The following is a 922,746-nucleotide window of genomic DNA, read 5'->3' as shown; positions in this document are numbered from 1 at the left end:
GCCTTTGATCATTTCATTGTGTGGGTTGATTTCATCTGCGCCATCAACATACACATCAAGGCTTGATACTTCGTTTAGCTCAAACACTTCAATACCCAGTGCTTTTAACTTTTCTGTCGAAGCTTCAGAGCTTGAAACCGCACCAATAATGGTGTCTTTTACAGTACCCAGTGCATCAATAAAATGATTTACTGTAGAGCCTGTGCCTACACCAACAATGGTATTTTTGTTTACAAACTCGAGAGCTGCCCAGGCAGCGGCTTTTTTTAATTCATCTTGCGTCATAATTATGTGCTCAGTTAGCTGTCAGAGAAGGCCTATAGTATACAAACAGTTTGCTTACCATTGGTAGATTTTCTCTGGGGTTATAATGTGTTTTAACGGTACATCCCATGATTCAATCGGCAACGCCGGCACATGCTGACATTGATGGGCAAGGCCAATCAAAATTGGTTTTTGCCAGTTCTCTTGGTAATACCGAGCCAACGTTTTGTCATAAAACCCACCGCCCATTCCTAAACGGTTACCTTGATCATCAAATGCCACTAACGGCATAAGTAAAATATCAAGCTTGTCTAAAGGACATATTTGACTGCAATTTAACTTGGGCTCCAAGATACCATAGCGATTTGCAGTCATGGGTGAATTTTCTTCATACCTCTGAAAGTATAAAGTTGTGCCATTGAAGGGGTGGATGATAGGCAGATATAAATGCTGCTCTTGTATCCATAATTCTTTAATTAACAAAGAAGTGTCTAATTCGCCATCATTGCTGAAATAAATGCCAATATGGGCGTTTTTAGGTGTTTTTAGCGATTTTAAGTGTTGAGTAAAATTCATTTTCAGCGCAATTGCGGCATTTTTTTGTTGTTCAACAGTCAGTGAATTGCGCTTTTTTCGAATAGATTGTCTGATTTCTGCTCGTGTGTTGCTCATGTCAATATTAGTGTTAACTTTCTAAAAAGGAGAAAAGTTCAGGAAAAAGCTCCACAACACCCAAAATAATCAATAACACAATGACCATTGCAATAAGCGAATAGAGTAGGGTATTTGAGCGTTTTTTTACAGGCTCTGTTAATTCGTCTTCAAGTAGCAAGTCATCTTCTTGCCAGCTATCGTCGCTATCAGCAACGCTGTTATTCTCAAGCTCAGGTAAACGTTGCTCTAAGTCATCTAGCTTTTCTTCTAGGCGAATAAGGCTACTGGTAATGTAATCGAGGGCATCAAAAATACGTTCTTCACGCTCTTTGGTCTGTGCATCTGTATTGCCTGATTGGTTACTGGTGGCTGCTTGATTAATTGGTTGGAGCTTGGCTTTAATACCTACACTGGCTAATAACTTAGCTTGCTTTAACGCTTTGTCTTGCTCGCTTGGCGCAAATAATGGCTTATGCTCAAACAGGGCAGCGACTTTGTCAGTGGTTGTTTTTAGTTTTGCGGCTAGTTGCTCTGTTGCTTGTGCTTGCTCAACACCGGCCTCAAGCCCTGCAAACATTACACGAAATTTTTCTGCCATTAGCTGATTATCCAAATCCTTAAATCAATGACTTGAGTATATACCCAAAAAGATTAGCGGAAAAACAAAAGCCCGTATAAAACGGGCTTTTTCTATTTTGGTTTGCAAATACGCTGGTTAGTATTTAGCAGCTTTGCCTTCGGCTGGGAGTGATTTAAGGATAAAATCACGTAAGTCATTGTTTGATGACTCAAGATCTGCATGACGTAAATACATCATGTGGCCACTGCGATAGCCTTTAAAGCTTAAGCGGTCTTTCATTTTGCCACTTGGGTCTAACTGCCACATTGTGTATTTAGCATCAAAGTAGTTTGTTGCACCGTCGTAGTAACCAGACTGGATCATCACGTTCAAGTATGGGTTTTGTGCCATCGCTAAACGTAAGTTTTCACCAGTATTGTTGCCTGTGCGATCCCAAGGGTGCACATTTCCGAACAGGTTATATTTGATATCTGTTTTGTAATTAAGCTCTTCACGAAGGTAATAATTAATCGCTGGCGTGAATGAGTGTAACCATGACGTAAGCTCAGCCCAGTAATCAGGAGACTCACCTGCATCACGTTTGTCGATACCTAGATAACGAGAATCTAATCGACCAACCGTTTGACCACGCTCACGTAATAGTTCTTTCCAGAAGAAGTTTGTTGGAATATCTAAGTTGTTTTGCTCAACAAACTTTTCAGATAAACCCGCGTATTTAGCTGCTTGCTTAATGATGGCTTGTTTTTCATCTGCAGGTAAGAAACCACCTTTAGCAATCGCTGGTAAGAACTTATTCACTGTGAATTGTTCAACTTCAGGAAGTAACTCGTCTAAGTCTTTTGCTTGTAAATCTGCGCTAAGTGCTTTGTGGTACCAAGCCGTTGCCGCAAAGTAAGGTAAGCGGTTTGCAGCTTCTACAGGGCCCTCACGTTTAATACCAATTTCAGTTGGTGATACTAAAATAACGCCATTGATATACATCCACTGACGGTTTTGTAATTCGTGAGCAAGACCCGAAACACGAGTCGTACCATAGCTCTCACCAATTAAGAACTTAGGTGAGCGCCAGCGCTCGTTGCGCGAAACAAAGGTATTTAGCCACTCTGCTAAGTATTTGATGTCGGCGTTAACACCAAAGAACATTTTTTGCTGATCGGATTTACTTGGTAGTTTACCCTTCTCGTTTTCAAGAACACGCGAGTAACCAGTATTAACAGGGTTGATATAAACGATATCAGCCACATCTAAAATTGAATAAGGGTTATCTTTTACACCATAAGGTTGAACTGGGTAGCCTTCGTCATCAATTTTTAATACACGTGGTCCAGTATAAGCAAGGTGCATCCACACAGAGGCAGAGCCAGGGCCGCCGTTGAACGAGAATACAAGAGGACGTTTTGTTCTGTCGTCTACTTTATCGCGAGTATAATAAGTATATTGCAGCGTTGCGACAGCATTGCCTTGCTCGTCCCATACTGGTTGAGTGCCAGTGGTTGCAGTGTATGAAAAGCGTTCACCATTAATGCGGGCTTTGTGCTCAGTAACCACTTTACTGTCTACGTCGATGCGACGTTCATTATCAGCAAAGCTTGGTGTGCTGAAGGTCAGAGTTAGTGCTGTCACTGACAAACCAATAAAACTAACTAGTTTCATGTTGATTCCTTATTATTCGAATTGCAGCTATTAAAAAGTAAAGCCAACTCGATGACAAACTAATGAGACTAGTGACCAATATTAGCCGTTAAACAGAAAAATAGCCGAAAATGCTGAGCGGATTACAAAAAAGTGTATTTTTTTAGCAAAGATATTTTGCTTAATTATTTAGCTAGATTAAAAAATGACGTATATTTAGCGTGTTTATAATCTGTGTACACGTGCTTAAGAAAGAGAAGTTGCAATGCAAAGAGTATTAGTAGTTGAAGACAGTAAAGTAGTACAGCAAGTGTTACGTCACCTCGCTGCTCACTATTTAGATGTGGCTGTCGACTTTGCGTGGTCTTTAAAAGAGGGCGTCTCTTTAATATCAGAGCACGATTACACCTTGGCTTTAGTCGATTTAACGCTACCTGATGCGATGAACGGCGAAGTAGCTAAATACACCTTATCAAAAAACATCCCGACCGTTGTCCTAACATCAAAGATTGATGAATACATTCGCCAGCAAATGTTAGAGCTGGGTGTGGTTGATTATGTGGTTAAAGATAACCGCGACTCATACCATTATGCGATCAAGCTTGTTGCACAATTACTTAGAAACGATGGTAGCAAAGCGCTGGTGGCGGATGACTCAGTACTAAGCCGCACTTTAATGAAGCAAATGCTCGAAAAGCAATTATTTGATGTGCGTGATGCCCAAGATGGTGAGCAAGCACTCCAAATACTTAAAGACGATCCTGAAATCAAGCTATTACTTACTGACTATGCCATGCCAACGATGGATGGTTTTGAGCTCGTTAAAGCGGTACGTAATTTCCGCGGCCGTGATGACTTAGCAATTATCGGCTTATCAGGTGCTGGTAAGCATGGGTTATCGGCGCGCTTTATTAAATACGGCGCAAATGACTTTTTAACTAAGCCGTTTATGAATGAAGAGTTTCATTGCCGCGTTATGCAAACCATGGAGCAGCTTGCTTTAATAGCCGATATAAAAGAAAGCGCATACCGCGACCATTTAACAGGCTTGCATAATCGTCGCTATTTTTATCAATACGCTGAAAAACTGCTTAAAAATGTTGACCAAGAAAACGTACTGGCCTTGCTTGATATCGACTTCTTTAAAAATGTGAACGACCAGTTTGGTCACGAAGCCGGTGATCAGGCACTAAAACAAGTGTCTTCATTTTTAAAGACTAAATTTGATGACTTCACCATAGCGAGAATTGGCGGCGAAGAATTTGCTGTGGTACTGCATAATATGGATTTAGCTAAGGCCGAAGCAAGGCTCAATACCTTCAGAGAGCAGTTAGCGAGTCATGCCTTTTCAATTAATGGTGAGCCTTACTCATTAACCATGAGTATTGGTATGACCCAATTCCAAAAAGTATCGCTTACAGCCGCAATGCGCGTTGCTGATAAGGCGCTATACCAAGCTAAACAGCAAGATCGGAACTGCTTAGTGAAGCTATAGTTGTGCTAATTGCACCAGCGCTGGTTAATTGTTAAAAAAATGCACCATTAGGGTGCATTTTTTTGTGCAAAAACCAATTTTGTTTTTTAAGTTGTTGAAAATAAATACTAAAAAATAGTGGCACAAAGGTTGGATTGTATAAGCCAACAGGATAACAATAAGCGTCCGAAGGGGGCCACTATGAAAATGATTAGTGCAATAATAAAGCCATTCAAACTTGATGATGTACGTGAAGCATTGGCTGATTTAGGCATTGAGGGGATGACAGTTGTCGACGTTAAAGGCTTTGGCCGTCAACGTGGTCATACTGAGCTATATCGTGGAGCTGAATACCAAGTCGATTTTATTCCAAAGATCAAACTTGAAATTGCAACTCGTAGCGAAAATTGTCAACGCGTTGTTGAAACCATCACAAAAATTGCTTCAACAGGCAAAATTGGTGACGGCAAAATTTTTGTTTACGACCTAGACCAAATCGTTCGTATCCGTACTGGCGAACTTGATGAAGAAGCAATTTAAGGGGGAATTATGGAAAACACTATCGTAGAGTTGAAGTTCTCACTCGACACATTTTACTTTTTGATGTCGGGTGTTTTAGTAATGTGGATGGCGGCTGGTTTCGCTATGCTTGAAGCAGGTTTAGTTCGTGCAAAAAATACAACAGAAATTCTAACTAAAAACGTTGCACTATTTTCTATCGCCTGCACTATGTTTTTATTAGTGGGTTACAACATCATGTATGTTGATAACGCAGAAGGTGGTTTTATCCCTTCATTTGGTGCATTAATTGGCACTCAAGCTGCTGATGCAAATCACTCGTTAGAGTCTGATTTCTTCTTCCAAGTTGTGTTCGTAGCTACAGCTATGTCAATCGTATCTGGTGCGGTTGCTGAGCGTATGAAACTATGGGCATTCTTAGTATTTACCGTTATCTTAACTGGTTTTATCTACCCAATCGAAGGCTACTGGACATGGGGCGCAGGCTTCCTTTCAGCAATGGGCTTTGTTGACTTCGCAGGTTCAGCCATCGTTCACGGCGCAGGTGCTGCAGCAGCGCTAGCGGGCGTACTATTCTTAGGTGCTCGTAAAGGTAAATACGGCAAAAACGGTGAAATTTACCCAATTCCAGGTTCTAACTTACCGTTAGCAACACTAGGTACATTAATCCTTTGGATGGGTTGGTTTGGTTTCAATGGTGGTTCTCAACTATTAATTTCTGACGCTGAAAACGCAACAGCAGTAGGTAAAATCTTCGTAAACACTAACGCAGCAGCAGCGTGTGGCGCAATTGCAGCACTGTTTGTATGTAAAGTGTTATGGGGTAAGGCTGACTTAACTATGGTTCTTAATGGTGCATTAGCAGGTCTGGTAACAATTACAGCTGAGCCAGCATCACCAACACCATTACTTGCTTGTTTACTTGGTTTATTAGGTGGTTCTCTGGTTGTGTTTAGCATCGTTGCTCTTGATAAAGCAAAAATCGATGACCCAGTTGGTGCTATCTCTGTACACGGTGTATGTGGTGCATTAGGTATCATGTTAGTGCCACTTTCAAACTCAGATGCAACCTTCGTTAATCAATTAATTGGCTTAGTATGTATCTTAGGATTTGTGTTCATCGCGTCATCAATCGTGTGGGCAATCCTGAAAAATACCATGGGTATCCGTGTTACCGAAGAAGAAGAACTAAACGGTATGGATCAACATGACTGTGGTATTGATGCTTACCCAGAGTTTGTATCAGTTCGCAGTAACTAATCTCAGTGCGTGCAATTGCACGCACACAAAAATATCATTGTGTGTTCAAATCAAAGCTCTACTTAGGTAGGGCTTTTTTGCATTTAAATAAGCCTTTTCTGATAGGCGAAATAGCCATTTGTTGACTATGCTTTATGTTCCAAACTAACAAGGAAAAACGATGGATAACAAACTCTTGCTTATAATAATTTCGCTGTTTTTACCGCCTGTTGCGGTATTTTTAAAAGCGGGTGCGGGTAAAGACTTAGTGATTAACATTATTCTATGCTTTGTCTTCTTTATACCTGCTGTGATCCACTCACTTTGGTTGTGTACACGCTAAACGAGTTTAAGTGACTGTTAATTTTACAGGTGTTAACATTACACTATTCACGGTGTAATCCTGTAAAATTAACTGACCTATAGCGAACTCAATGGCTGATAAAAAAACTCCTGCAAAAAAGTCGTCTAGTAAACCGAAGGCGTCGTCAAAAAAAACTACCGCTAAACGTTCAAGCTCATCGCAAGCACCAGCGAAAGCGGGTGTGCTACGAAAACTTTGGTCAATTTTTTGGAAATTAACGTTGGCAGTCATTATTGCCATGGTGCTGTATCTTATTTATTTGGATGCAAAAATTACTCGTCAATTTGAAGGCAACAAATGGCAGTTACCCGCACAAGTATATGCCCGTGCAATGAGCTTTTATCCTGGGCAGTATTTGTCTCAGCAAGAGGTTATTTGGGAGCTAAACCGTTTAAATTACTCATCTGTAAATAAGCTAAGCCGTACAGGTCAGTATGTTAAATCAGCTAACAGCATTAAAGTGTACCGTCGTGAATTTGAGTTTTATGACGGCCTTGAAGATGCACACGTTATTGAGCTGCGTTTTTCAGGGCAGAAATTAGCAACCATCAAAGATAAATTTGGCCGTCGTTTAAATAATGCTCGATTAGAGCCAGTTCAAATTGCCCGCATTGGTAATGACTCAAAGCAAGACCGCGAGTTTGTGCCGCTAGATAAATTTCCGCCGATGCTAAAGGACACTTTACTGGTGGTTGAAGATCGTAATTTCTATCAACACCATGGTGTATCTGTGTGGTCAATTATGCGTGCTTTATACAGTAATATTAAAGCCGGACGTACAGTGCAAGGGGGCAGTACTTTAACCCAGCAATTAGCAAAGAATATATACCTTACCCGTGAACGTTCACTGGTGCGTAAGTTTAATGAAGCGCTTATCGCCTTGATATTAGATTACCGCTACAGCAAAGATGAAATTTTAGAAGCCTATCTGAATGAAGTGTATTTGGGTCAGTCTTACAACCAAGGTGTTCACGGTATGGGGCTTGCCGCTGAGTTTTATTTTTCAAAGCCTGTAGATGAACTGGAATACGACCAAATCGCGCTATTAGTCGCTATGGTAAAAGGGCCATCGTACTATAATCCGCGTCGTTATAGTGAACGTGCAATGGAACGCCGTGATCTAGTACTACGCTTAATGGTTGAAAACAAGCTAATTGATACCCGTGAATATCGCGCGGCATTAAAGCGACCAATTGATATTGCACCAATGAAAGACAGTCTGCAAAAGTCGTATCCGGGTTACTTAGAATTAGTTAATCGAGAATTAAAGCGCCTGCTACCTGATCAGCAAGTGTTAGATGCAGGGGTGCGTGTATTCACCTATTTTGACTTACAAAAGCAAACGGCCATGGAAGAGTCGGTTGAAGCAAGCCTACCATACCTTGAAAAACGCCCTAATACCGAAGAACTTGAGGCGGCGATGATCTCTGTTAATGTTGAAAAGGGTGGGGTATCGGCGTTAGTTGCAGGCCGTGACGTGCGTTATTTTGGTTTCAACCGTGTGCTTGATACCAAACGTAATATTGGCTCACTCGTTAAGCCAGCAGTTTATTTAACGGCATTTGAAAGTGGTCAGTTTAATGTTGCCACATTGGTAGATGACTCACCGCTGCAAGTGACTAATGAGCAGGGTAAAGTGTGGCAACCTGAGAACTTCGACAAGCAGTTCCGCGGCCCTATGCCTCTTTATAAAGCATTTAGTAATAGTATTAATATTCCAGCCGTTAACACGGGCCTAGATGTCGGTGTAGATAAAGTCGCTGATACTTTGAAGCGTTTAGGTGTAGAAGGGCGTATTGATCAGTACCCGTCGTTACTTTTAGGTGCACTTGAGCTTTCTAGTTTTGAAGTAGCGCAGCTTTATACAACGCTTGCTGCTGATGGTCAGTACCGTGAATTAACGTCTATCTCAGCCCTTACAGACTCAGTAGGTAAAGTGCTTTATAAGCATGATGTCAGCTCACAAAAACGCTTTGATGATGCATCAATTTACATGACTAAGTATGCAATGAAGCGCGTGACTAAAGATGGCACGGCTAAACGCCTAAATGCTCATTTCCCATCAATTCAGCTTGCCGGTAAAACAGGCACCAGTAACGAACTACGCGATAGTTGGTTTGCCGGTTTTGACCAAAACACGGTGACTGTTGCATGGATTGGCCGCGACGATAACAAGAGCACAGGTTTAACAGGCAGTGTTGGCGCACTAGAAGCTTACATTCGTTACCTTAAACCACTCAATCCTGAAGCTATAGCAGATACTCGTCCGGCTTCTATTCGTTGGGCATTCATTAATGAAGAAACCGGCCTGCAAGCGCCTCCTGGTTGTGGCAAAGTGGTGCAGCTCCCCATTCGAGCAAGTGAGTTTGAGCCTAGACCAACTTGCGTTAGAGATTAATAACACCAACTCGTATTAATACTTAAATAAACGAATTGGCAAAGAAAAAAGCCCCAGCATTGAAAAATGCTGGGGCTTTTTATTAACTTGCTTAACGCTTATTACAGCTTCGCGAATGCGCGCTCTGCGGCTGCAATGGTGTCGTTGATCTCTTTTTCAGAGTGTTCAGCGCACACAAAGCCTGCTTCAAACGCTGAAGGAGCTAGGTAAACCCCTTCTTCAAGCATTAAGTGGAAGAACTTTTTGAAGCGCTCTAAATCACACTCAGTCGCTTGTTGGTAGCTAGTTACTTTTTCTTTATCAGTAAAGAAGAAGCCGTACATACCACCTGCATAGTTTGTTGTAAGTGCAATGCCTGCTTTTTTCGCTGCGGCTTCAAAGCCTTCACAAATAGCTTTACTTTTAGCTTCTAGTTCATCGTGTAAACCTTCAGCACATAATAGCTCAAGTGACTTTAAGCCTGCTGCCATGGCAATTGGGTTGCCTGATAATGTACCCGCTTGATAAACAGGGCCAACAGGTGCGATGAAATCCATGATTTCTTTCTTACCGCCAAATGCACCCACTGGCATACCGCCACCGATTACTTTACCTAAACACGTTAGGTCTGGTTTGATGTTGTAGTAAGCTTGTGCGCCACCTAAAGCAACACGGAAACCTGTCATTACTTCATCAAAAATAAGCACAGATTTGTATTCATCACACACCTCACGCAGACCTTCTAAGAAGCCTGGTACAGGTGGAATACAGTTCATGTTGCCAGCAACTGGCTCAACGATGATACAAGCGATGTCGTCAGCGTATTTTGCGAAAATTGCTTTTACTTCATCAAGGTTGTTAAACGACACAGTTAAGGTGTGCTTTGCAAAATCTTCAGGAATACCAGGTGAGTTTGGTACACCCATAGTCAGCGCGCCTGAGCCTGCTTTTACAAGTAGTGAGTCAGCATGACCGTGGTAACAGCCTTCAAACTTTAAGATTTTGTCACGACCAGTGAAACCACGTGCTAAGCGAATCGCACTCATTGTAGCTTCAGTACCTGAGCTTACCATACGAACTTTTTCGATTGATGGTACTAGCTCTTTTACTTTTTCGGCCATTAAGATTTCTGTTTCGGTTGGCGCACCATAGCTTAGACCATTTTCAACGGCTTCTAATACCGCTTGTTTAATGGCTGGGTGGTTATGACCCATGATCATTGGTCCCCATGAACCAACGTAATCGATATAACGGTTACCATCAGCATCAAAGGTAAAAGGGCCTTCTGCTTTAGTGATGAATAAAGGAGTACCGCCAACGCCATTGAAGGCACGAACTGGTGAGTTAACACCGCCTGGGATTGATTCTTGCGCGCGATTAAAAAGATCTTGGCTAATTGTCATGAATAGTCCTATTGGGTTGTCACGTTAAATGAGTTGGTTTGCGAGGGCTAAACGAGCCCCAAACGAAGCAAGTTAGCTATTACGTTTACGGCTAAACCAAGGCACGTCGACTTCATATTGCTCAACTTTGTCGGCAACATCTAAGGTTAGAGCAAACAACGCCATGCGAATTAACACGCCATTTTGTACTTGGCGGAAAATGGCTAGGTTGTCGTTGCTATTTAAATCGTTATCAAGCTCGTTTGCCTCTAAACGGCTGTCACGAGGAGTGGGTGCATCAATACAGAATTTGGCTTACAGTGTGCGTTGTAAATAGCCTGACTTATACGGAAACCACCACGGTATTTGTTAGCTTCTTCTTGTGAAGGGAAGCGCTCTTCTTGGATACGGGTTTGATATACAATATCGGCCGCCAAGTTGCCTTCCATTTTATCAACAACTTGAATTTTATGACCTGCGTTATCAACGGCATCTAAAATGTAGTCTGGCATTTGTAAGCCATCAGGTGCCACCATAGAGAATTTAACGTCTTTATAATGACACAGTAATTTAGATAAAGAGTGCACAGTACGGCCATATTTTAAATCACCCACTAGGGCAATATGCATACCATCGATACCTTGGTTGAAACGGCCAAGTTCACGTTCAATCGTTAATAAATCAAGTAAGGCTTGTGTTGGATGCTCATTCGGGCCGTCACCGCCATTAATCACTGGCACGTCACACCCGGTGGCAAACTCAGCAACAGAGCCTGCGTCAGGGTGGCGCATTGCGACTGCATCTGCATACGCTGAGATAACGCGAGCGGTGTCATACAAAGACTCACCTTTTGCAAGTGCTGAGCTTTGCATGCCTGTTGTTTCGCGGACTAAGCCACCTAGTAAGTTAAATGCCGTACCAAAACTTACACGAGTACGCGTGCTTGGTTCAAAGAACAAGTTCGCTAAAATTGCGCCCTCTAAAACATTGGTGCGCTTTTGCTTTTTAGCATAAGGCTCCATTTTCTTAGCAACTGCAAAAATACGTTCAATACAATCTCGATCAAGCTGATTGACCGACAGGATATTTTCACCTTGGAAACTTAGCATGGGGTTTGTTCCTAATCACATTTATAGGGCGCTGGCACTCGGTATGGGAGGCCGCATAAATTTGCGCAGTACTATAGCAAATTTTTAGCGTACACAGCAGCAAATTATAAGTTAGGTTTAATAATTGCCAGTGCCACTATAGCTAAAAGGATGAGTACCGGAACTTCATTAAAAATACGGTAAAAACGATCGCCGCGTTTATTGCGATCATGCTTAAAATCAGCCAGTAATTTAAAGCAGTAGCCATGATAGATATAAAGAATAATTACTAATACGAGTTTGTAGTGCAGCCACATGCTGTATCTAAACCAATCACGGCCATATTCAACAATAGTTAAAACGCCAAACACCAGGGTTAAAACGGCAAACGGGGTGACAAAATACAGTAAACGGCGCTCCATTACTTTTAGCATTGAGTTACAGGCTTTTTCTTCGCTCATCGCGTGGTAAACAAAGAGTCGTGGCAGGTAAAAAATACCGGCAAACCAAGCAATCATAAAAAATACGTGGAAGGTTTTATAAACTAATAGCGCAGTCATTTAAGCATCCATTTTAATTGTTATAACAAGCTGTTGCGTATGGTAAGGATATGTCTGATTTGGTCCCAACGCAAAAGACCCATAATTTGTTGGTTATCAAGCAGGTTGTAAATATACACCGCACCGTCGCGTTTATCTTTAAGTAAATCAAAAGCATCGGCTAATGTCGCCTGGCTGCTAAGACCGGCAAGGCTGACATATTTGATGTTACTGTTTTGGTCAGACATCAAACTTAAATCATATTCTGCAAGGCGATAGCCATTTTCTTCATCATGGACAATAAGCGGTGTTTGACTATCAAGGGCATCGAGCGACTGTTTAATTTGTTGTTTGTCGTCACTATAAAGCAGCTTGAACTGCTCATCCATTTCATCCATCACGCCCACTTTTTGTAATGCTTCGGTAGCAGGCGATATTTGATATTCAAGCCCTTGGAAATCAAGTTGCTGCATGAAAATTGAGCGGTTACCAAAAAACTGCAGTGCCGTGACATAAGCCGTTGAGATCACCAACATGGCCGGCACAATGATCTCGGGGCTTGAGGTTAACTCCATAACCGTAGTAAGCGCAGCCAGCGGGGCATGTAATGTAGCGGCTAATAACCCCGCCATGCCAAGCATGCTATAAGTCCCTGTGATATCAACACCTGGACTAATAAACTGCGCGAAAAAGGCCATCAAGGTGCCCATTAATACTCCAAGCCCAATAACAGGGCCGATGATCCCACCTGGAATACCTAAACCAATGGCAAATAAGGTGGCGAGTAATTTGGCAATCAAGATGGTCGTTAAAAATTGCACATCATCTGGTGACTCAATAGCAATAGTGATAGCACTCATACCTGAGCCCATAGCATGAGGAACCATATAAGCAATTAAGCCTGCGATTAATCCTGCCAGTAATAGACGAGGGAACATACTTAGTGGTTTAAAGGTACGGATTATAAGCATCAAGTTTTGGTTAAATGCATAAGCAACTGCGCCAAGTGCCATACCAAAAATGATTAAAAATGGGTAATGCCAACCACTCAATGGGTTCATGGTGATAAGTGCAAGCTCAGAAGCGTCACCGAATACAAATTGAGTGGCTAATGCGCCAGTAACCGCGACGAGCATAATGGGCACGAAAATATGCACTTTATATTCCCTAAGCACCACTTCCATTACAAATATAACCGCTGCAAGTGGGGTGTTAAATGAGGCAGCAATACCGGCTGCAACACCACAACCCGTGAGGGTACGCATTGCATTGTGTGGTAGATGTAGTTTATCGGCCAGTAAACTGGCACCTGTTGCACCCATGTGTACTGACGGGCCTTCTCGACCGACCGAAAAGCCACTAATAAGGGCTAATGCACCACCGACAAATTGGTTTACCGTGTTGTAAAGCGGCATATGACCATAATGTTTTTTTATGCGGTGAATTACAAATGGAATGCCAAGACGATAATGCTTAAAGCCTGTAAGCGCCGCAAATAAGGCAATTAATAAGGCTGCACCAACTGGCAATATCATCCGCCCATAGGTTGGTAAAGTGGTGAAGTCATCAGGCTTATCTAAAAATAAGCTTTGAAAAAACATGATTGTGAGGCGAAAAAGTATGATCAACACTGCCGCAATTAACCCTGCACTTACACCAAGTAAGCACAATTGCACAGATGTTTTAGGCTTTGCTAGGCGACGTCTTAGTCTCTCAAGCCACATGCATATTTCCTCACAGCACTTTTGAGCCGCAGTTTAGCAAATCAAATTCACTAAGTCGTTGGGATTTTATAATTTTATCCGCTTTTTGGGTAAATATAGCTAATCTGTGCTGTGTTGATTAATTTGCTGTGTTAATTCAGGTAAGCGAGCACGAATGGCGTTGGATAATTCATCTACAAGCGGGGCGTGTTTTTTATGAATAATGGTATTAACAGCCATTTGCCTTAATACAACCACAGAGAAGTCTTTTTTATAGGTACTTATATCGTTATTGAGCGCAGGATAAAGCGCATAATCGACACGACCTTTTTTAAGCATTTTGATGGTATGGATTAAGTCTTCGTTATGAATTATGTCAGCTTTGATATCAAACTCGTTAAGAATTTCGACGTCACCAATCGAACTCATAATTTGTTTGTTTGAGTCGTATAAGTTATCCCTATCACAGGGCAGTGATTTTCTACATAGGAGCACCAAGTTGATAATGCCAAGGCTTGGTTCTACGACAATAATATTCTCGAATTTACGCATATTACTTTGTGAGCGCACAATATCGCCGTCAACAATGCCAGCATTTAGTAATAACACACCTCTTCGAGATGGTGTTGCTTGCATCTGAACTTTGATATTTAAATCATTATAAACATCACTCATTAACGCTTTAAATGGCGCTACGCGTGGAATATCGATGTAGGATAACAATAGCTTTTTTGGTCGAGAGTAATTTGTCTCAGATGTCTTTGTGCTGGCAAATAAATCATTAAGTAAGGCTACTTTAGCTTGGTTTTCAGCGTCATTGCGTATGCCAATCACTAATGGGGTGTCTGTGAACTGAGTTACAATTTTGGGTTCAGGTAAGTTTTGTTGCTCAGCAAAATAATTAAGTACTTTTGGCGCAGTAATCGCAAAATTAACCTGCTTAGTTTGCATTAAGTGGAATAGCTCTTCATCGTTTGCTGTTTGCACTATGCTGCCAGCATAGGATTGAATTACTTTTTCGACCACATCAGGGTAGATATAAGGCTCAACAACCCCAACTTTGTTCTCATTAAAAAGCTGTTCAAGGTTTTCAAAATCTTGTGGATTAGACTGATTGGTAATGACAGCTAGTTGAGAATTTAAAATAATGGGTGAAGCAACAAAGCCTGGCATCATTTCAGATTGCCAAGCAGGGTAATAGCCTAGATAACCGGTTAACTGGGCTTTTCTTATTGCATCTTGCCAAGGTAAATATTCAACTTCGAGGTTTATCGATTTTTTGGCAAGCGTGTCTCTTAATAGTGCAATAGCATCACCACCATTTGCCATTTTACTACTTGCATAAGGAGGGGCTTCTAAAGAGGTGATTTTCCACGTTTCATGGTACGCGGTATTAGCAGCTGCAAATGAACTGAAAATAAGTGCCATAAATGAGTAAAAGCGAGTGAGCATAGGAAAAAATTATTATTAATTGTTTAATAAGTATACGTCTAATTTAAACTTAATAGCATTTTTTCTTTGCTTATTTGCAGCTAATAACATTACAGCTAAAGCAGTGATGTTTTTGGTCATACATACGTTTATCGGCCATACTTAGCAACTCATCAAATGATTGGGCATCGTCGGGGTAAAGGGCAAAACCAACACTTGCCTCAACGAGCAAGTCACCACACTCTGATTTTATCGGCGCCTTAATTGCGCAGATCAAACGTGATAGTGCACGGTTTATTTGTACTTGGTTCTCTATGTCGGTCACAATAACCACGAACTCATCACCACCAATGCGTGCAACGCAATCGGTCTTGCGAGCGGTATCTTGCAGACGTTTAGCAACCTCTACCAGTACTTTGTCTCCTGTAGCATGACCGTGGGTATCGTTAATTGGCTTAAATTTATCAAGGTCAAAATACAGGCAGCCAACTTTAGATCCTGTCCGTTCCACCCGCGCAAATTCTTGCTTGATAAATCGCTCAAGGGCACTGCGATTCGCTAAACCTGTTAGGTGATCTGTTTGCGCTAATTGCCTAATTTTTTCTCTGCCATAACACGTTTCGTGATATCGAAATTAACGCCAATCATACTATTGCCGTATATTCGTCCATCTGCATTGATATAACGTGTTTTGCCAGAGGGCAGAACAATCTGAAACTCTGCGTGAAACTCTTCGCCATTTAAAATTGCGAGTTTTAGCTTGTTTGTCACGTCTTCATATTCATCTGGATGCAAGCTATTTGCCCAAGCTGAATAGTCCCCTTTAAATTCTGATTTTGGGATTTCAAATAAGGTGTGCATCCAGTCATCCCAAATCAGTTCATTGGTTTCAAAGTTCCACTCCCAAATACCAATATGGGCCGCATCAGCGGCCATGGCCATGCGTTGGTGTAAGTTTTCAAGCTCGGTTTTAGCTTGTTTTAGTTCTGTGACATCTTCAGAAACGTCCAATAAATATTGCGCTTTACCATTACTGTCTTTAATGGTGAGTTTTCGTGTTCTTAAGTAATGGGTATTGCCATCAATAGTAACTGGCTTTTCCTCTATAGTAAGGGTCTCATCACTTTTCAATACATCGCGGTCAGTTTGCACGAAGCTCACTGCTTGCTCATTACTGAAAATATCAAAGTCATTGAGCCCAATAAGTTGGTCTTTATTTTTGCCAAGTAATTGTTCGCCTGCTTTGTTGACATGGCTAAATGTTAAATGCTCAGCATCTTTAACAAACAACATGATGGGTAAATTATCGAAAATGGTTTGCGTAAAGGCCTCTTGGTTTCGAATATCAGACAAATCTTTTATTGTCGCCACATAAGGTCCTGACTCTTTTTTACCAATAGAGCTGATGGTTAACGTAATAGGAAATCGTTTTTTATTCGCTCGCTGTCCTTTCAATAGCCGACTGCTACTTTTTCCTGCCGTCCTTTTGCTAAGCTGTGAGTCTCGAAGAATCTCATCCAGTTCTAACGATTTTTCAGGGATCAGGGTACGAATATGCTTGCCTATTAAATCATGCGGCTGATAACCAAATACATGGATTGCAGCGGGGTTTGCAAATTCAATTTTTCCTTCATTATTAAAGCTAATAACCACATCTTGTACGGTATTAAGTACAGCTTTTAATTTCGCTGATAATAAGCTCCTTGCTCTGAGCTCAACAACACCCAACACAAACAGGCTTAATGCCACCAGTATAATGATAATAAGTTGTGCTAACGTCGAGTAGTCGTGAGTTGTAACATAGGTGGTGTATTCAGTTTCAAAAACCGACATCGAAATCATGCCGATGTAATGCATTCCTGAAATTGCACTGCCCATCACCAAGGCAACAACCAGATTCATTCGTGTTTGATGAACCCCTTTGGTAAGTCTTAGTTCGTTAATTTTTAATGCAAGGCCTGACAACACAACCGCTACTAAAATCGATAAAGAGAATAACCAAGGCTCATAAGCCATATTGGCAGGCATAACCATCGCCATCATGCCAACAAAGTGCATCGAGCCAATGCCAGCGCCCATTAGCACACTTCTAAAAAGTAGCCCTTTGTCGGTTTGTAGTGCTGGTGATAGCACGATGTAACTGGCAAAGACACTTGGCAAAATTGATATCAAGGTAATGCTAATGTTGTATTCAATCGGGATGGGTAAGTTGTAGGCAAGCATGCCAACAAAATGCATACCCCAAATACCTATACCTAAAAAACACGACGCCATGATGGTCCAGATCTGACTTTCATTTTTTAGATACGAGTGTTTGATGCGAGCTGATAATAAAAAAGAAATATACGAAGCAAATACGGCTGTAAGAATAGAAGCAAACACAAGGAGTAAATCGTATTCAGCCGGAATGACCTGCGCACTGCTTAATTGATCAGTTATAAAATGCAGCTTGAAATGCTCTAACACAATTATCTTCCCTCAGTGCAAAATCACGCCAGTCTAAATGTAGTACAAATTAACTTTAGTCCAAGGCAAATGGGTTATCCAGTTCGCTTGTTTATAATTGAGTTGACTCGTTGTCGATACTTGATTAAAACACTCGGGTATTAGATAATTGCAACCATTATAGGTTTTGAGGGTTTTGGTATGTCAGATGAGTTACCAATCAAGTTCAGCGATGCAGCAGCTGTTCGAGTTAAACAGTTAATCGAAGAAGAAGAGAATCCAGATCTTAAACTACGTGTTTATGTAACAGGTGGTGGTTGCTCAGGTTTCCAATATGGTTTTACTTTTGATGAAAAAGCTAACCCTGGCGATTTAGAAATTGTTAAAAATGGTGTAACGCTCGTTGTTGACCCTATGAGTATTCAGTACTTGGTCGATGGTACCGTTGACTATACTGAAGGGCTCGAAGGCGCACGCTTTTTTGTTAATAACCCGAATGCAACAACAACCTGTGGTTGCGGAGCCAGCTTCAGCGTTTAATGAATTATTTATGAAAGCCACTTAATGTGGCTTTTTTATTGCTTTAACTTCCCATAACATCCCGCCTTTGCTAAATTTTACGCATTATCAGAAGGAATTTTGCGTTGCCAAATATAATTAAAACAATCGAAAAAAACCTTATATTTTAGCCATTGCCATTGTTTTGGTGATTGTACTGTGGATGCTATCTGGGGATAGCAAAGCAGATCAAAAAGCACTGCAAAGTGATGAGCATGCCCAAGAGCGATTACCTAAAGTTCAAGTGATGCCGTTGGTTGCTAAGAATATTAATAAAAACCTGACATTTTATGGTAAATCAGAGCCTGACAAAATTGCGAATATCAGCGCTAGGCAAGCAGGGCAAGTACTCGAAATATTGGTTGAAGAAGGTCAGTTTGTTAAACAAGAACAGGTTATTTTACGCCTCGATAAATCTGATTTAGCCGCTCAAATCACATCAGCAGAAGCCTTAGTGGCACAGTACCAAACTGAATACGAAGGCGCGCTTAAACTTAATCAGCAAGGTTTACAAAACAAAGTATTGACCATGCAAGCACAAGCAATGTTGCAACAAGCAAAAGCAACCTTTGTTAGCCTTGAATTAAAACTAGAGCGCACAGAGGTGCGTGCTGCTTTTGATGGCGTTATCAACAAACGTTTAGTCGAAATTGGTGATTATGTTGGCATAGGCGACCCTATTTTACAGCTCGCTGATTTAGACCCGTTAATTGTCAGAGCCGATGCGACTCAAAAAGAAGTGCAAGGCTTAGAAGTTGGACAAGCTACCTTTGCTCATGTGTTAAATGACAAAACCTATCCGGGTCGAATTCGTTATATTGCCTCTGTTGCTGATGACAGCACCAATACATTTCGCATCGAAGCGGCGTTTGAAAACCCGGGAATGAAATACAAAGCGGGTTTTTCTACTCAGCTTAATATTGAATTGCCAACTGAGCCTGCCATGTTATTAAGCCCGGCTTTCATGGCCCTAGATGAGCAAGGTAATATCGGCGTAAAAGTCGTGAATGACGACAATATTGTAGAGTTTAAATCGGTAAATCTAGCTAAAAGTACCGAGCAGGGTGTTTGGCTTTGGGGTTTAGGCGAGAAAGCAAATGTTATTACCCTGGGTCAAGGCTTTGTACGTGCCGGTGACAAAGTTGAGCCAGTGTTTACTGAAGCAACGAGCAACTAAGTATGAAAAACTTAATCGAAGCGTCGTTGACTCACACGCGTACAGTTTTATCTATTTTCATCTTGTTGCTGATCTCGGGGTGGGTGACATATCAAACCATCCCTAAAGAAGCGAATCCCGATGTCACTATTCCTTTTATTTATGTGTCGATTATTCATGACGGTATTTCCCCTGAAGATGCTGAGCGACTGTTAGTTAGGCCGATGGAAATTGAACTGCGCTCGATTGAAGGCGTAAAAGAAATGTCAGCGGTGGCAAGTGAAGGGCATGCCTCTGTGACCCTTGAATTTATCGCGGGTATGGACCCCAAAGAAGCCTTAGCAGATGTAAGAGATAAAGTGAGCTTAGCTAAGGCAAAACTGCCTTCTGAATCAGAAGAGCCTGAAGTTCATGAAATCTTGATGGAAGATCAGCAGCCAACAATTACATTAACCTTATCAGGTGATGCGCCAGAGCGAGGTTTACTAACTCTTGCTCGTAATCTTAAAGATGAACTAGAGAGCATTTCTAGCGTATTAGAAGTTGATGTAGGTGGTGACCGCGAGGATATGGTCGAAATTGAGGTCGATCCACTGGCGATGATTTCTTATGGTCTAGAACCGAATGACATCATTCAACTGCTATCAAATAACAACCGCTTAGTTGCTGCCGGTACACTTGATACTGGTAAAGGCCGCTTTGCTGTAAAAATCCCGTCGGTATTTGAGACGATTCAGGATGTGATGGAACAACCTGTAAAAGTTGTTGGCGATAGAGTGGTGCGTTTTATGGACGTAGCAAAAATTCGTCGAGCATATAAAGACCCAACCTCAATCGCACGTATTAATGGCCGTCACGCGGTTTCGCTGGAAGTAAAAAAACGTGCTGGCGAAAATATTATTGATACGGTCGATCAAGTTAAAAAAGTGGTGAATGAGGCTAAGAAAATTTGGCCTGACCATATACGAGTTGATTACACCGGCGACATGTCAAAAGACGTGAAAATGATGCTCTCTGATCTGCAAAATAATGTTCTGTCTGCTGTATTGTTGGTGGTCATCGTTATTGTGGCGGTACTTGGCGCACGCACCGCCTTCTTAGTGGGGATTGCCATTCCGGGCTCATTCTTAACCGGGATTTTAGTGATCTCTGTGTTTGGTTTAACGGTGAATATTGTAGTGCTTTTTGCACTCATCATGGCTGTCGGTATGCTGGTGGATGGCGCAATTGTTGTTAGTGAGTTTGCTGATAGAGCAATGAGTGAAGGCAAACCGCGCAAGGCTGCTTATAAACTGGCTGCTGAGCGTATGGCGTGGCCAATTATCGCTTCTACGGCAACGACATTAGCGGCCTTTGCACCGCTAATATTTTGGCCGGGAATGATGGGCGAGTTTATGAAATACTTGCCGATTACGCTTATTGCAACCTTGTCTGCGTCATTACTTATGGCACTGGTTTTTGTGCCAACGATTGGTGGATTAATAGGAAAATCACGGCCGCTCTCTGAACAGCAAAAACAGGATTTAGAGTTAGCAGAATCCGGCGATTTAACGCAAATTAAAGGGATGCTTGGGCGTTATATTCGAGTGCTTGATTATGCAACAGAGCGTCCTTGGTGGAGCCTTGCTGCTGCAATCGTGTTTTCTATTTTGGTGTTCTTTGCATTTGCTGTTTCTAAGTTAGGCGTTGAGTTCTTTCCTGATGTTGAGCCAAATGGCGTAAATATCAAAGTACGATCTTACAGTGACTTATCTATTTTTGAAAAAGACGTGATCATGAAAGACATCGAGTCACGCATCTTAAAAGTGGAAGGTATTAAAACCTTGTATGCTCGAACTGGCGGTAAAGATCAGGTCGGCACGTTTAGAATGAATCTAAAAGATTGGGATGAACGTCCACCTGCAGAAGATATTATCAGCCAAGTTAACGAAATCACGGCAAGTTATGCAGGTGTAGAAATTGAACTTCGTAAAGACGAAAACGGCCCAGGTGGTGGCAAAGCGCTAAGTATTGAGCTGAGCTCTCGGTTTGTTGATGTGCTTAATAGTGAAGCAAAACGAGTAAGGCAAGCCATAGAGAATGATGGCGCGTTTCGAAATGTTGATGACAGTGCTTCCAAACCCGGTATTGAGTGGCAACTTAAATTGAATCGTTCGGATGCGGCTCGTTTTGGTGCGGATGCCAGTATGCTAGGGGCCAATGTTCAGCTTATTACTAATGGTTTAAAACTAGGGGAATACCGCCCCGATGATGTTGATGACGAGATTGATATTCGCGTACGCTTTCCTCATGACAAGCGAGATTTAGGGCGTCTTGAAACGTTACGTGTAAAAACCATGCACGGACAAGTGCCAATTAGTCATTTTGTTGAGCGCCAAGCAGCTCCTAAAGTGGATACTATCCGCCGTGTTGATTCTCAGCGCGTTGTAACCGTTAATGCAGACATGAAGCCGGGTGAACAACTTGCCAAAGCGTTGCCGCGCTTACAAGCGCAGTTAGAAGAGCAAGGGTTAGACCCGCGCGTGAAAATTAAAGTGCGCGGTGAAACCGAAGATCAAGATGAATCAGAAGCCTTCCTTGAACAGGCTTTTGTGGTTGCTCTGTTTGTGATGGGTATCATTTTGGTGACACAATTTAATAGCTTCTATCAGGCATTTTTGATTTTAAGTGCCGTGCTGTTTTCAACTGTGGGTGTGTTCTTAGGCTTAATCGTATTACAGCAACCGTTTGGTATCGTGATGTCGGGCATTGGGGTTATCTCGCTTGCCGGTATTGTGGTTAATAACAATATAGTACTGATTGATACTTATAATGTTTTACGTAACCAAGGTCTGGCAGCAAAAGATGCGATTTTACGAACTGGTGCTCAGCGTTTAAGGCCAGTACTGTTAACGACTGTGACCACCATTTTGGGATTAATGCCGATGGTACTGCAAGTGAATATTGACTTATTTAACCGTCATATTGATTTTGGTGCGCCATCTACTCAGTGGTGGGTGCAATTGGCAACAGCCGTTGCGGGCGGTTTAACATTTGCCACCGTATTAACACTGGTACTTACGCCTTGTTTGTTAATGCTGCGAGACCGTCGTCGGTAATCGGTAAATTCGTTACTGATTAATTAAAAATGAGTGACCCTAGTGTTGGGTCACTTTAATCATCAGTAAAAAGAAGCCTAAAACTAACGCAGAGGCGATTAAAATATACACAAACCCCTTCTTTCCTTGCTTAATTGGTACACGATTCTGTTTTAAAAATAGGTACCATGCGACACACAGTACAATTGGCAACAAAAATAATATACGAAACATTTCCTAACCTTTTTCAGTATTTACATACACTTTAAGCATAAATATGCAGATTTTAAAGTGATACTTTCATCTTGTTAGACTTCCAATTGATCAATTTTTTGGTACAGTTAACCAGTTAACTATAGAGCACATGCTTTAATTTTAGCTACACTTAGACTTGTATACTAAAACGGTCCATACCTAAAAGATGGACATTTGTATAATTAATCATTCAAACTGAAAATTATTAGTATATAATGTGTCCAAGAGTGAGACGGGCAAATTTCACTCTTAAATTATTAACTTGAATCATCTAGTAGGAGATGTATTTTATGATGGGTAAAACAGTTTCTTCTGAAGAAAACTCGAAATTAACGAAATGGCTTAAAACTAAGCGTCATGAAAAAGGTCACACAATGCGTAGCCTTGCACAGGTTTTAGGTACACCGCATTCTTTCATTGGTAAAATTGAAAACCAAGAACGTCGTTTAGATGTAATTGAATTCATGCGTTATTGCGATGCTTTAGAAGTTGACCCATACGAAGGTCTTAACTTACTTAAAGACGCTTAATTATTCATTACTAAAAGCGAAACGCCGCTTTTAAAGTAATACAAATAGTGCAAGGAAGCGCTATTTAAAGTCCCTCCCTTGCATTTTCCTCACTTTAATCACATACGTATCAAATTTGTTAATTGTTTTGATGATAGTTGTTTTCTAACGCATAAAGCTTATGGCGAATTAAGAATAAAAATACCAGTGATGGGATCACCATCAATGCAGTTAGTAAAAAGAACATCGCCCAGTTTCCCCCCAACCAGTCATCAATAACGACGCCGCTGTAGCTTGAAAGTAACGTCCTACCTAAATTACCTAATGAAGCAAGTAGCGCATAGTGGGTTGCACTAAATGCTCTGTCGCATAGCATTGATATAAACGCCACCATGGCAACCAGTGACCAAGCTTGAGTAAAACCATCAACGATAATAGCAAACGCGTACAAGCTTAGTTTAGGACCTGCAATCGCAATCCAAGCAAAGGCTAAGTTTGAGGCTGCCATCGCAATACCACTAATAAATAAGCCTTTAACAATACCATAGCGTTGATTGAATAAGCTTCCTAGAAAAGTAAAAGCAATGGTGAGTACTGCAGTACCCACTTTGGAGAAGGTCGCAATGTCGCTATTTGAAAAGCCCACTTCTTTATAAAACACGATAGACATTCGCCCTAAAAACGCTTCACCGATTTTAAATAAGAAAATAAAGGCTAATAAAGCTAATGCTGTTTTTACGCCATTGCGGGCAAAGAAGGTTCTGAAAGGGTCAAAAACGGTCACAGCAAGCCAAGCAATAACTTTAGCAAAGCGAGTCTGCGTACTACCAGCCAGCTTTTGTTGATAGGTTTGCTCAAGCTCTGCTTGTACAGCATCGCGATTTGATTCGGGCTCTTTTGCCCAAAATACGCTGCTCATTAATAGCAGCATCACTACAGATAAGAAAAAGTAAACTTGCGGCCAATCAATGGAAGGAATGTCAGCCATATAAAATGGCAGGGCACCCAATAGGGCGTAGCCGCTCCACCAACCGGAGGTGGCCATTGCAGCCGCCGCGGTGGCTTTATGGCTTTCATTTTCGGCCAAAGTATCAATACGAAATGCATCAATAGCAATATCTTGAGTTGCAGAAGCGATTGCAATAACTAAACACAGCGCGGCAGCAAACCAGAGGTTAGCTTTAATATCGAGCCCTGCAAGTGAAAAGGTGCCAATAAAAACAACTGACTGACAAAGTAAAATCCAGCTACGGCGCTGGCCAAGCCAGTTAAACAAAACAGGTAACTTTACACGGTCAACAAGCGGTGACCATAAAAAGTTAATGCTATACGCGCCAAACACGATGCCAAATAACCCTATCATGCTGCGGCTTAGCCCTTCATCTTTTAGCCAGGCCGACATAACAGAGCCAATCAATACCCAAGGAAAGCCGCTGCTGATACCAAAGATGAATATATTGATTAAACGTTTATCTTTGAAGTACGAGAAATACTCTGAAATAGAAAGGGTTTTTGTCATAGTGTTGCCAGTTTTAGGGGCATGCGCCCCTATTTATTATTTATTAGCGTCAAGCACTTTTACGTTTAAGATAACAACAGGATCTTTGGGTACGAAGCTGTAACCAATTTTTTCGTTGAATGCAGTTTCTACACGCATTATTTTGTCTAATGTCTCGTAGCCATCCATTACCATACCGAATACAGCAAAACCCCAATCTCGACCAGGGTTAAGATGGTCGTTGTCGTCCATGTTGAAAAAAACTGACGTGTACCCGAGTGTGGTTTGCGGTCTTGGTATGCCATAGCGATGCTATACATATCATTTTTTAAACCGTTACCACTTTCATTAAAAATCGGGTCGTTTTCATGTAGACCATCATAGTCTTTATCGTAACCACCGCCTTGAATAACAAAGTCACGCTCGTTGTCTTCATCACGTTCAACACGGTGAAAAACACTACCTTGATAGCTACCATCAGCAACGTAAGTTAAAAAGTTATTTACTGTAATAGGTGCGCGTGAACGATCCATTTCGACCACAATACTGCCAAGGGTTGTGACAATTTCTACGCGAGGAAACATGTTATCTTTTTGAATGAATTTACCCTCTGTCGCCGCGAATGAACTGTGAGCAAAAAGCAAAATAAAACTGAGTAAAAAAATACGCTTCATAGTTAACCTTCTAAATAGGCGATTAATTCTGGGTCAGATACAATGCGGGTAATTATTTGCTCAGTCAACTTATTCAGTTGACCTTCTATTTTTGCACGGTCATGACTAAGTGGCCCTTCAAGGTTGGCATTACCACGGTATACTTTGCTGAAAGTGCTTGAGTTTCTGATCACTCTTAAGCCTAACTCAATCTTTGCATCACTTGTATGTGTCATCATTTTTTCAGTAACCACAGCTTGCAACTGGTGAATATCTAATTCAAATCGCGTTGTGGCAAGGTTAGATATATTTGCACCATTACGGCTTAACGCACTGTCTAAGGCACTTTTCACAGAGTCAGTAATTCCAGGGCTGGCAAGCGTTTTAGTTTTATCTGATTCAATGATTTTCAGAGTTACATTGTCGCCACGTAAATCAATTACGCTAGTACTTACGCTGGTACTAAGATTTGAAATTTTCCCGCCTTGATAAACCGGATTCAATATTAATTGATTTGGTTGGTTGCTACACGCTGCAAGCGCAAGTACCGCACATAAAGGTAGTAGTTTTTTCATTTAGTTAGCTCCATTAATTATTCTTTGTTGCACTCAATACGACAAATTTTTTGTTAGACCCTAATAGCTTACAATTGCCGAACATGCGTTTTAACTTTTCATGATAGTCTAGATGACGATTACCAATAATTCTTAATTCACCACCGTGCTTTAATGTGTGTTTCGCCTGTTTGAACATTTGCCAAGCTATATGGTCGGTGACCGCTTGCGCTTGGTGGAAAGGCGGGTTACATAAAACAAGGTCAGCACTGTTAGGTTGAAAATCGGTTAAGCAATCGTTTTGGACAAACTCACACTGGTCTAATTGCTCTGGTAAATTGTGTGTGATGTTTAATTTGGCTGATTCAACGGCCATATACGATTCATCAACGAAGGTTACATGGGCTTTAGGGCAACGTTTTAGAGTCATCAAGCCAACAACACCATTACCACAGCCTAAATCAATGATGCTTCGAGCTTTACTTGTTTGTGGCAAATAGTTAAAGAAAAAACGCGCGCCAATGTCTAATGAGTCTCGAGAAAATACATTGGCATGATTTTGAATTTCAAACTCACTGCCTTCAAGCGGCCAGTTAACTGGGAAAGGGGCTTTTTTATCAAGGTTACTTGTTTTGCTAATGATTAATCGAGATTTTTTTACGGCTAAACTCGTTGATGTTTCCCCAATATACTGACTAAAAGCCTTAATTGTTGAGTTATGGATATCTTTCGTTTTACCCCCTGCAATGACATCGATGTCCGCAGGTAAAGCAGCGCTGATTGCAGCAAGTTGATGCTGCAAGTAGCCTAAATTGCGTGGCACTTTTAATATCACTAAATCAACCTGATTAGGTAATGCTGCTAATGAGTCCAGTTGCGTTAAAAAATCTGTCGATAACTCATTGGCTTGTAAATTATAACGGGTAGCTTGATGAGCAATATACGAGTCATTAACTGAATAAACTGTTAATGTGTTAAAGGCACAGGCTAGGGCGCCAAAGCTATCATTGAGTATTAGAATTGAATTTGCGTTTGGATAGTGCTCTTGTACGTAATCGACAAGGTACTCATCGCCTGAGTCCCACGCTTGAAGACTGCGATTTTTTTGATCTAACGGAAAGCGTTCTAGTGTATAGGTGTTATCACCGAGCTGTGCTTGGGTGGTCATCATGATTTTACGAAAGTATTAATGTATAGGTAAATTCTAACATGCAACAGCCAAACGCCAACCCTAATCATTTGCCTGATGGGTTTTCTTACCAAGCTAATGCATTGAGCGCACAAAAAAGCCTCGAGTTATTTTACTATCTTCAGCAGCATCTTAATTGGCAGCAACCAAGTATAAAGGTATATGGAAAAAGCCATGTGATCCCGCGTTTGCAATGCTTTATTGCTGATCAGGACGTAAATTATGGTTACTCGGGTTCACAGTTAATCGTTGAGCCTTGGCCTGAGGTGCTTGATGCCATGCGTATACGCTTATCAAGGGCTTTGCAGATACCATTTAATGCGCTTTTAGTTAATTTGTATCGAGATGGTCATGATTGTATGGGCTGGCATAGTGACGATGAGAAAGAACTTGGTGAGCAACCAACTATCGCTTCAGTTTCACTTGGTGCTGAACGCGTTTTTAAAATAAAACACAAACATAATAATGAACAACATAGCATTGTGCTGCAAAGTGGCAGCTGTTTAATCATGAATGGTTTTAGCCAGCGTGATTACCAGCATAGTTTGCCAAAGCAGCAAAGACTTAAACATCCTCGAATTAATCTTACCTTTCGTTCAATCATATAAAATCATTGGCAAAATGAGCCATGCCCTTGATATAGTAGCTGGCAATTATTTTCTTATTAAAGGTCTATGACAGATGTCAATGCAACAACAAATTGAGCAAAAGCTCGTCGCGGGTATCGAATGTAAACACCTCAATGTTGTCAATGAAAGCCATATGCATAGTCGTGGAACCGAATCGCATTTCAAAGTGGTGGTTGTGAGTGAAGAATTTGCAGGTAAACGTTTGCTTGCCCGTCATCGTCAAATTAATGAGCTATTAAAAGATGAATTAGCAAACCACATTCATGCATTAGCGATTCACACATTTACGCCAGAAGAGTTCAGTGAACAACATGGACAGGCACCTGAATCACCAAAATGCTTAGGTGGTTCAAAGTTCGACTAACTTAGCGGGACAGTCACCCAAAGTTAGAAGGACAGTCACTCAAAGTTAGAAGGACAGTCACTCTAAAAGGCTTGTCACTTGGGGTTTTAAGCTCGAAAGATTTAAGTGGGTCTGAAAAGTTTTACTGATCAGACCTGTATTTTAACTATTAGCCTTTAAACTAGCGCTAATTTTTATTGTGATAGATATAGGATGATCAATGGTCATTAAGCCTAAAATTCGTGGATTTATCTGCACTAACGCGCATCCAGTAGGGTGTGCTGAGCACGTACAAGAACAAATTAATTATGTGAAAGCGCAAGGACCACTGAGCAATGCACCTAAGAATGTATTAGTGATTGGTGCGTCTACAGGTTACGGCCTAGCATCACGTATTACGGCTGCATTTGGTGGCGGTGCTAAAACGTTAGGTATTTTCTTTGAAAAAGAAGGTAGCGAACGCAAAACGGGTTCTGCAGGTTGGTACAATACTGCGGCTTTCCAAGCAGCGGCTGAAGAAGCTGGTTTATGGTCTAAAAATATCAATGGCGATGCGTTTTCTAAGGAAATCAAGCAAAAAGCAATTGATACTATCAAAGCTGATTTAGGTAAAATTGATTTAGTTATCTACAGCCTTGCGTCTCCACGTCGTACTGATCCAAATACAGGCGAAACTTACTCATCTACGCTTAAGCCAATTGGCTCTGATATCACCACGAAGAACTTAAATACTTCAAAGCGCGTGATTGATGAAGTGACCGTTGAAGCTGCAAGCCAAGAAGACATCGACAATACAATTAAAGTAATGGGCGGTGAAGATTGGGAAATGTGGATTGACGCATTAAAAGATGCGGATGTACTAGCTGATAACTTCAAAACAACGGCTTACACCTATATCGGTAAAGAATTAACATGGCCAATTTACGGTCATGCGACAATTGGTAAAGCGAAAGAAGACCTTGACCGTGCAACTCAAGCAATCAAAGAGTCTACAAAAGACTTAAATGGCGAAGCGTATGTTTCTTCATTAAATGCGGTTGTGACACAAGCAAGCTCGGCAATTCCAATTATGCCTTTATATATCTCTGCTTTATTCAAAGTAATGAAAGCAGACGGTACATACGAAGGTACCATTGAGCAAATTCATGCGTTATTTACTGAAAACCTTTACGGCGAGACACCACGTTTTGACGAAGGTGGTCACTTATTCCAAAACTACAAAGAGTTAGAAGATGATGTTCAAGCTCGTGTACAACATGTTTGGGATACAGTAGATACAGATACGATTGACGAATTAACGGATTACGTGGGTTACCACACTGAGTTTTTACGTTTATTCGGTTTTGGTATCGACAGTGTTGATTACGAGCAAGATGTGAATCCTGATGTTGCGATTTCACAGCTAATCGATTAATCGCTAAACAAACTGATTTTGAAAAGTCGCTTTTTTAAGCGACTTTTTTGTTTCTGGATGAAAATAAATCTGCATCAATAGCACTTTGGTCTATATTGAATTTTATTCAAATGGTTTTTGCAGTCTAAATAACCACATCTGTCGTATAAATTTAATATTTGCTCTCGCATAGTCACCCTGATTGATGTTAAAATTCGGGTAATATATGTGAGGAGTTTACCGCGTTGCTTGTTTGGGGTGTTCAACAAGCTGTTCTTTGATACTTAGAATGTGACTTGAGCATATCAAATAGCGACGTGGTTGGTACGATTTTTCAGTTTCTTTCCGTTAATGTAATGCAAGTGCGTATGATCAACATAAAAAAAGGTCTGGATTTACCGATAGAGGGCGCACCTCAGCAAGTTATTCATGATGGTTCTGCCGTCAAACGTGTAGCTGTGCTAGGTGAAGAATATATTGGTATGCGTCCAACCATGCATGTTCGCGTGGATGACCAAGTCAAAAAAGGCCAGGTACTTTTTGAAGACAAAAAGAACCCAGGCGTCTTATTTACTGCACCAGCTTCTGGGGTAGTTAAAGAAATCAATCGTGGTGCTAAACGTGTGCTGCAATCTGTTGTTATTGAAGTTAATGGCAGTGAGCAAATCACCTTTGACTCTTTCAAGGCCGACGAGCTTTCGAGCTTAGACCGTGAAAAAGTGAAAGAAGTACTAGTTCAGTCAGGTCAATGGACAGCACTACGTGCTCGCCCATTTAGCAGAGTAGCTGCTTTGGATGCAAATCCTAGCTCTATCTTTGTGACGGCTATCGACACTAACCCGCTAGCTGCAGATCCTGCAGTAATCATTGCTGAGAACACTCAAGCATTTGAAGCTGGTTTAGCTGTGGTATCTCGTTTAACTGACGGCAAAGTATTTGTTTGTAAACAAGCAGGTAGCCAAGTGCCTAGCTCATCAATCCCTCAAGTAGAAGTACATGAGTTTGGTGGCAAGCATCCGGCAGGTCTTGTTGGTACACACATTCATAACTTAGACCCAGTTTCTGCAAGCAAGCAGGTTTGGCACTTAGGTTACCAAGACGTAATTGCGTTTGGTAATTTATTCCTAACAGGTGAAATCTTCACAGACCGTGTAGTTTCTCTTGCAGGTCCTCGTGTTAAAAACCCACGCTTAGTGAAAACTCAGCTAGGTGCATCTTTAGATGATTTAGTTGCTGGCGAATTAGAAGACGGTGATAACCGTGTAATTTCTGGTTCTGTATTATCAGGCGCTATTTCTCAAGGTCCACACGCGTTCTTAGGTCGTTACCATGTTCAAGTATCTGTATTACTTGAAGGTCGCGAAAAAGAGCTATTCGGTTGGATTGCACCAGGTGCTAACAAGTTCTCAGTAACACGTACCTTCTTATCTCACCTTACTCCTAGCCGTCTATTTAATATGACGACTTCAACAGGTGGTTCGAAGCGTGCCATGGTTCCAATTGGTAGCTATGAGCGTGTTATGCCTTTAGACATCCTACCTACACTATTATTACGTGATTTAATCGCACGTGATCTTGATGGTGCAATTGCGTTAGGTGCGCTAGAGCTTGACGAAGAAGATTTAGCATTATGTACCTTCGTTTGTCCTGGTAAATACGAGTACGGTTCAATCCTACGCGATTGCTTGACTACGATCGAGAAGGAAGGCTAGAGAGATGGGTTTAAAGAAATTTCTAGAAGATATTGAGCCGCATTTTGAACCAGGTGGTAAACACGAAAAATGGTATGCGCTTTACGAAGCCGCGACGACTATTTTCTATACGCCTGGTTACGTAAATAAAGGCAAAACACACGTTCGCGATAACATCGACCTAAAACGTATGATGATTTTAGTGTGGATGGCGACGTTCCCTGCAATGTTCTTTGGTATGTTCAACATCGGTCATCAGGCCGCAGGTGCTTTAGCACAAGGTTTTGAACTAGCAAACACATGGCAAGTTGGTCTGTTCCAATTATTCGGTGGTGAACTAACTGCTGACTCTGGTTGGGGCGCGAAAATGTTTTACGGTGCCTGCTTCTTCCTACCTATCTATGCAGTAACGTTTGCTGTAGGTGGTTTCTGGGAAGTACTATTTGCTTCAGTGCGTAAGCACGAAGTAAATGAAGGTTTCTTCGTAACATCTGTATTATTCGCACTAATCCTGCCTGCAACGATTCCTTTATGGCAAGTTGCACTAGGTATTACGTTTGGTGTTGTAATTGCTAAAGAAATCTTTGGTGGTACAGGTCGTAACTTCCTTAACCCTGCTCTTGCCGGTCGTGCGTTCTTATTCTTCGCATACCCAGCGCAAATTTCAGGTGACACAGTATGGACTGCAGTAGATTCATTCTCTGGTGCGACTATGCTTGGTCAAGCAGTGGTTGGTTCACTTGATTACAACAACATGGAACTATGGTGGAATGCGTTCTACGGTTTCATTCAAGGTTCTGTAGGTGAAACGTCAACACTAGCACTATTAATCGGTGGTTTATTCCTAATTTATGTGCGTATCGCTTCTTGGCGTATCGTACTAGGTGTATTCCTAGGTATGGTTGCAACGGCATTCTTACTAAATACAGTTGGTTCTGAAACTAACGCAGTATTTGCTATGCCTTGGCACTGGCACTTAGTGCTTGGTGGTTTTGCATTTGGTATGTTCTTCATGGCAACAGACCCAGTATCTGCATCATTCACTGACAAAGGTAAGTTCGCTTATGGTGCGTTAATCGGCTTTATGGTTGTAATGATCCGTGTTGTTAACCCGGCATTCCCAGAAGGTATGATGCTAGCAATCTTATTTGCTAACTTATTTGCACCATTATTCGATCACTTTGTAGTGCAAGCTAATATCAAGCGGAGGTTGGCACGTAATGTCTAGTAATAACGAATCAATCGGCAAAACGCTATCCGTTGTTGTTGCACTATGTTTAGTGTGTGCAGTCATCGTATCGTTTGCTTCAGTTCAGCTTCGTCCTTTACAGCAAGCTAACAAAACACAAGATATTCAACGTAATATCTTAGCGGCTGCAGGTGTTGCAGTATCAGGTTCTGTATCTGATACATTCAACTCAAAAATCGAAGCTCGCGTTGTAGACATGAACACAGGTGAGTTTGTTGAAGGTGTTGATCCTAACTCATTTGATTTCGAGAAAAGCAAGTTCGATCAAAGCATCAGCTTCGCGTTAAAAGCAGAGGGTATTAAAGATATCGCTGGTATTCAGCGTATGACTAAAAACTCGCCTGTATACATCTCGAAAAAAGAAGATGGTTCTATTGATGCAATCATTCTACCTATCCAAGGTTACGGCCTTTGGGGTGTAATGTATGGTTTCCTAGCGCTTGAAAGCGATGCTGAAACTGTTAAAAACATCAATTTCTACAAGCACAACGAAACGCCAGGTCTAGGTGGTGAGATCCAAAATCCACAATGGACTGCTAAATGGCAAGGTAAAGAGTTACCAATCAATATCATGAAGAGCGGTGCGAAGAACGAACATCAAATCGATGGTCTTTCTGGTGCAACATTAACTTCAAACGGTGTTGATCACACAGTTGACTTCTGGACTGGCGAGCATGGCTTTGGTCCATTCCTTGCGAAAGTACGTGAAGGAGCGTTGAAATAATGGCTGATACTAAAGAAATGAAGTCGGTCCTATTTGGCCCGGTATTCGCAAATAACCCAATCGCACTACAAGTACTTGGTATTTGTTCTGCGCTAGCGGTAACATCAAGCTTAAAAAATGCACTAATCATGTCAATCGCATTGACACTAGTAACTGCGTTTTCTAGCTTCTTTATCTCGTGTATTCGTAACCAGATCCCTTCATCTGTACGTATCATCGTGCAAATGACGATCATCGCATCACTAGTAATCGTTGTTGACCAAGTACTACAAGCATTCTCTTACGCTACGGCAAAAGAACTTTCTGTATTCGTTGGTCTAATCATTACAAACTGTATCGTAATGGGTCGTGCTGAAGCATACGCAATGAAGTCACCACCAGTAATGTCTTTCTTAGACGGTATTGGTAACGGTTTAGGCTACTCAGTAGTTCTATTAACTGTTGGTTTCATCCGTGAGTTATTCGGTAAAGGTTCACTATTCGGTGTTGATATTATTCCACTAGTACAAAACGGTGGCTGGTATCAACCAATGGGTCTATTGATTTTACCACCGAGTGCGTTCTTCATTATTGGTTTATTCATCTGGGTACTTCGTACCGTGAAGAAAGACCAAGTAGAAGCAAAAGCGTAAGGGGCGAGCAGTGGAACATTATATTAGTTTATTTGTAAAAGCGGTTTTCATCGAAAACTTAGCTTTAGCCTTCTTCCTAGGTATGTGTACTTTCCTTGCGGTATCAAAGAAAGTAACTACGTCAATCGGCCTAGGTGTGGCAGTTATCGTGGTACTAGGTATCTCAGTACCAGTAAATAACTTGGTTTATCACGCTGTTCTTGCACCAGGTGCATTAGAGTGGCTTGGCTACCCAGAGGCAGACCTTAGCTTCTTACGTTTCTTGACTTTCATCGGTGTTATTGCAGCACTTGTACAAATTCTTGAAATGGCATTAGATAAGTTCTTCCCTGCACTTTACAACGCGTTAGGTATCTTCTTACCACTGATCACAGTTAACTGTGCGATCTTCGGTGCGGTATCTTTCATGGTTGAACGTAACTATAACTTCGGCGAGTCTGTTGTTTATGGTATCGGTTCAGGTGTGGGCTGGGCACTAGCAATTACTTTACTTGCTGGTATCCGTGAAAAAATGAAGTACTCAGACGTTCCTGATGGCTTACGTGGTTTAGGTATTACTTTCATCACTGTTGGTCTTATGGGTCTTGGCTTTATGTCATTCTCTGGTATTTCACTTTAATAGGTAGCGAGGATAAATCATGAATGAGATTTTCTTAGGTGTTGGTGTTTTCATCGCTATCGTTGTTATTTTAGTTTTAGTTATCATTGGTGCTAAATCTAAATTAGTAGCAAGCGGCGATATCACCATCGGTATTAATGGCGACCCAGAAAAAGCTATTACAACATCAGCAGGTAGCAAGCTTTTAGGTGCACTAGCTGATTCAGGTATCTTCGTTTCATCTGCGTGTGGTGGCGGTGGCTCTTGTGGTCAGTGTCGTGTACACATTCATTCAGGTGGCGGTGATATCTTACCAACAGAACTTGATCACATCTCTAAAGGTGAAGCTCGTGAAGGCTGTCGTTTAGCGTGTCAGGTAAATGTTAAAAACGACATGGAAATTGAACTTGAAGAGTCAATTTTCGGTGTTAAGAAGTGGGAATGTACTGTTATCTCTAACGATAACAAAGCAACGTTCATCAAAGAACTTAAGCTTGGTATCCCTGATGGCGAATCAGTTCCGTTCCGTGCAGGTGGTTATATTCAAATTGAAGCACCAGCTCACCACGTTAAATACGCTGATTACGATATTCCTGAAGAGTATCGTGGCGACTGGAACCACTTCGGTTTCTTCAATCTGGAGTCTAAAGTAGATGACGAAACAATTCGTGCATACTCTATGGCTAACTACCCAGAAGAAGAAGGCATCATCATGCTTAACGTGCGTATCGCTACGCCGCCGCCAAGAGACCTAAGCCTGCCATGTGGTAAAATGTCTTCGTACATTTGGTCACTTAAAGCAGGTGATAAAGTGACTATTTCTGGTCCATTCGGTGAATTCTTCGCGAAAGACACTGATGCGGAAATGGTATTCGTAGGTGGTGGTGCAGGTATGGCACCAATGCGTTCACATATCTTTGACCAACTTAAGCGTTTAAAATCTAAGCGTAAGATGAGTTTCTGGTATGGTGCACGTTCTAAGCGTGAAATGTTCTACGTAGAAGATTTTGATGGCTTAGCTGCAGAAAACGATAACTTCGTATGGCACACAGCACTGTCTGATCCACAACCAGAAGATAACTGGGAAGGTTACACAGGCTTCATCCATAACGTACTTTATGAAAACTACTTGAAAGATCATGAAGCGCCTGAAGATTGTGAGTTCTACATGTGTGGTCCTCCAATGATGAACGCGGCTGTTATCAACATGCTAAAAGATCTTGGTGTAGAAGACGAAAACATCTTATTAGATGACTTCGGTGGCTAACACCATACACAAAACAATAAGTTTTGGTTAGAATACAGGCCTCGTAGCACTCAGTGTTACGAGGCTTTTTTATTTCTATACCTAATTGCGTGGTATCCAAAAGGTGAATGCTATGAATAGAGTGTTTTATCGCCAAGGCTTGATGGCCTTTTTCCTACTAACTATGACTTTACTCATGGCTGGCTGCAGTCAAGCTGATAAGGCCGAAGAGCTTTATTTTGAAGGTAAGACAATGGGGACTACCTATCATATAAAGGTGTATGCAGAGCCTTCGCAACTTGCAGGTATTGATTTACATCCTGAAATTAAGCAAGTGCTTAAAGATGTAAACCAATCAATGTCGACTTACATTCCAGATTCAGAAATTAACCAGTTTAATCAACTACCAGCAGGGCAGGTGATGCCAATTAGTGCTGATTTTAGAAATGTGGTAGCTGAATCAATCCGCCTTGGTGAATCAACAAAAACGTTAGATGTCACTATGGGGCCACTAATTGACTTGTGGGGCTTTGGCCCAGATAAAAAACCAACTAAGCGCCCAACGGATGAAGAGTTGGCTGCAATGGTTGCTAAAATTGGCGTTGATAAGCTTGAACTTACAGATGCGGGCCTGATGAAAACAATTGATGGTCTAGAGCTTTCGTTTTCTGCTACAGCAAAAGGTTACGGCATTGACAAAGTAGCAGAAGTGATTGAAAGCAATGGTTTCACTAATTATATGGTTGAGATTGGTGGTGAGTTACGTGTATCGGGTATTAAGCCTGACAACATCACGTGGAAAATTGCAATTGAACAGCCAGATGCTGAGCCAGGCGTTCGTAAAGTACATAAAGTAATTGAACCAGGTACCAATGGTATTGCGACATCGGGCGATTACCGAATTTTTTACGAAATGGATGGTGTTACCTATAGCCACTTAATTGACCCTATGACAGGCATGCCGAGTCGTCATGATTTAGTATCTGTAACCGTATTAAGCCCATCAGCAATGACAGCCGATGGTTTAGCTACCGCACTAACTGTGATGGGCATGGAGCGTGCGCAGAAATACGCAGAAGAGCACGATTTGCCTGTGTATTTAATTGGTAAGTCAGACAATGGCTTAGTAACTTATTCAAGCCCTGCATTTAAACCTTATTTGTAGCAGGGCAAGAAGCAGTTTATAATACATGCAGCCCAATACATTGGGCTTGATTTAATTGCTGACGATAGGGGCAAAGCAATGTCACTTTTTCTTCTAACATTTGGTCTACTTATTTTAATTGTGGCAGCGATGGCTGTCGGCATGATTGTGCAAAAGAAATCTATGGCCAGTAGTTGTGGTGGCTTAGGCGCTGTTGGAATTGACAAAGCCTGCGACTGTGACGACCCATGTGACAAGCGTAAAAAGCGCATGGCAAAAGAACAAGCCTGGAAAGAGAATCAAATTCTTTAACCATAAAAAAGCGCCCAAAGGCGCTTTTTTAATACCTAAAATTTACAAGGACAGTCACTGTTAATTATACTTTATATGGACAGTCACTTTTATCTATTAACTTATTCTTGCGGCAAAACAGATTTTGTCTACACTTTAGTTACAGCTAATGTATTTCAAATTATCAGTTCAAGGAGTGGACGATGGCTTTAGCAAGGAAGCGGCAAATCTGTTTATCGAACACAAAGTATTACCATTGTGTTTCCCGTTGCGTTAGACGCGCTTATCTTTGTGGAGAAGACGCACTCACAGGTAAATCATATGAACACCGTCGAGGGTGGGTTGAAGAGCGCCTACTTCTTCTTGCAAAAGTATTTTGTATTGATGTGTGCGCTTATGCGGTGATGAGTAACCATACTCATGTTGTGCTTTATGTTGATGATAAAAAAGCAAATAGGTTATCTGATAAGGCCATTCTCTTGCGTTGGTTTAAGCTCAGTAAAGCAACACCTTTAGGTCAAAAATTTCTTCATGGTCAGCCTTTAAGTGACGGCCAACAAGTCTTCTTAAATAAAGAGGTTGCAGAATACAGAGCGCGCCTTTCGAGTATTAGTTGGTTCATGCGAATGCTTAATGAATATATAGCCAGACGGGCAAATAAAGAAGACGAGTGTACGGGTCACTTTTGGGAAGGGCGCTTTAAAAGCCAAGCACTCCTTGATGAGCCTGCTCTATTAGCATGTATGGACTATGTTGATTTAAACCCTGTTCGTGCAAAGGTCGCGAGCACGCCTGAACAATCTAACTATACAAGTTTTAAAAAGCGATGCCTGAGCGTAAAGGATTCAAAACAATCTAAGTTACTAGCTCGTTTTGTTGGTGGAGTGAGTAAGGATAAATCAAAGGGAATACCTTTTGAGTTAAAGTCATACGTGTTACTAGTAGAGCAAACTGGGCGTTGTATTTGTTCGGATAAGCCCGGATATATAGAGCATCATTTACCTCCTATTCTTGAAAGGCTGAATTTCGAACCGGAAAATGGTTAACGCTCACAACACAGTTTGAAAATTTATTTCATGGAGCTGCAGGTCGAATGGGGGCTATTGAACGTTATTGCAGTAAAACTGCTCGTAAGCGACGAAGTAACCTAACAAGCTGTAAGTTATTACTTGCTTGCTAAGTTTTAAAATAAATCTCTTTTAATTTTTGTAAATTATTGCTGCACTCTTGTACTTTCAATTCACAGATAGCTATACCTTTTATCTTGGTTTTTATTTGCGTATTAAGCCAATAGGGTAGGTTGCCTACGGAACGAATATTTTAGATCAAAAATCTAAGGTCTTTGAAGGTTTAGCAGGCACTTTTAACAGTGCCTGTCCTTCCAAATCGTGTTTATTCTAAATTAATTAACTTAGCCCCTAAAACAGCGTACTTATTTTTACCGTTTGCTTGTAAGAAAAAGGCGGCAGGTGCATGAAGTGAAGGTATTGATGTAAATACACTTTTACACTCGTAAATAGGCCATGTTGTGGAGTTTTCTAGCATACTAAGGTCGCCAGAAAAACAATTATACCCTTGTTTTAAAAGCGCTTTGTATTTGCTTTCTGTCAGCGTGAAAGACTCATTTAAAACAAAACTGTTACCTGTTCTAAAGCTTAAGCTGCTTGCATCCAAACTCGTGTAACCTTGACGGATACTGCTTATATCACCCAATTCTTTAATTGTGGGTGACTGTCCTTTGTTATTGACGGCAATATCTATCTGATAATCACCTAGCTCACTCTTTACAGTTACATCATCTATTAGTAAGTCTACCCAATTGTCTTTTGCGTTAAATGGAATGGCGTGGTACTGGGTTATTTTAGCGCTTTGCCACTCTCCCGAAATTATTGAATCAATGGTCTTTTTATATAAAACACGGTTAACTTTACGGGCTATTTGTCGGTTTGGGTCGTTTGGGTAAGCACCTGATTCAATTAATATAGTTCGGATACCTTTTTCTGAAAAAGTATCACCAAAACTACGGTAAGAGTAACTGTCGTTATACTTCCCCAAGTGCCCTGGGATCATGGTTTCAACCGTTTTGGCTAAATGAGCAATAAATTGCATAGCCTCACCACGAATTTTATTTACTTCTCTTGCTTCATTATAGGCGGGTGCTAGCACTGAAATGGTGGCTTGTTTACCCATTTTGCCGGCACCGTAATATGCATTCTGATCATGTAAATTAAAGCCGAAATCAGGTTTGAATTCATTTGCAGCGGCCATGAGTATTTGTCCTTCTTTTGTGCGAAGGGCTTTTGCATCACGATTTAAATCAATGCCTTGAGCGTTATGGCGGGTTTGAACAGCAGCGCCATCCGGGTTCACCATCGGGATTATGAGAAGGGTTATTCTCTGTTGCCAGTTTTCTAGCCATTGTGCGTTTTCATCGGCAGTTATAAAGCTTAAAAAATCCATCAGTGCGGCAGTTGCTGTATTTTCATCGCCGTGCATTTGGCTCCACATCATCACTTTGATTGAGCCTGTGCCGATTTTGAGAGAATTGAGTGCCTGTCCTTGGAAAGAGTTGCCAATTTGTTTTAATGTGACGCTGGGGTGTTTTGCTGCGCTTTTTAAGTGAGGTTCTATATCGGCGTAGTAAATCGCAGGTTTATCTAAACCAGCTACGGCGGTGTCTTCAATCGTCTTTGCAATTGTTGTATTACTTAATGCAAAAATGGCTGTGGCGAGTGCGTATTGGCGCATAACTATCTCTTTTATTCTTTGTTTTGTTATTTTGTAGAATATTATATTTCAACCTCTTTGGCTAATCCTTGTTCAGTAAAAAAGTTTCGATTGCTACTGACTAAGTATGCTTTAAATCGCTATTTTTATGCTATTTTCTTTTTCTTCATTGCTTTTCGCTATATAAAATACAGTATTAATTTTAATTACTTAGCTTCAAAAAGATTGCTTTTTTACACTTTGTTATCAAGTGGCTAAACAACACTTAACCTTGTGTCTTGAAATTCTACTTGTACCGTCTGTTGACTTTGTTATACTCCACATCGAAATTTCAGTAATTACTGAAACTTTATTGATGAAGATCATGTTACCGCATTTTAAAATAGGGTAAGCCACTTACCTAAAATGCAGTAAAAGCGATAAAAGGCGTGAGTTTTGCGAGCAATTAATCAGTCACAAGGTGTCAAACAGTCTAGTTTAGCTAGATTGCAATTGGCTGCGCGTGCGTTTTTTGCTGGTAAAGAGCTAATGTCAGTTTTAGCCTTGTTGCTGATTAATTCAGCCATGCTAATCAACGGTACATTAGAAGATGCTCAAGGGCTAAGAAGCTTATTAAGCGAAGGTGCTTTATACGAAACACCATTACTTAATGTCTTGAGCTTTTTAGCTTACCCAGTGGTGTCTTGCCAGTTACTAATTGGTCTATGCTGGTTGGTCTTCCATTTCTTCCCTGCGCGTCGTGCAGGTGTCATTTTACGTAAAGCGGCCTTCGCGCGCGTGAAACGATAAAGTCTTTAGTAGTACACAGCGCTCATGGCTGTCGTGCTCCTCCTCGTGTAAGTGGTTGTCTGTAAATAAGCTTTGTTGCTTAAGTTCAGCCATTTTAGTCGTTTACTAAGTTGTCTTTACTAAGCACCTAGTGGGCTTTTTACGCCCAAATTTCAGTCAGCCAACCTAAAATCCCTCACTTTTTAGCGTGTCGATTTGTCGTGCTCGTTAATCAGCAGGGGATATCTGTAGCATCTGTTGCAGAAAAGCGTCGTGTACTTATTTCGACAAGTGTTAACTTTTAGGTTGTAGGATATTCCTTTGTCAATTCGAAACCTTTGTAATATTGCTCTAGCGTCTTTAGTGCTGGCTTTGTCAGGCTGTAAAGGCGGGGTACTCGATCCAAAAGGTCAAATTGGTGTCGACGAGAAGTATTTAATTATCGTAGCTACGGTGTTAATGCTGATTGTTGTAATTCCAGTTATTGCCATGACAATTTATTTTGCATGGAAATACCGTGATGGACGAGATCAAGAAATTTACGCTCCAAAGTGGGCGCACTCTACCAAGATTGAAGCTGTAGTTTGGACCATTCCTATCATTATCGTTGCGATTTTAGGTGTGATCACATGGCAGTCAACACAACAACTTGACCCATATAAACCACTTGAAGGTAAAGGTAAGCACCTTACTGTTGAAGTTGTTTCTTTGAACTGGAAATGGTTATTCATTTATCCAGAGCAAGGTATCGCAACAGTAAATGAACTTGTTTTTCCTGCCAATGTGCCAGTGCAGTACAAGATCACCTCTGAAAGCACCATGAACTCGTTTTTCATCCCACAGCTTGGTAGCCAAATTTACTCAATGGCCGGTATGGAAACAAAGCTTCACCTAATCGCTGATGAGCCAGGTACTTTTAAGGGTTTCTCTGCTAACTACAGCGGTGCAGGTTTCACAGGTATGAAGTTCGATGCCATTGCAACAGCCACTGAAGCTGATTTCGATGCATGGGTTAACAAAGTGAAAAACACCGGTTCTGCACTGACTAAGCAAAGTTATGTTGAGCTTGCAAAACCAAGTGAATACGACCCAGTTCAATACTATGCCAGCGTAGATAAAGATATGTTCCATTCAATCGTAATGAAATATATGCAAGCGCATGGCTCACACGCTGCAATGCAACACGCTATGCCTGAGCACTCAGCTCACAATAAGCACAGCGAGGACGAGGAATAATCATGTCGTTGTTAGGTAAATTAACATTAGACGCAATCCCGTACCATGAACCAATTATCATGGTTACCATGGCGGTTGTTGCTGTCTTAGGTCTGTTAGTGGCAGGCTTAGTAACAAAATATAAAAAATGGGGCGTGATTTGGCACGACTGGATCACCTCAATCGACCATAAGCGTTTAGGTGTTATGTACATCATTCTTGCGCTTATCATGCTTTTCCGTGGTTTCGCGGATGCTATTATGATGCGACTGCAATTAGCAATGGCTACTGGCGGTGCAAGTGGTTACTTACCACCAGAGCATTATGACCAAATCTTTACGGCGCATGGGGTGATCATGATCATCTTTATGGCGATGCCGTTTATGATTGGTTTAATGAACATCATTTTACCTCTGCAAATTGGTGCTCGTGATGTTGCATTCCCATTCTTAAATAACCTTAGCTTTTGGTTAACTGCTGGCGGTGCAATTCTTATCAATATCTCATTATTCTTTGGTGAGTTTGCAAAAACGGGTTGGGTTGCATATCCACCGTTGTCTGAGTTGTCATTCAGTCCAGGTGTCGGGGTCGACTACTATATTTGGGCCTTGCAGATATCCGGCTTGGGTACCTTATTAACAGCGGTAAACTTCTTAGCAACCGTATTTAAGATGCGTGCGCCAGGCATGACATTGATGAAAATGCCAATTTTCACATGGACATGTACATGGGCAAATATCTTAGTTGCAGCATCGTTCCCAATTTTAACAGCGGTACTGGCAATGCTTACCCTTGACCGTTACCTAGACTTCCACTTCTTTACGAATGCGGCAGGCGGTAACGCGATGATGTACATCAACTTATTCTGGGCATGGGGTCACCCTGAGGTTTACATTCTGATCTTACCTGCGTTTGGTATTTTCTCAGAAGTAATCTCTACGTTTGCGGGTAAACGTCTGTTTGGTTATAAGTCGATGGTTTACGCAAGTGGTGCAATTTCAATTTTAGGTTTCATCGTTTGGCTTCATCACTTCTTTACGATGGGTTCAAGCGCTAACGTTAATGCCTTCTTTGGTGTTATGACCATGGTTATTGCAGTACCGACCGGGGTTAAGTTGTTTAACTGGCTGTTCACTATGTATCGTGGTCGTTTACGTATTACTGTGCCTGTCCTTTGGACTTTAGGTTTTATGGTGACGTTCACTATCGGTGGTATGACGGGTGTTCTACTTGCTATTCCTGGTGCTGACTACGTATTACATAACAGCTTATTCTTAATCGCTCACTTCCATAACACCATTATTGGTGGTGCGGTATTTGGTTACTTAGCAGGTTTTGCTTACTGGTTCCCTAAAGCAATGGGCTTCAAGCTTGATGAAAGTTGGGGCAGAAGATCTTTCTGGTGTTGGTTAATTGGTTTCTTCGTGGCATTCATGCCGTTATACGTACTTGGTTTCTTAGGTATGACACGTCGCTTAAACCACACTAACAACCCTGATTGGAATATCTGGTTATACATTGCAGCTGGCGGTGCGGTAATCATTCTGTTCGGTATCTTATTCCAAGTTGTACAACTTGTAGTGAGCTTTAAAAACCGCGAGCAACTTGATGATAAAACGGGCGATCCGTGGAATGGTCATACTCTTGAGTGGGCATCTGCTTCACCTCCGCAGTACTACAACTTTGCAAAAATCCCACATATTGATGACATCGATGCGTGGACAGACATGAAAGAAAAAGGCTTAGCTTACAAACAAGAAGCGTCTTATAGCCCAATTCACATGCCAAAAAATACACCGGCAGGTGTGTTAATGAGCGCAGGTATAACAACCTTCTGTTTCGCCATGATCTGGCACATTTGGTGGCTTGCAGCCTTTGGTTTACTGGGTGCTATCGTTGTGTTCATCAAGCGATGTTACACCAGCGATGTAGATTACTACGTGCAACCAGATGAAATTGTTGAACTAGAAACGGCTCACAATACAGCCGCTACGAAGGAGGTGAATGCATGAGTGCCATTCCTGCTGGACTAGACACCTTAAACGGCGCACACGGTCATGTCGATGCACATGACCATGAGCATCACGATACAGGTGGTAACACCGTTTTTGGCTTCTGGCTATACCTTATGACTGACTGTCTGCTGTTTGCATCATTCTTTGCAACCTACGCAGTATTGTTCATGAACACCGCTGGCGGTGTGTCGGGTAAAGACATTTTTGAACTTGATTTTGTGGCGATTGAAACCGCAGCACTACTACTTAGTAGTATCACATTTGGCTTTGCGATGATCTCTGCTCACGGGCAGAAAAAGGCGGCTACGTTAACTTGGTTGCTGGTTACCTTTGCTTTTGGTGCTGTGTTCATTGGTATGGAAGTGTATGAATTCCATCACCTAATTGCACACGGTAATGGCCCACAACAAAGTGCCTTTTTAACATCGTTTTTCTCTTTAGTGGGCTTACACGGTCTTCACGTTACTGCGGGTCTAATTTGGATGACGGTAATGATGATTGAAGTTATTCGCCGTGGTTTAAACCCACAAACAGTGACACGCCTAAGTTGTTTAAGCTTATTCTGGCACTTCTTAGATGTGGTGTGGATCTGTGTATTTACCGTTGTTTATTTAATGGGAGCAATGTAATGAGTCACAGTGAATCACATGTAATTAATAACTTAGAAGTACACGCACATAATGAGCAATCACATGGCAGCGTTAAAGACTATTTAATTGGTTTTGTATTGTCAGTGATTTTAACGGCTATTCCATTTTGGGCTGTAATGAGTGGTTCGTTTTCTAAAACGACCACCGTATGGTGCATCGTGAGCATGGCAATTGTGCAAATTTGGGTGCATTTGAAATATTTCTTACACCTAAACTTCAAAACTGAAGACGGCAAAGCAAGTTCAATGTCGTTTATCTTTAGTGCTTTAATCATCGTGATGGTGGTTGGTTTGTCGGTGTGGATCATCTACGAATCGAACGCCATGATGATGTACTAATAACAATTACTTTGTAATTGGTAAAAAGATTTACGAAAGGAGCTGGTTAGTCTGAGGTTGTGTCTCCAGTTCTTACAGTCTGTTACTAACTAGTTTCTTTCGTAATATTGCGTTTGTGCTGAAAATTAGAGGAGTCGAGGAAGTGTTTCGACGTTATTTAAATGTCACTAAACCTGGCATTATCATGGGCAATTTGATCTCTGTCGCGGGGGGATTCTTGCTAGCCTCTCGTGGTGACATTGACCCATGGTTAATGATCGCAACCTTGCTAGGGTTATCTTTAGTAGTGGCATCAGGATGCGCGATTAATAACGTAATTGATCGTGATATTGATGTTGCTATGGCGCGCACTCGCAAACGCGTCACAGTGACTGGCGAAATGTCAGCAAAGGCGGCTATGGCACATGGCATCGTGCTTGGTGTTATTGGTTTCGGGTTATTAGCTGTGTATACCAACGTAGTGGCACTCTTATTTGCTACTTTTGGTTACGTCATCTACGTAGGTGTGTACAGCTTATATATGAAACGTCGTTCTGTGTATGGCACCTTTGTAGGTAGTTTATCTGGCGCAGTACCGCCTGTTGTGGGTTATTGTGCCGTGACTGGGCAGTTTGATGCCGGTGCTGTGATTTTATTGGTCATGTTTAGTCTATGGCAAATGCCTCATTCATATGCAATTGCAATCTTTCGTTATAACGACTACCAAGCGGCCAGAATTCCCGTGTTACCTGTAGCGCAGGGGATCGAGAAGGCAAAGCATCACATTGTTTTATATATCGCCGTGTATGCGTTGGTTGTGATGTTATTAACCATTAGTGGTTATACAGGTTTAGCCTTTATGGCTGTAGCCTGTACAACGAGTTTTTGGTGGTTGCTAATGGCACTCCGTGGCTATCGTCGCAATATTGATGTAAGCGGCTGGGCGCGCCAAGTGTTTGCTTTTTCAATTGTAAACATCACGGTTTTGAGCATAGCGATGGCTTTAGATTACCATTCAGTAGCTCCACAGCTACTTGTTTTAACTTAGAAAAAAGTTGCTAACATATCCCAATGTTACAGTAGCAAAGGCCCGGAAGTCTCCTCCGGGCCTTTTTTCTTTATCGTTTTTAAAAGCGGGCAGCTTGCTCTACCACAATGCCATGACGAGCCGCTAAACGGCGATGGTCCTTATCATAACCACCTCCAATTACTGTTGCGACAGGCGCATTGTGCTCAAGGCAACGTTTAAGAACTAAATGGTCGCGTTGCTCAATCCCTTGCCAGCTTATATCGAGTTTCCCTAAACCATCTTGCTGCCAAACATCAACACCTGCATCATAAAGCACTAAGTCTGGGTTTAAGGTGTTTAATAAATAACTCAGCGTATCGTCAACTAAGCCTAAGTATTCACTATCAGCGACATTCGGCGCTAAACCTATGTCTAAATCGCTGGCTGATTTTCGAAACGGAAAATTTTTCTCACAGTGAATAGAGCAGGTATAAGCATAAGGCTGATGGGCTAACATCGCGACGGTACCATCACCTTGATGAACATCTAAGTCAAAAATAAGTACATTGGTCACCTCACCACTTTTTATCAAGGTCTCACTGGTGAACGCGAGGTCGTTTACCATGCAATAGCCCGAACCAAAATCAGTATGTGCATGGTGAGTGCCTCCCGCTAAGTGGCAAGCAATACCATGTTTAAGTGCTAAACGTGCCGTTTGCAAGGTGCCCAAAGGAGCGGTAAAAGTACGTGCCATTAGCTCTTTTGACCAAGGTAAGCCAATGCGGCGCATTGCTTTTTCATCTAATCGATTGTGCCAAAGGTCGTGGATATAGTTTTCGCAGTGCACTAATTCAAGAGGCTCAGGGCTGCCGAGCATCGGTTGAGTTAGGTTATCATTTATTAATCCAAGGTTTTGTACATGCTCATATAAATAAGCAAACTTACTCATCACAAAGCGATGGTTAGGATCGAAACTAAACGAGTAATTTGGGTGATACACCAAGGGTAAGTGGGGATTTAACTGCATAGCTTATCGTATAGCTGAATTTGCTACAGCATAACGAATCTACCGATAAATGTTTACTCTGGTGCGTGAATTAAATGAGCTAACTCGCGATGTAATAATGCTTCATCACCCAGATTTAGCTCAATCAACCGTTTTAAGTGAGTAATACTATCAATATCGATATGTTCACAGCGAAGGCCAGCATGTTGATGCTCAACATGGCATAGCTCCACTTGCATTTTAATCTCGATTGATGACTCTGGCAGGGTAAAGATTAAGTCAGCTTTACTATGAATAGGTACTAAAAATGAATCACTTTTAGTTATAAGCGCACCTTGCAAAGATAGATCAAGTAACTGACAGTGATAGTCGTTACCTTCAATGCGAAGTATCGCAGGGCAAGAAAATAATACCCGCGAAAACTCTCTGCGTTCATTCATAGCTGTATCTCCAACTTTATTAACGTATACCAATCCTTAATAATACTTAATCATTTTGAGGGATTAAACCTGTCGCTAACTGCGTTAAAAATTTCTGATTTACGACTGCATGGATGCAGAAGGTAGAGCAATGCAGGAGCAATTGCCGAGAACAACTAAATAACGAAATTTTTGCCTTGCTATCAACGAGGTTTCCTTGCCTCAAAATTGACTACTTAATTAAGCGAATTGGTATTAATAAGTATAGATCATAATGGAGTGAGTGATAGTAAAGCTTACTGCAACAAAAAAGCCCCTAAGTAGGGGCTTTTTGAGTATCAGCTAATTAGCCAATTTTTTTGTATTTAATACGCTTAGGTTGTGCCGCTTCTGCGCCTAAGGTTTTCTTCAGCCACTCTTCGTATTCTGTGTAGTTACCATCGAAGAAGTTAATTTGGCCTTCGTCACGGTAATCAAGAATATGTGTAGCAATACGGTCAAGGAACCAACGGTCATGCGAGATACACATTACACAGCCAGGGAACTCTAAAATAGCGTTCTCAAGTGCACGTAGTGTTTCAACGTCTAGGTCATTGGTTGGCTCATCCAGTAGTAATACGTTACCACCTGCTTTTAATAGCTTAGCTAGGTGTAAACGGTTGCGCTCACCACCTGATAAGTCTTTAACGAATTTTTGTTGGTCGTTACCTTTGAAGTTAAAGCGGCCAACATAGGCACGGCTTGGGAATTCAAAGTTACCAATTTTCAATACGTCTTGACCGTTAGAGATTTCTTGGAAAACCGTGTTGCTCTCATCCATGTCGCCACGGAACTGATCAACCGTTGCAAGTTCAACGGTTTCACCAACAATGATCTCACCGCTATCTGGCGTTTCTTCACCACTTAGCATTTTGAATAGTGTCGATTTACCCGCACCATTGGCACCGATAATACCTACGATAGCGCCTTTCGGCATTGCAAAGTTTAGGTCATCGATTAATACGCGATCGCCAAAGCTCTTCTTCAGGCCTTTCACTTCGATAACTTGGTCACCTAAGCGTGGACCCGGTGGAATGAATAGTTCATTCGTTTCGTTACGCTTTTGGTAATCGTTTTGCTGTAGCTCAGAGAACTGTGCCATACGTGCTTTAGACTTAGCTTGACGGCCTTTCGGATTTGAACGAACCCATTCAAGTTCTTGTGCGATTGATTTTTGACGTGCTTTTTCAGATTTCTGTTCTTGTTGTAAACGTAAATCTTTTTGCTCAAGCCACGATGAGTAGTTACCTTCCCAAGGAATACCTTCACCACGGTCAAGTTCTAAAATCCAACCAGCTACGTTATCTAAGAAGTAACGGTCGTGGGTTACAGCAACCACGGTACCTTCGTAGTCGTGTAAGAAGCGCTCTAACCAAGCAACTGACTCAGCGTCTAAGTGGTTGGTCGGTTCGTCAAGAATAAGCATATCTGGTTTTTCAAGTAGTAAACGACAGATCGCAACACGGCGACGCTCACCACCCGAAAGGTGTTCAATTTTTGCATCCCAAGGTGGTAGGCGTAATGCATCAGCTGCACGCTCTAACACGTTGTCGATATTGTGACCATCGTGTGCTTGGATGATAGCTTCAAGTTCGCCTTGCTCTTTCGCAAGTGCATCGAAGTCAGCACCGTCCATTGCATACTCGTTGTATACTTCATCAAGACGATTTAGAGCATTTTTAACTTCGCTTACCGCTTCTTCTACTGTTTCGCGAACTGTTTTGTTCTCGTCTAGCTGCGGTTCTTGCGGTAAGTAACCGATTTTAGTGCCTGGTTGAGGGCGAGCTTCACCTTCAAAGTCTTGGTCAACACCGGCCATAATGCGCAGTAACGTCGATTTACCTGCACCGTTTAGACCTAGCACACCAATTTTTGCGCCTGGGAAAAAGTGTAAAGAAATATCTTTTAAGATAGTGCGCTTAGGTGGCACAACCTTAGATACTCGACTCATCGAGAATATAAACTTGTCTGGTAACACCATGAAAGAAGCCTTCAATTTATAATAAAAATTAACAGCAAGTATTGTATACCCAAACTACCTCAAAATACAGAATTCAGCGTTTATGATAGGCTTAATATCAAGGTGTTATTTACTCAAAGAGTCATACATTTTAATTAATGACCACTCAGAAATATCACTTCATTTGGACATCTAAACATCTAGAGGTTGAAATTTCTAACTATCCGTTCATAATTAGCAGTCAGATAAGTATGCTCGGAGCCAGCTATGCCCATTACAGTAAAAGATGAATTGCCAGCCATTGCAAAATTACGCCAAGAAAACGTGTTTGTAATGCCAAAAAGTCGCGCGAAAACGCAAGAGATACGCCCAATGCGTTTGGCCATCTTAAACTTAATGCCAAACAAGGTTGAAACCGAAGTACAGTTTATTCGCTTGTTAGCTAATTCACCGCTACAAGTTAATGTTGAGCTGTTGCGCTTAGATACTCACCGCACCAGTAGTCACTCTGAGCAGCACATGGATACGTTTTATCGCTATTTTTCAGAAGTGAAAGATAATAACTACGATGCCATGATTATCACTGGGGCGCCGCTTGCTCATTTAGAGTATGACGAAGTTGCTTACTGGGACGAGCTAAAAGTTATTTTAGATTGGGCTGAGCAACATGTTACGTCTACGCTGTTTTCGTGTTGGGCGGCCCATGCGGGTCTATATCATCACTATGGCCTTAAGCGCGAACTTAAACCAAATAAATTAAGCGGCGTATTTACCCATAAAAGTTATTTTGACCATGCAGCACTCACTCGTGGTTTTGATGATACCTTTTTAGTGCCACACTCTCGCTATGGTCATATTGACATCGACAAGATCACTGCCTGCGATGATTTGGTGGTGTTAGCTGGTTCTGAGCGAGTAGGTGCCTACTTAATTAAAAATAAATCAGGCAGCCAAGTGTATATTACTGGCCATCCAGAGTACGATGCACATACCCTTAAAGGGGAGTATTTGCGTGACCAAGAAAAATCAGCGGATGCACCTAAGCCAGAAAATTACTTCCCAGACGATAACCCAGACAACGAACCGTCGAAGACCTGGCAAAGCCATGCCTTTTTATTGTTTTCGAATTGGTTAAACTATTATGTGTACCAAACTACACCGTATGATATTAACTTAGTTAGCCAAGATGTAAGGACTAACAACTATGCCGAGTAATGCAGTGAATAAACGCGAACAATTAACCGAGGCGCTAAAACAGCGAATTTTAATCCTCGATGGCGCGATGGGCACCATGATCCAAGAACATAAATTAGAAGAACAGGATTATCGCGGTGAGCGCTTTAAAGACTGGCATGTACTTATTAAAGGCAATAACGATTTATTAAGCCTGACTCAGCCAAAAATCATTGCGGATATTCACCGTGCCTATTTAGAGGCGGGGGCTGATATCATCGAAACGAATACCTTTAATGCCACGACTATTTCGATGGAAGATTACGATATGGCGAGCCTTAGCCGCGAAATCAACCTCGAATCAGCGAAACTTGCACGCGACGTGTGTGATGAGTTTGAAGCAAACGATCCTAGCAAACCGCGTTATGTAGCCGGTGTACTTGGACCAACATCAAAAACCTGCTCTATCTCTCCAGATGTAAACGACCCGGGTTACCGTAATATCAACTTCGATAAGCTGGTGGCTGCGTATGTTGAGTCGACACTGGCACTAATGGAAGGTGGTGCTGACCTTATTTTAATAGAAACCATCTTTGATACCCTTAATGCTAAAGCGGCTTCGTTTGCCGTAGAAGAAGCATTCGAGCAAGCTGGTCGTAGTTTACCTGTGATGATCTCAGGCACCATTACCGATGCCTCAGGCCGTACTTTATCAGGACAAACCACAGAAGCATTTTATAACTCAATTCGCCATATTAAACCGTTATCAATCGGCCTTAACTGTGCCCTTGGCCCTGATTTACTGCGTCAATATGTCGAAGAGTTATCACGTGTTTGCGAAACCTTTACCTCGGTGCATCCCAATGCCGGTTTACCGAATGAGTTTGGTGAATATGATTTAGAAGCCCCTGAAATGGCAAAAGAAATTATTGATTGGGGCAAGTCTGGATTTATCAATATTGTAGGTGGTTGTTGCGGCACCACACCGGCTCATATTAAGGCGTTTGCAAAAGGCCTTAAGGGTGTTAAACCTCGCCAATTACCTGAGCTTGAAGTGCGGATGCGCTTATCGGGCCTTGAAGCGTGTAACTTAAACTAGGAAACCGACATGACTGACCAAATTGCTGTATTTACTAACGTCGGTGAGCGTACCAATGTAACTGGTTCGGCTATGTTTAAGCGCTTAATCATGGAAGAAGATTACGAGACCGCTCTTAACGTTGCCCGTGAACAGGTAGAAAATGGCGCGCAAGTGATTGATATTAATATGGATGAAGCCATGTTGGACTCAAAAGCGGCGATGGTAAAGTTTTTAAACTTAATTGCCTCAGAGCCAGATATCTCAAAAGTACCGATCATGGTCGACTCATCGAAATGGGACGTGATTGAAGCAGGCTTAAAGTGTATTCAAGGCAAAGCCATTGTTAACTCAATTTCACTTAAAGAAGGTGAAGAGCCGTTCATCCGCCAAGCTAAGCTAATTAAACGTTTTGGTGCTGCTGCGGTTGTAATGGCGTTTGATGAAACAGGGCAAGCTGAAACCGCTGATCGTAAGTTTGAGATTTGTCAGCGTAGCTACAAAATTCTTGTTGAAGATATTGGTTTTCCGCCTGAAGACATTATTTTTGACCCGAACATTTTTGCTGTTGCAACGGGCATTGAAGAGCACGATAACTATGCGGTTGAGTTTATCGAAGGTACGCGTCGAATTAAGCAAGGCTTACCGCACTGTAAAGTGTCGGGTGGTGTATCGAATGTGTCGTTCTCGTTCCGTGGTAATAACCCTGTACGCGAAGCTATTCACTCTGTGTTTTTATACCACGCGATTAAAGCGGGTATGGACATGGGCATTGTAAATGCGGGTCAATTAGCGGTTTATGATGATATTCCTTTAGAGCTGCGTAAAGCCGTGGAAGATGTGATCCTCAATACCGACCCAGGTGCTGGTGAGCGACTAGTTGAACTTGCACCCAAATACTCAGGTATGGCGCAAGCGGAAAAAGTTGAAGATTTAGAATGGCGTACTTGGCCTGTTGAAAAGCGTCTTGAACATGCGCTAGTAAAAGGCATTACCGAATACATCGATGAAGATACCGAAGAGTGCCGCAAGGGCAAAGCTAAGCCTATCGAAGTGATCGAAGGCCCGCTTATGGACGGCATGAACGTCGTTGGTGACCTATTCGGCGCGGGTAAAATGTTCTTACCACAGGTTGTTAAGTCAGCTCGTGTAATGAAGCGCGCCGTTGCCTATCTTGACCCTTTCATTGAAGCTGAAAAAGAAGAGGGCGCAACCAACGGTAAAGTGGTTATGGCAACCGTTAAGGGCGACGTACACGACATTGGTAAGAATATCGTAGGCGTGGTACTGCAATGTAATAACTACGAGGTTATTGACCTTGGTGTGATGGTGCCGGCAGAGAAAATCTTGCAAACCGCCATTGACGAGAAAGCCGATATTATTGGTTTATCAGGACTGATTACCCCATCCCTTGATGAAATGGTGCATGTTGCTAAAGAAATGACCCGTCGTGGTTTTGAATTACCGCTACTGATTGGTGGTGCAACAACCTCTAAAGCGCATACCGCGGTTAAAATTGAGCCTCAGTATGATAAAGGTGTGGTTTACGTCAATAACGCCAGCCGCGCTGTAGGTGTGGTGTCTAATTTATTGTCGAAAGAGTTAAAACCGGCATTTTTAGAGAAAACCAAAACTGAGTATGTAAAAGTACGTGAACAACAAGCACGTAAAAAGCCGCGCTCAAAACCCGTTACTTTACAGCGTGCTCGCGACAATGCAGTAAAATTGGATTGGGACAACTACACACCACCTGTGCCGAAAAAGCTAGGTGTGACTGAATTTAAAGATGTTTCGATTGCGACGTTAAGACAGTACATCGACTGGACACCTTATTTCATGACGTGGTCAATCGCTGGTAAGTATCCACGTATTCTTGAAGATGAAATTGTGGGTGAACAGGCTAAAAGCTTATTCGCTGATGCCAACGCAATGCTTGATGAGCTTGAGCGATCAGGTGCGCTACAACCTCTAGGTATCATTGGTTTATTCCCTGCAAACCGAGTAGGGGATGATATTGAGATTTACACCGATGAGTCGCGTACAACGCTTTTAACTACATCGTGTCATTTACGTCAGCAAACTGAAAAAACCGAGTTTGCTAACTACTGTTTAGCTGATTATATAGCGCCTAAAGGCACCCCAGATTACTTTGGTGCGTTTGCGGTTACCGGTGGTCTTGAAGAAGATGACCTGGCCGATGCCTTTGATGCTAAGCAAGATGATTATAATAAGATCATGGTTAAAGCCGTTGCAGACCGTTTGGCTGAGGCATTTGCAGAGTACTTACATGAGCAAGTGCGTAAAGAGTATTGGGGCTATGCGGTAGATGAAAATCTATCGAACGATGAACTCATTCGTGAAAACTACCAAGGTATTCGCCCAGCGCCAGGTTATCCGGCTTGTCCTGAACATACAGAGAAGAAGAAAATCTGGCAGTTACTTGATACCGAACAGCGTATCGGCATGAAGCTAACAAGTTCATACGCAATGTGGCCGGGTGCGGCGGTTTCTGGTTGGTATTTCTCTCACCCTGAAGCTAAGTACTACGCAGTGGCGCAAATCCAACAAGATCAGGTTGAAGATTACGCTAAGCGTACCAACATGACTCTTGCAGAAGCTGAGCGATGGTTGTCGCCTAATTTGGGCTATGAACCAGAATAATAACCTTTAGTTATTAGCTTTTGTTTAAATTAAAAACGAGCCTCAAATGGCTCGTTTTTTTATGATCATTTTTTATCATACTTTTTTCTTTTTAATTGTTTTAATACTGGCAAATTCCTTCTAATTTAAATATTTGTGTTAAAGTTATACCAATTCGCTTAATAAAGTGGTCTATTTTGAGGCAATAAAACCTCGTTGATAACAAGGCAAAAATTTCGTTATTTAGTTGTTCTAAAGCAGAAATTTTTAACGCAGGTAGCGACAGGTTTAATCCCTCAAAATGATTAAGTATTATTGCGGATTGGTATTGTTGAGATTGATCAAGAAATCTAAGGTGAAATTGTGATTGATACAGTGAATGCAAGCGACAAAGATAAAGCACGATTTTTACGTGTTTTTGCATTTATTGGTTCGATCACTTCGTTTTTAATGGCGATCACCAGCTATCAAGATGGTTACCATGCCCTTAGCTATTTATTGATTATTGGCGGCTTTGTGTTTGCCTCACCTTTCGTTATTAAAAATCGTGACGAAACCATAGCAGTACTTATGTTGTACGCTCTCTATTCGATGATGTGTTTTTTAATTGTCTCTGGGGGCAGCAATGGCACAGGGCCGTTATGGCTGTTTATCGTATCCCCCGTGACGTTTTTTATTCGTGGTTTAAAGCGCGGAGCGTTCGATCTTATCTTGCTTGCCAGTATTATCTCGGTGCTTTTCTATTTTACCGAACAATTTGGCTATTACAGATATCCGAGTCACTATTTTCCTACACGTGTCATGCTGTGTTTCTCGATTTTATGTATTTTGGGTGGCTTCTACGAATATTATCGCAACAAATACAGTTTGCAGTTAATGGAGCAACTTAAACTTAATCAAAAGCTTGCTCGTACTGACGCGATGACTGAACTCGCTAACCGTCGCTATGCAACAGAATGCTTGCAAGATAAGCGCTTTGGCGAAGGGGCAGTGTTCTTGCTGATGGATGTTGATAACTTTAAACAAATCAACGATACCTACGGTCATCAAGTGGGCGATGAGGTGCTGATATTTTTTGCTGATGTATTTAAGAACGTGTGCACTGAAGAAGATGTTATTTCCCGTTGGGGCGGCGAAGAGTTTTTAATAGTGATCCCAACAGGACATGAGCTTAGAGCCAGAAAAGTCGCTGAAAAAATTCATAAGAAGCTTGCTGAAAAGCCATTTACGAGCGGCCAGCATCGTTTTCATGTCACCTTAAGTATTGGCTTGTACGTGCGCGTTACTGATGAGAGCATGGATCATTGTTTGAACATTGCCGATAAACGGCTTTACCGCGCTAAATCGCAAGGTAAAAATCAAACGGTTGCTGAAATCGATTTAGCAAAGCATGAGCCAGCTTGATAAATAAAGCCGCAATTAGCGGCTTTATTGATTGCACAAATTAATGGCTTTTTTCAAAGTCGCTGACTTCACGCTCAGCTTCTTCCTTCGATTTACCGTATTTTTGCTGAAGTTTACCAACCAGCTCTTTACGGCTACCTTCAATTTTATCTAAATCATCATCGGTAAGGTCACCCCATTTACGTTGTGCTTTACCTTTTAGCTCTTTCCAGTTACCTTCTAAACGATCGCTGTTCATCATAATCTCCTTACTCTATTAAACATTCAACTTAATAAGAGCAATCGCTGTACCAATTTGGTGAAAATTATTAACTAATTGATTTATAGTTATTTTATGCTTTTGCACATAATGAGTGGAATTTAAAAGTTTGCAATTACTACGTAGTTTTTAGAATCAGCCTGTAATATTTTCTGTTGGGCTAGTTTTTAGATACTTAGTGGCTATTAGATGTATAGCGATTGATTATCCGCGTGTATTCTTCAGTTGATTTTAGTTTACTTAAACTCTCATTAAACAGGTTTCGTAAAGCTTCGTCTCGGAATAAAAAGCCATTGGGGCTTTTACCAAACAAAGCAAATCGTTGCACCGGTTCGGATACATCAATCTGCCCATGCTTTTTAATTAATGCTCGGTAGTAGTCAAAAATCTTACCGTCCATTTGGATCACTTCATAGCGCTCTCGGTATAAAAGCTGCACTTGGGTTGATTGGTCGTATGTTTCAGCGTATTTGGGATTTTCTTTTGCCATTGCTTGATACTCTGGCGAAAGTCGCGCTTTTGCACCTTGCCATGATAGAACACTAACGTGTTTTAATTGTGCAATAGAACTAAGCTGCAGGTTTTGTTTGGTCAGGCTAAACGCAAAGTTCTCATAGTTGTAAGCAATATCAGAAAAGTAACCGCTCATTTGATGGGTGTTGATAACTTTTTCATTTATATCAGACACAACATCAACCAATTTTTCATTATATAAATGAATCCGTCTTGCATAAGGGACGTAGACGAATTGTATTTGATAACCGTGAACACCGAGTGTCGCACGAAGTAAATCAGGAATTATGCCTGTGTTGTCTTCAGCCATCACCCAAGGGGGAGTGTATTGCCAAGCGCAACCGTAATCTTTTGCTGACTAAATGCTTTCTGAAACGGAAAAACTAAAAGTAGCAAGGTGATTAAAATACGAAAGTAAATCCTGAACAAGTTTACTCCTTATTCTGATTTTAGTTTGGTCGTTTAATCAAGAATAAGTCTAAACTGGCAAAATGCAATGTTTTCACTTCTAAAGCCCGAGATAGAAAATAAGCCTATAGCCATCGCAATTTTTAGTTTTTTGATACAATGCGCGAAAAGAAAGTAAGAGATACCTAACGTGCTGCCAGTTCAAGATATTTATCAATCCCTGTTAACCACATTACAGAGTAACCCAATGGCCTTATTGCAAGCGCCACCGGGAGCGGGTAAATCGACATGGCTGCCTCTTACCTTAATGCGCGAAGGGCACTTTAAACGCATTGTTATGTTAGAGCCAAGACGACTGGCCGCACGCAATATTGCCCAGTATTTGGCAAGTCAGCAGAATGAAAAAGTCGGTGACAGTGTCGGCTTACGCATTCGTGGCGAATCAAAAGTAAGCTCTGCAACTAGGCTCGAAATTGTCACTGAAGGCATGCTGACGCGTATGTTGCAAAATGACCCAGAGCTTAGTGATGTAGACTTACTTATTTTTGATGAATTTCATGAGCGCTCAATTGCCGCAGATACGGCTTTGGCATTTGCCCTCGAAACACAGGCGGCACTTCGCGATGATTTAAAAATCTTGCTGATGTCGGCAACCTTAGACGGCGATCGTTACAGTGAGTTTTTCAGCTGTCCGATTATTTCATCACAAGGACGAAGCTACCCCATTGATGAAGTGTATATTCCACTTAAAGACGAAAGCCGCTGGCTCGATGACATACCTGTAGTTATAAAACAGGCGCTTAGTGAGCAAACGGGCAGTGCTTTAGTATTTTTACCAGGGCAGCGTGAAATCATGTGCGTTCAGCAGTCTTTAAATGATTTAGGTGACAGCGTCGAAGTATTTAGCTTGTATGGTGAGCAAAATAAAAACGAGCAACAAGCTGCTATTGCGCCAGCTAAAAATGGCAAACGCAAAGTGGTGTTAACCACCAATGTGGCTGAAACCAGTTTGACCATTGAAGGAATACGCATTGTGGTTGATAGCGGCAAACGCCGTGCCGCTAATTTTAATTTAAAAACGGGTGTTACAGAGCTCGTTACGCAAAGTATTTCTCGTTCTTCAGCCATACAGCGCGCTGGTCGTGCTGGGCGAATTGAGCCGGGGGTTGTGTATCGATTAGGCTCTAAACAAACTTTTGAGCGCCGTAACAGCCATGATGCGCCAGAAATTCTGACCAGTGATATTAGTCAGTTGTTATTAGAGGCAAAGCAGTGGGGGGCGTCACTTGCTGAGCTTAGCTTACTCGACCCACCTAGTAGCCAGCAGATTAAACAGGCAACGGCACTTTTAAAAATGCTCGAAGCCATTGATGAAAATGAAAAGCTGACACCCCTTGGCAGTCAAATGCTGAGCTATGGAGCCGATATTCGTCTTTCACACATGCTCATTAAGGCAAAGCAACTAGAGCAGCGCATGCCTGGTATTTATGTATTAGCGGGGTATTTAACTGCACTGCTTGAAAGCCGCATTAGTATGCCAGCGGATCTTAATTTGGCATTACATAGTCAGCACAGCAAACCGCACCCAGTATTTAAGCAGCAATTAACTTATTGGCTATCGCGTTTGCAACTCAAGCCGGTTAATGAGCTTAAAACAGAGTACTTGTCGCTGCTGGTGGCACTTGCCTTTCCTGACCGCCTAGCCAAAAAGCGCGGTAATGGTTATTTACTTGCCAATGGTGCAGGCGCCGATTTAAGTGAAGAGTTTTGGCATAACGATGACTATGTTGCCATTGCGCATATGGGCGGCCATAAGGGAAACCGTGTTTTTGCCGCTGTTGCCTTTTTGCCAAGTGAGCTTGAAGATGAGCTTTCGCATTTATTTACTGAGCAAACTCGTCGCGAATACGATGAAAAAGCAGGGCGTTTTATCCATCAAGATGAGCTCAAGCTCGGTGCCATCACCATAGCGAGTCAGCCAAGTAAACAGCCCCTAGATAAGAGCGAACGCACTAAAGCGTGGTTAAACTTATTTAGTAAGCAGGGCTTTTCGCTATTTAATGATCAGCCCGACAGTGAGCAGTTACTTATTCGGATGATCTTGGCAAGTAAGCTGTTACCAGAGTCATTCCCGCGGTTAAATCATGATGAATTAATTACCGATAGCCAATGGCTTGCGCCTTATTTAGATGATATTAAAAACCTTGAGCAATTAAAAAAGTTCAATTACAGCGAAGCGATTAAAAGCTGTTTTGATTGGCAGCAGCAAAGTTTATTGAATGAACTCCTCCCCTTACGATTAACGGTGCCAAGTGGTTCAAATGTAAAATTGGCTTATCAGCTCGATGGTCCTGCGAAGCTAAGTGTGCGCATGCAAGAAGTGTATGGCATGACCAGCACGCCTTTGCTGGCCCAAGGTAAACTGCCATTATTAATGGAGCTATTATCACCAGCGAGGCGACCGCTGCAGTTAACTCAAGACTTAGCTAACTTTTGGCAAACAAGTTACCGCGATGTGCAAAAAGAAATGAAAGGGCGTTACCCAAAACATTTTTGGCCAGACAACCCTGCCACCAGCCAAGCGACTAATAAAGTAAAAAGTAAGATGTGACTTTAATGAAGCTGAGTGCTTAGCTCAGCTTCATCACCTGTCTTAGATCTGCATGCTTCATAAACCGTTACAATTTCAAGCCTGGTTTTGGTTTCTCTTTTGTTGGTTGTTTAGTAGTCTGAATTAGTCATTAGTAAAAAAGAGAAAGCCGGTGTCAGCAGCTATTACCCTTGCTCAATACGTTAAAAAACGCACAGGTGTGCCCCTTGGGCATAAAGATTCGTTGCGCAATATGCTGACACGTTCTCTAGGTGCTTGCTCATTTTATTTATTTTGGCGATATTGGAATCCGGTGTGGAGCTATTATTTATCTCGGTATGTGATGAAGCCTTGCAATGACATTATGCCGGTTTGGTGTGCGGTTGTTGTTACTTTTGCTGTCAGTGGTGCGCTGCACGATTTAGCAGTGAGTTTAGTGAAGTTAAAGCCACTATTCTTTTTTACTCCTTGGTTTACAGTGATGGGCGCTTTGGTATTAGTAAGCAAGTACAGCCAAATACATTTTAGCTCTGCTCCTTGGTGGTTAAGAGCGCTCGCCAACATCAGCTTTATTGTATTGAGCTATTGGTTGACGAGCCACCTTTTTTAGTGCGTTATTGCGTTGCTAAAGGGTAGTCAGTGTAGCCTTTTGCACCGCCTCCAAATAGGGTATCTGGATCATGCTGAGCCAGTTCAATGCCTTGTTCAATTCGTGCTGGCAAATCTGGGTTGGCAACAAACGGGCGACCAAAACCAATTAAATCAGCCCAGCCTGCGGCCAGTGCTTGCTCTGCTTTCTCGCCAGTATACTTGCCTGCATAAATCATTAATCCAGCATAGTTTTCACGTAGCGCTTGCTTAAAGCTTTGCTCCATTAAAGGCGCATCATCCCAATCAGCTTCGGCAATGTGCAGATAAGCAACGTTAAGATCATTGAGTACTTTTGCTGCGCCAATATAGGTTTCGAACGGGTTAACATCGACCGTCCCATTGAGTGTTGTGAGTGGAGCAAGGCGTACGCCAACACGCTCAGCGCCAATTTCATCACATACCGCTTGTGTCACTTGTTGTAAAAAGCGTAAGCGGTTTTCTATACTGCCGCCGTATTCATCGGTGCGTTGGTTCGACTCTGAATCAATAAATTGATTAATTAAGTAACCATTAGCAGCGTGGAGTTCAATGCCATCAAACCCTGCATCTACAGCATTACGGGCAGCTTGACGGTATTCGTTTATAACCTGTTTGATGTCGTCATGACTCATTGTGCGTGGCTGTGCTGTGGCAACAAAGTCGGGTTTTTCATCTTCATCAATAAAAACTTTAACGTCTTTAGCTGCAATAGCTGACGGCGCAATTGGTTGCTCGCCACCTGTGTTACTTGGGTGAGATACGCGGCCAACATGCCAAAGCTGAGCGAACATAATGCCACCAGCTTGATGAACTTTGTCGGTTACTTTCTTCCAACCGGCAATTTGCTCGGCAGTATAAATACCCGGTGTCCAAGCATAGCCCTTCCCGAGGGCTGATATTTGTGTACCTTCGCTGATAATTAAGCCGGCGCTGGCACGCTGTGCATAGTAGTCGGCCATTAACTCATTGGCGATATCACCCGGTTGTGATGAGCGAGAGCGGGTCATCGGGGGCATGACAATGCGGTTTTTTAATGTATGACCGGCAAGTTGTACGGTATCGAATAATTTGTTCATTACGGCTCCTTGAAAGCGAATATGCTTTCAGCATAACGAAAATTATTTATGAAATTAATGCCAGTAATCACAAAACACTTTTGTTAAAAATGCAAAAAACTAGAGCGTTAACCTGGGTGCTATAAAGTCTAAAAACGCTAATACTCGTGATGACACACCGCTGTTTTGATAATACACCGCATGCACTTTTTCGCGGCGATTAGGGCTCAGTACCTCGCCTTCGAGCACTTTAACTAAACGGCCTGCTTTTAAATCTTCGTTGATCATAAATTCCGACAACAAGGTAATGCCATGGCCCTGTATACAAAGCTGGCGCACAGTTTCACCACTTGATGCACTGATTGAAAATTTAAGGTCTAAAGGCGTGGTTAGCGGCCAGTGATTTAAATGCGGCGCATCGGTAAAACCAATAAGCTGGTGCGAGGCTAAGTCGGTTAGCTCGTTTAATGGCGGTGCTGCTTTTAAATAATCAGGGCTGGCAACGAGCTGTAGTTTGCTAACTCCCAAAGTGCGCGCATGCAAGTTTGAGTCAGCAAGCTCGCCAATACGAATAGCAATATCGGTTTTATGCTCAAGCAAATCGATAATGTTGTCGTGGCTGGTGATCTCGAGTTTTATGTCAGGATAAGCTTGGTTAAAGGCTTTTAAATGTGGCGCTAATTGGTGAAACACAAAGGGGCTTGCGGCATCGACTCTTAATTTTCCTGATGGGGCGCAGTGCAGAAGCTTTAAGGCCTCTTCGCCTTGTGCAAGCTGACTCAGTGCTTCTCTAGCATAACCTAAAAATAACTGACCTTCTTCGGTTAGCTCAATGCGTCTTGTGGTGCGGTTGAATAAGGTAACGTTTAAGGATTTTTCAAGCCGAGTTACCGCCCGTGATATTTTTGCAACTTGCTCATCGAGAGCATTGGCTGCATTTGAGAACCCGCCGGTATCAACCACGCTAATAAATGCTTCTAAATCTTGGGTGTTGGAGATCACGCTCATGGTTTTACCTTTTCATTTTTGACAAAAGTATTTTGTCACTACTGCTATTTTTTGCAAATTTAATTTTAGCCACAATAGCCGCACTTTTAAAATTAAACAGAGGATATGTGATGCCAATAGCATTACTAGCGTTAACTCTCAGTGCGTTTGCCATAGGCACTACTGAGTTTGTGATTGTCGGCTTAGTACCAACTATCGCTGATGATTTAGCGGTTTCGTTACCGAGTGCCGGGCTACTTGTTAGCTTGTACGCATTAGGTGTAGCGGTGGGGGCGCCAGTATTAACTGCGCTTACCGGACGCTGGAATCGAAAATATGTATTACTTAGCTTAATGAGCCTATTTGTAATTGGTAATTTATTAGCTTGGCAAGCACCTAGTTATGGCGGCTTGATCACTGCAAGGATTTTAACAGGCCTTGCCCATGGGGTGTTTTTCTCAATAGGTTCAACCATCGCTACTGGGCTTGTCAGTAAAGATAAAGAAGCCAGTGCTATTGCGATTATGTTTACAGGTTTAACGGTTGCATTAGTAACCGGTGTGCCATTAGGAACTTGGATTGGTCAGCACTTTGGTTGGCGAGCAACCTTTTTAGTGGTGTCTTTACTGGGCTTAATTGCACTGATTGGTAGCGCGTTTTTAATTCCGAGCAACTTAAAGCAAAGTAAACCTGCGACTTTGAGTGAGCAGCTAAAAGTAATGGTGCAACCTAGGCTTTTACTGGTGTACTTGATGACCATACTTGGTTATGGCGGCACATTTACTGCCTTTACCTATTTAGCCCCTATTTTAGAGCAGCAAACTGGTTTTGCATCAGCCACCATTAGTTTAATTATGCTGGTATATGGGGTATCGGTTGCTGTTGGTAATATTTACGGCGGTAAATTAGCCGATAAAAAAGGCCCCATTAGTGCGCTGACTATTATCTTTAGTGCTTTAAGTATTGTGCTCTTGTTGCTGACCTTTACCATGCAATCTAAAGTCGTCGCGGTACTGACCATACTTGTATGGGGGGCATTTGCGTTTGGTAATGTGCCTGGGCTGCAAGTTTATGTGGTTAAACTTGCCGAAAAGTTCACACCCAATGCCGTCGATGTGGCCTCAGGGTTGAACATTGCAGCGTTTAATATCGGGATTGCGCTAGGTTCAGTGTTAGGTGGTGTTGTCGTTGAAAACTACTCATTGCAAGACACTGCTTGGATTGGCGCTATCATCAGTTTAGCTGCGTTAATTGCAACACGATACAGCGGCTATTTAGATAAACGCGAAGCTCCAAAGCCACAAACAGCTTAAAACTAAATTGTTGATAGTTCGATGCTTTGTCGTTATTTTAGGTGCGTAGTTTGATTATTAGTCAATAACTAAAACCACAAGGAATAACGATGAAGCACCTTTATTTTCTAGCTATTTGCCTGTTAAGCACATTTAGCAGCCAAGCAAAGCAAGTTAACCCAGAGCTCACAGCATTAGCACAGCAATACTTTAATACCATGGTTGCAACACAAGCACCCAATGCCACCAACAAAGAGTTAGAAGCCTTTTTAGCTTTATTAACTGACGATGTAGCAAACCAACATTTACCTTATCAAACAGATGATTCAAGGGAGCCAGATGGCAAAGCGATGATGCGTAAAGGCATGACCTTTTACCTTGGGGCACACACTGAATACCAAGCAAACTTACTCGATACCTTTATTTTTAATGATTCTGCCATTGCTTTACGTTATACCCATCATGCTAAAGGTATACACCCACAAAACCAGCAAGAAATTGAATACACGCAAACCATTATGGATGTGCTCGAAATAGAAGATGGCAATATAGCGGTTATTCGTAAATACCACGAATGAGCTTTGCTTAACTTTTTGCCTAACATGAGCGCTTTTATAAGCGCTTTTTTATTAAAAATACGCCTGCAATAAATATTCTCTTTTTTCCGCATTTCAGCCTAAATTCATACTTTTTAGGCTTTATTTTGAATAAATTTAAAACTTTTTTATATTTCGGATAATAAACCTAAGAACAGTGAGTTAGCTTAACTTAGGAGTGTAGCTTTGCGGCTGTTTACAATTTGTCAACCTTGAATTGCCATGCTCATTACCTTAATCTTTATTTTAATTGAACGTTCAATCAATAAAAAATTATGCCGAAAGTTGGAATGGAACCTGTTCGTCGTCAGCAGTTAATTGACGCCACAATAGAGTCGGTTGCAGAGCTTGGTTTGCAAGGCACCACCATAAATAGCATTAGTAAAAAGGCAGGCTTATCGTCTGGCATTATCAGCCATTATTTTGGTGGTAAGCAGGGCTTAATTGAAGCCACTGTGCGTTATTTATTGACCAGCTTAAAGCAAGCACTTTTGAATCAAGTAACGCCGCAGACCAGCCCAGAGCAACGATTAATGTTTATCGTTGAAGCAAACTTTTCGCGTATTCAGCAGCAAAGCAACAACACCAAAACTTGGTTGAGCTTTTGGGCGCATTCAATGCACGACGCCCAGTTGCATCGCTTACAAAACGTAAATAGTAAACGTTTATTTAGTAACTTATTAAGCTCATTCAAACAGTTAATGAGCGATAGCGATGCCAATTTAGCTGCTGAGCTAAGTGCAGCCATGATCGATGGTTTATGGCTAAGAGCCGTATTAAGTAAGTCAGACCAAGATCAATTCGAAAATTGTGAGCGATTAGCCAAAGACTATATTCGTTCACTGATAAAACAGTATGGAGCCTAAAATGACCACACCTGTTTACGAAAATTTTATTAATGGCCATTTTTTAAAGAATCAAACTGGCGATACCTTTGCAGTTAAGAATCCTGCAACGGATGAAGTGATTTATCACGTTGAAATCGCTGATGAGTTTATTCAAAACGCGGCAATCGAAAGCGCAAAACAAGGGTTTGCAGCATGGTCTGCAATGACGCCAATTGAGCGTAGCCGTATTTTATTAAAAGCCGTGGCAATCTTACGCGAACGTAACGATGAACTGGCAAAAGTAGAAGTACTTGATACGGGTAAGCCTTGGCAAGAAGCCGAGTGTGTTGATGTTGAAACTGGCGCCGATGTTATCGAATATTTTGCTGGTCTTGCTCCTGCGCAAGTTGGTCAGCAACAAATGGTTGGCAATGATTTTTACTACACACGTAAAGAGCCTTTAGGTATCTGTGCTGGTATTGGCGCATGGAACTACCCACTACAAATTGCGTGTTGGAAATCTGGCCCAGCACTGGCTGCGGGTAATGCGGTTATTTTCAAACCTTCTGAAGAAACACCGCTTGGTGCAATTAAACTTGCAGAGATTTTCATCGAAGCGGGTGTACCTGCTGGCGTATTCAACGTTGTGCAAGGCGCTGCTGAAGTAGGGCAATGGTTAACAGCAAACCCAAATATTGAAAAAGTGTCGTTCACTGGTGAAGTGGGCACAGGCAAAAAAGTAATGGCAAGCGCTGCAGGCTCACTTAAAGATGTGACCATGGAGCTTGGCGGTAAGTCACCGTTATTAGTATTTGATGATGCCGATGTATCACAAGCTGTTAGTGCGGCAATGCTAGGTAATTTTTATACGCAAGGCGAAATCTGCACTAACTGTACGCGCATTTATGTGCATAAAAATGTTTATCAGCAGTTTATTGATGAGCTGAAAACACGCACTGAGCAAAATATTATTGCTGGCGACCCAATGGATCCTGAGGTGAATTTAGGGGCGCTTATCTCTAAAAAACACCAAGAGCTTGTGCTTGGTTATATCGATAAAGGTATTCAAGAAGGCGCAACCTTATTAACTGGTGGTAAGGCACTGTCACCTGCATCTGCGCCAAACGGCTACTTTGTGGAACCGACCGTTTTTATCGACTGTAAAGACGACATGACCATAGTTAAAGAAGAGATCTTTGGCCCGGTAATGAGCGTGTTGGTGTTTGATGATGAAGATGACGTTATTCAGCGTGCAAACGATACCCACCTAGGCTTAGCCGCAGGCGTGTTCACTAAAGATATTCAGCGTGCACACCGCGTGATCCACCAATTACAAGCCGGTATTTGTTGGATAAACAGCTATGGTAATTCACCTGCAGAAATGCCTGTAGGTGGTTATAAGCAATCAGGTATCGGCCGTGAAAACGGCATCGAAACCTTAGATCACTATACCCAAACTAAATCGATTTATGTGGGTATGAGCAATATAGAGAGTCCATTTTAATGAGTACACAGAACTATGATTACATCATAGTCGGTGCTGGCTCAGCAGGCTGCGTGTTGGCAAACCGACTATCTGCAGACCCTTCTAATAAGGTGTTATTACTTGAAACGGGTGGTAGCGATAAAAGCATTTTTATAAAGATGCCTACCGCGCTATCAATCCCGATGAATACCGACAAATATGCATGGCAATTTCATACCGAGCCAGAGCCATATTTAGATAACCGTCAAATGCACTGCCCACGAGGTAAGGTGTTAGGTGGCTCATCATCGATTAACGGCATGGTTTATGTACGTGGTCATGCCAAAGATTTTGATGAGTGGCAGCAACACGGTGCTAATGGTTGGGATTACCAAGCTTGCTTACCGTATTTTAAACGTGCTGAATCCTTCTACTTAGGTGGTAATAGTTACCGTGGCGAAAATGGCCCATTAGGGGTTAATAACGGTAATGAAATGGCTAACCCGCTTTATAAAGCCTTTATCAAAGCGGGTCAACAAGCAGGTTATGCGCACACTGATGACTACAATGCTGCCCAGCAAGAAGGCTTTGGGCCAATGCATATGACGGTTAAAGATGGCGTAAGAAGCTCTGCCAGTCGTGAGTATTTAGACCCTGTTAAGTCACGTAAAAACTTAACGCTGGTCACCGGTGCTTTAGCTGAAAAAGTTTTGCTAGAAGGTAAAAAAGTCGTTGGTGTAGAGTTTTCAGTATCTGGCTCTAAGCAGCAAGCATTTGCAGCAAAAGACGTTGTTTTAAGTGCGGGCCCAATTGGTTCACCGCATATTCTGCAATTATCAGGAATTGGTGATAAAGATATCCTGAGCGAAGCGGGTGTTGAGGTTAAACATCACTTACCAGGTGTTGGCCAAAACTTACAAGATCACTTGGAATTTTACTTCCAATATAAGTGTAAGCAACCAATTACTTTAAACGGCAAATTAGGCCTTGTTTCAAAAGGGCTAATTGGTGCTCGTTGGCTATTAAACCGCTCAGGTTTAGGGGCGACGAACCATTTTGAATCATGTGCATTTATTCGCTCAAAACCGGGCGTTGAGTGGCCAGATATTCAGTATCACTTTTTACCAGCTGCAATTCGTTATGACGGTAAAAGTGCCTTTGATGGTCATGGCTTCCAAGTTCATGTTGGGCATAACAAACCAAAAAGCCGTGGTGCAGTAACGATTAAGTCGGCGGATCCAAAGGTGGCACCTAAGATCCAATTTAACTACTTACAGCATCAAGATGACATTGAAGGCTTTAGAGCTTGCGTACGTCTAACTCGTGAGATTATTGAGCAAAGTGCGTTTGATGAGTATCGCGATGGTGAAATTCAACCTGGTAAAGATGTTCAAAGCGATGAAGAAATCGATGCTTTTGTTCGTCAAGCGGTTGAGAGTGCTTACCATCCGTCTTGTTCATGCAAAATGGGTGAAGACGAGATGGCCGTGGTTAACTCGCAAACTCAAGTACACGGTATCGAAGGTTTACGGGTTGTAGATTCATCTATCTTCCCAACCGTTCCAAACGGTAATTTAAATGCGCCTACCATTATGGTGGCAGAAAAAGCGGCAGACCACATTTTAGGTAAGCCTGTGTTATCGGCATCAACTGCAGATGTTGCCACGGAAAAACAATGGCAATCAACGCGACGTAGTTCGGAGATCTAATAAGGCCACCCGCAGTTTCGGCTGTGGGGCTTGCAGTGGCGCGCATCACGAGTTGTTTGTGATGCGTTAATGCGAGGAATAAAACTGGAGAAACAATGAAGTATTATTACTTATTTTGGGGGGTAACTATGACCTTTTGGCTTAGTGCTGGCATCATTTTTACCCTGTTAGCAATTGCGGTTATTTTATTTAAATGGGGTACGGTAAGGTGTGTTGGCGTCACACCGGTTAGAACGTTTACGTTCATTGCAATTTTATTTACATCGGGCCTAGACGTTGGCTTGATTATGTTTCCACTGACAGAGTTTGCAGGTTATGCAGACATAAAAGCAAGCCCAGAGTATGCGTTTGCCAATCCTCTAGCCATTGAATTTGGTTATTGGGGCTTCTTGATCTGGGGATTTTATTTCCTTACGTGCTTTTATTTCTGTGTAATAGAACCTAAAGTAAAATTCTTTGAAATTGCTTGGGTAAAACTAATTAATAACATCGTTATTATTGGTACATGCGCATTTACTGCATTTTTACTGCTGTCGAATTTACCTTGGTATTTACCGTCGCTTGGTGATGGTGAGTCAATTATTCCGACATTCTACTTAATGGTGTTTGCAGCGATTTGTTTTGCTGTGTATTCGAGCACAGACATTAAGTATGTACGCTTTTTAAGTATTTCTACTACTTGGTTGTTTATCGCTTTAATCGCATTTATGTGGTTCGGTGCCTTTGTTGGTTCTGATGCACAAACATCTGCATTTGTTGATAACCTTGCGTTGATCGGCGGTTACTTTGGCAATATCAATGAATTTATTTTACCGCTGAATGATTACCATGCCTTCTACCTGTTTTGGTGGTTTGCTTGGAGCATCATGATTGGTCAATTTACTTCGCGCTTTGTGGGTGGTTTAAAAACTTACCAAGTACTGGCGGCTATGTTGATTTTCCCGTCTATTCCAATCGCTATCTGGTTTAGTGTTTTGTATCAATATCATGAAGCTGGTATTGCAACAGCAGGCCTGAAAAACATCGCTATGGTGTTTGTTGGTGTGGTGTTTGTGATCAACTCACTTGATTCTTTGATCCGTTTATACACAGATAACCTAAACTTAACGGTGAAGCGTTTAGGTAAATTTAATTATATTGCCTTAAATGTGGTGGCACTTTCATTGTTAACCCTGCTGTTTAAGTTCGACTTTTTACAGATCCAATGGGTTGGTGCGCTCGTTATTGCGTTATTTTTTGGCTGTGCTGCGTTTATTGGCTACAGCAAGTTAAAAACAGTAAAAAATATCGAAGGCTCACCAAAAGACAATAAATTAGATTACACAAAAATAGAAACAGTTAGCTAGGGGAAACCAACATGACAACAAGACAAACAGTATTAGCAGCAGCGTTGCCATTGGCATTACTATCGACATCAGCCATGGCTGACTTATCGACTACGGTTACATTGGCTTCAGATTATACCTTTAATGGTGTAAGCCAAACCATGAATGACCCCGCGATTCAGGGTAGCTTAGATTATGCTTTTGCAGATTCAGGTATGTATGTAGGTACTTGGGCTTCAAATGTAGATTTTGGCGATGGCACAGACATCGAGTGGGATGCGTATTTTGGTAACTATGCTGAGTTAACTGACGCCCTTAGTGTTGATTATGGTATTGCTTACTACTCATACCACGGTGAAGATTACTCAAGCGATGGTAATTATTTTGAGACTTATGCAAAGTTTGGCTATACCAATAGCCTAGGTTTTACAGAACTTAACTTCTGGTACGCTTGGGATTACTTCGGTACCGATGCAGGGCATGTGATTTCTATGCTTGCCCATACCTTTGAAATTGCCCCAAATCATGCAATTCGTGCCAGTTTTGATGTATCTAACTCATTAGATGGCAATAAGTTTGCTTGGGATGGTAATGATAAGTCATACAACCATTATCGTTTAGCCTATCAAACAAGCTTTGCAGGTTTTGATTTTGAGCTTGCAGGCGAAAATACCAGCCTTGACTGGGATACCGCAGATGAGCGCATTGTCGCGTCTATTTCACGTAGCTTTGATTTATAAGTAGTGTTTTGTTAGCACAGCTTTAATAAAAACGGCTAACCTTTGTTAGCCGTTTTTTTATGCTTAGAATATGGGTATTAAATCTCTTCGCCTTCGTGCTGCATCGCTAAATCATCAAGCTCAGCAAGGGTGTAATCAAAGCCACTGGTATCGACTTCGTAGCGTATTTTCACGCCATAACCACCTTGGCAAAGGCTCGCAGTGACCTTAGCCACTGACCAATGCTTAAGCTTGTTTAAAAACCGATTGGCGGTTTGCTGTGAGTCAAAGCGATAACTGACTTGCGATTCCATCTCTTTTCTAGCCTAAATTTTTTCGAGAGTGTATGAAATTGCTCTGTTTAAATCAATTGCTCATTGAAAAACGCCAGTGTGCGTTGCCATGAAAGCTCCGCCTGTTTTTCATCATAACGAGATGTAGAGTCGTTATGAAAACCATGATTTGCTTGTTCATACATGTGCATCGTGTAAGGCACTTGATGCGCTTTTAAGTCGCTCTCATATTCTGGCCAAGTTGCATTAACGCGGTTATCAAACTCAGCTAAGTGTACTAGCAGTGGGGCTTTGATATTTTGTCTAAGCTCTTTAACAGCCGGAGTGCCGTAATAGGGTACGCCCGCATTAATTAGTTTGCTATCAACTGCAGCTAGGTAGTTAACCATATAACCACCAAAGCAAAAGCCTACCGCACCGAGTTTACCGTTACTATTTGGGTGTCTTTTTATGTATTCAGCTGCGGCGATAAAGTCTTGTTGGATTTTTTCTTTATCCATAGAGCGCTGCATTGCGCGGCCTTCATCATCATTACCAGGGTAGCCTCCAAGAGGGTGCAATGCATCTGGCGCAAAGGCAATAAAACCGGCTTTGGCAAGACGACGAGCAACATCTTTAATATAAGGGTTTAAGCCTCTGTTTTCGTGGATCACTAACACTAATGGGTGCTTACCCGTTAAATTAGCAGGCTCGACTAAATAACCTTTACCTTCGCCGTGACCTTTAAACGAATCAAAGGTTTTATAACTGGCTTTGATATCAGGGTCATTAAAGGATACTTGCTCAGCTAATGCGTAGTTTGGCAGTAAAGCGCTACTTAGCATTGCCATTGAATAGCCAAGGGCAGCTAAGCCACCCAGCTTTTTCATAAAGGTGCGACGGTCCATTAAGCCATGGGCGTATTCATCGTACCAATCGAAAGCTTCTTGGGGAATGTGATTATGGCGTTGCTCAGTCATACTTATATCCTTTAAAAACGAGTTAGGTTTATAACTTTAGCTGAAATATCAGCGATTAACAGCCAGTTGCTTTGTTTGTATTACCACGTCCATAAAACGGCGCTGCCAAATGGCCTTAAAGGCTTTGTTAAATAGGTATAAAAATATTAGCGGCATTAATAACAGCTTTAAAATCAGCAGTGACAAGATATTCAAAAAGTCGATAAATAAGTCTTCGACGGCAGCCACCATGTTGCTAATGCCAGAGCTGACGGTGTCTATAATTTTACTCACTTGCGACGATTGGTCTTGATTGAGTGATGCATTTAAGTTTTCTAGTTGTTCGTTTAAGGCATCTTTGTCTAGGTTCAGCTGTCTTTGCAGGTTTAGTACCGCATTAAATTGCGCTGTTAATTGCTGCTTTTTATCAAGTAATGGCTTGGCTTGTTCAAGCTCAGTGAAGGTCAGTCGTTCAGATAAGCTGCGGGTTGCTTGAATCGCTTCTATTTGGCCATCAACCTCTGCCAGCTTGACTTTAAGTTCTGTCGCTTGCTGGTGGTTTTTAATCTGCTGTTCATTTAATAGCGAGAGCTTGTCGAAGATGGTTTGTTTTTCACTATCAACCTCGGCTTTTAGCTTGGCAGATAAGGCAGAGGTATTATTTGCACTGCTATTCACCGTCTCGACTTTTTCGCTCACCAGTTCACTTTGCTGATTAATTTGCTCATCTAAGAATATCTGGCTAACAAGACCTGTTGTCAGCACTACCGCAGGCACTAAGAAGCGAATTAAAATCAGGCTTGCCATAATCTTATGACGCAAGTGAGGCAAATAGTTACGCCATTCACAAATAAAGTAAGCGACTACTGAAACAGTAAAAACACCACTAAAAATAACCCCAGAAGAAATCGTGTATAAAATGCGCTGTAAAAATAACGAGCCTATAGCGAGGCGCATAGCATCTGACATGTACTCTGCTAGGTCATTGACTGGATCGAGAAGCTGTGCAGGTTGAATGCTCGCAATACCAATGCCCACTTCGGCTGATTGCAACAGCGATATAGCAGCATTAACTGTACGAGATGAAGCGTACACTAGTGTTGATTGCACAAGGGCGCTGTCGATAAAGCGCATAATGAAATGGTTATAGTGCTCTAGCCAACAAAGAAGTAGCAGTATTGTAAGAGATAAATACTTGATAATATGTTGCTTAGTTAGCATAACGCCCCCGATAGTTAGTACGCTTCTTCACGCTACACTATTCATAGCCGTTGAAGCAATCTAATAGGATTGAATTATTTTGCCGATTAACTGTCTATGAATTGCTATTCATCGCTTTAGAGGAAATATGAAAGAACCTGCATCAATTGGCCAGTGCTGCATTGAAGATTTAGATCCCGTGCAAGACTTAGGTCGCTTAGTCTCTTACTTACGTTCAAACCTAGTGACTCATCTTGATAATGCGTTAGAAGATAAAGAACTAACGTCGGCCCAATACATTGTGGTTGTGCTACTTGCACGCGGTAAAGTAAATACCTTGGCTGAGCTTTGTGAGCACATGGTGTATGACCGTGGTGCCATGAGTCGCTTACTTTCTCGTTTAGAAGACAAGGGCTTAGTTGCTAAAAAGCAGTCAGTTGAAGATCGCCGTTCAACTCTTTTATGCCTCACAGATAAAGGCCAACAGCTTTACCCAGAAATTTTACCCACGGTAAATGATATTTATCGCAAAGCACTTACAGGCTTCTCTGATGATGAGCAAAATCAACTCGCAAGCTTGTTGTTTAGAGCAATTCATAATTTAAAAGCATAAATTTCTCTAAGCGGTACATTGTCGCTGAAGACGCATTTTGATAATATAGTTGCCTAGGCATTTAATTTTAACAAGTCCGGGTTGTTATGTTTGAATCATCTTTGCTTGCGCAGCTTCACGCTCAATTTCCAGCTCATCAATTTAGCCCCGAAGGTTTGTCGGTTGTTCACACAGGCCGCTTTGCCAATGCCATTGTTTATCGTTATAAAGACGCGAAATTTGATTTAATTATTAAAGACTTTCAGCACAGCCCATGGTGGGTGAAAAAAACCATCGCGCCGCTTTTTATCAATCAAGAGTACAAGGGGCTGGCACGCCTGCAAGACGTAGACGGAGTGGCCGATAACTTTTGTCGTTTGTCATCAATTGCCATTGCTTATTACTTTATTGAAGGTACGCCACTTCGTCAGCTTGCCTTGCAACAGCAGCATTTATCGGGTGAATTTTTTAAAGAGTTTGAGCGTTTGGTAGCAAAAATGCACCGCCGCGGCGTGGTGCACCTCGACTTACGTAATTTGGGTAACGTGATTTGTTCAACAGATGGCAAGCCTTACATTATTGATTTTCAGTCAGCGATTCGCTTTGCACGCTTTCCTCGCTGGTTACAGCGTTTTATGCGTGGTGCGGATATGAGTGGGGTTTATAAAGCATGGCATAAGTTAGCCAATGACTCGTTACCGCAAGCAAAGGCGGATTATTTGCACGACTTTAATCATGTGCGTAAGCGTTGGATTTTTAAAGGTTATCCGATTCAACGTGCCTATTTATGGTGTAGCGGGGCAGTCACTCAGATTCTTAATTCTGACTTTATTCGCAGTATATTAGATAGATTGTAAAAAGCGCGCTTGCACGCGCTTAGTGGGGGAGAACTAGTATTTAGGCCAACCGTTTGCATCCCAATTCAGTGTGCTGATGAGCAATTTAGGGGTGCCATTATCACCTGCATCATAAGCATGACGAACAATCACATCGGTATTTAAAATGTCTTGTCCACCAGGACCTACCCACTGGCTATTACCCGCATCAAGAATGCTACCGCCACTGGCTAACATGTCGGTGCCATTTTTATCTAGGTATGGACCGCGGATGTCACTAGAGCGGCCATACGCAATGCGGTAAGTGCTATTCGTGCCGTCACAGCATTTGCCAACCGACACAAACAAATAGTAGTAACCTTGGCGATACACTATGGTAGGTGCTTCGATACCACCTGAGCGACTTGCTAAAGAGTAGATTTGGCCAAATGGTTTCATGGTCATTGGGTTAATACGCGTTAGTTTAATACCCGAATTCCATGAACCAAAGGCAAGCCAAGGTGCACCATCTTTTGCTACCACCAGATCAGGGTCAATGGCGTTATAATTATTGCTATTAGTCGTGTTAATGACTAAACCATCATCACGCCAGTCACCGGTTGCCACACTACTTGCTGACGTAAGGCCAATAGCACTGACACGTGAACCAAAGGTCGAAATCGAATAATAAAGCCAGCTACGACCATTGTAGCTTTTTAATTCAGGCGCCCAGACATCAATGCCATCATGATCTGGCACATAGTTACTCCACCAGCTTAAACCATTTGAGAAAATTGGTTGCGCATCATTCCAATCTACACCGTTGCTTGAATATTTACCGTAAATACCAGGGCCTGTTTGAAAAACCCACCAAGTGCCATTTTCATAGCCAAGGGTTGGATCGTGGGTGACTAAATTACCTGTAAGTGGCCAGTGATCTGCAGCGCCATTAGTTGTGGATGGATCCCAAGGGGTTGATTCAACATTAGCAAGCTTGGTTAGCTGCCATTGCTGTGCATCGCTGCCGTTGTAGCTCCACTGGCTAATATTCGCGCCATCGTTGCCATCAAAAGCATAAAGGTCGAGTGCCTTACCACTGTGATCGTTAATGAAGCTGTAATAGCCGCTACCTTCATCATTAATTTGCCAGTGTTGGCTGGCAACATCAGCGTACTCATATTGCACCACATTACCGCCATCGGCAGTCGAGAAATCAAACACTTCGAGGGCTTTACCACTATTTAAGTTAATAACCGAATAGTTACTGCCACCTATGTTGGTGATTAACCAGCGCTGGGTGTCGTGATTAGTGTCAGCCCACTGACTAACATTTGCACCGTCGTTGGTTTGCGCGCTGGCTACTTCAACAAACTTAGCACTGTACTTTGATTTAATGGTGTATACGCCATTATCAATCGCATAAGAACTGGGCAGTATGAGGGTTGTTGCCAAGCTGAGTGCAGCTAGGGCTTTTTTTGAAAGTATCATTGTGTCTCCAAATCATTGTTATTGAGCTTTCCTTGTGTGTTCTGCTCCTTGGATGAGTTTTGATCTACAGCTACTAACTCAGTTAAGAGTATTGGTGCAAATGAAAACTATTTATAATACTTTATTATATTATTACTTTTGTAAAGGTGAATGGTAAAAATAATTAACAAAAATTTTACTTTTCACTGTTTTGGGGTGGGTTTTAGCATTTAGCTGAGATACAAAAAAGCCACTCAGTGAGTGGCTTTTCGGATGTTATTGAGTAATAAACTGGCTGGGAATATCCCATTTGAGGGTATGCAGTTGGCCTTGCCAAGTTTGGACGGTGATCCACAGTTTATCATCAGCTGAGATGGATTTAGGGGCTATCGCGTGGGCATGCTGGCCATGATTGGTGCCATGCATTATGCCTTCTTCATCTTTAGCAAACTCAGTCAGTGGTAAAGGCGCTTGGCCGATATTTAAATACGCCTGACGAACATTACTTATGTCACCTTGATTAAAGGCGATAAAGAAATCCTTAACATACTCATTGTGGTGTGAGTATGGAGCATCTTCATTAAGCGGCATCGGGGCGATTTTAAATTCGCCCGCTTGTTGTTCTTGCCAAAGTGCAGGAAACTGAGGGTTCAATGACTGATAAATAAACCACACAGGCAAAGCCAGTATCACAGCATGCAAAATATACTTTTTACGTTGCCACCAAGTTGCTTGTAAACGAGCCATTAGTTTGCCTCCTGAACGTTATTTACTGGCGCAGTTTGGCGCGCTTTTACAGGTTTGTTATTAACTAATTTAGCGGCATACATCATAAAGCCAGTGAGCGACATACCACTTAAAATTAAACCAAAGATAAACCAGATAACCTTTGTCCACAGACCGCCAATGTTACCGTAATGCAGCGGATCGGCGATATGCGAAAGAGTGAGTAGTCCCGACATGGTTTCAGGGCTTTTACTTGCTGCAATTTCACCCGTCCAAGGATTGATCGAGGTTGAGTAAGCGTAGTTATCGTAGAAAATAGTATCGCCACTGCCCATGATATTAAACATGCCGCGGTTATGCTCTGGCAGCATCACATAGCTAGGTTTGAAATCTGGGTATTTCTCTTTGGTAATTGCCAGTGCCGCTTTTAAGTCGGTTGGTGGTGTTTGTTTGTCCGCAGGTAAAGTTGAAACAGCCACGAGCGGCGCGTGCTCTTCTATGTCTATTTCGTTATGCCACATGATGGCTTGCACTAAATACCATAGGCCTGTGAGTGCCATTACTGCCATAAACCAAATTGACCAAACGCCACTTAGGGTATGTAAATCTTTTAGAAAGGTTTTTTTACCTTGATTAAAACGTAGTTTTGGCTGACTAAATGCGCGCCAAAAGTTTTTATAAATCACTAAACCAGTTACTAGTGCACCCAAAAGGACAAAAGCCATGGCGCTGACGAGGTAGTAACCTACGCTGTAACCTTCTTGCCAAGGAAAGAATAGCCAGCCGTGCAGGGTACGCATAAATTCAATGAATGAGATAGTGTCATTAACTGCTTGTACTTCGCCTGTGTATTGATTGACATAAGCTACAGCGTAAGGTTTGTCGGTATCAGTGAAAATAACCGCATTAACCAAGTAAGGCTCATAAGTAAGCACACTCATTACATCGGCAGTCGGGTAGGCTTTTTCAACGCTATTAATAACTTGATCAACCCCAAGTGCTGGTAAATCATTTGGGTTGCTTGCACGTGCTTCACTGTTGCTCAGCCAAGTAAGCTCATGGCTTATCACAGATACAGTACCTGTGACGCAGATAAAGCAAAATAGCACCCATACAGGGAGCGAAAACCAACCATGTAGTTGGAACCAAAGACGTTTACTCATGGTAAAAATAGCCCGACATTAATTGATGATAGTAATTGTTATCATTTAAATTGTACTACAATCTTTTGACCAAACACAATCTCTGTCGACGAGCTGCAAAAAAGGCGCTATTAAGCGCCTTTATCATTAGTTTGATTGAGGGTAACAATCCGTTGTGGGAAAGGAATTTCGATATCCGCCCCTTGAATTGCTTTAAATACATTGCGGTTCACCGCTAATTTGGTCTCAATTATTTTGGTGGTAGGCACCCAAAAGCGATAGCTTAAGGTAACGCCGCTTTCGGCAAAACGCTCAATACCGACTTGTGCATGAGGAGTATCGCTAACAAGCTCATGCTCGTCTAACACTTTTTCGATAAGCTCAATAGCGAGGTCTGCATTGGCATCATAAGCGATGTCTATTTCACCTTTAACTAATGAATAGCTAAACGAGTTATGTAAAATCTCACCAACAATATGTTTGTTAGGAATGGTGATTTCGACTTTTTCTTCGTTAATCAAAATTGTGTGACCAAGCTCAATGGTTTTAACTTGACCACTAACGCCTTTTACTTCGATGGTATCGCCAACAACAAAGGGCCTTGTTGCAATGATAGCAAGGCCCGCACCATAGTTTGAAAGCATGCCTTGCATTGCTAAACCAGCACCTAAAGATGCAGCACCAATGGCAGCGACAAAAGGGGTTACGCTGATGCCAATTTTGCCAAGGGCAATAACCAAGAACATGATGATCAGCAATACTTTGATGACATTACTGACAAAGTTGGTGAGGGTAATATCGATATTGTGACGCTGCATGAGGCCAGCAACCATATTCGATACTTTTTGCGCAATCCATAAGCCAATAAATAGAATTAAGATGGCACCTAAAATTTGCATACTGTAGGTGACCAAATATTCCATTATCAGATTGTAGTATTTTTCGACTTGCTGTATTTCTGAGTCAATCATGTGTTTTCCTAACAAGGTTACTGCGAATTCTGACTATACCAGAACATGCTGAATAACAGGATAGAGTATCGGCACGATTATAGCGCTGAGTAGCGCACTTAATGCCATCGCCACAGAGGCAAAGGCACCTGCTTTTGGCTGATCACTAATCAGTGATGCAGTTCCAATGGCATGGCAAGCGGTACCTATGGCAACACCTTTTGCTTGGGCATTGCGGATATTTATCAGCGAGAAAATCAAATTACCAAATATAGCCCCAAGTACGCCAATAAAAATCACCATGGCTGCCGCTAAAGAAGGTATGCCGCCTAGCGACTCTGTCACTAACAAGGTGATGGGGGTTGTTACAGACAAACTCGCAAGAGATGCGCTTAACTGTGCCGGGGCTGCAAAAAAATAACATATAAGCGACGCGACCAAGGTGGCATTGATCACCCCTAAACTACAACTTATAAGGATTAGTAGCAGGTTCTTTTTGACATGGATAAATTGCTGATAAAGCGGTAAAGCCAATGCCACAATGGCAGGCTCAAGTAACCAGCTTAAAACTTTACTGTGCTCGGCAAAAGGCTCATAGGGGAGCTTAAGCGCCACTAACAACGCTGCAGTTAACACAATTGCCCAGCACACAGGATTACTAAGCGCTTTAGCCGTAGCGTGCTGGGTTTTCGCGTTTAAAAACCGCAGAACTAAGAAAAGTACAATAATGCACGGGACGCTGAGCCACCATAAACTAACTGTCATTTTCACGGCCTTTAAAATAGGCGATAACAGTGCCTATGAGTAAAACACTGGTCAGTGGCACGACAATAAAAATAGTCAGTAATAAAGGCCAGTTCTGCGAAATTAAACCTAGATGCTCAATAATGCCAACCCCTGCAGGGATGAAGAACAACGGCATGTAATTAAGTAAAGGGCTGGCAGCTGGTTTTAAATGATGTTCTTTAACGAGGCCCGTTAACAGTAGCACGAGAAGTAACACCATACCGAGTAACGGGGCAGGGAAAGAGCTTTCAAGCAAAGCCGTTAAAAACTTTGCAACGGCTAAGCAAGTAAGAATAATGACACTACTGATAAGGTATTTCATAAGTCAGGATAATTGCGAATAAAGTACAACTACATCATACCCTTGTCAGTTGTACTATGCGACTTTAGCTTACCATGATTTGGCATTATTAAACTGAATATCCTCTGCGCCTTTCGCCTTTGCAATCGCTTTTTTAGTATTTGGATTCATCAGTAAGCGAATTTGACTCCAGGTTTCTTTAGCGAGAATCTTGCGTTGCTGTGAACGGTAGCTTTGCTGAGTAATTCGTTTAATTGCAGCAAGGGTATCCGGCGAGCGCGCCATGAGGGTTTCTAGTACAGCATCGGTTTGTTTATCAACGTCATCAGTGAGTTGTGTAACTAAGCCATACTCTTTTGCGTCTTCAGCCGAGACCGGCCCTGCATGACTTGCCAACCAAAGTGCTTGGTCACGCTTCATTAAGCCAGCAAGCACCACGTTAGCTCCCATATCAGGACACAAGCCCCAACGCGCTTCCATGATCGCTAATTTAGCGTTTTTATCGACGATGCGGTAATCAGCACCGAGTGCGATTTGCATACCGCCACCAAAGCAGTGTCCGGTTACTTTTGCAATCACCGGAATACTTAAGTCTTGCCAACCTAGCACTACTTTTTGCGCTAAGTTTTGGTTTCCTGGTAACCACTTGAATAAAAGCTTGATGATATTGCTTGGCTTTTTCATTACCGCAGCAACATCCAGTCCAGAGCAAAAGTGTTCGCCTTCGCCAGAGATAACCACCGCACGTAAGCTGCGATCGCGTTTAATTTTTTTGATTACGTTTGAAAGCTCGACAAACATGGCAAAACTGAGCGCATTTTGTTTCTCTGGACGAGCAAGGCTAACCCATGCGACTTGTTGTTTTATTTCTAGTTTTATCATGGTAACTCCTCTGACCTGTTTGCTAGAGCTTACGAGTTAATTACAACTAAGTAAAGAATTGCTGATGTGTCGCAAGGAATCATTATATTTTCCAAAAATGGGTAACCTTGTCATATATTTAGTTACAAATTGGTGTATATTTTTAAAACAAAGATGCTAGTTCATCGCTAGTTTGATTTTGTGATTAGTTAGATACTTTCGCAAAATCCCATGACACGACTAGACTTAGCTTTAAGTCGCGCTACAAGGAGTAAATATATGCTGATGCGCAAAACAGCTCGCATAACAAAACAATCATCTCGTTCTTTGGCTTTTGCTGCAATTTCTGTCGCATTAACAACCACATTGGTTGGCTGTTCAGATGATAAAGCACAACAACAAGCTACGCCGCCACCGGCTGTATCAGTATTTAATGTCGTCACACAAGAAGTTGGTAATTACCGAGAATTTGTTGCTCGCACTGAAGCATTCCAAGAGGTTGCGATTAGAGCCCGTGTTGAGGGTGAACTCATTGAACGCCACTTTAATGAAGGCTCATCGGTTGAAAAAGATCAGCTCTTATTGCGTATTGACCCATCTGAGTACCGCTCGACTGTGTCAGAAGCTGAAGCTGATTTAAAAAGTAAAATTGCCGCAGCAGGTGCCGCTGAACGTGATTTAAAGCGTGGTAAAGATGTGGCAGCGCAAGGTTTTATTTCACAATCAGACCTCGATAAACTAACTACTAATTTTGAGCAAACCACTGCAGCGGTAAAAGCCGCAGAGGCTGAGCTTGAAAAAGCGAAACTCAATTTAGGGTATACCGAAATTCGAGCGCCGTTTGCAGGGCGCATAGGTAAAGTAAACTATGACGTGGGAAATATTGTCGGCCCATCATCCAATGAACTAGCAGAGCTGACCGATGTCGACCCAATTTATGTGAGCTTTCAGGTTGAAGAAGCTGACTACATCTCTTATCGCCAAAATCATCAAGCACCGTCAGATAAAGACCCTCGTGATGTGCCTATTGATTTAACTTTACGCTTACCGAACAACTCGACTTTCGCTGATAAAGGCGTACTTGATTTTGCTGATACCAAAATTAACCGTAATACAGGCACGGTTGAACTTAGAGCTGCATTCGATAACCCAGATGGCATTGTCATGCCTGGCTTATTTGTCACTTTAATCGTTGAAAGCACGAACAAAAAAGAGTTGGCGTTGATCCCGCAGGTCGCAGTGCAAGAAAACCAACAAGGTAAGTTTGTGCTTGTTGTTGATGACGAAAACAAAGTGGCGATGCGAATCGTTAAGCTGGGTCGTCGTATTAATGCAATGTGGGTGGTTGAGTCAGGCTTAGAAGCTGGTGAAAGAGTGATTATTGAAGGCTTACAAAAAGTTCGCCAAGGCGTTGAAGTGAAAGCTGTTGAAAAAAATGTCGATGAAACAACCGGCACTATTTCTAGCAAAGCTAACTCTTAGGAGTGAGATATGATCAGTAAAACTTTTATATCTCGCCCAAAATTTGCCTTGGTAATTTCGATTGTTATTACCATTGCGGGTTTAATATCAATGGCCTTGCTGCCAGTGAATATGTATCCGCAAATTACCCCTCCGCAAGTACAAATTAGTGCTAGTTACCCAGGTGCAAGTGCGCAAATTGTAGAAGAGTCGGTGATCCGGCCCATAGAAGAGCAAGTTAATGGCGTTGAAGATATGATGTATATCGAATCAACATCGTCTAATAACGGCACGGCCAACATAACTGTTTATTTTAAGGTCGGCACAGATACAGATATTGCCCAAGTTAATGTGCAAAACCGTGTGGCACTTGCAGAAGCTGGGTTACCTGAAGAAGTTAAACGCCAAGGTGTGTCGGTTAAGAAAAAATCGAGCTCGATGCTTCTCGGTATCAACTTATACTCGAATCAAGAAAATATCGACGCTATTTTCTTAAGCAACTATGCAACCAACTACTTAACCGAGCCTCTTGGCCGTATTAATGGGGTTGCATCAGCTGAGGTAATGGGTGAACAAACCTATTCAATGCGCTTGTGGTTGCGCCCAGATCGAATGGCATCATTGGGTTTAACTGTTTCAGAAGTTCAAGCCGCGCTACAAGAGCAAAATACCATCGTAGCAGCGGGTAAGCTGGGTGCTGCACCCTCTGCACCGAGCCAGCAATTTGAATATTCGATTCAGGCAAAAGGGCGTTTAAAAACCCCTGAAGAGTTTGGTCAAACCATTATTCGCTCGAGCAAAGATGGTAACTTTGTGCGCTTAAACGATATTGCCCGTATAGAATTAGGTGCGGCAAGCTACAGCACAACAGCAAAGTTAAATCAGCAAGACACTGCATTCTTAGTTATTTATCAGCTAACAGAAGCGAATGCGACACAAGTTGCCAACGATGTAAAAGCGCGTATGGCTGAGCTTGCTAAACAGCTACCTGATGGCGTTGAGTACTCAATTCCTTATGACACGACAGAGTTCATTAATCGCTCGATTGATGAAGTGGTTGTCACCCTTGTCCAAGCGGTGGGCTTGGTTATTTTAGTGGTATTTTTATTCTTACAAAATTGGCGCGCTACGCTCATTCCAACGGTGGCTATTCCGGTATCTTTGGTGGGGACTTTCGCGTTTATGATGATGATGGACTACTCCATCAACTTAATCACCTTGTTCGGTTTAGTGCTTGCAATAGGTATCGTAGTAGATGATGCCATTATTGTTATTGAAAACGTTGAACGAATACTAAAAGAAGAAAAGCTACCAATTAAAGAAGCGGTTACCAAAGCGATGGAGCAGGTATCGGGGCCAATCGTGGCAACGACCTTAGTACTGCTTGCGGTGTTTGTGCCAGTAGGCTTTATGCCGGGAATAACCGGGGAGCTATATAAGCAATTCTCGGTGACGATTTCTTTTGCGGTACTCATTTCATCTTTAAACGCACTGACATTAAGCCCTGCATTGTGTGCTTTATTGTTAAGCGAAAAGGCCATGAAGCCGATTAAGTGGTTAGCCCCGTTTGAAAACATCATTACTCGCTCAACCAAGGGTTACAGTAAGGTTATTAACTTTATTCTCAAACGTAGCGCGAGAATGGCACTATTTGCTCTGGTAATTTTTGCTGCCGCAGGGTGGCTAGTAAAAACAGTGCCTACAGGCTTTGTGCCAGCAGAAGACCAAGGCTTTCTGTTTGTTGATGTGCAATTACCAGATGCGGCAGCAAGCGGTCGTACCCAAGAAGTGATGCACAAGCTGGGGGATATTGTTAAAAATGAACCAGCGGCAACCGATTTTATTGCGGTGTCTGGTTTCTCATTACTCGGCGGTGCGGGTTCTAATAATGCGCTTGGTATCGTGGTACTCAAAGATTGGGAAGAGCGAACCAGCCCTGAGCTTGGTTTACGAGCTGTACTAACCCGTTTAATGGGGCAGTTTTGGGCAATGCCGGATGCGCAAATCATGGCCTTTAATCCGCCTGCAATTCCGGGGCTTGGTAACAGTGCTGGTTTTGAGTTTAGATTACAAGACAGTGAAGGGCGTGAGCCTGCTGAGCTTGCTCAAGTATTAAATGGCTTAATTTATGAAGCAAACCAGCGTCCAGAGCTTTCAAATGTTTACAGTACATTTAGAGCGAATGTGCCGCAGTATTTCCTTGAAATTGATCGCAATAAAGCAAAGGCTCAAGGGGTGGCGCTTAGCGATATTTTCTTAACCTTACAGGCGCAACTCGGCTCGTTATACATTAATGACTTTAACCAGTTCAGCCGTACTTACCGCGTTATCATGCAGGCGGAAAGCCGTTTTCGTCAAAACCCAGCAGATTTACAGTACTACTATGTACGTAATGATGAAGGGGCAATGGTGCCGCTCACTACATTAGCTAAACTTGAGCCAATCCTAGGTCCAACAAGTTTAACGCACTTTAACTTATACCGCAGTGCAAGCATTAGCGGACAACCAGCAGCGGGTTATGCCAGTGGTGATGCGATTAAAGCGATGCAAGAGTTGGCCGAGCAATTACCTACAGGCTATGTGTATGAGTGGGCTGGGCAATCTAAACAAGAGATTGAAGCGGGTAACATGGCGCCAATCTTATTTGGTTTAGCGGTGGTGTTTGTGTATCTATTCTTAGTAGCGCAATACGAAAGCTGGACAATTCCGTTCTCGGTCATTGCAGCAGTGCCGCTGGCGTTATTTGGTGCCATGCTTGCGTTGTATGTGATTGGTATGGAAAACAACATCTATGCACAAGTTGGTTTAGTGCTACTGATTGGCCTTTCCACTAAAACTGCTATCTTGATTGTTGAATTTGCTATGGAAGAGCGCGCGGCAGGGAAAGGTATTTTTGAAGCAGCCCTCAACGCGGCAAAATTACGATTTAGAGCGGTATTGATGACGGCACTGTCGTTTGTGCTTGGCGTATTACCGCTGGTGTTTGCAAGTGGCGCAGGGGCGGGTAGTCGCATATCGCTCGGTATTACCGTGCTATTCGGGATGTTAGCGGCAACTATTTTTGGCACTTTACTTGTTCCGCTATTTTATACGCTCGTGCAATCAATGCGCGAAAAAATAAAAGGCACAGCAACTACAGAGTAAAAAGTCTTATAAATTACAAAAAAGTCAGGGTAACCTGGCTTTTTTTTGGTAAAAATCAAAACAGGTTTGTTATCATAGCCTGATTCAAAAGTGACACACATGTGCAGAGGTTTAAGGAATGGCTGGTCCACGCTTATACAGTGAAGAAGAAGTAACACATCAGGCGTATGATATCTTTTTAGAGTTAGCACCTGATAACTTAAGCGAGCAAGATATTGCTGATTTTAACGAGCACAGAGAAGAGCTTGGTTTTATTGAAGAAAGTGAGCCTGACGATCAGTGGCAAGATTTTGTCGCATTAGAAATTGAACCTGAGCTATTTGTGCAAGTCTTAGTAGGACTTGAATTCGACAATCAAGATATTTTGTTTGCGAAAATTTTAATTAGCCGAGACAAAGATGCACCGTTTTGCCACATTCTTTGGAAAGATAGCGAATAACTCTCCAGCCGATGTTTGACTCTAGTTTTAAGACCATAAAACGAATTTTTTTGGCCGCCTTGCTTGTTAGCAGTGGACAGGCTTTTGCTGTTGATCCGTTTGAAGACTTTCATGAATACGGGCAGCTATCAGAAGAAGAGATCCATCAAATCCATAAAGGCGAATTGCTATACGGAGATATGGAGTTTGGTTTTATGGTAAGCCGTGGCAATACCAACTCAACCAGCTTCAAACTCAAAGGTAACCTTTATCAAGATTTTGAAAAATGGCGTAACCAATTTAAGCTCGATACCTTATATAAACGTGACCGTAACGAAGAAACCGGCGATGAAGAAGTGTCTGCTGATCGTATTTTCGTGTCAGGCCAAGGTAACTATAAGCTAAATGTAAAAAGTGAGTCATTTTTCATTTATGGTGACTACGAGCGAGATAAATTTAGTGGTCTTGAGTTTAAGAGCACCATAGCGACGGGTTACGGTAACCGTATTTACCAAGGCAGTAAAAATAAAGTCGATATCGATGTGGGACCGGGTTTATATCGCTCAGTGGCGGATCAAGATACAGCCACTGAAGAAGATGAAACAAAAACAGGTTACCTGCTTCGTTTAGCGCTGCAGTGGGAACGGACAGTCTCCACTCGTACTCGCTTTAATCAAGATGTGAGTTATGAACAATCGTTATCGGGATTAAACTCGCGTTTAAAATCAGAAACGTCATTGATCAGCAAAATTATGGGTGATGTATCACTCAAATTTACCTATATGTATCGCTATAACTCAAAACCAGAGGAAGATAAGCTCAAATACGATTCTGAGCTGAGTGCGACCTTTGTTTATAGCTTTTAAGAGAATCTCTTCGTATGTATCAACATAAGCAGTACGCTATTTTTATCTTTGTAATTTTAGGCTGGATAGGCGCTTTTATTGCCTTAGCTTGGAATTTAATTGGCGCCGATATACCTCTTATGGTGTTTAGCGCAATTCTAGTGCTGGTGGGCTTTTTGTTCCATGGCTTAACAATAAAAGTAAGTGATAAAACGGTAAGTTGGGCATTTGGGCCAGGTGTGTTTGGTAAAACCGTTAGCTTTGATGAGATTGAGTCTGTTCGAGCGATAAGTAACTCATTTCGGCATGGTGTAGGTCTGCGCATTACGCATGATGGGTGGGTTTATAGTGTTTCAGGGTTCAGTGCAGTCGAACTGGCAATGAAAGATGGTACACACTACCGTTTAGGAACCAACGACCAAGAAGGTTTACTGGCTGCGCTTAAAGAACATGTTGCAGAACCTGTGACAGACGCTTCTGTGGATACAGAAGAAGTAGTCGAATAAGCTCACAGCAGATATAAAAAAAGCGCCAATGGCGCTTTTTTTATAGTCATGGTTTAGTGGCTGTGACCACAACCACCTTCACCGTGGACATGACCATGTGCTAATTCTTCTTCAGTTGCATCACGTACTTCTAGCACTTCAACATCAAAATGTAGGGTAATACCTGAAAGAGGGTGGTTACCATCTACAATAACGTCTTCATCTTGAATTTCGATGATCATCACCGATTGATCACCGTCATCTGTCGTAGCGCGGAACTGCATACCCACTTCAATTTCCATACCTTCAAACATTGATTTTGGTACGGCTTGCATTAGATCATCATGGCGCTCACCATAGCCTTGCTCTGGTTCAACAGTAACGCTGAATGTATCACCCGCTTCTTTACCTAATAGCGCATTTTCGAGGCCTGGAATTAAGTAACCCGTGCCAACGATAAACACCAGTGGCTCACCATCGAAAGAATTGTCGATGGTATTTTTGTTATTATCCAATACTGAATAATGCATTTTTACCACTTTGTTTGCTGCTACGATCATAGTCATTCCTATTTATTCATCTTCGAGAGAGTAAGGCAGAGCTTGAATTGATAACTCTACCTGAGGGAGGTGTTTTGCTCGCAAAATTTGGCCTGCTTCATTGTCGTTAGGAAGCACAACCAGACCCATTAAGGTTTGCGTTTGTTGATTATAACTTTGGCTAATAAGCTTGCCAGCGCGGCGCCAGTTTTCGCCCATTTGTGTTTCAAGTTCAAGCTCATCAAGTAAGCCTTCAGCTTTGCCCGAAACTATATACATAGCACGTTTATTTTTACCTAGGTATTTCATACGGGCGACGGTTTCTTGACCTGTGTAGCAGCCTTTTCTGAAACTGATACCACCAAGCGCTTGCAAGTTAACCATTTGCGGTACATATTCGCCGATAGCGTCGCTGTTTAATGACGGCTCACCAGCGGTAATAGCTGCCTGTTGCCATAACGCGTCATCATCAAGGGCTGTAACGTTATCAGGCAAACTAAACTCATCATTTACCATAAGTAATACGCGGTTATCAGCAAGCTTTAACGCTTTACCGCCTGCAAAATCGACTGCGCTGTGCTCATCGTCAAATTTAATTGCTAAGGCGTCTAAAGTCGCTGTTAGGTCATCACCTAATAAGCCAATTAGCTGATTTTCGCATTGCTGAATTTCTACTTGCGAAAATACCGCATATTTTTTTAACTCGACTAGTGATTGCTCAACTTCAGGTTTTGAACCTGCAAGGTAATAGCTATCAAGATATGAAAACAATCTAAACACACCCCAAAGCTTGCCTTTTGCATTACAGTGACCAGCCCATAGGAAGTTATCATTATTTAGTTTGTTGATATCTTGAGTAATTTGTCCGTGAAGGTAAGACAACTTATCTTTGCCTGTTAGGCTGATAAGTGAATGAGATAAAGGACATGCGTAAACAGTCGACATAAAAACCTTCTTTACGATATGAATGAGCGCTAATGATAACTTAGTTAGGGTAGCAATTTAAATAGCTGTTTATTCGATGGCAATTTGGTAAACTGCAGACAAATAAGTACGAGGTTTAAAATGACTGAAATTCACAGTAAAGAACGTATTCGTTGGGCATGCCGTCGCGGTATGTTAGAACTTGATGTTTTATTTATGCCATTCGTTGAAGAAGCGTTTGACTCACTAACAAAAGAGCAACAAGCCGTTTTTCAACGCTTACTTGAAAGCGATGATCCTGATTTATTCGCTTGGTTTATGGGCCACGAAGAGTGTAAAGACTCTGAACTTAACGGTATGGTCTCGTTAATTTTAGACCGAGTTCGTGTATAGATTTACCGTTACAAATAATACCCCAGACCACAAACCCTTTGTGGTCTTTTTTTGCTTGATAGCCATCATTTTATGTTTTGCTTATCAGCATATTATCGCTCAGCTGTTGGCATGTTTATGCTGTCTTATCATCGCCGTTATTAGCTTTAAAAAAGTCCAACAGTCACAACCTGAAAAGGGTGTTGTCATCTTAGAGCAAACGGATCTTAGGTTTGCAAGCGACACAATTAACATGCAAGGCCAGATAACGGCTAAAAGTTATGTGTTTGCTAATTTTGTTGTGCTGAGGTTAGCTGGGTTTTATCAATCACACTGGCTGATTATAAGCGCAGCCAGTGTTGATGACGTGAGTTATTCGCGTTTAAAGCGCGCGATTATTGCAGTGCAGCAACCGAATTAGGGGTTAATATTGTCGGCGTTGGGTTTTCGTTTTGCTCAGGGTAATCAATCGTGTAATGAAGACCACGGCTTTCCTTACGCTCAAGGGCGTCGCGAATAATCAGCTCTGCAACCTGCACTAGGTTTCGAAGTTCTAATAAGTTATTTGTCACTCTAAAGTTCGCGTAATAGTCGTGAATTTCTTGCTGCAGTAACTCAACACGGTGAAGCGCACGCTCTAAACGTTTTGTTGAGCGTACAATACCCACGTAATCCCACATAAATAACCTTAGCTCATGCCAGTTGTGGGTAATAACGATTTCTTCGTCTGAGTTAGTTACGCGACTTTCATCCCATAGTGGCAGGGCTTCAAGTTCTGGGCTTGCATCGATTTTGCTTAAAATATCTTTCGCGGCAGCATGGGCAAACACGATACATTCGAGTAACGAATTACTCGCCATACGATTGGCGCCATGTAAACCTGTGTAAGCCACTTCGCCAACCGCATAAAGGTTGTCTAAATCTGTACGGCCGTTAAAGTCAGTCATAACACCGCCACAGGTATAGTGTGCAGCCGGCACCACAGGAATGGCTTCTTTCGTAATGTCGAGGCCAACACTTAAACATTTGGCGTAAATAGTCGGGAAGTGCTCAATGATAAAATCTTTATCTTTATGGCTAATATCCAGATACACGCAGTTAGCACCAAGGCGTTTCATTTCAAAATCGATAGCGCGAGCAACGATATCGCGAGGAGCAAGCTCTTCGCGCTCATCAAAGTCTTTCATAAAGCGAGTGCCATCAGGGCGTTTTAAATACGCACCTTCACCGCGCATTGCTTCTGTGATCAAAAAGTTTTGCAGCTCTGGGTGATATAAACTCGTCGGGTGGAATTGGTTAAATTCCATATTGGCAACACGGCACCCTGCACGCCATGCCATTGCAATGCCATCACCACTCGATACATCAGGGTTAGAGGTATATAAGTACACCTTGCTTGCGCCACCCGTTGCAAGTGATACAAACTTGGCAGCGATAGTTTCCACTTTTTTGTCAACACAGTTCCACACATATAAACCATGAATGTGTTTGCCTTTTTTACCTAGGCTTTTATCGCTGATCAAATCAATCGCATTATAGTTTTCTAATAGGGTGATATTAGGGTGTGCTTGCACTTGGCTAATTAAGGTTGTTTGCACAGCTCGGCCAGTTGCATCGGCAGCATGCAAAATACGGCGATGACTATGGCCACCTTCGCGAGTTAAATGAAAACGCTCTTTCCCTTTTGAATCAAATTCCATATCAAAAGGCACGCCTTGCTCAATCAGCCACTTTAAACATTTTTTAGCATTGCTCGCTGTGTAGTGAACCGCATCACGGTCACACAAGCCACCACCAGCATCGAGTGTATCTTCAACGTGAGACTCAATGCTGTCATTCTTTTTATCAAATACTGCTGCAATACCACCTTGAGCATATAAGGTAGAACCTTCGGTTAATGCGCCTTTACTAAGGACCGTCACTTTACAATGGTTAGCAAGCGATAAAGCAAGAGAAAGGCCTGCGGCGCCGCTGCCAATGATAGCGACATCAGTAATGTGATGTTTATTTTGGTTCATGTCTGTGGTCTTTGCGGTTACAATGCTCGGCTAGTAGTGCCAAAAGTTTGAGCAAATAAATTTTTATGTGGTATACGTATATGTACCATATTTGCTTTAACACTATTAGTCATTTTAATACGTTATACCAATCTTATTAGTTTTATCGTCACATAAACAGTTTATTGTGAGCTGTTTTGAGCTGTGAAGTTTACTGACGCTGTATTGAGATAACCGTTGATTTTTCAGCAGTTATTAGGATTGTCGTGTAATAAGATTGGTATGACTCAATTTATTTGCGTGCTATTTTATAAAAAAATCATTTTAAACTGAACTTTTATATTCATGGTGCAGTCAGAGTTTGTGTAAACAATGGCGAGTATATGAATAGCAAGCAAGAATCAAACAGAGGAGTACCGGCTCGAATGAGCGAGCAGGATTTGGATTTAGCGCTAGTTAAAAGGGTCCAGCAAGGAGATAAAAACGCCTTCAACCTATTAGTTAGAAAATATCAGAATAAAATTGCAGGTTTGATTTCACGTTATGTATCAAACCAAGGTGATGTTGCTGATGTCGCACAAGAAGCCTTTATTAAAGCCTACCGTGCATTGCCTAACTTTAGAGGGGATAGCGCCTTTTATACTTGGTTATACCGTATCGCCGTAAATTGTGCTAAAAATTACTTAGTTGCGCAGGGCCGTAAGCCCCCAGCTAACGATGTTGATGCTGAAGAAGCAGAATTTTATGACAGTGCAGATGCAATGCGTTCAAACGCATCGCCAGAAAACCTGTTATTAAGTGACGAAGTACGTGCTGTAATTTTTAATACGATTGATAGTTTGCCTGAAGATCTAAAAACCGCGATTACCCTTCGTGAAATTGAAGGTATGAGCTATGAAGAAATAGCCGTGGTTATGGATTGCCCTGTGGGAACGGTGCGTTCACGTATTTTCCGTGCCCGTGAGGCGATTGATAATAAATTGAATCCATTAATAGGTGAGTCTTAGTATGACAAAAGCAGACGTTAACAAGTTGGATAATGAGCAGTTATCCGCGTTACTTGACGGCGAGCAGCAGTTAACTGATCAAGCGATCACAAACGACGATGTGTCTACATTTGGTCGTTACGCAATGATTGGTGATGTAATGCGTGCTGAGGCAAATAATAACGCTTTTAACTTTGACATTGCAGATGCAGTGGCTGAAGCACTTGAGCAAGAACCTGTTTACGCTGATTTCGCGAATAAAACAACGGCACCAAAAAGCGAAGAAATCGTGGCGGCAACAGGCACAGATAACGTGGTAGCATTTAATTGGCGTCGTCCATTTGCCCAAGTGGCCATTGCTGCAAGCGTTGCTATGTTTGCGATTGTGGGCGTACAAACTTTGCCACAAAACACCGAAGCGCCACAAAATGACATTCCAACCTTACAAACAGTGCCGTTAACCGGTATGGCTTCTCCTGTAAGTTACTCATCTGAGCAACCTGCATTAGAAAACGCTCAGCAAGGTTTACGTGAATTACAACAGCAACGTATTGGTGCGTTAGTTCTTGAACACCAACGTCAAGCGCGTGTTGCATATTCGCTAGAAGAATCGCAAACTGCAGATAATGCAGAAGAGGAAAAAAACTAATTAAATGAAAGTTTTTACTTTTATTTTGTCGCTGGTATTAACGGCCCCTGCCATTGCCAGCGACGAAAATCCCGCCAAAACATTATTACATGATATGGCTACGGCCGTTCATACTCGCAATTTTGACGCATCGTTTGTGGTTGTAAAAGGCCAAGCGATGGAACCGTACCGCTGGCTACATGCAAAACAGGGTGATATTGAGCTAGAACATTTAAGTTTACTAAATGGTGCTGGTCTTGAAATGGTTCGCGTTGATGATCAAGTTACTTATTTTGAACCGCATTCAGAGCCTTACTCAGTTAAAACAGATTCTATTGCCGGACCTATTCCTGAAGTACTTTTTAAAGATATCGATAGATTAAGTGCCCATTATGATTTTGTTCTGGGTGGAAAAGGTCGTATTGCAGGGCGCTCTGCACAGTTAGTGCGTATCGAATCTAAAGATGAATACAAGTACAACTATTGGATTTGGCTCGATACTGAGTCTTCGTTGTTACTTAAATCAGCCTATGTAAATCACAAAGGTGAGATGCTAGAGCAATTACAGCTAACTCATATTAGCGTTACCGAGCAACCTGCGCCGATGTTAGTTGAGATGCAAAACCGTGAGTTTCCTGCGGTGCTTTCAACCAATGATATTGCCAGTGATAGCGACGGCGCAGCAAATGATTGGAAAATTGGCTGGCTCCCTGATGGCTTCAAACTGTTAAAATCAGACCGTCATAAACTCGACTTAAACAATGAACTTGCTGACTATTATTTATATTCGGATGGGTTTGTTGAAGTGTCTGTTTTTATTCAAAGACCACTACCAGGTAAGCGTGCAAGTGGCGCGTTATCATCGGGTGCAACAACGGTGTATGTGCATAATGGTGGTAGCTTTGATGTATCGGTTGTTGGTAATATCCCTGCTATGACAGCCAAAGCTATAGCTGAGTCGGTAGCGCGACCTCTTTAAATCATGATTGAACAAACACTCACTGTCGTGTCGGTTAAAGGCACGACAGCGAATTTAGAAGCCGAACAAAAGCAGGCCTGTGCCGGCTGTAATGGTCGCTGTGGTTCGCAAGTTTTTGCCAAACTGTTTGGTACAGCCAAAAAAACCTTCCCTTATACCTTTGATACAGAGCTACAAGTAGGTCAAAAAGTAACCTTGGCACTTGATGACAGCCATTTGGTCAAACATGCTATGGCTGTTTACATGTTGCCGCTATTATTCAGTTTGGGTTTTGCTTTAATCGCATTTGCGGCATTTTCGTTAACCGAAGGCTGGCAAATTTTAGCGGCCGTGATCGGCGGTTTAACAGGCTATGCATTAGCAAAATCAAGGGTTAAGAGCCTTAAACATGATATTAAAGTAATAAAAATTCACCCAATTACTATTCCTTTCACTCAAATAGATGGTGATTAAAGCCAATTAAATGTAAAATTGTCGCTTTATACACTTAGTCCATTTTATATAGAAGTTTAGAATCCAGTTTATGAAGCATATCCGTAATTTTTCGATCATCGCCCATATTGACCATGGTAAATCGACTCTCTCTGACCGTCTTATCCAAGTCTGTGGTGGTTTAACAGACCGTGAAATGCAGCAGCAGGTGTTAGACTCAATGGACATTGAGCGTGAGCGTGGTATTACCATCAAAGCGCAAAGTGTAACGCTAAATTATAAAGCGAAAGATGGCGAAACATACCAGTTAAACTTTATCGACACGCCAGGACACGTTGACTTCACTTATGAAGTTTCTCGTTCACTTGCAGCTTGTGAAGGTGCACTTTTAGTTGTTGATGCGGGTCAAGGTGTTGAAGCTCAAACTTTGGCTAACTGCTACACAGCAATCGAAATGGATTTAGAAGTTATTCCTGTTCTAAACAAAATCGACTTACCACAAGCCGATCCACTTCGTGTAGCTGAAGAAATTGAAGACATCATTGGTATTGATGCTCTAGATGCTGTGCAATGTAGTGCGAAAACAGGTATTGGTATCGAAGACGTACTTGAAATCATTGTTAAAGATATTCCGCCACCAGAAGGTGACAAAGATAAGCCACTACAAGCGCTTATTATTGACTCATGGTTTGACCCATACCAAGGCGTTGTATCACTAGTACGTATCAAACATGGTGAATTACGCTCGGGTGATAAAATTAAGATCATGTCGAATGAGCAGGTTCATATCGCAGATAAAGTGGGTATTTTCACACCAAAACAAACTAACACGGGTATCCTAAAAACCGGTGAAGTAGGCTTTGTTATTGCGGGTATTAAAGAAATCCATGGTGCACCAGTAGGTGATACCATCACTTTACAACGTAATTCTGCTCCTGAGCGTTTACCTGGCTTCCAACGCATTAAACCGCAGGTTTATGCAGGTATGTTCCCTATTTCATCAGATGACTATGAGTCTTTCCGTGATGCGCTTGATAAATTAAGCTTGAACGATGCGTCGTTATTCTTCGAGCCAGAAAACTCTACAGCACTAGGCTTTGGTTTCCGTTGTGGCTTCTTAGGTATGCTACACATGGAAATCATCCAAGAGCGTCTTGAGCGTGAATACGACATTGATCTTATTACAACAGCGCCAACAGTAATCTACGAAGTAGAAACAAAAGACGGAACTAAACAGATTGATAACCCGTCTGACTTACCACCGGTAAACAACATTATTGAAATCCGTGAGCCAATTGTTGAAGCTAACATATTAGTTCCACAAGAGTTTTTAGGTAACGTAATTACACTTTGTGTTGAAAAACGTGGTCTACAAACTAAAATGAGCTACCATGGTAAGCAAGTTGCGGTGACATACGAATTACCGATGGCTGAAGTAGTCATGGACTTCTTCGATAAGTTAAAATCAACAAGCCGTGGTTTTGCATCGCTTGATTATAACTTTAAGCATTTCCAAGCTTCAGACATGGTACGTGTTGATGTACTTATTAATGGTGAGCGTGTTGATGCGTTAGCGATTATCGTACACCGTGATATTGCTCAATCACGTGGTCGTCAGTTAGCTGAAGCACTGAAAGATCTAATTCCACGTCAGCAGTTTGATATTGCGATTCAAGCGGCAATTGGTCAGCATGTTATTGCTCGTACAACAGTTAAGCAATTACGTAAAAACGTAATCGCGAAATGTTACGGTGGTGACGTGAGCCGTAAGAAGAAACTGCTACAAAAACAAAAAGAAGGTAAAAAGCGAATGAAGCAACTAGGTAACGTTGAAGTACCTCAAGATGCATTCTTAGCTATCCTTAAAGTTGGTAAATAATTAGAAGTAAATAAAGGAATTAATGCATGGCGGGTTACTTTTCTACTTTCTTAGTGTTGCTAACGCTAGGCTCAGGATTAATTTGGTTAATCGACCACTTTATGTTTGCGCCAAAACGTCAGCAGCGCATTGCCCTTGCTCAAAATGCAGCAGGTGGTGAATTAGACGAAGAAACCGCAGCATTAATTGCGCCTGAGCCAAGTATCACTGAAACGGCTAAGTCAATTTTTCCGATGATTGCAGCGATTACGATTTTTCGCTCTTTCATTTTTGAACCGTTTCAAATTCCATCTGGCTCAATGATGCCAACCCTATTAGTGGGTGACTTCATTTTGGTACAGAAGTACTCATACGGCATCAAAGACCCAATTTGGCGCAGCCAGTTAGTTGATGTAAATGAACCTGAGCGTGGTGATATTGTGGTATTTAAATACCCATTAGACGAGCGTGTTGATTACATTAAACGTACGATTGGTTTACCGGGCGATAAAATTGTTTATCGCAATAAGCACCTTTATATTCAGCCAAAATGTGCAGAAGGTGTGACGCAGCAAGGTGATTTGCTGTGTAATGAATACAACAAAATTGATATGGAAATCCTCAATAGTGACGAGTTCAAGCAGGGTTCGATGAATTTAGTGCGCTTAGAAGAAAATCTAAGCACAGTGAATCATAATATTTTGATTAACCCGCAAGCTCCTGAAATGAAAGGCCGTTATTATCAACAACCGGGTACACGCTCAGACGAGTGGGTTGTTCCTGCCGATCATTATTTCATGATGGGTGATAACCGTGATAATAGCCAAGACAGTCGCTTTTGGGGCTTTGTACCAAAAGAAAACTTGGTAGGTAAAGCCGTCTTTATATGGATGAGTTTTGAATTTGAAAATGGCCCAGATGACTTTTTACCAGGCTGGGTTCCAACTGGTGTTCGTTTTGAACGCCTAGGTAATATTCAGTAACGATGAAAAAAACGTAACAGAGTTATACAACAAAATAGGTTATACATTTACTGATCAAGCTTTGCTTGAGCAGGCAATGACGCACCGCAGTCATAAAGGCCAACATAATGAGCGCTTAGAGTTTCTGGGCGATTCAATTTTGAGCTTTGTGATTGCGAATGCGCTTTATACTAAATTTCCAAAAGCACGCGAAGGTGATTTAAGCCGCATGCGTTCGACCCTAGTGCGAGGTCAAACCTTGGCTGAATTTGGCCTTGAGTTTGGCTTAGGCGATTACTTACGCTTAGGTCCGGGTGAGCTTAAAAGCGGCGGATTTCGCCGTGAATCAACCCTTGCTGATGCCGTAGAGGCGATTATTGGTGCGGTGTTCTTAGACTCAAACATTGAACAATGTGGTGAGTTAATTTTAAGTTGGTACGAGTCGCGTCTTGACGCAATTTCACCGGGCTTAAATCAAAAAGATCCGAAAACATTACTTCAAGAATACTTACAAGCGCGCAAATTATCGTTACCTGGCTACACTGTAATTGATACAAAAGGCCAAGCGCACAATCAAACATTCACGGTTGAATGTATTGTTGAAGGGATGGATAGCATTATCTCAGTAGGTAGCTCACGTCGTAAAGCTGAGCAAAAAGCCGCTGAAAAAGCCTTAAAGATACTTAAAAATGAATCTTGATGATTTAATTAGCAAAGAACCTGCAGAGCTAGATACGCACTGTGGGATGGTTGCCATTGTTGGCCGCCCAAATGTAGGTAAATCAACCTTACTTAACTATATTGTTGAGCAAAAGGTGTCTATTACTTCTCGTAAGCCACAAACTACACGTCACCGTATTATGGGTATTCATACCGAAGGTAAATACCAGGCTGTTTATGTGGATACACCAGGCTTACACGTAGAAGAAAAACGCGCAATTAACCGTTTAATGAACCGTGCTGCATCAAGCTCAATTGGCGATGTAGAACTGATTATCTTTGTGGTTGAAGGCACACACTGGAACGAAGACGATGAGATGGTACTGAACAAAGTACGTCAAAGTGGTCGCCCAGTGTTATTAGTTATGAATAAAATTGACCAAGTGAAAGACCGTGATTTAGTGCTTCCGCACATGCAGTTTTTGGGCAATAAGTTTGATTTTGTTGGTATTATTCCTGTTTCTGCGAAGCAAGGTAAAAATATTGAATTAATCAAACAAGAAGTAACCAAACGTCTGCCGCTTTGTGAGTTTTATTTCCCTGAAGATTACGTTACGGACCGCTCAATGCGTTTTATGGCGGCAGAAGTGATCCGTGAAAAGCTGATGCGCTTTATGGGCGATGAGTTACCGTACTCAGTGACCGTTGAGATCGAGCAGTTTAAATGGCAAGAAAACGGCGTTTGGCACATTAATGGTTTGATCCTCGTTGAGCGTGAAACGCAAAAGCGCATGGTGATCGGCAATAAAGGCGAAAAGCTAAAAGTCATTGGCCGTGAAGCCCGTAAAGACCTTGAAGGCATGCTTGATAACAAAGTGTTTTTAGAACTTTGGGTAAAAGTGAAATCAGGTTGGGCCGATGATGAGCGTGCACTACGTAGCCTTGGCTATGGTGAAGACTAAGTAAAGTCCTACACGCCATGGATAGCGAATTCTACACAGCATACTTGCTGCACCGACGTCCATTTAGTGACTCGCAAGTCATGCTTGATATGCTGGTAGAAGGCGTAGGTCAGCTAAGAATGCTGGCTCGAATTAGTGGCCGCCAGGCCACTAAACATAAAGCACAATTACAACCTTTCCAATCTCTGCTTGTACAATACAGCGGTAAGTCTGATTTAAAATACATCAATCGTTTTGAGCCCCATGGCGGGCAAACAATGTTAAAAGGCACCGAGCTCTATTGCGGCTTCTATATGAACGAATTAACCAATCGTATCGTACCTATCAATGAGCCGATGGAAAGCGTTTATCATTTGTATAAACAGCATCTTGACGAGTTATCATGCACTAAAAACCTACAAGCAGTGCTGCGTTCTTACGAGTTTCAACTTTTAGAGATGCTGGGTTATGGCGTTGATTTTAGCGTTGATGCCGAAGGGGATGAAATAAACGATGCAGCAAATTACCAGTACTTTGCTGAATACGGTTTTTTACTGCATGACGACCCTCATAGTGGTTTTTCAGGAAAGCAATTAAATGCCATAGCGGCTCATGACTTTAGCGCCCCTGATGTGTTATATATGGCAAAGCAATTAAGTCGATACCTACTCAAGCCTTTACTTGGCAAAAAGCCATTAAAAAGCCGTGAGTTATTTATTAAGTAGGCTGATGAACAGCCTTGAATCGTTGTTTTAAACAGGTAAAAAAATGAAAGATATTCTTCTTGGTGTAAACGTTGATCACATTGCCACTTTACGCCAAGCGCGTGGCACGAGTTACCCAGATCCTGCGCATGCTGCAGCTGTTGCAGAGCATGCTGGTGCAGATGGTATCACCATTCATTTGCGTGAAGACCGTCGTCACATTCAAGACCGCGACGTATATGTGATGGCAAAAACGATTCAAACACGTATGAATCTTGAGATTGCAGTGACCGATGAAATGATCGACATCGCCCTTGAAGTGAAACCTGCTTATGTTTGTTTAGTGCCTGAAAAGCGTGAAGAGCTTACCACTGAGGGTGGCCTTGATGTTGTGGGTAATTTTGAAAAAGTAAAAGCAGCTACAGAAAAGCTAACAGCAGCAGGAATTAAGGTTTCGTTATTCATTGATGCTGACAACGCGCAACTTGATGCTGCAAAAGCGTGTAATGCTCCATACGTTGAAATTCACACCGGTGCTTATGCTGATGCTGAAAATGATGAAGAGCTTCACACCGAGCTTGAGCGTATTCGTAGCGGCGTACAATATGCTGATAGCTTAGGTTTAATCGTTAATGCCGGCCACGGTCTTCATTATCACAATGTAAAACCCATTGCAGCCATGCCAGAAATTTATGAATTGAACATTGGTCATGCAATTATTGCCCGTGCAGCGATTGATGGTTTAGAAAAAGCAGTCAGCGATATGAAACGTTTAATGATTGAAGCAAGACTTTAAGCTGACGCCTTTAATAAGAATCAGCAAGCTTTGAATACTGAGCGCGGTGGATATTATATCCACCGCGTTTTTTATTTATTCAGGTAAACAATAAATTCTGAGAGGTAGGATGATAACAGTGGCGATAGGCAGAGTAGGGTCACTATGTAATGATGTTTTTTCTTAAAATTTTTCAAAACACCATCATCTATGGCCGACAATTCACCTTTCTTAACTGAATGAAACACAATTGAGTTAGGTTTTACTCCCATTAAACGGGCTTTATTCTCGTATTCTTGCCATTGCTCTGTGTAATTGGTTTTTACGTAATTATTAGCTTCAATACTTAGCTTTTTAAAGCGGAGAAAAAACCAAGAGAGTGAAATAGCGCTAAAGACAATAAGTAAGATAAAATACAAAGCAAGCTCCCTTTAATACTTCACCACGTGTGTACCCGTGGAATAAATAATATCGTTACTTGGGCATGAATAGTTAGGTTTTAGCTCTTTGCAAGATTGCTCAGGTGTGTCAAAACAAAAATCAAAGCGAGTTTGGGTTTTCACCGCTTTATCAGTAATATTTTTCGCCAGCTCATTCCAGTGCCAATTAGTGATTACATCTTTTGCTGCATTGGCAAATACAGGGTTAGTTGAGGCAACTACCTGAATATCTCTAATCTCATTTTGTGGCGTAATGACATACTCAATAGTTGCGCAACCTTCTTTTGCTTGGGTGACTGCTTTTTTTGGGTATCTGGCAGGAAAGCGTTCAAGCTGTTGCCATTTTGCTGACTCCATTTCATTATAGCTAACAGCTAAATCTGCATACTCTAATTTTACAGGTTTTTCTTCGATAGAAGTGCAACCAAAGACAAACAAACTGCCAGCTAGCATTAAATATTTTTTCATTAATATATTCCTTTATATAATTTATTGAGAGTTTTTTATCGTTGTTGCTCAACCATTCCCGCATCACTTAACAAATTATTCAGCTCATCAATTAGCTCAAATAATTCAGGTTCAATGTAATTTAAATCGCAATCGCTTTTTAATGCTGTTTCGAGGGTTTCTGCGAGGGATTTAAGTTTGGGTACGCCGGTGTAACAACATGCGCCATGGAACTTGTGGACTATGCTAAGTACATGTTCACAGTCTTCTTTTTCTATAGCTTCATTGAGTAGGCGTAAGGTTTCAGGCACGCTGAGTAATAACATATTGAGCATTTCAAGTGCTAGTTCTTCTTTTCCGCCTGCGCGTTGTAGTGCCAATTGCCAATCGAGGCGGGCACTTTCAAATGGAGGTTCAGAGTCAACTGCGGCAGTTTTGCTACGTTCACGATTAATCGGCGCTTGCGGGCTATGATCGCTAATTATTTGTTTTAGCATGTCTTCATCAATAGGCTTAGTTAAATAGCCTTTAAAGCCATCTTTAAGTAGTTGCTCTTTTTCACCTGCGAGGGCGTGAGCAGTAACCGCAATGATGGGGGTATCTTCATTGAGAGATGACTCGCGGATAAGTTTACATGCGGTAATACCATCCATAATTGGCATTTGGATATCCATGAAGATCAAGTCATATTTATGGCTTTTACTTAAGCTGTAAGCTTGTGAGCCGTTGTGTGCGGTATCCATTAGCTCAATTTGTTCTTCAAGCAAGGTGCAAATCAGTTTTAGGTTGGCATCGTTATCGTCAACAACCAGTACTTTTAGTGGTAATAATTTTTCATCACCTTGCTCAATGTTATGCACAGGGTGGTCAAGGCGGTAAGGCGCAGCAAGTACCTCGCACAATTTACGGTGGTTAAGCGGTTTACTTAAGCAAGCATCTGCTCCGCTACCGACAAAGGCTTCACGCATATTATGCGAAACCGTATTAAGCATTATGTATAAATAATCAGTGACAGGGCGCACTGCTTTTACATAACTCTTAAGTTGCTGCATATCGTCAATAGTGGCGGTGTGGCCAATAATACAAATATCGTAGCTGAAGTCTTTGTTGATCTCATTTAAGAAGCTTTCTTCATCTGTACAAGCGGTAACGCGAGTTTGCCATTCATGCAGTAGCGATAACGTTGCTTGATGGGTATGCTCATGAGGCTCAAGATACAAAATACGTTTATTGATCAGTGACTGAGTCGGTAAGTCACTAGTAATTGAGTTACTTGGCGTTCTGAATACGGCATTGAACGTAAAGCAGGTACCATTACCAGGTGCTGAGTTTAGAGTAATGCGGCCATTCATCGCTTCAACAATGTGTTTGGTGATGATTAAACCAAGACCTGTGCCACCAAATTTACGGGTGATACTGGAGTCTGCTTGGCCAAATGGCGTAAATAGCGCATCTTGTTTATCCATTGGGATGCCCACACCGGTGTCGGTGACAGACACCAAAATAGAAGCGCGCTCTTCATCTAATAAGCGGTAGCCAACATCAACCTTGATTGAGCCTTTTTCAGTAAATTTAATGGCATTACTTATAAGGTTTATCAAAATTTGTTTAAAGCGGGTCGGGTCGCCGGTTAGATTGTCTGGTACTTGTGGATGGATAAATATCGACAATTCAAGTTGTTTTTCGTGAGCACTTGGCGCCAACAAAGTCATTACTTCATTGATATTGTCACGTAGCTGAAACTGCATTGATTCAAGTTCCATGGCACCGGCTTCTAATTTCGAAAAGTCGAGAATATCACTGATAATCGTCATTAAGCTGTTAGCCGAAAGCTCGATGGTATCGAGATAATCTTTTTGATGCTTATTCAGCGGGGTTTTATAAAGCTGGCGCGTAAAGCCAATCACACCATTTAAAGGCGTTCGTAATTCGTGACTCATTTTAGCTAAGAAATCAGATTTAACTCGGTTCGCGTCTTGCGCGTCTTTTTTAGCGATACTTAACTGGATATTTTGGGTTTCGTATTGTTCGAGTGTTTCGCGATAATCTGAGGTTGCTTGGTCAATATGTTTTTGCATCTCATCACGTTGCACAACCATAGTTTCTGAAATGGTATTTAAACCTGTGCGTAAGAGCTCAAACTCGCCAAACATTTTTTGATCAAGCCCTGTGTCTACTTTACCTTCAATGAGTTTGTCGGTAGCGAGTACCAACTTATTAAGGGGCTGAATAAACATACGAGTCAATCTAAATGCTAGTACGGTCGCAAGTATTAGCGCGAGTAAAATTACCACGCCACTGACCAGTAAGGCTCGTTGCTGGCCAATGATGGCTTGTTGTTTGTTGAGCATGATCACCACAGTACCTAGCGAAGCTTGATAGCTGTGATGATTCCAAATCATGTCTTGGCGGCTATGATTAATTATCGCAGTAGAGAATGTAAGGTAATGCTCTGAATTTTGTACTTGAATGCCATCCATGCTGTTTGCATTGCTTTTGACAATTTCTTTGAATTCACTTTGGTATTTACTAAAAATCACCAATTCATTGTTTTCATCGAAAATAGCAATGGATTGAATAGCAGGGAGTGTTTGTTATGTGTATGACTCACTAAGCGAGTTAATAGGGCTTTATCACGCTTTATTAAAGGCTGCTCAACGGCAATGGCGAGGGGCTCAATAATGGTTACGCCCTGCTGATATAAAATTTCATCGAGCTCAATGTAACGATTTATTGTAAAATAACCGCCCAGCAACAAGCCTATGATCACAGTCGGTATAAGTGTAAGAGTTAAGACTGAGTCACGTAAGCCAAATTTAGTCATAAAGAATGTTGTTATCATTATTATCGTTGTTTAAGAGTATATACTTACTCCCGCTTTATCAATAATTAAGGTGTTGCCCGATGGCACAGATTTTCAAAGCCAAAAAAAATCCGTTTCGCAAAAAATGCTAACCCTCAATGTCACAGCTATGGACCACCAAGGACGAGGCGTTGCTAAGCAAGGAAATAAAGTCTGTTTTGTTAATGGTGCTTTGCCGGGTGAAGAAGTAAAAGCCTTGTTGATTGAAGATAAAGCACGTTTTGCCAGTGCAGATTGTAAAAAAGTGCTATCAGCCTCAGCGCATAGGGTTACACCTTTTTGCCAGCACTATCAGGTGTGTGGTGGCTGTCAGTTACAGCACCTTGATGCAAAGCAGCAACTCGTTGAGAAGCAAGCAGCGGTGAGTCAGCTATTTAGTAAATTTGCTAAAGCCGATGACTTAAATTGGCAAGCACCTTTGCTCAGTGATGAGCATCATTATCGTCGCTCTGCGCGTATTGCTGTAATGCACGACAAAGCCGCCAAAAAAATGCGCGTAGGGTATCGAGCTCAAGGCTCTAAGCAACTGGTTAGCATTGAGAACTGTGATGTACTTACTGGCACTTTTAGAGATGTTTTTTCGGTCTTTGATGTTCTTATCAACAGCCATTCAGGCCTGAGTAGTATTAGCCACTTACAATTATGCGAAGCTGATAATGCAGCCTTTGTGGTCATTAGGCACACGAAAGCTATTAATCAAGAGTTAAAAGCCATTGTCGTCGCGGCCTGTAATGAATATAGCTGGCGTGTTGTTTGGCAATCACAAAGCGGTGAAATTGATCACAGTGACCACCCAATGCCGTACTACCAAATACAAGATTATGATTTACGCTTTGAATTTGGCCTTGAAAACTTTATTCAGGTTAACCCGCAAGTGAATCAAGCCATGTTGCATCAAGCAAAACAATGGTTAGATTTACAAGGTCATGAGCAGGTACTGGATTTATTCTGTGGTATTGGTAACTTTTCATTATTGATTGCAAAGTATGCTAATTATGTTATTGGTGTTGAAGGGGGCGATTCTGCGGTTGCATTAGCAAAACAAAATGCGCAAACTAACTCATTGTCGAATACCGATTTTTATTGCTTTGATCTAACACAATCAATGCAATCAGCTGCTTGGTTTAGTGCCAAACTTGATGTGTTAGTGCTTGATCCATCACGTACTGGCGCAATGGCCATTTTAGAGCAGTTACCACTTACTCAGTTTAAAACGATTTTATACGTCTCTTGTGATCCTGTTACTTTAGCCCGTGACAGTGCAATTATTCTACAAGCAGGCTTTAGCATTGAAAAAATTGGGCTTATGAATATGTTCCCACATACCGGGCATATTGAAACGATGGCGTTATTTCACAGGAGGTAAAGCGCACATGGTAGCCACAAGACAGTCACATCAGCTAACAAAGCCGAGTGATTTTGCCAGCCGTATCGAGCTGTTAGCGCTAACAGAAGACAAACATACCTTATTAGAGCAGGCTCACCAATTGTGTCTGCATTGCGATGATGCAAAACGTGAAAACACAGCTATTGAAATGGTGGAGATTTTAGCTGAGCTTAATTTAGATGCAGACTCACTTGCGACAGCATTTTTAACGCCTTATTTTTTAGCTGAAAAAATCTCGATTGAGACAGTCACCGACAAGCTGGGCAATCATGTTGCGTTATTACTAACAGGCGTAAGCCAAATGGCCACCATTAGTACCTTAGCCCATCAAGGCAAAGGTACAGTGCAAATCGATAATATCCGCCGTATGTTACTAGCCATGGTTGAAGATGTGCGCGCCGTGGTGATCAAACTGGCAGAACAGGTCTGCCACTTACGTGATGTGAAAGACGCCAGTGAAGAAGAGCGCGTTATTGCCGCTAAAGAAACTCGCGATATTTTTGCACCCCTTGCTAACCGATTAGGCATTGGTCAGCTTAAATGGGAGCTTGAAGATCTTTCGTTCCGTTATCTGCACCCAGAGACTTATAAAAACATCGCCAAACAGCTAGATGATAAGCGCCTTGCTCGTGAAGCTTACATGGAAAACATGGTTGCTTTAGTCAAAGCACGCTTGGCTGAAGCAGGTATTGAAGGTGAGGTATATGGGCGACCAAAGCATATCTACAGCATTTACAAAAAAATGGCGCAGAAGAACTACGAGTTCGATCAGCTTTTCGATATTCGCGCTATGCGCATTGTGGTAGAGCGCCTACAAGATTGTTATGCGGCGTTAGGTATCGTGCATACCAATTGGCGTCATTTAAATAAAGAATTTGATGATTACATAGCAACACCAAAGCAAAACGGGTATCAGTCAATCCATACCGTGGTATTTGGCCCTGAAGGTAAAACCGTTGAAATTCAAATTCGTACGAGCGACATGCATCAAGATGCTGAGCTAGGTGTTGCTGCGCACTGGATGTATAAAGAAGGTGCATTGCCAGGACGTGGTTCAGGCTATGAGCAAAAAATTAGTTGGTTACGTAAGTTACTGCAATGGCAAGAAGAAGTTGTAGATGGCAGTGACTTAGCAGAAGAGCTTAAAAACCAAGTAGTTGAAGACCGTGTATATGTGTTCACGCCAAAAGGCGATATTTACGATTTGCCGCTGGGCGCGACACCGCTTGATTTTGCTTATTACATTCACTCAAATGTAGGGCATCGCTGTATTGGCGCAAAAGTGTTTGGCAAAATTGTCCCTTTCACTTATCAATTAAATACCGGCGATCAGGTTGAAATTTTAACTCAAAAGCAGCCTAATCCAAGCCGAGATTGGTTAAACCCATCGCTTGGTTATATTAAGTCATCGAGAGCTCGTTCTAAAATCCATCATTGGTTTAAGCAGCTTGATCGCGATAAAAACTTAAGTGCCGGTAAAGAGATTCTTGAAACTGAGCTGCAAAAACTAGATTTAACGACTAAAGATCTAGCGCCAGCTATTGAGCGTTTTAACCTTAAAGGCCTTGACGACCTTATGGTTGCGGTTGGTGCTGGAGATGTTCGCTTAAACCAGTTATTAAACTTTATTAGTGATCGTGACGATGACGAGCCGCAAATTAAGTTTAAAAAGCCAAAAAGTGTCTCTGGCGATAAGAACGGCATTGTTGTTGATGGGGTAGGTAGCTTAATGAGCCATGTTGCGAAGTGCTGCCGACCGGTGCCTGGCGATGAAATCATTGGCTATATCACCCAAGGGCGTGGTATTGCCGTTCACCGTGAAGATTGCGATTCGTTTGAAAAGCTTAAGAATAATCATCCTGAGCGGGTGATATCGGTAAGTTGGTCAGATGATATCAATGGCTCTTACTCATTAACGATAAAAGTAGAAGCAACGGATCGTTCAGGGCTTATTCGAGATATCAGCTCAGTACTTGCGAATGAAAAAGTGAATGTGCTGAACATGAACGTCAACACCGTTGAAGATAAACAGCTTGCACTGTTTTCAATGCAGGTTGAAGTACATGACTTATCAAGTACCAACCGCTTATTGTCGAAGCTACACCAAATAGAAGGTGTTCATGAAGCAAAGCGTGGTCATTCGTAATGGCTGATCAACACGCTATTGAGCAATCGCTTGCAATTATGGCCAAACTGCGGGACCCAGACTCTGGGTGCCCGTGGGATTTAAAGCAAGATTTTAAATCCATTGTGCCGCACACCCTTGAAGAGGCTTACGAAGTAGCAGACTGCATTGAAAAAGGTGAACTTACAGAGCTTAAAAGTGAGCTTGGTGATTTACTGTTTCAAGTTATTTTTTATACTCAACTTGCTAAAGAGCAGGGCTTATTTGATTTTGCCGATGTGGCCAATACGCTTAATGAAAAACTAGTCCGTCGTCATCCCCACGTCTTTGCAGAGCAAAGTGAACTGTCGGATGCAGAGCTTTCAGCGCAGTGGCAAGCTATAAAAGCACAAGAGCGAGCAGAAAAATCACCCTCGCTACAAATGAGCCTGTGGCAAGACATTCCGGATGCAATGCCGGGTCTTTCAAAAGCGAAGAAGATTCAACAGCGCGTAGCAAGCCTTGGTTTTGATTGGCCAAGTTATCATGGTGCACTTGATAAAGTTGCTGAAGAAGTCGACGAAGTAAAAGAAGCGCTGGCTCATGATCCATACTCAGAGCACAGTGCAGAAGAGCTTGGCGATTTACTGTTTGCAACGGTAAATGTAGCCCGTCATATTAAGCGCGATCCAGAGCAATTATTACGAAGTGCCAATGCTAAGTTCGCGTCACGCTTTGAAAAAGTGGCTGCTTACCTAGATGAACGTGGCCAAAGTTTAGAAACGGCTAGCCTCGAAGAAATGGACAACGCATGGGAAGCCATTAAAAAGCAGGCAAACTAAGTCAGTTATGATATAGCTTGGGTACAGTGTAACCAAGCTCGTTTTTTGTGCACTTATTTGCTAATTTTATCTGGATTGATAGCAGCCCCTTTGCTATAATATCGCCCCGTCTTGATTCTATATTATTCCTTTTAATTCCTGATATTCTAGGGTTCGCATGAGTACAAAATTTATCTTCGTAACTGGCGGGGTTGTTTCTTCGTTGGGTAAGGGTATTGCAGCAGCGTCATTAGCCGCTATTTTAGAAGCACGTGGTCTTAACGTGACTATTTTAAAGCTGGATCCTTACATTAACGTTGACCCAGGCACTATGAGCCCAATTCAGCACGGTGAAGTATTTGTAACTGAAGACGGTGCAGAGACTGACCTTGACTTAGGTCACTATGAGCGTTTCATCCGTACCAAGATGACTAGCCGCAACAACTTCACACAAGGTCGTGTTTATGAAGATGTATTACGACGTGAGCGTCGTGGTGAGTACCTTGGTGCAACAATTCAGGTTATTCCACACATCACAAATGACATTAAGCAACGTGTATACGACGGTGCTGAAGGTCGCGATGTAGCAATCGTTGAAATTGGCGGTACAGTTGGTGACATCGAGTCACAACCATTCTTAGAAGCAATTCGTCAGCTTGGCACTGAAATTGGCCGTGAGCGCGCATTGTTTATTCACCTAACGCTTGTGCCATTCTTAGGCCCTGCAGGTGAAGTTAAAACTAAGCCAACTCAACATTCTGTAAAAGAATTACGTTCAATTGGTATCCAACCAGATATCTTAATCTGTCGTTCTGATCGTAAATTACCAAATAACGAGCGCGCGAAAATCGCACTTTTCACTAACGTTGAAGAGAAAGCCGTTATTTCATTACCAGACGTAGAAAGCATCTATAAGATCCCTGCGTTACTTAAGTCACAAGAATTAGATAACTTCGTATGTCGTCGTTTCTACCTTGAGTGTCCTGAAGCAGATTTATCTGAGTGGGAGCAAGTGTTATATCAAGAGTCTAACCCGACAGGTGAAGTGACAATTGGTATGGTTGGTAAGTACATCGAACTACCAGATGCATATAAATCAGTAAACGAAGCATTAAAGCATGCAGGTCTGAAAAACCGTTTAACCGTGAACATCGAATACGTTGATTCACAAGACTTAGAAAGCAAAGGTACAGAGTTACTGTCTCACCTTGATGCTATCTTAGTACCAGGTGGCTTCGGCGGCCGTGGTGTTGAAGGTAAGATCTTAGCGGCTAAATATGCACGTGAAAATAAAGTTCCTTACTTAGGCATTTGTTTAGGTATGCAAGTAGCGCTTATTGAATATGCGCGTAACGTTGCAGGCCTTGAAGGTGCAAACTCAACTGAGTTTAACGCTAAATCAGCACACCCAGTTGTTGGTTTGATCACAGAATGGCAAGATGCTGACGGTAACGTTGAAGTGCGTGATGAGCAATCTGACCTAGGTGGTACTATGCGTTTAGGTGCACAAAAGTGTCATTTAACACCGGGTTCTAAAGTAAGCGAAGTGTACGGTAGCGATGAGATTGTTGAGCGTCACCGTCACCGTTACGAAGTGAATAATCACTACGTAGAGCAGCTTGAAAAAGCAGGTTTAAGTTTCACTGGTTTATCTGAAGATAAGAAACTAGTCGAAATTATTGAGAATAAAGATCACCCTTGGTTTATTGCCGCGCAATTCCACCCGGAATTCACGTCAACACCACGTGATGGTCACCCGCTGTTTGAAGGGTTTGTTGCAGCTGCACACACTCACCAAAAAGCGTCATCGTAATTTAAATAGGCCGTGCTTTATGCACGGCTTATTTGTTTTAATAAGCCAATGGCATTAAGGATAATTAATAAAATTGGCACAAACTCACCATTTTCGGGAAAAGAGGAATCAAGATGTCAGAAATCGTAAAAGTGATTGGTCGCGAAATCATGGACTCGCGTGGTAACCCAACTGTTGAAGCTGATGTACATTTAGCTGATGGTTCATGGGGCCGTGCTGCAGCACCATCTGGTGCATCAACAGGTACTCGCGAAGCGCTTGAATTACGTGATGGTGATAAAGCACGTTACCTAGGTAAAGGTGTTTTAAAAGCAGTAGGCTATATCAACAACGAAATCGCTGAAGCGCTTAAAGGTCAAAACGCAGTTGATCAAAAAGCGGTTGACCAAGTAATGCTTGACTTAGATGGTACTGAAAACAAAGAAAAACTAGGTGCTAACGCTATCTTAGCTGTGTCTTTAGCAACGGCTAAAGCGGCTGCAAACTCAAAAGGCGTAGAGCTTTATGAGCACATCGCAGACCTAAACGGCACGCCAGGTGTTTACTCAATGCCATTACCTATGATGAACATCATCAATGGTGGTGAGCACGCTGATAACTCTGTTGATATTCAAGAGTTCATGATCCAACCAGTGGGTGCTACAAACTTCCGTGAAGCGTTACGTATGGGCGCTGAAGTATTCCACAGCTTAGCAAAAGTACTTAAAGCTGAAGGTCACTCTACATCAGTAGGTGATGAAGGTGGTTTTGCTCCTAACCTTGAATCAAACGAAGCGGCACTTGCTGCAATCAAGGTAGCTGTTGCAAATGCAGGTTATGAGCTTGGTAAAGATATCACTCTAGCTCTAGACTGTGCTGCATCTGAGTTCTACGACAAAGAAGCGAATATCTACGACCTTAAAGGCGAAGGTAAAAAATTCACTTCTGAAGAATTCAACCATTTCCTTAAAGGCCTTACTGAGCAATATCCAATTGTTTCAATTGAAGACGGCTTAGATGAGTCTGATTGGGATGGTTTCGCACACCAAACACAACTAATTGGCGACAAAGTACAATTAGTAGGTGACGATTTGTTCGTAACTAACACGAAGATCTTAAAACGTGGTATTGATAACGGTATTGCTAACTCAATCCTAATCAAGTTCAACCAAATCGGTTCATTAACTGAAACGCTTGCTGCTATCAAAATGGCTAAAGACGCTGGCTTCACAGCTGTTATCTCACACCGTTCAGGTGAAACTGAAGATGCGACAATTGCTGATTTAGCAGTAGGTACTGCAGCTGGTCAAATCAAAACGGGTTCATTAAGCCGTTCTGACCGTATTGCTAAGTACAACCAATTACTTCGCATTGAAGAAGTATTAGGTGAAAAAGCACCTTACAACGGTCTTAAAGAGGTTAAAGGTCAGTAATCTGGCTTAGCTATCAAGACTCTAAAAACCTCCTTCGGGAGGTTTTTTTATAGCTGAAATTGTTTTTTTAGGATCTCGCCGGTGAAGCTGGTTTTTAGATAAAAGCCACGAGGTAAGGTTTGTACTATCTGACCATTCGGGCCAATTGCATCAGTCAGCGCTTTGCTATTGGCTGCTTTTGGCCTTATTTGCATTACATCGCCTAAATGACCCGAAATTTCATCTACGCGACCAAGGGCGATTAGCTCCATTTGTTCTTCCCAATCACGCTGTAAAAGGGCATCTTGCTCTGCACTTGGCTGCCATAAAAAACCGCTGCCTATGGTACGGTGAAAAGGCAGTATTTCGCGTTCGCCTAAAATCGGTAACCATAAAACATGATTTAATTTTTTACGAACCGTACTTTGCTGCCAAGTCATTCCGGTTACATTTAAAAGCGGCGTTACTGAAACAAAGGTTGTTTCGAGTGGTTTGCCTTTAAATGAAATAGGTAGCGTTTTTAACTCAATGCCTAATTCTTCAAAATCAGGTGTTGGCTTTGAACCTGCTGTTGCGCCAAGAACATATTCAATAAGTTGCCCAGTCCAGCCCTTTTCACGTAGTAAATCGTCAGGGGTTTTAAATTGATATTGCTCAGCTAATTGCCCTAAGGTGAGGCCGGCTATAGCATCAACACGTTGCATTAATTCGTTTACTGAGGCTGGTTTTATTGGTCGCATAAGGCGTTTATTTGATTGTCTAATTATCCGGTTCATGATAGCAAATGCGCGCCTTAGTGGATATCTTTGTGTTTGGGTGTTTTTTGCGCATGTTAAGTGTGAGCTAAAAATAACCAGTGTTACTTTTAATTGTTAAGTCCTAACTGATTGATATTAAATTAATTTAATGTTTTTTTATGGTGTTTCCATTTCATTAATTAATCAGTTGTTTGTATAAATACAGATATATGAACATGTTTATCCACAGTTTCTGTGGAGAAAGTGGATATTTCAACGGTTGATTGTGGATTTGTTTGCAATTTAGGCATGATTTATAAAAGTTATGCACAAGCTGTGGGTAAGCTGATAAAAATACGGTTGTAAATAGTTATTTTATTCAAACGCCGCATTTTTATAAAAATGACTTCGTAACACCTTGATTAAAAGCATTTGTTGAAAATTTTATTTTCAATCTAATTTAGGCTTAAGTGTAAAGTGTTTGCTGTATCGCAGGTTATGTGGAACAATCAATAAAAATCGACTTACAAATGAGGCACTAAGGTGATTGATGCCGAAGGTTTTCGTGCCAATGTCGGAATTGTAATTTGCAATAATCAGGGACAAGTATTTTGGGCTCGTCGCTATGGTCAGCACTCTTGGCAATTTCCCCAAGGTGGTGTTGATGACGGTGAAACAGCAGAGCAAACCATGTACAGAGAATTACACGAAGAAGTGGGCTTGCTTCCTGAAGACGTTGAGATCGTCGCAAGTTCTAAACATTGGTTACGCTATAAATTACCCAAACGTTTAATTCGCAGAGACTCAAGTCCTGTGTGTATTGGGCAAAAGCAAAAATGGTTTTTACTGAAACTTCGTTGTAAAGATGAAGATGTAAATTTACTTAAAACTCATCACCCCGAGTTTGATGATTGGCGATGGGTGAGTTATTGGTATCCGGTTAGGCAAGTTGTTTCGTTTAAGCGCGATGTATATCGTCGAGTAATGAAAGAGTTTGCTCCGTTTGCAATGCCGTTTAATAAACGAGAGCAACAAAAAGATCATTGGCGACAAAAACGATAAGGCCTGCCTTATCTAAATCAAAGGAGCAGCATCATGTTAGCCACGCTCAGGTCAATTGCTGAGGCAGTGTCGCAACAGGCGGACTTAAACAGTGCGCTGGGGTGTTTTGTGCAAATGGTAAAAGATGCCATGCAAACACAGTGCTGCTCGATTTATTTTGCCGATTACAGCCAAGACAACTTTGTATTGATGGCCACCCAAGGCCTAAACCCAGATGCAGTGGGTAAGTTTCGTATAGGCTTTACCGAAGGCCTCGTTGGTCTTGTTGCTCAGCGTGAAGAGCCCATTAATATTGCTTTTGCAAAGTCACACCCTCGTTTTAAACTTTCACCTGAAGTTAATGAAGAAGGCTACAACGCGTTTTTGTCAGTGCCAGTTGTGCACCAGAAAAAGGTTCTAGGGGTTATTGTTGTTCAACAAAAACTAGCCCGTGTGTTTAGCCCTGACGAAGAGTCATTCTTAATTACGCTTTCAGCTCAGCTAGCTTCTCAGTTAGCTCATGCAGAAATAAAAGAAATATTACGCGTCGATGAGTTTTCCCACCAAACCTCTGTACTAAAAGGGGTATCAAGTGCGCCAGGTATTGCCATAGGCGAGGCCTTTGTGGTGATCCCTAAACTCGACTTCAATTCGATTGAATTACAAAAAGATGACGATGTAGGCACACAGCGAAAACTATTTACACAAGCAGTTGCTGCAACGCGTAATGAGTTTAATACCTTATCGATGACGCTGAGCGACTCTATTCCACAAGAAGCGCTCGCGGTTTTTGATGTTTATCAGCAGTTGCTCGATGCCAAAAGTCTTGGTCAAAATGTTGAAGCACAATTACAGCAAGGCTGGAACGCTAAAAGTGCCTTGAAAATTGTTATTGAGAAATTGGTGACTCAATTCAATGCCATGCAAGACCCTTACATCAAAGAACGTGCTGTTGATGTTAAAGACATTGGGTTGCGTGTCTTACACCATTTAGTGAATACCGAGCATGCGGCAAAGCCTTACCCTAAAGACACGATTTTAATTGCCGGTACATTAACCCCTGCCATGCTCGCTGAAGTGCCAAAAGGGCACCTTGCTGGGGTAGTGAGTGTTAATGGTGCGGCTAATAGCCATGCTTCTATATTAACGCGTGCTATGGGGATCCCAGCAATTTGGGGTATTGAAGATGTGCCGTTATTGCAGTTTGAAGGTAAGCCGATGATCTTAGACGCCTATTCAGGACGTTTATATATCTCGCCTTCGCAAATGCTGCAAGAGGAATACACTCAGCTTAAATTTCAAGAAGCATTATTGAACGACCGTTTTGTGGCAGAGCAAAACCTCGATGCAGTTACCAAAGATGGTGAACACATTAGTTTGTTACTTAATGCGGGCCTTGAATTAAATACTGAGCATGATAATAAGCCATTTTGCGATGGGGTTGGTTTGTATCGCACCGAAGCCTGGTTTATGCAAAAAGGCCAGTTTCCTTCACAATCAGAACAAGAAAAGTGGTATCGCGAAGTGCTAACGAGTTATCACCCTAATCCTGTGGTGATGCGTACACTTGATATAGGTGGCGATAAGGTTTTAGATTACTTCAATATAACGGAAGAAAATCCATTTTTAGGTTGGCGTGGTATTCGTGTGACCTTAGACCATCCTGAGCTATTTTTAGATCAACTCAAAGCAATGCTTAAAGCCAATATTGGTCTAGGTAATTTAAAAATTATGTTGCCAATGATCAGTGGCTCAGAGGAAGTAGATGAATCGTTAAAACTACTCGAACAAGCCTATTTTGAGTTAAGTGAGCAATACCCCGAACAGGCAATAGAACGCCCAGAAATCGGGGTGATGTTAGAAGTTCCTTCGAGTGTATTTATGCTTGAAGAGTGGTCGCAAAAAGTCGATTTTTGCTCTGTGGGTAGCAACGATTTAACTCAGTATATGCTGGCTGTTGACCGTTCAAATGCCCGTGTTGCTGAGCTATTTAACCCTTATCACCCAAGTGTTCTTAGAGTGCTGTTAAAAATAGCACAAGAGTGTCAGCAATATGAGCTGCCATTTAGCTTGTGTGGCGAGTTAGGCGGCGACCCAGAAGGAGCACTATTGCTTATTGCGATGGGGTATCGAAGCTTGAGTATGAACTATGCTTCGATTAGTAAAATTAAGTTTGTGCTTAGGCGACTAAATGTCAGTGATATGGAAAAGTTACTTGCAGAATGCTTATTACAACCAACGGCAAAACATGTACTTAGGTTGACACGTAACTTTATGATCGAACATCAACTCGGTGAATTATTTTACACCCCAAGCCAAGGTCAATCATGAGGGAAAATTGTGCTGTGAAGCACCTATACCCAAGCCACCTCAAGATGCAGAATTCAGCGTTTCACAGGTGCTTAATATCAAGGCGTTACTTTGCAAGAATGGCAGTCCCTTTTAAGAAGTAACAACGATGAGAGTAAGTGCCTGTGAAACGCCCAAAGGGTTGGTTTAAAAGCGATTTATACTGCGTTATTGCTTTTAACAATAGAACCACTATTACTTGCAATCAATGCCTTGCCTAAATCGCTTTTAATTCCAACTGAAACTCGCATCTTGAGGTGGTTTGGGTATATATATTAGTTTAGTATATGTATATAACAAATTGAATATATGAGTGTGCTATGCATGACGTAATACTTTTAATGGTGTACTGCGCAATTTTGGGCAGTGTGGTTGGCTTTTTAGCCGGATTATTAGGCATTGGTGGTGGTCTTATCATCGTGCCGGTACTTAGTGCGCTATTAGTGTCGTTTAATGTTGCCGATCCAAGCCATGTATTAGTCATTGCGATAGCAACCTCGTTAGCATCCATTATTTTTACCTCGACTTCTTCAGCCCTTGCTCATCATCGCAATGCTAACGTGCCATGGGAAATTGCCCCGTGGGTTATGACTGGTGTTGGCCTTGGGGCCTTAATCAGTGGTTTTGCGGCAAGCTTTATCCCAGAGCAGCTACTGCGCTTTGTTTTTGCCGGTAGCGTGGTGTTTATCGCACTCAGAATGGTGCTATCGACACGTAAAAAAGCAGCCAGTGAAAAGCCGCTGCCATCAGGACCAATTCTTGGCTTTTTATGTGCCATAATGGGGGCACTGTCAGGGTTAATTGGTATTGGTGGTGGAGCACTCATTGTGCCGCTACTGCATTATTTTTCTTTTGACATTAAAAAGGCCATTGGTTGTGCTGCTGCATGTGGTATTGTCATTGCGCTGTTCGGCTCGGTGGGTTATGTGTCTGCTGGCTGGCAATTAACATCTTTCAGTGATGGATTTGTCGGATTTGTGTATTTACCTGCGTTAGTAGGGATTGTGGTTACCTCGTCGCTCATTGCGCCAATAGGTGCCAAAGCCACGCACTATTTGCCTGTGGCAACAATAAAAAAAGTATTCGCGCTATTACTTGTCATAATTGCGCTTAAAATGGTGTTTAGTTAAAGGTTTTTATTTTTATGGCTCTTCAATTTCCAGATATCGATCCGGTTATTTTTTCGGTAGGCCCGCTCAGCGTACGTTGGTACGGTTTAATGTATTTAATTGGTTTTGCTTTGGCGCTATGGCTTGCTAATCGTCAAGCAGAAAAACCAAATTCAGGTTGGACAAAAGAACAAGTCAGTGACTTGCTCTTTTACGGCATGCTCGGGGTGATACTCGGTGGTCGTATTGGCTATGTATTGTTTTATCAGTTTAGTTACTTTATTGAAAACCCATTGTATTTGTTCAGAATTGACCAAGGTGGTATGTCGTTCCATGGTGGTACGCTAGGTGTAATCACCGCTATTGTGGTTTTTGCTTGGACACGTAAAAAATCATTACTTGAAGTGGGTGATTTTGTTGTGCCACTCGTGCCACTAGGCTTATTAGCAGGTCGCATTGGTAATTTTATTAATGGCGAACTATGGGGCCGAGTGACTGATGTGCCTTGGGCGTTTATCTTCCCATCAGGTGGTCCAGAGCCGCGCCATCCTTCACAATTATACGAAGCCTTTTTAGAAGGACTAGTGCTGTTTTTAATCTTACAATGGTTTATCAAAAAGCCACGTCCAGCGGGCAGTGTTGCAGGTGTGTTCTTACTCGGTTATGGCGTATTCAGATTTACCGTAGAATACTTCCGTGAGCCAGATGCCCATTTAGGTTTATTTGCAGGCATAATTTCAATGGGGCAAATACTGTCATTGCCGATGGTAATTGGTGGCCTTGGTTTGTTAATATGGGCCTATAAAAAGCCGCAACACAGCGTGGCAAGCAAAGTATAACAAGAGCAAATCAATGAAACAGTATTTAGATTTATGTCAGCGCATTGTTGACGAAGGTGTGTGGGTTGAGAACAAGCGCACAGGAACCAAATGTTTAACCGTTATAAATGCCGATCTTGAGTATGATGTGGCAAATAACAAGTTTCCGCTCATCACCACGCGTAAGAGCTTTTACAAAGCGGCGATAGCGGAACTACTAGGTTACTTACGTGGTTACGACAGCGCTGCACAGTTTCGTGATATCGGCTGCATGACTTGGAATGCAAACGCAAACGAAAACAAAGCTTGGCTTGAAAACCCTCATCGTCGTGGTGAAGATGATATGGGCCGTGTATATGGTGTGCAAGGCCGCAGTTGGCAACGCCCGGATGGCAGTCATCTTGATCAGTTAAAAAAGGTCATTGATAACTTATCTAAAGGCATTGATGACCGCGGTGAAATTGTGACTTTTTACAATCCGGGTGAGTTTGAACTAGGTTGTTTACGTCCTTGTATGCATACACACACCTTTTCATTACTGGGTGATACTTTATACTTAACATCATACCAACGTAGCTGCGATGTGCCGTTAGGCTTAAACTTTAATCAAATTCAATGTTTTGTGTTACTTGCACTGGTTGCACAAATCACCGGGCACAAACCGGGTAAGGCGTATCATAAAATAGCGAATGCACATATTTATGAAAACCAACTTGAGTTGATGCGTGATGTACAACTTAAGCGTGAGCCTTTCGCGTCGCCAGAATTAAAAATAAACCCAAATATTAAATCACTAGAAGACATTGAAACCTGGGTTACAAAAGACGATTTTGAAGTAGTCGGTTATCAGTGTCACGATGCAATTAAGTATCCGTTTTCAGTGTAACAACAATAAAATTTAAGGAGAAATCAATGAAAGCAGTGATCCCAGTTGCTGGTCTTGGCACGCGCATGTTACCTGCGACTAAAGCAATCCCTAAAGAAATGCTTCCTATTGTTGACCGACCGCTGATCCAGTACGTAGTAAATGAAGCAATTTCAGCAGGAATTAAAGAAATTGTTTTAGTAACACACTCAAGTAAAAACTCAATTGAAAACCACTTTGATACCAGTTTTGAGCTAGAAGCAACACTAGAAAAGCGTGTAAAGCGTCAATTACTTGCAGAAGTGCAATCAATTTGCCCGAAAGATGTAACGATTATTCATGTTCGTCAAGGTGAAGCAAAAGGCCTTGGCCATGCTATCAACTGTGCAGCACCTATCATTGGTGATGAGCCATTTGTTGTTATTTTACCTGATGTGATTATTGATGATGTGGCAAGCGACCTTAAAAAAGATAATTTAGCTGAAATGATCCAGCGTTTTGAAAACACCGGTGAGAGCCAGATTATGGTTGAACCTGTACCACAAAGCGAAGTGGATAAATTTGGTGTCGTTGATTTAGGTGATGTAAAAATTAATCAAGGTGAGAGCGCAGCTATTTTAAACATGGTTGAAAAGCCTCCTGTTGATCAAGCTCCATCAAATCTAGCTGTTGTGGGTCGTTATGTACTGAGCAAAAATATTTGGCCATTACTTGCAAAAACCCCAGCAGGCGCTGGCGACGAAATCCAATTAACTGATGCCATTGCTATGCTAATGGAAAAAGAAATAGTTGATGCCTACTCAATGAAAGGCAAAAGCCATGACTGCGGCAGCAAAATTGGTTATTTAAAAGCTATTGTGGAATTTGCACTACGCCGTGATGAATTCAAAGACGAGCTTACAGACTTCATAAAGTCGCTGGTTAAATAATCAATTCTAATTACCTAGTTGAAAATCATGTAAAAAAAGTGTCTATATGGCACTTTTTTGTTATTTACATGATCCCCACAATTGTCGATTATTACCCAATAAAGGATTTTTCTGATATACCTAGCTCTTAACGCATTGTTAAGATTAAAGATCAGTGAGATGCTTATATATCCCTGTAGGATAGTTAAACTTAGCTATACTTATAAAAATACCTAGTAAAAACGGATTTTTATTGCTTTAGGTTGTCTAATATGAAAACTTAAGTAGTAGGGTGTCATTAAGTTTTTATTGCAGTTAGTTAAGCACTGTACTGAAAATATTATAATAACAAATAATGTGTTAGAGTTTTCTTATGCAACGTCTCAAATGATGTTTATGGCTTTTGTATAGGCAAGTGCTAACAGATAGACTTCTTTAAAAAGAAGCAAATTTTTAATGGTACGTTTAAGAATCCTACTTATGAAATATTGCTCAAAACCTTTGCGTTACAGTATATGCCTATTGGTGTTATTGACTGTGTCTGGTTGCAGTAATAAGGCACTTCCAAATATCTCCTTTAACACGCTTTCTGTTTTCAATATTTTTCAGTACCTAAGTAATAATAAGGTAATGCAAAACTCATTCTTATTGGCACAAACCCAAAATGAACCTGTCAGCACAATGCTTGATCAATCAGACACGTCGCAAGCATTGTCAAACGACTCTTCAGACGTTGTGAAACCCGATTATGCATTTGCTCTTCAGTTAGCGTCGGTCAATTCGGAGCAAGGCCTTGCTTCAACATTTAAAAAAATGGCTAAACGAGCACCCAGTATTTTTCAGGGAAAACCGATACTCAATGTCGAAGTCGCAGATGTAAATGAACATACCTATTATCGACTTAAATTTGGTGGCTATAAATATTTGAAGAATGCCAAAGCTGACTGTGAAGCGATTAAGCGACAAGGCATTGATTGCTGGGTTAGCAACTACACTGACAACCGAATTTATTTTTAGCGTCAAATATTCGCGCTAAAGGTGGCATTTTTATTGCTAACATTTAAGTCTGTTTTTTAGAATTGACTTCACCATGCATTTTTCTATTTTTTCTAAATATCTATTGATAACCATCAGCTTAACTGCTTTAACAGCATGTATGATGAGCCAAGAGCAAACCCAGCCAGCTTATACTGAGCAGCAAGTACAGCAATTTGCTGCCGAGTGGCAAAACCAACAGCCGAGCATTGAGCGCCTTTCAGCCATGGAAAAAGACCTTGCGTTGTTAATCGAAGTGCTGTCAGCCAATAGTGATTTAACTGCACAACCATCACAATTTGAGCCGAAAAATGATGTGATTCTTCATCAAAGTGAACAAACACAAGCGAAGCAAGCATCATCAACTGACTCACTTGAGGGGATTATTGCAGCAAATAAAGCCGCTGAAGCGGGCGTGCAATTAGGTTTATATTTAACGCCGAAAAAAGTTAGTTATCAGGTCTTAAAGCTCAAACGTGATTATCCTGCTGCTTTAAATGGCCTTGATTTTCGTTTTAAAACACGAGAGCAAAAAGGCGTAACCTTGTATGGATTAAGGGCTGGGCCATTTGAAAATTATACTCAGGCGACAGCATTTTGTGAGATAGCGAAAAGAATGGGGCAAACCTGTGTGACGGCACCATTTATTGGGCAGATACTATAACCGCTTATTTAACAACAGAAGGGAATTGACCCTTCTGATAAACCATTCGACCCTTCAAAAAATTAGCTACATCAGCCTACACAATTAAATCATTGTCTGAATGCAACGCTAGCTTATTGGTATTTTAGAAGTGACGTGTTCTTATTACCACGCTTCGGCTTTTCATAATAATCCCATCAACAACAATACTTAGGCATAATTATTGCTTTGTACTTACTAAGTTTAGTGAGGATGGCAATTATGCGCCTGTTATTTTATTCAGTTTTTTTAGTGTTGGTGGGTTGTAGCTTAACTGAAGAGCCACAAAAAACGCCCCCTAGAGAAACCCCAAAATCGCCAATGGCACCTTATACGGTGCATCAATACGTTGCTGATCTAAGTAGTCAGCTGAGCCGTATTCAAGGCCCTTACAAAGGCAATGCACGTATTGCTGTGACCAGTTTTTATATGGCTGATGGCTTAGGCACTGATTTAGCAGTAGATCAGGGCAGTGGCTTGAGTCAGCAAATTCAAGAAAGTTTATTAACGCAATTTACTCAGCTTGGTTTTCATACCATAGAGTATCGATTAGAAAATACTTTAAATTTGCAGCAATCGGCCGATAGTGTACTTAGTCGTGATGTAAATACTTTGCGTCAACGTCAGAATATTGACTTTGTTATTACCGGCACACTAACGCGGCAACAACATGCCTACATAGTAAATGCCCGATTAGTGAATACCAAAGATCTGCGAATAGTATCAGCAGCAAGCACTGAGATCCCTATCAATGTGATGTGGGGCGCTGAGAAAGTTCAGCAACGTGATGGCCAGTTGTATCGAAGCGAATATTAAGAGGAACTCATTTAATGAAACGTTTAATTTTAACTTTATGTTTGCCGTTTGGCTTTGGTTGCTCGTCAATGTTAACTGGTGATGCAACACAACACGAAAATGATCCTCAGTTAGCTGCGCAAAGAGAAGTTGCCGCGCCGCATAGTAATGACAGTGTGTTTCAAACCAATCAGGCGGTGATGAATAACAGCACCTTTACAGCAGCCCCAACACGTAAGAATATCAATCACTATGTGCGTGGCATCATGCAAGATTTAGTTGAAAACTTGCAATATGTTAGCGATAACACGCCGGTTGCTGTTTCAAGCTTTGTGTACCTTGATGCAGATTACAACTCAACAAATTTGCTAGGTAATCAAATTGCCGAAAGTTTTATTCATGAACTTCACGCGTTTGGTGTGCCTGTCATTGATTTTAAAACCACTGATTATATGCGTGTTACGCCAAGTGGTGATTATGTTTTCAGTCGTGATTATTTAGAGCTAAGCCAAGATCAAAACTTTAACTATGTATTGGCGGGTACTTTGGTTAACCATCAAAGTGGTGTGCTCGTGAATGCGCGTATTGTTGGCTTAGCAAGTAAAGCGGTTGTTGGGTCGGCGCAAGGTTTTATCCCACAGTCAGTGGTTGATGCCCTTGATAGTACTAATCGAAGTGATGGCATTACACTAAAACAAGCAAGTGAGTAAGCTATGAAAGGTTTTATCTTCGCATCGTTAACACTCGCACTTTCTGGCTGCCAATTGCTGCCAGAGCAATCAGCAGAGCCGCAAAATACAGCTCAACATGCACCGGCATCAGCAAGCACTCAAGTCGATTACGTTGCTATGCTGCAAGCGCTTGAACAAAAAGATATGCAGCAGGATAACGCTAACCATCGCCTGTTTGTGCCTTATCAACATCATAAAACCGTTGTTAATTATGTCGAGCAAATGGCGCTTGAGTTAGTGGATACCATGCAACAAGAAAGCGAATTAGGTATTGCCATTACCACTTTTGTTGATTTAGATGCGAGCTTAAAAACCAGCTCTCAGCTTGGTAACCAACTTGCCGAATCAATGATGTATCAGCTGCAAAAGTTTGGCTTTGGCGTTGTGGATTTTAAAGCGATGGATGTCATCACTGTAACCTCTCATGGTGATTTTGTGATGTCGCGTGATGTAGAAGAGTTAGCTGAGCGTCGCATGGCTAGCCATGTACTTACAGGCACGCTGATATACCGCCCAAATGGTGTTGAAGTGAATGCTCGAGTAATTAATTTAAACTCAAAGTTGGTTATTGCCAGCGCACAAAAAGTGATCCCATATTTTGTGCTAAAACATGAGTCAATCCAATCAGCAACAGCTCGCGTTAACTAACCTCATCATTTTGCCAATCGGCTTACTCACAAGTCGATTGGTTTATTCTCTTGATTACCAAAGCCTTAGACCGTTATAATTTTAGCTACAAGTTACAAGTTACAAGTTACAAGTTACAAGTTACAAGTTACAAGTTACAAGTTACAAGCTACAAGCTACAAGCTTTACCTCAGCTTTTGAGTGGCCTCTTAGTTAAATGGATATAACGGCCCCCTCCTAAGGGGCAGTTACAGGTTCGATTCCTGTAGGGGCTACCAAATCTCACTTTTTGAATATCATCTCTAATAATTTCACCAAAAATATAATTCCTAATGACAAAGTAATAGTCAAAATATTTAAAGTCTATCAATGTAGACTTTAATAGAGATACTGTAATTATTCATATATAAAGTCTATTTTATTGGACTTTATTGTGGCTTTTTAAGTATTAAAACTGTAAAAGTCTTTTAAGGTAGACTTTATTTGATTTTATGGTGTAGGTTGAAATTAAAGTCTGATAGATTAGACTTTAATAGAAACATTGTTCAAATTGAGATTGTGATGGCAAAGAAAGTTAAAGCGAGTAAATCCCCAGATTTAAGTAGGGCGTTCACACCTTCTTTGCTTGGTGATGTTATTAAAGCGAAGAGAACACAAAGCAATATCACGCAAACTGAGGCAGCATTACTTTCAGGTATATCAAAGCAGACATACATAAATATTGAACAAGGTAGTGCTGATGTAAAAGTGGCCTCGTTAATGAAAGTTGTTTCGGCATTAGGCGTAAAGATATCAATTGAGCCATGGCAAAGTGATAGCGCAGCTAACTCATCTCTGGAGGATGAGAATGACGTCTGGGTTTGATAGATATACGCTCGATATTATTTATAGCCAAAAGCTGGTTGGTAAATTACATCTTTCTAGAGAAAGCGACAATTTATCATTGAATTATCAACAAGAGTGGGTGGATGAGGGCTTTCCAATATCTCCTCACCTACCTTTTGGGCATGACATACCTTCTGTCAATATCAGACGTTTTTTACAAAACTTACTACCCGAAAATAGGGGACTAGATTATTTAATAGATTACTTAGGGGTATCACGGACGAATGTATTTGCTCAGATCGGTGGAATTGGTAAAGATACCTCTGGGGCTATGATGTTTTTACCTGAAGGTGCTTTAAACGATAAAGTAAAAAGTAACTTTGTCGGTATTAGTGATGCTGAACTGATCAAAAGGTTATCTGATCCTCAACTTTGGCATTTGGAAGTCTGGGACGGCAAACCAAGATTGTCAGTAGCGGGTGTTCAATCAAAATTAAATGTCTTGTCAGTTGATGGTAAGTTAGGTTTTGGTGAAGGAAACCTTTGTTCTACCCATATTATTAAGTTTGAAAAGAATAATCAGCAACATCTTGTTATAAATGAATTTGTAACAATGAAACTTGCAAAACTGGCTGGGCTAAGTGTTGCAGAGGTTGAACTTAAATATTTTGATCACCACCCAGCATTACTTGTAGAAAGATTCGATAGAAAATTGTTTAGCCCGGAAAGTGTAAAGCGCAGGCATATGATTGATGCATGCCAAGCTTGTAATCTAGGGGTCGATAAAAAATACGAAAGAAATTTAGGTAAGCAGCGAGATGTTCGTCACATTCGCGATGGCGCAAGCTTTGAAAAATTGTTTGCGCTATCTGAACTCTGCGAAAACCCAATAGCGGCAAAAATTGAAATTTTAAAGTGGGCGTTATTTAATCTTTGTATCTACAACTCAGATGCACATGGCAAAAACTTTAGCTTTTTTGTGCAAAAATCAGGTCTAATCCCAGCGCCATTTTATGATTTAGTAAACGTTAAAATGTATCCAGAGTTTGAACAGGATCTGGCTATGAGTATAGGAGATGAGTTTGACCCTGATGCAATTAATGCCTATCAGTTAGTTGACTTTGTAGATGAAAATGGAATTTCAAAAAAGCTACTACAAAGCCATCTAACTAAAATTGCGACAAATATTAAAAATAATTTACAACAGGCAATATCGCTTGTTGATAGCCCTTCAGAATCACAAGTGTCATATTTAAAGCATTACTTTGATATAGTTAATGCTCGTTGTGATCATTTTCTTGAGCAGGCAAATGTAATGCCTGATATAGAGCTATAAACTAAATTAACCCGTTACTGTTTCAAGCTCGCCTGTGCGCCATGGTTCAATGATGATTTTGATATGGTCGTTTGGTTTAAATAACGTATCAAATGCACCTTGTACGCCGTCGATTCCGACTTTACCTGTACGCATTTTTTGCCATGCAATTTTGCCTGACGCGATGTTCTCAAGTGATTGTGCAAATTCTTCTGGCTGGTAGTAATAAGAGAAAATAAGGTCTAACTCTTTCACTGTGGCATAGGCAAAGTTAACGTTAAGGGGGGCGGTGTGTACACCTGTTACAATGATTTTTGTTTTTGATGGCGCACGTAAAATGTAGTCGTTCAATAAACGGCTTACACCGGCACATTCAAAAATAACCACCTTGTTATTATCCGCAAGTGCTGCGGCTTTAGCGACTTCATCATCAACCATAGGGTTAACATATTCTGTGGCGCCAAATTCAAGGGCAATTTGTTTTTTGCTCTCTTGTGGATCAGAGGCAACGATGTGTTTTACGCCTTGTAACTTTAATGCGGCAATTGCAGCAAGGCCAATTGGGCCACAGCCGACGACAATGGCTACATCATCATTATTCATTTGTGCGCGGTTTACTGCGTGTAGGCCAACGGCAAGAGGCTCAGTAATGGCTGCTGCTTCCGATGGAACTGCATCAGGAATAGGTAATAGCAAGGCTTCATCAACAATAAAGTATTCAGAATAAGCACCATATAGCCCAGGGTTACACCTACGCCAGCACCGCCAGCTGAAAGTAAAATAGGCACTGAGGTGACACGAGTACCTTTGGCTAATTCGCCTTTAGTATTGGGGCCGTAGCTAACGATTTCAGCAGCATATTCATGGCCTAATAACACTTCTTGGTCATCGCCAGCATCTTTTGCCATGATGCCGAGGTTTTTATAAATATCAAATACATCGCTGGTGTGGCGAGTTATATGAATATCTGAACCGCAAATACCGCAAGCAAGGCTTTTTACCAGCACTTGACCGGGCCCAGGAGTTGGAATATCAATTTGTTTTACATGCAGCTTACCATTTTGCATGGCAACAGAATTCATTTGGCTCATATGTGTGTCCTCTGTGAATGTGAAGGAAGTCCTTCATCGGTATTCTCTACACTAAGTCATAGTGCTAGTGAATATCTTGACTTTTTACGACAGAAATAGAACAAATTGCGCCAATGAGAGGCTTATACAGGGGCTAAGGGTTATTAAGTTGAGCCGCTTTAATAATTGGTCAAAAATACAAAAGGGAGCAACAAGGCTCCCTTTCTTTAAGCTGCAAAGTGCTTTTCTAAATCGTCAGAGCCACCAATGTGCTCACCGCCAATGAATATTTGCGGCACTGTTTCACGACCTGAAATCGCTTTTAAACTCGTTAATGATGCGTTTTGACCTAATACGATTTCTTCATACACATACCCTTTTGCATCTAGTAGCGCTTTAGCTTTTGTACAGAATGGGCAATTAGGTTTGGTAATAATGCTCACTGATTCTGGTTTTACTTGTGCAGGGTTGATGTAATCAAGCATGGTATCTGCATCCGACACCTCGAATGGGTCGCCTGGCTTTTGTGGCTCAATAAACATTTTTCCGATAACGCCATCTTTTACAAGCATAGAATAGCGCCAGCTGCGCTTACCAAAACCCAAGTCGTTTTTATCGACTAGCATACCCATGCCGTCAGTAAATTCGCCGTTGCCGTCTGGCAATAGGGTAATATTTTGCGCTTCTTGGTTTTGTGCCCACGCATTCATTACGAAGGTATCGTTTACAGAAATACAAACAATCTCATCAACACCGTTTTGTTTAAATACAGCAGCTAGCTCGTTATAACGTGGTAAATGAGTTGATGAGCAAGTTGGTGTAAATGCGCCAGGTAATGCAAATAGCACAACCGTCTTACCTTTAAAAATTTCGTCAGTGGTTATTGATTTCCATTGCTCGTCTACACGTGTTGCGAATGTAACGTTTGGTACTTTTTGGCCTTCGATATTGTTTAACATTGTTTTAATTCCTCTTGATTTGTTGATTGCCATTATGCGATTTAATTTATGATAGCTCCAATCGTTTGTTTGTATTAGTATGATAGGTAAAAGCTATTGGTGGTGTGGTATGAATTTAAAAGACTTCGAATATGTAAAAGCGGTGGCACATTATAAGCATTTCAGAAAAGCAGCCGATGCCTGTTATGTCAGCCAGCCGACACTAAGTGGGCAAGTTAAAAAGCTTGAACAAGAGCTGGGAGTGATCATTTTTGATCGTTCAACAAAGCAGGTTACGTTGACTGTGCAAGGTGAGCAATTACTTAAACAAATCACGCTGATCCTAGAGCAAACTCAAGTGCTGAAAGAAATTGCCGCAAGCTCACACGACCCCCTAAAAGGGAAAATAAATGTAGGTATTATTCCTACTATTGCGCCTTATTTACTGCCAACACTCTTAACCTCGATGAAGCAGGCCTTTAGTGAAACCCAGTTTTCATTTATAGAAATGCAAACAGTGCAAACGCTGGTGGCCCTTGATAATGGTGAGATTGATATTGCAATTGTTGCAGATGTGGCTGGCTTGGCACCGTATCATGTGTCGCCACTTTATAAAGAAGACTTTTTAGTCGCAGTCTCTGAGCTGCATGCTTTAGCAAAACACGCTGAAGTTGCTTTAGCTCAATTGCAAGAATGTGACTTATTAATGTTAAACGAAGGGCATTGTTTTAAAGAGCAAGCCGAGCAATTTTGCTTTTCTGCTGGGGTTGAAGTTTCGAACCAATATAAAGGAAATAGTATAGAAACCTTACTCGCGCTGGTGGCAATGGATGATGGGGTAACTTTTGTTCCTAAGCTGGCATGCACACCACGTGAAGGGGTGAAGTATTTAGCTATCTCACCAAACCAGCAACGACAAGTTGTTATTGCAACACGCATGCATTACCCGCACATAGCCGGTGTAGAGCAATTAGCCCGTTGGCTAAATGCTCATGAAGGCTTACAAGCTCATTTACTTGCTAGCAGCTAATTCAACAATATCGTTTATTTGAATATTAGGCAGTGGTTGCTTATCAATACTCATGGCCACTGCTGATTGCTGATAAAGCTGAGTCACTTTTACTTGATTAAGTGTGGTGATTTTATGGGGGAGTTTATTACCTTGTGCATCCGTTAAGTAGTTATGATGCGCAATGTTTAAAACCTCTCCCTGTTCAAGGCCGTGAGCCTTCCCTAGGTTAATGATCAGTCTATCGTTTTCGATATGCAGTATCTTACCTTGCGTGGGCAAGCAGGCCATGGCGGCTTGCAAGTCATAGGTTAGGGTTTGGTTTATATCACTAATAGCTTGGCCATAATCGGTTGCCCAAAATCGGTCGCTGTAAACATCGATGATCTCGGTTTTTTTGTATGGCCAAATGCCTTCTGTTTGGTAGCTTTTCTGCCAGAGTTTTTCGTAAGTGGTGCCATCAAATAATACATAATCCACTTTGTACGCACGCTTGAAACTATCATCTTGCCAAAATGCATAGTCATTGTTGATCTTATGATTAACCGATAAATCACGAATACGGCTCAGTAATACATATTGCGAATTACTGCGGCTAGTGATCTCCTCAAGTAGCGCGTTACTGTAATCGTATTGCTGAGTGAAAAAATGGTCTACTCGCGCCGGCATATTGTAATAGGCTGTCGGTTTAGCCGCCATTTGCGTATTACCTAAGCTGGCATATAAGTGCTCACTGATGGCTTTATTTACGTCAAAAATTTGGCCCATACGCGCTTGCTCGCGATTGGCGAGTTGGCTTTGTGTTACGGCAATAAATTTGGTGTATTGGTTTGCAGGGCATTCTTCAGCTTGAGCAAAAATATCGAGGCGAAGCGTGATGGCATAGGTGTCGTTGTGGCGGTCTTCGCTGATCAATTCTATTTTTTGGATTTCACCGTGGCTGCTTATTTTCAGCTGATCTTGTGTCAAAACCCCGTCAACTAGAGTCTGAACAGAGCTCACTCGAGCGCCAGAAAACACTAAAGCCTGAGTTATGGCATCTTTAATAGCGGCAGATTTGGCCTGGCTTGTATCGCCATTTTTCACAACCGCATGTCCTGTAGACTCAAACCACTGAGCTAAGCTATTGTTAGAAAACAAAATTGTAAAGGCTAAGCCAAGACCTTTTAAGCTGGCTATTGTTTTATTTTTCATGCTGACACCTAGCATTAAAACCAATGAATAACCTAAATGAGCAAGGACTGTACCACAGTGGCATTAAACGTGCATATTTGTAGCCAAAGAGTTTTAAGCGGAAGCAAATTATGCGAGCACTTCTATTCGGTGGGCTGGTTGCCTGCGCAGCATTGACCGGCTGCAGTAGTATTTTTGATAAACATGTAGAATACACTTACATTGAGCCAGATAGCTACCCAGTGCTTAAAGCGGTGGGGTATGCGCCAATTAGTGCTCAACCAGGTAGCAATGAATCGCGACGGTACTTTGCTTGCGATTAAAGCCTCAAAGCTTGAAGCGTATCGCGAGCTTGCTGAGCAAGTTTACGGGCAAAAAATTTCCGCAGGCACCACAGTGCAAAACAGCATTGCTCATAACGATCAATTACAAAGCCAAGTACAAGGTGTGATCAAAGGGGCGCAGGTTATTAAAACCTACGCAGTAGGGGATACCTATGCAACTGAATTACAGCTTGATATGAAACGAGTACACGACTTATACATTGGTGAAGTAAAGCCACGCCAAGTGAAAAAAGTAACGTATTATTAGGTGCAACTAAGTCTAGCTGCAGCCTAAGTTCAAAGCATAAGTTCAGCAAATTCTGCGAGCATTAAAAAAGCGCGACAACTCATTAGTTGTCGCGCTTTTTTAATGGAAATGACATTTAGGCTTTCAAGTTGTGCACGATTTTCTTATCGCCTTGAATTACGCTGCCGCCTTGATCGTAGGTCATCGATGATGGAGCGCCAATTAAAATATCTTTAAGTTGTTTAACACTTAGCTGTGCTTGATGAGCCGCATGGGCGTTTACATCGTTTTTCTTTTTGCAGCTAGTCAGTAGGGTGTTAACTTGTTTGATAAGTGCACTTACTTCGTCATCTTGCGATTCGTTGTGCGCAACAAGTTTTTGGACGTCTTTATCAATTGTTTGAATTTGCTGGAGCAAAGAGATTTTTTGTTGGGCAATACTCTTTAATCCTTCGCCACGCTTTGCAGCAATGGCTGTCAGTTCATCATCTAAAAGCGCAGCAATAGACTCCAAGCACGAAACTTGTTGTGTTAGTTTGCTAGCAATTAAATGATTATGATCAGCCATACACATCAAACTCGAATGCGGCGATGTTCTTCGCTAGTTTTTCAGCATCAATTTGGTATTTACCTTCACTGATTGCTTTTTTCAGCTCAGCAACTTTGTTGCTGTCGAAGCCTGATGACTGCTCAGCTTTTTCTTGCAAAGATTTAAGCTGTCTAGCTTGAGGAGTTAAGCTCACAGAATCTGCGCTTGCTTTTGGTGCGGCCGATTTTGCAGCGGCTGCATTAGCATTATCTTTTTGTAAATCAAGCTTTTTTTGCTTGGTATTTGTCAACACAGAAGTTTGTTGTTGACCATTATTGACATTGCTTACCATAATTTTGACCTATACATTACCCAACATATGCCTTTATATCGGCGGGCACAGCGGATACTTTAGCATAAATATAAAAAATTAAATATTTACTTGTACAGACTCGACCCCATCCACACGTGCATTTAATACTTTACCTGATTTTTTGTTTTTTACACGTACTAATTCGTCTAACGTGCCATCTTCTAAAGCAATTCCCGTGGTTTTAATTCTCAAGCCGCGTAACGAAGCATAAATAGTAACGTTATCGCCTTTACAAACCATACAAACCTGGCTCATAACAATAGGTGTGCCATCACGTAAATTGCGCTTACTGCGACTACCAATGAGTATAGTCTCATCTTGTACATATTGCGTTCTGACAAATTGTTTAGGTTTCATTTCTAGGCGCAAGTGCTCAGCTCGAATAACCTCGCCACGTGCTAAATTAGTGGTTACAACAACCACAGGTTCGAGCTCTATAATGCGAACGTGAACGTATTGGGTCCAACTATTTAAGTCTTGGCACTTAAGTTGTACAGTTACCTGCCGATTAAAAGGAGGCTCTGTCGGTAACTCTTTGTTTATTGGTGACTCACACAGTCTCTCTGGAATGCGACCATCTAATGGTAAAGCACTAATTTGCGGTGTGGTGTCCAGATCAGGGAGCTGTTCACTAACAAAATCGACAGCGATTTGTTGAAGTTGCTCGTTATTATAAACTTCTGCCTGTAGTTGTGTTGCAAACAACAGGCTAGTAAGAAAATAAAAAACACTGTATCTTCGGCTTTTTTTAACAAACTCATATTGTTTCGACTATGCTTATTGTTGAAAACAAGGTATAAATATTTTGCGTCAAAAAACAGACGCTTCGTAACCTTATGTAGCTTTAACACAAAGAAGGCAATTATTGTTCCAGCTCTGATTGTTTATCTTTAGGAGATTGAAATGGCAGGCATTTTAGACTCAGTTAACCAGCGTACTCAGTTGGTTGGGCAAAACCGCCTTGAATTACTATTATTCAAACTCAGAGGGCGACAACGCTTTGGTATCAACGTGTTTAAAGTAAGAGAGGTTTTGCAATGCCCACCACTTACTAACATGCCAAAATCAAATGCGTACATTCGTGGTGTTGCGCATATCCGTGGTCAGACTATCTCAGTGATTGATTTATCGATGGCTGTGGGTGGCCCTGCAATCGAAAACATTAAAGACAGTTTTATCATCATTGCCGAGTATAACCGTTCAGTGCAAGGTTTCTTAGTTGGCGGTGTTGAACGTATCGTTAATATGAACTGGGAAAAAATAATGCCACCACCATCAGGTGCTGGTCGTTATTCATACCTAACAGCGGTCACAGAAATTGAAAACGAGTTAGTTGAAATTCTTGACGTTGAAAAAATCTTAAATGAAATTTGCCCTGTGAATACCGAAGTGAGTGCTGAGGTTGTTGGTGATGGCGAAATTCAGCGTGATTTAGGCGAGCGTATCGTCTTTATTGCAGATGACTCTGCGGTCGCTCGAAATCAAGTGAAACGTGCGCTTGAACCTTTAGGTGTGCAAACTGAGCTTGCTAAAAACGGTAAAGAAGCATTATTACGTTTACGCGAGATTGCTCAACTGGATTGTAAAAATGATATTACTGAGCGCGTTGGCTTATTGATATCAGATGTAGAAATGCCAGAAATGGATGGTTATACACTGACCGCCGAAATCAAAGCAGATCCAAAATTATCACCTTTACATGTGATCTTGCATACCTCTCTAAGTGGGGTATTTAACCAAGCAATGATCGAAAAAGTAGGTGCCGATGATTTTATTGCAAAATTTAACCCAGATGAATTAGCAACAGCTGTGAAAAAGTGGGTTCATTGTGATTAATTATTTATAGGTGGTATTACTTTGGAAAATAAGCATTTACAACAAAGCGAATACGATCAATTCCGCTCTTTCTTAGAGCAACAATGTGGCATCGTGCTTGGTGACAACAAACTGTATTTAGTTAAAAGTCGCCTCGCACCGCTTATGGCTCGCTTTAATGTTGAGTCATTATCACAGCTGGTAAGTAAAACTTTAAGTCCTCACGAGAGGCAGCTTCGTGCCGCTGTGGTTGATGCGATGACCACTAATGAAACGCTTTGGTTTCGTGACCAATACCCGTTTGAATTATTGAAAACTAAGCTTTTTCCTGAGCTTAAAGATGTCCGTAGGCCACTAAAAATATGGTCAGCGGCAAGTTCATCAGGGCAAGAGCCGTATTCGATTGCCATGTCGGTTGCCGAGTTTCAGTCTAAAAATCCGGGTGTATTAAAAATGGGTGCGCAAATTATTGGCACAGATATTTCTAATACTATGCTTGATATGTGTAAAAATGCTGAATATGACGCATTGGCACTTGCTCGTGGTCTGTCGATGGAAAGACGTCAAAAATTCTTTAAAGATAGCGGCAATGGAATGGCTCAGGTTACTGACCCAATAAGAAAAATGGTCAGCTTTAGACATTTAAACTTATTGGATTCATACGCTTTAATGGGCAAGTTTGACATTATATTCTGCCGCAATGTGTTGATTTACTTCTCACCGGAAGTAAAAGCGAAAATCATTGCGCAGTTTGCACAAGCTTTAAACCCAAAAGGCTACCTGTTTTTAGGTGCGTCAGAGTCAATGGCGGGCTTAAGTGATAGCTTTGATATGGTTCGTTGTAACCCGGGTATCATCTATCAGAAAAAGTAAACTCTCCTTAGCAACCTAGTTCTTAGGTTGCTAAATAAGCCTATTTTTCAACATCTTATATAATTAAAAATCACTCTTTATTTTTGGCTTACCTTTTGCATTATCCCCTGTAGAGTCAATTTTTTGGAGATGGTTATGGCTATCAGTTTTGATAAAGCATTTGGTGTTCATCCTCATGCGATGTTGATCCGTTCACAACGCGCTGAGTTATTAGCGACAAATATCGCTAATGCTGATACGCCGGGCTACAAAGCGAAAGATATCGATTTTGCCTCGGCATTAAAAGCGGCAAAAAGCAACCAACAGGGCGGCAATAGCATGGTTCGAACCGATGCAAAACATATTGCCGGAGGCAGTCGTTTTGTTGGTAGTGCTGAAATGTTTCGTACGCCAAATCAAGCAGATACAGGTGATGGTAACTCTGTTGATATACAAGTGGAACGAAACTTGTATGTACAAAACTCATTAGAGTATCAGGCAAGCCTGCAATTTATGAGTAGTAAAATTTCAGGCCTTAAAAAAGCCCTCGGTAGTCAAGGAGCTTAATCATGAGTTTGTATAATGTTTTTGATATTTCAGCAACCGGTATGACCGCGCAAAATGTTCGCCTTAATACCACAGCCAGTAATATCTCGAATGCGAATACGATTAGTTCTAGCCAAGACAAAACGTATCGAGCGCGCCATCCTGTTTTTGCAGCAGAGTTGACCAAAGCGTCATCGTCACAAAGCAATCCTCAGGGCTCTTCTGTTGGTGTTAAAGTGTTAGGCATTGTAGAGAGCGATAAGCCACTACAAATTGAATATAACCCGAACCACCCAAGTGCGGATGAAAATGGTTATATCTACAAACCTAACGTTAATGTCGTAGAAGAAATGGCAAATATGATTTCTGCCTCTCGCTCTTACCAAACAAATGTGCAAGTTGCTGATGCAGCTAAGCAAATGTTAAGTAAAACACTGTTGTTAGGACAACGGTAATCGAGGATAAGTTATGAGTAACGACATCAGCTCTGCATCATCATCCTATTTGGATAGCTTGCGTTGGAATCAAAGTAATACGCAAACAACTGAAGAAGACAACAACACGCTTTCTCAGGAAGATTTCTTTTCGTTGTTAACACAGCAGTTGTCGTTCCAGGATCCGAGTAATCCTGCAGATAACGATCAAATGATTGCGCAAATGACGAACTTCACTATGGCTGAAGGTATTTCAAACTTAAATGAAAAGTTTGATTCACTCACTGCGTCAATGACATCGAACTCTGCATTACAAGCTTCAACGCTTGTGGGTAAACAAGCACTGCTTGAATCCGACACCATTGATTTTGATGGTGAAAATGCAGCAAAAGGCTCGGTGGTTGCTGAAACAGCGGTTGAAACACTGACGCTGAGAATTACAGATTCATCAGGCCAGTTAGTACGCACCATTGATTTAGGATCTCAGTCAGCAGGTGCACTGCGTTTTGAGTGGGATGGAAAAGATAACGATGGCAATGTACTCCCTGAAGGTGAGTATGACATCAGTGCTGAAGGCTATGTAAATGGTGACTACAGCAGCCTGCCAATGGCGACCTTTAAAAATATTGAAAGTGTCAATATCAATGGTAGCAGCGGCATTATCGTAAATACAAAAGAGGGTGCGGTTAGGCTGACTGATATAGCTGAAATCGCATAAGTAAAAAAGGTTTGGGTTAGCTTAGGCTAAGAGATAGGTTAGAGGTGAGTTATGAGCTTCAATATTGCATTAACAGGTTTAGCAGCCGCGCAAAAAGATTTAGACGTTACCGCAAATAACATTGCGAACGTGAATACTACGGGCTTTAAAGAGTCTCGTGCAGAGTTTGCTGATGTGTACGCATCATCAGTATTTAGCTCTGGTAAAACAAAAAATGGTGACGGTGTAAGAACAACAATGGTGGCACAGCAATTCCACCAAGGTTCGTTATCGTTCACAAATAACTCTTTAGATTTAGCGATTACGGGTGAAGGTTACTTCGCCATGGCTAATGACTTAGGTGCACAAGACTTTACTTATACGCGTGCTGGTGCGTTCAAACTTAATAAAGATAACTTTATTGTTGATGCGAGCGGCAATTACTTACAAGGTTTCCCTGTTGATGAAGCAACCGGTGATACAACCTCTGTTAGTTTAAGTACTTCATCTGCACTACAAATTCCTGACGCTTCAGGTTCACCGCGTGCAACGACGAATGTTTACTCATCATTTAACCTTGATTCACGTGCCTCTGCGCCAACAGTGACACCATTTGATCCTGAAACAAGTGCGACTTACAACAGTTCAACGTCGACAACTGTATATGATTCATTAGGTGAGCCACATATTTTACAATTCTTCTTTGTGAAAACTGACTCAGCAACTACAGGTAATGAGAATGAGTGGGAAGTGTATGCAACACTTGATGAAAAGCCATTTGATTCTAGTGGTGTAGAGCAAACAACAACACCTTATACTCCATTAACTACATTCCAATTTGATGCGAGCGGTTTACCACTTAGCACGGATGGTGTTGCAAATACAGATACAACCTTTAACCCTTTAACCCTACCAAATGGTGCCGGTGCTGCAACAGGTCTATCTGATTTACTTTCTAATGGTGCGAGCTTCCCAGATGATGTAACAATGAACTGGCGTGATGAAGCGGCAACAGCGAATAAAGTACCAACTCAATATGCAAGTAACTTTGAAGTGAAAGCACTTGAGCAAGACGGTGCGACGGTAGGTCGTCTATCGGGTATTGATATCGGCTCTGATGGTAAAATTGTTGCATCGTATAGTAATGGTGATACCTCGTTCTTAGGTCAAGTTGCAATGGTTCGTTTTTCGAACTCACAAGGTTTACAGCAAGTAGGTAATACTTCTTGGAAGAAGAGTTTAACGTCAGGTGAGCCAATTGCTGGTGAACCAGGTTCAGGTACTTTAGGTTCAATCAACTCATCAGCACTTGAGCAATCAAATGTTAACTTAACGAATGAACTTGTTGATTTGATTAGTGCGCGACGTAACTTCCAAGCTAACTCACGTGCGCTTGAGGTTAACTCAACACTACAACAAAACATCCTACAGATCCGTTAATCTTAACGGCTCTAAGCATAATCCGACACGAAGGCTGCTCCCTCTATTGGCAGCCTTTTTTCATTCTAGCAGCTCATTTTTCTCTCCTATTTCAGCGTCAATTTTACTTTGGCACTTTTATTGCATTTCTTAGTTATCGTATTTTTAGTGAGTCAATGTTATGGACAAAATGGTCTACATTGCCATGTCGGGTGCTAAGCAAAGTTTGCGCGGTCTTGAGCTCAAGGCTAACAATCTTGCGAACGCTAACACCACTGGCTTTAAAGCTGATTTTGCACAAGCTCGCTCTATGCAAGCCTTCGGGGAAGGTCTGCCATCTAGGGTGTTTGCAATGCAAGAACGCCCAGGATCTAACATGCAATCAGGTGGTTATGTAGAAACTGGCCGTGAGCTTGATATTGCTATGAGTGACCGTGGTTGGTTGAGTGTACAAGATGCATCAGGCAATGAGGCGTACACCAAAACAGGCACATTAAACATTACTCCAGATGGCGCGTTGATCACCAGCCATGGCCGTCAAGTAATTGGCGAAGGTGGTCCAATCATTCTGCCATTACCTATCGAGAAAGTTGAGTTTAGTGAAGATGGTGCTATCCAGGTTCGCCCGCAAGGTGCACCAGCGAACTTTTTAGAAGTGGTTGATCGCTTAAAAGTGATTGAGGCTGATAACACTCAGCTTGAAAAAGGTAATGACGGTTTATTTCGACCAAAAGAAGACATGCTGATCAATGACCTGTGTGGTTTTTGTGATATTTCGCCAAATGTGAAAGTACTATCGGGAACGCTTGAAATGTCAAACGTAAACCCGGTTCATGAAATGGTCGACATGATCAGCAATCAACGCCAATTTGAATTACAAGTTAAATTGATGAAAACAGCCGAAGAGCTCGATGAGCGTCAAGATCAGCTGTTACGCATTGTTTAAGATGACTGAGAGGGTAGAGTTATGAATCCTGCATTATGGATCAGTAAAACCGGGCTTGACGCCCAGCAAACCGATATTTCGGTGATCTCAAATAATCTCGCGAATGCCAGCACGGTCGGTTACAAAAAAAGCCGCGCCGTATTTGAAGATTTACTATATCAAAACATCAACCAACCAGGTGGTCGTTCGTCACAAGACACTGAAATGCCATCAGGCTTAATGCTTGGTGCGGGTGCCAAAGTGGTTGCCAACCAAAAGAACTTTTCACAAGGTAACATGCTTACCACTGAAAATTCATTGGACTGGATGATTTCAGGCCCAGGTTTTTTTGAAGTGCAATTACCAGATGGCAACATTGCCTACTCGCGTAACGGTCAATTCACGACTGACGAAGATGGCCGCATTGTAACGTCGGGCGCGGGTTTTCCTTTGCAACCTGAAATGAACGTTCCAGACGATGCGCAATCAATTACTGTTTCACAAGACGGTGAAGTGTCAGTGCGTATTTCAGGGCAGCCAGACAACGTGGTCATTGGTCAGCTAACGATTAGTGATTTTATTAATCCATCGGGTCTTGAGCCTATGGGACAAAACTTATACACAGAAACCGCTGTAAGTGGTGCGCCTGTGCAAGGTAACCCAGGTATCGATGGTTTAGGTACGGTGGTTCAAGGTTCCCTTGAAACCTCTAACGTGAATGTAACTGAAGAGCTTGTTAACTTGATCGAAACACAACGAATTTATGAAATGAATTCAAAAGTGATTTCAGCGGTTGATGAAATGCTTAGTTACATCAATCAACAGCTTTAATGGGTAGGAGGCAGCATGCGTAATATTATCTTAGTCACATCGGCAGCATTAATGCTGGGTGGTTGTATGACAACGCAAAATCATCATGTGGTTCAGGATGACCCTTACTATGCGCCTATGTACCCTGAGCCAACAACAGAGCCGATGGTACCTACAGGATCGTTGTTTGATAGTTACTCATCAAACGATTTGTACTCGGATAAAAAGGCACTGCGTGCTGGCGATATCATTACGGTTAAATTACAAGAATCAACGCAAGCCACCAAAGCCGCTAAAACCGAGACCGACAAAGAAACGGATGCCAGTTTAGACCCTGTTATAGGCCTTGGCGGTAACCCGGTTAACATTGGTGGTGACAGCATTCAGTTTGGTATTGGCTCTGGGGCATCATTTAAAGGTGACTCAAAGTCTAACCAATCAAACAGCTTATTTGGTGATATTTCTGTCAATGTGATGCGTGTTCTACCCAATGGCAACTTGGTTATTCGCGGTGAAAAATGGCTCACTTTGAATACCGGTGAAGAGTTTATTCGCTTAGAAGGTTTGGTTCGTCCTGAAGATGTTGCCGCAGATAACACGGTCACATCAAATCGTATTGCTAATGCGCGCATTCAATATTCAGGTAAAGGGCAAATTCAAGAAACGCAAAGTGCAGGTTGGCTGTCTCGTTTCTTTAGTAGTTCGCTTTTCCCATTTTAGAGGAATAAAGTCATGAATGGGTTTAAATACATCATCGCTCTTTGCTTGATTAGCCTGCAGTTTTCTGCACAGGCTGAGCGAGTCAAAGATGTATCTATGGTTGAGGGCGTGCGCTCAAACCAATTAGTGGGGTATGGTTTAGTGGTTGGTTTACCAGGTACAGGTGAGCAAAGCCGATTTACTCAACAAAGCTTTAAAGCCATGTTGAATGGCTTTGGTATCACTTTACCTGATAGCTTAAAACCTAAAATTAAAAATGTTGCTGCTGTGGCAGTGCATGCTGAGTTACCAGCGTTCAGAAAGCCTGGTCAAACCATTGATATTACCGTGTCGTCTATTGGTAGTGCGGGCAGTTTACGTGGCGGTACATTGTTACAAACCTTCTTAAAAGGGGTTGATGGCAATACTTATGCAATTGCGCAAGGTAGCTTAGTAGTTGGTGGTTTAGGTGCAGAAGGTGCTGATGGTAGCCGTGTAATTATTAACACGCCAACAGTGGGTCGTATTCCAAATGGTGCTATTGTTGAACGTGCTATTAAGAGCCCATTTATGCAAGGTGACTACATTACCTTCAATTTAAATCGTCCAGATTTCACAACGGCAAAACGCTTAGAGCAAACCATTAATGACTTAGTGGGTCCTGACAGCGCTCAGGCAATCGATGCAGCCTCTGTTCGTGTATTGGCACCACGTGATGCATCTCAACGTGTTGCGTATTTGTCTACCCTTGAAAACTTAGAGTTTAAACCGGCAGATACCGCAGCAAAAATTATTGTCAATTCGCGCACAGGTACAATTGTGATTGGCAAAAACGTGAAGCTACAGCCAGCAGCTATTACCCATGGTGGTTTAACGGTCACCATTGCTGAGCAGCAAAATGTCTCACAGCCAAATGCCTTAAGTGATGGTGAAACCACGGTTACCAATCAAAGCATTATTGATGTCAATGAAGATGACTCACGTGCTTTTGTTTTCAATCCGGGTGTTAATCTAGATGACCTCGTTCGCGCAATCAATGAAGTGGGGGCCGCGCCGGGGGATTTAATGGCAATTCTTGAAGCTTTAAAAGAAGCGGGGGCGATAAACGGGCAACTGGTTATCATTTAAATTAAAACGCGCTTTCGGGCGCGTTTTTTGTTTCTATACCTCTTAATCCTTCAGTGTATAAATATCAGTCAAAACCTTGACCCTGAAGTTACTCAAATCCTGTATCCATTATTAGCCATTCATTTATAAAGTTTTTTATTGGCGCAATTTTTGCATTTTAATTTTCATTATTAACTATTGTGTCAAAAAGCTGATGGATACTAATCATCTCGACAAGCAAAACTTTTTTGATTTAGGCAACTTAGACTCGTTACGTCAAAGTGCGCTAAAAAGTGATGCCTCTAGTGATGCGTCAAAAGAGGCGCTGAAAAAAGCGGCGGCACAATTTGAATCTATTTTCACTCAAATGCTGCTCAAAAGTATGCGTAAGGCAAATGAAGCGTTTGAAGATAAAGACAGCCCATTTAATTCAAGCGGTGTTAAGTTTTTTGAAGAGATGCATGACCAGCAGATGTCGGTTGAGCTTTCATCAAAAGGTTCGCTCGGCTTAGCTGACTTAATCGTTCAGCAGCTCTCGCCAGATGGTAAACAGTTTACCCCGGGGTCTGTGCTTAGAACGACGGCTGAGTTTGATAGTGATAAACGCGCCCGCGGCATAACGAATGACAGCCATGACATTAAATCTGAGCCACAGCCTGTTGCAGATACATCAGCAAACGAGCAAACAGATAATCGTTTTGAAGATGCTGAGTCATTCATTAGCTCTATTTGGGAGCACGCAAAAAATGCAGCACAGAAGATTGGTTTAAACCCTGCAGTGATGGTGGCTCAAGCAGCCCTTGAAACAGGCTGGGGAAAACACATCATCAGCAAAGCTGATGGCACAAGTAGTAACAACTTATTCAATATTAAATCGGATAGAAGCTGGCAAGGTGACAAAGCGAGTAAAGTCACGCTTGAATTTGAACAAGGCGTGCCTGTTAAAAAGCAAGCTAGTTTCCGCTCTTATCAATCGATTAAAGACAGTGTTAACGATTTTGTGGATTTCTTAAATGAAAACCCACGTTATCAAGAAGCACTTAATAATACCGCAGAGCCTGCTGCCTTTTTAGATTCGTTACAAAAAGCAGGTTATGCAACTGATCCAAATTATGCCGATAAAATTAAGCAGGTATTGAAGCGCGTTGAGCTTCAAAGCGTCGCTGCTTCATTGGTACGTTAAGGAGTAGACCCTCATGTCATTTAGCTTATATGACATAGCAAATGCCGGTGTAAGAGCTAACTCTGAGCTTTTACAAACCACCAGTAAGAACATCGCCAACGTTAATACCGAGGGCTATGTGCGTGAGCGCACTGAGTTCACAACCATGATCGACAACCAAGTAGGTCGTGGTGAAACGTATCGTTTACTGAATGAATTTGCGCAAAAGCAATTAAATAGAGATACCTCAAATAAAGCATTCTTTGATCAGTTTGTGACTGAAGCAAGCCGTGTAGATAGCTTGTTCTCTGAAGAGTCAAACAGCTTATCAACCAGTATCAATTCGTTTTTTAACAACGTACAAGAAAGCTTAAATCAACCGTCATCAACAGTTGCACGCTCATTGGTAATGACTGATGCACAAAACTTGATTGATCAAATGGACAGATTATCGAGCATTGTGGTCGACCAAAAAGCGGTGGTGAATGAGCAACTAGAAATTTTTTCTGAAGAAGCCAATAACCTGATCCAAAATATCAGTGATCTAAATACTAAGATTGCATCAGTTCACGGTACTGATCGTGAGTCAGTATCAAGTGGTTTATACAATGAGCGCGATAAAGCGATTCGTGATTTATCTGAGCTGATTGATATTGAAACACTCGACGGTAATAACGGTGAAAAACAAGTCTATTTAGGCTCTGGTCAAGCACTTGTCATGCAAAGTGGCTCATTTAACCTATTTTCATTCAGTGGCGATCCTGATCCTAATTTTAAAGAACTGAGACTCGATGTGAACGGTGGCAAAGCTGTGCCGCTTGATGTCGATGTGAGTAAGTTAAAAGGTAAAATTGGCGGCTTGTTGGCGTTTCGTGACGATATTTTAGTGCCAGCGCAAAACCAACTTGGTCAAATGGGATTAGCGTTAGCTGATGCCTTTAATCAGCAAAACCGTTTAGGTATGGATGCTAATGGTGAAATTGGTGGTGATATTTTTGCGATTCCAACCGTTGATGCGTTTGGCTATCAAGCTAATACGGGCACATCAACAATGACGGCAACGGTGGAACCAGGTAAAGGCAGCGAATTGCCAGCAAGTGATTTTATTATTACCTATACCAGTGCAACCACCGTTGAAATTCAGGCAATCGATAACAAAGGTGAGCCCATTGGGAGTGCGTCAACAGCCAATGTAACAGCAGGTGTGATTGATTCATCAACCATCACTGGCGGTGAAGCGTTTGGTTTACAGCTTAATGTAACCGGTGCTGCAAATACCGGTGACCAATTTATGGTGAAGCTAAATTCACAAGCTGCAACGAGCCTAGAGCTTGAAACTGAGCGCCCTGAAGACCTAGCATTAGCATCGCCTATTCGAACTGCGAACGATATCAATAATACCAGTGATGCAAGTATTTCTGCTGGCACAGTGTCTGATATTGATAACTCAACGGGGATCACGGTTGGTCCACCACCGAGCTTGGCGAATGGTGATATCACACTTGTGAAAACGGCGAATGCTAACGAATATCAAATCACAGACGGCAACGGTACATCGACGTTTACCATAACACCGCCTGCTGAGAATATTCTTGCTCAAGCAGGGGCGCCTTATGATACCTACGGTTTTGACTTCAATATTGAAGGCTCACCTGCAACAGGTGATACCTTCACACTTGAGTTTAACACCGGGGGTTTTGACGATAACCGCAATGGCTTGTTATTAGCTAATTTACAAAACGGTGAGCTAGTGCGTCAAAATGTTGAAGCAAGTAGTACTGCTGATAATCATAAAACCTTTAATCAAGCTTATTCGGCCATTGTCACTGATATTGGTGTTGTGACCAGTCAAGCTCAAACCAATGGTGCGGCTTTTACAGCATTGGCTGATCAGTCTGAAGCTTGGTATGAATCGCTATCAGGTGTAAACCTTGATGAAGAAGCGGCTAACTTACTGCGTTTTCAACAATCGTATGCAGCATCAGCACAGGTACTTGCAACAGCACGTACTATTTTTGACACCTTATTAAGTGCGGCGAGGTAATTATGCGTATTTCAAATAACATGATGTATAAGAATAACCTTAATTCTATTCTTAACTCACAGCAAAATGTTAATAAGGCACAAGAGCAGGTTAATACTCAAAAACGTGTATTAACTGCTGCTGATGATCCTTCTGCCACGGCTCGGGCTTTACTTTATAACGACCGCATTCAAGGCAATGAGCAGTTCACAAAAAATATCACTATGCTGAATAGCCGTTTAACGACAGAAGAAAGTGTACTGCAAAATATTAAAGGTGCACTTGAGTCTGCGTATACGTTATCTATTCAAGCTGGTAATGGTGCCTATAGTGATATCGACCGTGAAGGGATCGCTGAAGAAGTTAAGGCACTGCAAAGCACTGTACTTGATTTAATGAATGCAAAGACTGAAGACGGTAAGTTTATCTTTTCAGGCTACCAAGATAATACTCCTTCATATAGCTACAATAGTACGTCTGGTCGCTATGAATATGGTGGCGATCAGGGGCAACACAAAATCAAAGTGGCTGAAGGTGTAGAAATCAAATCAAGTGACAATGGTTTTGATACGTTCGAAAAAGTAAATGCACGTCTAAATGTGGCCTCAAACGACGGCACTGTTTCAGGCGGTATTACAAGCTCAAAAATTTATGTGACTGAGCAAGCAGATTTCGATAAATTCCACCAAGCTAATTACAACGCTGATCCTGCTGCGGCTGCAAATGCCAATACATTAAGCTTTATTACCACTACAGGTACACCTAATACTTATGTGGTACAACAAGCAGGTGTAACAATTGACAGCGGCAGCTTTGAAAACGGTAAAATCGAATATCAAGGTATGGAAATTTCTGTTTCGCCTGTTACAAACGGCCAAATCGATGTAGACCTTGAAGCGCCACAAAAAGAAAATGCGTTAAATACTTTGGACGATTTGATTGCAGGACTCACAAATCCTAATTTAACCCAAGATGAGTTTGATCAGGTTTTAGCGGATGCCATTGTACAACTCGATAATGCCAAAAATCAGGTTTCTCTTGTTCAGGCTGGCTTAGGTGGTCGGTTAAATACGGCCAAGAAAATCGAACAATCTAATAGTGATTTAGATACCAGTAATAAAGCAGCAAAAGCGGAACTCGTTGAGCTTGATATGGCTGAAGCGATTACTGAACTGACCAAACAAGAAACATCACTGCAAGCTGCACAAGCAACATTTGGCCGTTTGGCTAACCTATCATTATTTGATTACTTATAATTTATCTAGGTTAAGCTCATTTTATGAGCTTAACCTATAAAACCTACCTTTAGCTTTCCACTTAAACAGCTGTTTTAACGCACTCTCTGTAGCGTTTTGAGCTTCAGCAATACTTCACAGTAACGATTTTAATGACAACCAGAAGCTATGTTTAGTTAAAAATATTAAATATTTTTCATTTAAATACAGTGTGTTAAATAAAAAATGAAAAATTGTTTAAAAATTCACTAAAGGATTTTTTGAGCGGACCGATAACTTAATTAACCAAGCAGAGTAACAAATAACAGTTACCGCTTAATTAGAGTAAGTTTGAGAGTAAATGATAAGTTTACTTCGGGAGAAATATCATGGCACTTTATGTAAATACAAATGTTAGTTCATTAAACGCTCAAAGACAATTAATGAATTCTGGTAACTCACTTGATACTTCATTCAAGCGTTTATCATCAGGTCTTCGTATCAACAGCGCAGCTGACGATGCGGCTGGTCTACAAATTTCTGACCGTTTAACATCACAAATCAACGGTCTTAACCAAGGTAACCGTAACGCGAACGACGGTATCTCTTTAGCGCAAACAGCTGAAGGTGCACTAGACGAAGTAACATCAATGTTCCAACGTATTCGTACTCTTGCACAACAAGCGTCGAATGGTTCAAACACTGATGAAGACCGTTTAGCGATTCAAGAAGAGATTCGTTCATTATCAGCAGAGGTTAACCGTGTAGCTGAAGATACAACATTCGGTGGTCAAAACCTTCTTGATGGTACTTATGATGCTAAATTCCAAGTTGGTGCTGATGCAGTTCAAACTATCGGCTTCAGTATGCAAAACGTAGGTGGTACAGCTGCGACAAACAGTATCTCTACAAATGGTGGTTTCACGTTATCTGGTATCGCTGGTGTAGCGAGTGCTGTAGGCGGAAAAGGTTTAACAACGCTAGCGGCTGGTGTATCTGATATCTCTGGTTCTGCTATCGGCGCAACAAGTGACTTCCAAACTAAGTTCAGAGAAACATCTATCAGTGTTTCATCTCAGACAAATGCACAATACGTGTTAGCTGGTATGGATGCGATGATTGCGGTAGTTGATAAAAAGCGTGCAGAGCTAGGTGCGGTTCAAAACCGTTTCCAATCAACAATTCGTAACCAAGCTAATATCTCTGAAAACTTAAGTGCAGCTCAGTCTCGTATTAAAGATACAGACTTCGCGACTGAAACAGCTAACTTAACTAAGATGCAAATCTTACAACAAGCTAGCCAAACAATCTTGAGTCAAGCTAACCAACGTCCTCAAGCGGCATTAAGCTTACTAGGTTAATAGTTGGGAATTTGAGTTAAAGTGAAGTCAAAACTTTGACTTAAAGAAAAGCGCCTTTGTCTAATGGGGTATTAACAAAGGCGCTAAGATAGGATTATAAAGCGGAGGCGCTCAAAATCCTGACAGTAGTGTTCTAACATTTGTAAGAACATAAAATATAAAGCACAGATTATGCCATAATTTGTGTTATTAAACCCACTCTTAAACTTATCTCTCTTAAGGCTCCTAAATGGAGCCTTTTTTCATTCCTTTTTAAAACTAAATTAATAGTTGGCCTATTAATTGCTCTATTTACTTCAAGTTAATTAACTAACAAGCAAAGTGGCAGTTTTTTGCCCCAGGCGACTTAGATTTGCCGCTGTAAGGGTCACTTTGTCAAATTCACTTTTAAATAAGTGACTTTACTTTGACAGATAAGAAGAGAGTTTATTATGGCTTTATATGTAAATACTAATGTTAGTGCATTAAACGCACAAAGACAGTTGGATAGAACAGGTGGCGATTTAGATACCTCGTTTAAACGCCTTTCATCAGGCTTACGTATTAACAGTGCAGCTGATGACGCTGCAGGTTTACAAATTTCTGACCGTCTACAATCACAAATTTTGGGTTTGAATCAAGGTAACCGAAATGCCAATGATGGTATTTCACTTGCTCAAACAGCTGAAGGTGCATTAGATGAAATCACATCGACTTTTCAGCGTATCAGAACACTTGCTCAACAAGCCGCTAACGGCTCGAATACTGATGAAGATAGACTGGCAATCCAAGAAGAGATCCGTCAACTGTCTGCAGAAGTAAACCGAATTTCAACCGATACTACTTTTGGTGGTCAAAACCTATTAGATGGTACTTATAAAGCTAGCTTCCAAGTAGGTGCTGACGCTGTTCAGGTTATTGGCTTTAGCATGCAAAATGTTGGTAGTACAGCAGCTACAAATAGTGTTTCAGCGAATGGTGGCTTCACTATGTCTGGTATCGCGGGCATTGCTTCAGCTGTTGGTGGTAAAGGTTTAACAACACTTGCTGCAGGTGTATCAGAAATTGCTGGTTCAGCTATCGGTGCTACAAGTGATTTCGCGACCAAATTTACAGAAACAGGTATTAGTGTATCCTCACAGACTAATGCACAGTATGTTTTAGCGGGTATGGATGCGATGATTGCAGTAGTTGATAAGAAGCGTGCAGAGCTAGGTGCTGTGCAAAACCGTTTCCAATCTACAATTCGTAACCAGTCAAATATTTCAGAAAACTTATCTGCTGCAAAATCACGAATTAAAGATGCTGACTTTGCTTTAGAAACAGCTAATTTGACTAAAAACCAAATTTTACAACAAGCAAGCCAAACAATTTTAGGTCAAGCAAATCAACGACCTCAAGCGGCTTTAAGCTTGTTACAAGGCTAAAATTAAAAATTAGTTAAAAAAATTTACAAATAAAGCTAAAGCTTTCGCTTTATCGTCCGATAAACGAGTTAGAGAACTATCAATCTAGGACTCTAAGTCGGTTAAACAGCAGGGTAGGGGTATCCCGCTGTTTAGCTATAAAATGATAAAGCGGAGGCTAATATGGCTTTATATGTAAACACTAATGTGAGTTCTTTGAACGCACAAAGACAGTTAAGTAAATCAGGTACTTCACTTGATACTTCTTTCCAACGCCTTTCATCAGGCTTACGTATTAATAGTGCAAAAGACGATGCTGCAGGTATGCAGATCGCTAACCGTTTAACAAGCCAAGTTAATGGTTTAACGCAAGGTAACCGTAATGCGAACGACGGTATCTCTTTAGCGCAAACAGCTGAAGGTGCACTAGACGAAGTAACATCAATGTTCCAACGTATTCGAACTCTTGCACAACAAGCGTCGAATGGTTCGAATACTGATGAAGACCGTTTAGCACTTCAAGAAGAAATTCGTTCACTTTCTGCAGAAGTTAACCGTGTTGCTGAAGATACAACGTTCGGTGGTCAAAACTTACTTGATGGCACATACGATGCTAAATTCCAAGTAGGTGCTGATGCTGTGCAAACTATCGATTTTAGTATGCAAAACGTAGGTGGTACTGCTGCAACAAACAGTATCTCTACAAATGGCGGTTTCACGTTATCTGGTATTGCTGGTGTAGCGAGTGCTGTTGGTGGTAAAGGTTTAACAACGCTAGCTGCTGGTGTATCTGATATTGCGGGTTCTGCTATCGGCGCAACAAGTGACTTCCAAACTAAGTTCAGAGAAACATCTATCAGTGTTTCATCTCAGACAAATGCACAATACGTGTTAGCTGGTATGGATGCGATGATTGCAGTAGTTGATAAAAAGCGTGCAGAGCTAGGTGCGGTTCAAAACCGTTTCCAATCAACAATCCGTAACCAATCTAATATTTCTGAAAACCTAAGTGCTGCGAAATCACGTATCCAAGATACAGACTTCGCGACTGAAACAGCTAACTTAACTAAGATGCAAATCTTACAACAAGCTAGCCAATCAATCTTAAGCCAAGCAAATCAACGCCCTCAAGTAGCGCTTTCACTACTAGGCTAATATTTGTTTTATAAGTCACTTCAGGCTCAGGAAATTTGCTTCGAAGTGGCTTATACTTACCGAGTAAGATATTAAGAGGTGTTACTATGATAGATCTTAATTCAACGCAAAGGTCTAATGATAACCTTACTGCCGGTGGAAATTCTGCAAATTTAAAAGCCGAAATAGATGATATTAAAGCAAATAAAGGCACAGAAATTGCTGGTAGAGAGCCCGTGGATATTGAACAAGTTTCAAAAAGAAATGAGCAAAAAGACAAAAACGATCTAATTGCCGAAGTAAAACAAAACCTTGAAAAACTCAATAGCTATATCCCAGTTACATCAACAAATTTAATTTTTGAATTTGATGAAAAGGGAGATCCACCCATTATCAAAGTTCTTGATAAAGAAAATGACGAAGTAATTCGAGAAATTCCAACAGAAGAATTTCGTGAAGTGGCTAAAGCTTTAGAAGAGTTTGCCGATAAATTAAGCAATAAAGGTTTGTTGTTCGATAGAACGGCATAGCAATTAGTATTTTAGGAGTATTACTATGGCATTAATTACATCTGCTGGGGTTGGTTCTGGACTTGATCTGGAAAGCATCATCAGTGCGACACTATCAGCTGAGAGTACCCCTAAACTAAATGCGCTCGCTGAAAAAGAAGAGTCTTTACAGGTAGAGCTTTCGTCTTTAGGCGAAGTTAAATCTGCAATGTCAAAGCTTCAGGATACTATTGAAAAGTTAGCTGATATAGATAACTTTAACAAGCGAATTGCGAACATTAAGCAACCGACCAGTGATGATGGCGACCTTATATCAGTAACACCAACATCTGATATTTCACCTGGGGATTTCAACATTGAAGTGGTGGAGCTTGCTCAAGGTAGTCGAGCGACATCTAATGCAGGCCTATTTACCTCAACAGATGATGTTGTTACAGCTTCTGGTGGTACATTGTCTTTTTCTGCAGGTGACAAGAGCTTTGACTTAACACTCGATGCGGGTGCAACGCTTGCTGATTTACGTGATGCAATTAATGATTCAGACGATAACTTTGGTGTTACTGCGAATATCATTAACACGGGGACTGAATCAAAGTTAGTTCTCACATCAAATGTATCAGGTGCAGGTAATGATTTAGTTATTACCAACGATACTGCCGAACTTGATAATGTTTCAACACTTGCTAACGATGGCGTTACTGCAGGCGGTATTGCAATTGCTTCAGGTGATGAAGCTAAAAGTGCAGAAATCAAAGTAGATGGTATTTCAATTGTTAATGATACCAATACATTTAAAGATGCTGTACAAGACATGACAATTGTTGCAAAGCGACAAAGTGTTGACGGTGAAACAGCAAAGTTATCTGTAAACGTAGACACTGAAAGTGTTACTAAGCTAGTTGATGAGTTTATCGCGAACTATAATAACCTAATAGGCCAAATAGGCCTACAAACGCGTGTAGGTAAACCTCTAAATGCAGATTCAACAATTCGTTCATTCGATTCTCAATTAATTAATGCTCTTTCAACACCTATTACGGATGCAGGTCCGTTTTCAAGTATCTTTGATATTGGTTTAGGTGTAGATAAAGATGGTTACTTGGAAAAATCTAGCCTAGTCCGTAGCTTAAATGAAGCTATGGATGAAAATTATGATGATATTGGCAAGGCTTTTGCAGGTGAAAATGGGATAGCAAAACAATTAGAGTCTCTTTTTGACAATTATTTAGACTCTAAAGGAATCATGAATCAACGAGAAACTAACTTAAATTCTCAACTTGATGACCTAGAAGATGATGTTATTAATCATGAATATAGAATGGAAGAGTTAGAAGCAAGACTTCGCCAGCAATATGCAGGCTTAGATGTGTTGTTAGCGCAAATGCAGTCAACGCAAACGTACTTAAGTGCACAACTATCTAGTCTTCCAGGATTTACTAAGTCATCATCATAAAAGTTATTTTTCTCTTTGTTTAGGCATATAGGTGAACCATGTACAACGCAAAAGTTAAAAATTATCAAAAGGAAGCACTTAAAACTCGCATTGCAGGTGCTGACCGTTACGAAATCATTCAAATGCTAATGGCTGGCGCTATTGAAAAGATGGTGCTGGCGAAAGTGGCCATTGAAAAAAGACACCTTGAAGCCAAAAGTGAGCATCTATCAAAAGCATCAGCGATTCTTGAAGCGCTAAGAGGGTGTTTAGATTTTGAAGTAGGTGGAGAAGTTACTGAAAACCTTTATGCATTGTATTCGTACATGATTGACCGGTTGTTAGACGCAAGCATTAAGAACGATCCTGATATAGTGACTGAGGTCTCTAACCTTCTTAAAGAAATTAAGTCAGCGTGGGATGCCATTCCGCACGATGTTCGTGAAAAAACACTTTTAGATAATGGTGTAGACGCGAATGTTGGATAATCAATTAGCTGACTTTGAGAAGCAAATTGATCAAATCAACTCATCATTAATCAAGGAAGATTTTGAACAATGCGAATCTTCTTTTAAAAAATTAGACCATGACATTAGAACTTATTTTGATCAAAATGCTCCCTTAGCTGATTCTAATGTTGAGGTTTATCAAGCATTTTATGATAAGTTCGTTGATTTAGTGACTAATTTAGAAAACCGAAAAAAAACATTAGCCAAAACGATAGCGTCCCAGTTACGTACCAAAAAGAAGCTCGATGTTTATAAAAGTATCAAGTAGGTAAAAAATGACCAAACCCCCTCTGTTGAGGCTCAAATCGAGTCCCTTTCAAATAAAATCGATGAGACAATTGAGCAGCAAAGAAGAGAGCAAGAGTTCGCGGATAAGGCAAATTCTAAGTTTGAAGAAAATCTTTTAGCGTTTAAGCAATATTTCCCTGAAATTTTTGAAAAATTCCTTAAATACGAACCAAGTGAACACTTTCAATTTATTCTAAACGACAATGGCACTGCGAATATTATTGATTATGAAACAAGAGTGCCTATGTACTCTTCAGATCCTATTAAGCAAGCTGTTGAGCAAGTTCACAAAAACCTCGAAAATCCAATTTTAGGCAAAACCGATCACTCAGCTATTTCATCTGTAGAGAATCCGTTAGATTTTATTCATATCGATTTGATGAATAATTTAGGGAAGCTTTTTGGTGAAGCAAAGGCCAATTTACCTGTCAATAACTCATTAGATGAGAAACTGCCAAGTCTAATGTTGTTTGGTATTGGCCTTGGTTATCACTTACCTGAACTCATTGAAAAGCGTGAAATTAGTTTTATAAATATCATTGAGCCTAACGAAGATTACTTCTTTGCAAGTTTATTTGTAGCTGAATGGAAGAGTATCTTAGAAAGTATTGATAAAAATGGTAGCTTTCTTTACCTAGGTATTGGTAAATCTGAAGACGAAGTATTCAAAAATATCTATGACAGAAGCCGTAATGTAGGTATCGCGTCTGTTAGCTATACTTGGTTCTATCAACATTACCCATCTCAAAAAATGAATAAATGGATTGATGAGTTTAAAACTAATTTTCATCAATTTTTTACCGGTTTTGGTTTTTTTGATGACGCTATGATGGGCATCGCACACACGCTTGGTAATTTAGAAAATGAATTTAATCTAATGAGCGTGCAAAAGCCAATGAACAAAGAGATGGCTGAATTTCCTGTAGTTATCATTGCGAATGGACCATCTCTCGACCAAGAAATAGAATTTCTACAAAAACTGCAAGACAAAGTCGTTATTCTATCTTGTAATTCAGCATCAACGGCTTTAGTTAAAAAGGGAATTATTCCTGACTTTCATGTTGCTTTAGAAAGAACAGAGATGACCCATGATTTCTTACGGGACTTTTTGCCTGAGTCTGCTCGTAAGAAGATGAATTTGCTTGTTACGAATGTGATGCACCCAACAGTTTCTAGTTTATTTCCTTGGACGGGGTTTGGTCTTAAAGGGAATGAATCTGCAACTCAGTTAGTACATTTAGCTCAATTTATTAATAGAAAACCAATCACTGAGGTGCTTTCTTACTGTAACCCATTGGTTGGTAACACTGCGTTGAGTTATGCATGTCATCTTGGTTTTAAGAATATTTACCTCTTTGGTGTAGATAACGGCTATGTTGATGAGGATTATCATCACTCTAAATCGAGCTTTTATTACAACAAAGAAGGTCAGGTAGAACATAAGCCTTTAAAGATAGGTAAACAAATCGCACTGCCAGGAAACTTTGTTCCTACTATACTCACTGATGAATTTATGAGTGTAGGCAACATTCAAATGGAAAAGTTAATAAATTCATTCCAAAATCAGGGGATTAACTTTTATAACTGCAGTAACGGTGCAAAAATTAAAGGTGCCACACCTCTGCATTCTGACTATATCTACTTAGAACCTACTTCATTAAGTAAATCAGCAGTCGTTGAGTATGTGAAGGAGCACCGTTTCTCTACGAGAGTCGATTTAGGTGAGGTTGAGCCTTTACTTCATTTCGAAGAGTTTACAGAATTCTGTAAAACAATGGCAGAAATGCTAAAAGAAGAAACGGCTATTCGCTCTGATGCACTCAACAACCTACTGAAAAGTGTTCGTTATTTATATTCTTTTAAAAATTCAGCGAAATATTTAAACGTATTTTTGCTGTTTGAAGGTGAAGTGCTTTATACCACGTCTTTATTAGTATCATTACTTTATAACTATGGTAATGAAACGGAAATTTTAGAGTACTACAACAAAGCACTTGACTGCTGGATTTCATTTATTGAAGGTGCTCCTGACTATTACAAAGAAAATGTACGACTATGTAAATAAAGATATTTTTAATAGAATTTATCTTTATATCTAATAGGTTCACGATAAAAATTTGGGCTTGATGTATTCATTCATCCAGTCAAATGTTTGAATATATCAAATGGATAATACACTCCCTTCAGTAGAAGAATTTAAGATTATGACCGCAAAAAAAACAACAAGCAGCATTGCTCTTCAAAAAAGGGCAAAAAGTATCATCCCAGGATTAACCCAATTGCTTTCTAAGCGCCCAGATATGTTTAGTACTAATATTTGGCCTGGGTATTTTTCTAAATCAAAAGGATGCCAAGTTTGGGATCTTGATGGTAATGAGTACCTCGATATGTCTATTTCGGGTATCGGTGCAAATATTCTAGGTTATGCGGTAGATGAAGTTGATGATGCGGTTATTAACTCTATTCGCAATGGGGTTAGTTCTAGCTTAAATTGCCCTGAGGATGTTGAGCTTGCTGAGAAGTTATTAGAATTACACCCTTGGTCTGAAGAAGTTAGATATGCCCGTTGTGGCGGTGAAGCAATGACTGTCGCAGTGCGTATTGCACGAGCAGCAACAGGTAAAGATAAAATTGCTTTTAGTGGTTATCATGGATGGCATGATTGGTACTTATCAGCCAATGTTACAAGTAATAGTAATCTTAACGACCATTTAATTCCTGGCCTTTCACCTAAAGGTGTTCCAAAAGCGCTAGCAGGAACAGCACTCCCTTTTCCTTTTAATGATATCGAAGCGCTAGAGCAGTTAGTTGCTGAAAATGGTGAAGAGCTTGCTGCTATCGTGATGGAGCCAATGAGAAACTTTGCCCCATCTGAAGAATACTGGCAGCAAGTTGAGGCCATTGCAGCACGATTAAATATCCCATTAATTATTGATGAAATATCTATGGGCTTTAGGATCAACTGTGGCGGATCGCATTTGAAGCTGGGTATTAATCCTGATATTGCAGTTTTTTCTAAGGCAATGGCTAATGGCTATGCTATGGCTGCCGTCATAGGCAAGTCTAAATGGATGGATGCAGCACAAACTAGTTTTATATCTAGCACTATGTGGACTGAACGAGTAGGGCCTACAGCTGCATTAGCAACGATCAACTATTACGAGCAACACCAAGTCCATGAGCATCTAGCCGTAATCGGTGCAAAAATTAAGGATGGCTGGCTAAGTTTAGCACAAAAGCATGGCCTTGAAATTCATGTTTCTGGTATTGATGCCCTTTGCCACTTTAGTTTAAAGAATGAAAACTTTTTGACGCTTAAATCTTACTTTATTGAGAAAATGTTAGAGCAAGGTGTATTAGCAACAAATATGTTTTACTGCATGTATGCGCATAAAGAGCACCACGTTGAGACTTATTTAAAAGCGGTTGATAATGCGTTTTCGGCCATAGCCGATGCGATTGAAAACCCAGAGTTACTGGCACATGTTATTCCATCAACCTCGGGCTTCAAAAGGCTGAATTAAGATGAACTTACTGACTTCAGATAGGTTTAAACTAAGATACTTAGAAGCAGCGGATGCTTCGGCTAAGTATTTAAACTGGTTGAATTCAGGTGTTAGCGAATTCATCCTAAATAAACCAGAGTCTAACAGTGGCCTTGTTGCATATATTGAAGAGCAGCTTGCAGATAAAGATGTGTATTTTTATGGCATTTTTACTCTTGATACTGATGAGCATATTGGAAATATTAAGTTTATCATCAAAGGAAAAAGCCGCGATTGTGTTGAAATGGGTATTCTGATTGGTGAAAAAGCATGGCATGGCAAAGGGGTTGCAAAGGAAGTAATTGAATGTTTTGCAAGCCATGCAAAGCAGCAATTAGGTATTACTAAAATGCAGCTTGGTGTTGACTCAGCTAATACTGCTGCCGTTTCGGCTTATTATAAAATAGGTTTTAAAGTTGTAGATGATGGTCGAAATGATGGCGGTCTAACAATGTTATGGGAGTTTTAAGTTGTTGAATACTTTTACTGAACAGCTTGTTTCAAAGCTTCTGAACAACGATTTTTATATTGTAATTCAAGCTAGAATGACGTCATCTCGTTTACCTAAAAAGGTAATGCTGCCTCTTGGAACAAAGCCTGTATTAGAAGTGATGCTTGAAAGATTGGCTCCTTTTAAAGAGAAGATCATTATCGCGACAACAGATGATGGCACTCAACGACCGATCACTGAGTTGTGTGAACGACTGGGTGTGAAATACGTTGAAGGTGACACTAACAATGTATTAAGTCGCTATTACCTAGCTGCACAGTCTGTAAATGCAAACTCAGATACTGTGATTGTTCGTTGTACCAGTGATTGTCCTCTCATTGATTTAACTGAAACCGCACGTGTTATAGACCACTTCTATAGTGTGCGCAGTGAGTATGATTATATTTCGGCTGGCCCTCACTGTGGTTTCCCTAATGGCTTTGATACAGAAGTGTTTACTTTTGAGGCGCTTAAATCAGCCTTTGAATGTGCAACAGAAGATTTTGAAAAAGAACATATGACGCAATATATTTGCAGAAATATGAAAGTGGCTGACTATAAGAACGTTGATGATTTTAGTCATTGGCGTTTAACTTTAGATGAGCCAGCTGATTATGAGTTAATTAATGCCATTTATAGCTTATTCGATTACCGTACTGATTTCACATTTGATGAATTAAAACAAATGCTAAGCTCTCATCCTGATATACTTAAGATCAATGAGCACGTAGAACAAGTTCAAGTTGGGTAATATGTTTAAGAAAGAATTTAAAATAGATGATACATGGGTAGGACACGATCACTCTTGTTATATCATCGCTGAAATGTCAGCTAACCATGGTCAATGTTTAAATAAAGCTAAAGAGTTAGTTCATGCTGCTCATGAAGCCGGTGCTGATGCGATTAAGCTACAAACTTATACCGCAGATACTTTAACCATGGATTGTAAACTTCCGCACTTTGAAGCGACGGGTCCATGGCAAGGTCAATACTTACATGATTTATACAAGACAGCTTATATGCCTTGGGATTTTCATTCGGAACTGTTTGAACTATCAGCAAAACTTGGACTTACTTGTTTTTCATCACCATTCGATAAATCGGCAGTCGATTTATTAGCACAATTAGATGCTCCAGCCTATAAAATTGCTTCACCTGAACTAATTGACCACCAATTAATTCGTGATGTTGCCGCTACTGGTAAACCCGTAATTATGTCTACAGGTGGTGCGACGTTAGTTGAAATTGCTGAGGCGGTAAAAGTCGCAGAAGATGCGGGTGTTACTGAACTTGCATTGATGAAGTGTACAAGCACTTATCCTGCTCCTGCAGAGACTATTAATTTGCGAACTATCCCTCATATGCAACAGGCTTTTGAATGTCCGGTTGGTTTATCTGATCACACACTGGGAAATGATGTGCCACTGGCTTCAGTTGCCGTCGGTGCATGCATGATAGAAAAGCACTTTGTATTAGACAAAACAGACAATACTGCAGATAGCTTTTTTCAATGACGCCATCGGAGCTTCAGGCCCTTGTTCATGGTGTGAGACAAATTGAAAACGCACTGGGCAAAGTCGATTACCCATCCGTTGCTTCAAAAGCACGTCGCTGTGTTTACATTATTAAAGATATTAAAGCTGGAGAGCAGCTGAGCCCTGAGCATTTAAGACAAATGCGTCCTGGGGCGGCGAAATTATGCCAAAAGAGCTGCCAAGCCTTATTGGGCGAACAGTTAATAAAGAATTACGTTGTGGCACTCAATTGTCTTGGAGTGACCTAAAGTGAGCGATATGAAACAAGATTTAATTCAATCGGTTCAGCAATTTTTATTAGAACGCGGTGTATTTGTTGAAGATGCTGACATTGCTGAATATGACTTTGTAGCTGCGGGAGCGTTAGACTCATTTGAGATACTGAGCCTTATAATGAGCTTAGAAACCGAATATGGTATTGCTGTTCCTCCAGAGTTAATGGTCGACAGTGAAAATGCAAAAGTAGGAAATTTAGCGACTGCGTTAGTGAAGTTAAATGATAGCAATTAGAGTCGATACACTATGTGGCTTGGGTCACTTTATGCGTTGTAAATGGCTCGCGTTAGAGTTGCAATGTTTAGGTGAAGAAGTTGTTTTTTTAGTCGATACACAATTGTCGCATCATTTAACTAAAGAACTCGGGAATATACATTTATTACCCTATGCAAAAACACAGATAGAAGATGCGGCTAACTGTGTTCAGCTTTTCAACGAGCAACAGCTCATTATTGATAAATTAATTATTGATAGCTATCGTTTTGATATTGAATGGGAATCAAAGATGGCTAAACATGTGCCATCGATTATTGCGGTTGATGATCTTGAAAGAGAGCATTTAGCAGAGCTGGTTATCGATAGTAAATGGAATGCTGAAAAGACTTCGTCACGTTATCAAAGTACTGCACTTGAATCACAACACCTTTTACTTGGTCCTGATTTTTCGATGCTGTCTAGGGCTTATCGAAACTGCGTGCAAACAGAGCGCTCAAATAAAGAGCTTATGTTTTCTCTCGGCGGTGGTGGCGATTGGAAAGAGCTTACTGAAATCATACGATTAATTCTTGAAACAGCGCCAGAGTATAAAGTTAATCTAATTATAGGCCCTAATGCTACATCCGTTACTCAGCTACATGAGTTAGCTTTAGGTCACTCGCAATTAAATTTAATTGAAGCACCTAGTTGTTTAGCAAACTACTATAAAAGCTGTACCTTGTTTGTTGGCGCTTTAGGCACGTCCTTGTATGAGCTGGCTGCGACTAAAACCCCTGCGTTAACGTTCTCAATCGCAAAGAATCAAGAAAATCAACAAGCTGCATTAGATGATTTGGGGCATTATTTTCATATCGCAAACTTAATTGACTATCCGCCAGAACAGGTTTTAAAACTTATTTTAGCAATGCTACAAAATATAGAACGTATCCACCTAATGCGTGAAAACGTTGCTGTAAAAATTGATGGCGAAGGTGCAAGTCGTGTTGCTAAGTTAATTACTTCAGAACTTGCTTCTAGCCAGATTACTCAAGCCAATAGCAACTTAATTGAAAGCCAGTATCAACATTTAACCGACACAATCACGTTAAGGCGAGTGGTTGATCAGGACATAAACCGCTATTTGGCAGCGAGAAACTTACCGAACAATGCTTGGCGAATGACGATCACAAAAGATATCGATCAACTTGATCATTATTGCTGGTGGTTTACTAATCGACGCGATTCTTATGTTATGGAAGTTAAAGGCAAGCCGTTACTTTACGTTTGGCATCAATTGTATGAAATAGAACAGCAAAATTATTTAATTGGTGGCTGGTTTGCAGCAAGTGACGATGTTAATTTTGCCCATGCTCAACTAGTATTAGATTGGCAACTAAAAGAGACTGAGCAAACATACCCAGGTGCAATGTGGGTAGCCGTTATTAATAAAGAAAATAAGTTTGTAAATTTGCTTAATCAGCGAGCAGGATTTAAATCTATTGCAGGGGATGCGAAAAAAATGGCAGTGACCCAACATTTATTTCCAAATGCTTCGATTGATGATTTTAATTTTGTAGGAAAAGGGTGAGTAGGTGGATAAAGGTATTTATGAGTTATTTGCTACGAATGTCGCTAACACTCCCACTAAGGTAGCTGTTGTCTTTCAACAGCAAAGCGTAACGTATGATGAATTAAATCAGCAAGTTATTAAGCTTACTAGCCATTTTTTAAAACAAGGTGTTACGCAAGGCCAACGTGTTGCTATATTTGCACCTAACGGTATTGAATTTATTGTTTCGCTGCTGGCAATCGCTAAGTTAGGTTTAGCCGCAGTGCCGTTACCTGTTAGCTTAAAAGGGCTTGCTCTGACCGTTGCTCTTAAGAAGACCCCTGTTGCTAAGGTGATTGCTTGGCCGACCATTAGCAAATCACTTCTTGCAGATAATCTTATTGAAGCTGAAAATTTAATAACATTAGGCCAAAGTGTTGCTAATGAAACAAATTGGCTTTGTGTTCAACAAGCTGAAGCAGAATGCTTTTTTACCGATGCGATTGATACGCAAGCACCTTACATCTTAACCATGACTTCTGGTTCTACTGGTCAACCTAAGCCAATAGTGTTGAGCCAAGCATGTAAAGTAAATAGAGCATTTGATGCGACCATAAACTACTACGGATTAACGTCCGATGACGTTATTCTCGTAGCGACTCCTATGTACCACTCGCTAGCTCAGCGTGGTGTGCTCATGCCGTTGATGCTTGGTGCAACAACGGTTGTATTACCAAAGTTTAATTTGAAGCTATGGCTACAAGCAATTGAACTGCACCAAGTGAGTTTTCTATTTGCCGTTTCATCTCAATTAGTAAGCTTAATTCAAAACGGTGTTGAAGGGCATGACTTGAGCTCTTTACGCTGCCTAGTATCCTCTTCGGCGGTATTAGATAAAGAGAGTAAACAAAGCTTACTTTCTTTGCTTAGTTGCCGTTTACACGAGTGTTACGGAGCTTCAGAGGTTGGTGTTGTGACTGATTTCGCGGTATCAGAACACCCTGAATTGAGCGGCAGTGTAGGCAATGCTTTACCATTTGTGACTGTGAAAATTACCGATGAGCATGGCCAAGAATTATCTGCAACTGAAGTTGGAGAAATTTGTTGTAAAACAACAACCGGGTTTAGCGGGTATCATAAATTACCGGAAAAAACGCGAGAAGCTTATTATCTTGGTGATTTTTTCAAAACCGGAGATTTAGGTTACCTCGATGAGCAAGGCTATTTATATTATGTCGGCCGTAAAAAAGAGTTGATCTCAAGTGGGGGGATCAATGTATACCCTCAAGATATAGAAGCCGTGATAAAAATGCATCCTGACATTGAAGATTGCGTGGCTTTTTCAATTCCAGACTCTCAGTTTGGTGAGGTAATAAAAGTTGTTTATACGACGTTTTCGGCGTCAGTAAATGAAACAGAATTAAAGAAACTGTGTTTACAGCAATTAACCGATTATCAACAGCCTAGAGTGTTAGAGCAGATTGATAGTTTTGAAAGAAGTAGTTTAGGCAAAATTCTTCGTCAGTTGGTCAAAGAAAAGTATTCGCAATAGCCATAAGTTGGCAAAGCAGCCTATAAAGGCTGCTTTATAAAGTTTTTTATTTTGGAATTGCGTACAGTATTATCTCTAGACCGAAATCGCCATGACAATGAAGTTTGTACTCATAATTAGGGTTATAGCTTTCAATTTGCTGAGCTATTTGCCAAAGATGAGCAGGCTCATGATAGACGGAAATAGCGAGTAGCGGGGATTGGTGCGTTATAATTTCTTTTGCGCCCTTCAATGCATGCGGCTCTGCGCCCTCGATATCCATTTTAATGAAATTAACCGCAGAGGCTATGCTGGTATCATCTAACGCTATAACAGGCAGAAGTAGATTGTTGTCTGTGATTTGCTGTGAGTCAGCAAACTTGCCTTGTGAAAGGTCTGCACTGAAGCTCAATATTGTATTTTCTTCCCATACACCACATGGAAATAAATAAGTCTTAATACCTTGAGAGACTAATTCTTTCGCTGTTTTGTTTAATAAGTGGAAGTTCTTTGGATCAGGTTCAAAACACTGCATTGTGTTTAACTGTATATCTGCTTCTTTTAATACTTGTGCTGCACTTGCAAGTGTATCGCCGATATATGAACCGCAATCAATAAAGTTAATCCCATTTTTCCAAAGAGGAAGTTTCAGTAACCAAGGTGGAAAGTATTGGGTTTGCCAGTCGTTTTCAACATAGCTTTCACTAGAGGGGGAGCTACGAAATGCGATGATATCATCAAGACACTTTTTGCTCTCATCATCGCTTAGTCTTTCTTTAAGCCAAGCTAACTGTTCTTTGTCGTTCTGTGTGCTAGAGATTAGTTTTGCTCGGTAATCCTTTGAAATAAAACGTTCTAAAACATATGGGTAGCTATTAATGATTTCATTCATGTTTAGGCATTCTTGAACACCCATTCCAATTAGATCCTGCTTAATAGCTTCACTTGTACAAGATACCGATACAAGCATGGTTACATTTTTATTGGCAATATTGTCAGGTTTGTAAATTGGACAGCCCTGGTACTCAGTTTCTTGCGTGTATAAATCGACAAAAAATTCTATTTTAATTCCATGTTCTGAAAGTGCATGATAGATTTTTTGCCCATTACCACCGGCGCCATAGATTGCTATAGGAAGGTTATTCATCATAATTTAATTACCTCTGTTAAGCTTTATCCATTGCGCTGACTCGACTGATTCTTGCGCTGCTTTAAATAAGTTCAAGCCGTCTTTTGCTTGCTCTAAGCCAAATACATAGTCATTTTTTTTGTCTGTACCAGCTAAGTAACAGCAAAGTTCTTCGTAAATATCTGTATATAAATTAGAAAAGGCTTCAACAAATCCTGTTGGGTGACCTGGCTTCATTCGGTTATATCTAAATTGATTAGCATACTCACACTGTCCGGCTCTATCTAAGATTTCTCTGCGACCGTCATTGTAGTTTAACTCTAATTCATCAGGGTTTAGTTGGAACCAACGCGCGCTTCCTTTATCACCGTATATTCTGATTTGAAGTCCATTGCGGTGGCCAATAGCCGTTTTTGACATCCACATACTACCCTTTATGTTATTTGGGTAGTTCAGCAACATATTTACATCATCAATTAAATTAGGGTATTGAGAATGGTTAGTAAATTGTGCGATTGTTTCTGTTGGCTCCATTTCAAGTAAGTATGTTGATAAGTGGTGTAAATGCACCCCTAAATCCAAGCAAATGGTTGGCACTTCAAAATCTTTTAAACGCCATGCCTGCGGCATCGATGGTTTCCCTGCAATATCTGGTGGCCTTCTGAATCCCTCTTGTGGCATTTCAAGGTGAATTTTTTGGATAGTGCCAAGTGCACCTTGCTTTACTAGGTGTTTCAACTCTCTGACCATCGCATAGCCACTGTAGTTGTATGTAACAGCTAGAAAGTGTTTATTTTTATCGTAGCAGGCTTCAATTTCAGCGACTTCTGCAGGGCCGGTAACAAGTGCTTTTTCGCAAATGATCGGTAAATTCGCCTTTAGAAGCGTGGTTATTACCTCAATATGATGGGGGGTTGGTGTCAGTATAACAAATGCATCAACATGGTTTTTCTCTTGCTCTACAAGCTCTTGCCAATCGTTGTATAAATGCTTTTCTGAAACTCCCCATCTCTGCGCTGTTGCACTATTTTCATCGGGGGTTCTTGAAAAGGCACCTGCAACTACTGCAAACTTGTTATCGAGTTGACTTGCGGCGAAGTGAACATAGCCTACAGCTGAGTTATTGCCACCGCCAATAAAGGCAAGTTTTAATTGTTTATTGTTGTCATTCATATTTATCTGCCTTTTTTGATCATAGCCATTTATCGGCAATCAATCATTTTTCTAAACTATTTATAGTTGCCAATTTGCTGGATTGGTGAGTCTTGGATCATTAACCGTCATTTCTTTGAGCACGTCGTGAGAGATTTTGATGCTGCTTTGATAGGCCTCTAAAATTTGCTCTAACTCAGACTCTGAGTTCACACCGACAACTATTTTATCTATTTCATCTTCTTTTAAAGTATATGCAAGGCAGAGTGTTAGTGCCGATACACCAAGATGCTGCGCTAACTGATGAAATGATTCTAAATCTTGCTTCCAAGGTTTAAAGTAACTAGCTAACTCATTGATGGGCATTAATAACAAGCCTTGTAAAAAACAAGATCTAGCGTGCACTTGAGTGTTGTTTTTACTTAGTAATGAAAGAGCGCCAGTGTCTTTAAAGTAGGTATCAAATGCATTATAAGGTATTTGCACAAGGTTAATTTCGCTCAACTGTGTGAAGCTATCCACCTCTGCACCTGAATACAAAGAAACCCCTTTACTCGCTAGTTGATTTTCTAATTGTCGTTGTTTTAAACACGCTAAAACGGGCGCTACACCTTGTTTCTCAATGTCGCTTGCTTGGTGAAATAGGATTGCGTTTAGTTTTTGAGTTTTAAAATCTGAAAAACATTGCTCAATTAATGCAATGTAATTATCTGCATCCTGATTAGAAAATTGCTCTTTTTGTAGAGGAGGTAACTTAGTAACTATGTTAAAGCGGTCATTAATCGAAGGATAGGATGCTAACACTTGGTGACTTTCGCCGTAACCAAGTGCGGTATCTAGTGTTGTAATGCCTGCGTCTTTTGCAATATCTAAAATGGCATGAGCCTTGGCAATGCTTGGTTGACCACGCTTATTACTGACACCGTAATTTAAGCCAAATTGCACTGTACCTAGAGCAAGCTTCATACTAAACCAATCAATGTATCGATAACGAATTGCTGCTCATCTGCTGTCATAGTTGGGTGCAGAGGAATAGTAACAGCCTGTTTGTAGTAGCTTTCTGCATTAGGGAAATCACCGTCCGAAAAGCCTAAAGCTTGATAATAAGGCTGTAAATGGATCGGTATATAATGCAAGTGAGCAATAATTCCTTGCTCTCGCATGCCTGTGATGACCGACTTATGTTTTTCTACATCACACTGTGTTAAACGAACAATATATAAATGGTAGCTAGAGTAACAATCATCCGATTGTGTTAAATGAGCTACCGCTGAATTTGCAAATGCATGGTTATATGTTGTTGCAATGTCGTTTCGCACTGATACAAAGTTTTCTAGCTGCTTTAACTGACTCAGTCCTAAAGCGGCTTGCATATCAGTCATTCTATAATTAAAACCAAGCGCTAGTTGTTGATAATACCAAGGGCCGTGACTTGGCTCGGTCATTTCTTCAGGAATATTAGTAATACCATGGCTTCGCAAGCGGCTCATTTTTTTGTTGAGTTCAGCGCAGTTGGTAACCGCCATACCCCCTTCAGCAGATGTAATTATCTTGACTGGATGAAAGCTAAACACAGTAATATCTGAATAAACACAGCTGCCAACAGGCTGGTCTTTATACTTTGCGCCAATAGCATGCGAGGCATCTTCAATAACCTTAAAACCATACTCTTTGGCAAGTGCATTGATTGCAGCCATATCGCATGACTGACCAGCTAAATGAACAGGGATCACGACTTTAGGGAGTCGCTGGTTTTGTTTGGCTAACGTTAGTTTTTCTTGAAGCGCTGCAACAGACATATTGCCTGTTTCAAGGTCGATATCAACAAAATCGATGTCTGCGCCACAATACAGCGCGCAATTACTCGATGCGACAAAGGAGATTGGCGACGTCCATATAATGTCACCTTTACCTACGCCTAAAGCAAGGCAAGCAATATGTAACGCTGAAGTCGCACTGTTAGTGGCACAGGCATAGTGAGCACCACAATATTCTGCAATGGCACTTTCAAATGCCGGAACAGCAGGTCCCTGCGTTAGCCAGTCAGACTTTAATACATCAATTACGGCATTGATGTCATCCTGTGAAATACTTTGTTTGCCGTAAGGAATTACCTTATTCGTCATAATGAAGTATTACAGTAACGCTTGGACGTTGAAGTTTTTAATTTCTTCAATGCTCATATAATCTGGGTTATCGAGTGAGTTATACTCGAAACCTTGAGCAACTTGCTCACCTTTTTCACCCAGTGCATTCACAGTAAAATCATTGCTACGACTACTGAATTTTATGCCCGGAGCGATAACAAAATGATCGCTATATTCGTATGTTTCAAAGCATAAGTCGGCAGGACACATAACTTCGTGTAACTTTTCACCTGGGCGAATACCAATTATTTTAATTGGTAAGTCAGGCGCCATGGCTTTGGCAAGATCAGTAATACGAATTGAAGGGATCTTCGGCACGAAAATCTCTCCACCTAACATACGCTCAAAGTTAGTTAGAACAAAATCAACACCTTGTTGCAGGCTAATCCAGAAGCGAGTCATTTCTTCATGAGTAATTGGTATATGGTCGCGACCTTGGTCGATAAACTTTTGGAAAATAGGCACAACAGAGCCACGCGAACATACTACGTTACCGTATCTTACGACAGCAAAGGTTGTTTTATGGCCGCCAGCAATATTGTTTGCAGCAACAAATAATTTGTCTGATGCAAGTTTAGTCGCACCATATAAATTGATAGGGTTCGCGGCTTTATCAGTTGACAGTGCAATGACTTTTTCTACGTTATTATCAAGGGCAGCATCAATGACGTTTTCAGCACCATTAATATTGGTTTTGATACATTCCATTGGGTTGTATTCAGCGGCAGGTACTTGTTTTAATGCTGCTGCGTGAATCACATAGTTTACGCCACGCATAGCTCGACGAAGTCTTTCTTTATCACGAACATCGCCAATGAAGTATCGCATACACGGTTGGTCAAACTCTTGCTGCATTTCAAACTGTTTTAGTTCGTCCCGTGAGAAGATAATAATCTTCTTAGGTTTATAACGTTCTAGTAGCGTTTTGACGTATTTTTTACCGAATGAACCGGTACCACCGGTAATTAAAATTGTTTTATTGTCGAACATAGCGTTACCCGAGTTATTTTTCATTGGCGTTTGATACGCAAAGTGAGAATTTTGACACAATTCTCAGTAATTTAACTATTAACTAATACACTAGCAAGTCAGATGCCAAGTTAATTTATCTAAACCATGGTACAAAGTACAAAATTTGGCAAATTAAGCTATAATTTAAGCAATCGGTTTGTCGGAGGCCGCCATGAAAATTCAATCACCCAATACTGGGTTTTTAAATCAAACTCAGCAAACGAGTAATAAGCTTGCTGAGCAACTAGCGTCAGGAAAAAAAGTAAACTCAGCGGCAGATGATGCCGCTGCATTGCAAATTATTGATAGATTAACATCGCAACAAGATGGCTATAGCCAAGCAATTAACAATGCGTACGATGGCATCTCTTACTCGCAAGTAACAGAGTCAAATCTATCTGGTGTGAATGATGCTGTTTCTCGCATACGAGAGCTGTCTATTCAAGCGGGAAATGGTGCGCTCACAGATAATGACAGAGCAGCACTTCAAGAAGAAGTGTCGCAATTACAAACGCAAATTTCAGAAACGTTTGAAAATGCGACATTCGGTGGTAAACCTTTATTTGATGGTGAGCAAGTGTCGTTTCAAGTTGGTCCTGATGCCAACACCACACAATCAGTGACGCCATCTGATGGTAGTATTGCTTCAGTTATTGCGGGAATCGATATTTCAACCCAAGCAGGTGCTCAAGCTGCAATTGATATTAGCGACCAAGCAGCAGAGGAAATTAACACCCAAAGAGCTGAGCTAGGCGCTTTTCAAAATACCTTGACGAGTACGATAAAAGGTTTAGGTAACCAGCGAGAGAACATTGCTGCGAGCCAAAGCCGAATAGAAGATACTGACTATGCAAAAGCCGTGTCTGATCAAGTAGCTAATGATATTTTATCGCAAGCATCGGTTGCCTTACGTGGTCAGGCTAATCGTTCAGCCGAGTCTATATTAGGTTTACTTTAATTCTTTAGTATTAAATTTTAGTGCTAAGTGACTATTTTTTGGCGTTGATGTCAATAAATTGCCGCTTAGCGCTTGCATCCCTCCTAAACTCGCTTACAATTTAGAAATTAACTAACCTCGTGGTAACTGTGGTTCGCAAATAATGATCTTAATTTTAGACAATAATAATAATCGTGCGATAGGTTTACATGCAGCACTTACCTTCATTGGTGAAACTGCACAATTAGTTGATGAGACTTCATTACAGTCTTTTTGTGAAAAACATCAACAGCAAGAATGCATGGTCATTCTTGGTGCTTTACAGCAGCTAAACCACGAGGCTGTGATCAAACAGTTTCCTGCCATTCCGTTTTTATTAATTGGTGAAACACTCAAACCGTTACTAAGCATTGCTAATGTAGTTGGTTTAATTTGTGAGCCGTTTAACCATGACGTAACTACTCAGCTATTGCATGATTGTCAGCAATATCAGCGCATGCTACCGGGTGACCATAAACAAGCTAAATCCAACAAATCATTTGATGGTTTAGTCGGTGAAACCGAAGCTGTAAAAGATGTGCGCTTTTTAATTGAGCAAGTAGCAAAAACCGATGCAAATGTGCTGATCTTAGGTGAGTCAGGCACAGGTAAAGAAGTTGTTGCACGTAACGTTCATTTACTCTCTAAACGCAATACCGGGCCATTTGTGCCGGTAAACTGTGGTGCTATTCCTGGTGAACTACTTGAAAGTGAGTTATTTGGTCATGAAAAGGGGGCCTTTACGGGCGCAATATCAGCGCGAAAAGGGCGTTTTGAATTAGCGCAAGGCGGCACGCTGTTTCTAGATGAAATAGGTGATATGCCTCTGCAAATGCAGGTTAAACTACTACGTGTGTTGCAAGAGCGAAGCTATGAGCGAGTAGGGGGTACTAAGCCTATTCAAGCTGATGTACGCATTATTGCTGCAACTCACCGCAACCTTGAAGACATGATTGAAAAAGGCGACTTCCGTGAAGACCTTTTTTATCGTTTAAACGTGTTTCCAATTGAAAACCCTTCGCTAAGTGAGCGTGCTGACGACATTCCTCTGCTGTTAAAAGAGTTAATGCGTCGTGTGAACGAGCAAAGTGGCACAACGGCCAAATTCACTGAACGTGCGATTCAAAGCTTAAAAGAGCATGCGTGGCCGGGGAATATTCGTGAGCTTGCTAACTTAGTTGAGCGCATGGTGATCATGTTCCCTGATAAAGTGGTTGATGTGCCAGACCTACCAGCTAAATATCGTTATATTGAAGTTGAGGCTTATGAGCCTGAGTACCCTGAAGAATTGATGGAGCGAGATGCTTTCAACGATATTTTCAGTACCGGTTTTAGTGATTATGATGAGGAAGAGCTTGATACCCCAGCAACAACGGTAGACTCAGGTTTATTACCTGATGAAGGCATTGAGCTTAAAGAGTATCTTGCTGAGCTTGAAATCAGTTTAATCAGCCAAGCATTAGAGCGCTACGATTATGTTGTTGCACGTGCTGCAGAAATTTTAGGTGTAAGACGCACCACACTGGTCGAAAAAATGAAGAAATACAACCTAACGCGCGACTAGCCGCGTTAGGTGTCTTGCTCGGTTTTATCTATTCGTATTCACTGATTATCTCAGCTTTTCTAAAGCAATCATTGCTATGGTCATTGACCATACCGCAGGCTTGCATATGCGCATACACAGTCGTTGGGCCTAAAAATTTAAAGCCACGCTTTTTTAAATCTTTGGCAAATGCTGTTGAGGCTTCAGTAATAGCCGGATAGTCCGCTAGTTTATCGAGGTCGTTTACCAGTGGCTTGCCACCCACAAACTGCCATTGGTAGTTTGAGAAACTGCCAAACTCCTTTTGAATTTCAATAAAACGTCGCGCGTTATTGATAGTGGCAGCGATTTTAGCGCGATTACGAATAATGCCTTCAAACTGCATTAACCTTTCGACGTCGTCTTCGGTCATTTTGGCAACTTCTTCAACAACAAAATTTTTGAAGGCACTGCGATAGCCATCACGCTTTTTAAGTATGGTATACCAACTCAGTCCAGCTTGTGCTGACTCTAAGGTTATAAACTCAAATAAGCGGTGATCATCATATAATGGCACCCCCCATTCTTGGTCATGATAGGCCACATAATCTTCTTTGCTGGTATCGAGCCATGGGCAACGACAATGGTGTTCTTTTTGCATTATTCCCTCGCGATTGTCATTTTTTTGTCAGTGTTTTTTTTGTCTTTAATTTATTGAAATAAAACAAAAATAAATTTGGTACGGATTGTGCATTTAGCTAGGTAGACACGATTTTTTGAGTATCGATTATGGCCTTAGCAAATGTCCTGAAACCACAATTTATCACAGCCAAACAATATAACCCATGCCTACAGCAAGAAGAGTATGTGGGTGAATTGAGTGAGCTGCGCCAACAAGCCAGTTGGTTAGGCCATTTGGTTGATACCATGCCTGCGGGAGTGGTGGTGTTAGATGGCCGAGGCATGATCGCAAAAGCCAATCAAATTGCCATTGATATGCTAGGTGAACCCCTTGAAGGTGAAAAGTGGTTTAGCGTTATTCAACGCTCATTTCGACCAAAGCAAGACGATGGACATGAAGTATCACTTAAAGATGGCCGTTTAATTAAGCTTGATATTACTGCGCTTGCTCCAGAGCCAGGACAGTTAATTCTAATGACAGATTTAACTGAAACCAGACGTTTACAAAAGCGAGTTGCACATATGCAGCGCTTAAGTGCGCTTGGCAAAATGGTTGCTTCGCTTGCTCATCAGGTCAGAACACCGTTATCAGCTGCCATGCTTTATGCCGCAAATTTAGGCTCAAAGCGATTGCCAGAAAGCTCGCGTGGTAACTTTCATACAAAATTAATGTCGCGTTTAAAAGATTTAGAAACCCAAGTGAACGATATGCTGTTATTTGCCAAAAGTGGTGAGCAACAAGTGGTCGAAAGCGTTTCAATGCAACAGTTACTTAATGAAGTAAAAGCGGGTGCTGATGCGATGGTTGCGCAAAATAACAGTGAACTAAGCGTGAACTTACCAGAGCCAGATATTGAAATTGTGGGTAATAAAACAGCTCTGGCAAGTGCTATTCAAAACCTGATCCACAACAGTATTCAAATTATTGGCTCTGAGGCTGTGGTAACCCTGAGTGCTGAACGTGACGAAACTAGCGTAAACAGTGTTCGCATCAGTGTCAGTGATAATGGCCCAGGTGTTGATTTACGCCATGCCAACAAATTATTCGAACCTTTTTTTACTACCAAAAGCCAAGGCACGGGGCTTGGACTTGCTGTTGTAAGTTCAGTCGCCAATGCGCACCAAGGACGGGTTGAAGTAACTAATAATGCTCATGGGGGAGCATGTTTTAGTTTGATCTTGCCAATTAGTGCAGAACCAATGTCAGCGGAGGCAAAATGAATACTAACTCTATTTTAGTCGTTGAAGACGACGCAGGCTTACGAGAAGCACTGATCGATACCCTTGAAATGTCGGGTATTGATTGCGTTGCTGCAGATAGCGCTGAACAAGCGATGATCTTACTTAAGCAAAATAGCTATTCATTGGTTGTTAGTGACGTGCAAATGGGCGCAATGAGCGGCCTTGACCTGTTACGAAGCATTAAACTTAATTATCCTGAGTTGCCGGTATTAATGATGACAGCCTATGCCACCATTGATGATGCTGTAGAGGCAATGCGTTTAGGCGCGATTGATTACATGGCAAAACCGTTTGCCCCAGAAGTGCTTCTTAACATGGTGAGTCGTTATTTGCCTGAAAAGGAAAAAGAAACCGATGGCCCAATTGTTGCCGATCCATCGAGCATTAAGTTATTAGAACTTGCCAGTAAAGTAGCGCGCTCAGATGCCAGTGTTATGGTGCTTGGCCCAAGTGGGTCAGGTAAAGAGGTTTTAGCTCGTTTTATCCACGACAAATCAAACCGTAGCGATGCCCCCTTTGTGGCTATTAACTGTGCTGCTATTCCTGAAAATATGCTTGAAGCAACCTTATTTGGCTATGAGAAAGGGGCATTTACCGGTGCTATTCAAGCCTGTCCTGGTAAATTTGAGCAAGCTCAAGGTGGTACCATCTTACTTGATGAAATTACGGAGATGGATTTAGGCTTACAAGCTAAATTACTGCGTGTACTGCAAGAGCGTGAAGTAGAACGTTTAGGTGGCCGTAAAACCATAGAGCTTGATGTACGCGTACTGGCTACAAGTAATCGCGACTTAAAAGAAGCGGTGAGCGAAAACCTGTTCAGAGAAGATTTATATTATCGCTTAAATGTGTTCCCACTCATGTGGAAACCATTAGCAGAGCGTCCGGGTGACATTATTGTATTGGCCGAGCATTTAATTGAGCGTCATTGTTTGAAAAGTAAAGAGCCCATTGCGCTGTTAACCGAAGGAGCTCAGCAAAAGCTGTTAGCGCATGCTTGGCCGGGCAATGTGCGCGAGCTTGATAATGTTATTCAACGTGCGTTGATATTATGTGATGGTAACAGTATTCATCAAGATGATGTCTTTATTGAAGAGTTGCTCACGGTGGATATAAAGCCAGTCGCTACGCCACCACACAATGCACCGGCCTATCAAGAACAGCCTGTTGAGGTTAATCTAGATACTGTGCCACAAATGAGTGAGCAGGGTAACTACAAAGACGAGCTTAAAGACAAAGAACATCGTATTATTTTAGAAACCTTAGCGCGCTGTAATGGTAAGCGTAAAGAGGTTGCAGAAACCTTAGGTATTAGTCCGCGCACGTTACGTTATAAATTGGCGCAAATGCGTGACTTGGGTATTGCCTTACCTGCATAAACTCCCACCAAAAAGTTAGTTAAGCAAGCTCACATTTTTGTGAGCTTGTTTGCTGTCAAAACTCTGACAAACAAAATAAACAAGTTAAACTGTTGATATATAAGGGTTTATTTTGTGGCATGATTTGTGCTTTATGAGTGCATAAGTAAACTGCATTGTCAGAGAGTATTATGAAAGTTCAAAACAGCGCATTATTTCAAGAAATGCAATCTATGGCCTTAGAAGCAGGTCGTAGTAACTCAATTAATAATTTACCAACACAAACTCAGCCAACATCATCGGCACAGTTTGGTGATTTACTTACCAATGCACTTGATACAGTGAATGGCTTACAACAAGAAGCAAAACAAAAAGTAACGGCAATGGAAATGGGCGACCGCAGTGTTTCTCTTGCTGACGTTATGATTGCTTCGCAAAAGTCATCAGTCGCTTTTGAAGCAACAGTACAGGTTCGAAATAAGCTTGTTGAAGCTTATAAAGAAATCATGAACATGCCTGTTTAACTAGGTAGTGGAGAATTATTGTGGCGCAATCTAATCAATCAACTGATCTAGCCTTAGCCGGCGGTGGTATCGATTCAAACGATACCGATGATCAACAAGAGCAAAAGTCAGGCTACTTAAGTGCCTTAAACGGTGTAGACGTTTTACGCCAGGTTACTTTAGTGATTGCTTTGGCAATATGTTTGGCTATCGCAATTTTTATTATTATCTGGGCTCGTCAGCCAGATATGCGTCCGCTTGGTAAAATGCCAACGGAAGAGCTTATTCAAACGCTGGACTTTTTAGACGCACAAAAGATTGATTACGAACTTGATGGTAATGTCATCTCTGTTGAAGAAGGTGAATACCAAAACATTAAATTATTGATGGCTCGTGAAGGCCTAGAGCAAGCGCCAAGCTCAGGTACTGACATCATCATGCAAGATATGGGTTTTGGTGTAAGCCAACGCCTTGAACGTGAACGTTTAAAACATGGTCGTGAGCAACAGCTTGCGCGTACCATCGAAGAGCTAAAAAATGTTACTCGCGCCAAAGTGCTTTTAGCTATTCCAAAAGAAAACGTCTTTGCTCGCCGTGAAAAGCAACCTTCAGCAACTGTTGTATTGACCTTAAAACGTGGTCGTACACTTGATGGTGAAGAAATTGACTCAGTGGTTGATATTGTTGCATCAGCGGTGCAAGGTTTATCGCCAGAGCGCGTTACTGTAACTGACCAAAATGGTCGCTTACTTAACTCAGGTTCACAAAATTCACTTGCTGCTCGCTCTCGCAAAGAATATGAAATTGAGCGTAAACGTGAAGAAGAATACTTAAATAAAATCGACAGCATCCTTATTCCTGTTGTGGGCTTAGGTAACTATACAGCGCAAGTTGATTTAAATATGGATTTTAGCGCCGTAGAAGAAACACAAAAACGTTATAACCCAGACCTACCTGCTGTGCGCAGTGAAACGACATTCGAAGAAAATAACATTGGTGGTCTTGCTGTGGGTATTCCAGGAGCACTCACAAATCAGCCGCCAGTAAATTCTAATATTCCTGAAATTGCAGGCCAAGGCAGTGCGGGTTCAGCAACGAATCCTAGTCGTTCGCATAAAGAAGCAACACGCAACTACGAGCTAGATACAACAATCTCACATAAACGTCAGCAAACAGGGGTTATTCGTCGTATCAGTGTGTCAGTTGCCGTTGATTATGTACCACAAGTAGGTGAAAACGGTGAAACGACCATGGTTCCTCGCTCTGTTGAAGCATTGTCAAATATCCGTCGTTTACTACAAGGTGGTGTAGGCTTTGACATGCAACGTGGTGATGCACTTGAAGTTGTCACAGTGCCATTTGTTCGCGAAGACACAGAAATGGCAGCCGAAGTGCCGCTTTGGGAACAAGATTGGTTCATGAAGATGCTACGCTTAGCATTAGGTGCACTGGTAATCATCGTACTGATTGTATTCGTAGTAAGACCAATGCTGAAACGTCTAATCTACCCAGACGATACACTTGAAGATTATGATGAAGATGCATTAAGTGCAGGTGTAGATATTGGTGATAGTACGCTAGATATGCTAAATAAAGAATTTGACTCTGCTGCTGTAGGATTCTCAAGTGATGGTACACTACAGCTGCCAGACTTACATGGCGATGAAGATTTACTCAAAGCAGTTCGAGCATTGGTTGCAAATGAACCAGAACTGTCTTCTCAAGTAGTGAAAGCGTGGTTAACAGAAGATGACTGATCAAGAACAAAAACAACTACCACCGGCGTTTGATGTTGATAAATTAGACGGTGTTGATAAGGCTGCAATCTTATTGCTGAGCTTGTCAGAAGAAGATGCTGCGCAAATCCTTAAACACTTAGAGCCAAAGCAAGTGCAAAAAGTGGGTATGGCAATGGCTGCGCTAGATGATTTATCGCAAGCGAAAATTAGCGCAGTACATAATTTGTTTATTGAGCAAATTCAAAGCTTCAGTACCATTGGTTTCCAATCTGAAGACTTTATCAAAAAAGCGCTTACTGCAGCACTTGGTGAAGATAAGGCTGCCAGCCTTATCGACCAAATTGTTATGGGCTCAGGAGCGAAAGGTCTTGATTCATTGAAGTGGATGGACTCAAAACAAGTAGCGAATATTATTCGTAATGAGCACCCGCAGATTCAAACCATTGTTTTATCCTATTTAGAGCCTGAGCAATCAGCTGAAATCTTGTCGCAATTCCCAGAAAAAGTGCGCTTAGATTTAACCATGCGTATTGCTAACCTTGAAGAAGTTCAACCTGCAGCATTGCAAGAGCTGAACGAAATCATGGAGAAACAGTTCGCAGGCCAAGCAGGTGCGCAAGCTGCGAAAATGGGCGGCTTAAAAGCGGCTGCTGATATCATGAACTACCTAGATACCAATATCGAAGGTCAGTTAATGGATTCAATCCGTGAACACGATGAAGAAATGTCGCAGCAAATCCAAGACCTTATGTTTGTATTTGAGAACTTAATGGACGTTGAAGACCGTGGTATCCAAGCGATCCTGCGCGAAGTACAGCAAGATGTACTGATGAAAGCAATCAAAGGTACAGATGAAGCTCTGAAAGAGAAAATCTTGGGCAATATGTCGAAACGTGCCGCAGAGCTACTTGCTGATGATTTAGAGGCGATGGGCCCTGTTCGTATTAGTGAAGTAGAAGCAGCACAAAAAGAAATTCTTTCAACGGCACGTCGTTTAGCTGACTCAGGCGAAATTATGCTTGGTGGCGGTGGTGGTGAGGAGTTCCTGTAAACCATGACTAAGCCTTCGTTTCATACCGGACGTCCTGTGCATGCCAGTGAAGCAGTCGATGAATTACTGGAAAACTGGCCGATTCCTGATGTTGCTCAAGATACCCGAAAACTGGCAGGGCGCTCTACAGCGTATGGCACGCCTTTAGCTGACTTATACCGCAAAGAGCAGCAAAAACAGCAGGTTGAAGAACAGCCTGAAGAGCCTGAGATCCCAGCATTAACCATGGCAGAGCTTGAACGAATTCGTCAAGATGCCTTTGAAGAAGGGTTAAAGCAAGGCCATGAACAAGGTTATATTGATGGCTTTGAAAAGGGCGCACATGAAGGTAAAGAAGCGGGCTTTAAAGAAGGCGTTGAACTTGGTAAAGAACAAGGCCAAGAAGAAATCAAGCCAATTTTAGAAGAGCAACTAACCACGTTAAGAAGCTTACTTGATAGCTTATCTCAGCCATTGTCAAAAGTTGATGAAAGTGCAGAGAAGCAGTTAGTGCAGTTAGCAGTGATGCTGACAGAGGTCTTAGTTTACCAAGAAATTAAAACCTCCCCAGAGATTATTTTGCATGCATTAAAGCAAGCCATTGACGCATTAGGTGAAGAGCAAGCGAAAGTACGTATTCACTTACATCCTGATGACATCGCTTTAATTACCGAAAGTTATGGCGAACAAACCATTGCAGATAACCATTGGCAGTTAGTGGCTGAGCCAACCTTAGAGCGTGGTGGTTGTGAAATTAAAACCCCGCAATCATCGCTCGATATGACAATAAAAACCCGCGTCAAAGAAACGTTGGAAAACTTTTTGCATAGTAGTGGTATCTAACACTTTTTAGGCTCATCATGAGTGCTCAATCAATGACTCTTAGCGAACGCTTACAGCGCTATGAAAAACATATCAAGGCTCCTAAACCGGCTGTTGCCGGTATTCTGACGCGTGTTGTCGGTTTAACACTGGAAGCAAAAGGTCTTAGAGCGCCCGTTGGCAGTCAATGTAAAATTGAGACGATAAACGGCTTTGTTGATGCTGAAGTTGTGGGGTTTAACGACCAAACACTTTATTTAATGCCAAATGATCACATCTCTGGCGTACTGCCTGGTGCGCGAGTTATCCCAAAAATAAACGAAACCGGGTTGCCCGTTGGCATGAGCTTACTTGGCCGAGTGGTGGATGGTCTTGGTCGTCCACTTGATGGCTTAGGTGCCATTAATGCTGAGCATCACCTAAAGTTTGCGCAAAACCCAATTAACCCGTTGGCAAGACGACCAATTAGTCAGCCTATGGACGTGGGTGTACGAGCCATCAATTCTGTTATTACCGTAGGTCAAGGCCAGCGTATGGGTCTGTTTGCAGGCTCTGGTGTCGGTAAGTCAGTGTTACTGGGGATGATGACCCGTGGATCTGAAGCGGATGTGATCGTGGTAGGGCTTGTGGGTGAGCGTGGCCGTGAGGTAAAAGAATTCATTGAAGAAATCCTTGGCGTTGAAGGTCGTAAGCGCTCAGTGGTGGTTGCAGCTCCTGCCGATGCTTCGCCATTAATGCGCTTAAAAGGCTGTGAAAGTGCAGTGACCATTGCAGAATACTTTCGCGATCAAGGTCTTAACGTATTGTTATTACTTGATTCTGTTACACGTTATGCCATGGCGCAACGTGAAATCGCCTTAGCGGTTGGCGAGCCTCCGGCAACCAAAGGTTACCCGCCTTCAGTATTCGCTAAATTGCCTGCGCTGGTGGAGCGTGCCGGTAACGGTGGTGAAGGGCAAGGTGCGATTACAGCGTTTTTCACTGTACTTAGTGAGGGCGATGATATGCAAGACCCAATCGCTGACTCGGCCCGCGCTATTTTAGATGGTCACATTGTATTATCTCGAGATTTAGCCGACAGTGGTCATTATCCAGCCATTGATATTGAAAAATCGATTTCACGTGTTATGCCACAGGTTGTTTCAGAAGCGCATATGCAACAAGCCCGAGTGCTTAAGCAAGTGTATTCAATGTATCAACAGAACAAAGACATGATCACGTTAGGGGCCTATCAAAAAGGCACCGACCCTATGCTCGATCAAGCAATCAATATGATGCCGCGAGTCAATCAATTCCTTCAGCAAGGCATGAAAGACGTTATTAGTTATGATGATGGTCTGCAAGGTCTTGCGCAGTTATTAGGACAAGGCTAATGGCTAAAAGTAAACTTGATTTATTGTTAAAACTTGAGAGCGATAAAGAAGAATCGTTACGTATGGATTACTTAAAAGCGCAGCAGCACTTGCAAAGTAATCAACAAAAACTGCAAGGGTTGAATAACTTTCGCATGGAGTATTCTCAGCAGTTACATTTGAAAGGGCGTTCTGGTTTGTCTAGTGCCGGGTTTAGTCAATATCATGCGTTTATCGCGAAAATTGAAGAAGCCATACGCCAGCAAGCAAGTACTGTGAATACCGCAAAACAGGTTGTTACGCGACGAAAAGCCTTGTGGTTAAAACAACAAGTTAAAGCAAAAGCAGTGGCAAAGTTGATTGAAAAGCAAGCTGAAAAGCAAGCGATGCTGGTGGCGAAAGCAGAGCAAAAAATGTTAGACGAATTTGCTTCAAATCAGTTTTATCAGCGTCAGCTTAAAAACGCACTTCTCTAAAATTCTAACCTTTTTAGGCATGTTAATTGCATTTGCTTAATCAGAAGCATTAATTTTGGCACTTGCGGCGGCAAATTGCCTCATTTCTTTAGGTTACTAGGTTAGGTGAATTATGGCGATCAGTGATATCAATTTGCAGGTTAAAACTGAGCAAGGTACTGGTTTTTCAGGCAAAGACATAGAGTCTAACGATAAAGCATCGGGATTAAGCTTTTTAACTTCACTCACAGAAGCAAGTGAAGCGGCAAACGCGCAAGCAAATACCACCTCTCAACCAAAAAGTGATACCGACACTGACTCTGTTGATGAAACTAAAGCTATTAGTCTTTCTGAAGAGCCTAAATCAGATGCCAAATTAGGTGATGAGAACACAACTGCTGATGCTAAAGTTGCAACTGCTACCACGTCTACAGAGCAGCAATCTAAAACAAGTCCAGATATTCGTAATGAAGCTGTAACTAAAGAGCAAGGCGATGAACTCGCGCTTGTCGAAGACGAAGAAAATTCATTACTTTCACAAATAAATGCAGCTCAAGCAATGAGTACGAAAGTTAATAAACTGATTGAAAATAATGAGTTTAGTCCGGTGGTTGTTGATAAAAAGCCAACGCCAATCGATACTATTACACCGGTTATACCGTCACCGATGACAGAGGTTGCAAAGACCGATGATTCAAAAATCGTAGCACAAGATGACAATTCTTTATCAAGCTTATTACACAAGTCTAAAGTTGCGACAGCGGTTGATAGCCAACTAAAAGCGATGGGTGATTTACCGCCAAAAGATAGCGTGACCCCCATTGTTGATAGCCCATTAACCGATAAAGAAAAGCAGGGTATTTCTGCTGTTAATACACCTGATACAAAACCCCAGTTGGCTAATATTGCCAGTGCAGCACAAGTAACTGACAGTAAAGAAACAGCAGTTGATGTAGACGCTCTGTTAAATAGCGCCAAAAAACAATCAGCGAATGTAGACACATTAAAATCATCTGAAGAAAAAGTGCCTGATGCAAATGAGACAAGCAAAGTTGCTTTAAACAAACTACTTAGCGATACAGATAATGGCACTCAAAGTGATGTGAAAACGGCTGATGTGACGGCAAAGCAAGCACAAAACAACGTTGATAAGTCAGCGGTAAATCTAGCTACTGATGAGTTGGTAGTTCAAAAAAGCGATGCAGCAAGCGCGGCGAGAACATCATACAAACCAACTGACGCAGCAACCAAGTTAGAACAAGCATTTACAGAAAAACCAGTAACAGATAAGTCAATCGTGAGCCTGTTTGCAAAAGTGCAAAGTGGTGATGGGCAAGCGGTAAGTGAGTTCGCTAAGGGGTTATCTTTAACGTCTGAACAACAAAAGCAACTTGAGCAACAAATAAATCAACTAAAAACTGATAACAAGCTTGGTGCTGATGAGGTGGCAACAATCAAGTCGCTATTGACTGATGTGATGAGTAGTAAGCCTACAACACAAACTACACAGAGTGTTGTATCACAACTAGCTGTAGAGCCAGAAATTGCTGATGACAGTCAGACGCAGCAAGATGTGAAACTCGCAGATACTAAAGCCCTTGATAGCAAACTGCCTGCAAGCGTAGAAAAGCAGCTTACTGCTCTTAGTAAAGATGAACAGCAAGCACTGCTAAACAAAGTGAATTCTCAGCTACAAACGCTAACGCCGGGCACAGCTCAGTACGAAAAATTATCTGCGGCACAAACGGTGCTTACAGAGGCAATTAATACCCCTGCAACAGCCAGTACAGCGATGCCAGTAAGTGCAGTAACGGTCAATGCTGAGAATAATAAAGCGAAACAAAATAACGCAGCGCAGGTTGCAGCGCAGGTGAGTGAAGCCATTGCTGGTGAAGAAGTCACTGCAGAGCAAGAGGTTAAGCTCAATAGCGAACGCACCCAAGAGGCAGTGACGCCTCGTGTGGCGCAATTATTTAATCAATTAACGACGCCATTAAATACGGCAGCTCAAACTGGTGCTTATGAAATGGCGCATCAGCAATACGAGCAAGCACTTGATGTACAAACAATGCATACGCAAGCAACAACACAAACGCAGGCTCAATCTAAATCAGTGAGCGTTGACCCTGGTGTAATGCAAGCGATAAACATCATAAAAAGTGATGCTGCAAAAATGCTTCAAGAGCGTGTGAGTGCATTATTAAATATTAATAATAAAGAAGCTGAAATTCGCTTAGACCCGCCAGAAATGGGCAGTATGCAAATTCGTATACGTAGCGATGCTGAGCAAGCTCAAATTAATTTTGTAGTGCAAAATCAGCAGGCTAAAGAAGCATTAGAGCAGTCAATGCCACGTTTGAGAGAAATGTTAGCACAACAAGGAATTGAGCTGGGTGAGAGCAGTATTCAGCAAGGTAGCCCTGAGCAACAAGATGGGCAGTCAGGGCAGGGGCAGTTCGCTGGAAATCAACAAACAGATGAGCAACAACCAGAAGTATCAGCGCAAAGCTCAGAAACTTCTCGACAACAATCGTCATCATCAATAGATTACTATGCATAAGTCCTGCTATTATAAGAAATAAAATAGTTACAGCATGATGAGCTAATAGCTGTAACGCTGAAGGAATTAACAATGGCCGAAGAAGCAAATTTAGAAATAGAAGATACAGGTAAAGGCAAAAAGAAGCTGATTATCATCATTGCTGCTGTAGTGTTGATTGTTGGTGCTGCAGCAGGTTACTTTTTGTTTATGGGTGGTGATGCTCCGGAAGAGAGTTTGGCAGATGAAACAACCGCTGCTGAGGTTGCTGCACCATCAAGTTCGGCACAAGTTGGCTCAGCCCTTTATGTAGCCATGCCACGTCCATTTGTTTTTAACGTGCCTGGCGCTAGCCGCGACCGAATCGTGCAAATAAAAGTACAGTTGCTAGTGCGTGGTGAAGTAAATGAAGAAACTGCGAAAAAGCATATTCCACTTATCGAAAGTACATTACTAAGCGTACTTTCTACCACGACAGCTGATGAATTAGGTACCAGCGAAGGTAAAGAATCAGTGCGTGTAGCTGCACTTGAAAAAGTGCAATCAGCATTAAATGATGTTGAAGGTAGCAAAGTGATTGAGCGGGTATTATTTACCGGCTTTGTGATGCAATAAGGGGTCAGCGTGAGCGATTTATTATCTCAAGACGAAATTGATGCGCTCTTACACGGCGTTGATGAAGTCGAAGAGGAAGATATTCACGACGGTGATGATTTAGACAGTAATACTCTACAGTATGACTTCTCATCACAAGATCGTATTGTCCGTGGTCGTATGCCGACCTTGGAAATCGTGAATGAACGTTTTGCCCGTCATATGCGAATTAGCCTATTTAATATGATGCGCCGCACCGCTGAGGTGTCAATTAACGGCGTGCAAATGATTAAGTTTGGCGAATACATTCATACCTTATTCGTGCCAACCAGCTTAAACATGGTCCGTTTTCGTCCGTTAAAAGGGACTGGCTTAATTACCATGGAAGCGCGTTTAGTATTCATTTTGGTGGATAACTTCTTTGGTGGTGATGGCCGTTATCATGCAAAAATTGAAGGCCGTGAATTTACCCCAACAGAGCGCCGTATCGTACAAATGCTGCTTAAAATCATCTTTGAAGATTATAAAGAAGCATGGGCGCCAGTTATGGACGTGTCTTTTGAGTACCTTGACTCAGAAGTTAACCCTGCAATGGCTAACATCGTAAGTCCGACCGAAGTCGTTGTTATTAGCTCTTTCCATATTGAGCTTGACGGTGGGGGTGGTGATTTCCATATCGCATTACCTTACTCAATGCTTGAGCCAATCCGTGAATTACTCGATGCTGGTGTGCAATCAGACACTGAAGATACCGACTTGCGTTGGAGTAAGGCACTGCGTGACGAAATCATGGATGTTGAAGTGGATTTATCAACGCAATTACTTGAAGTTGATTTAACGCTGCAACAAATCATGGAGCTTAAAGCTGGCGATATTATCCCTGTTGAAATGCCAGAACATATCACCGTATTTATTGAAGAGCTGCCGACCTTTAGAGCGAAAATGGGTCGTTCTCGTGACAATGTGGCACTCCAAATTAGTGAAAAAATTAAACGCCCTGAATCAGTTAAGTCAGAACTACATGTGTTCACAAAAGGTGGCAAAAAACTGGATTCAGATGCAGAATTAGCAGAACTAGAAGAAGATCTACATTTATCTGAAGGTGTAGATTTAGACTGGTAGTCGATTTATAAGGTTAAACATAATGAGTGATGATCAAGATACAATGGACGAATGGGCAGCGGCCTTAGCCGAAGCTGAGGAAGCCGAAAATGCCTCAAGCGATGCTGCTGTGGCTGAGCTTGATGAATTAAAAGATGAGAGACATGAGCTCTCTGGCGATGAAAAACGCAAACTCGATACCATCTTAGACATTCCCGTCACTATTTCGATGGAAGTGGGTCGTTCAAAAATCAATATTCGTAACTTACTACAGCTAAACCAAGGTTCAGTGGTTGAACTAGACCGTGTTGCTGGTGAGCCCCTCGATGTATTGGTTAATGGGACGCTTATCGCTCACGGTGAAGTCGTTGTGGTAAACGATAAGTTTGGTATTCGTTTAACTGACGTTATTAGCCAAGTTGAACGTATTAAAAAGTTACGATGAATGTGTTAATCGCTTTAGCGAGTGCGTCGAGCACTGCATTTCCAACGGCATCACCGACGGCAGATTTACTGTCTATGGTGATGTCTTTGCTTTTAGTGTTGGTCGTTATTGTTGCATTGGCTTTTTTGGTAAAAAAATTAAACCCAAATCTTGCCAATAGTGATGAGTTTAAAGTTGTGCGTAGTTTGCCTTTGGGCTCTCGTGAACGCTTAATGGTCATTGAAATTGATAACGCTCAGCACTTAATTGGTGTGACCCCGCACAGTATTAATTACCTGCACAAGCTAGAAACACCATTACAAGAAAAAGAATTGCCAGAGCTTGCTAAAAAATTTGGTAAGTTACTGAACCCACAATCACCTTCAAATAAAAAGAATTAACGCTATGATCAAGTGGATACTTATTTTAGCAAGTGTGTTATTTCTGCCATCAGTTAACGCTGAGGGTATAGAAGCACTGACCATTACCACCAACCCTGATGGTTCTCAAGATTATTCTGTGACGCTACAAGTGTTAGCGATAATGACAGCGCTGAGTTTTATCCCAGCTGCGGTCATTATGATGACATCCTTCACTCGGATCATTGTGGTATTGGCTATTTTGCGTCAGGCAATCGGTCTGCAACAAACCCCATCGAATCAAATATTGTTAGGTATGTCACTGTTTTTAAGTATCTTTATTATGGCGCCAATTTATCAGCAGGTGAATGAACGTGCTATAGAGCCTTACTTAAATGAACAGGTTACCTCGGTGCAAGCGTTAGAGCTTGCCAAAGAGCCAATGAAGGCGTTTATGCTTTCGCAAGTTAGGGTTAAAGATTTAGAAACCTTTGCGAAAATAGCCGGTTACGACAAACTCGATTCGCCAGAAGACACGCCGCTTATTGTGTTGATCCCTGCGTTTGTTACCAGCGAACTGCAAACAGCCTTTATCATTGGCTTTATGTTTTTTATCCCATTTTTGATTGTGGATTTAGTCGTCGCTTCGGTATTAATGGCAATGGGTATGATGATGCTTTCACCAATGATTGTGTCGTTACCCTTTAAGATCATGCTATTTGTGTTAGTGGATGGTTGGAGCCTAGTAATGGGCACGCTTGCGAAGAGTTTTGGGCTTGGGGTATAGCGATGCAATTCAAGGCACTTAATTAGGTCGGAGGCACAAAATGGAACCAGAAATTTTTGTCGATATACTCAGTGATGCTTTGTTTTTAGTCATTAAATTAGTATCGGCTATTGTGGTGCCAGGCTTGTTAGTTGGTCTTGTTGTTGCTGTTTTCCAAGCGGCAACCTCAATCAATGAGCAAACATTAAGCTTTTTACCACGCTTACTAATCACTATCAGTGCGCTTATTGTTGGTGGTCACTGGTTTACCCAAGAACTCATGGATTATTTTATTCGATTAGTGATGTCGATACCGGAGATTGCAGGCTAAATGGAATTTCCGTTTGCTGTCATCATTCAATGGCTCAGCGACTTTTTGCTGCCTTTGGTGCGTATTAGTTCCATGATTATGATCATGGCAGGGCTTGGCGCTAGGAATGTACCAACCCGTATTAAGCTAGGTTTAGCTGTGGTGGTCACCTTTGTTGCTGTGCCTATGCTGCCGCAAGCAACTTTTAATAATCTGTTCTCGTTTGAAATGGTTCTTGTGGTAATTCAGCAAATGCTGATTGGTGTGGCAATCGGGTTCGCATCAACCTTACTCCTTAATACCTTTGTTCTTGCCGGACAAATACTTGCGATGCAAACCGGTCTGGGTTTTGCATCCGTTGTTGACCCATCGAATGGCTTAAACGTGCCAGCAGTCGGCCAGTTTTATTTGATTCTGGCGACCTTACTGTTTTTTGTTTTTAATGGTCATTTAATGATGATCCAAATGGTCATTCATAGTTTTGAAGTGTTACCAATCGATGGTAATTGGTGGTCAGTTGATCACTACTGGGATATCGTTACGTGGGGTGGCTGGATGTTCACTACTGCTTTGGTACTTGCTTTAGCACCACTGACAGCCATGCTGGTAATTAACATGTCGTTTGGTGTAATGACCCGTGCAGCACCGCAGTTAAATATTTTTTCGATTGGTTTTCCGTTTACCTTAGTGGCAGGGCTCGTGATTATTTGGGCAACGCTAGGTAACTTTATGACTCAATTTGAGTTTCAGTGGTTAAAAATGGTTGAGTTAATGTGCAGCCTTGTTGGTTGTACACCTTAGGAGCACGCCATGGCTGAAGATTCTGGTCAAGAAAAAACCGAAGAACCCACAGGGAAGAAAATAGACGACGCCAAGAAAAAGGGTCAGGTTGCTCGCTCGAAAGAACTAGGTACCATGTTCGTGCTTATCTTCTCGGCAGTCTCGCTATTGCTGTATGGCCCTGAAATTGGCAAAGGTCTGTATAATGTGATGGGGCGTTTATTAAGCCTTAATCGCAATGAAACCTACGATACCACTAAGATGTTTTCAGTGTGGGGCATAGTCGCAGATGCGTTATTATTCCCCATGGCTATGTTTGTATTGATCATCGTGATAGCCGCTTTTATTGGTAATACGCTCTTAGGTGGCTATAACTTCAGCTGGCAAGCGGCAGCACCAAAAGCAAGTAAAATGTCGCCTGCAAAAGGCATTAAACGTATGCTCGGCCCGCAAGCAGGGGTAGAGCTGGTTAAGTCAATTTTAAAATTTGTAGTGGTCGCCGGTTTTGCGGTGTTCTTAATTAATACCTTTTTTGATGAAATTCTGCATTTAAGTATTGAAAGCGCGCCGGGTAATTTTATTCATGCTCTCGAAATCTTATCTTGGATGTTCTTAGGTTTGACTTGTACTTTGATACTCATTGCTGCGATTGATGCTCCTTATCAAAGCCATAAGCACCACAAACAGCTAAAAATGACCCTACAAGAGGTGAAAGACGAATATAAAAACTCTGAGGGTGATCCGCAAATAAAAGCCCGTATCCGTCGTACACAGCGTGAAATGTCGCAAAGACGGATGATGCAAGATGTACCCGATGCTGATGTTATCGTAACCAACCCGACGCACTACTCCGTCGCACTTAAGTACGACACAGCAAAGGCCGGTGCACCAATTGTAATTGCCAAAGGTATCGATGAGCTTGCCATGCAAATTCGTAAAGTAGGAAAGGGAAATGATGTCCCCATTGTTGAATCGCCAATGCTTACACGTGCCCTTTATCACACCACCGATGTCGGCCATCAAATACCCGATCAGTTATTCACTGCTGTTGCGCAAGTTCTGGCTTATGTTTTCCAGTTAAAGCGCTTCCAAAAAGGGCGCGGTAAACGCCCTGTAGCACTCAATAAAAAGCTCCCAATACCCGATGCTTATAAATATTAGTAAGTAGCTATATAACTTGGAATAGTTATTGCAAATTCCGTGTAGTGTCAATTTTTTGAAATTGTTGAATTATGGAATTTAAAGCGGTATTACAACAACTTAACAGAGATAAAAAAGAATATGCGAAGGGTATCGGCACGCCATTAATGGTACTTGCTGCGCTGGGCATGGTGATTTTACCCCTGCCACCGTTTCTTTTAGATATTCTTTTTTCGTTTAATATCGCGTTAGCACTGGTGGTGTTGCTGGTCACGGTTTACACCATGAAACCCCTTGAATTTGGTATGTTCCCCGCGGTACTACTGATTGCAACTATCATGCGCTTAGCGCTGAATGTCGCGAGTACCCGTGTAGTATTACTCGAAGGTCATAATGGTGGGGATGCAGCCGGTAAAGTTATCGAGGCCTTTGGCTCGGTTGTTATCGGCGGTAACTATGCTGTTGGCTTAGTGGTCTTCCTGATTTTAATCATTATTAACTTTGTGGTTATCACCAAAGGTGCTGGCCGTATTTCTGAAGTATCAGCTCGCTTTACTCTTGATGCAATGCCAGGTAAACAAATGGCGATTGACGCTGACTTAAACGCTGGTTTTATCAGTGCAGAGCAAGCCCGTGAACGCCGTGAAGAAGTGACCCGCGAAGCCGATTTCTATGGTTCAATGGATGGTGCGAGTAAGTTCGTAAAAGGCGATGCAATAGCGGGTATCGTTATTCTAGTGATTAACATCGTTGGTGGTTTATTTGTTGGTATGATCCAACATGATTTATCGTTCAGCCGTGCGATGGAAGTGTATACCTTACTAACCATTGGTGATGGTCTTGTTGCACAGCTACCTTCACTGTTACTGTCTATCGGTACTGCAATCGTTGTTACCCGTCAAAATGAATCGCACAATATGGGCGATCAAGTTAAGAACCAGTTAGGTAACGAAAAGTCTCTTTATATCGCATCAGGTATTTTGATCATCATGGGTCTAGTACCAGGTATGCCGCATATCGCATTTTTAAGCTTAGGTGCATTACTGGGTTACCTTGCTTATTTCACACAACAACAAAAAGCCAAAGCAGAAGCAGAAAAAGCAGAGCAAGAAGCAAATGGTGGTGCACCAGGTACAGGTGTTGCTAATAAACAAGAGCAAAAAGAACTTGGCTGGGATGACGTACAGCAAGTTGATGTTATTGGTTTAGAAGTAGGTTATCGCTTAATTCCACTTGTTGACCAATCTCAAGGTGGGGAACTGTTAAATCGTATCAAAGGTGTGCGTAAGAAACTGTCTCAGGAGCTTGGCTTCTTGGTACCTCCTGTGCACATTCGCGATAACTTAGAACTTGATCCGAATGCTTACAGAATCACTATGATGGGTGTTTCAAGCGGTGAGGGTGAGTTGAAACATGGTGATGAGTTAGCAATCAACCCAGGCCAAGTATTTGGTCCAATCAAAGGGGTTGCAACAAAAGATCCTGCATTTGGTCTAGATGCGGTATGGATCAAACCTGATCAAAAAGATGAAGCACAGTCACTTGGCTATACCGTGGTTGATTCAGCGACTGTGGTTGCAACCCATATTAGTCAGTTACTCACTAATAGCGCAGCTTTACTACTGGGTCATGAAGAAGTTCAAAACTTATTAGATATGTTAGCGAAGAGCCATCCTCGACTTGTTGAAGGTCTGGTTCCTGACGTATTACCACTTACTACCGTTGTTAAAGTGCTACAAAACTTACTCAATGAAGGGGTAGCAATTCGCGATATGCGTTCAATTGTTCAAACCCTTGTTGAGTATGGCCCGCGTAGCCAAGACCCTGATGTACTAACGGCTGCAGTGCGAATTTCACTGCGCAGACTTATCGTCCAAGACGCTGTTGGTATGTCTTCTGAGATCCCTGTCATAACCTTGGCGCCTGAGTTGGAACAGATGTTGCATCAGTCACTTCAGAATGCAGGTGACGAAGGTGCCGGAATAGAGCCAGGCCTTGCAGAGCGACTTCAACAATCATTGAATGAAGCGCATCAAAACCAAGAAATGGCCGGTGAACCTTCGATACTGTTAACGTCAGGAATGTTACGTACTGTGTTATCTCGCTTCGTTAAGTACACCATCCCAGGTTTAAGGGTGATGTCTTACCAAGAGGTACCAGACGAAAGACAGATTAAGATTGTCAGCTCAGTAGGCCAACAATAGGATAGTAAAGGGGTTGAACCATGAAAATTAAACGTTTTTTTGCTAAAGATATGCGCACAGCACTGAAAGAAGTGAAAGATGAACTAGGTGTTGATGCGGTTATTATGTCGAACAAAAAGCTTGCTAACGGTGTTGAAATCGTTGCAGCAGTAGACTATGACAAAGCAGCCCCGAAAGCCGAAGCAGCACCTGTGGTGCAAGCAAAACCTGCACCGCAGCATAACTTTGTTAAGCCAGAGCCAATGCGTGCCAAGCCTGAGCCGCAAGCTAAAGTTGCTGACAGCCTACAAGCGTTACTTGAGCGTCAAGCCCCACGCCCTCGTTCGCCAGAGCTTGCATCAATGTTTAGCCAATCTGGTATCGATACCAGTGAACACTATCAGCCTAAAGCACCTATCTATCAGCAACAACAACCTGAGTATGCACACGCTCCTCGTTTTCAACAACAAGCAGCGCCTCGTGTGCAAACTCAAGCACATAGCTTAGGTTTTGATGACGACTTAGATTCTGGTTTTGATGATTTAGATTCACCAGCAGAGCACAAAAGCGCTGCGCCAGCTAATCAATCAGAAATGACGACCATGCGCGAAGAATTGAACGCAATCCGTCAATTACTTGAACACCAAGTTTCTGGCTTAATGCAACAAGACATGGCCCGTCGCGATCCAACTCGTGCGTGTATGATTGACCGTTTAGCAGGTATGGGCATTGAGCGTGATGTAGCAGAGCAAATGGCGTGTTTCATTCCTGACGATGTATCTCGCCAACAAGCATGGCAAGCATTACTGCAAATGGTTGAAAACCAAATGCATACAACGAATAACGAAATATTGCGTCAAGGCGGTGTATTTGCGTTAGTGGGTCCAACAGGCGTTGGTAAAACTACCACAGTTGCAAAACTAGCTGCATTAGGTGCGAAAAAATATGGCGCCGATAAAGTGGCGTTGATCACTACTGATACTTACAGAATTGGTGCCTACGAACAATTGGCGACTTATGGTCGTATTATTGGCTGTGGCGTAAAGCAAGTAAAAGATGCGAATGAATTAGCAGAAGTGTTATACCATTTACGTAATAAGCGTCTAGTATTAATAGACACAGCGGGTATGAGCCAACGCGACTTACGTTTAACTGAGCAATTAAACACCCTAATGCGTAATCAGCGTGTTGATATTCGTAGTTATTTAGTATTAAGTGCAACAGCACAGATTAATGTCTTGCAAGAAACCGTAAGACACTTTAAAAAGGTTCACCTAAGTGGCTGTATCTTCACTAAATTGGATGAATCTTTAAGTTTAGGTGAGATTATTAGCATAGCGATTCAAAATCGTCTGCCAATAGGGTATCTTACTAACGGTCAGCGCGTTCCAGAGGATATTCGCGTAGCGAATGCTGAAAAACTAGTGAAAAAAGCTGAACAATTGTATTTAAAACGAGCAAAAGCACAACATTCAAGACGTCAAGCAGTAGCGTCGAACACAGTAGGGATGTATGATTAACACAGTATTAGATCAAGCAAGCGGCCTGCGCAAAATGAATCAAAATAATAATAGTGGCGTTAAAGTTATCGCTGTTACTGGCGGTAAAGGTGGTGTGGGTAAAACCAACGTTTCACTCAATACCGCAATCGCATTAGGTCAGCTAGGTAATCGTGTATTAGTATTAGATGCCGATTTAGGTCTGGCAAACTGTGACGTAATGCTTGGCCTTCGTGTTGAACGTAACTTATCTCATGTTTTATCAGGCGAGTGTGAGCTTGATGAAATTCTCGTTGAAGGCCCTGCAGGCATCAAAATTGTACCAGCAACGTCTGGCTCACAAAGCATGGTGGAATTAACGCCTTCAGAGCATGCAGGCCTTATTCGCGCTTTTAGCGAGTTAAACACTGAGTTTGATATTTTAATTGTCGATACCGCCGCGGGTATTTCTGACATGGTATTAAGCTTTTCTCGTGCAGCCCAAGATGTTGTTGTGGTTGTATGTGATGAACCTACCTCAATTACCGATGCTTACGCACTTATTAAAGTCCTGAGCCGTGAGCATGGCGTATACAAATTTAAAATTGTTGCCAATATGGTGCGCAGTATGCGTGAAGGGCAAGAATTATTTGCTAAACTTTCAAAAGTAACGGATCGTTTTTTAGATGTTTCAATGGAGTTAGTAGCAACCATTCCTTATGACGAGAACATGCGTAAATCAACGCGTCGTCAAAAAGTGATTGTTGAATTATTCCCGAACTCACCGGCAGCGTTGGCGTTTAAAACATTAGCAACAAAAGCAGTTAAGTGGCCGATCCCTAATCAACCGTCTGGCCATTTAGAATTTTTTATTGAAAAACTAGTAAACGGCTAACTATGACAACATCGGTGAATAAAGCGATGGGATATCAATCAGCACAGAATCTGAATGCGATTGTTGAAAAACATGCCTCTTTAGTTAAAAAAGTGGCGTGCCATCTAATTGCTCGTTTACCTGCCAGTGTGCAACTCGATGATTTAATTCAATCAGGTATGATTGGCCTGATTGAAGCGTCAAAAAACTTTGATGCAAGCAAAGGTGCAAGCTTCGAAACTTTCGCAGGTATTCGTATTCGTGGTGCGATGTTAGACGAAATTCGTAGAGGTGATTGGGCTCCTCGCTCAGTTCACCGCAATGCCCGCCTTGTGGCTGAAACCATATCTGAATTAGAAAGTACGTTAAATCGTGAGCCCAAAGACACTGAAGTCGCTGAAAAACTTGATATTACGCTAGATGAGTACCATCATATTCTACATGATGTAAATTCGAGTAAAGTATTAGGTATTGAAGATTTAGGTGTAGATGAAGACGTCATCACACCAGTAGGTCAGGATTTAGGACTAGACAAACCGTTTAATAACGTTAAAAATGAGCGGTTTAACCAGTCTCTATTAACGGCTATCCAATCGTTACCAGAAAGAGATGCTCTCGTTTTGTCTTTGTACTACAACGACGAAATGAACTTAAAAGAAATAGGACACATACTCGATGTTAGCGAGTCGCGTGTGAGTCAAATACATGGTCAGGCGATGATTAAGCTCAAAGCAAAAATCAATGACTGGATTAATTAGTAGTAAGTAAATAAAGGTTCAAACCTCACCGGAGGATGTTTTGGATAAAAACATGAAAATTCTTGTTGTTGATGATTTTTCTACAATGAGACGTATCATTAAAAATCTATTAAGGGATTTAGGTTTTACCAATGTGCAGGAAGCTGACGACGGTTCAACAGCATTGCCAATGCTACAAAATCAAGAATTTGATTTTGTTGTAACAGATTGGAACATGCCTGGTATGCAAGGTATTGATTTGTTACGTGCAATTCGTGCTGATGATAGCCTTAAGCATATTCCTGTTTTAATGGTGACAGCTGAAGCGAAAAAAGAACAAATTGTTGCTGCTGCTCAAGCAGGTGTTAATGGCTACATCGTTAAACCATTCACTGCTGCGACACTTAAAACCAAATTGGAAAAAGTGTTCGAACGTTTAGGTTAATCTAAGGGGAGAGGCTTATGTCAGCACTTGCTGCGCCTCAAATAAGTTTAGAGCAAGCTCGTCAACTTGTTGAGTATCTTGAAAATGGTGAACAAGAAAAAGCGGATAAGCTGATTCTTGACGCTGCATCAAAAGAACAATCAGAGTTGTTTGCTGAAGTCGGTAAATTAACGCGTCAGCTTCACGAAGCGTTAAAAAACTTTGACTTAGATACTCGTCTCACTGATTTAACTACCGACGCGATCCCAGACGCTAAGCAGCGCTTAAATTATGTTATGGAAATGACAGAAAGCGCCGCCAATAAAACCATGGATGCGGTTGAAGCAAGTTTACCAATAGCTCAACAACTTGCTGATGAAATCGCAACAATAAAACCTACGTGGGATCGTTTAATGAGCCGAGAAATTGAACTCGGTGAATTTAAATCGTTATGTCATAGCTTAGATAAGTTCATGAATAACTCGCACACCAAAACCGACGAACTACAAGGTTTGATGACTAATGTGTTGATGGCGCAGGACTATCAAGACTTAACGGGGCAGGTTATCCGCCGAGTCATCGAATTAGTGCGAGAAGTAGAAGACAGTTTAATTAATCTCTTAACTGTATTTGGCAGTCAAGAAGATGGTCATCAACAACAAGAAAAACAGGCCATAGAAAAAGCACCTGCGACCAGTGATACACTAGCAGGTCCTGAAGGGCCGATTATTGATAGTGAGTCTCGCGATGATGTTGTCTCAGGACAAGATGAAGTCGATGACCTATTATCAAGTCTGGGCTTCTAAGAGGAGAGTAGCTGCATGAGCTTTGAAGTCGATGAAGATATATTACAGGATTTCCTTGTTGAAGCAGGGGAAATCTTAGAGCTTTTGTCAGAGCAATTAGTCGAGCTTGAAAATAACCCAGAAGACAAAGATCTTTTAAACGCCATTTTTAGAGGCTTTCACACTGTAAAAGGTGGTGCAGGCTTCTTGAGCATGACAGAGCTTGTTGATGCGTGTCATGGTGCAGAGAATGTTTTCGATTTATTACGTCAAGGTGTGCGTACAGTTACACCTGAGCTGATGGATGTAATCCTACAGGCCCTCGACACTATCAATGAAATGTTCGCTACGATTCAAAATCGCGAACAACCAGAGCCCGCAGATCAAGCCCTATTAGATGTTCTTCATAAATTAAGTCAGCCACCTACAGCAGAAGAGCTCGCTGGTGAAGATATTTCTGTAGCAGCAGAGGTTGCAGTAGCACCTGAAGAGCCCGTTATTGAAGAGCCAGTTGTCGATACGCCTGACGTTACAGCTGATATCGCGACAGATAATATTGATGAAGATGACCCATTTGCTTTCGACATGTTGTTTGATGGCGGTGGTCTTGCAGATAGCAAGCCTGAGTCACAGAACATTGACGAAATCACCGAAGATGAATTTGAAAGCCTACTTGATGAGCTTCATGGCAAGGGGCAAGGTCCTGCTTCAACCACGCCAGATGTAATTAGTAGCGACAGTGACGACATCACTGATGATGAATTTGACAGCTTATTAGATGAGTTACACGGCGTTGGCAATTTCGGTGAAGTAAAACAAGATAAAGTTGCTCAGCCAGAACCTGTTAAAGCTGCTGAACCTGTTGCACCAACACCTGCTGCAGAAGCAACAAGTAGTGGTTCAGACGATGAAATTAGCGATGACGAGTTCGAAGCCTTACTTGACGAATTACATGGTAAAGGCAGTGCACCACAGTCTTTAGAAACGGCTGCGCCAGAAAAAGCCCCAGAAACGCCTAAAGTGGAGCCTGCAAAACCTGCTCAACCAGCAGCTTCAAAACCTGCGGCTCAGCCTGCACCAGCAGCAAGTAAACCAGCGCCAGCGCCAGCTCCAGCAAAAGCACCGGAAAAAGCTCCCGTTGCTGCAGCAGCGCCAAAGAAAGCGCCACCACCACAGGCTGAAACAACCGTACGTGTTGATACAAAACGCCTTGATGAAATCATGAATATGGTGGGTGAGTTAGTATTAGTTCGTAACCGTTTGGTAAGCCTTGCTAATAACAGCAACAGCGAGTCAATGGGTAAAGCTATTTCTAATCTAGATGTGGTGACAGCTGACTTGCAAGGTGCGGTTATGAAAACCCGCATGCAGCCAATCAAGAAAGTCTTTGGTCGTTTTCCACGCGTTGTTCGTGACTTAGCGCGTAGCTTAAGAAAAGACATCAACTTACAACTAGTTGGTGAAGAAACCGATTTAGATAAAAACTTAGTAGAAGCCCTGGCCGATCCTTTAGTGCACTTAGTGCGTAACTCGGTTGACCATGGTATTGAAATGCCTGATGTGCGTGAAGCAGCAGGCAAGCCGCGTACAGGTACTGTAACCCTGTCGGCTTCGCAAGAAGGTGACCACATCCTGCTTACTATCCGCGATGATGGTGCGGGTATGGATGCAGAGAAACTGAAGAAAATTGCGATCACCAAAGGTGTTATCGACCATGACCAAGCAAGCCGTTTATCAGATACAGAAGCATATAATCTAATTTTTGCGCCAGGTTTCTCAACGAAAGAAGAAATCTCTGATATTTCAGGCCGTGGCGTGGGTATGGATGTAGTGAAAACTAAAATCACCCAATTAAACGGCTCAGTTAATATTCAGTCTGAATTAGGTGTAGGGACTGCACTTGAAATCAAGGTGCCGTTGACGCTTGCGATTCTACCAACCTTAATGGTTATTGTTGGTGAGCAAACATTTGCTTTACCACTTGCTGGTGTAAGCGAAATCTTCCATCTTGATTTAACGAAAACAAACGTAGTGGATGGTCAGCTGACAATTATTGTACGTGAAAAAGCGATACCGCTTTTCTACTTACAACATTGGTTAGTAAAAGGAGCCAACCGCCAAGAGCGCAAAGCAGAAGGTCACGTGGTTATTGTTCAAATAGGCACTAAACAAGTGGGCTTTGTGGTTGACTCGTTAATTGGTCAAGAAGAGGTGGTGATTAAACCTCTTGATGCATTATTGCAAGGCACACCGGGTATGGCTGGTGCAACCATCACGTCTGATGGGGGTATCGCACTTATTTTAGACGTCCCTAGCATGCTGAAGCACTACGTTGGCTAATAATAAATAGTAAAGTGCAGCGTTCAAGCTGCACTTTCAATGAAATAAAACAAGAGAGTGCCAATGGCAGTCAAAGTATTAGTTGTTGATGATTCAAGCTTTTTTCGCCGCAGAGTGAGCGAAATTTTAGAGCAAGACAGCAATATTCAGGTAATTGGTTTTGCCGTAAATGGTCGTGAAGCGGTAGATAAAGCCCGTGAATTAAGACCTGATGTAATTACTATGGATGTTGAAATGCCAGTTCTTGATGGCATTAGTGCCGTGAAAGAAATAATGGCAGCAACACCGACTCCTATCTTAATGTTTTCATCACTCACCCGTGATGGCGCAACAGCAACCCTAGATGCACTGGATGCTGGGGCGTTAGATTTTTTACCGAAAAAATTCGAAGATATTGCCCGCAATAATGAAGATGCAATTGCGCTTTTACAAAATAAAGTAAAAGAAATTGGTCGTCGTCGACTTTCTCGCTTTACGCGTCCAGCGCCAGTGACCAGAACAACACCGACATCTGCGCCAACTCGTAGCACAACGACCAGCAGCGGTATTGTTCAGCCTGATCGTAGCTTTAGTCGTACTGCGACAGCGCCTGCTAGTTCATCTGCTGGATCGTCTTCATCAGTGAGTAGTATGCGTGCCTCTGGTAAAAAATATCAGTTGGTTGCGATTGGTACTTCAACTGGTGGGCCTGTGGCACTGCAAACAATTTTGACTCAGTTGCCAGCTAACTTCCCACACCCTATTTTGCTGATTCAGCATATGCCAGCGGCGTTTACGCCAGCCTTTGCTGCAAGGCTTAATGGCTTATGCAAAATCAATGTGAAAGAAGCGCAAAATGGTGACCGTTTAGTGCCAGGGACAGCTTATTTAGCACCTGGTGGTCAACAAATGCTGATTGAAGGGCGCGGCGGCTCTCGCACATTACGTGTGTTTGAAGATGACAGCCCGCGTATTACCTACAAACCTAGCGTCGATGTCACCTTTGCGAGTGCCGCAAAAACCTTTGCCGGTGATGTACTGGCGGTAGTCTTAACTGGTATGGGCGCAGATGGCCGTGATGGTGCACGCATGCTCAATCAAGTGGGTGCAACCATTTGGGCGCAAGATGAAAAAACCAGTGTGGTGTACGGTATGCCACAAGCTGTTGCAAACGCAGGATTAGCGAGCGAAAGCCTCGCACTCAATGATGTTGCAGCTCGCCTAATACGTGAGACTGGTTGTGGATAAGCTCTCGTTTCTTGGCTTAATCGTTGCCTTAGGCGCCATTGCTTTTGGTTATGCACTTGAGGGCGGTGTTGTCAGTGCATTATTCAATGGTCCGGCGCTGATCATTGTTTTAGGTGGGACACTCGGGGCTGTGATGCTGCAGACTCCTGGTAGTGTCTTTACCAAAACGCTTAAGATCAGTCATTGGGTGTTCTTTCCACCGTATCATGATATTGAAGCTGCTATAGAGCAAGTGAAGCGTTGGTCACACAAGGCACGTCAAGAAGGTTACTTAGCACTAGAATCTGAAGCATTATCTCATTCAGACCCGTATGCGGCAAAAGGCTTAAGTCTACTTGTTGATGGGATTGATGAACAAAAACTCAGAGATACCCTTGAGATTGATTTAATGCTAGAACGCGAACGCTTACTCGAGGTAAGTCGTGTTTATGAAGCAATGGGCGGCTATAGTCCAACAATTGGTATTTTAGGTGCGGTGCTCGGTTTGATTCAGGCTATGCAGTTTATAACGGATCCTGAAAAACTGGGTGCGGGTGTAGCAACTGCTTTTATCGCCACCATTTATGGTGTTGGTTTAGCCAACTTACTCTTTTTGCCAATGGCGAATAAGCTTAAGCAGCAAATTGAACAAAAAATGCTGTATCATGAATTACTTGCTGAAGGCATTATTGCTATCTCGCAAGGTGAGAGCCCACTAAATATCGAACTAAAACTTGAGGCGTATCGTGTAGAACGTCCAAGCTTAGTTGACGAGTAATTTAACATGATGCGCCGTCGCTTGCGTCATAACACGTCAAAAAACCAACACACCGAACGCTGGCTAGTTTCTTATGCCGATTACATGACCATCATGTTTGCTTTTTTTGTGGTCATGTATGCAATCGCAATTAGTAAGAATGAAGACTTTCAAATTCTCTCAGACTCTCTTGAACAGGTGTTTGAAAAGTCTGCTCGTCAGCAACAGCAGGTGGGCACAGGCGTTAACGGCATGGGCATATTAACTGACAGAGTCAGCACCGAGAACGATATTTTGTACGGTGAGAGCATTCGTAAAGAAGAGCAAGGGCCTGAGTTACTTGATGGGCAAAGCGAAACCAGTAATATTGAGAAAAAGCATCTTGGCAAGCCCCTCGACAGCTTACTCACGAAATTGCAGTCTGCACTGATTGATGAAATTCGTGATGGTGAAGCGAGTTTAGAGTTACATCAAGACTGGCTTATCATTGAACTAAGCTCTGGGATGCTGTTTTCATCGGGCAGTGCTGTTGCGCAGCAACGAGCCAAGCAAGTCGTTGGCTTAGTAAAAGATATAATTGCCCCTGTTGATAATTACATTCGCGTGCGTGGTTATACCGATAATGAAGGTATTCGCAATGAGATGTTTCGTTCTAACTGGGAGTTATCGGTAGCGCGGGCTACATCGGTACTCGTCGAACTTGAAAGTTTGGGTATCAATCCAGCGCGTATGGCCATTGAAGGTTACGGACAATACTCACCATTTGTGAGTAATGATACCGAGCAAGGACGTGCTGAAAACCGTAAAGTGGTGGTTGCCTTGTCAAAGTATGGTCTACCACCTAAAGCGCCAGAAAGCTCAGAGCAAGAGCCACAAAATCAAGCACAAGATACAACTGAAATTGAGTTGCCAAGCAATGATAACACCATTAAAGTGATTCAATTACCACATGGTGGTATTAGGATTACCACGCGCAATGAACAATAATAAGGTGTGATGTGAAAGTTTGGACCGTAGCGAATCAAAAAGGTGGGGTAGGGAAAACCACCACAGCTGTTAGCCTTGCTGGCATTCTCGCTTTACAAGGGAAGCGCGTGTTACTTATTGACACCGACCCGCATGCATCACTCACTTATTACTTTGGTATTGATTCTGAAGATCTTGAAGTCAGTGTGTACGATATATTTGCACGCGGTAACAGTATGGCAAGTGAAGAAGTTTTACAGGCTTTATGCCCATCAACACTTGAAAATCTTGATATTTTACCTGCGACTATGGCTATCGCGACGCTTGATAGAAGCATGGGCAATAAAAATGGCATGGGCTTAATACTGAAAAAAGCACTCGCCAAAATTAGCGACCATTATGATTTCGCGATTATAGATTGCCCACCTGTTTTGGGCGTTTTGATGGTCAATGCACTCGCTGCAAGCGAACGAATTTTAGTGCCAGTACAAACTGAGTTTTTGGCTTTAAAAGGGCTTGATCGTATGATGCGCACCATGGAGCTGATGCAAACATCACAAGCCAAACAGTATCAATATACGATTATTCCAACAATGTACGACAAGCGCACTAAAGCATCACTTGAAGCTTATAAGACTCTGAAGGATAATTACAAAGACAAAGTATGGTCAGGTGTCGTGCCTGTCGATACAAAATTTAGAGATGCTAGTTTAGCACAACAAGTGCCGATTCAATATTGCCCGCGTTCGCGTGGGGTATTTGCCTATCGCGCACTGCTTGATTACTTAGTTGCACAAGGTTAGAGATGAGTAAGCATTTATTTGCCAATGAAAAAGTGATGACCCAATATTTGGGCGCTTTGTTGTGTGAAGATGAGCCTACAGACCAAAACCTTGAGCCTGTCGCAAAGCTGTTAGAGCAGGTTAAAGAGCCAGAAACAAAGACAGAAGAAAAGCTGACGGAAATTCTGCCTACCTCAGAACCTGTTTTACCAACCCCAGAACCGACTAAAGAGCTTGAGAAAACCGAGAACCAAGCTAATATCAAAGATATAGTTGAAGAACCTAAAGCAGAACTGGTTGCAAAAACATCGTCTGATCGCCAAGAAGACTATTTTGATGGTGAATTTCAGGCATTGTTCTTCGAAGTAGCGGGGTTAACGCTCGCCGTGCCGTTAAAAGCATTAGGGGGAATTCATCAACTGGCAGAGGTTAACCAATTATTTGGTAAGCCTAAATGGTTTAAAGGCGTGATGCTTAACCGTGAAGAAAAACTGAATGTTGTTGATACTGCACGTTGGGTTATGCCAGAAAAATATGATGAAAAATTAGAACAATCATTAAATTATCAGTATTTAATCACCTTAGGTGACAGTCAATGGGGATTGTTGGCTGAAAAGCTCGTCAATAATATTACGCTTCGAAAAGAAGATGTAAAATGGCGAACTAAATCAGGTAAGCGGCCTTGGCTTGCAGGTGTCATCAAAGAGAAAATGTGCGCCTTGATTGACGTTGAAAATTTATATCAATTGCTAGAGCAGGGCTTAGACAGCCGTGAGCAGTAACTATTTTTACGGAGTAATAGCATGAGTGGAGAAAGACTACTGTCAGCTAATAAAAATGCTGATAGCAACGATGAAGTGTTACAGTGGGTAACCTTTAAACTTGAAGAAGAAACGTACGGCATTAATGTAATGCAAGTACAAGAAGTACTTCGCTATACTGAAATTGCTCCTGTACCAGGTGCACCGTCTTATGTGTTAGGTATCATTAACTTACGTGGTAACGTTGTGACGGTAATCGACACGCGTGCACGTTTTGGTTTAATGGGTGCAGAAGTCACTGATAACTCACGTATCGTGATCATTGAAGCTGAAAAGCAAGTGATCGGTATTTTGGTCGACAGTGTGGCTGAAGTGGTTTACCTACGTAGCTCTGAAATTGATAGTGCGCCAAATATCGGCACAGAAGAAAGTGCTAAGTTTATCCAAGGCGTATCTAACCGTGATGGTGAGCTATTGATCTTGGTTGATCTTAATAAATTACTAAATGACGATGAGTGGGACGAGCTGAGCGCACTATAAGCGTTTGGAAATTATATGCTGTTATACTCTTTGTTTGGTGCCTCAATCTTACTTGTATTAGTGTGTTTGGGGCTTATTTTTGTCAATAACAATAAACAAGCGGCGGCAATTCAGGCCAAGCAAAAACAGCTGCAAGAAGCTCAACAGCAATTGAGTATTCTTCGTAGCGAAGTGGCTGAAATGCGTGCCGGCATGCTAAGTATTGGCAAACGTGTTGTCGCTGTTGAAGAAAAAAGTAAAGAGCTTGAACAGCTGCAAGATGCACAGAAATATGATGACCCGAATGCGAAAATTTATTCACGAGCGGTTAAAATGGTTGAGCTAGGTGCTGATTTAGAAGAAATAATTCGTGAATGCGAATTACCCAGAGCCGAAGCTGAATTACTCATGTCACTTCATAAACAAAAAGGCGCCCAATAAGGCGCTTTTTTATTTGAGTGCATCTGAGAACTAGGCTTGAATGTTGAGCTTACCTTGAAAATCGTGCCAACCCGGTGGAAATTTACCCCGCAATACGTACGAAAAAGCAATTAACTCGGCAATAACATAGTAAAGCTCTTTCGGTATTTCTTCACCTAACTCTAGATGAGACAGAGTTTGGGCTAAATCAGCATCTTGGTGTATCAGAATACCTTTTTGCTCGGCGAGCTTGATAATTTCTTCCGCCAATTCACCAAAGCCTTTACTGGTCACTTTTGGCGAGCTGCCAGCTTCGTAGAGTAGGCCTATCGCAGATTTATGCATCGCGTGTTCACTCATAAAAATTACACCTTAATGTTGATAATCGCATGCGATTTATAAAAAGCCTGATGGTTTGACACACCTTGCTGCAGGTTTAGTTCTCCCACATTTAAGCCATGGCTTGCAAGCTTATGACGTAACGTTTCTAAGTGCGGATGAGCAAGTGCGGTTACTTCTTGCGAAGAAGCAAGTAACTGACAATCAACCGCTTTATCCATCACCTCTGCGGTAATTTGTAACTTGCCAAGCTGTGCATAATCAAAGTTTAACCGCACAAACCAAACATTTTTTGCTTCGAGTTTATTTTTACTTGGCTTTTTATACTGTCCTAAGCTGATTTCTGTTTGCCCTGTTTCAGGAGGTAACTTCATCGGCAAGAAAAACTGCGCCAAAGCACTGTTATCTTGTTGCTGATTGATGGGCGTTGTCTGCACTTGGGTCAGAGTCTGTTTGAGTTGAGATACTTCAGCGGCCATTGCTTGCATCGTTGGCTGTTGCAATTGCTCGAGTAACTTACTGCCGTTAACGGCTTTAAAATTGGGCACTAACACTTGCAGTAATGCATCAAGGCCTGTTTGATTATTGAAGCTAATACTCGTTGGCGCTTGATTGATAATGGGTGCCGCCAGTGAAGCCACCGCTAATTGCTCTAAACCTTGGCTAAAGCTCGCTTGCTGAATCTGGCTGGGTAATGCGGTTGGTCTGAGAATACTTAAAAGCTCTCGCTCAATTGTTGTCGGGTGCATGTTTTGACTAGAGATCATGCGATTAAACGCTTGATTCACGAGTCGATTTAAATCTACCGAAGACGACGAGTTTTGCTCACTCAGGGCTACAAGTTTTTCTGTTAATTGCACTGGCAGTGGCGTACTTACTAACGGCTTACTTTCCGGAAGTGGTAATAACTTAGCAATCAATGCGGCTTCAATGGGCCTTATCGGCAATAAGGGTTGAGCTAAGTTTGGCTCTTTCGCTGCTAAAAAGGGGGCATGCAATTGAGTTTGCTGCTGAGCAACTTTTTCCAACCCTTGAGCTTGTTCACTAATTGCTTGAGTCGCTAATGCGGTTTGTTTTATTGGCTCATTAGGTCCTGCTACAAGGTTTTTAGCCACAGTTTTTATAACTTGCTCAGCGTGTTGCTGCAAAGGTGCTGATGACCCTTTTATCTCAGGTTTTACATTTTGCGTCAGCGAATTGGGTGCAGGGCTTAATGGCGCCTGTTTAGTTTGAGTGGCCGGCTCACTGGCATTGTTGAGTACCGAATTAACAAAGTTACTTTTAACTTGGGCGAGTTGCTCTGAGACTGGTTTGTCAGGTTTTATGGCAGTAACAGCGCCGTTAACCGCTTTGTTGTCTGCAGGTGTTTGTTGCAAAGCCGTATCAGTTTTCAAAGCAGAATTCTGCGCGCTGACAAGCGGCTCTAAACTGACTTTTATGCGTTGCAATAATTGTATTAAAGGCGGCGCATTATTATAGCTTACAGGTAAACTCACTTGCTTTGCTGACTGAGTGGTTGTTAATGGTGAGTCTGCTTGTTTAGTTGTGGGTAATGGTCCATTCGCTGTAAATGAATCACTGGCTTTTGGGGATATGTGAGGCGCTGCTTGTTGCAGTATGCTTTGCTGAACAGCGGCAAACTTTACTATATTGATCTTATTAGCATTAAAGCCAAGTTGGCTAATCGTATTTTTGCTCTCAATCAGCTGGTTTGTTGGCTGGTTAAACGCTGCTTTTGTGGCGGCAGGGAGCTTTTCAAAATAGCGCACGGCATCGCTGATACGCGTTTTTAAATCAGCAAAACTATCTTTTAGCCAAGAGCTGATTGGAGTGTGTGAGCTACTCGATGGCGCAAGCAACGTACTCTTAGGTTCAATTGCTTGGCTTTTTAACGCTTGAATGAATGTCTCTGACAGCGAGTTCTTCAACAACACTTGCTGAACTGGCATTTTATTTACTAGTTCTAACGTTTCTTTAACTGAGTGAGGGGTTACTTTTAGTGCGTGTGGATGAAATTGCCACTGCGCTTGAATTTGCTTAGCTTGCTTTGGTGAAATAGTTGATAGCGGCAATGTTAATTCGTTGCTTTGCTTGCTAGCAACGCTCAGCTGCACTTGTTGCCCAGCTAATTTTAAGTTCATTTCGGGGGTTAGCTTTGCCACCAACTCAGCCACTTTTTGTTGACTAACCGTCTGTTGATGAAGTGAATCTCCAAAGCGGTTAATAATGTTTAAGTTAAAGCTGCTTTGTTGGTTGGTCGCTGGGAGCAAAATAGCTTTAAGTGGCGCTTCGGCTTTTAAAAGTGCAACAAGGCTATTGTTAAGGGCAAACTCAGCCTTTAATGCGGGTAGTTGTAACAAGGCCTTACTATCTGCAATTTGAGCAGGATAGGGCGCGGTAGTATGTGCATTTCCTTGGGTTAGTAAGTTAAGAAGCGCGTGTAGTTGCTGGCTTTTACCTAGTGTTAGTGTGACAGGAAGCGGTGTGATACTCAGTTGTTTACCATCACTACTTAATTGAATGTTCGCCGCTAAAAAACGCTCAGTTTTTAAATTTTCTTGTTCTGTTGATAAGCGTAAGGTTTGCCATGAATCATTGATCAGCACATCCATTTGTACACTGTGCTTACCAATCACAATATTACGGGCAGTCACGTTCTGATCAGCCAGCATTTTTAAGGCATCATTGGATGAATGCTGTGATGCGCTGCTTATCGCTTTTGGATCAAGGTTAAGCTGAGTGCTGAGAGTCAACTGGCTTTGTTTATTCATTATTTTAGATCAAATATAAGTTAATCGTTTTAAAGCAATATTCGTATTACCCTATCATTATGGTAGACTAACGCCTAATTTTGGGTATAGAGAATCGTCATCTTGTTACACATTAAGGCCGTCACCTGCATCAAGCAAGATCGTTGTTTGTTTGCGGATCTTAATTTCAGCTTGAAATCGGGACAAATTATGCAATTAGCTGGTCCGAATGGGGCTGGTAAAACATCATTATTGCGTATTATCGCGGGTTTCGCTATGGCGGATGAAGGCGATGTATTTTTCCAAGAGCGCTCTATTTCAAAATACTATGATGAATATGCCCAAGAGCTGCTGTTCATTGGCCATAAAACGGGTGTAAATACACAGCTTACCGCCCTAGAAAATGTTGCATTTTGGCTGAAAATTAATGGCTACGACAACAAGCAAGACTTGTATCCAATCTTAGCAAAAATAGGCTTGGTGGGCCTTGAAGATGTGCCTGTTCGTATGCTGTCTGCTGGGCAACAGCGCCGTGTCGCTTTAGTAAGACTGTGGTTAAATAGCGCCAAACTATGGATCCTTGATGAGCCATTTACTGCCCTTGATAAAAGCGGTGTTGCATTTTTACAAGAACGTTTTGTCGAGCACTTAAATGCAGGTGGGGCGATTCTTTTGACCACCCATCAAGATTTAACAACACAATTTAGTGATCTAAAAACAGTGACTTTGGAGTATCGCCACTGATGGTAAAACAGCATTCGTATTGGCAATTATTCTCTGCGGTTTTTTCTAAAGATCTTAAATTAGCGTTTCGTCAGCGTGCTGAAATCGTTAACCCTATCCTGTTTTTTCTTATTGTTATTACACTTTTTCCGTTAGCAATTGGCCCTGAGCCCGGTCTACTTGCTCGTATGGCGCCAGGCATTATTTGGGTCGTCGCGTTACTGTCAACCATGTTAGGCCTTGATAAGCTATTTCGCGATGACTATCACGACGGAACATTAGAGCAATTAATCGCGTCGTCATATCCATTACCGTTGACAGTGCTTGCAAAAGTGGCTGCTCATTGGGTGATCACGGGGCTGCCATTAGTACTGATGACGCCGGTATTTGCTTTGTTATTGAATTTAGAAAGTTCAGCGCTGTTAGCAACCGTTCTAACATTATTGTTGGGTACGCCATTGCTTAGCTTCATTGGCGCAATTGGCGCTGGACTGACTGTGGGACTGCAAAAAGGCGGTATTTTGATGAGTTTGCTTGTTTTGCCTTTGTATATCCCTGTACTAATTTTTGCAACCTCGGCTATTGATACCAGCTCTATGGAGCTTGCCTATAGCGGACAGCTTGCAATCCTTGGTGCCATGCTAATCGTAGCGATTATAGCGGCGCCAATTGCCATATCGTCAGCATTGAAAGTGAGTGTAAGTTAATATGTGGAAGTGGTTACATCCCTACGCAAAAGCAGATCGTGCTTACCAATTGTGTAACACCTTACTGCCTTATTTCGCCGTCGTTACGGTGGTTTGTATGATTGTTGGATGGGTCTGGGGGCTTGCTTATGCTCCAGCCGATTACCAACAAAAAGACAGCTACCGAATTATTTTTATCCATGTGCCTTCAGCTATTTTATCTATGGGCGCTTACTCTTCTATGGCGATTGCAGCAGTGATCGCACTAGTATGGCAATTACGTAATGCAGAACTTGCTGTGATTGCAATTGCACCCGTTGGGGCATGTGTGACAGCGATAGCATTAATCACCGGTGCAGCATGGGGTAAACCTATGTGGGGCGCATGGTGGGTATGGGATGCACGCCTTACTTCTGAGCTTATTCTGTTATTTTTGTATTTAGGCGTTTTATCGCTTTATCATGCTTTTGAAGATAAAAAAGCAGCGGGTCGCGCGACGTGTATTTTAGCCATTGTTGGGGTTATCAACTTACCGATTATTCACTTCTCGGTAGAGTGGTGGAATACCTTGCACCAAGGTGCAACTATTACAAAATTTGATACTAAAGCCATTGATCCAAGTATGTTTTGGCCATTAATGGTGAACATTGTTGCGTTTGCAGGTTTTGTTGGTGTGGTGACCTTAATTCGCCTTAAAAACGAAATTTTACAACGTGAAAAGCACCGCCCGTGGGTGCGTGATATGCTTGAGCGAGGTTAATCATGCAGTTTGATTCTTTTGCAGATTTTATTGCCATGGGTGGCTATGGCTTTTATGTTTGGTTGTCTTTTGGCAGCTGTGCATTAATTTTACTCGGTATTTTATTTAGTTCGTTAAACGATACAAAACGTATTTTCTCTTCAGTAAAGCAGCAAGCACTACGTGAAGAGCGCATTAAGAAAGCGAAGCAAGAGGCAGGGCAATGAATCCAAGACGTAAAAAACGTTTATTAGCTGTTGTAGCCATTATTTTTGGTGTGGGTGCAACCATTGGTTTAGTGCTGTACGCACTGCAAGAAAATATTAATTTGTTCTATACCCCAAGCGAACTTGTTGAGGGTAAAGGCCCGAACAAAGAAAAACCGCATGTCGGTCAAAAGCTCCGCATTGGTGGTATGGTTGTACCTGGCTCAGTTGTACGTGACGAAGCAAGCTTAAAAGTGAGCTTCAAATTGATCGATAAAGGCCCTATGGTGACAATTAATTATCAAGGGATATTGCCGGACTTATTCCGTGAAGGCCAAGGGATTGTGGCACAGGGCGTGTTAGTAAAAGCCAATGAAATTGATGCCTTTGAAGTGCTTGCAAAGCATGATGAAGAATACATGCCAGCAGAGGTTGCTGAAGCTGTGAAGGGTATCAAACACGAGAAACCGACGTATAACTTAGATAGCGGCAATTAATATGATCCCAGAACTCGGTTATTTTTCTTTAACACTGGCCATGGTGCTCAGTGTTTTACTGTGTATTTTTCCTTTGTGGGGGGCGCATACCGGCAATTTACGTTTAATGCGCGCAGCCCCATCACTGGCAATTGGTCAGTTTGTCTTTGTGCTTTTATCATTTGCAGCACTTATTTATGCCAGTTTAACCGATGACTTTACCGTTTCGTATGTTGCTTATCACTCAAGTAGCACCTTACCTTGGTACTACAAAATTACCTCGACATGGGGTGGTCATGAGGGAGCAATTTTACTTTGGTTAGTGATGCAAGCGGGCTGGACTGCAGTTGTTGCTATGCGCTCGCAATCATTACCTTGGGTTTTACGTGCCCGAGTACTCGGTGTGCTAGGCTTTTTAGGTGTTGGCTTTATGCTTTACACCTTGTTAATGTCGAGCCCATTTGAGCGCCTATTACCGTATTTCCCAGTTGAAGGTCGCGATTTAAATCCGTTATTGCAAGACCCTGGCATGATTATTCACCCGCCATTGCTTTATATGGGCTATGTGGGTTTATCTGTGTCGTTCTCATTTGCTATTGCGGCACTACTTACTGGAAAGCTTGATAATACCTGGGCTAAGTGGTCTCGTCCTTGGACTATGACTGCATGGGGCTTTTTAACACTCGGTATTACCATCGGTAGTTGGTGGGCATACTCAGAACTCGGCTGGGGTGGCTGGTGGTTCTGGGATCCAGTTGAAAACGCATCATTAATGCCATGGCTTGTGGCAACCGCATTGCTTCACTCATTATCAACCACCGAAAAGCGTGGTGTCTTTAAGTCGTGGACAGTATTACTCGCTATTGCAGCATTCTCGTTAAGCTTACTGGGTACCTTTATTGTGCGTTCGGGTATTATTGTATCTGTGCATGCTTTTGCCTCAGATCCTAATCGCGGTATGTTTATTTTAGCTTTCTTAGCCATTGTCGTCGGTGGTGGTTTATCGCTTTATGCATTGCGTGTTTCACAGGTGAAAAGTGAAGGCCGTTATAAGTTTGCCTCACGTGAAGTTGCGCTTTGGCTAAATAATATTTTCTTAGTAGTGGCAACGCTAATTGTATTGTTGGGTACATTATTGCCAATGATCCACAAAGAACTTGGCTTAGGCAGTATCTCGATTGGTGAACCGTTCTTCAACAAGATGTTTGCGATTCTACTGGTACCGTTTGCCATTTTAATGGGCATCGGCCCGCTATTACGTTGGAAACAAAACAAATGGTCGATGCTGCAAAATAAATTTGCACTATCGGCCGTCTTAAGCCTAGTAGCAACAGCAGCGTGGTTATATTCTAGCTACGATGTGATTGCACCTATTACCTTTATTGCAACAACATTAGCGGTATGGATTTTTGTTACTACTCTGGTTGATTTAGCGGCAAAAGTAACAATTCATAAAACCTTAGGCGAAGGCTTTAAACGATTAGGGTTAAGTTATTGGGCGATGGTTTTAGGTCACATTGGTTTAGCATTTGTGATTGCAGGCGTAACGCTAACCTCTGCTTACTCAGTTGAGCGTGATGTATCAATGAAGCCAGGCGAAACCGTGGCATTAAATGAATACCAGTACCGCTTTGATGGTGTTAAAACAATTCGTGGTGCTAACTATAGCGGCCATGCAGGTGTTGTCACCGTGCTGAAAAACGATAAACAAGTAACCGTGTTACACGCTGAGAAACGTCGTTATGACATCGGTATGCAATTTATGACAGAAGCCGCTGTGGATGCTGGTTTTACACGCGACTTGTATTTAGCACTGGGCGAGCAATTAAGCCAAGGTGCGTGGTCGTTACGTATTTACCATAAACCGTATGTTCGTTGGATGTGGCTTGGTGGTATTTTAATTTCATTGGCTGGCTTTTTAGTGCTTGGTGATAAACGTTATCGCCAGAAATCGACTAAGCAGGAGGCATCAGCATGAACCGTAAACTACTTGCGCTAGCACCGTTACTGGTTTTTGTTTTACTGTGTGTGTTTTTATACCAAGGTTTGTTTGCTAATCCGCGTGAGCTACAAACAGGGCGTATTGGACACGCGATGCCTGCATTCAATTTGCCCGATTTGATGGATGAGTCAAAACGTTGGACAGATGCCGACTTAAAGGGTGAAGTGTACCTACTTAATGTGTGGGGCACATGGTGCCCGACCTGTTTAGCTGAGTTAGGTTACTTGACTGAGCTAAGAGAGCAGGGTGTTAAGATTGTTGGCTTATACTACGAGCAAGGCTACGACCCAGACTTTGATGGCCAGTTTGATATTAACGCACTACGCGAAGATGTCACCAGTATGCTTAATCGTGCTGGCGACCCGTATCAATTCAATATCTTAGATTTAAAACGCACATTAGCCCTTGATTTAGGGGTGTCTGGCGCGCCAGAAACCTTCTTAGTTGATAAGCAAGGCACCATTTTGCTGCACCATACCGGTGATATTAACCCACGTGTATGGCGAGCTAAATTCGCACCGTTAATGCAGGAGCTACAGTAATGAGACTCGTGATTTTTTAGCAAGTTTGCTTATCACGTTTAGCGCATTTGCAGAGCAAGACAAATATCAATTTGATGATAAAGAGCAGGCTGTACGCTTCAGTGAGCTTACCAAGGAGCTACGTTGTCCTAAATGTCAAAACCAAAACATTGCCGACTCAGACGCGGTTGTAGCCAAAGACTTACGCGATAAAGTGTTGGCGCTGGTGAAAGATGGTAAAAGCAAAGATGAAGTCATTGATTATATGATTGACCGTTATGGCTACTTTGTACATTACGACCCACCTGTAACGCCAGCAACGTTAGTGTTATGGGTATTACCAGTATTGATTGTGATACTTGGCTTTGGCTTTATCGTTTTACGCCAACGTAAGGCATCAGTAAAACAAACATGGACAGAGCAAGACGAAGCGTTACTTGCAAAGTTAATTGAACAAAATCAACGTCAGGAGCAAAGCTAGATGGCATTAATGTGGGCTTCTTTTGTTTTACTCACACTGATTGCATTGCTATTTGTTGTCGTACCGTTTTTTAAACGCGAACGAATTCAACGCCTTGATCACAATGCAAACTCGGAATTAATCCGAATTTATCATCAACGTTTAGATGAGCTTAAAACTGAACTAGATAACCAACGTATTGATGCACAAATGCACGATGAGTCAGTTATCGAACAAAAGCGTCGTTTGCTCAATGAGTTGTCTCCAGAAAAAGCGTTAAACAGTAAAGGTAATAACCGTATTTTTGCACTTACTGGCGCAGGCTTTTTAATTGTTTTAACAGCCATCTTTTATGGTTATACGGGTAGCCAGCAGCAAATTAAAGGCTGGCATGACGCGATGGCAAATCTTAAGTCATATGGCGAGCGTGCCGTGATGCAAGAAGGTGAGCCGTTAACCCCGAATGAGCTACAAGCGTTTGCGTTAGCACTGCGTACTAAGCTTGATCAAAGTGGTGATGATGAAGTGGCGTGGATGCTACTTGGTCGAGTTGCAATGTCATTAAATGAATTTGATATGGCAATGCAGTCATTTGATAAGGTTCTTAAAATGAACCCAGATAACAAGCAAGTGCTGATCAGCTACTCGCAAGTTCTGCTAATGGAAGGCAGTGATGCGAATATGTCTCGTGCAGCGACGATGTTATCAAGAGTGTTAAAAGCCGAGCCAACTAATATTGATGCAATCTCATTATTAGCCTTGATTGCGTATGAACGTAAAGATTGGCTACAAGCTAAAACTGCATTTGAAGTATTGCTTGCAAGTATGCAGCAAAACGATCCGCGTTATAGCATGATTGCAGAGCGTATTGCTGAAATTGATGCCCACTTAAATAATGAGCAGCAAGCAACGAATACAGAGTTAGCAAAAGCGACAAACAGTGAAATTAGCATCACAGTTGATTTAGACCCGGCACTGGTTGATTCACAGCCACAAAACGGTACGTTATTTGTATTTGCCAAAGCAGCCAGTGGCCCACAAATGCCATTAGCTGTGGTTAAAATGACCGAATACAGTTTTCCGCTAACCGTGACGTTAAGTGATACGAATGCCATGGTTGATGGCTTGAATCTATCGAGTGTCGATAAAATTATTTTAACTGCGCGTTTATCAAAAGATGCAACTGTGGTAACTTCTAGCGGCGAGTTGGAAGGCAAGTCGGATGTCTTAGAGCGTGCAAACGTTAAAGAATATTCGTTGCTAATTAATGAGTTAATACCGTAAGGATAGCCGATGTTTAGGCACAGTATATTTTTTATCTTTTTTGTAGTGCTTGCAGGATGCGCACAGATACCAGAAGAAAAAGTGGATGAACGAGATCCTCTGCAATCATTTAACCGTCCTATGTATGATTTTAATATGGACGTACTTGATGCGTATATTCTTCGCCCAGCAGCCGTTGGTTACATCACTGTAACCCCCGCACCGGTTAGACGCAGTATTGTTAATTTTACCGATAACATCACTGCACCGACTGACATGGTTAATGCTGGTTTACAGGGTAAACCGGGTAATATGGGCATTAGTTTTGCGCGTTTTTTAGTGAACTCGACGGTGGGCTTACTCGGCTTCTTTGATGTTGCTTCATCATTGGGTTTAGAAATCGTTGATGAGGACTTTGGTCAAACCCTCGGCGTATGGGGAGTGGGTGATGGTGCTTACTTAATGATCCCAGGTATGGGGCCAAGTACTGCACGAAACCTAACCGGTGATGTGGTTGATAACTTTGTGTTACCTGAAATCACCTTAACGACGCCACAGACTATATTGGTGTTTGCACTGAAAGCAGTAGAGGCACGTGCTTCATTAATGCCGCAAGAAAGCTTATTAAATGAGTCGCTTGACCCATATATCTTTATGAAAGATATCTACTTCCAGCGTCAATTGTATGAGCTATATGACGGCAATCCGCCAGTAGAAAAAGAGCCTGATGATTTTGATGAAGACTTTTTAGAGAATCTTTAAGATTATTCAACTCAAAAAAATGCCAGCAATTGCTGGCATTTTTTATATCTTTAAGCGAATTGGTATTAATCCCCAAACACACTCATTTGGTCATTAGACCAACTTAATGCATCGTGGTAAGCGTCTGGTACTTCTTCAGGCTTAAGACCTAACTGTTGTTGGATTTCTTTCGCTTTTTCCCAGTTCGCTTGCTCATAGAATTTAACCAGTCTTAAATAAGTCGCTAACAGGCCCTCATCTTTAAGCAGTGCATCTTTTATTTCGACGGTTAGCGGTAGCTTATTCATAACGCTTGGCATGTCTTCATCTAAGATAGCATCCATCAACGACATCATACCCGTTAAGAATGCCATACCTGTATCTCGCAATTTGCCGTGGCTGATTGCGAGTAATTCAGCAAACCGAGCACGGGTTAACGATAGGCGAATAAGCTCAGCAGGTTTATCCGCTGAAACTTGAGCTGCAAATAGCAGCGACAAGAAACGTTTAATTTCTTCACTACCTAATACGATAAGTGCCTGTTTAATAGTGCTGATTTCAGCGCGACGTTTAAAGGCCGCTGAGTTTGAGTAGCGTAGCAACTTATAAGATAAGTTAACGTCACGTTCAAACACCTCAGTGATTTTTCTGAGGTTTAAATCAATACTCGATGTTTCGTATAGAAGCTCGGCAAGAGCCATCTCAGAAGGTGGTAAAGTTTTACTTTGTACCATCTCAGGTTTCGAAAAGAAAAAGCCTTGAAAGTAGCTAAAGCCCATTTCTAGAGCCAGCTGATATTTCTCGTATGTTTCCACTTTTTCGGCAAGCAACTTGATATGCGGATGAGGTTTGATTGCCTCAATAACCGCTTCAATTGACTCTTGATCGCAGGTTAAAAAGTCAATTTTGATCATATCGATATACGGATAAAAATGACGCCATACAGGTTGGTGTATGTAATCATCAAGTGCCAGTGTATAGCCTCGCTCTTTTAGATCTTTAACCAGCGCAAGTAAACGTTTACCAGGTTGAATAGTTTCAAGAATTTCGACAACGACTTGTTCTTTACCCAATAAAAGTGGGTAGCCTTTTTGGAGTGTCTCTAAAGTGAAATTAATGTACGCTGGTTTGTTATCCGTTAAATCTTCTAAACCAAAATTGAACTGACTACCTTCAATGAGTCGTGATGTTGCTTCATCGCCATCAATGTCTGGAAACACGTTATCTACGCCATCCCTAAATAGGAGTTCGTAGCCGACAAGTTTCTTTTCCTTATCTAAAATAGGTTGGCGTGCAGCGTAAAAATACATAGTCCTAGCATGTCCACTTCGGTTAATTCATTTATCCATGAGCAATATATGCCATTGTGCCTGAAATAGCATTAATTAAATGCGCGTATTTGAGGATAAATACTGATTTTGTTTTGATCTTAAGACTAGGATAAATTGTGATGAAATTCTATAACTTGCGATTAAATATCACATTTTTGTTATGAAAAGGTTGTAATTCTGTGCCATGTCACTCAACGGCTTGATTGGAGTTGTAGGGGGAAGCGTGTTATAGTCATGGGTGATATCGGTTTTTACCCCAATAATGTCTTTAAATTAAATAACTTGCGAGTCATTATTCGGATTAAAAGCCAACATTAATCAATTATTGGAGGCTAATTTGGAAACAGGAATGATAATTTCGTTAGCATTGTACTTCATCGTTATGCTGGGGATTGGGCTATATGCTTATAAGCAATCCACAGATGATGTATCAGGTTATATGCTAGGTGGTCGTAATTTATCACCAAGTGTTGCTGCGCTTTCAGCTGGCGCATCAGATATGAGTGGTTGGTTGCTTATGGGCCTACCTGGTGCAATGTACTTGTTTGGTTTAAGCAAAGTTTGGATTGCTATAGGTCTCGTATTAGGCGCTTGGGCTAACTACTTTTTAGTTGCACCTCGATTACGTGTGTACACAGAAAAAGCAAATGATTCAATCACCATTCCTGATTACTTCGCTAACCGCTTTGATGATAATAAAAATATACTGCGTGTTATTTCTGCGATTGTAATCATTGTTTTCTTTACCTTGTATACCTCATCAGGCGTTGTTGCTGGCGGCAAGTTATTCGAAAATTCATTTAATATGAGTTACGAGATGGGTCTTTACATCACAACGGGTGTTGTTGTTATTTACACCTTGTTTGGTGGCTTCTTAGCAGTGAGCCTTACAGACTTTGTGCAAGGCTGTATCATGTTTATCTCGCTACTGGCAGTGCCGATTGCAACCTATACCATGCTGGATCAACCGTTTATGGATACCTTAGCAAATGCACGTTATGACTTGCTGTTAAGTTCACCGAAAGACACTGAGATCCATGCCCTGAATATGATGGATTGGTTTGCCGGTGGCTCAACGATTGCCATTATCTCTGCTATGGCATGGGGCCTTGGTTATTTTGGTCAACCACACATTATTGTGCGTTTTATGTCGGTACGTTCAGTAAAAGATATGCCAACTATGCGTCGTGTCGGTATGTCGTGGATGACACTTTCAGCAATTGGTGCTGTATTAACAGGTCTTTTTGGTGCGGCATATATGCTTGAAAACCAAATGCCAATTGATGATAAAGAAACCATTTTCTTAGTGTTGTCTGAGCTAATCTTCCATCCTTTAATTGCAGGCTTCTTATTAGCAGCAATTTTAGCCGCCATTATGAGTACCATCTCGTCGCAGTTATTGGTGTGTTCAAGCTCACTTACAGAAGATTTTTATAAAATCTATTTAAACCGCAATGCATCACAAAAAGAGCTTGTTTTAGTCGGCCGTATCAGCGTAATGCTGGTAGCAATTCTTGCTATTTACCTCGCTTATGACCGTGATAGCTCGATTCTTGATTTGGTTAGTAATGCTTGGGCAGGTTTCGGTGCTGCATTTGGCCCATTAGTGCTGCTTAGTCTTTACTGGAAACGTATGAACTTGCAAGGTGCGATTAGTGGTATGGTGGTCGGTGCTGCAACAGTCCTGTTTTGGATTTATGCGCCAATTACTATTCATGGTCAAACGCTGAGTGCACTCCTTTATGAGATTGTCCCGGGCTTTGTTTTATCGACTATTGCGATTGTCGTAGTGAGCCTGATGACGGCTGAGCCGAAAAAAGAAATTACAGATTTATTTGATGAGGTAGAATCATCACTGTAATTTTTGATTGAGTACAAAAAAGGGCAACTGATGTTGCCCTTTTTTATGATCTAAATTTGCTTTTAGCTAGCCGCTTTTTCTTTTATATCTGATACGTTATCTGCAGATTTTGCTTTTTTAGGTTTCGGATCTACTTCTTTAGCACCTTTAAGCACCGCCATAAACTGATCTTTTTCTTTTGCCATTTCAAGTGCCAGCGATTCAATTTGTTGTTCGCTTAATGGTACATCAACTTTTTCAAGCATTAGTTCTAATGACTCAGCAATGTCGAGCATTTTGTCATACGCATCAGCTTCTTTTTTAGTAGTAAACGTCATGCGCTCGACTCCGTTTCTTTCTACAACATATTTAACAACAACAGCCATGATTTCTCCTGCATTTAAGCGTGGCATTTGTAGCGTAAAACCGCCACCTTGATTACTGTTTTTATATACAGTAATGCTTCGCGCTTTACTTTGCAAGTAGCAAGCGAAAATATTTATTCAGCAAATTTGACAATAGTAGGGACATTAGCTTTATTTAAAATGTTACCCAAAGTTAAACACAAGCGATGGAGTGAGTGTTGGGTAACAGCTAACTATTTGTCCAAGATGGACATCATGGAGGAAATTATGAAACTACTATCAAGTATTTTACTTGCCACTAGTCTTGCATTACTGCCAACGACACAGGCATCAGCCGAAACACCAACCAAAGCAACACAAGTTAAAATGCAAAAGCTGAGTATTAATAAAGCCAGCATTGAGCAGTTAACTCAGTTACCAGGAATCGGTGAATCAAAAGCGAAGGCGATTGTTGAACATCGTACTAAGCAAGGTCCGTTTAAATCGGTTGAACAATTAAAAGAAGTAAAAGGAATTGGCGATAAGCTATTTGCTAAACTTGAGGGAAAAATTACATTATAAACAGCAGGCTATACACCTAAACAGGGCGTTATTCGCCCTGTTTAAATTCATCGATAGCATTGTCTAAGTGGGCTAACGCGAACATGTTTTCGATAGGTGTTGTGATAAGGGGGTAACTTAAACCTGCTAACAACAACCAAGGGATGAGCATCCAGCCTTCAAAGTAAGCTAAACCTAAAAATAATGGTGCTAAAAAGGCAAGCTTGCACACCGATAAAATAATTTTTTTGCTCGGGCTTAAATGAGCCAAAGCAAGGGCAATAATTTGCTGGCGTTGCCTTACTTTAAATGCTTTTAAAGCGGGGATTTGACTAGTAAAAAAATAAATCATTACAGCGACTTTTTGCTCACTAAACGGCTAACTACTACGGCTATAAATACCACTGAAAACGCCGCAAAAATAACTTCCATCCAAGCCGGCATGCTCATAGAAGCAAACTGCCAATCGATATTGCCGCAATCACCTGTGGCTGCAAAGAAGCTAGGGATCCACTCATGCAGTGGCATAAAGCTTGGGAAGTTAGGTTCAAATGCACAACTAAATGCAAAAGGGTCGGTATTGTTTTGCATTGCAATATGTTCTTTAGCAATAAAGTAACCCCAAATTGCAGAGACGCCCCAAGTGGCAAATGCAACGAGTCGAAGAACCATATTTTGTGGGTTAATCGCACCGATAACACCCGCAGCAAGTAAGCCTAGAACAGCAGTACGTTGATAAATACACATAATGCAGGGTTCAAGCCCCATGTTGTATTGGAAAAATAACGCGGTGACTTCGAAAGCGAGGGAGATAAAGGCTAATAATAACCAAGGTGTTCTTTTAGTTGCTAATTCTGCTAACCAATTCATGAAAGATCCAATGTCTAATTGTTTTCAAGATTATGCTTAGACAGGGCATTGGGTGCAAGTATCTAAGATGAAATTATACGAAAAAGGAGCCAATCAGCTCCTTTTCATTCATCTTATCTAGGCTGCCTATTACACACTAACAGCTTGCAAAGACTCGCTTTGATAACAGCCTAATACACGTGTGTACTGGGTGTGTTCTTTCAACTCTTCAAGCGCTTGCTTAACATGTAAGTCATCAAGGTTTGCCTCAAGGTCAACATAAAACACTTCTTCCCATGGGTTACCTGGAACTGGGCGAGATTCTAATTTTACTAGGTTGATTTGATGATGCTTAAAGATCATTAAGGCATCAGCCAACGAACCTGCTTGTTGTTTGGTGGCCATAATTAAACTGGTTTTAGTTGGAATTTGCTTTGATACTTGCAGCGGTTTACGCGCGACAACAATGAAGCGGCTGTGGTTTTCGCTTTGGTTTGCAAGGCCTGATTTAACGACTTCTAATCCAACGTTTTTACCTGCTTGCGCTGAACCGATAGCGGCGCTATTTGCAGTTTCTACCGCTGATTGTAATGCATGGAAAGTTGAATCACAGGTTTCATGTTGAATATCACCTAAACCCTGAATGAAGCGGCTACATTGAGCAAACGGCTGTGGGTGAGCAAAGATTTTATTAATATGAGAAAGCTCAGTCCCTGGCATTGCTAATAAACAGTGCTCAACGCTGTGAGTTACTTCACCAACGATTGAAACTTGCGCATGTTGTAATAAATCGAAAACTTCATTGATACTTCCTGAGCTGGTGTTTTCAATTGGTAGTAAGCCAAAATCAGCTTGGCCACTTTCAACCTTACCAGTGATTTGTTCAAAGCTTGAGCAGCCCATTTCAATGACTTTTCCAGGGCGGCGGCTGAAATATTTATGACAGGCTAATTGGCTATAAGAGCCTTGACCACCTAAATAAGCAACGCGGTGCGTTTCGCTCATCGCTTCTGGGTTAAGATTCTTTTGTAGCATGGCTTGTTGGTTTAAAACCGAATCTTCAAGAATGGTTTGGAACACATTATTAATGTAGTACGCATCCAGTCCGAGCGACTTACCATAATTGATAAGCTTTTCGAGTAATGCTTGTTCGCGAGCTTCATCGCGGATTGGTTTGTTATTAGCAATTTTATATTCAACTACGCTGTGGCTAATACGGCGTCTTTTAGCCAGTAACACCAGTAAGTCGGAATCTATTTCATTAATATCGTGTCGTAACGCATTTAATGTATCAATGCTCATGTTGGTTTCCTCATTCCAAAACAGTGCACAAACAAAAAAGCCTCCCAAGTGGGAGGCTTTAGCTATTCGGTGAATTTATCTCGCAAACAGTTAAGCCTCCTCTATCTAAAGAAGCTAAAAAACGAAAAGTAAGTGCGAGAGATAGTTTGTTTCATTGGATTAATGTAAAAACACTTGTACGTAAAGTCAACCGCCGATCGCAGCTAATTTAGAAAACATAGGTGTTTACTCAGAAAATTCATTTATATTTATAAAAAATTTATAAATATAAAAATGATTCTGGTATATTTGTTTTTGCACAATAAATAATAACAATTATTAATAAGGTAGTCCTGTGGTGTATCGACGACCGCCATCACGTTTTGGTGTGAATTCATTAAGTATGAAATTGTCGCTGCTGATCTCTGCGATCTGTTTGATTGCGGGTATATGTGCTGCGGCTTTAATGCTTAAATCTGAAGAAAAACAGCTTGTTTTTGAAGAGCATGAGCTTTTAAAGCACTCTAGTGAACGCTTGAGTCGTCAGTTTAACCGCTTGATTAAAACCAAAATCAATATTGCTGAGCAGGCGAATAACGTCGTAAGCAGCCAACTCCTTCACAACGAATCGCATTTACAAAGTAAACGCGACGCAGAACTCAAATTTGCCCTTGATGGCAGTATTCGTAGTACCTCAGAAGATGGCTTATCGGCTGCGTTTCTCCCTCAAGATAAATATTCTGAATTTTATAAACAGCTTATAAACGATTCTGAGTCACTCTGGAAAATCGTTTCACCGACCTTAATTCAAGATTTCTTTAATTTTTACCTTGTCACCAAAGATAACTTTATTCGTATCGCACCACCTAACTGGGCACTCAATGTACCTGGTAGTTTTGATTTTACCAAAGGCGAGACATTTAATTATGCTCAAGCTGCGACTAACCCAAGCCGAGAAGCGGTTTGGTCAAAAGTGTATTACGACACTATTTGGCATAAGTGGGTGGTTAGTGTGCTTGTGCCAATCTACCTTGATAACGAATTTTTTGGTGTCACGGGCAGTGATATCGCGCTTGAAACCTTATTGGCACAGCTGCCTATTGGTGACCGAGAGCAGCATTTGTTGGTGTTCGATGCAAAAGGTCAGCTATTAGCTCACCCAGATTTAGATAAAACAACGCTTGAGCAATATGGTCGTGAAGGTAAAAAATTACTCACCGAAGATTTTGTAAACCCTGATCTGCAAAAACTCGTGTCTGAAACCATTCGTTTAAAGTTACCTGAGTCGGCAAATTCATTCGTACAAGATGGTGAAACCCACATTATCAATATCCGTAAAGTGGAAAATCTCAATTGGTATATTGGTATCTATAAAAAACGCTCGTCGGCACTTTCAGCCCTTGAAGAGTTAAAAGTAAAATTCTTCGGCTTGTTTATTTTGTACGCTATTTTAGTTGCCTTGTTATTGCATCAAGCACTTTATCAACTGGTACTGCGTCGTATTCATTCATTGGTTAATGCCGTAGTTAGTTTTGGCAAAGGGCAATTACAAACTGAGTTTCCAAAGGCCAATAAAGATGAAATTGGCACGCTAAATGGCTCATTTAGAGACATGGCTATTGAAATTCGTAAATTGATTGATGGCTTGAACCAGCGCATTAGTGAAAAAGAAATTGCTGAAAAAGCGGCGAATCGCTTATCTAAAGCTGTGGCTTTCTCTGGCACCGGTGTGGTGATCACCAATCAAGATTTTGAGATCAAATACGTGAACCCGAAAATGGTAGAAATGACCGGTTTTGAGGAGCGTCACTTTATTGGCTCACCATTGATGAACATTATCTCGCAGGAAATGGCGATTTTGGTCGATGACATTGATATCGACTTACGCAGCCGAAATTACTGGCGCGGGGATACCTTATTACAAGCCAATGAACGTCAATCTGTTTGGGTTTCGCTAAGTATTTCACCAATTCGTGAAGATGGTGGTGAGATCACCAGTTACGTGGCATCAGCTCAAGATATTTCGTTCGTAAAAGAAAGTCAGCGTAAGATGGAGCAACTGGCTTACTTTGATACCTTAACTGGGCTTGCTAACCGAACTTTCTTCAGAATGCAGCTGCGTAAATCAATGGCACTTGCTGAGCGTGGTCATTATGCATTTGCCTTATTCTATTTTGACTTAGATGAATTTAAACGTATCAACGATACGCTAGGGCATGATGCAGGCGATCAATTGTTAGTTGAAGTGGCCAACCGTTTGAAAAAGCGTTTGCGTACCGAAGATACAATAGCGCGTTTAGGCGGCGATGAATTCGCGGTCCTGTTAAGCGGTATTGAGCATCAAACTCATGCTATGGAAGTGGCGAATACGATTCAGCGTACGCTTAATGAGCCAATCAAATTAGGTAACAATGAAGTGATCATCAGTGCCAGTATTGGTATCACGATGGCACCGTTTGATAGCCAAGAAGAAGATCAGTTACTTAAACATGCTGACCTTGCTATGTATGAAGCAAAAGCGAAAGGGCGCAATACCTTCCACTTCTATAGTCAAGAGCTTAATGCCGCAGCAAACGAGCGCTTATTTATTGAAAATGAGTTACGTACGGGTATCCGCGAAGGGCAGTTTAGAGTTTATTATCAGCCACAAGTTGATTGTCGCAATAATCAGGTCGTTGGCTACGAAGCGCTTATTCGCTGGTTCCACCCAAATGAAGGGATGATCCCACCGACTAAGTTTATTCCTATTGCTGAAGCAACCGGCTTAATTGTTGAGTTAGGTGCGTGGATCTTGCAAGAAGCGTGTGAGTTTGCAGCGCGTTTAGCAAGCCAAGACTTAAAGAATAATATTTCAATCAATCTATCGGCACGTCAATTTAAAGATGCGAACTTGGTGTCGACACTTGATAAAATCATCAAGCAAACCGGGGTTGAGCCTAAGCGCTTACACCTTGAATTAACAGAAAGTATGTTAATGGGGCATGTTGAAGCTGCTATTTTACAACTGCATCAGTTAAAAGCGTTGGGCGTATCAATTTCAATTGATGACTTTGGTACTGGCTACTCGTCACTGAGTTACCTAAAACGTTTCCCTGTTGATATTTTGAAAGTTGACCGCTCGTTTGTGAAAGATATTCCACAAGACAGTAATGATATGGAAATTACCGTCGCGATTATTGCTATGGCACAAAAGCTGAAGCTTAATGTTGTTGCAGAAGGGGTAGAAACCATTGAGCAGATTGAGTTTTTACAAAACAATAATTGCTATATCGTGCAGGGTTTCTATTACAGCCCACCGGTGTCTGAAGATGAACTGCCAGCGCTATTTGAGCGCTTAAAATTAAAGAACTAAAGGGGGGGCGATTAGCCCCCTGCAATTTTAACTTTAAATTTTAACCCTTCGAGAATAGCTTTTAGCTTATCCCTGTCATCACCCTGAACCTCGATGATACCCTCTTTGACTGCACCACCTTGGCCCATTTTACTTTTAATGGTTTTAGCTAATTTTTTTAAGTCGTGCTGCTCGCTGTCGATACCAACAACTAACATCACACCCTTACCTTTGCGGCCTTTGGTTTGACGTTCAATACGCAAAAAGCCGTCTTTAAAAATTTTACCTTGAGTTGGTTTGCTTTCTTTAGGTTGCTCAATGCGACCCGTCGCAGTTGAATAAACTAGATTATTATCACTCATAGTGGATCTCGTTGTAGATGCTTGACTAAATGATAACAAATTTCATCCTAAGTGTTTTAATTTTTGGCTTATTTGTTCTAAGCGGTTATATTTAATTAAGTATCAGGAAAGATTTGTTTATTAGGAGTTTATTATGAGTTTAACGCGCAGCACTTCTGCTGATGGCGCTATTTTAACCGTACAAATCAAAGGAAAATTTGATTTTAATTTGGTGCAATCTTTTCGTCAGGCGTATGCCGATCTAAATAACAATATCAATAAGGTGGTCATTGACCTCAGAGAAACCGATTACATGGACAGCTCAGCGTTAGGTATGTTGCTGAACATGAAAAAAACCTAACAGGCAAGGTTGAAACAATTCAAATTAGCAATTGCCAACCACAGCTGAAAAAAATCCTACAGATTTCACGTTTTGACAAAAAGTTCGATATTGATTGATGCTTAATATTCTGGTTGTAGACGATCTAGCCTTAAATCGTCGCTTATTGACCGTGATGTTAGAGCAGCAGGGCTATCGAGTTTATAGCGCTGAAAATGGTCTCGTTGCTTTAAATCTGCTTGAAGAGCACACCATTGATATCGTGCTACTTGATGTCATTATGCCTGTGATGGATGGCTTTGAAACGGCAGCGATTATCAAAGAGCGCTTTAGCCAAGTTTACTTACCGATTATTTTTATTACCTCTTTAGAAGATGAAGCGAGTTTTGAGCGTTGTTTAGCGGTTGGCGGCGATGACTTTTTACATAAACCGTTTCAAGAGGTCATTCTTAATGCGAAAATTAAAGCGCATAGCCGGATCAGAAATTTAAGCCAAAAGGCGAGAGAACAAAATCTACAACTTGAATACCATCAAAATCAAGTCGAACGCGAACATGAAATTGTTGAACATATTTTTAATAACGCCCTCGAGAACCAACAGTCTTTTCCAAACCATTTAGATTTTCATTTGTCACCTGCTGCCATGTTCAATGGCGATATGTTTTTAGTCGCACAAAGCCCCATTGGCAGCTTGTATTGTATGCTCGGTGATTTTACTGGTCATGGTTTAGCTGCTGCGGTTGGCGCACTGCCTGCTTCAAGAGTGTTTTATACCATGGTGAGTAAGGGCATGTCAGTGAGTGATATTGCCGCCGAAATCAATTCAGTATTAGGTAAGTTATTACCAGGGCACATGTTCTGTGCGGCAACCATCATCGAGCTTAGCAATACCGGAAAAAGTGTCTCTGCATGGCTAGGTGGCTTACCTGATACCTATATTATAAACCAGCAAGGGGAGCTCATACGGACTCTTGAATCTCAGCACATGGCACTGGGTATTTTAGAAGAAGATGAATTCGAACGTGCACTTATTCATATTGAAGTAGAAGACACATGCCGTATTGTCATGGCAACCGATGGTATTATCGAAACGACTAGCCCACATGACGAGTACTTTGGTGAGCATCGCTTTAAAAAAGTGCTTGCTTCAAAACCGGCTATTTCGACTGAGCAAGTACTAGAACGAGTCAATAAATTTGCCCGTGGTAATAAACAACAAGATGACTTGAGCCTAGTATTATTAAATTGCTTTGCAATGCGTGAGCCTGAGCAAATATCTGAGCCGCTATCTGCGTTACCCTTTAATTTTTCATTGAGCTTAAATTCAAAACAAATCAAAAGCACTGACCCCGTGCTGGAAGTTGTTGATGTAATAAGCAAAGTAGCTGGGTTAAACGCACATCGCGCTAATATCTTTTTGATACTTTCAGAAGCGTATAACAACGCTTTAGATCATGGGGTGTTAGGTCTCGACTCAGAGGTCAAAAATCAAGAAGATGGCTTTTTAATTTATTATCAACAACGTGAAGAGGCCCTCGCTAATTTAACCGATGCCTTAATCATTATTGATATTCGTTATTGCCCAGAAGAACTTGCTTTATATTTTACTATTTGCGACTCAGGAAATGGTTTTAGTAAAGATCTGGCAAACCAACAAAGCCTTGTAAGAGAGCATGGCAGAGGCTTGTGCTTACTTGGGGAAGTAGCCTCAAAAGTGACCTTCAATAGTGCAGGCAACCAAGTTGAAATTTATTACCAATTAACAGCAAGCAGTACTAGCTCACACTAAAATCGCATGTTATCATTCTGGCATTATAGATGTTTGGATGGCTAAATGATTTCTAACTACTTATCGACAGCTCAGCTTGAATTACCAGAAAACTTGGTTGCTGAGCAATTATCAAATCTTGAACAATACCTTACAGAATCAGTATTACCAGCGGTGCGTTGGGAGTATCAAATTCCTGAACTTGGCGAAGGTGGTGCATGTAGCTTATTTGGTTACTTACAAGATGAACCATTCAAATTAAACGAGTATGTTGCTGCTGATAAAACGAATACAGAAAAGTTAGCGAAGCTTCAGCAAATTATCGATTTTTTTGTGGCCCAGACTCACGTTGATTGGTTCGGTATTTATCAAGCAACAGAGACAGACGAAGGTCCTCAGTTACTAAAATTGGTTTATCACGGTGCACCGAGTCGTCCTTTATTCCCGCTTACTGAAGCGTTTGCTAAAGGCAGTAACAATGTTCAAGTTGCGCTTTCTAAGCAAGGCCGCGTTATTAATAACGTAGCCGATTACCTTGCACAAGGTGGTGAGTATTATACCTGCGATCCTAAAGTGAAAGCAGAGACGTGCTTACCACTGTTGTCAGACAAAAATGAATGCTTAGGTATTATAGATGCTGAAGCATTTAATAATGATTTCTTTGATCAGCAAACCCTCGCATTACTTGTGGCTTGTTGTATTAAAATTCCTCAACTCTTGGTCTAATTTAACTAGTAATCAGGCTGGGTTTTTATGTTAAGCTAGTGGCAACGCCAACCCCCTATAAAAAAGAGATAGTCAATGTTCTCAGAATTAAAACCATTACCAACAGATCCAATTCTTGGCCTAATGGCGGCCTTTAAACAAGATACAAACCCAAAGAAAATCGATTTGGGTGTAGGTGTTTATAAGGATGAGCAAGGCAATACGCCGGTATTAAAAGCGGTTAAAAAAGCGGAAGCGTTTCGTTTAGAAAACGAAACCAGTAAATCGTACATTGGCTTGGCAGGTAACCTTGATTACTGTCAAAAAATGGAAAACCTATTACTGGGTGAGCATCCTGCGTTATTAGCAAACCGTGTTCGCACTGCACAAGCACCAGGTGGTACAGGTGCACTTCGTGTTGCAGCTGAATTCATTAAGCGTTGTAACAAAGATGCGACGGTATGGGTAACAACGCCAACGTGGGCAAACCACATTAGCTTATTTGAAGCGGCAGGCTTAACAGTAAAAGAATACCCTTACTACGATTACGAAAATAAAGACCTTTTGTTTGATGACATGATTAACACCCTTAAGCAAGTGCCTAAAGGTGATGTTGTGTTATTCCACGCATGTTGTCATAACCCAAGCGGTATGGATTTAAACGCTGAGCAATGGAGCACAGTTGCTGATCTTGCTGTTGAAGTTGGTTTCACACCACTTGTTGATATTGCATACCAAGGTTTTGGTTCAAGCCTTGAAGAAGACGCGACGGGTCTACGTAAATTAGCTGCAGCGGTTGATGAGTTAATCATCTGTTCTTCATGTTCGAAGAATTTCGGTTTATACCGTGAGCGTATCGGTGCATGTTCAATCATTGCTAAAGATGCAGCAACTGCTGATATCTCTAACTCAGTATTATTAAGCGTTGTACGTAGCATCTACTCAATGCCGCCTGCACACGGTGCTGACATTGTTAGCACGATTTTAGGCAGCACTGAGCTGACGCAAATGTGGCATGACGAGCTTGATGAAATGCGTAACCGTATTAATGGCTTACGTACTTTAATCAAAGAAAGCTTAGCAGCAAAAGGCATTGACCAAGACTTCTCATTTATTGACCGTCAAAATGGTATGTTCTCATTCCTAGGTATTAATAAAGAGCAAATCGAACGCTTACAAAAAGAGTACTCAATCTACATTGTTGGTTCTAGCCGTGTAAACGTAGCGGGTATCAGTGATGCAAACATTGATTACTTTGCAAATGCAGTAGCAGACGTTTGTAAGTAACCTGCTTTATAGCGATAAAAAAACCGCAGTGACTGCGGTTTTTTTGTGCTTGTAATTTGTGTTACTACGAGTAGGTATTAATGCAGCCAGCGAATGGCGTCATTGATCATACTGTTGTAGCTATCAAGTGGAGCGCCAATACTCGCTATTAAGATAGTATCCGCTCGCTCACCACGGTTGATGTGGCCAGCGAAACGCTCATCATTGAAATCGTCAGAGCCGGTGCCAAATGGTTGCTCGTCAGAAGGCACAATGAATACCGTCATCGGGCCAAAATCAGACTCAAACACCAAGTGCAGACCTTTTTTACCTTGAAAGTCACAAAACATTAAATAAGTTACTTTACCTGGTAGCTCATCTAAATGTCCGCCAATGGTGGCAAACTTTTCGTTCACATAGGCAAGGTCTATTGCTTCATGTTTATCCAGCGAGCCAATCTCATGGTAAAGGTGCGCAAAAGCATGCTCACCGACACTGTATAACGTATGTTGTTTGTTAGTGAAAAAGAACACACTAATTGCCACTAAAAACGACGCTGCAGCGGCTAAATACAGGCGATTAAAGGCAAAGCGCGACTTAGCCTCTATAATGGTGTCTAGCGGCTGCTCTGAAGGCGCGTCTTCAGCGGCATAAGTATTATCAATAATTCGCTTCGCTAAATTTTCAGGCACAGGAATGTTAAGTGCCTTGCTAAGATCATCGTCAAAGGCACGTACATCATCAATAAACGCCTGTTTATCTGTGTCCTGCTCGGCAAACGCTTCAAGTTCCTTATCAATAGTGCTTGGCTCGGCGAGGATGCGGCGGCGAAACTCGAGTTCATCCATTAATTTGATGCTCCTCTAAGTTGGTCATCATCACTGCTTAAAGCCTCTTTAAGCTGGTTTCTGGCACGGAAAAGTCGTGTCATGACAGTATTTTTATTTAAATCGAGGATCTGGGCAATTTCATCGCCAGAGCAACCCATTACTACTTGTAATAGCAATGGCTCTCGATACTCTTGTGATAACTTTCCTATTTGTCGTTGAATCACTGTTTGTTCCATTTCAGCATCAAGGGTTGTACTTTGTTCATCCACAAGGGTGTCGTTTTCAACATCGGCGTAATCAAATTGTTTACGTTCAAACCGGCGTGCATTTTCACGACGTAAAATAGTTAACAGCCAAGGTTTTACCGCTTGTTGATCTTGCAGTGAATCCAAGGCACGCCAAGCCCTCAGGAAGGTTTCCTGCACTAAGTCTTCAGCAATGTTCTGATCACGACACAACCAATATGCAAAGCGAAAAAGCTCACTGTGGTAGACATGAACCAGCGCTTCATATCGCTTTTGTTTTTCTGTCATAGTAACTAAGACCTGCCTATCAGAAAAAAACTTTCTGAAATTATTATTTTTTTCTTAAAAAAACGGCTAATTCAAGATTAGCCGTTTATATTCAATCTATTAGATTATGGTTAATCGTAAAGATTTTTTAATTCAGTGTCATTACTTGTCGATTTAGCGTGCTTTGTTGCTTGGCTTAGCAAGTTGACGATTAAACTTAAATCAACGTGTTCTTCTGCTGAACTATAAAGTTTAGTGCGTAATTTAGCAATTTCATCATTAAGTTGTGTATTTTTGAGTGATGCTTGCAAACACTCTATGGCCGCTGCATTTTTACCTGTTTGCTGCTTAGCATAACGACTTAAGGCATTATAAAACGCTGAGCAATTATTTTGTTTTGCTAAATGCTTGAGCTCATTTAATGACGCAGACGAAACGCTCTTAGGTAATGCTTCCGAGGCCGACTGTTGAGGGCGCTTTTTAATGTAAAGCACTAAGGTGATTAACCAAAGTCCATAGCCGATAATTGCCACGATAATAAGCCATAAAGGCGTAGTCACTTGCGTAACGGTTTGTACATCCGTAGGACCTTCACTCACCATGCTTGAGCTATTGTTTTGCGGCGCAGTGATGGCAGGGGCGGTGGGAGTGAGTGGATTTGTACTTGGCACAACGGTTAAAGTACGAGCTGGAATGGTGGCATAGCTGATACGATTGATTTTAGTATTAAACCAAGGCAGCTTTATTTCAGGCAATGTGTAAGTACCCGGTGTTTGCGGTAATAAAGCGTAAGAAGCTGTTTGCTGAGAAATAACACGACCATCACGTACTAAGTGGTTATTTTCTTTCGCATCAGGGTAGCTTCTAAAGCCTTGCACCTGTGGCATCTCGATATCTGGAAGTTGCTCTTTAGTAACACCTAACGCAGTCAAAGTAATGGTGCGAGTGATAGGGGTGCCAACTTCAACGGTGTCATCTTTTGGCTGCCATTGCTCATCAAGATTGACCAACTCACTCGGTAACCAAGCGCCTGTGTAGTTATCTGGAATTGGTTTAATTTCCACATCAACATCTTCGCCCATCGCTGAGACAGCCATTTGACGGTAGTTTTGACGAATGCGGCCATTGAACACAGGAGCCGTAATGGTATTCACGCCACTTTTTTGTGGCTGTACTAAGTACTCACGAGTGATCACTAGATAGCGTTTACCATCAATTAACTCATAGTCTTCAGACTGCTTGTTAATCGGTGTTAACTCAGCGTTTTCCATTTCTGGTGTAGTTAAGTTGCCATCCAGCAATTCTTTGTTGTTGTCTAAATACAATTTAACCGTATAAACACCGGCTTCTTGCACGTATAAGCTAGTTGGCTTGATGCTGGTTTTAATGAAGGCTTCTTTATTTTGTTCAGAGGTTTGGCTGCGTTTAGCCACCGTTAGCTCAATGGGTTTTGAACTAACACCGGCAACAGTAAAGGCAGGGATGGTATAAGTGCCTTCTTTACGGGTCATCAGCTTTACAGACCAGTTGGTTTGCTTACTGATTTCACCATTAATGATATTGGTGCGAGAGCTGACACTGGTTGGCCCTACAACAAAGTCTTTTAATAACACCGAAGTGTCAGGTTGCTCGCTGTTAATAGAGTCGTCTGCTGAGATGGTTAAAACAAAAAACTCACCAGCAAGGACAGGGTTTTTATCAACACTTGCCTGTAATTGGGTGGCAGCCCAAAGCGGCGCTGCCGCGATTAGCAATAAACAACATAATAATCGCATTACCATGATTTTTCGGCTCCTCGTGGACGACGTTGATAGTTTCGTTTTTGTGCTTCTAATTGCATTTTATTTCTTAATAAGATCGCAGGATCATCGGGAACTTTGCGCAGCAGCTGGTTAAGTTGCTGGGCTTTCTCTTTCTCTTCATTAGTCAGTTCAGCAGCTTGTGCCTGCATCGCTTGTTGCTCTGCTTGCTGTTTAGCTTGTTCATCACTTTGCGAAGGCTGTGGCTGGGCATCTTGTTGATCGGGAGCTTGCTCTGGCTGTTGTTCACCTGATTGTGACGACGTGTCTTTTTCAGATTGCATTTCAGGTTTGTTTTGCTGGTCACTTTCAGACTCGCTTTGTTCACCTTTTTGATCCGATTGCTCACCTTGCTCAGACGGTTGTTGGCCATCTTGCTGCTCACTTTGCTCAGAGTTTTCGCCTTGCTGGGAGTTTTCACCCTGTTGCTTTTGCTGGTTATCTTGCTGACCATCAGAGTTTTGTTGATCATTTTTTTGCTGTTGATCTTGTTGCTGTTGTTGTTGCTCTTGCTGCTGCAATAACTGTTCAACGAGGGCTTGGTTTTCTTTTGCCTCAGTGAAGTCATTTTTAAGCTGTTGGGCTTGCTTATACGCTTCTATGGCTTGTTCTAGCTCACCCGCCTTGGCAAGGGCATTACCGTAGTTGTAAAAACCCGTCGCAGATTTATCTTCACTAAACGCATCCATGGCAGCTTGGTAATTACCTTGCTGGTAAAGGGCGGCGCCTTTAAGTTGCGTGTTTTGTGCTTGGGCGGCTTGTTCAAATTGATTTTGCTGGTAAGCATCAAGAGCGCGTTGGTCTTGGTTTTTAAATACCTCTGGTAATTCATCGGCGTATACTTGTTGCTGAGGTAGGAGCATAACAAACAAAAAGCCAAGTACTAGGCTGCTACGGCGAATTAAAAATAGTGCTAACGGCAATAAAATAATCAGGCCGTAAATACCTGCATCAACTCGCCATAATGCTTGGCTTTGTTTTTCATCTTTGAGTACTTCTGCATTAGCAGTGGGGGCAAATGTTTGAATATCCTGATTACTGGTTTGATACAGTGCAAATTTGCCACCGCTATTACGTGCAAGCGCACTTAAGCGGCTGATATTTAGCGTCGGAATCACAATCTGCCCTTGCATATCTTTTAAAAAGCCACCTTCAGGTAACTTAATCGGCGCACCTTGCTCTGTGCCAACGCCATAGACATTTAAGCGATAATTAGACTGAGCAGTAAAGCGGCTAATATCTTCTTGATCTAAGCTATCAACCCCATCGGTGACTAAAATAATATCACCATCTAAATAGCCTGCTTGTTTTAGTAAATCGTCGGCTTTTTCTAGGCCTTCAATAACATTTGAACCTTTGCTCGGCATGATATCAGGGCTTAGACTTGGGATAAGGTTAGCTAAGGTGCTGGCGTCATTGGTTAGCGGCGAAATTGTGAATGCAGAGCCTGCATAAGCGACCAATGCCGTATCACCTTCTTTGAAAAGCTCAATCATATCAAGTGCTTTAAAGCGAGCTTGAACTAACCGGCTTGGTGCGATGTCGGTACTGAACATGGAGTACGACATGTCCATCACAATGACCCGCGCATTCTTTGCTTGAAACACCGGGACTTGTTTCTTTTCAAAGCTTGGACCTGCTGTAAACACGATGGCTAATAGAGTAAAGACAGCAACTAGCCAAAGCGGTTGGCTTTGTTTTTTATGATTGTCGCTCATTACAAACTGCGCCAAATGGGGCGCAATTAAATCAGCAGGGGCGCTTTTTTTGTTGCGTACCAATAGCACACTAAAAATAATCAGCGCGGGGATTAATAACCAAAGTAGGGCAGGGCGAATAAATTCAAAATCCATACTAGCTCTCCTGCTTAAATTGGCGAATAAAATTGACTAGCATTGCTAAACCGATAAATCCAAGTGCGACAAGCAGTGGAATATAAAACAATGAAATTTGTGGGCGGAACGTTTGCTCATCACTACTGATAGGCTCAAGTTTATCGAGCTCTTGGTAAATTTGCTGCAAACCGGCTACATCTTTTGCTCTAAAGTATAAGCCGCCAGTTTGCTCGGCAATGCGTTTTAGTAAACTTTCATCCAAGTTACCACCGCTCATACCACCCATATTAAACAGGCTAAAGCCACGTTTACTATCTGAGCCAACACCTATGGTATACACTTTAATGCCTTCTTCGCGGGCTAACAGTAGCGCATCTTCAGGGTCAAGGTTACCGGCGGTGTTTTGACCATCGGTTAATAGCACTACGATACGGTTACTTTCATCTTTATTAGCAAAACGCTTTACAGATAAACCTAACGCATCACCGATGGCTGTTGCTCTACCTACTAGGCCAATCTGCGCTTCGCTGAGCATTTGGCTCACGGTTTTAACATCACGAGTAAGGGGGTTTGTAAAAATGCGGTATCACCAAATAGGATAAGACCAAGGCGATCACCTTGACGCTGCTCGATAAAATCACTAAGTACAGCTTTTACCATAGTGAGCCTATCTACATATTGATTATTTCGATACTCCATATCTTGCTCTGTCATTGAGCCAGATAAGTCCACCGCAAGCATAATATCGCGTCCTTCATTAGGCAGCGTGATCGGTTCATCAAGCCAAGTTGGGTTTGCAATAGCGACAACCAAAGAGACCCAAATAGCCCATTCGAGAAACGAAACTTTGCGGCTATGTTGTTGTACTGCTTGATTATTTAAGCCGAGCTTAGCAAAGCCAGGAATACGTAAACGTAACTGCCCTTGTTGTTTTAAGGGCATGAAGCGGCTCAATAACCAAGGCAGTGGTAAAAGTACAAAACACCATGGCCAACTAAACTCAAACATTAATTGGCTCCTTGAGTTTAAAGTTGCTGATAGCACTGCGCAATTTAGCCCCAAGCTCAGCATTATTACTATGCTGTTGATAAAGCGGCATTAGTTCATCGTAACTAAAGTTGTCGCCACTGAGCTTAGATAAACTTTCTGACCACTTAGCCAAAGGCTGAGAGGCAAGTTGGCTGTTGTAATAATGGCGAGTTAAGCGTTTTAAAATAATGTGCAGCTCTTGCGTATCCTCATCGCTGAGGGTTTTACTTAATTTAATGGCTTGCTTTTTGGCTTTTTTAAACTGCTGGTTTTTATATAAAAGCACTAAGCCGATAATTAATAACGAACCAACTAAGGCGATGATCAGCCACCAAATTGGAGCAAGTGGCCACCATGCAACCTCGGTCGGTGCAATGACATCATGTAAGCCATCTAGCGGATTTTTTTGCATTGTTACTTTCTCACTAATTGCAGCTCAAGTGGAGTGGCTGCACTGAATGAAATTAAACTAAGCCCAGATTTTTGTAAGCGCTTTAATCTATTAGAAAACGACTCTTCGGCAGACTTAGCAAAGCGCTCGCGAAATTGCTTATCCATTAACGGTAACGCAAGTTCTTGGCCATTCGCCGACACGGTCACAGTTTGTTTAAAAGCAGGTAGCTGGTGCTCGAACGGATCGCTAATATGGCAGCCAATCAATTCACAGTGCCTGCTGAGTATTTCGAGCTGTTTGAAGCTTGCTTCATCAAGCGCACTAAAATCGGAGACGATATAAACCAAGCTTCCTGGTTTTGCTAAATGATTAAGGCGTTTAAGGTTTTCGCTGAATAAGCTGGAGGCTGTTTGGTCGATATTAGCCAGTGCTTGGCTGTGAATATCACATAAGTTGTGACAAAGCTTTAATACGGCTTTTTCTCGTGAGGTCGGTTTTAATTCGTGATGACCTTGCTGATTAAACACCAGACCACCGATGCGATCACCTCGTTGGCACGCTGACCAAGCAACCAATGCGCTGATATGCGCTGCTTGCACCGATTTTAACAGTAACTTTGAGCCAAATAGCATCGAGTTAGAAAAGTCGGTAAAGACAAAAACAGGGCGCTCTTTTTCTTCTTGAAACAGCTTAGTGTGGGTTTCGCCAGTGCGTGCGGTAACACGCCAGTCGATAGAGCGTATGTCATCACCGGCCTGGTAATGACGCACCTCGGCAAACTCCATACCACGGCCTTTATGGGGCGCAAGGTATTGCCCAGCTAAGCTGTTTTTGATTTTTACTTTGGGCGCAAGTTCTAGCAAACGAGCCTTGGCTTTGTAATACATCAACTCTTTGAGTGATAAATTGACGCCTTGACTATGACTCGCTGCTAACCACGCTGCTGGATCAAATTGGCTCGACATAGCTTATGGTACTGCCACCAATTCTAAAATACGGCTGATCACATCGTCTTTACTGATACCATCGGCCTGTGCTTCGTAACTTAAGATAATACGGTGACGCAATACATTATGCAGCACTGCTTGAATATCATCAGGCGCAACAAAGTCACGACCTTCTAACCAAGCATGCGCGCGGGCACACTTATCTAGGGCAATCGTTGCACGTGGGCTTGCGCCATATTCAATCCAGCGACCAAGTTGCTCATCAAGCTCTGCAGCTTCACGAGTGGCAACAATTAACTGTACTAAGTATTTCTCAAGCGGCTCAGCTAAGTACAAACCTAATATCGCTTTACGGGCAGCAAATAGTTCACTTTGACTAATTTGTTGTGTCGTTGCTTGTTTATCAGAAATGGCCTCGCCACGGGTTAGGCGTAGGATATCTAATTCGTGTTCAGCACCTGGGTAATCAATGCTTAAATGTAGTAAAAAGCGGTCAAGCTGAGCTTCTGGCAGTGGGTAAGTGCCTTCTTGCTCTAGCGGGTTTTGGGTTGCCATAACCATAAAGAGATCAGACAGCGGATAGGTGTTTTTACCAACCGTTACTTGGCGTTCAGCCATAGCTTCTAGTAGGGCTGATTGCACTTTAGCTGGGGCACGGTTAATTTCATCAGCCAAAATTAGGTTATGAAATAACGGGCCCTTTTCAAATACGAACTCACTGGTTTGCTGGCGATAAATATCAGTACCTGTGACATCCGCAGGTAATAAGTCTGGGGTAAATTGTACACGTTGAAAACTGCCTTCAACGCCTTTTGCTAAGGCATTGACTGCACGTGTCTTAGCAAGACCCGGAGGGCCTTCTACTAATAAATGGCCGTCTGCCAAAATCGCGATTAACAGTGCTTGAGTTAATTGTGGTTGGCCGATAATTTGCGTGTCTAGGTATGATTTTAATTGTGAAAATGCGTTAACTGCCATAATAAAAAGACTGTCCTAAAAGCGTGAGTCAAAAATTGTTTTTGTTATGCGCCAATACGTTATGTTCAGTACCGATAAATTCTTTGCGCGGTACCGTGGTGGGGCGCTATTAACAAGTTATAAGGATTCAAAAGTTATAACACAAGTGTTAGACACAAAATCCTCAAATAGTTCGTTATTTTTTAAGGATTTTTAGCCTACCATATAAATACGGTGTTTTTTTGTAAATAGGCCGAAAAAAGCCTATGGTTGAAAACTTACTATTGGCATTCGTACACGGGTTGTTTTAGAATCAGGAAAAACAAACAGGTCAGACCTGTCAGCGGGAGAGCATAAATGTCTGAGCAAAATATACTTAAAACAGCAAAAGGCGATCGTATCGCTATCGTTAGCGGCCTGCGAACGCCATTCGCAAAGCAAGCCACAGCATTCCATCATGTACCAGCCCTTGATATGGGTAAGTTAGTTGTCAACGAGATGCTTGAACGACTTAACTTTGATAAATCTGAAATTGACCAACTTGTATTTGGACAAGTAGTGCAAATGCCAGAAGCGCCAAATATTGCCCGTGAAATCGTATTAGGTACGGGTATGCCTGTTTCTGTTGATGCTTACTCTGTTTCGCGTGCGTGTGCGACAAGTTTCCAAGCCATTGCTAATGTAGCTGAGTCAATTATGGCAGGCTCAGTGCAAGTCGGTATCGCCGGTGGTGCTGACTCATCGTCTGTTTTACCTATTGGTGTTAGTAAAAAATTAGCGGGTAGCCTTGTCGATTTAAACAAAGCACGTACGCTTGGCCAGCGATTAAAGATTTTCTCTAAACTACGTTTAAAAGATTTACTTCCTGTTCCGCCAGCGGTCGCTGAGTACTCTACTGGTTTATCTATGGGTCAAACAGCAGAACAAATGGCGAAAACGCATAACATTAGCCGCGAAGATCAAGATGCTTTAGCACATCGTTCTCATACCCTTGCAAGCCAAGCGTGGGCAGATGGTAAACTGAAAGACGAAGTAATGACTGCCCATGTTGCGCCTTATAAGAGCTTTATTGAGCAAGATAATAACATTCGTCATAACTCAACAGTTGAAGGCTACGCGAAGTTAAAACCAGTATTTGACCGTCAACATGGTTCAGTGACTGCAGCTAACGCAACGCCATTAACCGATGGTGCCGTCGCGGTATTAATGATGAGCGAGAGTAAAGCTAAAGCATTGGGATACAACATTTTAGGTTATGTGCGTAGCTTTGCTTTCTCAGCAATTGGTGTACATGAAGATATGCTAATGGGTCCGGCGCACTCAACGCCAATTGCTCTAGATAGAGCAGGTATCACACTAGCTGATTTAGATTTAATCGAAATGCACGAAGCATTTGCAGCGCAAACACTAGCTAACATGAAGATGTTTGCGTCAGATAAATTTGCACAAGAAAAGCTAGGTCGCAGCAAAGCGATCGGCGAAATTAACATGGACAAGTTCAATGTTTTAGGTGGCTCACTTGCATACGGTCACCCATTTGCGGCAACAGGTGCGCGCCTGATCACGCAAAGCTTACATGAACTTAATCGTCGCGGTGGCGGCTTAGCGCTTACGACTGCGTGTGCAGCGGGTGGCTTAGGCGCAGCCTTTGTATTGGAGAGTGCGTAATGACAGATTCAGTATTTAGTTTATCAGTGGCTGATGACGGCGTAGCCGTTGTAACCATTGATGTGCCGGGTGAGAAAATGAACACCCTGCGCAGTAGTTTTGCAGAAGATTTAAAAACCTTACTTAAAGACGCACAAGCGCAAGCGGTAAAAGGCATGGTATTTATCAGTGGTAAAAGCGATAACTTTATCGCTGGTGCTGATATTAAAATGCTTGATAGCGCTAATAGCCGTGAAGATGCATTAGCGTTGAGCGAAATGTGCCAGCAAGCATTTTTCGATATGAAAAAGCTGCCTTTCCCAACAGTGAGTGCCATTCATGGTGCGGCATTAGGGAGTGGTTTAGAGTTTGCTTTAGCGTGTGATTATCGCGTGTGTTCAGACAGCGATATCACTAAGCTTGGTTTGCCAGAAGTACAGTTAGGCTTATTACCTGGTGGTGGCGGTACTCAGCGCTTACCTAAATTAGTTGGTCTACAAAAAGCACTTGAGTGGATGCTTACAGGTAAGCAAGTACGTGCTAAGCAAGCGAAGAAAACAGGCTTAGTAAATGATTGTGTTCCACACAGTGTATTACTTGACGTTGCTAAAGAGTTTGCTCTGAAAGGTAAGGCAAAGGTCACTAAACCAAAGCTAGACCGTTTAAGCCAATTACTTGAGTCAAACCCATTTGGTCGCAATATTATTTTCAAAAAAGCACAAGAAAACGTACTGAAGAAAACAGGCGGTCACTACCCAGCACCTTTAGCCATTATTAAAGCGGTTCGTGCAAGTGTTGAACTTGATCAGTTAAAAGCATACAAAACTGAAGCTGAAGGCTTTGCCACGCTGGTAATGAGCGATGAGTCAAAAGCATTACGCGGTATTTTCTTTGCAACCACTGAAATGAAAAAAGAGTGGCGTAATGATGATGCACCAGCAATCGCTAAAGCGGCAGTATTAGGTGGCGGCCTAATGGGCGCGGGTATTGCCCATGTTAGTGCTGTAAAAGCCGGTGTTCCTGTGCGCATTAAAGATGTGGCTGAAAAGGGCATCAGCAATGCAATGAACTACAGCTATAAAATTTTAGATAAAAAGCAAAAACGTCGTATTTTATCTAAAGCAGAGCTACAACAAACCATGAACCGCATTACCGGAACTACCGATTACAGTGGCTTTAAACACATTGATATCGTTATCGAAGCCGTGTTTGAAGATCTTGCTTTAAAGCAAGGTATGGTGGCTGATGTTGAACGTGAATGTCAAGACAACACGATTTTTGCAAGTAATACCTCGTCATTACCGATTGCACAAATTGCTGCGGATGCAGCACGCCCAGAAAATGTAATTGGTCTGCATTACTTCTCACCAGTTGAGAAAATGCCACTTGTTGAGATCATTCCACACGCTGGTACGTCTGAAGAAACCATCGCTCGTGTAGTTAACTTTGCGCGTAAGCAAGGTAAAACACCGATTGTGGTTAAAGACATGGCTGGTTTCTATGTAAACCGTATCTTAGCGCCTTATGTCAATGAAGCGGCTAATTTACTGCTTGCAGGTGAGCCAATTGAAAAGATTGACCAAGCATTGGTTGAGTTTGGTTTCCCGGTAGGGCCTTTAGCGTTACTTGATGAAGTAGGGATTGATATCGGTTCTAAAATTGCGCCAATCCTTGAAAAAGAATTGGGCGAGCGCTTTAAAGCCCCGGATGCATTTAATCGCTTAATCGATTCTAAGCGTTTAGGTCGTAAGACTGGCCGTGGTTTTTATCTTTACGAAAAGAAAGATAAGAAAGTGGATGAGTCAGTATACGAGCTACTTGGTGTTACGCCATCACCTCGTTTAAACAAGAGCGAAATTGCTAAACGTTGTGTTGCGCAAATGCTAAACGAAGCGGTACGCTGTTTAGATGATGGCATTATTGCAAGCCCGCGTGACGGTGATATTGGTGCTATTTTTGGTATCGGTTTCCCACCATTCTTAGGCGGTCCATTTAGCTATATGGATAAACTGGGTGCAGCACAAGTGAGCTCAGAAATGGCGACTTTTGCTAACTACAACCCAATTTTCACACCTTGCGATACGTTAAAAGCAATGGCTGAAAAGGGTGATCGTTTTTACCAAGCAGAAAGCGAAGAGCCGGCAGTAGCTGAAATCGCGCCAGTCGATCCGGTTGAAGTAACCAAAGAAGTGGTCGAAGACGAGCAAGCGTCAGAAGCCGCGGATACAGAAACGACCAAAAGCTAATTCTTTAAATTGATTAGTTAATATAAAAGCCCTGCTCACATTGAGTGGGGCTTTTTGCTTTTTAAAAAAATGTCAGAAGCTTTATGGCATCACTGTGATTTTATATTTAATATTGGACAATTATGTGCAATGACTTAAGTTAAATAAGGAAATGAGAGTGTCTACTACATGGAAACCCAAAGGTTTTATCGCAATAATTCTTGGTGTGTTATTACAACCATTTGTATTTTTGTACGTTAATAAAGCCAGATTGTTCATTACGTACTTTGTGTTGATGGTTATATGTTATTTGTTTGATATTAGGCTACAAGCAAATGCAGCAGAGTCAGATTGGTATCAAGGCATTTATTTCACTAGTGTATTTATTCTTATTTGTCCCATTCATGCTTTTTGGGTAACTCAACATTATAACGCTTCTCAAAAGAGGGCTTGGTTCGCGCGTTGGTGGGTTACTTTTTTACTTTTTACTACTATTTATACTTGCCTTACTTTAGTTAGGATTTTCTGTTTTGAATTTTTCACTATACCTGCTTCATCAATGGCTCCAACGCTAGAAAAAGGCAGTCAAGTTATTGTCAGCAAGCTAGGTTATGGTAATTATCAATATTTAGGTCAACAAGTTTTAAAATCTGAGATGACAGCTGAAGTAAGGAGAGGAGATATTGTCGTATTTCAATATCCGCAAAACCCTCAATCTATTTGGATGAAGCGGGTCATTGGTTTAGCTGGTGATAGGGTTGTATATCGAAATAAAACACTCTATATCAAAAAGGCGTGTAAGCAGCCTACAGATAATTGCTCCGATTATAGTGTTATTGAACAATCGCTAGTTTCACAAGATGAAAATGGGCTAAAAATTCTACAAGAAGTGAATGAGGATAGTAGCTACCAGATTTTAGTGAATGACAATCATATGGATCTAATAAGTCATTATTTCAGCCAAGTCGGTAGCAGACATGGTGAGTGGGAAATACCTCAAGGCCATTATTTTGTTATGGGGGATTCAAGAGATAATAGCTCAGATAGTCGCTATTGGGGGTTTTTACCTGAAGATAACCTAATAGGAAAAGTCATTCTCAGTTGGTAACAAATTAATATAAAAGCCCTGCTCATTGAGCGGGGCTTTTTGTTTCGATATTGGCCATAAGTGGTATTTAACTCGTGAAGTCGATTTGTTATAACTAGGTTTATTTACAAAGCAATTAATCACCATGACTCTCACCACTGCGCGATTAACATTACGGCTATTAAATGCCGATGACTGGCCATTGTTTTACACTTTGCATAATGATGCCAAAGTGATAGAGAAATGCTTCGATAAGCCTTCTGAGGCGCAGTTACGTGCTAAGTTTAATGAACGTTTAAAGCCTTGGCAGCCAAATACGAATTCACCACTGTGTTTAGTTATTGTTGAAACCAGTACCGGTAAAGAGGTGGGTGTAACTGGCTTTACCTCATCAACAGTGCCAGATAGTCAAGAGGTTGGTTATTTGCTACTGCCTAATTTTCATGGTCGTGGCTATGCTACAGAGTCTTTGCAAGCAGTGCTTAATTACGCCACATCAGAGCATGCGGTGCGTGAATTTAAAGCGGTTGTCACCGAGGGTAATATCGGTTCGGAAAAAGTACTTGAGAAGTGTGGTTTTCAGTTAGTCGAGAAGCAGCTAGATGCGTATGCCATTGGCGGCGTTTTGTATACCGATCATCATTTTCATTTAAGTTGCACTGATCACAGAGTGTGATCAGTGCGCAATTTTACAGATGAAGCGCAATCGCTTTTCTGTCTTTTTCTGGCATATTCGCAACCACTAAATCAAACGAATTATCGATCATTCGTTCAATTTCTCCTTGTGGTACGGTGCCATCTAAAATAACCGTATTCCATAAACGTTTGTTCATGTGATAACCCGGGATCACCGACGGGAAAATATCACGCAGTGCTTGGGCTTCATCTGGATCGCATTTCAGATTTAGCCACCATACAAGGTTCCCCTCATCGTCTGTTTGACCTTCTTTGCCCTCAGCAAGGGTGGCAAACATTTTATGATTCACCTTGTAAACGTCGACATCTTGGCCAAATGGTTGGGTGATCATCACCAATGGCTTTTTCATTAAATACTCGTGTACTGTGTGTTGATTCATGATCCAATCCTTGAAGTCATTTTTCGTAGTTATAAACATAGCAGCTTTTTCGTAGTTTGGAGACAACTATTGTCATAATTTGCTGAAAAATAGAATAAATAACGGGCATGAGTGAAAACTGCAAATTTTTATTGAACAAAAGCCATTACGTGGTAAATTTCTGTCATCAAAAAACGATAGGAATACACCCATGCCTAAGGCAAGTGAAGTTAAAAAAGGCGCCGCTATCGAGCATAACGGCCGTGTTTTAGTAGTTAAAGATATTCAACGTTCTGTACCACAGGGTCGTGCTGGTGGTAGTTTATACCGCATGCGTTTATACGATGTAGTAACAGGCGGTAAAGTTGATGAAACTTTTAAAGACAGCGACATGCTAAAGCTAGCTGACTTAACTCGTCGTGAAGCAATGTTCTCTTACATTGATGGAGACGAATATGTTTTCATGGATAACGAAGATTACACGCCTTACAACCTAAATAAAGAAGCGATCAGTGAAGAAGTTTTATTCGTTAATGAAGAAACTCAGGGTCTTCACGTTATTGTGATTGATGGTGCACCGGTTGGTATAGATTTACCATCAAGTGTTGAACTTGTTGTAGAAGAAACTGACCCTTCAATCAAAGGTGCTTCAGCAAGTGCTCGTTCTAAACCTGCGCGTTTAACAACAGGTTTAACAATTCAAGTTCCTGAGCATATTTCGACAGGCGATCGTATTCGTATCAACACTGTTGAACAAAAATTTATGGGTCGTGCAGAAAAATAATTCTGAGGCTCTTAAAAAAACCGGCTTTGATGCCGGTTTTTTGTTTTATTTGTAACGCGCTTATAACAAAATGCATTGAAAAAGGAACGGAAAACGCGCATCATTATTAGCTTACGAAAACAATAATAAATACCAGTAGTAGATTAATGTTAAACCACGGATTGGAAAACAGAGAATACATCAAACTCCCCGAAGGCGTTGATATCGCCATCACTCCCGCTGGCGTTGTTGCCCGAAGCTATGCTTACATTATCGATTTTCTTATCCGTAGTTTGGTTTTACTTGCTGTGGGTACTGTATTGGCATTTTTTGGCGATGCAGGGCAAGGACTTATATTAATTGCTTACTTTTTAATTTCATGGGGCTATAACATCCTGTTTGAAATGGAAAGTGGCCAAACGCCGGGTAAAAAACGCCTTAAAATCCGTGTTGTACAAGACAATGGCTTACCAGCAAGCTTCTCGCAAATTGTAGTGCGTAACTTACTACGCCCAGCCGATATGCTGCCGATAGGCTATTTCTTGGGTCTTGTGGTGATGTTGTTTAACAACAGCTTTAAACGCATTGGTGATTGGGCGGCAGGCACCATGGTTATTTACGACGATGAGTTAGCCGCACGGCCTGAATTATCTCAAGGTGAAGTGCATATTCCGACCATTAGCTTAACCACCGAAGAGCAATTAGCCGTGCTTGCTTTTGCTGAACGTCATGATGAATTATCTGATGCAAGGCGCCGTGAGTTGGCTGCAATTTTAGCTGTTCCTTTTTCTGCCGAAGAGCATGATATTGAGGCGCAGCTCGTTAGTTACGCACGCCACTTTGCTGGGCAAGCTCAACATGATAACGATTACCCACAGCCGGAGGGTAAACAATGAAGCAAACTCAATTTGTAAAATCAAATAGCGTCAGTTGGGATGAATTTGAAGCGCTTTGTGAGCAAAATAGTGTAAAGTCTTTACCTGTTAATTTTCCTAATTTGTATCGTAAAGTCTGTAATGATTTAGCCATTGCGCAAAGTCGTCAATACAGCCCGGTGTTGATTGAGCAAATAAACAGGTTGGTGCAGCTAGGGCAAAAGCGTCTTTATTTATCTCGAAGTAATCAATTCTCTGAAATATGGCATGTGGCACGCACGGCATTTCCGCGTGCTTTGTATGAAAATCGGTTAATGCTTGGCATTAACTTATTGGCATTTTGGGGATTGGCCTTAATTGCTTTTATTTGGGTGACAATCGACCCTGATGCTGCGTATACATTTTTAGGGCAAGGCACAGTACTTAATATCGAACAAATGTATAACCCCAGTGGTAGTGTTCAATCGGCTGAGCGCGGCGCGTCACAAGATCTGATGATGTTCGGGGTCTATATCTACAATAACATTGGTATCGCATTTCAGATGTTTGCAGGTGGCGTGCTGTTTTGTGTTGGCGCTGCTTTTTTCTTGCTGTTCAATAGTTTTTATTTTGGTGCTGTTGCAGCTCACATTGTAAATGTTGGATTTGAAGGGCCGTTTTTCTCGTTTGTGATCACTCATGGCTCGTTTGAGTTAACCGCTATCATCATTGCTTCAGCGGCGGGGTGTCAAATAGGTTATGGCTTGTTAAACCCTGGGCAGTATACCCGTGCATATGCGATGAAACAGGCTGCACAAAAAGCACTTCCGCTCATTGTTGGCGCATTTTTGATGTTAGTCATAGCCGCTTTTATTGAAGCATTTTGGTCGCCCCGTGATATTGCTAACGAAATTAAATATTTAGTTGGCAGCGGTTGTTGGGCTTATGTCATTTTTCGCTTATACAGGGGAATGCGCTATGGAGCTTAATCGACTTAGCTTCAATCCCCGCAAGCGAAGTGCTTACGAGACCTTTGATTTAACCGTGTTGTTAGTTAAGCAGCATGCTGTGGCGTTGGTCTCTTTGTATTTGATGATGGCCGTGCCTGTATTTCTGATTGTCGGCTTTTTATTAAACTGGGGCATAGGTGGCTTTGTTGTTTGGTGGCTCAAACCTGTATTTGAGCGACCTTTACTCGATTACATGTCAAAAGCGGTTTTCAATCAGCCAGTCAACATAATGAGTAGCTTAAAGTCACTCAAGCAGTTAAAAATCGCTGATATGCTAGCGCATTTAACCGTTTTTAGGCTCAGCCCAAACAGAGCATTTTTAGCCCCTGTAGAACAACTCGAGCGACTATCAGGTGAACGCAAAACTAAGCGTAAGCGAGTTTTATTTGCTTCAACTAAGCCAAAACAAACATTATGGATGCTGTTTTGTGTGCATTTTGAATTCATCAATTTAATGGGGATATCGGCACTGACAATTGCACTTGTGCCCCATTCATTCTCTGCACAAGAAGCCATGTACCAAATATTCGAAGCGCCAATCTGGGTTGAGATAGCGTTTAACTTTATTTATATCATCAGTATCTCGTTAGTCGCACCGTTATTTGTAACAGGTGGTTTCCTTGCTTATTTACACCGTCGAGTTGAACTAGAAGGCTGGGATATAGAGCTGGCTTTTAAAAATATTCGCACCCGTCTTGCAGGCGTCGTCAGTGCCGTGACGCTATTTATACTGACAACGTTTTCGTTACAGCCATCAACAAGCTATGCAGAGCAAATCGATAAGCAAGCGGTAAAAGAGCAAGTTACTGCTCTTTATAATGAGCCTAATGTCATTGAAACTGAGACCACGTGGGTGCCAAATATCGAAGCAAAAGACAGCTCATCAGAGAGTGATTGGTCTTGGCTTATCGATGTGTTTACTGCGATTGGTGAAGTGTTTGGCATATTTGTTTGGGTACTGGTCGGTTTATTAGTTATTTGGCTAGTGTATTACCTCATGCAAAAGCGCGGTTTTTTTGCAAATTTAAGCTTACCAGAACGTACAAAAGTAAATGAAGAGCCAGTGATCCCCACTTTATTTGCTGAAATTAAAAGCAAAGATTTACCTACTGATTTAATTGCCGCAGCAAAGCAGTGTTTTGAGCAAGGTGAGCACCGCTTGGCACTGGCATATTTGCTTCATCATGCGCTGAGTTGGGCACAGCAACAACATGAAGTGCGCTTGCACCGCTCTATGACTGAGCGCGAATGTAAACGTGCAATTGATGCAAGGGTGCCAAACCAAGGACAAGCGATTTTTGCCCGCTTATTTTCTGCGTGGGTCACGGTTGCTTGGGGTCATAAAACCCCTGATATTGACTTTATCGAGCTGACTGAGCAAGTTACTACTATGACAGCAGAGACTAAGGAGCACGCCCATGAAACTTAAAGTTGTGCTCATAGCGGTGCTAGTGGTGTTTAGCTTATTTGTTATTGCTGGTATTGCTTCTTTAGATTGGCAGAAAAAAGAAATAGAAATTGGCTTTCATAGTGATGTGGCAAAAGATAACTTCACGATGGCTAAGCGGCTACTTAAAGCCAATGGTATCGATTGGAATAAAAACAAACGCTTGGCAGAACAAGCACAAAGTGATGAGTTAAACATTGACCCGCAAAGTATCTTAATTTTGGATGAGGCGGTGCTTGCTGACTCTTACCAGTTAGATGTACAGCTTGCTGATTGGGTTGGTGAGGGCGGACGTTTAATTTATGTATTAAACAGGCAGCGCGATGAGCTGGCGATTGATAGCACCGTATTTTTTAGTCAGCTTGGCATCAATGTAGAAAGCCAAGAAGATGTGTTTGAATATGATTTTTCGATGCTCAAAGAAGGGAATAAAAATAGTACGCTCTCAATCGATGAAAACACCCAGCTTGACCTTGAGCTAAGCCGTACTTTTTTTATTGAAAACTGCCCAGGTGTGAGTACCAATAATGATAATGGCGACACCCTGATGTGTGATTTTGCATTTGGCCAAGGTCGGATCATCGTGATGCCTTCACTGTTACCTTTTACCAATTATCGACTTCGCCATCTTGATCATGGCAGCTTATTACTTTGGTTAAGTAAAGGAGCTGAAAAAGTAACCTATGTACCTTACCTAACTTACCCAAATTGGTTTGCCAAATTATGGCACTGGAGCTGGCAATGTGTGGTGACGTTGCTGTTATTAATTGTGCTTGCAGTGTGGCATATCAGTAGTCGCATCGGCCGCTCTTATGCTCCTGACTTTGAAATAAAAACCTGCTTTAATCAGCATATCCGTGCAGTGGCGAACTTTTATTCTGAGCATGGTCACGAAGCCGTGTTATTTGCTGCACTCAAGAAAGATTTTTACGCCAAAGTTGAATCGCGGGTACCTAATTTTAAAATGCTCAGTGTAGAAAAGCAGGCGCAGATCATCGCTAGTTTAACTCATTTTGAAAAACAACAAGTGGCTCAACTACTTGCTAGCAAGTTGCCTGAGTCAAAAGAACAACGAACAGAATATATAAAACGATTCAAACAATTAAGGAATGCCTTATGAGCACGGAATTGGACACTAATCGCATGAGCTTAGTTGAGGCAGCTGATGCAGTAAAACAAGTAAAGCATAACATTTCGCGTGTGTTAGTCGGTCAAGATGCCATTGTTGAAGATGTGCTTACCGTGCTATTTGCAGGTGGCCATGTGTTACTTGAAGGGGTTCCTGGGCTTGGTAAAACGCTATTGGTTAGAGCCTTAGCAAAAAGCTTAAATGTAGACTTTTCGCGAGTGCAGTTTACACCGGATTTAATGCCTTCAGATGTTGTTGGCCATAGTTTGTATGATATGAAATCAGGTGAATTTAATATCAAAAAAGGCCCTGCATTTACTAATATTTTGCTGGCTGATGAAATCAACCGTGCACCAGCTAAAACGCAATCAGCCCTTCTTGAGGTGATGCAAGAGCAACAAATCACGATTGATGGCGAGTCATTATCTATTGATTCACCATTTATGGTATTAGCCACTCAAAACCCATTAGATCAAGAAGGGACGTACCCACTGCCAGAGGCTGAATTAGACCGCTTTATGATGAAAGTTGAGCTTGGTTTTCCTTCTCATGAATCGGAAGTTGAGCTTTTAAAACTAAATACACAAATTGTGTCTAATGAAACCAAAGTAGAGCAGCTCCCAGCGGTATTGGATGCTAAACGTATTGCTGAAATTAAACAGCTTTGTGCAGATATCTTAGTAGACGAACAAATACTGAATTATGCCGTCGATATCGTGCGTAGTTCACGAACTTGGCAAGGCGTATTGCACGGCGCAGGGTTACGTGCCTCAATTAATATCATTAAAGCGGCAAAAGTAATGGCATTGATGAATGGCCGTGACTTTGTAACCCCAGATGATGTGAAGTCAGTGTCTGTGAATATTTTAAGACACCGATTAATTTTATCGGCTGATTTGGAGCTGGAAGGGGTGTCATTTGATGAAGTGATCAATGCCATTTTAGCCAGTGTTGAAGCGCCACGCTCATGAAACGCATCAAGCATAGACCTGCAAAACGCTTAGTACAATTAACAGCTTTACTGCTGTTATTGTTGCTTGTCTGTGCCATTGCATCGGTTGACAGCTTAGTGCTAACGGCCTTGCTCTTAGTGCCTTTATTGCTCGCATTTGTAGATTATATGGCAGCGAAGTCAGAACCTTTACTTGAAGTAAGTGCACAAACGAGTCTCAACATGGCTTTGTATCGCCGCCAAGCATTGCAGCTAGTGATTAAAAATAAAGCGAAGCATGCGACCATGCTAGATGTCAGTGTTCATTTAAGTAATGCAATTGAGCTGCAAAAGCCTCAGCAAACGGTGTTTATAGATGCAATGCAACAAGCAAAGCAGAGCTTTACATTACGCGCTCACAAACGAGGTGATGCGCAGATCAGTGCCATTGAACTTAGGGTAGGGTCGCCATTTGGCCTTTGGCAAACAAACTGGTTAGCTGAGCAAAGAATTCAATTAAAAGTGTATCCAGATTTTAGCCGTGTTACTTCAAAGCAGCATTTAAATGGCGTAGTAAATAAGCCTATTTCAGGCTTAAAGCTCACTAAAAAGCGCGGTGATGGCATTGAGTTTCAGCAGTTACGTGAATATCGCCAAGGTGATAGCGTTAGGCAGATAGATTGGCAGGCGACCAGTAAGCGTCGAAAACTCATTTCTCGTGAGTATCAAGAAGAGCAAAACCAACACGTCATAGTAATGCTCGATGCCTCTAAAAAAATGGCCATAGAAGCCAATGAGGGCAGCCACTTTGATCATGCCTTAAATGCATTATTACTGCTGTCGCACACGGTGCTAAAACAAGGTGACTGGTTTAGCATGCAAAGCTTTAACCAAAACCTGCGCTGGTTACCTGATGTAAAAGGCGCGCAGAATGTATCACGGGTAATGAATCACTTTTATGATCTATACCCAGATAAGAGCAGCAGTGACTATTTAGTGGCAGTGAACCAATTAATCGCTAAACGCAGTAAACGGTCTTTAGTGTTATTAGTCACCACCCTTGATGAGCAAAGCATTGATGAGTTGATGCCTGCAATAAAGTTATTACAAAAACACCACTTGGTTGCGCTTATCAATATTAACAATCGTGCCGTGAGTGAAGCGCTCGATGAGCCTATTGAAAAGTACGAAGATGCAACCAGCTATTGTGCAGCATTAGCGCTGTTAAATTCACATAAAGCCAATATGGCAAAGCTGAAAAAACAAGGGGTGATAGCTATAGACTGTAACCCTGAGCAGCTACTACCGCATGTGCTTAACACCTATTTAAATGTGAAGCACTCCGGGGCATTGTAATAATCTAATACCAACCCGCAATAAAAAAGGCATTGAATTCAATGCCTTTTTTAATAAATAACGAAACGATTATTTTTGATTATCAATAGCTTCGTTGATTTTGTATTGGAAATAAATAACGTTAAAGAAAAACGTTAAAATACCACCTAAATGAACTGGTTCATTGCTGCCTTCATTAATCAATTCTTTAATTGATGTACGAAGAGAGAAAACTAATACAATCCCAACAACAAAAGAAGCCAGCGAAACAATCGCAGATAAACCTTCTGGAATAGATGTGAATGCTAAACCAATGTTAATTACGTAGAGGGCAATGTAACCATAAACTAGGTTTTGACTTACCTTATGTTTAGCTAGCGTATTTGCTTGATTGGTACGGCTTACTAGCCAGAACACGCCGTATATCCCCAATGTAAAAAGGCTCAAAAAGAACACGCCCCAAGCAGAGAAGCGCTCAAAGTTTAAAATAGGTTTATTACCACCATTATTTTGCTGAGTAAGCTCAGCTTCTGGTGCTTCATAAATGTTAGCTGATTCTTCAGACATAACGATTCCTCATAATTATTTTTGTATATTCCTTTGTGCAAATTGCACGTACCGATAATAGCAGTGAGCTTGGTTTTTGTACATCATTTCAACAGCCTAGAAAGTAAGGCCAAGTAGCATCAAGGTCAGTATAAATAAGCCTTATAGAGGGTATAGCATGAGTGAAGTTTTAAAGCTTGCTGAAATTATGTACACTGCCGCTGATTTTAATGAGGTGCTGTGTGTTATTTGTTATTTTGAGCTGTGTATTTATTTTGGTGATGTATCTAGAGTCTCTGTCTAAAGGAATGCCAGTAAAGCGCTGGATGCTGTTAGGCGGTGTACTTGGGCCTGTTGCTTGGTGTTTGTTTAACGTGCATTACCGACGCGCATTTGTGCGCCATGTTGGCCGACAATCGTGTGGTTGGCGACCTTAAGCTTTTACAGTTTTTAATAGGCTTGGTGCAGATTTATCGAGTTGCTTTTGTAAGAATGCGGTAAATTCAGGTTGAGATAACGGTTTAGAATAATAATAACCTTGGACTGTTTGACACTTTAACTGCTCTAACATAACGACCTGATCAGCTTGCTCAACCCCTTCTGCAACCACATGTAAATCAAGGTTATGAGCAATGGTCACAATTGAGTCGACCATATTACGACCACGTTCTGATTGCATGTCGTCAATAAAGGCTTTATCAACTTTCAAGGTATTAAGTGGGAACTGTTTTAGATAGGCTAATGAAGAGTAACCCGTACCAAAGTCATCCATTGCAAGGTGAATACCACGAGCACTGAGTGAGCGCATGACTGCAATTGCTTCGTTCGGATCGTCCATAACCGTACCTTCAGTGATCTCAAGCTCAAGGAAGTAAGAGGGCAGTTCATTTTTTTGCAAAATTACATCAATACGAGTGGTTAAGTCAGGTAAGCTAAACTGCTTGGCCGATAAGTTTACTGCCACACGACCGCTGAATAAACCTTGATCTATCCACGCCTTTACATCGCGACACGCTTTGTTTAAAACTACTTCACCAATTTCGATTATTTGCCCAGTTTCTTCAGCGATAGGAATAAACACACCAGGGCTTATGACGCCTTTTTTCGGAGTAATAAAGCGCACAAGTGCTTCCATACCATCTAGCTTACCAGTACGAATGTTCATCTTCGGTTGGTAATACACTTCAAAGTGATCTTCTTTTAGACCGTAACGCATTAAGTTTTCGATTTGTAAGCGTTTAACCGCTTCACGGTTCATGGTGTCATTGAAAAACAGGTAGCTATTACCTTTTTTCTTGGCGTGATACATGGCTGTATCCGCATTTTTAAGTAATAGTTCTGGGGTATTACCATCTTCAGGGAACAGTACAATCCCGACACTCGAGGTGATCACCAGTTCGTGACCCGCCATATTGAAAGGCGTGGCAATTGCAGCTAAAAAGAGTTTAGCCATGCGAGTGATGGTATGAATATCGTTGGTGCCCGACATTACCAGCGCAAACTCATCACCGCCTAGGCGATAAAACACATCTTTTTCGCGAGTTAACTTATTCAAACGCATCGCAAGCTTAGACAATAAGCTATCACCAAGTTGGTGACCCAGTGAGTCGTTAATCTTTTTAAAGTTATCTAGGTCAAACACTAACAAAGCGTGATGGTTATCTTGTTTAGCAAGCTTTTTCAGGTTAGTGAAAAATAAATTTCGGTTCGGTAAGCCCGTTGTGCGGTCGCGATTAGATAAGTTATGTAATTGTGATTCGGCTTTTTTTCGTTCTGTTTGATCTGAAAACACCACCACATAGTTACAAATTTGGTTGTGCTCATTTTTGATTTCATCAATTGAAATTTCAATCGGTAACAACTGTCTTTTTGCATTGCGAAGTTTTACCTCTTGCTGCCAATGCTCCGTCGCTTTTACGGTGGCTTTAATTTCATCCACATAGCTTTGGTCATAACCATTTAAGGTAAAATCTTTCTTTAAATATTGTTCGCGGCTGCCACCAAACAAAGTCAAAAAGCTCGGGTTTAAGTCAACCAGCTTGAAGTTTTTATCGTAAATGGCGATGGCGTCAGTTAACGACTCAACGCATTTTGCAAACAGGTTTAAACGCGCTTCAGTTGATTTAAGCTGAGAAATATCTCGCACTGTACCTGTCATACGTAAAGGGTTTAGGTTTGCATCTTTTTCGATGATCTTGCCGCGATCCAGTACCCAGTGCCAGCGATCAAAACTGTCTTTTATACGGTAGCTCGCTTCAAAGAAAGCGGTGTGTTCAGCAAAGTGTTTTTTTAGCGCTGTTTCGACGTGTTGTAAATCGTGAGGGTGAATCAATTCGCGGTTAGGGGGAAAGCCACTGCTGCTGTTTGTATCTGAGGTGTATTTATCATTTATTCGCAGCACTTCACCGGTTTTAATATTCCAATCCCAAAGTGTGTCACCACTGCCTTCTACGGTACTTTTTAAGCGATGTTCTGAAATTCGAAGTTGCTGACGTGAGCGTTTTAATTTAAAAATGACAAATAATAGGTACGGCAATAACAGCATCATTATAGCGCTTGGAATAAGCAGCAATGTGCTCTGTTCCAGCTCTATAGGGCTGGCGGATGCTGAAAAAATCCCAGCCATACTTATTGTTAAAAAAGCAGAAATCATTTTTATTATTTTTGTCATTAATGCATTACCGTAATACGCACCAATTAATCTAATCTAAGCCCGCGTCCGAGTCAAAGAGAATGCGAAGAAAGGGTTGTTTTTGGCTGTTTTTTGGCCTTTGGCTCACTTAAAAGTTCTATTCTTGGTCGGTTATCGCTAAATGTCTCGGTAATATACTGCTGCATTTGAGTAAGGCTTAACTGATCAAGCGCCTCTAAAAGCTGCTGTTGCATATTAAATTCAGTATCGCGATTACCAATTGCTAACCATAAACGTTGCGAGCGCAGGCGTAAATTTTTATCTTTTTCAGCAATGTGTGTGACAAGACCCGCTTTGGCATCGAGCCATTGTTGTTCAGAAATACTGTTTATTTGCGACACATAATTGCTAATAAATAGCTGATGACGTTTCAGTATCTCATCTGCACTATGCTTAGGTGACTGCACATAAAAAGCGATACCTGCACGGGTATTAAATGGGGCATAGCCCGCTCCAACCAAATAGCCAAGCTGTTGTTTGGTTCTTAACTCATTAAAGTAGTCTTGATTTATCAAATGATTTAGTACCATCATTTGCACTTTTTCAGTGGTGTCATCGGTGCGTGCTTGGTAGTAGAGCACCATCGCATGATCGCTGCAATTTAACGTAAAACGCTGCTGCTCAACATCGGTAATATCATTGAGTGGTCGCGTTAAATCAATAATCGTGGTGCTGCCAGCTAAGTGTTCAGTCACTTGCTTTTGAAACTTAATAGCATCACTACGCTGCCAGTTACCATGTAAAAAAGACTCAACATGCAAAGCTTTAAAAAACTCATTTCTAAAGCAATTAAACTGATGGAAACTAGTATCTTTTAAAGCTTGCGCTAAGGCATTCGGCTCTGGGTTCCACGGCATGATTTGCGCACCCAAAATACTAAATAACTCACTGACGGGTTTATTTTGATTGCTGTTTCGCCAGTGTCTCACGAGCTGCTTTTTATACTCAGCAAAGCGTTTTGCACAGATCTCAACATTAAAGAGCGTATCCAGTAATTCATTAACGAGCTCTAACTGACTCGATGAAAGGCCCGCAGTGTGCAGGGTTAAGCCGCCTTGGTGCGAGGTTAAATGATAACTAAGGCCAGCCAGCTCTGCCGGATAAAATTGCTCAGCTACACTGTCCATAAACAGGTCGGCAAACAAGCGGGTAAGCGCCATATGTTTAACATCTTTAATCGCAAAGGTTGAGTCCATTGCCAAGTAAAAATGTCCTTTAGCCACCCGAAAAGTCGCATCTTGTTTGAACCAAAAATCAAAGCCCTCTCTTTTGACTAATAATTCTGGCTCATTGGTTGGCTCATCTAATGGCAGTAGTTCAACATCTTTAGTGAGATAGGGGTTGGCACTAGGCAAGCACATCTGTGGTAATGGTGTGTTTATTTCACTGAGCGCTTCAAGCCAACTGGTTGAGATATCTTCTACTTTATAGGGGGTATTGTACCAAGCGGTGGTGTGCTCTGGTTCAACACCTGGATGAATGAGTACCAAGCGCATGTTGTCAGGCGTGAGCCATTGCATGGCAATTTCGTGGGCGCGACGATTAAAGCCTTCCATTAAATAATCGCCTTGCACATAGTTGGCTTCATCGTAATGCTGCATATTAATGCTTAAGTTACTCACCCAATCAATTAAGCGCGCTTTTTCTTGGTTATCGAAGGCGATTTGTAATAAGTTCTTTTTATCTTGATAAAGACGCGGCAATTTATCGCAGTTTTGGTTGATTAAGCAGATATACTCAAACACCATTTCGACGATATCTTCATAATATTCAATACCTTCATCAGTTAACGCCATGCTGATATTAAAATCTTTGAAGTTACTGCCATTAATACCGCCACCTGCTGACAGAGCATTGATCCAACCTTGCTCTTTTAAAATAGAATATAGCGACCCTTTGCCTTCGTAGCCGAGTAAGTGGGCGATAAAACTAACGGTTTTGTGACGATAAAAGTCATCAATATTTGGCATCGCAAAGCTAATAATGAGCTTTTGCATATGTTTATGAGGTTCAATGTGTAACACCTTACCTAAGTCTTGTTTACGGTAAAGTGGCTGCTCTATGATCTCTTTACTTTTAGGCTGACCTTTAATTTCGCTAAAAAATTGTTTTACCCAAGTTGTCATGGTTGCAATATCTTCATTGCTACAGATTACCAGTGTCATCCACTGAGCCTGATAATGACTATCGAAAAAAGCGCGTAGCTCATCACTGATGCAACCTTCACGATCCGCAAGAGTTTGCTGATTACCGACCGAAAACTTTGCAAAAGGATGGGCTGGGTTCACTGTTTCTTTGTGAGCTTGATAAATACGTCGGCCATCATCTTTTATTTTTAGCTTAAATTCTGCGTCTATGGCATTACGCTCTTTACTGGTTTCTTTAGGATTTAATAGGGGGGCAATAAAAAAGCGGCTAAATTGCGCCAGTGCTTCAGCAAACTGTTGGTTGTTAATATCAAAGAAGTAGCAAGAGTGCTCTGTGCCAGTCCACGCGTTGGTATTGCCGCCAGACTGAGATACAAAACTGGAAAATCCGCCCGATTCTGGGTACAAGTCAGTGCCTAAAAAAAGCATGTGTTCCAAAAAGTGCGCGAGACCTTGTCTATCAAGGGGATCGTCGAAATGGCCTGCATTGATTGCCATAGAAGCCGCTGATTTTGTTGACTCTAAGTCTTGCACTAAAAGTACTTTTAGACCATTGTCCAGTGTTAGGGGCTGATATGTTCTGTTATCATTGCGGCTGATATTCAAAAGATGCTCCTGAAAGAATGCGTTAATGTCCTAACAACAGATGATATTTTCAGGAAAGCTAAAAAAGACAGAGCTACGAAAATCTACCTGAATACCATAAGCGGATGTTTAATGTATCTAGTGATGATATTCTAATATAGCGAACAATCAAGCAAACTGGCTACTGTTTTATATTCTTTAATCGGTTGATTTTTTATGAAAACAATCTTAATCATGCGCCATGGCGAAGCTACGCCAATGCAAGCAGATGATGCAGCAAGACAACTGACCGAGACCGGTCACCAAGAAGCCAGTAGAATGGGGCAGTGGTTAGCAACACACCATAAACCTGACGCTTTGTTGGTAAGTCCTTACATTCGTGCACAACAGACTGCTGCCGATGCGACACAACATATTTCGTTACAATTTAATGAAACCTGTAGCGATATTACCCCTGATGGTGTTCCGCAAGTAGCTGCTGATTACCTTGAAACGCTGATTGCTATGCATCCACAGTGCAACACCTGGTTAGTCGTTGCCCATATGCCCATTGTTAGCTACCTAGTTGATCAGTTAAGTCCTGGTCATATGCCAATTTTCAATACTGGTGCGGTTGCTGTTATCGAATATGATGAACATAAACAGCGCAGTCACTACCTCAGTATTCACTCGCCAAATAACGTCGAAATATAACAGTAGATTTGCTAAATTAGCGCCACTGTTAATTTTTTAAGTTCTTACTATGACAATCGAACGTTTACAAACCGGTGCGCGTATGAGCCGCATCGTTAAGTATAACGGCACTGTATACCTATGCGGCCAAGTTTGTGCTGATGCTGAAAAAGATATCACCGAACAAACTCAAACCATGCTAGACAAGGTCGAAGCGCTACTTATTGAAGCGGGTAGTAGCAAAGAGCACATGCTAAGCGCCACAATTTACCTGAAAAGCATGGAATACTTTGCACAAATGAACGCTGTTTGGGATGCATGGGTACCACAAGGTCATGCACCTGCTCGCGCTTGTGTTGAAGCAAAAATGGCGCGCGATGCGCTATTAGTTGAGATTTCTGTCGTTGCAGCCATTAAGTAACGAGCAGCGTATCGCGCAGATGATTGCTCGCTTTAACGAGCAATCAGGTCGCGCTGTTGTTGAACTGCCAAGTTGGCATTTTTGCGACAATGAGCAAGATGCCAATGACTGCGCATTATTGGTTTTAAATGGCGTAAAACAAGCAACAACTCCTTCACTTTATTGGTTTAAAGCCAATAATGAAGCTCTTCCTGAAGTTGGTGATTTAGCCATTTTTACCAATTGGCAGGGGCAACCCCTCGGCATTATCGAAACTGTCTCAGTAACCATCACCTCATTTAATCAAATAAGCGCCGATTACGCTGTATTAGAAGGCGAGGGCGACAAAAGTCTTGAATACTGGCAGCGTGTACATTGGGATTATTATCAGCGAGAGCTCGCAGGCACAGAGTATCAATGTCATCCCGATATGCCATTGGTGTGTGAGCAGTTTAAGTTAGTTTTCAAGGAGTCCGAATGAGCACGAATCCAGTGGTTCTTATTACCGGAGGCGGCCGCGGTATAGGTGCAGCAACAGCAAAACTATTTGCTAAACATGGCTATGATGTGTGTATTAATTATAAGTCAGATCACGCAAGTGCAGAGCAAGTCGCTGATAAGCTAAAAGCCTATGGCGTGAATGCCTATTTGTTGCAAGCCGATATCGCTGATGAGCAGCAAGTGCTTGCCATGTTCGCTAAATTAGATGCTCAGGTTTCGCGGTTAGATGTGTTAGTCAATAACGCGACGATGATGATGCCGCAAATGTCGTTATTAGAAATGGATGCTAAGCGTATCAACGCTATATTGAGTTGTAATGTTACAGGTGCATTTTTGTGTGCGCGAGAAGCAATAAAGCGTATGGACAAAGGCAGTATTGTGAATGTTTCATCGGGTGCTTCACGCACAGGCTCGCCAAATGAATATTTAGATTATGCCGCATCCAAAGGAGCGCTTGATACCTTCACGATTGGCCTTGCCAAAGAAATCGCGAGTAAAGGTATTCGGGTAAACGCGGTAAGGCCAGGCCTTATTTATACCGATATGCACCGTGATGGCGGTGAAGCAAACCGAGTTGATAGGTTAAAATCTAAGTTACCGCTAGGGCGGGGTGGTGAAGCAGACGAGGTCGCTTCAGCAATTTACTTTTTGGCAAGTGAGCAAGCTTCATTCACAACGGGCAGTTTTATAGACGTATCGGGTGGGCTTTAGCAACCCTTGCTGGTGGGAACGGCGTTGAGGGGTTATTATTTCTTTATATAAACTATAAAAATAACCCAAGGTAGCCCATGGATTCACAAAAGAAATCGACTTTATTTCTGTTTGGCTTATTTATGTTCATTATGCTGGTGGGGCTGTTTGGCGTTTCGCAAACAACTCGCTGGAGTGAGCCTTTAGCTAACAATATATACGCGATTGCGGGCCTGTTTGCTTTTAGTGGTGATTGGACACAAGAACTTTATAAAACCAATCAAATGAATCCTTTCATTGAGTTTGCTCGATTTGCAGCTCCCTTAACGACAGCGTTAATTTTCTTTTATCTAATCTTTGATGGTGCAAAGCAGCTCATTGCTTATTTACTGAGGCCTCGTTCTGATTTTCAGCTTGTTGTGGGTTTGGGAAATAAAGGTTCAGCCATTGCTTTATCAGCATTGGCTGCGAATAAACCTGTTATTGCCATCGAAAGTAACCCTGAAAATAGTCATATTGCCTTACTTAAACAAAAAGGCGCGATTGTGCATGTTGGTGATATTAACCAGTCAGTTGCAGATAAGCTTCATTTACAACATGCTGAGGCGGTATTTTTCTGTTGTGGTGATGATAGTCATAACATTACTATTGCTCAGCAAGTACTTACTAACTTAACCAACTTGAAAGCGCCCGTTTTTGTACATTTGCATAGTCGGGTATTAGCGGATCAACTTAAACAACTCCCCCGTTTTATTGAAAATACCAGTACAGAATTACGCTTTTGGCGTAAAAGCCAATTACTAGCAGAGCAGCTCTTTGCCAAGTATTCGCCGCTACCGCTGCTTAATATTCAAGGAAAAGACCAAGTTCATTTGGTTATTTTTGGTAGTAATGACGCGGCGTTAGATTTAGCAAGAACTTATGCTAAAAGTGCTATCTACAGTAGTTTAAAGCCGGTAAAAATCACTTTAATCACAGCCGATTCTAACGCACAGTTGAGTGCAGAACTTGCGGCCATAGATGCGGCTTCTGAGCTTACTGTGATCAATCAGCAAGTTCATGAGTTACTGGCAGATAAAAAACTGCTACTCGATATCATTTCTAATGCAACGCAAATTTATATTTTCGATACGCAGCAAATAAACTGTTTCTCAATTGCTTTGACACTTCGTAATAAGATGTTAGTTGAATGCCTGTTTATGGCACCCATTTACTATGCCACTAGCTACACCGAATTTAGTGAACAACAACAACAGGCAAAAACAAGGCAAATACCTGATAACTTAGTGGCTTTTAATGATAACAGTAAAGATATCAATATTAGCGCGGTGACTCAGCCTCGTGGCTCCGTATTAGCTAAGCGAGCTCACGAACAAAGTTATCAAGCAAATCAAGCTAATGTTACTTCATGGCAAGACCTACCTTATAGTTTAAAGGAGGCAAACAGGGCTTTTGCGCTGAGTTGGCGTGAAAAATTGGCGATGGTAAATGCACGTTTTAGCAGCCATTCAAACAGTATTGAATTGTCAGATAACGGACTCAATGTGATGTCGTCGATGGAGCATGCTCGCTGGTGCGCTGAGCGTAAAATTGATGGCTGGCAGTTTTCAAGTACCCGCTCAAACATTGCAAAACGACATACGCTGATAAAACCTTGGCATGAATTAACACAGCAACAGCAGCAAGGTAATAGTGATTTTTTTGCCGCAGCTGTTAACGATTTACTGTCACTGGCAAAGGATACAACGCAACCTTTTGGCATTGAAAAAATGGTCACTGTGGCAGTTACAGGCCATCGCTTCACAAACCTTGAGAGCCAGCAACATGACACTTTGGTTCGAGACATTGATCAGCAGTTAGATGCGCTGAAGCAGGCTTATCCAAATTGTCATTTTCAGTTTGTGTCTGGTCTTGCTGAAGGAGCCGATAGATTAGTGATAGAGCGTGCGCTAACCCGTTTAGACGCTAGTTTTATTGCTTTACTGCCGATGGCTTACGAACTGTATAAATTAGATTTTAGTAAACAAGATAGTGAGTTTGAACAGTTGCTCGCAAAAGCACAGTGGTTTGTAGAAATTCCCCCTGTTTATCGAAATTTAGCCGAGATGGAAGATACAGCCAATGAGTCTCGTGCTTTACAATATGCCTCTTTAGCTGCGCACCTGGTCGCTATGTCTGATGAGCTAATCGCAGTGTGGGATTCTCAGCCAGGTAAAGGAATTGGTGGTACAGCAGATGTTGTAAATTGGTGGCAGCATGGTGTGCCTGAACAGTTTAAGCGCCATTACCCGTTTACTAGTAAGGGACTTAAAGCTGAAGTGCGTATTGTAGACTTTAAGAGAGATTAGCTAATGAGTGAGGAATTAGTTAAGCATCAATACTTGGCGTTTATCTCATATCGTCACGCTGATAATAAGCAAACCGGTCGCCAGTGGGCAACTTGGTTGCACCAAGCAATCGAAACCTATGAAATCCCGAAAGATTTAGTGGGTCAAAAAAATGCCCGTGGCGAGTTGATCCCAGAGCGTATTTTCCCCATTTTTCGCGATGAAGAAGAGCTCCCAGCCGATGCTGACCTTGGCAATGCAATTACTAGGGCACTGGATAATACTCAGCTACTTATCGTGTTATGTTCACCTAATGCTGTGGCATCTACTTATGTTGCAGATGAAATCGATTACTTCAAAAAGATAGGCCGAAGCGATCAAATTATTGCCGCGATGATCGACGGTGAACCAAATGCAAGCTGGGATAAAACAAAGCAATCGCAAGGGGTTACGCCAGAGGATGAATGTTTTCCAAAACCCTTACAATATGCTTACGACGCACAGGGCAATCCTACAACACAATTAGCTGAGCCTCTAGCGGCTGATTTTAGGGTTAATCATGATGGCAAGCTTGAACAAGGCTGGACCTCAATTGAAGCATACAAACAGTATTTAAAATCACGTACTGAGTTTTCAAACCAAGATATAGCTCGTTATGTTGAGCAATACCAAGCTCAACAAAAATTGATGCTGTTAAAAATTATCGCAGGCATTTTAGGTGTGCCACTCGGGGCATTAACTAAGCGCGATCAAGCTTATCAATTAGAACTTGCTAAGCAAAAGGCTAAGCGTTTGCGCCAATGGTTAAGTGCCGTTGCTATGCTGGCCGTTATTGCAGTGGTAGCGGGGGTTTTTGCTTATATTAAGCAGCAACAAGCTATTCAAAATGAACAGCTAGCACAACAGCAAACTAAAATAGCAACTGAGCAGCGTGATGCTTCATTGTTAAATCAAAGTCGCTTTTTGCTTGATAGAGCCCGCCAATCAAACGATGATGGAGAGCATGATACTGCGTTGCTATTAGGCCTCAATGCACTCCCCGGTTTATATGGCGGAGAGCGTCCAATGCCCGGTGGAATAGGGCAATTGCGCCGGGCTATTTATGCCAATAACAAACGCTTTTATTATCAAGCACAAGAAAAAGTTGACCAATATCAGTATGTTGAAAGTGAACAACTGTTTGTACTTTCAAATGGCAAAGTTAAGCGTTTATCAATAACAGATAGTGGCAAAGATAAACTGCTCGAAACTGAACAGTTTGTTCAAGGCTTTGGTCTAAGCCGTGATAACAAACACCTTGCTATAGCGACTCGTGAGGGCGAAGTCAGTGTTTGGGATAGTGATACCTTAACCAAACAACAGAGCACCGAAATTAAAGCCGAGATAAAAAATCTAGTATTTAGCCCTGATAACAAAATCCTTTATATGAGCAGTCATTTTGACCGGCTCATCGCTTGGGATGTCACTAATAATGCACTTTTATACGATGTTAAACATTCTCAGCAGTACGGCTTGGCAGACCTTCAAATCAGCCAAAATGGTCACTATATATTAACGACTCCTGAGCTCGTAGGGCCACTTAAACTCTTCAATGCTCAAAATGGAAATGAAATACGTTCATTGGAGTTAGCTTATGATTTTACAGCTAAAAATAGCTTAGCTCGACAAACAGGTTTCACCAATGATAGCCAAGGTTTGGTTATTTACGATCTCAATGGTACCCGTGTGGAAGCAGTTGAAAGTGGCGAGCAACAAGGAGTTACTCCGCATATTCATACCTTGATGAGTAAAAATGGAGAATATGTATATGCAATGGCCACAGTTAACCAAGTGCAGTCGACGACCGAAAATGCTGATTTTATTCGTAGCTTAGAAAAGGCGCCGACACTTTGGAATATCAAAACAAATCAAGGTAGTCAGCTTAGCCATTTTTCAAATGTTGAAGATGGCGCATTTACACCAGACGGTAAGCTTTTGATCACATTAGCGTATAAAAATGTGCGTGTGTGGGATGTCGCAACTGGTATTGAAGTGAATAACTTTAAAATTAATCAGCGCACAAAGCTTGTTTTAACAAATAGTGAGTTGGTTAACGCCTCGAGTGATGACAAAAGTATTTCAATTTGGTCATTACTGAAAAATAGCCCGAGCATAACGCTTAGCGAAAAAATTAATTTATGGGGCGCTGAATTTAGTACTGACGGACACACTCTGACAGCACAGAGCCTTGATAATAAAAACCAGCTTTATATGTTTAATAGCTTGAGTGGTGAGCTTGTTCGACGCATAGATTTGTGTGAACGACATCGCGTTAATATCGCCGATGTAGCCAATGCAAAACGCTTTGTAAGAGTGGAATGTGGCTATAGCAATCATCAAGTATTTGATTTAGATAAAAACAGCTTAATTGAGTTTGGTGACAAATATGATTCGTCTTCGGTCATATTATTAAATGAAGCACAGCAGTTTGTTTTATTTATTGAAGATTCTTGGAACAAAAAAGCGCTTTACTTCGTTGACTTGATTAGAAAACAAAATCTCGCTGAAATCCCCCTCGATGAAGACACCATCATGACCGAGCCTAGGTTGAGTGCTGATGGGCGTTATCTATTGCTAGGTAATAATAAAAAAGGGGTGATGCTTTATGATTTACAAGCGAAAAAGCCGCAGTTTAATACAACTAAAATAGCCCGAGTTCTTGATGCCTACTTTGTGTCACAAGCAAACCGTTTGGTAATAAAAACAGCCAAGCGAAAAGTGAATATTTTGGATTTGCAAACCGGTGAGGTTTTAAAACAACTGACCTTCCAGTCTGATATCTCAGACCTGCTTGTTAAGGGGAGTGAGCTGGTTATTGGATTAAAAGACAATGCTGTCGTGGTTGTTGACAGTGTTAGCTTGCAAGAGATTAATCGATTTAATACCACTGAAGAGGCTGGGGATTTAAGCTTATCAGCATCAGCAGATTATTTAATAATTAACCAAGGCAAGCCTAGTATTTATAATCTTCAAACGGGTCAGCTGTTTTATCAGGTTGATGATTATCAACAGCAACAAATAGCGTTTGATGAGCATGCTGACCGCTTAATTATATTAGCTAATCAAGGCAAGCTGTTTAGCTTACCCGCATTGAGTCGTGAATTTAATGATGCTGCGAAAAATGCATTGCCCAAAAGACGCAACTGCTTAACGCAAAAACAGCGTGAAGATAACTTTATTTCGCCATTAAATGCCCAGCAAAAACAAGCGCGAGGATGTTTAAAGTAAGATACTTAACCAGATGCTAAAGCTCACTACACTCAATACTGTTGAAAGCACGACGCTACTTGCCAGTGTTGCTTGGTGTTGCTTAATTTGATTGGCGATTAGATAAGCGTTGACCCCTAAAGGAGAAGCGCTTAAAAGTACTAACACGTTCAGTAATGATTGCTCTAGGTTGAATACGCTGCCTGCAAAAAAGTAGACCCCGCACGGTAACACAACAAGCTTGATGATGGTTGCGATGATTGAGGCTTGTAAGTTGTCGGCCACTTTATAAAACGCAAGGTTCGCCCCTAATACAAATAACGCACAGGCAATGGCAGGTTTGGCAAGTAGACTCAGGCCATTTGCCAAATCATCAAAAAGTGTAAAGCCGAGTAGGTTAACAGCCAAGCCACTACTGATACTTAACACGACTGGATTCAGCAGCATGTTTTTAGCAAATGCGCGCCAAGAGAATGTTTGCTGCGACTTAGCACTGAGCAAAAAGGTAAGGGTAAACAAAAGTGCGCTATGAAAAGTAATGATCATAAACACAATGCCGACCATCTGTTGCCCAAGTGCAGCAATAATAATAGGCAAACCTACCAGTACCGTATTTGAGTAACTACTGCCAAGGGCAAATACAGCATGACGTGACGGCGCAGATTGTTTGCTAATAAGGTAGCGGTCAATCACATAGCCAAGGGCGTAAATGGCCAATACCGGGATGTAAAAGCTCAAAAACCCTGCAATAGACACACTATTTTGTAAATCGGCTTGGGCCATATTTAAAAATAGAAAAGCAGGCACACTGATGTAAAAAGTAAACTTACTTAACCCTGTAATATGCTCTTTCGATAAAAATTTGCTTCGCGAGCTGATGTAACCACTTAACACGATAAAAATCAGTGGAAAGATAATCGAAAAAATATGCACTTTAGGCCTTATGACAAGAAGACGTTAGCGTCTGAACTCATCACTTTGTGGAAGATTAATTAAAATAAGTACCGCCCCTTTACCACCAAATTCAAGAGGTGCTTGGTGCATCGCAATCACATCAGGGTGTTGTACTAAATATTGCGGTACCTTGTGTTTAAGTATGCGCTCACCAATGCCATGCACAACACAAGCGCAATAGTAATGCTGCTTTTTACACTCATGAATTAAACCTGCCAACTCATCTTTGGCTAATTCTTTATTTAAGCCATGTAAATCAAGGGTTAACTCAGGTGGGTAATCTCCACGGCGAAGTTGCTTTGCTAAAAAGCTATCGTGACCTAGTTTGACATAACTTACAGTGCCATGAGTGTCGATGTCTGGTACATATTCATCAGAAAAGAAAAATTCTGCCTGATGTTGCTTTTTTTGCTGGGAAAATTGCTTCGCTTGTGACACTTTAGGCTTATTGGTGAATCGAATAGTGTCTTGTTTAAATGCTTTGGCACCACTGATACTCTGACGAAATAAGTCAATATCGTCAGTGCTGATGTAGTTGTTGGCGTGGGGATCTTTTTTCATGGCGGCAGTCTAAACAAAAAAACGCTAAAAATCGAGTAAAAACCAACTGAAAAGACGGTACAATACGCGTCAGAACAGACTTTGAAAGTTAAGGAACATACATGAACCATTTCCAGATTGAAGACGCAATTTTAGACGAGGCAATTGCAGAACTTTCAACGTTGCATGATTGGTTACGTTGGACAACCAGTCAATTTGCCAGCAGTGGTATTTTCTTTGGGCACGGCACAGATAATGCGTGGGATGAAGCAGTTAGCTTATTATTACCTGCATTAAGCTTGCCAATCGATGCGCCAAAAGAGCTTATGCATGCGCGTTTAACCAGCACCGAGAAAAACCGCTTAGCTGAACTAATTGCAGAGCGTATTAATGATTGTACGCCAGTACCGTACCTGACCAACACAGCGTGGTTTGCAGGTATGCCGTTTTATGTTGATGAGCGCGTATTAATACCACGTTCGCCATTTGCTGAGCTAATTAACAATCGCTTTGCACCTTGGTTAGAAGAACCAGGGTCAGTAACGCGCATTCTTGATTTATGTACCGGCTCTGCATGTATTGCTATTGCCCTTGCACAAGCATTTGAAGATGCACAGGTTGATGCGGTTGATATTTCATATGAAGCGCTCGAAGTTGCTGATATTAATATTAGCGATTACATGCTAAATGACCGTGTACTGCCAATTCAGTCAGACGTGTTTAGTGGTGTTCCGGGTCAAAAATATGACCTGATCGTAGCTAACCCACCGTATGTTGACGCAGAAGATATGGCTGATTTACCGCGTGAATTCCATCACGAGCCAGAGCTAGGTTTAGCATCGGGTCATGATGGTCTTGATGTGACTCGCACCATCCTAGCTGAAGCCGCAGAGCATCTAACTGATAACGGTTTGTTATTTGTCGAAGTTGGTAACTCTATGGTACATATGGAAGAGCTGTACCCAGGCGCACCATTTGAATGGATTGAATTCGAACAAGGTGGCCTTGGTGTGTTTGTGATTAGCAAACAGCAGCTTGTTAACTATTTCGAAGATTAACAGCAGATTTTAAAAGCTGAGCCTGAGGGCTCGGTCTCAGTAGTCATTAGGAATGAGGAAAATTAATGGCAGGTAATAGCATCGGGCAACTATTTAAAGTGTCCACCTTTGGTGAGAGCCACGGCATTGCATTAGGCGGCGTTGTTGATGGCACACCAGCAGGTCTTGAAATTAGCGAGGCCGATTTACAAATTGATTTAGACCGTCGTAAGCCGGGGCAAAGTCGTTATACAACACAGCGCCGCGAAAGTGACGAAGTAAAAATTCTTTCTGGTGTATTCGAAGGTAAAACCACAGGTACTAGCATAGGTTTACTGATTGAAAACACCGATCAACGTTCAAAAGATTACGGCAAAATTGCCGATGTATTTCGCCCAGGTCATGGTGATTATACTTATTGGCATAAGTACGGTATTCGCGATTACCGAGGTGGTGGTCGCTCTTCTGCCCGTGAAACTGCGATTCGTGTTGCCGCAGGTGCAATTGCAAAAAAATACCTAAAACAATTTCATGGTATTGAAGTGCGTGCTTGTTTGAGCCAGCTTGGACCAATTAAAGCTGAAGATTACAACTGGGATGAAGTGGAAAATAATGCATTTTTCTTCCCAGACACCAGCAAGCTAGAAGCGCTTGATGAGTACATGCGCGACCTAAAAAAACAAGGTGATTCGGTAGGCGCTAAAGTTAAAGTTGTTGCTAAAAATGTGCCTGTTGGTCTTGGTGAGCCAGTATTTGATCGCCTAGATGCAGAGCTTGCACACTCATTAATGAGCATTAATGCGGTAAAAGGCGTTGAGATTGGTGACGGCTTTGATGTGGTTGAGCAAAAAGGCTCTGAACACCGTGATGAGTTAACTCCTGACGGGTTTACATCAAATCACGCGGGCGGTGTACTTGCGGGTATTTCGACAGGGCAAGATATCATTGCCTCTATCGCACTTAAGCCAACCTCAAGCATTACCATACCGGGCAACAGCATTAATACTAGCAACGAAGCGGTAGAGATGATCACCAAAGGACGTCATGACCCATGTGTAGGTATTCGTGCAATTCCTATTGCTGAGGCGATGATGGCGATTACCTTAATGGATCACTTATTGCGCCAACGTGGTCAAAACCCACATGTAAGCCACGAACATGGACCAATAAAAGGTTCGATTTAAGCGCAGTCTTAGATAAAGTAAACGCAGTTAATGAGCGCGATGATTATCATCGCGCTTTTTTATGCCTTAATTATTTCAACAAGCTGCTTAAGCTGTTCATGACTGAGAGGGTTGTGGGCATGATTACCGTAAAGCAGGACGATATCAATGACAGGCAGTACCGGAAGTGAGTTATCGCTCACCTCTTCCACACCCGATTGCATGCTTATTCGCGCCATACTGCCAATTGCCAGTTCTTGTTTAATCAAGCCATGTAACGCTCCCGCTGAGCCACAACAGGCAATAATATTAAAACGACGCTCGGCCTTTAATAGACCCTCAATACTGGCTTGGTGAAACTTACAGTCTCGTTGAAACAAGGCGATTGGAAGTGGGGTTGAATCGTTAATCTCAAAAGCAGGGCTTTTCACCCACACGCCTTGGCTTGATTGCAATAAGTAGCCTTCTTCACTGTCTGGCGTGCGAGTGGCAATCACCAAATCGAGCATACCTTGGTCTAGTTTGGCTCTAAGCTCAGTACTTGGGGCGCAGCTTATTTGTAAATCCAGTGCATTAAACAGTTGGTGTAAAGCTTCAACAAGCTCTGGTAGTAAAGAGTGGGCATAGTCGTCAGGACAACCAATGCGCACACGTAAATTGCCAGTGCCTGCTTTTAATTGCTTAAAGGCTTCATCATGAAGCGCTATCAATTGCTTTGCATAGCTTGCTAGCTGGTGGCCTTGATGGGTTAGCACCAGTTGACGACCTTGCTTTTCAAATAGCGGACTTGCGAGGTCTTGTTCAAGCTTTTTCATTTGCATACTTACCGCAGATTGGGTTCTGCAAATTTGTGCTGCAGCGCGGGTGAAACTGCCTGTATCAACAAAAGCACAAAAAGTTCTGAGGGCATCAATATCCATAATGTATCAGCTTTTCTTATAGGTAGCATAAAAACAATTGGCGAGTAATTGCCCAATTGCTGTTTTATAGTGAGCCTAATCTAAACGTTAAAGGAAGCACAGTGCAATTATTTATTGGCAACAAAAACTACTCAACCTGGTCATTGCGGGCGTGGTATTTACTGAGTAAATTCAATATCTCTTTTACAGAGCTGCAATTAGTTTTAGATACGCCTGAGTTTTATGAAGCATTAAAAAGTAAGTTTCCCGTGCAAAAAGTGCCGGCCCTTATTGATGCTGAATTAATCGTGTGGGATTCACTCGCTATTTGTGAATACATCAATGATGCTTATCTAAATGGTGCTGCTTGGCCTAGTGAAATAGCCCAAAGAGCAAAAGCGCGCAGTCTAGCGGCTGAGATGCACTCTGGTTTTGCTGCACTTCGCAATGAAATGCCAATGAATATTCGCGCTAACAGGCATGTTGAATTATCAGAGCAAGCTAAAAAAGACATTGCGCGTATAGATGAGATATTTTCTGCTCAGCAGCAAAGTTACCCTAATGCATGGTTATTTGGTGAGTTCTCTATTGTTGATGCGATGTTTGCACCTGTAGTGCTGCGCTTCAAAACGTATCAGGTGGAGCTTTCGCATGCTGCACAAGCTTATTGCCAGCACGTACTTAGTTGTCCGGTAATGCAAAGCTGGATCAGTGAGGCCCTTAAAGAAACCGATATTGTAGATTGTGATGAAGCAGGTGAAGAAATCAACTAACTGAAATTTAGAATATTTTCCTATTTAATTTATTGTCTACTATACTTTTACGTGGGGTTTTTTGTCGTATTTTTATACAAAAATACTAGTTTAATTAATGATCATACATTCTATACTAGAGTAGTTGCTCTTTAATCTAACACCCCTCACTTCCTTTCGTAGTAGGCATTTATTTATGGGCGCTTTTGCAGCAAAATTATTAAACGAAGATATGTCGATTGAGCGTTATGCTTGCCAATTTAAATCGTTACAGGTTGAGCAAGCATTTTTGCAAAGTAAATTCGTACAAGATAAAAAAATAGCTCAATTTCTTACCTGCTTGATTGCAGTAGTCACTTTTTTGGTGACATTCTTTGATAAGATGATCATTCAAGCGAGCTTTTGGCCCGATATTGCCCTGATCGGTAGAGCCGTTACTATATCAGTTTGTTTACTAAGCGCTTTTGGTTTAGGTTTTATAAAAACTCCAGGGCAGTTAAAACCCGTGATTGTCGTGTTTATGGTGTTTTTATTTTTGAATATCCAGTTCATGGTTGTCACCTATGAGCGAAATTATATTTTGCACATGTTTTTTGATGTGATCATTTTGATCACCTTTTACTTTTCAACATTGTTATCTTTGAAGTTATCTTTGTTTTTAGGTGTTGCTTACAGTGTGTTCGCTGTGATTGTTATTTACTCCTATAAAGATATATCTATTCACTCATTTTATGTGGTGATCTTAGCGCATGTGGCAGCTAATTTAGCGGGGTTGATCATGGCAGCTCAAGAGCACACGATGCGCCGCGCACTATTTGTAAGAAATACACAGCTTGCCCAGCTTGCCCATGAAATGAAAACCCAAGCCCTTAAAGATGCACTTACTCAGCTGCCCAATCGCCGTGCTTTTGATAATGCCTATGAAGAATATCAGCGGTTGGCTAAGCAACAGCAAGGTGAGGCAAAACAAGTGTGTGTTATTCTGGCTGATATTGATTATTTTAAACGTGTGAATGATACCCATGGCCACGAGGTGGGGGATGTCGTGTTACAACGTTTTTCTGCTTTTTTAACTCACTCACTACGTACCTCTGATGACGTTTATCGTTTTGGCGGAGAAGAGTTTGTTATTGTGCTGCCACTATGCTCTGTGCCTGATGCAACGGTTATTATTAACAGTATGATTTCACGATTGAATAGTGAAGTGTGCGAGGTTGGTGAGTTGTCTTTACCAATTCGCGCCAGCTTTGGTTTAACTGTGATGCAAGAAGAGCCTAAAAAATCAGTTATCTCACGGGCTGATGCTGCGCTTTATCAGGCGAAAGATGCTGGGCGAAACCAATTAGTAATAAAACTATAAATGGCTGAAAAGTGCACAAATACATGTACCTTATTGTAGTTTCGATATAATCTTAAAGTATCATTTTTTAAAACAATCTGAATTATTAGCAAGCAAGGAGTCGCGAATGCTATCACGCCATGATAAGGGCTATAAAATTTCAATCAGAGCCAGTGTTTTACTGGTGTTTGCTCTCGCGAGTTTACTCACAGGCGTGGTGGCGATTAGTCTGCATTATTATTTTAGTGAAAAGCTAATACTGCAAACTAAATCAGAGCAATTTAAACAAACTAGCCAGCAAATAGCCGATCACATCACCCGAATTAATGAGCGTGCTAACAACACCTTAAGCGTGATGATCCACGACACGCGACTCTTTTCGAATAGCCAAGATAATAAAGAGATTTTACAGCATGTATTGCTCGAAATTTTAATGCGCCATCCAGACTTTTATTCGCTCATTTTAGGTCATGCTAATGGCGACTTATTACTGGTTATAAATTTAAAAGGCTATGCAAAGCTTCCTCCATCGTTTCAAATTGATGAAGACGATCATTGGTTGGTTTACCAAGTTACTGGGCAGGGCAGTGAGCGTAAGCAAGTTACCACGTATTTAGATAAGTCGCTCAACGTTCGTAAAAGAGACACGCAAGCGACAGATTACGACCCACGAACCCGTGTTTGGTTTCAGGATGCAACCAGCACTTCGGTGACGAAAACCGAGCAGTACGTGTTTAACGTGTTTGATGTACCAGGTTATACCTACGCAATAAAGTCAGCACAAACGGGTGATGTATTGGCGATTGATATTGCCAGTGCAAGTTTGAATCATTTTTTAACCGCGCAACAAACTAAAATGAAACACTTGGTTGAAAGTGAAATGTATGTTTATCGGGGTAATGGCGAAATTATTGCAACCAGTAATAATCAAAGTCACCAGCATAGCTTTGCTGACTTATCTCAGTTGGTTAAATTGGATGAGCAGCAATCAGGGCTTGCCAATAAAACGCATCAATTTGGCAAAATGCTGAGCGTCCATGAAAAGGGCATAGAAAAGTACATGTTTGTGCTGCCTTTGCCGCTCAGTAGCGATATGCAATCTGATGAAGTCGATTATTTCACCGTACTGGTATCTAAAGATGATGTGTTAGCGGTAATTAAAGAAAAAATACGCATTTCAATTTTAGTTACGGGTTTATTTTTACTCTTGCTGCTGCCCGTTTCTTGGTTTTTTGCCTCTTCAATCGTTAACCCAATACTTAAACTAGTGGGTGAAAATAAAAAAATTCAACAGCGTGATTACAATGAGGTTTCAACGCTTTCGAGCCACATTCTAGAAATTCATTATTTAGCCAGTTCGATGGTCGATATGAGTCGCTCCATTGAGCAACATGAAAATTCACAAAAAGCGTTGATGGAGTCATTTGTTGAGCTTATTGCGCAAGCCATTGATGATAAATCACCGTACACGGCAGGGCATTGTGAGCGTGTGCCAGAGCTGGGTATTTGGCTTGCAGATGCCGCATCAGGTTCAACTGATGAGGCGTTTTCTAAGTTCAGCTTTAAAACCCCAGATGAGCGACGCGAGTTTCGTTTAGCGGCGTGGCTACACGACTGCGGTAAAATCACCACACCAGAACATATTGTTGATAAAGGCACTAAACTTGAAACCATTTATAACCGCATTCACGAAGTACGCACCCGATTTGAAGTGCTGCTACGTGATGCAAAAATTGCGTACTATGAGCAACTATTAACGCACCCAGAGCAGCAATCTGTGCTTAAGCAAAAGCTTGAGCAACAAACAGAAAAGTTACACGCTGATTTTAGCTTTATTGCCGCCTGCAATGTCGGTGGTGAGTTTATGGATGAAGCGCAGCTGTCTCGTTTACATGAGGTTGCTAGCATCAAGTGGCAGCGCAATTTTGACGCAAGTATAGGTCTATCGCCTCTAGAAGAAATGCGTATGGCGGATTTAAACAATCAACACTTGCCAGTTGAAGAGTCACTCCTAAGTGATAAGCCAAGTGATTTAATTCCACACGAAAAAGCCGTTGAGTACCCAGAGAGTTTGGGCATTAATATGGTCATTCCTGAGTATAAATATAACCTTGGCGAAGTGTATAACTTGTCGGTGGCGCGGGGCACGTTAACAGCGGAAGACCGATTTAAAATTAATGAGCATGTGATCAGCACAATTCGTATGCTTGGTAGTGTGCCATTCCCTAAAGAGTTAGCGAGAGTTCCGCGTTATGCATCAACCCACCACGAAACCTTAAAAGGCTCCGGTTATCCACGAAAATTAACCGCTGAGCAGTTATCAATACCTGAACGTGTGTTAGTACTTGCTGATATCTTTGAAGCATTAACCGCGGCAGATAGACCGTATAAAAAAGCCAAACCTCTGAGTGTTGCTGTTGATATTTTAGCGAAAATGGTCGATGACGATCACATTGACCGTGACGTATTTGAGCTCTTTTTAACTTCAGGCATATACCTAAAATATGCCAAACAGTTTTTACATGAGTCGCAAATCGATTCGGTCGATATTCAAAAATATCTAAGATAATTATTTGCTTATGCTTTAGGCTAATATTGCAGTGTTTTTGTTTGTAATACAAAATTATTGGTGTATAAAGATTATACAAGCTAATATTATTTACGAACAAAGCATTGCAAGGAGATGCATAAGTGCTGGTATCTGCTTTTCAAAAACTCAAACAAAAAATTCGTTTTTCGATTCGTCTTACCGTTGTCGCGGTGTTCGTATTAGCCACCTCATTAACAGCCCTGATTGCAATTAGCCTGCAATACTATTTCAGTGAAAAAATGGCTTTAGAAGCCAGTGTTAAAAACTTTAATTTAGCCACCGGCTCCGTTGCTGATTACCTTACTGGGGTGAATGAAAAGTCAGAAAACACATTAAGTGTGATGGTACAAAACAGCAGCCTTATCAGCGCCGACAGCGTAGATAAAAGTGAACTAAGAAATGTCATGAGTGAAATCATGCAGCTCAATCCATTGTTTTATGCCTTGTATGTTGGCTATGAGAATGGTGACTTTTATGAATTAATTAATTTAGAAAGTAGTGAAATAGTTCGTCAGCAGTTGCAAGCCATCGAAGCTGATCGCTGGGTCGTGATCCATATTACCGGCGAAGGGGCTGAGCGTGTTCAGCACACTCATTATTTTGATCAGCAATTTAATTTACGCATTTCTCAAACTAAAGGTACCCGCTATGACCCGCGAGAGCGTTTGTGGTTTAAGCAAGCAAATTCTACCCGAGTCAATAAAACCAAGCCGTATTTCTTTACCCACCTGCAAGCGCCCGGGCAAACCTATTCGATAAAGTCGGCAAGCGAAAACAGTGTCTTAGCGTTAGACGTTAGTTTGTCGAGCATCTCTGAATATTTAAGTAAACAGCAAAGTAAAATGAGCAGCCAGTATTTAAGTGAGCTGTACATATACAATAAAGAAGGTGAAATTGTTGCCTCTAACCAACAAAAAAATAGCTTACGCCTGCCAAGGCTTGAAAAATTGCCCCTGACTGAAGAGCAGCAAAGTGTATTGGCAAAGTATCCTTATTTAAGTGTTTCTAACGAAACCAATTGGCCACCAATGGACTTTAGTGTTGGCGGAAACCCAAAAGGCTATAGCATTGATTATATTAATGGTTTGGCTGAGTTACTTGGAATTAAGGTGACTTTTATAAATGGTTTTACCTGGGCTGAGTTTTTAAGCCAATTTGCAAAAGATGAAATAGACATTATTCAGCCTATTTTTAAAACGCCTGCCAATGAGCCGCTCGGTCTTATGAGCCAAACTATGGCTACCTTACCGTTCAGTATCATTACAGCAAAAGGGTCCACACCAGTTGTTACCATGAAGCAGTTAGCGGGCAAACAGTTGGCGATAGGCGAGGGCTGGTCGGTGATTAACGTGATCAAAGAGCACTTTCCCGATATCGACATTGTTGAGCAACCAAGTACAAAAGCGGTACTTGATGCAGTTAGCCAAGGGCGGGTCTTTGCAGGCTTAGATAACGAGGCGGTATTCAAATACACCCAAAAGCAGTTTTTTATTGATGGCATTCAGTACAATCAGCTTGATACATATAGCCACGACCTTTTACCCGATACCCTGCATTTATTGTTTCACCCAGAAGATGAAGCGCTTAAAGACTTAATTGATATGGCAATAACACAGTTGCCAAATTCGTACATTGCGGCACTCGAACGTAAATGGTTAGGGAGCGATCCCAATCAGCAATCACAAGTGATTGGTACTGTGCCATATCCTGAGTTTTTAAGTTTAATCACAGATAAAACAAACTTTGCCCATTTACGTTTGATGACCTTAAATGGCATTGAAAAGTATGTGTATATCACTCCACTTTCAGAAGGGGGCAGTAATAGTGATTACTTAGCGATAGTGGTGCCGAAAGAAGGCGTTTTGAGCTCTACCCGTGAAAAAATTAAGCTCTCTATCTTTATCACTGCCGCATGCTTAATTATGGTATTGCCGGTGTCATGGTTTTTTGCCTCACCCATCGTTGCACCTATTAAGACCTTAGAGGGCGAAAACTTAAAAATTAAACGTCGACAGTTTGATCAAGTATCTACATTAAAAAGTAGTATTAAAGAAATCAATAACCTGGCTAGCTCCATGGTGCAAATGAGTCAATCTATTCAGCAGCATGAGCAAAAGCAAAAAGCCTTAATGGAGTCATTTATTGAGCTTATTGCACAGGCTATCGATGATAAATCGCCTTATACAGCAGGGCACTGCGAGCGGGTACCAGAACTGGGCATTATGCTGGCCAAAGCGGCCTCAAACTCAAATGAACACGCTTTTAAAGAGTTTGCTTTTAAAAATAAAGACGAGCTAAGAGAATTTAGCCTCGCAGCTTGGCTACATGACTGCGGTAAAATCACCACCCCCGAGCATATCGTAGATAAAGGCACTAAGTTAGAAACCATTTATAACCGTATTCACGAGGTGCGTACACGTTTTGAAGTGCTGTGGCGAGATGCAGAAATCGCTTATTTAAAAGCGCTGCAAACCTCACCAGAAAAGCAACCTGAGCTTGTAGCCGAGCTTGGCAAACGCCAAGCACAATTGCGCAGTGATTTTTCGTTTATCGCAACGTGCAATGTGGGTGGCGAGTTTATGGATGAAGCAAGTCTTGAGCGTTTAGAGGCGCTCAGTAACATTACGTGGCAGCGACATTTTGACGATAAGATAGGTCTTTCGCCAGTGGAAGAGCTGCGAGTTCACAGCAACGATGAGCAACTGCCTGTTACTGAAAAACTACTTTCAGATAAACCTGAGCATTTGATTGCCCACGATAAACCTATTGAGTATGACGAGCGCTTAGGAATTCAAGTTACTATTCCTAAGTATAAGTATAACCTTGGCGAGCTTTATAACTTACAAATTCAACGCGGTACATTAACAAACGAAGATCGCTTTAAAATTAATGAGCATATTATCAGTACCATTAGAATGCTCGATAATGTGCCGTTCCCTGAAGAGTTAGCACGGGTGCCACGTTATGCCTCGACCCATCACGAAACCCTTAAAGGCACTGGGTATCCGCGTAAGTTATCTGCGGATGATTTATCGATACCTGAGCGTGTGTTGGTGCTTGCTGATATCTTCGAGGCATTAACCGCTGCCGATAGACCTTATAAAAAAGCCAAGCCACTCAGTGTTGCCATTGATATTTTAGCCAAGATGGTAGCCGATCAGCATGTTGATGAAGATGTGTTCAAATTGTTTTTAACATCAGGTATTTACCTTGAATATGCAAAACGCTATTTAAACCCAGCACAAATCGATGATGTTGATATCGCAAAATACCTGTAACTGAGGGTAGTTGCTTTTACTTTACAGTGAAAAGTCCGTACAATTCGCCTCGTTTTTAGTGACGCTTTTAACGAGATGAATTCAAGCCGTATGCATCAGATTGCTGACTTAATCGCTATTTTTGAAAACACCTTTTATCAAAGCCATAACACGCGTTTGATAAAGGGTGATGATGAACCTATTTACCTGCCTGCTGATGAGCAAACGCCTTATCACCAAATTGTGTTTGCCCATGGTTTTTATGCCAGCGCCTTACACGAAATTGCCCATTGGCTAGTGGCTGGAGAGGCGCGTCGGTTAAAAGAAGATTATGGCTATTGGTATTGCCCTGATGGCCGTGATAAGCACCAGCAAGCTGAATTTGAATCGGTTGAAGTAAAGCCCCAAGCTATCGAATGGGCGCTCAGTACCGCGACGGGTTTCGATTTTAATGTATCGGTAGATAATCTTAATGGCGAGCAAACCTGCCGATTTGATTTTCAAGCGCGGGTTCACCAGCAAGTGTTGAGCTTTTTAGCATCTGGCTTTAATCAGCGCACAACAGCACTGCTTAACGCATTGAGCGATTTTTATAAAACCCCATGGCCATTAACGGCTGCACAGTTTACATGGCAGCGTGATTATCAGGACAACCCAGGAGCTTTATCTAATGCAGTTTAAATTAGGTTTAATTGTAAACCCGGTTGCCGGCTTAGGTGGCAGTGTCGCATTAAAGGGCAGTGATGGCGCAGAGACAGCAGCAAAAGCAATGCAACTTGGCGCTGAGCCAAAAGCAAACTTACGCACCAGAGCGGCACTTGAAGTACTGCTTGCCCATCAAGATGACTTAACTATTTACACTGTAAACGGTGAAATGGGTGAGCAAACGGCAAAGCAACTAGGCTTTCAAAGCCAAGTTATTTACCAAACAAATGATATCACTACACCGGAAGACACAGAGCAGGCCGCTAAGTTATTAGTTGAGCAAGGTGTCGACCTTATTTTATTTGCGGGTGGTGATGGCACTGCTCGCAATATTTGCCACGCGGTTGGTGATAGTACTCCTGTATTAGGTATTCCTGCAGGCTGTAAAATCCATTCTGGGGTTTATGCTATTACCCCAAAAGCAGCTGGGCGTGTTGTTGAGATGCTCGTTAAAGGTGAACTTGTAAGCCTTGGCGATGCCGATGTGATGGATATCGACGAGGAAGCATTTCGCGAAGGCACGGTAAAAGCTAAACGCTATGGTGAAATGCAAGTGCCGAGTGAAGTACGTTATGTACAGGCAGTGAAAAATGGCGGTAAAGAAACCGATGAATTAGTGCTTGCTGATATAGCTGCCTATGTTGTTAGTGAAATGGATGAAGACTGCTTATATGTGATGGGCAGTGGTTCTACAGTCGCGGCAATAATGGAAGAAATGGGTCTTGAAAATACCTTGCTAGGGGTAGACTTAGTGGCAGATCAAGAGCTTATCGCGCAGGATTTAACTGCTCAGCAATTACTTGAACTCACACAAGGTAAAGAAACTAAATTAGTGATCACCTTAATTGGTGGCCAAGGCCATATATTTGGCCGAGGTAATCAGCAATTAAGTCCTGCACTTATTCGTGCTATTGGTCGCGACAATATTATTGTGGTAGCCACTAAAACTAAATTACAGGCCTTAAATGGCCGACCACTGATTGCCGATACCGGTGATAGTGAGTTAGACGATGAATTAAGTGGTTATATTCGTGTAACCACCGGTTTCAATGACCATATTATGTATGCAGTAGGTCATCAAGATGGGCTGCACCCAGAGGAGAAGTAACAATGAGTTTAGTAAGTTATATTGATGCAGCGCAGCAATATTTTGATGATTTAGTCGATAAAGCAACAGACGACGAGCTATTTGCTGGTGGCTATTTACGTGGTCACTTTGACTTAGCTGTAGGCTATGCACAAGTAGAAGAATTAAACTTATCGATTGATGAGCTAAACAATCAAGTTGAATCTAGCCTCGTTAAAGCTTATCGCAACGGCGAGCTAAACGAAGAAGATAAAGAGCTTGTTGTGCGTCTGTGGGATGAAGTGAAAGCACTTGCAGCTTAATTGACTTAAATAGAATCTAAAGAAGCGACCTTTTGTCGCTTTTTTTATATATTCACATTACCTTTATTAGGTAATTTTATTAACTTAAAATTTACCTCATTGCACAGATGCGATAAGGTAAAAAAGATATTTTTCTAGGGAATTTGAAAATGAATAACAATAATGATGTGCAGGCACCAAGTGGTGCAATCGCACGTTTTCTAAATACGATTGAAAGGGTGGGTAACAAACTACCTGATCCGGCGATTATATTTTTAGTCGCAATGCTGATTATTTGGTTTTTATCTTGGCTTTTCTCGGGCACTACATTTGATGCAATCGACCCGCGTACCGGCGAAGCCATCGTTATAAATAACCTATTAGCAGGGGACTCCCTTGCTACCTTCTTGTCTTCGATGGTGAAGACCTTTACTGGCTTTGCGCCGCTTGGTGTGGTGCTGGTTGCTATGTTAGGTGTTGGTGTCGCTGAGCATTCTGGCTTTATCAATACTGGCCTTAAATTAATGTTAAAGGTTACGCCTAAGCAGCTTTTAACACCGTCTATTATTTTAGTGGCGATTGTCAGCCATACCGCTACGGATGCGGGTTATGTATTAGTGATCCCACTTGCAGGGGTCATTTTCTATGCGATGGGGCGACATCCGCTTGCTGGTATTGCTGCAGCATTTGCGGGGGTAAGTGGTGGCTTTAGCGCAAACTTTATTCCGTCAGGGATTGACCCGTTACTGCAAAGCTTTACCCAAAGTGCCGCACAAATTATTAACCCAGATATGGCGATTAACCCACTCAATAACTGGTTTTTCACCTCAGCTTCGAGCTTATTTATTATCTTATTAGGCTGGTATATCACAGATAAAATCATCGAACCGCGTTTACAAAACACGCCACTTGATGGAGATACTGAAGACTTACCTGCATTTGATGAAGCGCGCAGTGATGAAAAACGTGCGTTTTATATTGCAAGCACAGTGATGATTGCAGGCCTTGCTTTACTTTGGTTTGTTTCGGCCCCGGCAGACTCAGCAATGCGAAGCAGTGATGGCTCGCTAACTAATTTCCGCTCGCCGTTAATGCAATCAATTGTGCCTCTTATCTTCTTACTGTTTTGGATCCCTGGTGCAGTTTACGGTTTTGCAGTGGGTACCTTCAAAAGCTCTAAAGATATGATAGATGCAATGAGTAAAGCGATGAGCGGTATGGCTTACTATATTGTTATGGCGTTCTTCTGTGCGTTATTTATTGCTGCATTTAGTAAATCAAACCTAGGCGCATTACTTGCAATTGAAGGTGCACAGTTATTAAAAGCAATGGCACTACCAAGCTCAGTCACTGTGGTAGGTATTATCTTCTTAACGGCGTTTGTGAACCTATTTGTTGGCTCAAGCTCAGCAAAATGGGCGCTATTAGGGCCAATCTTTGTACCCATGCTGATGCAACTGGGTATTTCACCTGATTTAACGCAAGCAGCCTACCGTGTAGGTGACTCAAGCTCAAATATCATCACGCCATTGATGCCATACTTCCCATTGGTTGTTGTGTACTGTCAAAAGTATGTAAAAGGCACCGGTATCGGCACCTTAATCGCGATGATGTTACCGTACTCAATCGCCTTCTTAATCGGTTGGAGTATCTTCTTACTCGCGTACTGGGGCTTAGGCATTCCACTAGGTCTTCAATCAAGCTACGCATACCCAGCCATCGGCTCATAAGGATTAAAGTAACAAAGCCTCAGCAATCCAGCGTGAGGCTTTAAAAAAACTGAAGGCTGATAGCTGACAGCTTTATTGCAGACACAAAAAAACCTTGTCAATCTCATGACAAGGTTTTTTATTGCTTACAGCTTCAATTAGTTCGCAGTGAAGCTCACTGGACGACGCTCTTTACGAGGGCCACCACGTTTTTCACCACGGTCTTTGAAGTTACGCTTTTTATCACCACGATCACCACTTGGGCGCTCAGAGCGAGGTGCAGCAGTTGGCGCTGGACCTTGTTCTTGCGTTAGCGTCATATTCATTGGGCGCTTACAGATAAACACCTTTTGGAAATGGTCTAACACGTCTTTTGGCATGTTTTGCGGTAACTGAACCGTACTGTGCGTGTCATGAAGACGGATATCACCGATGAACTTGCTCGAGATATCAGCTTCGTTAGCAATCGCACCAACGATATTTTTAACTTGTACACCGTGCTCACGACCAACTTCGATACGGTAAGTATCCATAGGGCCCATGTTACGGCTGTTGCGCTCACGCGGCTCACGAGGTTTACGCTCACGTCCTTGACGGTCGCCACGCTCAGCACGATCACCACGTTCGTTACGACGACGGTCGTTTCGCTCGCCACGCGGTTGAGCTTTAACTTCTTCAACCTTGATTGGTGATTGTTGCTGCGCTAAACAAAGTAATGCACCTGCTAAGTCTTCAGCGCTTAACTCAAGTTTTTCTGCCATATCAGCAGCAACTTGATTGAAGAAAGTGATGTCTTTGTTTTCAAGAGCAATTGTTAATTTGTCTTGAAGTGCTTTGATACGCTTTTCTTCAACTACTTTAGCAGTCGGTAATTCAACTTGTGCGATATCTGATTTCGTATGACGAATGATATTTTTAAGTAAATAACGTTCGTTATGTTTTACGAAAAGAATCGCTTTACCTGTACGTCCCGCACGACCAGTACGACCAATACGGTGAACGTAGGCTTCTGAGTCTTGTGGAATATCGTAGTTGATTACTAGGCTTAAACGGTCAACATCAAGACCACGTGCAGCAACGTCTGTTGCAATAACGATATCAACTAGGCCGTTTTTCAAACGGTCTACTGTGCGTTCACGTGCTTGTTGGTTCATGTCACCATTAAGTGGTGCAGCAGAGAAACCTTCATGCTCAAGTAATTCAGCTAATTGTACAGTGTCGTTACGTGTACGTACGAAAACAATTGCGCCATCGTATTGTTCAGCTTCTAAGAAGCGAACGATTGCTTTGTTTTTGTGTACGTGCGCATTCCAAAATACTTGCTCAACAGTTGATACAGTTGAGTTACGCGCAGAGATATGAACTTGCTCAGGCTCATTCATGTATTTGCTGCTGATATTTTGAATTTGCTTAGGCATGGTCGCAGAGAAAAGACATGTTTGCTTTTCACGTGGCGTTTTCTCCATGATGCTTTCAACATCATCAATGAAGCCCATGCGTAACATTTCGTCTGCTTCATCAAGAACAAGGGCTTGTAAGCTCTCAAACTTGATTGTGCCACGGTTAATGTGGTCAATTAAGCGACCTGGCGTTGCAACAATGATTTGCGCGCCACGACGAAGTGCACTTAGTTGGATGCTATAGCTTTGGCCACCATAAAGGGCTAAAACTTCAACACCACGAGTATGCTTAGCATATTGTTCGAATGCCTCAGCTACTTGGATCGCAAGTTCACGCGTAGGCGTTAAAACAAGGATCTGTGGCTGCTTCACAGACGGGTCAATATTATTTAGTAACGGCAGAGCAAATGCTGCTGTTTTACCTGTACCTGTTTGCGCTAGTCCCAGTACGTCCTTTCTTTCTAGCAATAACGGTATACATTGAGCTTGGATTTCAGATGGAGTCTTGTAACCCAACTCTTCAACTGCTTTAAGGATTGCAGGAGAAAGATTTAGAGATTCAAACGTGACTGGTTCTGACATTAATACGCCTCAACGAATTTAAAGAGGCGCGCATTGTATAGGAAATACAAGGCAATTGCTTGTATAAATTACAACTAATTTGTATGTGGTTGATGTTGGTCATAATTTAATCAGTTTAAATTTGCCAAAATCAACCACGTTTACAATTTATTGATATAACCCTAAATTTTCTTTAGCGTACGCTTCGAATTCAGTGAAGCCACCAATGTGGGCTTGGTCAATAAAAATCTGTGGTACAGTTGGGCAAGGTTTGCCTGCAGACTGTTCTAAATCTGCTTTGCTGATACCTTCTTTAATGATATCGATGTAACGGTATTTAAAATCGTCACGCTCGTTAGCTAGTTTTTCAGCAACGTCTTTTGCACGAACACAGTATGGGCAGCCTTCACGGCCAAAAATAACAGTTAACATATCGCTCTCCTCGATGTAAATGTGTTTATCTGGTTATCATCTTAACGAATTAAATGAATAAAAACAGTGCATAAAATCGATTGCACTATTCTGTTTTTTCTCATTATTAGCGATTGAGCTAATCAAGTGTGCGCATCCTGAGGCCAAGTTCTGTTGAGTAACCCATAGAATGCGCAGTAATAGCCAACTGCTCATCAATAACATAATAAGTTGGGTAAGCACTGATTTTGTAATCTTGACCTGTACTTTTACTGCCAAGCAATACAGGCATAGTCAAATCAAGCGAATCCGTAAACTGTTTAACTTCGGCAATGCTTTGGTAATCGAGAGCAATCGCTATCGCATTAAGCTTACCTTGCTGATAGGCGGTCTCTAAATTCGGTATACTGTAACGACAAATTGAGCACCATGGCGCAAAGAAATACACTACTGTTTGCTTGCCTTGTAATTGTGCAATGGTCATCCGCTCTGTCGGGTTTTTTAGCGTGGCTAAATTAAAATAGGGGGCAGGAGTTTTATCAGTTGAGAGTAAATTACGTTGCTGAAATGCGGTCACGGCATACACAACGACTGCCATTAACACGACATTTTTTAGCACACTGATAAATTTTTTTAAAAAAGTTTGATTTTTTTTCATTGTTATTTTGTACGTGGTTAGCCCTTTAAAATCAACTTATTCAGACCCGTTTGAGGGTGTTAAAATTTCATTTAATTTAAAAAAACTGCAATTTTTTTTGCTAAAAATCTTGAAAAGATTTTACCTGCCCATAAATAGTTTAGTGAGGACGCCTTATGGGTCCCGAAAAAACTAAAGTAATTGAAATATATAGTATTAATTTAACTTTGTTAGCGCTGGTTCTAAAGAAGAGTACTAACAAAATATCGCTTAAATATGAGGATATAATTATGCGTACAGTAGACTTATCACCACTTTATCGTTCATTCATCGGTTTCGATCATTTAGCATCATTAATGGATGCGGCAGCACGCACAGACAAGCAGCCAAGTTTTCCTCCGTATAACATCGAAGCACTCGATAAAGACAAATATCGTATCACTATGGCCGTAGCAGGTTTTAGTGACAGTGAGTTGACCATTGAGTCAGAAAACAACACCTTAAAAGTTAGCGGTACTAAAGCTGATAAACAAGATAATGCTGAACGTAAGTTTATTCATCAAGGCATTGCAGAGCGTAACTTTGAACGTAAGTTCCAGTTAGGTGACCACGTTAAAGTACTTGGCGCTGACCTTGAAAACGGCTTACTAAGTATCGATTTACAACGTGAAATTCCAGAAGCACTAAAACCACGTAAAATCGAAATCGGTAATGGTAAATTACTAGAAAATAAGTAATTTCCAACAGCATTGTTTCCCCTAGTTAGTTTTGCCGCCTCATCTGAGGCGGCTTTTTTCGTTATGTTTTGCAATTAATTCTGCTTGCATCGTCTTTAAAGCCGCAATTTTATCGACGGCTTCATTAAGCTTATCTTCTGACAATCCCGCTTGCTTACCACGTTCTAAAAGGGATTCGAGAGTAGCAATTTTACTTTCTGCGGCATCAATAAAGCGAAGCTCTAGTTCAGTTTGCTGCGCTTGATGATATGTCTGATATGCTTTGTGATCATTAAGATCACCTGTAAACCGCTTTGCTTGCTGGGGCTGCTTTGCAATAGGGGCTATATAATCAGGTGTGGTGATCATCGCTTTGATGCTGGCATTGTCGATTTGCTCAATGGCTGGGTGGGCTTGCTTTTCGAGCGTGCTGGTCAGTGCTTGCTGATCATGAACATCTGTTTTTTCAACCTCAACGGACACCGGTGCATTTTTAGCTGGCGCTAAACTAATAGGGTGAGTTTGCAGATGAATAACAAGGGCAGCGCTGAACAGTACCATGAGTGCTAAAGTTAACCATTTCATAGCTTAACGCCATGGTGTGTTTGCCACGCTAGCCATTGTTGTTGATAGCTGCTTTTGGCTTTTTCAATTGCGATGGCTTTTTTAGCTTGATAGCGAACGGTTTCGTCATTTGCGTTAAAGTAGCCAAAAGTATGATCATAGCTCATTACTACCACCCATAAACCATTCGGTGAGCGTATTACTTCACTCAACTGTTGAGGTTTTTGTGTGAAAGCTAATTGTACTGCCCAATTTCGTTTATGCTCACGGGTTAAGTGGTTTTTATATTGAGTGTAAATATCGGGCTGATTTAATTGCTTTAGTGCGTGTTGTATTGAACTTGTTTCTGCTTGCTTTCTAAATGCTAACGCTGCCTCTCTTTCGGTAAATTCGCCGCCATGGGCCTTAACCGATTTTAGATAATGAAATCTTTCTTTGTGTTGTTGGTAATATTGCTGGATTTCAGCGCTAGTTACCGTGTTTTCTAAGCGAGTTAGTACTGGGCTATCAACATGCATAATACCTTTTATGCCTAACCAGCTTTGAATCGAAGGTCTTAAGATATCGCCCATGGCGATAGAATAAAGATGGGGTAGCGAAAGTTGCTGTGTTTGTAAGACTGCGTCAGCTTGCTTTAAATGCAAAATAAATTGTCGATGTTTTAAAATTTCGGTTTTGAACAAGTCGCTATCCCCTTGATGCAAACGAAAGCGAGTCTGCATAGAAAGAGGCGCAATAAATTCGTACAACGTCATTGAGTTTTCAAACAAATTGAGTTTAATAGCATTGAACTGTTTGATTTGGTCATCACTGTACTGACCATTTAGCGGGTATTGCCCTAAGTTGGTTTTCAGCCAGTGTTTATCAAATGGTTCAAGCCCAGTTGTAGTTGGTTTATCGGTGAGATTTAGCTGATGAATAAACAGATTATCTAAGTAGCGCATAACATGGTAATGAGTCGAAAAGCCAACGCTTGCTTGGCGCTCTACAAGTTCTGGCATGTTTTTCTGTGCGTACTCAAGTAAAAATTGATTTTCGTAAAGGCGTTCACGTGTTTGCTGTTTGCTAATATCAGGGCGTTGTTCTTTGTAGACCTGCCATATGAGATCAATTTCAGATTCCGTGTATTGATTAAACGTAGCAACTGCTAGGTTGCTGAAAAGCAAACCTAGCAGAGCTGTCAAAATGTAAAGCCGACGCATTATCGAGCAACCATGGCATGATTAAGTAGGTGAACCACCATTGCAATCGCATGAGGAACAACTTGTTTTGCAGTATCGAGTCGGTCGAAATGATCTTCTGAATTTAACACGATCCCACCTTGTGCATACGAAAATGCCCCACCTTGGGTTAATAAGGGACGCACATCAGTTGATTGTGTATCTAATGCTGCAAAGGTCGCCATTGCTTGTGTAACAAGTGCTGGATCATTGAGGTTTTCTTGGTCGTAATAATCATTTACCCAACTTTCCCAGCTTGAGTGATTTAAATCAGAGGTTGTCCAAGTATGATGAGGCTGGAGTAAATCGGTGGTGTGAAATACAAAACCTAAAATCTGTGGATTACCGCTTTGTAAGTAACTTTGATACCAGTATTGCCCTAAGTTATCGATAGGTTGGAATGGCATTTCCTCAAAATCATCATACATGCTGTAACTTGATTGGCTATCTATACGGTAATGGGCTTCAGTAACGCCATAGCTATTATATTTTGAAGAGTCAGCATTGAACCAGCCTGTTTCGCCACCTTTACCATCATCTAGGTAATCGCCTTTGAGCCATGTCGCTGCAAGATTATCAACCGTCCCCCACACCGTCAGTTTTTGATAGTTGTAGCCACCAAAGTCGTTGCCGTGTTGATCAGCACCTTGCGTATGATTTTGAAAGTGCCAATAACTGGTGTATTTCACGATACTTTCTGCAGCACCCCAAACAGGTGCTTGTACACAAGAACCTGTAATAGCACCACAAAAAAACGTGTCCTCAAAATCATCGACGTCATAGGCGGCTTGCCCAAGTAGCTCGCCAAGTTGAGTGATAGTCATATTATTTTGCTGTGCATAGCTGGCTAACGCGCCGTATTGTGTTGTGCTTGGGTGTTGTTGCATGTAATTAACTGCATCAATCACTATACGTTTGTGGGTTTCTTGACTAAACGCATGTACGTTACTGCTGCATGCAACTAAAAACGTCGCGCTAATAAGTGTTTTTTTCATTGTGTCCTCTTAGTGTTATTTAATATGCAGCGCTATTAAAAAAGAGCGTGATTACACTAGAGTGACAGAAAAATTAAACATTTAATTAACAACTTTACCTATTTTGGTTCTTTGTCATTACAGCTTTTCTAGATTATCTAAGCACCAGCTAGCACGCTTAAGCGTTGCTTGCTGAACAGATTCATCTTGTTTATACCAGTTGTTATAGATCATACCGATGCGTGGGTTTTGTGATAGTTGCTGTTCGTGCTCTAACATAAAATGCCAATATAAACTGTTGAATGGGCAGGCATCATCAGTTGCTTTCTCTTTGATGTTGTAGCTACAGTGTTTGCAATAATCACTCATTTTGTTGATGTAATTACCACTGGCCGCATAGGGTTTTGTAGCAATTAATCCACCGTCAGCAAATTGACTCATTCCTCGCGTGTTGGGCATTTCTACCCATTCTATTGCATCGATATAAATACCCAGATACCAAGCGTCCACTTCACTCGGTTTTATAGCGGTTAATAAGCAAAAGTTACCCGTGATCATCAAACGTTGAATGTGGTGAGCATAAGCCGTTTGCAGGCTTTGTGTAATGGCATGGTGCATACAATTCATGTTTGTTTTGCCATGCCAAAAATAGTCAGGTAGGGCGCGCTTTGCATTTAAGGCATTTTTGCTGGCGTAATCAGGCATATTTTGCCAATAAATACCGCGTACATATTCACGCCAACCAAGGATCTGACGGATAAAGCCTTCTACTTGTGCAATATCAATCTGCTGTTTTTCAAAGCTGGTTAATACCCGCTTGATGACTTGCATCGGGTGCAGCATTTTGGTGTTTAAAGCAAACGATAATCGGCTGTGATACAAAGACCATTGATGCGCTGATTGGCACGTCATAGCATCCTGAAATTGACCAAAATGCACCAGTAAATGGTCGCAGAAGAAATCGAGCAATTGTTTTGCTTCAGCGCGGGTTGTTGGCCAGATAAGTGTTTCACTACACTCACCAAAGGTGTTTACTTGGTGCTTTTCAATCCGTTTTAGAATGTGGCTAACATCGTTACCAAAACACAAAGGTTCTGGGATTTCTTTAAGATCGTTAGGTTTTAACTTGTTTCTATTTTGTTGATCAAAATTCCATTTTCCACCACGAGGTTGGTTATCATCGTCCATTAAAATAGTGAAGCGTTTACGCATAGCACGATAAAAAAATTCCATTTTTACTGGTTTATTTGGCTTAAAGTGCTGGTTAATATCGGCAAAAGGTAGTAGAAAGTGTTCCGAATCAACCGCAATGACATTAAATTCGCTCTGCTTTGCAAAATCAGCGAGTTGCTGTTTAAGGCGGTATTCGTCAGGGTATTGGTACTCTATATTGTGGCACTGATAATGCTTAGCTAACCGGGTGAGTAGTTCAGGTAATGAAGCATCGTTGTGTGTGTCATCAAGTGTAAGGTGCAGACAGTTTAAGTTTGCTTTTGTAAGTGCTTTGGCAAAGTTCTCCATTGCAGCAAAGAAGGCGACCACTTTTTGCAGGTGATGCTTTACGTAGTCTGTTTCTTGTTTTAACTCAGCAATGACATACAGCGTGTCTGGTTGTGATTTTTCTTTAAACCAGCTGTGGCTTGCATTAAGTTGATCGCCAAAAATAAATCGCAGGGTAGAGTATTGCACTTCTAATAACCTTTGCAGCAAGTAATCTAGGTAGTTACGAAATAAACACCAAGATAGATCGATAATTTTAGTCTATATATAAGGTACTGTTATGAAGTTCATAATGAGTCATTTACTAGGGAAGGCATGACATGACACTTATTCCATTAAAGCTAAGCTTATTATTTATAAGTCTCTTAGTTTGCCAAACAGCGCACAGCACTGTGTATCACTGTGAGAAAAATGGTATTGCTGAATTTAGTCAACAGCCATGCGGCAAAGATGCAAAGCTAATCACTATAAAAGAGCAAAACCCACACCTTTCGAGCGCGACAGAAAAGACTGCACAACCATCAGCAGATAAAGATACTGCAGAGGTTGATCGTTACATTCGGTCAAAGCAAATTGATGCACAAATAGCAGAACATAACAATAAAATTGACACATTCAAGCTCAAAATGGACAGGGAAATAGTGGCTTTATCTGAGCAATCAGATGCTCAGCTACGTAACTTGGTAGGGGCTAAAAAACAAGCGGCTATTGCCAAGCAAATGACTGCGGTATCTGAGCGTTACGGCGTGCTTATAGACAGTGAGCAGCGCAGTATAGATAGACTCACGGCTGAAAAATACACGTTAACTTCATCTGCAAATACGGTTGCTAATAATGAGGTTGCTAGTTTTATTCGCTCAAAACAAATTATGCGTGAAATTTCAGAGCATGAAAATAAAATAGATACTTATCAAAGTGAGTTAAACGTACAAATCTCAGAGCTTGAGCAACAATTAAATAGCCGCCCTCGAAATTTAGCTGATGCAAATAGCGATAGTGCCTTAGCAGACAAAATGACTGCGCTAACTAGCCGCTTTAATACGCTTATCGCCATTGAGCAAAAACAAATCGACAGACTCAACAGCGAGTTAACTAGGTTATGAGCTTAAACGTGCCGGACAATACGCGCTAAACGACACCACATTTGAGTAAGCAAACAAGTAACTTTTGACAACATTGGCAAATATACGCATAGCTTGCAGCCAAGCTTGTTGTAATTGCGTGTTGATGTGATGCATATACGATTTGCGGGTTTCGATAAATGCGTCGCAAAGGATATCGATGTCCTCAAACGACACATTTAAAAAGCTGAGATTATTTGCTAGATAATGAATAAATGGCGTCACTTGCAATAGATCATCAAGGTGGCTCACTACTTTGTTAAGCGCGCAGTACAAGATATAACTACGTTTAGTTATACTTTCATGTTCAGGCACTGACATGGTTAATTTACGTGAACAAAGACTACGATGATACGCGCTTGTAAACTGATGAAAATCGGGTTTTAGCAATTCAATATCTTGTTGTAGCAGTCTTTTTTGAAACGAAGAGAGACTCATAGTAAATCGCTTAATAGCCAAGGCTATAGGTTGTTCTTATTATATGACTAAATATAGACGAGATTTTTCGGTAATGGGAAATTTTATGACAAGGTTGTCATAAATTTTTTAGGTAAAAAATAGTCTAACTAATTCATGCCGGAAGGTTGCTAATTGAGCGTTACATGCTTATAATAGCCGCCATTGAATTGAGGTGTTTATCGCTCAATCAGACGATATTAAGATACTTTTAATATCAATTGGCGCGGGATGGAGCAGCCTGGTAGCTCGTCGGGCTCATAACCCGAAGGTCGTCGGTTCAAATCCGGCTCCCGCAACCAAATACATGCTAAGGCATTGTTGAGTGTACTTAGTATACACAGTAAGTTTTTACTGTATGAAGTCGCGCATTCTGGTAATGCGCGTTTTGCGTTTAGGCTATCTAGTTTAATTTAGTCAGGTGACTGACTCGCAACCAAGCTTGGCCCTAGGCCACACAGTTTTATGCTTTAGGTGTGACGCCCCGCTTGGTTCGGGGCGTTGTTGTATCTGCTTGGCGGTGATTTTAAATCATTATTAAACTCAGTATTTCAGGGCTATATGCCCTTTTTTTGTTTGTATGGAGGATTTTCGTGACAAAACTTGAGCAAGATTTAGTAGCCATGCTCTCACCGGCCGTTGAAATGTTAGGCTTTGAGTTACATGGTCTTGAGTTTGTGCAAGCTGGTCGCCACTCTACATTACGTGTTTATATCGATCACGATGCAGGGATTACGGTGGACAATTGTGCCGACGTTAGTCGTCAAGTTAGCGCAATTTTAGACGTCGAAGACCCAATTACAAATGAATATGATTTGGAAGTTTCGTCTCCTGGTGTTGATCGTCCATTATTCAAACAAGATCACTACGAGAAGGCGCAAGGAGAAGAAGTACGCGTGCGTACAAAACTTCCACAAGATGGTCGTCGTAATTTTAAAGGCGATTTAGTATCAGTTAGCAGTGATATGATCACACTTTCAGCAGATGGCACTGAGCATATGATTATGATCAGTAACATTGAACGTGCGAACATCATCGCAAAATTTTAATTCGAGTGCGAAGGAATAGGGCAAGCGAGGCATAACCCATGGCAAAAGAAATATTATTGGTTGCTGAAGCCGTCTCCAATGAGAAAGCGGTTCCAAAAGAAAAGATTTTTGAAGCGTTAGAGTTCGCATTAGCGACTGCTACAAAGAAAAAACACGATGGCGAAATTGATGTTCGCGTATCAATCGATCGTAAAACAGGTAATTACGACACGTTCCGTCGTTGGAAAATTGCTAACGTTCTTGAAGATGGTTCACTAGAACATCCTTACAGCGAAATCACGCTAGAAGCAGCACAAGTTGAAGACCCGTCTTTACAACTTGGTGATTACGTTGAAGAGCAAATCGAATCAATTAAATTTGACCGTATTACAACACAAATGGCTAAGCAAGTTATCGTACAAAAAGTACGTGAAGCTGAGCGTGCATTAGTTGTTGAAGAATACAAAGACCAACAAGGCGAATTAGTAACAGGTGTTGTTAAAAAAGCAACCCGTGACGCTATCGTACTTGACCTTGGTAATAATGCTGAAGCGGTTATCTACCGTGACGATATGTTACCGCGTGAAAACTTCCGTCCAGGCGACCGTATCCGTGGTCTTCTATACGAAGTTAAGCCAGAAGCACGTGGCGCGCAGTTATTTGTAACGCGTTCTAAGCCAGAAATGCTAATGGAATTATTCCGCATTGAGGTGCCAGAGATTGGCGAAGAGATGATTGAATTACGTGCCGCAGCACGTGATCCGGGTTCTCGTGCAAAAATCGCTGTTAAATCTAACGACAAACGTATCGACCCAGTTGGTGCGTGTGTTGGTATGCGTGGTGCACGTGTACAAGCTGTATCAAGTGAGCTTGGTGGTGAGCGTGTTGATATCGTTCTTTACGATGACAACCCAGCGCAATTCGTTATCAACGCAATGGCGCCAGCTGAAGTTGCGTCAATCGTAATGGACGAAGATACGCATTCAATGGATATCGCTGTTGAAGCAGACAACCTTGCACAAGCAATCGGTCGTAACGGTCAAAACGTTCGTCTTGCTAGTCAGTTAACTGGCTGGGAATTAAACGTAATGACAGTAGATGACATGCGTGCGAAGAACGAAGCTGAATCAGACAAGCTAATCAACTTATTTACTGAATACCTAGACATCGATGATGAGTTTGCAACATTACTTATCAACGAAGGTTTCTCAACGCTTGAAGAAGTAGCTTACGTACCAGCTTCTGAGTTCTTAGAAATCGACGGTTTAGACGAAGAAACAGTTGATATCTTACGTTCACGTGCAAAAGACGCGTTAACAACGAAAGCACTTAAAACAGAAGAAAGCCTAGAAGGTGCAGAGCCTGCAGAAGACCTACTAGCACTTGAAGGTTTAGAGCGTCACCTTGCTTTCGTAATGGCAAGCAAAGGTGTTGTTACACTTGAAGACTTAGCTGAGCAAGGCATTGATGACTTAGTGGATATCACTGACCTTTCAGAAGAAGAAGCTGGCAAGCTAATTATGGCTGCGCGTAACATTTGTTGGTTCGCAGACGAGTAATTTATTAACGGAGGTATTACACACTATGGCAGAAGTAAATGTTGAAAAACTAGCCGGAGATATTGGTACAACTGTTGATAAGCTACTACAGCAGCTTGAGCAAGCCGGTATTCCTAAAAAAGCAGGTGATATGGTAACTGAGTCTGAAAAGTCGATGTTATTAGATCATTTGAGCAAGCAGCATGGCGGCACGGGCTCTGAAGGTCCAGCTCGCATGACTTTGCAACGAAAGAGCAAAAGCACGCTGAGCGTGACTGGTTCAACAGGTAAAGCAAAGTCTGTACAAGTTGAAGTACGTAAAACACGTACTTACGTTAAGAAAAGCGCCATTGAGCAACAGCAAGAAGAAGAGCGTTTAGCTGCAGAGGAAGCTGCACGTAAAGCAGCAGAGCTTAAAGCCCAGCAAGAAGCTGAAGAGCTTAAAGCGAAACAAGAGGCAGAGCGCAAAGCGAAAGAAGAAGCTGAGCGTCAAGCCAAAGAAGAGGCTAAACGCAAAGCTGAGGCTGAGCGTAAAGCGAAACAGAAGCAGATGACCCCAGAGCAAAGTGCTAAGTCTGAAAAAGATCGCGCCGAAGCTGAGCGTCTGCAAAAAGAAGCAGAAGAGGCCGCATTGAGAAAAGCTGAAGAAGAAGCGAAACGTCAAGCAGAAGAGGCAAGAAAGCTAGCTGAAGAAAATGAAGCTCGCTGGAAGAAGGAAGAAGAAGAGCGTATAGAGCGTGAAAAGAACGCTGATCACCACCTTACGACTTCTTCATACGCACGTGCAGCAGAAGATGAGTCTGATGCTCGCGAAGAGCAAAGTGCTCGTCGTGCGAAGAAAAAGAAAAAAGGACCTCAAAAAGAGAAGCCATTAACTTCTGGTCCTAAAGGTAAAAAAGGTAAGTTAAAAGCACCTACCTCATTACAACACGGTTTCCAAAAACCAACAGCAGACGTGAAAAACGAAGTACGTATCAGTGAAACAATCACTGTTGCAGAGCTTGCATCACGTATGGCGGTTAAAGGTGCTGAAGTTGTTAAAACAATGATGAAGATGGGTGACATGGTTACCATCAACCAAGTGATCGACCAAGAAACAGCACAACTTGTTGCTGAAGAAATGGGCCACAAGGTTATCATCGTTAAAGAAAACGAATTAGAAGAGAAAGTACTAAACGACCGTAGCGAAGAAGGTAAAGCGCTTCCTCGTGCACCGGTTGTAACAGTAATGGGTCACGTTGACCACGGTAAAACGTCAACACTTGATTACATTCGTTCAGCAAAAGTTGCCTCTGGTGAGGCCGGTGGTATTACACAGCACATCGGTGCATACCACGTTGAAACAAATGGTCACATGATCACGTTCTTAGATACTCCTGGTCACGCCGCGTTTACATCAATGCGTGCTCGTGGTGCGAAAGCAACGGATATCGTAATCCTAGTTGTTGCTGCGGATGATGGTGTAATGCCACAAACTAAAGAAGCGGTTCAGCACGCCCGTGCTGCTGGCGTTCCTTTAATCATCGCTGTTAACAAGATGGATAAAGAAGGCATCGACCCAGATCGCGTTAAGAACGAATTAGCACAGCTAGACGTTATCCCAGAAGAGTGGGGTGGTGACACGCAATTCGTACATATCTCTGCAAAAACAGGTTTAGGTATTGATGACCTACTTGAAGCAGTATTAATGCAAGCTGAGATCCTAGAATTAACTGCACCAACTGAAGGTATGGCGGCAGGTGTTGTCATTGAATCGCGTCTTGATAAAGGCCGTGGTCCAGTTGCGTCAATTCTTGTTCAGTCTGGTACGCTTAACCAAGGTGATATCGTACTGTGTGGTCTTGAATATGGCCGTGTTCGTGCGATGAAAGATGAAAACGGTAAAGACATCAAGACTGCGGGTCCATCTATCCCAGTTGAGATTTTAGGTCTATCTGGTATCCCTGCGGCTGGTGACGAAGCAACGGTAGTTAAAGATGAGCGTAAAGCGCGTGAAGTAGCGCTTTACCGTCAAGGTAAATTCCGTGAAGTTAAACTTGCTCGTCAGCAAAAAGCGAAGCTTGAAAACATGTTCTCTAACATGACTGAAGGCGATGTATCTGAAGTTAACGTAGTACTTAAAGCAGACGTTCAAGGTTCAATTGAAGCAATTGCTGATTCATTAACTAAACTATCTACTGATGAAGTTAAAGTGAAGATTGTTGGTTCAGGTGTAGGTGGTATCACTGAAACTGATGCAACACTTGCAGCGGCGTCAAACGCAATCGTTGTTGGCTTTAACGTTCGTGCTGATGCATCAGCTCGTAAAGTTATTGAGTCAGAAAACCTAGACTTACGTTACTACAGCGTTATCTACAGCCTGATTGAAGAAGTTAAACAAGCGATGTCAGGTATGCTTGCACCAGAATTTAAGCAAGAGATCATTGGTCTTGCTGAAGTTCGTGACGTGTTCAAGTCACCTAAGATTGGTGCAATCGCAGGTTGTATGGTTACTGAAGGTATCGTTAAGCGTAGCGCGCCTATCCGTGTACTTCGTGATAACGTGGTTATCTATGAAGGTGAACTTGAGTCACTACGTCGCTTTAAAGATGACGTACAAGAAGTTCGTAACGGTATGGAATGTGGTATCGGCGTTAAGAACTACAACGATGTTAAAGTTGGCGACCAAATCGAGGTATTCGAGACGGTTGAAGTACAACGTTCACTTTAATTTCGTTTAAGTCACTATTTTAAATGGGGGCCTAGCCCCCATTTGTGTATTCGTAATTAAATTAACTTATTCTTTAACATCAATAAGTTATTATTTTAGAGTGAAATGAAATGAGAGAATTTTCTCGCACTGATCGTGTTGCACAGCAAATTCAAAAAGAGATTGCTGTTATTCTTCAACGCGAAATCAAAGATCCACGCTTAGGCATGGTGACAGTGTCTGCGGTTGAGGTATCTCGCGACTTATCTTACGCAAAAGTATTTATCACAGTGTTTAATACTGACGATGAAGATAAAGCCAAGCAAAGCGCTAAAATCCTAAATGAAGCAACGGGTTATATTCGTTCTTTATTAGGTAAACGCATTCGTGCGCGCATCATGCCTGAGTTACGTTTTGTTATTGATAACTCGCTTATGGAAGGTATGCGTATTTCAAACTTGGTTGACTCAGTTATTCGTGAAGATAATGCCAAGCATGTAGACGAAGATGACAGCGAAGAAGGCACTAAAGACTAATGGCTAGACGCAGTAAAGGTCGTGCTATTGACGGCATCTTATTACTTAATAAGCCGCAAGGTATTTCATCAAATAAAGCATTGCAGCAAGCAAAGGGAATTTACTTTGCTCAAAAAGCAGGCCACACCGGTGCGCTTGATCCGCTCGCGACGGGTATGCTGCCTATTTGTTTTGGTGAAGCGACTAAGTTTACCCAGTTCTTGCTTGATACTGATAAAACCTATGTTGTACGCGCCAAACTTGGTGAGCGAACCACGACCTCTGATTCAGATGGTGAAGTGGTTGAAACGCGCGACGTATCGGTCACGCGTGAACAATTAGCCGAGCAAATTGCCAGCTTCTTAGGTGAGTCGGATCAATATCCTTCGATGTACTCAGCGCTTAAATACCAAGGTCAGCCTTTGTATAAATATGCCCGTGAAGGCATTGAAGTACCTCGTAAGTGTCGAAAAATTAATGTATTTAGTTTAACGCTTGATGAGTTTGATGAAGCGAACAACGAAGTACAAATGACGGCACATGTGTCGAAAGGTACTTATATTCGTACTATTGTTGATGATTTAGGTGAAAAGCTCGGCTGTGGTGCGCATGTTATTATGCTGCATCGTAGTGCAGTTGGCCATTATCCAAGTGAAAAAATGGTTACCCTTGAGCAACTTGAAGAAAAGCTACAACAAGCGAAAGCTGATGATGTTGCTCCTTCAAGCTACCTCGATGAGTTATTACTGCCAATGGATACTGCTTTGGTTGATTTACCTGTGATTGAAATTACGCAAGAGCAGGGCGTGGCATTTAGCCATGGTCAAACCGTGGTTATTGGTAAGCCTGTCCCCGATGGTGTGGTTAAAGTCATGGCTGATGGCGTGTTTATTGGCACTGGTGAGCGTCATAAAGATGGCCACTTAAAATCAAAGCGCGGTTTATCAAATCAACTACCTGAGTAAAGATTACCTTGTAGTTATGAGCAAAGCTGGGTAGAATACGCCCCGCTCAATCGTTTTGGCTGAATTAGTGATCGGCTAAAACACAATTTAAATTAATTTTTGGAGTTACTATGTCACTAAGCAATCAAGAAAAAGTTGAAATCATCGCTAAATTTGCACGCGCTGAAGGCGACACTGGTTCACCTGAAGTACAAGTTGCACTTCTAACTTTCGATATCAACAAGCTTCAAGGTCACTTTGCTAGCCACAAGCACGACTTCCACTCACGTCGTGGTCTTCTTCGCAAAGTAAGCCAACGCCGTAAACTGCTTGACTACCTTAAAGGTAAAGACATTGCACGTTACACTGCGTTAATCCAAGAGCTTGGCCTACGTCGCTAAGAACTAGATTACGAGAAAAGGGGCTATTTAGCCCCTTTTTTTGTGCGCGTATGAAAGGTATACTAGCGCACATCTTAGTAGGTGAATCTGCTAAGTGATTGAAAAAACATCATTGCCAATTGTAGTACTTAATTAATTTTTATTAAGTTTAATTAAGTACTGTAATTGGTACTTTGATGGACTATATTTTTACCAATTCGGAGCACTGCTCTGAGTTGCTTTTACATTTAAAGGATATTTTTAAGTGCAAGCAATTATTAAAGAATTTCAACTAGGTCAACACACTGTGACCCTAGAAACAGGTGCTATCGCTCGTCAAGCTGATGGCGCAGTACTAGCAAGCATTGGCGATACTTCAGTATTAGTTACTGTTGTTGGTAAGCGTGATGCACAACCAGGTCAAGATTTCTTCCCACTAACAGTTAACTACCAAGAGCGTATGTACGGCGCGGGTCGTATCCCTGGTGGTTTCCTTAAGCGTGAAGGTCGCCCTAACGACGGCGAAACGCTTATCGCTCGTCTAATCGACCGTCCAATCCGTCCACTTTTCCCAGACGGTTTCGTAAACGAAGTACAAGTAATTGCGACAGTTGTTTCTGTTAACCCAGAAATCCAACCTGATATGGTTGCTATGATTGGTACTTCAGCAGCACTTGCTATCTCTGGTATTCCATTCAATGGTCCTATCGGTGCATCACGTGTTGGTTTCATCAACGGTGAATACGTACTTAACCCAACACTCGCTGAGCTTGAAGAAAGCCAATTAGACCTAGTTGTTGCTGGTACTGATAACGCAGTACTTATGGTTGAATCAGAAGCTGAAACGCTTTCTGAAGACGTAATGTTAGGTGCGGTTGTTTATGGTCATGAGCAATCTCAAGCTATCATCAACGCAATCAACGAGTTTAAAGCTGAGGCAGGTAAACCAGCTTGGGATTGGACTGCACCAGAGAAAAACGTAACACTTGCTGAGAAAATCTCTGCAATCGCTGCTGAAAAAGTAGGTGAAGCATACCGCATCACTGACAAAGTAGCGCGTAAAGAAGCACTAGGTGTAGCGAAAGAAGAAGTGGTTGCTACATTAACAGCTGAACTTGCTGAAGGCGAAGTGTTAGATACGCAAGAAGTTGGCAAACTATTCGGTTCTTTAGAAAAAGAAATCGTTCGTGGCCGTATCATCGCTGGTGAAAAACGTATCGATGGTCGTGAACCAGATATGGTTCGTGCACTAGATGTAATGACAGGTGTTTTACCGCGTACTCACGGTTCTGCAATCTTCACTCGTGGTGAGACGCAAGCACTTGTAACTGCAACCCTTGGTACAGAACGTGATTCACAGTTAATCGATGATTTAACTGGTACTAACAAAAATCACTTTATGCTTCACTACAACTTCCCTCCGTTCTGCGTAGGTGAAACAGGTTTTGTAGGCTCTCCTAAGCGTCGTGAAATTGGTCACGGTAACTTAGCTAAGCGTGGTATTGCAGCAGTATTACCAACGTTAACTGACTTCCCATACTCAATCCGTGTTGTTTCAGAAATCACTGAATCAAACGGTTCATCGTCTATGGCATCAGTATGTGGTACGTCACTAGCACTTATGAACGCGGGTGTACCAATCAAAGCATCTGTTGCTGGTATCGCGATGGGTCTAGTAAAAGAAGGCGAAGATTTCGTTGTTCTTTCAGACATCTTAGGTGATGAAGATCACTTAGGTGATATGGACTTCAAAGTAGCAGGTACTTCAAACGGTATCACTGCACTACAAATGGATATCAAGATCGAAGGTATCACTAAAGAAATCATGCAAATCGCGCTTAAACAAGCGAAAGCTGCACGTCTACACATCTTAGGTGTAATGGATGAAGCGATTTCTGCTCCTTCTGAAGAGTTATCTCAATTCGCACCACGCATCTACACAATGCAAATCCCTGCGAAGAAAATTGCTGAAGTTATCGGTAAAGGTGGCGCAACTATCCGTCAACTTACAGAAGAAACGGGCACAACGATTGAAATCGAAGATGACGGTACAATCAAGATCGCTGCAACTGACGGCATGAGTGCAAACGAAGCTATCAAGCGTATCGAGCAATTAACTGCTGAACTAGAAGTAGGTGCTATCTACACTGGTAAAGTTGTACGTATCGTTGATTTCGGTGCGTTCGTTAACATCCTTCCGGGTAAAGACGGTCTAGTGCACATTTCACAAATCAGCACCGAGCGTGTTAACAACGTTACTGACCACCTAAGCGAAGGCCAAGAAGTTAAAGTTAAAGTTCTTGAAGTAGATCGCCAAGGTCGTGTACGTCTAAGCATCAAAGAAGCAATGGAACCAGCTGCTGAAGAAAAAGCAGAAGAGCCAAAAGACGCTTAATGATGATTGAATAACCAGTTATTTACTGGATATAAGAAAAAGGGGCTGTTTAGCCCCTTTTTTTATGCTTTAATGAAACCTATCCGCTTCGCCTTTGTCTACAGAGAATTCAGGTATTAAGGAATTTAATGATTTTTAAACACTTAGCATTGACTGCTGTGGCTATTTTTTCTTTAAGTGCATGTCAAACAACCTCACAACCTGAGTCAGTCCCTATTGTTAATGTGCCCTTTACTGCACCGTTAGCGCCTGATTTTCGTAATGAAATTACAATTGCTCGTTATTCTGAATTATTAAATCGTGCTGATTTAAGTAGCGAACAACAAGCAAAACTTTATTATGATCGTGGCGTATTATTTGACAGCTTAGGCATGTCGACATTGGCACGTATTGATTTTAATCGTGCAATTAAGCTTAAACCTGATTTAGCAGAGGTGTATAACTTTTTAGGGATCCACCACACATTAATGCAGCAGTATGAGCAAGCGTATGAGTTTTTTGATTCAGCACTTGAATTAAATGAGCAGCATGAATATGCCTACCTCAATCGTGGTATTGCGCTTTACTACGGTGAGCGTCCATTGCTTGCACAAGATGATCTTCAGCAGTTCCTTAACCGCTCGCCGAGTGATCCGTATCGTGTTTTATGGCTTTATTTAGCTCAGTCAGAGGCTGATAAAGCACAAGCCTTGATTGATTTGAAAGCGAATGCACAAGGTGTTGATGAGTCGCAATGGGGTTATCAATTGCTGGCACTTTATTTAGGCGATATCAGTGAATTTGAATTCTTATCTGGCATCATCGAAGGCGTTACCTCCGAGCAAGAGTATGCGCATCGCCTGTGTGAAGCTTATTTCTACCTAGCTAAGTTACATCAAGCGGCGGGTAACGACTATCTTGCAGCTGATTACTTCAGACTTGCCCTTGCCACCAATGTGCATGAATTTGTTGAATACAAATATGCCCGTTTAGAGCTTGAGTTAATGGCTGGTGAAAACGCAAGCTAAGTTTTTTTAGTGTTATTCTGATATTGAGCTTGGGGTGTATTTCAAGCTCAGTATCTCGTTTTATTCCTGCCTATCTTTACTACGCGAACGTTAATCCTTCACAAGCAACGGCTATTTATTATCTTGCACCAAGTGCGATAAATGCCCAGCAATTAGCATTAAGTAACGCACAACTTCGACAGCTTGCACAGCTTAATGACAGTAACGCGGCGTATCAACTTGCACTCAGGTTTTTACAGCAGGGGGAATACAAGGGGGCAAAACTATGGTGGCAGCCTTACTTTTCTGACTTCACAACCACACAGCAACTCACGTTATCAGATAAGCTTGTTGCAACGGCGCAATGGCATGAACTCGCTCGCCTTTTTCAAGCCGGTCAATTACCGCAGGGTAGTGCAAAACAGGCTTTTCTACTTCATCAAAAAATGCCGGTTGAGCAAATAACTTCTGCGTATGCGCAGCAGCAACAATTTGTGTTATCGGCTGTGCATTTACAGCCAAGTGATCAATGTCGGTTTAATGTTTTAATGATGACAGATCACTACAAAGGCATAGCGACCTTAAAGCACTTTAAACAGCAATACACTCATAAACCTGAGCCAGCAAAGGGGAGTTTTTGTTTCACCGACATTGTCTATGTGGCAGATACGTTTAACTGTGATGGCAGCAGTGGGGCACTGAGCTGTAACTGGCAAAATGCGGCCGCGCGTTCATGGCCTGCGGGTTTTGATTTTATTGTCATGATGTCGCAGCAAGGGGCTGCAAATGTGCTTGGCGGGATCATGCATATCAACTCATCGCAATCTTATGCGGTGTTTTTACATGAGTTGATGCACTTTAATGGTTTTGAAGATGAGTATGCGTTACCAGAGCAAAAGCAGCAGTGGCTTTGTAAGCAGCAAGGGCAGGTTGCGCCCAATTTGTTTATTGCTAACCAATCTTCTCCTCCTAAAGGGTGGCAAAAGAGTCTCGCCTGTGGCAATAAAAAAGCGTATAAGCCTAGCCCTAACTGGTCAATTATGCAATACCAAACGATGGGATTGTCAGCGCAATATCGGCAACTTTGGCTAAAACAAATTAACCAGCCCTTAACACAGCCTGTTCGGTTTTCTGAATATTTTGCATTTTTAGGAGTAAAGCCTGTATTTACAACGGCTTCAAGTGAACAGAAATTTTCTGACTAATCGTCTATTTATTGCTATTTTAGTATGCGAGTCGGTTAAAGTTTGAGCGAATAGGTCTGTCTCCTATAGACAAAATAGCCCCTGATCAGTATAACTGTACGCACTATAAGCTTTTTTTGAAGCCAACTTTAAACCATCCAAATGAACAGTACGCAACTAATTAAAACTAGCAGCAGTATTGATATTCTTATGACACTAAAAGGCTCCTAATTATGACTTTGCTCTGGATACCCCTGTTATCCTTAATCGGCAGTGTTATTTCATCCTGCACTTCAAAACTAACACGAAATCAAAGTACCGCTTTGACCATGTTAGCGCCTTTGATTGCCCTTGGAATTGTATTTTCGTATACCCCTGCGGTTTTTTCTGGCGAAACAATTCGCTATAGCGCAGATTGGATCCCACTTTTAAACATGCAAGTTTCGTTTCGACTTGATGGTTTGAGTTTACTGTTTTTATATATGATCTTGGGGATTGGTACCCTCGTGATCTTCTATGCACGTTACTATTTAAGTAGTAATGACTCTATGGCAAAGCTATTTTGCTATTTAATGCTATTCATGACCGCGATGGTCGGCATTGTGATGTCGAACAACGTGATCCAGTTATGGTTTTTCTGGGAGCTAACCAGTATTAGCTCATTCTTATTGATTAGCTACTGGTGGCACAAATCAGAAGCCAGAAAAGGCGCACGCATGGCACTTGCCATAACCGGTGCTGGCGGTCTTGCGTTGCTAGCAGGTTTATTGCTGATTGGTGATATTGTTGGCAGTTATAACCTTGATGTAATCCTCGCAAGCAAAACCCTGATCCAGTCACATGGCTTGTATGAAGTTGCCTTGGTATTAGTGCTGTTAGGTGCGTTTACTAAATCTGCGCAATTTCCTTTTCACTTTTGGTTACCGCATGCCATGGCCGCACCTACTCCGGTTAGTGCTTATCTTCACTCTGCAACCATGGTTAAAGCGGGTATTTTCTTATTAGCGCGTTTTTATCCAGCCCTTGCAGGCACAGACATTTGGTTTATTTTAGTAGCCATGACGGGTCTTGCGACCTTACTCGTTGGTGCTTATATCGCTTTATTTAAACATGATTTAAAAGGCTTACTGGCGTATTCAACAATCAGCCATTTAGGTTTAATCACCTTATTACTTGGCTTAGATACTGAGCTTGCTACGGTGGCCGCTATTTTCCATATTATTAACCACGCAACGTTTAAAGCGTCGTTATTTATGGCAACGGGTATTATTGACCATGAAACCGGCACCCGAGATATGCGTAAGCTTAATGGTATGTGGCGCTTTATGCCTTATACCGCAACGCTTGCCATGGTCGCAGCCGCAGCCATGGCAGGGGTGCCACTATTAAATGGTTTCTTATCGAAAGAAATGTTTTTTGCTGAGACATTACACCAACAAGTATTGGGCTCTATGTCATGGTTAATTCCGGTATTAGCGACGATTGCCGGAGCGCTCTCTGTCGCCTATTCAGCACGTTTCATTCATGATGTTTTCTTTAATGGTGACCCTGTCGACTTACCAAAGCAGCCTCATGAGCCACCGCGTTACATGCGTGTACCAATCGAAATATTAGTGGTGCTTTGTTTATTAGTAGGTATGTTCCCTGACTTTGCTGTAAGCGATATTTTGGCTTCGGCCTCATTTGCAGTGCTAGGCAATGTTGCTCCTGAATACACGTTATCAGTGTGGCATGGCTTCAACTTACCGCTGTTAATGAGCTTCATCGCTACGTCGTGCGGTGTATTAATTTACATTCAACGTAAACATTTATTCCATTTCCAAGCGTCATTACCGACCTTAAATGCGAAGAAAGGTTTTGACCGCGGTATGTACGGGCTAATTAAGTGGTCTCAAGAAAGAATTAATCGCATCGAAAATGGTTCATTACAGCGCTATGCGTTTGTGATGATCGCTGTGGTGTTGTTGTGCGCAGGTTGGCCATTATTCGAAATGCGTCAGCTGGCGGGTGCAAATGGGCTTACCCCAATCGATTTCCATAACGCGATTGGTGCTGGTCTACTGGTGATTGGTGCGCTTGCAACGGTTATCTGGCATCGCTCACGAATGATTTCGTTGATTATGATTTCGATTGTAGGCTTGATGGTGTCGGTGGTATTTACACGTTTCTCAGCGCCAGATTTAGCACTGACTCAGTTAACTGTAGAAGTAGTGACGGTTATCTTACTCATGTTAGCGCTGTTTTTCTTACCACAGCGCACTCCGAAAGAGTCTAGCTCATTACGTATATTGCGAGATTTAGGAATTTCATCAGCCATTGGTGTTGTTGTAGCAAGTATCTGTTATGCCTTATTAACCAGACCACTTGAGTCGATTTCTGACTTCTTTATTGCCAATGCTAAAACCGGCGGTGGTGGTACAAACGTGGTGAACGTGATTTTAGTCGATTTTAGGGGCTTTGATACCCTAGGTGAAATTACTGTACTAGGTATTGCAGCATTGGGTATTTATAAACTGCTTATTAACTTGCCACTGTTTATGCCAGCAAGTGATAGTGAAGGTCGCCCTTGGGCGCGCGAACGCCACCCTATCTTGTTAGCGAGCATTTCGCAAAGTTTATTACCACTGGCTTTATTGGTTTCTGCGTATATCTTCTTACGTGGTCACAATTTACCTGGCGGTGGCTTTATTGCCGGTCTAGTGACCGCAATTGCGTTTATTTTACAGTACATGGCAAATGGTTCGAATTGGATTTCAGAGCGCTTTGATGTTAACTACCGCAAGATAATCGCTTCGGGTATTGCCATTGCTTTATTAACGGGCTTAGGTAGTTGGGCATTTGATCGTCCATTCTTAAAAACATGGTTTGATTATTTTGATATTCCGTTAGTCGGCAAGACTGAGCTTGCCAGTGCTATCGTGTTTGATTTAGGTGTGTATTTAACCGTTGTAGGTGCAACGCTGATGATTTTAGCAAGTTTAGGAAAACTGACTGCTGATACACCCAAGCAAGAGGTAAATATTTAATGGAAGTGTTGTACGCATCATGCGTGGGCGTGCTGGTTGCATGCGGAATTTATTTAATTTTGAGAGCGCGAACGTTCCCGGTGGTACTGGGTTTGACCATGCTTTCTTATGCGGTCAACCTGTTTTTATTCTCATCAGGACGCTTGACCATTAATAAAGCCGCTGTATTAGGCTCTGGCAGCGAATATGCAGATCCATTACCGCAAGCGCTGGTTTTAACTGCCATTGTAATTGGTTTTGCGATGACTGCGTTTGTGGTTATTTTAGCGATTCGCGGACGCGCAGATTTAGGTAATGACCATGTTGATGGTCATATGGTTAAGTCGTCGAAGGAGCAAAAATGATACAGCATCTCGCTTCTTTACCGATTTTAATTCCTATGCTGGCTGGCGTTTTGCTATTAATGCCGCCTTGCGGAAAGAACTTGCAAATTCGCCGTGTAACCTCAGTCATTTTATCTTTGGTTACGGTGTTGGTGAGCGCCTATTTGCTGTTTTATATCAACAGTACTGCACCAATGGTTTACGCCATAGGTGATTGGTCGGCGCCATTTGGGATTGTACTTGTCGCAGACAGACTTGCGACATTATTAGTGCTGCTTACCAGCTTCTTAGGGGCGGTCGTGGTGCTTTATAGTTGTGCTGGTGATGACAAAAAAGGCAGCTTTTTTCACCCATTAGTGCACTTTTTGATTTTAGGTGTGAACGGCGCGTTTTTAACTGGCGATGTATTTAACCTATTCGTATTTTTCGAAGTGTTACTTATTGCATCCTATTCATTATTGATGCACTCAGCGGATAAACACAGCACCCGTGCTGCATTACAATACGTGATTTTAAACTTGATTGGCTCAAGCGTATTCTTAATTGCCTTAGGTGTACTATATGGTGTACTAGGTACGTTAAATATTGCTGATTTAGCACAAAAAGTCCCGCAATTGACAGGTGATGATGTTTACCTAGCTAAAATTGGTGGCTTACTGTTAATCGTGGTATTTGCCTTAAAAGGCGCTTTATTACCTTTGCATTTATGGCTACCAAATACCTACGCAAATGCGATGCCGCTGGTTGCAGCCTTATTTGCCATTATGACTAAAGTCGGTGTGTACGCGATGCTTCGTATTTATACGGTGATCTTTGGTGAGAACGCGGGTGAGCTTGCTCACATGGCACAGCCTTGGTTATGGGGCTTAGCACTTGCGACCATCGTGATGGGAGCAATTGGTGTATTAGCGAGTCAAGATTTTAGAAAGTTGATAGCCAATTTAGTGATTGTCTCTGTCGGTACATTAGTGGCACTCGTTGCAATTCAAAATGTCTCGGCAACAGCGGCACTCCTTTATTACCTTGTGCACTCAACGGTAATTTGTGCCGCGCTATTTTTAATTGCCGATTTAATTGCGCAGCAGCGTGGTAAGGTTGCGGACCGTTTAGTTGCAGGGCGTCCCGTTGCGCAGCCATTCTTACTGGGTATTTGTTTTGTTATCGCTGCACTTGCAGTGGTTGGTATGCCACCACTATCTGGTTTTGTGGGCAAAATTTGGATCCTAAAAAGCACCCTTGATAGTGAAAAAGCCATGTTATTCTGGCCGATTTATATTCTTGCCAGTCTTGCGTTATTAGTCGCAGTTTCTCGTGCTGGCACAAGCTTATTTTGGGATCATAAACACAAAGACAGCGAAGCAATTGAGGGCAGCAAAGCACACCCTTTAAAAGTAACCGCGGTAATTGCTTTGTTGGCATGCTCACCTTTAATGGTTGTTTTTGCCGGTTCAATCTCTGATTTTATGTTAACAACCTCAGAGCAGTTGTTTGATATTAATACGAGCATCAATGCTGTATTACAAGGAGGTCAATAATGCGTTTAGAAGCTCGTTTTCGTTGGCTGCCGACACCATTTCGTAGTGTTTTATTGTTTGTTGTGTGGCTGTTATTAAATAACAGTGTGTCACCGGGTCATCTGTTATTAGCCGCGTTTTTTGCAATCACTATCCCGTGGATCACCTTTCCATTTCGTGATCCGCAACCACTGATCGTTAAACCTGGTCTGGCATTTAGACACTTAATGTTAGTTTTGTACGATATTGTGACTGCTAACTTGCAAGTGGCACTGCTGATTTTAGGACCGACTAAAAAATTGCGTCCGGGTTTTGTAAAAGTGCCTTTGGATTTAAGTCATGAAATGCCAATTACAATTTTGGCAAGTACCGTGTCGTTAACGCCGGGTACTGTAAGCGCAGAGGTGTATCCTATTCCTGAGTCACTTGAAGAGGGTGAAGTTATTGAGCAGCGCTATTTATTAATTCACGTACTCGATTTAGCAGATGAACAAGCGTTAATTAATACTATTAAGCAGCGTTACGAAGCACCGCTTAAGGAGATTTTTCGATGCTAGATACCGTTTTTCTAATTGTTTATGCCATGATTGCAATCTCGTTATTGCTGAATCTATGGCGCCTAATCGTTGGTCCGTCGGTGCCAGATCGCATTTTAGCGCTTGATACTATGTTTATTAACACCATTGCTTTGATCATTCTTTATGGCATGAGCATGGGCACGGGACTTTATTTTGAAGCGGCATTATTAATTGCGATGCTAGGTTTTGTAAGTACAGTAGCGGTGTGTAAATACCTGCTGCGTGGCGACATTATTGAATAAGGTAACAGATAATGAGTGAGTGGATTGTTTCAATCTTATTATTAATTGGTGGTTGCTTTATTCTGATAGGTTCAATTGGTCTTGTGAAAATGCCTGACTTTTTCATGCGTTTACATGGACCTACCAAAGCAACTACCTTAGGAATGGCATCGCTATTGATTGCTGCAATGGTGTATTTTAGTTACACCAATGAGGGGGTGAGCGTGAAAGAAATTCTTATATCAATCTTTTTGCTTATCACCGCGCCTATCAGCGGCTATATGCTGATCAAATCGGCTATCCATCATAAGCTGCGTGCTAAAGACGGCACCAAGGGCCTAGACAACATCGAAGAAGATTAATCCCAGCTCGCACTTATCGTTAAGCGAATTGGTATGATATCTGAGCAGGCACAGTAATGTGATCGGCCACTGTGGCTTTTATTGCGCTCGTAGATCGCATAAAATGCCCCGTCATTTAGTTCAGTAGGTAAATAGGTCATTATGCGAGTAGCACTTGGAGTAGAGTACAACGGCGCACGTTACAGTGGTTGGCAACGTCAATCACACGTCAATAGCGTACAACAAGAAGTAGAAACGGCGTTGTCGCGTATTTGTAATCATCCAGTTGAAATTGTTTGTGCAGGTCGCACCGATGCCGGTGTTCATGGCACCGGGCAGGTGATCCATTTTGATACGCATGCTGAGCGCGAAATGGTCGCGTTTACAATGGGTATGAACACCTTACTACCAAAAGATATTTCGATTCGTTTTGCTGAACCTGTCAGTGACGATTTTCATGCTCGTTTTAGCGCCACAGCTCGTCGCTATCGTTATGTGATTTACAATTACACCTATCGTGGCGCCATTATGAGCGAAGGTGTCACTCATTTTCATCACCCATTAGACGAAACTAAAATGCAAGAAGCCTGTCAGTATCTGATAGGTGAGCATGATTTTACGTCTTTCAGGGCACTACATTGCCAAGCGAATACTGCAAATCGTACTATCCACCACTTGTCGGTAAAACGCCAAGGTGATTATGTGATCATTGATATTAAAGCGAATGCGTTTTTGCATCACATGGTTCGAAACATCACCGGCTGTTTAATGGATATAGGCTTACATAAGCATGAGCCAGTGTGGTTAAAAGAATTACTTGATCTAAAAGAACGTGCTAAAGCGAGTGCAACAGCAAAAGCGGCGGGTCTTTACTTAGTTGATGTGGATTACCCTGAACATTTTGGCATTCCTAAAACACCATTAGGGCCTTTGTTTTTACCTGATTCAGACAGTTAGACTTTAGTAGACTACTACTAAGACCAGTTTTTTATATCGTCTGCGGGTAATTCATGTTTTAATTGAAAAAATCTGTCTGTTTATTTGTTATCAGAAATACAAGCGAGTGTTTCCAATTAAACAGACTGCGACACAGAACAGCATTAAGAGAGTTGCAAATGAGTTGGTTAGAAAAAATCTTACCTAAAACGACCAAATCGTCAGGTCGTAAAGAAATCCCTGAAGGGGTTTGGGCTAAGTGTACAGACTGTGATTCAATTTTATATAAAGCAGAATTAGAAAAAGCACTCAACGTGTGTCCTAAATGTGATCACCACATGCGTTTAGGTGGCCGTAAGCGCCTTGAAAACTTTTTAGATGATGCAGATCGTCAAGAAATTGGTGCAGAGCACGAGCCAAAAGACGTTTTAAAATTTAAAGATTCTAAAAAATACTCTGACCGTATTACCCAAGCACAAAAAGCAAGTGGCGAGAAAGACGCACTTGTTGCAATGAAGGGCCGCCTAAAAGGTATTCCTGTTGCTGCTGTTGCATTTGAATTCTCATTTATGGGTGGTTCAATGGCGTCAGTGGTTGGTGCACGCTTTGTTGAAGCTGTAGACCAGTGTTTAGAACACAATATGCCGCTTATTTGTTTCTCTGCATCAGGTGGTGCACGTATGCAAGAAGCACTTATGTCATTAATGCAAATGGCTAAAACAAGTGCTGCGCTAGCGAAAATGAGCGAAAAAGGCTTACCGTTTATTTCAGTATTAACTGATCCAACAATGGGTGGTGTATCTGCATCATTAGCAATGCTTGGTGATGTAAATGTTGCTGAACCTAAAGCGCTTATTGGTTTTGCTGGTCCTCGTGTTATCGAGCAAACAGTACGTGAAACGCTACCTGAAGGTTTCCAACGTAGTGAATTCTTACTAGAGCACGGTGCAATCGACATGATTGTAGACCGTCGTGAAATGCGTGACACCCTAGCACGTATCTTAGCGAAATTTATGAACTTGCCTTCTACTGAACAAGAGCATAGAGTAGCGTAAATTTCAGCTTAACTGATTAAACGCTATGACAGAAATCCTTCCTAGCCAATCATCAAGTCTTGATGATTGGCTTTGTTATTTAGAAAGTGTCCATCCTGCCAATATTGAAATGGGCTTAGAGCGCGTTGCACGCGTTGCTAACCAAGTCGGCTTACTCGATACACCTAGCAAAATAATTTTAATTGCAGGGACTAATGGTAAAGGGACCACCGCTCGCTGTTTAGAAAGCTTATTACTGGCACAAGGGTTTAGTGTCGGCACGTACGCCTCTCCTCATCTAATTCGTTACAACGAACGCGTGCGTATTAATGGTCAAGAGCTTGATGATCAATTCCATGTTGATGCATTCGATATGCTTGAAAAAGGTCGTGGTGACACACCGCTGACTTATTTTGAATACGGAACACTGGGCGCACTGGCTATTTTTAAACGTCACGCTGTTGATTATGTACTGTTAGAAGTGGGTCTGGGTGGTCGTTATGACGCCACTAATATCGTAACCCCATTTGCATGCGTGATCACCACCATAGATTTAGACCATAAAGAATACTTAGGTGATACCCGTGAATTAGTGGGTTACGACAAAGCCGGTATTTTTCGACCGAATACGCCTGCCATTGTTGGCGATTTAGCGATTCCGCATACTGTGACAGATTACGGCAATGAAATTAATGCTGATATGGTGTTATCAGGCCGTGATTTTAAATTCACTGAAGACAGTGAAGGCTTTAACTGGCAGTACCAAGATAACGATTGGCGCTTAGCTAAGCCTGCTATCCCTTGTCAAAATGCCGCAACCGCGTTGACTTTATTGGCTAAACTTGAGCTATTGCCAAGTGAGCGACAAGTGCGTGATTGCTTAGCGAGTCTTACTGTAGAAGGGCGCTTTCAGCAGCTCAGTGAGCAGCCGCTTATTTTTACAGATGTGGCGCATAATCCTGAATCTGCTCGTTATTTGGCACGTAAATTAAGCGTGTATAAAGATCAAGGGTTTAAAATTCATGCATTAGTCGCTATGCTTGCAGATAAAGATAAAGTGGCTGCCATGTCGGCTGTCGCAAATGTAGTTGACCAATGGTCGTTAGCAAGCTTAGATTGTTTCCGCGGAGACAAGGTTGAGAATCTTGCTAACGCACTTGCAGAAACAACATCAACAGCGCCTAGCACGCAATATGAGAGTGTTGAAACTGCATTAGACACGTTATTACCAAATGTCGACGAAAACACGCTTGTGATTGTGTTTGGTTCATTTATAACAGTGGCTGCAGCCATCAATTACTTTAAAAAATAGAGAGGAAATCGGTGAACGCAGGGTTTATTAATCGCTTAGTAGGTACCACCATTGTGGTTGTAGCGGCTATTGTCTTCATTCCAAATATTTTGGATGGTGAAAAGGTTCATTATACTGAAGGCTTTAAAGCAATTCCTGAACGTCCTGAGTTCACTACGATTGATTTACATGAGGCGATTGATCATAAAGTCGCCTCTGCTGAACAACCGTCACAAACGCCAGTTGAAGATATTCAAGCCAACGATGCTGAGCTTGCTGCTAACGAAACGCAACAAATCGTCGATGATGCACCGCAAATGGTCGAAGCATCAACAGATGAGCCTGTGGTTCGTAAAACTGAGTCAAAAGTTGCAGTCCAAGAGCTGGCAAAAACCGTTGTCAAAGCTCCAGAGCCTACCCGTAAGCCAGACGAAAACCTCATACAAATGGCTTATGTTATCCAATTGGGTAGTTTTTCTCATGCACCTAATGTGAAATCACTACAAGAAAAACTAAAAGCGAATGGTTTCAAAACCTTTACGCGTCCAATCAAAACCCCAAACGGCACACTGACAAAAGTCTTTGTAGGTCCTTCACTTAGCAAGAAAGAGTTAGAGAGTAAGCTTCCTGAGTTAAAGCAGTTAACCAAGTTAAACGGCAAAGTCACTCAGTTTGAAATTACAAAATGATCTGGCAATTCTATAGGTAGTCTTATAGAATGCGCCCCAAATTAACGACTAGTTGGTTCTTATGATCTGGGTTGATTACGCCATACTTGGCATTATTGCACTATCCACTATCATCGGCTTAATACGTGGCTTTGTAAAAGAAGCAATGTCATTAGCTGTATGGGCTGGCGCATTTATCATCTCTAGTTTGTTTTACCAATATTTAGCATCCTTCCTAACAAGTATTTCAGAACCCCTTTTAAGAAATGCAGCCGCAATAGCCATATTATTCTTTGCGACACTCCTGTTGGGTGGGTTACTAAACTATATTTTAGGTGAGCTTGTACAGCGTACGGGTTTATCTGGCACAGACCGTGTCTTTGGCATAGTGTTTGGTGCTCTTCGTGGCGTGTTGGTCGTAAGCGCGTTACTCTTCTTTCTTGATGCTTTTACCGGTGCACCTAATACGCATTGGTGGGGCAACTCTATTTTGATTCCAGAATTTGGCTTTGTTGTTGAGTGGTTCTTTTCGTACCTTGAAAACAACTCGAGCTTTTTAAATTCTGTAAACCGTTAATCGGCGAGGATAAATTTAATGTGTGGTATCGTTGGCATAGTCGGAACTTCTCCTGTTAATCAGGCGTTATATGACGGCTTAACTGTTTTGCAACACCGCGGTCAAGATGCAGCTGGCATCATTACCATTGAAAACAACACGTTTAGCTTACGTAAAGCCAATGGCCTTGTGAAAGATGTGTTTCATACCCGTCATATGAAACGCCTTCAAGGCACAATTGGTATTGGCCATGTTCGCTACCCGACAGCTGGTTCTTCTAGCTCGTCAGAAGCGCAACCTTTCTACGTTAACTCACCATTTGGTATTGCACTTGCGCACAATGGTAACTTAACAAACGCAGAAGCATTAAAGCAGCAATTATTTTCAGAAGCTCGCCGTCATGTTAATACAACATCTGACTCTGAAATCTTACTTAACATCGTGGCACATGAGTTAAGCAAGTCAAACAAGCTAAAACTTGACGCTGAGGATATCTTCAATGCAGTGACCGAAGTAAACAATAAAGTAAATGGTGGTTATGCAACGATTGCAATGATCATCGGCCACGGTATTGTTGCGTTTCGTGATCCGAACGGCATTCGTCCGTTGGTGTTTGGTAAACGCGAAACTGCAAATGGTACTGAGTACATGTTTGCTTCTGAAAGTGTGGCATTAAAAACCGACGGTTTTGAGTTTGTTCGTGACGTAGCACCAGGTGAAGCGATTTACGTAACTGAAGATGGTCAGTTTTTCTCACAAGCGTGTGCTGAAAAAGCAACTTACTCGCCATGTATCTTTGAGTTTGTTTACTTTGCGCGCCCAGATTCAACGATTGACCGTATGTCTGTTTATGCGACACGCGTAAACATGGGTACTAAGTTAGGTGAAAAAATCGCACGTGAATGGGCTGATAAAGACATCGATGTGGTTATTCCTATTCCTGAAACGTCGTGTGATGTAGCGCTTGAGATTGCGTCAGCACTTAACCTGCCTTACCGCCAAGGTTTTGTTAAAAACCGCTACATTGGCCGTACTTTCATCATGCCAGGTCAAGAAATGCGTAAGAAATCAGTTCGTCAAAAACTGAATGCAATTGACCGTGAGTTCAAAGGCAAAAACGTATTACTTGTTGATGACTCAATTGTTCGTGGTACAACGTCAGCGCAAATCGTAGAAATGGCTCGTGAGTCAGGTGCGAAGAATGTTTATTTCGCGTCAGCAGCGCCAGAGATTCGTTTCCCGAACGTATACGGTATTGATATGCCATCGGCAGCTGAGCTAATTGCGCATGGTCGTGAAGTGGAAGATATCAATGCTAGCATCGGTGCAGATGGTCTTATCTATCAATCGTTAGATGACCTAATCTCGGCAGTAAGCCAAGAAAACCCAGAAATCACCCGTTTTGAAACATCAGTATTCGATGGTCAATACATCACAGGTGATATCGACCAAGATTACCTAAACCACATTGACCGTTTACGTAATGATTCAGCGAAATCAACCCGCGAAAACGCCATGTCAGCGAGTTTAGAGCTACACAATCAAGAAGAGAACAGTGCTGATTAATCAGTGCAAATCTATTTGATATAAAAAAGGAGCTGAATAGCTCCTTTTTTGTTTGTGGAAAGAAAGGAAAATAACAATGTACTCAGGTAAACATAGGGTGGACGATTCCATTAGTCCATAAGATAGCTGTCGCAGCTAAAATAATCACCAGTAATATCAGCCCACACGTGACCACCGAACTGGCATAAATAAAGCCTCGCTCTTCAGGAATGTGCATCAAAATAGGCACTCCCGTGTAAAGCAAGTAAACAGAGTAGGCAAGTGCTACAAGGCCTACACACACCACAAACCAAAGTTCAGGTAAAAATGCCGCAAATGAAGACATGAATACCGGCGTTGCTGTATATGCAGCGAGCTCTAAGGTTTGTGTAAAGGTGGGTTTTGCACCAAAGGTAACGGCCATCCAATGTGCTAAGTAAGCAAGTGCAAAAACGCCCGCAATCAGTGCAAAGTACATCGCGATAGCAATGAGTAATGCACTATCATGGGTTAAAAACACTGCATCGCCAGAGCCAATGCTCCAACCTAAATATACAGATGAATAGTAGCCCATGATTGAAGGAATACTGGCAATTAATAAAATGTGCGACAAGCTATAGCGCAAGCTTTCGTGGCGGTTATCAATTGTTTGCCATTCTTCGAGTGGGTGGGCGTACAAGCCCCATAAGTGGTTTAGAATCATAATCAATGCCCCTGTAAAAAGGAATGTGAGCTGTTTTATTTTTGTACAGCTTTGATTAAGTTATGGTTCAGTAATTAAACCTTGTCAAGAAGCTGCAATAATCGAAATGGTCGATAAAATGTAACTCTTTAGTGCATATAGAAAATTAGCTTGCACTGATGTGGGTCATGGAACGTGGGCTAATTTATGTGATAAAATCGAACTAAGATTTTTGATGAGAAGTTATTCAGTGCCTTATTCTGATTTGTTAGCACCCATTCATTCTTTTTTAAAGTGTGAAACGCCTGATGAGTGGATTGCTGCGGCAACCAAAAAAGAAAACTTAGATGTGGTTTTAATCGATCACCTTATCTGTGAATTAAAAGCAGCTCAATCTGCCATGTTTTTAATTCGTAAGTACGCGGTTGATAAAGAAAGTAGTGATGCTTTGCTTGAGTGGTTAAAACCATTTGAAACACTTATTTACAAGCGTGAAGGGGATTGGCGTGAGCTTGCAGATAAAAACAAGCTGACAAAATCAATGATCCCAAAATCGAATTCACCTTATGGGCAAGACCTTATCGATAAAATGGTGATGTTAATCAAAGAAGAACTACATCACTTTTATCAAGTCCTTGAGATCATGGATGAATACGGTATTGAATATAAAAGTATTACTCCATGTCGTTATGCCAAAGGGATGCTGCGCCACGTGAAAACTTACGAGCCTGATGCTTTGGTTGATAAGTTAATTATCGGTGCTTATATCGAAGCCCGCTCATGTGAACGCTTTGCTAAATTAGCCCCGCATGTTGATAAGCGCTTAGGTGATTTTTATATCTCACTACTGCGCTCTGAAGCGCGTCATTACCAAGATTATTTAACCCTCGCACAAGAAATCAGTGAGTTTGATATCACTGACCGTGTTGAATTTTTTGGGCAACTTGAAGCTGAGTTAATTTCAACCCCAGATGAAGACTTTAAGTTTCATAGTGGCGTGCCAGCATAAAAACCACCAAGAGCACCTGTTTGGTGCTCTTTAGCTTTACCTATCTTATACAAGCCAACCTTTTAAGAAATTAGCCTTAAACTTACCGTAATTAATTAATTCTCATTATTTTTCTAATATCTATTTACTATAAATTTTAATGAAAAATTTGTACCGTATTTAAATTTTGCACTATATTTTGCTTATGTTTTCGTAATCATGATTAGTTAGAAGCGTATGTTGTCAAAAGGAGAAGTTATGCGTGATTCTAATGTGCCTTTCGAGTTTAAAGAAAACACTTCAGAGCAAACGCAAAGTCTTAAAACATGGAAGGTACTGACTGTTGAGGATGATTTAAATTACCAACAAGCATTATTAAATGGCTTGAATGCTATACCTCTTGGTAATAATGAAGCATTAGAGCTGTTGACCGCGAACTCGGTGTCAGAGGCGTCTTCCGTTTTGTCGCGCCATAAAGACATTGCAATAGTGTTTCTTGATGTGGTGATGGAAGAAGATGATTCAGGTCTTCGACTCGTAAATACTATTCGTCACGTTCTTGGTAACAACGATATACGCATTGTGCTTTTAACCGGGCAGCCAAGTTTTGCTCCAGAACCACAAGTGATGGAGTCACTTGATATCGATGAATATTGGAATAAATCTGATCTGACAGTGGATAAGCTAAAATCGATTGTCAGCAGTCACCTGCGTACTTATCAATATATTTCTCAAATCTCAAATGCCAAACAAGGGCTTCAGCTGGTACTTGATGCAGCAAGAAGTATTAATAGCAAACATGATATTCGGGCATTTTCACAAGCCGTACTAGACGAAATAAGTAAGATCCTTCGTTTGTCAAAAGGCGGTGGGGTGTTGTGTGTTGGTGATGGAAGCGATTTAAATAAACAACCAAAAGTAATTACCAGTAATGGTTGTTTCAGAGGGCTGGATGGTAAAGAGTTGACTCTCGATTTACTGTCTGATGAAGCACAGCAATGTTACACCCAAGCAATAGACACACAAGAGCATGCCTTTTCAGAGCATTATAGTGTTTTTTATTTTGATACCTGCGAAGTGGATATAAATCACTACATTACTATTGTTAAATCAGATGTTTCTATCGACGAGCATAATGTTTTCTTATTAAAAGTGTTTAGCGAAAATGTGAGTACTGGGTTTTCAAATATTGCGTTAATGAACCGGCTGACAGAACTTGCTTATACCGATGTTACGTTGAACATCCCCAATCGAAATTGGCTTCAGCGCGAAATTGATAATATGAATAAATATGAGCAAGCTGAAACTCAATTAGTGGTTTTTGAAATTTTACAGTTTGATGAGAAGTCATTTCGATTTGGTCATGATTTTTGTAAAAAAACGCACCTGAAAATGCGCGAAAACATCTTACAAAAATTAGCGCCGTATCACCCCCGAATCGCCTTATTTAAAAGTGATAGTTTGGGCGTTCTAGTCTCAAGTCATGCTTTCGAAGATGAGAGCATGGTTGATTCGCTAAAACGCCAATCTTTTGAAATTGATGGGGTAAAGCAGTTTTTAGATGTGCGTATTTTGGTTATGCAATTAATCGCATTTGTTGATCATAACGCAGAGCAAATATTCAATTTAGCTGAGTCCACTCTTAATGATGAGAGCACGCAAAGAGCGGAGTTACTTTATTACACGCTAGAAAATACAAAAGCTATTACACGGCGCTATGAGTTGATGCAAGAACTGCGTACAGCAATACGTAACAAAGAGCTCCAAGTAGCGCTGCAACCTAAGGTTAATTTAATGACTAATGAGGTCATTGGTTTTGAAGCGCTGGCTCGATGGCAAAGAAACGATGGATCATTTGTCAGTCCCGATGAGTTTATTGACCTTGCCGAAACCGCAGGGCTTATTAGTGAGTTAGACAAATTAATTTTCGACAAAATAATGCAATCGATTCAGCAATTTGCAGATCAGGGTTTTAGTCTGCCAATCGCGTTTAATGCCTCTACCTTTGATTTGTTATCAGAGGATTATTTTGTCGAGATAGCAGCTCGTATTGAGGAGTATGGTATTTCACCTTCGTTACTTGAGCTTGAAGTAACAGAGACTCAAGCGATCTTTAACTATGAAAAGATCAATGCATGTTTATGTCGTTTTGCGGGTTTAGGGATAAAAATTAGCATTGATGATTTTGGGACAGGTTATTCATCGCTCGCCCATATTAGTGAAATACCAGCACAAAATATAAAAATAGATCGCTGTTTTGTGAGCAATATTCAAGACTCAAGGTCTAATCAACATATTATCGAAATGATTATGCTATTAGCAGAAAAGTTTGGTTTTGAAGTAACAGCGGAAGGCATTGAAACCGAGGCTGAGTGCGCTTGGCTCGTTGAAGCTGGTTGTAGTGTAGGGCAGGGTTATTATTACGCTAAACCCATGTTTTATGATGATGCATTGCACTGGCTAAAGGGCCGGTCTAACTAATTATTATGGTAGAAGTAAATCACCAATATGAGTTACTGAAGAAAAGGCTACTTATAAAATTTGTGGTTATTGTCATTGGCAGCTTATTTATGAGCGCTATGGTTTATTTACTGCAATACCAAATACAAAAAAGTAATATAACGCTTTTACAAGATAACACCTTACTTGCGGCGCATAATACCTTTAGCAGAGAGTTGGGTGATGTGCGCAAAGTGGTTAAATTGCTGGTGGCTGACGAAGCGTTAAAACGCCACGTATCCGACGCTGAACTTGAACAACAAATACAAACTCATTTTGTTAATTTTGGTTTAGCTGCTGACAGCATTTCTCAAATACGTTGGTTAGATAGTCAGGGCCAAGAACGGTATCGCGTTAATTTTAAAGCAGGTAAAGCACAAGTTGTAGCACCACCGCAGTTGCAAAATAAAGGTAATCGTTATTACTTCACTGAAGGAATTGCGCACAGTAAAGGCGATGTATACATCACGCCAATAGATTTAAATGTTGAACGCGGGGTTGTTGTCGCCCCATATGAGCCGACATTGCGCGCATCCTATCGAACCACGAAAAATTTTTTTGTGTTAGATGGGTTAATTGTTGTCAATTTTGACCTATCGAAAACCTTACAACAAATTAAGTCACTCAGTACCTTACAAGCTCAAATACAATTGGTTAATGGTGAAGGCTATTGGTTGTTAAATCCTGATAGCAAAAAAGAGTGGGGTTTTATGTTAGATAAGCCACAACTCATTCTCAGCGAAGATGATGATCAGTTATGGCAAACAATTGCTGAATTACCGAAAACGCAGCAACTTATTACATCGCATAGTCGTACAACCAGCTTTTTAAAAATGAATCTCGGTAATAATAATGACAATGCATTAAGTAATATCATTGTGCTGGTAAAAGCGGACAATTCAGTGCTGAGGGAGATATTCTTATGGTCATTTGGCATTGCTTTGGCATGTGCTGTTTGTCTAATTACTATTGCTGGTTTGTATTTAAAGCGTAGTTATCGTGATCAGTGTCAAATCATTAAAGCAACAGCAAATTTAGAAAATGAGCAGCAGGAGCTGGTAGCGGCTAATAGCAAATTACAACGCTATATAAAACAGCAGCATCAATTACAGGGCGAGTTGATTGAAGCGCAAAGGTTGTCATCACTCGGTTTAATGGTGGCTGGTGTCGCCCACGAAATGAATACCCCATTAGGTGGTGCTGCTATTTCAGTATCAAATGCACAGTTAATTAATCAACAACTCAAAGATAAAATTGACCAAGGGTTCACAAAGCAGTTTTTAGAAACGAGTGTTGAACGTATTGCAGATAGTTTGTCGCTCTCAAAAGTAAATCTAGATAAAGCGATCGCTCATGTGAAAAGCTTTAAAGAAATGGCCCATGATCGCTCGAATGATCAACTTGTTAGCTTTAATATCGAAAAAGTCATCCATGATCTTCTACTGGGTTTAAAATCTCGCTTTAAGGCCTCTAAAGTAACAATTGAAACGCACATCGATGTCAAACAAGACATCACGAGTCGACCCGGAGTTATTTCACAAATTATAGAAAGCCTAATCGTCAATGCAATTTCTCATGCCTTTAATGAGCATGACACTAAGCAGGTTCAGTTAGCTGTTTATCTAGAAAGTGACAATACATTATGTATTAAAGTGTCTGACAATGGCTCAGGTATAGATGAATCCTTGCGAGAACAGCTATTTGATCCTTTCTTCACCACATCAAGAAAATACGGTCACACTGGGCTTGGGCTGTATCTTGTTCATCAGTGGGTTACAAATGTTCTAAAAGGTAAGATAAGCTTAGTCGCAACTAATGAACTGCCAGAAAATATTGCAACACAGTTTAAAATCACGCTACCGATTAGTATTTCAACAAGCACTAATGTTTAGCTAATAATTGATGGATGCTTGCAATTTCTTCAGCACTGAGTTCATAGCTTTTAAGTATTTCATCCAGCTTTCCCGAGTTTTTTAGAGACTGCACGCCTAAATATAAGCTTTGCTGAAATAGCTCAGCTTGAGGGTGATCTTTTTTGGTGATCACATGTAAATACTGAGTGGCAAGGTAGGGGCTAATTATTTCTAATTCTGTTTGTTTTGCTTGCTGTAACCGTTCGCTCTTGTCGAGCCAATAGAGTGCGACCTCTTTAGTTCCGGCCACTAAATCAACACGGCCATGCTTTAACAGTAATAAGCTTTCAATCAAACTACCTGTTGTTGTTATGGTCAGTTCAGGATGGTGCTCAAACTCGTCACTCACCACATAATCTTCGCCTTTGCTGATTGTATATGGCTTTAATGAATAGAGTGATCCGGTAAAGGTGATGTCTTTGCCAGCCTGCTTAAATAATACCGTATGAGCCGTTGCTAAGGGTTGTGAGTAGCTAAACTCTCTAGCCCTTTGCTCTGTAAAAAAAGCCCCTAGTACAGCAACACGTTTATGGCGCTTAGCAAGTTTTAAAGCGCGCGCCCAATGGGTGTATTCAATAGTGGCGTTTTGATTTTGTGTTTTCAGTGCTTCGATGATTACTTCGTGCAGCCAGCCCGGCTTATTTGGCTTAGCAATAAAATAAGGAGGAAACGGCTCTGTTACCAATTGCCAAGTTTGGCAATTGATTGAGAAACTAAATAGTAAACAACAACATATTAGGCTTAACCGACTTATCATAGATAATGCATTTTTTGACAATACTGGTTAAAGCATAGTTAAAAAACTGGTTATTTAAAGGGAGTGTGGACTAGTTTTTGCTGCTCTGGCGTAACTCTTAAGTATGACCCTTGTTCATACCAGTCACCCAGCACTGTGCGCGTTAGCGTTTTCCCAGCGAGATTATAATGGTGCACATTAGGGCGGTGGGTATGGCCGTGGATCATATTAGCAACCTGATGTTTTTCAAACATTGCTAATACAGCATCTTCAGTCACATCTAGGATTTCTAACGCTTTGCCAGCTTGGCTTTGTTTTGATTTTTCACGGGCGTTGCGGGCAATCTTTTTACGATACCAAAGCGGCATCGCAAGCATTAATTTTGGCCACCACCAACCTCGGCTTTTTTTACGAAACTTCTGATATTCTATATCTTGGGTGCACATTTCATCACCGTGCAAGATAACTGTTGGAGTACCGTATAAATCAATAACAACTTGCTCTGGTAATAAAGTCATACTTGCGCTTTTTGCATAGTCTTCTCGCATAATGAAATCGCGATTACCATGAATAAAAAATACCTCAGTACCACTTTTACTGACTTGGCTTAAACGTGCGGCAACACTCTTTGAAAGTTCAGTTTGATAGTCATCACCGACCCATACTTCAAAAAAGTCACCCAAAATATACAGTGCATCAACGTCATCATTAATAATCTTATTATCAAGAAAATCAAAAAATGCCGCAGTGATGTCGGGGCGGTTTTCTGTTAAATGGAGGTCGGCAATAAAATAACTTTGTTTCATGGTTACTCGCAAAAAAGCGGGCAAGGGCCCGCTTAAAAAGACTAAACGATTAAATTAGCTAACCGTTACTTTTTCGATGATGACATCTTCAAGAGGTACGTCTTGGTGGAAACCTGCGCTGCCAGTTGCAACACCTTTGATTTTGTTTACCACGTCCATACCTTCAACAACCTCTGCGAATACGCAGTAACCCCAGCCTTGTGATGTTTCACTGCTGAAGTTTAAGAAGTCATTGTCGTTAACGTTAATGAAGAACTGCGCAGTTGCTGAATGTGGATCCGGCGTACGTGCCATTGCTAATGTGCCTACTTTATTCGCAAGGCCGTTGTTTGCTTCGTTTTCTATAGGATTGTTTACTTCTTTTTGAACCATACCCGGCTCAAAACCACCGCCTTGTACCATAAAACCATCAATTACACGGTGAAAAATAGTGCCGTTGTAAAAGCCAGCGTTTGCATACTCTAAGAAGTTTTTAACAGTGTTTGGTGCATCGCTTTCGTGCATCTTGATAGTGATGTCACCAAAGTTTGTGTGTAGTACAACCATGAGGTTTCCTATATTCAGGTTTAATAATGGGGCTATTTTATAGTAGTTGCCTTGGATTAACAAAGAGCTTGTTTAAAACGATTAACAAAGTGCTTATTCAATTGATAAAGCGCTAGAGCAGCGGCTTTGCAAGTGTTACCATAGAGAATCTCGAAACACCGTTAAGGACATTTTATAAATGGTACAAATTTACAACACACTTACGCGACAAAAAGAGCAGTTTAAACCCCTTGTTGATGGCAAAATCGACATGTACGTGTGTGGTATCACCATTTATGATTACTGTCACATTGGTCATGCGCGTACTTTCGTTGGTTTTGACGTTATTGTTCGTTACCTACGTCACATTGGTTACGATTTAAAATATGTTCGTAACATCACTGATGTTGACGACAAAATCATCAAGCGTGCAAACGAAAATGGTGAGTCAATTAATGATTTAACGACTCGTATGACCAAAGCCATGCATGAAGATTTCGACAGCTTAAATATGCTGCGTCCTGATGTTGAGCCAACGGTGACAAACCATATGAATGAAATCATCGCGATGGTTGAGCGTTTAATTGCCAAAGGCCATGCGTATGTTGCCGCAGATGGCGATGTATTGTTTGATGTGTCTACATTTGAGCAATATGGTGCGTTATCGCAACAAGACTTAACCATGTTACAAGCCGGTTCACGTGTTGAAGTTGCACAAGATAAGCAAGATCCACTTGATTTCGTGCTTTGGAAAAAAGCCAAGCCAGGTGAGCCATCTTGGTCATCACCATGGGGTGAAGGCCGTCCAGGTTGGCACATCGAATGTTCGGCAATGAGCTCTAAGCACTTAGGTGAGCATTTTGATATTCACGGTGGCGGTTCAGATTTACAGTTCCCGCACCATGAAAACGAAATTGCTCAGTCATGCTGTGCAAATAATGGCAAATACGTAAATACGTGGATCCACACGGGTATGGTACAGGTCAATAAAGAGAAGATGTCTAAGTCATTAAACAACTTCTTTACCGTACGTGATGTGTTAAAAGAGTACGATGCTGAGTCAGTTCGTTACTTCTTAATTTCAGGTCATTACCGTAGCCAGCTTAACTATTCGCAAGAAAACCTTGAGCAAGCACGTTCGTCACTTGAACGTATTTACACTGCACTGCGCGGCGTAACACCAATCGAATGTGATTTAGCTAGCAATGAATATGTGGCTAAATTCAGAAAAGCGATGGATGATGACTTCAACACACCAGAAGCACTGCCTGTATTATTTGAATTAGCGAAAGAGCTAAACCGTGTTAAAGACAGCGATGCAGAGCAAGCAGGTAAACTTGCTTATGTTCTGCGCAGTGTTGCAGAAGTACTAGGCGTTGCACAGCAAGACCCAGAAGCCTTTTTACAAGGTGGTCAAGCTGATGACGAAGTAGCACATATTGAAGCATTAATTGCAAAACGTAATGAAGCCCGCGCAAGCAAAGATTGGGCGGCAGCTGATGAAGCACGCGATGCATTGAATGCACTCGGTGTGGTACTTGAAGATTCTGCTGGTAAAACAACGTGGCGTAAAGCTTAAGTATCTATCGAAATATGATTCATTAAAAAGGTTGCCAACGAGGCAACCTTTTTTGTTTTTAATCGATACAGTTATTGACCTCAACTGTACTTGAGGTTTTACCTTGTCATCTCTTCGTATTAACAAGGACAGACATTGAATATTTTACTTGCCATGATCCCCGCCTTTTTATGGGGCACCACCTATGCAGTGACCAAATACGCGACACCAGATTGGCCGCCACTTTTGTTAGGCGCATTGCGAGCACTGCCTGCAGGGCTACTCCTTTTATTACTCAAACCTAGCTTGCCGACCCGTTCGCAATGGCTTAGTTTATTGACTTTAGGTGCGGTGAATATCGCACTATTTTTTGCCTTTATTTTTATCATGGCAGTGAACCTTCCTGCTGCAATTGCTGGGGTAGGGATGGTGTCAGTGCCGGTTGTGGCTTTGTTATATGCATGGCTTAGCAAAGGGCAGCGACCTGCAAAAATTCAAGCTTTTTGCGCTATAGCGCTGGTGGTATTGGCGTGGTTGTTGTTCGACCCAGCACATGTGGCATTAAATGTATTGGGAGTGGCTGCTTTATTTGGGGCCTTACTCACTATTGTGATTGGTAGCACCTTAGTACAGAGTTTGTCTGTGCATATTCATTGGTGGGTTGTGCTTACCTGGCAGTTAATCATTGGCGGCACTATTTTATTATTGGCTGCGTTTATTGATGGCAGTTTACTTCACCCAGAGCAATACAAAGTGGTATTTGAGCCTATCTCAGCGCTGCAATATTCTGCGCTATTTTGGTTAATTGTGCCCAATACCGCCATCGCCTATATTCTGTATGTTTGGTTATTAGGACGCATGACTGTGGCTGAGTTTTCATTCGGCACAATAGCCAATCCAATCGCGGGAATCGTATGCGCTGTTTTACTCATAAACGAACAATATCAAGACTGGCAATACCTATTAATGTTTATGATGATTGTGTTTTCTGTGCTCCCGCAGATGCTAAAACTTAAGCAGTTCAAACAACAAAAAGCTTAAAAGCAAAAAAGGCTGCCAATTGGCAGCCTTTTTTACGAACATAATTTTTTCTTAGCTGTGATATTTTTCACATGCTTCAAGCGTATTTTCAATTAAGCTTGCCACAGTCATTGGTCCAACACCACCTGGTACAGGGGTAATGAAATGTGCTTTTTGTTCCGCGACGTCATACTGAACATCACCAACAAGCTTACCTGATTCAAGACGGTTAATACCCACATCAATCACAATAGCGCCTTCTTTAACCCATTCACCCGGAATGAACTCAGGTTTACCTACCGCTACAACTAATAAGTCGGCACGGCGAACATGAGTTTCTAAATCTTGAGTGAACTTGTGACATACTGTTGTAGTACAGCCAGCAAGTAAAAGCTCAAGTGACATAGGACGACCAACGATGTTTGAGGCGCCAACAACAACTGCGTGCATACCTTTATAACGAACGCCTGTTGAGTCAAGTAGGGTGATAATCCCTTTTGGCGTACAAGGGCGAAGTGCCGGCATACGCTGTGCTAAACGACCAATGTTATAAGGATGGAAACCATCAACATCTTTATGTGGTGTGATGCGCTCAAGAATTTTTTCAGCATCAAGACCTTGTGGTAAAGGTAACTGTACTAAGATACCGTCTACTTCTTTGTCTTCGTTTAGTTGATCTATTAATGCAAGTAAGTCTTGCTCAGTCGTGTCGCCAGGTAAATCGTAAGACTTAGATACAAAGCCGACTTCTTCACATGCTTTACGTTTAGAACCAACATACACTTGGCTAGCTGGATCTTGACCAACTAGCACGACTGCTAGTCCTGGAGCGCGTAATCCATTCGCTACACGCTCTGCAACTCGCTCTGCTACATTGCTGCGTACTTGTTTAGCTATTGCCTTACCATCGATGATGTTTGCCGTCATGGGTGACCTTTCATTGGGGTTAGTTAACTTGATACTGATACATCTAAATATGATTATCCAATAAAGGGGGCGTGGATACACAAATCATGTTTGTTTGATCATATTTATTTATGTTGCGTATTTTCGCAGAAAAGCATCATAGCGCCAAGATGCAATCTTATATAAAGCGCGACTTTATAAAAAAGAGTTCAAATTTTAGCTTATATTTGCAATATTTAACCATTATGAACTAAAAGTGACCGATTGAATTATTTTCTTAAAAAAATGTTTGACCTAACTCGGTCAAATCACTATTATGCACCCCGTTGTTAACGAGGTCACTCGCAAACAACGGTAAGCATCGGCGATTAGCGCAGTTTGGTAGCGCACTTGGTTTGGGTCCAAGGGGTCGCAGGTTCAAATCCTGCATCGCCGACCACTTCTTCTTTAAGAAGCGGCGCTTACAGGCAAACTTATGAAGTTTTCGATGCGCCCGTAGCTCAGCTGGATAGAGCAACGCCCTTCTAAGGCGTTGGTCGAAGGTTCGAATCCTTCCGGGTGCGCCATTTGAAAATATGTAAATGCCGTGGTGATTGTAGCTCAGTTGGTAGAGCCCCGGATTGTGATTCCGGTTGTCGTGGGTTCGAGCCCCATCAGTCACCCCAATTTACTCTAAGATATCGGCGATTAGCGCAGTTTGGTAGCGCACTTGGTTTGGGTCCAAGGGGTCGCAGGTTCAAATCCTGCATCGCCGACCACTTTTCTTAAGTGGTCTTTATTTTCGAAACTTCTCTTAGTATCGGCGATTAGCGCAGTTTGGTAGCGCACTTGGTTTGGGTCCAAGGGGTCGCAGGTTCAAATCCTGCATCGCCGACCACTTTTAAAACTTATGCTTCATTCTCTCTATTCGAAGCCAGTTAATTCTTTTCAATACCTCTAAGTAAGCTTAATTCTCCTTTGTTAATTTGTTGCGTTCGTTTTTTACGCACTTAAACGCTGTTTGCTGCTATATACGCCAAATAATTGCCCCCCAGACTCGACTATCATAAATATTAGGTTATAATGCCGCGTCTATTGTTTAACATAGTGCCCATAGGGGCAAAGCAGCAATGGTATCTCATGGTTACAATGCGCCGTTTTAAGTTGAAATTTTCAGCGTTAAAACTTGCTATCACTCATGGAGATCACCTTGTTTGTAAGGAAGGCGAACAGTCGCCAAAATTGAAGATTGAGGTAAATCATGCAAGTTTCTGTTGAGACGACTCAAGGCCTTGAGCGCCGTCTGACCATCACCGTTCCTGCAGAGAACGTTGAGACTGAAGTAAAAAAACGCTTACAACAACTGTCTAAAACCCAGCGTATCGATGGTTTCCGTCCTGGTAAAGTTCCAGCGTCTATCATCAACAAGCGTTACGGTGCTGCAGTACGTCAAGAAGTTGCTGGCGAATTAATGCAACGCAACTACATTGAAGCAATCGTTTCAGAAAAAATTAACCCAGCAGGTGCACCTACTTTCGCTCCTAAAGCGTTAGAAGCTGGTAAAGATTTAGAATTCGATGCAACTTTCGAAGTTTACCCTGAAGTTGAAATCCAAGGTTTAGATAAAATCGCTGTTGAAAAACCAGCTGTATCTGTAACTGACGAAGATCTAGCTAACATGCTAGAAACTTTACGTAAGCAACACGCTACTTGGGCTGAAGTTGACGCAGCTGCAGGCGAGAAAGACCGTGTAACTATCGACTTCGTTGGTTCTATCGACGGTGAAGAGTTCGAAGGCGGTAAAGCTGAAGACTTCCCTCTAGAACTTGGCCAAGGTCGTATGATCCCAGGTTTCGAAGACAACATCGTTGGTAAAAAAGCAGGCGAAGAAGTTGTTGCTGAAGTAACATTCCCTGAAGAATACCACGCTGAAAACCTTAAAGGTAAAGCTGCTTCTTTCGCAATCACTGTGAAAAAAGTTGAAGCGCAAGAGCTTCCAGAGCTTAACGATGAGTTCGCAGCTAAATTCGGCGTAGCTGAAGGCGGTGTTGATGCTCTTAAAGAAGAAGTTAAAAAGAACATGACACGTGAGCTTGACCAAGCGGTTAAAGCTAACGTTAAAGACCAAGCAATCAAAGGTCTTTTAGCTAACAACGAAATCGAAGTGCCTAAAGCGCTAGTTGATCAAGAAATTGATGCACTACGTCAGCAAGCTGCACAACGTTTCGGTGGCAACGCTCAAAACATGCCTGAGCTTCCAGCTGAATTATTCCACGAGCAAGCTGTTACTCGCGTTAAAACTGGCCTATTACTAGGTGAAGTAATTAAAGCGAACGAGCTTAAAGTTGACGACGCTAAAGTTGAAGAGTTAATCGCAACTGTAGCTTCTGCATACGAAGATCCAACTGAAGTAGTAGAGTACTACAAAGCAAATGATCAACTTATGCAGCAAATGCGCAACGTAGCTATGGAAGAGCAAGCAGTTGAAGCTATCCTAGCTAAAGCAAACGTGACTGACGTTGAAAAAGCATTCGACGACATCATGAATCCACAGCAAGGTGCTTAATAAGTCATTGACTTAAGCTCTCGCTAACGATTAAATGGCTCGTGTTACCCTGTATTTATACAGTGTACTCGGGCCATTTTAGTTTGTGCTAAGTAGTTTCTCAAAAAACAACAAAACTGATGTTAATTCAGAACTTTTTTCGACAAGGATTGAATTTGTTCTGATAAGTTCCTATATACTTATAAAGATTGAACAGACAGCTTAATTAACATTAGTATAAATGTGCTTTCCTTATAGTAAGGATGAGTCGCGACGGATAAGGAATTAAATAAGAATGAATAGCGGTATGATAGACCCTCTAAACGCATTAGTCCCTATGGTTGTTGAACAAACAGCGAAAGGTGAGCGCTCATATGATATTTACTCACGTCTTTTAAAAGAGCGCATTATTTTCTTAACAGGCCAAGTTGAAGATAACATGGCTAATTTGATTCTTGCACAAATGCTGTTCTTAGAATCAGAGAACCCAGAGAAAGATATTTACCTTTATATCAATTCGCCTGGTGGTTCAGTAACTGCTGGTATGGCAATTTACGATACCATGAATTTTATCAAACCTGACGTAAGCACAATTTGTGTTGGCCAAGCGGCAAGTATGGGGGCGTTTTTATTATCAGGTGGTGCTAAAGGTAAGCGTTTCTGTTTACCGAATTCACGTGTGATGATCCACCAACCATTAGGTGGTTTCCAAGGTCAGGCGTCTGATTTTGAAATTCACGCCCGTGAAATCTTATCAATTAAAGATAAGCTAAACCGTTTAATGGCTGAACATACTGGTCAGCCGCTAGAAGTTGTATCTCGTGATACCGATCGCGACAACTTTATGAGCGCAAGCGAAGCTGTTGAATACGGCCTAGTTGACTCAGTATTTTCAAGCCGCGATTCGAAGTAATCTGAATAGCTAATAATATCGTATTGTTAGCTATCACCCTTTACTATGCGAAAACTAATAATCTTTGATATAGTTAAACATAGTGAATTAGCAGTAGCCTCGCGCTACTGCCAACGTAATAAATGAGGTAGCTGAATGTCTGACACTCCTACAGACGGCGACAAAAGTAATAAATTGTTATACTGCTCTTTTTGCGGCAAAAGCCAGCACGAAGTTCGCAAATTAATTGCTGGCCCTTCAGTATATATTTGTGATGAATGTGTTGAGCTGTGTAACGATATTATCAGGGAAGAAATCAAAGACATTGCGCCGAAGCATAATGCGTCTGATAAACTGCCTGTGCCGAAAGAAATTCGTAATCACTTAGATGATTACGTGATTGGCCAAGACCACGCGAAAAAAGTGCTGTCGGTTGCGGTATACAATCACTATAAACGTTTACGTAATCAAACAATTAATGCGGACATTGAGCTCGGCAAGAGTAATATCTTATTAATCGGCCCTACAGGTAGTGGTAAAACATTACTTGCTGAAACCATGGCTCGTTTACTTGATGTGCCATTCACGATGGCTGATGCAACGACACTAACTGAAGCGGGTTATGTAGGTGAAGACGTTGAGAACATTATTCAAAAGCTACTGCAAAAATGTGATTACGACGTTGAAAAAGCGCAACGTGGTATTGTTTACATTGATGAAATCGACAAGATTTCTCGCAAGTCTGATAATCCATCGATTACCCGTGACGTATCAGGTGAAGGTGTACAACAAGCCTTACTTAAACTCATAGAAGGGACGGTTGCGTCTGTGCCACCACAAGGCGGTCGTAAACATCCACAGCAAGAGTTCTTGCAAGTAGATACATCGAAAATTCTATTTATCTGTGGCGGTGCATTTGCTGGCCTTGATAAAGTGATTGAACAACGCAGCCATAAAAATACCGGCATTGGTTTTGGCGCTGAAGTTAAGCAATCATCAGGTAGTCGCAGCCTTAGCGAAACATTTAAAGATGTTGAGCCAGAAGATCTAGTTAAATATGGTTTAATTCCAGAGTTTATTGGTCGTCTTCCGGTTGTTGCAACACTAACAGAACTAGATGAAGCAGCGCTTATTCAAATCTTAAGTGAGCCAAAAAATGCATTAACTAAACAGTTCTCTGCATTATTTGCGATGGAAGATGTTGAACTTGAGTTCCGCGAAGATGCATTGAGTGCAATTGCTCACAAGGCAATGGAGCGTAAAACAGGTGCCCGTGGCTTACGTTCAATCGTTGAAGGTGTACTACTTGATACTATGTATGAATTACCTTCGATGGATGATGTGAGCAAAGTGGTTATCGATGAAACCGTGATTAAAGGCGAATCAGATCCAATTTTGATTTACCAAAGCGGTAACCAAGACAAAGCTGCATCAGAATAAAGCTGTAATAGTTTAAAAGTTAAGCAGTTGAACACGAAAAAGGAGCCAAAGGCTCCTTTTTTTATAAATATGTTGAACTTTCCCTTACATATCCCCATATACTTGAGTAATCTTTAAAATAAATGAAGTGCGAAGAGAATATAATGACGCTTGAGAGAACTGATCGAGTCGAAATCCCCGTGTTGGCACTGCGCGATGTAGTGGTGTATCCACACATGGTGATCCCGCTATTTGTTGGTCGTGAAAAATCAATAAAATGCCTAGAAGCGGCGATGGACAAGGACAAACAAATTTTCCTAGTGGCGCAAAAAGACGCCTCTGTTGATGATCCACAGCAAGATGATATCTACCGTGTTGGCACCATTGCCACAGTACTTCAGTTATTAAAGCTGCCTGATGGCACAGTAAAAGTGCTAGTTGAAGGCACGCAACGTGCAAGCGTTGAAACGTTTCTAGATAACGATGATTTCTTTGTTGCAGAAGCACAGTTTATTGAATCAGGCCATATCGACGAACAAGAACAAGATATCTTCATTCGTAGTGCTGTGAGCCAGTTTGAAGGTTATGTAAAGCTTAATAAGAAGATCCCACCTGAAGTACTTACTTCAGTGTCAGGTATTGATGAAGCTGCACGCCTTGCCGATACTATGGCAGCGCACATGCCACTGAAGGTTCCTGAGAAGCAAAAAGTACTTGAGATTGCCGATGTCACTGAGCGCCTTGAATACTTAATGGCACTTATGGAAGGTGAGATCGATTTACTGCAAGTTGAGAAAAAAATCCGTACACGCGTTAAAAAGCAGATGGAAAAATCGCGGCGCGAGTATTACCTCAACGAGCAAATGAAAGCGATTCAAAAAGAGCTGGGCGAACTTGATGATGTACCTGATGAATTCGAAGCGATTAAAAAGCGTATCGAAGAGTCAGGCATGCCTAAAGAAGCGCAAGAAAAAGCCAATGCTGAGCTTGCTAAGTTAAAAATGATGTCGCCTATGTCGGCGGAAGCAACTGTGGTGCGCTCGTACATTGATACGCTTATCAATGTGCCTTGGAAAAAACGCTCTAAAGTGAAAAAAGACTTAGCTGGCGCACAAAAGATTTTAGATAGTGACCATTACGGCCTAGATAAAGTTAAAGAACGCATTATTGAGTACCTAGCGGTGCAACAGCGCACTAATAAGCTAAAAGGTCCAATTTTATGTTTAGTGGGCCCTCCTGGTGTAGGTAAAACCTCATTAGGTCAGTCAATTGCACGTTCTACCGGTCGTAAATATGTGCGTATGGCATTAGGTGGTGTACGTGATGAAGCAGAAATTCGTGGTCACCGCCGTACTTACATTGGTTCAATGCCAGGTAAGTTAATCCAGAATATGACTAAAGTAGGTGTAAAGAACCCATTATTCTTATTGGATGAAATCGATAAGATGTCATCAGATATGCGTGGCGACCCAGCATCAGCATTACTTGAAGTACTTGATCCTGAGCAAAATAGCCATTTTGCTGATCACTACTTAGAAGTTGATTACGACTTATCAGACGTGATGTTCGTGGCAACGTCAAATAGCTTTAATATCCCAGGTCCATTATTAGACCGTATGGAAGTTATTCGCCTTTCGGGTTACACCGAAGATGAGAAGCTAAACATTGCTAAGCAACACTTAATTCCTAAACAAGTTAAGCGTAATGGCTTAAAAGATGACGAAGTTGAGATTGCTGACAGCGCAATTATTGGCATCATCCGCTACTACACTCGTGAAGCGGGGGTTCGTAATTTAGAGCGTGAAGTGTCAAAACTATGCCGTAAAGCGGTTAAGAACATCTTACTTGATAAAGACACCAAGAAAGTTGTTATCGACGATAGCAATCTTGAAGAGTTCTTAGGTGTGCAGCGCTTTGACTATGGCAAAGCTGAAGACGGCGACCGCATTGGTCAAGTAACGGGCCTTGCATGGACTGAAGTAGGTGGTGATTTACTGACGATTGAATCAGCAGCCGTACCAGGTAAAGGCAAGCTAACTTACACCGGTTCACTTGGCGATGTGATGCAAGAGTCAATTCAGGCTGCAATGACAGTCGTTCGTAATCGTGCTGAAAAACTACGCATTAATAGCGACTTCTACGAAAAACGTGACATTCATGTGCACGTGCCTGAAGGTGCGACACCAAAAGATGGCCCAAGTGCTGGTATTGCGATGGTAACTGGTTTGGTATCAAGCTTAACGGGTAACCCGGTACGCTCAGATGTTGCGATGACGGGTGAAATCACGTTACGTGGTGAAGTATTACCAATTGGTGGCTTAAAAGAAAAGCTTCTAGCAGCACATCGTGGTGGAATTAAGACTGTTATTATTCCAAAAATTAACGAACGTGACCTAAAAGAGATCCCTGATAACGTATTAGAGGGCCTTGAAATTCACCCAGTTACATGGATTGATGACGTTTTAAAACTGGCTTTGAAGCATCCAGTTGAGAGTTTTTCTGTCGAAACTGAAAAAAACCAGTAAAAAACCGCAAAAAAGTGCAATTAGGGGCTTTTCAAATACAAAGGGTATGATAAGTTAAGCACTAGTTTTCAAGCCTAGGCCTTATGTGGCCTAGGGTTGAGAAAAATATAATAAACTGAGCATAAAATTAATTTGCTCATAAATTTTCAAAACAGTGATGTTATTTTTTATAAAAACAATCGCTCTTGATAATAACAATGAAAGAGGATGATATTGTGAATAAATCTCAATTAATCGATCAAATCGCAGCTGACGCTGACATTTCTAAAGCGGCTGCAGGTCGTGCACTAGATTCATTCATCGAGGCTGTTTCAGGCGCTCTTAAAGATGGCGATTCAGTAGCGCTAGTAGGCTTTGGTACTTTCTCAGTACGTGAGCGTGCAGCACGTTCAGGTCGTAACCCGCAAACTGGTGAGACTATCCAGATTGCTGCAGCAAACATTCCTTCTTTCAAAGCAGGTAAAGCGCTGAAAGACGCAGTAAACTAATCAATAAAGATTAGTTGGTGAGAGATACCTAAGCACACTTAAATGAATTTAGGTAACTTATCACCAGTTACTTCAAGTGAAAAAGCGTATCTGGTAAGATACGCTTTTTTTACATGAGCAGGGTTGATACCAATCCGCAATAATTTTTAATTCGCTAATTGGTATAATTTGTACCTGATCAGAATAGAGATAGATAAATGCTTGAGAAAATCAGAGAAGGTTCGCAGGGACCTGCAGCCAAAATTATTTTAGGCGCGGTGATTTTATCTTTTGCTTTAGCTGGGATCGGTGGTTATTTAGGACAAACCACAGAGCAACCCGTTGCAGAAGTAAATGGAGTTAAAATTAGCCAAACCGAGTTCAGCCGTGCATACCAAAACGAACGTAACCGTTTAGAACAACAATTTGGTGAATACTTCGCACAAATCGCTGCTGATCCAAATTACATGGCACAAATCCGCCAAGGCGTAATTGACCGTTTAGTACAACAAGAATTGCAAACTCAACTAGCGGCAGAATTAGGTCTTCGTGTAAGCGACGAAAGTGTTCGTAAAGCTATTTTAGAAATGCCTTACTTCCAAGTTGGCGGCCAGTTTAGCAACGACCGTTACTTACAAGTTATTCGTCAAATGAATTTCCAACCAGACGCTTTCCGTGAGTATTTACGTGAAGACATGACACGCAGCCAGTTGGTTGGTGCAGTTGCTGGTACTGATTTCATCCTTGAAAACGAATTAAACAACAACGTAGCGCTACAACAGCAAACGCGTAGTATTGATTACCTTGTTGTGACAAAAGAATCATTACAAGCGGGTGTAGCGGTGAGTGAGCAAGAAATTGCTGATTACTATGAATTAAATCAACCGCAATTCTTGGCTCCTGAGCAAGTATCAGTTAGTTACATTGATTTAAATGCAGCAAACCTAACGCTAGATTCAAGTGTTTCAGAAGACGACATTAAAGCGTATTACGAGCAAAACAGTGCCCAGTACGTTGAACCAGAAAAGCGTCGTGTATCGCACATCTTAATTGATAACAGCGAAGATGATGATGCAGCAAAAGCGAAAGCAGAAGAGTTACTAGCACAATTACAAAATGGTGCTGATTTTGCTGAGTTAGCTGAATCGTCTTCAGATGACGTTGTGAGCGCTGAAATGGGCGGTGACTTAGATTGGATTGAACGTGACATGATGGACCCAGCGTTTGAAGATGCAACTTATGCTCTTGAAAATAAAGGCGACATTTCAGACGTTGTAGAATCAGAATTTGGTTACCACATCATCAAACTTACTGACATTCAAACACAACAAGTTAAGCCATATGCTGACGTAAAAGATGAGCTTCGTGCTGAACTTGAACGTACTAAGAAAGTAAATGCGTTTTATGAAAAGCAAACTCAAATGGGTGAGCTGGCGTTTGAAATTTCAGATACTTTAACGGATGCCGCTGAAGCTGCTGGTGTTGAAGTACAAAAAACTGAACTAGTGACACGTAACTCGTTACCTGAACCACTAAACAATCCACAAGTGATTGCTGCTATTTTCTCTCCTGAAGTGTTAGAAGATCGCATGAATTCAGAAGTGATTGAAGTGGGTGATGAGCATGCCGTTGTTGTTCGTGTAAACGATCACAAAGCTGCGACAACGAAAGCGCTTGCAGATGTTTCTGAGCAAATAAAAGCGACGTTAGTTGCACAAAAAGCATCTGAACTTGCTAAAGAAAAAGCACGTACATTGTATGCTGACATCGAAGCAGGTAAGAGCTTAAATGATGTTGCACAAGCTGAAGGCTTAACAGTGCGTCAAGAAGCTGCACTTGCTCGCCAAGCTTACACAGTTTCACCTGCGATTGTTCAACAAGCTTTCAAAATGGCTCACCCTCAAGGTGCACCAGAGGTTGATGTTGTTGACTTAAACAATGGCGATGCGGCTATCGTTGCACTAAAAGCAGTTAATCCAGCGGCTAACGCTGAAATTAACGAGCAACAAAAGCAAAACATCACTATGGCTCAAGTGAATAAAAACTACATGGTATTCATCGCTGCACTTAAAGCGCAAGCTGATGTAAAAGTACCAAAAGTTGTGCAAGCTGCTGAATAAGTAGCAAAATGACTTAAATTAAAGGCGCCTTATGGCGCCTTTTTTGTTACCGTTGAAGGTAATCGCACTCGCAACTACAAGGAGTATTTATGGAGTATCGCCTAATAGAGCAGTTACCAAGTGCAGAAGAATACTGTGCAATGCGCCTTAAGGCTGGCTTATCCGCTCGTTCATTAGCAGCAGCGAAGGCGGGATTGCCAAACTCTCTCTATGCTATTTGTATTCGCAAAGACGATGAGTTGATTGGCATGGGCCGAGTTATTGGTGATGGTGGTTGTAATTTTGAAGTGGTTGATATTGCTGTATCACCTGAATATCAAGGGCAAGGGTTAGGGCGTGTGATTATGGAACATGTTGACCGCTACATCGAATCTGCCGCCTTTGAAGGTAGTTATGTCACTATGGTCGCCGACAAACCCGGCTTTTACGAAAAGCTTGGCTACAAGTTTGTCGCACCACAAAGCCAAGGGATGTATAAAAAGTTTTGATACGAGTAAAAAGTTACAAGGGGAAAGAGTAAAGTTGGCCCGTGGGATGCGTTTTAACGCCGAATCAAACTGACAGCTTACGGCTGACAGCTCACTATCAGCAGTTCAACAATTTCTGCGTCACCACCGACTGTGGATCTTGGAAAATAGCTTCCGTTTGGCCGTATTCAACAATTTCACCGTGATCAAGTACCACAAGTTGGTCGCTAATATGACGCACTAAACTTAGGTGATGCGTAATAAGCACATAGCTAAGCCCGGTATCTTTTTGTAGACGCAGTAATAAGTTTACCGTTTGTGCGCGCACAGATGGGTCTAGAGACGATAACGCTTCATCTAGCACCACAACCTTAGGATCTAAGATTAAAGCTCTTGCAAGCGCTATACGTTGCAATTGGCCACTACTAAACATGTGTGGGTAATAGTGTTGGTGGTCTAATAGCAAACCCACTTTTGCGAGAGTTTGTTTTATTTTTTCTTCACGGGCTTCTTTGTTTAAATCAGTGTTGTACTGTAAACAGTCATTCAGCATGTCGCCTATCGTCAAACCCGGGTTTAACGACGCTTCAGAGTCTTGGAAGATCATCCGAATGTGGCGACAGTCGTTGTCACGTAAGCCATCATTTTCGATGATATTGCCATCGAGTAGAATTTGCCCTTTATCGGCGTTATCGGCTCCAGCCAGTAATTTTGCCAAGGTACTTTTACCTGAGCCAGTTTCGCCAATAATGGCAATCGTCTCGCCTTGTCCTAAGCAAAACGAAATATCTTTTAGAACAGAGAATCGTTTACGCGAAAACAAGCCTGCACGTAGGTTAAAACTCTTTGATAACGCTTGAACTTTTAACAGCGGTTGCATTATTTCATCGCCTTAATTAATGGGAAATGGCAGGCATAACTGTGGCTGTGATGCTTGGTCAATTTCGGTGTTACCACACATTCTTTTTGTGCTTGTGGGCAACGCGGCCCCAAACGGCAACCTATCGGTAAATGTTGTAAGGTTGGAATGGTGCCTTTAAGTGCATAAAAAGGCTCTTTGTGAGCAAGCCCTTGCTCATAATCAGGTAAACTTTTTAACAGTGCTTGAGTATACGGGTGGTGCGGCTGGCTAAAGATACGATTTGTTGGACCCGCTTCAACCATTTGTCCGCAGTACAATACATGCATACCGTGTGACCACTCGACAATTTCTTCAAGCTCATGAGAAATCATTAAAATCGACATGTTTTTTAACTGGTTCAAGCTCTTTAATAGCCTAAAGACTTGCGCACGCGTGGTGCTCTCAAGGGCTGTCGTTGGCTCATCGGCAATCAGTAGTTTGGGTGTACGCGCAATTGCCATGGCAATCATCACCTTTTGACAAATACCTTCTGAGAGCTCATGAGGATAACTGTCGAGCACCTTTTTATGATCTTTAATACCCACTTTATGAATTAATGCTTTAACACGATCTTTTCGTTGTCTATTACGTTTTAAGAAAAAACCACTGGTTTCTTGTGCGGGTAGGGTCTCGGCAATTTGGTCAAATATCTTGGCAGTTGGGTCAAGGCAGCGGCTAGGATCTTGGTAGATCATGGCAATGTCTTGACCAACCAATTTACGGCGCTGTTCGTTAGATAAGCGCATTAAATCAACACCACGCCAATGCATGCGGTCTGCGGTAATATGCCAGCGCTTGTTTAAAACCCCAACAATAGCTTTTGCAATCAAGCTTTTACCTGAGCCTGACTCACCAACCAATGCATGTACTTCACCTTCTTTTAAGGTCATGCTCACTCTATCTACCGCACGAATAACGGTATCTGAGGTACGTAACTCTATCGTGAGGTTGCGAATATCGAGTAATTGCATAATTAGTCGGCCTTACGTTCTTTAAGCACTTGGCGTAAACCGTCACCTACTAAATTGGTAGACAGTACTGCTAAAAATAATAATACGCCCGGTAAGCCAACAGTCCAAGGGGCAAGGTAAATTAAACCCAGATTCTCAGCCAAAATAGCACCCCATTCTGTGGTGGGTGGTTGTGCACCGAGTTTTAAAAAGCCAAGCGCTGAGATATCCAAAATAGCTGTAGAAAGCGCCATGGTAAAAATAACCACAATATGCTCGTAAATATTCGGAAAGATACCACGGGCGAGAATATGCCAATTTGACGCACCATCCAGTTTAAATGCCGTGATGTAATCCTTGTTTAGCTCTTCAACAATCAAGTTACGTACAGAGTGAATAAACTGAGGCAGCAAGGCTAGAATAATTGCCCATACTGTATTCATCAGGCCTGGACCAAGGATCGCGATAATAATGATGGCAAGCAACAGTGAAGGTATCGATAAGGTAATATCGAGCAAGTGATTTAAAAAACTTGAACGAATTCCACGGCTGATCCCAGCAAAAGTACCCACTAATACGCCAATCACTGTGGTGATCAAAGCCGCGACAACCGATAAACCAAACGTGTAGGTCGCGCCATTCATTAAGCGTGAGAGCACATCCCGGCCTAAATCGTCGGTGCCTAATAGAAAGCGTACATCTCCAGCATCATGCCAAGATGGCGGTAACAGCAGTGCATCACTATGTTGTTGGTTAACGCCATAGGGGGCAAGAAGGGGAGCAGATACAGCCAGTAACACTAAAGCGATAAATAACCATAAACCCACAAGGGCAGGGTGATTGGTTTTAAATTTCTTCCAAAATCGCGCCAGTGGCGATTTATTCGACTCTTCAGAGAATAAATTAAACTTTGCCATGAGCTTGGTTCCGCGATAATGGGTCGAATAAGGTATAAGTGAGCTCAGCAATAATGGTAGCTAAAATAACGAACATAGAAACAGCGAGTAAACCACCTTGAATGGCAGGGTAATCACGCTGATAAATACTATCGATTAGCCAACGACCAATGCCTGGCCATGAGAAAATGACTTCGGTGATCATCGCAAGGGTGATCAAGGTACTAAACTGTAAACCTATTTGCTTGATAACCGGTAGCAGCGCATTACGTAGTGCGTGGTGAATAATCAGCTGAGCACGGTTTAAGCCTTTTGCTCGCGCTGTTTTAATATAGCTTTGGTCTAACACTTTCAACATTGAATCACGGGTAAAACGCACTAATACTGTGGTTGGATACATAGCCAGTACTATGGTTGGCAAAGTTAAATGATGCAATGCATCTAAAAATGCCATGCCGTGGTAAGGAAAGTCATCAACAATGATATCAATGAGAATAAAGCCAGTAACTGGTTCAATTTCATAAAGTAAACCCATGCGCCCAGACATCGGAAACCAGCCTAATTGCAGTGAAAACACCATGATCAACAACAGTGCTAACCAAAATACGGGCATTGAGTAACCAATCAGCGTGCCTGAGTTTATAAATTTGTCTGGCCAACGCTTGTAATAGGCAGACGCCAAAATACCCGCAGGTACGCCAACAGCAACAGAGACAAACAATGCATATACGCTTAGCTCTAGTGTTGCGGGAAATAAGTCTTTGATATGTTGAAATACACTTTCGCCTGATGCAAAAGAGACACCCCAATCACCGTGTAAAATACGGTCTAAAAAGGCAAAGTATTGCACCACATAGTTGTCAGTAAAATGGAACTTATCTTCAAGCGCACTGGTTTGTGAGAAGGTACTGTTCGTAATACCACTTAAGTTAGTGAGCGCATCACCCGGAAACAAAAAGCTTAATGAAAAGGTAAAGATACTCAGCGTCAGCATCATAAACATTAACAAGGCAAAGCGGCGAAGAATATAATCAAGTATCATTATTCTTTCCTCGCATTAGCAAGCGAGATACCGCCAAATGGGCTCAAGCTGATGCCTTTTACATCACTACTTGCGGCTTGAAAACGCATGCCATGAGCAATCGGTAAAATAGGCAGCTCTTGAACAATAATGCGTTGGGCTTGATTGTAATATTGTTTACGTTTTTCTATGTCGGTGGTGTCAAGCGCTTGAGTCAGTAATAAGTCAAACTCAGGATCACACCAATTAGCCGGGTTTTTACCGCTGAAGGTAGCGGTGCAGCTTAATAACGGACTCATAAAGTTATCAGGGTCGGGCGTATCAGCAGCCCAGCCAAGTAATACGCTATCGTGTCTATGCTCACCAACGCGTTGTAAAAAGGTGTTCCACTCGTATTCTACGATATTGACGTTAACGCCAATCTTACGTAAATCACTTTGCATTAGCTCAGCCATTTTACGGGCATTAGGATTATAAATTCGGCTTACCGGCATGGCCCAAATATTCATATCAAAGCCATCTTTATAGCCCGCTTCGGCAAGTAATGTTTTAGCAAGTGCAGGGTTAAATTCTGGCATCGCTTTTTGCGCTTCAAATGCCCACGAAGCGGGAGGCAGTAAAGACTGCGCTTTAATCCCATTACCGTAATACACCGCTTGCATAATTTTATCGATATCAATGGCGCTCGCGAGTGCTTGGCGTACACGCACATCATCAAAAGGTGGGCGCTCAGTGTTAAAAGCCCAGTAACCAATATTTAAGTTTTGCTCTTTTTGAACTTTAATGTCTTCGCGTTGCGATAAAATACTTAGCTGCGCGCTGCTTGGATGCGCAGTCACATCACATTCTTTAGTGAGCATTTTCGCAACGCGTGTGGTGCCGTTTGGCGTAATGTCATACACCAGTTGCTCAAGCACAACCGGATGTTTCCAGTAGTCTGGGTTGCGGTAATAGCGAATTAAACGGTCGCGGCGGTATTCTTTATATACATACGGGCCCGTACCCACCGGGTATTGGTCAAATAAGTTTTCTTGATTTCGTGCTTTAAGCTGCATGGCGTATTCTTCGGATAACACCACGGCAAAGTCGGTTGCTAGGTTTGCTAAAAAGCTGCTTTCAGCATTATAAAGTTCAAACCGTACTTGGTAATCAGAAACACGCACAATACGGCGAATAAGCTGATCAATACCCACACTTTGAAAATAAGGGTAACTGGCATCGCCAACAAAGTGATAGGGGTTGTAGACGTCGAATAAGCGGCTAAAGGTGAAAATTACATCATCTGCGTTAAAGTCACGGGTTGGGGTAAAATATTTTGTGGTATGAAATTTAACCCCTTTACGTAGGGTAAAGGTGATTGCTTTGCCATCTGGGCTAATTTTCCAATCGGTTGCTAATTCTGCCTGAAATTCGGCAGACACCGGATCAATACTCAGTAGTCGGTCATAAAGCTGATTGGCGATAATATCGATAGTTGACCCCGTCGTTGTCACTTGCGGATTAAACGACACAGGGTTTGCTTCAGCGCAATAGACCAAGCCCTGGTTTTTTTGTTCTGTGGTTTTTTCTTCGTTATCTAGGCAGCCTACTAAGCACACCAAAGACAAAGCAAGTAACGGTTTAAACACCTGATTAGCCTCTAACTATTGCTGCTGATCTAATAAATTGTATTTTTTCAAATAGCCACGTAATTGATGATACGTTAATTCTAAGTGTTCTGCAGTTTTCTTTTGGTTAAATTGACTATGTTCAAGTGCTTTTTTAATGACATCAATTTCAAAGTCGTTAGACAGCTGCTTTAAATTACAAGGAAATTGAATGTCGGGCTTATTGAGTGTCACAACGTCTTGATTTTGTGTAGTGGCAATAGGCGCTGATTCAACGTTTGTAACAGGGGCACTGCTCACGGCTGCTTTTACACGCTGTTTCGGTCTAAATTTACTCGCAAATGGGTCTAAAATAATCTGGTGTACGGGAATATGTTCGTTACCATGGCGATACAGGCTACGTTCAACCACATTCTTTAATTCACGAATATTACCCGGCCAATCATAAGATTGTAGCGTTTCGATGGCGCTTCGAGTAAAGCCACTAAATAGCTCCCATTCAAGATCGCGAGCCATATTAATTGCAAATTGTTCTGCTAGTAACATGATATCTTCTTGGCGTTCACGCAGCTGGGGTAGGGTAATAACATCAAAGGCGAGGCGGTCGAGTAAGTCGCTCCTAAATTCGCCTTGCTCAGCAAGGGTTGGTAAGTCTTCATTGGTCGCACAGACTAAACGGGTATCGACTTTAACGGTTTGCTTACCACCAACACGTTCAAACTCGCCATATTCAATAACGCGTAGTAGTTTTTCTTGTACCATCGCTGAGGTATTGGCTAATTCATCAAGGAATAGCGTACCGCCATTAGCACGCTCAAAGCGGCCTTCGTGGCGTTTACTGGCACCGGTGAATGCGCCACTTTCATGACCAAATAATTCACTTTCGAGCAGGTTTTCGTTAAGCGCTGCACAGTTGAGCTTTATATAGTTTTGGTCCCAACGCTTAGATAAGAAGTGCAAACGGGCTGCAATAAGTTCTTTACCCGTACCGCGCTCACCAATAATAAGAACTGGCTTCTCTAAACTGGCTAGTTGCGAAACTTGATCAAGCACACTTAAAAAACTGTCAGATTGGCCGAGTAAATTATCCTGTTGGCGAAATTGGCTCATATTCCCTAACTCTTAGTCATTTTTACTAAGATCTAGTGTATTTCATTATCTTGGAGAACTAAAGAAATTTATAAATTTAGTTTAACTGTTTGAATATATTGGGTTATTCTAAGTTTATAAAAGTTGGCAAGCATATTGATACTAGATATACCAACTGATTAAGTTAAAACACCAAAGAGGTAAATGTTATGGGAATTTTTTCACGTTTTGCAGACATCGTTAATTCTAATATCAATGCCATCTTAGATAAAGCAGAAGACCCAGAAAAAATGGTTCGCCTGATCATCCAAGAGATGGAAGATACATTAGTAGAAGTTCGCTCTACATCAGCTAAAATACTTGCTGAGAAAAAAGAGCTAGTACGTCGCGTTGACACTTTAAAAGTTCAAGTTGCAGACTGGCAAGAAAAAGCTGAATTAGCACTAAGTAAAGACCGTGATGATTTAGCGCGTGCAGCACTGATTGAAAAGCAAAAGTCAGCTGATGCAGTCGCCGCTGTTGAATCTGAACTTGAGCATGTAGAGTCTCACATCGAGAAATTACAGCAAGAAGTAAGCACGTTACAAGAGAAGCTTGCTGATGCAAAAGCGCGTCAAAAAGCAATCATCTTACGTCAACGCTCTGCAGAGTCGCGTCTTGAAGTTAAAAAAGCACTCGACAGCTCTAAAGTTGAAGACGCTTTAAACCGCTTCGAACGTTACGAAAGTAAGATCGATGGTCTAGAATCACAAATAGAGTCTTATGATCTTGGTAAAAAATCATTAGCTGACGAAATTGCTGGTCTTCAGCAAGACGAAAAGATTGATGATGAGCTAGCTGAGCTTAAGAAAAAACTAGCAGATAAAAAATAATAAATGGGGGCGAGTCCCCCAATGCTTAAACATATAACGGATTGACAGGAGAGTACCATGTTCGACGCAGAAGTTTTGATGGCACCGATTATTGTTTTTATGGTGGTTGTTGCCCCACTTTGGCTAATTTTACATTACCGTAGTAAAAAACAAGTGAGCCAAGGTTTAAGTGAACACGAACACCGCCAATTGTTAGAGCTTGCACAAAAAGCGGATAAAATGGCAGAGCGTGTTGAAACATTAGAAGCCTTACTTGATCAAGAGGCTCCGCAGTGGAGACGTAAAGTATGAGTACCAAACGCGAATTATTTAGAGACGCAGAGCGCGGTAAAATAGCTGGCGTGTGCGCAGGTATCAGCGATTACTTTAACATGGAGCTTTGGCTGGTACGCATTTTAGTGGTGACAGCAGTGTTACTATCTGGTGGTCCATTTATTGTTGTTGCTTACATTGCTGCTTGGTTTATTTTAGACAAAAAACCGACTGAAAAAGCAGATAAAAGCGCAGACAGCATTCACCAAGACCCGCTTGAAGTAAAATTTAAAGTATGGCAAAAAGGGGAACCACCTCGCCGTGCATTGCAAGATTTAAAAGATCGTCTTGCTCGAGTTGATGGTCGTTTACAAGAGATGGAACGCTATGTCACATCAACAGAATTTACGGTTAGCCGTGAAATCAACAAACTTTAAAGGACATATACGCACCTTGTTTGCATCGTGATACCCAGCGCAAATAAGGTGCTAGACACTTTATGAGCCAATCATTTGCAAAGAACACCTTTAATTCGTTAAAAAATAAAGCGGAAAAAGCCCTTCATCGTAGTTTAGATCAACACGTGAAGTTAGCCGTCACAGGCTTAAGTGGAAGCGGCAAAACCGCTTTTATTACCGCCTTGGTTAAACACTTAACCAGTCAAGCTGACGATAAAAACTTACCTTTTTTTGATGTGATGCGCGAAAAGCGTCATATCGCTACAAAAATTGTGCCGCAGCAAGCACTGACAATACCGACATTTGAATATACAAATGCTTTATCAGCGTTATTACCTGTTGAAGGTGAGCCAGCTTGGCCTGCATCTACCGAGCGTATAAATACGCTACGTTTAGCAATTAAGTACCAAAGTAATTCGGGGCTGCGTGGTCATTTTGCACCGCAATCAACACTCTATTTAGACATTATTGATTACCCAGGTGAATGGCTACTTGATTTGCCAATGCTAGAGCAATCATTTGCTGATTGGTGTGAGTCACAATACTCACTCTTGCAGCAAACAGCACGCAACGAAAAAGCGAAGCCATTTTTAACAGCCCTTGCTGAACTTGATTTATCAGCCAGTGTTGATGAGATCAAACTTGCTGATGTTGCTGCGCTTTATCAACAGTTATTAGTCGGCCTTAAAAAAGACACTAAACTTGCCATGTTACAACCAGGTCGCATGCTGATGCCAGGCGAGCTTAAAGGGGCGCCGCTACTGCAGTTTTTCCCAGTTTCGAATGTGCCAGATGAAATAACCGAAGGGTCAAATCTAGCGCATCTTAAAAAGCGCTATAAAGCCTATGTAAAAGAGGTTGTAAAACCTTTTTACGAGCAGCATTTTCGTCATTTTGACCGACAAATTGTGCTGGTGGATGTGCTCAGCGCCTTGAATGAAGGCAGCGAAACGCTGCATGAGCAAAGTCGTGTTATTAACCAATTGCTGGCGCACTTTAATTATGGTGAAGCAAGCTTCTTTAAACGTTTGTTTAAACCAAACATCGACAAGCTATTGTTTGCGGCCAATAAGTCAGATCATATTAGCGCGCAATATCATAAAGATTTAGCGCTATTGCTTGATTCAATCGTGCATGACCAAACGAATCACTTAAAGTTCGAAGGTGTGCAAATCGAAACCATGGCAATGTCATCTATCTGCGCAACAGAGCCACGCCAAGTAGCTGAGAAAGGCCAGCAGTTAGCTTGTATTTATGGCAAGCCTTTAGGCGAGCAAGAATGGCTGACGTATTTACCGCCGCAGCCGCCGTCACGCCTGCTTAACAAACAAGAGTGGCCAAAACAGGGCTTTGAGTTCTTATCGTTTTCGCCACTGCCATGCCCTGATAAACGGTTAAAGCATATTCGTTTAGATCATGTCATGCAGTACCTGATAGGAGATAAACTAACATGAGTGAGCAACCAAAGGAGATGAACTTTCAGGCGGGTCGCCGTATTTCAAGCTCTGCAAGTAATGAAGAGCCAGCGAAGGAGCTAACTGTTGCTAAAGTGATAGAAAACGCCGAATTTATCGACACCGAAGAGCAGCAGCAAGATAGCATTGAGCTTGAGCCTGTATATAAAAAGTCGAAATGGCAAACCCTAAAAGGGGTGTTTGTTGTTAGCTTTTTAGCGTTAGTGTTACTTGAGTTTGCGATGTCATTGTTTGTGACGTTTCAGCAATCAATTATTTTAGGTTCGGTGTATTTAACGGCTGTTCTAAGTGGTGTACTACTGATTGCCCGTGTTATTTGGCGCGAGTACCGCATGCTAAGAAGTTTGAAGCGTAATCAATTGCATCGCACAGAGGCCGACCGCTTACTTAATAGCGAGCAAGTAGGTGAAGCATTACCATGGCTAGAAAAGCTTAATAAACATCAAACGCTTACTGGGTTTGAAGGGTTTAAGAAGCAAATAGCAAGTCACCATACTGATAAAGAAATCATGACCTTATACGCCGATAGCTTATTGGTCAGCCAAGATCAGCAAGCGAAAAAACTGATTAACCGTTTTGCCACTGAGTCTGGTTTATTGGTTGCGCTAAGCCCGTTGGCTTTAGTCGATATGATGGCGGTGCTATGGCGTGGCACTAAGCTCATTGAGCAAATTGGCCGTATTTACGGTATTGGTTTTGGTTATGCAAGCCGTATTAAATTGTACCGCTTATTAGTGAAACAAGTACTGTTTGTTGGTAGTGCAGAGTTAGTCTCAGATTTAGCAGCAACGGCACTAAGCGCTGAATTACTGGGGAAATTGTCGGGCCGTGCAGCGCAAGGGCTAAGTGCAGGTATTTTTACCGCGCGTTTAGGGTATAAAGCGATGGAGCTTAGTCGCCCATTACCTCGCTTAGAGCATAAGCGCAGCTTGCTAAAAGAAACTGCCAATAGTATTGCTCGTAAAATAGCCTCACGTACGAGCGACAAAGAGACCGAAAATACAAAATGACAACTTTTGTGTACAGTTAATAAAAATGGCTGAGTGATATTTAGCCATCTGAGCATCCGGCATGCTTGTGCATTGTGGGTATCTACGTTTTATTTATGAGTATGAAGTACTGATAATAAAAACGAGAACACACAATGACTAAGCATCACTTACATACACAATGTATTCATGGTCCAGAAAAACCAAATGACCCACATGGCGCACTGAGTGCGCCACTTTACCAAACCTCTACCTTCTCTTTTGCTAATGCAGCCCAAGGTGCAGCCCGATTTGCTGGTGAAGAGCAGGGCTTTATTTATACCCGTTTAGGCAATCCGACAACGCAAGAGCTAGAACAAAAAGTGGCTCAGTTAGAAAACTGTGAAGCAGCGGCTGCCACAGCGACCGGTATGGGGGCGGTGTCTGCGTCTGTGCTTAGCTTTTTACAACAAGGTGACCACCTAGTCGCATCAAGCGCGTTATACGGTTGTACCTTTGCATTTTTTGCTCACATGTTGCCGCGCTTTGGTATCGAAGTCACTTTTGTTGATATGACCAATGAAGCTGAACTTCGCGGCGCGGTTAAAGCCAATTCAAAAATGATTTTTGCAGAAACGCCAATTAATCCGACCATGGCGGTGCTTGATCTAAGTTTAATTGCCGATGTTGCCAAGCAGCATCAGCTGATAAGCGTTATCGACAATACCTTCTTAACGCCTCTGCTACAGCAACCTACCTCGTTTGGTATTGATATTGTGGTACACAGTGCAACTAAATACCTAAATGGCCATGGTGATGTGGTGGCAGGGCTTGTATGCGGCACAGAGGAGCATATCAACCTAATCAAAATGACGGTGCTAAAAGATATTGGTGCAACGATTAGTCCTCATGATGCATGGTTAATTAATCGCGGTTTAAAAACCCTTGCTGTACGCATGGAGCGCCACTGTGCTAGTGCACAAGTAGTTGCTGAATATTTAGAGCAACACCCGTTAGTTAGCCAAGTTTATTACCCTGGGCTTAAATCACATCCGGGTCATCAATTTATTGGCTCACAGATGAGAGCCGCTGGTGGTGTTATTGCCTTTGAAATAAAAGGCAGCCTTGAAGATGGCGAAACATTTATAAATAACACCCAGCTTTGCACGCTTGCTGTCAGTTTAGGGGATGCTGAAACCCTCATTCAACATCCTGCATCGATGACACATTCGCCTTATACACCTGAAGAAAGAGCAGCAGCAGGGATCAGTGATGGTTTAATTCGATTATCAGTTGGCCTAGAGGATGTTAACGACATTATTAACGATCTTAAAACTGCATTTACATTCATTGGTTAGGTTGTAATTTTAAGTTTACATAAAGATCTGGTTTCAACCCTTTAAAAACGTGGTGTGTAAACTTTTCGATCTTTTGGTGTAATTCAAACTTTACGTTAAGGCTGTTTCTGCAAACCTTAGAAACAGCCTTAACTATTAAAATTTCGCTTACTTTTACATAGTATCGGCTTAACAAGTTAATGAGATTCTGATCAATGCTGATCAAGATTTAACGAAGAAGGTTATTATGGCTAAAGCAAGTAATTACACCTCCAAGCAACCTGATGAAAATGGGGTTATCCATTGGAGCGAAGAAGAAAATAAAATATGGTCTGAGCTAGTTGCTCGCCAACTCGCTTGCATAGAAGGTAAAGCCTGTGATGAATATTTAGCAGGCCTTAAGAAAATTAATTTACCAACAGATCGTATTCCACAACTTAGTGAACTCAACGAAGTGTTACTCGAAACAACGGGCTGGCAAGTTGCGCCTGTTCCGGCACTGATTGATTTTGATGAGTTCTTTCGATTATTAGCAAACAAGCAGTTCCCAGTAGCGACTTTTATTCGCAGCCGTGAAGAGTTTGACTACTTACAAGAGCCAGATATCTTCCACGAGATTTTTGGCCATTGTGCCATGCTTACCAACCCAGCATTTGCTGAGTTCACACACAAATATGGTCAGTTAGGTTATGCCGCAGAAAAGAAAGATCGTGTTTATTTAGCACGCCTTTACTGGTTTACTGTTGAGTTTGGTTTAATGCAAACCGAACAAGGTCTGCGAATTTATGGTGGTGGTATTTTATCAAGCCCAGGCGAAACACAATACGTGTACTCAGATAAGCCAGAAATCAATGCGATGAACGTGCTTGATGTATTACGTACACCTTATCGTATTGATATTATGCAGCCTGTGTACTACACCATTAACTCAATCAATGACTTATTTGATATTTCACAAATGGATATCATGTCGCTGGTGAGTAAAGCAAAAGAATTAGGGCTACATGAGCCAAAGTTTCCTCCTAAAGAAAAATTAGCAAGTTAAGGATTTATAATGTCTTCATTAAGCACACAAAAGTGTGAAGCGTGTCGTGCGGATGCGCCTAGAGTATCTGATGCTGAATTAGCAGAATTGATCAAAATGATCCCAGATTGGGTTCCTGAAGTGCGCGACGGCATTATGCAATTAGAGCGTGTTTACAAGTTTAAAAACTTCAAGCAAGCACTTGAGTTCACTAATAAAGTGGGCGATATGGCTGAAGAAGAAGGCCACCACCCAGGTCTGTTAACCGAGTGGGGCAAAGTAACCGTTACTTGGTGGAGCCACTCTATCAAAGGGTTACACAAAAATGATTTTATCTGTGCTGCTAAAACAGACGATGTATTCGCTGCACTGTAAATTTTAAGTTCTGCCCAGAACGATAAAAGGCGTAACCTCAGGTTGCGCCTTTTTGCTTTTTTAGAGCCCAAGAATTAACATTAGGCTCTTATCTTTGCGAGAACACTAGAAAAGTAAATAATGAAAAACAAAGCGCTTATTCTGCCATTCCTACTCATTTTACTGCCCCTAATTGATAGTTTGTTTATCCCGCAAACATTTGGTATTCAATGGCACAGCCCTAAACTGATGTACCAAATAGGCGTAGCGCTGATGATTGTAAAGCTCACTATGGTTGCTATTGGGCTTTGGTTATTACTTAAAGCAAAACGCCTTTATATGGAAGCCAGTAAATCGACCCGTATTATTAAATTTTCAGTCTTTTTACTCGGCGGCTTACAGGTGGTGATAATGACAGCAATATGCTTTTGGTATTTAGTAGCGGGCACGCAAGCGAAACATTTTATGCTGCAAGACAACATTGCTGTATTTACCGCTGATTATGGCGTATTTGCACCGGTACATCATGAGTTCTCATTTATATGCTTTGATGCCAATGGTTTTTACCACATGCAACCCATAGCCCAGCTACCTTGGCTCGGAACCTTTACCTTTACTAGCCAAGATTCGCGTTTGATCATTCAACATAAAAACCAAAGTGGCGCGAATACTCAAGAAATTTCATTAAAAGGGGTTGGCTGTTTGCAATAAAGCGAAGTGTTTGACGCTATGAGCAAAATTTCTCTTAAAAAATGTTGGCATTCATCTTTAAAGTAGTCATAACTGCCAGCTCTTAAAATATTAAATAGCTGGCAGTCATCTCAAGCCTAACAGTTATTGCTTTACCTGAACTTCTACTTCTTGTCCGGTTTGTAGTTGCTCGGCGCCGCGTACTGCCACTTTATCGCCCGCATTTAAAGTGATGTTAGAAGTCGGGGTGACTTCAACCAGTTTATCTTTGCCATTACCGACTTTTACGGGAATTTGCAGGGCTTTGTTGTCGTTGTCGATTTTGACAATATGGGTGCCTTTTTTGCGTAAGATCAGCGCATCGCGATTCACCAGTAGTACATCCCCTTTGCTTTTTAGTGGCACGGCTACATCTACCAGTTGGCCAATTGCCCATGTTTGCTCGGCATCATTTGGTAGTAAGGCACGTACTTCTACGGTTTGTGAACGCGGATCGGTTGATGGGATCACCGCTGTTACGGTGGCTGTTGTCATATCAGGGGCTGATAAGTCGCCGGCTTGAATTGGTAACTCTATGTCTTTGTGTAAAAACTTTAAGTATTTAACAGGCACGTACAAACGCACCTCTAAGTTATTAATATCAAGCAGGGTGACCAGTTCATCAGCACGATTTATTTCGCGACCAGCGCGTTTAAAACGCTCGCTGATCACGCCATCAAATGGGGCGCGAACCGTTGCACGCGAAAGCTGATCGTCTATTACTTTTAATTCAACCTTAGCCAGTGCGATATCAGATAACGCAAGGTCATGCTTATTTTGCATATCATCGACTTGGCTTGCTGCAGCACTGCTGGCTTTGGCGAGTTTTTGTAAACGAGCGAGCTCTTGTTGATATAAGCGTAGGTTTATTTTGGCGCGATTGAGCATTTCTTGCTGGCGTGCTTTTTCAAGTTCAAGCGGTAAGGTGTCCATACGAACTAGGGTATCGCCACCTTTAACCAGAGTACCTGGCTCAACAACATATAATAAACGGCCGCTAACGCCCGCTGTTAGGGTTACATCATCTTTGCCATACAAAGTGCCGCTAACTTCAATTTCACTTGTCAGCGGAGCTTGTGTGACGGTTTCTACTGTAACTGGTACGACTGCAAAGGCGTTAAATGCGATAAGGCTGAATAGCGCACAAAAGCGAGCGGTTAATTTACGAAAAGGTGTGTTCATTGTTTTAATACTCATTGATTCGATACCAAGCTTAAAGGCGTTTTTTCTGGTTGCTGTTTGTTATTAACAGGCGGCAGTTGTCTGCCAAGTTGCAATAAACTTGGCATTAATATCAGGGTGAATAGGGCGCTAATGGCCATGCCGCCGACGATCACAGTGGCAAGACCACGGTAAATTTCTGATCCTACCCCCGGCATTAGCATCAGTGGCAGCATGCCAAATAAGCTGGTTAAGGTACTCAAGTATACGGGTCTTGCGCGCAGCAGCACAGCTTGACGAACGGCGTCTTCTCGACTGAGTCCTGCGGCCATCGCAACACGGGTTTGGTCAACCAATAAAATGGCATTATTTACCACCAGACCCAGCAAGATAATAAAGCCAATCATGGTCAGTAAGTCGAGCGATTGGAAGGTAAATAAGTTAAGTACAAATAAAGCCAGTACACCGCCTGCAATTGCCAATGGCATGACCAGCAAAACTAACGCGCTGTCTTTGGCTGACTTAAACAATGCGGTCATTAGCAAGAATAAAATAAACAGAGCCAAGATAAAGTTGATTGTCATTTCTTGCATGGCCGAATTCATCTTTTGTGCGTTACCCGCCAAAATCGCGCCAGAGCTGTCAGGCAAGCTTGCACGAACTTTTGGCATAACTTGCTCTGAGAGAATAGTTTGCGCTTGTTGCAAGCTCATGTCTGCTGGTGGCGTGACAACAATACTCACGGTACGGCGGCCATTAACACGTCTAAGCTGGGTTGGCCCCACGGTGCGCTCAATATTGGCAAGTTCGCCTAAGGTTTGAATACCTGATTGTGGGGTCACAATGGGAAGGGCTTTAAGCTCTTCTGGAGTTTGCCACGGTATGCCGCGCAAAATCACGTTCATGCGTTCGTTGCCATCAAAGTATTCATTAACAAATAACCCACCTGTGTAGGCTTGCACTGCCTGAGACACATCACGACGAGTTAGCCCTGCTTGGGTTATACGACGGTCATTGGGTGTGAGCCTAAGTTCTGGCTCTGCCATATCGAGTCGTGGTTGTGGCCTTGCAGTGGCATTCGGCATTGCTTCGGTGACAGCTTGCAGCGCCACATTAGCACCCGCTATTAGCTCGTCCATATTCGGGCCCGTTAAATCGATATTGATATTGCGACCATCACCGCCATTAGCAACTTGGATCATCGACCCTCTAAAGAAGAATACTTGGGTGTCGGGCAAATCAATGAAGATCTCTTCTCGGGCGACCTTCATTAATTCTTCAACACGTTGCGGATCGGCAGAATAAATAAAGCCGCCAGCATTCGAACCAAACGCATAAAAGTTAAAATCTTTTATCCCCGGCTCTTTTTCACCTATGTAATAAGGCATTAAGCGCTTTTTAATACGCATCAGCAGCTCTTCTTCCATAAACTGCACATTGCCGCCTGGCGGGGTATTTAAGTTAAAGAAAAAGCCATCGGTTGGTGCGCGCGGCATAAAATCAGTTTTCGGGAGCATGGTCATGGTCGCAACGACTGAGCCACCCAATAACGACACTATCCATACTATTTGTTTAACGCGGGTATTGGTAAGCGCCATGATAAAGTTGGTCAGCTTATGCCAATATTCACGATAAGGATCCGCTTTGAGCTCTTTGTCTGGCCAAAAGTGGTTAGCTAACGGAATAAGTGTAATTGCGCAAATCATAGAGGCAATAACTGCAATGGATAAGGTGAGCGCCAAGTCAGAGAATAACTGCCCCTCAATACCCGCCATAAATAAAATTGGCAAGAAGATAGCAACGCTGGTGGTGGTTGAGGCAAATAAAGCGCCTGTTACTTGAGCTGCGCCTTTTAGCGCGGCTTTTTTAGTATCAAAGCCTTCGCTTCTTAGCCTTGCGATGTTTTCTTGCACTATGATGGCGGCATCAAGTACTAAGCCAACAGCAAAGGCAAGGCCCGCCAGTGAAATAACATTTAAGCTGCGGTCAAAAATATTCAACGTTAAAAACGCAACTAACAAAGAGACAGGAATTGTCGCTGCAATCACAAACGTGGCCTTTAAGCCCCTAAAGAACAGCCACAAGATTAAACACGACAGTAAAACACCCAATCCTAAGTTACTTTTAACCAACGACAAAGCATTACGAATATGCACTGAGGCATCAAAACTTAATTCAATCGATAAGCCATTCTCAGCCAGCGGCCCTTCGTTTAGTTCTTTAATGGCAAGATTAATTTCGTCGAGTAGGGCAACGGTGTTGGCTTCGTTAGCGCGCGAAATACGAATGTAATAGGCGGGTTTACCATTTCGACCACTCATTCCTAAACGGTCAGAGAAAGTGCGCTCTACACTTGCGATATCGCCAAGGTAAATGGGTCTGTCGCCTGAATAGCCAACGCGCATTTGTGCCATGCTCGATAAATCATATTGCCCAGTAAAGCGTACGGTATATTGACGGCGGCCAACATTGGCAAGGCCACCCGAAGTATCGCGTGAGCTGGCTAATACGTTACTGATTTGGTCAAGGCTGACGCCAAGTGCTGCGGCTTTGTGAGGGTCAAAGGTTATACGTAATTCTTTTGGTCGTTCACTGGCTAAATCAACGCGGGCAACACCAGGAATACGTGCCAAACGGGGCTCAACAAATTCATCGATTTGTTTTTGGAACTGCGCCATGTCTAAATCAAGGCTGTCGCTATTAAAATCTTTCGGGGTGACCAGTAACGTTGCTGCGGCCTCCCCATTATTACCGCCAGCAAATACCACAGGATCAAATGCATCTAACGGCAGAGGCGGCGCTTGGTTAAGGCTAGTTAACACATCAAGCATGGCCTGTTGCATGTTTTGCCCAACAGCAAAAGTCAACGTGATAGAGCCATTGCCACGGTTAATGTAAGTATTAACCTCTAGCGCACCCGGGGTGTTTTTTACTGCGTTCTCAAGCGGCTCAATGATCACCGATTCAATCTCTTCAGGTGCAGCTTGGCGCCAACCAGAGAAAATAGTGATCTGCGGTTGCTCAATATCTGGTGTGAGCTGAATTGGCAGCTTAAAAATGCTCAACATGCCAAACAACATAATCAACACCAAGATGACAATAACACTCGCAGGGTTTTTCAGCGAACTACGTGTCAGATTCATTGTGTGTGTTCCAAAATCAGTTTGTGTGCATTGTAGTGCGATGTAAAAAAAGTGCCAGTGAGGTAAATGAAATGTATGTCAGGAGTAACGCTGAATAGCCGTAATTAAGCGATAAAGTGTGTATTTGAAATAAGATGTAACAATTTAGCTGGGGAGCTTTAAGTTTTAAGCCTTAAGTTATAGCGCCTGAAACTAGTGAGTCGTATCTTTTCGGTGAAGGGAAGCAACATTTTGCTCAAACACACGTTTTACTTCTGCGCTGTAGTGATTGTGGTCGTTAATGGTGATAAACGGGTTTGTGAAACTAACATCACAGAAAGCTGTATAACACTGGATTTTAACTGCAACTCGATCGGGTGTTGTAAGGCCATCTAAGGTCGTTTGCAATGCTTCAAAAACATATCTTTTATGTACATGCGATGTTAAAGCAACTTCAAGCTCTTTGACCTCAGTGCGATGTGAATTCGTGTCGGTGACAAAAAATTCGTATAGGTAGCTACGTGATGCAAACAGTATGATTGCCACAAGATAGAATAGTCCTGTGTAATAAAATAATTCCGTGTGGGTAAAACTCCGAAAAGACTTGAACATTTTTACTATTATTTTTTGTTTGTTTTTTATACTAAAACATATTTGTGAGTATATCTCAACAAACTAGCTAAAAATCATTGCATTACGATGAATAAAAAAGCGCGAAACTAGCTAGCATCGCGCTTCTTATCTCAAACTTAAAGCTGACGGCTTACAGCCCAGCTTTGTTATTCATCAATCGAGCGAAGTAGGGCATTAATACCTACTTTTTCGCGAGTTTGCTGGTCAACTTTTTTCACGATGATGGCAGCATATAGGCTGTGCGAACCATCTTTTGACGGTAGAGAGCCTGGAACAACAACCGCACCTGCTGGTACTCGACCGTAATGGATTTCGCCAGTTTCACGGTCATAGATACGTGTGCTTTGGCTGATGTAAACACCCATTGAAATAACCGCACCTTCTTCGACCACAACGCCCTCAACAATTTCAGAGCGTGCGCCAATGAAGCAGTTGTCTTCAATAATAGTTGGGTTAGCTTGTAGTGGCTCAAGTACACCACCAATGCCTACACCGCCCGACAAGTGAACGTTTTTACCAATTTGTGCACACGAGCCAACCGTTGCCCATGTATCAACCATCGTACCTTCATCAACGTAGGCGCCAATGTTGACATAAGATGGCATTAGCACCACGTTTTTACCTACGAAGCTGCCTTTACGTGCCACAGCATTTGGCACAACACGCATGCCGCCTTGTTGGAATTGCTCTGGTGTATAGTCGCTAAACTTAAGGGGTACTTTGTCGTAAAACTGATTAACACCATCGCTCATTGGTTGGTTATCACGAATACGGAAAGACAGTAGCACCGCTTTTTTCAACCATTGATGTACAACCCACTCACCACTGATTTTTTCAGCAACACGCGCAGCACCGCTATCAAGTAATTCAAGCGCGTCGATAATTGCTTGTTTAACTTCACTTGATACTGTGCTTGGGCTGATGCTATCGCGGTTGTCCCAGGCGTTTTCGATCATGGTTTTTAAATCTGACATAAGATCCTCTTATTCGGTTTCTGCGTTGAGTTTTTTACGCAATGCTTGATGAATTTTAGCCTGTTCTTCGTCTGTTAATGCTTGGTATTCATTATTTGATACCACGAAGAAATCTTCTGCACGCTCACCAACAGTGGTGATCCGCGCGGCATGAATATGTAATAAGTGTGCTTGAAATACTTCCGCAATTTTCGTTAGTAGACCCGGAATATCCACCGCTTGAATTTCAATTAAGCTGCGATCTTTACGCGCATGCGGTCTAAGCACAATTTTTGGTTTGATATTAAAATCTTTGAAGCGCTGTGAGCGGTTCTTTTTGATGCGAATTTTCTTTTTCGGATCGCTAATCGCCAGTTCTAAAGCGCGTTTAATACCTTGTGCTCGGTTACTTGCAATTGGGTCACCATTAACCTCTAAAATAACAAAGCTAAACAGCACGTAGCCATCTTTAGTGGTTAACACTTGTGCATGTTGAATTTGCGCTTTTTTCGAACCAATAACGCTCACAAGACGGGAGAATAAACTTCCCGAGTAAGGGCTGTAGGCAAACACTTGCGTACCACCATGCATTGCGGTGTCAGATACGGTCACGCTTGGTAGGCTTAAATCTTCACAATTTAATAAGTGTTCTGTGTGCCACGAAATTTGTTGTTCACTAAAAGCGGTAAAGTAATTGGCTTTAAAGCGGCTCCAAATTAAGTCGATCTGATCTTCGTTACAGCCGTGGTTCAATAAGCGTTGTTTAGCTTGCTGCTTTTTATCTCGAATTTGGTCACGTTGGTCCATTGGATTTTCAAGCCCTAAGCGCAGTGCTCGCTGGGTGTGCAAATACAGCTCACGGAGTAGGGTGTTTTTCCAATCGTTCCACAGATTATCGTTGGTCGCGCGAATATCGGCCAACGTTAAGCAGTATAAGTAATCGAGCTGACGCTCATTTTTTACTTTGCTTGCAAAGTCTTTAATCACATCAGGGTCATTAATATCTTTACGTTGCGCTGTGACCGACATAAGTAAGTGATTAGCTACTAACCAAGAGATGAGCTTACCGTCTGATGATGGGAAGCGGTGCAATTTAGCAAACGCAATCGCATCAACTGAGCCTAGCTCTGAGTGATCGCCGCCGCGCCCTTTGGCGATATCATGAAATATACCGGCTAAATAAAGTAACTCAGGTTTATCCATGCGGGTGACGATTTCACTACAAAGTGGAAACTCGCTTACTTTTGACTTATCAAAATACTTATAAATATTGTTAATAAGCTTATGGGTGTGCTCATCCACGGTATAGGCATGAAATAAATCAAACTGCATTTGCCCGAAGATGTTTCGCCACTGTGGTAAGTAGGCGGCAATAATGCCGTGCTTGTGCATTAGCGTAAATGCACGGCCCATACCGTTAGGGTGTTTTATTAAGCGTAAAAAAGCTTCGCGACAGGCGGCGTAATCTTGTAAATCACCCAGTAAACGACGACGCACTTGGCGCATTGTACGTATGGTACTTGGGTAAATATGGGTGATCTCAGGGTTATCAGCAATATGCTCGAACAACACAAATAGCTGATCCCGGCGGAAGAACACCGACGGATTTTTTACACGAATTTGATGGCCAATGCGCTCAAAGTTACGATCAAGTTCAATGACAGGTAGCTCACCGGCACCTGGTAAAATGCTTTGCTCAAAATATGAAAGCAGCATTTGGTTAAGCTCACGTACGCGACTCATGATCCTGAATAAGCGTTTCATCATGCGCTCAACCGAAGCTTTACCATCACTACCAAAGCCGAGAATTTCTGCCGCATGAGGTTGGTGGTCGAACAGCAAACGGTTTTCAGAGCGCCCCGCAGCTAGGTGTAGTGCAAAACGAATATTCCAGAGGTTTTCTAAACACTCTAGTAGTTCTTGATATTCTTCATGGGTGAGGTAGCCGTGATTGATCAGCTCTTGTAATGTTTCGGCTCTAAAGTGCTTTTTAGCAACCCAAATAATGGTTTGTAAATCGCGCAGGCCACCTGGGTTCTCTTTGATATTTGGCTCAAGGTTATAAGCCGTACCATGGCATTTTCTATGGCGTAGATTTTGTTCTTGTACTTTCGCCAAAAAGAATTCGTCTGAGCGCCAAATTGGCGAATCAATTAAATGATTTTTTAATTTTTCGAATTCGATGTGATTACCGAAAATTAATCGGCTCTCAAGTAAACTGGTAGCAAATGTCACATCTTCGCGTTTTTGTTCTAATGCTTGTTCTATGGTGCGAACGCTGTGACCAATTTCTAAATTAAGATCCCAAAGCATGGTGACGAACTGGCCAATTTTCTCACACACGGCTTCGCTTGGCTGTTCACTCACCAGTAGCATAAAGTCGATATCGGAGTAGGGATGCAGTTCGCCACGACCATAGCCGCCCACAGCAATTAGGGCTAAGTCACTTTCGTGAGCAAGGTCGTAATCGTGAAACAATTTAATTAATAGGCGGTCGATAAACTCAGCGCGGGCATTAATTAAGTTGCTAACGGGTTGTTTTGAGAATTCGTTCTGTAGCCATTTATAAAAATAACTAGAACAGTCGCGATAATCGCTAAGTTGCTCAGCTTGGCTGAGCAACTTTTTTACTTTATTGGGTAATGCCACAGGGGCTGGCTCCTAGTGTTCGATGATCCTGTCGATAGTATCATCTGATCGGAGCGTTAAAATTTCAACACCATTTTCAGTCACTAACAGGGTGTGTTCCCACTGTGCAGACAATGAACGGTCTTTTGTTACAACTGTCCAGTTATCTTTAAGTAACTTACATTGGCGCTTACCAGCATTAACCATTGGCTCGATTGTTAAGCACATACCCGCTTTTAACACTTCGCCAGTTCCAGCTTTACCATAGTGCATTACTTGTGGTTCTTCGTGGAACTCAGCACCAATACCGTGACCACAGTATTCGCGTACGATTGAATAGTTAAAGCTTTCTGCATATTTTTGAATTGCAGCGCCAATATCACCTAGGCGAACGCCTGGTTTTACCATTTTAATTGCAAGGTAAAGGCTTTCTTGTGTGATATCAGCAAGGCGTTTGCCTTGGATATTAGGTGTGCCCACATGGAACATTTTAGATGTGTCGCCGTGATAGCCATCTTTGATCACCGTAATATCAATATTTACGCTGTCACCTTCTTTAAGTGGTTTGTCGTTAGGAATACCGTGACAGATAACATGGTTCACTGAGGTGCAGATTGATTTTGGGAAACCGTGATAATTAAGCGGTGCTGGAATAGCATCTTGAACATTAACGATATAATCGTGACAAATTGTATTTAGTTCATCTGTGGTTACACCTGGCACCACATGCGGTTCTATCATTTCAAGTACCTCGGCGGCTAAGCGCCCGGCAACACGCATTTTTTCGATTTCTTCAGGGGTCTTGATCACAGCACTCATTGAGGCTCCAAAGTTGTTTTTCAGGTCAGTTTTCAGTGCACAAATTTTGCACTAGACGTTGAGTTTTCAATTTTAATATGGTATAAAGCGCGCCGTCTTTTTACAAATAAATTCTTAACTGATTTTTTGTATTTAAGGCAAACACAATTTTATTTTAACACACACACGTATCGTCACATACACTTGGGTGCACTTAAGTTACAAATTAACTACGGTGTTGGTGCTATGGGATATGTGGAGGCCTAACCCTAAATTATAGAGGATTATACAAATGGCAAACGTTTCAATGCGCGATATGCTTCAAGCTGGTGTTCACTTTGGTCACCAAGCACGTTACTGGAACCCTAAGATGAAGCCTTTCATCTTCGGCGCTCGTAACCGTGTTCATATCATCAACCTAGAGCAAACTGTACCAATGTTCAACGAAGCACTTAAGTTCTTATCGAACGCAGCTTCTAACAAAGGTAAAGTACTTTTCGTTGGTACTAAGCGCGCAGCAAGCGAAGCAGTTAAAGAAGCAGCTCTTCAAAGCGAGCAGTTCTACGTAAACCACCGTTGGTTAGGTGGTATGTTGACTAACTGGAAAACAGTTCGTCAATCAATCAAGCGTCTTAAAGACCTTGAAGCGCAAAGCCAAGACGGTACTTTCGAGAAATTAACTAAGAAAGAAGCGTTAATGCTTACTCGTGAAATGGAAAAGCTTGAAAAGAGCCTTGGTGGTATCAAAGATATGGGCGGTCTTCCAGACGCGCTTTTCGTTATCGATGCAGACCACGAGCACATCGCTATCCGTGAAGCTAACAACCTAGGTATTCCTGTTGTTGCTATCGTTGATACAAACTCTAACCCAGACGGTGTTGATTACATCGTTCCTGGTAACGACGATGCGATCCGTGCTATCCAACTTTACACAGGCGCTGTATCAGCTGCGATCACTGAAGGTCGTGAGAACAACATCGTTGCTCAAGCTGAGAAAGACGACTTCGTAGAAGCTGAGTAATTAGCTGTCATCAAGTCTTCATCTATTTGAGGTGAAGACTTGTTATTCTTGTTAAGCGGCCTATACCGCTTCCCTATAACAGAATTCAATTGAGGATATTCTAATGGCTGTAACTGCTGCCCTAGTTAAAGAATTACGCGAGCGCACTGGCGCTGGCATGATGGATTGTAAAAAAGCGTTAACTGAAACTAACGGTGACATCGAGTTAGCGATCGAAAACATGCGTAAGAGCGGTGCTGCAAAGGCTGCTAAAAAAGCTGGTAACATCGCTGCTGAAGGTACAATCTTAATCAAAGAAGGTAACGGTTTCGCTGCTCTTCTTGAAGTTAACTGTCAAACTGACTTCGTTGCTAAAGATTCAAACTTCCTTGGCTTCGCTAACGAAGTATTAGATGCTGCTGTTGAATCAAAAGCTGACATCGAAGCACTTAAAGCACAGTTTGAAGAAACACGTGTTGCTCTAGTTGCTAAAATCGGTGAAAACATCAATGTTCGTCGCGTTGAGTACATCGACGGTGACAAACTTTCTTCTTACCGCCACGGCGACCGTATCGGTGTTGTTGTAGTTGGTGACGCTGACGAAGAAACTCTTAAGCAAGTTGCTATGCACGTAGCTGCGTCTAAGCCTGAGTTCGTAAACCCAGAAGACGTACCAGCTGACGTTGTTGAAAAAGAAAAAGCAGTTCAAATCGACATCGCGATGAACGAAGGCAAGCCTGCTGAAATCGCTGAGAAAATGGTTGTTGGTCGTATGAAGAAATTCACTGGTGAGATCTCTCTTACTGGTCAAGCTTTCATCATGGAACCTAAGAAAACTGTTGGCGAAATTCTTAAAGAGAAAGGCGCAACTGTTACTAACTTCGTACGTTTAGAAGTTGGTGAAGGTATCGAGCGTAAAGAAGAAGACTTCGCTGCTGAAGTAGCTGCTCAAATCGCTGCTGCAAAAGGCGAGTAATTTTCTAAGTTAGTGACGTAGGGCAATTAGATGAAATTAATCTGCTATTAGCTTTTGCGTCACTGATGAAAATTCTTTAAAATAACCGCGTTTTATGTGTAACCATAGCGCGGTTATTTTTTATCTCATTACTAAGGCTGGCCCAAATATTATGACTATCAATCGTAAACCTATTTTTAGACGTGTTCTTCTTAAACTTAGCGGTGAAGCATTAATGGGAGACGAAGGCTTCGGCATCGACCCGAAAGTACTTGACCGTATGGCTCAAGAAATTAAAGAACTTGTAGAGCTCGACGTAGAAGTAGGTTTAGTTATCGGTGGCGGTAACTTCTTGCGTGGTGGTTCATTGGCAGAAGCGGGTATGAACCGCGTTGTGGGTGACCACATGGGTATGCTTGCCACTGTAATGAATGGTTTGGCAATGCGTGATGCACTACACCGTGCATTTGTAAATTGCCGTTTAATGTCAGCTATCCCGCTTAACGGTGTATGTGATGCTTACAACTGGGCAGAAGCTATCAGCCTATTAAAATCTGGCCGTGTTGTTATTTTCTCAGCAGGTACAGGTAACCCATTCTTCACGACTGATTCTGCAGCGTGTTTACGTGGTATTGAAATTGAAGCAGATACTGTAATCAAAGCGACTAAAGTTGACGGTGTTTACTCAGATGACCCAGTGAAAAACCCAGAAGCTACACTATATCGCCACTTAAGCTACAATGAAATCATTGAAAAAGAGCTTAAGGTTATGGATTTAGCTGCATTTACGCTGGCGCGTGACCACAACATGCCATTAAGCGTATTTAACATGAATAAATCAGGCGCGCTTAAGCGTGTTATTATGGGCGAAGATGAAGGAACGCTTATCTCTTCACAAGCCTCAGATGAAACTAGCAAATAGATTAGGATTGAACCGTGATTAACGATATCAAAAAAGATGCGTCAGAACGTATGCAAAAAAGTGTTGCGGCACTAGGCAGTCAATTATCTAAAATTCGCACAGGCCGTGCACATCCTGCATTACTTGACGGTATTCAAGTGTCTTACTACGGCGCTGATACACCATTAAACCAAGTTGCTAACGTAACAATTGAAGACTCTCGTACACTTGCAATCAGCGTGTTCGATAAGTCACTAGCGCAAGCAGTAGAAAAAGCGATCATGGCTTCAGACTTAGGTTTAAACCCGATGTCTGCGGGTACTGTTATTCGTGTTCCACTTCCTCCACTTACAGAAGAGCGTCGTAAAGACCTTATCAAAATCGTACGTGGTGAAGTTGAAGGTGGCCGTGTTGCGGTACGTAACATCCGCCGTGACGCGAATGGCGATATCAAGAGCTTATTGAAAGAAAAAGATATTTCTGAAGATGAAGCACGCCAAGCTGAAGACGAGATCCAAAAGCTTACTGACAAATTCATCAAAGAGATGGATGCACAGTTAACAGCGAAAGAAGCTGAGCTAATGGAAATCTAATTGTCGCTGTTTATCTTTCAGGCATTGATACTGAAAGCGAACAGCAGCAACTAAATTTATTAGTTTTGAAACGCCGTCTAGGGTATACTAGACGGCGTTTTTTTATGGAATACTCGATATTTATGGTTCTTAACGCTGATAAAATTTCCCAGCAAAGTTTGCCTAAGCATGTCGCTATAATCATGGATGGCAACGGACGTTGGGCGCAAGCGAAAAATCGCCCACGTGTTTATGGGCACAAAAAGGGCGTTGATGCGGTTCGTCAATCAGTGCAATTTTGTACTCGCTTAGGTATACAGTCGTTAACACTGTTCGCATTTAGTAGCGAAAATTGGCGACGTCCAGAGGACGAAGTAAATACGCTTATGGAGCTATTTTTATTCGTTTTGGGCAAAGAAGTTAAAAAACTTCATAAAAATAATGTAAAGCTGAACATAATTGGTGATTTATCACGCTTTTCAGAAGGTTTGCGCAATAAAGTTGATGCAGCCCATGAATTAACCCGTAATAATACGGGTCTACAGTTAAACGTAGCAGCTAATTATGGTGGTCGTTGGGATATCACTAACGCCGCAACAACGCTTGCGAAAAAAGTCGCAGCCGGTGAAATGGCTGCAGAAGACATTACTGAAGAGCTAATGGCCGAACAAATGAGTATGGCCGATCAAGGTGAACTTGACTTAATGATCCGCACTGGCGGAGATTTACGCATCAGTAATTTCCTTTTATGGCAAGCGGCTTATGCTGAGCTTTACTTTACCGATACGCTTTGGCCAGACTTCAATGAAGCTGCATTTGCTGACGCTATCGCATGTTACGTTGCCAGAGAGCGACGATTTGGTTGTACAGGCGAACAAATAAAACAATTACTCGCCGAGACCTAATTACTAGTTGAAGGTACACACATTGCTAAAACAACGAATTTTAACCTCGCTCGTGTTGGCACCACTTGCACTTATTTTGGTTTTTTATACCCCATTAACACTATTTAGTTATATCGCCGCCGGTATTGTTTTACTTGGTGCATGGGAATGGTCTGCGTTTATGGGCCTGTGCGATAAAGTTAAGCGTTTTGGATTTGTTGCAGCAACGGCTGCGTTTTTGGCACTACTCAACTGGCATTGGCCGATTGAATCACTTTGGCAAAATGGCCAATTAGTGGGGGATGCAAACTATTTATTTACGCTGTCATTTGCCTGGTGGATTGTGGCGACTTACTTAGTTTGGCGCTACCCAGCAATGGCTAAAGCATGGAATGAAGGCATTGTCATGCGTGCTATTGCAGGCTTTTTAACCTTAGTGCCACTGTGGCTTGCATTAAATACCCTACGCAGTGCAGGGTATAATGAATCAACACATTTTGGTTCAATGCTGATTTTAGTTGTACTTGGTATCGTTTGGAGTGCAGATATTGGTGCATACTTTACTGGTAAAAACCTAGGTAAACACAAGTTAATGCCTAAAGTGAGCCCTAATAAAACCATCGAAGGTTTATTAGGTGGTGTGGTTGCCTCAATTATTTTTGTACTCGTATTTTGTCACTTCACCAATGTTGACATGGCTGTGTGGCCAATTTATGCAGTAATGACAGCATTTATCGCGTTATTCTCAGCGGTGGGCGATTTACTAGAAAGTATGTTTAAACGTGAAGTTGGCTTGAAAGACAGCGGTTCATGTTTACCTGGTCATGGCGGTATTTTAGACCGTATTGATAGCCTAACTGCGGCTGCGCCAATCTTTGTACTTTGCTACGCATGGACACTAAGTTTATGAGCAAAGTAGAGCAACTTGTCGTATTAGGCGCAACTGGTTCAATCGGTTTAAGCACCTTAGATGTTGTTTCTAGAAACCCAGGGCGCTTTGCAATTTTTGCATTAGCTGCGGGTAAAAACGCTGAAAAAATGGCTGAACTGTGTATCGCACATCAGCCTAAATTTGCTGTTATGGCTGACCAACATGCAGCCAAAGCCCTTCAACACTTACTCGCGAACAGCACGTGTAAAACTGAAGTACTAGCAGGTGTTGAAGCGATGAGCGAACTTGCTGCTCACGTTGAAGTTGATGCTGTGATGTCGGCGATAGTGGGTGCTGCGGGTCTACTGCCGACGTTAAGTGCGGTTGAAGCCGGCAAAAAAGTACTGCTTGCAAATAAAGAATCACTCGTTATGTCGGGTCAGTTGTTTATTGATAAAGTTAAACAACATGGCGCCACCTTATTGCCAATTGATAGCGAACATAATGCTATTTTCCAGTGTATGCCTGCATCGCTACAAACTGCATCGGGTTTACTTGCTGACAATGGTGTGAGCAAAATTTTGCTTACTGGTTCTGGCGGTCCTTTCTTAACGCGTGATTTAGCGACATTACCATCTGTGACTGTAGCAGAAGCGGTGGCACACCCTAATTGGTCGATGGGACAAAAAATATCTGTCGACTCAGCCACTATGATGAATAAAGGCCTTGAGTTTATTGAAGCCAAGTGGCTCTTTAACTGTCATGCCAGCGACATTGAAGTAGTGATCCATCCACAAAGTATTATCCATTCAATGGTGCAATATAAAGATGGCTCAGTGCTTGCGCAAATGGGCAACCCTGACATGCGCACACCAATTGCTCACGCATTAGCCTTTCCGGAACGTGTTGATGCCGGTGTCAAACCGCTCGATTTTTCACAAATGGCTGACTTTACGTTCACTAAGCCAGATTACGCTCGTTACCCTAATTTAAAACTTGCCATTGATGCGTGTGAAATGGGGCAAGGTGCAACAACGACGGTCAATGCGGCGAATGAAATAGCCGTTGCCGCCTTTTTAGGTGGGCAAATCGGCTTCACAGATATTTATCGCGTTAACGCTGAAACGCTCAATGCAACACAAAACATTAATGTGCAAACGCTTGATGAGATTTTAGCTTGCGACCAAGCAGCACGTTTAAAAGCAACTGAGTTTGTCAAAAGAGGCATCCACTAGCATGTTTGATTTTTTCTGGAATCTTGGTTCATTCATTCTTGCTCTGGGCATTTTAGTGACTGTGCATGAATATGGTCACTTCTGGGTTGCGCGCAAAGCGGGTGTGAAAGTGCTGCGTTTTTCAATTGGCTTTGGTAAGCCATTAGTTAAATGGTACGACAAACAGCAAACCGAATATGTGATTGCAGCTATACCACTTGGTGGTTATGTGAAAATGCTTGATGAGCGTGTAGATGAAGTGCCGCCAGAGCAGCGTCATTTATCATTTAATGCCAAATCAGTTAAAGCACGTATTGCGATTGTTGCCGCAGGCCCGATGGCAAACTTCATATTTGCTATTTTTGCCCTTGCTGTAATGTATATGGTGGGCGTTCAGTCATTAAAGCCTGTGGTGGGTGAAGTGACTCAAGGTAGCCGTGCTGCTGCGGCTAATATTGAGCCAAACCAGCAAATTATTAAAATTGGTGAAGACGACATTAACACTTGGCAAGATGCCACTTTCTCGCTTATGAGTCGCTTAGGTGAGCAAAGTGTTGTCATAACGCTTCGTGATCAAAACTACCAAAAGCATGTGCGTACATTAAATTTAGATGGTTGGAAGTTGGATCAACAAGATGTTCCACCATTAACCTCGATTGGCATTGTGCCATTTCGCCCGAAAGCACTTCTAGAAGTGGCTATGATCAGTAAAGGCTCGGCAGCAGAGGCTGTTGGCTTACAAGTTACAGATAAAATTATTGCCGTAAATGGCGAAAATATCAGCAGTTGGACCGAGTTAGTTTCACTAATTCAGCAATCACCTAACAAATCCTTACAATTTAGTGTACAAAGGCAAGATAGTATAAAAGAGCTGTCAGTGACGCCACAAAGTAGAACCAATGATGCTGGTGTTGCTCAGGGCTTTTTAGGTGTGTCTCCGGTGGTTGAGCCATGGCCAGAAAACTATATTGAAACTAGACATTATGGCCCTGTCGATAGTATTGTGCTGGGCATACAAGAAACATGGCGTTTAATTACCCTTAGTTTTGACATGATTGGTAATTTAATTTCCGGTCAGGTGTCGGTTAAAAATTTAAGTGGCCCGGTGGGCATTGCAGTTGGTGCGGGAACTAGCGTAAGCTATGGCTTGGTTGCATTTTTAAGCTTTTTAGCATTAATTAGTGTAAACCTTGGCGTATTTAACTTATTACCGCTGCCAGTGCTAGATGGTGGGCACTTAATGTATTACATAATTGAACTTTTTCGCAAAAAGCCGGTCTCTGAAAAGACGCAAGAATTTGGTTTTAAAGTGGGGGCCTTGTTGCTTCTGTTTTTAACATGTTTCGCTTTGTTCAATGATGTATCGCGTTTATAACAAGTAAGCGAAAAATTCCAATTTGAACACGATTGTAAAACACCGCAAAAGTTAAATTTATAAGGTGTTGAGCGGTAATACAGTTGTAAAGGATAAAGATAACAAAATGGCTATAAAAAAACATTTGGCAGTTTCAAGTTTATTAGGTGCTAGCTTTGCAGCCCTAGGCCAAAACTCCTTTATTGTAGATGATTTAAAAGTTGAAGGTTTACAGCGTGTTGCACTAGGTGCAGCGTTAACGCATATTCCGATCAACGTGGGCGATAATATTGATGAGTACACAATTTCTAGAACCATAAAGGCTCTCTATCGTTCAGGTCACTTTGACAATATTAAAGCATTACGTGATGGCAACAGTGTTATCTTCCGTGTGACTGAGCGCCCAACGATCAGCATGATCGAGTTTGATGGCAATAAAGACATCAAAGATGAGCAGCTTAATGAGTCGCTAGACCAGCAAGATATCCGTACTGGTGAGCCGCTTGATAAAACAGTCCTTGATAACATTGAAAAAGGCTTAGTTGAATTCTTCCACAGTATTGGTAAGTACAATGCAAAAGTGGATGTAAGCATTACTAAGTTACCGCGTAACCGTGTAAAACTTCTATTCAAATTTGATGAAGGTGACGCGACGTCAATTCGTCAAATCAACTTGGTTGGTAACGAACTTTTCTCGGATGAAGAGCTACTTAAATTAGCTGAATCTCAGCAAGATTTACCGTGGTGGAAATTCATGTCGAGTGACCGCTACCAAAAGCAAACCATCGAAGGCGATTTAGAGAAAATTCGTAGTTACTACTTAGACCGTGGTTACCTACGTTTTAATATCGATTCAACACAAGTATCAGTAAGCCCAGAGCGTGATTCTGTTTATGTAACAGCAAATATCACCGAAGGCGTTAAGTATAAAGTGAAAGGCTTTGACTTTATTGGTGACTTGTTAGGTCGTGAAGAATTAATCAGAAGTGTTATCCCACTGAAAACAGGTGAGCTTTATAACGGCTCTGTGGTGACATCGTCTGAAGAGTTTATCAAAAGCTACTTAGCACGTTTTGGCTATGCCAATGCTGAAGTACGTACCATCCCAGAAATTGATGACGAAAATAAAGAAGTACAATTAACGCTTTCTGTTAATCCGGGCAAGCGTGTTTATGTTCGTCGTATCATCGTAGGTGGTAACCAAAATACTTCAGATGAAGTAGTACGCCGTGAAATGACGCAGCTTGAAGGTGCATGGTTATCAAATCAAAGCCTTGAGCGCTCTAAACTACAAATTCAGCGTTTACCTTACATGGAAAGCGTTGATTTTAACGTGGTGCCAGTTCCTGGTGTTGATGACCAAGTTGATGTCGATTTTACAGTTAAAGAACAATCTGCAGGTAGCTTTAACGCAGGTCTTGCGTATGGCTCTTACTTAGGTCTGCAATTTAACATCGGTGTCAGTGAATCAAACTTCTTAGGTAGTGGTAACCAAATTGGTTTCAACATTAATACCTCGCGTGGTTCTGAGCGTATTAGTGTGTCATACACTGACCCTTACTTTACGCCAGATGGTGTATCGCAAGGTAGCAGTATCTTCTACAGTAACTATGATGCGAGTAAATTTAGCCTAATCGACTATAAATCGAAGAGTTATGGTATTGGTACTAACATCGGTTTCCCAATCGATGCAGTAAACCGTATTAACTTTGGTGTTCGTTGGGTGCAAGAAGAGTTATCTGATATTGCTGAGTACGAGCAAACACGTGTAATTCGTGAAACTTTCTTAGACCCAGATAACCCAGATGCGGGCTTCGACTTTACTAAGTACGAGTTAAGTGCAGGTTGGTCGCGTGTAACTGTTAACCGTGGTTTATTCCCAACAGCAGGTTCACGTCAGTCGCTTAACTTAACAGCGACAACGCCAAATTCTGATTTACAGTACTTCAAGTTAAATTATGACTCGCGTTTTTATTGGCCAATCAGTAATGACCACCGCTGGGTATTCTCAACGCGTGCAGCACTTGGTTATGGTAATGGTTATGGTACAACCAATGGTTATGACCAAACACTGCCGTTCCAAGAGTTCTTCAGAATTACTGAAATGGAACTACGTGGCTTTGACCGAAATACGATTCTTCCACGAGCGGTATCGCGTGTTCCGCAAAGTATTCCTGGTACACCATTACCTGATGGTACTACAACAGGTAGCATTGGTGGTGCATCAGAGTTTGACCAGCTTTACACAGCAGGCCGAATTGGTGGTAACGCCAAAGCGGTAGCAGGGATGGAGCTTATTGTTCCAACACCTTTCTTAGATGAAGAAAACACCAGCTCTGTACGTACTAGCTTCTTCGTAGATGCAGCAAACGTATGGGATACAGAGTTTAATATTGACCGTTATCAAAACCTTTCAACAGATGAGCGTGCAAAATTGGATGATTATGCAGATCCAATGCGCTTTAGGGTTTCAACCGGTCTTTCTCTACAATGGATCTCTCCGATGGGTCCAATGCTGATCAGTTTTGCGTATCCATTGCAAAAAGAAGAAGATGACGATACGAAGACCATCAGCTTTAACATTAGTAATACATTCTAAAGGAGTTTTTTCGTGAATAAATCAATTAAATCAACAGCTTTTGCACTACTTGCTACTTTATCTATGGGTCTATCTACTAACGCATTCGCGCACAAAGTAGGTATCGTTGATATGCAAGAAATCTACAAGCAAATCCCACAAATGGCGAAAGTAGAGCAAACTTTAGAAGCTGAATTCTCAGAGCGTCGTCAAGAGCTAGAAAAACTTCAAGGTGATATTCGTTTTGAAGCTGAAAAGTTCAAGCGTGAAGCAACGACGATGAGCGACAAGCAAAAAGAAGAATTACGTACTAAGATTCAAGGTATGCAGCAGCAACTTGCAGAAAAAGGTCGTCCTTTAGAGCAAGAAATCAAAATGCGTCAAAACCAAGAACTAGCTAAAGTTCAAAAGCTAATCTTAGATGCAATCGAAGAAGTAGCGAAAGCTGGCAAATTCGATGAAGTTAAAGTTAAAGAAACAACGATTTATGTTAACCCTAAAACTGTCGATGACTTATCAAGCAAAGTTGTTGAAAAAGTAAGTAAGCAATAGAAATCATATATGCAAAACTACACGCTTTCGCAGATAGCGGATCTTCTGGGCGCTGACCTTCAAGGTGACGGCGCCACAGAGATTAAAAAAATATCTACACTTGCAAATGCCCAACATGGGCATATTGCATTTTTGGCGAACAAGAAATATCGCTCGCAATTAGAAGATACTCAAGCAAGTGCGGTGATTTTATCACCGGCAGATGCAGAGTTTTTTACGGGTAATAAACTTATTGTTGCTAACCCTTATGTTTGTTACGCCAAGCTTGCCCAGCTAATGGATACCACACCGCGCTCAGCTGTGACAGGGATTCACCCAAGTGCAGTCATTCACGATTCAGCCTCTATTGGTGATAATGTCGCGATCGCTGCCAATGTGGTGATTGAAGCGGGCGCTGTTATAGCAAACGATGTGCAGATTGGCCCAGGCTGTTTTATTGGTGAGCATGCAAAAATTGGTCAAGGCACTAAGCTTTGGGCAAATGTAAGCGTTTACCATGAGGTAGAAATTGGTAGCGACTGTTTATTTCAAGCGAACACGGTTGTGGGCAGTGATGGTTTTGGCTATGCCAACGAGCGTGGCGAATGGGTGAAAATACCACAACTTGGCCGAGTAATCATCGGTGATAAGGTTGAGGTAGGGGCGTCTACTACGATTGACCGTGGTGCACTAGACGATACTATCATCCACAGCAATGTAATTATCGATAATCAATGTCAAATAGCGCATAATGTCGAGATCGGTTCGGGTACAGCGGTTGCAGGCTGTTCTGTATTTGCAGGTAGCACTGTGATCGGTAGGAATTGTCAGATTGGCGGCATGGTAGCAATTAATGGTCACATTAGCGTATGCGATGGTGCTATAATCACCGGCATGAGTATGGTGACTAAGGCAATCACAGAACCTGGAATTTATTCTTCAGGCTTGCCACATCTAACCAACAAAGAATGGCGACGTAGTATTGCCCATATCCGTAACCTTGGCGATATGAAAGACCGCATTAAAGCACTTGAGTCACTGACTAAGTCACTCAATATTGAAGACAAATAAGGATGCTATTTTGGCAAATGAATTAAATAGTCTTGATATCCAAGATATCTTGAGTTTACTTCCGCATCGTTACCCGATGCTACTTGTTGACCGTGTACTTGATTACACGCCAGGCGAGTCGTTACATGCGATTAAAAATGTAACAGTGAACGAACCTATTTTTACGGGTCATTTTCCTAATCAACCTATCTTTCCAGGTGTGTTGATTTTAGAAGCAATGGCTCAAGCAACTGGCTTACTTGGCTTTAAGACAGTTGAAAATCGTAGCGATAACGAACTATATTTATTCGCGGCGATCGACAATGCGCGATTCAAACAGCCGGTATTACCTGGCGATACCATGCATTTGCATGTAGAGTTTGTAAAAGAGCGCCGCAATATATGGAAATTTGCAGCAGAAGCAAAAGTTGAAGGCAAAGTAGTGTGTACTGCCGAAATCATGTGTGCGAGAAGAGAGTTTTAATAGTGATCCATCCTACGGCGATAATCGAACCAGGTGCAAAACTTGGAAATAACGTTTCAGTTGGCCCTTATAGCTATATCGGTAACGATGTAACTATTGGTGATAACTGTATCATCGAATCTCATGTGGTTGTAAAAGGCCCATCGACGATTGGTTCTGGTAACCATATTTTCCAATTTGCTTCGGTCGGTGAAGCTTGCCAAGACAAAAAGTACGCGAATGAGCCTACAACCTTGATCATTGGTGACAATAACGTGATCCGTGAGTGTGCAACAATTCACCGTGGCACAATTCAAGACCAAGGTGTAACAAAAATTGGTAGCAATAACTTATTTATGGCTTACACACACGTTGCACATGATGCAGTAGTGGGCGATAACGTTATTTTTGCTAACAATGCCTCGGTTGCTGGTCACGTACACGTAGGTGACTGGGTAATTCTTGCTGGTAATTCAGGTGTTCACCAGTTCTGTAAAATTGGTTCACACGCTTTTGTTGGTATGTACTCAGGCGTTAATAAAGACGTACCGCCATTTGTAACTACTATTGGTACACCGGCTGGCCCTGTAGCAATCAATACTGAAGGCATGAAACGCCGTGGCTTTGAAAGCGATGAAATCATGGCAACACGCCGTGCATATAAAACGCTATACCGTAAGAGCTTGGGTGTTGAAGAAGCAATCGCTGAGCTACGTGAAGATGCTGCGAAGTATCCAGCTGTTCAGTTGATGATAGACTTCGTGAAAAGCTCTGAGCGCGGAATTATTCGCTAATCATAAGCGATATACTAAAAGCCACCTTAAGGTGGCTTTTTTGTTGTTATAGTTCAGGTTTTGCTAAGTCAGTGCTTGCTATCTTCATGGCAAAAAGGAACTAGTAATATGAATAAACTCATCGTCTTTGCATTGTTAAGCTTAACTTTAAGTGGTTGTAGTAGTGCGCCTTCGGTATCTAAAAGAGCGATAGAAAAAGGCAAAGCCAGTTATTACGCTGATAAATATCACGGCCGAACGACAGCAAGTGGTGAAGTGTTTAATCAACAGGCAATGAGCGCGGCTCATCAAACGCTTGGCTTTGGCAGCAGAGTAAAAGTCACCAATATTGCTAACAATAAAAGTGTGATTGTGACTATTAATGACCGCGGCCCATTTATCCGCGGTCGAATTATCGATTTATCAAAAAAGGCGTTTTCACAAATTGCCTCAGTAAAGCAAGGAGTGATTGACGTCACCGTTGAGCGGCTCGATTAAAAGCGGGTAATAAGCTCTACGTAGTCGGCTTCATTCGCCACTAATTCAGCATGACTCGCAAAGGCTCTTACTTGTCCTTGCTCTAACCAAATAACCTTATCAACACGGCTTAGCATTGCAGGGTCGTGGGTAATGGTCAGCATGGTTTTATCTGCCCATATTCTCTCAACTGTAGTCAGCAAGTTTTGCTTAGTGTGATTATCTAAGCTCTCTGTTGGTTCATCCAGAATGATTAAATTACCTTGCCTTAATAGAGCTTGGGCAATGGCAATACGGCGTGACTGACCATGAGAAAGCTTTCTGCCTGCGGTGCCTAAACGAGTGTTTAGCCCATCTTTTAAGTTACTAAGCCAAGAGCCAAGTTCAGCGTGTTCACAGGCTTCAATAAGCATCTCATCTGTCGCATCAAAAGCTGCATAGCGAAGATTTTCACGTAGCGTGCCATCAAAAATATGATGCTGCTGGGCAACTATCGTTAGCTGCTTAAAGCGTGTTGCAGTGCTTAAGCTTTCAAGTTCAAAGGTGCCTTCTTGCTTGGTGGCGAGCTTTAATGAGCCTGATTGCAGCGGCCAAAGACCTGTGAGTAAATTCACAAGGGTGGTTTTGCCACTACCACTGGCACCGACTAGGGCAACTTTGCAGCCGGGTTTAATCGCAAAATTGATATTGCTAAGGGCCTTACTTTTTGCCCCCAAGTATTGGTAATTGACTTCGCTTAGCTCAAGGCCAAGTCCAGATTGATCCGCTAATTGGTTTGCTAACTGACCGTCTAAGTTGTTTGGTTTTTCGGCTAAGCTGCTGTGTTTATCTTCAAGATCAAACAGTCGCTTTGCGGCACTTAAAGTAAGCGGTAATTCAATAAATGCTGTAGGCAGGGTGAGCACGGTTTCAAAACTTGCTAATACAAATAACGCGAGCATCGCCAGTTCAACGTTTTTCATGCTCCCCATTGCAACCAGTGGAATTATCATAAATACACTGGCCAGCATGGTGAGTTGGATCACCAAAGTGCTTAAACCATTACTGTTTGCTACGGCTTTTTGGCGACTATATAGCTGGCTGTTGTATTGTTTACTGAGTGAATCACAATGCGCTAATTGCGCCGCGTGTGCTTGATAAACAGCAAGCTCTCTGGCGCCTGATAGTGTATCGGCAAGTTCAGCTCTTAATTCGGCTGAGAGTTGGGTTTCGGTATCCGCTTGCTGGTGAAGCTTATGGCTTAACAATGAGGGAAGCAACACACCAATAATCATCAGTGAAGTAAAGCACACTAATGCAACCTCAGCGTTATACATGGCCATGAAGGCCATCACGATAGGAATGCTGAAAAGGGCAACAATAATCGGCAGCAGTACATTGAGATAGAACTTATCCAGCGCATCGACATCGTTCTGTAGGCGGTTAAATAAATCGCTACTACGTGTCATTGCTAAGTCAACGTTGTTCAGTTGGCTCAAAGTCTTGAACATGTTTACGCGAATTTCGCTCAGCAATAAAAAGGTAGCATTATGAGTTATCATCCGCTCACCGTAACGAGACGCTGTGCGCACGATAGCTAAAAAGCGGATCACCCCAGCAGGGGTAAAGTAATTCATTTGCACACCAGCGATTCCCGCCGCTGCCATGGCAGCTAAAAACCACCCCGAAATTGCAAGCAATCCGACATTAGCAAGTACCGTTAAGCTTGCTAAAAAAGCTCCTAAAAGCAGCATGCCAGCATGAGGTTTGCACAGTTTTAATAGACGTATAAAGTTATTCATTGGCGTCACCTTGGCTCACCAGTTTAGCAAATAGGCCAGCTTGCTTAGTGAGTTGCTGGTACTGACCAGCTTCAACAATGTGACCTTGTTGCATAACGTAAATATTGTCGGCGTGTTTGACCGTATTCAGTCGGTGAGCAATAACCAGCACTAAATGGTCTTTTGCATACTCGCGGATCGCTTGATTGATTAAATGCTCGGTTTGGCTGTCTAAGTGAGCTGTAGGCTCATCTAGCATCAGCACTGGGGCATTCTTCAAAAATGCACGGGCAAGGGCTATGCGCTGCTTTTGCCCACCAGAGAGGCCTTCTCCTTGTTCACCGAGCAAAGTATCAAAGCCATCAGGTAAGGCAGTAATAAACTCAAGTGCTCCAGCTTTACTCGCTGCTTCATCGAGTTCTGCTTGGCTTGCATCAGGTTTAGCTAAACGCAGATTCTCTGCAACGGTCCGATAAAATAACGTGGCGTGTTGTGGGATCCACGCCAGCTTTGCTTGCCAATCAGCTAATGCAGTATCACTCAGTGGTTGCTCGTTAATGCTTATGGAATTGTTGGCTTGATGATGAAAGCCCAATAGGCAATCAAACAAGGTACTTTTACCCGAACCACTTTCACCCACAAAGGCAATTAAGCCTGTGCTTGGCAGGGTTAGGTTGATATCAGTCACCCCCTCGTTTGTTTCTGGGTAGTGAAACGTAAGAGCATTCAGCTGTATGTCTTTTAGCGGTAACTCAAGTTTAGATGACCCTAAATGTTCATCAGCATCGCTTTGATTGATTATGTCGACCATATCGGCAGCGGCGCTGATCCCTTCGAGTTTTGCGTGATAATGAGTGCCCATTTGTCTAAGTGGTAAGTAAAATTCAGGAGCAAGTAGTAACACCACAAACCCAGTGGCAAAATCGAGCGTACCAAAAAATAATCTAAAGCCAATGATCACAGCAACAAGTGCCACACTAATGGTGGCTAAAAACTCAAGGGCGAAAGACGATAAAAAGGCGACTTTCAATACCCCCATGGTTGCACCACGGTAATCATCAGAAATCTGACTGATGCTATTTAGCTCACGCTTGGTTGCATTAAAGAGCTTGAGTTGAGTCAAGCCTTGTAATCGGTCAAAAAAGTAATTGCCAAGTACCGCTAGCTGTTGCCAGCGGTCTTGGTTTAACTGCTCCGCTTTATGGCCCACTAAAATCATAAAAAAGGGGATCAGCGGGGCAGTTAAAAGGAATATGAGGCTTGCTTTGTAATCGGTTGGAAAAATCACCACTAATATCGCTAATGGAATAAGCGCACTGTAAGCCACACTTGGAATGTAGTTGGCGTAATATTGATGCAGTGCTTCAACCCCATTATGTAAGGTGTTAAGTATTGCGCCATGACCTTTTTGTTCACTGTAGGCTGGCCCAAGTTTGCTGAGCTTTTCTAGCAGTGTATTACGCATCACGTTCTTTATTTTTAACGCGGCGAGGTTACTCACCCGTTCACTTAGCGCAACCAACAACGCGCGAACTATAATTAGCCCTGCCAACGGCCATAATAATGGGCTTACGGCTTGCAAGTTTGCTTGTTCAAACATGACTTGATGAGCCGCGTTTGCAAGAAGGTAACAAGAGGCAATCATTAAAAGGGCGTTGAGTGTGCCCAGACTAATGCTTAATTTAAGAAGTCCTGAAGCGGACTGGCTATACTGCTTTAAAAAAGCGCGCGGCGTTTGCTGCTGCGCGCGATTTGGTCGGGGTTTAGTTGTCATCGGTGTTTTTGAGTCTCGCGTACAGCTCTAGCTCATCATCAGCAATCGAATCTTTATGTTGGTGAAATTCGTACCACATTACGTTGATCACCCCAAGTGTACAGGCTAATAGAACACCTAAAATCCAGGCAAAATACCACATATTTAAATCTCCTTAATAGCTACCGTGCGTGTTGTTTTCAATTTCACTGATGGTTACTTTGCGCCACATCTTCACATAACACCATGTTGTGTAGATAAGAATAAGTGGTACAAAAATAACCGCGACGATAAACATCACGTTAAGTGTCATATGACTCGAAACTGCATCCCACATAGTTAAACTAATATTAGGGTTGTTGCTCGAAGGCATCACAAACGGGAACATTGACATACCAGCGGTTAAAATAACGCCTGCAAGCATTAAGCTTGACGCAGCCAATGCCATTGCTGGTTTTTGTAATTTAGATAACACAATTGCCAGTGCCGCCATTACGAATGCTAGGGCAGGGAACAGTATGGTTAATGGCATTTTTGTATAGTTATCAAGCCATGCGCCCGGTGCCTGCGTGACTGTTTTACCAAGCGGGTTTGCAAAGCCTTGAGTATCACCCATGCTAACGATTTTATAACCGTCAATTTGCGATACCCACACACCTGCTAAGGCAAACAACACAATAAACGCCATCAGTGCATATTGACCATATTGTGCTGAGCGTTTAGCGACTTCTGCATCAGTACGAAGTTGTAACCACATACCTGCGTGGCCAACCAGCATCAGTACACTTACTAGGCCAACAACAATGGCAAACGGGTTTAATAACGCAAAGAATGAACCTTGATAACTAACACGCAATAGGTCGTCGATATGATAAGGCACACCTAATAATAGGTTACCGAATGCCACACCAAATACCAGAGCCGGAATAAAGCTGCCTGCAAATAGGCCCCAATCCCAGTTATTACGCCAGCGCGGTGAATCTATTTTTGAGCGATAATCAAAACCAAGCGGTCTGAAAAATAACGCAAATAACACTAGCATCATAGCAAAGTAGAAGCCAGAGAACGCAGCTGCGTATACCATAGGCCAAGCTGCAAACAGTGCGCCCCCAGCGGTGATGAACCAAACTTGGTTACCATCCCAGTGAGCGCCAATGGTGTTAATTACAGTACGGCGTTCAACATCGGTTTTACCAACTAGGCGAAGCAAAATTGCCACACCCATGTCCATGCCATCAGTCACAGCAAAGCCAATTAGTAAGACACCAATTAACAGCCACCAAATTAGTTTGAGTGTTTCGTAATCAAAAATCATGACTGAGCTCCTTGGCTTGCAAGTGAATCTGCTTTAGCAAGTTCATGGTGATATTTACCAGTATGAAGCGAGCTTGGGCCTTGCTTAATAAAGCGCAGCATCAACCAACCTTCAACCGCAGCAAGACCTGTATAGAAAACTAAGAAACCAGTAATACTAATTAATAAGTCATTCACCGTGAGTGACGAGGTTGCCAAGAAGGTCGGTAGAATTTCCGAAATTGCCCAAGGTTGACGGCCGTATTCCGCAACAATCCAGCCAAACTCAATAGCAATCCAAGGCAGTGGAATACTCCATACCGCAGCCCATAATAACCAGCGCTTTTGCTCAATAATGCGGTGTGCGTTGTAATAAAACGCGAGAACAAATACGCCAAGCATGATCACACCACAGCCAACCATGATTCTAAATGACCAGAACATAGGGCCGACTTGAGGGAATGAGTCTTTCACTGCTTTTTGAATGTCTTCTTCTGTTGCATCTACCACGTTAGGGGTATAGCGCTTAAGCAGCAAACCGTAGCCGAGGTCTGCTTTTAAAGTATCAAATTTTGCAATATTTTCTGGGGTGTCTTCACCACCGCGAAGCTTTTCTAAATATTCGTATGCAATTATGCCATTACGAATACGCACTTCGTGTTGCTCTTCAAGATCTTTAATGCCCGTTACTTGCTCGTCAATAGAACGAGTCGCAATGATACCCAGTGCATAGGGGATTTTTACAGCGGCGTGAGTAACTTGCTCTTCAGAGTCAGGAATACCGACTAGCGTAAATGCAGCTGGGGCCTCTTCGGTGTGCCACTCAGCTTCAATGGTTGCGAGTTTTACTTTTTGTACCTCGCCAACTTCGTAGCCAGATTCATCACCAAGTAAAATCACACACAGAATAGACGCTAAACCAAAGCCTGAAGCGACCGAGAATGAGCGCTTAGCAAAAGCAAGGTCGCGACCTTTTAATATGTACCAGCTACTAATACCAAGTACAAACATAGATGCTGCAACATAACCTGCTGATACGGTGTGAATAAACTTAACTTGTGCAACTGGGTTAAATACCAGTTCAGCAAAGCTAGTCATTTCCATACGCATGGTTTGGTAATTAAATTCAGCACCTACCGGATTTTGCATCCAACCATTGGCAACTAAAATCCATAACGCAGATAAGTTAGTACCTAATGCCATTAAGAAGGTTGCAGCTAGGTGTTGGCGTCGTGTCAGTCGTTCCCAGCCTAAAAAGAACATACCCACAAAGGTTGATTCTAAGAAGAAAGCCATTAAGCCTTCAATCGCCAGTGGTGCGCCAAAAATATCGCCCACATAGTGAGAGTAATAAGACCAGTTGGTACCAAACTCAAACTCCATGGTTAGACCCGTGGCCACACCAATCGCAAAGTTAATACCAAACAACTTACCCCAGAACTTAGTCATATCACGATAAATTTCGCGACCTGTCATCACGTAAACGGATTCCATGATCACCAAAATCCACGTCATACCTAAGGTAAGGGGAACAAATAGGAAGTGAAATAGGGCAGTGATTGCAAATTGCAATCGCGATAGATCCACAAATGTTTCATCTATCATCGTTTAGCTCCTTGTTAGCGGGTGCGGTAGACACGACAAATTATTAGTTATGAAGTTTCAGTAATTATTGAAACTTTGTGAATATTAAACTTGTATTCAATTTAGTCAATAGGAAAATACGAAATAAAGATGAATTAATCCTGCTCATCTTTTCTACAGATTAGAGATAAAGCTCTAAAGTTTCAAATATTTAATCGTTATAAAAAGTCCTGTTGCTATGGCCTATTTAATTCTTTTATAAAATCTTTTTTATAAAGTGGCCAACAAACCCGCAGCCTGCAGATGCAAAAAAGTGCTTAACCATTGAGCAAGTCGCCATGCTAATTTCGATTTCTAGTATTTATTAACTCTGTGACATTTATCCGACTGCTAAAACACGGTAAACTCATTTTTATTAGTGCCAAAAGTTGCGAATTATCAACGAATGAAAGAACAAACAAAGCCGTTACGTATTGCCTTGGTGGCAGGTGAGTTATCAGGTGATATTTTAGGTGAAGGGCTAATAAAAGCACTTAAACGCCGTTTTCCAGATGCCATTTTTGAGGGCATTGCTGGCCCGCGTATGCAAGCGGCTGGTTGCAATACATTATTCGATATGGATGAATTATCAGTAATGGGCTTGGTTGAAGTACTTGGTCGATTACCGCGCCTACTTAAAATACGCAAACAACTGGTGCAGCATTTTATCGACAACCCACCAGATGTATTTATTGGCATTGATGCGCCTGACTTTAACTTACGTGTTGAAAAACCGTTAAAAGATGTAGGTATCAAAACGATTCAATATGTTAGCCCATCAGTATGGGCGTGGCGCGAAAAACGTATACATAAAATCAGTGCTGCCACTAATTTAGTATTGGCACTTTTACCGTTCGAGAAAGCCTTTTACGATAAGCACGATGTACCTTGTACGTTTGTGGGCCACACACTGGCTGATGATATTGCCCTTGAGCATGACCAAACTGAGGCCCGTAATCAGCTTGGCTTAGCACAAACTGACAAAGTGCTTGCATTACTTCCAGGTAGCCGAGGTTCTGAAGTGGGGCTTTTAAGCGAAACCTATATTCAAACAGCGGCGAAATTACAAGCGCAAAATCCTGACCTTAAAATTGTGGTGCCGTTAGTCAATGAAAAACGAAAAGCACAATTTTGTGAGATTTTAGAAAAAACAGCCCCAGATCTAAAACTGCAATTATTGGACGGTCAGTCAAATCTTGCAATGCAAGCTGCTGATGCCATTTTACTTGCCTCAGGTACCGCAACACTTGAAGGTATGCTGTATAAAAAACCGATGGTAGTGGGCTACAAAATTAAGCCACTCAGTTACTGGATTTTCAAAACGTTATTCACTTTTAATATTAAGTATTTCTCGTTGCCTAATTTATTAGCCGACGAAGAGCTCGTTCCAGAATACTTACAAACTGAGTGTAGTGTTGAAAACTTATCAGCAGCGCTAACACCTATGTTAAATACCGATAACAGCGAACTAAAAGCGCGCTTTTTAGCCATACATAAAGACATTAGATTAAATGCCAATGAACAAGCTGCAGCAGCAGTCGCGGAGTTACTAAATGCAAATTGAACGACCGAATGTTAATTATATTGCTGGTGTAGATGAAGTTGGCCGTGGTCCATTAGTAGGTGATGTTGTTACCGCCGCGGTAATACTTGACCCGAATAACCCCATTGCAGGGTTAGCAGATTCTAAAAAGTTATCAGACAAAAAACGTCAATTATTAGCTGCAGAAATAAAAGAAAAAGCCCTGTGCTATGCTATTGGTCGTTGTAGTCCAAGTGAGATTGATGAGTTAAATATTTTGCATGCTACTATGCTCGCGATGAGCCGCGCGGTTGAAGGCCTAAGTGTAAAGCCAGAATTTGTTTTTATTGATGGTAACCGAGTGCCTAGCCAGTTAACTGTGCCTGCACAGGCGGTTGTAAAAGGCGATAGCCTCGTCGAAGAGATTTCGGCGGCATCTATTTTAGCGAAAGTTGCTCGTGATGATGAAATGATTGAGCTTGATAAGCGTTATCCTGACTATGGCTTTGCAGGCCATAAAGGCTATCCAACTAAAGCACATTTTGCAGCACTTGAACAATACGGGGCAATTGCAGAGCATCGTAAAAGTTTTAAACCTGTTCAGCGCATTTTGGCGTTAAAAGGAGAGCAACTGTAATGCCTGCGCCGCAATTTGTTCACTTACGTGTTCACTCAGATTTCTCTATGGTGGATGGCCTAGCTAAAACTAAGCCAATTGTCGCTAAAGCAGAAGAGCTGCAAATGCCAGCGCTGGCAATCACCGATCAAATGAACTTGTGTGGTTTAGTACGTTTTTATGGCGCTGCCCATGGTGCCGGTATTAAGCCTATTGTTGGTGCTGATTTTTGGCTAAGAAGCCCTGAATTTGAAGATGAACCTAGCCGAATTACTATTTTAGCGAAAGATAACGAAGGCTATAAAAACCTCACTTTATTGATCTCTAAAGCATACCAACGAGGGCATTTATTTCATCGCCCAGTGGTTGACCGTGAATGGCTGGTGGAGCACAAAAGCGGGTTGATTTTATTATCAGGCGCTAAAGACGGTGACTTAGGTAAAGCCCTCTTAAAAGGTAACCCAGCTCTTATCGAGTCTGTGGTTAGCTTTTATAAACAACATTTTAGCGATCATTACTACATTGAGCTTATTCGTACCGAACGTGCTTTAGAAGAAGACTATTTGCACCTAGCTGTTGAGCTTGCTGCAAAAGAGCAGTTGCCTGTGGTGGCAACGAACGAAGTGGTGTTTTTAAAACCAGAGAACTTTGAAGCTCATGAAATCCGCGTAGCAATCCATGATGGTTACACCTTAGATGACAAACGTAGACCAAAACGGTTTTCTGAGCAGCAATACCTTAAAACAGCGGATCAAATGGCTGAGCTATTCAGCGATATTCCCGAAGCGTTAGAAAACACCGTTGAAATTGCTAAGCGCTGTAATGTGACCGTGCAGCTCGGAACTTACTTCTTACCAGATTACCCAACCGGTTCGCTGAAAATTGAAGACTTCTTGGTGAAGGTCTCTGAAGATGGTCTTGAAGAGCGTCTTCAGTTTTTATTCCCCGATGAGCAAGAACGTAAAGAAAAACGTGTTGAGTATGATGAGCGCCTGAAAATAGAGCTCGACGTAATCAACCAAATGGGTTTCCCGGGTTACTTCTTGATCGTAATGGAGTTCATTCAGTGGAGTAAGGATAACAATATTCCGGTAGGTCCTGGGCGTGGTTCGGGTGCGGGTTCATTGGTTGCTTACGCACTAAAAATTACCGACCTCGATCCACTCGAATTTGACTTACTATTCGAACGTTTCTTGAACCCTGAACGTATTTCAATGCCCGATTTCGACGTCGATTTCTGTATGGATAGGCGTGATGAGGTAATTGATCACGTAGCAGCGCTTTATGGCCGTGACGCGGTATCTCAGATCATCACCTTTGGTACCATGGCTGCAAAAGCGGTTATCCGTGACGTAGGCCGTGTACTTGGTCACCCTTACGGCTTTGTTGATCGTATTTCAAAACTAGTACCGGGCGATCCGGGCATGACCTTGGCTAAAGCGTTTGATGTTGAGCCGCGTTTACAAGAAGCCTACGACGGTGATGAAGAGGTCAAAGAGCTGATTGATATGTGTCGCATCCTTGAAGGCTGTACACGTAACGCCGGTAAGCATGCCGGTGGTGTTGTAATATCACCCACCACAATCACTGACTTTGCCGCTCTTTATTGTGATGATGAAGGTAAATTCCCGGTTACTCAATTTGATAAAAACGACGTTGAGACGGCAGGCTTAGTTAAGTTTGACTTCTTAGGTCTAAGAACACTCACCATTTTACAGTGGGCGCTTGATATGACCAATGAGCGCTTAGCCCGAGAGGGTAAAGAGCCCGTTGATATCAACGCTATCCCACTTGATGATAAGCCGAGTATTGAGTTACTACTACGCGCCGAAACCACCGCGGTATTCCAGCTCGAATCCCGTGGTATGAAAGATCTTATTCGTCGTCTAAAACCCGACTGCTTCGAAGATATGATCGCACTAGTGGCGCTGTTCCGACCTGGTCCATTGCAATCAGGCATGGTAGATAACTTTATCGACCGTAAGCACGGCCGCGAAGAGTTATCTTACCCAGATGCGCAGTGGCAACACGATAGCTTGCAACCAATCCTTGAACCGACTTACGGTATTATTCTTTATCAAGAACAGGTAATGCAGATTGCCCAGGTACTGGCAGGCTATACACTAGGTGGCGCTGACATGCTGCGTCGTGCGATGGGTAAGAAAAAGCCAGAGGAGATGGCAAAGCAACGTTCAACCTTCGAAGATGGGGCTGTTAATAACGGAGTTGACGGCGAACTTGCAATGAAAATCTTCGACTTGGTAGAGAAGTTCGCAGGTTATGGTTTCAATAAATCTCACTCAGCTGCTTATGCCCTAGTATCGTATCAAACGCTGTGGATGAAAACTCACTACCCAGCAGAGTTTATGGCTGCGGTAATGTCGGCGGATATGGACAACACCGATAAAATCGTTACCTTGGTTGATGAATGTGAAAACATGAAACTGACCTTGTTGCCACCGGATGTAAATGCCGGTGAGTACAAGTTTACGGTTAATCTACAAGGTGAGATTGTTTACGGTATCGGTGCGATTAAAGGGGTAGGTGAAGGTCCGGTTGATGCCATTTTAGAAGCCCGAAGCCAAGGTGGTCCATTCAAAGACTTATTCGATTTTTGTGCCCGTGTTGACTTAAAACGTTTAAACAAACGGGTTGTTGAAAAGCTGATATACGCCGGCGCCTTAGATCAGTTAGGCCCTGAAAAAACACAGCCTGCACGAGCTACTTTAATAGCAAGTTTACCAGATGCGATGAAATCAGCTGAGCAACATCATAAGGCTGAAGCAATTGGTCAAAGTGACTTATTTGGCTTACTGGCTGTTGAGCCTGACGAAGTTGAGCAAGCATTTAAAAAAGCAACGCCATTAACTGACAATGAGTGGTTAGATGGTGAAAAAGAAACTTTAGGTCTGTATTTAACGGGTCACCCAATTAATCAGTATCGTAAAGAGTTAAAGTATTATACGTCGGGAAAACTCGTCGATTTACAGCCAACTAATCGCGATGTGCAGTCAACGGCTGCGGGCTTAGTGATTGCAGCGCGTACACTGATTAACAAAAAGGGAAATCGTTGGGGTCTTATAACTTTAGATGACAAGAGTGCCCGTATTGATGTACGCTTATTCCCAGAACAGTTTGAAATGTACCAAGATTTGCTGCAAGTAAACAATATCCTGGTAATATCTGGACAGGTCAGCTTTGATAACTTCTCCGGTGGCATTACAATGACCGCTAGAGACATATGCACCATCGCTGAGGCACGTGAAAAACGTATAAAAGCGATTAAAATGACCTTGAACATGGTGCAGATCGAGGCGAACTTCTTCGATAATTTACAAAAAGTACTGGAACCTTATAAGTTTGGTACTTGTCCTATTAAAGTATTCTATCAACGTCCGGATGCGTTGGCTGAGATTACCTTAGGAACCGAATGGTGTGTTACGCCGAGTGATGACTTAATTCATAAGTTATCGCTGATGGCGGCGCAAGATGTAGAACTAGAATTTAATTAATTAGGTAGTTTAGAGCATGAGCCTCAATTATCTTGATTTTGAGCTTCCAATCGCAGAATTAGAAGCAAAAATTGAAGAATTACAAAATGTAAGCCGCGCTGGCGAATTAGACCTTGGATTAGAAGAGGAAGTCAGTCGATTAAAAGAAAAAAGTGCTGAAATGAAAGAGAAAATCTTCTCTGAATTAGGTGCTTGGCAGGTTTCTCAGTTAGCCCGTCATCCGTTGCGTCCTTATACTCGTGATTACATCGAGCGCATTTTCACGGAATTTGACGAACTAGCAGGCGACCGTACTTTTGCTAACGACCCAGCTATTTTAGGTGGTGTTGCACGTTTTGAAGGTCAACCAGTGATGGTTATTGGCCAGCAAAAAGGGCGTGACACGGCTGAAAAAATTAAACGCAACTTTGGTATGCCAAAGCCAGAAGGTTACCGTAAAGCATTACGCCTAATGGAAATGGCTGAGCGTTTCAAAATGCCTATCATGACATTTATCGACACCCCAGGTGCATACCCAGGTGTTGGCGCTGAAGAGCGTGGTCAAAGTGAAGCAATTGCACGTAACCTTAAAGTGATGGCAGCGTTAAAAGTACCAACTATCTGTACTGTTATTGGTGAAGGTGGTTCTGGTGGTGCATTAGCAATTGGTGTGGGCGACCGCGTTAACATGTTGCAATACAGCACTTACTCTGTAATTTCGCCAGAAGGTTGTGCATCAATCTTATGGAAAAGTGCAGATAAAGCACCATTAGCTGCAGAAGCAATGGGTGTAACAGCTGCACGTGTTAAAGAGCTTGATTTAATCAACAACGTCATTGATGAGCCGCTAGGTGGCGCACATCGAAATTACGATGCGATGGCGCGTAACCTTAAAAACCAACTTAAGCGCGACCTTGCTGACTTACAAAGCCTTTCAACTGATGAAATGCTTGATCAGCGTTACAAACGTTTAATGTCGTTTGGTTATTGCTAAACATAGCTTATAAATGAAAAAAGCCGCTTTTGCGGCTTTTTTTGTTTTATAATGCCGATAACACAGACGCTTGTATACCCATTGGTTTTTAATGCAAACATCAGATTTATTTCACCATTTTTTAGCACAACTACAGCCTTTGCTGACCGCTCAGCACAGCCGCTTTAGTGTTGCCTTATCGGGTGGTGTTGACTCGGTAGTGTTATTACATTTAATGAAGCAAGCTCAACAGCAGCACTCTGAACTTAAGCTTGAAGCTGTGTATGTTAATCATGGTTTGAGTAAGCATGCCTCTGAATGGCAAGGATTTTGCCAATCGCTATGTGAAGAACTCGATGTAGCATTTAAAGCTGTGCACGTTGAAATTCATCAGCGCTCGCGAACTTCACTTGAGGCGCAAGCAAGAGAGGCAAGATACCAAGCACTCGACGAAAACGGTATGTCAGGTAGTGTAATACTGCTTGGTCAGCACTTAAATGATCAACTTGAGACTTTCTTACTTCGGCTAAAGCGAGGCTCTGGCTTGCAAGGCTTAGCATCAATGCCACAAACGCGATTATTAGCGTCTGGGCGATTATGTTTTAGACCGCTGATTAATATCACTCGTGAGCAAATTGAACAGTTTGCCGATGAATTTTCTATTACCCATATCACTGATGATTCAAATGTTGATGAACGCTTTGACCGCAATTTTTTACGTCATCAGGTTCTGCCTATTTTAACGGAGCGTTTTCCAGGGTTTGAAAAAAGCGCATCGCGCAGTATTCGGCTGTTACAAAAGCAGCAATCACTGCTCGATGAATATACGCAAAGCGACCTTACACACTGTCAAAATAAGCAGGGGGTTTAAACTGCGAGGCAATTGCGGGGTTTAGTAAGCCCAGACAAGCAAACCTCGTACGTGCGTGGCTGAATCAGTTTACCCATCAACTGCCTTCAGAAAATCAGCTACAGCAAATTATTGAGCAAGGTTTAACGGCAAAAGCCGATGCCCAGCTAAAAATTTGTCTGCAAAGCGGTGATGTTCGTCGCCATCAGCAGCATTGGTACTTTGTGAAAGAGCAGGCAATACCTGAGGCGATGGATATAACTTTGCAGAGCATTGGACTGACAGATGGCCGAACGCTAGCCGTGAAACAGGGCAAGGGTATTAGAAAGCCACGGCAGGATGAGCAGGTACGGGTTGAATTTAATAGGCCACAAGCGCGTATAAAACCTTTGCATAAACCTGGTTCAAACACTTTAAAGCATTGGTTTAAAGATGCCAAAGTAGCTCCTTGGTTACGTGCGCAGACACCACTTATTTTTTATAACGATCAACTTGTGCAAGTTGTTGGCTACTTTGTTAGTGAGCAGCACAGTGTTGATGATGGAATTCTTTGGGAGACACTTTATGAGTGAACAACCACATGTTGGTTTATCACTAGTTAATAAAGCACCACTTGGCTTTTTGCTGTCGATGTTAGTGGCTGTTATTGCTGGTTTTGCTTATGCAGAGCTGACAATAAACACACTTTTTTATGCGCTTGCTGGCGGCCTTGTTTGCTCGTTATTGCTACTAGGTTATTGGTCAGGTAAAGGCGGTATTTTCTTTATATTGGGCGTGCTAACGCCTTTGGCATTAGTGATGGTATCACCCCTTACCACCATGGCTGCCTTGCTTTACTTGTTAAGCGGCTTCTTCGCTGGTTTTTGGTTAGTATTACTTGGTTATAAATATATAAACAAAAAAGCCTAGCGGGGGATGCTAGGCTTTTACTCAATTAGTAAGCTCTTGCGCAATTTCTTCCTGCTGCTTTTGCCTTATAAAGGCCCTTGTCAGCACGGGCAAACACTTCGTTTTCGCAGTCTTGGTTATTGGCGAGTGTATAACCAATGCTTGATGTTACATCATATTGAGACATCAACCCTGAGCTAGCAACCAATCTCATAATGCGATCAGCAATCACCTTATTTGTGGTGAATTCAGGGTCGTCGATTAATAATGCAAACTCATCTCCACCAAAGCGGAAAATTGAGTCAGTGCCACGCACACTAGTACGTAATACATTAGCAAATTCTTGCAGTACATCATCGCCAATTTTATGACCAAAGTTGTCGTTTACTTGTTTAAAATTATCTAAATCAAGCAGCATTAAACTAAATGGACGATGCTGACGGCGGCAACGTTCTAACTTTTGCGCCAAGCTGTCATTAAATTGACTACGGTTGTTTAAGCCGGTTAAAGCATCTTTAGTCGCTAAACGTAATACGCGGGTGTACATAAGCGCATTACGCAATGGGTAAACGAGTGCTGTATGAAGTAGCTTTAATTTTGCTTCAATCGCTTTACCCATAGGGAACTGGCTAAAATAAATTAACTGCCCTAAGCGTTCACTTTCGATATCTAAATCAAAAGAGTACGGTGTTTGACTGGTATCGCTGCCAGCACTTTGTGACACTCCGAGTGCAGATTGGAACTGTAATCCAGATAAATTGATCAGTTGTTTTGCGTGTTCGGCAAAAATTGTCAAAATTTCTTCGATTGATAAGGTAGTTTGTAACCTTGCAACCAAATCGTGTGGACTATTTGTTTCATTTATTCGGTAATGCTCTGCCGAAAACGGCAGAAACTCGCCTCGCGCAGACACCCGTCGCGTCAAAATATGGACATTTTCCATGATAATTCTCCCCCGGAGTGTTTAGATACTCATACTTAGCGAGATTTGTGCCACATTTTTAAACTGGCTGAAAAACAGATGGTTGCTATATTTAAGGGAGGGTACAGCTTTATCATCAAGTAGAAGGGAGTTTATTGCTTGCAAAATGTGCTGATTCAAGTGTTTGGCTTGCTCGTCGCTGCCGTATTATTTGTTTGGTTCTTCAAACGAATTGGTTTACCACCTATTCTTGCTTATCTTGCCACAGGCGTGTTGGCGGGGAGCCATGGTATTGGCTGGATGGCGCAAAGCCACGAAATGCACTTTGTTGCCGAGCTTGGCATTGTATTTTTACTGTTTAGCTTAGGGCTTGAGTTTTCATTGCCGCGTTTAATGGCAATGCGAAATATTGTGTTCGGCCTTGGCTCCTTACAGGTCGTGGTGACCAGTATTGTATTTATGCTGATTTTACTGCTGTTAGAGCACAGCCTTTTAAATAGCTTTACCATTGCCAGTTTAATGGCGCTTTCTTCAACGGCGGTGGTGGTTAAGTTACTTAAAGAATCTGGAGATTTAAACCAGCGCCGCGGCCAGTTGGCAATAGGGGTATTGCTATTTCAAGATATTGCAGTTGTCCCTTTACTCATTGTCTATCCTTTACTGGCTCAAAGTGGCTCTGAAGAAATTGCCGGTGCACTAGCTTTTGCACTTACTAAAGGCGCTTTAGTGTGTATCTTACTGTTTGGCATAGGTAAATGGATTTTGCCTAAAGTGTTTAGTGAAATAGCGCTGGTAAGAACCGATGAGCTATTTATGCTAACGACTTTATTGGTTGCCTTGTTTGCTGCAGGCTTGACCTACCTATTTGGCTTATCAATGGCGTTAGGCGCTTTTTTAGCCGGCATGATGTTAGGTGAAAGTCATTATCGTCACCAACTAGAAGCCGATATTAGACCGTTTCGCGACATATTAATGGGGCTATTCTTTGTGACTGTCGGTATGCAGCTAGATGTGCTTTATGTACTTAATAGTTGGTACTGGATCATCGCGGTATTAATTGGCTTATTGCTATTTAAAATTGCGGTGCTCGCGATTTCTGCGCAAGTGATGGGTGAGCGTAAGCAAGATGCAGTATCTGCGGGTATTATGCTTTGGCAAATGGGAGAATTTGGTTTTGTGTTAATAGCACTTGCTTCGCAACATTTGTTAATAAGTTCAGAGCAAGCTTCATTTTTAATTGCAGTTGGCGTACTTTCAATGGCGCTAACGCCTTATCTTATCGAAAAAACACCGCTTATTCTTAAAAAACTCGGCCTTTTGAGTCATGCCGGGCAGTATTGGCAACAGCCTGCTACTAGTAGTCCCTTGTATCAAAATCATGTCGTTATTTGTGGTTTTTCACGGGTTGGGCAAACAGTTGCGCGCTTTTTAAAGCCAGAAGCAATCGAATACGTCGCCGTTGAGAGCAACCCAATCTTATTGCAAGAAGCAAAAGCGGCTGGCGAACCGGTTATATTTGGCCATGTGAATCAAAAAGATATTTTAAAGTCAGCGGGCGTAGAGCGGGCAAGGCTAGTCATTATTACCTTTACTGATTTTGAACAAACGCAAATAGTTGTTGATGCGATTAAACAAATTTCGCCCAAGGTAAAAATACTGGTACGAATGCGTGATGATACTGAACTTGAAACCCTCAAAGAACTCGGCGTGACTGAGGTGGTGCCAGAAACCCTTGAAGCAAGTTTAATGTTGGTTTCACATGTGCTGTATATGTCTGGCGTGCCGATGACAAGGATCATTCGCCGTGTAAGTAAAGAGCGGCGCAACCGTTATAAGTTTTTAAATGGCTTTTTCACTGGCGATAAACTTGATGGCGAAGAGGCAAGTTCAGACAGGCTTGAGTATTTACATGTTATAGCACTGCCTGAGCATGCTTATGCGGTAAATCAGAAAATTAGTGAGCTTAAGCTTGAGCAGCGCCGTGTGTCGGTAAGAGCGTCGCGCCGACAAGACCGCGAAATTGACGCGCCTTCATCACAAACCATTTTATTGGCAGGCGACATTTTAGTGCTGCAAGGTAAACCCCGGCGAGTAGAGCGGGTCGAACGGTTTTTACTCGATGGTATGGAGTAACAATAAGTTACTCCAGCTCTAAAAATTTACGAATTTCAGGTAATTTTTTGAGGCCGTCTTGGTAACCAATTTCTATAAGCTTTTGGGTATAACGTTTTTCAAACAGTAAGTAGCTAGTTAAACTCGATTGCGAACGTTTTTTCACACCGATCATACGTAATAACAGTTTGATTGCCATTGGCATGTCATCATAAAACTGAGCAGCAATTGCATTAAAGTTTTGCGATGGGTTGATCACGCAAGTTTCGATTTGTTTTAACTCTTGGTGTTTGTCGCGGGCAGGTAAAAGGCTCAGCGTGCGATTGATACGCTGTAAGCGCTCTAGATCAGACTGTAGCGTGTCGGTAAAGACGCTATCGAGTAAGTGACCAGCAATATTAGAAAGGCCCGGGTAATGAGGCTGATAACCCGGTGGGTGCAATTCTTTTGGCTCATCCACACCAATGATAAAGATTTTTTCTGCACCTAAGTGAACCGACGGACTCAGTGGTGAAAGTTGGTGAATAGAGCCATCGCCAAAATAGTGGTTATAAACATTCACGCTCGGAAACACCATGGGAATAGCGCTCGATGCCATTAAGTGCTCAACATTAATGCGGGTTGCTTGCCCCTCACGTTTTGCTCTGCGCCACGGCTTTTGTGTAAGTGACTGAAAAAAGGCCACAGAGTCACCCGTGGTATAGCTCGAAGCAGTAATCGATACTGCATCTAGGTAGTTTTTATGTAGATTTCGTTCGATACGCGATAAATCGAGTATTTCGTGCAGCAGTTTTCGCGACGGTTTATTGTTCAGCAAACTCGCTGGTGGGTGATTAATATGTTCAGATTGAAAGCTCGTGAGCATGTTGCGAGTAATATGCAAAAACACACTTAAAAAGTCGCTTTTATAAACCTGAGAAGTCGAAAAGTTTTTCCACACCCATTCAAGTTTTTTGCATGCTAAATGCGCACACGATGCATAACATGCTAATGCAGCGGAATTAATTGCGCCAGCTGATGTCCCATTAATAATAGTAAAGGGCAGTGGTGCTGTGCGAGGCATGCTTTGCGTAATCGCTTTAAGCACACCAACTTGATAAGCCGCTCGCGCGCCACCACCTGTTAGTAATAAAGCGATTTTAGAGTGCTGTGTTTTTTTTAACTTACTGCTCATGGTTGCATTTAAATACTTGTGCGTCTTTACTTTATTTATCAACTGTAAGTCTTTAAGCTAGAAGAAGCAAAGATTAGCTCAAGGCTAAATGGTTTTTTCGTGTTTTTATCTGTTTTATTTTTAAGGGAGTGTCTATGTCAGAGCATTCGTCAGAACCTGAAGTACAAAAGGGTTCATCAAATAACAACCTGATTTTTGCGGTGGTTGTGCTTATCCTTGTTGCTGGTGTGGCAGCGTTTATTTTATTGAAGCCTGAAGATAAACCAGTGCAAGTTGTTGAAGATATTGTTACCGAACAAGCGCCAGTTGTTGAGTATCAAGAGCCTGAGTCTGAACCAGAACCGGAAGTGACAGAGCCTGAGCCAAAACCTGTTGTAGTGGATACTGCACCAGAGCGAACTCCAGAGCCAGTTCCAGAAGTTGAGCCACTACCAACGTTAAATGAAAGCGATGAAGTTGTTGTTGCGCGTATGGATGAATTACTAAGCGATCAAGTGATGAGCTTAATGGTGACCGATGACCTTATTCGTCGTGGTGTTGTGTATGTTGATAATATCGCAAAAGGTAAAGTGGCATTAAGCCATGCGCCAGTTGAGCGCCCTAAAGAGTCGTTTAAAGTTATTGAGGGCGATATCTTAACAATCGACCCAAATAGCTATGAGCGCTATACACCTTACGTAAAACTGTTTACTAGCCTAAGCGCTGCTCAAGTTATTCGTATGTATGATGAATACAAACCACTTATCAACGAAGCTTATTCAGAAATTGGCTACGAAGGTGATGCATTCACAGGCACGCTAGAAGAGGCGATTGACGTACTGATTGATACACCTGAGCCAAAAGGTGATATGCCGCTTATTCGTAACTCAGTTACGTATCAATATGCTTACTCTGAGTGGGAAAACCTACCTGATGCGCAAAAACAATTGCTGCGTATGGGTCCAGAAAATATGAAAAAAGTAAAAGCTGCGTCGCGCAACATTAAAGCTGAACTTGAAAAGTAAGCAATAACCCCCTTAATGACAGTGCGATTGTATACCAAGTATGCAATCGCACTTTCTTTTTCGAATACCCCTTGAATAACAGGCTAAAAGTAGAGATAATCCCTCCCGCGCCAAACAAGGCCCTCAATGGTAGTCTTATTGGTCCTCTCGCAACACTAGCAGGTGAACCTGGTCAGGCCCGGAAGGGAGCAGCCACAGCGTGTGACGTGTGTGCCGAGATGCGGCTGGTAAGACTGCCACCCAAAATTCTATTTGGGTGACTTTCTTCATATCTATCTCTTTTTAAAACACGCTTTCGATACAGTCTTTTATGTTCTAGTTAAATTACGCAGATTTATTACCCTGTCTGAATAATGTCTTTGTAATTACAATTAACTATAGCTCCTTGGCTTCTAACACTATTTTACAAACACTCTAAATCCCCATGCAGGAATTGTGAGTTTTGTTGTTTGAGTAAATTCCATTGCCTGTTTTGAGAAAGCATCTGTGTACTTACCCAAAAACAATGGCTCTTTAAAGCTAACTGTTTGAGGCTCTTTTGATAGGTTGAATACGGCAAATACTTTATCGTTGCCTTTTGCACGAACAAAGCTAAGCACCTGCTTAGGTGCAGTGTTTGGCACATGCAACATACGGCCGCCAAATTGGCCATTCCACAGTGCTTCATTATTATGTTTGAGTGTAAATAATGATTGGTATAAGTCACCGATAGGGTGCTTTTGCCATTTAATTGGGTCTCGTTCGAAAAAAGCGAGGCGTTTATCGTTACCCGCTTCTTGGCCGTTGTATATCATCGGAAAGCCTTCGCCAACGACAGATAATGCAATAACGGCTTCAAGTGCATCGCCATAGTTTTCGAACATGGTGCCTTCCCATGCATTAGTGTCATGGTTGGCAACACCCACAAGGCGGTAAGCCTCGGCTGGGAATGCACTTTCGTTCCATGAGTAATAAACGAAGAGGGCGCTGACATCAGCATGACCATTTACGATTTTATGCATGTGCTCAGACCATGACCACGCGTAAGTCATATCAAAGGCTTCGGCATGTAAATCGCGAGACTCCCATTCAGCCAGCATTAAAACAGGCTTTATGTTATCAAGCTCACGGCGGACGTTATTCCAAAAATCTACCGGTACAAAGCCTGCCACATCACAGCGATAGCCATCAATACCGACTTCTTTTACCCAGTATTTCATCGATTCTGTCATATATTCACGTAGTGCAGGTTTTGAATAATCAAAATCAATAATGTCAGACCAATCCCACCATGGTGTCGGTCTAAATTGGCCTTTGTAGTCTCGGTCGTACCAATCGGGGTGTTCATATCGAAGCCAGTTATCCCAAGCACTGTGGTTTGCTACCCAATCTAAAATGACATACATTCCCATATCATGGGCTTTGTTCACAAAGGCTTTGAGGTCTTCTAATGTGCCAAACTCTGGGTTTACTTTACGGTAATCTTTTACAGAATAAGGGCTGCCTAAACTACCTTTTCGGTTCTCTTCACCAATCGGGTTTATTGGCATAAGCCAAATAATATCAACACCTAATTCTTTCAAGCGTGGCAATTGCTGTTGTGCCGAATTAAAGGTGCCTTGTTTAGTGAATTGACGCGTATTTAATTGATACATCACCGCATTTTTTGACCACTCAGGATGAGTTATTTTTACGTAGGATTTGGGCTCATAGGCAGCGTTTGTAGTTTTAGTGTGTGTACATGCAGTAATGAGGCTTAGCAATAAAATAAGCAAGCTTTTGGTTAGCAATGAATTCATATTAGGCCTTGTTGTCGAATAAAGTTGTTGAATGAAAAAACAACATTTCGGTTAAATATATACCCTGACCTAATATTTACAATTATATGCATACGTATTCACAGTATGCTTACATAATCGATTAAGTTGTTTATATAAGGCTTGGTTAGAGTTGGATGGGGTTAAATACTTAAAGGATTAAATAGGGTGGTGGTATGTTAAACGACAGCAAGAAAAAGCTAAGCTGTCGTTTAAATATGCCGAGCTAGGCTGAAAGCATAAAAGTAGATTTATTGGCATCCCAGCTGATCAGTTTTTTAATTTCTAGCTCTTTTATAATGGTTAGTAATTCAGAGTCACTCAGGCAGCAGCCTTGTTTTAGTTTATCGAGTGATATCTCTTTATTACGGCTATGAAGCTTAGAGGCCAACATAATACGGTAGATTAATTTTGACTTACGGTTCATAACGCATCTCCTCCACATTTTTGTTGATAGCATGTTAGTTGCTACTTGGTTTTATAATTTGGTCTAATGTGTACTGATGATTTTTTCGACTATGAGGGATCTTTTTAGCCAAGTCAATCAATATAGGATGAAAATTGCACAATCCTGAGTCTGAAGGGGGACGCTGAAGTGAAGTTGCAACTCATTGAAAGTTAAGTGAAATTAAATCTTGCTTTGGGAGAGCTAATCTATGAGCTCGTCACGGCTAACCGCAATCACATCATGCAGCGCTTTAAATAGTAAATGCTTTTCAATGGGTTTGCCTACGTGGCTATTAAAACCACAGTTCATGTATTCGATGATATTTTCTTTCATGACGTTGGCAGTTAAAGCAATAACAGGCACCTCTTTATCAACACTCCGAATATGTGAGCAGGCTTCGATTCCCCCCATTGTTGGCATTTGTATATCCATCAAAACTAAAATGGGGTTGAGTTGTTTAAATAGCTCGACTGCTTCAGCGCCATCTTTTGCAAAATGAAGGTCTGCGTTGGTTTCTGCAAGCATTGACTTGATGATCATGGTGTTGAGTGGGTTATCTTCAGCAATTAGTATTGTTTTAGCCGATAAGTCAGGTGCGGTTACATCGGTAAAGCTATCATTTAAGTGCTGCTTTTCAGATACTCTGAGCGGTAAAAAAACGGTGAAATGGGTGCCTTTACCGAGCGCGCTGTCTACATCAATACTGCCATTCATGCGGTTAATAAGATTCGCGGTGATCGACATTCCTAATCCAGTCCCGCCAAAACGCCGTGTTATACTGTTATCGGCTTGCTGAAAACGGTTAAACAGATGCATTAAACCTTCTTTGTTCATACCAATGCCGGTATCAATCACTTCTATCTCAACACCTTGTTTTTGGCTTTGCGAAGATTTATTAATTTTTACTTGCACGCCACCTTGCTCGGTAAATTTAACGGCGTTAGAAACCAGGTTTAAAATAATTTGTCGAACTCGAACTGGGTCTCCTATCCATAAATCTTCAACGTCATCGTCTATATCTATGTTTAGTTCGATTGCTTTTTCGTTACAAAGTGGCAGAAAATCAGAATTGATCGACTCAACGACCTTCGACATTGAAAAGTCCACCTGTTCAATTGAAAGCTCGTTCGCTTCCATTTTCGAAAAGTCTAAAATATCGTTGATGATAGTAAGGAGTGATCGACAAGAAAACAGCGCCTTAGACACAACTTCTATATTTTTCGGTTTTTGAATGTTTGGCTGCAAAATTTGTAAAAGCCCCATAATGCCATTAAGTGGGGTGCGTATTTCATGACTCATATTGGCTAAAAATTCTGATTTTATTCTCGCGCCCTCTAAAGCTCGCTCAGTAAGCTCAATTTGTTGTTTATAAGAGTTTGAGAGCTTTCTAAAATAAATAAGCAATATGCTAGTGAGCAATATGATTGTTAACACATGCACGATGTAAGCAATTTGGAAGTTTTCATCAATGGCGATGCTTTTATCTTTAAGCATTAAGTTTACATGTCGCTCGAACGCAGCAAGTGCCTTCAATGCTTCTGTATCATCTACTTTTACAGTGGTATCTATCTGCTCACTAGTCGCGTCGTTAGCTATCATTCTTAAAACAATATCGAGTTTGTCTTCATACTCACTGACTGTTTTTTTAACGTTAGTAAGCGCAGTCTGATCGTATTCTTTTATTGCGCTAAGCTTGGCAAGAATCTCTTTTATTTCGATGAGTTCATTTTCAATGGGTGGAAGATACAGCTCTGTATTTTTTCTGAGCACTAGGTTTTTAAAATGATGAATAAAGCCACCATAACCGAGTTTTTGTATTAGCTTGTCGTGAAGTACATAAACGTTAGCGGCGGTTTTTGAATAGTCATGCCATTGTGAGTCGACATTTTTGTAAAAGAATAATGAGGTAACAGTGAGCGACGTTAATAATGCAATCACTATAATTGCATTCATTTTTAACTTGTTTTTAGTTTGCTGCAACGCTTTTGTCATCAGTTTACCGCACCTATCTGTTGTTAATTTAAGCATAGCAGTGTTTTTTTGTTCACATAACACAGTGCTAAAGCTTTCAGGGGCTTTTTTACAAAAAGCCCCTGAAATTGGTAGGGTATTAAAATGGGGCAAATTTGTCTTTTTTGCTATTCGGCTTTGTCCACCTTTCAACTGCCGTTTTAGGCTCAATAACGTTATTGAATACAGGAATTTGCATTTTCTCACCATATAGCCACAACACCATGTTATTACGCGTTCCTTTAGTGATAGGTTGTGCAGCATGGGGCACACTACCTCGGTGCAACATCGCTTCACCAGGCTCAAATCTTAAGCGTTTTACGTGCTTAGTGATTGGGTCATAAAAATCGACTTCAGAGCCTTCATACTGTTCTTCTGGCAAATTGATATTAATGTTCAATGTTGCAGCACTGGCATCAGTATGTGGTTGCAAAGACGTATCCATGCCAGCTTGATATTCGATTGAGAAGCCAAATGTTTGACTATCGAAGCCGTGTATTTCTGGCATGAGTAATCGTGCAATTGGCCGCATATAGTCATCAAGCAGTTGATTATAAAAAGCTTGGAAGCCTGGTGCTGCTAAATAGCCCTCTGAGCGAGGATCAAGCATCGCGCCTCGACGATTATAAACAGTACCAAACGGGGCTCTGGTGGCGATTCCTGTTTTTGCTAAGGCGTCTAAATAATATCGCAGCTCTTCAATACGTGCGGGGTTAAAAAGTTGTGCTTTAAATACGCCAGGCGCAACTTCGTGCCAAAGATTTTTTACGGCAACTTCTTGGTTAGGATTTTGCCAAGCTTGCTCTACGGCCTTTGATAATTGCTCATCTACTAACTGAATGCTTGGCTCAAAAACTGAACCAGATTCCTCTTTTTGCCACTCCTGCCATGCCGATTCAAGTAACTTAGCATTGCTGTGCCAAAATTGTTTAACAGAAGGTGCTCTTTGCAAAATAGCTTCTCTAGGTGGCAGCGTTAGGGCACGTGCTTGGGCAAGTGAACTGGTTGTTTTTACATTTTCATGAGTATTCATTTGGTTTGCCTCTTTAGCGGAGCATGGTGATTGAGGCAAGCTTAATTAAGTTGAACTGTACGATAAAGTAGCTTAATTGCGAATCAGTTTTTTGTTTTTGAATATAATTGGTGTTGTGATATTGCGTTTATGGCGCTTCCCAAATAGGAGAATCACCTATTTTTTCAACTAAGAAATCGATAAGCACACGAATTTTTGCTGTCAGTACATTTGATTTTGGATAGACGAGCCAAACAGCGCTGTTATCATCAATTTTATAGTCAGGTAACACCCTCACTAAAGAGCCTTCTTGCAATTCGGTATGAATACTCCAAAGTGAGCTCATACATATACCAACACCCGCTTTTGCCCCAATGCGCATACTTGCCCCATCATCACATAAAATTCGCGGCTTACCTTTTTCTGGTGGAAAACTAAAATCACCTTTGTTTTTTGTGTTAATTAACCTACGGGGTTTGGTATTCATAAATACGAGTAACCGATGTTGGTTGAGTTGCTCTGGGGTGGTTGGAGTTCCATATTGAGCAAGGTACTCAGCAGATGCACATAATACGCGGGTATCATTGGCAAGGCGTCTGCCAATTAAACTACTATCTTCAACCGCAAGATTTCTTAGTGCGAGATCATACCCACCTTCAATTAATTTAACTTGGCTATCCGAGAGCATAAGCTCTAGATTTATATCAGGGTAGCGGTCTAAAAACTCAGGCAATATAGGCATAATATAGCGTTGTGCGAAGGTACTTGATGCAGCAAATCTGAGTGTTCCACTGACATTTGAATTCCCTTGTCCTAGCGCCGCTAGTGCAGCTTCTTGCTGAGCAAGGATTTCTTTGGCGTAAGGTAAAAACTCAACCCCAGCAATGGAGAGTGTTACTTTTCTGGTAGTACGGTGAAATAAATCAGCACCGACTTGCATTTCTAACTTGGCTAACCAGGCACTGGCGACGGATGGAGTTAGGCCTAATTGCTGTCCTGCGGCACTTATATTGAGTGTCTCAGCGGCTAGTACAAATAACTTAATACAGTTAGTGTCCATCTATTATCTCCAAAATCAGAATTCTGATTCTTCTTATACGTCATTTATTCGGGATATCCAAAGCATTAAGCTTTAATCAGTTGGATTACGCTGATTTAAAAACTTTAGGTTTGGTTTGTTGACATAAAAATCAGCGTTAATTATCACCTTTATTAAATGACAAGCATGATTGTTTGCTTTGATTAGTGGTACGGGCATTGAAAGGAAAATTACATGAGTAAAACAATCTTATTAACAGGCGCAACTGATGGTATTGGCTTCGAAACGGCGAAAAAGCTGGTTGCTTTAGGGCATACCGTTCTGCTCCATGGCCGTAGCGAAAGTAAATTACAGCATGCTAAAGAGGTTATTGAAGCAAGTTTTTCTGGCGCCAACATTGATACTTTCTTGGCTGATTTATCACAAATGTCACAGGTACTTGAGTTAGCAGAAAAAGTTAAAGCGAAATACACACAGCTCGATGTTTTAATTAATAATGCAGGTGTCTATAAAGCGCCAAACAACCTTGATGAACATGGCTATGATGTACGGTTTTTAGTTAACACAATCGCGCCATATGTTTTAACAAACGCGTTGCTTGAGGTTATGAATGAACATAGCCGAGTGGTGAACTTATCTTCTGCGGCACAAGCCCCGGTTGCGTTAGCTGCAATTAAAGGCCTGCAAGTATTATCAGATAGTGCAGCCTATGCACAAAGTAAATTAGCACTGACTATGTGGAGTTTTGAGTTAGCAAAACAATGGGGAACACATGCTACTTCGTTGATTGCGGTTAATCCAGCCTCATTTTTAGGTAGCAAGATGGTAAAAGAGGCCTACGGCTCTGAAGGAAAAGACTTAAACATCGGAGCTGATATTTTGCTTAAAGCAGCATTAGATGATCAATTTACAGGCGTGACAGGCCGTTACTTTGATAATGATATTGGTGCTTTTGCTAACCCACATCCAGATGCATTGAATTCAGAAAAAAATGCTGCGTTGATTAACGCAATGAATGATGTTCTAAGCCGTTTAAATGTTGAGCTTTAAGTTTTGTAAAATGAAGTTTAAATTAACTAATTACACTGTACTTTTTTTGTACGTGGTATATCTTATGTTGGTACGAAATTTTAAGGTTTCATTGAGTGTAAGTTAACACTCATCTGTTAATTGGAGTAAAGGATATGCACGCACACACAGTCAAAGAATCAGCAGCAACTATTCAATCAGGTGTCGCAAAAGCGGATGGTAAGCTTTTAGTTACGGAACAAGACATTGTTTTTGAACCGTTTAATAAAGAGTTAGGCTTAGGTCCGTACACACTTTCACGAGCGCACATCAATAAAGTTGATAAGTGTTCAGGAAAAGGCGCGGGTATTCTACCAATTACAGCAGATGGAATTCGTATTACTTTAAATAACAACGATGTATTTGAGTTCATTTTAGCAAACCCAGATGAGTGGCTTAGCGTACTTGCTCACTAAGCAAATCCTCAAAAAGACGGCATATAATAGCAACGTGTCATAATATGCCGTGTTAGCTCTTCAATAATTAATCTTCCTTTCTTCGCAACACATTGATCTCAAACAATACTAAGGCAAAGTTCCTAGGTTATTTTACACATCTAAACTATTAAATTGCTCGTTGCTTATTAACGGAGGCTCTTGGGCAAATGATCAACTTAGATGAACAACGCCTAGTTTCGCTTGAACGCGGTTTTCATATTCCACCAAAACCTGAATTATTGAGCCAAATTGCCGATGAAATGCAAAAGTCGGATGCAAGCTTAGATAAAATAGCCAATTTGATTTCAAGAGACATTAGCCTGTCGGCCTTATTATTAAAAACTATAAATAGCCCGGTGTTTGGCTTACAACGCACCATTAGTGATATACGCCAAGCGGCGATGTTTTTAGGGTTAGATCAGCTTAATCGGCTAGTAACCTTGGCCTTGCTTAAGCAAAATTTTAAAGGTAATGCCTGTATTAGCTTAGAGCGCTTTTGGGATGAGTCGGTTGAAGTTGCAAATGCCTGTGTACTGCTAGGAAACAGTTATAAGTCATTAATGCCAGTGGACGAGCTTTATTCATTAGGGCTTTTCCATAATGTCGGTATTGCTGCAATGGCATTAAAATTCAGAGATTATGTTGATGTTCTTAAGCAAGCAAATCTAGCTAAAGAGCTGGCTATCACCGACCTAGAACAGGCTCGTTATCAGTGCGACCATGCGGTGATTGGTTATTTTATCTCTGTATCATGGCACCTTCCAAAGCCACTTTGTCATGTTATTTTAAATCATCACAACACGCACTTTTTAGAGCAAAACAATGATGAACAACAACGTATGGCGTATGCCATTTTAAAATGCGCGGAGAGTGCTGTTGATTATGCGCGTCAACAGCAGTATTCGAGCGAGTGGTTTAAAATTAAAGAGCAGTGCTTTGCAGAGCTGGGTATTGTTGACCAAGATTTTGCTGATATGGTCGAAGATTACGTCGACAATGCGATGGCTAGTTAAAGCCAATTAGCGTTTATTTCCTATCATCTTAACTTCGATGAGTGAGCGAGTGGTGAGTTATCATCACTCGCTTTTTTACATCGAAAGAAAGTATGCATTACTATACTTTCCTGCTGTAGCAAGGCATCATAACTTTTTTCTAAGGAGAGGTTATGATGCTTAAATCTTTGTTGTTACTGGTTTTATGTAGCAGTTCTGCGATGGCTGCAACAAGTCTGCCGGATAATCGCCATATTGTTGTTAAAGGTGAGGCTGTTGTGCGTACTGCCCCCGACAGGGCTGATATCACGTTAGAGTTTGAAGCTGTTAAAGCTGAAAGCGTGCAGGCTAAGCAGCAAGTTGATGCGCAAGTAAATGAACTCCTTGCGGGCTTAAATAATTTCTCTATAGACGAAAAAAGTATCTCTGCGGGTCGAATTTTCGTAGAGCCGAACATGCGTTATGACGAAAATGATAATCAAGTTAAAGATGGTTTTCGAGCCACGCGAAAGGTCAAAGTCAGCCTTAAAAAACTCTCCCTTTTGGACGGATTTTTAAATTTTGCGCTTAAAGTGGGCGTCAATCAAATCGAGCAAATTCAACTTTTATCAACCAAAGCCTCAGGTTACGAGCAAGCTGCTCTTGATAAAGCAGTAGCGAATGCCAAACAGCAAGGAAGTCGCCTCGCTAGCGCATTCGAAGCGAAACTTGGTCGGGTGTATAGTATTCAATCACAAGAAGTAGGTAGTCACTTTGGCTATGGTAGTAATTCAAATATTGAACGAATTATGGTCACGGGCTCACGTATTAATACAGTCCCAGAAGGTAAGTATTTACAAGAGTCGATTACCTTTAGAGCAAGTGTCAATGTTGTGTTTGATTTGGTGGTCGAGTAATTAATGAGATTTTTAAGTACAGCGTTTATCTATTTCTTTTGTTGATAGCATTCAGTGGTCTTGCCGCAACAAAGCACCTAAATATCGTCAAACCTGTGGTTGCGGCATTTAAGGCGGGTGACAAAGCTGCCATTGCCAAGCGAGTGCATTATCCACTGCAGCGCAAAGCACCACTGCAAGCTATTGAAAATGAGCAAATGCTTATAGAAAACTTTGAGCAAATTTTTGATAAAGAGTTTGTCGAAAAAATCGTGAACTCAAATGTTCGCCATGATTGGGAAATGATGGGGTGGCGTGGCATTATGTTTGATTCAGGCAAATTGTGGTTAGACTTTGATGGCTCCATTTGGGCTGTGTCTTATGAATCAGAGGCAGAAAAAGCAAGACGCGAAGCATTGATTGACGAGCAAAAACAAGCATTACACAAAAGCCTCCGTGAATTCACAAAGCCGATACTAACGTGGCAAACTAAACAGCATTTAATTCGTATCGATGAACTGGCTGATAATCAATTCCGCTATGCAGCATGGGGGATTGATCAAGCTATGAAAGATGAGCCAAGCCTAGTGATCACAGGTGGCACATTAAGTTTTGATGGCAGTGGGGGGAATCATTTTTATACCTTTACTAACAACGGTTATCGTTATGTCTGTCATGTTACCGTGCTTGGTACTGAGCACTCACCGCCGGGGCTTTTAGAGGTATTTAAAAATAATGTACAGATATTGTCTGAGCCTGCTTCAGGTTTTTAGGCTGTTTTTCTTATTTTGTACTATACTGATTCTTTCAAAGGAGTCTCGTTCTAAGGAGTCTCATTTAAAGGAGTAAGTCGTGGGTACAAAGTTCTGGATACTAAGAGCCGCTAAAGTTTTTACGCTGGTGGCTATTTTGTTATTTATGGTGGAAATTCTAAAAGGTCACGAGACGCTCAGCGCGTTAGGTTTTGCGTTGCTTTGGTCTTTTATTGCCACGGCCATTTTTATCGCAACCCGTTTATATCATTCATCAAAAGGGCGCCACTGTGCACTTTGTAATGACACCCCTGATGATAAAAAAGCGAGTTAGCTTAGGTTATTAACAAACACGCCGCCCCATACCAACGCACAAATCGTTAAAGCAATCAGTACGGCTGCGGATCCTAAGTCTTTAGCTAGGCCTGATAATGGATGAATTTCAAGGCCTATTCGGTCTATGGCGGCTTCAATTGCCGTATTGACGACTTCAGCAAACATCACAAATAGCACTGATATAAGCAGCATAATTTTCTCATACAGGCTAATCTGCCAAACAAAAACCACTGCTATGGCAAGCACCAACAGAATCAGCTCTTGTTTAAAAGCAGACTCATGCTTTGCTAACCACGTGAATGCACGTTGGGAGTTTTTGAATGCGAGGCGAATACGTTTAATGCCAATGGGCTTGTTAGTGCTATCAAATTGCATAGTATGAAATCTCTATTTCGTTAGCTTTGTGTTGAGCAAGCATTAAAGATATCTTGCTCTGGGTGATATTCAGTGCTTTGTACATGGGTTAAGCCAAGTAAGGTGTCAAAAATGTTATCGTGCGAAAAAGCATGGTTACGCTGCTGTTCGATACATTGATTAAAGCGGGTATCGGCTAGTTTATTACTCCAAAACAGCATAGGCACTTGGGTTTGCTCTTTAGGCGCTAACGCATACGGGAAGCCATGTAAGTACAGACCTTTTTCACCTAGTGATTCACCGTGATCAGAAACATACAGCAGGGCTTTGTCATCCGCCTGACTGTTTTGCAGTAAATTAATAAGTTTACTGAGCACTAGGTCGGTATAAGCAATGGTATTATCATAGGTGTTTGTGAGTTGCTCACTGCTACAATTTTGGATATCGCTACGTGGGCAATCAGGCAAAAATTTACTGTCTTTTTCTGGATAGCGGCGATAGTAGGTTGGCCCATGTGAACCAATCATATGTAACACCACTAGTTGGTGTTTCGCATCACTTTTGGCAAGCTTTGCAGCTAACTCTTCAACCAGTACTTCATCAAAGCAATAGCGTCCGTCACAAAGTGGGTTGCTCTTTGTTGGTTCTACAGTTTGTGAGTTTACCCGCACACAAACCCCTTTACAGCTGCTATTGTTATCAATCCACGTTACTTCGACACCACTTCGTTGAATGATATCTAGGGCATTTTCTTGGCTTTGCGCGATGCGCGAATCATAGTGATTGTGATCTAAGCGCGAGAACATACAAGGTACAGAAATGGCCGTTGCGGTGCCACATGAACTAACATCACTGAAATATTTAACGCCAAGTTTAGGGGTATATTGATTAGTTGGCTTGTCGTAACCTTGCAGTGAGAAATTTGCTGCACGGGCAGTTTCACCTACCACCATAATCGTCAGTGAACTTTGTTGCTTAGCTAATAGGTGCGGTGTTTTATCTAAGACTTTAAATGGTAAAGGTGGATAAAAATAATTATCGCGCAGGTACTTATAGCCCGCAGTATAAAATGCAAAAGGGGTAATGTAGCTGGTTAATTGGCGATTATTACGTCCTACGGAGGCGTAATCTTTATAAAAAGGAACGGCAATAACAGCTACAGCAATGAACGCTGTAACGTTAAGAAGCGCAAAGCTTTTAAGACGAACACGAAAGTTTCCGACAATTTTAAAGCGAGAAAACAAGTAAGCAGGCAGTACGCCTAGCACAGTAATAAAAGCGATAACTTGTACATTAAGGTATGAAAATGCCTCGCCTGAATTTGTTTCTAAGATATTTTGCAGCATGCTTTTATCAAAGATAACACCGTAATTTAAGGTTGCATAAAACAACAATGATGAAACCACGATGCTTGTTAAAAGTACCGGTTTAACAAAGGTGATTAGCGATAACCAACTTAACACCATTGCCGTCAGTGCTAATAAGAAAAACGGTACGCTTGTTATAAATAACCAATTGACATGTTCAGGTTTGCTGGCTGCTTCAAGCATGTTAAATAAAAACAGGCCATTAAATGCAATAACCAAGTACAACGACACTAGCCAGACAAATTGGCTGTAGCTAACGTGCCATTTTTTAGTAAGGAGTTGTTTAATTTGCATGCTCATAATCATTCCTCATCGCTACGATTTATTTGGTAAGCGATACAACTGTTCGGTATAAGCTAAATTGCTAAATAAGACGTGCGCTAATGCTTTTTTGGCAAGCTCAACGCTGCTATCTGTGTTATCGATGGCTACTTGCGTTTTACTTGCAGGGTCATAGCGCCAATAGCTCACTTTTTGGTTTGGCATCAGGATCACGGCTTCACCATTTTCTACGTAAGCAAAGTTGTCGTAGTACTGCATCATGGCGCGCTCAACAGGGTATTGTTGAGTTAAATCATAACCAAGCATAGGGGTTGCTTGCTCAACGCCTAATAACGACAACAAAGTAACAGGTAAATCAATTTGGCTGACTAAGCGAGTATCGCGCTTTGCATCCATATCACTATTTAGGATCACAGCAGGGATATGGAATGATTTAAGCGGCACAGGCTCTGAACCAAACACGCGCACATCATGATCTGCAACCACTAAAAAGACGGTGTCTTGCCAGTAATCTTGCGTTTTTGCCTTCTCGATGAATTTACCAAGAGCATAATCAGCATATTTGATTGCTAGATCACGTTTGTAGTTTTCTGGGTCGTGGCCTTCAGGCAGTGTTACTTTACCTTCTGGAATATCGAATGGATCGTGGTTACTTGAGGTAAACACAAGGCTGAAAAATGGTTTGCCCGATTTATTTAGCTCACTTAGCTCTATATCAGCTTGATTGAACAAGTCTTCGTCGCTTGCTCCCCACGACGAAATAAACTCAGGGTTTTGCATGTCATTAATATCTACAATATCGTTAAAGCCATTCCCTAAGAAAAAGCTTTTCATATTATCGAAATGACTTTCACCGCCATAAATAAACTGGGTGGTATAGCCTGTGCGGGTTAATACGTCAGCAAGTGAGAAAAAGTTACGCTGAGATTTAGAAAGTTTGACCACCGAGCGCGAAGGTGATGGGGTAAACCCAGTTGTTACCGCTTCGATACCGCGAACTGAGCGTGTGCCAGTGGCATATAAGTTATCAAACCCCCAGCCTTGTTGATAAAGCTTATCTAGTTCAGGAGTCACACCAATGCCACCTAGTTCGCCAACAAAGCGTGCGCCTAAGCTTTCTTCTAAAATGATCACTAAATTCTTTTGTTTGCCTGTGTTAAATGGTGTGTTGTTGGCAAGGGTAGGAATACTCTCAGTGATAAACTGCTGTTTATAGGCTGCTTGCTTTACTGTTTGTAAAATCTCATCACGTGGCATGGTACCGTATAAACTACTGGCATTTTTTTCATTGCTCATATTCTTAATAGCAAATGCAACACTGTAAGTTGAATTAAGGGCTAAGGAGTTAATCAGTGAGTCACTTGAAAAGTACACTAATGCAGGGTTTAACGGGCGATGGCTGACAGTGCCTCTTGCGCTAATTAAGCAAACTAATAAAGTCGTAACGAGTATCACCACTTGGCTAACCGTTTTAGCATTTTGCTGCTTGCTAAATGCTGCACTTATAAAACGATACGCAAACACACAACTAAGCGTTGCAATAATTAAGGTGCTTATCATGGCAAATAGGTGGCCATGTAATAGCATAGAAAAGACTTCTTGAGGGTAGTCTAGGTATTCGACAAATAAACGATTTGGTCGTACATCGTACTGGGTAATAAACGCGGGAGTCGAAGCCTCAACAACCACGATTAAAGTCACAACTATGCTGCTATAAAGAGTGAAAACATGCTGAAAAAAAGCAGTTTTTCTGCGCAAAAGCACATGAGCGAGTAACATTAAAACAGCCAAGGCTAACAAGTAGCCTAAGCTGCTTAAGTCGACTCTTAAGCCGCCCAATAAAACGGCTAGGCTATCGCCATCAGCTAACCTTTGATGTTGCCATACAAGCAAGGCTATTCTCGACAGTATAAATACTGACATTAAAATTAATGAAAAACGGAACAAAGGTTTTAAAACAGAGAGTTTTGCTGTCATAGTTGTACTTACTTAATCGAAACTACGGCAATACTAGAAGTCGAAACTTAAGAAATCCTTATGGTAATCTTAATATTTTCTAAACTAGAAAAACTTCAGTAAATCTTAAGTGAATCTTAAGATTCAAAGCGTAACCTGATGACGCTAAAGCGGTTTTTACCTAAATGAGTAACATATGAAATTGTTGATTATAGAAGATTCGGTGTCATTAAGACGTAGTCTACGAATTGGCCTTGAGAATCTAGGTTTTACTATTGATGAAACCGGCGATGGCGCTGAAGGGTTGAGTATGGCAATGACAGGTGAGTACGAATTAATCATACTCGACATTATGTTACCCAGTATTGATGGCATTACGTTATTACAAACCATAAGAGCAAAACGGCTCGACGTGCGAGTGCTTATTTTATCTGCCAAGCAAGAACCAGAAGATAGAGTGAAAGGGCTACTCACCGGGGCCGATGATTACCTGACCAAACCATTTTCGTTTGATGAGCTGCATGCAAGGTTATTAAATTTAATGCGTCGCGGCGGCTTGAAAACAATCAGTGATGTGATCCGTATTGATAACTTGGCTTTAAACTTACAATTAAAACTTTTGCAAGTTAACGAGACCGTTATCGATTTAACCCCTAACGAATATAAAATAGTCGAGTGCTTGTTTAGTAATCAAAACAAAGTGATCACAGCTGAAAAGTTAAGTACCTATATTGCTGGGCAATATGACTTAGTTTCAAAAAACTCCATTGAAGCACATTTATCATCGGCGCGTAAAAAGGTGAGGGCAGCAGGTGGCGAGTTACCTATTCAAACTAAGCGTGGTTTTGGTTATATCATTCAAGGAAAATAATGAAATCAATTCGCAGTAAGTTGGTTGTTACTCTTTCGATAGCAATAACAGGGCTTGTATTAAGTATATTATTAGCAACGGACATCGCTGTTGATAGCTGGGTTGATAATGAATTTAATCGAGGCTTACATTCTAAAGCTGGCATGCTGATGACGCTGGTTCATGAAGATGAAGAAGGGTTGGCTTTTAATTTCTCGAGTGAATTTATGCCAGAGTTTGATGGGCAGCTTGAGCCTGAGTATTTTCAGATGTGGACTGAGGAGGGGTGTTTACACGCTCACAAAGCCTTAATTTATTTGCGTTGAAGAACCTTAAGTTTGAAGAGTTAAAATTGGGTGAAACGAAAATAATGAGCACCCAGCTACCGGATGGTCGTGATGGACGAATCATTTATACTCGTTTTCAGCCGCAACTTGACTCGCACTCACATAGGAATTTTTATGATGGAGTGAGTAGACCACATCACAGCACGCTTACTTTGGCCTATGCCGCGTCTTCTGAAGAAGTTGATTTTATTTTGTGGTTAATTGACGTTATTTTTATTGTTACCACAGTGACCGTCATTGTGTTTATTCGGCTTTTTGTACGTAAATCGGTCGACAGTTCTTTAGCGCCACTGAATAAACTAAACCGGGATATTAGCCGGATTAGTATTGCTGATAAAAATGCTGTGATAACAATAAAAGAGCCTGTAAAAGAGCTGCAACCTATTGTTGATAACTTAAATGCCTTTATCCAGGAAAACCGCCAGCTTTATTTTCGCGAAAAACGCTTAACCTCAGATATTGCCCATGAATTAAAAACGCCGATTGCTGAGCTTATTAATATGGCTGAAGTGGCAATTCGGTTTCCAAATGAAAAAGAGTTTGAGGCAGACTTTAAACCTGAAGTGCTAAAAATTAGCCAGCGTTTAAAGAGCATTGTGTCGAACTTATTATTACTGCATAAATACAGTGATGAAGCACTCCCAAAGCAAGATGCATGTGATTTAAACCAGGTTATTTTGCGCACCTTAGAAAAGTGTGATTTAGAGCGGATTAAGTTTGAGTTTCAAGATGATATTCCTGCCATTGTCAGTAACTTATTTGCCCTTGAATCAATTATCACCAACCTTGTAAATAACGCCAAGCAATATAGCCCTGATAAGAGCGTTGTGACTGTATGCACGCTATTGAATAAAGAGGATAAGCTGCAATTCACGGTTACAAATGAATTAAAAGTGCCTTTGACAGAAGAGGATTTGAGCCAGTTATTTGATCCACTCTGGCAAAAAGACAGCGCCAGAACCTCTAATGATAACTTTGGGTTAGGCTTATCTATTGCTAAATCGTTAAGTAAAGCAATTGATGCTGAACTTCAGGTGTCGTTAAGTGGGCAAAACATAACCTTTAGTTTGATTATTTCTTAAGGCTTTGCAGGCGTTTAATATGTGTGCAACACTGAGGTTATCAAAAAGAAATTAATAACAATAAGGAACAACACGATGGGAAAAATTATAGGTATTGCTTTAATCGTTATTGGTGTGGCGCTAGCCGTATGGGGATATAACGTGTATGACTCTGCAAGTGCGCAAATCAGCCGCACGTTTAGTGGTGATACACCAATTGAAGCTTGGCTCGGTATGGTTGGGGGCGCAATTTGCGCAATTGTGGGTATTTTAAAAGTTAAATAACCGCAAACATTGAAATCAATTAGCTAATACCTGATACTGTTTTTATATACAGTGTCGGGTTTGGCTATGAAAACACAATTACCAGCAAAATATTATTTAAGTCACTTCTTTGAGCTTGCTGAATTTATACAATCTCAGTGCAAGCATCTGCTTTTAGAAGCGCAGCAGTTTTTTCTTGAAAAACTCCTTCAGCTGGATGAGCAAAGCTTATGTACTTTGCTGCGTATTTATTCTCGAAAGCCAAAAATCGTCGCGTTGTCATCATTAAATTATGAAGAGATCCCTAATCTGTACGGTGCTATTTTTAAGCTAAAGCAGCAAGGGCTGGTGGCACATCCTAGCAGCGATGAATTAGATCTATTGCTTGAGCATTTAACCAAACCAACCCTGTTAACCTTATTAGCAAATGATGAGTTAATGGCAACTCAACCTGATTACAAAAAGTCAGCCAGTAAACAGCGCTTAACTCAACTGTGTAAAGAGCATATTGATCGCAACCACAGTGAATTAGAGTCGTTGTTTAGCCAGTTCGTGGTCAATAGTCGAAGTCAGTATTATGAATACTTTGAGTTTTTACATAGCGGTCGACTAAGTGGCGGCGATATCAATCATCAAAATCGGTTTGTGATGCGTGATTTAGGAATTGCAAAAGTACGTGGTGATGTCAGTGAGAGCATCTCTCGTTTTCAAACGCTAGCCGAAGCACAAACGCATTATCAATTAAATAAGCTGCGAATGCAGTTCAAAGAAAGCGAGTCACACACAGAGTATCAGAACTTAGCCCAAGCACTTTTAGCCATTAGCTCTGAAGATGAATTAGCTCAGAGTATCAAAAACAAATTACTGATCCGCTTATATAAGCAGCTTAAAGAGCATGACTTAGCATATGCATTTGAATTACTTGAGCACTGTGAAGGCAGCAGTGAAGCGCAAGAGCTAGCAATTCGCCAGCGTTACAAACAAGGTGATAAAAGCTGGGTAGAACAAAAGCTTGAGCAAGTTATTCAAGACCCACTTGATGATGGCATTTTGTATTTTGCGGAGGACTTTTTACAGCGTAAATATAACAAACAACAACGCTCACGCTTAACACAAATGCTCATTGATACAGAGCATCAATTAGAGGTTGATGACATTTACCGTGGCGATGTCGAGCAAGGAGTGTGTGAGCACTATCAACAGCTTGGCAATACGGTATTTTTTACTGAAAATAATCTTTGGTTGAGTCTTTTTACCTTAACGTTCTGGCAAGAACTCTTTATAGAGACGCCGCATCCGCCGTGTAATGAATTTGATCTATATCCAAAGGTGTTGCTGGCTGATTGTTTTTACACAGTGCAACAAACACAAATTGAACAAAAGCTTGCAAAATTCACTAGCAATGAAGCCTTATATAAATATGTTTGCAAAAACGCAGGGCAGTTTTATGAAGCCCCTAACGCTGTGTTTGTGTGGCACAGCGAAATTTTAGAGCCGCTAGAGGTATTAATAAAACACAGCCCGCTTGAAAATTTAAAAGCGCATTTACTACAAATGACAAAAACCTTTAAGCAGCTCAAAGATGGCTACCCAGACTTGATGGTGCTTAAAGAGGATAAGCTTACCTTTGAGGAAGTAAAAGCCCCTGGCGACAAACTAAGACGCAATCAACTCGTCAGTATTGAGGTGTTAAAACAACATGGCTTTGCAGTGAATATCGTTGCGGTAAATTGGTTTAATGATCCGAATCGAATTTACAGTGTGGTGGATATAGAAACCACCGGCGGTGTTCAAGGTAACAATAAAATTACCGAAATTGCGGTTGTGCAGTTACAAGCAGGCGAAGTAATCAACCAATGGGCGAGTTTAATCAATCCTGAGCGTAGTATTCCTACCTTTATTACCAAGTTAACGGGGATAAACGCCGCTATGGTACGTGATGCGCCACGCTTTGAAGAGGTTGCCGATACACTGCGCTCACTATTAAAAGGCAGTGTATTTGTTGCCCATAATGTAAATTTTGATTACGGCTTTATTCGCAAAGAATACAGTGCAATCGGGCAAGGTTTTAAAATGCCAAAGCTCTGTACCGTAGTTGAATCACGTAAGGCATTTCCAAAGCTTAAGTCATATTCGCTCGGTAACTTAGGAGCACATTTTGAATTGAATTTAACGAATCACCATAGAGCATTAGCCGATGCAACTGCTACGGCAGAGCTGTTAAATCTGATTCAACAAACACAATCAAAAAAGGCGAGTTAAACTCGCCTTTTAAACTTAAACTGTCCCATTCTAAATTAGGTTATTCGTATTCGATAGGGTCGGTAACGTTATTTAATGCAAAGGCTTCTAAGCGCTCTTGGCAGGCGCCACATTTACCACAGGCTTTGTCGCGGCCGTTATAACAGGTCCACGTTTGGCTATAATCAAGACCCATTTTTAAACCGTCGGTTAAAATGTCGATTTTGGTATTGTTTAAGTATGGGCTGAAAATCTCAACAGCGTCGTAATTGGCAATACGGCAAACATCATCCATCTTTTGTACGAACTCAGGACGACAGTCTGGATAAATTGCATGATCGCCTGAATGGGCACCGTAATAAACTTTACTAGCTTTTAAAGACACCGCATAACCCACAGCCAGTGAGAGTAGAATCATGTTGCGGTTAGGCACAATTGTGCTCTTCATGCTTTCTTCTTCGTAGTGACCTTCTGGCACATCGATATCATCAGTCAGTGATGAACCACCAATGAGTTGGTTGATTGCTGAAATATCAACAATCTTATGAGAAACACCTAACTTTTCACATACTTGAGCGGCTACTTTAAGCTCTTTAACATGACGCTGGCCGTAGTCGAAAGACAGGGCATACACTTCGTGGCCTTGTTGCAGGGCTTTATTTAATACGGTAAATGAGTCCATACCGCCGGAATAAATCACAACTACTTTTTGCGTCATATCTGTTTTGCTCTTACTTTTGATAGAGGTTTACTTCAGGGCGCGATATACTACACGGCCCGGGCCTAAATAACAATTTTTGCGCGTGTTTTTGGTTTTTTGATGGTATGTATTTTATACCGTTGTGTCGTAAGTGAGATGTCTTTTGTACAAAATTAACGAAGTGTTTGAAACAATTCAAGGTGAAGCAAGTTTTACGGGTACACCTTCAATCTTTTTACGGTTACAAGGCTGCCCTGTGGGTTGTGCTTGGTGTGATACAAAACAAACATGGGACGTTGATAATGTATATAAAGTGTCACTTGATGAGACGGTAGAGAAAAAAGCAGACTCAGATCATTGGGCGGAAGCAACTGCGGAGCAAGTGTTAGCGCTATTTAAAGAACGTGGCTACAACGCAAAGCATGTAGTGATCACCGGTGGTGAGCCTTGCATGTACGACCTAAATCCAGTGTGCGAGCTACTACACGCAAATGGCTACTCAACTCAAATTGAAACCAGCGGCACATTTGAAATTTTAGTCCCAGAGCAGACATGGGTCACTGTATCACCAAAAATTAATATGCGTGGTGGCTACAACGTTTTACGTAGTGCTATGCAGCGTGCTGATGAAATTAAGCACCCTGTTGCAATGCAAAAGCATGTGGAAGAGCTCGAAGATTTATTCTTAAAAACAGGTGTGAATCCACGTTTAGTGTATCTACAACCAATTAGTCAAAAGACCTCAGCAACCAAACTTGCCATTGAAACCTGTATTGCAAAGAACTGGCGTTTATCGGTTCAAGTACACAAATATTTAGGAATTAGCTAGTTTATCTGGCTAGTTCTTAGTATCAATTTTTTACTTTTAACACTCTGATTGCTCGGGCGATGAAAGTGCCCGATAAAATACCGTAAAAAGCGGCAAGTGATAACACGAGAGCGGCATTCGCAAAAAGCTCTGGCTTAATGCTTGTTAATACACCTACCACATATTTAGTAAAGAAGATAGCCATGATGAATATCATTGGCCACCAACTGCCAGGTACTTTGAAAGACGCGCTTTGGGCTTGATAACTTGCTGATGAAGCAGAAAACAGCAATAAACCAATGATCGTACTGCTCAAAACGCCAGCTAGCCAGAGCAACATAATCGTTAAGCTATAACCAAAGCTTGAAGTCGCACCAAAAAATGATAAAGCAAGCATGCCCAGCGGCAGTATCAATAATGTGGACTGCTTTACATGGCGCTCGCGAGTTTGTTGCCAACCAACAAAAATAAGGCCAACAAACAGACCATAAACCCAAAGTGGTGTGTGAGTTAAAATTTCAATAATCATTTTACATCCTTGTTTTTATTATTTTTAGGAAGTTATTTAGTCGTGTCGTTTAAAGCGCGACGCGTGTTCCTATTTTATCTGCTATTTATAAAAGTTTGTCAATTGAGTCAGTAGCCTTTAAAACAAAAAAGCGTTGCACCATGGCAACGCTTTTTTACTATGTTCTCGTAACTCCATCCTAACCAACAAAGAAAGTTGATCCAGTGCAAGAAAAAATTCCAAGAAAAAATAATACTAATCTCAATATTTTGTTTTCAGGCACAGGAGTGATCTCCTGACCTGTGTGAGGGGCATATATGCTTTTATTAAGAATAAAAGCATATATATATCTATAAAAGTATATAAAGAAGCCTAGGCATATTAACAATTTTTCAATTGGCTCGAAACCGATAACAAAGATCACTCCTAATGAGAACCAAATAACACCCAATAAAATAACTAACTTTTCTTTTAATAGCATAGTTAACGCTCTCTTTTTCGGTAAGCCCTATACTTTGTGCTCTTGAAGGCACTACTTAAAGCTCCTAGTTAGGTAACTTTTAGATGAAAAATATCTAAATTTATTCCTGTTTTACTGCTATTTATATAAGTATGTCAATTGAGTCAGTGGCCTTAAAAACAAAAAAGCGTTGCACCATGGCAACGCTTTTTTACTATGTTCTCGTAACTCGTAACTCGTAACTCGTAACTATCAATTCTGCACTAAATAGTCCAACACCACCTGATGATGGTCTTTGGTTTTAAACTTATCAAACACATGTTTGATTTTGCCGTCTTGGCCTACAAGGAAGCTAATACGATGAATTCCCTCGTATTCTTTGCCCATAAACTTCTTGTAACCCCAAATACCAAAGGCATCAGCAATCGCGTGATCTTCGTCGGCTAATAAATCAAAGTTAAGCTCTTTTTTGGTTTCAAAATTCTTTAAACGCTTGATTGGATCTGGGCTGATACCCACAACACGCGTATTTAATTTAGCAAGCTCAGCTTTTTCATCACGTAAGTTCTCTGCTTGTACAGTACAACCTGGTGTTGACGCTTTAGGGTAGAAATAAACCAGTACTTGCTGCTCTTTTAAAAGTTCAGCGAGTACAATAGTCTCGTCATTTTGATTTTGTAAGCTAAAAGCAGGGGCCGTATCGCCTGCCTGTAATGGATTAATTGTTTTCATGCTTTGCTCCTTAGCGAATGCGTCTGAAAATATAATCTACGTTCAAACTACGAGAAAGATCTTCAAAGCTCACTTTAAAGTTATCAATATCGACTTCAACAGGAATATTAAACTCGAGTTCACAGCGCATTTTAAGCTCGTCATCTTCATCGTAGGTGTCTGACTTAAGAGAACAAATACTAATGTGGTTATCAGCAAAAAAGCGCGTAACTTTACTTAATGTTCCAGGTGTATCAATACCTGTGTATTCGAGGGTGTAGCCGGCACAAAATTCACATGCAACATGGCTTGCAGTGCGTTTCATCATGGTTAAAAGACCAAGTTCCATACCTTTAGTTGGCAGTGTGTGTTCTATGCGGCTAATAGCCGACATGTCACCTGCTAATAGCATGATAAAGGTAAATTCGTTGCCCAAAATAGCAATGCGACTGTCAATTATATTGCAATGGCAATCACTCACTAACTGAGTCAATTCGCTAACGATACCGGGTCTATCTTCGCCAATCGCAGTGAGCACTATCTGGTGATTTGTAAAAGCAGTCATGGAATTTTAAATACCTAGTAATTAACAATACCAATGGATATAAGCTTGAATAAGCTTTGATTTCACGTGAGTTTAATAACGCACGGCGGCGAAGTTTAACATAATTCGCACCGTTAACGATAGCGGCGATTAATTAAGCCGTGAATAAAGTACGCTCTTTCTTGTTTTTAGGGGCATCAGAAAGTACCATAGTTAAAATTTTGCAAGGCGATAAGCATTCAAACACGTTACGCTAGCCCAATCTATTCGGGTTTTTTGCATAAAAACAATAAATGTAAAGTTAAAAGTGATTTTACAGTGAACCAAATCGGCATTACCCACTCATACATTTGTTAAAAAAATTAAGGGTTTGCTAAGGAGAAATATCTGTGCAGTATTGGATCTCAAAGGCGCTTGCTGTAAGCGTAATGGTAAGTTTAACTGGGTGCGGTGTATTCACCGATGAAGCGCACCACAAACGTAATTATCGTGCTAATGATGCGGTGAAAGCACCAGCAGGGTTAGCGCAACCAGCTCAAGATCCAACTTATAAAATGGATGTTGCGCAATACGACAACAATCCTGAAGCTAAAAACTATCGTCCGCCAGCGCAAGTGATTACTATTGCTCAAGGTACTTGGGTTGAAGAAGGTGACACAGAAGCGCGCGTTTATTTTGATAAAAACGATGGTATAGAAGATTTAGATGTCTTTATCTGGGACTCTATCAAAGCCGTTTTAGCTGAAAAAAATACCGCCGCTTTAAAAGAAGACAAAGCCTCAAATTCAATTGAAACAGGTTGGTATGCCATTATTAAACCTGAAGAAGGTTGGTTCTGGGAAACCGAAACGGAAGTATCTCAACAGCGCTTCATCTTCACAATTGAAGAAAAGTCACATCAACGTACAGCCTCATTAACGTCTAAGCTTGCTGATTATAAGAGCGATTCTGTACCGCTAACGCCGCTACTTCAACAACAGCTAGAAGTACGCGCATTAAATCAAGTGATTGCAGAGTTTGATTACCGTTATCGTCAGCTTGAAGTTGAAATGCGCAAACAACAAGGCATTATTTCTTTAGAAATGGGCTTTGATAACAAAGGTAATGCAGCACTGGTTACTGAGCAAGATTACAACATGGTGTTTGATCGTTTCTCTGGTTTCTTAGAGCGTCTATCTTTCACTATTGTAGAAATTGACCAAGAACGTGGTTTGATCACGGCTGATTACAAAAAGCCTGAGTCAAGCGTATGGGATTCAATTTGGGGCGAAGAGTTAGCTGAGCTGCCAATTGAAGATGGCCAATACCAAATTCTTGTTAGCCGCACCAATGATGGCGGTACAAGTTTAACGTGGATGGACTCTGAAGGTTCGACATTAGAGCCTGGTACAATGAATGACCTCCAGCAAGCATTAGAAAATGCACTGCGTCAGCGCGGTATCAATATTTAATAATTAAAAAAGTTAAAACCACCACAAAAAGAGCTTAGCCGCTCTTTTTGTGGTTTTTACAGGTTGAAAATATGTCTAACTTAAACACAGCAAATCGCAGTGACTTGCGAACCTTGTTTACCTTTTTCGTTCCTTCACTTATAGGTGTCTTCTTGTTTATGACGCCGGTACCCATAGGTGAAGCAATGACCATTCCAATTGCTGTTATGGCAAAAGCAGTACAGGAGTGGATTGCCCCATTCGCATTGGGTTTGATCACCAGTATTGTCTGCATCACCGGTATTTTATCTTTAGTGATAAAGCTATTTAAGCCACAACCATTACTTAAGTTCTTTATAATTAAGCATTTATTTGATGTTAGTTGGCTTTGGCTGAGTGTTCGATTACTGGGCATGGTATTTATCGTTCTGACCTACACAAAGCAAGGGCCAGAAATGATTATTTCCGGTAATACGGGGGCGTTGGTACTCAACGACTTACTGCCAGTATTATTCTCTGTATTTATTTTAGCGGGATTACTATTACCGTTATTACTAAATTTCGGCTTGTTAGAATTAGTCGGTACCTTATTAACTAAAGTGATGCGTCCGCTTTTTGGTGTGCCAGGCCGCAGTGCGGTTAACTGTGTGGCATCATGGTTAGGCGATGGCAGTGTGGGTATTTTGATGACCGCTCGCCAGTATGAAGATAAACATTATACGCAACGAGAAGCGGCTATTATTGGTACCACATTCTCTGCTGTATCAATCACTTTTTGTTTAGTTGTTATAGGCCAAGTAAAGCTTGAGCACCTTTTCGCACCTTTCTATTTAACTGTGTGTTTAGCGGGTTTAGCAGCCGCATTAATTGTGCCTCGTTTACCTCCACTGCGCTTCAAAAAAGACCTCTATGTAGATGGTACAGAGCCTGATAAAGATGCTGAGTCAGTGCCTGAGGGTAAAACATTGGTTGCCCATTCACTTGATGTTGCATTGGCTAAAGCGCGCACTGCACCTGGGGTAGGCGGCACACTAAAAGAAGGCTTACATAACGCATTTGATATGGTATTTGCAGTATTACCTGTGGTTATGGCTGTGGGCACGTTTGCTTTGATCATTGCTGAATATACGCCAATTTTTGAGTATATGGGCAAACCATTTGTACCATTCTTAGAGTTATTACAAGTTCCAGAAGCTGAGGCTGCTGCGCAAACAATTATGGTCGGCTTTGCTGATATGTTTATTCCGTCAATTCTTGCAGCGGGTAGCATCGAAAGTGATGTGACGCGCTTTATTATTGCTGCTATGAGCGTGACGCAGTTGATTTATATGTCAGAAGTAGGTGCATTGCTTTTAGGTAGCAAAATTCCGGTGAATATTGTTGAGTTGTTTTTAATCTTTATTTTAAGAACCTTAGTGACATTACCGGTGATTGTCTTAATGGCACATTGGTTAGTGTAAGATAAATTTTAACTTACAACGAAAAAGCCCTGATCATTCATCAGGGCTTTTTTTATCTTTTTCATCATCTGTTTTTGGTAGTTTGAAATCCATTTTCGCCGCATGTTTTAGCAGCAATAAATTGCCAATAACCACCCCAAATACAACAACAATGACCGCAATAATTTGCCATGTTTCCATTTTTAAATCCTGCAGTTATACATGGCTTTCATAGTAGCACTTAAAACCGTCTAGCATAAGACAAAGAAATGAAATCAAGGCCGGGATTAGGGCTTTTAAAGCCAGCATTAGAGTAATGTAAATATCTTAGCGCTAACGTAGAGCCACTCCCTAAGTCAGCAACTAAACCCAACCTATCTTCAAACTGATAGTGAGTACTGACATTTTTGCCGGCAAAATGGGTGTCATCTAACAGGGAAACGCCAATTCCAAACTCCACATACACAGGCATGTTTTTCACGTTAAATACAGGGTATTGGATCACTGGAGACATGGCTAACACTACATTGGTTTGATGTTTGTTATGTTTACCATATTCCCAAATATTAAAGCTTGATTCGAAGTAAAGACGGGCGTGTTGCAAGGGCAACATTTCATTGGGTATATGATATTGATAAGCCAATTTTAAACCTTTTACATCACCTTCTCCTTGAATGTAATCAATGGCATAACCATGATTTGAAGCGGCATAAATGGGTGCTGCTAAGAGTGCTGCTGCACTTAACATAAGTGCTTTTAATGGGCGTTTTAGTTTCATCTCGGTACTTCTCATTATGACTGTGAGCAAGTAGATAAGGGCGGGGGTAAGAACTTTTCAATGTGCGTAAATACACAGAAGCTGTGCACATTCTCATATTTTTTAGCAATTAACTGAAAACTATGGGGAAAATTGATTGGTGCTTAATTGGCATTAAAACGGTGTCGGATTGTTTCTTTTTTTATGGATTTATTATCGGTATATTAGCGAAAATTTTCGTTAAGAGGTGAATACGATGACCAAACTAGTTAACTCATTTTTGCTAATTGCAGCTCTTTTTACTGCATCTACTTTTGCAAGCGAAGACAGTTCGCCAAAGCAATTATTAGAGTCAGTCACAGCAGATTTATTTGTTGATATTGCAAATGTGAATGCGAAAGGTGATGCAAGTTCAGAAGCGATGGCAAGCATTGTTGAAAAACGCTTATTGCCACACATGGACATTAAGTTTGTATCGTATAAGCTTTTAGGTAAGCACATTAAGGGCTTACGTCGTGAGCAAGCTGTTGATTTTATAGCAGCAGTTGAGCATTACTTAACTGTCACTTACGCTGGCGCGCTGATGAAATACACAGGCCAAAAAGTTATTTTTGATCAATCACAACTCATCGACGACGGTTATGCAACCGTTAAAACGCAAATTGTTGATGACAATGCGCCAGCCATTGATTTGCACTTTAAATTACGTCAAGGCAAAGATAAGCAGTGGAAAGTATACGATATCGTTGCTGAAGGCATCTCACTGTTAAGCGCGAAGCAAAAAGAAGTTTTACAGCGCATCAGCCAAGTTGGCATTGATGAAGTAACACACGAATTAGCAAGTAAGTAAGTTAGTCCAAATGCTCGATTAACTTCACCTCATCGGGCATTTTAGCTACTTTCAGTCTCCAACCAAGCAGTGAGTACCGTCCATGTGCCGCTGCTTTTCTATTTTCTTTAAAAATCACCTACTTTGCGCTAGCACCTGTAACCCTCTGTGGTAGAATCATGCTACTTTTCTTGTTTACCAAAGTATCTGTTCAGATACTGTGTTATTGGTAGCAATATTAAGCAAACTGTCAGTTAAATTTTGCTATAACTAATTGCTTAATAAGACATCGAATAATGTGCAGCGGAGTTGTGTTTTTTTAATGGAAAATGTACTGATTTGGCCAAAGGAATACCCGTTACTGATCAAAGGATTAGCTGAGCAAAACGGGGCCTATATTTTAGATGCTTTAGAAGCTTGGCCGGCATGTCGTTCTACTAATGAAGATGACGGTGTGTGTACGACGGTTCTTCCGCCGATTTATTATCTTACTTGGTTGACTCCTCTTGAACCGTTTGAAGAGTGCTATTTCCAACATATTTCTGAGTTTGATGAAGCGGCGTTGCATTATATTAATGCTATGAAAACGCATTTTTTAGAAAACGACTACACACCAGAAAGTCTTGTTTTGATGTTGTGCCAGCGCTTAGAGAAATACGCCAGCGCATTCGCTCAATCGGCCGTTAAAACACCTATTACACTCATCCATCAGTTATTTAATCGTCGCTATTTTACTGTGATTGAACATGTTCTTAATCACGGTGCAAAAATGTCTGCGGACGATGTTTTAGAGCTGTGGACCGAAGTTGATTTTAGAGATCGTTTTAGTGGTTTTATCCCTGACTCTGTGGCTGATCTTGAACCACTAACAGTACTAGCGGCCGAAAAAGTTGCCCATGGTGAAGATTACTTTACCTTGTTGAAACTGGTGTCTCCAGATGTTGATTCTGCCTCGTTACTTGAACAAGCTTTACTTGCTCATTTAAGTCACGAAAATGCTAAACAAACCATGGCAAAACGTTTTATTGAGCAAGGTGCAACCGGTGCATTAGCTGACGAAAACGGTAAAACAGCCTTTATGTGGGCGACCGAAAAAGGCTATGTGAATGTTGTTGAGACTATACTTGAGCATCAAGACAAAAAAGCCCGAGACAACAAAGGAAATACAGCATTACATTACGCTGTCTTAGCCGAGAATGGACCTTTACTCGTGTTGCTTTTGAAAGCGGGTTATGACTTTAGAGTGCGTAACAACGACGGTTTAAGTTGCTACCGATTAGCAGTAAGCATTAAAGCAGATAACTTAGTGAAGTGCCTTGAGCATGACTTCGGCATTAAAGAGCTTTCGCCAGAAGGGCAGTTTGATCGCGTTAAAAAAGTGCACTTACTACACGCGATTGTAACCTTGTTATTACCTGTGCAGTTGTTCTTCTTTTTTGATGACAGTATTGCCATTAAAAGCGAATTAACGCTGAGCTTTACGCTGGTTTCGATTTTATGCTTTTTCTTTGCTACAAGCTTGAAACGCTGTGCACTTTACCCGCATATCCGTCATCCATGGGGGCTGTTTATATTAAGACTGTTCTCATTATTTAGCTTAATTGGCCAAGTGGGGCTAGCAAGTATTGTCGCGCTAGCCACCTTAGCTGAGTTGGTGTGATGACATAAAAGCTATATAAAGTGACATAAAAAAACGGCAACCTAGGTTGCCGTTTTTGTTTCATTTTTGCAAAACAAACGTGTTTATTTGTCGTGCTCATGTGCCGCTTTTTCTTCAGCCAGCTCTTCTTTTAATTTACGTATCTTAAGGCCAAGTTCTTGTCCACGATGGCGTGCATAATAGGTGCAGCCAATAAACATCAGACTGGCAAAAGTTAACTCAAGTAATACCCAAATCAGCTGCTCTTGAGCGACCCATAGTAATGTAAAACCATGGATGAAATAGAACATCACGATAAAGTTCGCCCACGCATAGGTATAAGGTTTATCTTGAATGATGCCCTTAAGTGGTAACAGCAGAGGCAGTATATAAACAACAAAGATAAAGGCGTTACTGTGGCCTTCTCTTGGGGCAATTAAAAACAGCCAAATTGGCATTAAAACTAATAAGCCGATATAGCCAATCAGCGCAAAACGTTGGAATCGTTTTGTAATTGGTTTTTTTGCAACAGGCTGATTTAGCTCAGGTTCCAAGCTCATTTTAATTTACTCGCAATTAGTGCCAAGCGTTTTCCAACGCTTTGGCAAATTTTAATTTCGTCTTTACTTAATACATTGCTGTTATTGCTACCGGCCACATGAGTTGCACCGTATGGCGTACCGCCGGTTTCAGTTGCAAGTAATTCAGGCACCTCATAAGGCACACCTAGCAACATCATGCCGTGATGTAACAGTGGTAATGATAGATTCAACAAGGTGGCTTCGTTACCACCATGCATACTGCTTGATGACGAAAAAACACAAGCAGGTTTATCTATCAGCTGACCTTTCAGCCATAGATCACTGGTGGTTTCCCAAAAGGTTTTTGCTTGTGAGGCCATCATGCCAAATCGCGTAGGGGTGCCAAAGGCTAAGCCATCACAATTAATAAGATCATCTTTGCTGATCACAATATCGTGTGGCTGTCGCTTTACAAATGTGCGCAGCAAGGCTGTAGCACCTTGTTGCTCAATCGACTCGGCTATCTCATGCGCCATAGCTTCTACAGAGCCATGGCTTGAGTGATATAGCACAACAATGTTTATAGCCATTAAAGTACGCTTAATACGTTTTCTGGCGGACGACCAAGGGCTGCTTTGCCATTGTGCTCAACAATAGGGCGCTCGATGAGTTTAGGGTTTGCAACCATCGCTGCAATTAACTTGTCTTCGTTTTGTTCGTTCTTAAGTTCAAGTTCTTTGTAGATGTCTTCTTTCGTGCGCATTAATTCACGGGCAGAGGTAAAGCCAAGTTGGCTAATTAAAGTCGCAATTTGCTGTTCATTAAGCGGAGTTTTTAGGTATTCAACAACACTTGGTTGTACGTTATTGCTTTCTAATAGCGCAAGTGTTTCACGCGATTTTGAACAACGTGGATTATGATAAATAGTCACAGACATGGTGTGTTCTCACATTTAATAATTTGGCTTATTTTAGGGCAAGCGCCGCGAGACTTAAAGTCTCGCAAGCTCTTTTTGTAATTGACGGTATTGCGTGAGTAGAGCTTTTAAACGCTGTTGTTTTACTAATTCTTCTGGCTCAACAAAGTTGAGTGCTTTTTGAATTTCATCCGCTGCTTTTAAATAAGCGCCATATTGGGCAAGAACATCAGCATGGGCTTCGTGATAAGAAGCCATGTTTTCTTGCTTTTTATAGACATCAGCAATGAGCTCTTTTGCAAGATTGTTTTCAGGTTTCGCTAATAAGTAAGATTTTAAAATACGCTCAGCAAGGTCAAATTGTTTTGCTTCCATCGCAGCATTTGCATAGTTTAAGGCAATCACCTGATTGTTTGGTCTATCGATATCTAGTTTAGCTAAAAACTCTACCGCTTCATTCGCTTTGCCTTGTGCAATCAATAAGTCGGTGTGGGTATCGATATAAAATAAGTTCTTTGGATCTTGCTCAAGTAAAGGATTCAAAATGCTGGCTGCTTCATCAAGCTTTTTCTGATCTAATAAGCTAATCCCTAAACCGTACTTGAGTGCGGTGTCATTATGTACGGTGTTTTCACGCATTAATTTACGAAACAAATCTTCAGCTGCTTTGGCTTTTTGATGATAACGGGCAATAACACGGCTCTTAGCTAAGTTAAATTCTAAGCTATCGGCATAGTGTTTTTTTGGGTATTGCTCGGCACGCAAGCGCACATCAGAAACGCGGCTTTCAGGTAATGGGTGAGTCAGCAAAAATGCCGGCGGCTTATATTTATAACGGATTTGTGCAGCAAGTTTAGTTAAAAACTCACTCGATTGGCGAGGATCAAATCCGGCATTATTTAAGGTCTGCATACCAATGCGGTCCGCCTCTTGCTCTGCTGCACGGCTGTGAGTTAATTGACTAAATGCCGCTTGGGTTTGGTTTGCAGAGATAATTGCAATACCGGCATCAGGTGCCACTACAGTAGCTAAAATACCTGCAATCATACCAGCGATGGTTAACGCACTGTTATCTTGTTGTTGTTGAATACGACGGGCTAAATGGCGGCGCGTTACGTGAGCTATCTCATGTCCAAGTACTGAAGCAAATTGGCTTTCGTTATCCGCTTGAGCGATAAGACCCGTATGCACACCTACATGGCCACCGTAAAAGGCAAAGGCGTTAATCTCAGGATTGTTTAGCCAAAAAAAGGAGAATGGAAAACGAACATCGTTGGCATTCGCCACTAAACGTCTACCTAGGGTAGTGAGGTATTCATCAAGAACAGGATCATTCACAACCGGTGATGAGCCACGAATTTGCATCATCATCACTTCACCAATTGCTTGTTCTTTTTCAATCGGCAAAGCTTGTAAAGCTGAGGTCCCTAAATCGGGCAGCTTAAAGTTAGTTTGTGCCTTCAACGGCTCACTATGCAGTATCGAAAATGTGAGTAATGCACTGCATAGTGTAATAAAGGCTGATTTTAGTCGCATCTTATTCCTTGTTGATTTGCTCACCTAACATGACTTTTGCTATGTCTATTTCGTCGCTGCATGCTCGGCTGTCTTTTTCGCACAATTGATAGAAATCTTTTATTGTGACTCCATCTAGCTTAACAACGTTCAACTCTCGTTGTAAAAAAGTTATGATTTTATGCACTACTTTATGGGCATGAAGGATTAATGCTTTGTCAGCTTTATCGCCTCTTTCAAAGTAAAAAGCGATGAATTTATGAAGCTGGTTAAAGCGAATTAGGTTTTTCATGGTGTGTGGATCCCACACCTTAAATTCCATAAAGCGATTGTCTTTAATGTACTGATCTACTGTAACATCTTTTGCATAAGGATAGGCCCATAATTCGAAGCCTCGGTCGGTAAAACTTTGATGTAATGCGATACGTGGTTTTTGCTCACAGACAATTTCGCCCATGTCGGTTTCATAACCGTCTAATATATCGAGGTTCCAGTTGCGTGGATCAATTAATCGTTTCACCGCATTATCAAAGCCGTGATCCAAAATCCCTTCAGATTCGCTAACAGAAGATGCCACCATATGATAAAAAGGCGGCAGCTCGCCCCAATTTATTTGTTTTTTATACCAGTTAATCTCTTTAAGAGTTGGATTCGCAGGTAATTGCGCTTTATTATGCGAGGCAGGCATCTTGTTTCCTTTACTACCAGTTATTGATTAAGGATAAACTATTGTTTTGCGTGTTTTAAGAAAAAAATGAGTTGTTTCTCATTATAAAGACTTATTTTTGCAAGATGCTGACATCTTATACTTATTATTCATATTAATAACGCAGTTGATTCGCTATGTTAACGGTTGATTTAAGGGACTATAAGTGTCCTCAACAATTTATTCAGTTTAAATTAGGGTTGAATAAGGCAATATCGGCTCAACAAGCCGTGACTTTTACATTCAATGCTGCAGAGGCAACGGACGATATGCAGCGATTTTTAGAAAAACATCATTACCATTTTAAAATTGACCTAGAATTAGGTGTGCTAACCGTGGAGCCCATTCGTGTTTGAGTATGTAAAAGCCTGGTACGAAAATAAATTTTCAGATCCCCATTCAGTAACTTTGTTGTTACTGCTTATTGCAACCTTTGCATTTTTCTATTTTTTGGTTCGTTAATCGTACCAGTGTTAGTCGCCTTGGTGATTGCTTATTTACTTGATTGGCCCGTAGCCCATTTAGAAAAGCTAGGTTTAAAACGGTTTACCGCGACGATTATCGTGATGTTGGTATTCAGTGGATTAATGATCACAATTATTGTTGGTATGGGGCCGGTGCTTTGGCAGCAAACCAGCAACCTTGTTCAAGAAACGCCTTATATGATCGAAAAGGGCAAAGCACTGCTATTACACCTTCCGGAAGATTACCCAAGTTTGATAACTGAAGATCAGGTTAAATCAATTGTTGCCAGTGTTGAAACCAAAGCCATTGAATTTGGCCAGTTAGTGCTATCAGTGTCGTTAACCTCGATAAAAGACGTGGCGGCATGGTTGATTTATCTGATTTTAGTGCCGCTTTTAGTGTTTTTTATGCTTAAAGATAAGTTAGAGCTCACGCAAAGTGCTGAGCGGTTACTGCCTAAACAGCGCCGCTTGATCATTCAAGTTTGGCAAGAAATGAATCAGCAAATCATGAATTATATTCGCGGTAAGGTGTTTGAAATATTAATTGTTGGTACTGCATCTTTTATTGCCTTTGCAGTACTTGATCTTCGCTATGCAGCTTTACTCGGTGTGTTGGTTGGCTTGTCGGTGCTTATTCCATTTGTAGGGGCGGCATTGGTGACCATTCCTGTAGCCGCCGTGGCGTTATTTCAGTTTGGTTTAGAAACACAATTTTGGACCATTTTAATCATCTATGGCGTGATCCAAGCACTTGATGGCAACGTGTTAGTGCCGTTACTGTTCTCTGAAGCGGTCGATTTAAACCCCGTGTTTATTATCGTTGCAGTACTGTTTTTTGGTGGTTTGTGGGGTTTTTGGGGGTGTTCTTTGCAATACCGCTGGCTTCATTAGTAAAAGCGCTTATAAATGCCTGGTCTTCTAAGAAGGTTGAGCTAATAGAAAGTTAGCTTAGTCTTAAAAAGTATAGAAAGCGCACTTTACTGACTAATTGATTATTATAATTTAGCCGTGAAAAATGTAAAATAGGTTATAAGATATATCTTTTAGTAATATGGTGCGTTTTACATGGCAAATTTTTACCTTCCTGACGATGCTAATCAGCAAATTTATTTAGATGCGAATGCAACGACTCCTGTACTTCCTGAAATTGCCGATGTGGTTTCGCACACGATGCGAGTGTGTTTTGGTAATCCATCAAGCTCTCATATTACGGGTATTCAAGCAAAACACTTATTAGAGCAAACACGTAATAAAGCGCGTGAAGTTATTGGCGCGACTGATGGTGATATTTTATTTACCTCAGGTGCAACCGAAGGTATTCAAACAGCGGTTGTTTCAACACTGATTGCAGCTAAAAATCATCAAGTTGAAAACCCGGTATTACTGTATGGTGCAACAGAGCACAAAGCGGTGCCAAATACGCTCAAGCATTGGAACAGTGTGCTTGATATCAACGCTCAGGTGCTAGCAATCCCTGTTGATAAAAATGGTATTTTAGATCATGAGTTTATTCGTAAACATGCTGCGAATGCACTGATGATTTGTACTATGGCAGTCAACAACGAAACTGGTGTATTCCAAGACTTAACCGCTATTGAGCAAGTTATTCGTAGTGAAAATAATAATGTGGCTTGGATGGTTGACTGTGTACAAGCATTAGGCAAAACCAACTTGGCGCTAAGCCAAACAACCATTGATTATGCCCCATTCTCTGGTCATAAATTGTATGCGCCTAAAGGCATTGGTGTACTTTATATTCGTAAAGGCAGTGCGTATACGCCATTTATTGCCGGTGGCGGCCAAGAAAGCGGAATGCGTTCAGGTACAGAGAACTTACCCGGTATTGCTGGTTTAAATAAGCTGTTCTCTTTATTACTTGATAAACAAAATCAAACATTTAAGCCGCTTGAGCAGTTACATGCTTATCGCGATCAATTACTGGGTGCGCTATTAGATACATTTGGCAGTATTACCTTTAACCACAGTTTTGAGCATTCAGTGCCAACAACGTTGAACTTTGCGGTGAACGAATTAACCAGTAAAGAAGTAATGGATTTATTTGATGCTGCGGGTATCCGTGTGAGTGGCGGCTCTGCGTGTAGCTCAGGTGCAAATCGTAGTTTTGTTTTAGATGCGATGGGAGCCAGTGATTGGCAAAGTGAAAATGCGATTCGCATGTCATTCGGCCCAGCTGCAAGCCAGCAAGAAATTGACTTTGCTTGCGATAAAATTCGTTCTTTAAAACCAATTCTAGAAGCAAACTGTTTGGTTGTGTCTGATAGTACATCGCCTCAGCAAGAAGTCTGTGCGATTGGCTTAACACAACTGCGCCATCAAGCAGCGTGCTGTTGGCTTTATGTCGACAGCGATAAAAATGCAGTGGTGATTGATCCCATTATTGAGCTTATTCCGCGTATGGCGAAAATTGTCGCAACTCAAGGTTTAACAGTAAAAGCAATTATCGATACGCATAATCACCAAGAGCGTTTATCGGCTCGCTGTCTATTAACCAAAGAGCTAGCAGAGCGCTATGTTGCTAATGAAATAGATGAACTTGGCTGGCCTAAAAATTCAGCAGCTATCGAGTTAAGCCGTGCACGTTTAAGCAAAGTTGCGACACCGGGTCACAGTGACGATAGTGTTAGCTATTTATTGAAAGATACGCTAAGTGGTAATGTTAGCTATTGTTTCTGTGGTGATTTAATTTTACCAGGTGGCTTGGGCAATACGGCAATTAGCGGCGGCGATGCAGCAAAAATGGCCTCGTCGTTAAAACAGCTTGCACTGGAAGTACAAGATTCAACGGTGATTTGTTCTGGTCATGATTATCAGCAGTGTTTTGCTATGGATTGGCATGCACAAAAGGCAACGACGCCGTTATTAGCAAATCTATTAAACGAGCAAGTATCAGATGATGAGTTTGTTGAATTAAAGCAACAAGCTGATGAGCAAAAGCATTCAATGAGTCACTCTTTATGTGGCTATGTTGAAACACTTGAAAGTACGCCAATGAAACAGCTTGCTGCAAGTGATGCTCAAGCAATGCTAGATGATAAAGCCACTTACTTAATTGATACACGCGAACCTTATGAGCATGGTGCGAATAATTTAGCTGAAATATTCACTGTTGCTGATAGCAAAGTGATCAACATTCCACTGAGCCGTATGGCAAACGCTATCGTGCAAGGGCAGCTTGATAAAGACCATAGCTACATTTTGGTTTGTCGAAGTGGTAACCGTTCTAAACAAGCGGCAAACAACTTGTCGCAGTTAGGGTTTGAAAACGTTTATAACTTAAATGGCGGTTTAGCATTGCTATAATATTTAGTAAGTACATATAAATTAGTCATTAAAAAGCCGCTATCTAGCGGCTTTTTCGTAACTTGCATAAATTAAGCTGAGGTTGGGCCTGAGCTTTCCCGTACCACTAATGAAGGGGTAAAGGTCGTGATGATGTCTTTATCTTGATTTCGTGCACCGCGGGTTTTTCTAAACAGTAAACGCGCTGCATGCTGCGAAATCACATCATTCGCCTGATGAGCTGTAGTGAGTTTAGGCCAAGTCTGACGCGAGAACGGTGAGTCCTCGAAGCCGGTAATTGATAACTGCTGTGGAATTTCAATTCCCATTAAGCGTGAGGCAAATAACGCGCCTGCTGCCATTTCATCGTTACCGCCAAGAAGGGCAGTGATGTTTTTCGGGTTATTCTCACCCAGCAATGCTTTTGCACCTTCTACACCTGATTCGAAAGAATACTGGCCTTCGTAGATCAGCTCATCATTCATCGAGATGCTGTGATCTTTTAATGCGGCCTGATAACCCTCTAAGCGTTCAGTTGTTGATTTATGTTCTTTGTCACCACATAAAAAACCAATATTTTTATGCCCAAGCGACAGTAGGTGAGAAGTAATCTCGTACGCGACGGCGTAGTCGTTCACATAGATACAAGTGTCTTGGTCTTCTTCTGTAGGGCGACCAGAGAGTACGCGTACATAGTGAATGCCCATTTCATCAAGCATATCGATAATGCTATTTTGCTCTGACAGCGGTGGCGTTAATACAAGGCCTGCCAAGCGAGAGCGCTTGATCATGGTTTTAAAATCTTCTTCCATGTTGCCATCAAGGTAATTACACGGATGAATTACTAGCTCATAGCCTTCTTCTTTACAGCGCGACAACACACCATTTTGCATGTCGATGACATAATAAGCATTCGGGTTGTCATAAACTAAACCAACAGTAAAAGACGATGTGCCTGCTAGGTTACGAGCTGCAAGGTTTGGTTGATAGTTCAACGTGTTAACAGCGTCCATCACTATGTCGTACGTTTTTTTCTGACCGATGGCTCTTTATTTATTACTCGCGACACGGTTTTCATTGAAACACCCGCGAGCTTGGCTACATCATTTATGGTTACTTTCATACTGTTACTTTATAGTTAGTTATATTTGTATTATAATAATATCGAAAAGTGTTCACCAGAGCGCTTTTTCTTAATAGGTACATTAATATTTAATATAAGTTGGTTAGTGTATCTAATGTTCTACCAAATTAGCAGTAAAATAATTGAGATAATTTTTATGATACCGGTGTCAAAAGAGAAAAATTGCGCTATTATCTCGACTATAAAATGTAAAAGTAGAACATTGACAGCGTTGTCATTTTAACTTAGTGTTAATTTTCATCGTGTTTTTAATTGCTGTCTTTATTCAACATTAATAAAAAGATAGTTAATAATCAGTTTGTTGCAAGTTTTGAGGGGATTATATATATGAGCAGCCGTTCGCAATTAGCTAGTTGGCAAGCACTATCTGAAAGTGCCAAGAAGATGAAACAAATTCATCTTAAAGATTTATTTGCCAAAGATAGCACGCGTTTCGAGCAATTCTCAGCTCAAATCCCAGGCGTATTATTCGATTACTCAAAACAACAAATTGATAAAACGGTTTTTGAACAGCTTATTGCTTTAGCGAAAGAGTGTGACATTAGCGCATGGCGTGAAAAAATGTTCAGTGGTGAGAAAATCAACATTACTGAAGACCGTGCGGTACTTCATACTGCTTTACGTAACCGTGCTAACACAGCTGTAATGTTTGATGGTGAAAACGTAACAGACGCTGTTAACGCTGAACTTGCTAAAATGAAAGCCTTTGTTGGTAAAGTACGCAGTGGCGAGTGGTTAGGCTACACAGGTAAAGCTGTAAAAGATATTGTTGCAATTGGTGTAGGTGGTTCAAACCTTGGTCCGCAAATGGCAACTGAGGCACTTGCTGCTTATGCTGATGACACATTAAATGTGCATTACGTATCAAATGTCGATGGTGTTCAGATTGCATCTGTATTACAAGGTTTAGACGTTGAGACAACATTATTTGTTATTTCATCTAAAACGTTTACCACCTCAGAAACCATGACTAACGCTAAATCAGCCGTTGAGTGGTTTTTACAAACAGCCCAAGCACAAGAGCATATTGCTAAGCACTTTGTCGCTGTAAGCACCAATTTAGAAAAAACAGCGGCCTTTGGTATCGCTGATGAAAACGTATTCACAATGTGGGATTGGGTAGGCGGTCGCTTTTCTTTATGGAGTGCGATAGGATTACCAATCGCCCTGTACCTAGGCTTCGACGCGTTCGAAGAGATCCTAGAAGGTGCGTTTGAAATTGATGAGCATTTTAAAAATGCTGAATTTGAAAATAACGTACCATTGTTAATGGCGCTTTTAAGTGTTTGGAACACAAGCTTTTTAGGCTATACGGCGCAAGCTATTTTACCGTATGACCAAGCACTACACATGTTACCTGCGTATTTGCAGCAAGGTGAGATGGAAAGTAACGGTAAACATGTTACTTTTGCTGGTGAAACGGTTCCTTACACGACGGTTCCAATCATTTGGGGCATGACAGGTATCAATGGCCAACATGCTTTTTACCAATGTCTGCACCAAGGTAATGTGATTGTACCTGCTGACTTTATTGCTTCAATTGAGCCGCAAGTCAATGTTGGTAAGCACCATGATATTTTATTATCAAACTTTTTTGCACAAACCGAAGCTATGATGGCCGGTGTTGATGCAGAGCAAGTAACTGCAGATTTAACCGCGAAAGGTAAATCTGAAGCAGAAATTGCAGAATTATTGAATCACAAGATTCACCAAGGCAATCGCCCAACAACGTCAATGTTATTAGATAAAGTTGATGCGAAAACGGTAGGACGTTTAATTGCGCTTTATGAGCACAAGATCTTCTGCCAAGGCATTATCTTAGAAATCTGCTCATTTGACCAATGGGGTGTAGAGCTAGGTAAGGGACTTGCCTCTAAAATTGAAGCTGAATTATTTGATGACGGAGTAAGTCATCCACACGACAGCTCAACCAATGGACTGATCGCTTACTATAAAACACATCGTAAGCAGTAATAGATTCGCAGCAACAGCTGCAAACCGAATACCTTTGAACGGGTAGCGCTGGAGTTCTTAGGGCCTGTATTTTTGTGAGAGGATTTACAGAGCCCCTAAGACTCATTTACTTCAGCCAAAATAAGAATAATGAGTAAGCTACTTACAAACAAATTCAACAGGCTTTGTTAAAGGGATCATCTAACACAGCCAAATCAACCAGATAACAACACGCACTGCCATACTGCATGAGTCGATTAACATGGCATTGCCAATGTAGAGAGTGATATATGTTAAATCCATTTGATATCGTAATTTTTGGGGGCGGCGGTGATCTTGCGTTACGCAAATTACTTCCTGCAATGTATCGCGCTTATCAAGAGGGCAACCTTCCTCAAGGTTCTCGTATCCTTCCTACGGTACGCGAAGAAAGCAAACGTAAAGAATACATCGAAACAGCACATAAAGCGTTACAAGACTTTTTAGGTAAAGGTGAGTACAACGCAAAAGATTGGAAAGCGTTTTCAGCTTACCTTGTACCCGTTGTATCTAATGTGACAGAAGCCGACGATGACTGGGATAAACTAAGAGATATTCTTAATGAGCACGATGCTGATAAGTCTCGTGTTTTTTACCTTTCATTACCACCTGCGGTTTACGGTAGCTGCTGTGAAATCTTATCTAAGAAAGGTTTAATCACAGAAACATCACGTGTTGTTGTTGAAAAACCAATTGGTTACTGTGGTGAGTCTGCTGAAGCAATCAATGCAAAAATTGCTGAATACTTCAAAGAAGAGCAAGTATTCCGTATTGACCATTACTTAGGTAAAGAAACCGTACAAAACTTAATGGCACTGCGTTTTTCAAACTCACTGTTTGAAAACCTATGGGATGCTAAATCAATCGATAACATCCAAATTAGCTTATCAGAAACAGTGGGTCTAGAAAGCCGCGCTGGTTTCTACGATAAAGCAGGTGCATTACGCGATATGGTTCAAAACCACTTGCTACAATTACTTTGCTTAGTGGCAATGGAATCACCAAACAAATTAAACGCAAACAGCATCCGTACTGAAAAATTAAAAGTACTTGAGTCGCTACGTCCGTTAGTAGCGGAAGATGTTGATGCAAACATTGTCCGTGGTCAGTACGTGCCAGGTAACTTAGACGGTAAAATTGTCCCAGGTTACTTAGAAGAATTAAACGAAGGTGCAAGTAAAACAGAAACTTACGTTGCAATTCGTGCGCATATCGATAACTGGCGTTGGGCAGGTGTGCCTTTCTATCTTCGTACTGGTAAACGTATGAAAAAGCGTTGTGCTGAAATCGTTGTTGAATACAAAAAAGTGTCTCACAACGTTTATACCGACAACGTAGGTAACATTGAACCAAATCGTCTTGTTATTCGTCTGCAACCAGAAGAAACAATTCAATTAACACTGATGTCTAAGCGCCTTGATAACCTTGAGATGCAACTAGAGCCAGTAACTATGAACATTGAGTTATCTCAAGCGTATAGTAATGGCTTCCATTCAGATGCTTACAAGCGCTTAATGTTAGATGCCGCAGCAAATAACCCATCGCTGTTTATTCACCGTGATGAAGTTCGTCAAGCATGGAAATGGATTGACCCAATCATTGAGCGTTGGCAAGAAAAAGGTGCACCATCGTTATACCGTGCTGGTACATGGGGCCCTGAAGATGCAGATGAGCTTTTAGAAGAAAACAACCATGTATGGTTTAACACAGGCGATAAGGCGTAATTAAGATGGCAACAATTGTTGAAAAATTCTTTGCAAACAAAGACGAATTAACAGCTGAGCTTTCTTCAAGCCTTGAACAAAGCCTTGTTGCTGGTATTAAAGAAGATGGTCGCGCGGTATTGATGGTATCGGGTGGCTCATCGCCAGCACCTGCTTATAAGCACTTATCAAACCTTGAACTTGATTGGGCAAACATTGATGTTGCTATGGTTGATGAGCGTTGGGTTGATGCTGATCATGAAAAAAGTAATGAAGCATTTATCAAAAGCACGTTATTACAAAACCATGGCGCAGCAGCTAATTTCGTGACAATGAAAAATGACGCATTAACGGCGCAAAACGGTGTAGCTGAATGTGAAGCTGCATACAAAGCATTAAAGCGTCCTTTTGATGTGACAATTTTAGGCATGGGTCCTGATGGTCATACGGCTTCACTTTTCCCGCATGCTGAAGGTCTTGAACATGGCCTAGCGACAGATGATTTAGTATGTGCAATTAATGCCATTGAAAGCGATGTGACGGGTAAAATCACTGAGCGTATGACGTTAACTTTAGCTGCGATTGCAGATTCTAAAGTAGTGAAGCTTTTAATTAGCGGTGAAGAAAAACTCGCTGTTTATAAGCAAGCGAAAGAGGGCGGTGCAGTTGCTGACATGCCTTTACGTGCTGTATTGAATCACCCACATATCAATATCGAAGTTTATTGGGCGCCTTAATCGCCCGATTAAACTCAATGTCAAAAGCGAGCTATTATGCTCGCTTTTTTGTTTTTGAATACTCACCTTTAACGAGCAGTTTTGCATAAACTCGTTTTCTTTAAATAGCCCGATAAAGTGTTAGACAAGTACAAAAGGGCTCTATATAATTAAAATGACAACGCTGTCATTGTTATTGATTTTTATTCTCGACACTCCCTTTGACTCATTCTGCCCAGAAAAAGTTAAAAATAATTTGTACATGACAGCGTGCTTTTAGAAACACGGTAGTTTTTTAAGCTAATTTATTGTTAGATAACAGGTTTTATATAACTTTTAGTTATGCTTAATAAATGCTCAGTGGAAACTAAAGCTTACAAAAACACATGTGATTTTTAGCAAATTTCAAAAACTCATCCTTTTGGTCTTTTCATCTGCAATATCACTCATGCTATATTTGCGCCGTTTATTTGTAACAATTCTTAAATACTCAATATTAAATATTAGTTATATCAATAGCTTGATTATTTCGTTGTAAATTTTTTGCACAAATTAACCAAAAAGATGTAGCACAAATGTAATTTAGAGTGTATGGTTTGTTACTAGATGACAGCGTTGTCATCATCACTGGGCAGAAGTGATATAAAAAACCAACAAAATGATTCAAGGGGAATCCTGTGTTAGCTAAAAATTTTAAGAAAAGCTTATTAGCAGTTAATATCGGCCTCGTAATGAGTGCTGGGTTCACTGGCGCTGCATACGCAGCAGATGAAACTAAAGTTCAAGAAGATGTTGAAGTAATTGAAGTCCGCGGTATTCGCCGCTCACTCGAAGCTTCAATGAATACTAAACGCTTCGCTGACAGCGTTGTCGATGCTGTATCTGCAGAAGATGTCGGTAAGTTTCCTGATAGCGATGTAGGTGAAGCGCTTGGTCGTATTTCAGGTGTTGCTGTTAACCGCGCATTTGGTCAGGGTCAACAAGTGTCAATTCGTGGTGCATCTGCACAGTTAACACGTACTTTACTGAATGGCCACTCAGTTGCTTCAACAGGCTGGTATGATCAACAATCTATCGATAGAAGCTTTAACTACACATTACTTCCACCAGAAATGGTTGGAGGCATTGAGGTTTATAAATCATCTCAGGCGAATCTTGTTGAAGGTGGTATCGGTGGTACGGTAATCGTAAACACGCGTAAGCCTTTAGATCTGGACGCTAATACTCTTTTCGGAAGTGTGAAAGCTGACTACGGCACTATTTCTGAAGAAACAGATCCTGAAATCTCTGGCCTTTATAGCTGGAAAAATGATGAAGAAACCTTTGGTGCACTAGTTTCAGCAGCATTTTCTGAAACAAATTACCAACGTAATGGTATTGAGTCATTAGTTGGTTGGGGTGATATTGTTCCTTCAACATTCCAACAACAACGTGAACGTACTGCTATCAATGCAGCTTTCCAATACCGTCCAACTGATTCTTTAGAATTAGGCCTTAATGTAATGAGCCTAGATCTTTCGGCTGATAACGCGAATACTTCTTTATTTGTCATGTTCCCTGATGATAAAGATGCTGCTTGTGAACAAGTTAATGTAGATGGCACGTGTACTTTCTATCGTCGTTCTGGAGAAGGAGCAAATCCAGGTTGGGCACAAACGTGGGCACGCGCAGGTTCAATGACTTCGGATACGGTTGATTTTGAATTCAAATACGCTGGCGAAAATTTCGAACTTAAAGGTCGAGTGGGTAATACACAATCTGAAGGTGGTACAGATTTAACAGCGAACTATGGTTTCTGGTTAGGTACTCCGGCAGATTATGCAGGCACATACGATGCAACTGGTGATGTAATTGACATTGATGTTGCCAATAAATCGTTTACTCCAGATGACTTCCAAGGGCAACTTTCTTCAGCAGGTTGGGCACTTAAAAAGCAACCTAACACAGATGAAGAGACTTATGCGCAGTTCGACTTAACTATCCCTGTAGATTTCGGTGCTATCACAGCAATCAAAACAGGTTTCCGCTGGGCTGATCACGAAGTTAAGCAAGAAACCTATACTGCAAACTTAGTTGACTCAATCGCTGCATACGATGCGTCTCGCTATTATTCAGGCACTGTTTCTTCAGGTGCAGGATATACACTACCAGAGCCAAACCTAGATCAAATGATTAGTGATGGTTATGCTGCTATTACAAGTTTCGACAATACGTCAATTGCTTATAAGTCTGGTTACGGAACAATTCAAGAAGAAAATATCTCTTTATACGCAATGGCTGATTTTTCGGCAGAAGGGATTCGCGGTAACTTTGGTTTAAGATATGTTTCTACAGATGCTGAGTCAGATTATTATGCTCTTGATGCGAATGGTAGTTATGGTAATGGGTTAAGCACTGAAAAAGCTGATTACAGTGAAGTTTTACCGAGTGTAAACGTAGCGTTTGACTTAACTGAAGACCTGATTTTACGCTTCTCTGCAGCACAAGTTATTTCTCGTGCCAATTATAGCGATATGTTTGCTGCATCATCTCTTTCTGGTTATGAAGATGGTACTGTTGGTAACGAAGTAATTTCTACTGGTAACATTGGACTTGAACCGTTCAAAGCAACCCAAGCTGATTTTGGTATTGAATACTACTTTGATGGTGACGGCATGATTAGCGCGGCTTACTTTATCAAAGATATTTCTTCATTTACAAAAGTCGATCAGATTCTGAATCAAAGCATAGGTATTGTAGATCCAGATTCAGGTGTTGATAATTGGACTGTTGCTACAAAGGGTACTGGCTCTGGCGGTGAGATTAAAGGTATCGAGCTGCAAATTCAAGATGGTTTCGACAGTGGCTTTGGTTATCAAGCGAACTACACTTGGGTTGATTCAGAAGCTCCGGCGGAGAACTTCCCTGACCGTATTGAATTATTCTCTGACTCTTCAGAGCATACGGTTAATTTAGTTGGTTACTATGAAGCAGATTTCTATAGTGTACGTTTAGCGTACAACTGGCGTTCAGAGTATATGGTTCGTGAAGCACCATACTTCTATGGTAATCGCGAGCATCAAGACTACGGTACGCTTGATCTAACAGCTAAGTTTGCTGTGACTGACTACCTAGACTTAACATTTGAAGCGGTTAATATTACTGAAGAAGATAGTATCCAAATTGGTACTGCTACAGGCGATGCTGAGGTTAAACCTGAGCTTCGTAACGGCTACCCAGCATGGAGCTTTGAAGGTGAAGCACGCTACAAGCTAGGTGTATCACTACGTTTCTAATTTGATTTAGATAACGAAATTAAGAAAGCCCAGCTCGTACTGGGCTTTTTTGTGAGTAATACCAATCCGCAATAATACTGAGGTATTTTGAGGGATTAAACCTGTCGCTACCTGCGTTAAAAATTTCTGATTTACGACTGCATGGATACAGAAGGTAGAGCAATGCAGGAGCAATTGCCGAGCACAACTAAATAACGAAATTTTTGCCTTGTTATCAACGAGGTTTTATTGCCTCAAAATAGACCATTTAATTAAGCGAATTGATATAAAAAGTGGGCGAGTAAAAATGATAAAAAAAATCGCAATTGTTGGTGGCGGAACAGCTGGTTGGTTAGCCGCTAACCATTTGGGTCATGCGCTTTTGCAAAGTGGCATTGAGATCACGTTAATCGAGTCACCGAATATTGCCAGCATAGGTGTCGGTGAGGGAACCGTTCCTTCGATGCGCAACTCTTTGCAAAAGTTTGGCATCAGTGAAAGTGACTTTATCAATGAATGTGATGTTACTTTTAAACAGTCAATCAAGTTTGTAAATTGGCTAGATAAACACAAACATGGTGCTAACTTTTACCATCATTTATTTGATCACCCACATATATTCGCTGAGGAGTTAACGCAGCAGTGGCTTGCTGAGGGTAACGGTAATGATTACGCAGACTTTGTTTCTAAGCAACATGCGTGTTGTGAAAATAATCTAGCACCAAAAACAATTGCAACACCACAATATGCCGGTATCAATGGCTATGCCTACCATTTTGATGCTAAAAAGTTTGCTGCATTCCTAGGAAGTCATGCCACGCAACATTTTGCTGTAAAACACCTGTTTGCAGAAATTAAAGATGTCAGCTGTGATGAGCAAGGTTTTATTACACACCTAATCGACTCTGAAGGTAACGCCTTAGAATTTGACTTTATTATTGATTGCTCAGGCTTTTCGGCTGCCTTTATTGGGCAAAAACTAGGGGTGGGCTTTGTTGATAAGTCAGATAGTTTATTAACTGATACTGCAATCACATTACAAGTGCCGACACAAAGCGATGATGAAATACCGCCTTACACTATTGCTACGGCACACCAAGCTGGTTGGATCTGGGATATTGCGCTCACAGAGCGAAGAGGAGTGGGGTTTGTTTTTTCATCTAAGTATATGAGCGATGAGCAAGCACACGCTAAATTGCATCATTATTTAGGTAATAAATTTGAGCACTTAACGCCAAGAAAGATCCCGATGAAGGTAGGGCATAGAGAAAAAATGTGGCACAAAAACTGTGTCGCTATCGGCTTGTCGCAAGGGTTTGTTGAGCCACTTGAAGCAACTGCCATCTTAATTGCAGACTTTTCTGCGGGGTTATTAGCTAAACGTTTTCCTCGTACCCGAGATGACATTAACTTAGTTGCTGGTGATTACAATCAGCAGGTGAATTATGTATGGCAACAAACGTTCGATTTTATAAAAATGCATTACTGTATTTCGGATAGAACTGATTCGGCCTTTTGGCGTGATAACAAAAAAACTGACCAGTTATCAGAAAAACTAAAAAATAATCTAGCACGCTGGCAGCGCTTTACACCGGTACGGGAAGACTTCGCCAGTAAGTTCGATTTATTCGACTTAGAAAACTACTTATATGTATTGTTTGGTATGCATTATGTACCCGCCAAACAGCAATCTAAGCAGAGCGACAATCAACAAGTCGCTGAATTTAAACAGCAACGCGTCAAGCAGTTATTAAGCGAGCTACCTAAGCACAGAGAACTGTTAGATAAAATAAAGAAATTTGGCTTACAGAAGTACTAATTTGATTAACTGAGCTGGCTAATACGCATTAGCCGGCTCAGTTAATTCTAAAAAATGAGGAGATAGATAAGCGACTGTTGTTTAGATCATTGCTGTAAGTTTTGTTATTAAAAAGAGCTGCGCTATGCAGTAGGTTGCTCTTATATATTACGAGCCTATTGATCTTCGCTTCAATATCCACCACTTTTTCAAAAAGCGCTGTTGTTTCATTTAAATAGCCTTGATGAGTCGCGCTGTGTTTTTCTATATCAGCAATCATGTTATGCACGCTATTTTGGTTATCAGCTGTCACTTTAATGATGTTGTCGGGCAGATATTTGTATATGCCTGTACCGCCCCATTCTTTAGATGACAAATAATGCACTGCTGCAAATGTTTTATCATCCGTTGAATCAATATGTGGCATACGCTGCAAGGTATTTAATTCATCGGCATTTTGAGTAACTAATGAAAGCTTACAACGGTGAAGGTATAAATTATTTTCGCCGCTAGTAATGGTTCCTTGCTCTAAAAGCTCATTAAGTAGCTGTTCAAAAGCACGGTAGTAGGGCGCTGGCATTTCATCTCGCTTACCGGGGTAGAGTGTTCCATCACTGCCAAAAGGCTGGAAATAGGCTGTCTCTGTGGCAAATTGATAAACTGGCTCAAGGTTGTGTAAAAAGTCATCAATAATAATAACCGTCTCATTAATTTCACCAATAAACACCTGGCTTACTTTATAGTCTTTATTTAATTGATAGCCTTCCATCATTTGCCTTAATTTTGTCCATGATATTTTGAATATACTAACAAAAATAGTGGCTTATGCGTGATAATATTTACCTACTAATCGCTTGTTTTTTCATCGCTAGGGGTTAATTAGTAGGGTGGGTAAATTTGTTAATTTATAATGTACAAACTGCCACAAAATTTTCACTTCCTTTTTGTTGCCAAAACCTATAGGCTTTGGGCACTAACAGCAAAAACATATTATAAAATTAATGGAGCAGTATCATGGCGGAGCAACAAGTACAGCCTTTACATAACGAAAAACATGCCAACACTAAAATTCAAAATGGCATCAACATCGAGTTCATGAAATCTCAGCACTTAGTACCTGTGGTTGCACACGAATTTGCACGCATCGCAAATGAATTCCCAATGGCATTTGTTAAAAACAACGAATCAGGTCAATTCCAAGCAGTTGCTTTATTTGGTCTAGAGCCAGGCGAAAACCTTTTCATTCAAGATGACAAATGGACAGCTGCATTTGCACCTATGTCTATGACTCGTTACCCACTTGGTCTTGTTAAGCACCCTGAAGCTGACCAATTTGGTATCGTAATCGACGAAGCAAGCCCGCTTGTAGGTGAAGAGACAGGTAATGCACTTTTCGAAAACGGTGAAGAAACTGAATACCTTAAGCGTCGTAAAGAAGCACTTGTTTCTTTCATCGAGTTCTCTCAGGTAACTGAAGCATTCACTAAGTACCTTGCAGACAAAGAACTACTAGTAGCTCAAACGCTAACGGTAGAAATCAAAGGTGAGAAAAAAGACATCAACGGTATCTACCTTGTTGACGAGAAAAAACTTAACTCACTAAGCGATGAAGAGTTCTTAGACCTTCGTAAGCGTGGCTACCTTGCACCAATCTACTCTTTCTTAACGTCTACTCATCAAGTAGCACGTTTAGCACGTTTAAAAGCAGCTAAAGCTTAATTTTAAACTGCTGAAAAAAAGCGCCATTAGGCGCTTTTTTTGTTTCTTTCATCGGTTAAAGCTTGAAAACCAGCGCTGAATTATTCACATTGGGCTTACAAACTAAAATAAATATAAGTGCCCCTATGTTAAAAACATTTCTCACCTCAGCTATTGCGCTTAGCGCATTATCATTTAGTACTTTAAGTCACAGTAGTGATCAACCTTTCGCTATCGCTATTCATGGCGGTGCAGGGACGATTGAAAAGAGCCGCTTCACGCCAGAACAAGAAAAAGCCTATCGCGCTAAATTAAAAGAAGCCGTTGAAACAGGCTATGCGGTGCTAGAAAAGGGCGGTGAGAGTCTAGATGCCATCACTGCGGCAATTAATGTGCTTGAGAACTCGCCGTATTTCAACGCAGGTCGCGGTGCTGTATATACTTATGACGGTGCACATGAGCTTGATGCATCAATTATGGATGGTCGTACACGCCAAGCCGGTGCTGTTGCAGGGGTTAAACACATTGAAAACCCAATTAACCTGGCACGCTTAGTGATGGAAAAATCAGTGCATGTCATGCTTAGTGGTCAAGGTGCAGAAGAGTTTGCAAAAACTCAAGGTATGCCACTGGTTGAAAACAATCTATTCGATACGGAAAATCGCTACAAAGCGTTATTAAAAGCAAAAGAAAAGCTCGATAAACAAAAAGTCACCAGTAAAGACTACCAAGCTGCACACAAAGCCTTACCAGTTAATTATAAAATGGGCACTGTTGGAGCGGTTGCACTTGATAAAAACGGCAATATTGCTGCAGGTACTTCAACAGGAGGTATGACAGCAAAACGTTTTGGTCGCGTGGGTGATGCACCCGTGATTGGTGCGGGTACCTTTGCTGAAAACGAATCGTGCGCAGTATCTGCGACAGGTCATGGTGAGTATTTTATTCGCTACAATGTGGCCGCTGATATTTGTGCTCGCGTAAAGTACCAAGGTAAAACCATTGCGGAAGCAGGTAACGAAGTCATTCACGATGTATTAATGCCTGTAGGGGGCACAGGCGGTGTGATCATCATTGATGCTAAAGGTAACATTAGCTTGCCGTTTAACACCGCAGGTATGTATCGTGCGAGTAAATCGAATACATCACCAACGTATGTGGGTATTTTTAAAGACGAATAATTACCTGTAACGAATCTTCAGACAATAAAAAACCGAGTTTCACAACTCGGTTTTTTATTGCCATAAAGTTATTGGCGATTAATTTTTACCATGAAGGGTGTTTCATCTTGATTCGTTGAGCGATAAGGATTGATATCTAAACCGCCACGGCGTGTATAACGGGCATACACTTCAAGCTCTTCGAGGTTTAATTGCTGCATTAAATCGCAGTAAATACGCTCTACACATTGTTCATGAAATTCGTTATGAGTTCGAAACGAAATTAAGTATTTTAATAAGGCTTCATGGCAAATTGCTTGGCCTTTATAACGAATAATCACACTCGCCCAATCAGGCTGTGAAGTGATCAAACAGTTCGATTTTAGCAAATGACTGTGTAAGGTTTCTGAGACAACCTCATCACCATTATGGCGAAGTGAGCTGGCATCAATATCATAGCTGGTGATTTCGATATCCAGATCATCAATACATTCGCCCGGTAACGCTGTAAATGGCAAACAATTGAAATCATCTGCTTGGTATAAAGTAACGATCACGGGTGCATTTACCGCGACGGATAAGTCTTTACTCAGTGCTTGGTGAACGTCATCTCGCGTCTCAAAGCGTGTCTGATTAAAGCTATTTAGGTACAGTTTGAATGACTTTGACTCAATGATGTGACTGCTTTGGCAAGGAAATACAAATGTTGCCACAGCGACCATAGGTTTACCCTTGCTATTTAGCCACGATAATTCATAGCCAGTCCAGATATCTTGGCCTTTAAACGGTAAGTTATCTTCGCTAACACCTAATGCATCACGGTTTAATTTGCGGGCAATAGGAAACAATAAACTGGGTGTGTAGGTATCTACATACTCTGTGCTTTTACCAAGAACACTGTTTTTCAGTTCGGGTGAGTTGCTGTAATCTGTCATCTTTACACTTTTGTAGTTACAATGGCGGCATTATACCTAAAGCCAATGAGTTTCGCAGTATGTCTGTTTCTACAAAATTAGATAAGTTACATCAAGCATTTAGTGAAAAATGCGTCGAACGCACAGGAAAGCTCCCTGTTATTGAACATGATACAGCATGGCCAAGTCCATGTGAGCAGGGCGAAGTCGATGAGCAAGGGCTTATTCAGTGGTGTGCAGTTCCACAACAACCTGCTGGCAGTTTAGAAGACTTAGCCAAGGCACTCGAATTATCGTTTCCTGAAGATTTAAGCCCATTGTTTGGTCATGTTTATGCGGGTAATTTGTTATTGAGTATTGATGATCATCACATTGAACTGCTACAAGCATGGAATGAAGATGATTTTAGCCGCTTACAGCAAAATATTACCGGTCACGTGTTAATGAAGCGAAAGTTAAAGCAGCCAGAAACCGTGTTTATTGGTCTAACAGAGCAAGATGATCTGCTGATCACTGTATTAGTCGAAAGCGGTGAGGTTTGTTTAGAGTACGTGGGTAAAAAACCACATCATGTGCTAGCAACTAGCATCAGTGAGTTTTTAGACAAAGTAACGGTAGAAGCTTAAAAAGTAAAAAGGGGCGGTTGCCCCTTTCATGTATCTGGTTATTGCCTTTATTAAGCTATTGAAAGTCCCACGAGATATTCGAAACAATGCCACAAGGCTCGCAACGAAAATCAAATAAGCCAAACCATGGCTCAGGTAATTTCCATTCGCCATCGCAACTTGGGCAACGACGTTTAAGCTCTGACTCTTTATCAACGCCGCCAACACGATATAAATAATAATAAACAGGCTTCTTGGTTAGAAAACTAATACGCTTAGTGATATCGCGACCACGGCGATATAAGTCACTATTGATACTAGTTAGCTCTTCAAGCGCAGGAAATTCGCAACGGGTTGCACCATTGATCTGAATTTGATCGCACGCTTGCCAGTCTTCTTGCCATTTTATCAGTGTTTTGTAATCGCCATTGGCAATTGCCGGAATGCGAAATAATGGTACAGGCAAAAAGTCATCACCACAATAAAGTGGGCTGCAGGTATGCACATACGTGGTATATAAAATATAGCACGATGGATCATGGCACATGTCTGCGCCATTTGAGTGAATGTCTTGGCCGATCACTTTTACTTTTGGTGCCAGTAAGCCCGCGGTGTGTAATTGCTCAATACTGTGCTTTACAAACGGGCTATGGTTGAGCGGATGCATCGCATCTTCGGTTGGGCACATCACACGGGTAATGAAAAATCCATCTTTTAAAACTGTTGGGAATTCATCACCAATGATTTGACCGTTAAAACGAAGTGCATTAACAAGGCGGTTTATCGCCTGCTCAGCAAGCTCTAGGGTGGTATCTTGGTAGCAATCAAAAGTCAGATCGACAACAAACATTATTTTTTCTCAAGCAGTGCTAATAACCTATCTAATTTAGCTTCAATACGATCCAATTGACTTTCATTGGCTGTACTTACTTGTTCATTTGACGGGTTATTAATGAAATTTTTAATTGAATCCGGATTGTTTTTATATTGGCTAACCGTCGCGATGATCACAGGCATCGGCATAGGTTGAGTTAGCTTACTTTTAGTTAGGGCAACTGTTGGGGTTTTACCTTCATCAAGAAGGGTTTTAATTGCATCAAATACAACGGCATTCATTTTCGTATAAACTCTTTAATAAAAGACTAAAAAGCACCGCAGTATATGGGCTGCAGTGCGCGCGTATGGTAGCAATAATAGATGTGGAGTGAAATTACTTTCCTTATTTACACACTAAAAGTTTGCTTTGAGAGTGTGTAAATAAGAAAGCGAAACATTACTGACGTAACCTTGCATCTAATTCATCAATCACTTCGCTCCAAGCTCCATCTTCAGCAAGTGATTCTGCTAAAAAGTGTTGCTGAGCTTCATCCCAAAAAGGTGCTTCCTGCAAGAGGGTCGTATCAGACAGTTGATGCGATGCTATAAAAGCATCTATTTCACTTTCTTTGCTTGGCAAACCAAGTTGTGCAAATAGGGTCGAAATGTCATGTTTTGTCGTATCCATAGTTCTGCTCCTTGTGTATGGCGATAATTATTACTGCTTGAACTTAATGATGATGAACAGCAGTTTAACTTACGCTGAATTTGTCTTTAATCGCAGTAGGGTATATACCTTATAGTCTAGTACTAAAATAATAAAACAAATAAAAGGATGAGTATTTTGACAGTTGCTGAACCCGAAACCTTAAGTGTGCAATACCTAAGTGCTGAAGACATCAGCACTGCTGCAAGCCTTATCTATCAAGCCTATCATGATGATCCTGTTCTTCAGAACGTGTTAGGTTTTCAACAAGATAATCCAAGTAAATACGAAACTAAATTACGTGCCTTAGTGCGTGAAGAGCTGGCAAGTTTTTGGCAAGAAAAACAGCCGTTAATAGGCCTTTACTCACAAAGTAGATTAAAAGCTATTGCGTGTGTATTTGATTCGGCAAGTGAGCTACAAGCTGAGCGATACTGGCATTGGCGATTAAAGCTGATGCTCAGTGCGGGTTACTTGCAAACCAATCAGCTTATAGAAAAGGAGCGCACTATTCGTGAAGCGCTGTCGACCAAAGGTCATTATCTATTTTTAGCCTTTATTGCCGTTGACCCACATTTTCAAGGGCAAGGTTTGGGCCGATATCTGCTGAGAGGCCTTGATGATTTAGTTGAGTCAAGCAATCAAGCAAGTGGATTAGCAGTCTTTGTTACTCGCTCTGAACAACGCGAATTCTTTAGCTCTGAAGGGTTTGAGGTGTTCAAGGCTTTGAGCTTTAACCAAGTCGAAGGTGACTTGATGTTCAAAGCGGCACAGTGACGAAAGGACGTTTTGGAAATAGCAATGTGAGATAAATCTCACATTGCTGTGAGTTTTATCAGTTTAATGCCGTTAAATTTGTACCTAAAATTGCTTATTTTTATGATTTTAAAGGATTTATTGTTTTTGTCATTTTTGTGACTTAGAAAAAATTACTTTTTATGCCTACCAAGATTTCTCCGTTTCTCTAAACTTAATCATGTCAAGAAGACGCAGGTTCAATGAATGAACTGATGCCAAGGATTAGGATTATGGCAACAAAGCAAGATGCTTAGCAGGAAGCAAAGGGACAAGAGCTAGGGAAGCAAGGAAGAACGAGGACACTGCTAGGATGCAGTACAATCGCGGAGCGATTGAAAAGGACTGACCAAAGGATGATTTTAGCAGGAAGCTAAAGGAGCGTTTGGAAAACGAAGTGGATAGCCATTGACGGCAAGAGGACGGCACTAGGATGTGTTAAATGCTACAAGAGGTAGCATGGTGGGTGTATCGGATGTATACCCGTTCAGGGGAAAGATAAAAAGGCAGCTTCGGCATAAGTAAGGATACTTAATCATGGAAGTAGCAAGATTGGGGCGTGGCTAATAGCTACGCCTTAGTTCTTTCTGGAGGTTGCACTTCTCAAACAGGCAATTATTTTTGTAAAACTCGCAACTTAAATCTTATGCGGCGGTATTACTACGCTTTTAAGTAATTCATTTTCCATGATCAAAACGCCTTGATACACGCTTTGCCCATCACTTGAAAACTCAAAAATAAACTCGCTTTTAATACCTGGCTTACCACTTTTTAAAATACCAACCCTGCGTTTATTGCAAGCGACACTCATCAGTTGCACATTTAATTGCTCAATTTGTCTTTGTGCATGAAGGTTAGCTGCTTCGGCTACTTTTCTGTTTAACCAAAAAAAGTAGATGATGCTGCCAATGATGATAAGTGTCCACAAGCCTGCCATTTACGAGAATAACCTTCCAATTGCTCGAGCGAGTGTTTCGCTACGATTTTCTTTTCTTAATAAACCTAGTAGGTGAGGGCGAATACTAGGAATTGCAACTAAATCGGTGAAAATACTCACAAACAGTTGTTCAATTTCAGTGTGGTGTGCACAGCAATCCATAAACACATGTAAGCGTTCTGGGTCTTCAAGCGTGCTAAAACAACGCCCTGCAATTGTTAATAGTACATCTGACTGGGTGTTCATCTCAGAGTGTAATACAGCATCTACCAGTTGTGCAGTTAAACCTTGTGCCGTTGTTTTTGATAAACTTCTAAGAGCTGCAACAAGAGCAATGTCGTCTTTTTGCTCTATCGCCTTTAAACCATAGGGTAACAATTGCTCTGCAAACACCGGTTCGATTGCAACATGTTCAAGCATCGCACTCAGCGGCTGTAATACTTCGACTGGTAATTGCCCCCAAGCGGCTTGTAGGTTTGCTAAATTGTTGTCGTTATCTAAGCGCATCGCGAAATCAGCAATACCCTGTACTGCAACACTTTGCCAATTATCAAACCCCAGTTTGCCTGAGAAATACAGCTGAGCATATTCGTAGTACTGTGAAGCACTTTGTTTAAGTAAACATTTAACCTGCGCATTAAATGCCGCTAGCTTGTTGGCGTTTGGCGTAAATACATAGGGGTTGTTATCAAGTTTGCCCTCGGCATTTTCACCGGTAATTTCTGTACCAAGTGCTTCAATTACCATATTTGCGAAATGGTCGCGGCTTGCGCTTACTAGGCGGCTTTGCTCATCTAATGGGAATTTTAAAAACCATACATAAGGTTCTTTAGACGCTTTTACATCCCAAAATTGAATAGCAAGCCAAGCATGACCAGCAAGCGGGTAAGGGTAAGGGATTTTTGTTTCTTCAATGGCAAGAAATTGTTTTTTGTCTAATTTCGTGATGTGTCTGCCAATATCGAAGGCACGCCAAGTGGTACCTGCTGCATCCAGAAGTTGCCCTAAAGTGGCGATCTGCTCAGTCATAAAATCTCAATTACCGTAATTAATCTATATCAGCCGCGAATTATACGCCATACCATGGCGCCTTGGAACAGGGTATACTAAGCACAAAGGTATTAAGAGTTTTACAATGCATCAACAGACTTTGGCGCTGCTGCGCGAATTAGAATCCACATTACAACGCCATTCACTTTGGCAAACAACACCCATTGACCCAAATGCACTTAACTCAAGTGTGCCGTTTTGTCATGACACCATGGCTTTTGAGCAGTGGCTGCAATTTGTTTTTCTTGAAAAAATGCACGCCCTCATTGCACATGATCAGCCTTTACCCCGTAATTTTGCAATTGCGCCTATGGCTGAAATGATGCTGGCACAGCACCGCGGTGCTAATGAAGTAATTAGTGTTTTACAAAAACTCGATCAACTTTTGAGTGATAACTAAGATGCAAGAGATTGTTAAACCACAATTTGACGAGTTAACGATTCTGTACCGCGATGAAAATTACATTGCGATTGATAAACCATCCGGTTTATTGGTTCATCGTTCGTTTTTAGACAAACACGAAACCCAATTTGCGATGCAAATGCTGCGTGACCAAATTGGTCAACACGTGTTTCCTGTACATCGTTTAGATAGACCAACCTCAGGCGTATTACTGTTTGCCTTAAGCTCAGAAGCAGCCCGTGACATGAACCAGTTGTTTATTGATGGGCAAATTGAAAAACGTTACTTAGCTTTAGTAAGAGGCTTTTTAAACGAATCAATCATCTTAGATAAACCTTTAAAAGAAGAACTTGATAAAATTGCCGATAAGTTTGCTGATCAAGATAAAGCACCGCAAGAAGCACAAACGCAATTTCATTGCCTACACCAAGCAAGCTTACCGATTCCAATTGGTAAGTACCCGACAGTTCGTTACTCGCTGGTGGAGTGTTTTCCTAAAACTGGCCGCAAACATCAAATTCGTCGTCATTTAAAACATTTATCATTGCCAATTATTGGTGATGTTAATCATGGTGATAATCAGCATAATCAATTTTTTAGAGAGCATTTCCAGCTTCGTCGTTTAATGTTATTTGCCTCTGAATTAAAGTTTGTGCACCCTTATAGCAAGCAACCAATAACAATTAGAGCGCCATTAGGCGATGCAATGTTAACGATTTGCCAGCAACTTGGCTGGCCAACAGAAGAAAAGGATTATTATGGCAACCATTAGTATTTTTGTAGGCAGTGTCTATGGCGGTGCTGAGCGATTAAGCGAACAAGTTATTGAAGTTATTGAAAAGTCAGAGCATCAAGCGCAATTAGTTGAAAATGGCACGGTTGATGACATGCTGGCTGCGTCACATATCTTAGTGATCACATCAACGACGGGTCAGGGTGATATTCCTGATAACTTAATCGCTTTATATAGCCAATTAAACGATCAATTCCCACTGTTAACAGGCAAGCAATACGGCATTATTGCTATGGGCGATCGTAGTTATGGCGATACGTTTTGTGGTGCAGGTCGCAGTTTTGATGAGCTGTTTCGTGATTTACAGGCAAAACCTGTTGGTCATCGTTTAGAAATTGATGCCTGTGAAGATTTTGAGCCTTGGCCTGTTACTGAGCCATGGTTAAATGAATGGCTGACGAAAATTAGTTAATGCCTATTAATTAGCTAGTGTCTCTTAAAAGTGCTGATTGAATAAGCAATTGGCACTTTCCCTTGGTTTTTCGAGTACAGAATCTGTGACCTTGGTGATATACTTAACCATCATTTTATGAGGCTGTTATGATTTCAAAAAACCAACTGAAACTAATTCGTGCATTAGGTCAAAAGAAATACCGTAAGCAATACAATCAGTACCTTGTTCAAGGCGAAAAAAATGTACTTGAATTACTCAACAGTGGTTTAAGTATTGCTCATATTTTTGCGACTCCTGCATTTATTTCAGCGCATCAAACAGCGCTTGCAGCCCATCAAGTCATTGAAGCAGACGAAGACAGCCTAACTAAAGCCAGTACGCTTGTTAGTAACAACGCAGCCATTGCTGTTGTTGATATGCCAAGCCAGCAAGCATTACCAACATCAGGACTTATTTTAGCCCTTGACGGTGTGTCGGATCCGGGTAATTTGGGCACGATTATTCGTGTTGCTGACTGGTATGGTATTAAGCATATTGTTACCACCACAGACAGTGCCGATGCTTATAACCCGAAAACTATTAGCGCAACTATGGGCTCATTTGCTCGTGTGAGTGTCACACAAACCGACTTAACCAGTTACTTACCTAGTTTAAACCTTCCTGTGTATGGCGCATTTTTAGAAGGTGACAACATTCACAAAACTGCTCTTAAGCAAGATGCCGTATTACTCATGGGCAGTGAATCCCATGGTATTCGTGCTGATTGCGAAAGCTTAGTTACTGATAAAATCACTATTCCGGCTTATGGCCAAGCAGAATCGCTTAATGTAGCAATGGCAACGGGTATTATTTTAGATAATTTTAAGCGCCACGCTTAACCTTTTACCCTAAAATGGGTTAAATTGAAGAATAACAATAAAAATCGGTAAAACAATTAGATGCGCTTAAGCACCATAAAACTAGCGGGTTTCAAATCGTTTGTTGAACCCACTAAGATCCCATTTCCTGATCAGATGACATGTGTTGTCGGCCCGAACGGCTGTGGCAAATCAAATGTCATTGATGCAGTGCGTTGGGTGCTAGGTGAAAGCTCAGCTAAAAACTTACGTGGCGATGCCATGACCGATGTTATTTTTAACGGCTCAACTAATCGAAAACCTATTTCACAAGCCTCTGTTGAGTTGGTGTTTGATAACACCAGTGGCCATTTACCGAATACCTTTGCTGATCGAAACCAAGTGGCGATCAAACGCTTAGTGACCCGAGATGGTCAGTCAATTTATTTTCTAAATGGCAGTAAATGCCGTAAGCGTGATATTACTGATATCTTTTTAGGCACAGGTCTTGGCCCGCGCAGCTATGCGATTATTGAGCAGGGCATGATCTCACGTTTAATAGAGAGCAAACCGGCTGACTTGCGTGTTTTTTTAGAAGAAGCCGCGGGAGTTTCAAAATACAAAGAGCGTCGTCGTGAAACGCAAACTCGTATTAAAAGTACCCGAGAAAATCTTGAACGGTTGCTTGATGTAAGGCAAGAGTTGCAAACACAGCTCGATAAGCTTGCCGTGCAATCAGTCGATGCAAAAAAATACCGAGAACTAAAAGCCACTGAACGCACTTTAAAAGGGCAAATTGCGGTTTTAAAGTGGCAGAAGTTACACCAACAACAAATCGATAAAGCTGAGCAAATCAATAAACTTAAAGAGCAAATTCAGTTCTTTAGAGAAGCACATTCTGGCCACGATGATGTTTTAGCAAGTCTTGAAAATCAGGTGCAACTTGAGCAGCAGAAACTGCAAGATGCTCAGCAGGCTCAGCATCAAACTCATACAGAGTTAACCCGCAAAGAACAGCAACAGATCAGTTTAAAGCAGCAACAGCAAACACTTAGCCAAAACCTTATCAAACAGCAACAATTGCAGTTACAAAATAAAGAGCTGCAAGAAGAGCAACATGCTTCAGCCGCTATTTTACAAGAGCTGCTACAAGACGCGATTGAGCAAAGTTTGCTGTGCGCTGAGCAAGTTGCAGAGGTTGAAGAGCAAGTCGCTCTGCAGCAGCAACAAACGCAAAGTGCCAATGAGCAATATCAAAGCACCTTACAGAAAAGCCAAACTCATAGTAGTGATATTAATCTTGCAAAGAGTCAACAGGCTCACTTTGCACAGACTCTTGCACAACTTGAAACCCAGCAGACACAACTTTCCGCTGAAATTAGTGAGCTCGAAGCGACCCCAGTTGCAGCGCAAATTGCTGAGCAACACCTGCATATTCAAACATTGACAAAAGAGCTTGCGCAGCAACAAAGTGCGCTAAATAAGCTCACTCAGAGTCTAGAACAAGCCGATAAAGAGCAACAGCACTTAGAGCAGGATTTAAAGCGGGTTCAACAACACAGTAATGAAAACAAAGCCAGCATGGCGGCGCTTAATTCTGTGTTATCAGAGCAAACCGACAGCGAGAGTGTCTCTTTATTAGCTCAGTTAAAAGTGGCTGCTGGCTTTGAGCCTTTAGTTGAGCAGGCCCTACTCGGCCTTGAGCATCTGAAGGTCAGTCAGCATAAAGAGCCTAACAGTGTTTGGCCTGCATCGAATAGTGCTGAGCTTCCAAAAGAGTCATTAGCAAATTACATCGAATCGGGGGCTTACCCTGATTTATTAGCACGGTTTGCTTTTCAACCTTGTTTTAATGACGCTATTTTAGCGGATCCATATTGGCTGGCCGTGATTGATGAAGAAGGTTGTTTGCATGGTCGTAACTTTCATACTGATGCTAATAAAGACGCTGACAATTCTTTGCTTTTAAAACATGCTCAGCTTAGCGATGCACAGCAGTTAGGTGAAGAGCTCAACGAGCAATTAGAAGCCAAGCAACAATTGCTTAATGAGCATCTAGCTCACAAGAAAACGCTCATCGCCGACAAAGAGCAATACAGAGAACGAATTCACCAAGCGGCTCAGCAGATTGCATCGGCCAGTACTCGCCGTGATATGTTGCTAGAGCAGCAAACGCAGTGGCAAAACCAGCTTGTTAAGTTACAACAGCGTCAAACGTTACTGGCAGAACAAAAACAAAGTGCCGATGAACAGCAACAAACGCAGCAGTGTTTACTTGAGCAATTGTTAGAGCAGCAATTAGAACTTGAAACTGAGTTAGAGCAAGCAAAGCACCAACAAGCTGAGGCAAATAATAGCTACCGCCAAGTGGCTTCTCAACTAGAGCAATATAAAACGCAAGCACATCAAGCAAATTTGGCTGAACAAAAAGCTCGCAGTGAGTGTCAACTTAGCGAAACTAAACTACAGCATGCTAATGCTGCCCAAAGTACTGCTAGTGAAGCTGTATTAGAGCTCAACGAGCAACTAGAAGAGCTAGTGATCCCACTTGAAGAAGTCGCAGAGCAGATTATGCTATTGCTTGAAAAGCATCAACAAAGTGACGTTGAGCTGAAAAACTTGCAAGCGGCTTTGAGTCAAGCTAAAAAGGAGCTTGCTGATAAGCAAACAGCGTTGAAATCATCGCAATCTGAGTTGGTGACGTTACAAGAGCAGTTGCAAGCATTAGCGCTGGATGAGCAAAGTTTAATCGTTAAGGCGCAAGCTGCGTTAGAGCCACTTGAAGAACTGGAACAAAATTTAAAAACAGTACTTGAAGAACTGCCTGACAATGCCAATTTAAATAGCATGCAAACTTGGCTGACAAAAACCACGCAAGCTTTAAATGAACTTGGCGCGGTGAATTTAGCGGCAATAGATGAGTTTGAGCAGGCTAAACAGCGCGCCGATTATTTAAATCAGCAGCTTGATGACTTAACACAAGCATTAAATACCCTTGAAGGGGCGATTCAAAAAATCGACCGAGAAACAAAAAACCGTTTTAAGGCGACCTTTGAACAAGTAAATACTGATTTTGGGGAGTTATTCCCAAAAGTGTTTGGTGGCGGTAGTGCTTACCTTGAATTGACCAGTGATGACCTACTTGAAAGTGGCGTGAGCATCATGGCAAGACCACCGGGCAAGAAAAATTCGACAATTCACCTGCTTAGTGGTGGAGAAAAAGCGCTGACCGCATTATCATTGGTGTTTTCAATATTCAGGCTCAATCCAGCTCCATTCTGTATGCTAGATGAAGTGGATGCGCCATTGGATGATGCGAACGTGGGTCGTTTTTGCCGTTTGGTAGAAGAGATGTCACAATCAGTACAATTTATTTATATCAGTCATAACAAGATTGCTATGGAAATGGCAGGCAGATTGACCGGTGTAACTATGGCGGAACCAGGTGTATCACGTATGGTCGCTGTAGATATAGAACAAGCTGTGCAAATGGCACATGCATAAAATTTAGGCATATCAAATAATAAAGGTGAGGGGATGGCCGAAGAATTAAGATGGGCTTTAATCGTAATCAGTGTATTTGTCATTGGTGGTTTATTAATTCACGGCTTATGGTCGGTGCGTAAAAAGGACAGCCCAGATACGCCTTCAGTTGAGCGGGTTGAACCAAATGAAACGACCAGCGAGGTTCAAGAGCCTGCGACTGCAAAATCGCAAGAGCGTGATGAGCCAGAGTTTGGTGATTTAAGCTTCTCAGCAGAAAGTCACGACGAACCAGCTGTGTCAGAAAACGTTGCTGAAGAGTTAGACGCAGAAACTCAGCAACAAGAAGTTGAAGAAGAACCAGCTGCAGATGCACAAGTTCCAACCGATTTTATTATTGTGCATTTACAAATGCCAGAGGGTTTAACAATGGATGGCAGCCAATTATTGCCAGCCGTTAATATGTTAGGCTTTAAGTATTCTGAAGAAGGTTTCTTTAACCGTCACTTAGACCCAGCAGGCACAGGTCCGGTGTTATTCCGTTTAGTGAATATGTATAACCCAGGCACGTTCGATATTGATAATATGGAACAGTTCAGCACAGCAGGTGTTAGTTTATTTATGACCTTACCATGTGATGGCGATGGTCTAAGTGCATTCAATATGTTGCACAGTGCAGCTAAAAAGCTAGCCGATGAATTTGGTGCAACTATTTTAGATAGTAACCGTGAAGAAATGACGGTTGAAAGCGTTCGTGAGTATGTTGAGAAAGTACGCAGCTTTTCAGCTTAGTCGCACACACAGAGTATAAGTATTAGGCCACTTGGCGTTAAGTCGTCGAAGTGGCTTTTTTATGTAGATTTTTGAGGTTTTCATGTCCAGCCCTATCTTTGAGCAAATTAGCCAACTTCGTGCCCAGTTAGAAGAGCATAACCATAATTATTATGTGCTGGATGCACCTAGCATTCCTGATGCTGAATATGACCGTTTAATGCGCGAATTAAGCGCCCTTGAACAAGCTAACCCTGAGTTTCAAAGCCCTGACTCACCAAGCCAGAAAGTCGGTGGCGCCGCACTTGATAAGTTTGAGCAAGTTACTCACCAAGTGCCAATGCTGTCACTTGATAATGCGTTTTCAGAAGAAGAGTTTGCCGCCTTTAACCGCCGTATCAAAGAGCGTCTAATGGACAACAATGAGCTGACTTTTGTTGTGAGCCAAAGCTTGATGGTTTAGCGGTATCGATTATTTATCGTGATGGTGTTTTAGTTCAAGCAGCCACCCGTGGTGATGGTATGGTGGGTGAAAACATCACTCAAAACGTGAAAACAATTCGTAATGTGCCGCTTAAGTTACGTGGCGATGACTTCCCAGCAGAGCTTGAAGTGCGCGGTGAAGTATTTATGGATAGCGCCGGTTTTGCCAAACTAAACAGTGAAGCCGAAAAACGTGGCGACAAAGTGTTTGTTAACCCACGTAATGCTGCGGCTGGTAGCTTACGTCAGCTTGACTCTAAAGTAACAGCAAAGCGTCCATTGATGTTTTATGCCTACAGCACTGGGCTTGTTGCCGATGGGCAGTTACCAGAAGATCATTACCAACAGCTAGCTAAACTCACCGATTGGGGTTTACCACTTTGCCCAGAAACAAAACTGGTTGAAGGTCAGCAAGCTGCACTTGATTACTACCAAGATATCTTGACGCGTCGAAGTAGCCTTGCCTACGAAATTGACGGTGTGGTTATTAAAGTAAACGACAAAAAACGACAAGAGCGTTTAGGCTTTGTGGCACGAGCACCACGCTGGGCAATTGCTTTTAAATTCCCGGCGCAAGAAGAAATCACGCAATTACTTGATGTTGAGTTTCAGGTAGGGCGCACTGGCGCAATCACCCCTGTAGCACGATTAGAGCCGGTATTTGTAGGTGGCGTAACGGTATCTAATGCAACACTTCATAACGGCGATGAAATTGCCCGTTTAGGCGTTAAAATTGGCGATACCGTGATTATACGTCGTGCGGGTGATGTTATTCCACAAATAACCCAAGTGGTCCTTGAACGTCGCCCTGACGATGCAAAAGACATTGAATTTCCAGCTACTTGCCCAATTTGTGACTCACATGTGGAGCGCGTTGAAGGTGAAGCGGTTGCCCGTTGTACGGGTGGCTTAGTGTGCCAAGCGCGCTGTAAGCAAGCAATTAAACATTTTGCGTCACGTAAAGCACTTGATGTTGATGGCTTAGGCGACAAAATTGTTGACCAACTCGTTGACCGTGAACTGATCAAAACGCCTGCTGATTTATTTATCCTTAAACAAGGGCATTTTGAATCACTAGAGCGAATGGGTCCAAAGTCAGCTAAGAACTTAGTTAATGCACTACAAGAAGCTAAACAAACAACCTTAGCTAAATTCCTATATTCGTTAGGTATTCGTGAAGTCGGTGAAGCAACCGCGCAAAACTTAGCAAACCATTTTTTAACGCTAGAGAAAATCACGCAAGCAAGCGTTGATGCGTTAACTGAAGTAAGTGATGTAGGTGAAATCGTTGCCAAGCATGTACGTGGCTTCTTTAGCGAAGAGCACAATATGGCAGTTGTAAATGCACTGGTTGAGCAAGGTATTCATTGGCCAGAATTAACAGCGCCGAGTGCTGATGCGCAGCCATTAGCGGGCTTAACTTACGTACTGACCGGCACATTGAGCGAGCTTAACCGCAATGATGCAAAAGCGCGTTTACAAGCGCTAGGTGCAAAAGTATCGGGTAGTGTATCAGCGAAAACGGATGCGCTTATTGCAGGTGAAAAAGCGGGCTCAAAATTAACTAAAGCACAAGACTTAGGTATTGACGTGTTAACTGAGGCTGACCTTATTGCGCTTTTAAGTGAGCACAATGGATAGTCTATTGCAGGCATTGTCGTCAGTTGCTTTAACAATCGGCAACTGGCTGCAACCACACCTTTACAATATTTCATTACTGCTGGTGGTGTGTTTTATATCCTTGTACGCAAACGACATTATTAAAGTGACCAAGCGCTTTGTTGCGCGTCGTCACTTTGTTGTTCGTGTGCTTTGCTTTGTGCTGATCACTGGGTTTGGCATGGGCCTACTTGTGGTATTTGTAACCCCATTTTTAAGTAAGCTGCTAATGCTACTCGGTGTTAAATGGCTGGCACTTACACTTACCGTCGCGTTTTTGGTACTTGGCATCATTGCCGATAAGAAGAACCAAATATGAACCGTTACGGGCCTGAATACTGGGATAAACACGGTGCTTATCGAACCCCTGTGGCGTTTCATTTAACGTTATTAGTGCTGTTACGCAGTTACTTTATTTGGCTGATGGCGGCGCTGAGCCGTCGCCCTGATTTAGATATCATGTCGCTGTTTTTTAAATCGAAAAGCGATTTCTTTACAGCCATTGCCATTGCGGCTATTGCCTTATTACCGGCGGTGATCTTTTGTTTACGCCGACCTCAAGAAAACGCCGAAAGTGCAAAACGTCTGTCGTCTATTTGGCGATTTATGCGCTGGCCATTAATAATGTGTGCCATCACGGATTTAAGTTGGTTAACCTATCAGGCTGCACACAGTCACTATCAATTTTCGTTGTTCTTAGCCTGCCAAATGGTACTAGTATTATGGGTACTGTTATATCTATTAAAAAGCAGATATTTGTCGGTCTTTTTTAATGATTGGCCTGATCCAATTGAAAAGAAATAGGGCAACACAATGTTGGCAATTAATAAGCTTTTAGCAAAAATTTCACTCACTATCGCGCTGGTATTAATTGCCTTATGGGTATTTACGCCACTTTGGCACAGTGCTGCATTCTCGTTGTTTGTGATGTTGTGGGGCTTTATAACGCTATCAAGCCTTTATCGAGTCACGCCGTTATTTGTAGCGCGTAATCCTATTGCCGATTTACTAAAGCGTGATGTGAATCAGCTTGCACTGATTAGTCTGGCTGGTTTATTCGATTTTAAACGCAAAGCTGAGTTTGTATTAATTGGCCAAATTAAGCAGATTGAAATCGGCGAAGGCATTATACATGTAACTGATGTCAACGATCAGCAGATAACTGCCGTACTAAGTGTTAACAGCAGCCAAATAAATAGTCATTTAGCACAGCTACTTTCTGAGCGTGAACGTGCACAAATAGATATCAGGCTGCAAACAAGTTAATCACTAGACGCACGTTGCTTGCCCTTGATAGGGATTGTGATGTACTGTGCAACTGTTGTATTCAACCCTGAGGGAGCACTATGTTAACCTGGCAAGATATTTTAGAGTTTGCCCATAATGGTAACCCAACACCTCTACGTCGAGTCGAAAAATCGCCATCTGAATGGCAAGCTGAGCTCGAACAAGATGCATTCTATGTTACCCGCTTAAAAGGCACCGAACGTCCGCACAGCTCTGATTCATGTACGATATTTGAACCTGGTCAATATGCGTGTGTATGTTGTGACAACTTACTATTTGACGGTGATGAAAAGTTCGATAGTGGCACAGGCTGGCCGTCATTTACTCAGCCTAGCAGTGTTGAAAGCATTGCCTATATCGCGGACTCTAGCCATGGTATGCAGCGCATTGAAGCCGTATGTAATGTTTGCGATGCACATTTAGGGCATGTATTCCCCGATGGTCCACCGCCAAGTGGCTTACGCTATTGCATGAATGCTATAGCGATGAAAAAACGCGACTAATGCGTGTCTAATTTATGTTGGCTAATTTATGCCTAATCTAAATACTGAGCAATGATGAAAATAAGGTGCTCACGGTGGATTGGCTTACTAATTATGTAGTCTGTCAAAATACTGGATTGCGCCTTATCATCTTTTAATACCGACGCTGTAACCGCAATGATTGGAATATGCTTGAAGCGATCATCACTGCGAATTAACTGACTTGCCTCTAACCCGCCCATCACCGGCATTTTTAAGTCCATAATGATTAAATCAGGCTGGTGCTGCTCAATTTTTTTAAGGGCATCTTCACCATTGATAGCCGTGTCTATGGTAAAGCTCCAGCGTGATAAGAAGGACTCTAAATAGTCACGGTTGTAAGGAATATCATCAACAATCAAAATACGAGCCGGATTAAAATGGTAGCTTGAAATAGCAGGGTAGTTACGATGTTCCACTTCGTTTTTAGACTCGGCTAATTCAACATTCGGTAACGACACGATAAACTCACTGCCTTTATCTTTATCGCTTATCACCGATAGCTCACCACCCATCAACTTGATAAAACGCAATGAAATCGCAAGACCTAATCCCGTTCCACCAAACTCCGAACTACGTTGCCCTTGTACTTGTTCAAAGTCATTAAAAATAAGGTCTTGTTGATCTTTGGGAATACCTTTACCTGTGTCTGTGACATGAATATTAATATCAATATTGCTGTTGTCATCGTGGGCTTTAAAATCGAAATACACCTTAACACTGCCTTGTGCAGTGAACTTAATGGCATTACTGATTAAGTTGGTCAGTACTTGGCGCACTTTATTGCTATCAAGCAACACAGGGGTTGTTAACTCTGGGTGAGCGGTTATTTGTAAGTCGAGATCCTTTTGCGCACTGAGTTGTAAAAACATCATATTAAGCTCATGGCACATTTTAGGGATTTCTACACGCTCAATATCAAGTTGCATTTTACCAGCATCGATTTTTGATAAATCGAGAATGTCATTCAATACATTAAGGAGTGAATTACCAGAGATTGATATTGCTTCTAAGTAACGACGCTTATTCTTATCTGTTTCGCTATCTTGTAGCAATTGGCTAAAGCCTAACACTGCATTGAGTGGGGTTCTTAATTCGTGAGACATATTCGCTAAAAAGCGACTTTTAGCCTGATTTGATTGTTCAGCTTGCTCTTTAGCATCAAGGTACTCTTGAGTGCGCTTTGCAACGGTGTCTTCAAGTAAACTATGTTGTTCATGCATGCTGTTGATCTGTTGTCTAACCGCAGCACGCATCATTTTAAAGCCACTGGCGAGGGTACCTATTTCATCTTGGCTTTTTATATTAATAGGGCAGTTTAAATCACCGGTAGTCACGGCATGAGAAAACTCCACGAGCTGATCAATGGGTTGTAAAATAATACGGCGAATAATGATATAAGCGATGATAAGTGCAGTTAATAAGTAAATGGCAAACAGCGAAACCGCATTACTAATAATTGATTTGGTTTTTAACGCTAAGTCTTTATCTGAAAAGCTTACGATAACGTAACCGATATTTTCACCCTGAAAATTGCTAATTGGCACAGCAACAGCATATTGCTGCTCCATGGCTACAATGGCATTTTGTTTCGGATTGAGCTGTTTTAGTAGCACTTGGTTAGTCTCAAGAGTATCTACTTTACTGTTATCTGGGTGTGCAGCGATAAAGTTATTTTGGTCGATAAAGTAAATCGTCTTTAAATCATCAAAGGTATTATTTTTTAAAATGTTCTTTAATGTAATACCTTGAATTTTAAGCACCCAACTCCCTACGGTATTGTCTTTTGTGAGGCTGTTTATTTCTGACAACATGGGCGAGACAATCGCATCGGCTTTTTCACTCATGTTCAAAAGCGTTTGTTCTTTTAACTCCATTACATGCAACGACGTACTTGCCCCTAAAATAAGAGTAATGGTAAAGCCGATGATCATTAAAATTTTGTGGGCAATACTAATTCTCATTGCTCAATATTGCTCCTTACCTTTAGTGCTTGCATATTAGCGTTTATTTTTGCGTCAGTGCTTTTAATTGATTGCTTTATATCTGCACCATAGAAAATTTGGCTAAAGGTTTGCGAAATAATCTCGCCAATAACCGGAAACTCGATCATGCCAGCCTGCAGGCGATCAGGTGTTGCATGCTCAAACACCCACAGCATGGTTTTATTAAAACCAGGTTTATTTACGAGAGTAAATAACTTTTCGTGCCACACTTTTTGTCTGGGGGGAACCACCTGTACTAAGCAGTGCGGCGGTCTGCTCACTAGTTGCCCATTGAATAAATAACCATGCTGCATCTTTGCTAGATGATTTGCTATTAATTGCAAAAGCCCATGCCCAAGGGGATGTTTCTCTGGCGATTGGACCAGCAGGCAAGGGGGCTGCTTCCCATTTATTCCAAATATCAGACTCTTCGGCGGTATCTATTTCATTATAAAAATGAGAGGCCAAAAAGGCCGAGGCAAGTCGGCCTTCTTTAAACAGGCGTCGAATTTCATAAAAATGCAGCAAGCGGCTGTTATCTGGATTACCGAACCCTGTTACAAGGTCGCGATACACTTGTAGACTTTGTGCCGTTTCAGGGCTATTAAAAACAGACTGGCCCTGCGCGTCGATAACTTCAGCGCCATAAGCACGCATAACAGGTAATACAGTCCAAGTGTTTAATCCTGCACCGGGCAGCGTACGTGAGGCAAATGCGTGCATCCCGTTCAAAGAAGGAGTGCGGTCAATAGCCTTTTGAAGCTTAATCTTAACTGCTTGTAGTTGCTCGTAAGTATCGGGAACATCTAAATTAAAGCGTTCGAAAAGATCTTTACGATAAAAATAAATCGGCGCAGAAAAATCAAATGGTAACGAGTATAGCGTGTTATCAATTTTACAAAGCGCTAGGCTACGTTCACTTATGTCTTCTAATTGATACCAAGCTTTATCTGTCAGTTTTGGGTTATCAATGTAGGGCTGTAAAGGCTCAATCCAGCCTTGGCTTTGCGCTTCACCTAAAAAGGTGATCCCCATCGGCAGTACATCGTAAAGACCTGTGGCTTCGCTCAAATCTTGATGACGACGAACACGCATTTGTGATTGTTCTAAGGCATGAAAGCCAACCGAAATCCCAGTTAGTTGCTCAAATAAAGGAATGTAGGGCTTTAGCGCCATAAAAGCGGGCTGTTCATCGGCCAAAATATTGATATGGCTACCGGCCTCACTCTGCCAATTGATACTGACTTGTTGCCAATGTTGTAAAGTTGCCGAGGCAAAGCTGCATTGGCAAAAGACGACAAGCGCAACGTATAAGAAGGGCTTTTTAAATTTAAACAATTGAGATGCCATACGAAATTACTCAGCAAGCTTAATTTTTAATTTTGCAGCCAAGGCTTTAATTTTTTCAAAGCGGATTGCTTGTTCATCTTCTAATGTTTGAGTATCTAACAAAGCAAAACACTTTTTCGCGAGTGCTAAATTAAAAGATTGGCCTTGGTTATTTGTATCGAATAAACATTGCAGTAGGTTTAAAGCGATACTGGCATTTTTAGGCATTACTCTAAATGCTTGGGTAAATGCCTCAAGCGCCGTGTTAAGTTGGCCCTTATTAAACTGTGTAACTGCGTGGTTATTGAGCTCTTTCGGACCGAGCTTAATATCACGTCGCTCAGTTTGTTGTTGTTGAATATAACGTAAATACACCGGATCGCTTACCGATGGGTGGCGTTCACAGTGAGTAATAATTTGGTTAAACAGCATCTGTGCTTTGTGGTGAAAACCAAGCTCATGAAACGCTTTCGCTTTATCGAGCGCACCATCTACTGAACGAATTTGAGTGTCACTTTCATCAAGTTGGTTGATAAGTGCTTTAGCTTTTTGATGTTCATCTTTTAAATAATGTAAACGCGCATTGAGAACATCAATTTGTGTTTGATTATTACTATTCGGAAACTGCTTTTTTAAATCGCTTAAGTACTGATTTGTTTGTCTTGAAATGCGATTCACTTGATCGGTTTGATCCGTCGTTAAAGCAAAATCAATCCCTGCGCGCGCCGCATTTAAATATATATCAGGGTTATCGTGAATTGAGTGTTTTGCGTAACTGGCAATGTCTTTTTGCGTTAAATAATTCTTTTCATAATCGTGATTAAGCAGTGATACATGACTTAAGGTTTTCTGGCGGTCAATGTTACGCGGGGCAATTTCAACAGCTTTACTAAAAAAGTCCTGAGCTTCATCAAACTTATTGAGCTTTATTTCTAATCGACCCAGTAAATCAAGAGCAACTAGTCTCGTTTCACTGCGCTGCAACATCGTCTTAAGCATGCGGTGTGCTAGGGTATGTTCATTATTAGCAATAAGTGCTTCGACTAAACCAACTTTTGCCCAAGTAAATTTTTGAATATCGAGCACTGATTTAAAAAATGTTTTGGCATCTTCAAAGCGCTTAAGGCGAAGTAGTGCGTCGCCTTTTAATCTCAATAGAATGGCGCTGTAACTATTACCTTTGTTTTGCAACAAGGTATCAATTTGTTTAATTGCTTTGGAGTCATTGCCATCATCAATAAGTTGATAAATTTGATGAAGGTTACTTTTGCGCAATAACACTTTTTCAATACGATTTTTTAATTCGTTAATTGTAAAAGGTTTAACTAAGAAATCATCTGGTTGTAGCTCGAGCACACTGTGGACTAACGAGCCGCTTGTTTCAGCTGAAATAAAAATAAAGCCGGTAGAGTTTTTTATAAGACGCTTCATTTTCAGCTCTTCATAAAGCTGATAACCATCTTGATGTTTACTAAGGTTAAAGGAACAAACGATGAGATCGAACTGCTCAATCTGACATTGTTCTTTTGCTGCAATTGCATGCTCTGCAAAACGCAACTGACGAAACCCCAATCCCTCTAAGGACTGTTTCATATAGCTTTGAGCAAGTGGCTGCTCTTCAACTATTAAAATTTTGGCTTTCGAAAAAATCTTTGCAGGCATTGGACTTGCGACTAAGTGACATTAACGATGACTATAATAAACAGTCTAGCTGCTGACAAGGCAAATTACAGCTTTTGCAATGATTTAAAGTTTAGCTTTGGGCTATATCAATAAAGGGGGAAGTGAGTAATTGATTTTAGAAGTTAGATAGTAGAAGTTAGATATTAGAAGTTAGATATTAGAAGTTAGATATTAGAAGTTAGATATTAGAAGTTAGATATTAGAAGTTAGATATTAGAAGTTAGATATTAGAAGTGATTGTTATATGTGGTGGGTCGTACTGGACTTGAACCAGTGACCCTCGCCTTGTAAGGGCGATGCTCTCCCAACTGAGCTAACGACCCACATATAAATTTTTAAGATTAAATGGTTGGTTTTACTGAACTTAACCACCGAACCTTTTCGTTGTAAGAGTTGCGATGCTCTTTGCTTCAAAAAGTAAATGGTGGGTCGTACTGGACTTGAACCAGTGACCCTCGCCTTGTAAGGGCGATGCTCTCCCAACTGAGCTAACGACCCATATAATCTTTTTCTTCGCTACCATACTCTTTAAAAAGTAAATGGTGGGTCGTACTGGACTTGAACCAGTGACCCTCGCCTTGTAAGGGCGATGCTCTCCCAACTGAGCTAACGACCCGCGAAGAATAATCTAAATGAAAATACCATCAAAGTTTGTTTAATGGTGGGTCGTACTGGACTTGAACCAGTGACCCTCGCCTTGTAAGGGCGATGCTCTCCCAACTGAGCTAACGACCCATTTAGATTTTTGTAATATGAAACACCACTTTAAAAAATGGTGGGTCGTACTGGACTTGAACCAGTGACCCTCGCCTTGTAAGGGCGATGCTCTCCCAACTGAGCTAACGACCCATATTACATACAGCAAATTTTCTTAATGGTGGGTCGTACTGGACTTGAACCAGTGACCCTCGCCTTGTAAGGGCGATGCTCTCCCAACTGAGCTAACGACCCATTAAGAATTTAGATATGAACACCATTAGGGAAAAATGGTGGGTCGTACTGGACTTGAACCAGTGACCCTCGCCTTGTAAGGGCGATGCTCTCCCAACTGAGCTAACGACCCATATCTAAAACAACTCATTGCTGCGTTGTTGTGGGGCGCTATTATAGATAGAGTTGTAATTGTGTCAACACTTGAATGAGTAAAAATGTGTTAGATGGAGCTTTTATAAACAATGACATGGCATTTAAGCATTTTTTGGCGAACAAATATGCAATTTATATTCATAAGCTTATATTCAGAGCTTGATCTATAGCTCTATGCCTGTGCAAATCATTCCAAAATGATATGAATACAGTAAATCTTTAAAACGGTTTTTCATATCAATAAATTTGCATCAGTTAATTGCACTCTAGTTAGCACTATTAAAAACAAAGTAGGGTAGGGCGAAGTTGTTTTATTTAAAGCTTTAGGTAACGAACTTTATTTTGCATATAAATGTATACCTTTTCTAAGTAAGTAAATTCAAAAGCAGAGAGCCTTTGATAACCAACCAGTAATGCAATTAGCCCAAAATAGCTAATTTGATAGCGCTTTGTATAAAATACCTCCGTAACGGATTGATATTTAGTCAGCTTGTTGAAATTTAAATCATTTAAATAAACTTAGATAAAAAACTGTTGACTTTATTTGGGGGCTGCATAGAATGCGCCCCGCACTCAGCGATACACAACCAACATTAATTGGTGGTGTATATGCAAGTCGGGGCTATAGCTCAGCTGGGAGAGCGCTTCGCTGGCAGCGAAGAGGTCTGCGGTTCGATCCCGCATAGCTCCACCAGATTTGCATAGTGTTTGTCCTAGGGTTGCAGTTTTCTGCGTCCCCATCGTCTAGAGGCCTAGGACACCGCCCTTTCACGGCGGTAACAGGGGTTCGAATCCCCTTGGGGACGCCACTTACTTAAAGTAAGTGAGCAATTGCCAAGAAAATAAATATGTTAGTCTCGAGTACTTACATGTTATTTTAGTAACCTTAACTCCGATATGAGTAAAACTATCATTTAATGTCCTAGTGACACATTTTGTGTCCCCATCGTCTAGAGGCCTAGGACACCGCCCTTTCACGGCGGTAACAGGGGTTCGAATCCCCTTGGGGACGCCACTTATTAAAAGTGTTGTGTTATTAAAAGCTCGTCTGAATCGAGTCTAACTATTCAGTTGTCCTAGTGACACATTGTGTGTCCCCATCGTCTAGAGGCCTAGGACACCGCCCTTTCACGGCGGTAACAGGGGTTCGAATCCCCTTGGGGACGCCACTTACTAAAAGTGCTGTGTTATTAAAAGCTCGCCTGAATCGAGTCTAACTATTCAGTTGTCCTAGTGACACATCATGTGTCCCCATCGTCTAGAGGCTTAGGACACCGCCCTTTCACGGCGGTAACAGGGGTTCGAATCCCCTTGGGGACGCCACTTATTCAAGTAGGTTATGTGTAGTGGGGCGGTGAACACCGCGCAATCTATGCACGACGTTATCAAGAGTACGAATCTCTTGGGGGCGCCGCTTTTTAAGTGCTGTGTTATTAAAAGCTCGCCTGAATCGAGTCTAACTATTCAGTTGTCCTAGTGACACATTTTGTGTCCCCATCGTCTAGAGGCCTAGGACACCGCCCTTTCACGGCGGTAACAGGGGTTCGAATCCCCTTGGGGACGCCACTTACTTTAAGTGCTGTGTTATTAAAAGCTCGTCTGAATCGAGTCTAACTATTCAGTTGTCCTAGTGACACATCATGTGTCCCCATCGTCTAGAGGCCTAGGACACCGCCCTTTCACGGCGGTAACAGGGGTTCGAATCCCCTTGGGGACGCCACTTACTTTAAGTGCTGTGTTATTAAAAGCTCGTCTGAATCGAGTCTAACTATTCAGTTGTCCTAGTGACACATCATGTGTCCCCATCGTCTAGAGGCCTAGGACACCGCCCTTTCACGGCGGTAACAGGGGTTCGAATCCCCTTGGGGACGCCACTTACATTAAGTAAGTTAATGTGTTTAAAAGATTATCCTTCATAATCTATCTTCAACGAAAAGATTACTTTTTCAAGTTAAAACCTCTCATACTCTAATTTATATTCAGAGCATAACTTTTTACATTCCGAATATTTTAATTCTTACAGATCACTTTTACTGATCATTTTATTACTTTATAGTATTTAGCAACTCATCAGCTAACCATAAGGAAATTAAAATGTTAGCTAAACGTGTTGTACTCATACTAATTTCTTTAGTCATTACTGCTTGCTCAGACTCAAATGAGGGAGTAGCGCTTGGAACGCTTGAGCGTGAGCGTGTGATCCATCCTGCAACGACTAACGAAATACTAATCGATTTACCCGTTTCAGCAGGCCAGTTGGTCGAAAAAGGGCAGGTGATTGCAAAGTTTGATGCCGAACTACAACAAGCGATTGTTGCTAAAGCACAAGCTCAACTAGCTCAAGCTACTGCATTTCTTGAAAAAACCTTGAATGGTGCTCGTCCCGAAGAAGTTGCTGCTGCATCAGCCAAAGTAGCAGCTGCCAATGCTGCATATACGCAAAGCGAAGCTAATTTTCGCCGTGCAAAAACCTTAGTTAAAGATAAACTCGCAAGCCAAGAAACCTTAGACAGTGCAACCGCTGCACGCGATGAGACTTTTGCTAATTTAGAATCAGCAAAACAGAACTTAAATGAGTTAACAAATGGTTCTCGCGTTGAAGATATTAATAGTGCGAAAGCGCAAGTTCAGGCGGCAGAAGCAGAACTAAAAGTACAGCAAAAATACCTCTCAGATCTGACAATTAAAGCGATGCGTGCTGGCAGGGTCGATAACTTACCTTGGCACGTAGGTGAGCGAGTTACTAAAGGCAGCCCTGTCGTTATTATTCAAGCAAACAGCGCACCTTACGCACGCGTATATATCCCTGAACCATATCGTGCCAAGCTCAATCAGGGGATGACACTTACGGTTCGTGTCGATGGCGTCGATAAAGATATTCAGGGTGAACTGACCTGGATTGCCTCAGAGCCTGCGTTCACGCCTTTTTATGCCCTTAATCAGGAAGAACGTGCGCGATTAATGTATCTTGCTGAGGTAACACTACCGGTAAGTGAAACTACTTTACCGACAGGCGTGCCTGCTCAAGTGATTATGCCATGACTGAATCGGTGATCCATTCTAAAGGTTTGGTAAAACAATTTGGCGATTTAAAAGCGATTGATAACCTTGATCTAGACGTTGAGCAAGGGCTGATTTATGGCTTTTTGGGCCCTAATGGCTGTGGTAAAACGACCGCAATCCGTATGCTTACAGGATTATTGAAGCCAACCTCTGGTGATATCAATGTGCTTGGCTTGAGTTTGCCAAAAGATGCTGAAAAGCTCAGAACACAACTTGGTTATATGACGCAAAAGTTTTCACTTTATAGTGACCTGACTGTACTTGAAAACCTAAAGTTCATGGCGGCGCTTTACCCGTTTAAAAAGCAGCAAAAACAACAAAGAATTGACGAATTGCTCCATACCTATGGCCTTGATCAAAGAGTCGATCAAATGGCCGGAAGTATGAGTGGGGGCCAACGGCAGCGCTTAGCATTGGCTGCTGCAGTGATTAATAAACCGAAAATTTTATTTCTTGATGAACCAACATCGGCTGTAGATCCACAAAATCGCCGTGACTTTTGGGAAACACTGTTTGATTTAAGTAATGCCGGTACCACGATATTAGTCACTACTCATTATATGGATGAAGCCGAGCGTTGTCATCGTTTAGCCATTTTAGAATCTGGTATTAAACGCGCGGATGGCTCTCCAAAGCAATTAATGACAGACATGCACGCTCATGTTGTAGAAATCGCAGGGGCGCAAACCAGAGAATTAAAAAAACAACTCGCAACAATCGACCATGTTATCTCGGCAACTCAGCTAGGTGCACAGCTGCGAGTATTAGTAAAAAAAGATGTTCAAGACCCCGTTGAGTTCATAAAACAGCAATCATTCTGTCAGGATACGTGGCAAGTAAATAGTGTGCGTCCGAGCCTTGAAGATGTGTTTGTCACCTGCACAGGGCAGGGCAGACAATGAGTATTTTTACTTCATTAAGCCGAATAAAAGCAATTGTAAGCAAAGAGTTATTACAATTACGCCGTGATCGAATGACATTTGCGATGGTGGTGATGATACCCCTTATCCAACTGATTCTATTTGGTTACGCTATCAACACCAACGTTAAAGATATCCCTGTTGCAGTGGTCGATTATAGTCAAACTGCGCTCAGTCGCATTTTAGTACAAACAGTATCGGCGGCAAATGTGGTTAAAGTGACGGATTATTACGACAGTATTGAACAGGCACAAACAGCAATCGCCAGTGCGAAAGTGCGTGCTGTGCTGTTTATACCCCACGATGTGGCAAACCGACTTGCTCAGCACCCAACCGTAGGTTTTGGTTTGCCTGATGGCAGTAATGAGTCGTTAGTCAGGCCAATTGCGCATTGGTTAGTTGATGGCTCAGATACAATGGTCGCGTCGAGCATAAAATCGCTACGCAATATGCCGCTTGCAGAGCTTCTCGATAAACCTGCGAATCGAACTTACCCTACCTTTGAGACGACCTTATTTTATAACCCAGAGCAACGCTCTGCGGTGAATATTGTGCCAGGTTTAGCTGCTGTTATTTTAACCATGACAATGATTATGTTTACCTCTGCTGCTATTGTTAAAGAGCAAGAGCGAGGTAATATGGAGCTCTTAATCACCTTACCGTTAAGCTCACTTGAATTAATGATTGGTAAAGTGGTGCCTTATATCTTCATTGGTTTTATTCAGTTATTTATTATACTAGGTATGGGTAAGCTCTTGTTTCATATTCCTTTTGGAGGTGGATTAGTCGCATTGGTTGTCGCAACCTTTGCGTTTATATGTGCCAGTTTAGTGCTTGGCTTAGTGCTTTCAACCATCGCTAAAAATCAGCTTCAAGCAATGCAAATGACAATTTTCATTCTGTTACCCTCGATATTATTATCAGGTTTTGTATTTCCTTATGAAGGCATGCCAAAGGCAGCGCAATGGCTTGCTGAGTGCTTACCAGCAACGCATTACCTAAGGTTAATACGTGGAATCGTGCTAAAAGATGTCAATCTAATAAGCATGAGCAGTGATTTACTTTGGCTGTTAGCCTTTACAATTTTGGGCTTGGCTGTGGCTGCATTTAGGTTTAAGAAAACCCTTGATTAGGCTAGGCAATTTAAGACATATATGCTTAACTAAAGAGTAATTTCAATTCTTTTTGAGTAGATGTAAGCGTGTGGCGAGTATTTTTGGGGGCGGTGCTACTAGTGACGTTTGATTGCTATGCAGCAACGATAAACCTAGCCCATACCATGAAGCATGAGCACTTTAATGAGCTGTTAAGCGCACTTGCTGAGCAAAGTGGCTTGACGGTTAATTCTGTATTGGTTGACCAAAAGGCGTTAAAAGTAAGGCTGGTGCAAAATACCAGTACCAGCACCTCCACAGATGTCGTTATTGTACCTGCTGATCATTTAGGCCTTAATAAATATGCCAACTACAGCGTTATCCCAGACTCACTCATAGCTGATACCACAGACCAGCGAACCTTAGAAACAGCAAAGCTAAACAACAAGCTCTTAGGTATACCCATCATTCAAGGGAATCACCTGTTACTTTTTTATAATAAGCAGTTTGTTAAAGAGCCAATAGAAAATTGGCAGGATATATACCGAATTAAATCATTATTGCCTGAAAAAGTGAAACTCGTTACATGGAGTTTTATGGAAATGTATTGGTTTATCCCGTTCTTATCGGCTTTTAATGGCGACCTAATTGTAGATAACCATGTTCAGCTTAATACACCAGCAATGCAATCGGCTCTCAAATTTGTTTGGGATTTAAATAAACAAAATCTGGTTGATAGACAGTGCGATTACACTTGCTCAAATAATGTATTTAAAGCGCAGCAAGCTGCCTTCACAATCGATGGTGCATGGGCGTTAAAAACGTATGAGCAGGCGCTTGGTGATAATTTAGCTGTGCAGCAATTGCCTAAACTTAATGGTGAGTATATGCAGCCTTATTACTCTACCTTTGTGTTGGCATTTCCAAATGATGGCTTAAATGGCGTTAATAAAGACAATTTGATCAAATTTGCTAAATTGGTTCAAGCAGAAAAATTTCAAACAATGATTTGGCAAAAGCTTCAAGATATCCCCGTTAATACTGAGGTGTTAAATAGTTTAAAATCACAACAAGGCACAGAGTTAGCAACCTTAATTGAAGCGATGCAATTTACAAAAGCGATGCCTTCAACCGCATCGATGATCATCGTATGGGAAGTATTAAATAAAGGATTTATTCGCTATGGCAGTGGTGCCTTAACTGCTGAGCAAGCGGGGCTTTTTATGCAAGGGTTGGCAGAGCGTTCGATTGCCAGTGAAGGGGATGAATGAGTAGTCCACGCTTTAGCCGCGCCTTATTTATCAGTGTATTACTACTGGTCATTATTCCCCTACTGATCCTTGCAGGTTTGATGATTGGGCGTTTCTATTTAAGCTCAATTGACCAAGCAAATACGAGTTTGCAATGGCAAGCTAGAAATAATGCAGCCAGTCTTGAACAGCTCTTATTTAAGCTTGAGAAAAATAGCCAATTACTAAGTAGCACTAAGGCGATAACTGAGCTGCCAAATAAAGTGGTGTACTCACAGTTCGCGCTTGTGCAGCTACAAGAGTTTGTTGCCCAAAATCCACAGATAAAAGCATCGATAGTAATTGATAATCAAGGGTTTATAGTTGAAGGGTATCCGATCACTTCTTTAAATTTGAATTTTAAACTCACTAAAAGCATTCTCGACAGCGCTCAAACATCAACAGAGCAAAACACAATTCAAATTATTGATAATCCACAAGTTACTGAGCTACTCGCACCTTTACAGGTAAAACAAAATGCTTTACTGGCAATTACATCTACATTGCTACATGAGCAAGATTCTCTCAGTGAGCCAATAATTAAAACGGGCGTGTTAGTGTCTTTTGTGCCTTTATCAGAGGCGTTAAAGTGGCTTGCAATACACAATGAGCAACCGGTTTATCAAGCGGGTAAGCAGGTACAAATTACAGCACAAGGTAACATTTTATATAGCGTGGGCGATGCTGGCGATAACGGCAAATTAATGGGGCAGGCCTCAATCAGTAATGTTTTTTTTGCAGGTAAGCCAACCAGTTTACAATTCCAAATTAATGAAGCAAAAACCACCTACACCAGCGCTGTAAAGCAAACGGCTATATTGGCAGGGTTGTTAATTGTAGGACTCTCTATTATTTCATTTATTTCAGTGCGTTGGTTGACGGCACGTCTTCATAACCCACTAAATCGTATTACTGCTCTTAGCCGAGAATATGCATTAGGTAATTACAAACAAGATACCGACGATTTTCATTATCAAGAGTTTAAAGATATTGCAGATTCGCTTAGCAGCATGGCTGATACCATTGATATACAAATTACTTCATTGCAATTAGAAAAACTTCGCGCTGAGCGCTCTGAGCAAGTTAAAAGCCAATTCTTAGCCAATATGAGCCATGAAATACGCACTCCGATGAATGGTATTGTGGGCTTTTTGCAGCTACTCAATAAAAGCACGCTAACACAAGAGCAAGCAGAGTTTGTAAGGCAAATTAATAACTGTAGTGATGTGTTATTAACCGTGATTAACGATATTCTCGACTTTTCAAAAATAGAGGCCAATAAAATAGAGCTCGAATCGCGACAATGTGATTTAGTCGCGCTTTGCCATGACCTTATCTTACTATTTAAACCGAGCTGTGATGCTAAGGGGGTTGGCTGCCGGCTTGAGGTCTCCTCATTACAATCGCTGAATGTAGAGTGTGATGAAATACGTGTTAAACAAGTACTGATTAACTTACTCTCTAACGCCGTTAAGTTCACCAATCAAGGTGAGATCATTCTTTCGCTAATTCTGCAAAGCCGAGATGAACACCAGACGGCTGTCGTGTTATCGGTAAAAGATACAGGCATAGGTATCGCTGAAGATAAAATAACGGCCTTGTTTAATCCTTTTGTTCAAGCGCAAAGTAGCACAACTCGTGAATATGGAGGGACCGGTCTTGGGCTTGCCATCAGTAAAGGAATGATTGATTTGATGGGTGGCACTATTGCTATCGACAGTGAGCTTGGTAAAGGCACCGAGTTTACGATTAATATTAATTTTAAATCACTAAACACACAGGACGCTAGTGCAAAAGTAGAGCAATCAGATGAAGACACTCAGTTCGATTTTAAAGCCGTCGACAAGCCAATATTAATTGCCGAAGATAACCCGATTAATCAAATTGTTATCACTAAGTATTTAACTCAAATAGGTCTAAATTATGAATTGGCAGAAAATGGACAAATTGCCTGTGAGAAAACCCTAACACAAGATTATGCACTGATTTTAATGGATATCCAAATGCCAGTGATGGATGGCTTAACTGCCAGTCAAAACTTACTTGCAAGGCCAGATTTTGATACGCCGATTATTGCTGTCAGTGCCAATGCTATGAAAGACGACATCGAAACAAGCGCAAAAATTGGTATCAGTGACCATATCGCAAAGCCAATTAATTTTGCTGAACTTGAAAAAGCACTCGCAAAGTGGCTATCTCAGCAATCGCTGAAATAGCCAGTATGAATCAAAAAGTGTTGTTATCTTTTTTCTGAATTAACTCAATTGCATAACCATCTGGGTCTTTAACAAATGCAATTTCAGTTGTGCCGCCTTTTACAGGACCCGGCTCACGACTCACATTACCGCCAGCAGCTTTAATGTCTTCGCAGGCTTTATAAATATCATCAAACTCGATAGCAATATGACCGTATGCATTACCCAAATCATAGCTGTCTGTATCCCAGTTATAAGTAAGCTCAAGCACGGTCGAATCTTTTTCGTCACCATAACCGACAAAAGCAAGGGTGTAGCGGTACTCTTCGTTGTCTGCACGGCGCAACTCTTTCATACCTAATACCTGCGTATAAAATTCAATTGATTTATCTAAATCAGCAACGCGAAGCATTGTGTGTAATAAGCGCATTTTAAGCATCCTCTTTCTTGTCTTTAAATTCGCACAATTCTAATAGCGCAGGAAGGCTGCGCAATAAAATTATTAAAAATGGATTATAAGTTATTTCGACTGCATGCACAGTAGCATTGAGATAAAGCGTTTGATATGAAAACGGTGATGTTATGCAGCAATGAATAGAGATTGCTGCATAACAATGAGGTATTTGCGGTATAAGCGAAAGCTTAGTTTTTCACTTTACCTTTTAGTACATATATTTCGCCATCAAAGCTCCCTTGAATTGTCAGGCCTTGTCCCGCCAACTCTTTAAGATATTCAATATGCTCATTAGTGATATGTTGCCCCGGCACTAATAGCGGGATTCCAGGTGGGTAAGGCGTGACTAATCCGGCACAAATTCGGTTGTTACTTTTGCTAATTGGCACAGATTCACGTTCGCCATAGAACGCATCACTAGGAATGCACGCTAAGTCTATAGCGGGTAGATTCTCAGGCAGGCGTGTGCGCCTCATTGAAGTGGCAAGTTTTACTTTACCGCTATCGAGTTTCTTCAGCGCATTGTAAAGGCGAATGATCTTTGAGCGTGTGCCACCAAGAGTCAGTAAAACTAAAATGGTGCTGTGTGTATATTTTTCGATTTCAAGGCCAATTTCATCTAATAGAAATTTATGAATATCCTTTAATGAATAAGGCAACTCACTAATATCGATGAGGATCTTCAGTGGGTCGTGACCCATGTTATCGCCACTAAAATGTGGGAATATATCCATGAAATCTTGCTTATCGAGTACTTTAATATGTTTTAGTGAAGCCATTTGTTGCTTAAACTCAGCAACGTGATTCAGCAGAGCATTCAGTAATTTATAACCTTCCATTTCTAATTGCTTTTGGCATACATCCAGTGAAGCAATGAGTTGATATTTTGGCGAGGTACTGGCGTAAATACTGTAGATCTCACGGAAGAAATCGGCATCGAAATCAGGGTCGTTAACATGAATGTAAGACGCCTGAGAGAACGCTGAAACTACTTTGTGTGCTGAATGGGTAACATAGTCTGCGCCAGCATTTATCGCTGAGTAGTGGCGTAAACTCGGATGGAAAAGCGAGTAAGCAAACCACGCTTCATCGATAAACACTTTAATACCGTGCTGATGTGCAATTTCAACCACTTGTTTTAAATCGCTAAGCAGACCATCGTAGGTACAGCCAGTTAAAACCAATAATTTAGCATCGGTATTTTGTTCAATCGCTTGCTTAATGTCAGCCAATGAAGGGGGCGCGAAGATACCATATTTAGGATTTAAAATACTCGATAAGTAAATAGGTAAACTAGCCGACTGCAAAATGCCGTAATGTACTGATTTATGACAGTTTCGGTCGATGATCACCTTATCACCTTTACGCAGTAAAGTTTGCAAAATAATCTTATTTGAAGTGGATGACCCATTGGTAACAAAGTAAGTATGTTTTACTTCAAATGTCGCCGCCGCTGATTCTTGAGAGCGGCCTATGGTGTTGGTGCTGTCTGATAATGAACCAAGCGAGTCGACAGAAACCGACAGGTCGCCAACAAATACGTTACGGCCATAAAACTGATAAAAGTCTTTAATATACGGAGAATTTCTAAAGCTAGCACCGCCACTGTGACCAGGTGTGTGCCATGAATCGTTCGATTCACCCACATAACGACGGTAGGCGGTCCAAAATGGCGTTTCTGAACGGTCATCAAAGTCATTGATCATATAGCCCAAGATTGCTTCAGGGTCTGAAATGACCTCATCTTTAAAAAAGAAAGATTCAATTTCTTCTGACTCGTTAACTATCTCCAAGCCTTTCGTATCATCACCAATAACATAAACAGGCAGTTCTAGGCGTATGCCTTTTAATTGCTCGATAAAGCGACTATAGGTGCGCTCGCCATTGTTCAGTACATCCCAACTAAGTACCACAGCTTGAATATCGCCATCTTCCTCTACATATTTCAACGCCTGCTTGAGCTCTATGCACTCAATAATGTCGATATCAACATCACTTCGCTCAAAATTAGGGATTGTTTTTTCTAGGTTCGTTGAAAGCTCTTTTAAGGTGGCAGGATCTTGTTCAATTAACAAGATACGAAGTAAAGGTAACATAGCAACTCATATAAAAAATTTCACATTACTCAACAGCATAACGAAAGGATGGAAGCTTGTGAAATGATTACGCTGATATTTTTTGTTCCGATACTGATTATACTTTTTCCGTGTTAATCGCAGATAGTTGAAATTACATGTTCTTACTGTAAAAGTAATGCTTAAGTAAAAGGTTAATTGAGCACTCAGCGATAAAACCACTCAAGCCAGATACAGATAAGCCTGCTAGGGAGAATAAAACATGGCGTATGTTGCCAATTTCAAAATTGTAGTCATCTCTACATTGTTTGCGTTTTGTACGAACGCAGTTAATGCAGATGAAGTCTCAGATTCAAACAATAAAAAGTCGATACCCGAAGCCACTAAATTTGTGACCCAGCATAAAGGCACCTTTAATGGTACAAAGCTGAAATACAAAGCTGTAGCCGGTGAAACTTATTTATTAAACAAAAACGAAGAGCCTAAAGCTGCTATATTTTCGTTTGATTACCTAGCCGAAGATGACAACAAGAACAGACCCGTCACATTTATCTGGAATGGTGGCCCAGGCTCATCGTCTAATTGGTTACATATGGGCGCTTATGGTCCGAAACGAGTCGTGGTACCAAGCGATGCAACGGCTCCTGGATTGGCTCCTTACGAATTAAAAGATGCGCCTGAGACGATACTTGATGTGACTGATATGGTGTTTGTGGACCCCGTTGGTACAGGTTACTCGCGCGCTTTAGGTGACACTGAGAGCAAAGTATTTTGGGGATTGAAAGAAGATGCATCTTCTATCGCTGATTTTATTGCCCAGTGGCTAACAAAAGAAAATCGCTGGAATGCACCCGTATTTTTATTGGGAGAGAGCTATGGGACAACTCGAGCAGCAGCGGTTTCTAAAGTGCTTATGGATAAACACTTGATTAATGTAAATGGCATTATTTTTGTGTCACAAGCTTTAGACTATCAAGGTTCAAGCCCTTATGTTGATGACAACATCATTTCTTATATCACCTACATCCCCACACTTGCTGCAACTGCTTGGTATCATAAAAAAGTAGACACATCAGGAAATTTTGAAGCCTTTATAGATGCGAGCCGACAATTTGCAGTTGATGAATTACTACCAGCATTATTTAAAGGTAATGCGCTTAGTAAAGCTGACAGAACGCGAATTGTTGACGGCCTGCACCGTTATACAGGGCTAAGCAAACAATATATTGAGCAGGTTGATTTACGCATTAACGCCTTTAGATTCGCTAAAGAGTTATTGCGTGATGAGGGTGTCGCAGTAGGCTTTCTTGATGGACGTTATAAGCTTGATGAACGAGACGATTTAACCGCGGCTCCTAAGCAAGATGCGTCAAAAGTGATAGGGCCAGCATATAAAGCGGCACTGATGAAATACATGCGCACAGATTTAAACGTACAGTGGAAAAGAAAATACTTAAACCCTGGCGACCCTGAGTTATCAGATAACTGGCGCTGGCGCACAGCGCCTGATGGACAAGGCTGGGAGCCAAGATATGTCAATACTGCGCCGGATTTATCTTACGTGCTTCGCAGTAATCCACACATGAAAGTGATGGTTGCCTCAGGGTATTACGATATTGTAACGCCATTTTTTGATGCAGAATACACCTTAAACAGACACGGTATATACGCTGATAAAATTGACTATCACTATTATCATGGCGGCCACATGATGTATGTTCACGAACCAGCAAGAGTGGCGCTGCTCAGAGATACGCGAGAATTTATTAAAAAGCAGGTAAGCCAAAACCCACGATAATGGGTAGGTACATTGTGCCAAATGAGTTTACTGGTGGAATAGAAAAGGAAAAGGTGAAGAACTTCACCTTTTCTTTGGTTGCTCAATAATAGACTTAAATTACCCAGTTCTTTCTTTAAACTTACATAAGTCTATTGGCTAAACACTATAAATTGCCGAATTTACCATTAACATTTTTCCATTGTTCTTTTGGTAAAATTGTTTCGATAACGTCCCAATGTTCGGCAATTTTGCCATCCTCAACACGAAATAAATCATAAAACGAAGTGGGTTGTTCAGCTAAAGTTCCTTCACTAATAACTAATACGAAATTGCCTTCTCCTAGCACTTTATGAACAGTGTTGTACTTCATAAATATACCTTGTTTAGCCATTGATTCCAGCGCTTTTCCAAGGCCTGATAAGCCATCTGCAATTTGTGAGTTATGCTGAATATAGTTATCACCGTCAAAAAATGACGCTAATTTAGCCATCTCACCTTTAACTAAAATGCTGTTTACAAAGTCGGAAACCAACGCTTTGTTTCTTTCAGTTTTGTCTATATCGACAACTTCAGTTGGGCCATCAGTTTGCGTACGCCCACTTGGATTTGGACCGACAGTTTCTGTTAAATTATCCCAATGCTCTACAATAAGCCCATTTTCAAATCTGAAAACATCAAATCCAACCTTAGGTCCAAAAAAGTTGTATTCGGTATGAGTGAACACAAAATTATCATCTGAAAATGCCCTAACAACATTTACTTTCGCACTTCCTTTAGGTAGTGCTTGCAGTACTTCTCCAAAGCCAGAGAGGCCATCTGCAACAGTTAAGTTATGTTGTTTATATTGTGTAGGGTTGATATAACCAATTGCTGTAGAGTCCATTTTTTCAATAGAGTTTAGCACTGCTACCGCTTTTTGTTTGTTTGATACGTCCATGTGAACCTCTTTATCATTGGTTTTTGTTGCTGCGCATGCTGTTAATACACTCGCACATGTCAATGCATTAATTAAACTTTTTAACTTCATTATTTTTGTCCGTACTTTAGGTTTAGTTTGTTTTACTTAAGTATATTAAGTGAAAGCCATTTAACTTGATTAATTAAGTTGTGTTTATTTTAATTTTACTGAGTTGTAGGGGGAGGTTGATGTTGGATTAAAAATGGTAAATACCGAACCTTTATATATTACTTAAAATGTTGGGACTGAAATAGTTTGGGGGTCATTAAAGTATGTTTCTTAAAAAACTTAACGAAATTAGTTACCTCATCAAATCCTAAAATGTCAGATACTTGTTGAACCTGAAGCTTATCAATAGAAAGTGCTCTCTTTGCATTGAGAATGATGTATGCGTCGATAAGTTGTTTTGCAGTTTGCTGGGTCGCTAGTTTACAGATTTTATTTAAAGTTTTATAACTTGTTCCAACTCTATTAGCGTAAGCATTTGCATCGTGAGAGAATGCAATGTTAGTTTCTAAACAATATATAAAGCGTTCGAAGCAAGCGATTTGATTCGTGTTTAAATCTGTTAGGTAAGTATCAGGCCGTTCTTCACAAATCCTTGTTAAAAGTGCTGAAAAAAGTAATTGTAAGCATGGCATGTTTAAGTCGGGGCTAACGTATTCAGCTTTTATTAAGTCTATTAAAATAAGTAATCTATGTGTTTGCGAAACAGTTAACTTAAAACTTGGTTGATACAAAGACAGAAATTGCGTTGGTGCGATAATCCTATTATCGATGACTTTTGTTATTAACTTTAAAAAATTTTCTGTAAAGAGTATGAATTGCGCTGATGGTCTGTTCTCAGTATCAAAAGCATGAACTTGATTTTGATTAATCATAACGCACGTGTTTTTTTCTACCGGGAATGATCTAAAATCAATAAAGTGGTTACCTTCACCGCCTGTAAAAATTATGATGCCATAAAACTTTATTCGGTGTGGGGTATTTAGCAATAAAAGCTTATCTTCGGATGCAGTTTTGTATAAGTTTTCAAGATTAATAACCTCTAAACCCAACTCTGGCAATGTTTTTGGTTCAAAATCAATGTTAGGTATTAAGCTTTTCTGTTTCAAATTAACACTTACTTAACTGATATGTATGAGAATAAAAGTGTAGCTTTAATTTTTGAAAAATAACATAAATATTGTTGTGGTGATGGTTTGTGTTGAATAATTATTTTTATGTTATTTTGTTTTATATAGTGAAAAAGCATTATAAGTGTGATCTGATTTTATAAACATAGCTTTATCCTTAATTAAATAACGTAAAGGATAAGCAATGTTTATAGTGTTTTTATGAAAATGGAAATCAGAATTTAGAAGGTCAAAGCGATTTTACCCACAGTTCTGCCTGACTCCAGAGCTGCATGCGCTTTCGCCATATCTGAAAAGTTGAAAACAGATGAAACATGAGGTTTAATTTGGCCCATATTTAAAAGGCTGGCCAAATATGCCATGTCATCGCCATTCGAAGTAACTAACATTGCCTCTATATTTATATTTAATGGTGCAGCTTGTTGTATCAATGACTCTGGAATTTCCATCATAGCAATCGATATTAGGTTACCGTTTGCACGCATTACCTTTAATGATTTAGCAGCAATTTCTTCACCCTGAGTATCAAACACAAAGTCGATGTCGATTAATTCCTTTTCAAAATCTTTAGAGCGGTAATCGATGTGTTCATCAGCGCCGAGTGATAGAATAAAGTCATGATTTTTTTCAGAGCTTGTTGCAATTACATAAGCACCCAAGACTTTTGCGATTTGAATGGCAAAGTGCCCAACACCACCTGAGCCTGCGTGGATGAGCACTCTATCATTTTCTTTAACTTTACTTTTCATTGCTTGTAATGCAGTGAGCGCAGCTAGTGTTGTTACAGCGGCATCTGTAAAAGATATATTATCAGGCATTTTTGCAAGTTGTACCTCAGGTGCTGCAACAAACTCTGCATAAGTTTTACCATGCCCTGGGAAGTTAACCATGCCAAATACGTTATCGCCAACAGAAAATTTACTCACTTTACTGCCAACTGAAACAACGGTTCCTGCGACATCCCAACCTAAAGTAATTGGGCGTTCTGGGCTGACTAATCCTGATAAACCTTCATCTGAGTACTTAATTTTTGCGTCTACTGGGTTGACGCTGATTGCTTTACTTTCGATCAATACTTCATTATCGGCAATGCTGGGTTTAGCAACGTCGACAATCTTTAGGTTGTCGGCCGAACCTGCTTTTTCTAGTACTATTGATTTCATTTCTGTCTCCGTTTATTAGGTTTATTTGGTCGTGTTTTCTACTAAATAAAGAGCAGCCGGCTCTGGTTTAGCGCCCAGTTCAGCCATTATTTTTAATGGTGTTTCACCTTCGTACTTAGTGCCTTTGCGTGAATTAGGACCAAGGTGCTCAAGCAAAATGCTGGTAGACGCCCAACTTTCCACAAGCCAAAATACATTTGGATTTTTCCAATCTTGGTGGAAGCCAAATTGCAAACAGCCATCTTCTTCCAAAACATAAGGAGTGTAATCTGTAAAGAAGTCGATAAACGCTTGGACGTTAGCTTCGGGAATAGGGAACTTGACGGTTAGGCCAATCGCGCCTTTATGCTCTGTAGATACAAACCACTCCATTGTCTCTTCGAAGGTAATTACATTCTTGCTAGTCATTGTTTTCTCCACTCATTTAAAATAGTTTGTAGTTGATAAAAGTTAGATTAATGTTTTAATTAGTGCAGATAAAGTTGATAATGATTGAATTATTATCAAAGGATAATTGATTTATGTTGATCAAAGATCTGCAAGTCGCGTTAAAGGTCGCTGAATTTAAAAGTATTAAACTTGCTGCAGAAAGTTTGGATATGCAAATTGCAACTGCAAGTGCAGCTTTGAAACGTGTTGAAAAATCGTTTGGTATTGAGTTGTTTATTCGTTCAACGAGAAATTTACGTCTTACCAGTGCTGGCGAAAAGTTTATTCCGCAGATTGAACAAGCTTATTTAATGCTGACTAATATTAGTGAAAGTGTCCAAGAAGAGCAGGGGTTGGTTGAAGGTGACCTGAGGTTATCTGCACCATCTGACTTAGGTCGGAATGTATTATTGCCTTGGGTTAATAAATTTATGGAGTCTTACTCTAAAATAAGCCTGAAAATGCATATAAGTGATTCAAACATTGATTTTTTTCGTGACCCAATTGATATTGCAGTTAGATATGGAGTCCCTAAAGATTCTTCAATGTATGGGTATAAAATTTGCGATGTACCTGTTGTTTTGTGTGCTGCTCCGTCTTACTTAAAGCGTTTTGGTACGCCTTCCTCACCCAGCGATTTAAAAGCACATGAAGGTCTGTGTTTTCAATTAAATGACACAACCCATGACACGTGGAGCTTCGCAAATGAAAAGGAAACATTTAGAGTAAAAATGAGTAGCAAGCGCTCAACCAACGACTCAGAGCTTGTTAAAAAGTGGTGTATCGATGGGTATGGGCTTGCGCATAAGTCGATATTAGAAATGGCCGAACAACTACTCGCAGGTAATGTGAAAATACTGCTCCCCGAGTATTCAAAAATGTCAGTAGAGTTATGGCTTGTTTGTCCAAGTAGACAATTAATAACGCCCACCGTGAGATTATTTAGAGAATTTTTGCATAAAAAGTGTCAAGACAAACTAAGGGAGTTAGCATCCGCAGGTTTCATTTCTTGAAAAATGATCTAAAGAGGCGTTAATAATTTCTCTGTGCTTTTATTACTGACTAAATTGATTGTCTTACTCAGTCTTTTCTTTAAACTCACATAAGTCTTCGATAATACAACTGCCGCACTTAGGTTTACGAGCAGTACACACATAGCGGCCATGCAGGATTAACCAGTGGTGTACATCGACCTTAAATTCTTTAGGTACCACTTTTTCTAATTTTTGTTCTACAGCAACTACATCTTTACCCATAGCAAACTTAGTGCGGTTAGAAACGCGGAAAATATGTGTATCGACAGCAATAGTCGGCCAGCCGAAAGATAATAAAGTTAGATCTAAATGAACTTTTGAATTGTGCCAGAAACGGCCTGTTTTGCTTCTATTTTTACCTGTAAAGTCCAAAGTATTTTGACTTGGTGCAACTAGATGACACAATGAACTGGTTTCGAGGTGTTTCGAACCAAATTTTATTTTTTAATTTCATGAGGCATGGCTTGATTAATTCTGATTGGCTAAGAACATTCTGTGCTTTAGCAGAAACACAAAATTTTACTAAGACTGCCAGTTTGCTTCACATGACACAGCCGGGTGTAAGTCAGCATATATTAAAGTTGGAACAGTATCTGAGTAAAACCCTTATTATACGAGAAGGGAAAAGTTTTGAGTTAACACCTCAAGGGATTGAGGTGTTGAAATACGCTCAAGAATTGTTACGAAACGAGAAGCTTTTAAAAGAGAAACTTGGTGATGTTGACCCATTTTCTGGTACTTGCCGGATCTCTATGCCTGGAGGTGTAGGAAATTTGGTGTATCCTTGGCTTATAGACTTACAAGTTAAACTGCCTAAACTTAAAATTCATATTCAATTTAATCCTACAAAAATTGTTGATGAGTTGGTTCGAAACAACGAATGTGACATTGGACTTGTTACACATAATCCCGATAATGAAGTTTTTAGTAGTCAGACTTTTTTATATGAAAAGCTTTGGTTAGTGCTACCCAAGAATAGCCCCCATGAGGGTTTTCCTGACCTTCAAAATTTGGGATTTGTTGATCACCCTGATGGCAAGAAAATGGCATCGAAGGTGCTACCCGTGTTGTTTCCCGACGAGTATAGGGGTGTCGATTCATTATGTATTGCTGCTTACACCAACTCAGCACCTAAAATTTGTCACCATGTCGGAGCTGGTATTGGATATACGGTCTTAGATGAATTTATGGTTCGACTTAGCCCTGAATACAATAAACTCCGTATCGTTAACTCTGTAGATATACCATCGGATGAAATCCGATTTATTTATAAGAAAAAATGGCCGCTGCATCCTAGACATCAATACGTGATGGATTACCTTGTAGAACGCGCTAAGCTTTTTCGAACTGAAAATAACTAGTAACAACATACAATTGCATCAATAACAAATTATTATCGATGCAATGATAAATAATAATTATATTTTCTAGTTTTCTCCACGTAACCTTTGTGCTGTATGTAACCCACTCAGTTAACGACGGAGTTTATATGAAAAATATATTAATTATTAATGCACATCACCCTTACCCATTTTCGGAAGGTAAGCTTAATGCAGAAATCATCAAGCGCATTGAACACAACTTGACCGAAAAAGGCTGCGTCGTTCGACACAGCGCATCATCTACAGAATACGAAATAGAGCAGGAACTTGAAAAGCATCGCTGGGCTGACCTCATTGTGATTCAGGCACCCTTGAACTGGTTTAGTATTCCTTGGCCTATGAAGAAATATATGGATGATGTTTATACAGCAGGTCTAGACGGGCGAGTCTGTAACACTGATGGGCGAGATATAGAAAACCCAAAAGAGAATTATGGCACTGGAGGCACCCTTACGGGCAAGAAACTCATGCTATCAATGACATTTAACGCACCGAAGGAAGCGTTTGATAATAATGATGAGTTTTTGATGCAGGGTAAAAGTGTCGAAGACCTCATGCTACACATGCACGTGAATTACCGCTTCCTTGGCATGGAATCATTACCTAGCTTTATTTGTTATGACGTGATGAAGAATCCAACTATTGAAGACGACTTTGTTCGCTTAGAAGCGCACTTAGATCACTATATTCAACCAGCTTTAGCATAAGGAGCATTGATATGAAATATGTACTGATAACAGGTGCCAGCTCTGGTATTGGTTTAGCCATGTGCCACAAGTTTGCTAGCGAAGGTCACAATCTGATTATTGTGGCGCGCGGCGAGGACAAATTAAATACATTGAAATCTGAACTTGAATCGCAATTTCACATCGACGTTATGGTTAAAGTTGTTGATCTCTCGACTTTTGGTGCTGCACAACAACTTTACGATCAATGTGCAGAATATGAGATTGAAGTTCTGGTTAATAATGCAGGTTTTGGTGATTTCAGCAACGCATGGGATATGAGCCTAGACAAAGCAGAGCAAATGCTAGACTTAAACATCAAAGCTCTGACCACATTGTCGCTCAATTATGTTAGAGACTATCGAGACAAAGATGCAACGTTAATCAATGTGTCTTCAATAGGCGGCTATAAAATGTTTCCGACAGCGGTGACTTATTGCGCAACAAAATTTTATGTTTCTGCATTTACTGAAGGTGTAGCAGAAGATTTACGGATAGGTCAAAAGCCAATGAGAGCTAAAGTATTGGCTCCAGCAGCAACTGCGACTGACTTTTTTAATCAGGCGTACACAAATGCTGGCTTGGAGTCGGACACATCAACTGTTCGCTCACAATATACATCTGCATCAGTGTTGGCTACTTATACTTATCAACTATTTCAGAGTGAGCATATCGTCGGTCACGTAGACGGTGATGGACAGTTGATGTTGCAACCACCTATTTTCGATTATGTTCTCGCTAAGGTTTAACTGACGGGACAAGCCGAGAATGCACTCGGCTTTTAAAAAATTGGCTCTAATAAAGTTATATGCTTAATGAAAGTAAGGCTGGGGAATGGCAATATAGTGCAGGTTCGTTTTTCGCTGTGAGTTCAAAATCAGTCTGTCACTCTGTTTTATCCTTAAACTCACACAAATCTTCAATAATACACGCACCACATTTAGGCTTACGGGCGGTACAAACATAACGACCATGAAGAATAAGCCAATGGTGAACATCGACTTTAAATTCTTTTGGTACAACTTTCTCGAGCTTTTCTTCCACTTTGACTACATCTTTACCCATAGCAAACTTAGTGCGGTTAGAAACGCGGAAAATATGTGTATCGACAGCAATAGTCGGCCAGCCAAAGGCACAGTTTAAAACTACATTTGCAGTCTTTCTGCCAACCCCCGGTAATGCTTCGAGTGCTTCACGATTCTCTGGTACCTCTGAGTTATGTTTATTGACCAGAATCTCACACATTTTATAGACATTATTGGCTTTAGAATTAAACAAACCAATGGTCTTGATGTAATCGCGAAGGCCTTCAAGGCCTAAATCAAGAATCGCTTGAGGCGTGTTAGCAACAGGGAATAGCTTGCGGGTTGCCTTATTAACACCCACATCTGTTGCCTGTGCTGATAAGGTAACCGCAACTAATAATTCAAATGGGCTTGAGTATTCAAGCTCTGTTTCTGGGTGCGGGTTTTGCTCACGTAGACGAGATAAGATCTCATAGCGTTTTTCTTTATTCATGGTGGCGTAAAGCACGCAGTGACGGTGCGTGCTCTCCTTTAAGTTAAACTTGTTACTCGTGCTCTTGGGCCTTTTTCTACTTCTGGAGTAACAACTTGCTTAGATTTTATTTGTGTATCAATGACATTTTTTGCAGCAATCAGTAAACCAAGTCCTAAAAAGGCACCCGGTGGTAAGATAGCTAATAAAAATTGGTTATCAAAACTAAATACTTCAATTCGAAGTGCAGCAGCCCATGGCCCTAATAATAAATCAGCACCATCAAACAGCGTACCTTGACCAATAAGCTCACGCATTGCCCCTAGCACCACTAAAACTAACATAAAGCCAAGTCCCATCATCAGTCCGTCAAAGGCTGAAAGTGGCACGGTATTTTTAGAGGCGAATGCTTCTGCACGACCAATAATGGCACAATTAGTAACAATCAGTGGAATAAAAATCCCCAATGATTGATAAAGACCAAATGTATAGGCATTCATCATCAGCTGCACGATGGTTACAAAGCCTGCGATAATCATCACAAAAACAGGAATACGAATATCTTTTGGTACCCAGTTACGCACAATTGATACAGTGACGTTAGAACCAACCAGTACCAATAAAGTCGCTAAACCTAGGCCTAGTGCATTGGTAATCGTAGAGGTAACGGCAAGTAGCGGGCATAAGCCTAATAACTGCACAAGGGCAGGGTTATTAGCCCACATACCATCTTTAAATAAGGTTTTAACTTGGCTCATTACTTGGCTCCTTGACAGGTGTTTGGCGCAGCAAACAGATTATCAAACTCAGCTTGGGCAAACAGCACAGCTTGTTTTACTGAGCCGACAACGGCACGAGGTGTAATGGTTGCGCCAGTAAACTGATCAAATTGGCCACCATCTTTTTTAACAGCCCAGCGGCTGTCATCTTCAGAAAGTACATTTTGGCCTTTGAAAAGGGTGATCCAGTCTGATTTTTTGACCTCAACTTTATCGCCAAGGCCCGGTGTTTCTTCGTGCTTAGTGACACGAACACCCGCTATTTCACCATTGGCAAACACCGCCGTTAATAAGTTGATATCGCCGCTATAACCACTTGGTGTTACATGGCGCATCACTAAAGCATACGGCTTATTATCTTTGTAGGCGCGGTAGATTATTTGCTCTGGACGTGGCCCAAGGCGCTCATCGGTGATTACAACACAATCTTTGTACAATTGATTGTCGTAATGATGGGCATCAAGTACTTGTTGCAGCTGCTCTGCAAGTTGTTGCTTTTCTTGCTCTTCAATTCTCTCAGCGGTCAGGCTATGAGTTAGGGCTACAGTACCTGTGGTAATGAGCGCAAATGCAGTAAGAATAGCGCCATTTTTAGTCATTGAGGAAAGGATCATTATTTCACCCCATGGCCGTAAGTACGTGGTTGCGTGTAGTAATCAATTAAAGGCACCGCCATATTTAACAGTAATACACTAAATGCCACTGCATCAGGGTAACCACCGAAAGTACGAATTAAGTAAACAAGTAGACCAATTAACGCGCCGTAAATTAAACGACCTCTATTCGTTGTTGATGCAGAAACAGGATCGGTAACAATAAAGAATGCCCCTAACATGGTCGCACCACTGAATAAGTGAAATACCACGCCCGGCTCTGTGCCCGGGGCTGCAATATAACCAATACCACTGCACACGGCTAATGAGGCTAAAAAGCTAACAGGGATATGCCAATTAATGATGTTAGCCTTTAATAAATAAAGACCACCCACTAAAAAGCCGAGGTTTACCCAGCCCCAGCCAAGACCAAACCAGTCATTAAAAAGAGGTTTACTCATACTCTCAGCCACCGTTAGGTGATGGGCGACATCTGTTTTAACGGTATCAAGCGGTGTTGCCATGGTTGTGCCATCAATCGCTACACGTAACTGATCGACACTAAATCCAGCGCTGGTAAAGCCATTGAAAATAACAGACAGCTGTTGTGAGAAGCTGATCGGAGATGCAAGTAAATCACTAACAGGTAACCAGCTGGTCATTTGTACCGGAAACGATACAAGTAGTAATACATAAGCTGCCATAGCTGGGTTAAATAAATTAAAGCCAAGGCCGCCATAAAGCTGTTTTACAATAACAATTGCGAACATACAGCCAATTACAATGATCCACCAAGGCGCTAAAGGCGGAATACTCAACGCCAGTAATACGCCCGTTAACCACGCACTGCCATCACTAAGTGTTGGCCAAACTTTGCGTTTACGAAGCAGTAAAACAGCGGCTTCACAGGCGCTGACAGTAATCAGCGCGAGAACAAGCTGAATTAACACAGCGCTACCAAAGAAGAAAACTTGCGCGATTAAGCCTGGAATACACGCAGCAATCACTGTCATCATTAATCGGCTTAATGATTTATGGCTATGATTATGCGGCGAACTCGCCATGGTTAGTTTCATGACTTATCGTTTCCTTCTTGTTGTAACTTTTTCGCTTTAGCTCTTGCAATGGCACGAGCAACCGCTGCTTTTTTCTTATCTTCGCTAGACTCAGGTTCATCAACCTGCGGTTTAGAATCATCCGTATCGCTTGAATCATCAAGTTGCTCTGATGAATCGTCACTCTGCGCTTGCTCTTTCGCGGCTTTTTTCGCTTTTGCACGAGCAATAGCGGCAGCAACGGCAGCTTTTTTCTTATCTTCGCTAGATTCTGGAGCGTCAGATTGCGGCTTTGAATTAGTGTCACCGTTTGAATCATCAAGTTGCTCTGATGATTCGTCACTCTGCGCTTGCTCTTTAGCGGCTTTTTTTGCTTTGGCACGGGCGACAGCGGCTGCAACTGCAGCTTTTTTCTTATCTTCGCTAGATTCTGGAGCGTCAGATTGCGGCTTTGAATTAGTGTCACCGTTTGAATCATCAAGTTGCTCTGATGAATCGTCAATCTGTGCTTGCTCTTTAGCGGCTTTTTTTGCTTTGGCACGGGCGACAGCAGCTGCCACAGCGGCTTTTTTGCCATCAACTGGTGCGCTATCTTCTTCAGCTGTAGTTTTATTTTCAGCAGCTTGCGCCGCTTTTTTCGCTTTGGCACGGGCGACAGCGGCTGCAACTGCAGCTTTTTTGTCATCGACCGGTGCGCTATCTGCTTCAGTTTGATTCTCAGCAGCTTGCGCTGCTTTTTTCGCTTTAGCACGAGCGATTGCAGCGGCAACAGCAGCTTTCTTTTCATCAACTGGTGCACTATCTTCTTCAGCTACAGTTTGACCCTCAGCAGCTTGTGCTGCTTTTTTCGCTTTAGCACGAGCGATTGCAGCGGCAACCGCAGCTTTTTTGTCATCAACTGGCGCGCTATCTTCTTCAGCTTCAGCTTGACTCTCAGTAGCCTGTGCTGCTTTTTTCGCTTTAGCACGAGCGATTGCAGCGGCAACAGCAACTTTTTTGTCATCAACTGGTGCTGAGTCTGCTTCTACGTTATCTTCTGCAGCTTGCGCGGCTTTTTTCGCTTTAGCACGGGCAATAGCGGCAGCAACCGCAGACTTTTTATCGTCTTTATCGACGCTTTCTTCACCTTGTTCTAGTGCTTTTTGTTCTTTGTATTTACGCGCCTGTTCTTTACGCGCTGCACGCTCTTTAGCTACTTCAGAGTTATCAGGCTCAAGCTCTGCACCTTGCTTTTTCGCTTTTGCACGGGCAATAGCTGCGGCTGCGGCTGATTTGCTGTCTGTATCATCAGATTTAGCTTTAACTCGAGCGAGTGCATCGGCCACTTTTTGTTTTTCGTCATCTGACTTAGCAGCCGGCTTACGTTTGTGGCGGTTTTGGCGTTCTTCTTGTTCGCGCTCTAAGCGCTCCTTACGTGCTTCAAAACGCTCTTTTGCGCGCTCTGCTTTGATTTGCTCTGCTTGCTGCTCTTTGATTTCAGCTTTGGCAACACGATAGTACTGCACCAAGGGGATTTCGCTTGGACAAACATAAGCACAGGCACCGCATTCAATACAATCGAATAAGTTGTGCTCATTAAGTTTGTCGTATTCTTTAGACTTAGCGAACCATTGTAATTGCTGAGGTAACAATGAAGCAGGGCAGGCGTCAGCACAGGCACTACAACGAATACAGGCTTTTTCATCACCCGGCTCTGCAAGTTCTTGGTGATCTGGGGCTAAAATACAGTTCGTCGTTTTAACCACACCAATACGCACGGTGGGGAGGGTAAAGCCCATCATTGGACCGCCCATGACCACACGTTGCTGTGGAACCGGTGAAAAACCTTGGCAGTCTAATAAATGTTTAATTTCAGTGCCTAGTAAAGCCCACACATTACCTTGTTTGTGAATGGTGTTACCCGTTACGGTTACTACACGCTCTATCAGAGGTTTACCTTCATATACGGCTTGATTTACCGCAAACAAAGTACCGACATTTTGCACCAACATACCAATATCGGCAGGAATACTGCCACTTGGGACTTCTTTGCCCGTTAGCAGTTTAATTAGCTGTTTTTCACCGCCAGAAGGGTAAACCGTTGGCACTGTTTGCACTATGATACTGTCGTTATGTTGTGCAGCTTGTTTCATGGCAGCAATAGCATCGGGCTTATTATCTTCAATACCAATAATTGTCAGCTGTGGACTTAACAGCTGCTGCATTAATTCAATACCGGCAACTATGCCATCGGCATGTTCGCGCATTAGCATGTCATCAGCAGTGATATAAGGCTCACACTCAACGGCATTAACAATTAAAAACTCAATGGCTTTACGTGTATCTGCTTTTACATAGGTTGGGAAACCTGCGCCGCCCATACCGGCAATACCGCTTTGATGAATAACATCAACAAGTTCATCATGCGACAGTGCTTTGGCATCAGCCACAGGGTTAAGCTCGCACCAGTTATCCTTACCATCTGGTTCAATAATAACGCTAAGCTCAGGCAACGCTGATGGATGAGCTGACGGCATTGGACAAATATCGCTGATCAGCCCAGATGTTGGCGCGTGCACAGGCACAGACCAATTACCGCTTGGTTTAGTTAATGCTTGACCTTTAAGAACCTGCTGGCCTTTTTCAACAATCAGCTTACCGTTAGCACCAATGTGTTGTTTTAGTGATACAACAAGCTTGTCTGGTAGAGGCTGTCTTGTAATGGCTTGCGTTGTTGATTGTTGTTTTTGACCCGGTGGGTGAATACCACCAGGAAATGGCCACACTTTACCTTGTTTAATTTGATCTATTAGCTTTTCCATCTGTGCTCCTAATCTACCTGAGTCACAGGGATTGCGTTTAATTGCCATTTCCAGGTTTGTTTGGTTTCTTTAACAGGCAGCATATCAATACAGTCTACAGGGCATGGTTCAACACATAAGTCACAACCGGTACATTCATCGATTAATACAGTGTGCATTTGGCGGGTTGCGCCGACAATGGCATCAACAGGGCAGGCTTGAATACATTTGGTACAGCCAATACATTCATCTTCACGAATGTAGGCAACGGTTTTAACAGGATCTGCTTGTTCACCGCCAGCCAGCGGTTTTGCCTCAACCCCCATTAAATCAGCGAGTTTTTTTACCGTGGCTTCGCCGCCTGGTGGGCACTTATTGATTTCATCACCATTGGCAATCGCTTCTGCATAGGGACGACAACCAGGGTAACCACATTGGCCACATTGTGTTTGCGGTAAAATGGTATCAATTTGGTCAACAATCGGGTTGCTCTCAACGCGAAAACGCACGGCAGCAAAACCTAAAATTAAACCAAATATAAGCGCTAATGAACCTAACGCTATCAAAGCATAAAACAAGGTCATATTAAAACTTCACTAATCCTGTAAAACCCATAAAGGCCATCGACATAAGGCCTGCGGTGATCATCGCAATTGAAGCACCCTTAAAAGGAGCAGGGACATCAGCCGCGGCTAAGCGCTCACGTAATGCGGCAAACAGTATTAACACCATAGAGAAGCCGACAGCGGCACCAAAGCCGTATACAGCAGATTGTAAAAATGAGTGGTCTTCTTTGATATTAAGTAGGGCAACACCTAATACCGCACAGTTGGTGGTGATAAGCGGTAAGAAAATCCCTAATAAGCGATAAAGTGTCGGGCTGGTTTTTCTCACCACCATTTCGGTAAATTGCACGACAACAGCAATCACTAAAATAAAGCTCATGGTACGTAAAAACGCGATATCCAGCGGAATCAAAATATAATGATTCACCAGATAACTGGTCACGGAGGCAAGTGTAAGTACAAAGGTTGTGGCTAAAGACATACCAATCGCGGTATCTAACTTACCCGATACACCCATAAAAGGGCATAAACCTAAGAATTGAACTAAAACGAAGTTGTTGACTAGCACAGTGCCAATCAATAACAAGACATACTCTGTCATGCGTGCCTCACGAGAATAAAAACGGCACTATTATCCTTTTTTATGGGGGCTGACACAACACATGAGGGACGAATAGCTAAAATTAACAAAGCTGTTTACGATTAAAGTGTTAAAGCTAAGTTAATAGATGGAATAGGCCCAAAAACAGTAAGGTTTTTTGGGCCTCTTAAGAGGGGGTTAAATGTCTTTTGGCTTTTCGATGTAATAACCTTGCACGCCATCGAGACACAGTGTTTCGATAATATGCTTTTCTTCTTGGCTTTCGACGCCTTCAGCAAATACACTCACACCAATGCGGTGAGCTAAATCCACCATTAAGCGCATGAAGTATTGGTTATTTTTATCTTCTTCAAGGCCGCGAGTATAGCTTGCGTCCATTTTGATAAAGTCTGGTTTTAAGTCTCTAAAGAATTTAAATGACGTTAATCCCACACCAAAACGTTCTACAGTGATGCGTGCACCAACACGGTGAACCATATCGATAAAGCGTTTACTTGCTTTAATGTTTTGTTGTAAACCAAACTCACTGACTTCAAATACCAGTTTTGAGGCAATATTGCTGTCTTTTAAAAGTCGACGTTCTAGCCAGATCACAAACTGATCATTGTGAGCGCTTGAAGCTGTAACATTAATACCGAAGAATTTTTCAGAGAAGTTACGCGTTTTGACCTTTTCCAGAGTGCTATCGATAATCAAGCGGTCAATTTCCATTGCCATTTCTAATTTTTCAGCCATAGCCAGGAAAGAGGCGGTCGGTAGCATTTGGTTTTCTGCACTTTTAAAACGCACTTGGATCTCAGCATAAGCTTTAACACTTTTACCTATCGGCATAATGTTTTGCATCACTAAGTGTACACGTTTTGATTCAATTACTTCGTTAATCACTTTGCGCCAGTTTTGATTACCAAAACCTGCACTGGCATTATTAACTAAGTCAGTTTCACGCTGCACATGCCATGCGTTCGCTTGTTTTGATTGCGCCATGCTCATTGCGTTATCAACAATCGATAATAACTCACCAAGCGGTTTGCCTTTTTCGTAACCAACAATGCCCGTATTGGCTACTGAGCTTAATTCTTGGTTTTGCTGATACTGTGTAAAGCGTGATTGTAAGTTGTCACCGAAACGCTCTGCTTCTTTAAGTGGGGTATTTGGCAATACCACTGCAAAATCTGAGCTATTTAAACGAAAAACCTGGCTGCCAGTGTATGTGCCACTGATATGTTTAATAATATCTGCCACACCTTTTACGTATTCATCACCTTTTTGGTAACCACGGGTTTGGTTTATGGTTTGCAATTCGCTACAACGCACCATGGCAAGTGACCCAAAGGTACTTTTTTCTGCGTTTTCAATATTCTTCTCGTAGTACTCAACAAACATATTACGGTTGCCAAGGTTTGTGACTACATCTTTATACGCTTCTTTTTTAATGCTTAGCGCATTGTTTTGAATATCATCATGTTTAGTTTGTAAGAAATGCGATAGACGATTGAAAGAAGGAATTAAATCTTTGCTTAGTTTTTTTAGACGCGTGGTGTCCATTGCTTGTTCAAGGTCGCCATTAACTTGATTTTGGTTAATGTAAATGTCAACGATATCCGAAATCGTGGTGCTAATTTTACGATTAAGGCGGCGAAACATGCTCTTCATATAAATAATAGGAAGTAGGGCGATAAGGCCTGAAATCAAAATGACAATGAATAAAGACTCTTGTAAGAGGCTAGCAAGATTATGCGCATTAATCGTGAATTCGACTTTAATGTCGGATGTTTGGTTTACGGCAAACTGAGGACGAATTGAATTAAAACTATTATTAACTATTTCTGCAAACAAGGGCAGGGACTGGCTTGATTCAACCATGCCTACCACTTGACCCGATTGATCACGGATCACAAGCTTAGAAAAGGTACTGCCATCGGCAAATGCTTTTTGAATTTTCTCTGGTGCAAGTTGTTCAATTGTTTGCGTATTTATATATGCGTTTACGACACGCTGTGCTTTTTGCTGAGCATCACTGACTGCGCTATCAAAGCTTAGTGCAATAAAGTAACCGCCCAAAAGTGCAAACAGCAACCAAGATATAAGTTGTATGAAAATTAGTTTTTTAAAGCCAGCCATGTTCTTATCTTTTAAAAGCCTAAAGGAAGGAATCAATTCCTTGATTGATTGCTTTAAGTATAGTCGTTGTATTCTAAAGCATAATACAGAATAAACTAAAATTAGGTTAGATTATAAGTGCTTTAAAGTCTAATACAATCGACGAATAGTAGTAGATAAAAAGTTTAATGGATTCGTGGAGTTGGCTCCCCCTCCCCGACTCGAACGGGGGACCTGCGGATTAACAGTCCGTCGCTCTAACCAACTGAGCTAAGGGGGAACTAAATAGAGTAGTGTGGTGCTATGATTTGGCTCCCCCTCCCCGACTCGAACGGGGGACCTGCGGATTAACAGTCCGTCGCTCTAACCAACTGAGCTAAGGGGGAACAATCATATTCATAAACTTGGCTCCCCCTCCCCGACTCGAACGGGGGACCTGCGGATTAACAGTCCGTCGCTCTAACCAACTGAGCTAAGGGGGAAACGTTTATGATTGAAAAACTTGGCTCCCCCTCCCCGACTCGAACGGGGGACCTGCGGATTAACAGTCCGTCGCTCTAACCAACTGAGCTAAGGGGGAAGCGTCATGCCTTTCAACGGGGCGAAATATTAATGACAGCATTGCAAAGTGTCAACATAAAAACTTCATAAATTCAAAAAAGAAGCTTATTCGATGTTTTTATGTTCGATCTGAGCAAAATGTAGCTGAAAAGCTCAGCTTTTTTTGCTTGGCAGCGGGGGATCTATGTCGAAAGCTTGGCTTTTTTGCATGCTTTTTTAGCAGTGACACATTTTTTAAAAATATAAAAAAGTTTCTTTGCATAGATATTCTTTACCAAATCGAGGAAATTACTATTAATGCAATGTTTTTTTCTCATCGTCAAAATCAAATCTAATTCTTTTTATTAGGGAGCAACAGTCGCCGTTTTTTTCGAACAATTGACTTTATTGGGCATGCAAAAGTCCGTGTAATTTTTTAGGAAAAGTGAAATATACCCTTCACGGCATTGCTGGAATTTTATTTTTAATAATTTATATCAATGGGTTAGTATCCTAAGCCGTTCTAATTTTTTCTTGTCATAGTTAACTTTGCATAGCGGTAGAACAATTTTTGTAACTAACAGATCTAAATGATAATCAGGGAATAGATAAGATCATATGGGAAAACGTGGGAAAATAGGGGCTTTCAAAGAGTTTCTTTAAAAATAAAGTGCGATCTTTAAAAGCACGAATTAATGATAATTTGAAGCGCGAAAAATAGATAAAAGCGTCTTGAATTGATAATTAAAAAGAAAGTTCTATTTTTGTAACTTTTCCTATTAAGCCTAGTGTTTTTAAAATCAGTTTAAGCTCGCTCTCACCTGAATCAATAGAGAATTCTAAATCTTTCTTTTCAGGGCTTTCAAATATAAGTTTAAGCTTCTTTGAGGTTACTTGTACTTTCGATATAAAGTGCTCACCAGACATCGGATTTTTAAAACAATATAAGCTGTCAGCATCCACACTTTTATCGTCTACATTTATATGCGCGATCGAGCCAACGGGCACAATAGAATGTGATTGCTCAGTTATTTCTATTTTTAATGAACCAGGTTGATCGGTTGATTCTTCTAGTTTAGTTTCAGTATTAATAGAATCAAATGCTCGCTGGATAGCACTATCACTTGCATTTGAAGCACTGAGCCTTTTTAAAATAACTTCATGGAATGGAACATCAACTAATGCCGCAAATTCCACTAAATAATCAAAAGGTGGATCACGACTGTCCTCATACTTAGATTGAGTATTTCTATGCACACCAGTGCATTCAGCAACTTTGCCCATGTCTAAGAACTTACGCTCTCTTAGCGTTTTTATATACTGATTAAATGCACCCATGCAATATAAGTAATTTGTTCGGAAGATGTACGTAATCGACATTTAAACACACAATTTTGTGCATACAAAATAAAAAACCACAAAGCGTGATTTTCAAAGTGCGATCTCTTCGCACTTTAAAGAGCGAAGTGCGATCTATCATTTTATAAAATTACCTGAATTATAAACATAGCTAAATCAATAACATAATATCCAATGCACTTAATTGTGTGCAAAATGTGTTGATTTCACATCTCTGTGTGCATATATTTGAGTGCATGAATACAAAATACACTCATAAAGGTGCATCAATGGAAAGAGCAGAATCAGTTGGTTGGTCTGTGACAGAGATAAAAGCTGCGTTAGAAGACGAGGGATGGTCATGCCGTCAGCTTTCATTTAGCAGAGGCTATAGATCAAATGCAGTTCAAACAGCTTTACATCGACCTTATCCTGCTGTGGAAAAAATCATAGCAAATGTGATTGGTGTAAGTGCCCGTGAAATATGGCCTCAAAGATATAATAAAGATGGCAAACCGAATAGAACGCCAGGGCGTCGCTCTTTAAAAGGGGCGAACTAATGGAGCTTTTCACAGCGCACCAAATAGCTGCTTACCTATTAGTTAGTAAGCGCAGTATTCAAATCAAAGCTAAAAATGAAGATTGGCCTTATACCGAAGTAAAAGCCCGCGGTGGCAAAGTACGAAAGTACGCATTGGTAGATTTGCCTGCACACGTATGTGTGCAAGTTAAAGAGGCTATTATTTCTGAAAACAATTCATCCGCTACGCAAAGTGGTAAAGCGTATTTAGCGATAGATGAACATTCAAAGAATCTAATCCAATCGAAGCAAACAGCGCGCAAGCACGAAAACTTAAAGCTGTTAGCGACGTTAGAAAATATACCACCTAAAGCAAGTGCGAAAGTCAGCATTTTAGAAGCTGCTGAATTATTTATAAGTGCGAACGGCTTAACAAAAATTGCGGGCTTTGATTTATTCAGCGAACGCTATAACCAAAGTGTGTTTGAAGAGCTGCTTGAGTACAAAAGCTTAATTCCATCGGTATCACGCATTACGTTATTGCGTTGGCAAAAGGCCGTAGATGAAAGGGGGTCGCAAGCCTAGCTTTAAAGCCAAAGCGTAAAGGCAAATCAATCATAGATTCGGATAAAGAGCTAAGCGACTTTTGCACTGCTATGCTTTATGAATACCCGCACGTAAAAGCCACGCAAATTAAAGAGGGTTTAATAGCTAGGTTTTATAACACAGGTAAATCATTACCTGCTGAAACCACTATTCGTGATTGGCTTACACGTTGGAAGCGCGAAAACGCCGCGCTTTATACAAAAATGGCCAACCCTGATGCCTGGAAAAATAAATTCATGTCTGCCATGGGCAAGATGGATGAAAACATCACCCGTATTAATCAACTGTGGGAATTTGATTCAACACCGTCAGATGTAATGCTTACAAATGGCCGTCACTCGCTTATTGGCATCATAGACGTGTTTACACGTCGTGCCAAAGTCGTGATCCACCCAACTAGTGACAGTACAGGGATTTGTTTAGTTATACGCAAAGCAATACTTGATTGGGGTATTCCTGAAATAGCGCGAACCGATAATGGTAAAGACTATACATCGATCCAAATTACCAGCGTATTTGATGCACTTGAAATCAAACACGAAAAAACACGGCCATTTTCAGGTGAAGAAAAGCCTTATATTGAGCGCTTTTTCAAAACGTTTTCTCATGATTTAGCCGAGCTTTTAACTGGCTACATAGGGCATAACGTATCAGAGCGTCAAGCTATAGAAGCACGCAAAACATTTGCACAGCGTTTATTAGCAAAGCAAGGAAAAGAGAAAGCCGCTGTTGAAATCAACATGTCAGCCCAGCATCTACAAGAGTTTGTAGATAACTGGATCGACAACCGTTATCACCACAAGCCACACAGCAATATTGGCAATAAAACCCCGTTTGATTTATTTGCAGCAAGTCGCGACCAAATTAAAGTCATCAAAGATGAACGCTTACTCGATGTCATGTTACAGCCTGTGCCATCAAATCGAGGTTTACGTATAGTAGGCAAAGAGGGCATTAAAGTTAGTGGTGGGTTCTACATCGCACCAGAGCTAGGGGCCATTGTTGGTGAAGAAATTTTATGTAAATGGGACCCTAAAAACGTGGGCCGCATATACGTATTTAACCGCCTCAATAGCGAATATATTTGTATAGCAGTTGATCATGCCATTGAATCAGCAGGCATAACCCGTCAAGACGTCGCTAATAGAGCAAAACAGAACCAAAAAGCAGAAACAGCCCGCAAACTAAAAGCCCTTAAACAAACAGCAAAATCCGTCAATGTTTCAGATATTGCCAACGAAGTATTAGGCCACTACAGCGAGCAAAACAAAGCACTCAAAACATTACCTAAACAAAGTGTTGAACACACTAACGTAATGATGCAATCAGCAGCAAAAGCGCTTGATAGTAAACCATCTATTTATGACGAATCAGAATTAACAGAGTTTGAAAAGCGCCGCCAGCAGTTAGAGCAAGATGCCCAAGCTGTAAATGTTAATCCCACACCAATGTTCAACACCCCGCAAGACAAAGCTATGTACCACAAAAAACAACACTTAACCAATCAGTTAAGTGATGTAGATGCACTTTGGCTTAATACGTGGGAACAACAAAATCGCGCACTGTCACAGCGCTTGGATGACCTATTAAACGAAATGAACGCAGCACCCGCTGCACCAACTCAATTACACAAACAGTAAAAGGAAAACCCATGAAAACTAAAATAGCAATCGTCAACAATGTAGTTGCCACGCAAATGATGGTAGAGGCACTAAATCAACGTGCCCATGGTGTGCCAGGTATCGGCTTAATTTATGGCGATCCAGGTTTAGGCAAAACCACAGCAACAGCATGGTTAGTAAATCGCTGTAACGGTATCTATATCCGTGCAACGTCAGGTATGTCGCTTGCACAGTTGCTACGCCAAATTGTTAAAGAGTTAAGCGGCCCCGACATTTATACCCGAGAGCATATGCTTAATTACATCATCGAAAGTATGGCTATCAGTAATCGTCCGCTCTTCATTGATGAAGCCGATTACCTATTAAACGACAAACAAACACTTGAAATCGTGCGTGATATTCACGACTTGACAAGCTGCCCTGTAGTTCTTATTGGCATGGAATCAGTACGCCGTAAGTTACAACGCCACCGCCAGTTTTATAACCGTATTTCAGAGTGGTTAGAGTTTAAGCCACTGCAATTTGAAGATTTAAAAATCATTGTTGATGCGGTCATAGAACCTAGCTTAACCATAGAGCAAGACTTACTAAATCAATTGCTAAGCGATACCGATGGTGAAGTACGCCGCATCATTACAGGGCTTTCAAAAATTGAAGCCTTTGCTTTGGCAAATGGTTTATCCAGCATCGACCTTACCCAGTGGGGTAGCAAAGAGTTTTTTCTTAAAAAAGCGTAATAAAAGGAACTATTCATGAGCCGCCCACAATTACAAGACGCATGGCAAGCAATGAGAATTTTAAAAAAGTTTTCATTGCAGCAAGTGCGCGATGCCATAGAGCACACAACGCTTAACAGCTTAAAAACCTTTGCTAAACGACTCGTTGAGGTTGGGGTATTAGCAGAGCATGTCGATTGTGAACATGTTACTTACAGTGTTCAAAACGCCAGTTACAACCCGTTTGAACAGCCAGAAGTCAATACTTTTAAAGCTGAAAACTCAGGCCGTCAACGTATGTGGCAATCAATGCGAGTACTAAACGAGTTTGATGCAGGGCAGGTGGCAAGTACAGCCGATGTCTCGCTTAGCTCTGCTCGTTCTTACATATCAATTTTAAAAAAAGCGGGGTTTGTATTTGTTGTAAAACACGCCCCGCGTCAAGGCAGTGCAATAGAACGCGCAGGCGAAACTACGATTTATCGCTTACTTAAAAACACAGGCCCAAAGCGTCCTATCCCTAAAACCAAAGGGGTGTTTGATGCTAATACCAATAAGCTTGTGAAGTTTAAGCAAATCCAGCGCAAAAAAATCACCATGCCTGCCGTCACGCTAGGAGAGGCACATGACTACAGATAGTTGGCTAAGCACCTTAAAAGCCGAAGTCGAAATGCAGGGAATGCGTACCGTGGCGCAAAAGCTAGGAGTAAGCAAAGCCACAGTAAGCCAGGTAATAAACAATAAATACAAAGCCTCTACACAGATGATCCAGCAACGTGTAGAGGGGGTGTTTATGGCGTCAGTAGTAAATTGCCCAATACTCGACGAAATACCCATAAACGTATGCCTAGAGCATCAAGCTCGTAAGTTTGCTGCAACTAATCATGTACGCGTAGCGCTGTATAAAGCGTGTCGGAATGGTTGCCCACATTCAAAAATCTGCGGGAGCAAATAACCATGCAATTACATAACACCATTAAAGAACTACAAAGCCGCGGCTTACAAGTACTCAGCACGCGCACGGGTTTAAGCCGCCATATTATTGAAGTAAGGGGCAAAGCTCCATCGCATCTACCACGCATAACAGAAACCCAAGCTGGCAAAACGCGTCACCTGCGCACTGCAAAATTACATAACCAAATCATTCTTTTTATTGAGGGATAACCCATGTCAGAACAACACTTACTAAACCCTAAAGGGCAGCTGATAAATATAAACAACATTCGTCCAGCAGATGTTGTACGCCATGAGTTTGTTGAAACTGCGGTATTTAAAGCGCAGCAAATGCAAAAGCAACTTTCTGAGTTTAAAGCACAGCAAATGAGCGAGTTTGACGCGTTCCTTGATGTATTAGCACAAGAGTATGGCGTACCAATGGGCGGCAAAAAAGGCAATGTCACTCTGCGTAGTTTTGACCATAAATTGAAAATCACTATGCAAGTGCAAGAAAGCATTGAGCTTGGCCCCGAGCTTTTGATTGCTAAAGAATTAATTGACCAATGCCTAAACGAGTGGAGCGAAAACGCTAACGAAAACTTAAAACTTATTATTGAGCAAACCTTTGCTACCGACAAAAAAGGCAAGGTCAGTGTGCAAAAAGTGCTTGGTCTACGTCGCTTGAAAATCACTGACGAAAGCGGCAAGTGGCAGCGAGCAATGGAAATCATTGCTGATGCTATCCAGGTTATTGACTCAAGCCGTTTTATCCGCTTTTACCGCACTATTGGCGAGCATGAGCAAGCCATACCACTTGATATAGCAAAACTTTAGGGAGCAGGTCATGGAAGGTAAAACAATTCAAGTAACTGAAAATAGTAAGCTTAGCGAAGTTTTAACAATTATTGCACAAAGCAAAGGGCCAGTTGATATCTGCTTTGAATTTCAGCAGCTCAAGTTTGTAGTGCAAAGCCAGTTAAAGGGCGTTAACCCACCTAAGCAATAACGATATAAAAAGCGCGCACGGATGCGTCTTTTTATCAAAGTATTTTGAGTAAAGCACTTTGATAAGGGGCAATAAGCAGGAGGTAAATTATGAGTAATCGAGCAATTCATGTGCAAACGGAATTAGAGCTAAGTGTTGTTGCGAGCCTAGTAAAATTCCTTGAGTTATCACACACATTCGCTATAGACAGCACCCTTTTTACAGAACAAGAGGCGCGTGATGTTTGCAGCGGTTATTTAAGTCTGCGTGATCAACTAGATGAGTTTAAACGTCATGAATAAAGCAAAAGTAATACAGCTAATTCATATCGCAAAGTCTCAATTAGGCCTTGATGAAGACACCTACCGCGGCGCGCTATTGGGTTCGACGGGTAAAACATCATGCAGTGATATGACTGTACAAGAGCTTAATCAAGCGTTAAATCATTTTAAAAAATCAGGGTTTAAACCTGCTTTTAAACGCCGTTTAAGCCCTAAATCAACTCCCAAACAACACGGCGAAGTAAAAAAATCCGCGCTATTTGGATCACGATGCATAAGCAAGGCTTTGTGCGTGATGGTTCAGAGACAGCCTTAGATGGCTATGTAAACCGCATGTTTAACCGCAATAAAGTGGGCAAAAACGTGAGTTTTCATACTCACTTTTAACCCAGCAACAGGCGGTTCAGGTACTTGAATCACTTAAGCAATGGCAAAAACGCGAAATAAAAAAGCAGTATAGAGGTATTCATGGCTGAGCAAGATCAACAGAAAGAGTTATTTGGCAGTAATGTTGAAGAGTTACAAGCCTGTTTGAGTAAGCTTACACCAGAAGATGCTGCCGAGGTTCGTAAGCGCTGGCCTAGTAATTTACAGTCACTCGCCTTGCTAATTGAAGCAGAATTAAACAAGGCACACGTAAGCAATGCACAGCTAGTGGGAGAGTCAATCACCATGGCAATAGGCCATTACTTTGGTGGCCGTGATGTGTACATTCCAACAGATCAACGTTTAAAAGCAGCACTACGTGATATACAGATTTGGCAGGAGTTTAACGGCCAAAATATAGAAGCTTTGGCCATTAAGTTTGGCTTAACACAACGGCGTGTTGCTGAAGTTATCCAGCAACAGAGAGGGATTGAAATACATAGAAGACAGAGAAGTTTGTTTTAATTTAATGAGTGATTAATTGCTTGGTTTTTCATATCGCAGATGTACTTGATTCCTTCATTTGTTATACCAACAGGTGCATCATCATGTTCTTCATCTGCTAGATCTACTAAGTACCCTAGCGAACGCAGCTTTTCGTAGGCATTTCTTAATTCATAGTTAGGGAGTGAGATTTCCTTTTCTAGTATCACATAACATGAGTTTCCATCACTTAAATTATCAAAGAAATGTTGCAGAATCCTTAGGTTTAATTGTTGGGTTGGTACTAATGAACTTGTTATTAAGCTTTCCGCAAGTTTACACTCGGCTAGAAGTAAATACATCTTGTTGTATTTATCTTTAATTTTATTGATTCTTGAATTACATTCTTCAATTGTTTTATCTAATTCAGCACGATATTCATCAAGTTTACTTTGAGTTTCACTATCCTTTATAAGATATAAGTCCCTAAGTTTATTTGATTCCTCAATTGTTAAACAGTGTTTTTTGTAATGCAGTGGTTGTGAGTTTAAGTAAAATTCATTAGCTCTGGCTGATGCACGAGTAAACAAAGCTGTTGTCCAAGGTAAGGCTAAACCTAAAATTAATGCTGAAATAAGCGGGTATAGTAAGTTTAACCATATATCAGAATAATTATTTGAAACAGTTTTTAGTTTGTAGATGCTATCAATATCAGCAAAAAGCATAAAATAAACCGCTTTCCAGTTGAAAAAGAACCAAGAAATAATAAAACTGCCCAATAGTGGATGAGTAACTTTATCTTTTAATGATTCTTTTAACGAATGTGACACTTCTTGAGTTGATGACATTTTAAGTCCTTTTAGATATTGTTTTTCGTAGTCTACACAAAATCACGATACCTTAGAAAACATAAATAAAACTATAAGAGATAAAAATGGATTTTAATTGGAACGAGCCTAAAACGATTGATGATAAAGAGTTTTCCGCTGATAACCTCGGTCGAGCTAAATACGCGACTTATTTAACGTCTTTAATAAAAGCTAAAGGCGGAACAAACAAGGAACATTTATCAAATTACGTGTTGAACCTTGATGCAGAATGGGGGGCAGGTAAAACCTACTTTTTGAAGCGTTGGAGCAATGACTTAAAGGGAAATCATCCAGTTGTGTACATAGATGCATGGTCTATCGATTATCTTGACTCACCTTTGATGACTGTTTTAAGTGAAATAATAGAACAGTTGAAGAAACAAACAGATAAAATTGATTCTGCTGAAACAGCTATAAAGTTAAAGGAGGTTATTAAAGCGGCTTCCCCAAGGATTGGCAGTGCATTAATGAAAAGGTACTTAGGATTTGACTTAAATATATTTGACTCATCCGAATCTGATGGCGTAATAACTCCAGCAACGGTTAGGGACATTGATTTTTCAAGAGCTGGTGAAAAGGTATTTGAAGTATTTTGCAAAGAGGTAATCGATAGCAAAAGAAGTGTAAAAACATTGAAGTCAGCTATTCAAAGTTGGGTTGAGTATGTTGTAGAGCATCCAGTAAAGAATATGAATTCTATAACTAAGAGTTTTCCAGCGGTTATATTTATTGATGAATTAGACCGTTGCAAACCCACTTATGCTGTCGAAATGTTAGAGGCAATTAAGCATGTCTTTGATATACCTGGTTTGACATTTGTTGTTGCAACAAACACTTCACAATTAGCGCATACAGTTAGAGCTGTTTACGGCTTTGAATTTAATGCGGAGGAATATTTAAGCCGCTTTTTTAATAATAGATATTATCTAAGAACACAATTAAGCAGAGAGCTCATTGAGAATCATTGTAATACCAAATTAATCAATGATGAGTGGTTGAAAAGCAGACAGGTGATTTTGTTTCCATTTTTTATTTTTGAAGGAACTGATTTCTTAGATTTTACTGTTGAGATATTTGAAGCTGTACAATTGACACCAAGGCAAGCAATTAAAGTTTTTGAACGAATTCAATCTGCTTTTTTGAACCTAGATAAAAATTCTTGCATTAACGCTGCTGTAATGATCCTACTCTTTGCATTACAAGAAAAAAGTTTAAAATTATTTGAAGATTTCTTTACCTTAGTTATCGAAAACGATGGAATAAGGTTATTGAGAGAAAAATACCCTGTTTTTGGAAAGGTGTTTGTCAATATTGTCTTGGAATTTTATATAGATACCTCTTTCATTCGAAAAGAGTACAAGTTTATAGAACAATCAGAATTCAATTTTAACTTAAGACACATGACTCAAGAAAATCTTTGTCATATGAGAATGAGCTTATATCAGCTTTTTAAGGTGTCTTTTGATCTAGGAAGCTATACTTCTCAAAAAGTAAAAATAACTAAATTATTATCGGAAAGAAACCCAGCAAGCTTAAGCGATGAAACTTTCAAATTCCTTATGCTTTTTATGCAGATAAAAGATAAGCCAAGTTATTATTTGAATTTAACTAATATGGCCGTAAATCTTGATTGATTCCCGAAACTCCGCACGGCCATAGCTAACCGAATCTCAACCACAATACCGAAAAACAACATGGTTTTTCGGTATGCTTTCAACAATCAATCTATCCCCATTTAAACAACCACCAGAAGTACAGGCAGCGATTGCGCCTTATTCTCTGCACTTTTCTGAATGCATTTTGACATTGCTATTTTTGGAAGGTGGCTTGCGAAGTGATGGCGGGCTAAATGATAAACCATCAGACCGTGGAGGTTTAACTAAGTTTGGCATAAGCCAACGAGCTTACCCTAATTTAGATATAGCCAATTTAACACTGGCCCAGGCTGTGCGTATTTATCACCGCGACTATTGGCGCGCCATGTGGTGTGAACAATGCCCGCCAGGTGTTGCGTTTTTGCTATTTGATGGTGCTGTGCAACATGGCGCACCAGCAATGACCCAATTAGCTCAAAGACAAGTAAAAGCTAAGCCTGATGGCCGCATGGGGCCAAAAACACTTGCCGCAATTACTGAGCATCAACCCTTAAATACTGCTGTTTTACTGAGTGTAAACAGAGGCCGAAAATACGCCCGTATTTGTGCCAATGATCCACGCCAAAAACCTAACTTAGAGGGTTGGTATAACCGATTGGCCCATGCGACAGAGTTTGCAGTTAATCAACTGTCCGGGTGATGTATGGGCAAGAACTGGGATTGGTCATATCAAAAAGGGCATGAAAAGCGTTTGAAATTGGAGGTTGACGCACGGATGCGCGGCCTACCATTCGATCCTTTGTGCATACCGCTACACAGCCATGATGGCACGATGCAAAGCTATTTCACAAAAGGCTGGTGCTCAGTAAATCAAGTGGATATTGAAATGCGCGTAAAAAGCAATATGGATTACCGCCACGCTCGCCAGCGTCTAAGAGAGCGATTTGGAGAATCAAATGGCCATTAAAAACTGGTTTAACGTAGTCGAACCAATCACCGAGCTAATTGATGAACTGTTTACTAGTGATGAAGAACGACAAATCGTTACAAATGAACTCAAGCGCATCGAGAATATGGCACAAAGCCAAGTGCTTGAACTTGAAGGTAAGGTTGTTGAGCTACAAGGGCAAGTGCTAGAGGCGCAAGCACAAATAATTACCGCAGAAGCCAAAGGTGAAAGTTGGCTTCAGCGCAGTTGGCGGCCTATCACAATGCTTACATTCTTAATTTTGATTATTTGTGATTCTTTCGGGCTACTTGAATTTAGATTATCAGACAAAGCGTGGGAACTACTGCAACTGGGAATTGGTGGATATGTAATAGGCCGAACTGTTGAAAAAGCAGTTCCAGGAGCGAAACAGGGCATTAAGAAAATGATTGAAAAGTAAGGAGCCCTCAGTGAGTAAATCAGATCACTCTCAAAAAATAGAGCAGCAATTACTGGATGCTGCTTTATCAAATCATAAAGCAAAAACATTTAAACCAGGGGCTGCATTTATCCATTGCCAAGAGTGCGGTGTTGAAATACCTAAGCAGCGCCGTATGGCAATTAAAAACTGTAACACCTGCGTTGATTGCCAAGAATTAATCGAAAGCAACCTGAAGCATTATAGGGCATAGCATGGATTTTATATTGGAATGGTGGAAAGCATTATTAACTGTGGGTGTAGCCATTGTTGGTGCAGGTGCTTTGGCTTGGTTACGTAGTACCTTTGTTACTAAAAAAGTGCATGAGGACGTATCAAAATCGTTAGAAAGTCGTTTAAGTGCTGTAGAGAAGACGATTGAAGATCTACCTAATGCTGATGATTTACACGAGCTTGATAAACGCTTAATTGAAGTGAGCGTCAAAATAGACGGCTTAAACCCACAACTAACAGACCTAAAACGCTTAACTGACTTACTAATGGAAAATGAGTTAAGAGGAACGCGCAACTCAGATAGCTAAGCAAAATACAACCTATTTACAGGAATAAAGACAATGGCTTTACAAGAAGTTCAATCAGAACATCAACGAATTAGCATTTTGATTGCTTTAAAAGACTCAGCAGACTACGGCGCTAACACCAGCATGTTAGCTGATGTACTTAAGCGTTATGCACTAGGGTGTAGCCGTGATCAACTAAAAACGCTGTTGAGCTGGTTGGAGCAAAATGGCTATGTAGCTTTAGAAAAGCTAAGTGAAAATACTTGGATTGCTCGTATAACTGCTTCAGGTATCGATGTTGCAGAGGGAAGTATTACTGCGCCAGGCATCAAACGTCCTGCACCACGGAGTTATTAAGTATGAATGACACGGTGCGACGAGGTAAACCGAGCAAGGTTGATTTACTACCAGAAGATATAAAAAAACGCCTTGACGAAATGCTACGCGATAAGCGCTTTAGTCAAGCCGAGATTTTAGATGCTGTAAACAGTTTAATCATTGAATCGGGTTTAGATGAGGGGGCAACAATCAGCCGCGGCGGCCTAAGCCGCCATGCCCAAAAAACAGAGGCGATAGGCCAAAAGTTGCGTGATTTACGCGAGTCAACCAAAGCGCTAACTGCTGAGCTTGGCGATAAACCAACAGGTGATACAACAAAACTCATCTTAGAAATGGGCCGTTCCCAGCTCTTTAGGGCCATGCAGCAGCAGATGATGAACCCCGACGAAGATGCAGAAGTTGATATTAATACTATCAAAGATGCAATGCTTGCTGCCCAACGGCTAGAGCAAACTGCAATGGCCGCGCATAAGCGCCAGCAAGAAATAGAAAAAGCTTATGCAGAGCAACTAGCAAAAGACCTAGACGCAAAAGTTAAAAACGAAAACCTACCTCAAACAGCAGATGACATGGTTGCATTCTTCAAACGTGACATTTTAGGTCTAAAACATGACTAGCACAGCAAAGAGTATCACCCAAACAAATGACTTACCCTTAAACAAAGTGGCGGGTTCGTTAGCTGTTGCAATGGGGACGGATATACTTTTTGGCTATCAAAAGGCATGGATGGAAGATAGCGCGATTGTCAAAATCGCTGAAAAGTCACGTCGTACGGGTCTAACTTTCGCTGAGGCACTGGATGATGTTTTAAGTGCTGTTGCAACGAGCAATGCACAAAACACTTACTATCTTGGCTCAGACAAAGAAATGGCGAAAGAGTTTATTGATGCCTGCGCGTTTTGGGCGCAAAAGCTCAACATGGTCATGGGCGAAATTGAAGAGGGGATTTTTGAAGAGCAAGATCCAGACGGCAAGAAGCGCAGTATTAATACCTTTGAAATTAAATTCCCAACCACAGGCAAAAAGATTGTTGCCTTGAGTTCTAACCCGCGAAACCTGCGTGGGCGTCAGGGCAATGTAGTTATTGATGAGGCTGCATTCCATGACCGTTTAGATGAAGTATTAAAAGCGGCAATGGCTCTTACTATGTGGGGCGGGCGAGTACGTATTATCTCGACCCATAACGGCGTTGATAACCTATTTAACACCCTAATAACGCAAGCAAGGCGCGGCGTTAAAAAGTACTCAGTGCATCAAATCCCGATTGATAAAGCGTTAAAACATGGCTTGTATAAGCGTATTTGCTTGGTTAGTGGGCAAGACTGGACGCAAGCCAAAGAAGATGCCTGGCTTGCAGAACAGGTCGATTTTTACCCCACCAAAGAAGCAGCAAACGAAGAATTATACTGTGTGCCTAGCCAGGGCGCGGGGCAATACTTAAGCCGCCGTTTGCGTGAAAGAGCGTTAAGCAGTGATTGTGTTGTTAAGCGCTACACAGCGCCAACAGACTTTGAAAGCTGGACTGAAGAGCAACGAATAAAAGACGTTGAAACCTGGTGTAAGCAAAACCTCGATGATCTATTGAGTGGGTTAAATACTGATCTCACTCATGCATTTGGTGAAGATTTTGCCCGTAAAGGTGATTTAACCGTATTCAGTATTGGTGAAATCAACCAAGACACGCGCCTAACAGTGCCGTTTATGGTTGAGCTGAGAAATGTAACGTATGAGCAGCAAAAGCAAATCATGCTTTATATTTGTGACCGTTTGCCAAAACTGCGCGGGCTTGCCTTTGATGCAACGGGTAATGGCGGCTACTTAGCCGAAGCAGCAAGCCTGAAATACGGTACTGAGTTAGTTGATTGTGTGCATCTTTCACAAGCCTGGTATCGCGAGTGGATGCCAAAACTTAAAGATTACTTTGAAACAGACAACATTACCTTACCAAAAGACCAAGACGTATTAGACGACTTAGGCCAAATCAAACTTAAAAACGGCATAGCCCAAATTGATAAAGGTAAAAACACCGGCACTGATGGCGATAAGCGCCATGGGGATAGTGCAGTTTCAATTGCCATGCTTGTAAGAGCAGCCGAAATGGACGGCAGCGCTATTGAATTTACAGCGCTACCCAACAAGCACCAGCAGCAAAACTTAAATCGACCTGATCATAGTGATGATTTAAAAGGTTATAGCGATGCAGGTTGTTGGTAATGCACCGCTTTAGAGTGACATACCAAGAGATTTTTACCGCGCCAGTACAACAGTTAGAACTTACAGCTAAAAGCTTACAACAGGCCCACCAACAAACCTTAAAGCTCGAAATATATGTATTGAGTATTAAATTCATCATACGAGTAAACTACAGAGAAAAGCCATGACCCAAATTGTAGACATCAACGGCAACCCTATTAGTTCAAACGAGTTAAACCAAACCCAAACTGAGCAAGATAGCCGAATTGGTATGTTAATGCGTCAATATGCAGAGCACCCAAGCGAGGGCTTAACACCAGCTAAACTAGCTATGTTGTTAAAGGAGGCTGATGCAGGGAACCTTGCCGCAATGGCTGACTTGGCAAAAGACATGGAAGACAAAGACGGTCATTTATTTAGTGAGCTTACTAAACGTCGCAGAGGCTGGCTTAAATATGATTGGACAATAGAGCCACCACGTAATGCTACAGAGCAAGAAGAAAAAGATGCAGTGGCGATTCAAGAAATTCTCGAAGATGCCACCTGGTTTGATGATCTAATTTTCGATTGTAGTGATGCCATTTTAAAATCGTTTTCGTGTAACGAGCTTAACTGGGCATATGAGAGTGGCGAGCATTTTATAACTGGTTACGAGTTTCGTGATCAGAACTTATTTCAAACGCACCCAGATAACCGTAATCAGCTCATGCTACGCGATAACAGTTATACAGGGCAGGCATTAAACCCGTTTGGCTGGTGTGCCCATGTTCACCGCTCTAAATCGGGGTATATACATCGCACAGGCTTAACCTCAACAGTGGCTTGGCCGTACTTATTTAAAAATTACTCAATACGTGATCTAGCAGAGTTTTTAGAAATATATGGTTTACCACTGCGCCTAGGTAAATATCCTAATGGAGCCAGTGAGGATGAAAAATCAACCTTACTCAGAGCTGTATTAAGTATTGGTCATAATGCGGGCGGCATTATTCCAAAGGGGATGGAAATTGATTTTCAAAATGCAGCCAATGGGCAATCAGACCCATTTGAAGCAATGATTAAGTGGTGTGAAACAACACAAAGTAAAGCGGTTCTTGGGGCTACACTCACCAGCCAAGCAGACGGTAAAACAAGTACAAATGCGCTTGGTAATGTGCACATGGAAGTACTCGACGACATAACCGAAAGCGATTTAAAACAAGTTGCCAACACTATTACCCGCGACATTATCTACCCAATGCACGCGCTAAACTCTAAAAGTTACACAGGCCCCCGACGCATCCCACGCTTTAAGTTTGATACCAGCGAAGCAGAAGACATTGCCAACTTAGCCCCAGCACTTAAAACATTAGTTGAAATTAATTACCCAATTCCGACTAAATGGGTTAGTGAAAAAACACAAATCCCGTTACCCGATAAAAATGAGCCAATTCTGACACTAACCCAAGAGCAACCAACCGCTGAGTTAAAGGGCTTTGCAGCATTAAAAACGGCTCAGCAAAAAGACAACGCTGATTTAATGGCGGAGCAGCTGGCAGAGCAAGCCCAGGCAAAGCTTAATGAAATAAGTGACCCAATCACTGAACTTGTTAAAAACGCCACAAGCTTAGAAGAAATACGCGACGGAATACTTGAATTAGAGCCGCAGATAAGCACGGAGGGCTTTAAAGAGTTATTGGCTAAGGCAATGGCCGCTAGTGAGTTATTAGGCGCGTTAGAAGTTGATGAGGGTCGTTAGATGGCTGTTAGGTACGGCTCTTTACCTTTTGATGATGGAATAACATTCTTTAGACAAAAGCTGCAAACGCCCGCAAGCAGTTGGGATGACGTATGGCAAAGCGCCCATAACCGCGCATTCATGGTGGCTGGTGTAACTAAGGCTGATATGCTGAGTGACTTTTATCAATCAGTTGATAAAGCGATAAGCGAGGGTAAAAGCTTACACTGGTTTCAAAATGAATTTGACAACATCAAGGCCCGCTATGGCTGGGAGCATAACGGCCAGCCAGCATGGCGCAGCCAGTTAATATACGAAACCAATATTCGCCAGGCTTATAACGCAGGGCGCGAGGGGCAAATACAAGCGCTCAAATCAACGCGCCCTTATGCGCTATATAAACACGGTGATAGCGAAACCCCGCGCGCACTGCATTTAAAGTGGAATAATATAGTTTTGCCTGTTGATGATCCGTGGTGGAGCACGCACAGCCCGCAAAATGGTTGGGGTTGTAAGTGTAAAAAGTATAGCCTCAGCGAGCGAGAGCTTAAGCGTCGAGGCTTAAAGGTAAGCGAAGCCCCAGACAACGGTAGCTATAATTGGACCAATAAGAAAACAGGCGAAGAATTTGAGTTGCCACTGGGCATTGATCCAGGCTTTGACTACACGCCGAAAACTGGGGCGCAATTAACAAGCCAGGTGAAAAAGCAAGTTGCTAGTAAGCCAACGTTTAAACAGCGTGTAAATGATTATCAAGCGACTCGTATTGTACCCTCAGCATTTAGTACGGTTAACAATGTCAGTGCCTTAAAGTTAGACCCCTTGTTAGTCGAACTTGATACAGCTGTTTTAGTGCGTGTAAACGAGTTTTTAAACGCCAAACAAACGAAAACTTTATTTGTAAAAAACAGCGAAATGAGCCTGCGAACTAAGGCGAGTGCTGCAATAAGATCAGACGTTGCACAGTATCTGAATGTAGATAGCTTTTATGCACAGATGCAGTATACAACTCGAAATCCAAAGCACGTTGGAGGTTTTACCTCAGTCGGCTTTGAGCATATTGTTGTTAAAGTTAAAAGCCCGCAAAATTTAAGCAAAGTAGATATGAAAATGCTTAAAGGTCAGGCTGCATTAACTGTAAAGTTAGCAGCTAACAACGCAGGTCGATATGAGCTTAACTATAAAGGGCAAAAGCTAAAGCGTGATCACACAATATCAAGTGAGCTTAATGTGTTGGATAAAAACGAAACGCATAGCTTAGTTGCAACATGGTTGCATGAGCTAGGCCACCAAATACATTACTATGCAGGTGCGCCAGAGCTATTATCAGGTGCGCTACCTGTTACTTATTACGGGGCAGTTAATAAGTTTGAAAAGTTTGCAGAGGCGTTTACTGCATGGGCTTTGGCCCGTAATGAGTTAATGAAGTGGCAACCAAAGCTCGTTGCGTGGATAGATGAGCAAGTAGAAAAAGCCACCAAATCGAAGGTTAAAAAACGATGAAAAATTTAATAGCTGCGCAGCAGCTGCTAGACAAAACACCCTATACAATTGAAACGTGCCGCGAGTTCGCCAGGCTTGAAAAAGAAGCTAAAGGCCAAGAGGCTGAGCAAATAGCTGATTTAATCCCTGCGCTAATTTCAGGGCTTGACCAAGCAACGCACATGGAAGCATTCAAAGAAGGTCTAGTGTAATGGCTGGGGCTAAGATTCAAATAAGTTCAGAAGGTGCGCAAACTGTAAGCGATGTGCTAATTCAGCTTGTTAATAATTTAGATGACTTAGCCCCTGCGCTGGGCAATGTGGGTGAGCATTTAATGTTGACCCATCGCGACCACTTTGATCAGCAGCGTAGCCCAGACGGTGATCCTTGGCAGCCATTAAGCCCAGAATACGCAAAGCGCAAGAAAAAGAACAAAGATAAAATACTCAGGCTAAACGACATACTACGAGACACGTTCGCTTATAACGTCGGTGATGAATCGCTAGAGTTCGGCACAAATATGGAATACGCCGCTATTCATCAATTTGGTGGCACGAGCGATATGATCTCACGTTTAGCTGCAATTCCTGCAAGGAAGTTTTTGGGATTGTCGGAGCGTGATGAAAAGGAAGTAGTTGAGATACTTAAAGAGTTTTTAGCCTAAATCGATTCTTTAAATCGAAAGGTTTGTGTATCCTTAGAAAAAAATAAGGGATTACAGCAATGGTTTCAAATGAAATTAGGTACAAGGTTAGAGCCTTAGAAAAAGGTCTCTCAGATTTAACTACCATTCTCCAAAATTCAGATAGCGATGATATTAAAGTGTTGCTCGAAAGAGCTTCAGAGATTAATTCTAGAATACGAAGAATATTAACTTCCGAGGGTAGTCTGATTGAAGAATCTAGAACATACATAGAGCACTTTATTTTAACTATTGATCAAATTAGAGATTATTGCCAAGAAAAGAAATTGGTCTTTAGGTCTGCCAGTGGTAGACAAATATTTGGAGTTAGCACATTAAAAAAATTATCGAATGATGCTCTAGAGTTACTTAAATTAATCAATTTATCATTACATGGTGAGCAAGGTGCTGAGAAAAAAGAAAAAATTATTATTGATAAATCTGAGTCACGTTTTGATGAGTTAGCGGCGTCATTTAAAAAGCAACATGCTGAAACTATGAGAGAGTCTCAGATAAAGATTGATAAACTTTTAGAAACATTATCATCTAGTGTAATGGAATCTCAGAATAAAGTTACTAGCAAGTTTTCAGTCATTGAAGGAACCATTAATGAATATAAAGTAGAAATTGGAGAATTAGGAAGTTCGCTTAGAAATATTGAGAAATTTCAACAGAAGCAGTTATTTGATGTTAAAGCTGCCTATGAAGAGGCTGAGAAAGAAATAAAAAGTAAAAAAGAGCAAATAAATGAACAATTGAAAATTGCAAGTGAAGGAGTAATTGCTGGCTCATTTGATAATGGGGCGATTTCAGAAAGAAGAAGTGCCAATTATCTTAGAGGCGGTTCATTATTTTGTATGCTGCTAATCGTTATCATAGCATTTACGACATTCATGGAATCAACAAAATATGGGTTTGACTGGGAAAGTACCATATTTCGAGTTGTGCTGATTTTTATTTTATCTATACCTGCGGCATACTTATCTAGAGAATCATCAAAGCATAGACAGCAAGAGCATAACTTACATCAAACAGCATTAGACTTGAAAACAATTGACCCATACATAAAAAGTATACCTGAACCTGAGCAAACTAAACTAAGAGTGAGCTTAGTTGAAAGTATATTAAACAAGAAAACTTCTAACTTGCCATATGAAGATAGTTTCCCTGTTAATAGCCATGAATTGTTGTTGGAATTTATAAAAAAATTGACCTTAGCAATAGTCAGGCGAAGCCTAGTAACGGAAAAAGTGAATAATTTGTATGCATAAGGATAATTTAAATTCAACTAAAACATTTATTTTTTTGGCTTTTTTATTGGTCTTTATTTTAGGGATTATAGGTTTATTTATAAGCTATTTTGGTATCGGTCCGGCTAGAACTCTTGCTGATTGGGGAGCAACTGGTGATTTCTTTGGTGGGCTTTTGAATCCACTTTTAACATTTTGCTCCATTTTAATTTTAATTTATTCACTTAGGTTGCAGCAAAAGGCTGGTTTAGATGCCGCTATTTCAGCAGAAAAAACTGCAAAAATTAACTTAGAACAGTTGGAGCTGAACAAAGCTTCTCAAGACCGTCAGTTTTCTGAATCTGAAAAGCAAAGGTTGCATTCGGAAAAGCTCATCAAAGTGGGCTCAGAGCAGAATAGGCACTTAGAAACTCAAATTCAATCAAGCCTGAGAAGCGCTAAAGAAACACACATTTTAAATCAGTTAGATAACTTAAGCAGAAGTTTGAATACTTGTTTGTCTTTAGAGGTAGACAATAAAGAGCGTAAAATGTCTCAAATCCATAAGGCCACTTTAGTTTGGTATACGAGTGATGAGGAAGATAGCTCTGTTAATTATCTAATAAAAATGAACGCATATAGAATTGAACAAATTGTCATATGCAAGCTGTCACTAGTTACTTTTTATTTAGAAGAACTTGAAAGTGTTGAAAATTTTTTAGGCAGATATCATTTTGAGTTTGTAATAAACGAAGTTGAACATTTAGTTAGAACGCATGGTTATTTTATTAGAAAAAACAGGGATAATCTCTTGGAAAGCTATTTAAAAAACTTTTTTAATTTCTTAACAGTTTATAGCTCAAATGCAGAGCTAATTAGAAAAGTTAGTGAATTACTAAACTTGCTAAAAAAAGAAAATGCCTATGAATCTATCGAAAACTATATCGAAGAGGCTTCAACCTGGTTCTAAGGTAAATTAAATGATATCTCAAAGGATTAGCTCAAGATTTATTACTTAGAGCTTAGAAACGATTTTAAACACCTTTTAAACAGCTTAAAAAAGTTAACTTGAGGTTTGGTTTCCCAAGTTAACTCTATAGCTAAATTTAAATCTTAGTTGTAGTGAGCTTTTCCCGAAACACCGCACGGCCAACAATCTCGCTTTTCCCCCAAACTGAACACAGATTATTAAATTCTGTGTTCAGCCATGACGACTCAAAAACCACAACCACTTGCAGTATTAAGTAGCCAGAACCCAAGTAACTTTGGTTTGGCTGCTTGCCGTTTTAATGGCGAAATTAACGAACAGGGGATTAGCCCGCGCGTTATGGTTATGCCAGATGGTCATTTTAAGTCACACGATGGCCGCCCATTTGATGTGCCAGGTAATGCCTGGCTACTTGACCAGCTTGCTTTTGATGAGCTTAAACAAACAGCAAGCACCCGCACAAACGACTTTCATTTTGATTACGAGCATCAAACGTTACATGCTGAGCAGAACGGCAAGCCTGCCCCTGCAAGCGGGTGGTTTAACCCAACTGATTTAGAGTATGTGCCAGGCGAGGGCCTTTATGCGCTTAATGTTCGCTGGACTCCCAAAGCCCGCGATTTACTCAAGAACGATGAATATCGTTATATAAGCCCTGTTTTTCACTACAACAAACAAACAGGCCGCCCAACCAAATTACGCCACTTTGCCCTAACAAATGATCCTGCTGTTGATGGCATGGACAAAGTAGCCGTTTTAAAAGCTTCAAAAACCCCTGTTAACAACGGAGATAAACCCATGAATGCAGCTCAAAGACTGCTTGAATTGCTGGGTGTGACTGTCACTGGTGATGCAATCACCGATGCAGATTACGCACTCGCAACAACAGCGCTCACTGCTTTAAAGGCGAAAGCCGATGAAGTCGACGATCTTAACGAGCAGTTAAGCACGGCTCAAGACCAGGTGGCCGCCCTTAAAGCAAATAGCGGTGGCTCAGAGGTCAACTTAGCTAAGTATGTGCCTGTAGAAACATACAATGCGTTAGTGACTGAAATGGCCGCGCTGAAAAGCACCAGTGATACCCATTCTGTTGAGCAAGCGATTAGCCAGGCTAAGCAAGCGGGCAAAATCATTGCATCAGAAGAAACGTATTTAACGCAGCTAGGAAAGCAGCAAGGTCTAGCTGCATTGAAAGCTGTGCTTGATACCCGCTCACCGATTGCGAGTTTAACGACTCAGCAAACCACCACCACCCCTATGCCAGAGCACGACAAAGATGGCTTAGCAGCACTTACAGCAGAAGAAAAATACGCAGCTGATCAGCTTGGTATTAGTCATGCTGTTTATGCTAAAGCGAAACAGGAGCAAAACTAATGGCGTTAGTAACAGCACCACAATTACAGGCGCTTTTTACAGGCTTTAAATTAGAGTTCGAAGCAGGTAAAAGCGAAGCAAAGCCGCAGTTTACGAAAATTGCGACTGTCATTAAATCAACCACAGCCAGCAATACCTATGGCTGGCTTGGCAAGTTCCCAAGCTTATCAAAATGGGTGGGTGATCGAAATATTCAGAGCATGAAAGCCCATGGTTACACAATCACCAATGACGATTACGAGTCTACGGTAGGTGTAGACCGTAACGACATTGAAGACGATAACCTAGGTGTTTATTCACCAATTTTCAAAGAAATGGGTAATGCAGCTGAAATTCACCCTGATGAAATGTGCTTTCCACTGTTGGCGGCTGGTTTCACAACACCGTGTTATGACAGCCAATATTTCTTTGATACTGATCATCCAGTTGCAGCAAATGCAGATGGCACCGGTGCAGTCACATCTGTTTCAAATATGGCAGAAGATGCAGACTACACAGGCGAGGCCTGGTTTGTTCTCGATACATCAAAAGCGCTTAAGCCGCTGATTTTCCAAGAGCGTAAAAAGCCCGCTCTAATTTCAATGACCAAAATTGATGATGAAGCCGTCTTTACTAGTAAGCAATACCGCTTTGGTGTTGATTGCCGTGATGCGGCGGGCTTTGGTTTTTGGCAGTTAGGCTTTGGTAATAAACGTGAACTCAACGCTGATACGCTTTGGGATAGCATTGAAAAAATGCGCAGCTTTCAAGCTGATGGTGGCCGTAAGCTTGGTGTTCGTCCTACCGTGTTGGTTGTTCCTGCAAGCATGGAAAAGAAAGCAACACGTTTGTTAGAGCGTGAGCTAGACGAAAACAGCACAAACGAATTAAAAGGCCGTGTTGAGCTACTAGTCGCTGACTATCTGTAAAACCCTCTTAATTTAGAACCCTGAAACATGGGGTGTTATAGCCCCATGTTTTTAACCAGGAGTAAAAATGAAATGGCAAATAAATTTAATCTTAGCCTTATTGCTTCCGTCATCGTCACTTGCATGCAGCCTACAGGCTACCGTCGAGCGGGCTTTAGTTTCGAGCAAGGAAAAAACAGCATCCCAGTTGATAAGCTGGACGAGCAGAAGCTTGAAGCTATTGAAAAAGATGCACGCTTATCAATGCAAATTGTGCCGCACGTTGAAAGTGCAGCGGCGCAGGGACAGCTGGACGCAGATAATGTGGGTTCGTCAGTAAAGCTTTATGAGCAAGTTGACTACACCCAAGCACCCCAAGAACTGCAACCCATCATCGCGGTAATGATTGATGCGCAAATGGAGCTTAAACCGACTGTTGAACAGCTAACTTATGAAGCACCAGGCGAAAACGAAGGTGACGTAATCAAGGTTAAAGTGTCGGCAAAAGACCGTGATGCTGCGTGGCAGTGGTTACAAGATGCTGCGAGTGAGGCCGAGTAATGGCTTATGCAACTATCACAGCGATGCAGCAGCGCTTTGGAGAGCAAGACCTTATTTATTTAAGTGCGCGTGATGACTCCCCAGCTGACGCTATTAATGCCCCTGTGATAGAGCAGGCGATAACTGATGCAAGCGATATGATTAACGGTTACTTAGCGAGCCGTTATGAGTTGCCGCTTGCAAATGTGCCTAACTTACTTGAGCAACTTTGTTGCGACATTGCCCGCTATAAGCTCGGTACAAATGATGCACCAGAGCATGTTGAAACACGTTACAAGGACGCAATTAAATTTCTTACCTCTGTTGCAAAAGGAGATTTGAGCATTGGTGTAGATTCGTCGGGCGAGGATGCCCAAGTGCAAAATACCGCACAAATTGAAAGCGCAGGAAGCGTGTTTGCCCGTGAAAAATCAAAAGGGTTTATTTGATGTTTGAAATAACAACTGACTACTTTGCAGCTCAATACCCGCTTAAAGAGGCACTTGAACAAGTACCAGGGATTAAGCGAGTTTATTTAAGTGACGAGTTAGCAGATGCTAAAGAAGATAGCCAAACAACCCCAGCAGTACACTTGATTTATTACGGTGACAACTTACCAGACGCCAAGAACGGCGGATACAACATGCAAGTAGTGCAAACCTGGCTAGTCGTTTTAGTAGTTCGTAAACGCGACAAAGACCACGGCAAGCACTTAACGGAAATCATTCGCGCTTTGGCGGGCAAAGTCCACAACAACACTGGCCCTTGGCTACGTGTTAACACCCCAGCAAAACCCCAATTTACCAAAGGTCATGCTTACTACCCGCTGGCCTTTACATGTCAAATGAGATTGAAAGGAGCGCTATAACATGAGCGACGGTATCTTACTTGCGGGCAATATCTTTGTTGACCGTTTAAATGAACAAGGCGTAAGCACAGGCCAAATTTTTGGCCCAATCAATACGCAAAAATTGGCAATCAAAACAGAAGCTGAATCAAAAGTACGCACATCAAACAAAAAGGCAACGAAAGGCCAAGCTTTAGATGATGTGAAAATCCCTAAGCCTGCTGTTGTTACGTGGGAATTTGATGATCAACCTGCTGAGCTTGTTGCATTGGCCCTTATGGGTGAAGTGGCAGACATTAATTTTGCGGCGGGCGCATTAGCTGATGCACCAATCACGATGCCTAATCACCAGGGCTGGATTGAAACAGGCGCTAAAAACTTCACAGATGACGTTGTAGTTAAACAAGCGGCAAATGAATTAGTGCTAGGTAAAGATTATGAATTTAATTTTGCACTTGGCTTAATTCGTTCAATCAAAGGTGGTGCGCTTGCTGCTGGTGGCAGCATTACGGTTTCAGGCTCTTTTAACGCGCGAAGTGGTAAGCGCATTAACGGCGCAACTAAATCACAGTCTCGTTTACGCTTATTTGGTGAAGGTACAAACCTAACAAATGGTAAGCCTGTCAGTTTTGAAATTTATGATGTGTCAATGATGCCAACTAAAGAGCTAGACCTTGCGGGTAGTGAGTTCGTAAGTGCGGCCCTTGAAGGTAACGCAAAGCTTGTGCAGGGCAAGGACGAGCCATTTTATATTGACGAGTTAGACAGCTAATTAGAAACATCCCTTACCAAAAGGCTCACTAGCTTGAGCCTTTTTATCCCCATTTAAACCCTGTTTAAACTGAGTTATCGCATGGCAAATAAAACACTCGAATTAGCATTAAGAATTGTTGCCGAGGCCACAGGTAAGCAAAATATTGAGCAGCTTGTTAATGAGCTGCGTGATGTGGAGCAAAGCGCTGATGCAGCAAATCCTGCTGCGGGTAAACTTGCGGATCAGTTAGATGGGTTATCCAATCAAAGCGATCTTATTCGTGCATTTGAGCAATCAAACCAAAAACTAGAACAACAAGAAATTGCAACAGCAGCTGCTGCGCAAGCACTGGACAAATTACAAAAAGAAGCACAAGACACAGAAAAGCCATTTGTGCAATTTGCGCGCTCAATAGATGCGGCAGAGAAAGATTTAGAACAGATGCGGGCAGAGCTAACACAGCAAACAACTAAGCATGCATCATTACAAACAGCGCTTAAACGTTCAGGCGTTGATTCTAATAATTTAAGAGCTGCTAAACGAGATTTAGCAGCTCAATACGACAAAACAGGTCGCTCAGTTGATCAGTTAACAGCTGACTTAAAGCAAGGCACAGCTGCACAACGCGCCCAAGCACAAAGCTTAGATGGTGTAATTGCAAAGGTTACGGGTTTAGCTGCGGCGTATGTTGGGCTTGATCGAGTAGCCCAAGCCGTAAAGCAAGTGTTTGAAACAGGCGATAAGTTTGAAAAGTTAGGTATACAAATGCAAGCCCTCATGGGCGGCATTGCAGGCGGCGAACAAGCAACAGCCTGGGTAAAAGAGTTTACTAAAAATACCCCTTTGCAACTAGGGGAAGTTAGCCAGGCGTTTGTAAAACTTAAAGCGTTTGGCCTTGATCCGATGGATGGCACAATGCAAGCCATCACAGACCAAGCATTAAAGCTTGGCGGCGGGTTTCAAGAGGTTGAAGGTATCAGCCTTGCACTCGGCCAAGCGTGGGCAAAACAAAAACTGCAAGGCGAAGAAATATTACAGCTTGTTGAGCGTGGTATACCTGTTTGGGATCTGCTTGAAAAAGTAACGGGCAAAAATACAGTTGAATTACAAAAGTTATCGAGCGCAGGCCAATTAGGCCGTGATGTAATCAAAGACTTGATTGATGAAATGGGCCGCGCTAGTGCTGGCTCAGCGGCGGCACAAATGGCGCTGTTCAGTGGTCAAGTGTCGAATGCGAAAGATAACTTAGAGCAGTTTTATAATCTCATTGCGCAATCGGGCGCGATGGATTGGCTCAAGTCTCAAATCACCAGTTTAAATACTGAGTTTGCGGCAATGGCAAAAGATGGCCGACTTAAAGAATGGGCGCAGAGCATAAGTGACACCATTGTAAGTACTGGTACAGCCATTAAAAATGCAGCTACAACGCTGTACGAATACCGCGACGAAATAGCAACGGTTGCTAAAGTATGGTTGGCGCTTAAGGTTGGTAACTATTTTAGTAGTGTGATCAGTGGCGCAACAACGGCTATCGCATCGATGCGGGCCTATACTGCCGCTGTTGGCGCAAGCACAACAGCACAGAATGCAGCTACACTTGCTGCAAGCAAATGGAATACAGCACTTAAAGCGGTTGGCCGTGCAGGTCTTTATACCTGGCTAATTAGTGAATTAGTCGAGGTTGGTGTTTTATATAAAGATTTACTTGCTGCTGAGGAGCAAGTAAGAAAATCGCAACAAGCCAGCGCAGTGCAAGCAAAAATACTCGCTGACGAATTACAGCAGCTGTCAAACTCAACTGGCCTTATCATTACAAACATGGATGAGCTAAACGCACTCATTGATGCAGGTAAGCTTGTTTGGGATGAAGCGCAAGGGCGCTATGTCAATTTAGAGTATCAGCAACGAAAACTTGCAGAGGCCACTGCTGCGGCAACGGAGGCAGAGCGCCAACGTCAAGCGCTTTTAAGTTTAACGTTACCCGAAGCCCTTAAAACTATCGAATCATTAGAGCAACAAGCTCAAAGCTTAGATGGTGTTAAAGTCGGGGTTGATGGCTTTATACAGAGCATTGAATCAGCCCGTGTTGCTATCCAAAGTGCAGGCGAGCAGTACCAGGGCCAGCTCGCAATTTTAGATGCATTGCAAGTTAAGTTCGAAGAACATGGCGCAATGCTTGAGCGTCAAAAGATTTTTGCAGGTGATGTAGAAAAAGCCTATGCAGAGCTTGGTATTACATCAGTTAAAACACTGGATGATACCGCAAATAAATTGCGTGCTGCTTATGAGTTGATGAGAGAGTCAGAGCAGCCTTTAGCTGTTCAGCGCCAAGCTTATTTAAAATGGGCTGAGGCTGCTATTGCTGCGGCAGATGCCACTGATGAAACCGTGCCATCAAGTGTGCAAGCAGCAGCTGCTGCACTCGGTTTGACTAAAGAACTCGATAAGCTCATTGAAAAAGCCAACGCGCTTAAGCCAGTTACAGACACAAACAGCGAAGCAGTACAGCGTTTTACTCGTGAATTGGATAAAACGCGCGAAGCAATTAAGACAAACCAGCAAGTATTAGCAAGCAGCTCGGCAACAGCTGAGCAAAAAGCCCAAGCCCAAGCAGCGCTGACTATTCAGCAACAGCGTTTAACTGACCAAACGAATGATTTAAATCGAGTCCAACAAATAGAGTTAGCTAGCCTTGGGCAATTGCAGCGAGAACATAGCCGTTTAACATCAGAATTAGAGCAATTAAATTCACGTTATGAATCAGGGCAGTTAACAGCCCAGGAATATAACTATGAAAAAGAACGTCTGACAGATGTACTGTCGATAGTGAATAATTTGTTAGGTGATTTTAAAAATGCCCAAGATGCAGCAACAGCCTCAACCCGAGCAGGCACTCAAGCGACGAATGAGCAGGCTAGAGCAAGTGATAATGCGGTTAGCGCATTAGGAAGACAGCAAGCTGCTTTAGACCGTGTAGCTGCGTCTGCTTCTAAAGCAGCAAGCAACGTGCGCCAAGTGTCAGTATCAAATGGTGCATCTGTTGATACAATTGCTCAATATCAGTTAGAAAATGGCAACAGCGCCTATGCATTAGACACACCAGAGATTAGGGCAGCTAAAGCAGCTGCAAGTAAAAAAGACACGCAACCATATTGGCTTAACAAATACCAAACCCAAGTTGATAACGCCAAAACTACAGCCGCACTTAATAAAATCTATAAAGAGATTAATGTACGTCTCAGTCGTTTATCAAATGAAAATAAACAAACGATTAATGATGCAATTGATGCAAAGCGGAACGAACTGAGTAATCGATCTTCAACAAATACGAGCACTACACCCAGCTATACCGCACCAACCCAAACATATAAACCAACGAGTGAGAGCTATGCATCGACTTCTACATCAACAGCTAATTTAAATAGCTTAACAGCCGTTGTAAGGGAGTTGGTGACTGCAATTAAAACTCAACAGCCACTCGCTACATCGAGCACAAGTACACCTTCAAGAACGGTGCGATTAGAGCTGGTATTGCCTAATAAGCAAATTATTTATGCAGAGTTTGAAGAGCGCTTTTTGCAAACACTTGAGCAATTGAGTAATACACAATGATCCTATTAAACGCACAGCAACTAGATAATTTTGTTTGGCTTAACGAGTTTGATTATTTACCAGTCGTTGAACAAACAGAGCGTGCCCTTAACGGTGCGCAGCATATTGAAAAAACATTGGTCCCGCTTGGTCGACCAATTCATTTGTATAGTGACTTTGAGACCGCTAGCACGTTTAAGCCATTACTTGAGCATGCACAAAGCACGTTAGATGCGTTTGAAATCTCAATTCGAGGCACACTTTTTACTGTTGTTTGGGATCATACACAAAAGGCAGTTGAGAGTACTCCACACACTCACTTTTCAGATACAGAGCCAACCCACTTCACAAACATAAACCTACGTTTAAAAACGGTTTAAACAGGGATTAACTATGCTTAGAACAGATTTAAAAATTTTTAAGCCTCAGCTTATTGGTAATGAGGAACATGCTGGAGGCCATCGAACGAATAATGCTATCGTCAGTGGTAAATTGAACGATGTGTTTAGTTCAATAAGTGATATCGACCATGCCCGTTCATCGTTTGATATTGTTAAATTATACCCTGCACTGAGTACGGATGATGCAGCGCGCTTGCAAGATGCACATATTTTCTTAAGTGATCAACCTGATGATCCATTGGTTAATGTCTTGCTAGTAGAAGCAAGCGATTTGAAGGAAACGAGCCTAGTAAGCGACATGCTGCCTTTACTTGCGTTAAATAGCACTAAGTATCACGGCACAAGTTTTATTACTGTTGAGGCTGCTATTGAAAGCCAAGAGCTAGAGGTAGAGTCATTAACCCGTGTACTCACTCCCTCAATTAAAAACATCGTGTCTAAAATTGGTTTAAAACCAGATTCAGATGCTTTAAGTATTTATCGTACTAAACGGGTTTTAAGCTACGGCGAAATTACAGAAATTAACATCACAGTTGATGATTTTTTAAATGCTGAGCCTATTTACTACGCTGAGTATCAGTATAGCTACTCATACACTCAAGGCGCTATTGATGAGCCTACAAAGTATATTAATACAGTAAGAACAAAACGCATTAACGCAGGCACAGGTGAATTAAATTCTCTGCGATATGATAACGGTACATTTAGCTGCGAGTTACTGAATCCCGCAGTTTCAAAAGATCAGTATTTTACTTTGTTTTATGTGTCAAATATCGACTTTCGTTTTCACTCATTTAATGACTCAACAACGATCACTTTAGCTGCGGGTGAACGTGTTTTACCTGGCTATACAAAGGTAAAAAAACAGGTGAAAATACGGTATATACGGATGATAGCCAGGGCCGCTTTATTGCTGGCGGCTATGTGTTTGCAACGATTGATTATGAAACAGGTATTATTACCGAAACTGAGGGGAATACGGTTGAATACCAAGGCACAGTAACGGAGAACTTGGGCGCGTTAATCTCTAAAGGTGAGCGTACAATTACCCAAAAACAGTGGCAGTTGCCCAGTAGTTCATTTTCAAGAGATAGTGTTTATATCACTTATAAAAACAGTGAAGGTGTAGAGTTTAGTGCATCGAGTGATTTAAACGGCGATATAACTGGCACCAATTGCACAGGTTCGGTAAGTGCTACGGGCTACATCGATGTCACTTTTTCGATAGATGTTCTTCCAGATTCTATTCGTTATGACTATAACGAAATAGAAGTGACCACCGTCCCTGCACCACCTGGGGGCTTTGACACTTCCACTCTGCCGAATAATGGCACAGTGGCAATTTTTCATAGTTTTAACCCTATCAGCATTCAAAACAGAGAGCGTTTAGCGCAGTTAGAATTAATTGAGGGGCAAGTATTAACGGTGCTCGAAGATGCTGACTTTATCGATATTGTTGATGCCTCTGGGGCTAGTTTATGGTCTGTTACAGATGAAGCCTATAGCTATGATCGTGAAACGGGAGAGGTCACAATTAATGCGGGGATAAATGCATTTACAGCCCCCTATATTGTTACGGCCATTCAGTCAGAGTTAGCGTTAATCAGTGCAATTGAAGGTAATACACTTAAGCTATTAACAAAGCTCAATCGAACCTACCCAGCAGGCTCAGCCGTAAGTAGCGTGCAAGTATTGGGTGATTTACAAGCTCAAAGTAAATTCGAGCGAACTCTTGCTGCTTGGCAAAACAATTTTCTCGAAACTGGCGCGCCAGCATCTAGTGCAATCAACACAACTCAATACCCAATTGAGCTTACAAATATCGGCACTATTAATCAGCGCTGGGCCATCGTTTTTACATCAACGAGTGCTTACAACGTTATAGGCGAATTTGTGGGCACGATTTACAGCGGTGACATTCTTAACGACTGCGCACCATTCAATACATTCGTAGGTGCGCCTTATTTTGTCTTGCGCAAAGAAGCATTTGGCTCAGGTCTTAATCCTGGAGAGGCTTTCTTGTTTGAGACAAAAGCTGCAAGCAAACCAATTATGATCACCCGCTCAGTGTCCCCAGGTCATTCTGACATAGCGCGTGACAACTCAACTTTAAGTTTTCGTGGAAATAAGGATTAAAAATGGCTCAAGTAAATGTATATCGATGGGATGACGAGGGTGCGCCGCAAATTGTAGAAGGTAGACCATCTGAATTTATAAATGTTTTAAAAAAATGTCTGGTTGATGGGTATGGGACTAAATCAGCAGCGGGTTGGAGTGTTGCACATGAATCACTTCCAGAAGAATCACCATACATAGCAATTAGAAACAGCGAAGTTGATGGTTCAGGTGGTGTTTTTACCGTCCAGCAAGGTAATAATAATGCAAACAATACTGTTAGGTTTCAGGGAGCATTAGACTATATTTCAAAAACAAGTTACGCGAGACTTACTCAATATTTCTATTCTTATATAGGTGGTACTAGTCAAACTTATCCAAATAATTGGATTATCTTAGCGACCTCTACAGCGTTTTACGTTATGTGTTTTCCTGAAGCGCGAATGAGTACAAATTATTTTGGAACATATAACCACTGCTTTACTTTCATAGGTGACATCAAGTCTTTTTTTCCAAACGATCCTGCAAAATTTGTTGCATTGTCTGGGTATATTAATAATACAGCTGCTGGTTGGAACTCGCAGCTTAATTATGTTTTGGGGGACAGTGCGACCCAACAAATTGGTTACGTATATTCCCTTGACGGAACAGAATCGAAGGCTAATTGCTACGCTTGCTGCGGGTTAGGTTTGTGGAATGTTTCACAAAACAGTATTCAGGATAGTGAGCCAGAAATAAGAGTGCTATCACAATTTATTCTTTCAACTGGCAGTTATCAATTAGCAAGCGCAGGAACTCAAGGTAATAATGAAACACTGCCCTTTGCCAGAGGTTTTATACCCGGTTTATTTTCTTCGCAAGAAAATGGATATAGGAATGCATCAATGCCTTTTATTAAAGAAATAGAAGGCGTAAGTTACCTTAGTATTCCTCGTTCAAATGCAGGTGGTTCAAATATATGGGTTAACATTGAGGAATGGTAATGCTCTTAAATGTAATAAAGGTAATTCCTGCACCATTGATTATGTCTGCTTTAGTCGTTGACACTCTTGATGCAGAGCGCATGCTCATTATAGACAGATTAAGTGGCTCAAAGTTAGCTCACTTTAAGGCGAAAGATGGTGATAATATAAGGTTTTTGCCAAAATCTTATGCTTTAGGTGCAAATTTATCTGTGATTATTTACGATGATGACAATCAATATAACGCTGCCATAGCTGATAATGTTCAAACTATGTTGGTTGATATGTTCACCTTTGATCCAAATAACCCACAGCCTTTTGAGTCACCTTAACTATGATCGAACTTCGTTTTATTAGCTCATATCAAGTTAATAATTCGCCGCTTCAATTAGGTTTCATCAAGCCTGACTACACATTGAAATTGCGTTTTAAACTTAACTTTAAACGCAATTATTCACCTTTTGAACTGAACTTTTATGGGCCTGATTATTCATTAGAGTTACGCTTTAATGAACCCTATAAAATTAATTTCAGTCCGCTTTCAATCAGGTTTGATGGCAGCACAGACCCAGTAGAGCCAGAACCAACGCTCCCTTACTTACAGCCAAATATAGGTGTGTATTATGGGTTACTCTGGCTTGTTCCTGGTGTTGAGGAGAATCAAACTGATTTTCAATGGCAAAGTGATAGCTACAAGGCTGAGTTTGAGGCGGCATTTAATAACTCAGAAATAGTGAACAGTAAATTTCATTTTAAATGGAGTGTGGCAACTAAAGTAGAAATAGAAAGTGAAATATTTTGGGGAAATAGAGGTTATGAATCACGACTTACTCATCTAAATTACAAGTTGATTAATGATGTTGAATATATCCAAAGCTCATTTCCTTGGTTAATAACACTACCAATTGAAAATGTTGAAAAAGCTCAGAATTGGAGTGTTACTGAGTTAATCCCTCACAATTATTTTTTAGAGTGGAATGTTCAGCCTTCAACTATCGGGCGCGAACTTGTTATCCATTATGGTGAAACCGATGCTGAATACATCTGCTATTGGCGAAATCATCCTTTTAAAGGTTACGTGTTGGGTGAGTTTATTGAGCCCGCAGAAACGCATACAGGGCACTTAATCATGCGTTTCACCAATCCCGACAAGATTTGCTATTGGGGCTTGCCTGGTGGTTTAGTTCGTGGCGATGATGATGTCCCCACCATTGATAGAAAAATCCCGATTGAACCCCAAATTAGGAATACATACATTATGCAACCAACAATTAATTGTGTACGGGTATCAGATGAACAAAAGGTATTGATAAGTAGTTTCGATTACTCGCTTTCGCGTGGGCAATATTGCGCAACAGCTAACTTAAAGTTTTGCTCTCGAATTGACTATGAACGTGCAATAGGTCAAGAACTAAAAGTTTCAATCAATGGTTACGACTTTTATGTTATTTGTGAACAGCCGAGCAAAAACCTAAGATTTGCAAATCAAAGTTTTAGTGCAAGTGGCCGTAGCCGCTTTGCACTACTCTCACAGCCTTACTCAAGAGCTACAAATTATACGAACCCAACCCCGAAAACTTTAGCGGGGATCATGTCCGATATTTTGGTTAATACGGGTTGGTCACTTGATAATAAAATGATTGATTATCCAATTCCACAATATGCTTTTTCATACACTGATCTAACTCCAGGAGCAGCGTTGCTAGCAGTAGCTAAATCAGTTGGTGCGATACTTGACTTTGATGATGCTAATAAGACGGTATCAGTTGTTCCTATGTGGCCTGTAGCTCCTTGGGACACTACGAACGCAATTTGTGATGTAATTTTAAATGACTCTGTAATTCTAGAGCACAGCTCAAGCCAAACAATAAACCAAGAACATAATGCTGTGTTTGTACGCGGTGAACAGCAAGGAGTGTCATGTAAGGTTAAACGTGCAGGCACATTAGCCGATCAATTCGCAAAAGACGTTGTTGATAGCTTGATTACAGATAATCAAGCGGCACGGCAGCGCGGCACATGTGAATTAGCCAACAGCGGTAGTAAAGAGAATACAACAGTACGTACCAAGCTATTAGAAGACTTACCACCAATCAGACCAGGTATGTTAGTTGGTATTTCTTACTCAGATTCAGTGTTCAAGGCAACGTGCGACACAATGAGTATTAGTGCAAGTGTTAGCAATACAGGCGCTGTGACAGTAAATCAAAGGATAAAGGTGATAAGTAATGTCTAATTCTTTAAATCGTTTAGGGGCAGTATTAAGTAGGCAGCAACGAACAATCGTTACAGTAGTCGAGACATATCCCAATGGTACAAGTTTAGTTCAATATACTGATGGTAGTAGCACTGTATTGCTTGGTAATGCTGTTGAGAATGGATCTGCTTACGTTGAAAATGGCAGGATTATAGGGCCTGCATCAGTACTACCTTTTTCTGAAATTGAAGTGTAACGCAAATGAATTTGTTGTTAATAAAGGTACTGTGGTGTAAGTTTTGGGCGCTTATTCATTTTATATTTATAAAGGAGTTGATATGAAAATAACGCAACCAATATCGTCTAGCCCTCTTGAAAACCTAAATAAAGCTCAGCCTCAAAAACCAAATGACAAGCTTTCTCAAAGTAATTTTGCAGCCTTATTGGATGATCAAGTCACATTACAAAATGGCGGTGGAGGCCATCCAGACAAAAAGAAAACAGAAAACTAATAATGGATTTGCCAACGATAGATGTAATTTTTAGTTATTCACTTAATAAACTTGAGTTAGTAGCTTTTATCTTAGCGTTTTTCTTGGCTCTTTTCCCTCGTAAAACTAAGAGAGTTTCTATTGCAATATCAGCTGGGATTATGTCTATAGGGCTTGCTCTTGGGGATATTCTTCATGCAAACGCTTTAGAGGCGTTGACACAAGACCAACAAATTTACTTCTGGTATTTAGTTTGGGCTGTGTTTTCTTTGTTGCAAGCATTTTTAGTTTTATGGGGACATTGGTTCTTTGGGGTGTTGTTTAGTGATCAGGTTAAAGTGGTGTTTACAACAATGTCAATTAATGCACTTTTAAACACTTTAATGTTTATAGATCGCAATGTAGCAGCCCTAAATTTTAAAGACCGTCCCAATGAGTACAGTGATGATAGCTGGTTACTTTGGGACGTATACAGCATAGGGATAAATGCCAATTTGCTATTTTTAGCTTTTGTATTGTTTTCCCGTGGAGAGTTAAAAGGTAAATATGTATGGATGTTCTTATTGTATTGCTGTTGTTTTGTGGTGTTATCGCTTTAGGGGTATTTTCATATAGATTCTATGTTCTTGAATCAATGGTAAAAATTCCAGAACGCCATTTGCAGAAAATTACTGACGAGTCATTAAGTGAGCTATGTAACCTATTGAAACAAGAGGGTGTCCCAAAAGATATTGTTGAATTAGTACGCAATAGGCAGTTAGCGAGCCGTACGACCAATTTAAGAGGTTTTACAAAAAACCCTAACGGTGAGTTTATAGAGTTGATTAGAGGCGCTGAGGAGCTCATAGACAGGCAATATGAGACAGGTGAGGACTTATCCCAATCCATTTCTGCACTATTAAAATTGGCTAAGACCACTTCAGATTAAAAAAGCAGCGAAAGCTGCTTTTTTATTATACAGCCTTTATCATTAGAGCCCGCGCGGCTTATGTGATAAAAGGTTTTGTTATCATTTTTAGCCGTGGTGTTTATCATTTTATGTCGGCGGCTACAATTTTTGCGCGTTCTTTTCGAGAAACTTATAAAAGGGTTAAAACAATAGGCTTTGGTATTCTTAGTGTTAAGTGATAAACACCCGCCTTAAAAGCCTTTATATTTGCGGCTTCTAGAGAGTTATCCACGGTTTCTGTGGATAACTCTGTTTATTAAACTTTAAGAACAGCTATGGTGCTAGGATTTTCGAGGGCTACAGCAATTTCAAGCATTTAATTCATTTTTTTAATTATTTAAAAATCAATAGGTTATTGTTTTTATCTGAAGCCTTGCTGAATTGATGAGTAAATTTATTCGTGACGATGAAATGGCGCTATTTATTGTGTAAAAAAACAGCGATAACTGCCTTTTAATTGTAACAAAGCTATTAAACTTGTTTTTATATTGTTTTTTATAGGGGTTAGCAGTTATTTTTATGTCAAAGCGTCAAAAGTAATAGTTTTGTGTATGAATTTTGATTCTGTTAATAAAGCATAGCTTGCAAGGGAAGGATGCTTTAAACTTACAGGTTCAGAAAAAGAGGCAAAGTATTCCCATGAGCGTGAAACCGCAGAGCAAAACTAAACCTGATCTTTTAAACTCACCCATTCTGCCAACCTTGAAAAAAATGACCATTCCTATGATCTTCGGAATGATCACCCTGATGATGTTTAATTTGGTTGATACCTTCTTCATTAGTTTATTAGGCACCGAACCTCTTGCTGCTGTCAGTTTTACCTTTCCTGTAACCTTTACTGTAATTAGCCTGGCAATCGGCTTAGGGATAGGTACCTCTGCGGTTATAGCTAAAGCACTTGGTAGCGATAAATTAGATGAAGCACGCTTTGATGCCAGCATGTCGTTACTGGTGTCGGTGGTGATGGTGTTTAGTCTTTCTGTAGTAGGTTATTTATTAATAGATCCAATTTTTAAGTTATTGGGTGCTGGCGAATTAGTCTTACCGCTTATTCATGAGTATATGAGTGTGTGGTTCTTAGGCAGTGTTTTTTTAATTACTCCTATGGTCGGCAACTCAGTAATCAGAGCCAGTGGCGATACCAAAACACCCAGTATTGTAATGGGTGGAGCGGGGCTGATTAATGCTATTTTAGACCCTATGCTTATTTTTGGCTTTGGACCTATTCCGGCATTGGGCATACAAGGCGCGCTGATCGCCAGTGTTATTGCATGGTCTGTTGCTGTCGTCATCATTTTATACATTCTTGCGATAAAAAATGGTCTATTGAGCTTGCATGCTGGTGTGCAAACGCCGCTTAGTTCGATTCGCAAAATTCTTAAAATTGGTTTACCTGCGGCTGGCGCAAACATGCTGACACCCATTGCCATGGCTGTCATGACAGCATTAGTGGCTAAACATGGTCCTGAAGCGGTTGCGGCGTTTGGGGTAGGTAGTCGCATTGAATCTATCGCAAGCCTTGTGGTGCTTGCATTGTCGATGACTTTGCCGCCATTTGTTAGTCAAAACTTTGGGGCAGGTAAGTTTGAACGTGTTAAAGAGGCCTACTCAAAAACCTTGAAATTCGTGATGATTTGGCAGTTCGCTATTTATATTGTACTGCTGTTAACTTCTGGCTTTATCGCTGATGTATTTGGTAAAGAGCAAGCGGTAATGGATGTGATTAAGTTATTCATTTATATTTTGCCACTGAGTTACGGTCTGCAAGGGGTGATTATTTTATCTAACTCTTCATTTAATGCGCTTCATAAACCAATGAATGCACTGATTTTAAGTGTGGTACGTCTGTTTGTTTTTTATGTACCTTTTGCTTATGTAGGCAGCGAAATTGCAGGTTTAACGGGGTTATTTATTGGTGCGGCGATTGGTAACTTATTCACAGCAATGGTTGCCTATAAATGGTTTATCAAAGAAGTTGATGGGTTAAGTGAGTCATATATGAAGGAGTGTCATTCATGAGCGACCATTTCCAACTAGTTTCTAAATTTCAGCCAAGTGGTGACCAACCAACGGCAATAGCACAATTAAAAGATGGCCTAGAGGCAGGGCTTGCACATCAAACATTGTTAGGGGCTACGGGAACGGGTAAAACCTTCACCATGGCCAATATCATTAATGATTTGAATCGGCCAACCATTATCATGGCACACAACAAAACACTCGCTGCACAGCTTTACGGCGAAATGAAAGAGTTTTTCCCTCATAACGCGGTTGAGTATTTTGTTTCTTATTATGATTATTACCAGCCAGAAGCCTACGTTGTTGCCAGCGATACCTTTATTGAGAAAGATGCGTCTATCAATGAACACATTGAACAAATGCGTTTAAGTGCTACCAAAGCGCTGCTTGAACGACGCGATACCATTATTGTCGCTTCGGTGTCTGCTATTTATGGTTTGGGCGACCCAGACTCATATATGAAGATGATGCTTTTACTGAAAGTGGGTGAAACCGTCGATCAGCGCGATATGCTGCGCCGTCTGGCTGAGCTGCAATATACACGTAACGATATTGAATTTAGCCGCGGTACTTACCGTGTACGTGGTGAAGTGGTCGATATATTTCCAGCTGAATCGGATACTTACGCTGTGCGTGTGGAGATGTTTGACGATGAAATTGAGCGCTTAAGTATTTTTGACCCGCTAACAGGGGCCGTTGAAAAACATATTGTACGAGCGACTATTTATCCGAAAACACACTATGTAACACCCCGTGAAAAAATTCTTGATGCCATTGATAAGATTAAAGATGAGCTTAAAGACCGCCGAGCTCAGTTACTCAGTGCCAACAAACTTGTAGAAGAGCAGCGTATTGCTCAGCGCACCCAGTATGATATTGAAATGATGACCGAGCTTGGTTATTGTTCAGGCATCGAGAACTACTCGCGTTACTTATCAGGCAGAACGCCGGGTGATCCACCGCCGACATTGCTTGATTACTTACCCGATGATGCATTGATGATTATTGATGAATCACACGTTACTGTGTCGCAAATTGGCGCCATGTATAAAGGCGATAGAAGCCGTAAAGAAAATCTTGTTGAGTATGGCTTTCGCTTGCCATCGGCATTAGATAACCGGCCATTACGCTTTGAAGAGTTTGAAGCCATCGCGCCGCAAACTATTTATGTGTCGGCAACACCTGGTAACTTTGAGCTTGAGCGCTCATCAGGGGAGGTTGCAGAGCAGGTTATTCGTCCAACCGGTCTTATTGACCCAGAAATCGAAGTGCGCCCAGTGGGCAGCCAAGTTGATGACTTACTTTCTGAAATCTATAAACGAGTTGAAGTGAACGAGCGGGTACTTGTTACTACTTTAACTAAGCGCATGGCAGAAGATTTAACCGACTATCTCAACGATCATGATGTAAAAGTTCGCTACTTGCACTCAGACATCGACACAGTTGAACGGGTTGAAATTATCCGTGATTTACGTGCTGGTGTGTTTGATGTGTTAGTGGGCATTAACTTATTACGAGAAGGTCTCGACATGCCAGAGGTTTCACTGGTTGCGATACTCGATGCTGATAAAGAAGGCTTCTTACGTTCGACCCGATCGCTTATTCAAACCATAGGTCGTGCTGCACGTCACTTAAATGGTAAAGCAATTCTGTATGGCGACCGCATAACTAATTCGATGAGACAAGCCATTGATGAAACAGACCGCCGCCGTGAAAAACAACAAGCTTATAACCTCGAGCATGGCATAGAGCCACAAGCACTGGTGAAAAGTATCACCGACATTATGGATGTGGGCGAAGAAGCAAGTCCGAAAGACAACCTTAAGTTAGTGCGTAAAGAGTCTAAACAAGTGCTTAGTGCAAAAGATATTGCCAGCCAAATCAAAACCCTTGAAGCTAAAATGCATGCTTATGCTAGCGATCTTGAGTTTGAAAAAGCGGCGTCTGTGCGTGATGAAATTCACGAATTACAACAACAGTTAATTAACTAAAGATGATGACAAACGATTTTTCTACCATTTTAAATGCTTTAGCAGAGGCTCCACTTGCTGCTAATGAATTATGTCGTGTATTCCATGGCCGTGGACACTCAGTCGCTGAGCTTAGCCACATTAATTTAGACTTTTATCCGCCAGCACTCTTTTTAGTTTCATATCAAGAAATAGATGAGCAGGTACTTGCGCAATTAACTGATACCCTGTGGCAATGGGCGAAAGAGAATGCGCCAGAGCTTATTAGTGCATTGGTTTATCAACAACGCGACGGCATTAACACCCGTAATGCCCTGACGTTTGGTGAATTACCCCAAGAGCACCATGTCAGTGAAAATGGTATTAAGTTTAAAGTAGATTTACTGAGTCGCCAAAATACTGGGATTTTCCCTGATATGCGCCGTGGTCGTGAGTTTGTTCAAGCCAATAGTAAAAATGCAAAAGTGCTCAACCTATTTTCATATACGTGTGGCTTCTCTGTTGCAGCAATGCAAGGTGGTGCTGACCAAGTTATTAATATGGACATGAATAAAGGGGTGCTGCGAACAGGTAAACAAAACCATCAATTAAATGGTTTTGCTCAAGGTGTTAGTTATTTTCCGCACGATATTTTAAAGTCATTTGGTAAGCTTAAAAAGTCGGCGCCGTATGAATTAATCATTGTTGATCCACCGAGCTTTCAAAAGGGCAGCTTTATATTGACCAAGGATTATCAAAAAATTCTACGTCGTTTACCTGAGCTGTTGAATGAAAACACCCAGTTATTACTGTGTGCCAATAGCCCTGAGCTTTCAGAGCAGGCCTTTAAAGATCTCATTAGCGATCATACACAAGGAGCAATTAGTTTTGTTGAGCGACTAGCAGCTACTGATGGCTTTGTTGAGGTAGACAGTGATCGCAGCTTAAAAGCGTTAGTTTATAAAACAGCAAACTAATGGCACTGAGTAAACGGCTTTCAGCCATCGTTGATGTGGTTGATTTAGGTTATGACGAGATCTGGGATTGTTGCTGCGATCACGGTTTGTTAGGTATTGAGCTGTTACAGCAAGATAAAGCACCGCTTATACATTTTGTTGATATTGTGCCTGAGTTGATGCAGGCACTAAGTGATAAACTCGAACGTTTTGCCACAAGTGAGCAACGCGGCCGATGGCAGGTACATTGCCAAGATGTGGCAATGATCTCGCCAGCCCCACAAAAACGCCACCTAGTTATTATTGCTGGAGTGGGTGGTGAGTTGTTAGTGCAGTTCTTAGCGAAGATTGTTGGTCAAAATCCAAATACGCATATCGACTTTATTGTTTGCCCGGTGCATCACAGTTATCAAGTTCGCAGCTATTTACAAACACTGCCATTGGGGCTCGTATCTGAGCAGTTGGTGTGTGAAAACAAACGATTTTATGAAGTTATTGCCATGAGTGCGACTTCTTCGCAGCCGATCACGCGAGTCGGGCAGCAAATGTGGCAGCTAACAAGTAAAGAGCACCAAGCGTACTTAAAGCAGTTATGTGCTCATTACCGACGCATGTTAAATCAAGACGCCGATTATTATCAGCCTGTGCTTGAACAATACAGTGCATTATTATCTTAATTAGAGCTAACTTAATTAGGGTTAACTTAATTAGAGCTAATTAAAGTTTATTAATCTCTTGTTTTACGCTGTAGCTTGAATCGGTAACAATAGCTTCGAGAGTTTGTACACGCTCTCTTAGCTCTTGCAACTCTTTTGTCACTTCTGCTACATGTTCGTTTGCTTCTTTTGAATTTTTTAAAGTTCGTGATTTAAACTCAAGGTGTTTTTTATACATATCATAAATTACACCAGAGCCGACTGATATCAGCACGATTAACACCACCATGGTAGTACCTGACATACACTTCTCCTTCCTTTTTTAGTACCTAATAGAGTATAGATTGTATTTAAAAATGCAATTTGCATTCTGTTACAAGGTGTTTCGTTTTAGAAATGGCTTGATACGAATAAAGCCAGTGACCAGCATGGTACCTGCGATAACACACAGTGCGCCAACTAAGGTATTTGGACCAATTTGCTCATCTAAAATTAAATTTCCCCACACTATGCCAAAAAGTGGAATCAAAAAGGTCACAGTCAACGCAGAAGTTGGGCCAATGTCATCAATCAAACGGAAGAACAAGATATACGCTACCGCTGTACACAGTACACCGAGTGCGAGTACCCCAAGCATAACCTCGTTACTTGGCATTTCTCTGGCAGGAATAACAAAAATAAGCGGCAGTACCATAATACTCGCCGCCCACATACTGCCATGCGCATTATCAAAAGCTGATAACTTTGGTGCATGTTTGGTGTAATGAGATGCGATGGCATAGCTAAGTGAGGCACACAGTGCTGCAACAATGGCCGTGATGGCTTGGCTGTCGATAGTCAGGCTATTTTGTCCTACCAAAATGGCCACGCCCGTTAAACCTAACAGTAAGCCAAGCAACATACTTTTAGTGGGCTTCGTTTTAGTCCATACAATACCTACGATGGCGCCCCAAATTGGCGTTGTTGAGTTTAATATGGATAAGGTAGATGCATTAATTGTTTGTGCTGCAAAGGCAAACAATAAAAAGGGAATGGCGGAATTAAGCGCGCCAATAATGAAAAAATGCTTTTTGTGGGTCGTGAAAGCCAGTTTCTTGCGTAAGTACAGCGCAAAAATAAATAGTGTTATTGCTGCAAAGCCGACTCTTAACTCAATTAATACTGCAGGGCCTAAGCTATTCGCTGCCATGCGCATAAATAAGAAGGAAGCGCCCCAAATAGCAGCAAGGATGAATAAGCGTAATAAACTTGGCAATGACATGGTTTTACATTCTTAAATTATAAAACCTGAGCATAACAAATTTATGCCCCAATACTCGCCATTTTCGGACTATTAATCAGTTGATTGGGAAGTTTCATTTCAAAGTCAGATTTAACGATTTCTAGAGCGGCTAATACGTCTTCGGCAGGTACGTCGTTTTGTTCTAAGAGCATAATAAGATCAACAGCAATTTTGATGTAGTTAGGCGCGCTATCTAACTCATTACTCATTTTTGCAGTTCCTTTTTCTTAGCAACTTGGCTGATCGCTACATCGATGGCCGTTTGCACTTGTTGCTCCATTCTAATACGTTCTGTTTGCGGTAAATAAAATTCCATGTCGACATCGTAACGGATGTAACGGGCAGGCAGTTGGTTTAATACGGTGCAGCATAAATCTGCCATAATATCATCACTGTAAGTCGATTCTAAGTTGCGTTTAGTGATGTCTTCGACAACTAATTTTTCATAGTAGTTGTGAATGTCGTCATGCATTTTCATACAAAATAAGCCTAATTAAACAGTCACTTTTAGTGTATACCAAGCTTTAAAATAAATCGACAGCCGCCCTAAAAAGCTGACCATGAACATCAACTAAACGGCTTACATTTCGTTGATAGCCACCGCCCATGGCTGCAAACACTGGGATTTCTGCTTGCTTTGCTTGGTTTAATACAAAATAGTCACGCTGATACACGCCTTCTAAACTTACTTGAAAGTGTCCTAATTCGTCATCCGAAGCGATGTCTGCACCAGCGTTATACAAAATGATGTCTGGCTGGTGGAGTCTAATTGTTAGGGCTAAAGCTTGTTTGACTGTTTCAAGGTATTCAGTATCTGAAGTGCCATGCTCTAAAGCAAAATCGTAGTTTGATTGCTGTTTAATTCGCGGGAAGTTTTGCTGACAATGAACAGAGCAGCTAATGATCTGGGGATGTACTTGTGTAACTTCGGCTGTGCCATCACCTTGGTGAACGTCACAGTCAAAGATTAATACGGTGTCGGCTTGCTCTGTATCAATTAAGTGTGCTGCGGCTATCGCCAAGTCATTGAATATACAAAAACCACTACCATAGCTTGTAAAAGCATGATGATAACCACCACTTAGATTAAAAGCCGCACCCTGTTGCAAAGCAAACTCAGCGCCTTGAATACTCGCGCCAACAGAGTAAAGTGTTCGTTCAACCAATTGAGTGGACCAAGGAAAGCCCATTTTTTTAATTGCTTTGCTATCAAGACTGCCAGTTAAAAAAGCGTCGACATAGCCGGGGTTATGGCACAGAGTAAGCTGCGCTTTAGTGGCTTGTTGTGGGGTAATGAAGTGCTGCTCATCAATAAAGTTGCTGACAAGCTGTTTTAACAAGCGATATTTATCAATGGGAAAGCGGTGACGCTCTGGTAAAGCTAACGCTGAATAACTTGGATGATAGTAAAACATTATCTCAGCTGCTGTTTCTCGACCTGTTGAATCTTGTCTTCAGTAGCAGAAATGGCTTTACGACAACGGCCAAGCCTTGCATGTAAAGCTAATATTTCTTTATTAATTTTAGTTGCTTGCTGTGAATTTGCTGCGTCGAGCTTAAGCTTTCGCTCTTCGATCATCAAAACTAAGCGGCGTTCAAACTCATGGTTTTGTTTTAGTTCGTCATACAATTCATGAGATGACTGCATGATTTTTTGCACGGCTTGCTTATAAACCTGTGGCTTTGCTTTTGGCTTAAAGCTGTATTTATTTTCTTTAGCCCAAACCGGGGTTGATTTGATCACATTAAACACCGCTTCTACCTGAAGGGTAATACGCTCAAGCGCATATTGATAGGCATGGCGATGCTCAGATGGCGGCAGGCTGTTAAGCTCATCTTCGATTTCGGTTACATAGTCGGCTAACTTCATACTTTTTGTGCTAAACACGGCTTTATCAAACAAACTTGGTTGGGCTTGCATGTAGCGATTTTTCGCAAATAAATTACCCTTATCAAATTGCACGGCTAACTGTTTTAGCCGTTCAATTTGTGACCGTAGTTTATCAAAAGCAGTTGATTGCATTTATAAATAAGCCTCATAGATTAACTTTAATGCTAACACTATAACCACAGTGTTAAACACTGGGCGGATCATTTTACCACCAAACTTAATTGCAGAATGTGCACCTAACCATGCACCTAGCATTAAGAAAAAGCCCATTGTGATGCCCAGTAAAAAGTTCACATGGCCAAGCGCCACGAAGGTGATCAATGAAATAAAGTTTGAAACAAAATTCATTGAACGGGCAAGGCCACAGTTAAGCAATAAGCTCATTTTATATAATAGGCTATTTGATGCGGTCCAAAAGGTACCAGTACCTGGGCCTGCTAAGCCATCAAAAAAACCAAGTCCTAGACCTTGCAGCCATTGTTTAATTTTAGTCTTGCGATCAAGCTCTGGTAGTTCGTTATGCTCAGTTGTACTTAAACTGCCAAATAAGCTGTAACAAGCGACTAAAATAATCACCACCGGTAGTAATTTATTTAAAAATTCAATACTTAAGTAATCAACCACTAAAGTACCTATGAGTGCACCAATGGCTGTTGCAACAATGGAAGCAGCCCAAAACCGTGGGTTGAACAACTTTTTGCGAAAATACGTTACGCTGGCTGTCAATGAACCAAAACTTGCTGCAAGTTTATTGGTCCCTAAGGTGAGGTGGGGCGGTAAGCCTGCGGTTAATAGCGCGGGTACTGTTAACATGCCACCACCGCCTGCAATTGCGTCGATAAAGCCAGCTGCCAGTGCGACTGCGCATAATAGTGCCCAGGTTGCTGGGTCTAAAGCTAATTCAAACATTAATAATCAATTTGTCTTTTAAAAGGTGGCAAGGTATCGAGCATGGCTTTGCCATATCGCTTGGTCACTAGTCGGCGATCAAGGATAGTAATGCGACCTTGATCATTTTCTTTGCGCAGCAGTCTACCACAGCTTTGGACTAATTTCTTTGCTGCATCAGGTACGGTTATCGAAAGAAACGGGTTACCGCCTTTGCTCTGAACAAACTCAGCCTGCGCTTCTTCTATTGGTGAGGTAGGCACCGCAAATGGAATTTTTGTTATTACCAGGTTTTCTAAGTATTTACCTGGTAAATCAAGACCCTCAGATAAACTTTGAGTGCCAAATAAATAGCTAGCACGGCCTAAATCTACATTGGCTTTATGTTTTTTCAACAGTGCTTCACGAGACATTTCACCTTGCACTAAGACCTCAATTCCTTTGCTACGCAGTGCTTTTACGACATGATCCATCTGCCAATAAGAGGCAAATAACACTAAATTTGCTTTTTTATCATTAAGGAATTTGGGTAATTGCTCAGCTAAGTGATCACTAAACGCTTTATCGGTTGGCTCAATATGACTTGCAGGAATATGCAGCGTCGCTTGTTTGGGGTAATCAAACGGAGAAGGGACTTTTATGTATTTTACGCCTTCTTCTTTGGCAAGACCGCATTCATAAGCAAAGTGATCAAATGAACCCAATGCAGTTAATGTGGCTGAACAAAGCACGGCACCCGCACATTGATTCCATAATTTATCTTTTAGGTAATAGCCAACTTCAATAGGGCAATCACTGAGTAAATGGTCGTGATGGTTCTTATATTCTAAGCGTTTGATCCAACGCGCATGAGGAATTCCTTCGCCTTTTGTCGCGTAGCTAAACCACAGCTTGTTTAATAACTCTAAACGGTTAATGTACTGACCACTTTCTGCCAAGATTGGATCAGCCACATAAGGTTTTATATCACCATCACTAACGTCTTGAACTAAGGTGTCGTGCATTTTGTTGAGTGCTCTTAGGGCATCAAGGGTGGCATCGCTAATATCTTTTGCTTTGGCATGTAATGAAGCTGGGATTTCACCGTGCTCGAAACGATAGGTGTCATCACTGTTATAATTAAAGTCTGCGTTATCAAGAATATCACGCACCACTTTTAAGTTTTTACCAGCATCATTGATACTGTCACTGAGCTTAAAATTTTGCCCAATCGCTTTTTGACCTACGAGCACATTAGCCATTTTACCAGCAAATTTAACCAGCTTGTCGAGCCAGTCGATGGTGCCTTTAATGGTTGCTGCAGCAGAAGAAAAATCGCGGGTGATGTGCGCTAAATGGTGCGCTTCATCGATTACATAAATCGTATCATCAGGTTCTGGTAGAATCTTACCGCCACCCAAATCAAGATCAGCCAGTAATAAAGAATGGTTGATCACTAGCACATCCATTTGCATCAGACGCTGACGCGCCATATGAAAAGGGCAGAGCTGATGAGCGCGCATTTGTCGCTGACATGAGTGCTTATCACAGGCAATTAAATTCCACACTTTATCAGGAATAGTATCAGCCCAGCTATCGCGGTCGCCTTGCCATTGCTTTTTTGAATAAGCATCATAAAGTTGCTTTAAGCATTTGGTTTCCATATCTGAAAGCGGCGATGATAGGGTCGGCATAAACTCCATTTGCGTTTGACTGTCGCCATTTACAGCAGCACTGAGTTTTTGTGCGCAGATATAACGCTGCCGACCTTTCACTAAATCAAACTTGATGTCGAGGCCAGAGTGCTCTTTAAAAAAAGGCAGCTCCTTACTAATTAACTGCTCTTGTAGGGCAACGGTTGCCGTCGAAATCACTAATTTCTTTTTCTTGGCCATCGCCAAAGGCAATGCCCCTAAACAATACGCCAGCGACTTGCCGGTGCCGGTGCCTGCTTCAATAACACAAATTCGTTGGCTCTTGTGATATTCGCCAGCCAGCGTTTTTGCAATTTCGGCAACTAAATAGTTCTGGCTGCTTCGAGGGCGGTAATCGGTGAGGTTATCAGCAACATGCTTATGAATTTGCCGAATTGTTTTTTTTAAAGAGTCAGAAAGCATGCCCAGAAAACCTAAAGTATGTATATAATTACAGTAATGAATTTTAGAGATTTAACTGGGCAACTACAAGCGACTTGTTCGATTATTATTTTAGAAGCTTTAACAGGGGCTCGAGGTGAACTTTATAGTTTGACCACTGAGTTAGAGCATCTTTGTAAATCGGTTGCCTTACTTGTTCAGAACTTGGCGTCATTATTGGACGTTGGTGATTATAAAAATTAATACAGTTTTCATGCATCTCTAAATTGCAATGACGTAGTAATTCAGCCACCGTATTGGAAAAATCATTAACCAGGTTTTGATAATCGACAGTATAAATTTCGCCAGCATAGAGCGTGTCCCAGTGTGACATTAAGTCTGTATAATCATTTATGTATTGTGCAAGGGATGTGAAATCGTAGCTATAAGCATGTCCCTCTGAAAAAGAGTGTTTGTATAAACTCCATGCTGTTGCGGCTTTATCTCGCGTAACTTCGAGTATTTTAGCGTTCGGGAATAGGGTTTTAATCAATGCAATATGATGAAAGTTTGTGGGTTGTTTATCGATAAATAGCTTATTTTCTCCGCGTAACGGGGCAATAAAGTTCATGTATCTTGCGGCATAATGTGCTTTATCGTTATCAGAAAGTTCATCAAGCCCATAAGGCATAGCTGAGCGCTTTTTACTCTCGAGCTCACGCGCAATTGCATTAATTTCAGTTAGTTCATAACTTGCATCAACATCAGGGTGACTTGCTAAAATTTGCTCAACTAAGGTAGAGCCACTACGCGGTAAGCTGACGATAAAAATCAGTTGTACAGAGTCATCAGAGTTATTGTTAGCAACTGGTTTTTCCGTAAGGTGTTTTTTGCAGCGAGAGTAGAAATCGCTAGGCTTGTATGGCGTTAATGACTTTTGTATACGGTTTGCTTTATCTAACATTGCAAATGATAAGCTGAAGTTTCCTTGTTGCTCATACGCTTTTGCAAGCGCAAAGTAGAATTGGGCACTATTTAGGTGTGGTTTAGCAGCTTGTGTGAGCTGCACTAGGTTACTGATATCTTCGTTGTCAAAAACGTATGTCTTTAAGTTTGCCAAATTCCAATAAGCTTCACCTAGTTTATTATCTAGTTGCAGCGATTGTTTATAGTGATTAATTGCAAGCTCAGTATTACCTTTTATTTTTTCTATGTTGCCAAGTCGAAGGTGGCATTGGGCTGGGTAATAATTTGCATCGAGTAACTTGTTATAGATGGCTGATGCTTCATTAAACTGCATCAATTTTACATGAGCGATCGCTAATAAGCTCTCTATATATAATGTCGGTGATGGAATCGACGAGCGGTAAAAAGAGATTAGCTCATTAAATTGTTTGGTAGTCAGTAAGGCTTGACAGTAGTTTTCTATAACAGCTTGTTTTTGCGAGTTGTTTTCAAGGTTATGCTTTGATATTGCCAAGTGCGCTTTACTATCACCTACTTTCAGGGCAATGTCAGCCAGCGTTTCAAGTGCTCTATATTCATTAGGTACTAATTGTAATAATTGCTGGATGATTTGCTGTGCTTGCTGAGGGCTTTGATTGTTTAACTGTTTTTTCGCAGTCTCTAGTTGTTTATTAAACCAATAGATCATTTCATACTGTTTTAATGCACTTTGCTGTTGTTCATGCTCTTGAAGTCGTTTGTGAGTATCAGCGAGTAAGGCCCAGCCATCATGGTATTCAGGATGTTGATTAAGTATTTCTAGCAACATTGCCTTGGCTTTATCTGGTTCTGTAGCAACGAGTGTTTTTGCGGTATTAATCGCATCAATAGGGCTCATAATTGGCTCTTATAATTTTATGTTGTTAGGGTGTACTATACCCCTTCCGTGATAGATATTTGAAGTAAATGGTTACAGATACAGGTTTTATCCTTTCTAAAGAAGCGTTTGATAGCTCATCAGGGGTTAGTTTCGTGTTTTGGCTTTGGTGTGAGCACGGCCCTTTAAAAGTACAGGTTGAGCAACAAGAAGTGGTTTTCTTCATTCCTGAAAATCAAGTGTCTGCAGCAACGCGGTTATTAAAAAGTCAAAACATTCAAATTCGTTTTGCCGATGCAAAGTTAAGAAACTTTCAAAATCAATCGGTTATCTGTTGTTATTTCAAATCGTTAAAGGACTACTACCGTGCCATCAAGATTTTAAAAAGTTCACACATATTGCTGTTTGAAGATGATGTCAGGCCAATTGACAGATTTTTGATGGAACGTTTCATTAAAGGAGCAGTTTGGGTTAAAGGGGAAGTTCAAACTCGCCGTGGCTATAGATTGTTAACAAACGCAAAATTAAAACCAAACAATGAATTTAGGCCTTATTTTAAACATATTTCAATTGATATTGAGTGTAATGGGGAAGGCGTACTATTTTCTATTGGCCTAGTCGGAGACGGCATAGACAAAGTGTTAATGATAGGGCGCCCAGAGCCTACCCCAGATCTAGATTATCAAATTAACTGGTGTGAAGATGAAATAGAGCTGCTTTCTCAATTTGAGACTGAGATCCAGCGAATTGACCCTGACGTATTGATTGGCTGGAACGTCATTGAGTTTGACTTTCGTGTCCTTCACGCAAGAGCTGAGGCACTTGGCCTTTCGTTAAAGCTTGGACGCAATAAAGAAAAGCTACGTGTACGGGAGGGAAATATCACCCGCATAACAATACCTGGTCGCGTAGTTGTTGATGGTATTGATACACTAAAAAACGCCACTTATCATTACGACAGTTTTAGCCTTGCTAATGTAGCAAGTATTGAGCTTGGCGAAGAAAAGCTGATAAGCACAGATAATCGCCTAGAAGAAATTATTCGCCAGTTTAATGAAGACAAACTATCTCTTGCTAATTACAACAGACAAGACTGTATTTTAGTTCTGGAGATTTTTGAGAAATTAAAGTTACTCGATTTTGCCGTTGTAAGAAGCCAACTCACCGGACTTGAATTAGAGCGAATGGGTGGCTCAGTAGCGGCCTTTACTAACCTTTATTTGCCGCTCTTACATAGAAGTGGCTATGTAGCCCCTAATTTAGGCGATCATGGGTTAAGTTTTGACAGTCCAGGTGGTTATGTCATGTCATCGCAACCTGGTCTGTATAAAAATATCTTGGTGCTTGATTATAAAAGTCTGTATCCATCAATAATGCGCACATTTTGTATCGACCCACTTGGTCTTATTGAAGGGTTAAAAAAACCACAGAGTGCGATAGAGGGATTTAATCAGGCGCTGTTCTCACGAACTGAACATCACCTTCCTGAATTGATAAGAGAGCTTGCTGCAACGAGACAAATTGCAAAAGACGATAACAACCCCATGTTATCGCAAGCGATCAAAATTATTATGAATAGTTTATATGGTGTACTTGGTTCAAAAGGCTGTCGCTTCTATGATCCTCGATTGTCGAGTTCTATCACCCTTCGTGGCCACGAAATCATGCAAACAACTAAAAAATGGATAGAAGAGTGGGGTTATGAAGTTATTTATGGCGATACGGATTCGACGTTTGTGAAGCTTGATGATGATCTAAATCCACTAAACTGTAATGAAATCGGTACGAAACTGGCAGAAAAAATTAACAAACGCTGGCAGCTCGTTTTGCAACAAGACTATAAAATAGACAGTTTTTTAGAAATTGAGTACGAAACCCACTATAGCCCATTTTTTATGCCCACAATTAGAGGCAAAACAATGGGTTCAAAAAAGCGCTATGTAGGAAAAGTCGAAAAAAATGGCGCTTCAAAATTAGTCTTCAAAGGCATGGAAACTGTTCGAAGTGATTGGACTGAGCTTGCCCATAAGTTTCAAACAGAATTATTTGAGATTTTATTCGGCGAAAATTATAGCCAAGAATTAATAATTCAAACCTTTGATAAATATGTTAAAAAACTCTATGCAGGTGAATTCGACGCCATGTTAGTTTACCGAAAACGCTTAGGTCAGCATTTAACTGATTATCAAAAAAATATCCCTCCCCATGTAAAAGCAGCGAAACAACATTTAGCTGATAATCCCCATCTTACCTTTCAACGCGGTCAGATAATTGAATATGTTTACACCGCTACTGGCGCTGAGTACTACAACGGGCAACATAATTACGATTATGGCATTTATGTTAATAAGCAATTATTGCCAATAGCTGAAATGATTGTTGTTAATTTGGGTACTAAGATTGCGCCGCTAAGTGACCGTCAGATACAGCTTTTTTAGAAAAATTAACATTTTTTTGACTGTTTATTGCGATGAATGATCGATAAGCTCGGTTTAAACGCTTATTTGTGTGTTTTTTATTCATAAAATAAGAAAAAGTAAACTTTTTGGTGCTTCATTAAAAAATTGTAAATAAAGGGCTGGATATTTTGTTTTATTTGTTTATTATTTGTTTGTCGCAGTCCTGATGCGATACAAATAATAAACAAGCTTATGCTAAATATAGCCACAATATAGTGGTCCAGGGAGAATCAAATGTTAAATAATAAAGTTTCAAAAGCAGTTCGCTTAGCGCTTGCTTTTGGTACAGCTTCTACAGCTGCGTTTTCTGTAAACTCTTATGCTGCTGAAGAAGAAGCAGTAGAAAAAGTTGAACGTATTGAAGTAACAGGTTCACGTATCAAACGTACTGATATCGAAACTGCAAGCCCAGTACAAGTTACAACAGCTGAAGAAATCGAAGTAGCTGGTTTCACTCGTGTTGAAGACATGATGAACAGCTTGCCTCAACTTGAAGCTTCAAGCACTGCATTCCAATCAAATGGTGCTTCTGGTACTGCTACGCTTAACTTACGTGGTATGGGTTCACAACGTACCCTAGTACTTATCAATGGTCGTCGTATGCAAGCGGGTGGTATCTATAGCCAATCTGCGGATATCAACCAAATCCCAGCTGCACTTATCAAACGTGTTGACGTAATGACTGGTGGTGGTTCATCAACTTACGGTGCTGACGCGGTAGCGGGTGTTGTAAACTTCGTGATGGACGATCAGTTTGAAGGTTTTGAAGTGAACATCGGTTCAACTGCATACCAACACGACAACGACAATGAATACATCCAAGGTCTAATGGATGACCGTGACTTTGAATACCCTTCAGGTAGCTCAGGTTTCGACGGTTCATCGTTTGACTTCTCAGCTACTTTAGGTGGCTCATTCGACAGCGGTAAAGGCCACGCGGTTGGTTACTTTACTTACAACAAACAAAACGAACTACGTCAAGGTGCTCGTGACTACTCATCTTGTGCATTAAATGCAGCAGGTACTGCATGTGGTGGTTCTGGTAACGCTGTAAACCCTAACTTCTACATCGCAGGTGTTACTGATTCTGGTGCATTTGACTGGGATGATTACGATTACTGGACACTAGGAACTGACAGCAGCTTCATTCCTTCAAGCGGTAACGTTTACAACTATGCGCCTGTTAACCACTTCATGCGTCCGGATGAGCGTCACACGTTAGGTTTATTCGCAAACTACGAAATCAATGACAACTTCCAACCGTTCATTGAAGCTATGTTCATGCGTGACCGTACTTCTGCACAAATCGCAGAATCAGGTACGTTCTTCGATACAAACTATGTAATCGATTACGATAGCCCGCTATTAACAGACGCACAACGTCAAAACCTAACTGACCGCTTCGGTTTAACATCAGGTGACCAGTTTGCTACTTACATCGGTAAGCGTAACGTTGAAGGTGGCCCACGTGTTAACCAATTAGAGCACAACTCTTTCCGCCTAGTATTAGGTAGTAAAGGTGAAATCAGTGACACTTGGTCATACGAAGCGTTTGTTCAATACGGTTCAACATCTTCATCTTCGGCATACGAAAATGACTTCTTCGGCCCACGTATCATCACTGCACTTTCTGCAAATGGTGAAGACTGTGCGTCAACTGATGGCTGTATTCCTTACGAAGTATTCACATACCAAGGTGTTTCTTCTGAATCAGCAGCTGCTCTAACTGGTACAGCTATTCTTAACGGTGTAACAGAACAGTTCATCGTAAGTGGTTTCGTAACAGGTGAGTTTGACTTTGGTCTTCCTTCGTCAGACTACCCAATCGCTGCAGTATTCGGTGCTGAATACCGTGAAGAAACATTCGGTCGTACAGCGGACGAAGTTTATGCGCAAGGTCTATTACTTGGTCAAGGTGGTCCTACTAAGAGCCTTAACGGTGAGTATGACGTAACTGAGTACTTCGGTGAGTTAAGCTTACCAATCGTTGAAGGTTTACCTGGCGTTGAAAGCTTATTAATCGACTTAGGCTATCGTTGGTCTGATTACAGCACATCAGGTTCAGAGCCTACTTATAAAGTAGCAATGAACTGGGACGTAACTGAAAACTGGAAGATCCGTTCAAGCTACAACCGTGCAGTACGTGCAGCGAACAATGGTGAGCTATTCGCTCAACAAAGCCAAGGTTTATGGGCTGGTTCAGATCCATGTGCTACAGCAACTCCTTCACTTAGCCAAGCTGAGTGTGCGAACACAGGTGTTTCAGCTTCTCAATACGGTAACGTAGGTAAGAGCCCTGCTGACCAATACAATGGTTTCTTCGGTGGTAACCCAGAGCTTAGCCCTGAGATTGCAGATACAATCACTCTAGGTGTTGTAGGTAACCCATTTGAAGACTTCAACTTCTCAATCGACTACTGGGATATCGACTTAGAAGATGCAATCGGCAACATCGACCCTGAGCTTATCGTTGAGCAATGTGGTAAAACGGGTGATGCACTATTCTGTGATAACGTACAACGTACACCAGGTAGCGGTAGCCTTTGGATTGGTTCTGGTCAAGTTATCGCAACTAACACGAACTTAGGTAACATCCACTATGAAGGTATCGACTTAAGTGCAAACTACGACATCGAAGTTGGTGGCGGTACGCTTTCTACAAGCTTAATCGGTACTTACATGATGACTAAGGAATTTGAAGATATTCCTGGTGTAAGTGAAGTTTACGACTGTGTTGATACACTAGATAACGGCTGTTTCCCACAACCGGAATGGCGTCATGTTCTAACTGCAAGCTACGACACAGGTAGCTGGTGGAAAGCAACAGCTAAATGGCGTTACTTCAGTGCAGTTAATGACTACACAGGTTCAGACACTTTAGTTCAAGATGGTATTGGTTCACAAAGCTACCTTGACCTTAAAGGTTCATTCACCATCAATGACTACACGCGTGTTCTTGTTGGTGTGAACAACGTATTAGATAAAGAGCCACCACTAGTAGGCGGTACATTATCTACAAATGGTAACGCAGTTGCTGGTTACTACGACACACTAGGTCGTTACTTCCACGCAAGCGTTTCATTAAAATTCTAATTTGAATTAATTAATGTATGATAAAGCGAGCTTCGGCTCGCTTTTTTTATGGGGAAGCTTTTTTATGGGGAAACAATGACATCAGAACAACACGCGTTTACCCAAGCTGTTGCTTTACTTCAGCAAGGTAAAGTTAGCCAGGGGATAGAATTATTAAAACCGTTAACACATAACAGTGAATTAGCTGAAAAAGCGTTACAGATCCTTTTCAAAGTTGCTATGCAACAGCAAGACACTGAAACAGCCATTGCTTATTGCCAGCAATTGGTATCGATTGCTCCAACAAAATTTGATTACGTACTGACCTTAGTGCAATTAAGTTTAAGTTGTGGTGAGTTCGAAATTGCAAAAAACGCGCTATTACCTTTATATACAGCAAATCCGCAGCAAGCTGATATATGTTTTCAGCTAGGTAATATAGAACGAAAGCTTGATAACGCCGATGCAGCGATACGTTTCCTCGAGCAAGCTCTCACATTATCTGAGCAGTTTAAAGTACCCGCTTTAATAGAAATTGCTTATGTGCATAATGAACAATTACATCAACCGAGTATTGCAATACAGTATTTAGAACAAGCGATTAGTCATGATAATAAGAGTCTGCAAGCCAACTTTGCATTGGCAAATATTCATGAACAACTCGGTAATAAAGGTAAAGCGAAAAAAGGCTTTCAACAGGTTTTAAAGATAGATGCATTTAACGCGATGGCACAAGCAAGGCTGGCTGACATCGAGACATTTTCTGAGCAAGATGCGACTAACTACGAACAAGCATGCCTAGCTATATTGCAACGAGAGTCAGATGATATTGCCTGTGCTGATCTTTATTATGCACTTGGTAAAGTGTTTAATGATTGCAAAAATTATAAGAAAGCTTGGCACTATTATGTAAAAGCAAATCAATACAATAAAAAGTATTTACCAGTTTATGATCGCCAGTCTATTGAAGCGGTAACCGACTACACCTTAGCGCGTAATATCACTCTTCAAGCAGCGAACACCTCTATTACGCCTATCATTATTTGCGGTATGTTTCGTTCTGGCTCAACATTGATTGAACAAATTATCAGTTCTAACGAGCAAATAGCAGCAGGTGGTGAGATTGCCTATTTACACTCATCGCTATTCAATTTAATTAGTGATGAAAAGGCGCTTGCAAATAAGGCTAAAGATCCTGAGTTTATAAATGGTTATAATGGGCAACTAACTCTTCGAGCCGAAGGTGCTCTTTACGTTACAGATAAACGCCCAGAAAATTACCTTTATTTAGACGTTATTAAGCAGCTATATCCAAGTGCAAAGATCATTTGGACTGAGCGAGATATCAAAGATAATAGCTTATCAGCTTATTTTCAACATTTAGGCCCAAGTTTAAACTATGCGGTGTCTTTGAATGACACTTTGCATCACTATGAGCAGCAGCAGCGCATTAAGTCACATTGGCAGTCGTGCTTTAGTGATGATATTTTTACGATGAATTATGATTTACTTGTTGCGTCACCTGAGCAGGTGTTAGAACCGCTGTTTAGTTTTTTAGGGTTAAAGTACACTGATGAAGCCCAGCGATTTCATCATAAAACTGGCACGGTAAGTACTGCAAGTGTATGGCAAGTAAGAAAACCTCTTTATAAATCATCATCAGGACGATTCGAAAATTACCTAGAGCATATACAGGGTAATGAACAATCCTACCTAGATGCAAAAGCGCTGTTAAATAAATAGCGATTAGTTACAGGAAAAGACCATCATGAAGATGGTCTTTTTTATTATTTTAACGGCATGATATCACAAGGAATCGTTAGCCGAGGGCTACTGCTGTTAAGTTGGTGTGTCCCGTGCCATATATAGCTTGGAAATATAATAATTTGACCTTCCTCTGGGCATATTTCACGAGCAATGGATTCTCGCTCTCCTAAGTTCAGACTGGTTTCTCCTAGCTTTAGCCAGCCATTTTTAGTGGCATCACCTTTACTCATCTCAGCAGGAATAGAAATATAACTCGGCGCGGATAACCAGCCTTGAGGGTGGATATGATTAGCATGGAAACCGCCTTCTTCTAGTTTTACAGACCAACTACCTCTGGCAACAAAGCGCTTGTGGTTTCGTGTTAACAGAGGGTGGTTAACGTCCTCTGGAAGCTGCGTCAGGTATTGATTAATACATTGCGACATTGATGTCTTGAATAAATCAATAAGTTGATTAGAGCGCTGGAGTAAGTGACCTTGTGTTTGACTGCCACTTCGTACACTTTGATCTAATGGCTGCAGTTTATTGGTATGTAGGCTAATCATTAGCTCTTGTAACTGATGATTAAAATCAGCAAAGGTTTTAAAACCAGCCGGAGCAGGGAGCTCCATTACCTTCACGAATTTGTCGAGGTTAGTTAACCAATGGTATTTATCATTATTCGATAAGCGCCAAGCAATACTTAAATAAGCCCACAGCTCTTGGTTATTGGGGTTAAATTTTACTGCCGTTTCTAAATGAGAAATCGCTGAGCTGTACTCGCCTTGTTGTATGTAAAAATTCGCTAAATCGATACTGTAGCGGGCATTGTGTGGTGCTTCTTTTACTAGCCGCTGAAGGAGTGAGAATGCCGTTTCTTCATCTCCCTTTCTATCTAAAATGATACTGTGTGCATGGAGTAGATCTAAGTTTTGCGGATAGCTCTGTGTCGCTTCAGAGCTTACTAATAAAGCTTCCTCAAGCTTATCGAGTTGCAATAGTTGGCCAATTTGAGAGTGGATCAGAACCGGATTCGCATCATAGTGTTTAAAAGTTTGGGTATACGAGCTCATTAACTCGCTCTGTGCGTGTTCCCAGTACAATTTGTTAAGACTTTCATGAGCTGGTACGTAGTTAGGTGCCAGTTCCAAACATGCCTTTAGGTGCGCTTGTGCTTGTTCATATTGCTGCAAATCATAGTAAGTACAACCCACTATATAATGTAATTCGGCGCTGGGTTGCTGCTTTAAAAGCATTTGCAATAGGGCTAATGCTTCGGCAAATTTACCTAAATTACGATAATTACATGCCTGTTTATAAACGAAATGAAATTGCCCTTTTAGTTGCGCAGGTAATTCAGTGCGGAAATAATCTTCAATGTGCTTTAAATCCCCAAAGCGTTCGTAAAGATCTAAAGTGAGCCAGTGGTATCGAATTAATGTGCTTTGCGAAGGAGATGTTTCTTTAATGAAGTGTTCGGCTTTGAGTAATTCATCTTGGTTAATTAGGCTTTCAATGTAATTGAGTCTTGGTTTTTCAAGTGATAAAGAAGCTGTGTTGTATTCACAAAACTGAATACAATCCGCATACTTTTTTTGTTTACAAAGTAAGTTAGTGTAGTTATCCAAAAGCCCAACGTTTTTACTATGAAGACGCAAACCTTGCAAATAGCACTGCTCTGCATCGGTAATTCTATTTACAGCAGATAAACATAAGCTATTTAATGTATACCAATCAGCGGTTTTGTTTGTATGTGAAGAAAGGAGTTGAAGTGCGTGCATATACTGTTGTTGATTGAATGCCTGCAACGCTTTTTGCAATGAATTATTCACTCGTACACCCTGTTTTTGTTTTATGTTAACAGGGTGTACGCTAAAGTAAAATGTTACTCTTGATTTGCATCAAGGTCTTTGATTTTAACTGAACCTCTATTTTCCTTGCGTTTGGTATTTAGTTGCTTTAACTTCTCCCAAACTTCAGGAGGGAATCGTCCAAACTCAACAGTTCGTTCCATAAACGCATCGGATATATAACTCGAATTCACTGCACCTACACCTACATCACCAGACGCACTGGCTACGGCATTAAGTAACGCTGCCCGATTTGTTGCTGTTGATGCGCCAAAAGTACGCTCTGTGCGATATAAGTCATTAATTCCCCAATCATCAATGCTTAATTGAAAATTATCAGCTAACTCAACCGGGTTCTTTAATTCTCCTTCGGTGTAATCTTCAATATGATTTTTTAATTGGTTTTCGAAATCGTCAAACAGTGCTTCGGTCTGTTTGTAATATAAGGATAAGTAAAGCTTATTATTGCCCTTAACTTGCATTCCTCGATTTGAATTAACAAACTCCTCGCCATTTTCGACCAGTTGGTGATATACCTCTGAGCCTTTATAAGCCTCTTTTCTTAAATTTGGGCTGCCTATATTTCCTTGGTGAAATCCATACATTACAATCGGTTTGTTTTTACCAAACTTTTTAAATACGATATTGTGTTGAATATCATTTAAAGACAACTGATAGCCCGCCACATGTATAAACTCTTCATCAAGGATTGATTGTTCTCCAAAGAGTAATTCTTGAGTATCTATAACAGGGTAGTGCTCTATCAGCTTTTCTAAAAGAGCTGTCGTGTATAAGTTTAGCCAATAGGCTAATTGTTCATCGAGGACAAGAGCGTTGAGAGGCACTTGATCAGGCACTTTCTCAAGGCTAACGCGTACTTTATGAAAGCCTTCTTTAAGTTTGGATGTAGTAACCTCTTCATAGAAAAAGCGGTTAGCTTCTAGCGCAGTGTCGTTATTTTTGTGTGCACGCATGCGCGTACCAATGTTCGCTTTAGATTTACGAAATCGTCTATCGGAGCGGCCTAAATCAATTACTGTCATATCAAGCAGCATATCTAAATCATCGTAGGATATGGTGATATCACGATCTAAACTAAAATCAGAAAACTCTTCAGGCAATGTGTCTAGTTTTGCTGAGGTTTGTGTTGCAAAGCAAATCGCGCTTACTAATAGAAATTGTTTTAACATAACGAATTCCTTGTTAAAAAGGCCTCACGCACTTACATCTGACGAGCGGCCTTATTTTTTAATTGTTTGAATCAATGTCTTTAATTTCAACAGTACCGCTATTGTCTTGGCGTTTTAAGTTAAGCTTTTTGATTTTTTCTAACATTTCAGGAGAAAAACGACCAAAATCCATGGTGCGCATCATGATAGAGTCTGTAATGTGATTCACGTTAACAGCGCCTATACCTGCGCCACTTCCTTCAGGCCCAAGTGGAACAGCAGAGTTACTGACTACAGCATTTAGCATTGCTGCCGGGTTTGTTGACGCTGAACCGCCATAGTCACGGTCTGTGCCGTATAAATCAGTAATGTTCCAATCTTCAATGTCAATTTTAAAGCGCTTGGCGTACTTAACATCACTTTTCATTTGGCCTTCGGCATAATCGGCAAGATGTTCACGTAAGTCACTTTCAAAATCTGAAAATAAAGATTCTGTTTGTTCATAATATTTAGAAACATAGAGGCGGTCTTTACGTTTTATTTGCATACCACGGTTTGAATTTACAAACTCCTCACCATTTTCAACGAGTTGATGGTAAACCTTGCTGCCTTTATAAGCTTCATTACGCAAATTTGGACTGCCAATGTTACCTTGATAGAAGCCATACATAACAATAGGTTTCTTTTTACCAAACTTTTCAAAAACAATTTTATGTTGGATATCATTCAATGAGAGTTTGTAACCAGCAACCGTTAAAAACTCCTCATTTAGAATTGAGTCATCACCAAAAAGTAGATCTTCCGTGTCGCGAACAGGATAGTGTTCAATCAACTTTTCAACCATCGCGGTATTATAAAGGTTAAGCCAATAAGCTAATTGCTCATCGAGACTTAAGTCATTTAGAGAAACCTCGCTTGGCACCTTCTCTAAGCTAACTCTAATTTTGTGAAAGCCGTCTTTGATTTCTGATTTTGTAACGCCTTCAAAGTAAAAGCGGTTTGCTTCAAGCGCAGTATCGTTGTTTTTGTGTGATTTCATGCGCGTGCCAATTGAAGATTGGGATTTACGAGAGCTTCTGTCTGACATGCCCATGTCGATAACGGTCATTTCAAGTAAGTTATCAAGGTCTTCATAGGAGATTTTAATATCTCGATTAAGGCTAAAGTCAGAAAACTCTTTAGGTATTTCATTAATTTTTGCCTGCAAAGAAAGTGAGCAAAAAGTAAATGTAATTAACAATAATTGTTTAAACATGATTTTTCCTTGTTGTTTTAACAATCTTACTATCAGCGATTGTTACAAATTTTTCAAGTTTAAACGTACCTAAAATAGTCTCTAATCATATGAATATTCTAATAAATAAGGAAGGTTTGGGGTTTGTGATTTTAAAAGGGGGTATTCCAGTAGGTTAATAGAATGTTCATTCTATTAACTTTTGCATCATTCAGTCCTTTTTTTACATATCTTTACTATTTTGCCTATCTTTATTGTGGATTCGTCTTATTTGCAGGGCATTAAAATAGCATATTTTTATTTATTAAGATAAAAAATACCGGAAACTCCTGATGTGGTTTGTTGTGTTTTTTACAATTAAGTAACCTGTCATGCCTAGTACCTATATTAGTACTAAAAAATTAAATTCTTTTTGACCTTTGTAACTTGTTGTAAATGATGGTCCGGACGTTGTATTTAATGGTGTCCGCTGGTGTTAATAAAGTTCTATTAATTGGTGTAATGTTTTATTTATTGTTAAAAGTTGGACTTTTGCGTTACTGAAGTGTTGACCTTGGAGAGTTGCGAGTATTATTATCAAAGCTCAAAATTACTGCGTAATATGCATTTTTTTGAATAACTATAAATATTCCATGAATAACATGGTCCAGGGAGAATCAAATGTTAAATAATAAAGTTTCAAAAGCTGTTCGCTTAGCGATTGCTTTTGGTGCAGTTTCTACTGCTGCATTTTCTGCAAGCACATTTGCTGCAGATGAAGAAAACGCAGAAAAAGTTGAGCGCATTCAAGTTACAGGTTCACGCATTAAACAAGTCGATCTTGAGAACAGCTCTCCAGTAACTGTTTTATCAGCGGCAGAAATCAGCCTTTCAGGTGAACCTACAGTTGCTGACGTTTTAAATAACCTTGCTTCTAACTCTTTCGGTTCTTGGAAAGGTGTATCTGGTTACGGTGCAGGTGGTGCAGCTTCTTCTAACATCAACTTACGCGGCCTAGGTTCTGACGCAACACTTGTATTATTAGACGGTCGTCGTATGCCTGGTACAAGTTCATCTTCTGGTTCATCGGCTGATACATCAATCATCCCAATGGCTGTTGTTGAGCGTGTTGAAATCCTTCGCGATGGCGCATCAGCTGTTTATGGTTCATCTGCTGTTGCTGGTGTAATCAATATCATCACTAAGAAAGACTTTGATGGCGTAAGCGTTAAGTACGATTACGAAGTACCTAAAGTTGAAGGTGGCGAAAGCAAAACTTTCTCAATTACTTCAGGTTACACATCTGAAAAAGGTAACATCATCTTCACGTATGAAAACTCACGTGACAATGCAATCTTCGACAAAGAAATTTGGGCGATGGACGATCCTACGTACGGTGCGTACAGCGGTTATAGCCACGTTCCAAACTACAGAATTAATGGTTCAGGAAGCTACATCTCTAATCCTGAGCTTTGTGACCAAACAGCTGACGTAGTAAATGCTATGGATGAGAACGGCGTTGGTGGTTGTTTATATAACTACGGTAACGTAACAAAATTCTACCCAGACGTAGAAAATAACTCATTCTTAACAAACTTCAACTATGAACTGACTGACAACATTCGTCTTGTTGGTCGTGCAATGGCAAGCTTTAACGAAACAAACTCACGTTACGCAGGTACACCAGTATCTACGGGTGCAGTTTGGATGGATGCTGACAACCAATATAACCCAGAAGATGAAGATATCCGTCTTTACATGCGTTCTGTGCCAATTGGTAACCGTGATACTAAAACAGAAGTTGTAACTACAGACATCGTATTAGGTCTTGAGGGTTTCACTGACATCGGTAATGGTCTTGATTGGGAAATCAACTATCAAAACAGCATTTCTAAAACAAACGTTTTTGGTAGCAACCTAGTTAATGACGTAATGCTACAAAATGCCATTAACACGGGTGAGTACGATATCCTAAATACTTCTGGTATGAGCTACGAAGAATGGAACACTCAGTTAACTGAGTTATACCAATACGCAGCTGCACACTGGTACTTACGAAGGTCGTTACGAAAGCCAACAAATTGACGGTTTAGTTTCTACAACGTTCATTGATAATGGTGACTTCGTTATTGCTGGTGTAGTGGGTGCTGAGTTTGAAGAAATTGATTTCACTCAAGTATCTGACCCTGAGTCTGCAAATGGTTTCATCTCTGGTGGTTCAGGCGGTGATGACGTATACGCAACTCGTGACCGTACTGCTGCTTACATGGAAATCCAAGCAAGCTTACCATACGAAATTGATGTAACAGTAGCTGGTCGTTATGAGAAATACGAACAGTCTGGTATGACAAACCTTGGTGAAAAGAGCACGACATTCGATAAAGTTGTTCCAAAAGTAGGTGTTACTTGGCGTCCAACTGAAACATTATTAATCCGTGGTTCTTGGGGTGAGTCTTTCCGTGCTCCTAACATGGGTGAAATGTTCCAATCTTATGCATTAAGCTTCCCAACTGTACGTGATACAGCATGGTGTGATGCTAACCCTGGTCAAGCATTAGAAGGTTACTGTTCTGACGCTGGTGAGCAAGTAGCGACTTGGTTCGGTGGTAATGCAAACCTTACTGAAGAAACGGGTGACTCTACAACGCTTGGTTTCGTATGGGATATCGTTGATGGCTTAGCAGTAGAATTAACTTACTATGATATCAGCTACGAGAACCGTATTGATGACGTAAGTACGACTGAACTTCTACGTATTGAACAAGAAGAAGGTGGTTTAGGTTCTACACCAGACGCTATCGACCGTGCTAATGGTACTGGCCAAATTGATTACATCTACACAGGTTATATCAATAAAGCATCACTACAAACGTCTGGTTTCGATTTCTCAACTCGCTACAAGCATGAAACTAGCTTCGGTGACTTTGGCGTTATGCTAAACGTTTCTAAAGTTATTGAATTTGAAGAGAAAGCTGATAAAGATGCAGAACCGTTTGATTATGCTGGTCTTCAAGATTACCCAGATTGGAAAGCTGATTTAGGTGTTAGCTACTCTTATGAAGATTACAGTGCTTCTTGGACTATGTTCTACGTAGGTGCTCAAGAGTCAGGTAACGAAGAGTGGGGTGTTGATTACCTTGCTGATGTACCTTCATACTTCAAGCATAATGCTCAGTTCACATACACTGCACCAACAAATACTAAAATTTCTGTAGGTGTTAACAACGTATTTGATAAGAAAGCACCTTCTTGGTATGACGGCTTCCGTGATTACCGTGATTCAAGCTGGTCATTATACGATCAAACAGGTCGTTCAATGTACCTTCGTTTAGAACAAAAATTCTAAGCTAAAATAATTAGTATAAGCTCTTAAAACCCTGCTGTAGCAGGGTTTTTTTGTGCGAAATACTAAGTTATAAATTACCTAAATATTTATCGTCATAATTAAATGGAATATTAAAATGAAAATAATATGGTTTTTACTTTTAAGTAGTTTGATCAGTGTATCAATGGATGTAAGTGCTAAAGCACAGGACATCGCAATTGAAGACTTTTTTAAAACGCCTAAGTTTTCCAACTTGCAACTTTCTCCAAATGGAAAGTACCTTGCGGTTTTATCGCCGATCAACGAACGTAGAAATATAGTTGTAATGGAAGTCGATGGTTTTAAAAATGCGAGGCCTATTACAAAGTTTGATGAACAAGATATCAATAGTTTCTCTTGGGCGAATGATGATGACATTATTTTCACACTAGATAGTAATGGTAATGAAGCTTTTAGCATTTACGCCATTGATGCCCACAATAAACGGGCGAAGGTAATACAGTTAGTTGGATCTAAAGTGGGTGCATCTGGAATACGTTCAGCGTCAGTTGTACATTTATTACCAGACGATCCAAAGCATATTCTGGTGCAATATAATGGCCGAAATATCGTTGCTCCAGATTTGTATAAGCTACCACTAGATAGTCGTTGGGATCGTAAGCACGAGCGTAATTACAAAATGGACTTGATTGCAAAAAATCCAGGGAATGTTCAAGGTTGGATGCTTGATCACGATGGCGAGGTACGGGGTGCCTTAGCAATTGAAGGTTTAAAAGGTACTTTACTTTACAAAGGAAAAGGTGAAGAAAACTTTAAAGTACTCCGTGAATACAATGCCGAAGAAGCAAATATTGAACCATTGGCGTTTGATTTTGATAATAAAAAGTTGTTCGTTGCATCCGATCTAGACCGTGATACCAAAGCTATATTCTATTTTGATCCAGAAACGAACAAGTTAGGTGAACAAATATTTGCCCATGATAACGTCGATGTCACATCGCTGAGTTTTTCGCGAAAGCGTAAAAAACTAACGACAATTAGTTATTTTGACAAATACCCTGAAGAAGTATATTTCGATGAACAGACTGCAAAAATGATGACCTCATTAAAGCAAGTATTTACCGATAAAGTTGTGACAATTACCAGTCGCTCTGATGATGAAGTGCTCAATATTGTCTATGCAGCGAGTGACACAGATCCAGGGCAGTATTATTTATTTAATCAAAATGACAATAGCTTAAAAGCATTATTGAGCCCAATGTCATGGATAGATCCCAAAGCGATGTCGCCAATGCAACCGATCGAATTTAAAAGTAGAGATGGCTTAACATTAAATGGTTATCTAACAACTCCTAAAAACTCATCGGGTAAGGCGCTACCTCTCATCGTAAATCCACATGGTGGTCCCTTCGGAATTCGAGATTATTGGGGGTTTAATCCTGAAGCTCAGTTCTTTGCAAGTAGAGGCTATGCGACAGTCCAGGTTAACTTTAGAGGTTCAGGTGGTTATGGTCGAAAGTTTCAGCAAGCTGGCTATGGCGGCAAGTGGGGGGCAGAAATGCAAAATGATATTACAGACACTGTTAACTATCTGGTTTCAGAAGGAATTGTTGATGCAAATAAAGTCTGTATTTATGGTGCAAGTTACGGCGGCTATGCCACAGTTGCAGGCCTTGCGTTTACTCCTGAACTTTACAAATGTGGAATTGATTACGTTGGCGTAACAGATGTGTCTTTATTATTTGAAACATTGCCAAAGCATTGGGAATCGCAACGCGAAGTGCTGGAAATGCAAATAGGCGATCCATCTGATGAAGCCCTAATGAAGCGAATGTCACCGTTGCAACATGTTGATAAAATTAAAGCGCCATTAATGATAGTACAAGGTGCGAAAGACCCCCGTGTAGTTAAGCAACATGCGACAGATCTACGCGATGCACTGGCAAAAAAAGGAGTAATTTTGTCGGATGATGAATGGATAATGAAAGAAAATGAAGGCCATGGTTTTCAAAAGCAAGAAAATAAAGTTGAGCTTTATACAAAAATGGAAAAGTTTTTGGCTAGATATTTGAAATAATTAATTATCAAAAAAGTATAAAAAACCCAGAATTTAAGGTGTGGATCTTGTTCTGGGTTTTTTATTGTTTCGAATATATAAATTAATGTGAAATATATGTAATCAGATTTTTCTCTAATTTTATATACAGGTGAAACTTAAAATTTACATTGAAAAACAATGGTTAAAAAACTGTTGACCAAAAGTTGTCCCTAATATTAGTATTTAATCCCCTTATGAGGTACTAGTACCTTTTAAAGGGTTAAAATAAATTAATAAAGTCATAACATGGATATGACCAGGGAGAATCAAATGTTAAATAATCAAGTTTCAAAAGCAGTTCGCTTAGCGATTGCTTTTGGTGCGGCGTCAACTGCTGCATTTTCAGCTTCGTCTTTTGCTGCTGAAGAAGAAGGTGCAGAAAAAGTTGAGCGAATCGAAGTTACTGGTTCACGTATTAAACGTACAGATATCGAGGGTGCAAACCCTGTAGTTGTAATCGACCGTGCATCTTTAGATAATTCAGGTCAACTAAGTGTTGCAGACGTATTAAACCGCTCAACATTCAACTCATTTGGCTCAATTCAACCATCATCAGGTAGTACTGCGCAAAGCCAGGCAACAGTTAACTTACGTGGTTTAGGTTCTTCTAGAACACTAGTACTAATCAATGGTAAGAAAATGCCAGGTTCACCGGTTATGGGTGGTGGTGCAGCTGACTTAAATACCATTCCTTTTGCGGCTGTTGAACGCATTGAAGTGATGGGTGATGGTGCATCAGCTGTATACGGTTCTGATGCGATCGCTGGTGTAGTAAACATTATTTTAAGAAAAGACTTTGAAGGTGTTCAAGTTCAGGGTCGTATGGGTTCTCCAAGCCGTGATGGTGGTGGTGATGAATCATCATTCTCAATTATCACAGGCCTTAAATCTGAAAACTCTAACTTAGTATTCAGCTATGAGCATGACGAGCGTGATATCATTTTTGCTCGTGACCGTTGGTTCTCTCGTGCAACAGATGATGGTTCAGGTACATTCGCTGGTACAACAGGTCAAAGCTGGTACGGCCGTAACATCCTAGACATGCAAACATTTGAGTTTAATCCAATGATCACTGGTCAAGATTGTTCTCAATATGGTTCAGCATTTGCTTATCATAACGATGCTCCAGACTTCCCAGATGATGATGGCTGTCATTATGATTACACTGCGGTTGCTGCTGACGCTGCATCAACGAAGCGTGACTCAGTATTCGTAAACTTTGATTATGACATCAATGATGATCTAATTTTTAACTTCCGTTCATTACACTCGCGCAACGAGAGTTTTGGTCGTTTCGCACCTGCTGCGGGTTGGTTTACTTTCCCAATCGCGCTTGCTGAAGATACAACTAAAGGTTTAACGGCAGTTAACGAAGGCGACCGTGGTTATTACCGCTTTAATAACGTAGGTACTTCACGTGATACTTGGCAAGTTAGTAACATGGCTGATTGGAGTGCATCTCTAAATGGTATGGGTGACACGATCGACTGGCACGTTGATGCACACTATAACCGTTATGAAATGAACGAGTGGGGCCAAGGCTATGTTCACCGCCCAAGCGTAGAAAATGCAATTGTTGATGGTTGGGATCCTCGTGACCCTGATCAATCGGCATATGCTGAGCAATTAGCTAATATTGCTGCAAACAGTAACCGTCGTTCTGGTAGTACATTACGTGAAGTAACTGCAGGCGTTAGCTTTAATGAGTTAGCTACTTTACCAGGTGGTGAACTTGGCTTATACGTTGGTGCTAGCTACCGCGAAACTGATTACTTTGACCAAGCTGAAGCTCAAAACGAAGCGAAAAACATCATCGGTACTGCTGGTGGTTCAGCAGCAGGTGATCGTACAGAATCAGCTGTTTTTGCTGAAATGTTAATCCCTGTGATTGATACATTAGAGCTTAACTTAGCTGCACGATATGATGACTACAGCGATGTAGGTTCTTCATTTGTACCTAAAGTTTCACTTAAGTATCAACCATTTGATGAGTTAGTGTTACGTGCTGCTTGGGGTGAAGGTTTCCGTGCTCCAACGCTAGAAGATTTATATAAAGCACCACAAGAGTCAGCTTCATCAGCTAAAGACGTTGTGGTATGTTCATCAGCGGGTACATCACGCTCTGATTGTCGTACTCAACAACATACAACTTACTTCATTGGTACTGATTCATTAAAGCCTGAAGAGTCAGAAAGTGTTAGCTTCGGTGTGGTTTATAACGTCACAGATAACATTGATATGTCAGTTGACTACTATGATATTAAAATCACAAACCAAGTTAGCTCTCTATCTACACAAGACGTATTTGACCTTGAGTTAGCGGGCCTTTTAGGTGACCCTGAAAATCCAAATGATAACGCAGCTGGTTATGACCAAGTATCTGTAGACCGTGGTGGTAATCCAACTGGTCGTTCATTACTTGTAACTGCGCCAATGGCTAACATCCCTGGTTTCTCTACAGATGGTTTAGACTTCAAACTAAACGCTGTATTTGATTTAGGTGGTGCAGGTCAACTTCGTTCTAAGTTTGCTTGGTCAGAAGTACTTAGCTATGAAGAACCAGATATCATCGGTTACCCGAACGTTGATAAAATTGGCCGTGCTGGTTTACCGGAAAGAAGAATTAGCTGGGGTTTAACATGGGATATCGAAGCTCACATGTTAAATGTAAACTGGAATCACATTGCTTCAACAGCTGAAGAAACTGAAGATGCAAATGACGAAGGTACTAAGTTCAAAGCTGTTGGTGAGTTATCTTCATATAACATTATTGATGTTAACTATACTTACGCAACGCCTTGGAACCTTGATTTAACAGTTGGTGTTAATAACCTAGCTGATAAAGATCCAGTATTGAACTCTGAACTGGCGTACGACGATACTCTTTATAGCCAAGTTGGTCGTCTGTACTATGCAGGTTTCAAATTTAAGTTCTAAACGAACGATTTAAATACATGTATATTAAAACCCTGCACTTGCAGGGTTTTTTCTTTTATAAACAAATTCACTATAGGTTTTACAGTTATAAAATAATTTATTTTTAAGGTTTAATTATTTACTTAAGCTCTTGCTCAAGATTTATGTGCAGTTGTTTAAATCAATTTATACTCTTATACTTAAAAAACCTTAATAAAAGCGATGTTTCAGTTGAGTTATTTCCATAAAATCATAGTGTTGTTTTTGACGCTGTGTCTTTCATTCGATGTCTTAGCCACACAACTCAAAGCGGGTATCGTTAACTATAATTTTTTCCTTACCATACCCGTGATGCTGATGGGCAGTTTTCGGGTGTTATTGTTGGTTATAGTAATGAAATCGCTCGCTTAGCTGAAGCCGACCTTGAATACCGTGTTTACGACAGTTTAGATGAGTTGTTAGATGCGCTTAAAGTTGGTGAGATCGATTTTGCTGTAGGCCTAAATAAAACCGCACAACGCAAAAAGCATTATTTATTTTCAACACCCTTCATGGAAGCGCCTAGAGGTATTGTCGCAAATCAATCTATCGCGAATGACGCATTAAAAAACTTGGCGAGTCTGCGATGGGTATGTATTACAGGGAGTTCACATTGTGAATACCTAGTTGAAAATGGCGCGCTATTTATTAATCGTTTTATAAAACCCGAAGACGCCTTTAAAAAAGTAGCAGATGGCTCGTTTGATGCCTTTATGGGGGATTACTCAGTATTATCTCATCAACTAAAAAATCGCTCTCAAGAAAACCTGAAAGTTGTGAGCCCAGTTTGGCTATCGAGCGAAACCTTGCATGTAATGTTTAATAAAAGCAAAACAGCATTACGCAATCAAGTTAATTCGGTATTAGCCGCTATTTCACCAACCACGAAACAACTATGGGAAAGTTCTGCAAGTGAAGAATATTTAGCCGCTAAAGCGTATAGTCAATTTAAGCGTGATTTTAACCGTATTGATAAAAAAGAAGAAAATAATTACTTACTGACTTTTTCATTTGTGGATGGTCTCTATCCAATTCATGCGACAAGTAATTTAGGAGAAGCTGACGGCTATTTAAACGATACTCTTGAGCTTTTAGCTCAGCGCAGTGACTTTCAGTTTAAGTATATACCTGCGGCTAATTCGAAAGAGTTGGAACGACTATTTTTGGCCAATAAAATTGATTTAATTCCGACCATGAACCCCACGAAAATTGATGAGGGGGTGTTGATAGCACTGCCAGCTCATTACAGTTTAGAGATGGTGTTGATCTCTAAGCGAGCGAGTAACACCAAGCGAATAGGTTATCTAGAGGTATTTGCCGATCCGAAACAAAAGCTTTTAACGAATGAGTTAGTCGAGACGGTTTCATTTGACTCTATTAAAACGCTATTCTTTGCACTTAGGAATGACAATATTGATGCAGTGATCCTGCCGCAAAGTATTGCAGCGTATCAATTAAACCAATTCTATATTGGTGAGTTTTATATCAATCCGAAATACCGATATACCCAGCCTATTTATTTTTTAGTGAATAAACATTTTTCAGAATTTGCGACTTTGCTAGATAGTCTGTTCAAAACATTGACCAGCAATGATTTTAGCCATGTTGTTAATCGCCATGGTATTTTTAGTATTGAGCGTGGTTATGATAGGAAAACGGTAAATACCACGGCTATTCTCATTTTAATTCTGATTGCCGTTTCGGTGATCTATTTTATTAGCTGGCGTTTAACCATTAACCGTGAAATTGCAAAGCGTAAAGAGGCTGAAGAAGTGGCTCTCAGTAAGCTTAACTTCACGCAAAAATTGATAGATGACTTACCGACTATGGTGGTGATTCAAGATCAGCACCAAAAACGCATTATGTGGAACAGGGCCTACAAAGAAAACTTTGCTCATCTATGGGATGAAAATAACCAATATCTGCGTGGCGATATTAAAGTCGTAAAAAAACTGATTTCACAAAATGAGCAAAGTTTAAATTCAGGTAAAGTTATTAATCAGCATATTAATTACATCAATAAAGCAGGCAAAGAACTGGAACTGCTATATACCAAGAAGCCTTATGTGGGTATAGATGGTGAGCTGGCTGGTATTATGACCGTACTTACAGACGTGACGGAGCATCGTCATTTGCAGCGTGAGAATCAGTCAGTTCAGCAGTTATTGCAAACTATTACAGATACCATACCTGGAGGCGTGTTCCAGTATGAATACTATGACAACGGTGAGGGATGTTATACCTATATAAGTAAAGGGGCACAGAGCTTATTAGGGGTTACGTCGAGAATGATTAATCAGCGCGGTATGACAGGTTGTATTTCGCCTTTTATTGTTGATGAAGATCGTGTGCAAATCGCGAAGAGCTTTAAAGCTGCCAGTAAACTTAACAAAATGATAGATATTGAGTTTCGGATAAATAATCTCGGCCAGCAAATTTGGTGTCGTTATATTGCCAATGCAGAAATTAACAAACGTGACGATAGGCAAGGGGTGAGGTGGAATGGTATCTTGTTAGATATCAGCTTACTTAAACGCCAACAAGCAGACTTAAGTAAAGCCACTCAGCTTGCACATCAAGCTGATTTAGCAAAAAGCCGTTTTATTGCCACCATGAGCCATGAATTGAGAACACCTATGTCTGGCGTGAATGGCTTTATAGAGCTGCTAAAATCATCACCACTTGATGAAGAGCAGCATTATTTGGTGGATCATATCGACAGCTCAGTAACCAAGCTTCGTACATTAGTGGATGATATTTTATATTTTGCTAACACCAGTACGGGTAATATAGAAGTTAAATTACGCGAAGTCGATTTAGAAGCACATTTATGTCGTGTAATGCGTGCCCATGAATACCTTGCTAAGCAAAAAGGGCTTGAGTTCAATCTGATATGGCGCACTGCGGCGTACACGCTCGCATCGGTTGATATAAGCCACCTGATGCAAGTCCTTTCAAATGTGTTAAACAACGCCGTAAAATTTACAGAAAAAGGTTCAATAAGTTGTGACGTGTTATTTGATAAGCAATCTTTAAAAATTGAAATATCAGATACAGGTAAAGGCATGACTGCCGAACAGCTTGCACATACATTTACTCCTTTCGAGCAAGCTGATAACTCTATTCAACGTCGACATGGCGGTACTGGATTAGGTTTGAGCTTGGCAAAGCAACTGGTTGAAGCCATGCAAGGTGAAATCTCCCTTTCTAGCACGTACGGTAAAGGCACTAATGTGTACATTGCTGTGCCACTTAAAAACGTCAGCAAACAAAAACTACAGGCTGTTTCAATCAATTGGGCTGTGTGTAGTCAAGATCATCAGTTATTGAATAACCTTGCAAGTATGGGCGTTAAGCACCACCAATTAAGTTGGCCAATTGATAAAGAAGCATTTTCACAAGCTGTCAATATTCTCATTGATGAGAGCTATATTAAAGCGTTGTGGGGAGAGCAGTGGCAGCAGTCTATTAGTGCCGCAAACAATAACTATATTTTAGTCGCAAGTGCTAAAAAAGCACATAGACCAGCCAATTGTAGCTGTCATATTCTCCCTGTAGAACCATTATACCCAGACACCTTACGCGAGCTTATAAACAGTGTACATACCAGTGAAGATGAGGGCATACCTGCGCAAAATACACAGATACATGGGAAAATATTAATCGCTGAAGATAATAAAACAAATCAGCTATTACTTGAAAAGCAATGCCAAAAACTGGGGATCAAAGCGGTGATGGTTGATGATGGCATCGCTGCACTTAGGGCGCTTGAAACAGGGCATTTTGATTTATTATTAACAGACTGTCATATGCCGGATTTAGATGGGTTTAAATTAACAGAGCAATTACGAAGCCAAGAAAAGTTTAAACGTTTACCAATAATTGGCTTTACTGCAGATGATTCAAAAGAGTGTTTAAATAAAGCACTCAAATCAGGCATGAATTGTGTGCTATTTAAACCATATAAACTCAATGAATTATATAATCGTTTAGTCGAGTTTATCGATTTAAAAACAGATGATTTGCCTAACGGTAACGAAGGGAGTGGTATCAGTTTACAAGGTATAAAAGATAAACAACACTGGTTAACTCTTTTTGGAAATGAGAATGACGCAAAAATGCTCGCTGACGTGTTTATAAGCAGTTTGCAAAGTGACTTAAATACCTTACAAGAGCACTTGGAATCTCAAAATTCAGAAAAGGTTTCTGCAGCAATACATAAGCTTAAAGGCGCTATTGTGATGTTGCAATATCCACCTTTGTCTGAACTAATCGTGACAACGGAAAATACCTTTAACCAACAGCAAGATACATTAATTGTCGAAAAGTTAATTACAGAGCTAAGCGATGTCATATATAAAATTAAGCTATGGCTATAATAAAAAGATAGGATGAAAAATAAACATAGAATAGATTATTTTATGATTTCAACATATACTAGGTCGTGTTGAACATTTAACCTAACTTTTAATATTTAAGAGAGCTCTCAATGAAAGAAATCCGATCTTTTGTTAAATCTGCGTCATTATCTGAATTAGAAAAAGCAAAACAGCTAATCGACACAGCAATCGAGAAATATACTCAACAGCAAGAAGCTAAAAAAGAAGTACTCGATCTACTAAAAGAAAAAGGACTTACATTAGAAGATCTACAGGATGTAGCAACAACGGATAAGCGTACAAAAGTAAAACCAAAGTACCGCATCGAATTTAATGGCGAAATCGTTGAATGGACAGGCCGTGGTAAACGTCCTAAAGCATTCCAAGGTGTGGATTTAACAAAACACCTAGCTTAATTTTTGCTTTAAAGAATATCAAGGGAAGCGTATGCTTCCCTTTTTTATGTCGATTATAGTCCGATAACATGAAGTACGTACTCAGACCCTATCAACAAGAGGCCGTGGCTCGCACGGTTGCTCACTTTCGACAAACAGACGACGCGGCACTGATTGTATTACCAACAGGAGCAGGAAAAAGCCTGGTTATTGCTGAACTTGCACGTATTGCCAAACAAAAAATTATGGTGCTTGCGCATGTTAAAGAGCTGGTAGAACAAAACGCTGAGAAATATATTAGCTTTGGCTTTAAGGCGAGTATTTTTTCTGCAGGGTTAAAACAAAAGTCTTTAACAGAGCAAGTCACCTTTGCAAGTGTGCAATCATTGGCTCGCAATACAGAGCAGCTTACCGATGCGTACTCTTTGTTGATCATTGATGAATGCCACCGTGTAAGCGGTGATGACAACAGTCAATACGGGCAGGTCATAGCGAGTCTAAAAAAACAAAACCCCAATCTTAAAGTGCTTGGCTTAACCGCGACACCATTTCGTATGGGGATGGGCTGGGTTTATCATCATCACTATCATGGTTTTGTTAGAGGGGATAAAGAGGCACCATTTAAAAAGTGTATTTTTGAGTTACCGCCGCGCTATATGATCAAAAACGGCTATTTAACACCACCCCATGAAGTTGATGCAGCCATTAGTCATTATGACTTTTCATCATTACCGAGTGATTCATTTGGCCGGTACAGCATTGAGAATATGAATGCGTTATTAAAAGATAATACACGTGCAACAAAAGCTATTATCAATCAAGTAATAGAATACAGTGAACAGCGTCATGGCGTAATGATCTTCGCAGCAACTGTGATGCATGCCAAAGAAATTACCAGTTACTTACCTGAGGATAGTACGGCACTTATCACGGGTGATACGGATAATAACGAACGTGACCGGATTATTAATCAATTTAAAGCCAAAAAAATAAAGTATTTAGTTAATGTGTCCGTACTCACGACGGGTTTTGATGCACCTCACGTTGATTATATTGCGATTTTACGCCCCACCGAGTCGGTCAGTTTATACCAACAGATTGTGGGTCGAGGCCTGCGTTTAAGCGAAGGGAAAAAAGACTGCTTAGTTGTTGATTATGCTGGTAACGGCTTTGATTTATTTTACCCTGAAGTAGGCAGTAAAAAAGCGCAAAGTGATAATGAACCAGTTCAAGTGCTGTGCCCCGGCTGTGGATTTGCGAATATTTTTTGGGGTAAAACAGACAGCGAAGGCAAAGTGGTTGAGCATTTTGGTAGGCGTTGCCAAGGCTTGCTGGACGATGGTGAAGAGCAAGTACAGTGTGATTACCGTTTTCGTTTTAAAGAATGTGAGCAGTGTGGTGAACAAAATGATATTGCTTCAAGGCAGTGTCAGTCTTGTGGAGCAATGATGGCAGACCCTGATGATAAACTGCGAGAGGCGCTTAATCTCAAAGATGCCTTGGTATTAAGATGTAGTGGTTTATCGGCACAGATGCTCGCAAAAGGTTTACTTAAAGTTAGCTATTATGATGAAGATGGAGCCAGTTGTGATGAGGTGTTTAACTTAGCAAATGACACAGGGCGGTTTATTTTTAATAAGCAGTTTGGAAAACGAGCAGCACCAGGTTTTACCCCGATTGATTGGCAAAGTGCTGAGCAGGTTGTCGATTTACAGCAGCAATTACTGGCACCCGATTTTGTGATTGCGCGAAAAAATAAAAAATATGGTTGGAAAGTGGCTGAAAAGCTATTTGATTATCAAGGCAATTTTCGTAAGGCGAATCAACTACATTGATCCCCTTACGAGATTGTGGGAATGGCTTATTCTTCTTCGGCCATTAAACCCCAGCCATCACCATAACCATTATGGCCATTAGCGATGCTTTCTAAGTATTGTTCAGTTTGGCTAAGTAACGTGTGATCTGGCACCATCTTCACGCGAGTAATGACTTCCCACACCCCAGTATCTGGGCATTTGGTTAACTCTGTTGAAGGGGCAAGCTCATCACTTGCGATGGCTTTAGCAAATTTTTCAGCTTCAGGCTTTTGCTCAAAAAGAATATAGAAATCGATAGTTTGCATACTGGTTAAATCAACACCAGCGTCAGCAATTTCAGCTAATAATTGACCGTTTTCGTCATCAGGGAAGTGCATTTAGTCGCTCATTCATTATAAATCTAGGTATTATCCGCTATTGTAGCGAAAATAATTGTTTAACGCGTACTAATTTTAACATTTCAATTATGTCAGTGGCTATTGCACTGTGCTAGTATCTTTTTGTACTCATTTTAGATTATGACTCTTCCAAAAAGTAAGGATATTTTTTGTATACTCGGCATTTGTTGTTTGTCTTCGTGCTTTACTGCTTCTCTTATAGTCAGCATGCGATTAGTGCAGCCACCGTTATTAAAGATTATAAAATTCAAGGGATCAGTGATGAGCTCGAAAAAAACGTTGAGCTTTACATTAAGCAACTGGTCGATGAAAAAACTTCCAAGGCGTTGAGGCGTCACGCAAAAAGCCAAGTAGAAATGAGTTTAAAAGCGCTTGGTTATTATAAGCCGACTATCAAAATTAATTTCGATAACGCACAGCAGTTATTGATTGTTGATGTTGAACGTGGCCCTGTTACGCGAATTGCAGATATTAATGTGACTATCACAGGCGCCGGTAAAGATGATGCTGAATTCATGTCGGCCGTCAACAGCATCAAAATCAAACAAGGTGATTTTTTAAATCATGGCAAATATGAGGCTGCAAGAAAACGTATTGAAAGCCAATTATTAGAGTTAGGTTATTTTGATGCGAAATGGCATGAGCATAAATTGGCGGTATCGCTAAAAAATAATAGCGCAAAGATCATTTTTAATGTTGATACCGGGCCTCGCTATCAGTTTGGTGTTATCACCATCGGTAGTGAGACACCTGCTGAAAAATACATTCGTTCGCTGGCTGAATTTAAGCAAGGGCAGCCTTATAAATCTACCGAAGTTTCGGATTACAACTTAGCATTATCGAGTACACCCTATTTTACGAGTGTGCGTGTTTATGCCGACATTGCAAAACGTAAAAATAATCAAGTGCCTGTGAATGTTGATGTGTTACATAAGCCTGCCAATAGCTATGAAGTCGGTGGCGGCTACAGCACAGACCTTGGGCCAAAAGTACGTTTTAAATGGACTAAACCTTGGATCACCGAAGATGGTCATTATTTAGAAAGTAATTTGAATGTGTCAGAACGTCAGCAAGATATTTCACTCGGTTATACGGTGCCGGTTGATGATCCTAATGATGATCTTTGGCGTTTTTCTGTGGGTTACAAGCTCGAAGATGAATTAACCAATGATTTATACAGCCGTATATTCACGGGGCAACTTCAGCGGCAATGGCTAACCGATGATGATTGGGTACGGACAGCCTTTTTAAGACGCGATTATGAGACCTATCGAATAGGGGATGAAGAGCAAAGCGCAAAAATGCTAATGCCTGGTATCAGTTATGCGAAAAAGGATACCGAAGGAGGCACAACACCTTATGAAGGTTATCAATGGATGGTATCGGCCGAATTTGGTTTAAAAGACATGATGTCTTCGACCAATATTTTGCGATTGCAACTGCAAAATGCGTGGTTAACTACCTTTGCAGACCGCCATATGCTGTTTTTAAGAGCCAATCTTGGCGCCATGCTAGTCGATAACATTAACAACGTACCGCTATCGCTTCGTTTCTACGCGGGGGGATCAAAGTGTGCGTGGTTTTGCTTATGAATCTATTTCGCCTGAGGATGAGAAGGGCCGTTTAATTGGTGGTAAATATTTAATGAGCGGCACCGTTGAGTATAACTATCAATTTGCCGAGCATTGGCGCGCGGCTTTATTTGTTGATAGTGGTACTGCGACAAATGATTTTAGTGATCGCGTTGAAGTCGGTGCCGGTTTTGGTTTTCGCTATTTAACACCGGTTGGCCCTGTACGTATCGACCATGCTTGGGGTTTAACAAAAGAAAGCAAAAGTACCCGATTAAGTATTACCATAGGGCCTGAAATCTAATGAAGATGTTAAAAAAGATAACCAAGGTTCTATCAATCACGTTGGCAAGTTTGCTAGTCATTGTGTTTTGTTTGTTATTTACCGCACCCGGTAATCACTTTATTGCTTACACAGTTACTAAGTTAGTTGATGGCTTAACAATTAAGCTGCCATCAGGGCGCTTTTTATATAACGATGCGTTTGATGTTTATTTTGAAAACCAAGGCATTAAGCTTGATGCAAAGCAGCTAAAAATTGATTTGTTCTGGTGGCGCTGTGATGGTATCTGTCTTGAAAATTTAAGCGCCCAATCGATTGATCTAAGCATTAAAGGCCAAGCGGCATCAACCGAGCAGAGCACTCAAGCAGAGCCCGAAATTGAAAAAGCTGCACAAATCAGCCTGCCAATGAAAGTGAGTGTGAAGCGTATTGCCATTAATCGCTTTAATCTCGCGCACCCGAGTGCCGATGTAACAGTCAACAAATTAAACTTAAATGGTCGCGGCGAAGCATCGGATTTTACAGTGGATTCACTGACCATTGCTGATGTTGCTGTTATGCTGCATGAAGCAAAAGAGCAGCCTAAATCAGCCCCATTAACTGAGTTGCCAGCATTACCCGCAATTGATATTACGCTCCCGATTAATGTTGAGCTAAAGCAATTTCAAATCAGTAAAGTTGCCGTTACTCCTTATGGCGCAGAAGAGGCTCAGCTTATTGAAAATATCGAGTTGATTGCGTCAGCCAAAGGAAGCGATATTAATCTTGAAAAGTTTGCAGCAGGTTATCAGCAATGGCAATTTCACTCTAACTTAATGGCAGAGCTTTCGGGTGAAAATTCAATTGAGGGGGCAGTGTCTGTAAAAAGCACTGAGCATCAAGCGAAGTTATCGGTTTCAGGCCCGCTTGCGAATTTAAAGTTAGATTTAGTGACACAGGGGACATACCCAGCAGAGCTAAAAGGAACTGTGAATTTAAAACAAACAAATTACCCATTTGATTTAACAGGCCAGATAGCAAACTGGCAAATTGCGACAGACACACAACAGTTGCAATTATCAGACTTTGATTTAAAAGCGAAAGGCCATGCCGATGCTTATGCTGTCGATTTGAGCTTAGTCACACAGTTAGACGCATTACCGGCAATGACCGTGAAATCGCAATTACAAGGTAGTTTAACAAACGCAAAACTTGAGCAGTTAAGCCTTAATGCCAACGACAGTAAAGCAGACATTAATGCATCCGTTGATTGGTCAAATGGGGTGAAAAGTGAATTTAAAGGAGTTTTAAGCCATTTAAAAGCACAATACTTAACGGATGCACTAAGTAGTGATTTATCTGGTGAGTTTAATGGTTCATTCAATTTACAGGCAAGTGAGTGGCAGCTTGCGCTGGATAACACACAATTAAATGGCTCTGTAAATGACGTGCCAGTGACCTTATTGTCGGATTTTGAACTTGATAGCAGCTTGCATGCGAGTTTTAAACAACTTGAAGTGAAAAGCGGCAAAAATGAAATTGCGTTATCCGGACAAGTGGATGATGTATGGCGTGTAGACGGTAAATTGCGTTTAGATGCAAGTGGTCAAGATATCTTGCCTATGCAAGGTAAGGGCTTTGCTGACCTTCGCTTGCGTGGTGAGCGCCTTGCGCCAACGGTTGATTTAAATCTAGTCCTTAATACATTGAGTTATCAAGATATTCAGGTTGATGGTTTAACATTAAAAGGGCAATTTGATTACGCAGCCGATTGGCAAACAGATGTGTCACTGGTGCTTGATTCTGCATCTATTAGCGAACACAAAATTAACCAAATTGAGTTAGATGCCAGTGGCGATAAAACAGATCATCATGTAACTTTTTTACTCGATGCAGATCAAGGCAAGGCATCATTTGATGTAGACGGTAAATTTAATAAAGAAACCTGGCAAGGTGCGCTAAGCCAAATTCTTATTACCGATAATCAGGTGCGCTTTGGCACTAATAAACCGGTTAATATTCAAGTAAATACCAAAACCTTTGACTTTAATGTCGTCGCGCATTGCTGGCAAAGTGATAACTCAAAACTATGTTTTGATACCTTGCAGCAAACGAAGCAATTAGGCCAGTTAAATGCACAGCTTGCAGCACTCTCTATTGCTGAATTTAAACACTTCTTACCCGATAACTTGAAAGTCACTGGCGATGCAAACGGTGAGTTTGTTGCTAATTGGAATAATGGCGCATTGAAAACGATTCGTGCCAATATCAAAACTCAGCAGCTTGAAGCATCCTTAATTGATGGGGCAAATGTCTACAAGTTACCCGTCGAGGTTTTTGAAGTATCGGCAATGAGCGATGCACAAGTCGGTAAACTTAATGCCACTATTGATTCATCAGTGTTAGGTAAAGTAACGTCAGAGCTCAACATTGATGATATTCAAAATCAACAGACCTTAGCTGGCGACTTGGTTATTGAGAAAATTGAGTTAACAAACCTACGTCCTTTTATTGCTTCACTTGAGCAATTAACAGGCGACATAAAAGGCCGGTTAGCAATTGCAGGTACTTTAAAAGAGCCATTACTCAATGGTGATTTTGATGTCGAAAAAATCAATCTAGAAGGGGCAACCTTGCCGGTATCGCTGCAAAACTCTTATATGAACATTGCCTTTAATAACCAAAGTGCGAAGCTCACGGGTGAGCTTAAAGACACCGAAGGGGGATCGCTTAATTTATCTGGCGGTGTTGACTGGCAGCAAGATTTACCGGACGTTGACGTTAAATTAAATGGTAAAGAGTTTTTTGTGCGTGCTCAGCAAGATGTCACCTTTAAAGTGTCTCCAGATTTAACTATGTCATTAAAAAATAATGCGTTTAATCTTGATGGCCAAGTCGTCGTGCCATGGGGACGTATTGCGATTGAAGAGCTACCAGAAGGTGCAGTGCAAGTCAGTGATGATGAAGTGATTGTTGATATTGAGCAGCAACAGTCAGAAAAAGTCCCCTTTGATTATGCCATTAACTTAAAGGTGTTGGTTGAAAATGATGTGCGCGTTGACTCGTTTGGTTTACAGTCGAAAGTTGAAGGCGACATTAATATCAGTATGGACCAAGTTACACCAATGATAGCAACGGGTGAGTTGAACCTAGTTCAAGGTACCTATCGTGCTTTTGGTCAAGACTTGCAAATTCGTACCGGTCAGGTGGGCTTTAGCGGCTCAATTGATAAACCTTACTTGAACATTAAGGCAATTCGTAATCCGGATAACACCTCTAATGGCGTGATTGCAGGTATTACGCTAACAGGCAACGTTGAACAACCGTCATTAAAAGTATTTTCAGAGCCTGCGATGGACCAAGCCCAAGCATTGGCTTACTTATTAAATGGGCAACCTCTTGATGAAGGAGATAGCTCAACCGATGCGATGCTCACTCAATTACTGCTTGCCCAAGGTGTTAATCGCAGTGAAGGTATGGTGTCTAAAATCGGTGAAAGCTTTGGCTTGTCTGATGTTAGCTTAAGCTCAAGCGGCAGTGGGGATGACACCAAAGTTGAAATATCTGGCTATGTTACACCGGGTATTCAAGTAAAATACAGTGTTGGTATTTTTGATTCATTAAGTGAAGTGGCAGTTCGTTATCAATTGTTGTCGCAATTGTATATCGAGGTCACCAGCGGCCTGTATCAAAATGTTGATATTCTTTATAAATTTGATTGGGACTAATACCTCTACTTGTGACCAAACATCGCTTTTACTTGCTTATTAGGGCATAAGTTAATAGGCTGAATTGTCAATTACTTAAAAGATAATAACAATGAAATTAAGTCTATTAACTCTGTGTCTTGGCGTAGTATTAGCTGCACCCATTGCTGCAAAAGAAACAAGCCAAAAACGTTCCGCTGGCGAAATCATTAAAACCGCAAGTAGCAGTGAGTGGCGAAAAGTCAGTGCCGAAAACGTCATTAAATTAACCTTACCTACGGGTGCTGCTTATATCGAACTAAACGATAAACTAGCGCCCATTCACGCAAATAACATGCGACAGCTTGCCAAAGAAAGGTTCTATCAAGGCCTAAGTGTGTATCGCTTTGTTGAAGGGTTTGTCGCGCAGGGCGGTGATGCCAGTGAAAATAAACCCGTTAAAAATGCCAAAAAAGGGTTACCCGCTGAGTTTTATCTACGCACAGAGACTCCCTTAGCGATTACAGAGCTTAAAGGACCTGATGGCTATGCCGCTAAAACAGGTTTTTTAAATGGCTTTGCAGTGGCACAAAACCAAGGCCAAACTGAAACATGGCAAGTACATTGCCCAGGGATTTTTGCCATGGCCCGCGATAATGATATTAATTCCGGCGGTACTGAATTTTATGTAACCATCGGCAATAGCCAGCGCTATTTAGACCGTAACATCACCGTGTTTGGTCGTGTTTTAGAAGGCATGGAACACTTTAATCTATTGCAGCGTAAAGCCACTGAAGGTCAGGCATTTAATCCCATCACAGATATGCAAGTATTAGCAGATATTAAAGACACTGATAACAGTGAATTTAGGGTGATGAAAACAGACTCAAATGCCTTTAAAGACCTTATCGAAGCACGTAAAAACCGAGTAGAAGCATGGTTTGTTGAAAGCCCTGATTACATCGATGTTTGTGCAATGCCAATCCCAACCGAGAGGATTATGCCAACTCGCAATAATACCTAATCATTTTGAGGGATTAAATCTGTCGCTAACTGCGTTAAAAATCTCTCATTTAGAACAACTAAATAACGAAATTTTTGCCTTGTTATCAACGAGATTTTATTGCCTCAAAACTGTTCACTTAATTAAGCGAATTGGCATAAATAAAGCCATGACCACCTGATAGATTATTTGATACAATATCAGTCTATTGGTTAAGAAATATAAGGGTATCGGGTGGTTAACCTAGGTCCGCTGTTCGGCGAATTAAAAACGTGTTTACGCAAAGATCAATTCATCTTCAAAAAGCGCCTACATGGCATCAAAAAAATCAACGATGAAACTAAGCAAGCGAGCATAGCGCAAAAAATAGCTGAAGATATTAGCCGTTCGCAGCAATTACGCGAGCATCGTTTGGCTGCCTTGCCTAAAGTGACCTACCCAGAACAACTTCCTGTTAGCCAAAAGAAAGATGACATTAAACAGGCGATCGCCAATAACCAAGTAGTGATCATCGCCGGTGAAACAGGCTCAGGTAAAACGACGCAGATCCCAAAAATGTGTTTAGAGCTTGGCCGGGGTGTTGATGGATACATTGGTCATACTCAACCTCGTCGACTCGCGGCTCGAAGTGTCGCGAATCGTATTGCAGAAGAAATGCAATGCGAGCTAGGTCAACAAGTGGGTTTTAAAATTCGTTTTAGTGACCAAGTTTCTGACAATAGCTATATTAAATTGATGACAGACGGTATTCTGCTGGCTGAAATTCAACAAGACAGATACCTAAATCAGTACGATACCATCATCATCGATGAAGCCCATGAACGCAGCCTAAATATCGATTTCATCTTAGGTTATTTAAAAAATTTACTGCCAAAACGCCCTGACTTAAAAGTTATTATCACCTCAGCGACGATTGACCCTGAGCGTTTTTCTAAACATTTTGATGATGCACCGATCATCGAAGTATCCGGTCGTACTTTCCCTGTAGAAGTTCGTTACAGACCAACCACTGAAATCAATAAAGACGAGATGGAAGCGGATGGTGACCAATTACAGGGTATTTTTGATGCCGTTGATGAGCTTTGCGGTGAAGGCCCTGGCGATATTCTGATTTTCATGAATGGTGAACGAGAAATCCGTGATACCGCCGATGCGTTATCGAAGCGAAACCTCAAAGGCACGGATGTTTTACCGCTCTATTCGCGTTTATCAAACGCTGAACAGAACCGAATTTTTGCGCCGCACAGCCGCCGTCATATTATTTTAGCTACCAACGTGGCTGAAACATCACTAACGGTGCCGGGTATTCGCTATGTTATCGACCCAGGTACCGCGCGTATTAGCCGCTACAGCTATCGAACAAAGGTTCAACGATTACCGATTGAGCCAATTTCACAAGCCAGTGCCAATCAGCGTAAAGGTCGCTGTGGTCGTATTGAAGCGGGTATCTGTATTCGTTTATACAGTGAAGAAGACTTTAATTCGCGACCAGAGTTTACCGATCCTGAAATTTTACGCACCAACTTAGCTTCTGTTATTTTGCAAATGCTTGGTTTAGGGCTTGGCGATATGCAGCAGTTCCCGTTTGTGCAAGCGCCAGACAGCCGCAATATCAATGATGGTTTAACGCTACTTGAAGAACTCGAAGCAATTAAGCCAGCTAAACGCCATAAAAAGACTGAGCTTACGAAATCAGGCAGAAGCTTAAGCCGTTTACCTGTTGACCCACGGTTAGCGAAAATGGTGCTGACTGCCGATGGCTTAGGTGCACTGCGTGAAGTGATCATTATTGTTGCGGCATTGTCTATTCAAGACCCAAGAGAGCGACCACAGGAAAAACGCGGTGCAGCGGATGAAAAGCATGGCCGTTTTGATGACCCTGATTCAGATTTTATCGCCTTTTTAAATCTGTGGAATTACCTTGAAGAGCAGCAATCAGAATTGAGCAATAGTCAATTTAGAAAGTTATGCCAAAAGGACTTTTTAGCCTATATGCGTATTCGCGAATGGCAAGATATTGTTTATCAGCTATCAACGGTATGTAATGAAATGGGCATGAAGGCCACTACCCATGTTGCTGATAGCGAGCGAATTCATCAATCTTTATTAAGCGGTATGTTAAGCCATATTGGTTTTAAAGATGAAAAACAAATTTATAAAGGCGCACGCAACAGCCAGTTTCATATTTTTCCAGGCTCTGGGTTATTTAAAAAGAGCCCAAAATGGATTATGTCGGCTGAGCTTGTTGAGACCAGTAAGCTTTATGCGCGGATCAACGCGCGCATAGACTTGAAATGGGTTGAAGGCTTTGCACAGCATTTAGTAAAGCGCAGCTACAGTGAACCGCATTGGGAGAAAAAGCCAGGTGCAGTTATCGCGTTTGAGCAGCAAACCTTGTATGGCCTACTCATTGTTAATAAGCGCCGTTGTGTATACAGCAATATTGATCCAAAAGTAAGTCGCGAGTTGTTTATTCGCACCGCTTTAGTAGAGCAAGAGCTGGGTCAAAATGAAGGCTTTTTACAATATAACCAAGAATTAATTGAAGATATTCAGGTACTCGAAAATAAATCTCGTCGCCGTGATATCTTAGTTGATGAACAAACCTTATTTGAATTCTACGACAAGAAAATTCCACAAGATGTAAATAATCGTGCCGCGTTTAATAAGTGGTGGAAAGGGCAAAAGCAAAAAGATAAGCGCTTTTTGCATATGTCTCGAGAAGAGTTAATGCAGCATGGTGCCGATCATGTTACCGAGTTTGATTACCCTGATACTTGGCAGCAAGAAAACTTATTATTACCACTGGCTTATCATTTTGATCCAGGGCAAGCCGTTGATGGTGTTGCGGTACAAATTCCAGTAGCGCTGTTAAACCAAGTACAAGAAACTGGTTTTGATTGGCACATTCCTGCATTTAGGCATGAGTTAATTTGTGCGCTTATCAAGTCGCTACCAAAAACAATTCGTCGCAACTTTGTGCCTGCGCCAAACTACGCCGATGCGGTACTCGCTGCAATTGAGCCGATGCAAGGTAACCTAATTGATGCAATTAGCACGCGTTTATTGCGCATGACAGGCCTGCGTGTTGAGCCTGATGCATGGGATTTATCAACCCTTGCTCCGCATTTACGCTTACAGTTTGAGGTACGCGATGAACACGATAAGTTACTCGCTCGCGGGTTAAATTTATCTAAACTAAAAGCACAGTTACAAGGTAAGGTAACGGATACCTTATCGAAAGTAGCCGACAAGGGTATAGAGAAAGCTGATTTGACCGAGTGGAGTTTTGGTGAACTACCAAGCTCTTACGTGAAAAAGCAAGGTCAATACGAAATCAAGGCATTCCCAGCGCTGGTGGATAAAAAAGACTCAGCAGCGGTTGAGCTATTTGATAATGAACACAAAGCACAGCAGGCGCACCAACAAGGTTTACGCCGCTTAGTGTTATTAAACGTGCCATCACCGATTAAGTATTTACAACAAAACTTACCGAACAAATCTAAATTAGGTTTGTACTTTAATCCGTTTGGTAAGGTCAATGATTTAATTGATGACTGTATTGCTGCAGCCGTCGATAGCTTATTAATTAAATATGGCAATATCCGCACTGCAGATGCATTTGAAAAAGCGAAAGAGCAAATTCGCGGTGAGCTTGGTGACACGGTTGTTGAGATTGCTACCCAAGTAGAGCAAGTGTTGAGTATTGCTCACGGGTTAAATAAACGTATGAAAGGACGCGTTGATTTAACCATGATCACGGCGCACGGTGATATTAAATCACAGTTACAAAGCTTAGTGTTCAAAGGCTTTGTTAGCCAGCACGGCGCAGCAAAGATGACGGATTTAATTCGTTACTTAAAAGCCATTGAACGCCGCTTAGAAAAGCTACCTGTTGATCCTAATCGTGATAGGTTGTGTGTGCTTGAGCTTGAAAAAGTAGCTGAGCAATATCAAAAATTAGCGAATAAAATTCCTAAGGGAATGCCAATTCCTGAAGAGATCAGTGCGATATTTTGGATGCAACAGGAGTTACGTGTTTCTTTATTTGCACAAACACTAGGGACGCCTTATCCTGTATCTGCTAAACGTGTTTTAAACGCAATTAAAGAATGTGAGTTATAATACTAAGGAATGAGCAATGAGGTTGGCGCCTCCTTGCTTTTAGTTGAGAACACAGATGCTAAAAGGAGATTATGTGGGCATAGAAAAGGAAAGACCGATCTCTGTTTCTGAGCGTACGGTAAATCGACCACGGCCAACTATTTTGGTCGTTGATGATGAATACTTTAATTTTGAAATGCTCAAAGCAAGTCTTGGGGATGAGTTTTCATTAAGTTATGCTAACTCAGGCACATCGTGTTTAACTTCTGCCATTGCGGAGCCACCAGATGCTATACTGCTAGATGTTTGTATGCCAGGCTTAGATGGTTATGATACTTGCCGCTTACTAAAAAACACCCCAGAAACAGAGCAAATTCCTGTTGTCATGGTGTCTGGCCTTGAAACCGAGCTTGAACAAAAAGCGGGGTTTGATGCCGGGTGTGACGCCTATGTAGTGAAGCCTTTTTCTGTTAAAACATTAATAGAGAAAATAAAAACACTGGTATAGGAGGCCATATGTTTCATGAGGAGAAACGCGACTTTCGCCGCATGCAAATTCATACCCCTGCAAAACTAATCCCATTAGATGTTGTTAATGGCGAAGAAATTCAGGTTATGTGCACTGATTTAAGTGCAACAGGGCTGGCAATTCACCTTGATGAAGTGTTAGAAATAGGCAGTCTTTATCGGGTGTTAATTGCTTCGACTAGCACGGCGATTACTTCATTTGATGCAACAGTCCGTGTGATACGAGCAACCAAGGAGCAAGATGGCTCCTTGAGTGCCGGTTTAGAAATTGTAAGTTTTAACTAGTAAACCTTACAGATCAGGCCTTTAAGATAAAAGCCTTCTGGGTAGCTGCCAGCAATCGGGTGGTCGGCAGCTTGGTTTAGTCGTTCCATGATCAACAAGTCTTTCCCTGCATCAAGGGCAGCATCCGCTACCACTTTTTGAAATAAATTTTGTTCCATTAATCCAGAGCACGAGAAGGTAAGTAAGGTTCCACCTGGTTTTAAGATTTGCATCGCAATCATATTAATATCTTTATAACCACGGCATGCACCGGTTAACTGCGCTTTGTTGTCAGCAAATTTTGGTGGGTCCATAACAATAGTATCAAATTGCACACCATCATCACGGTATTGGCGCAATAACTTAAAGACATCTTGTTTCACGAAATCAACTTTAGACAAATCAAGGTTGTTATGCTCAACGTTACGCTTAGCCGTATCAAGTGCTGGCTGCGATACATCGACGTTAGTAACGTGCTTACAACCGCCACGCAAAGCATAAAGCGAGAATGTACCTGTGTAGCTAAAGCAGTTTAATACTGTTTTGTCTTTAACAAAGCGCTCAAGAGCTGCACGACTATCACGTTGATCTAAGTAAAAGCCTGTTTTGTGGCCTTCAAGAATGTCTACTTCGAGTTTTAAGCCATTTTCTTCAATGACGACTGGTTCAGTTGGTTCTTTGCCCCAAAGTAGGCCCTTGATTGGCTCAAGGCCTTCTTTGGTGCGAACATCAACGTCCGAACGTTCATAAATATCGCAGCCTGGGAAAATCGTCATTAGTGCAGCAACAATTTCACCTTTATGGCGCTCTGCGCCGGCACTAAGCAGTTGGCACACCAGTACATTATCAAATTTATCGATTGTGATGCCTGGTAAGTAGTCAGACTCAGCAGCGCTTAAACGAAAACCTGTTAAGCCGCCTTCGCTGATCACCTGTTCGCGCGCAGCATAGGCACGGCGCAAACGCTTTTCAAAAAATGCTTGGTCAATGATTTCGTTTTGATCGAAGCTCCATACGCGAGCGCGAATTTGCGATTGCGGACTGTAAGCTGCAATGGCTAAAAACTTGCCGTCATTGTCGTAGATAGTGACAGTATCACCTAGTCCTGGTTTACCTTTTACTTTTTTAATGGCTTTTGAGAACACCCACGGGTGTTTTCTTTTTAGTGATTTTTCTCGACCAGCTTGCAGGTAAATAGCAGATGACATAGGGGTTCTCGCGTCAAACAAAAGGGGGCATAGTTTAATGAAGCACTGGCAAACATACAATGAATGTTTTGAACAAATCCAGCAAGCACGCTAAAGTAAGCATAATTTCAATTAGTTAATGGTGATAGCCTGTTTATGCAGCCAGAAATAGACTTTGCAGCTTTAGAAACTCAGTGTCGAGGCTTTATTTTATCTTTACTTCATGCCGATGTTGCACATGATATTAGTCATATTGAGCGAGTAGTGAGGGTTGCAAAACAATTATGTATTGCCGAGCAGGCAGAAATGGCAGTGGTGTTACCCGCAGCTTGGTTACATGATTGTGTTGCTGTTGCAAAAAACCACCCAGACAGGGCACAAGCATCAACCATGGCTGCAGACAAGGCGTTAAGCTTTTTAGCTTCAATTAATTATCCTGAGCAGTATTTTAGTGCTATTCATCATGCTATTGCGGCACATAGTTTTAGTGCCAATATCAAAGTACAAAGTGTTGAAGCGCAAATAGTGCAAGATGCAGATCGAATGGATGCATTAGGCGCAATCGGTGTGAGTCGCTGTATGAAAGTAGGGGGCTCAATTGGTCGCTACTTGTATCATAAAGACGACCCATTTTGTTCAAACCGCGAACCTGACGATACAAAATATACCCTCGATCACTTTTTCATTAAGCTGTTGCACATTAGCGAGAGTATGAACACGCCATCAGCAAAAGATGAAGCCAAACGACGTACAGCATACATGCTCGAATTTTTAGAGCAGTTAAAAACAGAAATTGGTGAGTAATATGGCTATTCCATCTTTATGTGGTGTTGATCATTGCCACTTAAATGTTGATGATTTAGCGGCTGCGCTAAAGTGGTATCAACAAGTGCTCGGTTTTAGTGTAGTACCAGAGCTTGCTTTTTGGGATGAAGGAAAAGGGCCTTTAACTTTAGAAGACCAAGCAAAAACGATACGGTTAGCATTGTTTGAAGCAGACGGTAGAAGCAAGGGTATTGCCTTTGGCGCAAATGCAGCACAGTTTTTAGCGTGGCTTGACCATCTCGCTCAATTTGATATTAAAACAATTGTTGCCGATCACGGTGTTACTTATTCAATGTATTTTAAAGATTGTGCAGGTAATAGCTACGAAATTACTTCGCATGATTACGATGCAATTAAAAAAGGCCTCAAATGAGGCCTTTAATTCGTCATTAGCTGGTATAAGTGTTTTTGATTTCTATGATGCTATCTATTTGACCAATAAATAAATCAACTAATTGCGGATCAAAATGCTTACCTGCTTCGTCTTTCAATAAGTCGAGCGCTTCTTCAACCGACCAGGCTTTTTTATAAGGGCGCTTTGAGGTTAAAGCATCAAACACATCTGCAATTGTCACGATACGCCCTTCAATACTGATTTCTTCGCCTTTCAGGCCATACGGATAACCCGTACCATCCCATTTTTCATGGTGTTCAAGGGCAAGCTTATGAGCAAGTTGTAATAGCGGCGAAGTTGAGTTCTCTAAAATTTTCGCACCGATTAAGGCATGCTGTTTCATGTGCTCATATTCGTTTTCATTTAAGCGCCCTGGTTTCAAAAGCACGGCGTCGGGAATACCGATTTTACCTACATCATGCATCGGCGCTGCCTGTTTAAGCTGTTCGGCCTCGTACTCACTCATGCCATAGGCAAGGGCGAGTACTTTACTGTAGCGGCTCATTCTTGCAATGTGCTCACCGGTGTCGGTGTCTTTATATTCTGCAGCGCGGCCTAAACGTTGGATCAAATCAATGTGGGCTAATTGCAGTTGCTCAGCTTGCACTAAAGATAAATGATTTTTAACCCGCGCCCTGACAATCGCAGGGCTAATTGGTTTGGTAATATAATCGACTGCACCTAGAGCAAAGCCTTCAGACTCATCCTGCTCATGAGAAAGTGCGGTAACAAAGATAACAGGAATATGAGCAGTTTTAGGATTTGCTTTCAATACTTTACAAACGTCAAAGCCGCTCATGTCGGGCATCATAATATCGAGCAAAATCAATTTAGGAGGTTCATTCTCAATAAGCTGAAGAGCAAGCTCGCCAGATTTTGCAAACGATAAGCGATAATCGTTAGCGAGTACTTCACGGATCACTTTTAAATTGGCTGGTTCATCATCGACGACCAAAATTCTTGCACGTTCTGAGATTTGCGTCATACGTGTTCCTTAGCAGCTTGGAGAGTGTGCTTTAAAGCTGATAAAGCAGTGCTTGCTGCATCAAAGTCAAAGTTTTCAAAATGCGCACAAATTTCAACAACCTTATCTTGGTAGGTTGCCGGTGCTTGGGATTGCACCAGGCTTAATAAATCATCGTCTATTTCTGCATGCTCAGCTTGCGTTTGCAGTGCCTCAATTTGGCTAATAAATGCGCCCAACGACGTTTCGTGTATGGGTTGCTGTTGTGAACTAGACTGCGGCTGATCTGCAAGCAATGCAATCAGCGTTTGCCATTCCTGTTCGCACTCTGCAATGAGTGTAGGGAAGCTTTCCTTTTCACGTTCTTTCTCAGCGTTTGATAACAAGTATAATAATTTTGCGAGGGCTAAATTACCTGCGACTCCTTTAAGAGTATGCAAAATTGCTTTTTGTTCTTCTTCACTAAGCATTGGTTCCGTTAGTCGTAGAATACTCTGTTGATGATTGCTTAGGAATAAGCCAATTTCCGTATTTAATTTCTCTTTGCTTCCCCACATCAAAACACCTTTGTCGTAGTTGATGTGCTTTTTTTCATCACCGACTTTATTGCTAGTAAATTTATTTACTTCTAAACCAAGCACTTTCGCAATTTCATGGTTCAGCTGGTTAATGTCAACGGGTTTATTTGCAAAGCCATTCATACCAGCCTGCTTTGTGGTAATTTTATCTTGTTGTAAAACACTCGCTGTCAACGCGATGATAGGTGTAATTTTTAAGCATCTGATTTTCTCTATTTCGCGAATTTCTTTACAGGCAGTAATGCCATCACATTCCGGCATATGAATATCCATTAGAATCACATCAAAGCTTTGCTGCTCGAATGCTGCAATGGCTTCAAAGCCATTTTGTGCGGTACTGATGGTGTGCCCAGCTTGCGATAATAAAATGTTCAGTAGCTCAACATTTTGCTCAATATCATCAACCACTAATATGCGAAGTTTTGGCAAGTTTAATTGATTGCAAGTTAAGGTATCGACTTGGCTGATATCACCTTCTTGTAAAGGAAGGCTAAAGTAGAAGCAGCTGCCTTTACCTTCTTCACTGATAGCACCAATTGACCCCCCATTAATTCAACAAGCTGCTTACTAATAGTGGTGCCAAGGCCTGTGCCACCAAATCGGCGTGTCATGGTGCCGTCGGCTTGTTCAAATGGCTGGAAAATAGCATCTAAGCGGTGCTTGGCTATGCCAATACCGCTGTCTTGTACTTCGAAAAACAATAGTTTATTTTGAGTTTGACTCACCGTAATTGTGACAGACCCTTGCTCTGTAAATTTAATGGCATTACCGATGAGATTATTCATCACTTGGCGAATACGAGACTCATCGCCAACATAAATAGGCGCAACATTTTCAGCTATGATCAAATCAAGCAGGATATCTTTTCGCTTCGCTTCAAGCCAAAAAGTCGAGACGATATTGTCGAGCAAGGCTTGTAAGTTAAAATGCTCAGCATGAATGTCGAGTTTTCCTTTTTCTAACTTTGCAGAATCTAGCACTTCATTGAGCAAATGCAGCAGTGAACGAGCTGATTTATTCACGGTTATAATATGCTTTTGTTGCTCTTTACTAAGAGGACTATCCATTAATATGTCGCTAAAGCCGATTATGGCATTCATTGGCGTGCGTATTTCATGGCTCATATTTGCCATAAATGATTGTTTTGCTTGTGCTGCTGCTTCAGCTTCTTGTTTGGCTTTTTTGAGTGATTCTTCATATTCGTGACGAGCGGTGATATCAATGAGCACGCCATCGATGTATTTGGTGCTTTCACCTGTGGCTTCGTTGACCAAACCTTGCTCAAGTACCCAGACCGTTTTTCCGTTACGGTGGCGAATACGGTATTCAACAGCATATTGACTATTGGTGTCTGCCGCTTTGGTCACGGCATCGTTGATACGGCTTTCATCTTTTTTATTAATTATCTCAGCGAAGGTGATGGTGTTGTTTGTAAACTCATCAGGCCCATAGCCTGTTAACTCTAACACACTGGGGCTTATAAACTTCATCGTCCAGTGTTCATCTAACAAACAACGAAATACAGCGCCTGGGGTATTGTTCATTAAGGTACGATATTGTTTCTCTTTTTCTTCGAGACTTTGCTGTAGTGCACGTTGCTCAGTTAAATCGGTTATAAAGCCAACAAACAGTGTTTCTGCGTTAGGTTGTTTTACTTCACCAAGGCCAAGTCTAATAGGAAATAAATGACCATCTTTATGTTTTGCAAATACATTACGGTTAACGCCAATCACTTTTTTAACTTCATGCCTGCTACTATCAGCTAAGTAACCATCATGTTGCGCGGCTATATCGTCGTTCATTAATAGTTTTACGTTTTTACCTAACACTTCGTCTTGGCGCCAACCAAAAATAGTTTCTGCTGATTTATTAAAGCTTAAAATAATGCCATGAATATTAATCGTTACGATACCATCTATTGCGGTGCCTAAAATGGCATCTAAGCGCGATTCTTCTGCCGATTTTTCAGCAAGTAATAAGCGAAAACGCACCATGCCGTTAATAATCCCAACCAGAGCGGTCAATAATACGGTAGCAAATGAAACGCTAATGGCTATAAAAGTGAGCTGTGAGGTTTGAACGTTTTCAGATAACAAAGGAGAGGTTGCAACAAAGCGTGTTGCGGCCATTCCCATGTAGTGCATACCTGCCACAGCAAAGCCAAAGATAATGGCGCAGATGACGCGGGTTTGTAACACTGTGAGTTTTTTAAAATACTCACCTAGGTGAAAGCGCGCATATAAGCCGACAAAAGATAATGCAACAGCCACCACAATCGATGCTGCAAACCAAGCTGGGTCGTAGCGAAGAAGTGGACTCATTTGCATGGCGGCCATGTCCGAATAGTGCATCGCACCAATGCCAGAGCCAAGTAATACAGAGCCAATGAGTAGTTTTATTGTTGTTGGTATTTGCTTTAAATCTTTGCGTTTCAAAAATGAAAATGCGGTATAGCAGGCTAGAAGTGCAGGAATAAATGAAAAAAATGTCAGTGTAGGGTCGTACTCTACGGTGGTGCATAATGAAAAAGCCAGCATGCCGATAAAATGCATACTCCAAATGCCGCCAGACATCACCAAGGCACCTGTCGCACTGCCTAATTTACGGTATGAATCAAATTGAGTTCTATTAGCTAAATCAATGATATGAAGAGAAAAATAAGCAGCAAAAATAGCCGTAGCAATAGAAAGAGCAACTAAACTTGGATCATAAACGCCGCTCACAATTAAGCTTGGGTCTTGATCGGTAATAAAAAATTTCGCGAGCATAATATTTTTTTGAAACGGCTTGTTATAGCAGTCTAATACAAATTGTTCTGAATTTAGAGAAAAACCTATCACTTAAGTACGTAGGATTCAAAACCTTGGCTATATTTAATTAAAAAGGAGTAGTTCGAGGTGGGTAGATGAGAAGAACCGAGCAAACTTTAGTTGAACAAATGCAAATTAATGATGTAGAAATCCAACACAGAATGAGCTTATTAGGGCTGACTTCAAACAGTCTCTCATCATTATTAAACTACAAGCCCATTATAGAGTCAGCCATTGAAAATGTGGTTAATGAGTTTTATAAAAAACAAACCGAAGTAGATGAAATTTCGTTATTAATTGGTGATGCAGATACTTTAACACGACTCAGGGATGCGCAAAGGCAGTATATAATCGATTTATTTTGTGGCCGTTACGAACATGAGTATGTTAACAACCGCTTACGGATTGGAATGGTACATAAGCGTATTGGTGTTGAACCAAAGCTTTACTTATCGGCTGTGTGTACTTTAAAAGAGCTCATTTTTAATGTACTTCGCACCACAATAAGCGATCAAGAAGAATTAAATCATACCCTTAACATCATTGATAAATTAATTTACTTTGATACGACCTTGGTTTTTGATACGTATATTGATAGCTTAGTGGGCGAAATTGAAAATGCGAAACGCCGCACCGAAGTCTACGCGAAAGGCCTTGAAGAAAAAGTCGCTCAGCGTACTCAAGAACTTGAGAAGCTCGCTAAGCTTGACCCACTTACTAACCTCTACAATCGGCGTGTCATGCAAGAGCTATTACAACGCGACCTTGCCAGAGCCAGACGTCACAAATCGCCATTAACGGTTGTTTATTTTGATCTTGATGATTTTAAATCAGTGAATGATACACAAGGGCATTTAAAAGGGGATGAAGTCCTTAAATATATAGGGCAATACTTACTTGAAAATATTCGCGAGATTGATATACCGTGTCGTTATGGAGGGGATGAATTCTGTATAATCTTACCAGATTGCGAGTTAGATAGCGCCTTTAGTATTTGTGAAAAACTCATAGCTGCATTCGAACAACAATACCCTGAGCTTCATTTAAGTTTTGGTCTTATAGCAGCGCCTCTTGATAGCACGGTCGATGCTGAGGAGTTAATTAATCGTGCAGATAAAAAAATGTATCAGGCGAAAGAGCATATAGGTTCATACATTATGCGTTAGCGAGTCATACGCTTTACAAAAACAACGACGAATAAAGCCAGCGAGAAGCTACCACAAAATGCTTCTATGGCAGCGATTAACCTCGAAAAACCTATTGGCGTAATGTCACCATACCCAAGCGTGGTAAAAGTGACCACGCTAAAGTAAAAACTATTTAGTAGCGCCGATAAATTGCTTTGAAATGAGTTTTCAAAACTCAGTTGCATGACAGAATTCTGGTAACTTACCCCAAATAAGAAATAACAAAATGCACAGCAAATGATCAATGAAAGACTAAAGCGAATGACGTTTTCGGGCTTTTCTCCATATCCACAGAGCATATCAATAAAGCTAGAAGTAATTTGTTTGGTTGAGCCTTTGCGGTATTGCGCATGGCGCATTCTTAATTCTTTGTAGGTGAAGTTACCGGCGAGCTCAAAAAGCCCTTGATGTTCAGAGGCTTTTCTTAAATTGCGATATATTTCTTCGGATTGCTCAAATAAGTCTCGTGCTTCAGCATGCTGCTTATTTTTGCGTGCTTTAAATGCGGCTGATTCTTGTAATAACTGCTCGCCCAGCTCGATATTATCAATTCGACTGTCGTTGAGCTTAATACCTAGTAAGTTGGTATTCTTTAAATCACAGTAATGCAAACTCGCACTATGTAAATTGGCTTTCATTAATGAAGCGTTGGCTATTTTATTATTAAATAAATGAGCACCCGTTAAATTTGCACGATAAAAATTACAATAAGAGAGATCATACCCTTCCTCGTCATCCTGTTTGATCAGGTTTAACCCCGAAAGATTCGCTCTTTGCAGTTGCAAGCCTTCTAATAAGCCGCCTTTTTTTGCATAGCGCTCTAATTTTTGGGTTAGATCTAGTCCTGATTTGTCAAATTTACTATCATGCCAAAAGCAAAACCCAGAACCCATGTCTGTCTCTTGGCACTTGTTACCTGTTGGGGAAATATAACTGCAACATGGTTTGTCAGGCATAAGGATGAAAACTTATTTGTGGGTCATCTTTATAGATTAGCAGCTATTTGGCAGGGTAAAATGGAATCTCTCATATTTATTAATTGAATTGGCTTATCTTTGTTGAATTACACCTTAAAGCGCAGTAAACGCAGAACCACAGTGGCAATTAAAGTTGCCCAGCAGAAACTCACTGTTTATGCACCTTTTTATGTTCCACAAACTGAGATTGATGCCTGGCTAAAGACCAAGCAAGATTGGGTTGCTGAACAAATTGCCAAACAATCCATTCATGCTGAACGCCGTCAACTGCCATTAGTAAACGCCACTATTAAGTTGTTTGAGCAAAACGTGCCGATAGTATTCGCTAAAGGCACTAAAAGCATGTGGCAACAAGATGCACACGCTCAGCTTACCTTATCTATTTCATCGCGCGTCAAACATCAAGAAGCTAACTATTTAGCATTGCTTGAGCAGTTTTTACATGAAAAGCTTGAGAGCTATATTGAAATGCGTGTTCATGATTATTGTTTACAGATGTCTGAAGCACTCCCTACAAAGCTTAAAATTCAACATTATAAACGTCGTTGGGGCAGTTGTAATAAGCGCCGCGAGCTGACTTTTAATCTGCATTTAGCAAGTGCGCCAACCTGGGTGATTGATTATGTGGTTGTACACGAACTTGCGCATCTTTTGCATATGAACCATAGCGCTAAGTTCTGGCAACGTGTGAGCCAGTTTTATCCAAATTATAAAAAAGCAGAGCAATGGCTTAAAGCAAATGGAAGCAGTTTGAGTTGGTAGCTTAAGTTAGCGAGAGTAAAGTTAGAAAGAGTAAAGGTAGAAAGAGTAAAGAGTGGTGGAGGGAGCTGGATTCGAACCAGCGAAGGCTGAGCCGTCAGATTTACAGTCTGATCCCTTTGGCCGCTCGGGAACCCCTCCACACAGATTTTTACTATTGCATTTGGCCCCACTTTTCTAAGAAGGAAAGTGGTGGAGGGAGCTGGATTCGAACCAGCGAAGGCTGAGCCGTCAGATTTACAGTCTGATCCCTTTGGCCGCTCGGGAACCCCTCCAATGCAACGGCGCTGATAATAGCAAACTGATTATTTAAGTAAAGAAAAAAACTAAAGAAAAATGCATAAATGCCGATAACTGGTTAATCAAGAAACTATTTGGCTAAAGACTATGCAGATTGATGGTTTGTTGCTCACTGAGAGTCAACTCGATAATCGTCTAAATAAAAGTGTACACGAGCACCGCTCGGGAGAGTTTGCTTTATTACTAGCAATGCTTTCTCATGATGCGCTCGATTTTAGCCAGTTTCACCTGCCAAAAACAGAATTAACCAGTCCTGATGTATCTGAATCGGTTCTGCGTAAAGAACTCGGTGCTGGTCCATCACAACCATTAGCTCCTGAACAATTCGATATGATGATAGGCCAAGACAATGCATTTAAATTACTGCAAGGTGGTTTGTCGGATATTAGGTTACATCATTGCTTAAACCCAGAACCGCTGAATGTCCGTGATGATAAGCTGCATGTGCCACTTGAAGTGATTGATAACTGTGAGCCCGCAGTTAGAAAACGCTTTTATGAAAAAAATAAACCCGTGGAGCGCCCACAAATTGACGCTGCTGCATTTTATGATAGCCTTACCGACGAGGCGATACATCAACCCCTACATTTAGCTACAGCATAGGCATAAGTGGCTTAATCGAACTGTCATAGACTACGAATAAACTAAGAATAAGCTTAATAATTAATAAAAAGTACAGCTAAATTAAGTTGTGCTTGTTATAATAGCAGCCTATGGCTTAATGCCATTGTCATTGAACCAAGTTACTAGGACTATAATGAAGAAAACATTCACGCTAAACCACGAGAAAATTAAATACCCTCGTATGGTTGATGCAGCCAAGCACGAAGTAAAAAAATACTTAAAACGTGAGCGTAATAAAACACTCCCAGCAGATGCCGATTATTGGGCGTTTGACTGTAAGTTTGGTGAATCAGCGGATGAGGCCAATGTCGTTCACGTGGCAGAGATTAATAAATGTATCAGCGATATTGAAGCTAAAGGGCTTACATCGTTCTACGTTGAGATCTTAGCGCGTCCTGCACAGCGTCAACAGCAAGAGTTTGACGAAGAGTAATATCCATACTGTTCTGCAGTTATACTCTTACCAAAAAAAGGGCCTTCAGGCCCTTTTTTAGTTTTAGTAATTAATCAACGTGCAAATGGATCGGCATTGATTTTTTCTATGTACCAATTGCCTTTTTTACGCATCATTTTCACACTACGCATATCATCAACTTTTTTACCGTTAAAGTAGCCTGTGAAGATTAAGTTGATATTGGCTTTATCACCGTATTGTTCGCGTAGACTCATATTGGTCATATCGACTTCAATTACCACCTCGTCGTATTGCATATTGACTAGGTTGCGAGCGAACTGCCCAGCGGTACCGTAAGATTTCATAATACGCGCCATTTTTGGGGTGGCGTATTCCATAGCAAGGTTCAAATCGTTTTGGTTATATAAAGCATCGAAATACAGAGTCGCCACATTACCTGGGGTGTTTTTTTCGCCTTTTGGCGCATCTTCAGAACCGCAACCGAAAAGAAAGCAGCTACTTAATAGAACAAAAATTAAGAGTATATTTTTCATTGTTGTTGTTTTACGAGTTAACTTGAGATTAAGTGTGTGACTAAATCAGCTTGATGTAAAGTTAACTCGGTAAAATTATTGGTTTTATTTATTTTAGATAATAAAAAAGGATGCATCTCTGCATCCTTCTTTGAAAACTTAGTTGTTATTACTGAACAAGCTCTTTGTCGCTGAATTCTTCAGCAAATAATGGGCTAGATAAATAACGCTCAGTTGCACTTGGTAAAATTACCACGATATTTTTGTCTGCGTTTTCAGGTTTTTCAGCAAGGCGCTTTGCAGCAACGACTGCAGCACCAGAAGAAATACCCACTAAAATCCCTTCGTTTTTCATTAGTTCGTGAGCCATTGCAATCGCATCTTCATTTGATACTTGCTCTGCGGCATCAATCACTTCTAAATCAAGGTTGCCAGGGATGAAGCCTGCACCGATACCTTGAATTTTATGAGGACCCGGTTTAATTTCTTCGCCAGCTAAAGTTTGGCTAATAACAGGTGAGTTAGTTGGCTCAACAGCAACAGATTGTACATTTAACCCTTTTTCTAATTTAAGGTAACGGCTAACACCTGTAATAGTACCACCTGTACCAACACCTGCTACGAAGATGTCGATTTTACCGTCCATTGCTTCATAGATTTCAGGACCCGTTGTTTCAAAGTGAATTTTCGGGTTGGCTGGGTTTTCGAACTGTTGTAAAAGGATGTATTTTTCAGGCTCACTTGCTTGAATTTCTTTTGCTTTTTCAATCGCGCCATTCATACCCTTAGCGCCATCAGTCAATACTAGGTTAGCACCTAACGCTTTTAATAGTTTACGACGCTCTAAGCTCATTGTGTTAGGCATAGTCAGGGTTAACTTATAGCCACGAGAAGCCGCTACGAACGCAAGGGCGATACCTGTGTTACCAGATGTAGGCTCGATTAGCTCTTTGTCTTTGGTTAAAACGCCTGACTTTTCTGCTTCCCAGATCATTGAAGCGCCAATACGGCATTTAACACTAAAGCTTGGGTTACGTGATTCTACTTTAGCAAAAACATTACCTGAGGTTACGCGGTTAAGCTTTACAATTGGTGTATTACCAATCGTTAATGAATTATCTTCAAAAATGTTAGACATAGTGTTCCCTTGGAAGCAATTTATTCAATCGTTGATCAACTAGCTTAGGCCAGCGATCTGTAATAGTCACACTTTACTGTGGTGAATAAAAAACGAAAGTAAAGTTTGGCTATAACATATAGCGAATAGGCTTATAGCATTTAGTAATAAGGTGGGAAAAGAAGGGCGCGCACCCAAAGGTGCGCAAAGTCAGGTTAGAGTAACCAAGCGTAGCTAAATTTAGCAAATAAGGTGCGCTGCTCTTTGGTGATTGATGAAAGCTCGTCATCTTGGTAGCCATTATCAGAGTAGCCAGCAAAGAATACCGTTTGCGGATTCAACTTGTAAGAATACAATAGTTGAGTGGCGAGGTTTTTATATTGGCTATCAACATCATCTATGTAATTAGCTTGATTACGCTCTAAGTCAGTATATATGACTGCAAGGCGTACAAAGCTATTTACGTTGAATTGATAAGTTAAACGCACATCACTTAAATTAGCGGTAAATACTTCGCTGCCATCAGCCTCAAGCTGCTCATAAGTATGACGTAAACGTACTTCAAAATGTTTACCAAGATTCATATTCAGTACTGGGCGAATATGGAATTTATCACCAACGCGGTTATTCGCTAAGTCTACAGCATTACCTGTATACATAAATAAAGAAGCAAATACCCCAGCGGTTGGCTTAAAGTCACTATAAAAGCCAACGCCATTTTCGCTAAACATATCTGTGTTGCCATCAATATCTAAACGTGATTTATCATGACGAAGGCCGGTTCGGTTTCTGTGTTCAACAGACAGCTCAAAAAAGCTTTGTAATGGACCACTCACAGAAAAGCTAGTCTGTGCTTCTTTTTCAAGAAGTTCGTTCTTTTCGTTATGAGTAATATCCCAATCGGCATAAAGGTTTGCGCGATTCCACCAATTACCTTTATCACCATACCAACGGTATTCACCCCCAGTCGTAAACTTTTTAAAATCAACTTGTGAGATAAAACCTAAGTCTGCTCTCAAATCGGCATCGCGATAATTATAATCAGCGAAGGCACGCCAATATTTCTCGTCATGTTGATACTTTACGTAGTAACCAGTGCCTGATTGCTGTTCTTTACTTAAAACACGCAGTACGCCTTCGTTGTAGTCGCAGTCACTATTTAATTCACAGCTTACTTGCTCTGGCTGTGAGCAGTTATCTCCATCACATAACTCATCTATGAAGTCTTGGCTGTATTGCGTTTGTGACTTTAATACTTGCACTAAAAAAACATCGTTGACTGTTGGTTTGTATTTACTATCAATACTGTAAACCGTGTTCTTGTAGTCTTCACTTTGTCTGTGTGTTGCCGTTGAGCCAAGTGATAACCCTGATTCAAAATCGTATCGATAACGCAGGGCACCGTTTTCACCTTTTTCGTCGAGGGCGACAAGCGATGAACCTAAATTGCCCGGGATCAACACATTTGTTTGTGTGTCATTGGCAATGAAACCGGCAAATGTATGGCCATTTTTGCTGCCGGTGATTTTCGTGCCGTAATCTGGTTGGGCAATATTACGGGTATGAATAAGGTTAAGTGTTGAGGCAAAGTAGTCAGCGTTATCTAAAAAGAAGGCGCGCTTTTCAGGGAAGAACAAACTGAAATTATTGTTCACGCTCAATTGTGCAACATCCGCTTCGACCTGAGAAAAATCAGGATTAATGGTCGCATTTAAAGTAATATCTGGGGTGATCCCCCATTTAACATCGAGACTGGCTTCAGTATTGTTTTCTGACTGCCAATCTGCCACTTCTGAGCCATCAATATCACGGGTATCATTTTTGCCAAGCACCACCGATGGAATAATTGCCACGTTGTTGCCTTGCTTCGCTTGTTCAAAGCCTTGGTAACTTGGCATTTGGCAAATCCAACAGTTGTTACCATGGTCAATCTGCATACTTGAGATACGTAAACGTTCACTGCGCGGTAAAAAACGTAAAAACTCCATTGCCATGGTTTTACTTGCCACGCTGTCGTCAAAATTTAGTACGCGTAAGGGGATTGCAACTTCAACGGTGTATCCGTTTTCGTGAATAACACCCACACTATCCCAAATACCATCCCATGATGAGCTCTCATGTTTAGTCAGTTCGTTTTCTATTGAATCTTGCTGTACACCAAGTGGATTGATAAAAAATTGATACGCTAATTGAGAATTATTGTATGAATCAATTTTTAGACCAACTAAGTCATCATCCCATGCCGCATCTCGGTCACGGTAAAAAGCACGAATAAGTTCCGGGTTAGGGTCGTTCGCCTCAAAGCCAATAAAAAGTGTTTCGCCATCTTCATAAACATAGGCGTGGGTGGTAACTGGGCTTTTACTGTTCTCATAGGGCCAAGTGACGTTGTCTATGGTGATTTTTTTTGCACGTTGCCAACTTGGCTCATTTAGCTTGCCATCAATTGTTGCTTGCTCTGCAATAAAAGGGAGGGTGAAAGGTTGGCTGGTGGCCAAGGTAGTAAAAGGCACGCTCAATAGAGCGGCACTTAACATTGATTTATACATAAGCACTATACGGGTATTCAAAACTGCGAGCATGTTATTAATTTGCAACATTGTTAACAAATGCAACGCGACAGGGCGCATATATTTACGTTCAAATTAGATTCTGACAAGCTGTGGTGGTAATTTGCGCAGTTAAACGTTAATTTGGCTGTTTTATAACAAAATTAAACTAAAACGTGGTAAAAGATTACCACCTAAAAATTGAAGTGATCGTTATGAAGTTAATTCTAAAATTAATTGCCGGTATTGTTGCTGGTATCTTAGTGGGCTTATATGTGCCACTAACAGGTGTTGAACTCCTTTACACAGTAAAAGAAATAATAGGTCAGTTGATCACCTTTACTATTCCCCTGATTATTTTATTTTTTATTGCATCAGGTATTGCTGGCTTACCAAAAGGTTCAGGCCACTTGTTAGGCAAAACAGTTGGGTTTGCTTATGGGTCAACAATAATCGCGGGTACTTTAGCGTTTCTACTGGTAAGTGCCATGATCCCATTATTTGATGGGGGTTTAACGTTTGAAGCCGAAGTAGCAACAGAAGTAGGCAGCTTTATTGATTTAGAAATCCCGCCTTTAATGAGTGTAATGACGGCATTAGTGACCGCATTTGTGTTTGGCATTGGCATGAGTCAATTACAACTTGAAACACTGAAAAAAGTGTCTGACCAAGGCCGTGATGTTATCGATGCTTTATTAGCAAAAGTGATTATCCCAGCGTTACCTTTTTACATCGCCGGTGTATTTGCTGAAATGACAGTCGCAGGCACAGTGGTTGATACCTTACAAACCTTTGGCATTGTTTTATTAGCTGCATTAATTATGCATTGGTTATGGTTAACATTTTTATATGTTTCAACGGGACTACTTCTAAAGCGTAATCCATTAGAGCTTGTAAAAAACATGCTACCCGCTTATTTTACTGCTTTAGGTACGATGTCGAGTGCTGCAACAATTCCTGTTTCACTTCGTTCAAGCAAAGCAAATAACGTAAAAGAAGACGTTGCTAACTTTACCGTGCCTTTATGCGCAACCATTCACTTGTCTGGTTCAACAATCACGATTGTGACATGTGCAATGGCTGTGATGTTCTTATCACCGAATATGGATGTACCATCACTATTTGGTATGTTGCCGTTTATTATGATGTTAGGTGTTGTAATGATTGCTGCACCTGGTGCTCCAGGCGGCGCTGTTATGTCAGCACTGGGCTTACTAACAAGTATGCTTGGCTTTAATGAAGGTGCAGTTGCACTGATGATTGCACTTTATTTAGCACAAGATAGCTTTGGTACCGCGTGTAATGTAACGGGTGATGGTATTATTGCTTTATGGGTTGATCGTTTTAGCGAGAAAGCCTCGGCATAAAATTAATTAGTGAAACGATATTTTGATTTATCGTTTCACTTTTTCTGTGCTAATGTGGCACATTAAATTGTGCGAAAGCAGCTATTTGGGTTTTTTGAGGGTGTTCCATTGATTAATGTACTTTTAGTTGATGACCATGAGCTTGTACGGACAGGGATCAGACGTATACTTGATGATGTTCGTGGTTTTAAAGTGGTGGGTGAAGCTAAAACCGGTGAAGAAGCGGTGCAATTTTGTCGCCAGCATTCACCTGATATCGTGTTGATGGACATGAATATGCCAGGTATTGGCGGTTTAGAAGCGACGAAGAAAATCTGTCGTTATTGCCCAGATGTAAAAATTATTGTGCTTACTGTGCATTGTGAAGATCCATTCCCAAGTAAAGTAATGCAAATCGGTGCTCATGGTTATCTGACAAAAGGTGCCGGCTCTGATGAAATGGTTAACGCCATTCGTGCGGTGAATGCAGGCCAACGTTATATTGCACCTGAAATTGCACAGCAAATTGCTCTTGCGCAGGTAAGTGGCCGTACAGATGAAAACCCATTCCAGAGTTTATCTGAGCGTGAGCTGCAAATCATGCTGATGATCACCAAAGGTGAGAAAGCGCAAGACATTGCAGAACGTTTAAACTTGAGTTCAAAAACAGTGAATAGCTATCGCTATCGCATGTTTGAAAAGCTAAATGTGGGTGGTGATGTTGAACTTACTCATTTAGCAATTCGTCATAAAATGATCGACATTGATAGTTCGCATTAATTTGCTCAATGTCTGATTTCGAACCAGCCCGTTTTCTAAAAACACTATCAAGTGAGCCCGGTGTCTACCGAATGCTTGATAGTGAAGGGCAAGTTATCTATGTCGGTAAGGCAAAAAATCTAAAAAAGCGCGTTAGTAGTTACTTTCGAAGTAATGTCACTGATAGTAAAACGCGTGTCTTAGTAAGTAATATTTGCGGTATTGAGGTCACCCTGACCAACACCGAAACGGAAGCCTTATTACTCGAAAACAACCTAATTAAAAAATATCAGCCTCGTTACAATATTCTGTTACGAGATGATAAGTCATATCCGTATATTCTTTTAACTGATCACACGCACCCGCGTCTGGCGTTTCATCGCGGCAGCCGAAAAATTAAAGGCGAATACTTTGGTCCATTCCCAAGTGCAGGAGCGGTATCAGAAAGTTTGCGTTTAATGCAAAAAATCTTTCCGGTTCGCCAATGTGAAGATGCGTATTACCGAGCTAGAAGCCGTCCATGTTTACAATATCAGTTAAAACGCTGCTCTGCGCCGTGTGTAAATAAAATCTCCGATGAAGAATATCGACAAGAAGTTGATTTTGTTCGCAAGTTTTTGCTGGGCAAATCTCATGAAGTCATTGCTGATTTAATCACCAAGATGGAGCAAGCGAGCAAAGAGCTCAAATTTGAGCTTGCTGCCAAAGTGCGTGACCAAATTATGCTACTTCGAAAAATGCAGGAGCAACAATCTATTTCGGGTAATCATGCGGAAATGGATGTGATTGGCTTTGCGCATTTAAATGGTTTAAATGCGGTTCATTTATTAATGATCCGCGATCACAAAGTGCTAGGCAGCAAAACCTATTTCCCAAAAGTACCTAAAGATTCCGGTGAAGAAGAAATACTGACTTCGTTTTTAGGTCAGTATTATTTAGCACCTGGTGCAACGGGGCGCATTGCCAAAGAAATTATCTTACCGTTCAGTATTGAAGAAAGTGAGCCTTTAAGTGAAGCACTTACGGCAATCTCTGAGCGTAAAGTCAGTTTAAAAGTTGCCAATCGAGGTGAGCGAGCACAGTATTTAAAGCTTGCTAATAAAAATGCCCTTAATAGCATTAGTGTTAAGCAAAGTACCCAAGACTCCATTAATAAACGTTACGCACAATTAAAAGAAACATTACGTCTCGATGATATTAATCGCATGGAATGTTTTGATATCAGCCATACAATGGGTGAAAACACGGTTGCAAGTTGTGTGGTGTTTGATTCACAAGGACCTAACAATAAAGAGTATCGCCGTTTTAATGTTACCGGCATCACCGGTGGCGATGATTATGCCGCGATGGAATTTGCACTTAACAAACGTTACAACAAAGTAGTCGATGAAGAAAAAATACCCGATGTTATCTTTATCGATGGGGGTAAAGGGCAACTATCTCGTGCTGAGCAATATTTTGAAAACTGGCCGCATAATAAAATGCCATTGCTGGTGGGTGTTGCAAAAGGCACAAGTCGAAAGCCTGGGTTAGAAACGCTATTAATTGATGGCGGACGTAAAACAATTCCACTTGATTCAGATGCGCCAGCACTGCATTTGATTCAGCATATACGTGATGAGTCGCACCGTTTTGCCATTGCTGGGCATCGTAATAAACGCCAAAAACAACGCACACACTCATTATTAGAAGAAATTACTGGCGTTGGACAAAAGCGCCGACAAGCATTATTAAAATATTTAGGGGGCATGCAAGGGGTAAAAGCTGCTAATATAGACCAATTAAAACAAGTTCCTGGGATCAGCCCTGAAATGGCTGAGAAGATATTTAATCATTTGCATGACAAGGCGTAGCCTTCGTGCGAATATAGAAAAAAAGACATCTCCAAGTAGTTATGTGGAATATTCCAAACACACTCACAACCTTTAGACTTTTTCTTATCCCCATTTTTTTGGTGATATTTTATTTGCCTTTCTCATGGGCATTTTTCGCTGCTGCGTTTGTTTTCTGGCTTGCGTCGATCACAGATATCCTTGATGGTTATCTAGCACGTCGTTTAAATCAGTCAACGCCATTTGGTGCGTTCTTAGATCCGGTTGCAGATAAAGTAATGGTGTGTGCGGCACTGGTTGCTTTATCGAGTCATTATCAAACCTTATATATGACTATTCCGGCATTAGTGATTATTAGTCGTGAAATTGTTATCTCTGCATTACGTGAATGGATGGCAGAGCAGGGTAAACGTGACAACGTAGCTGTATCAAACATGGGCAAGTTTAAAACTGCGGCACAAATGCTAGCCATTATTGGTTTGATTTGGCAGTTTGATACATGGATGATCTACTTAAGTTATGGTCTTTTATACATTGCAACATTCTTAACGCTTAGTTCTATGTTGCAGTATTTAATAGCAGCATGGTCAGAATTGACCAAAAATTGATCCTAAACGTTTAATTACACACCGTTTTAGATAAAAAATAAGCAAACAGTTCAAAACTAGCATTTTTTATATTGACGCGTTTAATAATCTCTGTAGAATGCGTCCGTGTTGAGAGGGCATAGCCCCCAAGATAAAGAAAGCGGCACTAGCTCAGTTGGTAGAGCGCAACCTTGCCAAGGTTGAGGTCACGAGTTCGAGCCTCGTGTGCCGCTCCAATTATCTAATTTGGCGGAATGGCAGAGTGGCCATGCAGCGGATTGCAAATCCGTCCACCTCGGTTCGACTCCGGGTTCCGCCTCCATTCAACACTCCACGCGCTCTATGAGCAACCCGATGCCCGGGTGGTGGAATTGGTAGACACAAGGGATTTAAAATCCCTCGCTGGTAACAGCGTGCCGGTTCAAGTCCGGCCCCGGGCACCATTTTGTGGTTAACTGCAATACCAAATGTGGTTTTAAAATTATTATTTAACTCTAGAGTTAATATGATGCGGCACTAGCTCAGTTGGTAGAGCGCAACCTTGCCAAGGTTGAGGTCACGAGTTCGAGCCTCGTGTGCCGCTCCATATTAGCTTTATCCACTTGCTTTTAAATAGCAAACCCGATGCCCGGGTGGTGGAATTGGTAGACACAAGGGATTTAAAATCCCTCGCTGGTAACAGCGTGCCGGTTCAAGTCCGGCCCCGGGCACCATTTAAACTTAAATAGTTTATTGGATAAAGAAACAAATTTGCGGCACTAGCTCAGTTGCCAGAACGTTATCATCGCAACCCCAAGGTTGTGCACCAGCGGACAAAATACTGACAGAAACAAATTTGCGGCACTAGCTCAGTTGGTAGAGCGCAACCTTGCCAAGGTTGAGGTCACGAGTTCGAGCCTCGTGTGCCGCTCCAATTATTTGGAAGCGATAAGGCGGAATGGCAGAGTGGCCATGCAGCGGATTGCAAATCCGTCTACCTCGGTTCGACTCCGGGTTCCGCCTCCATATAATACTCCACATGCTCTTACGAGCTACCCGATGCCCGGGTGGTGGAATTGGTAGACACAAGGGATTTAAAATCCCTCGCTGGTAACAGCGTGCCGGTTCAAGTCCGGCCCCGGGCACCATTTATATAGAATACCTCTCCTCTATTTCATTTATATTTCTTTTTATAACCTAATCTAACTATTTTTTTATTGCCAAAATAGCTCTATAGTTTCCTTAGTCTTTTTAAATCAGCTAGTGCGTTTTCAAGTTTTCAGCACTACTGAATTCAATAAATAGGATCAAGGAAAGAGAATGGAACAATTTAAACGTGGCTTAAATCAGTTTTGGGTAGGCGCCGTATTTGGGCTTTGTCTAGCGATCTCGTTAGTACTTATTCCTGTTGCGATTATTATGTCGAACATTAACGACGTTCTGAAAATTCATGAGGTGAGCGTGCTTGTTGATAAAGTATCGACCGTCTACGATAAATCAGAACAGGCTATTAGTAATGCGAAAGCGGCGCTAACCGATTTTGATAATGAGGTGGTGATGGATATGCTTAGTGCTGTACAATCTTATCAGCAACAGACACAGCCACTGTTATTCGTAGAACAAAAACAAGCATTAAAAGATCAAATTAAAGAGCAGCTTATTGCTAAGCTTGAGTCCAAACTTACCGAGCAACAAATTGCATTTATCATGTCAGCCTTTGAAAAGTTAACAAATACAAAAAAGGAAGCGCAAGCGCTCCCTAATTAAGTATTTACTAAACGTGATTATTTACGCCACGCGCCTTTAGGAATAGTTTGATCGAGCTTTTTGTTTTGCGAAGGGTCGAAAGTAGGTAATTTACCTGCTTTACGTTGTGAGTTGTAATCCTTTGCAAGCCAAATAACGACGCCTGATAACATAAACAAAGCGATGACGTTAACAATAGCCATTAATCCCATCGAAATATCGGCAAGGGTCCATACTAATGGTAATTCACCGAGCGCACCAAACATCACCATACCAAGTACCAGTAATCGGAAAATCAACATGCCCGATGCATGGTTATGCTCCAAGAACAATAAATTGGTTTCGGCGTAAGAATAATTTGCAACAATCGAGGTAAATGCAAAAAATAAAATTGCAATTGCAACAAAAGTAGCTCCCCAGCTACCAACATGTTCTTCAAGGGCAGCTTGTGTCAATGCAATACCTGTCACACCTGAATCAGGTATAAGTTGTTGTGATAATAAAATAAGGGCTGCAGTAGCAGTACAAATGATAATAGTATCTACAAATACACCGAGCATTTGCACATAACCTTGTGAGGCAGGGTGCGGTGGGTTAGGTGTTGCCGTTGCTGCTGCATTTGCAGCGCTACCCATACCTGCTTCATTAGAGAATAAGCCACGTTTAATACCCTGGATCATCGCCTGCATAACACCATAACCAATTGCACCTGCGCCTGCTTGCTCGATACCAAAGGCACTATTAATAACATGCATAAATACATTGGCTAATAAATCGTAGTTCATGGCGCATACATAAAGTGCAACTAACAAATAAGCCAGCGCCATAAATGGCACAACCATTTCTGCAAAACGTGAAATAGTTTTTAAGCCACCGAAAATGATAATACCTGACCCTAATACTAAGCCGATACCTACAACATAGTTTGGAATACCAAACGCAACATCAAATGCAGCAGCAATAGAGTTTGATTGAACAGCATTAAATACCAAGCCAAAAGCTAGAATAAGGCAAAGAGAAAAGATCACGCCCATCCAGCGTTTGCCTAACCCATATTCCATATAATAAGCAGGGCCACCACGGAAGTTGCCATCTTCATCGACCGTTTTATATGCTTGGGCAAGGGTACTTTCGGCAAAACTTGTCGCCATACCTATTAAAGCAATAAGCCACATCCAAAAAATTGCACCGGCACCACCTAAATAAAGTGCAACAGCAACCCCCGCCATATTACCTGTTCCAACTCGTGCAGCTAATGAAGTACAAAAAGCTTGGAATGAAGAAATGCCCTCACCAGAACCTTGGCGGCTCTGAAACATCACTTTGATCATATGTGGAAATTGAGTGAATTGGATAAAACCGAGTCGAAGAGTAAAAAATAGCCCCGCAGCTATTAAAAGGTAAACCAGAATGTGACCCCAAAGGAGACCACTTATACTATTTATAATGTCTGTCATTTTTCTTGCCTTGTGAGCGAGTGGAAAATCTGCGGCGCAAGTTACCATAACAAGCGAGGAGAGTTTAGTTATTCTGCTAAAAAACCTCAGTTATCCACATGTGTTTGTGGGTAACATGTTTGCATTTGGTGGGTATCTGAATAATTTGAAAATAATCAAAAAAACCTTCAAAAAGCGCTTGCGTTAAAAATCCATCTCCCTATAATGCGCATCCACTGACACGGCGGGCAGTAATGAAAAGCGCTGAACAACGTGACAGAGAGTTAAGTAAAACTTCGGTTTAAAACGGTCTAAAAAGAAAGTTTAAAATTAAGTGTTGACTCGAAAAATTAAGGATGTATTATACGCATCCCTAGCGACAACGTCGCAACGTTCTTTAACAATATAAAGCAATCATCTGTGTGGGCACTCGTACAGATTGAGTTCTAACAGCGAAGCTTAGTTTACTAAGTAACGCAAACAAATTTAGAGTCTCAATTGAACTGAGTGACCAACGGAAACAAGTTTACTTGTTTCAGCACAGTCAATTCGATATCGAAAGATATCAAAATTCAGAATTCATTGAGCATGTCCTTCGGGACAGAAAAAACTTTTAATTGAAGAGTTTGATCATGGCTCAGATTGAACGCTGGCGGCAGGCCTAACACATGCAAGTCGAGCGGTAACAGAGAGTAGCTTGCTACTTTGCTGACGAGCGGCGGACGGGTGAGTAATGCTTGGGAATATGCCTTATGGTGGGGGACAACAGTTGGAAACGACTGCTAATACCGCATGATGTCTACGGACCAAAGTGGGGGACCTTCGGGCCTCACGCCATAAGATTAGCCCAAGTGGGATTAGCTAGTTGGTGAGGTAATGGCTCACCAAGGCGACGATCCCTAGCTGGTTTGAGAGGATGATCAGCCACACTGGGACTGAGACACGGCCCAGACTCCTACGGGAGGCAGCAGTGGGGAATATTGCACAATGGGCGCAAGCCTGATGCAGCCATGCCGCGTGTGTGAAGAAGGCCTTCGGGTTGTAAAGCACTTTCAGTAAGGAGGAAAGGTTAAGTGTTAATAGCACTTAGCTGTGACGTTACTTACAGAAGAAGCACCGGCTAACTCCGTGCCAGCAGCCGCGGTAATACGGAGGGTGCGAGCGTTAATCGGAATTACTGGGCGTAAAGCGTACGCAGGCGGTTTGTTAAGCGAGATGTGAAAGCCCCGGGCTCAACCTGGGAACTGCATTTCGAACTGGCAAACTAGAGTGTGATAGAGGGTGGTAGAATTTCAGGTGTAGCGGTGAAATGCGTAGAGATCTGAAGGAATACCGATGGCGAAGGCAGCCACCTGGGTCAACACTGACGCTCATGTACGAAAGCGTGGGGAGCAAACAGGATTAGATACCCTGGTAGTCCACGCCGTAAACGATGTCTACTAGAAGCTCGGTTCTTCGGAACTGTTTTTCAAAGCTAACGCATTAAGTAGACCGCCTGGGGAGTACGGCCGCAAGGTTAAAACTCAAATGAATTGACGGGGGCCCGCACAAGCGGTGGAGCATGTGGTTTAATTCGATGCAACGCGAAGAACCTTACCTACACTTGACATACAGAGAACTTACCAGAGATGGTTTGGTGCCTTCGGGAACTCTGATACAGGTGCTGCATGGCTGTCGTCAGCTCGTGTTGTGAGATGTTGGGTTAAGTCCCGCAACGAGCGCAACCCCTATCCTTAGTTGCCAGCGATTCGGTCGGGAACTCTAAGGAGACTGCCGGTGATAAACCGGAGGAAGGTGGGGACGACGTCAAGTCATCATGGCCCTTACGTGTAGGGCTACACACGTGCTACAATGGCGCATACAGAGTGCTGCGAACCTGCGAGGGTAAGCGAATCACTTAAAGTGCGTCGTAGTCCGGATTGGAGTCTGCAACTCGACTCCATGAAGTCGGAATCGCTAGTAATCGCGTATCAGAATGACGCGGTGAATACGTTCCCGGGCCTTGTACACACCGCCCGTCACACCATGGGAGTGGGTTGCTCCAGAAGTGGATAGTCTAACCTTCGGGAGGACGTTCACCACGGAGTGATTCATGACTGGGGTGAAGTCGTAACAAGGTAGCCCTAGGGGAACCTGGGGCTGGATCACCTCCTTATACGATTTAGAACTTATTTGTTCGTAGTGTCCACACAGATGATTGTTAGTTAGCTAAACCGCTTTGGTTTAACTAATTAATATGCTCTTTAAAAATTTGGAAAGCTGATATTAAAATTCTTATAGATATTCGTATCTATAAAGAGTTTTCAAAAGTAAAAAATATGCCATTAATCGAAAGATTAATTGGTATCTACTTTAGTATTCTCATCATTATTTGATGAATTAACTTCTGGCGAAGTTAACAGCTGTCACTAACAAAGACCCGTTTGGGTTGTATGGTTAAGTGACTAAGCGTACACGGTGGATGCCTTGGCAGTTGGAGGCGATGAAGGACGTATTAACTTGCGATAAGCCTAGTCAAGCTAGTAAAAAGCGCTTGAGATTAGGATTTCCGAATGGGGAAACCCACCTGCTTGCAGGTATCTTGCACTGAATACATAGGTGTAAGAGGCGAACGCGGAGAACTGAAACATCTAAGTACCCGTAGGAACAGAAATCAACCGAGATTCCGGAAGTAGCGGCGAGCGAAACCGGACCAGCCCTTAAGCTTATTATGTGTTAGTGGAACATTCTGGAAAGTTTGACGATACAGGGTGATAGTCCCGTACACGAAAATGCATCTTAAGTGAAATCGAGTAGGTCGGAGCACGTGAAACTTTGACTGAATATAGGTGGACCATCATCTAAGGCTAAATACTCCCAACTGACCGATAGTGAACCAGTACCGTGAGGGAAAGGCGAAAAGAACCCCTGTGAGGGGAGTGAAATAGAACCTGAAACCGTGTACGTACAAGCAGTAGGAGCCCTTCGAGGGTGACTGCGTACCTTTTGTATAATGGGTCAGCGACTTATATTTTGTAGCGAGGTTAACCGATTAGGGTAGCCGTAGGGAAACCGAGTCTTAACTGGGCGTTGAGTTGCAAGGTATAGACCCGAAACCCGGTGATCTAGCCATGGGCAGGTTGAAGGTTGAGTAACATCAACTGGAGGACCGAACCCACTAACGTTGAAAAGTTAGGGGATGACCTGTGGCTAGGAGTGAAAGGCTAATCAAACCGGGAGATAGCTGGTTCTCCCCGAAATCTATTTAGGTAGAGCCTCGGACGAATACTTACGGGGGTAGAGCACTGTTAAGGCTAGGGGGTCATCCCGACTTACCAACCCTTTGCAAACTCCGAATACCGTAAAGTACTATCCGGGAGACACACGGCGGGTGCTAACGTCCGTCGTGAAGAGGGAAACAACCCAGACCGCCAGCTAAGGTCCCAAAGTCATAGTTAAGTGGGAAACGATGTGGAAAGGCCCAGACAGCCAGGAGGTTGGCTTAGAAGCAGCCATCCTTTAAAGAAAGCGTAATAGCTCACTGGTCGAGTCGGTCTGCGCGGAAGATGTAACGGGGCTAAACTATGCACCGAAGCTGCGGATTCAAACTATGTTTGAGTGGTAGGGGAGCGTTCTGTAAGCCGTTGAAGGTGTACCGGGAGGTATGCTGGAGGTATCAGAAGTGCGAATGCTGACATGAGTAACGATAATGCGGGTGAAAAACCCGCACGCCGGAAGACCAAGGGTTCCTATCCCATGTTAATCAGGGTAGGGTAAGTCGACCCCTAAGGCGAGGCCGAAAGGCGTAGTCGATGGGAAACGGGTTAATATTCCCGTACTTGGTATAATTGCGATGGGGGGACGGAGCAGGCTAAACAAGCATGGCGTTGGTTGTCCATGTGAAAGTGAGTAGGTTGAGAGTTTAGGAAAATCCGGACTCTTAAGACTGAGACACGAGACGAGCCACTAAGGTGGTGAAGTTGTTGATGCCATACTTCCAGGAAAAGCCTCTAAGCTTCAGATTATACCGAATCGTACCCCAAACCGACACAGGTGGTCAGGTAGAGAATACTAAGGCGCTTGAGAGAACTCGGGTGAAGGAACTAGGCAAAATCGTACCGTAACTTCGGGAGAAGGTACGCTCCTATCTGTGATGAGACTTGCTCTCTAAGCGGACGGGAGCCGCAGTGACCAGGTGGCTGGGACTGTTTATTAAAAACACAGCACTGTGCAAAATCGCAAGATGACGTATACGGTGTGACACCTGCCCGGTGCCGGAAGGTTAATTGATGGGGTTAGTTTTCGGACGAAGCTCTTGATCGAAGCCCCGGTAAACGGCGGCCGTAACTATAACGGTCCTAAGGTAGCGAAATTCCTTGTCGGGTAAGTTCCGACCTGCACGAATGGTGTAACCATGGCCACGCTGTCTCCACCCGAGACTCAGTGAAATTGAAATCGCAGTGAAGATGCTGTGTACCCGCGGCTAGACGGAAAGACCCCGTGAACCTTTACTACAGCTTGGCACTGAACATTGAACCTACATGTGTAGGATAGGTGGGAGGCTTTGAAGCAGAAACGCTAGTTTTTGTGGAGCCGTCCTTGAAATACCACCCTTGTAGTTTTGATGTTCTAACGTCGGCCCCTTATCGGGGTTACGGACAGTGCCTGGTGGGTAGTTTGACTGGGGCGGTCTCCTCCCAAAGAGTAACGGAGGAGCACGAAGGTTGGCTAAGTACGGTCGGACATCGTACGGTTAGTGTAATGGTAGAAGCCAGCTTAACTGCGAGACAGACACGTCGAGCAGGTACGAAAGTAGGTCATAGTGATCCGGTGGTTCTGAATGGAAGGGCCATCGCTCAACGGATAAAAGGTACTCCGGGGATAACAGGCTGATACCGCCCAAGAGTTCATATCGACGGCGGTGTTTGGCACCTCGATGTCGGCTCATCACATCCTGGGGCTGAAGTCGGTCCCAAGGGTATGGCTGTTCGCCATTTAAAGTGGTACGCGAGCTGGGTTTAGAACGTCGTGAGACAGTTCGGTCCCTATCTGCCGTGGGCGTTTGAGAATTGAGAGGGGTTGCTCCTAGTACGAGAGGACCGGAGTGAACGAACCGCTGGTGTTCGGGTTGTCATGCCAATGGCATTGCCCGGTAGCTACGTTCGGAACTGATAAGCGCTGAAAGCATCTAAGCGCGAAGCAGGCCTCGAGATGAGTTCTCACTAGACTTTTAAAGTCTCTGAAGGGCCGTTGAAGACTACAACGTTGATAGGCAGGATGTGGAAGTGGTGTGAGCCATTAAGCTAACCTGTACTAATTACCCGTGAGGCTTAACCATACAACGCCAAACGCGTTTTATGACAGCGTAACGAACAGAAGTTAAGTTACTAAAGTAGACATTTACTTGATATCAGAATTCCAGATTTATTAATTTGCTCAAAAGAGCGAATTAAAACCAAATTTGCTTGGTGACAATAGCGTTTTGGACCCACCTGACCCCATGCCGAACTCAGTAGTGAAACGAAACAGCGCCGATGATAGTGTGGCATTTGCCATGTGAAAGTAGGACATCGCCAGGCTCCAAATTAGAGAAAGCCCGATTCGAAAGAGTCGGGCTTTTTTGCGTCTGGAGCTGTCAGCTTTCAGCCGTCATACGTCAGTTGAAATACAGAGACATCAGATGTCAGATATTAGAGGTCAGTTGAACTGCGGGGTTGTTTTGTACAGAGTCACCCTCAGCAACAACCTCCGTAGGAGGCACTTCAGTGCCGAATCTAGACCTTAACAAACACATTCATGGCTAAATAGTTAGCGAGTTGCTAGTTAGCAAGGGTAAAGTTGAACAGTGGGGTTGTTTAGTACAGAGTCATTCTAAGCTAACCCTGTTCATTCTCCTGGTAGGTTGGGCAGATTTCCAAACTTTACTCTTACAACTTTCCCCTCGCTAACTATACTCTCGTAACTCACGAACTTGCTCAGCTACCGTTCATTAAATTAACTTTGCTTTGTTTATGGCTTTGATTTAGGATCAAATCAGTTTAAAAGCAAGAACTAATGGCCTGTGTCTAGATTACTTATTTGTTTATTATTATTTTTTTCGAGTGCTTCAACCTTCGCTGTTGAGGTGACTAATTTATATCAAGATACTCTTAAAGTCGCAGACAAATCACGTGATGCTCGTTTGGCAGCAAGTCGTGAAGCGCTGCTAAATGTGTTAGTGAAAGTAAGTGGGGACACTAGCGCAGATCAAAACCCTGTTGCTAAAGATCGTACCCGCGACATTTCTGATTATATGCTCAAATTTGAATATGATGAAAAAGCAGATGGCAGTTTAAATCTAGTTGTTAAATTTGAAGCGAATAAAATTAATGCATTGATCAAAGATCTTGGCCTGCCTCTTTGGGGGACACGTCGTCCTTTAGTGGCGATCTGGTTAGCTATTGAAGATAACTGGCGCCGTGAACTGGTTACTCAAGAATCATACCCACAGCTTGAACAGCTTATATACGACAAAGCAGGTCGTCGTGGTTTACCTGTTGTTGTGCCACTGCTTGATTTAGAAGACCGTGCTATTGTTGGGATACCAGAAGTATGGGGTAATTTTTCTGAGCCTGTAGAGCGTGCATCGAGTCGTTATAGTGCAGAGCGCAGTATTACTGCAAGAATGTATCAACAAGCTGATTCAGAAACCTGGATCCTTGATTGGCGTTTCACTAATGCGGAATTATTCGATACTAATCGTTTGATGGGTGATAAACAGCAAATTGTTGCAGATATGATTGATAGTCTAGCAGGTGGCTTAGCAGCAGAATATGCCATTGATCCAACGATGATTGGTCAACTTGCGACAGCAACCTTCTATCTAAAAGGTATCAATAACTTTGTTGATATTGAATTTGCTAAACGCCGTTTAGAGAGCTTAAGTGTTGTTACTCGTGCCGTAATATCTGTGCGTACACCCGATACCGTACAATTTACAGTTAATCATACAGGCAGCATGAACGACTTTAGAAAAGCGTTAGAACTTGATAGTGCCTTTAAAGCGTATCAAGACCCGCGTGATTTTTACCAAGTGGTCAATAAAGACGAGCTTGAATATCAGTGGCAGGGGCTTTAATCGCAGTGCAAGAACCAATGCAAATGGCATTGCCAGTTACTTTGCCAGATGATGAAACATTTACTTCTTATTTTGGTGGCGAAAACTCGCTTGAAGTGAGCCACCTTAAAGATGCGTTCACAAAGCTGAGTAACAAATTTCAATATACCTATTTATGCGGTTTGGGTGATTCAGGTAAGTCGCATCTGTTGTACGCGACCTGTATTCACGCTCAAGAGCGCGGTTTATCAACCATGTTACTTTCAATGCGTGAAGTGATTGACTTCGGTCCTGTGGTACTTGAAGGTCTCGAAAACCTTGACGTGTTATGTATCGATGACGTGCACTTGGTGGCAGGCAACGATGCGTGGGAGAAAGGATTGTTTAACTTTTTCAATCGCTTCAATGAGCCTGGCAAATACCTTGTGGTCACAGCTGATTTATTACCTGACATGCTACATATCAATTTACCTGACTTAGTTTCTCGTTTGAAATGGGGCACAACATTACAGATCCGTTCTATGAGCGATGATGACAAAGCCGAAGCGCTCGTGCGCCGTGCTCATATGCGTGGCCTTGAATTGACGGATGAGTGTGCGCGTTTTTTATTAACGCGATTAAGCCGCGATATGCGTGCATTATTGGACGTTTTAGACAAACTTGACCACGCCTCAATGGCTGCACAAAGAAAATTAACAATTCCTTTTATAAAATCAACGTTAAAGCTTTAGTAGGGCTAGAATCTAGTCCTTGCTTTCAGTTATCATTAGCTATTACAAAATCCTTCTGTGAAAGACCAGGTACTCAATGAACTTAGAAAATATTTTAGCGCAAGCACTAGAGGCTGTTGCCAGTGCGAACGAAATCGCGCAATTAGAAGATATCAGGGTTAATTACCTTGGTAAAAAAGGTGAAATCACCAACTTACTTAAAACGCTAGGCAAGATTGCTCCTGAAGAGCGTAAAGAAGCGGGTCAAGTGATTAACCAAGCAAAACAAGAAGTACAAACAGCCATTAACGAAAAGCGTGAGTTACTAGCAAGTAAGGCTCTTGAAGAGAAGCTAGCGGCAGAAACGATCGACGTAACTTTACCGGGTCGTGTTATGCCAACAGGTGGCTTACACCCAGTAACTCGTACTATTGAACGTATTGAAAGCTTTTTTGGTGAGTTAGGTTTTGCGGTTAAATCAGGTCCTGAAGTTGAAGATGATTTTCATAACTTCGATGCGCTAAATATTCCTGAGCACCATCCTGCACGTGCTGATCACGATACTTTCTATTTCAACCCTAAGCTTGTGTTACGTACACAAACAAGTGGTGTACAAATCCGTACGATGGAAACTGAGCAGCCACCACTGCGCATCATTTCTCCAGGTCGTGTTTATCGTAACGATTACGACCAAACACACACGCCAATGTTCCACCAAGTGGAAGGCTTAATGGTTGATACAGATGTAAGCTTCACTGAGTTAAAAGGTATTCTGCACGACTTCTTACGTAACTTCTTTGAAGAAGATATGGAAATTCGTTTCCGTCCTTCTTACTTCCCATTTACTGAGCCATCAGCTGAGGTTGATGTTATGGGTAAAAACGGCAAGTGGTTAGAGGTATTAGGCTGTGGCATGGTTCACCCTAACGTTCTTAAATCAGTGGGTATTGATCCAGAAAAATACACAGGCTTTGCATTCGGTATGGGTGTTGAGCGCTTGACGATGTTGCGTTATGGCGTAAATGACTTACGTGCGTTTTTCGAAAACGATTTAAAATTCCTAAACCAGTTCCGTTAAGAGTGAAGATATAAAATGAAATTTAGTGAAAAGTGGTTAAGAGAGTGGGTTAACCCAGCAATCGACACACAGGCTCTTTCGGAACAGTTATCAATGGCTGGTCTTGAAGTTGACGGTGTTGAGCCTGCAGCGGCTGAGTTCACAGGCGTTGTTGTTGGTGAAGTGGTTGAGTGTGGTCAACACCCTGATGCGGATAAATTACGTGTAACTAAAGTAAACGTAGGTGGTGATGAGTTACTTGATATCGTGTGTGGTGCACCTAACTGTCGCCAAGGGTTAAAAGTCGCTGTTGCGACTGTTGGCGCTGTATTACCTGGCGACTTCAAAATTAAAAAAGCCAAACTTCGTGGTCAACCTTCACACGGTATGCTGTGCGCATTCGTTGAATTAGGCATCAGCGAAGAAGGCGATGGCATCATGGAATTACCAAGTGATGCGCCAATCGGTACTGACTTACGCGAGTATTTAAACCTGGACGACAGCATTATTGATGTTGACTTAACACCAAACCGTGGTGACTGTTTAGGTATTAAAGGTCTAGCGCGTGAAGTGGGCGTACTGAATAGTATTGATGTAAATACACTTGAAATCGCACCTGTTGCGGCGACGATTGAAGACAAAGTATCAATTGAGCTTGTAAATGATGATGCGTGTCCTCGTTATTTAGGTCGTGTGATCAAAGGTATTAACCTTGATGCAGAAACACCACTTTGGATGGTAGAAAAGCTGCGTCGCAGTGGCATTCGCTCAATTGACCCAGTTGTTGATGTTACAAACTACGTGTTATTAGAGCTTGGTCACCCAATGCACGCATTTGATTTAAATGCAATTGAAGGTGGCATTAAAGTACGTAGCGCGAATGCAGGTGAAGAAATCGTTCTTCTTGATGGCAACACTGCAAAACTTAACGAGTCTACACTTGTGATTGCTGATCACAACAAAGCGCTTGCTATTGCAGGTATTTTTGGTGGTGAAAAATCAGGTGTAACTGAATCAACGTCAGACATCTTATTAGAAAGCGCCTTCTTTAATCCAGTAGCGATTGCTGGCCAAGCACGTAGCTACGGTTTACACACTGATGCGTCACACCGCTACGAGCGTGGTGTCGATTTTGCGCTGCAAAAAGATGCAATGGAACGTGCGACAGCATTATTACTTGAAATTGTTGGCGGCGAAGCCGGCCCTGTAGTTGAAGCAGTTGCAACTGACAAATTACCAAAAGTAACAGAAGTGCGTTTACGTCGTGAGCGTTTAGACCGCGTAATTGGCCATCACATTGATGATGCAAAAGTAACTGACATCCTAACCCGTTTAGGTTTAGATGTGAAAATTGTTGATGGTGTATGGAGCGCTGACGTACCTAGCTATCGCTTTGATATTCGTATCGAAGAAGATTTAATTGAAGAAGTTGCGCGTGTTTACGGCTATAACAGCATTCCTAACGTTGCACCAACTGCTAAATTAAAAATGACTAACCATGACGAGTCTCATGTTGCGGTCACTAAGTTCCGCAATACGCTTGTAACACGTGGTTACCAAGAAGCAATTACTTACAGTTTCGTTGATCCAAAAGCACAAGCTATTTTACATCCGCAAAGTGATGCACTTGTATTGCCACACCCAATTTCGGTTGAAATGTCAGCAATGCGTGTAAGTTTAATGCCGGGTCTATTAGCGTCATTAGTTTACAATCAAAACCGTCAGCAACCACGTGTACGTTTATTTGAGCATGGCTTAAAATTCTTACGTGACGAGAATGCAGAAAACGGTGTAAACCAAGTTGCTGTTATCGGTGGTGTAATCTCTGGTCTTGCACACGGTGAACATTGGGTTCAAGAAAAGCGTAGCGTTGATTTTTATGACTTAAAAGGGGATGTTGAAGCACTTTTAGCTATTAGCAACGATACTGCACGCTTTGAGATAAAAGCAGAGCAGTCTGACGGCTTACACCCAGGTCAATCAGCGGTTATTTATGTTGATGGTAAAAAAGTCGGCTTCTTTGGTGCAGTGCACCCACAGGTGCAAAAGTCACTAGATATCAACAACACAGCATTTGTGTTTGAAATCGAAATGTCTGCACTAGAAAAAGAAAATTACCAGAAGCGGTAGCAGTGTCGAAATTCCCGTCAAACCGCCGTGATATCGCGATTTTAGTAGAAGATCACGTAAAATCTGGCGATATTTTAAATGTCATAGAAAAAGTTGGCGGAAATCAATTGGTTGACCTAAACTTATTCGATGTGTATAAGGGCAAAGGTATTGAGCCAAATTATAAGAGTTTGGCGATTGCTCTAACACTGCAAGCGGTTGATAGAACGCTCGAAGAGAAAGATATCAATCAAGTAGTTGATAATGTGGTGGCCGCATTGGCCGAACAATTTAACGCATCGTTGAGGGACTAGATATGGCGCTTACTAAAGCCGACATAGCTGAACACCTATTTGAAAAACTCGGGATCAATAAAAAAGATGCCAAAGATTTAGTTGAAGCGTTTTTTGAAGAAATCCGCTCAGCGCTAGAAAAAGGCGAGCAGGTTAAGCTCTCTGGATTTGGTAACTTTGATCTTCGAGATAAGAAAGAACGTCCAGGCCGCAATCCGAAAACAGGTGAAGATATCCCTATTTCGGCACGCCGAGTAGTGACTTTTAGACCAGGTCAAAAGCTCAAGACTCGTGTAGAAGTTGGCACAAGCAAAGCAAAATAAGAAAAGGCAGCGTTAGCTGCCTTTTTTATTTGTTTAAAAACATTACTTGCGAGTGGCTAGAATCCGCGCGGCGACACAAAAGTGCCAGCTTGGATACTGTCGTAAGTTTTTTGCGCTAAATCATCTAGGCTGTCTAGGCTCTTACCAATGGCAGCGAGTTGATGTTCGATAGGTAAAATATCGACATTTTCATACCCTGATAATTGTGCGACGCGTGCAAAAGTGTATGCGTGCTTATACTTTTCGTGTTTGTAAAATAAGCTGACCAGCGTTGGGTAGATCTCTGGATTCGGTGTTTCACCTGCTTTATTTAACTCGAGCGTTTTGTATAGCAAATCAATGGTTTTTTCATCATCAAACTTCACGTAGTAGCTTGCCAAGAAAAACTGCATTTCGGCATCTTCAGTGACGCGTTTATCTTGTTTTTCTTCAAGGGCGAGCAGTTTAGTTAACGCTGATTGGTCGTTATTACGTGACCAATGGTAATACAACAAACCAGGGTGGTTCGTATTTTTGGTATCTTGAAAAATACGTGTCATTTCTTTAATGCTTGTTAAATGACCTTCAACGCGAGAGGTGGTTTTTTCTTTTAGTTTTATATGCTCAATCTTGGCCGCAAGCGACACACATTGATCGTATTTCTCGAAATCTTTTAATAATTGGTATTTGTTTTCGTCTGTTGGCGACTTATATTCAACATAACGTTGAATGATGACCTCGGCACGTTGCTCTTTACAGTGACTGTCTTTATTTAAATCACTACAGAAGCCAGGCGTTTCGTCGCACACTTTCGCTAGTGTAAGCGGATCTTCACAGCCTGCTAATGCCAATAAACCAAGCAACACGCTTGCTCTTAATAACATTCCTTAACCTCAACTTAATTTGTACTACTTTATTCTAGCGCAATGATTTGTTCTGTAACAGTGGAGAATCGTTCGAGTTTAAATTAGAATACCCCTGCCTGAGATGTGTTGCTCTCAAATCACAACACATTTTTTAAGGCTATCCGTTCAAAATTGTTTAATTAGGTAAAAAAATGACCTCATCTCACGAGTTAGAATACACAAGCAGCTGGCAAGAACGTCAAGATTACGCCGAAAGTATGCAACCTATCATTGGTAGACTTTATCGTAATCGTGGTATCGAAATCGCTGTATATGGCCGTCCTCTCGTTAATGCCAGTACAATCGATATCATCAAAGCGCACAAAACAGTTGCTCAGTTTGAAGGTACAAAACTACGTTTACGTGAAAGCTTCCCTTTCTTAGAAGCGATTAGCAAAATGGAATTAAACTCAGCACGTATCGATATTGGTAAACTAGCGTATGGTTATTTGTTTACAGATGCTGCAAAAGGTCGTTCAGTTGAAGAATACTTAACTGACGAATTAGCAGAAATCGCAAACTCAGAGCGCAAAGAGCCACGTGATGTTGTGTTATACGGTTTCGGTCGTATCGGTCGTTTATTAGCACGTCTATTAATCGAAAAATCAGGTCCTTATGCAGACCTACGTTTACGTGCAATCGTTGTTCGTGGCGGTAAAGACGGTGACCTAGAAAAGCGTGCAAGTTTACTTCGTCGTGACTCTATCCACGGTCCATTCAATGGCTCTATCACAATTGATAAAGAGCGTAACGCAATTAAAGCTAACGGTAGCTACATTCAAGTTATCTACGCTAACTCTCCAAGCGAAGTAGATTACACCGCTTACGGCATCGAGAATGCACTTGTTGTTGATAACACAGGTATCTGGAAAGACGAAGCAGGTCTTGGTCAGCACTTAGAAGCAAAAGGCGCAGCAAAAGTATTATTAACTGCACCAGCTAAAGGTAACATCAAGAACATCGTATACGGTGTAAACAACCAAGATATCAAACCTGAAGATAAAATTGTCTGTGCAGCAAGCTGTACAACCAACGCAATTACCCCGACGTTAAAAGCACTTAACGATAAGTTTGGTATCAAGAATGGTCACGTTGAAACAGTTCACTCGTACACAAATGACCAAAACTTAATTGATAACTACCACAACGCTGAGCGCCGTGGTCGTGCTGCTGCACTTAACATGGTTATCACTTCAACGGGTGCTGCAAAAGCGGTTTCTAAAGCTTTACCTGAGCTTGAAGGTAAACTTACAGGTAACGCTATCCGTGTTCCTACACCAAACGTATCAATGGCAATCTTGAACTTAAACCTTGAAAAAGGCACTACAGTTGAAGAACTAAATGCGTTCTTACGTGAAACTGCACTTTACTCAGACCTTCGTGACCAAATCGACTACACAGCGTCTACTGAAATCGTATCGACTGACTTAGTGGGTAGCCGTTACGCAGGTGTTGTTGACTCACAAGCGACAATCGTAGATGACAACCGTGTTGTGCTTTATGTTTGGTACGATAACGAGTTCGGTTATAGCTGTCAGGTAGTTCGTTGTATGCGTGATATGGCTGAAGTAACTTTCCCAAGCTTACCTCGCTAATACCTAAGTTATAAAGAATCTAGAAGCCAGCATTATGCTGGCTTTTTTAGTCGTGAAAGTTTTTGCAAATTTTCAGCATGTGATAGGCTGTTTAAGGTCTACACCATATTACTAACAAAACGTTCTAACTTCAGAGCGTTGACTTAATTCTTAACTAACAAGCGAATAGCTAAGAATTATTTTTAACCAATAGGTTTATAGAATGAAAATCACCAGCAATTTTGACAGTGGTAATATCAAGGTTATTGAAGCCGTTGATCCGCTGAATATTCAATTAGAAATCAATAAAGACAATCAGTCTGATTTTTTCCAGTGGTTTCACTTTCGTCTTGAAACAACGCCGTTTCAAAGCCATAAATTACACATTAATAACTTAGAAAACTCAGCATATCCTGATGGCTGGGAAGGTTATCACGCGGTTGCATCATACGACCGTCAAACTTGGTTCCGTGTTCCATCTGAGTATGCAAACGGCACGCTATCATTTGAAGTAGAGCCTGAGTGCGGCAGCATGTACTTTGCTTACTTTGCCCCATACAGCTACGACCGTCACTTAGATTTACTTGCATGGGCACAAAGCCAACATGCGTGTGAATTAGAAACATTAGGCGAAACCCTTGATGGTCGTGATATGAGTGTGTTACGAGTGGGTATTCCTAGCAGCGACAAGAAAACAATCTGGATCACGGCGCGCCAGCACCCAGGCGAAACAATGGCTGAGTGGTATGTTGAAGGTTTACTTCACAAATTACTTGATGATGAAGACCCACATGCAGCTGCGTTACTATCTAAAGCGGTATTCTACATTGTGCCAAATATGAACCCAGATGGCAGTGTGCGTGGTCACCTACGTACCAATGCTAAAGGCGTTAACTTGAACCGTGAATGGCAAACACCGAGCATGGAAAATAGCCCTGAAGTTTTCTTAGTGCTTAATAAAATGCGTGAAACGGGCCTTGATATGCACCTAGACATTCATGGCGACGAAGCTATTCCTTATAACTTTGTTGCGGGCAGTGAAGGTATCCCGGGCTACGATGACCGCTTAAAAGAGTTAGAAGATAGCTTTAAAGCTGCGCTTTTAACAGTAACGCCAGAGTTCCAAGACGAGCACGGTTACCCTAAAGATGAACCGGGCCAGGCTAACCTAACTGTTGGTTCTTCTGCTGTCGCGCATGAGTTTAATGCATTAGCGTATACAGTAGAGATGCCATTTAAAGATAACGATGATTTACCTGATCCAGATTATGGTTGGTCAGATCGTCGCTCGTATCAATTTGGTCAAGATACGTTAGCGGCTATCGTTAACGTGGTTGATAAATTAAGATAACGAACCTTACGGGCATCAGCTAAACTGATGCCCGTAATTGTATCTGCTAACTGAAAAATGACGGTACAGAGCAGGATGTATCGAATGTTAACTAGGTAGGTACATTTGTCATATTGAAAATTAACTGTTAACAAACTTGGTTGGTTTAAGTTAATATTCAATACGTTCAGCTGAGAGGTAATTTAATTTTAAATTTATTTCTCACAGTCATCATGTCGCGCATTCTCACAAGCTCACGCTGAGTATCGTAACTAACAATAAAAAATATAATCATAGAGGATATCCATGGAAGCTTTAGTAAGCGCCGTTAATGACATAATTTGGAGTAATGCACTCATTTATTTATGTCTAGGTGCAGGTCTGTTTTATTCCGTTTTAACCCGATTCGCGCAAGTTAGACATTTTAAAGAAATGTGTAAGTTATTGCTTAGCTCTAATAATTCAGATACGGGTATTTCTTCGTTCCAAGCGTTAGCTGTATCATTATCGGGCCGTGTTGGTGTAGGTAATATTGCTGGCGTTGCAGCAGCTATTGGCTTTGGTGGTCCGGGTGCAATTTTCTGGATGTGGGTAGTTGCGTTCTTAGGCGCAAGTACTGCGTATGCCGAGTCAACCCTTGGTCAAATTTATAAATCAGAAGAAGATGGTCAGTACCGAGGTGGTCCTGCTTATTACTTTGACCGTTGCTTACAGCAAAAGTGGTTAGCCGTATTATTTGCAGTATCAGCGATTATTGCCTGTGGTGTATTCCTGCCGGGTGTTCAAGCGAATGCAGTCGGTAATGCATTTACACAAGTTTTCGGTGAAGGCACTCTCGTTAGCACCAGCTTTGGTGAAGTAGGTAGCTTTAAGTTAGTTGCCCTTGCAATCATCTTAATTGTGCTTGCGTTTATTATCTTTGGTGGCATTAAGCGTATCGCAAACTTCACACAAATCGTGGTGCCATTTATGGCGCTAGGTTACATCGTATTAGCGTTAATTGTGGTGTTCTTAAACTTAGATAAAGTACCAGGTATCTTCTCAATGATTTTATCTGATGCATTCACAGCACAAGCAGGCTTTGGTGCTGCCATTGGCTGGGGTGTTAAACGTGGTATCTACTCAAATGAAGCTGGTCAAGGTACGGGGCCGCATGCAGCTGCAGCAGCTGAAGTTGATCACCCAGCACAGCAAGGCTTGGTGCAAGCGTTCTCTGTGTATGTTGATACTATTTTTGTGTGTACAGCAACGGCGCTAATGATTTTAATCACAAATCAATACAACATTGTGGGTGAATTACCTGCGGGTCAATTTATTGTGCAAAATGTTGATGCAGCAACAGAAGTAGGCTCAGCTGCTTTCACACAAATGGCGTTATTTAGCGTATTTGGTGGGTTTGGTGAAGCGTTTGTAGGTATTGCCTTATTCTTCTTCGCATTTACGACCATTCTTGCTTATTACTATATTGCAGAAACTAACGTTGCTTATTTGAACCGTTACTTCAAAGGTAATATTCCACTGGTTGCCGTGAAACTTGTGATCATGTTTATGGTGGCATACGGCATGGTAAATAGCTCTGGCTATATCTGGAACATTGGTGACATTGGCGTAGGCTTAATGGCATGGATCAATATTGTGGGTATCTTAGCTATTTTCTTCGTCGCAAAACCAGCGCTTAACTGTTTACGTGATTACGAAGATCAAAAGAAAGCCGGTGGTGAAATTACTTTTGACCCAGTTAAATTAGGCATTAAAAATGCGACTTTCTGGGAAAAGCGTTTAGCTGAAAAGGCGAAAGAGAAACAATAAATCTGGTTTTTGAGTTTTTGTAGAGAATTTAGTTGTGCAGGTTTTCGAATCTTCACAATTGAGTGAAATTCAAATAAGACATCGACTCATAAAACAAGTACAATAAAGGGCGCCTAAAGGCGCCTTTTTTATGCGTAGTATGGAGAAAGATATGGCGATTATTAGTTGCCCGCAATGTGCAAAATCAATATCTGACAAACATAAACAATGTCCGCATTGTGAATGCCAAGTCACCGATCTAAGCAATGAGCAGTTGCAGCAAATGCAAAAAGAAACGCGTATTCGTAGACAACAAAAGTTTATGAATCAGTCTTTCCTCGCACTGATTTTATTTTTAGGGGGCTTTTTCTGCTTTTATTTTATGCACCCCGAAGCAAAATCTCCTGAGTGGTATGCCTATTCAGCGGCAATGGCAGTAGGTTTTGTGTGGTATATCATAAGCCGCATTTATTTAGTTGTTTTGAAAAAGAAAAAGTAACATGAATATTGATCACATCGTAAAAAATATCACCCCAGAAGTATTTGAACGTCTTCAGTATGGCGCCTCAACGGGTAAATGGCCCGATGGCACACCGTTAACTGACGAACAAAAACAACAAACCGTTCAACTCGTGATGCTTTACCAAGCTAAAGTTTCGCAAACCAATGAGCAGTTTACCATTGGCGCAAATGGTGAAATGGTGCAAAAGAGCAAAGCTCAATTGCAAAAAGAATTCGCATCAGAAAATGAAATAGCTAGGTTTAGTGAAAATGATCTTTAAACACCTGTTTACTCCGAAATGGAAGCACCCTAAAAGCCAAGTTCGTTTAGCCGCAGTTGAACGTCTTGATACAGAACGTGACCTTAGCATCTTAAATAGCATTGCCCTTGAAGATAGCTCAGCTGAGATCCGTAAAAAAGCCTTAAACAAAGCCAATGATCTTGTTTTATGGTGGCAAGTTTATAAACAAGACCAAGCACTTAAAGAAATTGCAGAGCAGCATATCAACCAAGCGGTTTTAAATACCGATAGCAAATTAGATGCAAATATCAAAAATGAGTTTATTGAGCGTTATGCACCTGTAAAAACCCTTGAAAAACTCGCCTTTGCAGAAAAAGAACTTCAAGTTCGCGTTAAGTTATTAAAGCGTTTAGCAAACCCAAGCCTAATTGATAAAGCCTTTAAAGAAGGCCGTGAAGAGCTGCAATTGCAACTTGTTGAGCTTGTGATTAATCATCAACTTGCTAAATCATTATTAAAGCATGCACAAGGTGAGGCACACACTCAACTGGCGACTCATCTTGACAATGAACGCTTAGCGATAGAAATGCCTGCCAAAGTAGAAGCTGATACCCGTGTAGTATTGGCAAAGCTTAATGCGCTTCGTGATAAAAATGACTTTCAGTTAGTGTCGTTGCAACATGCTGAGTTATTACAGCAGTGGCAAGCTATCGAACTAAAATGGCTGAGCGATGAGCAAGTAAGCACGCTAGATAAAAAATATTATGCGATTACGCAAAAGCTTGAATCTCATATTGCACTTCTAAGTAAAGAGCATGAAGCAACGCAGCAAGCGTTAGCTGAGCAACAACGTCAGGTATTAGCACTGGCAAGCCTTGAAGCAATTGGCGAAGAAATCGAAAATGCATTGCAATTAGGCTTAGAAACGCCGGAGCAAATTCAGCAAGATTGGCTCGAGGCGAAAGTTGCAGAGGCAAAAGATGCGTTAGCAGAGGCGAACTTATCTGAAAACAAACATGTTAGTGATGTAAAACTGCACTTAACAAATTTATTTAACCAAGTTGAACAGTTACCGCAACTGGTTAGTGCTATTGCTGAGTTTAAAGAAGCATTTGATCAATTAAACTCAGTTTCGACAACTCAAGACGAAAGCGAGTTTGACGGGCTAAAAGAGCAGTTTGAGCAACAGCATAAATTAGCTCGCAAAAAGCTGGCAAGTATTCCTAGCCGTTTACAAGGTCGCTTTAAAGCAAATTTAGCTGAAACAGTAAATTGCTGGCAGCAAGCGATGGCACCGCTGACGAATAAGTTTGAGAAAAATCAGCAAACAGCGAAGCGCAAAGCCCATGATGTAAAACGCTTAATTGATCAAGGTCGCTTTAATGTTGCCTTTGGAGTGTTTAAAGGCTTTGAAGAGCTATACGCAACACTTACAGTGTATTACAAGCAGCCATTAAATAGCTTGAAAGCTGATTTAGAAGCACAGTTAGCAGAAGCAAAAGATTGGCAAAAATACGCATCGGCACCAAAGCGTGATGCATTACTCGTGGAAGTAACTGAACTTGTTGCAACCGAGTGCACTGACCCTAAACAACGTGCAGAGCAAGTTAAACAGTTACGTCGTCGTTGGAATGAGTTAGGGCGTTTAGATACTGATGCAGAAAAGCAACAAGGTGAGTTATTCGATCAACAAATTGAATTACTGTTTGCGCCGTGTCGTGAGTATTTCGCAGAGCAGGAGCAGCAACGTGAGCAAGCTAAAGCACAACGCGTTGATTTAATCTCGCAAATGCAGCAGTTAACAGAGCTTGATACCTCTTCTGATGAGTTTGATTGGAAGCAGTTTGAAAGCAAGTTCAACCGTACCGCAAAAGCGTGGCGTTCTGCAGGTAACGTCGATCCAAAAACATACCGTGAACTACAAGCGCAATTTAAAGCTGCGCAATCACAAGTTCAAGGTCAACTTGCTGCATTTCATAAAGCAAATGCTGAGCAAAAAGCTGCACTTGTTGAGCAAGCAACACAGTTATCGCAAAGCGATGATTTAGCTGCTGCGTGCCAGGAGCTAAAAGCACTTCAACAAACATGGCAGACTATTGGCTTTGCTGGAATGAAAGCTGAAAACACTTTATGGCAGCAATTCAGACGAGTTAATGACGACACCTTTGCTAAGCGCAGTGCCGAGTTTGAACAGCAAAAGCAAGTTCAGCAACAAAATGATGAAGTTGCCGCAGAGCAGTTAAGTGAGCTTGAGTCTGCACTTGAGACAGTGGTGCATCTTGCACAGCTTAAAGATTTAACAGTGAAGCTAGCAGAGCTTGAATACTCAAAAGCATTATCTGCACGCGTGTCTCAGTTAGAGACAGCGATTAGCGCAAAAACAGCGCAAATCAGCAAACAAGCAGAGCAGTCTAAGTTAACTGCTTTATTTGCTGCTCTTGAGAGCCACAGTGAACTGCCTTCACAGTTCCAAGCTTCATTAACAACTAAGCTAAACAGCCGCGCAGCTGTTAACACGTATCGAAATTCTGGCGGGCGTTGAGTCGGCCGATAGTCAGTTACGTATGACTGAGCAAGTTGCGATGTTAGATGATAAACACCGTGGTGAGCACGCAGATGTTTATTATTACTTAAAGCAATTACTTGCAGTCAGTGAGGGTTCAGTTTCAGCTGACACACTAGCAAGGCTTAAAGCAATATTTGCAATTTAACGAATAAAAACCGCTTTTTATAGCGGTTTTTTTCCGTCTTTTTTGAGGAAAACAATGAGAATTTTATTACTACTTACCTGTTTATTTTTAGGGGCTTGTAAAAGTACAGATCAAGGGATGTCGGTGTACTCGTTTACCAATTCAGAAATTGAAGCAGCCCTTGCTGATCAATTACCAAAATTAAGCGAACAAATAAAATTGATGGGCTTACCAGTTGATTTTGCTGTAAACGACCTAAGTGTCAATGTTGGCCCAGATAAGCGTGACGTGGTGGTTTTAGGGGCTGATTCTAGTGCTGTTATTAAAGCTTTCGCACTTAAGTATCCAGTACGCTTAAAGCTGCAAATCGAAGGTAGCCCATTTTATGACAGCGAGAAAAAAGCAGTCTTTTTACGTAATGTAAAATTGGTTGATACAACAATCGACACCGCGGGTTTCAAGGGCAGCTTAAACTTATTAGATGATCAAGCAATGCAAGTGATTAACGGCTTTTTAGCGGTTAACCCCGTCTATAAGCTAAATATGAATGACCCTAAAGTCGCATTATTGAGCAAATTACCATTAGATATGAAAGTATCTCAGGGTGAAATTATCTTAGTGCCCACACTGTAAAACTCTTTGATATTTTAAAGCGGCTTCATGCCGCTTTTTTTGTAATTGCTTGTTAAGCAAATTTAACCTTGTCATAATTGCTCGTGATATTTCGCGAATTGAGTGATTGCTATGATCAAGGAATTTTTAAACGACCCCACATTATTACTAAATGCTGTAGGCGAAGGTATTTATGGCTTCGATTTATCGGGTAATGCGGTTTTTGTAAATCCTGCTGCTGAGCGCATGACCGGCTGGAAAGCAGACGAACTCCTTGGTAAAAAAATACACCAATATCATCACCATACTCGTAAAGATGGCTCACCATATCCCGCAGATGAATGCCAAATATATTGCACTATGTTTGATGGCAAACATCGACATGTAAACGATGAAGTATTCTGGCGTAAAGATGGAAGCTATTTTGCCGTTGAGTATACTTCAACGCCAGTCTATAAAAACGGTGCCTTGATTGGTGCAGTCGCGATTTTTCGCGATGTATCAAAACAGCAGCAAACAGAAGTGGCTTTACGTGACGCACTAGCGCAAGTTCAACATTTATCTGAGCAGCTACAAGCTGAAAATGCTTACCTTATTTCAGAGTTAAACGAAGATTGGCAAGACTCAGGTTTGGTCGGCAAAAGTCATTCATTTCAAAGTATGCTCGAGCAAATTACCCTGGTAAGCCAAACCAACAGTACGGTTTTGATTTTAGGTGAAAACGGCACAGGTAAAGAGCTGGTGGCACGAAACCTTCACCGTTTGAGCAATCGTGCTGAACAACCTTTCATAAAAGTAAACTGCGCGGCGTTTTCAGCCAACTTAATTGAATCTGAGTTATTTGGTCATGAGAAAGGGGCGTTTACCGGTGCTAATGAACGCAGAAAAGGGCGTTTTGAACTGGCTGATAAAGGCACTCTATTTTTAGATGAAGTGGCAGAGCTGCCATTAGAGGCGCAAAGTAAATTACTGCGCGTGCTACAAGAACAAGAGTTCGAGCGCGTCGGGGGCAGTCAAACTTTAAAAGTCGATATCCGCGTGTTGGCTGCAACAAATCGTAACTTGTGGCAAATGGTTGAGCAGGGTAGCTTTCGAATGGACTTGTATTATCGCTTAAATGTCTTTCCTATTCGTGTGCCTGCGCTTCGTGAACGCAAGGAAGATATTCCGCTACTTGCAGCAAATATTATTACACAGTTAAACAAGCGCTTAGGTAAACAGTTAAAAGGGCTAAGCAAAGCAACACTTACTAAGTTGGCTAATTATGATTGGCCAGGTAATATTCGTGAGCTACAAAATATTCTAGAGCGTGAAGCTATTCTGTCTAAGCAAGCTGTATTACAGCTGTCTGCACCTTTGAGTAACGAGCAATCAAATGAGCAGGTGGTTTCCCTTGATGCTGTACTAAAGCAGCATATTTGTGAGGTGCTAAAACGCTGTAACGGGCAAATATCGGGTGAAAATGGTGCTGCAACCTTGCTGGGTCTTCCCGAAAGTACCCTGAGATCAAAAATGAAAAAGCTAGCTATAAAACGGTAATTCGCGATATATCACGATCATTCGCGAAATATCGTGCTTTTAGATGTTTAAACATGAAATTAATCATTTAATATCAATAATTTATTTTTATTTTGTGTTGGCCTGATAGTTGCTCTATCAGGCTATTACCGACACAAAAGTAAGTAGCAAAATGAAATTTGATATTAAAAAGCAAGACTTAATCATCAAGCCCTACAACCAAGAAGGGCCAATTTATATTCGTGAGCAAAAGGGATACTTCCAACGCATCCGTCGTTATTTAGGCTGGGTGCTGATGCTGACGTTTATCGCCATTCCGTGGATCCCCTATGATGGCCGTCAAGCTGTATTACTCGACGTAGCCAGCCAAAAATTTACTTTATTTGGTTTAACGCTGTTACCACAAGATTTTATGATCTTAGCCATGTTATTTATGACAGGAGCGTTTGCTTTGTTTTTCGTCACTAATTGGTTAGGGCGTGTTTGGTGTGGTTACACTTGCCCACAAACAATTTGGATGCTGATGTTTACTTGGGTCGAACACAAAGTTGAAGGTAACCGTAATCAGCGCATTAAACTTGATAAAGCAGATTGGTCAGTGAGTAAATGGCAAAAGAAAATCACTAAGCATGCAGCTTGGCTGGTGATCTCTTTGCTCACATCTATGTCATTTATGGCTTATTTCATTCCCGCTAAGTCTTTATACATGAGCTTATTTACTCTAGAAATGTCTGGGATCGTCAGCTTTTGGGTATTCCTGTTTGCTTTTTGTACCTATGGCAATGCGGGATTCTTACGTGAAAAAATGTGTACTGTCGCATGCCCTTATTCACGTTTTCAATCAGTGATGTTTGATAAAGACACGTTAGTCGTTACCTACGATCAAGCGAGAGGGGAGTCTCGTGGTGCGCGTAAGCGTAAAGCCGATCCTAAAGAGTTAGGCTTAGGTGACTGCGTAGACTGTAACCTATGTGTCGAAGTATGTCCGGCGGGTATCGATATTCGTAATGGCTTACAGTATGAATGCATAAACTGTGGCTTATGTATTGATGCATGTGATAGCACTATGGAAAAATTCAACTATCAAAAAGGCCTGATAAAATACGCGTCTGAAAAACAAATGGAAGGCAAAACGACCAACCCATTTAGGTTAAAACTGCTTGGCTATGGTGGTTTAACGGCGCTGTTTGTTGTGGGCATGGTTGTGTGGATGGCAATGCGTACACCTATTGAGGCCTCTGTCATTCGTGACCGTAATGCACTGTATCGTGTTAATTTTGAAGGCTTAGTTGAAAATCCATATACCTTATCAATTATCAACAAAACACAGCATAGCTTGAGCTATTCAATTGGTATCAGAGGTATTGAAGAAGCAAGCTTACAAGTACCAGACACCATTACGATTGAAGCAGGGCAGATGAAACGTGTGCCTGTCACTGTGGTTGCAGATGGCTACGAATTGAAATCAAAAGTAACGCCTATCAGTTTTCACATTCAAGCATTAGAAGATGCTGATATCGCAATAACTAAAGAAACTAAGTTTTACCGAGATTAACCTCAATCACGGCTCCAGAAACGAAAATGGCTTGTTTTTAACAAGCCATTTCTGCGAATTCGAGCTGCTTCAGGACATACGCCTTAGCGCTGTCTAAATCATCAAATAAACAATCCATTATTTGAATCGGTGATTGTGCTTGCGCAATGATGCGTTTCATCTGATTAAGCACAATAGACGAACTAAACATATAAGCAGTTGCGATACAATTAGTGCCGTGTAGAGCACGAAATAAATGCGTGAAGCCGCGTTCGGCATCAGGGGTAGTAGCAAGTAATTGGGTAGAATGACTAATATACGCCCACGGCTTTCCAGCTAAAGCAGAAATATGCTTTTTTAAATCTACTGCAAAGTCATTGACCAAACGTGCGTTAATATTACCAGAAAATTGCCCAATAATAATTGGACCATCAGTGATGATACTGACACTGCCATAGTGATTCTTAAATTCCAATTTGCTTCCCTTTTGAATTAAAAAGAGCGCGAATTTTATACAATTCTATGTATGTGTCTAGTTATTTAGTATACAAATTTTAAAAAACATAACTTTTTCATTAAATTTGTATATGTGTAAAATTTATCTAGTTATTTAGGTTTGGGGTGGATAAATCATTCACCCCACATTTAAAATATAACTAACTATTTGTTAACAATATAGTTCAAAGCACCAGTAATTGAGGCTACTTGTGCATCAATACAAATTTCATCATTTGCGAGTGGACTATCAGGGTAAACCTCTGTTGTTGTGACATATTCTGCATCTGTTAAGCCCATACATAACCCCAGTTTTTTCGCTTCGTAATTAATTACACCAAACTGGGTTTGTGGTACACCAATCAACTGGTTATTCTCATCACTTGGTGCGATGTGGGTTACTTTTTCAACTGATTTTATAATCGCTGTTTGAAATGCATCATGCGGGCGCTCACTATCAGCGACAAGATAAAAGCCATCAGGGATGTTCCAGTTATCGTGTGTCGTTGCATCACGTGCAGCCAAAGCCGGGCGAAACTCACTATTATCAGTGTCTGTTGTCTCATGCAGGTCAATATGCACATAAGGCGCGATTGCGTTGTTGGCTAAATACTGCATAATTGCTGCTGACTCTTCAGCCGGACTATCTGCATAGAATGAACGATTTGGATCCGTGGCATTTGGATTCCAGCGGTTAATCGTTTCATAACCCCATGGGCTAATACACGGAGCCACTAGGATATTAAATTCAGCAAAATAGTCTTTGGCGTTTTTCTTAGCAAACGCTAAAGCACCATGTACACCACTTGTTTCATAGCCATGCACACCACCGGTAACCAAGACAGTTGGTTTATCAGCGTGCCATTGCTTGCTCTTTAAAATGTAAAGTGGGTATTTGTCGCTGTCGTAACTTAATGCGCCATATTGCTCAATGTTGAAATCACTTGATAAAGAGTCTAGTTGCGACACAACATCATCTAAATAACTACGTTTTACTGTTTGTAACTCAAACCATGCTTTTTTATCTGCGTCGTTCCACGGTTTACCAGGGGTTCCAATCGGATAACTCATAAAATACCTTGTTTTGACTTGCTGCAAAACGCCAAGCTTATCTAAGCTGTTAAGCTGCTGCAACTAGATAAGCTCAGTCGTAAAGTTACCTTGCTCGTACAGCTTTGCATGATGGTGCTTATGGGTCTCAAATAAGTATTTACGCAGTGCATCTTCACCTTGGCATACTTGCACTATTTTTCCGGCAATTCCTTTGCTGGTCGTTCGAATTGGCTTCACACTAAGAATAATCTGATCTTCAGTAGGTAAATTAAATGCCAACAATATCTCTTTATTAAGTTCGGGTAATTGACGCTTTGGCTTGAGTAACACGCCTGTACTTGATAAAGACAGTATCTGAAATTGCTCTGTGTGAATTTCAAGTTCAGGGGTACGCCAGCTACGTTCGATACCCTTAGTATCGATAACTTCTGGTGCGCTAAGTACGGGGACCAGTTGGCCATGTTCGTCATTAGTAAATTCAAGCGGAAACCACAACTGATAAATCCCTACTTCAGCAAGTAGTGTCAGTTTGGCATTGGTAAGTAAGCCGTTTAATTTATCAGGTAAATTGAGCCTAACAGACATTTTTGTGTCTGTTGGATCGTTGTCAGTCCGTTCAGCCTCGAATAAACGGTTGAAAAAAGTAAGTTCTTGGTCGGATAAATGTGCCATATAAAGCTCCTTTTAAAGCACGCTTACTTATATGTATCATAAATTGTTCAAATTATGCACGTATAAAGAGCATTAATTGTGCCAGCTGCTTTGAGATTTATTTTGCGGCGTATTTCACTTACACTGTTAAAAAAACTAACAAGGATTTTATTTTGTCGAGCCTGACTGGTGTAAATAAAAGTTTAGTGATATTTGCTGCTTTAGTCGTTGTTTTAGCGGGTATTAAAGCCGCAAGTGTGATTGTCATTCCATTTGTATTGGCGGCTTTTATTGCCATTATTTGTAATCCCTTAATCCGTTTCTTTGCCAAATACGGTATCCCTAAAGGGATTGCGGTTGTGTTTGTGATGCTGATGATTGTCGGTGTAGGGATAAGCCTTGCCGGGTTGGTTGGGCAATCTATGACCGATTTCTCTGAAAAACTGCCTGAGTACAAAGCACAACTAAAAGAAGAGTTTGTCTGGGTGGTTAATGTTGCCGCAAGTTATAACATTCTGATTGATAAAGAGCAGATCATCTCTTTATTTGATCCGGGTAAAATGATTGATGTTGCAACCAACATGCTGACTGGCCTTGGTGGGGTGATGGCGAATCTGTTTTTGATCATCTTAACCGTGGTGTTCATGTTATTTGAAGGACCTATGTTGAGCAAGAAAGTGCATTTAGCATTGGATGATCCTGAAATGAAAATGCAGCAAATTGATCGCTTTTTAGATTCTATTAATTCTTATCTTGCCATTAAAACCATGGTTAGCTTAGGCACAGGTATACTTGCAGGCTTTATGCTGTGGGCACTTGATGTTGATTACTTTGTACTGTGGGGTGTAGTGGCGTTCATGCTTAATTATATTCCTAACATTGGGTCTATCATTGCAGCTGTGCCTGCTGTACTACTTGCTTTGATCACTCAAGGCCCACTGGTTGCAGGGGTTATTGCTGGTGGTTATTTAGTGATTAATACCGTAATGGGAAACATTGTCGAACCGCGCTTTATGGGTAAAGGGCTGGGTTTATCGACGCTGGTGGTATTTTTATCATTAATTTTCTGGGGTTGGTTGATGGGTACCGTGGGTATGCTGTTATCAGTTCCACTGACCATGATAGTTAAAATTGCTTTAGAAACCAGCCAAGAAGGGAGATGGCTTGCTACCTTGCTTGGCAATGGCGAAGAGCTAAAACTTGAAGATTAAAAAAGGCGCTTAAGCGCCTTTTTATCTTTCACAATGATTAAGTGTTTTACTTTAGAGGCCGTTGTAAAACCTGTATATGGTTTTTCAGAATTTCAATTTCACATTGCTTGTAGACAATGGCAGCTTTCGTACCATTTGGCATTTTTTGTAAGTAGCGCCAGCGACAACTATCTTCTAAATAACGCTCCTGGTTCTTGATACTGCGATTGAATATAGGCAGCAATTGGCTGTTACCGCTATCTTCTTTAATTTTTTCAAGATCCATCGTGAGCTTATTAATCCACATCTTTTGGTCGCGATGCAAATCGGCAATAACTTGATCAAGACATTGAATGTAACGTTTAGTCTCATCTGTATTGTTACTCGTAAGCTCACAACTTTGCTCAGCTTGAGCATGCGCTGAACCAGCACATAGGGCTAGTAGCATACCTTTAATAAGTAAAGATTTTTTATTTCTTATCATTGTAATTAAACTCTAATATAAACTCAGCGCCCGCTAGTTTCTCTGCATCTTTAATGGTTAAGATGCCATTATACGAGTTGACTAAATCAGACACGATAGCCATGCCGACACCGTGGCCGCTTTCGTAGGTATCGAGTCTGGTACCGCGAGTCAGTAATGATTCACGCTTGTGTTCAGGGACACCTGGACCATCATCACTAATGCTGAGCGTTAACTTTTTGTTCTGCTTAACCTTTATATCGACCTGTGAGCGGCAAGCTTTACAGGCATTATCGATTAAATTACCGAGTAGTTCCATTAAATCGGTTTTATCACCCAAGAAATAGTCTTTTTCTGTGACTTCACAGGTGAAAATAATATCTTTGTCGCGATAAACTTTGCTCATTGCGCTTAAGATTGAATCAATAACAGGCTTGATGTGAGTTTGTTTTTTCCAGGTGTCAGACGCACCTGTGGCAGCACGTTTTAATTGGTGTTCGATCATCACGTTGATGCGGTCTAACTGCTCTTGTGCATCAGCATCATTGGCCAAAGGACTAGATTTAAGCACCGCTAAGGGTGTTTTTAATGCATGAGCAAGGTCGCTCAATGAGGCGCGATAACGCTCTTTTTGGCGCTGCTGTGATTCTAGTAATAAGTTTAAATCAGCTTTAATGGTTTGCAGCTCAACTGGGTAAAGACCTTTAATTTGTTGGTTATCACCCGATTCAATGGCTTTAATTTCTTTATCGAGTCGTTGCAGTGGTCTTGCACTCCAAACAAAACCAATCGCCATTAGTGCTGCAATGGCCACACCCATGACATACATCCAATTTACGAGTGTTTGTTTAAAGCCATCCATCAGCCTCAGTAGGGCATCATTACGCTTTAATAGAATAAAACGTGCATGCTCTGATTGGTCAATGTTTTCTAAAATAACAGTAAGCGTTAATTGCCAGTAAACAGTATTGTTGTATTCAACACGACGAAAATCCGCAGAGCCTGCGGGGGCTTCAAAGTTATCAGGAATAAAATTGATATTGGTAGCCGACTCAGAATACCAAACCGGTAAGTCACCGCGATAAACCATTGCATAGGTATCTGAATTTAGTCGGTTTAGCTCTGGGGTTAAGATAGTACTTGGCATAACAATGCCGCGTTCAGTGAAATCGACTTCAGAGATTAATGAATATAAGTGAGCTTCGAGGGTTTTTTCGGTCGCTTCGACCAAAGAGGCGTAGTAAGCCTTACCAATTGAGAAAAACAGAATTGGTAGGGCGACTAATAAAACAAAGACAAGGATAAATCCTTGCCTTACTTTAAGCGGTATCTGCGATGCTACCACTGACTTTTTAGCCTATAACCACGGCCGCGTAATGTTTCAACTGGGTTAAGGGTACCGTCAGGGTCAAGCTTCTTACGTAAACGCAACACGAATACTTCGATTACGTTTGAATCAAGGTCGAAGTCTTGATCGTAGATGTGCTCTGTTAGTTCAGATTTAGAAATTACCTTTTGTGGATTAACCATTAGGTATTCTAAAACTTTGTATTCGTATGCTGTTAAGCTAAGTTCTTTATCGTTGACCCACACTTGCTGTGAGCGAGTATGAATTTTGATAGGACCTGCTGTCATTTCTGGGTTTGCTTTACCTGCGTCGCGGCGGATAAGGGCATTACAGCGAGCGATTAGCTCTTCAACGTGGAAAGGTTTAGTTAGGTAGTCATCTGCACCAGCATCTAAGCCTTCTACTTTATCTTGCCAACGGTCACGTGCCGTTAGAATCAAAATAGGAATAGTAATACCTTGTGCACGTGCTTTGGTAATTAATTCAATACCATCTACTTTTGGTAAGCCTAAATCTACTACCGCCATATCTAGCGGGTATTCGGTAATATGGAATAAACCAGCTTCACCATCGTGACAAAGGTCTACGCTGTAACGCTCTTTTTCTAGGGCGTTACGAAGGTTATCTGCTAAGTGTAAATCATCTTCAATAACTAAAATTCGCATTCTTAATCCTTTTTCACTTCGCCAGTCTTTTTGTTCACATGGACATCAACCACGTGGCCGTTCGTTTTTAAAATTCTTACGGTAAATACTTTATCTTGCTCTGTGATTTTTAGGGTTCGGCCGTCTTCAGATTTTTTGGCGATCGTCACAGCCTGCTTTTTAGTCACCTCTTGGGCTTGCTTCTTATTGGCATCAGCATGAAAGCTTGATAATGCAAATAAAAGACTAAAACTGAAGGCTAATAATATGCGCATGACGGGGAACTCCTAAACCAGACCCATTTAGTTTAATTAACCAATTAACTAAAATTCAAGTAATTACGTTAAATTCTGTAATTCAACAGCCAAATCTTAGTTAATAAGCCGTGAACAAACACTGAATTATTGATTCAGTTAAGTTCAGAGGTTAACCAAATACTTTTTTAAATGGTTTTACCACTGAGTTGTCGTAAACACCCGCAGCAATATACGGATCGTTTGCTGCCCATTCACGTGCTGCTTCTAATGAGTCAAATTCTGCAACCACTAATGAACCTGTAAAACCAGCGTCAGCAGGATCTTCACTATCAATCGCTGGAAGGGGGCCTGCCGTAAATAAACGATTTTGATCGTCTAATTCTTGAAGGCGTGCTAAGTGAGCAGGGCGCGCAGATTTGCGAGCTTCTAAACTATTTTCAACATCCGTTGAATAAATCATATACAGCATGGTGTGTTCTCAATGTTATTTTTAAAAAATAGTAGCATATTCTTAGCAATAGACGAGAGATTATTCGCGTAATAATCTTTACACAAACCCATATAACTTTAACTTATAAAGCTTGAAATACGCGGTGTAACACTGGTAGAGTCGCTGGGTTGAGAAAATAATAATAAGGTTTTTAAATGAGCGAAAAACGCGAGCATTTTAGCTCCCGCCTCGGTTTTATTTTAGCGGCAGCCGGTTCTGCTGTAGGTATCGGAAACTTAGTAGGTTTTCCTGTTTCAGCTACAAAAAACGGCGGTGGTGCTTTCCTTTTAGTCTATGCATTGTTTGTCATTTTTATCTGTTTGCCAGTGATGATGGCTGAAATGGCCATGGGTCGTAAAGCGCAAAAAGATCCACTTGGTTCATACAAATTATTAGCAGGCAATGATCCAAAATGGAACTTTGCTGGCTTTTTAGCCGTATTAACGCCATTTATGATTGCTGTTTTTTATATGGTGATCACAGTATGGATTTTCGGTTATCTATCGCAAACTGCATTTGGTAATTTAGATGCCTTGGCCCAGCCTGATAATTTTGGCACTTTTATCAATAGCTACACCGTGTTTGGTTATATGGCTGTGGTTGCAATCATCGTTAACTTGATTTTAGTGGGTGGTGTTAAAGAGGGCATCGAGAAAGCGGCTAAGTTTATGATGCCGGCTTTATTTGTGCTACTTACCGCGCTGGTTGTTTATGTATTAACACTTGATAACGCGATGGCGGGTGTTAAGTACTATATCGTCCCTGATTTCAGTAAAATGAATGCGAGTGTACTAAATGGTGCGCTGGCTCAAGCATTTTTCTCATTGTCGTTAGGTATGGGTATTTTAATGACCTATGCATCGTATATTTCTAAGAAAGACGACATTGTTGGCAGTGCAAAAATGGTTGCGGTAACCGATTCATTGGTTGCATTTATTGCCGGTCTTATGGTGCTTCCAGCTATTTTTAGTTTTAATCCGAATACTGATCCGAGTACTTTATCAGACTCTTCGGTATCAATGATTTTTGTATACCTACCAAAAATTTTATTAGCACTTCAAGCTGACATTGGTTACGTGGGTGCATCAATTGTTGCGTTTGTATTCTTCTTACTTGTCTTTTTTGCTGCAATTACGTCGCTTGTATCAATTGTAGAAGTACCAACAGCAACATTAAGCGATCGTAAGGGTATCAGCCGCAAAAAAGCACTGGCTATCTTAACCTTATCTACAGGTGTATTAACTGTGCTGTGTACCATGTCATTTGGTATGGTTGACTCACTTACAAAGTTTGTTAGTTATGGCGGTGCAGATAAGAGCTTATTTGATATTGTTTATGATGTGTTTTACGACACAATTTTACCGCTTAACGGTTTAATGGTGTGTTTATTCGTTATGTATCGTTGGAAAAAAGCAAACTTATCAGCAGAGCTAAGCCAAGGCTGTGACGGCTATGTTGGTAGCTTTACAGAGAAGTATGTGAACTTCTCGCTATCAACGTTTATCCCTGCCATTTTATTACTAATCTTTGTAAATACGGTGGCGACTAAGTTCTTTGCATTTAGTATTTTCGGATTTTAAAAACCAGTTCAATACTAGCCGCGCATTTTGCGCGGCTTTTTTATGCTTCTCTTTTTTATATTAAAAGGCCCCTGCATCGAGCACATCACCCAAGCCAAGGGTAAACATCCAAAGTCCCCATAAACTGTGTTCAATTACACACACGAAGGTAGAGCGGCTTTGCGCATAGGTGTAAGAAAACAGCAGCCCCCCTAAAAATGCCAAAAGTACGGCCAATACATTTGCATAGACAATGTGAGCCAACGCAAATACCGATGCACTGACAATTATACGCACCGTTTTACTTGGCATAATGCGTTTATAACGATGAAAAAAGTAGGTTCTAAAAATAAGCTCTTGCGGCATTACCGATAAAATGGGGTAGAGCAATAGCAACATTAGCCAATCGTTAAATGAGTTTCGTGGCAGTGAAAACCAGTTTTCTTGATTCATGATGCCGTAAAACATCCCGGAGAATAGTGCCCCTAAAAAGAAGAAACTAAATAAGCGACGTTTTACCGCACTAAATTGCCCAAGGCTAGTTAAACGAAAGCGTTTAAAATGGGGATCAGATAAAAGCAACATGCCGCACACGGCCATTAAAATAATAAGAGCAGGTATAAGCCAGTTAGCGAGGTAGGCACGCAGAAAAAAGCCTAATAGCGGCAAAGAAACAAATATGAGGGTAAATTCAAACCAGCGGTATTGGTTAGCGTTCAATGTCGTCTCAGCGTGTTTTTTGTTTACGCTAACAAGCTAAGACGACAGATTTATGACATTAGGATTGCTTTGGATCTTTCTTTTCGTCATCTTCAGGTAAGTATTTGAAAAGGGTAATGATCGTTGCTAATACGCAAACAAAAGTAATACCCATTAAGCCAAACACTTTAAAGTTAACCCAAAAATCGAGCGAGAAGTTATAGGCAATGTAGATATTCAGCGCCGAGATACCTGCGGTCACTGCAACCCAAAATAGGTTAAGTTTGTTCCATAATGCTTCTGGTACGTTGATCTCTTGTTTACTCTCAGAGGCATTTTCTAAAATCGAGCTAAGTGCTTTCTTCACTAAGTTTTTGCCAAGTACATAGCGGCTTACTAACAAAGTAACACTGAAAATGGCATACACAATGGTGGCTTTCCATTTTACGAACTGCTCGTCGTGGAACACTAAGGTCAGCGTGCCTAATACCACCGCTATGGCAAAAAACACCCAATGACGGGTTGGCACTTTACCATCTTTAAAATAACAGTAAGCAACTTGAATTAAGGTGGTTAGCATCAGTAATGCTGTTGCCCAATAAATATCAACTAACTTGAAAACCGCAAAAAACAGGATCAGCGGGATGTATTCAATAATCGCATGCATAAATTTATAAATGCTCTAATTTAAAAAGATACTGGGTTGTATCAAGTTATCACGCAAGATACAAGGTTGACTTAGCAGCCCTGAAAGCTTAGCCTCCCGAGCCAATCTGGCCTAAACCTGCGTTTAGGTTGTTTTACCTTATCTTTTTCCGCTTAACCTCAGATGATTAAGCGGCGTATTTTGGAGCATTTTTATGAATAAAGCCGCGTTAGTATCACAAATGGCTGCCCACAGTGAATTAACAAAAAAAGACACTCAAGCTGCTTTAACGAGCATGTTAAATGCGATTGAAAAGTCTCTTTCTGAGGGTGACCAAGTGCAAATTAATGGTTTTGGTACGTTTGCCCTAAGTTATTACCCTGCGCGTAAAGGGCGCAACCCGCAAACCGGTGAAGAAATTGAAATTGAAGGCGCTAATAAGCCCGTTTTTAAACCAGCAAAAGCACTTAAAGACGGTTTATAAGCAGGATTTGCAAAGCGGGTGTACTATTTACAGAGCACACATAGAATACATGGGAATTTATTCAATATTTTCAATATATTAAGTTTGGCATGTTGCCTGCTGTTAATTGTTTAGGTTTACCTAAATAAGGAGATAACATGTCAAATTTAAACAGCCAACTGAATGGTAAAAAGATTGCCATTCTTGCAACCAATGGTTTTGAGCAAAGCGAGCTATTGTCACCACGAAGCGCATTATTAGAAGCAGGTGCACTTGTCGAAGTTGTGTCACTTGAGCGTGGCGATATTACCGCATGGGATGAAAACCAATGGGGTGAGCGAGTCAGTGTTGACCGTGTAGTCAGCGAAGCTGACTCTGCAGAGTATGACGCGTTACTGCTTCCTGGTGGCTTATTCAATCCTGATACGTTACGTCAAGATAGTGAAGCAAAAGCATTCGTTGATGGTTTTTTCAGTGCCGGTAAAAACAAACCCATTGCCGCGATTTGCCACGGTCCATGGCTATTAGCCGAAATTAACAAATTACGGGAGCGCAAAGTAACCTCATACCCAAGTATTAAAACGGATTTGATCAATGCAGGAGCTAATTGGGTTGATCAAGAGGTGTGTGTTGATAAGGGCATAGTCACAAGTCGAAGCCCTGCCGACCTGGAAGCCTTTAATCGAAAATTCATAGAAGAAATTAAAGAGGGCGAGCATCGCCATCATTAATCATAAATTGTTAAGCACAAAGGGCCTTTAAGGCCCTTTTTTAAAGTAATAAAACAAACTTACTTAGTAGCTGCTTTCATACTGGCTACAAACTCTTTTAAACCAGTTAGCATCGCTGCCTGGTCATCAAGATTTGCCTCGATGATTTTAACAACCGCAGAGCCTGAAATCGCACCAGCGGCTCCTGACTCAAGTGCTGATTTAACATCTTCCGGTGTGGATACACCAAAACCAAGTAAAGCCGGTGCAGCATGGTAATCTTTTAGTTTTTTAACTAATGAATCTGCTGGCATTTGTGCTTTGGTTTCTGTGCCTGTCACACCTGCGCGTGAAAGAAGGTATGTGTAACCACGGCCATATGACGCACACTCTCGTAAAGTGTCATCATCAGCATTCGGTGTAGCAATAAAAATTGGGTCAATACCATTTTGCATTGCTTTTTTACGAAATGGCTTTGATTCGTGTAGCGGCACGTCAGCCACTAAAATTGAATCAACACCGGCTTCTTTAGCATCTTGATAAAACTTTTCGATGCCACGCTTAAATACTAAGTTTGAATACAATAATAGGCCAATTGGAATATCGGCATTGTACTCACGCACTTGCTTGATGATATCAAAGCAATCTTGGGTATTGATGTTTTCATCAAGTGCACGAATGTTAGCTGCTTGGATCACCGGGCCATCTGCAATCGGATCTGAAAATGGAATACCTAGTTCAAGGGCATCAGCGCCGCCATCAATTAAGCTTTTGATGATCTCTACACTCAGTGCTTTATTAGGATCACCAATCGTAACGAAGGGTACAAAAGCACCTTGGTTTGTTTCATTTAATGTGGCGAACAGTTGTCCGTAACGGTTAGTCTGGCTCATAGTGCGCCTCCTTCTGATAAAACACTGTGTACGTGAGCCAAATCTTTATCGCCTCGGCCGCTTAGGTTAACCACTAAAATAGTGTCTTCGGTTTGTTGCTCGGCATATTTAAGGGCATATGCGAGGGCATGGCTTGATTCAAGCGCTGGAATAATGCCTTCGTTTTTAGCCAGTAGTTGGAATGCCTCAAGTGCTTCAGTATCAGTAATGCCCACATATTCTGCACGGCCTGTCTCATGAAGATAAGCATGTTGTGGACCAACAGCTGGGTAATCAAGACCTGCTGAAACAGAGTAAGACTCTTCAATTTGACCATCATCATTTTGCATAATATAGGTATAGGTACCGTGTAAAATGCCTTTAGTGCCCTTACATAGCGTAGCACCGTGTTGATGGGTATCTAAACCTTTACCAGCTGGTTCTACACCAATGAGTTTTACGCTTGGCTCATCAATAAAGTCTGTGAACATACCAATGGCGTTAGAGCCACCACCCACGCAAGCAAGCACAGCATCCGGTAAGCGACCCTCTGCTTTCAGTACTTGTTGTTTTGCTTCTTCACCAATCATTTTTTGGAACTCACGCACCATGGTAGGGAATGGGTGAGGGCCTGCTGCAGTGCCTAGTAAATAATGAGCATCTTTGTAATTAGCTGACCAGTCACGCAGTGCTTCGTTTACGGCATCTTTTAAGGTACCAGAGCCTGCTGTGACAGGAATAACCTCTGCGCCCATTAGCTTCATACGAAATACATTTGGTTGCTGACGTTCAACGTCTTTTGCGCCCATGTAAATACGGCATTTTAAGCCAAGTAGGGCACAGGCTAGGGCCGTTGCAACACCGTGTTGGCCGGCACCTGTTTCTGCAATCACTTCTTTTTTACCCATGCGTTTGGTCAGAAGTGCTTGACCAAGTACTTGGTTGGTTTTGTGCGCACCGCCGTGGAGTAAATCTTCACGCTTTAAATACAGTTTTACCTTAGGATTTTTAACTAAGTTACGTGTCAGAGTTAATGGCGTAGGGCGACCTGCGTATTCATTTAACAGTTTTTCAAACTCAGCCTGAAAAGCTGGATCTTTTTGTGATTTATTAAACTCTGCTTCTAGTTGCTTGAGTGCTGGCACAAGCAGCTGTGGTACAAACATACCACCGAATTCACCGAAATAAGCTGGATTTTGCATTCTAACCTCAATAATTTCTGATATGCGAAAACGCATTTTGTAATTTTGTTTGGCACTTTTTACCCGCTGACGCTTCAACGCCAGAATTTAGGTCAAGGCCATTAGCACCGCGATAAAGCGCCGCGTGAATATTTTCTGGGTTTAAACCCCCGGCTAACATAAACGGCACGGTTGCCGTCTCTAGCACTGACCAATCAAATGCTTCGCCTGTGCCGCCTTTTTGGCTCTTGCTGTAAGTGTCGTATAAATGGCGATCAACCCCTTCAAGCGGTTTAGGTAATTCGCCTTTAACGCCTTGGGCTTTCCAAATTTCACAGCCAAGCGGTAATTGCTTTCTGAGACTTTGAATATACTCGCTATTCTCATCGCCATGTAATTGCACGGCAGCTAATTTTAAGCTTTGTGCATAATCGATCACTTGTTCAAGAGGTGCATTGACAAACACACCCACATACGCGAGTGGGGCACTTTGCGTAACTTGCTTGGCACAGTCGATATCAACATAACGTGGTGACTTAGGATAAAAAATTAAGCCACCATACACAGCACCACTGGCGTAGGCTGCTATCGCATCTTGTGAACGGGTTAAACCGCACACTTTGTTCTCACCTAAAATCACTTTACGACATGCGGCTTCTAAGTCGCGCTCAGCCATTAGTGAGCTGCCAATTAAAAAGCCATCACACAATGGCGCAAGGCGTTTTACATCTTTATGGGTATAAATGCCCGACTCTGAAATCACCACTTTGTCATTTGGGATAAGCTGACGTAAACGCTCTGTTGTTGCAAGGTCAGTACTTAAATCACGAAGGTCGCGGTTATTAATACCGATAAGGCTGGCGTTAAGTGCAAGAGCACGGCTAACTTCTTGCTCATTGCTAACTTCAGTGAGCACCGACATGTTTAAAGAGTCAGCCACCTTATGAAGCGCTAAATATTGCTCGTCATCAAGGACAGAGAGCATTAATAAAATGGCATCACCACCAGATAAGCGTGCTAAATAAACTTGGTACTCATCAATAAAGAAATCTTTACAAATAAGCGGCTGTTCAACTTGGCTGCGCACATACTCAAGGTACTCATAGCTGCCTTGGAAATATTTTTCATCAGTTAGTACGCTCATACAGGTAGCGTACTTTTTATAAACGGATGTAATTTCCTCTAAATTGAATGGTTCGCGAATAAGCCCTTTTGACGGTGAGGCCTTTTTACATTCTAAAATAAACTGCGTGCCGGTTGCGGCTAATGCGCCTTCAAAGTCTCGCTTGGTTGGCACAACATCGCTAATGAACGACTCAAGCGGGCGCTGTGCTTTTCTTTGTTCTAATTCAATGCGTTTGTCGGCAACAATTTTGTCTAACACGTTAGCCATGACTTACCTCAATAATTGCGTTCAATGTGTCCATCGCTTTGCCTGATGCTAATAATTCGCTTACTTGATCTGCGGCTGCTTTTAAATCACCTGCTTTATCGGTTAAATAAAGAAGGGCGGCAACGTTGGCTATAATGGCTGCGTTATGCGCCATTTCACCTTGACCTTGTAAAATCGCTAAGCTTGCTTTTGCGTTATATTCTGGGCCTTGGCCTGCTAGTTGTTCAAGTGAATAGTTTGCAAGACCAAAATCGCTCGCTGTTAGCGTGTATTCGCTCAGTTCACCGTTATTAAGCTCAACCACTTTGGTTGTCCCGTGTAAGGCGATTTCGTCAGTGCCTGCACCGTGAACCACCATAGCGCGTTTTGTGCCAAGGGTTTTTAAGGTTTCGGCCATTGGTAAACACAGCGAAGGGTCATAAACACCAAGCAATTGCACCTCAGGGGCAGCAGGATTGGCCAGTGGCCCTAAAATATTAAAAATTGTGCGGCTTTTAAGGACCGTACGCACGCCCATCGCATGGCGTACACCACTGTGATAATGCGGTGCAAATAAAAATGTAAACCCAGTATTGTCTAAACAATGCGCTGCTTGCTCAGGGCTCATATCTATATTGATACCTAAGGCTTTAAGTAAATCCGCTGAGCCCGAATTACTCGACACACTGCGATTACCATGTTTGACCATATTGATGCCCGCGCCGGCGGCAACAATAGCAGCCGTGGTACTAATATTAATTGTGTTTGATCCATCGCCACCGGTACCACAGCTATCTGCAAGTAAGGTTTTGCTGGTTTGAAATGGCACTGCATTGGCGCGCATTGATGCCGCCGCACCGGCGATTTCATCACTTGTTTCGCCTTTCAGTTTTAGGGCGATAAGTGCAGCAGTTAATTCAATATCATTAAGCTTGCCATTCATGATGGCGTCAAACAATGCAGTTGCTTGCGAAAATGATAAATCTTGCTTTGCTACTAATTGGTTTAACTGGGTTTGAGTTGTTGCTTCCATGTTATTCCTCTACTGCACGCGTGCGGTTAAAAATTCAATGCTTTGCTGTAATAGCAATGCGCCATTCGGCGTTAAAATTGACTCAGGATGAAACTGATAGCCAAGGGCATTATCTCGTTGATGGTAAATTGCCATCGGAATATTTTCATAACAAGCAATTACTTCAACTTCATCAGGGACTTTGGTTGCCATTAATGAATGATAACGAGCAACTGGCATTTTATCCCCCATACCCGCGAATACAGGGTGCTCAGTCAACGTAATAATTGATGACTTGCCATGCACAGTTTCGCCTGCATGACCAATAACCCCACCGTAGCTTTGTGTTAGTGCTTGCTGCCCTAAACAGATACCCAGCATCGGGAAGCGGCCTTTACACAGTTCAATGAGCTCCATTAAACAACCCGCATCAGATGGTGCGCCAGGACCGGGTGAAAGCACTAATAATACAGGCACAGTCTCTTGGCACATTTTGTCGAAGATGCTTTGTGCACTGATGTTATTACGGTATACCACTAACTGGCACCCTAACATAGAAAGTTCATCGACTAAGTTATAACTAAATGAATCAAAGTTATCTAAAAAGTAGATTTTATAGGCTGATGTTGTCGTCATTATTGTGCCTCGTAAGTCGATTGAATCGCAGTGATCACAGCTTGTGCTTTAGCACGGGTTTCATTGGCTTCTGATTGTGGTTCTGAATCAAACACCACACCTGCACCTGCTTGCACGTAGGCCGTGCCGTTTTTAACAAACGCAGAGCGAATAACAATACAGCTATCCATGGCGCCATCGCCCGTTAAATAACCCACTGCACCTCCATAGCTGCCGCGGCGTTTTTGTTCAGTTTGACGAACTAACTCAGCAGCGCGTACTTTAGGTGCACCCACTAGGGTGCCCATGTTCATACAAGCTTGGTAAGCATGTAGCGCATCGAGTTCAGGTTTTAAAGTACCAACCACGCGTGAAACTAAATGCATCACTTGTGAGTAGCGGTCTACTTTTAATAACTCTTTAGCGTGACGAGTGCCTGGTACGCTTATACGGGCTACATCATTGCGCGCTAAATCAACTAACATCAGGTGCTCGGCACGTTCTTTTTGGTCGTTGCGAAGCTCAAGCTCAATTCGGCTATCTAAATCTGGATTAATTTGCCCGTTAGCAAACTTGCCACGAGGGCGAGTGCCGGCAATAGGGTATACCTCGACTTGTTTACTCTCAGCACAATATTTGAGGGCTGACTCGGGCGATGCGCCGAATAACACAAACTCTGCATCGCGCATGTAAAACATATATGGGCTTGGGTTTTGTTGTTTTAATTGGCTGTAAGCATGAAGTGAGTCAGGGCAGGCGAGAGAAAAAGTACGTGATGGTACAACTTGGAAAATATCGCCATCAACGATGTTCTTTTTTAACTTGATGACATGTTCGCAGTATTGCTCGTCGCTAACATCAACAGAAATTGGGTTTGAGCCTGCTTGCTTTTGCCCTTGATAGCTTTGTGCATTGTCACATACGGCATTTAAACGCTCTAACTGTTGACCAACCTCAAAACAATTAGCATGAACTTCAGGTCCGTTAAATACATTGCCAATTAGCTCGGTTGTTTTTGCTTGATGGTCGATGACAACTAACGTTTCGGCGAGGTAGAAAACATAATCAGGGCAGCTGTTTTCGCCGTCAGGTACATCAGAAAGGGTTTCGAAATTAGCAACCATGTCGTAGGCAAACACACCGCCTAAGAACACAGAGAATGGGTTGTCTGTGGTGCTTTTAATACTGTTGATGCAGCTACGTAGTGCACTAAATGCGTTATCTGCTACTAATTTACTGGCTTCATCAATATCGCTTGCGACCTCGTTGTAGGTTAACGTTAATGTGTCTTCTACAAGCTCAGCAGAGCAGTTTTGCACATGAGTTTGTAAATAAGGCAGTAATTGCTTGCCATTATTTGACTGTGCGGTGAGTGTTACCTGTTTGCCTTGGCAAACAATACGTAGCGCTGAGTCAACCAAAATTAGACTTTTTACACTGTCTTTAGAATCAATTTCAGCAGACTCTAACAGCAGTGAATTAGGCTTATCGAGTAAACTGTATAACGCAAGTGGGCTACTGATGTAGTCGCGCACTTGAGTGATACTGGTTACTTCACCCGGTGTCGTTGTTATATGACTAAAAATCAAACCTCATTCTCCCTCATTCCCAAAAACTCTTTAAAAAACAAAACCCCGCGAAGCGATGCTTGGCGGGGTTCGTATAAAGATGCCTATAAATTAGATAGACCCTTACCGTCCCGCTAAGCCAGGCGCCACCACCAATGATGTGTAAGAGTTGCTATGTAATTCATTATAAAACCTTAAAATTTAGATATAAAAAAACCCGCTACATGAGCGGGTTTTGAAATCGTTAGACACGACAATTCGTCACCCGCTAGTTACGAGTGCCACCACCAAATTGTGATTTGAATTGTTTTGTTCATTGTTATTTCTTATTCAACGTGTCTGAAAGTGCATACAGTAAAGCGTACCTGAGCCGATACTGTCAAGCATTAATTTACATATTAATACGTGTTCGGCATTTACCCCTCGCAATTGCCCATTTATGTGGGTATATATGTCTAACCTAAAAAGATAATCACGCCCTCGCAGTAAATTTTTGTTATACTCACATCATTGATTCAAGAACTTACGTAAAGCAGTCTTTCCCTTTGATAAAATACGATTTACATAGCCACACCACATACTCAGATGGTCAGCTATCAGTCGAGCAATTGTTACACCGCGCGGTTGAGAAAAACATAGATGTGTTTGCAATTACCGATCACGACACATTAAGTGCGATAAAACCAGCTCGCCAAGTCATTGCAGATGATAATTTACCGCTTAAATTAATTGCTGGCGTTGAAGTATCAACAAAATGGGAAAGCTTTGAAATTCATATTGTTGGCTTAAATGTTGATGATGAAAATGACGCACTTTTGTCATTATTGAAGGTACAGCAAGCCAAGCGTGAAGAGCGCGCTTTAGAGATAGGTCGTCGCCTTGCTAAAAATGGTTTTGAAGGCATTTATGACCAAGCAAAAACATTTGCTGAAAACGCTCAGATCACACGGGCGCATTTTGCCCGTGCACTGATTGAACGTGGTGTCGCTAAAAACTTCCCTGGGGTATTTAAAAAGTACTTAGGGCGAGGAAAGACTGGCTATGTACCAAGTAGTTGGTGTGATATGCAAACCGCAATTGCTGCCATTCACCAGGCCGGTGGGGTTGCCGTTCTTGCTCATCCTGGGCGTTATCAAATGTCTAACAAATGGCTGCGTAAGTTAATTATTGAGTTTAAAGACGCAGGTGGCGATGCGATGGAAGTTGCACAACCACAGCAAGCGCCGAGTGAGCGCCAGTTTTTAGGTGAACTTTGCCGTGAATATGGTTTACTTGCGTCGCAAGGGTCAGATTTTCATTTTCCGACCAGTTGGTTGGAGTTAGGTAAAAATTTATACTTACCAAAAGATTGCCAAGGGGTTTGGCAAGCATGGGAAGGGCAATAGGAGCGTGTAATGAGTCAGTTTTTTCATATTCATCCAGATAATCCGCAACCACGCTTAATCAGCCAAGCGGTTGATATTATTAAGCAGGGCGGTGTTATTGTATACCCAACCGATTCGGGTTACGCACTTGGTTGCAGCATTGGTAATAAGCAAGCAAAAGAGCGCATCGAACGTATTCGTGGCATTGAAAAACACCATAACTTTACTTTGGTCTGCCGTGACTTATCGGAACTATCTACTTATGCTCGCGTTGATAATCAGTTATTCAGATTGATTAAAAATAACACCCCAGGGCCTTATACATTCATCTTTAAAGGCACTAAAGAAGTACCAAAGCGTTTATTAAACGAAAAGAAGAAAACCATTGGTATTCGTGTTATCGAACACCCAATCACCTGCGCTTTATTGGCTGAATTAGGTGAGCCGCTAATGTCGTGTTCTTTAATTTTACCGGGTGAGCAATATACCGAGGCTGATCCTGATGAAATTCGCGATCGCATTGAAAAGCAAGTTGATTTAATTATTCATGGTGGTTATCTTCCTGAACAGGCAACCACAGTAATTGATTTGTCAGATGATAGCATCGAAATCTTACGTGTCGGTTGTGGTGATACCAAACCATTTGAGTAGAGACTTCATTGACTAGCCCAGAGCTTGACGCGCCAGATAATTTGCAAGAGCCAGTACAGCAAAAGCTGCCACTGGCTTTTTTGCATGGCAAAGCTGTAGTTGATAAACCTGAAGACTTATATATTCCCCCCGATGCGCTAGAGATCATTTTAGAAACCTTTGAAGGTCCTCTCGATTTACTTCTGTATTTAATCAAAAAGCATAAACTCGATGTATTAGAGCTCTCTATTTTTAGTATTACAGAGCAATACGTTAGTTATGTTGAAATGATGAGCGAGTTTCAGCTTGAACTGGCTGGTGAATACCTTGTGATGGCGGCGTTATTAGCACAAATTAAATCACGATTATTATTACCAAAACATGAAGAGCTTGAAGAGGAAGAAGACCCACGAGCTGAGCTTGTCAGACGTTTACAGGAATACGAACAATTTAAAAAAGCCGCCGAAAATCTTGATGAAATTCCTCGCGAAGGACGCGATATCTTTGTTGCCGAAGCACTGGTGCCAGAATTTAACGAGCGTGAGGTACTGTTACCTGACGTTGACATGAAAGACTTGTTAGTTGCGCTAAGCGACGTTATGGCCCGAGTCAAAACATTTGAACACCATCATATTACCGCAGAAGCCTTGTCGACCCGTGAGCGTATGAGCTTAATCTTAGATAAACTCTCAGAGGCCCAATCACAGCTGCCTTTTAGTACTCTTTTTACGGTAGAAGAGGGCAGAAGTGGTGTTGTAGTAAGCTTTATCGCCATGTTAGAGCTGGTGAAAGAAAACCTGATCAGCTGCTTTCAGGTAGATGCCAATAGCCAGATTTATGTTGGTTTGGTGGAAGAAAGCGAATAGCTGGCAGTTAATAGCTTTAAGCTTTAAGCGGTAAGTTTAAAGGCAGTAGATCAATTATTAAAACTGGGTCATTACTTGTTGGGGACCAGATAAATATATCAGGGCGCCAGCAATTTGCGACTGTTCAGTTCTTGTCGTTATGTTCCGACTCATTCTATAAGGATATTTATGTCAAAAGTAACGTTGAAAGGGTTTATTTTAGTTCCTGAGTCTGACTTAGAGAACGTTAAATCTGAGTTGGTGACTCATAGGCGTCTTACCCTAGAAGAGCCTGGTTGCATTACTTTCAGTGTTACTGAACATACAGAAATCCCACTTCGCTTTGATGTATACGAAGAGTTTATAGATAAATCGGCATTTGAATATCATCAGCAAAGAGTTAAAAACTCTTTATGGGGTAAAGTAACCACCTGTGTTGAGCGACATTACGAGATCTTTGAGTCATCACCAGTCAAGAAGTAGATCGTTACGAAAGTTGGCTTCATTTGCGAATAAAACACTTAACTTACAGAGTGTTAAGTAATTGCGCCAAGTCTCAGTACCTGATAAGTTGGTTTTTCCCATTTTGGGGTAAGCCTACTATTAAGGAAAATATAATGAAAAAGTTAGGAATGGTACTGTTATCTCTCGCTGCATTTGGTGCCTCAGCTGCAGAAAGTTTGCAATTAGACCTTAACCTTTATTTGAATAATCAACTTGTAAAAACGCACGTTGTTAAAACTGAAGAAGACAAAACTGAAACAGTGACTGCAGATGATATTCTTAAATTTGATGTAACCCCTACGTTGAACGAGCAAACTGTGACACTAACATCAGCACTGTATAAATTTGAAAATGGCTCTTACAATAAATTTCAAGAACCTAAGTTAATGGTAAACCTTAACGAACCTGCAACGATTGAGGTTGGCACTGAGGGTGTTGAAGTGTACAGGATTGAAATAACAGCAAGTAAAATATAATTGCTCTAGTATATCTATACGTTTTTATAGCGGCTAACTTAAGCATGCTCCAATTAGTTAGCTGTCTATATTTAGGTATGCAATTGTAAAAATAGGCATACTCTAAGTAGCACCCTTTACAAAATGCTATTAAGTTTTGTTATTTTCAATTTTTTAAGGAAAGCAGATGCAAAGCAAACACTTTACAATCAAAACCATGACCAAGAAGGAAGTCGAACTCATGATTGATTGGGCTGCAGCAGAAGGTTGGAATCCAGGTCTTAATGATGCAGAGTGTTATTTTGCCGCTGATCCTGAAGGATTTCTTGTTGGTTTTTTAGACGATGAGCCTATCGCTACAATTTCTGCCATTAATTACCACGATGTATTTGGCTTTATCGGCTTTTACATTGTTAAACCCGATTACCGCGGCAAAGGTTACGGAATACAAATCTGGAATGCCGCATTAAAGCGCCTTGAAGGGTTGAATATCGGCCTTGATGGTGTGGTGGAGCAGCAAGAAAACTATAAAAAGTCTGGTTTTAACTTGGCTTATCGCAATATCCGTTTTGCAGGAGTAGGCGGTGGTAGGTCACCAAAAAATGCAGATATTGTAGATCTTAATGCTGTGCCATTCGAAATTATTGACGCATACGAACAGGCTTTTTTCCCAGTAAATAGAGCAAACTTTACCAAAGCATGGTTAAGCCAACCCCAATGCGATGCGTTTGGCGTAATGCATAATGGGGAATTGGCAGGATACGGCGTTATTCGCAAATGTCAGAATGGCTTTAAAATTGGCCCTTTATTTGCCGACTCACCAGAATTGGCTGAATCTCTATTTCTAGCTTTAAAATCTAAAGTGAGTGCATCTGACGCTATTTTCCTTGATACGCCAGAAATTAATCAAGCTGCTGTCGCTTTGACACAGAAATACAACATGCAGGTGTCATTTGAAACCGCCAGAATGTATACCAACGACTCTCCGAGTTTGCCATTAAATCGTGTTTTTGGCGTGACTTCTTTTGAAATCGGCTGAGTTTATTGGGTTGAGTGATTAAACGGTTGTGAGTAAAACTCAAAATTTATCACGTAAAGAATTAGACGCTTTTATTAACGAGGATTCATACTACTGCTAGCACCTAGCACCTAGCACCTAGCACCTAGCACCTAGCACCTAGCACCTAGCACCTAGCACCTTCTGTCTTTTTCCTTTCCACTTTCCCCTTACAACTTTCCTCTTTCTCTGGGTGTGCATATACGCACAGAAGCTGTTCGTTTTACGCTATTTTCATTATATAAGCCGTCATTTAAGATGTATCTAGTTTCACGATTCTCATGGGAAATGAGTATGTTAAAGAATTCAAAGTCAAGTTATGGCTGGGTGGCCATCTTAGTGCACTGGTTAATGGCACTTGGGGTGTTTGGTTTGTTTGGCTTAGGCGTTTATATGGTTGAGCTAACCTATTACGACGCTTGGTACAAAGGCTCTTTGGACTTGCATAAAAGCGTGGGTATTACCTTAGCAGCATTGTTGTTGTTTCGATTTGGTTGGCGCTTATTAGGTACTCAACCTGAGCCTGTTGCAGGTAGCTCAAAAGCAATGAATCATGTTGCTCACTCAGTCCATAAACTAATTTATTTAGCTTTAATAGTCATTGTGACATCTGGCTATTTAATCTCTACGGCTGATGGCCGTGCAATTGAAGTATTTAATTTATTTGCTGTGCCGGCATTACCAGAGTCGGTGGCGAACCAAGAAGATATTGCAGGTAAAATTCACTTTTATGCCGCGTATGGGCTAATAGCAGTGGTTGTTTTACATGCTTTAGGGGCACTAAAACATCATTTTATCGATAAAGATAAAACCTTAATTAGAATGATCAAACCATTGAAGGATGATTAACATGAAAAAATTACTATTAGGCACAGCACTAAGTGCTGCACTTTTCTCAACAGCAAACGCAAATGCAGCTGACTACGTTATTGATACAGACGGTGCACACGCATTTGTAACTTTTAAAATTAAGCACTTAGGTTACAGCTGGTTACATGGTCGTTTTAATACTTTCTCAGGTAATTTTAGTTATGACGATAAAGCGCCAAATGCGTCTAAAATTAATGTAACGATTGAAACTAAAAGCATCGACTCAAACCATGCTGAGCGTGACAAGCACTTACGCAGCAAAGATTTCTTAAATGTTGATAAATACCCAACTGCAACATTTAAAAGTACCTCAATCAAATTTGATGAAGAGGGTGATGAAGCAGATGTAACAGGTGAATTTACCTTAAATGGTGTGACTAAAACTATTACTTTTGAAATTGATAAAATTGGTGAAGGTAAAGATCCATGGGGTGGTTACCGTGTTGGTTTTGAAGGTGAAACAAGCCTAAAACTAGCTGACTTTGGTATCGACTACAATCTTGGCCCTGCTTCAACGCATGTTGATATTGGTTTATTTATTGAAGGTGTGCGTAAGTAAGCACCATTCATACGACCACCAATTCGCATAACTGTGAGTTAGTAAAATTAAAAGTGCCGCTTAATGAGCGGCATTTTCGTTTCTATCTTTTAATCTCTTTTCTAAAATGGGCTGCAAATTATCCGGTAGCCAGCGAACTAAAACATCATGAAAAGCATCTGTATGCGCTATTTTCTCAAGAGCTTCATCTAATAATTTTACCGTTACCTCACCTTGCTTGTTTTTAGTGCAGCCTATGTAACCAACACTTAACGCCGGAGCTTCAGTAAGTGATAGTTGAGTTAAGTCATCTTCAAAACCCATGGAATGAGCCAAGTAATAATGCTCGCTTGGGTAGCCAAGTAATATATCAATACGCTTTTTTTGTAGCATATAAGTCAAGCTTGCGAGGGTGTCTCGACCAGGGCGTGAGATGATATTTGAATCATGGCTTTCGTTAATCACGCTATCTATATCGGCGCCAAAAGAGCGGCTCATTGATACCCCTAATGCCAAGTGTTTATCGTCTAATAACGATTTTAAAGACACAGGTTTTGTGACGTCTAACTCAAGTTTTGCGGCTAACTCTTTGCGTATGGCAATGGAGGGTGATAAGCCCATTGTTGATGAGTGTTTTGTAAACTGAATATGCTGCTTACGGTGCTCGTTTTGATACAACGACAGCATACAGTAATTGTTGTGCGGGTTTGATAGTTCATGCACGGCACGACTAGCCGGTAATAAAGTGCGTTTAAATGACACTTCAGGGAGTGCTTTTTCTAGTAATTTGATCACACTTTCATCACGACCTGTGCCTTCGTACTTGTCATTCATGATGTAGTAGGGGGCAAAATCGACCATGATCCACTCAATGGTCTTCGGTTGCTTGGTTGCAGCAACTGGCAGGCAAAAAAGTAATAGTAAAATAGACCACACACAACGCATTTTTACTACCTATTTATGGGCTAAAAATATAAGTGTAGCAGGAATTTAGCTATATGCAGGCTGGTGGTGAAAACTAAAACGCCAGCTTGTTGGCTGGCGTTTATCGGTAGGGTTTAGTTGGCTTTTAACCACTTCACAAATTGGCGTGCATCACTGGCCTTTTGGAAGATGGCATTTTTTAAGCCCTGCGTGTCACTAAAAATTACACGCTGTTTATTTACCGAGATTGATTGCACTGGATGTGCGATCTGGATCAAAGATCCGTTGTATTTATATGACATAATAAAACTCACTCTTTCTTTTGTCAGTGTCTGTAGAGCTTTAAAAGGCATTTAAAAATACAGACCGACATTTGTTGTCTTGCTAACAGTGTTGACTAAGTTTGTGACAGTTTGGTGATGATTTGAAAATTCATCGAAATGTCATTTAGCAAACAAGTTGCAAGTATTTATACGAATATGCGGGAATTACTGGATCAAGGTAAGGGGTTAACCGCGTGGTTTCTAAAAACCAGACAAGTAGATTACTGTAAGAATTAACTAAGCGCAAGGTTTATTTTTTAAACATCAAAAATAATCTCTGGATGTTTAACAGAAACAGGCGTATTGTGATTAGGCACAAAATAACAATAAGAAGTATGCTTATGAATTACCTTTTGGTGTCAGATATATTTGGTAAAACAGCGCATTTATCGCTGCTTGCTCAGCAGCTTCGCGGTAAAGTGAGTCTTTGCGATCCCTATCTAGGAGAAATTCAGCTCCCTATAAACGAGCAGTTTCAATATCAGCATTTTATTACTCATTGCGGTCATGATAGTTATTTTGAACGGGTGCATGTAAAAATGGCCGCTATTCGTCAGCCAACCACGATTATTGCATTTAGTGCAGGCGCGCTGGCTGTTTGGCGAGCTCAAGCAGAGTTAAAAAATTCATTCATTAAAAAAATTATTGCCTTTTATCCATCCCAAGTCAGGCATCATCTTGAGCTTGAAGCCAAAGTTCCTTGCCGATTTATTTTTCCTCATAGTGAAGAACATTTTGATATAAAGCCTGTGATTGCAACATTAAAAAGTAAAGCGAAGGTGAGCTGTGAAATAGCCGACTTTGGACATGGTTTTATGAATCCATTATCTGAAAATTTTAATCAGCTTGGCTATCAGCAATTTACAGAACAACTGTTAAAAGAAAGTTGTCATCTAGAAGCTGCCACCAACCATTAAAAACTAGTCTATAGTCATTACTAAACAATAATATAAGTAATGACTATGACGGACCAATCAAATTACAGCCACTTCTTATCTAACCCGGTTGCTAAACCACCTTGTCGAATGATCAATGCGCAAATGTACGGATTTTTTGTTGCTGGGTGTGAGCAAAAAATGCAGCAGTATGTTGATGCAACTTTAAATTTATTAGCAACCGAATCAACCTCGTTTAATGTGTTAGGGAGCACGTGTTTACTTACTTTCACTGATATCGAAAAAATTTCTTCGTTAACGCCACCGTTTTCAGAGCATGGCTGGATGCAAGAAACTGATATTATTATTTGGCTCCCAGTAGCAAAAATGCTCGATGGAGATATTAGTCATTTATATTGGTATCCGGCATTTATTAGCGTCAATAACATTTATGCTTTGATTAATGGCCGAGAAGCCTGGGGCTACAATAAATACCTGTGTGAATATCAAATGCCTGCGACGGTGAGTGATGCGGGCGCCTTTAGTATTTCTTTAGAATGTTTTGATGTGTTTAACCCAGACTCTAAATTAGCAATGCATGAGCTATTAACCATTGAGCAAACACAGGCAAGTACCAAGGAAAACCTACTCGATAACTTATCGCATTTTTCTAAACACGTTACCGATTTGTTTGATGCGCAAATTAAAGGCATTGATTTATCGCTTCTTAAACAATTGTTAGACGGGTTTATTCATCCGCAGATGGATCAGATTTTGTTTAAACAATTTCCCGATGGCCAAGGAGATAAAGCCGTTTATCAAAGCGTGGTTCACTCACCATCGTTAATCAAAAAAATTCACCAATTAAAACTTTTACACAATGATTTTAGTTTGGATGTAAAAGCTCTTTCGAGCTTTCCTCTGCATGACATGTTTGGCATTGCACTTGGCAAACAAGCGGTTCATTTACCTTTTTACGTCAATATGGACTTTGATCAGCTTGGCGCAACACAACTGTTACCAGTACAGGGGTAACCATGGAAAAAGAAAAAATCATCATTGTAGGTGGCGGTGTTGCAGCGATGACTGCGGCAGTGTATCTAACCGAGCAAGCTAATTGGCAAAGCCAGCGTGAGATTACCGTTTATCAACAGGGTTGGCGCCTTGGCGGTAAAGGGGCGAGTGGCCGAAACGCTCATTTTGGACAGCGAATCGAAGAGCATGGTTTACATGTTTGGTTTGGTGCCTACGTGAATAGCTTTCGCACCTTAGAAGGGGTGTATAACTCACTCAATCGACCTGCTAGTTGTTCATTGGCTACTTGGCAGCAGGCATTTAAACCACACAGTTTTATTGCCTTACAAGAGTTTATTGATAACGAATGGCAAACTTGGCCGATAGATTTCCCTACCGTTGAAGGGAACCCCGCTGATGGCAGCCTCGATATAACAGTGTGGGACTTTGTCACCATGACATTAGCATGGCTAAAAAAATGGACCGAAGGCATTGAACATGTTTGCCAGCAGCAAGATGCTAAAACAACTTTAGTGACTAAAAAATCACGGGATCAATCGTTACTCAAACACATGTATCAAGAGATCAAAGCAGACATTGATACCCATTTAAATGGTGCAAAGCAGTTTATTGATGATATTGAAGCAGGTGCAACTGAAATTGCCTCGAACCCACGAACATTGATAACTCATTTGCTGCAGTTCACCGAAAAGCAGGCCACCCATACAGATAAACAGGCCGATCGGCTGGTGATTTGGTATATCGTCAGAAAGTTAAAGCGGTGGTTTAAAGACCAAGTTATTGATTTACTAGATGACAACCCAGAGCTGCGCAGACTTTATATTTGTGCCGATCTTGCGATTGCAATGCTCACTGGACTGATTAAAGATAAAGTATATCGCGACGGTTTTGGTGTCATTAATTGCTATGATTTTCGTCAGTGGCTCGAAAAAAATGGTGCTAACAAAACTTACAGTGTTGATTCTGCGCCAGTGCGTGGCTTTTATGATTTGGTGTTCGCTTACCCTAAAGGTGACTTTAGTAAACCCAATGTTGAAGCCGGCGTTGCTGCCCTTGCCATGTTACGTATAGGGCTTTGTTATAAAGGCGGCGTGATGTGGAAAATGCAAGCAGGCATGGGCGATGTCATTTTTGGTCCAATTTATGAGCTTTTAAAGCAGCGCGGCGTTAAGTTTAAGTTTTTCCATCAGTTAACTAACTTATCTGCTGGGCAAACTGACCAAGGTGAGCCGCAGGTAAGTGAGATTGAGCTTTGCCAACAGGTCAGTTTAGTTGGCCAAGACTATGAACCGCTCATTGATGTAAAACAGCTGCCATGCTGGCCAAGTGAACCCCTGTATGAGCAAATCAGCCCTGAACAAGCGCACTTATTGCAAGAATATCAAATCAATTTAGAGTCATTTTGGAGTAATTGGCCCGAGGTGTATCAAGAACACTTTAGTACTCCATTGCCAACAGTGACGCTTCGCCATGGTATTGATTTTGATACACTGATTTTAGGTGTGTCGGTTGCCTCACTTGAACACGTTGCCCCAGAACTTTTAGCTGTAGATTACGCGCTTTCTCAACAAGCAACAAAAGTGCAAAGTGTGGCGACTCAGGCTTGCCAAGTATGGTTGAATAAAACCGACCCACAACTTGGCTTTACGCAAACTAATGCTGCTCACGAAGGGCCTATTTTAAGTGGCTTTGTCGAGCCGTTTGATACCTGGGCTGCAATGGGCAACTTACTCGACAAAGAAGATTGGCCAAGTGAAAATACGCCTGTGAACATTGCCTATTTTTGCAGTGCATTTAGCTGCGAAAACTACCCACCTGCCAGTGCACATCAATTCCCAGAGCAAATGAAAGCCGAAGTAAAATTGAATATGCATAATTTGTTTAGCGCAGATATGCGGCCACTTTGGCCTGAAGCCTATATTGATAACAAGTTTGATTGGCAGGTATTTTTCAGTGATCCGCACAGCATTTTACCTGTTCTTGAGCAGCAATATTGGCGCGTTAATGTCGATCCCAGTGAGCGCTATGTCTTATCTGTGGTTGATTCCAGTAAATACCGCCTGGCTACAGATGGCAGTCAGTTTGTCAATTTGCGCATCACTGGCGACTGGATAAAAACCGGCGTTAATGCGGGCTGTGTTGAGGCTGCTGTGATGGCCGGTATGCAAACAGCGCGGGCAATATGTGGTTGGCCAAGCGAAATCAGCGGAGAGCATGCATTCGAAAAAGGTTAGTGTGAATAAAGTTGTAAAAAAGTATGCGTATAAGTCATGAAATTTCATGATTTATATGCGACTTTAATCTATTGTTTGGTCTATACTTACCACTAAATTACAACAATTTAACAAGTTTCCCTCTTTTAAGGTCTAAAAGCCAATGAAGCGTCCTTTTCTTAAAGATCCTAAGTTTATGATGTTGTCGAGCACTAGCTTGGCGGCATGTTTAATGGCAAGCGCTGTTGCACAAGGAGCTGAGACTGAAAAAGACATGGAAGTTATTAGCGTTTATGCACAAAAGCGTCCGCAAGCAATTGAAGACGTAAGTGTAGCGGTAAGCCAAGTGGATGGCGAAATTTTAAAAGCTCAGCATTTTAAAGATTCAACTGAAATTGGTTTGTTTGCGCCAAACGTTAAAATTACCCAAAACGCAGCAGAGGGGACGCCTCCCGCTGTGAGTATCCGTGGGGTGGGGTTACTTGATTATAATACGGCGAACACTTCACCTGTTGCCATGTATCTTGATGGCGTTGCGGTTGGGTCTGCTAATAATCAAATTGTTAACTTGTACGATATTGAACAGCTCGATATTTTACGCGGCCCGCAGGGTACCTTGTTTGGCCGTAACTCTACCGGTGGTGCAATACTTATACGCTCAAATCGCCCTGAGTTTGATAGCTATGGCTCGCTAACATTAGGTGTTGCCAATAACAACGCCACCAGCGTCGATGGTATGTGGAACCAGCAACTCTCAGGTTCCAGCGCAATGCGTATTGCTGTTAACTATCAAGACTACGAATATTCAACAAAAAATACTTATGCAGACTCACCAACAGCAGGCATGGAGCAAAAAAATGCCCGTGTGTCTTTTTTATCTGAGTGGGATAACGTTGACGTTTACCTGCAAGCACATATTGAAGATTGGGATGGTATTGCCCAGCCTGTAGGCAATATTGGTGTTGTCGCAAACCCTTTAACGGGTGAGTTGTGTTCACCTGCAGATGCAGGGTCAACGAGCTGTTTTGATAACTTTGGTTTTAATGATGGCAGTGATGATTTTTTTGCAGTGAGTGTTAACAATGACTCACCTCATAAATCTGATGGTTATGGCTTTATTGCTGAACTGAATTGGCATTTAAACGAGCAAAGTACATTTACTTCTCTCTCGAGCTTTAACGATCTCGAAAGAAGCCACGCTTTTAACTGCGATGGCTCGCCAGCTCGTTTGTGCGAAGGTGTATTAGGGTTAGATACCCAATTATTCAGCCAAGAATTGAGGTTATTAAACGAATTTGCTGATTACACACTCACCAGTGGTGTTTATTTTGCCGATGAGACGATTGAGCAAGATAATTTAAATGATATTTTGCGTGATTTCCGGGGTATTTTACCAACAAACTTAACCGCGACCTTTATCTACGATAACGAAATCAAGATGCAAAATTTGGCCGTATTTAGCCAAATTGAAGTGCCTGTCGCAGATAAATGGATGATTACAGCCGGCCTTAGATATGACTATGAGTCACTTGAGTATGACTCAATCGCCACGTTAAATGCGGTGGTTGATGCGAACGACTTAGACGGAGTGCTTGTACCATTTTATCGCGTTACCGATAAGCAATCAGATAACGGCTTTAGCGGCCAATTTGCCGTTAATTATCGTTATTCAGATGCAAGCAATCTTTACTATCGTTTTGCTAATGGTAGTAAAAGTGGCGGCTACAATGGTGGCTTTTTGTCATCTGAAGAACAAGCTATCTTGGCAAACTATGGCAAAGAGCGCTTAAATGCCCATGAAATTGGCTTAAAGTCGTTCTGGCCTGGAAAGCAAATTAGAATGAATTGGGCGGCGTTTTACTATGACTATAACGACCAACAAGTGTTTATGAATCAAGCCTCAGAAACACCGCAAATGCCCCCAGTGCAATTACTTGAAAATGTGGCTGACTCAACTATTTATGGCCTTGAAACTGAAATTAATTACCAAGCAACTAAACAATTAGCCATGCTTCTTTCAGTTGGCTATATCCCTCATGCTGAATTTGAAGATTACGTTGACCCACTTGGCAACAGTATTACCGATAACCAACTGCCATTTACCTCTAAATGGAATGTATCAGCGGGATTAAAATACGATACCAGCTTGGCGTCGTATCCGTTATCGGCCAACATTATTTACGATTATCAGTCTGAGTTTTATTTTGACCAGAACATGAACCCATATGCCCGCCAAGACGGCTTTAGCATTGTTAATGCGCATCTAAAATATGATGTTGATAATTGGTCATTTACTTTATGGGGCAAAAATTTATTTGATACTGAATACAGTCAGTTAAAGTTCGATTTAAGCTCGTTCCTAGGCATGCTTGAAGACTTTAAAGGGGAAGGGCGTCGCTATGGCTTTGATGTTTCACTGCAATTCTAGTCGTTGCCATCTCCAAAATGGTACAGGGGTTTTGTGAATGCGGTTAAAGCTGTATTTAAGTACTCTGCTGTTTTTATTGCTATTGAGTGTTTCGGCTAATGCACAACAGACGTTTGTCTACACTGATGCTGTGGCTGATCAAAACCTTCATGATGTTGGTGAAGTGTTTACGGCAAACGATAATATGTTTCCGCAATCGGTGGCTGCGATTGATGCTTGGCGAGCAAGCAAAAAACCGCAATCTAGAATAAGCTCGGTTGGCGGTAGTTATTGGTTAATTGTTGAAATTGAAAATCTAAGTGATATCGAAGATTTAGTGCTTTATCCGTATAACACCTTGGTTTCGAAAATAGAAAGCCGCATTTACGATATAACTGATCCAACTGCCCCGATACAGCACTTTGTAACTGGTGGGGTCGAGCCGAATCAATTTGCTTTTCACTATGGTAATCGCTTATCTCTTGAAAAAGGTAAGCACTATACGCTTATCACTTATTTTGAGAGTGACTACTTTTATACTCCCGCAAAGCTGGTATTGACGCCTTATCAAGATTATTTTCAAAACATAACCATTGAAAATATGATCATGATGCTGTGCTTTGGGGTGGGCATTGCACTTGGTTTATATAATTTATTAATTTACTTGGTTTCTCGTGATGTCACACACCTTTACTACGCGCTATTTACTGCATCCTGGGTGTTTGCTTGGAGCCATTTTTTCCATATTTCTGATCAGCTGTTTGGTTACTATAATCCTCATCTTCACTGGCTCGGCTTTGCCCTCACACCATTAACCAATATTCTGTTTTACAACAACTTACTTAAACTCAAAGAAACATTTCCGAAACTGGCGCAATTATCCCTGACAGTGGGTGTAATCGCTACTCTGGGTATTCCGTTTTGTATTTTATGGCCAAGCTTTGGTTTTTATTGGTCAACGTTAGTCACCGGTGTCGCTTTATGTTTAGGCTTATACATAGGTATACGCTGTATGCTCATTGGCTTTAAGCCAGCACGCTATTTTGTGCTTGCTTACATTGCCATGATGCTACCGAATATGGTCGGAAATTTAACTAATTTAGGCTTGCTGCCTGCAACCTCCATTAATTTATATTTATTGGGTTTGATAGGCACAGCCATGGACGCTATGTTGCTGGCTTTTGCTGTGGCCGATAAGTTTAGGTTGCTTCACGATGACAACGTAGAGCTCAACAAAAACCTTGAAGAAAAAGTCCATTTAAGAACCTTGGAGCTTGAAGAGCTTGCCTCTGAGCTTCGCGATGCAAATGAAGCTAAAAGTCGTTTTTTAGCGAATATCAGTCATGAAATTCGTACCCCAATGACATCAATCATTGGCTATGCAGATGGCATTATGCTCGGGGACATTAAGCCTCACGAGCGCAACCATGGGATTGGGGTTATTTTGCAAAATAGCCGTCATGTTCTTGGCTTAATAAACGATATACTTGATATGTCGAAGATTGAAGCCAACAAGCTCGAGATTGATTTAGTCGAAACAGACTTGTTTGCCACGATTGCCAATATTGAGTCACTTATCGGCAAGCAAATTCGCGATAAGGGCTTAAAGTTCAGTGTAGATTATCAGTTCCCGTTGCCAGACTACTTGATCACCGATCCGAGTCGTTTAAGGCAAATCTTATTAAACCTCACAACCAATGCCCTCAAGTTCACTCAAGTGGGGCGTATAACCTTAACCGTGAGCTGTCATAACGATAAGTTGTCGATAAGCGTAAAAGACACCGGTATCGGCATGACTGACAAAGAGCAACAAGCTTTGTTCAGTGCTTTTTATCAAGCGGATTCTAGTATTTCTCGCCAGTATGGCGGTACCGGGCTTGGCCTTAACATTTCAAAGAGCCTTGCGCAGAAATTGGATGGGGATATCAGCGTAAAAAGTAATGTCGGCTCTGGCAGTGAATTTATTTTCACTATGTCGGTGTACACCACAGATAACACACGTTGGCTCAATGACATGAGCGAAGTGAAGCTTATTGAAACCTCACCGTTTAGTAAGCTTGATGCGCCTCAAAATTTGAAGGGACGGGTATTACTTGCCGAAGACCATCCAGACAACCGACGTTTAATTGCGCGAATATTAGAGCGGATGGGACTGACAGTGACCACCGTCGAAAATGGTAAAGACGCAGTGCAAGCAACCCTCGAAGACAGTTTTGACCTTATTTTACTCGATATTCAAATGCCCATTATGGACGGTCAAGAGGCATTAAAAATGATGCAAGCAACCGGGGTTAGCGCGCCAATTATTGCATTGACAGCGAATACCATGAAGCATGAAATTGCCCGTTATATGAAGCAAGGCTTTAATGATTTAATAGCCAAACCAATTGATCGCAATGGCTTTAGTCATAAAATTGCCAGTTACTTAGATTGTGATGAGTTGGCCGATATCAAGTTACCTGAAAAAGAGTTTCAAGCGCTTAAAGATGACTATATAAAAGGTCTTGAAGAACAGTATCGAGAAATGCGCGAGCAATACAAAAATATGGATATAGATGGCTTAAGCAGAAATGTTCATATGCTCAAAGGTGCTGCGAATATGTTTGAGTGTGAAATGCTCTATGTTAAAGCCGTTGCAGTAGATACTGCGCTTAAAAAAGATACCGTCACGCTCGATACGCAGCTTATTGCTTCCTTATTTTGTGCTATGCAAGACGAAATAACCAAGGTAACGCATTGATTGCTTGAATAGCGGCTATTTCTTTGTAAGCACAGACAAATTCGCTATTTCTTGATATTAATATTGTCAAAACACCTTGCTGGGAAGGCACGATGCAGTATCAACATATTTCAGTCCCCTCGAATGGCGCGCAAATTACGATTAATAGTAAGGGCCAATGGCATATTCCTGATAACCCGATTATAGCTTACATTGAAGGCGATGGTGTGGGTCAAGATATAAGCCCGGTGATGCGTGATATTGTCGACGTCGCGGTGAAACATGCTTATCAAGGTGATAAACAAATACATTGGATGGAAGTATTCAATGGTGAAAAAGCAGCAGCGCTTTACGATGGCGACTGGTTCCCGCAAGAAACCCTACATGCGGTTAGGCAGTATAAAATTGCCATAAAAGGGCCGCTAACAACCCCCTTGGCGGTGGTTTTCGCTCTTTAAATGTGGCTCTTCGTCATGAGATGGATTTATTCGTTAACATGCGGCCTATTCGCAGTTATCCGCATTTACCATCGCCCTTAAAAGAGCCTGAAAAAACCCAAATCACCGTAATACGCGACAGCTCAGAAGACGTTTACTCGGGCATTGAGTGGCAGGCTGGCAGTATTGACAACGAACGTATGCTTGATTTTCTGTGCCAAGAAATGGGGGTCACCCGACTTCGTTTTGATAACCAATGTGGCATTGGCATAAAAAATAGCTCGAAAGAGGCTGCAGAGCGACTAATGCGTTACGCACTCAACTTTGCCCTTAAAGAGCACAGTGAATCACTGACGGTGGTGCACAAAGGCAATGTACTTAAATTTACCGATGGCGCTTTTAAACGCTGGGCATTTGCCCTTGCAGAGCAAGAGTTTAACGCTGAAGCGCATGAAAATGGTCGTTGGTTAGTGATCAAACGAGACAATCAAGATGATTTAATCATTAAAGAAGTCATTGCCGATAACATGTTACAACAAGCACTGCTCACTCCAGAGCAATTTGATGTGGTGGTAACAACCAATCAAAACGGCGATTACTTAGCTGATATGCTAACCGCACAAGTTGGTGGGGTAGGTATAATGCCTGCGGCAAACTTAAATAATGAAGTGGCTTTTTTTGAACCGACTCATGGCACATTTAATCGCATTGCCGGGGAAGACAGTGCAAATCCAACAAGCAGCATTTTAAGTGCGGTCATGATGCTACGTTTTATGGGCTGGCACGAAGCGGCGAATAAAATAGAAAAAGCCCTAGAACAGACGCTTAGCGCAAATGAAATGACGTTTGATTTGGCTAACCTAGTAGCCGGTGCGACGATGCTTAGTTGCAGTGATTTTGCAAAAAGCATCATCGCTCGAATAAGTAACTCAAATAATTAACCATATTAAGCGGCATTGGCGCTTTTAACAGCGTAGACACATGGTTTACCTGTTAATTGTGCTGCACGTTGATAAATGTGTTCTGCACCAGGTTCGTTGCTTGTCATGCCTGTTAATGTGTCCATTAACGCAACCACTAAAATAGCCGGAACTTGGCAGCAGTATTCATCAAGTACTGCGGTTGTTGTTTGTGCATCAACATGACAATGCGGGTGAGTACGTACAGAGCTATATGCTTTTAACAGCGTGTCTGCTTGTAAAACATCATCATCTTGATGTTTGGTTTTACGGCATTGGCAGCCAAACTCATCAACCATTGTTGCCAGCGTTTGGTAAATTTCTTCGCAAGCTAAATTGCTTTTTTTACAAAGCTGCTGCTCGATGAATGAGTGTAATTGACCATTGATGTAAAGGCCGTCCTGTTGAGTGAATTGCGCTGAAGTTTCCATAATCATTTTCTCTTTGTTTATGTGCTTAACTTCACTCTAGACCTTCACTCATTATTTATGAAATTGTTGTTTTCAATAACTGATATTGATTTAATCAATATTGTGTTGTTTTTAGCGATCAGCCACCGTACTGGCAAAGGCGAGTAGCTCTCTGCGCAGCCATTGGTGCGGGTTTGCGTGGTGTAGCAAAGGGCTCCATAACATTTTTACTTCAATAGGCACGATTTGAAATGGCACTGGACTTATTACCAAATCAGTGTGTTTTGCTAATAACATCGCTTGGCGACGAGGTAAAGTAGCGATAAGTTTTGGTGACTGGCACAGCAAACTTGCCACCATGTAATGGCGGGTAAATACACGAATATTGCGGGTTTGTTCTAGTTGCCATAATGCCTCGTCGACCCAGCCGAGTTTTTGGCTGCCGGATTTATTCGTTACGGCCGCTTCTACGCCCCAACCAGCCCGATTCACCCAAATGTGCTCTTGTGCAAGGTAGCCTTCGAGGTTTTGCTGTTGTAAGTAAGGGTTGTCTGGGTGTGTTAAGCAGCAGTAATTGTCGCGCCATACACTGGCTTGGTGGAATGAGCGGGGCAGGCCATTAAAGCGGTTAATGGCAAGGTCGATGGTGCCTTTTTCCATATCTTGAAGGTTAACATCGCTTGGGCTCAAAATATCAAAATTAAGCCCCGGGTTTTTTGCTAGCTGCTGGGTAATAAACGGCGCTATAAGCGTTGATTCAAGGTAGTCGTTTGCCATGATCCGAAACGTTATATTCGCGGTGCTCGGGTCGAATACTTCACTTGGCTGAGTAATTTCTTCGGCCATTTTTAACAGTGATTCTATCTCAGGTTTAAGGCTGAGCGCTTTCGCTGTTGGCGTCATTGTGCCAGCGGCTCTTACTAATAATGGATCATCAAACAAATCTCGCAAACGCTTAAGGGCGTTACTCATTGCAGGTTGAGTCAAAGCCAGTTTATTGGCGGCTTTAGACACACTTTGTTCATCAATGAGGACATTTAAATACACCAATAGGTTGAGGTCGACATGCCTAATATTCATTTTATCAATCTTATTTATTATCTTTATTAATTACCTAAATTAAAGCGCGCTTGCTATTGTGTGTAAACAAGGCGACTAAAATAATCAGCATAAGCGATAAAAATAATGCCACAGCAGAGTTCACATTTGGCTGTTAAATCACACAGCGAACAGTTAAATCAGGTCGTAGCGACGAAGCTTGCCCGTGCGGTGTATGCTGGTTTTGAGGCTATGTTTGCAGAGTTTTTAAATATAACTCTCGGTGCTCAAAGTCGCTTTGAGCAGCGCCAATGGCATCAAGTTCAAGGGGCTATGAAATCGCGATTGCAGGTTTACGAAGGACAAGTCAAAAAGGTAAGCCAAGCGGTAAAAATTATTGCTTATAGCGAAGTGGACGACCCAGCGCTTTGGTTACTAGCCAAGCAAATATACGCAGAAATGGTGCAAAGCCACGAAAACCAGCCCATTGCTCATACATTTTTTAATTCAACCTTCGGTGCAATTTGGGACTCACGAAAAATCCGCAATGTGCACTTGTTTGTACTAAAAGCGCGCTATCAACTGGGGCCAAGACCCTTTGATTCATTGGTTAGCCGCATTTCCCTGCAAAATGGCTTTGAAAGTGCCATCAGCAGCTTGATTAAACGCCATGTGTTTCGCTCACAATACGCTAACTTTGCTGATGATGTGGCCATGTTACAGCGCACCTTGATTGCTGGAGCAAAACAACAATGCCCACAAGTTTATGAGCTGCTAGCTCTCAACGATGGCTATATTGAATACGCTAATTCATTGTTTTTCAGAAATAAAGCCTGCTACATCATAGGCCGCTGTATTGCTAAAAACGGCGATAACATGCCATTTGCGATTGCGCTATTAAACAGTGAAAAAGGTCTTCACATTGATGCTGTGATGATGGGAGCTGATCAACTCAGCTTGCTGTTTGGCTTTGCGCGTACTTATTTTATGGTCGATACTGACCAACCCGCCCGATACGTTGATTACCTCAGTGTTTTAATGCCTCATAAGCAACGTTTTGAGTTGTTTAATGCCATAGGCTTTATCAAACATGCGAAAACCGAGTTTTACCGTTACAAAGTTGATACCACCCGTAATAGCCCTGTTGACGATAAATACACACTTGCGCCGGGGACGCCGGGTATGGTGATGCTGGTATTTACCACCCCAGGTTCTGATTATGTGTACAAGGTAATAAAAGATAAATTTAGCGCGCCAAAAACAGCCACCAAACAACAAGTAATGGCCAAGTACGACTTTGTTAAACAAGCCGACCGAGTAGGCCGGCTAGTCGATACCCATGAATTTCGTTATTTAGCGTTTGATTTGAGCCGATTTAGTGATGAGCTTATACAAACAATGCAGCAGCAAATTGGTGACAGCCTTGTGATTTCGGGTAATGCACTTATTTTGCGTCATGTGTATGTAGAGCGCAAAATGACACCGCTTAATTTGTACATCAACGACTGTGATGAGCGTAAACTGCAGCAAGTGATGGTTGATTACGGTAAAGCAATAAAAGAGCTCGCGGGGGCTAATATCTTTCCCGGTGATATGCTGATGAAAAACTTTGGTGTAACTCGTTGGGGAAGAGTGGTGTTCTACGACTACGATGAAATTTGCCCTATGACAGAGTGTCAATTTAGAGAGCTGCCAAAAACCGATGACTCATTAGATGAGCTCAGTAGCGAAAGCTACTTTGATATCGCAGAAAACGACGTATTTCCGAGCCAGTTTAAAGTGTTTTTTAGCGCTAATAAGCGGGCGTTTGATCACTTCAATGCTGCGCATCAAGATATTTTCACCGCCACAATGTGGCAGCAATTACAAATAGCTATAAACGATGGGCAATTGCTTGATGTTTATCCTTATAAGCAGTCTTGGCGCTTTTCGTCGATGAGAGCTCAAATGAAAAAATCTCAATCTATAACTGTTTAATAGGAACATAGTGTTAGCGTATGCTATTGAAAAAGCTTAGGAACACACTATGAAAAACACACTGTTATTATCGAGTTTATTTATTTCGTCAATGGTAAGCGCCAATCCGTTATTAGGTAGCTGGCAATTTGTTGAAGGCAAATATGCAACCAATGACGGCTATGTGACGGCAAAAGCGCCAGAAATAACCTCAGTTAAACTGATTACACCTAGTCATTTTAGCTATATCACTCAAAAGCAAGGCAACTTTCATTATGCTGGTGGCGGCAAATATGTTTTGCAAGACCAGCAATTTATCGAAACTTTTTCCTATGGTAATGTACCTTCACTACTTGGTAAGACCATGGCATTTGATTACAAACTAGAAGGTGACTTGTGGCATCACACCTTGTATGAAAATGGCAAATTAGTCGAAGCTGAGATCTGGCAACGAATTAAATAGAAGGTGATATGCGTTATATCAAGCACGAAGATTCACAGTTACATTTTGCGCAAACAGATAAACCAGTTTTAAAAGATAACGAAGTTCTTATTGCTGTTGCAGCAATTGGCGTTAATCGCGCAGATTGCTTACAGCGACAAGGTAAATACCCAGCCCCAAAAGGTGACAGTGACATTCTAGGGTTAGAATGCGCCGGTACTATTGTTGAGCAAGGTAGTGCAGTATCCGGTGACTGGCTTAATAAACGTGTTTTTACCTTGTGCGCCGGCGGTGCTTGCAGCGAGTATGTTGCCGTTGATGCTGCACAAGTGATGCCATTACCAGATGAAATGACAATGGCCCAAGGCGCTGCTATCAGTGAAGTATACTTAACGGCTTTTTCTGCCTTATTTCAATTTGGTCAGCTCAAAGCGGGGCAAACGGCACTGATCCATGCGGGAGCCAGTGGTGTCGGTGGGGCGGCAATTCAAATGGCAAAACGCGCGGGTGCTCAAGTAGTGATCACTGCAGGTAGCGATGAAAAGTGCGAACATGCCAAACAGCTTGGCGCAGACCACACCATTAATTATAAAACCACTGATTTTGTAGAGTACTTCAAAGCCAATAATTTACAGGCCAATACCATTGTTGATCCTGTCTCAGGACGCTATTTTAATAAAAATGCTGCCGTTGCAGCAATGGATTGCCAAATTGTGATGTTAGCCTTTTTAGATGCGCGCTTTGCTGAGGTTGACTTTGCAAGGCTACTTAGTAAGCGCATATCATTTCATGCATCAACCTTGCGTAACCGTTCGATTGAATTTAAACGTGATTTAAAAGAGCAGTTTATATCGCGCTTTTATGATGACTTGGCTAACGGGCTGTTCGATTGCAACATCTATAAAACCTTAAATTGGCAAGAGGCCAATGAGGCGCACCGTATTTTAGATAACAACGAAAATTCGGGAAAAGTGGTGATGTTAGTTGAATAACAGCGATTTGCCCATATTATTGGTTTTATTAGTAGTTAAAAGTAAAGGTTAGTATGAACCCAATTATTGCGATGCTCAAAGAGCACAATGTAAGTGACGAAAAAGTGCGTGAGCTGTTCCAAGCGTTTATGGAAAACCCACTAATGGCGATGGGTCTGGTTCAACAGTTAGGTATCCCACCAGAAAAGCTTCAACAACTGATGGCATTAGTGATGACGCAGCCACACCTTATTAAAGAAGCGGCAGAATCGGTTGGCATCAGTGATGATGAAGTTGAGCAAGCCAAAGCGCAGTTCAAAAATCAACAATCGTAAGATCCAGATTTACAAGCTTAAAAAGGTTAGCTATTTAGCTAACCTTTTTTGTTAATTACTGATACGAAAACACGTCGTCTAGTTTTTTATCAAACAATTGAGCAATCTTAAAAGCCACCTCAAGAGAGGGGGAATATTTACCTTTTTCAATTGCTACTATGGTTTGCCTTGAAACACCAACAGCCTCTGCCAATGCTTGTTGAGTCATTTCATTATGATGAAATCGAAGTTCCCGAATGATATTACTGAGCTGTTTTGTCATCTAGCTGTCTCTTCGGTATAAATACACTTTGCTGGCAATAGTAATAATTTCACTGACTAAAAAACCAATAATAAGAAAGTGCATAATATTATATAGATCAGAGACCTCAGGTAACAGCATGCGTCCAGATACGCGCTCAATTTGCGTTGCTAAAAATACACACATTAAGATAATTGCAGAGCAAAACCAGTGACCAAGTTTGGTGCTTTTTAGCTCAATGAGCTTGTCGCGCTCATCATCCCCTAAGTCTGCTTCTTTGTGTTTAATACCAGCAAGCACAGATTGCATAATGATCTCTAAGATCACCCGCAGCTTGTAGTGAATTAATGCCTAACAGGTAATAGCTTAACAGGCCTATGGTTACCACCAAGGTGCCCCAAATTGTCATTTCTTTGTAGCTCATCGTTATCATCCAATGTAAAAAATATTTGACTTGGTGTTAAGTAAACTACTCATTGTTTGCTGTGTCAAATATTTTCAACATCATGTATGGTATTTTTATCATTGACGTATTTCGTTACATTTAGTTGAGAACTAATTTGTACCGCACAAGCTCTTATGAAAACAAACAACAAATAAGGAATGAATATGAACTGGCTTTTGAAGGTATGGAAAAATAACCGCTCTTTGATTTTATTCATCTGTTTGATGAGTGTTTTTAGAAGTGCGGTGGCTGATTGGTATGAAGTGCCAACAGGCTCAATGAATCCGACCATCGTTGAAGGGGACCGAATTTTAACGGATAAAATGGCTTATGATCTGCGTGTGCCATTTAGTCATATTTCGCTAATGCGCACAGATGAGCCAAAAGCCGGTGATATTATTGTATTTGATTCTAAGGCTGCAAATAATCGCTTAATAAAGCGTGTTATTGGCGTGCCGGGCGATACAGTGACTTTGATAGATAATAAATTGATCATTAACGGTAAAGCGCTTGATTACGCATTAACTGATAATAAGCATGAGCAACAAACACTCATTGAAAACCTTGCAGGTGTTCAGCACGCTATTAAGATATCAAAAACGCCCTCGGTGATGCAGCATTTTGCCCCTGTCGTTATTCCCAGCGATATGTATTTAGCAATGGGCGATAACCGCGATAATAGTGCAGACTCACGAGTAATTGGGCTAGTGCCTCGCAGTGAGTTATTAGGCAAAGCTAAAAGAGTGCTTGTGTCACTCGATTATGATGATTATTACTTACCTCGAAAAGAACGGGTTTTACATGATTTATACTTAGCGCCTTAGCTAAATATCGTCCAAATATTGGCAATTTAGCGTTTTATGTCTCAATATTGACGACATAAAAATAACAAGCCAATAGATGGAACGATAAATGACTGAAAACAAGCGGTTTAGGCCTTTAACAGTTTATATCTTACTAAGCTGTTGTATTGGTTTGGTGGCCTGTGGTTCTGGCTCTAATACAGAAAATTCGACGTCCGTCCCAGATACTTCAATACCTAATTCTGGCGCTGCCATTGTTGATAACAGTGGTAGTGCTGACTATCAAATTATTATTTATGGCAATAGCCATAGCGCTAAATTAGGTGATTTGCTTGAACAGCTTATTTCCAGTGAGTTAACCAACGCTCAAGTTTCAACGCTTACCGTCAGTGGTCGCTTTTTAGATGAAATAGTGAACACATCTGGCAATGTTGAAAAGCTACAACAAGCCAATTGGACTCATGCTATTTTTCAAGGTCAGAAGTACTCTCAGTCTGGTTCTGTTAATTATTCTACGAATGAGGCAGAGCGATTAATTGCCAGTGCAAAAGAGCTGAAAATAACGCCTATTTTGTTTCCTGAGCATCCTCAACAAGGTGACAGCAAAGAAGGGGAGCTTGTCTATCAATTGCATTTGTCGATTAGTGAAAAAGAGGCAAGCTGTGTTGCCCCAATCGGTTTAGTTTGGGATAAAGCAATTGCCGCATTACCTGAGCTTAATTTTTACAGTGCAGATGGTAATCATGCATCAAACGCAGGGCACTTACTGACTGCAATGACTTTTTATGAAGTCATAACAGGTGAGCTTGCCGATACCCTTACTTACAATGCCGCTTTTGCTATTAGCGAGCAACAACACCAGCAGTTTGGGCAAATAATTACGCAAGTGCTTGCTGAGCACCCTGCATGCCCAAGCTCATAAGCTAACTACATCGATGTGAAGTACGCATTAAGCACAAAAAAACCGTTGTGCCTAAACACAACGGTTTTTTATAGTAGCTAGTATTTATATTAGCTAGTAATTGTGTAATTACATTACACGCATGCCAGGCTCTGAGCCTTCATCTGGGTTAAGAATATAAATTTCTTTACCGCCAGGGCCGGCTGCTAATACCATGCCTTCAGACATACCAAAACGCATCTTACGAGGCTTAAGGTTTGCTACCATAACCGTTAGCTTACCTTCGATATCTTCTGGTGCATACGCAGATTTAATGCCTGCAAATACTTGGCGCGTTTCGCCACCTAAATCTAGGGTAAGTTTAAGTAGTTTCTCAGCACCTTCTACGTGTTCTGCTTTAGCAATTTTTGCTACACGTAAATCAACTTTAGCAAAGTCGTCAAATTCGATTTCAGGGCTGATTGGCTCTTTAGCTAGTGGGCTGTTTGGATCAATTTTATCTTTCTCAGCAACTAGGCTTTCTTTTGACTCTTCAATCATTTTGTTTACTTTATCCATTTCAACACGTTGCATTAACGGTTTGAATTTATTGATTGTGTGACCAACCAGCGCTGTTTGCGCGCCTTGCCATGTTAAAGCGTCGTTTAAGAAGGCTTCAACGTTTGTAGCCATACCTGGTAGAACAGGTTTTAAGTAAGTGATAAGTACACGGAACATATTCAAACCAAGTGAGCATACATCGTGTGCTTCTTGTTGCTTTGTTTCGTCTTTAATTAACACCCACGGCGCTTTAGCGTCGATAAATTGGTTTGCTTTGTCAGCAAGCGCCATGATTTCGCGAATTGCACGGCTGTAATCACGGTTTTCATAGTGATTTGCAATGCTTGCAGAAGCCGCTTGGAACTCACCTAATAGTGCTTCATCCATTACGGTGTCGCTAAGCTTGCCATCAAATTTCTTAGTGATGAAACTTGCACAGCGACTTGCGATATTAACCACTTTACCTACTAAGTCAGAGTTTACACGTAGTGCAAAGTCTTCAAGGTTTAAATCAAGGTCAGTGATGCCGTTGTTTAGTTTTGCTGCGTAGTAATAACGAAGATACTCAGGATCTAAGTTATCAAGGTAAGTACGCGCTTTAACAAAGGTGCCTTTTGATTTAGACATCTTTGAGCCATTTACAGTCACAAAACCGTGTGCAAAAACGTTGGTAGGTTTTCTGAACTTTGCACCGTCTAACATTGCCGGCCAGAATAGGCTGTGGAAATAGATGATGTCTTTACCAATGAAGTGGTAAAGCTCTGCCTCTGAGTCTTCGCGCCAGAATGCATCAAAATCAATCCCTTTTTTGTCGCACAGGTTTTTAAAGCTCGCCATGTAGCCGATAGGCGCATCGAGCCACACGTAGAAGTATTTACCCGGCGCACCAGGGATTTCAAAACCAAAGTAAGGTGCGTCACGGCTGATATCCCACTGCTGTAGGCCATCTGCAAACCATTCATCAAGCTTGTTCGCCATTTCTTGTTGAATCGTACCTGAGTGTAACCACTCTTTAAGCATGTCTTCAAAAGCAGGTAGGTCGAAGAAGTAATGCTCCGAATCTTTTAAGATTGGCTCAGCACCCGACATTACAGAGCGTGGGTTGATAAGTTCAGTTGGGCTGTATGTAGCACCACAAGAATCACAGCTGTCACCGTTTTGATCTTCAGACTTACACGTTGGGCAAGTACCCGTTACAAAGCGGTCTGGTAAGAAGATACCTTTCTCTGGGTCGAAAAGCTGAGAAATAGTATGCTTTTTAATGTGACCCGCTTCATTCAAACGGTTGTAGATTAGCTCGCTGAAATGACGGTTTTCTTCACTGTGCGTGCTGTGATAGTTATCAAATTCAATGTTGAAATCAGCAAAGTCGCGTTGACGTTCAACACTCACATTTTTAACCATCTCTTCTGGCGTGATCCCTTGCTTTTGCGCATTAAGCATAATTGGTGTGCCGTGAGCATCATCCGCGCAAACGTAATAGGTTTCATGACCTTGTTGTTTTTGGAAACGCGCCCAAATATCAGTTTGGATATATTCTAGTAAATGGCCTAAGTGAGTCGGGCCATTGGCATAAGGTAATGCGCTAGTAATCAGGATCTTTCGCTGTGCCATAATCATTCCGAATTGAGATTAGTTCGATGCAAATTTGCTCGAATATCATTATTTAATACATTGTAAGTTGCTCATAGACAACTCAAAGCAATGATATTATCTAATTGTCTGGTTTTAATGCCTTGAATGTTACATAATTCCGCAGCACTTTTCATCAAAGAAACGCTAATTTATTGCTATGTTTGGACTGTCAAAACTATTCTCAAGTAAATCGGCTGAAAAAGCGCCTATCATTGATGCCTTAGCCGCCTATCGTAGTAACGCATTTGCCATCGGCATTGAGCAAGACTGGCTCGAAGAGCTTAATCAAAACAGCGATAAAAGCTGGCAAGTCAAATTAACCCTCCCTTTTGCTGGCTTGAGTGAAATCAACGACATTGAAAAATTTGTCACTGATAAACTATCAATGCCTGTGTCAATTAGCGCTAAAGTGAAATTACCTAGCACATATAGTTTCAAGCAAATTAAACATATTGTGCTCGTTGCTTCGGGCAAGGGCGGTGTTGGAAAATCAACAACTGCGGTGAATCTTGCATCAGCTTTAGAGCAAGAGGGTGCCAAAGTGGGTATTCTCGATGCCGATATTTATGGTCCGTCTATCCCTCTGCTTCTGGGCCTGCAAGGTGCTGAGCCGAAAGCAGCCGATGATAAAAACTTACTTCCTTTTGAAGCGCACAACCTCAAAGCGCAGTCGATCGGCTTTTTAGTACCTAGCGATGATGCAACCGTTTGGCGCGGCCCAATGGCATCAGGTGCACTTAATCAATTAATGAACGAAACCGCCTGGGGTGAGCTTGATTATCTCATTGTTGATATGCCTCCAGGTACGGGCGATATTCAATTAACCATGAGCCAAAAAGTGCCAGCAAGTGGTGCGGTGATCATCACCACGCCTCAAGATTTAGCTCTAGCCGATGCACAAAAGGGCATTGCTATGTTCAATAAAGTGAACGTCCCTGTACTTGGTTTAATTGAAAATATGAGCTACTTCTTGTGTGGCCATTGTGGGCAACCAAGCCATGTATTTGGTAAAGATGGTGCTGTAAAATTAGCGCATCGTCATGGTGTGCCTGTACTTGCTAATATTCCGTTGGCCATTGAAATTCGTGAAAGCTCAGAGCAGGGCAATTTAATAGCCAAAGATAATACGGCGCAAATAAGTGAAACATACAAAACAGCTGCCCGTGTGCTTGCTAGTAGCTTGTATTATCAACAGGCGCACACAAGCGCAGTTGAAATTGTCATTACTGAAGATTAATTGTTGCAAAGATTTTGTTAATGGATTTTTCTTATTAACAAGATCTTGATTGCTTCTTTTGTATTAAACTCACTCTCGAACCCCACTTTTAGCCGCATATAGACTGCATTTTCGTTAAACATGTCTAAAAACAAATTCGCAGTAAATGTTAATATTTTATTGACGTTTTAATAACCGTGACATACTCTAATGAAAGCGCTTACATTGTCGGGCCTTTTTATTTATCTCTTCATGTAAGCGCTTACAATTGACTGATTAAAATAATATTCATATAGATCAGTTGAGTACTAACAAACACATAATGTTAGGGTTCAATGCAATGAACAAATTCAAAACACACTTAACACAACTTGCAATGGCGCTTTCAGTAGCGACATTAGCTGGCTGCGGTGGCTCTGCCACAGATACAAAAATTGATACAATTGATACAACTGAACCCGTTTCAGATTGGGTCATGGTTTGGGAAGATAACTTTGATGGTGATGCCATTGATGAAAATAAATGGAGTTTCGAAATAGACTGTGCAGGTGGCGGTAATAACGAAAAACAATGTTATACCGACAGTGAAGAAAACGCCTTTGTTGCAGATGGTATTCTTAATATCGTTGCATTGCCTGCAGAAGACGGTGCTGCAAAGCCTTATACATCTGCACGTATCAATACTCGCTACAAAGCCGACTTTAAATATGGCCGCTTTGAAGTAAGAGCAAAACTACCAAGCGGTCAAGGTTCTTGGCCGGCGTTTTGGATGATGCCAACCGACGAAGTTTACGGTGAGTGGCCTCGTTCAGGTGAAATCGACATTTTAGAATCAGTGAATTTAAAAGTCGAAAATGATGATGGTTTAGAGTCAAATATCTACGGCACGTTACATTATGGTCAAGCGTGGCCAAATAACGATAGTAGTGGTCAAGCGTACACCTTCGCGCAAGATTCAAATCCAGCTGATGACTTTCATACTTATGCGATTGAATGGCAAGAAGGCGAAATTCGTTGGTATGTAGATAACTATTTATACGCAACGCGACGCCAATCAGAATTGCTTTACAACGCAAGCGGTGAAGCGCTGGCTCTTAAACATAAGGGTTGGTACACCGAGTATTATGATCAAACAACTGGTGAGTTAACAACTTTCTGGGACGCTGCACCATTCAACCAAGAGTTTTATTTAATTTTAAACTTTGCGGTAGGTGGTGATTGGCCTGAAAACGTTAATGCCCTTGGTGTTGATGCAAGTGCATTCGAAAACGGTCAAACTTTTGAAGTTGACTATGTACGTGTTTATGAGTGTTCGCAAAACCCAGACACAGGTAAAGGTTGTGAAACCGTGCGCCCTGGCTACGACGATTTAGAAGATGCACTTGTACAAGGTGCAGCGCCGGCGCCAACACCACCAAGTGATGGTACTGTTACGCCGCTGACTATTTTTGATAGCAGTTTTAACCCTAACTGGCCTGCATGGGACTGTTGTGGTGGCACAACGCCTGGGTTAGTTGAAGATGCTGACCGTGGCAATGTGGTTGAATTTAGTGTGGGTGCAACGGCTACGGTAAATGGTTTTATCAGCCGTGATGCCTTTATTACCGATGAAAACGGTGAAGCCTCTCCATATGATGCCAGTGCGATGTTAGAAGACGGCTATGTAACGTTTGATATGCAAGTAACGTCTTTACCATCAACGCCAGATGCTCCGTGGTTATTCAAAATCGAAAGTGATGAAGGTGCGACAGCCGTTGAGCTAAACCTAAGTGCAAGTACTGAAGGTGTTAGCCCAGTTGCTGGTGAATGGCAAACCTATACCTTCCCTCTGCAAACATTAGCTGATGCGGGTTTAAATGTATCACTGATTGATGTTGTGATGATTTTCCCGGCATGGGGTCAAGGTGAGGGCGCTGTTTACCGAGTTGATAATGTTGAGATCACTAATGGTGGTACAACAACATTGCCTTCATTAACCTTATTCACCGATGAAACGAATCTTGATTGGCCGCTGTGGGATTGTTGTGGTGGTTCAACACCTGTTGAAGTAGTCGACGACGAAGAACATGGTGTGACTGCTGAATTCTCGATTGGTGCAACACCTACCGTAATGGGCTTTATTAACCGTACTTCATCAGGTGGTAGTGGTACGCAGTTTGATGCATCAGCACTGGTTGATGATGGCATGTTGCAATTTGAGATGAAGATCACCTCTTTATCATCAACGCCAGATGCGCCTTGGCTGTTAAAAGTTGAGTCAAATGAAGGTGCAACAGCGGTTGAAGTTAACCTAAACACAAGCACAGAAGGCGTTGACCCTGTAGCGGGTGAATGGCAAACCTATACATTCCCAATCAGTACTTTATTAAACGCAGGTTTAGATGTAAGTGCGATTGATGTCATCATGATTTTCCCTGCATGGGGTCAAGGTGACGGTGCTGTTTATCGTGTTGACAATGCCCGTATCTATGCACCAGAGCAAGAATCTACAGCATCAGAGCTAACGCTATTTGCCGAAAACGTGGCAGATCTGTGGAGCATTTGGGATTGTTGTGCAGGTAGTACACCAACAGTCGAAACGGATGACGAAACCCATGGCTCAGTGGCAGAATTTCAAATTGGTTCTACCGCTACGGTAATGGGGTTCCTAGCTGATGATGGCGTGAGCTTTGATGCATCTCACTTGTTATCTGAAGGTGTGGTTCGTTTTGAGATGAAAATTGTGTCAAACGCCAGTAACCAAGATGCACAGTGGTTATTCAAAATTGAATCAAACGATGCAGGTCAAGCTGTGGAGCTTGCGTTAAGTGCAAGCCAAGAAGGTGTCGAGCCTGTGGTGGGTGAGTGGCAAACCTATACGTATACACTTGCAGACTTACTCAGTGCAGGTCTTGATATTAGTGCAATCGACGTTGTCATGGTGTTCCCGTCATGGGGGATGGGTGAAGGTGCGGTTTACCGTATTGATAATGCAGTAATTGCAAACCCGTAATTAACATTGGCAACAAGTGATGGGTGCTGTATACGGCACCCAGTATCCATGACAATATATTGCAAAAGCAGGTCAATCATGAAAAGCACAAAATTTATTAAAACACCTCTTGCAGCGTCAGTTGCGATGATCTTAACCGCTGGGCTAGGCACTATGTCTGCTTACGCACAGGATGAGCAAGAGAAAGCTGATAACGAAATCGAAGTTATCGAAATTAAAGGTATTCGTGGCAGTATGATCCGCGCCATGGATATGAAACGCGATGCAACAGGTGTTGTAGATGCGATTTCAGCCGAAGAAATGGGTAAGTTCCCAGATACTAACTTGGCTGAATCATTACAACGTATTACCGGTGTATCGGTGAGTCGTTCTAACGGTGAAGGGAGTGAAATTACAGTACGTGGTTTTGGTCCTGAGTTTAACCTTATCACCCTAAATGGCCGTCAAATGCCGGGTACGGGTTATACGCGTTCTTACGCCCTTGAGAACATTGCCGCTGATGGTGTTAGTGCACTTGAAGTTGCAAAATCGGGGCAAGCAGATGTACCAAGTGGTGGTCTAGGTGCTACGGTAAATATTATTACTACGCGCCCGTTAAATAGCCCAGGTGAAAAATTTAGCTCATCAATTAAAGCGATTCATGATTCATCTAATGAAGCGGGTGATGATGTAACGCCTGAGTTTTCAGCGATGTACAGCAACACCTATGCTGATGATACATTTGGTTTTGCGGTGTCTTTCTCGCACCAAGAGCGTGACTTCCAACAACAAAATGCCAATATCCAAGGTTGGCAGGCCAATGTTGATTTACCAACACTCGATGAAGGCGATTACATTGATGCTCGCCCAGTTGATAGTGACGGCAACCCAACAGGCAATTACTTCTTCCCGAAAGACATGAACTACAGCATTGCTGATGTTGAACGTGAAAGAACGAATGGCCAAGTAACGTTACAGTACTCACCTGTAGAAAACTTTACAGCGACGGTTGATTACACCGCAAGTCGTGCAATTACCGGTGTAAATACCGTGGGTTGGGGTATTTGGAATGAGTTTGGTAGTAATATCAATGGCTATGAGCTTGATGAAAATGGTACAGCGATTTATGCCGACATCAGTGGTAACGATGGCTCATTTACAGCTAGCCGAGGCACCACAGAAGTTAAAGCGCGCTCAATTGGTTTAAACCTAGAGTGGCAAATTAACGATGAGTGGGAAGTTGAGTTCGATTATCATGATTCGAAAAACGAAACAGATAATGGTGCAGATGACGGTTTAGGTTCAACAGGGCAAATCATTCTTGGCTCAGATCAGTTAAAGAGTAAAGTATATGATTACCGCACTGGCGAAATTCCACACGCCTACGTTAACTGGAAAAACGGCACAACGGTGCTTGATCCAAGTGAAATTGATTCAAACTTCAGCCAGTTTAGCTACTCACCAGGTGAGTCTAAAGTAGAGCAAGCTCAGCTTCACACAACGTGGTTTAATGAGCGCTTTGAAATTCCGCTTGTTAAAGTGAAATTTGGTGCGGCTCACACCAAGCAAACGATGGGTGGTTTTACCGCGTGGAGTGGTCTGCGTGGTGGTCCGGGCTTTAACCCATCATTCACTGAAATCTTCCCAGATGGCATGTTCACTTATAATGATACTGGCGACATGCTAGATCAATTCTCTGGTGGTGGTAGTGCGCTTGAGCCTAATTATTACTACACCTATAGCTTTGAAGAAGCGTTAGCGCGTCAACTTGCTTATTTAAATGAAGACTTATTGGGCGATAACCAATATTCAATTGACCCTTTCTATGATGGTATCGACAGTGAAAGCTACGTAGAAGAAAAAACGCAAAGCTTCTATGTGAACAGTTTATGGGAATTTGAAGTTGCAAATTACTTTGTCCAAATTAATGCAGGTCTTCGCTACGAAGATACTGATGTAACCAGTACGGTTCGCCAACGTGTTGAAAGCCAGGTGAACTGGGTAAGTGCCTCTGAGTGGATCATGCAGTACGAAACTGGTGGCACAGATAACTTTTATCAAGAAGAAGGTAACTACGATATTTGGTTGCCGAACATTGACGTAAAAGTTGAAATTACAGACGAGTTAGTTGGTCGAGTTTCGTGGGGTAAAACCATGGCACGTGCGCCGCTGGGTAATTTGGCTGGTGGCCGTAGCTTAACGGGTAGCCCTAAACCGGGTGCTCGGACAGGTAGCCAAGGTAATACTAATTTGTTGCCATTTGAATCAACAAACCTCGATTTATCGCTTGAGTACTACTACGGTGAAGGCAGCTATGCATCGGTTGGCTACTTCAAAAAAGACGTAGATAACTTTATTCAAACGCAAATCACAGAAACAACCATTGATGGTTTATACGATATCTTAAATGGTCCACGTTATCTTGAAGCTGTTGCATCTGTTGAAGCGCGTGGTGAGCAGGCTACGAGTGACGCTGTTTTCAATGAAATGTTGGCATTAGGTTATGGTAATGCGGATGGTGCCATTGAGCCAACGAGTTCTGATCCATTGATGGTTTGGAATATTTCTCAGCCACAAAATACAGATAGTAAATCAGTTGATGGCTTTGAAGTCGCTGTACAACACTTGTTTGGTGAAAGCGGCTTTGGTTTAGGGGTTAATGCCACGTTTGTTGATGGTGATGTTGAATTTGATGTAGCAAGTTTAACTCAGCAAGCCCCTTTATCTGGCTTAAGTGATTCAGCGAACTTCCAAGCCTTCTATGATAAAGATGGCTTATCAGTAAAAGTAACTTACGCATGGCGTGATTCGTACTTAATTGGTGTAGGTCAATCGCAAGGCTCATCTGATGCGCCGCCACAATTTGGTGATACCTACGGTCAATGGGACTTAAGCGTTAACTACGACATCAACGAAAACATGACCGTTTTCTTTGAAGGTATAAACCTAAACAACGAAACTGAGCGTGGCTACGGTCGTTACGAAGAGCAGTTCTTATTTGCTCGCCAGTACGGACCGCGTTACACAATCGGTGCCCGTTATAGCTTTTAATATGTGATCCCCAAAGGAACAAAAGCCGCTCAATGAGCGGCTTTTTTTATTAATAATGTGATTTTCAAAAAGTGACAATTAATAACACGGGTTTAGAAAGGTTTCTTGCGATAAAAGAAGTAACCCGAAAAATAGCAAAAAAAGGCAATACCAGGATTAATTAATAAATTAGGCATAAACACAATATCGGTTTCACCGATACAATAGAAGTAAAAGACAATAGTGAGTAATGAAGGCAGTGGGAAAAAGAACGTTTCGTTTGCAACTAAGCCAACCACCGACCAGCTAGTTAATAGTAATGAACCGATAAAAACGAGAAAGCCATGCCATAAATCATGCTTTTTAGCGTAATGTTTGGCAATTAAAATAGCGGCAACACAAGCTGGCAATGTTATTACGGATAAAATGACGTAATCCATAACAACTTATCCTCATTCTCCTTATAATCGGGGTATTAAAACAAAACTCAGTACTTCAGATAAATCAGATATAGCTGATCTTATTACCTGAGATGGCTTATCTTATTTAGTTGAGAATTATTCGCGCAACACGCTGATGATTTGTGTAATATATGGCACACTATAGCCACCCCATTTGGCTTTGCTGATACACACTCGATTTTTGGTGTGTTTAGTTTAAAGTTTAGCGTGTTTTTTCAACTTAAAATTATATGTTTAAGTTGTATTAGGTAGAATAATAAATGAGATTATCAGATACCCATATTCAGCAGTATATTGACGAAGGCCGCATTGTTATTGAGCCAACACCGAGTAAAGAAATGATTTCAGGTGTGACGGTAGACTTGCGTTTGGGCAACAAGTTTCGAGTTTTCCAAGATCATACCGCAGCCTATGTTGACTTAAGTGGTCCAAAAGATCAGTTAAATAAGGCGATGGAATCAATCATGAGTGACGAAATTGTGCTTTCTGATGAAGAAGCATTTTTCCTGCACCCAGGTGAACTGGCACTAGCAATTACCCATGAAAAAGTCACATTACCAGCTGATATTGTTGGTTGGTTAGACGGTCGTTCATCGTTAGCACGCCTTGGTTTGATGGTTCATGTTACAGCACATCGTATTGATCCGGGTTGGTCTGGTAATATCGTGTTAGAGTTTTATAACTCAGGTAAATTGCCATTGGCGCTTCGCCCAATGATGAAAATTGGTGCCATGAGCTTTGAAACAATGACAAGTCCTGCAGAAAACCCGTATAACACGCGTAAAGACGCAAAATATAAAGATCAAAATACGGCGGTTGCAAGTCGTATCAGTGATGATAATAAATAATTAGAGTTTGTGTGGCTTTCGGGCCACATAACATTTTGTTACTGAACTTTTTACCTAATTAAAGCCTACATAATTGGCAATTTAAGCGTATTCCTCCCATACTTTTAGCTGGTGTTTAAAGCACGGAGCTAAAATGCATTTTATTGGCAAGCACATCCATTGGGTTGTTAGAACGCTGCTCATAATAATGTGTTGTGTATTTTTACACAGCGTTAGTACTTTTGCTGCCAGTGATAATGCCTCGGTTTGGCTGCTTGACTCCGCCGAGCCACTTGCCAAATTAAGTGGAACCCTGCAAGAATCATTACAAAATGCTAAACAGCTGAATGCACTCGAAAGCAGTTCTATTCGTCTTGCCCCGCAAACATCCCACTGGTTAATAATCGATTTATTCCAACTACCCGACAATAGAAATTACGTTGTTTATCTTGGTGAGCCTAATTTAACCTGGGCAAAGTTCTATCTGTTAGATGAAAGTTATCAGGCGACCGATGATCAGCGGCTCGCCTCACTTGAAAGCTTATCAAATGTGCGACCGCACTGGTTAATAGAGCATAGTCAAGGACATCGCTGGGCATTGGTTAACTTTGAGCACGATAGGGCACTGACTTTAGAAGTTGGGGTTGTTGCTGCAAAAGCGTTCGAAATAAACCTACATCAAATCATATTAAGCTATGGCGCAATCTTAGGCGTCTTAATTTTATGTATGTTTGTGTGCGCTGTTTATTTTTTGTATCGCAGCAACAAAAATACTTGGTGCTGAATGCGTACTTCGTGTTGGTTTGTATCGGATTTTTGATTGATAACGGGTTAATAAACTATCTCGTTAATGGTTTAGATTGGGAAGCAAAATGGCCCGTTAATGAGTTTGCATTATGTTTTGCGAGCTACTTTTTATATCACTTTCTAGCTATCCATACCTATAAACCTCGCTTTAAAAAAGTGTGGCAAGCTATGATGGTTTGTTTACTCTGTGCAGCTGTGTTGTCATCACTATTGCCTCAATTTAATCGCCAATGGTTATTTATAGTTTCATGCATCGGGTTTTTAAGTTTTGCAGCTGCTGTATTTTTGCGTTTAATACAGCGTAAAAATAGCCGCACTCATCTTCGTTGTTTTATGCTTCTGACAATTGTGACTCAGGTACTTAGTCTATTTATTTGGAATGGCTTTGGTATTGGTTATCATGGAGTTCACAACACCATTTTGCTTATCACATCACTGGCGATATGTTCTGTACTGTTGTTAAAAGATCGTCAGCAAATTTCAGCATTTAGTTATTCGATGCTGCATGATGCAGACACTAAACTGCCAAATAAGCAATTTTTACTCGCGCAAATGGTGAAGAAAGTATCGCAGAAACAACACTTTTCAGTTTTATTATTTAAACCTCATGTACTTTCAAACGCGCGTTCTACATTTGGTTTTGAGCAAGCCAATATTTGTATCAATGAAAGATTAAGTATCTTAAATACTCAGCTACAGACCATGAATGCATTAAAGCTTGAAATTCAAGCCAGCAGGAGCGCATGGCTTGCTCACGTTGATGACAGTACATTTGGTTGCTTAGTTATTGGCGAATTAGAGCTCAGTCATATAGAGCAGTTTGCATGTTTGATCCATGGGGTCTTTGAAGAAGGGCTCACCCATGAAGATATTAACTTAGTCGATAGTGTTGATATTGGTGTTGCTTATTACCCGATGCATGGCAATACCGCAAAGCAAATATTGCAATGTGCAATACAAGCAATGACCGAAAAACGCCTACAAGGTGAGCGATGGCGCATGTTCGACTCAGAGAGTGCGCGGCTTTCTGAACAAAGATTATCCATTGCTGCAGCGCTTAAAATTGCGATAGATGAGAACCAACTCAGCTTACATTTTCAGCCACAGATATGTTTGAAAACAGGAAAAGTAGTGGGCTGTGAAGCATTGCTGCGATGGCATCATCCTGTATTTGGTGCGGTGAGCCCTGATGTGTTTATTCCAATTGCAGAATCAGCAGGGGTGATCAATCAGCTCACAGAGTGGGTGGTTGAAAATGGTATCCAGTGGCAAGCGAAGTTTTGCAAACTGATACCCGATCACGTTATTTCTATTAATATTTCAGCAAAAGATCTATTAAATAAAGACCTACCTGTGCTGTTGATCACCATTTTAAATGAGCAAAAAGTGCGTGCCGAATCCGTGATGTTAGAGCTGACTGAATCAGCCACTTTGGAAGAAAGTAAAAAGATTAAAGCCACACTTGATGACTACCGTTTAATTGGCTTAAAACTCGCGATTGATGATTTTGGTACTGGCTATTCTTCACTTGCTTATTTAAGTCAACTTGGCTTTGACGAAGTGAAAATAGATAAGCAATTTGTGTTAAATCTGCCGTTTTCAGTAAATGATCAGAGTATCTGTCGAGCAACCTGCGACATTGCTGCCACTCTGGGCGCGCAGGTGGTTGCTGAAGGTATTGAAGACGAACAAAGCTTAGCAATGCTGCAAAGTTATGGCTGCCAATTTGGACAAGGGTATTATTTTTCAAAACCGCTTTGTGCAGATGACTACTTAGCTTGGATAAGCGATGTGCAGGAAGTTGAAATTAGCCTTGATGCAACAGCAAACCTAATTGATTAAAGTAATTCAGCAGTGCAGAAAAGCAGCGCATTGTATGCTGTTCATCTGGGTAGATTAAGCCACTTGTCGATAACCCACTCACTAAAAAGCTATTTGTTATATAAGGGTGCATGGTAATGCACTTTTCAAAACAGCGGGCAGCTAGTTCCTCAGGCATACTCATATATAGTTGTTTTACCTGCTTATCAAAAGCGATAGATTGCTTAACGAACTCATTTGGATTTGCACCTGAGGTATCTAAAAATACCTGATGGTAAAATTCATTTAAACGCTGATTTAGTGGATGGCTTAAATCTGGTGACTGTTCGAGCCACAGCGCTGAGCAAAATTGCATGCTCTTTCTGCTCTTAAATAAGTGCTGACAAATATGGTGATCAAACGCATGAAACCATTCGTGGGCGAGAGCGCCACCGCCAGCATTTTTAGCTAGCGCAAGAGTTTGGCTGTGGGCATTGTAATGAGCCTGCACACCTTTTTGGCCACCATGACCAAAGGCAAAATTAAGCTTACCCCTAAGGCCAATCGCTGTTGGTGGCAAAGTCAGAATTTGTGCAAGATCAGCTAAGGCATCGTAAATTAAATTTGCTGCTAAAAGCCGCTCTTGCTTATTAACCCAATTGCCAACCACCATGGTACGAAAACCAAAGGTGTCGCGAATATCGTCAAAATCAACCTGATCATCAAAGCGATAGTCTGGCCCTTGACGATGAAAACCCGCGCTAAGTCGTTTTGATACACGCATTATAAATAGCGCGCCTTAACATCATCTGGCATATGTTGGGTTTGCTTATCGACCAGTGCCGCTAATAATCTGTATAGCGGTGTTACATCAAGGCCTTCAATCAGTTTTAGGCTATGAGCAACGGCTTCTAAAGTTGATAAGCTATCTGCGCGTGGTGCTTTTCGAATGACGTATTTGTTTTGGGGTAGTTGTTTAAAACTCACAGTCTGAAAGGCCTGTAGGCTAGGAGTTAATAGCAATATTTTGTAGGCTTTTTTCCACGTACCATCAATCACGATTAAATGGCTCAAAGACTGTTTCAAAGCATTTGAAGTGGCCGTGTGCTCATCTAAGCATAATGCATCATCAGCAGGATAAAGTACCGCGGTTGTTGCTTTTGGCAATGTTGCAAGCTGTAAAAAGTCTTGTTCTGACTCACCAGCAAAGATCTGGCAATTTTCTAATCCTAAATTCAGCAAATTAGCGGTGTTCTTAGTGACTTTTTCCTCACTAGGGTGGCGTAATATAATGATTTTTAGTTTATTATTGATTATGCTTATTGAATCACATAAACAGGTTTTAACTGAAAAGCCACAATGTGAGCACAATTCTCTAGCCATACAAACTCAGGTGTAAATCAAAACTATGCCTAGTATACATGAGCTTAACTCGCAAAGCAGGTTTGCTTTTTGGCTATGAACCGCTAAAGTTGCGATTTATATAATTACGTTTTTGATTAAGGGATAAAGATGACGACAATCACAATTGATGAGAGTGCGCTTGAAGGAATGGAATCACTTTTAGGTGACCAATTTGCCGACACCTTAACCTTTTGTTGCAGTGAATTTCAGCGTTTAGGCTCTGAAGTACTTGCAAATCTTGGTTCAGATAATGAAGCAGCAGCAAGGCATGCACACAGTTTAAAATCAAATGCTGCCCAATTTGGTGCCATGAGTTTATCAGCACTTGCGCAAGAAATTGAACTGACTTTGAACCAAGGCGATGTCGCAACAGCACAAGAAAAATCACAAACCCTTGATGAACAAGTTTCAGGTTCAGTCGAAAAATTACAAGTATGGCTTGCTGGCCGCTAAAAACTTGAATTTATTTCAGTTATAACCGCAAAAATCCTCTGGCGTGGTGGCCCCGTACTGGGTTAGTCTTAAGGCTAATTAGTAGAGGTAACCATGTCACAAATCAAAAAGAGTCACAAACTAGACGGTGTCTGTTATGACATACGTGGGCCTGTGCTTGCACAAGCTCGAAAAATGGAAGACGAAGGGCAAAAAGTATTAAAGCTAAACATTGGCAATCCTGCTGCCTTTGGCTTTGATATGCCTGAAGATATGCACAAAGATATCATTCGTAACTTATATTCAGCCCAAGGCTACTGTGACTCTAAAGGCCTCTACTCAGCCCGTGTGGCTGTCTATCAACACTATCAGCAACGCGGTTTATTTAATCTTGATGTCGATAATATTTATATTGGCAATGGGGTCAGCGAATTAATTCAAATGACCACACAAGCATTACTTGATAATGACGACGAAGTGCTTATTCCAGCGCCGGATTATCCGCTATGGACAGCTTCGGTTAAATTAGCAGGGGGTAACCCTGTGCATTATCTATGTGATGAAGAACAAGATTGGTTTCCTGATATTGCTGATATTAAATCGAAGATCACGTCAAAGACTAAAGCGTTGGTGCTTATAAATCCGAATAACCCAACCGGTGCGGTGTATAGCGATGATCTGTTGATGGAACTTATCAATATTGCTCGCGAGCACAAGTTATTGTTACTGAGCGATGAGATTTACGAGAAAATCTTGTATGACGGTGTCAGCCACAGCTCGATTGGTGCGCTGTGTGATGATGTGCCAATTATCACCTTTAATGGCCTAGCAAAAACGTACCGCGCGGCGGGATTGCGTATGGGCTGGATGGTGTTAAGCGGTCGTACTAGCATGATGGAAGATTTAAGTCGTGGCCTAGATATGCTGGCATCCATGCGCTTATGTGCCAATGTGCCTGCTCAGTATGCTATTCAACAAGCTTTAGGCGGTGTGCAGTCAATCGATAACTTGATAAACCCTGGTGGTCGATTGTATGTGCAGCGTGATATTGCATGGCGTGGTTTAAATGCCATTGATGGTATTAGCTGTAAAAAGCCTAAAGGGGCACTTTACGCATTTGCGAAGGTGGATACGGCACACTTTAATATTAAAAATGATGAGCGCATGATTTTAGATTTACTCAAAGCTGAGAAAATCTTATTAGTGCATGGTCGCGCATTTAATTGGCCTGATCCTGATCATTTCAGATTGGTATTTTTACCAAACAAAGATGATTTAACAGAGGCCATGAGTAAGATGCAGCGATTCTTCGCTGATTATCGACAAAGTTAAAAAAGCGAGCCGAGGCTCGCTTTTTTAATAAGCTTTATCAACACGTACCGTGTTATCGGTGAGGTACACCAGACGTACTTTATCACCTTGGTTAAACAGCATTTGGTTATCTTTGTCTTGCACAACCATAAACTGTTCGCCGCTTTCTACTTTGATCATCAATTCAACGAGCTGATATTGTATGACGCGACTGTTTTGTTGACGGTTGTGAGCAACAGAGCCACCAATCATCGAACCTAAAATGGTTGCTACGGTGCGGCCACTGCCGCCACCAAACTGATTACCGATAACACCGCCAATAAGCGCACCACCAAACGTTTCCCAGCCATTGGTTCTGTCTCTGACCAGTTCTTGTTCGGTAATGGTTCGTACTGACTGTACTGAGCCAAACAACACCTGTTGCACTGGTACTGCTTTGTTACGCTGATAGTCAGCATAACTAGGCGAGCTCAGTAATAAACAGCTTGCTAGGATTGCTACTAGGTATTTCATAACCCCTCCTGACTACCAGCCAAAAGTTGATTTCTCACGTGTCTTACGGATTTCAGTTTCATCAGCCCATTCAACTAGGCCGCTTTTTAAATCCATTAAACGCATGGTGAATTTGTAATACACATCAGCCTTGTCAGCATTTGATTTAACAATGCTCGATAAGTTGCCGTATAACATATATTGCGCACCAACTTGCTGGCCAAAAGCGATAGCGGTATTTGGATCAACTAGTGGATCGACGTTTTGGAAATTAAGTTGTTCGCGCACTGCTTCAACACGGGTCATATCAACAAAGCGGAACTTACCACTGCGTAATAGCTGTGTTGAGATTGAATCGGTGATTGATTCAGTATCAATGTGCTCGCTCGTTTTGTTTTTAATACGCTCAACAAACACGATAGGGCGAGTATTTGCTGTCATCGTGCCAACCACAGGTGAAGCAAGTAACGAGTCTGTCATTTGGCTTGCTACTTTTTGTAGATCCGTTGAGCCAAAATTGATATCTGTGGTTTCAACAGCTTGCGCATCACCATAGCTAACAACGGCTTTATTAGCACAACCAGACAGCAACAAAGCGCTTGTCATTGCAACGGCCGCAGCCGACTTAACAGAAATTAATTTCATTGTAGTATCCTTAATCTTCAAATTCTTGTGCTTCTGTTGACACTTCACGCACTGCAAGCGAGAAGGTGACAGCATTTGCTGTCGGGGCTAGGCCCGGTAATTGGGTCTTGGCAAATCCAAATAATGTAATGGGTTGCCAAGGTGAATGGTTGCCGCGAATAACAAAGCCATCAGCGTCATACCAAGTAAATTGATATTGTAAATATTGAGACTTTTTATACTGGCTTGCCAGTGTCACAACAACATCGGTTAAGCCATTTGTTTGGCGAGTTTTTACATCTGTAATGGCTAATTTCTTGCCTAGTTCAGGGTTATTAACAATCAATTGTTGGTTATACTGTTGTGATGCCTGCTCAACACCAATGCCAGAAGTGGTAGGGCGTGAGGAGCAAGCCGCAACAAATAAAATGGTTAATAGTGGCACTAAGTATTTCATCATTGCTCCTAGAGTTGTACAACATGTGTGTCGTAGTAGTTATTTATAGAGGTTAGAAAAATCAAGGTTAACCCTTGCTTACTAACCGTAAAGTCTATTTCGCCATGCCCTGGCACGATTAAAGTGTGCTGACCTGCTGGCATCGAGTGCTGAGCAATACTCAATTGACTAGGCAAAGTCGACCAGCTTCGCGTATCAGCCTGCTCTGATGCTATGTTATAAATATTCGCTAAAATATTACCGACATCGCCGCCGCTTCTTGCCAATTCTGCACGCATCTTTTCTTTTGCTACCAAACGCATAACTTGTCGGGTTATTCTGCCAGCACTTTGATCTTTTAACGTCTTTGCTGCTAGCGCTTCTAGTCTAACGATGGGCGTCAGCGGCATATTTTCACCACCAAGACTCACAGTTTTATTACTGCCGGTATAGGGCGCATCGCGATAAACTGGCATGGCAATACTGTAAAAGCGTGCATCACCCCTTGAGGTATAAATGGGTAATCGTAAATGAAACTCTTGTCTTGCTGGTATCAACCCTTGCTCTGCAATTACAATTACTTGACCCGTGTTTGCTTGAGTCTGCTTTAGCTTGCCAAAGCGTTTGCTAAATTCTTCAAAGTCCTGATCAAACCCTTGTTTTTTGGCAAGGCGTAACACTGTTTGCTGTAAGTAGCTATTTTCGCTATTTATTTCGAGTGCTTTTTTGTAATCGATATAGGCATCATCAAACTGCTTATCTGCCTCATAAAGTAGCCCAGACAAATAAAACGTAAAGGCATTTTGAAAGCCATTTTTGACATTACCAATTAGCTCAGCCATGTCAGGGTAGCCTTCGGCTGCCTGTTCTGCTTGTTCATCAAGTACAGCTTGGTTGTCTTTTAGTGCATCTTCTTGCACTTTATTAGCACGTCTAACTTCAACTAATGCAGATTCAAGCTGCTTATCAAATACATAACTCAGTGCTTTGTAGCTATGCAGCATGGTCATTTCATAAGCTGCTGGTTCATAACCAATCACTGAGTCATTGGTTAATAATGAATTTGTTTGCTCAAGGCCAGCACTTAGCTGTACTTTGGCTGCTTGACGCTTTTTTTCCATATTTTGATAAACAGCTTCAAAGGTCTCATTGGCCTCAGAATTTTGTTTAGCCAAAAATTCAAGACGGGCCGTTTCAAGTTGATTCAATAAATAGTTACTATGGCCTCGGCTGTTACTCGGCAAAAGTTGCTGTGCACTGGCTATGTTATTTTGAGAAACAGCTTGGCGCACAGGTCTTAGCTGCGTCGCATAATCTTGGAATAGATCAGTAATACCTATGGTACTGCAACCAGATAACAGTAAAGCAGCTCCAATAAATAAACGTCGATGCACTGAACACTCCTTTTAAACAATGTACTGAGATTAGCATACGCGGCTTAACCTTCTATGATAAATTATGTAAAAAATCGTAAGTTAATTGGCTAATTTTAGGTCTTATCTTTTTTAAAACCAAAAGGGTAACTCATTTGTTGAGCACCGTACTGTATACCTTGATTGCACTTTGTGCGTTTGCAGCTAACTCTTTGCTGTGCCGAATGGCATTGCAAAGTGGTGATATCGATCCGTTAAGTTTTACAGCCATTCGCTTAGCAAGTGGGGCGTTGATGTTGCTTGGTATACTTTTATGGCAAACAACGTTATTGAGATCAAAATCACAATCAGCACAACCTTTAACCGATAAAGGTAGCAGTATCAGTGCGCTAAGCTTATTTGTTTACGCGCTGTGCTTTTCAGTTGCCTATGTTGATTTAAACACAGGCACAGGCGCACTTATCTTATTTTCGGCAGTACAATTAACCATGATAGGCCATAGTGTTTTAAATAAAGAACCACTCAGTAAAGTGCAGTGGGGGGCTTTGTTTGTTGCTTTCTCGGGTTTTATTTACTTAATGCTGCCCTCAGCCACGGTGCCTTCTTTCATGCCGGCCATGCTTATGGCGTTAAGTGGCGTGGCGTGGGGTGTTTACAGTATTCGCGGAAAATCATGCAGCTCACCGTTGCAAGCAACCAGCTTTAACTTTCTAAGAAGCTTAATACTTGTGCCAATTTTAGTGATTGTAGCTTTAGTTGATTGGCAAGGTATTACTGCGAGTGGGGTTTATTTGGCGATAGCTTCAGGAGCGCTTGCATCAGGGCTTGGCTATAGCATTTGGTACATTGCACTACCTAGCCTTAAAAGTAGTCAAGCAGGAGTGGTGCAGCTAACCGTGCCTGTGCTTGCCACATTAGCCGGGGTGGTGGTTTTAGATGAGCAATTAACAGCGCGTTTAGTTGTAGCCAGCGCCTTAATTCTTGGCGCTGTACTGGTGTTTTTGATGGCTAAAAAGCGCAGTGTCTAGATTAGGGCATATTAATATTTAATACGTAGCGTTCATACAGGGTGTTAAGTTCGGCTAGTATCGCTTGTTTGCCGCTCAGCTCACTTTGTTCAATACATTGCTGTAATGTTGCAACTGACAAATACTGCATCATCTTAGCAGACACACCAATATGACTGATATGCCAAGGCTCAGGAGCAACCCCACCTTTGTACTCTTGATAAGGGCGATAAAAACCATACTTTTCTAGGTTATCGTCAAGCCATGCAGCAAGTTTGGCAAAGGGCCCTGTGGGCGAATACTCATCAGGGGTTAATTGCAGCTGGTAATCATCGTCAATAGGGCGGGTATCGTAAATGTCGAGGTCGGTACCAAAGTGGTGCCTACTTGCCCCTGGGAGTGCTGAGTAAAGCATAATAGCGTGGCACTTTTCAGTATCACTTAGATTTTCTAAATCTACCGTTTGTTGATCAAGGGTGTAAACCGGTCGAAGGCCCTGAAATTTAGCATTCCAAATTGCACTTTGACGATGAAAATCACGAAAGCTTGAGGCAATTGTTAGATCAATACCAGCTTCTTTTGCTCCTTGCTGCAGAGCTAAAAAATCATCGACAATATCACGATGCAAGCGATGTTTTTGTAGCTCAACTAAATGTGAGCTACTTAACCCCGTGGCGCATTGTTTAAGCTCGGTTTGGTTCATGTAAGCAGTTGCTCTAAAATGACTTCGTAAATATCAGCAAGTTGGATTAAATCATCCGTGCTAACACATTCATCTACTTTATGTATGGTTTCATTACGCGGACCAAGCTCAATAACCTTGGCGCCCGTTTGCGCAATAAAGCGGCCATCAGAAGTACCGCCGGTGGTTTCAAGCGCGGTGTCGCGTCCAGTCACCTGCTTAATAGCGTGCACGGTAGCATCAACTAACGGGCCATGATCGGTTAAAAAAGGCAGCCCATTGACAATCCAATTTAGCTCGTAATTGAGGTTGTGTTTCTCAACAATATCAACCACTCGCTGCTGTAGCTGTTGGTGAGTTACTTCAGTACTAAAGCGAAAGTTAAATTGAATCTCAAGTTCACCTGGGATCACATTTCCGGCACCGGTGCCACCGTTAATATTCGAAACCTGAAAACTCGTTGCAGGGAAAAATTCGTTACCTTGATCCCACTCGGTTTGACTCAGCTCAGTTAACGCAGGAGCAGCTAAATGAATTGGATTTTGTGCTAAATGCGGGTAGGCAACATGGCCTTGCACACCTTTCACGGTTAAAAAGCCAGTTAATGAACCGCGACGACCATTTTTTACCACATCGCCAAGCACATCTCGTGAAGAGGGTTCGCCAACTAGGCATAAATCAATCTTTTCGCCTCGTGCTTCGAGGGTATCGATAACACGGGTTGTGCCGTTGATAAACGGGCCTTCTTCGTCAGACGTAATTAAAAACGAAATTGAACCTTTGTGATCTGGGTGCTTAGCTACAAAACGCTCGGTGGCAACCACCATGGCAGCTAGTGAACCTTTCATATCGGCTGCGCCGCGACCATGTAACATACCGTCTTTCACCAGGGCAGAAAAAGGCGGGTGCTGCCAATTTTTTCAGGACCTGTTGGTACAACATCAGTGTGACCAGCAAAACAAAAATGCGGTGACGCATCGCCCTTACGAGCCCAAGTATTTAAGGTATCAGTGAAAAACAGTGATTCAATATTAAAGCCTAGTTTTTCAAGGCGTTCGTTCATTAACGCTTGGCAACCAGCATCTTCAGGCGTTACTGATTCACGCTGGATAAGCGTTTGAGCAAGTTCAATAACAGGGTGAGTCATTAGGCAAAAATCTCATCGTATTGAGCTGCTTTAAAACCTAAGTGGTATTGGCCGTTGTGCACTAGTACCGGGCGCTTAATCATTGCAGGTTGCTCAACCAGCAATGCTAATGCAGATTCTTTATCTAGGTTTTGCTTTTGCTCATCAGATAATTGACGGTAAGTTGTGCCGCGTTTATTAACTAAATCTTGCCAATCAATGTGCGCTGCAAACTCATTAACTAGCTCAGCATTAATGCCGTCTTTACGGTAATCATGGAAAGTAAATTCTTGATTGTTATCAGTTAAATATTTCTTGGCTTTTTTGATTGTATCGCAGTTGCTGATACCGTACATGATAGTCATAAATTCTACTTTTTAGTTACAGTGAGTAATGTGTCTACCCCAGCAGTGACCTGAGATAGTGAGTAATAAAGAGGTCCAAGGTGTTGGCTATTGAGAACGCACAGTGTGCCAAGCATAGGGCTGCTCAACTCGCGTAAATCAAAATAGGCTAATCGTTCACCTTGGCTAATTTTACTGCCATTTAATTTAGCAATATTGGTGTGGTTGATATGTTCTTCAACCGATGAAAACGATAAGTTTAATAAAACTTTTAAACCGTTTTTTGCTTGTAAAATGTATTCTTTACCAGCATTTTTAACTTGTAATAGGGTGCCATCGAATGGCGCAATGATGTTGTGGCTGGTTAGTTCAACACTAATGCCTGGGCCAAGGGTGGCAAAACGAAAAAATGGTTCAGGGTGCTCGCTAATGCTTTTTACACGCCCAGTAAATGGGCTTTTAATGGCCATGCAGCGTGCTTTTCTGAGGCTGCGTTCGGGTAAGTATTGAACTTCGTTAGTCATGGCTTATTTAACATCACCTAGCACATGGTAACCGTCTTTTTTCAGAGCTGTAATGGCTTTGGCCATACTTTGCTTTTTCACTAATACATAATCGGTATCGTAAGTAGATAAAGCAAAAATCGAAATCGACGCTTTTGCTAGCACGCCAGAAATGTTCGCCATAATACCGGTTAATGAAAAACCAAGTGGGCCAATGACTTCCAGTGCTTGCCAGTCGGTTTCTTGGTCCAGACTGTCGAGCTGGAAACTACTTGGGCAGACAATAGACAGCTCATCAGCCGTTTTTGCAATAAAGAAAATAGCTTGTTGGAGTAAGGCAGGGTCAATCGTTGCATCGACATCTAAACTATGAATGGTAAGTTCTTCACTATGAAGTTGTAACGTTTGTTTTGACATCTGCGATCCTATCTTTGAAGCCTTTGAATTTATAGTATAGGTAAACAAAGTTAAGATAAAGCGCAATAATTTTGATTGCTGAGGTTTTACTCAATATCGCTGTTGAGGTTGTCCACAGATTCTGTGGATAAATATGGGAATAGGTCAGTATAAAGAAGGTAATAGGCTAATTTATAAGGGTTTTATAAATTAGCCTAAATTTTGAAGGGTTAATTTTCTAAGCTTTCAACTTGCTTAGCTTGAATTGCTGTAAGGGCAATGGTGTAAACAATATCGTCTACTAATGCACCACGACTCAAGTCATTTACTGGCTTACGCATACCTTGTAGCATTGGGCCAATACTAATTAAATCGGCACTCCGTTGAACGGCTTTATAGGTTGTATTACCGGTATTTAAATCTGGGAATACAAACACCGTTGCTTTACCTGCAACCGGGCTGTCTGGTGCTTTCTTAATTGCTACGTTTTCCATAATTGCAGCGTCGTACTGAAGCGGGCCATCAATCACTAAATCAGGGCGCTTTTGCTGGGCAAGTTTAGTGGCTTCACGCACTTTTTCTACGTCAGCACCTGAACCCGAAGTACCCGTACTGTAGCTGATCATTGCAACACGAGGTTCAATCCCAAACGCAGCCGCTGAATCAGCTGACTGGATCGCGATATCGGCCAGTTGCTCTGCTGTTGGGTCAGGGTTGATTGCACAGTCACCGTAAACCAGAACTTGATCAGGTAACAACATAAAGAACACTGACGATACCAACGATGAACCCGGTGCAGTTTTAATTAACTGTAGCGGTGGGCGAATCGTATTCGCAGTGGTGTTAACCGCACCCGACACTAGACCATCTACTTTACCTTGTTCAAGCATCATAGTGCCAAGCACCACGTTATCAAGTAATTGCTCTTGGGCAACCACTTCTGTTAAGCCTTTGTTTTTACGAATTTCAACCATAGGCACGACGTAATCGTTGATCACATCAGCTGGCTCAACAATGGTTACGTTATCGTTTAGTTCAACACCTTGTTGCTCAGCAATACGTAAAATTTCTTCTTTGTCACCAAGTAAGATTGTTTTTGCAATGCCTCGTTGGCCACAAATTGCTGCAGCTTTAATTGTACGCGGCTCATTACCTTCTGGTAAAACAACTGTTTTATTCGCTTGACGGGCTTTGTCTGTTAGTAAGAAACGAAACGCTGGCGGAGACATTTTACGAGTACGACCAACACTTTGCGCTAGGCTGTCTAACCAATCAGAGTCAATGTGGCTGGCGTTGTGATCTTTTACTTTATCGATACGCTGATCATCATCACACGGTACTTCCATATTGAAGTTGTGCAGTAATAAAGACGTGCGCCACGTGTCTTCTTCTGTTGCAAGAATTGGCAGGCCGGTATCCATAGCTTGTTCGCATAATTTCATGATGCGATCTTCCGGCTTAAAGCCACCGGTTAATAAAATAGCCCCAAGCTTGGTGCCATTCATAGCCGATAAACACGCGGCAACTAATACATCAGAGCGATCGCCTGGAGTGACCAGTAATGCACCCGGGGTAAAGTGGCTTAAAATATTCGACACGGTACGAGCACAGAAAGTAACGCGACGTAAACGACGGTGAGCCATGTCGCCTTCGTTAATAACTTCGGCCTTTAGGTATTCACATAAATCACGCACACGTGGCGCTACTAGGTCGAAATCCCACGGGATTGAACCTAATAATTTAAATGGGTGCTTTCTGAAAATAGGCAGCGATGCTAAACGGTTTAATTCGTTTTCAAGTTGCTCTGGCTCATGAGCTTCAACTAGATCAGCACGGGCACGACCTTCGTCATCTAAAGGTGCATTAACTTTATTGAAAATACAGCCTAACACGCGAGGGTGGTTAACACCGCCATAGTTGCCTGAGGCGATTTCTAAACGGTCTTCAATTTGGTCGTTGCTATCGTTACTAGGCGTTAAAACAAAAACAATATCAGCACCCAGAGTTTGCGCGATTTCACGGTTTACACGGCCTGCGTACGGCTGACGACGTGTTGGCACCATACCTTCAATAATTGCAATTTCGTCTTCTTTAATGGTGTTTTCAAAGCGCTCGACGATTTCTTCAAGTAAGTCGTCGCCTTTACCATCACCAATCATTTGTTCTGCATAGCTCAAATCGAAGGGAGTAGGCGGATTAATTGGCGAGCCATGGGTAACAATTTGCGTCGACTTTTCAGGGCCTGTATCGCCAGAGCGCGGCTGTGCAATGGGTTTGAAAAAGTTTACTTTAAGCGCCTTTTGTTCAAGCGCACGCACTAAACCAACAGAAACAGATGTTAAACCAACCCCAGTTGAAATAGGGATCAACATAATTCTACGTGCCATTTACTTAACCCTCCTTTGCAATGCGGGCTGCATCGTTAGCAATAACCCATTCTTCGTTGGTCGGGATCACAAACGCTTTCGCGTGGGCTTGGCCTTTTGAGATTAAGCCTTCTTTACCAAAGCGAGCAGCTAAGTTTGCAGCTTCGTCACACTCAAGGCCTAAAAAGCCTAATTGGGTGATCACTTTGTCACGAATGATATCTGAGTTTTCACCGATACCACCGGTGAAAATAAGTGCATCAAGGCGTTGTACAGGCACTAAGAATGCGGCGATTTGTTTTGCTAAACGGTAGCAGAAAATATCGAGTGCAAGGTTTGCTTGCGGATGGCCTTCAACAGCGGCTTCTTCAATAGTGCGACAGTCATTTGATAATTCACTAATACCTAACAAGCCACTTTGCTTATTAAGTAGGTCATCAATTTCTTTTACTGAATAATTAAGTTGCTGAGTTAAAAACGTGAATAAACCCGGGTCGATGCTACCACTGCGCGTGCCCATCACTAAGCCTTCAAGCGGTGTCAGACCCATGCTGGTATCAACGCTCTTACCATCTTTAATCGCACACACTGAACAACCATTACCTAAATGCGCACTGATCACATTGGTTTGCTCACGCTCTTTACCTAGCAATTTTGCCGCTTCACCAGCAACATAATAATGGCTTGTACCATGAAAACCATAACGTCTTACGCCATGCTCTTTATAAAGCGAGTAAGGTAGGGCGTATAAGTACGCAATATTTGGCATCGTTTGATGAAATGCCGTATCAAACACTGCAATTTGTGGCAGCGTTGAGAACGCTTGCTGTGCAGTGCGAATGCCCAATAAATTTGCAGGGTTATGAAGTGGAGCAAGTGCCGCTGTTTTTTCGATAGCTGTAAGTACATTATCGTCGATAAGCACAGACTCAGTGAAATGCTCACCACCGTGCACAACACGATGACCCACCGCAATTAAGTTATCTGCCAGACCTAACTCATTAACTAGCTTCACAAGCTCAGCAATTGCTGCATCGTGGGCTTGGCCCTTTGCAAGCTCAATAAGTTGTTTTTCACCATTATATTTATATTTGATTGAAGGCGTGTCTGAGCCAAGGCGCTCAGCTAAACCAGAAATAACTTCGTCAGAAGTAGTGGCATCTAAAATGGCAAATTTTAAGCTTGAACTACCACAGTTCAGTACTAAAACATGTTGTGGTGAGCAAAGGTGCGTCGACATAGCTAGGTCCTAAAAATACGATATCAGTCAGTGTATATTAAGGCTTGATAATTAGAATTCTTTGCCAGTATAGTAAATAAGTATTTTGTTGCTACACTTAACAAAGCTAGGCTGTAATTATACTAAAGTCTGGTTGACTTAAGCCGATAACATTTTATCTCATTTAGACATTAAACGTTAGTCTCATTACCATTAATTTGGTATTAAAACTAGGACAGGTTTTGCAGGGATTGTATCCGGGAGTGTGTTACACTCGATTGTGAAACAAGATGAAGACCCTAGGAGTGATGATGCAAAAAGGTGTCATGTCACAAGTGCAAACAGGTCGTCAATACGCTAAAAAATGGCCGATGCGACAAGAGCTCGCTCCATTGTTTGCCGAATTTAGAGTGATCAAGGCCACTGATCTGGCTATTACAGTGATGCCAATATTGGCAATGCTAACCGTATTTATGCAAGTTAATTATTTAGGTAGTGATTATTTTCCACAAGCTATCACTATCGCGCTTTTCTTTTTATCATTACCGCTTCAAGGTTTGTTGTGGCTGGGCCGCCGTGCAGAAACCCGTTTAGAACCAGCAATGCTAAGTTGGTACACAGAGCTGCACAGTAAAATGAAAGCGCATGGTTATCAGTCACAATTAACGACTGAAAAACCACGCTATTCAGATTTAGCTCAACTATTAAAAGATATGTTCGAAAAAATGGACAAAGCCTTCACTAAAGAACACTTCTAATCGCGAACAAACTGGCTCACATAAAACGATAACGTTACTTTTTGTGGGCCTTGTTGCTCTATCTGTAGCCAATGCTCTGGGCGAAACTTCCATGCAAACGGCGTCATCATAATTAAATGTTTAATCTCATTAACAGACAACAGCACCTGTTGCTCTAATAATGCTGTTGACTCGTTGCTGAAGCCTGCAGGTGGTTCTATCTCTGTATGCGGTTTAACATCGGCATAAATAAACGCTTTTAACTCTTTAAGATGCCAAGGGCCAGGGCTTGCAACAATTAAACTAGCTTGCGGTTTGGCAAGGCGGGCAAGTTCTTGTGCAAATAAAGGGGCAAACACACTAACAAGTACATCCGCTTTGGCATCTGCAAAAGGGGCTTGGCTAATCGAAGCGACAATAAAATGCGCATTTTCATAACGCTTAGCGGCGTATTTTACCGCCGGCTTCGAAATATCAACACCATATACATCGGCACTTGATTGTGCTGCAATTGCCTGGGTGTAAAAGCCTTCACCACAGCCTAAATCAATCACTGAACTTGGTGCGAGAGATGCCACTAACTCAGCTAAAGCGTGCTGTAAAAATAAATAGTGCCCGGCACTTAAAAATGCGCGGCGTGCTTGCACCATTTCAAGGTTATCGCCCGGTTGTTTCGACTTTTTATTTTGCACGGGAAGTAAATTTACATAACCCTCTTTGGCGATATCAAAACTGTGATTATTGTCACAGCGGTACGTTTTATCGGTGAGTGTCAGTTCAAGTTTGCAAAGCGGGCAGTGATAGTGAAGACTCATGAGTCTAAGTAGTCCTTATCATAAAAGGTTTTAACCCAGTAAGGGCGATAGGTGATCAACAAGGTGATTGCCATGCCATTGAGCATCGCTTCAGGAAACCAAATTATGGCACACAGGATCAAATAGTTTTCTGAAATCTCAATAAAACTGTAATCACCAAGCAAGTAATAAAGCACACCACTGGTGAGTATTTTAATACAGGCGATAACAGCTGCGGTTAAAAACGCGCATAAAAAGATATAAATAAAAAAGTGTCTTGGTAAATAGGTGTAACAAATTACAAAGCACAGATAGCTCAACGTAATTGGAATAAACGCTGTAAATAACAAATGCACAGGCAATAAACTGATTGGCAATTGTGCAACCAGCACTAACAACAAACTCGCCAAGGTACTTGCAAAAATAGCCAGTCGCCAACCTAAAATTAGGGTCACTGCGGTGACCCCCAAAATATGCAATTCGAGGCCAGGTAATATGCCTGCTTTAATACGCCACAGTACCGCAAGTACAAGGGCACATGCGAGCACACCCACTTGTCTTATCGGTGTTGCCAGCAAATGTGACAGGCATTGTTTATCAAAGCTGAGCCAAATTATTATAGCCACACAGCTCCACAATGGGAGCTGCCATTGCAGAGTGTCTATCATGCGTTAAATGTTGACCAAATTGGCGCATGATCAGATGGTTTATCGATACCGCGCAACTCGTAATCAATACCAGACTCAACACAACGCTCAGCAAGAGCAGGGGTTGCTAAGATCACATCAATACGCAGACCGCGGTTGTCATCAAACCCTTTTGAGCGGTAATCAAACCACGAATATTGTTCTGTTTTTTCTGGATAAAGTTCACGGAAGGTATCTTTAAAGCCCCAGTTTAATAACGTGCTTAACCATTCACGCTCTTCAGGTTGGAAAGAACACTTACCCGTTTTTAACCAGCGTTTACGGTTTGGTTCACCAATACCAATGTCGAGATCAGTTGGCGAAATATTAATGTCACCCATCACGATAACATCTTGATCAGGCGTGTGGTTATCTTCTAGATGGGTCATTAAATCTTTATAGAATTGACGCTTATAAGGAAACTTTGTTTCATGGGCAATGTTGTCACCCTGCGGGAAGTAGCCATTCATTACCGTTAAGTCGCGACCATTTTCTTGTGTCACTGTTACGCTGATCATACGGCGCTGTGATTCGTCGGTATCGGTTGCAAAACCTTTTACAACAGATTTAGGTTCTTGCTTACATAACATTGCTACACCGTAATGCGCTTTTTGACCATGAAAATAAACGTGATAGCCCATTTTTTGTACGTCTTCGAGAGGGAAGGCTTCATCGTGCACTTTGATTTCTTGTAAGCCGATGATATCTGGTTGATGTTTATCAATTACAGCCTGCAATTGGTGTAAACGAGCGCGCAGCCCGTTAATGTTAAATGAGATTACCTTCATGGTTTACCTATCTGTATTTTTGATTATTCGTTTAGCGCAATTCTATCATCAAACTAGGGCTTATTCATGAGCAAATTACGAAAATCAAATTGAGTAAATGTTGATCAATTGCTGCTTATTTTAAAGACATTGTTAACTCATTATTAATTATTAAATTAAATAAATAATTCAGTTGATCTACTGATTTTTGTTTATATAATGCGCGCAAACCACCCGTTCATATTATGTACTATTTAAAGGTAAACCATGAAAAAACAATTAGTGATGCTTTCTCTTGCATGTATCTCATTTGGCTCATTAGCAAGCAACCCGCACTACTTTTCAGCTGATAACCGTATCGAATCAAAGTTATGTAGCTTAAGTGCGAACGAAGGGTTTACCGCTGCACGTAAAGAAGCAGCAAAACACGGCATTTCAATGTCACGTTTTTCACAAAGCATTTTATGTAACGGCACAGATATCCGTGAAATTGCTAAAAAAGCACAATCACAAGAAGCAGCAACAAAAGCAGCTGTTGAAGTGTTTGCTAAAAATGAGCAAAAAGAAACTCAGCTTTGTATTACTGCACTTAAGCAAGGTTTAACACCTGTGCGTGAAAAAATTGGTAACTTAAATACCTTAAAATGTAATGGCGAAGCAGTAACAGATTTCGTTAAGCGTTACCAAAACGCAGCTATCTAATAGCGACATTTTAGTGATTTGTAAAAAGCGCTCATCGGAGCGCTTTTTTTATGAAAAAATTACAGCAACCCATGAAAAGCTTTCTAAATCATAGGCTTAATAAAAACTTAACGTGGTTGTAAGTGCTTGATTTTAGTTAATAAGGCATTTTGGCATTCAACTTGAAATAGTCTAACTGAATCTAATCGACTACAAGGAAATGTCTTATGAACAAGTTAACTTTAGCATCAACAATTTTAGCAGCATTAAGCCTATCAGCATGTTCTGCAAGTAACTCTTTAGCAAAAATCGACAGCGATTTTGGCAGCCTAGATAACGACCATGATGGTTATATCTCGAAAGTAGAAGCAGATGACGATGCAATTTGGGAGCATTTCTCAAACATCGATACCAACATGGATGAGCAAATTAGCCGTACAGAATTTAACGCCTACATGCAGTTAAATACAGGCAAAGTGGCAACAGATAGCGAGGTGTCTGAATCAGCATTTAAAGCAGAAATCGCTAAGTTTGACCCGATCGAAAGTGACTTTAAATCGTTAGACAACGATAAAAATGGTTACATCTCTATTGAAGAAGCGGATGACGACGACATCGCAAATCATTTTGGCTACATGGATAGCAACAAAGATAAGCGTGTAAGTCGCACCGAGTTCATTAGCTACATTAGCAAATATGGCAGCGATGTGGCAGAAGATGATGCCCTTGAAATGGTCAAAAAGAGCTAATTTCAATATTCATTCATAAAAATCCCCCAAAGCCAGTGTTTTACACTGGCTTTTTTACAATAATTTTTCCAACCTTGGCTGACTTCTGTCATAATAGTGCGTTAGTGATTTAAAATGACCTTTAGTAGCAATGGCCACAAAACGTATCAGTGATGAACAGTTAGTCGAAATCATAGAAGCCGCGATTTTTGTTGCTGGAAAACCTGTGTCTAAACGTCATTTAAAAGAGACAGTATTAGCTGACTTAAGCGTATCTATGCCACGCATTAATAATGCAATCGAACAGATTCAAACGCATTATCAAACCCGAGGCATCAAGCTTGTTGCAGTTGGCAGCGGTTACAGGTTTCAGGCCTGTGCCAGTTTAGCCCCTTGGCTGGCAAACTTATGGCAAGAACGCGCACCTAAATACTCAAGAGCACTACTAGAAACTTTATCCTTGATTGCCTACAGACAACCTATTACCCGTGGTGAAATTGAACAAGTACGGGGTGTGACTGTTGGCTCAGGAATTATTAAAACCTTATTAGAAAGAGAGTGGATTAGGGTTGTTGGCCACAAAGAAGTGCCAGGGCGCCCAGCGTTGTATGCTACAACATCCGCTTTCTTAGATTATTTTTCATTAGCTGGTTTAGATGAATTACCGCCGTTACCTGAACTTCAGGAGAGTAAAATCAACCAGTTATTGAGCGATCCTTCTGTGAGAGAACTATCTGAATGAGTAATGTAGAAACTGAAAAGTTACAAAAAGTATTAGCCCGTGCTGGCGTGGGTTCACGTCGTGAAATGGAAAAATACATCGATGCCAATCGCGTGAGCGTGAATGGTAAAGTGGCCCGTTTAGGCGACCGCGTAGAAGCAACCGATGTAATTCGTGTTGATGGTCACGTAGTGAAAATCGAAGATAAAGCCGACCGAATTTGTCGTGTACTTATGTATAACAAACCAGAAGGTGAGTTATGTACACGTAAAGACCCTGAAGGTCGTCGTACGGTATTTGACCGTTTACCACGTGTCGATGGCGAGCGCTGGATTGCAGTTGGCCGACTAGATATTAATACCGCAGGTTTAATGCTGTTTACTAACGATGGCGAACTTGCCAACCGTTTAATGCACCCAAGCTACGAAGTAGAGCGCGAGTACTCTGCTCGCGTGTTTGGTGAAGTGACAAACGAAACGCGCGCACTTTAACAAAAGGTGTTGAGCTTGATGATGGTCCTGCGAAATTCTTAAACATCAAACCTATGGGTGGTGAAGGTATCAACCGTTGGTTTAATGTGACTTTAACAGAAGGTCGTAACCGCGAAGTTCGTCGTTTATGGCAATCACAAGATGTTGAAGTATCGCGTCTTATCCGTATTCGTTACGGTAAGTTAGAGCTTGATAAGCGTTTGCCACAAGGTGGTTGGGCTGAGCTTGATTTAGACACGGTTAACTATTTACGTAAAACAGTACAACTTGGCCGCGAAACGCAAACTAAGCTGTCGGTTATTCCTGAAAAGCGTAAAGACAAACGTGCTAAAATTAACCAAATCCGTAAAGCGGTTAAAAAGCACAATCAACGCGCTAAACAAACTAAGCGTCGTTAGAAACTATATTCAAACTTGTTTGCAGGTAGAGCTCTTCACTTGCAAACAGGCATAAAAAAAGCAGCGATATCGCTGCTTTTTTTGTTTCGAGGGCGTGTTAACCTTTTATGATTAATTTTGCAGCAGTGTGTTTGGTATTTAGGCAAGGCAGAGCCTATGAAGTGTGGTAGTTCCACATAAATAGGCGATAACGCAGCATCAATGCCAAACACGCGCTGCCCTTCGGGTTCTTCCTAGGGGCGATTAACTCTTTGTTGCTCGATTTTTACTTAGTCCACTAGGTTACAAATCTCGCGCCGCGATTAAATCGCCCCTAGAGTGAACAAATTTAATCCACAAAGGTCAACGCGCCCTTATTAAGCATTTTCAACCGCTGTACGTGGGTCAACATATTCCATGTTGAAAGCTTCAGCTACTTCTTTATAAGTAACTTGGCCTTTGATCACGTTTAAGCCTTTTAAGAAATGTGCATCGTCAAGAAGCGCTTTCTTATAGCCTTTGTTAGCAAGGTTGATGATAAACGGTAACGTTGCGTTGTTAAGTGCGAACGTAGAAGTACGTGGAACAGCACCTGGCATGTTAGCAACACAGTAGTGAACAACGTCATCAACGATGTAAGTTGGATCAGCGTGAGTAGTCGCTTTAGAAGTTGCGATACAACCACCTTGGTCGATTGCAACGTCAACGATTGCAGAACCAGGTTTCATTGCTTTGATGTGCTCAGCAGTTACTAGTTTAGGCGCTGCAGCACCTGGGATTAGTACGCCACCGATCACGAGGTCAGCTTCTAGTACGTGTTTTTCTAACGCGTCGGCAGTTGAGTAAAGTGCTTTAACTTTATTACCAAACTGTGCGTCTAAAGCACGTAATACATCGATGTTACGGTCAAGAACAACAACGTCTGCGCCTAGGCCAACAGCCATTTGCGGCGCGCTACGACCAACCATGCCGCCGCCGATAACAACAACTTTAGCTGGCTCAACACCTGGTACACCACCAAGTAACATACCACGGCCGTGGTTAGATTTTTCTAATGCTTGTGCACCAGCTTGAATAGACATACGACCAGCAACTTCACTCATAGGAGCAAGAAGAGGTAAACCGCCACGTGCATCAGTTACTGTTTCGTAAGCGATACAGATAGCGCCACTTTTCACTAGGTCTTCAGTTTGTGGAAGATCCGGTGCTAAGTGAAGGTAAGTAAATAGAATTTGGTCTTCGCGTAACATTGCACGCTCAACAGCTTGTGGCTCTTTCACTTTTACGATCATTTCAGCTTTAGCAAAAACGTCTGCCGCTGTTGATAAAATTTCAGCACCTGCTGCTACATAATCTTCGTTTGTGAAGCCAATGCCCATACCAGCATCAGTTTCAACAAATACTTGGTGGCCATGGTTTACTAGTTCACGAACACTCGCAGGAACCATACCTACACGGTATTCATGGTTTTTAATTTCTTTAGGTACACCAATAATCATAGTTTTTCGCCTTAATAGAACGGGGTAAAATTTTTGACTATTATATTCATGACCTGCCAGTGTGTCTCACCTTTTTTAAGTGGTATTCTAGTGATATACTCTAAAAATTAATATATAACAGTTTAAAACTCTGGTTAGCCATATGCACCAATTACTCGACAGGATAGACCGTAAAATTTTAATGGAATTACAGCTCGATGGTCGGATCTCTAATGTAGAGCTCGCGCGGCGTGTAGGCCTAAGCGCCACCCCGTGTTTAGAACGGGTTAAAAAGCTTGAAAGAGAAGGTTATATACTTGGATACAAAGCGGTAGTCGATCCTGCTAAGCTCGGTCAAGGATTATCCGTGTATGTAGAAGTCACTATCACGAAAACCTCGCCAGATGTGTTCGAAGAGTTTAACAGTCGCGGTTAAAAAACACGACGAAATAATCGAATGTCACTTAGTGTCGGGTAATTTCGACTTTTTATTAAAAACGCGGGTAAATGATATGTCTGAATATCGCAATGTACTGGGTGATATTCTGCTAAAACTACCTAACGTTAGTGAAAGCCGAACTTATGTGGTAATGGAAGAAGTAAAAGGTGAACAAGGGGTCATTATTCGCCCATATATCGCCTAAACTGTTAAAATACACATTGAGTAACAAAAACTTGTTCATTATCAGTCCATCAAGGTTAAGATAAAGTGCATCAAACGGCATTTCCTGCTAAGGTATTTCACTGCTAATCGATAAGTAAAGAATAATAAGGAATAGGGAGCTATGCGCCTAAATGGTGTTCAAAGACTGTTAGAAACGGGGCTAATCATCAGCACCTTTGCTGCAGTATTTATTTTATGTGCATTAATCAGTTTTGATCCTGCCGACCCTTCATGGTCGCAAACCGGTGAATTTGTTAATGTTAAGAATATTACCGGCACAGCGGGAGCTTGGGTTGCAGATATCCTATTACTCACTTTTGGCTGGCTTGCTTATTTAGTACCTCTTGCTATTCAGTTGTTTGGTTATTTACTGTTTAAACAACCACACCGTATTTTTCAGCTTGATTACACCACACTTGCCTTACGTGTAATTGGCTTTGCGCTGTTTATTACTTCAGCGACAGCCATCAGCAGCATTAATTTTGATGATATTTATAATTTTTCATCCGGTGGGGTAGTGGGAGATGTCATCGCTACAGCCATGATGCCGACCTTTAATTTTACCGGTACCTCTATTTTATTACTGTGTTTTTTCTTTGCAGGTTTAACCTTATTAACCGGTATTTCGTGGGTACAATTTGTCGATTTTGTTGGCAAATGGGTGATGAAAACATTCTACTTTTTGCGTGAGCAATTTTCTGCCTGGATGCACCGCGAGAAAGAAGCCGTTAAAGACGTTGCAACTACAGAACCTGATGCAAACTTTGTCGAGCCAGAAAACGAACCTGCAATTGGTTTTAACGATGCCGAAAAAGATGAGCCAAAGCAGACTAAAGCACAGCAGAAGCCTGCTGAAAAAGCCAATGATGACTTCCAAGGTTTTGATGAACTAGACGATATTCTTGACCAAGAAATTGGTTTTAGTGCCCTTGATGATGAATCTTTCGATACAGTATCAGCACTTAATGCGCTTGATCAAAGCCCCGTTTTAGAACCAGAGAAACCAGTTACAACGGTTGTTTCGCCTGCGCGCCCAATGCCTAAACCAAAACCAGCGTATCAGCCACCGCCAACGGCAAAAGAAAAGTTTGAAGCCTTACTTGAAGAGCAACCGCCAGCAAATCCGTTGCCGTCGCTTGATTTATTAGACCGCCCTGATAAAGCGAAAAACCCATTATCGCAAGAAGAGCTTGATGGTATTTCGCGTTTAGTTGAAACAAAATTACTTGATTTTAATATTCAAGCTGCGGTGGTTGGGGTTTACCCGGGTCCGGTTGTAACGCGTTTTGAGCTTGATTTAGCGCCGGGTATTAAAGTGGCCAAAATCACAGGTTTATCAAAAGATTTAGCGCGTTCACTGTCTGCTGTGAGTGTCCGTGTGGTAGAGGTAATTCCGGGTAAAACCTATGTGGGTATAGAACTACCAAACAAACACCGTGAAATCGTGCGCTTAAGTGAAGTTATTAACGCGCCTAAGTTTGAATCAAACCCATCACCACTGACTATGGTGTTAGGTAAAGACATTGCTGGCGAGCCAGTATGTGCTGACCTTGGCAAAATGCCACATTTACTTGTTGCGGGTACCACAGGTTCAGGTAAGTCAGTGGGCGTTAATGTAATGATATTAAGCTTACTGTACAAATCGGGCCCTGATGATGTTCGTATGATCATGATCGACCCGAAAATGCTTGAACTTTCTGTGTACGAAGGCATCCCACATTTATTATGTGAAGTTGTTACCGACATGAAAGAAGCAGCCAATGCATTGCGTTGGTGTGTAGGCGAAATGGAACGTCGTTATAAGCTGATGTCGGCACTTGGTGTGCGTAACTTAAAAGGTTACAACCAAAAAGTGTTGGATGCCAAAGAAGCGGGTCAACCGATTCTAGATCCACTGTTTAAAGATACCGACGGCATGGCCGATGGCCCAGCAGAGCTAGATAAACTACCAAGTATTGTGGTGGTGATTGACGAATTTGCCGACATGATGATGATCGTGGGTAAAAAAGTGGAAGAGCTGATTGCACGTATCGCGCAAAAAGCCCGTGCTGCAGGTATTCACTTAGTGCTAGCAACACAGCGCCCATCGGTTGACGTAATTACAGGTTTGATTAAAGCGAATATTCCAACCCGTATGGCGTTCCAAGTTTCAAGTAAAATTGATTCGCGTACCATTTTAGATCAGCAAGGCGCTGAAAACTTACTTGGTATGGGTGACATGCTTTACTTACCGCCGGGTACCAGTGTACCAGTGCGTGTGCATGGCGCGTTTGTTGACGACCACGAAGTACATGCGGTTGTAGACGATTGGAAAAAACGCGGCAAACCAAATTATATTGATGAAATTTTAAGTGGTGATGCCACAGAAGAAATTTTACTACCAGGAGAAACCAGTGAAGACGGTGATGAAGAGTCAGATCCGCTTTACGATGAAGCAGTATCATTTGTAATTGAAACCGGCAAAGTGTCGGTATCGAGTGTACAGCGTAAGCTTCGTGTAGGTTATAACCGCGCAGCTCGCTTAGTTGAACAAATGGAAACATCAGGCATTGTTAGCGCACCAGGACACAACGGTGCCCGCGAAGTCTTAGTGCCAAATGGTGGAGCAAATTAATGAAAAAAATTAAATACCTAGCCCTAATTATGGGTTGTTTATTAAGCGGTCAAAGTTTTGCAGACGATAGCGAAGCGTTGCAACAACAACTGGCTGCGATTAAAAGTTTTAAAGCACAGTTCTCACAGCAAGTGACCGATTCACAAGGTGAAGCTATCATGCAAGGTGAGGGGAATATTGCCCTTCAGCAGCCTATGATGATCCGCTGGCAACAGCAAAGCCCAGACGATACCTTGTTTGTATCAAATGGTGACAAAACGTATTACTTCGACAGCTTTGCTGAGCAAGTAACGATTATGAATACCCACAGCCTGATTGATTCAACACCGTTTGTATTGCTGACCTCAAAAGATCCAGAGCAGTGGGCTAAATACCAAGTTGTGGCAACCGATGCTGGCTTTAGCGTCACACCAAACAAAGGCGTTGAGAGCCAAGTTGAAAAGCTAGACATTCACTTTAATGCTAAAGAGCAAGGCCTCGCATCACTAACGGTATTAGATACCTCTGGTCAGCAGTCTTTATTTACCTTTAAAGATGCCAAGGTAAACGAAGCACTGGCAGCTCAAACCTTTGAATTTACTATTCCTGAGGGCGTTGAAGTTGACGACCAAAGCCAAGGTGATTAAGGCTTGAGTACCCTCGGATTTAATTTTGGTCCTGATGTGCGCCCACTTGCGGCGCGCATGCGACCTGAAACACTTAATGACTACATTGGTCAGCAGCACCTTTTAAGCCCCGATAAACCTCTTTACCAAGCGATTCTTGCAGGTCGATGCCACAGCCTCATTTTGTGGGGGCCGCCTGGCGTTGGTAAAACCACCTTAGCGCAAATTATTGCGAACCATGCCGATGCCAGCCTTATTCAAATGTCGGCAGTCACAGCGGGTGTAAAAGACATTCGTGAGGCCGTAACCGAAGCAAAAGCAAATCTTGCTGGGCGAGGGCAGCGCACCTTATTGTTTGTTGACGAAGTGCATCGTTTTAATAAATCTCAGCAAGATGCATTTTTACCACATATCGAAGACGGTACGTTTATTTTTGTTGGCGCGACCACCGAAAACCCATCATTTGCACTTAATAACGCGATACTGTCTCGTGCTCGTGTGTATGTATTAAAAGCACTTGAGCAAGCCGATTTATTTAACGTAATTGAACGCGCTTTACGTGAAGACGTAGAGCTCAGCCAAAAACACATAGACATTGCCGATAATGCTAAACAAGCGCTTTGCCAAGCAAGTGATGGCGATGCACGTAAAGTACTTAACCTGTTAGAGCAAGCGGTTGATTTAACCACGGAGCAGCAGGGTAAATACCTTGTTGATCAACATGTTTTAAGCCAAGTTCTACCAACTCACTTAGCCAAGTACGACAAAGGCGGTGATGAGTTTTACGACTTGATTTCAGCGTTTCATAAGTCTGTACGAGGTAGTTCACCTGATGGTGCTTTGTATTGGTACTGCCGTATTTTAGCAGGTGGCGGTGACCCACTTTATGTAGCAAGGCGATTATTAGCGATTGCTACAGAAGATATTGGCAATGCTGACCCGCGAGCAATGGAAGTGGCACTCAATGCATGGGATATTTTTCAACGTGTTGGCCCAAGTGAAGGTGAGCGTGCTATCGCACAAGCCACCATTTACTTAGCCAGTGCCCCGAAAAGTAACGCTGTGTATATGGCGTTTAACCAAGCTATGCAAGATGCTAAAAATGAGCCGAGTCATCCGGTGCCAGAGCATTTACGCAATGCACCAACTAGCTTAATGAAAGACTTGGGTTATGGCGCTGAATATCGTTATGCGCACAATGAAGAAGGGGCATTTGCTGCAGGTGAAAAGTATTTCCCTGAGGCAATTAATGATCGCCAGTATTACTTCCCAACTGACCGTGGGCTTGAACAAAAAATAAAACAAAAGCTGGACTATTTAACCCAGCGCAACGAGCAAAGTGATATTAAACGTTATGAATAGTTTGAAACTTTACATGATGATTGCAATGGGTGGCGCTTCAGGGGCATGTTTACGCTACTTTCTTAGCGAAACCATGCTAAAACTGCTCGGTAGGGGATTCCCTTTTGGCACATTGACAGTTAATATTCTTGGTTCATTGTTAATGGGCATTTTATACGGCTTGATTGAAAAAGAAATAATCGCTGTTAGCCCCGCTAAAACCTTAATTGGTATTGGCTTTTTAGGTGCATTAACCACCTTTTCAACATTCTCAATGGATTCGTTGTTGCTCTTGCAACAAGGTCACTTTTTAAAATGGCCCTCAATATCACCTTAAACGTGGTGGTGTGTATATTTATGGCTTGGCTGGGCCTTCAGCTGGTAATGCAAAAAGGTTAAAAATCAAACATGTTAGATTCTAAATATTTACGTCAAGATATCGAACAAGCGGCTGCACGTTTAGCAACACGCGGTTTCGAACTTGATATTGCAGCGGTAACTGCACTTGAAGAAAAACGCAAAACATTACAAGTAAAAACGCAAGAACTTCAAAGCGAGCGTAATGCAAGTTCCAAAGCTATCGGCCAGGCAAAAGCGAAAGGCGAGCACGAAAAAGCACAACAGCTGCTTGATTCAGTCAGTAACCTTGGCGATCAACTAGACAGCGTTAAAGCAGAGCAAGACGCAGTACTCGAAGAGCTTAAGCAAATTGCACTAGCTATTCCAAACTTACCTGATGAGTCAGTACCAGTAGGTGAAGACGAAGACCAAAACGTTGAAATTTCAACCTGGGGTACGCCTAAGTCATACGATTTTGAAGTAAAAGATCACGTTGATGTTGGTCAAGACGTAAACGGCCTAGACTTTGAAATGGGCGTTAAAATCAGTGGCGCACGTTTTACTGTTATGCGTGGTCAAGTTGCACGTATGCACCGTGCTCTTACGCAGTTTATGCTTGATACGCACACAGACAAAAACGGCTACACAGAAATGTATGTACCTTACCTAGTTAATAGCGCAAGCTTATACGGTACAAGCCAATTACCTAAATTTGCTGGTGACTTATTCCACACATTAGGTTTAGTGGATGATGACGGTCAGCAACAACCAGGTTTTAGCTTAATTCCTACAGCAGAAGTACCACTTACGAACAGTGCTCGTGACGAAATTTACGACGAAAGCGACTTACCAATTCGTTTAACCGCGCATACGCCTTGTTTCCGTAGTGAAGCTGGTAGCTATGGCCGTGATACACGTGGTCTTATTCGTCAGCACCAATTCGACAAAGTTGAATTAGTACAACTAGTAAAACCAGAAGATTCAATGCAAGCGCTAGAAGAGCTAACAGGTCATGCTGAGCAAATCTTACAAGCATTAGAGCTTCCATACCGTAAAGTGATTTTATGTACGGGTGATATGGGCTTTGGCGCAGCTAAAACTTACGATTTAGAAGTATGGTTACCTGCACAAAACACTTATCGTGAAATCTCATCATGTTCAAACATGGTTGATTTCCAAGCGCGTCGTATGCAAGCGCGTTTCCGTCGTCAAGGCGAGAAAAAGCCAGAGCTACTTCATACACTAAATGGTTCAGGTTTAGCAGTTGGTCGTACACTGGTAGCAATTTTAGAGAACTACCAACAAGCTGATGGCTCAATTGTTGTACCAGAAGTATTACGCCCTTACATGGGTGGCTTAGAAGTTATTAAATAATTATATTGATATTAAGTTTAAAGGCCGCATCGGGAAACCTTGCGGCCTTTTTGTTGCCTAAAATCTATTAAAATATAAAGTGGATCTAAACCTGAACAATTAACGTATTCAATGCATTAAGTTAATAGTGTGAAGCAATATGAGTAATAAACAAAAGTCTGTGCCAACATCACGATTTTCACGCGCTGCTCGGCTTGGCTCTTTAGCTGGTAAAGTCGCAGGTAATATGTTGTTTGAAGGCACAAAAGCATGGGCGACGGGCAAGCAAACATCACGACAAGAGTTATTGTTACAGCCAAAAAATATTCAGCGCTTTGCAGAGCAGCTTGCAAATCTGCGTGGAGCAGCAATGAAATTGGGGCAGCTGTTATCCATGGACAGTGGTGAATTACTCACTCCTGAGCTATCTGCAATTTTAGCAAGGCTGCGTGCAGAAGCGACACCTATGCCGCAAAAGCAATTAGTCAAAGTGATGCGAGAGCACTGGGGCGATGCGTGGCTAGAACAATTATCACACTTTGAACTTAGGCCATTTGCTGCGGCATCAATAGGGCAAGTGCATATTGCCTATCGTGAATCGGGCGAAAAGTTAGCAGTAAAAGTGCAATACCCAGGTATTGCAAAAGGCATTGCCAGTGATGTTGATAATTTAGCTTATCTTCTGAAGCTCAGTGGTTTGCTACCCAAAGAGGTAGAAATACAGCCTCTTATCGATGAAGCAAAACAACAGCTTATAAACGAAGCTGACTACGAGTTAGAAGCTAATTATTTAAAACGCTACAGCGAGTGTTTAAAGGGTGATGACAATTACCTTATTCCAAATGTGGTAGATTCGCTTAGTTCTTCTCAAGTTCTAGTAATGAGTTTTGTTGAAGGACAAGAGCTAGATGAACTGGCAAGCACACAGCAAGCGCTACGTAACAAAGCGGTTGTACAGCTACTCAGCTTATTTTTACGTGAATTATTTAGCTTTAAACTAGTTCAAACTGATCCAAACTTTGCCAATTATCAATATCAAATCGACAATCAACGCTTAGTGCTTTTAGACTTTGGTGCCACCCGCGAACTACCTCAGCATATTAGTGCTGGTTACTTACAGTTATTATCTGCTGCGATTAATAATGATAGGACAGGTGTGGCAACAGCTGCACAGCAAATTGGCTATTTTCAACAAGGGCTTGCTCAAGAGTATATAGATAATGTCGTCGATATATTTTTACTCGCCTGCGAGCCCCTGCGCCACCAAGGTGAGTATGATTTTGCGAATAGCGACTTACCAAAACGCATAAAAGAACTCGGCCTTAAAATGAGCACCGCCTCAGAGCATTGGCACGCACCACCCGTAGATGCCTTGTTCGTACACAGAAAACTAGCAGGCCTCTATTTAATCGCTGCAAAGCTAGGTGCAAAAGTGAATGTGAATAGTATTTTTAAGGAGTTTGAAGTACAGAGTGATAATTAATTGAACGGGAGTTTGGGGTAACTCTTTCTGCCCCAAGATGAGCGACGAGCGCATTTTCTTTTTTCTGAATATATTTAAGTACCAATAAAAAATTAGAGTTGGCTTTGCCTTAAGTTATTTGTTACTAATAGACTTATTAATACATGCGCGTAACATCGGCAGAAAGATGTGGGACGAGCGCACTATAAAATTGTTATGTGCTAGGAGGTTTCCGTTGCGTGTCGCTTTGCTTTTGATATTGATTATTCTTTTCGGATGCTCAGAGCAAAAAAATATTGATATTCAAGCAATCAAAGAGGCGAAAGACGCGTGGAATGTAAAAATTGACGCCCAACTTCAAGCATCTACTGACTATTCTAATTTAGAAGTTTGGCTAAATGCTCATGCTATGAAAAATGATATGCAAAAAACCTTTGGTGGTGATTCAAATTCAGCCGAATTAGAGAGATTAAAAAGCAAGATAGACCCAAAATGCTATACCAGTTTGTTTTTGCGCTTTGCAGTGAATGATTCATCCCAAGTGGTAAGTCATAAAATTAGTGCTACTCAAGTATGTAGGTATAAATAAAGCACATAACAAACGCATCAATGAATGGACGCCTATAGCTTGGCTGACGCTCGTTCCTCGCTATAATTTTAGCCAAGCTTAATCCGCTCATTGTGCGGGCGTTCTATGCTCTAACAGGTCAGTGATGGATATACCAATTGAAGATGAATTAAAATCTATTTGTATTGAGATAGTTAACCAAGACTACTCAACTCATCAATGGCTTGAAATAGAGTCGAGCGATATGTTTCAGTCTCCATCGTTTGTTGGTGGCTTTGACGCTGATGAATTGGAGTTTTGCTTTAGTTATTCCGATGAGAATCGCACTGAATTTTGGTTTCAGTTTACTTTAGACCAAGCAAAGTCAATTTCAAAAGGTGAAAGCGTTAAGTTGTCTGGCTTAAAATCTGAATAAAAGTACATAACAAGGGCCCAAACCAAAGGACGCAAAACAGCAGGCTTGCGCTCCTTCGTCGCTAATTTTAGCCTGCTAAGCAAACGTTATGTGTATAGGAGGTTGAGGTGACACACGGAGGAGGTGGGGCATTATACCTACTACTTATTTTGTTATTAGTATCTCTACCTGTCACCTTGATTTGGCTTTTTCATGGGCAAGGTAATGCTAGAAAGAGGCGTGCTATAGGTTTCTCTCAAATAGGCATTTTCGCTATAGCAATAATATTATTCTTTTCTGGTGTCAGTTACCTTCAAAATATTGGGTTTGTCGCTGGTTTTATTGTTTTGATAGCTATGTTGATCACACCCGTAGTATTTAAAAACAGAGTGTAATATACACCTAACAAGGCCGTTAAACCGTGGGCACAAAACAGCAGGCTTGTGCTTCTTCGTCGCCAATTTTAGCCTGCTATTTTGTGCTGTTTACGGCAAGCGTTATATTGCAAGGGGAGCTATGCGTAATATAATCATTATTTTAGTCGCTTCGGCACTAATATCTTGCGTTGGAATTCCTGCTGAAATTTTAAAATCCAAATCAGCGGAGTATAAATTTCCTATTCTGCCTAGTACTGAAAGTACAATCGTGTATCTAATATCTCCGGTTGCATACCAAGAACCGAGTGCGCACCAACAAGTAAAAGTTAACGGCATTAATAGTAAGCTATATTTTGGATCCTACAGTTCAATTACATTAGCCGAAGATGCAACTATACAATATCGCTTCAATCACAATTCAAACTTGGTTGATGCTGGTCAATGGAATCAACTTAAAGTAGCAGCTAATAAAAATGAGCTATTTTATGTATTAAAGAATGGTTTATTTACTCAAGTATCTAAAGAGCAAGCTGTCGCTCAAATTGTAACCATTGAATATCGGTATTGTGAATATAAACCAAAGCCTTGTGAGCCAATGGTTTACAATGCAATATAACAATCGCATTAAGGGTGGACGCAAAACGCTTGGCTGACGCTAATTTTAGCCTGCTATTTTGCGGCGGTTAGGCAAGCGTTGCTGTTACCCGAATATTTTAGAAAAGGATTTATTATGAGAATTGGCTTTTTATTAATACCGTTAATTGTAAGTGGTTGTGCAGGCTTACCTAAGTATAAAGCTCCTTTAGCAAATCAGCCTACAGCGACACTAAAAATAAATCATGATTTCAATGCGCCTTTTCTTGGTTACTCTACATTTGTAAATGTTCACTCAGAAGAGGAATCATGTGGAAAATCGTTTGGTGCGGAAAGTGCAGCTCAATTAGTTATTTTGGATGACAGTAATCCTTTAATTTCGCCATTAAATCCAAATGGCGTAAATGTTGTTGCTGATAAAAAATACACCTTCATGATTATGTCTGTTGCAGGCATGAGCAATTGTACAACTTACGCTTCATTCAAGCCAAAAGCAGAGCAGAATTATGAAATAAACGTGTCGGGTAAGTTAGGTGCTTATGACTCATACTGTAAAGCTGAATTAGTCCGTATTGATGGAAAATCAAAAGAAGCTTCACCTATGCAATTCGATTATTATGGTAATTGCAGAGAATCGAATAACTAACACATAACAAGGCACTCAAGCAACGACGCAGCAGAGCTTATCGTTATGTTTTAATGGAGGAGTGGTGGGCTTAGGAAACTGGGATAGCGCAATTATCAAAAGCCTGTCATGGGTAGCCTTAGGAATAATCGTAATAACTTCGGTTATGGCTTCACTACCTACAACCGCTAGTGATATTGCTGACTTATTTGTATCAAGTTTACTTTTTCTAGGTGTCTATTTACTTGTATCGTTGGTCGGGTGGCTATGTGTCGGCTTTCCTGTTCATTGGGTAATTTGTAAATATGCAAATGCTTCCTTCAAGATCTATATGGTAGTTAGTATTCTAGTAAGCTTAACGTTGTATTTTGTTCAAAGTCAGGATTCTGTATTATTTGCGCTGACTGCATTGTCCCAAGCAATGATATTTAGGTTCTATGTGTAAAAGAAAACCTAACAAGCTGTTTAAGCATGGGACTGCTAAAGCTTGGTTCGATTTCGCTACCTTTGCATTTTAGCCAAACATTAATCAGCCCCTAACTGGGTGTTACCAAGGCCTTTCTTTTATAGAGCCGTCCTTCGTCTGTACACAATTGCTTTTCTATTTCGTCAAAGAATATAGCTTTTATAGTCAGGAAAACGATCCTATAGCTCGTTCTTGTCCTAAGAAAAAGCTAAAGCTCCTGCATTTTAGTAGTATTGGCAATTACTTAAGAAGTTTGTTACAAATGAGTCATTCAGAAAAGCGAGCGATACTGTGGTAGAAAAACACCCGATTTGCTCGCTATAAACATGTTAGGTTTTTAATGGACACCGAGCAATATATTCAGAAATTGTTTGACGACTCTGGTTGGTATGAAGGAAGAAATGTAAAAGTACAAACTAATGTTTTGGATTTATTTAAGCCAGCATACAAAAACGCAATAAGAGTTCTAAAAGAATACGGAGGTCTAACCGTAGGTGAAGTCGCTCCAGGTCGAGACTTTTCAGCGAGTGAAATTTGTTTTTACTCTAAAACTTTTGATTTAGGCAAAGAGTTTGATAAATACTGGACTAACATAAATAGCCTCTTCTCTGTTGCCTCAGCTCATCGAGATCACATGCAAATAGTTGTCGATGAATTTAATAACTTTTATATCTTTACAGATCCAGATGAGCAATTATATTTCGGTGGCTCGTTTCAAGATACAGTTAACAAAGTCTTACTTGGTATAAATTACGGAAATGCGCTAAGCAAAACCTAGTTAAGTAATTATGAAAAGGACGCAAAACGCTTGGCTTGCGCTCCTTCGTTGCTAATTTTAGCCAAGCTTTATCCGCCCTCTATGCGGCGTTAGGGTTACAATCAGGCAATGAAGTGGACTGAACCTTGGGTTAAATCAATCCAAAATCAAGAAAGATATAGCCTCATTTCAAAGGGGGTATTAATCAGCTGCCTTATTTGGACGTTGTTTTTCGTTATTTTGGCAGTTGTAAGTCTGTTGACTAAAGATGGCTTTATCAATCATCTGGTTAAAACAATTTGGATTGCGCCTGCAGGAGGTTTTATTTTAGCTTGGGGCTTGTATACGATTAGGTGGCTGTCACCAGTTAAAATTGATTCCGGACCCAAAGGTATTATTAGAATCAAAGCAGATAATATAACTTCGATACCTTGGGAGCTGATATCTTTATATACGTTTATTGTTGACGGCATAGTTTTTAAGTTTACAGATGATAGTGAAATTATATTTTTATTACCTAAAGATATAGATCGAGATTTAATAGCAAAAGAACTTGAAGCACACTCAATCAAAAAAGGTGCTTTATAACCCTAACAAGGCAATCAAATCGAACAAAAAATATTAGGCTGTGTAAGCTCTAAATTGCAGCCTGCAATTTTGTTCCGTTTATCGCGGCGTTAGGCATCAAGGAAAGTATGGACGATAATATTAAGGTCGGAGATTGGGTCAGAAGCTATGGTTCAGGGATATGGAGAGTTCATCGAATTCTAGAACTCAATGATTTTGATATTCAAAGTCAAACTAACAAACCTAGAACTGTTGTTTTCTCTTCACGCTTTGTAAACGACGCTTATAAGCGATCCTTTGCAACAGAATGCTGTGATTCAACATTTGTTTATCATTTGCAACAAGCCGAGCAAGATGAACTCGATTCATTTATCAATCAAAATCCTGATTTATATACTAAATTCAATGCTTATAAACCAAAACCCATTGACGCTATTTACAACGCAAAAATAAATATTCCAGTTTCAAAAAGTGAATCTGAGTTGGAAGAGCTCTTAATTAGTTACCAATCATTATTTCTAGAGCAACTCTTTTGTCAGTTGCATTCTTCAGGTTTAGTTTCAAGTGATAACAAAGGCTGGACAGCACAATTTGTAGCTAAAGATCATGAGGCTGTTGATGGTAAATTAGTGTATAGCTTTTCAACGTTATTGACGTTTTAGATATTAAGAAATCCATTTAAAGAAGTTTTGATTTAATCTGTAAATTGCTTCAAATGGAATAACTTAAAGAGCAATGTTTTTCATAATTCTTTAAGATAACGCGCAAGGAATTATTGTACAACTATCAATGCAACACACTTTAAAGATAAACAATTATAACTTTCTCTTTAAGGATAAGAACTGTAAGCTAAAAAAAACAATAAGAAGGTTGTTTAAAGTTGGCTAGGAAATCGTTTTAGCGAATTTTATTCAAGCTTGATATGCCCATTTTGGGTTTCATAACTAAAGGAATATTACCAAATATGAAGTTATCAGTGTTTTTAATAGCGGCATTATTATCTTTCAATTCTTTAGCATCAGATTATCAATCTGAAATTGATGATTTTTTTAAGCTTTACCAATCTGGTAAGGTAAATGAAGCCGTAGATTCGATTTACAAAACGAACAAATACGTATCTTCAATTCCTGATCAAGTTAAAAATGTTAAAACTCAATTGAATGCTCTTGAAGGACTCGTTGGAGAGATAAACAACGTAGGCAAAATAGACACCTATTTTGTAGGTGACAACTTTGTGCATGTTACTTATTTAGTGACTTATGATAGACAACCTTTACGTTATGAGTTTCAATTTTTTAAAGTAAAGCAAGGTTGGAGAGTCTATTCATTTTCGTTTGATGATGATTTGACTAATGAGATCACTTCACTAGCTAGAGAAGCGGCATTATCTTCTAAAAAGTGAAGGTAACTAGGTCAATTACACAGCATTTGTTAAAAGAGCGAATGCTGTGATGTTTATTTTAAAATACTTACTATAGCAACTCGCTATTTCACTAAAAACTCTGAATTTGCGTTACTCGTAATTGGTAGTGATCCCTTTTGACCTTTTAAAAAGGTTGCTGTTTTGGATTCGGCAATTCTATTATGAAATCAAAAGAACATATATTAGTGATTTTCAAACATAACAAGAAATTAAAAAAGGAGAAAACAGTCGGCGTTTGCTTCTCCGTCGCTGATTTAGCCAAGAATTTGTGCGCCTAATAGTAATGGCGCTGTTCTCAAAAGGAGATTGGTATTAAGCTCAATAGTTTCATCGATAAATTAGAATCGCTATCTGACAGTGAAAGATGCGACTTTTTTCGAATGTTAGCTCACTCATTAACTGTGTCTGTTCGTGTTTATTTGTGGGATAAGGAATTGGATCTCAGCGAAAAGCTCGATAGGATCAAATGGTTAAACGAAATCAATCATAGGGTGATCACCAAAATTATTGTGATACCATATGACAAAGAGGAAATTGAAAGCTTCATTGAAATGGTGAACGACTATATTGAAAAAAATCTGATGATTTATGAACAATTGGAACACTGTTTTAATTCGTCACTCCATCGTATCGGTGGCAAGTGAAAACTTATAAGGCTAACTGAGGTGCCATTAGCTGTCTTACTATATATCCCCCCAATCAACACCTAATATCCCAAAAAATGAGAAAATAAGTTTAGATTAATATGGTGCGATAAATGTACGATATGAATAAAGGAATGTATGTTTAAGGTGCGATAAAATAAATAGATAAGTTAAGTAACTTATTGAATAGAGTGTAGAAAAATGGTCGGCATAGCAGGATTTGAACCTGCGACCCCTGACACCCCATGATTTTCTTCAAAATTAAGTTAACCTATTGAAACTACGTAACATTAAAAATTAACCACTGTTTTTTTACACAGTAAAAAGTGCATTTTTTCTCATTTTTATACTTTTGTAAAATCAAGCGGTTAGAGTGCTTATTACAAATGCAATTCTCAGTTTTTTATAAAGCCCTTCCTAAACAACATATTAGAAAATCTAATTGTGTAAGTCTAAGTTCAAGCGACTTCAAAATTCACTTTCAGACACTTAAATTTTTCACTATACTGTATTTATGTACAGTATTTTTGTTTTGTTACTTATGTTTGTTATCCCAATTTATATCGAAGCTGGTATTACAGGTTTTGAGTCTCCTGCAGCTCAATACAAAGAACTAGGCCTTTCGCTTGATCAGCTCTTAATAAAGCACCCCGATGCTACCTTTATTGGAATGGCTTCTGGGCAGTCTATGCAGGGAGTAGGAATATTCGATGGTGACTTACTGTTAGTTGATAGGGCGGTGGATGCAAGTACAGGTGATATTGTTGTTGCGAGTTACAACGGGTGCTTTGTATGCAAGATCATAGATAAAGATAGCCGGTTGCTGTTATCTGCCTCTGATGAATTTAAACCAGTGTATGTTTCACCAGAGGATGATTTCTGTTTAGAAGGAGTGGTAACTAGGAGTATAAGACTTCATAAGCCTTGTATGGAGTTTCTTAGTGTAAAATAAAGAAGTCCATACTAGATTTATATGTACTTAGGTAAGTAAATGTACTTATTTTATTAAAAGCTTCCAAGGGAATCTTATAGTTAATGAATAATGATAATCATCGAAAGTTGAATAGGTCATCGCGCCAATACTTTTTAACTCGTTTGTAATTGCTCTTAGCCCATGGCCTCGAGCAGGATCTTTTTGACTATTTTCTTTTGTCCAAGTTCCTGATTTGTCATCGCTAGAAAAAATTTTAACCTTGTTACGGAAAGTAATGTCTATGTGACTGTCAGCTACGAGAGATGCTGTTATTTGCAACACTTTATCACTGCTATGCTGACTAGCATTCCCAAATATTTCACTTATTACTAAAAATGGAACAAATTCAGGAATGAGTATAGGAGGTATCAATTCAACACTTGAATGAATATATACTTTTAGATCATCAAATTTATTACTTAAAAACTTAACTATCTCAATAAAGTCTGCTAACCCATCTTTTTTATCATAAAAGTTAGTCTTTTTATTATTTACTCGTATCAGATCATTGGTTTGTTCAATAGTATCTTCACTTATGTCTAAATCCAGATAAGTTTTTGCATTTCTTAAAAAGCTAGAAGTATCATACATATAAAATGATTGTAGCTCTGGTGACTTTGAATAAATTTCGTCAAGGAGTTCCAATCTAGCATTTAGATTTTTGCCTCTTTTTTTAACCACCAATCCTCTTTGACATCTCCAGTTACTAAAACTAAGTGTTTAATTTTATTAATATTTGCCTTTTGGATAATTTCATGCCAGAGAAGTAAGTCACCAAATTTTCTTTTAAATTCTAGACCATTAACAAAATATGATTCATCTTTTTTATCATCTTTAAAACCTGGTGGTATCTTTTTTTATATCTTGATTCCCCATTTTCGTAGATTTCTTTTAGTTCTTCTTCAGTAAAGGCATCTCCAACTTTGCCTTCAAAAATTGCAAGAACTGTTTGTTTAAATTTATCTGTTTGATGAACATCTGGATGATCTTTTTCTAGGTCGTCAAGTTCTTTTACGAACTTGTCTAAAAATTTTTTGCTATCAGCGATGTTTTTCTGAGTTATATATTTGTCAGGTTCAATAACAGAATGTCTTTCATTGAGCTTTAATTTATTCAATGATTGCTGTAGTTCTTGTATAGTAGTGTCAAACTTTGATAAGGCTTCATTAATCAGTATTTTGACTTCGTTGAATTTACTCTTTTGATCTCCAATAGTGTTATGGCGATTGTTGAGAAACTCAAGAATTACTTGAAAGCCAACCCAAATTCTAGGGTTAAAGTTTTTTGATTTAAGTACTTTAATCAAATCATCACTAGCACTTTCGGGTAGACGATATAAGTCTAATAATACGTTTGAATCAAATACAAAAGTACCTTCTTTCCATATAGTTTCAAAATCTAGCTCTTCCGAATCTTGGTGTGTTTTCAATAAATTATCTAGAGCATTCATATCAGTCCCTGAGTCCTTATCTTTTTGATACAAGTAAGTTATTTAAAAATAAGTAATAATGCAAGTCTGTATTTTAAGTCTTGATTTGGACATCGGTTTGTCATAGATTTGAAAAAAGAATTATTCATAAAGGGAAATTATGGCGCGTAGAGAGAATAACTTATCAGAATGTGTAGATATGCTCTATGAAATTACAGGGCACTTTTGGCAAATTGGTGTAATTATTTCATTACTTTTATGGGCGCTCACTACATTTTTCTTATTTTGGGGGTATGGATTACACACTCAAGAACAAACTACTGTTATAACTTCTATATTTGAGAAGTTTTCTATCATTTTTTATATGCCATTTCTTTTAACTCTTTTTTTGCTGTGGTGTTTTCATTAAAGTCTTATCAAACATTTAAAGCTCAAAATAGTTATTAAACAAATATAATGGTCGAGACTCTTTTATTAACTTTACATATTTAAGTGAGAATGATGAAAAAATTTAGAGCATTATGGATAATGTTTGGTTTAGTGGCATTAATACAAGTTACTCTTGGACTAGTTATTTATTTTGAACTGCCTAATTGGGATGCTAGAAATTCCTTTGGTGGTATGTTTGGAGCTATAAACACTCTATTTACTGGACTTGCTTTTTGTGGTGTTATTTATACGATAGTTCTTCAAAGTAAAGAGTTAGAATTACAAAGGGAAGAGCTAAGATTGACCCGTGATGAACTATCAAATCACCGAGAAGAGTTACATAGGGCCGCAGAAGCCCAAGCCAAACAAGCTGAGCTAATGTTTCAAACCGCAAAAATCAATGCAGCTAGTGCGCGTTTAAAAGTAGCGACTACTATGTATATAAATAATAAAAATATACCTAAAAGCTATAAACAGAGCGAAAGCCATGATTCACGAAATGCTCTATCTGATGCTTATAATGATCTTATGCGTTTGTACAATGGAAAGGCATGAAAGCTGTTGATTAGGTCTTTGTTGTTCTGATTAATAAAACATTAAAACCCGCTTAATTAGCGGGTTTTTGTGGCTTAAAATTTATGGATTAGCCGGCTTGGTTTTTCAAATGAAGTCACCATATAATCAATCGAGAGTGCTTGGGTTGTCCGGACGTTGGTGTTTTAGTTTATATTTACCGTCAAATTAGGCACTTGAACCCATTCAATCTGCTTCCCGAATTCGGTGTAGACCTTGGTTGATTTACTGTCTGAGTGGCCCATACGAGTTTGTGGGTCCCAGCCTTGGGCTTTTATTAGCCTTGCAGATAAACCACGTATTTCGTGGTAAGTGGGGCGCTCTTCAGGTTTTAGGTGTTTGTATACACCTAGCTTGTCTCTTACTTTTGAAAACTCTGTGCTTATGTTTTTGCTAACTATTTGAGTTACGTGATTTACTAAAGCGCTAGTAGGGTTTGAGTTTTTCTTTGGTAGCCTGTGTACAACATAAGGCGAAACAATTCTATCGCGGCTGTTGTCGATAATTGTTTTAATGGTTTCGTTGATTGGTATGATCACATGCGAAGCTTCGCTTTTATGTGTTTTCTGGCGGTGAATAGCTAGTTCACCATATATGGTACCAAATTGGTCTTGTTGTGGTTGTTTATACCAAATACAACCACAGCGCCCAGGCTCTGCTTTTCTTAATTTATATTCAATACGTGATATTTCTAAAACTGCATGTGTAGTTTGCATGGTTAAATCCATTGCAGTTCTGAGCCATAATGGGGCAGCTGCACGTATTTTTTCGAATGCATCAACATCTAACGCTTTACGTATTTTACGCTCGCTGGGTTTTTTGATTTTAAGAGCGGCGGGGTTGTTTGTCATATGGCCGCTGTCTTTTGCATAATCGAAGACTAGTTCTAAAAAGCTGAGTTTTCGGTTATACACGTTGTTACTTGCACCTTTATGATAGTGCTCCATGTATTCGGTAACATCACTTAGCGTGATATCTTCGCCTGGCATCGTGAAATAACTTTTCATACGTTCGGCATCATTAGTCCAGGTAGACAGTAAATTATTACCTGGGGATTTGTCGGCAGTCATTCGCTCAATAATAGAGTCAACTATTAGGTTCAAACCACCTTGAGAGCCGGTACCTGTAAGCAGTTCATCTAGCTTAGAGTTACTTCGCTTAATACGGTTATATTCATTGGCTATAATGATAGCTTCAGTTCTATTTTGACTAATGATTTTACGTTTACCGTTAACAAGTTTAAGTTGATAGCCGGCGTTTTTAACAAAATATAAAAACGGCGGCAGGTCACGGTTTTTGTTCAGACGTTTTCTTGGTGCCATGTTAGCTATTCGCTGCTAGTTTTAATGCTATTTCTTTTGCTTTCGCGTTAGTGCCCGGTTGCTGATTATCATAAATATACACTTGTTGACCTGGGCCCACTAACTCTCCTTGAACATACCCAGTTGCTACCCAATCGCGCAAAGAGTTATAGCTAGGTAATGAATCTTCATGGAAATACATTTTAGCCCAGCAACGGGCTTTCATTAATTTAGGCTTCTTCATTTGGCACCTCTTGCAGTTCGTCTAAGTGGGGGAGTATTTCTAGTGCTTCGTCTAGGTCTTCACACTCATATTTAACGCGACGGCCATTGGTGCGAATTTCAATAACAACACCATCGGCCTCTTCTAAAATAGTGATTACTTTCTTAGCCATAGTTTTACCTCAAAATAAGAGTTGTTCTTGCCTTGGCTGTTTTGCTTCAGGCCTATTATCAGCATCAACCACTTCTATAAATGGCTCTTGCTGATATTGGTTACAAAGCTCTGTTATGAACACTTGGGTTTTGTGTACTTGGCATTGGCCATAGCGAGTTTTAGTTTGCTGCTGGCCGCGCCAATCTATGTGAGGGCAGTGTTTATCGTCTGCCTTACCAATGTGCTTATAGGCCTGACAGCTAATACAGGCCTTTGGCATGGTGATTAAATTACCCATTATGCAGCCCAAAGCTCACGGATTTCCCGCTCAAGTCGGTAATGCTCTAAACGTTCTTCTAACTTTTCACGTGCTGATTTTTGACGTTCGCTATAAGGAACTGCTCGCGGAGCGTCTTTCTTAGGTGTAGTTTGCTTTGCGATACTCACCGTGATTGGTTTGTTTTTGTTTTTGGTTTTAGGTGTAGCGTTTCGTTTTTTATAAGGCTTACGAACACAGCCACAACCAAGTACTCTGCCTAAGTTACCTTTTTTAACTGAACGCTCAGTGCCACAAATACAGCGACATAAAAAGTATTGCCCACAAGCTTCTTCAGATAGCACTGTCCAATTGTTAAATACATCGCCGGCTGTTATTTGTATTTTGCTTTTGGCCATGATGCCTCCTTTTGTTTCTCAGTCTGTTTTTTACGTTGATAGTATTGACGTATACGGGCCCGTTGTTGTGCCACGCAGTTGCGTTTAAATTTGTGCATAACTTACTGTTTCAAATAGATTGAATGGCAATGTGATATCTGTTTGTAGATATCGCTAATGTATTTAGCCTGGTGTTTTGCATCATCTAATGCGTTGTGTGGGTTACCTTTAAATGCATTTGATTTTTTTGGGTCAATACCAAGTACTCGACGGCCAACATCAACCATTGTTCGAACATCGCGATCATTTCTAAAGTGCCATGGCTTTGTCATATTGGTGGCTTTGTAGGCATTGGTTAGAATTGTGTTGTCGAATGTGGCGCCATTACCCCAAACAACACGATTTCTAAACCCTTCGATTTGGTACATCCATTCGTTGAATTCGAGAAGGGCATCTTTAAGTGGCATGGTGTCGTTTACATTAAAGACAGAGCGGGCTTCATCGCTTTTTTTCATCCACCATTTAAGTGTTGAGCCATCTACCTCGCCGTATTTCATAGCATCTTCTATATCGATGACTTGGTAAAATTCTGCACCAATATTGCCTGTAAGTGGGTTAAAGAATACGGCACCAATTGATACGATCACCGCATTCGAATGTTGGCCAATAGTTTCTAGGTCGAGCATGACATCGTTGAGTTCTGTATTCATGGTGTTTCCTGTTATGTCCAAGGGACTAAGCCCAATTGTTGACGTTTATTGTTCCACTTTTTAACCAGTTGGCAGGCTTCTTTTTGAAGCTTTTTGCTAGTTAGTAAGCGGCTGATCTCTTTTTGGTCCTTAGCTTTAAAGCTGACCAAGGTTTCAAGCGTGGCTTGCTCAAAGCTGTTCATCTTCATTACTTAACGTAAGTAGGTCTGTGGCTGTTAGTTCCCAGTTATTGGCTTTAACACGGCGTAACCAGTTACCACAGAGTTCTAAGGTGTCTTTTTTCGGGCGCAAGCCGCCTTTAGGGGCTTCGACTAATTCGGCTTCATCATCTTTGTTGAGGATGATTAAACCACCACGGCCGCTTTGGTGTAGGTAGAGTAGTGGGGTTTGCCTTGCATCGTGGCCTTCGACCATGCCGCCAATGTGATACGGGTAGGTTTGTACAATGTCGGTATCGCCACGGTAGATTTGCACTATGTCAGCGGCTGCTAAACGATTTTTAAGTTCGCTTATTTCGGTTTTAAGCTCGGCTGTTGTTTTGCGTTCGCTTTGATAAAGGCGCTTTTGTTGCTCAGTCGCTAAGCGCTGGCTTTCTAGCTTGTCTTTGTAGCTTTTTATTCTGTCGCGTAGCTTTTTAGGTGTGCCGGCTATTTCTTTATACGCGGTTAGCGTAATCGTTAAGTCTTTTACTTTAGCTGATGCTTGATCGCGTTCTCTTTGTGCTTGCGCCAGCTGTTGGTCGGCATTTTTTGCATTTTTAAGTACAACTGCAGCACCTTGCTCATAGTCTTTTACCAAAGCAGTAAGCTTGTCATTTTGTATTTGTAGCTGCTGTTCGTTTTCAACCATTTGGTCAAACTCAGCAACTTCTTGGTTATAGGCCGCAACTAAATTATCGATTGCATCTACGACTGATAAAGGGTGATTACTCATGGTATTTATCCTGGAATTAAACCCAGCTTTCTAGGTTCTGTTCAAAAATCAGCAATGCGATTAATAACGTGATAAAAAGCATTGCTGATAGTGCTTTCTTTAGGGGTTTCATGCTGCCAAAACTGCTTTTGGGATACGTGTGTTTTCAATTAGGCTTAAAAAGGCTTTAGTCATGCATAAATCACGGCGGGCGCTAGCGTTTAAAGCGATTGAGCCAAGCACTACTTGGTTGTTGATATCAAATAAAATGATTAAGCAGTATTTGGTACCTGACTCGTAAATGCGTAGCTCTTCACCATGCATGCGTTGGTTCATGAAGTTAATGCGTTGTTTTAGCTGGTTGATCACCAGTGATGTGAATACGTTTAACATAGCTTTTTCCTTTTCCTGTTGTGTTGTTTTAGTTGCTTACGGCAACCACTCGGCTGGTTTGGTTGGGCAAGTGCGTACCAGCGAACTGTGAAACCTTGCTTTAAGCCGCTTGTGGCGGTGGCTCTGGCGGCGGGTTATTAGCGGCTTTTAAATTTGGGAGCACCAATTCAAAAGGGCTGACCTTCTGAGCTTGTTTAAGCTTGTGTAATAACGGGGCTGTTGCTGCGTTATTGCGTGCTGTTGGGAATATAAATACTTTGGTCATATTCACTCTCCTTGGCCTTAGGCTGCTAGTAAGTCGTTTTGCAGTTCACGCAGTCGGCGTAAACGGGTAGTGCGAACAGTTCTGGTTACTCGAATCGTTCGATAACTGCGCTCAACGTCACTGTTAGTTGCACTTAACAACACAAGCACTAGGCACATGGTGTAACGCAACACACCTTGCTTAATTGCTTGGTGTACCGTTTGGCGCATTGAATGGGTGTTAAATTTAAAGCTGAGTTCATTACAGGCTTGGCGAACTGTGGTGGGTTTTACACCCAATGATTCAGCAATAGACTTTTGTGTTAGGCCTTTTGCTACAAGCAGCAGCGTACGTGCTTGCTGTGCAGGTAAGCGAGAGTAAGGCTTTGTACTTACGTGCATATCGTCAAGCTGGTAACCAGTTTCTGTGCGTAATGGGTTCATAGCTAATTTGATTAATGTGTAACCTATGGTTTATAGGTAAACCATAGGTTTATATCAAGGACAAGTTTAAATTTGGAAATAATTAAACCATTGGTTTATGTTGTTGTTTTATTTGTGGTTATCTTTAACTTTTGACAATGTAAATTAACCTCAATTAGCTTGAGTTTTATAAAATATTGCGTAAGTTGTTATATATTAATGTTAAGTTCATTCAGAGAAGGGAAGCATGAGAGTAATAGAATCCATATCGGTTAGTGATTTAAAATTAGATCTACAAAATGTAAGATTTGGGCATGATTTTGCTGAGAGTCAAATAGAAGCCATTTCGCTGATGATGGAAGGTGATAGTGGTCAAAAAATACTTAATTTGGCTAAACATATATCCGAAAATGGACTTGATCCGACTGAATTGCAATTGGTTTACAAAGACGGCGGATCTTATACTGTGATTGAGGGTAACAGAAGACTTACAGCAATGAAGCTTCTACTTAATCCTGATGCATGCCCTGTAGAAAAACTAACTCCTAAATTCCGTCAACTGAGTCAGAATACCGATATAGCTGCATTAAGCACAACAGTTTGTGGTCTAGTTTCTAACCGAGAAGAAGGCGAAAAGTGGTTAGAGTTGAAGCACACAGGTGAAAACAGCGGTGCAGGAAGAGTTGATTGGTCTGGTGATGTTCGAGATGAGTTTAGAGCGAGGATTTCCGGTATCCCGTCAATAGGAAAGCAGATTAGAGAGTTAGTTGAAGGAAGTGATTTTATTGAAAATGATTGCAAAGCACTAGTTGCTAAAATAAATGTTACAAATTTAACTCGTTTTTTTGCAAGTTTACCAGCACAACAATTTTTTAAGTTAAAAGTTGTAAATAAAGAGCTGACTCCAGAATTTGATATAAAGTTAATTTTCCCTGCAATTGAATATTTTCTATTTGATTTTTACAATCAAGGCAATTCAGTGAAACTGATTTATACAGATGAAGATCGAAAGAAATGTATTCAGCGGATTCCTGATGACTTAAACCCAGCCTTTTTATTTAAAAATCAGAACTCAAGTGAGCAGGCAAATGAAATAAACCCTAATGGCAATAACTCGTCAGGTAGTTCAAATCATAGCTCTCAAGATACTGGTGACAATGAAAAACAAAGCTCAAAGAATAATGATAAAAACTCAACAAGTACCAACGAAAAGCCTAAAAAAACACGAACAAGGCCTCCTGCTACTTCCCGTAAATATTTAATAGACTATTCGTTGAATATATCAGATAAAAGAATAAATTCAGTTTTTAGAGAATTAAAAATGAGCTTAGTCGTTGATGATTGCCCAAATGCGACAGCATCTTTATTCCGTGTTTTCTTAGAGTTATCCGCCATATACTTTATTGAAAACTCATCTGAGCCTGTTTTGAGAGATGACAATAATATGCCAGTAGATGTTACTTTTGGTAAGAGCACTTTGTCTGTAAAACTGTTAGCAATTATTAAACACCTAGAGAGTCAGAATAAAATTAAAAAAGGTCAAGCTACCTCCTTGCGCAAGCGTGTTCATGGAAAAGATAGTCTAGGTTCGGCTGATTATTTCAATAATGTCATGCACTCAAATATTTCAATGCCAATACCAACTGAACTGAAGTTAATAGCGGACGATTATCGACTGCTTTTAGAAATGATTTGGGACTAGAAATAGCTGGCCATTTAACTAAAAATTTGTTTTCATATCGCAAATGGAAAAATTGTGAGGTGCTGTTATGGCTGGAAGAACATTTTATACTCCGCTTAGATACCCTGGCGGCAAAGGGAAATTTGCAGGATTTATCAAAGATTTGTTTTTAGAAAATAGTTTATGTGATGGTCATTACATGGAACCTTTTGCAGGTGGTGCCGGTATTGCGCTTGAACTGCTGTTTGAAGAGTATGCATCACATATTCATTTAAATGACCTTGATCCTGCTGTGTACTCATTTTGGGATTCAGTGCTTAATGATACTGAAGCATTAGTAAAGTTAATTCACGACACCCCAGTGACAATAGAACAGTGGTATAAACAAAGAGAAGTATTAACCAACCTTGGTGATGTTCCATCCTTAGAGCTCGGTTTTGCCACATTTTTTTTAAATAGGTGTAATCGTTCTGGTATTCTAAAGGCTGGTGTAATTGGTGGGAAGGCTCAAAGTGGGGCATATAAGTTAGATTGTAGATTTAATAAAAGTAACTTGATTCATCGAATTGAAAAAGTTGCTTTATATAGAAATAGAGTTTCTTTATATAACTTAGATGCTGTGGAGCTACTAGGAACTATTGCAAAATCATTACCTCAAAAATCGCTAATTTATTTAGACCCACCATATTATGTAAAAGGTTCTGGATTATATCGCAATTTCTATAATCATGAAGATCATGTACAAATTGAACGCTCAATATCAGAAGTGAAAACGCCTTGGATAGTCTCTTACGATAATGTTCCTGAAATTAGGAAGATCTATGGAAAGCATAAGCAAGATGCTTACTTTCTGAGCTATACAGCTCAAGATAAAAAAGTCGGTTCTGAGGTTATGATTTATGGACCAGGAGTAAAATGTTCTGATGCAACATTAGAAAAGGTATCATAGTAATCCGATACCCACATATAATATATGTGGGTTAGTTCTTACCTTAAAACAGAATACCAAAACACACGGCCTATTACTCTAACTTGTTGAGATTCATCACTAGTTAGATTCTCATCAGGATACTCATCTGTATTAAAGCTTCTAATACGAAGGCCGCCACCTGGTCTGCGAGTTAAAGTTTTTACAAATAATGCACCACCCCAATCAATGGCATACATATCACCGTCTTTAATTGCGGTGTTGGCAGTATCAATACCAACAGTAGCACCATCCGGTATTACAGGCTCCATTGAGTTACCAGTTACTTTTACACAAGCTGCACAGGAAAAATCAATACCATGGCGGCGAAGAGTTGATTTTGAAAAACGTAGCTTTGGACCAGCTGTTTCTAATTGAACCTGTGAGCCATTACCAGCTGATAATTCTACTTCCATATAAAACGGTACTTCTACTTCATCATCATTCAGTGGGGTTTTACTATCCCATGGGTCTAACTCTATAAAACTATCAACGTTAGATGATTTTTCATGCATTTTTTTGTTGATTGAGATTACGTTTTCAGTGAATTTATCACCTTCACCATTGATCAACCATTTTATAGACACGCCTAACCTTTTAGCGCATGCGTCTAATGACTCGCGACTAATTGAGTTTGTTTTAAACCACTTTCCAGCAGCTTGAGGGGTCACGTTGGCGGCTCTAGCAAGTTCCGCCTTCGTAACACCTATTTCCTGCATAGCAAGCCATAAACGGCCAGTAACTGAATTATCTTTCATATCAACACCATAAACCTAAGGTTTAGAATTTAATACAAAGCAAGGTTTACAATAAATAAACTAATGGTTTATATTGGTTTATCTAACGGAGGACTTATGACACCAGAATTTAGAGAATGTGTTGAGGCTGCTGGCGGCACTCAAAAGCTGCTTGCTGAAAAGCTTGGGGTAACTGAGCAGGCTGTAGGTAAGTGGAAAGACAAAAAAATCCCAGTTGTAAGGGTGCTGCAAATTGAGACGGTACTTGGTGTTGAACGTAGCTTTCTGCGTCCTGACATTTATCCACCAGAGGATACAAAACAAGCTGCTTGATTGGATTGTTTTCATTTTTTTGTTCCTGTGTTGTTGAGCTTTTAGATTAGCCAATCAATAAGTGGGAATTTAGCTAAACGAATATATGTTTTTTTATACAGGTGATTTATGCCAGTTTCTAACACATTAAAAGTTAAGGTATCGCTTGAAACCTCTGAAATACAACAAGCGATAGCCGGGGCAGAAATAATAACTTCAAAGTTACCTAAAAATGTTTTTGGCAATCTTCTCAAGCATTTTCTTTGCTTCTTTTTCCGCTTGGGCTTGAAGCTCTCCGTATTTAGAAGTTGCACCACATCCAGTACAAACAACCTTGTCGTTCGGCTTAGGGTTAGCTGGATACTCAAACTTTTTGCTGCGGCAAGTAGAGCAAATTAAATCTAACTTAGTTGGCATATTTTAGCTTCCTTATTTTAGCTTGTTGGTTTGGTCACTAAACATACTAATTTAGGGGAGCGTTTTTTAACAGGAATTTTGATTATGCAGCAGGCAACGCTACAAGATGTACAAGATGCTTTGCAGTATCTTGACCCAAATTTAGATCGTGATACCTGGGTTAGAATTGCTATGGGTATTAAAAATGAGTTTGCCGATGCAGGCTTTGATATTTTTGATTCGTGGAGCGCTGGCGGTGAACGTTATAAGGCGAGTGATGTTAAAAGTATGTGGCGCAGTGTAAAAGCGGGCGGCGGTGTTACGATTGGTACTGTAATTGGCATGGCTAAAGAGAAAGGTTTTACATTTACCCATGAACCTATGACGGCAGAGCAACAAGCCAAACTCAGTGCTGATTACGCTAAACGAGCAAAAGAGCGCGAAGCGAAAGAGGCAGAGGATGAAGCCGCGCGCCAGCGTTGGCATGGGGTAATTAGTGACTTTTCCAAATATATCATTGATAACTTCACTATACCGATAAAATCAAATAAGTACTTAAGCGATAAAAAAGTGAATGCCTATGGGGTGTTAGGTTTTAAAAAGTCGTTTATTTTGATTATTCGCGATAACTTTACTACTGAGTTGGTTGAAGGTGGTAAAGAGATAAAAGCCTTCTTTGATACTTTACCTAGCGAAGATGAAGGTAGGGACTTTTCGTTTTTACATATCAAGCGTGGCAGTCTGGCCATTCCCCTCATTGATATTAATAAGCAGATTTGGAACATCCAAGTAATCAACAATACCGGTACCAAGTTATTTTTAAAGCATGGCCGTAAGTCAGGGCTGTTTCATTTTATTGGTAAAGCAAGTAGCTGTAATATTTTGGCCGTTTGTGAAGGGTATGCAACGGGCGCGAGCATTCATATGGCGACTGGTTGGCCGTGTGCGGTTGCGCTCGATGCGGGAAATTTATTACCTGTGGCTTTGGCATTTGCTGAAAAGTTAAAAGATAAGACCTTTTTGTTTTGCGCAGATAACGACGTTAATACAAAGGGTAATCCTGGTATTACTAAAGCTAATGAAGCAGCAGCTGCGGTTAATGGCCTTGTTGCTGCACCAGACTTTTCTAGTATTTTAAATAAGGAGGCTGCTTGATGGCCTCACGTTCTTTAACAGATTGGAATGACTTACATGTAAGTGCTGGTTTAGCAGAGGTTAAGAAGCAGCTATCTGCTGTTATTGATAAGCCTAGCGCTAATGATGGTGATAACCCGCCGCCGAAAAACGCTGACGCGCGGGAGCGTTCACTAGGGGATGAGCCGTGGCAACGGCTTTTCCAAAGAACTAATGCTGGCAATCCGCAAGCGAATATTAGTAATACGAAGCTGGTTTTAGAACACGATCCTGCTTTTGATGGTGTTTTAGGTTATTGCAATTTTAGCTATCGGATCATTAAGCGTAAGTTGCCACCGTTTAAAATGGCAAAGCTTGGTGAATGGACTGATGCCGATACCGAGCGCTTACGTATTTACTTATCTGAAAGCTATGGTTTTACACCCAAACCCAGTGATGTACTTGGTGCTATTTTGGTTCATTCAGAAGAGCATGCCTTTCATCCCGTTCAGGACTATTTAACTTCAATAAAATGGGATGGTAAGCCGCGAGTGGCTATGTGGTTGCATGACTACTTAGGAGTAGAAGACTCTGATTATGCGGCCATGGTTGGCACATTCTTTTTGGTTTCTGCTGTAGTTCGGGTAATGCGGCCACCTGTAAAAGTTGACTCGGTGTTGATTTTAGAGGGCTTGCAGGGGTTGGGTAAATCGACGATGTGCCACAACCTATTTGGTGATTGGTTCACTGATACCCCGATGGCTTTAGGTGAAAAAGATACGTTTCAACAAATGCAGGGGATGTGGGGAATTGAACTTGCAGAGCTTGATGCGTTTAATAAGGCTGAAAACACCAAAGCTAAACAGTTCTTTGGTTCGCAGGTGGATAGGTATCGCCCCAGTTATGGGCGTATGGTGCAAGAATTCCCGAGGCAATGTGTTTTTATTGGTACCACAAACCAAGATAGATATTTAAAAGACTCAACGGGTAACCGGCGCTATTGGCCTGTGATGTGTACGAAGATATGCCAAGAGGCCATAAAACGAGATAGAGATCAGTTATGGGCAGAGGCAGTTCACTTATTAAATGAGGGTACACCTTGGTGGCCTACGGATGAATACAAACACCTATTTGAAGAGCAGCAAGAGGATAGATTCGACTCCGATGTATGGGAGGAGCTTATCTACAAATGGCTTATTAAAAATATGCGTTCGGATTATTCCTGTGCCGAAATTATGGAAGAAGCTCTAGGTATGGATGCTCACGCCATGCGCCCACCTGAACAAAAACGTGTTGGACAAATTATGCATCGCCTTGGTTTTGAGAAAAAGAAAAAGCTTATAAAAGGTAAGCGGCCTGCGTTTTATTTTCCGCCAAAGGGGTTTTGGGATGCTAGATAATTATTTTAGTGTGACAGTGACATTTACCATGACCACTTGCAGCCCTTGCCATATAAGGCTTTGTCATAGTGTCACAGTGTGTCACGGTGTTTTCGCGCACACATACGCGCGCGCGTGCGAGCGGACGCATTTGATATCTATATTCTATTTAATAATGTTACTTACTAATGTATGTAAAAACACTATGACACAGTATGACAGTATGACAATACCAGTAAATACAAGGGCTGTAGCTGTCATGGTTGTGTGTCACGGTGAAAGTGAGTATGACATCAATGTTTTAAACTATTTTGCGGCGGGGATGTAGAATGCAATTAGATCTAAGAGAACAGGCAGAAAACGATTTAGCACAGTGGGGCCTGTGGGCGAGAGAGAAGAACTTACCAACGCTTAAGTCTCAGAACCTCGTTACATCGCGTTCAGTGAAGCTAGATATTAACGGTTGCCCTTTAGTGATAAAAGATGACTATGCACAAGTACTCGATGCCAGTATTGCGAGAATGCGGCATTTAGATCCTACTTACCCGCTTATTGCTCGCCAGTATTTTAGCTTGGGTTTGAGCTGTAGAGTGATCGCACAGAGCACTAAAATTAATAAAACAAAGGTATCTTCGATAGTGGGTGAGATAGTTAGTTGGGTTGCTAGCGATCTTATCAAAGCAGCCTAGATCTTTTTTTCAAAAACTATTGCTTTTGTCCGGACAGAAACTATACTGACTCAGGTAAGCTTAGCAAAGCTACAACATAAAGCCCGAGGTTAACGCCTTGGGCTTTTTTGTTTCTGCTTTTTAGCTCACGTTCCTGTTGTTGACCCGCTTTGGCTTTGCCTGAGCGGGTTTTTTCGTTTGAGGCCCCTATGAAAGTAAACAAGCTATTAGCCGCTGGTGTTACCGGTGTACTTGCGCTTGCAGGCGTTACGATTGCACAGTTTGAAGGTGAGGTAAGAACGGGCTATGTCGATCCTGTTGGTGTGGTTACCGCTTGCTTTGGTCACACAGCGACAGCTGAGCTTGGCAAGAAGTACACAGAGAACGAATGTTTAAGTTTGTTTGCTAAAGACTTAGGGGAACATAACAAGCAGCTGCTAAGAGCTGTTAGCGTATCAATGTCAGCAAGCGAACATGCTGCTTACTTGTCATTTCATTACAACGTGGGTGCTGGGAACTTTCGTAGCAGTACGTTATTAAAACTTTTGAACAATGACCAACGAGTGAAAGCGTGTAATGAGTTACCACGTTGGGTTTACGCTGATGGCCAGAAGTTACCAGGCTTAATTAAGCGCCGTGAAGCAGAACGCCAGTTGTGCTTAAGCGAGATTAGCGATGTTTAGTTTAAACAAAGTATTGTTTTCAGGCTTGGGAGTGATGCTTGCGATATCAGTGTTTCGATATTTGGGCGTTAGCGCTGAGCTTGATGAAGCGCGTGAAAGTAACGAACAGCTACTCGGCACTATTCAGAGCTATAAGAATCAGGTTGAGATGCTTGCTAACAACTTAGTGAATGCTGAGAAGCAAAATAAGCGATTGCTAAAAGAGCGCACTTTACTAGAACAAATTCGTGCAAAGCACCAAGAACAACTTACCTCTATCGAAAATAAGCTTCAAACAACTAACTCACAACTTGATGCATTAAGGCTATCGACTAATGAAACAACTAAGAACTGGGCTAATGACTGTGTGCCTAGCGCTGTTATCAGCGTGTTCAAGTACGCCAACGCTAGAGCCTGTAATCAAAACAGTCGTACAAACTGAGTATAAGTTTGTACAGATGCCTAACGAGTTCATTAAACCTTGTGAGGTTAGTATTCAAGCTGTTGGAGACAATACATCTCACAGTCAGTACACAGTGTATTTAGAGACCGTTATTGATACCTGCAATGAGCAGCTATTAAGAGCGCGAGAGTGGAACAATGCGAATAGAAACAAGTGATATAGCTATGCAAAAGGCCGTCAGTGTAACGACCTACAGCGCAAGCTTAGGCACTGCAGCTGGAGGGATATTTAGCTTGAATGAGTGGGCTATATTACTGGGGATTATATTCGCAGCATTAACATTCTTAGTTAATGCGTGGTTTCAACATAAGCGTGACGAACGTGAAGCGCGTAAGCATGAAGATGATAGAGAGTTCCATCGTGCAAGAATGGAAGCGCTACAACAAAGCGATCATGCACAGCTACTTTGCCAGGACAACATAGATGGCTAACAAACCTGGTAGCTGGTGTAGTAAGTGTCGCAAGGTACATCGTGACGAGCCTTGCCCACACCGTAAAGCATTTGGTCGTAAGCGTGATAGTCATCAGCAATCAGGTCGTGGTGGTCGTGTGTGGCAACGAACAAGAGAATATATATTTCATCGCGATAACTTCCTTTGCCAGATATGTAAGAGCAAAGGGGTACTAACATCAGTTGAGCTGCATGGCCCTTATCATGGGGTATGTGATCATATCGTTCCCTTGTCTCAAGGCGGCGATGACAAAATAGAAAACCTTCAGACCATTTGCCAGTCTTGTGATAAAGAAAAGACGGCAAGTGAGTCAAGACACAGCACTCACCCGGGGGCATCAAAAGTCTAGGGGGTTGCTCTGTACACCGCCGCCCTAATGAGATTTTTATGCGGGCTATAAATGAAATGAAAAAGCCCACTTTATAGAGAGTTAGCTAGTTTATGTCAGGTAGATACCCATCAGTAGCAGAAAAGAATGACGATAAGGTCGTTCAGTTTCCTGGTACCGAAGAAAAAGCGGAAATGAGCGATAAGGAAGCGAAAAAAATCGCGATCCAATCGCGTCCGCGTGGTATGTCAAAACCTGAACAAAAAGTGTGGGAAATGGATGTTCCGGCTTATGTGAAAATTAATCGCTTTAAACCGCACTTCACACGGTTCTTTAGAGAGTACTGTGTTGTTATCGCTCGCATGGAAGAAACAAAAGCGTTCTTAGACCAAGAAAATGTTGGTTGGACATATACAACAGTTGGCCGCAATGGCGCACAGCATAAGAATCGTCCTGAGGTGGCTCAGTACAACGATGATTGGCGAAAACTAAACAGCTTAATTAATCAGATTGGTGGTAGTCCAGCAACGGACCAAAGGTTTAACAATTTACAACCTGGTCTGTTTGATGACTTATATTAGATGCGGAAAAACTACCCAACGTTTCAGCGTGATCACCTTGCTGATATAGAGCAGTACGCTAACGATGTTTTAAGCGGTAAACGTCTCGCAAATCGCTATGAGAAACTAGCTGTTGAGCGTGAAAGCCGAGATTTAGAACGTGCTGGTACAAAAGATTTTCCATATTATTTTGATGTAGAGGCTGCACTTAAAGCCATAAGGTTTATTGAAACCTTTAGTCATGTAAAGGGAAAGTGGGCAAGGGCGAAAGGGCAGGACGCTTTAATTGCTTTAAGCCCTTGGCAGAAGTGGATAACAGCCCAGGTCTTTGGTTGGAAGCATATTATCAGTAAGCGCAGACGTTTTAGATCTGCAGCTGTTTATGTTCCAAGGAAAAATGGCAAGTCAACGTGGATTGCACCTATTGGGCTGTACATGTTGTCGAACGATGATGAGCCAGGCGCTGAAGTTTATTGTGGTGCAACCAACCAGAAGCAAGCTAATGAGGTTTTTCAACCAGCCCATAAAATGGCCACGAGGCAACCTGCTTATCGTCGGCAATTTAAGGTCGAATTATTAGCTCAGCAAATTTCTAGTACATCAGACGGCGGTAAGTTTGAACGTTTGATAGGTGATCCTGGTGATGGTGGTTCGCCGAGTTGTTACCTCTGTGATGAATATCACGAACACCCTGATGACAGGCAACGAGACACCATGGTCACAGGGATGGGGGCTAGGGAACAACCACTCGAATTTATAATTTCAACAGCCGGCTCTAATTGGTTTGGGCCATGTGGTCAACATTGGAAAGAATGCCAAGAAATACTAGAAGGCACTCGGGTTGATGAAACAACATTCTGTATCATCTACGCAGCAGATAAAGATGATGATTGGCAAGATGAAAATACATTAATAAAAGCCAATCCTAACTATGGTATTTCGGTCGATGTTGATGGTTTAAAAACCCAACTCAACAAAGCAAAGCAATCAGCGCGTAAGCAAAATGCATTTAAAACAAAACACTTAAATTTATGGGTGGGTGCAAAAGAAAGCTGGCTTAATATGGAAGATTGGAAAGCAGCTGCCGATCACTCTATTACCATGGATGAGTTCTTGGGAGATGAGGGAACAAAAGGCGTCGATTTATCTGAATCGGATGATTTAACAGCCGATGTAACCTGCTTTACCCGCACAATTGATGGCAAACTTCACTACTACTTGTTTGCTAAAACCTATGTTACCGCTGCAAAAGCAAGCGAAATTGATATTTACCGAGACTGGGTTGATCAAGGTGACCTCTTAGAGTGCGATGGAACAAGCATTGATTACGATGAAGTCGAACGCGCGATTGAAACTGATAACGAAAATTATCAGATTACAGGCTTGTTTTACGACCCAGCAGGTGCAGCACCTATCGCGCAGCGTGTACAAAACAACACAGGCATTGAGCCAATAAAAGTCGCGCAAAACTACACAAATTTTTCACCGGCTATGCGTGAGTTTGAAACTTTACTCAGGCAGGGCCGCATTCACCACAATGGTGATCCTGTTCTTGCCTGGTGTTTAGGAAACGTAATCGCGAAAGAAACCATGGACGGCAAATATATTAGGCCTGTCAAAGAGCATAAAGACAATAAGATTGATACCGCGGTTGCTATGTTACTCGCCTTTATAGGTTCATGGCAGCCTGAAGAAGATGATGGTTCTAACCAAGAGTTTTTGGAATTCTAATGTTTAAAATCCCTTTTTTAAGTCGTTCAAGCAGCAAAAGCACGACACAAGTCAGCAATACAGCTGAGCAAAACGACATATCAGTACAAGAGATTAATTCCTTGGCTGATCTATTTGGGGTAATGCCTTCATTAGCAGGTCCGGCTGTTACGCCAAAAACATCCATGAAAGTATCTATCGTTTTTGCTTGTGTGCGATTAATTGCCGGCGCTATTGCTCAGATGCCCGTTCATATCTTTGAACAAAGTGAAAAAAACGATAAACAACGAGTCCCAAACCATAGTTTAGCTAACTTATTTAACTTACAGCCAACACCCGCGTGGAGTGCAGCTGCATTTTGGGAGTTCATAGTATCGAGCATGCTGCTTCATGGTGATGGGTTTGCTGTTCTACTTAGAGATAGAAACGGTGATGTAGAAGAAATACTACCAATCAGCCCTGTAGGTATGAATGTAGTTAATAACAATGGGCGTTTAAATTACTTTTTTACACTTGATGGTACAGCTCGTGGCTTTGATCAAGATGATATTTTGCACTTTCCTGGCTTTGGTTTTAATGGTCTTAAATCTATGTCAGTTATTCAGTGGGGTGCATTTAATAGCATTGGTCTTGAGCTTGCCATGGAGAAGCATAGTGGTGAGTTTTTCAAATCAGGTTCAACTCAACGCGTTGCAGTTGTTAAACAAGGGAAGTGGGATGAAACACAAAAAGAGTCATTCAGAAACGCGTGGGTTAAAGCTTATGGTGGTATCGAAAACTCTAAGTTTCCACTGGTTCTTGATAACAGTACTGATGTAAAGCAGCTGAGTGTGTCAGCCAAAGATTCACAGTTGCTTGAGTCACGTGAATTTCAAATTACAGATATTGCACGTGCGTTTGGCTTGCCTAGTTTTATGGTAAATCAAGAACAAAAAACAACATCTTGGGGCAGTGGCATCGGTGAAATTGGCTTATCGTTCTTGCGTTTTACGCTAGGGCCCCACCTTAATCGCTTTGAGCAAGAAGTAAACCGCAAACTATTTTTAAATAAGCCCATGTTTGCTGAATTTATCGCTGCTAATTTAATGCGTTTAACCTTAAAAGATCGCAACGAAGCATACCGTCAAGCAATTGGGGGCTCACAAGGCCCTGGCTGGATGAGCATTGATGAAGTGAGAAAGCTTGAAAATCTACCAGAACTGGGTGGCCGTTACGCGTTACCTTACGACGCAACAGCTGCAAACAACCAACAAACGGACATTTAACTATGAGAAACAGCCGAAAACTAATGCAGTTGATTAAAAACAACTGCCAAAACCGTGAACAAGTTGGCTATCAAATTAAACAACAGTCACCTTTAGCTAATGCAGGTGAAAACCGCCCCGCATTTTTAATTTACGATGTTATTGACTCTTGGTGGGGCGTATCTGCAGAAATGATTAAACGTGATTTGCTCACAGTAAGCGATGCCACGGATATCGATGTTTACATAAATAGCCCTGGTGGTGATGTATTTGAAGCGACGGCAATTTATTCTAGTTTAAAAGCGCATCCTGCAAAAATTCATGTTCATATTGATGGTATTGCCGCAAGTGCTGCAACACGCATTGCATTAGCCGGCGATACAATTGAAATTGCTGATTCAGGTTTTTATATGATCCATTACGCCTGGACACTAGCACTTGGTAATGCCCAAGAAATACGCGATACAGCAGACATGCTCGATAAAGTTGATAACACCATTGTAAATGACTATGAAAAGCGTACAGAAGCAGGTGAAAAACAAGTTCGTAACTGGATGCAAGCTGAAACATGGTTTACCGCACAAGAAGCCTTAGAGCACGGCTTTGTTGATAGCATTATGCAAGACGGAAGCACAGACCAAACAACCAATAAAGCGTGGGATTTAACGACTTACCAAAACGCACCTGAGCCCAAAGCACCAGAAAACACATTTCCGCGACGTGAAAGGCTAGAACGATTTGCCAACATGTTGCTTGCAACTAGCTAGCTCCGCTGGCACCACTATCGAAAGCACCGAAAGGTGCTTTTTTTATACTTAAAATTGAGGAAATTATTATGCCTGGCATTCAAGAGAAGCGGGAGCAGCGCAAAGGTTTAGCTGTCACCCTAAACCAACTAGTCACAGATCATCCAAAAGATGAAGCTTGGACTGATGACAAACAAAAAAAATACGATGACCTGGTTAATAAAATCGATGCATTAGACGGTGAGCTTGATCGTCATCAAAAAGTGCTCGATTTACAGGCTAAGTCAAAGCAAACCATTCAAGATCGTGCAGACCAAAACGGCATCTCTACTGATGAAGCTGAGCACCAAATTCAGCAAGAAAAAGCAGCGTACGCAACATGGCTACGTGGTGGTATGTCGGCCCTTAATGAAGAACAACGCGCTGCAGTACAAGCTCGTATTGATAGCCCTAAAAATACGATGAGCACTGGCCAAGGTTCAGAGGGGGTATCTTACTGCAGATGAGATTGCACCTGGTATTTCACAGGCATTAAAAGCATATGGTGGCATGCGCGAACTTGCCACTGTGGTACCGACACAAACAGGTTCAACGATTCCTTGGCCAACCGCTAATGCAACGGCTGAGCAAGGTGAGTGGTTAGCTGAAAATAGCGAAGCCAGTGATGAAGATACTTCATTCGGTGTTCGAAACATTGAAACACACATGATCAGTTCAAAAGTCATTACTGTGCCGTTCCAGTTATTGCAAGACACTCAATTTGATCTTGAGGGTTACATTAATAACTTAATTGGTATGCGTATTGGCCGTACGTCTGAAGATGCTTTTATTAATGGTGATGGTACTGGTAAGCCACACGGTATTTTGGCAGATATTAGTGCAGGTAAAGTGGGCGGTTCAGGCCAAATTGCAACAATTACTGTTGATGACCTTATTGATCTGGAACACAGCGTTGATCCTGCTTATCGCCGTAGCATGAAGTGCGGTTACATGATGAACGACTCATCAATCAAAATTGTTAAGAAGCTTAAAGACAGTCAAGGGCGCCCACTTTGGTTACCTGGAATTGAGTCAGCTGAACCAAATACAATTTTGGGCAAGCCATATGCCACTAATCAACACATTCCAGCTATGGCAGCAAACGCTAAGTCGGTGTTGTTTGGTGATTTCTCTAAATACATTGTGCGTGATGTATCACAAATGCTGTTCTTCCGCTTCACAGACAGTGCGTATAGCCGCAAAGGCCAAGTTGGTTTCTTAGCGTTTATGCGTACAGGTGGCCGCTGCATCGATGTAGGTGGTGCTGTTAAGTACTACCAAAATGCAGCCGCTTAATTGATGCTCCAATTGCCCCTGAGAAGGGGCTTTTTTATTTAAGTAAGGACTTAACCATGGCAGCTAAAAAACAAATTACTGCACGTGTACTGGTTGCATGCGTGATTGCTGGTCAACCTTTTGAGCCAAACGCACTTGTAAAAGGTGATGCTGAGTTACTTGAACCCCTTATAAAGGTTGGTGAGTTATCGAGTGACAAAGCAGCGGTAGAGTATTGCAGCAAAGAACTAGAAGTTGAAGTTGTTGATCTTAATGCGACAGGTGAAGACGCAGATAGTGACACTGGCGACAATACTGACGGCGAAGAGTAACAACAATGAAAATGCTCCGAAAGCTAATCCAGGCGCCTTTGATTGAGCCATTCACCGTAGAAGAATTGGCAGCACATACTTATGCAGATGAAGATCACCATGATTATTTGCAAACCTTGGTACCGAGAGCGCGAAAACGGTTTGAACAACGCACTGGCCGTTTACTCGTAGAACAAACATGGCAATTTGCTATGCCTAAATTCTGTAAGGAAATTGTTTTACCTACCGCGCCGCTTAGGAGCATCACATCAATTAAATACATAAATACATTGGGCCAATATGTAACGCTTGAGCCAACAGAGTATCGCGTTGTAGAACATGGCTTAACAGCCACTATTACACCTAAATTAGGCGGAAATTGGCCAGCTGTCGGCTTTAAAGTAGCTGATGCAGTACAAATAGAATGCATCATGGGTCATACAGCTGTGGTGAATGATGCAATTGACGCAAATATGTTAATTGACAAAGACAAATACGACCTTGCTAAACAAGCCATTTTAATTTTAGTAGCAGATTGGTTTAGAAACCGTGAAGACACCGCACCCGTGCAGCTTTATGACATGCCAAATGCATTTAAAGCAATCGCAAACGAATTAGCGGTAGAACTATTATGAAAACAATGCCAGCCGCTAAATACAATTGCAAAGTAAGCTTTGGTAAAAATACCAAGTCAGATGACGGCTACAATACGGACTCATTCGCGCATGAATTTTTTAAATGGGTGAACATTCATACTGGAGCGTCTAAAGAACTAGAGCAAAGCGGCCAGTTAACGGGGGAGGTTACCCATACAATAACCTGTCGTTATAGCAGTAAAATTAAAGCAACCCACCAAATCACATTTAAGCAGCGCCAATTTGAAATTATTGGTGAACCAATAAATCAAGATTTCGAAAATATTCAAACCATTATTGCTGTAAAGGAGATCACCAATGCTTGATGCAGGAATTGATATCTCGGGTTTAAAGCAAATGGAACAAGCATTACAGGATATTTCTAAAGAGATAGGTGCGAAAAAAGCGACAGGCATTATGACAAGCGCTATCCGTGAAGGTGCTGTGAAATATCAGCAAGGTATGCAACGTAATGCGCCTGAATCTGAACTAGCCCGCATAGTTAAAACTAAAAGCGGTCAAAAGGTAGAAATACGCCCTGGCTTTTTAAAGTCTCGCATTAAAATTCGCGCCAGCACAAATCGAATAGGTGCAGAAACAAAGCGCTTCGGTAAAGGTGTTGTATCACTGGTAAAAGTAGGGGTTTTTAGAGTCCCTTATATAGTTCAGGTTGAATACGGGACTACTAATCAAAAGGCTCAACCATTTATTCGCCAAGCATTCCAAAAGCGGACAAACCAGGTTGTGGTAGTTATCAATCACCGCTTAGCAAAACGAATTCAAATGGTGCAACGCCGTATAGCTAAAAAGAACAAAGCACAATGATAGAAAATAGCATAAGAACAAAAGCTTTATCATCACAAGGTTTGGTGGCGCTTATTGGTGAAAACTTCCACCTGACGGAAAACCACAACAGCAAAGATAACTATATTTTGCTGACTGTGATTGATGATGACACGCCTATAGAAATTCACATGGAAGATAACCAAAGCGAAGCACTTGTGCAATTTGATTGCTACAGCAAATTACCAGTTAACGCTAAAGCAATAGCGAAAGAAATTGAATCAACTTTCAACAAAAAAGGGTTTGTCGATACGGATGTGAAAGTGCAATTAGCACTAAAAAATCGCCGCATACCCGACTTCGATACTGGCTCAAAGTTATACCGTGAGTCATACGAATACATTTTTCATTATCACAACATAATTAACGAGGTGTAAAATGCCAGATCCAACTCCAGCAACTGGCCTAGCAGCTGATACTGTTGACTCACATGGTTCAACACTGCAATTTTGTTCAACAGGAGAGCAACCTGTTGACAAGTTTTTACCAGGGATTGACGTAATACCACAGGTAAACTCAGGCAAACAATGGGAAGATGATACCGATATCGGCGCTACAAGGCGATCATACTTCGATAAAGCGCTTCCTGAAGATCAAGACTTTGAATTAGTCATGCGAGATATTCCTGGTAATGCAGACCAAAAAGCATTTACTGATCAGGTTGAAGCTTTCACAAATATCAGCATGAAAATTACTCGTGCTAGCGGTCGTGTTATTAACTTTGTATTTGTTCCTCAAGATTACTTTTCGGGAGAATCAGGCAAAGAGACTGGTAAGCAAATGTTTGCATGTATTGGCAAACTGCAAGAAGTTAATTTTGATACTGTTGGGGCTGGTGCCTAATGATTACAGCAGCAGAAATCATGGCGGGTAAACTCGCCACATCCACACGTGTGTTTGACGTAAAAGGTGTGGGTAAGATTGAATTACACCGATTGCCGGCTACTGATGAAGTGAAAGCAAGAGATGTGTTCTCCGATAAAAATGCTGATCCTAAAAAGTTAGAAAAGCTAGCTCAGCGAAACACTTACTACATGCTTCACGGTAAGTATGATGACAAAGAAGCTGCAAAACTACCTCAACTAATGGATGTAGAGCAGCTTGGAATGATCCACACAACAGGTTTGTTCTTTACAAACCTATCTCAAGATAATCTTGAAGCTATTGAAAAAACTAAAAAAGCAGCCTGAGTTACATGCGCTCTGCAATTTAGCAGATAACTTAGGTTGCTCAATCTACGAATTACATTCACGTTTGCCAGCTGAAGAACTAGAGCTTCGTTTAGTCCATCAAGGATTAAACATGGGGCTAACGTTCGACCGTTCAGAGCAGCGCAAAATTGAACAAAATAAAAAGCAACGTGAAACAGAAGCGTTTTTAAATACCTGTCCTTGGCGCCAACGTAAGAGAACTTAACTATGTCATCAATTGCAACACTCACTATCGACTTGATCGGTAAAAGTGGCAAGTTGTCGGCTGAGCTGAAGAAAGCCACCAAGAATACTCAATCATGGGCTGATAAAACTCGAAAATTGGTGGGTACAAGTACAAAAGCAATGGTTGGCTTTGGTGCTGCTGGTGTTGCTGCGTATGCCTCTATATATGCTAAAAATGCTGAATTTATAGACTTGCAAGCAAAAACCGCTGATAGATTAGGGATAACTACACAAGCACTTGGTGGGTTACAGCATGCGGCAAACTTATATGGCGCAAGCAATGAAGAATTAACCAAGTCATTACAGCGTATGCAACAGAGTCTAGGTCAAGTAGCCCAAACAGGCACTGGTGAAGCTAAATATGCTTTAGAGGGGCTAGGCCTAGCAATTGAAGATTTACAAGGTTTAGCGCCAGAAGAACAATTTAAAGTTATTGCTGACAAACTCAAAGATGTAGAAGACCAAAGTCAAAAGGTTTATATCGCGCAAAGCCTAATGGGTAAGTCAGGGGTTAAGATGATTAACCTTATGGATGCTGGCGCTGATGGTATTAGCGCGATGATGCAAGAAGCAGAAGATTTAGGCATGACCTTTGACCGTATCGATGCAGCTAAAGTCGAAATGGCGAATGATGCATTTGATAAAGCCCAAAAAACCACGCATAGCTTTGGCCAAACCCTAGCTATTGAAACAGCACCTATTATTGGCGCTATCTCTGATATGTGGACAGAATCAGCCAAAGAAGCCGGTGGTTTTGGCTCAATTGCGCAGCAAGTCGTCACAAAAGTAGCTTCAGGTATTGGCTTTCTGGCTGATATGGGTCGAGGCTTACAAGTTATATTTCTACTATTACGCCAAGGGGTAGCAGAATTAGCTAACGTTGCAGTTCAAAGGTTTGCTGATGTAGCCCGAGCAATCAATCCAGTCTTAGAAGCTTTAGATATGGAATCGTCTGGGCTTAAGCAATTAGAAGAATTTGGAGATTCATTCTCTGCTACTACTGCTAACTTAGCAAAAGAATTAAGTGAATTGGCCATGGAGCCAATGCCATCGGAAAAAATAAAAACATGGATAGCCGATGTACAAACCAAGTTTGAGGCAGCAGCACAAGAGCAAGTAAATAACCCTGATAAAAAAGATTTAAGTGACTTATTAATAAATTCAGATCCAAAAGTTGCTGATGAAAAAGCGCGACGATTAATTGATTCTGCTCGAAATCAATATCAGCAAATTTTTGATGCTCAACTAGAAGCTGAAGGCAAAGAGGTCGAACTTGAAAATAAACGCTTTGAACGTAAACAAGCTGAAATGGAGCGTGAGTTTCAACTTCTTCGAGATAAAAACCTAATTACCGCTGAAATTGAAGCCGAATACCACATAGCTAAAGAACAAGCACTTTCCCAGCATGAACAAAGGGTAAGCGAAATAAAGAAAGAGCAGCTTGAATTACGCGCTGAAAAAGAAAAAGAACACCAACAAAAGCTTGCAGACATTGAAACTGATAGAAAAAAATGATGCAAGAAGGTTATGGCGGCCTTTTGGATGTGATGGGCGGATATTTTGATGGCATGGAAGGTAAAAATGCTAGTTATGCTAAGTCTGCAATGGCAATCGGCGAAACGATGCTCGATGAAGAGAAAAGAAATTCTTTACAGAGTATTTGGACCAATACTTATGACACTGCAATGAAAGCTTATAACGCGCTTGCAGATATTCCTTACGTTGGGCCTGTTCTCGGCGCCGCAGCTGCAGGTGTTGTTATTGCTGCCGGTGGTATGTACGCGGGTAAAGTGAGTGGCTTAGCATCTTTCGATGGTGGTGGTTATACCTGGGATGGACCAAGAACTGGCGGCCTCGATGGAAAAGGTGGTCAGTTAGCTATGCTTCACCCTCAAGAGACTGTTGTTGATCACACAAAAGGACAGAGCTTAGGTTCAAATGTAACAGTGAATTTGTATGAAGATGCAAGTAGAGCAGGTTCGACAACACGTAGTTCAGGGCCATCGGGTGAAGAAGTTATCAATATATTTGTGACGAGTATACGCCAGGGTGGTGAAGCTTCATCCGTTCTTGAAAATACCTATGGCCTTCAAAGGCAGGGGTTCTAAGTATGTTAGTCCGATACCCCAAAGACCTAAAACTTCCCCTTGTTTCAACTCACCGACTATCCCAAAACCCTAACGTATTAAGAACTGAAATGGCAAGCGGCCGAGCTCGGCAGCGCAAGCGCTTTCAATCAGTGCCAACGACAATGGCTGCAACGTGGAAACTGAAGGATGAGCAAGCAGTTATTTTAGAAGGGTTTGTGAAACACGGTACCAACGATGCGGTTAACTGGTTTGTTATGCCAATTCGCACACCCCAAGGCTTAATTGATCACGATGTACGTTTTAAACAAAGCCCTCTGGAGTCATGCAGTTTCAATGGCGGGTTTTGGAGTTACAGCGCGAATATAGAAATTAAAGAGCGGCAGATACTGGACCATGAAGGTGTAGTTGCAACTGTTCTAGAACCATATTCATTCGAATATTTTGTAAACAGGGTTCAAGCAGCCCTAGATAGCTACGAGGGTTAAAATGGCAAGCTTTTTTGAGTTAGTGGAAACACTTCAGGGGCAGATAGATTTACTTTCAGATCTATTATCTGGTGATGAAAACACAACTGTAGAAATTAATGGGGAAACTCGCTCATCAATTCAAAAGTCAATAACGGATAACTTTATTGCGCTTCAAAGTATGGTGCAAGGACGCTTAAGTTACGAATCTAAATCAGCAATGGATGCTGCTGGTGCGCCTCCTGCGAGTGAGTTAGCTGAAGTGTGGGATGATCCAACATCAGGCAATAACGGTCTTTATGGTTATAAAGGCGGCGTTTGGGTTAAGTCTAATTTAGATACACTTGTGCAATTTAGCGTCAATATAGATAGTGGTGATGCGGGAGTTATTAAGAAGCTAGCTGATTCTTATATGAAAGATAGCCGCCGCAGAGTGCCGTTATCACCAAGTGATTTAGACAACAACATTGTACATGCTGTTGTTTCAGATGGTGTGATTTTGGGTTACTACGACTCAAAAGGTAAGTTTCATTCTGACCATGAACATGATGAGATTAAAAGCCTTGAAAAAACCATGGATGTTTTGAAGTATCAAGCCCCATTGAATGAGCAAGATATAGTACACGCTATTGTTTCAGATGGTGTGATTTTGGGGTATTACGACTCGAAAGGTAAGTTTCATTCCGACCATGATCATGGTGAGTTCAATTTAATTAACAGTCTAATTGCTGGTTTACAGGAAGAAATAGACAAGTTAAAAGCGACCACTAAAGGAACGAATGTTGGCTATTTAGCACATGAGCAAGATGTAAATGGAGAAAAGCAGATTTTTGTTCATGATACTGAAAAATATCGCAAGCTAACACTCACCGGTGCTAACTGGTTAGCCCCACTTATCCATAGTTATAACGTCATTCGTTGTTTAAGTGATTATTCAACGGGTGACTTGCAACCACATACACTCTTACCCTCTGGAAAAATTATTGCTGAGGACTCTGTTATTTATCAGCAATTAGTGACAGGTCAAAGCTTATCATTAGGTTCGCGTGGTTATATTTTAAATCCAGATGGCGAATATGTGTTTAGTGCACCTAATGGTATTGGTGACTTGTTTACTAATGAGTGCCCTGATGATTTAAAAGAGCATTGCTTGATGCTCAACAACGGAATTCGGCATGCTGGTACTTACTTTGTTCCAACAAAAGAGCTACCAAACGGCGTACTAGGCGAAACAGTTTGCTCGAGTTATATGATTTCATTGGCGTATGGATTGCAAAATGAAAGTAATGGAATGTTGCCACGCCTTGTAAGCGCTATATCAGGTATCGGTGGTGTGCCGTACGATTCACTTAAAAAAGGAACGTCAGCTTATTCAGGTGCATTAGCGAGAACAAATGAGATTGCGGCCGCTGCACAAGCGAAAGGCTGGAAGCATGTTGTAAATCAAATCCGCATTATCCATGGTGAAAGCCAAGGCGTTACTACTGAGGCTGAATATGCGGCCATACTGCGTGAATGGGTAAGTGATTATCAAGCAGACATTTCAGCTATTACAAATCAACCAAATCCACCCGTTGGCGTTTTATGTCAGATGAACACACAGGGAACTGCGAATAGAGAGGTCCCATTAGCGCAATTAAAAGCCGCTAATGATAACGATGACATTATTTTGCTAGGCCCTAAATATCAGTATCCCTACTGGGACTCGGCTCACATGCTAGCTGAAGGCTATGTCAAAACAGGCGAACTAGAAGCTAAAGCAATGGGGTTTTGGCTAGCCAAGAAGAAGTGGGAACCATTAAAACCAGTTTCATGTTACTTAAATGGCAATGTTGTAGTTATTGAATTTAATAATGAGTTAACAGGCGATTTAGATAACATCCCTGGTCCTATTGGTAACTTGGAGTTCGATATTGAGCATATCAAAGAAACTGATGATTACGGTTTTGTATGCACTGATGGAACAGTGATCGTCACTGATGTAAGAGTTGGCTTGAATGGTACTAGTGTAGAAATCACATTCGATGCACCACCTGCGCTAGGCTCAAAAATCACGTATGCCTTACAAGAAGGTTTTGCACAAACCAGCAATGGCCCACGAGGTAACCTTAGAGATAACGACACTCGCACGGTGTCACGTTTTGACGAGAAATATGTGCATAACTGGTGCGTTGCGTTCTCAACTTTAATTAACTAGGAGTCAAAAATGCCTGTAACGAAGCGACAAGTGGTACAGTTAGATGTGCCTATAAATAACCCTAATCTACCTAAATTAGGTTTATCGAAAGAGGAGTTAGAATTAGCGAGCATTCAGAGTATTAGCTTATGGCCAGCATTGCACCCTTGGGGGATAAATGAGGCAAATTCAGGATTTAAAGACCGTTTATTTAATAGTGAGATCTTAACATTTAATTCTACATCGGTGAGCTCCCGCTTTTTCGCAGCAGGTGATGGAGCTGATGCATATAATATTCAGAATACGGATATGGTTATAGCTACTACTAATTTTGATGACAGTGGCTCCTTTACCATTGCATTACTTGTAGCAGATGAATGTGGATTTGGTTCAATCAACCTAGTTGATGAACGTTGGTATGTATCATCAAATGGTGGGAAACTTCGCTTTGAAATAGCAGGAAATGGTATTGGAACTTATGACCAATACAATGGCCCTTTACTTAGCGCTGAAGAGTTTAAACCAGTTATTCTTATTGTTGATAAGGGACTTGGTAAAGCAACGTTACGTGTTGATGGGCAAGATGTATTCCAGCTTGATATTGATAAGGAAGAAGTGCAGCCAGGTGAATTGCAAATTGGTCGTATTAACGCAGGGACTCCTCAACAACGTAATGGTTTTTACCGTGCAGTTGTCACTTTTAATGATGCACTTTCCTCAGCCGAAATTAGCACATTAGAAGCCTATTTAAATTCACTAAAGGTTTAAAATGAGCGAGGTACTCCAACGTATCTACGCAAGTGCCCCAGTTAACGACATCCCCATTCACACATTAGAGCTTAAAGCTGCCGGTTTATGGGAGCTTAGGATTTGTGATGGCTTTGATGACCAAATCGCTGGCATTGAAAATGGCGACATGGTTACATTCAAAGCCAGTGGTATGGGTGTGTCGTTACCGCGACTGGGGTGTTAAAGGGCGCCAGGACTTACAATTTCAAATTGATAATGTATCTGGTGAAGCACTTGTACTGATTGATCAGGCAATTGATGCGGGCGTAAAAATTGATGTAATATACCGGGTCTATGTATCGAGTGACTTAAGCGAACCTGCAGAGCCGGCAGTTACAATGAAAGCTGCTGACGTTCAAGCTACTTCACAGAGCATCAATGTAGTTGCATCATTTAATGATCTTGTAAATAAAGCTTGGCCTAACAAGCGCTATACACCTTCCATTGCCCCTGGGCTCAAATACTTCAGTTAATAATGTCATACACAATTAATGATTATTTAAGTGTTCCCTATGTGAATGAGGGGAGAGATATGTCTGGTTTTGACTGCTGGGGTCAAACTCGGCATCGCCTCCATCACTATTATGGTCAACCATTGTTCGAATCGTTTGGCCATATTCACCCCGACGATAAAAGTTTGCTTACTGAAGCGTATCAAGAAATTGTTTCTAGCTTTAGACCCAGCGAGCCATCACCTGGTGCAGTGGTGTGTGGTTTTAAGTTTGGTAGCTTAATTCATATCGGCACAGTTGAACTGATCGACGGTAAGCTTGAAATACTGCACACATCCCGCCGTAAAGGGCCATCCATTGACAGTATCGATGACTTCAAACGGTTATTTAAAGAGGTTAAATTTTATGAATACGTGGGTTGATATCAAGGTTTACCCAAACAAATTAGACCCGTCTTTAATGGAGCCTTGCAAATGTAAGGTAGGTTCTACACTTCATCAATGGCTGACTGAAAATGTCCCTGCTTATTATGAAAGTGAAGAACCACTTTTTACTGTGCTTATTAATCAGCAGATCTTATTACCTACAAATTGGAAGACTTATCAATTTAAGGCGTGGGATGATGTAAATATTATTGTTGAGCCAAAAGAGCCCGCCACTATAGCCTATGCGGTTATTGCTGTAATCGCTGTGGGTTATGCCGTATACACTGCAAACCAAATCCCCGATAACTATAACTCGACGACTCCCGATGGTAGCAGTATTTATGATGTAAATACCCAAGGAAATAAGCCCAGGCTTATGGGCATTATCCCTGAAGGAGCAGGGCGCCATAAAATTTACCCTGACTATTTAACAATGCCACGACGAGAATATATTGATAATGAGCAATGGCTTTACTTAATGTTAAGTGTAGGTGTAGGGCGATATGAAATATTATCGAATGAAATGTTCATAGGTAATACTCCAACAACAAGTTATGCCGGCGATATTGATATACAGGTGTTTGAGCCTGGTGAAAACGTAACAGGTCATGAAGCTCACAGAAATGTCTATACCTCAAGTGAGGTGGGTTCAACATCAGGAAGTACCGGTATTGAATTAAAAGGGCGTGTTACTTCAACTGGGGGAGATAATGGCTCTTATGAGTACTCTTTCGCTGGTGATGAGCTAATAGTTCATTATGTTGAGTGGGATGCTGAGCTTGGTAGGCCTCTTCGGTTTAAATCAGTTCCACCATTTTCAGTTGGCGAAGTTCTTTCAATAACAGGCTCTTTAAATGGCCAAAATGATGGTTATTATGAGCTGCTAAACAAAGACTCAGATGGTAGCCAGGTGAATAAGGTTGATGGGCAGTCCCAAGATGACCCAACATGGACAAGTTTTGTAACTGAAAGCACATCTAATGCAACGGTTATTGTTGAAGATGGTGGCGGCGACGGTCAATTTAATGGGCCGTTTTTCGCATGTCCTGCAGGAGAAGTGACAGACAAACTTTGGTTTGATTTTCGTTTACCACAAGGTTTAGGTGAACTTGATGATGATGGTAATTTTTTAAGTCGTACAGTGACAGTTCAAATAGAGTATCGTGCTGAAGGTGCTCAAGACTGGACTGCAGTTGATGACGAAGTATTTACCAATTCGACAAATGATGAACTAGGCCGAACGGTACCAGTTACATTACCATCAAAAATAAGGCCTGAGGTAAGAGTAAAAAGATCCACTGCTGCAACTGACGATACGCGTATTTATGACGATATATTTTGGACTGCCCTCAAGGCCGAATTAAACAGCGCGACTAGTTATGATGGCCTAACCACAATAGCCATTAAAATCCGTGGCACAAATGCATTAGCCGGCACAGCTGAAAATAAATTTAATGTTATTGGTACCCGCATTTTGCCTGTGTATGAAAATGGTGCTTGGAGCGCACCAAGACCAACAACCGATATAGCTCCATTCTTTGCGCATGTATTAAAAAGTGCAGGGCATATCGATGACAAAATTGGTTTAGAAGCATTAAATACATTACATCCTATTTGGCATGGCCGTGCAGATGAATTTAATGCTGTGTTTGACAGTGAGAGTACCGTTTTTGAAGTTCTTAAACGTGTTCTTGCTGTCGGTTTTGCTGAGCCTACGATTGATTATGGAAAAATCACACCAGTCCGTGATCAAAAGCGAACTAACTTCCGTCATATGTATCAACCAGATAACTATGTTGGCATGCTTAAGCGTTCAATTAAGCTAATGGACGATGATGAACCTGATGGCATCGAGGTCGAGTACTTCGACCCTGTTACATGGAAGTCAGAAACAATACTTTGTTTGTTACCGGGTGACGAAGGTGCTAACCCAGAAAAAGTCAGAGCCTTTGGAATAACAAACCGCGATAAGGCTTATCAGTTTGGTATGCGAAAACGCCGCATTCGTCGTTATCGTCGAACTCGGTTTGATTTCAAAACTGAAATGGATGCGTTGAATTCAAAGTACCTAGACTATTGCGCAGTCGCTGATGATATACCTGGATATGAACAAACAGGTACTGTAATAGGGCATGTTGGTCGCTCTATCTACCTTGATAACCCTGAACTGCAATGGCAAACAGGGCAAACACATGTTCTAGCTTTAAGAAAACCAGATGGTACTCTATCAGGCCCTTACAACGTTTCGCCTGGCAGTGCCTCCAATGAAGTCGTCATCGATGCTAATTTAGATTTTACACCCGTACTAGATGGTTCAATCGAACCACCCCTTTATATGTTTGGGATCAGTACACGATGGTGTAATGGTGTGCTTATAAAAGATATTAAGCCGTCATCAACGGACCAGGTTTCAGTAACAGCTGAGCTTGATGATGAACGAGTTTACCTAGATGACGATAGTCCAGCGCCAACAACTACAAGCATTACAGTTCCAAATATATATTTCTGAAATATGTGCTATAAATTTGTAGAAGAAAAATTTAACAAGGGAATAATTTGAAAAATCATGATTTAAGAATAAATAGAGCGGTGCGCCTTATCAACGAACTTGATGCTCAACTTAGAAATAAAAGCCCCTTCGGGTATTACGTATTTACAGACATATCAACGGGAAGAAGGTGGACAGCTTCAAAGGTAGATGAAGATTATTTAGCAGAAATAAAGGGTATTATTGGTGATGTAATAAGTAACTTGCGTTCGGCCCTTGATTTGATTTATTGGGAGTATGTTTCACCACATGTCAAAAACGAAAACGAAAGAAGAAAGATTCAATTTCCATTCAGAGATAATGTCGAAAAATTACGTAATGCTATAAAAAGCAGTCATGGTCATAAAGTTGGAAATGAGTTCGTGGATGCACTTCTTTCTGTAAGACCATATAAGACTGGTGGCAATAAAATTTTGCATTTGATGCATGAATTAAATAATGCGGGCAAGCACCGGTTCCCCACCCCTGTTTCTGATTATAAGACAATGAAATACGAAGCAATTAGGAAAATGATACCTGACTTTCCAGCTATTGATTCAGTTACAGTTTCAGGGTGTAAAACTGATGTTGTATGGAATGTAGCAAAGCCATCACTTTTATTCATTTTTTTGGGGAATGTAACCAAAAATAACCCAAATATTTACGAAAGAAAACTAAACTGGCCTGTTGATCTAATTATCCGTGTAGATGACTTTGAAATAAATAGTGAAGTTTTAACTTTGTTGCGAGAAATGTTAAAGCAAACTCAATCTGCAGTTGAAAAAATTAGTAAAGCTGTAAGTTAAAGAACGTACTATGTCCAAATGTATTTTTTATGAATACAGTATAGAGGCACTTACCTTACTTAGAAAAATAGTTTGTTATAGCAGGTCTGAAAGGAGATGTTGGGCTATGGTTATCCAAGTGATGAAAGTAATTTTAAGTTAGCCGTATCCAATATAAAAAAGTTACCTTTTACACCACAAAAGGTAAGATCAATGAAGAAATTTTAAAACATCAAAAAGTTGCACCTGCTGTTATGAGTAACCAAAGGATATTAGGCCTCATGCAGTACAGTTCGAGATAAAAATTGTTAAGATGCTTTAGTCTACGAATTGAAACTAAACCTCTAAAGTTTCATTTAATAGAAATTACACAACTAACGGTGTGTTAAGATTCTGTTGCTTCTAACTTTTCATTCTTGAAATACAACATATCTGATTTTATATACCTAATATAAGTTAGTGTCCAACTTTACTTTTTAAATGTTGTTATATTTACTTTCTCTTATAAAGAAAAGATGAGTAGATTTATGAAAACAGATGCTGCACTAGGAATAAAAATACAATTAGATTGTGGTAAATCGGTGAAAGTTGCACGGATTAGAGAACATTTATGCAAAATGATTGGCGAGGATCTTTTTAGTTATTACAATAAAGAGAACCCTGAAGAGTTAAGAAAAGTCATGTTTCTTCTTTATAAATCTTCCCGGGTAGGTGGAGGAAAAACAAGTTGGAGAGAAAGATTAACACTTCAACCATGTTTGTTAGAGTATAGCAAAGAAAATTTCACCTTATTCGCAGGATCTAATAAAAAAGTTGAAGATAGAGCTAAACCAATCTTACACTTTAATAAGGCGATTTGTGATCTTGATAAAAATGGAACTCTAAGTTTAAAACGTTCTGATAGCAACCAGCCTCCAGAATACATTACTGATGTACTTTTTCTAGAGACATTGATACAAAAGTATATAAATTTACATCAGAGAAAAAATTTTGACTTTCATGATGATAGAACATTAATGGATGATGGTCTTTGTGACGCTATTAAAGCAGCAAGAAAAATAGTATCTAGTTTAATTGGTGTAGAGCCATTTTATAGTGACTCATTACCCCAATCAATTTTAAAAAAGTTGGAGCTGAATTTAATTCAAAATGATTTATTAAGTACAATTAAATCGGCCAAGATAAACTATGATTTAAGTTGGTTTGACTCAAGCAAATTCATCACAGCGCTGAAGGCATTTAGTACTGTAGGTTCGATGGAGCTTATACTCACCCAGGTATTTTGTAAGGACCGCTTTCCAGATAGTTTCCCCAGAATTTTGGAAGTGATGTTAGGTGGATATGTACAAAAAAGGTTATCAATTTTTAAGTCCTCTTCTCTTGAAGCACTGGAGGTCGGGATCGATAAGAAATTGATATGCGAACTTTCATACTTTCTAATGGCATTTGTTTTAATGTCAATGATTGAAAATAAGGCGAAGATAACAGTTAATGTTACTGGAGATACCAATAAAGAACGTCCTATTTACTATATTTTAGAAAGTCAAATTTATCATGAGAACAGTACATGTATATCTAAATTATCGCCAGATGTGATTGATTATGTTCTAGATAAGTATTCGTTACTGGCATCATTACCTATTGATAAATGCCTTGAAACAGGAAGTGAAGATCTCATTTTATCAAATATGATGTCTTATGTGAATTATCGGGCTTTGAAGTTTGAATTTATTAATGAGTTGTACTCTAGTTTCAATGTTAATAGCATAAATTATATTTTCCAGCTTATTCAGAAGTTCTTACAGGAGATAAGTTTGGAGGCTGAGTATGTTTGAAGATGATTATATTACATGTGATACATGTGAGTGTACTTACCCTGTAGATGTCGGTTATTGTACACATTGTGATGAGGTAGTGCCTAAAGACGGTTTAGAATGTGAGTTCTGTGACAAATTTGCAACTCAGTACGTTCAGGACAATCCTGTCTGTGATGATCATTATGAAGATGCATACCCTCTAGATTAAAAACTTTTTAAATTTAAAACTAGTGAATTGATTAATTAAGAGGCTGAAATTTCAGCCTCAGCTTTGTTCACTTAATTCACTTTGAGGCTGACACGAATTAGTTCGATTAAGAACTACCGCTTTCTTTTAGATTGAGTCCACACTAAACATAAGCAAATCAATCTTAATCAGTATCATGAATCTGTTTTGGTTAACTCTATTTGTAAACTAGGGTATGCAAGAACGTCATATTTAAGAAAATAAAACCCCTATGAAGTCTGAGTTTATTATATCAAAGATTCAAAATATCCCAGCAATAACTATCAAATTTGTAATGACAACATTAAATTAAATAATCCGGGATATTGGAGGGAGTCTGTCTTATGCGAAAAGAATAATACAAATATAATACAAAAATAATACAAATTAGCAGTTGCTAATATAAAAGTTAGGCTGATTTATGTTATTGATATGAAAGGGGAAAAGATGGTCGGCATAGCAGGATTTGAACCTGCGACCCCTGACACCCCATGACAGTGCGCTACCAAGCTGCGCTATATGCCGACGTTGCAAGCCATAGTACGGCTTTTTTTATAAAAATCAATATCCCCGCAGTTTGATTGCTTGTTTATTGTTCAGGTAATCCACATTAAATCAATGGGCTAGAGGTTAATCTAGCCAATCGTTGATCGTTTTGTACATAAAGTCGCGTATTAATGGTTGAGCATCGGCATTAGGGTGCAGGTTATCGTTTTGCATAAGTTCAGGGCGGCCTGCAATGCTAAGCATGAAAAAGGGCATGAGCTCAGAATCTGTTTCATCGGCAATGGTTTTAAAGCTATCGGTGAAAAGCTTGGTATAACGCGGGCCATAGTTTGGTGGAATTTGTACTTCCATTACGGCGGTTTTCGCCCCGATTTGTTGGCTTTTTGTTATTAAATCACGTAGGTTAGCTTGCAGGCGTTTAATAGGGAAACCTCGTAAACCATCGTTTCCGCCAAGCTCAATGAGTACATGAGTGGGTTCAAATTCGCTCAGTAACGCGTCGAGTCGTCTTAGGGCACCGCCTGTGGTTTCACCGCTAATACTGGCGTTTACTAAGTATACAGATTGGTCTTTTTCATCGTACTTATCTTGTAACAATTTAACCCAGCCTTGCTCTTGTTTAAGACCGTAAGCGGCGCTTAAACTGTCACCTAAAATTAAAATTGTGTTGTCAGCTGCTGCCGTAAGTGGTTTGATTACTAACAGTAAAACGAATATAAAACGTAGGATTGGATGCATCATATGTCAGCGCTTTCTCAATTAAACATCATTCAAGTTAAAGGACTTTCTAAAACGGTCACCACGGTTGAGGGCGACCTGACCATCCTCAGTGACATCAGCTTTAATGTCAAGTCGGGTGACTCAGTTGCTGTGGTTGGCACTTCTGGTTCGGGTAAGTCTACTTTATTAAGTTTGTTGGCGGGCCTTGACCAATCAACGGGCGGCAGTATCCATTTAGACGGAGCCGCATTACACGAATTAGATGAAGAAGCACGCGCAGCACTTCGTGCCGAGAAAGTAGGTTTTGTATTTCAGTCTTTCATGCTTGTTCAAAGCTTAACAGCCCTTGAAAACGTAATGCTTCCCGCTGAACTCGCGGGTAGTAAAGACGCTAAACAACAAGCCCTTGATCTACTTGAAAAAGTAGGTTTGAGTCATCGCGTGGGTCATTACCCATCGCAATTATCTGGTGGTGAGCAGCAACGTGTAGCAATTGCGCGTGCATTTATTGGCACACCGAAAATTTTATTTGCCGATGAACCATCAGCGAACCTAGATAGTAAAAACGGTAAGTTAATCGAGTCTTTATTATTTGAACTTAATAAAGAGCATGGCACGACACTCATTTTAGTAACGCATGATGAGCAGCTTGCACAAAAGTGTCAGCAAATTTTACATATTGAAGCAGGGCAGTTAGTTACTGTAAAAGAAAGCGAAGGAGTGCAAGCGAATGTGGGCTAAATTAGCACTAAAACTGTTTTCACGTGAGTTTAAGCGTGGCGAATTAACAGTGATCAGTGCAGCAATAGCCTTAGCTGTTCTCACTGTTTTAACACTGTCTATGGTTACTGACCGTATTGGCCAAAGTATTGAAGAAAAAAGCAGTGCTTTTATTGCCGCTGATCGCGTTTTAGCAAGTAACCATGTTTTACCTGCCGAGTTTTTAGAAAAAGCCAACCAAGAAAATTTACGCACTGCTAAAATAACCTACTTCGACACCATGTTATTTGCTGGTGACGAGATGCAGCTTGGTTCGGTTAAAGCGGTATCTAACACCTATCCGTTAAAAGGCGAGTTAAAAGTAAAAACCAGCCTGACTGACCAACCACAAGTAACCTCTGATATCCCTAGTCGTGGTGAAGTATGGTTAAGTGAATCTGTGTTTTATGCGCTAAACATTAAAGTGGGCGATAAAGTAGAGCTTGGTGCTGCTACGTTTACGGCTAGTCATGTTGTCGCCGAAGAGCCAGATGCGCCGTTCAATGTGTTTTCAAGCAGCCAGCGGATCTTGATCAATGAAGCAGACATTGCTGTAACCGAGGTAATACAGCCGGGGAGTCGGGTATTTTACCGTCAACTTTATGCTGGCGATAAAAATAATTTAGATGCCTTTTATGCGTGGTTAAAACCACAAATGAAAGAAAACCAAAATTGGTATGGTGTTAAAGACCGCCAGTCACCTATTTCTAATAGTTTAAATCGCGCTGAGAGTTACTTATTGTTAGCAGGTTTGCTTGGCATTATTTTAGCTGCCGTTGCTATTGCGGTATCTGCAAAACGTTATTGTGAGCGTCAGTACGACCCAGTTGCGATGATGAAAACGCTGGGCGGCAGTCGCGCTATGATCCGTAAAATTTATTTACTGCACTTGAGCCTTGTATGTTCAATGTCGGTGATTGTCGGTTTACTCATTGGTTATGGTTTACAAGCGGTTGCAACGGATTATCTAGCACAAACCATGGGTTCGGCATTGCCAAGTGCATCGGCAAAACCGTGGATTATTGCAATTAGCACAGGTGTGATTTGTGCGGTTATGTTTTCAATTAAACCGCTACTCGATTTATTTGATATTCCGCCGCCGCGTGTACTTCGCCGTAACTTAGGTGACCGTTTATTGGTAAGTAAAGTGCACTTGGCTATGTCGGCACTTACTGTGTTTTTATTGATGTGGTTATTTAGTAATAACATCAAAATAAGTGCAATTTTGTTCCTGTCGACGGCATTTTTAATTGCTGTGTTATTTGGCTTATCAAAGGTTATTTTTGGTGGTGGCCGCAAACTTGGCTTGAGTCCGGGTAATAGTTGGTCATTGGCGATTGCATCAATTCAAAAGCGTGCCAATGTGAATGCCGTGCAATTAATTAGCTTTGCTTTGGCTATCAAGCTATTACTGTTTTTAATTGTACTTAAGAACGACATGATTTCGGACTGGCAGTCTCAGCTTCCTGAAAATGCACCTAATTCATTTTTAGTGAACATTACTGAGCAAGAGTTAGAGCCTATTACTAGCTTCTTAGCACAAAACGATATGCCCACATCTGATTTCTATCCGGTTGTGCGTGGTCGCGTAAATGCTGTTAATGGCGAGCTGGTTGCCCGCGAAGTATCACAAGAAGACAACGAAAAGAAAGACGAAGAAGCCCGCTCTGGTATTGGCCGTGAGTTAAACCTAACTTGGCGTAAAGACTTACCTAATCAAAACGAGCTTATCGACGGTGCATGGTTTAGTGAAAACTCTGTGGCCGAGGCATCAGTTGAAGAGTCGATGCTTGAACGCCTTGATGTAGAAATAGGCGATACGCTTACTTTCCTAATTGGTGCGCAGTCGTTTGATGCAAAAATTACCAGTGTACGTAAGGTTAATTGGACCACGCTTAAACCTAACTTCTTTATTATTTTGAGCCCTGATGTGCTAGCGAGTTTTCCTGCTACTTATATTTCATCAGTGAATGTAAAAGCAGAGAAAAAACGTGAGTTTAATGAGCTAATGCGTCAATACCCCACGGTTAACGTGATAGATGTTGAAAGCTTCATTAAACAAATTCGCTCAACCATAGAGCAAGTATCGTTAGCGATTGGCTTTGTACTAGCGATTGTGGTTGCCTGTGGCGCTTTAGTGCTTATTTCGCAAGTACAAGCAAGTTTAGGCGAGCGTATGCAAGAGATTGTTATTTTGCGAACTTTAGGTGCGAAAGGGCGCTTGATTAAAAATGCTACCTTATATGAGTTTTTACTATTAGGCGTTACCGCAGGCTTAGTGGCTGCCATTGTCAGTGATATCGCTCTGTTGATAGTACAAAGACAAATGTTCGATTTAGCAGGTAAGTTCCACCCTCATATTTGGGTGATTGGCCCAGCAGTCGGGGGCCTATTTGTGGCATGTTTAGGTTATTTGATGATAGCCCGCACAATGCGAAAAAATACCCAAGGCTTATTACGCTCACTCGCGTAATAGTCTTGTTTATACGTTGATTATAAAATGCTCGCAATTGCGGGCATTTTTTATGAATTGCAATTGGTTACTGGTAATTTATACAGTGCTCTGGCATTATTAAGCGCAGATAATAATGATAATAGACGAGTCAGTTAGTTGGCGATTATTTTAGGGATTGATCCTGGTTCACGATTAACAGGGTACGGCGTGATTGCTCACCAAGGTGCTAAGTTCACTTATTTAGGTAGTGGCTGCATTAAATTGGCCGATCACGACTTTCCGGTACGATTAAAAATGATTTACCAAGGGATCAGTCAATTGGTAGAGCAATTCTCACCCGACAGTTTTGCTATCGAAAAAGTGTTTATGGCACACAACCCAGACTCCGCGCTTAAACTCGGTCAAGCACGTGGCGCTGCTATCGTTGGCGCTTCAATGGCAGAGCTGCCAGTTTATGAATATTCAGCTAGGCAAATTAAGCAGGCCGTTGTAGGTAATGGCGGCGCCGATAAGTCTCAAGTACAGCATATGGTTAAAAACATATTAAAGCTGCCTGGTACCCCTCAAGCCGATGCCGCAGATGCCTTAGCAATTGCTATTTGTCATGCACACTCAGAACAAAATTTAATAAAACTTGCGGGCAGTGCGAGCAAAACCGTAAGAGGACGATTAAGGAAGTAATATGATTGGTCGATTAAATGGCTTACTTGTTGAAAAGCAGCCACCAGAAATTCTTATCGAAGTAAGTGGTGTAGGCTACGAAGTGCAAATGCCCATGACTTGCTTTTATGATTTACCGGCAGTGGGTGAGCAAGCGGTTATTTATACACATTTTGTGGTACGTGAAGATGCCCAGCTATTATTTGGCTTTAATAACAAAACCGAACGCGCTTTATTTAGAGAGCTATTAAAAGCCAATGGGGTTGGGCCAAAACTTGGTCTAGCTATTTTATCGGGTATGTCGGCGCAGCAATTTGTAAGCTGTGTTAATAATGAAGATGCGACCACACTGGTTAAACTGCCGGGTGTTGGTAAAAAAACGGCTGAGCGCTTAGTACTCGAAATGAAAGACAGACTCAAAGATTGGGGTAATGACTTATTTACACCATTTAGCGATAATGCCGTCATTGAGCCATCAAGTGATGATACCCTAGTGGCAAATAATGCTGCCGATGACGCTGTATCAGCACTAGTGGCATTAGGCTATAAGCTACCGCAAGCACAAAAGGCGGTTAAAACAGTGAACAAACCAGATATGACGACCGAGGTTCTAATTAAAGAAGCTCTAAAATCAATGTTGTGAGTAAACCATGATTGAAGCAGATCGCTTAATAGATGCGAGTGAACAAAGTAACGAAGACAGTGTTGATCGTGCCATACGACCAAAACTGTTAACCGATTACACAGGCCAGCCGCATGTTAAGCAACAAATGGAAATTTTTATTGAGGCAGCTCGCCATCGAGGCGAAGCGCTGGATCACTTATTAATATTTGGTCCACCGGGTCTTGGTAAAACCACACTTGCAAACATTGTAGCCAACGAGCTTAACGTTAATATTAAAACGACGTCGGGGCCAGTACTGGAAAAAGCAGGCGATTTAGCCGCGCTTTTAACGAACCTTGAAGAAGGTGACGTACTGTTTATTGACGAAATTCACCGTTTGAGCCCACAGGTCGAAGAGATTTTGTATCCTGCGATGGAAGATTATCAGCTGGATATTATGATAGGTGAGGGCCCCGCGGCGCGCTCTATAAAGCTCGATTTACCACCATTTACTCTAATAGGCGCGACAACTCGTGCAGGATCACTCACTTCACCTCTTAGAGACCGCTTTGGTATTGTTCAACGATTAGAGTTTTATTCTGTTGAAGACTTATCAAAAATTGTTGCCCGTTCAGCACGCTTTTTAGAATTAACGATGTGCGATGAAGGGGCAACCGAAATCGCCAAGCGCTCACGCGGTACACCGCGCATAGCAAACCGTTTATTACGCCGCGTTCGTGATTACACCCAAGTGAAATCAGACGGTAAAGTGAATGCTACAGTTGCAGAGCAAGCCCTTGATATGATTGATGTTGATAAAAGCGGTTTTGACTACATGGATAGAAAGTACCTGCTTGCGATCATCGAAAAATTTATGGGCGGCCCCGTTGGCCTTGATAACCTCGCGGCTGCGATTGGCGAAGAAAAAGAAACCATTGAAGATGTGATAGAGCCGTTTTTAATTCAACAAGGCTTTATTCAGCGTACCCCACGCGGACGACTTGTTTCAGACATCGCTTATTTACACTTTGGGCTAACGCCAGAGAAATAACTAAAAACCCCGCGAAGCGGGGTTTTTAGTAGATAGATATCAGAAGTCAGGTTTTTTAGTAGTTAGACTTCAGAAGTTAGATATCAGTTGATCGAGAGGGTGGTTTTATTTTTTGTGTAATTAAACATAAAGCTTGCTATCTATGAAATTGGTTTTACTTTGTTCTAACCACTAACCACTAACCACTAACCACTAACCACTAACCACTAACCACTAACCACTAACCACTAACCACTAACCACTAACCACTGGATTGTTGTCTCATTTTAACATCTGTAATTCACATGCTGTTAAGTTATCGGTAGGTATTCTCGTTGACGTTTGAATAGGCAAAAAAAAGCCCGCATAAGAATGCGGGCAAACAACAAGTTGAAGGAAGTAATCCAGGGAACTACGGTCTACTTAAATAAGGTTTTATCCAGATTTAAGCAAACCTGAGCAATACGAAACTTCATATTGCTAAAAACGGAGCTTAATGAAAGAAACTTTCATGAGGTTGCTAGCTCGGTATATGTAAATAATACGCAATGGTGGATTTTTCTTCAAACTAGAAAAATTTTATTTTCAGATGAAAAAAACTAATGTGAGCAAAAAATCTAATTGTTTTCTTTTTATTCACTTTTTGTCTGTTTATGCTTTAAATCACTGAATAAAAGGCTTTTTATAAATTTTGCGATCTTTATTCAGGATTAGTTTAAGTATTATGTAGTAGATTGCAAAAGTGCTTTTGGGTGTTTATGCGTTATTTATGAATAAACGCCGTGTTTTTGAGTGTTTTGGTTGCTTTTTAGTGTCACTGTAATGACTTATTATTAAGGTGAAAATATGCATAAAAGTGTTGATAAAACCTAATATGGCTAAAAAATAACTAAGCAAATTGCTTTTTACCGTTATTTGCCGCTAATTCACAGCAAGAGCGTTGTCAGTTCATAACTGACTAGATACACTAGATGTAACTTTTGGCCACCTTTGTGGTCAATAAATGCAAGTGTAAAAAATATAACAAATTACATAGAAATCTATTTTAGGAGTTTAACGTGGGATCAGGGCTTAACTTTTTAGATCTTATTCTAGAAGCCAGTGTACTTGTCCAGCTAGTAATGTTGGCATTAGTCGGTATGTCGGTAATGTCATGGGCAATTATTTTTCAACGTAAAAAAGCGATTTCTGATGCACTTAATGGCGCAAAGCGTTTTGAGCAAAAATTTTGGTCAGGTATTGACCTAAGTAAATTATATAACGAAGTATCAGCTCGTCCTGGTGGTGCATCAGGTGTTGAAGCATTATTTGTTGCTGGTTTTAAAGAGTTTGCACGTCATAAGAAAAATACATTTCAAAGTGCAAGCATTGTTATGGAAGGCACACACCGTTCAATGCGTGTTGCGTTATCACGTGAAGTTGAAAAGCTTGAGTCTAGCTTATCGTTTTTAGCAACAGTGGGTTCAATTAGCCCTTATATCGGTCTGTTTGGTACGGTTTGGGGTATCATGAACGCATTTATCGCGTTAGGTGAAGTTAAACAAGCTACTTTACAAATGGTTGCACCGGGTATTGCCGAAGCATTGATTGCAACAGCAATGGGTTTATTTGCTGCAATCCCTGCGGTAATTGCTTACAACCGTTTTGCTAACAAAGTAGAAAAGCTTGAAGGTAATTACATTAACTTCATGGAAGAGTTCGCCAATATTTTACACCGCCAAGCAGCTGCGCAAATAGAGGCTAAAGCGAATGTATCAGCGTAAGAAACGTCGCCCTGTAGGGGAGATAAACGTAGTACCTTACATTGATGTAATGTTGGTACTGCTAATCATATTTATGGCAACTGCACCGCTTATTACCCATGGTGTAAAAGTAGATTTGCCGAAAATGGAAGAATCGGATTTAGTTGATACTAAAGATACACCACCGATCATTGCATCAATTGATGCTGAGGGTAAGTACTATGTAAGTATTGGTACTGATCCTGAAGCGCCAATGGAAGCCTTGGATGTTGCGGCGGTGATTAAACTTCAATTGCAAAAGAATCCAGATACACCTGTGATGATCAAAGGTTCAGGCCGTGTTTCTTATCAAGAAGTGCTGCTGCTTATGGACTTTTTGAAAAATGCCGGTGTGCCTTCAGTGGGTCTTATGACCGAATCATTTGAGGGGACGAAAGGCTAGTATGGGTGCATCAGTAGTAAAGTCAGTTCTTTTGCATCTTGCTATAGCTGGTTTATTAGTAGCAACAGCGAGTTTTCACATGCCAGCACCTAAGGTGATGGAAGTAACGCTGAATCCTGCTTTGCCGGAACCTGAAAAAGCGGTTGCTGCGGTAACCGTTGATCAGCAAAAGGTTGAGCAAAAAATTGCCGAGCTTAAAAAGCAAGAAGAAGCAAAAAAACAAGCCGAAGCAAAACGTATTCGTGACCTTGAGCGCCGTGCAAACGATGCCCGTAAGCAACGTGAAGCTGAAGACCGTCGTCTTAAAAAGCTAGAACAGCAGCGCCGCGCTAAAGAGAAAGAAAAAGCAGAAGCAGAAGCACAAGCGAAAAAAGCACGTGAAATTCAAGAGAAAGAACGTGCTAAAGCGCAGCAAGCAGAAAAGCAAAAGCAAGAAGCCGAAGCCGCTGCTAAAGAGGCCGCTGAAAAACGTAAAGCTGAAGAAGAAGCGTTAAAGAAAGCGGAAGAAGAACGCAAGCGTAAAGCGGCCGAAGCAGAAGCTGAACGTAAACGCAAAGAAGAAGAAGCCGAACGTAAACGTCAGCAAGCATTGCAAGAGCAAATGCTGCAAGAACAATTAGCTGCTGAGCAGGCTGCACGTAATAAAGTGCGCCAGCAACAAGTAGTGGGCGAAGTTGAAAAATATAAAGCGTTAATTATGGCGCGCATTCAGCAAAACTTCTTAAAGGATGAGAAGATGAAAGGCAAAGAATGTCGTCTTAATATTCGTCTTGGTTTCAATGGCTTAGTGACTCAAGTAAAATCACTGGGCGGCGATACCTTGGTATGTGAAGCGGCAATGCGCGCAGTGCGTATGGCAGATACATTACCAGTATCACCAGACCGTGAAGTATTTGAGCAACTTAAAAACATTAATTTAACTATAGCGCCTCAATTTTAAAGGAATGATATGTTTAACCAGATAAAAACAGCATGTTTTATTGTATTACTGGGCTTTCATGGCATTGCCAGTGCTGCACTAGAAATTGTGATCACCGATGGTATTGATGGTGCACGCCCAATAGCGGTTGTGCCATTTCAATATCAAGGTGTGGGAACGATCCCTGAAAAACTAAGTTCAGTAATTGCAGCTGACTTAATGCGCAGTGGTAAGTTTAAGCCAATTGATGTGAACACGATGCCGCAACTTCCTGCTGCTGACACTGACGTTGATTACGGTGCGTGGGTAAATAAAGGTGTTGAAGCAATCCTTGTTGGTAAAGTTGAACAACAATCGGGTGGTCGTTACTTAGTAAAGTATGAGCTTATCGATGTGATCCGTGGGCAAATTACCGGTGGCCAAACTCAAATGATGAGCAATGGCCAACTTGTTAAAAGCCAAGACCATATCTTAGATGCTCGTGAAAGTGTTATTGCAGAAAATGGCTTTCGCCGATACGCGCACCGCATTAGCGATGTAGTTTATGAAGCATTAACAGGTGAAAAAGGTGCGTTTTTAACAAAGATTGCTTATGTGATTGTACGTGAAGAAGAGCCAAAGCCTTATCAACTAGTTGTTGCTGACTATGATGGTTTTAACGAGCAAGTGTTACTTCGTTCTAAAGAACCGTTAATGTCACCAGCCTGGTCACCTGATGGTACTAAGCTTGCGTACGTAACATTTGAAAACCGTCAAAGCCAAATTTACATCCAAGACTTATACACGGGTAAACGTGAGCTAATCACAAGCCATCCGGGTATTAATGGTGCACCACAGTTTTCACCAGACGGTAAAAAGTTACTTTTAGTGCTTTCTAAAGACCGCAATGGTGCAACAGAAGTGTATGTTTTAGACCTTGCTACTCGCAAAGAAAGACGTCTTACAAACCACCGTAGTATAGATACTGAACCATCGTGGTTCCCTAATGGTGAAGATATTGTGTTTACGTCTGAAAGGGGTGGTAATGCCCAGATTTATAAGTTAAATTTGCAAACTGGCAGGTCAAAACGCATGACGTTTGACGGAGATATGAACCTTGCAGGTTCGATTTCTCCAGACGGGAAAGAATTAGTGATGGTGAATCGTACCAACGGTCAATACCATCTTGCTAAGAAAGAGCTAGCTACAGGCGCGTTCCAAGTGTTAACACGAACTCGCCTAGATGAATCACCGAGTATCGCTCCAAACGGCTCGATGATTATCTACAGCACGCTTCATAATAATAAACAGGTGTTGGCGTTAGTTTCTATGGACGGTCGCTTTAAAGCACGCTTACCTGTGCTAAACGGACAAGTAAAGGCACCAGCTTGGTCGCCTTATTTACAGTAATTTTACTGGTTTACTCAATATAGGAATCAATTAAATGCAACTTAATAAAACTTTAAAAGGCCTGCTTATTGCTGTGCCAGTGATGACATTAGCGGCGTGTAGCTCTTCTTCAGGTGTTGATGAAGGTTCTGCAAACCAATCTAACCAAGGTATGGTTGAGCAATCAAACAACACTGATACTGTTGAAGTTGCAACGCTTACTCCAGAGCAACAAGCTGAAGAAGCACTTCGTGAAAAATACGAAGCGTTACGTCAAGAGCAAATCATTTATTTTGGTTTTGATAACGCAAAAATCCAAAGCCAATATGCTGAACTTTTACAAGCACACGCTGAGTTCTTAGTACAAAACCCTTCAGTTAAAGTACTAATCGAAGGTCATGCAGATGAGCGCGGTACACCTGAGTACAACATCGCACTAGGTGAGCACCGTGGTCAAGCAGTAGAAAAATACCTTCAAAGTTTAGGTGTTTCTGCTAGCCAAATGTCAGTTGTGAGCTATGGTGAAGAGAAGCCAATGGTTAAGTCTCGCACTGAAGAAGCGTTCGCGAAGAACCGTCGCGCAGTATTAGTTTACTAATAAAGAGTCATTATGAAGCCGAAAATTATTTTGGCAGCAATGATCTTAAGCGGGAGCACCCAGTTATGGGCTGCTCCCGCTCCTGTTTCAGAAGCTGCAAGCTCGCAATCGAGCATTGAGAAGCGTTTAGTCGCTTTAGAAAACATGATGAAGTCACGTAATTTATTGCAAGCTGAGCTTCAGCAGCAGCTTAATATTTTACAAGACGAAGTAAGCCAAGTACGTGGTATTACTGAAGAGCAAAGCTATAAGCTTGAAAAAGTACTTCAGCGTCAGCGTGAGCTTTATCAAGAGATTGAGAACCGTGTAAGCCAAGCGTATAGTCAGCCTGCTGCAACACAAACTCAACCTACGAACACTTATACGGATTTGGGTCCATCACAGGCAATTAGTTCAGATTTATCTGAAAACGAAGCCTATGAGCGTGCAGTGGCGTTAATCATGAAAGATAAACGTTATGAGCAAGCAATTCCTGAGTTTCAAACATTCTTAACGACTTACCCTAATTCAGTGTATGCATCGAATGCACATTATTGGTTAGGCCAGCTTTTAACAATTCAAAACGATCCAGCGGGTGCGACTGAGCACTTTAAAGTAGTTGTGAATGAATACCCAAATTCTAACAAGCGCCCTGATGCGATGTTAAAATTAGGAAACTTATTAGCGGATCAAGGTTTAGGTGAACAAGCCCTTAAAACCTTTAATGATTTAATTAATCAGTACCCAAGTACTACCGCTGCTAAATTAGCTACAGAACGTCTGTCGCAAATGTAGATTTGACCTGATTAGACTGCTTTTTGACATAAGCGGTCTAAAATTAGGCAACTAGACATAAAAACTTAAAAAAAGAGATATTTTCTGTTGCACTCAGCATTTAAATAAGTATTATAAGCGCCCGCAGCAGGCGATTGGTAACAACAGCCAAAATGCGGAAAAAAGAGCGGGTCATTAGCTCAGTTGGTAGAGCAGTGGACTTTTAATCCATTGGTCGATGGTTCAAGTCCATCATGACCCACCATTCTATTAGAATGGTAATCTTTAATCGGCGGATTTACGTATAGCTTTTATAAGCATCAGAGCGGGTCATTAGCTCAGTTGGTAGAGCAGTGGACTTTTAATCCATTGGTCGATGGTTCAAGTCCATCATGACCCACCATTCTTTGAATGGTTCTATATCGGCGGATTTACGTAGCTTTTAATAAGCAGCAGAGCGGGTCATTAGCTCAGTTGGTAGAGCAGTGGACTTTTAATCCATTGGTCGATGGTTCAAGTCCATCATGACCCACCATTCTTCGAATGGTCTTATATCGGCGGATTAACGCAATTAATACCAGAGCGGGTCATTAGCTCAGTTGGTAGAGCAGTGGACTTTTAATCCATTGGTCGATGGTTCAAGTCCATCATGACCCACCATTTTATGGTATTATTCAAATCGACGGATTTACGTAGCTTTTAATAAGCAGCAGAGCGGGTCATTAGCTCAGTTGGTAGAGCAGTGGACTTTTAATCCATTGGTCGATGGTTCAAGTCCATCATGACCCACCATTCTTTGAATGGTCTTATATCGGCGGATTGACGCATTAAATACCAGAGCGGGTCATTAGCTCAGTTGGTAGAGCAGTGGACTTTTAATCCATTGGTCGATGGTTCAAGTCCATCATGACCCACCATTTTAATGGTATTGTATATCGGCGGATTGACGCATCTTAAAATCCAGAGCGGGTCATTAGCTCAGTTGGTAGAGCAGTGGACTTTTAATCCATTGGTCGATGGTTCAAGTCCATCATGACCCACCATTTCTAAAATGGTATCTCACATCGGCGGATTGACGCATCTAAATATTCAGAGCGGGTCATTAGCTCAGTTGGTAGAGCAGTGGACTTTTAATCCATTGGTCGATGGTTCAAGTCCATCATGACCCACCATTCCTGATTTATCTTTTCTTTCTAAGTTATCCTTTATTTATCTTAACAGCTCACAGCAATACTGTTCTTTAGCGTCATATTCTCGTATAATTCGCGCCATGAATGCACTGTGGACTAAGTGGTCGAGAAATGAGTCTAGCTGAACAAATTATGCCTGAAGATTATATCTTCCCTCCAAAGCCAGCTCCGTTATCAAAAGACGAGCAAGCTGAGTACAAGGCACGTATCAAACAATTATTAAAAGATAAGAACGCCGTTCTTGTTGCCCATTATTACACTGATCCTGAAATTCAAGCACTTGCTGAAGAAACAGGTGGTTGTGTTGCCGACTCGCTAGAAATGGCGCGTTTTGGCGCTAAGCATGACGCAGATGTAATTGTGGTAGCCGGTGTTCGTTTCATGGGCGAAACAGCAAAAATCCTTACGCCAAATAAAACAGTTGTTATGCCAACCCTTGCTGCAACCTGTTCATTAGACGTAGGTTGCCCAATCGAAGAGTTCTCTGCGTTTTGTGATCAGCATCCAGATCGTAAAGTAGTGGTGTATGCAAATACATCAACCGCTGTTAAGGCGCGTGCAGATTGGATTGTGACTTCTTCATGTGCGCTTGAGATCGTAGAGCACCTTGATGAGCAAGGCGAAAAAATCATTTGGGGTCCTGATAAACACTTAGGTTCTTATATTCAAAAGAACACAGGTGCTGACATGATCATGTGGAATGGCGCCTGTATCGTTCATGACGAGTTTAAAACCAAAGCACTTAAGGATATGAAAGCCTTACACCCAGATGCGGCTGTATTGGTTCACCCAGAGTCTCCTGCGGAGATTGTAGCTTTAGCTGATGCGGTTGGTTCAACAAGCCAACTAATCAAAGCAGCGCAAACCATGGACAACAAAAAGTTCATCGTTGCGACTGACCGTGGCATTTTCTACAAAATGCAGCAGTTATGCCCAGAGAAAGAATTCTTTGAAGCACCAACAGCAGGTGAAGGCGCAACATGTAAAAGCTGTGCACATTGCCCGTGGATGGCAATGAATGGCTTAAAAGCGATTGAAGAAGCACTGACAGACCCTGAAGGTAAAGAAGTGTTTGTTGATATGGACTTACGCGAAGGCGCATTAAAGTCGCTTAACCGTATGTTAGAGTTCTCAGCATCGCTTCAGCGTTAATAACGAATTGACTATATACAAAAGGCAAGGTGTTTACCTTGCCTTTTTTGTTTGATAAATAATCACTTAACAGCACTATTTTAAAAAGCCCTTGCGTCTGTAGGGTTGTTTTCATACTATAACGCCGCGCTAAGCTCTTAGCTGCGCCTTAGGTGACGTGTCCGAGTGGCTGAAGGAGCACGCCTGGAAAGTGTGTATACGGCAACGTATCGAGAGTTCGAATCTCTCCGTCACCGCCATTTCTTAATTTTACCCCACCATAGCAAAGTGCTTTTCAAGATTACATTTAGCACGCATGGCTATGTGACTACTGACTTTCCTAGCAAGCTCTATTACTAATAATTCAAGTTGGTCACGGCTATAACCAAGCAATACACAGCGTTTAAGTTGCTCGCTAACTAAGTTGCTGGCATCGTCTAGCGCAAATAAAGCGCCTAAAGAGGTAAGTTCAAATACTGTGTTGTTTTGCTGCTCTATGCCAAACGGCAGCTGACCAAATGTGAGTGCAGTTTTTAGCTGCTGCTCTGTACGCTTGATAAGCAATGTATTTGAACCTTGAATATCATCAAGTGAGTTTAAAATCTCTAGCGCCTGCAATGCTTTTGGCACTCCAGAATACACACTGATATGCGGTAAAATATCACACAACTCTTGCATTGAAACGCCATCATTCAAGGCGTGCTGACATGCTCGTTTTAACAAAGGCTTGTCATGAACGGTGACCAAAGCAGCGATCGCGACAAACACAAATAAATCCGTGTTGTTATGGCTCATAATTTCTCTTTTGATTTTAGGTATTGAATGTATTGAGGTTTTGTAGCAGTGGCTGATTGCATAGAGCATGCAATCGAAAAATTGAAAATACATTATGGTCGATAATGGCGGTTTCTGCTTGCCATAAATGATGTAATTTTTGCCTAAAGCAACGAACTGTTACCTTAAATGGTCCTAACCTCAAATTACGGTGATACACTTAATGGAGTATTGATTAGAGGTAATCTAAATGCGTCAGGCATTATTAGAAGCAGTGAAAGCGATAGCGGTTGCAGATGGTAGTTTTGAAACAGCGATTCCAGAGTTATTGGTGTTCAGACGAAGCGAAGTTTCATTACCGATGGCCTGCGTGTATGAATTAGGACTGGGCATTAGCTTGCAAGGTGCAAAGCGGGTGGTGCTGGGTGAACATAGCTATGATTACACTGACGGCCAATCTCTGGTGACCTCAGTCGATGTGCCTGTTGCGTCGCATATTACTCGTGCCAGTAAAGAGCAGCCATTTTATGGACTTTACTTGCGTTTAGATGCTCATGAAATCAGCCACATTGTTGCTGAAATGGAGTTTGCAGGGCAAGACAAGTTCCCCAAGCACCAAGCTATGTCGGTGGTTGATACTGATAACGGCTTACTTGATGCTTTACTGAGGCTTATTCAACTCGACAATGAGCCACACTTAAAAGCTAATCTTGCGCCACTGATAAAAAAAGAAATTATATTGCGCTTGTTAAATAGCCCGCACAGCCCTTATTTAAGGCAAATTGTGATGTCTGGCTCTGCCCATCAAAAAATAGCCAAGACCTTATGTTGGTTAAAAGAAAACTACACCAGTCAATTTTCAATTGATGATTTGGCCCGTGATGCACACATGAGCCCCTCGACATTCAGGCTGCATTTTCGTGATGTAGTAAAAATGAGCCCGTTGCAATATGTAAAAAATCTGCGCTTGCAGGCGGCAAGACAATTAATGCTGAATGAGCGAATTGATGTAGGCTCTGCAGCCTTAAAAGTGGGCTATGAAAGCCCATCGCAGTTTAGTCGTGAATACACTCGCTTTTTTGGCAAGCCACCGATAAAAGATATTTCAGCACTGCGCTTACAACAAATAGCATAAAAAAGGGAGCGCATGGCTCCCTTGTATTTAAAATCGCTTTTTCGGCACTCTTAGTTGCGAGTCAAACTCATCGGGGAATAAAATTGTGCCGTCATCTTGATCAGTTGGGAACACTGCAATGAGTAAGTCATCTTGCTCAAGGCCCGGTGTCCAGCGACTTAACCAGTCTTTTACAGGGATGGCTTTTGGTGTGCAATCTTGCCATTCACCGGTTGCCCAGCTTTGTGCAAATTCGCGGCTAGGCCACACAGGTACACAGTCGTCGTCTTCGTTAGAGAGCATGACGCAGCCATGTTCATCATTGAGGATCCACACTTGTTTAAACTCTTGAACCGTTTCAAACATATAAGCGAGTCGTTTCTTAGCGCCTAAGGCGAGTACAGCATCAAATTCAGTTTCAACACGTTTAGCAGTTGCATTATTCATGACAGGCTCACTCTTTTAGTTATACACAGCTACACCTTAATCATAAGGTGATAAATTAATATGACAAGTAAAGTTAATAGCTAAATTAATTTACTAATGCAGCAAATAGATCGTCAGCAAGTTGTTGCAGAGATTTTGGATCTTGATTTGTTAGCGCATAGGTACGAATACCGTATATGCCCATGACTAAAAAGCGCGCCAACTGTTGCGCTGACTTGCTACTTGAAAATTCGTTGTTATCTAGGGCTTTTTGAAGTTGTTCAGCGAGGGCATGCTCATAAGCGTTTAAGTTACCACGCAGCACAGTGCAAATCTGAGGGTCGTTGCCTTCAACCTCAGAGATACTCTTTGTAAGTAAGCACACTTTAGCTACTTCACCTTCAATACATTCATCAACAATCACAGTTAAGTAATGTTTGAGGGTCGATAAAATTGATTGTTGGTCATTAAAAAGGGCTGTAAATTGTTGGTTTCTATCTTTTTGATACTGCTCGGTGGCGGCTAAAAACAAGCCTTTTTTGTTGCCATAAGCCGCGTAAATAGAACCCGGGTGAAGGTGAGTTACTTCTTTTAATTTTTGCATACTGGTCTTCGCATAGCCATATTGCATAAAAGCATGCATGGCTTGGCGTAGAACAAATTCAGTATCAAATTCAGCAGTTCTCATTAAGGCTCCTCACGGTATATAAAAGAAGTTTACGTAATCTTGAACGATTATTCAAAATAAACCTTGAAGTGTGTATGTTTCGCCCTTATCTTGAATGTATGTTCAAGATAAGGATAAAACCATGACAACCGATTTACTTTCTCCGTTTAAATTAAACGACAGCATTGAGCTGCAAAACCGTGTACTAATGGCACCCCTTACGCGCTGTATGAGCGACGATAACCTCGTACCAACCCAAGCGATGGTTGATTATTATGCACGCCGTGCTGATGCGGGCTTAATTATTAGCGAAGCAACGATTATTCGCCCAGATGCTCAAGGTTATCCAAATACACCGGGCCTATTTACCAGTGAACAAATTCAAGGTTGGAAGAAAGTGACCGATGCTGTGCACGCTAAAGGCGGCAAAATGTTTGCTCAGCTTTGGCATGTAGGTCGTGTTGCACACCCTCACTTTTTTGGTGGTGATGTACTGGCACCATCAGCAATTGGTATTGAAGGTTCGGTACCAAGAATGCGTGAATTAACTTACGTTACTCCAAAAGCGGCAACCATTGAAGACATTCAAGGTTTAATTGCTGATTACGCAAAAGCGGCGGAAAACGCAATTGAAGCGGGTTTTGACGGGGTTGAAATTCATGGTGCAAATGGTTACTTAATTGACCAATTCTTACACTTTGCTGCCAACCAACGTGAAGATCAATACGGTCAAACACCAGAAAACATGTCGCGTTTTGCTCTTGAAGTCGTTGATGCTGTAGTTGCAGCAATTGGTGCAGATAAAACTGCATTACGTTTATCGCCAGGTGCGTATTTTAATATGACTGAAAGCGACGGTGATAAAGCAGTATTTGATTATCTATTACCAGCACTTGAAACACGTAACCTTGCGTACTTACATGTTGGTATTTTTGATGACAGCATGCGCTTTGCAAGCTTAGGTGATAAGTCGGCATCTGAATATATGCGCGGTGCGTACAAAGGCACCTTAGTCGGGGTAGGCAGCTATAGCTTTGAGTCAGCAAATCAAGCTATCGATAACAACCAATTTGACTTAATTGCGATTGGTCGCCCATTCATTGCAAACCCAGATTACATCAGTAAAGTTAAAAATGGTGAAGCGTTAACACCATATAGCGACGAAATGCTGGCTGAACTGATTTAAGCAAACCTAATAATATTGTCCAACCAACAAGCGCTCAGTTAATTTAACTGGGCGTCTTTTCTAATACTTTCTTATTTATTAAACAGTTAAGTCTTAAATCTGCCATGAAAATGCATTAATTGTTTAATTGTTGTGTCAAAAATTTTGACCCTAAATGTCATACACGCTCTGCATACTGTGCCCGCTTTTAAATATGTAACCTTGGAAAAACAATGAGCACAGTAACTAAAAAACAAAGCTAAGCCTTGTAGTCGCAACGCTTTTAGCAACATCGGCAAATGCAAACACGAATAACGAAATTGAAGAAATTACCGTTGTTGCAAAGCCAACCAGTTATGCAAATAACGTTATTGAACCTGCCATGCTTGAGCAACAAAGTTCAGTATCAAGCGTGTTAGCCGTGATTGATAACCTGCCGGGTATTAGCATCAACGAAGGTGATGCATTTGGTGGTGACGATTGGTCAACCACCATTACTATGCGTGGCTTTAGTATTGATGGTAATCAACAGCAATTAGGTATGACGATTGATGGTATTCCTAATGGTGGTTCTAACTATGGTGGCGGTGCAAAAGCAAACCGTTACTTAGACAGCGAAAACTTAGCAACGGTTGAAGTAGGGCAAGGTACGTCTGATATTGCCTCTGCCTCACTCGAAGCATTAGGCGGTACTTTCAATTTTGTGAGTGCACAACCGAGTACCGAGCAAAGCACTACGTTTGCTTACACAACGGGCGATCATAACGCTAGCCGTTACTTTGTTAAGCACGAAACCGGCACTGTTTTTGATAACACGCAAGCCTATATCAGCTATTCGCAAACAGACACAAGCCGCTGGGTTGGTGATGGCAGCAATGGTGGTAAAGACAATCAGCACATCGAAGCCAAGTTTGTATCAGACTTTAGCGACTTAACCGTAACAGGTCGTGTTTCGTATGATGATGTTCACGAAATTAACTATAACAGCATTAGCATTAGCGAGTTTGAACAAAACCCTGATTGGGATCGTTTAACTTGGAATTGGACTGGCGTGCCGCATTTTGATCAAATGTTTGCTGAGGGCTGGGGTACACTGCGTGAAAATACCCTTGCGTATGTAAAGTTTGATTACGCGTTAAGTGCCACTTCAAACTTAAGCTTGTCACCTTACTATCATAAGAATTCAGGTCGTGGCGATTGGATCCCGCCTTATCTAACGTCACCGGTTGATGGCGATGGCAATCCAACAACGATTGGTGGTGAAAACGCTGGCAGCTATGGCTTTACAGATAGCGACGGTAATCCACTTGCACCAGCTGCGGGTTGTACTGCAAGTTTAGAATGGCCATGGTCTTCAGGCCCTGGCTTAAACCCAGCCTGTTACCCAGATGATGCTATTCCAGTTATGTCGTATCGTCATACTCACTATAAAAAAGACCGCTTAGGTATGACTGGCGAGTACCAAGTAACCCTTGGCAATCATGATATCGAAGCTGGCTTTTGGTTTGAGCAAACAGACCGCGATGAATCACGCGACTGGCATAAAGTTATTGATGCCCGTGTCTATCATCACTTTGACCATACGCCGTATTGGACACAGTACAAGAACACCTTCGAAACAGATACATTCAAGTGGTACGTACAAGACTCAATCAGTTTAGGCGATTTCACACTTAATTTAGGTGCTAAACAGTACCTTGTAGAGCTTCAGCGTTATAACCATTTTGAAGATGAATACTCAGATAAAATCGACAGTGATTCAGATGTACTCTTCAGCGGTGGTGTGCTTTATCAGCTATCTGCAAGCACTGAGCTATTCACCAGCTATAGCGAAAACTTTGCGGCAATTAAAGATGGTGTACTTGAACGTGATTCATCAACACTGACCGAAATTGAACCTGAAACAGCTGAAAACATCGACCTAGGTGTACGTTACAGTGATGACCGTTTACGTTTAACGGCAACCGCTTACAGCATCGAATTTGATAACCGTATTACCTTTATTGCTCCGGGCAGTGATACCGATGGTATTGACTACACGATTGGCACGAACGGTTCTTACATCAACGTAGGTGGTATTGAGTCAACGGGTGTGGAGCTTTCTGCAAGCTATATGCTGACTGACAAATGGAATCTTTACACATCGTATACCTACAATAACTCTGAGTATCAATCGAACGATCCAAGTGCTTACAACAGCGAGGGTGAGTTACTTGAAGATGCATCAGCCAGCTTTAAAGCGGGAGATGAAGTGATTGACTCAGCACAAGATTTATTTGTGGTATCGGCAGACTACTACAGCGGTGATTTCCGCTTTGGTTTATCGGCTAAATACACTGGTGAGCGTTTAGGCGCATGGACTGATGAGCAAACCCGTTCGCGTAATGAGGTTGATGGTTACACCTTGGTTGATTTAAACATTGGTTATAACACCAGCCTTGATTCAGGCGTGTTTAAATCAATCGACCTTGCATTTGTGGTGAATAACCTGTTTGATAAATCATATCTCGCAGGTGGCACAGGTAATGGTTCAACCTACTTTATTGGTGCACCACGTACCGCAGCTTTAACACTGACAGCGCAGTTTTAAATAATAAGCTAACGTTTTAAATAGCCCATCGTTGATGGGCTTTTTTGCAGGTGAAATATGAAAAAATTAATTTTAGCCACGGCGGTGGTAGCGGCATCACTATTAAGCTTAAACAGTAAAGCTGCCGACAATGTTGTGCTTGTGACTCTTGATGGGCTTCGCTGGCAAGAAGTGTTCTCTGGTGCAGATAAAAACCTAATCGATAACACTGATTTTGTTGCAGATACAGATGAACTAAAGGCGCTTTTTTGGCGAGATGACCAAGCACAGCGAACTCAAGCATTAATGCCATTTTTTAGCGAAACACTGGCAAAGCAAGGCGTTTTGATTGGCGATAGAACTCAAGGTTCATTCATGTCGGTAAGCAACCCGTGGTATTTCTCATACCCAGGTTACAGTGAAATTTTAACTGGCATCGTAGACGAAAATATCGATAGTAACGATAAAGTGTCTAACCCGAATAAAACCATTTTAGAGAGTTTAAATACTCAGCCAGAATTTAAAGGTAAAACCGCGCTTTTTGGTAGCTGGGATGTGTTTCCCTATATTGTAAATCGTGAGCGTAGTGGGGTTTATGTTAATGCTGGCTTTGAAACTTTTGATGAGGTGAAGTCAGGGGAAGTGACTCTGCTAAACCAAATGCAAAGCGAGATCCCAAGCCCTTGGCACAATGTACGCCTCGACAGCTTTACCTACCGATTTGCCAAACAATATTTATTAAATAAACAGCCGCGTTTGCTAGTTATTAGCTTGGGTGAAACCGATGACTTTGCTCATAACGGTAAATACGATGCCTATTTAAAATCGGCTAAACAAAGCGATGACTTTATTCGTGACCTTTGGCAAACAATTCAACAAACACCGGGCTATAAAGACAATACCACATTGATCATCACAACAGATCATGGCCGTGGCAGTCATGCTGATGATTGGCAGCATCATAGTTCGAAGCGTGCTTTGGCACGTTCAGAGCAAGGAAAGCAGCGTTTTCCAAACGGCATTGTTGGCTCTGAGCATATTTGGTTAGCAGCGATTGGCCCAGATATAAAAGCAACAGGCTTAATTAAGCCAAGCAATGAGCTCAAACAAGCGCAAGTAGCGGCAACTGTGCTGAATATTTTAGGCGTCAACAGTCAGCAAGTTAACCCGAAGATGGCAGCGCCGATTAAGGAGATTTTAAAATGAGTTTAACGCTTAGTTTTTTTAGAAGCGCCTTATCTGGATTAATGCTGGTTAGTTGTGCGAGTGCGATTGCCGCACCGAGTAAAATTTTGTTTGGCTCATGTGGTCATCAAGACAAGGCTATTCCAATTTTTGACGCCATCAACAAAGAGCAAGCCGATTTATTTATGTTCCTTGGCGATAACATTTATGGTGATACCGAAGATATGTCGGTACTTGCCGATAAATATCAACGTTTAGGGCAAAAGCCGGGCTTTAAAACATTACGTGCGAATACGCCTATCATTGCCATGTGGGATGACCACGATTATGGCGAAAATGATGCTGGCAGCGAATACCCAAAAAAACAGCAGTCACGAAAAATTATGCTCGACTTTTGGCAAGAGCCAGCAGATTCTGCTCGCAGAACTCGTGATGATGGTATTTACACTTCGTACACGTACGGTGAAGGTGAGCAAACAGTAAAAGTCATCATGCCTGATCTTCGTTTTAATCGCGCGCCGTTGAATCACGTATCGGCGATGACCTATCAACTTGAACGAAAACCTGCAAAACAAGGGCCTTATAGCCCAACAACTGATAAAAACGCCTCTATGCTTGGCGAAAGTCAATGGCAATGGCTCGAACAAGAGCTTAAGTCAGATGAAAAGATAAAAATCATTGCCTCAAGCTTGCAGCTATTAGCTGATTTTACAGGCTGGGAGTCATGGGCAAATTATCCGGCTGATCGTGAACGTTTATTTGCGCTTATTAAAAAGCATAAAGTAAACGGTGTGATTATTGTCAGCGGCGATACTCACTGGGGTGAGCTGTCTAAGTATCAACAAAACCTTGATTATCCTTTGTACGAGATGACTAGCTCTGGGCTTACAGAAAAGTGGAAAGATGTTAGCCCTAATAAACACCGAGTGGGTGATTACACTCATGAGGTGAACTACGGCGATTTAACAATCGATTGGCAAAAAGCAGATCCTACCATTCGTATTGCGCTTAAAGGGATTAAGGGTGATGAGATCATGCACACCGAGTTTGTGTTATCGACGATAAGCCCATACCAGTAAATATTGCCTGCTGCGCATATCCTAAACACATGCCCGCAGCTCATGCCCGCAAACATGGAATAAGCCTTGTTTGCGGGTATTTCTCTCTATCCCATCTAATTAAAATATCTTACACTGTGTCAATTAGTTAGTTTCAAGCAAGGACAGTGTAAAGTGCTGAATATAATTCAATCAAATCGCATGGAAGCACTGCAAGCGCGGTTTCACGCTCTTCTTAAAGTTAATCCGTTAACGAGCCCTTTTAAAAAAGAAATTGTGCTCGTGCAGTCACCAGGTATGTCGCAGTGGCTAAAAATAGGTTTAAGTGAACACTTAGGGATTGCCGCTCAGGTCGACTTTCCGCTGCCTTCGAGTTTTATTTGGCAGCTTTACCAACAATTATTGCCTGATGTACCTAGTGAATCACCGTATAACAAAGCTAACCTTGCTTGGAAGCTGTTTGCGATTTTACCAAACTGCATTGATGAGCCGCTGTATTTACCACTTAAAACCTATTTAGAGGGTGACAGTGAAGGGCAAAAAACCTTTGCCTTGTGCGAGAAAATTGCCGACGTTTATGACCAATACTTAATGTATCGCCCTAATTGGATTGCCACTTGGGAGCAGGGCATCGATGAACTTGATGATGTTGATGTAGGCATTGCGCCATGGCAGCCAGATCTTTGGCGCAAGCTGGTGGCGCACAGTAAAGAACTTGGGCAAAGCCAATATCACCGCGCCAACATGCAAGACAAACTCCTTGCAGCCCTTGAAAAAATGGACGCAAGTCTATTACCTGAGCGTATTAGCTTGTTTGGTATTTCTGCAATTGCGAGTAGCCAGCTTGAAGTGTTTCAGGCCATTGCGAAAAAAACGCAGGTGTTTTTGTTTTTCTTTAACCCCAGTGAGCATTACTGGGGCGACACACTCGATGAAAAAACAGCAGCCAAGATTGCTGCTAAATATGCCAAACGTCCGCAGTTACAAGCGCTTGAAGACAGCGCTAAAAACCCTGATCACGAGTACTTTTTTATTGGTAACCCGCTACTCTCGTCGTGGGGTAAATTAGGCCGAGACTATTTTGAGCAGTTACTACAACTAGATGCGCAGTGGCTTGACGGATTCGATAACGAGTTTGATCAAAGCTTGTTATCGCAAATTCAGTCTGAAATTTACCAATTAGCCTTCAAGGGTGAGTCATTAACGCCAGATAAAGAATGGTTTATTAATGACGAAGGCAAGTTGCCAATTCAGGCAGACGATACCAGCATTGTGCTGAGCGATTGTCACACGCCACTACGCGAAGTCGAACGACTACATGATTACTTACTCAATTTATTCAATGAAAATAAAGCGCTAACACCGAAAGATATTATTGTAATGATGCCGGATGTTGGCACATACAGCCCGTATATTGAGGCGGTGTTTGGTGGTGCTGAAGGGCGACGCTTTATTCCTTATGCGTTAGCCGATTTAGCCATAGAGCAAGAAAAACCTGTGCTTAGCTCGTTTGCCAGTTTAGCTGATTTACCATACTCACGCTTTGGTGTATCTGACATTCTTGATTTACTGCAAGTCACGCAAATTGCCGAAAAATTTAACCTCGAAGCTCATGAGTATGAGCAAATAGGTTTTTGGCTTGAACGCGTTGGCGTTAAATGGGGCTTAGATGCCGCTCACAAAGACAGTTTTGGCTTACCCGCAATAGATTTAAATACCTGGCAACATGGCTTAAACCGTTTGTTATTAGGTGTTGCACAACGGGATGAACAACTGCCTTTCTCGGGGATTTACAGTGCCGATGAAGTTGAAGGTATGGCACTAAATACCTTAAATAAACTCATTGAATTTATTGATGTACTGGCCCGATATAAAGCTAAGCTGCAAGCTGATGCACCGCTTAACGAAAAAGCAGACATTCTAAAAGAATTATTAAGCGATATATACAGCGATGAAGGCGAGCAAAGCTGGGATTTATTAGTACTGCAAAAAGTGCTCGATACACTGATTAAGCATTATGATAATGGCGATTACCAACAAGCTGTTTCGCGACGCATTGTGAGTTACCTTGTAAAACAAGGTATTCAAGAAAAAGGCGTAGGGCAGCGCTTTTTAGTGGGGCAAGTTAACTTTTGTACGTTGATGCCAATGCGTGCGGTGCCATTTAAAGTGGTGTGCATGCTAGGTTTAAATGATGCAGATTACCCACGTACCGTTCAGCCAATTGGTTTTGACTTAGTCCCTTACTCAAAACGCCAAAAAGGCGACCGCTCTCGCAAACTCGACGACCGATACCTGTTTTTAGAAGCGATTTTAAGTGCCCGTGAGAATCTGTACATCAGTTATATTGGCCGTTCTTGTTTTGATAACCAACCAAGAATGCCCTCAACTTTAGTAAGCGAGCTTTTGGAATACATAGCCCGTAGTTTTGAGTTTGCTGATAAAGACACTCACTTAAAGCTACCAGAGGCGCTAATTAATTATCAGCACTTGCAGCCATTTAACCCAGCTTATTATCTAACAGAGAAAACGGATGATGAGCAAAAAGCAAACAAACCGTTAGCCACACAATTACACAGCTATAACCCCGTGTGGGTGCCAACTCAAGCTGTTAACCCTGAGCCACAGCTAGCGCTTAGTGTTCAGCCAGAAAGCAGTGTTGAGTTAACTCAGTTTATTCGCAGTATTTGCCAGCCGCACGAGAGCTTTTATCAGCAAAGTTTGGGTTTACGCTTACCGCAATTTAACGATATCGCTAAAGATGAAGAGCCATTTAGTTTAGACGCATTACGCCGCTACTTTTACCTCGATGAAATTCTCGAAGCGAGCATTCAAGAGCTACCGCTTAACAAAGCGCAAATAATGCAGCGCGGTGAATTACCTCAAGCCCATGTTGGCGACCTTGTGTTTGAAAGTATGCAGCACCGAGTTGATGCGCTTGCAGGGCAAGTGAAAGCACATATTCAAGGTGATGAAGCATTACCCGTTGAAGTAAATATTAAAATAGCCAATACCACACTAGAAGGTTGGTTAAATCATATTTATGGTCAAAAACAGGTGTTTTATCGCACCGCCAGTATTAAAGCAAAAGATGTAATTCGCGGCTTTGTGCATCATTTAGCGGCGCAAATAATGGGGCAACCTGTTGAAACCCTCATTCTTGGTTTAGACAAGCAAATTAGTTTTTCACCCTTGTCAGAAGACGATGCCCGCAGCTATTTAAATGATTGGTTTTCGCTTTATGAAACGCTTTTAACTCGCCCTGTGGCGTTTTTCCCGGTCAGTGGTTACGAGTTCATAAAAACAGAAAAAGACATGGTTAAAGCAAACAATAAATTCGCGCCGCAATACATAGGCATAGGTGAAGGTGAAAACCCGTATATTCGTCTAACCATAAAGAGCCTTAAAGACTGTGAAGAAGAGTTTATAAAATGGAGCGAGCTGCTGTTATCGCCAATTGTTGAATTAGCACAGGAGGCAGATCATGCAAACGCTTAACCCAATGAGTATGGCGCTGTGTGGGCAAAGCCTTATTGAAGCCAGTGCCGGTACAGGTAAAACCTACACCATCACAGGTTTGTATTTACGATATTTGTTGGGCTTACAAAAAGCGACTGGTGAAGATGAACAATTAAATACGCCGCTGAGTGTTGAGCAAATACTGGTGGTGACCTTTACTGAAGCTGCAACCCAAGAAATTAAAGACCGTGTGCGGGCGCGTATAATCAATGCCAGAGATACACTGCTTGGTAAAAAGCCCGATGATGAGCTGATTGAGCAAGTAATTAACGAGGTAACTGACAAACACGCCGCATTTGATTTATTAGACAGTCGCGGCAAAGTCGATGGATGAAGCTGCCATATTCACCATTCATGGTTTTTGTCAGCGAATGCTGAAACAACATGCCTTTGAATCCGGCGTGGCGTTTAACTTAGAGTTTATTTTAGATGAGCGAGAGCTTATTCAAGAAACCCTAAATGACTTTTGGCGTGCCTTTGTTTACCCACAATCAAAAGAGCGCACCCAAGCAATTACCGATATTTTCCCTGTGCCGGCATCACTGTATTCACAGGTGGTGAGTTTACTCAATAAACAAGGGGCAACAATTACCCCTGAGTACGACCTTGATGAAATATGGCAAGCGCGCGACAACTTTGTGGCAAAAGTACCAGCATTTAAAAAGGCGTGCCGTGAGAGTGAATTTATTAATGCCGTAAAAGCGTCTGATTTAAGTGGTTCAAAAACCCCAGGTCGAAAAAACAGCCTTGCAGCGCTTGAAGAATACTTAAACAATGATGAGCTATTTTTTGTATTTGGTACCAGTAAATACTCGTTTGAAGTATGGGGCACAGAAAATTTAAGCGATCCCGCAAATTATAAGAAAAACGGCAGTTTGCTTAGTCATGAAATGCTGGCTCAGTTTGATGAAATGGCTAAACTCAGTAGCCTTATCAATAACGGGTTGAATATTGCGATAGTGCAATATGCTGCTAAATGGGTCGCAAATGCATTAGTTAAACGTAAGCAAGAGCAAGGCGTTATTACTCCAGATGATTTACTGAGTAACTTGCATCAGGCACTTTTAAGTGAGCAAGGCCAAGCATTAAGTGAAAAAATTGCCGCTTTATTTCCAGTCGCCATGATTGACGAATTCCAAGATACCGACCCAATTCAATATGGTATTTTTAGCCGCATTTATGGCATTAAAAACACCACGCTTGCCATGATAGGTGATCCAAAGCAGGCTATTTATGGTTTCCGTGGTGCAGATATTTTTACTTATATTGGCGCAAAACAAGCTGTTTCAGATGATAAGCAATACACCCTAGATACCAACTACCGCTCAAGTGAAGGGGTTGTTGATAGTGTAAACCGTTTATTTGCTAAAAATGCTAATAGCTTTATTTACAACGATGCGATTCCATTTCAAAAGGTCAATGCCAAAGGAAAACAGCAAGACAAAGCGTTTTTAATAAACGGTGAAATGCCAAGTGCGTTTGAATTTTCGGTTTTTGTTGATGAGTACGCCGAAGCCAACAACAAGCCAACCAGCAAAGGGATGGCTCAACAGGCATTGGCTTTGCAATATACGAAAAAAATTACTGAGCTACTCAAGCAAGCTAATGCAGGCGCTGCAACTATCGCAGGAGAACCACTCACTGCGGCTGATATCTGTGTGTTAGTGCGTGACCGAAACGAAGCACAGCTGATGAAAACTGCATTGGCAGAAGCCGCCATTGCCAGCGTGTATTTGTCCCGTGATAGTGTTTTTAACCAAGAGCTTAGTCATCATTTACTGAACTTTTTAACAGCATTGCATGGACAGTATGATGAGTCGTTACTGCGCGGTGTACTTGCTGGGCCGTTGTTTTGCTTAAGCTACAACCGCATTTATGAGCTTCACGAAAATGAAAGTGCATGGCAAGAGCATTTAAACTTTTTTGCTCAGCTTGCTCACATTTGGCATAAACAAGGCGCTATGGCGATGCTCGAGCGTTTATTAAGCCATAATCAGCTCGCGACGCGTTGGCAAGGTTTAGGTTACAACGTTGAACGCTGGCTCACCGATTTCCGTCATTTAGGGGAAATCTTACAGCAAAAGCAAATTGAGCTTGAGGGAACCCATCGATTGCTGCGTTGGTTTGCGCAAAAAGTTAGTCAACAAGATGGTGAAGCGGTGCAAGTTCGCCTAGAAAGCGATGCTAATTTGGTGAAAATTGTCACTATGCACGCCTCAAAAGGCTTAGAGTACCCGATTGTATTCATGCCGTTTGCCTGTGGCTATCGTGAAAGCAAAGAAGCCCTTTACCATAAAGACGGTAAGCTGATTTATGACCTTGCTAAAAGTGACGACGCAATGCAAAAAGCAGAGCAAGAGCGCTTGGCTGAAGATTTACGTTTACTTTATGTGGCGCTGACTCGTGCCGTGCATTTTTGTTCTGTGGGTATGTATAACATTTCGCAAGGTCGCAGTGCTCGCCCTGGAATTCAAAGTACCAGCATTGGCCACGTATTATTTGCAGGGTTAGAGATTAAGTCGGGCGATGAATGGCGCGCGTTGTTACAAACATTTTGTGAAGGCTCTGCGCACATGCACTATGAGGCGTTTAGCCAAGCGGATGAGCTTGAAAAGTTAACATTTGCTGGCGCTGACAGTGAGCAAGCCTATCAAGTTAATACTGTTAAAGCAGACATTCAGCGTGATTGGCGCTCAACCAGCTTTAGTAGCTTAACGCTGAAAAAGCATACTGATCATATTGAGCTTGGGCGCAGTGATGAAGACCACGAAAAAGATGAGTTTTTAGCCCAAAATGCCAATGCTTTAACACCTTACAGCTTCCCTAAAGGGGCAAAGCCGGGTAGTTGTTTACATGAAATATTTGAGCAACTAGACTTTACCGACCCTTATGCATTAAAGCGTTCAGCCGGTGAACAAGAAGACCATGCACTTGATAAAGTGATCAAAACGTTATTCGAAAAATACCATATTGACGATAGTTGGCAGGAAATGACCGAGCAGTGGATCCTTGCTGCACTGAATTGCCCATTAAACGATAAAGGGCTTAGTTTGTCAGTACTTGAACCTGATACCTGTTTGGTCGAAATGGAATTTAACTTACCGCTGTTATCGCTCTCAAGCGATAAGCTTAACCAAGTGTTGGTAAAGCACTTTAATTTACCCGGGCAGCTTGATTTTAGTGAGGTGCAAGGCTTACTAAAAGGCTTTATCGATTTAATATTTTGCTGGCAGGGTAAGTATTATATTCTTGATTATAAATCGAATTTTTTAGGCAATAGTGCGGCTGACTACCAACATGAGCAATTAGAGCAAGCCATGACCAGTCACCAGTATCATTTGCAGTATTTGATATATACCGTGGCATTGCACCGCTTATTAAAACAACGTATTCATGATTACGATAGCGACACGCATTTAGGTGGTGTTTACTACACCTTCTTACGTGGTATGAGCGAAGGGCAAGGGGTGTACTTTAATCAGCTAACAAAACAGCAAATAACTGAGCTTGATAGCTTATTCGCACAAGGAGCCATGCTATGAGTCAACTGACATTCGGCTTTGATGACCATGAGCCAAACGAGCCAATGAATAAGCAGCCAGAACAACCAGCACAACATGCCCAAAGCGATTCAGTGCTGCCTGCTACAGAATTTAAAACACAGCCTTTACTGAGTTATTTGCTGGAGGCAAAACGTATTCGCTTAGTTGATGTGAAACTAGCAGAGCTATTGACTGGCACAGAAACAGTAGCCGGTTCACAATCGTTGATAGAGAATAACGAAGCAGCGCACAGTGAGGTTTTTTACCTGATTTTATTACTTGCGGCTGCGCAGCAAAGTCAGCACAGTTGTTTAGAACTCGTGAATATAAACTGGCAAAACCCGTTTGAAATTAGAGAGCAAAGCTTAGCTGATGCCAGCATTGTAGGCCCTGAGGTTTTAACCCCGTTTGCGACAGAATTTGGCCTTTCTGATGCCGTTGATAAACTAATGAATGCTGAGTGTGTAGGGGACGACAAGCCACTGCTGTTGTTTGCGAATAAACTTTATTTTGCCCGTTTGGCTGAATACGAAACCACACTGGCTTCGCGTTTACATCATTTAGCAACGAAAGAACTCACCCTTGATGAAGCCGAATTAACGGCATTACTTGAGGTGTATTTTCCTAGCAGTGAACATACAACAAACCTAAGCGATCCTATTAAAACATTAAACTGGCAAAAAGTAGCCTGTGCGATTGCCGCAACAAAAGGCTTTAGTGTGATCACTGGCGGCCCAGGTACCGGTAAAACCACCACAGTAACTAAGCTACTAGCAATATTACAATCTTTGTATGCCAGTGCACCGCTAACAATTAAGCTGGTTGCACCGACAGGTAAAGCGGCAGCTCGTTTAACCGAGTCGATTTTAGGGGCAAAGCAAAAGCTTAGTATGATCCCTGATAATATCGCGCCACTTATTCCTGAAAGCGCGCAAACGATTCACCGTTTACTGGGCGTTATTCCGCATACCAATAAGTTTCGCCATAACAAGCGTAATCCGCTGCATTTAGATGTACTGATCATTGATGAGGCATCGATGGTAGATTTATCGCTTATGGCAAAACTAATCGAGGCACTTCCAAGCCATGCAAGACTTATTTTACTGGGTGATAAAGACCAATTAGCCTCGGTTGATACGGGCAGTATTCTTAGCGACCTATGCCAAGGGTTAGAGCTTGGCAAAATGCCTGATTACAGCAGTGAAAGAGCAGCGCAGCTTAATCGCGTTTGTTTTAATAATCAGAGCGAAATACCCGCGGCGAGCAGTCATTTTGTACTTAACGATTGTATTGCGTTTTTACAGCAAAGTTATCGTTTTGATGGCAGCAGCGGCATTGGTCAATTAGCACAAGCTGTAAATACCAATAACAGTGGCTTACTGGGCTACGTTGAGCAAACGATCAATCAAGGTGGCTTTAAAGACCTTAAACTTAATTACAGTGTAATTAGTAAACCGATAGAGCAATTTGTGCAACAAGCGGCGTTGCAATATCACGATTATTTGCAGCTTATCCAGCAAGGGGCAAGTGTTGCCAGTGTGCATAAAGCATTTGCGCATTATCAGTTACTGGCAGCCGTCAGAGAGGGTGATTACGGTGTAAATAGCCTTAATCAACGTATTGAAAAAGCACTGGCTCAACAAGGTTTAATTTCGCCATATCAAAGGCATTATGTGGGTATGCCAATTATGATCAGCCAAAACGACTACCAGTTAAAACTGTTTAATGGCGACATTGGTATTTTAATGCACGATGAGCAAGGTCAGTTAAAAGCCATGTTTGTTGATGAACAAGAAAATATTCGCGCTTTTTCGCCCGCACGTTTACCTGCTCACGATAAAGTGTATGCCATGACAATTCATAAGTCGCAAGGCTCTGAATTTGCTTATACCGCAATGATTTTACCGCCAATAAAACAGGCTAATCAGGGCATTAACAGGCAATTGGTTTACACGGGTATCACCCGCGCGAAAACCACATTTGAGCTGGTGGCAGATAAAAATGTATTGCTTATGGCAATGAATATATCTGTTACTCGTGCATCAGGTTTATACGATAGGTTAAAACATGAAGCTAGTTAAAGTAACGAGTGATCAACTCAACGAGTTAATGGGTTGGTTTAACACAGAGGCCGAACTGCGTATTTGGGCTGGGCCATTTTTTAATTACCCATTTGATAAGCAAAGCTTTAAAAACGATTTAAACCTAGATGCGCTGAATTCCTTCGCGTTGATTAATGACGAAGGTCAGATGTTAGGGTTTGGTCAATACTATTTACGTGAAGGTCGTTGCCATTTAGGGCGGCTAGTTATCGCGCCAAGTGAACGTGGTAAAGGTCTTGCAAGAGTGTTGATAAATTTACTAGGAGAGCAGGGCAAACAGCAGTTGCAGTGTGATAGTTTGTCGTTGTTTGTGTATAGCCACAATACCCTTGCTAAAACAGCCTATGAAAAAATGGGGTTTATTCAAACCCAATACCCAGCGGACATGCCACTCGATGGCTGTATTTATATGACCTGCTAAGAGCGTTTAAAGCTGCTTTTACGAAACAGGTTAGGTTGCCAGCCAAAGTGTATGGCGCCTAATCTTAAACATACCGTTACCGTAAATGCGCCAATAATGCACCAAATATAGCTCACCTCAAGAGTGAATAAAGCCGCGTAAGTTAACCCGCCAGATAAGCAAGCGGTTGAATAAAGTTCTTCGCCCATTACTAAAGGCACTTCTCGGCAGATCACATCACGCATCAGGCCGCCAAAAATACCCGTGGTCATACCCATGGTGATGGCTACAACCATATCTGCGCCGCCAATCAATGCCTTTTCGATACCAATAATGTTGAAAATAGCCATCCCTACAGCATCCATTAATAGCATGGTGGTGTTACTTAAATCGGGTAAGTGACGAATTGATAGAATAGACGCGAATATGGCTATGTAAGTTGCGTACAAATAATCGGGCTGAGCTATCCAAAATACCGGTTTGTTAAGCAATATGTCTCGAAGTGTTCCACCACCCAGAGCTGTGACTGTGGCAACGACCACCACACCAAAACCACCAACACTTTTTTCATGGCCCAGCAAGGTGCCAGAAATAGCAAAAAACGCTACACCGATAATGCTTAAAAAATGAAAGTATTCTGATGTCATGGGGCTTCCTTACCAGTTAGTAAGTTAACCCTAGCAAAATGAACTTTATTGATGCTGAACAACTAAGAAAATAGGGCGGGTAATGATGTCACCCGCCGGTAGGGAATAGTGATTATATCAATCCGCTTATTTAAGGTAATCAACCACTAATTGCGTCATTGCATTTACGCCAAGCTGTAAAGCTTTTTCGTCTGCAAAAAAGTGTGGTGAATGGTTACTTGGTGCTGTGACTGCATCTTGACCTTTTGGTGTGACACCTAAGAAAAAGAACATGCCTGGTGTTTCTAAGGCGTAGTAACTAAAGTCTTCGGCACCTGTGATAAGTGGCGTTGTGATCAGGTTTTCTTTACCAACTACACCAGCAAGTGTTGGTGTCATTTTCTTGGTTAATTCAACATCGTTCACTGTTACTGGGTAACCATGGTCAATGTGAACATGTGCTTCTGCGCCACCTGATTCAGCTACCATCTCAGCGGTTTTAGCTAAACGTTTTTTTATGTCAGCACGCATTTCTTGGTCAAAGGTACGAATTGTGCCCACCATTTCAACTTCATCAGGGATGATGTTGTTACGCACACCGCCATTAATGGCACCAAATGAAACCACAGAAGGCGCTTTGGTCACATCAACTTGGCGAGAAGCGATGGTTTGTGTTGCCATAATAATTTGTGATGACGCCACAATTGGGTCAACCCCATTCCAAGGTCGTGAGCCGTGAGTTTGGCGACCTTTTACTGTGATAGTAAATTTGTCGGCGCTGGCCATTAACGGCCCTTCACGAAAACCAATTTGTCCAGTATTAAGAGAGCTGGTTACGTGTAAACCAAATACGGCTTCTGGCTTTTCTTTAAATAAGCCTTCTTTAAGCATAAGCTCTGCACCGCCTTCTTCGCCATCTGGTGCACCTTCTTCAGCAGGTTGGAAGACAAACAGAATATCACCCGCTAGTTGGTCTTTAATTTTTACTAAAGACTCAGCGGCTGCCATTAAAATAGCCACATGGTTATCATGACCACAGGCATGCATTACGCCAACGGTATTGCCTTTGTACTCTGTTGTTTGAGTTGACGCGAAAGGTAAGTCTACTTGCTCTTTAACAGGTAATGCATCCATATCAGCACGTAGCGCAATAAGCGGACCTTTTTTGCCCCCTTGAGTTTGGCAACTACACCGGTATGTGCCACACCTGTTTGAACCTCAAGGCCTAGAGAACGTAAATGCTTAGCCACGTATTTAGCTGTTTCAAACTCACGGTTACTAAGCTCTGGGTTTTGATGCAAATGACGGCGCCATTTAATGACTTTTTCGCTGACGCTTTTATTTGCAGATTTAAGTTCAGAATTAATATCACTAGCAAATGCAGGGGTAGAAATAGCACTGAGAAGTAGGCTGGTCGAAAGTAGTTTGTTTAACATCCCGTATCCTTTTATTATTTGGATATCCAAATAACCTCAAAATACTAGTTTCAGTTGGAATTAAAAGCGATTTAGGTAAGGCATTGATTGGAAGTAATAGATGTTCTATTGTTAAAACCATTAACGCAGTATAAATCGCTTTTAAACCAACCCTTTGGGCGCTTCACAGGCACTTACTCTCATCGTTGTTACTTCTTAAAAGGGAATGCCATTCTTGCAAAGTAACGCCTTGATATTAAGCACCTGTGAAACGCTGAATTCTGCATTTTGAGGTGGCTTGGATATATGCACACTACACCAATGTAAAGGATAAACACTTGAATGAACAAGACCTTTCGGTAATTAACCAAGACAAATGGTTTAAAAATCGCACACAAATATTTAGGGACAAGCTAGTAAAAAACGCTAAATTAATCACCTTAAATGCGGGTGATGCATTGTTTTTGCGTGGTGATGAAAATACCGGTCTGTATTGTGTTATTGATGGCGTGCTTAGAGTTTCTGGGGTTAATAGCCAAGGCAAAGAAGCGGTGCTCAGTTTTGTAACCAGTGCAATGTGGTTTGGTGAAGTGGCTCTGTTTGATGGTGGTCAACGTACCCACGATGTGTATGCTCAAACTGCGGTACGGCTTTTACACGTTCCTGAGCGGGCATTAAGCCAGTTATTACAAGAAAACCCTGCATATTGGCATGATTTAGGGCTGCTGCTTACCAATAAAGTGCGAAGCCTGTTTGACTCATTAGAAGATCACGCACTCCTTACAGCAAAGCAAAAGGTGAGTAAGCGGTTATGCATGCTTTATCAATCGTCACACCAAAGCTGTTTGCCGCTTACCCAGCAACAACTTGCCGATATGACCTATTTAACACGACAAACCATTAATCAAATATTACAATCTCTGCAAGCTGATTCAATTATTAATCTTAAATATCAATCGATTGAAATTATTGATATCGATAAATTGCAATCTCAATGCTAGTTTGGAACTAAAATTGCAACAAAGTTGTAATCAAGCTTAAATGGAAGACAACTTGTGGCAATTACATTTCATAATCAATATAGCCCTTATCAGGTTTCGGCTACTGCTAAGCTGTCGCAAACGGCTCGCCTCGATGATGTGAAGGTCATGCATAAGCCTGCATCTTCAGCGCAACAACTATTACAGAAGCAGTCTGAGCCCAGCTCTTTTCTAGCACAGGCGCGAGAAGCCTTGGTTTATCAGCGACTCGGGGTTGATAAAGAAAAAATTGATGAAATAAAAGCGCAAATAGAAAAACTTGCCGAACAAATGCAGCAACAAGGTGCCGACACCAAAGCACTGCAAGAAAAAATGAATGAGCTGCAAGCGATGCTTGATGAAGAATATCAAAAAGGTCGCGAACGCATGGATATGCAGCCAGAAGCTGAAAAAGGCAAAGTTATTGATGCGCTGGTTTAATGTGTGAGTTTAATCTAGCTACTTTAAATGTCGGCTAGTTGACATTCTTAGCTGTGAATTATCTGCTAATCTGAGTTTTGAACACAGTTTTGGCAGGAACAACAATGAAAACATTAAAACAACAACTGACAATTTACGCACTCTATCACCGCTCTAAACGCAATATTTACACTCACTTTATTGGTATCCCATTAATTGTATTTGCAATTATTTGTTTATTGCAACGTGTCACGCTTATCTCTGAGCCTGCTGTTATCTCCTTGGCAACCGTGGTGATTGCACTCACGTGTCTTTATTACTTAATGCTTAGCTTATCTATGGGGTTAATTATGGCTGTATGCTTAAGTTTGTTAAGCATTGCTGCTGAGCCTGTGGTGTCGCTTTCAACAGAGTTATGGCTAGCTGTGAGCATTGGCAGTTTCGTTGTTGGTTGGGTGTTCCAGTTTATAGGTCACTATTTTGAAGGTAAAAAGCCAGCCTTTGTTGACGATTTAATGGGTTTAGTAATAGGGCCTTTATTTGTATTAGCAGAGTTCTTGATTATGCTTGGTTTTTATAAAGATATTGCTGATCATATCGAACAACATGCTGGGCCTAACAAAGCATAACAACAATAATAAGGAACACACATGCAATTAAATGGCAAAACAGTTTGGGTTACAGGGGCATCTTCTGGGATTGGTGAGGCACTTTGTGAGCAACTAGCAGCTAAAGGGGCAACGCTAATATTGTCTGCCCGTAATGAGGAAAAACTCAACGCTCTTAATGCAAGACTCGGCGGTAATCATCATGTGGTCGCCCTTGATTTGGCAAAGCCTGAAGCTTTACTTGAAGATATGCCTGCGGAGATTGAGCGAATTGGTCGCATTGATGTGCTTATCAATAACGGTGGAGTGTCGCGACGCAGTTTATTTTTAGAAAACGAATTTACGGTTTATCGCCAACTGATGGAAGTAAACTACTTTGGTTTAATTGCCTTAACCAAAGCCGTTGTTCCACAGATGGTGAAACAAGGTATGGGCATGGTGGTCTCAATTAGCAGTGTGGCGGGTAAAGTCGGTTCTAAGTTCAGAACTGGTTATTCGGGCTCTAAATATGCGGTTGTCGGCTTTATGGATTGCTTAAGAGCAGAATTAGCCGATAAAAATGTGAATTGCCTGACTATTTGCCCGGGTTCAATTAAAACAGCTATTGCGCATAATTCGTTAGATGGCCAAGGTAAACCGCAAAATAAGCCAGAGGAATCAATCGAAAACGGCATGGATGTGGCAAAAGCGGCTGCAAAAATGATTAAAGCCATTGAAGCTGAGAAAGATGAAGTTGTTATTGGTGAAGGAATAAGTGGTTTAGCACCGACTATTAAGCGTTTTTTCCCGGGCTTTTTTAATCGACTCACAGCAAAAATGAACTATAGATAATTTATTATCATTTGTTAGTGAATGATTCTCAGTAAACAATGCGCAACTTGGGTTGCGCATTTTTTGTACCAAATGGTCGGATTATTATCACTTTAATCGATAAAAGGCACTAGTTTGCTATGGTTAAACGGGGATGGATTAGCATACAATGGGGTAAAAGTAGTCCAAACAAGAGAGAACAACAATGGCCGCATTTGGTACTGTATTTATGCCACAAATGATCCAAGCACGTTTTGCTGATAACTCATGGAGTGAAAGCGCGCTGGTCCCATCTGATAAAATCGAATTACATGCGGGTGCTCACGTATTACATTACTCAAGCACCTGTTTTGAAGGATTAAAAGCTTTTCGTCACGAAGATGGATCGGTCTATATCTTTCGTATGGATGCTAACATTGCGCGTATGAAACAAAGCTCTAAGTTACTTAACTTACCTGACTTTGACGAAAGCATGCTTGAGCAAATGATCAAAGACATTGTTAAAGAGTACGCTGACGAAACACCAGCACCACCGGGGTCTATGTATATTCGTCCTACGCACATTGGTACAGAAGCGGCTATCGGTAAAGCGGCTGCACCGTCAATGAGTTCACTACTGTATGTATTACTTTCGCCAGTGGGTGATTACTTTGCTGGTGGTGCTACAGCACTACGTGTATTACTTGAAGAAGATGGCATGCGCTGTGCACCTCACATGGGTATGGTTAAAAGTGGTGGTAACTACGCAAGTGCATTAGGCCCAATTTTACAAGCTCGCTCTGAACATCAAGCAGATCAAATCTTATTCTGCCCAGGTGGCGATGTACAAGAAACGGGTGCTGCAAACTTCATTCTAATTGATGGTGATGAGATCATCACAAAAGCACTTGATAGCACATTCTTACACGGTGTGACGCGTAATAGTATTTTAACGATTGCGAAAGATTTAGGTATGACTGTATCTGAGCGCAACTTTACTGTGTCTGAGTTGCTTGAAAGAGCTGCTAAGCCGGGTACTGAAGCTGCCTTATCGGGTACCGTCGCGGTACTGACGTCGGTTGGCACGCTTATTCATAACGACCAAGAGTTTAAAGTGGGGTCGGGTGAACCAGGTGAAAAAGTCGCAAAATTACGCCAAGCATTGAATGATATTCAATGGGGTAAATCAGCAGATACTCATGGCTGGTTAACAAAAGTATAATTGCTGAGCGATTACATCGTTATAAAGAGCCACGTAATAACGTGGCTTTTTTGTTTTTACATTGGTTTACAGCAGACCCTGTGTTTAACCGCAAATTGCTAGACATTCTTTTGTATTAACTTTACTTTCAATTTGTTAACAATAACTAAAAAGTAAAATTATTATGATCAAGAAAACGCTTGCATGTGCAATTGTAGTTGCACTGGCGGGGTGTGGTGAATCAACCCCAACAAACACAGAACAAACTGTAAAAACTGCAGAGGTTAAAGCTGCTGTGAATTATCCAGAAACTAAAAAAGGCAATGTTGTTGACGAATATTTCGGTGAGCAAGTAGCAGACCCATATCGTTGGTTAGAAGACGATATGAGCGACGAAACCGCACAATGGGTGAAAGCCGAAAATGACGTTACGTTTTCTTATCTAAAAAATATTCCTTATCGCGATGAGCTTAAAACCACGCTCGAAAAGCTGATGAACTACGAAAAAGTGACAGCGCCGTTTAAAGAGGGTGAGTACACCTACTTTTATAAAAACGATGGCTTACAAAATCAGTATGTGGTTTATCGTAAAAAAGGCGACTCAGAAGCTGAAGTGTTTTTAGATCCAAATACGTTCAGTAGTGACGGCACAACTTCAATGTCGGGTTTAACATTTACTGAAGACGGCACTTTAGCGGCTTATCAAATCTCTGAAGGCGGCAGTGACTGGCGTAAAATTATCATTATTGATACTGCGACTAAACAGCCGATTGAAGAAGCATTAGTCGATGTAAAATTCAGTGGTATCTCTTGGCTTGGCAACGAAGGCTTCTATTATTCGAGCTACGATAAGCCAAAGGGCAGTGAGCTGTCTGCAAAAACAGATCAACATAAAGTTTACTACCATAAGTTAGGTACAGCACAAGCAGATGACCAATTAGTTTATGGCGGCACAGAGGCACAGAAACATCGTTATATTGGTGCTGAGGTGACCCGTGATAATCGTTATCTAATTATCGCTGCAAGTACTTCAACTTCAGGTAATAAACTGTTTATCAAAGATTTAACTAAGCCAGACAGCGAGCTAGTGACTATTTTAGATAACACTGACTCAGATACCTCAATTATTGATAATGACGGCTCGAAACTATATTTGGTGACTAACTTAAACGCACCCAATATGCGTGTAGTGACAGTGGATGCTGCTGATCCTAGCCCAGAAAATTGGCAAGATTTAATCCCTGAAACTGACAATGTACTTAGCATTTCGAAAGGCGGTAACTACTTCTTTGCTAAGTATATGGTTGATGCGATTTCGCAAGTAAAACAATATGATAAATCGGGTAAATTGGTGCGTGACATCAGCCTGCCAGGTGTAGGCACTGCATACGGGTTTAGTGGTAAGCACGATGCACAAACACTGTATTACTCATTTACTAATTACACTACACCAGGCAATACCTACTCGTTTGATGTTGAATCAGGAAAGTCTGATGTGTATCGAAAGTCGGGCGCTAAATTTAATAGCGAAGAATATATCTCTGAACAAGTCTTCTATACATCAAAAGATGGCACCAAAGTTCCGATGATTATTTCGTACAAAAAAGGCACTGAGCTTAACGGTAAAAATCCGACTATTTTATATGGCTATGGTGGCTTTAACGTAAGTTTAACCCCAAGCTACAGCCCTACAGTTGCAGCGTGGCTTGAGCACGGTGGCGTGTATGCTGTTGCTAATATTCGTGGTGGTGGCGAGTACGGTAAAGCGTGGCACGTAAATGGTACGCAGCTTAAAAAGCAAAATGTTTTTGATGACTTTATTGCAGCAGCTGAGTACTTAAATGAAAAACAATACAGCTCACCTGATTACCTAGCGGCACGTGGCGGCTCAAATGGTGGCTTATTAGTTGGTGCGGTTATGACACAACGCCCTGAGCTATTTAAAGTAGCGCTTCCTGCTGTAGGTGTTTTAGATATGCTGCGTTACCACACCTTTACAGCGGGTGCTGGTTGGGCGTATGACTACGGCACCAGTGAACAAAGTAAAGAAATGTTCGATTACTTAAAAGGCTACTCACCTGTACACAATGTTAAAGCGGGTGTTAGTTATCCAGCAACCTTAGTGACTACAGGGGATCATGATGACCGTGTTGTGCCTGCGCATTCATTTAAGTTTGCAGCCGAGCTGCAAGAAAAAGGTGCAAAACAAAACCCGTATCTGATTCGTATTGAAACAAATGCTGGTCACGGTGCAGGAACACCTACAAGTAAGATCATCGATCAATACGCTGATATTTATGGCTTTACCCTATACAATATGGGTGTTAAATCGCTATAAGATAATGTATATATTATTTAACTAAAATTAAAAACGCCGAGCTAAGCTCGGCGTTTTTGTATCGATTAATTGGTATTATAAATCGATACCCAGTGCGAAAATCATTTTGTAATCTTCTTTTTCTGGTACCACACCGTTTTCATCGGCAATCGGGTCAGCCAAATAATCCCATACTAATGACACATCAAAATCGATATCATCAGTGATCTCAAACTCAAACGCAGCCATTGCATATTGAGAGTCACCACCTGCATCACTGTTTGCAGTTAGGTAGCGATAGTTAAGGGTAAAATCAATTTTTTTTGTGACTTCTAACTCGTAATTAGTGCCAATAAAATATGACCAAGATGAATTGGATTTTTCTTCTCCGCTAGCGACGGTATCAAACTCAGTTTTTTGATAAGCAGGGCCAGTTGAGAAGTCCCATTCGGTTTTATCAGTATCCATTACATAGTAACCAACACCGGCACCGACAGTGTATTTGTTGGCGATATTTTGAAACGGATCACGGTAGTACTCGAAGAAGATAGGGCGGTAATACATTTTTTGGGTCTGAAACCAGTCGAAGGTACCGTTAGCGCGAATGTTATTTTTAGTCACTTGCTCATCGCTGGTGGTGCGATAGCCTAAAAACTCTGCGAGAAAACGGCTAGATGCAGTACGGCGCTTGATATCCGCACGCGCTGAATATTCGGTTTGGTCAGTATTGCCTTTTGATATATCAGCGCCCAGCGCTATTTTGACAGTCCATGCGCTTAATTCGCTTTCTGCAGAAGGTGCGATAGAAACTAAATCACGGTAACGATATTTAGCTTCTTGTTCACCGACTTTCACATAACCGCCTGAAATATTGAGCGTGCCACTGAGCTCTGAACCATCATTAAAACGAACAGTATGATGGCGGTCTGAGATGATCATATAAATATCGGCACGGTCAATCATCAATGTGTCGAGTATATCACTGTCGAACTCGACTTCTTTGTCGTACAAGGAGACAAGTTCACCTTTGAGCCATTCGCCAGAGTTAAGTCGTATCCAATCAAAATGGGTGGCATCTTTTATGATTATGCTACGCTCTTCAAGTAGCGGATCTGGAAGTGTTTCTGCGCCGTAGCAAGCAAATGAGCTTGCTACAACAGTACTAATAAGCAGGTATTTTTTGAGCATTATTTCAGTCCATGTTAAATAAAATGCATTCAAAGAAGTGTCATTATTATTGCTAATAACCTGATTAATTCTAGAACAACTCACTGTGCTGTTCAAAAATTAGTTAGGCAGATGGCAAAAACAATCGCTGATAGGTCTTATAAGCATATTCATCACTCATCCCTGATAAATAATCACAAATTATACGCATTGCGTTATCGCCTTGCTGGTGCGCATTAAGCCACATTTCTTGCGTTGTTTCTGGCAGTAACCGCATAGGGTCGCTGGCAAAGGCACTAAATAATTCAATCAGTAGATTTTGCCCTTTAAATTCAACTTGCTGCATCTTTGGCTCACGAATTAAACGTTTAAAAACAAAATGCTTTAGCACGTTTAGAATTTCGGCAAATTCATCAGGTAGGCTGACCGTGTACTGTAATATTTCAGATTCGAAATCTGCGTTTTGTACAACTAACTGAGCGTTGATAATAAAAGTGTTAACCAATTCACCAATGGCGTCTTTACGTTCGTACTCGTGATGGGAGAAGAGTCTGGCGGTTATCGAGCTTAAATGGGTCGTTAGCCACACTGAGTCAAGCTCTTGTAGCTGCTCAAGGGCATGGTTTTGCCAATCTGCTAACGTTAAAACCTCGGTGGCGATAGCGTCTTCTAAATCATGAACGGCATACGCAATATCGTCAGCTAATTCCATAATTGCTGAGTCTATCGATTTGTAGTGGGTTTTGGCTCTAAATTCATCAACCTTGTAATGACTACTTAACAGCGCTTTATCATTATTAGAGAGTGGCTCAATGATCCAGTCGAAAACATCTTTATCATCTTTATACAAGCCTTTAGCTGGGCGCCAATGATCGGCTTTAATAAAGCTACGTTGTTCACTTAGAGGTGGAATGCAGTACCACAAATCATCAATAAAGGCAGGATATTTAATAAAACCTAACAAGGTGCGTCTGGTTAAATTCATGCCATAGCCATTTGAATAGGGCTCAAGCTTAGAGACAATCCGTAATGTTTGCGCGTTTCCTTCAAAACCACCGTGCTCACGCATCATGTAATTTAATGCTATTTCACCACCATGACCAAAAGGAGGGTGGCCAATATCATGAGCAAGACACAAGGTTTCGAGTAAGCTACCGCTCGGAAAATTCGTAAATTCAGGGTGTTGCTTTTTTAAGTGGCGTAATAAACCACTGCCAATTTGGGCCACTTCTAATGAGTGAGTAAGACGGGTTCGGTAAAAATCATTCAAGCCAATACCCATAATTTGGGTTTTAGCTTGCAAACGCCTAAATGCAGCGGCGTGAATAATTCGAGAGCGGTCAACTTGCCAAGCTGAGCGATTATCGTTTGGACGATATTTTTGCTGGTCAATAATACGAGCTTGCCAAGATTGGCACATAAAAATAACCTTCCTATTTCTCGTTTGGTTGATTTTCAGTATACGCAAGCGCTTGAAAATTGCGAGCAAATTGGCCGTTTCTTCCCCGGTTCTGTATAAATTTTGGGTAGGGTGCTTCGGGCAAATTCGCCAAAAATCCACAGCTTTGGTATACTCCGCCTTTGTATGTGCGTGACGTTACCGCACATGAGTAGTAGTTTATTTGAGAGAATACATGCTTAAGTACGTTTTTCGAGTTTTACTGACCGCTTTTTTTGCATGGGCAATATTATCGCCATTTATGAAAGAAGACGTAGTCGTAGAAGAGTCTGAACAAACACAGACAACGCCAAAAGGAACCCAGCGCGTAATCAAAAAAGAAAAGCCATTGCATAACGTAAAACTGCCGGATTTTGCAGCATTTACGGATGTGAAAGAAAAGAAACATGCATTTTTTGATTTTATTCGCCCTCATGTCGAGGCTGAAAACAAGAAAATTTTACAGCAACGCGCAACCTTAGAAATTGCGCGCATGATGCTTGAATACAATGAGCCACTGACTAGCAAACAGCAATCAGATATTAAAAAAATCTTAACCAGCTATAAGTTGCCAGCCACTATTGACACTTTATCGCTTACTCAAGCGGCGCGTCGTGTTGATATCATTCCAAAAGAGCTTGCGCTTATGCAGGCGGCGAATGAATCAGCATGGGGTACCTCTCGTTTTGCACGCATTGGTTTAAATTTCTTCGGCCAGTGGTGTTATAAAAAAGGCTGCGGCATGATCCCAAAACGTCGTGCCAACGAAGCAGCCCATGAAGTGACCGCTTTTAAGTCGGTTCGTGCTGCGGTAAGCTCTTATTTTAAAAATATTAATACCCATGCTGCCTATAAAGATTTACGATCAATTCGTGCCGATTTACGTCGTCAGCAAAAGCCAATTGAAGCGACCATTCTTACACAAGGTTTGTTGTCGTATTCTGAGCGCCGTGAAGCGTACATTGAAGAATTAAATAAAATGATAAATCAAAACAGAGCTTACTTTGATGAATAAACTCCTTCCATGGTTTAAAGCAGCAACCATTGCGGTTGCGCTAAGTGCGGTTGCAACTAAGGCAGCCGCAACTGAATTTGTTGTTGCCTATGATGGCTTTTACGATCGATTAAAAGTCGTTAATAAAGGCGAGTTCCAATACGCTCAAGTTAATTTTTACTTATCTGATATTGCTACTAATGAAGTGTGTACAATTAAGTCTGGTAAAATTATTACAGAAAAACAAGAGTTTGACTTAACATACACAGATAAGGCTCAGTTACTTTTACCTTTTGATAAGCAACTAGATACTGATAAAGCCGTAATTGTTGTTCAACCTGAAAATCCAAAACATGATTGCCAATTAAAGTTACAAATTGAAGCAACTGATTTGGTAGATTTTGAACTTAGCAAAGCAAACTTATATACACTCAATCAAGAGTTTGAAGAGTTATTATCTGATTTGTCGGGCTTTTTTGTAAGCAAACTCATGTGGTTCTTGTTACCAGAACAACAAGGTGTTGTGCTGAAATTTGATATTCAAGATGCTGTTTCAGCAAATGCAGTTAGCTGTAAAGAGCTGCGTTGCTCAGTGAAGGTCAGTGATGAGTGGCAAGATGATAAAAGCGTTTTAACCAGCCATGGTAAGCTTATTAGCGCCACACCGTGGATTGTAAAATAGCGCGTAAAAAATCTGACCGCAGCTTTGATAACTATTCAAAAGGGACCTTTTTAGGTCTCTTTTTCGTTTTTAATAAGTAGTGAAGACGTCTCTTTTTTCAATATTTTGCTTAGTATTTTAGGCTTAGCCTAAATTTGTAAAATTCAATGTAAATAGTACGTTTTAAATGACTTCTTCTCTTGCCTAGATTATTTCCTCAATTCATATTTTTGCTAAGCATTTGTATTGCTGCGCATTTTAAGGAGCAGCTGATATTTAAATGTAAAAATAGTAGGAATATATGAATTTTTACTGGTTGTTTTTTACTATAGAAAAAGGGCTTAATTTTGGTTGTGCGACCTTGATTTTAATTGGGAGAAAAGTGCTATCTAATTATTTTTAAACAACTTTTTAAGTGTTTAAAAGATAGATATAGATCAATCTCATAAGTAATAACTGACTTAAAGTAAAACTATAGAAATCTAAATATAGGTAGTTATAGTAAAAAAGGAGTCGTTATGCAGACAGTCGATGTCGAAGCCGTTTCAACTAAGCCGCAAAAGTTATCAAAAGCGAAAGCTAAGCAAGATGTTATTTTTGACTTAAATGTTAAAAATCCAAGCTTAAAATGGAATGCCGATGGCCATTACCCATACAAGCGTAAAATGGAGGTGGTTGAGTACGAGCGACATAAGCATGAATTACAAATTGAGCTTTTAAAAATGCAAGGCTGGGTAAAAGAGACCAACCAGCAAATTGTGATTCTATTTGAGGGGCGAGATGCGGCAGGGAAAGGTGGCACTATAAAGCGCTTTATGGAGCACTTAAACCCTCGTGGGGCGCACGTAGTGGCTTTAGAGAAGCCATCTGCAAGAGAGCGTGATCAGTGGTATTTTCAGCGTTACATTAACCACTTACCCACCAAAGGGGAAATTATACTATTTGATCGTTCTTGGTATAACCGCGCAGGAGTAGAAAAGGTAATGGAGTTTTGTGATGATCACGAGTATTTGGAATTTATGCGCCAAACACCCCAACTTGAACGTATGTTGGTGAATAGCGGTATTAAGTTATTTAAATATTGGTTTTCGGTCAGTAGAGAAGAGCAATTTAGACGCTTTAAATCGCGCCAAAACGATCCACTCAAACAATGGAAATTGAGCCCGGTTGATATGGCATCACTAGCTAAATGGCATGATTATAGTGACGCTAAAGATGCCATGATGTTTCATACCCATACTAAAGATGCGCCTTGGACACAAATTCGCTCTGATGATAAAAAACGTGGGCGTATAAACTGTATGCGTCATTTTTTAAGCTGTTTGGATTACCCAGAAAAAGATCATGACATAGTCAATCGGGTCGATTCGCTTATTGTCACTGAACCTACCCGTATGTCAACGCGTCAGTAAAGGAGAGTACAATGCAAAATTCAGAGTCAGTATTTGAGAAGCGCCTTGCAAAGCTCGAAAAAATTATCGAAAAAAGCAAAAAAGAAGTGGCTAGAACCACTGAACTTGCAAAAGATGCAGCACTTAAAGCACAAACAGCTGTAAAATGTGCCAGTGAAGCAGAGAGTCTCGCTGATAATGCAAAAAAGCGATTGAAAGCCGCTAAAAAGCAGTTAAAAGAGGCTAAAGTGTTAAAAATCGCGCAGAAAAATGCATCGAAAAAGTCGGCAATAAAACGTGCTAAACGAATGGCAAAGAATAAGGCTGATACTAAAAACGCTTAAAGTTAATAAAGGGCACATGGCTAATGTGCTCTTTATTTTTGTATTAAGCTTATTGCTGGACATTTTTCCGATTCTCGTTATGCTAAACGTCAACTTTTCAGGGACTTAAAAGCATATTTATGAGAATCATACCGGCATTTTTTGTTATTTTACTGCTATGTTCAGCTTGTAGCAGTTATTCACCTATCAACCAAGAAATGCAAACTAAGTTGCAAGGCTCATGGCAGTCTACAAATAGCCCAGTTTGTGAAGCTAATTTTCATACTATAACCTTCAATAACAAAACATTAGAAATCTCTTATGACGAACAAGGGTTTATTTCTGAGACTGAAGCAAGAAAAACTTTTGTTTATACTATTCTTTCGACAGAGAAAAATTTAATTCGAGTGCAACTTGAAAATGAAACTCGCTTAGATAAAAAAGGCAACCCAGTTGTTTGGCATCTTAAGCCACTTAGAAATGATAAATACTGCTGGGGCAGAGATGATTGGCCTGACCTAGCTTGTACAGCTTCCCGTTATAAATGCACTGTAAAATAAATTAGAAGTTAGTTTGCAGAAGTCAGAAAATTAAAGCTTTTAGCCTATAAATTCATAATCCTTTGAGTCTATTCCTAAAGCGCTTTGCTTTACGTGCTACCTTCTTCAGTGAAGCGCTTTAATTATCCCACGCTAATCATTTCAACTCACTCAAAAAGTCCGTATAATCCACGCCGAACTTTTTACTATGAAACATGGCTTAGTAAAGCCTGTATGAGCAGAGCAAATGAATCAAACTGATACTAGAAAAGAAACTCTTGAATTTAATAAACTTCAAAAGCGTCTAAGAAGGCATGTTGGTACCGCGATTACGGATTACAACATGATCGAAGACGGTGATGTTGTTATGGCATGTATCAGTGGTGGAAAAGATTCTTTTGCAATGCTAGATATTTTGCTTAATTTACAAAAAGCAGCGCCAATTAAATTTGAAGTGATTGCGGTAAACCTTGATCAGAAGCAACCAGGTTTTCCAGAGCATATCTTGCCTGATTACTTTGAAACGCTAAATATCCCGTATTACATCGTTGATAAAGATACTTACTCAGTTGTAAAAGAAAAAGTACCAGAGGGCAAAACTACCTGTGGTCTGTGTTCACGACTTCGTCGCGGCACACTTTATTCATTTGCAGAAAAAATTGGTGCAACAAAACTAGCACTTGGTCATCACATGGATGATATCGTTGAGACAATGTTCTTAAATATGTTCCATGGTTCACGACTAAAAGCTATGCCACCGAAATTACGCTCTGATGATGAACGTAACGTGGTCATTCGTCCGTTGTCTTATTGCCGTGAAAAAGATTTAATTAAATACGCCGAACACAAAGATTTCCCAATCATTCCTTGTAATTTATGTGGTTCACAAGAAAACCTGCAGCGTCAATCAATCAAAGCTATGCTGACAGAGTGGGATAAGAAAACCCCTGGTCGAGTTGAAAGTATCTTTAAGTCTTTACAGAATGTCAGCCCAAGTCAGCTTGCAGACAGAAACTTATTTGATTTTGAAAATTTACCACTTGATAGAGAAGGCAATCGTGAAAGCTATGATTTTAGCGAGGCGGTGGTCTCTTCGACAAACATTGATGAATCATTATTTATTGATGTAACAAATATATAAAAATTCCAAACTGTATATAAAAAAGCCCCAAACTGGGGCTTTTTTAATCTCTATTCAATAGGTTACTTAGCAAGTGGGCTTACATAGCCATCTGGTTTTAACGCTAACACATCGCAGTCAAGGCTATCAATGACGTGCTCTGCTGTGTTACCGACAAGTGCAGCACTTAAGCCAGTACGGCCGACAGTACCAATCACTACTAACTCGCTGTTTAAGCGCGCTGCAACATCAGGAATAACATCTTCTGGTAAGCCTTCTTCAATATGGCAATGAGCTTGGTCAATAGCAAAGCCTTCAGCTAACGAGAGCGTTGATTCATAGTGATGCTTCTTAACTGATTCGTTATAAACACCTGGGTTGAATTCAGGGATTTCAATCGCGATATTGACTGGAGTTGCTGGGTAGGCATTCACAAGGTTAAGCGTGGCATCCGCTAAATCACAAATGAAGCGAGCATCATTAATAATACGTTTGTTAAGTTCAAGGTGTTGTTCATTCTCACTCACTGCGTTTACTGCAGCTAAAATATTCCCTTTTGCTGGCCACTCTTTCTCTTTAACAAGTAAAACTGGAGCAGGGCACTTACGAATGAGGTGCCAGTCAGTAGGGGTGAAAATAACTGATTTAAGCGTATCGTGTTGATGAGTGCCTTTTATAACAAGGTCAAAACCATCGTTGATCACGGTATTGATAATGGCTTCGTAAGGGCGATTATGCCAAACCACGCAGCTATCAATGGTAAGCTCTGGGTAAAGGGCAATTTGCTCATTTAACCATTCTTGGCGGTCTTTTATAACGGCTTCTCGCATTGCTTCACGCTCATCAGCAGAAAGCATAGTGGTCATTTCATAAGAGAAGTCGTAGATACTGAGGAAAGCGGTGATGGTCGCGCCAGATTTTTTGGCTAGATCAATTGAGCGGCTTAAACTGTGTTGCTGCTCTTTGGTTGGGTCTATAACTGCTAAAATTCGTTTAATTGCGTCCATGTGCTGCTCCTTAACTGTTCCGCAAAAAGTAGTACTTTGAGTGTAACCTAAATTTAGAACAGTTAAAGGGGCAAACAATAGAAAGTTGCGTTAAATCAAACTCTATTTACATTTAATCGCCGCTGTCGCAGCAAGCGCTTGTTGGTCCAAAATGGTGATAAATTTACCTTCTACCTTGATTAAACCTGCTTTTTGGAAGCGGCTTAAAAGGCGGCTAATTGTTTCAACTGTCAGACCTAAATAGTTACCGATTTCACCACGTGTCATGGTTAAACGGAATTCTTTACGCGAAAAACCACGCTCACCAAAACGCTCTGCAAGATTATAAATAAAACTGGCTAGACGCTCTTCAGCTGACTTTTTATTGAGTAACAATAACATTTCTTGGTCATAGTTAATTTCATTACTCATTAAACGCATAATTTGTTGGCGTAGCTTAGGTAATTTACCCGCTAATTCATCGAGCGTATCGAATGGAATTTCACATACCATTGAAGTTTCAAGGGCTTGTGAAAAGCTTTGATGAGCCATTTTGTTAATTGCATCGAAACCAACCAAATCACCCGCTAGATGAAAACCAGTAATTTGCTCATCACCTTGTTCTGACAAAGTGTAAGACTTAAACGAACCTGAGCGTACCGCATAAATGGCATTTAAGCTTTCGCCAGATTCAAATAAATAATCACCTTTATGCAGTGGTTTCTTACGTTCGATGATTTCATCGAGACGATCCATTTCTTGACCGTTTAATGAAAATGGCAAACATAGCTGGCTGATACTGCAATTATTACAGCTAATTGTGCATAAGCCTTTTGACTTGTTTTGTGAGAAGTCCATACATCAAATCCATTCAAATAAGTTAACAACCCGTAAGATTAATGAACTAGCTTATCGGTTGCTATAATTAATAAGTATATACCGTACCATATTATTACGCTGCCTAGAATAACCCTAGTCCAAACATGGTTGAAAATAGTGTTTATTTTCTGGCTGACTAGACCTACGCTTATCATCGCAGGAAAGGTTCCTAACGCGAAAAACAACATAACACCTGCACCATGTAAGGCTGATGGGCTAGTGAGAGCCCAGGTTAGCGCTGAATAAACTAAACCACAGGGCAACCAGCCCCATAAAGCGCCATATAGCAGGGCTTTTGGGGTTGTATCAACCGGTAACAAATAACGATTGAGCTTCGCTAGATGCTGCCATATTAAGGTTTTGCCAAGCTTTTCTAGCCACTGTAGGGTTGCTGCTAAGCGCATAATATAAACCCCAACAAGTAGCATGAAAATACCACTTAAAAACGATAAGGCTATTGAAATCGTGGTATTTTGCGCTGCAAAACGACTGCTAATTCCAGCGACTAGCGCGCCAGCAAACATATAACTAAGCGCACGGCCAAGGTTATAAGCAACAGAAAAACTGACAGCACGGTTTTTATTCGCGGCAAGCTGTAAACTACTGGCAATGCCGCCACACATAGCTAGGCAATGACCACTGCCTAGCAACCCCATTACAAATGCACTAATAAACAGCGGATCAATCATTACTTTTGTTGTGCTGCTCTTTATCGTCTTCGAACAGGATACTGTGGCCCTGTTTGTTTAAATCAGAAAATTGTTCGCTTTTAACAGCCCAAAAGAACACCCCAATAGCAATCAGCACAAATAAAATGGCAATCGGGATAAGCATGTAGATGATACTCATAGTTTTAATAACCTTAATGAGTTGGTAATAACCAAAATGGAGCTTGCAGACATACCAATTACAGCCATCCAAGGAGCAACAAGACCAAGGGCTGCCAATGGTAAAATCGAACCATTGTAAATAAGTGATAATGCCAAGTTTTGCTTAACAATACGGCGGGTCTTTTTCGACACTGTGAGCAAATGCTCTATGGCGGTTAGATCACTATTGAGTAATACCACATCGGCACTGTTTTTGGAAATATCAGCGCCGGTTTCCATCGCAATCGATAAATGCGCACTGGCAAATACAGGGCTGTCATTCACGCCATCACCCACCATAGCAACAATGGCACCTTTACTGGCAAGTGCTTCGACATGGGTTTGTTTGTCACGTGGGCTACATGCTGCATGCACGGTATCTAAATTTAATTGTTTTGCAATTCGCTCACCACTGTTCGACGCATCACCCGTTAACATATGGCATTTTATCTGTTGCGAATGTAATTCAGCGATCAACTTATCTGCATTACCGCGAAGGCTATCTGCTAAGTAAAAGCGCGCCACAATTTGTTTATCGATATACAAGGTTGCTTGCGCATCTGCTTTTTCGGTATCGAACCAACCGCTTTTACCTATCGCGATATGTTGTTCGTTAAGTTCTGCGGTGATGCCTTTACCAGGTTCGATTGTGACATTCTCAATCGGATTAACTGAGTCATTGTAAGTTGCAAATGCATTAGCAATAGGGTGCTCAGAGAAGCTTTCAAGTTGTGCTGCTAGTCGTAATGCATCTGCTTCACTGTACTGGCTATTTACTAGTTCAACACGCTCTATAGTGAAACGACCTTGGGTCAGGGTGCCTGTTTTATCAAAGGCAATATCGGTTAGTTGCGGTAGCGTTTCTAATACGTGGGCTTGCTTAATTAAAATTCCACGCTTTGTTAAGCTTGCTACTGCACAGGTAAGGGCTGTAGGGATCGCTAAGCTCAGTGCACAAGGACAGGTTGCAACAAGCACCGAAATAGTGACCCAAAAGGCATGTTCGGGGTCTATTTGATACCAACCAATCGCTGTAATTGAGGCGAACAGTAATAAACAAGCAACAAACCACTGCGCGACTTTATCCGTGATTTCGACTAATCGCGGACGCTTAGTTAACGCGGTGTGTTGTAACTTAATAATTTGATTAAGCAGAGTATTTTGACCTATTTTGTTGATCTCTATACTGATCACACCATCATGGTTAATAGTGCCTGCGTAAACTTGATGGCTGATAAACTTATTAACGGGTTGATGCTCACCTGTCATCATGGCTTCATCAACCGTGGTTTTGCCTTTTGTAACAACACCATCAGCAGGAATGGTTTCACCTGCTTTGATCAACACAACATCACGCAGTTTTAGCTTTTTAGCCGCAATAATTGATTCTTGATTATTCTCATCGATAATACGAGCAGTAAGAGGCAATAACTTTTGCAAGTTAGCGGTAAACTCACTGGCTTTTAAACGAGCTCTAAATTCTAAATATTTACCCAATAATAATAAGAAGGTAAACATACAGATAGATTCAAAATATACTTCGCCAACCGACATTAACGTGGCATAACAGCTGGCTCCATAGGCACCAAAAATCGCTAATGAAACAGGTAAGTCCATATTCAGCTGTTTGGCTTTTAAACCATTAATGGCATTGGTTAAGAATGGCAGGGCACTGTAAAGAATTACCGGTGACGCAAGCACTAGGCTTATCCAGCGAAAATACTGCTCGAAGTTCTCTTCCATGCCCGAAAACATGCCAAAATACATAGCAAAGGCGAACATCATAACTTGCATGGTCATCAGACCCGCAACCCCTAAACGGCGGATGTATGCTTTTGCGGCTTGTTGTTTTTGACTCGCTTCAAGGTCTGCCTGAAACGGGTAGGCTTTATAGCCGATTTCGTGTAATGAGGTGATAATTTGGCTAAGCGGTGTAACCGATTTATCCCATTGGATCATGGCACGGTTGGTCGAAGTATTTACATCAACACGTTTTATCGCTTTTAAGTTAAGTAGTTGTTTTTCGATTAACCAAGCACAGGCAGCACAGGTGATGCCTTCAACTGTTAATAGCACTTCTGATAAATCATTCGTGGCTGAAATAAACTCGTCTTGAATATCTTCGTTATCGTAACTTTTAATCAATTCAAGCTGCTCTGGAACAAGTTGTTCAACCTTTCCAGAGCGCACAGTTCTAAATTTATAGTAATCGGTCATGCCTTGGGCGACGATATTCTCAGCAACCGTTTGGCAACCAATACAACACATAGGTTGTGCCTTACCGTCTATTTCGACAGTCGCATTAAAGCCTTTTGGCACACTTTCAAGACAATGAAAGCAATTATCGGACATTAGAGTTTACTACTTATATTCAGGGCTAATCGAAATCGTTTTTTCAGTTGGCAGAATTACATCTTCTTTAAGTTTCCAACTATTATCGATTGGTTCAATAAACACTGTGTATGCACCATCAACGTGGGTGTCGAGTAGGGCAGTGAAATCACCATGGGCGTTTTTCATTAAGCTCACATCAAAGTCATTGGCTTTAATGGTGCGATGATAAAATGACATTTTTAAAGAATGAACATTACTAGCATCACCTTTCGTAAAAGTGAACGTGACTTTGTCGTTAGTAATATTTAAATCGCCATGTAAATAAAGCGCTTTAGCTTTATTAAATTTACTGAGTTCAAGGTTGATTGCTTTGCCTTTTTTATAATAATCGTCAACAACCATATCTGGGCCGTTGCCAATTGCCATATAAATAAGACCAGCACAGCCGATGATAGCTGCAAGTGGAAAAGAGATTAAAAACCATGGCCAAAAGTTTTTATACCAAGGAGTGGGTTTCATAGACTTATACCTTTAAAAACGTTGTACGCATTTTATCGGATCTAAAAGCAAAAGACTAAAAAAAGCCTCCAGATGGAGGCTTTTTTGATCTTAATTAATCTATTGAATTAAAAGATTAATTGTTTATACATTTTATTAACCGCGTGGTTATTTATCTTGCGATAAGCTGTAAACGTACGCTGTTAATAGGTGAACTTTATCTTCACCAAGAATGTCTTTCCATGCTGGCATTACACCGGCGCGGCCATTCATAAGTGTTTCTTCAACAGCACGTTTAGAACCACCGTATAACCAGATGTTATCTGTTAGGTTAGGCGCACCAAATGGTAAGTTGTGTGCAACAGAACCTTTACCGTCAGCACCGTGACACGCAGCACACATTGCAAACTTAGCAGCACCTGCAGCAGCGTCTTTTTGGTTAACTGTACGGCCAGAAAGGCTAAGTACGTGAGCTGTCATTTCTTTAACACCTTGCTCGCCAAGTGCAGCACCCCAAGGTGGCATCGCAGCAACACGACCGTAAAGAAGCGTTTCTTTGATCTTGTCTGGTGTACCGCCATATAACCAATCTTTATCAGTTAGGTTAGGGAAGCCTTGACCACCACGTGCATCTGAACCATGACACTGTGCACAGTTTTGTGAGAATAAACGTTGACCAATTTCAAGCGCTTTTTCATCTTTTACTAGTGCTTCAATATCTTGCTTAGCAAATGACTCAAAGATTGGGCCAAAACGCTCATCAGCAGCGATATACTCTTGGTCTAATTGAACGTTCTCACCGTTAGCTAATGCTTGTTCAGTCGCTTCTTTAGACTCAGCTAAAGAAGTAATACCTTGGTTAGAACTTGTCCATTTACCTAAACCTTCCCAGTTACCTAAACCTGGGTAAGCTGCAAGGTAATAGACAGACCAAATGAATGTTGCGAAGAACATGTATGTCCACCACTTTGGAAGTGGATTGTTTAGTTCTTCAATGCCGTCAAACTCGTGACCACAGCTCTCGCCTTCTTTCACACCTGCGTAGTTTTTTAAGTTCCACAGAAGTAGGCCGAAGATGATAGCAAGACACGCAAGGGTTAATACGATAACCCAAATACTCCAAAAGCTAGTCATTTCTCAGACTCCTTTTCCTCGTTAGAGATTGTGTTGTTGTGTTTTTTTCATCTTCAAAAATGGCATTAGCAGCGTTATCAAATCGGCTTTTGCTACGCTTGCTGTATGCCCATACAACAATCACAATAAACAGTACTAAAATTACCAGAGTCAAAATGCCTCTGTATGTTCCGTAATCCATAATAATTACTTCAAGTGTGTGCCAAGCTGTTGTAAGTAAGCGATTAGAGCTTGCATTTCAGTTGCGCCTTTACCATCGTTCATGGCTTCGATTTTCGCAATGTCAGCTTGTAGCTCTTCGTCACTTCCGTAACCTTTACCGTCGTAACGGTCGCTTGATTTATCAATTCCGAAGCTATCACGGAATATTTGAAGCTTTTTAAGAGTATGGGTTGTATCAACTCTGTTTTCGTCTAACCAAGGAAACGCTGGCATGTTTGACTCAGGAACCACGGCACGCGGATCCATTAAGTGAGCATGGTGCCAATCGTCTGAGTAACGCTCACCAACACGAGCTAGGTCAGGACCAGTACGTTTTGAACCCCATTGGAATGGGTGATCCCATACTGTTTCACCAGCTACAGAGTAGTGACCGTAACGCTCAACCTCGTCACGGAAAGGACGAATCATTTGTGAGTGACAGTTGTAACAACCTTCACGCACGTAGATATCGCGGCCTTCCATTTCTAACGCTGTAAGAGGGCGTAAGCCGTCAACAGGTTTAGTCGTATCGTCTTGGAACATTAGTGGAGTAATCTCAACAAGTGCACCAAAGCTGATAGCAAAAACAGTCAAGATAGCCATAAGGCCAACGTTCTTTTCGACTATTTCGTGTTTGTTTTGTGAATTATTATTGCTCATCGTCCTACTCCATTATGCCAATTGTGCGTCAGCGTCTAGTTGAAGCGAGTCTTTTTTCGCTGTCACTGTACGATAAACGTTGTAAGCCATAATTAGCATACCAGTTACGATGAATACACCGCCTAGGAAACGCATGATATAGAATGGGTGAGAAGCTTCTAACGATTGTACAAAGCTGTACATTAACGTACCGTCAGAGTTTACTGCACGCCACATTAGACCTTGCATTACACCTGAGATCCACATTGCTACGATGTATAGAACAACACCCACAGTGTGTAACCAGAAGTGCGTGTTAACTAATTTAACACTGAACATACGGCCTTGTGAGAATAGTGCAGGGATAAGGTGGTAGATAGCACCGATAGAAATCATTGCAACCCAACCTAGTGCACCTGAGTGTACGTGACCTACAGTCCAGTCAGTGTAGTGAGAAAGCGCGTTAACTGACTTGATAGCCATCATTGGGCCTTCGAACGTAGACATACCGTAGAAAGATAGAGAAACAACTAAGAAACGTAATACTGGGTCAGTACGTAGTTTATGCCAAGCACCTGATAACGTCATGATACCGTTGATCATACCACCCCAAGATGGAACGAATAGGATAACTGACATAACCATACCTAAGCTTTGCGTCCAGTCTGGAAGCGCAGTGTAGTGTAGGTGGTGAGGACCTGCCCAGATGTATAAAGAAACAAGTGCCCAGAAGTGAACTACCGATAAACGGTAAGAATAAACAGGGCGACCTGCTTGTTTTGGTACGAAGTAGTACATCATACCTAAGAAACCAGCAGTTAATAAGAAACCAACAGCGTTGTGACCGTACCACCACTGAACCATTGCATCTACAGCACCTGCGTAGATAGAGTATGATTTAGTAAGTGAAACTGGAATTGCCATGCTGTTTACAATGTGTAAAACGGCAACAGTAATGATGAAACCAGCGTAGAACCAGTTCGCAACGTAGATGTGCGATACTTTACGCTTGATTAACGTACCAAAGAATACAACTGCGTAAGTAACCCAAACAATCGCGATAAGAATATCGATTGGCCATTCAAGTTCTGCGTATTCTTTTGAGCTTGTGATACCTAAAGGTAAGGTAATCGCTGCTAGTACGATAACAAGTTGCCAACCCCAGAAGGTGAAGGCTGCTAGTTTATCTGAGAAAAGGCGCGTTTGACATGTACGTTGAACGACGTAATAAGACGTCGCAAAAAGTGCACTTGTACCAAATGCGAAAATTACTGCGTTCGTGTGTAACGGACGTAGTCGAGAGTAAGTTAACCATGGTGTATCAAAGTTAAGAGCTGGCCAAGCTAATTGGGCAGCAATCAGAACCCCAACACTCATGCCAACGATGCCCCAAATCACTGTCATAATAGCGAATTGGCGTACAACTTTATAATTGTACTCAGTTTGTGATGCTACTGTTTGGCTCATTTTCTGGCTTCCGCTGCAATTAATGCGTTTTAGAAATGAATTACCCACTTTCATAAAAAGTGGGGCCTACTATTACTTCACAAGCGTGTTACCTAAAGCTAGCTAAAGATGTTAGCTTCAGAAAACAAACTCGAGAAACCCTTATTTTTGCGATGGAAATGATAAAATTTTTGACCTTAAAAAGATAGGTCAATTGCATAAAATTATGACATCAATCAAATTTTAACGCTTTGTTGGTTATTTTTTGTCAGAGATTGTATTTTTATTAGCTTATTCCATTTAGCATGGTTGTCTTTTCGCGGGTAGCTCTCTAGTATCCGCTTTTATTTTATACAGGCAAATAGAGTGCGAACTAGTTTATTACCCGTTTTCCTTTTCAGTGTATTTTTAGCTGCATGTGATAGCCAAAGTATAGAAGAGGGCAGCACAACTACAAGTTGCGAAAATAACAGCCGTTGTAATTATCCTAATAATGATGAAATCTGGCTAAGCAATTCTGATATAAGCCCAGAAACGCCGTTTACAATTAACCTAAAGGTGCCAAGTGATGTAAGAAACCTTTCTGCAAAACTCGAAGGTGTCACTATGTACATGGGGTTTATTCCACTGCAGTTTAAAAAATCAGATCAACATTGGGTCGCTGATACCATGGTAGGAGCGTGTTCTGAGTCAGTAATGACTTGGAAAATGACTGTTACTTATATTAATGCAGACGATCAGCCGCAAACACTATTTTATTATTTCGATTCTCTGCAGTCTCACTAAGCCAATTTTTGCTTGCTCACCGTGTTACAAACTTAATTAACACTGTGAGCAATGTCATGACCCGGTCATCTTTTTCTATTTAAATTCTCTTCATTGGTCGTTTGTTTGTGTGAAATTACAAACAATCGGAACAAAACCTAAAAATCATCCTCTAATGCACTGTTAAACAGGCTAACTTTGTCTATTTAGTTAATTTTAGTGAATAACTATGGTTAGCAGTCTTACTCAGCCTTTACGGTTTTTATAACGTTGTGTGATCAACTTGTAAAAATTTCATTTGTAGCACTAATTAGGTGTTAGTTACACTTGATTACAAAGTGCGTGCAATTGATTTCAATCGTGTTTTTTTTGGTTCTTAAGTTTATTACTTGCCTGATTTTCTAGTGTTTTTTTCTGTTAACATTGATACATGGTGAAACCTTTTTACCTAAAATGGAAACTGTAATTTATTGCTGTTTTTTATTTAATCTACCATTCAGTTTTCGTTCAGTTAACTGCGCCTAAGTTGCCCTCCGCTGACTCGTGATTCTAATAATAACGAGCGCTACCTGACTAAAGGTAAATTTCCAACAAGTAGGGTTTTCACATGAAAAAATCAATTCTTGGTTTAGCTGTTGTATCAGCAATCCCAATGTTCTCAAGCATGCAAGTTTTAGCTGCTGATGATGCAGCAGAGTCTATTGAAAAAATTCAAGTTACAGGTTCTCGCATTAAGCGTACCGATATGGAGACGTCTAGTCCTGTAACTTTAATCGGCGCAGATGACATCAAAGCAATGGGTGCATCTAGCATCGATGGCGTTCTACAAAAAATGACTGCAGCAAGCGGTGCGATGACTAACCCTGCTGTTAACAACGGTTCAGGTGGTAACGCACGTGTTGACCTACGTGGTTTAGGTGCACAACGTACTCTAGTACTAGTAAACGGTCGTCGTATGATCAACTCTGGTACTGGCGCAGCATCAACTGTTGACTTAAACACAATCCCAGTATCAATGATCAAGCAAGTTGAAGTACTAAAAGACGGCGCATCTGCTGTATACGGTACTGACGCAGTAGCTGGTGTTGTTAACATCATCTTAAAAGACGACTTCGAAGGTCTAGACATGAACCTTAACGGTGCTATCACTGGTGAAGGCGATGCAGACGAAACGTCTTTCGATATCACTATGGGTTCAAGCTTTGACCGTGGTAACGTTGTAATTGGTTTACAATACACTGACCGTGGCGATGCTTCACAAGCAGACCGTGATTTCTCTGATTGTCCAATCGAAGAAGATTACGAAAACGGTAGCTTCTACTGTGGTGGTTCTTCTTACACGCCTTTCGGTCACGTTTGGGCTGAAAATGCAAGCTTACAAGGTCAAGCTGACGGCGAGTGGCACGACTTCACTTCAGCTGGTGATGCATACAACTACTCAGCAACTAGCTACCTTTACACACCAATGCGTCGTTTAAACCTAACAGGTATTGGTCACTTTGATTTAACTGACGATACTCGTTTAGTGTCAGAATTCACTTACTCTAAGCGTTGGTCAACTCAACAAATGGCTCCACAGCCAGTATGGTTTGACTTCACTTACGATGCAGCAACTATGGGTGATTCACTTCTTTCTCACGGCGTAGCTGATGGTGAAGAAATCTCTTACGGTCGTCGTATGACTGACGTAGGTCCTCGTGGTTATGAGCAAGTAGTTGACACAGTACGTGCAGTAGTTGGTCTTGACGGTGCATTCGACAACGGTTGGGGCTGGGATACTTCAGTAGTATTCGGTCGTAACGACTCAGTTGACCGCGCAACTAACCTACTTAACATGGGTTCAATCCAAGACGCAATCGAAGCGGGTGACTTCAACCCACTAAACCAATCTGATTGGTCAGGTAGCAACCTTGCACAATACAACTACACTGAAAACAACTCAGGTGGTAGCCAATTACTAGTGATCTCTGCTGGCCTTAACGGTGAAGTAATGGAACTTCCTGCAGGTTACGTTGGTTTCGCGACGGGTATCGAGCGTCGTGAAGAAAAAGCATGGTACGTTCCAGATTCACTAACTTCACAAGGTCTTGCAAATGACCCACGTGTTGAACCAACTGGTGGTCGTTTCGACGTTAACGAAGCGTACGTTGAATTTGCGGTTCCACTACTAGCTGACGCACCATTTGCACAAATGGTTGATTTAAGCGCTGCTGTTCGTGCATTCGATTACAGCACATTTGGTTCAGACGAGACTTGGAAACTAGGTCTAACTTGGCGTGTAAACGACGAGTTAATGCTACGTGCTGTTCGTTCAACTGCATTCCGTGCTCCTACAGTATCTGAGCTTTACCAAGGTAAATCACCTTCATTCGAACAAGTTAGCTTCCCTGGTGCACAAGACCAAGCTGAAGTAACTGTTGGTGGTAACGACCAATTAACGCCAGAGCTTGCTGATACAGTAACAGCTGGTTTCGTATACGCTCCAGAGTGGTTCGACGGTTTCTCAATGACAGTTGACTACTATGAAATCGAAATCGAAAACTCAATTTCAAGCGTAAACAACCAATACATCGTTGAAAACTGTCTTGATGCTTCTACTGGTGCATACAAGAACCAAGATACTGCACTATGTCAGTCTTCTGCAATCAACTTCAACCAAAGTACTGGCCGTATTAGCTTCAACAACCAATTACAAAACATTGGTAATGAATCTACTAAAGGTTACGACGTAAACTTCAAGTATGCATTTGAAGCTGCAGGTCTTAACTGGCGCACAGGTCTTGATGTAACTATTCTTGATGAGTACATCGTTGATTCAGGCACAAGCACAATCGATTACACAGGTCTTGTAACTTCAGGTATCGGTAGCTACGCGAAAGTTAAGTCTAACTTCACTCTTAACGCGTCTGGCGACAACTGGGATGCACAATACCAAGCACGTATGATCGACGGCTTAGACAGCTACTCTTGTCTTGCTGACGACAGCGAGTGTTTAGTACCAAGCGTTGGTACTGTTGTATACCACGACATCAGTGGTTCATACATCATGAACGACACAGTGTCATTCTCTGCAGGTGTTAACAACTTATTCGATAAGCAAGCACCTTACTACTCAGGTAACAATGACTCAAACACTGACCCGTACACATACGATGTACTAGGTCGTCGTTTCTTCGCTGGTATGAACATCAAGTTCTAATCTAGTTTGAAATGATTACTAAGGCCCAGTTTTTACTGGGCCTTTTTTATTGTCTGAAAGCCTATCAACGCGTAAACTAAGGGAGCATTAGTTAAAAACGAGGTGATATTGCTTAAACAAGACGAAAACTTATCTTTTATTATTGAGCCTGAGCTTAAACCACGCACAGAGCAACGACTCGACCTGTATTTTTCCATTCCGAATGAAATGAGTGTTAACCCACAAACACTTAGCGAAGAATCTTTCTTTAACAACAATTTTAAATCGCACCTTGCGTATAACGCTAACAACATTCACTTACCCTTAGTTAGAAGCCGTTTTGTTAGTAAAAACAAAGGTGAACAACAAGATTATCGACAAAACTTAAACTTGTATTGTTATCAAGTGCGACTCGCGCTCAATGCAGATATCAAAGACACTTTAAAGTACCAAGAAGCCGATGAGTTTTATCCTGGTGCTATCCAATTGTGCGAGCAAACAAAAGGCTTGCTGAAAAAACTAAGACGCTATACACCTGATGATGAAAAGCTTCTCCCTTTTTATAAAAACGCGGATAACTACTTAAGCTGGCATGTCGAGCAGTCTTTTTTGAAGTTATTAGATGAAGGGCCGCGCAGCAGTGATTTTGCGAAAGAACGTGGTGAGCTATTAGAGTTTTGTAAAGCCGAAAACAGTTACCGAGAAGAGCAAGAGTATAACTCGCAATCTACACTCGAAGATGCCAACCGTATCACCAATAAAATGCGCCTTTTACAACGTTTAATTGAGCATGGGGTAGTACTCAATCGCACTACACGGCATTTAAACAGTTATTTAAAGCGCATGGTGAAGGGCACGGTGACGGCTGTGATTATGGCCTTTGTAATGCTTGTCGTGCTGAATGCACGTTCAAACTTTACCGAAGTGACAGCAACCTTGATTTTGATCTTAGGCGTTATTTACGGTCTTCGTGAGATATTTAAAGAAGATATCACACGGGTGATCTGGCGGGCTATCGTTAGAGGGCGGCCAAAATGGCGTTTTCAGTTTAAAAACAGCATAACTAAAGACAAAATAGCCAGCCAATACATTTGGCTTGAATACACCAGCTTTAAACGTATTCCTAAAGCAGTCAGAAGAATTTTTTCAAAGCGTCGTCATCAAAATAAACAAGCTGCTCAGTGGCTGCATTTTGCAAGCGAAACACAAGTTAACGCGAAAGAGTTTTTACCTGGCTACGACACCTTGCAACAAACCATGCAATTTAGCTTGGCACCCTTTGCTCGTTATTTAAAACGCGGTGAAGGTAAGCTTTATCATCTTGATAGTAACAAAATATCTAAGCAGGCTGTTGAGAGGCGCTATCAGTTAAATGTGGTTTTAGTGTTCACGCAAAGTGAAGAAGAGACTTTGTATCAGCGTTACAAGATTACGTTAAATCGTAGCAAGATCATCAATATTGAGCGTATTTACTCGCAAACAGACATTCTGAAAGATGAAAGATGAAAGATGAAAGATGAAAGATGAAAGATGAAAGGGTGGCTTTAGCCACCCACTCGGATTTATTTAGCGTCTAAACCCGTTTTGCTGTAAAGCGATACTTTGTCTGATACTAGCGTAATTTCGATATTTTTATCTTTGTTACCCCAGATACAGTTAGTGTGTAGTGTTTTTTCTTCACACTTATCCGCTGAACCTAAAATAGCTTCAACCTCAGTTTTATCCATGCCAATTTCAATTTTTTCGTAGTTCTCTAAATTTACTTTTGAGCAACCTGCTAAAGTAAGTGCTGCAGCCGCTGCTGCAATTGCCATATATTTTTTCATAATTGTATCCATTAATGGTTGTAGCGTCTTATTTGCACGATCATCCCCATACGTGGGTGATCAAAATAATGTATCTCGTTACTAATCACACGTTTAAATTGTGAAAAACGAGCTTTTTCGTAATCACCTGTTTCTAAGCGCTGACTAATATCAAAATCTGCGTTTATAAATAGGTAATGACGAACATAAATCTTCATTAAACCGTCTAATTCCCACTCAGGTACATGTTGTAATTGTTCAGGAATATAGCGTTCAGTAGGGCCGACTAAACTAATAAAATCGTTATTTTCACTCTCTACTGGACTTGCGTGTTTTGCTAAGTGATCGCCGGCAAATAGGCGAATACTCGGTGCTCTTTTTTCACTCATTTCAGGAAAACGCCAGCCTGTGTGCAAAATGGGTGTTAAGCCTTTTCTATCAAGCTGATTTTTTTGCTCAACAAACTGTAATTGTTCTGGTGCAATTAAATATATTTCGTCTGTGTCTTCTCGGGGTTCAACAACAGGTGTAACAGGCAGTTGATTATAGCTTGCTAAAAAATCAACACTGTCATCACACACGTTTGAGTGAGGATTGCTATTCACTAAAGAGTCTGTGAATGAATCAGAACGAAAGCGGCTATCACCCTCAATACATGCTTGTTTCGCTTGCGCTGTGTATGCAGGAGTTAATAGATCTTTGCTACGCTTAGCGTTGATTTCATCGTGTTTTAAACTGAAATCTTCCTGTAAATAGGGGGCCGGGCGCTGTTTATAAATAAGAACTTCTATTTCGAACCAACGTGCTGCAAATGATGAGCTTGTAAATAAGCAACAAAGCAGTAGTAAACTATTTCTAAACAACATTAATGGCTAACCTTTTTCTCGAAATCTGCAATCATTGCAGTGACCATTTTTAAGCGTTCGCGAGCGTTGGCTTCGCTAATTGCAAAGCGCAGTTTATTTGCGCCATCCATTTTATACACCTGCGGTGCACTTTGTATCAAACCTATAATGAAGCTAGGGTTAACCTTTGTATGCTGGCTAAACTCAAAATAGCCGCCTTTAGGGTTTGCTTCAATCTTCTTAATGCCAATATGACTGGCTTGCAGTTTTAATTGCTGCAAACTGAATAAGTTTTTAGTGGCGTCAGGCAGCAGACCAAAACGGTCAATCAGCTCTACCTGTAACTCGTCCATATCATTGAGGTTAGCACAGCTTGCAATGCGTTTATAGATACCTAAACGTACGTTGACATCATGAATATAATCATCAGGCAATAACGCTGGCAGCTTTAAGTCCACTTCGGTTTGCTGACCGAGTAGGTTCTCAAGGGTTGGCTCTTTACCTTCTTTGAGCGAGTTGACCGCTTGCTCAAGCATTTCCATATACAAACTAAAGCCAATGGTTTGCATTTGACCTGATTGGTCATCACCAAGCAGCTCACCGGCACCACGAATTTCTAAGTCATGAGTTGCGAGTGCAAAACCTGCACCCAAGTCTTCCAGTGATTCAATCGCTTCAAGGCGTTTAACCGCATCTTTACTAAGTGATTTTGGGTTACCAGTGAGAAGGTAGGCATACGCTTGGTGATGGCTTCGGCCAACACGACCACGCAACTGATGCAACTGTGCCAGACCGAGCTTATCTGCTCTATCCATAATAATGGTATTGGCAGTCGGTACATCGATACCAGTTTCGATGATGGTGGTACACACAATCACGTTATATTTCTGGTGATAAAAATCACTCATAATTTGCTCAAGCTCGCGCTCTCGCATTTGACCATGTGCGGTTGTTACGCTGGCTTCAGGGACCCATTCACTGATTTCTTCAGCAACTCGGTCTATGGTTTCAACATTATTATGTAAGAAATACACCTGACCACCGCGTTTAATTTCACGCAGAATTGCTTCGCGAATAAGCTCTGCATCTCTTTGTCTAACAAAGGTTTTAACCGCTAAACGTTTCGCAGGCGGTGTGGCAATAATTGACAGGTCACGCATGCCACTCATTGCCATATTTAATGTACGTGGGATAGGGGTTGCTGTGAGCGTTAAAATATCGACATCGGCACGTAATGCTTTGATTTTTTCTTTTTGACGCACCCCAAAACGGTGCTCTTCGTCAACAATCAATAAGCCCAAATCTTTAAATTGAATATCTTGTTGAATAAGCTTGTGAGTACCGATAACGATATCTATTTTACCCTCAGCCATTTTATCGAGGGTGTCTTTTTGCTCTTTGGTTGAGTTAAAGCGCGATAAAACGCCAACCTCAATTGGTAAATCAGCAAAACGGTCTTTAAAGTTTTCATAGTGTTGCTGTGCAAGCAGTGTGGTGGGTACAAGTACCGCAACTTGTTTGTTATCATTCACTGCCACAAAGGCAGCGCGCATTGCCACTTCGGTTTTACCAAAGCCAACGTCACCACATACTAAACGGTCCATCGCTTGCTTACTTTGCATATCACCGAGCACAGCCTCAATGGCGTTGCGTTGATCGTCAGTTTCTTCAAATGGGAAGCTGTCGCTAAACTGTCGATAAGCACTGCCATCCAGCTTAAATTTATTGCCAGGCTTTGCTTGGCGTTTTGCGTAAATATCTAAGAGTTCAGCAGCCACATCACGGACTTTTTCAGCGGCACGTTTCTTGGCTTTTTCCCATGCATCGGAGCCCAATTTATGGAGCGGGGCAGAGGCCTCTTCACCACCTGAATAGCGGCTAAGCATATGTAACGCAGAAACAGGTACGTATAGTTTTGCCTCGTTGGCGTAGATAATCGTAACAAACTCAGTAATCACACCGGCAGCATCAATGGTTTCAAGGCCTTGGTAGCGACCTACACCATGATCAAGATGCACAATCGGTTGGCCTTCGCGTAGCTCAGCAAGATTACGAATAAGCGCATCTTGGCTTGCTTCGTATTTGTGTTTACGGCGTCGACGTTGCGAGACCTTAATGCCTAATAATTCTTGCTCTGTGATTATAGTTAAACGCGGTTTACCGTCTAACACCACACTTTGCTCAAGTGGCGAAACAATTAGGCCAACATCACTCGAACTATTGGTAAAATCGCTAAATGATTCAAATTCTTTAAGCTTTAAACCACTTGGCTTTAATAAGGTGAGTAATGATTCGCGGCGGCCGTCCGATTCAACCGAGAGCAGTACACGTCCTTTTTGTTTTTTCTCGCTAGTAACGTAGTTTATTAAACCTTGATACGGTTCATGTAACTTATGATCAATACGAACATTTGGCAGCTCTTTACTGGCAAGGTTGGTGTGGCCCGCTTTGGTGCCTAGCTTGGCTTGTGATAAGCGAATACGTGCGTATTTACCAAACTCACCAAATAGTTCATTAACGCTTTGATACAGCTTTACAGGTTCAAGTAAAGGTCTGAGCGGATCAACACGGCGGTTTTCATAGCGTACATTCACATCATGCCAAAACTGATCAGCAGCATGCTCAATATCGCCAAAATGCATAAACGTCGTATTGCTTGGTAAGTAATCGAAGATGGTTGCCAATCCATCAAAAAACAGTGGCATATAATATTCGATACCGGCTGGCCAGGTTCCTTTGGTAACCTGCATATAAATTGAGTCTTGCTCAGAGCTTGCGCCAAATTGTTCACGATAATTTATACGAAAACGCTCAATGTCAGCGTCGTTAGTTGGGAATTCGTGAGCTGGCAGTAACTCAATTTTGTCGACCTTTTCATCTGAACGTTGGCTTTCAACATCAAATAAACGAATGCTGTCGAGCTCATCATCAAAAAAGTCTAAACGAAATGGGTGAGGGCTACCCATAGGGTATAAGTCAACGATAGAGCCGCGAATCGCGTATTCACCATGCTCCATCACTTGTTGTACATGTAGATAGCCCGCTTGTTCTAAGTTTTCACGTAGTGTGTGTGTATCTAAGGTATCACCCACTTTAAAGTTAAGGGTTGAACCATAAATAAACGAAGCAGGGGCAGTACGCAGCATTAAGGTCGACACTGGCACGATTAATACGCTTTGTTGTTCTTTTTTTAAGGTATTTAAGGTGGCTAAGCGCGCTGAAATAATATCTTGATGGGGCGAAAAATGATCGTAAGGGAGTGTTTCCCAGTCAGGGAAGACCATGACTGGGTTTTCAGGCAACAGAAATTCGAGTTCAGTTTCAAGGCGTAGGGCGCTTGGTGTATCTGGGGTGACAATCACAACCAGCTCGTTGTGTTGTTTTACACCTTCTGCGATGGCGATGCTAAGCCCGCTACCGGTAAGTTGTCCCCATTGAATTTTATCTTTTTCAGATTTTACCCAAGGCAATGCTGCCCATTGCGCAAACGCCATTTACTACTCCTTTAAACTGTTTTTACTGCTTAGTCTCGATAAATCTTCGTTAAGTCCTGATAGTGATCGATACGACGATCACGAAGGTAAGGCCAAATTCGACGTATGTTTTCACTACGTGCTTGGTCTAATTCAACAACTAATAATTGCTCATCGCTGTTGTTCGCTTCGGCTAAAATTTCACCTTGAGGGCCCGCGATAAACGAGTTACCCCAGAACTGAATACCTTCACTTTGACCGCTTGGATCACTTTCGTGGCCAACACGGTTACAGCTGATCACCGGTACACCATTGGCAACTGCATGAGCGCGTTGTGAAATAACCCACGCATCTTTTTGACGAGTTTGTTCGTCTTTTTCATCACGCGGGTCCCAACCTATGGCTGTTGGGTAAATTAAAATTTCAGCACCAGCCATCGCCATTAAGCGTGCCGCCTCTGGGAACCATTGGTCCCAACACACTAATACGCCTAATTTGCCAACAGAGGTTTGAATAGGCTCAAAACCTAAATCACCCGGTGTGAAGTAAAATTTCTCGTAAAAACCTGGGTCATCAGGAATATGCATTTTACGGTATTTGCCGGCAATACTGCCGTCAGTTTCTAGTACCACAGCGGTATTGTGATAAAGACCTGTGGCACGCTTTTCGAATAATGATGACACGATCACCACATTGAGTTCTTTAGCGAGTGCGCCTAAGGTGTCTGTGCTTGGGCCCGGAATTGTTTCTGCTAAATCAAAAACGTCTACATCTTCGGTTTGGCAAAAATACAAACTACGGTGCAGCTCTTGAAGAACAATAAGCTTAGCGCCTTGGCTTGCTGCATCACGAATACCAGCAATAGATTTTGCCATATTGTCTTGAGCATTATCGGTGTTTGATTGCTGAACAAGAGCAACCTTTAAATGCGTTGGTTTAGTCATTATTTGTTCCTGCTAAAAAGCCGCGCGGTAATTGCATTGTAATACAGTGTAAGCTGCCAAATTGGTGAATAATTGGCACACAATTAATACCCACCACAGTGTGATCTGGGTATGCTTTGGCAACCTGACCAAGCGCAAATTGGTCGTTTTCATCACCATAAATTGGTACTAAAACGGTTTTATTGATAATTAAATAATTAGCGTATGTGGCAGGTAGTCTGTCACCATCTTCATTGAACACCGCTTTTGGCCAAGGTAAGACAATCAGCGAGTAGTTTTCACCCTCAGCTGTTTTAAATGATTGCAGTTGCTTTTCCATTGCATCAAGGGCTGCAAAGTGCTCATCATCTTTATCATCACACTGTACATAAACGAGGGTGTTGTTTGGAGCAAAACGTACCAGCGTATCAATATGGCTGTCGGTATCATCACCCGCAAGGTAACCGTGATCAACCCAAAGAAACGACGTAGCGCCTAGTTGCTCAACCAGCGTTTTTTCTATATCTGCTTTTGTAAGTTCTGGGTTACGATTTGGGTTTAACAAGCACTCGCTGGTTGTGAGTAGCACACCGTGTTCGTTGATTTCAACGCCACCGCCTTCAAGAACCAGTTCACTTTGCTGATAACCATTTTTAGGATTAGCAACTTGCTTTACAAGCACTTGATTAATTTGGTTATCAAGTTCACTTGAAAATTTATTGCCCCAACCATTAAAAATAAAATCCATTACTTTTAATTCTGTTGCGTCATCAATATTCGCACAGGTTAATGGACCATGGTCGCGTGCCCAAGTATCGTTACACGGTGTCACCACAAAGTGAATGCGTTTAGCATCAACTTCTGCGTTTTCAAGTAATGCCTCAATATGTGCTTTAAGCGCATTATCATGAGCCACAATAACAACATCTTGTTGTTGGCTTATTGCTTGGCAAAGTGCTACATACACAGGCTCAACAGCAGTTAAATTTGCTGCCCAATCAGTATCTTGGTGTGGCCAAGTAAGCATGACGGCATCTTGCTCAGCCCATTCAGGTAAAAGTCTAAATTTCATGAAGGTAATAAACAAACTAAGGTGGGGCTAGTTTAGCATTTTAGCCATAGATGTCAGCTTTTTGTGCGCGATAAAGCGTGATTTTTAACTGTCTTGCTGCTTGTTTTCTTGTTGACGTTTTTTTAGTTGGCGCGTTTGAGCATGTAAGGCCGCTCTTACGACTAAATCTTGGTCAGCATCTCGAATCGCTGTAAACAATAATGTGTATTGGTATTTATCATCATCACACTTTTCAATGGCGACTAATTCGGTATAGCAATAAATGGCAGATGCTTCGTGCTGCAAGAACAACTTAGTACGAAATGTTTGCCCTAATTCATACACTTCTGTTGAAGTTAGTTTTACACCGCCACCACCGTAGCTATCGCAATAGTTAGTGTTATCTTCAGGCTGCTCAGAGGCTAGAATGTGGCTCATAATTAAATCAATTTTGCGTGACTGGGCTTGTAAGAACACCGCTAACTCTTGAGCTACATCACCTAGGTTACGAAGAGGGCGTAAGGTGGTTTGCTCAAGTTCGTTTACTTCGTTAGCAAGTTTAAATAAAGCAGGGATATCCGCTTCGAGTTCAGCATTGGTTTTTGGCACAGCTTCAGGTTCAACGGCGTATAAGTTGACGCGATTGCTCTCATTGATTTGAAAAAACTGTTCAAATTCGGCTAATTTTTGATTATTCATGCTGCACTCCACACATCTTTCCTTAATACTAGCGTTCGAAGCAGTAAATTGCTAGTAATCAAATAATCAAAAAAAGGGCAAACTCATTGTTTGCCCTTCATTTTTTACAGGTTACCCTCTTGGGTTTTGACATGTTCTTGTTGATGATGTTCTGCTATCTCATCAGCAAGCTCTTGTCTTGACCGTTTTTCAGTTAACTTACGTGCCGTTAACCAATAAAAGAACAGCGGCACAAAGAATACTGCAAGGAATGTTGCGGCCATCATACCGCCCATGACACCCGTACCAACACTATGACGTGCACCTGCACCTGCGCCAGAGCTCAATACTAGAGGCACTACGCCTAAAATGAATGCAAGCGAAGTCATAATGATAGGTCTAAAACGTAACCTTGCAGCCTCAAGAGCGGCAGTACTTGCGCTCCAGCCTTGTTGATGTTTCATCAAGGCGTATTCAACGATAAGAATCGCATTTTTACTAGCAAGACCAAGAAGTGTTACCAGACCAATTTGGAAATACACATCGTTTGTCATTCCAACGACCCAAACCGCTATAAGCGCACCAAAGGTACCAAATGGCAGGGCAAGCATGACTGAAAGCGGCAGTGACCAACGCTCATATAGCGCTGCTAGAATCAAAAATACCATGATCACAGCAAGGCCCAAGGCAATCCCTGTGGTGCCTGAACTGCGCTTTTCTTGGAATGCAGAGCCTGTCCATTCGTAGGTCATATTAGGTGGTAATACTGCTTGCGCAATACGCTCAACCTCAGCAATAGCTTGACCCGAACTGTAACCCGGAGCTGCATTACCCATCAGTTTAACCGCAGGTAAGTTGTTATAACGATTTAGGTTTTCAGGCCCACGGCTATACTCGATAGTGGTAAAGGCTGAGAGCGGCACCATAGTACCTTGATTGTTTTTAACATAGATACGACCAATGTCTTCAGGCTTCATTCTAAATTCAGCATCTGCAGACATCAGTACTTGCCATGCGCGACCAAATTTATTGAAGTCGTTAACGTAATAAGTCCCTAAGTTACCCGCAAGGGCAGTGAACGCATCATCAATTTCGACACCCATAGCACGCGCTTGTTCACGGTCAACATCAACACGTAGCTGCGGTGCATCAGGGCGCCAAAGTGTTTGCAGGCCACTAATGATAGGGCTCTTTTGTGCTTCAGCTGTCATCAATTGCATTGCATGTTGAAGTTTGTCTGGGTCGCTATCACCTTTGTTTTGAATGTAGAACTCAAAACCACCGGTGTTACCTAAACCAAAAATAGCAGGCGGATTAAAGGCAAGCACGAGTGCCTCTTTAATACCCGCTGTTTTCATGAATAGCTCTTGCACCAACGCTTTGGTATCAACTTCACGCTCATCCCAGTGCTTTTGAGTCACGAATAAGGTTGCAGCACTGTTTTTGTAACCACCGCCAATAAAGTCAAAACCGGTAAACGCCACCACGTTTTCGTTCGCTGGGTTTGATTGTACGGCCTCAACAACTTGCTGTGTGACTTGCTCTGTGCGCTCAAGTGATGAACCGTCAGGTAAGAAGATTGCAGAGATGTAATAACCTTGGTCTTCATCTGGCACAAGCGAACCTGGGGTGTTTTGCCAAAGGCCAATTGTAGCGGCAATCATACCCGTCATTAAGATAAGGCCCAACAGGCCACGGCGCACCATAAAGCCAACAGCACCGACATAACGGCCTGTGATCTTGGTAAACATGTCGTTAAACCATAAGAAGAAGCGGGCAGTTTGCTTGTGTTCTTGCTTTAAAATAAGCACACAAAGCGCTGGCGTCATCGTTAACGCAACGATACCCGATAAACTCACAGCAATCGAAATAGTAATAGCGAACTGACGGAATAACTCACCGGTTAAGCCACCTAAAAACGCAATTGGTACAAACACTGAACAAAGTACTAAAACAATGGCCACCACAGGGCCACTTACTTCGCCCATCGCTTTAACGGCGGCGTCTCTGGCACCTAGGCCTTCTTCGTGCATGATACGCTCAACGTTTTCGAGTACCACGATGGCATCATCAACAACAATACCAATCGACAACACCATGCCGAATAAGGTGAGTGAGTTAATTGAGTATCCCAGCATATACATGCCGGCAAATGTGCCTAGTAGTGATACTGGCACTGCAAGTGTCGGTATTAGGGTCGCGCGCCAGTTTTGTAAGAATAAATACACTACCAAGAATACCAATACCATGGCTTCAAGCAGTGTTTTTACAACTTCACGAATTGATACTTCAACAAAGCGGGTTGTGTCGTATGACGTTAAATGAGCAAGGCCAGTAGGGAACTGACTTTTCATTTCTTCAATAACACTGTTTACTTCTTCAGCTACATCAAGGGCGTTGGCACCAGGTTGCAAGAAGATACCTAACAGCACCGCTTCTTTACCGTTAATCGTTCCTTTGAAGTTATAATCTTTTGAGCCAAGTTCAACGCGGGCAACGTCTTTTAAGCGTAAGCTACTGCCGTCTGTGTTTGAACGAATAATGATATTTTCAAATTGCTCAGGCTCAGACAACCGCCCTTGTGCAGTCACACTATAAACAAGCTCTTGTGGCGATTGCGTAGTAGGTGTGGCACCAATTTTACCTGCCGCGTATTGCGAGTTTTGTACACGAATTGCCCCTGCAATTTCTTCAACAGTGACGCCTAACTGGCTCATTACATCAGGGCGCAACCAAATACGCATTGCGTAATCTTTGGCACCAAAAATTTGTACACTGGTGGTGCCAGGAATACGTTTAACACGGTCAAGTACGTTCATAGTGACATAGTTTGATGTCCATAAACTTGAACGTGTTCCATCTGGTGAGTAAAAGGCATGAACTTGTAAAAAGCTAGAAGAACCTTTTTGAACTACCACACCTTGGCGGCGTGTTTCTTCAGGCAAACGGGCTTCAACTTGTTTAACACGGTTGTTTACGTTAACGGCTGCTTGGTCAACATCAGTACCAATTTCAAAAGTAACTTCGATGGTCGTTGAACCTGCACTGGTTGACGTTGATGACATATACATCATGCCTTCAACACCGGTAATAGCATTTTCAATTGGTGTGGCAACCGTTTGCTCAAGTACATCAGCTGATGCACCCGGGTAGGCTGCGGTTACTTGTACAACCGGTGGCGCTATTTCAGGATATTGCGCCACAGGTAAGCTGCGCATCGCAGCAAGGCCCGCAAGCACAATAACAATAGATATAACAAACGCAAAAATGGGTCTGTCTATAAAGTAACGAGAAAACATAAGACTCCCTGTGCTTATTCTGCGTGGCTTGAGTTAGCGGCAGGTTTGCCAACATTAACTGGCATACCTGGGAAGAAAATACGTGCCATGCCATCAACAATAACTTGGTCGCCTTCTTTTAAACCACTGCGAATTAACCAAAATTTTTGGTATTGCTCATTTTCTGGTTTTTTGATCCACTCACCTACAGTAACAGGGGCAGGTAAAGCGACATCCATACCTTGCTCGTTTTTACTTACAACATAAACAAACTTACCAGTGCCGTTATCAAGTACTGCACGTTGCGGCACGATGAAAGCGTTTTTACGTACTGCACCACTTAACTCAACGCGAACGAATTGGCCCGGGCGAAGCTGAAAATCAGGGTTAGGAATAATTGCCTGAAACTCACTGGTACCTGTGTTTGGATTAATACGCACATCAGAGAAGTTAACTTCACCGGTTTGCCCGTATAAAGAGCCGTCTTGAAGTTTAATTTGTGTTTGCCAGTGGCCTTGCTCTGGTAACGTCAGTGAACCATTTTTAACATCTTGACGCATTTGCAGTTGTTCACGCTCTGATAAACCAAAACGAATACGAATAGGGTCAAACTGAGTCATTTGAGTCAGTAATAAATCTGGACCAGAAACATACGTTCCTTCAGAGACAAACTCACGTCCCATTACTCCTGCGACAGGGGCTTTTACTTGCGCATATTCAAGGTTTAGTTGCGCTTCTTTTAAGGCAACTTTTGCTGCGGCTAAATCAGTTTTTGCAATATCATTGGCTGAGCTTGCGTTATCGTAGTCACGTTGTGAAACGGACTTTTCGGCACGTAGTTTAGCTAATCGTTTAACGTCACGATCAGCTTGAACAAGCGCTGCTTTTGCACCATCAAGTGCAGCTTGCGCACGATCAACCGCAAGTTGATAAGGTTCTAGGTCAATTGTAAATAATGATTGGCCTTGCTCTACACGCTGACCTTCTTCAAAGTTGCGTGATTCAAGAATTCCGGTGACACGGGCACGAACTTCAACTTCTTTTGAACCAGACAGCGTCGCTGGCAGCTCAATAGTAAAAGGTGCATCGTGTGTTTCCATAGTCATAGTCGCGACAGCAGCAGGGTGCATTTGACCCTGTTGTTGCTGTGGCGCTTCAGAACAACCTTGCAATAGCAAAGGAGCAGAAACTAATAACAACGCAGATAATGATAATTTGGCAGGTGCGAAAGGCAGACGCATGTTTACTCCACAGTCCAATTGTTAAGTAGGTATACATAAAAAGTAGTCTATCAACATGAAAGACGTAACTATGTATATTCATTTGTCGTCTAGTTTATACCCAAAAAAGAGAAAGGTACACCCTGTAGTTTACTTTTTTATTGGGCACAAAAAAACGCAAAGCATTTTCGCTTTGCGTTGATAGACAGATTAAATCGCTTCTTACTTTTGAGTAAGCAATAAGGCTAACTCTTCAAGATTTTTAACGATGTAGTCTGGTTGCTTAGCCAATGGGTAAAGGGCTTTTCCGGGTCTTGCGATAAACGCTGTTTGCATTCCTGCTTGTTTAGCGCCTGCCACATCCCAGCCATGTGCTGCAACCATTAAAGCTTCGTGAGGCGCTACATTTAATTGTTCAAGCAACCACTTGTAAGCGCGCAGATCGGGTTTATACACTTTAATATCTTCAACACTGTAACGGTGAGTAAAGTAATCTGTTAAGCCAGCATGTTGAAACTGCGCTTTGACACCATTATTTGACGAATTGGTAAAGCTGACTAGTTTATAATCTTGCTTTAATTGCGCCAATGCTTGTTTAACATCGCTATGCGCAGGTAAAGATAAAAGCGGCGGCACAATCGCTTGCTTAGCTTGCTCTTTGGTTAACGAAATTTGATTATTACTTGCGACCATCATCAGCGCGGCAACGCCGATGTCAGCAAAGTCATGATAATCATTCGATACCGTACTCACTAAAGAGTGATGCAGCATGGTCGAAAACCAAAGCGGCAATAACTGGGTATTACCATCGAGTGCATTAGCGACTGAACTTTGCATTTGTTCAAGATCAAGCAAGGTCTCATTGACATCAAACACAATTACCTTTGGTTTTGCTTGGATTTGCGACGCTGCCATTGTGCCTCCCGAGAAAGTTAAGGTTAGCAATAAAACGAGACTAAAAAGGGTTTTATTAAACACGGTTAATTGCTTTAACTGCGTTAAGAACATCTAAAGGCTCCGCTCTTAGTGTGTAATCTTCATGAGCAAATGCAAATTGAATCACCCCTTGGCTATCAATTACGTAAGTTGCCGGTAATGGTAATTCGTAGCTATCGTTACCATTGGCTTTAGGAATATCTAAGCCTAGCTGATCATAAATAGGGATCAAGCGCTCATCTAACGTGAAAACCAAACCACACTTTTTAGCCAATGAGTTAGCCACATCAGAAAGCACCGTATAAGCCAGCTCGTTTTGCTGTTGAGTAGAGAGTGATTCATCAGGTAGCTGAGGAGAAACAGCAACTAATTGGGCATGTTGATCTGCAAATGCTTGTTGCATGTTATTAAGTGCGCGAAGCTCTAAATTACAATACGGGCACCAACCACCACGGTAAAAGCTAAGCACCAGCGAGCCTTTCGATAACAATTCTGTTGAGCTAATTTGTTTACCCTTGCTGTCGGGTAATTCAAATGCAGGAAACTTATCACCCACTTTTAAAGCGTGATGACTTAATTGTTCAGCAATCAGCTTTTCAGTTGTGACATCCATCAAATTTAGGATATCAGCAGGGACATTGGCTTTCTTTTGCACTTCAAATGCATCGATTTGGGTTTTTAAAGACATACATACTCCAATCATTTTGACTATTTTTAGTAAGTATAGAGTTTTAAATTTTTATATATACAATACAAAACTGAAACCTAAATTCGAAAATATTGAATCAAGCCATGTACAGTTTATGTGATTTAGAAACCTTTATTGCCATAGTTGAAAACCAAGGTGTGGTCGCCGCCGCTAAAGCGCAAGGCCTTTCACCCGCTACGGTTAGTCATCGCTTAAGTAAATTAGAAAAAGCCTTAAGCACTGTGTTGCTGTTTCGCGATAGTAGACGAATACGCTTATCACCAGCAGGGGAGCTGTTTTATCAACGTGCTGGGGCTATTTTAGAGGCTCTGTATGATGCTGAGCATCAAATTGGCGCACGAGGTTCGGCGGTGACAGGGCTTTTACGAGTTACTATGCCGCCTTGGGTCTTCTCAAAATTTGTGATGCCAGAGCTTGGTCATTTTGAACAGCAATATCCCGACTTGAAACTCGATTTTATGATCACAGACCAATTTGTAAATATTGTGGATGATGCCCAAGATGTAGCTATTCGAGTAGGTCAGTTAGCAGATTCAAACTTGCTTTCACGTAAGCTTGTTAGTAACTCTCGTATTTTGTGTGCAGCCCCAAGCTATATTGAAAAATATGGGCTACCAAGAATGGTCTCTGATCTTAAAGCGCATTACTGGGTATGCTTGCCATGGCAGCGACAGCTTAAACTTAACGAGGGTGGCCAACTAGTTAATTATAATGCGAGAACGCGTTTTACCGTATCTAACTCAGATAACATGACTCAGGCTGCGATTGCAGGTCATGGCATAGCGATTAAATCATATATTGCAATTAAAGATGATTTAGCAGAAGGGCGGTTAATCGAAATACTCCCTAATAGCCTTGTTGATGCTGACGCGCCTGTATGGTTTTTAAAACCACAAAACAGCCTAGTGACGCGCAAAACAGAGGTTTTTTATGAGTTTATGAAATCTTTGTTTACCGAAGGTACAAAAACTTAACAAATGGCTTGTAATTAAACTGAAATCTCGTACCCTAAAGCAATAAAAATATAATAAAGGTGAGTTAAGGATGACAGATCAAACTGGGGTTATCACCGCTTTTACCGAGATATCGAGCAAACTTAGGCGCTTTGTATCACGTATCGTCAGCCCTGATGATGTAGAAGATATTGTGCAAGAGACGTTTATAAAAAGTTATGAAGCAGATCTTAAACAAAATATCGAATACACTCACAGTTATATGCTGAAAACGGCTAAACATTTAGCACTCAATCACATTGCTAAATGGGACAATAAATACAAAGAATCGTTAGATGAACAGCAACAAGTTGAACATCACATGCGTTCTATGGCACTTGAAGATGAAGTAACCTCTAAAGAGCGCTTTTTGTTTTTTTGCCGAGTAACTAACGAATTAAGCCCGCAAGTAAAAAAATGTTTTATATTAAAAAAAGTCTATGGCTTAAGCCAAAAGGAAATTGCTGCTAAAATGGTACTCAGCGAAAGTACTGTTGAAAAACACATAGCCAAAGGCTTATTACATGTTCACCGAGCAATGAAATCACACGATGTACAACCCCAGGCATTTACCCCTACCACAGAGTTCACTGCAAAAGAGGTGAACAAATGAGTAATGTCCATCCATTTTCATCAAAAGACATGATTCAAGAGCAAGCGAGCCAATGGATCAGTGCAATTGATCGTGGTTTATCGAAAGATGAAGTGAGCCAATTACATTTATGGGCTCATCAAAGTGCGGCTCATCAAGAGGCCTTATTTGAACTTGCGACATTATGGGATGAAATGAGTGTGCTTAACGAGTTAAGTAGCTTATTTCCTTATAAAGCCCCGCAAAAACAACCCGCTGTATTTGGTATGGCAACGGCGGCTAGCTTTTTAGTGGCGATGCTGCTTGGTTGTATCATGCTCATTTATTCAAGCTACTGGCAGAACGAAGAAAACGACTACGCTAAGTTTACTAAAATTTACCGCACTAAAGTGGGCGAGCAAGCCACGTTTGTATTGCCCGACAGCACGATTGTGCAGCTTAATACCAATACTAAACTTGAAGTAGCTTATACCGGCGATCGCCGTCAGTTGATCTTGAGCCGTGGTGAAGGCCGCTTCAATGTTGCTAAAGATGCAAGTCGTCCATTTACTGTTATTGCCGGTGATAAATCATTTACTGCTCTTGGTACCGTGTTTAATGTGCAGCGAAATACTGCCTCAGACTTAGAGTTAGTGGTAACCGAGGGCAAGGTGATGATTGCTGATCCGAGTACTCAGGTTGATGCCAGTGATTTTAATCGTTTAAAAGATGCCTCGGATAACAGTGCAGATATTAAAGCGCTTCGCGCTAATGTTGTTGTATCTGGTGAGAAAGCACTGATAAAACAAAGTAAAACAGGACCAATTAAACAGTTATCGGTTGATGACGTACAACGTGATTTGGCATGGCAACAAGAAATGCTGATTTTTAATGGCGAGTCTTTAGGCGAAGCTCTACAAGAGGTGAGTCGTTATACCGCGACACGTTTTGAATTGAATGACCCAGAACTTGCTTCATTGAAAGTGGCTGGTGTATTTAAAACAGACGACATAAAGGGGTTACTTGATTCTTTACAGGCCAACTTAGGTGTAAAACATCAACGTTTAGGTGAACATCGTGTTAGCTTAACTATCGCTGCAAAAGGTTAGTTTTGCCTATGAGAATACGCCAATGTAATGATGTTAATTGTGCGCCACCTTCTCGTCACAAAAAATTAATTAAAAAAAGTTAAATTTACATAGCGGATTTTTCTTCCTCACTTGTTTGTATAAATTGCGCAGTAAGCAATTGCCTTTGTTACCAGCGTCTATTGTCATTTATGGCCTCACAGCAGGCCAAATAGCAATAGCAGCTGAAAAACAAATGCTGCAATTTGATATCAAAGCGCAACGAGCTGATTTGGCGTTAATCGAATTTGCAAAGCAAACAGATCAAACTGTCATTTTTTCTTTCGAATTAGCAAAGCAATATCAAGCGCAATCTTTATTTGGTTTTTATACTAAATTGGATGCACTGAATGCGATGTTAGAAGGCACTGAGCTCGATGCGGTTGTTGATCAACAAGGCTTGCTGAGTATAAAACTCAAACAAGTAGATAGGATAGATAATAACATGATCAAAGTATCAGGGGTCAGCGCTGCAGTCGTGCCATTACTGCTTGCCGCCAATACGCAAGCGTTCGCAGAAGATCAATCAGCAGAGAAAAACATCGAAAAAATTGCCGTTGTCGGTAGCCGTGTAGCAGGTCGCTCGGTTGAAGATTTACCGGTTCCGGTTGATATTTTAAGTGCCGAAGCACTCGAGAATACAGGCCAAACAGAAGTAGGCCGTATGCTTCAGGCTATCGCACCGTCTTTTAACTTTTCAAGCTCGTCTATCAGTGATGGTACTGACGCGCTTCGCCCTGCAACATTACGTGGTTTAGGGCCAGATCAAACCTTAGTTCTTATCAATGGTAAGCGTCGTCACCAAGCGAGCCTTATCCATATTAATACGTCAGTAGGTCGTGGTACGGCAGGTACCGACATGAACGCCATTCCTGCTGCTGCAATCAAACGTATTGAAGTATTACGTGATGGTGCTGCTGCGCAATATGGTTCAGATGCGATTGCAGGTGTTATTAATATCGTATTAAAAGACGCTGAAGAAGGTGGTAAAGCGGCGATTAACTACGGTGAGTATTCAGAAGGTGATGGTGAAACAGTCAATGTTGATTTCAACACAGGTTTTGCCCTTGGTGATGATGGTTATTTAAATACCACAATCAACTACCGTGACCGTGCACCGACAAACCGTGCAGGCCTGCATGGTTCATGTCAATTTTACGGCTGTACTGAACTTGATGACGGTACGCTATTAGCAGGTGATCCGCGTGAGTTAACGGCTCCTCGTGATACGTTTAGAATTGGTGATGCAGATTCACAACAATTTGCCTTAACGATTAATACTGGCTATGAGCTTGCTGGTGGTGAGCTATATGGCTTTATCACTTATTCGAATCGTGAAAATGAATCGGCTGCGTTTTTCCGTCATAACGCAAATGCTACAGGTAACCCTGTATTGCAAGATGGTGATGCGACCATTCCAATGGGTTTCTTACCGAAAATTAATACTATTATTGATGACGTGTCTTACAACGTGGGCTTTAAAAAGTCGTTCGATAATGATTCAAGCATTGATTTATCGTACACCTATGGCGAAAACAGCATTGATTACACAACTAGTGACACTATCAATGGCTCATACGCTAACTATCTTCGTTATGACCAAGGTTTAACGGCTGATGAAATTCGTGCCACGATTCCGCGTTCAGCGTATGCATATGGCCTTGAATTATCACTTCAAACAATCAACCTTGATTACACCAAAGATTACGATAACTTCTCATTAGCACTAGGTGCTGAGCTTCGTACTGATGAGTTCCGTATTCTTGAAGGTAGCGAATATGCTTATCGTGATTACGACACAGTTGATGGTGTGAGCATCTATTCTGGCTTAAATGGCGGGGTAGGCAGTGTTGATGCTGCAAGCGGTACGCAAGGTTTTGGTGGTTCAGATCCAGCATCATCAGTTGATGAGTCGCGCGATGTGATCTCATTCTACATGGATGCAGAAACCTATGTTATTGATGATGTAATTATCTCAGGTGCAGTACGTTACGATAACTACAAAGGTTTTGGCGATACAGTTAACTTTAAGTTAGCGGGTAATTGGTCAATTACTGAAGATGTATCTTTACGTGGTGCACTAAGCACAGGCTTTAGAGCGCCTTCTATGCAACAACTTTACTTTAATAACGTAAGTACACAGTTCGTTGTAGGTGATGATGGCAGCTTAGTGGCTGAGCAAGTAGGTACGTTTAGAAACGACAGTACCTTAGCGCAATCAATTGGTATTCCTAAGCTAAAAGAAGAGAAGTCACAAAACCGCAGTCTAGGTATCGTGTATAACGTGACCGACAATATCAATTTAACCATTGATTACTACTCGATTGATATCGACGACCGTATCGTTATTTCTAACCGTTTAGGTAAAGGGTTATCAGATACACTTGATGCTGCACTTGAAAGTTCAGGCGCAGGTGCGGGTCAGTTCTTCTTAAATGGTGCAGACACCGAAACCGAAGGTGTTGATTTAGTTGCAACATGGAACACAGAAGGCCTTGGCGGTACGCTAGATTTTACCTTTGCTGCTAACTTCACCAAAACAGATGTAGTTGATTTATTTACGCCATCAGGCAGTGGTCTTGAAACTATTCCAGTAGAAGATGTGTTTTCTGAACAAGAAACGTCAATTATCGAAGAATGGCAACCAGAAGACCGCATTAACTTAAGTGCGCTTTACCGTTTAGAAGATTGGACAGTAAACCTTTCTCTAAACCGTTACGGCGAGTACACAGTTGAAGACGGTGGTCGTCAAACATACGGTGCTGAAATCTTAACTGATGTAAAAGTTAACTACTTCTTTAACGAAAATCTGTCATTTAACATTGGTGCAAATAACTTATTTGATGTTTACCCAGATAAGAACACCATTGGTAATTCACGCTCGGGTACGATTGTTGATGCAAGCGGCAACACAATTGTTTCAAGCCCTGGTGTATTCACTTACTCACGTCGTTCAGCACCATTTGGTTTTAACGGTGCGTACTACTACGTAGGTGCAGAGTACAAGTTCTAAACTCCCTTTAGATTCCTTTATTATTTAACTTTGCAAAGGGCCGTTAGGCCCTTTTTTAGTTATAAAGACGTGCTTATAGAGATTGGCACATCTTGATATTGTTTTATTTTATCAAGCAAGGTTACTAAAGTTTTGTGGCTGCTTTGCTCACTTGCTGTTACTTGTACATTCGTCATTTCAAACTGTGCGGCAAATAAGGCAAGGTTAGCGATTATTTGCTCTGGTGTGATAAGCCGGTTTGCAAAATAAATACTGTCGTTTTCAGTGATAATAAATTGCGCTTGTTTTTTAGGGTTTTCAAGACTTGGTTTTGCTAAAGGGCGATTGACTTCAATAGCGCGCTCTTTAACAAATGAGGTTGTGACGATAAAAAATATCAGCAAGATAAACACAATATCGAGCATAGGGGTCATATCTACATCAGCGTTTGCAGTGGTTTTTTTATGTTGTTTCACCATAATTAGGTCCTTGTTGTTTTTGACCAAGCCACAAAATTTACGATTAAGTGGACTAGCCATAGTCGTGATTAATACCACGGATTATTTTTAAAATGCTGGGCGCCACAGCAGTTTTTAGGATCCTAAATTTAAAGTTAGCAGCTTTTAAAAAAATGGTAGTTAAATAAATATTCTAAGTTTATTAAATGTTTGTAGCGTTTTTGTTGGTAAAAATATTTATTAGCTTTGATGAAATGATTTTCAGGTTAGTCTGGTCATTTTTGTTGGAACTAAGTTTAAAGGATGGATAAATGCTAAAAATTAAGCCTTTAGTTTGTGCTATGTACCTTGTTTTACCAACAGCAAGTTTTGCTGAGCAACCAGTAAACGGGCAAGATTTTATTAATTTATTTGAAAAGCTTTCAGGAAAGCAGCCCGGTATCAGAAAAGGTCACGCCAAAGGGGTGTGCGCTGTCGGCACATTTACACCTAATCAAGCAGCAAAGCAGTATTCAATTAGCCCTTTATTTAACGCACCGTCAAAAGCAAATATTCGTTTTTCTATGGGCGGTGGTAACCCTCACGCTGATGAAACATCACGTGCCCCACGAGGAATGGGGGTGCAGTTTGTGCTAGAAAATGGTGATGTACACAATATTGCAGGGCTAAGTACGCCAGTGTTTGCAGGCAACAGCCCAGAAGCGTTTTTTGGTTTGCTAAGTACCTTATTACCTGACGAGAAAACAGGGCAAATTGATTTTGCAAAAGTAAAAGCATACAGAGAGCAAAACCCGAGTACCTTAGGGCAATTTAATTGGCTACAAAGCCATAACCCGCCAGCATCGTATGTGTCTTCGCGTTATTTTGGTGTGCATACCTTTTACATGGTTGATGAAAAGGGTGCTAAGCATGCCTTTAGATGGACCATGGTGCCAGAAGAGCCAGAGCAGGTGCTAACAGAAGAGCAAATGAAAACCTTCCCTAAATCATTTTTGGCTAAGCGACTTGAAGAAGATTTAGCAAAAGGGAAGGTGCATTATCGTTTTCAAGCACAATTAGCCGAGCCCGGTGATGCATTAACTGACCCTTCAGTTCGTTGGCCTGCGGATCGCAAAACAATTAATTTAGGAAAGCTAACCATAGAATCGACAGGTGAGTCAGGCTGCGATCTTACTAATTATGACCCAAACCTGTTGTCTAAAGGCTTTATACCAAGTGATGACAAAGTACTTAAATTACGCTCAACAGCCTATGCAATTTCATTTGCGAAGCGTTTAACGGGGCAATAAATCTTAAGTATCTCTGTCAGGTCTGATTAAAAGGAATTGTTCAAACCTGATCGGCGCATATGTGCCAGAAGCAAACTGTCGGATAAACTCGTTTTTGGACATAAACACGTTTGAGTATTTAATCAGTAACGCCCGCATAAAGGGCTGTTAATGCTTGGCTATACTGTGCAGCGAAGCGGAACCGAGCCAAGCGTTAGCAGTCCCTTCACTTAATGCGCTTGTTAGGTCTTGATTTTAAAACCTTTTAGTAAGTCTTTTGTAAAGTTAACAGACTTTTTATAAGACTGACACCAATAATCATGAATAGAAAAAGTAACAAGTTTATTGCCCATTCGAAAGTGCTGCGTATAAATTCGAAAGCTGTTCTTTTTGTCATATGCATCAAGAATAAAAGATTGGATATTTGAGTCTAAATCTACTGTTTCTTGCATGTATTTAAAATCACTCTCTGGATCTGAATGTTTGGAGTTTTTAACTATTTCGATATCCCTTTGTGCCCAGCCACTGGTAGGAGTATCAACATTGTATGTGGATACATAAATCGAAAAAACCTCATCCGCTGAATCGACTCTAACCCCACCTTCGATAGCTTCAGGCTTCCATGATTCTGGTAAAGTTAAAACCCAAGTATCAGTAGACAATTCTATATATTCTGGTTCTGGTTCCACGTCAGCTCCATTAACGTTTAAAATTTGAAGAAAGAGTAAAATTGAAATTATTTTTATAACCAATTGCATGAGGAATTCTCTAGAGACCTAACGCCCGCTTAACAGGCGCAAAATGCTTAGCTAAAATTAGGAACGAATTGACGCAAGCCAAGCTTTTTGCGTCCTTTGTTGAAGCGTTTGTTAGGCATACTGTACTCTAGATCAAAGGGTAACTTACAAACTGCCGGAGTAATGTTGGACATAGGAATTTACTATATTCATCATTAAGTCTTCCCTTTGGTTGAATTGAAGGATAAATCATTGCGTAGTCTGCAAAATACGCAGCTTGTTTCAATAATTCCTGAGTACAAATTTCTTCCTTGCCTTCATTTTTTAATTTATTAATAAGATCTAATGAATGGCTTTCTACATCTTGAATCCAAATATCAATTCTTTCTTGATCAGGTGGATCGTCAAAACAAAATGCTGCACCTTCAACATGCCAATTATATTCGCTTACAGAATCCCACTTAACCTTACCTTCAACAAACCCCTCAGCAAGCTCAATTCCTTTTCTACTTTCTTCTTGAGTCAGCAATGACCAAATGCTACGGCATGAGGATAGATAAAATTGAAAGAGTGGCATTTCAACACTTAGATAATCCATCCAATTTTCAGAATTTGGATATACCTCAAATTTTTTGGCAACAGAAATATAAGGTTCTTGAGTCCAAATAAATTCGATCATCAATGAAGCGTTTTTACATTTAAGCCATTCGTCTTTCGTCATAAGTTTAATTGTATACCTAGACATAATGACTCCCACACGGTGCTAGCCTCCGCATTTTCGTGGGTTAGCTTAAAGCCAGAGCCATAATTAGTTTGTCAAATAACTAAACAGCAGAGGCTAGCATGACTAAACATAACATACTTTTCATTGGCTTAGATACTCATAAAGAATTCATTGAAGTTGCCTATATTGAAGACAATCGTGGCGCACAACCCATTCATTTCGGCCGCATTTCTTCTGCTAAAGTCGCTATTAAAAAACTTATCAGGCAATTTGAATCTAAATACCCTAATGCAACTCTGCATTTCGTTTATGAAGCTGGCCCCTGTGGATACTGGATTTATCGCTTAATTACTTCTTTGGGACATTGTTGCTACGTGGTTGCTCCTTCGCTTATCCCTAAAAAGCCTGGCGAGCGTATTAAAACCGATAAGCGTGATGCGCTTAAGTTAGCTAAATTACTCAAGTCTGAAGATTTAACCCCTATTTATGTGCCTGAGCCTGAAGACGAAGCTATTCGTGATTTATCTCGTGCTCGAGAGGTTGCAATGAAAGACTTAAAAGATGCCAAATACCAACTGAAAGCACTGCTTCTTCGCAACAATATCAACTATGCAGGCACTGCAAACTGGTCTCTCAAACACTTACGATGGCTTACTGAACTAGTACTGCCGCATCCAGCACAGCAAATCGTTTTACAAGAGTTTATTCAAACTATAAATGAGCGAATTGCACGATTAGAGCGACTCGACAACGAACTGTCTCACCATGTTTATCAATGGCGATACTATCCCCTTGTTAAAGCCATTCAGGCTATGCGCGGTGTTCGCTTACTCGTGGCCGCTGGCGTTGTTGCTGAGCTTGGTGATTTAACGCGCTTCGACCATCCGCGTAAACTGATGAGCTACCTTGGCCTTGTACCAAGTGAACACTCGAGCGGGGGTAAAAGGCACATTGGCGCAATTACTAAATGCGGCAATGGTCGAGCAAGGCGCTTATTAGTCGAAGGTGCTCATAGTTACCGTCATGCTGCCAACATATCGACCGAGTTACAAAAACGACAAGAAGGTTTACCAAAACAGATTGTTGATATCGCATGGAAAGCACAATTAAGGCTCTGTAAACGTTATAAAAAGCTCATTAATAAAGGTAAGCATTACAACCTTGTTGTCACCGCCATTGCGCGAGAAATGATTGCCTATATCTGGGCAATTGCAAAACAAATTGTACTCTCTCCGATAAATCCTAAATTAAGATTATCTAGAGTACCTGCTTAATATGAACGAATTAGAGTTAATGCATTGGGTCAAGCATCGGGTGTGGCACAACCACCGACGGCGTTAGGATGGCAATGTTGCTACCGCAACATTGAACCACGAACATAGACTGAAGACAGGTGCCACGTCGAGTTAAGTAAGGTCTGCTCTGCTCATGAAAATGAGTAACCAACGAATACCAGCATGAAAACCGACGAAATTACTTGCTTCATCCTATGCGTTAACTCTCTCTAATTCGAGTTAAGAAATTATGGCTTAAAGTTAGGCAAGGATCAGTGTGTTTAACTTGACAGTGGGAGTCATACCAACGCCCTGTTAATGGGCGGATTACGCTTGGCTAAAATTAGCGAAGAATGAGCGCCAGCCAAGCAGTAAGGCGTCCATTTTAAACAGCTTGTTAGGTTACGAACCTCAATCTACATTGTGATACTGTGCTGCTTGTTCGTAACAGTTAACACATACGACTGACATTTGATTAAACTCTCTGAATCTTTCTGTCATGCCGTCCTCTTGCTCAAAAACAGCCTCACATTGATAACACCAAGCTTGAAGATCATTTGGAACGCTTGAATTTTCAATGAAACCGAGAGGCTCTCCCTCAGGTTTGACAAGATGACCACATAGTACGGCAGCCACTCGCTTTCCATGCTTACCGCAATCAATATACATCGGTTCTATATCTGTACTCATTAGTAACCTAGACATAATGACTCCCACACGGTGCTAGCCTCCGCATTTTCGTGGGTTAGCTTAAAGCCAGAGCCATAATTAGTTTGTCAAATAACTAAACAGCAGAGGCTAGCATGACTAAACATAACATACTTTTCATTGGCTTAGATACTCATAAAGAATTCATTGAAGTTGCCTATATTGAAGACAATCGTGGCGCACAACCCATTCATTTCGGCCGCATTTCTTCTGCTAAAGTCGCTATTAAAAAACTTATCAGGCAATTTGAATCTAAATACCCTAATGCAACTCTGCATTTCGTTTATGAAGCTGGCCCCTGTGGATACTGGATTTATCGCTTAATTACTTCTTTGGGACATTGTTGCTACGTGGTTGCTCCTTCGCTTATCCCTAAAAAGCCTGGCGAGCGTATTAAAACCGATAAGCGTGATGCGCTTAAGTTAGCTAAATTACTCAAGTCTGAAGATTTAACCCCTATTTATGTGCCTGAGCCTGAAGACGAAGCTATTCGTGATTTATCTCGTGCTCGAGAGGTTGCAATGAAAGACTTAAAAGATGCCAAATACCAACTGAAAGCACTGCTTCTTCGCAACAATATCAACTATGCAGGCACTGCAAACTGGTCTCTCAAACACTTACGATGGCTTACTGAACTAGTACTGCCGCATCCAGCACAGCAAATCGTTTTACAAGAGTTTATTCAAACTATAAATGAGCGAATTGCACGATTAGAGCGACTCGACAACGAACTGTCTCACCATGTTTATCAATGGCGATACTATCCCCTTGTTAAAGCCATTCAGGCTATGCGCGGTGTTCGCTTACTCGTGGCCGCTGGCGTTGTTGCTGAGCTTGGTGATTTAACGCGCTTCGACCATCCGCGTAAACTGATGAGCTACCTTGGCCTTGTACCAAGTGAACACTCGAGCGGGGGTAAAAGGCACATTGGCGCAATTACTAAATGCGGCAATGGTCGAGCAAGGCGCTTATTAGTCGAAGGTGCTCATAGTTACCGTCATGCTGCCAACATATCGACCGAGTTACAAAAACGACAAGAAGGTTTACCAAAACAGATTGTTGATATCGCATGGAAAGCACAATTAAGGCTCTGTAAACGTTATAAAAAGCTCATTAATAAAGGTAAGCATTACAACCTTGTTGTCACCGCCATTGCGCGAGAAATGATTGCCTATATCTGGGCAATTGCAAAACAAATTGTACTCTCTCCGATAAATCCTAAATTAAGATTATCTAGAGTACCTGCTTAATATGAACGAATTAGAGTTAATGCATTGGGTCAAGCATCGGGTGTGGCACAACCACCGACGGCGTTAGGATGGCAATGTTGCTACCGCAACATTGAACCACGAACATAGACTGAAGACAGGTGCCACGTCGAGTTAAGTAAGGTCTGCTCTGCTCATGAAAATGAGTAACCAACGAATACCAGCATGAAAACCGACGAAATTACTTGCTTCATCCTATGCGTTAACTCTCTCTAATTCGAGTTAAGAAATTATGGCTTAAAGTTAGGCAAGGATCAGTGTGTTTAACTTGACAGTGGGAGTCATACCAACGCCCGCATAACGGGCAAAAATACGTAGGCTACAATACCAAGCGAAGCGCAGGGAGCCTACGTGTTTTTGTCCCTAGCGAGCGCGACGAGTGTTAATGCGTTTGTTATGTGCGCACTTGATAATACATGCGTCCTTTATTGTGTGGTAAAAATAACTGGAAATTGGATATACATCCCACAATCTTCTCCATACGTAATGGAAAGGTAATTCTCGCTAGCTAGATATGACTTAACTGTATAAAAAATATGACCATAGCCATCTTCTTTTTTCCATGGCGCGATAGGCATGGAAAAATCGTGATTCATTAAAGTTGCATCAAAGACAGGTTGACCCTTAAATAACCAAATACCTTCAAACTCTGATTCTCCCAGCTTAAGCGGAAATGAAGCTTCAACGAGAAACTCACCGTCCTTTTCTTTAGCTGTTATCTGAACGTCTTCACCATATTTTTGATTCCATTCATTCACCATATCTTCGGTGATATAGCAGCTACTAGCACAGACTGAAGACGCAAAGCAGATTGAAGCAATAAAGGAGAGCGCGCGATAATAAAAAACTTTTAAGAAACTCACTTTCCGTAAAACTCCCTAATGCACATAACATTTTAGTATTTATGCGACACGCAGTTTGTGTTGCATAATCGCTTGTTGGACTGAGCCGCTACCTGCTCGGTGTGTCAGAGTTGGTGTTGTTTATGCTATGGGAATTTGCTTTTTCTGGCCTAAGCGATATCAAGCCAACGTTACTGGCGAGCCTATCGCATCTAAGCTATCCCTGCTTTACTCAGCGTTTATTATGCTTCCATTACACCTAAATTTGCCTTAAGAAGCAATTATATTTTTACGCACACAGAGGTCGTTAGCCTGAGCAATTAAGCAGGTTAACTCATTCATTTTAAGCAGCAAGCAAGGCTGCTAACTCGTTCGCACTATTTCATTTGTCGGCGTATCTGAATTCATCACACCAATAAATCGTAAAATACCCACCTTGCATGACTGACAAAACCAATGCGGTACCAATGATTCTGTTTCTGGCTTTGTCTGCACTAGTTTGCATTTGTGTGTTGATTGAGCCTTTATTAACGCTAACTTTCGCTTGCGACACGCATTAGCTAAAAAACCGTAGTGGCGAATGCGCATAAACCCTTTAGGCAATACATGTTGTAAGTAACGCCGCAAAAATTCATCACAACTCAGTGTCATGACTTTATCGCGGTTGTTATCTGCATAGTCGCGATATTTAAATCTCACTGTTTCTTCAGTCGCTGACACTAATCGCGATTCTGACATCACACCTTTTCGGGTATAACGCGCAAGGTAACTCATTAGCTTTTCACTGTACGTTAAACAGGACTTGCTATACACACACCATTTTGTTGGCGTGTTTATCTTCGCCAATGAACTATCACACTCATTGAGTTCCGCCAGCATTTTCCCTCTAAAGACTGTTGATAACGCTTTTACGGGATATAAATAGCCTTTTTCTATTTCATACCAGTGCGCTTTATATATTGCACCTGCGGGTATCAAACAATGTAAATGGATATGCTGACTTAAATTTTGCCCCCATGTATGCAGTACGCTTGTCATGCCTAATTGACCATGTCCTTTTCGGTTGGCAAATTTACTCAGCGTTTGCCATGTGGCCTTGAATAAACACTGATACAACATATTTGGGTTGTAGTGCGCAATGATATTGAGTTCATGGGGGAGCGTAAAAACAAGGTGGAAATACCTACACGGTAATAAATTTTCCCGCTGTCTTTGCACCCACTTAGCCGTGGCTATGCCTTGGCAACGCGGACAATGACGGTCTCGACAACTACACCCAATCTTTTGCGACTCACCACAGCTATCACATTGCCATGCTTGGTAACCGAGCCGACCCGTTCTGCATGATAGAATGTGCTGGCAGACGCGTAATTGCTGATAGCTCATTGTATGGTGTTGACGATAATGCCCAAGACTCGAATATAAAATATCAGCTAGGTGCAAAGTGCTCATGATTTAACCCAACTTGCGAGTAAATCAACACCGCCATGCCCCAATTCAGGTAACCAATGTAAGTAACTTTGCGTGGTTTTAATGTCACTATGACCAAGCTGGTGTTGAAGTTGATGCAGTGGCATACCCGATTCAAGTTGATGTGTTGCATAAGCATGGCGTAGTGCATGTGGATTACAGTGTTTTAAGCCGCACGCTTGTGCGTGCTTTCTCAATGGCTTCCTAAAGGTCGATGCTGACATAGGCTTATCCATTAACAATCGCGAGTAAAACATCCAACCCGTTGGGTGATACATTTTCCAGTAACTGCGTAATTGATTTAGTACGCTATCTGAAACGACAACATAACGCGATTTATCTCCTTTACCTTGTTCAATCAATATGGTTTTACGTATTCCATCAATGTCTTTCACTTTAATATGTAGAAGCTCACCAATGCGTAAGCCACAGCCATAGCAAACCACTATTAACGTTTTTAATCGCATATCCGTACAGCTTTCTATTAGCAGCCGAGCATCGTCTCGAGATAGATAGGTTGGTGCACGAGTCTTCGCTTTTGGTAATGCGATATCTAGGTTCAGCGGTCGATGCAAAATATGTTTAAACAAAAACCAAATACTGTTTATCTGTACTTTTTGGCTTGCTCTAGAAAGTTTACGAATAGCAGGATCATTAAAAAACGCATTCAGTTCTTCATCGGTAATTAAATCGAGTGGCTTATCAAAATAATGACTCAATTTAAGTAAATGTTCGCAATAACTTTTACATGTACGTTGCGAATAACCTCGATAGGCTATTTCTGTTTTGACTTGTTCTATGAGTGGGTTCATGACTTACCTCCAAGTTATGGGATAACCCCAAGGTAAGTGTGGCTCAGTTGGTGAGCATTGGATCTCCGCGTAGCGGCTTAGTTCAACATGTTTATAGCGAGCGAATCGCGCGTTTTTCTTCTATAGCATCGCTCGCTTTTCTTATTAGATTATTTTTAACAAACTTGTTAACTAATTGCCAGTGTTATTAAAATTTAGGAGTTCTTGCTTTTACCTCTGGATAAAAACGAGCGATTGGGTCGTTTTCTTGACTATGCGAGCAATAGACTTTGACGAAATAGAAAAGCAATTGTGAACGGCCGATGTTCGCTCTTTTAAAATTCGCCTAAACACGTCTTGGGACAGTAACGAGTCATGCTTGATGGTCAGTAATTGGAACTTCGCGGAACTGCGGGAAAGCTAGCACTTCGGATTGTGAATTTGCTAGTTGCTGTCTCTCAATTGATGTTTAAACCTAACAATTAAACTCTCAGAATAGATACAAACCGCTTATCTAACTACTAAATAAAAGGGCAACTACTTGTTTGCTAGAGTGCGTGAAGAATAAACGCCAGCCAGTATTTTTTCATTTTAAATTTTATTGTTAGCTTCGAACTCTACGACGCTAACTTTAACCACGTGATTAGAACAGCGTAATAATGGCCACGAAGCATTATATTGAACTTCAAGAGGCTTAGTTTTCTTAATCTGTAATTCATTCCCACTCAACCAAGTCAGCTTGAACTCAGCATTCAATTGGTAAGAAGCTATGACTCCCGCACCACAAGTGCCGTCAGCAAAATCAAGAAATACTTGAGTAACATCATCACTTACAGAACTTGTTTCAACAATATATGCCTTATGCCCAAGCGAAGAAGTTAAGACCTTAGATTTCTCCATCTTTAGCCCAGAAGGTAAAGTGTTTTTTCCACAACCCGCAAGCGCTGCAATGATGAATAGTGTGAGATACCATCTCATTTAGAAACCTTTTGCCCTGTAAAGGGGGTGATAATGTTTGTCTAAAAATTATGAATCGAAGCGGAACCAAGCCAAACTCTAGCAGTTCCATCACTTGGCGTTTGTTAGCTGTACTTAGAACCAAAACTGCCACTACTTTTTTGATTTTTGTATTTTATAACTTGTTGGCTCTTTTTCTTTGTGGCTTCGATTATCATCGTATTCGATACCCCGATACTCACCACTATGCCCCGTTATTACTATTTTCCTTGTATCTAGCCACAATATTACTCTTTCAGCTTCTTCAGCAATGTGAGGGTAGAATTCATCAACTTTATCATTAAAACCATCTGGACAAGTTAAACCAAGACCGTAACCCAACCCAAGGTTATCCATGAAACCAAATCCTTCGCAATATAGGTCATAACATTGCTCGATATATTTATCCACATCGTGCGGCTTAGCAATTATTTTATGGAGGATGTTGCGAATACTCCATTCATAATATTTACCCATAGAAAAATACTTTGAAAGCACTTTTTGGGCTTGATATAAACTGGAAGGCCTTTTGTAGTTTATTGAAATGATTTCGAGATAATCATCAGAGTTTAAGGTTTGTTCTAGTGTAGGTTCCGTGTACACCCAATTCTCGAAGTCAGATAATTCGATTTCTCTGGATACTAATCTATAGAAAGTTAATTCGATAGGATGCAAACAATTCTCTCACAAAGCTAACGCCACACTAAGCGGCAACTAAAACTTGGCTATAATATACGACGATGGAATACAAGCCATGCGTTTTGCGCCCATACTCATTACGCACTGAACCAGATTTGTTGCATAGCTGATAAGAACTCTTCTGTAACAGGATAACCAGAATCATCGCCAATGACTGAATCTATGTCACAAGTTGGACAAAGAGCTGTATCCCCATCATCTGTCCAATATAGGATATTTTTGTAATCGAATATATCGAGGCAATAGAAACAACCACATTTGTTGCTATTTCGCAAAGAATCTCGGTGATATATCGATTTTTTGTGAGCCGCTTTCGCAGCATATAGTAGTTCAATATCCATATTTTAAAAGGGTATATAATGCCCCGTTTAGGTGGTAGTTATTGGCTAAAAAACGAAAGCAGTGAGTAAATCCAACAGTTTTGCGTCCATTGATTGATTAATTTGTTAGCTATACACATTCCATTCTGTAGCTCAAAGTTAAATTAGTTATGCTATCCGAGTTTGCAATGTAACGTATAATAGCCTTTTCGCTGTACCAGTCACCAGACCATTTAAATTTGAACTCACCATCTAGAGTTTCAGATTTATACGCTTCACCGTTTAGCATCAAATGTATAACGGAAGAACCGGTAGAGTTTCCATAGCCTTCTATCTTAATAGCTATAACTTTATCTCCACATGTACTCGTTAATGTAAAAGTTTGAGATTTTGTTAAATTCTTATAATTGGTTGTAGAAACTTGATAATCTTTACTACAAGCTATTAAACCAACTAATAAAAAGTAGACTAAAACTCTCATTCGATTACACCATATAGCTAACGCCGCGATAAACGGCAAAAAGTAGTTGCAAAATTTGTGAGGCACGAACAAAGCCAACTGTTTTTGTCCGCACTTTTAATTTACCTTGTTAGGTGTATGTATTCCAAATTAGAGTAAACAAAACAAAAATTGAAAATGTTGCATACGTGACGATACCTAACCAAAAACAACCGGGTGATTCACTGCGCTTAACAGTTATTGCTTTAATTTCTATTTCTCCAGTTTTTACTGCATGAATGCAATAAACAAGTAAAAATGGGCTTAAAAATAAAAACACTATAAAAGCTACGAAGTCACCGAACCCCTCGGATTGTGGTGTAAACACAAATGCCAAGAAAGTAAAAATACAACCTAAAAGAAAAATAGTTTTCAAAAGCCGCGAGGTATTTAACCTTAAATTAGTTATTGCTTTAATTACAACGTTATCATCGTTTTTAACAGAACTTATTGGTGACTTACACTTAGAACCAGTTTTTGGAGAAATACCTTTATTTCTATTGTCTATTTCTTTAAGTACAATTTGATACCTATGATGATATTTATCCCGATCAATATGCTCTAAAACATCTAAAAGTTCCTCATGAGTATATTGAGAATAATTTGGTTCAGAAGTAAACACCAAGTACACCTTAAAGCCTTACTAATGGGCGAATAAATGCTTGGCTAAAATTAGCGACGAAGGAGCACAAGCCAAGCGTTTTGCGTCCTTTTGAGTAACTTGTTATAAGCCATTAATTCAATCTAAAGACTCAGAAACAGCTACTTCTGCCTCTATGATAGCTCGATGTGCCTTTAAGCCAACATTACTAGAATAAAAATCTGCTGCAATCTTTAACTCTTCGGCTGTTAATAACGAGAGAAGCTTTGTTTTAAATACAACTTTAGCTGCATTTACATTGATAGGATCAGTCATTATTTTTGAAGGCAAAGACTCGATAAAAATTCTTTTTTGATTTTCAGGTAAATCACTCAACGTTTCTGAAAACAATTTTTCAGGACTGATATTTATTTCACCACCAAATGAACTTAAGATTTCTTCCATTCCAAGCGCGACATAGAGTCGTTCGAATTCTTCGTTTGCATCAAGCTTAGGAGGAGTCGAAGAGCATGCGAATAGCGAAAGAGACATTAGCAGTAAAAGAGTTTTTTTCATCATCATCCTTAATTTAGTGCCAAACTAGAGTGGCTTATAACATGTTTATAGCGAGCAAATTGCGCGTTTTTCTTATTGGTACTTTTTTAACAAACTTGTTAACTAATTGCTAGTGTTATAAAAATCTAGTAGTGCTAGCTTTTTAACTGTATAAAACGAGCGAAAGGGTCGTTTCTTGACTATGCGAGTGATTAAATTGTAGCTTTACGTATATACAGTTAGAAGGATTGTAAATGAAAAACTCTCTCCGTATTTTAATTACATTGAGGACTATATACTCTATCGACAGTACTCATTAAGAACTACAAGTACTTAATTTAGATGATTTTACGGTGGAGGGTTATTCGCTGTCTTAATTATGTTCCCCTATGGCTTTAGACAAAATAAAGGTTAGGGTTTCCTATCAACCTCCAATAGGTCCAAACGGTGAGCTGACATTGTGTTTATCTACTAAAGAATTTATGCTTTCGGAGTTGAGGGGTATATAACGAGCCACTAAAAAGATAAATAGTGTTTACCAAATTCTTGCAATTGCGTTTTATTTTCAGGAGATACAGTGAGATTTCTAGTATTTTTATTTTCATTAACTTCATTTTTTAGCATTGCTTGCTCGACTGAAAATACGAGTGGGGTATCAGCTTTTAAAACTCAAAGTATTTACGGTGAGATATCGCATATAGAAGTTTACTACCCTTTGGATTACGGCGAGGCTAAAGCTTTTCGAGCTGAAATTTCGTTTGAAAGTAATTTTGACCAACCTTTATTGACCGTTCCCACATTTGTTAATGAACCATTTGATCTAGAGCACAGGCCCGAATTGAGATCTTATAGAGTTTCAACTTTCCAGCTTGCTACTAATATGTTGGGTAAAACTTCTATAGCTATCTATTACAAGTTTCCGAAAAGAGATGATGGTTTAATAACATTTTGTATGGGACCACGAGTGATATACAAAATAAGTGACTTACCTGTAAAGTCTCTATAACAAATACATTTATGCATGGCTGTTGTGTGTGGTAACTACACAATTGACAATATTAAGCCTATGGATATTGAAGTTCATTTTCCCTAACTGGGTAAGTGGCACCTGTAGCAAACAAGGAAATTAAACAAAGTGCACAAAACAGCAGGCTTGTGCTCTTCAATCGCTAATTTTGCCTGCGATTTTTTGCTGCGACTAATAACGAATTAAAACTCTGTGCTATTTCAGTATTTATAGGAACTTTTCTTTCAATGTTATGCTTGATACTCATTGGTGGTTTTTTGGGTTTAATGGCATCCTATATCGCTGTTTCTATTGTTACTCTAGAGTATTAGGCATATCTATTATGTGGTCGTTTTTGTTTACTTTTGGAGTTTTCTTTATACAAGTGGGAGTTGTTCAAGCCCTTACAAAGTTCGGTATTTTTACCTAATAAACTCATAAAAGAGATCTAAATTTTGTTATTCATTAAGGCATTAACTTTATGAAGTATCCGTTTACACCAAAGTCGACATCGTACCTAGAGCCAGGCCATTATTGGCCGATTGCTCTTAGCGATGGAAAATATGCTTGTGGTGTCGTAGTTTCTAAACTTATAGATATACATGAAAATAAAATAGAGAGCAGGTTATTCTTAGCTGCATTAATAGATTGGACAGGTAGAAAGCCCCCAACAGCTGAGGATATTAAAGATTGTAAAGCGATAAAAGTTGGAGGGGCGCACATAAAATCCATCACAACAGTAGGTGGTGGCATTATTGGGAAAGCCGATTTTGAATTTTTAGGTCAAAACCCTCGCCAAAACTCAGATGATTTTGCCACAATGGGGTACAACGTTCTTAAAGTTGTCGCAGAAAAACATTTCACAAAAAATAGTTAATAAACAGGCAAGACTATGTGCATGTTTAACACGCCATATTGCTAAATGTTTTAGTGAGGTAACGTCAATTAATTATAGATCGGAGTGTTTCCAAATTACGATGAAGACGATGGGAACGGGATCTCTGTTCGTGTGTCGCTAGTATTTGACGGAAATATAACAACTTAAGTCATATGGGGCACGAGACCCTTGGGCATGGCACGTAGCTGCCCGACGGTAAACCACCAACCTAATAGTTAAACTATCAGATGAGATACAAGTCGTTTATCTAAACAGATAAAAGCCCAGCTTAACTGGGCTTTGCACTCACACAATTTAATGCTTTTTCATTTTACTCATTTCAGCATGACAACTTTGAATTGTCAGCAGGGTTTTTGATAACGCGGCTTCACAATCATGGGGTTGTGGTTTTTTTAGCGCATGCTTGATTTCTGCTAGTGTTTTATCTTCAACTTCTTCAAGTTCGCTAACATAGGTGGCGTTTTTGTCGGCACCGAGTTTGGTAATTAGCGATGTATAGGCTTTACGCGCTTCTACAGCAAAATCAGAGCCATTTTCTCTGTGGCCTGTTTCATTAATAGCATAGGGCTGTAAGCGCTCGATACTGACTTTGCGGGCATCTATCATGCGTTGAAATAAGGCAATAATGCTTGGGTCGGTTACTTTTTCCTGAGCTTTTTCATAAAAATCGATACCGCTATTCATAACTTGAATGATATCTGCAATATGATGAACGTCGTGTCCTTGATGAGTATTCATAATGACCTCTTTTTGAATATTAAAAACAATGCAATAAGTTACTTGCAAAGCATATTCCAGTTCATTAATTAAATATAAAGTTGTTATATTTCATGCGGTTATGGGTTTTTAACCGGAGGAGGATGCTGATAAGCTAGGTTAATGCTTGGCCTATCAGCAATAATTACAATCTGGTTGGTAAAATCTTACTTAAGCTCTTCGGCTACTTCAGCAACCTTTTGACGTAACCAAATATGGCTTGCATCACGGTGTAATAGCGGGCTCCAAATCATATCTAGCTCAAATGGCGGAATAGGGAATGGCGGCTCAAGAATTTTCAGGCCCGGATCGTCTAAATAAATATTCGCCGCTTTTGAAGGCAGCGTTGCCACTAAGTTTTGTTCTTTCGCTAAGTGAATGGCTACGTGATAATTACGAGTAAACGTGGCAATATTACGGTGTTTGCCAAAATGAGCGAGTGCCTCATCGACCCAACCTAGTTTTTGCACATCTTTAGGGTCCATACCCACACCTACACCAAAACCGGTTTTACTTACCCAAATATGGCGCGCTTTTAAATAGCTATCTAGGCTAAATTCTTTGATGATTGGGTTATCTGCTTTTACTAGGCAACAAAAGCTGTCTTTCCAAATCTGTTTGTAGTGAAACGACTGCGGTAAGTTTTCGAAGCGGTTGATAGCCATATCCACTTTACCGTTTTCAACGTCGTGGAAGGTTACATCACTTGGGGTCAAAATATCGAGTGTGGTATCGGGGGCTTCTTCGTGTAATTTACTTAATAAGCGTGGGGCAAGGGTACTTGCTGCATAGTCACTGGCCATGATACGAAAAACACGCTTACTTTGAGATGCTTCAAACTCGCGATTTGGGGCAAGTGTTTCTTCAAGGGTCATTAAAATGCCGCGGATCACCGGCTGAAGCTCTTTTGCACGCTCCGTTGGTACCATACCTTCACTGGTGCGCACTAAAATAGGGTCGTTAAATAAATTACGGAGTCTTTTTAGGCCATTACTCATGGCAGGTTGGGTAATGCTTAGCTGGTTAGCAGCTTTAGTGACATTACATTCCCTTAGTAAAGTATCTAGGTAAACAAGTAAGTTTAAATCTATTTTACTTATATTCATTGTGTGTCCTTGGTGTTTACCAATAATGGATAAATCGTTGTGCAGCAGGGTATGGATAAATGTGGCTAACTACACCTTGCTTATAATTGTATTGTGCTTGTCGCCAATAAGCTGGATCTTCAAGCTCTGGGTGTGTACTCAATAAGTATTGCTTATACACCGGGTTTGCCGTCACAAAGGTACATAATTGCTCTGGAAACACATCTTGTGGTGCCACAGAGTAGCTTTGCTCATTGGTTAAGTAATCATCGTACGACTTGGCTTTTGGTAAGGCCCTAAAGTTCATGTCAGTTAGGTATTGAACCTCATCATAGTCATAAAAGATAACGCGATTATGTTTACTTACCCCAAAGTTTTTTAACAGCATGTCGCCTGGGAAAATATTAACAGCGATCATTTCTTTTAATGCTTGGCCGTATTCTTCTATCGCCTCAAACGCTTGTTGCTCACTGGCATTTTCAAGATACAGATTTAACGGTGTCATGCGTCTTTCAATATACAAATGCTTGATGATTAGCCATTCGCCTTCAATAATCATCGAAGAGCCAATCGTTTTATGTAACTCTGCAAGCAATTTACTATCAAATCGAGCCAGTGGAAATACGACGTTCGAATACTCTATGGTGTCGGCCATGCGGCCAACACGGTCATGGCTTTTTACTAATTGGTAGCGTTTTAATACGGTATCACGGCCAAAGGGTTTGCTTTCACCAAAGGTGTCTTTAATCACTTTAAATACATAGCCAAACGAAGGCAGGGTAAATACCATCATCACCATACCCGGTGTACCTGGGGCAATTACGAGCTGATCGTTTGAATGATCTAAATGACTTAAAAACTCTCGGTAAAACTCGGTCTTACCTTGTTTATGAAAGCCTATTGCGTTGTAAAGCTCAGCCAGTGTTTTATTTGGCATAAGTTGATTTAAAAAGCGCACTAACGCAGATGGCGCATGGGTTTCAACCATGAAGTAAGCACGCGCAAAACCAAAGATAACTCGCATTTGCGATGATTTAGTAAGTAGGGCATCAAGGTATAGCCCTTTGTCTTCATGGTGTAACACCGCAATAATAAATGGCTGTACACCACTTTCTGACACCACACGACCAACAATGTAAGCGGCTTTGTTACGGTAAAAAGGCGCTTGAAGTATATCAAAGCGCATTTGCCATGCTTGATGATGTGTATCGGGGGCTTGTTTATAAAACGCCTTAACGAGTAAACGAATATCGCGTTCTAAATCAACAAAGGGCGCTTTAAAATCAAACTGATTTATAATTTTGCGTATGGTCGGTCTTAAACCATCAACAACGGGGTGATAACTGCGGTACTCTGCCTCCATAGGCAGTGCAGGCGCATCTGCAAGTGTGGCTTTGACAAAGATAAAGTCATTGTGAAAATAGCGACGGTGGAATAAACGACAAAAAACAGAGTTGTAAAAGGTTTCGGCAAGTTCTGCTTGAGGGTGAAAACGCAAAAATTGCTGATAGAGCTGTTTGGTTTCGAGCCAGCAGGTTTGATCTAAGGTAATAATTTGCTGTTCGTTGAGCGATTTGAGCTTGGCAATTGTTTCGTTAACCCGATCATCGTAATGGCTAATTCTTAGCTTACTTATCTCATTAATCTTTTGCCAATCACGCTGTGCAAACGCTGAGGGAGCTTTGGCGGTAATCGCTTGAAAGAGTTTATAGTGATTGCGAAACCCAGATAAAATTAATTCAGCAATGTGTTGTGGCTGCATATAAACTCCTTCTGCCAATCATAACGACATAGAGCAATAACTCTATTGGTGTTAAGAATATGTTATTTATTCTTCAAACCCAATAGTAAAGTGCATTTAATTATAGCGAGCGAGTTTTTTCTCAAGATTTGCGAGTTTTTTATTAACGCTTTTCACGTCGCGCCCGTATTGCTTATTAATCGCTTTAAGTTGCTTGTTGATGTCTTTACTAATTTGCTTAGCTTCTTTGTCAGATAAAATTCGATTTAAGCGCTGTTCTTGTTGATATTGGGCTCTATCGCGTTCGCGGCTTAAAATATCTAAACGATACTTATAGCTGCGTATTTCAGCTTCGAGGTTTCTGATAATTTGCTGGCGCTCAAGCTCGTTGAGCTCTTTCACAAAGTTTTGCGGTGCTTGTAAGTCTGGGTCGGTTACTTGAATTTTATGTTTGGTAGCACGGCTACCACAGGGGAACTCACTAAATACCGTGCCTCTGTCTGTGACACATTTATAGTATTCTGTGCTGGCAGCGTTTGAGGTGTTAGTAAAACAAAGTAGAACTATTGATATTAGATAAATGATTATGGCTTTCATGACGTCCGTGTCTCCTAATCAAATAAGGTGTCTAATATCTAAAGCTAGCTCGAAATAATGATTTATCAATAAGAGCTAGGGCGTATATCGCTTCAGCTTTTTAATGCTTTGCACTAAGAACGGAATATCGAGCCCTTGTTCAATGGCAAAGCCTTGTGCTGCTGAAATGTTTTTAAAGTTACCATCTGAATCAATCAGGGTAATTCTGTCTTTTTTAAATGCGATGAACACATTTTGCGAGTAATTAACACCTGTGTCGTCGTGGCGCTTGTATAAGTTACTGCCTAACATGCTTTGTTTAGCAAGGGTTTTGCAGCCTAAATAATGGCCAACGCTGGTGGCGATAATATCGCTTGGCTGAATAAGGCCTTCGGTTTGCACAACTTTTTTATCTGAGCTGTATAAACGTGAGGCTGTAACAATGCCGTTGCTTTGTTTAGCAAGGCTAAAGGCAAACACGGCATTGGCAGATCCGCGCGCTTTTGTTGTTGCGTCTGCACGTACAAGACGTACAGCAGGATTTGCGTCGTCGTTATTTATAAATTCAAATTGTTCAAAGCCATTAATTTGAATTGAACGATTATCTGCAAGCCAAACAGGCAGTTGCTGCTTATCTAAAATAGGTGCTTTGTAAAATGCTGGTAGGCCATACACTATGCTAAATAAGGTGTCTTCGGCTTCAACCGGTTGTAAGAACAAATCAGTTTTACGTAGCGCAGGTTCAGTAGCAACAAATTGCTCAAGAGCTGCATTGTTTTCAAACACTAAAATATCAATCGTGGCACTCGACTCTGCTTTACATTCAGCAAGTGGAGTGGGTGCTAAGTAATCAATATTATGTGGGTCAAGTCTGACATCGTGTGCTTCTTTATAACTTTCGATATCAAGCAAATCGTTTTTAGCTAATAAGCTTTTTGCCGTTGTAGGGTATGACAAAGGCAGAACGTTATCTTGTTTTGTGATATCAAATTTTAAATTAGCATCAGCCCAAATATGAATACTGTGGCTAAGTGCAAAACACACTAAAATAGTGCTAGTTGCATAACGCGGGAACTTATATTGCTTTAAGCGCGCTAGGTGGTGCCACGTGTAATTACTGACTAATAATTGGAACGCTAAAATTAGCAGTACAATACCGCCCGCTAAAATCGTTGTTAATGCAGGTGAGCTTGTTAAGCGATGCCACAATAAAGAAACAATTTCGGGCAGGGCAGATGTATTTAAGTGATAACCCAAGTTGAAATACACATAGGCATCAAGCGTTAACAATGACGCCCCAAGGGTGGCGATAATAGCTGCCATCCCTCGGATATGCCGAGGGTATGGAAACACTAAGCTTAATGGGAATATCGTTAAAACAAAGGCAATAAAAGTAATAAAGCTGGTGTGACTTAACCAGGTCACGAGCATGTATACATAGCCCATGAAGGTAGTCGGTGCACTGTCTGCAACCAAGTAGCTTAAGCTAATAAATAGCACTAAACCTATGTTTGCAAAGGTGAACCAATGGCCCCAACTTAAAAGCTGACTTACTTTTGAAGAAAACTGACTTTGTTGCGATAAATTCATAAATCTTATTTAACCGACTGTGCTAATGCTTTTGCAAAGTTGTCGGCAACAGCTTGTCTTTTCTCTGATGGTACATGCTCTTTTAAAATATGCGTGATAGAATTTCCTAAACACATAAGGCTTAAATCAACAGGCGCTTTGTGCTCTGTTAGTACATCAATCAGCTGATCAACGATTTGTTCTACTTGCTCATTAGAATATTTTGATATGATAGGCATCAGTTGGTTCAATAAAAAGAGTTATATTCCCGTATTTTAACACCAGAGGCGTGAAAAACAAAGATGACAATAGATGTTAAAAAATTAGTCGTTCATTATGTAGACAAAAAAGATGACGATACAGAAATTCATTTACGCAATGATGAGATGGTTGTTAATGATAAAGTAGCCGTTTTTATCGAGCAGTTACACCATGCTTATAATGGTAAACCGGGTAAAGGTTACTGTGCTTTCAACGGCGAGAAAAACAGCATCGTTGCTTCGGCTATGCAAAGCTACCGTAACGACGAACTTGGCTTTTGGCACATGACAGAGCAAGCAACGAATGTATTAAAAGAAGAGTTAAATAAGTATGCCTTTAACGAAACGGGTTATTTAGTTTTTTGCCATTATCAATATGTTGCCAGCGACTATTTATTAATCGCAATGATCAATATTAAAGAGCATTACTCTATTACTTCTGAGCTTGATTTAGCGTCATCACGTCACTTAGATATTTCGCGTATGCAATTAGCAGCACGAGTTGATTTAACAGCGTGGGATGCACAACCAGAAGATAATCGCTATGTGTCGTTTATAAAAGGCCGTGCGGGTCGTAAAGTAGCAGACTTCTTTTTAGACTTTTTAGGCTGCGAAGAGGGTATTGACCCTAAACAGCAAAGCCAAGTTATGCTGAATGCCGTAGAAGACTACTTATCTGAGCAACAATACGACAAGTCAGAGAAAGACGAGCTACGTAAGCAAGTATTTGATTATTGTAATGATTGCGTAACTACAGGCGAAGATGCCAACGTGAAAGAACTTTCTGCAACCTTATCGAAAAATGACGACAGCCCATTTGAAAGTTTTTGCCAAGAACAAAACTACGATTTAGAAGAGTCGTTCCCGGTTGATAAGAAAACAGTTACCAGCATGGTGAAGTTCTCAGGTATGGGCGGCGGTGTTAGCGTGAGCTTTGAACGTAAACACTTAGGTGAGCGCGTAATGTATAACGAAGCAACCGATACCCTTGTGATCAAAGGTATTCCACCTAATCTTAAAGATCAGCTACAGCGCTTTATGGAGCAAGAAGAAAGTTAATCTTGCTTAAGCTTAAAGCTCTAAGTTTTAAGCGATAAGCTGATAAATACTCTTTTTATAGCCCAGCAGTTGCTGGGCTTTTTAGTTTTAGGTACTTTAAAACATTATTACTACTACAAGGAAGAAACATTGCATTACTATAGTTTTGTAGCGGCAAATAGTTTAGATATTAATATGTTAAATAACTTAGAGTCACGGCTTGAGTTGCAAGAATCTGTATGCCTGAATAATTTAGAAGAGCTCAAATTATTGCTTGCAATGCTCGGTTTAGGTATAAGGCAAACAATTAATCTTGATTTAGTCGATGTAGCTCATTGTTGGCTAGTAGAAGGGTTCTCAAAAGAAATTGCTTATTCTGACTTCGATGGTTTTTACCAGCATTGGCTTGGTGTATCTAACAGAGAATCAACAATGGATGAATATGGTCAGTTAATTTATTTATTCTCTTTTATGAGTCGCTTTAAAAAAGCAAAGTTCAAACTTATATGACAAGAGATTACGGATTAAAAGCCATCTTAATACCATGTTAGGTTGGCACGCTAAGAAGCTTGTAACACATGGTAAACTGGTGTTGGATGATGCTCATTCGTTCTTAGAGAAGTCTTTTGATTGGTTAAATAACAACAAAAATTAGCTCGCATAATAATGACAAAGAAACTTCTATTATTCATATCACTGCTTGTTCTTGGTTGTTCACCGCTTTGGGAAGAGCCTCCATATCAAGTCTATTTTACTGATAACTCAAAAAAGTTAGGCTACTCGCTTGGTGAAGGTGCATTCATTGGACGTATAGATGAACCTAAATTGATTGCGTCAAACGATAAATACATTTCGGTTTTGGCTTGCCCTGAAAATATCTGTTCTTACTTTTATATTGATAAAGTGAACGATCATAAATATGCAGAACATAATGAGTTTGTTTTTGGGCCTTACACTAGAGATGAATTTACAGCTTTAGAATTTCAAATCGATTTACCTAAGCTAAAGTAAAAATTTACTTCTAATATTTTCTTTGCTTTTATAGAGAAATTAGCAACGATGTTTTCTTAGCTTCAAAATAGAAAAAGGATATTCAGTATGATTGTTTTAGCCATATTTTTAATTGTGATTGGTATTGTTAATATTTTTAATGATCATCATTTAGCTTTTGCATGGCCAGCCTTGGTCGTGGGTATTTTGTTATTAGGGATAGGCATTTCTAGAAAATCGCCATCAAGTGGAAGCTCCTCCACTGGGAGTAGCTTTAGTTTATCAGACAGTTCATGTTCTGACGGCGGCGGTGATTGCGGTGGCGGAGATTAGATAAAGTAGTTCCATTTGCCATCATTGATTTAGTAAAACATCTACTGATGGTTTTAAGCATGGTTAATATAAAAATTCGAATAGTGGAAGGCGTAAAAATGCTTTTCTTTTCCTTCAGTATCGCTTAGTTTTAAAACATTAAAGGTACAAATTCCCCCGATGGCTAAGGAGAGTCATAAATGAAACTTGCCCAACTAAATATTGCTCTTGCTAAATATCCATTGGATGCCCCAGAAATAAAAGATTTTGTTGATAATCTTGATTTAATAAATGGTATTGCTGAAAACAGTGTAGGTTTTGTATGGCGATTAAAAGACGAATCAGGCGATGCCACCAATATTAAATTGTTTGATGATCCGAATATGATAATCAATATGTCGGTGTGGGAAAGCGTTGAAGATCTTAAAAATTTTATGTTTCGCACACATCATAGAGATTTCATGCGCAGAAAAGGTGAATGGTTTCAGCGCTTATCAGAAGATAGCTATGTTTTATGGTGGGTTGAAGATAACCATATTCCAACACCTCAAGAGGCATTAGAAAGGTTGCAATATCTGCGAGATAACGGCGACACACCCTATGCTTTTACATTTAAAAGTAATTTTACGGCTGAAGAATTTAAAAAAGATAAATAACAATAGACTGCAATAAAAATAAGGAAAAATTATGCATGTTGTATTAGGTGTTTTAGGTATTGTAGTGACCATTTTGGTGTTACTGAATCGACTTCAAGAAGGGGGGATAGATATTGGTTGGTTGAATCCTTTTAGCTGGTACCGACGTCGTAAATACAGGAAACACCATGATTTAAATCCTGCATTTAAGTTAGATTCACCCATGGATGTAGCTGCGTTATATATGGTCGCAGTAGCCAAAGTAGACGGTGAAATGAGTAAAGAACAAAAAGAAAAAATCTTATCGCTTTTTAACAGCGAATTTCATTTAACTATGAAAGAAGCAACTGATTTATTACGCTCAAGTACGCATTTGTTAGGGCATACTAGCGACGTTTACGATAAACCTCACAAAGTAATTGAGCGATGCTTAGATAAAGTAACAAAAGAGCAAGTAGCTTCAATTTGTTATCTCGTCGATGAGGTAGCGAATGTTGAAGGTGAACCGACGGCTCAGCAAAGAAAACTTGTCACAGAGATAAAAAATGCATGCCCTCAGGAGGCTGCTGGCAAGTGGTAATTCATCTATAAAACCAACCAGCTGAAAATTAAAATGACAATTATAACCCCTTAACTGATTTTGAAACGTTCTAGTGAATATCGTGAAGATGTAACTACTCATCAAATCTTTAAAGGTGTTTATAAGGGAGTTTTTATGAAAATAAAGTTATCAGTGGCTTTATTGGTTTTATCATCTTTTGCTAACTCAACAACGTGGGGAGAGGTAGAAGTAGATGACCCAATCGTTAAGGGTGCAAAATGTGCGGTTGCTGAGCCTGCAAGCTATGGTGGTTATATTTACAGCTGGCCATCAAAATACGATCAAGTGTTTTGGCCGCATACGGATAGAAATGGCATTTGGTTTTGCGAGACATCGGGTTTTATAGCTTTAATTGGTGATTTTGACGAACTTAAACCTGCAGAAATTGAGAGAATAACGGAATTTCTTGCGTCTCAACACATTTCGAAGCCAACTCTCGAGCAAAAGTTAGCTTTGCTCGAGCAAACTTACGCACTTCGCGAAAAAGATGAATTTTTTAAAAATAAGTTGCTAAGAATCCTTGCTCGTTGGCAGCAGTCTTTAGGTAACCTTAATAAGGCAAATAGCTATCGAGCTAGAGCATTTCAAGAGATTCAACATGCCCTAAATGGAGATTTAGATGGATATAAACGACTTGAATACCTTTATTTGGCGACGAACTACTCAAAGCAGTTTGCAGAGCAAAATAAAACTGTAAATTACTGGGCCGATTTGGAAACAGCATTGAAATTGGTGACTGATCCTGAGTTAAAAGGCTATGCCGGGTACTTGTCGGAATTGATAAAAGACAGCACATATATCAACGAAGGCGGGAAACTCGACCCTGACTTACCGAAACAGTAATGAATACCGAATAACAAGGTTGATTATATGAAGTACAGGATTCTAGTGTTGTTAATGCTTGCGTCAAGCTTTCAGGCTAAATCGGTTCAGAAGCTGTCTAATACTGAACTTAGCTTTATACTTTCTTCTATGGAAGTGCTTTATAAGAATAAATCTTTCCCGCAAATTAGGGTCATTCAAAGCTGGGAGTCGCAGACTGAATGTGATGGTGAATATCAAACTTGCCCAAATGCTAGGTTATTCATATCAGTAAATACAGGCGATCTTTACGAAGTTCCAGCCTTATTTGAATTACCAAAATCCAAAGGCTGGCAATACGTTAGTTTTGTAGAACATGATGATTCATTCTTACTTATGATTAAAACAACGCTAGATCATGCAAATTTATCCGCTGAGTCGAGAAGTAAGTGGCGTAGTAAAGCCTATGCAATAAAAATTTCAAAATATGAATACGATGTACTAGAGGTCATAGAAAAGTAACTTCATTTAATAATTTTGCCTTGCAGCAACATGGATATTCAGGGCAGAAGTAATGTAAAAAATGAGTACTAGGAATAAAGCAATAGCTAAATAAGGGACACGACCATGATAAAACGCAACAAAGCTAATACTGGGCTATTTTTTTGTATCGGTGCTGCTATTGGGTTTTCAATCTTCATTGCATACCAGCAGCTGCTTATAGGTCTTTTATTTGCTGTAATAAGCGTTAGTGCTGCAATCTTAGTTGTTTCAAATAAATGGTCTAAGTAATAATTCACCTTGTTATTGCTTTTACTAGGTGATGAAAAATGAATTTATCTTTCACTACAAAAAGATTAAATGTGATTGAAATAGACGCAAGCTCGTCAATGGTTGAGCATCATCAATTGACGATTGCCTTGCCGGCGATATTAACCCCAGCTGTAGTTGCTAAATTACCTGGTTATTTTCAAGGTATTGATTCTATAGCTGCTGCAGAAAAGTGGTTGGCTAACATGCTTAACGAGTGCCGCTTATTAATGCTGCAATCTCAACATCAAGAAGTTGTTGGGCTTTTATTTATCTATACCGAAAACCATGATGCTCTTATTGGTTATTTGTTAGCTGAGCAATATTGGGGGCAGGGTCTTGCATTTGAGTTATTGCAGGGATTTATAAACCTCGCTGGTACTCAGTCACAATGGCATAAGCTCATTGCTGGTGTTGATGAATCAAATACACCATCAATTAAACTTTTAAAAAAGTTGGCTTTTGAAAAGCAAGCATCTAAGGAAAATGGCATGTTGTTTTATGAATTTAACTTAAACCAAGGCATACAATAATGACAATAACCGCATTTTTAGTTAACTCGTTTAGTGCAAATAATACAGGGGGCAACCCAGCAGGTGTCGTTTTGAATGCAGATAAACTCACAAACGCAGAAAAACTGACGATTGCAAAAGAAATTGGCTTTTCAGAAACCGCATTTGTTGCGCAAGATCATGAAGTTGATTTTGCTGTGTCATTTTTTACGACAACTGAAGAAGTTGATTTTTGTGGCCACGCAACCCTAGCGGTGTTTGCTACGCTCTTCGAACAAGGGTTATTAAAACCAGGTTATTACACTCAGCGAACAAAAGCGGGCTTGTTAGGCGTAACAATTGCCGCAGATGGGCAAGTTACCATGGAGCAAGCCTTGCCAAAATACCTAGGCAACTTTGCTTATGACGACCTTGCAGGCTTATTAGGGCTTGATGAAACAACACTGGCAAAAACAGGCTTGCCAATCGATGTAATAACTACAGGATTGCCGGATATTATTGTTGCTGTGCCGAATGGCTACTTAGATAAAATCACTATCGATGAAGTGGCGCTTAGCGAGTTCTGCCTACAGCATAACGTGATAGGTGTGCATGCCTTCGAATTATGTGAAGAGCAAAGTGAGCTTACTGCGAGTTGTCGTAACTTTGCGCCTTTGGTTGGAATACCTGAAGAATCAGCAACCGGTAGTGCCAGTGGTGCGCTTGCATGCTATTTATCAAAACACGTATTTGTACAGCAAGAAAAACATTTCAAGTTTGAACAAGGCCGAGCAATGGGATGCAGTTCACATATTTCTGCCAGTGTTTATTCGGATGAGCAGGGTGTTTATAAGGTTCTTGTGGGCGGCTATGCCAATCACCTAGGTACTCAACAGGTTGTTATTTAAAAGCATTACACACAAAAAAGCCGCGTTATAAACGCGGCTTTTTTATTAAGCGACTAAATTAATCAGCCGCTAAGGTTTTTGCCATATCAGCACGGGCTCTGCCAGCAGGTTTAATTGAACCTGCACGAAGGCCGCTATCTGGAATAGCTGTACGCTTGTCATGCGCCATAGCCGCTGGTGTTGGCTCTGGCTCACTGTCTGCAACCGGTGCTGGTTTTGCCATCGCGCCGCTTGCTGAACCTTTTACTAAAACTGTTTTTTCATTTTTAGCAGGTTCTACAGCGGCAACAGGCTTTTCAGCTTGCACTGGCTCTTCAGCTTGCACTGGCTCTTCAGCTTGCACTGGCTCTTCAGCTTGCACTGGCTCTTCAGCTTGAACAGGCTCTTCAGCTTGAACAGGTTCTTCAGCTTGTACTGGCTCTTTAGCTTGTACTGGCTCTTCAGCTTGCACTGGCTCTTCAGCTTGTACTGGCTCTTCAGCTTGTACTGGCTCTTCAGCTTGCACTGGCTCTTCAGCTTGCACTGGCTCTTCAGCTTGTACTGGCTCTTCAGCTTGTACTGGCTCTTCAGCTTGCACTGGCTCTTCAGCTTGTACTGGCTCTTCAGCTTGTACTGGCTCTTCAGCTTGTACTGGCTCTTCAGCTTGTACTGGCTCTTCAGCTTGAACAGGCTCTTCAGCTTGTACAGATACTTCTGCTTGAGCTTGTTTTGCCTTTAACTCAGCTTCATATTCAGCGGCTGCTTGATCAGCAACTGGGATGAATGCTGGTGTATCAGACTTGGCATCACTCGATTTTTCATCTTGCTCTGGACGACGACGGCGTTGACCAGCAGCACGTAAATGACGAGGTGAACGACGAGAGCGAGTGCGAGGCTGTGCTTGTTCTTCATCAGCAGATACTTCTACAGATTCAGCTTGCTCAGTAACTTCGGCATCAGCATGCACGTTTACAGGTTCAGCTTTTACTTGTACTTCAGCCGCTGCTTGCTCAGTTTGTTCAGTCTCAAGTTCTACAGTTTCTTTTGCAGGCTTTGCTGGTTTATCAGCTTTAGGCGCTTGCTCAGCTGTTTCTGCTGTTTGTACTGCATTTGTTTCATCAGCATTTTCGTCTTGTACACGTACTTTCTTGCGTAAGTTACGACGTTGACGACGAACCTTAGGTTTAGTTTCCTTTGGTTGCTCTGATTGAGTTTCTTGAACAGTTTCTTTTGTCGTTTGTTCTACATCATCAGTGCGCTTTTCATTACGCTTTCTGTTGTTAGAATTACGACGACGCTTGTTACGGTTCTCATTTGTGTCTTTTTGCTCAGGTGCAGAAGTGTTAGTGTTTTCTTCTTTAGCCTGTGCATCTTCAGGACGTTTGTTACGAGAATTACGACGGCGCTGGTTGTTGCTACGACGACGGTTGTCATTGTTACGACGGTTATTACTACGTTTTTGCGCTGCTTTTTTCTCTTCTTGTTCTTTCTCTGACTCGTCTTCAGCACCGCCGAATAACGATTTAAAGAACTTACCAATAGCAGCGAATAAACCACCATCTGATTTCTTAGCAGCTGGAGCCGCTTGCTCAGGTTTTGGTGCAGCTTGAGGTGCAGGCGTTGTAGGCATTACGACACCCTTAAGAACCGGCTCTTCGCGAACTGGTGCAGAAGGTGCTTTAGCCATTTCAAATGCTTCTGGTTCTGGCGCAATAACTTGCTCGTAGCTTACTGTTTCGATTGTTTCGTCTTTACGTAAGCGCAGAACTTCGTAATGCGGTGTTTCCATATGCTGATTAGGAATGATCACTACATCAACATTATGGCGTTTTTCGATTCGTTGAACGCTACGACGTTTTTCGTTTAATAGGTAAGCTGCAACAGCAACAGGTACTTGTGCATTAACTTGTGACGTATTGTCTTTAATTGCTTCTTCTTCGATTAAACGAAGGATAGACAGTGCAATTGATTCGTTAGAACGAATTGTACCTTGGCCATTACAACGAGGACATGGGCCTTGGCTTGCTTCACCTAATGATGGGCGTAAGCGTTGGCGTGACATCTCAAGTAGACCAAAGCGCGAAATCTTACCGATTTGAACACGAGCACGGTCTGGGCGCGCGCCGTCTTTTAAACGGTTCTCAACTTCACGTTGATGACGTGGTGGTGTCATATCGATGAAATCGATAACAATAAGGCCACCTAAGTCACGTAAACGTAATTGACGGGCAATTTCGTCTGCTGCTTCTAAGTTCGTATTAAGTGCTGTTTCTTCGATATCACCACCTTTAGTGGCTTTAGATGAGTTGATATCGATAGACGTTAACGCTTCAGTTGGGTCAATAACAATTGAACCACCCGATGGCAAGCGAACTTCACGTTGGAACGCAGACTCAATTTGGCTTTCAATTTGGTAGTGGGTGAATAGTGGTACATCGCCCTGATACAGCTTAACGCGGTTCATAAAGTCTGGACGGAAACGCTCAATGTGCGCTTTCGCTTCTTCAAATACACGTGCTTTATCAATTAAAATTTCACCAATATCACGACGTAAATAGTCACGAATAGCACGGAAAATAACGTTACTTTCTTGGTGAATTAAGAACGGAGCAGGGCCGCTGTCAGCTGCTTGCTGAATAGCTTGCCAATGCACTAATAGTGCTTTTAAGTCGTACTCTAGCTCTTCAAATGATTTACCAACGCCCGCTGTACGAACAATTAAGCCCATGCCTTTAGGAAGTTCTAAACGGCTTAGTGCTTCTTTAAGTTCAGTACGCTCATCACCTTCGATACGGCGAGAAATACCACCGGCACGAGGATTGTTAGGCATAAGTACTAAATAGCTACCTGCAACGCTGATAAAAGTCGTTAACGCGACGCCTTTTTGGCCACGCTCTTCTTTATCAACTTGCACGATGACTTCTTGGCCTTCTTTGATCACGTCACGAATATTTGGACGACCTTGGAATGTATAGCCTTGTGGGAAGTAGGTGCGAGCTATTTCTTTAAGAGGAAGGAAACCGTGTCTTTCAGCGCCGTAATCAACAAAGGCTGCTTCTAATGACGGTTCGATACGGGTAATTTTACCCTTGTAAATATTTGCTTTTTTTGTTCGTGACCTGGGCTCTCTATGTCTAAATCATACAGGCGCTGGCCATCAACCAGTGCAACGCGCATTTCTTCTTGCTGCGTCGCATTGATTAGCATACGTTTCATATTGTTACTCTACTAATTCTGTCGCTGACATGACGATATAAACTCGTCTGTTCAGTGGTTTCTGACGGTTATTTTTGTGCAGTCTCACGACTGGTTAAAGTCAAAACCTGAAGTTGTTTCTTACATTGAGCATCACTAAGTGTGGCTGACAATAACATGTTGTCACGTTATTAAATTCATTTGGTGTCAAAACTGCCGCCAATTCTGCGGTTTTAATTTACGAGTTTTGTCCCGAAGTCGACCATGTTCAAATTTTTATTCAATGTCTTGCTACAACAGCTGCTTCTGAATGACGTTGCTACGTCGTCACTATCAGTCAATTTATCTTGTTCAATTGCTTTTTATGTTCATTAATCAACATCCGTGCTCAAATTATTCAGGCAATATATTACGCGCATCGCCGATAATTGAACGCTCGTGTTGGCTGGGTAGTTATAAAAGCTTTGGAAAACTTAGCGCGGATCTGTATGATCGGCAACCCAGAATATGCTTCACGAATGTATTAATGTGATAAAAGCACCGTTGTTACTTGCAAACTTTATGTTCGCGATGGTGATTATCCCACTATTACAACCGCGTTAGCAACTAAATTATTTACTTAAATCAGTGATTAGGCAATGTCAGAAAAAACCGGCTTACAAGTTTCGTTTGTTACTATAGGTGAAGACCATCTAGGTCAACGTATTGATAACTTTCTTATTACTCACCTAAAAGGTGTGCCTAAAAGTGCAGTTTATAAAATCCTTCGTAAAGGCGAAGTGCGAGTAAATAAAAAACGCATAAAACCTGTCTACAAACTACAACTAAACGATGTGATTCGTATTCCACCAATTAAAGTAGCAGAAAAAGAAGAGTTTGTTCCAAAGCAATTAGACAAAGTGAAACAACTTGAAAGCGCCATTTTGTTTGAAGACAAGTATTTAATGGTGATAAATAAGCCGTCAGGTATGGCTGTACATGGTGGCAGTGGCCTAAGTTATGGCTTAATCGAAGCGCTTCGCGTACTTCGTCCTGAAGAGCGTAGCTTAGAGCTTGTGCACCGTTTAGACCGCGATACATCGGGTTGTTTGCTCATTTCTAAACGTCGTTCAGTGCTGACTGATTTACATAAGCAGTTACGTGAAAAAACCATGGAAAAAAACTATTGGGCATTAGTCGATGGCCAATGGGACGCTAAAACGAAAAACGTTACTGAAGGACTTCGTAAAAACACCTTGAAGTCTGGTGAGCGCGTGGTACGTGTTGATAATACCGAAGGTAAACCATCGCACACACGTTTTCGGGTGCTTGAGCGATATGCAGAATGTTCATTAGTGCAAGCGTCGCCGGTAACAGGGCGTACACACCAAATTCGCGTACATACACAATGTAAAGGCCATCCAATTGCGTGTGATGATAAATACGGTGTTGCGGAGTTTGATCAATACGTAAACAAGCTGACTGGTTTAAATCGTTTGTTTTTACATGCTCACGATCTACGTTTTATGCACCCTAAAAACGAAACGACTATGCATGTTGAAGCGCCATTAGATAATGCACTTAAAAACTGTATCAAAAAGCTACGTGCTGATAATGAACAAGTTTAAGCTAGTTATTTTTGATTGGGATGGCACAGTGATGGACTCTGTGCCAAAAATTGTTACCTGCCTGAGAAATACTGCGCGAGAATTAGGTATTCCTGTTCCATCAGAGCAACAAGCGAAAGATGTGATAGGTTTGTCGTTAGCAAAAGCGACTGAAGTACTTTTTCCGGCGCATTTACATTTAAATGATGAACTCGTTGCAGGCTATAAAGCACAGTATCGTGAGTTAGATGTAACGCCCACTCCATTATTCGCAGATGTAGAAACTGTGTTAGAGAAACTACACGCAGCAGGAATGCAACTGGCGATAGCCACGGGAAAAGGGCGTGAAGGTATCGATAGGTTGCTTAAGGAATCTGGCCTTGGTAAGTACTTTGTGAATGTAAAATGCTCTGACGATGCTAAATCAAAGCCATCTCCAGATATGCTTGAGCAAATTTTGCACGAGCAGGGTATAGCAAAAGGTGATGCAGTGATGATTGGTGATAGTCAACTGGATATGGCAATGGCTAATGCTGCAGGTATTGCTTGTATTGGAGTGAGTTTTGGTGCTCATAGCCCGGCGCAGTTACAACAACATACGCCGTTATGTGTTGTTGATTCGTACCAACATCTATTACAAGTTTTAACTACGCCCCTTGCAGCGTCAACACATCAACACCAAACTCAGCCAGTACTTTAGTTAATGTGATCAGTGGTAGGCCAATTAAAGTATTTGGGTCATCACCACTGAGCTTTTCGAATAAACATATCCCGAGTCCTTCACTTTTAAAGCTGCCTGCACAATTGTAGGGCTGCTCAGCATCGCAATAAGCATTGATCTGCTCAAGGGTGAGTGTTTTAAATGTCACATCAAATGGCACCACGGTGGTAATCGTTTTATCGCTTTGAATATCAAAGACGCTTAAACCCGTTAAAAAGGTCACTGTATGGCCACTAAACGAAGATAACTGAGCCACGGCGTTCTCTTTAGTGTGTGGTTTTCCTAATATTGTGTTGTTGAATACCGCAACCTGATCTGAACCTATTACTAAACCTTCATGAAAGTGCTTAGTAGCTACACGCGCTTTTTGTTCGCTTAATCGCGTTACTAATTGCTCAGGTGTTTCATCAACAAGGGAAGATTCATCAATATCTGGAGAGAAACTTTGAAACGGTAGGTTGAACTTAGTTAATAATTGCTGTCTAAATGGCGAGCTTGACGCTAATATAAGTGTTGGTTTCATAAAAAATTCTGGATGAAAATTGTATTTTGCCAAGGATAAGCCACAATGAATCCGAAAACAAAGCAGAAGATCGTTAAAAACCTACCAAAATTGGTTTTTTACTTTGACTAACTTACTAACTATCTATATGATGCAGCCCCTATGCAAAAGGTGAAAATTCCCATCACTCTTCATCCCAGCAAAGCAGCTCAACATCGTTTAACGTATGACGGTATTGTCCCGCTTGAAAAACTTTCTCGTTTAGAGCAAGTTGTGCAGGAGGAAACAGGTGAAATAGCGGTAAAGATTCATTGCAAAATTGACGAGCAAGGTTTAGTGGTAATAAGTGGTAACTTATCAACACACGTAACTGTAACTTGTCAACGCTGTAATGGAGAATTAGGGTTGGATTTGGAACAAGACTTTGTGTATTCGCCAATTGGTTTGGATGCAGAGTCAGATCATCTACCTGAAGGTTACGATGAAGTAGAACTGGACGAAAACGGTGAAATCAACGTATTTGAGTTAATCGAAGACGAACTGATTTTAGCTATTCCAATAGTGCCTACACACAACGAAGCTTCATGCAGTTATTCATCAGAGCCTTCGAGCTTTGGTAAATTAGCAGCAAAAGATGACAAACCAAATCCATTTGATATTTTGAAACAACTTAAGAAAGATTCTTAGGAGAAGACTAATGGCTGTACAAAAAAGCAAAAAGTCTCGTGCAAGACGCGGCATGCGCCGTTCACACGATGCGATCAGTGGTCCAACTTTAACTGTAGATCAAGTTTCTGGTGAGACTCACCGTCGTCACCACGTAACTGCTGACGGTTACTACAAAGGCGTTAAAGTAATTTCTAACTAAGAGATTGCTATATGCTGACCAATCTAACCATAGCGTTAGATATGATGGGGGGCGATTACGGCCCCCGTTCATCTATCCCCGCTGCCGTGAAAGCGGTCAATGCTAATACCAACTTAAGACTCATCTTATGTGGTAATCAGCAAGTTATCCTGAAAGAACTCGAAGCACTCGATTCTGTTTCTCATCCTCGTTTAATAATTCGCCATTGTAGCGAAGTCGTCACTAACGCGTGTGAGCCTGCTTCTGCTGTTCGTTCTAAAAAAGATTCATCAATGCGAGTTGCCCTCGATTTAGTTAAATCGGGTGAAGCGCAAGCGTGTGTAAGCTCTGGTAATACCGGCGCGTTATTTTTTATGGCGCATTACGTATTAAAGATGCTTCCAGGCGTAAAACGTCCTGCACTTATTTCTGCTGTTCCAACCGAACGTAAAAACCCTGTCTATTTATTAGATTTAGGCGCCAATGTGCACTGTGATGCACAAACTCTTTATCAATTTGGCATTATGGGATCTGTGGTAGCAGGGCAGGCACTTGGGTGTGATAACCCAAAAGTAAGTTTATTAAATATTGGCTCTGAAGACATCAAAGGGCATGAAGGAATCAAACAAGCTGCACAGTTAATGCAGCAGTGTAAATATCTCAACTACACAGGTTATAGTGAAGGTAGTGATATTTTCAGTGGTAAAGCCGATGTTATAGTGTGCGAAGGATTTGTAGGTAATGTGGCATTGAAAACCTGTGAAGGTATTGCCAAACTCATCATGCATAAACTCACCAAAGCCTTACACAAACATTTCTTATACAAAAGTTTAGCGTTTTTATTACGCCCAGTGATAAAAAAACTCTACAAGCGGGTGAACCCCGACCAGTATAACGGCGCAAGTCTGGTAGGATTGCGCGGTATTGTTGTTAAAAGCCATGGTAATGCCTCTGCGAAGGCGTTTCATGCTGCTATTGATGAAGCCGCGCGGGAAGTCGAACGCCAACTCCCTGAAAAAATCGTCGCGATTTTTGAGCAAACACATCCAACAACAAAGTAGTGCAGCATACTTAAAACTTGTTATGCTGCCTGCTACAGAAAATTTTTTTGTTTAATTATAAGAGCAAAGTATGGCACATAAAATTGCACTCGTATTTCCAGGTCAAGGCTCACAAGCTGTGGGCATGTTATCTGAACTATTAGCTGATTCACAGATTGCTAAAGCAACATTCGCTGAAGCATCTGAAGCTCTTGGCTATGATCTCGTCGCGCTTGTACTAAATGGTCCAGAAGAAGAATTAAATCAAACCCATCGTACACAACCAGCATTACTTACTGCTAGTGTTGCTATTTACCGTCAATGGTTAGACGCAAACCCAGATGCTGAGGTTGTGATGGCTGGCCACAGTTTAGGCGAGTATTCAGCGTTAGTTTGTGCTGGCGTTGTAAGCTTAAGAGAAGCAGTTAAACTTGTTGAAAATCGTGGTTTATATATGCAAGAAGCAGTACCTGCGGGTGTTGGCTCTATGGCAGCAATCATCGGCTTAGGTGACGACGAAATAAAAGCAGCCTGTGACGCATCAGCAAATGGTGAAGTTGTTTCACCAGTAAACTACAACTCACCAGGTCAAGTTGTTATTGCTGGCCACAAAGCGGCAGTTGAGCGTGCATCAGAAGCATGTAAAGAAGCTGGTGCTAAACGTGCATTACCGCTTGCGGTTAGCGTTCCTTCTCACTGTGAACTAATGAAACCAGCTGCTGAAAAATTAGCTGCTGATTTAGCTGCTTTAACATTTAGTACACCTAAGTGTGATGTAATCAACAACGTTGATGTAAAAGCTGAGCAATCAAGCGAAGCAATTAAAGATGCATTAGTACGCCAACTTTACAGCCCAGTACGCTGGACTGAAACAGTACAAGCATTGGTTGCACAAGGTATTACACAAAGCTACGAGTTTGGCCCAGGTAAAGTTTTAACGGGTCTTGCTAAACGAATTGATAAAGCAATGGTATGCGTCGCGGTTAGTACGCAAGCTACGATTGATGAAGCGAAATAAGTAGGAATAGAATGACAAATTTATTTTCTCTTGAGGGCAAGGTTGTCCTAATCACTGGTGCAAGCCGTGGTATTGGTAAAGCGATTGCAAATACGCTAGTTGCACAAGGTGCAAAAGTAGCGGGTACTGCAACAAGTGAATCGGGTGCTGCTAAAATCAGTGAATACCTAGGTGACAACGGTAAAGGTTATGCCCTTAACGTTACAGATCCTGAATCGATTGAGGCGACACTTGCTGCGATCAAGGCTGATTTAGGCGATATCGACGTATTAGTTAACAATGCGGGTATCACTCGCGATAACCTATTAATGCGTATGAAAGACGGTGAGTGGGATGACATCATCGATACTAACTTAAGTTCAATTTTCCGTTTATCTAAGGCTGTATTACGCCCTATGATGAAAAAGAAAAATGGCCGTATCATTAATATTGGTTCTGTAGTAGGCACTATGGGTAATGCGGGTCAAGCTAACTATGCTGCTGCGAAAGCGGGTGTAATTGGTTTTACTAAGTCATTAGCTCGCGAAGTGGCATCACGTGGCATCACAGTGAACGTTGTTGCACCGGGTTTTATTCAAACCGATATGACCGATGAGCTGACTGATGAGCAAAAAGCGGCTACGCTTGCAAATGTACCAGCAGGACGTTTAGGTCAACCTGAAGAAATCGCTGCTGCGGTATGTTATTTAGCATCTGACGCTGCTGCGTATGTATCAGGCGAAACATTGCACGTAAATGGCGCGATGTACATGGTTTAATGAAAGTTGGCAAAAATTTGCTAACGAAAGATTATCGAAAATTGTTGAATTTTTTGTGATCTTGCTTTAAACATACTTGAATTCGCTATGAAAATAAGCGATAAATGAACAAATACTATTCGAGAGGTTTGACCAGATAAGTAATTATCAGCAAATCCTTGAATCACAGAATTATGCGGCGTAAACTACGCCGCAATCTGAAAATAACGCATTGGCGTTTTTAATAAAGGAAAGAAGAATGAGCGACATCCAAGAACGCGTAAAGAAAATTATCATTGAGCAACTAGGTGTTAAAGAAGAAGAAGTAAAACATGAAGCTTCTTTCGTTGACGACTTAGGTGCTGATTCACTTGACACTGTAGAACTAGTAATGGCTCTTGAAGAAGAGTTTGACACTGAGATCCCAGACGAAGAAGCTGAAAAGATCACTACAGTTCAAGCTGCAATCGATTACGTTACAGCTCACGCTGAGTAATTTTACGCATTTTGATTTTAAGGGCAGCTTTACGCTGCCCTTAGTCTATCTGAAGAATGATACTAATAAATTTGGTATACACCCCACCTAAAATAATTTCCTTATTGGAGGCAACCCGTGGCTAAACGTCGAGTCGTCGTAACAGGCTTAGGAATGTTGACACCGCTAGGTAATGATGTTGAATCTACTTGGCAAGGTTTGTTAAACGGTAAAAGTGGTATTCAAACTATCACGCATTTCGATACCTCAAGTTTCGGCACCAAATTCGCAGGTTTGCTGAATGACTTTGATGCATCAGCTTACATGTCACCGAAAGATGCAAAGAAAATGGATTTGTTTATCCAATATGGCATTGCAGCGGGTGTACAAGCACTACAAGATTCTGGTCTAGAGATCACTGAAGAAAACGCCACTCGTGTTGGTGTAGCAGTGGGTTCTGGTATTGGTGGTTTAACGTTAATTGAAGAAAACCACATAAAACTATTAAACAGTGGTCCGCGTAAGCTTTCTCCGTTTTACGTGCCTTCAACCATAATTAATATGATCTCTGGTCATTTATCGATTATGCACGGTTTACGTGGTCCAAATATTTCAATCGTTACAGCCTGTACGACAGGTCTGCATAACATTGGTCATGCTGCGCGTATGATTGCATACGGCGATGCAGATGCAATGGTAGCCGGTGGCGCTGAAAAAGCATCGACACCAATTGGTATGGGTGGCTTTAATGCGGCACGTGCATTATCAACTCGTAACGACGATCCACAAGCAGCATCACGCCCTTGGGATAAAGACCGTGACGGTTTTGTTCTTGCTGATGGTGCAGGTGTTATCGTACTTGAAGAGTATGAGCATGCTAAAGCACGTGGTGCGAAAATCTACGCTGAACTTGTTGGTTTTGGTATGAGTGGTGATGCATATCACATGACGTCTCCACCTGAAGACGGTGCTGGCGCAGCACTGGCGATGGAAAATGCCTTAAACGATGCACAAGTTAATGCAGACCAAGTTGGCTACATTAATGCTCACGGTACATCGACGAATGCAGGCGATAAAGCCGAAACATCCGCTGTTAAAACTATTTTTGGTGATGCAGCGAAAGATGTGATGGTAAGTTCATCTAAATCAATGATGGGTCACTTGTTAGGTGCAGCAGGCTCGGTAGAGTCGATTATTACTATCTTGTCACTTGTTGACCAGAAAGTAAGCCCTACAATCAACCTTGATAACCCAGATGAAGGCTGTGATTTAGACTATGTACCGCACACTGCGCGTGACGCTAAATTGGATTACGCACTATGTAATTCATTTGGTTTTGGTGGTACTAATGGCTCGTTGCTATTTAAAAAGGTATAATTCTTTTTAACAACGGACTAAAAAGAAGAGCCCAGTTGTTTAACTGGGCTTTTTTGTATGAGTAAATTAAAACAAACAATAAAAATAATCACACCAGACACCACAATAAGCACGCAAGATCGTGGCTTAAATTATGGTGACGGCTTCTTTACCACAGGCTCTGTGGTTAATTCTGTCGTTGAGCACTGGGATTTACATAAAGCGCGATTAGAAGAATGCGCGCAAAGGCTCTATTTCCCCGAATTAGATTTAACCGCAATTGAGCGTGAAGTAAACCACGCAATCAGTGATACACAAACCGGTATTTTAAAAATAGTTGTCACCCGTGGTGCAGGTGGGCGTGGTTATGGCTTACCAGGTACACCAAGTATCCAAGTGCTGATCAGTGTCATGCCTGCGGTTTCACACTATAAAAGTTGGCAGCAGCAGGGTGTAAGCTTAGCAGTCAGCGACGTAAAACTTGCACATCAACCTTTACTTGCAGGCTTAAAAACCTTGAACCGTTTAGAGCAAGTACTTATCAAAAAGCAAATGAGCAGCCTTGAGTGTGATGACGTTGTTGTACTTGATTATGATAACAATGTGATCGAGTGCTCTGCTGCAAATTTATTTGCCATTCAAAACGGTAATATTGTTTCTCCCAAGTTAGACCGCTGTGGTATCACTGGGGTTTATCTCAGCGCTTTATGTGATAAGTTAGCCATTGAGTTTAAAGCAATCCAACTAGATGAGCTTTTAGCTATGGATGCCGTATTTATGTGTAATAGTTTAATGGGCGTAGTGCCCGTTGCACGGATTGCTAATACACAGTTTGATATTGAACGCAGTAAAGCGCTATTAGCGGCGCAGTTTGCCAAGGAGAGTGTGTGATAAAAGTCATTGTTAGCGTGCTGTTATTAGCATTGCTATGTTGTGGAATTGGCTATCAACAACTTCAATCAGCATTAAAAATGCCGTTAAAAGTTGAAAACAGTACTTTATTCAAAGTAGAACGTGGCACCGGCTTTAATCAGCTTTGTCAAGCATGGCAAGCAAAGCAGTGGCTCGATAGCTGCTTTAAATTTCAGATACTCGCTAAATTAGACCCTACGCTTACCGATTTAAAAGCGGGTCTTTATGAACTTGATACGAGCGCTGTGATTGATAATATTCGCCGTATCAATCAAGGTGCACAAGTAAGCTTTAGCTTTACAATTATTGAAGGTCAGCCACTTCGTGACGTTGTTGCTAATATCCAAAAACAAGCACATTTAACGCAAGACTTACAGACAGAAAATTTAGCGACGCAGATAAGTAGCACACAAGAAAATTTAGAAGGCTGGTTGTTCCCTGACACCTATCACTACCATAGTGAAGATACTGCTAGCGGCGTATTAAAACGCGCATACAATAAAATGCAGCAGGAATTAGACGCTGCATGGCAAACTAGAGCACCCGATTTAGTATTAAGTTCACCGTATGAAGCGTTAATATTGGCATCAATCATTGAAAAAGAAACGGGCCTTGCTTCTGAGCGACCATTAATTTCTGCAGTATTTACCAATCGTTTAAAAACCAATATGCGATTACAAACCGATCCAACGGTTATTTATGGCATTGGTGCTGATTTTGATGGTGATATAAAACGAAAAGATTTAACAACCTATACACCGTATAACACTTATAAGATAAAAGGCTTGCCGCCGACACCCATTGCCATGCCATCGAAAGCAGCGATTTTGGCCGCGGTTAATCCACCTGAATCTGAGTATGTGTATTTTGTTGCGAAAGGGGATGGCAGCCATCAATTTTCGAAAACATTGCAAGAACATAATCGTGCGGTAAAGCAGTACCAATTAAACTAACAACCAGAATTGAGTCATATGACAGCGAAATTTATAGTGATTGAAGGCCTAGAAGGGGCCGGAAAATCAACGGCCATTGCCGTATGCCAAGCTTATTTAGAAAATAAACAAGTCGATTTTATTAATGTACGTGAGCCAGGTGGCACAGCCATGGCTGAAGAGCTGCGTAATATCGTTAAACAGGCTCACCAAGAAACAGTGACGGGTGAAACTGAGCTATTAATTATGTATGCAGCACGCTCACAATTGGTTGCTAATGTTATTAATCCCGCACTTGAAAAGGGTACCTGGGTTTTAGGTGATCGTCATGATCTTTCATCTCAAGCATATCAAGGTGGTGGTCGTGATATTGAACAGACAAAACTCTCTTTTTTAGCTGATATGGTGCTAAATGGTTTAAAACCTGATTTAACCATTTATTTAGACATTGACCCAGCTGTGGGTCTTGCCCGTGCAAAAGGACGTGGTGAACTTGATCGTATCGAACAAGAAGCATTAGGCTTTTTTGAGCGCACTCGCGCACGTTACCTCGAGATAGCTAAAACTGATAGCAGTATCAAAACAGTGGATGCAAACCAAACTATGCCTGAAGTACATGCGGCAATAACAACTGTGCTTGATAACTTTTTTGCAGGTTTAAATTAATATGCCTTTGCCGTGGCTTGAAGGGCTTTATCAGCAACTTGCGCAAAGTTTTGCACAGCAACGCTTTCATCATGCACAGCTATTTAATGGTGATAAAGGTGTTGGCAAGCAACGTTTAGTCGATTCGCTCGCTGATGGGCTACTTTGTGCGTCACCTGTAAACTTAAAAGCCTGTGGCAATTGTAAAAGCTGCCAACTAAATCAAGCGGGTACTCACCCAGATAAACGCGTTGTAAAGGTAGAAGGCCAAACAATAGGTGTGGATGAAATTCGTGAGATCAGTGATTTTATCAATCATTCTGCGGCGCAAAACGGTAACAAAGTGGTGGTACTTGAACAGTGTCATAAAATGACAACAGCGGCAGCAAATGCATTATTGAAAACACTCGAAGAACCAAGCTTACGCCGTTATCTATTGTTAACGTGTGAGCAAACCGCACTATTACCAGCAACAATTTTAAGTCGTTGTGCCGTACACGAAATAAAAGTTAACCCAGAATATACAACACAATGGTTAGCATCATTAAACATTGCTAATTATTCATGGTTAGATTTATTTGCTAGACAGCCACTGCTAGTTGAGCAGTGGCAAAATGACAATCAACTTGAAGCTGTCGATTCCCTTTATAAATTTGCAACTGAGATAAAAGACAGCCATAATTTCAGTGCGTTAGTCGACATCCTTAATAAAGATCACAGCTTGGTTAATGTATTTGCTTTGTTTTTAACGGAGCATCTTAAGGCGCAATTGGTTTTAGGAATGGACTTTTTCAATTATCAGAAAGCACAATCTGCAATTTCAGAGTTTCTTTATAACAGTTCACATGTGCTTGGTTTAAACTTGGAACTTGCCATTTCACAATTAGCGTTTACTTTACGTGAAAGCCAAAATTAGGATAAATCGTGCAAGAATTATTAGTAGATATTGAAGACTTAGAAGAATTATATCGCTGTTATATGCCTTATTTAAAAAATGGTGGGTTATTTGTTCGCACTAATATGCGCTTTGAAATGGGTCACTCATTGGCTCTAAAAGTTACCTTACCCGATGCGTTAGAAGATGATGTAGTAACGGGTAAAGTAGCTTGGATCACACCACAAGGTGCACAAAGCTCAAATCCACCAGGAGTGGGTGTTAATTTTATCGATGATAAAACCAATTTAAATGTGAAAATCGAAAAACTACTCGGTACTATGTTAAACTCAGGCAATCCGACCTATACCATGTAAAAAGTAGTACCATGATTGTAGATTCTCATTGTCATTTAGACAGGCTTGATTTCGATAAACTCGACCTTAATTTAGACCAAGTACTTGAAAACGCTCGCGCTAAGAAAGTTGAACACTTTTTATGTGTGAGTGTAACCTTAGATCAATTCCCATCTATGCTGGATAAAATTAAACACTATCCAGATGTTTCTGCATCATGCGGTGTGCATCCACTTGATCAAAAAGACGCACTCGATAAGGAAAAGCTTATTTCACTTGCAAGCCACGACAAAGTGGTTGCGATTGGTGAAACAGGTCTTGATTACTATTACTCAAAAGACACCCATATTGTTCAGCAAGAAAGTTTCGTGGGTCATATCGAGGTTGCAAATGAACTCAATAAACCGTTAATTATTCATACACGAGACGCTAGAGAAGACACCATCAACTTAATGCGTGCTCACAATGCTGATAATTGTGGTGGTGTATTGCATTGCTTTACAGAAAACTGGGATATGGCCAAAAAAGCCATTGATTTGGGCTTTTATATTTCAATTTCGGGCATTGTTACGTTTAAAAATGCCGTAGAGTTAAAAGACGTTGTAAAACAAATTCCGTTAGATCGCTTATTGATCGAAACAGATTCACCGTATTTAGCGCCTGTGCCATATCGTGGTAAAACAAATCAACCTGCCTATGTTGAAGATGTCGCTTACTACATCGCTGAGTTAAAAGGGCTTACTTTTAACGAATTAGCTGAAGCAACAACCAACAACTTTTACTCGTTGTTTAATCAAGCTAAAAGGGTGTAATAGTGAACGGCGTATCAAACTTACCTCAGTTAGTAATGGGGCCAATGGTACGCCGAGCAGATGCAGGGCGAGTGTGCTTTCAATTTGTCACAACTGTGCCTTGCCACTACCGAATTGAGTTTAGCGGTGTTGAAACATACTCGAACTTAGAGTCAATTCAATTAGGGCAACAGCTTTACTTAAATTTCATCAATGTCATGCCAGTCAGCGGCCAGTTTGCAGTTGACTCACTGATCTATTATTCGTTACATGATGAAGATAAAAGCATTGATTTGTCGTCTTTTTGCTATGAACGTGCTGAATCTCCTGCATTTGTGATCCCAAATCGACTCGATAGAATTCTTCATGGTTCTTGTCGTAACCCTCATCATCCTGCAAAAGACAGCCTTGTTGCTGCAGACAATTGGCAAAATGATCAGCGCCAATCTCTTAATGCAGGCGCTGACTTATTATTGTTATCTGGCGATCAAATATATGCGGATGATGTCGCAGGACCTATGCTGCTTGCGATTGAAAAAGTGATTAGCTTGTTTGGTGTGTTTCAAGAGCCAGCACTTGATTTAGATTTACCAGCAGGGTTTGAGCAGCAACTTTATCAGCGCCATTTACACTTACCTAAAGTACCTTGGCAGAAACGGAGTAAATTTGGTGTTGGTTATTGGCTTAAAAAAGATGAGCCGCACTTCTCAAGCTTAAAAGCTGAAAACCACTTAATCCATTTTCAAGAATTTATAGCGCTTTATTTATTAAACTTCAGCGCGGTTACTTGGCAGCTAATTGAGTTCGAATCAATTGAATGCCCAGCATTAGCCCCTAAATACGCTAATCTATTTAAACTTGAAAAAGACGCACTGCTTGGTTTTGCAAAGGGTCTTCACAGTGTTGAAAGGTTATTCGCCAATGTATCGACACTAATGATGTTTGATGATCATGATGTCACCGATGATTGGAACCTAACCGCAGGCTGGGAGCAAGCTATTTATCAGCACCCAGCTAGCCGTCGTATTGTAAATAATGGCCTGATTAGTTATTGGTTAATGCAAGGGATTGGTAATGATGCAGGTGATAACTCATTGTCTTTATTACCCAGTTTTAAACAAAGCCTGCAACAACAGAGCTGGCATTTTAACGACTTTGATAAGCTAATACTCAATTTTAACCATTGGCATTACGAGCTAAATACCATCCCCAAAGTTGTGGTGCTCGATACCCGAACCCATCGCTGGCGTAATGAGCAAAACTTCAATGAACCATCAGGTTTACTTGATTGGGAAAGGCTCACTGAATTAGAAGAAAGCTTATTGTCTCAAGATAAAGTGATTATCGTATCTCCAGCTCCGGTGTTTGGTGTTAAATCGATTGAAGCAATCCAAGCGATTTTTAATTTTTGCGGGCAACCCTTGTTAGTTGATGTTGAAAACTGGATGGCCCATGAAGGTTCTGCTAAAAAGCTGCTAGATACTTTTCGCCGTGAAGATACGCCAAAAGAAACCTTGATCCTTTCTGGCGATGTCCATTATTCATTTTGCTTTTCAGTGCAAAAGCGCTTTGGTAAGCATAAAAACCGAATTTGGCAGTTGACTGCCAGCGGCATTAAAAATGAGTTCCCACGCAAACTTATTAATGTGCTCGATAAGCTAGACTCAATTTTATATGCCCCGAAAAGCCCACTTAACTTTTTCACTAAGCGTTGGCAGATGGAAGTTGATAAACACCAAACCATAGGCGAAGGACAAAAGTATTTGGTCAGTAATGCGGCTATCAGCTTAATTGAGCTCAATGACGGTTTGCTTGCTAAATATGAACTTATTCACGCTGATAACCAAATAACTGAATTTGATTTAAACGATAATTAATCGATTGCTTTACGATTCGCCTCAACGTAGTCAGCAACATTACTTACCGTATCTAACCAAAAGCCATTTTTAGGATCTTGTAGATAAACAATGAGCTGCTCTAGTACGTCGCTGCCGGTGGTGTACTGATCTCGCTTGCCAATATCGTGGCCTGCCAGAATGATCCAACTATTGTTGGTTCGGTGTTGCTCTATAGTTTTTTTAATCTCTTCGAAAGTCAGCCCATCAATAGGTAAACTGGTTAACTGCGAAAAATCTGTAAAGTTAGGGTTATTTGACGTTTCGTCTAGCCAAGTTCGACCTGTTCTAAAGTGCTTGGCTATTAACGGTACATAACTTTTAGTATTAGCACCACGCCCAACAAAGGTGTTTCCGCAAGGGTAGGCAAAAGCGGTTGGTGACACGTTAAGAGTGGCTTTTATATAGTCTTGCCCCTTTAAGATATCTTGCTCCATTTCTTTTAACGTAAATTGTTCAAGTGATACCCCAAGTTCACGCAACCATTCAAAGTTTCCGGTACACAAATGACTCGCCGTGTGATTGGCAATTTCGTGACCTGTTTTTACAGCCATTTGCCATTTTTCAACACGTTCTTTTACGTTAAAAGGGGATACATAAAATGTCGCTTTTATTTGGTATTTGTTTAAAAGCGCTAAACCGGTATCAACTTGGCTATGTCTTGCATCATCAAAGCTGATACTGACGGCATTTTTAGCCTTATTAGGGTAGTCAAAACCTAGGTAATCACTGCTTTTTGCCAGAGTTTGGCTACTAAGTAAAAGTGGTAGTACGAAGCACAGGGGTTTAAGCATAATCAATCCTTTATCATTGTTTTTACAATGAAATCAAAAAGACTGATGCTTTGCTATGCGACTTTTGAATAAAAAACGCCCAGAACGAATCCGCATTGTTCTGGGCTTAGGGGTGGCTCGTGTGAGCCTGCGCTAACTATAAAAAAACACCTTCTAAATTCAGTAGGGAGAAGTAGAAAGTACTTTTAAGTGTAGTTAATCAGCAGGAAATTGCACGGTAAATGTACAAATTTTATACTAGTTTAAAATCAGACTGTTACAGCTTTTTACCTAAAGTCGTTGTTTTTTTATACAGCTCTTATGCGCAACTTATACCCAAGTTATCAACTGGGCATTTTGGACTAAATCACGCGGTAATGAGTTCTTAATTTTATTCTTTTGCCACTTACCAAGTCCTACCGGACAGCCACATAACATTAACACTACTTCACCATTATCTTGTGTTGGTTTTTCGAGTCGAATATCTTTACCGTTAAAGTAATCGTTTGCTTGGCAAGCCGACATCTCAAAGGTATTTTTATCGCAATCTTGGCCAAATACGGTGGCAAACTCATGCGCCAAGCGAACACCGCCTTTGTGGATCACACCAAGTTGAATACCTAAACGTGAGTATTTAATTTTATCTTGCAGTTCATCAAAGCCATCAGGAAACAACCAGAGCTCTTTATCACGTTGCATTAAGGTGCCTTGAAGTGATTTTAGACCGAACTGTTTTTTAATTGTTTGCATAAACGCTTGGCTTTGCTTTTTATCAAATTCAGCAAACGGAAATGCGCCTTTTTTAACTTTTTGATTTGGGTTATCGCTTGATGCTACTTTATTAAATTTAGCGATGAAGAAACCTTCACTGTCGTAAGTTTGCGGCCAAACATGCAAATAACCATCGCTGGTTGTCGCTTTGTCTGCGCCATCAAAAAGGCTATCGAGCGATTGTACCTCGATGCAATCAGGAAACTCTGCTAATAGATACTCACACACTTGTTGGTTCTCAAGCGGTGTTAAAGTACAGGTCGAATAAACTAATGTGCCGCCAGGCTTTAGGGCATAAAAGGCACTTTTTATAAGGGCTTTTTGCACAGCAGCAATATCAATATTAGATTCAATTGACCAATTCTTTAAGGCGTCTGCATCTTTACGAACCGTGCCTTCACCTGAACACGGGGCATCTAGCAAAATACTGTCGAAGCATTCATACATGTAATCCCCAAAGATCACACCGTCAAAATGTGATAATGCACAATTACCTACGCCCATACGTTTGAGGGTTGCTGCTAATACTTTTAAGCGTGACGATGACAACTCATTGGCCACTAACACGCCACTATTATCCATCATGGCAGCGATTTGTGATGTTTTTGAACCCGGTGCTGATGCCATATCAAGTACCGTATCGCTTTGCTGAACTTCGGCTCTCAGTGCTACCGGCGGTAACATTGAACTGGCTTCTTGCACATACATAGCACCACTTAAGTGTAAATCGGTATTTCCGATGGCAAGGACCGCTTCTTCGTCGCTAGGACGTGTTAGCCAGAATCCTTCTTCACACCATGGAATTGCTGTTAATTCCCATCCTTTTTTGGCGCATTGACGCTCAAATTCAGCGACTGACATTTTTAAAGTATTTACGCGAACAGATCGTCTCAGTGGGCGACGACAGGCTGCAATAAAGTCGTCTAATGATAAATGTTCAGGAAGGTAGCTTTTTACATCATCAATAAATGAGTCAGGAATATATGTATTAGCGTCCACTAAATGGCTCTCACATCACGTAATAATAGCTGGATCATACCATTTATAGCGCTATCGGGGGATATTTTTAGCTTTTTAAGAACGAGATTGAAGTGTCGACATATTACCAATATAAATGTTCTTTATAGCCATTATTTTTGATAAATATCATTTTATGTCGACATTTTGCTGGTTTTTTAGTCTGTTTTTCCGATCTCAAGGTTGACACATGCAATGATAGGGCGCATAGTGAACTCACAAATTGTCGACAATCTTAATTTAGTACTTAAATAGACCTATTTATGACAGAGCAAAAAGCCAACGATAACTACAACGATATCACGATAACAACAGCATCAGACCAAGTGTTTGTCGACATGCGCCGTGAAATTGTACAGGGTACCATTGAGCAGGGTAGCAAAATTTCTGAGCCAGAACTTGCTAAACGCTATGGTGTAAGCCGTGCCACCTTACGTGAGGCGCTAAATCGTTTAGAGAGCTGTTATTTGGTCGAGCGTAAAGCGAATGTCGGTTGTCGTGTTGTTGCGCTAACCGCCGAGCGTTTAATCGAAGTCTATCAGGTTCGTAGTGCCCTAGAAGGGCTGGCTTGTCGGTTAGCTGCCGACAACATGGAACCTGAAGAAGTGCAGGGTTTAAAACAGTTATTGAACCAGCACTTACAAACACAGCGTGTAAAAGAAGGTGAATCATACTACCAAGAAGCGGGCGACCTTGATTTTCATTATCGCATTATTAAAGGGTCGAAAAACGCACACCTAATTCATCTATTATGTAATGAGTTGTACCAGTTAATTCGTATGTACCGTGTACAAATGGGGATGGTTGGGCCGCGTGTATCAAAAGCGTTTGATGAACACTTAGCTATTATTAATGCCATTGAAAACCATGACGGTGAATTAGCCGAAATGCTTATGAAGCGCCATATAAGTGCGTCTCAGGCAAATATTCAGACGAAGTTTGACTTACTCGCAGCAAAAAATCAGTAGCGCCGTAGTTAAACAGTCACAATTTAGATTTAAAAAATAGAGTCAGCCAAAGAGCTGAAACCGTTCAAAGATAGGAGTTATCCAATGTCAGCAGGATTAAAGTTCAAACAGGCAATTGCCAACAACAAGCCATTACAAGTGGTTGGTACCGTCAACGCGTACTGCGCAATGATGGCAGAGAAAACCGGTCACCAAGCACTTTACCTCTCAGGTGCGGGTGTTGCTAACGCATCATACGGCATGCCAGATTTAGGTATGACTAGTCTAGATAACGTACTTGAAGATATTCGTCGAATCACCAGCGCTACCGACTTACCGCTTCTTGTTGATGCTGACACAGGGTGGGGCGGTGCATTTAATATTGCTCGTACGGTTAAAGAAATGACCAAAGCAGGTGCTGCGGGCTTCCATATTGAAGACCAAGTAGCACAAAAACGTTGTGGTCACCGTCCGAATAAAGAAATCGTGTCTAAAGATGAAATGGTTGACCGAATTAAAGCAGCGGTTGATGCTAAAACAGACAGTGATTTTTACATTATGGCGCGTACTGATGCATTCCAAAAAGAAGGCTTAAATGCAGCTATTGACCGCGCCGCGACGTGTGTTGAAGCTGGCGCAGACGCTATCTTTGCAGAAGCGGTACATGATCTAGCAGATTACCAAGCGTTTGCTAAAGCGTTAAATGTGCCGATTCTTGCGAACATCACCGAATTTGGCCAAACACCGCTTTATACAACTGAGCAATTAAGCGAAGTAGGTGTTGAAATTGTACTTTACCCACTCAGTGCATTTAGAGCGATGAACAAAGCAGCACTTAATGTGTATTCGTCTATTCTTAGCGAAGGCTCGCAGCAAAGCCAATTAGACAATATGCAAACCCGTGCGGAATTATATGAGTTTTTAGATTATCACTCATATGAAAACACACTCGATAACCTTTTCTCAGCTAAAAGATAATAACGACAACATATAAGGAGAACACTCATGGTAGATAAAGCATTAGGCGGCGCAGGTTTACGTGGTCAAGTAGCAGGTGAGACAGCACTGTGTACAGTAGGTAAATCAGGTTCAGGTTTAACTTATTGTGGTTATGATATTAGTGAATTAGCAGATAAAGCACAGTTTGAAGAAGTGTCTTTTTTACTGTCGCGCGGTGAATTACCAACAGAGTCTGAGCTGACTGAATATAAAGCAAAGCTAAAATCACTACGTGGTTTACCAGATGCACTTAAAACAGTGCTTGAGAACATTCCTAAAGACGCGCACCCAATGGATGTAATGAGAACTGGTTGTTCAATGCTAGGTAACCTAGAAATGGAGCAAGACTTCTCAGAAGCGAATGATGCAATTGACCGTATGGTTGCTGTATTCCCAAGTATTATTTGTTACTGGTATCGCTTTAGCCATGATGGCGTTCGCATCGACACTGAAACTGATGATGATTCGGTTGGTGCACACTTCTTACGTTTATTACATGACGAAGCGCCATCAGCACTGTTTGAGCAAGTAATGAATGTGTCTTTAATTCTTTATGCTGAGCATGAGTTTAATGCATCAACATTCACTGCGCGTGTGTGTGCATCAACATTGTCTGATATTCACTCTTGTGTAACGGGTGCGATTGGTAGCTTACGTGGTCCATTACATGGTGGTGCGAATGAAGCGGCTATGGATATGATTGAAGGATTCACAAGTGCAGATCAAGCTGAAGATGCACTGATGGGCATGCTTGAGCGTAAAGACAAGATCATGGGCTTTGGTCACGCCATTTACCGTGAATCAGATCCACGTAACGTGATCATCAAAAAGTGGTCAGAAAAACTGGCAGCAGAAGTGGGTGATGATGTGCTTTATCCAGTGTCTGTTCGCTGTGAAGAAGTTATGTGGCGTGAAAAGAAATTATTCTGTAATGCTGATTTCTTCCATGCATCTGCGTATCACTTCATGGGTATTCCAACTAAGTTATTCACGCCAATTTTCGTGATGAGCCGTGTAACAGGTTGGACAGCACACGTGAAAGAGCAACGTGCTAATAACCGTATTATTCGCCCAAGTGCAGATTATACGGGCCCAGAAGCGCGTAGCTATACGCCAATTTCTGAGCGTTAATCGTTAATTAAATCAGTGTTAGGGGTAGCTTAGCTGCCCCTTTATGAAGGGGCGAAATAAATACAAAAACAATCAGCCCACCTTTGTTCACCGTCACCAAGTACAAGTAGAATCATCATGAATACAAACTTTAGAAAACCATTAGCAGGCACCGGCGTCGATTACTTTGATACGCGCGCTGCTGTTGATGCAATTAAACCAGGCAGCTATGCCACACTTCCTTACACATCGCGAGTACTTGCCGAAAACTTAGTTCGTCGCTGTGACCCTGAAATGCTAAATGATGCGCTGTCGCAATTGATTGACCGCAAGCGTGATTTAGATTTTCCATGGTTTCCTGCGCGCGTTGTGTGTCACGACATCTTAGGTCAAACAGCGCTAGTTGATTTAGCAGGCCTGCGTGATGCCATTGCTGCAAAAGGCGGCGATCCTGCAAAAGTGAACCCTGTGGTACCAACACAGTTAATTGTTGACCATTCATTAGCGGTTGAACACGCAGGTTTTGAACCTGACGCATTTGAAAAAAACCGTGCTATTGAAGACCGTCGTAACGATGACCGATTCCACTTTATTAATTGGACGAAAACAGCATTTAAAAATATTGATGTGATCCCGCCGGGTAACGGCATTATGCATCAAATCAATTTAGAGAAAATGTCACCTGTGATCCAAAAACGTGATGGCGTGGCATTCCCAGATACATTAGTTGGTACAGATAGCCACACACCCATGGTCGATGCGCTAGGTGTTATTGCAGTCGGTGTAGGTGGTCTTGAAGCTGAAAGTGTGATGCTTGGCCGCGCATCTTACATGCGTTTACCAGATATTGTGGGTGTAGAGCTCAAAGGCAAGCCACAACCGGGTATTACTGCAACCGATATCGTACTAGCGATCACCGAATTTTTACGTAATGAAAGAGTTGTGTCGACCTACCTTGAATTTTATGGTGAAGGTGCCGATGCACTTACCTTAGGCGATAGAGCAACTATTTCTAATATGACGCCAGAGTTTGGCGCAACAGCTGCGATGTTCTACATCGATGACAACACACTTGATTACCTACGTTTAACTGGCCGTGAAGAAGAGCAAGTTCAACTCGTCGAAACTTACGCAAAAGAGACTGGGCTTTGGAGTGACAGTCTTAAAACGGCTGAGTATGAGCGTGTGTTAACCTTTGATCTATCGTCAGTTGGTCGCAATATTGCGGGCCCTTCAAATCCTCATCGCCGTGTTGCAACAAGCGAACTTGATAAAGCGGGTATCACTGGCGTTGTTGAAAATGAAGAAGGTTTAATGCCAGATGGTGCCTGTATCATTGCTGCAATCACAAGTTGTACGAATACCAGTAACCCACGCAATGTTATTGCTGCAGGTTTACTTGCGCGTAATGCTAACGCTAAAGGGTTAACCCGTAAGCCATGGGTTAAAACATCACTGGCACCGGGTTCTAAAGCGGTTAAGTCTTATTTAGAAGAAGCCAATTTATTACCTGAGCTTGAACAACTTGGCTTTGGTATTGTTGCCTTTGCATGTACAACCTGTAACGGCATGAGTGGTGCGCTTGATCCTAAAATTCAACAAGAAGTGATTGACCGCGACCTATATGCAACCGCTGTACTTTCGGGTAACCGTAACTTCGATGGTCGTATTCACCCTTATGCTAAACAAGCATTCTTAGCTTCACCGCCACTGGTTGTTGCTTATGCTATCGCCGGTACTATTCGTTTTGATATCGAAAAAGATGTATTAGGGCATGATCAACAAGGCAACGAAATTCGCCTTATGGATTTATGGCCAACAGATGAAGAAATTGATGCAGTGATCAAACAAAGTGTTAAACCTGAACAATTTAAAAAGGTTTACGAGCCAATGTTTGATTTAAGTGTAGATTACGGTGAAGACAACGATCCGCTTTACCAATGGCGTCCACAAAGTACCTATATTCGTCGTCCTCCTTATTGGGAAGGCGCATTAGCAGGTGAGCGTACATTAAGCGGAATGCGCGCATTAGCCGTATTGGGTGACAACATCACTACTGACCACTTATCACCTTCGAATGCGATTTTAGCGTCAAGTGCAGCTGGTGAGTACCTCGCTAAAATGGGCTTACCTGAAGAAGATTTTAACTCGTATGCTACTCACCGAGGCGACCATTTAACAGCACAGCGTGCAACATTTGCTAACCCTAAGTTACTGAATGAAATGGTTAAAGAAAATGGTGAAGTGAAGCAAGGTTCATATGCTCGCATAGAACCAGAAGGCAAAGTGACGCGTATGTGGGAAGCTATTGAAACCTACATGCAGCGCAAACAACCGCTTATCATTGTGGCAGGTGCAGATTATGGCCAAGGCTCATCACGTGACTGGGCAGCTAAGGGGGTACGCCTTGCTGGTGTTGAAGTGATTGCAGCAGAAGGTTTTGAGCGTATTCACCGCACTAACCTAATTGGTATGGGCGTATTACCGCTTGAATTTAAAGCGGGCACCACGCGAACTACATTAGGTATTGATGGCAGTGAGACCTTTAGTGTGAAAGGTGAGCCAACACCAGGCGCAACACTGACATTAGTTATTACCCGTGCCAATGGTGAAACTGTTGAAGTACCAATGACGTGTCGTTTAGACACAGCTGAAGAAGTGTCAATTTATTCAGCGGGTGGTGTGCTGCAACGTTTCGCGCAAGATTTTTTAGAATCTGAGGAGCACTAAGCGATGGCGTTTAAACCACAAATTAAGGTGCCAGCGACCTATATGCGTGGCGGCACCAGTAAAGGAGTGTTCTTTAACTTAACTGATTTACCTGAGCCTGCCCAAGTGGCAGGTGAGGCGCGCGATAATCTGTTATTACGTGTGATTGGTAGTCCCGATCCTTACCAAAAACAAACTGATGGTATGGGCGGTGCAACCTCGAGCACTAGTAAGACGGTGATTTTATCGAAAAGCATGAAACCTGATCACGATGTTGATTATTTATTTGGTCAAGTGGCTATCGATAAAGCGTTTGTAGATTGGAGTGGTAACTGCGGCAATTTAACTTCAGCAGTCGGAGCCTTTGCTGTGTCGAACGGCCTTGTTGATGCCAGCAAAATTCCAGACAACGGCGTTGTCGAAGTTAAAGTTTGGCAAGTAAACATAAGTAAAACCATTATAGTACATGTTCCAATTACTAACGGTGAAGTACAAGAAACCGGTGATTTTGAGCTTGATGGCGTGACCTTTCCAGCTGCTGAAGTGAAACTTGAGTTTATGGACCCTGCAGATGGCGAAGGGGCCTTATTCCCAACAGGTAATTTAGTCGATGAGCTAGAAGTGCCAGGTATTGGTATGTTGTCTGCAACGATGATCAATGCGGGTATTCCGACAGTTTTCATTAACGCCAGTGAAGTTGGCTACGATGGTACAGAGCTTCAAGAAGCCATAAACGGTGATGCATCGGCACTTGAAAAATTAGAAACAATTCGAGCCTACGGGGCGTTGAAAATGGGGCTAATTTCTCATATTGATGAAGCAAAGGCACGTCAACATACGCCAAAAGTAGCTTGGGTTGCACCAGCTAAGACTTACCATGCATCAAGCGGTAAAGTTGTCAGTGATACTGATATTGATTTAGTGGTACGTGCTATGTCGATGGGTAAATTGCACCATGCCATGATGGGCACCGTCGCGGTTGCAATAGGTACTGCAGCTGCTATTCCTGGTACATTGGTAAACCTTGCTGCAGGCGGTGGTGAGCGACAAGAGGTAAACTTTGGTCATCCATCTGGCACGTTAAAAGTGGGCGCTGCTGCAACACTTGTTGATGGTAATTGGCAAGTAACTAAAGCAAGTATGAGCCGAAGTGCGCGTGTGTTGATGGAAGGCTGGGTTAGAGTGCCTGAGTAGTACTCAATCGCGTACTGATATTATCAAAATAAAGCGGCGGTTACGCCGCTTTTTCTAATCCGTAGCACTGTTGTTTCATTCCTTCGATGAACTCGTCAAACTTGCCGCTTTGTTGCATGAGTTCTATTTCATCATTTAAATCTTGTAAAACTTTTTGCCAGTGCGGCGTTGATTTACTGACAGAAAAATAAAGCGGTTTGTATTCAAGTTTAGGCTCTAGCGCGACCAGTGATTCTAAAATTTGTCGTTTGCCGCTAATTGATAATTCAGATTTATAAACACTGGCTTTTAACACCTCAAGATCTGCCACAATCAGGCTTACTCGGTTACTTAGTAAGAGGTGGATTAGTTGGTACTCATTATTAGCGACGATTGTATCGATTTCTTTATTATCAATCATGGCATCGAGCTCTTTAGTGTTTTTATAAGAACGTACTACACCAATTGGTAAATCTTTAACTGATTTTAAATCCCCATTAAATGGAATTTGATTTCCTTTTAACGCCACGAAAGAAAGATCCCCACCTGGAATGGCATGACTCAAAGCAAGTAAATCGTTGCGGGTTTTATCAAGGAAGTTATCTGAAATAACATCATCTTCAACGAAATATTCAGGAAAGAGAATATCAGCGCGCCCTAATTCAGCTTCTCTTACGGCACGAGCCCACGGATAAAAGCTAATTTGCACGCCATAGCCTTTTTCAAGTAAGGAGCTTACAGCAAATTGGTAAAGCCAGCCTTTGTTACATAAGTTTTCGTCAATGTAGGGGGGCCAATCTAAAGTTACGAGTTTTAAAACGTGTTTGGCATCTAGGTTATAACCGTATCCACCGTTGAAGCGCACTGCTTCTTCAGTGTTGATTTCGCCATTTTTTTCAAAGCTAACAGGAGTAAGGCCCGCAAGAGCTTGATATGAGGCGAATAGAAAAAGCACGGTCAGTAGTTTCATAAATTTTCTAAGTTTTTGTTATTTATCTAAAGCTTAGCCTTTTGTCGTAAATATACAACCTAGGAACTGTAACAATATCTAACGGGTGGAGTACATTTTTGGATCACTGCTTATATCAATAGGATTGGGTGACAAAAACTTTACATTTGTATTATGATATCACTTAATGCTTTTGCAGCTTAAGGATAACAATAATGATAAAACCAAGTGTCTATATATCACTTCTCACAAGCTCTATGTTTGCTCACGCACAATTACCGCTTAGCGTTACAAGCCCTGATGGACAAATAACTGTAAAACTCGAAAAACAACAAAACCAACTTGTATATAGCGTAAACCATGGAACGCAGGTGTTTTTGCAGCAATCACAACTTGGTTTAAATACCAACCTGGGTGATTTTTCACAAAGCCTAAATTATAAAAGCCATACAATTGCTTCGGTCAATGAAAGTTATAAGATGCATAATGCGAAAGTAAGTGAAGTAAATTACACGGCGAATTCACTTAAAGCGCAATTTGAAAACCAAGACGGCAGAATGCTTGGCGTCGAGTTTAATGTGTCTGATAGCGATGTTGCATTTCGTTATCAAATCTCAGGGACTGAAACAGATACCCGTATCAAGGTGTTAGCTGAATACAGTGCTTTTAATTTACCAGATTCTGCAACCACATTTGTAAGCCCACAAGCCTTACCTGAAACGGGCTGGATGCAGACAAAACCAAGTTACGAAGAGCCTTATACCTTTAATGAAGCCCTTGGAACACCATCGGCGAACGGTGTTGGATTTACCTTTCCTGCATTATTTAAAAATAGCGATAAAGGTTGGTTATTAATTTCTGAAACCGGTGTTGATAGCCATTATGTCGGCTCAAAATTAAGTGAAGGCATAAAAGACGGTATTTATAGTATTTCATTTCCTCAGGCTGGCGAAAACAATGGCATTGGTGCGACTTATGCCGCTATGGCGATGCCAGCAACCACACCTTGGCGCACCATCACGTTAGGAACGAGTTTAAAGCCAATTGTTGAATCAACCGTGGCCTTTGATTTGGTTAAACCCCTTTATCAAGCAAGCCAAGATTACAAAATGGGTCGATCAACATGGAGCTGGATTGTTTGGCAAGACCCAAGTATCAACTACGATGACCAAATCAAATTTATCGATTTAGCTGCATCATTAAATTTTGAATATGTATTAATCGACAATTGGTGGGATAAAAACATTGGCCGCGATAGAATGGCCGATTTGGTTAAGTACGCCAATGGTAAGGGTGTTGATGTTATTTTGTGGTACAACTCAAATGGCTGGTGGAATGATGCACCTCAAACCCCACAAAATAGAATGAACAGTGCACCTGCTCGTCGAAATGAAATGGCGTGGCTGCAAAGCATTGGTGTAAAAGGCCTTAAAGTTGACTTTTTTGGTGGAGACAAACAAGAAACCATTAAACTCTATGAAGATATTCTCACTGATGCAAATCAGTATGGTTTAGTGATCACCTTTCATGGCAGCACCATCCCGCGTGGTTGGGAAAGAATGTATCCTAACTTCGTAACATCTGAAGCGGTTTTAGCATCGGAGAACCTTGTTTTTCATCAAAATTCGTTAGATTTACATGCCTATAACGCGACTATTTTACCGTTCACTCGTAATGCTATTGGCGCTATGGATTTTGCCCCTGTGTTTTTAAACAAACGCTTATCTCAAGATCAAACAGTCGGCACTACTCGTAAAACCACAGATACATTTGAACTGGCAACAGGTGTGCTTTATCAATCACCAGTGCAACATTTTGGCCTGACGCCAAATAACCTTAAAGAGCAACCTAAATTTGTTATTGATACTTTAAAGGCGATGCCGACAGTATGGGATGAAACTCGCTACATTGCTGGTCAACCAGGCCAAGATGCAATTATTGCAAGGCGTCATCAGCAAACATGGTGGGTAGCAGCTGTGAATGGTGAAAATAAAGCCAAAACATTAGACATAGATTTACCTATGTTAGCAGGCAAAAAAATCACACTGTTGTTTGATAAAAAAGATGGCAGTGCTGGTATTAAGCAAGTCATAGTAAGTAACAGTGGTAAGTTAACCTTAAACTTATTAGCTCAAGGCGGTGCACTAATTATTGGTCGCTAACAGTGAGTTAATAGGCGACGCATAGAAGCTAGATATTAAAAGTGAGCAGGTTGCTCGCTTTTTTATAGCTATATTTATCTTGTTAAATTAGACGTGGGTCACAGAGAGGAGGGATGCGCTAATAAACTGAACTTTTTATTTTTTAAATTAGTTAATTTAGAATTGGTACGACCGAGTGGATTCGAACCACCGACCCCTACCATGTCAAGACGTGTTATATTCAACTTAGACTGACACATGGAAAGCCTCTATTTCATATAATTCAATATCTTATGTTCTGTTGTTGCTTTTTAATTTGTGTGTTTATGTGTATTTTTTATGTAATTGCATTTGAAAAAGGCTCAGTTTAGGCACAAACTTAAAATGTTATTATTACCACTATTGTGTTGAAGTCTATGTTTCCCACTAAGTATGAAAAAGAGTATGCGAAGATAAATTCTATTTTCTGCACGGCAAGATTATAACAAGTAGCACTGGATAATGTTCTGCTTGATAGAACCATCAAGAATATTATTTCAGAAGTTAACTTGATTAGTTTCCTTAAGGCAAATAATGATGATAGTTTTGATGAGTTAGAGTCATTGTTAATGGACTCATATCAAGCCCCAATTCGGTGCTACGAAATTGATGGTAAATATTTTGCCTTTTCGGGTGTATTTACCTATATGAAGTCTCAACGTTTTAGGGCAACTAATGTTAACGCGACTATCCCTTGCTTGATTGTATCCTCTAGACCAAACCCGAACAGCGTAATTTAATTTTTTGAATGACGTGCTTAGAATAATGCTAAAGCAGTACTTCAATGTGAGTGGTGACTCTATATCAAAGTTGTTAAATTGCCTCTTTCCTAGTGAAGAGAATATTTTTAAAACCGAACATTGGCAAATGCTTTTTCCTAAAATAAATACAAAAACTGAGTTTTGCAAATGGCTAAAAATCAGTAATAAAGTCATAAAGTTATGAGTTATTTACGAAGAGAGTTAATTACCCATTTAGTCGATGGATGCAAAAATACAGGCTTTCACGTAGATAAAGAAGATATTAAAAATGACTTTGATGAGTTTTTATTGAAAATTAAAGCACCAGTTGATGATTTAAGGGGGTTATATTGGGTTTTTGATTTCATAAGAATTGTACGTGATACATCAAAAACTGCTTATAAAACGTTGTTAGAGCAAATTGCACTTAAAAAATATATCTTTGATCTTTTTATCAACTATGAAATTAAACTTTCAAAAGAAAACAATGTTAATTACAGGGAAAAAACATTTAAAAAAGGATGGTGTGCTTCTTATCCGTTATATTTTTTTAATTAAATCGCATGATTATAAGCATGAACCTAGGGCACTAGATTTCATTGTTCACTTTATAAAACATTACTATGTTGCTGAGGCGGCAGGCCTACAAAAAGCTGCTATCTCTAAAATGGCTAAAAATAATAACTATTCGACAACGACTCGCACATTGGATGCATTATGCACATATTTTGATTGTAAAATTGAGGATTTAATTACATATCAACACCAATCACTTTGATTTAAGTCTAGGGTAGCAGGCATATTTAATGGTGGTTATTGCCCAAAGAACTTTGACTATTTCATATAGACTTTATTACAACTAAATTGATGTCTAATAGCTTTCATGTCTGTTTTTTACGCAAATATCTATTGAAATGCCAGTTAATAATCATAACTTTAATTAATACATTTTATGGCTATTTCAATTACTCCCCCTTTTTTATTTAATCTTTAATTGTTAACAATGTGTTTATTTTGTTTCTTATTTGTACTAGTCTGTATTAGTCACAGTGTGTGACCAAAATGACAACATTAATTTAAAGAGGAAAAAATGAACAAAACAACATTGTTTATCGGCTGTTTACTCACTACTACCAACTTGTTTGCAAATGATTGGGACTCAATTCCTTTACCGGTTACTCCCGGTGATGGCAAAGTCTGGCAGCTACAAGAAACATACTCAGACTCATTTAATTACACAGGTAAACCTGCTGCATTTACCAGTAAATGGAATGATACTTACTTTAATAGTTGGACAGGTCCAGGATTGACCTATTGGCAACAAGATGAGTCATGGGTTTCAGACGGCAACCTTATAATTAGTGCTTCGCGTCGTGCCGGCACAGATAAAGTTAATGCAGGGGTGATCACCTCGAAGACAAAAGTTAGCTTTCCAATCTTTTTAGAGGCAAACATTAAGGTAAGTAATCTGGAGTTATCCTCAAATTTTTGGCTGCTTAGTGACAATGACGAACGAGAAATAGATGTGCTTGAGGTATACGGTGGGGCACGTGATGACTGGTTTGCTAAAAATATGTCGACGAATTTTCATGTATTTATTCGTGATCCACAAACAAATCAAATAATCAGTGATTACAATGATCAAACACATAATACGCCTAGTTGGGGAACGTATTGGCGTGAAGGTTTTCATCGTTTTGGCGTGTATTGGAAAAGCCCAACAGAAGTCACTTTTTATATTGATGGCCAGCAAACGCCTGATGGTTCGTGGGCACAGGTGGTGATGAAAGATAAAGACTATACCGGTGCGACGTTAAACAAGAACACACATAATATGGATCAATCTGCATATATCATTATTGATACAGAAGATCATGATTGGCGTTCAGAGGCAGGAAATATTGCTACAGATGCCGATTTGGCTGACGGTAGTAAAAATAAAATGTATGTCGATTGGGTGCGAGTTTATAAACCTGTTAATGCGTCCAATACAAACATTGTTAGTAATGGTGCACAGATCAAAGCTAAGCATAGTCAAAAGTGTATCGATATAACAGCTGGCGCTATGAGTAATGGCTCTTATTATCAGCAGTGGGGTTGTGGCTCTGATAATGTGAACCAACAATTTAACCTTGTTGAGTTAAGCAATAATGAATATGCAATTAGCTCGCAGTTAAGTGGCTTGTGCATGCAGATTGAAAACGCCAGTTTAAGTAATGGCGCTAAGTTGGAGCAGTGGGTTTGTGATCATGCAAAAACCAGTCAACGCTTTACTCTCAATAGCACGGGTGATGGCTACTTCGAGCTCAAATCAAGTTTAAGTAATAAATGTGTTGATATCGCAGGTAAACTGCAAACAAATGGTGCTGATATTGTACAGTGGGAGTGTTATAACGGCGACAATCAACGTTTTCAGCTGATTGAGTAAAAAGCAGCATATATTTTTACAAATACAAAATTGTTAACAATTAATTGTTATTAATTTGGTGTTGTGTAATTATTCTACATAGTACCTAACCGCTTTTATTGCAAAAGCGGTTCTTTCATAATAAAAGAATAGGCTTGCTATGAAAAAAACACACAAGAATGCTTATATCTCATCTGTACTTCTGCTAGGCACTATGTTGTCAGGTTGTACTAATAATCAACTCGAAGAAAACACGCCTGCAAGCGACACAACAAAAAAAGAGCACATGCTGTGGGACTTCGAAAAAACGGAATATCAGCCTTTTTTACAGCATCACAATGCCACGACTAAGCTAATTGAACAGCAAGGTAATCATAAGTTACAGGTTATATTTGCAGGCAAAACTCATCACGAAAGCGATATTGAATTTGTAAATAGATCAACGTGGAATTGGCAGGCTCTAGGCAACTTTGCTTTTGCACTTGATATAGAAAACCCTGATAAGGCGTCTACCCAGTTATATATAAAAACAGTGGATGATAACGGTAGAGCACAAAGTCGCAGTGTAGTGGTGCCAGCTGAATCAAATAATACTTATTATATTGAGTTAAAAGGGGCCGATTTAAATACAGAGTCGGGGATACGCTCCAACCCGCCTAGTTGGCATAGTCGTTATACCCCGGTATTGTACCGAGGGGGTGAAAAGAAAATTGATGTTAGTAAAGTAACCAAGGTGACGTTTGGCACAAAAGGTTTGTTAGCGGATAAGCAATTACTAATCGATAATGTAAGACTAATAAAGCCAACTGACTTTGACACCGAATACCTAGTAGGCTTGGTGGATGAGTTTGGCCAAAATGCCAAGCGTGATTTTAGCAACAAAGTTTCATCCACAGAGCAATTACTTGCAATCTCAGCGCAAGAGCAAATACAACTGAAGAAGTCACCTGTTGAGGGGCGCTCAACGTTTAGTGGTTGGCAAGCGGGACCAAAACTTAAAGCAACGGGCTACTTCAGAACCGAAAAGTACCAAGGTAAATGGAGTTTAGTTGACCCGCAAGGTTATTTATTTTTTTCAACCGGTATTGCCAATGTACGCTTGGCTAATACCACCACAATTACAGGTTATGACTTTGACCAAAAGTACATAAAGCAAAGAGCGGCGGGTGACCTGACTCCTGAGGATTCAATCGGCTTAAATACGGCACCAAAAGCTGCGTGGCCATCACGTTATATCAGCTCGGAGCTGCGCGCTAACATGTTTAAATGGTTGCCTGACAGTGATGATCCTCTTGCCGACAATTATGGCTATCGCCGTGAAGTGCATAGTGGGGCAGTTAAAAAAGGTGAAACATTTAGTTTTTATCGAGCAAACTTACAACGCAAATACCAAACACGTGATGAGCAAACATTAATGAAAAAATGGCGCGATACCACGACAGATCGTATGTTGTCGTGGGGATTCACCTCTTTTGGTAACTGGCTTGATGATGATTACTATCAGCAAAACCGACTCCCTTATTTTGCCAATGCATGGATCATCGGTGATTTTAAAACAGTAAGTAGTGGTAATGATTACTGGAGCCCGCTACCTGATCCATTTGATCCTGTTTTTATTAAGCGCGCGGATATCACCTTAGCAACCGTGGCTGAGCAAGTGAACAATAGTCCATGGTGTGTTGGTGTTTTTATTGATAATGAAAAAAGCTGGGGCATGATGGGCTCAGTTAATTCGCAATATGGGTTAGTGATCAACACATTATCTGTAGATGCAACACAAAGCCCTACTAAAGCTGAATTCGTAAAACTGATGAAAGATAAGTACCAAGATATAGCTGCTTTGAATGCTAGCTGGAACAGCAATATTGCATCGTGGCATGAGTTTTCTAGTGGCATTACAGTCAAAAATATCAACAAGCAAGTCGAAGCTGATTTTTCCACTATGCTATTTCATTATGCTAACCAATATTTTGCCGTGGTAGAGCAAGCAACAGCTAAACACTTACCAAACCATCTCTATATGGGAGCTCGTTTTGCTGACTGGGGCATGACGCCAGAAATTCGTAACGCAGCAGCTGCTCATGCTGATGTGGTTAGCTATAACTACTACCGAGAAGGGCTCAATGATGGTTTTTGGCACTTTTTAGTAGACATTGATAAGCCAAGCATTATTGGTGAATTTCATAATGGGGCGTTAGATTCTGGACTATTAAACCCAGGGCTTATTCACGCCGAGTCCCAATACGACCGCGGTGTTAAATACCAACAATATATGTATAGCGTGATCGATAATCCATATTTTGTTGGGGCGCATTGGTTTCAATATATAGATTCACCATTAACAGGGCGTGCCTATGATGGCGAAAATTATAACGTTGGCTTTGTTAATGTGGCAGATATTCCTTACATGCCCCTTGTTGATGCTGCTAAAGAAGTTAATCAGCAACTTTATCAACGCAGGTATACAAATAATGCTAACTAAATATATTCAGGCTTGGGTAGTGCTTACAGCTGTGCTTATTAGCATCTCTGTAGATGCAGAGGCAGTGATAAATCAAGGCCCGTATGAAATCTACGATAACAGGGCGTTGCAGGTTTTAAATTTAGATGCACCAATCGAAACACTGGCTGCCGGCTTTGAGTGGCTTGAAGGGCCCGTATGGGTTGAAGACGGCGGGTATTTGTTGTTTTCAGATATTCCCACCCACCGAGTCTATCGCTTTCAGCCTGAGCAAGGTGTGCACCTTTATTTAGCGGAGAGTGGTTACTCAAATGGCCTAGTCCTGAATAACGACAATGAGTTGGTGTTATTGCAATCTCGCTCACGAAAAATTGTCACTATGGCATCGTCGGTTAATGATCCTAAAACAAACTATCGTGAATTAGTGAGTCGTTATCAAGGGCAACAGCTCAACAGCCCAAACGATGGTATTTTTAATCAGCAAGGTACTCTATTTTTTAGTGATCCCCCTTATGGACTGGCTAAGCAGCTTGATGATCCCGCTAAAGAGCTAAGCTTCCAAGGGGTATATTCATTGAATACAAAAGGCCAACTTAATGTGCTTGATAAGCAATTAATTTATCCAAATGGGGTTGCGTTGTCTGGGGATGAAAAAACACTGTATGTGGCGGCATCAAACCCTGATAAACCCGCTTGGTATCGATATCAATTAAACCAAGATGGCACTGTTAAATATAAAGCGTTATTTTATCAATTGCCCGCAGTGGCAGATAACAGCCATGGTCTACCGGATGGATTAAAAATTCATTCCAGTGGGATTATATTTGCAACAGGTCCTGGTGGGCTTTGGTTGTTTGATGAAAACGCCCTGCTATTAGCCAAAGTATCATTGCCTACCATTAGTGCAAACTTAGCATTTAATGCCCAACAAAACCGTGTGTATATAACCGCTCATACACATTTATTTTCATTTTCTTTAAACACTGATCTTCAATAATCGTTTAGAACACTAGCAAGTTAAGCGGTTGCAACTTAACTTACTAGGCCAATCTTAGCTGCACGTCTACGGCAAAGTTATTTTCATTTTATTAACTATATTACCTTTACAAGAAATTTATGTTGTTGTAGATTGTTAACAATAGACTGTATCTTGTAAACTAAACTGGTGGCTAGATGAGAGATTCATTGCGAGCAATAAAAAATATAAAAGTAGAGTATTACCAAATTCCTCTCGCTGAGGTGTTAAGTGATGCTAAACACGGTGATCATACTCATTTTGAAGTTATCGCAGTGCGTATAATGACCAAAGACGGTTACGAAGGTATGGGTTACACCTATACCGGCGGTAAAGGTGGCCGCGCTATTTATTCGTTATTAAATGACGAAATTAAACCTCGTTTGATCGGGGCTGATTCATCAGCAATTATGTCAATTTGGGATAAGCTACAGTGGGACCTACATTACGTAGGCCGCGGAGGTTTATTAAGCTTTGCAATCTCTGCAGTAGATATTGCTTTGTGGGATATCAAATGTAAGCGCTTATCAACACCACTTTGGCAAGTTGCTGGTGGACACAGAGATAAAACAGCGTGTTATGCCGGTGGTATTGATCTTAACTTTGATCAGCAAAAGCTCCTTAAGAATATTCAAGGTTACTTAGACCGTGGTTTTAATGCGGTAAAAATTAAAGTAGGCAAACAAGATTACAAAGAAGATGTGGCACGAGTGGCCGCCGTTCGTGAACTAATTGGTGCTGATAAAACGTTAATGGTTGATGCTAATTACTCGATGAATGTAGAACATGCAATCCGTTTTGCAAAAGCCATTGAGCAGTTTGATATAACCTGGTTTGAAGAGCCAACAATTCCAGATGATTACAAAGGGTTTGCACGGATTGCGCAAGCGACCTCAATTCCTTTAGCTATGGGTGAGAACCTACATACATTACATGAGTTTGGTTATGCGATTGATCAAGCAAAACTTGGCTTTTTACAACCTGATGCCTCAAATATCGGCGGTATCACAGGTTGGTTACATGTTGCTAGTTTAGCGTATACCCACAACTTGCCGATTTGTAGCCACGGTATGCATGAATTACATGTATCGCTATTGGCTTCACAACCTCACGCGGGATTCTTAGAAGTACACTCATTCCCGATAGATGAATACACCACGCGACCATTACAACTTGATAACGGCGAAGCCTGTGCACCAGATTTAATTGGTACCGGTGTCGAGTTTGACGCGCAATTAGTTAAGCCTCATTTAGTTAAGCAATCATAAGGTATTTACCATGCAAGCAGCAGAATATATTGGCAATAAATCATTTCGCATCGTCGAAGGAAAACAAGTAAAGCCACAAGCAGATGAAGTACGTTTAGATGTTGGTTTTGTTGGTATCTGTGGTACCGATATGCATATTTATCATGGCGTAATGGATCAGCGCGTTAACCCTCCGCATACCATAGGTCATGAAATTTCAGGTGTGGTTGCAGAGCTTGGTAGCAATGTGACTAACTTAAAAGTGGGTGATCGTGTCGTTGTACGCCCACTTGATTACTGTGGTGATTGTCCTGCATGTAATGCTGGTCATAGCCATGTATGTCATAACCTGAAATTTATGGGCATTGATTCAGTTGGCGCATTCCAAAATTCATGGACAGTAAAAGCGCGTACTATTCATAAACTACCTGACAACGTAACACTTGAGCAAGGCGCATTAATTGAGCCTTTATCTGTTGCCTGTCATGATATTTCGCGTTCACGCTTAAAAGCCGGTGAAAAAGCAGTGGTGATCGGTGGCGGTCCAATTGGTCAACTCGTGGCCTTGGTTGCTAAAAGCGTCGGTGCTGACGTGTTGATCTCTGAAGTAAATAACGAGCGTCGTAAGTTTTCTGCGCGTTTTGATATTGAAACCATCAACCCACTAGAACAAGACTTGCAAGAATATGTGTCTAAATGGAGTGATGGCAAAGGCGCTGATGTTGTTTTTGAAGTATCGGGTGTGCAACCTGCAGTTGAAGCTATGACCCAAATTGCAGCAGTACGTGGCCGCATTTGTATGGTTGCTATCCATTCTCAAAAGCCGCCAGTTGATTTGTTTCAATTTTTTTGGCGTGAACTAGAACTTGTTGGCGCACGTGTTTATGAAGATGCTGATTTTGAAATGGCGATTGATTTAGTCGCTAGCGGCAAAATTGATTTAGAACCATTTATTACTTCGGTCAGTGAACTGGCTGATATTAGCTCAGCGTTTGCTAGCATGGACAATAACCCTACGGGTATGAAAGCCCTTGTTTCTTGCCAAATTAAGTAATGGAAAATAACGTGTTAGATAAATTTAGTCTTAAAGGTAAAACAGCATTAGTCACAGGTTGTAGCCGTGGTATTGGTAAAGCAATGGCATTGGCATTGGCTGAAGCTGGCGCTGATGTAATTGGCGTATCAGCAAGTTTAGCAAAATCAGGATCAGATGTTGAAACGCAAGTGCTTGCTCGTGGGCAAATGTTTTATGCTTACCAATGTGATTTTTCTAATCGTGAGAGCTTATATGCTTTTATACAAGATGTGAAAAAAGATCACCCTAAAATTGATATTCTAGTCAATAACGCAGGCTCAATTTTACGTGACCCAGCGGTAGAGCACAGTGATGAATATTGGGATAAAATTATTGAAATTAACTTAAACTCACAATTTATTTTAAGCCGTGAATTAGGTAAAGAAATGGTGGCCCGTGGGCAAGGTAAAATAATTTTTACAGCGTCACTGCTTACTTTCCAAGGTGGTATTACTGTACCTGGTTATGCAGCAAGTAAAGGGGCTATTGGTCAATTAACCAAAGCACTTGCTAACGAGTGGGCAAGTAAAGGTGTTAATGTAAACGCTATTGCGCCGGGTTACATTGCAACAGATAATACCGAAGCACTCAGAAATGACCCAGAGCGTGCAAAATCGATTCTAGATCGTATACCGCAAGGTCGTTGGGGAACACCTGATGACTTTAAAGGGCCAACCGTATTTTTAGCATCAAATGCCTCAAACTACATGAACGGTAGTGTTCTATTAGTTGATGGCGGCTGGATGGGACGATAAAACCATGACAATAAAAAATAACGTAAACTTTATAAATGGCGAGTATATTAGCTCATCAAGTAGCGACACCATCAGCGTGCTTTCACCAAGTACTGGAGAGCAAGTGGGTGTTATTCCTAAAGGCAGTGTTGAAGACGCACAGCTTGCGCTTGAAACCGCCACAGTAGCACAAACTCAGTGGGCGCAAAAAACACCGCGTGAACGCGCCACAATTTTACGCCGTTTTGCCCAAGGTATTCGTGATAATAACGAGCGTCTTGCTGAGCTATTAGTACAAGAGCAAGGCAAGTTAATAGATGTTGCTCGTATGGAAGCCAACGTTACAGCCACATTTATTGAATATGCCTGTGATAATGCGTTGACGATCAAAGGGGATATCATTCCTTCTGATCACGAAAACGAAAAAATCTATATTCATAAAGTTCCCCGTGGTGTAGTTGTGGCAATCACTGCATGGAACTTTCCGTTGGCATTAGCGGGGCGTAAAATTGGTCCTGCGCTTATTACCGGTAACTCAATAGTAATTAAGCCAACCCAAGAAACACCATTAGCTACGATGGAATTAGGTGAAATTGCCAATCAAGCAGGTATTTCGCCAGGTGTGATCAACATTGTTAATGGTACAGGTTCAGTCGTTGGCCAACACTTATGTGAAAGCCCGCTGACAAAGCTAATCACCATGACCGGCAGTACCCGTGCAGGGCAAATTATTCATCAAGCCAGTGGTAAAAACTTAACTCCAGTGATGCTTGAACTCGGCGGCAAAGCGCCGTTTATTGTGATGGAAGATGCAGATCTTGAAAAAGCCGTTGCTGACGCTGTGGTCGCGCGTTTTGCTAACTGTGGTCAAGTATGTACATGTGCTGAGCGTTTATATGTACACAGCGATGTCTATGATAGCTTTATTGAAAAATTCATTCCAAAAGTGCAAGCGCTTAAAGTAGGCGACCCAATGGACCCAAGTACAGATATGGGGCCTAAGGTCAATCAAAGTGAAATTAATAATATTCACACAATTGTTGAAAAAGGCATTGCACAAGGCGCTAAGCTTGTCACTGGGGGGAAAGTTGCCACAGTGGCAGGGTTTGAAGGCGGCAATTGGTATGAGCCAACTGTACTGGTTGATGTTGAACAAGATAATATCTTGGTGCATGAAGAAACTTTTGGACCGGTATTGCCAATCATCAAAATCAACAGCATTGATGAAGCTATTGCTTATACCAACGACAGTGAATATGGACTCTCAGCGTACTTATACACTAAATCTATGGAATACATTCATCGATCAATTGCAGAAATGGAAGTGGGTGAAGTTTATGTTAACCGTGGTTTAGGTGAACAACATCAAGGTTTCCACAATGGCTGGAAGCTAAGCGGTATGGGTGGAGAAGACGGCCAATACGGTTTAGAACAATATCTTGAGAAGAAAACCGTTTATTTAAACGAGCAGTAATTAGCCGGTGTGGATTCTCTCACATTTGCCCACCTAAAGCCGATGCAAACGCATCGGCTTTTTTATGCCTGAGAGTTAATTAACGTCATGCTAAAAAGGACATGAAACTACCATTTTTTAATCTATTTTGCGTATTTAAGCCAAAAATATCGGACTAGTATGGAGCATTAAATTTACATTTTTAGTCGTAAGGTAATTTCAGCATGACAGCAAAAATTACAGGTGTGAGTGATTTTCCTGATGTATTTAAAGAGCAACGTAGTGCATCGGGCATTGGGCAAATGGACGATCAGAATGATCCCGTAAATATGCTCTTAGGTTTAAAAGATGTACGTAAAGCGGCGCATAATTGTGCGGTGTTTCAGTCAGGTGCTAAACCTGGGCGGATTGTTATTCCATCTGAAGTGGCAATTCGTGAAACACGGCAAATTCCTTTTGAAGTCGACCCGCCAGAGCATGGTGGCTTTCGTGAGTTATTAAACCCATGGTTTAAACGCCCGTTAGATGATGCGTATCAAGCTAGTTTACAGCAAATCATTGATGACACAATTGACTGTGCTTTGCGTGCGCAATCACTGGATATTGTGAGTGAGTTTGCATTACCCCTGCAATCGAAAGCGCTGACGTTGTTATTAAATACCACGATGGATAAAGCGCAAACCTGGATTGATTGGGGCACTCATGTATTTCGCAGTGAAAACAGTGATTTAGATGGCGATAAAGCTAATATTCTCTATGACTATATTGATAATGAAATAGATAAAGCCATTGCTAATCCTAGTGATGACTTGTACTCAGTATTACTTGCCGCGCAAGTGAATGGTCAAAAAATGACGAAAGAGCAAGTTAAAGGCGTCATGATCCTAACCTTTGCTGGTGGCCGCGATACGGTAATAAATGCCATCACTAATTCAATTGCTTACTTTAGCCAAAATATCAGTGACTTACAGCGTATTCATGATGAGCCTGAAATCATTAATCGTGCTGTTGAAGAGCTTATTCGTTACTTTTCACCATTAACACAGATGGGGCGTGTTGCAACCGAAGATACTCAAGTCTGTGAGCATGCAATAAAAGCGGATAGCCGTATATCACTATGCTGGGCATCGGCAAATCGCGATGAAAGCGTGTTTAAAAATCCAAATAACGTTGATTTTGATCGAAAAGTAAACCCTCATGTGAGTTTTGGCTTTAGTCATCACAACTGTTTAGGGGCCACTCATGCACGACAATTACTTCGTCAATTAGTGTTATCACTGGCAAGTAAAGTAGCCAGCATAGACATAATCAAAGCCGATGAAAACATTGAAAAGCTCGGTGAGTTTTCACGCAAGGTAGGCTTTAACCGCTTACAAGTCAGTATAAAAGCAAAGTAACGAACACTGTAGCAAGTGCAAAAAATAAGAGGATAGAACGATGGCTAAAGTAATTTTTATGACAAAAACCAATGGGGCTGTTGAAGTTGAAGGAAGCAGCGGTTCATTAATGGAGTTAGCTGCCGCTAATGGCGTTGCAGGTATTGATGGTGACTGTGGTGGCGTATGCTCATGCGCAACATGTCATATTTACGTTGCGCCTCATGATTTTGAAAAAATAGGCGTACCAGATGAAATCGAAAGCGACATGCTAGAACTTGATGGTAACGTGACTGAATATAGTCGTTTATGTTGTCAAATTGAAGTTTCTGAAGATCTCGATGGCATGACCTTTGTTGTTGCTAACTAGATAGTTGAGTGATTTATTATGCAAAATATATACTCACCAACCCATTCACTTGATTTAAATATAGTGATAATAGGCGCCAGTCACGCAGGTGTGAACCTTGCGTTTAATTTACGCCAGCAAGGCTGGCTTGGCAGTATTACCTTAATAGATAGTGATCCTGAGTTACCTTATCACAGACCGCCATTGTCTAAAAAAATATTGCAAGCAAGTGACACATTATCAACACCGCTTAAAGCTGAAAAAGCCTACACAGATAACAACTTAGTACTGCGATTAGGGCAAACAGTGACAGCCATTGATAAGCAAGAAAAATTAATTACCTTAGATGATGACAGCCGCCTTACGTTTGATAAATTGGTGCTAGCAACGGGGTGTTCTGCTTTTATTCCGCCCATACCTGGATTGAGCGATACCCTTGATGAGGCGGGTAACCCCCAATATTTTGCAATGCGAACGTTTGCGGATGCCAAAGCGATTAAAGCTGCTTTAAATAACAGTACTGACAAACAGGTTGTCATTATTGGTGGCGGTTATATTGGGCTTGAATCAGCGTCATCGTTTGTTGCGTTAGGCGCTGATGTAACCGTGATTGAAAAACAAGATAAAATATTATCACGTGTTACATCAAGTGTGATGTCAGACTTTTTAACCCAGCTGCACCTAGATAAAGGCGTAGCTCTACATACAGGCAAAGACGTTGTCGAAATACAACACCAAGGTAATAAACACTTGGTTGTGTGTAGCGATGGTACCCATTATCCCGCAGATTTTATTTTAGTCGGAGTCGGCGTTAGGTTAAACACGCAATTGACCAGTGATGCGCTCTTGACGATTGAGCAAGGCATTAAAGTGAATGATGTTTGCCAAACGTCTCACCCTGATATTTTCGCAATTGGTGATTGTACAACACACTTTAACAAAATTTATCAACGTTGGATCCGCTTAGAGTCAGTACAAAATGCCGTTGATCAAGCTAAATCTGTAGCGCGGTGTCTAACGAATAAAGCGCCGTTAGCTCCTGCGGTGCCTTGGTTTTGGTCAGATCAATACGAGTACAAATTGCAAATTGTTGGTTTGTCACAGGGGTATGACGAATTAATTGTTCGTGAAGATTCGCCGACACAATTTTCGGTGTGGTACTTCAATACTGAGCAATTGTTATGTGTCGAAGCGGTTAACAATAGCAAAGCCTATGTACTGGGTATGCAAGCAATTAAACAAAATTTACAGGTTAATAAACAGGTGTTAAAAGACATCACAACGGCACTTACAAAAACATTATTACTAAGTGAGTAGTTAGCTTTAGGGATGTAATTGCTGGCGATATTGTTGCCGATATTGGTAGGGTGTCATTTTGAAGTGATACTTAAATTGCTTAATAAAATACGACGGGCTGGAAAAGTTTAGATCGTACGCTATTTCGGTCACCGATACATCTGTTTGTCCTAGTAGGCGTGCAGCGCTGTATAGCTTGTGCTGCATAAGGTGATCAGAATAAGGCACTCTAAAGTGCTTTTTAAATACCCGCGAAAAATACGACGGCGATAAATGACAAAGTCTCGCGGCTTGCTCAAGTGACAGGGTTAAGCCGTGGTTTGTTTTAAGTTCATTAAGTATTGGTGTCAGCTTTTTAAAGCTGGCTGAGCCGCTTAATGGTTTTTGCTGCGCCGGTAAGCTGCTTTTACCGTATTCGCACACCATAGTCATTAAGCTATTAAATAGTTGAGTACAGGTTTTACTTTTAGGGTTTTCATTAAACTCACTCAGCATCCACGCGAGTAATTTATGAATTCTTTTTTGTATTTCAATACTAAAGCTTAAATGTAAACCGGTTTTAAGCAGCTCAGTAAACTCACTTAAAGCCGGATCGTTTAGGCGTTCAGGTATAAATTGCACTATGTACCAAGATTTAGAGCGAGGTTTGAGCTCAAAGTCATGGGTTTCCATGGCGGGGGTAAAAACGGCTTCATAATCAGCTAATGTTGATTCACCTTGATGGTAAAAATAAGTGCCATCGATGCGTTCAAAAAATATAAATTCATGCACTTGATGAAAGTGCATAAAACACGAATAAGCATCGTGCTGAAGATAACTAACGTGATGAATTTCAAACTCGTTGCCGTCTTTAATAGAAAACGGTTCACAATAGATTGTTGGCTTTGGCATATAGTTTATTGTTAACAAATTATAATTAAGTTTAGCGTGCATTATTTATTGCTTCAATGATTGTGTAACAGCTTCGCATGCTGAATTTAGATAAAAGGCAATATTATGAAATTAAAGTTTTTATGTCCTTACTGGGGCTGTGAAGGGACAGCAGCCGATGAATTTGTAGCAAAGGTACTTGATGCTGGATTTGCTGGGGCAGAAATTAACTTTCCAGCAGATGAAAAGTTCATCAGTGGAATTCAACGTGCCGCCAATGAAGATAATTTTAGTGTGGTAGCACAACAATGGCTTGCGCCTAAGGTTGAATCGTTTGCACAATACCGCGCTAAATTTAATGCGCGATTACGTTTTTTAGCAACACTCAACCCTGTGTTTATAAACTCACATACCGGAAAAGACTTTTATAGCGTTGCACAAAACAGCCTGTTACTCAACGATGCTTTAGCGGTAGAGCGTACTTTGGGTATCACAATTACTCATGAGACTCACCGAGGACGGTTTAATTTTGCAGCCTTTGCTACAGAACCGTATCTTAAACAATTTCCAGCTCTAAAATTAAATGCTGACTTTTCGCATTGGACTAATGTCAGTGAAAGTTTCCTAGAGGATCAACAAGGATCACTAAAACGCGCGCAACAGCACAGTTATTATATTCACGCTCGAGTAGGTCATACTCAATCAGCACAAGTGAATGACCCGTTTAGCCCCCAATGGCAGGAAATATTAAGCTTGTACGTAAAGTGGTGGCAACAGATTATTGATTTAGCAAAAGCACGCGGGCAAAAAACATTTTATATTTGCCCGGAATTTGGACCTTGGCCTTATATGCCTAATAAACTTAATTCAACGATACCATTAACACAGCAGTGGCAGCTTAATGTAAGCATGAAAGAGTATCTGATGAAACACTTAATTGTGTAGGTATGACCGGCTAGTGAATACTAGCCGGTCATGTAGTACCGTTTAATTGAGGAAAGCTACTTACCATAACGCTTTTCATACATGGTGGAGGTAACGTCTTTTACTGCTTCGATCATTTCAGGGTAGGGGATGTCAGTGGTGGTAACAAAGCCTATATTGGCGTTTTCACCATCAAATGCCCGCCCAGATACTGGTTCATCAACATATTGGAACCAATGAGCGCCAACCATGTACGGTTTTTCGAGTACGCTTTGCATGTAATTTTTATACATAGCAGCATGGTCTGTTTGATTTGCAGCGTGAACAATACCTGGGTTAAACAAGCCAGAGTCGGTAGCTGTACCAATATGGAATTCGCCAATTACAACGGGTAGATCAACGTCTTCTAAAAATTGCCAGTAATGATCTTGCATACCTTCCTCGTAAATATTAAAGCTCAATACATCCGAGTATTTTACCGACGCTTTAATAATTTCATCTGGCATGCCCCAGTTAGCCATGCGAGCACCCATGTATAAATGATTAGGCAGCTTTTTATCTAATGTACCATTGACTACTTTAAAGTATTGTTCGCCTAACATTTCTAACATTTTAGATATGTCGGCTATTTGTGCGTCAGTGTAGGTAGTAGACGTAACGCCATTATTAAGTTCATCCCAACTTGAAATATCGCTTTGCCATGCTTTATTTAGTGCATTTATTGAGGTGTACTTTCGTTTAAGGTGTGTTGCAAATGCGTGTTTAGCAGGGCTTTGCTGTGCATCTTTTTATAGGGCATCGAGTATGATCCCGTAGCGTTTTTCTACGCTGCCTTCACGTTCGCCCCAACTTTTTTCGTTATCGATAAATATACCTACACACCAAGGTGATGATTTGATGCTTTTAGCTATGGCATCAATGGTAATTTCTGCACGTTTTTTAAACTCAGGATCATAAAAATCGGGCATCAGTCCCCAGTGATTAGTATGTCCAGAAAGTGTTTTAAAGTCGCCGATAATCCAACCATTGGCAAAATAGGGCACTGATTCTTTATCGTAAAAAGCTGGATCGACCCAGTTGCCAAATGATGTAAAACCCCAATCCTTCATGCGGTCTAGTGTTATCTCATGCCATTTATCTAAATATGATTTAGGTGATGTTTCGCCATAGCGACGTTGTAAGTTTGCACGGTAAAAACTATATGTTTCGCCATGTGCAACAGGGCCTTTATGTGTTGAACGTTTGTAACTGTAGTGATCGCTAAGTGGCTCATCGTAATCGGACAGCCATTGAAACATATTATGACGAAGCGTATAGGTAATAAAGCGGCTTTGGCGAGCGTCATCTGAGACTTTAATGAACCCCATTGAATCTTCAGGGGTGATCTCATCGCTACTGCGATTACGGACCGAATCATCTTCGAAGTCTACGCCGGTAATGGTGGTAAGATTAGCCATGCGCACATTGGCCGGACCATGGGAGAAAAATAAGTAGCCTTTAGGGTCAACCATCCACCATTTACCGTCTACTTTTTCAGTTCTGAAATAGCCTGTGGCCTCTAATTTAGGACCTTTGGCATAACCACCGAATCGAGAGCGGTCGCTCATGCCTTTGGATTTTGCAAGTTTAGCTAATTCAATATCAGCCAAACGTTTAAGCTGCTCATCTGAGGTGATAGTTAACGCATTGGTTTGTTTTGCGTATTGACCATATTTATCAATTATATTGACCATCCAATAGGGATCGTATGGTGGGTTTTTTCTCAGTTTGATATCACCAATTAATATTGACTTATCTTCTAACACACCGATAGTGAAGAGGTTCATTGCACTAATTTTTGTAAAGTCGCCGCCATCATCACGCCAAGATCGCCACACCATTAATCGATCATTTGTTTGTCAAGGTGGCGCATCTCCCCACATACCGGCATTTGTTTGTGCTTCTTTGCCAGCTAAAGGAAAATACACCGTCCCTTGGTAATTAGCAGGTAAACTCACTGAGCGACTTTGTAGCTGACCGTGTGGGTTTTCTAATGACAAGTAAACATGTATAGAGTCTGAGCTAGTGTTTTGTACATCAAATGCCAAATTATAGTTATTATATGCCGACACGTCCCACGGGCTCGGTGGAGCTATTTTTAGCTCAGAAATATTTCTCTTAGCTGAAAAATTTAACGCTAATTGTTTATTATTTACTGATTCAATCAGTTGATGAGATGTATGACTACCAAAAAGCCAACTTTGCTGTTGTTGATCTGAAAAATCAACCAGCTTGGTCAGTGTTTCTACCTCGGTAAATGGGTCTGCTTGTGAGTTAACTGATGGCTCTTGCACAGGCGCTTTATGTGTATCGCTGCAACCATTGGCAAACACACAGGCTAAGCTTAGCGCAATTAAATTAAGTGTCATTGAAGGGCGAGGTGTTGTCATTATAGTTTGGTCCTGTTATAAACTAGAATGAACAACACACGATCATTATTAACAATAAACAATGATCGTATTCATATTTACCACTTTTAATTCTGTTTTATTAACTTCATTGGGTAGCTGTTGGACGAATTCCATTGGCCAACATATAAATTGTCATCTTGATCTACACAAATACAGTGCACATGATTAAATACTTGCCAATCAGTTTGCATCGGTTGTAGTTGACCGTCCTGATAAACAGGTTGTGGTGCACCCACGTTAGCGATGATTTTATTTGTTTCGTCAAAAATACTAATAAAACCTGAATCATCGGCATTGCGATTATCAACGTGTGACCAACACACCGGCGCATAAAAAACGGATCCCTTGAATACGGGACCACCAATGTAGGCGCCATTAGCACTGATTGTTTTAAGGTATTGGCCATTTAAAGAAAATACTTTTAAACATTGTTCAAACCGCGAGCTTACGAGCAAAGTCGGGTTATTTTCATCACGTATGTCCACCTCGATGCCATGTGTATTATGCAAATTGTAGTTGGTATCGCTGTTATCGTGTCCTCCCCAGTGTTTGATATAGCGGCCGTGTTTATCAAAGTGCAGTAAAAAATCGCTTCCGTAACCATCTGTAACATATAAATCACCATTTGGGGCTATAGCGATATCAGTAGGGCGAAAGGGCTGCTCTGGCGTATAAGCATCGTATGTTTGCGGATGACCTATGGTGTAAATCAGTTTGCCATCTAAAGTCATTTTCGCAATGAATCCGGCTTGTGGAATGACATTGTTAGTTGGACTATCCCATTGCTCTTTGCTGTGACCATCCCAATGACGATTAACAATCCAACCACTATCGACAACATATAAATACTCTTGCTCGCCTTCTTGCACAATTTTAATGGCATGGCCACCTGGGAACAGGGTACCAAATGCATCCAGTAACTCACCTTGTTGCGAGTAAACTAAAATGTTATTGCGCGTGTTATCAGTGATCATAAAAATACGCCCTTGCGAGTCCATCACCATGGCGTGACAATTTTCGATGGGGTAGTCTTCGGGGTCTAATTTACCCCAGTGCGCATCTATCTTGTATTGGTAGTTACCATGACCCACTATTTTGCCGTGCGGGTCTTGTCCGTTTTTTGGTATTGCGTGAGCAATTTGTTGTTTTTGTTGTAAAGTTAACTGTTGGAGCATTGTAATTTCCAAATAAAAAAACCAACTCAAAGTAAGGGCTAACAATCTTTGAGTTGGTTTGGCTAGAAAAGGGTGGCTATCCTGGGTGATTTAAAATCGCGTCATCATCAACCCGATCGAGAGGATAGTAAATCGCTTCATTTTCTTTAAATGATTGATTGCTGACGGCGTTATAGGCACAGATCATTGACCAACGTGGCTCAGAGGCTCTATTTTGGTTAGATTTATGTAGCAAATTACAGTGGAAAAACAACACATCGCCAGGCTCAAGCTCAACGTTAACCAGCTCATGGTATTTCATGGCTTCTTCGACAAACTCTAAGCATGCGCCTTTTTGGTCGCCAGTTTTGCTGTGATCTAAACGCCCTAAATGGTGGGAGCCTTTTAAAACTTGTAAGCAGCCATTTTCAATTGTTGCTTTATTAATCGCCACCATACAACTGATTGCTTTAGGATAAAGCATATAGTTATCACGATGCCAGTAACCAAAGTCTTGGTGCCATTCCCATGCACCGCCTACAAATGGTTCTTTCATCATAATTTTGGTGCTAGTATGATAAACCTCTTCGCCGATCAGAGTTTCACAGACATCAACCAAACGACGGCCTCGAGAAAACATACTGTAAAAGTCATCCCCTGTTTCTTGCCATAAACACACTTTACTGACGGCACCATCGGCATCTTTTTTATGCCATGCTCGCTCGTAAAGCGAATCATCATTAAAGGCTGTATATTGCAAACGCGAAATTTCTTTTTCATCGTAATAGCCTTTTGCAATAACGTAGCCATCTCTATGAAAGTCTGCAATTTGCTGTGGTGTGAGTTGTCTGTTGTTCATAACTGAGTGTCCTGATAGTGACCATTTGTTGTAAATTGTTAACAATGATGGTTGTATTTATTTGAATGGTCAAGCTGTAATTTATATAAAAATATGGTATTTATATATAAATATTCATAAAATTAATTAACTAATTGTTTCTACATGTATTCACTGTGAATAAGGTAGAAAAATTATTTTTTAATTCATATATGAAGATGGAAAATTAATTCATTTTTGCGCTGATGGTGTTGTATGAACACAAAAGTAAAAAATAAATACGCAGTTCCGGCGTTAGATAAAGGTCTCGATATCCTTGAGTATTTGGCGAATAAGGGTAGTGCATTTTCACAAAGTGAAATAGCGACTGGGCTTGATCGTAGTGCAAATGAAATTTATCGGGTTTTGGTAGGGTTAGAGTCTAGAGGTTATTTAATTCGGGATGAGTTTTCTGGCCGGTATAGCCTATCTTTAAAGCTTTATAATTTATCCCGCTCTATTTCACCTATAGATCAAGTGCGCCAATGCGCTATTCCATATATGGAAGACTTAGTGGTCAGTGTAGGGCAGTCGTGCTACTTAACTATGTTGTATCAAAGCCAAGCTATGACGGTAGTACAAGCTCGCAGCCACAGTGCGATGCATTTGAGCATTGCTGAGGGTTCATTATTTACTTTAAGTAAATCAACTGCAGGGCAATTGCTGTTAGCAAACAGCAACGAGCATGTACGCAGTATGTTGATAGAGCATGATAAAAATTATAGTAAATTAAAGTCAAAAGATTTAAGCAAATTTCATCAGGAGCTTAATGATATTGCTGAACAAGGGCAATTGGTACAGGGTAATCCAATTATTTCAGGTGTTACTGATTTTTCCGTTCCTATTGGTAAACCCAACGCAAAGTTGATAGCGGCATTAAGCATTTCATCTTTTGATGCAGCATTAACATCAAGAGTTAATACACACGCTATGATAGAAGAGCTTAAAAGCACGGCAACTAAAATCACCTCTTTACTTAACAGTTAACTTATTCACACCGTTAGTCTCACTATATAAGTGAGGCTCATTATTACTCGCTGTTTCATAACCTCTTCAAATTTAAATAGTTACTTATAGCTCCCTTTGCTCAAAGTTCCCTCCGTTGTTGTTGGTAGTTCATATTATCAGCGCGATTGTAAGATTTTTGTTTAATTTAGATTGACTTTTTACGCATTGTTCCATTATTGTAAAGTTAATTGTTAACAATATTTTGGTAACAATTATAAAATAGCAAAAATCATCAATGGCAACATCGTCTAAACACAATATTTAGGTGTAAAATGATAAACACACAATTTAAACTCAATGCAATTTGTATGGCTATATTGGTAGCAACACCATTGGCTAATGCGCAAACAGAAGAAACAAGCAAATCCTCTGATGTTGAGATTATTCAGGTTACGGGCATTAGAAGTGCGTTAAGTAAATCAGCATCAATCAAACAAACTTCATCGGGTGTCGTTGATGCCATTTCGGCAGAGGATATCGGTAAATTACCCGATACTAACTTAGCCGAATCATTACAGCGTATCAGTGGTGTATCAATTGATAGAGCTAATAATGAAGGTAACCAAGTAACAGTGCGTGGCTTTGGTCCTAGCTTTAACTTAGTGACTTTAAATGGTCGTCAAATGCCAAATTCGTCTGTATTACAGGAAGCTGGTGTGTCACGTAGCTTTAATTTTAGAGAAATTGCAGCTGAAAGTGTGTCAGGTGTGTCTGTTTATAAAACAGGTAAAGCCAATGTCGCATCGGGTGGTATTGGTGCAACCATTGATATTAATACCGCTAAACCATTTGATTACGACGGCTTTAAAGCGTTCGCGAATGTTAAAGCGATAAAAGACACTAGTTCAGAGAAATCAAATGTTACACCTGAAATATCCGGCATGATCAGCCAAACATTTGCTGATGATATGTTTGGGGTGTTGTTGTCAGTTTCTCACTCAGAGCGTGAAAGTGGTCGAGAACGTGTAGGTACGTCGCAGGGGTGGGTTAAAAATCGCGCAAATCCAGATGGTGTAGATAGCAGTGCTATTGACACCTCTGTTAATCCCACAGGAACATACTGGGTGCCTTGGACCCCAGAAATGGAGCGCTTTGAAACGGAGCGTACCCGTGATAATGCACAATTAGTATTGCAATTTGCCCCTACAGACAAAATAACCGCAACACTTGACTATACTATGTCGCGTTTTGAAGAAATTAGTGAAACTAATAAAATGTCATTTTGGTTTGATAATCCAGGTGGTACGGCTGATAAAAATGGTACCTTATTGGATATCACCAATGCCAATGATGAGCTTAACTTTTGGGCATGGGAGCTATACGAGAAAAAAGAAAACGACTCATTTGGTTTAAATTTAGCGTGGCAAGCAACAGAATCATTGAAGTTAAGTTTTGATGCTCATGACTCTACCTCTCATTCAAATCCAGATGGTAATACGGCAGAAACAATTGCAAATTTGAAAAATATCCCAGGCTCTGTCGATTTAATTGGTGCTAACTTTTCTACTGAAGTGCCGAGCATTACAGTTGATGACTCATCATTACCGGGCGGTGCTTATAATCCTGAGAATATCGTATCGGATCTGTATCAGCGCCGTGGTTATGAGATGGAAAATAATATCAAGCAATATCATGCCAGCGGTATGTGGGAAAACTTAGAAAGTGGGGCTATATCGGCAATTCATTTTGGCGCAATGTATACAGATTATCAGATTGATACCTATTTGTCTGAGCAATTTTCATTTGTTGATATTCCATTAGATAATTTAGGCATGACATTTGATGATGCGACAGGCTTTGCTGACGAGTTTTCAGGCTCGGACCAATTGTTCCCATATATGCCAAGGTATAGCGCTCAAGACTTTGTTGATATAGTTAGAGGTGAAGGGTTATTTAGAGAGCCTGATATTTCAACCAATGGTGTTCAAGAGCAAACCCTTGCATTTTATGTTTCGTTAGATGTAAACACCGAATTTAATAACATTCCTATCGATATGAATGTAGGGGTACGTTACGAAAGAACAGATGTAACCGGTTATTCTGTAAAACCGGCAATTATTGCCCTTAATTATCGCCATGCTGAAGAACTTCGTCCTGTATATGCAGCTGAAGCAACACCGCAAGAGCTGGAAGGTGAATATACGCGTATCTTACCTAACCTTGATTTAAGCGCTGATTTAGATAATGGTTACAAAGCACGTTTTTCATATAGCCGAACGCTAGCCCGCGCAGGTATTGACGCTATGTTCCCGTCTACAACGATAAATGCACGTCCTGATGGTCCATACAATGCATCACAAGGTAACCCAAATTTATTACCAATAACTTCCGATAACTTTGACTTCTCCTTTGAATGGTATGGTAACGATGGCAGTTATGCATCGGTAGGCTACTTTAAAAAGTTTGTTGAAAACTTTATTGGTGCTGGTGTAGTACAAGGTACGTTAGATGATATAAACGGTGATCCGTTGCGCGATCCGAGTGTAAACCCGCGACCTGGTTGTCCAGATAGTTCTGATACACCTAACCCTGCTTGTATGAGCCAGCCGTCAGATCCAATTGTAACATTTGATATTTCTACACCTGATAACTTGCAAAACCGTGAAGTTGATGGTTGGGAGTTAAACGGTCAATACATGATTGAAGATACTGGCTTTGGTGTGGTTGCTAACTATACCTCAGTTAATAGTGATGAAGAGTTTGAACCGTATAACTTTGATCAAACTATTGCACTAGCAGGCTTAAGTGACTCTGGTAACCTTGTTGGTTTTTATGAGAATGACGATTTCGAAGTGCGCCTTGCTTATAACTGGCGCGACGAGTTCTTACTTTCGCTTGGCACTGAGCCAACGTTTACTGAAGCCTATGGTCAGCTAGACTTTAACTTTAATTACACCATTAATGAATCGTACTCAGTTAATTTTGATGCGCTGAACTTGACTAACGAAACCGTTCGTCGTCATGGCCGCTTTAGCGAACAGTTGATCTCTGCTGAGCAATATGGTCCACGTTATAGCATAGGTTTCACTGCTAAGTGGTAATAAGCTAAATTTAGAGAGCAAGGCACTGCTAGTCTTGCTCTTTTTATTGGTTATATAGCAATAATAGAGGTTGCTATGAATGACACATTAAAATCAATTGTAATAGTCGGTGGTGGAACCGCTGGTTGGTTAAGTGCGGGGATTATTGCAGCCTATTTAAAAAAACATCACAGTCTTAATTACCACATTACATTAGTTGAATCAGCTGATATTGCAACGGTTGGCGTTGGTGAGGGCACATGGCCGACCATGCGCAGAACGTTACAAAATATGGGGGTTGATGAAGCGCAGTTTATTAATCAATGTAATGTATCGTTTAAACAAGGTGCCAAATTTGCCAACTGGCATAGCACAAAAGAAAACGACTTTTACTACCACCCGTTAATGATGCCACAAGGGTTTGCAGATAATGATTTAGCCGCAGCTTGGCTTCGTCAAGACATTGACTCAGCAGCACCGCATAACCATTTTGCAAATTTTGTTTGCCCCCAACACACATTGTGTGAGCACAACCTAGCGCCTAAAGCCCTAACAACACCACAATACAGTGGTGTGGCAAATTACGCATATCATTTAGATGCAGGCCTATTTGCCACATTTTTAAAAAATCATTGCATCAACCACTTAAACGTAACACATGTAGTGGCCAGTGTTTTATCGGTAAATAATAACGCTAATGGCGATATACACTCCTTAAGCTTGGATAATAACACGGCGCTTTGCGGCGATTTATTTATAGATTGCTCAGGGTTTAAATCTTTATTGTTAGGTGAAAATTTAAAAATCGGCTTTAAATCATGCAAAGACATTTTGTTTGCTGATAGCGCATTAGCAGTACACATGCCGTATGACGATGAAACTCAGGTGATTAGTTCACACACCATCTCTAAAGCACAAACAGCAGGTTGGATATGGGATATTGGCCTGCAGACACGTCGTGGAGTAGGGCACGTTTACTCAAGCCGCCATATCAGTGAGCAAGAGGCCAAAGAGCAGCTTTTTGATTACTTAAACATCTCGCCCGCTAAGCGGGCTGACTTAAATGTGAAAAAAATTAGTTTTGAACCAGGACACAGAGAAAAGTTTTGGCACAAAAACTGTGTGGCAATTGGTTTATCGGCTGGATTTTTAGAGCCATTAGAGGCGTCGGCCTTATTGCTGGTGGAAATATCCGCTAACTTTATAGCAGAGCAATTACCAGCTAACCGCCAAGTCATGGATATAACTGCCGCACGATTTAATCGCACCTTTAGCTACCGTTGGCAGCGTATTATCGATTTTTTAAAGCTGCACTACATGTTAAGTGAGCGAACCGATAGCCTTTTTTGGCAGCAACATTGCGCTGAGCAAAGTATACCGCAAAGCTTACAAGATAACCTAGCGTTATGGCTAACACATATCCCTAA

At 41.3% G+C, this 922,746-nt stretch carries 834 protein-coding genes, 46 tRNA genes, 3 rRNA genes, 1 other RNA gene and 35 pseudogenes (2 of these 919 running past the window's edge); 611 read left to right on the top strand and 308 right to left on the bottom strand.

What is annotated here, in order from left to right:
- The 4 genes from rpiA to P4S60_RS12960 all read right to left on the bottom strand — a co-directional run.
- Positions 1-285 carry the beginning of a ribose-5-phosphate isomerase RpiA gene (gene rpiA / locus P4S60_RS12975; protein WP_337116205.1) on the bottom strand. 369 nt of this gene lie to the left of the window's left edge, so the window shows 285 of its 654 coding nt (coding positions 1-285); its start codon is at positions 283-285; its stop codon lies beyond the left edge, outside the window.
- Positions 286-339: 54 nt separating this feature from the next.
- A complete protein-coding gene (locus P4S60_RS12970; RefSeq protein ID WP_337116204.1) occupies positions 340-936 on the bottom strand; it encodes a 5-formyltetrahydrofolate cyclo-ligase in 597 nt (198 codons plus the stop codon).
- A gap of 13 nt (positions 937-949) precedes the next feature.
- On the bottom strand, positions 950-1,516 hold the full coding sequence (locus tag P4S60_RS12965) for a hypothetical protein (protein WP_337116202.1): 567 nt from the start codon (positions 1,514-1,516) through the stop codon (positions 950-952).
- Positions 1,517-1,633: 117 nt separating this feature from the next.
- Positions 1,634-3,151 carry a S10 family peptidase gene (locus P4S60_RS12960; RefSeq protein WP_337116201.1) on the bottom strand — a complete coding sequence of 506 codons (1,518 nt, stop codon included), beginning with the start codon at positions 3,149-3,151 and terminating at the stop codon, positions 1,634-1,636.
- Positions 3,152-3,395: 244 nt separating this feature from the next.
- Here P4S60_RS12960 and P4S60_RS12955 point away from each other — a divergent pair, with 244 nt between their 5' ends.
- From P4S60_RS12955 to mrcB, 5 genes are all read left to right on the top strand, one after another.
- Positions 3,396-4,625, top strand: coding sequence for a diguanylate cyclase (locus tag P4S60_RS12955; protein ID WP_337116200.1), 1,230 nt, complete (start codon positions 3,396-3,398; stop codon positions 4,623-4,625).
- A 180-nt stretch (positions 4,626-4,805) separates the two neighbouring features.
- A complete protein-coding gene (locus P4S60_RS12950; RefSeq protein WP_054554260.1) occupies positions 4,806-5,144 on the top strand; it encodes a P-II family nitrogen regulator in 339 nt (112 codons plus the stop codon).
- A gap of 9 nt (positions 5,145-5,153) precedes the next feature.
- Positions 5,154-6,383, top strand: a complete 1,230-nt coding sequence (locus tag P4S60_RS12945; RefSeq protein ID WP_105181385.1) for an ammonium transporter — start codon at positions 5,154-5,156, stop codon at positions 6,381-6,383.
- Between the two features lie 160 nt (positions 6,384-6,543).
- Complete coding sequence (locus P4S60_RS12940) at positions 6,544-6,705, top strand: YqaE/Pmp3 family membrane protein (RefSeq protein WP_337116199.1); 162 nt, start codon at positions 6,544-6,546, stop codon at positions 6,703-6,705.
- Between the two features lie 91 nt (positions 6,706-6,796).
- Complete coding sequence (gene mrcB, locus P4S60_RS12935) at positions 6,797-9,124, top strand: penicillin-binding protein 1B (RefSeq protein WP_337116198.1); 2,328 nt, start codon at positions 6,797-6,799, stop codon at positions 9,122-9,124.
- Positions 9,125-9,225: 101 nt separating this feature from the next.
- Here the strand turns inward: mrcB and hemL are convergent, their stop codons facing one another.
- The 7 genes and pseudogenes from hemL to P4S60_RS12900 form a co-directional block, all read right to left on the bottom strand.
- Positions 9,226-10,506, bottom strand: a complete 1,281-nt coding sequence (hemL, locus tag P4S60_RS12930) for a glutamate-1-semialdehyde 2,1-aminomutase (protein ID WP_337116197.1) — start codon at positions 10,504-10,506, stop codon at positions 9,226-9,228.
- A 72-nt stretch (positions 10,507-10,578) separates the two neighbouring features.
- Positions 10,579-11,594, bottom strand: a pseudogene (locus P4S60_RS12925) (aspartate carbamoyltransferase).
- Positions 11,595-11,698: 104 nt separating this feature from the next.
- Entirely contained in the window at positions 11,699-12,133 is a 435-nt protein-coding gene (locus tag P4S60_RS12920; protein ID WP_337116196.1) for a CopD family protein, read from the bottom strand.
- A gap of 20 nt (positions 12,134-12,153) precedes the next feature.
- The gene (locus P4S60_RS12915; protein WP_337116195.1) at positions 12,154-13,836 is read right to left on the bottom strand and encodes a chloride channel protein; all 1,683 of its coding nucleotides are present in this window, start codon (positions 13,834-13,836) and stop codon (positions 12,154-12,156) included.
- A 99-nt stretch (positions 13,837-13,935) separates the two neighbouring features.
- A complete protein-coding gene (locus P4S60_RS12910; protein WP_337116194.1) occupies positions 13,936-15,267 on the bottom strand; it encodes a transporter substrate-binding domain-containing protein in 1,332 nt (443 codons plus the stop codon).
- A gap of 70 nt (positions 15,268-15,337) precedes the next feature.
- A complete protein-coding gene (locus P4S60_RS12905; protein WP_337116865.1) occupies positions 15,338-15,778 on the bottom strand; it encodes a GGDEF domain-containing protein in 441 nt (146 codons plus the stop codon).
- 53 nt (positions 15,779-15,831) lie between these two features.
- On the bottom strand, positions 15,832-17,712 hold the full coding sequence (locus P4S60_RS12900; RefSeq protein ID WP_337116193.1) for an MHYT domain-containing protein: 1,881 nt from the start codon (positions 17,710-17,712) through the stop codon (positions 15,832-15,834).
- Positions 17,713-17,892: 180 nt separating this feature from the next.
- On the opposite strand from P4S60_RS12900, the gene erpA reads away from it, so the two are divergent.
- From erpA to P4S60_RS12880, 4 genes are all read left to right on the top strand, one after another.
- Complete coding sequence (erpA, locus tag P4S60_RS12895) at positions 17,893-18,231, top strand: iron-sulfur cluster insertion protein ErpA (protein ID WP_036966451.1); 339 nt, start codon at positions 17,893-17,895, stop codon at positions 18,229-18,231.
- 181 nt (positions 18,232-18,412) lie between these two features.
- Positions 18,413-19,426 carry an efflux RND transporter periplasmic adaptor subunit gene (locus P4S60_RS12890; RefSeq protein WP_337116192.1) on the top strand — a complete coding sequence of 338 codons (1,014 nt, stop codon included), beginning with the start codon at positions 18,413-18,415 and terminating at the stop codon, positions 19,424-19,426.
- Between the two features lie 2 nt (positions 19,427-19,428).
- Complete coding sequence (locus P4S60_RS12885) at positions 19,429-22,503, top strand: efflux RND transporter permease subunit (RefSeq protein ID WP_337116190.1); 3,075 nt, start codon at positions 19,429-19,431, stop codon at positions 22,501-22,503.
- 524 nt (positions 22,504-23,027) lie between these two features.
- On the top strand, positions 23,028-23,267 hold the full coding sequence (locus P4S60_RS12880; protein ID WP_054562310.1) for a helix-turn-helix domain-containing protein: 240 nt from the start codon (positions 23,028-23,030) through the stop codon (positions 23,265-23,267).
- Between the two features lie 118 nt (positions 23,268-23,385).
- On the opposite strand, the gene P4S60_RS12875 is transcribed toward P4S60_RS12880, so the two are convergent.
- The 4 genes and pseudogenes from P4S60_RS12875 to P4S60_RS12860 all read right to left on the bottom strand — a co-directional run bounded on the left by P4S60_RS12875 (position 23,386) and on the right by P4S60_RS12860 (position 27,119).
- Positions 23,386-24,765, bottom strand: a complete 1,380-nt coding sequence (locus P4S60_RS12875; RefSeq protein WP_337116189.1) for an AmpG family muropeptide MFS transporter — start codon at positions 24,763-24,765, stop codon at positions 23,386-23,388.
- A gap of 36 nt (positions 24,766-24,801) precedes the next feature.
- Positions 24,802-25,418: pseudogene (locus P4S60_RS12870) on the bottom strand (peptidylprolyl isomerase).
- Between the two features lie 2 nt (positions 25,419-25,420).
- The gene (locus tag P4S60_RS12865) at positions 25,421-25,972 is read right to left on the bottom strand and encodes a YajG family lipoprotein (protein WP_188731297.1); all 552 of its coding nucleotides are present in this window, start codon (positions 25,970-25,972) and stop codon (positions 25,421-25,423) included.
- A gap of 13 nt (positions 25,973-25,985) precedes the next feature.
- The gene (locus tag P4S60_RS12860) at positions 25,986-27,119 is read right to left on the bottom strand and encodes a methyltransferase (protein ID WP_337116863.1); all 1,134 of its coding nucleotides are present in this window, start codon (positions 27,117-27,119) and stop codon (positions 25,986-25,988) included.
- A 41-nt stretch (positions 27,120-27,160) separates the two neighbouring features.
- Between P4S60_RS12860 and P4S60_RS12855 the strand changes: the two genes are divergently transcribed.
- The 12 genes and pseudogenes from P4S60_RS12855 to P4S60_RS12800 all read left to right on the top strand — a co-directional run bounded on the left by P4S60_RS12855 (position 27,161) and on the right by P4S60_RS12800 (position 38,260).
- Complete coding sequence (locus P4S60_RS12855) at positions 27,161-27,748, top strand: alpha-ketoglutarate-dependent dioxygenase AlkB family protein (RefSeq protein ID WP_337116188.1); 588 nt, start codon at positions 27,161-27,163, stop codon at positions 27,746-27,748.
- Positions 27,749-27,821: 73 nt separating this feature from the next.
- Positions 27,822-28,133, top strand: coding sequence for a BolA family protein (locus tag P4S60_RS12850; protein ID WP_337116187.1), 312 nt, complete (start codon positions 27,822-27,824; stop codon positions 28,131-28,133).
- A 199-nt stretch (positions 28,134-28,332) separates the two neighbouring features.
- A complete protein-coding gene (fabV, locus tag P4S60_RS12845; RefSeq protein ID WP_337116185.1) occupies positions 28,333-29,526 on the top strand; it encodes an enoyl-ACP reductase FabV in 1,194 nt (397 codons plus the stop codon).
- A gap of 347 nt (positions 29,527-29,873) precedes the next feature.
- Positions 29,874-31,217, top strand: coding sequence for a Na(+)-translocating NADH-quinone reductase subunit A (locus P4S60_RS12840; protein ID WP_063707181.1), 1,344 nt, complete (start codon positions 29,874-29,876; stop codon positions 31,215-31,217).
- Positions 31,218-31,221: 4 nt separating this feature from the next.
- Entirely contained in the window at positions 31,222-32,424 is a 1,203-nt protein-coding gene (locus P4S60_RS12835; RefSeq protein WP_337116184.1) for an NADH:ubiquinone reductase (Na(+)-transporting) subunit B, read from the top strand.
- A complete protein-coding gene (locus tag P4S60_RS12830) occupies positions 32,417-33,169 on the top strand; it encodes a Na(+)-translocating NADH-quinone reductase subunit C (protein WP_063706297.1) in 753 nt (250 codons plus the stop codon). Before P4S60_RS12835 ends, P4S60_RS12830 begins: the two co-directional genes overlap by 8 nt.
- Positions 33,169-33,801 (top strand): NADH:ubiquinone reductase (Na(+)-transporting) subunit D, encoded by a 633-nt coding sequence (locus tag P4S60_RS12825; RefSeq protein ID WP_063706298.1) that lies wholly within the window; start codon positions 33,169-33,171, stop codon positions 33,799-33,801. The genes P4S60_RS12830 and P4S60_RS12825 overlap by 1 nt, the downstream gene beginning before the upstream one ends.
- 10 nt (positions 33,802-33,811) lie before the next feature.
- Positions 33,812-34,420: an NADH:ubiquinone reductase (Na(+)-transporting) subunit E gene (gene nqrE, locus P4S60_RS12820; protein ID WP_016708692.1), complete on the top strand. Its 609-nt coding sequence runs from the start codon at positions 33,812-33,814 to the stop codon at positions 34,418-34,420.
- 19 nt (positions 34,421-34,439) lie between these two features.
- Positions 34,440-35,666: an NADH:ubiquinone reductase (Na(+)-transporting) subunit F gene (nqrF, locus tag P4S60_RS12815; protein ID WP_105175303.1), complete on the top strand. Its 1,227-nt coding sequence runs from the start codon at positions 34,440-34,442 to the stop codon at positions 35,664-35,666.
- 112 nt (positions 35,667-35,778) lie between these two features.
- Positions 35,779-36,810, top strand: coding sequence for an FAD:protein FMN transferase (locus tag P4S60_RS12810; RefSeq protein WP_337116183.1), 1,032 nt, complete (start codon positions 35,779-35,781; stop codon positions 36,808-36,810).
- Between the two features lie 78 nt (positions 36,811-36,888).
- Complete coding sequence (gene nqrM, locus P4S60_RS12805) at positions 36,889-37,101, top strand: (Na+)-NQR maturation NqrM (protein WP_036966498.1); 213 nt, start codon at positions 36,889-36,891, stop codon at positions 37,099-37,101.
- Between the two features lie 182 nt (positions 37,102-37,283).
- Positions 37,284-38,260, top strand: a pseudogene (locus tag P4S60_RS12800) (transposase).
- A 212-nt stretch (positions 38,261-38,472) separates the two neighbouring features.
- Here the strand turns inward: P4S60_RS12800 and P4S60_RS12795 are convergent.
- Positions 38,473-39,828, bottom strand: coding sequence for a M14 family zinc carboxypeptidase (locus P4S60_RS12795; RefSeq protein WP_337116182.1), 1,356 nt, complete (start codon positions 39,826-39,828; stop codon positions 38,473-38,475).
- A gap of 414 nt (positions 39,829-40,242) precedes the next feature.
- Here P4S60_RS12795 and P4S60_RS12790 point away from each other — a divergent pair, with 414 nt between their 5' ends.
- The 6 genes from P4S60_RS12790 (at position 40,243) to cyoE (ending at position 45,820) form a co-directional block, all read left to right on the top strand.
- A complete protein-coding gene (locus tag P4S60_RS12790; RefSeq protein ID WP_337116181.1) occupies positions 40,243-40,596 on the top strand; it encodes a hypothetical protein in 354 nt (117 codons plus the stop codon).
- A 300-nt stretch (positions 40,597-40,896) separates the two neighbouring features.
- On the top strand, positions 40,897-41,811 hold the full coding sequence (gene cyoA, locus P4S60_RS12785; RefSeq protein WP_337116180.1) for a ubiquinol oxidase subunit II: 915 nt from the start codon (positions 40,897-40,899) through the stop codon (positions 41,809-41,811).
- 2 nt (positions 41,812-41,813) lie between these two features.
- Positions 41,814-43,802 (top strand): cytochrome o ubiquinol oxidase subunit I, encoded by a 1,989-nt coding sequence (gene cyoB / locus P4S60_RS12780; RefSeq protein ID WP_337116179.1) that lies wholly within the window; start codon positions 41,814-41,816, stop codon positions 43,800-43,802.
- Positions 43,799-44,434: a cytochrome o ubiquinol oxidase subunit III gene (cyoC, locus tag P4S60_RS12775; RefSeq protein ID WP_337116178.1), complete on the top strand. Its 636-nt coding sequence runs from the start codon at positions 43,799-43,801 to the stop codon at positions 44,432-44,434. The genes cyoB and cyoC overlap by 4 nt, the downstream gene beginning before the upstream one ends.
- A complete protein-coding gene (gene cyoD / locus P4S60_RS12770) occupies positions 44,434-44,793 on the top strand; it encodes a cytochrome o ubiquinol oxidase subunit IV (RefSeq protein ID WP_063706320.1) in 360 nt (119 codons plus the stop codon). Before cyoC ends, cyoD begins: the two co-directional genes overlap by 1 nt.
- A gap of 142 nt (positions 44,794-44,935) precedes the next feature.
- Positions 44,936-45,820 carry a heme o synthase gene (cyoE, locus tag P4S60_RS12765; RefSeq protein ID WP_054554292.1) on the top strand — a complete coding sequence of 295 codons (885 nt, stop codon included), beginning with the start codon at positions 44,936-44,938 and terminating at the stop codon, positions 45,818-45,820.
- Between the two features lie 79 nt (positions 45,821-45,899).
- Here the strand turns inward: cyoE and P4S60_RS12760 are convergent, their stop codons facing one another.
- The 3 genes from P4S60_RS12760 to ettA all read right to left on the bottom strand — a co-directional run bounded on the left by P4S60_RS12760 (position 45,900) and on the right by ettA (position 49,226).
- Positions 45,900-46,808 carry a histone deacetylase family protein gene (locus P4S60_RS12760; RefSeq protein WP_337116177.1) on the bottom strand — a complete coding sequence of 303 codons (909 nt, stop codon included), beginning with the start codon at positions 46,806-46,808 and terminating at the stop codon, positions 45,900-45,902.
- Positions 46,809-46,861: 53 nt separating this feature from the next.
- Positions 46,862-47,227: a PilZ domain-containing protein gene (locus tag P4S60_RS12755; protein ID WP_175080006.1), complete on the bottom strand. Its 366-nt coding sequence runs from the start codon at positions 47,225-47,227 to the stop codon at positions 46,862-46,864.
- A 325-nt stretch (positions 47,228-47,552) separates the two neighbouring features.
- On the bottom strand, positions 47,553-49,226 hold the full coding sequence (gene ettA, locus P4S60_RS12750; RefSeq protein WP_105175297.1) for an energy-dependent translational throttle protein EttA: 1,674 nt from the start codon (positions 49,224-49,226) through the stop codon (positions 47,553-47,555).
- Positions 49,227-49,472: 246 nt separating this feature from the next.
- Between ettA and P4S60_RS12745 the strand changes: the two genes are divergently transcribed.
- The 4 genes from P4S60_RS12745 to P4S60_RS12730 all read left to right on the top strand — a co-directional run bounded on the left by P4S60_RS12745 (position 49,473) and on the right by P4S60_RS12730 (position 55,500).
- The gene (locus tag P4S60_RS12745; RefSeq protein ID WP_063706332.1) at positions 49,473-50,420 is read left to right on the top strand and encodes a homoserine O-succinyltransferase; all 948 of its coding nucleotides are present in this window, start codon (positions 49,473-49,475) and stop codon (positions 50,418-50,420) included.
- Positions 50,410-51,477: a homocysteine S-methyltransferase family protein gene (locus P4S60_RS12740; protein WP_337116176.1), complete on the top strand. Its 1,068-nt coding sequence runs from the start codon at positions 50,410-50,412 to the stop codon at positions 51,475-51,477. The genes P4S60_RS12745 and P4S60_RS12740 overlap by 11 nt, the downstream gene beginning before the upstream one ends.
- Positions 51,478-51,486: 9 nt before the next feature.
- A complete protein-coding gene (gene metH / locus P4S60_RS12735; RefSeq protein WP_337116175.1) occupies positions 51,487-54,117 on the top strand; it encodes a methionine synthase in 2,631 nt (876 codons plus the stop codon).
- 342 nt (positions 54,118-54,459) lie between these two features.
- Positions 54,460-55,500 (top strand): GGDEF domain-containing protein, encoded by a 1,041-nt coding sequence (locus P4S60_RS12730; RefSeq protein ID WP_337116174.1) that lies wholly within the window; start codon positions 54,460-54,462, stop codon positions 55,498-55,500.
- Between the two features lie 40 nt (positions 55,501-55,540).
- Here the strand turns inward: P4S60_RS12730 and P4S60_RS12725 are convergent, their stop codons facing one another.
- Together P4S60_RS12725 and P4S60_RS12720 are read right to left on the bottom strand one after the other, a co-directional pair.
- Complete coding sequence (locus P4S60_RS12725; protein ID WP_054562286.1) at positions 55,541-55,738, bottom strand: CsbD family protein; 198 nt, start codon at positions 55,736-55,738, stop codon at positions 55,541-55,543.
- Positions 55,739-55,934: 196 nt separating this feature from the next.
- Positions 55,935-56,582 carry a substrate-binding periplasmic protein gene (locus P4S60_RS12720; protein WP_337116173.1) on the bottom strand — a complete coding sequence of 216 codons (648 nt, stop codon included), beginning with the start codon at positions 56,580-56,582 and terminating at the stop codon, positions 55,935-55,937.
- Between the two features lie 288 nt (positions 56,583-56,870).
- On the opposite strand from P4S60_RS12720, the gene hrpB reads away from it, so the two are divergent.
- Together hrpB and P4S60_RS12710 are read left to right on the top strand one after the other, a co-directional pair.
- Positions 56,871-59,291: an ATP-dependent helicase HrpB gene (hrpB, locus tag P4S60_RS12715; RefSeq protein ID WP_337116172.1), complete on the top strand. Its 2,421-nt coding sequence runs from the start codon at positions 56,871-56,873 to the stop codon at positions 59,289-59,291.
- A gap of 151 nt (positions 59,292-59,442) precedes the next feature.
- The gene (locus P4S60_RS12710) at positions 59,443-59,880 is read left to right on the top strand and encodes an acyltransferase (protein ID WP_337116171.1); all 438 of its coding nucleotides are present in this window, start codon (positions 59,443-59,445) and stop codon (positions 59,878-59,880) included.
- Between the two features lie 4 nt (positions 59,881-59,884).
- On the opposite strand, the gene P4S60_RS12705 is transcribed toward P4S60_RS12710, so the two are convergent.
- Positions 59,885-60,976, bottom strand: coding sequence for an alkene reductase (locus tag P4S60_RS12705; protein ID WP_337116170.1), 1,092 nt, complete (start codon positions 60,974-60,976; stop codon positions 59,885-59,887).
- Positions 60,977-61,075: 99 nt separating this feature from the next.
- On the bottom strand, positions 61,076-61,963 hold the full coding sequence (locus P4S60_RS12700; RefSeq protein ID WP_337116169.1) for a LysR substrate-binding domain-containing protein: 888 nt from the start codon (positions 61,961-61,963) through the stop codon (positions 61,076-61,078).
- A gap of 110 nt (positions 61,964-62,073) precedes the next feature.
- Here P4S60_RS12700 and P4S60_RS12695 point away from each other — a divergent pair, with 110 nt between their 5' ends.
- From P4S60_RS12695 to P4S60_RS12665, 7 genes are all read left to right on the top strand, one after another.
- Complete coding sequence (locus P4S60_RS12695) at positions 62,074-63,255, top strand: MFS transporter (RefSeq protein ID WP_337116168.1); 1,182 nt, start codon at positions 62,074-62,076, stop codon at positions 63,253-63,255.
- 89 nt (positions 63,256-63,344) lie between these two features.
- Positions 63,345-63,812 (top strand): nuclear transport factor 2 family protein, encoded by a 468-nt coding sequence (locus P4S60_RS12690; RefSeq protein ID WP_337116167.1) that lies wholly within the window; start codon positions 63,345-63,347, stop codon positions 63,810-63,812.
- A gap of 293 nt (positions 63,813-64,105) precedes the next feature.
- Positions 64,106-64,696 (top strand): transcriptional regulator BetI, encoded by a 591-nt coding sequence (gene betI, locus P4S60_RS12685; protein WP_055020667.1) that lies wholly within the window; start codon positions 64,106-64,108, stop codon positions 64,694-64,696.
- A gap of 1 nt (position 64,697) precedes the next feature.
- Positions 64,698-66,161, top strand: a complete 1,464-nt coding sequence (betB, locus tag P4S60_RS12680; RefSeq protein WP_337116166.1) for a betaine-aldehyde dehydrogenase — start codon at positions 64,698-64,700, stop codon at positions 66,159-66,161.
- Positions 66,161-67,831, top strand: a complete 1,671-nt coding sequence (gene betA / locus P4S60_RS12675; RefSeq protein ID WP_337116165.1) for a choline dehydrogenase — start codon at positions 66,161-66,163, stop codon at positions 67,829-67,831. Before betB ends, betA begins: the two co-directional genes overlap by 1 nt.
- 128 nt (positions 67,832-67,959) lie before the next feature.
- Positions 67,960-69,177 (top strand): choline transporter, encoded by a 1,218-nt coding sequence (locus tag P4S60_RS12670; protein WP_058586477.1) that lies wholly within the window; start codon positions 67,960-67,962, stop codon positions 69,175-69,177.
- Between the two features lie 11 nt (positions 69,178-69,188).
- Entirely contained in the window at positions 69,189-69,896 is a 708-nt protein-coding gene (locus P4S60_RS12665; protein ID WP_337116164.1) for a TorF family putative porin, read from the top strand.
- A gap of 77 nt (positions 69,897-69,973) precedes the next feature.
- On the opposite strand, the gene P4S60_RS12660 is transcribed toward P4S60_RS12665, so the two are convergent.
- From P4S60_RS12660 to P4S60_RS12650, 3 genes are read right to left on the bottom strand one after another with little or no spacing between them, the layout of a single operon-like run.
- Complete coding sequence (locus P4S60_RS12660) at positions 69,974-70,189, bottom strand: hypothetical protein (protein ID WP_054562273.1); 216 nt, start codon at positions 70,187-70,189, stop codon at positions 69,974-69,976.
- 47 nt (positions 70,190-70,236) lie between these two features.
- Complete coding sequence (locus P4S60_RS12655) at positions 70,237-71,127, bottom strand: dienelactone hydrolase family protein (protein WP_337116163.1); 891 nt, start codon at positions 71,125-71,127, stop codon at positions 70,237-70,239.
- Positions 71,128-71,175: 48 nt separating this feature from the next.
- Positions 71,176-72,327 (bottom strand): hypothetical protein, encoded by a 1,152-nt coding sequence (locus P4S60_RS12650; RefSeq protein WP_337116162.1) that lies wholly within the window; start codon positions 72,325-72,327, stop codon positions 71,176-71,178.
- A 127-nt stretch (positions 72,328-72,454) separates the two neighbouring features.
- Between P4S60_RS12650 and P4S60_RS12645 the strand changes: the two genes are divergently transcribed.
- The gene (locus P4S60_RS12645; RefSeq protein WP_337116161.1) at positions 72,455-72,919 is read left to right on the top strand and encodes a MarR family winged helix-turn-helix transcriptional regulator; all 465 of its coding nucleotides are present in this window, start codon (positions 72,455-72,457) and stop codon (positions 72,917-72,919) included.
- An 86-nt stretch (positions 72,920-73,005) separates the two neighbouring features.
- Complete coding sequence (locus P4S60_RS12640; protein ID WP_337116160.1) at positions 73,006-73,755, top strand: RIO1 family regulatory kinase/ATPase domain-containing protein; 750 nt, start codon at positions 73,006-73,008, stop codon at positions 73,753-73,755.
- Positions 73,756-73,788: 33 nt separating this feature from the next.
- On the opposite strand, the gene P4S60_RS12635 is transcribed toward P4S60_RS12640, so the two are convergent.
- From P4S60_RS12635 to P4S60_RS12605, 7 genes are all read right to left on the bottom strand, one after another.
- A complete protein-coding gene (locus P4S60_RS12635) occupies positions 73,789-75,201 on the bottom strand; it encodes a family 43 glycosylhydrolase (protein ID WP_337116159.1) in 1,413 nt (470 codons plus the stop codon).
- A 255-nt stretch (positions 75,202-75,456) separates the two neighbouring features.
- Positions 75,457-75,927, bottom strand: a complete 471-nt coding sequence (locus P4S60_RS12630; RefSeq protein ID WP_337116158.1) for a hypothetical protein — start codon at positions 75,925-75,927, stop codon at positions 75,457-75,459.
- Positions 75,927-77,078 (bottom strand): PepSY-associated TM helix domain-containing protein, encoded by a 1,152-nt coding sequence (locus P4S60_RS12625; RefSeq protein ID WP_337116862.1) that lies wholly within the window; start codon positions 77,076-77,078, stop codon positions 75,927-75,929. Before P4S60_RS12625 ends, P4S60_RS12630 begins: the two co-directional genes overlap by 1 nt.
- Before the next feature lie 101 nt (positions 77,079-77,179).
- The gene (locus P4S60_RS12620) at positions 77,180-78,019 is read right to left on the bottom strand and encodes a mechanosensitive ion channel family protein (RefSeq protein WP_337116157.1); all 840 of its coding nucleotides are present in this window, start codon (positions 78,017-78,019) and stop codon (positions 77,180-77,182) included.
- Positions 78,020-78,052: 33 nt separating this feature from the next.
- Positions 78,053-78,763, bottom strand: coding sequence for an LrgB family protein (locus P4S60_RS12615; RefSeq protein ID WP_105175282.1), 711 nt, complete (start codon positions 78,761-78,763; stop codon positions 78,053-78,055).
- Positions 78,753-79,106 (bottom strand): CidA/LrgA family protein, encoded by a 354-nt coding sequence (locus P4S60_RS12610; protein ID WP_105175281.1) that lies wholly within the window; start codon positions 79,104-79,106, stop codon positions 78,753-78,755. The genes P4S60_RS12615 and P4S60_RS12610 overlap by 11 nt, the downstream gene beginning before the upstream one ends.
- Positions 79,107-79,175: 69 nt before the next feature.
- Complete coding sequence (locus P4S60_RS12605) at positions 79,176-79,967, bottom strand: crotonase/enoyl-CoA hydratase family protein (RefSeq protein ID WP_063706431.1); 792 nt, start codon at positions 79,965-79,967, stop codon at positions 79,176-79,178.
- Between the two features lie 258 nt (positions 79,968-80,225).
- On the opposite strand from P4S60_RS12605, the gene P4S60_RS12600 reads away from it, so the two are divergent.
- The 5 genes from P4S60_RS12600 to P4S60_RS12580 all read left to right on the top strand — a co-directional run bounded on the left by P4S60_RS12600 (position 80,226) and on the right by P4S60_RS12580 (position 86,320).
- The gene (locus P4S60_RS12600; RefSeq protein ID WP_229677542.1) at positions 80,226-81,428 is read left to right on the top strand and encodes an efflux RND transporter periplasmic adaptor subunit; all 1,203 of its coding nucleotides are present in this window, start codon (positions 80,226-80,228) and stop codon (positions 81,426-81,428) included.
- 9 nt (positions 81,429-81,437) lie between these two features.
- Positions 81,438-84,551 (top strand): efflux RND transporter permease subunit, encoded by a 3,114-nt coding sequence (locus P4S60_RS12595; RefSeq protein WP_337116156.1) that lies wholly within the window; start codon positions 81,438-81,440, stop codon positions 84,549-84,551.
- 118 nt (positions 84,552-84,669) lie between these two features.
- Positions 84,670-84,990, top strand: a complete 321-nt coding sequence (locus P4S60_RS12590; RefSeq protein WP_063706435.1) for an HI1450 family dsDNA-mimic protein — start codon at positions 84,670-84,672, stop codon at positions 84,988-84,990.
- An 11-nt stretch (positions 84,991-85,001) separates the two neighbouring features.
- The gene (locus P4S60_RS12585; protein WP_105175279.1) at positions 85,002-85,835 is read left to right on the top strand and encodes a DUF481 domain-containing protein; all 834 of its coding nucleotides are present in this window, start codon (positions 85,002-85,004) and stop codon (positions 85,833-85,835) included.
- A gap of 14 nt (positions 85,836-85,849) precedes the next feature.
- Positions 85,850-86,320 (top strand): hypothetical protein, encoded by a 471-nt coding sequence (locus P4S60_RS12580; RefSeq protein ID WP_337116155.1) that lies wholly within the window; start codon positions 85,850-85,852, stop codon positions 86,318-86,320.
- Between the two features lie 53 nt (positions 86,321-86,373).
- Here P4S60_RS12580 and P4S60_RS12575 read toward each other — a convergent pair whose 3' ends face one another.
- Positions 86,374-86,859: an FKBP-type peptidyl-prolyl cis-trans isomerase gene (locus P4S60_RS12575; protein WP_063706439.1), complete on the bottom strand. Its 486-nt coding sequence runs from the start codon at positions 86,857-86,859 to the stop codon at positions 86,374-86,376.
- 12 nt (positions 86,860-86,871) lie between these two features.
- Positions 86,872-87,783, bottom strand: coding sequence for a tRNA-modifying protein YgfZ (gene ygfZ, locus P4S60_RS12570; RefSeq protein WP_337116154.1), 912 nt, complete (start codon positions 87,781-87,783; stop codon positions 86,872-86,874).
- 120 nt (positions 87,784-87,903) lie between these two features.
- Here ygfZ and P4S60_RS12565 point away from each other — a divergent pair, with 120 nt between their 5' ends.
- The gene (locus P4S60_RS12565) at positions 87,904-88,155 is read left to right on the top strand and encodes an FAD assembly factor SdhE (protein WP_337116153.1); all 252 of its coding nucleotides are present in this window, start codon (positions 87,904-87,906) and stop codon (positions 88,153-88,155) included.
- A gap of 55 nt (positions 88,156-88,210) precedes the next feature.
- Entirely contained in the window at positions 88,211-88,555 is a 345-nt protein-coding gene (locus P4S60_RS12560) for a hypothetical protein (RefSeq protein ID WP_337116152.1), read from the top strand.
- On the opposite strand, the gene nadB is transcribed toward P4S60_RS12560, so the two are convergent.
- Positions 88,530-90,152 carry an L-aspartate oxidase gene (gene nadB, locus P4S60_RS12555; protein WP_337116151.1) on the bottom strand — a complete coding sequence of 541 codons (1,623 nt, stop codon included), beginning with the start codon at positions 90,150-90,152 and terminating at the stop codon, positions 88,530-88,532. The genes P4S60_RS12560 and nadB overlap by 26 nt on opposite strands.
- A gap of 404 nt (positions 90,153-90,556) precedes the next feature.
- Between nadB and rpoE the strand changes: the two genes are divergently transcribed.
- The 10 genes from rpoE to pdxJ all read left to right on the top strand — a co-directional run bounded on the left by rpoE (position 90,557) and on the right by pdxJ (position 99,077).
- On the top strand, positions 90,557-91,138 hold the full coding sequence (gene rpoE / locus P4S60_RS12550; protein WP_036969086.1) for an RNA polymerase sigma factor RpoE: 582 nt from the start codon (positions 90,557-90,559) through the stop codon (positions 91,136-91,138).
- A gap of 1 nt (position 91,139) precedes the next feature.
- Positions 91,140-91,766, top strand: a complete 627-nt coding sequence (locus P4S60_RS12545; protein WP_063706447.1) for a sigma-E factor negative regulatory protein — start codon at positions 91,140-91,142, stop codon at positions 91,764-91,766.
- A gap of 4 nt (positions 91,767-91,770) precedes the next feature.
- Positions 91,771-92,724 (top strand): MucB/RseB C-terminal domain-containing protein, encoded by a 954-nt coding sequence (locus P4S60_RS12540; RefSeq protein WP_105175276.1) that lies wholly within the window; start codon positions 91,771-91,773, stop codon positions 92,722-92,724.
- 3 nt (positions 92,725-92,727) lie between these two features.
- A complete protein-coding gene (locus tag P4S60_RS12535; protein ID WP_119853563.1) occupies positions 92,728-93,177 on the top strand; it encodes a SoxR reducing system RseC family protein in 450 nt (149 codons plus the stop codon).
- Positions 93,178-93,247: 70 nt separating this feature from the next.
- The gene (lepA, locus tag P4S60_RS12530) at positions 93,248-95,035 is read left to right on the top strand and encodes a translation elongation factor 4 (RefSeq protein WP_337116150.1); all 1,788 of its coding nucleotides are present in this window, start codon (positions 93,248-93,250) and stop codon (positions 95,033-95,035) included.
- 26 nt (positions 95,036-95,061) lie between these two features.
- Complete coding sequence (gene lepB / locus P4S60_RS12525; protein ID WP_337116149.1) at positions 95,062-95,997, top strand: signal peptidase I; 936 nt, start codon at positions 95,062-95,064, stop codon at positions 95,995-95,997.
- Entirely contained in the window at positions 95,987-96,676 is a 690-nt protein-coding gene (rnc, locus tag P4S60_RS12520) for a ribonuclease III (RefSeq protein WP_337116861.1), read from the top strand. The genes lepB (P4S60_RS12525) and rnc overlap by 11 nt, the downstream gene beginning before the upstream one ends.
- Positions 96,666-97,598 carry a GTPase Era gene (era, locus tag P4S60_RS12515; protein ID WP_337116148.1) on the top strand — a complete coding sequence of 311 codons (933 nt, stop codon included), beginning with the start codon at positions 96,666-96,668 and terminating at the stop codon, positions 97,596-97,598. The genes rnc and era overlap by 11 nt, the downstream gene beginning before the upstream one ends.
- A 17-nt stretch (positions 97,599-97,615) precedes the next feature.
- Positions 97,616-98,302: a DNA repair protein RecO gene (recO, locus tag P4S60_RS12510; RefSeq protein ID WP_337116147.1), complete on the top strand. Its 687-nt coding sequence runs from the start codon at positions 97,616-97,618 to the stop codon at positions 98,300-98,302.
- Between the two features lie 43 nt (positions 98,303-98,345).
- Positions 98,346-99,077 (top strand): pyridoxine 5'-phosphate synthase, encoded by a 732-nt coding sequence (gene pdxJ / locus P4S60_RS12505; RefSeq protein ID WP_054554340.1) that lies wholly within the window; start codon positions 98,346-98,348, stop codon positions 99,075-99,077.
- Between the two features lie 71 nt (positions 99,078-99,148).
- Here the strand turns inward: pdxJ and P4S60_RS12500 are convergent, their stop codons facing one another.
- From P4S60_RS12500 to P4S60_RS21545, 4 genes and pseudogenes are all read right to left on the bottom strand, one after another.
- On the bottom strand, positions 99,149-99,475 hold the full coding sequence (locus P4S60_RS12500; protein WP_337116146.1) for a hypothetical protein: 327 nt from the start codon (positions 99,473-99,475) through the stop codon (positions 99,149-99,151).
- A 12-nt stretch (positions 99,476-99,487) separates the two neighbouring features.
- The gene (locus P4S60_RS12495; protein WP_337116145.1) at positions 99,488-99,964 is read right to left on the bottom strand and encodes an energy transducer TonB; all 477 of its coding nucleotides are present in this window, start codon (positions 99,962-99,964) and stop codon (positions 99,488-99,490) included.
- A gap of 35 nt (positions 99,965-99,999) precedes the next feature.
- The gene (gene barA, locus P4S60_RS12490) at positions 100,000-102,483 is read right to left on the bottom strand and encodes a two-component sensor histidine kinase BarA (RefSeq protein WP_442961772.1); all 2,484 of its coding nucleotides are present in this window, start codon (positions 102,481-102,483) and stop codon (positions 100,000-100,002) included.
- Positions 102,480-102,767 (bottom strand): annotated as a pseudogene (locus P4S60_RS21545) (two-component sensor histidine kinase BarA); the annotation flags it as partial. The pseudogene P4S60_RS21545 and the gene barA, both read right to left, overlap by 4 nt.
- 80 nt (positions 102,768-102,847) lie before the next feature.
- Between P4S60_RS21545 and rlmD the strand changes: the two are divergent.
- The 5 genes and pseudogenes from rlmD to eno all read left to right on the top strand — a co-directional run bounded on the left by rlmD (position 102,848) and on the right by eno (position 110,343).
- Positions 102,848-104,172: pseudogene (gene rlmD, locus P4S60_RS12485) on the top strand (23S rRNA (uracil(1939)-C(5))-methyltransferase RlmD).
- A 7-nt stretch (positions 104,173-104,179) separates the two neighbouring features.
- Positions 104,180-106,339 carry a GTP diphosphokinase gene (relA, locus tag P4S60_RS12480; protein ID WP_337116144.1) on the top strand — a complete coding sequence of 720 codons (2,160 nt, stop codon included), beginning with the start codon at positions 104,180-104,182 and terminating at the stop codon, positions 106,337-106,339.
- Entirely contained in the window at positions 106,339-107,139 is an 801-nt protein-coding gene (gene mazG / locus P4S60_RS12475; protein WP_337116143.1) for a nucleoside triphosphate pyrophosphohydrolase, read from the top strand. Before relA ends, mazG begins: the two co-directional genes overlap by 1 nt.
- A gap of 157 nt (positions 107,140-107,296) precedes the next feature.
- On the top strand, positions 107,297-108,931 hold the full coding sequence (locus tag P4S60_RS12470; protein WP_063706470.1) for a CTP synthase: 1,635 nt from the start codon (positions 107,297-107,299) through the stop codon (positions 108,929-108,931).
- A gap of 113 nt (positions 108,932-109,044) precedes the next feature.
- Positions 109,045-110,343 carry a phosphopyruvate hydratase gene (gene eno / locus P4S60_RS12465; protein ID WP_062566760.1) on the top strand — a complete coding sequence of 433 codons (1,299 nt, stop codon included), beginning with the start codon at positions 109,045-109,047 and terminating at the stop codon, positions 110,341-110,343.
- A gap of 47 nt (positions 110,344-110,390) precedes the next feature.
- Here the strand turns inward: eno and mutH are convergent, their stop codons facing one another.
- A complete protein-coding gene (gene mutH / locus P4S60_RS12460) occupies positions 110,391-111,062 on the bottom strand; it encodes a DNA mismatch repair endonuclease MutH (protein WP_337116142.1) in 672 nt (223 codons plus the stop codon).
- Between the two features lie 540 nt (positions 111,063-111,602).
- Here mutH and rppH point away from each other — a divergent pair.
- From rppH to P4S60_RS12390, 14 genes are all read left to right on the top strand, one after another.
- Complete coding sequence (rppH, locus tag P4S60_RS12455) at positions 111,603-112,121, top strand: RNA pyrophosphohydrolase (RefSeq protein ID WP_063706472.1); 519 nt, start codon at positions 111,603-111,605, stop codon at positions 112,119-112,121.
- 33 nt (positions 112,122-112,154) lie between these two features.
- The gene (ptsP, locus tag P4S60_RS12450; RefSeq protein WP_105175269.1) at positions 112,155-114,431 is read left to right on the top strand and encodes a phosphoenolpyruvate--protein phosphotransferase; all 2,277 of its coding nucleotides are present in this window, start codon (positions 112,155-112,157) and stop codon (positions 114,429-114,431) included.
- 338 nt (positions 114,432-114,769) lie between these two features.
- Positions 114,770-115,579 carry a sulfite exporter TauE/SafE family protein gene (locus P4S60_RS12445; RefSeq protein WP_337116141.1) on the top strand — a complete coding sequence of 270 codons (810 nt, stop codon included), beginning with the start codon at positions 114,770-114,772 and terminating at the stop codon, positions 115,577-115,579.
- 14 nt (positions 115,580-115,593) lie between these two features.
- On the top strand, positions 115,594-116,397 hold the full coding sequence (gene lgt / locus P4S60_RS12440; RefSeq protein ID WP_337116140.1) for a prolipoprotein diacylglyceryl transferase: 804 nt from the start codon (positions 115,594-115,596) through the stop codon (positions 116,395-116,397).
- A 13-nt stretch (positions 116,398-116,410) separates the two neighbouring features.
- Positions 116,411-117,262: a thymidylate synthase gene (locus tag P4S60_RS12435; protein ID WP_054562236.1), complete on the top strand. Its 852-nt coding sequence runs from the start codon at positions 116,411-116,413 to the stop codon at positions 117,260-117,262.
- Between the two features lie 26 nt (positions 117,263-117,288).
- Positions 117,289-118,170, top strand: a complete 882-nt coding sequence (gene galU, locus P4S60_RS12430) for a UTP--glucose-1-phosphate uridylyltransferase GalU (protein ID WP_105175267.1) — start codon at positions 117,289-117,291, stop codon at positions 118,168-118,170.
- 609 nt (positions 118,171-118,779) lie between these two features.
- Positions 118,780-119,166: an SPOR domain-containing protein gene (locus P4S60_RS12425; RefSeq protein WP_337116139.1), complete on the top strand. Its 387-nt coding sequence runs from the start codon at positions 118,780-118,782 to the stop codon at positions 119,164-119,166.
- Between the two features lie 73 nt (positions 119,167-119,239).
- Positions 119,240-119,848: an SPOR domain-containing protein gene (locus P4S60_RS12420; protein ID WP_337116138.1), complete on the top strand. Its 609-nt coding sequence runs from the start codon at positions 119,240-119,242 to the stop codon at positions 119,846-119,848.
- 240 nt (positions 119,849-120,088) lie between these two features.
- Entirely contained in the window at positions 120,089-120,682 is a 594-nt protein-coding gene (locus P4S60_RS12415; protein ID WP_337116137.1) for a FlgO family outer membrane protein, read from the top strand.
- Between the two features lie 14 nt (positions 120,683-120,696).
- Positions 120,697-121,371, top strand: coding sequence for a FlgO family outer membrane protein (locus tag P4S60_RS12410; RefSeq protein ID WP_054562231.1), 675 nt, complete (start codon positions 120,697-120,699; stop codon positions 121,369-121,371).
- A gap of 3 nt (positions 121,372-121,374) precedes the next feature.
- Entirely contained in the window at positions 121,375-122,040 is a 666-nt protein-coding gene (locus P4S60_RS12405) for a FlgO family outer membrane protein (RefSeq protein WP_337116136.1), read from the top strand.
- 182 nt (positions 122,041-122,222) lie between these two features.
- Positions 122,223-122,297, top strand: a tRNA-Arg gene (locus P4S60_RS12400).
- Positions 122,298-122,580: 283 nt separating this feature from the next.
- Positions 122,581-122,883: a helix-turn-helix domain-containing protein gene (locus tag P4S60_RS12395; RefSeq protein WP_337116135.1), complete on the top strand. Its 303-nt coding sequence runs from the start codon at positions 122,581-122,583 to the stop codon at positions 122,881-122,883.
- Positions 122,867-124,180 carry a HipA domain-containing protein gene (locus tag P4S60_RS12390; protein ID WP_337116134.1) on the top strand — a complete coding sequence of 438 codons (1,314 nt, stop codon included), beginning with the start codon at positions 122,867-122,869 and terminating at the stop codon, positions 124,178-124,180. The genes P4S60_RS12395 and P4S60_RS12390 overlap by 17 nt, the downstream gene beginning before the upstream one ends.
- A 6-nt stretch (positions 124,181-124,186) precedes the next feature.
- Here the strand turns inward: P4S60_RS12390 and P4S60_RS12385 are convergent, their stop codons facing one another.
- The 3 genes from P4S60_RS12385 to P4S60_RS12375 all read right to left on the bottom strand — a co-directional run bounded on the left by P4S60_RS12385 (position 124,187) and on the right by P4S60_RS12375 (position 126,188).
- A complete protein-coding gene (locus tag P4S60_RS12385) occupies positions 124,187-124,855 on the bottom strand; it encodes a zinc-binding dehydrogenase (protein ID WP_337116133.1) in 669 nt (222 codons plus the stop codon).
- Positions 124,774-125,250 carry an alcohol dehydrogenase catalytic domain-containing protein gene (locus P4S60_RS12380; protein WP_337116132.1) on the bottom strand — a complete coding sequence of 159 codons (477 nt, stop codon included), beginning with the start codon at positions 125,248-125,250 and terminating at the stop codon, positions 124,774-124,776. Before P4S60_RS12380 ends, P4S60_RS12385 begins: the two co-directional genes overlap by 82 nt.
- A 206-nt stretch (positions 125,251-125,456) precedes the next feature.
- The gene (locus P4S60_RS12375; protein ID WP_337116131.1) at positions 125,457-126,188 is read right to left on the bottom strand and encodes a glutathione peroxidase; all 732 of its coding nucleotides are present in this window, start codon (positions 126,186-126,188) and stop codon (positions 125,457-125,459) included.
- 109 nt (positions 126,189-126,297) lie between these two features.
- Between P4S60_RS12375 and P4S60_RS12370 the strand changes: the two genes are divergently transcribed.
- On the top strand, positions 126,298-127,197 hold the full coding sequence (locus P4S60_RS12370; protein WP_337116130.1) for a LysR substrate-binding domain-containing protein: 900 nt from the start codon (positions 126,298-126,300) through the stop codon (positions 127,195-127,197).
- Here the strand turns inward: P4S60_RS12370 and P4S60_RS12365 are convergent.
- Positions 127,180-128,370 carry a flagellar assembly protein FlgT gene (locus P4S60_RS12365; protein WP_337116129.1) on the bottom strand — a complete coding sequence of 397 codons (1,191 nt, stop codon included), beginning with the start codon at positions 128,368-128,370 and terminating at the stop codon, positions 127,180-127,182. The genes P4S60_RS12370 and P4S60_RS12365 overlap by 18 nt on opposite strands.
- Positions 128,371-128,480: 110 nt before the next feature.
- Between P4S60_RS12365 and P4S60_RS12360 the strand changes: the two are divergent.
- Positions 128,481-128,940 (top strand): annotated as a pseudogene (locus P4S60_RS12360) (LPP20 family lipoprotein).
- A 115-nt stretch (positions 128,941-129,055) separates the two neighbouring features.
- Here the strand turns inward: P4S60_RS12360 and flgN are convergent.
- The 3 genes from flgN to flgA all read right to left on the bottom strand — a co-directional run bounded on the left by flgN (position 129,056) and on the right by flgA (position 130,526).
- Positions 129,056-129,487 carry a flagellar protein FlgN gene (gene flgN / locus P4S60_RS12355; protein ID WP_063706507.1) on the bottom strand — a complete coding sequence of 144 codons (432 nt, stop codon included), beginning with the start codon at positions 129,485-129,487 and terminating at the stop codon, positions 129,056-129,058.
- Positions 129,480-129,800, bottom strand: a complete 321-nt coding sequence (gene flgM / locus P4S60_RS12350) for a flagellar biosynthesis anti-sigma factor FlgM (RefSeq protein ID WP_063706509.1) — start codon at positions 129,798-129,800, stop codon at positions 129,480-129,482. The genes flgN and flgM overlap by 8 nt, the downstream gene beginning before the upstream one ends.
- 78 nt (positions 129,801-129,878) lie before the next feature.
- On the bottom strand, positions 129,879-130,526 hold the full coding sequence (gene flgA / locus P4S60_RS12345; protein WP_337116128.1) for a flagellar basal body P-ring formation chaperone FlgA: 648 nt from the start codon (positions 130,524-130,526) through the stop codon (positions 129,879-129,881).
- Positions 130,527-130,724: 198 nt separating this feature from the next.
- On the opposite strand from flgA, the gene P4S60_RS12340 reads away from it, so the two are divergent.
- The 28 genes and pseudogenes from P4S60_RS12340 (at position 130,725) to P4S60_RS12205 (ending at position 159,284) form a co-directional block, all read left to right on the top strand.
- Complete coding sequence (locus P4S60_RS12340; RefSeq protein ID WP_063706513.1) at positions 130,725-131,657, top strand: chemotaxis protein; 933 nt, start codon at positions 130,725-130,727, stop codon at positions 131,655-131,657.
- A 21-nt stretch (positions 131,658-131,678) separates the two neighbouring features.
- On the top strand, positions 131,679-132,509 hold the full coding sequence (locus P4S60_RS12335; RefSeq protein WP_337116127.1) for a CheR family methyltransferase: 831 nt from the start codon (positions 131,679-131,681) through the stop codon (positions 132,507-132,509).
- Between the two features lie 135 nt (positions 132,510-132,644).
- Positions 132,645-133,055, top strand: a complete 411-nt coding sequence (gene flgB, locus P4S60_RS12330) for a flagellar basal body rod protein FlgB (protein ID WP_105181426.1) — start codon at positions 132,645-132,647, stop codon at positions 133,053-133,055.
- Between the two features lie 2 nt (positions 133,056-133,057).
- Entirely contained in the window at positions 133,058-133,489 is a 432-nt protein-coding gene (gene flgC, locus P4S60_RS12325; protein ID WP_063706519.1) for a flagellar basal body rod protein FlgC, read from the top strand.
- A gap of 13 nt (positions 133,490-133,502) precedes the next feature.
- Positions 133,503-134,186 carry a flagellar hook assembly protein FlgD gene (locus P4S60_RS12320; RefSeq protein WP_063706521.1) on the top strand — a complete coding sequence of 228 codons (684 nt, stop codon included), beginning with the start codon at positions 133,503-133,505 and terminating at the stop codon, positions 134,184-134,186.
- A gap of 51 nt (positions 134,187-134,237) precedes the next feature.
- Positions 134,238-135,605, top strand: a complete 1,368-nt coding sequence (gene flgE / locus P4S60_RS12315) for a flagellar hook protein FlgE (RefSeq protein ID WP_337116126.1) — start codon at positions 134,238-134,240, stop codon at positions 135,603-135,605.
- A 160-nt stretch (positions 135,606-135,765) separates the two neighbouring features.
- Positions 135,766-136,530 carry a flagellar basal body rod protein FlgF gene (locus tag P4S60_RS12310; protein WP_063706524.1) on the top strand — a complete coding sequence of 255 codons (765 nt, stop codon included), beginning with the start codon at positions 135,766-135,768 and terminating at the stop codon, positions 136,528-136,530.
- 21 nt (positions 136,531-136,551) lie between these two features.
- A complete protein-coding gene (flgG, locus tag P4S60_RS12305) occupies positions 136,552-137,340 on the top strand; it encodes a flagellar basal-body rod protein FlgG (protein WP_063706526.1) in 789 nt (262 codons plus the stop codon).
- Between the two features lie 15 nt (positions 137,341-137,355).
- Complete coding sequence (gene flgH / locus P4S60_RS12300; protein ID WP_063706528.1) at positions 137,356-138,039, top strand: flagellar basal body L-ring protein FlgH; 684 nt, start codon at positions 137,356-137,358, stop codon at positions 138,037-138,039.
- Positions 138,040-138,051: 12 nt separating this feature from the next.
- Positions 138,052-139,146, top strand: a complete 1,095-nt coding sequence (locus P4S60_RS12295; protein WP_054553304.1) for a flagellar basal body P-ring protein FlgI — start codon at positions 138,052-138,054, stop codon at positions 139,144-139,146.
- Positions 139,147-139,339: 193 nt separating this feature from the next.
- Positions 139,340-140,308 (top strand): flagellar assembly peptidoglycan hydrolase FlgJ, encoded by a 969-nt coding sequence (gene flgJ, locus P4S60_RS12290; protein ID WP_337116125.1) that lies wholly within the window; start codon positions 139,340-139,342, stop codon positions 140,306-140,308.
- A gap of 13 nt (positions 140,309-140,321) precedes the next feature.
- Positions 140,322-142,331 carry a flagellar hook-associated protein FlgK gene (gene flgK / locus P4S60_RS12285; RefSeq protein ID WP_337116124.1) on the top strand — a complete coding sequence of 670 codons (2,010 nt, stop codon included), beginning with the start codon at positions 140,322-140,324 and terminating at the stop codon, positions 142,329-142,331.
- Positions 142,332-142,333: 2 nt separating this feature from the next.
- The gene (gene flgL / locus P4S60_RS12280; RefSeq protein ID WP_337116123.1) at positions 142,334-143,566 is read left to right on the top strand and encodes a flagellar hook-associated protein FlgL; all 1,233 of its coding nucleotides are present in this window, start codon (positions 142,334-142,336) and stop codon (positions 143,564-143,566) included.
- 347 nt (positions 143,567-143,913) lie between these two features.
- Complete coding sequence (locus P4S60_RS12275) at positions 143,914-144,885, top strand: flagellin N-terminal helical domain-containing protein (protein WP_063706536.1); 972 nt, start codon at positions 143,914-143,916, stop codon at positions 144,883-144,885.
- A gap of 431 nt (positions 144,886-145,316) precedes the next feature.
- Entirely contained in the window at positions 145,317-146,291 is a 975-nt protein-coding gene (locus P4S60_RS12270) for a flagellin N-terminal helical domain-containing protein (protein ID WP_063706538.1), read from the top strand.
- 162 nt (positions 146,292-146,453) lie between these two features.
- Positions 146,454-147,425, top strand: a complete 972-nt coding sequence (locus P4S60_RS12265) for a flagellin N-terminal helical domain-containing protein (RefSeq protein WP_105175247.1) — start codon at positions 146,454-146,456, stop codon at positions 147,423-147,425.
- Between the two features lie 86 nt (positions 147,426-147,511).
- Entirely contained in the window at positions 147,512-147,934 is a 423-nt protein-coding gene (locus P4S60_RS12260) for a flagellar protein FlaG (protein WP_063706542.1), read from the top strand.
- Between the two features lie 25 nt (positions 147,935-147,959).
- The gene (gene fliD / locus P4S60_RS12255; protein WP_063706544.1) at positions 147,960-149,366 is read left to right on the top strand and encodes a flagellar filament capping protein FliD; all 1,407 of its coding nucleotides are present in this window, start codon (positions 147,960-147,962) and stop codon (positions 149,364-149,366) included.
- Positions 149,367-149,404: 38 nt separating this feature from the next.
- Positions 149,405-149,833: a flagellar export chaperone FliS gene (gene fliS / locus P4S60_RS12250; RefSeq protein WP_337116122.1), complete on the top strand. Its 429-nt coding sequence runs from the start codon at positions 149,405-149,407 to the stop codon at positions 149,831-149,833.
- The gene (locus P4S60_RS12245; RefSeq protein ID WP_337116121.1) at positions 149,823-150,122 is read left to right on the top strand and encodes a hypothetical protein; all 300 of its coding nucleotides are present in this window, start codon (positions 149,823-149,825) and stop codon (positions 150,120-150,122) included. Before fliS ends, P4S60_RS12245 begins: the two co-directional genes overlap by 11 nt.
- A 36-nt stretch (positions 150,123-150,158) precedes the next feature.
- Positions 150,159-152,207, top strand: coding sequence for a motility associated factor glycosyltransferase family protein (locus P4S60_RS12240; RefSeq protein ID WP_337116860.1), 2,049 nt, complete (start codon positions 150,159-150,161; stop codon positions 152,205-152,207).
- Between the two features lie 139 nt (positions 152,208-152,346).
- Positions 152,347-153,666, top strand: coding sequence for an aminotransferase class III-fold pyridoxal phosphate-dependent enzyme (locus P4S60_RS12235; RefSeq protein WP_063706552.1), 1,320 nt, complete (start codon positions 152,347-152,349; stop codon positions 153,664-153,666).
- A 1-nt stretch (position 153,667) separates the two neighbouring features.
- The gene (locus tag P4S60_RS12230) at positions 153,668-154,156 is read left to right on the top strand and encodes a GNAT family N-acetyltransferase (RefSeq protein WP_337116120.1); all 489 of its coding nucleotides are present in this window, start codon (positions 153,668-153,670) and stop codon (positions 154,154-154,156) included.
- Position 154,157: 1 nt separating this feature from the next.
- The gene (locus P4S60_RS12225; protein ID WP_337116119.1) at positions 154,158-154,928 is read left to right on the top strand and encodes a glycosyltransferase family protein; all 771 of its coding nucleotides are present in this window, start codon (positions 154,158-154,160) and stop codon (positions 154,926-154,928) included.
- Position 154,929: 1 nt separating this feature from the next.
- Positions 154,930-155,965: pseudogene (gene pseI, locus P4S60_RS12220) on the top strand (pseudaminic acid synthase).
- A 5-nt stretch (positions 155,966-155,970) separates the two neighbouring features.
- Positions 155,971-156,222 (top strand): phosphopantetheine-binding protein, encoded by a 252-nt coding sequence (locus tag P4S60_RS12215; RefSeq protein ID WP_240701325.1) that lies wholly within the window; start codon positions 155,971-155,973, stop codon positions 156,220-156,222.
- Complete coding sequence (pseG, locus tag P4S60_RS12210; protein ID WP_337116118.1) at positions 156,209-157,771, top strand: UDP-2,4-diacetamido-2,4,6-trideoxy-beta-L-altropyranose hydrolase; 1,563 nt, start codon at positions 156,209-156,211, stop codon at positions 157,769-157,771. Before P4S60_RS12215 ends, pseG begins: the two co-directional genes overlap by 14 nt.
- 4 nt (positions 157,772-157,775) lie before the next feature.
- Positions 157,776-159,284, top strand: coding sequence for a class I adenylate-forming enzyme family protein (locus tag P4S60_RS12205; RefSeq protein WP_337116117.1), 1,509 nt, complete (start codon positions 157,776-157,778; stop codon positions 159,282-159,284).
- Positions 159,285-159,330: 46 nt separating this feature from the next.
- Here P4S60_RS12205 and P4S60_RS12200 read toward each other — a convergent pair whose 3' ends face one another.
- From P4S60_RS12200 to pseB, 5 genes are read right to left on the bottom strand one after another with little or no spacing between them, the layout of a single operon-like run.
- Positions 159,331-160,413, bottom strand: coding sequence for an FkbM family methyltransferase (locus P4S60_RS12200; RefSeq protein ID WP_337116116.1), 1,083 nt, complete (start codon positions 160,411-160,413; stop codon positions 159,331-159,333).
- Between the two features lie 3 nt (positions 160,414-160,416).
- Entirely contained in the window at positions 160,417-161,565 is a 1,149-nt protein-coding gene (locus tag P4S60_RS12195; RefSeq protein ID WP_337116115.1) for a Gfo/Idh/MocA family protein, read from the bottom strand.
- A gap of 60 nt (positions 161,566-161,625) precedes the next feature.
- Positions 161,626-162,510, bottom strand: a complete 885-nt coding sequence (locus P4S60_RS12190) for an aldo/keto reductase (protein ID WP_337116114.1) — start codon at positions 162,508-162,510, stop codon at positions 161,626-161,628.
- Complete coding sequence (gene pseC / locus P4S60_RS12185) at positions 162,507-163,670, bottom strand: UDP-4-amino-4,6-dideoxy-N-acetyl-beta-L-altrosamine transaminase (RefSeq protein ID WP_337116113.1); 1,164 nt, start codon at positions 163,668-163,670, stop codon at positions 162,507-162,509. Before pseC ends, P4S60_RS12190 begins: the two co-directional genes overlap by 4 nt.
- Before the next feature lie 9 nt (positions 163,671-163,679).
- Positions 163,680-164,681 carry a UDP-N-acetylglucosamine 4,6-dehydratase (inverting) gene (gene pseB / locus P4S60_RS12180; RefSeq protein ID WP_063707199.1) on the bottom strand — a complete coding sequence of 334 codons (1,002 nt, stop codon included), beginning with the start codon at positions 164,679-164,681 and terminating at the stop codon, positions 163,680-163,682.
- Positions 164,682-164,874: 193 nt separating this feature from the next.
- Between pseB and P4S60_RS12175 the strand changes: the two genes are divergently transcribed.
- Together P4S60_RS12175 and P4S60_RS12170 are read left to right on the top strand one after the other, a co-directional pair.
- Positions 164,875-165,660, top strand: coding sequence for a flagellin N-terminal helical domain-containing protein (locus tag P4S60_RS12175; RefSeq protein WP_188727164.1), 786 nt, complete (start codon positions 164,875-164,877; stop codon positions 165,658-165,660).
- Between the two features lie 142 nt (positions 165,661-165,802).
- Complete coding sequence (locus P4S60_RS12170; RefSeq protein ID WP_337116112.1) at positions 165,803-167,242, top strand: sigma-54 dependent transcriptional regulator; 1,440 nt, start codon at positions 165,803-165,805, stop codon at positions 167,240-167,242.
- 28 nt (positions 167,243-167,270) lie between these two features.
- Here the strand turns inward: P4S60_RS12170 and P4S60_RS12165 are convergent, their stop codons facing one another.
- Complete coding sequence (locus P4S60_RS12165) at positions 167,271-167,861, bottom strand: DNA-3-methyladenine glycosylase I (RefSeq protein ID WP_188727167.1); 591 nt, start codon at positions 167,859-167,861, stop codon at positions 167,271-167,273.
- Positions 167,862-167,989: 128 nt separating this feature from the next.
- Here P4S60_RS12165 and P4S60_RS12160 point away from each other — a divergent pair, with 128 nt between their 5' ends.
- The 31 genes from P4S60_RS12160 to P4S60_RS12010 all read left to right on the top strand — a co-directional run bounded on the left by P4S60_RS12160 (position 167,990) and on the right by P4S60_RS12010 (position 198,648).
- Positions 167,990-169,102 (top strand): sensor histidine kinase, encoded by a 1,113-nt coding sequence (locus P4S60_RS12160; protein ID WP_337116111.1) that lies wholly within the window; start codon positions 167,990-167,992, stop codon positions 169,100-169,102.
- The gene (locus P4S60_RS12155) at positions 169,099-170,502 is read left to right on the top strand and encodes a sigma-54-dependent transcriptional regulator (protein ID WP_337116110.1); all 1,404 of its coding nucleotides are present in this window, start codon (positions 169,099-169,101) and stop codon (positions 170,500-170,502) included. Before P4S60_RS12160 ends, P4S60_RS12155 begins: the two co-directional genes overlap by 4 nt.
- A 170-nt stretch (positions 170,503-170,672) precedes the next feature.
- Positions 170,673-171,005: a flagellar hook-basal body complex protein FliE gene (gene fliE, locus P4S60_RS12150; protein WP_063706581.1), complete on the top strand. Its 333-nt coding sequence runs from the start codon at positions 170,673-170,675 to the stop codon at positions 171,003-171,005.
- Between the two features lie 20 nt (positions 171,006-171,025).
- Positions 171,026-172,741, top strand: a complete 1,716-nt coding sequence (fliF, locus tag P4S60_RS12145; RefSeq protein WP_119853495.1) for a flagellar basal-body MS-ring/collar protein FliF — start codon at positions 171,026-171,028, stop codon at positions 172,739-172,741.
- Positions 172,734-173,774: a flagellar motor switch protein FliG gene (fliG, locus tag P4S60_RS12140; protein ID WP_063706585.1), complete on the top strand. Its 1,041-nt coding sequence runs from the start codon at positions 172,734-172,736 to the stop codon at positions 173,772-173,774. The genes fliF and fliG overlap by 8 nt, the downstream gene beginning before the upstream one ends.
- A 3-nt stretch (positions 173,775-173,777) precedes the next feature.
- Positions 173,778-174,596, top strand: coding sequence for a flagellar assembly protein FliH (gene fliH / locus P4S60_RS12135; protein WP_063706587.1), 819 nt, complete (start codon positions 173,778-173,780; stop codon positions 174,594-174,596).
- A gap of 17 nt (positions 174,597-174,613) precedes the next feature.
- Positions 174,614-175,948 (top strand): flagellar protein export ATPase FliI, encoded by a 1,335-nt coding sequence (gene fliI / locus P4S60_RS12130; protein WP_337116109.1) that lies wholly within the window; start codon positions 174,614-174,616, stop codon positions 175,946-175,948.
- Positions 175,948-176,403: a flagellar export protein FliJ gene (gene fliJ / locus P4S60_RS12125; protein ID WP_337116108.1), complete on the top strand. Its 456-nt coding sequence runs from the start codon at positions 175,948-175,950 to the stop codon at positions 176,401-176,403. The genes fliI and fliJ overlap by 1 nt, the downstream gene beginning before the upstream one ends.
- Before the next feature lie 112 nt (positions 176,404-176,515).
- Positions 176,516-178,942 (top strand): flagellar hook-length control protein FliK, encoded by a 2,427-nt coding sequence (locus tag P4S60_RS12120; RefSeq protein ID WP_337116107.1) that lies wholly within the window; start codon positions 176,516-176,518, stop codon positions 178,940-178,942.
- A gap of 72 nt (positions 178,943-179,014) precedes the next feature.
- Positions 179,015-179,536, top strand: a complete 522-nt coding sequence (gene fliL / locus P4S60_RS12115; RefSeq protein ID WP_063706596.1) for a flagellar basal body-associated protein FliL — start codon at positions 179,015-179,017, stop codon at positions 179,534-179,536.
- Between the two features lie 9 nt (positions 179,537-179,545).
- Complete coding sequence (gene fliM / locus P4S60_RS12110) at positions 179,546-180,637, top strand: flagellar motor switch protein FliM (protein ID WP_063706598.1); 1,092 nt, start codon at positions 179,546-179,548, stop codon at positions 180,635-180,637.
- Positions 180,638-180,659: 22 nt separating this feature from the next.
- A complete protein-coding gene (gene fliN / locus P4S60_RS12105; RefSeq protein ID WP_063706600.1) occupies positions 180,660-181,061 on the top strand; it encodes a flagellar motor switch protein FliN in 402 nt (133 codons plus the stop codon).
- Positions 181,058-181,441 (top strand): flagellar biosynthetic protein FliO, encoded by a 384-nt coding sequence (fliO, locus tag P4S60_RS12100; RefSeq protein ID WP_063706602.1) that lies wholly within the window; start codon positions 181,058-181,060, stop codon positions 181,439-181,441. Before fliN ends, fliO begins: the two co-directional genes overlap by 4 nt.
- Before the next feature lie 4 nt (positions 181,442-181,445).
- Positions 181,446-182,186, top strand: a complete 741-nt coding sequence (gene fliP / locus P4S60_RS12095) for a flagellar type III secretion system pore protein FliP (protein WP_063706604.1) — start codon at positions 181,446-181,448, stop codon at positions 182,184-182,186.
- Positions 182,187-182,226: 40 nt separating this feature from the next.
- Positions 182,227-182,496, top strand: a complete 270-nt coding sequence (gene fliQ / locus P4S60_RS12090; RefSeq protein ID WP_063706606.1) for a flagellar biosynthesis protein FliQ — start codon at positions 182,227-182,229, stop codon at positions 182,494-182,496.
- Positions 182,497-183,276 carry a flagellar biosynthetic protein FliR gene (gene fliR / locus P4S60_RS12085; protein WP_063706607.1) on the top strand — a complete coding sequence of 260 codons (780 nt, stop codon included), beginning with the start codon at positions 182,497-182,499 and terminating at the stop codon, positions 183,274-183,276. It abuts the gene before it with no gap.
- Between the two features lie 9 nt (positions 183,277-183,285).
- Complete coding sequence (gene flhB, locus P4S60_RS12080) at positions 183,286-184,416, top strand: flagellar biosynthesis protein FlhB (protein WP_337116106.1); 1,131 nt, start codon at positions 183,286-183,288, stop codon at positions 184,414-184,416.
- A 71-nt stretch (positions 184,417-184,487) separates the two neighbouring features.
- Positions 184,488-186,599, top strand: a complete 2,112-nt coding sequence (gene flhA, locus P4S60_RS12075; protein ID WP_063706611.1) for a flagellar biosynthesis protein FlhA — start codon at positions 184,488-184,490, stop codon at positions 186,597-186,599.
- A 20-nt stretch (positions 186,600-186,619) separates the two neighbouring features.
- Complete coding sequence (flhF, locus tag P4S60_RS12070) at positions 186,620-188,098, top strand: flagellar biosynthesis protein FlhF (RefSeq protein WP_337116105.1); 1,479 nt, start codon at positions 186,620-186,622, stop codon at positions 188,096-188,098.
- Positions 188,091-188,951: a MinD/ParA family ATP-binding protein gene (locus tag P4S60_RS12065; protein ID WP_337116104.1), complete on the top strand. Its 861-nt coding sequence runs from the start codon at positions 188,091-188,093 to the stop codon at positions 188,949-188,951. The genes flhF and P4S60_RS12065 overlap by 8 nt, the downstream gene beginning before the upstream one ends.
- 26 nt (positions 188,952-188,977) lie before the next feature.
- A complete protein-coding gene (locus P4S60_RS12060; RefSeq protein ID WP_054562345.1) occupies positions 188,978-189,688 on the top strand; it encodes an RNA polymerase sigma factor FliA in 711 nt (236 codons plus the stop codon).
- A gap of 40 nt (positions 189,689-189,728) precedes the next feature.
- Positions 189,729-190,112: a chemotaxis response regulator CheY gene (gene cheY, locus P4S60_RS12055; protein WP_016708035.1), complete on the top strand. Its 384-nt coding sequence runs from the start codon at positions 189,729-189,731 to the stop codon at positions 190,110-190,112.
- Positions 190,113-190,129: 17 nt separating this feature from the next.
- Positions 190,130-190,897, top strand: a complete 768-nt coding sequence (locus tag P4S60_RS12050; RefSeq protein ID WP_337116103.1) for a protein phosphatase CheZ — start codon at positions 190,130-190,132, stop codon at positions 190,895-190,897.
- Positions 190,898-190,912: 15 nt separating this feature from the next.
- Positions 190,913-193,216 (top strand): chemotaxis protein CheA, encoded by a 2,304-nt coding sequence (locus P4S60_RS12045; protein ID WP_337116102.1) that lies wholly within the window; start codon positions 190,913-190,915, stop codon positions 193,214-193,216.
- A 63-nt stretch (positions 193,217-193,279) separates the two neighbouring features.
- Positions 193,280-194,443, top strand: coding sequence for a protein-glutamate methylesterase/protein-glutamine glutaminase (locus P4S60_RS12040; protein WP_337116101.1), 1,164 nt, complete (start codon positions 193,280-193,282; stop codon positions 194,441-194,443).
- Entirely contained in the window at positions 194,436-195,200 is a 765-nt protein-coding gene (locus P4S60_RS12035; RefSeq protein ID WP_063706620.1) for a flagellar motor protein, read from the top strand. The genes P4S60_RS12040 and P4S60_RS12035 overlap by 8 nt, the downstream gene beginning before the upstream one ends.
- 6 nt (positions 195,201-195,206) lie before the next feature.
- The gene (locus P4S60_RS12030) at positions 195,207-196,166 is read left to right on the top strand and encodes a flagellar motor protein MotB (protein WP_337116100.1); all 960 of its coding nucleotides are present in this window, start codon (positions 195,207-195,209) and stop codon (positions 196,164-196,166) included.
- An 11-nt stretch (positions 196,167-196,177) separates the two neighbouring features.
- Positions 196,178-196,948, top strand: a complete 771-nt coding sequence (locus tag P4S60_RS12025; RefSeq protein ID WP_337116099.1) for a ParA family protein — start codon at positions 196,178-196,180, stop codon at positions 196,946-196,948.
- A 2-nt stretch (positions 196,949-196,950) separates the two neighbouring features.
- Positions 196,951-197,709 carry a chemotaxis protein CheW gene (locus P4S60_RS12020; RefSeq protein WP_337116098.1) on the top strand — a complete coding sequence of 253 codons (759 nt, stop codon included), beginning with the start codon at positions 196,951-196,953 and terminating at the stop codon, positions 197,707-197,709.
- 21 nt (positions 197,710-197,730) lie between these two features.
- On the top strand, positions 197,731-198,228 hold the full coding sequence (locus P4S60_RS12015; RefSeq protein ID WP_063706628.1) for a chemotaxis protein CheW: 498 nt from the start codon (positions 197,731-197,733) through the stop codon (positions 198,226-198,228).
- A gap of 15 nt (positions 198,229-198,243) precedes the next feature.
- Positions 198,244-198,648, top strand: coding sequence for a DUF2802 domain-containing protein (locus P4S60_RS12010; RefSeq protein ID WP_055020709.1), 405 nt, complete (start codon positions 198,244-198,246; stop codon positions 198,646-198,648).
- Positions 198,649-198,678: 30 nt separating this feature from the next.
- Here P4S60_RS12010 and P4S60_RS12005 read toward each other — a convergent pair whose 3' ends face one another.
- Both P4S60_RS12005 and fliK read right to left on the bottom strand, forming a co-directional pair.
- A complete protein-coding gene (locus P4S60_RS12005) occupies positions 198,679-198,987 on the bottom strand; it encodes an EscU/YscU/HrcU family type III secretion system export apparatus switch protein (RefSeq protein WP_063706630.1) in 309 nt (102 codons plus the stop codon).
- Positions 198,988-198,992: 5 nt separating this feature from the next.
- Positions 198,993-201,737: a flagellar hook-length control protein FliK gene (gene fliK, locus P4S60_RS12000; RefSeq protein ID WP_337116097.1), complete on the bottom strand. Its 2,745-nt coding sequence runs from the start codon at positions 201,735-201,737 to the stop codon at positions 198,993-198,995.
- Positions 201,738-201,839: 102 nt separating this feature from the next.
- Between fliK and ccmA the strand changes: the two genes are divergently transcribed.
- From ccmA to P4S60_RS11950, 10 genes are read left to right on the top strand one after another with little or no spacing between them, the layout of a single operon-like run.
- Positions 201,840-202,460: a cytochrome c biogenesis heme-transporting ATPase CcmA gene (ccmA, locus tag P4S60_RS11995; RefSeq protein ID WP_337116096.1), complete on the top strand. Its 621-nt coding sequence runs from the start codon at positions 201,840-201,842 to the stop codon at positions 202,458-202,460.
- A complete protein-coding gene (gene ccmB / locus P4S60_RS11990; RefSeq protein ID WP_337116095.1) occupies positions 202,460-203,146 on the top strand; it encodes a heme exporter protein CcmB in 687 nt (228 codons plus the stop codon). Before ccmA ends, ccmB begins: the two co-directional genes overlap by 1 nt.
- A gap of 1 nt (position 203,147) precedes the next feature.
- A complete protein-coding gene (locus tag P4S60_RS11985; RefSeq protein ID WP_337116094.1) occupies positions 203,148-203,885 on the top strand; it encodes a heme ABC transporter permease in 738 nt (245 codons plus the stop codon).
- Between the two features lie 2 nt (positions 203,886-203,887).
- A complete protein-coding gene (gene ccmD / locus P4S60_RS11980) occupies positions 203,888-204,091 on the top strand; it encodes a heme exporter protein CcmD (protein WP_063706636.1) in 204 nt (67 codons plus the stop codon).
- The gene (gene ccmE / locus P4S60_RS11975) at positions 204,088-204,567 is read left to right on the top strand and encodes a cytochrome c maturation protein CcmE (protein ID WP_063706638.1); all 480 of its coding nucleotides are present in this window, start codon (positions 204,088-204,090) and stop codon (positions 204,565-204,567) included. Before ccmD ends, ccmE begins: the two co-directional genes overlap by 4 nt.
- Position 204,568: 1 nt before the next feature.
- Positions 204,569-206,524 carry a heme lyase CcmF/NrfE family subunit gene (locus P4S60_RS11970; protein ID WP_337116093.1) on the top strand — a complete coding sequence of 652 codons (1,956 nt, stop codon included), beginning with the start codon at positions 204,569-204,571 and terminating at the stop codon, positions 206,522-206,524.
- Positions 206,521-207,090, top strand: a complete 570-nt coding sequence (locus P4S60_RS11965; protein WP_063706642.1) for a DsbE family thiol:disulfide interchange protein — start codon at positions 206,521-206,523, stop codon at positions 207,088-207,090. Before P4S60_RS11970 ends, P4S60_RS11965 begins: the two co-directional genes overlap by 4 nt.
- A gap of 25 nt (positions 207,091-207,115) precedes the next feature.
- Positions 207,116-207,550, top strand: coding sequence for a cytochrome c-type biogenesis protein (locus P4S60_RS11960; RefSeq protein WP_337116092.1), 435 nt, complete (start codon positions 207,116-207,118; stop codon positions 207,548-207,550).
- A complete protein-coding gene (ccmI, locus tag P4S60_RS11955) occupies positions 207,551-208,813 on the top strand; it encodes a c-type cytochrome biogenesis protein CcmI (protein ID WP_188727184.1) in 1,263 nt (420 codons plus the stop codon). It begins immediately after the preceding gene.
- Between the two features lie 9 nt (positions 208,814-208,822).
- Positions 208,823-209,554, top strand: coding sequence for an MlaA family lipoprotein (locus P4S60_RS11950; protein WP_063706648.1), 732 nt, complete (start codon positions 208,823-208,825; stop codon positions 209,552-209,554).
- 65 nt (positions 209,555-209,619) lie between these two features.
- On the opposite strand, the gene P4S60_RS11945 is transcribed toward P4S60_RS11950, so the two are convergent.
- On the bottom strand, positions 209,620-210,843 hold the full coding sequence (locus P4S60_RS11945; RefSeq protein WP_337116091.1) for an EAL and HDOD domain-containing protein: 1,224 nt from the start codon (positions 210,841-210,843) through the stop codon (positions 209,620-209,622).
- 370 nt (positions 210,844-211,213) lie between these two features.
- On the opposite strand from P4S60_RS11945, the gene putP reads away from it, so the two are divergent.
- A complete protein-coding gene (gene putP, locus P4S60_RS11940) occupies positions 211,214-212,725 on the top strand; it encodes a sodium/proline symporter PutP (RefSeq protein WP_337116090.1) in 1,512 nt (503 codons plus the stop codon).
- Between the two features lie 62 nt (positions 212,726-212,787).
- Here the strand turns inward: putP and P4S60_RS11935 are convergent, their stop codons facing one another.
- Positions 212,788-213,090 (bottom strand): YebG family protein, encoded by a 303-nt coding sequence (locus tag P4S60_RS11935; protein ID WP_337116089.1) that lies wholly within the window; start codon positions 213,088-213,090, stop codon positions 212,788-212,790.
- Between the two features lie 246 nt (positions 213,091-213,336).
- Here P4S60_RS11935 and P4S60_RS11930 point away from each other — a divergent pair, with 246 nt between their 5' ends.
- Positions 213,337-213,630: a ComEA family DNA-binding protein gene (locus P4S60_RS11930; RefSeq protein ID WP_105181452.1), complete on the top strand. Its 294-nt coding sequence runs from the start codon at positions 213,337-213,339 to the stop codon at positions 213,628-213,630.
- Positions 213,631-213,658: 28 nt separating this feature from the next.
- Here the strand turns inward: P4S60_RS11930 and P4S60_RS11925 are convergent, their stop codons facing one another.
- From P4S60_RS11925 to P4S60_RS11915, 3 genes are all read right to left on the bottom strand, one after another.
- On the bottom strand, positions 213,659-213,961 hold the full coding sequence (locus tag P4S60_RS11925) for a DUF6170 family protein (protein ID WP_337116088.1): 303 nt from the start codon (positions 213,959-213,961) through the stop codon (positions 213,659-213,661).
- Positions 213,961-214,479, bottom strand: coding sequence for a disulfide bond formation protein DsbB (dsbB, locus tag P4S60_RS11920; protein WP_063706656.1), 519 nt, complete (start codon positions 214,477-214,479; stop codon positions 213,961-213,963). The genes P4S60_RS11925 and dsbB overlap by 1 nt, the downstream gene beginning before the upstream one ends.
- 129 nt (positions 214,480-214,608) lie before the next feature.
- On the bottom strand, positions 214,609-215,760 hold the full coding sequence (locus P4S60_RS11915; protein WP_063706658.1) for a chorismate mutase: 1,152 nt from the start codon (positions 215,758-215,760) through the stop codon (positions 214,609-214,611).
- A 334-nt stretch (positions 215,761-216,094) separates the two neighbouring features.
- Here P4S60_RS11915 and P4S60_RS11910 point away from each other — a divergent pair, with 334 nt between their 5' ends.
- Positions 216,095-219,091 (top strand): bifunctional diguanylate cyclase/phosphodiesterase, encoded by a 2,997-nt coding sequence (locus tag P4S60_RS11910; protein WP_337116087.1) that lies wholly within the window; start codon positions 216,095-216,097, stop codon positions 219,089-219,091.
- A gap of 11 nt (positions 219,092-219,102) precedes the next feature.
- Here P4S60_RS11910 and P4S60_RS11905 read toward each other — a convergent pair whose 3' ends face one another.
- Positions 219,103-219,432 (bottom strand): stress response translation initiation inhibitor YciH, encoded by a 330-nt coding sequence (locus P4S60_RS11905; protein ID WP_119853477.1) that lies wholly within the window; start codon positions 219,430-219,432, stop codon positions 219,103-219,105.
- A 133-nt stretch (positions 219,433-219,565) separates the two neighbouring features.
- Between P4S60_RS11905 and P4S60_RS11900 the strand changes: the two are divergent.
- From P4S60_RS11900 to P4S60_RS11885, 4 genes and pseudogenes are all read left to right on the top strand, one after another.
- Positions 219,566-219,870 (top strand): annotated as a pseudogene (locus P4S60_RS11900) (STAS domain-containing protein).
- Positions 219,870-221,540, top strand: a complete 1,671-nt coding sequence (locus P4S60_RS11895) for an ATP-binding SpoIIE family protein phosphatase (RefSeq protein WP_337116086.1) — start codon at positions 219,870-219,872, stop codon at positions 221,538-221,540. Before P4S60_RS11900 ends, P4S60_RS11895 begins: the two are co-directional and overlap by 1 nt.
- Positions 221,541-221,585: 45 nt before the next feature.
- Complete coding sequence (locus P4S60_RS11890) at positions 221,586-222,245, top strand: GAF domain-containing protein (RefSeq protein WP_337116085.1); 660 nt, start codon at positions 221,586-221,588, stop codon at positions 222,243-222,245.
- A 75-nt stretch (positions 222,246-222,320) separates the two neighbouring features.
- Positions 222,321-223,511: an amino acid aminotransferase gene (locus tag P4S60_RS11885; protein WP_337116084.1), complete on the top strand. Its 1,191-nt coding sequence runs from the start codon at positions 222,321-222,323 to the stop codon at positions 223,509-223,511.
- A 77-nt stretch (positions 223,512-223,588) separates the two neighbouring features.
- Here P4S60_RS11885 and P4S60_RS11880 read toward each other — a convergent pair whose 3' ends face one another.
- The 8 genes and pseudogenes from P4S60_RS11880 to P4S60_RS11845 all read right to left on the bottom strand — a co-directional run bounded on the left by P4S60_RS11880 (position 223,589) and on the right by P4S60_RS11845 (position 231,814).
- Entirely contained in the window at positions 223,589-224,338 is a 750-nt protein-coding gene (locus tag P4S60_RS11880) for a DUF3379 family protein (protein WP_337116083.1), read from the bottom strand.
- Positions 224,338-224,892, bottom strand: a pseudogene (locus tag P4S60_RS11875) (sigma-70 family RNA polymerase sigma factor); the annotation flags it as partial. The pseudogene P4S60_RS11875 and the gene P4S60_RS11880, both read right to left, overlap by 1 nt.
- A gap of 71 nt (positions 224,893-224,963) precedes the next feature.
- The gene (locus P4S60_RS11870; protein ID WP_337116082.1) at positions 224,964-226,613 is read right to left on the bottom strand and encodes a BatD family protein; all 1,650 of its coding nucleotides are present in this window, start codon (positions 226,611-226,613) and stop codon (positions 224,964-224,966) included.
- Positions 226,607-228,484: a vWA domain-containing protein gene (locus tag P4S60_RS11865; RefSeq protein WP_337116081.1), complete on the bottom strand. Its 1,878-nt coding sequence runs from the start codon at positions 228,482-228,484 to the stop codon at positions 226,607-226,609. Before P4S60_RS11865 ends, P4S60_RS11870 begins: the two co-directional genes overlap by 7 nt.
- A 1-nt stretch (position 228,485) precedes the next feature.
- Positions 228,486-229,474: pseudogene (locus P4S60_RS11860) on the bottom strand (vWA domain-containing protein).
- Positions 229,467-229,907 carry a DUF4381 domain-containing protein gene (locus P4S60_RS11855; RefSeq protein WP_063706678.1) on the bottom strand — a complete coding sequence of 147 codons (441 nt, stop codon included), beginning with the start codon at positions 229,905-229,907 and terminating at the stop codon, positions 229,467-229,469. The pseudogene P4S60_RS11860 and the gene P4S60_RS11855 overlap by 8 nt, the downstream one beginning before the upstream one ends.
- Positions 229,908-229,909: 2 nt before the next feature.
- The gene (locus P4S60_RS11850; protein ID WP_063706681.1) at positions 229,910-230,854 is read right to left on the bottom strand and encodes a DUF58 domain-containing protein; all 945 of its coding nucleotides are present in this window, start codon (positions 230,852-230,854) and stop codon (positions 229,910-229,912) included.
- Between the two features lie 3 nt (positions 230,855-230,857).
- A complete protein-coding gene (locus P4S60_RS11845) occupies positions 230,858-231,814 on the bottom strand; it encodes an AAA family ATPase (RefSeq protein WP_054553219.1) in 957 nt (318 codons plus the stop codon).
- Between the two features lie 336 nt (positions 231,815-232,150).
- On the opposite strand from P4S60_RS11845, the gene fadI reads away from it, so the two are divergent.
- From fadI to P4S60_RS11825, 4 genes are all read left to right on the top strand, one after another.
- Positions 232,151-233,461: an acetyl-CoA C-acyltransferase FadI gene (gene fadI, locus P4S60_RS11840; RefSeq protein WP_337116080.1), complete on the top strand. Its 1,311-nt coding sequence runs from the start codon at positions 232,151-232,153 to the stop codon at positions 233,459-233,461.
- Positions 233,461-235,686, top strand: a complete 2,226-nt coding sequence (fadJ, locus tag P4S60_RS11835) for a fatty acid oxidation complex subunit alpha FadJ (RefSeq protein WP_337116079.1) — start codon at positions 233,461-233,463, stop codon at positions 235,684-235,686. The genes fadI and fadJ overlap by 1 nt, the downstream gene beginning before the upstream one ends.
- A 157-nt stretch (positions 235,687-235,843) precedes the next feature.
- Positions 235,844-236,773, top strand: coding sequence for a signal peptidase I (gene lepB / locus P4S60_RS11830; protein ID WP_337116078.1), 930 nt, complete (start codon positions 235,844-235,846; stop codon positions 236,771-236,773).
- 124 nt (positions 236,774-236,897) lie between these two features.
- Complete coding sequence (locus P4S60_RS11825; RefSeq protein ID WP_288344474.1) at positions 236,898-237,428, top strand: GNAT family N-acetyltransferase; 531 nt, start codon at positions 236,898-236,900, stop codon at positions 237,426-237,428.
- Positions 237,429-237,441: 13 nt separating this feature from the next.
- Here the strand turns inward: P4S60_RS11825 and P4S60_RS11820 are convergent, their stop codons facing one another.
- A complete protein-coding gene (locus P4S60_RS11820; protein WP_063706687.1) occupies positions 237,442-237,828 on the bottom strand; it encodes an MmcQ/YjbR family DNA-binding protein in 387 nt (128 codons plus the stop codon).
- 190 nt (positions 237,829-238,018) lie between these two features.
- Between P4S60_RS11820 and efpL the strand changes: the two genes are divergently transcribed.
- From efpL to P4S60_RS11785, 7 genes are all read left to right on the top strand, one after another.
- On the top strand, positions 238,019-238,591 hold the full coding sequence (gene efpL / locus P4S60_RS11815; protein WP_337116077.1) for an elongation factor P-like protein EfpL: 573 nt from the start codon (positions 238,019-238,021) through the stop codon (positions 238,589-238,591).
- Positions 238,592-238,737: 146 nt separating this feature from the next.
- Positions 238,738-239,466, top strand: a complete 729-nt coding sequence (locus tag P4S60_RS11810; RefSeq protein WP_337116076.1) for an RDD family protein — start codon at positions 238,738-238,740, stop codon at positions 239,464-239,466.
- Complete coding sequence (locus P4S60_RS11805) at positions 239,463-240,413, top strand: stage II sporulation protein M (RefSeq protein ID WP_337116075.1); 951 nt, start codon at positions 239,463-239,465, stop codon at positions 240,411-240,413. The genes P4S60_RS11810 and P4S60_RS11805 overlap by 4 nt, the downstream gene beginning before the upstream one ends.
- The gene (locus tag P4S60_RS11800) at positions 240,403-241,863 is read left to right on the top strand and encodes a hypothetical protein (RefSeq protein WP_337116074.1); all 1,461 of its coding nucleotides are present in this window, start codon (positions 240,403-240,405) and stop codon (positions 241,861-241,863) included. The genes P4S60_RS11805 and P4S60_RS11800 overlap by 11 nt, the downstream gene beginning before the upstream one ends.
- Positions 241,853-243,001 (top strand): DUF4350 domain-containing protein, encoded by a 1,149-nt coding sequence (locus P4S60_RS11795; RefSeq protein ID WP_337116073.1) that lies wholly within the window; start codon positions 241,853-241,855, stop codon positions 242,999-243,001. The genes P4S60_RS11800 and P4S60_RS11795 overlap by 11 nt, the downstream gene beginning before the upstream one ends.
- Positions 242,998-243,981, top strand: coding sequence for an AAA family ATPase (locus tag P4S60_RS11790; RefSeq protein ID WP_054553208.1), 984 nt, complete (start codon positions 242,998-243,000; stop codon positions 243,979-243,981). The genes P4S60_RS11795 and P4S60_RS11790 overlap by 4 nt, the downstream gene beginning before the upstream one ends.
- Positions 243,978-245,297, top strand: a complete 1,320-nt coding sequence (locus tag P4S60_RS11785; RefSeq protein WP_337116072.1) for a DUF58 domain-containing protein — start codon at positions 243,978-243,980, stop codon at positions 245,295-245,297. The genes P4S60_RS11790 and P4S60_RS11785 overlap by 4 nt, the downstream gene beginning before the upstream one ends.
- 69 nt (positions 245,298-245,366) lie before the next feature.
- Here P4S60_RS11785 and P4S60_RS11780 read toward each other — a convergent pair whose 3' ends face one another.
- The gene (locus P4S60_RS11780; protein ID WP_337116071.1) at positions 245,367-245,843 is read right to left on the bottom strand and encodes a DUF4234 domain-containing protein; all 477 of its coding nucleotides are present in this window, start codon (positions 245,841-245,843) and stop codon (positions 245,367-245,369) included.
- Positions 245,844-246,064: 221 nt separating this feature from the next.
- Here P4S60_RS11780 and P4S60_RS11775 point away from each other — a divergent pair, with 221 nt between their 5' ends.
- Positions 246,065-246,259 (top strand): hypothetical protein, encoded by a 195-nt coding sequence (locus P4S60_RS11775; RefSeq protein ID WP_138624605.1) that lies wholly within the window; start codon positions 246,065-246,067, stop codon positions 246,257-246,259.
- On the opposite strand, the gene P4S60_RS11770 is transcribed toward P4S60_RS11775, so the two are convergent.
- Together P4S60_RS11770 and P4S60_RS11765 are read right to left on the bottom strand one after the other, a co-directional pair.
- Positions 246,256-248,370, bottom strand: a complete 2,115-nt coding sequence (locus P4S60_RS11770; protein ID WP_420820060.1) for a sensor domain-containing protein — start codon at positions 248,368-248,370, stop codon at positions 246,256-246,258. The two genes, P4S60_RS11775 and P4S60_RS11770, sit on opposite strands and share 4 nt — an antisense overlap.
- Before the next feature lie 176 nt (positions 248,371-248,546).
- Positions 248,547-251,267: an insulinase family protein gene (locus P4S60_RS11765; RefSeq protein ID WP_337116070.1), complete on the bottom strand. Its 2,721-nt coding sequence runs from the start codon at positions 251,265-251,267 to the stop codon at positions 248,547-248,549.
- Positions 251,268-251,462: 195 nt separating this feature from the next.
- Between P4S60_RS11765 and sixA the strand changes: the two genes are divergently transcribed.
- The 6 genes from sixA (at position 251,463) to P4S60_RS11735 (ending at position 259,103) form a co-directional block, all read left to right on the top strand.
- Positions 251,463-251,939: a phosphohistidine phosphatase SixA gene (gene sixA / locus P4S60_RS11760; protein ID WP_063706710.1), complete on the top strand. Its 477-nt coding sequence runs from the start codon at positions 251,463-251,465 to the stop codon at positions 251,937-251,939.
- A 49-nt stretch (positions 251,940-251,988) separates the two neighbouring features.
- Positions 251,989-252,339, top strand: a complete 351-nt coding sequence (locus P4S60_RS11755; protein WP_337116069.1) for a RidA family protein — start codon at positions 251,989-251,991, stop codon at positions 252,337-252,339.
- On the top strand, positions 252,323-252,799 hold the full coding sequence (locus P4S60_RS11750) for an ASCH domain-containing protein (protein ID WP_337116068.1): 477 nt from the start codon (positions 252,323-252,325) through the stop codon (positions 252,797-252,799). Before P4S60_RS11755 ends, P4S60_RS11750 begins: the two co-directional genes overlap by 17 nt.
- Positions 252,796-253,530: an SDR family oxidoreductase gene (locus P4S60_RS11745; RefSeq protein ID WP_337116067.1), complete on the top strand. Its 735-nt coding sequence runs from the start codon at positions 252,796-252,798 to the stop codon at positions 253,528-253,530. The genes P4S60_RS11750 and P4S60_RS11745 overlap by 4 nt, the downstream gene beginning before the upstream one ends.
- Before the next feature lie 77 nt (positions 253,531-253,607).
- Positions 253,608-255,857, top strand: coding sequence for an NAD-binding protein (locus tag P4S60_RS11740; protein WP_337116066.1), 2,250 nt, complete (start codon positions 253,608-253,610; stop codon positions 255,855-255,857).
- A gap of 3 nt (positions 255,858-255,860) precedes the next feature.
- Positions 255,861-259,103 (top strand): toll/interleukin-1 receptor domain-containing protein, encoded by a 3,243-nt coding sequence (locus tag P4S60_RS11735; RefSeq protein ID WP_337116065.1) that lies wholly within the window; start codon positions 255,861-255,863, stop codon positions 259,101-259,103.
- On the opposite strand, the gene P4S60_RS11730 is transcribed toward P4S60_RS11735, so the two are convergent.
- A complete protein-coding gene (locus P4S60_RS11730; RefSeq protein WP_337116064.1) occupies positions 259,095-260,015 on the bottom strand; it encodes an AEC family transporter in 921 nt (306 codons plus the stop codon). The genes P4S60_RS11735 and P4S60_RS11730 overlap by 9 nt on opposite strands.
- Before the next feature lie 24 nt (positions 260,016-260,039).
- The gene (smrB, locus tag P4S60_RS11725; protein ID WP_337116063.1) at positions 260,040-260,597 is read right to left on the bottom strand and encodes an endonuclease SmrB; all 558 of its coding nucleotides are present in this window, start codon (positions 260,595-260,597) and stop codon (positions 260,040-260,042) included.
- Between the two features lie 101 nt (positions 260,598-260,698).
- Here smrB and prmB point away from each other — a divergent pair, with 101 nt between their 5' ends.
- Both prmB and aroC read left to right on the top strand, forming a co-directional pair.
- Positions 260,699-261,634, top strand: coding sequence for a 50S ribosomal protein L3 N(5)-glutamine methyltransferase (gene prmB / locus P4S60_RS11720; RefSeq protein ID WP_337116062.1), 936 nt, complete (start codon positions 260,699-260,701; stop codon positions 261,632-261,634).
- Between the two features lie 65 nt (positions 261,635-261,699).
- Positions 261,700-262,797 carry a chorismate synthase gene (gene aroC / locus P4S60_RS11715; RefSeq protein WP_337116061.1) on the top strand — a complete coding sequence of 366 codons (1,098 nt, stop codon included), beginning with the start codon at positions 261,700-261,702 and terminating at the stop codon, positions 262,795-262,797.
- Between the two features lie 59 nt (positions 262,798-262,856).
- Here aroC and P4S60_RS11710 read toward each other — a convergent pair whose 3' ends face one another.
- Complete coding sequence (locus tag P4S60_RS11710; protein ID WP_337116060.1) at positions 262,857-263,696, bottom strand: LysR family transcriptional regulator; 840 nt, start codon at positions 263,694-263,696, stop codon at positions 262,857-262,859.
- Between the two features lie 101 nt (positions 263,697-263,797).
- Here P4S60_RS11710 and P4S60_RS11705 point away from each other — a divergent pair, with 101 nt between their 5' ends.
- The 8 genes from P4S60_RS11705 to P4S60_RS11670 all read left to right on the top strand — a co-directional run bounded on the left by P4S60_RS11705 (position 263,798) and on the right by P4S60_RS11670 (position 275,416).
- Complete coding sequence (locus P4S60_RS11705) at positions 263,798-264,448, top strand: glutathione S-transferase family protein (protein ID WP_063706724.1); 651 nt, start codon at positions 263,798-263,800, stop codon at positions 264,446-264,448.
- A gap of 175 nt (positions 264,449-264,623) precedes the next feature.
- The gene (locus P4S60_RS11700) at positions 264,624-265,787 is read left to right on the top strand and encodes a GGDEF domain-containing protein (RefSeq protein WP_337116059.1); all 1,164 of its coding nucleotides are present in this window, start codon (positions 264,624-264,626) and stop codon (positions 265,785-265,787) included.
- Between the two features lie 106 nt (positions 265,788-265,893).
- Positions 265,894-268,335 carry an HD-GYP domain-containing protein gene (locus tag P4S60_RS11695; protein ID WP_337116058.1) on the top strand — a complete coding sequence of 814 codons (2,442 nt, stop codon included), beginning with the start codon at positions 265,894-265,896 and terminating at the stop codon, positions 268,333-268,335.
- 122 nt (positions 268,336-268,457) lie between these two features.
- Positions 268,458-271,634 (top strand): HD domain-containing phosphohydrolase, encoded by a 3,177-nt coding sequence (locus P4S60_RS11690; protein WP_337116057.1) that lies wholly within the window; start codon positions 268,458-268,460, stop codon positions 271,632-271,634.
- A gap of 90 nt (positions 271,635-271,724) precedes the next feature.
- The gene (locus P4S60_RS11685; protein WP_337116859.1) at positions 271,725-272,294 is read left to right on the top strand and encodes an elongation factor P hydroxylase; all 570 of its coding nucleotides are present in this window, start codon (positions 271,725-271,727) and stop codon (positions 272,292-272,294) included.
- Positions 272,284-273,426: an ATP-NAD kinase family protein gene (locus P4S60_RS11680; RefSeq protein WP_337116056.1), complete on the top strand. Its 1,143-nt coding sequence runs from the start codon at positions 272,284-272,286 to the stop codon at positions 273,424-273,426. Before P4S60_RS11685 ends, P4S60_RS11680 begins: the two co-directional genes overlap by 11 nt.
- Before the next feature lie 2 nt (positions 273,427-273,428).
- The gene (locus tag P4S60_RS11675; protein WP_054553188.1) at positions 273,429-273,707 is read left to right on the top strand and encodes a YfcL family protein; all 279 of its coding nucleotides are present in this window, start codon (positions 273,429-273,431) and stop codon (positions 273,705-273,707) included.
- A 149-nt stretch (positions 273,708-273,856) separates the two neighbouring features.
- Complete coding sequence (locus P4S60_RS11670) at positions 273,857-275,416, top strand: AbgT family transporter (RefSeq protein ID WP_337116055.1); 1,560 nt, start codon at positions 273,857-273,859, stop codon at positions 275,414-275,416.
- A gap of 137 nt (positions 275,417-275,553) precedes the next feature.
- Here the strand turns inward: P4S60_RS11670 and P4S60_RS11665 are convergent, their stop codons facing one another.
- From P4S60_RS11665 to P4S60_RS11655, 3 genes are all read right to left on the bottom strand, one after another.
- Positions 275,554-277,377, bottom strand: coding sequence for a DEAD/DEAH box helicase (locus tag P4S60_RS11665; RefSeq protein WP_337116054.1), 1,824 nt, complete (start codon positions 277,375-277,377; stop codon positions 275,554-275,556).
- A 147-nt stretch (positions 277,378-277,524) separates the two neighbouring features.
- The gene (locus tag P4S60_RS11660) at positions 277,525-277,788 is read right to left on the bottom strand and encodes a GrxA family glutaredoxin (RefSeq protein WP_054553185.1); all 264 of its coding nucleotides are present in this window, start codon (positions 277,786-277,788) and stop codon (positions 277,525-277,527) included.
- 118 nt (positions 277,789-277,906) lie between these two features.
- On the bottom strand, positions 277,907-278,365 hold the full coding sequence (locus P4S60_RS11655) for a TlpA family protein disulfide reductase (RefSeq protein ID WP_337116053.1): 459 nt from the start codon (positions 278,363-278,365) through the stop codon (positions 277,907-277,909).
- Between the two features lie 329 nt (positions 278,366-278,694).
- Between P4S60_RS11655 and P4S60_RS11650 the strand changes: the two genes are divergently transcribed.
- Positions 278,695-279,141, top strand: a complete 447-nt coding sequence (locus tag P4S60_RS11650) for an Hsp20 family protein (protein WP_063706740.1) — start codon at positions 278,695-278,697, stop codon at positions 279,139-279,141.
- A 39-nt stretch (positions 279,142-279,180) separates the two neighbouring features.
- Here P4S60_RS11650 and P4S60_RS11645 read toward each other — a convergent pair whose 3' ends face one another.
- From P4S60_RS11645 to P4S60_RS11630, 4 genes are all read right to left on the bottom strand, one after another.
- Complete coding sequence (locus P4S60_RS11645) at positions 279,181-279,705, bottom strand: hypothetical protein (protein ID WP_337116052.1); 525 nt, start codon at positions 279,703-279,705, stop codon at positions 279,181-279,183.
- Positions 279,702-280,886 carry a peptidylprolyl isomerase gene (locus P4S60_RS11640; protein ID WP_337116051.1) on the bottom strand — a complete coding sequence of 395 codons (1,185 nt, stop codon included), beginning with the start codon at positions 280,884-280,886 and terminating at the stop codon, positions 279,702-279,704. Before P4S60_RS11640 ends, P4S60_RS11645 begins: the two co-directional genes overlap by 4 nt.
- On the bottom strand, positions 280,886-281,899 hold the full coding sequence (locus P4S60_RS11635) for a phospholipase (protein WP_337116050.1): 1,014 nt from the start codon (positions 281,897-281,899) through the stop codon (positions 280,886-280,888). Before P4S60_RS11635 ends, P4S60_RS11640 begins: the two co-directional genes overlap by 1 nt.
- Positions 281,900-282,016: 117 nt before the next feature.
- Positions 282,017-283,567, bottom strand: coding sequence for a cryptochrome/photolyase family protein (locus P4S60_RS11630; protein ID WP_337116049.1), 1,551 nt, complete (start codon positions 283,565-283,567; stop codon positions 282,017-282,019).
- Between the two features lie 131 nt (positions 283,568-283,698).
- Between P4S60_RS11630 and P4S60_RS11625 the strand changes: the two genes are divergently transcribed.
- Positions 283,699-284,481: a hypothetical protein gene (locus tag P4S60_RS11625; protein ID WP_337116048.1), complete on the top strand. Its 783-nt coding sequence runs from the start codon at positions 283,699-283,701 to the stop codon at positions 284,479-284,481.
- Here P4S60_RS11625 and P4S60_RS11620 read toward each other — a convergent pair.
- The gene (locus P4S60_RS11620) at positions 284,476-284,937 is read right to left on the bottom strand and encodes a globin (protein ID WP_337116047.1); all 462 of its coding nucleotides are present in this window, start codon (positions 284,935-284,937) and stop codon (positions 284,476-284,478) included. The two genes, P4S60_RS11625 and P4S60_RS11620, sit on opposite strands and share 6 nt — an antisense overlap.
- 243 nt (positions 284,938-285,180) lie before the next feature.
- On the opposite strand from P4S60_RS11620, the gene P4S60_RS11615 reads away from it, so the two are divergent.
- From P4S60_RS11615 to purF, 22 genes are all read left to right on the top strand, one after another.
- A tRNA-Met gene (locus tag P4S60_RS11615) sits at positions 285,181-285,257 on the top strand.
- A 291-nt stretch (positions 285,258-285,548) separates the two neighbouring features.
- On the top strand, positions 285,549-286,004 hold the full coding sequence (gene rimP, locus P4S60_RS11610) for a ribosome maturation factor RimP (protein WP_054553177.1): 456 nt from the start codon (positions 285,549-285,551) through the stop codon (positions 286,002-286,004).
- Between the two features lie 38 nt (positions 286,005-286,042).
- A complete protein-coding gene (gene nusA, locus P4S60_RS11605) occupies positions 286,043-287,542 on the top strand; it encodes a transcription termination factor NusA (protein WP_337116046.1) in 1,500 nt (499 codons plus the stop codon).
- Between the two features lie 25 nt (positions 287,543-287,567).
- Positions 287,568-290,231: a translation initiation factor IF-2 gene (gene infB / locus P4S60_RS11600; RefSeq protein WP_337116045.1), complete on the top strand. Its 2,664-nt coding sequence runs from the start codon at positions 287,568-287,570 to the stop codon at positions 290,229-290,231.
- 110 nt (positions 290,232-290,341) lie between these two features.
- Positions 290,342-290,746, top strand: coding sequence for a 30S ribosome-binding factor RbfA (rbfA, locus tag P4S60_RS11595; protein WP_054553174.1), 405 nt, complete (start codon positions 290,342-290,344; stop codon positions 290,744-290,746).
- Positions 290,746-291,690, top strand: a complete 945-nt coding sequence (truB, locus tag P4S60_RS11590; RefSeq protein WP_054553173.1) for a tRNA pseudouridine(55) synthase TruB — start codon at positions 290,746-290,748, stop codon at positions 291,688-291,690. The genes rbfA and truB overlap by 1 nt, the downstream gene beginning before the upstream one ends.
- Before the next feature lie 110 nt (positions 291,691-291,800).
- Positions 291,801-292,070, top strand: a complete 270-nt coding sequence (rpsO, locus tag P4S60_RS11585; RefSeq protein ID WP_054553172.1) for a 30S ribosomal protein S15 — start codon at positions 291,801-291,803, stop codon at positions 292,068-292,070.
- A 244-nt stretch (positions 292,071-292,314) separates the two neighbouring features.
- Positions 292,315-294,444, top strand: coding sequence for a polyribonucleotide nucleotidyltransferase (gene pnp / locus P4S60_RS11580; protein WP_337116044.1), 2,130 nt, complete (start codon positions 292,315-292,317; stop codon positions 294,442-294,444).
- Between the two features lie 128 nt (positions 294,445-294,572).
- Positions 294,573-295,451, top strand: coding sequence for a lipoprotein NlpI (gene nlpI / locus P4S60_RS11575; RefSeq protein WP_063706770.1), 879 nt, complete (start codon positions 294,573-294,575; stop codon positions 295,449-295,451).
- Positions 295,452-295,474: 23 nt separating this feature from the next.
- Entirely contained in the window at positions 295,475-296,635 is a 1,161-nt protein-coding gene (locus tag P4S60_RS11570; RefSeq protein WP_337116043.1) for a hypothetical protein, read from the top strand.
- Positions 296,636-296,847: 212 nt separating this feature from the next.
- Positions 296,848-299,640 (top strand): monovalent cation/H+ antiporter subunit A, encoded by a 2,793-nt coding sequence (locus P4S60_RS11565; protein WP_337116042.1) that lies wholly within the window; start codon positions 296,848-296,850, stop codon positions 299,638-299,640.
- Positions 299,640-299,984: a Na+/H+ antiporter subunit C gene (locus P4S60_RS11560; protein WP_063706776.1), complete on the top strand. Its 345-nt coding sequence runs from the start codon at positions 299,640-299,642 to the stop codon at positions 299,982-299,984. The genes P4S60_RS11565 and P4S60_RS11560 overlap by 1 nt, the downstream gene beginning before the upstream one ends.
- Positions 299,981-301,498 (top strand): monovalent cation/H+ antiporter subunit D, encoded by a 1,518-nt coding sequence (locus P4S60_RS11555; protein ID WP_337116041.1) that lies wholly within the window; start codon positions 299,981-299,983, stop codon positions 301,496-301,498. Before P4S60_RS11560 ends, P4S60_RS11555 begins: the two co-directional genes overlap by 4 nt.
- A complete protein-coding gene (locus P4S60_RS11550) occupies positions 301,498-302,034 on the top strand; it encodes a Na+/H+ antiporter subunit E (protein WP_105181493.1) in 537 nt (178 codons plus the stop codon). The genes P4S60_RS11555 and P4S60_RS11550 overlap by 1 nt, the downstream gene beginning before the upstream one ends.
- Complete coding sequence (locus P4S60_RS11545; RefSeq protein WP_063706782.1) at positions 302,028-302,297, top strand: K+/H+ antiporter subunit F; 270 nt, start codon at positions 302,028-302,030, stop codon at positions 302,295-302,297. Before P4S60_RS11550 ends, P4S60_RS11545 begins: the two co-directional genes overlap by 7 nt.
- 8 nt (positions 302,298-302,305) lie before the next feature.
- Positions 302,306-302,638, top strand: a complete 333-nt coding sequence (locus P4S60_RS11540; RefSeq protein ID WP_171038274.1) for a Na+/H+ antiporter subunit G — start codon at positions 302,306-302,308, stop codon at positions 302,636-302,638.
- A gap of 141 nt (positions 302,639-302,779) precedes the next feature.
- Positions 302,780-303,574 carry a tRNA pseudouridine(38-40) synthase TruA gene (gene truA, locus P4S60_RS11535; protein WP_063706786.1) on the top strand — a complete coding sequence of 265 codons (795 nt, stop codon included), beginning with the start codon at positions 302,780-302,782 and terminating at the stop codon, positions 303,572-303,574.
- Between the two features lie 158 nt (positions 303,575-303,732).
- Positions 303,733-304,608, top strand: a complete 876-nt coding sequence (gene accD / locus P4S60_RS11530) for an acetyl-CoA carboxylase, carboxyltransferase subunit beta (protein ID WP_119853428.1) — start codon at positions 303,733-303,735, stop codon at positions 304,606-304,608.
- A 25-nt stretch (positions 304,609-304,633) separates the two neighbouring features.
- A complete protein-coding gene (gene folC, locus P4S60_RS11525) occupies positions 304,634-305,899 on the top strand; it encodes a bifunctional tetrahydrofolate synthase/dihydrofolate synthase (RefSeq protein ID WP_337116040.1) in 1,266 nt (421 codons plus the stop codon).
- 11 nt (positions 305,900-305,910) lie between these two features.
- Entirely contained in the window at positions 305,911-306,567 is a 657-nt protein-coding gene (locus P4S60_RS11520; protein ID WP_337116039.1) for an SPOR domain-containing protein, read from the top strand.
- Between the two features lie 61 nt (positions 306,568-306,628).
- On the top strand, positions 306,629-307,123 hold the full coding sequence (locus tag P4S60_RS11515; RefSeq protein ID WP_036969851.1) for a CvpA family protein: 495 nt from the start codon (positions 306,629-306,631) through the stop codon (positions 307,121-307,123).
- Positions 307,124-307,141: 18 nt separating this feature from the next.
- Positions 307,142-308,668 (top strand): amidophosphoribosyltransferase, encoded by a 1,527-nt coding sequence (gene purF, locus P4S60_RS11510; RefSeq protein WP_105175211.1) that lies wholly within the window; start codon positions 307,142-307,144, stop codon positions 308,666-308,668.
- A gap of 82 nt (positions 308,669-308,750) precedes the next feature.
- Here purF and P4S60_RS11505 read toward each other — a convergent pair whose 3' ends face one another.
- Positions 308,751-309,350, bottom strand: a complete 600-nt coding sequence (locus tag P4S60_RS11505) for a Yip1 family protein (protein WP_063706798.1) — start codon at positions 309,348-309,350, stop codon at positions 308,751-308,753.
- 229 nt (positions 309,351-309,579) lie between these two features.
- Between P4S60_RS11505 and miaE the strand changes: the two genes are divergently transcribed.
- From miaE to P4S60_RS11490, 3 genes are all read left to right on the top strand, one after another.
- Positions 309,580-310,338 (top strand): tRNA isopentenyl-2-thiomethyl-A-37 hydroxylase MiaE, encoded by a 759-nt coding sequence (gene miaE, locus P4S60_RS11500; RefSeq protein ID WP_337116858.1) that lies wholly within the window; start codon positions 309,580-309,582, stop codon positions 310,336-310,338.
- Positions 310,339-310,575: 237 nt separating this feature from the next.
- Positions 310,576-312,798, top strand: a complete 2,223-nt coding sequence (locus tag P4S60_RS11495) for a GGDEF/EAL domain-containing response regulator (protein WP_337116038.1) — start codon at positions 310,576-310,578, stop codon at positions 312,796-312,798.
- Positions 312,799-312,887: 89 nt separating this feature from the next.
- Positions 312,888-314,708, top strand: coding sequence for a sensor histidine kinase (locus P4S60_RS11490; RefSeq protein ID WP_337116037.1), 1,821 nt, complete (start codon positions 312,888-312,890; stop codon positions 314,706-314,708).
- On the opposite strand, the gene P4S60_RS11485 is transcribed toward P4S60_RS11490, so the two are convergent.
- From P4S60_RS11485 to P4S60_RS11475, 3 genes are read right to left on the bottom strand one after another with little or no spacing between them, the layout of a single operon-like run.
- Positions 314,698-315,486 (bottom strand): transporter substrate-binding domain-containing protein, encoded by a 789-nt coding sequence (locus P4S60_RS11485; protein WP_337116036.1) that lies wholly within the window; start codon positions 315,484-315,486, stop codon positions 314,698-314,700. The genes P4S60_RS11490 and P4S60_RS11485 overlap by 11 nt on opposite strands.
- 50 nt (positions 315,487-315,536) lie before the next feature.
- Complete coding sequence (locus P4S60_RS11480) at positions 315,537-316,271, bottom strand: UDP-2,3-diacylglucosamine diphosphatase (RefSeq protein WP_337116035.1); 735 nt, start codon at positions 316,269-316,271, stop codon at positions 315,537-315,539.
- A 54-nt stretch (positions 316,272-316,325) separates the two neighbouring features.
- Positions 316,326-316,817 (bottom strand): peptidylprolyl isomerase, encoded by a 492-nt coding sequence (locus P4S60_RS11475; protein WP_054562080.1) that lies wholly within the window; start codon positions 316,815-316,817, stop codon positions 316,326-316,328.
- Positions 316,818-316,995: 178 nt separating this feature from the next.
- On the opposite strand from P4S60_RS11475, the gene cysS reads away from it, so the two are divergent.
- Positions 316,996-318,375 (top strand): cysteine--tRNA ligase, encoded by a 1,380-nt coding sequence (cysS, locus tag P4S60_RS11470; RefSeq protein WP_105175206.1) that lies wholly within the window; start codon positions 316,996-316,998, stop codon positions 318,373-318,375.
- Positions 318,376-318,510: 135 nt separating this feature from the next.
- On the top strand, positions 318,511-319,395 hold the full coding sequence (locus P4S60_RS11465; RefSeq protein WP_337116034.1) for a DMT family transporter: 885 nt from the start codon (positions 318,511-318,513) through the stop codon (positions 319,393-319,395).
- Between the two features lie 51 nt (positions 319,396-319,446).
- Here P4S60_RS11465 and folD read toward each other — a convergent pair whose 3' ends face one another.
- Complete coding sequence (gene folD / locus P4S60_RS11460) at positions 319,447-320,301, bottom strand: bifunctional methylenetetrahydrofolate dehydrogenase/methenyltetrahydrofolate cyclohydrolase FolD (RefSeq protein ID WP_063706811.1); 855 nt, start codon at positions 320,299-320,301, stop codon at positions 319,447-319,449.
- Positions 320,302-320,642: 341 nt separating this feature from the next.
- On the opposite strand from folD, the gene P4S60_RS11455 reads away from it, so the two are divergent.
- The 12 genes from P4S60_RS11455 to P4S60_RS11400 all read left to right on the top strand — a co-directional run bounded on the left by P4S60_RS11455 (position 320,643) and on the right by P4S60_RS11400 (position 330,715).
- A tRNA-Pro gene (locus P4S60_RS11455) sits at positions 320,643-320,719 on the top strand.
- A 50-nt stretch (positions 320,720-320,769) separates the two neighbouring features.
- Positions 320,770-320,846: transfer RNA gene (locus P4S60_RS11450), tRNA-Arg, on the top strand.
- 23 nt (positions 320,847-320,869) lie between these two features.
- Positions 320,870-320,945: transfer RNA gene (locus P4S60_RS11445), tRNA-His, on the top strand.
- A 16-nt stretch (positions 320,946-320,961) separates the two neighbouring features.
- Positions 320,962-321,038: transfer RNA gene (locus P4S60_RS11440), tRNA-Pro, on the top strand.
- A gap of 42 nt (positions 321,039-321,080) precedes the next feature.
- A tRNA-Pro gene (locus P4S60_RS11435) sits at positions 321,081-321,157 on the top strand.
- Between the two features lie 363 nt (positions 321,158-321,520).
- The gene (gene tig / locus P4S60_RS11430) at positions 321,521-322,825 is read left to right on the top strand and encodes a trigger factor (RefSeq protein ID WP_063706813.1); all 1,305 of its coding nucleotides are present in this window, start codon (positions 321,521-321,523) and stop codon (positions 322,823-322,825) included.
- Positions 322,826-323,099: 274 nt separating this feature from the next.
- Positions 323,100-323,717, top strand: a complete 618-nt coding sequence (clpP, locus tag P4S60_RS11425; RefSeq protein WP_063706814.1) for an ATP-dependent Clp endopeptidase proteolytic subunit ClpP — start codon at positions 323,100-323,102, stop codon at positions 323,715-323,717.
- A 135-nt stretch (positions 323,718-323,852) separates the two neighbouring features.
- Positions 323,853-325,136: an ATP-dependent protease ATP-binding subunit ClpX gene (gene clpX / locus P4S60_RS11420; RefSeq protein WP_054553147.1), complete on the top strand. Its 1,284-nt coding sequence runs from the start codon at positions 323,853-323,855 to the stop codon at positions 325,134-325,136.
- A 143-nt stretch (positions 325,137-325,279) separates the two neighbouring features.
- Complete coding sequence (gene lon / locus P4S60_RS11415; protein ID WP_337116033.1) at positions 325,280-327,640, top strand: endopeptidase La; 2,361 nt, start codon at positions 325,280-325,282, stop codon at positions 327,638-327,640.
- Positions 327,641-327,837: 197 nt separating this feature from the next.
- Positions 327,838-328,128, top strand: a complete 291-nt coding sequence (locus P4S60_RS11410) for an HU family DNA-binding protein (protein WP_175580427.1) — start codon at positions 327,838-327,840, stop codon at positions 328,126-328,128.
- Positions 328,129-328,325: 197 nt separating this feature from the next.
- Complete coding sequence (ppiD, locus tag P4S60_RS11405; RefSeq protein WP_119852158.1) at positions 328,326-330,227, top strand: peptidylprolyl isomerase; 1,902 nt, start codon at positions 328,326-328,328, stop codon at positions 330,225-330,227.
- An 89-nt stretch (positions 330,228-330,316) separates the two neighbouring features.
- Entirely contained in the window at positions 330,317-330,715 is a 399-nt protein-coding gene (locus P4S60_RS11400; RefSeq protein WP_337116032.1) for a GNAT family N-acetyltransferase, read from the top strand.
- Between the two features lie 97 nt (positions 330,716-330,812).
- On the opposite strand, the gene P4S60_RS11395 is transcribed toward P4S60_RS11400, so the two are convergent.
- From P4S60_RS11395 to pspF, 6 genes are read right to left on the bottom strand one after another with little or no spacing between them, the layout of a single operon-like run.
- The gene (locus P4S60_RS11395) at positions 330,813-331,574 is read right to left on the bottom strand and encodes an ATP-binding cassette domain-containing protein (protein WP_063706818.1); all 762 of its coding nucleotides are present in this window, start codon (positions 331,572-331,574) and stop codon (positions 330,813-330,815) included.
- The gene (locus tag P4S60_RS11390; RefSeq protein WP_063706819.1) at positions 331,574-332,566 is read right to left on the bottom strand and encodes a peptide ABC transporter ATP-binding protein; all 993 of its coding nucleotides are present in this window, start codon (positions 332,564-332,566) and stop codon (positions 331,574-331,576) included. The genes P4S60_RS11395 and P4S60_RS11390 overlap by 1 nt, the downstream gene beginning before the upstream one ends.
- A 2-nt stretch (positions 332,567-332,568) precedes the next feature.
- The gene (locus P4S60_RS11385; RefSeq protein WP_054562068.1) at positions 332,569-333,462 is read right to left on the bottom strand and encodes an ABC transporter permease subunit; all 894 of its coding nucleotides are present in this window, start codon (positions 333,460-333,462) and stop codon (positions 332,569-332,571) included.
- On the bottom strand, positions 333,449-334,483 hold the full coding sequence (locus tag P4S60_RS11380; protein WP_063706820.1) for an ABC transporter permease: 1,035 nt from the start codon (positions 334,481-334,483) through the stop codon (positions 333,449-333,451). Before P4S60_RS11380 ends, P4S60_RS11385 begins: the two co-directional genes overlap by 14 nt.
- A complete protein-coding gene (locus P4S60_RS11375) occupies positions 334,483-336,090 on the bottom strand; it encodes an ABC transporter substrate-binding protein (RefSeq protein ID WP_063706821.1) in 1,608 nt (535 codons plus the stop codon). Before P4S60_RS11375 ends, P4S60_RS11380 begins: the two co-directional genes overlap by 1 nt.
- 15 nt (positions 336,091-336,105) lie before the next feature.
- Complete coding sequence (pspF, locus tag P4S60_RS11370) at positions 336,106-337,179, bottom strand: phage shock protein operon transcriptional activator (RefSeq protein ID WP_337116031.1); 1,074 nt, start codon at positions 337,177-337,179, stop codon at positions 336,106-336,108.
- Between the two features lie 188 nt (positions 337,180-337,367).
- On the opposite strand from pspF, the gene pspA reads away from it, so the two are divergent.
- From pspA to P4S60_RS11325, 9 genes are all read left to right on the top strand, one after another.
- Positions 337,368-338,030 carry a phage shock protein PspA gene (gene pspA, locus P4S60_RS11365; RefSeq protein WP_337116030.1) on the top strand — a complete coding sequence of 221 codons (663 nt, stop codon included), beginning with the start codon at positions 337,368-337,370 and terminating at the stop codon, positions 338,028-338,030.
- A gap of 57 nt (positions 338,031-338,087) precedes the next feature.
- Positions 338,088-338,321, top strand: a complete 234-nt coding sequence (pspB, locus tag P4S60_RS11360; protein WP_036969793.1) for an envelope stress response membrane protein PspB — start codon at positions 338,088-338,090, stop codon at positions 338,319-338,321.
- Positions 338,318-338,719: an envelope stress response membrane protein PspC gene (pspC, locus tag P4S60_RS11355; RefSeq protein WP_063706824.1), complete on the top strand. Its 402-nt coding sequence runs from the start codon at positions 338,318-338,320 to the stop codon at positions 338,717-338,719. Before pspB ends, pspC begins: the two co-directional genes overlap by 4 nt.
- A gap of 62 nt (positions 338,720-338,781) precedes the next feature.
- Positions 338,782-340,194, top strand: coding sequence for a YcjX family protein (locus P4S60_RS11350; protein WP_337116029.1), 1,413 nt, complete (start codon positions 338,782-338,784; stop codon positions 340,192-340,194).
- Positions 340,191-341,225 carry a TIGR01620 family protein gene (locus tag P4S60_RS11345; protein WP_337116028.1) on the top strand — a complete coding sequence of 345 codons (1,035 nt, stop codon included), beginning with the start codon at positions 340,191-340,193 and terminating at the stop codon, positions 341,223-341,225. Before P4S60_RS11350 ends, P4S60_RS11345 begins: the two co-directional genes overlap by 4 nt.
- Positions 341,226-341,359: 134 nt before the next feature.
- Positions 341,360-342,541, top strand: a complete 1,182-nt coding sequence (gene megL / locus P4S60_RS11340; RefSeq protein ID WP_337116027.1) for a methionine gamma-lyase — start codon at positions 341,360-341,362, stop codon at positions 342,539-342,541.
- 226 nt (positions 342,542-342,767) lie between these two features.
- Positions 342,768-343,565: a phenylalanine 4-monooxygenase gene (gene phhA / locus P4S60_RS11335; protein WP_054553132.1), complete on the top strand. Its 798-nt coding sequence runs from the start codon at positions 342,768-342,770 to the stop codon at positions 343,563-343,565.
- Between the two features lie 9 nt (positions 343,566-343,574).
- Positions 343,575-343,919 (top strand): 4a-hydroxytetrahydrobiopterin dehydratase, encoded by a 345-nt coding sequence (locus P4S60_RS11330; protein WP_337116026.1) that lies wholly within the window; start codon positions 343,575-343,577, stop codon positions 343,917-343,919.
- A gap of 120 nt (positions 343,920-344,039) precedes the next feature.
- Positions 344,040-344,609, top strand: coding sequence for a hypothetical protein (locus P4S60_RS11325; protein ID WP_337116025.1), 570 nt, complete (start codon positions 344,040-344,042; stop codon positions 344,607-344,609).
- A gap of 123 nt (positions 344,610-344,732) precedes the next feature.
- On the opposite strand, the gene P4S60_RS11320 is transcribed toward P4S60_RS11325, so the two are convergent.
- The 6 genes from P4S60_RS11320 to map form a co-directional block, all read right to left on the bottom strand.
- On the bottom strand, positions 344,733-345,809 hold the full coding sequence (locus P4S60_RS11320) for an efflux RND transporter periplasmic adaptor subunit (RefSeq protein WP_337116857.1): 1,077 nt from the start codon (positions 345,807-345,809) through the stop codon (positions 344,733-344,735).
- Positions 345,810-345,820: 11 nt separating this feature from the next.
- Positions 345,821-348,931: an efflux RND transporter permease subunit gene (locus tag P4S60_RS11315; RefSeq protein ID WP_337116024.1), complete on the bottom strand. Its 3,111-nt coding sequence runs from the start codon at positions 348,929-348,931 to the stop codon at positions 345,821-345,823.
- Between the two features lie 192 nt (positions 348,932-349,123).
- The gene (locus P4S60_RS11310; RefSeq protein WP_337116023.1) at positions 349,124-349,456 is read right to left on the bottom strand and encodes a hypothetical protein; all 333 of its coding nucleotides are present in this window, start codon (positions 349,454-349,456) and stop codon (positions 349,124-349,126) included.
- Positions 349,457-349,689: 233 nt separating this feature from the next.
- Positions 349,690-350,517 carry a 2,3,4,5-tetrahydropyridine-2,6-dicarboxylate N-succinyltransferase gene (gene dapD / locus P4S60_RS11305; protein WP_054553126.1) on the bottom strand — a complete coding sequence of 276 codons (828 nt, stop codon included), beginning with the start codon at positions 350,515-350,517 and terminating at the stop codon, positions 349,690-349,692.
- Positions 350,518-350,526: 9 nt separating this feature from the next.
- Positions 350,527-353,145: a [protein-PII] uridylyltransferase gene (gene glnD / locus P4S60_RS11300; protein WP_105181520.1), complete on the bottom strand. Its 2,619-nt coding sequence runs from the start codon at positions 353,143-353,145 to the stop codon at positions 350,527-350,529.
- Between the two features lie 12 nt (positions 353,146-353,157).
- Positions 353,158-353,967: a type I methionyl aminopeptidase gene (gene map / locus P4S60_RS11295; protein ID WP_267894590.1), complete on the bottom strand. Its 810-nt coding sequence runs from the start codon at positions 353,965-353,967 to the stop codon at positions 353,158-353,160.
- Positions 353,968-354,214: 247 nt separating this feature from the next.
- On the opposite strand from map, the gene rpsB reads away from it, so the two are divergent.
- The 14 genes from rpsB (at position 354,215) to P4S60_RS11225 (ending at position 367,566) form a co-directional block, all read left to right on the top strand.
- Positions 354,215-354,943 carry a 30S ribosomal protein S2 gene (gene rpsB, locus P4S60_RS11290; RefSeq protein ID WP_054553123.1) on the top strand — a complete coding sequence of 243 codons (729 nt, stop codon included), beginning with the start codon at positions 354,215-354,217 and terminating at the stop codon, positions 354,941-354,943.
- 103 nt (positions 354,944-355,046) lie between these two features.
- Positions 355,047-355,898, top strand: coding sequence for a translation elongation factor Ts (gene tsf, locus P4S60_RS11285; RefSeq protein WP_063706846.1), 852 nt, complete (start codon positions 355,047-355,049; stop codon positions 355,896-355,898).
- Between the two features lie 151 nt (positions 355,899-356,049).
- Entirely contained in the window at positions 356,050-356,799 is a 750-nt protein-coding gene (gene pyrH, locus P4S60_RS11280) for a UMP kinase (protein WP_063707209.1), read from the top strand.
- Positions 356,800-356,813: 14 nt separating this feature from the next.
- Positions 356,814-357,371 (top strand): ribosome recycling factor, encoded by a 558-nt coding sequence (gene frr / locus P4S60_RS11275; protein WP_063706848.1) that lies wholly within the window; start codon positions 356,814-356,816, stop codon positions 357,369-357,371.
- Positions 357,372-357,475: 104 nt separating this feature from the next.
- Positions 357,476-358,255, top strand: coding sequence for an isoprenyl transferase (locus P4S60_RS11270; RefSeq protein WP_054553120.1), 780 nt, complete (start codon positions 357,476-357,478; stop codon positions 358,253-358,255).
- Positions 358,256-358,277: 22 nt separating this feature from the next.
- Positions 358,278-359,144, top strand: a complete 867-nt coding sequence (locus tag P4S60_RS11265; protein WP_337116022.1) for a phosphatidate cytidylyltransferase — start codon at positions 358,278-358,280, stop codon at positions 359,142-359,144.
- Positions 359,141-360,340, top strand: a complete 1,200-nt coding sequence (ispC, locus tag P4S60_RS11260) for a 1-deoxy-D-xylulose-5-phosphate reductoisomerase (protein ID WP_337116021.1) — start codon at positions 359,141-359,143, stop codon at positions 360,338-360,340. Before P4S60_RS11265 ends, ispC begins: the two co-directional genes overlap by 4 nt.
- A gap of 1 nt (position 360,341) precedes the next feature.
- Entirely contained in the window at positions 360,342-361,694 is a 1,353-nt protein-coding gene (gene rseP / locus P4S60_RS11255) for a sigma E protease regulator RseP (RefSeq protein WP_337116020.1), read from the top strand.
- A 106-nt stretch (positions 361,695-361,800) separates the two neighbouring features.
- Positions 361,801-364,272, top strand: a complete 2,472-nt coding sequence (gene bamA, locus P4S60_RS11250; protein WP_337116019.1) for an outer membrane protein assembly factor BamA — start codon at positions 361,801-361,803, stop codon at positions 364,270-364,272.
- Positions 364,273-364,284: 12 nt separating this feature from the next.
- On the top strand, positions 364,285-364,803 hold the full coding sequence (locus P4S60_RS11245; protein ID WP_054553115.1) for an OmpH family outer membrane protein: 519 nt from the start codon (positions 364,285-364,287) through the stop codon (positions 364,801-364,803).
- Positions 364,804-364,812: 9 nt separating this feature from the next.
- Positions 364,813-365,853 (top strand): UDP-3-O-(3-hydroxymyristoyl)glucosamine N-acyltransferase, encoded by a 1,041-nt coding sequence (gene lpxD, locus P4S60_RS11240; protein ID WP_337116018.1) that lies wholly within the window; start codon positions 364,813-364,815, stop codon positions 365,851-365,853.
- Positions 365,854-365,863: 10 nt separating this feature from the next.
- Complete coding sequence (fabZ, locus tag P4S60_RS11235) at positions 365,864-366,316, top strand: 3-hydroxyacyl-ACP dehydratase FabZ (protein ID WP_188727312.1); 453 nt, start codon at positions 365,864-365,866, stop codon at positions 366,314-366,316.
- Between the two features lie 2 nt (positions 366,317-366,318).
- Positions 366,319-367,089, top strand: coding sequence for an acyl-ACP--UDP-N-acetylglucosamine O-acyltransferase (gene lpxA / locus P4S60_RS11230; RefSeq protein WP_063706859.1), 771 nt, complete (start codon positions 366,319-366,321; stop codon positions 367,087-367,089).
- A gap of 108 nt (positions 367,090-367,197) precedes the next feature.
- Positions 367,198-367,566, top strand: a complete 369-nt coding sequence (locus P4S60_RS11225; protein ID WP_337116017.1) for a septal ring lytic transglycosylase RlpA family protein — start codon at positions 367,198-367,200, stop codon at positions 367,564-367,566.
- Here P4S60_RS11225 and cydC read toward each other — a convergent pair.
- Genes cydC through P4S60_RS11200 form a run of 5 tightly spaced genes read right to left on the bottom strand, consistent with a single transcriptional unit; the run spans position 367,563 to position 373,956 of the window.
- Positions 367,563-369,326, bottom strand: coding sequence for a thiol reductant ABC exporter subunit CydC (cydC, locus tag P4S60_RS11220; RefSeq protein ID WP_337116016.1), 1,764 nt, complete (start codon positions 369,324-369,326; stop codon positions 367,563-367,565). The two genes, P4S60_RS11225 and cydC, sit on opposite strands and share 4 nt — an antisense overlap.
- Positions 369,319-371,079: a thiol reductant ABC exporter subunit CydD gene (cydD, locus tag P4S60_RS11215; RefSeq protein ID WP_337116015.1), complete on the bottom strand. Its 1,761-nt coding sequence runs from the start codon at positions 371,077-371,079 to the stop codon at positions 369,319-369,321. The genes cydC and cydD overlap by 8 nt, the downstream gene beginning before the upstream one ends.
- Positions 371,069-371,221 (bottom strand): cytochrome bd-I oxidase subunit CydX, encoded by a 153-nt coding sequence (gene cydX, locus P4S60_RS11210; RefSeq protein ID WP_054553108.1) that lies wholly within the window; start codon positions 371,219-371,221, stop codon positions 371,069-371,071. The genes cydD and cydX overlap by 11 nt, the downstream gene beginning before the upstream one ends.
- Before the next feature lie 12 nt (positions 371,222-371,233).
- The gene (gene cydB / locus P4S60_RS11205; protein ID WP_337116014.1) at positions 371,234-372,373 is read right to left on the bottom strand and encodes a cytochrome d ubiquinol oxidase subunit II; all 1,140 of its coding nucleotides are present in this window, start codon (positions 372,371-372,373) and stop codon (positions 371,234-371,236) included.
- Positions 372,370-373,956, bottom strand: coding sequence for a cytochrome ubiquinol oxidase subunit I (locus P4S60_RS11200; RefSeq protein ID WP_063706869.1), 1,587 nt, complete (start codon positions 373,954-373,956; stop codon positions 372,370-372,372). The genes cydB and P4S60_RS11200 overlap by 4 nt, the downstream gene beginning before the upstream one ends.
- Positions 373,957-374,380: 424 nt before the next feature.
- On the opposite strand from P4S60_RS11200, the gene lpxB reads away from it, so the two are divergent.
- From lpxB to P4S60_RS11170, 6 genes and pseudogenes are all read left to right on the top strand, one after another.
- Positions 374,381-375,538: a lipid-A-disaccharide synthase gene (gene lpxB, locus P4S60_RS11195; RefSeq protein WP_337116013.1), complete on the top strand. Its 1,158-nt coding sequence runs from the start codon at positions 374,381-374,383 to the stop codon at positions 375,536-375,538.
- Positions 375,528-376,133: a ribonuclease HII gene (gene rnhB, locus P4S60_RS11190; RefSeq protein ID WP_337116012.1), complete on the top strand. Its 606-nt coding sequence runs from the start codon at positions 375,528-375,530 to the stop codon at positions 376,131-376,133. The genes lpxB and rnhB overlap by 11 nt, the downstream gene beginning before the upstream one ends.
- On the top strand, positions 376,133-379,624 hold the full coding sequence (dnaE, locus tag P4S60_RS11185) for a DNA polymerase III subunit alpha (RefSeq protein ID WP_337116011.1): 3,492 nt from the start codon (positions 376,133-376,135) through the stop codon (positions 379,622-379,624). The genes rnhB and dnaE overlap by 1 nt, the downstream gene beginning before the upstream one ends.
- 16 nt (positions 379,625-379,640) lie before the next feature.
- On the top strand, positions 379,641-380,597 hold the full coding sequence (gene accA / locus P4S60_RS11180; protein WP_063706877.1) for an acetyl-CoA carboxylase carboxyl transferase subunit alpha: 957 nt from the start codon (positions 379,641-379,643) through the stop codon (positions 380,595-380,597).
- Between the two features lie 91 nt (positions 380,598-380,688).
- A pseudogene (tilS, locus tag P4S60_RS11175) lies at positions 380,689-381,998 on the top strand (tRNA lysidine(34) synthetase TilS).
- Complete coding sequence (locus tag P4S60_RS11170; RefSeq protein WP_337116010.1) at positions 381,991-382,335, top strand: hypothetical protein; 345 nt, start codon at positions 381,991-381,993, stop codon at positions 382,333-382,335. The pseudogene tilS and the gene P4S60_RS11170 overlap by 8 nt, the downstream one beginning before the upstream one ends.
- 25 nt (positions 382,336-382,360) lie before the next feature.
- Here P4S60_RS11170 and P4S60_RS11165 read toward each other — a convergent pair whose 3' ends face one another.
- The gene (locus P4S60_RS11165) at positions 382,361-383,257 is read right to left on the bottom strand and encodes a GGDEF domain-containing protein (RefSeq protein WP_337116009.1); all 897 of its coding nucleotides are present in this window, start codon (positions 383,255-383,257) and stop codon (positions 382,361-382,363) included.
- 138 nt (positions 383,258-383,395) lie between these two features.
- On the opposite strand from P4S60_RS11165, the gene P4S60_RS11160 reads away from it, so the two are divergent.
- Positions 383,396-385,369: a monovalent cation:proton antiporter-2 (CPA2) family protein gene (locus tag P4S60_RS11160; RefSeq protein ID WP_337116008.1), complete on the top strand. Its 1,974-nt coding sequence runs from the start codon at positions 383,396-383,398 to the stop codon at positions 385,367-385,369.
- Positions 385,370-385,376: 7 nt separating this feature from the next.
- Here the strand turns inward: P4S60_RS11160 and P4S60_RS11155 are convergent, their stop codons facing one another.
- On the bottom strand, positions 385,377-386,522 hold the full coding sequence (locus P4S60_RS11155; RefSeq protein WP_337116007.1) for a patatin-like phospholipase family protein: 1,146 nt from the start codon (positions 386,520-386,522) through the stop codon (positions 385,377-385,379).
- Positions 386,523-386,656: 134 nt separating this feature from the next.
- Between P4S60_RS11155 and P4S60_RS11150 the strand changes: the two genes are divergently transcribed.
- Together P4S60_RS11150 and ffs are read left to right on the top strand one after the other, a co-directional pair.
- Positions 386,657-387,526, top strand: coding sequence for a DUF3014 domain-containing protein (locus tag P4S60_RS11150; protein ID WP_337116006.1), 870 nt, complete (start codon positions 386,657-386,659; stop codon positions 387,524-387,526).
- A 136-nt stretch (positions 387,527-387,662) separates the two neighbouring features.
- Positions 387,663-387,759: signal recognition particle sRNA small type (gene ffs, locus P4S60_RS11145), an RNA gene on the top strand.
- Positions 387,760-387,924: 165 nt separating this feature from the next.
- On the opposite strand, the gene P4S60_RS11140 is transcribed toward ffs, so the two are convergent.
- The 5 genes from P4S60_RS11140 to P4S60_RS11120 all read right to left on the bottom strand — a co-directional run bounded on the left by P4S60_RS11140 (position 387,925) and on the right by P4S60_RS11120 (position 393,852).
- The gene (locus P4S60_RS11140) at positions 387,925-389,304 is read right to left on the bottom strand and encodes an alpha-amylase family glycosyl hydrolase (protein WP_337116005.1); all 1,380 of its coding nucleotides are present in this window, start codon (positions 389,302-389,304) and stop codon (positions 387,925-387,927) included.
- 244 nt (positions 389,305-389,548) lie between these two features.
- Positions 389,549-389,749, bottom strand: coding sequence for a hypothetical protein (locus tag P4S60_RS11135; protein ID WP_337116004.1), 201 nt, complete (start codon positions 389,747-389,749; stop codon positions 389,549-389,551).
- A gap of 222 nt (positions 389,750-389,971) precedes the next feature.
- Positions 389,972-391,762, bottom strand: a complete 1,791-nt coding sequence (locus tag P4S60_RS11130; RefSeq protein WP_337116003.1) for an ATP-binding protein — start codon at positions 391,760-391,762, stop codon at positions 389,972-389,974.
- A gap of 118 nt (positions 391,763-391,880) precedes the next feature.
- Positions 391,881-392,813 (bottom strand): 2OG-Fe(II) oxygenase, encoded by a 933-nt coding sequence (locus P4S60_RS11125; RefSeq protein ID WP_337116002.1) that lies wholly within the window; start codon positions 392,811-392,813, stop codon positions 391,881-391,883.
- Between the two features lie 127 nt (positions 392,814-392,940).
- Positions 392,941-393,852 (bottom strand): LysR family transcriptional regulator, encoded by a 912-nt coding sequence (locus P4S60_RS11120; protein ID WP_337116001.1) that lies wholly within the window; start codon positions 393,850-393,852, stop codon positions 392,941-392,943.
- Between the two features lie 213 nt (positions 393,853-394,065).
- Here P4S60_RS11120 and P4S60_RS11115 point away from each other — a divergent pair, with 213 nt between their 5' ends.
- From P4S60_RS11115 to P4S60_RS11090, 6 genes are all read left to right on the top strand, one after another.
- Positions 394,066-394,881, top strand: coding sequence for an SDR family NAD(P)-dependent oxidoreductase (locus P4S60_RS11115; RefSeq protein WP_337116000.1), 816 nt, complete (start codon positions 394,066-394,068; stop codon positions 394,879-394,881).
- Between the two features lie 134 nt (positions 394,882-395,015).
- A complete protein-coding gene (locus P4S60_RS11110; protein WP_337115999.1) occupies positions 395,016-395,315 on the top strand; it encodes a hypothetical protein in 300 nt (99 codons plus the stop codon).
- Between the two features lie 188 nt (positions 395,316-395,503).
- Entirely contained in the window at positions 395,504-396,349 is an 846-nt protein-coding gene (locus P4S60_RS11105) for an HDOD domain-containing protein (protein WP_337115998.1), read from the top strand.
- A gap of 152 nt (positions 396,350-396,501) precedes the next feature.
- Entirely contained in the window at positions 396,502-397,224 is a 723-nt protein-coding gene (locus tag P4S60_RS11100) for an SIMPL domain-containing protein (RefSeq protein ID WP_337115997.1), read from the top strand.
- A 38-nt stretch (positions 397,225-397,262) separates the two neighbouring features.
- Positions 397,263-397,976, top strand: coding sequence for a hypothetical protein (locus P4S60_RS11095; RefSeq protein ID WP_337115996.1), 714 nt, complete (start codon positions 397,263-397,265; stop codon positions 397,974-397,976).
- A gap of 79 nt (positions 397,977-398,055) precedes the next feature.
- Positions 398,056-398,289, top strand: a complete 234-nt coding sequence (locus P4S60_RS11090) for a hypothetical protein (RefSeq protein WP_063706903.1) — start codon at positions 398,056-398,058, stop codon at positions 398,287-398,289.
- On the opposite strand, the gene P4S60_RS11085 is transcribed toward P4S60_RS11090, so the two are convergent.
- The 3 genes from P4S60_RS11085 to P4S60_RS11075 are packed head-to-tail and all read right to left on the bottom strand — an operon-like array spanning position 398,286 to position 402,271.
- Positions 398,286-398,666 (bottom strand): diacylglycerol kinase, encoded by a 381-nt coding sequence (locus P4S60_RS11085; RefSeq protein WP_337115995.1) that lies wholly within the window; start codon positions 398,664-398,666, stop codon positions 398,286-398,288. The genes P4S60_RS11090 and P4S60_RS11085 overlap by 4 nt on opposite strands.
- A gap of 20 nt (positions 398,667-398,686) precedes the next feature.
- Entirely contained in the window at positions 398,687-400,312 is a 1,626-nt protein-coding gene (locus tag P4S60_RS11080; protein ID WP_337115994.1) for a phosphoethanolamine transferase, read from the bottom strand.
- Between the two features lie 15 nt (positions 400,313-400,327).
- Positions 400,328-402,271 (bottom strand): LTA synthase family protein, encoded by a 1,944-nt coding sequence (locus P4S60_RS11075; protein ID WP_337115993.1) that lies wholly within the window; start codon positions 402,269-402,271, stop codon positions 400,328-400,330.
- A 175-nt stretch (positions 402,272-402,446) separates the two neighbouring features.
- Between P4S60_RS11075 and P4S60_RS11070 the strand changes: the two genes are divergently transcribed.
- The 5 genes from P4S60_RS11070 to P4S60_RS11050 all read left to right on the top strand — a co-directional run bounded on the left by P4S60_RS11070 (position 402,447) and on the right by P4S60_RS11050 (position 407,034).
- Positions 402,447-403,121: a response regulator transcription factor gene (locus P4S60_RS11070; protein WP_337115992.1), complete on the top strand. Its 675-nt coding sequence runs from the start codon at positions 402,447-402,449 to the stop codon at positions 403,119-403,121.
- Positions 403,121-403,426, top strand: a complete 306-nt coding sequence (locus P4S60_RS11065; RefSeq protein ID WP_337115991.1) for a hypothetical protein — start codon at positions 403,121-403,123, stop codon at positions 403,424-403,426. The genes P4S60_RS11070 and P4S60_RS11065 overlap by 1 nt, the downstream gene beginning before the upstream one ends.
- Before the next feature lie 44 nt (positions 403,427-403,470).
- Positions 403,471-404,529: a sensor histidine kinase gene (locus tag P4S60_RS11060; RefSeq protein WP_337115990.1), complete on the top strand. Its 1,059-nt coding sequence runs from the start codon at positions 403,471-403,473 to the stop codon at positions 404,527-404,529.
- Between the two features lie 75 nt (positions 404,530-404,604).
- Positions 404,605-404,793 (top strand): DUF3185 family protein, encoded by a 189-nt coding sequence (locus P4S60_RS11055; RefSeq protein WP_054553751.1) that lies wholly within the window; start codon positions 404,605-404,607, stop codon positions 404,791-404,793.
- Positions 404,794-404,859: 66 nt separating this feature from the next.
- Positions 404,860-407,034, top strand: coding sequence for an exonuclease domain-containing protein (locus P4S60_RS11050; protein ID WP_337115989.1), 2,175 nt, complete (start codon positions 404,860-404,862; stop codon positions 407,032-407,034).
- 40 nt (positions 407,035-407,074) lie between these two features.
- Here P4S60_RS11050 and queC read toward each other — a convergent pair whose 3' ends face one another.
- Positions 407,075-407,755 carry a 7-cyano-7-deazaguanine synthase QueC gene (gene queC, locus P4S60_RS11045; protein WP_267894589.1) on the bottom strand — a complete coding sequence of 227 codons (681 nt, stop codon included), beginning with the start codon at positions 407,753-407,755 and terminating at the stop codon, positions 407,075-407,077.
- Between the two features lie 121 nt (positions 407,756-407,876).
- On the opposite strand from queC, the gene queE reads away from it, so the two are divergent.
- Entirely contained in the window at positions 407,877-408,542 is a 666-nt protein-coding gene (queE, locus tag P4S60_RS11040; RefSeq protein WP_063706915.1) for a 7-carboxy-7-deazaguanine synthase QueE, read from the top strand.
- A gap of 22 nt (positions 408,543-408,564) precedes the next feature.
- Here the strand turns inward: queE and P4S60_RS11035 are convergent, their stop codons facing one another.
- From P4S60_RS11035 to P4S60_RS11025, 3 genes are all read right to left on the bottom strand, one after another.
- On the bottom strand, positions 408,565-409,050 hold the full coding sequence (locus P4S60_RS11035; RefSeq protein ID WP_337115988.1) for a DUF6622 family protein: 486 nt from the start codon (positions 409,048-409,050) through the stop codon (positions 408,565-408,567).
- Positions 409,051-409,741: 691 nt separating this feature from the next.
- Positions 409,742-410,221 (bottom strand): thioredoxin-dependent thiol peroxidase, encoded by a 480-nt coding sequence (gene bcp, locus P4S60_RS11030; RefSeq protein WP_337115987.1) that lies wholly within the window; start codon positions 410,219-410,221, stop codon positions 409,742-409,744.
- A 10-nt stretch (positions 410,222-410,231) separates the two neighbouring features.
- Positions 410,232-410,765 carry a glycine cleavage system protein R gene (locus P4S60_RS11025; RefSeq protein WP_063706926.1) on the bottom strand — a complete coding sequence of 178 codons (534 nt, stop codon included), beginning with the start codon at positions 410,763-410,765 and terminating at the stop codon, positions 410,232-410,234.
- 368 nt (positions 410,766-411,133) lie between these two features.
- Between P4S60_RS11025 and bamC the strand changes: the two genes are divergently transcribed.
- Together bamC and P4S60_RS11015 are read left to right on the top strand one after the other, a co-directional pair.
- Positions 411,134-412,195: an outer membrane protein assembly factor BamC gene (bamC, locus tag P4S60_RS11020; RefSeq protein WP_063706928.1), complete on the top strand. Its 1,062-nt coding sequence runs from the start codon at positions 411,134-411,136 to the stop codon at positions 412,193-412,195.
- A gap of 71 nt (positions 412,196-412,266) precedes the next feature.
- A complete protein-coding gene (locus P4S60_RS11015) occupies positions 412,267-413,634 on the top strand; it encodes a YjiH family protein (protein WP_105175177.1) in 1,368 nt (455 codons plus the stop codon).
- 33 nt (positions 413,635-413,667) lie between these two features.
- On the opposite strand, the gene P4S60_RS11010 is transcribed toward P4S60_RS11015, so the two are convergent.
- Entirely contained in the window at positions 413,668-413,814 is a 147-nt protein-coding gene (locus tag P4S60_RS11010) for a DUF2897 family protein (RefSeq protein ID WP_105175176.1), read from the bottom strand.
- 40 nt (positions 413,815-413,854) lie between these two features.
- Entirely contained in the window at positions 413,855-414,391 is a 537-nt protein-coding gene (locus P4S60_RS11005) for an acyloxyacyl hydrolase (RefSeq protein WP_105175175.1), read from the bottom strand.
- Positions 414,392-414,626: 235 nt separating this feature from the next.
- Between P4S60_RS11005 and P4S60_RS11000 the strand changes: the two genes are divergently transcribed.
- Positions 414,627-415,220 carry an MlaC/ttg2D family ABC transporter substrate-binding protein gene (locus tag P4S60_RS11000; RefSeq protein ID WP_063706935.1) on the top strand — a complete coding sequence of 198 codons (594 nt, stop codon included), beginning with the start codon at positions 414,627-414,629 and terminating at the stop codon, positions 415,218-415,220.
- 301 nt (positions 415,221-415,521) lie between these two features.
- A complete protein-coding gene (locus P4S60_RS10995) occupies positions 415,522-416,859 on the top strand; it encodes an ankyrin repeat domain-containing protein (RefSeq protein WP_337115986.1) in 1,338 nt (445 codons plus the stop codon).
- Between the two features lie 83 nt (positions 416,860-416,942).
- Here the strand turns inward: P4S60_RS10995 and P4S60_RS10990 are convergent, their stop codons facing one another.
- From P4S60_RS10990 to P4S60_RS10970, 5 genes are read right to left on the bottom strand one after another with little or no spacing between them, the layout of a single operon-like run.
- Complete coding sequence (locus P4S60_RS10990; protein WP_062566939.1) at positions 416,943-417,398, bottom strand: DUF2069 domain-containing protein; 456 nt, start codon at positions 417,396-417,398, stop codon at positions 416,943-416,945.
- Positions 417,395-417,949, bottom strand: coding sequence for an NAD(P)H:quinone oxidoreductase (wrbA, locus tag P4S60_RS10985; protein ID WP_337115985.1), 555 nt, complete (start codon positions 417,947-417,949; stop codon positions 417,395-417,397). The genes P4S60_RS10990 and wrbA overlap by 4 nt, the downstream gene beginning before the upstream one ends.
- Complete coding sequence (gene arsC / locus P4S60_RS10980) at positions 417,949-418,296, bottom strand: arsenate reductase (glutaredoxin) (RefSeq protein WP_119853368.1); 348 nt, start codon at positions 418,294-418,296, stop codon at positions 417,949-417,951. The genes wrbA and arsC overlap by 1 nt, the downstream gene beginning before the upstream one ends.
- Positions 418,297-418,350: 54 nt before the next feature.
- Positions 418,351-419,811 (bottom strand): M48 family metalloprotease, encoded by a 1,461-nt coding sequence (locus tag P4S60_RS10975; RefSeq protein WP_337115984.1) that lies wholly within the window; start codon positions 419,809-419,811, stop codon positions 418,351-418,353.
- A gap of 1 nt (position 419,812) precedes the next feature.
- Positions 419,813-420,478, bottom strand: coding sequence for a hypothetical protein (locus tag P4S60_RS10970; protein WP_288344052.1), 666 nt, complete (start codon positions 420,476-420,478; stop codon positions 419,813-419,815).
- A gap of 155 nt (positions 420,479-420,633) precedes the next feature.
- On the opposite strand from P4S60_RS10970, the gene P4S60_RS10965 reads away from it, so the two are divergent.
- From P4S60_RS10965 to P4S60_RS10955, 3 genes and pseudogenes are all read left to right on the top strand, one after another.
- Positions 420,634-420,852 (top strand): hypothetical protein, encoded by a 219-nt coding sequence (locus P4S60_RS10965; RefSeq protein ID WP_063706947.1) that lies wholly within the window; start codon positions 420,634-420,636, stop codon positions 420,850-420,852.
- Positions 420,845-421,910: pseudogene (locus P4S60_RS10960) on the top strand (AI-2E family transporter). The gene P4S60_RS10965 and the pseudogene P4S60_RS10960 overlap by 8 nt, the downstream one beginning before the upstream one ends.
- A gap of 118 nt (positions 421,911-422,028) precedes the next feature.
- Entirely contained in the window at positions 422,029-424,284 is a 2,256-nt protein-coding gene (locus P4S60_RS10955; RefSeq protein WP_337115983.1) for an aminotransferase class V-fold PLP-dependent enzyme, read from the top strand.
- A gap of 71 nt (positions 424,285-424,355) precedes the next feature.
- Here P4S60_RS10955 and P4S60_RS10950 read toward each other — a convergent pair.
- Positions 424,356-425,386: pseudogene (locus tag P4S60_RS10950) on the bottom strand (LacI family DNA-binding transcriptional regulator).
- 348 nt (positions 425,387-425,734) lie between these two features.
- On the opposite strand from P4S60_RS10950, the gene pgi reads away from it, so the two are divergent.
- The 5 genes from pgi (at position 425,735) to P4S60_RS10925 (ending at position 434,891) form a co-directional block, all read left to right on the top strand.
- Positions 425,735-427,381, top strand: a complete 1,647-nt coding sequence (pgi, locus tag P4S60_RS10945) for a glucose-6-phosphate isomerase (RefSeq protein ID WP_337115982.1) — start codon at positions 425,735-425,737, stop codon at positions 427,379-427,381.
- A 269-nt stretch (positions 427,382-427,650) separates the two neighbouring features.
- Positions 427,651-429,123 (top strand): glucose-6-phosphate dehydrogenase, encoded by a 1,473-nt coding sequence (gene zwf / locus P4S60_RS10940; RefSeq protein WP_337115981.1) that lies wholly within the window; start codon positions 427,651-427,653, stop codon positions 429,121-429,123.
- A 5-nt stretch (positions 429,124-429,128) separates the two neighbouring features.
- A complete protein-coding gene (pgl, locus tag P4S60_RS10935; protein WP_058586230.1) occupies positions 429,129-429,839 on the top strand; it encodes a 6-phosphogluconolactonase in 711 nt (236 codons plus the stop codon).
- A gap of 656 nt (positions 429,840-430,495) precedes the next feature.
- A complete protein-coding gene (locus P4S60_RS10930) occupies positions 430,496-433,093 on the top strand; it encodes a TonB-dependent receptor (protein WP_152968941.1) in 2,598 nt (865 codons plus the stop codon).
- A gap of 286 nt (positions 433,094-433,379) precedes the next feature.
- Positions 433,380-434,891: a tryptophan halogenase family protein gene (locus P4S60_RS10925; RefSeq protein ID WP_337115980.1), complete on the top strand. Its 1,512-nt coding sequence runs from the start codon at positions 433,380-433,382 to the stop codon at positions 434,889-434,891.
- A 37-nt stretch (positions 434,892-434,928) separates the two neighbouring features.
- On the opposite strand, the gene P4S60_RS10920 is transcribed toward P4S60_RS10925, so the two are convergent.
- Positions 434,929-435,639, bottom strand: coding sequence for a DUF6445 family protein (locus tag P4S60_RS10920; protein ID WP_337115979.1), 711 nt, complete (start codon positions 435,637-435,639; stop codon positions 434,929-434,931).
- 245 nt (positions 435,640-435,884) lie between these two features.
- Here P4S60_RS10920 and P4S60_RS10915 point away from each other — a divergent pair, with 245 nt between their 5' ends.
- A complete protein-coding gene (locus tag P4S60_RS10915; RefSeq protein WP_337115978.1) occupies positions 435,885-436,589 on the top strand; it encodes a SapC family protein in 705 nt (234 codons plus the stop codon).
- A gap of 125 nt (positions 436,590-436,714) precedes the next feature.
- A complete protein-coding gene (locus P4S60_RS10910; RefSeq protein WP_337115977.1) occupies positions 436,715-437,749 on the top strand; it encodes an isoaspartyl peptidase/L-asparaginase family protein in 1,035 nt (344 codons plus the stop codon).
- Between the two features lie 68 nt (positions 437,750-437,817).
- Here the strand turns inward: P4S60_RS10910 and queF are convergent, their stop codons facing one another.
- Entirely contained in the window at positions 437,818-438,663 is an 846-nt protein-coding gene (gene queF, locus P4S60_RS10905; RefSeq protein WP_337115976.1) for an NADPH-dependent 7-cyano-7-deazaguanine reductase QueF, read from the bottom strand.
- A 59-nt stretch (positions 438,664-438,722) separates the two neighbouring features.
- Between queF and syd the strand changes: the two genes are divergently transcribed.
- Complete coding sequence (gene syd, locus P4S60_RS10900) at positions 438,723-439,268, top strand: SecY-interacting protein (RefSeq protein WP_337115975.1); 546 nt, start codon at positions 438,723-438,725, stop codon at positions 439,266-439,268.
- A 55-nt stretch (positions 439,269-439,323) separates the two neighbouring features.
- On the opposite strand, the gene P4S60_RS10895 is transcribed toward syd, so the two are convergent.
- The 3 genes from P4S60_RS10895 to P4S60_RS10885 form a co-directional block, all read right to left on the bottom strand.
- On the bottom strand, positions 439,324-440,097 hold the full coding sequence (locus P4S60_RS10895) for a Zn-ribbon-containing protein (RefSeq protein WP_253039315.1): 774 nt from the start codon (positions 440,095-440,097) through the stop codon (positions 439,324-439,326).
- Positions 440,097-440,363 (bottom strand): hypothetical protein, encoded by a 267-nt coding sequence (locus P4S60_RS10890; RefSeq protein WP_337115974.1) that lies wholly within the window; start codon positions 440,361-440,363, stop codon positions 440,097-440,099. The genes P4S60_RS10895 and P4S60_RS10890 overlap by 1 nt, the downstream gene beginning before the upstream one ends.
- Before the next feature lie 157 nt (positions 440,364-440,520).
- On the bottom strand, positions 440,521-440,751 hold the full coding sequence (locus P4S60_RS10885) for a DUF2789 domain-containing protein (protein WP_036969581.1): 231 nt from the start codon (positions 440,749-440,751) through the stop codon (positions 440,521-440,523).
- Between the two features lie 147 nt (positions 440,752-440,898).
- Here P4S60_RS10885 and P4S60_RS10880 point away from each other — a divergent pair, with 147 nt between their 5' ends.
- Entirely contained in the window at positions 440,899-441,546 is a 648-nt protein-coding gene (locus P4S60_RS10880) for a GNAT family N-acetyltransferase (protein WP_063706980.1), read from the top strand.
- Between the two features lie 655 nt (positions 441,547-442,201).
- Here the strand turns inward: P4S60_RS10880 and P4S60_RS10875 are convergent.
- Together P4S60_RS10875 and P4S60_RS10870 are read right to left on the bottom strand one after the other, a co-directional pair.
- A complete protein-coding gene (locus P4S60_RS10875) occupies positions 442,202-442,501 on the bottom strand; it encodes a DUF3301 domain-containing protein (protein ID WP_063706982.1) in 300 nt (99 codons plus the stop codon).
- Positions 442,502-443,530 carry a DUF3549 family protein gene (locus P4S60_RS10870; protein WP_337115973.1) on the bottom strand — a complete coding sequence of 343 codons (1,029 nt, stop codon included), beginning with the start codon at positions 443,528-443,530 and terminating at the stop codon, positions 442,502-442,504.
- 106 nt (positions 443,531-443,636) lie between these two features.
- Here P4S60_RS10870 and P4S60_RS10865 point away from each other — a divergent pair, with 106 nt between their 5' ends.
- The 10 genes and pseudogenes from P4S60_RS10865 (at position 443,637) to P4S60_RS10820 (ending at position 453,639) form a co-directional block, all read left to right on the top strand.
- Positions 443,637-443,951, top strand: coding sequence for a YqcC family protein (locus P4S60_RS10865; RefSeq protein WP_337115972.1), 315 nt, complete (start codon positions 443,637-443,639; stop codon positions 443,949-443,951).
- Position 443,952: 1 nt separating this feature from the next.
- Positions 443,953-444,726, top strand: a complete 774-nt coding sequence (gene truC, locus P4S60_RS10860; RefSeq protein WP_337115971.1) for a tRNA pseudouridine(65) synthase TruC — start codon at positions 443,953-443,955, stop codon at positions 444,724-444,726.
- Positions 444,713-445,159 (top strand): flavodoxin, encoded by a 447-nt coding sequence (locus P4S60_RS10855; protein WP_105175164.1) that lies wholly within the window; start codon positions 444,713-444,715, stop codon positions 445,157-445,159. Before truC ends, P4S60_RS10855 begins: the two co-directional genes overlap by 14 nt.
- A gap of 128 nt (positions 445,160-445,287) precedes the next feature.
- Positions 445,288-446,019 (top strand): TrmH family RNA methyltransferase, encoded by a 732-nt coding sequence (locus P4S60_RS10850; RefSeq protein ID WP_337115970.1) that lies wholly within the window; start codon positions 445,288-445,290, stop codon positions 446,017-446,019.
- A 60-nt stretch (positions 446,020-446,079) separates the two neighbouring features.
- The gene (locus P4S60_RS10845) at positions 446,080-449,481 is read left to right on the top strand and encodes a chromosome segregation SMC family protein (protein ID WP_337115969.1); all 3,402 of its coding nucleotides are present in this window, start codon (positions 446,080-446,082) and stop codon (positions 449,479-449,481) included.
- 33 nt (positions 449,482-449,514) lie between these two features.
- Positions 449,515-450,252 (top strand): cell division protein ZipA, encoded by a 738-nt coding sequence (gene zipA / locus P4S60_RS10840; RefSeq protein WP_337115968.1) that lies wholly within the window; start codon positions 449,515-449,517, stop codon positions 450,250-450,252.
- A gap of 82 nt (positions 450,253-450,334) precedes the next feature.
- Positions 450,335-452,355, top strand: a pseudogene (gene ligA, locus P4S60_RS10835) (NAD-dependent DNA ligase LigA).
- Positions 452,348-452,692 carry a DUF3392 family protein gene (locus P4S60_RS10830; RefSeq protein ID WP_337115967.1) on the top strand — a complete coding sequence of 115 codons (345 nt, stop codon included), beginning with the start codon at positions 452,348-452,350 and terminating at the stop codon, positions 452,690-452,692. Before ligA ends, P4S60_RS10830 begins: the two are co-directional and overlap by 8 nt.
- Complete coding sequence (locus tag P4S60_RS10825; RefSeq protein ID WP_105175139.1) at positions 452,689-453,177, top strand: DUF2919 domain-containing protein; 489 nt, start codon at positions 452,689-452,691, stop codon at positions 453,175-453,177. Before P4S60_RS10830 ends, P4S60_RS10825 begins: the two co-directional genes overlap by 4 nt.
- 9 nt (positions 453,178-453,186) lie before the next feature.
- Positions 453,187-453,639 carry a hypothetical protein gene (locus tag P4S60_RS10820; RefSeq protein ID WP_337115966.1) on the top strand — a complete coding sequence of 151 codons (453 nt, stop codon included), beginning with the start codon at positions 453,187-453,189 and terminating at the stop codon, positions 453,637-453,639.
- A 61-nt stretch (positions 453,640-453,700) separates the two neighbouring features.
- On the opposite strand, the pseudogene P4S60_RS21540 reads toward P4S60_RS10820, so the two are convergent.
- A pseudogene (locus tag P4S60_RS21540) lies at positions 453,701-453,781 on the bottom strand (hypothetical protein); the annotation flags it as partial.
- A 19-nt stretch (positions 453,782-453,800) separates the two neighbouring features.
- On the opposite strand from P4S60_RS21540, the pseudogene msrB reads away from it, so the two are divergent.
- Positions 453,801-454,163: pseudogene (msrB, locus tag P4S60_RS10815) on the top strand (peptide-methionine (R)-S-oxide reductase MsrB); the annotation flags it as partial.
- A gap of 32 nt (positions 454,164-454,195) precedes the next feature.
- Here msrB and P4S60_RS10810 read toward each other — a convergent pair.
- The 11 genes from P4S60_RS10810 to P4S60_RS10760 form a co-directional block, all read right to left on the bottom strand.
- A complete protein-coding gene (locus tag P4S60_RS10810) occupies positions 454,196-456,145 on the bottom strand; it encodes an ATP-binding protein (protein ID WP_119853333.1) in 1,950 nt (649 codons plus the stop codon).
- Positions 456,142-456,342, bottom strand: a complete 201-nt coding sequence (locus P4S60_RS10805; protein WP_337115964.1) for a hypothetical protein — start codon at positions 456,340-456,342, stop codon at positions 456,142-456,144. Before P4S60_RS10805 ends, P4S60_RS10810 begins: the two co-directional genes overlap by 4 nt.
- Before the next feature lie 19 nt (positions 456,343-456,361).
- Positions 456,362-457,516, bottom strand: coding sequence for an ABC transporter substrate-binding protein (locus P4S60_RS10800; RefSeq protein WP_337115963.1), 1,155 nt, complete (start codon positions 457,514-457,516; stop codon positions 456,362-456,364).
- A 6-nt stretch (positions 457,517-457,522) separates the two neighbouring features.
- On the bottom strand, positions 457,523-459,157 hold the full coding sequence (locus tag P4S60_RS10795) for a response regulator (protein ID WP_337115962.1): 1,635 nt from the start codon (positions 459,155-459,157) through the stop codon (positions 457,523-457,525).
- A 268-nt stretch (positions 459,158-459,425) separates the two neighbouring features.
- Positions 459,426-459,501: transfer RNA gene (locus tag P4S60_RS10790), tRNA-Val, on the bottom strand.
- A 99-nt stretch (positions 459,502-459,600) separates the two neighbouring features.
- A tRNA-Val gene (locus tag P4S60_RS10785) sits at positions 459,601-459,676 on the bottom strand.
- A 42-nt stretch (positions 459,677-459,718) separates the two neighbouring features.
- Positions 459,719-459,794: transfer RNA gene (locus P4S60_RS10780), tRNA-Val, on the bottom strand.
- 43 nt (positions 459,795-459,837) lie between these two features.
- A tRNA-Val gene (locus P4S60_RS10775) sits at positions 459,838-459,913 on the bottom strand.
- Between the two features lie 38 nt (positions 459,914-459,951).
- Positions 459,952-460,027 (bottom strand) — tRNA-Val (locus tag P4S60_RS10770).
- Positions 460,028-460,053: 26 nt separating this feature from the next.
- Positions 460,054-460,129 (bottom strand) — tRNA-Val (locus P4S60_RS10765).
- A 36-nt stretch (positions 460,130-460,165) separates the two neighbouring features.
- Positions 460,166-460,241, bottom strand: a tRNA-Val gene (locus P4S60_RS10760).
- A 641-nt stretch (positions 460,242-460,882) separates the two neighbouring features.
- Here P4S60_RS10760 and P4S60_RS10755 point away from each other — a divergent pair.
- The 13 genes from P4S60_RS10755 (at position 460,883) to P4S60_RS10695 (ending at position 468,846) form a co-directional block, all read left to right on the top strand.
- A tRNA-Ala gene (locus P4S60_RS10755) sits at positions 460,883-460,958 on the top strand.
- Between the two features lie 39 nt (positions 460,959-460,997).
- Positions 460,998-461,073: transfer RNA gene (locus P4S60_RS10750), tRNA-Glu, on the top strand.
- A 130-nt stretch (positions 461,074-461,203) separates the two neighbouring features.
- Positions 461,204-461,279, top strand: a tRNA-Glu gene (locus tag P4S60_RS10745).
- A gap of 78 nt (positions 461,280-461,357) precedes the next feature.
- Positions 461,358-461,433 (top strand) — tRNA-Glu (locus P4S60_RS10740).
- Positions 461,434-461,511: 78 nt separating this feature from the next.
- A tRNA-Glu gene (locus P4S60_RS10735) sits at positions 461,512-461,587 on the top strand.
- A gap of 167 nt (positions 461,588-461,754) precedes the next feature.
- A tRNA-Glu gene (locus tag P4S60_RS10730) sits at positions 461,755-461,830 on the top strand.
- A 78-nt stretch (positions 461,831-461,908) separates the two neighbouring features.
- Positions 461,909-461,984, top strand: a tRNA-Glu gene (locus P4S60_RS10725).
- Positions 461,985-462,062: 78 nt separating this feature from the next.
- Positions 462,063-462,138: transfer RNA gene (locus tag P4S60_RS10720), tRNA-Glu, on the top strand.
- Positions 462,139-462,358: 220 nt separating this feature from the next.
- Positions 462,359-463,306: an HlyD family secretion protein gene (locus tag P4S60_RS10715; protein WP_337115961.1), complete on the top strand. Its 948-nt coding sequence runs from the start codon at positions 462,359-462,361 to the stop codon at positions 463,304-463,306.
- Entirely contained in the window at positions 463,303-464,229 is a 927-nt protein-coding gene (locus P4S60_RS10710) for an ABC transporter ATP-binding protein (protein WP_337115960.1), read from the top strand. Before P4S60_RS10715 ends, P4S60_RS10710 begins: the two co-directional genes overlap by 4 nt.
- 2 nt (positions 464,230-464,231) lie before the next feature.
- Positions 464,232-465,380, top strand: coding sequence for an ABC transporter permease (locus tag P4S60_RS10705; RefSeq protein ID WP_337116856.1), 1,149 nt, complete (start codon positions 464,232-464,234; stop codon positions 465,378-465,380).
- A gap of 101 nt (positions 465,381-465,481) precedes the next feature.
- On the top strand, positions 465,482-466,612 hold the full coding sequence (locus tag P4S60_RS10700) for a sugar ABC transporter substrate-binding protein (RefSeq protein WP_337115959.1): 1,131 nt from the start codon (positions 465,482-465,484) through the stop codon (positions 466,610-466,612).
- Positions 466,609-468,846 carry an ATP-binding protein gene (locus tag P4S60_RS10695; RefSeq protein ID WP_337115958.1) on the top strand — a complete coding sequence of 746 codons (2,238 nt, stop codon included), beginning with the start codon at positions 466,609-466,611 and terminating at the stop codon, positions 468,844-468,846. The genes P4S60_RS10700 and P4S60_RS10695 overlap by 4 nt, the downstream gene beginning before the upstream one ends.
- Positions 468,847-468,856: 10 nt before the next feature.
- Here P4S60_RS10695 and gloA read toward each other — a convergent pair whose 3' ends face one another.
- Both gloA and P4S60_RS10685 read right to left on the bottom strand, forming a co-directional pair.
- Complete coding sequence (gloA, locus tag P4S60_RS10690; protein WP_054553771.1) at positions 468,857-469,255, bottom strand: lactoylglutathione lyase; 399 nt, start codon at positions 469,253-469,255, stop codon at positions 468,857-468,859.
- 212 nt (positions 469,256-469,467) lie between these two features.
- Positions 469,468-471,375: an aminotransferase class V-fold PLP-dependent enzyme gene (locus tag P4S60_RS10685; RefSeq protein ID WP_337115957.1), complete on the bottom strand. Its 1,908-nt coding sequence runs from the start codon at positions 471,373-471,375 to the stop codon at positions 469,468-469,470.
- 241 nt (positions 471,376-471,616) lie between these two features.
- On the opposite strand from P4S60_RS10685, the gene P4S60_RS10680 reads away from it, so the two are divergent.
- Positions 471,617-473,152 carry a S10 family peptidase gene (locus tag P4S60_RS10680; RefSeq protein WP_337115956.1) on the top strand — a complete coding sequence of 512 codons (1,536 nt, stop codon included), beginning with the start codon at positions 471,617-471,619 and terminating at the stop codon, positions 473,150-473,152.
- A gap of 145 nt (positions 473,153-473,297) precedes the next feature.
- Here the strand turns inward: P4S60_RS10680 and P4S60_RS10675 are convergent, their stop codons facing one another.
- The 4 genes from P4S60_RS10675 to P4S60_RS10660 all read right to left on the bottom strand — a co-directional run bounded on the left by P4S60_RS10675 (position 473,298) and on the right by P4S60_RS10660 (position 476,799).
- Positions 473,298-474,161 carry a nuclear transport factor 2 family protein gene (locus P4S60_RS10675; RefSeq protein ID WP_337115955.1) on the bottom strand — a complete coding sequence of 288 codons (864 nt, stop codon included), beginning with the start codon at positions 474,159-474,161 and terminating at the stop codon, positions 473,298-473,300.
- Positions 474,162-474,319: 158 nt separating this feature from the next.
- Entirely contained in the window at positions 474,320-475,207 is an 888-nt protein-coding gene (locus P4S60_RS10670) for an AraC family transcriptional regulator (protein ID WP_337115954.1), read from the bottom strand.
- Positions 475,208-475,449: 242 nt separating this feature from the next.
- Positions 475,450-476,391 (bottom strand): NADP-dependent oxidoreductase, encoded by a 942-nt coding sequence (locus P4S60_RS10665; RefSeq protein ID WP_337115953.1) that lies wholly within the window; start codon positions 476,389-476,391, stop codon positions 475,450-475,452.
- 21 nt (positions 476,392-476,412) lie between these two features.
- Complete coding sequence (locus P4S60_RS10660) at positions 476,413-476,799, bottom strand: putative quinol monooxygenase (protein ID WP_337115952.1); 387 nt, start codon at positions 476,797-476,799, stop codon at positions 476,413-476,415.
- Between the two features lie 113 nt (positions 476,800-476,912).
- On the opposite strand from P4S60_RS10660, the gene P4S60_RS10655 reads away from it, so the two are divergent.
- Entirely contained in the window at positions 476,913-477,833 is a 921-nt protein-coding gene (locus tag P4S60_RS10655) for a LysR family transcriptional regulator (RefSeq protein WP_337115951.1), read from the top strand.
- A 63-nt stretch (positions 477,834-477,896) separates the two neighbouring features.
- Here P4S60_RS10655 and P4S60_RS10650 read toward each other — a convergent pair.
- Positions 477,897-478,148: pseudogene (locus P4S60_RS10650) on the bottom strand (endonuclease III); the annotation flags it as partial.
- Positions 478,149-478,258: 110 nt separating this feature from the next.
- Between P4S60_RS10650 and P4S60_RS10645 the strand changes: the two are divergent.
- From P4S60_RS10645 to P4S60_RS10635, 3 genes are all read left to right on the top strand, one after another.
- The gene (locus P4S60_RS10645; RefSeq protein ID WP_337115950.1) at positions 478,259-479,215 is read left to right on the top strand and encodes a LysR family transcriptional regulator; all 957 of its coding nucleotides are present in this window, start codon (positions 478,259-478,261) and stop codon (positions 479,213-479,215) included.
- Between the two features lie 128 nt (positions 479,216-479,343).
- Positions 479,344-479,943, top strand: a complete 600-nt coding sequence (locus P4S60_RS10640) for an NAD(P)H-dependent oxidoreductase (protein ID WP_337115949.1) — start codon at positions 479,344-479,346, stop codon at positions 479,941-479,943.
- A gap of 11 nt (positions 479,944-479,954) precedes the next feature.
- Entirely contained in the window at positions 479,955-480,710 is a 756-nt protein-coding gene (locus P4S60_RS10635) for an SDR family NAD(P)-dependent oxidoreductase (protein WP_337115948.1), read from the top strand.
- A 136-nt stretch (positions 480,711-480,846) separates the two neighbouring features.
- Here P4S60_RS10635 and nth read toward each other — a convergent pair whose 3' ends face one another.
- From nth to P4S60_RS10570, 13 genes are all read right to left on the bottom strand, one after another.
- Complete coding sequence (gene nth, locus P4S60_RS10630; RefSeq protein ID WP_337115947.1) at positions 480,847-481,479, bottom strand: endonuclease III; 633 nt, start codon at positions 481,477-481,479, stop codon at positions 480,847-480,849.
- A gap of 38 nt (positions 481,480-481,517) precedes the next feature.
- Positions 481,518-482,216: an electron transport complex subunit E gene (locus P4S60_RS10625; RefSeq protein WP_105175132.1), complete on the bottom strand. Its 699-nt coding sequence runs from the start codon at positions 482,214-482,216 to the stop codon at positions 481,518-481,520.
- Positions 482,216-482,851 carry an electron transport complex subunit RsxG gene (rsxG, locus tag P4S60_RS10620; RefSeq protein ID WP_337115946.1) on the bottom strand — a complete coding sequence of 212 codons (636 nt, stop codon included), beginning with the start codon at positions 482,849-482,851 and terminating at the stop codon, positions 482,216-482,218. Before rsxG ends, P4S60_RS10625 begins: the two co-directional genes overlap by 1 nt.
- Positions 482,851-483,906, bottom strand: coding sequence for an electron transport complex subunit RsxD (rsxD, locus tag P4S60_RS10615; RefSeq protein WP_337115945.1), 1,056 nt, complete (start codon positions 483,904-483,906; stop codon positions 482,851-482,853). Before rsxD ends, rsxG begins: the two co-directional genes overlap by 1 nt.
- Entirely contained in the window at positions 483,903-486,686 is a 2,784-nt protein-coding gene (gene rsxC / locus P4S60_RS10610; protein WP_337115944.1) for an electron transport complex subunit RsxC, read from the bottom strand. The genes rsxD and rsxC overlap by 4 nt, the downstream gene beginning before the upstream one ends.
- An 8-nt stretch (positions 486,687-486,694) precedes the next feature.
- Positions 486,695-487,249 carry an electron transport complex subunit RsxB gene (gene rsxB, locus P4S60_RS10605; RefSeq protein WP_054563643.1) on the bottom strand — a complete coding sequence of 185 codons (555 nt, stop codon included), beginning with the start codon at positions 487,247-487,249 and terminating at the stop codon, positions 486,695-486,697.
- Between the two features lies 1 nt (position 487,250).
- A complete protein-coding gene (gene rsxA, locus P4S60_RS10600) occupies positions 487,251-487,832 on the bottom strand; it encodes an electron transport complex subunit RsxA (RefSeq protein WP_063707046.1) in 582 nt (193 codons plus the stop codon).
- A 177-nt stretch (positions 487,833-488,009) separates the two neighbouring features.
- The gene (locus P4S60_RS10595; RefSeq protein ID WP_105181590.1) at positions 488,010-489,953 is read right to left on the bottom strand and encodes an EAL domain-containing protein; all 1,944 of its coding nucleotides are present in this window, start codon (positions 489,951-489,953) and stop codon (positions 488,010-488,012) included.
- A gap of 182 nt (positions 489,954-490,135) precedes the next feature.
- Positions 490,136-490,212: transfer RNA gene (locus tag P4S60_RS10590), tRNA-Asn, on the bottom strand.
- Between the two features lie 29 nt (positions 490,213-490,241).
- Positions 490,242-490,318 (bottom strand) — tRNA-Asn (locus P4S60_RS10585).
- A 19-nt stretch (positions 490,319-490,337) separates the two neighbouring features.
- A tRNA-Asn gene (locus tag P4S60_RS10580) sits at positions 490,338-490,414 on the bottom strand.
- 21 nt (positions 490,415-490,435) lie between these two features.
- Positions 490,436-490,512 (bottom strand) — tRNA-Asn (locus tag P4S60_RS10575).
- Between the two features lie 704 nt (positions 490,513-491,216).
- Positions 491,217-491,756 carry an XRE family transcriptional regulator gene (locus tag P4S60_RS10570; protein ID WP_337115943.1) on the bottom strand — a complete coding sequence of 180 codons (540 nt, stop codon included), beginning with the start codon at positions 491,754-491,756 and terminating at the stop codon, positions 491,217-491,219.
- 344 nt (positions 491,757-492,100) lie between these two features.
- Here P4S60_RS10570 and P4S60_RS10565 point away from each other — a divergent pair, with 344 nt between their 5' ends.
- The 12 genes and pseudogenes from P4S60_RS10565 to P4S60_RS10505 all read left to right on the top strand — a co-directional run bounded on the left by P4S60_RS10565 (position 492,101) and on the right by P4S60_RS10505 (position 498,367).
- Positions 492,101-492,370, top strand: a complete 270-nt coding sequence (locus P4S60_RS10565) for a helix-turn-helix domain-containing protein (RefSeq protein ID WP_337115942.1) — start codon at positions 492,101-492,103, stop codon at positions 492,368-492,370.
- The gene (locus P4S60_RS10560) at positions 492,370-492,915 is read left to right on the top strand and encodes a hypothetical protein (protein WP_337115941.1); all 546 of its coding nucleotides are present in this window, start codon (positions 492,370-492,372) and stop codon (positions 492,913-492,915) included. The genes P4S60_RS10565 and P4S60_RS10560 overlap by 1 nt, the downstream gene beginning before the upstream one ends.
- A gap of 71 nt (positions 492,916-492,986) precedes the next feature.
- The gene (locus P4S60_RS10555; protein ID WP_337115940.1) at positions 492,987-494,576 is read left to right on the top strand and encodes a DDE-type integrase/transposase/recombinase; all 1,590 of its coding nucleotides are present in this window, start codon (positions 492,987-492,989) and stop codon (positions 494,574-494,576) included.
- Positions 494,577-494,587: 11 nt separating this feature from the next.
- Positions 494,588-495,295 (top strand): ATP-binding protein, encoded by a 708-nt coding sequence (locus tag P4S60_RS10550; protein WP_337115939.1) that lies wholly within the window; start codon positions 494,588-494,590, stop codon positions 495,293-495,295.
- 15 nt (positions 495,296-495,310) lie between these two features.
- Positions 495,311-495,913 (top strand): hypothetical protein, encoded by a 603-nt coding sequence (locus P4S60_RS10545; RefSeq protein ID WP_337115938.1) that lies wholly within the window; start codon positions 495,311-495,313, stop codon positions 495,911-495,913.
- Positions 495,900-496,229 (top strand): LacI family DNA-binding transcriptional regulator, encoded by a 330-nt coding sequence (locus P4S60_RS10540; RefSeq protein WP_337115937.1) that lies wholly within the window; start codon positions 495,900-495,902, stop codon positions 496,227-496,229. The genes P4S60_RS10545 and P4S60_RS10540 overlap by 14 nt, the downstream gene beginning before the upstream one ends.
- A gap of 2 nt (positions 496,230-496,231) precedes the next feature.
- Complete coding sequence (locus P4S60_RS10535; RefSeq protein ID WP_337115936.1) at positions 496,232-496,438, top strand: hypothetical protein; 207 nt, start codon at positions 496,232-496,234, stop codon at positions 496,436-496,438.
- Positions 496,439-496,441: 3 nt separating this feature from the next.
- The gene (locus P4S60_RS10530) at positions 496,442-497,044 is read left to right on the top strand and encodes a DUF3164 family protein (protein WP_337115935.1); all 603 of its coding nucleotides are present in this window, start codon (positions 496,442-496,444) and stop codon (positions 497,042-497,044) included.
- 10 nt (positions 497,045-497,054) lie between these two features.
- Positions 497,055-497,216, top strand: a complete 162-nt coding sequence (locus P4S60_RS10525; RefSeq protein ID WP_337115934.1) for a hypothetical protein — start codon at positions 497,055-497,057, stop codon at positions 497,214-497,216.
- Between the two features lie 89 nt (positions 497,217-497,305).
- Positions 497,306-497,497, top strand: a complete 192-nt coding sequence (locus P4S60_RS10520) for a hypothetical protein (RefSeq protein WP_337115933.1) — start codon at positions 497,306-497,308, stop codon at positions 497,495-497,497.
- A pseudogene (locus P4S60_RS10515) lies at positions 497,475-497,863 on the top strand (gp16 family protein). Before P4S60_RS10520 ends, P4S60_RS10515 begins: the two are co-directional and overlap by 23 nt.
- Positions 497,864-497,944: 81 nt before the next feature.
- Positions 497,945-498,367: a Mor transcription activator family protein gene (locus tag P4S60_RS10505; protein ID WP_337115930.1), complete on the top strand. Its 423-nt coding sequence runs from the start codon at positions 497,945-497,947 to the stop codon at positions 498,365-498,367.
- Here the strand turns inward: P4S60_RS10505 and P4S60_RS10500 are convergent.
- Entirely contained in the window at positions 498,364-499,173 is an 810-nt protein-coding gene (locus P4S60_RS10500; protein ID WP_337115929.1) for a hypothetical protein, read from the bottom strand. The two genes, P4S60_RS10505 and P4S60_RS10500, sit on opposite strands and share 4 nt — an antisense overlap.
- Before the next feature lie 86 nt (positions 499,174-499,259).
- On the opposite strand from P4S60_RS10500, the gene P4S60_RS10495 reads away from it, so the two are divergent.
- The 36 genes from P4S60_RS10495 (at position 499,260) to P4S60_RS10320 (ending at position 532,055) form a co-directional block, all read left to right on the top strand.
- Entirely contained in the window at positions 499,260-500,828 is a 1,569-nt protein-coding gene (locus P4S60_RS10495) for a KAP family P-loop NTPase fold protein (RefSeq protein ID WP_337115928.1), read from the top strand.
- Positions 500,829-500,901: 73 nt separating this feature from the next.
- Positions 500,902-501,489: a glycoside hydrolase family 108 protein gene (locus P4S60_RS10490; RefSeq protein ID WP_337115927.1), complete on the top strand. Its 588-nt coding sequence runs from the start codon at positions 500,902-500,904 to the stop codon at positions 501,487-501,489.
- A 3-nt stretch (positions 501,490-501,492) separates the two neighbouring features.
- Positions 501,493-501,756: a hypothetical protein gene (locus P4S60_RS10485; RefSeq protein ID WP_337115926.1), complete on the top strand. Its 264-nt coding sequence runs from the start codon at positions 501,493-501,495 to the stop codon at positions 501,754-501,756.
- The gene (locus tag P4S60_RS10480) at positions 501,746-502,177 is read left to right on the top strand and encodes a 3TM-type holin (protein WP_337115925.1); all 432 of its coding nucleotides are present in this window, start codon (positions 501,746-501,748) and stop codon (positions 502,175-502,177) included. The genes P4S60_RS10485 and P4S60_RS10480 overlap by 11 nt, the downstream gene beginning before the upstream one ends.
- 10 nt (positions 502,178-502,187) lie before the next feature.
- Positions 502,188-502,409, top strand: coding sequence for a TraR/DksA family transcriptional regulator (locus P4S60_RS10475; RefSeq protein WP_337115924.1), 222 nt, complete (start codon positions 502,188-502,190; stop codon positions 502,407-502,409).
- 1 nt (position 502,410) lies between these two features.
- Entirely contained in the window at positions 502,411-502,737 is a 327-nt protein-coding gene (locus P4S60_RS10470; protein ID WP_337115923.1) for a DUF2730 family protein, read from the top strand.
- Between the two features lie 33 nt (positions 502,738-502,770).
- Positions 502,771-503,073, top strand: coding sequence for a VpaChn25_0724 family phage protein (locus P4S60_RS10465; protein ID WP_337115922.1), 303 nt, complete (start codon positions 502,771-502,773; stop codon positions 503,071-503,073).
- Positions 503,074-503,075: 2 nt separating this feature from the next.
- Positions 503,076-503,672, top strand: a complete 597-nt coding sequence (locus tag P4S60_RS10460; RefSeq protein WP_337115921.1) for a DUF3486 family protein — start codon at positions 503,076-503,078, stop codon at positions 503,670-503,672.
- Complete coding sequence (locus P4S60_RS10455; RefSeq protein ID WP_337115920.1) at positions 503,665-505,269, top strand: terminase large subunit domain-containing protein; 1,605 nt, start codon at positions 503,665-503,667, stop codon at positions 505,267-505,269. The genes P4S60_RS10460 and P4S60_RS10455 overlap by 8 nt, the downstream gene beginning before the upstream one ends.
- A gap of 163 nt (positions 505,270-505,432) precedes the next feature.
- Complete coding sequence (locus P4S60_RS10450) at positions 505,433-506,986, top strand: DUF935 domain-containing protein (RefSeq protein ID WP_337115919.1); 1,554 nt, start codon at positions 505,433-505,435, stop codon at positions 506,984-506,986.
- Positions 506,987-508,468, top strand: a complete 1,482-nt coding sequence (locus tag P4S60_RS10445) for a phage head morphogenesis protein (protein ID WP_337115918.1) — start codon at positions 506,987-506,989, stop codon at positions 508,466-508,468. It begins immediately after the preceding gene.
- On the top strand, positions 508,465-508,659 hold the full coding sequence (locus tag P4S60_RS10440; RefSeq protein ID WP_337115917.1) for a hypothetical protein: 195 nt from the start codon (positions 508,465-508,467) through the stop codon (positions 508,657-508,659). The genes P4S60_RS10445 and P4S60_RS10440 overlap by 4 nt, the downstream gene beginning before the upstream one ends.
- Complete coding sequence (locus P4S60_RS10435) at positions 508,659-509,111, top strand: phage virion morphogenesis protein (protein WP_337115916.1); 453 nt, start codon at positions 508,659-508,661, stop codon at positions 509,109-509,111. The genes P4S60_RS10440 and P4S60_RS10435 overlap by 1 nt, the downstream gene beginning before the upstream one ends.
- A 59-nt stretch (positions 509,112-509,170) precedes the next feature.
- Positions 509,171-510,400: a hypothetical protein gene (locus tag P4S60_RS10430; protein WP_337115915.1), complete on the top strand. Its 1,230-nt coding sequence runs from the start codon at positions 509,171-509,173 to the stop codon at positions 510,398-510,400.
- On the top strand, positions 510,393-511,328 hold the full coding sequence (locus P4S60_RS10425; protein ID WP_337115914.1) for a hypothetical protein: 936 nt from the start codon (positions 510,393-510,395) through the stop codon (positions 511,326-511,328). Before P4S60_RS10430 ends, P4S60_RS10425 begins: the two co-directional genes overlap by 8 nt.
- Positions 511,329-511,565: 237 nt before the next feature.
- The gene (locus P4S60_RS10420; RefSeq protein WP_337115913.1) at positions 511,566-512,720 is read left to right on the top strand and encodes a phage protease; all 1,155 of its coding nucleotides are present in this window, start codon (positions 511,566-511,568) and stop codon (positions 512,718-512,720) included.
- Positions 512,720-513,628, top strand: coding sequence for a Mu-like prophage major head subunit gpT family protein (locus tag P4S60_RS10415; protein ID WP_337115912.1), 909 nt, complete (start codon positions 512,720-512,722; stop codon positions 513,626-513,628). The genes P4S60_RS10420 and P4S60_RS10415 overlap by 1 nt, the downstream gene beginning before the upstream one ends.
- A 72-nt stretch (positions 513,629-513,700) precedes the next feature.
- Positions 513,701-514,168, top strand: a complete 468-nt coding sequence (locus P4S60_RS10410; protein ID WP_337115911.1) for an HI1506-related protein — start codon at positions 513,701-513,703, stop codon at positions 514,166-514,168.
- On the top strand, positions 514,168-514,596 hold the full coding sequence (locus P4S60_RS10405; protein ID WP_063528179.1) for a gp436 family protein: 429 nt from the start codon (positions 514,168-514,170) through the stop codon (positions 514,594-514,596). The genes P4S60_RS10410 and P4S60_RS10405 overlap by 1 nt, the downstream gene beginning before the upstream one ends.
- Positions 514,596-515,015 (top strand): phage tail terminator protein, encoded by a 420-nt coding sequence (locus tag P4S60_RS10400; RefSeq protein ID WP_337115910.1) that lies wholly within the window; start codon positions 514,596-514,598, stop codon positions 515,013-515,015. Before P4S60_RS10405 ends, P4S60_RS10400 begins: the two co-directional genes overlap by 1 nt.
- A 1-nt stretch (position 515,016) precedes the next feature.
- A complete protein-coding gene (locus P4S60_RS10395) occupies positions 515,017-515,766 on the top strand; it encodes a hypothetical protein (protein ID WP_337115909.1) in 750 nt (249 codons plus the stop codon).
- An 81-nt stretch (positions 515,767-515,847) separates the two neighbouring features.
- The gene (locus tag P4S60_RS10390; RefSeq protein ID WP_337115908.1) at positions 515,848-519,360 is read left to right on the top strand and encodes a tape measure protein; all 3,513 of its coding nucleotides are present in this window, start codon (positions 515,848-515,850) and stop codon (positions 519,358-519,360) included.
- Entirely contained in the window at positions 519,357-519,719 is a 363-nt protein-coding gene (locus tag P4S60_RS10385) for a hypothetical protein (RefSeq protein ID WP_337115907.1), read from the top strand. Before P4S60_RS10390 ends, P4S60_RS10385 begins: the two co-directional genes overlap by 4 nt.
- A 13-nt stretch (positions 519,720-519,732) precedes the next feature.
- The gene (locus P4S60_RS10380; RefSeq protein ID WP_337115906.1) at positions 519,733-520,743 is read left to right on the top strand and encodes a hypothetical protein; all 1,011 of its coding nucleotides are present in this window, start codon (positions 519,733-519,735) and stop codon (positions 520,741-520,743) included.
- Entirely contained in the window at positions 520,665-521,876 is a 1,212-nt protein-coding gene (locus tag P4S60_RS10375; protein ID WP_337115905.1) for a hypothetical protein, read from the top strand. The genes P4S60_RS10380 and P4S60_RS10375 overlap by 79 nt, the downstream gene beginning before the upstream one ends.
- A 2-nt stretch (positions 521,877-521,878) precedes the next feature.
- Positions 521,879-522,838 (top strand): hypothetical protein, encoded by a 960-nt coding sequence (locus P4S60_RS10370; RefSeq protein ID WP_337115904.1) that lies wholly within the window; start codon positions 521,879-521,881, stop codon positions 522,836-522,838.
- The gene (locus P4S60_RS10365; protein WP_337115903.1) at positions 522,838-523,149 is read left to right on the top strand and encodes a hypothetical protein; all 312 of its coding nucleotides are present in this window, start codon (positions 522,838-522,840) and stop codon (positions 523,147-523,149) included. Before P4S60_RS10370 ends, P4S60_RS10365 begins: the two co-directional genes overlap by 1 nt.
- 2 nt (positions 523,150-523,151) lie before the next feature.
- A complete protein-coding gene (locus tag P4S60_RS10360) occupies positions 523,152-525,053 on the top strand; it encodes a hypothetical protein (RefSeq protein ID WP_337115902.1) in 1,902 nt (633 codons plus the stop codon).
- On the top strand, positions 525,046-525,270 hold the full coding sequence (locus P4S60_RS10355; RefSeq protein WP_337115901.1) for a hypothetical protein: 225 nt from the start codon (positions 525,046-525,048) through the stop codon (positions 525,268-525,270). The genes P4S60_RS10360 and P4S60_RS10355 overlap by 8 nt, the downstream gene beginning before the upstream one ends.
- Positions 525,271-525,352: 82 nt before the next feature.
- Complete coding sequence (locus P4S60_RS10350) at positions 525,353-525,526, top strand: hypothetical protein (RefSeq protein ID WP_337115900.1); 174 nt, start codon at positions 525,353-525,355, stop codon at positions 525,524-525,526.
- Between the two features lie 2 nt (positions 525,527-525,528).
- Complete coding sequence (locus P4S60_RS10345) at positions 525,529-526,104, top strand: hypothetical protein (protein ID WP_337115899.1); 576 nt, start codon at positions 525,529-525,531, stop codon at positions 526,102-526,104.
- Complete coding sequence (locus P4S60_RS10340; RefSeq protein WP_337115898.1) at positions 526,056-526,433, top strand: hypothetical protein; 378 nt, start codon at positions 526,056-526,058, stop codon at positions 526,431-526,433. Before P4S60_RS10345 ends, P4S60_RS10340 begins: the two co-directional genes overlap by 49 nt.
- Positions 526,434-527,093: 660 nt before the next feature.
- Positions 527,094-528,473: an MATE family efflux transporter gene (locus P4S60_RS10335; protein WP_337115897.1), complete on the top strand. Its 1,380-nt coding sequence runs from the start codon at positions 527,094-527,096 to the stop codon at positions 528,471-528,473.
- Positions 528,470-530,464, top strand: a complete 1,995-nt coding sequence (uvrB, locus tag P4S60_RS10330; protein WP_337115896.1) for an excinuclease ABC subunit UvrB — start codon at positions 528,470-528,472, stop codon at positions 530,462-530,464. Before P4S60_RS10335 ends, uvrB begins: the two co-directional genes overlap by 4 nt.
- 5 nt (positions 530,465-530,469) lie before the next feature.
- A complete protein-coding gene (locus P4S60_RS10325; RefSeq protein ID WP_337116855.1) occupies positions 530,470-531,399 on the top strand; it encodes a class I SAM-dependent methyltransferase in 930 nt (309 codons plus the stop codon).
- Positions 531,399-532,055 carry a tRNA (adenine(22)-N(1))-methyltransferase gene (locus tag P4S60_RS10320; protein ID WP_337115895.1) on the top strand — a complete coding sequence of 219 codons (657 nt, stop codon included), beginning with the start codon at positions 531,399-531,401 and terminating at the stop codon, positions 532,053-532,055. Before P4S60_RS10325 ends, P4S60_RS10320 begins: the two co-directional genes overlap by 1 nt.
- A 40-nt stretch (positions 532,056-532,095) precedes the next feature.
- Here P4S60_RS10320 and P4S60_RS10315 read toward each other — a convergent pair whose 3' ends face one another.
- From P4S60_RS10315 to P4S60_RS10275, 9 genes are all read right to left on the bottom strand, one after another.
- A complete protein-coding gene (locus tag P4S60_RS10315; protein WP_054563649.1) occupies positions 532,096-532,338 on the bottom strand; it encodes a hypothetical protein in 243 nt (80 codons plus the stop codon).
- 69 nt (positions 532,339-532,407) lie between these two features.
- Complete coding sequence (locus P4S60_RS10310) at positions 532,408-533,295, bottom strand: DMT family transporter (protein WP_188731596.1); 888 nt, start codon at positions 533,293-533,295, stop codon at positions 532,408-532,410.
- Positions 533,296-533,336: 41 nt separating this feature from the next.
- Complete coding sequence (locus P4S60_RS10305; protein WP_337115894.1) at positions 533,337-533,525, bottom strand: YbaM family protein; 189 nt, start codon at positions 533,523-533,525, stop codon at positions 533,337-533,339.
- Complete coding sequence (locus P4S60_RS10300) at positions 533,522-533,794, bottom strand: late competence development ComFB family protein (protein WP_063707060.1); 273 nt, start codon at positions 533,792-533,794, stop codon at positions 533,522-533,524. The genes P4S60_RS10305 and P4S60_RS10300 overlap by 4 nt, the downstream gene beginning before the upstream one ends.
- A gap of 46 nt (positions 533,795-533,840) precedes the next feature.
- Positions 533,841-534,734 (bottom strand): histone deacetylase family protein, encoded by an 894-nt coding sequence (locus P4S60_RS10295; protein ID WP_337116854.1) that lies wholly within the window; start codon positions 534,732-534,734, stop codon positions 533,841-533,843.
- A complete protein-coding gene (locus P4S60_RS10290; RefSeq protein WP_337115893.1) occupies positions 534,731-535,339 on the bottom strand; it encodes a primosomal replication protein in 609 nt (202 codons plus the stop codon). Before P4S60_RS10290 ends, P4S60_RS10295 begins: the two co-directional genes overlap by 4 nt.
- On the bottom strand, positions 535,340-536,116 hold the full coding sequence (locus P4S60_RS10285; protein WP_337115892.1) for a TSUP family transporter: 777 nt from the start codon (positions 536,114-536,116) through the stop codon (positions 535,340-535,342).
- Positions 536,116-538,191 carry an ATP-dependent DNA helicase DinG gene (gene dinG, locus P4S60_RS10280; RefSeq protein ID WP_288345341.1) on the bottom strand — a complete coding sequence of 692 codons (2,076 nt, stop codon included), beginning with the start codon at positions 538,189-538,191 and terminating at the stop codon, positions 536,116-536,118. The genes P4S60_RS10285 and dinG overlap by 1 nt, the downstream gene beginning before the upstream one ends.
- Before the next feature lie 85 nt (positions 538,192-538,276).
- On the bottom strand, positions 538,277-539,992 hold the full coding sequence (locus tag P4S60_RS10275) for a tetratricopeptide repeat-containing sulfotransferase family protein (protein ID WP_337115891.1): 1,716 nt from the start codon (positions 539,990-539,992) through the stop codon (positions 538,277-538,279).
- A 68-nt stretch (positions 539,993-540,060) separates the two neighbouring features.
- On the opposite strand from P4S60_RS10275, the gene P4S60_RS10270 reads away from it, so the two are divergent.
- From P4S60_RS10270 to P4S60_RS10260, 3 genes are all read left to right on the top strand, one after another.
- On the top strand, positions 540,061-542,409 hold the full coding sequence (locus P4S60_RS10270; RefSeq protein WP_337115890.1) for a DNA polymerase II: 2,349 nt from the start codon (positions 540,061-540,063) through the stop codon (positions 542,407-542,409).
- A gap of 255 nt (positions 542,410-542,664) precedes the next feature.
- Positions 542,665-545,523, top strand: coding sequence for a TonB-dependent receptor domain-containing protein (locus P4S60_RS10265; protein WP_337115889.1), 2,859 nt, complete (start codon positions 542,665-542,667; stop codon positions 545,521-545,523).
- Between the two features lie 75 nt (positions 545,524-545,598).
- Complete coding sequence (locus P4S60_RS10260) at positions 545,599-547,245, top strand: tetratricopeptide repeat-containing sulfotransferase family protein (RefSeq protein ID WP_337115888.1); 1,647 nt, start codon at positions 545,599-545,601, stop codon at positions 547,243-547,245.
- 44 nt (positions 547,246-547,289) lie between these two features.
- Here the strand turns inward: P4S60_RS10260 and P4S60_RS10255 are convergent, their stop codons facing one another.
- Genes P4S60_RS10255 through P4S60_RS10245 form a run of 3 tightly spaced genes read right to left on the bottom strand, consistent with a single transcriptional unit; the run spans position 547,290 to position 551,522 of the window.
- Positions 547,290-549,080: a putative 2OG-Fe(II) oxygenase gene (locus P4S60_RS10255; protein ID WP_337115887.1), complete on the bottom strand. Its 1,791-nt coding sequence runs from the start codon at positions 549,078-549,080 to the stop codon at positions 547,290-547,292.
- 53 nt (positions 549,081-549,133) lie between these two features.
- On the bottom strand, positions 549,134-550,288 hold the full coding sequence (locus P4S60_RS10250) for a DUF547 domain-containing protein (RefSeq protein WP_337115886.1): 1,155 nt from the start codon (positions 550,286-550,288) through the stop codon (positions 549,134-549,136).
- Between the two features lie 58 nt (positions 550,289-550,346).
- On the bottom strand, positions 550,347-551,522 hold the full coding sequence (locus P4S60_RS10245; RefSeq protein ID WP_337115885.1) for a DUF547 domain-containing protein: 1,176 nt from the start codon (positions 551,520-551,522) through the stop codon (positions 550,347-550,349).
- A gap of 639 nt (positions 551,523-552,161) precedes the next feature.
- Between P4S60_RS10245 and P4S60_RS10240 the strand changes: the two genes are divergently transcribed.
- The 8 genes and pseudogenes from P4S60_RS10240 to P4S60_RS10205 all read left to right on the top strand — a co-directional run bounded on the left by P4S60_RS10240 (position 552,162) and on the right by P4S60_RS10205 (position 566,467).
- Positions 552,162-553,565 carry a TonB-dependent receptor plug domain-containing protein gene (locus tag P4S60_RS10240; RefSeq protein ID WP_337115884.1) on the top strand — a complete coding sequence of 468 codons (1,404 nt, stop codon included), beginning with the start codon at positions 552,162-552,164 and terminating at the stop codon, positions 553,563-553,565.
- Positions 553,498-554,826 carry a TonB-dependent receptor gene (locus P4S60_RS10235; RefSeq protein ID WP_337116853.1) on the top strand — a complete coding sequence of 443 codons (1,329 nt, stop codon included), beginning with the start codon at positions 553,498-553,500 and terminating at the stop codon, positions 554,824-554,826. The genes P4S60_RS10240 and P4S60_RS10235 overlap by 68 nt, the downstream gene beginning before the upstream one ends.
- Positions 554,827-554,941: 115 nt before the next feature.
- Positions 554,942-556,882: a S9 family peptidase gene (locus P4S60_RS10230; protein WP_337115883.1), complete on the top strand. Its 1,941-nt coding sequence runs from the start codon at positions 554,942-554,944 to the stop codon at positions 556,880-556,882.
- 291 nt (positions 556,883-557,173) lie between these two features.
- Positions 557,174-559,840 (top strand): TonB-dependent receptor, encoded by a 2,667-nt coding sequence (locus P4S60_RS10225; RefSeq protein ID WP_063707096.1) that lies wholly within the window; start codon positions 557,174-557,176, stop codon positions 559,838-559,840.
- 323 nt (positions 559,841-560,163) lie between these two features.
- Positions 560,164-560,724 (top strand): annotated as a pseudogene (locus P4S60_RS21535) (substrate-binding periplasmic protein); the annotation flags it as partial.
- A 327-nt stretch (positions 560,725-561,051) separates the two neighbouring features.
- Positions 561,052-564,237, top strand: a complete 3,186-nt coding sequence (locus P4S60_RS10215) for an ATP-binding protein (protein WP_442961484.1) — start codon at positions 561,052-561,054, stop codon at positions 564,235-564,237.
- Between the two features lie 110 nt (positions 564,238-564,347).
- Positions 564,348-564,653, top strand: a complete 306-nt coding sequence (locus tag P4S60_RS10210; RefSeq protein ID WP_063707100.1) for an H-NS histone family protein — start codon at positions 564,348-564,350, stop codon at positions 564,651-564,653.
- A gap of 68 nt (positions 564,654-564,721) precedes the next feature.
- Complete coding sequence (locus tag P4S60_RS10205; protein ID WP_337115882.1) at positions 564,722-566,467, top strand: DEAD/DEAH box helicase; 1,746 nt, start codon at positions 564,722-564,724, stop codon at positions 566,465-566,467.
- 26 nt (positions 566,468-566,493) lie between these two features.
- Here P4S60_RS10205 and P4S60_RS10200 read toward each other — a convergent pair whose 3' ends face one another.
- Positions 566,494-566,826 carry a ribonuclease E inhibitor RraB gene (locus P4S60_RS10200; RefSeq protein ID WP_063707104.1) on the bottom strand — a complete coding sequence of 111 codons (333 nt, stop codon included), beginning with the start codon at positions 566,824-566,826 and terminating at the stop codon, positions 566,494-566,496.
- Between the two features lie 188 nt (positions 566,827-567,014).
- Here P4S60_RS10200 and P4S60_RS10195 point away from each other — a divergent pair.
- The 6 genes and pseudogenes from P4S60_RS10195 to P4S60_RS10170 all read left to right on the top strand — a co-directional run bounded on the left by P4S60_RS10195 (position 567,015) and on the right by P4S60_RS10170 (position 578,286).
- A pseudogene (locus tag P4S60_RS10195) lies at positions 567,015-568,722 on the top strand (autotransporter assembly complex protein TamA).
- The gene (tamB, locus tag P4S60_RS10190; protein WP_337115881.1) at positions 568,722-572,408 is read left to right on the top strand and encodes an autotransporter assembly complex protein TamB; all 3,687 of its coding nucleotides are present in this window, start codon (positions 568,722-568,724) and stop codon (positions 572,406-572,408) included. The pseudogene P4S60_RS10195 and the gene tamB overlap by 1 nt, the downstream one beginning before the upstream one ends.
- Positions 572,409-572,499: 91 nt before the next feature.
- Complete coding sequence (locus P4S60_RS10185) at positions 572,500-573,390, top strand: peptidylprolyl isomerase (RefSeq protein ID WP_337115880.1); 891 nt, start codon at positions 572,500-572,502, stop codon at positions 573,388-573,390.
- A 213-nt stretch (positions 573,391-573,603) separates the two neighbouring features.
- Positions 573,604-577,494, top strand: a complete 3,891-nt coding sequence (gene hrpA, locus P4S60_RS10180; RefSeq protein ID WP_337115879.1) for an ATP-dependent RNA helicase HrpA — start codon at positions 573,604-573,606, stop codon at positions 577,492-577,494.
- A gap of 79 nt (positions 577,495-577,573) precedes the next feature.
- Positions 577,574-577,981 (top strand): response regulator, encoded by a 408-nt coding sequence (locus P4S60_RS10175; protein WP_274168866.1) that lies wholly within the window; start codon positions 577,574-577,576, stop codon positions 577,979-577,981.
- Positions 577,982-577,989: 8 nt separating this feature from the next.
- Positions 577,990-578,286 carry a PilZ domain-containing protein gene (locus P4S60_RS10170; protein ID WP_337115878.1) on the top strand — a complete coding sequence of 99 codons (297 nt, stop codon included), beginning with the start codon at positions 577,990-577,992 and terminating at the stop codon, positions 578,284-578,286.
- Here P4S60_RS10170 and P4S60_RS10165 read toward each other — a convergent pair.
- Entirely contained in the window at positions 578,283-579,473 is a 1,191-nt protein-coding gene (locus tag P4S60_RS10165; RefSeq protein WP_337115877.1) for a class I SAM-dependent methyltransferase, read from the bottom strand. The genes P4S60_RS10170 and P4S60_RS10165 overlap by 4 nt on opposite strands.
- A gap of 135 nt (positions 579,474-579,608) precedes the next feature.
- Between P4S60_RS10165 and P4S60_RS10160 the strand changes: the two genes are divergently transcribed.
- Positions 579,609-580,256, top strand: a complete 648-nt coding sequence (locus tag P4S60_RS10160) for an HD domain-containing protein (RefSeq protein ID WP_337115876.1) — start codon at positions 579,609-579,611, stop codon at positions 580,254-580,256.
- Positions 580,249-580,650, top strand: a complete 402-nt coding sequence (locus P4S60_RS10155; protein WP_337115875.1) for a VOC family protein — start codon at positions 580,249-580,251, stop codon at positions 580,648-580,650. The genes P4S60_RS10160 and P4S60_RS10155 overlap by 8 nt, the downstream gene beginning before the upstream one ends.
- Positions 580,651-580,666: 16 nt before the next feature.
- On the opposite strand, the gene P4S60_RS10150 is transcribed toward P4S60_RS10155, so the two are convergent.
- Entirely contained in the window at positions 580,667-581,656 is a 990-nt protein-coding gene (locus tag P4S60_RS10150; protein WP_337115874.1) for a response regulator, read from the bottom strand.
- Positions 581,653-584,981, bottom strand: a pseudogene (locus tag P4S60_RS10145) (MHYT domain-containing protein). The gene P4S60_RS10150 and the pseudogene P4S60_RS10145 overlap by 4 nt, the downstream one beginning before the upstream one ends.
- 137 nt (positions 584,982-585,118) lie before the next feature.
- Here P4S60_RS10145 and P4S60_RS10140 point away from each other — a divergent pair.
- Positions 585,119-586,189, top strand: coding sequence for a GGDEF domain-containing protein (locus P4S60_RS10140; protein ID WP_337115873.1), 1,071 nt, complete (start codon positions 585,119-585,121; stop codon positions 586,187-586,189).
- Here the strand turns inward: P4S60_RS10140 and P4S60_RS10135 are convergent.
- On the bottom strand, positions 586,186-587,166 hold the full coding sequence (locus P4S60_RS10135; RefSeq protein WP_337115872.1) for an ion channel: 981 nt from the start codon (positions 587,164-587,166) through the stop codon (positions 586,186-586,188). The two genes, P4S60_RS10140 and P4S60_RS10135, sit on opposite strands and share 4 nt — an antisense overlap.
- Positions 587,167-587,268: 102 nt before the next feature.
- On the opposite strand from P4S60_RS10135, the gene P4S60_RS10130 reads away from it, so the two are divergent.
- On the top strand, positions 587,269-587,949 hold the full coding sequence (locus tag P4S60_RS10130) for a M48 family metallopeptidase (protein WP_337115871.1): 681 nt from the start codon (positions 587,269-587,271) through the stop codon (positions 587,947-587,949).
- 53 nt (positions 587,950-588,002) lie between these two features.
- Here the strand turns inward: P4S60_RS10130 and P4S60_RS10125 are convergent.
- Together P4S60_RS10125 and P4S60_RS10120 are read right to left on the bottom strand one after the other, a co-directional pair.
- Positions 588,003-588,087: transfer RNA gene (locus P4S60_RS10125), tRNA-Tyr, on the bottom strand.
- 49 nt (positions 588,088-588,136) lie between these two features.
- Positions 588,137-588,221: transfer RNA gene (locus P4S60_RS10120), tRNA-Tyr, on the bottom strand.
- 112 nt (positions 588,222-588,333) lie between these two features.
- On the opposite strand from P4S60_RS10120, the gene P4S60_RS10115 reads away from it, so the two are divergent.
- Both P4S60_RS10115 and P4S60_RS10110 read left to right on the top strand, forming a co-directional pair.
- Positions 588,334-588,849, top strand: a complete 516-nt coding sequence (locus P4S60_RS10115; protein WP_337115870.1) for a VC2046/SO_2500 family protein — start codon at positions 588,334-588,336, stop codon at positions 588,847-588,849.
- A 154-nt stretch (positions 588,850-589,003) separates the two neighbouring features.
- Positions 589,004-589,303: a DUF6172 family protein gene (locus P4S60_RS10110; protein WP_063707161.1), complete on the top strand. Its 300-nt coding sequence runs from the start codon at positions 589,004-589,006 to the stop codon at positions 589,301-589,303.
- A gap of 74 nt (positions 589,304-589,377) precedes the next feature.
- Here P4S60_RS10110 and P4S60_RS10105 read toward each other — a convergent pair whose 3' ends face one another.
- The 3 genes from P4S60_RS10105 to P4S60_RS10095 form a co-directional block, all read right to left on the bottom strand.
- Positions 589,378-589,818 (bottom strand): hypothetical protein, encoded by a 441-nt coding sequence (locus P4S60_RS10105; RefSeq protein WP_063707163.1) that lies wholly within the window; start codon positions 589,816-589,818, stop codon positions 589,378-589,380.
- Between the two features lie 148 nt (positions 589,819-589,966).
- Entirely contained in the window at positions 589,967-590,935 is a 969-nt protein-coding gene (cysK, locus tag P4S60_RS10100; protein ID WP_063707165.1) for a cysteine synthase A, read from the bottom strand.
- Positions 590,936-591,129: 194 nt separating this feature from the next.
- Positions 591,130-593,463, bottom strand: coding sequence for a carbohydrate binding family 9 domain-containing protein (locus P4S60_RS10095; RefSeq protein ID WP_337115869.1), 2,334 nt, complete (start codon positions 593,461-593,463; stop codon positions 591,130-591,132).
- Positions 593,464-593,678: 215 nt separating this feature from the next.
- Here P4S60_RS10095 and P4S60_RS10090 point away from each other — a divergent pair, with 215 nt between their 5' ends.
- The 13 genes from P4S60_RS10090 (at position 593,679) to P4S60_RS10030 (ending at position 599,733) form a co-directional block, all read left to right on the top strand.
- Positions 593,679-594,830, top strand: a complete 1,152-nt coding sequence (locus tag P4S60_RS10090) for a dicarboxylate/amino acid:cation symporter (protein ID WP_105175327.1) — start codon at positions 593,679-593,681, stop codon at positions 594,828-594,830.
- Between the two features lie 108 nt (positions 594,831-594,938).
- Entirely contained in the window at positions 594,939-595,589 is a 651-nt protein-coding gene (uvrY, locus tag P4S60_RS10085) for a UvrY/SirA/GacA family response regulator transcription factor (RefSeq protein ID WP_054553647.1), read from the top strand.
- Between the two features lie 8 nt (positions 595,590-595,597).
- Positions 595,598-597,421 (top strand): excinuclease ABC subunit UvrC, encoded by a 1,824-nt coding sequence (uvrC, locus tag P4S60_RS10080; RefSeq protein WP_337115868.1) that lies wholly within the window; start codon positions 595,598-595,600, stop codon positions 597,419-597,421.
- Between the two features lie 41 nt (positions 597,422-597,462).
- Positions 597,463-598,008, top strand: coding sequence for a CDP-diacylglycerol--glycerol-3-phosphate 3-phosphatidyltransferase (gene pgsA / locus P4S60_RS10075; RefSeq protein ID WP_063707169.1), 546 nt, complete (start codon positions 597,463-597,465; stop codon positions 598,006-598,008).
- Between the two features lie 139 nt (positions 598,009-598,147).
- Positions 598,148-598,223, top strand: a tRNA-Gly gene (locus tag P4S60_RS10070).
- A gap of 12 nt (positions 598,224-598,235) precedes the next feature.
- Positions 598,236-598,309 (top strand) — tRNA-Cys (locus P4S60_RS10065).
- 34 nt (positions 598,310-598,343) lie between these two features.
- Positions 598,344-598,430 (top strand) — tRNA-Leu (locus P4S60_RS10060).
- Positions 598,431-598,497: 67 nt separating this feature from the next.
- Positions 598,498-598,573, top strand: a tRNA-Gly gene (locus tag P4S60_RS10055).
- Positions 598,574-598,613: 40 nt separating this feature from the next.
- Positions 598,614-598,700: transfer RNA gene (locus P4S60_RS10050), tRNA-Leu, on the top strand.
- Between the two features lie 124 nt (positions 598,701-598,824).
- Positions 598,825-598,900: transfer RNA gene (locus tag P4S60_RS10045), tRNA-Gly, on the top strand.
- An 18-nt stretch (positions 598,901-598,918) separates the two neighbouring features.
- A tRNA-Cys gene (locus P4S60_RS10040) sits at positions 598,919-598,992 on the top strand.
- Between the two features lie 35 nt (positions 598,993-599,027).
- Positions 599,028-599,114: transfer RNA gene (locus P4S60_RS10035), tRNA-Leu, on the top strand.
- A gap of 172 nt (positions 599,115-599,286) precedes the next feature.
- On the top strand, positions 599,287-599,733 hold the full coding sequence (locus P4S60_RS10030; RefSeq protein WP_337115867.1) for a hypothetical protein: 447 nt from the start codon (positions 599,287-599,289) through the stop codon (positions 599,731-599,733).
- Between the two features lie 17 nt (positions 599,734-599,750).
- On the opposite strand, the gene P4S60_RS10025 is transcribed toward P4S60_RS10030, so the two are convergent.
- Positions 599,751-601,169: an alanine/glycine:cation symporter family protein gene (locus tag P4S60_RS10025; protein ID WP_337115866.1), complete on the bottom strand. Its 1,419-nt coding sequence runs from the start codon at positions 601,167-601,169 to the stop codon at positions 599,751-599,753.
- A gap of 593 nt (positions 601,170-601,762) precedes the next feature.
- On the opposite strand from P4S60_RS10025, the gene P4S60_RS10020 reads away from it, so the two are divergent.
- From P4S60_RS10020 to ihfA, 8 genes and pseudogenes are all read left to right on the top strand, one after another.
- Positions 601,763-603,303 (top strand): 16S ribosomal RNA (locus P4S60_RS10020).
- A gap of 279 nt (positions 603,304-603,582) precedes the next feature.
- Positions 603,583-606,465 (top strand): 23S ribosomal RNA (locus P4S60_RS10015).
- 126 nt (positions 606,466-606,591) lie between these two features.
- Positions 606,592-606,706 (top strand): 5S ribosomal RNA (gene rrf / locus P4S60_RS10010).
- Together the 16S, 23S and 5S rRNA genes form the textbook arrangement of a ribosomal RNA operon.
- A gap of 482 nt (positions 606,707-607,188) precedes the next feature.
- A complete protein-coding gene (locus tag P4S60_RS10005) occupies positions 607,189-608,244 on the top strand; it encodes a DUF2066 domain-containing protein (RefSeq protein WP_337115865.1) in 1,056 nt (351 codons plus the stop codon).
- Positions 608,244-608,954, top strand: a complete 711-nt coding sequence (gene hda / locus P4S60_RS10000; RefSeq protein WP_337116851.1) for a DnaA regulatory inactivator Hda — start codon at positions 608,244-608,246, stop codon at positions 608,952-608,954. Before P4S60_RS10005 ends, hda begins: the two co-directional genes overlap by 1 nt.
- 76 nt (positions 608,955-609,030) lie before the next feature.
- Positions 609,031-610,011, top strand: coding sequence for a phenylalanine--tRNA ligase subunit alpha (gene pheS, locus P4S60_RS09995; protein WP_062568835.1), 981 nt, complete (start codon positions 609,031-609,033; stop codon positions 610,009-610,011).
- Between the two features lie 15 nt (positions 610,012-610,026).
- A pseudogene (gene pheT / locus P4S60_RS09990) lies at positions 610,027-612,413 on the top strand (phenylalanine--tRNA ligase subunit beta).
- Between the two features lie 2 nt (positions 612,414-612,415).
- Positions 612,416-612,715 (top strand): integration host factor subunit alpha, encoded by a 300-nt coding sequence (gene ihfA, locus P4S60_RS09985; protein WP_002960690.1) that lies wholly within the window; start codon positions 612,416-612,418, stop codon positions 612,713-612,715.
- A gap of 56 nt (positions 612,716-612,771) precedes the next feature.
- On the opposite strand, the gene P4S60_RS09980 is transcribed toward ihfA, so the two are convergent.
- Positions 612,772-613,578, bottom strand: coding sequence for a DUF2989 domain-containing protein (locus P4S60_RS09980; RefSeq protein WP_105174338.1), 807 nt, complete (start codon positions 613,576-613,578; stop codon positions 612,772-612,774).
- 173 nt (positions 613,579-613,751) lie between these two features.
- On the opposite strand from P4S60_RS09980, the gene P4S60_RS09975 reads away from it, so the two are divergent.
- The 9 genes and pseudogenes from P4S60_RS09975 to ccoG all read left to right on the top strand — a co-directional run bounded on the left by P4S60_RS09975 (position 613,752) and on the right by ccoG (position 625,409).
- Complete coding sequence (locus tag P4S60_RS09975; protein ID WP_063704524.1) at positions 613,752-615,194, top strand: glyceraldehyde-3-phosphate dehydrogenase; 1,443 nt, start codon at positions 613,752-613,754, stop codon at positions 615,192-615,194.
- A gap of 202 nt (positions 615,195-615,396) precedes the next feature.
- On the top strand, positions 615,397-616,524 hold the full coding sequence (locus tag P4S60_RS09970) for a M14 family metallopeptidase (protein ID WP_063704526.1): 1,128 nt from the start codon (positions 615,397-615,399) through the stop codon (positions 616,522-616,524).
- Positions 616,525-616,809: 285 nt separating this feature from the next.
- Complete coding sequence (locus P4S60_RS09965) at positions 616,810-618,312, top strand: alanine/glycine:cation symporter family protein (RefSeq protein WP_063704528.1); 1,503 nt, start codon at positions 616,810-616,812, stop codon at positions 618,310-618,312.
- A gap of 151 nt (positions 618,313-618,463) precedes the next feature.
- The gene (locus tag P4S60_RS09960; RefSeq protein WP_063706116.1) at positions 618,464-618,790 is read left to right on the top strand and encodes a hypothetical protein; all 327 of its coding nucleotides are present in this window, start codon (positions 618,464-618,466) and stop codon (positions 618,788-618,790) included.
- Position 618,791: 1 nt separating this feature from the next.
- Complete coding sequence (locus tag P4S60_RS09955) at positions 618,792-619,073, top strand: YeaC family protein (protein WP_063704530.1); 282 nt, start codon at positions 618,792-618,794, stop codon at positions 619,071-619,073.
- Positions 619,063-621,745, top strand: a pseudogene (locus P4S60_RS09950) (DUF349 domain-containing protein). The gene P4S60_RS09955 and the pseudogene P4S60_RS09950 overlap by 11 nt, the downstream one beginning before the upstream one ends.
- Positions 621,746-621,799: 54 nt before the next feature.
- Entirely contained in the window at positions 621,800-622,357 is a 558-nt protein-coding gene (locus tag P4S60_RS09945; protein ID WP_063704534.1) for a DUF1439 domain-containing protein, read from the top strand.
- Positions 622,358-622,468: 111 nt separating this feature from the next.
- Positions 622,469-623,875 carry a sigma-54 interaction domain-containing protein gene (locus tag P4S60_RS09940; protein WP_337115864.1) on the top strand — a complete coding sequence of 469 codons (1,407 nt, stop codon included), beginning with the start codon at positions 622,469-622,471 and terminating at the stop codon, positions 623,873-623,875.
- Between the two features lie 151 nt (positions 623,876-624,026).
- A complete protein-coding gene (gene ccoG, locus P4S60_RS09935; protein WP_337115863.1) occupies positions 624,027-625,409 on the top strand; it encodes a cytochrome c oxidase accessory protein CcoG in 1,383 nt (460 codons plus the stop codon).
- A 37-nt stretch (positions 625,410-625,446) separates the two neighbouring features.
- Here ccoG and P4S60_RS09930 read toward each other — a convergent pair whose 3' ends face one another.
- From P4S60_RS09930 to P4S60_RS09920, 3 genes are all read right to left on the bottom strand, one after another.
- Complete coding sequence (locus P4S60_RS09930) at positions 625,447-625,863, bottom strand: hypothetical protein (RefSeq protein ID WP_063704538.1); 417 nt, start codon at positions 625,861-625,863, stop codon at positions 625,447-625,449.
- 185 nt (positions 625,864-626,048) lie between these two features.
- Complete coding sequence (locus P4S60_RS09925) at positions 626,049-626,954, bottom strand: M14 family metallopeptidase (RefSeq protein ID WP_337115862.1); 906 nt, start codon at positions 626,952-626,954, stop codon at positions 626,049-626,051.
- Positions 626,955-627,017: 63 nt separating this feature from the next.
- Positions 627,018-627,608, bottom strand: a complete 591-nt coding sequence (locus P4S60_RS09920) for a hypothetical protein (protein WP_337115861.1) — start codon at positions 627,606-627,608, stop codon at positions 627,018-627,020.
- Between the two features lie 152 nt (positions 627,609-627,760).
- On the opposite strand from P4S60_RS09920, the gene P4S60_RS09915 reads away from it, so the two are divergent.
- The gene (locus P4S60_RS09915) at positions 627,761-628,798 is read left to right on the top strand and encodes an AI-2E family transporter (RefSeq protein ID WP_337115860.1); all 1,038 of its coding nucleotides are present in this window, start codon (positions 627,761-627,763) and stop codon (positions 628,796-628,798) included.
- A 46-nt stretch (positions 628,799-628,844) separates the two neighbouring features.
- On the opposite strand, the gene P4S60_RS09910 is transcribed toward P4S60_RS09915, so the two are convergent.
- The 5 genes from P4S60_RS09910 to P4S60_RS09890 all read right to left on the bottom strand — a co-directional run bounded on the left by P4S60_RS09910 (position 628,845) and on the right by P4S60_RS09890 (position 631,958).
- Positions 628,845-629,261 (bottom strand): hypothetical protein, encoded by a 417-nt coding sequence (locus P4S60_RS09910; protein WP_337115859.1) that lies wholly within the window; start codon positions 629,259-629,261, stop codon positions 628,845-628,847.
- Complete coding sequence (locus tag P4S60_RS09905) at positions 629,248-630,585, bottom strand: ATP-binding protein (protein WP_337115858.1); 1,338 nt, start codon at positions 630,583-630,585, stop codon at positions 629,248-629,250. Before P4S60_RS09905 ends, P4S60_RS09910 begins: the two co-directional genes overlap by 14 nt.
- On the bottom strand, positions 630,579-631,253 hold the full coding sequence (locus P4S60_RS09900) for a response regulator transcription factor (RefSeq protein ID WP_337115856.1): 675 nt from the start codon (positions 631,251-631,253) through the stop codon (positions 630,579-630,581). The genes P4S60_RS09905 and P4S60_RS09900 overlap by 7 nt, the downstream gene beginning before the upstream one ends.
- A 2-nt stretch (positions 631,254-631,255) precedes the next feature.
- A complete protein-coding gene (locus P4S60_RS09895) occupies positions 631,256-631,507 on the bottom strand; it encodes a PepSY domain-containing protein (protein ID WP_054552908.1) in 252 nt (83 codons plus the stop codon).
- 151 nt (positions 631,508-631,658) lie between these two features.
- Positions 631,659-631,958, bottom strand: coding sequence for a YciI family protein (locus P4S60_RS09890; protein ID WP_063704552.1), 300 nt, complete (start codon positions 631,956-631,958; stop codon positions 631,659-631,661).
- Between the two features lie 176 nt (positions 631,959-632,134).
- On the opposite strand from P4S60_RS09890, the gene P4S60_RS09885 reads away from it, so the two are divergent.
- A complete protein-coding gene (locus P4S60_RS09885; protein ID WP_063704554.1) occupies positions 632,135-633,559 on the top strand; it encodes a sodium-dependent transporter in 1,425 nt (474 codons plus the stop codon).
- Positions 633,560-633,619: 60 nt separating this feature from the next.
- Here P4S60_RS09885 and P4S60_RS09880 read toward each other — a convergent pair whose 3' ends face one another.
- Together P4S60_RS09880 and P4S60_RS09875 are read right to left on the bottom strand one after the other, a co-directional pair.
- Positions 633,620-634,258 (bottom strand): CPBP family glutamic-type intramembrane protease, encoded by a 639-nt coding sequence (locus tag P4S60_RS09880; protein ID WP_119851615.1) that lies wholly within the window; start codon positions 634,256-634,258, stop codon positions 633,620-633,622.
- Between the two features lie 58 nt (positions 634,259-634,316).
- Complete coding sequence (locus P4S60_RS09875; RefSeq protein ID WP_119851616.1) at positions 634,317-634,904, bottom strand: inner membrane-spanning protein YciB; 588 nt, start codon at positions 634,902-634,904, stop codon at positions 634,317-634,319.
- A 193-nt stretch (positions 634,905-635,097) separates the two neighbouring features.
- On the opposite strand from P4S60_RS09875, the gene P4S60_RS09870 reads away from it, so the two are divergent.
- A complete protein-coding gene (locus tag P4S60_RS09870) occupies positions 635,098-635,367 on the top strand; it encodes an HU family DNA-binding protein (protein ID WP_054561225.1) in 270 nt (89 codons plus the stop codon).
- A 137-nt stretch (positions 635,368-635,504) separates the two neighbouring features.
- The gene (locus P4S60_RS09865; protein ID WP_063704556.1) at positions 635,505-636,077 is read left to right on the top strand and encodes a type 1 glutamine amidotransferase domain-containing protein; all 573 of its coding nucleotides are present in this window, start codon (positions 635,505-635,507) and stop codon (positions 636,075-636,077) included.
- Positions 636,078-636,136: 59 nt separating this feature from the next.
- Here the strand turns inward: P4S60_RS09865 and trpA are convergent, their stop codons facing one another.
- The 6 genes from trpA to P4S60_RS09835 are packed head-to-tail and all read right to left on the bottom strand — an operon-like array spanning position 636,137 to position 642,697.
- Complete coding sequence (gene trpA, locus P4S60_RS09860; RefSeq protein ID WP_337115846.1) at positions 636,137-636,949, bottom strand: tryptophan synthase subunit alpha; 813 nt, start codon at positions 636,947-636,949, stop codon at positions 636,137-636,139.
- Complete coding sequence (trpB, locus tag P4S60_RS09855; protein ID WP_054553084.1) at positions 636,946-638,130, bottom strand: tryptophan synthase subunit beta; 1,185 nt, start codon at positions 638,128-638,130, stop codon at positions 636,946-636,948. The genes trpA and trpB overlap by 4 nt, the downstream gene beginning before the upstream one ends.
- 7 nt (positions 638,131-638,137) lie before the next feature.
- The gene (trpCF, locus tag P4S60_RS09850) at positions 638,138-639,502 is read right to left on the bottom strand and encodes a bifunctional indole-3-glycerol-phosphate synthase TrpC/phosphoribosylanthranilate isomerase TrpF (RefSeq protein WP_337115845.1); all 1,365 of its coding nucleotides are present in this window, start codon (positions 639,500-639,502) and stop codon (positions 638,138-638,140) included.
- The gene (gene trpD, locus P4S60_RS09845; protein WP_337115844.1) at positions 639,495-640,514 is read right to left on the bottom strand and encodes an anthranilate phosphoribosyltransferase; all 1,020 of its coding nucleotides are present in this window, start codon (positions 640,512-640,514) and stop codon (positions 639,495-639,497) included. The genes trpCF and trpD overlap by 8 nt, the downstream gene beginning before the upstream one ends.
- 9 nt (positions 640,515-640,523) lie before the next feature.
- Positions 640,524-641,129 carry an aminodeoxychorismate/anthranilate synthase component II gene (locus tag P4S60_RS09840; RefSeq protein ID WP_337115843.1) on the bottom strand — a complete coding sequence of 202 codons (606 nt, stop codon included), beginning with the start codon at positions 641,127-641,129 and terminating at the stop codon, positions 640,524-640,526.
- A complete protein-coding gene (locus tag P4S60_RS09835) occupies positions 641,129-642,697 on the bottom strand; it encodes an anthranilate synthase component 1 (protein ID WP_337115842.1) in 1,569 nt (522 codons plus the stop codon). The genes P4S60_RS09840 and P4S60_RS09835 overlap by 1 nt, the downstream gene beginning before the upstream one ends.
- Positions 642,698-643,221: 524 nt before the next feature.
- Here P4S60_RS09835 and rnm point away from each other — a divergent pair.
- From rnm to P4S60_RS09795, 8 genes are all read left to right on the top strand, one after another.
- Positions 643,222-644,061: an RNase RNM gene (gene rnm, locus P4S60_RS09830; protein ID WP_337115841.1), complete on the top strand. Its 840-nt coding sequence runs from the start codon at positions 643,222-643,224 to the stop codon at positions 644,059-644,061.
- Between the two features lie 9 nt (positions 644,062-644,070).
- The gene (locus P4S60_RS09825; protein ID WP_063704570.1) at positions 644,071-644,691 is read left to right on the top strand and encodes an L-threonylcarbamoyladenylate synthase; all 621 of its coding nucleotides are present in this window, start codon (positions 644,071-644,073) and stop codon (positions 644,689-644,691) included.
- 41 nt (positions 644,692-644,732) lie between these two features.
- Positions 644,733-645,536: a segregation and condensation protein A gene (locus P4S60_RS09820; RefSeq protein ID WP_337116850.1), complete on the top strand. Its 804-nt coding sequence runs from the start codon at positions 644,733-644,735 to the stop codon at positions 645,534-645,536.
- A gap of 168 nt (positions 645,537-645,704) precedes the next feature.
- Entirely contained in the window at positions 645,705-645,998 is a 294-nt protein-coding gene (locus P4S60_RS09815) for a putative quinol monooxygenase (protein ID WP_337115839.1), read from the top strand.
- Between the two features lie 134 nt (positions 645,999-646,132).
- Positions 646,133-646,495, top strand: a complete 363-nt coding sequence (locus P4S60_RS09810) for a hypothetical protein (RefSeq protein ID WP_105174330.1) — start codon at positions 646,133-646,135, stop codon at positions 646,493-646,495.
- A gap of 166 nt (positions 646,496-646,661) precedes the next feature.
- On the top strand, positions 646,662-647,513 hold the full coding sequence (locus tag P4S60_RS09805; protein ID WP_337115838.1) for a GNAT family N-acetyltransferase: 852 nt from the start codon (positions 646,662-646,664) through the stop codon (positions 647,511-647,513).
- A 312-nt stretch (positions 647,514-647,825) separates the two neighbouring features.
- Positions 647,826-648,380: a cytochrome b gene (locus P4S60_RS09800; protein WP_063529650.1), complete on the top strand. Its 555-nt coding sequence runs from the start codon at positions 647,826-647,828 to the stop codon at positions 648,378-648,380.
- A 1-nt stretch (position 648,381) separates the two neighbouring features.
- Positions 648,382-648,960 (top strand): YceI family protein, encoded by a 579-nt coding sequence (locus P4S60_RS09795; RefSeq protein WP_337115837.1) that lies wholly within the window; start codon positions 648,382-648,384, stop codon positions 648,958-648,960.
- A 60-nt stretch (positions 648,961-649,020) separates the two neighbouring features.
- On the opposite strand, the gene P4S60_RS09790 is transcribed toward P4S60_RS09795, so the two are convergent.
- Positions 649,021-649,884: a TIGR02285 family protein gene (locus P4S60_RS09790; RefSeq protein ID WP_337115836.1), complete on the bottom strand. Its 864-nt coding sequence runs from the start codon at positions 649,882-649,884 to the stop codon at positions 649,021-649,023.
- 113 nt (positions 649,885-649,997) lie between these two features.
- The gene (locus P4S60_RS09785) at positions 649,998-650,165 is read right to left on the bottom strand and encodes a hypothetical protein (protein WP_165381452.1); all 168 of its coding nucleotides are present in this window, start codon (positions 650,163-650,165) and stop codon (positions 649,998-650,000) included.
- A gap of 302 nt (positions 650,166-650,467) precedes the next feature.
- On the opposite strand from P4S60_RS09785, the gene P4S60_RS09780 reads away from it, so the two are divergent.
- From P4S60_RS09780 to icd, 6 genes and pseudogenes are all read left to right on the top strand, one after another.
- Complete coding sequence (locus P4S60_RS09780) at positions 650,468-651,103, top strand: hypothetical protein (protein WP_337115834.1); 636 nt, start codon at positions 650,468-650,470, stop codon at positions 651,101-651,103.
- 45 nt (positions 651,104-651,148) lie between these two features.
- A complete protein-coding gene (locus P4S60_RS09775; protein ID WP_337115833.1) occupies positions 651,149-652,096 on the top strand; it encodes an acetoacetate decarboxylase in 948 nt (315 codons plus the stop codon).
- A 2-nt stretch (positions 652,097-652,098) separates the two neighbouring features.
- Positions 652,099-654,330: an NAD(P)-binding protein gene (locus P4S60_RS09770; RefSeq protein ID WP_337115832.1), complete on the top strand. Its 2,232-nt coding sequence runs from the start codon at positions 652,099-652,101 to the stop codon at positions 654,328-654,330.
- A 142-nt stretch (positions 654,331-654,472) separates the two neighbouring features.
- Positions 654,473-656,737 carry a TonB-dependent receptor gene (locus P4S60_RS09765; RefSeq protein ID WP_337115831.1) on the top strand — a complete coding sequence of 755 codons (2,265 nt, stop codon included), beginning with the start codon at positions 654,473-654,475 and terminating at the stop codon, positions 656,735-656,737.
- A 37-nt stretch (positions 656,738-656,774) separates the two neighbouring features.
- Positions 656,775-659,456 carry a 7TM diverse intracellular signaling domain-containing protein gene (locus P4S60_RS09760; RefSeq protein ID WP_138625624.1) on the top strand — a complete coding sequence of 894 codons (2,682 nt, stop codon included), beginning with the start codon at positions 656,775-656,777 and terminating at the stop codon, positions 659,454-659,456.
- A gap of 92 nt (positions 659,457-659,548) precedes the next feature.
- Positions 659,549-660,813, top strand: a pseudogene (gene icd, locus P4S60_RS09755) (NADP-dependent isocitrate dehydrogenase).
- A 5-nt stretch (positions 660,814-660,818) separates the two neighbouring features.
- On the opposite strand, the gene P4S60_RS09750 reads toward icd, so the two are convergent.
- Both P4S60_RS09750 and P4S60_RS09745 read right to left on the bottom strand, forming a co-directional pair.
- The gene (locus P4S60_RS09750; protein ID WP_063704594.1) at positions 660,819-661,262 is read right to left on the bottom strand and encodes a hypothetical protein; all 444 of its coding nucleotides are present in this window, start codon (positions 661,260-661,262) and stop codon (positions 660,819-660,821) included.
- A gap of 111 nt (positions 661,263-661,373) precedes the next feature.
- On the bottom strand, positions 661,374-662,321 hold the full coding sequence (locus P4S60_RS09745; protein ID WP_119851630.1) for a LysR family transcriptional regulator: 948 nt from the start codon (positions 662,319-662,321) through the stop codon (positions 661,374-661,376).
- A 105-nt stretch (positions 662,322-662,426) separates the two neighbouring features.
- Here P4S60_RS09745 and aceK (P4S60_RS09740) point away from each other — a divergent pair, with 105 nt between their 5' ends.
- Genes aceK (P4S60_RS09740) through P4S60_RS09725 form a run of 4 tightly spaced genes read left to right on the top strand, consistent with a single transcriptional unit; the run spans position 662,427 to position 665,983 of the window.
- Positions 662,427-664,256, top strand: a complete 1,830-nt coding sequence (gene aceK, locus P4S60_RS09740; protein WP_337115830.1) for a bifunctional isocitrate dehydrogenase kinase/phosphatase — start codon at positions 662,427-662,429, stop codon at positions 664,254-664,256.
- Between the two features lie 49 nt (positions 664,257-664,305).
- Positions 664,306-664,698: a hypothetical protein gene (locus tag P4S60_RS09735; protein WP_063704600.1), complete on the top strand. Its 393-nt coding sequence runs from the start codon at positions 664,306-664,308 to the stop codon at positions 664,696-664,698.
- Positions 664,699-664,706: 8 nt separating this feature from the next.
- Entirely contained in the window at positions 664,707-665,669 is a 963-nt protein-coding gene (locus tag P4S60_RS09730) for a zinc-binding dehydrogenase (protein ID WP_337115829.1), read from the top strand.
- A 53-nt stretch (positions 665,670-665,722) separates the two neighbouring features.
- Positions 665,723-665,983, top strand: coding sequence for a DUF2999 family protein (locus P4S60_RS09725; RefSeq protein ID WP_337115828.1), 261 nt, complete (start codon positions 665,723-665,725; stop codon positions 665,981-665,983).
- Between the two features lie 55 nt (positions 665,984-666,038).
- Here the strand turns inward: P4S60_RS09725 and P4S60_RS09720 are convergent, their stop codons facing one another.
- Genes P4S60_RS09720 through P4S60_RS09710 form a run of 3 tightly spaced genes read right to left on the bottom strand, consistent with a single transcriptional unit; the run spans position 666,039 to position 666,648 of the window.
- The gene (locus P4S60_RS09720) at positions 666,039-666,245 is read right to left on the bottom strand and encodes a helix-turn-helix transcriptional regulator (RefSeq protein ID WP_337115827.1); all 207 of its coding nucleotides are present in this window, start codon (positions 666,243-666,245) and stop codon (positions 666,039-666,041) included.
- The gene (locus P4S60_RS09715) at positions 666,246-666,533 is read right to left on the bottom strand and encodes a hypothetical protein (RefSeq protein WP_337115826.1); all 288 of its coding nucleotides are present in this window, start codon (positions 666,531-666,533) and stop codon (positions 666,246-666,248) included.
- Positions 666,508-666,648, bottom strand: a complete 141-nt coding sequence (locus P4S60_RS09710; protein ID WP_337115825.1) for a hypothetical protein — start codon at positions 666,646-666,648, stop codon at positions 666,508-666,510. The genes P4S60_RS09715 and P4S60_RS09710 overlap by 26 nt, the downstream gene beginning before the upstream one ends.
- Positions 666,649-666,833: 185 nt before the next feature.
- On the opposite strand from P4S60_RS09710, the gene lepB (P4S60_RS09705) reads away from it, so the two are divergent.
- A complete protein-coding gene (lepB, locus tag P4S60_RS09705) occupies positions 666,834-667,493 on the top strand; it encodes a signal peptidase I (protein ID WP_337115824.1) in 660 nt (219 codons plus the stop codon).
- Between the two features lie 88 nt (positions 667,494-667,581).
- Positions 667,582-668,394: a hypothetical protein gene (locus P4S60_RS09700; protein ID WP_337115823.1), complete on the top strand. Its 813-nt coding sequence runs from the start codon at positions 667,582-667,584 to the stop codon at positions 668,392-668,394.
- Positions 668,395-668,502: 108 nt separating this feature from the next.
- Here the strand turns inward: P4S60_RS09700 and metG are convergent, their stop codons facing one another.
- Positions 668,503-670,527 (bottom strand): methionine--tRNA ligase, encoded by a 2,025-nt coding sequence (gene metG, locus P4S60_RS09695; protein ID WP_337115822.1) that lies wholly within the window; start codon positions 670,525-670,527, stop codon positions 668,503-668,505.
- A gap of 178 nt (positions 670,528-670,705) precedes the next feature.
- Between metG and apbC the strand changes: the two genes are divergently transcribed.
- From apbC to P4S60_RS09680, 3 genes are all read left to right on the top strand, one after another.
- Positions 670,706-671,785 (top strand): iron-sulfur cluster carrier protein ApbC, encoded by a 1,080-nt coding sequence (gene apbC / locus P4S60_RS09690; RefSeq protein WP_337115821.1) that lies wholly within the window; start codon positions 670,706-670,708, stop codon positions 671,783-671,785.
- Positions 671,786-672,104: 319 nt separating this feature from the next.
- Complete coding sequence (locus P4S60_RS09685) at positions 672,105-674,756, top strand: glycoside hydrolase family 16 protein (RefSeq protein ID WP_337115819.1); 2,652 nt, start codon at positions 672,105-672,107, stop codon at positions 674,754-674,756.
- A gap of 78 nt (positions 674,757-674,834) precedes the next feature.
- Complete coding sequence (locus tag P4S60_RS09680) at positions 674,835-677,786, top strand: TonB-dependent receptor (protein WP_337115817.1); 2,952 nt, start codon at positions 674,835-674,837, stop codon at positions 677,784-677,786.
- Positions 677,787-677,878: 92 nt separating this feature from the next.
- On the opposite strand, the gene P4S60_RS09675 is transcribed toward P4S60_RS09680, so the two are convergent.
- Positions 677,879-678,205: a hypothetical protein gene (locus tag P4S60_RS09675; protein ID WP_337115816.1), complete on the bottom strand. Its 327-nt coding sequence runs from the start codon at positions 678,203-678,205 to the stop codon at positions 677,879-677,881.
- A 281-nt stretch (positions 678,206-678,486) separates the two neighbouring features.
- Here P4S60_RS09675 and dcd point away from each other — a divergent pair, with 281 nt between their 5' ends.
- From dcd to P4S60_RS09660, 3 genes are all read left to right on the top strand, one after another.
- A complete protein-coding gene (gene dcd / locus P4S60_RS09670; protein ID WP_337115815.1) occupies positions 678,487-679,074 on the top strand; it encodes a dCTP deaminase in 588 nt (195 codons plus the stop codon).
- A gap of 133 nt (positions 679,075-679,207) precedes the next feature.
- Entirely contained in the window at positions 679,208-679,837 is a 630-nt protein-coding gene (locus tag P4S60_RS09665; RefSeq protein WP_337115814.1) for a hypothetical protein, read from the top strand.
- Positions 679,838-680,193: 356 nt separating this feature from the next.
- Positions 680,194-681,702: a bifunctional diguanylate cyclase/phosphodiesterase gene (locus P4S60_RS09660; RefSeq protein WP_337115813.1), complete on the top strand. Its 1,509-nt coding sequence runs from the start codon at positions 680,194-680,196 to the stop codon at positions 681,700-681,702.
- On the opposite strand, the gene P4S60_RS09655 is transcribed toward P4S60_RS09660, so the two are convergent.
- A complete protein-coding gene (locus P4S60_RS09655; protein WP_337115812.1) occupies positions 681,668-682,444 on the bottom strand; it encodes a CLCA_X family protein in 777 nt (258 codons plus the stop codon). The two genes, P4S60_RS09660 and P4S60_RS09655, sit on opposite strands and share 35 nt — an antisense overlap.
- On the bottom strand, positions 682,444-683,043 hold the full coding sequence (locus P4S60_RS09650; RefSeq protein ID WP_337115811.1) for a tRNA-uridine aminocarboxypropyltransferase: 600 nt from the start codon (positions 683,041-683,043) through the stop codon (positions 682,444-682,446). The genes P4S60_RS09655 and P4S60_RS09650 overlap by 1 nt, the downstream gene beginning before the upstream one ends.
- A gap of 129 nt (positions 683,044-683,172) precedes the next feature.
- Between P4S60_RS09650 and P4S60_RS09645 the strand changes: the two genes are divergently transcribed.
- Positions 683,173-683,517, top strand: a complete 345-nt coding sequence (locus P4S60_RS09645; RefSeq protein ID WP_063704624.1) for an Hpt domain-containing protein — start codon at positions 683,173-683,175, stop codon at positions 683,515-683,517.
- A gap of 93 nt (positions 683,518-683,610) precedes the next feature.
- Entirely contained in the window at positions 683,611-684,828 is a 1,218-nt protein-coding gene (locus tag P4S60_RS09640) for a pyridoxal phosphate-dependent aminotransferase (protein ID WP_063704625.1), read from the top strand.
- A 24-nt stretch (positions 684,829-684,852) separates the two neighbouring features.
- On the opposite strand, the gene P4S60_RS09635 is transcribed toward P4S60_RS09640, so the two are convergent.
- The 4 genes from P4S60_RS09635 to P4S60_RS09620 are packed head-to-tail and all read right to left on the bottom strand — an operon-like array spanning position 684,853 to position 687,753.
- Positions 684,853-685,320 (bottom strand): glycine zipper 2TM domain-containing protein, encoded by a 468-nt coding sequence (locus P4S60_RS09635; RefSeq protein WP_063704626.1) that lies wholly within the window; start codon positions 685,318-685,320, stop codon positions 684,853-684,855.
- Between the two features lie 12 nt (positions 685,321-685,332).
- Positions 685,333-685,944 carry a penicillin-binding protein activator LpoB gene (gene lpoB, locus P4S60_RS09630; RefSeq protein ID WP_337115810.1) on the bottom strand — a complete coding sequence of 204 codons (612 nt, stop codon included), beginning with the start codon at positions 685,942-685,944 and terminating at the stop codon, positions 685,333-685,335.
- Between the two features lie 10 nt (positions 685,945-685,954).
- Positions 685,955-686,380 (bottom strand): YcfL family protein, encoded by a 426-nt coding sequence (locus tag P4S60_RS09625; RefSeq protein WP_337115809.1) that lies wholly within the window; start codon positions 686,378-686,380, stop codon positions 685,955-685,957.
- A gap of 8 nt (positions 686,381-686,388) precedes the next feature.
- A complete protein-coding gene (locus tag P4S60_RS09620; RefSeq protein WP_337115808.1) occupies positions 686,389-687,753 on the bottom strand; it encodes a COG3014 family protein in 1,365 nt (454 codons plus the stop codon).
- A 137-nt stretch (positions 687,754-687,890) separates the two neighbouring features.
- On the opposite strand from P4S60_RS09620, the gene P4S60_RS09615 reads away from it, so the two are divergent.
- Positions 687,891-688,760, top strand: coding sequence for a DMT family transporter (locus tag P4S60_RS09615; protein ID WP_337115807.1), 870 nt, complete (start codon positions 687,891-687,893; stop codon positions 688,758-688,760).
- Between the two features lies 1 nt (position 688,761).
- Here P4S60_RS09615 and P4S60_RS09610 read toward each other — a convergent pair whose 3' ends face one another.
- From P4S60_RS09610 to P4S60_RS09580, 7 genes and pseudogenes are all read right to left on the bottom strand, one after another.
- A complete protein-coding gene (locus tag P4S60_RS09610) occupies positions 688,762-689,442 on the bottom strand; it encodes a M15 family metallopeptidase (protein WP_337115806.1) in 681 nt (226 codons plus the stop codon).
- Positions 689,439-690,568: pseudogene (dapE, locus tag P4S60_RS09605) on the bottom strand (succinyl-diaminopimelate desuccinylase). The gene P4S60_RS09610 and the pseudogene dapE overlap by 4 nt, the downstream one beginning before the upstream one ends.
- Positions 690,568-690,912 (bottom strand): ArsC family reductase, encoded by a 345-nt coding sequence (locus P4S60_RS09600; protein ID WP_337115805.1) that lies wholly within the window; start codon positions 690,910-690,912, stop codon positions 690,568-690,570. The pseudogene dapE and the gene P4S60_RS09600 overlap by 1 nt, the downstream one beginning before the upstream one ends.
- Positions 690,913-690,917: 5 nt before the next feature.
- The gene (locus tag P4S60_RS09595; RefSeq protein WP_188730213.1) at positions 690,918-691,415 is read right to left on the bottom strand and encodes a PTS glucose transporter subunit IIA; all 498 of its coding nucleotides are present in this window, start codon (positions 691,413-691,415) and stop codon (positions 690,918-690,920) included.
- Positions 691,416-691,418: 3 nt separating this feature from the next.
- Positions 691,419-691,811, bottom strand: coding sequence for an ACT domain-containing protein (locus tag P4S60_RS09590; RefSeq protein WP_054552960.1), 393 nt, complete (start codon positions 691,809-691,811; stop codon positions 691,419-691,421).
- Positions 691,812-692,020: 209 nt separating this feature from the next.
- Positions 692,021-694,177, bottom strand: coding sequence for a phosphate acetyltransferase (gene pta, locus P4S60_RS09585; RefSeq protein ID WP_337115804.1), 2,157 nt, complete (start codon positions 694,175-694,177; stop codon positions 692,021-692,023).
- Between the two features lie 4 nt (positions 694,178-694,181).
- A complete protein-coding gene (locus P4S60_RS09580) occupies positions 694,182-695,396 on the bottom strand; it encodes an acetate kinase (protein WP_337115803.1) in 1,215 nt (404 codons plus the stop codon).
- A gap of 290 nt (positions 695,397-695,686) precedes the next feature.
- Here P4S60_RS09580 and yfbV point away from each other — a divergent pair, with 290 nt between their 5' ends.
- Entirely contained in the window at positions 695,687-696,133 is a 447-nt protein-coding gene (gene yfbV / locus P4S60_RS09575) for a terminus macrodomain insulation protein YfbV (RefSeq protein ID WP_063704635.1), read from the top strand.
- On the opposite strand, the gene P4S60_RS09570 is transcribed toward yfbV, so the two are convergent.
- From P4S60_RS09570 to xthA, 3 genes are read right to left on the bottom strand one after another with little or no spacing between them, the layout of a single operon-like run.
- On the bottom strand, positions 696,130-696,927 hold the full coding sequence (locus P4S60_RS09570) for a putative RNA methyltransferase (protein ID WP_337115802.1): 798 nt from the start codon (positions 696,925-696,927) through the stop codon (positions 696,130-696,132). The two genes, yfbV and P4S60_RS09570, sit on opposite strands and share 4 nt — an antisense overlap.
- On the bottom strand, positions 696,924-697,574 hold the full coding sequence (locus P4S60_RS09565) for an energy-coupling factor ABC transporter permease (protein ID WP_337115801.1): 651 nt from the start codon (positions 697,572-697,574) through the stop codon (positions 696,924-696,926). The genes P4S60_RS09570 and P4S60_RS09565 overlap by 4 nt, the downstream gene beginning before the upstream one ends.
- Positions 697,571-698,380, bottom strand: coding sequence for an exodeoxyribonuclease III (xthA, locus tag P4S60_RS09560; RefSeq protein WP_337115800.1), 810 nt, complete (start codon positions 698,378-698,380; stop codon positions 697,571-697,573). Before xthA ends, P4S60_RS09565 begins: the two co-directional genes overlap by 4 nt.
- A gap of 246 nt (positions 698,381-698,626) precedes the next feature.
- On the opposite strand from xthA, the gene P4S60_RS09555 reads away from it, so the two are divergent.
- The 4 genes and pseudogenes from P4S60_RS09555 to rluB all read left to right on the top strand — a co-directional run bounded on the left by P4S60_RS09555 (position 698,627) and on the right by rluB (position 701,378).
- Positions 698,627-699,061 (top strand): hypothetical protein, encoded by a 435-nt coding sequence (locus tag P4S60_RS09555; RefSeq protein WP_063704641.1) that lies wholly within the window; start codon positions 698,627-698,629, stop codon positions 699,059-699,061.
- 206 nt (positions 699,062-699,267) lie between these two features.
- Positions 699,268-699,789: an EF-hand domain-containing protein gene (locus tag P4S60_RS09550; protein ID WP_063704643.1), complete on the top strand. Its 522-nt coding sequence runs from the start codon at positions 699,268-699,270 to the stop codon at positions 699,787-699,789.
- A 130-nt stretch (positions 699,790-699,919) separates the two neighbouring features.
- Positions 699,920-700,510 (top strand): SMC-Scp complex subunit ScpB, encoded by a 591-nt coding sequence (gene scpB / locus P4S60_RS09545; protein ID WP_063704645.1) that lies wholly within the window; start codon positions 699,920-699,922, stop codon positions 700,508-700,510.
- Positions 700,507-701,378: pseudogene (rluB, locus tag P4S60_RS09540) on the top strand (23S rRNA pseudouridine(2605) synthase RluB). Before scpB ends, rluB begins: the two are co-directional and overlap by 4 nt.
- A 356-nt stretch (positions 701,379-701,734) precedes the next feature.
- On the opposite strand, the gene ald reads toward rluB, so the two are convergent.
- On the bottom strand, positions 701,735-702,856 hold the full coding sequence (ald, locus tag P4S60_RS09535; protein ID WP_337115799.1) for an alanine dehydrogenase: 1,122 nt from the start codon (positions 702,854-702,856) through the stop codon (positions 701,735-701,737).
- Positions 702,857-702,998: 142 nt separating this feature from the next.
- Between ald and lrp the strand changes: the two are divergent.
- The 17 genes and pseudogenes from lrp to P4S60_RS09450 all read left to right on the top strand — a co-directional run bounded on the left by lrp (position 702,999) and on the right by P4S60_RS09450 (position 718,580).
- Positions 702,999-703,479 (top strand): annotated as a pseudogene (lrp, locus tag P4S60_RS09530) (leucine-responsive transcriptional regulator Lrp).
- 141 nt (positions 703,480-703,620) lie between these two features.
- The gene (locus tag P4S60_RS09525; RefSeq protein WP_337115798.1) at positions 703,621-706,113 is read left to right on the top strand and encodes a DNA translocase FtsK; all 2,493 of its coding nucleotides are present in this window, start codon (positions 703,621-703,623) and stop codon (positions 706,111-706,113) included.
- Positions 706,113-706,739: an outer membrane lipoprotein chaperone LolA gene (lolA, locus tag P4S60_RS09520; RefSeq protein WP_337115797.1), complete on the top strand. Its 627-nt coding sequence runs from the start codon at positions 706,113-706,115 to the stop codon at positions 706,737-706,739. Before P4S60_RS09525 ends, lolA begins: the two co-directional genes overlap by 1 nt.
- A 3-nt stretch (positions 706,740-706,742) precedes the next feature.
- A complete protein-coding gene (locus P4S60_RS09515; RefSeq protein WP_337115795.1) occupies positions 706,743-708,080 on the top strand; it encodes a replication-associated recombination protein A in 1,338 nt (445 codons plus the stop codon).
- A pseudogene (gene crcB / locus P4S60_RS09510) lies at positions 708,073-708,458 on the top strand (fluoride efflux transporter CrcB). The gene P4S60_RS09515 and the pseudogene crcB overlap by 8 nt, the downstream one beginning before the upstream one ends.
- 9 nt (positions 708,459-708,467) lie before the next feature.
- Positions 708,468-709,772: a serine--tRNA ligase gene (serS, locus tag P4S60_RS09505; RefSeq protein WP_337115794.1), complete on the top strand. Its 1,305-nt coding sequence runs from the start codon at positions 708,468-708,470 to the stop codon at positions 709,770-709,772.
- A 139-nt stretch (positions 709,773-709,911) separates the two neighbouring features.
- On the top strand, positions 709,912-711,234 hold the full coding sequence (locus tag P4S60_RS09500) for an ABC1 kinase family protein (RefSeq protein WP_337115793.1): 1,323 nt from the start codon (positions 709,912-709,914) through the stop codon (positions 711,232-711,234).
- Between the two features lie 214 nt (positions 711,235-711,448).
- Positions 711,449-711,802, top strand: a complete 354-nt coding sequence (locus P4S60_RS09495) for a hypothetical protein (protein ID WP_337115792.1) — start codon at positions 711,449-711,451, stop codon at positions 711,800-711,802.
- Positions 711,803-711,926: 124 nt separating this feature from the next.
- Positions 711,927-712,196: a hypothetical protein gene (locus tag P4S60_RS09490; protein WP_337115791.1), complete on the top strand. Its 270-nt coding sequence runs from the start codon at positions 711,927-711,929 to the stop codon at positions 712,194-712,196.
- A 107-nt stretch (positions 712,197-712,303) separates the two neighbouring features.
- Complete coding sequence (locus P4S60_RS09485) at positions 712,304-712,570, top strand: hypothetical protein (protein ID WP_337115790.1); 267 nt, start codon at positions 712,304-712,306, stop codon at positions 712,568-712,570.
- Between the two features lie 121 nt (positions 712,571-712,691).
- Complete coding sequence (locus P4S60_RS09480) at positions 712,692-713,168, top strand: hypothetical protein (protein WP_337115789.1); 477 nt, start codon at positions 712,692-712,694, stop codon at positions 713,166-713,168.
- Between the two features lie 114 nt (positions 713,169-713,282).
- The gene (locus P4S60_RS09475; RefSeq protein WP_337115788.1) at positions 713,283-713,792 is read left to right on the top strand and encodes a hypothetical protein; all 510 of its coding nucleotides are present in this window, start codon (positions 713,283-713,285) and stop codon (positions 713,790-713,792) included.
- 785 nt (positions 713,793-714,577) lie between these two features.
- Positions 714,578-715,015 (top strand): SUKH-3 domain-containing protein, encoded by a 438-nt coding sequence (locus P4S60_RS09470; RefSeq protein ID WP_105182056.1) that lies wholly within the window; start codon positions 714,578-714,580, stop codon positions 715,013-715,015.
- A gap of 108 nt (positions 715,016-715,123) precedes the next feature.
- On the top strand, positions 715,124-715,582 hold the full coding sequence (locus P4S60_RS09465; protein WP_337115787.1) for a hypothetical protein: 459 nt from the start codon (positions 715,124-715,126) through the stop codon (positions 715,580-715,582).
- A 107-nt stretch (positions 715,583-715,689) separates the two neighbouring features.
- Complete coding sequence (locus tag P4S60_RS09460; protein WP_337115786.1) at positions 715,690-716,223, top strand: hypothetical protein; 534 nt, start codon at positions 715,690-715,692, stop codon at positions 716,221-716,223.
- 302 nt (positions 716,224-716,525) lie between these two features.
- Complete coding sequence (locus tag P4S60_RS09455; RefSeq protein ID WP_337115785.1) at positions 716,526-716,963, top strand: hypothetical protein; 438 nt, start codon at positions 716,526-716,528, stop codon at positions 716,961-716,963.
- Between the two features lie 1,206 nt (positions 716,964-718,169).
- On the top strand, positions 718,170-718,580 hold the full coding sequence (locus P4S60_RS09450; protein ID WP_337116849.1) for a LexA family protein: 411 nt from the start codon (positions 718,170-718,172) through the stop codon (positions 718,578-718,580).
- Positions 718,581-718,625: 45 nt separating this feature from the next.
- Here the strand turns inward: P4S60_RS09450 and P4S60_RS09445 are convergent, their stop codons facing one another.
- Positions 718,626-719,282: a hypothetical protein gene (locus P4S60_RS09445; protein WP_337115784.1), complete on the bottom strand. Its 657-nt coding sequence runs from the start codon at positions 719,280-719,282 to the stop codon at positions 718,626-718,628.
- Positions 719,255-720,051 (bottom strand): annotated as a pseudogene (locus P4S60_RS09440) (PIN-like domain-containing protein). The gene P4S60_RS09445 and the pseudogene P4S60_RS09440 overlap by 28 nt, the downstream one beginning before the upstream one ends.
- A 480-nt stretch (positions 720,052-720,531) precedes the next feature.
- Between P4S60_RS09440 and P4S60_RS09435 the strand changes: the two are divergent.
- Positions 720,532-721,014 (top strand): hypothetical protein, encoded by a 483-nt coding sequence (locus P4S60_RS09435; RefSeq protein ID WP_337115781.1) that lies wholly within the window; start codon positions 720,532-720,534, stop codon positions 721,012-721,014.
- 164 nt (positions 721,015-721,178) lie between these two features.
- Here P4S60_RS09435 and P4S60_RS09430 read toward each other — a convergent pair whose 3' ends face one another.
- From P4S60_RS09430 to P4S60_RS09380, 11 genes are all read right to left on the bottom strand, one after another.
- Positions 721,179-722,354: a tyrosine-type recombinase/integrase gene (locus P4S60_RS09430; RefSeq protein ID WP_337115780.1), complete on the bottom strand. Its 1,176-nt coding sequence runs from the start codon at positions 722,352-722,354 to the stop codon at positions 721,179-721,181.
- Position 722,355: 1 nt separating this feature from the next.
- Entirely contained in the window at positions 722,356-722,577 is a 222-nt protein-coding gene (locus P4S60_RS09425; RefSeq protein WP_337115779.1) for a hypothetical protein, read from the bottom strand.
- Positions 722,564-722,728: a hypothetical protein gene (locus P4S60_RS09420; protein ID WP_194442382.1), complete on the bottom strand. Its 165-nt coding sequence runs from the start codon at positions 722,726-722,728 to the stop codon at positions 722,564-722,566. Before P4S60_RS09420 ends, P4S60_RS09425 begins: the two co-directional genes overlap by 14 nt.
- Before the next feature lie 9 nt (positions 722,729-722,737).
- Positions 722,738-723,007, bottom strand: a complete 270-nt coding sequence (locus P4S60_RS09415) for a hypothetical protein (protein ID WP_337115777.1) — start codon at positions 723,005-723,007, stop codon at positions 722,738-722,740.
- A complete protein-coding gene (locus tag P4S60_RS09410) occupies positions 723,007-723,384 on the bottom strand; it encodes a hypothetical protein (RefSeq protein WP_337115776.1) in 378 nt (125 codons plus the stop codon). The genes P4S60_RS09415 and P4S60_RS09410 overlap by 1 nt, the downstream gene beginning before the upstream one ends.
- Positions 723,385-723,485: 101 nt before the next feature.
- On the bottom strand, positions 723,486-724,073 hold the full coding sequence (locus P4S60_RS09405; protein WP_337115775.1) for a 3'-5' exonuclease: 588 nt from the start codon (positions 724,071-724,073) through the stop codon (positions 723,486-723,488).
- Between the two features lie 11 nt (positions 724,074-724,084).
- Positions 724,085-724,255 carry a hypothetical protein gene (locus P4S60_RS09400; RefSeq protein WP_337115774.1) on the bottom strand — a complete coding sequence of 57 codons (171 nt, stop codon included), beginning with the start codon at positions 724,253-724,255 and terminating at the stop codon, positions 724,085-724,087.
- Positions 724,242-725,006, bottom strand: a complete 765-nt coding sequence (locus P4S60_RS09395; RefSeq protein WP_337115773.1) for a hypothetical protein — start codon at positions 725,004-725,006, stop codon at positions 724,242-724,244. The genes P4S60_RS09400 and P4S60_RS09395 overlap by 14 nt, the downstream gene beginning before the upstream one ends.
- A gap of 108 nt (positions 725,007-725,114) precedes the next feature.
- Positions 725,115-725,378 (bottom strand): hypothetical protein, encoded by a 264-nt coding sequence (locus P4S60_RS09390; protein WP_105182034.1) that lies wholly within the window; start codon positions 725,376-725,378, stop codon positions 725,115-725,117.
- Positions 725,379-725,478: 100 nt separating this feature from the next.
- Entirely contained in the window at positions 725,479-725,643 is a 165-nt protein-coding gene (locus P4S60_RS09385; RefSeq protein ID WP_337115772.1) for a hypothetical protein, read from the bottom strand.
- Between the two features lie 17 nt (positions 725,644-725,660).
- Positions 725,661-726,065 carry a helix-turn-helix transcriptional regulator gene (locus tag P4S60_RS09380; protein ID WP_337115771.1) on the bottom strand — a complete coding sequence of 135 codons (405 nt, stop codon included), beginning with the start codon at positions 726,063-726,065 and terminating at the stop codon, positions 725,661-725,663.
- Between the two features lie 226 nt (positions 726,066-726,291).
- Between P4S60_RS09380 and P4S60_RS09375 the strand changes: the two genes are divergently transcribed.
- Both P4S60_RS09375 and P4S60_RS09370 read left to right on the top strand, forming a co-directional pair.
- On the top strand, positions 726,292-727,746 hold the full coding sequence (locus P4S60_RS09375) for a ParB/Srx family N-terminal domain-containing protein (protein WP_337115770.1): 1,455 nt from the start codon (positions 726,292-726,294) through the stop codon (positions 727,744-727,746).
- A gap of 67 nt (positions 727,747-727,813) precedes the next feature.
- Entirely contained in the window at positions 727,814-728,674 is an 861-nt protein-coding gene (locus tag P4S60_RS09370; RefSeq protein ID WP_337115769.1) for a DNA adenine methylase, read from the top strand.
- Between the two features lie 38 nt (positions 728,675-728,712).
- On the opposite strand, the gene P4S60_RS09365 is transcribed toward P4S60_RS09370, so the two are convergent.
- Complete coding sequence (locus P4S60_RS09365) at positions 728,713-729,450, bottom strand: XRE family transcriptional regulator (RefSeq protein WP_337115768.1); 738 nt, start codon at positions 729,448-729,450, stop codon at positions 728,713-728,715.
- A 96-nt stretch (positions 729,451-729,546) separates the two neighbouring features.
- On the opposite strand from P4S60_RS09365, the gene P4S60_RS09360 reads away from it, so the two are divergent.
- Positions 729,547-729,762, top strand: coding sequence for a YdaS family helix-turn-helix protein (locus P4S60_RS09360; protein ID WP_337115767.1), 216 nt, complete (start codon positions 729,547-729,549; stop codon positions 729,760-729,762).
- A 201-nt stretch (positions 729,763-729,963) separates the two neighbouring features.
- Here the strand turns inward: P4S60_RS09360 and P4S60_RS09355 are convergent, their stop codons facing one another.
- The gene (locus P4S60_RS09355; protein ID WP_337115766.1) at positions 729,964-730,158 is read right to left on the bottom strand and encodes an ECs_2282 family putative zinc-binding protein; all 195 of its coding nucleotides are present in this window, start codon (positions 730,156-730,158) and stop codon (positions 729,964-729,966) included.
- Between the two features lie 84 nt (positions 730,159-730,242).
- Here P4S60_RS09355 and P4S60_RS09350 point away from each other — a divergent pair, with 84 nt between their 5' ends.
- From P4S60_RS09350 to P4S60_RS09195, 32 genes and pseudogenes are all read left to right on the top strand, one after another.
- Positions 730,243-731,292 carry a PriCT-2 domain-containing protein gene (locus P4S60_RS09350; protein WP_337115765.1) on the top strand — a complete coding sequence of 350 codons (1,050 nt, stop codon included), beginning with the start codon at positions 730,243-730,245 and terminating at the stop codon, positions 731,290-731,292.
- Entirely contained in the window at positions 731,292-732,650 is a 1,359-nt protein-coding gene (locus tag P4S60_RS09345) for a virulence-associated E family protein (protein WP_274167830.1), read from the top strand. Before P4S60_RS09350 ends, P4S60_RS09345 begins: the two co-directional genes overlap by 1 nt.
- 308 nt (positions 732,651-732,958) lie before the next feature.
- Positions 732,959-733,318 carry an antiterminator Q family protein gene (locus P4S60_RS09340; protein WP_062570605.1) on the top strand — a complete coding sequence of 120 codons (360 nt, stop codon included), beginning with the start codon at positions 732,959-732,961 and terminating at the stop codon, positions 733,316-733,318.
- Positions 733,319-733,506: 188 nt separating this feature from the next.
- Positions 733,507-733,980 carry a lysozyme gene (locus tag P4S60_RS09335; protein ID WP_063529818.1) on the top strand — a complete coding sequence of 158 codons (474 nt, stop codon included), beginning with the start codon at positions 733,507-733,509 and terminating at the stop codon, positions 733,978-733,980.
- Positions 733,973-734,401: a hypothetical protein gene (locus P4S60_RS09330; RefSeq protein WP_063528034.1), complete on the top strand. Its 429-nt coding sequence runs from the start codon at positions 733,973-733,975 to the stop codon at positions 734,399-734,401. The genes P4S60_RS09335 and P4S60_RS09330 overlap by 8 nt, the downstream gene beginning before the upstream one ends.
- Positions 734,295-734,579, top strand: a complete 285-nt coding sequence (lysC, locus tag P4S60_RS21530; RefSeq protein WP_442961483.1) for an Rz1-like lysis system protein LysC — start codon at positions 734,295-734,297, stop codon at positions 734,577-734,579. Before P4S60_RS09330 ends, lysC begins: the two co-directional genes overlap by 107 nt.
- On the top strand, positions 734,560-734,853 hold the full coding sequence (locus P4S60_RS09325) for an HP1 family phage holin (RefSeq protein WP_063528033.1): 294 nt from the start codon (positions 734,560-734,562) through the stop codon (positions 734,851-734,853). The genes lysC and P4S60_RS09325 overlap by 20 nt, the downstream gene beginning before the upstream one ends.
- Positions 734,846-735,223 (top strand): HNH endonuclease, encoded by a 378-nt coding sequence (locus P4S60_RS09320; protein ID WP_337115764.1) that lies wholly within the window; start codon positions 734,846-734,848, stop codon positions 735,221-735,223. Before P4S60_RS09325 ends, P4S60_RS09320 begins: the two co-directional genes overlap by 8 nt.
- A 92-nt stretch (positions 735,224-735,315) precedes the next feature.
- Positions 735,316-735,783, top strand: a complete 468-nt coding sequence (locus P4S60_RS09315; protein WP_130051125.1) for a P27 family phage terminase small subunit — start codon at positions 735,316-735,318, stop codon at positions 735,781-735,783.
- Positions 735,784-737,493, top strand: coding sequence for a terminase large subunit (locus P4S60_RS09310; RefSeq protein WP_337115763.1), 1,710 nt, complete (start codon positions 735,784-735,786; stop codon positions 737,491-737,493).
- Positions 737,493-738,737, top strand: a complete 1,245-nt coding sequence (locus P4S60_RS09305; protein ID WP_337115762.1) for a phage portal protein — start codon at positions 737,493-737,495, stop codon at positions 738,735-738,737. Before P4S60_RS09310 ends, P4S60_RS09305 begins: the two co-directional genes overlap by 1 nt.
- A gap of 2 nt (positions 738,738-738,739) precedes the next feature.
- Entirely contained in the window at positions 738,740-739,483 is a 744-nt protein-coding gene (locus P4S60_RS09300; protein WP_337115761.1) for a head maturation protease, ClpP-related, read from the top strand.
- Positions 739,484-739,551: 68 nt separating this feature from the next.
- Positions 739,552-740,797 (top strand): annotated as a pseudogene (locus P4S60_RS09290) (phage major capsid protein).
- A 56-nt stretch (positions 740,798-740,853) separates the two neighbouring features.
- Positions 740,854-741,108, top strand: a complete 255-nt coding sequence (locus tag P4S60_RS09285; RefSeq protein WP_337115759.1) for a hypothetical protein — start codon at positions 740,854-740,856, stop codon at positions 741,106-741,108.
- Between the two features lie 5 nt (positions 741,109-741,113).
- On the top strand, positions 741,114-741,722 hold the full coding sequence (locus P4S60_RS09280; protein WP_230235320.1) for a head-tail connector protein: 609 nt from the start codon (positions 741,114-741,116) through the stop codon (positions 741,720-741,722).
- Positions 741,719-742,048, top strand: a complete 330-nt coding sequence (locus tag P4S60_RS09275; protein ID WP_337115758.1) for a phage head closure protein — start codon at positions 741,719-741,721, stop codon at positions 742,046-742,048. Before P4S60_RS09280 ends, P4S60_RS09275 begins: the two co-directional genes overlap by 4 nt.
- Positions 742,041-742,547, top strand: a complete 507-nt coding sequence (locus tag P4S60_RS09270; protein ID WP_337115757.1) for an HK97-gp10 family putative phage morphogenesis protein — start codon at positions 742,041-742,043, stop codon at positions 742,545-742,547. Before P4S60_RS09275 ends, P4S60_RS09270 begins: the two co-directional genes overlap by 8 nt.
- Positions 742,544-742,942, top strand: a complete 399-nt coding sequence (locus P4S60_RS09265) for a hypothetical protein (RefSeq protein ID WP_230235315.1) — start codon at positions 742,544-742,546, stop codon at positions 742,940-742,942. The genes P4S60_RS09270 and P4S60_RS09265 overlap by 4 nt, the downstream gene beginning before the upstream one ends.
- A gap of 1 nt (position 742,943) precedes the next feature.
- A complete protein-coding gene (locus P4S60_RS09260) occupies positions 742,944-743,408 on the top strand; it encodes a hypothetical protein (RefSeq protein WP_274167841.1) in 465 nt (154 codons plus the stop codon).
- Complete coding sequence (locus P4S60_RS09255) at positions 743,408-743,755, top strand: hypothetical protein (protein WP_337115756.1); 348 nt, start codon at positions 743,408-743,410, stop codon at positions 743,753-743,755. Before P4S60_RS09260 ends, P4S60_RS09255 begins: the two co-directional genes overlap by 1 nt.
- Positions 743,730-743,981 (top strand): hypothetical protein, encoded by a 252-nt coding sequence (locus P4S60_RS09250; RefSeq protein WP_337115755.1) that lies wholly within the window; start codon positions 743,730-743,732, stop codon positions 743,979-743,981. The genes P4S60_RS09255 and P4S60_RS09250 overlap by 26 nt, the downstream gene beginning before the upstream one ends.
- Positions 743,982-743,983: 2 nt before the next feature.
- Positions 743,984-745,516 (top strand): hypothetical protein, encoded by a 1,533-nt coding sequence (locus P4S60_RS09245; protein WP_337115754.1) that lies wholly within the window; start codon positions 743,984-743,986, stop codon positions 745,514-745,516.
- A gap of 29 nt (positions 745,517-745,545) precedes the next feature.
- Complete coding sequence (locus P4S60_RS09240) at positions 745,546-746,109, top strand: hypothetical protein (protein ID WP_337115753.1); 564 nt, start codon at positions 745,546-745,548, stop codon at positions 746,107-746,109.
- Between the two features lie 89 nt (positions 746,110-746,198).
- The gene (locus tag P4S60_RS09235; protein WP_337115752.1) at positions 746,199-746,576 is read left to right on the top strand and encodes a hypothetical protein; all 378 of its coding nucleotides are present in this window, start codon (positions 746,199-746,201) and stop codon (positions 746,574-746,576) included.
- A 1-nt stretch (position 746,577) separates the two neighbouring features.
- Positions 746,578-748,752 carry a hypothetical protein gene (locus P4S60_RS09230; protein ID WP_337115751.1) on the top strand — a complete coding sequence of 725 codons (2,175 nt, stop codon included), beginning with the start codon at positions 746,578-746,580 and terminating at the stop codon, positions 748,750-748,752.
- Between the two features lie 9 nt (positions 748,753-748,761).
- Positions 748,762-749,499, top strand: a complete 738-nt coding sequence (locus P4S60_RS09225) for a LamG-like jellyroll fold domain-containing protein (RefSeq protein WP_337115750.1) — start codon at positions 748,762-748,764, stop codon at positions 749,497-749,499.
- Between the two features lies 1 nt (position 749,500).
- Positions 749,501-749,704: a hypothetical protein gene (locus P4S60_RS09220; protein WP_337115749.1), complete on the top strand. Its 204-nt coding sequence runs from the start codon at positions 749,501-749,503 to the stop codon at positions 749,702-749,704.
- Positions 749,640-749,993 (top strand): DUF1833 family protein, encoded by a 354-nt coding sequence (locus P4S60_RS09215; protein ID WP_337115748.1) that lies wholly within the window; start codon positions 749,640-749,642, stop codon positions 749,991-749,993. Before P4S60_RS09220 ends, P4S60_RS09215 begins: the two co-directional genes overlap by 65 nt.
- 59 nt (positions 749,994-750,052) lie before the next feature.
- Positions 750,053-750,394, top strand: coding sequence for a hypothetical protein (locus P4S60_RS09210; RefSeq protein WP_337115747.1), 342 nt, complete (start codon positions 750,053-750,055; stop codon positions 750,392-750,394).
- Entirely contained in the window at positions 750,378-752,906 is a 2,529-nt protein-coding gene (locus tag P4S60_RS09205; protein ID WP_337115746.1) for a host specificity factor TipJ family phage tail protein, read from the top strand. The genes P4S60_RS09210 and P4S60_RS09205 overlap by 17 nt, the downstream gene beginning before the upstream one ends.
- 47 nt (positions 752,907-752,953) lie before the next feature.
- Complete coding sequence (locus P4S60_RS09200) at positions 752,954-753,730, top strand: hypothetical protein (protein ID WP_337115745.1); 777 nt, start codon at positions 752,954-752,956, stop codon at positions 753,728-753,730.
- A 506-nt stretch (positions 753,731-754,236) separates the two neighbouring features.
- On the top strand, positions 754,237-755,544 hold the full coding sequence (locus P4S60_RS09195) for a hypothetical protein (RefSeq protein ID WP_337115744.1): 1,308 nt from the start codon (positions 754,237-754,239) through the stop codon (positions 755,542-755,544).
- Positions 755,545-756,200: 656 nt separating this feature from the next.
- Here P4S60_RS09195 and P4S60_RS09190 read toward each other — a convergent pair.
- Together P4S60_RS09190 and P4S60_RS09185 are read right to left on the bottom strand one after the other, a co-directional pair.
- Positions 756,201-756,277: transfer RNA gene (locus P4S60_RS09190), tRNA-Pro, on the bottom strand.
- A gap of 105 nt (positions 756,278-756,382) precedes the next feature.
- Positions 756,383-757,000 (bottom strand): arylesterase, encoded by a 618-nt coding sequence (locus P4S60_RS09185; protein WP_062565175.1) that lies wholly within the window; start codon positions 756,998-757,000, stop codon positions 756,383-756,385.
- Here P4S60_RS09185 and P4S60_RS09180 point away from each other — a divergent pair, their 5' ends adjacent.
- The 21 genes from P4S60_RS09180 to P4S60_RS09080 all read left to right on the top strand — a co-directional run bounded on the left by P4S60_RS09180 (position 757,001) and on the right by P4S60_RS09080 (position 770,890).
- Positions 757,001-757,720 carry an ABC transporter ATP-binding protein gene (locus tag P4S60_RS09180; protein ID WP_337115743.1) on the top strand — a complete coding sequence of 240 codons (720 nt, stop codon included), beginning with the start codon at positions 757,001-757,003 and terminating at the stop codon, positions 757,718-757,720.
- Complete coding sequence (locus P4S60_RS09175; RefSeq protein ID WP_337115742.1) at positions 757,710-760,211, top strand: ABC transporter permease; 2,502 nt, start codon at positions 757,710-757,712, stop codon at positions 760,209-760,211. The genes P4S60_RS09180 and P4S60_RS09175 overlap by 11 nt, the downstream gene beginning before the upstream one ends.
- Positions 760,212-760,349: 138 nt before the next feature.
- Entirely contained in the window at positions 760,350-760,874 is a 525-nt protein-coding gene (gene ruvC, locus P4S60_RS09170; protein WP_054561285.1) for a crossover junction endodeoxyribonuclease RuvC, read from the top strand.
- 1 nt (position 760,875) lies between these two features.
- Positions 760,876-761,496, top strand: a complete 621-nt coding sequence (ruvA, locus tag P4S60_RS09165; RefSeq protein ID WP_055198696.1) for a Holliday junction branch migration protein RuvA — start codon at positions 760,876-760,878, stop codon at positions 761,494-761,496.
- A gap of 7 nt (positions 761,497-761,503) precedes the next feature.
- Positions 761,504-762,508 carry a Holliday junction branch migration DNA helicase RuvB gene (ruvB, locus tag P4S60_RS09160; RefSeq protein ID WP_063704731.1) on the top strand — a complete coding sequence of 335 codons (1,005 nt, stop codon included), beginning with the start codon at positions 761,504-761,506 and terminating at the stop codon, positions 762,506-762,508.
- Positions 762,509-763,545: 1,037 nt separating this feature from the next.
- Positions 763,546-764,250: a protein TolQ gene (gene tolQ, locus P4S60_RS09155; RefSeq protein ID WP_063704733.1), complete on the top strand. Its 705-nt coding sequence runs from the start codon at positions 763,546-763,548 to the stop codon at positions 764,248-764,250.
- On the top strand, positions 764,237-764,671 hold the full coding sequence (tolR, locus tag P4S60_RS09150; protein ID WP_054561289.1) for a protein TolR: 435 nt from the start codon (positions 764,237-764,239) through the stop codon (positions 764,669-764,671). Before tolQ ends, tolR begins: the two co-directional genes overlap by 14 nt.
- A 1-nt stretch (position 764,672) precedes the next feature.
- Positions 764,673-765,611 (top strand): cell envelope integrity protein TolA, encoded by a 939-nt coding sequence (gene tolA, locus P4S60_RS09145; protein ID WP_063704736.1) that lies wholly within the window; start codon positions 764,673-764,675, stop codon positions 765,609-765,611.
- Between the two features lie 9 nt (positions 765,612-765,620).
- Complete coding sequence (tolB, locus tag P4S60_RS09140; RefSeq protein WP_063704738.1) at positions 765,621-766,979, top strand: Tol-Pal system beta propeller repeat protein TolB; 1,359 nt, start codon at positions 765,621-765,623, stop codon at positions 766,977-766,979.
- A gap of 34 nt (positions 766,980-767,013) precedes the next feature.
- A complete protein-coding gene (pal, locus tag P4S60_RS09135; RefSeq protein ID WP_063704740.1) occupies positions 767,014-767,556 on the top strand; it encodes a peptidoglycan-associated lipoprotein Pal in 543 nt (180 codons plus the stop codon).
- Positions 767,557-767,568: 12 nt separating this feature from the next.
- Entirely contained in the window at positions 767,569-768,330 is a 762-nt protein-coding gene (ybgF, locus tag P4S60_RS09130) for a tol-pal system protein YbgF (RefSeq protein WP_337115741.1), read from the top strand.
- 168 nt (positions 768,331-768,498) lie between these two features.
- A tRNA-Lys gene (locus tag P4S60_RS09125) sits at positions 768,499-768,574 on the top strand.
- Positions 768,575-768,636: 62 nt separating this feature from the next.
- A tRNA-Lys gene (locus tag P4S60_RS09120) sits at positions 768,637-768,712 on the top strand.
- Positions 768,713-768,768: 56 nt separating this feature from the next.
- Positions 768,769-768,844 (top strand) — tRNA-Lys (locus P4S60_RS09115).
- Positions 768,845-768,893: 49 nt separating this feature from the next.
- A tRNA-Lys gene (locus P4S60_RS09110) sits at positions 768,894-768,969 on the top strand.
- 56 nt (positions 768,970-769,025) lie between these two features.
- Positions 769,026-769,101 (top strand) — tRNA-Lys (locus P4S60_RS09105).
- Between the two features lie 49 nt (positions 769,102-769,150).
- Positions 769,151-769,226 (top strand) — tRNA-Lys (locus P4S60_RS09100).
- A 50-nt stretch (positions 769,227-769,276) separates the two neighbouring features.
- Positions 769,277-769,352, top strand: a tRNA-Lys gene (locus tag P4S60_RS09095).
- A 53-nt stretch (positions 769,353-769,405) separates the two neighbouring features.
- Positions 769,406-769,481, top strand: a tRNA-Lys gene (locus P4S60_RS09090).
- Positions 769,482-769,610: 129 nt separating this feature from the next.
- The gene (gene nadA, locus P4S60_RS09085; RefSeq protein ID WP_063704744.1) at positions 769,611-770,651 is read left to right on the top strand and encodes a quinolinate synthase NadA; all 1,041 of its coding nucleotides are present in this window, start codon (positions 769,611-769,613) and stop codon (positions 770,649-770,651) included.
- Positions 770,652-770,802: 151 nt separating this feature from the next.
- Positions 770,803-770,890: transfer RNA gene (locus tag P4S60_RS09080), tRNA-Ser, on the top strand.
- A 10-nt stretch (positions 770,891-770,900) separates the two neighbouring features.
- On the opposite strand, the gene P4S60_RS09075 is transcribed toward P4S60_RS09080, so the two are convergent.
- Entirely contained in the window at positions 770,901-771,425 is a 525-nt protein-coding gene (locus P4S60_RS09075) for a carboxymuconolactone decarboxylase family protein (RefSeq protein WP_337115740.1), read from the bottom strand.
- A 229-nt stretch (positions 771,426-771,654) separates the two neighbouring features.
- Here P4S60_RS09075 and P4S60_RS09070 point away from each other — a divergent pair, with 229 nt between their 5' ends.
- Entirely contained in the window at positions 771,655-772,539 is an 885-nt protein-coding gene (locus P4S60_RS09070) for an AraC family transcriptional regulator (RefSeq protein ID WP_337115739.1), read from the top strand.
- Between the two features lie 27 nt (positions 772,540-772,566).
- Here P4S60_RS09070 and P4S60_RS09065 read toward each other — a convergent pair whose 3' ends face one another.
- A complete protein-coding gene (locus P4S60_RS09065) occupies positions 772,567-772,965 on the bottom strand; it encodes a DUF2750 domain-containing protein (RefSeq protein WP_337115738.1) in 399 nt (132 codons plus the stop codon).
- A gap of 85 nt (positions 772,966-773,050) precedes the next feature.
- Entirely contained in the window at positions 773,051-773,632 is a 582-nt protein-coding gene (locus P4S60_RS09060; RefSeq protein WP_058584833.1) for a TetR/AcrR family transcriptional regulator, read from the bottom strand.
- Positions 773,633-773,753: 121 nt separating this feature from the next.
- Here P4S60_RS09060 and P4S60_RS09055 point away from each other — a divergent pair, with 121 nt between their 5' ends.
- The 8 genes and pseudogenes from P4S60_RS09055 (at position 773,754) to P4S60_RS09020 (ending at position 789,172) form a co-directional block, all read left to right on the top strand.
- Positions 773,754-774,797 carry an alkene reductase gene (locus P4S60_RS09055; RefSeq protein ID WP_287203059.1) on the top strand — a complete coding sequence of 348 codons (1,044 nt, stop codon included), beginning with the start codon at positions 773,754-773,756 and terminating at the stop codon, positions 774,795-774,797.
- 298 nt (positions 774,798-775,095) lie between these two features.
- Positions 775,096-777,366 (top strand): TonB-dependent receptor domain-containing protein, encoded by a 2,271-nt coding sequence (locus P4S60_RS09050; RefSeq protein ID WP_337116847.1) that lies wholly within the window; start codon positions 775,096-775,098, stop codon positions 777,364-777,366.
- A 57-nt stretch (positions 777,367-777,423) separates the two neighbouring features.
- Positions 777,424-778,551: a sulfatase-like hydrolase/transferase gene (locus P4S60_RS09045; protein WP_337115737.1), complete on the top strand. Its 1,128-nt coding sequence runs from the start codon at positions 777,424-777,426 to the stop codon at positions 778,549-778,551.
- A gap of 41 nt (positions 778,552-778,592) precedes the next feature.
- Positions 778,593-779,609 (top strand): alkaline phosphatase D family protein, encoded by a 1,017-nt coding sequence (locus P4S60_RS09040; RefSeq protein WP_337116846.1) that lies wholly within the window; start codon positions 778,593-778,595, stop codon positions 779,607-779,609.
- Between the two features lie 153 nt (positions 779,610-779,762).
- Positions 779,763-783,086: an exodeoxyribonuclease V subunit gamma gene (gene recC, locus P4S60_RS09035; protein WP_337115736.1), complete on the top strand. Its 3,324-nt coding sequence runs from the start codon at positions 779,763-779,765 to the stop codon at positions 783,084-783,086.
- A pseudogene (gene recB / locus P4S60_RS09030) lies at positions 783,073-786,649 on the top strand (exodeoxyribonuclease V subunit beta). Before recC ends, recB begins: the two are co-directional and overlap by 14 nt.
- A gap of 44 nt (positions 786,650-786,693) precedes the next feature.
- The gene (gene recD / locus P4S60_RS09025; protein WP_442961504.1) at positions 786,694-788,730 is read left to right on the top strand and encodes an exodeoxyribonuclease V subunit alpha; all 2,037 of its coding nucleotides are present in this window, start codon (positions 786,694-786,696) and stop codon (positions 788,728-788,730) included.
- The gene (locus tag P4S60_RS09020) at positions 788,717-789,172 is read left to right on the top strand and encodes a GNAT family N-acetyltransferase (RefSeq protein ID WP_337115734.1); all 456 of its coding nucleotides are present in this window, start codon (positions 788,717-788,719) and stop codon (positions 789,170-789,172) included. The genes recD and P4S60_RS09020 overlap by 14 nt, the downstream gene beginning before the upstream one ends.
- Here P4S60_RS09020 and P4S60_RS09015 read toward each other — a convergent pair.
- Positions 789,169-789,798 carry a trimeric intracellular cation channel family protein gene (locus P4S60_RS09015; RefSeq protein ID WP_287244709.1) on the bottom strand — a complete coding sequence of 210 codons (630 nt, stop codon included), beginning with the start codon at positions 789,796-789,798 and terminating at the stop codon, positions 789,169-789,171. The two genes, P4S60_RS09020 and P4S60_RS09015, sit on opposite strands and share 4 nt — an antisense overlap.
- A 126-nt stretch (positions 789,799-789,924) precedes the next feature.
- A pseudogene (locus tag P4S60_RS09010) lies at positions 789,925-791,213 on the bottom strand (amidohydrolase).
- Between the two features lie 317 nt (positions 791,214-791,530).
- Here P4S60_RS09010 and P4S60_RS09005 point away from each other — a divergent pair.
- The 6 genes and pseudogenes from P4S60_RS09005 to P4S60_RS08980 all read left to right on the top strand — a co-directional run bounded on the left by P4S60_RS09005 (position 791,531) and on the right by P4S60_RS08980 (position 797,567).
- Positions 791,531-792,193: a Crp/Fnr family transcriptional regulator gene (locus P4S60_RS09005; protein ID WP_337115733.1), complete on the top strand. Its 663-nt coding sequence runs from the start codon at positions 791,531-791,533 to the stop codon at positions 792,191-792,193.
- A 54-nt stretch (positions 792,194-792,247) separates the two neighbouring features.
- The gene (locus P4S60_RS09000; RefSeq protein ID WP_337115732.1) at positions 792,248-792,652 is read left to right on the top strand and encodes a hypothetical protein; all 405 of its coding nucleotides are present in this window, start codon (positions 792,248-792,250) and stop codon (positions 792,650-792,652) included.
- A gap of 104 nt (positions 792,653-792,756) precedes the next feature.
- Positions 792,757-793,260, top strand: a complete 504-nt coding sequence (locus tag P4S60_RS08995; protein ID WP_337115731.1) for an Mpo1 family 2-hydroxy fatty acid dioxygenase — start codon at positions 792,757-792,759, stop codon at positions 793,258-793,260.
- Positions 793,261-793,281: 21 nt separating this feature from the next.
- Entirely contained in the window at positions 793,282-794,070 is a 789-nt protein-coding gene (locus P4S60_RS08990) for an SDR family oxidoreductase (RefSeq protein WP_337115730.1), read from the top strand.
- A 178-nt stretch (positions 794,071-794,248) separates the two neighbouring features.
- Positions 794,249-795,250 (top strand): annotated as a pseudogene (locus P4S60_RS08985) (branched-chain amino acid aminotransferase); the annotation flags it as partial.
- A gap of 163 nt (positions 795,251-795,413) precedes the next feature.
- Positions 795,414-797,567 (top strand): prolyl oligopeptidase family serine peptidase, encoded by a 2,154-nt coding sequence (locus P4S60_RS08980; RefSeq protein ID WP_337115729.1) that lies wholly within the window; start codon positions 795,414-795,416, stop codon positions 797,565-797,567.
- Positions 797,568-797,642: 75 nt separating this feature from the next.
- On the opposite strand, the gene P4S60_RS08975 is transcribed toward P4S60_RS08980, so the two are convergent.
- Positions 797,643-798,734 carry a DUF481 domain-containing protein gene (locus P4S60_RS08975; RefSeq protein ID WP_337115728.1) on the bottom strand — a complete coding sequence of 364 codons (1,092 nt, stop codon included), beginning with the start codon at positions 798,732-798,734 and terminating at the stop codon, positions 797,643-797,645.
- A 103-nt stretch (positions 798,735-798,837) separates the two neighbouring features.
- The gene (locus P4S60_RS08970) at positions 798,838-800,133 is read right to left on the bottom strand and encodes an anti-phage deoxyguanosine triphosphatase (RefSeq protein ID WP_337115727.1); all 1,296 of its coding nucleotides are present in this window, start codon (positions 800,131-800,133) and stop codon (positions 798,838-798,840) included.
- Between the two features lie 214 nt (positions 800,134-800,347).
- Between P4S60_RS08970 and P4S60_RS08965 the strand changes: the two genes are divergently transcribed.
- The 6 genes from P4S60_RS08965 (at position 800,348) to ttcA (ending at position 805,200) form a co-directional block, all read left to right on the top strand.
- A complete protein-coding gene (locus tag P4S60_RS08965) occupies positions 800,348-801,166 on the top strand; it encodes a glucosaminidase domain-containing protein (protein WP_337115726.1) in 819 nt (272 codons plus the stop codon).
- Complete coding sequence (locus P4S60_RS08960) at positions 801,159-801,827, top strand: DUF2987 domain-containing protein (RefSeq protein ID WP_337115725.1); 669 nt, start codon at positions 801,159-801,161, stop codon at positions 801,825-801,827. Before P4S60_RS08965 ends, P4S60_RS08960 begins: the two co-directional genes overlap by 8 nt.
- Positions 801,828-802,324: 497 nt before the next feature.
- Entirely contained in the window at positions 802,325-803,218 is an 894-nt protein-coding gene (gene ppk2 / locus P4S60_RS08955) for a polyphosphate kinase 2 (RefSeq protein WP_337115724.1), read from the top strand.
- An 11-nt stretch (positions 803,219-803,229) separates the two neighbouring features.
- On the top strand, positions 803,230-803,541 hold the full coding sequence (locus P4S60_RS08950) for a hypothetical protein (protein WP_337115723.1): 312 nt from the start codon (positions 803,230-803,232) through the stop codon (positions 803,539-803,541).
- A gap of 197 nt (positions 803,542-803,738) precedes the next feature.
- Positions 803,739-804,080 (top strand): hypothetical protein, encoded by a 342-nt coding sequence (locus tag P4S60_RS08945; RefSeq protein ID WP_337115722.1) that lies wholly within the window; start codon positions 803,739-803,741, stop codon positions 804,078-804,080.
- Between the two features lie 226 nt (positions 804,081-804,306).
- A complete protein-coding gene (ttcA, locus tag P4S60_RS08940; protein WP_054553048.1) occupies positions 804,307-805,200 on the top strand; it encodes a tRNA 2-thiocytidine(32) synthetase TtcA in 894 nt (297 codons plus the stop codon).
- Between the two features lie 62 nt (positions 805,201-805,262).
- On the opposite strand, the gene uspE is transcribed toward ttcA, so the two are convergent.
- The 10 genes and pseudogenes from uspE to ccoN all read right to left on the bottom strand — a co-directional run bounded on the left by uspE (position 805,263) and on the right by ccoN (position 814,186).
- Positions 805,263-806,186, bottom strand: coding sequence for a universal stress protein UspE (gene uspE, locus P4S60_RS08935; RefSeq protein ID WP_337115721.1), 924 nt, complete (start codon positions 806,184-806,186; stop codon positions 805,263-805,265).
- A 102-nt stretch (positions 806,187-806,288) separates the two neighbouring features.
- On the bottom strand, positions 806,289-807,023 hold the full coding sequence (locus P4S60_RS08930; RefSeq protein ID WP_063704804.1) for an FNR family transcription factor: 735 nt from the start codon (positions 807,021-807,023) through the stop codon (positions 806,289-806,291).
- Between the two features lie 38 nt (positions 807,024-807,061).
- Positions 807,062-807,733 carry a sulfite exporter TauE/SafE family protein gene (locus P4S60_RS08925; protein ID WP_337115720.1) on the bottom strand — a complete coding sequence of 224 codons (672 nt, stop codon included), beginning with the start codon at positions 807,731-807,733 and terminating at the stop codon, positions 807,062-807,064.
- Positions 807,726-807,893: a cbb3-type cytochrome oxidase assembly protein CcoS gene (ccoS, locus tag P4S60_RS08920; RefSeq protein ID WP_054553052.1), complete on the bottom strand. Its 168-nt coding sequence runs from the start codon at positions 807,891-807,893 to the stop codon at positions 807,726-807,728. Before ccoS ends, P4S60_RS08925 begins: the two co-directional genes overlap by 8 nt.
- The gene (locus tag P4S60_RS08915; RefSeq protein ID WP_337115719.1) at positions 807,890-810,265 is read right to left on the bottom strand and encodes a heavy metal translocating P-type ATPase; all 2,376 of its coding nucleotides are present in this window, start codon (positions 810,263-810,265) and stop codon (positions 807,890-807,892) included. Before P4S60_RS08915 ends, ccoS begins: the two co-directional genes overlap by 4 nt.
- Positions 810,266-810,274: 9 nt before the next feature.
- Positions 810,275-810,766: a FixH family protein gene (locus P4S60_RS08910; RefSeq protein WP_105180938.1), complete on the bottom strand. Its 492-nt coding sequence runs from the start codon at positions 810,764-810,766 to the stop codon at positions 810,275-810,277.
- Positions 810,767-810,913: 147 nt separating this feature from the next.
- Positions 810,914-811,879 (bottom strand): cytochrome-c oxidase, cbb3-type subunit III, encoded by a 966-nt coding sequence (gene ccoP / locus P4S60_RS08905; protein ID WP_063704813.1) that lies wholly within the window; start codon positions 811,877-811,879, stop codon positions 810,914-810,916.
- Positions 811,876-812,060, bottom strand: a pseudogene (locus P4S60_RS08900) (cbb3-type cytochrome oxidase subunit 3). The gene ccoP and the pseudogene P4S60_RS08900 overlap by 4 nt, the downstream one beginning before the upstream one ends.
- Before the next feature lie 5 nt (positions 812,061-812,065).
- Positions 812,066-812,740 (bottom strand): cytochrome-c oxidase, cbb3-type subunit II, encoded by a 675-nt coding sequence (gene ccoO / locus P4S60_RS08895; protein WP_063704815.1) that lies wholly within the window; start codon positions 812,738-812,740, stop codon positions 812,066-812,068.
- A gap of 12 nt (positions 812,741-812,752) precedes the next feature.
- The gene (gene ccoN / locus P4S60_RS08890; protein ID WP_063704817.1) at positions 812,753-814,186 is read right to left on the bottom strand and encodes a cytochrome-c oxidase, cbb3-type subunit I; all 1,434 of its coding nucleotides are present in this window, start codon (positions 814,184-814,186) and stop codon (positions 812,753-812,755) included.
- A 345-nt stretch (positions 814,187-814,531) separates the two neighbouring features.
- On the opposite strand from ccoN, the gene P4S60_RS08885 reads away from it, so the two are divergent.
- From P4S60_RS08885 to P4S60_RS08875, 3 genes are all read left to right on the top strand, one after another.
- Positions 814,532-814,951 (top strand): hypothetical protein, encoded by a 420-nt coding sequence (locus tag P4S60_RS08885; protein WP_337115718.1) that lies wholly within the window; start codon positions 814,532-814,534, stop codon positions 814,949-814,951.
- Positions 814,952-815,537: 586 nt separating this feature from the next.
- Positions 815,538-818,129: a TonB-dependent receptor plug domain-containing protein gene (locus P4S60_RS08880; protein ID WP_337115717.1), complete on the top strand. Its 2,592-nt coding sequence runs from the start codon at positions 815,538-815,540 to the stop codon at positions 818,127-818,129.
- A 108-nt stretch (positions 818,130-818,237) separates the two neighbouring features.
- Positions 818,238-819,614, top strand: a complete 1,377-nt coding sequence (locus P4S60_RS08875; protein WP_337115716.1) for a hypothetical protein — start codon at positions 818,238-818,240, stop codon at positions 819,612-819,614.
- A 56-nt stretch (positions 819,615-819,670) separates the two neighbouring features.
- On the opposite strand, the gene P4S60_RS08870 is transcribed toward P4S60_RS08875, so the two are convergent.
- The 10 genes from P4S60_RS08870 to P4S60_RS08825 all read right to left on the bottom strand — a co-directional run bounded on the left by P4S60_RS08870 (position 819,671) and on the right by P4S60_RS08825 (position 833,005).
- Complete coding sequence (locus tag P4S60_RS08870) at positions 819,671-819,934, bottom strand: hypothetical protein (RefSeq protein ID WP_055198739.1); 264 nt, start codon at positions 819,932-819,934, stop codon at positions 819,671-819,673.
- A gap of 11 nt (positions 819,935-819,945) precedes the next feature.
- Positions 819,946-820,779, bottom strand: a complete 834-nt coding sequence (locus P4S60_RS08865; protein WP_337115715.1) for a peptidoglycan binding protein CsiV — start codon at positions 820,777-820,779, stop codon at positions 819,946-819,948.
- Positions 820,779-824,252 (bottom strand): transcription-repair coupling factor, encoded by a 3,474-nt coding sequence (gene mfd, locus P4S60_RS08860; RefSeq protein ID WP_337115714.1) that lies wholly within the window; start codon positions 824,250-824,252, stop codon positions 820,779-820,781. The genes P4S60_RS08865 and mfd overlap by 1 nt, the downstream gene beginning before the upstream one ends.
- Positions 824,253-824,281: 29 nt before the next feature.
- Positions 824,282-825,175, bottom strand: a complete 894-nt coding sequence (locus tag P4S60_RS08855; protein WP_054553061.1) for a carbon-nitrogen hydrolase — start codon at positions 825,173-825,175, stop codon at positions 824,282-824,284.
- Complete coding sequence (locus P4S60_RS08850; RefSeq protein WP_337115713.1) at positions 825,168-826,226, bottom strand: agmatine deiminase family protein; 1,059 nt, start codon at positions 826,224-826,226, stop codon at positions 825,168-825,170. The genes P4S60_RS08855 and P4S60_RS08850 overlap by 8 nt, the downstream gene beginning before the upstream one ends.
- 84 nt (positions 826,227-826,310) lie before the next feature.
- Positions 826,311-826,904 carry a PilZ domain-containing protein gene (locus P4S60_RS08845; RefSeq protein WP_337115712.1) on the bottom strand — a complete coding sequence of 198 codons (594 nt, stop codon included), beginning with the start codon at positions 826,902-826,904 and terminating at the stop codon, positions 826,311-826,313.
- A 104-nt stretch (positions 826,905-827,008) separates the two neighbouring features.
- On the bottom strand, positions 827,009-830,182 hold the full coding sequence (locus P4S60_RS08840; RefSeq protein WP_337115711.1) for an efflux RND transporter permease subunit: 3,174 nt from the start codon (positions 830,180-830,182) through the stop codon (positions 827,009-827,011).
- Between the two features lie 14 nt (positions 830,183-830,196).
- Positions 830,197-831,402: an efflux RND transporter periplasmic adaptor subunit gene (locus P4S60_RS08835; protein WP_337115710.1), complete on the bottom strand. Its 1,206-nt coding sequence runs from the start codon at positions 831,400-831,402 to the stop codon at positions 830,197-830,199.
- Positions 831,403-831,603: 201 nt separating this feature from the next.
- Positions 831,604-832,296: a haloacid dehalogenase type II gene (locus P4S60_RS08830; RefSeq protein ID WP_337115709.1), complete on the bottom strand. Its 693-nt coding sequence runs from the start codon at positions 832,294-832,296 to the stop codon at positions 831,604-831,606.
- Positions 832,297-832,351: 55 nt separating this feature from the next.
- Positions 832,352-833,005: a peroxiredoxin-like family protein gene (locus P4S60_RS08825; protein WP_337115708.1), complete on the bottom strand. Its 654-nt coding sequence runs from the start codon at positions 833,003-833,005 to the stop codon at positions 832,352-832,354.
- Between the two features lie 104 nt (positions 833,006-833,109).
- Between P4S60_RS08825 and P4S60_RS08820 the strand changes: the two genes are divergently transcribed.
- The 4 genes from P4S60_RS08820 (at position 833,110) to P4S60_RS08805 (ending at position 838,729) form a co-directional block, all read left to right on the top strand.
- The gene (locus P4S60_RS08820) at positions 833,110-834,000 is read left to right on the top strand and encodes a LysR family transcriptional regulator (RefSeq protein ID WP_337115707.1); all 891 of its coding nucleotides are present in this window, start codon (positions 833,110-833,112) and stop codon (positions 833,998-834,000) included.
- 70 nt (positions 834,001-834,070) lie between these two features.
- Entirely contained in the window at positions 834,071-834,631 is a 561-nt protein-coding gene (locus P4S60_RS08815; RefSeq protein WP_337115706.1) for an RNA polymerase sigma factor, read from the top strand.
- Positions 834,628-835,698, top strand: coding sequence for a FecR family protein (locus P4S60_RS08810; RefSeq protein ID WP_337115705.1), 1,071 nt, complete (start codon positions 834,628-834,630; stop codon positions 835,696-835,698). The genes P4S60_RS08815 and P4S60_RS08810 overlap by 4 nt, the downstream gene beginning before the upstream one ends.
- A 214-nt stretch (positions 835,699-835,912) precedes the next feature.
- Positions 835,913-838,729 carry a TonB-dependent receptor plug domain-containing protein gene (locus tag P4S60_RS08805; RefSeq protein ID WP_337116845.1) on the top strand — a complete coding sequence of 939 codons (2,817 nt, stop codon included), beginning with the start codon at positions 835,913-835,915 and terminating at the stop codon, positions 838,727-838,729.
- A gap of 59 nt (positions 838,730-838,788) precedes the next feature.
- Here the strand turns inward: P4S60_RS08805 and P4S60_RS08800 are convergent, their stop codons facing one another.
- Positions 838,789-839,187 carry an ExbD/TolR family protein gene (locus P4S60_RS08800; RefSeq protein WP_337115704.1) on the bottom strand — a complete coding sequence of 133 codons (399 nt, stop codon included), beginning with the start codon at positions 839,185-839,187 and terminating at the stop codon, positions 838,789-838,791.
- A 290-nt stretch (positions 839,188-839,477) separates the two neighbouring features.
- Between P4S60_RS08800 and P4S60_RS08795 the strand changes: the two genes are divergently transcribed.
- Positions 839,478-840,455: a catalase family peroxidase gene (locus P4S60_RS08795; RefSeq protein WP_138625372.1), complete on the top strand. Its 978-nt coding sequence runs from the start codon at positions 839,478-839,480 to the stop codon at positions 840,453-840,455.
- A gap of 221 nt (positions 840,456-840,676) precedes the next feature.
- Here P4S60_RS08795 and P4S60_RS08790 read toward each other — a convergent pair whose 3' ends face one another.
- The gene (locus P4S60_RS08790; protein WP_337115703.1) at positions 840,677-841,192 is read right to left on the bottom strand and encodes a hypothetical protein; all 516 of its coding nucleotides are present in this window, start codon (positions 841,190-841,192) and stop codon (positions 840,677-840,679) included.
- Between the two features lie 127 nt (positions 841,193-841,319).
- Positions 841,320-841,916 (bottom strand): hypothetical protein, encoded by a 597-nt coding sequence (locus P4S60_RS08785; protein WP_337115702.1) that lies wholly within the window; start codon positions 841,914-841,916, stop codon positions 841,320-841,322.
- Positions 841,917-842,014: 98 nt separating this feature from the next.
- Here P4S60_RS08785 and P4S60_RS08780 point away from each other — a divergent pair, with 98 nt between their 5' ends.
- Entirely contained in the window at positions 842,015-843,169 is a 1,155-nt protein-coding gene (locus P4S60_RS08780; RefSeq protein ID WP_337115700.1) for an IS110 family transposase, read from the top strand.
- A gap of 411 nt (positions 843,170-843,580) precedes the next feature.
- On the opposite strand, the gene P4S60_RS08775 is transcribed toward P4S60_RS08780, so the two are convergent.
- A complete protein-coding gene (locus P4S60_RS08775) occupies positions 843,581-843,874 on the bottom strand; it encodes a hypothetical protein (RefSeq protein WP_337115701.1) in 294 nt (97 codons plus the stop codon).
- A gap of 98 nt (positions 843,875-843,972) precedes the next feature.
- Here P4S60_RS08775 and P4S60_RS08770 point away from each other — a divergent pair, with 98 nt between their 5' ends.
- Positions 843,973-845,127 (top strand): IS110 family transposase, encoded by a 1,155-nt coding sequence (locus P4S60_RS08770; RefSeq protein ID WP_337115700.1) that lies wholly within the window; start codon positions 843,973-843,975, stop codon positions 845,125-845,127.
- 443 nt (positions 845,128-845,570) lie between these two features.
- Here the strand turns inward: P4S60_RS08770 and P4S60_RS08765 are convergent, their stop codons facing one another.
- The 8 genes from P4S60_RS08765 to P4S60_RS08730 form a co-directional block, all read right to left on the bottom strand.
- On the bottom strand, positions 845,571-846,008 hold the full coding sequence (locus P4S60_RS08765) for a hypothetical protein (RefSeq protein WP_138625644.1): 438 nt from the start codon (positions 846,006-846,008) through the stop codon (positions 845,571-845,573).
- 342 nt (positions 846,009-846,350) lie between these two features.
- Complete coding sequence (locus tag P4S60_RS08760; protein ID WP_442961482.1) at positions 846,351-847,439, bottom strand: IS91 family transposase; 1,089 nt, start codon at positions 847,437-847,439, stop codon at positions 846,351-846,353.
- On the bottom strand, positions 847,436-848,269 hold the full coding sequence (locus tag P4S60_RS08755) for a tyrosine-type recombinase/integrase (protein ID WP_337115699.1): 834 nt from the start codon (positions 848,267-848,269) through the stop codon (positions 847,436-847,438). Before P4S60_RS08755 ends, P4S60_RS08760 begins: the two co-directional genes overlap by 4 nt.
- Before the next feature lie 570 nt (positions 848,270-848,839).
- On the bottom strand, positions 848,840-849,226 hold the full coding sequence (locus P4S60_RS08750; RefSeq protein ID WP_337115698.1) for a hypothetical protein: 387 nt from the start codon (positions 849,224-849,226) through the stop codon (positions 848,840-848,842).
- Positions 849,227-849,358: 132 nt separating this feature from the next.
- Positions 849,359-849,919 carry a hypothetical protein gene (locus tag P4S60_RS08745; protein WP_337115697.1) on the bottom strand — a complete coding sequence of 187 codons (561 nt, stop codon included), beginning with the start codon at positions 849,917-849,919 and terminating at the stop codon, positions 849,359-849,361.
- Between the two features lie 474 nt (positions 849,920-850,393).
- Complete coding sequence (locus P4S60_RS08740) at positions 850,394-850,744, bottom strand: hypothetical protein (protein ID WP_337115696.1); 351 nt, start codon at positions 850,742-850,744, stop codon at positions 850,394-850,396.
- Between the two features lie 109 nt (positions 850,745-850,853).
- Positions 850,854-851,384 carry a hypothetical protein gene (locus P4S60_RS08735; protein WP_337115695.1) on the bottom strand — a complete coding sequence of 177 codons (531 nt, stop codon included), beginning with the start codon at positions 851,382-851,384 and terminating at the stop codon, positions 850,854-850,856.
- Positions 851,385-851,501: 117 nt separating this feature from the next.
- Positions 851,502-851,918: a hypothetical protein gene (locus P4S60_RS08730; RefSeq protein WP_337115694.1), complete on the bottom strand. Its 417-nt coding sequence runs from the start codon at positions 851,916-851,918 to the stop codon at positions 851,502-851,504.
- Between the two features lie 556 nt (positions 851,919-852,474).
- Between P4S60_RS08730 and P4S60_RS08725 the strand changes: the two genes are divergently transcribed.
- Entirely contained in the window at positions 852,475-852,903 is a 429-nt protein-coding gene (locus P4S60_RS08725; protein ID WP_337115693.1) for a hypothetical protein, read from the top strand.
- A 481-nt stretch (positions 852,904-853,384) separates the two neighbouring features.
- Positions 853,385-853,780, top strand: a complete 396-nt coding sequence (locus P4S60_RS08720) for a hypothetical protein (RefSeq protein WP_337115692.1) — start codon at positions 853,385-853,387, stop codon at positions 853,778-853,780.
- Positions 853,781-854,095: 315 nt separating this feature from the next.
- Here P4S60_RS08720 and P4S60_RS08715 read toward each other — a convergent pair whose 3' ends face one another.
- From P4S60_RS08715 to P4S60_RS08690, 6 genes are all read right to left on the bottom strand, one after another.
- The gene (locus P4S60_RS08715; protein ID WP_063704876.1) at positions 854,096-854,539 is read right to left on the bottom strand and encodes a ferritin-like domain-containing protein; all 444 of its coding nucleotides are present in this window, start codon (positions 854,537-854,539) and stop codon (positions 854,096-854,098) included.
- Between the two features lie 185 nt (positions 854,540-854,724).
- Positions 854,725-855,663: a LysR family transcriptional regulator gene (locus P4S60_RS08710; protein WP_063704880.1), complete on the bottom strand. Its 939-nt coding sequence runs from the start codon at positions 855,661-855,663 to the stop codon at positions 854,725-854,727.
- A gap of 16 nt (positions 855,664-855,679) precedes the next feature.
- Entirely contained in the window at positions 855,680-857,404 is a 1,725-nt protein-coding gene (gene aceK / locus P4S60_RS08705) for a bifunctional isocitrate dehydrogenase kinase/phosphatase (RefSeq protein WP_105174228.1), read from the bottom strand.
- Positions 857,405-857,500: 96 nt separating this feature from the next.
- On the bottom strand, positions 857,501-857,980 hold the full coding sequence (locus P4S60_RS08700; RefSeq protein WP_063704884.1) for a DUF4124 domain-containing protein: 480 nt from the start codon (positions 857,978-857,980) through the stop codon (positions 857,501-857,503).
- Between the two features lie 75 nt (positions 857,981-858,055).
- Positions 858,056-859,549 carry a DUF3413 domain-containing protein gene (locus tag P4S60_RS08695; protein WP_105174226.1) on the bottom strand — a complete coding sequence of 498 codons (1,494 nt, stop codon included), beginning with the start codon at positions 859,547-859,549 and terminating at the stop codon, positions 858,056-858,058.
- A gap of 5 nt (positions 859,550-859,554) precedes the next feature.
- Complete coding sequence (locus tag P4S60_RS08690) at positions 859,555-859,767, bottom strand: DUF1414 domain-containing protein (RefSeq protein ID WP_036967930.1); 213 nt, start codon at positions 859,765-859,767, stop codon at positions 859,555-859,557.
- Between the two features lie 63 nt (positions 859,768-859,830).
- Here P4S60_RS08690 and yejK point away from each other — a divergent pair, with 63 nt between their 5' ends.
- The 11 genes from yejK (at position 859,831) to P4S60_RS08635 (ending at position 866,374) form a co-directional block, all read left to right on the top strand.
- Positions 859,831-860,847 (top strand): nucleoid-associated protein YejK, encoded by a 1,017-nt coding sequence (yejK, locus tag P4S60_RS08685; protein ID WP_063704888.1) that lies wholly within the window; start codon positions 859,831-859,833, stop codon positions 860,845-860,847.
- Between the two features lie 129 nt (positions 860,848-860,976).
- On the top strand, positions 860,977-861,336 hold the full coding sequence (locus tag P4S60_RS08680) for a hypothetical protein (protein WP_337115691.1): 360 nt from the start codon (positions 860,977-860,979) through the stop codon (positions 861,334-861,336).
- Positions 861,337-861,492: 156 nt separating this feature from the next.
- A complete protein-coding gene (locus P4S60_RS08675; RefSeq protein WP_105174224.1) occupies positions 861,493-861,837 on the top strand; it encodes a hypothetical protein in 345 nt (114 codons plus the stop codon).
- A gap of 87 nt (positions 861,838-861,924) precedes the next feature.
- The gene (locus tag P4S60_RS08670; RefSeq protein ID WP_062565251.1) at positions 861,925-862,149 is read left to right on the top strand and encodes a hypothetical protein; all 225 of its coding nucleotides are present in this window, start codon (positions 861,925-861,927) and stop codon (positions 862,147-862,149) included.
- Positions 862,150-862,328: 179 nt separating this feature from the next.
- Positions 862,329-862,784: a DUF3291 domain-containing protein gene (locus tag P4S60_RS08665; RefSeq protein WP_337115690.1), complete on the top strand. Its 456-nt coding sequence runs from the start codon at positions 862,329-862,331 to the stop codon at positions 862,782-862,784.
- Positions 862,785-862,815: 31 nt separating this feature from the next.
- The gene (locus tag P4S60_RS08660) at positions 862,816-863,343 is read left to right on the top strand and encodes a tellurite resistance TerB family protein (RefSeq protein ID WP_337115689.1); all 528 of its coding nucleotides are present in this window, start codon (positions 862,816-862,818) and stop codon (positions 863,341-863,343) included.
- Between the two features lie 135 nt (positions 863,344-863,478).
- Entirely contained in the window at positions 863,479-864,207 is a 729-nt protein-coding gene (locus tag P4S60_RS08655; RefSeq protein ID WP_337115688.1) for a hypothetical protein, read from the top strand.
- Positions 864,208-864,234: 27 nt separating this feature from the next.
- On the top strand, positions 864,235-864,687 hold the full coding sequence (locus P4S60_RS08650) for a hypothetical protein (RefSeq protein ID WP_337115687.1): 453 nt from the start codon (positions 864,235-864,237) through the stop codon (positions 864,685-864,687).
- 105 nt (positions 864,688-864,792) lie between these two features.
- Positions 864,793-864,957, top strand: coding sequence for a hypothetical protein (locus P4S60_RS08645; protein ID WP_337115686.1), 165 nt, complete (start codon positions 864,793-864,795; stop codon positions 864,955-864,957).
- A gap of 38 nt (positions 864,958-864,995) precedes the next feature.
- The gene (locus tag P4S60_RS08640) at positions 864,996-865,508 is read left to right on the top strand and encodes a GNAT family N-acetyltransferase (RefSeq protein ID WP_337115685.1); all 513 of its coding nucleotides are present in this window, start codon (positions 864,996-864,998) and stop codon (positions 865,506-865,508) included.
- On the top strand, positions 865,508-866,374 hold the full coding sequence (locus tag P4S60_RS08635) for a PhzF family phenazine biosynthesis protein (protein WP_063704900.1): 867 nt from the start codon (positions 865,508-865,510) through the stop codon (positions 866,372-866,374). The genes P4S60_RS08640 and P4S60_RS08635 overlap by 1 nt, the downstream gene beginning before the upstream one ends.
- Before the next feature lie 58 nt (positions 866,375-866,432).
- Here P4S60_RS08635 and rne read toward each other — a convergent pair.
- Positions 866,433-869,569, bottom strand: a pseudogene (rne, locus tag P4S60_RS08630) (ribonuclease E).
- A gap of 617 nt (positions 869,570-870,186) precedes the next feature.
- Here rne and rluC point away from each other — a divergent pair.
- Positions 870,187-871,155 carry a 23S rRNA pseudouridine(955/2504/2580) synthase RluC gene (gene rluC, locus P4S60_RS08625; protein WP_337115684.1) on the top strand — a complete coding sequence of 323 codons (969 nt, stop codon included), beginning with the start codon at positions 870,187-870,189 and terminating at the stop codon, positions 871,153-871,155.
- Positions 871,142-871,834, top strand: a complete 693-nt coding sequence (locus P4S60_RS08620; protein ID WP_337115683.1) for an HAD family hydrolase — start codon at positions 871,142-871,144, stop codon at positions 871,832-871,834. The genes rluC and P4S60_RS08620 overlap by 14 nt, the downstream gene beginning before the upstream one ends.
- Here P4S60_RS08620 and P4S60_RS08615 read toward each other — a convergent pair.
- Positions 871,782-872,378, bottom strand: coding sequence for a Maf family protein (locus tag P4S60_RS08615; protein WP_337115682.1), 597 nt, complete (start codon positions 872,376-872,378; stop codon positions 871,782-871,784). The two genes, P4S60_RS08620 and P4S60_RS08615, sit on opposite strands and share 53 nt — an antisense overlap.
- Before the next feature lie 141 nt (positions 872,379-872,519).
- On the opposite strand from P4S60_RS08615, the gene yceD reads away from it, so the two are divergent.
- The 14 genes from yceD (at position 872,520) to P4S60_RS08545 (ending at position 884,217) form a co-directional block, all read left to right on the top strand.
- A complete protein-coding gene (gene yceD, locus P4S60_RS08610; protein WP_337115681.1) occupies positions 872,520-873,044 on the top strand; it encodes a 23S rRNA accumulation protein YceD in 525 nt (174 codons plus the stop codon).
- 10 nt (positions 873,045-873,054) lie between these two features.
- On the top strand, positions 873,055-873,225 hold the full coding sequence (rpmF, locus tag P4S60_RS08605; RefSeq protein ID WP_036967969.1) for a 50S ribosomal protein L32: 171 nt from the start codon (positions 873,055-873,057) through the stop codon (positions 873,223-873,225).
- 11 nt (positions 873,226-873,236) lie between these two features.
- Entirely contained in the window at positions 873,237-874,265 is a 1,029-nt protein-coding gene (gene plsX / locus P4S60_RS08600) for a phosphate acyltransferase PlsX (RefSeq protein ID WP_337115680.1), read from the top strand.
- 70 nt (positions 874,266-874,335) lie between these two features.
- A complete protein-coding gene (gene fabD, locus P4S60_RS08595) occupies positions 874,336-875,262 on the top strand; it encodes an ACP S-malonyltransferase (RefSeq protein WP_337115679.1) in 927 nt (308 codons plus the stop codon).
- 11 nt (positions 875,263-875,273) lie between these two features.
- Positions 875,274-876,020, top strand: coding sequence for a 3-oxoacyl-ACP reductase FabG (gene fabG / locus P4S60_RS08590; RefSeq protein ID WP_063704919.1), 747 nt, complete (start codon positions 875,274-875,276; stop codon positions 876,018-876,020).
- 238 nt (positions 876,021-876,258) lie between these two features.
- On the top strand, positions 876,259-876,495 hold the full coding sequence (gene acpP / locus P4S60_RS08585; RefSeq protein ID WP_016707440.1) for an acyl carrier protein: 237 nt from the start codon (positions 876,259-876,261) through the stop codon (positions 876,493-876,495).
- A 117-nt stretch (positions 876,496-876,612) separates the two neighbouring features.
- Positions 876,613-877,851: a beta-ketoacyl-ACP synthase II gene (gene fabF, locus P4S60_RS08580; protein ID WP_054554715.1), complete on the top strand. Its 1,239-nt coding sequence runs from the start codon at positions 876,613-876,615 to the stop codon at positions 877,849-877,851.
- A gap of 57 nt (positions 877,852-877,908) precedes the next feature.
- Positions 877,909-878,721 carry an aminodeoxychorismate lyase gene (gene pabC / locus P4S60_RS08575; protein ID WP_337115677.1) on the top strand — a complete coding sequence of 271 codons (813 nt, stop codon included), beginning with the start codon at positions 877,909-877,911 and terminating at the stop codon, positions 878,719-878,721.
- Positions 878,718-879,695, top strand: coding sequence for an endolytic transglycosylase MltG (gene mltG / locus P4S60_RS08570; RefSeq protein ID WP_063704924.1), 978 nt, complete (start codon positions 878,718-878,720; stop codon positions 879,693-879,695). Before pabC ends, mltG begins: the two co-directional genes overlap by 4 nt.
- A gap of 18 nt (positions 879,696-879,713) precedes the next feature.
- A complete protein-coding gene (gene tmk, locus P4S60_RS08565; RefSeq protein ID WP_337115676.1) occupies positions 879,714-880,340 on the top strand; it encodes a dTMP kinase in 627 nt (208 codons plus the stop codon).
- Between the two features lies 1 nt (position 880,341).
- Positions 880,342-881,235 carry a DNA polymerase III subunit gene (locus P4S60_RS08560; RefSeq protein WP_063704926.1) on the top strand — a complete coding sequence of 298 codons (894 nt, stop codon included), beginning with the start codon at positions 880,342-880,344 and terminating at the stop codon, positions 881,233-881,235.
- An 8-nt stretch (positions 881,236-881,243) separates the two neighbouring features.
- A complete protein-coding gene (locus P4S60_RS08555; protein WP_063704928.1) occupies positions 881,244-881,570 on the top strand; it encodes a PilZ domain-containing protein in 327 nt (108 codons plus the stop codon).
- Between the two features lie 11 nt (positions 881,571-881,581).
- A complete protein-coding gene (locus P4S60_RS08550; RefSeq protein ID WP_337115675.1) occupies positions 881,582-882,361 on the top strand; it encodes a TatD family hydrolase in 780 nt (259 codons plus the stop codon).
- Positions 882,361-884,217 carry an alkaline phosphatase D family protein gene (locus P4S60_RS08545; protein ID WP_442961503.1) on the top strand — a complete coding sequence of 619 codons (1,857 nt, stop codon included), beginning with the start codon at positions 882,361-882,363 and terminating at the stop codon, positions 884,215-884,217. The genes P4S60_RS08550 and P4S60_RS08545 overlap by 1 nt, the downstream gene beginning before the upstream one ends.
- On the opposite strand, the gene P4S60_RS08540 is transcribed toward P4S60_RS08545, so the two are convergent.
- Together P4S60_RS08540 and rsmF are read right to left on the bottom strand one after the other, a co-directional pair.
- Positions 884,214-885,029, bottom strand: a complete 816-nt coding sequence (locus P4S60_RS08540; RefSeq protein ID WP_337115674.1) for a polysaccharide deacetylase family protein — start codon at positions 885,027-885,029, stop codon at positions 884,214-884,216. The two genes, P4S60_RS08545 and P4S60_RS08540, sit on opposite strands and share 4 nt — an antisense overlap.
- 309 nt (positions 885,030-885,338) lie before the next feature.
- Positions 885,339-886,778 (bottom strand): 16S rRNA (cytosine(1407)-C(5))-methyltransferase RsmF, encoded by a 1,440-nt coding sequence (gene rsmF, locus P4S60_RS08535; protein WP_337115673.1) that lies wholly within the window; start codon positions 886,776-886,778, stop codon positions 885,339-885,341.
- A 281-nt stretch (positions 886,779-887,059) separates the two neighbouring features.
- Between rsmF and P4S60_RS08530 the strand changes: the two genes are divergently transcribed.
- The 5 genes from P4S60_RS08530 to prpF all read left to right on the top strand — a co-directional run bounded on the left by P4S60_RS08530 (position 887,060) and on the right by prpF (position 893,755).
- The gene (locus P4S60_RS08530; RefSeq protein WP_054554723.1) at positions 887,060-887,764 is read left to right on the top strand and encodes a GntR family transcriptional regulator; all 705 of its coding nucleotides are present in this window, start codon (positions 887,060-887,062) and stop codon (positions 887,762-887,764) included.
- An 84-nt stretch (positions 887,765-887,848) separates the two neighbouring features.
- A complete protein-coding gene (gene prpB / locus P4S60_RS08525; protein ID WP_337115672.1) occupies positions 887,849-888,721 on the top strand; it encodes a methylisocitrate lyase in 873 nt (290 codons plus the stop codon).
- A 27-nt stretch (positions 888,722-888,748) separates the two neighbouring features.
- Positions 888,749-889,873, top strand: a complete 1,125-nt coding sequence (gene prpC / locus P4S60_RS08520; RefSeq protein WP_063704938.1) for a bifunctional 2-methylcitrate synthase/citrate synthase — start codon at positions 888,749-888,751, stop codon at positions 889,871-889,873.
- A 117-nt stretch (positions 889,874-889,990) separates the two neighbouring features.
- On the top strand, positions 889,991-892,582 hold the full coding sequence (acnD, locus tag P4S60_RS08515; RefSeq protein ID WP_119851721.1) for a Fe/S-dependent 2-methylisocitrate dehydratase AcnD: 2,592 nt from the start codon (positions 889,991-889,993) through the stop codon (positions 892,580-892,582).
- A 3-nt stretch (positions 892,583-892,585) separates the two neighbouring features.
- On the top strand, positions 892,586-893,755 hold the full coding sequence (prpF, locus tag P4S60_RS08510; protein WP_337115671.1) for a 2-methylaconitate cis-trans isomerase PrpF: 1,170 nt from the start codon (positions 892,586-892,588) through the stop codon (positions 893,753-893,755).
- Positions 893,756-893,795: 40 nt separating this feature from the next.
- Here the strand turns inward: prpF and P4S60_RS08505 are convergent, their stop codons facing one another.
- Positions 893,796-894,704, bottom strand: a complete 909-nt coding sequence (locus P4S60_RS08505; RefSeq protein WP_337115670.1) for a substrate-binding periplasmic protein — start codon at positions 894,702-894,704, stop codon at positions 893,796-893,798.
- A 194-nt stretch (positions 894,705-894,898) separates the two neighbouring features.
- Here P4S60_RS08505 and P4S60_RS08500 point away from each other — a divergent pair, with 194 nt between their 5' ends.
- The 13 genes from P4S60_RS08500 to P4S60_RS08445 all read left to right on the top strand — a co-directional run bounded on the left by P4S60_RS08500 (position 894,899) and on the right by P4S60_RS08445 (position 911,037).
- Positions 894,899-896,845: a glycoside hydrolase family 97 protein gene (locus P4S60_RS08500; RefSeq protein ID WP_337115669.1), complete on the top strand. Its 1,947-nt coding sequence runs from the start codon at positions 894,899-894,901 to the stop codon at positions 896,843-896,845.
- 959 nt (positions 896,846-897,804) lie between these two features.
- Positions 897,805-898,161 carry a hypothetical protein gene (locus P4S60_RS08495; protein ID WP_337115668.1) on the top strand — a complete coding sequence of 119 codons (357 nt, stop codon included), beginning with the start codon at positions 897,805-897,807 and terminating at the stop codon, positions 898,159-898,161.
- On the top strand, positions 898,064-898,381 hold the full coding sequence (locus tag P4S60_RS21525) for a helix-turn-helix domain-containing protein (protein ID WP_442961480.1): 318 nt from the start codon (positions 898,064-898,066) through the stop codon (positions 898,379-898,381). Before P4S60_RS08495 ends, P4S60_RS21525 begins: the two co-directional genes overlap by 98 nt.
- Positions 898,382-898,693: 312 nt before the next feature.
- Entirely contained in the window at positions 898,694-900,031 is a 1,338-nt protein-coding gene (locus tag P4S60_RS08490; protein WP_337115667.1) for an RICIN domain-containing protein, read from the top strand.
- Positions 900,032-900,170: 139 nt separating this feature from the next.
- Entirely contained in the window at positions 900,171-902,492 is a 2,322-nt protein-coding gene (locus P4S60_RS08485; protein WP_337115666.1) for an agarase, read from the top strand.
- Positions 902,482-903,468: an SMP-30/gluconolactonase/LRE family protein gene (locus P4S60_RS08480; protein WP_337115665.1), complete on the top strand. Its 987-nt coding sequence runs from the start codon at positions 902,482-902,484 to the stop codon at positions 903,466-903,468. The genes P4S60_RS08485 and P4S60_RS08480 overlap by 11 nt, the downstream gene beginning before the upstream one ends.
- 176 nt (positions 903,469-903,644) lie before the next feature.
- Positions 903,645-904,754 (top strand): mandelate racemase/muconate lactonizing enzyme family protein, encoded by a 1,110-nt coding sequence (locus P4S60_RS08475; RefSeq protein ID WP_337115664.1) that lies wholly within the window; start codon positions 903,645-903,647, stop codon positions 904,752-904,754.
- Between the two features lie 10 nt (positions 904,755-904,764).
- The gene (locus P4S60_RS08470; RefSeq protein WP_016709222.1) at positions 904,765-905,787 is read left to right on the top strand and encodes a zinc-dependent alcohol dehydrogenase; all 1,023 of its coding nucleotides are present in this window, start codon (positions 904,765-904,767) and stop codon (positions 905,785-905,787) included.
- An 11-nt stretch (positions 905,788-905,798) separates the two neighbouring features.
- A complete protein-coding gene (locus P4S60_RS08465) occupies positions 905,799-906,563 on the top strand; it encodes an SDR family oxidoreductase (RefSeq protein WP_337115663.1) in 765 nt (254 codons plus the stop codon).
- A gap of 4 nt (positions 906,564-906,567) precedes the next feature.
- On the top strand, positions 906,568-908,016 hold the full coding sequence (aldA, locus tag P4S60_RS08460) for an aldehyde dehydrogenase (protein ID WP_337115662.1): 1,449 nt from the start codon (positions 906,568-906,570) through the stop codon (positions 908,014-908,016).
- A gap of 203 nt (positions 908,017-908,219) precedes the next feature.
- Entirely contained in the window at positions 908,220-909,392 is a 1,173-nt protein-coding gene (locus tag P4S60_RS08455) for a cytochrome P450 (protein WP_337115661.1), read from the top strand.
- A gap of 40 nt (positions 909,393-909,432) precedes the next feature.
- Positions 909,433-909,741, top strand: a complete 309-nt coding sequence (locus P4S60_RS08450) for a 2Fe-2S ferredoxin (RefSeq protein ID WP_337115660.1) — start codon at positions 909,433-909,435, stop codon at positions 909,739-909,741.
- A gap of 18 nt (positions 909,742-909,759) precedes the next feature.
- A complete protein-coding gene (locus P4S60_RS08445; RefSeq protein ID WP_337115659.1) occupies positions 909,760-911,037 on the top strand; it encodes an NAD(P)/FAD-dependent oxidoreductase in 1,278 nt (425 codons plus the stop codon).
- Positions 911,038-911,043: 6 nt separating this feature from the next.
- Here the strand turns inward: P4S60_RS08445 and P4S60_RS08440 are convergent, their stop codons facing one another.
- Positions 911,044-911,907, bottom strand: a complete 864-nt coding sequence (locus P4S60_RS08440) for a helix-turn-helix transcriptional regulator (protein WP_337115658.1) — start codon at positions 911,905-911,907, stop codon at positions 911,044-911,046.
- 105 nt (positions 911,908-912,012) lie between these two features.
- Here P4S60_RS08440 and P4S60_RS08435 point away from each other — a divergent pair, with 105 nt between their 5' ends.
- Positions 912,013-912,831, top strand: coding sequence for a hypothetical protein (locus tag P4S60_RS08435; RefSeq protein WP_337115657.1), 819 nt, complete (start codon positions 912,013-912,015; stop codon positions 912,829-912,831).
- 56 nt (positions 912,832-912,887) lie between these two features.
- Here the strand turns inward: P4S60_RS08435 and P4S60_RS08430 are convergent, their stop codons facing one another.
- From P4S60_RS08430 to P4S60_RS08410, 5 genes are all read right to left on the bottom strand, one after another.
- Positions 912,888-913,421 (bottom strand): hypothetical protein, encoded by a 534-nt coding sequence (locus P4S60_RS08430; RefSeq protein ID WP_337115656.1) that lies wholly within the window; start codon positions 913,419-913,421, stop codon positions 912,888-912,890.
- 177 nt (positions 913,422-913,598) lie between these two features.
- Positions 913,599-914,690: a hypothetical protein gene (locus tag P4S60_RS08425; protein ID WP_337115655.1), complete on the bottom strand. Its 1,092-nt coding sequence runs from the start codon at positions 914,688-914,690 to the stop codon at positions 913,599-913,601.
- Positions 914,691-914,708: 18 nt separating this feature from the next.
- Entirely contained in the window at positions 914,709-915,239 is a 531-nt protein-coding gene (locus tag P4S60_RS08420; RefSeq protein WP_337115653.1) for a hypothetical protein, read from the bottom strand.
- 86 nt (positions 915,240-915,325) lie between these two features.
- On the bottom strand, positions 915,326-916,435 hold the full coding sequence (locus P4S60_RS08415) for a 6-bladed beta-propeller (protein WP_337115652.1): 1,110 nt from the start codon (positions 916,433-916,435) through the stop codon (positions 915,326-915,328).
- A gap of 76 nt (positions 916,436-916,511) precedes the next feature.
- Positions 916,512-917,273: a phytanoyl-CoA dioxygenase family protein gene (locus P4S60_RS08410; RefSeq protein WP_337115650.1), complete on the bottom strand. Its 762-nt coding sequence runs from the start codon at positions 917,271-917,273 to the stop codon at positions 916,512-916,514.
- Between the two features lie 234 nt (positions 917,274-917,507).
- Between P4S60_RS08410 and P4S60_RS08405 the strand changes: the two genes are divergently transcribed.
- The 3 genes from P4S60_RS08405 to P4S60_RS08395 form a co-directional block, all read left to right on the top strand.
- Positions 917,508-918,278 (top strand): IclR family transcriptional regulator, encoded by a 771-nt coding sequence (locus tag P4S60_RS08405; RefSeq protein ID WP_337115649.1) that lies wholly within the window; start codon positions 917,508-917,510, stop codon positions 918,276-918,278.
- Between the two features lie 293 nt (positions 918,279-918,571).
- Positions 918,572-921,340: a TonB-dependent receptor gene (locus P4S60_RS08400; RefSeq protein WP_337115648.1), complete on the top strand. Its 2,769-nt coding sequence runs from the start codon at positions 918,572-918,574 to the stop codon at positions 921,338-921,340.
- 75 nt (positions 921,341-921,415) lie between these two features.
- Positions 921,416-922,746 carry the 5' portion of a tryptophan halogenase family protein gene (locus tag P4S60_RS08395; protein ID WP_337115647.1) on the top strand. 238 nt of this gene lie beyond the right edge of the window, so only the first 1,331 of its 1,569 coding nucleotides appear in the window; the start codon lies at positions 921,416-921,418; the stop codon falls past the right edge of the window.

Source organism: Pseudoalteromonas sp. Hal040 (genome assembly GCF_037162425.1).
Lineage (GTDB): Bacteria > Pseudomonadota > Gammaproteobacteria > Enterobacterales > Alteromonadaceae > Pseudoalteromonas > Pseudoalteromonas gelatinilytica.
The sequence above is the reverse complement of the archived record's forward strand: the minus strand, read 5'-3'. Positions and strand labels throughout refer to the sequence as shown.

Bases quoted from the DNA above. Each gene is read 5' to 3' on its own strand.
- P4S60_RS12970 (WP_337116204.1), bottom strand. From the start codon at position 936: ATGAGCAACACACGAGCAGAAATCAGACAATCTATTCGAAAAAAGCGC.
- P4S60_RS12965 (WP_337116202.1), bottom strand. From the start codon at position 1,516: ATGGCAGAAAAATTTCGTGTAATGTTTGCAGGGCTTGAGGCCGGTGTT.
- P4S60_RS12960 (WP_337116201.1), bottom strand. From the start codon at position 3,151: ATGAAACTAGTTAGTTTTATTGGTTTGTCAGTGACAGCACTAACTCTG.
- P4S60_RS12955 (WP_337116200.1), top strand. From the start codon at position 3,396: ATGCAAAGAGTATTAGTAGTTGAAGACAGTAAAGTAGTACAGCAAGTG.
- P4S60_RS12950 (WP_054554260.1), top strand. From the start codon at position 4,806: ATGAAAATGATTAGTGCAATAATAAAGCCATTCAAACTTGATGATGTA.
- P4S60_RS12945 (WP_105181385.1), top strand. From the start codon at position 5,154: ATGGAAAACACTATCGTAGAGTTGAAGTTCTCACTCGACACATTTTAC.
- P4S60_RS12940 (WP_337116199.1), top strand. From the start codon at position 6,544: ATGGATAACAAACTCTTGCTTATAATAATTTCGCTGTTTTTACCGCCT.
- mrcB (WP_337116198.1), top strand. From the start codon at position 6,797: ATGGCTGATAAAAAAACTCCTGCAAAAAAGTCGTCTAGTAAACCGAAG.
- hemL (WP_337116197.1), bottom strand. From the start codon at position 10,506: ATGACAATTAGCCAAGATCTTTTTAATCGCGCGCAAGAATCAATCCCA.
- P4S60_RS12920 (WP_337116196.1), bottom strand. From the start codon at position 12,133: ATGACTGCGCTATTAGTTTATAAAACCTTCCACGTATTTTTTATGATT.
- P4S60_RS12915 (WP_337116195.1), bottom strand. From the start codon at position 13,836: ATGTGGCTTGAGAGACTAAGACGTCGCCTAGCAAAGCCTAAAACATCT.
- P4S60_RS12910 (WP_337116194.1), bottom strand. From the start codon at position 15,267: ATGCTCACTCGCTTTTACTCATTTATGGCACTTATTTTCAGTTCATTT.
- erpA (WP_036966451.1), top strand. From the start codon at position 17,893: ATGTCAGATGAGTTACCAATCAAGTTCAGCGATGCAGCAGCTGTTCGA.
- P4S60_RS12890 (WP_337116192.1), top strand. From the start codon at position 18,413: ATGCTATCTGGGGATAGCAAAGCAGATCAAAAAGCACTGCAAAGTGAT.
- P4S60_RS12885 (WP_337116190.1), top strand. From the start codon at position 19,429: ATGAAAAACTTAATCGAAGCGTCGTTGACTCACACGCGTACAGTTTTA.
- P4S60_RS12880 (WP_054562310.1), top strand. From the start codon at position 23,028: ATGATGGGTAAAACAGTTTCTTCTGAAGAAAACTCGAAATTAACGAAA.
- P4S60_RS12875 (WP_337116189.1), bottom strand. From the start codon at position 24,765: ATGACAAAAACCCTTTCTATTTCAGAGTATTTCTCGTACTTCAAAGAT.
- P4S60_RS12865 (WP_188731297.1), bottom strand. From the start codon at position 25,972: ATGAAAAAACTACTACCTTTATGTGCGGTACTTGCGCTTGCAGCGTGT.
- P4S60_RS12860 (WP_337116863.1), bottom strand. From the start codon at position 27,119: ATGACCACCCAAGCACAGCTCGGTGATAACACCTATACACTAGAACGC.
- P4S60_RS12855 (WP_337116188.1), top strand. From the start codon at position 27,161: ATGCAACAGCCAAACGCCAACCCTAATCATTTGCCTGATGGGTTTTCT.
- P4S60_RS12850 (WP_337116187.1), top strand. From the start codon at position 27,822: ATGTCAATGCAACAACAAATTGAGCAAAAGCTCGTCGCGGGTATCGAA.
- fabV (WP_337116185.1), top strand. From the start codon at position 28,333: ATGGTCATTAAGCCTAAAATTCGTGGATTTATCTGCACTAACGCGCAT.
- P4S60_RS12840 (WP_063707181.1), top strand. From the start codon at position 29,874: ATGATCAACATAAAAAAAGGTCTGGATTTACCGATAGAGGGCGCACCT.
- P4S60_RS12835 (WP_337116184.1), top strand. From the start codon at position 31,222: ATGGGTTTAAAGAAATTTCTAGAAGATATTGAGCCGCATTTTGAACCA.
- P4S60_RS12830 (WP_063706297.1), top strand. From the start codon at position 32,417: ATGTCTAGTAATAACGAATCAATCGGCAAAACGCTATCCGTTGTTGTT.
- P4S60_RS12825 (WP_063706298.1), top strand. From the start codon at position 33,169: ATGGCTGATACTAAAGAAATGAAGTCGGTCCTATTTGGCCCGGTATTC.
- nqrF (WP_105175303.1), top strand. From the start codon at position 34,440: ATGAATGAGATTTTCTTAGGTGTTGGTGTTTTCATCGCTATCGTTGTT.
- P4S60_RS12810 (WP_337116183.1), top strand. From the start codon at position 35,779: ATGAATAGAGTGTTTTATCGCCAAGGCTTGATGGCCTTTTTCCTACTA.
- nqrM (WP_036966498.1), top strand. From the start codon at position 36,889: ATGTCACTTTTTCTTCTAACATTTGGTCTACTTATTTTAATTGTGGCA.
- P4S60_RS12795 (WP_337116182.1), bottom strand. From the start codon at position 39,828: ATGCGCCAATACGCACTCGCCACAGCCATTTTTGCATTAAGTAATACA.
- cyoB (WP_337116179.1), top strand. From the start codon at position 41,814: ATGTCGTTGTTAGGTAAATTAACATTAGACGCAATCCCGTACCATGAA.
- cyoC (WP_337116178.1), top strand. From the start codon at position 43,799: ATGAGTGCCATTCCTGCTGGACTAGACACCTTAAACGGCGCACACGGT.
- cyoD (WP_063706320.1), top strand. From the start codon at position 44,434: ATGAGTCACAGTGAATCACATGTAATTAATAACTTAGAAGTACACGCA.
- P4S60_RS12760 (WP_337116177.1), bottom strand. From the start codon at position 46,808: ATGCAGTTAAATCCCCACTTACCCTTGGTGTATCACCCAAATTACTCG.
- P4S60_RS12755 (WP_175080006.1), bottom strand. From the start codon at position 47,227: ATGAATGAACGCAGAGAGTTTTCGCGGGTATTATTTTCTTGCCCTGCG.
- ettA (WP_105175297.1), bottom strand. From the start codon at position 49,226: ATGGTGTTACCAGACAAGTTTATATTCTCGATGAGTCGAGTATCTAAG.
- P4S60_RS12745 (WP_063706332.1), top strand. From the start codon at position 49,473: ATGCCCATTACAGTAAAAGATGAATTGCCAGCCATTGCAAAATTACGC.
- P4S60_RS12740 (WP_337116176.1), top strand. From the start codon at position 50,410: ATGCCGAGTAATGCAGTGAATAAACGCGAACAATTAACCGAGGCGCTA.
- metH (WP_337116175.1), top strand. From the start codon at position 51,487: ATGACTGACCAAATTGCTGTATTTACTAACGTCGGTGAGCGTACCAAT.
- P4S60_RS12725 (WP_054562286.1), bottom strand. From the start codon at position 55,738: ATGAACAGCGATCGTTTAGAAGGTAACTGGAAAGAGCTAAAAGGTAAA.
- P4S60_RS12720 (WP_337116173.1), bottom strand. From the start codon at position 56,582: ATGGCTGAAGACAACACAGGCATAATTCCTGATTTACTTCGTGCGACA.
- P4S60_RS12705 (WP_337116170.1), bottom strand. From the start codon at position 60,976: ATGAACAAATTATTCGATACCGTACAACTTGCCGGTCATACATTAAAA.
- P4S60_RS12700 (WP_337116169.1), bottom strand. From the start codon at position 61,963: ATGAGCGTGATCTCCAACACCCAAGATTTAGAAGCATTTATTAGCGTG.
- P4S60_RS12695 (WP_337116168.1), top strand. From the start codon at position 62,074: ATGCCAATAGCATTACTAGCGTTAACTCTCAGTGCGTTTGCCATAGGC.
- P4S60_RS12690 (WP_337116167.1), top strand. From the start codon at position 63,345: ATGAAGCACCTTTATTTTCTAGCTATTTGCCTGTTAAGCACATTTAGC.
- betI (WP_055020667.1), top strand. From the start codon at position 64,106: ATGCCGAAAGTTGGAATGGAACCTGTTCGTCGTCAGCAGTTAATTGAC.
- betB (WP_337116166.1), top strand. From the start codon at position 64,698: ATGACCACACCTGTTTACGAAAATTTTATTAATGGCCATTTTTTAAAG.
- betA (WP_337116165.1), top strand. From the start codon at position 66,161: ATGAGTACACAGAACTATGATTACATCATAGTCGGTGCTGGCTCAGCA.
- P4S60_RS12670 (WP_058586477.1), top strand. From the start codon at position 67,960: ATGACCTTTTGGCTTAGTGCTGGCATCATTTTTACCCTGTTAGCAATT.
- P4S60_RS12665 (WP_337116164.1), top strand. From the start codon at position 69,189: ATGACAACAAGACAAACAGTATTAGCAGCAGCGTTGCCATTGGCATTA.
- P4S60_RS12660 (WP_054562273.1), bottom strand. From the start codon at position 70,189: ATGGAATCGCAAGTCAGTTATCGCTTTGACTCACAGCAAACCGCCAAT.
- P4S60_RS12655 (WP_337116163.1), bottom strand. From the start codon at position 71,127: ATGACTGAGCAACGCCATAATCACATTCCCCAAGAAGCTTTCGATTGG.
- P4S60_RS12650 (WP_337116162.1), bottom strand. From the start codon at position 72,327: ATGCTAACTAAGCAACATATTATCAAGTATTTATCTCTTACAATACTG.
- P4S60_RS12645 (WP_337116161.1), top strand. From the start codon at position 72,455: ATGAAAGAACCTGCATCAATTGGCCAGTGCTGCATTGAAGATTTAGAT.
- P4S60_RS12640 (WP_337116160.1), top strand. From the start codon at position 73,006: ATGTTTGAATCATCTTTGCTTGCGCAGCTTCACGCTCAATTTCCAGCT.
- P4S60_RS12635 (WP_337116159.1), bottom strand. From the start codon at position 75,201: ATGATACTTTCAAAAAAAGCCCTAGCTGCACTCAGCTTGGCAACAACC.
- P4S60_RS12630 (WP_337116158.1), bottom strand. From the start codon at position 75,927: ATGGCTCGTTTACAAGCAACTTGGTGGCAACGTAAAAAGTATATTTTG.
- P4S60_RS12620 (WP_337116157.1), bottom strand. From the start codon at position 78,019: ATGATTGACTCAGAAATACAGCAAGTCGAAAAATACTACAATCTGATA.
- P4S60_RS12615 (WP_105175282.1), bottom strand. From the start codon at position 78,763: ATGACAGTTAGTTTATGGTGGCTCAGCGTCCCGTGCATTATTGTACTT.
- P4S60_RS12610 (WP_105175281.1), bottom strand. From the start codon at position 79,106: ATGAAATACCTTATCAGTAGTGTCATTATTCTTACTTGCTTAGCCGTT.
- P4S60_RS12605 (WP_063706431.1), bottom strand. From the start codon at position 79,967: ATGATAAAACTAGAAATAAAACAACAAGTCGCATGGGTTAGCCTTGCT.
- P4S60_RS12600 (WP_229677542.1), top strand. From the start codon at position 80,226: ATGCTGATGCGCAAAACAGCTCGCATAACAAAACAATCATCTCGTTCT.
- P4S60_RS12595 (WP_337116156.1), top strand. From the start codon at position 81,438: ATGATCAGTAAAACTTTTATATCTCGCCCAAAATTTGCCTTGGTAATT.
- P4S60_RS12590 (WP_063706435.1), top strand. From the start codon at position 84,670: ATGGCTGGTCCACGCTTATACAGTGAAGAAGAAGTAACACATCAGGCG.
- P4S60_RS12585 (WP_105175279.1), top strand. From the start codon at position 85,002: ATGTTTGACTCTAGTTTTAAGACCATAAAACGAATTTTTTTGGCCGCC.
- P4S60_RS12580 (WP_337116155.1), top strand. From the start codon at position 85,850: ATGTATCAACATAAGCAGTACGCTATTTTTATCTTTGTAATTTTAGGC.
- P4S60_RS12575 (WP_063706439.1), bottom strand. From the start codon at position 86,859: ATGATCGTAGCAGCAAACAAAGTGGTAAAAATGCATTATTCAGTATTG.
- ygfZ (WP_337116154.1), bottom strand. From the start codon at position 87,783: ATGTCGACTGTTTACGCATGTCCTTTATCTCATTCACTTATCAGCCTA.
- P4S60_RS12565 (WP_337116153.1), top strand. From the start codon at position 87,904: ATGACTGAAATTCACAGTAAAGAACGTATTCGTTGGGCATGCCGTCGC.
- nadB (WP_337116151.1), bottom strand. From the start codon at position 90,152: ATGAACCAAAATAAACATCACATTACTGATGTCGCTATCATTGGCAGC.
- rpoE (WP_036969086.1), top strand. From the start codon at position 90,557: ATGAGCGAGCAGGATTTGGATTTAGCGCTAGTTAAAAGGGTCCAGCAA.
- P4S60_RS12545 (WP_063706447.1), top strand. From the start codon at position 91,140: ATGACAAAAGCAGACGTTAACAAGTTGGATAATGAGCAGTTATCCGCG.
- P4S60_RS12540 (WP_105175276.1), top strand. From the start codon at position 91,771: ATGAAAGTTTTTACTTTTATTTTGTCGCTGGTATTAACGGCCCCTGCC.
- P4S60_RS12535 (WP_119853563.1), top strand. From the start codon at position 92,728: ATGATTGAACAAACACTCACTGTCGTGTCGGTTAAAGGCACGACAGCG.
- lepA (WP_337116150.1), top strand. From the start codon at position 93,248: ATGAAGCATATCCGTAATTTTTCGATCATCGCCCATATTGACCATGGT.
- lepB (WP_337116149.1), top strand. From the start codon at position 95,062: ATGGCGGGTTACTTTTCTACTTTCTTAGTGTTGCTAACGCTAGGCTCA.
- era (WP_337116148.1), top strand. From the start codon at position 96,666: ATGAATCTTGATGATTTAATTAGCAAAGAACCTGCAGAGCTAGATACG.
- recO (WP_337116147.1), top strand. From the start codon at position 97,616: ATGGATAGCGAATTCTACACAGCATACTTGCTGCACCGACGTCCATTT.
- pdxJ (WP_054554340.1), top strand. From the start codon at position 98,346: ATGAAAGATATTCTTCTTGGTGTAAACGTTGATCACATTGCCACTTTA.
- P4S60_RS12495 (WP_337116145.1), bottom strand. From the start codon at position 99,964: ATGAAAAAATATTTAATGCTAGCTGGCAGTTTGTTTGTCTTTGGTTGC.
- relA (WP_337116144.1), top strand. From the start codon at position 104,180: ATGGTAGCCACAAGACAGTCACATCAGCTAACAAAGCCGAGTGATTTT.
- mazG (WP_337116143.1), top strand. From the start codon at position 106,339: ATGGCTGATCAACACGCTATTGAGCAATCGCTTGCAATTATGGCCAAA.
- P4S60_RS12470 (WP_063706470.1), top strand. From the start codon at position 107,297: ATGAGTACAAAATTTATCTTCGTAACTGGCGGGGTTGTTTCTTCGTTG.
- eno (WP_062566760.1), top strand. From the start codon at position 109,045: ATGTCAGAAATCGTAAAAGTGATTGGTCGCGAAATCATGGACTCGCGT.
- mutH (WP_337116142.1), bottom strand. From the start codon at position 111,062: ATGCGACCAATAAAACCAGCCTCAGTAAACGAATTAATGCAACGTGTT.
- ptsP (WP_105175269.1), top strand. From the start codon at position 112,155: ATGTTAGCCACGCTCAGGTCAATTGCTGAGGCAGTGTCGCAACAGGCG.
- P4S60_RS12445 (WP_337116141.1), top strand. From the start codon at position 114,770: ATGCATGACGTAATACTTTTAATGGTGTACTGCGCAATTTTGGGCAGT.
- lgt (WP_337116140.1), top strand. From the start codon at position 115,594: ATGGCTCTTCAATTTCCAGATATCGATCCGGTTATTTTTTCGGTAGGC.
- P4S60_RS12435 (WP_054562236.1), top strand. From the start codon at position 116,411: ATGAAACAGTATTTAGATTTATGTCAGCGCATTGTTGACGAAGGTGTG.
- galU (WP_105175267.1), top strand. From the start codon at position 117,289: ATGAAAGCAGTGATCCCAGTTGCTGGTCTTGGCACGCGCATGTTACCT.
- P4S60_RS12425 (WP_337116139.1), top strand. From the start codon at position 118,780: ATGCAAAACTCATTCTTATTGGCACAAACCCAAAATGAACCTGTCAGC.
- P4S60_RS12420 (WP_337116138.1), top strand. From the start codon at position 119,240: ATGCATTTTTCTATTTTTTCTAAATATCTATTGATAACCATCAGCTTA.
- P4S60_RS12415 (WP_337116137.1), top strand. From the start codon at position 120,089: ATGCGCCTGTTATTTTATTCAGTTTTTTTAGTGTTGGTGGGTTGTAGC.
- P4S60_RS12410 (WP_054562231.1), top strand. From the start codon at position 120,697: ATGAAACGTTTAATTTTAACTTTATGTTTGCCGTTTGGCTTTGGTTGC.
- P4S60_RS12405 (WP_337116136.1), top strand. From the start codon at position 121,375: ATGAAAGGTTTTATCTTCGCATCGTTAACACTCGCACTTTCTGGCTGC.
- P4S60_RS12395 (WP_337116135.1), top strand. From the start codon at position 122,581: ATGGCAAAGAAAGTTAAAGCGAGTAAATCCCCAGATTTAAGTAGGGCG.
- P4S60_RS12390 (WP_337116134.1), top strand. From the start codon at position 122,867: ATGACGTCTGGGTTTGATAGATATACGCTCGATATTATTTATAGCCAA.
- P4S60_RS12380 (WP_337116132.1), bottom strand. From the start codon at position 125,250: ATGAGCCAAATGAATTCTGTTGCCATGCAAAATGGTAAGCTGCATGTA.
- P4S60_RS12375 (WP_337116131.1), bottom strand. From the start codon at position 126,188: ATGTTAAACAATATCGAAGGCCAAAAAGTACCAAACGTTACATTCGCA.
- P4S60_RS12370 (WP_337116130.1), top strand. From the start codon at position 126,298: ATGAATTTAAAAGACTTCGAATATGTAAAAGCGGTGGCACATTATAAG.
- P4S60_RS12365 (WP_337116129.1), bottom strand. From the start codon at position 128,370: ATGAAAAATAAAACAATAGCCAGCTTAAAAGGTCTTGGCTTAGCCTTT.
- flgN (WP_063706507.1), bottom strand. From the start codon at position 129,487: ATGGCTGATCATAATCATTTAATTGCTAGCAAACTAACACAACAAGTT.
- flgM (WP_063706509.1), bottom strand. From the start codon at position 129,800: ATGGTAAGCAATGTCAATAATGGTCAACAACAAACTTCTGTGTTGACA.
- P4S60_RS12340 (WP_063706513.1), top strand. From the start codon at position 130,725: ATGGCAGGCATTTTAGACTCAGTTAACCAGCGTACTCAGTTGGTTGGG.
- flgB (WP_105181426.1), top strand. From the start codon at position 132,645: ATGGCTATCAGTTTTGATAAAGCATTTGGTGTTCATCCTCATGCGATG.
- flgC (WP_063706519.1), top strand. From the start codon at position 133,058: ATGAGTTTGTATAATGTTTTTGATATTTCAGCAACCGGTATGACCGCG.
- P4S60_RS12320 (WP_063706521.1), top strand. From the start codon at position 133,503: ATGAGTAACGACATCAGCTCTGCATCATCATCCTATTTGGATAGCTTG.
- flgE (WP_337116126.1), top strand. From the start codon at position 134,238: ATGAGCTTCAATATTGCATTAACAGGTTTAGCAGCCGCGCAAAAAGAT.
- P4S60_RS12310 (WP_063706524.1), top strand. From the start codon at position 135,766: ATGGACAAAATGGTCTACATTGCCATGTCGGGTGCTAAGCAAAGTTTG.
- flgG (WP_063706526.1), top strand. From the start codon at position 136,552: ATGAATCCTGCATTATGGATCAGTAAAACCGGGCTTGACGCCCAGCAA.
- flgH (WP_063706528.1), top strand. From the start codon at position 137,356: ATGCGTAATATTATCTTAGTCACATCGGCAGCATTAATGCTGGGTGGT.
- P4S60_RS12295 (WP_054553304.1), top strand. From the start codon at position 138,052: ATGAATGGGTTTAAATACATCATCGCTCTTTGCTTGATTAGCCTGCAG.
- flgJ (WP_337116125.1), top strand. From the start codon at position 139,340: ATGGATACTAATCATCTCGACAAGCAAAACTTTTTTGATTTAGGCAAC.
- flgK (WP_337116124.1), top strand. From the start codon at position 140,322: ATGTCATTTAGCTTATATGACATAGCAAATGCCGGTGTAAGAGCTAAC.
- flgL (WP_337116123.1), top strand. From the start codon at position 142,334: ATGCGTATTTCAAATAACATGATGTATAAGAATAACCTTAATTCTATT.
- P4S60_RS12275 (WP_063706536.1), top strand. From the start codon at position 143,914: ATGGCACTTTATGTAAATACAAATGTTAGTTCATTAAACGCTCAAAGA.
- P4S60_RS12270 (WP_063706538.1), top strand. From the start codon at position 145,317: ATGGCTTTATATGTAAATACTAATGTTAGTGCATTAAACGCACAAAGA.
- P4S60_RS12265 (WP_105175247.1), top strand. From the start codon at position 146,454: ATGGCTTTATATGTAAACACTAATGTGAGTTCTTTGAACGCACAAAGA.
- P4S60_RS12260 (WP_063706542.1), top strand. From the start codon at position 147,512: ATGATAGATCTTAATTCAACGCAAAGGTCTAATGATAACCTTACTGCC.
- fliD (WP_063706544.1), top strand. From the start codon at position 147,960: ATGGCATTAATTACATCTGCTGGGGTTGGTTCTGGACTTGATCTGGAA.
- fliS (WP_337116122.1), top strand. From the start codon at position 149,405: ATGTACAACGCAAAAGTTAAAAATTATCAAAAGGAAGCACTTAAAACT.
- P4S60_RS12245 (WP_337116121.1), top strand. From the start codon at position 149,823: ATGTTGGATAATCAATTAGCTGACTTTGAGAAGCAAATTGATCAAATC.
- P4S60_RS12235 (WP_063706552.1), top strand. From the start codon at position 152,347: ATGACCGCAAAAAAAACAACAAGCAGCATTGCTCTTCAAAAAAGGGCA.
- P4S60_RS12230 (WP_337116120.1), top strand. From the start codon at position 153,668: ATGAACTTACTGACTTCAGATAGGTTTAAACTAAGATACTTAGAAGCA.
- P4S60_RS12215 (WP_240701325.1), top strand. From the start codon at position 155,971: ATGAAACAAGATTTAATTCAATCGGTTCAGCAATTTTTATTAGAACGC.
- pseG (WP_337116118.1), top strand. From the start codon at position 156,209: ATGATAGCAATTAGAGTCGATACACTATGTGGCTTGGGTCACTTTATG.
- P4S60_RS12200 (WP_337116116.1), bottom strand. From the start codon at position 160,413: ATGATGAATAACCTTCCTATAGCAATCTATGGCGCCGGTGGTAATGGG.
- P4S60_RS12195 (WP_337116115.1), bottom strand. From the start codon at position 161,565: ATGAATGACAACAATAAACAATTAAAACTTGCCTTTATTGGCGGTGGC.
- P4S60_RS12190 (WP_337116114.1), bottom strand. From the start codon at position 162,510: ATGAAGCTTGCTCTAGGTACAGTGCAATTTGGCTTAAATTACGGTGTC.
- pseC (WP_337116113.1), bottom strand. From the start codon at position 163,670: ATGACGAATAAGGTAATTCCTTACGGCAAACAAAGTATTTCACAGGAT.
- pseB (WP_063707199.1), bottom strand. From the start codon at position 164,681: ATGTTCGACAATAAAACAATTTTAATTACCGGTGGTACCGGTTCATTC.
- P4S60_RS12175 (WP_188727164.1), top strand. From the start codon at position 164,875: ATGAAAATTCAATCACCCAATACTGGGTTTTTAAATCAAACTCAGCAA.
- P4S60_RS12170 (WP_337116112.1), top strand. From the start codon at position 165,803: ATGATCTTAATTTTAGACAATAATAATAATCGTGCGATAGGTTTACAT.
- P4S60_RS12165 (WP_188727167.1), bottom strand. From the start codon at position 167,861: ATGCAAAAAGAACACCATTGTCGTTGCCCATGGCTCGATACCAGCAAA.
- P4S60_RS12160 (WP_337116111.1), top strand. From the start codon at position 167,990: ATGGCCTTAGCAAATGTCCTGAAACCACAATTTATCACAGCCAAACAA.
- P4S60_RS12155 (WP_337116110.1), top strand. From the start codon at position 169,099: ATGAATACTAACTCTATTTTAGTCGTTGAAGACGACGCAGGCTTACGA.
- fliE (WP_063706581.1), top strand. From the start codon at position 170,673: ATGAAAGTTCAAAACAGCGCATTATTTCAAGAAATGCAATCTATGGCC.
- fliG (WP_063706585.1), top strand. From the start codon at position 172,734: ATGACTGATCAAGAACAAAAACAACTACCACCGGCGTTTGATGTTGAT.
- fliH (WP_063706587.1), top strand. From the start codon at position 173,778: ATGACTAAGCCTTCGTTTCATACCGGACGTCCTGTGCATGCCAGTGAA.
- fliI (WP_337116109.1), top strand. From the start codon at position 174,614: ATGAGTGCTCAATCAATGACTCTTAGCGAACGCTTACAGCGCTATGAA.
- fliJ (WP_337116108.1), top strand. From the start codon at position 175,948: ATGGCTAAAAGTAAACTTGATTTATTGTTAAAACTTGAGAGCGATAAA.
- P4S60_RS12120 (WP_337116107.1), top strand. From the start codon at position 176,516: ATGGCGATCAGTGATATCAATTTGCAGGTTAAAACTGAGCAAGGTACT.
- fliL (WP_063706596.1), top strand. From the start codon at position 179,015: ATGGCCGAAGAAGCAAATTTAGAAATAGAAGATACAGGTAAAGGCAAA.
- fliN (WP_063706600.1), top strand. From the start codon at position 180,660: ATGAGTGATGATCAAGATACAATGGACGAATGGGCAGCGGCCTTAGCC.
- fliO (WP_063706602.1), top strand. From the start codon at position 181,058: ATGAATGTGTTAATCGCTTTAGCGAGTGCGTCGAGCACTGCATTTCCA.
- fliP (WP_063706604.1), top strand. From the start codon at position 181,446: ATGATCAAGTGGATACTTATTTTAGCAAGTGTGTTATTTCTGCCATCA.
- fliQ (WP_063706606.1), top strand. From the start codon at position 182,227: ATGGAACCAGAAATTTTTGTCGATATACTCAGTGATGCTTTGTTTTTA.
- fliR (WP_063706607.1), top strand. From the start codon at position 182,497: ATGGAATTTCCGTTTGCTGTCATCATTCAATGGCTCAGCGACTTTTTG.
- flhB (WP_337116106.1), top strand. From the start codon at position 183,286: ATGGCTGAAGATTCTGGTCAAGAAAAAACCGAAGAACCCACAGGGAAG.
- flhA (WP_063706611.1), top strand. From the start codon at position 184,488: ATGGAATTTAAAGCGGTATTACAACAACTTAACAGAGATAAAAAAGAA.
- flhF (WP_337116105.1), top strand. From the start codon at position 186,620: ATGAAAATTAAACGTTTTTTTGCTAAAGATATGCGCACAGCACTGAAA.
- P4S60_RS12065 (WP_337116104.1), top strand. From the start codon at position 188,091: ATGATTAACACAGTATTAGATCAAGCAAGCGGCCTGCGCAAAATGAAT.
- P4S60_RS12060 (WP_054562345.1), top strand. From the start codon at position 188,978: ATGGGATATCAATCAGCACAGAATCTGAATGCGATTGTTGAAAAACAT.
- P4S60_RS12050 (WP_337116103.1), top strand. From the start codon at position 190,130: ATGTCAGCACTTGCTGCGCCTCAAATAAGTTTAGAGCAAGCTCGTCAA.
- P4S60_RS12045 (WP_337116102.1), top strand. From the start codon at position 190,913: ATGAGCTTTGAAGTCGATGAAGATATATTACAGGATTTCCTTGTTGAA.
- P4S60_RS12040 (WP_337116101.1), top strand. From the start codon at position 193,280: ATGGCAGTCAAAGTATTAGTTGTTGATGATTCAAGCTTTTTTCGCCGC.
- P4S60_RS12030 (WP_337116100.1), top strand. From the start codon at position 195,207: ATGATGCGCCGTCGCTTGCGTCATAACACGTCAAAAAACCAACACACC.
- P4S60_RS12020 (WP_337116098.1), top strand. From the start codon at position 196,951: ATGAGTAAGCATTTATTTGCCAATGAAAAAGTGATGACCCAATATTTG.
- P4S60_RS12015 (WP_063706628.1), top strand. From the start codon at position 197,731: ATGAGTGGAGAAAGACTACTGTCAGCTAATAAAAATGCTGATAGCAAC.
- P4S60_RS12010 (WP_055020709.1), top strand. From the start codon at position 198,244: ATGCTGTTATACTCTTTGTTTGGTGCCTCAATCTTACTTGTATTAGTG.
- P4S60_RS12005 (WP_063706630.1), bottom strand. From the start codon at position 198,987: ATGAGTGAACACGCGATGCATAAATCTGCGATAGGCCTACTCTACGAA.
- fliK (WP_337116097.1), bottom strand. From the start codon at position 201,737: ATGAATAAACAAAGCCAGTTGACTCTCAGCACTCAGCTTAACCTTGAT.
- ccmB (WP_337116095.1), top strand. From the start codon at position 202,460: ATGGTAAAACAGCATTCGTATTGGCAATTATTCTCTGCGGTTTTTTCT.
- P4S60_RS11985 (WP_337116094.1), top strand. From the start codon at position 203,148: ATGTGGAAGTGGTTACATCCCTACGCAAAAGCAGATCGTGCTTACCAA.
- ccmD (WP_063706636.1), top strand. From the start codon at position 203,888: ATGCAGTTTGATTCTTTTGCAGATTTTATTGCCATGGGTGGCTATGGC.
- ccmE (WP_063706638.1), top strand. From the start codon at position 204,088: ATGAATCCAAGACGTAAAAAACGTTTATTAGCTGTTGTAGCCATTATT.
- P4S60_RS11970 (WP_337116093.1), top strand. From the start codon at position 204,569: ATGATCCCAGAACTCGGTTATTTTTCTTTAACACTGGCCATGGTGCTC.
- P4S60_RS11965 (WP_063706642.1), top strand. From the start codon at position 206,521: ATGAACCGTAAACTACTTGCGCTAGCACCGTTACTGGTTTTTGTTTTA.
- ccmI (WP_188727184.1), top strand. From the start codon at position 207,551: ATGGCATTAATGTGGGCTTCTTTTGTTTTACTCACACTGATTGCATTG.
- P4S60_RS11950 (WP_063706648.1), top strand. From the start codon at position 208,823: ATGTTTAGGCACAGTATATTTTTTATCTTTTTTGTAGTGCTTGCAGGA.
- P4S60_RS11945 (WP_337116091.1), bottom strand. From the start codon at position 210,843: ATGTATTTTTACGCTGCACGCCAACCTATTTTAGATAAGGAAAAGAAA.
- putP (WP_337116090.1), top strand. From the start codon at position 211,214: ATGATAATTTCGTTAGCATTGTACTTCATCGTTATGCTGGGGATTGGG.
- P4S60_RS11935 (WP_337116089.1), bottom strand. From the start codon at position 213,090: ATGGCTGTTGTTGTTAAATATGTTGTAGAAAGAAACGGAGTCGAGCGC.
- P4S60_RS11930 (WP_105181452.1), top strand. From the start codon at position 213,337: ATGAAACTACTATCAAGTATTTTACTTGCCACTAGTCTTGCATTACTG.
- P4S60_RS11925 (WP_337116088.1), bottom strand. From the start codon at position 213,961: ATGATTTATTTTTTTACTAGTCAAATCCCCGCTTTAAAAGCATTTAAA.
- dsbB (WP_063706656.1), bottom strand. From the start codon at position 214,479: ATGAATTGGTTAGCAGAATTAGCAACTAAAAGAACACCTTGGTTATTA.
- P4S60_RS11915 (WP_063706658.1), bottom strand. From the start codon at position 215,760: ATGAGCATTGATACATTAAATGCGTTACGACACGATATTAATGAAATA.
- P4S60_RS11905 (WP_119853477.1), bottom strand. From the start codon at position 219,432: ATGAGTGATAATAATCTAGTTTATTCAACTGCGACGGGTCGCATTGAG.
- P4S60_RS11895 (WP_337116086.1), top strand. From the start codon at position 219,870: ATGCTTAATATTCTGGTTGTAGACGATCTAGCCTTAAATCGTCGCTTA.
- P4S60_RS11890 (WP_337116085.1), top strand. From the start codon at position 221,586: ATGATTTCTAACTACTTATCGACAGCTCAGCTTGAATTACCAGAAAAC.
- P4S60_RS11885 (WP_337116084.1), top strand. From the start codon at position 222,321: ATGTTCTCAGAATTAAAACCATTACCAACAGATCCAATTCTTGGCCTA.
- P4S60_RS11880 (WP_337116083.1), bottom strand. From the start codon at position 224,338: ATGGATGAACTCGAGTTTCGCCGCCGCATCCTCGCCGAGCCAAGCACT.
- P4S60_RS11870 (WP_337116082.1), bottom strand. From the start codon at position 226,613: ATGGTAATGCGATTATTATGTTGTTTATTGCTAATCGCGGCAGCGCCG.
- P4S60_RS11865 (WP_337116081.1), bottom strand. From the start codon at position 228,484: ATGGATTTTGAATTTATTCGCCCTGCCCTACTTTGGTTATTAATCCCC.
- P4S60_RS11855 (WP_063706678.1), bottom strand. From the start codon at position 229,907: ATGCAAAAAAATCCGCTAGATGGCTTACATGATGTCATTGCACCGACC.
- P4S60_RS11850 (WP_063706681.1), bottom strand. From the start codon at position 230,854: ATGTCGAGCCAATTTGATCCAGCAGCGTGGTTAGCAGCGAGTCATAGT.
- P4S60_RS11845 (WP_054553219.1), bottom strand. From the start codon at position 231,814: ATGGCAGTTAACGCATTTTCACAATTAAAATCATACCTAGACACGCAA.
- fadI (WP_337116080.1), top strand. From the start codon at position 232,151: ATGTCTGAGCAAAATATACTTAAAACAGCAAAAGGCGATCGTATCGCT.
- fadJ (WP_337116079.1), top strand. From the start codon at position 233,461: ATGACAGATTCAGTATTTAGTTTATCAGTGGCTGATGACGGCGTAGCC.
- P4S60_RS11825 (WP_288344474.1), top strand. From the start codon at position 236,898: ATGACTCTCACCACTGCGCGATTAACATTACGGCTATTAAATGCCGAT.
- P4S60_RS11820 (WP_063706687.1), bottom strand. From the start codon at position 237,828: ATGAATCAACACACAGTACACGAGTATTTAATGAAAAAGCCATTGGTG.
- efpL (WP_337116077.1), top strand. From the start codon at position 238,019: ATGCCTAAGGCAAGTGAAGTTAAAAAAGGCGCCGCTATCGAGCATAAC.
- P4S60_RS11810 (WP_337116076.1), top strand. From the start codon at position 238,738: ATGTTAAACCACGGATTGGAAAACAGAGAATACATCAAACTCCCCGAA.
- P4S60_RS11805 (WP_337116075.1), top strand. From the start codon at position 239,463: ATGAAGCAAACTCAATTTGTAAAATCAAATAGCGTCAGTTGGGATGAA.
- P4S60_RS11800 (WP_337116074.1), top strand. From the start codon at position 240,403: ATGGAGCTTAATCGACTTAGCTTCAATCCCCGCAAGCGAAGTGCTTAC.
- P4S60_RS11795 (WP_337116073.1), top strand. From the start codon at position 241,853: ATGAAACTTAAAGTTGTGCTCATAGCGGTGCTAGTGGTGTTTAGCTTA.
- P4S60_RS11790 (WP_054553208.1), top strand. From the start codon at position 242,998: ATGAGCACGGAATTGGACACTAATCGCATGAGCTTAGTTGAGGCAGCT.
- P4S60_RS11785 (WP_337116072.1), top strand. From the start codon at position 243,978: ATGAAACGCATCAAGCATAGACCTGCAAAACGCTTAGTACAATTAACA.
- P4S60_RS11780 (WP_337116071.1), bottom strand. From the start codon at position 245,843: ATGTCTGAAGAATCAGCTAACATTTATGAAGCACCAGAAGCTGAGCTT.
- P4S60_RS11770 (WP_420820060.1), bottom strand. From the start codon at position 248,370: ATGATGCTGTTATTGCCGTACCTATTATTTGTCATTTTTAAATTAAAA.
- sixA (WP_063706710.1), top strand. From the start codon at position 251,463: ATGAAAACAATCTTAATCATGCGCCATGGCGAAGCTACGCCAATGCAA.
- P4S60_RS11755 (WP_337116069.1), top strand. From the start codon at position 251,989: ATGACAATCGAACGTTTACAAACCGGTGCGCGTATGAGCCGCATCGTT.
- P4S60_RS11745 (WP_337116067.1), top strand. From the start codon at position 252,796: ATGAGCACGAATCCAGTGGTTCTTATTACCGGAGGCGGCCGCGGTATA.
- P4S60_RS11740 (WP_337116066.1), top strand. From the start codon at position 253,608: ATGGATTCACAAAAGAAATCGACTTTATTTCTGTTTGGCTTATTTATG.
- P4S60_RS11735 (WP_337116065.1), top strand. From the start codon at position 255,861: ATGAGTGAGGAATTAGTTAAGCATCAATACTTGGCGTTTATCTCATAT.
- smrB (WP_337116063.1), bottom strand. From the start codon at position 260,597: ATGAAAAAAGATCCCCACGCCAACAACTACATCAGCACTGACGATATT.
- prmB (WP_337116062.1), top strand. From the start codon at position 260,699: ATGAACCATTTCCAGATTGAAGACGCAATTTTAGACGAGGCAATTGCA.
- aroC (WP_337116061.1), top strand. From the start codon at position 261,700: ATGGCAGGTAATAGCATCGGGCAACTATTTAAAGTGTCCACCTTTGGT.
- P4S60_RS11710 (WP_337116060.1), bottom strand. From the start codon at position 263,696: ATGGATATTGATGCCCTCAGAACTTTTTGTGCTTTTGTTGATACAGGC.
- P4S60_RS11700 (WP_337116059.1), top strand. From the start codon at position 264,624: ATGGGCGCTTTTGCAGCAAAATTATTAAACGAAGATATGTCGATTGAG.
- P4S60_RS11695 (WP_337116058.1), top strand. From the start codon at position 265,894: ATGCTATCACGCCATGATAAGGGCTATAAAATTTCAATCAGAGCCAGT.
- P4S60_RS11685 (WP_337116859.1), top strand. From the start codon at position 271,725: ATGCATCAGATTGCTGACTTAATCGCTATTTTTGAAAACACCTTTTAT.
- P4S60_RS11680 (WP_337116056.1), top strand. From the start codon at position 272,284: ATGCAGTTTAAATTAGGTTTAATTGTAAACCCGGTTGCCGGCTTAGGT.
- P4S60_RS11675 (WP_054553188.1), top strand. From the start codon at position 273,429: ATGAGTTTAGTAAGTTATATTGATGCAGCGCAGCAATATTTTGATGAT.
- P4S60_RS11670 (WP_337116055.1), top strand. From the start codon at position 273,857: ATGAATAACAATAATGATGTGCAGGCACCAAGTGGTGCAATCGCACGT.
- P4S60_RS11665 (WP_337116054.1), bottom strand. From the start codon at position 277,377: ATGTCAGAACCAGTCACGTTTGAATCTCTAAATCTTTCTCCTGCAATC.
- P4S60_RS11660 (WP_054553185.1), bottom strand. From the start codon at position 277,788: ATGTTAACTGTTATTTTTGGCCGTGAAGGCTGCCCATACTGTGTTCGT.
- P4S60_RS11655 (WP_337116053.1), bottom strand. From the start codon at position 278,365: ATGGCAGTCGTTGTGTATGCCGTGACCGCATTTCAGCAACGTAATTTA.
- P4S60_RS11650 (WP_063706740.1), top strand. From the start codon at position 278,695: ATGCGTACAGTAGACTTATCACCACTTTATCGTTCATTCATCGGTTTC.
- P4S60_RS11645 (WP_337116052.1), bottom strand. From the start codon at position 279,705: ATGAAATGGTTAACTTTAGCACTCATGGTACTGTTCAGCGCTGCCCTT.
- P4S60_RS11640 (WP_337116051.1), bottom strand. From the start codon at position 280,886: ATGCGTCGGCTTTACATTTTGACAGCTCTGCTAGGTTTGCTTTTCAGC.
- P4S60_RS11635 (WP_337116050.1), bottom strand. From the start codon at position 281,899: ATGAAAAAAACACTTATTAGCGCGACGTTTTTAGTTGCATGCAGCAGT.
- P4S60_RS11625 (WP_337116048.1), top strand. From the start codon at position 283,699: ATGACACTTATTCCATTAAAGCTAAGCTTATTATTTATAAGTCTCTTA.
- P4S60_RS11620 (WP_337116047.1), bottom strand. From the start codon at position 284,937: ATGAGTCTCTCTTCGTTTCAAAAAAGACTGCTACAACAAGATATTGAA.
- nusA (WP_337116046.1), top strand. From the start codon at position 286,043: ATGGCAAAAGAAATATTATTGGTTGCTGAAGCCGTCTCCAATGAGAAA.
- infB (WP_337116045.1), top strand. From the start codon at position 287,568: ATGGCAGAAGTAAATGTTGAAAAACTAGCCGGAGATATTGGTACAACT.
- rbfA (WP_054553174.1), top strand. From the start codon at position 290,342: ATGAGAGAATTTTCTCGCACTGATCGTGTTGCACAGCAAATTCAAAAA.
- truB (WP_054553173.1), top strand. From the start codon at position 290,746: ATGGCTAGACGCAGTAAAGGTCGTGCTATTGACGGCATCTTATTACTT.
- rpsO (WP_054553172.1), top strand. From the start codon at position 291,801: ATGTCACTAAGCAATCAAGAAAAAGTTGAAATCATCGCTAAATTTGCA.
- nlpI (WP_063706770.1), top strand. From the start codon at position 294,573: ATGATTTTTAAACACTTAGCATTGACTGCTGTGGCTATTTTTTCTTTA.
- P4S60_RS11565 (WP_337116042.1), top strand. From the start codon at position 296,848: ATGACTTTGCTCTGGATACCCCTGTTATCCTTAATCGGCAGTGTTATT.
- P4S60_RS11560 (WP_063706776.1), top strand. From the start codon at position 299,640: ATGGAAGTGTTGTACGCATCATGCGTGGGCGTGCTGGTTGCATGCGGA.
- P4S60_RS11555 (WP_337116041.1), top strand. From the start codon at position 299,981: ATGATACAGCATCTCGCTTCTTTACCGATTTTAATTCCTATGCTGGCT.
- P4S60_RS11550 (WP_105181493.1), top strand. From the start codon at position 301,498: ATGCGTTTAGAAGCTCGTTTTCGTTGGCTGCCGACACCATTTCGTAGT.
- P4S60_RS11545 (WP_063706782.1), top strand. From the start codon at position 302,028: ATGCTAGATACCGTTTTTCTAATTGTTTATGCCATGATTGCAATCTCG.
- truA (WP_063706786.1), top strand. From the start codon at position 302,780: ATGCGAGTAGCACTTGGAGTAGAGTACAACGGCGCACGTTACAGTGGT.
- accD (WP_119853428.1), top strand. From the start codon at position 303,733: ATGAGTTGGTTAGAAAAAATCTTACCTAAAACGACCAAATCGTCAGGT.
- folC (WP_337116040.1), top strand. From the start codon at position 304,634: ATGACAGAAATCCTTCCTAGCCAATCATCAAGTCTTGATGATTGGCTT.
- P4S60_RS11515 (WP_036969851.1), top strand. From the start codon at position 306,629: ATGATCTGGGTTGATTACGCCATACTTGGCATTATTGCACTATCCACT.
- purF (WP_105175211.1), top strand. From the start codon at position 307,142: ATGTGTGGTATCGTTGGCATAGTCGGAACTTCTCCTGTTAATCAGGCG.
- P4S60_RS11505 (WP_063706798.1), bottom strand. From the start codon at position 309,350: ATGATTCTAAACCACTTATGGGGCTTGTACGCCCACCCACTCGAAGAA.
- P4S60_RS11495 (WP_337116038.1), top strand. From the start codon at position 310,576: ATGCGTGATTCTAATGTGCCTTTCGAGTTTAAAGAAAACACTTCAGAG.
- P4S60_RS11490 (WP_337116037.1), top strand. From the start codon at position 312,888: ATGAGCGCTATGGTTTATTTACTGCAATACCAAATACAAAAAAGTAAT.
- P4S60_RS11485 (WP_337116036.1), bottom strand. From the start codon at position 315,486: ATGATAAGTCGGTTAAGCCTAATATGTTGTTGTTTACTATTTAGTTTC.
- P4S60_RS11480 (WP_337116035.1), bottom strand. From the start codon at position 316,271: ATGAAACAAAGTTATTTTATTGCCGACCTCCATTTAACAGAAAACCGC.
- P4S60_RS11475 (WP_054562080.1), bottom strand. From the start codon at position 316,817: ATGGTTGTACTACACACAAACTTTGGTGACATCACTATCAAGATGCAC.
- cysS (WP_105175206.1), top strand. From the start codon at position 316,996: ATGGTACAAATTTACAACACACTTACGCGACAAAAAGAGCAGTTTAAA.
- folD (WP_063706811.1), bottom strand. From the start codon at position 320,301: ATGACGGCAAACATCATCGATGGTAAGGCAATAGCTAAACAAGTACGC.
- tig (WP_063706813.1), top strand. From the start codon at position 321,521: ATGCAAGTTTCTGTTGAGACGACTCAAGGCCTTGAGCGCCGTCTGACC.
- clpP (WP_063706814.1), top strand. From the start codon at position 323,100: ATGAATAGCGGTATGATAGACCCTCTAAACGCATTAGTCCCTATGGTT.
- clpX (WP_054553147.1), top strand. From the start codon at position 323,853: ATGTCTGACACTCCTACAGACGGCGACAAAAGTAATAAATTGTTATAC.
- lon (WP_337116033.1), top strand. From the start codon at position 325,280: ATGACGCTTGAGAGAACTGATCGAGTCGAAATCCCCGTGTTGGCACTG.
- P4S60_RS11410 (WP_175580427.1), top strand. From the start codon at position 327,838: ATGAAAGAGGATGATATTGTGAATAAATCTCAATTAATCGATCAAATC.
- ppiD (WP_119852158.1), top strand. From the start codon at position 328,326: ATGCTTGAGAAAATCAGAGAAGGTTCGCAGGGACCTGCAGCCAAAATT.
- P4S60_RS11400 (WP_337116032.1), top strand. From the start codon at position 330,317: ATGGAGTATCGCCTAATAGAGCAGTTACCAAGTGCAGAAGAATACTGT.
- P4S60_RS11395 (WP_063706818.1), bottom strand. From the start codon at position 331,574: ATGCAACCGCTGTTAAAAGTTCAAGCGTTATCAAAGAGTTTTAACCTA.
- P4S60_RS11390 (WP_063706819.1), bottom strand. From the start codon at position 332,566: ATGCAATTACTCGATATTCGCAACCTCACGATAGAGTTACGTACCTCA.
- P4S60_RS11385 (WP_054562068.1), bottom strand. From the start codon at position 333,462: ATGGCAAAGTTTAATTTATTCTCTGAAGAGTCGAATAAATCGCCACTG.
- P4S60_RS11380 (WP_063706820.1), bottom strand. From the start codon at position 334,483: ATGATACTTGATTATATTCTTCGCCGCTTTGCCTTGTTAATGTTTATG.
- pspF (WP_337116031.1), bottom strand. From the start codon at position 337,179: ATGAGCCAATTTCGCCAACAGGATAATTTACTCGGCCAATCTGACAGT.
- pspA (WP_337116030.1), top strand. From the start codon at position 337,368: ATGGGAATTTTTTCACGTTTTGCAGACATCGTTAATTCTAATATCAAT.
- pspB (WP_036969793.1), top strand. From the start codon at position 338,088: ATGTTCGACGCAGAAGTTTTGATGGCACCGATTATTGTTTTTATGGTG.
- pspC (WP_063706824.1), top strand. From the start codon at position 338,318: ATGAGTACCAAACGCGAATTATTTAGAGACGCAGAGCGCGGTAAAATA.
- P4S60_RS11350 (WP_337116029.1), top strand. From the start codon at position 338,782: ATGAGCCAATCATTTGCAAAGAACACCTTTAATTCGTTAAAAAATAAA.
- P4S60_RS11345 (WP_337116028.1), top strand. From the start codon at position 340,191: ATGAGTGAGCAACCAAAGGAGATGAACTTTCAGGCGGGTCGCCGTATT.
- megL (WP_337116027.1), top strand. From the start codon at position 341,360: ATGACTAAGCATCACTTACATACACAATGTATTCATGGTCCAGAAAAA.
- phhA (WP_054553132.1), top strand. From the start codon at position 342,768: ATGGCTAAAGCAAGTAATTACACCTCCAAGCAACCTGATGAAAATGGG.
- P4S60_RS11330 (WP_337116026.1), top strand. From the start codon at position 343,575: ATGTCTTCATTAAGCACACAAAAGTGTGAAGCGTGTCGTGCGGATGCG.
- P4S60_RS11325 (WP_337116025.1), top strand. From the start codon at position 344,040: ATGAAAAACAAAGCGCTTATTCTGCCATTCCTACTCATTTTACTGCCC.
- P4S60_RS11320 (WP_337116857.1), bottom strand. From the start codon at position 345,809: ATGAACACACCTTTTCGTAAATTAACCGCTCGCTTTTGTGCGCTATTC.
- P4S60_RS11315 (WP_337116024.1), bottom strand. From the start codon at position 348,931: ATGAATCTGACACGTAGTTCGCTGAAAAACCCTGCGAGTGTTATTGTC.
- dapD (WP_054553126.1), bottom strand. From the start codon at position 350,517: ATGTCAGATTTAAAAACCATGATCGAAAACGCCTGGGACAACCGCGAT.
- rpsB (WP_054553123.1), top strand. From the start codon at position 354,215: ATGGCAAACGTTTCAATGCGCGATATGCTTCAAGCTGGTGTTCACTTT.
- tsf (WP_063706846.1), top strand. From the start codon at position 355,047: ATGGCTGTAACTGCTGCCCTAGTTAAAGAATTACGCGAGCGCACTGGC.
- pyrH (WP_063707209.1), top strand. From the start codon at position 356,050: ATGACTATCAATCGTAAACCTATTTTTAGACGTGTTCTTCTTAAACTT.
- P4S60_RS11270 (WP_054553120.1), top strand. From the start codon at position 357,476: ATGGAATACTCGATATTTATGGTTCTTAACGCTGATAAAATTTCCCAG.
- ispC (WP_337116021.1), top strand. From the start codon at position 359,141: ATGAGCAAAGTAGAGCAACTTGTCGTATTAGGCGCAACTGGTTCAATC.
- rseP (WP_337116020.1), top strand. From the start codon at position 360,342: ATGTTTGATTTTTTCTGGAATCTTGGTTCATTCATTCTTGCTCTGGGC.
- bamA (WP_337116019.1), top strand. From the start codon at position 361,801: ATGGCTATAAAAAAACATTTGGCAGTTTCAAGTTTATTAGGTGCTAGC.
- lpxD (WP_337116018.1), top strand. From the start codon at position 364,813: ATGCAAAACTACACGCTTTCGCAGATAGCGGATCTTCTGGGCGCTGAC.
- P4S60_RS11225 (WP_337116017.1), top strand. From the start codon at position 367,198: ATGAATAAACTCATCGTCTTTGCATTGTTAAGCTTAACTTTAAGTGGT.
- cydC (WP_337116016.1), bottom strand. From the start codon at position 369,326: ATGAATAACTTTATACGTCTATTAAAACTGTGCAAACCTCATGCTGGC.
- cydD (WP_337116015.1), bottom strand. From the start codon at position 371,079: ATGACAACTAAACCCCGACCAAATCGCGCGCAGCAGCAAACGCCGCGC.
- cydX (WP_054553108.1), bottom strand. From the start codon at position 371,221: ATGTGGTATTTTGCCTGGATTTTAGGTGTTCTATTAGCCTGTACACTT.
- cydB (WP_337116014.1), bottom strand. From the start codon at position 372,373: ATGATTTTTGATTACGAAACACTCAAACTAATTTGGTGGCTGTTAATT.
- P4S60_RS11200 (WP_063706869.1), bottom strand. From the start codon at position 373,956: ATGATAGATGAAACATTTGTGGATCTATCGCGATTGCAATTTGCAATC.
- lpxB (WP_337116013.1), top strand. From the start codon at position 374,381: ATGAAAGAACAAACAAAGCCGTTACGTATTGCCTTGGTGGCAGGTGAG.
- rnhB (WP_337116012.1), top strand. From the start codon at position 375,528: ATGCAAATTGAACGACCGAATGTTAATTATATTGCTGGTGTAGATGAA.
- dnaE (WP_337116011.1), top strand. From the start codon at position 376,133: ATGCCTGCGCCGCAATTTGTTCACTTACGTGTTCACTCAGATTTCTCT.
- accA (WP_063706877.1), top strand. From the start codon at position 379,641: ATGAGCCTCAATTATCTTGATTTTGAGCTTCCAATCGCAGAATTAGAA.
- P4S60_RS11170 (WP_337116010.1), top strand. From the start codon at position 381,991: ATGAGTGAACAACCACATGTTGGTTTATCACTAGTTAATAAAGCACCA.
- P4S60_RS11165 (WP_337116009.1), bottom strand. From the start codon at position 383,257: ATGGAAAATGTCCATATTTTGACGCGACGGGTGTCTGCGCGAGGCGAG.
- P4S60_RS11155 (WP_337116007.1), bottom strand. From the start codon at position 386,522: ATGAGCAGTAAGTTAAAAAAAACACAGCACTCTAAAATCGCTTTATTA.
- P4S60_RS11150 (WP_337116006.1), top strand. From the start codon at position 386,657: ATGTCAGAGCATTCGTCAGAACCTGAAGTACAAAAGGGTTCATCAAAT.
- P4S60_RS11140 (WP_337116005.1), bottom strand. From the start codon at position 389,304: ATGAATTCATTGCTAACCAAAAGCTTGCTTATTTTATTGCTAAGCCTC.
- P4S60_RS11135 (WP_337116004.1), bottom strand. From the start codon at position 389,749: ATGAACCGTAAGTCAAAATTAATCTACCGTATTATGTTGGCCTCTAAG.
- P4S60_RS11130 (WP_337116003.1), bottom strand. From the start codon at position 391,762: ATGACAAAAGCGTTGCAGCAAACTAAAAACAAGTTAAAAATGAATGCA.
- P4S60_RS11125 (WP_337116002.1), bottom strand. From the start codon at position 392,813: ATGAATACTCATGAAAATGTAAAAACAACCAGTTCACTTGCCCAAGCA.
- P4S60_RS11120 (WP_337116001.1), bottom strand. From the start codon at position 393,852: ATGGACACTAACTGTATTAAGTTATTTGTACTAGCCGCTGAGACACTC.
- P4S60_RS11115 (WP_337116000.1), top strand. From the start codon at position 394,066: ATGAGTAAAACAATCTTATTAACAGGCGCAACTGATGGTATTGGCTTC.
- P4S60_RS11110 (WP_337115999.1), top strand. From the start codon at position 395,016: ATGCACGCACACACAGTCAAAGAATCAGCAGCAACTATTCAATCAGGT.
- P4S60_RS11105 (WP_337115998.1), top strand. From the start codon at position 395,504: ATGATCAACTTAGATGAACAACGCCTAGTTTCGCTTGAACGCGGTTTT.
- P4S60_RS11100 (WP_337115997.1), top strand. From the start codon at position 396,502: ATGATGCTTAAATCTTTGTTGTTACTGGTTTTATGTAGCAGTTCTGCG.
- P4S60_RS11085 (WP_337115995.1), bottom strand. From the start codon at position 398,666: ATGCAATTTGATAGCACTAACAAGCCCATTGGCATTAAACGTATTCGC.
- P4S60_RS11080 (WP_337115994.1), bottom strand. From the start codon at position 400,312: ATGAGCATGCAAATTAAACAACTCCTTACTAAAAAATGGCACGTTAGC.
- P4S60_RS11075 (WP_337115993.1), bottom strand. From the start codon at position 402,271: ATGACAGCAAAACTCTCTGTTTTAAAACCTTTGTTCCGTTTTTCATTA.
- P4S60_RS11070 (WP_337115992.1), top strand. From the start codon at position 402,447: ATGAAATTGTTGATTATAGAAGATTCGGTGTCATTAAGACGTAGTCTA.
- P4S60_RS11065 (WP_337115991.1), top strand. From the start codon at position 403,121: ATGAAATCAATTCGCAGTAAGTTGGTTGTTACTCTTTCGATAGCAATA.
- P4S60_RS11060 (WP_337115990.1), top strand. From the start codon at position 403,471: ATGAGCACCCAGCTACCGGATGGTCGTGATGGACGAATCATTTATACT.
- P4S60_RS11055 (WP_054553751.1), top strand. From the start codon at position 404,605: ATGGGAAAAATTATAGGTATTGCTTTAATCGTTATTGGTGTGGCGCTA.
- P4S60_RS11050 (WP_337115989.1), top strand. From the start codon at position 404,860: ATGAAAACACAATTACCAGCAAAATATTATTTAAGTCACTTCTTTGAG.
- P4S60_RS11035 (WP_337115988.1), bottom strand. From the start codon at position 409,050: ATGATTATTGAAATTTTAACTCACACACCACTTTGGGTTTATGGTCTG.
- bcp (WP_337115987.1), bottom strand. From the start codon at position 410,221: ATGAAAACAATTAATCCATTACAGGCAGGCGATACGGCCCCTGCTTTT.
- P4S60_RS11025 (WP_063706926.1), bottom strand. From the start codon at position 410,765: ATGACTGCTTTTACAAATCACCAGATAGTGCTCACTGCGATTGGCGAA.
- P4S60_RS11015 (WP_105175177.1), top strand. From the start codon at position 412,267: ATGTCTAACTTAAACACAGCAAATCGCAGTGACTTGCGAACCTTGTTT.
- P4S60_RS11010 (WP_105175176.1), bottom strand. From the start codon at position 413,814: ATGGAAACATGGCAAATTATTGCGGTCATTGTTGTTGTATTTGGGGTG.
- P4S60_RS11005 (WP_105175175.1), bottom strand. From the start codon at position 414,391: ATGAAACTAAAACGCCCATTAAAAGCACTTATGTTAAGTGCAGCAGCA.
- P4S60_RS11000 (WP_063706935.1), top strand. From the start codon at position 414,627: ATGACCAAACTAGTTAACTCATTTTTGCTAATTGCAGCTCTTTTTACT.
- P4S60_RS10995 (WP_337115986.1), top strand. From the start codon at position 415,522: ATGGAAAATGTACTGATTTGGCCAAAGGAATACCCGTTACTGATCAAA.
- P4S60_RS10990 (WP_062566939.1), bottom strand. From the start codon at position 417,398: ATGAGCTTGGAACCTGAGCTAAATCAGCCTGTTGCAAAAAAACCAATT.
- wrbA (WP_337115985.1), bottom strand. From the start codon at position 417,949: ATGGCTATAAACATTGTTGTGCTATATCACTCAAGCCATGGCTCTGTA.
- arsC (WP_119853368.1), bottom strand. From the start codon at position 418,296: ATGTCTGTGACTATTTATCATAATCCACGTTGTTCAAAATCGCGTGAA.
- P4S60_RS10975 (WP_337115984.1), bottom strand. From the start codon at position 419,811: ATGCGACTAAAATCAGCCTTTATTACACTATGCAGTGCATTACTCACA.
- P4S60_RS10970 (WP_288344052.1), bottom strand. From the start codon at position 420,478: ATGCCTGCCTCGCATAATAAAGCGCAATTACCTGCGAATCCAACTCTT.
- P4S60_RS10965 (WP_063706947.1), top strand. From the start codon at position 420,634: ATGTTAACGGTTGATTTAAGGGACTATAAGTGTCCTCAACAATTTATT.
- P4S60_RS10955 (WP_337115983.1), top strand. From the start codon at position 422,029: ATGGCAAATTTTTACCTTCCTGACGATGCTAATCAGCAAATTTATTTA.
- pgi (WP_337115982.1), top strand. From the start codon at position 425,735: ATGAGCAGCCGTTCGCAATTAGCTAGTTGGCAAGCACTATCTGAAAGT.
- zwf (WP_337115981.1), top strand. From the start codon at position 427,651: ATGTTAAATCCATTTGATATCGTAATTTTTGGGGGCGGCGGTGATCTT.
- pgl (WP_058586230.1), top strand. From the start codon at position 429,129: ATGGCAACAATTGTTGAAAAATTCTTTGCAAACAAAGACGAATTAACA.
- P4S60_RS10925 (WP_337115980.1), top strand. From the start codon at position 433,380: ATGATAAAAAAAATCGCAATTGTTGGTGGCGGAACAGCTGGTTGGTTA.
- P4S60_RS10920 (WP_337115979.1), bottom strand. From the start codon at position 435,639: ATGGAAGGCTATCAATTAAATAAAGACTATAAAGTAAGCCAGGTGTTT.
- P4S60_RS10915 (WP_337115978.1), top strand. From the start codon at position 435,885: ATGGCGGAGCAACAAGTACAGCCTTTACATAACGAAAAACATGCCAAC.
- P4S60_RS10910 (WP_337115977.1), top strand. From the start codon at position 436,715: ATGTTAAAAACATTTCTCACCTCAGCTATTGCGCTTAGCGCATTATCA.
- queF (WP_337115976.1), bottom strand. From the start codon at position 438,663: ATGACAGATTACAGCAACTCACCCGAACTGAAAAACAGTGTTCTTGGT.
- syd (WP_337115975.1), top strand. From the start codon at position 438,723: ATGTCTGTTTCTACAAAATTAGATAAGTTACATCAAGCATTTAGTGAA.
- P4S60_RS10895 (WP_253039315.1), bottom strand. From the start codon at position 440,097: ATGTTTGTTGTCGATCTGACTTTTGATTGCTACCAAGATACCACCCTA.
- P4S60_RS10890 (WP_337115974.1), bottom strand. From the start codon at position 440,363: ATGAATGCCGTTGTATTTGATGCAATTAAAACCCTTCTTGATGAAGGT.
- P4S60_RS10885 (WP_036969581.1), bottom strand. From the start codon at position 440,751: ATGGATACGACAAAACATGACATTTCGACCCTATTTGCACAACTTGGT.
- P4S60_RS10880 (WP_063706980.1), top strand. From the start codon at position 440,899: ATGAGTATTTTGACAGTTGCTGAACCCGAAACCTTAAGTGTGCAATAC.
- P4S60_RS10875 (WP_063706982.1), bottom strand. From the start codon at position 442,501: ATGGCAGGCTTGTGGACACTTATCATCATTGGCAGCATCATCTACTTT.
- P4S60_RS10870 (WP_337115973.1), bottom strand. From the start codon at position 443,530: ATGACTGAGCAGATCGCCACTTTAGGGCAACTTCTGGATGCAGCAGGT.
- P4S60_RS10865 (WP_337115972.1), top strand. From the start codon at position 443,637: ATGCATCAACAGACTTTGGCGCTGCTGCGCGAATTAGAATCCACATTA.
- truC (WP_337115971.1), top strand. From the start codon at position 443,953: ATGCAAGAGATTGTTAAACCACAATTTGACGAGTTAACGATTCTGTAC.
- P4S60_RS10855 (WP_105175164.1), top strand. From the start codon at position 444,713: ATGGCAACCATTAGTATTTTTGTAGGCAGTGTCTATGGCGGTGCTGAG.
- P4S60_RS10850 (WP_337115970.1), top strand. From the start codon at position 445,288: ATGATTTCAAAAAACCAACTGAAACTAATTCGTGCATTAGGTCAAAAG.
- P4S60_RS10845 (WP_337115969.1), top strand. From the start codon at position 446,080: ATGCGCTTAAGCACCATAAAACTAGCGGGTTTCAAATCGTTTGTTGAA.
- zipA (WP_337115968.1), top strand. From the start codon at position 449,515: ATGGCCGAAGAATTAAGATGGGCTTTAATCGTAATCAGTGTATTTGTC.
- P4S60_RS10830 (WP_337115967.1), top strand. From the start codon at position 452,348: ATGGATAGTCTATTGCAGGCATTGTCGTCAGTTGCTTTAACAATCGGC.
- P4S60_RS10825 (WP_105175139.1), top strand. From the start codon at position 452,689: ATGAACCGTTACGGGCCTGAATACTGGGATAAACACGGTGCTTATCGA.
- P4S60_RS10820 (WP_337115966.1), top strand. From the start codon at position 453,187: ATGTTGGCAATTAATAAGCTTTTAGCAAAAATTTCACTCACTATCGCG.
- P4S60_RS10810 (WP_119853333.1), bottom strand. From the start codon at position 456,145: ATGAGAATTAGTATTGCCCACAAAATTTTAATGATCATCGGCTTTACC.
- P4S60_RS10805 (WP_337115964.1), bottom strand. From the start codon at position 456,342: ATGCTGTGGGTGTTTGAGCATGCAACACCTGATCGCCTGCAGGCTGGC.
- P4S60_RS10800 (WP_337115963.1), bottom strand. From the start codon at position 457,516: ATGGCATCTCAATTGTTTAAATTTAAAAAGCCCTTCTTATACGTTGCG.
- P4S60_RS10795 (WP_337115962.1), bottom strand. From the start codon at position 459,157: ATGCCTGCAAAGATTTTTTCGAAAGCCAAAATTTTAATAGTTGAAGAG.
- P4S60_RS10715 (WP_337115961.1), top strand. From the start codon at position 462,359: ATGTTAGCTAAACGTGTTGTACTCATACTAATTTCTTTAGTCATTACT.
- P4S60_RS10710 (WP_337115960.1), top strand. From the start codon at position 463,303: ATGACTGAATCGGTGATCCATTCTAAAGGTTTGGTAAAACAATTTGGC.
- P4S60_RS10695 (WP_337115958.1), top strand. From the start codon at position 466,609: ATGAGTAGTCCACGCTTTAGCCGCGCCTTATTTATCAGTGTATTACTA.
- gloA (WP_054553771.1), bottom strand. From the start codon at position 469,255: ATGCGCTTATTACACACAATGCTTCGCGTTGCTGATTTAGATAAATCA.
- P4S60_RS10685 (WP_337115957.1), bottom strand. From the start codon at position 471,375: ATGTTACCTTTACTTCGTATCTTGTTAATTGAACAAGATCCTGCCACC.
- P4S60_RS10680 (WP_337115956.1), top strand. From the start codon at position 471,617: ATGGCGTATGTTGCCAATTTCAAAATTGTAGTCATCTCTACATTGTTT.
- P4S60_RS10675 (WP_337115955.1), bottom strand. From the start codon at position 474,161: ATGAAGTTAAAAAGTTTAATTAATGCATTGACATGTGCGAGTGTATTA.
- P4S60_RS10665 (WP_337115953.1), bottom strand. From the start codon at position 476,391: ATGAAATCAATAGTACTAGAAAAAGCAGGTTCGGCCGACAACCTAAAG.
- P4S60_RS10660 (WP_337115952.1), bottom strand. From the start codon at position 476,799: ATGACTAGCAAGAATGTAATTACCTTCGAAGAGACAATGGAGTGGTTT.
- P4S60_RS10655 (WP_337115951.1), top strand. From the start codon at position 476,913: ATGTTGATCAAAGATCTGCAAGTCGCGTTAAAGGTCGCTGAATTTAAA.
- P4S60_RS10645 (WP_337115950.1), top strand. From the start codon at position 478,259: ATGAACTGGTTTCGAGGTGTTTCGAACCAAATTTTATTTTTTAATTTC.
- P4S60_RS10640 (WP_337115949.1), top strand. From the start codon at position 479,344: ATGAAAAATATATTAATTATTAATGCACATCACCCTTACCCATTTTCG.
- P4S60_RS10635 (WP_337115948.1), top strand. From the start codon at position 479,955: ATGAAATATGTACTGATAACAGGTGCCAGCTCTGGTATTGGTTTAGCC.
- nth (WP_337115947.1), bottom strand. From the start codon at position 481,479: ATGAATAAAGAAAAACGCTATGAGATCTTATCTCGTCTACGTGAGCAA.
- P4S60_RS10625 (WP_105175132.1), bottom strand. From the start codon at position 482,216: ATGAGCCAAGTTAAAACCTTATTTAAAGATGGTATGTGGGCTAATAAC.
- rsxG (WP_337115946.1), bottom strand. From the start codon at position 482,851: ATGATCCTTTCCTCAATGACTAAAAATGGCGCTATTCTTACTGCATTT.
- rsxD (WP_337115945.1), bottom strand. From the start codon at position 483,906: ATGAAACTAACCATGGCGAGTTCGCCGCATAATCATAGCCATAAATCA.
- rsxC (WP_337115944.1), bottom strand. From the start codon at position 486,686: ATGGAAAAGCTAATAGATCAAATTAAACAAGGTAAAGTGTGGCCATTT.
- rsxB (WP_054563643.1), bottom strand. From the start codon at position 487,249: ATGACCTTGTTTTATGCTTTGATAGCGTTAGGTTCATTAGCGCTTATA.
- rsxA (WP_063707046.1), bottom strand. From the start codon at position 487,832: ATGACAGAGTATGTCTTGTTATTGATTGGCACTGTGCTAGTCAACAAC.
- P4S60_RS10595 (WP_105181590.1), bottom strand. From the start codon at position 489,953: ATGGCTGGCTTTAAAAAACTAATTTTCATACAACTTATATCTTGGTTG.
- P4S60_RS10570 (WP_337115943.1), bottom strand. From the start codon at position 491,756: ATGGGCAAAGTTGCTGAATGCACTGGTGTGCATAGAAATACTCAATCT.
- P4S60_RS10565 (WP_337115942.1), top strand. From the start codon at position 492,101: ATGGAAAGAGCAGAATCAGTTGGTTGGTCTGTGACAGAGATAAAAGCT.
- P4S60_RS10560 (WP_337115941.1), top strand. From the start codon at position 492,370: ATGGAGCTTTTCACAGCGCACCAAATAGCTGCTTACCTATTAGTTAGT.
- P4S60_RS10555 (WP_337115940.1), top strand. From the start codon at position 492,987: ATGCTTTATGAATACCCGCACGTAAAAGCCACGCAAATTAAAGAGGGT.
- P4S60_RS10550 (WP_337115939.1), top strand. From the start codon at position 494,588: ATGAAAACTAAAATAGCAATCGTCAACAATGTAGTTGCCACGCAAATG.
- P4S60_RS10545 (WP_337115938.1), top strand. From the start codon at position 495,311: ATGAGCCGCCCACAATTACAAGACGCATGGCAAGCAATGAGAATTTTA.
- P4S60_RS10540 (WP_337115937.1), top strand. From the start codon at position 495,900: ATGACTACAGATAGTTGGCTAAGCACCTTAAAAGCCGAAGTCGAAATG.
- P4S60_RS10535 (WP_337115936.1), top strand. From the start codon at position 496,232: ATGCAATTACATAACACCATTAAAGAACTACAAAGCCGCGGCTTACAA.
- P4S60_RS10530 (WP_337115935.1), top strand. From the start codon at position 496,442: ATGTCAGAACAACACTTACTAAACCCTAAAGGGCAGCTGATAAATATA.
- P4S60_RS10525 (WP_337115934.1), top strand. From the start codon at position 497,055: ATGGAAGGTAAAACAATTCAAGTAACTGAAAATAGTAAGCTTAGCGAA.
- P4S60_RS10520 (WP_337115933.1), top strand. From the start codon at position 497,306: ATGAGTAATCGAGCAATTCATGTGCAAACGGAATTAGAGCTAAGTGTT.
- P4S60_RS10505 (WP_337115930.1), top strand. From the start codon at position 497,945: ATGGCTGAGCAAGATCAACAGAAAGAGTTATTTGGCAGTAATGTTGAA.
- P4S60_RS10500 (WP_337115929.1), bottom strand. From the start codon at position 499,173: ATGTCATCAACTCAAGAAGTGTCACATTCGTTAAAAGAATCATTAAAA.
- P4S60_RS10495 (WP_337115928.1), top strand. From the start codon at position 499,260: ATGGATTTTAATTGGAACGAGCCTAAAACGATTGATGATAAAGAGTTT.
- P4S60_RS10490 (WP_337115927.1), top strand. From the start codon at position 500,902: ATGCTTTCAACAATCAATCTATCCCCATTTAAACAACCACCAGAAGTA.
- P4S60_RS10485 (WP_337115926.1), top strand. From the start codon at position 501,493: ATGGGCAAGAACTGGGATTGGTCATATCAAAAAGGGCATGAAAAGCGT.
- P4S60_RS10480 (WP_337115925.1), top strand. From the start codon at position 501,746: ATGGCCATTAAAAACTGGTTTAACGTAGTCGAACCAATCACCGAGCTA.
- P4S60_RS10470 (WP_337115923.1), top strand. From the start codon at position 502,411: ATGGATTTTATATTGGAATGGTGGAAAGCATTATTAACTGTGGGTGTA.
- P4S60_RS10465 (WP_337115922.1), top strand. From the start codon at position 502,771: ATGGCTTTACAAGAAGTTCAATCAGAACATCAACGAATTAGCATTTTG.
- P4S60_RS10460 (WP_337115921.1), top strand. From the start codon at position 503,076: ATGAATGACACGGTGCGACGAGGTAAACCGAGCAAGGTTGATTTACTA.
- P4S60_RS10455 (WP_337115920.1), top strand. From the start codon at position 503,665: ATGACTAGCACAGCAAAGAGTATCACCCAAACAAATGACTTACCCTTA.
- P4S60_RS10450 (WP_337115919.1), top strand. From the start codon at position 505,433: ATGACCCAAATTGTAGACATCAACGGCAACCCTATTAGTTCAAACGAG.
- P4S60_RS10445 (WP_337115918.1), top strand. From the start codon at position 506,987: ATGGCTGTTAGGTACGGCTCTTTACCTTTTGATGATGGAATAACATTC.
- P4S60_RS10440 (WP_337115917.1), top strand. From the start codon at position 508,465: ATGAAAAATTTAATAGCTGCGCAGCAGCTGCTAGACAAAACACCCTAT.
- P4S60_RS10435 (WP_337115916.1), top strand. From the start codon at position 508,659: ATGGCTGGGGCTAAGATTCAAATAAGTTCAGAAGGTGCGCAAACTGTA.
- P4S60_RS10430 (WP_337115915.1), top strand. From the start codon at position 509,171: ATGGTTTCAAATGAAATTAGGTACAAGGTTAGAGCCTTAGAAAAAGGT.
- P4S60_RS10425 (WP_337115914.1), top strand. From the start codon at position 510,393: ATGCATAAGGATAATTTAAATTCAACTAAAACATTTATTTTTTTGGCT.
- P4S60_RS10420 (WP_337115913.1), top strand. From the start codon at position 511,566: ATGACGACTCAAAAACCACAACCACTTGCAGTATTAAGTAGCCAGAAC.
- P4S60_RS10415 (WP_337115912.1), top strand. From the start codon at position 512,720: ATGGCGTTAGTAACAGCACCACAATTACAGGCGCTTTTTACAGGCTTT.
- P4S60_RS10410 (WP_337115911.1), top strand. From the start codon at position 513,701: ATGGCAAATAAATTTAATCTTAGCCTTATTGCTTCCGTCATCGTCACT.
- P4S60_RS10405 (WP_063528179.1), top strand. From the start codon at position 514,168: ATGGCTTATGCAACTATCACAGCGATGCAGCAGCGCTTTGGAGAGCAA.
- P4S60_RS10400 (WP_337115910.1), top strand. From the start codon at position 514,596: ATGTTTGAAATAACAACTGACTACTTTGCAGCTCAATACCCGCTTAAA.
- P4S60_RS10395 (WP_337115909.1), top strand. From the start codon at position 515,017: ATGAGCGACGGTATCTTACTTGCGGGCAATATCTTTGTTGACCGTTTA.
- P4S60_RS10390 (WP_337115908.1), top strand. From the start codon at position 515,848: ATGGCAAATAAAACACTCGAATTAGCATTAAGAATTGTTGCCGAGGCC.
- P4S60_RS10385 (WP_337115907.1), top strand. From the start codon at position 519,357: ATGATCCTATTAAACGCACAGCAACTAGATAATTTTGTTTGGCTTAAC.
- P4S60_RS10380 (WP_337115906.1), top strand. From the start codon at position 519,733: ATGCTTAGAACAGATTTAAAAATTTTTAAGCCTCAGCTTATTGGTAAT.
- P4S60_RS10370 (WP_337115904.1), top strand. From the start codon at position 521,879: ATGGCTCAAGTAAATGTATATCGATGGGATGACGAGGGTGCGCCGCAA.
- P4S60_RS10365 (WP_337115903.1), top strand. From the start codon at position 522,838: ATGCTCTTAAATGTAATAAAGGTAATTCCTGCACCATTGATTATGTCT.
- P4S60_RS10360 (WP_337115902.1), top strand. From the start codon at position 523,152: ATGATCGAACTTCGTTTTATTAGCTCATATCAAGTTAATAATTCGCCG.
- P4S60_RS10355 (WP_337115901.1), top strand. From the start codon at position 525,046: ATGTCTAATTCTTTAAATCGTTTAGGGGCAGTATTAAGTAGGCAGCAA.
- P4S60_RS10350 (WP_337115900.1), top strand. From the start codon at position 525,353: ATGAAAATAACGCAACCAATATCGTCTAGCCCTCTTGAAAACCTAAAT.
- P4S60_RS10345 (WP_337115899.1), top strand. From the start codon at position 525,529: ATGGATTTGCCAACGATAGATGTAATTTTTAGTTATTCACTTAATAAA.
- P4S60_RS10340 (WP_337115898.1), top strand. From the start codon at position 526,056: ATGGATGTTCTTATTGTATTGCTGTTGTTTTGTGGTGTTATCGCTTTA.
- P4S60_RS10335 (WP_337115897.1), top strand. From the start codon at position 527,094: ATGAGCGTGAAACCGCAGAGCAAAACTAAACCTGATCTTTTAAACTCA.
- uvrB (WP_337115896.1), top strand. From the start codon at position 528,470: ATGAGCGACCATTTCCAACTAGTTTCTAAATTTCAGCCAAGTGGTGAC.
- P4S60_RS10325 (WP_337116855.1), top strand. From the start codon at position 530,470: ATGACAAACGATTTTTCTACCATTTTAAATGCTTTAGCAGAGGCTCCA.
- P4S60_RS10320 (WP_337115895.1), top strand. From the start codon at position 531,399: ATGGCACTGAGTAAACGGCTTTCAGCCATCGTTGATGTGGTTGATTTA.
- P4S60_RS10315 (WP_054563649.1), bottom strand. From the start codon at position 532,338: ATGTCAGGTACTACCATGGTGGTGTTAATCGTGCTGATATCAGTCGGC.
- P4S60_RS10310 (WP_188731596.1), bottom strand. From the start codon at position 533,295: ATGTCATTGCCAAGTTTATTACGCTTATTCATCCTTGCTGCTATTTGG.
- P4S60_RS10305 (WP_337115894.1), bottom strand. From the start codon at position 533,525: ATGAGTAATGAGTTAGATAGCGCGCCTAACTACATCAAAATTGCTGTT.
- P4S60_RS10300 (WP_063707060.1), bottom strand. From the start codon at position 533,794: ATGAAAATGCATGACGACATTCACAACTACTATGAAAAATTAGTTGTC.
- P4S60_RS10290 (WP_337115893.1), bottom strand. From the start codon at position 535,339: ATGCAATCAACTGCTTTTGATAAACTACGGTCACAAATTGAACGGCTA.
- P4S60_RS10285 (WP_337115892.1), bottom strand. From the start codon at position 536,116: ATGTTTGAATTAGCTTTAGACCCAGCAACCTGGGCACTATTATGCGCA.
- dinG (WP_288345341.1), bottom strand. From the start codon at position 538,191: ATGCTTTCTGACTCTTTAAAAAAAACAATTCGGCAAATTCATAAGCAT.
- P4S60_RS10275 (WP_337115891.1), bottom strand. From the start codon at position 539,992: ATGAGCCCTATTGATGCGATTAATACCGCAAAAACACTCGTTGCTACA.
- P4S60_RS10270 (WP_337115890.1), top strand. From the start codon at position 540,061: ATGGTTACAGATACAGGTTTTATCCTTTCTAAAGAAGCGTTTGATAGC.
- P4S60_RS10265 (WP_337115889.1), top strand. From the start codon at position 542,665: ATGTTAAATAATAAAGTTTCAAAAGCAGTTCGCTTAGCGCTTGCTTTT.
- P4S60_RS10260 (WP_337115888.1), top strand. From the start codon at position 545,599: ATGACATCAGAACAACACGCGTTTACCCAAGCTGTTGCTTTACTTCAG.
- P4S60_RS10250 (WP_337115886.1), bottom strand. From the start codon at position 550,288: ATGTTAAAACAATTTCTATTAGTAAGCGCGATTTGCTTTGCAACACAA.
- P4S60_RS10245 (WP_337115885.1), bottom strand. From the start codon at position 551,522: ATGTTTAAACAATTATTGTTAATTACATTTACTTTTTGCTCACTTTCT.
- P4S60_RS10240 (WP_337115884.1), top strand. From the start codon at position 552,162: ATGTTAAATAATAAAGTTTCAAAAGCTGTTCGCTTAGCGATTGCTTTT.
- P4S60_RS10230 (WP_337115883.1), top strand. From the start codon at position 554,942: ATGAAAATAATATGGTTTTTACTTTTAAGTAGTTTGATCAGTGTATCA.
- P4S60_RS10225 (WP_063707096.1), top strand. From the start codon at position 557,174: ATGTTAAATAATCAAGTTTCAAAAGCAGTTCGCTTAGCGATTGCTTTT.
- P4S60_RS10215 (WP_442961484.1), top strand. From the start codon at position 561,052: ATGAACCCCACGAAAATTGATGAGGGGGTGTTGATAGCACTGCCAGCT.
- P4S60_RS10210 (WP_063707100.1), top strand. From the start codon at position 564,348: ATGAAAGAAATCCGATCTTTTGTTAAATCTGCGTCATTATCTGAATTA.
- P4S60_RS10205 (WP_337115882.1), top strand. From the start codon at position 564,722: ATGAAGTACGTACTCAGACCCTATCAACAAGAGGCCGTGGCTCGCACG.
- P4S60_RS10200 (WP_063707104.1), bottom strand. From the start codon at position 566,826: ATGCACTTCCCTGATGACGAAAACGGTCAATTATTAGCTGAAATTGCT.
- tamB (WP_337115881.1), top strand. From the start codon at position 568,722: ATGAAGATGTTAAAAAAGATAACCAAGGTTCTATCAATCACGTTGGCA.
- P4S60_RS10185 (WP_337115880.1), top strand. From the start codon at position 572,500: ATGAAATTAAGTCTATTAACTCTGTGTCTTGGCGTAGTATTAGCTGCA.
- P4S60_RS10170 (WP_337115878.1), top strand. From the start codon at position 577,990: ATGTTTCATGAGGAGAAACGCGACTTTCGCCGCATGCAAATTCATACC.
- P4S60_RS10165 (WP_337115877.1), bottom strand. From the start codon at position 579,473: ATGTCATCTGCTATTTACCTGCAAGCTGGTCGAGAAAAATCACTAAAA.
- P4S60_RS10160 (WP_337115876.1), top strand. From the start codon at position 579,609: ATGCAGCCAGAAATAGACTTTGCAGCTTTAGAAACTCAGTGTCGAGGC.
- P4S60_RS10150 (WP_337115874.1), bottom strand. From the start codon at position 581,656: ATGACGCAAATCTCAGAACGTGCAAGAATTTTGGTCGTCGATGATGAA.
- P4S60_RS10140 (WP_337115873.1), top strand. From the start codon at position 585,119: ATGAGAAGAACCGAGCAAACTTTAGTTGAACAAATGCAAATTAATGAT.
- P4S60_RS10135 (WP_337115872.1), bottom strand. From the start codon at position 587,166: ATGCCTGACAAACCATGTTGCAGTTATATTTCCCCAACAGGTAACAAG.
- P4S60_RS10115 (WP_337115870.1), top strand. From the start codon at position 588,334: ATGCAGATTGATGGTTTGTTGCTCACTGAGAGTCAACTCGATAATCGT.
- P4S60_RS10110 (WP_063707161.1), top strand. From the start codon at position 589,004: ATGAAGAAAACATTCACGCTAAACCACGAGAAAATTAAATACCCTCGT.
- P4S60_RS10105 (WP_063707163.1), bottom strand. From the start codon at position 589,818: ATGAAAAATATACTCTTAATTTTTGTTCTATTAAGTAGCTGCTTTCTT.
- cysK (WP_063707165.1), bottom strand. From the start codon at position 590,935: ATGTCTAACATTTTTGAAGATAATTCATTAACGATTGGTAATACACCA.
- P4S60_RS10095 (WP_337115869.1), bottom strand. From the start codon at position 593,463: ATGTATAAATCAATGTTAAGTGCCGCTCTATTGAGCGTGCCTTTTACT.
- P4S60_RS10090 (WP_105175327.1), top strand. From the start codon at position 593,679: ATGAAGTTAATTCTAAAATTAATTGCCGGTATTGTTGCTGGTATCTTA.
- uvrC (WP_337115868.1), top strand. From the start codon at position 595,598: ATGTCTGATTTCGAACCAGCCCGTTTTCTAAAAACACTATCAAGTGAG.
- pgsA (WP_063707169.1), top strand. From the start codon at position 597,463: ATGTGGAATATTCCAAACACACTCACAACCTTTAGACTTTTTCTTATC.
- P4S60_RS10030 (WP_337115867.1), top strand. From the start codon at position 599,287: ATGGAACAATTTAAACGTGGCTTAAATCAGTTTTGGGTAGGCGCCGTA.
- P4S60_RS10025 (WP_337115866.1), bottom strand. From the start codon at position 601,169: ATGACAGACATTATAAATAGTATAAGTGGTCTCCTTTGGGGTCACATT.
- pheS (WP_062568835.1), top strand. From the start codon at position 609,031: ATGAACTTAGAAAATATTTTAGCGCAAGCACTAGAGGCTGTTGCCAGT.
- ihfA (WP_002960690.1), top strand. From the start codon at position 612,416: ATGGCGCTTACTAAAGCCGACATAGCTGAACACCTATTTGAAAAACTC.
- P4S60_RS09980 (WP_105174338.1), bottom strand. From the start codon at position 613,578: ATGTTATTAAGAGCAAGCGTGTTGCTTGGTTTATTGGCATTAGCAGGC.
- P4S60_RS09975 (WP_063704524.1), top strand. From the start codon at position 613,752: ATGACCTCATCTCACGAGTTAGAATACACAAGCAGCTGGCAAGAACGT.
- P4S60_RS09970 (WP_063704526.1), top strand. From the start codon at position 615,397: ATGAAAATCACCAGCAATTTTGACAGTGGTAATATCAAGGTTATTGAA.
- P4S60_RS09965 (WP_063704528.1), top strand. From the start codon at position 616,810: ATGGAAGCTTTAGTAAGCGCCGTTAATGACATAATTTGGAGTAATGCA.
- P4S60_RS09960 (WP_063706116.1), top strand. From the start codon at position 618,464: ATGGCGATTATTAGTTGCCCGCAATGTGCAAAATCAATATCTGACAAA.
- P4S60_RS09955 (WP_063704530.1), top strand. From the start codon at position 618,792: ATGAATATTGATCACATCGTAAAAAATATCACCCCAGAAGTATTTGAA.
- P4S60_RS09945 (WP_063704534.1), top strand. From the start codon at position 621,800: ATGAGAATTTTATTACTACTTACCTGTTTATTTTTAGGGGCTTGTAAA.
- P4S60_RS09940 (WP_337115864.1), top strand. From the start codon at position 622,469: ATGATCAAGGAATTTTTAAACGACCCCACATTATTACTAAATGCTGTA.
- ccoG (WP_337115863.1), top strand. From the start codon at position 624,027: ATGAAATTTGATATTAAAAAGCAAGACTTAATCATCAAGCCCTACAAC.
- P4S60_RS09925 (WP_337115862.1), bottom strand. From the start codon at position 626,954: ATGAGTTATCCGATTGGAACCCCTGGTAAACCGTGGAACGACGCAGAT.
- P4S60_RS09920 (WP_337115861.1), bottom strand. From the start codon at position 627,608: ATGGCACATTTATCCGACCAAGAACTTACTTTTTTCAACCGTTTATTC.
- P4S60_RS09910 (WP_337115859.1), bottom strand. From the start codon at position 629,261: ATGATAAGAAATAAAAAATCTTTACTTATTAAAGGTATGCTACTAGCC.
- P4S60_RS09900 (WP_337115856.1), bottom strand. From the start codon at position 631,253: ATGCGAATTTTAGTTATTGAAGATGATTTACACTTAGCAGATAACCTT.
- P4S60_RS09895 (WP_054552908.1), bottom strand. From the start codon at position 631,507: ATGCGCATATTATTAGCCTTCAGTTTTAGTCTTTTATTTGCATTATCA.
- P4S60_RS09890 (WP_063704552.1), bottom strand. From the start codon at position 631,958: ATGCTGTATATGATTTATTCAACGGATGTTGAAAATAGTTTAGAAGCT.
- P4S60_RS09885 (WP_063704554.1), top strand. From the start codon at position 632,135: ATGAGCGAAAAACGCGAGCATTTTAGCTCCCGCCTCGGTTTTATTTTA.
- P4S60_RS09875 (WP_119851616.1), bottom strand. From the start codon at position 634,904: ATGCATGCGATTATTGAATACATCCCGCTGATCCTGTTTTTTGCGGTT.
- P4S60_RS09870 (WP_054561225.1), top strand. From the start codon at position 635,098: ATGAATAAAGCCGCGTTAGTATCACAAATGGCTGCCCACAGTGAATTA.
- P4S60_RS09865 (WP_063704556.1), top strand. From the start codon at position 635,505: ATGTCAAATTTAAACAGCCAACTGAATGGTAAAAAGATTGCCATTCTT.
- trpA (WP_337115846.1), bottom strand. From the start codon at position 636,949: ATGAGCCAGACTAACCGTTACGGACAACTGTTCGCCACATTAAATGAA.
- trpB (WP_054553084.1), bottom strand. From the start codon at position 638,130: ATGCAAAATCCAGCTTATTTCGGTGAATTCGGTGGTATGTTTGTACCA.
- trpCF (WP_337115845.1), bottom strand. From the start codon at position 639,502: ATGGCTAACGTGTTAGACAAAATTGTTGCCGACAAACGCATTGAATTA.
- trpD (WP_337115844.1), bottom strand. From the start codon at position 640,514: ATGGAAGCAACAACTCAAACCCAGTTAAACCAATTAGTAGCAAAGCAA.
- P4S60_RS09840 (WP_337115843.1), bottom strand. From the start codon at position 641,129: ATGACGACAACATCAGCCTATAAAATCTACTTTTTAGATAACTTTGAT.
- P4S60_RS09825 (WP_063704570.1), top strand. From the start codon at position 644,071: ATGAGTCAGTTTTTTCATATTCATCCAGATAATCCGCAACCACGCTTA.
- P4S60_RS09815 (WP_337115839.1), top strand. From the start codon at position 645,705: ATGTCAAAAGTAACGTTGAAAGGGTTTATTTTAGTTCCTGAGTCTGAC.
- P4S60_RS09810 (WP_105174330.1), top strand. From the start codon at position 646,133: ATGAAAAAGTTAGGAATGGTACTGTTATCTCTCGCTGCATTTGGTGCC.
- P4S60_RS09805 (WP_337115838.1), top strand. From the start codon at position 646,662: ATGCAAAGCAAACACTTTACAATCAAAACCATGACCAAGAAGGAAGTC.
- P4S60_RS09800 (WP_063529650.1), top strand. From the start codon at position 647,826: ATGTTAAAGAATTCAAAGTCAAGTTATGGCTGGGTGGCCATCTTAGTG.
- P4S60_RS09795 (WP_337115837.1), top strand. From the start codon at position 648,382: ATGAAAAAATTACTATTAGGCACAGCACTAAGTGCTGCACTTTTCTCA.
- P4S60_RS09790 (WP_337115836.1), bottom strand. From the start codon at position 649,884: ATGCGTTGTGTGTGGTCTATTTTACTATTACTTTTTTGCCTGCCAGTT.
- P4S60_RS09785 (WP_165381452.1), bottom strand. From the start codon at position 650,165: ATGTCATATAAATACAACGGATCTTTGATCCAGATCGCACATCCAGTG.
- P4S60_RS09780 (WP_337115834.1), top strand. From the start codon at position 650,468: ATGTTTAACAGAAACAGGCGTATTGTGATTAGGCACAAAATAACAATA.
- P4S60_RS09775 (WP_337115833.1), top strand. From the start codon at position 651,149: ATGACGGACCAATCAAATTACAGCCACTTCTTATCTAACCCGGTTGCT.
- P4S60_RS09770 (WP_337115832.1), top strand. From the start codon at position 652,099: ATGGAAAAAGAAAAAATCATCATTGTAGGTGGCGGTGTTGCAGCGATG.
- P4S60_RS09765 (WP_337115831.1), top strand. From the start codon at position 654,473: ATGAAGCGTCCTTTTCTTAAAGATCCTAAGTTTATGATGTTGTCGAGC.
- P4S60_RS09760 (WP_138625624.1), top strand. From the start codon at position 656,775: ATGCGGTTAAAGCTGTATTTAAGTACTCTGCTGTTTTTATTGCTATTG.
- P4S60_RS09750 (WP_063704594.1), bottom strand. From the start codon at position 661,262: ATGGAAACTTCAGCGCAATTCACTCAACAGGACGGCCTTTACATCAAT.
- P4S60_RS09745 (WP_119851630.1), bottom strand. From the start codon at position 662,321: ATGAATATTAGGCATGTCGACCTCAACCTATTGGTGTATTTAAATGTC.
- aceK (WP_337115830.1), top strand. From the start codon at position 662,427: ATGCCACAGCAGAGTTCACATTTGGCTGTTAAATCACACAGCGAACAG.
- P4S60_RS09735 (WP_063704600.1), top strand. From the start codon at position 664,306: ATGAAAAACACACTGTTATTATCGAGTTTATTTATTTCGTCAATGGTA.
- P4S60_RS09730 (WP_337115829.1), top strand. From the start codon at position 664,707: ATGCGTTATATCAAGCACGAAGATTCACAGTTACATTTTGCGCAAACA.
- P4S60_RS09725 (WP_337115828.1), top strand. From the start codon at position 665,723: ATGAACCCAATTATTGCGATGCTCAAAGAGCACAATGTAAGTGACGAA.
- P4S60_RS09720 (WP_337115827.1), bottom strand. From the start codon at position 666,245: ATGACAAAACAGCTCAGTAATATCATTCGGGAACTTCGATTTCATCAT.
- P4S60_RS09715 (WP_337115826.1), bottom strand. From the start codon at position 666,533: ATGCAATCTGTGCTTGCTGGTATTAAACACAAAGAAGCAGACTTAGGG.
- P4S60_RS09710 (WP_337115825.1), bottom strand. From the start codon at position 666,648: ATGAGCTACAAAGAAATGACAATTTGGGGCACCTTGGTGGTAACCATA.
- lepB (WP_337115824.1), top strand. From the start codon at position 666,834: ATGAACTGGCTTTTGAAGGTATGGAAAAATAACCGCTCTTTGATTTTA.
- P4S60_RS09700 (WP_337115823.1), top strand. From the start codon at position 667,582: ATGACTGAAAACAAGCGGTTTAGGCCTTTAACAGTTTATATCTTACTA.
- metG (WP_337115822.1), bottom strand. From the start codon at position 670,527: ATGGCACAGCGAAAGATCCTGATTACTAGCGCATTACCTTATGCCAAT.
- apbC (WP_337115821.1), top strand. From the start codon at position 670,706: ATGTTTGGACTGTCAAAACTATTCTCAAGTAAATCGGCTGAAAAAGCG.
- P4S60_RS09685 (WP_337115819.1), top strand. From the start codon at position 672,105: ATGAACAAATTCAAAACACACTTAACACAACTTGCAATGGCGCTTTCA.
- P4S60_RS09680 (WP_337115817.1), top strand. From the start codon at position 674,835: ATGAAAAGCACAAAATTTATTAAAACACCTCTTGCAGCGTCAGTTGCG.
- P4S60_RS09675 (WP_337115816.1), bottom strand. From the start codon at position 678,205: ATGGATTACGTCATTTTATCCGTAATAACATTGCCAGCTTGTGTTGCC.
- dcd (WP_337115815.1), top strand. From the start codon at position 678,487: ATGAGATTATCAGATACCCATATTCAGCAGTATATTGACGAAGGCCGC.
- P4S60_RS09665 (WP_337115814.1), top strand. From the start codon at position 679,208: ATGCATTTTATTGGCAAGCACATCCATTGGGTTGTTAGAACGCTGCTC.
- P4S60_RS09660 (WP_337115813.1), top strand. From the start codon at position 680,194: ATGCTTCTGACAATTGTGACTCAGGTACTTAGTCTATTTATTTGGAAT.
- P4S60_RS09655 (WP_337115812.1), bottom strand. From the start codon at position 682,444: ATGCGTGTATCAAAACGACTTAGCGCGGGTTTTCATCGTCAAGGGCCA.
- P4S60_RS09650 (WP_337115811.1), bottom strand. From the start codon at position 683,043: ATGGCTAGAGAATTGTGCTCACATTGTGGCTTTTCAGTTAAAACCTGT.
- P4S60_RS09645 (WP_063704624.1), top strand. From the start codon at position 683,173: ATGACGACAATCACAATTGATGAGAGTGCGCTTGAAGGAATGGAATCA.
- P4S60_RS09640 (WP_063704625.1), top strand. From the start codon at position 683,611: ATGTCACAAATCAAAAAGAGTCACAAACTAGACGGTGTCTGTTATGAC.
- P4S60_RS09635 (WP_063704626.1), bottom strand. From the start codon at position 685,320: ATGAAATACCTAGTAGCAATCCTAGCAAGCTGTTTATTACTGAGCTCG.
- lpoB (WP_337115810.1), bottom strand. From the start codon at position 685,944: ATGAAATTAATTTCTGTTAAGTCGGCTGCGGCCGTTGCAATGACAAGC.
- P4S60_RS09625 (WP_337115809.1), bottom strand. From the start codon at position 686,380: ATGAAATACTTAGTGCCACTATTAACCATTTTATTTGTTGCGGCTTGC.
- P4S60_RS09610 (WP_337115806.1), bottom strand. From the start codon at position 689,442: ATGAACCAAACCGAGCTTAAACAATGCGCCACGGGGTTAAGTAGCTCA.
- P4S60_RS09600 (WP_337115805.1), bottom strand. From the start codon at position 690,912: ATGACTATCATGTACGGTATCAGCAACTGCGATACAATCAAAAAAGCC.
- P4S60_RS09595 (WP_188730213.1), bottom strand. From the start codon at position 691,415: ATGACTAACGAAGTTCAATACTTACCCGAACGCAGCCTCAGAAAAGCA.
- P4S60_RS09590 (WP_054552960.1), bottom strand. From the start codon at position 691,811: ATGTCAAAACAAACGTTACAACTTCATAGTGAAGAACTTACCATTCAT.
- pta (WP_337115804.1), bottom strand. From the start codon at position 694,177: ATGGCACGTAGAATTATGTTGATCCCTATTTCAACTGGGGTTGGTTTA.
- P4S60_RS09580 (WP_337115803.1), bottom strand. From the start codon at position 695,396: ATGTCGACGCACCTTTGCTCACCACAACATGTTTTAGTACTGAACTGT.
- yfbV (WP_063704635.1), top strand. From the start codon at position 695,687: ATGCAAAAAGGTGTCATGTCACAAGTGCAAACAGGTCGTCAATACGCT.
- P4S60_RS09570 (WP_337115802.1), bottom strand. From the start codon at position 696,927: ATGAGTCTTCACTATCACTGCCCGCTTTGCAAACTTGAACTGACACTC.
- P4S60_RS09565 (WP_337115801.1), bottom strand. From the start codon at position 697,574: ATGATAGACACTCTGCAATGGCAGCTCCCATTGTGGAGCTGTGTGGCT.
- xthA (WP_337115800.1), bottom strand. From the start codon at position 698,380: ATGAAGGTAATCTCATTTAACATTAACGGGCTGCGCGCTCGTTTACAC.
- P4S60_RS09555 (WP_063704641.1), top strand. From the start codon at position 698,627: ATGAAAAAACAATTAGTGATGCTTTCTCTTGCATGTATCTCATTTGGC.
- P4S60_RS09550 (WP_063704643.1), top strand. From the start codon at position 699,268: ATGAACAAGTTAACTTTAGCATCAACAATTTTAGCAGCATTAAGCCTA.
- scpB (WP_063704645.1), top strand. From the start codon at position 699,920: ATGGCCACAAAACGTATCAGTGATGAACAGTTAGTCGAAATCATAGAA.
- ald (WP_337115799.1), bottom strand. From the start codon at position 702,856: ATGATTATTGGTGTACCTAAAGAAATTAAAAACCATGAATACCGTGTA.
- P4S60_RS09525 (WP_337115798.1), top strand. From the start codon at position 703,621: ATGCGCCTAAATGGTGTTCAAAGACTGTTAGAAACGGGGCTAATCATC.
- lolA (WP_337115797.1), top strand. From the start codon at position 706,113: ATGAAAAAAATTAAATACCTAGCCCTAATTATGGGTTGTTTATTAAGC.
- serS (WP_337115794.1), top strand. From the start codon at position 708,468: ATGTTAGATTCTAAATATTTACGTCAAGATATCGAACAAGCGGCTGCA.
- P4S60_RS09500 (WP_337115793.1), top strand. From the start codon at position 709,912: ATGAGTAATAAACAAAAGTCTGTGCCAACATCACGATTTTCACGCGCT.
- P4S60_RS09490 (WP_337115791.1), top strand. From the start codon at position 711,927: ATGGATATACCAATTGAAGATGAATTAAAATCTATTTGTATTGAGATA.
- P4S60_RS09480 (WP_337115789.1), top strand. From the start codon at position 712,692: ATGCGTAATATAATCATTATTTTAGTCGCTTCGGCACTAATATCTTGC.
- P4S60_RS09475 (WP_337115788.1), top strand. From the start codon at position 713,283: ATGAGAATTGGCTTTTTATTAATACCGTTAATTGTAAGTGGTTGTGCA.
- P4S60_RS09470 (WP_105182056.1), top strand. From the start codon at position 714,578: ATGGACACCGAGCAATATATTCAGAAATTGTTTGACGACTCTGGTTGG.
- P4S60_RS09465 (WP_337115787.1), top strand. From the start codon at position 715,124: ATGAAGTGGACTGAACCTTGGGTTAAATCAATCCAAAATCAAGAAAGA.
- P4S60_RS09460 (WP_337115786.1), top strand. From the start codon at position 715,690: ATGGACGATAATATTAAGGTCGGAGATTGGGTCAGAAGCTATGGTTCA.
- P4S60_RS09455 (WP_337115785.1), top strand. From the start codon at position 716,526: ATGAAGTTATCAGTGTTTTTAATAGCGGCATTATTATCTTTCAATTCT.
- P4S60_RS09450 (WP_337116849.1), top strand. From the start codon at position 718,170: ATGTTTGTTATCCCAATTTATATCGAAGCTGGTATTACAGGTTTTGAG.
- P4S60_RS09435 (WP_337115781.1), top strand. From the start codon at position 720,532: ATGAAAAAATTTAGAGCATTATGGATAATGTTTGGTTTAGTGGCATTA.
- P4S60_RS09430 (WP_337115780.1), bottom strand. From the start codon at position 722,354: ATGGCACCAAGAAAACGTCTGAACAAAAACCGTGACCTGCCGCCGTTT.
- P4S60_RS09425 (WP_337115779.1), bottom strand. From the start codon at position 722,577: ATGAAGAAGCCTAAATTAATGAAAGCCCGTTGCTGGGCTAAAATGTAT.
- P4S60_RS09420 (WP_194442382.1), bottom strand. From the start codon at position 722,728: ATGGCTAAGAAAGTAATCACTATTTTAGAAGAGGCCGATGGTGTTGTT.
- P4S60_RS09415 (WP_337115777.1), bottom strand. From the start codon at position 723,007: ATGGGTAATTTAATCACCATGCCAAAGGCCTGTATTAGCTGTCAGGCC.
- P4S60_RS09410 (WP_337115776.1), bottom strand. From the start codon at position 723,384: ATGGCCAAAAGCAAAATACAAATAACAGCCGGCGATGTATTTAACAAT.
- P4S60_RS09405 (WP_337115775.1), bottom strand. From the start codon at position 724,073: ATGAATACAGAACTCAACGATGTCATGCTCGACCTAGAAACTATTGGC.
- P4S60_RS09400 (WP_337115774.1), bottom strand. From the start codon at position 724,255: ATGAACAGCTTTGAGCAAGCCACGCTTGAAACCTTGGTCAGCTTTAAA.
- P4S60_RS09395 (WP_337115773.1), bottom strand. From the start codon at position 725,006: ATGAGTAATCACCCTTTATCAGTCGTAGATGCAATCGATAATTTAGTT.
- P4S60_RS09390 (WP_105182034.1), bottom strand. From the start codon at position 725,378: ATGTTAAACGTATTCACATCACTGGTGATCAACCAGCTAAAACAACGC.
- P4S60_RS09385 (WP_337115772.1), bottom strand. From the start codon at position 725,643: ATGACCAAAGTATTTATATTCCCAACAGCACGCAATAACGCAGCAACA.
- P4S60_RS09380 (WP_337115771.1), bottom strand. From the start codon at position 726,065: ATGAACCCATTACGCACAGAAACTGGTTACCAGCTTGACGATATGCAC.
- P4S60_RS09375 (WP_337115770.1), top strand. From the start codon at position 726,292: ATGAGAGTAATAGAATCCATATCGGTTAGTGATTTAAAATTAGATCTA.
- P4S60_RS09370 (WP_337115769.1), top strand. From the start codon at position 727,814: ATGGCTGGAAGAACATTTTATACTCCGCTTAGATACCCTGGCGGCAAA.
- P4S60_RS09365 (WP_337115768.1), bottom strand. From the start codon at position 729,450: ATGAAAGATAATTCAGTTACTGGCCGTTTATGGCTTGCTATGCAGGAA.
- P4S60_RS09360 (WP_337115767.1), top strand. From the start codon at position 729,547: ATGACACCAGAATTTAGAGAATGTGTTGAGGCTGCTGGCGGCACTCAA.
- P4S60_RS09355 (WP_337115766.1), bottom strand. From the start codon at position 730,158: ATGCCAACTAAGTTAGATTTAATTTGCTCTACTTGCCGCAGCAAAAAG.
- P4S60_RS09350 (WP_337115765.1), top strand. From the start codon at position 730,243: ATGCAGCAGGCAACGCTACAAGATGTACAAGATGCTTTGCAGTATCTT.
- P4S60_RS09345 (WP_274167830.1), top strand. From the start codon at position 731,292: ATGGCCTCACGTTCTTTAACAGATTGGAATGACTTACATGTAAGTGCT.
- P4S60_RS09340 (WP_062570605.1), top strand. From the start codon at position 732,959: ATGCAATTAGATCTAAGAGAACAGGCAGAAAACGATTTAGCACAGTGG.
- P4S60_RS09335 (WP_063529818.1), top strand. From the start codon at position 733,507: ATGAAAGTAAACAAGCTATTAGCCGCTGGTGTTACCGGTGTACTTGCG.
- P4S60_RS09330 (WP_063528034.1), top strand. From the start codon at position 733,973: ATGTTTAGTTTAAACAAAGTATTGTTTTCAGGCTTGGGAGTGATGCTT.
- lysC (WP_442961483.1), top strand. From the start codon at position 734,295: ATGAAACAACTAAGAACTGGGCTAATGACTGTGTGCCTAGCGCTGTTA.
- P4S60_RS09325 (WP_063528033.1), top strand. From the start codon at position 734,560: ATGCGAATAGAAACAAGTGATATAGCTATGCAAAAGGCCGTCAGTGTA.
- P4S60_RS09320 (WP_337115764.1), top strand. From the start codon at position 734,846: ATGGCTAACAAACCTGGTAGCTGGTGTAGTAAGTGTCGCAAGGTACAT.
- P4S60_RS09315 (WP_130051125.1), top strand. From the start codon at position 735,316: ATGTCAGGTAGATACCCATCAGTAGCAGAAAAGAATGACGATAAGGTC.
- P4S60_RS09310 (WP_337115763.1), top strand. From the start codon at position 735,784: ATGCGGAAAAACTACCCAACGTTTCAGCGTGATCACCTTGCTGATATA.
- P4S60_RS09305 (WP_337115762.1), top strand. From the start codon at position 737,493: ATGTTTAAAATCCCTTTTTTAAGTCGTTCAAGCAGCAAAAGCACGACA.
- P4S60_RS09300 (WP_337115761.1), top strand. From the start codon at position 738,740: ATGAGAAACAGCCGAAAACTAATGCAGTTGATTAAAAACAACTGCCAA.
- P4S60_RS09285 (WP_337115759.1), top strand. From the start codon at position 740,854: ATGGCAGCTAAAAAACAAATTACTGCACGTGTACTGGTTGCATGCGTG.
- P4S60_RS09280 (WP_230235320.1), top strand. From the start codon at position 741,114: ATGAAAATGCTCCGAAAGCTAATCCAGGCGCCTTTGATTGAGCCATTC.
- P4S60_RS09275 (WP_337115758.1), top strand. From the start codon at position 741,719: ATGAAAACAATGCCAGCCGCTAAATACAATTGCAAAGTAAGCTTTGGT.
- P4S60_RS09270 (WP_337115757.1), top strand. From the start codon at position 742,041: ATGCTTGATGCAGGAATTGATATCTCGGGTTTAAAGCAAATGGAACAA.
- P4S60_RS09265 (WP_230235315.1), top strand. From the start codon at position 742,544: ATGATAGAAAATAGCATAAGAACAAAAGCTTTATCATCACAAGGTTTG.
- P4S60_RS09260 (WP_274167841.1), top strand. From the start codon at position 742,944: ATGCCAGATCCAACTCCAGCAACTGGCCTAGCAGCTGATACTGTTGAC.
- P4S60_RS09255 (WP_337115756.1), top strand. From the start codon at position 743,408: ATGATTACAGCAGCAGAAATCATGGCGGGTAAACTCGCCACATCCACA.
- P4S60_RS09245 (WP_337115754.1), top strand. From the start codon at position 743,984: ATGTCATCAATTGCAACACTCACTATCGACTTGATCGGTAAAAGTGGC.
- P4S60_RS09235 (WP_337115752.1), top strand. From the start codon at position 746,199: ATGGCAAGCGGCCGAGCTCGGCAGCGCAAGCGCTTTCAATCAGTGCCA.
- P4S60_RS09230 (WP_337115751.1), top strand. From the start codon at position 746,578: ATGGCAAGCTTTTTTGAGTTAGTGGAAACACTTCAGGGGCAGATAGAT.
- P4S60_RS09225 (WP_337115750.1), top strand. From the start codon at position 748,762: ATGCCTGTAACGAAGCGACAAGTGGTACAGTTAGATGTGCCTATAAAT.
- P4S60_RS09220 (WP_337115749.1), top strand. From the start codon at position 749,501: ATGAGCGAGGTACTCCAACGTATCTACGCAAGTGCCCCAGTTAACGAC.
- P4S60_RS09215 (WP_337115748.1), top strand. From the start codon at position 749,640: ATGGCGACATGGTTACATTCAAAGCCAGTGGTATGGGTGTGTCGTTAC.
- P4S60_RS09210 (WP_337115747.1), top strand. From the start codon at position 750,053: ATGTCTGGTTTTGACTGCTGGGGTCAAACTCGGCATCGCCTCCATCAC.
- P4S60_RS09205 (WP_337115746.1), top strand. From the start codon at position 750,378: ATGAATACGTGGGTTGATATCAAGGTTTACCCAAACAAATTAGACCCG.
- P4S60_RS09195 (WP_337115744.1), top strand. From the start codon at position 754,237: ATGAAAACAGATGCTGCACTAGGAATAAAAATACAATTAGATTGTGGT.
- P4S60_RS09185 (WP_062565175.1), bottom strand. From the start codon at position 757,000: ATGATGCATCCAATCCTACGTTTTATATTCGTTTTACTGTTAGTAATC.
- P4S60_RS09180 (WP_337115743.1), top strand. From the start codon at position 757,001: ATGTCAGCGCTTTCTCAATTAAACATCATTCAAGTTAAAGGACTTTCT.
- P4S60_RS09175 (WP_337115742.1), top strand. From the start codon at position 757,710: ATGTGGGCTAAATTAGCACTAAAACTGTTTTCACGTGAGTTTAAGCGT.
- ruvA (WP_055198696.1), top strand. From the start codon at position 760,876: ATGATTGGTCGATTAAATGGCTTACTTGTTGAAAAGCAGCCACCAGAA.
- ruvB (WP_063704731.1), top strand. From the start codon at position 761,504: ATGATTGAAGCAGATCGCTTAATAGATGCGAGTGAACAAAGTAACGAA.
- tolR (WP_054561289.1), top strand. From the start codon at position 764,237: ATGTATCAGCGTAAGAAACGTCGCCCTGTAGGGGAGATAAACGTAGTA.
- tolA (WP_063704736.1), top strand. From the start codon at position 764,673: ATGGGTGCATCAGTAGTAAAGTCAGTTCTTTTGCATCTTGCTATAGCT.
- tolB (WP_063704738.1), top strand. From the start codon at position 765,621: ATGTTTAACCAGATAAAAACAGCATGTTTTATTGTATTACTGGGCTTT.
- pal (WP_063704740.1), top strand. From the start codon at position 767,014: ATGCAACTTAATAAAACTTTAAAAGGCCTGCTTATTGCTGTGCCAGTG.
- ybgF (WP_337115741.1), top strand. From the start codon at position 767,569: ATGAAGCCGAAAATTATTTTGGCAGCAATGATCTTAAGCGGGAGCACC.
- nadA (WP_063704744.1), top strand. From the start codon at position 769,611: ATGAGTCTAGCTGAACAAATTATGCCTGAAGATTATATCTTCCCTCCA.
- P4S60_RS09075 (WP_337115740.1), bottom strand. From the start codon at position 771,425: ATGAGCCATAACAACACGGATTTATTTGTGTTTGTCGCGATCGCTGCT.
- P4S60_RS09070 (WP_337115739.1), top strand. From the start codon at position 771,655: ATGCGTCAGGCATTATTAGAAGCAGTGAAAGCGATAGCGGTTGCAGAT.
- P4S60_RS09065 (WP_337115738.1), bottom strand. From the start codon at position 772,965: ATGAATAATGCAACTGCTAAACGTGTTGAAACTGAATTTGATGCTGTA.
- P4S60_RS09060 (WP_058584833.1), bottom strand. From the start codon at position 773,632: ATGAGAACTGCTGAATTTGATACTGAATTTGTTCTACGCCAAGCCATG.
- P4S60_RS09055 (WP_287203059.1), top strand. From the start codon at position 773,754: ATGACAACCGATTTACTTTCTCCGTTTAAATTAAACGACAGCATTGAG.
- P4S60_RS09045 (WP_337115737.1), top strand. From the start codon at position 777,424: ATGAAAAAATTAATTTTAGCCACGGCGGTGGTAGCGGCATCACTATTA.
- P4S60_RS09040 (WP_337116846.1), top strand. From the start codon at position 778,593: ATGCTGGTTAGTTGTGCGAGTGCGATTGCCGCACCGAGTAAAATTTTG.
- recD (WP_442961504.1), top strand. From the start codon at position 786,694: ATGAATAAGCAGCCAGAACAACCAGCACAACATGCCCAAAGCGATTCA.
- P4S60_RS09020 (WP_337115734.1), top strand. From the start codon at position 788,717: ATGAAGCTAGTTAAAGTAACGAGTGATCAACTCAACGAGTTAATGGGT.
- P4S60_RS09015 (WP_287244709.1), bottom strand. From the start codon at position 789,798: ATGACATCAGAATACTTTCATTTTTTAAGCATTATCGGTGTAGCGTTT.
- P4S60_RS08995 (WP_337115731.1), top strand. From the start codon at position 792,757: ATGAAAACATTAAAACAACAACTGACAATTTACGCACTCTATCACCGC.
- P4S60_RS08990 (WP_337115730.1), top strand. From the start codon at position 793,282: ATGCAATTAAATGGCAAAACAGTTTGGGTTACAGGGGCATCTTCTGGG.
- P4S60_RS08980 (WP_337115729.1), top strand. From the start codon at position 795,414: ATGATCAAGAAAACGCTTGCATGTGCAATTGTAGTTGCACTGGCGGGG.
- P4S60_RS08975 (WP_337115728.1), bottom strand. From the start codon at position 798,734: ATGCTCAAAAAATACCTGCTTATTAGTACTGTTGTAGCAAGCTCATTT.
- P4S60_RS08970 (WP_337115727.1), bottom strand. From the start codon at position 800,133: ATGTGCCAATCTTGGCAAGCTCGTATTATTGACCAGCAAAAATATCGT.
- P4S60_RS08965 (WP_337115726.1), top strand. From the start codon at position 800,348: ATGCTTAAGTACGTTTTTCGAGTTTTACTGACCGCTTTTTTTGCATGG.
- P4S60_RS08960 (WP_337115725.1), top strand. From the start codon at position 801,159: ATGAATAAACTCCTTCCATGGTTTAAAGCAGCAACCATTGCGGTTGCG.
- ppk2 (WP_337115724.1), top strand. From the start codon at position 802,325: ATGCAGACAGTCGATGTCGAAGCCGTTTCAACTAAGCCGCAAAAGTTA.
- P4S60_RS08950 (WP_337115723.1), top strand. From the start codon at position 803,230: ATGCAAAATTCAGAGTCAGTATTTGAGAAGCGCCTTGCAAAGCTCGAA.
- P4S60_RS08945 (WP_337115722.1), top strand. From the start codon at position 803,739: ATGCAAACTAAGTTGCAAGGCTCATGGCAGTCTACAAATAGCCCAGTT.
- ttcA (WP_054553048.1), top strand. From the start codon at position 804,307: ATGAATCAAACTGATACTAGAAAAGAAACTCTTGAATTTAATAAACTT.
- uspE (WP_337115721.1), bottom strand. From the start codon at position 806,186: ATGGACGCAATTAAACGAATTTTAGCAGTTATAGACCCAACCAAAGAG.
- P4S60_RS08930 (WP_063704804.1), bottom strand. From the start codon at position 807,023: ATGGACTTCTCACAAAACAAGTCAAAAGGCTTATGCACAATTAGCTGT.
- P4S60_RS08925 (WP_337115720.1), bottom strand. From the start codon at position 807,733: ATGATTGATCCGCTGTTTATTAGTGCATTTGTAATGGGGTTGCTAGGC.
- ccoS (WP_054553052.1), bottom strand. From the start codon at position 807,893: ATGAGTATCATCTACATGCTTATCCCGATTGCCATTTTATTTGTGCTG.
- P4S60_RS08915 (WP_337115719.1), bottom strand. From the start codon at position 810,265: ATGTCCGATAATTGCTTTCATTGTCTTGAAAGTGTGCCAAAAGGCTTT.
- P4S60_RS08910 (WP_105180938.1), bottom strand. From the start codon at position 810,766: ATGAAACCCACTCCTTGGTATAAAAACTTTTGGCCATGGTTTTTAATC.
- ccoP (WP_063704813.1), bottom strand. From the start codon at position 811,879: ATGACTAGCTTTTGGAGTATTTGGGTTATCGTATTAACCCTTGCGTGT.
- ccoO (WP_063704815.1), bottom strand. From the start codon at position 812,740: ATGAGCAATAATAATTCACAAAACAAACACGAAATAGTCGAAAAGAAC.
- ccoN (WP_063704817.1), bottom strand. From the start codon at position 814,186: ATGAGCCAAACAGTAGCATCACAAACTGAGTACAATTATAAAGTTGTA.
- P4S60_RS08880 (WP_337115717.1), top strand. From the start codon at position 815,538: ATGAAAAAATCAATTCTTGGTTTAGCTGTTGTATCAGCAATCCCAATG.
- P4S60_RS08870 (WP_055198739.1), bottom strand. From the start codon at position 819,934: ATGAAAAAATATATGGCAATTGCAGCAGCGGCTGCAGCACTTACTTTA.
- P4S60_RS08865 (WP_337115715.1), bottom strand. From the start codon at position 820,779: ATGTTGTTTAGAAATAGTTTACTACTGCTTTGTTGCTTATTTACAAGC.
- mfd (WP_337115714.1), bottom strand. From the start codon at position 824,252: ATGGCGTTTGCGCAATGGGCAGCATTGCCTTGGGTAAAATCTGAAAAA.
- P4S60_RS08855 (WP_054553061.1), bottom strand. From the start codon at position 825,175: ATGACTAAACCAACGCATTTAAAGGTTGCTCTTGTTCAGCAATCAAAC.
- P4S60_RS08850 (WP_337115713.1), bottom strand. From the start codon at position 826,226: ATGAAATTTAGACTTTTACCTGAATGGGCTGAGCAAGATGCCGTCATG.
- P4S60_RS08845 (WP_337115712.1), bottom strand. From the start codon at position 826,904: ATGAATAATCAAAAATTAGCCGAATTTGAACAGTTTTTTCAAATCAAT.
- P4S60_RS08840 (WP_337115711.1), bottom strand. From the start codon at position 830,182: ATGTTTTCTCGTTACTTTATAGACAGACCCATTTTTGCGTTTGTTATA.
- P4S60_RS08835 (WP_337115710.1), bottom strand. From the start codon at position 831,402: ATGCGTCTGCCTTTCGCACCTGCCAAATTATCATTATCTGCGTTGTTA.
- P4S60_RS08830 (WP_337115709.1), bottom strand. From the start codon at position 832,296: ATGGCAGCGTCGCAAATCCAAGCAAAACCAAAGGTAATTGTGTTTGAT.
- P4S60_RS08825 (WP_337115708.1), bottom strand. From the start codon at position 833,005: ATGTCTTTAAAAACCCAAATCGATGCATTTGAAGTGCAAAAGAAAGCC.
- P4S60_RS08820 (WP_337115707.1), top strand. From the start codon at position 833,110: ATGTACAGTTTATGTGATTTAGAAACCTTTATTGCCATAGTTGAAAAC.
- P4S60_RS08815 (WP_337115706.1), top strand. From the start codon at position 834,071: ATGACAGATCAAACTGGGGTTATCACCGCTTTTACCGAGATATCGAGC.
- P4S60_RS08810 (WP_337115705.1), top strand. From the start codon at position 834,628: ATGAGTAATGTCCATCCATTTTCATCAAAAGACATGATTCAAGAGCAA.
- P4S60_RS08805 (WP_337116845.1), top strand. From the start codon at position 835,913: ATGCTGCAATTTGATATCAAAGCGCAACGAGCTGATTTGGCGTTAATC.
- P4S60_RS08800 (WP_337115704.1), bottom strand. From the start codon at position 839,187: ATGGTGAAACAACATAAAAAAACCACTGCAAACGCTGATGTAGATATG.
- P4S60_RS08795 (WP_138625372.1), top strand. From the start codon at position 839,478: ATGCTAAAAATTAAGCCTTTAGTTTGTGCTATGTACCTTGTTTTACCA.
- P4S60_RS08790 (WP_337115703.1), bottom strand. From the start codon at position 841,192: ATGCAATTGGTTATAAAAATAATTTCAATTTTACTCTTTCTTCAAATT.
- P4S60_RS08785 (WP_337115702.1), bottom strand. From the start codon at position 841,916: ATGTCTAGGTATACAATTAAACTTATGACGAAAGACGAATGGCTTAAA.
- P4S60_RS08780 (WP_337115700.1), top strand. From the start codon at position 842,015: ATGACTAAACATAACATACTTTTCATTGGCTTAGATACTCATAAAGAA.
- P4S60_RS08775 (WP_337115701.1), bottom strand. From the start codon at position 843,874: ATGTCTAGGTTACTAATGAGTACAGATATAGAACCGATGTATATTGAT.
- P4S60_RS08770 (WP_337115700.1), top strand. From the start codon at position 843,973: ATGACTAAACATAACATACTTTTCATTGGCTTAGATACTCATAAAGAA.
- P4S60_RS08760 (WP_442961482.1), bottom strand. From the start codon at position 847,439: ATGAGCACTTTGCACCTAGCTGATATTTTATATTCGAGTCTTGGGCAT.
- P4S60_RS08755 (WP_337115699.1), bottom strand. From the start codon at position 848,269: ATGAACCCACTCATAGAACAAGTCAAAACAGAAATAGCCTATCGAGGT.
- P4S60_RS08750 (WP_337115698.1), bottom strand. From the start codon at position 849,226: ATGAGATGGTATCTCACACTATTCATCATTGCAGCGCTTGCGGGTTGT.
- P4S60_RS08740 (WP_337115696.1), bottom strand. From the start codon at position 850,744: ATGAGAGTTTTAGTCTACTTTTTATTAGTTGGTTTAATAGCTTGTAGT.
- P4S60_RS08730 (WP_337115694.1), bottom strand. From the start codon at position 851,918: ATGAAAAAAACTCTTTTACTGCTAATGTCTCTTTCGCTATTCGCATGC.
- P4S60_RS08720 (WP_337115692.1), top strand. From the start codon at position 853,385: ATGAAGTATCCGTTTACACCAAAGTCGACATCGTACCTAGAGCCAGGC.
- P4S60_RS08715 (WP_063704876.1), bottom strand. From the start codon at position 854,539: ATGAATACTCATCAAGGACACGACGTTCATCATATTGCAGATATCATT.
- P4S60_RS08710 (WP_063704880.1), bottom strand. From the start codon at position 855,663: ATGAATATAAGTAAAATAGATTTAAACTTACTTGTTTACCTAGATACT.
- aceK (WP_105174228.1), bottom strand. From the start codon at position 857,404: ATGCAGCCACAACACATTGCTGAATTAATTTTATCTGGGTTTCGCAAT.
- P4S60_RS08700 (WP_063704884.1), bottom strand. From the start codon at position 857,980: ATGAAAGCCATAATCATTTATCTAATATCAATAGTTCTACTTTGTTTT.
- P4S60_RS08695 (WP_105174226.1), bottom strand. From the start codon at position 859,549: ATGAATTTATCGCAACAAAGTCAGTTTTCTTCAAAAGTAAGTCAGCTT.
- P4S60_RS08690 (WP_036967930.1), bottom strand. From the start codon at position 859,767: ATGCCTATCATATCAAAATATTCTAATGAGCAAGTAGAACAAATCGTT.
- yejK (WP_063704888.1), top strand. From the start codon at position 859,831: ATGACAATAGATGTTAAAAAATTAGTCGTTCATTATGTAGACAAAAAA.
- P4S60_RS08675 (WP_105174224.1), top strand. From the start codon at position 861,493: ATGACAAAGAAACTTCTATTATTCATATCACTGCTTGTTCTTGGTTGT.
- P4S60_RS08670 (WP_062565251.1), top strand. From the start codon at position 861,925: ATGATTGTTTTAGCCATATTTTTAATTGTGATTGGTATTGTTAATATT.
- P4S60_RS08665 (WP_337115690.1), top strand. From the start codon at position 862,329: ATGAAACTTGCCCAACTAAATATTGCTCTTGCTAAATATCCATTGGAT.
- P4S60_RS08660 (WP_337115689.1), top strand. From the start codon at position 862,816: ATGCATGTTGTATTAGGTGTTTTAGGTATTGTAGTGACCATTTTGGTG.
- P4S60_RS08655 (WP_337115688.1), top strand. From the start codon at position 863,479: ATGAAAATAAAGTTATCAGTGGCTTTATTGGTTTTATCATCTTTTGCT.
- P4S60_RS08650 (WP_337115687.1), top strand. From the start codon at position 864,235: ATGAAGTACAGGATTCTAGTGTTGTTAATGCTTGCGTCAAGCTTTCAG.
- P4S60_RS08645 (WP_337115686.1), top strand. From the start codon at position 864,793: ATGATAAAACGCAACAAAGCTAATACTGGGCTATTTTTTTGTATCGGT.
- P4S60_RS08640 (WP_337115685.1), top strand. From the start codon at position 864,996: ATGAATTTATCTTTCACTACAAAAAGATTAAATGTGATTGAAATAGAC.
- P4S60_RS08635 (WP_063704900.1), top strand. From the start codon at position 865,508: ATGACAATAACCGCATTTTTAGTTAACTCGTTTAGTGCAAATAATACA.
- rluC (WP_337115684.1), top strand. From the start codon at position 870,187: ATGTCAGAAAAAACCGGCTTACAAGTTTCGTTTGTTACTATAGGTGAA.
- P4S60_RS08620 (WP_337115683.1), top strand. From the start codon at position 871,142: ATGAACAAGTTTAAGCTAGTTATTTTTGATTGGGATGGCACAGTGATG.
- P4S60_RS08615 (WP_337115682.1), bottom strand. From the start codon at position 872,378: ATGAAACCAACACTTATATTAGCGTCAAGCTCGCCATTTAGACAGCAA.
- yceD (WP_337115681.1), top strand. From the start codon at position 872,520: ATGCAAAAGGTGAAAATTCCCATCACTCTTCATCCCAGCAAAGCAGCT.
- rpmF (WP_036967969.1), top strand. From the start codon at position 873,055: ATGGCTGTACAAAAAAGCAAAAAGTCTCGTGCAAGACGCGGCATGCGC.
- plsX (WP_337115680.1), top strand. From the start codon at position 873,237: ATGCTGACCAATCTAACCATAGCGTTAGATATGATGGGGGGCGATTAC.
- fabD (WP_337115679.1), top strand. From the start codon at position 874,336: ATGGCACATAAAATTGCACTCGTATTTCCAGGTCAAGGCTCACAAGCT.
- fabG (WP_063704919.1), top strand. From the start codon at position 875,274: ATGACAAATTTATTTTCTCTTGAGGGCAAGGTTGTCCTAATCACTGGT.
- acpP (WP_016707440.1), top strand. From the start codon at position 876,259: ATGAGCGACATCCAAGAACGCGTAAAGAAAATTATCATTGAGCAACTA.
- pabC (WP_337115677.1), top strand. From the start codon at position 877,909: ATGAGTAAATTAAAACAAACAATAAAAATAATCACACCAGACACCACA.
- tmk (WP_337115676.1), top strand. From the start codon at position 879,714: ATGACAGCGAAATTTATAGTGATTGAAGGCCTAGAAGGGGCCGGAAAA.
- P4S60_RS08560 (WP_063704926.1), top strand. From the start codon at position 880,342: ATGCCTTTGCCGTGGCTTGAAGGGCTTTATCAGCAACTTGCGCAAAGT.
- P4S60_RS08550 (WP_337115675.1), top strand. From the start codon at position 881,582: ATGATTGTAGATTCTCATTGTCATTTAGACAGGCTTGATTTCGATAAA.
- P4S60_RS08540 (WP_337115674.1), bottom strand. From the start codon at position 885,029: ATGCTTAAACCCCTGTGCTTCGTACTACCACTTTTACTTAGTAGCCAA.
- P4S60_RS08530 (WP_054554723.1), top strand. From the start codon at position 887,060: ATGACAGAGCAAAAAGCCAACGATAACTACAACGATATCACGATAACA.
- prpB (WP_337115672.1), top strand. From the start codon at position 887,849: ATGTCAGCAGGATTAAAGTTCAAACAGGCAATTGCCAACAACAAGCCA.
- prpC (WP_063704938.1), top strand. From the start codon at position 888,749: ATGGTAGATAAAGCATTAGGCGGCGCAGGTTTACGTGGTCAAGTAGCA.
- acnD (WP_119851721.1), top strand. From the start codon at position 889,991: ATGAATACAAACTTTAGAAAACCATTAGCAGGCACCGGCGTCGATTAC.
- prpF (WP_337115671.1), top strand. From the start codon at position 892,586: ATGGCGTTTAAACCACAAATTAAGGTGCCAGCGACCTATATGCGTGGC.
- P4S60_RS08505 (WP_337115670.1), bottom strand. From the start codon at position 894,704: ATGAAACTACTGACCGTGCTTTTTCTATTCGCCTCATATCAAGCTCTT.
- P4S60_RS08500 (WP_337115669.1), top strand. From the start codon at position 894,899: ATGATAAAACCAAGTGTCTATATATCACTTCTCACAAGCTCTATGTTT.
- P4S60_RS08495 (WP_337115668.1), top strand. From the start codon at position 897,805: ATGAGTTATTTACGAAGAGAGTTAATTACCCATTTAGTCGATGGATGC.
- P4S60_RS21525 (WP_442961480.1), top strand. From the start codon at position 898,064: ATGAAATTAAACTTTCAAAAGAAAACAATGTTAATTACAGGGAAAAAA.
- P4S60_RS08490 (WP_337115667.1), top strand. From the start codon at position 898,694: ATGAACAAAACAACATTGTTTATCGGCTGTTTACTCACTACTACCAAC.
- P4S60_RS08485 (WP_337115666.1), top strand. From the start codon at position 900,171: ATGAAAAAAACACACAAGAATGCTTATATCTCATCTGTACTTCTGCTA.
- P4S60_RS08480 (WP_337115665.1), top strand. From the start codon at position 902,482: ATGCTAACTAAATATATTCAGGCTTGGGTAGTGCTTACAGCTGTGCTT.
- P4S60_RS08475 (WP_337115664.1), top strand. From the start codon at position 903,645: ATGAGAGATTCATTGCGAGCAATAAAAAATATAAAAGTAGAGTATTAC.
- P4S60_RS08470 (WP_016709222.1), top strand. From the start codon at position 904,765: ATGCAAGCAGCAGAATATATTGGCAATAAATCATTTCGCATCGTCGAA.
- aldA (WP_337115662.1), top strand. From the start codon at position 906,568: ATGACAATAAAAAATAACGTAAACTTTATAAATGGCGAGTATATTAGC.
- P4S60_RS08455 (WP_337115661.1), top strand. From the start codon at position 908,220: ATGACAGCAAAAATTACAGGTGTGAGTGATTTTCCTGATGTATTTAAA.
- P4S60_RS08450 (WP_337115660.1), top strand. From the start codon at position 909,433: ATGGCTAAAGTAATTTTTATGACAAAAACCAATGGGGCTGTTGAAGTT.
- P4S60_RS08445 (WP_337115659.1), top strand. From the start codon at position 909,760: ATGCAAAATATATACTCACCAACCCATTCACTTGATTTAAATATAGTG.
- P4S60_RS08440 (WP_337115658.1), bottom strand. From the start codon at position 911,907: ATGCCAAAGCCAACAATCTATTGTGAACCGTTTTCTATTAAAGACGGC.
- P4S60_RS08435 (WP_337115657.1), top strand. From the start codon at position 912,013: ATGAAATTAAAGTTTTTATGTCCTTACTGGGGCTGTGAAGGGACAGCA.
- P4S60_RS08430 (WP_337115656.1), bottom strand. From the start codon at position 913,421: ATGTTAGAAATGTTAGGCGAACAATACTTTAAAGTAGTCAATGGTACA.
- P4S60_RS08425 (WP_337115655.1), bottom strand. From the start codon at position 914,690: ATGGTGTGGCGATCTTGGCGTGATGATGGCGGCGACTTTACAAAAATT.
- P4S60_RS08420 (WP_337115653.1), bottom strand. From the start codon at position 915,239: ATGACAACACCTCGCCCTTCAATGACACTTAATTTAATTGCGCTAAGC.
- P4S60_RS08415 (WP_337115652.1), bottom strand. From the start codon at position 916,435: ATGCTCCAACAGTTAACTTTACAACAAAAACAACAAATTGCTCACGCA.
- P4S60_RS08410 (WP_337115650.1), bottom strand. From the start codon at position 917,273: ATGAACAACAGACAACTCACACCACAGCAAATTGCAGACTTTCATAGA.
- P4S60_RS08405 (WP_337115649.1), top strand. From the start codon at position 917,508: ATGAACACAAAAGTAAAAAATAAATACGCAGTTCCGGCGTTAGATAAA.
- P4S60_RS08400 (WP_337115648.1), top strand. From the start codon at position 918,572: ATGATAAACACACAATTTAAACTCAATGCAATTTGTATGGCTATATTG.